Annotated in this window: 802 protein-coding genes, 4 tRNA genes, 1 other RNA gene, 1 pseudogene and 1 riboswitch (2 of these 809 cut by a window edge); of the genes and pseudogenes, 404 read left to right on the forward strand and 404 right to left on the reverse strand. The window is 35.6% G+C overall.

Annotation, left to right across the window (positions count from 1 at the left end):
- The 9 genes from CLV73_RS02075 to CLV73_RS02115 form a co-directional block, all read left to right on the forward strand.
- A protein-coding gene (locus tag CLV73_RS02075) for an aldehyde dehydrogenase family protein (RefSeq protein ID WP_100375235.1) crosses the window boundary here: on the forward strand, positions 1–453 show its end. Its footprint begins 921 nt before the window's first position; 453 of the gene's 1,374 nt are visible here — the last part of the coding sequence; its start codon lies beyond the left edge, outside the window; the stop codon is at positions 451–453.
- Between the two features lie 2 nt (positions 454–455).
- Complete coding sequence (locus CLV73_RS02080) at positions 456–983, forward strand: class I SAM-dependent methyltransferase (RefSeq protein WP_100375236.1); 528 nt, start codon at positions 456–458, stop codon at positions 981–983.
- A 9-nt stretch (positions 984–992) separates the two neighbouring features.
- Positions 993–1,349 carry a DoxX family protein gene (locus tag CLV73_RS02085; RefSeq protein ID WP_100375237.1) on the forward strand — a complete coding sequence of 119 codons (357 nt, stop codon included), beginning with the start codon at positions 993–995 and terminating at the stop codon, positions 1,347–1,349.
- Positions 1,350–1,473: 124 nt separating this feature from the next.
- Positions 1,474–1,830 (forward strand): nuclear transport factor 2-like protein, encoded by a 357-nt coding sequence (locus tag CLV73_RS02090; RefSeq protein ID WP_228424168.1) that lies wholly within the window; start codon positions 1,474–1,476, stop codon positions 1,828–1,830.
- A gap of 14 nt (positions 1,831–1,844) precedes the next feature.
- Entirely contained in the window at positions 1,845–2,510 is a 666-nt protein-coding gene (locus CLV73_RS02095; protein WP_100375238.1) for a potassium channel family protein, read from the forward strand.
- A 6-nt stretch (positions 2,511–2,516) separates the two neighbouring features.
- Positions 2,517–3,533, forward strand: a complete 1,017-nt coding sequence (locus CLV73_RS02100) for a bestrophin family protein (protein ID WP_100375239.1) — start codon at positions 2,517–2,519, stop codon at positions 3,531–3,533.
- A gap of 19 nt (positions 3,534–3,552) precedes the next feature.
- Positions 3,553–4,290, forward strand: coding sequence for a hypothetical protein (locus CLV73_RS02105; RefSeq protein ID WP_100375240.1), 738 nt, complete (start codon positions 3,553–3,555; stop codon positions 4,288–4,290).
- Between the two features lie 346 nt (positions 4,291–4,636).
- Positions 4,637–5,134, forward strand: coding sequence for a hypothetical protein (locus CLV73_RS02110; RefSeq protein WP_100375218.1), 498 nt, complete (start codon positions 4,637–4,639; stop codon positions 5,132–5,134).
- Positions 5,135–5,422: 288 nt separating this feature from the next.
- Positions 5,423–6,274 (forward strand): helix-turn-helix domain-containing protein, encoded by an 852-nt coding sequence (locus tag CLV73_RS02115; RefSeq protein WP_100375241.1) that lies wholly within the window; start codon positions 5,423–5,425, stop codon positions 6,272–6,274.
- A gap of 39 nt (positions 6,275–6,313) precedes the next feature.
- On the opposite strand, the gene CLV73_RS02120 is transcribed toward CLV73_RS02115, so the two are convergent.
- A complete protein-coding gene (locus tag CLV73_RS02120) occupies positions 6,314–6,640 on the reverse strand; it encodes a winged helix-turn-helix transcriptional regulator (RefSeq protein WP_100375242.1) in 327 nt (108 codons plus the stop codon).
- A gap of 117 nt (positions 6,641–6,757) precedes the next feature.
- Between CLV73_RS02120 and CLV73_RS02125 the strand changes: the two genes are divergently transcribed.
- The 5 genes from CLV73_RS02125 to CLV73_RS02145 all read left to right on the forward strand — a co-directional run bounded on the left by CLV73_RS02125 (position 6,758) and on the right by CLV73_RS02145 (position 10,099).
- A complete protein-coding gene (locus tag CLV73_RS02125) occupies positions 6,758–7,531 on the forward strand; it encodes an SDR family oxidoreductase (protein ID WP_100375243.1) in 774 nt (257 codons plus the stop codon).
- Positions 7,532–7,992: 461 nt separating this feature from the next.
- Positions 7,993–8,409 (forward strand): MarR family winged helix-turn-helix transcriptional regulator, encoded by a 417-nt coding sequence (locus tag CLV73_RS02130; RefSeq protein WP_100376952.1) that lies wholly within the window; start codon positions 7,993–7,995, stop codon positions 8,407–8,409.
- Positions 8,410–8,423: 14 nt separating this feature from the next.
- A complete protein-coding gene (locus tag CLV73_RS02135; RefSeq protein WP_100375244.1) occupies positions 8,424–8,768 on the forward strand; it encodes a GIY-YIG nuclease family protein in 345 nt (114 codons plus the stop codon).
- 1 nt (position 8,769) lies between these two features.
- A complete protein-coding gene (locus tag CLV73_RS02140) occupies positions 8,770–9,192 on the forward strand; it encodes a DUF1330 domain-containing protein (protein WP_100375245.1) in 423 nt (140 codons plus the stop codon).
- A gap of 10 nt (positions 9,193–9,202) precedes the next feature.
- Positions 9,203–10,099 carry an alpha/beta fold hydrolase gene (locus CLV73_RS02145; protein WP_100375246.1) on the forward strand — a complete coding sequence of 299 codons (897 nt, stop codon included), beginning with the start codon at positions 9,203–9,205 and terminating at the stop codon, positions 10,097–10,099.
- Between the two features lie 10 nt (positions 10,100–10,109).
- Here the strand turns inward: CLV73_RS02145 and CLV73_RS02150 are convergent, their stop codons facing one another.
- The 9 genes from CLV73_RS02150 to CLV73_RS02190 form a co-directional block, all read right to left on the reverse strand.
- Positions 10,110–11,009 (reverse strand): MBL fold metallo-hydrolase, encoded by a 900-nt coding sequence (locus CLV73_RS02150; RefSeq protein ID WP_100375247.1) that lies wholly within the window; start codon positions 11,007–11,009, stop codon positions 10,110–10,112.
- An 18-nt stretch (positions 11,010–11,027) separates the two neighbouring features.
- Entirely contained in the window at positions 11,028–11,876 is an 849-nt protein-coding gene (locus CLV73_RS02155; protein ID WP_100375248.1) for an alpha/beta fold hydrolase, read from the reverse strand.
- Positions 11,877–11,911: 35 nt separating this feature from the next.
- Positions 11,912–12,385: a PaaI family thioesterase gene (locus CLV73_RS02160; protein WP_100375249.1), complete on the reverse strand. Its 474-nt coding sequence runs from the start codon at positions 12,383–12,385 to the stop codon at positions 11,912–11,914.
- Positions 12,386–12,442: 57 nt separating this feature from the next.
- Positions 12,443–12,982 (reverse strand): DinB family protein, encoded by a 540-nt coding sequence (locus CLV73_RS02165; protein WP_100375250.1) that lies wholly within the window; start codon positions 12,980–12,982, stop codon positions 12,443–12,445.
- A 10-nt stretch (positions 12,983–12,992) separates the two neighbouring features.
- Positions 12,993–13,547: an alpha/beta hydrolase family protein gene (locus CLV73_RS02170; protein WP_157798700.1), complete on the reverse strand. Its 555-nt coding sequence runs from the start codon at positions 13,545–13,547 to the stop codon at positions 12,993–12,995.
- 137 nt (positions 13,548–13,684) lie between these two features.
- Positions 13,685–14,506, reverse strand: coding sequence for a class I SAM-dependent methyltransferase (locus CLV73_RS02175; RefSeq protein ID WP_100375252.1), 822 nt, complete (start codon positions 14,504–14,506; stop codon positions 13,685–13,687).
- Between the two features lie 10 nt (positions 14,507–14,516).
- On the reverse strand, positions 14,517–14,972 hold the full coding sequence (locus CLV73_RS02180; protein WP_100375253.1) for a VOC family protein: 456 nt from the start codon (positions 14,970–14,972) through the stop codon (positions 14,517–14,519).
- A gap of 53 nt (positions 14,973–15,025) precedes the next feature.
- Complete coding sequence (locus tag CLV73_RS02185; RefSeq protein WP_100375254.1) at positions 15,026–15,460, reverse strand: GNAT family N-acetyltransferase; 435 nt, start codon at positions 15,458–15,460, stop codon at positions 15,026–15,028.
- A gap of 96 nt (positions 15,461–15,556) precedes the next feature.
- Positions 15,557–16,153, reverse strand: coding sequence for a TetR/AcrR family transcriptional regulator (locus tag CLV73_RS02190; RefSeq protein WP_100375255.1), 597 nt, complete (start codon positions 16,151–16,153; stop codon positions 15,557–15,559).
- A 439-nt stretch (positions 16,154–16,592) separates the two neighbouring features.
- Between CLV73_RS02190 and CLV73_RS02195 the strand changes: the two genes are divergently transcribed.
- A complete protein-coding gene (locus tag CLV73_RS02195; protein ID WP_100375256.1) occupies positions 16,593–16,964 on the forward strand; it encodes a DoxX family protein in 372 nt (123 codons plus the stop codon).
- Between the two features lie 91 nt (positions 16,965–17,055).
- On the opposite strand, the gene CLV73_RS02200 is transcribed toward CLV73_RS02195, so the two are convergent.
- Together CLV73_RS02200 and CLV73_RS02205 are read right to left on the reverse strand one after the other, a co-directional pair.
- Positions 17,056–18,000 (reverse strand): polysaccharide deacetylase family protein, encoded by a 945-nt coding sequence (locus CLV73_RS02200; RefSeq protein WP_100375257.1) that lies wholly within the window; start codon positions 17,998–18,000, stop codon positions 17,056–17,058.
- An 11-nt stretch (positions 18,001–18,011) separates the two neighbouring features.
- Positions 18,012–18,404 (reverse strand): DoxX family protein, encoded by a 393-nt coding sequence (locus tag CLV73_RS02205; protein ID WP_100375258.1) that lies wholly within the window; start codon positions 18,402–18,404, stop codon positions 18,012–18,014.
- A gap of 109 nt (positions 18,405–18,513) precedes the next feature.
- On the opposite strand from CLV73_RS02205, the gene CLV73_RS02210 reads away from it, so the two are divergent.
- Positions 18,514–19,338 (forward strand): AraC family transcriptional regulator, encoded by an 825-nt coding sequence (locus CLV73_RS02210; protein ID WP_228424170.1) that lies wholly within the window; start codon positions 18,514–18,516, stop codon positions 19,336–19,338.
- A 159-nt stretch (positions 19,339–19,497) separates the two neighbouring features.
- Here the strand turns inward: CLV73_RS02210 and CLV73_RS02215 are convergent, their stop codons facing one another.
- Together CLV73_RS02215 and CLV73_RS02220 are read right to left on the reverse strand one after the other, a co-directional pair.
- Complete coding sequence (locus CLV73_RS02215) at positions 19,498–20,358, reverse strand: SDR family oxidoreductase (RefSeq protein ID WP_100375260.1); 861 nt, start codon at positions 20,356–20,358, stop codon at positions 19,498–19,500.
- 75 nt (positions 20,359–20,433) lie between these two features.
- On the reverse strand, positions 20,434–21,003 hold the full coding sequence (locus tag CLV73_RS02220) for a Crp/Fnr family transcriptional regulator (protein WP_100375261.1): 570 nt from the start codon (positions 21,001–21,003) through the stop codon (positions 20,434–20,436).
- 285 nt (positions 21,004–21,288) lie between these two features.
- On the opposite strand from CLV73_RS02220, the gene CLV73_RS02225 reads away from it, so the two are divergent.
- From CLV73_RS02225 to CLV73_RS02290, 14 genes are all read left to right on the forward strand, one after another.
- Positions 21,289–22,125 (forward strand): SDR family NAD(P)-dependent oxidoreductase, encoded by an 837-nt coding sequence (locus CLV73_RS02225; protein WP_100375262.1) that lies wholly within the window; start codon positions 21,289–21,291, stop codon positions 22,123–22,125.
- Positions 22,126–22,216: 91 nt separating this feature from the next.
- Positions 22,217–23,167, forward strand: coding sequence for a helix-turn-helix domain-containing protein (locus CLV73_RS02230; RefSeq protein WP_100375263.1), 951 nt, complete (start codon positions 22,217–22,219; stop codon positions 23,165–23,167).
- 372 nt (positions 23,168–23,539) lie between these two features.
- A complete protein-coding gene (locus CLV73_RS02235; RefSeq protein ID WP_100375264.1) occupies positions 23,540–24,361 on the forward strand; it encodes an alpha/beta fold hydrolase in 822 nt (273 codons plus the stop codon).
- A gap of 16 nt (positions 24,362–24,377) precedes the next feature.
- Positions 24,378–24,689: a phosphoribosylpyrophosphate synthetase gene (locus CLV73_RS02240; protein ID WP_100375265.1), complete on the forward strand. Its 312-nt coding sequence runs from the start codon at positions 24,378–24,380 to the stop codon at positions 24,687–24,689.
- A 32-nt stretch (positions 24,690–24,721) separates the two neighbouring features.
- Positions 24,722–25,354 carry a hydrolase gene (locus CLV73_RS02245; RefSeq protein WP_047430847.1) on the forward strand — a complete coding sequence of 211 codons (633 nt, stop codon included), beginning with the start codon at positions 24,722–24,724 and terminating at the stop codon, positions 25,352–25,354.
- Between the two features lie 19 nt (positions 25,355–25,373).
- On the forward strand, positions 25,374–26,762 hold the full coding sequence (locus CLV73_RS02250) for an alginate export family protein (protein ID WP_100375266.1): 1,389 nt from the start codon (positions 25,374–25,376) through the stop codon (positions 26,760–26,762).
- A gap of 20 nt (positions 26,763–26,782) precedes the next feature.
- Complete coding sequence (locus CLV73_RS02255; protein WP_100375267.1) at positions 26,783–27,526, forward strand: M17 family peptidase N-terminal domain-containing protein; 744 nt, start codon at positions 26,783–26,785, stop codon at positions 27,524–27,526.
- Positions 27,527–27,532: 6 nt separating this feature from the next.
- Positions 27,533–29,422, forward strand: a complete 1,890-nt coding sequence (locus tag CLV73_RS02260) for an amidohydrolase (protein WP_100375268.1) — start codon at positions 27,533–27,535, stop codon at positions 29,420–29,422.
- Positions 29,423–29,434: 12 nt separating this feature from the next.
- On the forward strand, positions 29,435–29,860 hold the full coding sequence (locus CLV73_RS02265; protein WP_100375269.1) for a DoxX family protein: 426 nt from the start codon (positions 29,435–29,437) through the stop codon (positions 29,858–29,860).
- Position 29,861: 1 nt separating this feature from the next.
- The gene (locus CLV73_RS02270; protein WP_100375270.1) at positions 29,862–30,335 is read left to right on the forward strand and encodes a Dps family protein; all 474 of its coding nucleotides are present in this window, start codon (positions 29,862–29,864) and stop codon (positions 30,333–30,335) included.
- 4 nt (positions 30,336–30,339) lie between these two features.
- The gene (locus tag CLV73_RS02275) at positions 30,340–31,005 is read left to right on the forward strand and encodes a YoaK family protein (protein WP_100375271.1); all 666 of its coding nucleotides are present in this window, start codon (positions 30,340–30,342) and stop codon (positions 31,003–31,005) included.
- Positions 31,006–31,050: 45 nt separating this feature from the next.
- On the forward strand, positions 31,051–33,318 hold the full coding sequence (locus tag CLV73_RS02280) for a tetratricopeptide repeat-containing sensor histidine kinase (RefSeq protein ID WP_100375272.1): 2,268 nt from the start codon (positions 31,051–31,053) through the stop codon (positions 33,316–33,318).
- A 12-nt stretch (positions 33,319–33,330) separates the two neighbouring features.
- Entirely contained in the window at positions 33,331–34,683 is a 1,353-nt protein-coding gene (locus CLV73_RS02285; RefSeq protein WP_100375273.1) for a sigma-54-dependent transcriptional regulator, read from the forward strand.
- 116 nt (positions 34,684–34,799) lie between these two features.
- Complete coding sequence (locus CLV73_RS02290) at positions 34,800–35,441, forward strand: TMEM175 family protein (RefSeq protein ID WP_100375274.1); 642 nt, start codon at positions 34,800–34,802, stop codon at positions 35,439–35,441.
- Here the strand turns inward: CLV73_RS02290 and CLV73_RS02295 are convergent.
- Positions 35,420–36,979, reverse strand: coding sequence for a sigma-54 interaction domain-containing protein (locus tag CLV73_RS02295; RefSeq protein ID WP_100375275.1), 1,560 nt, complete (start codon positions 36,977–36,979; stop codon positions 35,420–35,422). The two genes, CLV73_RS02290 and CLV73_RS02295, sit on opposite strands and share 22 nt — an antisense overlap.
- Positions 36,980–37,583: 604 nt before the next feature.
- On the opposite strand from CLV73_RS02295, the gene ilvE reads away from it, so the two are divergent.
- The 44 genes from ilvE to CLV73_RS02515 all read left to right on the forward strand — a co-directional run bounded on the left by ilvE (position 37,584) and on the right by CLV73_RS02515 (position 105,213).
- Positions 37,584–38,492 (forward strand): branched-chain-amino-acid transaminase, encoded by a 909-nt coding sequence (gene ilvE / locus CLV73_RS02300; protein WP_100375276.1) that lies wholly within the window; start codon positions 37,584–37,586, stop codon positions 38,490–38,492.
- Positions 38,493–38,583: 91 nt separating this feature from the next.
- Entirely contained in the window at positions 38,584–40,266 is a 1,683-nt protein-coding gene (ilvD, locus tag CLV73_RS02305) for a dihydroxy-acid dehydratase (protein ID WP_100375277.1), read from the forward strand.
- Between the two features lie 317 nt (positions 40,267–40,583).
- Positions 40,584–42,326, forward strand: coding sequence for a biosynthetic-type acetolactate synthase large subunit (ilvB, locus tag CLV73_RS02310; RefSeq protein WP_100375278.1), 1,743 nt, complete (start codon positions 40,584–40,586; stop codon positions 42,324–42,326).
- A 179-nt stretch (positions 42,327–42,505) separates the two neighbouring features.
- Complete coding sequence (gene ilvN, locus CLV73_RS02315) at positions 42,506–43,096, forward strand: acetolactate synthase small subunit (RefSeq protein WP_027384999.1); 591 nt, start codon at positions 42,506–42,508, stop codon at positions 43,094–43,096.
- Positions 43,097–43,341: 245 nt separating this feature from the next.
- Positions 43,342–44,823: a ketol-acid reductoisomerase gene (ilvC, locus tag CLV73_RS02320; RefSeq protein WP_100375279.1), complete on the forward strand. Its 1,482-nt coding sequence runs from the start codon at positions 43,342–43,344 to the stop codon at positions 44,821–44,823.
- Positions 44,824–45,138: 315 nt separating this feature from the next.
- A complete protein-coding gene (locus tag CLV73_RS02325; protein ID WP_185116751.1) occupies positions 45,139–46,590 on the forward strand; it encodes an ATP-binding cassette domain-containing protein in 1,452 nt (483 codons plus the stop codon).
- Between the two features lie 167 nt (positions 46,591–46,757).
- Positions 46,758–48,026, forward strand: coding sequence for a threonine ammonia-lyase IlvA (ilvA, locus tag CLV73_RS02330; RefSeq protein ID WP_228424171.1), 1,269 nt, complete (start codon positions 46,758–46,760; stop codon positions 48,024–48,026).
- A gap of 77 nt (positions 48,027–48,103) precedes the next feature.
- Positions 48,104–49,213 carry an SDR family oxidoreductase gene (locus CLV73_RS02335; RefSeq protein ID WP_228424173.1) on the forward strand — a complete coding sequence of 370 codons (1,110 nt, stop codon included), beginning with the start codon at positions 48,104–48,106 and terminating at the stop codon, positions 49,211–49,213.
- Positions 49,214–49,297: 84 nt separating this feature from the next.
- A complete protein-coding gene (locus tag CLV73_RS02340) occupies positions 49,298–50,095 on the forward strand; it encodes a helix-turn-helix domain-containing protein (protein WP_100375281.1) in 798 nt (265 codons plus the stop codon).
- Between the two features lie 147 nt (positions 50,096–50,242).
- Positions 50,243–50,827 carry a TetR/AcrR family transcriptional regulator gene (locus CLV73_RS02345; RefSeq protein WP_100375282.1) on the forward strand — a complete coding sequence of 195 codons (585 nt, stop codon included), beginning with the start codon at positions 50,243–50,245 and terminating at the stop codon, positions 50,825–50,827.
- Positions 50,828–50,914: 87 nt separating this feature from the next.
- Positions 50,915–51,652, forward strand: coding sequence for an SDR family oxidoreductase (locus CLV73_RS02350; RefSeq protein WP_100375283.1), 738 nt, complete (start codon positions 50,915–50,917; stop codon positions 51,650–51,652).
- A gap of 185 nt (positions 51,653–51,837) precedes the next feature.
- Positions 51,838–52,398 carry a DUF2652 domain-containing protein gene (locus tag CLV73_RS02355; RefSeq protein ID WP_157798701.1) on the forward strand — a complete coding sequence of 187 codons (561 nt, stop codon included), beginning with the start codon at positions 51,838–51,840 and terminating at the stop codon, positions 52,396–52,398.
- Between the two features lie 21 nt (positions 52,399–52,419).
- On the forward strand, positions 52,420–52,569 hold the full coding sequence (locus tag CLV73_RS18835) for a hypothetical protein (protein WP_157798702.1): 150 nt from the start codon (positions 52,420–52,422) through the stop codon (positions 52,567–52,569).
- Positions 52,570–52,740: 171 nt separating this feature from the next.
- The gene (locus tag CLV73_RS02360) at positions 52,741–53,550 is read left to right on the forward strand and encodes an AraC family transcriptional regulator (protein ID WP_100375285.1); all 810 of its coding nucleotides are present in this window, start codon (positions 52,741–52,743) and stop codon (positions 53,548–53,550) included.
- 164 nt (positions 53,551–53,714) lie between these two features.
- On the forward strand, positions 53,715–54,584 hold the full coding sequence (locus tag CLV73_RS02365) for an SDR family oxidoreductase (protein ID WP_100375286.1): 870 nt from the start codon (positions 53,715–53,717) through the stop codon (positions 54,582–54,584).
- A 32-nt stretch (positions 54,585–54,616) separates the two neighbouring features.
- The gene (locus CLV73_RS02370) at positions 54,617–55,144 is read left to right on the forward strand and encodes an SRPBCC family protein (RefSeq protein ID WP_228424175.1); all 528 of its coding nucleotides are present in this window, start codon (positions 54,617–54,619) and stop codon (positions 55,142–55,144) included.
- 538 nt (positions 55,145–55,682) lie between these two features.
- Entirely contained in the window at positions 55,683–56,399 is a 717-nt protein-coding gene (locus tag CLV73_RS02375) for an NUDIX hydrolase (RefSeq protein WP_100376955.1), read from the forward strand.
- Positions 56,400–56,415: 16 nt separating this feature from the next.
- Positions 56,416–57,900, forward strand: coding sequence for a xylulokinase (locus CLV73_RS02380; protein ID WP_100375288.1), 1,485 nt, complete (start codon positions 56,416–56,418; stop codon positions 57,898–57,900).
- A gap of 106 nt (positions 57,901–58,006) precedes the next feature.
- The gene (gene xylA / locus CLV73_RS02385) at positions 58,007–59,335 is read left to right on the forward strand and encodes a xylose isomerase (RefSeq protein WP_100375289.1); all 1,329 of its coding nucleotides are present in this window, start codon (positions 58,007–58,009) and stop codon (positions 59,333–59,335) included.
- A 96-nt stretch (positions 59,336–59,431) separates the two neighbouring features.
- Positions 59,432–62,311, forward strand: coding sequence for a SusC/RagA family TonB-linked outer membrane protein (locus tag CLV73_RS02390; RefSeq protein WP_100375290.1), 2,880 nt, complete (start codon positions 59,432–59,434; stop codon positions 62,309–62,311).
- A 13-nt stretch (positions 62,312–62,324) separates the two neighbouring features.
- On the forward strand, positions 62,325–64,286 hold the full coding sequence (locus CLV73_RS02395; RefSeq protein ID WP_185116752.1) for a RagB/SusD family nutrient uptake outer membrane protein: 1,962 nt from the start codon (positions 62,325–62,327) through the stop codon (positions 64,284–64,286).
- Between the two features lie 87 nt (positions 64,287–64,373).
- Positions 64,374–65,552: a mannonate dehydratase gene (gene uxuA / locus CLV73_RS02400; RefSeq protein WP_100375292.1), complete on the forward strand. Its 1,179-nt coding sequence runs from the start codon at positions 64,374–64,376 to the stop codon at positions 65,550–65,552.
- A gap of 128 nt (positions 65,553–65,680) precedes the next feature.
- Complete coding sequence (locus CLV73_RS02405; protein ID WP_100375293.1) at positions 65,681–66,496, forward strand: SDR family oxidoreductase; 816 nt, start codon at positions 65,681–65,683, stop codon at positions 66,494–66,496.
- Positions 66,497–66,598: 102 nt separating this feature from the next.
- Positions 66,599–68,317: a glycoside hydrolase family 43 protein gene (locus CLV73_RS02410; RefSeq protein ID WP_100375294.1), complete on the forward strand. Its 1,719-nt coding sequence runs from the start codon at positions 66,599–66,601 to the stop codon at positions 68,315–68,317.
- 251 nt (positions 68,318–68,568) lie between these two features.
- Positions 68,569–70,185 (forward strand): glycoside hydrolase family 43 protein, encoded by a 1,617-nt coding sequence (locus tag CLV73_RS02415; protein WP_100375295.1) that lies wholly within the window; start codon positions 68,569–68,571, stop codon positions 70,183–70,185.
- Positions 70,186–70,272: 87 nt separating this feature from the next.
- Complete coding sequence (locus tag CLV73_RS02420; protein ID WP_100375296.1) at positions 70,273–72,198, forward strand: alpha/beta hydrolase-fold protein; 1,926 nt, start codon at positions 70,273–70,275, stop codon at positions 72,196–72,198.
- 44 nt (positions 72,199–72,242) lie between these two features.
- Complete coding sequence (locus tag CLV73_RS02425) at positions 72,243–74,678, forward strand: glycoside hydrolase family 31 protein (RefSeq protein WP_100375297.1); 2,436 nt, start codon at positions 72,243–72,245, stop codon at positions 74,676–74,678.
- Between the two features lie 16 nt (positions 74,679–74,694).
- Positions 74,695–76,068: a glycoside hydrolase family 43 protein gene (locus CLV73_RS02430; protein ID WP_100376956.1), complete on the forward strand. Its 1,374-nt coding sequence runs from the start codon at positions 74,695–74,697 to the stop codon at positions 76,066–76,068.
- Positions 76,069–76,206: 138 nt separating this feature from the next.
- On the forward strand, positions 76,207–78,225 hold the full coding sequence (locus CLV73_RS02440; protein ID WP_100375299.1) for an NPCBM/NEW2 domain-containing protein: 2,019 nt from the start codon (positions 76,207–76,209) through the stop codon (positions 78,223–78,225).
- A gap of 7 nt (positions 78,226–78,232) precedes the next feature.
- Positions 78,233–79,639: a glycoside hydrolase family 43 protein gene (locus CLV73_RS02445; protein WP_100375300.1), complete on the forward strand. Its 1,407-nt coding sequence runs from the start codon at positions 78,233–78,235 to the stop codon at positions 79,637–79,639.
- Positions 79,640–79,809: 170 nt separating this feature from the next.
- Positions 79,810–81,186 (forward strand): glycoside hydrolase family 43 protein, encoded by a 1,377-nt coding sequence (locus tag CLV73_RS02450; protein WP_100375301.1) that lies wholly within the window; start codon positions 79,810–79,812, stop codon positions 81,184–81,186.
- A 2-nt stretch (positions 81,187–81,188) separates the two neighbouring features.
- On the forward strand, positions 81,189–83,129 hold the full coding sequence (locus CLV73_RS02455) for a glycoside hydrolase family 97 protein (RefSeq protein WP_100375302.1): 1,941 nt from the start codon (positions 81,189–81,191) through the stop codon (positions 83,127–83,129).
- A 31-nt stretch (positions 83,130–83,160) separates the two neighbouring features.
- Positions 83,161–84,381, forward strand: a complete 1,221-nt coding sequence (locus CLV73_RS02460; RefSeq protein ID WP_100375303.1) for an SGNH/GDSL hydrolase family protein — start codon at positions 83,161–83,163, stop codon at positions 84,379–84,381.
- A 17-nt stretch (positions 84,382–84,398) separates the two neighbouring features.
- Positions 84,399–86,921 carry a glycosyl hydrolase 115 family protein gene (locus CLV73_RS02465; RefSeq protein WP_100375304.1) on the forward strand — a complete coding sequence of 841 codons (2,523 nt, stop codon included), beginning with the start codon at positions 84,399–84,401 and terminating at the stop codon, positions 86,919–86,921.
- Positions 86,922–87,179: 258 nt separating this feature from the next.
- The gene (locus CLV73_RS02470; RefSeq protein WP_228424177.1) at positions 87,180–89,924 is read left to right on the forward strand and encodes a T9SS type A sorting domain-containing protein; all 2,745 of its coding nucleotides are present in this window, start codon (positions 87,180–87,182) and stop codon (positions 89,922–89,924) included.
- Positions 89,925–90,113: 189 nt separating this feature from the next.
- Positions 90,114–92,741: a beta-glucosidase gene (locus tag CLV73_RS02475; protein WP_100375305.1), complete on the forward strand. Its 2,628-nt coding sequence runs from the start codon at positions 90,114–90,116 to the stop codon at positions 92,739–92,741.
- Positions 92,742–92,959: 218 nt separating this feature from the next.
- Entirely contained in the window at positions 92,960–94,942 is a 1,983-nt protein-coding gene (locus CLV73_RS02480; protein WP_100375306.1) for an alpha-L-arabinofuranosidase C-terminal domain-containing protein, read from the forward strand.
- Positions 94,943–95,162: 220 nt separating this feature from the next.
- On the forward strand, positions 95,163–96,860 hold the full coding sequence (locus CLV73_RS02485) for a ribulokinase (protein WP_100375307.1): 1,698 nt from the start codon (positions 95,163–95,165) through the stop codon (positions 96,858–96,860).
- A 473-nt stretch (positions 96,861–97,333) separates the two neighbouring features.
- Positions 97,334–98,032 carry an L-ribulose-5-phosphate 4-epimerase gene (locus tag CLV73_RS02490; protein ID WP_100375308.1) on the forward strand — a complete coding sequence of 233 codons (699 nt, stop codon included), beginning with the start codon at positions 97,334–97,336 and terminating at the stop codon, positions 98,030–98,032.
- Positions 98,033–98,175: 143 nt separating this feature from the next.
- Entirely contained in the window at positions 98,176–99,672 is a 1,497-nt protein-coding gene (gene araA / locus CLV73_RS02495) for an L-arabinose isomerase (protein ID WP_100376958.1), read from the forward strand.
- Between the two features lie 20 nt (positions 99,673–99,692).
- A complete protein-coding gene (locus CLV73_RS02500; RefSeq protein ID WP_100375309.1) occupies positions 99,693–100,853 on the forward strand; it encodes an aldose epimerase family protein in 1,161 nt (386 codons plus the stop codon).
- 3 nt (positions 100,854–100,856) lie between these two features.
- A complete protein-coding gene (locus CLV73_RS02505; protein WP_100375310.1) occupies positions 100,857–102,584 on the forward strand; it encodes a sodium:solute symporter family transporter in 1,728 nt (575 codons plus the stop codon).
- Positions 102,585–102,655: 71 nt separating this feature from the next.
- The gene (locus CLV73_RS02510) at positions 102,656–103,300 is read left to right on the forward strand and encodes a 3'-5' exonuclease (RefSeq protein ID WP_100375311.1); all 645 of its coding nucleotides are present in this window, start codon (positions 102,656–102,658) and stop codon (positions 103,298–103,300) included.
- Between the two features lie 2 nt (positions 103,301–103,302).
- The gene (locus tag CLV73_RS02515) at positions 103,303–105,213 is read left to right on the forward strand and encodes a DUF294 nucleotidyltransferase-like domain-containing protein (protein ID WP_228424179.1); all 1,911 of its coding nucleotides are present in this window, start codon (positions 103,303–103,305) and stop codon (positions 105,211–105,213) included.
- Positions 105,214–105,215: 2 nt separating this feature from the next.
- On the opposite strand, the gene CLV73_RS02520 is transcribed toward CLV73_RS02515, so the two are convergent.
- A complete protein-coding gene (locus CLV73_RS02520) occupies positions 105,216–105,902 on the reverse strand; it encodes an NUDIX hydrolase (RefSeq protein WP_072960988.1) in 687 nt (228 codons plus the stop codon).
- A gap of 542 nt (positions 105,903–106,444) precedes the next feature.
- On the opposite strand from CLV73_RS02520, the gene CLV73_RS02525 reads away from it, so the two are divergent.
- The 13 genes from CLV73_RS02525 to CLV73_RS02585 all read left to right on the forward strand — a co-directional run bounded on the left by CLV73_RS02525 (position 106,445) and on the right by CLV73_RS02585 (position 124,101).
- Positions 106,445–108,814 (forward strand): glycoside hydrolase family 127 protein, encoded by a 2,370-nt coding sequence (locus CLV73_RS02525; protein ID WP_100375312.1) that lies wholly within the window; start codon positions 106,445–106,447, stop codon positions 108,812–108,814.
- A gap of 7 nt (positions 108,815–108,821) precedes the next feature.
- Entirely contained in the window at positions 108,822–110,732 is a 1,911-nt protein-coding gene (locus CLV73_RS02530) for a sialate O-acetylesterase (RefSeq protein ID WP_100375313.1), read from the forward strand.
- Between the two features lie 113 nt (positions 110,733–110,845).
- Positions 110,846–112,300, forward strand: a complete 1,455-nt coding sequence (locus CLV73_RS02535) for an MFS transporter (RefSeq protein ID WP_100375314.1) — start codon at positions 110,846–110,848, stop codon at positions 112,298–112,300.
- A 293-nt stretch (positions 112,301–112,593) separates the two neighbouring features.
- Positions 112,594–113,709, forward strand: coding sequence for an endo-1,4-beta-xylanase (locus CLV73_RS02540; protein ID WP_100375315.1), 1,116 nt, complete (start codon positions 112,594–112,596; stop codon positions 113,707–113,709).
- A 122-nt stretch (positions 113,710–113,831) separates the two neighbouring features.
- Positions 113,832–114,806, forward strand: a complete 975-nt coding sequence (locus CLV73_RS02545; RefSeq protein ID WP_100375316.1) for a glycoside hydrolase family 43 protein — start codon at positions 113,832–113,834, stop codon at positions 114,804–114,806.
- A gap of 79 nt (positions 114,807–114,885) precedes the next feature.
- A complete protein-coding gene (locus CLV73_RS02550; protein ID WP_100375317.1) occupies positions 114,886–116,916 on the forward strand; it encodes an alpha-glucuronidase in 2,031 nt (676 codons plus the stop codon).
- Between the two features lie 114 nt (positions 116,917–117,030).
- Complete coding sequence (gene fsa / locus CLV73_RS02555; protein ID WP_100375318.1) at positions 117,031–117,684, forward strand: fructose-6-phosphate aldolase; 654 nt, start codon at positions 117,031–117,033, stop codon at positions 117,682–117,684.
- A 4-nt stretch (positions 117,685–117,688) separates the two neighbouring features.
- Positions 117,689–118,534: a transketolase gene (locus CLV73_RS02560; protein ID WP_100375319.1), complete on the forward strand. Its 846-nt coding sequence runs from the start codon at positions 117,689–117,691 to the stop codon at positions 118,532–118,534.
- A 105-nt stretch (positions 118,535–118,639) separates the two neighbouring features.
- Positions 118,640–119,605 carry a transketolase family protein gene (locus CLV73_RS02565; RefSeq protein WP_100375320.1) on the forward strand — a complete coding sequence of 322 codons (966 nt, stop codon included), beginning with the start codon at positions 118,640–118,642 and terminating at the stop codon, positions 119,603–119,605.
- Positions 119,606–119,868: 263 nt separating this feature from the next.
- Positions 119,869–121,053, forward strand: a complete 1,185-nt coding sequence (gene galK, locus CLV73_RS02570) for a galactokinase (protein ID WP_100375321.1) — start codon at positions 119,869–119,871, stop codon at positions 121,051–121,053.
- The gene (locus CLV73_RS02575) at positions 121,022–122,086 is read left to right on the forward strand and encodes a UDP-glucose--hexose-1-phosphate uridylyltransferase (RefSeq protein WP_100375322.1); all 1,065 of its coding nucleotides are present in this window, start codon (positions 121,022–121,024) and stop codon (positions 122,084–122,086) included. The genes galK and CLV73_RS02575 overlap by 32 nt, the downstream gene beginning before the upstream one ends.
- A 192-nt stretch (positions 122,087–122,278) precedes the next feature.
- Positions 122,279–122,728, forward strand: coding sequence for an Hsp20/alpha crystallin family protein (locus CLV73_RS02580; RefSeq protein ID WP_100375323.1), 450 nt, complete (start codon positions 122,279–122,281; stop codon positions 122,726–122,728).
- Between the two features lie 191 nt (positions 122,729–122,919).
- A complete protein-coding gene (locus tag CLV73_RS02585) occupies positions 122,920–124,101 on the forward strand; it encodes a cation:proton antiporter (RefSeq protein ID WP_228424181.1) in 1,182 nt (393 codons plus the stop codon).
- 49 nt (positions 124,102–124,150) lie between these two features.
- On the opposite strand, the gene lpdA (CLV73_RS02590) is transcribed toward CLV73_RS02585, so the two are convergent.
- Both lpdA (CLV73_RS02590) and CLV73_RS02595 read right to left on the reverse strand, forming a co-directional pair.
- Complete coding sequence (gene lpdA / locus CLV73_RS02590) at positions 124,151–125,554, reverse strand: dihydrolipoyl dehydrogenase (protein ID WP_100375325.1); 1,404 nt, start codon at positions 125,552–125,554, stop codon at positions 124,151–124,153.
- A gap of 254 nt (positions 125,555–125,808) precedes the next feature.
- Positions 125,809–126,285 (reverse strand): MarR family winged helix-turn-helix transcriptional regulator, encoded by a 477-nt coding sequence (locus CLV73_RS02595; RefSeq protein WP_228424183.1) that lies wholly within the window; start codon positions 126,283–126,285, stop codon positions 125,809–125,811.
- Positions 126,286–126,396: 111 nt separating this feature from the next.
- Here CLV73_RS02595 and CLV73_RS02600 point away from each other — a divergent pair, with 111 nt between their 5' ends.
- The 7 genes from CLV73_RS02600 to CLV73_RS02630 all read left to right on the forward strand — a co-directional run bounded on the left by CLV73_RS02600 (position 126,397) and on the right by CLV73_RS02630 (position 134,801).
- Positions 126,397–126,906, forward strand: coding sequence for a transposase (locus CLV73_RS02600; protein ID WP_169925734.1), 510 nt, complete (start codon positions 126,397–126,399; stop codon positions 126,904–126,906).
- Positions 126,899–128,086, forward strand: coding sequence for an FAD-dependent oxidoreductase (locus tag CLV73_RS02605; RefSeq protein ID WP_157798703.1), 1,188 nt, complete (start codon positions 126,899–126,901; stop codon positions 128,084–128,086). The genes CLV73_RS02600 and CLV73_RS02605 overlap by 8 nt, the downstream gene beginning before the upstream one ends.
- Before the next feature lie 242 nt (positions 128,087–128,328).
- Positions 128,329–129,453: a chromate efflux transporter gene (gene chrA / locus CLV73_RS02610; RefSeq protein ID WP_100375328.1), complete on the forward strand. Its 1,125-nt coding sequence runs from the start codon at positions 128,329–128,331 to the stop codon at positions 129,451–129,453.
- A gap of 556 nt (positions 129,454–130,009) precedes the next feature.
- A complete protein-coding gene (locus CLV73_RS02615) occupies positions 130,010–131,455 on the forward strand; it encodes a TolC family protein (protein ID WP_100375329.1) in 1,446 nt (481 codons plus the stop codon).
- Positions 131,456–131,467: 12 nt separating this feature from the next.
- Positions 131,468–132,463, forward strand: a complete 996-nt coding sequence (locus tag CLV73_RS02620; RefSeq protein WP_100375330.1) for an HlyD family secretion protein — start codon at positions 131,468–131,470, stop codon at positions 132,461–132,463.
- Between the two features lie 38 nt (positions 132,464–132,501).
- Entirely contained in the window at positions 132,502–133,647 is a 1,146-nt protein-coding gene (locus CLV73_RS02625) for an ABC transporter permease (protein WP_100375331.1), read from the forward strand.
- Entirely contained in the window at positions 133,644–134,801 is a 1,158-nt protein-coding gene (locus tag CLV73_RS02630; protein ID WP_157798704.1) for an ABC transporter permease, read from the forward strand. The genes CLV73_RS02625 and CLV73_RS02630 overlap by 4 nt, the downstream gene beginning before the upstream one ends.
- Here the strand turns inward: CLV73_RS02630 and CLV73_RS02635 are convergent.
- A complete protein-coding gene (locus CLV73_RS02635) occupies positions 134,798–135,181 on the reverse strand; it encodes an SDR family oxidoreductase (protein ID WP_100375333.1) in 384 nt (127 codons plus the stop codon). The genes CLV73_RS02630 and CLV73_RS02635 overlap by 4 nt on opposite strands.
- A gap of 275 nt (positions 135,182–135,456) precedes the next feature.
- Here CLV73_RS02635 and CLV73_RS02640 point away from each other — a divergent pair, with 275 nt between their 5' ends.
- From CLV73_RS02640 to CLV73_RS02655, 4 genes are all read left to right on the forward strand, one after another.
- Complete coding sequence (locus tag CLV73_RS02640; RefSeq protein ID WP_228424185.1) at positions 135,457–135,723, forward strand: SemiSWEET transporter; 267 nt, start codon at positions 135,457–135,459, stop codon at positions 135,721–135,723.
- Positions 135,724–135,773: 50 nt separating this feature from the next.
- The gene (locus CLV73_RS02645) at positions 135,774–136,349 is read left to right on the forward strand and encodes a Crp/Fnr family transcriptional regulator (RefSeq protein WP_100375334.1); all 576 of its coding nucleotides are present in this window, start codon (positions 135,774–135,776) and stop codon (positions 136,347–136,349) included.
- A 63-nt stretch (positions 136,350–136,412) separates the two neighbouring features.
- Positions 136,413–137,423 (forward strand): NAD-dependent epimerase/dehydratase family protein, encoded by a 1,011-nt coding sequence (locus tag CLV73_RS02650; protein WP_100376962.1) that lies wholly within the window; start codon positions 136,413–136,415, stop codon positions 137,421–137,423.
- A gap of 332 nt (positions 137,424–137,755) precedes the next feature.
- Entirely contained in the window at positions 137,756–138,388 is a 633-nt protein-coding gene (locus CLV73_RS02655) for an HdeD family acid-resistance protein (RefSeq protein ID WP_100375335.1), read from the forward strand.
- 49 nt (positions 138,389–138,437) lie between these two features.
- On the opposite strand, the gene CLV73_RS02660 is transcribed toward CLV73_RS02655, so the two are convergent.
- The 11 genes from CLV73_RS02660 to CLV73_RS02710 all read right to left on the reverse strand — a co-directional run bounded on the left by CLV73_RS02660 (position 138,438) and on the right by CLV73_RS02710 (position 162,567).
- Positions 138,438–138,992, reverse strand: a complete 555-nt coding sequence (locus CLV73_RS02660; RefSeq protein ID WP_100375336.1) for a hypothetical protein — start codon at positions 138,990–138,992, stop codon at positions 138,438–138,440.
- Positions 138,989–140,215: a hypothetical protein gene (locus CLV73_RS02665; protein WP_157798705.1), complete on the reverse strand. Its 1,227-nt coding sequence runs from the start codon at positions 140,213–140,215 to the stop codon at positions 138,989–138,991. Before CLV73_RS02665 ends, CLV73_RS02660 begins: the two co-directional genes overlap by 4 nt.
- Before the next feature lie 10 nt (positions 140,216–140,225).
- On the reverse strand, positions 140,226–141,497 hold the full coding sequence (locus tag CLV73_RS02670) for a condensation domain-containing protein (RefSeq protein WP_100375338.1): 1,272 nt from the start codon (positions 141,495–141,497) through the stop codon (positions 140,226–140,228).
- Positions 141,498–141,589: 92 nt separating this feature from the next.
- Positions 141,590–143,986, reverse strand: coding sequence for a glycosyltransferase (locus CLV73_RS02675; RefSeq protein ID WP_100375339.1), 2,397 nt, complete (start codon positions 143,984–143,986; stop codon positions 141,590–141,592).
- Positions 143,979–144,770 (reverse strand): alpha/beta fold hydrolase, encoded by a 792-nt coding sequence (locus CLV73_RS02680; protein WP_100375340.1) that lies wholly within the window; start codon positions 144,768–144,770, stop codon positions 143,979–143,981. The genes CLV73_RS02675 and CLV73_RS02680 overlap by 8 nt, the downstream gene beginning before the upstream one ends.
- Positions 144,761–145,060: an acyl carrier protein gene (locus CLV73_RS02685; protein ID WP_100375341.1), complete on the reverse strand. Its 300-nt coding sequence runs from the start codon at positions 145,058–145,060 to the stop codon at positions 144,761–144,763. The genes CLV73_RS02680 and CLV73_RS02685 overlap by 10 nt, the downstream gene beginning before the upstream one ends.
- The gene (locus CLV73_RS02690; protein ID WP_100375342.1) at positions 145,048–149,283 is read right to left on the reverse strand and encodes a type I polyketide synthase; all 4,236 of its coding nucleotides are present in this window, start codon (positions 149,281–149,283) and stop codon (positions 145,048–145,050) included. The genes CLV73_RS02685 and CLV73_RS02690 overlap by 13 nt, the downstream gene beginning before the upstream one ends.
- A gap of 21 nt (positions 149,284–149,304) precedes the next feature.
- Positions 149,305–156,303, reverse strand: coding sequence for a type I polyketide synthase (locus tag CLV73_RS02695; RefSeq protein ID WP_100376963.1), 6,999 nt, complete (start codon positions 156,301–156,303; stop codon positions 149,305–149,307).
- Positions 156,304–157,320: 1,017 nt separating this feature from the next.
- Complete coding sequence (locus tag CLV73_RS02700; RefSeq protein WP_100375343.1) at positions 157,321–158,379, reverse strand: 3-oxoacyl-ACP synthase III family protein; 1,059 nt, start codon at positions 158,377–158,379, stop codon at positions 157,321–157,323.
- Between the two features lie 306 nt (positions 158,380–158,685).
- A complete protein-coding gene (locus CLV73_RS02705; protein WP_100375344.1) occupies positions 158,686–159,714 on the reverse strand; it encodes a phytase in 1,029 nt (342 codons plus the stop codon).
- A gap of 42 nt (positions 159,715–159,756) precedes the next feature.
- Entirely contained in the window at positions 159,757–162,567 is a 2,811-nt protein-coding gene (locus tag CLV73_RS02710) for a TonB-dependent receptor (protein ID WP_100375345.1), read from the reverse strand.
- 304 nt (positions 162,568–162,871) lie between these two features.
- Between CLV73_RS02710 and CLV73_RS02715 the strand changes: the two genes are divergently transcribed.
- The 5 genes from CLV73_RS02715 to CLV73_RS02735 all read left to right on the forward strand — a co-directional run bounded on the left by CLV73_RS02715 (position 162,872) and on the right by CLV73_RS02735 (position 168,433).
- Positions 162,872–164,674 carry a hypothetical protein gene (locus CLV73_RS02715; RefSeq protein ID WP_100375346.1) on the forward strand — a complete coding sequence of 601 codons (1,803 nt, stop codon included), beginning with the start codon at positions 162,872–162,874 and terminating at the stop codon, positions 164,672–164,674.
- Between the two features lie 201 nt (positions 164,675–164,875).
- Positions 164,876–164,963: transfer RNA gene (locus tag CLV73_RS02720), tRNA-Ser, on the forward strand.
- A 983-nt stretch (positions 164,964–165,946) separates the two neighbouring features.
- Complete coding sequence (locus tag CLV73_RS02725; protein ID WP_157798706.1) at positions 165,947–166,768, forward strand: hypothetical protein; 822 nt, start codon at positions 165,947–165,949, stop codon at positions 166,766–166,768.
- A 4-nt stretch (positions 166,769–166,772) separates the two neighbouring features.
- A complete protein-coding gene (locus tag CLV73_RS02730) occupies positions 166,773–167,648 on the forward strand; it encodes a hypothetical protein (protein WP_100375348.1) in 876 nt (291 codons plus the stop codon).
- 2 nt (positions 167,649–167,650) lie between these two features.
- The gene (locus tag CLV73_RS02735) at positions 167,651–168,433 is read left to right on the forward strand and encodes a hypothetical protein (RefSeq protein ID WP_100375349.1); all 783 of its coding nucleotides are present in this window, start codon (positions 167,651–167,653) and stop codon (positions 168,431–168,433) included.
- Positions 168,434–168,603: 170 nt separating this feature from the next.
- Here the strand turns inward: CLV73_RS02735 and CLV73_RS02740 are convergent, their stop codons facing one another.
- Entirely contained in the window at positions 168,604–170,364 is a 1,761-nt protein-coding gene (locus tag CLV73_RS02740; protein ID WP_100375350.1) for a RagB/SusD family nutrient uptake outer membrane protein, read from the reverse strand.
- A 10-nt stretch (positions 170,365–170,374) separates the two neighbouring features.
- Positions 170,375–173,419, reverse strand: coding sequence for a SusC/RagA family TonB-linked outer membrane protein (locus CLV73_RS02745; RefSeq protein ID WP_100375351.1), 3,045 nt, complete (start codon positions 173,417–173,419; stop codon positions 170,375–170,377).
- A 327-nt stretch (positions 173,420–173,746) separates the two neighbouring features.
- Here CLV73_RS02745 and CLV73_RS02750 point away from each other — a divergent pair, with 327 nt between their 5' ends.
- Positions 173,747–174,808 (forward strand): phosphatidylinositol-specific phospholipase C1-like protein, encoded by a 1,062-nt coding sequence (locus tag CLV73_RS02750; protein WP_100375352.1) that lies wholly within the window; start codon positions 173,747–173,749, stop codon positions 174,806–174,808.
- A gap of 105 nt (positions 174,809–174,913) precedes the next feature.
- Here the strand turns inward: CLV73_RS02750 and CLV73_RS02755 are convergent, their stop codons facing one another.
- Positions 174,914–176,704: a metallophosphoesterase family protein gene (locus CLV73_RS02755; protein ID WP_100375353.1), complete on the reverse strand. Its 1,791-nt coding sequence runs from the start codon at positions 176,702–176,704 to the stop codon at positions 174,914–174,916.
- A gap of 164 nt (positions 176,705–176,868) precedes the next feature.
- On the opposite strand from CLV73_RS02755, the gene CLV73_RS02760 reads away from it, so the two are divergent.
- Complete coding sequence (locus CLV73_RS02760) at positions 176,869–177,375, forward strand: hypothetical protein (protein WP_157798707.1); 507 nt, start codon at positions 176,869–176,871, stop codon at positions 177,373–177,375.
- Between the two features lie 86 nt (positions 177,376–177,461).
- On the opposite strand, the gene CLV73_RS19070 is transcribed toward CLV73_RS02760, so the two are convergent.
- Together CLV73_RS19070 and CLV73_RS19140 are read right to left on the reverse strand one after the other, a co-directional pair.
- Positions 177,462–178,244: a zinc-binding dehydrogenase gene (locus CLV73_RS19070; RefSeq protein WP_262496319.1), complete on the reverse strand. Its 783-nt coding sequence runs from the start codon at positions 178,242–178,244 to the stop codon at positions 177,462–177,464.
- Between the two features lie 31 nt (positions 178,245–178,275).
- On the reverse strand, positions 178,276–178,488 hold the full coding sequence (locus tag CLV73_RS19140; protein ID WP_262496320.1) for an alcohol dehydrogenase catalytic domain-containing protein: 213 nt from the start codon (positions 178,486–178,488) through the stop codon (positions 178,276–178,278).
- Positions 178,489–178,838: 350 nt separating this feature from the next.
- On the opposite strand from CLV73_RS19140, the gene CLV73_RS02770 reads away from it, so the two are divergent.
- The 7 genes from CLV73_RS02770 to CLV73_RS02800 all read left to right on the forward strand — a co-directional run bounded on the left by CLV73_RS02770 (position 178,839) and on the right by CLV73_RS02800 (position 187,866).
- On the forward strand, positions 178,839–180,419 hold the full coding sequence (locus tag CLV73_RS02770) for a helix-turn-helix domain-containing protein (protein WP_228424187.1): 1,581 nt from the start codon (positions 178,839–178,841) through the stop codon (positions 180,417–180,419).
- Between the two features lie 361 nt (positions 180,420–180,780).
- Positions 180,781–182,715, forward strand: coding sequence for an RCC1 domain-containing protein (locus CLV73_RS02775; RefSeq protein ID WP_157798708.1), 1,935 nt, complete (start codon positions 180,781–180,783; stop codon positions 182,713–182,715).
- Between the two features lie 84 nt (positions 182,716–182,799).
- Positions 182,800–183,363: a hypothetical protein gene (locus tag CLV73_RS02780; protein ID WP_100375357.1), complete on the forward strand. Its 564-nt coding sequence runs from the start codon at positions 182,800–182,802 to the stop codon at positions 183,361–183,363.
- 667 nt (positions 183,364–184,030) lie between these two features.
- Positions 184,031–184,639: an alpha-ketoglutarate-dependent dioxygenase AlkB family protein gene (locus CLV73_RS02785; protein ID WP_100375358.1), complete on the forward strand. Its 609-nt coding sequence runs from the start codon at positions 184,031–184,033 to the stop codon at positions 184,637–184,639.
- A gap of 142 nt (positions 184,640–184,781) precedes the next feature.
- Complete coding sequence (locus CLV73_RS02790) at positions 184,782–185,333, forward strand: helix-turn-helix domain-containing protein (RefSeq protein WP_100375359.1); 552 nt, start codon at positions 184,782–184,784, stop codon at positions 185,331–185,333.
- A 105-nt stretch (positions 185,334–185,438) separates the two neighbouring features.
- The gene (locus CLV73_RS02795; RefSeq protein ID WP_100375360.1) at positions 185,439–186,602 is read left to right on the forward strand and encodes a serine hydrolase domain-containing protein; all 1,164 of its coding nucleotides are present in this window, start codon (positions 185,439–185,441) and stop codon (positions 186,600–186,602) included.
- Positions 186,603–187,047: 445 nt separating this feature from the next.
- Positions 187,048–187,866 (forward strand): helix-turn-helix domain-containing protein, encoded by an 819-nt coding sequence (locus tag CLV73_RS02800; protein ID WP_100375361.1) that lies wholly within the window; start codon positions 187,048–187,050, stop codon positions 187,864–187,866.
- 896 nt (positions 187,867–188,762) lie between these two features.
- Here the strand turns inward: CLV73_RS02800 and CLV73_RS02805 are convergent.
- A complete protein-coding gene (locus CLV73_RS02805; RefSeq protein ID WP_100375362.1) occupies positions 188,763–190,868 on the reverse strand; it encodes a S8 family peptidase in 2,106 nt (701 codons plus the stop codon).
- A 323-nt stretch (positions 190,869–191,191) separates the two neighbouring features.
- Complete coding sequence (locus CLV73_RS02810; RefSeq protein WP_100375363.1) at positions 191,192–191,680, reverse strand: hypothetical protein; 489 nt, start codon at positions 191,678–191,680, stop codon at positions 191,192–191,194.
- A gap of 539 nt (positions 191,681–192,219) precedes the next feature.
- Between CLV73_RS02810 and CLV73_RS19080 the strand changes: the two genes are divergently transcribed.
- Complete coding sequence (locus tag CLV73_RS19080) at positions 192,220–193,746, forward strand: helix-turn-helix domain-containing protein (protein WP_228424189.1); 1,527 nt, start codon at positions 192,220–192,222, stop codon at positions 193,744–193,746.
- 54 nt (positions 193,747–193,800) lie between these two features.
- Positions 193,801–195,489: an AraC family transcriptional regulator gene (locus CLV73_RS02820; RefSeq protein ID WP_100375364.1), complete on the forward strand. Its 1,689-nt coding sequence runs from the start codon at positions 193,801–193,803 to the stop codon at positions 195,487–195,489.
- A 106-nt stretch (positions 195,490–195,595) separates the two neighbouring features.
- Here CLV73_RS02820 and CLV73_RS19085 read toward each other — a convergent pair whose 3' ends face one another.
- Positions 195,596–196,348, reverse strand: coding sequence for a helix-turn-helix domain-containing protein (locus tag CLV73_RS19085; protein WP_228424191.1), 753 nt, complete (start codon positions 196,346–196,348; stop codon positions 195,596–195,598).
- Positions 196,349–197,093: 745 nt separating this feature from the next.
- Here CLV73_RS19085 and CLV73_RS02830 point away from each other — a divergent pair.
- The 5 genes from CLV73_RS02830 (at position 197,094) to CLV73_RS02850 (ending at position 208,271) form a co-directional block, all read left to right on the forward strand.
- Positions 197,094–197,696 (forward strand): hypothetical protein, encoded by a 603-nt coding sequence (locus CLV73_RS02830; RefSeq protein ID WP_100375365.1) that lies wholly within the window; start codon positions 197,094–197,096, stop codon positions 197,694–197,696.
- A gap of 229 nt (positions 197,697–197,925) precedes the next feature.
- A complete protein-coding gene (locus CLV73_RS02835; RefSeq protein WP_100375366.1) occupies positions 197,926–198,660 on the forward strand; it encodes a DNA-binding domain-containing protein in 735 nt (244 codons plus the stop codon).
- Between the two features lie 383 nt (positions 198,661–199,043).
- On the forward strand, positions 199,044–199,352 hold the full coding sequence (locus tag CLV73_RS02840) for a GIY-YIG nuclease family protein (RefSeq protein ID WP_100375367.1): 309 nt from the start codon (positions 199,044–199,046) through the stop codon (positions 199,350–199,352).
- Positions 199,353–200,018: 666 nt separating this feature from the next.
- A complete protein-coding gene (locus CLV73_RS02845) occupies positions 200,019–207,539 on the forward strand; it encodes an RCC1 domain-containing protein (RefSeq protein ID WP_157798709.1) in 7,521 nt (2,506 codons plus the stop codon).
- A gap of 189 nt (positions 207,540–207,728) precedes the next feature.
- On the forward strand, positions 207,729–208,271 hold the full coding sequence (locus CLV73_RS02850) for a hypothetical protein (protein WP_100375369.1): 543 nt from the start codon (positions 207,729–207,731) through the stop codon (positions 208,269–208,271).
- Positions 208,272–208,396: 125 nt separating this feature from the next.
- Here CLV73_RS02850 and CLV73_RS02855 read toward each other — a convergent pair whose 3' ends face one another.
- On the reverse strand, positions 208,397–208,939 hold the full coding sequence (locus CLV73_RS02855; RefSeq protein WP_157798710.1) for a hypothetical protein: 543 nt from the start codon (positions 208,937–208,939) through the stop codon (positions 208,397–208,399).
- A 772-nt stretch (positions 208,940–209,711) separates the two neighbouring features.
- On the opposite strand from CLV73_RS02855, the gene CLV73_RS02860 reads away from it, so the two are divergent.
- The 8 genes from CLV73_RS02860 to CLV73_RS02895 all read left to right on the forward strand — a co-directional run bounded on the left by CLV73_RS02860 (position 209,712) and on the right by CLV73_RS02895 (position 216,555).
- A complete protein-coding gene (locus CLV73_RS02860; protein ID WP_228424192.1) occupies positions 209,712–210,014 on the forward strand; it encodes a hypothetical protein in 303 nt (100 codons plus the stop codon).
- A 144-nt stretch (positions 210,015–210,158) separates the two neighbouring features.
- Complete coding sequence (locus tag CLV73_RS02865) at positions 210,159–210,659, forward strand: heme-binding domain-containing protein (RefSeq protein WP_100375371.1); 501 nt, start codon at positions 210,159–210,161, stop codon at positions 210,657–210,659.
- Positions 210,660–210,682: 23 nt separating this feature from the next.
- Positions 210,683–213,190 carry a cation-translocating P-type ATPase gene (locus CLV73_RS02870; RefSeq protein ID WP_100375372.1) on the forward strand — a complete coding sequence of 836 codons (2,508 nt, stop codon included), beginning with the start codon at positions 210,683–210,685 and terminating at the stop codon, positions 213,188–213,190.
- Between the two features lie 41 nt (positions 213,191–213,231).
- Positions 213,232–213,621, forward strand: coding sequence for a hypothetical protein (locus CLV73_RS02875; RefSeq protein ID WP_100375373.1), 390 nt, complete (start codon positions 213,232–213,234; stop codon positions 213,619–213,621).
- A 70-nt stretch (positions 213,622–213,691) separates the two neighbouring features.
- Positions 213,692–214,138 (forward strand): thioredoxin family protein, encoded by a 447-nt coding sequence (locus CLV73_RS02880; RefSeq protein ID WP_100375374.1) that lies wholly within the window; start codon positions 213,692–213,694, stop codon positions 214,136–214,138.
- Positions 214,139–214,144: 6 nt separating this feature from the next.
- The gene (locus tag CLV73_RS02885; RefSeq protein WP_100375375.1) at positions 214,145–215,071 is read left to right on the forward strand and encodes an FAD:protein FMN transferase; all 927 of its coding nucleotides are present in this window, start codon (positions 214,145–214,147) and stop codon (positions 215,069–215,071) included.
- Positions 215,072–215,113: 42 nt separating this feature from the next.
- On the forward strand, positions 215,114–215,341 hold the full coding sequence (locus CLV73_RS02890; RefSeq protein ID WP_228424194.1) for a DUF4266 domain-containing protein: 228 nt from the start codon (positions 215,114–215,116) through the stop codon (positions 215,339–215,341).
- 23 nt (positions 215,342–215,364) lie between these two features.
- Positions 215,365–216,555, forward strand: a complete 1,191-nt coding sequence (locus CLV73_RS02895) for a DUF3570 domain-containing protein (RefSeq protein ID WP_100375376.1) — start codon at positions 215,365–215,367, stop codon at positions 216,553–216,555.
- 97 nt (positions 216,556–216,652) lie between these two features.
- Here CLV73_RS02895 and CLV73_RS02900 read toward each other — a convergent pair whose 3' ends face one another.
- Entirely contained in the window at positions 216,653–220,414 is a 3,762-nt protein-coding gene (locus CLV73_RS02900) for a GEVED domain-containing protein (protein WP_100375377.1), read from the reverse strand.
- A gap of 959 nt (positions 220,415–221,373) precedes the next feature.
- Here CLV73_RS02900 and CLV73_RS02910 point away from each other — a divergent pair.
- From CLV73_RS02910 to ligD, 8 genes are all read left to right on the forward strand, one after another.
- Positions 221,374–222,168 carry an SDR family oxidoreductase gene (locus CLV73_RS02910; RefSeq protein ID WP_228424196.1) on the forward strand — a complete coding sequence of 265 codons (795 nt, stop codon included), beginning with the start codon at positions 221,374–221,376 and terminating at the stop codon, positions 222,166–222,168.
- A 181-nt stretch (positions 222,169–222,349) separates the two neighbouring features.
- Positions 222,350–222,946 (forward strand): Crp/Fnr family transcriptional regulator, encoded by a 597-nt coding sequence (locus tag CLV73_RS02915; protein WP_228424198.1) that lies wholly within the window; start codon positions 222,350–222,352, stop codon positions 222,944–222,946.
- A 601-nt stretch (positions 222,947–223,547) separates the two neighbouring features.
- On the forward strand, positions 223,548–224,144 hold the full coding sequence (locus tag CLV73_RS02920; protein ID WP_100375379.1) for a Crp/Fnr family transcriptional regulator: 597 nt from the start codon (positions 223,548–223,550) through the stop codon (positions 224,142–224,144).
- Positions 224,145–224,190: 46 nt separating this feature from the next.
- Positions 224,191–224,787, forward strand: coding sequence for a Crp/Fnr family transcriptional regulator (locus tag CLV73_RS02925; RefSeq protein ID WP_100375380.1), 597 nt, complete (start codon positions 224,191–224,193; stop codon positions 224,785–224,787).
- A 200-nt stretch (positions 224,788–224,987) separates the two neighbouring features.
- Entirely contained in the window at positions 224,988–225,536 is a 549-nt protein-coding gene (locus tag CLV73_RS02930) for a CinA family protein (protein WP_100375381.1), read from the forward strand.
- A gap of 95 nt (positions 225,537–225,631) precedes the next feature.
- Positions 225,632–226,411 carry a non-homologous end joining protein Ku gene (gene ku, locus CLV73_RS02935; RefSeq protein ID WP_100375382.1) on the forward strand — a complete coding sequence of 260 codons (780 nt, stop codon included), beginning with the start codon at positions 225,632–225,634 and terminating at the stop codon, positions 226,409–226,411.
- A gap of 31 nt (positions 226,412–226,442) precedes the next feature.
- On the forward strand, positions 226,443–227,054 hold the full coding sequence (locus CLV73_RS02940; RefSeq protein WP_100375383.1) for a DNA polymerase ligase N-terminal domain-containing protein: 612 nt from the start codon (positions 226,443–226,445) through the stop codon (positions 227,052–227,054).
- Positions 227,055–227,119: 65 nt separating this feature from the next.
- Positions 227,120–228,991, forward strand: coding sequence for a DNA ligase D (gene ligD, locus CLV73_RS02945; protein WP_100375384.1), 1,872 nt, complete (start codon positions 227,120–227,122; stop codon positions 228,989–228,991).
- 14 nt (positions 228,992–229,005) lie between these two features.
- Here ligD and pdeM read toward each other — a convergent pair whose 3' ends face one another.
- The 8 genes from pdeM to CLV73_RS02985 form a co-directional block, all read right to left on the reverse strand.
- Positions 229,006–229,653: a ligase-associated DNA damage response endonuclease PdeM gene (gene pdeM / locus CLV73_RS02950; protein ID WP_100375385.1), complete on the reverse strand. Its 648-nt coding sequence runs from the start codon at positions 229,651–229,653 to the stop codon at positions 229,006–229,008.
- The gene (locus CLV73_RS02955; protein WP_100375386.1) at positions 229,650–232,112 is read right to left on the reverse strand and encodes a ligase-associated DNA damage response DEXH box helicase; all 2,463 of its coding nucleotides are present in this window, start codon (positions 232,110–232,112) and stop codon (positions 229,650–229,652) included. Before CLV73_RS02955 ends, pdeM begins: the two co-directional genes overlap by 4 nt.
- On the reverse strand, positions 232,109–233,689 hold the full coding sequence (locus CLV73_RS02960) for an ATP-dependent DNA ligase (RefSeq protein ID WP_100375387.1): 1,581 nt from the start codon (positions 233,687–233,689) through the stop codon (positions 232,109–232,111). The genes CLV73_RS02955 and CLV73_RS02960 overlap by 4 nt, the downstream gene beginning before the upstream one ends.
- The gene (locus tag CLV73_RS02965) at positions 233,686–234,690 is read right to left on the reverse strand and encodes a ligase-associated DNA damage response exonuclease (protein WP_100375388.1); all 1,005 of its coding nucleotides are present in this window, start codon (positions 234,688–234,690) and stop codon (positions 233,686–233,688) included. Before CLV73_RS02965 ends, CLV73_RS02960 begins: the two co-directional genes overlap by 4 nt.
- A gap of 31 nt (positions 234,691–234,721) precedes the next feature.
- Complete coding sequence (locus CLV73_RS02970) at positions 234,722–235,237, reverse strand: pyridoxamine 5'-phosphate oxidase family protein (RefSeq protein WP_100375389.1); 516 nt, start codon at positions 235,235–235,237, stop codon at positions 234,722–234,724.
- A gap of 167 nt (positions 235,238–235,404) precedes the next feature.
- Positions 235,405–236,217, reverse strand: a complete 813-nt coding sequence (locus CLV73_RS02975; RefSeq protein ID WP_100375390.1) for a ferritin-like domain-containing protein — start codon at positions 236,215–236,217, stop codon at positions 235,405–235,407.
- Between the two features lie 24 nt (positions 236,218–236,241).
- Entirely contained in the window at positions 236,242–236,952 is a 711-nt protein-coding gene (locus CLV73_RS02980) for a ferritin-like domain-containing protein (RefSeq protein WP_100375391.1), read from the reverse strand.
- A 101-nt stretch (positions 236,953–237,053) separates the two neighbouring features.
- Entirely contained in the window at positions 237,054–237,623 is a 570-nt protein-coding gene (locus CLV73_RS02985) for a fasciclin domain-containing protein (RefSeq protein ID WP_100376969.1), read from the reverse strand.
- A gap of 245 nt (positions 237,624–237,868) precedes the next feature.
- Here CLV73_RS02985 and CLV73_RS02990 point away from each other — a divergent pair, with 245 nt between their 5' ends.
- From CLV73_RS02990 to CLV73_RS03040, 12 genes are all read left to right on the forward strand, one after another.
- Positions 237,869–238,462, forward strand: a complete 594-nt coding sequence (locus CLV73_RS02990; RefSeq protein ID WP_228424200.1) for an RNA polymerase sigma factor — start codon at positions 237,869–237,871, stop codon at positions 238,460–238,462.
- Position 238,463: 1 nt separating this feature from the next.
- Complete coding sequence (locus CLV73_RS02995) at positions 238,464–239,273, forward strand: anti-sigma factor (protein WP_100375392.1); 810 nt, start codon at positions 238,464–238,466, stop codon at positions 239,271–239,273.
- 209 nt (positions 239,274–239,482) lie between these two features.
- Positions 239,483–240,151 (forward strand): MarR family winged helix-turn-helix transcriptional regulator, encoded by a 669-nt coding sequence (locus CLV73_RS03000; protein WP_100375393.1) that lies wholly within the window; start codon positions 239,483–239,485, stop codon positions 240,149–240,151.
- 2 nt (positions 240,152–240,153) lie between these two features.
- On the forward strand, positions 240,154–241,626 hold the full coding sequence (locus tag CLV73_RS03005; protein WP_100375394.1) for a phytoene desaturase family protein: 1,473 nt from the start codon (positions 240,154–240,156) through the stop codon (positions 241,624–241,626).
- A 2-nt stretch (positions 241,627–241,628) separates the two neighbouring features.
- On the forward strand, positions 241,629–242,465 hold the full coding sequence (locus CLV73_RS03010) for a phytoene/squalene synthase family protein (protein WP_100375395.1): 837 nt from the start codon (positions 241,629–241,631) through the stop codon (positions 242,463–242,465).
- A gap of 20 nt (positions 242,466–242,485) precedes the next feature.
- The gene (locus CLV73_RS03015) at positions 242,486–242,974 is read left to right on the forward strand and encodes an SRPBCC family protein (protein WP_100375396.1); all 489 of its coding nucleotides are present in this window, start codon (positions 242,486–242,488) and stop codon (positions 242,972–242,974) included.
- Positions 242,952–243,410: a sterol desaturase family protein gene (locus CLV73_RS03020; protein WP_100375397.1), complete on the forward strand. Its 459-nt coding sequence runs from the start codon at positions 242,952–242,954 to the stop codon at positions 243,408–243,410. The genes CLV73_RS03015 and CLV73_RS03020 overlap by 23 nt, the downstream gene beginning before the upstream one ends.
- Before the next feature lie 2 nt (positions 243,411–243,412).
- The gene (locus CLV73_RS03025; protein WP_100375398.1) at positions 243,413–244,105 is read left to right on the forward strand and encodes a lycopene cyclase domain-containing protein; all 693 of its coding nucleotides are present in this window, start codon (positions 243,413–243,415) and stop codon (positions 244,103–244,105) included.
- Positions 244,092–245,372: a cryptochrome/photolyase family protein gene (locus CLV73_RS03030; protein WP_228424202.1), complete on the forward strand. Its 1,281-nt coding sequence runs from the start codon at positions 244,092–244,094 to the stop codon at positions 245,370–245,372. The genes CLV73_RS03025 and CLV73_RS03030 overlap by 14 nt, the downstream gene beginning before the upstream one ends.
- Before the next feature lie 471 nt (positions 245,373–245,843).
- Positions 245,844–246,014: a lmo0937 family membrane protein gene (locus tag CLV73_RS18840; RefSeq protein WP_157798711.1), complete on the forward strand. Its 171-nt coding sequence runs from the start codon at positions 245,844–245,846 to the stop codon at positions 246,012–246,014.
- Between the two features lie 178 nt (positions 246,015–246,192).
- The gene (locus CLV73_RS03035; RefSeq protein WP_100375400.1) at positions 246,193–246,804 is read left to right on the forward strand and encodes a DUF4142 domain-containing protein; all 612 of its coding nucleotides are present in this window, start codon (positions 246,193–246,195) and stop codon (positions 246,802–246,804) included.
- Between the two features lie 236 nt (positions 246,805–247,040).
- Positions 247,041–249,473 (forward strand): bifunctional YncE family protein/alkaline phosphatase family protein, encoded by a 2,433-nt coding sequence (locus tag CLV73_RS03040; RefSeq protein ID WP_228424204.1) that lies wholly within the window; start codon positions 247,041–247,043, stop codon positions 249,471–249,473.
- A 55-nt stretch (positions 249,474–249,528) separates the two neighbouring features.
- Here CLV73_RS03040 and CLV73_RS03045 read toward each other — a convergent pair whose 3' ends face one another.
- The 3 genes from CLV73_RS03045 to CLV73_RS03055 form a co-directional block, all read right to left on the reverse strand.
- Complete coding sequence (locus CLV73_RS03045) at positions 249,529–251,037, reverse strand: T9SS type A sorting domain-containing protein (protein ID WP_100375402.1); 1,509 nt, start codon at positions 251,035–251,037, stop codon at positions 249,529–249,531.
- 122 nt (positions 251,038–251,159) lie between these two features.
- Positions 251,160–251,669, reverse strand: a complete 510-nt coding sequence (locus CLV73_RS03050; protein WP_100375403.1) for a hypothetical protein — start codon at positions 251,667–251,669, stop codon at positions 251,160–251,162.
- A gap of 60 nt (positions 251,670–251,729) precedes the next feature.
- Positions 251,730–252,101, reverse strand: coding sequence for a hypothetical protein (locus CLV73_RS03055; protein WP_100375404.1), 372 nt, complete (start codon positions 252,099–252,101; stop codon positions 251,730–251,732).
- Between the two features lie 238 nt (positions 252,102–252,339).
- Here CLV73_RS03055 and CLV73_RS03060 point away from each other — a divergent pair, with 238 nt between their 5' ends.
- From CLV73_RS03060 to CLV73_RS03075, 4 genes are all read left to right on the forward strand, one after another.
- Entirely contained in the window at positions 252,340–252,711 is a 372-nt protein-coding gene (locus tag CLV73_RS03060; protein WP_228424206.1) for a DUF6660 family protein, read from the forward strand.
- Positions 252,712–252,857: 146 nt separating this feature from the next.
- Positions 252,858–257,219, forward strand: a complete 4,362-nt coding sequence (locus tag CLV73_RS03065; protein WP_100375405.1) for a CusA/CzcA family heavy metal efflux RND transporter — start codon at positions 252,858–252,860, stop codon at positions 257,217–257,219.
- Between the two features lies 1 nt (position 257,220).
- Complete coding sequence (locus tag CLV73_RS03070; protein ID WP_100375406.1) at positions 257,221–258,465, forward strand: efflux RND transporter periplasmic adaptor subunit; 1,245 nt, start codon at positions 257,221–257,223, stop codon at positions 258,463–258,465.
- Positions 258,466–258,746: 281 nt separating this feature from the next.
- Positions 258,747–260,876 (forward strand): SNF2 helicase associated domain-containing protein, encoded by a 2,130-nt coding sequence (locus tag CLV73_RS03075; RefSeq protein ID WP_228424208.1) that lies wholly within the window; start codon positions 258,747–258,749, stop codon positions 260,874–260,876.
- A gap of 156 nt (positions 260,877–261,032) precedes the next feature.
- Here CLV73_RS03075 and CLV73_RS03080 read toward each other — a convergent pair whose 3' ends face one another.
- Together CLV73_RS03080 and CLV73_RS03085 are read right to left on the reverse strand one after the other, a co-directional pair.
- Positions 261,033–262,253, reverse strand: a complete 1,221-nt coding sequence (locus CLV73_RS03080; protein ID WP_100375407.1) for a retropepsin-like aspartic protease — start codon at positions 262,251–262,253, stop codon at positions 261,033–261,035.
- A 98-nt stretch (positions 262,254–262,351) separates the two neighbouring features.
- Positions 262,352–262,894: a helix-turn-helix domain-containing protein gene (locus CLV73_RS03085; RefSeq protein ID WP_100375408.1), complete on the reverse strand. Its 543-nt coding sequence runs from the start codon at positions 262,892–262,894 to the stop codon at positions 262,352–262,354.
- Positions 262,895–263,017: 123 nt separating this feature from the next.
- Here CLV73_RS03085 and CLV73_RS03090 point away from each other — a divergent pair, with 123 nt between their 5' ends.
- From CLV73_RS03090 to CLV73_RS03135, 11 genes are all read left to right on the forward strand, one after another.
- The gene (locus CLV73_RS03090) at positions 263,018–264,367 is read left to right on the forward strand and encodes a sigma-54-dependent transcriptional regulator (protein ID WP_100375409.1); all 1,350 of its coding nucleotides are present in this window, start codon (positions 263,018–263,020) and stop codon (positions 264,365–264,367) included.
- Positions 264,368–264,524: 157 nt separating this feature from the next.
- Positions 264,525–264,884 carry a DUF7674 family protein gene (locus tag CLV73_RS03095; RefSeq protein ID WP_100376972.1) on the forward strand — a complete coding sequence of 120 codons (360 nt, stop codon included), beginning with the start codon at positions 264,525–264,527 and terminating at the stop codon, positions 264,882–264,884.
- Positions 264,885–264,896: 12 nt separating this feature from the next.
- Entirely contained in the window at positions 264,897–265,025 is a 129-nt protein-coding gene (locus tag CLV73_RS19145) for a hypothetical protein (RefSeq protein ID WP_262496321.1), read from the forward strand.
- A 95-nt stretch (positions 265,026–265,120) separates the two neighbouring features.
- Positions 265,121–265,198 carry a potassium-transporting ATPase subunit F gene (locus CLV73_RS19240; RefSeq protein ID WP_100376973.1) on the forward strand — a complete coding sequence of 26 codons (78 nt, stop codon included), beginning with the start codon at positions 265,121–265,123 and terminating at the stop codon, positions 265,196–265,198.
- A gap of 57 nt (positions 265,199–265,255) precedes the next feature.
- Positions 265,256–266,956, forward strand: a complete 1,701-nt coding sequence (kdpA, locus tag CLV73_RS03105; protein ID WP_100375410.1) for a potassium-transporting ATPase subunit KdpA — start codon at positions 265,256–265,258, stop codon at positions 266,954–266,956.
- 10 nt (positions 266,957–266,966) lie between these two features.
- The gene (kdpB, locus tag CLV73_RS03110) at positions 266,967–268,991 is read left to right on the forward strand and encodes a potassium-transporting ATPase subunit KdpB (protein ID WP_100375411.1); all 2,025 of its coding nucleotides are present in this window, start codon (positions 266,967–266,969) and stop codon (positions 268,989–268,991) included.
- Between the two features lie 65 nt (positions 268,992–269,056).
- Entirely contained in the window at positions 269,057–269,617 is a 561-nt protein-coding gene (locus CLV73_RS03115) for a K(+)-transporting ATPase subunit C (RefSeq protein WP_100375412.1), read from the forward strand.
- 48 nt (positions 269,618–269,665) lie between these two features.
- Positions 269,666–270,751 (forward strand): porin, encoded by a 1,086-nt coding sequence (locus CLV73_RS03120; RefSeq protein WP_100375413.1) that lies wholly within the window; start codon positions 269,666–269,668, stop codon positions 270,749–270,751.
- 104 nt (positions 270,752–270,855) lie between these two features.
- Complete coding sequence (locus CLV73_RS03125; protein ID WP_100375414.1) at positions 270,856–271,533, forward strand: DUF389 domain-containing protein; 678 nt, start codon at positions 270,856–270,858, stop codon at positions 271,531–271,533.
- 201 nt (positions 271,534–271,734) lie between these two features.
- On the forward strand, positions 271,735–272,859 hold the full coding sequence (locus CLV73_RS03130; protein WP_100376974.1) for a histidine kinase: 1,125 nt from the start codon (positions 271,735–271,737) through the stop codon (positions 272,857–272,859).
- Complete coding sequence (locus CLV73_RS03135) at positions 272,856–274,580, forward strand: HAMP domain-containing sensor histidine kinase (protein WP_100375415.1); 1,725 nt, start codon at positions 272,856–272,858, stop codon at positions 274,578–274,580. Before CLV73_RS03130 ends, CLV73_RS03135 begins: the two co-directional genes overlap by 4 nt.
- A gap of 33 nt (positions 274,581–274,613) precedes the next feature.
- Here the strand turns inward: CLV73_RS03135 and CLV73_RS03140 are convergent, their stop codons facing one another.
- The 3 genes from CLV73_RS03140 to CLV73_RS03150 form a co-directional block, all read right to left on the reverse strand.
- Complete coding sequence (locus CLV73_RS03140; RefSeq protein ID WP_100376975.1) at positions 274,614–276,458, reverse strand: chloride channel protein; 1,845 nt, start codon at positions 276,456–276,458, stop codon at positions 274,614–274,616.
- Between the two features lie 141 nt (positions 276,459–276,599).
- Entirely contained in the window at positions 276,600–276,959 is a 360-nt protein-coding gene (locus CLV73_RS03145) for a prevent-host-death protein (RefSeq protein WP_100375416.1), read from the reverse strand.
- 149 nt (positions 276,960–277,108) lie between these two features.
- A complete protein-coding gene (locus CLV73_RS03150) occupies positions 277,109–277,465 on the reverse strand; it encodes a hypothetical protein (protein WP_100375417.1) in 357 nt (118 codons plus the stop codon).
- A 204-nt stretch (positions 277,466–277,669) separates the two neighbouring features.
- Here CLV73_RS03150 and CLV73_RS03155 point away from each other — a divergent pair, with 204 nt between their 5' ends.
- On the forward strand, positions 277,670–279,868 hold the full coding sequence (locus tag CLV73_RS03155) for an outer membrane beta-barrel family protein (protein WP_100375418.1): 2,199 nt from the start codon (positions 277,670–277,672) through the stop codon (positions 279,866–279,868).
- Between the two features lie 101 nt (positions 279,869–279,969).
- On the opposite strand, the gene CLV73_RS03160 is transcribed toward CLV73_RS03155, so the two are convergent.
- Positions 279,970–280,959 carry an SDR family oxidoreductase gene (locus CLV73_RS03160; RefSeq protein ID WP_100375419.1) on the reverse strand — a complete coding sequence of 330 codons (990 nt, stop codon included), beginning with the start codon at positions 280,957–280,959 and terminating at the stop codon, positions 279,970–279,972.
- Positions 280,960–281,245: 286 nt separating this feature from the next.
- The gene (locus CLV73_RS03165; RefSeq protein WP_100375420.1) at positions 281,246–281,743 is read right to left on the reverse strand and encodes a hypothetical protein; all 498 of its coding nucleotides are present in this window, start codon (positions 281,741–281,743) and stop codon (positions 281,246–281,248) included.
- A 190-nt stretch (positions 281,744–281,933) separates the two neighbouring features.
- Here CLV73_RS03165 and CLV73_RS03170 point away from each other — a divergent pair, with 190 nt between their 5' ends.
- Entirely contained in the window at positions 281,934–283,100 is a 1,167-nt protein-coding gene (locus tag CLV73_RS03170; protein WP_100375421.1) for a cytochrome-c peroxidase, read from the forward strand.
- 248 nt (positions 283,101–283,348) lie between these two features.
- Here the strand turns inward: CLV73_RS03170 and CLV73_RS03175 are convergent, their stop codons facing one another.
- Positions 283,349–284,539, reverse strand: coding sequence for an MFS transporter (locus tag CLV73_RS03175; protein ID WP_100375422.1), 1,191 nt, complete (start codon positions 284,537–284,539; stop codon positions 283,349–283,351).
- Positions 284,540–284,800: 261 nt separating this feature from the next.
- Between CLV73_RS03175 and CLV73_RS03180 the strand changes: the two genes are divergently transcribed.
- The 8 genes from CLV73_RS03180 (at position 284,801) to CLV73_RS19245 (ending at position 291,867) form a co-directional block, all read left to right on the forward strand.
- Positions 284,801–286,057: an aminotransferase class I/II-fold pyridoxal phosphate-dependent enzyme gene (locus CLV73_RS03180; RefSeq protein WP_100375423.1), complete on the forward strand. Its 1,257-nt coding sequence runs from the start codon at positions 284,801–284,803 to the stop codon at positions 286,055–286,057.
- Positions 286,058–286,062: 5 nt separating this feature from the next.
- Positions 286,063–286,701, forward strand: a complete 639-nt coding sequence (locus CLV73_RS03185; protein WP_100375424.1) for a TetR/AcrR family transcriptional regulator — start codon at positions 286,063–286,065, stop codon at positions 286,699–286,701.
- Between the two features lie 82 nt (positions 286,702–286,783).
- Positions 286,784–287,869, forward strand: coding sequence for a DNA polymerase III subunit gamma/tau (gene dnaX / locus CLV73_RS03190; RefSeq protein ID WP_100375425.1), 1,086 nt, complete (start codon positions 286,784–286,786; stop codon positions 287,867–287,869).
- 350 nt (positions 287,870–288,219) lie between these two features.
- On the forward strand, positions 288,220–288,480 hold the full coding sequence (locus tag CLV73_RS03195) for a hypothetical protein (RefSeq protein WP_157798712.1): 261 nt from the start codon (positions 288,220–288,222) through the stop codon (positions 288,478–288,480).
- A 384-nt stretch (positions 288,481–288,864) separates the two neighbouring features.
- Positions 288,865–289,944, forward strand: coding sequence for a chorismate mutase (locus CLV73_RS03200; protein WP_100375427.1), 1,080 nt, complete (start codon positions 288,865–288,867; stop codon positions 289,942–289,944).
- Positions 289,945–290,069: 125 nt separating this feature from the next.
- Positions 290,070–290,996 (forward strand): ribosome small subunit-dependent GTPase A, encoded by a 927-nt coding sequence (gene rsgA / locus CLV73_RS03205; protein WP_100375428.1) that lies wholly within the window; start codon positions 290,070–290,072, stop codon positions 290,994–290,996.
- 333 nt (positions 290,997–291,329) lie between these two features.
- Positions 291,330–291,746, forward strand: coding sequence for a nucleoside-diphosphate kinase (locus CLV73_RS03210; protein ID WP_039365479.1), 417 nt, complete (start codon positions 291,330–291,332; stop codon positions 291,744–291,746).
- Complete coding sequence (locus CLV73_RS19245) at positions 291,691–291,867, forward strand: PQ-loop domain-containing transporter (protein WP_394336972.1); 177 nt, start codon at positions 291,691–291,693, stop codon at positions 291,865–291,867. Before CLV73_RS03210 ends, CLV73_RS19245 begins: the two co-directional genes overlap by 56 nt.
- Here the strand turns inward: CLV73_RS19245 and CLV73_RS03215 are convergent.
- The 3 genes from CLV73_RS03215 to chrP all read right to left on the reverse strand — a co-directional run bounded on the left by CLV73_RS03215 (position 291,808) and on the right by chrP (position 295,683).
- Complete coding sequence (locus CLV73_RS03215; RefSeq protein WP_100375429.1) at positions 291,808–293,652, reverse strand: alpha-L-fucosidase; 1,845 nt, start codon at positions 293,650–293,652, stop codon at positions 291,808–291,810. The two genes, CLV73_RS19245 and CLV73_RS03215, sit on opposite strands and share 60 nt — an antisense overlap.
- Before the next feature lie 269 nt (positions 293,653–293,921).
- Entirely contained in the window at positions 293,922–294,572 is a 651-nt protein-coding gene (gene rpe / locus CLV73_RS03220) for a ribulose-phosphate 3-epimerase (RefSeq protein ID WP_100375430.1), read from the reverse strand.
- Positions 294,573–294,606: 34 nt separating this feature from the next.
- Positions 294,607–295,683 carry a chryseobasin maturation metalloprotease ChrP gene (gene chrP / locus CLV73_RS03225; RefSeq protein WP_100375431.1) on the reverse strand — a complete coding sequence of 359 codons (1,077 nt, stop codon included), beginning with the start codon at positions 295,681–295,683 and terminating at the stop codon, positions 294,607–294,609.
- A 52-nt stretch (positions 295,684–295,735) separates the two neighbouring features.
- Here chrP and CLV73_RS03230 point away from each other — a divergent pair, with 52 nt between their 5' ends.
- On the forward strand, positions 295,736–296,440 hold the full coding sequence (locus CLV73_RS03230) for a DUF4294 domain-containing protein (protein WP_100375432.1): 705 nt from the start codon (positions 295,736–295,738) through the stop codon (positions 296,438–296,440).
- A 27-nt stretch (positions 296,441–296,467) separates the two neighbouring features.
- Here the strand turns inward: CLV73_RS03230 and CLV73_RS03235 are convergent, their stop codons facing one another.
- On the reverse strand, positions 296,468–296,884 hold the full coding sequence (locus tag CLV73_RS03235) for an NUDIX hydrolase (protein ID WP_100375433.1): 417 nt from the start codon (positions 296,882–296,884) through the stop codon (positions 296,468–296,470).
- Positions 296,885–296,990: 106 nt separating this feature from the next.
- Positions 296,991–297,665 (reverse strand): tRNA (5-methylaminomethyl-2-thiouridine)(34)-methyltransferase MnmD, encoded by a 675-nt coding sequence (gene mnmD / locus CLV73_RS03240; protein ID WP_100375434.1) that lies wholly within the window; start codon positions 297,663–297,665, stop codon positions 296,991–296,993.
- 84 nt (positions 297,666–297,749) lie between these two features.
- Between mnmD and CLV73_RS03245 the strand changes: the two genes are divergently transcribed.
- From CLV73_RS03245 to CLV73_RS03260, 4 genes are all read left to right on the forward strand, one after another.
- On the forward strand, positions 297,750–298,820 hold the full coding sequence (locus tag CLV73_RS03245; protein WP_100375435.1) for a branched-chain amino acid aminotransferase: 1,071 nt from the start codon (positions 297,750–297,752) through the stop codon (positions 298,818–298,820).
- A gap of 228 nt (positions 298,821–299,048) precedes the next feature.
- Positions 299,049–299,561 (forward strand): FKBP-type peptidyl-prolyl cis-trans isomerase, encoded by a 513-nt coding sequence (locus CLV73_RS03250; protein ID WP_100376976.1) that lies wholly within the window; start codon positions 299,049–299,051, stop codon positions 299,559–299,561.
- A gap of 81 nt (positions 299,562–299,642) precedes the next feature.
- Complete coding sequence (locus CLV73_RS03255; protein WP_228424332.1) at positions 299,643–300,680, forward strand: peptidylprolyl isomerase; 1,038 nt, start codon at positions 299,643–299,645, stop codon at positions 300,678–300,680.
- 128 nt (positions 300,681–300,808) lie between these two features.
- The gene (locus tag CLV73_RS03260; protein WP_228424212.1) at positions 300,809–301,387 is read left to right on the forward strand and encodes a hypothetical protein; all 579 of its coding nucleotides are present in this window, start codon (positions 300,809–300,811) and stop codon (positions 301,385–301,387) included.
- Positions 301,388–301,440: 53 nt separating this feature from the next.
- Here the strand turns inward: CLV73_RS03260 and CLV73_RS03265 are convergent, their stop codons facing one another.
- Genes CLV73_RS03265 through CLV73_RS03285 form a run of 5 tightly spaced genes read right to left on the reverse strand, consistent with a single transcriptional unit; the run spans position 301,441 to position 304,515 of the window.
- The gene (locus tag CLV73_RS03265) at positions 301,441–302,016 is read right to left on the reverse strand and encodes a hypothetical protein (protein ID WP_100375437.1); all 576 of its coding nucleotides are present in this window, start codon (positions 302,014–302,016) and stop codon (positions 301,441–301,443) included.
- 31 nt (positions 302,017–302,047) lie between these two features.
- Positions 302,048–302,629 (reverse strand): GDP-mannose pyrophosphatase NudK, encoded by a 582-nt coding sequence (gene nudK / locus CLV73_RS03270; RefSeq protein WP_100375438.1) that lies wholly within the window; start codon positions 302,627–302,629, stop codon positions 302,048–302,050.
- 9 nt (positions 302,630–302,638) lie between these two features.
- Positions 302,639–303,550: a TIGR01777 family oxidoreductase gene (locus tag CLV73_RS03275; RefSeq protein ID WP_100375439.1), complete on the reverse strand. Its 912-nt coding sequence runs from the start codon at positions 303,548–303,550 to the stop codon at positions 302,639–302,641.
- A gap of 12 nt (positions 303,551–303,562) precedes the next feature.
- Entirely contained in the window at positions 303,563–303,907 is a 345-nt protein-coding gene (locus CLV73_RS03280) for a hypothetical protein (RefSeq protein ID WP_100375440.1), read from the reverse strand.
- Positions 303,908–303,912: 5 nt separating this feature from the next.
- Positions 303,913–304,515 carry an HPP family protein gene (locus CLV73_RS03285; RefSeq protein WP_100375441.1) on the reverse strand — a complete coding sequence of 201 codons (603 nt, stop codon included), beginning with the start codon at positions 304,513–304,515 and terminating at the stop codon, positions 303,913–303,915.
- A gap of 173 nt (positions 304,516–304,688) precedes the next feature.
- Between CLV73_RS03285 and CLV73_RS03290 the strand changes: the two genes are divergently transcribed.
- The 3 genes from CLV73_RS03290 (at position 304,689) to hisS (ending at position 307,010) form a co-directional block, all read left to right on the forward strand.
- Entirely contained in the window at positions 304,689–305,021 is a 333-nt protein-coding gene (locus CLV73_RS03290) for a single-stranded DNA-binding protein (protein WP_100375442.1), read from the forward strand.
- A 37-nt stretch (positions 305,022–305,058) separates the two neighbouring features.
- Positions 305,059–305,511, forward strand: a complete 453-nt coding sequence (locus CLV73_RS03295) for an HRDC domain-containing protein (protein WP_100375443.1) — start codon at positions 305,059–305,061, stop codon at positions 305,509–305,511.
- A 149-nt stretch (positions 305,512–305,660) separates the two neighbouring features.
- Positions 305,661–307,010 (forward strand): histidine--tRNA ligase, encoded by a 1,350-nt coding sequence (hisS, locus tag CLV73_RS03300; protein WP_100375444.1) that lies wholly within the window; start codon positions 305,661–305,663, stop codon positions 307,008–307,010.
- 82 nt (positions 307,011–307,092) lie between these two features.
- On the opposite strand, the gene CLV73_RS03305 is transcribed toward hisS, so the two are convergent.
- Positions 307,093–307,755: a TerD family protein gene (locus tag CLV73_RS03305; protein ID WP_157798714.1), complete on the reverse strand. Its 663-nt coding sequence runs from the start codon at positions 307,753–307,755 to the stop codon at positions 307,093–307,095.
- Positions 307,756–308,149: 394 nt separating this feature from the next.
- Complete coding sequence (locus CLV73_RS03310; protein WP_100375446.1) at positions 308,150–308,386, reverse strand: YtxH domain-containing protein; 237 nt, start codon at positions 308,384–308,386, stop codon at positions 308,150–308,152.
- A gap of 312 nt (positions 308,387–308,698) precedes the next feature.
- On the opposite strand from CLV73_RS03310, the gene glgB reads away from it, so the two are divergent.
- The 7 genes from glgB to apaG all read left to right on the forward strand — a co-directional run bounded on the left by glgB (position 308,699) and on the right by apaG (position 319,187).
- Positions 308,699–310,639: a 1,4-alpha-glucan branching protein GlgB gene (gene glgB, locus CLV73_RS03315; RefSeq protein WP_100375447.1), complete on the forward strand. Its 1,941-nt coding sequence runs from the start codon at positions 308,699–308,701 to the stop codon at positions 310,637–310,639.
- A 39-nt stretch (positions 310,640–310,678) separates the two neighbouring features.
- On the forward strand, positions 310,679–312,088 hold the full coding sequence (locus CLV73_RS03320) for a glycogen synthase (protein ID WP_100375448.1): 1,410 nt from the start codon (positions 310,679–310,681) through the stop codon (positions 312,086–312,088).
- A 15-nt stretch (positions 312,089–312,103) separates the two neighbouring features.
- Positions 312,104–313,372 carry a glucose-1-phosphate adenylyltransferase gene (locus CLV73_RS03325; protein WP_100375449.1) on the forward strand — a complete coding sequence of 423 codons (1,269 nt, stop codon included), beginning with the start codon at positions 312,104–312,106 and terminating at the stop codon, positions 313,370–313,372.
- 68 nt (positions 313,373–313,440) lie between these two features.
- On the forward strand, positions 313,441–314,481 hold the full coding sequence (locus CLV73_RS03330; RefSeq protein ID WP_100375450.1) for an SRPBCC domain-containing protein: 1,041 nt from the start codon (positions 313,441–313,443) through the stop codon (positions 314,479–314,481).
- 123 nt (positions 314,482–314,604) lie between these two features.
- The gene (locus CLV73_RS03335; RefSeq protein WP_100375451.1) at positions 314,605–317,418 is read left to right on the forward strand and encodes a 2-oxoglutarate dehydrogenase E1 component; all 2,814 of its coding nucleotides are present in this window, start codon (positions 314,605–314,607) and stop codon (positions 317,416–317,418) included.
- 38 nt (positions 317,419–317,456) lie between these two features.
- Positions 317,457–318,719 carry a 2-oxoglutarate dehydrogenase complex dihydrolipoyllysine-residue succinyltransferase gene (odhB, locus tag CLV73_RS03340; RefSeq protein ID WP_100375452.1) on the forward strand — a complete coding sequence of 421 codons (1,263 nt, stop codon included), beginning with the start codon at positions 317,457–317,459 and terminating at the stop codon, positions 318,717–318,719.
- An 81-nt stretch (positions 318,720–318,800) separates the two neighbouring features.
- Positions 318,801–319,187, forward strand: a complete 387-nt coding sequence (gene apaG, locus CLV73_RS03345) for a Co2+/Mg2+ efflux protein ApaG (RefSeq protein ID WP_100375453.1) — start codon at positions 318,801–318,803, stop codon at positions 319,185–319,187.
- A gap of 49 nt (positions 319,188–319,236) precedes the next feature.
- Here apaG and CLV73_RS03350 read toward each other — a convergent pair whose 3' ends face one another.
- The 4 genes from CLV73_RS03350 to CLV73_RS03365 are packed head-to-tail and all read right to left on the reverse strand — an operon-like array spanning position 319,237 to position 322,169.
- On the reverse strand, positions 319,237–319,791 hold the full coding sequence (locus CLV73_RS03350) for a 3'-5' exonuclease (RefSeq protein WP_100375454.1): 555 nt from the start codon (positions 319,789–319,791) through the stop codon (positions 319,237–319,239).
- 3 nt (positions 319,792–319,794) lie between these two features.
- Positions 319,795–320,307: an endonuclease V gene (locus CLV73_RS03355; protein ID WP_100375455.1), complete on the reverse strand. Its 513-nt coding sequence runs from the start codon at positions 320,305–320,307 to the stop codon at positions 319,795–319,797.
- Positions 320,308–320,310: 3 nt separating this feature from the next.
- Entirely contained in the window at positions 320,311–321,279 is a 969-nt protein-coding gene (locus CLV73_RS03360; RefSeq protein WP_100376978.1) for a glycosyltransferase family 2 protein, read from the reverse strand.
- A gap of 5 nt (positions 321,280–321,284) precedes the next feature.
- A complete protein-coding gene (locus tag CLV73_RS03365; protein WP_100375456.1) occupies positions 321,285–322,169 on the reverse strand; it encodes a lysophospholipid acyltransferase family protein in 885 nt (294 codons plus the stop codon).
- Positions 322,170–322,247: 78 nt separating this feature from the next.
- On the opposite strand from CLV73_RS03365, the gene CLV73_RS03370 reads away from it, so the two are divergent.
- Positions 322,248–322,832: a thioredoxin family protein gene (locus CLV73_RS03370; protein WP_100375457.1), complete on the forward strand. Its 585-nt coding sequence runs from the start codon at positions 322,248–322,250 to the stop codon at positions 322,830–322,832.
- A gap of 33 nt (positions 322,833–322,865) precedes the next feature.
- On the opposite strand, the gene CLV73_RS03375 is transcribed toward CLV73_RS03370, so the two are convergent.
- Positions 322,866–324,227 (reverse strand): aldehyde dehydrogenase, encoded by a 1,362-nt coding sequence (locus CLV73_RS03375; protein WP_100375458.1) that lies wholly within the window; start codon positions 324,225–324,227, stop codon positions 322,866–322,868.
- A 159-nt stretch (positions 324,228–324,386) separates the two neighbouring features.
- Here CLV73_RS03375 and CLV73_RS03380 point away from each other — a divergent pair, with 159 nt between their 5' ends.
- Positions 324,387–326,072, forward strand: a complete 1,686-nt coding sequence (locus tag CLV73_RS03380; RefSeq protein ID WP_100375459.1) for a hypothetical protein — start codon at positions 324,387–324,389, stop codon at positions 326,070–326,072.
- Between the two features lie 17 nt (positions 326,073–326,089).
- The gene (locus CLV73_RS03385) at positions 326,090–326,599 is read left to right on the forward strand and encodes a hypothetical protein (RefSeq protein ID WP_100375460.1); all 510 of its coding nucleotides are present in this window, start codon (positions 326,090–326,092) and stop codon (positions 326,597–326,599) included.
- Between the two features lie 8 nt (positions 326,600–326,607).
- Here the strand turns inward: CLV73_RS03385 and CLV73_RS03390 are convergent, their stop codons facing one another.
- The 3 genes from CLV73_RS03390 to CLV73_RS03400 all read right to left on the reverse strand — a co-directional run bounded on the left by CLV73_RS03390 (position 326,608) and on the right by CLV73_RS03400 (position 330,784).
- Positions 326,608–328,170 carry an MFS transporter gene (locus CLV73_RS03390; RefSeq protein WP_157798715.1) on the reverse strand — a complete coding sequence of 521 codons (1,563 nt, stop codon included), beginning with the start codon at positions 328,168–328,170 and terminating at the stop codon, positions 326,608–326,610.
- A gap of 224 nt (positions 328,171–328,394) precedes the next feature.
- The gene (locus CLV73_RS03395; RefSeq protein WP_100375462.1) at positions 328,395–329,441 is read right to left on the reverse strand and encodes an HlyD family secretion protein; all 1,047 of its coding nucleotides are present in this window, start codon (positions 329,439–329,441) and stop codon (positions 328,395–328,397) included.
- A 5-nt stretch (positions 329,442–329,446) separates the two neighbouring features.
- Entirely contained in the window at positions 329,447–330,784 is a 1,338-nt protein-coding gene (locus CLV73_RS03400; protein ID WP_228424214.1) for a TolC family protein, read from the reverse strand.
- A gap of 137 nt (positions 330,785–330,921) precedes the next feature.
- Between CLV73_RS03400 and CLV73_RS03405 the strand changes: the two genes are divergently transcribed.
- Positions 330,922–331,725, forward strand: a complete 804-nt coding sequence (locus CLV73_RS03405) for a helix-turn-helix domain-containing protein (RefSeq protein ID WP_100375464.1) — start codon at positions 330,922–330,924, stop codon at positions 331,723–331,725.
- 72 nt (positions 331,726–331,797) lie between these two features.
- On the opposite strand, the gene rplI is transcribed toward CLV73_RS03405, so the two are convergent.
- The 8 genes from rplI to CLV73_RS03440 form a co-directional block, all read right to left on the reverse strand.
- On the reverse strand, positions 331,798–332,307 hold the full coding sequence (gene rplI / locus CLV73_RS03410) for a 50S ribosomal protein L9 (protein ID WP_100375465.1): 510 nt from the start codon (positions 332,305–332,307) through the stop codon (positions 331,798–331,800).
- 107 nt (positions 332,308–332,414) lie between these two features.
- Positions 332,415–332,717 carry a 30S ribosomal protein S18 gene (rpsR, locus tag CLV73_RS03415; RefSeq protein ID WP_100375466.1) on the reverse strand — a complete coding sequence of 101 codons (303 nt, stop codon included), beginning with the start codon at positions 332,715–332,717 and terminating at the stop codon, positions 332,415–332,417.
- Positions 332,718–332,748: 31 nt separating this feature from the next.
- Positions 332,749–333,090: a 30S ribosomal protein S6 gene (gene rpsF, locus CLV73_RS03420; RefSeq protein WP_100375467.1), complete on the reverse strand. Its 342-nt coding sequence runs from the start codon at positions 333,088–333,090 to the stop codon at positions 332,749–332,751.
- A 544-nt stretch (positions 333,091–333,634) separates the two neighbouring features.
- Positions 333,635–334,981 (reverse strand): chloride channel protein, encoded by a 1,347-nt coding sequence (locus CLV73_RS03425; RefSeq protein WP_100375468.1) that lies wholly within the window; start codon positions 334,979–334,981, stop codon positions 333,635–333,637.
- 326 nt (positions 334,982–335,307) lie between these two features.
- On the reverse strand, positions 335,308–336,147 hold the full coding sequence (locus CLV73_RS19150) for a beta-lactamase family protein (RefSeq protein WP_262496322.1): 840 nt from the start codon (positions 336,145–336,147) through the stop codon (positions 335,308–335,310).
- Entirely contained in the window at positions 336,107–336,745 is a 639-nt protein-coding gene (locus CLV73_RS19155; RefSeq protein ID WP_262496323.1) for a serine hydrolase domain-containing protein, read from the reverse strand. The genes CLV73_RS19150 and CLV73_RS19155 overlap by 41 nt, the downstream gene beginning before the upstream one ends.
- A 207-nt stretch (positions 336,746–336,952) precedes the next feature.
- Complete coding sequence (locus CLV73_RS03435) at positions 336,953–338,263, reverse strand: dihydrolipoamide acetyltransferase family protein (protein WP_100375469.1); 1,311 nt, start codon at positions 338,261–338,263, stop codon at positions 336,953–336,955.
- Between the two features lie 63 nt (positions 338,264–338,326).
- A complete protein-coding gene (locus CLV73_RS03440) occupies positions 338,327–339,154 on the reverse strand; it encodes an SAM hydrolase/SAM-dependent halogenase family protein (protein WP_100375470.1) in 828 nt (275 codons plus the stop codon).
- Positions 339,155–339,285: 131 nt separating this feature from the next.
- Here CLV73_RS03440 and CLV73_RS03445 point away from each other — a divergent pair, with 131 nt between their 5' ends.
- The 6 genes from CLV73_RS03445 to CLV73_RS03470 all read left to right on the forward strand — a co-directional run bounded on the left by CLV73_RS03445 (position 339,286) and on the right by CLV73_RS03470 (position 344,033).
- Entirely contained in the window at positions 339,286–340,242 is a 957-nt protein-coding gene (locus CLV73_RS03445) for a PhoH family protein (RefSeq protein WP_100375471.1), read from the forward strand.
- Positions 340,243–340,327: 85 nt separating this feature from the next.
- A complete protein-coding gene (locus CLV73_RS03450; protein WP_100375472.1) occupies positions 340,328–340,990 on the forward strand; it encodes a porin family protein in 663 nt (220 codons plus the stop codon).
- A 113-nt stretch (positions 340,991–341,103) separates the two neighbouring features.
- A complete protein-coding gene (locus CLV73_RS03455) occupies positions 341,104–341,610 on the forward strand; it encodes a hypothetical protein (protein ID WP_100375473.1) in 507 nt (168 codons plus the stop codon).
- 365 nt (positions 341,611–341,975) lie between these two features.
- Positions 341,976–342,632 carry an outer membrane protein gene (locus CLV73_RS03460; protein WP_100375474.1) on the forward strand — a complete coding sequence of 219 codons (657 nt, stop codon included), beginning with the start codon at positions 341,976–341,978 and terminating at the stop codon, positions 342,630–342,632.
- Positions 342,633–342,706: 74 nt separating this feature from the next.
- Positions 342,707–343,375, forward strand: a complete 669-nt coding sequence (locus tag CLV73_RS03465) for an outer membrane protein (protein ID WP_100375475.1) — start codon at positions 342,707–342,709, stop codon at positions 343,373–343,375.
- 34 nt (positions 343,376–343,409) lie between these two features.
- Positions 343,410–344,033 (forward strand): outer membrane protein, encoded by a 624-nt coding sequence (locus tag CLV73_RS03470; RefSeq protein WP_100375476.1) that lies wholly within the window; start codon positions 343,410–343,412, stop codon positions 344,031–344,033.
- Between the two features lie 73 nt (positions 344,034–344,106).
- On the opposite strand, the gene CLV73_RS03475 is transcribed toward CLV73_RS03470, so the two are convergent.
- Both CLV73_RS03475 and ffh read right to left on the reverse strand, forming a co-directional pair.
- Positions 344,107–344,388, reverse strand: a complete 282-nt coding sequence (locus CLV73_RS03475; protein WP_100375477.1) for a TM2 domain-containing protein — start codon at positions 344,386–344,388, stop codon at positions 344,107–344,109.
- Positions 344,389–344,420: 32 nt separating this feature from the next.
- Entirely contained in the window at positions 344,421–345,782 is a 1,362-nt protein-coding gene (gene ffh, locus CLV73_RS03480) for a signal recognition particle protein (protein WP_100375478.1), read from the reverse strand.
- Between the two features lie 218 nt (positions 345,783–346,000).
- Here ffh and CLV73_RS03485 point away from each other — a divergent pair, with 218 nt between their 5' ends.
- The 9 genes from CLV73_RS03485 to CLV73_RS03525 all read left to right on the forward strand — a co-directional run bounded on the left by CLV73_RS03485 (position 346,001) and on the right by CLV73_RS03525 (position 353,508).
- Positions 346,001–346,378 carry a hypothetical protein gene (locus CLV73_RS03485; protein ID WP_100375479.1) on the forward strand — a complete coding sequence of 126 codons (378 nt, stop codon included), beginning with the start codon at positions 346,001–346,003 and terminating at the stop codon, positions 346,376–346,378.
- A 53-nt stretch (positions 346,379–346,431) separates the two neighbouring features.
- A complete protein-coding gene (gene atpB, locus CLV73_RS03490) occupies positions 346,432–347,532 on the forward strand; it encodes a F0F1 ATP synthase subunit A (RefSeq protein WP_100375480.1) in 1,101 nt (366 codons plus the stop codon).
- A gap of 51 nt (positions 347,533–347,583) precedes the next feature.
- The gene (gene atpE, locus CLV73_RS03495; protein WP_002979108.1) at positions 347,584–347,778 is read left to right on the forward strand and encodes an ATP synthase F0 subunit C; all 195 of its coding nucleotides are present in this window, start codon (positions 347,584–347,586) and stop codon (positions 347,776–347,778) included.
- An 86-nt stretch (positions 347,779–347,864) separates the two neighbouring features.
- Positions 347,865–348,362, forward strand: coding sequence for a F0F1 ATP synthase subunit B (locus CLV73_RS03500; RefSeq protein ID WP_100375481.1), 498 nt, complete (start codon positions 347,865–347,867; stop codon positions 348,360–348,362).
- Positions 348,363–348,364: 2 nt separating this feature from the next.
- Entirely contained in the window at positions 348,365–348,904 is a 540-nt protein-coding gene (gene atpH / locus CLV73_RS03505; RefSeq protein WP_100375482.1) for an ATP synthase F1 subunit delta, read from the forward strand.
- 18 nt (positions 348,905–348,922) lie between these two features.
- Complete coding sequence (atpA, locus tag CLV73_RS03510) at positions 348,923–350,500, forward strand: F0F1 ATP synthase subunit alpha (protein WP_100375483.1); 1,578 nt, start codon at positions 348,923–348,925, stop codon at positions 350,498–350,500.
- An 80-nt stretch (positions 350,501–350,580) separates the two neighbouring features.
- Positions 350,581–351,441: an ATP synthase F1 subunit gamma gene (gene atpG / locus CLV73_RS03515; RefSeq protein ID WP_100375484.1), complete on the forward strand. Its 861-nt coding sequence runs from the start codon at positions 350,581–350,583 to the stop codon at positions 351,439–351,441.
- 391 nt (positions 351,442–351,832) lie between these two features.
- Positions 351,833–353,191 (forward strand): hemolysin family protein, encoded by a 1,359-nt coding sequence (locus CLV73_RS03520; protein WP_100375485.1) that lies wholly within the window; start codon positions 351,833–351,835, stop codon positions 353,189–353,191.
- An 11-nt stretch (positions 353,192–353,202) separates the two neighbouring features.
- A complete protein-coding gene (locus CLV73_RS03525; protein ID WP_100375486.1) occupies positions 353,203–353,508 on the forward strand; it encodes an ATP-dependent Clp protease adaptor ClpS in 306 nt (101 codons plus the stop codon).
- 124 nt (positions 353,509–353,632) lie between these two features.
- On the opposite strand, the gene CLV73_RS03530 is transcribed toward CLV73_RS03525, so the two are convergent.
- The 7 genes from CLV73_RS03530 to CLV73_RS03560 all read right to left on the reverse strand — a co-directional run bounded on the left by CLV73_RS03530 (position 353,633) and on the right by CLV73_RS03560 (position 361,053).
- Complete coding sequence (locus CLV73_RS03530; RefSeq protein WP_100375487.1) at positions 353,633–354,304, reverse strand: DUF2625 domain-containing protein; 672 nt, start codon at positions 354,302–354,304, stop codon at positions 353,633–353,635.
- A gap of 77 nt (positions 354,305–354,381) precedes the next feature.
- Positions 354,382–355,737, reverse strand: coding sequence for a M28 family peptidase (locus CLV73_RS03535; RefSeq protein ID WP_100375488.1), 1,356 nt, complete (start codon positions 355,735–355,737; stop codon positions 354,382–354,384).
- Positions 355,738–355,739: 2 nt separating this feature from the next.
- Positions 355,740–357,137 carry a M28 family peptidase gene (locus CLV73_RS03540; protein ID WP_100375489.1) on the reverse strand — a complete coding sequence of 466 codons (1,398 nt, stop codon included), beginning with the start codon at positions 357,135–357,137 and terminating at the stop codon, positions 355,740–355,742.
- Positions 357,138–357,191: 54 nt separating this feature from the next.
- Complete coding sequence (locus tag CLV73_RS03545; protein WP_100375490.1) at positions 357,192–358,436, reverse strand: DUF1015 domain-containing protein; 1,245 nt, start codon at positions 358,434–358,436, stop codon at positions 357,192–357,194.
- Between the two features lie 6 nt (positions 358,437–358,442).
- Positions 358,443–359,402: a D-2-hydroxyacid dehydrogenase gene (locus tag CLV73_RS03550; protein ID WP_100375491.1), complete on the reverse strand. Its 960-nt coding sequence runs from the start codon at positions 359,400–359,402 to the stop codon at positions 358,443–358,445.
- 127 nt (positions 359,403–359,529) lie between these two features.
- Positions 359,530–360,594: a 3-phosphoserine/phosphohydroxythreonine transaminase gene (gene serC, locus CLV73_RS03555; protein WP_100375492.1), complete on the reverse strand. Its 1,065-nt coding sequence runs from the start codon at positions 360,592–360,594 to the stop codon at positions 359,530–359,532.
- Between the two features lie 108 nt (positions 360,595–360,702).
- A complete protein-coding gene (locus CLV73_RS03560) occupies positions 360,703–361,053 on the reverse strand; it encodes a 4Fe-4S binding protein (RefSeq protein WP_034682968.1) in 351 nt (116 codons plus the stop codon).
- 59 nt (positions 361,054–361,112) lie between these two features.
- Between CLV73_RS03560 and CLV73_RS03565 the strand changes: the two genes are divergently transcribed.
- The 3 genes from CLV73_RS03565 to CLV73_RS03575 are packed head-to-tail and all read left to right on the forward strand — an operon-like array spanning position 361,113 to position 363,360.
- Entirely contained in the window at positions 361,113–362,147 is a 1,035-nt protein-coding gene (locus tag CLV73_RS03565; protein ID WP_100375493.1) for an acyl-CoA reductase, read from the forward strand.
- A gap of 37 nt (positions 362,148–362,184) precedes the next feature.
- On the forward strand, positions 362,185–362,631 hold the full coding sequence (locus tag CLV73_RS03570; protein ID WP_100375494.1) for a peptidylprolyl isomerase: 447 nt from the start codon (positions 362,185–362,187) through the stop codon (positions 362,629–362,631).
- Positions 362,632–362,670: 39 nt separating this feature from the next.
- Positions 362,671–363,360, forward strand: coding sequence for a Bax inhibitor-1/YccA family protein (locus tag CLV73_RS03575; RefSeq protein WP_100375495.1), 690 nt, complete (start codon positions 362,671–362,673; stop codon positions 363,358–363,360).
- A gap of 167 nt (positions 363,361–363,527) precedes the next feature.
- Here the strand turns inward: CLV73_RS03575 and CLV73_RS03580 are convergent, their stop codons facing one another.
- The 5 genes from CLV73_RS03580 to CLV73_RS03600 all read right to left on the reverse strand — a co-directional run bounded on the left by CLV73_RS03580 (position 363,528) and on the right by CLV73_RS03600 (position 369,151).
- Complete coding sequence (locus tag CLV73_RS03580) at positions 363,528–363,776, reverse strand: DUF6952 family protein (RefSeq protein WP_100375496.1); 249 nt, start codon at positions 363,774–363,776, stop codon at positions 363,528–363,530.
- A gap of 2 nt (positions 363,777–363,778) precedes the next feature.
- Complete coding sequence (locus CLV73_RS03585) at positions 363,779–364,084, reverse strand: thioredoxin family protein (RefSeq protein WP_100375497.1); 306 nt, start codon at positions 364,082–364,084, stop codon at positions 363,779–363,781.
- A 125-nt stretch (positions 364,085–364,209) separates the two neighbouring features.
- The gene (locus CLV73_RS03590) at positions 364,210–364,842 is read right to left on the reverse strand and encodes a peroxiredoxin (RefSeq protein ID WP_100375498.1); all 633 of its coding nucleotides are present in this window, start codon (positions 364,840–364,842) and stop codon (positions 364,210–364,212) included.
- 148 nt (positions 364,843–364,990) lie between these two features.
- Entirely contained in the window at positions 364,991–367,930 is a 2,940-nt protein-coding gene (locus tag CLV73_RS03595; protein WP_100375499.1) for a M16 family metallopeptidase, read from the reverse strand.
- A 27-nt stretch (positions 367,931–367,957) separates the two neighbouring features.
- Complete coding sequence (locus tag CLV73_RS03600) at positions 367,958–369,151, reverse strand: pyridoxal phosphate-dependent aminotransferase (RefSeq protein WP_100375500.1); 1,194 nt, start codon at positions 369,149–369,151, stop codon at positions 367,958–367,960.
- Positions 369,152–369,272: 121 nt separating this feature from the next.
- On the opposite strand from CLV73_RS03600, the gene CLV73_RS03605 reads away from it, so the two are divergent.
- The 5 genes from CLV73_RS03605 (at position 369,273) to CLV73_RS03625 (ending at position 374,522) form a co-directional block, all read left to right on the forward strand.
- Positions 369,273–370,094: a GLPGLI family protein gene (locus tag CLV73_RS03605; protein ID WP_100375501.1), complete on the forward strand. Its 822-nt coding sequence runs from the start codon at positions 369,273–369,275 to the stop codon at positions 370,092–370,094.
- Between the two features lie 115 nt (positions 370,095–370,209).
- Positions 370,210–370,845, forward strand: coding sequence for a 16S rRNA (guanine(527)-N(7))-methyltransferase RsmG (rsmG, locus tag CLV73_RS03610; protein ID WP_100375502.1), 636 nt, complete (start codon positions 370,210–370,212; stop codon positions 370,843–370,845).
- Between the two features lie 35 nt (positions 370,846–370,880).
- The gene (locus CLV73_RS03615; protein ID WP_100375503.1) at positions 370,881–371,288 is read left to right on the forward strand and encodes a hypothetical protein; all 408 of its coding nucleotides are present in this window, start codon (positions 370,881–370,883) and stop codon (positions 371,286–371,288) included.
- Between the two features lie 4 nt (positions 371,289–371,292).
- Complete coding sequence (locus CLV73_RS03620) at positions 371,293–371,832, forward strand: DUF922 domain-containing protein (RefSeq protein ID WP_228424216.1); 540 nt, start codon at positions 371,293–371,295, stop codon at positions 371,830–371,832.
- On the forward strand, positions 371,829–374,522 hold the full coding sequence (locus tag CLV73_RS03625; RefSeq protein ID WP_100375504.1) for a PD-(D/E)XK nuclease family protein: 2,694 nt from the start codon (positions 371,829–371,831) through the stop codon (positions 374,520–374,522). Before CLV73_RS03620 ends, CLV73_RS03625 begins: the two co-directional genes overlap by 4 nt.
- 173 nt (positions 374,523–374,695) lie before the next feature.
- On the opposite strand, the gene CLV73_RS03630 is transcribed toward CLV73_RS03625, so the two are convergent.
- The 3 genes from CLV73_RS03630 to CLV73_RS03640 all read right to left on the reverse strand — a co-directional run bounded on the left by CLV73_RS03630 (position 374,696) and on the right by CLV73_RS03640 (position 377,989).
- Positions 374,696–375,874 (reverse strand): acyl-CoA dehydrogenase family protein, encoded by a 1,179-nt coding sequence (locus CLV73_RS03630; protein ID WP_100375505.1) that lies wholly within the window; start codon positions 375,872–375,874, stop codon positions 374,696–374,698.
- Between the two features lie 110 nt (positions 375,875–375,984).
- Positions 375,985–376,779: an NUDIX hydrolase gene (locus tag CLV73_RS03635; protein WP_100375506.1), complete on the reverse strand. Its 795-nt coding sequence runs from the start codon at positions 376,777–376,779 to the stop codon at positions 375,985–375,987.
- Between the two features lie 16 nt (positions 376,780–376,795).
- Entirely contained in the window at positions 376,796–377,989 is a 1,194-nt protein-coding gene (locus CLV73_RS03640) for an MFS transporter (RefSeq protein ID WP_228424218.1), read from the reverse strand.
- Positions 377,990–378,166: 177 nt separating this feature from the next.
- Here CLV73_RS03640 and CLV73_RS03645 point away from each other — a divergent pair, with 177 nt between their 5' ends.
- From CLV73_RS03645 to CLV73_RS03680, 8 genes are all read left to right on the forward strand, one after another.
- Positions 378,167–381,067, forward strand: a complete 2,901-nt coding sequence (locus CLV73_RS03645; RefSeq protein ID WP_100375508.1) for a SusC/RagA family TonB-linked outer membrane protein — start codon at positions 378,167–378,169, stop codon at positions 381,065–381,067.
- 10 nt (positions 381,068–381,077) lie between these two features.
- A complete protein-coding gene (locus CLV73_RS03650; RefSeq protein WP_100375509.1) occupies positions 381,078–382,637 on the forward strand; it encodes a RagB/SusD family nutrient uptake outer membrane protein in 1,560 nt (519 codons plus the stop codon).
- A 17-nt stretch (positions 382,638–382,654) separates the two neighbouring features.
- On the forward strand, positions 382,655–383,509 hold the full coding sequence (locus CLV73_RS03655) for a hypothetical protein (protein ID WP_157798716.1): 855 nt from the start codon (positions 382,655–382,657) through the stop codon (positions 383,507–383,509).
- 22 nt (positions 383,510–383,531) lie between these two features.
- Positions 383,532–384,989: a glycoside hydrolase family 30 protein gene (locus CLV73_RS03660; protein ID WP_100375511.1), complete on the forward strand. Its 1,458-nt coding sequence runs from the start codon at positions 383,532–383,534 to the stop codon at positions 384,987–384,989.
- 4 nt (positions 384,990–384,993) lie between these two features.
- On the forward strand, positions 384,994–387,216 hold the full coding sequence (bglX, locus tag CLV73_RS03665) for a beta-glucosidase BglX (protein WP_100375512.1): 2,223 nt from the start codon (positions 384,994–384,996) through the stop codon (positions 387,214–387,216).
- A 176-nt stretch (positions 387,217–387,392) separates the two neighbouring features.
- Entirely contained in the window at positions 387,393–388,202 is an 810-nt protein-coding gene (locus tag CLV73_RS03670; RefSeq protein WP_228424220.1) for a glycoside hydrolase family 16 protein, read from the forward strand.
- Positions 388,203–388,291: 89 nt separating this feature from the next.
- Positions 388,292–389,731: a glycoside hydrolase family 30 protein gene (locus tag CLV73_RS03675; protein WP_100375514.1), complete on the forward strand. Its 1,440-nt coding sequence runs from the start codon at positions 388,292–388,294 to the stop codon at positions 389,729–389,731.
- Positions 389,732–389,889: 158 nt separating this feature from the next.
- A complete protein-coding gene (locus CLV73_RS03680) occupies positions 389,890–390,906 on the forward strand; it encodes a terpene synthase family protein (protein ID WP_100375515.1) in 1,017 nt (338 codons plus the stop codon).
- 67 nt (positions 390,907–390,973) lie between these two features.
- On the opposite strand, the gene CLV73_RS03685 is transcribed toward CLV73_RS03680, so the two are convergent.
- On the reverse strand, positions 390,974–391,789 hold the full coding sequence (locus tag CLV73_RS03685; RefSeq protein WP_100375516.1) for an enoyl-ACP reductase FabI: 816 nt from the start codon (positions 391,787–391,789) through the stop codon (positions 390,974–390,976).
- Positions 391,790–391,909: 120 nt separating this feature from the next.
- Entirely contained in the window at positions 391,910–392,209 is a 300-nt protein-coding gene (locus CLV73_RS03690) for a hypothetical protein (RefSeq protein ID WP_100375517.1), read from the reverse strand.
- Between the two features lie 140 nt (positions 392,210–392,349).
- On the opposite strand from CLV73_RS03690, the gene CLV73_RS03695 reads away from it, so the two are divergent.
- Entirely contained in the window at positions 392,350–392,910 is a 561-nt protein-coding gene (locus CLV73_RS03695; RefSeq protein WP_100375518.1) for a DNA-3-methyladenine glycosylase I, read from the forward strand.
- Positions 392,911–393,103: 193 nt separating this feature from the next.
- Positions 393,104–393,934 (forward strand): hypothetical protein, encoded by an 831-nt coding sequence (locus CLV73_RS03700; RefSeq protein ID WP_157798717.1) that lies wholly within the window; start codon positions 393,104–393,106, stop codon positions 393,932–393,934.
- 33 nt (positions 393,935–393,967) lie between these two features.
- On the opposite strand, the gene CLV73_RS03705 is transcribed toward CLV73_RS03700, so the two are convergent.
- Positions 393,968–394,822 (reverse strand): nucleoside phosphorylase, encoded by an 855-nt coding sequence (locus CLV73_RS03705; RefSeq protein ID WP_100375520.1) that lies wholly within the window; start codon positions 394,820–394,822, stop codon positions 393,968–393,970.
- A gap of 272 nt (positions 394,823–395,094) precedes the next feature.
- Between CLV73_RS03705 and CLV73_RS03710 the strand changes: the two genes are divergently transcribed.
- From CLV73_RS03710 to CLV73_RS03720, 3 genes are all read left to right on the forward strand, one after another.
- Entirely contained in the window at positions 395,095–396,921 is a 1,827-nt protein-coding gene (locus tag CLV73_RS03710) for a cytochrome-c peroxidase (RefSeq protein WP_100375521.1), read from the forward strand.
- A gap of 228 nt (positions 396,922–397,149) precedes the next feature.
- Positions 397,150–399,294 (forward strand): alkaline phosphatase PhoX, encoded by a 2,145-nt coding sequence (locus tag CLV73_RS03715; RefSeq protein ID WP_100375522.1) that lies wholly within the window; start codon positions 397,150–397,152, stop codon positions 399,292–399,294.
- 53 nt (positions 399,295–399,347) lie between these two features.
- Positions 399,348–400,247, forward strand: a complete 900-nt coding sequence (locus CLV73_RS03720; protein ID WP_100375523.1) for a leucine-rich repeat domain-containing protein — start codon at positions 399,348–399,350, stop codon at positions 400,245–400,247.
- A gap of 3 nt (positions 400,248–400,250) precedes the next feature.
- Here CLV73_RS03720 and CLV73_RS03725 read toward each other — a convergent pair whose 3' ends face one another.
- Both CLV73_RS03725 and CLV73_RS03730 read right to left on the reverse strand, forming a co-directional pair.
- Positions 400,251–400,574, reverse strand: a complete 324-nt coding sequence (locus CLV73_RS03725; protein ID WP_100375524.1) for a translation initiation factor — start codon at positions 400,572–400,574, stop codon at positions 400,251–400,253.
- 98 nt (positions 400,575–400,672) lie between these two features.
- Positions 400,673–401,923, reverse strand: coding sequence for a serine/threonine protein kinase (locus CLV73_RS03730; protein ID WP_100375525.1), 1,251 nt, complete (start codon positions 401,921–401,923; stop codon positions 400,673–400,675).
- Between the two features lie 165 nt (positions 401,924–402,088).
- Here CLV73_RS03730 and gpmI point away from each other — a divergent pair, with 165 nt between their 5' ends.
- From gpmI to CLV73_RS03755, 5 genes are all read left to right on the forward strand, one after another.
- Positions 402,089–403,630, forward strand: a complete 1,542-nt coding sequence (gene gpmI / locus CLV73_RS03735; protein ID WP_100375526.1) for a 2,3-bisphosphoglycerate-independent phosphoglycerate mutase — start codon at positions 402,089–402,091, stop codon at positions 403,628–403,630.
- A 143-nt stretch (positions 403,631–403,773) separates the two neighbouring features.
- A complete protein-coding gene (locus CLV73_RS03740) occupies positions 403,774–404,754 on the forward strand; it encodes an acyl-ACP desaturase (RefSeq protein WP_100375527.1) in 981 nt (326 codons plus the stop codon).
- Between the two features lie 93 nt (positions 404,755–404,847).
- Complete coding sequence (locus tag CLV73_RS03745; protein WP_100375528.1) at positions 404,848–405,279, forward strand: BT0820 family HAD-type phosphatase; 432 nt, start codon at positions 404,848–404,850, stop codon at positions 405,277–405,279.
- Positions 405,280–405,430: 151 nt separating this feature from the next.
- Positions 405,431–406,240, forward strand: a complete 810-nt coding sequence (gene map / locus CLV73_RS03750; RefSeq protein WP_100375529.1) for a type I methionyl aminopeptidase — start codon at positions 405,431–405,433, stop codon at positions 406,238–406,240.
- Positions 406,240–407,007, forward strand: a complete 768-nt coding sequence (locus CLV73_RS03755; RefSeq protein ID WP_100375530.1) for a class I SAM-dependent methyltransferase — start codon at positions 406,240–406,242, stop codon at positions 407,005–407,007. Before map ends, CLV73_RS03755 begins: the two co-directional genes overlap by 1 nt.
- Positions 407,008–407,057: 50 nt before the next feature.
- On the opposite strand, the gene CLV73_RS03760 is transcribed toward CLV73_RS03755, so the two are convergent.
- The 4 genes from CLV73_RS03760 to CLV73_RS03775 form a co-directional block, all read right to left on the reverse strand.
- A complete protein-coding gene (locus tag CLV73_RS03760; protein ID WP_100375531.1) occupies positions 407,058–407,324 on the reverse strand; it encodes a T9SS type A sorting domain-containing protein in 267 nt (88 codons plus the stop codon).
- Positions 407,300–407,761 (reverse strand): hypothetical protein, encoded by a 462-nt coding sequence (locus tag CLV73_RS03765; protein ID WP_100375532.1) that lies wholly within the window; start codon positions 407,759–407,761, stop codon positions 407,300–407,302. The genes CLV73_RS03760 and CLV73_RS03765 overlap by 25 nt, the downstream gene beginning before the upstream one ends.
- Before the next feature lie 114 nt (positions 407,762–407,875).
- Complete coding sequence (locus CLV73_RS03770) at positions 407,876–408,202, reverse strand: DMT family transporter (RefSeq protein WP_100376980.1); 327 nt, start codon at positions 408,200–408,202, stop codon at positions 407,876–407,878.
- A gap of 100 nt (positions 408,203–408,302) precedes the next feature.
- Positions 408,303–408,869: a Crp/Fnr family transcriptional regulator gene (locus tag CLV73_RS03775; protein WP_100375533.1), complete on the reverse strand. Its 567-nt coding sequence runs from the start codon at positions 408,867–408,869 to the stop codon at positions 408,303–408,305.
- A 310-nt stretch (positions 408,870–409,179) separates the two neighbouring features.
- Here CLV73_RS03775 and CLV73_RS03780 point away from each other — a divergent pair, with 310 nt between their 5' ends.
- The 4 genes from CLV73_RS03780 (at position 409,180) to CLV73_RS03795 (ending at position 414,135) form a co-directional block, all read left to right on the forward strand.
- Positions 409,180–410,178: a LacI family DNA-binding transcriptional regulator gene (locus CLV73_RS03780; RefSeq protein WP_100375534.1), complete on the forward strand. Its 999-nt coding sequence runs from the start codon at positions 409,180–409,182 to the stop codon at positions 410,176–410,178.
- A 93-nt stretch (positions 410,179–410,271) separates the two neighbouring features.
- A complete protein-coding gene (gene era, locus CLV73_RS03785) occupies positions 410,272–411,147 on the forward strand; it encodes a GTPase Era (protein WP_100375535.1) in 876 nt (291 codons plus the stop codon).
- A gap of 67 nt (positions 411,148–411,214) precedes the next feature.
- A complete protein-coding gene (locus CLV73_RS03790; protein ID WP_100375536.1) occupies positions 411,215–411,643 on the forward strand; it encodes a DoxX family protein in 429 nt (142 codons plus the stop codon).
- Between the two features lie 89 nt (positions 411,644–411,732).
- Positions 411,733–414,135, forward strand: a complete 2,403-nt coding sequence (locus CLV73_RS03795; protein ID WP_100376981.1) for an alpha/beta hydrolase family protein — start codon at positions 411,733–411,735, stop codon at positions 414,133–414,135.
- A gap of 43 nt (positions 414,136–414,178) precedes the next feature.
- Here the strand turns inward: CLV73_RS03795 and CLV73_RS03800 are convergent, their stop codons facing one another.
- Positions 414,179–414,868 carry an HAD family hydrolase gene (locus CLV73_RS03800; RefSeq protein WP_100375537.1) on the reverse strand — a complete coding sequence of 230 codons (690 nt, stop codon included), beginning with the start codon at positions 414,866–414,868 and terminating at the stop codon, positions 414,179–414,181.
- Between the two features lie 87 nt (positions 414,869–414,955).
- Between CLV73_RS03800 and CLV73_RS03805 the strand changes: the two genes are divergently transcribed.
- Both CLV73_RS03805 and CLV73_RS03810 read left to right on the forward strand, forming a co-directional pair.
- On the forward strand, positions 414,956–415,534 hold the full coding sequence (locus CLV73_RS03805) for a Crp/Fnr family transcriptional regulator (RefSeq protein ID WP_100375538.1): 579 nt from the start codon (positions 414,956–414,958) through the stop codon (positions 415,532–415,534).
- Positions 415,535–415,588: 54 nt separating this feature from the next.
- Positions 415,589–416,095, forward strand: a complete 507-nt coding sequence (locus CLV73_RS03810) for a GNAT family N-acetyltransferase (RefSeq protein ID WP_100375539.1) — start codon at positions 415,589–415,591, stop codon at positions 416,093–416,095.
- 143 nt (positions 416,096–416,238) lie between these two features.
- Here CLV73_RS03810 and CLV73_RS03815 read toward each other — a convergent pair whose 3' ends face one another.
- From CLV73_RS03815 to CLV73_RS03855, 9 genes are all read right to left on the reverse strand, one after another.
- On the reverse strand, positions 416,239–417,537 hold the full coding sequence (locus CLV73_RS03815) for an Ig-like domain-containing protein (RefSeq protein WP_100375540.1): 1,299 nt from the start codon (positions 417,535–417,537) through the stop codon (positions 416,239–416,241).
- A gap of 238 nt (positions 417,538–417,775) precedes the next feature.
- Positions 417,776–419,137, reverse strand: coding sequence for an MATE family efflux transporter (locus CLV73_RS03820; RefSeq protein WP_100375541.1), 1,362 nt, complete (start codon positions 419,135–419,137; stop codon positions 417,776–417,778).
- Positions 419,138–419,236: 99 nt separating this feature from the next.
- Entirely contained in the window at positions 419,237–420,421 is a 1,185-nt protein-coding gene (locus CLV73_RS03825) for a sigma-54-dependent transcriptional regulator (RefSeq protein WP_100375542.1), read from the reverse strand.
- A 57-nt stretch (positions 420,422–420,478) separates the two neighbouring features.
- Complete coding sequence (locus CLV73_RS03830; protein WP_100375543.1) at positions 420,479–421,138, reverse strand: YggS family pyridoxal phosphate-dependent enzyme; 660 nt, start codon at positions 421,136–421,138, stop codon at positions 420,479–420,481.
- Positions 421,139–421,331: 193 nt separating this feature from the next.
- Positions 421,332–422,198, reverse strand: coding sequence for a polysaccharide deacetylase family protein (locus tag CLV73_RS03835; RefSeq protein WP_100375544.1), 867 nt, complete (start codon positions 422,196–422,198; stop codon positions 421,332–421,334).
- A 119-nt stretch (positions 422,199–422,317) separates the two neighbouring features.
- Positions 422,318–423,046 carry a DUF72 domain-containing protein gene (locus CLV73_RS03840; protein WP_100375545.1) on the reverse strand — a complete coding sequence of 243 codons (729 nt, stop codon included), beginning with the start codon at positions 423,044–423,046 and terminating at the stop codon, positions 422,318–422,320.
- Positions 423,047–423,048: 2 nt separating this feature from the next.
- Positions 423,049–425,895: a heavy metal translocating P-type ATPase gene (locus CLV73_RS03845; protein ID WP_100375546.1), complete on the reverse strand. Its 2,847-nt coding sequence runs from the start codon at positions 425,893–425,895 to the stop codon at positions 423,049–423,051.
- 139 nt (positions 425,896–426,034) lie between these two features.
- On the reverse strand, positions 426,035–426,595 hold the full coding sequence (locus tag CLV73_RS03850; protein WP_100375547.1) for a helix-turn-helix domain-containing protein: 561 nt from the start codon (positions 426,593–426,595) through the stop codon (positions 426,035–426,037).
- Positions 426,592–426,996: an acyl-CoA thioesterase gene (locus CLV73_RS03855; RefSeq protein WP_100375548.1), complete on the reverse strand. Its 405-nt coding sequence runs from the start codon at positions 426,994–426,996 to the stop codon at positions 426,592–426,594. Before CLV73_RS03855 ends, CLV73_RS03850 begins: the two co-directional genes overlap by 4 nt.
- 307 nt (positions 426,997–427,303) lie before the next feature.
- On the opposite strand from CLV73_RS03855, the gene CLV73_RS03865 reads away from it, so the two are divergent.
- Positions 427,304–427,663, forward strand: coding sequence for an RNA recognition motif domain-containing protein (locus CLV73_RS03865; protein WP_100375550.1), 360 nt, complete (start codon positions 427,304–427,306; stop codon positions 427,661–427,663).
- Positions 427,664–427,715: 52 nt separating this feature from the next.
- Here CLV73_RS03865 and CLV73_RS03870 read toward each other — a convergent pair whose 3' ends face one another.
- Positions 427,716–428,183: a BlaI/MecI/CopY family transcriptional regulator gene (locus CLV73_RS03870; RefSeq protein WP_100375551.1), complete on the reverse strand. Its 468-nt coding sequence runs from the start codon at positions 428,181–428,183 to the stop codon at positions 427,716–427,718.
- Positions 428,184–428,192: 9 nt separating this feature from the next.
- Positions 428,193–428,795, reverse strand: coding sequence for a phosphatase PAP2 family protein (locus CLV73_RS03875; RefSeq protein WP_100375552.1), 603 nt, complete (start codon positions 428,793–428,795; stop codon positions 428,193–428,195).
- A 127-nt stretch (positions 428,796–428,922) separates the two neighbouring features.
- On the opposite strand from CLV73_RS03875, the gene pdhA reads away from it, so the two are divergent.
- The 9 genes from pdhA (at position 428,923) to CLV73_RS03920 (ending at position 438,855) form a co-directional block, all read left to right on the forward strand.
- A complete protein-coding gene (gene pdhA / locus CLV73_RS03880) occupies positions 428,923–429,924 on the forward strand; it encodes a pyruvate dehydrogenase (acetyl-transferring) E1 component subunit alpha (RefSeq protein ID WP_100375553.1) in 1,002 nt (333 codons plus the stop codon).
- A gap of 81 nt (positions 429,925–430,005) precedes the next feature.
- Positions 430,006–431,613 (forward strand): pyruvate dehydrogenase complex dihydrolipoamide acetyltransferase, encoded by a 1,608-nt coding sequence (locus CLV73_RS03885; RefSeq protein WP_100375554.1) that lies wholly within the window; start codon positions 430,006–430,008, stop codon positions 431,611–431,613.
- A gap of 283 nt (positions 431,614–431,896) precedes the next feature.
- On the forward strand, positions 431,897–432,565 hold the full coding sequence (locus CLV73_RS03890; RefSeq protein ID WP_100375555.1) for an ABC transporter ATP-binding protein: 669 nt from the start codon (positions 431,897–431,899) through the stop codon (positions 432,563–432,565).
- Between the two features lie 12 nt (positions 432,566–432,577).
- A complete protein-coding gene (locus CLV73_RS03895) occupies positions 432,578–433,159 on the forward strand; it encodes a murein L,D-transpeptidase catalytic domain-containing protein (protein WP_100375556.1) in 582 nt (193 codons plus the stop codon).
- 31 nt (positions 433,160–433,190) lie between these two features.
- Positions 433,191–433,868, forward strand: coding sequence for a RadC family protein (gene radC / locus CLV73_RS03900; protein WP_100375557.1), 678 nt, complete (start codon positions 433,191–433,193; stop codon positions 433,866–433,868).
- A complete protein-coding gene (locus tag CLV73_RS03905) occupies positions 433,865–434,731 on the forward strand; it encodes a hypothetical protein (protein ID WP_100375558.1) in 867 nt (288 codons plus the stop codon). The genes radC and CLV73_RS03905 overlap by 4 nt, the downstream gene beginning before the upstream one ends.
- A gap of 87 nt (positions 434,732–434,818) precedes the next feature.
- Positions 434,819–435,331 (forward strand): DUF7935 family protein, encoded by a 513-nt coding sequence (locus CLV73_RS03910; RefSeq protein ID WP_100375559.1) that lies wholly within the window; start codon positions 434,819–434,821, stop codon positions 435,329–435,331.
- Positions 435,332–435,352: 21 nt separating this feature from the next.
- The gene (locus CLV73_RS03915) at positions 435,353–435,964 is read left to right on the forward strand and encodes an inorganic pyrophosphatase (RefSeq protein ID WP_100375560.1); all 612 of its coding nucleotides are present in this window, start codon (positions 435,353–435,355) and stop codon (positions 435,962–435,964) included.
- A 158-nt stretch (positions 435,965–436,122) separates the two neighbouring features.
- Positions 436,123–438,855 carry a sodium-translocating pyrophosphatase gene (locus tag CLV73_RS03920; RefSeq protein WP_100375561.1) on the forward strand — a complete coding sequence of 911 codons (2,733 nt, stop codon included), beginning with the start codon at positions 436,123–436,125 and terminating at the stop codon, positions 438,853–438,855.
- A gap of 65 nt (positions 438,856–438,920) precedes the next feature.
- On the opposite strand, the gene CLV73_RS03925 is transcribed toward CLV73_RS03920, so the two are convergent.
- A complete protein-coding gene (locus CLV73_RS03925; RefSeq protein ID WP_100375562.1) occupies positions 438,921–440,060 on the reverse strand; it encodes an aminotransferase class I/II-fold pyridoxal phosphate-dependent enzyme in 1,140 nt (379 codons plus the stop codon).
- A gap of 87 nt (positions 440,061–440,147) precedes the next feature.
- Here CLV73_RS03925 and CLV73_RS03930 point away from each other — a divergent pair, with 87 nt between their 5' ends.
- Together CLV73_RS03930 and CLV73_RS03935 are read left to right on the forward strand one after the other, a co-directional pair.
- Positions 440,148–441,194 carry a M28 family metallopeptidase gene (locus tag CLV73_RS03930; protein ID WP_100375563.1) on the forward strand — a complete coding sequence of 349 codons (1,047 nt, stop codon included), beginning with the start codon at positions 440,148–440,150 and terminating at the stop codon, positions 441,192–441,194.
- Positions 441,195–441,270: 76 nt separating this feature from the next.
- The gene (locus CLV73_RS03935) at positions 441,271–441,636 is read left to right on the forward strand and encodes a VOC family protein (RefSeq protein ID WP_100375564.1); all 366 of its coding nucleotides are present in this window, start codon (positions 441,271–441,273) and stop codon (positions 441,634–441,636) included.
- A gap of 184 nt (positions 441,637–441,820) precedes the next feature.
- On the opposite strand, the gene CLV73_RS03940 is transcribed toward CLV73_RS03935, so the two are convergent.
- Positions 441,821–442,180 (reverse strand): winged helix-turn-helix transcriptional regulator, encoded by a 360-nt coding sequence (locus tag CLV73_RS03940; RefSeq protein ID WP_100375565.1) that lies wholly within the window; start codon positions 442,178–442,180, stop codon positions 441,821–441,823.
- Positions 442,181–442,444: 264 nt separating this feature from the next.
- Here CLV73_RS03940 and CLV73_RS03945 point away from each other — a divergent pair, with 264 nt between their 5' ends.
- On the forward strand, positions 442,445–443,356 hold the full coding sequence (locus CLV73_RS03945) for a ClpXP adapter SpxH family protein (RefSeq protein WP_100376982.1): 912 nt from the start codon (positions 442,445–442,447) through the stop codon (positions 443,354–443,356).
- A 65-nt stretch (positions 443,357–443,421) separates the two neighbouring features.
- On the opposite strand, the gene CLV73_RS03950 is transcribed toward CLV73_RS03945, so the two are convergent.
- Entirely contained in the window at positions 443,422–443,820 is a 399-nt protein-coding gene (locus CLV73_RS03950; protein WP_100375566.1) for a VOC family protein, read from the reverse strand.
- A gap of 143 nt (positions 443,821–443,963) precedes the next feature.
- Between CLV73_RS03950 and CLV73_RS03955 the strand changes: the two genes are divergently transcribed.
- The 3 genes from CLV73_RS03955 to CLV73_RS03965 all read left to right on the forward strand — a co-directional run bounded on the left by CLV73_RS03955 (position 443,964) and on the right by CLV73_RS03965 (position 446,917).
- Positions 443,964–444,761 (forward strand): SDR family oxidoreductase, encoded by a 798-nt coding sequence (locus tag CLV73_RS03955; RefSeq protein ID WP_100375567.1) that lies wholly within the window; start codon positions 443,964–443,966, stop codon positions 444,759–444,761.
- Positions 444,762–444,834: 73 nt separating this feature from the next.
- Positions 444,835–445,749, forward strand: coding sequence for a helix-turn-helix domain-containing protein (locus CLV73_RS03960; RefSeq protein ID WP_100375568.1), 915 nt, complete (start codon positions 444,835–444,837; stop codon positions 445,747–445,749).
- A 532-nt stretch (positions 445,750–446,281) separates the two neighbouring features.
- Positions 446,282–446,917: an NAD(P)-dependent oxidoreductase gene (locus tag CLV73_RS03965; protein ID WP_100375569.1), complete on the forward strand. Its 636-nt coding sequence runs from the start codon at positions 446,282–446,284 to the stop codon at positions 446,915–446,917.
- Between the two features lie 155 nt (positions 446,918–447,072).
- Here the strand turns inward: CLV73_RS03965 and uvrA (CLV73_RS03970) are convergent, their stop codons facing one another.
- Positions 447,073–449,865 (reverse strand): excinuclease ABC subunit UvrA, encoded by a 2,793-nt coding sequence (uvrA, locus tag CLV73_RS03970; protein ID WP_100375570.1) that lies wholly within the window; start codon positions 449,863–449,865, stop codon positions 447,073–447,075.
- Between the two features lie 218 nt (positions 449,866–450,083).
- Here uvrA (CLV73_RS03970) and CLV73_RS03975 point away from each other — a divergent pair, with 218 nt between their 5' ends.
- Both CLV73_RS03975 and CLV73_RS03980 read left to right on the forward strand, forming a co-directional pair.
- Positions 450,084–451,895: a TonB-dependent receptor plug domain-containing protein gene (locus CLV73_RS03975; protein WP_100376983.1), complete on the forward strand. Its 1,812-nt coding sequence runs from the start codon at positions 450,084–450,086 to the stop codon at positions 451,893–451,895.
- A gap of 75 nt (positions 451,896–451,970) precedes the next feature.
- Entirely contained in the window at positions 451,971–452,687 is a 717-nt protein-coding gene (locus CLV73_RS03980) for a DUF2490 domain-containing protein (protein WP_100375571.1), read from the forward strand.
- 93 nt (positions 452,688–452,780) lie between these two features.
- On the opposite strand, the gene CLV73_RS03985 is transcribed toward CLV73_RS03980, so the two are convergent.
- A complete protein-coding gene (locus tag CLV73_RS03985; RefSeq protein ID WP_100375572.1) occupies positions 452,781–453,227 on the reverse strand; it encodes a phosphohydrolase in 447 nt (148 codons plus the stop codon).
- 292 nt (positions 453,228–453,519) lie between these two features.
- Between CLV73_RS03985 and CLV73_RS03990 the strand changes: the two genes are divergently transcribed.
- Complete coding sequence (locus CLV73_RS03990; RefSeq protein ID WP_100375573.1) at positions 453,520–454,290, forward strand: response regulator transcription factor; 771 nt, start codon at positions 453,520–453,522, stop codon at positions 454,288–454,290.
- 27 nt (positions 454,291–454,317) lie between these two features.
- On the opposite strand, the gene CLV73_RS03995 is transcribed toward CLV73_RS03990, so the two are convergent.
- From CLV73_RS03995 to CLV73_RS04035, 9 genes are all read right to left on the reverse strand, one after another.
- Positions 454,318–454,611 carry a hypothetical protein gene (locus CLV73_RS03995; protein WP_100375574.1) on the reverse strand — a complete coding sequence of 98 codons (294 nt, stop codon included), beginning with the start codon at positions 454,609–454,611 and terminating at the stop codon, positions 454,318–454,320.
- 164 nt (positions 454,612–454,775) lie between these two features.
- Positions 454,776–456,563: an acyl-CoA dehydrogenase family protein gene (locus CLV73_RS04000; RefSeq protein ID WP_100375575.1), complete on the reverse strand. Its 1,788-nt coding sequence runs from the start codon at positions 456,561–456,563 to the stop codon at positions 454,776–454,778.
- A gap of 52 nt (positions 456,564–456,615) precedes the next feature.
- Positions 456,616–456,975 (reverse strand): four helix bundle protein, encoded by a 360-nt coding sequence (locus CLV73_RS04005; protein ID WP_100375576.1) that lies wholly within the window; start codon positions 456,973–456,975, stop codon positions 456,616–456,618.
- Positions 456,976–457,006: 31 nt separating this feature from the next.
- Entirely contained in the window at positions 457,007–458,188 is a 1,182-nt protein-coding gene (locus tag CLV73_RS04010) for an acetyl-CoA C-acyltransferase (RefSeq protein ID WP_100375577.1), read from the reverse strand.
- 23 nt (positions 458,189–458,211) lie between these two features.
- Positions 458,212–460,605, reverse strand: coding sequence for a 3-hydroxyacyl-CoA dehydrogenase/enoyl-CoA hydratase family protein (locus CLV73_RS04015; protein ID WP_100376984.1), 2,394 nt, complete (start codon positions 460,603–460,605; stop codon positions 458,212–458,214).
- An 81-nt stretch (positions 460,606–460,686) separates the two neighbouring features.
- Entirely contained in the window at positions 460,687–461,133 is a 447-nt protein-coding gene (locus CLV73_RS04020) for a MarR family winged helix-turn-helix transcriptional regulator (RefSeq protein WP_100375578.1), read from the reverse strand.
- Positions 461,134–461,300: 167 nt separating this feature from the next.
- Positions 461,301–462,224 carry an ABC transporter ATP-binding protein gene (locus CLV73_RS04025; RefSeq protein ID WP_100375579.1) on the reverse strand — a complete coding sequence of 308 codons (924 nt, stop codon included), beginning with the start codon at positions 462,222–462,224 and terminating at the stop codon, positions 461,301–461,303.
- Positions 462,225–462,473: 249 nt separating this feature from the next.
- Positions 462,474–463,445, reverse strand: coding sequence for an iron ABC transporter permease (locus tag CLV73_RS04030; protein ID WP_100375580.1), 972 nt, complete (start codon positions 463,443–463,445; stop codon positions 462,474–462,476).
- 17 nt (positions 463,446–463,462) lie between these two features.
- Positions 463,463–464,017: a TlpA family protein disulfide reductase gene (locus CLV73_RS04035; RefSeq protein WP_100375581.1), complete on the reverse strand. Its 555-nt coding sequence runs from the start codon at positions 464,015–464,017 to the stop codon at positions 463,463–463,465.
- Positions 464,018–464,050: 33 nt separating this feature from the next.
- Here CLV73_RS04035 and CLV73_RS04040 point away from each other — a divergent pair, with 33 nt between their 5' ends.
- Positions 464,051–465,175: a ferredoxin--NADP reductase gene (locus tag CLV73_RS04040; protein ID WP_100375582.1), complete on the forward strand. Its 1,125-nt coding sequence runs from the start codon at positions 464,051–464,053 to the stop codon at positions 465,173–465,175.
- Positions 465,172–465,789, forward strand: coding sequence for a SanA/YdcF family protein (locus tag CLV73_RS04045; protein ID WP_100375583.1), 618 nt, complete (start codon positions 465,172–465,174; stop codon positions 465,787–465,789). The genes CLV73_RS04040 and CLV73_RS04045 overlap by 4 nt, the downstream gene beginning before the upstream one ends.
- On the opposite strand, the gene tamL is transcribed toward CLV73_RS04045, so the two are convergent.
- Entirely contained in the window at positions 465,786–468,377 is a 2,592-nt protein-coding gene (tamL, locus tag CLV73_RS04050; RefSeq protein ID WP_100375584.1) for a translocation and assembly module lipoprotein TamL, read from the reverse strand. The genes CLV73_RS04045 and tamL overlap by 4 nt on opposite strands.
- On the opposite strand from tamL, the gene CLV73_RS04055 reads away from it, so the two are divergent.
- On the forward strand, positions 468,363–469,091 hold the full coding sequence (locus tag CLV73_RS04055) for a TrmH family RNA methyltransferase (protein WP_100375585.1): 729 nt from the start codon (positions 468,363–468,365) through the stop codon (positions 469,089–469,091). The two genes, tamL and CLV73_RS04055, sit on opposite strands and share 15 nt — an antisense overlap.
- 36 nt (positions 469,092–469,127) lie before the next feature.
- Here the strand turns inward: CLV73_RS04055 and CLV73_RS04060 are convergent, their stop codons facing one another.
- From CLV73_RS04060 to porQ, 5 genes are all read right to left on the reverse strand, one after another.
- Positions 469,128–469,625: a phosphoribosyl-ATP pyrophosphatase gene (locus CLV73_RS04060; protein ID WP_100375586.1), complete on the reverse strand. Its 498-nt coding sequence runs from the start codon at positions 469,623–469,625 to the stop codon at positions 469,128–469,130.
- Between the two features lie 3 nt (positions 469,626–469,628).
- Positions 469,629–469,937, reverse strand: a complete 309-nt coding sequence (locus CLV73_RS04065) for a phage holin family protein (RefSeq protein ID WP_100375587.1) — start codon at positions 469,935–469,937, stop codon at positions 469,629–469,631.
- Positions 469,938–470,016: 79 nt separating this feature from the next.
- The gene (locus tag CLV73_RS04070) at positions 470,017–470,367 is read right to left on the reverse strand and encodes a YtxH domain-containing protein (protein ID WP_100375588.1); all 351 of its coding nucleotides are present in this window, start codon (positions 470,365–470,367) and stop codon (positions 470,017–470,019) included.
- A 93-nt stretch (positions 470,368–470,460) separates the two neighbouring features.
- Positions 470,461–471,135, reverse strand: a complete 675-nt coding sequence (gene cmk, locus CLV73_RS04075) for a (d)CMP kinase (RefSeq protein WP_100375589.1) — start codon at positions 471,133–471,135, stop codon at positions 470,461–470,463.
- A gap of 95 nt (positions 471,136–471,230) precedes the next feature.
- A complete protein-coding gene (gene porQ / locus CLV73_RS04080) occupies positions 471,231–472,223 on the reverse strand; it encodes a type IX secretion system protein PorQ (RefSeq protein ID WP_100375590.1) in 993 nt (330 codons plus the stop codon).
- A 166-nt stretch (positions 472,224–472,389) separates the two neighbouring features.
- Here porQ and pyrH point away from each other — a divergent pair, with 166 nt between their 5' ends.
- On the forward strand, positions 472,390–473,097 hold the full coding sequence (gene pyrH / locus CLV73_RS04085; protein ID WP_100375591.1) for a UMP kinase: 708 nt from the start codon (positions 472,390–472,392) through the stop codon (positions 473,095–473,097).
- Positions 473,098–473,233: 136 nt separating this feature from the next.
- Positions 473,234–473,788: a ribosome recycling factor gene (gene frr / locus CLV73_RS04090; protein ID WP_100375592.1), complete on the forward strand. Its 555-nt coding sequence runs from the start codon at positions 473,234–473,236 to the stop codon at positions 473,786–473,788.
- Positions 473,789–473,852: 64 nt separating this feature from the next.
- On the opposite strand, the gene CLV73_RS04095 is transcribed toward frr, so the two are convergent.
- Entirely contained in the window at positions 473,853–474,947 is a 1,095-nt protein-coding gene (locus tag CLV73_RS04095; protein ID WP_100375593.1) for a DUF695 domain-containing protein, read from the reverse strand.
- A 138-nt stretch (positions 474,948–475,085) separates the two neighbouring features.
- On the reverse strand, positions 475,086–475,835 hold the full coding sequence (locus CLV73_RS04100) for an NUDIX hydrolase (RefSeq protein WP_100375594.1): 750 nt from the start codon (positions 475,833–475,835) through the stop codon (positions 475,086–475,088).
- A 199-nt stretch (positions 475,836–476,034) separates the two neighbouring features.
- Between CLV73_RS04100 and CLV73_RS04105 the strand changes: the two genes are divergently transcribed.
- Positions 476,035–477,456, forward strand: coding sequence for a sugar MFS transporter (locus tag CLV73_RS04105; RefSeq protein WP_228424222.1), 1,422 nt, complete (start codon positions 476,035–476,037; stop codon positions 477,454–477,456).
- Between the two features lie 66 nt (positions 477,457–477,522).
- Here the strand turns inward: CLV73_RS04105 and CLV73_RS04110 are convergent, their stop codons facing one another.
- The 4 genes from CLV73_RS04110 to CLV73_RS04125 all read right to left on the reverse strand — a co-directional run bounded on the left by CLV73_RS04110 (position 477,523) and on the right by CLV73_RS04125 (position 482,912).
- Positions 477,523–478,071 carry a hypothetical protein gene (locus CLV73_RS04110; protein ID WP_100375596.1) on the reverse strand — a complete coding sequence of 183 codons (549 nt, stop codon included), beginning with the start codon at positions 478,069–478,071 and terminating at the stop codon, positions 477,523–477,525.
- An 82-nt stretch (positions 478,072–478,153) separates the two neighbouring features.
- On the reverse strand, positions 478,154–479,608 hold the full coding sequence (locus CLV73_RS04115; RefSeq protein ID WP_100375597.1) for an LptF/LptG family permease: 1,455 nt from the start codon (positions 479,606–479,608) through the stop codon (positions 478,154–478,156).
- Between the two features lie 68 nt (positions 479,609–479,676).
- Positions 479,677–480,324 (reverse strand): LolA family protein, encoded by a 648-nt coding sequence (locus CLV73_RS04120; protein WP_100375598.1) that lies wholly within the window; start codon positions 480,322–480,324, stop codon positions 479,677–479,679.
- Between the two features lie 62 nt (positions 480,325–480,386).
- Positions 480,387–482,912, reverse strand: a complete 2,526-nt coding sequence (locus tag CLV73_RS04125; RefSeq protein ID WP_100375599.1) for an FtsK/SpoIIIE family DNA translocase — start codon at positions 482,910–482,912, stop codon at positions 480,387–480,389.
- Between the two features lie 344 nt (positions 482,913–483,256).
- Here CLV73_RS04125 and ccsA point away from each other — a divergent pair, with 344 nt between their 5' ends.
- The 3 genes from ccsA (at position 483,257) to CLV73_RS04140 (ending at position 487,765) form a co-directional block, all read left to right on the forward strand.
- Positions 483,257–486,502 carry a cytochrome c biogenesis protein CcsA gene (ccsA, locus tag CLV73_RS04130; RefSeq protein WP_100375600.1) on the forward strand — a complete coding sequence of 1,082 codons (3,246 nt, stop codon included), beginning with the start codon at positions 483,257–483,259 and terminating at the stop codon, positions 486,500–486,502.
- A gap of 154 nt (positions 486,503–486,656) precedes the next feature.
- On the forward strand, positions 486,657–487,523 hold the full coding sequence (locus CLV73_RS04135; RefSeq protein WP_100375601.1) for an SPFH domain-containing protein: 867 nt from the start codon (positions 486,657–486,659) through the stop codon (positions 487,521–487,523).
- Between the two features lie 53 nt (positions 487,524–487,576).
- Positions 487,577–487,765, forward strand: coding sequence for an Arc family DNA binding domain-containing protein (locus CLV73_RS04140; RefSeq protein WP_100375602.1), 189 nt, complete (start codon positions 487,577–487,579; stop codon positions 487,763–487,765).
- A 147-nt stretch (positions 487,766–487,912) separates the two neighbouring features.
- Here the strand turns inward: CLV73_RS04140 and CLV73_RS04145 are convergent, their stop codons facing one another.
- Positions 487,913–488,110 (reverse strand): hypothetical protein, encoded by a 198-nt coding sequence (locus tag CLV73_RS04145; protein ID WP_100375603.1) that lies wholly within the window; start codon positions 488,108–488,110, stop codon positions 487,913–487,915.
- 137 nt (positions 488,111–488,247) lie between these two features.
- On the opposite strand from CLV73_RS04145, the gene amaB reads away from it, so the two are divergent.
- From amaB to hisIE, 24 genes are all read left to right on the forward strand, one after another.
- A complete protein-coding gene (amaB, locus tag CLV73_RS04150; protein WP_100375604.1) occupies positions 488,248–489,798 on the forward strand; it encodes an L-piperidine-6-carboxylate dehydrogenase in 1,551 nt (516 codons plus the stop codon).
- A gap of 97 nt (positions 489,799–489,895) precedes the next feature.
- On the forward strand, positions 489,896–491,224 hold the full coding sequence (gene lat / locus CLV73_RS04155) for an L-lysine 6-transaminase (RefSeq protein ID WP_100375605.1): 1,329 nt from the start codon (positions 489,896–489,898) through the stop codon (positions 491,222–491,224).
- Positions 491,225–491,285: 61 nt separating this feature from the next.
- Positions 491,286–491,516, forward strand: a complete 231-nt coding sequence (locus CLV73_RS04160; protein WP_100375606.1) for a DUF2007 domain-containing protein — start codon at positions 491,286–491,288, stop codon at positions 491,514–491,516.
- A gap of 193 nt (positions 491,517–491,709) precedes the next feature.
- Positions 491,710–492,222, forward strand: a complete 513-nt coding sequence (locus CLV73_RS04165) for a GNAT family N-acetyltransferase (protein ID WP_100375607.1) — start codon at positions 491,710–491,712, stop codon at positions 492,220–492,222.
- A gap of 115 nt (positions 492,223–492,337) precedes the next feature.
- Positions 492,338–492,793, forward strand: a complete 456-nt coding sequence (locus CLV73_RS04170) for a transcriptional regulator (RefSeq protein ID WP_100375608.1) — start codon at positions 492,338–492,340, stop codon at positions 492,791–492,793.
- A gap of 1 nt (position 492,794) precedes the next feature.
- On the forward strand, positions 492,795–493,979 hold the full coding sequence (locus CLV73_RS04175) for an efflux RND transporter periplasmic adaptor subunit (protein WP_100375609.1): 1,185 nt from the start codon (positions 492,795–492,797) through the stop codon (positions 493,977–493,979).
- 1 nt (position 493,980) lies between these two features.
- Positions 493,981–497,127: an efflux RND transporter permease subunit gene (locus tag CLV73_RS04180; RefSeq protein ID WP_100375610.1), complete on the forward strand. Its 3,147-nt coding sequence runs from the start codon at positions 493,981–493,983 to the stop codon at positions 497,125–497,127.
- 84 nt (positions 497,128–497,211) lie between these two features.
- Positions 497,212–498,627 carry an efflux transporter outer membrane subunit gene (locus CLV73_RS04185; protein ID WP_100375611.1) on the forward strand — a complete coding sequence of 472 codons (1,416 nt, stop codon included), beginning with the start codon at positions 497,212–497,214 and terminating at the stop codon, positions 498,625–498,627.
- A gap of 236 nt (positions 498,628–498,863) precedes the next feature.
- Positions 498,864–499,352, forward strand: coding sequence for a GNAT family N-acetyltransferase (locus tag CLV73_RS04190; protein ID WP_100375612.1), 489 nt, complete (start codon positions 498,864–498,866; stop codon positions 499,350–499,352).
- A gap of 3 nt (positions 499,353–499,355) precedes the next feature.
- Positions 499,356–499,835, forward strand: a complete 480-nt coding sequence (locus CLV73_RS04195) for a MarR family winged helix-turn-helix transcriptional regulator (protein ID WP_100375613.1) — start codon at positions 499,356–499,358, stop codon at positions 499,833–499,835.
- A gap of 178 nt (positions 499,836–500,013) precedes the next feature.
- A tRNA-Ala gene (locus CLV73_RS04200) sits at positions 500,014–500,087 on the forward strand.
- A 37-nt stretch (positions 500,088–500,124) separates the two neighbouring features.
- Positions 500,125–500,499 carry a hypothetical protein gene (locus CLV73_RS04205; RefSeq protein WP_100375614.1) on the forward strand — a complete coding sequence of 125 codons (375 nt, stop codon included), beginning with the start codon at positions 500,125–500,127 and terminating at the stop codon, positions 500,497–500,499.
- Between the two features lie 140 nt (positions 500,500–500,639).
- On the forward strand, positions 500,640–501,200 hold the full coding sequence (locus CLV73_RS04210; RefSeq protein ID WP_100375615.1) for a C40 family peptidase: 561 nt from the start codon (positions 500,640–500,642) through the stop codon (positions 501,198–501,200).
- A 150-nt stretch (positions 501,201–501,350) separates the two neighbouring features.
- Entirely contained in the window at positions 501,351–502,163 is an 813-nt protein-coding gene (locus tag CLV73_RS04215) for a 2,3,4,5-tetrahydropyridine-2,6-dicarboxylate N-succinyltransferase (RefSeq protein WP_100375616.1), read from the forward strand.
- A gap of 15 nt (positions 502,164–502,178) precedes the next feature.
- Entirely contained in the window at positions 502,179–502,853 is a 675-nt protein-coding gene (locus CLV73_RS04220; protein WP_100375617.1) for a glycosyltransferase family 32 protein, read from the forward strand.
- Entirely contained in the window at positions 502,837–503,937 is a 1,101-nt protein-coding gene (locus tag CLV73_RS04225) for a glycosyltransferase family 4 protein (RefSeq protein WP_100375618.1), read from the forward strand. The genes CLV73_RS04220 and CLV73_RS04225 overlap by 17 nt, the downstream gene beginning before the upstream one ends.
- Before the next feature lie 250 nt (positions 503,938–504,187).
- A complete protein-coding gene (hisG, locus tag CLV73_RS04230) occupies positions 504,188–505,045 on the forward strand; it encodes an ATP phosphoribosyltransferase (protein WP_100375619.1) in 858 nt (285 codons plus the stop codon).
- A 1-nt stretch (position 505,046) separates the two neighbouring features.
- Positions 505,047–506,339, forward strand: a complete 1,293-nt coding sequence (hisD, locus tag CLV73_RS04235) for a histidinol dehydrogenase (RefSeq protein WP_100375620.1) — start codon at positions 505,047–505,049, stop codon at positions 506,337–506,339.
- Complete coding sequence (hisC, locus tag CLV73_RS04240; RefSeq protein ID WP_100375621.1) at positions 506,326–507,360, forward strand: histidinol-phosphate transaminase; 1,035 nt, start codon at positions 506,326–506,328, stop codon at positions 507,358–507,360. The genes hisD and hisC overlap by 14 nt, the downstream gene beginning before the upstream one ends.
- A 61-nt stretch (positions 507,361–507,421) precedes the next feature.
- Positions 507,422–508,516 (forward strand): bifunctional histidinol-phosphatase/imidazoleglycerol-phosphate dehydratase HisB, encoded by a 1,095-nt coding sequence (gene hisB, locus CLV73_RS04245; protein ID WP_100375622.1) that lies wholly within the window; start codon positions 507,422–507,424, stop codon positions 508,514–508,516.
- Between the two features lies 1 nt (position 508,517).
- Positions 508,518–509,096 carry an imidazole glycerol phosphate synthase subunit HisH gene (gene hisH / locus CLV73_RS04250; protein WP_100375623.1) on the forward strand — a complete coding sequence of 193 codons (579 nt, stop codon included), beginning with the start codon at positions 508,518–508,520 and terminating at the stop codon, positions 509,094–509,096.
- 2 nt (positions 509,097–509,098) lie between these two features.
- Positions 509,099–509,821, forward strand: coding sequence for a 1-(5-phosphoribosyl)-5-[(5-phosphoribosylamino)methylideneamino]imidazole-4-carboxamide isomerase (gene hisA, locus CLV73_RS04255; RefSeq protein ID WP_100375624.1), 723 nt, complete (start codon positions 509,099–509,101; stop codon positions 509,819–509,821).
- Entirely contained in the window at positions 509,814–510,566 is a 753-nt protein-coding gene (gene hisF, locus CLV73_RS04260; RefSeq protein WP_100375625.1) for an imidazole glycerol phosphate synthase subunit HisF, read from the forward strand. Before hisA ends, hisF begins: the two co-directional genes overlap by 8 nt.
- A complete protein-coding gene (gene hisIE / locus CLV73_RS04265; RefSeq protein WP_100375626.1) occupies positions 510,563–511,150 on the forward strand; it encodes a bifunctional phosphoribosyl-AMP cyclohydrolase/phosphoribosyl-ATP diphosphatase HisIE in 588 nt (195 codons plus the stop codon). The genes hisF and hisIE overlap by 4 nt, the downstream gene beginning before the upstream one ends.
- A gap of 53 nt (positions 511,151–511,203) precedes the next feature.
- Here the strand turns inward: hisIE and CLV73_RS04270 are convergent, their stop codons facing one another.
- The 6 genes from CLV73_RS04270 to CLV73_RS04295 form a co-directional block, all read right to left on the reverse strand.
- On the reverse strand, positions 511,204–512,370 hold the full coding sequence (locus tag CLV73_RS04270) for a M28 family peptidase (protein WP_100375627.1): 1,167 nt from the start codon (positions 512,368–512,370) through the stop codon (positions 511,204–511,206).
- A gap of 104 nt (positions 512,371–512,474) precedes the next feature.
- Positions 512,475–512,819 carry a 50S ribosomal protein L20 gene (rplT, locus tag CLV73_RS04275; protein ID WP_100375628.1) on the reverse strand — a complete coding sequence of 115 codons (345 nt, stop codon included), beginning with the start codon at positions 512,817–512,819 and terminating at the stop codon, positions 512,475–512,477.
- A gap of 121 nt (positions 512,820–512,940) precedes the next feature.
- Positions 512,941–513,138 carry a 50S ribosomal protein L35 gene (gene rpmI / locus CLV73_RS04280; protein WP_034676300.1) on the reverse strand — a complete coding sequence of 66 codons (198 nt, stop codon included), beginning with the start codon at positions 513,136–513,138 and terminating at the stop codon, positions 512,941–512,943.
- Positions 513,139–513,361: 223 nt separating this feature from the next.
- Positions 513,362–513,862: a translation initiation factor IF-3 gene (gene infC, locus CLV73_RS04285; protein WP_185116753.1), complete on the reverse strand. Its 501-nt coding sequence runs from the start codon at positions 513,860–513,862 to the stop codon at positions 513,362–513,364.
- Positions 513,863–514,011: 149 nt separating this feature from the next.
- Positions 514,012–515,949 (reverse strand): threonine--tRNA ligase, encoded by a 1,938-nt coding sequence (gene thrS, locus CLV73_RS04290; RefSeq protein WP_100375630.1) that lies wholly within the window; start codon positions 515,947–515,949, stop codon positions 514,012–514,014.
- A gap of 310 nt (positions 515,950–516,259) precedes the next feature.
- Entirely contained in the window at positions 516,260–517,804 is a 1,545-nt protein-coding gene (locus CLV73_RS04295; protein ID WP_100375631.1) for a hypothetical protein, read from the reverse strand.
- Between the two features lie 147 nt (positions 517,805–517,951).
- Here CLV73_RS04295 and CLV73_RS04300 point away from each other — a divergent pair, with 147 nt between their 5' ends.
- The 4 genes from CLV73_RS04300 (at position 517,952) to leuB (ending at position 522,356) form a co-directional block, all read left to right on the forward strand.
- The gene (locus tag CLV73_RS04300; protein ID WP_100375632.1) at positions 517,952–519,115 is read left to right on the forward strand and encodes a 2-isopropylmalate synthase; all 1,164 of its coding nucleotides are present in this window, start codon (positions 517,952–517,954) and stop codon (positions 519,113–519,115) included.
- Positions 519,116–519,145: 30 nt separating this feature from the next.
- Positions 519,146–520,528, forward strand: coding sequence for a 3-isopropylmalate dehydratase large subunit (leuC, locus tag CLV73_RS04305; RefSeq protein ID WP_100375633.1), 1,383 nt, complete (start codon positions 519,146–519,148; stop codon positions 520,526–520,528).
- 117 nt (positions 520,529–520,645) lie between these two features.
- Positions 520,646–521,245, forward strand: coding sequence for a 3-isopropylmalate dehydratase small subunit (gene leuD / locus CLV73_RS04310; RefSeq protein WP_100375634.1), 600 nt, complete (start codon positions 520,646–520,648; stop codon positions 521,243–521,245).
- On the forward strand, positions 521,235–522,356 hold the full coding sequence (gene leuB / locus CLV73_RS04315; RefSeq protein WP_100375635.1) for a 3-isopropylmalate dehydrogenase: 1,122 nt from the start codon (positions 521,235–521,237) through the stop codon (positions 522,354–522,356). Before leuD ends, leuB begins: the two co-directional genes overlap by 11 nt.
- A gap of 169 nt (positions 522,357–522,525) precedes the next feature.
- Here leuB and CLV73_RS04320 read toward each other — a convergent pair whose 3' ends face one another.
- The 9 genes from CLV73_RS04320 to CLV73_RS04360 all read right to left on the reverse strand — a co-directional run bounded on the left by CLV73_RS04320 (position 522,526) and on the right by CLV73_RS04360 (position 531,027).
- Entirely contained in the window at positions 522,526–522,717 is a 192-nt protein-coding gene (locus CLV73_RS04320) for a hypothetical protein (protein WP_100375636.1), read from the reverse strand.
- 12 nt (positions 522,718–522,729) lie between these two features.
- Positions 522,730–523,335, reverse strand: coding sequence for a DUF4230 domain-containing protein (locus tag CLV73_RS04325; protein WP_100375637.1), 606 nt, complete (start codon positions 523,333–523,335; stop codon positions 522,730–522,732).
- A gap of 5 nt (positions 523,336–523,340) precedes the next feature.
- On the reverse strand, positions 523,341–523,904 hold the full coding sequence (locus CLV73_RS04330; RefSeq protein WP_100375638.1) for a thioredoxin family protein: 564 nt from the start codon (positions 523,902–523,904) through the stop codon (positions 523,341–523,343).
- A 1-nt stretch (position 523,905) separates the two neighbouring features.
- The gene (locus CLV73_RS04335; protein WP_087710124.1) at positions 523,906–524,373 is read right to left on the reverse strand and encodes a pyrophosphohydrolase domain-containing protein; all 468 of its coding nucleotides are present in this window, start codon (positions 524,371–524,373) and stop codon (positions 523,906–523,908) included.
- A gap of 245 nt (positions 524,374–524,618) precedes the next feature.
- The gene (locus CLV73_RS04340) at positions 524,619–525,038 is read right to left on the reverse strand and encodes a hypothetical protein (RefSeq protein WP_100375639.1); all 420 of its coding nucleotides are present in this window, start codon (positions 525,036–525,038) and stop codon (positions 524,619–524,621) included.
- A 12-nt stretch (positions 525,039–525,050) separates the two neighbouring features.
- Complete coding sequence (locus CLV73_RS04345) at positions 525,051–525,758, reverse strand: glycohydrolase toxin TNT-related protein (protein WP_100375640.1); 708 nt, start codon at positions 525,756–525,758, stop codon at positions 525,051–525,053.
- Positions 525,759–526,226: 468 nt separating this feature from the next.
- Positions 526,227–529,160, reverse strand: a complete 2,934-nt coding sequence (locus CLV73_RS04350; protein ID WP_100375641.1) for a reprolysin-like metallopeptidase — start codon at positions 529,158–529,160, stop codon at positions 526,227–526,229.
- 213 nt (positions 529,161–529,373) lie between these two features.
- Positions 529,374–529,871: a DinB family protein gene (locus tag CLV73_RS04355; protein ID WP_100375642.1), complete on the reverse strand. Its 498-nt coding sequence runs from the start codon at positions 529,869–529,871 to the stop codon at positions 529,374–529,376.
- A gap of 16 nt (positions 529,872–529,887) precedes the next feature.
- Positions 529,888–531,027: an acyl-CoA dehydrogenase family protein gene (locus CLV73_RS04360; protein ID WP_100375643.1), complete on the reverse strand. Its 1,140-nt coding sequence runs from the start codon at positions 531,025–531,027 to the stop codon at positions 529,888–529,890.
- A gap of 191 nt (positions 531,028–531,218) precedes the next feature.
- Between CLV73_RS04360 and CLV73_RS04365 the strand changes: the two genes are divergently transcribed.
- Positions 531,219–533,087 carry an endonuclease gene (locus tag CLV73_RS04365; RefSeq protein WP_100375644.1) on the forward strand — a complete coding sequence of 623 codons (1,869 nt, stop codon included), beginning with the start codon at positions 531,219–531,221 and terminating at the stop codon, positions 533,085–533,087.
- A 75-nt stretch (positions 533,088–533,162) separates the two neighbouring features.
- On the opposite strand, the gene CLV73_RS04370 is transcribed toward CLV73_RS04365, so the two are convergent.
- Genes CLV73_RS04370 through CLV73_RS04380 form a run of 3 tightly spaced genes read right to left on the reverse strand, consistent with a single transcriptional unit; the run spans position 533,163 to position 538,345 of the window.
- Complete coding sequence (locus CLV73_RS04370) at positions 533,163–535,610, reverse strand: TonB-dependent receptor (protein ID WP_100375645.1); 2,448 nt, start codon at positions 535,608–535,610, stop codon at positions 533,163–533,165.
- A 24-nt stretch (positions 535,611–535,634) separates the two neighbouring features.
- Entirely contained in the window at positions 535,635–537,113 is a 1,479-nt protein-coding gene (locus CLV73_RS04375; protein WP_100375646.1) for a trehalase family glycosidase, read from the reverse strand.
- A 2-nt stretch (positions 537,114–537,115) separates the two neighbouring features.
- Positions 537,116–538,345 carry an MFS transporter gene (locus CLV73_RS04380; RefSeq protein WP_100375647.1) on the reverse strand — a complete coding sequence of 410 codons (1,230 nt, stop codon included), beginning with the start codon at positions 538,343–538,345 and terminating at the stop codon, positions 537,116–537,118.
- A gap of 123 nt (positions 538,346–538,468) precedes the next feature.
- On the opposite strand from CLV73_RS04380, the gene CLV73_RS04385 reads away from it, so the two are divergent.
- The 5 genes from CLV73_RS04385 (at position 538,469) to purF (ending at position 543,146) form a co-directional block, all read left to right on the forward strand.
- Positions 538,469–539,374 (forward strand): AraC family transcriptional regulator, encoded by a 906-nt coding sequence (locus CLV73_RS04385; RefSeq protein WP_100375648.1) that lies wholly within the window; start codon positions 538,469–538,471, stop codon positions 539,372–539,374.
- Positions 539,375–539,500: 126 nt separating this feature from the next.
- Entirely contained in the window at positions 539,501–540,106 is a 606-nt protein-coding gene (locus tag CLV73_RS04390; protein WP_100375649.1) for a SatD family protein, read from the forward strand.
- Between the two features lies 1 nt (position 540,107).
- Positions 540,108–540,803 (forward strand): DUF3307 domain-containing protein, encoded by a 696-nt coding sequence (locus tag CLV73_RS04395; RefSeq protein ID WP_100375650.1) that lies wholly within the window; start codon positions 540,108–540,110, stop codon positions 540,801–540,803.
- 20 nt (positions 540,804–540,823) lie between these two features.
- Positions 540,824–541,543 (forward strand): phosphoribosylaminoimidazolesuccinocarboxamide synthase, encoded by a 720-nt coding sequence (gene purC, locus CLV73_RS04400; protein WP_100375651.1) that lies wholly within the window; start codon positions 540,824–540,826, stop codon positions 541,541–541,543.
- Positions 541,544–541,646: 103 nt separating this feature from the next.
- Positions 541,647–543,146 (forward strand): amidophosphoribosyltransferase, encoded by a 1,500-nt coding sequence (gene purF, locus CLV73_RS04405; RefSeq protein ID WP_100375652.1) that lies wholly within the window; start codon positions 541,647–541,649, stop codon positions 543,144–543,146.
- A 75-nt stretch (positions 543,147–543,221) separates the two neighbouring features.
- Here the strand turns inward: purF and CLV73_RS04410 are convergent, their stop codons facing one another.
- The 3 genes from CLV73_RS04410 to aroB form a co-directional block, all read right to left on the reverse strand.
- Positions 543,222–543,809, reverse strand: a complete 588-nt coding sequence (locus CLV73_RS04410) for a porin family protein (RefSeq protein ID WP_100375653.1) — start codon at positions 543,807–543,809, stop codon at positions 543,222–543,224.
- Positions 543,810–544,034: 225 nt separating this feature from the next.
- Positions 544,035–544,688 (reverse strand): porin family protein, encoded by a 654-nt coding sequence (locus CLV73_RS04415; RefSeq protein ID WP_100375654.1) that lies wholly within the window; start codon positions 544,686–544,688, stop codon positions 544,035–544,037.
- Positions 544,689–544,949: 261 nt separating this feature from the next.
- Positions 544,950–545,996, reverse strand: a complete 1,047-nt coding sequence (aroB, locus tag CLV73_RS04420; protein WP_100375655.1) for a 3-dehydroquinate synthase — start codon at positions 545,994–545,996, stop codon at positions 544,950–544,952.
- 295 nt (positions 545,997–546,291) lie between these two features.
- Between aroB and CLV73_RS04425 the strand changes: the two genes are divergently transcribed.
- Positions 546,292–547,254, forward strand: coding sequence for a pseudouridine synthase (locus CLV73_RS04425; RefSeq protein WP_100376985.1), 963 nt, complete (start codon positions 546,292–546,294; stop codon positions 547,252–547,254).
- A gap of 141 nt (positions 547,255–547,395) precedes the next feature.
- Here the strand turns inward: CLV73_RS04425 and pncA are convergent, their stop codons facing one another.
- Entirely contained in the window at positions 547,396–548,001 is a 606-nt protein-coding gene (pncA, locus tag CLV73_RS04430; protein ID WP_100375656.1) for a bifunctional nicotinamidase/pyrazinamidase, read from the reverse strand.
- 152 nt (positions 548,002–548,153) lie between these two features.
- Here pncA and CLV73_RS04435 point away from each other — a divergent pair, with 152 nt between their 5' ends.
- The 5 genes from CLV73_RS04435 to CLV73_RS04455 all read left to right on the forward strand — a co-directional run bounded on the left by CLV73_RS04435 (position 548,154) and on the right by CLV73_RS04455 (position 551,415).
- A complete protein-coding gene (locus CLV73_RS04435; protein WP_100375657.1) occupies positions 548,154–549,296 on the forward strand; it encodes a DEAD/DEAH box helicase in 1,143 nt (380 codons plus the stop codon).
- Between the two features lie 151 nt (positions 549,297–549,447).
- A complete protein-coding gene (locus tag CLV73_RS04440; RefSeq protein ID WP_100375658.1) occupies positions 549,448–549,984 on the forward strand; it encodes a YfiT family bacillithiol transferase in 537 nt (178 codons plus the stop codon).
- Positions 549,985–550,073: 89 nt separating this feature from the next.
- Positions 550,074–550,439, forward strand: coding sequence for a hypothetical protein (locus CLV73_RS04445; RefSeq protein ID WP_100376986.1), 366 nt, complete (start codon positions 550,074–550,076; stop codon positions 550,437–550,439).
- Positions 550,436–550,822 carry a bacillithiol system redox-active protein YtxJ gene (ytxJ, locus tag CLV73_RS04450; protein WP_100375659.1) on the forward strand — a complete coding sequence of 129 codons (387 nt, stop codon included), beginning with the start codon at positions 550,436–550,438 and terminating at the stop codon, positions 550,820–550,822. Before CLV73_RS04445 ends, ytxJ begins: the two co-directional genes overlap by 4 nt.
- On the forward strand, positions 550,822–551,415 hold the full coding sequence (locus CLV73_RS04455; RefSeq protein ID WP_100375660.1) for a Crp/Fnr family transcriptional regulator: 594 nt from the start codon (positions 550,822–550,824) through the stop codon (positions 551,413–551,415). Before ytxJ ends, CLV73_RS04455 begins: the two co-directional genes overlap by 1 nt.
- A gap of 54 nt (positions 551,416–551,469) precedes the next feature.
- Here the strand turns inward: CLV73_RS04455 and CLV73_RS04460 are convergent, their stop codons facing one another.
- Positions 551,470–552,621 carry a helix-turn-helix domain-containing protein gene (locus CLV73_RS04460; protein ID WP_100375661.1) on the reverse strand — a complete coding sequence of 384 codons (1,152 nt, stop codon included), beginning with the start codon at positions 552,619–552,621 and terminating at the stop codon, positions 551,470–551,472.
- 256 nt (positions 552,622–552,877) lie between these two features.
- Here CLV73_RS04460 and CLV73_RS04465 point away from each other — a divergent pair, with 256 nt between their 5' ends.
- Both CLV73_RS04465 and CLV73_RS04470 read left to right on the forward strand, forming a co-directional pair.
- Positions 552,878–555,793 carry a TonB-dependent receptor gene (locus CLV73_RS04465; protein WP_100375662.1) on the forward strand — a complete coding sequence of 972 codons (2,916 nt, stop codon included), beginning with the start codon at positions 552,878–552,880 and terminating at the stop codon, positions 555,791–555,793.
- Between the two features lie 6 nt (positions 555,794–555,799).
- A complete protein-coding gene (locus CLV73_RS04470; RefSeq protein ID WP_100375663.1) occupies positions 555,800–556,624 on the forward strand; it encodes a tyrosine-protein phosphatase in 825 nt (274 codons plus the stop codon).
- Between the two features lie 141 nt (positions 556,625–556,765).
- On the opposite strand, the gene CLV73_RS04475 is transcribed toward CLV73_RS04470, so the two are convergent.
- From CLV73_RS04475 to CLV73_RS04500, 6 genes are all read right to left on the reverse strand, one after another.
- Complete coding sequence (locus tag CLV73_RS04475) at positions 556,766–557,140, reverse strand: rhodanese-like domain-containing protein (protein ID WP_100375664.1); 375 nt, start codon at positions 557,138–557,140, stop codon at positions 556,766–556,768.
- Complete coding sequence (locus tag CLV73_RS04480; protein ID WP_100375665.1) at positions 557,137–557,439, reverse strand: DUF3817 domain-containing protein; 303 nt, start codon at positions 557,437–557,439, stop codon at positions 557,137–557,139. Before CLV73_RS04480 ends, CLV73_RS04475 begins: the two co-directional genes overlap by 4 nt.
- Positions 557,440–557,441: 2 nt before the next feature.
- Positions 557,442–557,903, reverse strand: coding sequence for a hypothetical protein (locus CLV73_RS04485; RefSeq protein WP_228424224.1), 462 nt, complete (start codon positions 557,901–557,903; stop codon positions 557,442–557,444).
- A gap of 66 nt (positions 557,904–557,969) precedes the next feature.
- Positions 557,970–558,560, reverse strand: a complete 591-nt coding sequence (locus tag CLV73_RS04490) for a TetR/AcrR family transcriptional regulator (protein WP_100375667.1) — start codon at positions 558,558–558,560, stop codon at positions 557,970–557,972.
- Between the two features lie 165 nt (positions 558,561–558,725).
- Positions 558,726–559,589 (reverse strand): NAD(P)-dependent oxidoreductase, encoded by an 864-nt coding sequence (locus CLV73_RS04495; protein WP_100375668.1) that lies wholly within the window; start codon positions 559,587–559,589, stop codon positions 558,726–558,728.
- Positions 559,590–559,648: 59 nt separating this feature from the next.
- The gene (locus CLV73_RS04500; protein ID WP_100375669.1) at positions 559,649–559,939 is read right to left on the reverse strand and encodes a DUF3861 domain-containing protein; all 291 of its coding nucleotides are present in this window, start codon (positions 559,937–559,939) and stop codon (positions 559,649–559,651) included.
- A gap of 49 nt (positions 559,940–559,988) precedes the next feature.
- On the opposite strand from CLV73_RS04500, the gene CLV73_RS04505 reads away from it, so the two are divergent.
- Positions 559,989–560,615: a chloramphenicol acetyltransferase gene (locus tag CLV73_RS04505; RefSeq protein ID WP_100375670.1), complete on the forward strand. Its 627-nt coding sequence runs from the start codon at positions 559,989–559,991 to the stop codon at positions 560,613–560,615.
- Between the two features lie 66 nt (positions 560,616–560,681).
- Here the strand turns inward: CLV73_RS04505 and CLV73_RS04510 are convergent, their stop codons facing one another.
- Positions 560,682–561,848: a hypothetical protein gene (locus CLV73_RS04510; protein ID WP_100375671.1), complete on the reverse strand. Its 1,167-nt coding sequence runs from the start codon at positions 561,846–561,848 to the stop codon at positions 560,682–560,684.
- A 161-nt stretch (positions 561,849–562,009) separates the two neighbouring features.
- Here CLV73_RS04510 and CLV73_RS04515 point away from each other — a divergent pair, with 161 nt between their 5' ends.
- Positions 562,010–563,992 carry an LTA synthase family protein gene (locus CLV73_RS04515; protein ID WP_100375672.1) on the forward strand — a complete coding sequence of 661 codons (1,983 nt, stop codon included), beginning with the start codon at positions 562,010–562,012 and terminating at the stop codon, positions 563,990–563,992.
- Between the two features lie 233 nt (positions 563,993–564,225).
- On the opposite strand, the gene CLV73_RS04520 is transcribed toward CLV73_RS04515, so the two are convergent.
- A complete protein-coding gene (locus CLV73_RS04520) occupies positions 564,226–564,957 on the reverse strand; it encodes an MBL fold metallo-hydrolase (RefSeq protein ID WP_100375673.1) in 732 nt (243 codons plus the stop codon).
- 149 nt (positions 564,958–565,106) lie between these two features.
- Between CLV73_RS04520 and CLV73_RS04525 the strand changes: the two genes are divergently transcribed.
- The 6 genes from CLV73_RS04525 (at position 565,107) to CLV73_RS04550 (ending at position 570,066) form a co-directional block, all read left to right on the forward strand.
- Entirely contained in the window at positions 565,107–566,285 is a 1,179-nt protein-coding gene (locus CLV73_RS04525; protein ID WP_228424226.1) for an MFS transporter, read from the forward strand.
- A 33-nt stretch (positions 566,286–566,318) separates the two neighbouring features.
- Positions 566,319–567,017: a DsbA family oxidoreductase gene (locus CLV73_RS04530; protein ID WP_100375675.1), complete on the forward strand. Its 699-nt coding sequence runs from the start codon at positions 566,319–566,321 to the stop codon at positions 567,015–567,017.
- 15 nt (positions 567,018–567,032) lie between these two features.
- The gene (locus CLV73_RS04535) at positions 567,033–567,614 is read left to right on the forward strand and encodes a 5'-methylthioadenosine/S-adenosylhomocysteine nucleosidase family protein (RefSeq protein WP_100375676.1); all 582 of its coding nucleotides are present in this window, start codon (positions 567,033–567,035) and stop codon (positions 567,612–567,614) included.
- Positions 567,615–567,680: 66 nt separating this feature from the next.
- Entirely contained in the window at positions 567,681–568,475 is a 795-nt protein-coding gene (locus tag CLV73_RS04540) for a helix-turn-helix domain-containing protein (protein WP_100375677.1), read from the forward strand.
- 62 nt (positions 568,476–568,537) lie between these two features.
- Positions 568,538–569,548: a S41 family peptidase gene (locus CLV73_RS04545; protein WP_100375678.1), complete on the forward strand. Its 1,011-nt coding sequence runs from the start codon at positions 568,538–568,540 to the stop codon at positions 569,546–569,548.
- Positions 569,548–570,066, forward strand: a complete 519-nt coding sequence (locus CLV73_RS04550; protein WP_185116754.1) for a GNAT family N-acetyltransferase — start codon at positions 569,548–569,550, stop codon at positions 570,064–570,066. The genes CLV73_RS04545 and CLV73_RS04550 overlap by 1 nt, the downstream gene beginning before the upstream one ends.
- A gap of 53 nt (positions 570,067–570,119) precedes the next feature.
- Here CLV73_RS04550 and CLV73_RS04555 read toward each other — a convergent pair whose 3' ends face one another.
- The gene (locus CLV73_RS04555) at positions 570,120–571,601 is read right to left on the reverse strand and encodes an aminotransferase-like domain-containing protein (RefSeq protein ID WP_100375680.1); all 1,482 of its coding nucleotides are present in this window, start codon (positions 571,599–571,601) and stop codon (positions 570,120–570,122) included.
- 65 nt (positions 571,602–571,666) lie between these two features.
- Between CLV73_RS04555 and CLV73_RS04560 the strand changes: the two genes are divergently transcribed.
- The 5 genes from CLV73_RS04560 (at position 571,667) to bioA (ending at position 576,460) form a co-directional block, all read left to right on the forward strand.
- Positions 571,667–572,290, forward strand: coding sequence for a hypothetical protein (locus CLV73_RS04560; protein WP_100375681.1), 624 nt, complete (start codon positions 571,667–571,669; stop codon positions 572,288–572,290).
- Entirely contained in the window at positions 572,283–573,392 is a 1,110-nt protein-coding gene (locus tag CLV73_RS04565; protein ID WP_100375682.1) for an aminotransferase class I/II-fold pyridoxal phosphate-dependent enzyme, read from the forward strand. The genes CLV73_RS04560 and CLV73_RS04565 overlap by 8 nt, the downstream gene beginning before the upstream one ends.
- 114 nt (positions 573,393–573,506) lie before the next feature.
- The gene (gene bioD / locus CLV73_RS04570) at positions 573,507–574,157 is read left to right on the forward strand and encodes a dethiobiotin synthase (RefSeq protein ID WP_100376987.1); all 651 of its coding nucleotides are present in this window, start codon (positions 573,507–573,509) and stop codon (positions 574,155–574,157) included.
- Complete coding sequence (gene bioB, locus CLV73_RS04575) at positions 574,154–575,167, forward strand: biotin synthase BioB (RefSeq protein ID WP_100375683.1); 1,014 nt, start codon at positions 574,154–574,156, stop codon at positions 575,165–575,167. Before bioD ends, bioB begins: the two co-directional genes overlap by 4 nt.
- 21 nt (positions 575,168–575,188) lie before the next feature.
- Positions 575,189–576,460, forward strand: a complete 1,272-nt coding sequence (gene bioA, locus CLV73_RS04580; protein ID WP_169925735.1) for an adenosylmethionine--8-amino-7-oxononanoate transaminase — start codon at positions 575,189–575,191, stop codon at positions 576,458–576,460.
- Between the two features lie 38 nt (positions 576,461–576,498).
- On the opposite strand, the gene CLV73_RS04585 is transcribed toward bioA, so the two are convergent.
- Entirely contained in the window at positions 576,499–576,969 is a 471-nt protein-coding gene (locus CLV73_RS04585) for an Lrp/AsnC family transcriptional regulator (protein WP_100375685.1), read from the reverse strand.
- Between the two features lie 145 nt (positions 576,970–577,114).
- Between CLV73_RS04585 and CLV73_RS04590 the strand changes: the two genes are divergently transcribed.
- The 3 genes from CLV73_RS04590 to CLV73_RS18850 all read left to right on the forward strand — a co-directional run bounded on the left by CLV73_RS04590 (position 577,115) and on the right by CLV73_RS18850 (position 580,088).
- Positions 577,115–578,500: an MFS transporter gene (locus CLV73_RS04590; RefSeq protein ID WP_100375686.1), complete on the forward strand. Its 1,386-nt coding sequence runs from the start codon at positions 577,115–577,117 to the stop codon at positions 578,498–578,500.
- A 58-nt stretch (positions 578,501–578,558) separates the two neighbouring features.
- Positions 578,559–579,479 carry a DUF3078 domain-containing protein gene (locus CLV73_RS04595; protein WP_100375687.1) on the forward strand — a complete coding sequence of 307 codons (921 nt, stop codon included), beginning with the start codon at positions 578,559–578,561 and terminating at the stop codon, positions 579,477–579,479.
- Positions 579,480–579,803: 324 nt separating this feature from the next.
- Positions 579,804–580,088, forward strand: a complete 285-nt coding sequence (locus CLV73_RS18850) for a bacteriocin-like protein (protein ID WP_157798719.1) — start codon at positions 579,804–579,806, stop codon at positions 580,086–580,088.
- Positions 580,089–580,259: 171 nt separating this feature from the next.
- Here the strand turns inward: CLV73_RS18850 and CLV73_RS04605 are convergent, their stop codons facing one another.
- The 11 genes from CLV73_RS04605 to CLV73_RS04660 all read right to left on the reverse strand — a co-directional run bounded on the left by CLV73_RS04605 (position 580,260) and on the right by CLV73_RS04660 (position 590,643).
- Positions 580,260–581,081, reverse strand: coding sequence for an alpha/beta fold hydrolase (locus CLV73_RS04605; RefSeq protein ID WP_100375689.1), 822 nt, complete (start codon positions 581,079–581,081; stop codon positions 580,260–580,262).
- A gap of 157 nt (positions 581,082–581,238) precedes the next feature.
- Positions 581,239–581,757 (reverse strand): DsbA family protein, encoded by a 519-nt coding sequence (locus CLV73_RS04610; protein WP_100375690.1) that lies wholly within the window; start codon positions 581,755–581,757, stop codon positions 581,239–581,241.
- 2 nt (positions 581,758–581,759) lie between these two features.
- On the reverse strand, positions 581,760–582,221 hold the full coding sequence (locus CLV73_RS04615; RefSeq protein WP_100375691.1) for a redoxin domain-containing protein: 462 nt from the start codon (positions 582,219–582,221) through the stop codon (positions 581,760–581,762).
- A gap of 5 nt (positions 582,222–582,226) precedes the next feature.
- On the reverse strand, positions 582,227–582,919 hold the full coding sequence (locus CLV73_RS04620) for a YoaK family protein (protein ID WP_157798720.1): 693 nt from the start codon (positions 582,917–582,919) through the stop codon (positions 582,227–582,229).
- A gap of 5 nt (positions 582,920–582,924) precedes the next feature.
- Entirely contained in the window at positions 582,925–583,971 is a 1,047-nt protein-coding gene (locus tag CLV73_RS04625) for a cupin domain-containing protein (protein ID WP_100375693.1), read from the reverse strand.
- A gap of 497 nt (positions 583,972–584,468) precedes the next feature.
- Positions 584,469–585,026 carry a hypothetical protein gene (locus tag CLV73_RS04630; protein WP_100375694.1) on the reverse strand — a complete coding sequence of 186 codons (558 nt, stop codon included), beginning with the start codon at positions 585,024–585,026 and terminating at the stop codon, positions 584,469–584,471.
- A gap of 295 nt (positions 585,027–585,321) precedes the next feature.
- Complete coding sequence (locus CLV73_RS04635; protein ID WP_100375695.1) at positions 585,322–585,870, reverse strand: antibiotic biosynthesis monooxygenase; 549 nt, start codon at positions 585,868–585,870, stop codon at positions 585,322–585,324.
- 21 nt (positions 585,871–585,891) lie between these two features.
- Positions 585,892–586,950 carry an NADH:flavin oxidoreductase/NADH oxidase gene (locus CLV73_RS04640; RefSeq protein ID WP_100375696.1) on the reverse strand — a complete coding sequence of 353 codons (1,059 nt, stop codon included), beginning with the start codon at positions 586,948–586,950 and terminating at the stop codon, positions 585,892–585,894.
- Positions 586,951–586,953: 3 nt separating this feature from the next.
- Positions 586,954–589,176 (reverse strand): ATP-binding protein, encoded by a 2,223-nt coding sequence (locus CLV73_RS04645; RefSeq protein WP_100375697.1) that lies wholly within the window; start codon positions 589,174–589,176, stop codon positions 586,954–586,956.
- A gap of 240 nt (positions 589,177–589,416) precedes the next feature.
- Entirely contained in the window at positions 589,417–590,112 is a 696-nt protein-coding gene (locus CLV73_RS04655) for a LytR/AlgR family response regulator transcription factor (RefSeq protein ID WP_100375699.1), read from the reverse strand.
- Positions 590,113–590,169: 57 nt separating this feature from the next.
- On the reverse strand, positions 590,170–590,643 hold the full coding sequence (locus tag CLV73_RS04660) for a Dps family protein (protein ID WP_100375700.1): 474 nt from the start codon (positions 590,641–590,643) through the stop codon (positions 590,170–590,172).
- Positions 590,644–591,183: 540 nt separating this feature from the next.
- On the opposite strand from CLV73_RS04660, the gene CLV73_RS04665 reads away from it, so the two are divergent.
- The 6 genes from CLV73_RS04665 (at position 591,184) to CLV73_RS04690 (ending at position 594,198) form a co-directional block, all read left to right on the forward strand.
- On the forward strand, positions 591,184–591,507 hold the full coding sequence (locus tag CLV73_RS04665) for an ArsR/SmtB family transcription factor (RefSeq protein WP_100375701.1): 324 nt from the start codon (positions 591,184–591,186) through the stop codon (positions 591,505–591,507).
- A 4-nt stretch (positions 591,508–591,511) separates the two neighbouring features.
- Complete coding sequence (locus CLV73_RS04670) at positions 591,512–591,970, forward strand: SRPBCC family protein (RefSeq protein ID WP_100375702.1); 459 nt, start codon at positions 591,512–591,514, stop codon at positions 591,968–591,970.
- An 83-nt stretch (positions 591,971–592,053) separates the two neighbouring features.
- On the forward strand, positions 592,054–592,632 hold the full coding sequence (locus tag CLV73_RS04675; protein WP_100375703.1) for a YdeI/OmpD-associated family protein: 579 nt from the start codon (positions 592,054–592,056) through the stop codon (positions 592,630–592,632).
- A gap of 18 nt (positions 592,633–592,650) precedes the next feature.
- Positions 592,651–593,049: a DoxX family protein gene (locus tag CLV73_RS04680; protein WP_100375704.1), complete on the forward strand. Its 399-nt coding sequence runs from the start codon at positions 592,651–592,653 to the stop codon at positions 593,047–593,049.
- Between the two features lie 17 nt (positions 593,050–593,066).
- Positions 593,067–593,621: a DUF4256 domain-containing protein gene (locus CLV73_RS04685; RefSeq protein WP_100375705.1), complete on the forward strand. Its 555-nt coding sequence runs from the start codon at positions 593,067–593,069 to the stop codon at positions 593,619–593,621.
- 73 nt (positions 593,622–593,694) lie between these two features.
- Positions 593,695–594,198, forward strand: coding sequence for a hypothetical protein (locus CLV73_RS04690; protein ID WP_100375706.1), 504 nt, complete (start codon positions 593,695–593,697; stop codon positions 594,196–594,198).
- 33 nt (positions 594,199–594,231) lie between these two features.
- Here CLV73_RS04690 and CLV73_RS04695 read toward each other — a convergent pair whose 3' ends face one another.
- Positions 594,232–595,263 (reverse strand): threonine aldolase family protein, encoded by a 1,032-nt coding sequence (locus tag CLV73_RS04695; protein WP_100375707.1) that lies wholly within the window; start codon positions 595,261–595,263, stop codon positions 594,232–594,234.
- An 85-nt stretch (positions 595,264–595,348) separates the two neighbouring features.
- On the opposite strand from CLV73_RS04695, the gene CLV73_RS04700 reads away from it, so the two are divergent.
- The gene (locus CLV73_RS04700; RefSeq protein WP_100375708.1) at positions 595,349–596,002 is read left to right on the forward strand and encodes a metal-dependent transcriptional regulator; all 654 of its coding nucleotides are present in this window, start codon (positions 595,349–595,351) and stop codon (positions 596,000–596,002) included.
- 83 nt (positions 596,003–596,085) lie between these two features.
- Here the strand turns inward: CLV73_RS04700 and CLV73_RS04705 are convergent, their stop codons facing one another.
- From CLV73_RS04705 to CLV73_RS04720, 4 genes are all read right to left on the reverse strand, one after another.
- Positions 596,086–597,264 (reverse strand): aminotransferase class V-fold PLP-dependent enzyme, encoded by a 1,179-nt coding sequence (locus CLV73_RS04705; RefSeq protein ID WP_100375709.1) that lies wholly within the window; start codon positions 597,262–597,264, stop codon positions 596,086–596,088.
- A gap of 86 nt (positions 597,265–597,350) precedes the next feature.
- Positions 597,351–598,490, reverse strand: coding sequence for a hypothetical protein (locus CLV73_RS04710; RefSeq protein WP_100375710.1), 1,140 nt, complete (start codon positions 598,488–598,490; stop codon positions 597,351–597,353).
- 27 nt (positions 598,491–598,517) lie between these two features.
- Positions 598,518–599,420 (reverse strand): TssN family type VI secretion system protein, encoded by a 903-nt coding sequence (locus CLV73_RS04715; protein ID WP_100376988.1) that lies wholly within the window; start codon positions 599,418–599,420, stop codon positions 598,518–598,520.
- A gap of 58 nt (positions 599,421–599,478) precedes the next feature.
- The gene (locus CLV73_RS04720) at positions 599,479–600,444 is read right to left on the reverse strand and encodes a type VI secretion system baseplate subunit TssG (RefSeq protein WP_228424228.1); all 966 of its coding nucleotides are present in this window, start codon (positions 600,442–600,444) and stop codon (positions 599,479–599,481) included.
- A 297-nt stretch (positions 600,445–600,741) separates the two neighbouring features.
- On the opposite strand from CLV73_RS04720, the gene CLV73_RS04725 reads away from it, so the two are divergent.
- The 4 genes from CLV73_RS04725 to CLV73_RS04740 all read left to right on the forward strand — a co-directional run bounded on the left by CLV73_RS04725 (position 600,742) and on the right by CLV73_RS04740 (position 603,932).
- Positions 600,742–601,533, forward strand: a complete 792-nt coding sequence (locus CLV73_RS04725) for a S1/P1 nuclease (protein WP_100375711.1) — start codon at positions 600,742–600,744, stop codon at positions 601,531–601,533.
- A gap of 101 nt (positions 601,534–601,634) precedes the next feature.
- Positions 601,635–602,156: a hypothetical protein gene (locus CLV73_RS04730; protein WP_100375712.1), complete on the forward strand. Its 522-nt coding sequence runs from the start codon at positions 601,635–601,637 to the stop codon at positions 602,154–602,156.
- A 130-nt stretch (positions 602,157–602,286) separates the two neighbouring features.
- Positions 602,287–603,153, forward strand: coding sequence for a sigma-70 family RNA polymerase sigma factor (locus tag CLV73_RS04735; protein WP_002979276.1), 867 nt, complete (start codon positions 602,287–602,289; stop codon positions 603,151–603,153).
- Between the two features lie 188 nt (positions 603,154–603,341).
- Positions 603,342–603,932 carry a hypothetical protein gene (locus CLV73_RS04740; protein ID WP_100375713.1) on the forward strand — a complete coding sequence of 197 codons (591 nt, stop codon included), beginning with the start codon at positions 603,342–603,344 and terminating at the stop codon, positions 603,930–603,932.
- Between the two features lie 107 nt (positions 603,933–604,039).
- Here CLV73_RS04740 and CLV73_RS04745 read toward each other — a convergent pair whose 3' ends face one another.
- The 8 genes from CLV73_RS04745 to CLV73_RS04785 all read right to left on the reverse strand — a co-directional run bounded on the left by CLV73_RS04745 (position 604,040) and on the right by CLV73_RS04785 (position 617,196).
- Complete coding sequence (locus CLV73_RS04745; protein WP_185116755.1) at positions 604,040–606,817, reverse strand: multicopper oxidase domain-containing protein; 2,778 nt, start codon at positions 606,815–606,817, stop codon at positions 604,040–604,042.
- 102 nt (positions 606,818–606,919) lie between these two features.
- Positions 606,920–607,393 carry a DUF3347 domain-containing protein gene (locus CLV73_RS04750; protein ID WP_100375714.1) on the reverse strand — a complete coding sequence of 158 codons (474 nt, stop codon included), beginning with the start codon at positions 607,391–607,393 and terminating at the stop codon, positions 606,920–606,922.
- 104 nt (positions 607,394–607,497) lie between these two features.
- A complete protein-coding gene (locus CLV73_RS04755; protein ID WP_100375715.1) occupies positions 607,498–607,875 on the reverse strand; it encodes an HYC_CC_PP family protein in 378 nt (125 codons plus the stop codon).
- A gap of 106 nt (positions 607,876–607,981) precedes the next feature.
- Positions 607,982–610,186, reverse strand: a complete 2,205-nt coding sequence (locus CLV73_RS04760; RefSeq protein WP_228424230.1) for a TonB-dependent receptor plug domain-containing protein — start codon at positions 610,184–610,186, stop codon at positions 607,982–607,984.
- 43 nt (positions 610,187–610,229) lie between these two features.
- The gene (gene kdsA, locus CLV73_RS04765; protein WP_100375716.1) at positions 610,230–611,039 is read right to left on the reverse strand and encodes a 3-deoxy-8-phosphooctulonate synthase; all 810 of its coding nucleotides are present in this window, start codon (positions 611,037–611,039) and stop codon (positions 610,230–610,232) included.
- Between the two features lie 516 nt (positions 611,040–611,555).
- Complete coding sequence (locus CLV73_RS04775; RefSeq protein WP_100375718.1) at positions 611,556–612,080, reverse strand: DUF1697 domain-containing protein; 525 nt, start codon at positions 612,078–612,080, stop codon at positions 611,556–611,558.
- 47 nt (positions 612,081–612,127) lie between these two features.
- Positions 612,128–613,621, reverse strand: coding sequence for an LTA synthase family protein (locus CLV73_RS04780; RefSeq protein WP_100375719.1), 1,494 nt, complete (start codon positions 613,619–613,621; stop codon positions 612,128–612,130).
- An 89-nt stretch (positions 613,622–613,710) separates the two neighbouring features.
- Positions 613,711–617,196 (reverse strand): glycosyltransferase family 117 protein, encoded by a 3,486-nt coding sequence (locus CLV73_RS04785; RefSeq protein ID WP_100375720.1) that lies wholly within the window; start codon positions 617,194–617,196, stop codon positions 613,711–613,713.
- A 223-nt stretch (positions 617,197–617,419) separates the two neighbouring features.
- On the opposite strand from CLV73_RS04785, the gene CLV73_RS04790 reads away from it, so the two are divergent.
- From CLV73_RS04790 to CLV73_RS04805, 4 genes are all read left to right on the forward strand, one after another.
- Positions 617,420–618,457, forward strand: a complete 1,038-nt coding sequence (locus CLV73_RS04790) for a PLP-dependent cysteine synthase family protein (protein WP_100375721.1) — start codon at positions 617,420–617,422, stop codon at positions 618,455–618,457.
- An 82-nt stretch (positions 618,458–618,539) separates the two neighbouring features.
- Complete coding sequence (locus CLV73_RS04795; protein ID WP_185116770.1) at positions 618,540–619,811, forward strand: aminotransferase class I/II-fold pyridoxal phosphate-dependent enzyme; 1,272 nt, start codon at positions 618,540–618,542, stop codon at positions 619,809–619,811.
- Between the two features lie 89 nt (positions 619,812–619,900).
- The gene (locus CLV73_RS04800) at positions 619,901–620,785 is read left to right on the forward strand and encodes a DMT family transporter (RefSeq protein ID WP_100375723.1); all 885 of its coding nucleotides are present in this window, start codon (positions 619,901–619,903) and stop codon (positions 620,783–620,785) included.
- Positions 620,786–620,855: 70 nt separating this feature from the next.
- A complete protein-coding gene (locus CLV73_RS04805) occupies positions 620,856–623,051 on the forward strand; it encodes a B12-binding domain-containing radical SAM protein (RefSeq protein WP_100375724.1) in 2,196 nt (731 codons plus the stop codon).
- 82 nt (positions 623,052–623,133) lie between these two features.
- On the opposite strand, the gene CLV73_RS04810 is transcribed toward CLV73_RS04805, so the two are convergent.
- The 3 genes from CLV73_RS04810 to atpD form a co-directional block, all read right to left on the reverse strand.
- Positions 623,134–623,955 (reverse strand): hypothetical protein, encoded by an 822-nt coding sequence (locus CLV73_RS04810; RefSeq protein ID WP_100375725.1) that lies wholly within the window; start codon positions 623,953–623,955, stop codon positions 623,134–623,136.
- Positions 623,956–624,035: 80 nt separating this feature from the next.
- Positions 624,036–624,317, reverse strand: a complete 282-nt coding sequence (locus tag CLV73_RS04815; protein WP_039372283.1) for a FoF1 ATP synthase subunit delta/epsilon — start codon at positions 624,315–624,317, stop codon at positions 624,036–624,038.
- An 84-nt stretch (positions 624,318–624,401) separates the two neighbouring features.
- The gene (gene atpD, locus CLV73_RS04820) at positions 624,402–625,910 is read right to left on the reverse strand and encodes a F0F1 ATP synthase subunit beta (protein WP_100375726.1); all 1,509 of its coding nucleotides are present in this window, start codon (positions 625,908–625,910) and stop codon (positions 624,402–624,404) included.
- Between the two features lie 274 nt (positions 625,911–626,184).
- Between atpD and CLV73_RS04825 the strand changes: the two genes are divergently transcribed.
- Positions 626,185–627,105, forward strand: coding sequence for a bifunctional riboflavin kinase/FAD synthetase (locus CLV73_RS04825; RefSeq protein WP_100375727.1), 921 nt, complete (start codon positions 626,185–626,187; stop codon positions 627,103–627,105).
- On the opposite strand, the gene CLV73_RS04830 is transcribed toward CLV73_RS04825, so the two are convergent.
- The gene (locus CLV73_RS04830; RefSeq protein ID WP_100375728.1) at positions 627,102–627,455 is read right to left on the reverse strand and encodes an MmcQ/YjbR family DNA-binding protein; all 354 of its coding nucleotides are present in this window, start codon (positions 627,453–627,455) and stop codon (positions 627,102–627,104) included. The genes CLV73_RS04825 and CLV73_RS04830 overlap by 4 nt on opposite strands.
- A gap of 92 nt (positions 627,456–627,547) precedes the next feature.
- Between CLV73_RS04830 and CLV73_RS04835 the strand changes: the two genes are divergently transcribed.
- Entirely contained in the window at positions 627,548–628,204 is a 657-nt protein-coding gene (locus tag CLV73_RS04835) for an NAD(P)H-binding protein (RefSeq protein ID WP_100375729.1), read from the forward strand.
- 14 nt (positions 628,205–628,218) lie between these two features.
- Here CLV73_RS04835 and CLV73_RS04840 read toward each other — a convergent pair whose 3' ends face one another.
- The 12 genes from CLV73_RS04840 to CLV73_RS04895 all read right to left on the reverse strand — a co-directional run bounded on the left by CLV73_RS04840 (position 628,219) and on the right by CLV73_RS04895 (position 638,556).
- Entirely contained in the window at positions 628,219–629,115 is an 897-nt protein-coding gene (locus tag CLV73_RS04840; RefSeq protein ID WP_100375730.1) for an ADP-ribosylglycohydrolase family protein, read from the reverse strand.
- 17 nt (positions 629,116–629,132) lie between these two features.
- Positions 629,133–629,711 (reverse strand): glutathione peroxidase, encoded by a 579-nt coding sequence (locus tag CLV73_RS04845; protein ID WP_100375731.1) that lies wholly within the window; start codon positions 629,709–629,711, stop codon positions 629,133–629,135.
- Positions 629,712–629,723: 12 nt separating this feature from the next.
- Positions 629,724–630,386: a histidine kinase gene (locus tag CLV73_RS04850; protein ID WP_100375732.1), complete on the reverse strand. Its 663-nt coding sequence runs from the start codon at positions 630,384–630,386 to the stop codon at positions 629,724–629,726.
- Between the two features lie 113 nt (positions 630,387–630,499).
- Positions 630,500–631,222: a 3-deoxy-manno-octulosonate cytidylyltransferase gene (gene kdsB, locus CLV73_RS04855; RefSeq protein WP_100375733.1), complete on the reverse strand. Its 723-nt coding sequence runs from the start codon at positions 631,220–631,222 to the stop codon at positions 630,500–630,502.
- Positions 631,223–631,270: 48 nt separating this feature from the next.
- Positions 631,271–631,822, reverse strand: coding sequence for a hypothetical protein (locus CLV73_RS04860; protein WP_157798721.1), 552 nt, complete (start codon positions 631,820–631,822; stop codon positions 631,271–631,273).
- Between the two features lie 122 nt (positions 631,823–631,944).
- On the reverse strand, positions 631,945–633,198 hold the full coding sequence (locus CLV73_RS04865) for a pyridoxal phosphate-dependent aminotransferase (RefSeq protein WP_100375735.1): 1,254 nt from the start codon (positions 633,196–633,198) through the stop codon (positions 631,945–631,947).
- A gap of 97 nt (positions 633,199–633,295) precedes the next feature.
- Positions 633,296–635,011, reverse strand: coding sequence for a phospho-sugar mutase (locus tag CLV73_RS04870; RefSeq protein ID WP_100375736.1), 1,716 nt, complete (start codon positions 635,009–635,011; stop codon positions 633,296–633,298).
- A gap of 125 nt (positions 635,012–635,136) precedes the next feature.
- Positions 635,137–635,838 carry a GIN domain-containing protein gene (locus CLV73_RS04875; RefSeq protein ID WP_100375737.1) on the reverse strand — a complete coding sequence of 234 codons (702 nt, stop codon included), beginning with the start codon at positions 635,836–635,838 and terminating at the stop codon, positions 635,137–635,139.
- 2 nt (positions 635,839–635,840) lie between these two features.
- The gene (locus CLV73_RS04880; RefSeq protein ID WP_100375738.1) at positions 635,841–636,572 is read right to left on the reverse strand and encodes a DUF3667 domain-containing protein; all 732 of its coding nucleotides are present in this window, start codon (positions 636,570–636,572) and stop codon (positions 635,841–635,843) included.
- Between the two features lie 22 nt (positions 636,573–636,594).
- The gene (locus tag CLV73_RS04885; protein WP_100375739.1) at positions 636,595–636,972 is read right to left on the reverse strand and encodes a hypothetical protein; all 378 of its coding nucleotides are present in this window, start codon (positions 636,970–636,972) and stop codon (positions 636,595–636,597) included.
- Between the two features lie 16 nt (positions 636,973–636,988).
- The gene (locus tag CLV73_RS04890; protein ID WP_100375740.1) at positions 636,989–637,939 is read right to left on the reverse strand and encodes a glycosyltransferase family 2 protein; all 951 of its coding nucleotides are present in this window, start codon (positions 637,937–637,939) and stop codon (positions 636,989–636,991) included.
- Between the two features lie 20 nt (positions 637,940–637,959).
- Positions 637,960–638,556, reverse strand: coding sequence for a DUF4199 domain-containing protein (locus CLV73_RS04895; RefSeq protein ID WP_100375741.1), 597 nt, complete (start codon positions 638,554–638,556; stop codon positions 637,960–637,962).
- A gap of 131 nt (positions 638,557–638,687) precedes the next feature.
- Between CLV73_RS04895 and ffs the strand changes: the two genes are divergently transcribed.
- Positions 638,688–638,785: signal recognition particle sRNA small type (gene ffs / locus CLV73_RS04900), an RNA gene on the forward strand.
- A 105-nt stretch (positions 638,786–638,890) separates the two neighbouring features.
- Here ffs and CLV73_RS04905 read toward each other — a convergent pair.
- The 8 genes from CLV73_RS04905 to gyrA form a co-directional block, all read right to left on the reverse strand.
- Complete coding sequence (locus CLV73_RS04905; protein WP_100375742.1) at positions 638,891–639,577, reverse strand: metal-dependent hydrolase; 687 nt, start codon at positions 639,575–639,577, stop codon at positions 638,891–638,893.
- A 333-nt stretch (positions 639,578–639,910) separates the two neighbouring features.
- On the reverse strand, positions 639,911–640,357 hold the full coding sequence (locus CLV73_RS04910) for an SRPBCC family protein (protein ID WP_100375743.1): 447 nt from the start codon (positions 640,355–640,357) through the stop codon (positions 639,911–639,913).
- Between the two features lie 11 nt (positions 640,358–640,368).
- Complete coding sequence (menA, locus tag CLV73_RS04915; protein ID WP_100375744.1) at positions 640,369–641,298, reverse strand: 1,4-dihydroxy-2-naphthoate octaprenyltransferase; 930 nt, start codon at positions 641,296–641,298, stop codon at positions 640,369–640,371.
- Between the two features lie 11 nt (positions 641,299–641,309).
- Positions 641,310–642,809, reverse strand: coding sequence for a PH domain-containing protein (locus CLV73_RS04920; protein ID WP_100375745.1), 1,500 nt, complete (start codon positions 642,807–642,809; stop codon positions 641,310–641,312).
- Complete coding sequence (locus CLV73_RS04925; protein WP_100375746.1) at positions 642,793–643,338, reverse strand: PH domain-containing protein; 546 nt, start codon at positions 643,336–643,338, stop codon at positions 642,793–642,795. Before CLV73_RS04925 ends, CLV73_RS04920 begins: the two co-directional genes overlap by 17 nt.
- A 117-nt stretch (positions 643,339–643,455) precedes the next feature.
- Complete coding sequence (locus CLV73_RS04930; RefSeq protein WP_100375747.1) at positions 643,456–644,292, reverse strand: 1,4-dihydroxy-2-naphthoyl-CoA synthase; 837 nt, start codon at positions 644,290–644,292, stop codon at positions 643,456–643,458.
- A 187-nt stretch (positions 644,293–644,479) separates the two neighbouring features.
- On the reverse strand, positions 644,480–645,523 hold the full coding sequence (locus tag CLV73_RS04940; protein WP_100375749.1) for a tetratricopeptide repeat protein: 1,044 nt from the start codon (positions 645,521–645,523) through the stop codon (positions 644,480–644,482).
- A gap of 28 nt (positions 645,524–645,551) precedes the next feature.
- Positions 645,552–648,140, reverse strand: a complete 2,589-nt coding sequence (gene gyrA / locus CLV73_RS04945) for a DNA gyrase subunit A (protein ID WP_100375750.1) — start codon at positions 648,138–648,140, stop codon at positions 645,552–645,554.
- Positions 648,141–648,289: 149 nt separating this feature from the next.
- Here gyrA and CLV73_RS04950 point away from each other — a divergent pair, with 149 nt between their 5' ends.
- The gene (locus CLV73_RS04950; protein WP_100376992.1) at positions 648,290–648,604 is read left to right on the forward strand and encodes a DUF4286 family protein; all 315 of its coding nucleotides are present in this window, start codon (positions 648,290–648,292) and stop codon (positions 648,602–648,604) included.
- A 51-nt stretch (positions 648,605–648,655) separates the two neighbouring features.
- On the opposite strand, the gene CLV73_RS04955 is transcribed toward CLV73_RS04950, so the two are convergent.
- The 10 genes from CLV73_RS04955 to CLV73_RS04995 all read right to left on the reverse strand — a co-directional run bounded on the left by CLV73_RS04955 (position 648,656) and on the right by CLV73_RS04995 (position 658,368).
- Positions 648,656–648,835, reverse strand: a complete 180-nt coding sequence (locus CLV73_RS04955; protein WP_100376993.1) for a hypothetical protein — start codon at positions 648,833–648,835, stop codon at positions 648,656–648,658.
- A gap of 136 nt (positions 648,836–648,971) precedes the next feature.
- Positions 648,972–649,262, reverse strand: a complete 291-nt coding sequence (locus CLV73_RS18855; RefSeq protein WP_157798722.1) for a hypothetical protein — start codon at positions 649,260–649,262, stop codon at positions 648,972–648,974.
- 105 nt (positions 649,263–649,367) lie between these two features.
- On the reverse strand, positions 649,368–649,862 hold the full coding sequence (locus tag CLV73_RS04960; RefSeq protein WP_100375751.1) for a GNAT family N-acetyltransferase: 495 nt from the start codon (positions 649,860–649,862) through the stop codon (positions 649,368–649,370).
- 6 nt (positions 649,863–649,868) lie between these two features.
- Positions 649,869–650,381 (reverse strand): DUF421 domain-containing protein, encoded by a 513-nt coding sequence (locus tag CLV73_RS04965; RefSeq protein ID WP_100375752.1) that lies wholly within the window; start codon positions 650,379–650,381, stop codon positions 649,869–649,871.
- A gap of 128 nt (positions 650,382–650,509) precedes the next feature.
- Complete coding sequence (locus CLV73_RS04970; RefSeq protein ID WP_100375753.1) at positions 650,510–650,644, reverse strand: bacteriocin-like protein; 135 nt, start codon at positions 650,642–650,644, stop codon at positions 650,510–650,512.
- Between the two features lie 144 nt (positions 650,645–650,788).
- Positions 650,789–651,193 (reverse strand): hypothetical protein, encoded by a 405-nt coding sequence (locus CLV73_RS04975; protein WP_100375754.1) that lies wholly within the window; start codon positions 651,191–651,193, stop codon positions 650,789–650,791.
- Positions 651,194–651,432: 239 nt separating this feature from the next.
- A complete protein-coding gene (gene uvrA, locus CLV73_RS04980) occupies positions 651,433–654,264 on the reverse strand; it encodes an excinuclease ABC subunit UvrA (protein ID WP_100375755.1) in 2,832 nt (943 codons plus the stop codon).
- A gap of 192 nt (positions 654,265–654,456) precedes the next feature.
- Positions 654,457–656,340, reverse strand: coding sequence for a type VI secretion system baseplate subunit TssF (locus tag CLV73_RS04985; protein WP_100375756.1), 1,884 nt, complete (start codon positions 656,338–656,340; stop codon positions 654,457–654,459).
- 24 nt (positions 656,341–656,364) lie between these two features.
- Complete coding sequence (locus tag CLV73_RS04990; RefSeq protein ID WP_100375757.1) at positions 656,365–656,805, reverse strand: GPW/gp25 family protein; 441 nt, start codon at positions 656,803–656,805, stop codon at positions 656,365–656,367.
- Positions 656,806–656,949: 144 nt separating this feature from the next.
- Complete coding sequence (locus CLV73_RS04995; protein WP_100375758.1) at positions 656,950–658,368, reverse strand: APC family permease; 1,419 nt, start codon at positions 658,366–658,368, stop codon at positions 656,950–656,952.
- A gap of 142 nt (positions 658,369–658,510) precedes the next feature.
- Here CLV73_RS04995 and CLV73_RS05000 point away from each other — a divergent pair, with 142 nt between their 5' ends.
- A complete protein-coding gene (locus tag CLV73_RS05000) occupies positions 658,511–659,017 on the forward strand; it encodes a DUF4920 domain-containing protein (RefSeq protein WP_100375759.1) in 507 nt (168 codons plus the stop codon).
- A gap of 100 nt (positions 659,018–659,117) precedes the next feature.
- Here CLV73_RS05000 and CLV73_RS05005 read toward each other — a convergent pair whose 3' ends face one another.
- Positions 659,118–660,227: a M14 family zinc carboxypeptidase gene (locus tag CLV73_RS05005; protein ID WP_100375760.1), complete on the reverse strand. Its 1,110-nt coding sequence runs from the start codon at positions 660,225–660,227 to the stop codon at positions 659,118–659,120.
- An 842-nt stretch (positions 660,228–661,069) separates the two neighbouring features.
- Between CLV73_RS05005 and CLV73_RS05010 the strand changes: the two genes are divergently transcribed.
- A complete protein-coding gene (locus CLV73_RS05010; RefSeq protein ID WP_100375761.1) occupies positions 661,070–661,606 on the forward strand; it encodes a helix-turn-helix transcriptional regulator in 537 nt (178 codons plus the stop codon).
- 52 nt (positions 661,607–661,658) lie between these two features.
- Here the strand turns inward: CLV73_RS05010 and CLV73_RS05015 are convergent, their stop codons facing one another.
- The 23 genes from CLV73_RS05015 to CLV73_RS05125 form a co-directional block, all read right to left on the reverse strand.
- Positions 661,659–662,828 carry a proline dehydrogenase family protein gene (locus CLV73_RS05015; RefSeq protein ID WP_100375762.1) on the reverse strand — a complete coding sequence of 390 codons (1,170 nt, stop codon included), beginning with the start codon at positions 662,826–662,828 and terminating at the stop codon, positions 661,659–661,661.
- 65 nt (positions 662,829–662,893) lie between these two features.
- Complete coding sequence (locus tag CLV73_RS05020; protein ID WP_100375763.1) at positions 662,894–663,823, reverse strand: UbiA family prenyltransferase; 930 nt, start codon at positions 663,821–663,823, stop codon at positions 662,894–662,896.
- Positions 663,824–663,833: 10 nt separating this feature from the next.
- A complete protein-coding gene (locus CLV73_RS05025) occupies positions 663,834–664,760 on the reverse strand; it encodes a mevalonate kinase family protein (RefSeq protein ID WP_100375764.1) in 927 nt (308 codons plus the stop codon).
- A gap of 69 nt (positions 664,761–664,829) precedes the next feature.
- Positions 664,830–666,308 (reverse strand): MFS transporter, encoded by a 1,479-nt coding sequence (locus CLV73_RS05030; protein WP_100375765.1) that lies wholly within the window; start codon positions 666,306–666,308, stop codon positions 664,830–664,832.
- 187 nt (positions 666,309–666,495) lie between these two features.
- A complete protein-coding gene (locus CLV73_RS05035; protein WP_100375766.1) occupies positions 666,496–667,674 on the reverse strand; it encodes an acetyl-CoA C-acyltransferase in 1,179 nt (392 codons plus the stop codon).
- Positions 667,675–667,732: 58 nt separating this feature from the next.
- Positions 667,733–668,125: a hypothetical protein gene (locus tag CLV73_RS05040; RefSeq protein WP_100375767.1), complete on the reverse strand. Its 393-nt coding sequence runs from the start codon at positions 668,123–668,125 to the stop codon at positions 667,733–667,735.
- 149 nt (positions 668,126–668,274) lie between these two features.
- Entirely contained in the window at positions 668,275–669,354 is a 1,080-nt protein-coding gene (locus CLV73_RS05045; protein ID WP_100375768.1) for a hypothetical protein, read from the reverse strand.
- Between the two features lie 87 nt (positions 669,355–669,441).
- On the reverse strand, positions 669,442–670,131 hold the full coding sequence (locus tag CLV73_RS05050; protein WP_100375769.1) for a hypothetical protein: 690 nt from the start codon (positions 670,129–670,131) through the stop codon (positions 669,442–669,444).
- Positions 670,109–670,651 carry an RNA polymerase sigma factor gene (locus tag CLV73_RS05055; protein ID WP_100375770.1) on the reverse strand — a complete coding sequence of 181 codons (543 nt, stop codon included), beginning with the start codon at positions 670,649–670,651 and terminating at the stop codon, positions 670,109–670,111. Before CLV73_RS05055 ends, CLV73_RS05050 begins: the two co-directional genes overlap by 23 nt.
- 112 nt (positions 670,652–670,763) lie before the next feature.
- On the reverse strand, positions 670,764–672,146 hold the full coding sequence (locus CLV73_RS05060) for a nucleoside permease (RefSeq protein ID WP_100375771.1): 1,383 nt from the start codon (positions 672,144–672,146) through the stop codon (positions 670,764–670,766).
- A 22-nt stretch (positions 672,147–672,168) separates the two neighbouring features.
- Positions 672,169–672,768, reverse strand: coding sequence for a bifunctional nuclease family protein (locus CLV73_RS05065; RefSeq protein WP_100375772.1), 600 nt, complete (start codon positions 672,766–672,768; stop codon positions 672,169–672,171).
- A 200-nt stretch (positions 672,769–672,968) separates the two neighbouring features.
- Complete coding sequence (locus tag CLV73_RS05070) at positions 672,969–673,916, reverse strand: electron transfer flavoprotein subunit alpha/FixB family protein (protein WP_100375773.1); 948 nt, start codon at positions 673,914–673,916, stop codon at positions 672,969–672,971.
- 42 nt (positions 673,917–673,958) lie between these two features.
- Positions 673,959–674,705: an electron transfer flavoprotein subunit beta/FixA family protein gene (locus CLV73_RS05075; RefSeq protein WP_100375774.1), complete on the reverse strand. Its 747-nt coding sequence runs from the start codon at positions 674,703–674,705 to the stop codon at positions 673,959–673,961.
- A gap of 150 nt (positions 674,706–674,855) precedes the next feature.
- Positions 674,856–675,563 (reverse strand): SDR family oxidoreductase, encoded by a 708-nt coding sequence (locus CLV73_RS05080; RefSeq protein WP_100375775.1) that lies wholly within the window; start codon positions 675,561–675,563, stop codon positions 674,856–674,858.
- A 73-nt stretch (positions 675,564–675,636) separates the two neighbouring features.
- On the reverse strand, positions 675,637–676,662 hold the full coding sequence (locus tag CLV73_RS05085; RefSeq protein ID WP_100375776.1) for a T9SS type A sorting domain-containing protein: 1,026 nt from the start codon (positions 676,660–676,662) through the stop codon (positions 675,637–675,639).
- A 132-nt stretch (positions 676,663–676,794) separates the two neighbouring features.
- Positions 676,795–678,177 carry a dipeptidase gene (locus CLV73_RS05090; protein WP_100375777.1) on the reverse strand — a complete coding sequence of 461 codons (1,383 nt, stop codon included), beginning with the start codon at positions 678,175–678,177 and terminating at the stop codon, positions 676,795–676,797.
- 169 nt (positions 678,178–678,346) lie between these two features.
- Complete coding sequence (locus CLV73_RS05095; protein ID WP_100375778.1) at positions 678,347–678,619, reverse strand: hypothetical protein; 273 nt, start codon at positions 678,617–678,619, stop codon at positions 678,347–678,349.
- A gap of 137 nt (positions 678,620–678,756) precedes the next feature.
- Complete coding sequence (locus CLV73_RS05100; RefSeq protein WP_228424232.1) at positions 678,757–679,905, reverse strand: class I SAM-dependent methyltransferase; 1,149 nt, start codon at positions 679,903–679,905, stop codon at positions 678,757–678,759.
- 32 nt (positions 679,906–679,937) lie between these two features.
- Positions 679,938–680,321, reverse strand: coding sequence for a GxxExxY protein (locus tag CLV73_RS05105; RefSeq protein WP_100375780.1), 384 nt, complete (start codon positions 680,319–680,321; stop codon positions 679,938–679,940).
- Positions 680,322–680,384: 63 nt separating this feature from the next.
- Positions 680,385–681,536 (reverse strand): methylmalonyl-CoA mutase family protein, encoded by a 1,152-nt coding sequence (locus CLV73_RS05110; RefSeq protein WP_100375781.1) that lies wholly within the window; start codon positions 681,534–681,536, stop codon positions 680,385–680,387.
- Between the two features lie 151 nt (positions 681,537–681,687).
- On the reverse strand, positions 681,688–682,044 hold the full coding sequence (locus CLV73_RS05115; protein ID WP_100375782.1) for an FtsB family cell division protein: 357 nt from the start codon (positions 682,042–682,044) through the stop codon (positions 681,688–681,690).
- Between the two features lie 2 nt (positions 682,045–682,046).
- Complete coding sequence (gene udk / locus CLV73_RS05120) at positions 682,047–682,661, reverse strand: uridine kinase (protein WP_100375783.1); 615 nt, start codon at positions 682,659–682,661, stop codon at positions 682,047–682,049.
- 149 nt (positions 682,662–682,810) lie between these two features.
- A complete protein-coding gene (locus CLV73_RS05125) occupies positions 682,811–683,272 on the reverse strand; it encodes an Lrp/AsnC family transcriptional regulator (protein ID WP_100376994.1) in 462 nt (153 codons plus the stop codon).
- 154 nt (positions 683,273–683,426) lie between these two features.
- Positions 683,427–683,610: riboswitch (cobalamin riboswitch) on the forward strand.
- Between the two features lie 391 nt (positions 683,611–684,001).
- Between CLV73_RS05125 and metE the strand changes: the two genes are divergently transcribed.
- Together metE and CLV73_RS05135 are read left to right on the forward strand one after the other, a co-directional pair.
- Positions 684,002–686,317, forward strand: a complete 2,316-nt coding sequence (gene metE, locus CLV73_RS05130) for a 5-methyltetrahydropteroyltriglutamate--homocysteine S-methyltransferase (protein WP_100375784.1) — start codon at positions 684,002–684,004, stop codon at positions 686,315–686,317.
- Positions 686,318–687,002: 685 nt separating this feature from the next.
- Positions 687,003–687,449 (forward strand): KTSC domain-containing protein, encoded by a 447-nt coding sequence (locus CLV73_RS05135; protein ID WP_100375785.1) that lies wholly within the window; start codon positions 687,003–687,005, stop codon positions 687,447–687,449.
- 77 nt (positions 687,450–687,526) lie between these two features.
- Here CLV73_RS05135 and CLV73_RS05140 read toward each other — a convergent pair whose 3' ends face one another.
- Entirely contained in the window at positions 687,527–688,327 is an 801-nt protein-coding gene (locus tag CLV73_RS05140; protein ID WP_100375786.1) for a Cof-type HAD-IIB family hydrolase, read from the reverse strand.
- Positions 688,328–688,452: 125 nt separating this feature from the next.
- Positions 688,453–689,346, reverse strand: coding sequence for an AraC family transcriptional regulator (locus CLV73_RS05145; RefSeq protein WP_228424234.1), 894 nt, complete (start codon positions 689,344–689,346; stop codon positions 688,453–688,455).
- A gap of 135 nt (positions 689,347–689,481) precedes the next feature.
- Here CLV73_RS05145 and CLV73_RS05150 point away from each other — a divergent pair, with 135 nt between their 5' ends.
- Positions 689,482–690,078 carry a hypothetical protein gene (locus CLV73_RS05150; protein ID WP_100375787.1) on the forward strand — a complete coding sequence of 199 codons (597 nt, stop codon included), beginning with the start codon at positions 689,482–689,484 and terminating at the stop codon, positions 690,076–690,078.
- A gap of 298 nt (positions 690,079–690,376) precedes the next feature.
- Here CLV73_RS05150 and CLV73_RS05155 read toward each other — a convergent pair whose 3' ends face one another.
- From CLV73_RS05155 to CLV73_RS05175, 5 genes are all read right to left on the reverse strand, one after another.
- A complete protein-coding gene (locus tag CLV73_RS05155; protein ID WP_100375788.1) occupies positions 690,377–693,568 on the reverse strand; it encodes an efflux RND transporter permease subunit in 3,192 nt (1,063 codons plus the stop codon).
- A 7-nt stretch (positions 693,569–693,575) separates the two neighbouring features.
- A complete protein-coding gene (locus CLV73_RS05160; RefSeq protein ID WP_100375789.1) occupies positions 693,576–694,637 on the reverse strand; it encodes an efflux RND transporter periplasmic adaptor subunit in 1,062 nt (353 codons plus the stop codon).
- 9 nt (positions 694,638–694,646) lie between these two features.
- Positions 694,647–695,999, reverse strand: coding sequence for a TolC family protein (locus CLV73_RS05165; protein ID WP_100375790.1), 1,353 nt, complete (start codon positions 695,997–695,999; stop codon positions 694,647–694,649).
- Between the two features lie 95 nt (positions 696,000–696,094).
- Complete coding sequence (locus tag CLV73_RS05170; protein ID WP_100375791.1) at positions 696,095–696,688, reverse strand: TetR/AcrR family transcriptional regulator; 594 nt, start codon at positions 696,686–696,688, stop codon at positions 696,095–696,097.
- Positions 696,689–696,884: 196 nt separating this feature from the next.
- Positions 696,885–697,709: a CvfB family protein gene (locus CLV73_RS05175; protein WP_100375792.1), complete on the reverse strand. Its 825-nt coding sequence runs from the start codon at positions 697,707–697,709 to the stop codon at positions 696,885–696,887.
- A gap of 161 nt (positions 697,710–697,870) precedes the next feature.
- On the opposite strand from CLV73_RS05175, the gene CLV73_RS05180 reads away from it, so the two are divergent.
- Complete coding sequence (locus tag CLV73_RS05180; RefSeq protein ID WP_100375793.1) at positions 697,871–698,362, forward strand: hypothetical protein; 492 nt, start codon at positions 697,871–697,873, stop codon at positions 698,360–698,362.
- Between the two features lie 76 nt (positions 698,363–698,438).
- Here the strand turns inward: CLV73_RS05180 and CLV73_RS05185 are convergent, their stop codons facing one another.
- From CLV73_RS05185 to recQ, 5 genes are all read right to left on the reverse strand, one after another.
- Positions 698,439–699,305: a DUF4476 domain-containing protein gene (locus CLV73_RS05185; RefSeq protein ID WP_100375794.1), complete on the reverse strand. Its 867-nt coding sequence runs from the start codon at positions 699,303–699,305 to the stop codon at positions 698,439–698,441.
- A gap of 95 nt (positions 699,306–699,400) precedes the next feature.
- Positions 699,401–700,804, reverse strand: coding sequence for a dihydrolipoyl dehydrogenase (gene lpdA / locus CLV73_RS05190; RefSeq protein ID WP_100375795.1), 1,404 nt, complete (start codon positions 700,802–700,804; stop codon positions 699,401–699,403).
- A 203-nt stretch (positions 700,805–701,007) separates the two neighbouring features.
- Positions 701,008–701,352 (reverse strand): hypothetical protein, encoded by a 345-nt coding sequence (locus CLV73_RS05195; protein WP_100375796.1) that lies wholly within the window; start codon positions 701,350–701,352, stop codon positions 701,008–701,010.
- Positions 701,353–701,426: 74 nt separating this feature from the next.
- On the reverse strand, positions 701,427–702,506 hold the full coding sequence (locus tag CLV73_RS05200) for a glycosyltransferase (protein ID WP_100376996.1): 1,080 nt from the start codon (positions 702,504–702,506) through the stop codon (positions 701,427–701,429).
- Positions 702,507–702,549: 43 nt separating this feature from the next.
- A complete protein-coding gene (gene recQ / locus CLV73_RS05205) occupies positions 702,550–704,754 on the reverse strand; it encodes a DNA helicase RecQ (RefSeq protein WP_100375797.1) in 2,205 nt (734 codons plus the stop codon).
- Between the two features lie 158 nt (positions 704,755–704,912).
- Between recQ and CLV73_RS05210 the strand changes: the two genes are divergently transcribed.
- The 4 genes from CLV73_RS05210 (at position 704,913) to CLV73_RS05225 (ending at position 710,550) form a co-directional block, all read left to right on the forward strand.
- Positions 704,913–705,872, forward strand: coding sequence for a KpsF/GutQ family sugar-phosphate isomerase (locus CLV73_RS05210; RefSeq protein WP_100375798.1), 960 nt, complete (start codon positions 704,913–704,915; stop codon positions 705,870–705,872).
- Between the two features lie 67 nt (positions 705,873–705,939).
- On the forward strand, positions 705,940–706,767 hold the full coding sequence (tatC, locus tag CLV73_RS05215; protein ID WP_185116756.1) for a twin-arginine translocase subunit TatC: 828 nt from the start codon (positions 705,940–705,942) through the stop codon (positions 706,765–706,767).
- Positions 706,768–706,934: 167 nt separating this feature from the next.
- Positions 706,935–708,563, forward strand: a complete 1,629-nt coding sequence (locus CLV73_RS05220) for a M1 family metallopeptidase (RefSeq protein ID WP_100375799.1) — start codon at positions 706,935–706,937, stop codon at positions 708,561–708,563.
- Positions 708,564–708,705: 142 nt separating this feature from the next.
- Complete coding sequence (locus tag CLV73_RS05225) at positions 708,706–710,550, forward strand: M61 family metallopeptidase (RefSeq protein ID WP_100375800.1); 1,845 nt, start codon at positions 708,706–708,708, stop codon at positions 710,548–710,550.
- A gap of 225 nt (positions 710,551–710,775) precedes the next feature.
- Here the strand turns inward: CLV73_RS05225 and CLV73_RS05230 are convergent, their stop codons facing one another.
- The 3 genes from CLV73_RS05230 to pepE form a co-directional block, all read right to left on the reverse strand.
- Positions 710,776–711,948: a sensor histidine kinase gene (locus CLV73_RS05230; RefSeq protein ID WP_228424236.1), complete on the reverse strand. Its 1,173-nt coding sequence runs from the start codon at positions 711,946–711,948 to the stop codon at positions 710,776–710,778.
- Positions 711,949–711,954: 6 nt separating this feature from the next.
- Complete coding sequence (dacB, locus tag CLV73_RS05235) at positions 711,955–713,328, reverse strand: D-alanyl-D-alanine carboxypeptidase/D-alanyl-D-alanine endopeptidase (protein ID WP_100375802.1); 1,374 nt, start codon at positions 713,326–713,328, stop codon at positions 711,955–711,957.
- 107 nt (positions 713,329–713,435) lie between these two features.
- Positions 713,436–714,128 carry a dipeptidase PepE gene (gene pepE / locus CLV73_RS05240; RefSeq protein ID WP_100375803.1) on the reverse strand — a complete coding sequence of 231 codons (693 nt, stop codon included), beginning with the start codon at positions 714,126–714,128 and terminating at the stop codon, positions 713,436–713,438.
- A gap of 197 nt (positions 714,129–714,325) precedes the next feature.
- On the opposite strand from pepE, the gene CLV73_RS05245 reads away from it, so the two are divergent.
- Positions 714,326–714,856 (forward strand): tetratricopeptide repeat protein, encoded by a 531-nt coding sequence (locus tag CLV73_RS05245; protein WP_228424238.1) that lies wholly within the window; start codon positions 714,326–714,328, stop codon positions 714,854–714,856.
- Between the two features lie 36 nt (positions 714,857–714,892).
- Here the strand turns inward: CLV73_RS05245 and CLV73_RS05250 are convergent, their stop codons facing one another.
- Positions 714,893–715,378: a YdeI/OmpD-associated family protein gene (locus CLV73_RS05250; RefSeq protein WP_100375805.1), complete on the reverse strand. Its 486-nt coding sequence runs from the start codon at positions 715,376–715,378 to the stop codon at positions 714,893–714,895.
- 221 nt (positions 715,379–715,599) lie between these two features.
- Between CLV73_RS05250 and fsa (CLV73_RS05255) the strand changes: the two genes are divergently transcribed.
- Positions 715,600–716,253, forward strand: a complete 654-nt coding sequence (gene fsa / locus CLV73_RS05255) for a fructose-6-phosphate aldolase (protein WP_100375806.1) — start codon at positions 715,600–715,602, stop codon at positions 716,251–716,253.
- 59 nt (positions 716,254–716,312) lie between these two features.
- Here the strand turns inward: fsa (CLV73_RS05255) and CLV73_RS05260 are convergent, their stop codons facing one another.
- From CLV73_RS05260 to CLV73_RS05280, 5 genes are all read right to left on the reverse strand, one after another.
- A complete protein-coding gene (locus CLV73_RS05260; RefSeq protein WP_100375807.1) occupies positions 716,313–717,158 on the reverse strand; it encodes a GLPGLI family protein in 846 nt (281 codons plus the stop codon).
- Positions 717,159–717,269: 111 nt separating this feature from the next.
- Positions 717,270–718,175 (reverse strand): GLPGLI family protein, encoded by a 906-nt coding sequence (locus CLV73_RS05265; RefSeq protein WP_100375808.1) that lies wholly within the window; start codon positions 718,173–718,175, stop codon positions 717,270–717,272.
- A gap of 10 nt (positions 718,176–718,185) precedes the next feature.
- Entirely contained in the window at positions 718,186–720,186 is a 2,001-nt protein-coding gene (locus CLV73_RS05270) for a M56 family metallopeptidase (RefSeq protein WP_100375809.1), read from the reverse strand.
- A gap of 10 nt (positions 720,187–720,196) precedes the next feature.
- The gene (locus CLV73_RS05275; RefSeq protein WP_100375810.1) at positions 720,197–722,074 is read right to left on the reverse strand and encodes a M56 family metallopeptidase; all 1,878 of its coding nucleotides are present in this window, start codon (positions 722,072–722,074) and stop codon (positions 720,197–720,199) included.
- Between the two features lie 227 nt (positions 722,075–722,301).
- Positions 722,302–722,667 carry a BlaI/MecI/CopY family transcriptional regulator gene (locus tag CLV73_RS05280; protein ID WP_039369404.1) on the reverse strand — a complete coding sequence of 122 codons (366 nt, stop codon included), beginning with the start codon at positions 722,665–722,667 and terminating at the stop codon, positions 722,302–722,304.
- Positions 722,668–722,997: 330 nt separating this feature from the next.
- Here CLV73_RS05280 and CLV73_RS05285 point away from each other — a divergent pair, with 330 nt between their 5' ends.
- Positions 722,998–723,576 (forward strand): hypothetical protein, encoded by a 579-nt coding sequence (locus CLV73_RS05285; protein ID WP_100375811.1) that lies wholly within the window; start codon positions 722,998–723,000, stop codon positions 723,574–723,576.
- 108 nt (positions 723,577–723,684) lie between these two features.
- Here the strand turns inward: CLV73_RS05285 and CLV73_RS05290 are convergent.
- Positions 723,685–723,757, reverse strand: a tRNA-Met gene (locus tag CLV73_RS05290).
- Positions 723,758–723,858: 101 nt separating this feature from the next.
- Here CLV73_RS05290 and CLV73_RS05295 point away from each other — a divergent pair.
- From CLV73_RS05295 to CLV73_RS05310, 4 genes are read left to right on the forward strand one after another with little or no spacing between them, the layout of a single operon-like run.
- Positions 723,859–724,470: an L-threonylcarbamoyladenylate synthase gene (locus CLV73_RS05295; RefSeq protein ID WP_100375812.1), complete on the forward strand. Its 612-nt coding sequence runs from the start codon at positions 723,859–723,861 to the stop codon at positions 724,468–724,470.
- A gap of 50 nt (positions 724,471–724,520) precedes the next feature.
- The gene (gene yaaA, locus CLV73_RS05300) at positions 724,521–725,279 is read left to right on the forward strand and encodes a peroxide stress protein YaaA (protein WP_100375813.1); all 759 of its coding nucleotides are present in this window, start codon (positions 724,521–724,523) and stop codon (positions 725,277–725,279) included.
- Positions 725,280–726,188, forward strand: coding sequence for a peptide chain release factor N(5)-glutamine methyltransferase (prmC, locus tag CLV73_RS05305; protein ID WP_100375814.1), 909 nt, complete (start codon positions 725,280–725,282; stop codon positions 726,186–726,188).
- Between the two features lie 3 nt (positions 726,189–726,191).
- Positions 726,192–726,551 carry a DUF4180 domain-containing protein gene (locus CLV73_RS05310; RefSeq protein WP_100375815.1) on the forward strand — a complete coding sequence of 120 codons (360 nt, stop codon included), beginning with the start codon at positions 726,192–726,194 and terminating at the stop codon, positions 726,549–726,551.
- Between the two features lie 8 nt (positions 726,552–726,559).
- Here CLV73_RS05310 and CLV73_RS05315 read toward each other — a convergent pair whose 3' ends face one another.
- From CLV73_RS05315 to CLV73_RS05355, 9 genes are all read right to left on the reverse strand, one after another.
- A complete protein-coding gene (locus CLV73_RS05315) occupies positions 726,560–727,519 on the reverse strand; it encodes an NAD-dependent epimerase/dehydratase family protein (RefSeq protein WP_100375816.1) in 960 nt (319 codons plus the stop codon).
- Positions 727,516–728,301 (reverse strand): SDR family NAD(P)-dependent oxidoreductase, encoded by a 786-nt coding sequence (locus tag CLV73_RS05320; RefSeq protein WP_100375817.1) that lies wholly within the window; start codon positions 728,299–728,301, stop codon positions 727,516–727,518. Before CLV73_RS05320 ends, CLV73_RS05315 begins: the two co-directional genes overlap by 4 nt.
- Positions 728,302–728,447: 146 nt before the next feature.
- Positions 728,448–729,560, reverse strand: a complete 1,113-nt coding sequence (locus CLV73_RS05325; RefSeq protein ID WP_100375818.1) for a helix-turn-helix domain-containing protein — start codon at positions 729,558–729,560, stop codon at positions 728,448–728,450.
- Between the two features lie 31 nt (positions 729,561–729,591).
- Positions 729,592–730,233 carry a rhomboid family intramembrane serine protease gene (locus CLV73_RS05330; RefSeq protein ID WP_100375819.1) on the reverse strand — a complete coding sequence of 214 codons (642 nt, stop codon included), beginning with the start codon at positions 730,231–730,233 and terminating at the stop codon, positions 729,592–729,594.
- Between the two features lie 14 nt (positions 730,234–730,247).
- Positions 730,248–732,833 carry a DNA gyrase/topoisomerase IV subunit A gene (locus CLV73_RS05335; protein WP_185116757.1) on the reverse strand — a complete coding sequence of 862 codons (2,586 nt, stop codon included), beginning with the start codon at positions 732,831–732,833 and terminating at the stop codon, positions 730,248–730,250.
- Complete coding sequence (locus CLV73_RS05340) at positions 732,830–733,312, reverse strand: hypothetical protein (RefSeq protein WP_100375821.1); 483 nt, start codon at positions 733,310–733,312, stop codon at positions 732,830–732,832. Before CLV73_RS05340 ends, CLV73_RS05335 begins: the two co-directional genes overlap by 4 nt.
- A 27-nt stretch (positions 733,313–733,339) precedes the next feature.
- Complete coding sequence (locus CLV73_RS05345; protein ID WP_100375822.1) at positions 733,340–735,211, reverse strand: DNA topoisomerase IV subunit B; 1,872 nt, start codon at positions 735,209–735,211, stop codon at positions 733,340–733,342.
- Between the two features lie 270 nt (positions 735,212–735,481).
- Positions 735,482–736,264: a TIGR00266 family protein gene (locus CLV73_RS05350; protein WP_100375823.1), complete on the reverse strand. Its 783-nt coding sequence runs from the start codon at positions 736,262–736,264 to the stop codon at positions 735,482–735,484.
- A gap of 144 nt (positions 736,265–736,408) precedes the next feature.
- The gene (locus CLV73_RS05355) at positions 736,409–736,912 is read right to left on the reverse strand and encodes a DUF2867 domain-containing protein (protein ID WP_157798723.1); all 504 of its coding nucleotides are present in this window, start codon (positions 736,910–736,912) and stop codon (positions 736,409–736,411) included.
- A gap of 251 nt (positions 736,913–737,163) precedes the next feature.
- On the opposite strand from CLV73_RS05355, the gene CLV73_RS05360 reads away from it, so the two are divergent.
- Positions 737,164–738,312: a methionine aminotransferase gene (locus CLV73_RS05360; RefSeq protein ID WP_100375825.1), complete on the forward strand. Its 1,149-nt coding sequence runs from the start codon at positions 737,164–737,166 to the stop codon at positions 738,310–738,312.
- 4 nt (positions 738,313–738,316) lie between these two features.
- On the opposite strand, the gene cls is transcribed toward CLV73_RS05360, so the two are convergent.
- The 15 genes from cls to CLV73_RS05435 form a co-directional block, all read right to left on the reverse strand.
- Positions 738,317–739,783 carry a cardiolipin synthase gene (gene cls / locus CLV73_RS05365; protein WP_100375826.1) on the reverse strand — a complete coding sequence of 489 codons (1,467 nt, stop codon included), beginning with the start codon at positions 739,781–739,783 and terminating at the stop codon, positions 738,317–738,319.
- Positions 739,784–739,862: 79 nt separating this feature from the next.
- On the reverse strand, positions 739,863–740,627 hold the full coding sequence (locus CLV73_RS05370) for an SDR family NAD(P)-dependent oxidoreductase (protein ID WP_100375827.1): 765 nt from the start codon (positions 740,625–740,627) through the stop codon (positions 739,863–739,865).
- Between the two features lie 87 nt (positions 740,628–740,714).
- Positions 740,715–741,662 (reverse strand): helix-turn-helix domain-containing protein, encoded by a 948-nt coding sequence (locus tag CLV73_RS05375; protein WP_100375828.1) that lies wholly within the window; start codon positions 741,660–741,662, stop codon positions 740,715–740,717.
- 66 nt (positions 741,663–741,728) lie between these two features.
- Positions 741,729–742,796 carry a hypothetical protein gene (locus CLV73_RS05380; protein WP_100375829.1) on the reverse strand — a complete coding sequence of 356 codons (1,068 nt, stop codon included), beginning with the start codon at positions 742,794–742,796 and terminating at the stop codon, positions 741,729–741,731.
- An 89-nt stretch (positions 742,797–742,885) separates the two neighbouring features.
- Positions 742,886–743,977 (reverse strand): redox-regulated ATPase YchF, encoded by a 1,092-nt coding sequence (gene ychF / locus CLV73_RS05385; protein ID WP_100375830.1) that lies wholly within the window; start codon positions 743,975–743,977, stop codon positions 742,886–742,888.
- A 174-nt stretch (positions 743,978–744,151) separates the two neighbouring features.
- Positions 744,152–744,703, reverse strand: coding sequence for a ferritin (locus CLV73_RS05390; RefSeq protein ID WP_100375831.1), 552 nt, complete (start codon positions 744,701–744,703; stop codon positions 744,152–744,154).
- Positions 744,704–744,910: 207 nt separating this feature from the next.
- Complete coding sequence (locus CLV73_RS05395; RefSeq protein ID WP_100375832.1) at positions 744,911–746,509, reverse strand: glycoside hydrolase family 10 protein; 1,599 nt, start codon at positions 746,507–746,509, stop codon at positions 744,911–744,913.
- 120 nt (positions 746,510–746,629) lie between these two features.
- Positions 746,630–748,435: a translational GTPase TypA gene (typA, locus tag CLV73_RS05400; protein ID WP_100375833.1), complete on the reverse strand. Its 1,806-nt coding sequence runs from the start codon at positions 748,433–748,435 to the stop codon at positions 746,630–746,632.
- Between the two features lie 174 nt (positions 748,436–748,609).
- Entirely contained in the window at positions 748,610–748,876 is a 267-nt protein-coding gene (locus tag CLV73_RS05405; protein WP_100375834.1) for a DUF1294 domain-containing protein, read from the reverse strand.
- Positions 748,877–748,929: 53 nt separating this feature from the next.
- On the reverse strand, positions 748,930–749,136 hold the full coding sequence (locus CLV73_RS05410; RefSeq protein WP_100375835.1) for a bacteriocin-like protein: 207 nt from the start codon (positions 749,134–749,136) through the stop codon (positions 748,930–748,932).
- A 183-nt stretch (positions 749,137–749,319) separates the two neighbouring features.
- The gene (locus tag CLV73_RS05415; RefSeq protein WP_100375836.1) at positions 749,320–750,696 is read right to left on the reverse strand and encodes a 5-methylcytosine restriction system specificity protein McrC; all 1,377 of its coding nucleotides are present in this window, start codon (positions 750,694–750,696) and stop codon (positions 749,320–749,322) included.
- Positions 750,677–752,677, reverse strand: coding sequence for an AAA family ATPase (locus CLV73_RS18990; protein ID WP_169925736.1), 2,001 nt, complete (start codon positions 752,675–752,677; stop codon positions 750,677–750,679). Before CLV73_RS18990 ends, CLV73_RS05415 begins: the two co-directional genes overlap by 20 nt.
- A gap of 9 nt (positions 752,678–752,686) precedes the next feature.
- The gene (locus tag CLV73_RS05425) at positions 752,687–752,992 is read right to left on the reverse strand and encodes a hypothetical protein (RefSeq protein WP_100375837.1); all 306 of its coding nucleotides are present in this window, start codon (positions 752,990–752,992) and stop codon (positions 752,687–752,689) included.
- Between the two features lie 89 nt (positions 752,993–753,081).
- Positions 753,082–755,940, reverse strand: coding sequence for a type I restriction endonuclease subunit R (locus CLV73_RS05430; protein ID WP_100375838.1), 2,859 nt, complete (start codon positions 755,938–755,940; stop codon positions 753,082–753,084).
- Positions 755,941–756,040: 100 nt separating this feature from the next.
- Complete coding sequence (locus CLV73_RS05435) at positions 756,041–756,967, reverse strand: tyrosine-type recombinase/integrase (protein ID WP_100375839.1); 927 nt, start codon at positions 756,965–756,967, stop codon at positions 756,041–756,043.
- Positions 756,968–757,168: 201 nt separating this feature from the next.
- Between CLV73_RS05435 and CLV73_RS19090 the strand changes: the two genes are divergently transcribed.
- A complete protein-coding gene (locus tag CLV73_RS19090) occupies positions 757,169–758,233 on the forward strand; it encodes a restriction endonuclease subunit S (RefSeq protein ID WP_100375840.1) in 1,065 nt (354 codons plus the stop codon).
- Positions 758,234–758,290: 57 nt separating this feature from the next.
- On the opposite strand, the gene CLV73_RS05445 is transcribed toward CLV73_RS19090, so the two are convergent.
- The 15 genes from CLV73_RS05445 to CLV73_RS05505 all read right to left on the reverse strand — a co-directional run bounded on the left by CLV73_RS05445 (position 758,291) and on the right by CLV73_RS05505 (position 783,121).
- Positions 758,291–759,541: a restriction endonuclease subunit S gene (locus CLV73_RS05445; protein WP_100375841.1), complete on the reverse strand. Its 1,251-nt coding sequence runs from the start codon at positions 759,539–759,541 to the stop codon at positions 758,291–758,293.
- A gap of 55 nt (positions 759,542–759,596) precedes the next feature.
- Positions 759,597–761,165, reverse strand: coding sequence for a type I restriction-modification system subunit M (locus tag CLV73_RS05450; RefSeq protein ID WP_100375842.1), 1,569 nt, complete (start codon positions 761,163–761,165; stop codon positions 759,597–759,599).
- 131 nt (positions 761,166–761,296) lie between these two features.
- Positions 761,297–761,938 carry a DUF6266 family protein gene (locus CLV73_RS05455; protein ID WP_100375843.1) on the reverse strand — a complete coding sequence of 214 codons (642 nt, stop codon included), beginning with the start codon at positions 761,936–761,938 and terminating at the stop codon, positions 761,297–761,299.
- A 683-nt stretch (positions 761,939–762,621) separates the two neighbouring features.
- Entirely contained in the window at positions 762,622–762,885 is a 264-nt protein-coding gene (locus tag CLV73_RS05460; protein WP_100375844.1) for a helix-turn-helix domain-containing protein, read from the reverse strand.
- Between the two features lie 305 nt (positions 762,886–763,190).
- On the reverse strand, positions 763,191–763,343 hold the full coding sequence (locus tag CLV73_RS18870; protein ID WP_157798724.1) for a hypothetical protein: 153 nt from the start codon (positions 763,341–763,343) through the stop codon (positions 763,191–763,193).
- A 279-nt stretch (positions 763,344–763,622) separates the two neighbouring features.
- Positions 763,623–764,039: a hypothetical protein gene (locus CLV73_RS05465; protein ID WP_100375845.1), complete on the reverse strand. Its 417-nt coding sequence runs from the start codon at positions 764,037–764,039 to the stop codon at positions 763,623–763,625.
- The gene (locus CLV73_RS05470) at positions 764,032–767,550 is read right to left on the reverse strand and encodes a DUF6443 domain-containing protein (protein ID WP_100375846.1); all 3,519 of its coding nucleotides are present in this window, start codon (positions 767,548–767,550) and stop codon (positions 764,032–764,034) included. Before CLV73_RS05470 ends, CLV73_RS05465 begins: the two co-directional genes overlap by 8 nt.
- Before the next feature lie 11 nt (positions 767,551–767,561).
- Complete coding sequence (locus CLV73_RS05475) at positions 767,562–771,059, reverse strand: hypothetical protein (protein WP_157798725.1); 3,498 nt, start codon at positions 771,057–771,059, stop codon at positions 767,562–767,564.
- Positions 771,060–771,063: 4 nt separating this feature from the next.
- A complete protein-coding gene (locus CLV73_RS19095; protein WP_228424240.1) occupies positions 771,064–771,336 on the reverse strand; it encodes a T9SS type A sorting domain-containing protein in 273 nt (90 codons plus the stop codon).
- A 74-nt stretch (positions 771,337–771,410) separates the two neighbouring features.
- Positions 771,411–772,697, reverse strand: coding sequence for a T9SS C-terminal target domain-containing protein (locus CLV73_RS05480; protein ID WP_228424242.1), 1,287 nt, complete (start codon positions 772,695–772,697; stop codon positions 771,411–771,413).
- 416 nt (positions 772,698–773,113) lie between these two features.
- Entirely contained in the window at positions 773,114–773,482 is a 369-nt protein-coding gene (locus CLV73_RS05485; RefSeq protein ID WP_157798726.1) for a hypothetical protein, read from the reverse strand.
- The gene (locus CLV73_RS05490) at positions 773,482–776,931 is read right to left on the reverse strand and encodes a DUF6443 domain-containing protein (protein WP_100375849.1); all 3,450 of its coding nucleotides are present in this window, start codon (positions 776,929–776,931) and stop codon (positions 773,482–773,484) included. Before CLV73_RS05490 ends, CLV73_RS05485 begins: the two co-directional genes overlap by 1 nt.
- Before the next feature lie 7 nt (positions 776,932–776,938).
- On the reverse strand, positions 776,939–780,358 hold the full coding sequence (locus CLV73_RS05495; RefSeq protein ID WP_157798727.1) for a hypothetical protein: 3,420 nt from the start codon (positions 780,356–780,358) through the stop codon (positions 776,939–776,941).
- A gap of 4 nt (positions 780,359–780,362) precedes the next feature.
- Entirely contained in the window at positions 780,363–782,006 is a 1,644-nt protein-coding gene (locus tag CLV73_RS05500) for a T9SS type A sorting domain-containing protein (RefSeq protein WP_100375851.1), read from the reverse strand.
- Positions 782,007–782,443: 437 nt separating this feature from the next.
- On the reverse strand, positions 782,444–783,121 hold the full coding sequence (locus tag CLV73_RS05505) for a YceI family protein (protein ID WP_100375852.1): 678 nt from the start codon (positions 783,119–783,121) through the stop codon (positions 782,444–782,446).
- Between the two features lie 301 nt (positions 783,122–783,422).
- Between CLV73_RS05505 and CLV73_RS05510 the strand changes: the two genes are divergently transcribed.
- A complete protein-coding gene (locus tag CLV73_RS05510; protein WP_228424245.1) occupies positions 783,423–785,825 on the forward strand; it encodes a hypothetical protein in 2,403 nt (800 codons plus the stop codon).
- Positions 785,826–785,999: 174 nt separating this feature from the next.
- Here CLV73_RS05510 and CLV73_RS05515 read toward each other — a convergent pair whose 3' ends face one another.
- The 5 genes from CLV73_RS05515 to CLV73_RS05535 form a co-directional block, all read right to left on the reverse strand.
- Entirely contained in the window at positions 786,000–786,698 is a 699-nt protein-coding gene (locus tag CLV73_RS05515; RefSeq protein WP_100375854.1) for an IS1 family transposase, read from the reverse strand.
- Positions 786,699–786,950: 252 nt separating this feature from the next.
- A complete protein-coding gene (locus CLV73_RS05520; RefSeq protein WP_100375855.1) occupies positions 786,951–787,634 on the reverse strand; it encodes a hypothetical protein in 684 nt (227 codons plus the stop codon).
- Positions 787,612–791,268 carry a DUF6443 domain-containing protein gene (locus CLV73_RS05525; protein WP_100375856.1) on the reverse strand — a complete coding sequence of 1,219 codons (3,657 nt, stop codon included), beginning with the start codon at positions 791,266–791,268 and terminating at the stop codon, positions 787,612–787,614. Before CLV73_RS05525 ends, CLV73_RS05520 begins: the two co-directional genes overlap by 23 nt.
- An 8-nt stretch (positions 791,269–791,276) precedes the next feature.
- Positions 791,277–794,165 (reverse strand): hypothetical protein, encoded by a 2,889-nt coding sequence (locus tag CLV73_RS05530; protein WP_157798728.1) that lies wholly within the window; start codon positions 794,163–794,165, stop codon positions 791,277–791,279.
- Between the two features lie 4 nt (positions 794,166–794,169).
- A complete protein-coding gene (locus tag CLV73_RS05535) occupies positions 794,170–795,813 on the reverse strand; it encodes a T9SS type A sorting domain-containing protein (protein ID WP_100375858.1) in 1,644 nt (547 codons plus the stop codon).
- A gap of 393 nt (positions 795,814–796,206) precedes the next feature.
- Between CLV73_RS05535 and CLV73_RS05540 the strand changes: the two genes are divergently transcribed.
- On the forward strand, positions 796,207–798,330 hold the full coding sequence (locus CLV73_RS05540) for a Tex family protein (RefSeq protein WP_100375859.1): 2,124 nt from the start codon (positions 796,207–796,209) through the stop codon (positions 798,328–798,330).
- 11 nt (positions 798,331–798,341) lie between these two features.
- Positions 798,342–798,920, forward strand: coding sequence for an RDD family protein (locus CLV73_RS05545; RefSeq protein ID WP_100375860.1), 579 nt, complete (start codon positions 798,342–798,344; stop codon positions 798,918–798,920).
- Between the two features lie 65 nt (positions 798,921–798,985).
- On the opposite strand, the gene CLV73_RS05550 is transcribed toward CLV73_RS05545, so the two are convergent.
- Positions 798,986–799,162 carry a histone H1 gene (locus tag CLV73_RS05550; protein ID WP_039369265.1) on the reverse strand — a complete coding sequence of 59 codons (177 nt, stop codon included), beginning with the start codon at positions 799,160–799,162 and terminating at the stop codon, positions 798,986–798,988.
- 181 nt (positions 799,163–799,343) lie between these two features.
- Here CLV73_RS05550 and CLV73_RS05555 point away from each other — a divergent pair, with 181 nt between their 5' ends.
- A complete protein-coding gene (locus tag CLV73_RS05555; RefSeq protein ID WP_100375861.1) occupies positions 799,344–799,589 on the forward strand; it encodes a hypothetical protein in 246 nt (81 codons plus the stop codon).
- 133 nt (positions 799,590–799,722) lie between these two features.
- On the opposite strand, the gene CLV73_RS19100 is transcribed toward CLV73_RS05555, so the two are convergent.
- Positions 799,723–799,836, reverse strand: a complete 114-nt coding sequence (locus CLV73_RS19100) for a DUF488 family protein, N3 subclade (protein WP_228424336.1) — start codon at positions 799,834–799,836, stop codon at positions 799,723–799,725.
- Between the two features lie 323 nt (positions 799,837–800,159).
- On the opposite strand from CLV73_RS19100, the gene CLV73_RS05565 reads away from it, so the two are divergent.
- From CLV73_RS05565 to CLV73_RS05585, 5 genes are all read left to right on the forward strand, one after another.
- Positions 800,160–801,563 (forward strand): glycoside hydrolase family 28 protein, encoded by a 1,404-nt coding sequence (locus CLV73_RS05565; protein WP_100375862.1) that lies wholly within the window; start codon positions 800,160–800,162, stop codon positions 801,561–801,563.
- Between the two features lies 1 nt (position 801,564).
- Positions 801,565–805,128 (forward strand): DUF4450 domain-containing protein, encoded by a 3,564-nt coding sequence (locus tag CLV73_RS05570; RefSeq protein ID WP_100375863.1) that lies wholly within the window; start codon positions 801,565–801,567, stop codon positions 805,126–805,128.
- A 139-nt stretch (positions 805,129–805,267) separates the two neighbouring features.
- On the forward strand, positions 805,268–807,403 hold the full coding sequence (locus CLV73_RS05575; RefSeq protein WP_100375864.1) for a hypothetical protein: 2,136 nt from the start codon (positions 805,268–805,270) through the stop codon (positions 807,401–807,403).
- A gap of 277 nt (positions 807,404–807,680) precedes the next feature.
- Complete coding sequence (locus tag CLV73_RS05580) at positions 807,681–808,724, forward strand: GntR family transcriptional regulator (RefSeq protein WP_100375865.1); 1,044 nt, start codon at positions 807,681–807,683, stop codon at positions 808,722–808,724.
- 80 nt (positions 808,725–808,804) lie between these two features.
- Complete coding sequence (locus CLV73_RS05585) at positions 808,805–809,248, forward strand: nuclear transport factor 2 family protein (RefSeq protein WP_100375866.1); 444 nt, start codon at positions 808,805–808,807, stop codon at positions 809,246–809,248.
- Positions 809,249–809,719: 471 nt separating this feature from the next.
- Here the strand turns inward: CLV73_RS05585 and CLV73_RS05590 are convergent, their stop codons facing one another.
- From CLV73_RS05590 to CLV73_RS05665, 15 genes are all read right to left on the reverse strand, one after another.
- Positions 809,720–810,871 carry an alpha-hydroxy acid oxidase gene (locus CLV73_RS05590; protein ID WP_100375867.1) on the reverse strand — a complete coding sequence of 384 codons (1,152 nt, stop codon included), beginning with the start codon at positions 810,869–810,871 and terminating at the stop codon, positions 809,720–809,722.
- Between the two features lie 79 nt (positions 810,872–810,950).
- On the reverse strand, positions 810,951–812,336 hold the full coding sequence (locus CLV73_RS05595) for an FGGY-family carbohydrate kinase (RefSeq protein ID WP_100375868.1): 1,386 nt from the start codon (positions 812,334–812,336) through the stop codon (positions 810,951–810,953).
- 259 nt (positions 812,337–812,595) lie between these two features.
- Positions 812,596–813,876, reverse strand: a complete 1,281-nt coding sequence (locus tag CLV73_RS05600; RefSeq protein ID WP_100375869.1) for a sugar isomerase — start codon at positions 813,874–813,876, stop codon at positions 812,596–812,598.
- A gap of 192 nt (positions 813,877–814,068) precedes the next feature.
- Positions 814,069–816,171 carry a bifunctional aldolase/short-chain dehydrogenase gene (locus CLV73_RS05605; RefSeq protein ID WP_100375870.1) on the reverse strand — a complete coding sequence of 701 codons (2,103 nt, stop codon included), beginning with the start codon at positions 816,169–816,171 and terminating at the stop codon, positions 814,069–814,071.
- Between the two features lie 249 nt (positions 816,172–816,420).
- A complete protein-coding gene (locus CLV73_RS05610) occupies positions 816,421–818,499 on the reverse strand; it encodes a RagB/SusD family nutrient uptake outer membrane protein (protein ID WP_185116758.1) in 2,079 nt (692 codons plus the stop codon).
- Between the two features lie 18 nt (positions 818,500–818,517).
- Positions 818,518–821,559, reverse strand: a complete 3,042-nt coding sequence (locus CLV73_RS05615) for a SusC/RagA family TonB-linked outer membrane protein (RefSeq protein ID WP_100375872.1) — start codon at positions 821,557–821,559, stop codon at positions 818,518–818,520.
- A gap of 317 nt (positions 821,560–821,876) precedes the next feature.
- The gene (gene rhaT / locus CLV73_RS05620; protein WP_100375873.1) at positions 821,877–822,965 is read right to left on the reverse strand and encodes an L-rhamnose/proton symporter RhaT; all 1,089 of its coding nucleotides are present in this window, start codon (positions 822,963–822,965) and stop codon (positions 821,877–821,879) included.
- Positions 822,966–823,347: 382 nt separating this feature from the next.
- The gene (locus tag CLV73_RS05625) at positions 823,348–824,496 is read right to left on the reverse strand and encodes a glycoside hydrolase family 88/105 protein (protein WP_185116759.1); all 1,149 of its coding nucleotides are present in this window, start codon (positions 824,494–824,496) and stop codon (positions 823,348–823,350) included.
- Between the two features lie 6 nt (positions 824,497–824,502).
- Entirely contained in the window at positions 824,503–825,279 is a 777-nt protein-coding gene (locus CLV73_RS05630) for a rhamnogalacturonan acetylesterase (RefSeq protein ID WP_100375875.1), read from the reverse strand.
- 9 nt (positions 825,280–825,288) lie between these two features.
- Positions 825,289–827,169 carry a rhamnogalacturonan lyase gene (locus CLV73_RS05635; protein WP_100375876.1) on the reverse strand — a complete coding sequence of 627 codons (1,881 nt, stop codon included), beginning with the start codon at positions 827,167–827,169 and terminating at the stop codon, positions 825,289–825,291.
- A gap of 362 nt (positions 827,170–827,531) precedes the next feature.
- Entirely contained in the window at positions 827,532–828,335 is an 804-nt protein-coding gene (locus CLV73_RS05645; RefSeq protein ID WP_100375878.1) for a DUF4350 domain-containing protein, read from the reverse strand.
- 140 nt (positions 828,336–828,475) lie between these two features.
- Positions 828,476–831,247 (reverse strand): glycosyl hydrolase, encoded by a 2,772-nt coding sequence (locus tag CLV73_RS05650; RefSeq protein WP_100375879.1) that lies wholly within the window; start codon positions 831,245–831,247, stop codon positions 828,476–828,478.
- Positions 831,248–831,527: 280 nt separating this feature from the next.
- Entirely contained in the window at positions 831,528–832,850 is a 1,323-nt protein-coding gene (locus CLV73_RS05655) for a rhamnogalacturonan acetylesterase (RefSeq protein ID WP_100375880.1), read from the reverse strand.
- A 2-nt stretch (positions 832,851–832,852) separates the two neighbouring features.
- Positions 832,853–835,708: a glycoside hydrolase family 2 TIM barrel-domain containing protein gene (locus CLV73_RS05660; RefSeq protein ID WP_100375881.1), complete on the reverse strand. Its 2,856-nt coding sequence runs from the start codon at positions 835,706–835,708 to the stop codon at positions 832,853–832,855.
- The gene (locus CLV73_RS05665) at positions 835,708–837,084 is read right to left on the reverse strand and encodes a rhamnogalacturonidase (protein WP_100375882.1); all 1,377 of its coding nucleotides are present in this window, start codon (positions 837,082–837,084) and stop codon (positions 835,708–835,710) included. The genes CLV73_RS05660 and CLV73_RS05665 overlap by 1 nt, the downstream gene beginning before the upstream one ends.
- Before the next feature lie 246 nt (positions 837,085–837,330).
- On the opposite strand from CLV73_RS05665, the gene CLV73_RS05670 reads away from it, so the two are divergent.
- From CLV73_RS05670 to CLV73_RS05680, 3 genes are all read left to right on the forward strand, one after another.
- Entirely contained in the window at positions 837,331–837,711 is a 381-nt protein-coding gene (locus CLV73_RS05670) for a hypothetical protein (RefSeq protein WP_100375883.1), read from the forward strand.
- A 14-nt stretch (positions 837,712–837,725) separates the two neighbouring features.
- Positions 837,726–838,241, forward strand: a complete 516-nt coding sequence (locus CLV73_RS05675; RefSeq protein ID WP_157798729.1) for a hypothetical protein — start codon at positions 837,726–837,728, stop codon at positions 838,239–838,241.
- Between the two features lie 237 nt (positions 838,242–838,478).
- Positions 838,479–838,838, forward strand: coding sequence for a hypothetical protein (locus tag CLV73_RS05680; protein ID WP_157798730.1), 360 nt, complete (start codon positions 838,479–838,481; stop codon positions 838,836–838,838).
- Positions 838,839–839,017: 179 nt separating this feature from the next.
- On the opposite strand, the gene CLV73_RS05685 is transcribed toward CLV73_RS05680, so the two are convergent.
- From CLV73_RS05685 to CLV73_RS05695, 3 genes are all read right to left on the reverse strand, one after another.
- Positions 839,018–839,091, reverse strand: a tRNA-Arg gene (locus CLV73_RS05685).
- Positions 839,092–839,179: 88 nt separating this feature from the next.
- Positions 839,180–840,943 carry a TonB-dependent receptor gene (locus CLV73_RS05690; RefSeq protein WP_100375886.1) on the reverse strand — a complete coding sequence of 588 codons (1,764 nt, stop codon included), beginning with the start codon at positions 840,941–840,943 and terminating at the stop codon, positions 839,180–839,182.
- An 86-nt stretch (positions 840,944–841,029) separates the two neighbouring features.
- Positions 841,030–843,993, reverse strand: coding sequence for a tetratricopeptide repeat protein (locus CLV73_RS05695; protein WP_100375887.1), 2,964 nt, complete (start codon positions 843,991–843,993; stop codon positions 841,030–841,032).
- 637 nt (positions 843,994–844,630) lie between these two features.
- On the opposite strand from CLV73_RS05695, the gene CLV73_RS05705 reads away from it, so the two are divergent.
- Entirely contained in the window at positions 844,631–846,301 is a 1,671-nt protein-coding gene (locus CLV73_RS05705; protein WP_100375888.1) for an APC family permease, read from the forward strand.
- Between the two features lie 115 nt (positions 846,302–846,416).
- Positions 846,417–846,758: a DUF962 domain-containing protein gene (locus CLV73_RS05710; RefSeq protein ID WP_100375889.1), complete on the forward strand. Its 342-nt coding sequence runs from the start codon at positions 846,417–846,419 to the stop codon at positions 846,756–846,758.
- Here CLV73_RS05710 and CLV73_RS05715 read toward each other — a convergent pair.
- A complete protein-coding gene (locus CLV73_RS05715; RefSeq protein ID WP_100375890.1) occupies positions 846,755–847,210 on the reverse strand; it encodes a lipocalin-like domain-containing protein in 456 nt (151 codons plus the stop codon). The genes CLV73_RS05710 and CLV73_RS05715 overlap by 4 nt on opposite strands.
- 202 nt (positions 847,211–847,412) lie before the next feature.
- Here CLV73_RS05715 and CLV73_RS05720 point away from each other — a divergent pair, with 202 nt between their 5' ends.
- The gene (locus CLV73_RS05720) at positions 847,413–847,751 is read left to right on the forward strand and encodes a DUF4377 domain-containing protein (RefSeq protein WP_228424249.1); all 339 of its coding nucleotides are present in this window, start codon (positions 847,413–847,415) and stop codon (positions 847,749–847,751) included.
- 33 nt (positions 847,752–847,784) lie between these two features.
- Here the strand turns inward: CLV73_RS05720 and CLV73_RS05725 are convergent, their stop codons facing one another.
- Positions 847,785–848,735: an SPFH domain-containing protein gene (locus CLV73_RS05725; RefSeq protein ID WP_100375892.1), complete on the reverse strand. Its 951-nt coding sequence runs from the start codon at positions 848,733–848,735 to the stop codon at positions 847,785–847,787.
- 206 nt (positions 848,736–848,941) lie between these two features.
- Between CLV73_RS05725 and CLV73_RS05730 the strand changes: the two genes are divergently transcribed.
- The 6 genes from CLV73_RS05730 (at position 848,942) to CLV73_RS05755 (ending at position 852,864) form a co-directional block, all read left to right on the forward strand.
- A complete protein-coding gene (locus CLV73_RS05730; RefSeq protein ID WP_100375893.1) occupies positions 848,942–849,514 on the forward strand; it encodes a Crp/Fnr family transcriptional regulator in 573 nt (190 codons plus the stop codon).
- A 295-nt stretch (positions 849,515–849,809) separates the two neighbouring features.
- Complete coding sequence (locus CLV73_RS05735) at positions 849,810–850,343, forward strand: YceI family protein (RefSeq protein WP_100375894.1); 534 nt, start codon at positions 849,810–849,812, stop codon at positions 850,341–850,343.
- Between the two features lie 23 nt (positions 850,344–850,366).
- Entirely contained in the window at positions 850,367–850,588 is a 222-nt protein-coding gene (locus tag CLV73_RS05740) for a tautomerase family protein (protein ID WP_100375895.1), read from the forward strand.
- A 6-nt stretch (positions 850,589–850,594) separates the two neighbouring features.
- Positions 850,595–851,326, forward strand: coding sequence for an SDR family NAD(P)-dependent oxidoreductase (locus tag CLV73_RS05745; RefSeq protein ID WP_100375896.1), 732 nt, complete (start codon positions 850,595–850,597; stop codon positions 851,324–851,326).
- 74 nt (positions 851,327–851,400) lie between these two features.
- Positions 851,401–851,781 carry a nuclear transport factor 2 family protein gene (locus tag CLV73_RS05750; RefSeq protein ID WP_228424251.1) on the forward strand — a complete coding sequence of 127 codons (381 nt, stop codon included), beginning with the start codon at positions 851,401–851,403 and terminating at the stop codon, positions 851,779–851,781.
- 9 nt (positions 851,782–851,790) lie between these two features.
- Positions 851,791–852,864: an NAD(P)H-dependent flavin oxidoreductase gene (locus CLV73_RS05755; protein WP_100375898.1), complete on the forward strand. Its 1,074-nt coding sequence runs from the start codon at positions 851,791–851,793 to the stop codon at positions 852,862–852,864.
- A 274-nt stretch (positions 852,865–853,138) separates the two neighbouring features.
- Here the strand turns inward: CLV73_RS05755 and CLV73_RS05760 are convergent, their stop codons facing one another.
- Positions 853,139–854,494: a deoxyguanosinetriphosphate triphosphohydrolase gene (locus tag CLV73_RS05760; protein WP_100376999.1), complete on the reverse strand. Its 1,356-nt coding sequence runs from the start codon at positions 854,492–854,494 to the stop codon at positions 853,139–853,141.
- 72 nt (positions 854,495–854,566) lie between these two features.
- On the opposite strand from CLV73_RS05760, the gene CLV73_RS05765 reads away from it, so the two are divergent.
- Positions 854,567–855,301, forward strand: a complete 735-nt coding sequence (locus CLV73_RS05765) for a DNA-formamidopyrimidine glycosylase family protein (RefSeq protein ID WP_100375899.1) — start codon at positions 854,567–854,569, stop codon at positions 855,299–855,301.
- Here CLV73_RS05765 and CLV73_RS05770 read toward each other — a convergent pair.
- Entirely contained in the window at positions 855,298–856,020 is a 723-nt protein-coding gene (locus CLV73_RS05770) for a LytR/AlgR family response regulator transcription factor (RefSeq protein ID WP_100375900.1), read from the reverse strand. The genes CLV73_RS05765 and CLV73_RS05770 overlap by 4 nt on opposite strands.
- Positions 856,017–857,087 carry a sensor histidine kinase gene (locus CLV73_RS05775; protein WP_100375901.1) on the reverse strand — a complete coding sequence of 357 codons (1,071 nt, stop codon included), beginning with the start codon at positions 857,085–857,087 and terminating at the stop codon, positions 856,017–856,019. Before CLV73_RS05775 ends, CLV73_RS05770 begins: the two co-directional genes overlap by 4 nt.
- 194 nt (positions 857,088–857,281) lie before the next feature.
- Here CLV73_RS05775 and CLV73_RS05780 point away from each other — a divergent pair, with 194 nt between their 5' ends.
- From CLV73_RS05780 to CLV73_RS05795, 4 genes are all read left to right on the forward strand, one after another.
- Positions 857,282–857,710: a hypothetical protein gene (locus tag CLV73_RS05780; protein WP_100375902.1), complete on the forward strand. Its 429-nt coding sequence runs from the start codon at positions 857,282–857,284 to the stop codon at positions 857,708–857,710.
- A gap of 2 nt (positions 857,711–857,712) precedes the next feature.
- Entirely contained in the window at positions 857,713–858,678 is a 966-nt protein-coding gene (locus CLV73_RS05785; RefSeq protein WP_100375903.1) for a hypothetical protein, read from the forward strand.
- Positions 858,679–859,435: 757 nt separating this feature from the next.
- The gene (locus CLV73_RS05790; protein ID WP_100377000.1) at positions 859,436–860,152 is read left to right on the forward strand and encodes an AAA family ATPase; all 717 of its coding nucleotides are present in this window, start codon (positions 859,436–859,438) and stop codon (positions 860,150–860,152) included.
- A gap of 72 nt (positions 860,153–860,224) precedes the next feature.
- Entirely contained in the window at positions 860,225–860,845 is a 621-nt protein-coding gene (locus CLV73_RS05795) for a hypothetical protein (RefSeq protein ID WP_100375904.1), read from the forward strand.
- A gap of 169 nt (positions 860,846–861,014) precedes the next feature.
- Here CLV73_RS05795 and CLV73_RS05800 read toward each other — a convergent pair whose 3' ends face one another.
- Positions 861,015–864,011 (reverse strand): LamG-like jellyroll fold domain-containing protein, encoded by a 2,997-nt coding sequence (locus CLV73_RS05800; RefSeq protein ID WP_100375905.1) that lies wholly within the window; start codon positions 864,009–864,011, stop codon positions 861,015–861,017.
- Positions 864,012–864,300: 289 nt separating this feature from the next.
- Here CLV73_RS05800 and CLV73_RS05805 point away from each other — a divergent pair, with 289 nt between their 5' ends.
- On the forward strand, positions 864,301–864,759 hold the full coding sequence (locus CLV73_RS05805; protein WP_157798731.1) for a hypothetical protein: 459 nt from the start codon (positions 864,301–864,303) through the stop codon (positions 864,757–864,759).
- Between the two features lie 35 nt (positions 864,760–864,794).
- Complete coding sequence (locus CLV73_RS05810) at positions 864,795–865,250, forward strand: lipocalin family protein (RefSeq protein WP_157798732.1); 456 nt, start codon at positions 864,795–864,797, stop codon at positions 865,248–865,250.
- A gap of 82 nt (positions 865,251–865,332) precedes the next feature.
- Here the strand turns inward: CLV73_RS05810 and gcvP are convergent, their stop codons facing one another.
- The 21 genes from gcvP to tpx (CLV73_RS05915) form a co-directional block, all read right to left on the reverse strand.
- Entirely contained in the window at positions 865,333–868,191 is a 2,859-nt protein-coding gene (gene gcvP, locus CLV73_RS05815) for an aminomethyl-transferring glycine dehydrogenase (RefSeq protein ID WP_100375908.1), read from the reverse strand.
- A gap of 553 nt (positions 868,192–868,744) precedes the next feature.
- A complete protein-coding gene (locus tag CLV73_RS05820) occupies positions 868,745–869,389 on the reverse strand; it encodes a J domain-containing protein (RefSeq protein WP_100375909.1) in 645 nt (214 codons plus the stop codon).
- 393 nt (positions 869,390–869,782) lie between these two features.
- On the reverse strand, positions 869,783–870,055 hold the full coding sequence (locus CLV73_RS05825) for a hypothetical protein (RefSeq protein WP_100375910.1): 273 nt from the start codon (positions 870,053–870,055) through the stop codon (positions 869,783–869,785).
- An 85-nt stretch (positions 870,056–870,140) separates the two neighbouring features.
- A complete protein-coding gene (locus CLV73_RS05830; RefSeq protein ID WP_100375911.1) occupies positions 870,141–870,482 on the reverse strand; it encodes a hypothetical protein in 342 nt (113 codons plus the stop codon).
- Positions 870,483–870,495: 13 nt separating this feature from the next.
- Entirely contained in the window at positions 870,496–871,050 is a 555-nt protein-coding gene (locus tag CLV73_RS05835; protein ID WP_228424253.1) for an RNA polymerase sigma factor, read from the reverse strand.
- Between the two features lie 374 nt (positions 871,051–871,424).
- On the reverse strand, positions 871,425–873,428 hold the full coding sequence (locus tag CLV73_RS05840) for a S9 family peptidase (RefSeq protein WP_100375913.1): 2,004 nt from the start codon (positions 873,426–873,428) through the stop codon (positions 871,425–871,427).
- 174 nt (positions 873,429–873,602) lie between these two features.
- Positions 873,603–874,061 (reverse strand): DoxX family protein, encoded by a 459-nt coding sequence (locus CLV73_RS05845; RefSeq protein ID WP_100375914.1) that lies wholly within the window; start codon positions 874,059–874,061, stop codon positions 873,603–873,605.
- A 6-nt stretch (positions 874,062–874,067) separates the two neighbouring features.
- Positions 874,068–874,508 (reverse strand): SRPBCC family protein, encoded by a 441-nt coding sequence (locus CLV73_RS05850; RefSeq protein WP_100375915.1) that lies wholly within the window; start codon positions 874,506–874,508, stop codon positions 874,068–874,070.
- A gap of 24 nt (positions 874,509–874,532) precedes the next feature.
- Entirely contained in the window at positions 874,533–874,961 is a 429-nt protein-coding gene (locus CLV73_RS05855; protein ID WP_100375916.1) for an SRPBCC family protein, read from the reverse strand.
- A gap of 95 nt (positions 874,962–875,056) precedes the next feature.
- Complete coding sequence (locus CLV73_RS05860; RefSeq protein WP_100375917.1) at positions 875,057–875,923, reverse strand: VOC family protein; 867 nt, start codon at positions 875,921–875,923, stop codon at positions 875,057–875,059.
- Positions 875,924–875,946: 23 nt separating this feature from the next.
- Complete coding sequence (locus tag CLV73_RS05865) at positions 875,947–876,186, reverse strand: helix-hairpin-helix domain-containing protein (protein WP_228424255.1); 240 nt, start codon at positions 876,184–876,186, stop codon at positions 875,947–875,949.
- A 37-nt stretch (positions 876,187–876,223) separates the two neighbouring features.
- Complete coding sequence (locus CLV73_RS05870) at positions 876,224–876,637, reverse strand: SRPBCC family protein (RefSeq protein WP_100375919.1); 414 nt, start codon at positions 876,635–876,637, stop codon at positions 876,224–876,226.
- Positions 876,638–876,718: 81 nt separating this feature from the next.
- A complete protein-coding gene (locus CLV73_RS05875; RefSeq protein WP_100375920.1) occupies positions 876,719–877,150 on the reverse strand; it encodes a VOC family protein in 432 nt (143 codons plus the stop codon).
- A gap of 290 nt (positions 877,151–877,440) precedes the next feature.
- On the reverse strand, positions 877,441–878,214 hold the full coding sequence (locus tag CLV73_RS05880; RefSeq protein WP_100375921.1) for an alpha/beta fold hydrolase: 774 nt from the start codon (positions 878,212–878,214) through the stop codon (positions 877,441–877,443).
- 4 nt (positions 878,215–878,218) lie between these two features.
- Positions 878,219–878,743 (reverse strand): DinB family protein, encoded by a 525-nt coding sequence (locus CLV73_RS05885; RefSeq protein ID WP_100375922.1) that lies wholly within the window; start codon positions 878,741–878,743, stop codon positions 878,219–878,221.
- Between the two features lie 27 nt (positions 878,744–878,770).
- The gene (locus tag CLV73_RS05890; RefSeq protein ID WP_100375923.1) at positions 878,771–879,223 is read right to left on the reverse strand and encodes a hypothetical protein; all 453 of its coding nucleotides are present in this window, start codon (positions 879,221–879,223) and stop codon (positions 878,771–878,773) included.
- 43 nt (positions 879,224–879,266) lie between these two features.
- Entirely contained in the window at positions 879,267–879,674 is a 408-nt protein-coding gene (locus CLV73_RS05895; protein WP_100375924.1) for a VOC family protein, read from the reverse strand.
- A 33-nt stretch (positions 879,675–879,707) separates the two neighbouring features.
- Positions 879,708–880,118: a VOC family protein gene (locus CLV73_RS05900; RefSeq protein WP_100375925.1), complete on the reverse strand. Its 411-nt coding sequence runs from the start codon at positions 880,116–880,118 to the stop codon at positions 879,708–879,710.
- A gap of 79 nt (positions 880,119–880,197) precedes the next feature.
- A complete protein-coding gene (locus CLV73_RS05905) occupies positions 880,198–880,788 on the reverse strand; it encodes a Crp/Fnr family transcriptional regulator (RefSeq protein ID WP_100375926.1) in 591 nt (196 codons plus the stop codon).
- 298 nt (positions 880,789–881,086) lie between these two features.
- Positions 881,087–882,298, reverse strand: coding sequence for a DUF763 domain-containing protein (locus CLV73_RS05910; protein WP_100375927.1), 1,212 nt, complete (start codon positions 882,296–882,298; stop codon positions 881,087–881,089).
- Between the two features lie 169 nt (positions 882,299–882,467).
- A complete protein-coding gene (gene tpx, locus CLV73_RS05915; protein WP_100375928.1) occupies positions 882,468–882,968 on the reverse strand; it encodes a thiol peroxidase in 501 nt (166 codons plus the stop codon).
- A gap of 170 nt (positions 882,969–883,138) precedes the next feature.
- Between tpx (CLV73_RS05915) and CLV73_RS05920 the strand changes: the two genes are divergently transcribed.
- On the forward strand, positions 883,139–885,358 hold the full coding sequence (locus tag CLV73_RS05920; RefSeq protein ID WP_100375929.1) for an NADP-dependent isocitrate dehydrogenase: 2,220 nt from the start codon (positions 883,139–883,141) through the stop codon (positions 885,356–885,358).
- 201 nt (positions 885,359–885,559) lie between these two features.
- Here the strand turns inward: CLV73_RS05920 and CLV73_RS05925 are convergent, their stop codons facing one another.
- Positions 885,560–885,895, reverse strand: coding sequence for a winged helix-turn-helix transcriptional regulator (locus CLV73_RS05925; RefSeq protein ID WP_100377001.1), 336 nt, complete (start codon positions 885,893–885,895; stop codon positions 885,560–885,562).
- Between the two features lie 103 nt (positions 885,896–885,998).
- Here CLV73_RS05925 and CLV73_RS05930 point away from each other — a divergent pair, with 103 nt between their 5' ends.
- From CLV73_RS05930 to CLV73_RS05965, 7 genes are all read left to right on the forward strand, one after another.
- Entirely contained in the window at positions 885,999–886,745 is a 747-nt protein-coding gene (locus tag CLV73_RS05930) for an SDR family oxidoreductase (protein ID WP_169925737.1), read from the forward strand.
- A gap of 186 nt (positions 886,746–886,931) precedes the next feature.
- Complete coding sequence (locus tag CLV73_RS05935; RefSeq protein WP_100375930.1) at positions 886,932–887,918, forward strand: heme-binding domain-containing protein; 987 nt, start codon at positions 886,932–886,934, stop codon at positions 887,916–887,918.
- Positions 887,918–888,358 carry a hypothetical protein gene (locus CLV73_RS05940; RefSeq protein ID WP_100375931.1) on the forward strand — a complete coding sequence of 147 codons (441 nt, stop codon included), beginning with the start codon at positions 887,918–887,920 and terminating at the stop codon, positions 888,356–888,358. Before CLV73_RS05935 ends, CLV73_RS05940 begins: the two co-directional genes overlap by 1 nt.
- 136 nt (positions 888,359–888,494) lie before the next feature.
- The gene (locus CLV73_RS05945) at positions 888,495–889,511 is read left to right on the forward strand and encodes a sensor histidine kinase (protein WP_100375932.1); all 1,017 of its coding nucleotides are present in this window, start codon (positions 888,495–888,497) and stop codon (positions 889,509–889,511) included.
- Complete coding sequence (locus CLV73_RS05950) at positions 889,492–890,256, forward strand: LytR/AlgR family response regulator transcription factor (RefSeq protein WP_100375933.1); 765 nt, start codon at positions 889,492–889,494, stop codon at positions 890,254–890,256. Before CLV73_RS05945 ends, CLV73_RS05950 begins: the two co-directional genes overlap by 20 nt.
- Positions 890,257–890,400: 144 nt before the next feature.
- A complete protein-coding gene (locus tag CLV73_RS05960; protein ID WP_100375935.1) occupies positions 890,401–891,174 on the forward strand; it encodes a DUF1223 domain-containing protein in 774 nt (257 codons plus the stop codon).
- 130 nt (positions 891,175–891,304) lie between these two features.
- Positions 891,305–891,697 (forward strand): DoxX family protein, encoded by a 393-nt coding sequence (locus CLV73_RS05965; protein WP_100375936.1) that lies wholly within the window; start codon positions 891,305–891,307, stop codon positions 891,695–891,697.
- Between the two features lie 159 nt (positions 891,698–891,856).
- On the opposite strand, the gene CLV73_RS05970 is transcribed toward CLV73_RS05965, so the two are convergent.
- From CLV73_RS05970 to CLV73_RS05985, 4 genes are all read right to left on the reverse strand, one after another.
- Positions 891,857–893,047, reverse strand: a complete 1,191-nt coding sequence (locus CLV73_RS05970) for an MFS transporter (protein WP_100375937.1) — start codon at positions 893,045–893,047, stop codon at positions 891,857–891,859.
- A gap of 56 nt (positions 893,048–893,103) precedes the next feature.
- Complete coding sequence (locus CLV73_RS05975; protein WP_100375938.1) at positions 893,104–894,105, reverse strand: aldo/keto reductase; 1,002 nt, start codon at positions 894,103–894,105, stop codon at positions 893,104–893,106.
- Between the two features lie 88 nt (positions 894,106–894,193).
- Positions 894,194–895,099, reverse strand: coding sequence for a helix-turn-helix domain-containing protein (locus tag CLV73_RS05980; protein ID WP_100375939.1), 906 nt, complete (start codon positions 895,097–895,099; stop codon positions 894,194–894,196).
- A 121-nt stretch (positions 895,100–895,220) separates the two neighbouring features.
- Positions 895,221–895,643 (reverse strand): hypothetical protein, encoded by a 423-nt coding sequence (locus tag CLV73_RS05985; RefSeq protein ID WP_100375940.1) that lies wholly within the window; start codon positions 895,641–895,643, stop codon positions 895,221–895,223.
- Positions 895,644–895,964: 321 nt separating this feature from the next.
- Here CLV73_RS05985 and CLV73_RS05990 point away from each other — a divergent pair, with 321 nt between their 5' ends.
- The gene (locus CLV73_RS05990) at positions 895,965–896,252 is read left to right on the forward strand and encodes a GNAT family N-acetyltransferase (protein WP_100375941.1); all 288 of its coding nucleotides are present in this window, start codon (positions 895,965–895,967) and stop codon (positions 896,250–896,252) included.
- Here CLV73_RS05990 and CLV73_RS05995 read toward each other — a convergent pair whose 3' ends face one another.
- On the reverse strand, positions 896,253–897,347 hold the full coding sequence (locus tag CLV73_RS05995; RefSeq protein ID WP_100375942.1) for an MBL fold metallo-hydrolase: 1,095 nt from the start codon (positions 897,345–897,347) through the stop codon (positions 896,253–896,255).
- 141 nt (positions 897,348–897,488) lie between these two features.
- On the opposite strand from CLV73_RS05995, the gene CLV73_RS06000 reads away from it, so the two are divergent.
- Both CLV73_RS06000 and CLV73_RS06005 read left to right on the forward strand, forming a co-directional pair.
- Entirely contained in the window at positions 897,489–899,024 is a 1,536-nt protein-coding gene (locus tag CLV73_RS06000) for a S41 family peptidase (RefSeq protein ID WP_228424257.1), read from the forward strand.
- An 8-nt stretch (positions 899,025–899,032) separates the two neighbouring features.
- On the forward strand, positions 899,033–899,596 hold the full coding sequence (locus CLV73_RS06005; RefSeq protein ID WP_100375943.1) for a YdcF family protein: 564 nt from the start codon (positions 899,033–899,035) through the stop codon (positions 899,594–899,596).
- 37 nt (positions 899,597–899,633) lie between these two features.
- On the opposite strand, the gene CLV73_RS06010 is transcribed toward CLV73_RS06005, so the two are convergent.
- The 6 genes from CLV73_RS06010 to CLV73_RS06035 form a co-directional block, all read right to left on the reverse strand.
- The gene (locus tag CLV73_RS06010) at positions 899,634–900,227 is read right to left on the reverse strand and encodes a hypothetical protein (protein ID WP_100375944.1); all 594 of its coding nucleotides are present in this window, start codon (positions 900,225–900,227) and stop codon (positions 899,634–899,636) included.
- A gap of 18 nt (positions 900,228–900,245) precedes the next feature.
- Entirely contained in the window at positions 900,246–900,746 is a 501-nt protein-coding gene (locus CLV73_RS06015) for an RNA polymerase sigma factor (RefSeq protein ID WP_100375945.1), read from the reverse strand.
- 127 nt (positions 900,747–900,873) lie between these two features.
- Entirely contained in the window at positions 900,874–902,934 is a 2,061-nt protein-coding gene (locus CLV73_RS06020; RefSeq protein ID WP_100375946.1) for a M4 family metallopeptidase, read from the reverse strand.
- Between the two features lie 91 nt (positions 902,935–903,025).
- On the reverse strand, positions 903,026–903,838 hold the full coding sequence (locus CLV73_RS06025; RefSeq protein WP_100375947.1) for a hypothetical protein: 813 nt from the start codon (positions 903,836–903,838) through the stop codon (positions 903,026–903,028).
- 18 nt (positions 903,839–903,856) lie between these two features.
- Positions 903,857–904,357: an RNA polymerase sigma factor gene (locus tag CLV73_RS06030; protein ID WP_100375948.1), complete on the reverse strand. Its 501-nt coding sequence runs from the start codon at positions 904,355–904,357 to the stop codon at positions 903,857–903,859.
- A 188-nt stretch (positions 904,358–904,545) separates the two neighbouring features.
- On the reverse strand, positions 904,546–906,174 hold the full coding sequence (locus CLV73_RS06035; RefSeq protein ID WP_100375949.1) for an NADP-dependent glyceraldehyde-3-phosphate dehydrogenase: 1,629 nt from the start codon (positions 906,172–906,174) through the stop codon (positions 904,546–904,548).
- A 163-nt stretch (positions 906,175–906,337) separates the two neighbouring features.
- Here CLV73_RS06035 and tpx (CLV73_RS06040) point away from each other — a divergent pair, with 163 nt between their 5' ends.
- Complete coding sequence (gene tpx / locus CLV73_RS06040) at positions 906,338–906,910, forward strand: thiol peroxidase (RefSeq protein WP_100375950.1); 573 nt, start codon at positions 906,338–906,340, stop codon at positions 906,908–906,910.
- Positions 906,911–907,036: 126 nt separating this feature from the next.
- On the opposite strand, the gene CLV73_RS06045 is transcribed toward tpx (CLV73_RS06040), so the two are convergent.
- From CLV73_RS06045 to CLV73_RS06065, 5 genes are all read right to left on the reverse strand, one after another.
- Positions 907,037–907,762, reverse strand: coding sequence for a TonB-dependent receptor plug domain-containing protein (locus tag CLV73_RS06045; protein WP_100375951.1), 726 nt, complete (start codon positions 907,760–907,762; stop codon positions 907,037–907,039).
- A 56-nt stretch (positions 907,763–907,818) separates the two neighbouring features.
- The gene (locus CLV73_RS06050; RefSeq protein ID WP_169925738.1) at positions 907,819–908,358 is read right to left on the reverse strand and encodes a TonB-dependent receptor plug domain-containing protein; all 540 of its coding nucleotides are present in this window, start codon (positions 908,356–908,358) and stop codon (positions 907,819–907,821) included.
- A 255-nt stretch (positions 908,359–908,613) separates the two neighbouring features.
- Positions 908,614–909,372: a Rossmann-fold NAD(P)-binding domain-containing protein gene (locus tag CLV73_RS06055; protein ID WP_100375953.1), complete on the reverse strand. Its 759-nt coding sequence runs from the start codon at positions 909,370–909,372 to the stop codon at positions 908,614–908,616.
- A 13-nt stretch (positions 909,373–909,385) separates the two neighbouring features.
- Positions 909,386–909,964, reverse strand: a complete 579-nt coding sequence (locus tag CLV73_RS06060; RefSeq protein ID WP_100375954.1) for a hypothetical protein — start codon at positions 909,962–909,964, stop codon at positions 909,386–909,388.
- 307 nt (positions 909,965–910,271) lie between these two features.
- Entirely contained in the window at positions 910,272–910,970 is a 699-nt protein-coding gene (locus tag CLV73_RS06065; RefSeq protein WP_100375955.1) for a DUF6261 family protein, read from the reverse strand.
- 348 nt (positions 910,971–911,318) lie between these two features.
- Between CLV73_RS06065 and CLV73_RS06070 the strand changes: the two are divergent.
- Together CLV73_RS06070 and CLV73_RS06075 are read left to right on the forward strand one after the other, a co-directional pair.
- A pseudogene (locus tag CLV73_RS06070) lies at positions 911,319–911,729 on the forward strand (DUF4365 domain-containing protein); the annotation flags it as partial.
- A 174-nt stretch (positions 911,730–911,903) separates the two neighbouring features.
- Positions 911,904–912,407 (forward strand): hypothetical protein, encoded by a 504-nt coding sequence (locus CLV73_RS06075; protein WP_100375957.1) that lies wholly within the window; start codon positions 911,904–911,906, stop codon positions 912,405–912,407.
- Between the two features lie 590 nt (positions 912,408–912,997).
- Here CLV73_RS06075 and CLV73_RS06085 read toward each other — a convergent pair.
- The 7 genes from CLV73_RS06085 to CLV73_RS06115 form a co-directional block, all read right to left on the reverse strand.
- Positions 912,998–914,983, reverse strand: a complete 1,986-nt coding sequence (locus CLV73_RS06085; RefSeq protein WP_100375959.1) for a urocanate hydratase — start codon at positions 914,981–914,983, stop codon at positions 912,998–913,000.
- 629 nt (positions 914,984–915,612) lie between these two features.
- The gene (locus tag CLV73_RS06090) at positions 915,613–919,812 is read right to left on the reverse strand and encodes a T9SS type B sorting domain-containing protein (RefSeq protein WP_100375960.1); all 4,200 of its coding nucleotides are present in this window, start codon (positions 919,810–919,812) and stop codon (positions 915,613–915,615) included.
- Positions 919,813–920,008: 196 nt separating this feature from the next.
- A complete protein-coding gene (locus tag CLV73_RS06095) occupies positions 920,009–920,299 on the reverse strand; it encodes a hypothetical protein (protein WP_100375961.1) in 291 nt (96 codons plus the stop codon).
- A gap of 52 nt (positions 920,300–920,351) precedes the next feature.
- A complete protein-coding gene (locus CLV73_RS06100) occupies positions 920,352–921,335 on the reverse strand; it encodes a 2-hydroxyacid dehydrogenase (RefSeq protein ID WP_100375962.1) in 984 nt (327 codons plus the stop codon).
- Between the two features lie 100 nt (positions 921,336–921,435).
- Positions 921,436–921,663: a prevent-host-death protein gene (locus tag CLV73_RS06105; RefSeq protein WP_100375963.1), complete on the reverse strand. Its 228-nt coding sequence runs from the start codon at positions 921,661–921,663 to the stop codon at positions 921,436–921,438.
- A 64-nt stretch (positions 921,664–921,727) separates the two neighbouring features.
- Complete coding sequence (locus CLV73_RS06110; RefSeq protein WP_100377003.1) at positions 921,728–922,123, reverse strand: DUF1801 domain-containing protein; 396 nt, start codon at positions 922,121–922,123, stop codon at positions 921,728–921,730.
- Between the two features lie 211 nt (positions 922,124–922,334).
- Positions 922,335–922,746: the 3' portion of a protein-L-isoaspartate(D-aspartate) O-methyltransferase gene (locus CLV73_RS06115; RefSeq protein ID WP_100375964.1), read on the reverse strand. 239 nt of this gene lie beyond the right edge of the window; 412 of the gene's 651 nt are visible here — the last part of the coding sequence; its start codon lies off the right edge, out of view; the stop codon is at positions 922,335–922,337.

The raw sequence follows: 922,746 nt of genomic DNA on the forward strand, positions 1-922,746 counted from the left end.
GGAAGATTTGACGTTAATTCAAGATATGTAGAGCCGACAATTTTATACCCGAGTACTTGGGATGACCCTGCAATGCAGCAGGAGATTTTCGGACCTGTATTCCCGATTCTTGTATATAATGACTTAAAAGAAATTGTAGAAATCATCAAACGCAAACCCAAGTCTCTGGCAGCTTATTTCTTTAGTAAAAATCAACAGAACATAGACTATTTCATACATTCAATTTCTTTCGGCGGTGGATGTATTAACCAGACCAACCTGCATTGCTGGATAGACAGCCTGCCTTTTGGAGGTGTTGGATATGCCGGAATGGGCAAATATTATGGTAAGGCAGGTTTCGATGCATTGAGTAATACAAAAGCCATGCTGATTGGAAATCCGGATTTGGAACTGGATGTTTTTCCGCCTTACGAAGGAAAAGATATTGCTAAAAACCTAAGCATTTTCGGATAAATATGAAGTTACAAGAAGCCATCAATTTGATTGAGAAAGCATTTCCGCATTCCAATATGCCTCAGGTTTGGGCAGATTTAGGTTGTGGAGGAGGTACTTTCACTAATGCTTTAGCTCACTTATTACCTGATGGGAGCCATATTTATGCCATAGATAACCGGTTACAAAGCTTCCCCAAATTATTGGGAAACAATGTCTCTATTGATTTTATAAAAAATGATTTTGCAACGTCTGATTTGAATTTTTCAAATATCAATGGGATTTTGATGACAAACTCGCTGCATTATATAAAAGATAAAGCCACACTGATCAATATGCTGGAGAAATATATGTCGGAAGATAAAAAATTTGTGATTGTGGAGTATGATACTATTATTGCCAATCACTGGGTCCCTTATCCAATTAATTTTTTGGGGCTTAAAGAACTATTTATTGAGCTGGGTTATTCAAAAATTATTAAATTAGATGAACAGAATTCAATATATGGACAAGGCAATTTGTATTCTGTAGCCATAGGTAAAACCTTTTAAAAACACAATATGATACTAAAAATTATTAATTCTGCATTAATACTTGTTGCCATATTTATGGGGCTTAAACAAGGATGGGCGATGCTTTCGGGCAAACCAGAGATGATAGCAATGTTTAGCAAATGGAACATCAGTAAAACAGGCTTGATGGTTATCGGAGCTACAACGATGCTAAGTGCACTACTCATTATTTTCCCGAAAACCTTTGTTTGGGGAAATTTCTTAATGGCCGCCGGTATTTTATTGATCATCAGTTTTCACTTGCTGGATAGAGATTTGAAAGGCATGGCAATAGAATTACCATTTCTATTGCTGAATCTGATTATTATCTATTTACAGCACCCATTAAAAGATGGGGCATTATAAACATCAAATTTCAATGATTAAGGTATTATTCATTACAGCCTTTGCGGTTTGTTGTTCGCTCACAGCGTGTGGACAATCAAAAACTCAGAAAACGGAAACAACAACAATTAAAAAAACACAAAAAATGAACACGAACAAACTTACAAATGAAACCGTGAAGGCCGCTTTCGATGCCTGGCAAAATGGTGACAGCAAAACTTTTCTGTCTTACTTTACCGCAGATGCTAGGCTTTATGATGACGGCAGTCCCCGAAATTTTCAAAGCTTTGTCAAAGAAGCCTGCGGACACGAAAGATTCACGAGCATAGAAAAGGTGGAAAATGAAGGAAAAGATATTACGGGAAATTTCCATACAGAAAGCTGGGACGATTTTAAAACCTATTTTAAGTTTAGCATTGATGCCGGTGGTAAGTTTACAGGCTCGATATTGGACAGGCTAAATAGCTTGTTGTTCATTCATTATGTATTGAAACAATTCTGACATTTTCTGCTCCGGTGAATAAAATAATAGCATTTCTTCAAAATAAAAAATACGAATTATTACTTTTCGCATTGCTTCAGCATTTATTTGTTGGCATAATCCTTACTGATCTTGAGTTCTATACGAGGGTCATTTGGCCTGCCAATATGCTTATATTAGGATTGGGAAGCATCTTCATGTTTACGGGAAAACATACCTGGAGACATTGGTTTAGGAATTTTCAGTTTATTCTTGTGTTACTTCTACCTATTGGTATTCCTTTTTTTAAAGATATACCATGGTATTTTACTTTCCTTAATATCAATTATGTCGTTTTTTTTGGATTCCTGTTTGTAGAACTGCTTCGGTTTCTACTAAAACCGGGATATATTAATAGCGATATTATTTCAGCATCAGCATGCGGTTATTTTTTATTAATAGAGATTTCGGTATTCTTATTACAAACATTTGAATATTATAATCCGTTGTCTTTTAAAGGAATAGATGTCTCTTCACCAGCAAGCATATATATTGACCTGGTATATTTTTGCTCTATAACCTTTACCAGTATTGGTTTTGGCGATATCACACCAGGTACACATACTACCAAATTAATTACAGCATTTATAGGTGTTGCAGGACAGTTTTATACGGTAGTTTTGGTTGGTATCCTTATCAGTAAATTTTCCTCAAAAAATTAAATCAATATGAATATAAGCTCTCATTACAAGCTTAAGCATTTTATTCCCTGGACAAGATCTAAAATATATAAAATGCTTTTATTAAGTATAATTCCGACGCTGCTGTTTTATTTTCTGGACTGGAAGTGGCTGGCAATTCCCTGGGTTCCGGTGGCTTTGCTGGGAACAGCCACGGCATTCATTTCGGGGTTCAAAAATACTCAGACCTATAACCGAACCTGGGAAGCGCGACAGGTGTATGGTGCTATCATTAACAGTAGCCGGGCTTTTGGAATTATGGTAAAAGATTTTATCCGTTCAGAGGACAAAATTCTTGAAAAACAACTGCATCAGGAAGTTATTTATCGACATTTTGCGTGGCTCACAGCATTACGCTTTCAGCTTAGAGAAATTAAAAGTTGGGAGAACGTGAAAACCAAAAGTTACAATCGGGAATATCTTCAATATTACAACGTTCCGGAGTGGGAAAGTAGTTTGAATGAAGAACTGGCGGAATTTCTTAGTGAAGAAGAACTTCAATACATTTTATCAACAAAAAACCGCGCAACGCAAATCATAAGTTCCCAATCTTCTCAACTAAAAAAACTGAATGAGGAAAACAAAATATCAGATTACAATTATGTTGCCCTCGAGAATCAGCTCAAAGAATTGTACGACCAGCAGGGGAAATGCGAACGTCTTAAAAACTTTCCTTACCCGAGACAGTTTTCGAGCATCAATTTATATTTTACCAATGCCCTGTGTCTTCTAATGCCATTGGGCTTCATAGGCGAATTTTCTAAGATGACGGAGAAATTCGGGGATAATATAATTTGGCTTGCTATTCCCTTCAGTGTATTGCTGGGATGGGTATTTTTAGTTTTGGAACAGATTGGCGAAAGTACGGAAAACCCATTTGAGGGGAATGCCAACGATATTCCTATTACCCAGATAAGCAGAAATATAGAGATTGATCTTCGTGAAATGTTGGGTGAAAAAGATCTGCCACCAGCAATTGTGGCACAGAATAATATTTTAATGTAAATATAAATACGAGTAAATTATGGAACATTTAGAATCTGTCAGAAAGTGGTATCCTAAAGCCTTAACTTCTATTGATACCGTTAACCGGCTATTAGACACTATTGAAAAGTATATAGGTTTAAAACCTAATCAATTGATGCACGCAGACAGCATGTGCTGCGATGATGTCAATGCCATACAATATCCGCCAAGAGCTTATGAAATGTTGGGTCCGTTTCATTTAGGGGGATTGGACGGTTTTCCTTTCGCTGGGATTACAGGGATGAATGCTTTTGCACATCATGTTCCGGAAGACGGTGCTGTTATCATATTTTATGCGCCACATATTGGCATTACAAAGGATGGTACTATCGGAGAAATAAGCAGAATTGGGCAGAGTGGTAATTCGGCATGCTGTGGTGCTGCGAAAGGAGCATTGGGAAAGCTTTCGGCAGGACAAATTATTGAGGGGAACATCACTTCACTGGACTTCCAGATGAATACCATTGAACAGATCTTTCTTCATCAGAAAGGCAGAATCCTTACTGCGGAAAATCAAATATTTGAGGCAACGGAAGTCATGTATGAAGCCATTGATGAAAGAATAGAAGTGTTGGTAAAAGAAGCCAATTATCCCTGTAAATATGTAATTTTGGTAGGTGCTATTTTTATCAACGGAGATAAAGACATGGGATCTTTCTGTCAATACAAGAAATTCGATTATATTAATTTGGAAACGCAACAGCGAAAAAGTTTAATGACAGAATATTATTCTTAAGTTAATATGTATCCAAGTAGCTAAAGGATATTGTCAAAAGCTGAATTCTAAAGAGCTCAAAAATTATTATTTATTTTAATCCTAACAATGTATTCATAAAAATAAAAAACGCTGGGGCAAATCCTATTTATTTCAAACCAACAGAATTAGTCTCAGTTCCCAAACGATATATCAAGTGTAAATAAGTTTGGGAATATGATAAAGAATAATGCCCTCCTATTAATAATGGCTGAAATTGGTGTGAGCCATATTACCAAATTATTGAACTAAATTACAAAAAGGTAAGCATTTTTAATTTGCAATTTTGAACCATCAATAGAAAGTTTATAATTAAAAAATTAAAATTATGGGTTTATCAAATTTGGGTATTTTTCATACCGTTATCGGAATTATAGCAATTATTTCAGCAATTATTTCCTTAATTAAAAGTGGTAAAATAAATCTAGACACACTGGCAGGGAAAATATATTTTTATTTCACGTTGATTTCCTCTTTGACAGCTTTAGGTTTATCAAGTGTGAAGGGGGTTAATCCAGGACATATTCTGGCTTTACTTATCGTGATGTTGATATCTGTAGCCTATATTCTGTATGTAAGAAAGAAGGGTAATAACGGTTATCGTTTAATAGAAAATTTTTTTCTGTCTTTCAGTTTTTTTCTATCCTTAATACCCACTGTTAACGAAACTTTTAGCCGGGTGCCAGTTGGAAATCCTATAGCATCAGGACCAAAAGACCCAATAATCGGAACAACTATACTTTTTATCTTCGTTTTGTTTATTATTGGTTCGATATTGCAGTTTAGAAAGCAAAAGAGGATAAACAAAAATTATATTACTCCTTAAAGGTAATATTTTGCTTCGGTCTGAACTTTTTTAATATCTCTATTATGAGTGCTTGCTTTATCTACACTTGGTTATAAAGCCTTTGGGGCGGATTGATGCTACATTCAACTTATAATCTGTTTATTCGGTGGTTTCTAGCATCTATTACGGTATCAAATAAGTTATATCTTAGCATATAGGAAAATTTGATATGGCTCTTGAGTTCTTTCAGTCGTCTTTGCCTTTTACTTTTGTAGACGAAGAAGGGGATGTAATGCGGTCCATCATTTTAAAATCTAAGTACTTCTTATGGTTACAGACTATAAAAAATTTGATCTATTCGGAAAAACACTGATTCAGAAAGTGGATTTTAAACCACCTTTTCAATTTGCTTTTCCGGTTGCAGAACAGGCTTGCTTCCTTTATATGTTGCGGGGTGAAATAGAATATCGGTCAGAAGATGATCAACTGAAAATAGAAGATAAACGCTCATTATTACTTAACTGTATGGCTTCCGGCCAGCAGATACAAAATAACAATTCGGAAAGCAATGGTGAAATCATCATTGTTACCTTTCATCCGGACATTCTTAAAAAAGTATATGATAAGGAGATCCCCACGATCTTTATGCCCAATAATCAGGTCACCAACCAAAATAAAAAGAGAATCAATAATGATTTTCTTATTCAAAAATACATAGAAGGTCTGCTTTTTTATTTTGAAAATCCTTCTTTGGTAAACGATGAAATTCTGATTTTGAAGCTTAAGGAAATAATCCTCTTACTGTCTCAAACCCAAGACGCTGAAAATATTCAGGTCATACTTTCACAGCTTTTCTCATCAACGACTTATTCCTTCAAACAGATTATTGAAGCCAATCTGTTTCTGCAGTTAGGAATCGAAGAACTGGCACAGAAAACAAATCTGAGCATTTCGTCTTTTAAAAGGGAATTTAAAAAGTTATATGATGATTCGCCTGCCAATTATATTAAATCCAAAAGACTTGAAAGGGCTGCAGAACTCCTCATAGCTACCAGTGAAAGGATTACGGATATTGCATTTGACTGTGGATTTAACGATCTTGCAAATTTTACTAAAAGTTTTCACGAAAGATATCAGCAATCTCCTACAAATTACCGGTTGAAGTTAAAAGGAGAATAACAGTATTCCTTATATAAAAAATCTGTATCAGAAATTAAACTAATTCACAAACTCTTCTCCCCACTTAAGCAGCTCTGCAAGACTGGGTTCCAACTTTCTTCCTTTTTCTGTGAGAGTATACTCCACGGTAGGAGGAACTGTGGCAAAGACTTGTCGTATAACTATTCCGTTTTCTTCCATATTCTTTAATTCTTTTACCAGCATACGCGTATTAATGTTGGTTACTAATTTTTGAAGCTCATTAAATCTTTTGGTACCATGTAGAAGAGCAAAAATGATTGACATTGACCATTTTCCACCAATAATATCTAAAATTTCCTGTATCACACATTTCCCTGGAATTTTTTCAGAATTTTTTTTGTTCATAACGTTTTGATTTTCTGTATGGCTTTACTTTTTGGTATTACTTTACATTTGTGTAACTACTTTCAAATGTAAAGTATTGGGTTTAGATTTGCAACATAATATTTCAATTTTAACATTATGGAAAATTTATTAAAAGGAAAAATTGCGCTTGTTACAGGTGGAACAAAAGGTATCGGAAAAGCAATTGCTGATAAGCTTGCACGTGATGGTGCACAGGTTGTCGTAACAGCCCGCACCAAGCCGGATGAAGAAATAGCACATTATTTTATAGCTGGTGATCTGACTAAGCCGCAAACTGCCCAGTTTATTGCTGAAGAAATCTTGGAAAAGTTTGGAAAGGTTGATATTGTGATAAATAATGCTGGTGCCAATACAAGTCCTGGAGGTGGATACAGTACTCTTAGTGACGAAGATTGGAGCAACGAAATTGAGTTGAACCTTATGTCCGCTGTGAGAGTGAATAAGGCGCTTATACCAAGTCTGATATCACAGAATGAAGGTGTGATTATTAATATATCCACTGGGGCAGCAGTGCAGCCGCTTTGGAAAATGACTATGTCGTATTCAGCCTCAAAGGCAGCTTTAAATGCCTATACAAAAGCTTTGGCAAGCGAATTGGGATCGCAGGGTGTACGTGTTAATGCGGTATCTCCAGGTATGGTCAAAACACCTCTGATGGAAAGTTTTATTGCTGACATTGCAGAAAAAGGAGGTATCTCTTTTGATGCAGCTTTCAAATCTATAAAAAATGAAATAGGAGACCTTCCATTGAGCAGAATGGGCGAGCCGGAAGAGGTGGCATCACTTGTGAGTTTTTTGGTTTCCCCGGAAGCAAAATACATCACCGGAGCAAACTATAGGATTGATGGAGGAGCAATGGCAATTTTATAGTAATTCCTAGTAATAATATTTTTTAAATTGTATCTACTTTAGTAACAGTACTTTGGATTCTCATTAGGGTATTATAATAGTTTTACTCATTTGCATTTTTTACTATGTTGCTACTTTTTTATGTAAAATTAAATGCAAATGGGTTGCTATATCTAGAGTTTTTTGCTCCTTCATAGGAAAAGAATCCGTTCCCATTCTTTCCACAGTAACCAATTCAATTTTCCATTGTCTACTTTTTTAATAATGGATCGCCACTAACTTACTTCTCCACAAAGACTTTTATCAGATATATTTCCACAAATTAATCTTTAGTATATCAGGTTAATCTCCAGAATTATTCACAAGCAAGCGTTTACAATATTTATGTAGCTCAAATTATTTAGCCTATAACTATTTTGAGAACAAAGAAAATTCATATATTTGCAAAATACTTGACTAATCAAATATATTACAAATATAAAATGAAAGAAATAAGTACAATTCTGAATATTTTAAAGGTTCAATCTGTCATTACAAAAAAGTTTGACGGTTTAAGTCTGCATGGTATTAGCCTTACTGACTATATGATCCTGTATATTTTAAGTAATGCACCTGGTAACCGTTTAAAAAGAATTGATCTTGCTGAGAATACAGGTTTAACCGCTTCTGGCATTACGCGGATTATTTTACCAATGGAAAAAATGGGACTTGTAGAAAAAGAAAATAGTGATAGGGATGCGAGGGTGAGTTATGTAAAACTCACTTCTGCCGGAGAAAGAATTTTTACAGAAGCTACAAGTACAGCGGGGTACATATCCAAAAAGCTATTAGAAGGAATTGTAACGGAAGATCTAAGTGTTTTCGCCGGGCAATTGAAAATCTTAGGGGGTGATATTTAAATTTAATGAATAGTATGGACAAAAAGTACAGAAAGAAATTAAACGCTGAGTTTTTAGAGATGAAACCGTTAATGGGTGTATTGACTATTCTGAATAATTCGGAAAATAAAATATTTATTAAAGAGAGTACTAATTTAAAAGCACTTTCTAATAGAATCCGGTTTGAGCTGAACAACGGACAATTTGATAACAGGAGTTTACAGGACGATTGGATCCGGCTGGGAGAGAAGAGTTTCGTTTTTGAAAATATGATCATTGTTCCATGGGAAGAGAACAAAATCATAGGCTATAAAAAGAAGTTGCAGAAAGCTAAAAACGATCTGAAAGAAGAGCAAAGTAAAACCAAAAATATATACTGATATGGAAAGCAAAACCTATTTATATCCAACCTACGAAGCCGGCCGGGATCTTATGTTAAAAAATATTCAAGGGTCAATCGTAAATTTAAATCTGATACATTTAAAGGAAATTGCTGATTATTCCGGGTTTCCTGAAATTGCACCTGCCAGCGAAATTTCGGGTTACGAAGCTTTTATGCTCTATATAGACCTTGCCAAACCTTTTCTAGAGCAGGGTGGTGGAGAGATTCTTTTTGTTGGAAAAGGAGACCGCTTTTTGATAGGTCCTCAGGACGAACAGTGGGATATCTGTATGTTGATTAGACAAAGAAGTGTATCGGATTTTTTTGCTTTCGAGCAGAATCCGGATTATATGAAGATTACGGGGCATCGTGTCGCTGCGATATTGGATTCAAGACTTTTACCCTTAGAGATCACATTGTAGTAAATTATTTATGGGATATATCGAGCTAAAAAATGCTACCATCTATTATGAAGTATTTGGAGCTGAAAACAACGAAACTATCATACTCATCAGTGGGTTAAACACACAAATGACCCGTTGGGAACTTCCATTTCGTAATAAGGTTGTAGAAGAAGGATTTCGCGTAATCTGCTTTGACAACAGAGACTGTGGAAAAAGTACTTTTACTACCTATAATAGCAACGACAGCTATAGCTTTTCTTTGAATGATTTTCTACAGCATCCAGAAAAATATCCTGCCCCTTATTCTTTATTGGATATGGCAGATGATATAAAAGATTTGCTGCATTCACTTGGCATCAGGAGCGCAAATATTGTAGGGCGTTCAATGGGTGGCATCATAGCACAGCTATTTGCATCACGATATCCGGAAATGACTCAGACACTGACTTTATTGATGTCTTCAAGCTTTAATCCTGCTCTTCCGAAGGCAGATGATGCATTGATAGGCAAAATGACAAACAGCACTACAAATTTTCACGATAATAAGCAAGCTTATATACATGAAAAAGTTGATTTTATGAAAGCTATTTATGGAAATAAATATAGTTTTAATGAAGAAAAAGAACGTTGGTTAATTATCGAAGACGAAAGCCGAAAGTCTCCATTCGTTAGGCCATTTCGTCAGATCATTGCCCTGCTGAGTTATCAATATGATTCAAATGTTCTTACTAGTCTCCATGTACCCACATTGACGATACATGGAGATGAAGATCCGTTATTTAATATTGAACATGCAGTTGATTTAAAAAATACTATTCCTTACTGTGAGCTGATCATAAAAAGAGGAATGGGACACGCTATCCCGGATTCACTATTTCCGTCACTGGTGAAAGACATTTCAAATTTTATTGCTAAAACTGAATGAAAAGTCATGATCAAAATGTAAGTAGCAATGGTGAAATATATGGTTTAGGAGTCCATTGCCACTGATCATCGGCACGTTCGATAAAGCCTATTCCTGGCCAGGGAAGGTGGGAGGCACAAACCACAGATTTTTGTTTATGACATTGTTCCAGTATATTTTTTCGGGTGTCGATCCCCAAAGAAAAATCAGCATCCCATTGTGTACCCCAAACCGGATTAGAGATCAATACAGGACTATGAACCAGATCAACCAGATGCGTAATGGATAGCTTACCCGAATAAACCGTAAATATGATGTGTCCGGGAGTATGTCCGGGAGCTGCCTGTGTTTTAATACAGGAAAATAATTCATCACCTGCATCAAATATTTCTAAACGATGGGTAATGGCTCCTAATATCTGCTTAACCAGTGAAACAGAACCATGTCCAAACTCAGGCCTCCGACTGTTGGGGAAATTCGGCTCCTGTGCAAACCAGAATTCCAGTTCAGTCCGTGAAATATAGAATCTTGCATTTGGAAATACCAGATTATCATTTTCGGTTAATATGCCCCCAATATGATCCCGATGAGCATGCGTTATCAATACATCTGAAATATCACTGGCTCCGAATCCGGCACTTTTCAGACTATGTAATAATTTCCCTGCATTTTTTTTATCATAAAAGCCTTCTCCTGTATCTACGAGTATTAATTGTTCATTCTTTCGGATAAGCATCACATTAATAGGAGCTTCGTAGATATCGGCAGGTAAGTGCAGTCGGTTGAGCTCCTTTTGAAGATCTGCAGGTACTGCATCCGTAGCAATAATGGGTTGATATGATCCTATATCAAAATATCCATCGGAAAGAATATAGATTTCCAGGGTATCAAATGGAATCTTGAGGTGACTGTAGTTGGTTTGCATATTCATAAGGGTACTGCGATTAAATTAGCATTTGGTTTTGTTTAAAAACGGAAATATTCGTGGTGCTAATCCAGTCAAAACATGTCCCATTTCCGGAATGGTTATTATGGTAAAGTCGTCGATAATATGTTGCAATCTAGCGGTAATTTCCTGAGTAGAGCGGATTACATCCTGTTCTCCGCCGATGAATAACACAGGCATTGTCAAACGGCTAAGCTCATCATCTGAAAAAATATATTCTTTTTCTATCCTCGCATTAAAATTAGTTTGTATTAAATCCATAAATGCTACAATTTTTTGATCCATACGCTGGCTTCCCAAGACCAATCTATTAATCTTGATACGTCCAGTTGTTCCCAAAAGGGAATAGAGGATGGCTTTAATGATAAATATTGTTTTGGTAGGAACTACTCCCGCCGGTGTCAACAAAACTAAGCGGTCGACTAATTCAGGAAAGCTTGTTGCAAAGCGTAATGCCAACCATCCTCCTTGCGATAATCCAATGATATTTGCCTTGCTGATATTGAGCCTGTCAAAAATCTCTTTTAGCCATTTCGCGAAGTCTTTTGTTTCATAAGAAGGTCTGGTTTCTGCGCTCTTTCCTGCCTCTCCGATAATATCTATTGCTATGACTTTATATTGTTTTGAATATTCGGCTATGTCTGATAACCATGACGTTGCATTAGAAGATGTGCCGTGCAGTAATACGATGATTTCTTGGTGTTGGCTTCCGGCCTCCAAAAAATGGGTGTCCCCAAAAGTTGTTTTCAGCACACTGGTTTTCAAATTCAATGGAGCATTTTTTATGGCATCATCGTAAGCCCGGATAATTTTGTCTTTTCCTTCAGGGCTTTTAAAGATTGATTGTTTCATGAATGGTTTGTATAAAGTTGTAATTGAGAATTAGATTAACGTACTTTCGCTTCATCACCTCTTAAAGTCATGACCGTACTTGTTATCATAGCGGCTTTTTTACCATCACTGCGGAAAATATCGCATTGATAATGACTTAAGTTTTTTCCACTATGTAAGGGTGATGCTGTGGCAGTGAGTATATCCTCGAAAACGGGTCGGTAAAAATTGACTTTCAATTCTACGGATGTAAAAGTTTCGCCTTCCTGAATAACAGTAGAATGTGCGGTTCCGATGGCTGCGTCTGCCAGTTCACAAAGCAGACCTCCGTGAATGGTTCCCTGTTGGTTACTGTGCTTTTCTTTTGTAGCATTGATCTGTACAGTAGCTGTACCTAAACCGGCTTCAACAATTTGTATCCCCAATGTTTTTGATATCGGTGTCGGATATTGCATGTGTGTATGCATGCCATCCGTGATTTCCCTTTTTATCAATTTATTTAGGTAATCTAATATCGATAGTTTTGTCATTTTGTTGTATTATATTTATATAAAATAAACCAATCGGTCTTTTTTTTGCTAAAAAAATTATATGTTTTCCATGTTTCCAATTATAGATTGTATGGTGTACAAATGGTGCAAATCATGTTCCGCAACAAAATACATCAGGTCAATGATATTCATTGGTTGATGTAATCTTGGATGCATACTTGTCTTCAACAAGTCTTCTTCACTCATTTTTTGAAGCATTGCAATTGTTTTGTGTCTTTCGCTGGCCAGGTTCTTAATAAGCTCTTCAAACAACATATTGTTGAAAGAAGACTCATCGGTTGCTGTATTGTTTAAATCGGCAGGGGACATATCTGGTTTTCCTTCCTTTATATCTCTAAAACGGATTCGCCATAGATCTTCTAAAAGGATTAAATGCCCTATATTCTCATTGACAGACCATTTATCTCCCATTTTTCGGGTTGAAGCTTCTATAGGACAACTTTTCAGCAGTTTATTTAGAACAGACGGAAAATGTTCAAGTCGTTGTAAAAATTCGTCAAAATATTCCGAACCTGTGTTTGAATCAAATTGTCGGTCGAACCATCTGACAAATGATTGTGGCTTTACTTTTTTCATTAGTATCAATTTATAGATTATTACTATTAATCCATGCTTTGGCAGGTATTATCCACTCCTCTATTGCCCTGAACAAAAAGCCGTGTTCCAGACCTGTGTTGAGGGTAATCTCTTTAAAAGATTTTAAATCAGAATTTTTAAATCTAAGTTGCCTTGATAATAACTCAGCGCCGACGTCGGTTTTTTCATTAATCGATAAAATCTTCCCGTACAGCCGGAACTTTCGATCTTCGTTCATTGAATCATTTTTAAAGCTTGAGCCAATAAAAACAAATTTCAAATCTGGATTTTTGGCATAATAGGAGATGTATTGAGCTATATAACCTCCCTGAGACGTTCCGACAATTGAAATATGGTCATAAGGAACTCCATAGTTATGTAAGCTGTCAATTGTAAGGATCACCTTTTTTGCATACATCTTAGGATCAGTGTCGGGCTTTCTTTTTTCAGATAGTATGACAGAATTTGCGGATTGAAGCTTTTCTAAAATAGCTGTATAAGCCGCTGGTCCGTATTTAGGATGGGATTCATTTAACGAATGTCCTTCCAAAAATTTATTATGCAAAAAAAAGACATACTTTTTTTGAGTACTATTTTGAGCATTAGTAGCAAACGGAAGAAATGACAGATAAAGAAATATTAACCTAAGAAACATATAATTTGAATAAACAGACCATTTTAATTTAGAGACAGCATCAGATTTTATTGTTCATTATCCACAAGATGTCTTTTTGAGGCTGTCAATGCATATACCATAGGGATTTTGTCTCCTAGATGAGCAATTCTGAACTTACCGGGTTCAAATTCAATTGAATTATTGAAATTATTGTATGGTGAATAATCAAATTCTTCAATGGAATTCATTTCTAAACCATTTTGCATCAGACTACTTATTACTTCGGCTAAGCCGTGGTTCCAGCCAATTGATTTGACTTCAAATTCCGCTTCTTTATCTGCATAAGTTCCTTTTTCGGTTTCTATAATGGCTCCGGAATTAAAATATCTGTATTCAATCTTTTTAAACCCCGAATCAAACATCCAGACAACCGGATGAAATTCTACAAAAACAAACGTACCACCGGGTTTCAGGAATTTCGAAATGATCTTTGCCCACCGATCCAGATCCGGAAGCCAGCCGATAGTACCGTAACTTGTAAAGACAATATCAAACTGACGATCCAAATGATTGGGCAGGTCATAAACATCGCTGCAGATAAAAGTTGTTGAAACATTACTCTGTTTTGCCAGTTCCCGTGCCCGATCTATTGCTACATCCGAAAGGTCAACGCCGACTACGTCCGCTCCCAGGCGACTTAAAGAGATACTATCTTGTCCGAAATGGCATTGTAAGTGCAATACGGATTTTGCTGTCAAATCTCCAAGTAAATTAAGCTCTATATCCTTTAATGAATTTTTTCCCTTCAAAAAGGCATCCAGGTTATAAAAATCAGAATTGATGTGAGCTTCTGTTCTGGTATTCCAAGATTCCCTGTTTATTTCCAAATAATTGTCTTCTGCATTCATATGTATTTATCTAATGAGGTGAATTGTTTTTTTGCCATTCTTCGTAGCTGAGCACGCCAAGTTCTGGCCGACTTTTACCGTTCAGAATATGGATAAACTCCAGTTGATTTCCGTCTGGATCGTCAAAATAAAGAGCAAGTGCAGGCATCCAGGCAAAAACCATTGGTTCATTGCTGCCATTTTTAAGGAAATTATACGCCTTTAATCCGTTTTTCTCTAAAAAAGTATTTGCATCTTTTAAAATAAAATCTTTGGAACAGCTGAATGCAAAATGTCTTTTATGGAGATTGCCTTCTTGTTCCCAAAGTCCGAGCATTGCCTTTTTATTTTCTCCGATCCAAAGAAACGCAATCGGCCTGGTTTCATCATAGTGTGCAAATTCAAGTCCCAATATTTGAGTATAGAACTGAACTGCGTTTTCCAAGTTGCTTACTTGAATGTGTGTCTCATATAATCCTTCAATCATTTTTTATATTTTTTTATTAATAATTATTGTGTGGTGATAATTATGATCATTTATCATCTTAGCATATGAATAATCGGATAATCTTTACCTGAGCCATCCTTTTCGGATCTTCCTGCTTTTCTGAACCCTAATTTTTCATAAAATCCGACGGCCTGATAATTTTGCTCATTGACGTCAACCTTTGTAATGCCTTTCGTTTCATCCATAAATTGAAATAGGCTCTTTCCATAACCTTTACCACGGTAGTCATTGTGAACAAACAGCATTTCTAAGCTTCCTTCTGATACCGATGCAAATGCTACCGGTTGGTTTTGCAGTATAAAAAGGTATACTTCGAGATTGGGCAGATAATCCTTGGGAATAGCATGTTTAAAGAAAGAAAGATCTTCCTCAAGCAGAAAGTCGTGAGTTGCTCTTACAGCGGATTCCCAAATTTCCATAATTCTTGGATAATCTCCAGTGGTTGCGAGCCTGATTTGTATTGACATAACTTTAAAAGTAATATTTAAATTTAATGATATTCTGTTCGTTTTATTATAATATTTATAAAAATAAACCGGACGGTCTTTTTTAATTTAAAAAAATTATATGCTCAAATTCTTAATTAATCTTTCAAGGAACGACATTGCAATTTTAAGCTCTGTCATATGGTTGTTGACCTTTGCCTGCATGAATGCTCCTTCGATCATTGAAATCATGATCACTGCAATTTCAGTAGGGTCTGTATCTTCCTTTATTTCTTTTCTTGCGATACCTCGTTTAATCTGGTTTTCAATTGATGTTTTCCAAAATACCAGTGCTTTTTGTGTTCGTTCTTTTAGCTTAGGATGCGTATCATCAACCTCTGTAGCAGTATTTAAAATTGGACATCCGGCCTGTAGAAATGAATATCTGAAATAATTTTTATAGGTTTGCGGGTAAACAAGCAGTCGTTCTATCGAGTTTTCAGTTGCTAAGATGCGCTCCTTCATATGCTGAGTTACCTTACCGAAGTTGTGATCAAAAACATTCAAGGCAATCTCGTCTTTGTTTTCGAAATTACCATAAATGCAACCTTTTGAAAGTCCTGTGGCATTCATTAAATCATTTATGGAGGTACCTGCATAGCCTTTCGTATTAAAAACGGATGCTGTTTTTTCGATAATTAGTCGTTTGGTATTTTCAGATTTAGTCGTTTTCATCAAGCAGAAATTTTAATACGGCGTAAAATTATTAAAAAAAATAAAACGATCGGTCTTTTTTTTGAAGAATATTTGTATGAATAAGATTTTTCTATTTAATCATTCGTTATCTGACTATTGTGCTATATATTAATGGATTTTTTAGAGAACTGAAATATAATGCAAACTGCTTTGGAGAAGTTAATCCGAAAGCTGTACAATCATTAGGAAAAACCGGACTCTCATGTCTGGTTTTCTTACAAAAAGAAGAAATTTTTGCTATATTTACCCAAAATATTACAAGGATATTAATCACATGGAAGATATTAATCTTTGGCTAAACCAACCTAAAAGAGGGTAATCTCTAGCTGTAGAATCTAATTCTACACACTTTTCTTTTTGAGAGCAACCTGTTGCTCTACTTTCACATTTCAATAACATTTCATAAAGAAAAACAAAGATGAATACACTTGTATTAATAATTCAAGGGGTACTTGCCCTATTTTTTATAATGCCTGGTTATGGTAAAATCAGTGGCAGTAAAGAGAGCCATGTAGCAGATGGACATCTAAAAGCGGACAGCTCAATCATACCCATCAGAATACTGGGAGTTTTGGAATTACTTGGCTGTATAGGGATTGTATTTCCCTGGATTTTAGGAATAGTTCCTATCTTAACACCTATAGCTGCTGTCTGTTTTTGCATAATCATGCTTGCTGGTATGATTATTCATACTTCAAAAAAAGAGTACAAAATGCTTCCAATGTTAGTGGTTGTATGTATGCTGTCTGCTTTAGTAGCATATTATAGATTCATGGGTATATTAGAATGATTTTATTGTTTTTACCATTTGAATAAACCCCAGTTGTTCGAAAGCTAATGCTAGATAGAGCAAAGCGCCACTTAAAAAGTGGCGCTTTTTATTATTCCCTTATCGCAGTTTCGTCTTTTAAGATCAGGTCTGCAATTTCGTCTTTCCGTTTAAAACTTACGCCTTTGTGCTGCTGCATATAGCGGATAATCTGCTCGGTAGCGTTCACCATTTGCGGTGTTCCGCCAATTCTGTCATGAAAACTGATCGATAGTTGCCTGCGCTTGATTGCTGCTTCCTGATAAAGTTGATCAAACTCCATTTTAACCTGCCGTACAAATTGATCGGTTGAGTAATGTTCGCCAGCAATTAACTGTATATCGTTGCAGCGAAGCGTATAAGGTATTACCGCAAAGTCTTTATTTTTTACTTTGATAATAAAAGGCTCATCTCTGCTAAGATCATCAATATGATATTTGAAACCCAGCTCCTGTAAAATATTGAGTGTATTCTCACCACGTCGCAACCAGTTGGCATTATAACCTACGGGGCGGAATCCGGTTGCCTGCAAAATAGCCTGGACACCATCCTGTATGAATTTCTTTTCCTCCTCATAAGGAAGATTATATTGTTTACTCCAGTTCATCCCATGTGCTGCTGCTTCGTGACCTCTTTCTACAATTTCTTTTGCCAGTTGCGGGTTGTTAAGTACAGCTGAACCTACCATGTGTGAAGTGACTTTAATTCCTAATTTATCCCAGTTATCAAGCATTCTTGGAATACCTTCCTTATAGCCGTACTGATACCAGGTTTCGGCAGGAAGATCTTTAAAACCCTTTTCCATGTTCTGTGGGAACGGACTTTCTGCATTGTCGGGCTGTCCGCCGGATTCAAACTGCATAGATATGGAGACAACCAAACGGGAACCGTCTGACCATTTGGAATTAGGGCTTACTTGAGCTCTTTCCTGGAAATTACCCAGGCTGCTTGTAAAAGGTAATATACTGAGCGTACCAAGGGCTCCGGTTTGTTTAATAAATGTGCGTCTTGTAGTCATGGATTAAAGTTTTATTGATTAAAAAGTTTATCTAAAGCCCATGAGTTACATTGAATAAACTGTAGCAGCAGGGCAAAAAAAGCAAGGTGCAGTAACTGGGAGGGAATAGCTTCCCAGTTCTCAATCATAGCTGTGCCAAAAAGAAGAACCAGCAATATGACTGCTCCCATTATTAATGCAGGTTTTGTAAATAAACCAATCAATAGAAGCAGGCCCACTGTGAATTCTGCTACGGGCAGCACATAACTAAACGGTATTACCATAACCTTTGGTAAAAGGGATTTTTCAAAACTGGTGGTCATCCATTCACTGAAAGCATTTAATTTTGGTAGCCGTACAAGGCCGTGTCCAAACATACTAGTGGCAATGCCCAGACGGAGGAGTAAGAAAACTGTTGTATCCATTGTCTTATTTAAATTTTTATTTGATAATTCAAAATTGCATCAATCTACTTTTAAAAATTAGTATATTTGAAGGTATTATCGGTAAAAAACAAGGATGAAGTTAAAAACATTGCACCGGCCATTTGAAATCGAGATGCTAACATTAGATGAGTACGCTGCGGTTCCTCATAAAAACACCTACTTCGAAATGGTTTTTATCTTGGAAGGAAAAGGGATTCAGGTTATCAATGATCATGAGCTTCCCTATAGTAGAGATAAACTTTTTCTAATTTTCCCACAGGATTCACATTCCTTTCGTATAGAGTTAACAACGAGTTTCTTCTTTATCCGGTTTAATGAAAACTATTTAAAAACCCAGCATAAAGAATGGGTGCAGAAACTTGAATACATCTTCTACAATCATGACCATTTGCCTGGCTGTATTCTTAAAACGGTTACCGACAAGCCAATGGTGAGAGCTTTAGCCGAGGCTCTGTTAAGGGAACAGCAAAATGGAGGTCCCCATCATCAAGAAGTTATCCAACAGTTGCTGAACACAGTTATTTCCATTGCTGCAAGAAATATTGCATCCATTCAAACGGCTTATCCCTATAAACCATCTCATCCATTATCAATGCTTGGATATGTACACCAAAATATCAAACGTCCTGCGGCACTGAAAATTGAAGAACTTGCTTCCTCATTCCATTTGTCACCAAACTATGTAGGGGAATATTTTAAAAAGGAAACAGGGGAAAGTCTGCAAAAGTATATCCGCAGCTACCGACTTCAAATGATTGAAGCTGCCCTGATACACACAAACAGGCGAATAAGTGAAATCGCACTTGACTTTGGATTTACAGATACCAGCCATCTTAACAAGATATTCCATAAAGAATATGGGGTAAGTCCAACAGCCTTTCGAAAAAGATTATTTGAAAACAAAAGTAATTAATACTCTTACTAACCTTTTGTTGTTTCCAATTGAGCTTGATAAGATCTTCTGTTGTGAATGGCACAAATTGGCTTTGTAGCAGATGATATAAATCTTATGTTTAAAACAAGGAACGACAGGAGCACATACTCCTGCCGTTTCCATTAAAATATGTTTCACTTATAATAGTTCGTCCATTCCGAATACCGTTATGCCTTTTGCAAATTGCTCAGCTACGGCCTGGTTGGCTGCTTCAATGTATTGACCGGTTATAGGGTCAACCACAGTACGCAACGGTCTAGTACCTTTTTCAGTACCGATAAGTTTTACAATGGCATCGGCAACGTCCTGTGGATTTGGTTTTTTAGACTGCATCTCTGCACCCAATGCGGCAACCATTTTATTGGGAATATCGGCAATGGCACCATATCCCTCGAATACCCTCTGATCAGATGCAGGATTGTTTTTTTGCTGCATTTCAGTTGGGAAAGCACCCGGTTCCACAATAGCTACATCAATACCTAAACGCTTTACTTCGTAATGTAAGCCCTCGCTTATTCCCTCAAGCGCAAATTTTGAGGCTGCATACATGGTAGCGAAAGGAAATGATACCCTTCCAAAGCCGCTGGTAACGTTAATAATAAGTCCATCAGATTGCTTACGCATGGCAGGCAATACCTGTTTCATCAGTCTCCAAGGGGTATAAACATTAATATCAAAGGTAGTATGCACATCGGCCACAGTAAAGCTCTCTGCAACACCGGTCATGCCGTAACCAGCATTGTTCACCAGCACATCAATAGTGCCTTCTTTATCCAAAATAGTGTTAACTGCCTGCTTTACGCTTTCATCATCTGTCAGGGTAACATCCAAAACGGTTATATTCTCTACAGCTGAAAGTGCCGCAGCTTTATCTGCATTGCGTCCTTGAGTATCACGCATTGTGGCATATACTTTATGCCCTAAGGCAGCTACACTATGGGCTGTAAGCCAACCAAAACCACTATTTGTTCCGGTTATTAATACGATTTTTTTGCTCATCTTTTTTTATTTTATGAATATGCAAATATTGAAAATGGCCATAAAAAAACATTTACCAAATGGTAAAAAGTGCCGTTAATGGATATTACGGCGTATGCGGCTCAACGATTGTTGAGTAACGCCTAGATAAGAAGCTACATATGAAAGCGGGATGCGATTGATGAGATTGGGAAATGCCTCAATGAACGACAGGTAACGTGTAGTGGCATCTTCTGAAACTAATGGACTACGACGTTCCATGGCCAGTGTAAGGCATTTTTTAACCATTTTTGCCTTCATCATTTCCCATCCTACAATGGTATTGGATATTTCATCCCAGTTCTTTTTACTAAAAACAAGTACTTTGCAGTCAGTAATGGCCTGTACATATTCCGTTGCTGCAATCTGCGATTCAAATCTATCGTTATCAACAACAAAATTACCTTCGTCCACAAAATAATTGGTAACCTCCTCACTCTTATTGTTATAATAGCAGAAGCGAAACACACCTTCTAACACGAACGCAACATATCGAGGTATTTTCCCTGCTTCCGATAGGTATTCGTGTTTTTTAAATTCGAGTATTTCCACCTTGCTCATTAAAAAGTCGATCTGCTGTTTATTAAGGTCCCCAAATTGTAGGATAAAATTTATCAAAGCTTCCATTGTATAAATATACTATAGATAACAGAGCCTTCAATTATCAAATGGTAAAAAATAAACCAAAAAGAACATTTAGTAAAAACAGATTATCACTGATACAGCCGTAACAAAAGCACTTTAAACTTACCTTTTGAATCTACAAAATAAATTTTGTAGCAAACAAATACAAGGTTTAACTCCTGATAATAGTATAACTTTCTTCATTTTGGTTAGGATAATCCTCATTTTAGCAACGCAAGTATATCTATTTAGAACCAACTTTGCAGATATACTTAATACAATTAAAAAATGGAAAATAAACAGAAAGAAAAAGTTTGGTTCATTACAGGATCTTCAAGAGGTTTTGGAAAAATATGGACAGAAGCCGCTTTGAAACGAGGAGACAAAGTCGTGGCTACAGCACGTAATATCAATAGTATTGCCACATTAAAAGAAAAGTATGGCGATCAGGTCTTGATTCTTGAAGTGGATGTAACCAATGCTTCACAAGTACAAAACGCTATTAGCAAGGCCAACGAATATTTTGGAAGATTGGATATTGTGTTTAATAATGCCGGATATTCTTTGGTAGGAACCATTGAAGAGAGCAGCACCGATGAGGTGAAAGCCATGTACGAAACCAATATTATGGGACCTATTCATGTGATTCAGGCAGCCTTACCTATACTGCGGGCCCAGGGTCATGGGCATATTTTGGGGACATCCAGCGCTGTTGGTATTTATAGTAATCCTCTTATTGGGTATTATTGTTCTTCAAAATTTGCTTTTGAAGCTATTTACGATAGTTTATCTAAAGAGGTTGCAGCATTTGGCATCAAAGTAACGCTGATTGAACCGGGGGCATATCGTACTGAATTTGGCAGTGCTGAATCGCTAAAAATAGCCGGCAAAAAATTAGCGGATTATGATGATTTGAAAAGCAGTTTAATGGAAAATTTACAAAAGCTGGAACGAGGAAATCCTATAGCCACTCCCGAAGCTATATTTGCTGTTGTAGATGCTGAAAACCCACCACTAAGATTACTATTGGGTAAAAATGATTTGCCACATATTCAACAAATCTATGCTGAACGCATTCAGGAATGGGAAACTTGGAAAACTATTTCAGAAGCGGCCCAAGGTTAATCATCTATGGTGTTCTGACATGCTTTTATTCGCTTTTCTTTTTGTAGGGAAAAGCGAATATTGCTTAACTTGTAATCTAGAATTTTATAACATGGTTTCAAAAAAATCGAATCATTCCGTAAAAAGATTTAATACACTGGCTGACGTAATGGAGGCATCTGGTTTTCCGCCCCCGAAGCACCCTTTAATCGTTTTGTTAAACGGTGTAGACAAGCCACTTAAAGGTCGTGCACCTAATAAATCGCACGTATTGAATTATTATAAAATAGCTTTTAAACCAGATGCCGGAGGAGAGTTAATGTATGGTCAGACCAAATTTGATTTTAAGGAGGGAGGTTTGTTTTTCGTAGCTCCTCAACAAATTCTCTCATCAATAGAAGAGAATGATAAAGAGGAAACTGCGGAACAAAAAATACTTAGCCCGCAGATCACACTGCTTATAGATCCTGATTTTTTGCTACAATACCCGTTGGCACAAAAGATCCATCAGTATCACTTTTTCTCTTATGCCACCAATGAGGCGTTGCACCTTTCTGCCAAAGAAAAAGAAACCATTCTGTCGCTATTCAGAGATATTGAAGAAGAGCTTGAAAACCGTATAGACGATATGAGCCATAATGTAATCATCTCGCAGATTGAACTATTACTAAACTATGCACAACGTTTTTATAATAGGCAGTTTATTACCAGAAAACAAAACTATCCTAGTCTTATCGACCGTATAGATCAATTGTTGGAGGATTATTTCAATAGTGATAAGGTTTTGAATGCCGGAGTTCCAACCGTTAATTATTTAGCTGATCAGCTACATATGTCAGCAAGTTATCTAAGTGATCTATTAAGAAATCTTACAGGGCAAAACACTCAACAAATTATTCATGATAAAATGATTTACCGTGCTAAAAATAAGTTATTTTCCACAGCTCTCAGTATTTCCGAAATTGCGTTTGAGCTAGGTTTTGAACAGCCTCAATCCTTTAGCAGATTATTTAAATTAAAAACAAATCAAAGTCCTCAACAATATAGAGCTCAGTTCCATTAATTTTTTATAGCTATTTAACTGATAAAACACTATATCTCTCCGTAGATTCATGTTAGTGGCATGAGCAGATTCAATCTCACAATTAAAGATTGACCTTCATCTTTAAAGGATGTGGCTAAAATATATGGGGATAACAATTGCCTCATCTTCATTAATATGTATTCTTTTTTCTGAGGATTGTCATCACTTTCCATGATTAAGTTTTATATGTTCTTATATAAATTAGTAATAGTTGAATCATAAAACTACGATATTTCGTAGTTTAATTTACTGGCTGTTTTTATTAATGTGTTGAAAGCCAATTTCTTTATTGTTTTGGGTTGTTTTTTGGCATTATGCTCATAAGTTTAATTCAAAAAAAATAGTACAACAATGAGCACATTAACATTAAAAGACGGAACAGAAATTTTTTACAAAGATCAGGGGCAGGGACCAGTATTAATGTTTCATCACGGATGGCCTTTATCATCTGATGACTGGGATGCACAGGTGATCTTTTTCCTTCAGAAAGGCTACAGAGTGGTTACCCACGACAGAAGAGGCCACGGACGTTCCAGCCAGAATATCTACAATCACACTATTGAACAATATGCATCTGATGCCGCAGAACTGGTTGAATTCTTAGACCTGAAAGATGTTGTACACATCGGGCACTCAACAGGTGGCGGTGAAGTGATCCGGTATGTTAACAAATATTCCAATGGAAGAGCTAAAAAGGCAGTTCTGATCAGTGCCATTCCACCGGTAATGGTGAAAAGTGAAAACAATCCTGACGGAGTTCCTATGGAAGTTTTCGACAATATCAGAGAACAGACGATGAACAACAGAAACCAGTTTTACTATGACCTTACTTTCCCTTTCTACGGTTATAACAGAGAAGGTGCTGATGTAAAAGACGGAGTACAGAGAAACTGGTGGAGACAGGGACTGATGGGTGGAATTGTTGCTCATTATGATGGGATCAAAGCCTTTTCAGAAACAGATTTAACTGAAGATTTAAAAGCTGTGGATATTCCGGTATTGGTTCTTCATGGTGAGGATGACCAGATTGTACCGATTGAAAATTCAGCGATAAAATCAGCCAAATTACTGAAGAACGGAAAGCTGATCACGTATCCGGGATTCCCTCACGGTATGCCGACTACAGAGCATCCAACCATCAACAAAGATATTTTAGCTTTTATCACAGAATAATCAGCATTCCTTATAAATGAATACGATACAGCCAGCTTTTGATACGTTGACTGAGGCCGTTCAGTGGCTTAATCAAAACGGATATACAGAAGATTTTAACCTTAAAAATGATTGCATCAGGCTCAATAATTTTCTTGATGTTTCTCCGGAAGACTTTAAAATACGATACACATTCCGCTTTGAAGGAAATACCGATCAGGGAGATGAAGAAGTAGTCTACGGCATTGCTTCCGACAAGTATTCTGTAAAAGGTATCCTGACGAGCGCTTACGGAATCTATGCGGATACTGTAAGTACAGAACTCATCAGAAAACTATCATCCAATTAACGTAACCCCAATTATTTAATAAAATAAACTTTATGAAACCATCATCAAAACTACTTTCTCCTGAAAATCATGCATTGGTATTGATCGACTTTGAAGGACAAATGGCATTTGCCACCAAAAGTATCTCCATGAATGAGCTGCGTAATAACGTTGCGGTACTTTGTGGTGCTTCTAAAATATTCAATGTTCCGACCGTCGTTACCACAGTTGCCGAACAAAGTTTTTCAGGTCCAGTTTTCCCTGAAATTGAAGAAGCATTTCCTATGGCAACCTCAGGATATATCGACAGAACAACGATGAATACATGGGAAGATGAAGCCGCATATAAAGCTATTACAGGAACCCAGAAGCAAAAACTGGTTTTCGCAGGATTATGGACAGGCGTTTGTATTGTGGGTCCTGCATTATCTGCACTTGAGGAGGGCTATGACGTGTATGTCATTACCGATGCCTGTGGCGATGTGAGTGATGAGGCGCATGAAAGGGCTGTGCAGAGAATGATCCATTCAGGAGTAAAGCCTATGACTTCCATTCAGTATATCCTGGAACTTCAGAGAGACTGGGCACGCCAGGAAACCTATGGTCCTGTAACTGACCTTATGAAAAAATATGGTGCTTCTTACGGATTAGGAATCCATTATGCTCATCATATGCTGAATCACTAAAATTCATATACCATTTTCAATGTTGAAATCTGCACCTTCAATACTGTTCTTAAAAGCTTTTATCATAACAGTTCTTTTATATTCTGAAATGGTCTCGTCCCAGAGTTTTAAACTTCTGAGGTATGACGAAAATTATGAATATCTGAAAGATTCCACAAAGAGCTTTTATGACAAAATTAAATATCTCCCTCTCAATGAAAAGAAAGATATCTATCTCTCATTGGGTGGTGAGGCAAGGTATGAATATGTGGATTTCAACAATGAAGATTGGGGAAGGCTTAACATAGGACACAACGACTTTTTCCTGCAGCGCTATGATCTTCATGCAGACTGGCATTTCGGGAAAAACTTCAGAATATTTTCACAGATCAGAAGTGCTTTGCAAAACGGAAGAAAAAACGGTTCAAGAGGCATTGATGAAGACCAGCTGAGTATTCAGAATCTCTTTCTGGATGCAGGTTTGGTGAATAAGGAAGATCAAAAGCTGATAGTGAGACTGGGAAGACAGGAGCTGGATTACGGTTCCGGAAGATTAATTTCTGTAAGGGAAGGACCGAATGCAAGGCTGTCTTTTACAGGAGCTAAAATCATGTATTCCTATAAAAATGTTTCCGTAGATGCTTTTGCAATGATGGCAGACTCTGTCAAGACCGGAGTTTTTGATAATACCCTTTCAAAGCAGCTTAATCTTTGGGGGCTTTATTCTAAAATCATTATTCCTGAAGCCGGAAATCTGGATCTGTATTATCTCGGAATCCGTAGAGACGAATCTGTTTTTGAAGCCGGAACAGCAAGAGAAAAGCGCCATACAGTTGGCGGAAGGCTGTGGAAATATGGCGGTGGATTTATCTATAACCTGGAAGCGGCCTATCAGTTCGGACGCTTTGGAAACGAAAAGATCAGTGCCTGGACGGGTTCTGTAGATATCGGTTATCTGTTTGAAAATCTTACATTCAGTCCGAGCATCAATCTGAGAAACGATTACATATCAGGAGATCATTCTAAAAACGATGGAAAGCTCAATACCTTTAATCCTTTATATCCGAAAGGAGGGTATTTCGGCTTCAGCCCGCAAGTGGGACCCGTCAATTTAATTGATATTCACCCATATATGACCCTTGATCTGACTTCCAGACTCAAAATGCAGATGGATGTTGTCTTCAACTGGCGATATTCCCTGAACGACGGAGTTTACCGGCCAAGTGGCGCATTGAACCGCCCCGGAAGCAGCTCAGATAAAAGATATATCGGAACGGCTTATTTAACCAGCTTTACCTATAATTTCAACAAACATTTTTCTTTGGTGAGCGGACTTCAGTATTTCCACAAAGGATCTTTTATTGAAGATATCATTCAGGACGCAAAAAGCGGTGTTTTCTGGAATATCAGGCTGGGATTCAAATTTTAATCATTACTAAATCATTTATTATGCAAAATTCAATTTCAAAATACATCAATTGGTCAAAAACGATCTTTACAGTATTGCTGTTGGCAACTGCGGGAACCCACTTCGTTTCAGCACAGGCTGCTGCAGAAAAAACAGCTATTGGGACCTCAAAAACATGGGGAACTGTTGACGGAATTTCCGTTGTAGGACTGGTGCAGGGGCCTTCTGCCGCCAAAGCAGATTTACAGATCGCCTGTGTTTTCGAGTACACGGAAGGAGATATTTTTAACCCGCCGGCGCTTCCCAAAGAACTGAACGGAATGGTTCATCTGGATGAAGCATTAAAAGGAATTATTACAGAAGTCCGTAAAAAAGGACAGTTCAAAGGACACGCTTTGGAAACCTTATTAATTAATCCTCCAAAAGGAAGCCTTGCCACCGGAAAACTGCTGTTGATAGGCTTGGGGAACAGAAACTCTTTCGATGCTGATTTGATGAAAGAAGTAGGAAGTGTTGCGATGCGGGAAGCTTTGAAACTGCAGGTACATACCGTATCCTTTGCCAGCGATATCAAAGATGCAGGAATCGATTCTCCGACAGCTCTGGTGGCAGAAAATGTGGTCTTAGGTGCCTTTGACGCCTATCGTGTCCAGTTATATTTAAATAGTCAGCATCTATCCGACAAAATGAAATTAAAAAAACTGATTCTATTGGCCGGGCCGTCTTTTTTCACGGTTGCCGGAGGAGGAATTCAGGAAGCTATTTCGAAATTGAACACCAAATAATTAAAGATGAAAGCAGATTTTATCGTATACAACGGAAAAATACACACTTTCAATAAAGAAACTCCGGAAGTTTCTGCAGTGGCCATTAAAGACGGGAAAATTATCGCGGTCGGAAATGACGGACTGGCAGACCAGTTCGCTGATGAATCTACTGAGCTTATTGATCTTAAAAAGAAAAGAGTAGTACCGGGAATCAATGATTCTCACATCCATCTGATTCGTGGCGGATTGAATTACAACCTGGAATTAAGATGGGATGGCGTTCCGTCACTGGCCGATGCGCTCAGAATGTTAAAAGATCAGGTAGACCGTACACCTTCACCCCAATGGGTACGTGTAGTGGGAGGATGGTCCGAATTCCAGTTTGCAGAAAGAAGGATGCCAATCCTGGAGGAAATTAATGCCATTGCTCCGGAAACACCTGTTTTTATCCTGCATTTGTACGACAGGGCTTTAATGAACAGGGCAGCATTGAAAGCGGTAGGATTTACTAAAGATACCCCGGCTCCGGCTGGCGGACATATTGAAAGAGATGCTAACGGTGAACCCACAGGGCTGATTATTGCCACACCTAATGCCATGATCTTATATTCAACATTGGCGAAAGGCCCGAAGCTTTCTTACGAACACCAGCTGAATTCGACAAGGCATTTTATGACAGAACTGAACCGCTTCGGAATTACCAGCGTTATTGATGCCGGCGGAGGATTCCAGAATTTTCCGGATGATTATCAGGTGGTGAACGAACTGAATGAGAAAAAACAACTTACCGTAAGAATTGCCTATAACCTTTTTACCCAGAAACCTAAACATGAATTTGAAGATTTCAGCGATTGGATCGACACGGTAAAATTATATCAGGGCGATGATATGTACCGCCATAACGGGGCAGGAGAGATGCTTGTATTTTCGGCGGCCGATTTTGAAGATTTTCTGCAGCCAAGACCGGATCTGCCTGAAAACATGGAAGCAGATCTTGAAAAAGTAGTCCGTTTACTGGTAGAAAATCGCTGGCCATTCAGACTTCACGCAACCTATAATGAAAGCATCACCCGGTTTTTAAATGTCTTTGAAAAAGTAAACTGCGACATTCCCTTCAATGGTCTTCCATGGATTTTTGATCATGCGGAAACCATTGATGAAAAAAATATCGAAAGGGTAAAAATGCTTGGTGGCGGAATTGCCATCCAGAGCAGAATGGCTTACCAGGGAGAATATTTTACAGACCGTTATGGTTCTGCCTCTGCAGAAAGTACGCCGCCCGTGAAAAAAATTCTGGAAATGGGAGTTCCTGTAGGCGGAGGTTCGGATGCCACAAGAGTAAGCAGTTACAATCCTTGGGTTTCCATGTATTGGTTAACAGCAGGAAAAACCGTTGGCGGACTTCAGCTGTATCATGATACAAAGCTGGACAGGGCAACCGCATTGGAACTGTATACAAGAGGCAGCGCATGGTTTTCTCAGGAACAGCAGAAAAAAGGCGATATCAGAGTGGGAATGTTTGCTGATCTGGCAGTTCTTGATCAGGATTATTTCACAGTTGATGATGAAGAGATCAAAAATATTGAAGCGGAAATGACCATTGTAGACGGGAAAATAGTCTATGCAAAAGGAACCTTTTCATCTTATGCACCGCCATCTATTCCTGTGCTTCCGGATTGGTCTCCAACGAATCTTTATAACGGATATTACCCTACCGGAGGACATTTTCAGAAAGAAATCGAAAAAAATGCGAAACAGAATTTAAAAGCTCCGTTAGCTTCGCAGATTCACAGCTGTGCAGGAAGCTGCGATATTCACCATCATAACCATAACCAGGCAAGAATGAGCAATGTGCCCGTTAATAATTACCATACATTCTGGGGAGCTTTAGGCTGTTCTTGTTTTGCTTTTTAACTATCAATATATATGGAAATTTTAAAACAGATCCTTTCATCGGATTTAGGCTCATCATTCAATGATGCTTCATTTCTGGTTTTCCGGGTACTCCTTGCCATTCAGCTGTTCAGAGTGCATGGTTTAAAGAAATTCAGGCTGGAAAACGGACAGAGGGAAGTGATTCCAAATCCTCTGGGATTGCCTGATCAACTCAATGCCATAGTTGCATCATTTGCCGATCTGGTGGTTCCGTTTCTGATCATTTTAGGACTGGGAACCAGGCTTGCGGTTTTACCGACAATCGGGGTGACGGCTATCGGATATTTTGTGGTTCACAGAAAAGATTCACCGGAAGTGCGGGACGTTCCTTTCATGTACACCCTTTCTCTGTTACTGGTTCTTGCATTGGGAGCAGGAAGATATTCACTTGATTATTACTTATTAAATACATTATAAAATGAAAACTTCAATCGGAATTAAAAACGAAAATTTAGCAAAAGTTGCTGAAGTATTGATTACAACTTTAGCAGATGAATTTGTATTGTATACCAAAACAAAAAAAGCACACTGGAATGTGGAAGGACCGGATTTTTACAATAAACACCTGTTTTTCGAGGCACAATACGGACAGCTGGACGACATCATCGATGATCTGGCAGAAAGAATCAGAACACTGGGACATTACGCACCGGCCACTCTAAGAGAATATCTTGCATTAACGCATTTGTCTGAGCATCATCTGGAATCGAACGACAGCCTGACTTACATCAGAGCACTTCTTTCCGACCATGAAAGTATCATCATTCATCTTCGTGAAAATATTGAAAACTTCGCTGTTGAATTCCGTGATTCAGGGACAAGCGACTACATCACAGGATTACTGGAAACCCATGAGAAAATGGCCTGGATGCTCCGTTCACATTTAAAATAAAAAAATGGAAGTAAAACATAATATCGGTTTTGTCACCTTATTGTTAACCATGATTGCCGGATATTGCGATACCGTGACTTTTGTATCGGCAGATGCCCTTTTTTCGGCCCATGTTACGGGAAACTTTATTGTATTTGCCTATCAGTTTGTGGAAGGATCGGATATTCATGCCTGGGTAAAGCTGCTTACTTTTCCGGTCTTTATTCTTGCGGTTATGGCAGGAGGAAGAATTGCCGGGAAAGTCATCAACCATTATACCCTGTTGTTCTGGGAAGGAGCATTGCTTTTGTCGGCCGGAATTATTGTTGCCGTTTTCAGTTACTATGGAACATTTTCAGAAACCGTGATGTATACTGTGGCTATGATTACCGTTTTTGCAATGGGACTTCAGAATGCTTTCGGAAAACTTTATGCAAAAGAAACCCATGGCCCGACTACCATGATGACAGGAAATGTAACCCAGGCTTCCCTGGATTTCGGAACACTTCTGTCAAGCGGCTTTCACCACCCTGAAGCATGGGCAAGCCTGAAGAAACAGCTGATTACCATCCTTGGATTTCTGGTAGGCTGTTTTTTAGGAGCTTATGCAGGGAAACAGTTCGGACTGGTAACATTGGTTTTACCCGGACTGGCAATGATTATCTGCTATTTTTACCACCGTAAAAACTAGTATTCGGCTATGGCAGATTACAGGATAATAGATTACCTTTAAAAAATGAATTTCGGCCTTTATTTTTTATCTAAAAATCTACTAAGGATAGTATTTTTTTCTTTGGTTTTGATGTTTTCATGCAGTGTAAAAGCACAGACCCAGGAAAATCCTGCACTGTTGAGAAAACAGATTTCCTCTTCCACCAATACTACTCAGAAAATCGCTTTATTGCTGCGCCTGAGTAACTATTATATTACTAAAAAAGGAGAGTTGAAAGCTGACCTCGACAGTGCCGCTATTCTGAACCGACAGGCAAAAGCACTCAATATGAAATCCGGAGATCCGTTGTCTGCCGGAAAAATCATATTTCTGGATGCCAAAATAGATAAAGAAAGAGGCCGTAAAACGATTGCTTTTTCCAACATGAAACAGGCGCTTTCTTATTTTGAAAAAAATCATTTTAAAGAGCAGGCCGGAGAAGCATACAATGAATTATCATATATGTATGACAATAAACCCGAATATTTTGATACTAAAATCAAACTGAAAGAAAAAGCATTGGAACTGTTTAAGAATTCAGGATCAAAACTGAATCAGGCAGGTGTTTTAAAAGATCTGGGTGAGCTTTACTACATCAAGGAAAATGCTGATAAGGCTCTGGGCTTGCTTAAACAATCCCTGTCTGTTTATCAGTCTGTGAAATTCAGAGAATTACAGAGTGTGTACAATCTTATCTCCCAGGTTGAAATTCAGAAGGCAGATTATGAGGAAGCACTCCGCTATGGTCTTCTGGCAGAAAAAACAGCCGAAAGTGTGAATGATTATTCTTTGCAGATGTGCTCCATTTACAGCAACATCGGAATGGTGTATTATTATCTCCGCCAGAATGACGATGCCATGAAGTATTGGGAAAAATCACTGGCCACGGCAAAGAAAAACAAAGATAACGGCTATATAAGAACGGTAGCCAATAATATTTCTACAATGCTGATCAGGCAGAAAAAGTTTAAGCAGGCCATTACCATGATTCAGGAGTACAGAGAAAAGTATCCCATTGTTGATCAGAATTTTGAAATGTCGGAAAACTACATCCTTTTCAGCACCTACACTATTCTAAAGCAGTTTAACGAAGCGGAAGCCTACTACAAAAAACTGGTGGCCTATTATGGTGAAAATGCAGAAAAAAATAACCAGCAGGCCTCATTGCTGCGGAGCTTTGTTTTCTATCATTACCAGACCCGGAATTTTGATAAAATGTACCGTGAAGCCAGACTTTTTGATTCAATAGCCAAAAATAACGGAAATGATATGCTTCGCTCGGAAAATCATTTGATGTGGTTCAAAGCAGATTCCATACAGGGAAAATATCTTGATGCCATACAGCATTATCAGCTGTACAAAAAGCTTTCCGATTCTGTTTTTAATGGTGAAAAAAGCAAGCAGATCAACAGCCTTAAAATTCAGTTTGAGACGGAGCAGAAGGATAAAAACATTCAGCTGCTGACCCAGAAAGCAAAACTGCAGGATATTAAAATTGCGAATGATACTTTTATCAAATATGTTTTTATCGGAAGCATTCTGGCGCTGATCCTTTTTGCTGCTTTGCTGTATAACCGCTCAAGATTAAAAAGTAACGCCAATAAAAACCTTGAACTGAAGCGTAAGCAGATTGATGAACAGAACGAACAGCTGAAAAAATTACTTTCCGAGAAAGAATGGCTTTTAAAGGAAATCCATCACAGGGTTAAAAATAACCTGCAGATTGTGATCAGCCTGCTGAATACGCAGTCGGCTTATCTGGATAATGAAGATGCCCTGATGGCCATCCAGAACAGCCAGCACAGAATGCATGCCATGTCTCTTATCCACCAGAAGCTTTATCAGTCTGACAATCTTTCAATGATTGACATGTCGTGGTATATTTATGAGCTGATTACCTATATCAAAGAATGTTATTCATCCGAAAGGAAAATCAACTTTACGGTGGATACTGATAAAGTGTTTCTTGATGTTGCACAAGCCGTTCCTATGGGTTTGATCGTCAATGAAGCGGTCAATAATACCGTAAAATATGCATTTCCGGATGACCGCAAAGGGGAAGTTTTCGTTTCATTTAAAAATACCGGCGAAGATCTTTGTGAACTGATGATTTCAGATAATGGAGTAGGACTTCCCGAAGATTTTAATATCGAGGAAACAGAATCTTTGGGAATGAATCTGATGCGTGGACTTACTGATCAGCTGGACGGAACCTTTCATCTCGAAAACAAAGGGGGCTTAAAAGTCACCATTACCTTCAGAAAAAATACAGAAATAACTCCTTCAAATTAAAGGCTGATTATTATGAAAGAAAAAATATTAATTGTAGAAGATGAATTTATTGTAGCCAATGATCTGAAACTGATGCTGATGAAGGCCGGCTATCAGGTCACTGGAATTGCATCTTCAGTGGTTCAGGCCAGGAAACTGATTGCAGACAACAAGCCGGATTGGGTACTTCTTGATATCATCTTAAAAGGTGATCTTACAGGAATTGATCTCGCCTGGGAACTGCGTGAAATACACCTGCCTTTTCTTTATATTTCAGCCAATACCAACCAGTCTACCTTGGAAGCAGTGAAAGAAACACAGCCTTACGGGTTTATGGTAAAACCCTTCCGGGAACGTGACATGATTGTTATGCTTGACATTGCCAGATACCGCTATGACATGGAAAGAGGCTGTGAATTGTGCACTGATACCGGAAATAACGAAGTCATTGAAGGAATTATCGGGAAAAGCAAGGTACTTCAGGATGTCGTTGAAAAAATAAGGGTAGTAGCTCCTACAGATACTTCTGTTCTTGTGGTAGGAGAGAGCGGAACCGGAAAGGAAAAAGTAGCTCATTCCGTTCATGAACTTTCAGAGCGCAGTGCTCATCCTATTGTTGTGGTCAACTGTGCTGCACTGCCACATGCGCTTATCGAATCTGAGCTTTTCGGACATGAAAAAGGGAGTTTTACGGGTGCTAATACATTGAGGATTGGAAAATTTGAACAGGCTCACAACAGCACAATTTTTCTGGATGAAATAGGGGAGCTGCCATTAGATTCACAGGTTAAACTGCTGAGAGTTCTCCAGGAAAAAGAGATTGAGAGACTGGGAGGAAATAACACAATTAAAGTAAACGTAAGAATTGTAGCAGCTACCAACCGTTCCCTGGAAAAAGAAGTGGCAGAAGGAAGATTCAGGCTGGATCTGTATTACCGTTTGAATGTTTTCCCAATTGAACTGCCTCCGCTGAGAGAAAGAAAGGAAGATATCGTCTTGCTGGCCCATTTTTTCCTGAATAAATATGCCGCTGCTTCAAGAAGAAATATCACTTCTATCAGTGAAAAAGCACTGGAACAGCTGTTGAATTATCATTGGCCGGGAAATATCCGTGAACTGGAGCATTTGATCGAAAGAAGTGTTCTTCTGGCCAAAACCACAGAAATAGAAAGCTTTGATCTGCCAAAAATCGTTGAAAAACCTATGGAAACACAGGGTCCGCTGAAATCATTGGAAGATATGGAAAGAGACCACATTATGAACGCGCTTCAGACTTCCAACGGGAAAGTTTCCGGGCCGGGTGGCGCTGCAGAGCTGCTGAAGATCCAAGCTCAGACTTTATATTCCAAAATGAAAAAACTGGGAATTGACAAAGGCTATAAATAATTCCGGGCAAAGCTAGCCGGAAACAAAATTTCCTCTCAATTTTTTAATCATAATTCTTCAAATAATTGGAGGATACAATCATCATGTCTTTACAATATTAAATCAATCAGGTAATTATGGAAAAAGAAACGCTCAGAATAGAAGGGTTCAGCGATGGTGTTTTTGCAATAGCCGTTACGCTTTTGGTGCTGGATCTTCACTTTCCTGAAGAACATTCAATACAGAACGGGAATGATCTGTTGGTCTTTCTGAAGAATCAGTGGCCGGCATTTCTGGCATTTATCCTTTCGTTTTTCAGTATTTTCATCATGTGGGTGAACCATCATAAGATTTTCAAACAGATCTACAGCAGAAATTCAGCGATTATGTTTGCCAACGGACTGATCCTTTTTCTGGTTTCAGCAGTTTCTTATCCTACCGCTTTGCTGGCAAGGTATTTTGATGGTGAAGCTTCCTCTGTTGTTGTAGCGCTTTATACCGGTATTTTTGTTCTGATCAATCTTGCTTACAATTTATTATGGTTTCTGGCTACCCGTAACAAAAAACTTTTGCGCCCGGGTATTACCGATGCTGCTATAAAAAAGATCCATAATAATTACCTGTACGGGCTTCCCATCTATGTTATTGCATTAATCCTGTCGTTCTGGATACCGGCGGTTTCTCTGATGATCATTTTAGGACTCTGGATTTTCTGGGCTTTATCTTCCGGGAAAATAGAAATTGGGCCTGACAAATATTATTCAGATTCCCTGAAATAATGTTTTTTTTCTATTCCAAGTTTCTGCATTTTGGATATCAGCGTGGTTGGAGGCAATCCCAGTAATTTTGCAGCGCCTGTTTCGCCAAAAATACGGCCGTTACATTTTCTGATTATTTTTAAAATATATTCCTTTTCAAATTCATGAAGTGTTTTAACCTGAACATCCTGATCTGTATTTTGAGCGTTAATAACTTTTGGAAAATCCATTTCTCTGATGATATCTCCTTTTGCCGTCAGTATGCTTCTTTCAATCATATTTTCAAGTTCACGGATATTACCCAGCCATGGATTAGCAATCATCATCTTGACCACGTTCTGAGAAAAACCATTCATCTTTTTGCCTGTTTTCGGATATAATTTCTCAAGGAAATAATCTGCCAGCAAAGGAATATCCTCTTTTCTTTCCCGTAAGGCAGGAAGATGGATAGGAAATACATTCAACCTGTAAAAAAGATCACTTCTGAACCGGCCTTCTGCCACTTCTTTTTCAAGATTCCTGTTGGTGGCCGTAATGATCCGCGCATTAACCTTTATTCTTTTGTTGCCCCCGATTCTTTCAATTTCTTTTTCCTGAAGAACCCTCAGAAGCCTCGCTTGTAATTCCAGAGGAAGTTCACCAATTTCATCGAGAAAAATTGTGCTGTTGTGAGCCTGCTCAAACTTTCCTTTTCTTTGTTCTGTTGCTCCGGTAAAACTTCCTTTTTCATGCCCGAACAATTCGGATTCTATTAAGTTGGCAGGAATAGCCGCACAGTTTATCCTGATCATTTTCTTTCCCGAAAATTCTGAAAGTTCATGAACCGCCTGTGCTATAAGTTCTTTTCCCGTACCAGTCTCTCCAAAGATAATCACATTGGATTGCGATGGAGCTACCTGTGAGATTTTTTCGAAAATGAGCTGCATGGCTTCGCTTTGCCCCACAATTCCATGAAAGCCGTGCCCGATTTTCTTTTCTTCTTCAACTTCTTTCGGAAAGTCCGGGATATTTCCCTGAAATGTTTTCAGTTGCTCCTGAACATCAATGTTATGAAGGGTAATGGAAAGCTGGGTAGAAATGCCGTTTAAAATCCTTTCCGGAATACTGTCTCTTGAAATAAAGCTTCTGTAGAAAAGGAAAAGTACATTTTTACTTTCACTGACAGTCGGCAGTCCCAATCCGGCAGCCATCCGCATTCCCGAATTTTTAGCTTCAGTAAAACAGGAAGGAAGAGGTGATAGTTCTTTAAGATCAAAAAGCAGCGGTTCTGCGGAATCAAGACAGTTTTTTAAATACCTGTCAAGCTGTTGATCTGTGGTATAGTTCTGATTTTCAATCCGGCCGCCGAGTATTTCAATAGTTCCTTTTACATCCTTGATAATCATACAATCATTGAATCCCAGTTCAGTTTTGAAAGATTTATGGATAACAAACTGAAGCTGTTTCTTATCTAAAATGATAGAAAAGTCTTTGGTTAAATGGGAAATCATAAGCTGTTCTTTCTGCATTTCCTGCAGGCGTTTCATCATTTCTGCATTGGGATCAGAAGGCTTACTCATAGAAATTCTTACTTGAAAATTTAAAGATAGGAAAATTGAGAAAAAGATACATGTGAGCGGTTAAAATACCTGAAAATAATAAACCTTTTACTTTTTGAAACATTAAGTTTATATTAGGGTGTTAAGAGTAACTTTATTTCACTTAATCAATGTTAACGGAGAAAAAAATTAACTTTAAAGGTTATTATTAAAAGAACCAATACCGGAATATCAACGGTTTTTAATCCTTGTCAGGACTCTATATGAAATTTTTGACATCGTAATTTTTACAACTTACATTAGTTGATAATCAGAGGTTTATATATAAATTTTGTTTTAATGGATTTCGTAGAAATTGTAATAATTGATGTGTTTTTCACATACTTGAGGTATAATTTTTACGAAATAATTAATGTTTATTGAATTTAGTTTATACATTTGTACTGTTTAAAACAAACAGATGAATAACACAATTATTATTCTTGTCATTTTTGTCATTATCGGATTCCGGTGGTGAGTGATGGCTTGTGATAATTTTTGAAATTGAAATACTACAGACCATTCTCATCTCGAGAATGGTTTTTTATTTAGGAGTAAACAATAAATATTATAAAACCGATATACAATGTATTACAATGACGACAGTGTCCTCTTTTTTGATGGGGAATATGTGAAAGCAAAAGAAGCCAGGACCGATTTATATGGCCAATCTTTACACTACGGATATGCTGTTTTTGAAGGGATTAAATCTTATAAAACAGTCAACGGAACCAAAATTTTTAAGGCAGAGGAACATTACGACAGATTGAGAAAATCTGCCGAAACGATGATGATGCCTTTCGATTATTCTACCGAAGAAATGGTAGAAGCAACTTACAAATTATTGGTAATTAATAATCTGAGTAATGCATATATCCGTCCGATTGTCATTTGCTCTCCAAATATGGCATTATCAAAGGGACAAAAAAGTTATCTCGTCATCGAGGTTTGGAATTGGGACAACGGTTATCTTGCCAACAAAATGAGAATTATGACGTCTTCTTTTGAACGCCCAAATCCAAAAGCTTTCAAAGTGGAGGCAAAAGTGAGTGGTCATTATGTGAACTCGATTTTAGCTTGTCAGGAAGCTAAGGATAAAGGTTTTGACGAAGCGTTGGTCTTGGATGCTGACGGAAATGTAGCTGAAAGTTCAGGAGCCAATATCTTCTTTGAGAAAGACGGAAAACTTTTCACACCGGCAAAAGGAAGTATTCTTCCGGGAATCACAAGAGCAACAGTTTTTGAAATCTGTGATAATCTGGGAATCCCTTATGAAGAAAAATTTTTCAAACCGGAAGAAATGCAGGGTACAGATGCGGGCTTTTTCTGTGGAACAGCAGCCGAAATTGTAGCATTAGATTCTTTGGATAACATTCCTTTCAAACTGAACTGGGAAGACAGTTTATCATCGAAAATTCAAACGGCTTATCGCCATTTGGTGTTAGAAGAAGATTATTCATATCTGAAATCCGAAAATTTAATCTTAGAAAAATAAATACAGAGTCCCGAAGGGACGACTTACTAAAGGATAGGATGAAATCTTATCAAAAAAATACGACAGAAATAACCTGTCAAAAAAATAAAATATGTCAGAAAATTTAAACAAATATTCCAAAACCCTCACCAAAGACCCTACCCAGCCTGCAACTCAGGCGATGTTTTACGGGATTGGTTTTCAAAAAGAAGATTTCGACAAAGCACAGATTGGAATTGCAAGTATGGGCTACGACGGAAATACTTGCAATATGCACCTCAATGGTCTTGCGGAGATTGTAAAAAAAGGGGTTAAAGAACAAAATCTTGTTGGATTAATGTTCCACACCATCGGAATCAGCGACGGAATGACCAACGGAACCGACGGAATGCGTTATTCACTCGTAAGTCGTGACATCATTGCAGATTCCATCGAAGCGGTTTGCGCAGGACAATATTATGATGGATTGATTACAGTTCCGGGTTGCGACAAAAATATGCCGGGTTCTCTGATGGCGATGGCTCGTCTCGACCGTCCTTCGATAATGGTTTATGGCGGAAGTATTGCACCGGGACATTACAAAGGCCAAGATTTGAATATCGTTTCAGCCTTCGAAGCGCTGGGAAATAAAATCGCAGGTAAAATTTCCGAAGAAGATTTTCAGGGTGTGATTCAAAATTCCTGTCCAAGTGCAGGAGCTTGTGGCGGAATGTACACAGCTAATACAATGGCTTCCGCAATCGAAGCACTCGGAATGAGTTTGCCTTATTCCTCGTCTTATCCGGCTCTCAGTCGTGAAAAAAAAGAAGAATGTCAGTTTGCCGGGCATTACATTAAAATTCTTTTAGAAAAAGACATTAAACCATCGGACATTATGACGCCAAAAGCGTTTGAAAATGCTTTGAGGCTGATTATGATTCTGGGTGGAAGTACCAATGCGGTTCTCCATTTTATAGCCATTGCAAAATCCATCGGATACGATTTGACTTTAGATGATTTCCAGAGAATAAGCGACGAAACGCCGTTTTTAGCCGACCTTAAACCAAGTGGTAAATATCTGATGGAAGACCTTCACAAAGTAGGCGGAGTTCCAGCCGTGATGAAATATCTATTGGATTTAGGCTTGCTTCACGGTGATTGTTTGACGGTTACGGGAAAAACCATTGCGGAAAATCTGGAACACGTCACTTCAATTATTGACAGACAGCAAAACATCATTCACGATATCAAAAATCCAATCAAAGAAACCGGACACATCAGAATTATGTACGGAAATCTTGCCGAGAAAGGTTCTGTTGCAAAAATCACAGGAAAAGAAGGCGCTTATTTCAAAGGAACGGCGATTGTTTTTGACGGAGAAAAAGAATTCATCAAAGGTATTGAAGATAAAAAAATTCAGGAAGGAAATGTCGTAGTGATTAAGAATGAAGGCCCAAAAGGCGCACCCGGAATGCCGGAAATGCTGAAACCGACTTCCGCTTTGATGGGTTCAGGTTTAGGTAAAAATGTCGCATTGATTACCGACGGAAGATTTTCAGGAGGAACGCACGGTTTCGTGGTCGGTCATATCACACCGGAAGCTTTTGCCGGAGGATTGATTGGCTTAATTAAAGATGGAGATGTGATTGAACTGGATGCTGAAAAAAATACCATCAACGCATTGTTGTCGGATGAAGAAATTGCCAAAAGAAAAGCCGAATTCCAACAACCTGAATACAAAGTGAAGAGCGGGGTATTATACAAATACGCCAAATCTGTAGCAGATGCCTCACAAGGCTGTGTCACCGATTTGTAAAATATAATGAATAAGATATTATCTGGGGCAGCTATTTCCGTCTTCCACTCCCGCTTTTTTGCGAACGAAATGAAGCAATAAGTTGAACTATTTGGTCATCGCAAAAAGAGCTCCGTTCAAGCCGGGCTGCAATCGTATTGCGTTTCAAAATAATGTTTTAAAAAAATCTGGAGGTTAAATTTGAAAACAGGATATAAATTCAAAACGAATCCGAAGGATTCAATATCAGTAGCCGTAGGTGAAACCTATGGAATGGATATAAACCCAAACAAATCAGAACCCGAAGGGTTCAATCTTAAACGGAAAAAATATTAAAAATGAACAATACCATTTCACAAATAGAAAATATAGAATTAGAACAGCCAAAATCGGTAGAAATATCCGGTTCAAAAGCTGTTTTGGAAGCGCTATTACAAGAAAACGTTGATACGATTTTCGGTTATCCCGGTGGCGCAATTATGCCGATTTATGATGCTTTGTACGACTATTCCGAAAAACTGAAACACATTTTGGTTCGTCACGAGCAAGGTGCCATTCACGCTGCACAGGGATTTGCAAGAACTTCCGGAAAAACGGGGGTTGTATTTGCAACCAGTGGTCCGGGAGCAACCAATCTGGTGACAGGTTTAGCGGATGCAATGATAGACAGCAATCCGATTGTCTGTATTACAGGTCAGGTTTTTGCCTCACTTTTGGGAACGGATGCTTTCCAGGAAACTGATGTCATCAATATCACAACGCCGGTTACAAAATGGAATTATCAGGTAACCGATGCAACCGAAATCCCGGAAGCAATTGCCAAAGCTTTTCATATCGCAAGTACTGGTCGACCAGGTCCGGTTTTGATTGATATTACCAAAAATGCTCAATTACAATTATTCGAATATTCGGGGTATAAAAAATGCAATCATATCAGAAGTTACCGCCCGGAGCCGGAAATCAGAAATGAATATATCGAACAGGCTGCAGAATTGATTAATCAGGCAAAAAAGCCATTTGTTTTGTTTGGACAAGGGGTGATTTTGGGAAAAGCCGAAGAAGAATTCAAAGCATTTATTGAAAAAATCAATCTTCCGGCTGCGGCAACTGTAATGGGATTGAGTGCGCTTCCAACAAACCATAAACTACACGTCGGAATGCTGGGAATGCACGGCAATTACGCACCCAATGTAATGACCAACGAATGTGATGTTCTGATTGCAGTCGGAATGCGTTTCGATGATAGGGTTACAGGTCGTTTGGATAAGTATGCAAAACAGGCAAAAATCATTCATCTTGATATTGACCCGGCCGAAATTGATAAAAATGTGAAGACCACCGTTCCGGTTTGGGGAAATTGTAAAAAGACACTTCCGATGCTGACGGCGCTTCTCAAAGAAAACGACCATTCAGCTTGGTTGGAAAAATTCCGTGAGTTGGAAAAGGAAGAAATCAAAGAAGTAATTACAGAAGAACTGAATCCCACAACCGATGTAATGACAATGGGAGAAGTCATCAAAGTTCTTAATGAGCTGACAAATGGCGATGCAATAATCACAACCGATGTTGGTCAGCATCAGATGGTTGCCTGTCGTTATGCAAATTTCAATAATTCTAAATCCAGCGTTACATCAGGCGGATTGGGAACAATGGGATTTGGTTTGCCGGCCGCAATCGGAGCTTGGTATGGTGCACCGGAAAAAACAGTGGTTGCAATCATTGGAGATGGCGGATTCCAGATGACATTGCAGGAATTAGGAACCATTATGCAGTTCGGAGCGAAGGTCAAAATCCTGATTCTAAATAATGAATTCCTCGGAATGGTAAGACAATGGCAACAGCTGTTCCACGACAGGCGTTACTCTTTTGTAAATATCACGAGCCCGGATTTCGTAGCCGTTGCAAAAGGTTATTACATCGACGGACAAAAAATATCAGAAAGGAAAGACCTCAAAACAGCTTTGGAAACAATGCTCAATCACGATCGTGCTTATCTTTTGGAAGTAATGGTTGGAAAAGAAAATAATGTTTTTCCAATGGTAGCACAAGGAACCTCGGTTTCAGAAATTCGATTAAAATAAATTTTCAACAAAGTCCTGAAAGGACGACTTAATAAAGGATAGGATGAAAATCCTATCAAAACCCGAAGGGTTTAATATCAATAGCCGTAGGTGAAACCTATGGTAAATCAATCAGAATCCCAATGAACCCGAAGGGTTCAATATTATTCCAATAATGGAAAATTTTGAAAAACAAAACAATGGAAAAACAAGAATTTACCATCACATTATACACCGAAAATTCTGTTGGATTAATTGGCAGAATTTCAGGGATTTTTTCACGAAGAAAAATCAATATCGAGAGTTTGAATACATCTCCTTCCGAGGTGGAAGGTATTCACAGATTCACAATTCTCATTAATGAAACCGAAGAAGTCGTAAGAAAACTTTGCCGTCAGCTGGAAAAGCAAATCGACATTCTGAAAGCTTATTTCAATACAGATGATGAGATTGTCTGGCAGGAACAGGCACTTTACAAAGTCCCCGCAAATGTGGTGACAGAAAAGGTCTATGTAGAACGATTGCTTCGTCAGTATGGCGCATCTACAGTTGTAATTCGTCAGGATTACATCGTTTTTGAAACGGCAGGACATCGGGAAGAAATCGACCGGTTAACTGAAGAGCTCAACAAATACGGACTCATCGAATTCGTGCGTGGAGCAAGAATCGCTATCATCAAAAACAGCGCAGGAATCCACGAAAAAGTCCTCGAGTTTGAAAAAAGAGAACCATCTCCCGAACTTATTGAAAACGAATATCTCGATAAAAGAGACGATGTTTTCACAATGTAAATAAACAATCAAACTTTGTTGAGCTTAAGCGCCTTTATCTCAAAGTTTTTATTGAATTCCAAGGAATCGATGAATCTTCGATTTGTGAACTTAAAAACATTCAATTGTTAAAAAACCTTTGTGCGCTTTGTGTTTAATTTTCAATAAATATTCAAAACAGAATTTAAAAATCAAAAAAATATTAATCCTAAAAAGTAGTTACGGTAATCTTTTTACTTGATACTTTTTACTTTTTACTTAAAAATATGGCAAATTATTTCAATACCTTATCACTCAGAGACCAGTTGCATCAGTTAGGACAGGCGGAATTTATGGACAGTTCAGAGTTTTCTGATGGCGTTTCTGCATTGAAAGGAAAGAAAATCGTAGTGGTTGGTTGCGGAGCTCAGGGACTGAATCAAGGTCTGAATCTCAGAGACAGCGGACTGGACGTTTCTTACGCATTGCGTCAGGAAGCTATCGACCAAAAGAGAGATTCGTGGAAAAACGCAACCGAAAATAATTTCAAAGTCGGAACTTACGAAGAACTGATTCCCACTGCGGATTTGGTCATCAATTTAACGCCTGACAAGCAACACACTTCGGTAATCAATGCGGTTCAGCCTTTGATGAAACAGGGTGCGACTTTGTCCTATTCACACGGGTTCAATATCGTGGAAGAAGGGATGCAGATTCGTAAAGATTTGACGGTGATTATGGTCGCTCCAAAATGCCCGGGTTCCGAAGTTCGTGCCGAATATCTGCGAGGTTTCGGTGTTCCGACGCTGATTGCTGTTCATCCTGAAAATGACCCTCAGGGAAAAGGCTGGGCAGAAGCAAAAGCATATTGTGTAGGAACAGGCGGTCACAAAGCCGGTGTTTTGAAATCCTCTTTCGTGGCAGAAGTGAAGTCCGATTTGATGGGAGAACAGACGATTTTGTGCGGACTTTTGCAGACAGGTTCTATTCTTTCGTTTGACAAAATGGTCGAAAAAGGAATTGATGCAGGTTACGCTTCCAAATTGGTTCAATACGGTGTTGAGGTCATTACAGAAGCCTTGAAACACGGCGGTGTAAGCGGAATGCTGGACAGACTTTCTAACCCTGCGAAACTAAAAGCCTTTGAATTGTCAGAAGAACTGAAAGATATTATGCGTCCACTTTTCCAAAAGCACCAGGACGATATCATCTCCGGCGAATTTTCCAAAACAATGATGGAAGACTGGGCAAATGGAGATGCAAACTTATTGAAATGGCGTGCAGAAACAGGAGAAACAGCTTTTGAAAAAACACCGGCAGGCGATGTGAAAATCGAAGAGCAGGAATATTTTGACAATTATCTTTTGATGTCGGCCTTCATCAGAGCGGGTGTTGAATTAGCGTTTGAAACGATGGTTGAAGCCGGAATCAAGCCGGAATCCGCTTATTACGAATCGCTTCACGAAACCCCTTTGATTGCCAATACCATCGCACGAAAAAAACTGTTCGAGATGAATCGTGTGATTTCCGACACTGCAGAATACGGCTGTTACCTGTTCGACCAGGCTTGCAAACCTTTGTTGGCAGATTTTATGAAGTCGGTAGATACAGATTTGGTAGGTAAAAACTACAACGAAGGCAAAAAAGCTTCGGTTGACAACGCTCAATTGGTTTATGTGAACGATGTTTTGAGAAATCATCCGGTAGAAATTGTCGGCAGAAAACTCCGTCAGGCAATGACGGCGATGAAGTCCATCAAAACAGTTTAAAATAAGGAGCTAATCCCGCTTGGAGTTTATGCTGAGCGAAGTCGAAGTGCTATATCTTTTGCTCTTCGTTCCTCATCATAAAAGGATGCCGCTGCAACCGGGGCTATGGGATTTGTTATAAAAATAAAAATCCAGCATTAACATCATATTTGTCATTCCGTAGGAATCTCAGCAATGAATTATTCCTACGGAAATGACAAACTAACTGTGATTTGGTTTGTGTTCTTTGTTGAGCGAAGCGCCTTTGCGAACCTTAAAATATTCTCAATAAGATTATAAAAAAACTTTGCGCCCTTTGCGTTTAAAAATAAAATAATGTCAACCCCAATCATCCACATTTCAAACCTAAATTTCCAGTATGATAAACCCATACTGAACCATTTCAACTGGGAAATATCTTCTGGAGAATGCTGGATGTTAGGCGGATTAAGTGGAAGCGGGAAAACAACCTTAGCCAAAATCATTTCAGGAGAAATCAAAAATTTTGAAGGGAAAGTTGAGGTCAATTTTAATGAAAATTTAAACTTGAAGAGGAAAGTTCTGTACGTTTCCAATTGGTTTCAGTTCACTAATCTGGAAGGCGACCGCAATTTTTATTATCAACAGCGATATAATCAATTTGCTAAAAATGATACACTCACTGTTTTTGCAGAGCTTAATCATTTTGGAAAAGAAGAAAATCTTGATTTTGGAATTTTGAAATCCTATTTAGAACCGTTTGGATTTGAAAATTTTAAAAATCAGCAATTGATAGAATTGTCAAGCGGCGAACACAAAAAATTACAATTACTGAAAGCACTTTGGCTAAAACCTCAGATTCTGATTATCGACCAGCCTTACACAGGATTGGATACCAAATCGAGACACTTTTTGAATCATGCTTTTGATAATTTGAATCAGGAAAATGTCACATTGATTTTGATAAATAACGATGACGAATATCCTGAAAGTGTTCAGTATTTTGTAGAAATAGAAAACGGAAAATTAATTCACAGAAACTCTCCAAAAGACTTTTCCAAAGGAGAAGAAAGAATTCCAAAATCGCTTCCTTTTTTCCTTCAAGACAATCGGGAAAACGAACAGGAAAGTCTCATCAAACTGGAAAATATCAATATTTCTTATGGTGAAAAACAAGTACTGAGAAATATCGATTGGGAAGTCAATTCCGGTGAGCAATGGCTGTTGCAGGGTCACAATGGCTCGGGAAAATCAACATTGCTCAGTTTGTTGAATGGTGACCATCCTCAGGCTTATGCCAATGAGATTTATCTTTTCGGACAAAAGCGGGGAAGCGGCGAAAGTATTTGGGACATTAAAGAAAAAATCGGAATGATTTCGCCCGAATTGCATTGGTATTTCGATATGAATGCGAATGTCGGACAAACCATTGCTTCCGGTTTTTTTGATTCGATGTTGTTGTATCAGAAACTGAGTTTTAGTCAGCAACAACAATTGGAGCAGATGCTGCATTTCTTCGATTTGAAAGATGATAAAAATAAGAAGTTAAATACTTTACCGCTTGGGAAACAACGTTTGGCTTTACTCGCAAGAACATTGATTAAAAAACCAAAGCTTTTGATTCTGGATGAGCCTTGTCAGGGAATGGACAACAAACAGACGCAATATTTTAATCAGGTAATTGATGATTTGGCAGACCAGGGACAATCGTTGATTTACGTTGGGCATTTTGAATCTCAATTACCAAAAAAACTCAGTCACAAACTCGTTCTTGAAAACGGAACGACAAGAATTAAAGAAATGATTTAACCACAAAGTCACAAAAGTTTTTTAAGCTTTAAAAAGATTTGTTTAAAGTTCACAAAAGAATGTCGAAAATGATGAACGTTTTGTGAGCTTCTTATTTTCAATTATTTAAACTTTAAGAAAAATGATATCTTTTGTGACTTTTGTGGTTTAAAAAATAAAAATTATAAATGAAGATGAATGAAACGATGATATTTCCAACCTTGGAAGCGGTAAAAGAAACCCGAAAAAGTATAGAAAATGTTGTGAATTACACACCATTGCAATACAACGCCCGCTTGTCAGATATATTTGGAGCAAATATTTTTCTCAAGAGGGAAGATTTACAACCCGTTAGGTCTTACAAATTACGTGGGGCCTACAATAAAATCAAAAGTCTTTACAATGAAGGCAAAACTTCGGACGGAATAGTCTGTGCAAGCGCCGGAAATCACGCCCAGGGAGTAGCTTTTTCCTGTAAACAGCTTCAGATTAAAGGAACGATTTTTATGCCCGTGACAACACCAAAACAAAAACTGGAACAGGTTGAAATGTTTGGTGGAAACCTTGTCGAAATCAAACTGGTAGGGGATACTTTTGATACCTCCAAAAATGCAGCCTTAGAGTTTGCAGAAAGTTCCGGCGCAGCATTTATTCATCCTTTTGATGATATTCAGATTATTGAAGGACAGGCGACTTTGGCACTGGAAATTTTGGAGCAACAGAAAGAAAATATTGATTTTGTTTTCATTCCGATTGGCGGTGGTGGTTTGGCTTCCGGAATTTCGACGGTTTTTAAAGAGCTGTCAAAAGAGACTCGATTGATTGGAGTTGAACCAAAAGGAGCACCCTCTATGAAAACCTCCATTGATAATAATCTCAATACAGAATTACAGAAAGTTGATGGTTTTGTAGATGGAGCAGCGGTAAAAAGAGTAGGGGATTTGACTTTTGAGATTTGCAAAAATGCGCTTGCAGATTGCATTCCTGTGGATGAAGGGATGATTTGTGATACGATTCTTCAACTTTATAACAAAGATGCAATTGTTTTGGAACCGGCCGGAGCGCTTTCTATTTCAGCTTTGGAACAATATCGAAATCAGATTAAGGGTAAAAATGTAGTTTGCATCGTCAGCGGAAGCAACAATGATATTACCAGAATGGAGGAAATCAAAGAACGCGCTTTGCTTTACAATGGGTTGAAGCATTATTTTATGGTCAAATTCCCACAACGTCCAGGTTCTCTGAAAGATTTTGTGCTGAATGTTCTCGGTTCAAATGACGATATCACCCATTTCGAATATACCAAAAAAAATTCAAGGGAAACTGCTTTGGCGATTGTAGGAATCGAACTTTCCAATATTTCTGATTTTAATGGCTTGAAACAGAGAATGAAAGAGCTGGGTTATTTCGAATCTTATTTGAATGATAATCCTGATGTGCTGAATATGCTTGTTTAATAAAGATAATATTGAGAAGCTAATGCAGCTGGTTGTTAATCGGTGTACGCAATTTTGGACTTTCCAGCACAATAAATTTGGACTTTCCAGCAAAACAGGCTACTGACTTTTCAGGCGATCTTTGTGTTATAAATTCAAAGAAGATGACAAATTCAAATAGAGGAGTAGCAGTCCTTGTCACGGGCGGCTCTGGTTTCATTGCTGTTCATTGTATAATAAAATTACTTGAGCAAGGTTATATGGTAAGAGCAACATTACGTTCTCTACATAGGCAGAATGAGGTTAAGGATATGCTAAGTAAAGGAGGGATCAGCTCATTTGAAAACCTCTCCTTTATTGAGGCTGATCTTTCGCAAGATAATAATTGGGATAAGGCTGTGCAGGGCTGTACCTATGTTCTGCATATAGCATCTCCAACACCTGTTGTTAACTATAAGCATGAGGATGAAATGATCAATCCAGCAAAAGATGGAGTGTTAAGGGTTCTGAAAGCAGCTAGGGCTGCCCGTGTAAAGAGGGTCGTACTAACATCGGCCTATGGAGCGGTAGGTATGGGAAATAGGAATCGTACGACGCCATATACTGAAAAAGACTGGTCGAACCTTGAGGCAAATCTTCACCCCTACCAAAAATCAAAAACAATTGCTGAGAAAACGGCATGGGAATTTATCAAAAACGAAGGTGGTGGACTTGAACTGTCCGTGGTTAATCCTGTGGCAGTAATGGGTCCGATACTTGGTACAGATTACTCCCATTCTAATCAGGTCGTTAAGAAAATGCTGGAAGGAGAGATAAAAGCATGTCCAAAAGTATATTGTTGCCATGTGGATGTGCGAGATGTTGTTGATCTGCATCTGCTCGCCATGACACATCCGAAGGCTAGCGGCGAAAGGTTCCTGGCTACCACGGGTAAAGCATTATCAATGCTGGATGTTGCGGACATATTGAAGAAAAATTTAGTGGAGGTGGCAGCAAAAGTTCCTACCAGAGAAATGCAGAATTGGATTGTAAGGGCAGCAGCCATATTCAACCCATCGTTACGGATGCTGGCGACATTACTTGGGAAATATGCAGAAACCAGTGGAGATAAAGCAAAACAATTATTGAATTGGTCGCCCCGCTCTAATGAAGAAGCGATTATAGCAACGGCGGAAAGTATGTTACAGCTAGGTCTGATTAAAAAATAAGAAATGAAAGGTAGTATAACACGGCATTGCGGAAATTATATGCGAAGGTGACAAAGGCAAAACAATAATTATTAAATTTATAATATGAAAGAATCAAATATTGCTTCCTGTTATATGAGCCCTTCTCCCAGTGCCGAGCAGTTTATACCCGATCATTGCTTTATGTATCTGGTTTCAGGTTCAATGCTTGTTTATGATGGCCATAAGGAATATAAAATCAGTTCCGGAGATTATGGGATAGGCAGAAGAAACCATCTGGCAAAATATACCAAGCTGCCCGACGATGGTGCCTTCAAAAAGATGTTCATTTTGTTCGAACAGGATTTTTTAAAGACATTTAAAGATACCTACGGATTCAATGCTGAAAAGAATACAAGTACTGATGCGATTATCCCGCTGGCTAAAAATAAGCTGGTCAAAAATTTTATGGAATCAACAACCCCTTATTTTAATGAGGATGGATTCATGGAAGAGCCGTTTTTTAATGTTAAGCGGACCGAACTCTTGCTGGTACTCCTGAAGGTAAATCCTGAACTAGCCAGTGTTTTGTTTGACTTTACCACTCCTAAAAAAATAAACCTTGAAGAGTTTATGAACCGTAATTACAGGTTCAATGTAAGTATAGAACGATTTGCTTACCTTACCGGCAGAAGCCTGTCCGCTTTCAAACGTGATTTTGAAAAGATATTCTATGCAACTCCAAAACATTGGCTTGTACAGAAACGCTTGGAAGAGGCGTATTATCTTATCGATAAAAAAGGGAAAAAACCTTCTGAAATTTATCTCGATCTTGGTTTTGAGAATTTCTCCCATTTCTCTTTTGCATTTAGAAAATTGTTTGGGCATCCACCAACGAAATTAATTGAATCAAGAAATGAATAGGTTGTAAATCTTTACTTGTCCGGTTTTCTTTGTTTATTATTTTTTTAGCGATCAAAATCGATTGACAAAAACTATAAAAGAGATATGAAAATTTATTTTGTACTAAATGGTACAGTTTAGTACCTTTGCTTCATCAAAATAGAAATAATGGCAGGAAGGCCAAAAATATTCGACGAACAGGAAGCCGTAAAAAAAGCAACTGAAGTTTTTAGAACGAAAAGTTATGATACGGCTTCTGCAGAAGAATTGTTGACTGCTATGGGAATAGGAAAAGGAAGCTTTTATCTTGCTTTTAAAGGAGGAAAAGAGGAATTGTATATCCGCTCAATCAAACAGTTTGCTGAAGATTTTAACCAAAAAATGGGTCGGGCTATTGAAAATTCAGAAGATCAGGTTGAATTTATCAGACAATTTTTTTTGAGACTTGCAGATGTTGCAGATTGTGATATGGAAAGAGGTTGTTACCTGGGAAATGCTCTGGTTCAGCTTTCTGAAAAGAATGATGAAATTAAAAAAATAACTGCCGCACTATTGAAGAGCTTGCAGAAAATTTTTGCTGAAGCTATTAAAAATGCTCTTAAAAGCGAGCAACTGAAAACCAAAGAAGATCCTGAAATTTTAGCTTGGCATCTTACCAATCTTTGGAACGGAATTCACGTTACACGGCGAATGGAAAAATCACCAAAAATCTTGCGTTCACTTATTGAGATGAACCTGAGTATTTTGGAATAAAATAAATCAAGTTTCTCAAATTAAAAATTTGTCCTTTTTTGTACTGATTAGTACAATTTAAATATAACTTAAACAAAACAAATTATTATGAACATTACCAACAACACTATCCTGATAACCGGAGGAGGCTCAGGAATTGGTTTAGAAATTGCAAAAGTATTAAGCCCAGCAAATAAAATCATCATTGTCGGAAGAACAAAAGAAAAATTGGATGAGGCAGCAAAAGATTTGGAAAATGTCTTCACTGTACAGGCGGATATTACAAATGAAGCAGATATAGACAGGTTATATGAAGAAGTAAAGACTACCTTCGGAGGGATCAATATTCTGATCAATAATGCCGGAAATGCTTATGTTTATAACCTTGCAGATGCCGGTGATATTTACAGCAAAGCATTGGCCGAGTTCACTACGAATTATTTTGCCCCGATCCGTCTGACGGATAAGTTTCTTCCCATCTTAAAGGAACAAAAAGAAGCTGCTATTGTAAATGTTTCATCTATTGTCGGATTGGTTCCTGGTTCTCATGTTCCCACGTATTCCGATTCTAAAGCAGCTCTTCATTCTCATACCAGATTGTTAAGATACGAATTGGCAAAGAACACCGGTGTGAAAGTTTTTGAATTGATGCCACCATTGGTAAACACAGATTTTTCAGCAGAAATAGGAGGCAAAGAAAACGGAATTCCTGCTTCTGAAGTTGCTAATGATCTTTTGAAGGCTCTTCAGGAAGATATTTATGAAATTCGTGTAGGGAATACAGAATTGGTTTATAATAATTATTTTGCTGCCACAGAAGATGCTTTTGCAACCTTTAATAGTTAAAATTCATTAGTCCTGGTTTTAGGATTGATTCCATATATTTTTATCTCTCACAGTCTTTTGTGGGAGATTTTTTTTAAAGCTAATAGTTAAAATAATTACCTAATACAACAATGATTTCGTTTTCTTACAATTTATGCTGTAGGGATGTATCTACATTTGTGTCAGAAAGAACTAAAAAATCTGTCATGGAGTATTTATACAAACAATATTTATCAGAAAGCAGAAATATTCGGGTTGAAGAAGGACTTATAATCATTCCTGATATCAGTGGCTATACAGAGTTTGTAAGTAGCATTTGTATCGAAGCGGGTCGTTACATTATCGGAGAACTGCTTTCTACAATTTTGCAAGCCAATAAATTGGGGATGAACGTGTCCGAAATTGAAGGAGATGCAATATTATTCTACAAATTTGGTAAAAAGCCTTCTATGCAGAGAATTTTAAAACTATATGAAACAATGTTAAGAAGCTTTACTATAAAACTTAGAGAAATTGAAACTATCATTGGACATGACTTAGGTTTGTCATTAAAATTAATAGCACATTACGGAACTTTCTCAGAATATACTATCGGAACTTTTAAAAAACTTTACGGAGAACCGATCGTTAAAGCACATTCACTTTTGAAAAATACTATAAAAAGTAAGACTTATATATTGATGACCAATGCTGTCGTTTCTAAGGAAACAGCCAAAAAAGAAAAAGAATATTTTTTTATCAATTACAGTTGCAGAACAATTTTATAACAACCATAAAAAACAAAAGAAATGGAACAAACAACAAAAACAACATTCGACAGATCAGCTTACAATCCGGTATTGTTTAAAAGTTACAAGGTCACTAAAAAACTAATTAAGTATAGCTTTTACATTGCTTTAATCTATTTTGCCTATGAAGGTTTTATGGCCTGGGATTAATTTCTCATAGTATAACTATCCGCCGTTGATGAGAATAGCTCATCAGCGGTTTTTTATTGTTCATCAGTATTGTAAAATTTTAAATACATTTGTTTAGGCTAAGAACCTATAGAAGAAAACAAATTGGTTTAAATTAAGATGCTAACGATTTTCATTCAAAAAGTTAGAAATATGAAAGGTTATAATAGTTACCGAATATCTGCTCCTACAGAATTTAAAGATATTTTTTCACATTTTTACTATGCAGAAAACAGATCCGGAGAAACTGTAGAAAAAACACTTTTACCTTCATATCAGACTATAATGATTTTCAGTTTTGGTACTCACGCATCGTTTATTTCTAAAAATAAAGAGGAGATTAAAGTTGAAAAATGTATTGTATTGGGGCCTATAAAACATGCCTTTAACTATATTTTGCCTGAAGACGCCGAAATTTTGGTTTGCAATTTTAAAGACGATGCTTTTTTCAGGTTTTTTGGAAATGCAGCGTTGACTGATGATTTAGCAATGCACCCGGATGAATTGTTAAATCAGAATTGTTTTACAACACTTTGGTCTGAATTAAAAAAGATTGATTCCAATGAAAACCGGGTTCAGGGTATGCTGGATTTTTGTCAGCCCTATTTACGGGATCGTGACAGTATTGCAGAACAAATTGCAGCCTTTGACCGCACTAGCTTCAGCCCAATAAAAGAAATCTCTAAAAGGAACAAAATATCCGAAAGATCATTACAGACGAATCACAAAAAACATTTTGGATATACCTCAAAGGAGATTTATCGGTATCAGCGCTTTTTAAAAGCAATTCAGATTATCCAGAACAATTCTTGCCAAAACATTAAAATAGATTGGTTTGATGTCATCAATCAATGCGGTTATTATGACCAAAGCCAACTTATCAAGGATTTTAAGCATTATATTCATCTAAGCCCTTCCAAATACCTGAAATTCCAGGAGTCCATATGTGATCCTAAGAATTAATTGAATATTCATAGTTTTTTATAAAGATCATACCAATCAATATTATAATTGGTTTGGTCTTATCTGTTTTTTAACCATACAAATATGTAAAATAGGAGATTTCGTTTTCTTACAATTTTAGCTCCTGTAATACACCGAATTTTGAGGTATTAAAAAACAGTTTTATGAAAAGTACAAATCTTTTAATTACAGGAGCAACGGGAAGTGTAGGAACACAACTCGTTAATACATTGGTTAATATGAATGTCTCTTTTAAAGCCCTTGTCAGAAACAATGATCAGGGAGATCTGATGGCTCATTTGCCACAAACCGAAATAGCAATTGGTGATCTCTCGGATAGCGATAGCCTTGTTCAGGCATTGCAGGGAATTGAGAAAGCATTTTTGCTTACAAACTCATCAGAGCAAGCCGAAGAACTTCAGCTTAGTTTCGTGGATGCGGCATATAAAGCAGGTGTAAAGCATATTGTGAAATTATCTCAGCTGGCTGCCAATGAGAATTCCCCCGTACGTTTTCTCAGATATCATGCTGTTGTTGAAAACAGGATCAAAGAGTTGGGAATGAATTACACATTTTTACGTCCTAATCTGTTTATGCAAGGTCTTATAGCGTTTGGGCATTCCATTAAATATGAAGGGAAGTTTTATGGTTCGTTGGGAAATGCTGCTGTTAGTGCTGTTGACATCCGTGATATTGCAGGAGTTGCGGCAAAGGTATTAACAGAGAACGGACATGAAAACAAAATCTACAATATAACGGGAGAGGAATCTCTTACCCATTTTCAAATGGCAGAAATACTTTCCCGCATATTGAAAACAGAAATTAGCTATGTAGATTTAAATTCAGAACAAATGCACGGAGCATTAACTGTTGCCGGGTTTCCTGAATGGCAAATAGGAGGTCTTATCGAAGATTATGCTCATTATGCAAGAGGAGAAGCCTTTGAAATTTCTAATACTGTTTCTAATATAACGGGAAAACCTGCAATCGGTTTCGAACAGTTTGTTCATGATCATTTAAAGTTTTTTAAATAATTCATTAATCTTAAAAATAATAAACAATGAAAATGTTAGTGTATAGTTTTCTTTTATTAATAGGATTACTTGTAATAACGATTATTGGTCTGGAAGTATTCACTTCATACACTGTGTCAGAATCTATCAATGAAAAAGCCCCTGTAAAAACCTATCAGGAAATTACAATAAATGCCCCTGCTCAAAAAGTTTACCATATTATGAGTGATATAGACCATTGGGAAGATTGGCATAGTGATATTAAAGATCCTAAACTAAGCGGGCCATTTAGAAAAGGAAGCTCTTTTGATTGGAAAAGCGGTGGATTAACCATTCATTCGACTTTGCATACCGTATTGCCAGAACATAGAATTGGCTGGTCAGGTAAAGCTTTCGGAGCATTTGCAATTCATAACTGGTCATTCATAGAACACGAAGGAAAAACAACGGCGAAAGTTGAAGAAAGTATGGAAGGGTGGTTAGTATCTCTATTAAGCAATACATTTCAAAAAGGCCTGGAAAGCTCATTACAAATCTGGTTAAAGAATCTTAAAGTAAAAGCGGAAAAAAGTAAATTTTAAAATACTTATTTTAAAATGATTTAATAGATTGAGAATCCTAATAGGATTCTCAATCTATTACAGTTTGGATAATAGTAGAAATGTATGAAGTTTTAAATAATTAATACATCAATTTTCTATTCTGGTGAAGAGACCTATTATCCATCGAAATTCTATTATTGGTAATTTTATAATCGCTTACATGCAAAAATGGTAAAAAAAAATATTAATTTTTGATGTTTTTTTTGTTTAAAAGTGTTTTTTTTACACTTGTTTTTATTTTTTTTTAACTTTTTTTTTCTTAATTCTTATCATAATATTTAGATACAATAATAAAACATTTTCTTATTGTAATTTTTGATATAAATACTTGTTAATTGAACTATTACAATATTTATAAGTATGAATTTAATGATAACCTTATCATATTTTATATGTGAATGTTTTCATAAAAAATCGATATGTAAATCGTTGATATTTAGGTGTTACTGTGGAAAATATTTTTTTTATTCAATTGAATTTTTATATTTGTCATGTTACATAAATGTTAACACGTCAGATGAACTCAAACTTTATTCATACATATGTATCGGTGGACTGTGTTGTTTTCGGATTTGATCACGAAAATCGACTGAATATTTTACTGGTTGAACGCCACCTTGACGAGAAAAGACAAATTAAGCTTCCCGGAAGTCTTATTTTTAGTGATGAAGATGTGGATGATGCAGCCCAAAGAGTTTTGCATGAACTGACCGGTATAAAGAAAATGATCCTTAAGCAATTCAAATGTTTTGCAGATCCTATGAGAGCAAATAATGAGAATGATATTAAATGGATGGGAATGGAGTATAAGCATCATATTGACAGAATTATTACAGTAGCATACTTATCTCTTTGTAAAATAGATCATAAAATTAACAGCACAAAATATAGTACGGTAGATTGGTTCCCGGTTGATGAAGTTCCTTCTCTGCCATTTGATCACAATAAAATTATCAATGAATCTTTAGTGGAAGTAAGAAAATGGATAGAACTGGATTTCTCTATTATTTTTGAGCTTCTTCCAAAGAAGTTTACCATCAGGCAGCTCTATCAGTTATACAGTGCTTTGAGTGAAAAGTATATTGATATTAAGAATTTCCATAAAAAAATATCTTCCTTCAGTTACATTGTTCCGTTGGATGAGATTGAAACCAATGTATCGCACCGTGCAGCAAGATACTATAAGTTTGATGCTAAGATTTACAAAAAAAACAATACTAAACTAATAAAATAATTCTCCTCTCTACATTATGTATTTACTAGGCTATGATATCGGCAGCTCGTCTGTGAAAGTTTGTCTCATTGAGGCATCCAGCGGAAAAGTGATTGCATCAGAATTTTCTCCTAAAAAAGAAATGAAAATCACTGCTGTTCATCCCGGTTGGGCAGAACAGAATCCTGTGGACTGGTGGACAAACCTGAAGCTTGCTCATGAAGCCGTAATGCATGAATCGGAAATACATCCCGAAGATATTAAAGGAATCGGGATTACCTGGCAAATGCACGGTTTGATTTTGGTGGATAAAGATCAGAATTTATTAAGACCTTCCATCATCTGGTGTGACAGTCGTGCCGTTCCTTATGGAGAAAAAGCCTTCAAAGAAATCGGAGAAGAAAAATGTCTGTCTCATTTACTGAATTCGCCGGGAAATTTTACCGCTTCGAAATTAGCCTGGGTAAAAGACAACGAGCCGGAAATTTTTGAAAAGATTGATAAAATAATGCTTCCGGGAGATTATATCGCGATGAGACTTTCCGGGGAAATCGGAATGACGATTGAAGGATTATCAGAAGGGATTTTCTGGGATTTTAAAAACAATTGTATTTCTGAAGATGTTATCAATTATTATGGAATTCCGAAAAGCTTTTTCCCTGAAATTGTCCCGACATTCGGTATTCAGGCAACAGTTTCTGCTGTGGCAGCTGAAGAATTAGGATTAAAAGAAGGAACTCCGATATCCTACAGAGCAGGAGATCAGCCGAATAATGCTTTGTCATTAAATGTTTTCAATCCCGGAGAAATTGCTTCCACCGCAGGAACTTCAGGGGTAGTGTACGGAGTGTTGGACCAACTGGATTATGACAAATTATCAAGAGTAAATACTTTTGCTCACGTAAATCATACTGAAGAGCTAACCAGACTGGGTGTTTTACTTTGTATTAATGGAACGGGAATCTTAAATTCCTGGCTAAAACATAATTTTGCAACTTCATTATCTTCTTATGGAGATATGAATGACCTGGCTTCTCTTTCCCCCGTTGGAGCAAAAGGGTTAAGTATCATTCCTTTTGGTAATGGTGCGGAAAGGGTGTTGGAAAATAAAGAAACCAATTGTTCCATTCACGGAATTAATTTCAATATACATACAAAAGGAGATATTTTACGTGCTGCGCAGGAAGGCATTGTTTTCTCCTATGAATACGGAATGAATATCATGAGAAATATCGGAATGAATATTCAGGTAATTCGTGCAGGAAATGCCAATATGTTTTTAAGTTCAATTTTCAGAAAATCACTGGCCGGAGTGAGTAATGCTGTTATTGAGCTTTATGATACAGACGGAGCGGTAGGTGCTGCGAGGGCAGCAGGAATGGGAATAGGTTTTTATGCAGATTCTAAAGAAGCTTTTGCTTCTCTCGAAAGAATTGCTGTCATAGAACCCCAATTAGAAAAGCGAGAACAATATCTGGAAGCCTATTCAAGATGGAAACAACATCTTAACGAAATAGTATAATCCCACAACAAAGGAATTTTCCATTGTACTTATTGACCTTTTGAGATCAGTGAGCTGGGTATTCTTACGTCAATTTTAACACTAAACTAAAATTAAAACAACATATATGAAAACTTTAACAGGTACAAAAGAGTTTTTTACAGGTATCGACAAAATCAAGTTTGAAGGAAAAGAAAGCAGAAATCCAATGGCTTTCAGATATTATGATGCGGAAAGAATTGTCATGGGAAAACCTATGAAAGACTGGACGCGTTTTGCAATGGCTTGGTGGCATACGTTATGTGCTAACGGAAGCGATCCGTTTGGTGGACCTACCATTCACCATCCTTGGGATATCGGAAATGATGCCGTGACAAGAGCCATGCATAAAATGGATGCAGGTTTTGAATTTATGTCTAAAATGGGCTTCAATTACTACTGTTTCCACGATATTGACTTGGTAGATCCGGCTGATAACTGGAAAGATTACGAAAAAAATCTTCAGGCTGTAGTAGAATATGCAAAACAGAAGCAGCAGGAAACTGGAATCAAACTTTTATGGGGAACAGCCAACGTTTTCACCCACGAAAGATACATGAACGGAGCTTCTACCAACCCAAATTTTGATGTGGTAGCTTGTGCAGGAACTCAGGTTAAAAATTCTATCGATGCTACAATTGCTCTAGGTGGTGAAAACTACGTATTCTGGGGAGGAAGAGAAGGCTACATGAGTCTTTTAAATACAGATATGAAGCGTGAAAAAGATCATTTGGCGCGTTTCCTTTCCATGTCGAGAGACTATGCGCGTCAGCAAGGCTTTAAAGGAACTTTCCTTATTGAGCCAAAACCGATGGAGCCTACAAAACATCAGTACGACTATGATTCTGAAACGGTGATCGGTTTCTTAAGACATTATGGATTAGATAAAGATTTTAAATTAAATATTGAAGTTAACCACGCGACTCTTGCTGGTCATACATTCGAGCATGAGCTTCAGGTAGCGGTAGACGCAGGACTTTTAGGAAGTATCGATGCGAACAGAGGGGATTACCAGAATGGATGGGATACAGACCAGTTCCCGGTAGATTATTATGACATGGTTCAGGCTTGGTTAGTACTTTTACCAGCTGGTGGTCTAGGAAATGGAGGAGTAAACTTCGATGCTAAGATCAGAAGAAACTCTATTGATCCTGAAGATTTGTTTATTTCTCATATTTCCGGAATGGATGTTTTTGCAAAAGGACTTTTAGCCGCAGCAGATATTCTTGAAAATTCAGATTATAAAAAATTGAGAACAGACCGTTATGCTTCGTTCGACAACGGAAACGGAAAGGCTTTTGAAGACGGAACGCTTACTTTGGAGGATCTTCAGAGAATAGCTCATGAAATTGGGGAACCACAGCCAAAAAGCGGAAAACAGGAATTGTTTGAAGCTATTGTGAACATGTATATCTAAATAAACGTAAAAAGGCTGTTAAACACTAAGGATTTCTCAGAGTTATAATTATTACCGGCCTTTTTATTCAACCCTAATATTTAAAACATAATAATTATGAACCGATTTTATTTAGCTAAAACCAATAAAGCTGCTCTCTTTTTTGCGATGGCTTTATTGCCTTCCGGCTTGGCATATTCTCAGACTAAAAAAGATACTGTTGCTAAAGAGAAAAAAATAGAAGAAGTAGTTGTAATCGGATATGGTACGCAGAGAAAAGAAGCCGTTACAGGTTCTGTTGCTACCGTAAAAGGCGAAGCTCTTAGAGAGGTTCCTACCGCCAATATAACACAAGCTCTACAAAGTAGAAGTGCTGGGGTAGAAATCAATCAAACGTCCAGTAAACCTGGAGCAACCATGAAAATCCGAATCAGAGGAACGAGATCATTATCAGACTCTGCAAATGATCCGCTTATCGTATTGGACGGAATTCCTTTTGTAGGATCTTTGGGAGATATAAGCTCTAGTGACATCAAGAGTGTGGATATTTTGAAAGATGCATCTGCAACCGCTATTTATGGCTCCAGAGGAGCGAACGGGGTTATACTAGTTACAACAAACAGAGGATCAAAAGGGCAAAAGCCTAGATTTACTTATAACTCTTTCACGGGGAGTCAAACTTTGTTTTCTAGGTATCCTATGATGAATGGCGCTCAATTGACTAAGCTGAGACATGATGCCAATGATCTCATCAAAAATGGAGACAGTGAAAAAGACGGAGTTGATACGGATTGGCAAAAGCTCTATTATAAGCCAGCAATGATAACAAACCATGATGTTGGAGTTTCCGGAGGTACAGACGGGGGTAATTATAATGTTGGTTTGTCATACTTGAAGCAAGATGCTATAGTTCCTTTGCAAAGTTATGAACGTTTTGGTTTTCGACTAGGTCTGGATCAGCAGGTCGGAAAAATTTTTAAATTTGGATTTACTACAAATTCCAATTATGTAAAATCTGAAGGTAATGGTGTTGCTTCAGCTCCTACATTAGGATATTCGCCTTTGGCCAGCCCCTATGATGAATTTGGTAATCCGAGAAGAACATTAACGATGTCATCAAATATGGATCAGGCGTGGGTTTACACAAGAAAAAGTCTTGATGCTCTGGGAGATAAATATGTAGATGAAACGAAAGCTTTCTCATCTTATAATAACATATATGGTGAAGTTAAATTACCAATAGATGGATTGAAATACCGGATAAATGTAGGGTTGGATTTCAGAACTTCAAATAGTGGAAATTATACAGGGGTAGGAGTATTTAATATAAATCCTGCTTCTATTTCTTCTGCAGGCAAGGGGAATAACCAGACCTATCACTGGACTATAGAGAACTTATTGACTTACGATAAGACTTTCGGAAAGCATAAGATAAATGCTGTTGCTTTATATTCTTCCGAACAAAATACTTATACAAGTAGTTATATGAGTGCTAAAAATGTACCTGCAGATTTTTTTCAATATTATAATCTAGGTCAATCTCCACAAGCTGATATTACTGTAAGGCCTGAAGATCAATCTTATGCCAGAACAGGATTGGTTTCCTATATGGGACGAGCGATGTATACCTATGACAATAAGTATATGATTACAGCTACTCTTAGAAGGGACGGTGCTTCTGTACTTGCAGAAGGACACAAATGGAATACTTATCCGGCAATTTCCGTGGGGTGGAATATTACTAATGAAAACTTTATGAAAGCTTTCCAATTCGTTAATCTTTTGAAATTAAGATATGGTTGGGGAGAAACATCAAATCAAGCGATTGCCCCTTATACGACTTTAGGAAGCTTAACTGTTAATCCATATAACTTTGGAGGAGCTTATTCTACAGGTGTTTCTATTAATACAGCTCCAAACCCTTACTTAGGATGGGAATATTCCAAAACACACAATGCAGGATTGGATTTTGGGTTTCTTAACAATAGAATCAACGGTACAGTAGAATATTACAGAACACATACTTCCGGAATACTTCAAAATAAGAGTTTACCTTCAACTTCAGGGATTCCAGGGGGAGTATTACAAAATGTAGGAGATATTGAAAACAAAGGTTGGGAAGCTTCTCTTAATGCAATTATTATTGATAAACCGGATGGTTTCAGTTGGGATGCCGGAGTTAACTGGTATGCCAATAAAAACAAAATTTTATCACTTGCATCTGGTGCACAACGAGATGAAAATAATTTATGGTTCGTTGGTCATAATGTAAATTCACTATATGATTATCAGTATGTAGGTTTATGGCAACAAGGAGATCCTTATTTGAGCATTCTTGAGCCTCAGGTTGGAGCTGCTCCAGGTATGATTAAAGTTCTGTATACAGGGGGGTATAATGCAGATGGAACACCTGTGAGAGCTATAGGTCCTGAAGATAGACAAATTATAGATACCAATCCAGATTGGCAGGGAGGTTTCAATATGCGTTTTGCTTACAAAGGTTTTGAGCTGAGTACAGTAGGTGCATTCCAAAAAGGTGGTGTTCTGATCAGCTCTATTTATGGTTCTGCAGGTTACTTGAATAGATTAACCGGTAGAGGAAATAACGTAGATGTAGATTACTACACAGATGACAATACAGATGCAAGATTTCCGAAACCAGGTGGATTGCTAAGTGGTGATAATCCAAAGTATCTGTCAACTCTAGGCCTTTTTGACGCATCATATGTGAAATTAAGAACAATTACATTAGGATATAACTTAAATAAAGATTTTCTTAAAGATCTTAACATTAATAGCTTAAGAATTTATTTTACGGTAACAAATCCATTGATAATTTATTCGCCATATCACAAAATGTCTGGAATGGACCCTGAACCGAACTCTACAGGTGATCAAAATCAGGCTGTAAGCGGATACAAAAATCGTCAGTTGATTATAGGAACTAATAATCCTGCGACAAGAAACTTTATATTGGGAATTAACTTATCTTTCTAAATCACACATCATCATGATAAAAATTAACAAAAAAATTGTATTGGGAGTTGTAGTGGCTTCACTAGTATTGTCTAGCTGTAATGAGATTCTAGACGAACAACCCAGATCAGGATATACGGTTGATTATTTCAATTCTGCAGATGGCGTAACATCTGGTGTAACCGCATTATATAGAAGCTTACGTCTTCTTTATGGGAATGGTTATTATATGAGTGCTACACAGAACGGAACGGATGAGGCAACTTGGGCTCAGAGTGCAGACGGTAACTTTAAAGATCTGGATATGACAGGTGGTGCTGGAGCGATTAACTCCAATACTTTCCCTACGAGCATGGTTTGGGGATCCGTTTTCCCTTATATTAATACAGCTAATGGTATTATAGAAAGAGGACCGAAATTCAATATTCCGGAATCTCTTATATCTGAAGCTCGTTTTTTCAGATCATTTTATTACTTTCAACTAGTACAGACGTATGGTGGGGTACCTTTAGATTTAGGCTCTGGAGAATTGGCTCTGAACATTTCACCTACCACTTTGTCTAAAAGAAATACAGTTCCTGAAGTATATTCAAGAGGTATTTTTCCTGATTTATTAAAAGCAATAGATAATCTTCCTGCAACTCCCAGAGTTACGGGTGGGGTTACAAAAAATGTAGCAAGGTTGTTTTTAGCTAAAGCGTACCTCACTTACGGTTGGTGGTTGCAAAATCCTAATAATATCCCGACATATCCCGATGCTGCACGAACGGATCTTGATGGTCATAATGCACAATGGTATTTTCAAAAAGCATATGATTTATCTCTACAAGGTATTAATAATCCGGGATCTTATGCACTTCAACCTACTTATTATGATGTAAATGAAGGCTCTAAAGATCGTAATTCAGAGCAGATGCTTTACGCAGATCATACAGCATCCAGTATTTTTTATAACGAGGGTGACCCCGTAGGATACGGTTCAGGATGGGCTCCGGATAACTTCGCTGCCTGGATGCAAACATGGAATTATACAAATATAAAAAGTAGTAAATCTGCTACTTCATGGGTTTCAGCAAGCCCTATCACAAGAGAAGCGACGCAATCGCTGGGAAGACCTTGGGTACGTATGGCACCACCTATAGGAGTTATCAAAAACACTTTCGCTGATAAAACTAATGATTCTCGTTATGATGGGACTTTTGTGACAACTTATAGGGGAAACTGGCATAAAACTGGAACGGGTCTGGAAACTGTTACAACACTATATAATGCTAATAATCTTCCTGTACCGGTAGGAGGGGCGATATTAAGCTTCTTGGATGATGATTCCCAATTGCCAAATATTGTTTACCCGACTGATGGCGGCCAAAATGGTGTAGGTGCTGGTGTTTTGCCCGGACGTGCGGATTGGGTAATTTCACCTAACGGAATTAGCAGAATTGTATATCCGGGACTTTGGAAAATTGGAACATATCAGACAAATGATGTTACTGGTTTAGGTTATCCAAATGCCGCTTTAACAAGGCCATTTCCTGTAGCCAAATTCTCCGAATTTTATTTCATTGCGGCGGAAGCAGCTGTAAAAGGAGCTTCAGGTGCTATGAGTGCACGAGATTTGATCAACGTAATTCGCGCAAGAGCAGGAAAATGGAGATTTAGTAATAAGAATAATGCTTCGTATATTGCTGATAATAGTGCAGCTATGATTGCAGCAACACCGGCTACTATTACTATAGATTATATTTTAGCGGAAAGATCAAGAGAATATTATGGAGAGTTTTACAGATGGTTTGATTTGGTAAGAACTCAAAAATGGGCAGAATACGCTGCAACTTATCAGATAGGAGGAACAGCTTATGGAAATCATACACCACAGAATTTTACAAGAAATATTCAGCCATATCATTACCTGAGACCAATTCCTCAAGGACAGTTGGATGCAATGACCGAAATGTCTGCAGCAGATAAAGCAAAATATCAGAATCCTGGTTACTAAAAATTAGTTAGTTTCACATTCATATATAGTTTACAGGGCAGATCCTAAAATATCTGCCTTGTTTTTAATTTAAAATTTAAAAATGGTATGGAAAAAACATGGCGTTGGTTTGGGAAGAATGATAAAATTAAGTTACAAACCCTTCGACAAATCGGTGTGGAAGGTATTGTTTCTGCGCTGCATGAGATTCCGAACGGGGAAGTCTGGAGTTTAGAGGCTGTTAATGATTATAAAAACTATATAGAAAGTCACGGTCTTCGCTGGTCTGTTGTAGAAAGCCTTCCGGTAAGCGAAGCGATCAAATACGGAGGTGAAGACCGTGATTTTTTGATAGAAAACTACATCAAAAGTCTCGAAAACTTAGGAAAAGCTGGCGTAACTACGGTTTGTTACAACTTTATGCCGGTTTTAGATTGGGCAAGAACAGATCTTTTCCACGAATGGGAAGACGGTTCGTCGTCATTGTATTTTGATAAAGCAAGATTTGCTTATTTTGAAATTCATATTCTGAAAAGAGAAGGAGCCGAAAAAGATTATAATCCGGAAATTCTGAAAAAAGTGGAAGAATTAAAAAATACACTTTCAGAAAAAGATAATAATGATCTGATTGATTCGGTGATTGTAAAAACACAGGGATTCGTGAATGGAAATATCAAGGAAGGCGAATTGAATCCTGTAGAAAAATTTAAAAATCTATTGGCTTTATATGACGGAATTGATAAAAACCAGCTTCGGGAAAATCTAAAATATTTCCTCGAAAAAATAATGCCAGTCTGCGAACAATGGAATATCCAGATGTGTGTACATCCCGATGATCCGCCTTTTGCTTTGCTCGGCTTACCTAGAATTGTTACCAATGAAGAAGACATCGACTGGTTCCTTAATGCCGTGAACAATCCTCACAACGGACTGACATTCTGTGCGGGTTCACTTAGCGCCAATCTTCAGAATGACGTTCCGAAACTGGCCCAAAAATTTGCTCACAGAACAAAATTTGTTCATTTGAGAAGCACCAATGTTTTTGAAAACGGAGATTTCATTGAGGCCCATCATTTAGGCGGAAGAGGAAAATTAATCGACGTGATTCGCGTATTCGAAAAAGAAAATCCGGATTTACCGATGAGAATCGACCACGGAAGATTGTTGTCGGAAGATATTGATAAAGACTACAATCCCGGCTATTCTTTTCTGGGAAGAATGCTGGCTTTAGGACAGATTGAAGGCGTCATGGCAACCGTACAAAACGAAATGGCCAGAAATCTTTAGGAAAAACAGAACCCGAAGGGTTCAATATAAATAGCCGTAGGTGAAACCTATGGAAAAAAGAAATACAATTTCCAACGAACCCGAAGGGTTCAATATCATTTATCAACCATCAATTATCATTCATAAAAATGAACGAAATATTCAGTATAAAAGATAAAGTTGCCGTCATTACAGGAGCTTCCGGCGTTTTGGGAGGAAGCCTGGCCAAAAGTTTTATCGAAGCCGGAGCGAAAGTGGTGGCACTTGGCAGAAATCAGGAAACATTGGATTCCTGTGTGAAAGAATTAACGGATTTCGGAGGTGACGCATTTGCCGTCGAAGCCAATGTCATGAATATAGAAAGCCTTGAAAATGCTTCAAAAAAGATCATTGAAAAATATGGCAAAATAGATATTCTGCTGAATATTGCAGGAGGAAATATTCCCGCCGCGACCTTGTCTCCGGACCAGTCATTTTTCGATATGAATATGGAGGGATGGGATGAGGTAACGAACCTTAATATCAACGGAACCGTTTATCCATGCTATGTTTTCGGAAAAGTAATGGCGGAACAAAAAAGCGGAAGTATCGTCAATATTTCTTCGATGGCAGCTTATTCTGCAATTACAAGGGTTGCCGGATATTCGGCGGCTAAGTCGGCAATTACCAATTTTACGCAATGGCTGGCTTCAGATTTAGCATTGAAATTCGGAGATAAAATCCGTGTGAATGCTGTTGCTCCGGGATTTTTCATTGGAGACCAAAACCGTGCAATTTTATTAAATCCGGATGGTTCTCTAACCGACAGGAGCAAAAAAGTCATGACTAAAACACCTATGCAAAGATTCGGAGAAGTGGAAGAACTGAATGGAGCCGTACAGTTTCTTTGTTCGGATGCCGCAAGTTTCATTACCGGGGCTTTACTTCCTGTTGATGGCGGTTTCAGCGCTTTCAGCGGAGTATAATTTGTAGTTATTTTCTTCATATAGTTAAGGCCTTAACTATTTTTTTGTTAAGGTCTTTTACAAAACTGCTTTTAAAAATTTCTAATAATCTAAAAATAAAATATGAAACAGAGATTTATGCAATCGATTATTTCTAAAAATAAAACAGGCCTTTTTGCTGCAATGGCTCTATTTTCCATCAGCAATATTGCCGCTCAGACTTTCTCCGATTTCAATTACCATGGAAACGATAAAATATATAATGATAACCCCTTAAAATCAGACGAATTTTATTCCCCGATTCTGCAGGGTTGTTATCCCGATCCGAGCATCACCAAAAAAGGAGACGATTATTACTTAGTAAACTCTTCTTTCTCGATGTTTCCGGGTGTTCCTATTTTCACCTCTAAAGATTTGGTGAATTGGAAACAGGTTGGGCACGTTCTCGACAGACCTTCTCAGCTAAAAGTGGAAAAAGGAGGGGTTTCGCAGGGAATTTATGCGCCGGATATTAAATACAACAAATACAACGATACTTTTTATATGATTACCACCCAGATCGCAGGTGGAGTCGGCAATATGGTCGTAAAAACCAAAGATCCTGCAAAAGGCTGGAGCGAAGTTCAGAAACTCAATTTTGATGGAATCGATCCGGCCATTTTCTTTGATGATGATGGAAAAGCCTACATCGTACACAATGATGCACCGCCAAAAGGAACCGAACAGTACAACGGTCACCGAGTGATTAAAATGTGGGATTACGATTTAGAAAAAGATCAGGTTGTGGCAGGTTCAGACAGAATTATCGTCAATGGCGGAGTAGATCTTTCTCAAAAGCCGATTTGGATTGAAGGGCCGCATTTGTACAAATACAAAGGGAAATACTACCTGATGTGTGCAGAAGGCGGAACCGGAGGCAACCACAGCGAGGTGATTTTTATGGCAGATTCGCCGAAAGGCCCGTTTGTTCCGGCTAAAAACAATCCTATTCTTACCCAAAGATATTTTCCGAGAGACAGAAAAGAAAAAGTCGATTGGGCAGGTCACGCTGATTTGGTGGAAGGCCCTAACGGACAATGGTATGGCGTATTTTTAGCCATTCGTCCGAATGTCAATAATCGTGTCAATAAAGGCCGTGAAACTTTCATCCTTCCTGTTGACTGGAGCGGAGCATATCCCGTTTTCCAGAATGGGCTGGTTCCGATGAAACCAAAATTAAAAATGCCACAAGACGTTCAAAACCAAACCGGACAAAATGGATTTTTCCCGAACGGGAATTTTACCTATAACGATAAATTAACCGATAAAAATCTGGATTTCCGTTGGATTGCAATGCGCGGACCGCGTGAAAATTTTATCACTGCTACAAAAAATGGCGTAAAAGTGAACCCGATGGAAACAAATATCAAAGCGTTGGCTCCGATTTCATCTTTGTTCCACAGATTACAGCACGAAGATTTTGAGACATCTGTAACCCTTGATTTTAAACCTAAATCTGAAAAAGAATTGGCCGGAATTACGCTCTACCAAAGCGAAACGTTCAATTATGTTTTCGGAGTTACGAAGAAAGACAAAGACTTCTACATCGTTTTAGAAAGAACTGAAAAAGGAAGTTCAAAACTGATTGCAAGTGAGAAAATTTCATTAGGTAAGACCATTAAATTCCAGGCTGTTGGCGAGAAAGATAACATTAGCTTCAATTATTCTTTGGACGGCAAAAATTTCAAAAATATCGGCGGTCCGGTTTCAGGAGATATCCTTTCAACCGATGTTGCAGGCGGTTTCACAGGAAGTTTAATTGGCTTGTACAGCACTTCGTCCAATGATACTGTGCCGAATTAATTTAACCATTTTAAACCTTCAAGGTTTTGTAAAGTAAAAGTAGTAATATCAATAGAAAATCAATAGGGACGGGCTTTAGCCCGTTTTCAAAGAAAAACAATCAGTCGGCTTTAGCCAAAACTTAAGATAATATAGGCTTTGATACGATAAACCAATTTGAAATAAACAGTTAGTATTAGCAATGTCACACTGAGCTTGTCGAAGTGTTTTTTGAGATTGCTTAAAATCAACCAAACCAAAATATCAAAACCGTGAAAATTAATAAATCATTTTATATAGTTTCTTTTTTGGGATTTATCGGGCTGAATAACCTTTCAGCCCAGGTAAATCACTCTGAAAAGGCGACAACCCGATTTACCAACCCAATCATTTGGGCAGATGCCCCGGATTTATCAATCACCAGAAACGGCGACGATTTTTACCTGATAAGCACTACAATGCATCTTATGCCAGGCGCTCCGGTAATGCATTCCAAAGATTTGGTCCATTGGGAAATGTCGAGCTATGTTTTTGATACACTAAATGATAATTCAAAATACGATTTGATTGACGGAAGCGTTTACGGGCGCGGACAATGGGCATCGTCCATCCGTTATCACAAAGGAAAATATTACGTTCTGTTCTCTCCGAATGACGAGCCTTTCAAATCCTATTTTTATGTTACCGACAATCCTGAAAAAGGCAATTGGAAGCTTATCACGAGAACCAGGCATTTTCACGACGCGTCTTTACTTTTTGATGATGATGACAGAGTTTACGTTTTTACTTCCAACAAAGTTTTTGAGCTGAGCCCGGATTTTAAAACCATTATCGGGAATCAGGACGGAACGGAAGTTTTTCAAAAAGATGCTTCGGAAACTGGACTTTTGGAAGGTAATCAAATCATTAAGAAAGACGGAAAATATTATATGATGATGATTTCCTGGCCGAGAGGCGGAAAACGTCGTCAGGAAGTTTACAGAGCTGATAAAGCTACCGGACCTTATGAGAAAAAAGTCATCCTTGAAGACAATTTTCTTGGATTTTCATACGCCGGACAAGGTGCTTTAATCGATGATAAAAATGGTAATTGGTATTCGCTGATTTTCCAGGATAGAAATGGTGTAGGCCGTGTCCCGATTTTGCTTCCGGTAAAATGGGAAAACGACTGGCCGGTTTTGGGCGACAACGGAAAAGTGCCTCTGACAGGTGAAGTCCCGCTTTCGCCATTTAAACCAAAAAATCATCTGGTGGAAAGCGACGAATTCTCCGACAAAAAAATGAAAATCCAGTGGCAATGGAATCATAATCCTGTCAACACAGCTTGGTCTTTATCCGACAGAAAAGGCTTTTTAAGGTTAAAAACCAATAGAGTCGTTGCTAATCTGTACCTCGCTCCGAATACGTTGACCCAAAGAATGGAAGGCCCGAAATCCAGCGGCGTAGTTGCTTTGGATGTAAAAGGGATGAAAGACGGTGATGTTGCTGGTTTCAGTGCGTTCAATGGTGATTCCGGGATTTTGTCTGTGGTAATGGAAAATGGTAAAAAGTTTATTGTCTTTTCAACCAATGAAGTCAGTTTAGATAATAAAACCAAGGCGGTTACAGGTGTTAAAAAAGAAGAAAAAAAGAGAATCCCATTAAACTCGGACAAAGTTTATTTTAAAATTGATGCCGATTTTAATCTCGGAAAAGATTTGGCAGACTTCTATTACAGCACCGACCAAAAGAACTGGACGGAAATGGCAAAAGATTACAAAATGATTTTCGATTACCGAAGATTTTTTATGGGCTCTAAGTTTGCGGTTTTCAATTATGCAACCAAAGATCTGGGAGGTTTTGTAGATGTTGATTTTTTCAGATATACAAATTCTTCAACCATAAAATAAGTTTTATAGAATAATCTATATAAAATAAGCTCTACAGGTAAATTTTTTTATCTAAATTAATAAGTGTAAAAAATACAAATAAAAACCATGAATAAATCAGTTGTATTTGCTTTAGGATTTGTTTTATCAGGAATATTTGTTTCTGCGCAAACTCTTGATAAACAGGCTCCACAGGGTTTTGATGTTGAAAATTCAACGATTTCCCACGGAAAAATTGATACGATTCAATATCCATCAAAAACAGTTGGAACAACAAGAAAAGCTTTGATCTATACACCGCCGGGATTCAAAAAAGGGGAAAAATATCCTGTTCTTTATCTGCTGCACGGTATTGGCGGAGACGAAAAAGAATGGTTTAACCAAGGAAAGCCTAATGTTATTCTGGATAATCTCTATGCACAGGGAAAACTGCAGCCGATGATTGTTGTTTTACCTAACGGCCGTGCGATGAGAGATGACAGAGCTACTGGAAATATAATGGCTCCGGATAAAGTGGAGGCATTCGCAACTTTTGAAAAAGACCTGCTGAATGACCTGATTCCGTTCGTAGAGAAAAAATATCCTGTAAAAAAAGACCGTGAAAACCGAGCTTTGGCAGGACTTTCAATGGGGGGTGGACAAACACAGAATTTTGCTTTCGGAAACATCGATAAATTTGCGTGGCTGGGCGCATTTTCTTCAGCACCCAACACGAAAGAACCAAGCAAACTTTTGCCCAATCCGCAGGATGCGCTGAAGATGAAGCTCATTTTTATTTCCTGCGGCGATGCAGACGGATTGATGTCTTTCAGCAAAAGAACCAGCGATTATCTGAGAAAAAATAAAATCCCGCATATTTTTTACATCGAACCGGGCGGCCACGATTTCAAAGTCTGGAAAAATGATTTGTACATCTTTTCACAGCTGTTATTCAAGCCTGTTGATAAAACTAAATTTGATGGATTTACCGTTTTAGGAACACCTGCAGCAACCAATATCAGGAATGCGCAGTATCCTCAAATCCTTCCCGACGGAAGAGTAATGTTCAAGGTGAAAGCTCTGGAAGCGCAAAAAGTTCAGATCGATTTAGGAAAAAAATATGCCCTGAAAAAAGACGCAGACGGCTTCTGGACAGGCACAACTGATCCTCAAAGCGGAAGCTTTCATTATTATTCCCTGCTGATTGATGGTGTTGCGGTGGCAGACCCGTCAAGTCAGACTTTTTACGGAATGGGAAGATACGCCAGCGGAATCGATATTCCTTTTGACGGCGATGATTTCTATGCCTTAAAAGACGTTCCGCATGGTGATATCCGTATTAAAAATTTCTATTCCAAAGTCACTAATTCATGGAGAAGAGTTTTCATCTATACACCGCCGGGTTACGATCAAAATTCTGCTGAATCTTACCCTGCGCTGTATATTTTACACGGCGGAGGCGAAGACGAAAGCGGTTGGGCGAATCAGGGCAAAACGAATCTGATTTTGGATAATCTGATTGCAGAAGGAAAAGCAAAAAAAATGGTTATCATCATGCCCGACGCTAACATTGGCCAGGGCGGAATCCGAAACTTTGGCGAACGCAATCTTCAGATGTTTGAAAAGGAGCTGAAAGAATCCATCATTCCTTTTGCAGAATCCAATTACAGGATAAAAAAGGGTAAAGAAAATCGTGCTTTGGCAGGGCTTTCCATGGGGGGAATTTATACATTGTATGCCGGAATTCAGAATTCGGATATGTTCTCAAGTCTGGGTGTTTTCAGTTCAGGATATATGCTGCCGATGCTTCAGGATGTTGCTGATAAACAGTACAAATTTTTAAATGAAAATAAAGCTGCCTTTTCTTCCAACATCAAAAATTTCTGGATTTCAATGGGCGGAAAAGATGATATCGCTTATGAAAACGGTCAGAAAATGCTGAAAGAATTAGATAAAATCGGAATTAAATATTCTTACACAGATTATCCCGGAGGTCACACCTGGCCGGTTTGGAGAAACAGTCTGTATCAGTTTGCGCAGGAGCTTTTTAAATAAATTTTTAAGACATTGGTAAAAAAATAATTCAAATCTAAAATGAAATGAGCTTTACAAAGATTAATATAAAAACTTCCATCATTACCGGCGTAATATTTTCCGGAATGCTGCATGTAAATGCACAGTCTTATCAGAAAACAGATTCGGGATTGAAATTTTCTGCTGATAATATAAATGTCGAAGTAAAATTTTATGGAGAAAATACGATTAGAATTATTAAATATCCTGCCGGAAAATCATTTGTTAAAAATAGTTTGTCGGTCATTAAGCAAGAGCAGAAAACCAGATTTTCAGTTTCAGAAAACAAAAATATAATTTCAGTAAAAACGAATGATTTAAATATTTTTATTGATGCTAAAAATGGAACAATTACATACAAATCGCCTTCAGGAAAAGAATTTTTAAAGGAAAAAGAAAGTGATTTTAAGCCTTTTAATGATGCAGGAGATCAGACGTATTCGGTTACACAAGCTTTTCAACTGGAAAAAGACGAACCCATCTACGGTTTAGGAATTTTACAGAACGGGAAAATGTCCCAGCGAAATACAGATGTAAAAATGATTCAGAATAACACCTGGGATTTTGTGCCGTTTTTTCAGTCTGTAAAAGGGTATGGCGTTTTTTGGGATAATTATTCTCCGACACAATTTACTGATAAACCGGACAAAACATCATTCTCTTCGGAAGTTGGGGAAGGTGTCGATTATTATTTTATCTACGGAAAAAATGCTGATGGCGTAGTCGCAGGAATGCGAAATTTGACGGGAAATGTCCCGATGATTCCTTTATGGACTTACGGTTACTGGCAGAGCAAAGAACGCTACAAAAGTCAGGATGAGCTTTTGGATGTCGTTAAAAAATACCGTGATCTGAAAGTTCCTTTAGACGGAATTATTCAGGATTGGCAATATTGGGGCAACAATTATCAATGGAATGCAATGGATTTCATCAGTCCCGATTTTCCCGATGCCAAAAAAATGATACAGAACATCCACGATATGAATGCGCATCTTTCCGTTTCTATCTGGTCGTCTTTCGGTCCGATGACGAACCCTTACCGTGAGATGGACAAAAAAGAGATGCTTTTCAATTTTAAAACCTGGCCGGAATCTGGCCTGGAAGTGTGGCCGCCTGATATGAATTACCCTTCAGGAGTCCGCGTTTACGATGCTTATAATCCCGAAGCTAGAAATATTTACTGGAAATATCTCAACAAAGGCGTTTTCAGTCTAGGCGTCGATACCTGGTGGATGGATTCTACGGAACCGGATCATCTTAGCCAAAAGCCGGAAGATTTAGATACCAAAACTTACCTTGGTTCTTTCCGAAAAGTGAGAAATGCGTATCCGTTGATGACAGTTGGCGGAGTTTATGACCATCAGCGTGAAACAACCAGTGACAAAAGGGTTTTTATTTTAACAAGGTCAGCTTTTGCGGGTCAACAGAGATATGCAGCCAATACTTGGTCGGGCGATGTCAACTCTTCGTGGGAATCTTTGCGCAATCAGGTTCCGGCAGGTTTAAATTTCAGTCTGACTGGAAATCCAAATTTCAATTCTGATATCGGCGGTTTCTTTGCCGGTGTTTATAAAAGAAATGGAGGAACCAAAAATCCAATGTTTCAGGAATTATACGTTCGCTGGCTGCAATATGGGACTTTTACACCAATGATGCGTTCGCACGGAACCGATGTTCCAAGGGAAATTTATCAGTTTGGTCAAAAAGGCGGTGTTGTTTACGATGTGATAGAGAAATTCATCAAGCTACGTTACAGTATGTTGCCGTATATTTATTCGACTTCGTGGGATGTTTCTAAAAATAATTCGAGTTTTCTGCGGGCACTTTCGATGGATTTTTCAACGGACAAAAGAACTTGGGACATTAACAACGAATATCTTTTCGGGAAATCATTCTTAGTGGCACCGATTCTTAATCCCCAATACACGCCTGAAAAAATCGTAAAAACCGATGAAAATGAAGGCTGGAATAAAACCGATAATTCACTTTCCAATATAGATTTCACCCAAAATAAAACCGTGAAGGTTTATCTTCCGGCAGATTCAGATTGGTTTGATTTCTGGACGAATGAAAAACACAAAGGCGGTCAAGAACTTCAGAAAGAGGTTAATCTTCAAAGCATTCCGCTGTATGTGAGAGCAGGAAGTATCATTCCGTTTGGTCCTGATGTACAGTATGCTACTGAGAAAAAATGGGACAATCTCACGGTAAAAATCTATCCGGGAACAGATGCAGATTTCGTCTTATATGAAGATGAATTTGATAATTATAATTACGAAAAAGGAAATTACTCTGAAATCCCTTTTCATTGGAACGAAAAATCAAAAACCTTGACAATAGATTCCAGAAAAGGAAATTTTAAAGGAATGATTGATCAACGAAACTTTACCCTAATTCTTCCGAACGGTCAACAGCAATCGGTGAATTATTCTGGGAAAAGAATAAATGTCAGTTTTAAATAATCTTAAAGTGCTGAAAATGAAATTTTTAAATTTAATAACTATTTTAGGATTTTTCCAGCTTTCATTTGCCCAAAATCCCATCATTCAGACCAAATTCACGGCAGATCCAGCGCCGATGGTATATAAAGACACAGTTTTCCTTTATACAAGCCACGATGAGGACGATGCTTTCGGATTTAAAATGAAAGACTGGCTGCTGTACACGTCTACAGATATGGTCAACTGGACCGATCACGGAATTGTAGCCTCCCTGAAAGATTTCAAATGGACCGATCCCGAAAACGGAGCGTGGGCGCCACAAGTCATCGAAAGGAACGGAAAATTTTACATGTATTGCCCAATGCCGGGACAAAGAGGAATCGGCGTTTTGGTGGCCGACAGTCCTTATGGCCCTTTCAAAGACCCTATCGGAAAGCCTTTGGTGAAAAATTCCAGCGATGATATTGACCCGACCGTTTTTATTGATGATGACGGACAAGCCTATCTCTACTGGGGAAATCCGAATCTTTGGTATGTCAAGCTGAATGAAGATATGATTTCTGTCAATGGTTCTATCATAAAAGACCCTTCGATTGCTAAAGTGAAAGGTTCGCCGGACCCGTTCCATTATCAGGAAGGACCTTGGGTTTGGAAAAGAAATAATCATTATTATCTGGCCTATGCATCAACCTGCTGTCCGGAAGGAATCGGCTACGCAATGGGAAAATCTGCAACCGGACCTTGGGAATATAAAGGAATGATTATGGACAGCGACAAACGTTCCAACGGAAATCATCCCGGAGTTATTGATTATAAAGGAAAAACCTATGTTTTCGGATTCAATTATAATATCGGAAAACAGACGATGAGCAAACATTACGAACGCCGTTCTGTCTGCGTTAGCGAAATGAAATACAATGCCGACGGAACCATCCAAAAGTTACCTTTTTGGAATCCCGAAGGCGTAAAAAGAATAGCAACACTCAATCCATACAACAGAGTGGAAGCGGAAACCATCGCTTTCAGTGAAGGACTTAAAACCGAAAAAATGACCGAGTGGGAAAGAAATAATCCTTACGACACAGGCAAAAAAATCACCGACCGAATGGTCGTTTCATCCATCAACAACGGCGATTATCTGAAGGTTCAGGGTGTAGATTTTTCAAAAGGAACTCAATCCATAGAAGTTTCTGTGGCTGCAATGTACGGCGGAACGATTGAAATCCGCACAGACACAATTGACGGACCAATTTTAGGAACTGTAAAAGTTACCGGAAAAGCGGAAGGCGATATTTTTAAAACTATCAAAGCTTCGGTAAAAAATATCAAAGGCGTTCACGATTTGTATTTTGTTTTTAAAGGTGACAGAGATCTTTTCTATTTCGATTGGTGGAAATTCAGTGCAGATTAAGTTGGATTGAAGCTGAATTCAGGAATATCAATAGGAATGGGCTTTAGCCCATTTAATAAAATAGAATACGGTTGGCTTAGCCAAAATTTAATTTTTTTGTTATGAGTTACATTAATATTATTAGTTAAAATTTTAAAAATGTTAAGATTTAAACTCTTTATTCTCAGTTTTTTCATTGCTGGATGCTATTTAAATGCACAGTCAACTGTTTGGTTAGACCAGTTGGATTTAAGCGTGGCAACACAGGGACACGGAAAACCGGGCATCAATACCTCAGTTGACGGAAAGCCTTTGACGATTGCCGGCGAAGTTTTCAAAAGAGGTTTCGGAACCCACGCAGAAAGTTCTTTATTGATTAAATTAAATGGAAAAGCTAAAAAATTCTCTGCTTCGGTAGGAATAGACGACGAAATCAAAGGGCAAAATCCCGCCGCAGAATTTGAAATTTACGGTGACAACAAAAAACTCTGGTCAAGCGGAATCATGCATTTGGGAGACAAAGCAAAGCCTGTTTCCGTTTCGCTGAAAGGAATTAAACAATTAGAATTAGTCGTAACAGACGGCGGAAACGGGCCTTATTATGACCACGCCGATTGGGCAGATGCTAAATTTGAAATTTCAGACGGTGCAAAACTGATAACATTTAACCCTATTTCATCAGTGCCTTATATTTTGACGCCAAAACCAAGTGACAAGCCTAAAATTAATTCAGCAGGCGTTTACGGTGTTCGTCCCGGCTCACCTTTTTTGTTCAGGGTTGCAGCAACGGGTGACAGGCCAATGACTTTTACGGCGAAAAATCTTCCCGAAGGCTTAAAGATAGATTCACAAACCGGAATTATCACCGGAAAAATAGATTCAAAAGGAACCTATGAAGTTCTTTTATCTGCTAAAAATGCAAAAGGTTCAGCCTCAAAAAAATTAAGAATAGAAAGCGGTGATAAAATAGCTTTGACACCCACAATGGGCTGGAACAGCTGGAACTGTTTCGGGCACGAAGTTTCGGCTGACAAAGTAAAACGTGCAGCCGATGCTTTGGTAAAAACCGGTCTCGTAAACCACGGCTGGAATTATATTAATATTGATGATTCCTGGCAATTTAACAGAGACGGAAAAGACCCTTCTTTCAAAGGGGAAATGCGCGATGAAAACGGTTATATTTTAACCAATTCAAAATTCCCTGATATGAAGGAATTAACTAATTATTTTCATTCAAAAGGTCTGAAAGCAGGAATTTATTCTTCTCCCGGACCCTGGACGTGTGGCGGTTGCGCAGGAAGCTACGGCTACGAAAAACAGGATGCCGAAAGCTACGCAAAATGGGGAATTGATTATCTGAAATATGACTGGTGCAGCTATGGTGGCGTGATTGACGGTTTGCCCGATAACGACCCAAACAAAGTTGCTTCACTCAATTTTCAAGGCGGAGGCGATTTGGATAAAGGCGTGAAACCATTCAAGTTAATGGGAGATTTATTAAAAAATCAGCCTCGTGATATTGTGTATAATCTTTGTCAGTACGGGATGGGCGATGTCTGGAAATGGGGAAATGATGCCGATGCACAATCCTGGCGAACCACCAATGACATTACCGATACCTGGGCAAGTGTTAAAAATATTGCTTTAGCTCAGGACAAAGCTGCTCCCTACGCAAAACCGGGCAATTGGAACGACCCCGATATGTTGGTGGTAGGTGTTGTGGGCTGGGGAAATCCGCATCAGAGCCGGTTGAAACCGGATGAACAATATTTACACATCAGTCTATGGAGTATTTTTTCAGCGCCGTTACTGATTGGCTGTGACCTTGAGAAACTGGATGATTTTACTTTAAATCTTTTAACGAACGATGAAGTGATTGCTGTCAATCAGGATGTTTTGGGAAAACAGGGTGTTTGCCTGCAGACTATTGGTGATATGAAAATTTATGTTAAAGAACTGGAAGATGGTGGAAAAGCGGTTGCTTTTGCCAATTTCGGACGGGAAAAAATAAAGATGCCTTACAAAGATTTCAAACACCTCGGAATTTCCGGTCGTCAAACAGTGAGGGATCTTTGGAGACAAAAGGATATTGCAAACCTCAATACATCGAATCAGGCACTATCATTGGATATTCCGGCGCATGGTGTGGCTTATTATAAATTCATTTCATCAAAATAATTTAAATATGATTCAATTTAAATCAAAATATATCGTATTATCATTTTTATTAGCAGAAATTTGTATTTCTGCTCAAAATCCGGTGATTCAGACGCATTTTACGCCAGATCCTGCGCCGATGATTTATAAAAATAAAATGTATGTCTACACCGGAGACGATATTCCCGGCTATGATTTTTATTATATGACGAAATGGAGGGTATACTCATCAGACGATATGGTCAACTGGACCGACCACGGTTCTCCGCTTTCACTGGAATCTTTCAATTGGGCTCGTGACAGAGCCTGGGCGGCGCAATGTGTGGAACGTAATGGTAAATTTTATTGGTATATCTGCGTTCAGACCGTTGACAACAATATGGCGATTGGCGTGGCGGTTTCAGACAGTCCGACAGGTCCGTTTAAAGATGCACTCGGAAAACCATTAGTGACAACAGGAACATGGGACAATATCGACCCGACGGTTTTTATTGGTGATGACGGACAAGCCTATCTGTATTGGGGAAACAGTAAATTATTTTATGTGAAACTCAACAAAGATATGGTTTCCTATGAAGGAAAAATCACCGAAATTCCACAATCAGTGGAAGCTTTTGGCGGATTGAGACGTCCCGGAAGAAGTGATGAGGTTTTGCAGAAACAGGAACAGTTTAAAGATGTTTTTGTGGAAGGACCATGGTTCTACAAACGCAACAAACAATATTATATGATGTATGCCGGAATGACCGACCGAACCGAATGTCTGTCATATTCCGTAAGCGATTCACCGACCGGACCGTGGAGATATCAGGGAAAAATAATGACCGGCCAGCCAACCAACAGTTTTACCAACCACGGCGGAATTATCGATTTTAAAGGGAAATCCTACCTGTTTTATCATACCGGATTATTACCAGGCGCAGGAAGCTACGGAAGGTCGACATCCATTGAAGAATTCAAATACAATCCGGATGGAAGCATTCCAAAAATTTCTATGACCAAAGAAGGCGTAAGTCCGGTCGGAACTTTAAATCCTTATCAAAGAAACGAAGCGGAAACTATAGCATGGTCAGAGAAATGCAGTACTTCCGAAAACAAAAAAACAGGAGTTTATGTTTCCGATACCAGAGTGGGAGGTTACATCAAAGTCCGTTCGGTGAATTTTGAAAAAGGAGCTTCTGAATTTTCAGCTTCAATTGCGGCAGGTATTGATGGAGGAATTTTAGAAGTAAGATTGGATAAATTAGACGGAAATAAAATTGCTGAAATTGGAGTACCGAGAACCGGCGGTTGGGAAGAATTTAAAACCTTAACATCAAAAATTTCAGAATCGGTTTCTGGTATTCGCGATGTGTATTTTGTATTTAAAGGAAAAAACATTACAGCCGGAAGAGTGCTTTTCAATTTCGACCACTGGAGTTTTAAAAAGAAATAAGATAAAAATTCCCTGCCTTTGGAGGGGTGGCGAAAATTCAAAGAATTTTTGACGGGGTGGTTTATTAGAATTACGTGATAAAAATAATACAGCTTCTACAAGCGTTAGCGGCTTTGTGAAACATAAAAAAAATAAAAGCTTTGTGTTCTTAGTGTTCAAAAAAAGTTAAAATGAAAAAAACAATAAAAACAATACTCAATCTCTGTTTAATAGGATATTCGGGAATATTATTTTCTCAGAATCCTATCATTCAGACCAATTATACCGCCGACCCGGCGCCGATGGTTTATAACGACAGGCTTTACGTTTACACCACCCATGATGAAGACGATTCCACATGGTTTACAATGAACGACTGGAAAGTTTATTCCACCAACGATATGGTGAACTGGACCGATCACGGAACCATTCTTTCCTACAACGATTTTGACTGGGCAAAACGTGATGCATGGGCGGCACAGTGTGTTGAAAGGAACGGAAAATTCTTTATGTATGTTCCGATGTGGTCCAAAACCAATAATAAGGGCGCTATTGGCGTTGCAGTGGGCGAAAGTCCGCTCGGTCCTTTCCACGATCCGCTTGGAAAACCTTTAGTCCAAAGTGAATGGGGCGATATTGACCCGACGGTTTTCGTGGATGATGACGGACAGGCGCATATGTATTGGGGAAATCCGAAGCTGAAATATGTTAAACTCAATGAAAATATGATTTCCTATTCCGGCGATATTGTTGAAGTGCCGATGACCGCAGAATCTTTCGGAAAGAGAGATGGAAAAGAAAATCCTGAAAGACCCACCAAATACGAGGAAGGGCCTTGGCTGTACAAAAGAAAAAATCTGTATTACCTTTTCTGGCCGGGCGGTCCGCTCCCTGAATTCATTGGATATTCCACAAGCAAAAGCGCACAGGGGCCGTGGAAATACGGTGGAATTGTAATGCCAACCGAAGGGAAATCTTTTACCAATCATCCCGGAGTTGTCGATTTCAGAGGGAAAACTTATTTCTTTTATCACAACGGCGCTTTGCCAGGCGGAAGCGGTTTCACAAGGTCGGTGAGTGTGGAAGAACTTAATTTTAACAAAGACGGTTCCATTTCGCCCATCAAAATGACCAATGGAATTACCAAAGCCATTGCAACCATTAATCCTTATTCCTTTAATCAGGCGGAAACGATTGCGTGGTCCGAAAATGTAAAATCGTATCAGAATAAAGAAGCGGGTGTTTTCATCAAAGCTAAAAAAAGTGGCGCTTATACGAGTGTGAAAAATGTAGATTTTGGTAAAAAAGGAGCTTCAATATTTTCAGCCAGAGTTGGAACAACGCATAACAGCGAAGTGACAATGGATGTTCATCTGGACAGTTTTAGCGGGCCTGTTATCGCTACGGTAAAAGTTCCGTTGACTGGCGGAGACGACCGTTGGGAAACCGTGAAAACCGAACTGAAGGAAAAAATTACCGGTGTTCACGATGTGTATTTTGTATATAATGGAAAAGCAGCTAAAGACATAATGTTTTTCGATTATTGGACTTTTCTTGAAACTTATTAATTATGATTAAAATATCCTACCTATCAATATTGTTGTTTTTCCTGACCGGAATTTCATGTTTTGCACAAGTCGCAGAAATCTCAAGTCCTGATGGAAAATTAAAGCTGAATATCTTTTCTGAAAACGGAAAAGCCCTTTACAACGTTAGTTTTCAGGGAAAAATGATGTTGGAAAAATCACCTTTAGGCTTAGTTACCAATGAATCTGATTTTTCTAAAAATCTGAAATTCAGTGACAATAAAAAAGATAAAGTTTCCAAAACGTATTCTAACGAAAAAATCAAAAAATCACAAGTCAGTTATACAGCTAATACTTTGACAGTCAATTTCACCAATGCAGATAATTTCAATATGGGAATTGAATTTCAGGTGAGTAATAATAATGTCGCTTTCAGATATGAAATTCAGCCGATGAAAGACCGTTTGAGCGCGGTTGTTCAGTCAGAAATTACAGGTTACAGATTTCCGTCTCAAACCACAACTTTCCTTTCCCCGATGATGAAGCCGATGACGGGCTTTGCCAGAACCGCTCCAAGCTACGAAAGCGGTTATAAAGTTGATACAGAATTAGGAACAAAAGCAGATTATGGTTATGTTTTTCCCGGATTATTCCATGTCGGAAACGACGGCTGGATTTTACTGTCTGAAACCGGCGTAAACAGTCTCTACTGTGCTTCCCATTTGGATACGACTTCAGAAAAAAGCCTTTATCAGGTTGCTTATCCGAATATGGCTGAAAACAATGGTTTTGGAAGCTCCGGAGCAGCAATTTCTCTTCCCGGAAAAACGCCTTGGAGAACCATTACAATTGGTGATTCATTGAAACCAATTGTTGAGACAACGATTCCTTTTGATGTGGTTGAGCCAATGTATGAGCCTTCGCAGAAATACAGTTTCGGAAAATCCACATGGAGCTGGATTTTGTGGCAGGATAACAGTATGAATTACGAAGACCAGAGTCTCTTTATTGATTTAGCATCAAAACTTGGTTATGAATACATTTTAATTGATGCGCTTTGGGACAAAAATATTGGAAAAGAACGAATGAAAGACCTCATTCAATACGCAAAATCCAAAAATGTCGGGGTGTTACTTTGGTACAATTCCAATGGCGCTGCGAATGATGCTCCGATGGGACCAAGAAACAAAATGAGTTCCTCCATCGAACGAAAAAAAGAAATGAAATGGTTGAAAGATATCGGTGTAAAAGGACTGAAAGTCGATTTCTTCGGTGGCGACAAGCAAGAAACGATGCGCCTTTACGAAGATATTCTTTCCGATGCCAATGATTTTGGATTAAAAATTATTTTCCACGGAGCCACTTTGCCGAGAGGTTGGGAAGTGATGTATCCGAATTATGCAGGAAGCGAAGCCGTTTTAGCCTCAGAAATGCTGTATTTTTCAGAAGATGTCCGCAAACAGGAAGCTTTTTTTGCGGCTTTGCATCCGTTCATCAGGAACACGGTCGGAAGTATGGAATTTGGAGGGACGTTCCTCAACAAATATTTGACAAAATCCAATAAGGATAAAAATAAACGGCATACAACAGATAGCTTCCAATTGGCGACGGCTGTACTCTTTCAAAATCCGGTTCAGATGTTTGCCGTAATGCCTAATAATCTGACTGATGCTCCGAATTTTCAATTGAATTTTATGAAAGAAATCCCGACACTTTGGGATGAAACGGTATTCATTGACGGATATCCCGGAAAATATTCTATCATTGCCAGAAGACATCAGAACCAATGGTATGTGGCAGGAATTAATGCGGAAAAAAACATTAAAAAACTGAAAATAAACCTCCCGATGTTTGCCGGAAAAACAGTGAAATTGATCAATGATGATGCACAAGGAAATTCATCAGAAAAAGAAGTGAAAGTGAATGCAAAAGGCGAGCTTAATGTAGAAATTCAGCCGAGTGGAGGGTTTGTTTTGAGAAATTAATGGTCTTTAAACTTTACAAAATATAATAGAAATGTGTTTCAAAAGCTTATATATCTTCATCATTTCGGGATTTTTGTTTTCCTGTTCCTCTTCACAGAGCCTGGAAAAGCAATCGTCCAAAGATCGGTGGCTCACTACATGGGCAACGGCTCCCCAATTGGTGGAACCGAATAATCTTCCGCCGGAACCGGGACTGTCTGGGAACACTCTTCGCCAGATTGTCCGTGTATCTGTGGGTGGGAAAAAATTGCGGTTACGTTTTTCCAACAAATATTCCATGGATAGCCTGGAGGTAAAAGCCGTTTCTATTGCCGTGCCATCCAATAGCTGTAATGTGAACGCAAACACCATCAGATCATTAACGTTTGAGAAGAAAAACAATTTTAAAATTGCTCCCGGAGCTGATATTTATTCTGATGAACTGAACTTTGATCTGAAATCTAATTCCCTTTTGGCTATTACGATTTCTTACGCAAAAGTAACTCAATCCATCACCGGGCATCCCGGTTCAAGAACAACATCTTTTATTGTTAACGGTAAGCAAAGCAATGTTGCTGCATTTAAAAATCCTGTAAAAACGGATCATTGGTATTCGCTTTTTAATATTGATGTTAAGACTGCGAAACCCTCGTATGCGGTTGCTATTATGGGAAATTCCATTACGGACGGAAGAGGATCGGGAACCAACAGACAGAACCGTTGGCCGGATATTCTTTCGCAGCGGTTATTGGCTAATCCTAACACTCACAATGTAAGTGTCCTTAATTTTGGGATCGGCGGGAATTGTGTAGTGCGCGGTGGTTTAGGCCCAACAGCACTCGATCGTTTCGATTATAACATCCTTAATCAACAGGGTGTAAAATGGCTTATCATTCTGGAGGGCGTGAATGACCTGGGAGGAACAAGAAATGCCGAAGATGCTTCCAAAAGAGCAGAGGAGCTGATTGCCGCTTACCAGGTGATGATCGACAAAGCACATGCTAATGGAATCAAAGTGTATGGAGCAACAATTCTACCTTTCGCAAAGTCGTTTTACGACAAACCTTTCCGTATTGAGGCCTGGAAAAAAGTAAACGACTGGATCAGGAACAGCGGGAAATATGATGCCGTCATCGATTTTGCAAAACATATGCAGAGTGAAAATCCTGAGGTCATCTTAAACGATATGCACGATCATGATTTTCTTCATCCCAATGAAGCCGGCTACAGGAGAATGGGAGAATTTGTCGATCTGAACTTATTTAAAAATTAAAATCAAAAAGATATACTATGAATTTTACAAAAAGCATTTCGTTGTTCCTTACGTTGTTGTTTATATTTTTTGTAAAAGCAGCCGACCCTTTTATTTCTTTTGCTAAGACGGCAAATTCGGTGGTATTGAAAGAGCGTAATTCAGGTTTGATGCTGTTTTCAGATAGCGATTCGGACAAAGGAATTCTGCGTGCGGTTGCGAATCTTCAATCTGATTTTCAAAAAGTAACAGGGGTTCAGCCTAGTCTTATTTCCCAAAGTTCCGGGGCGAACGGAATGCTAATCATTATTGGTGAAGTTGGGAAAAGCAAAACCATTGATGCTTTAATTAAAACTAAAAAAATTGATGGAAATTCAATCAAGGGAAAGAATGAAAAATTTATCATTCAAAATATCAGCAATCCGTTTCCCGGCGTTTCCGAAGCGATTGTGATTGCAGGAAGCGACAAACGCGGAACAATTTACGGAATCTACGAAATGTCGCAGCAAATCGGGGTTTCGCCTTGGTATTATTGGGCGGATGTTCCGGTTGAGAAAAAAGAAAATCTATACTTTAAAAAAGGAATTTACACCGACGGAGAACCTGCGGTAGAATATCGTGGCATTTTCCTGAATGATGAAGAACCTTCACTGGGAGGATGGGCAAGAGCAACGTTTGGAGGAATCAATTCTAAATTTTATGAAAAAGTTTTTGAGTTGATTCTTCGAATGAAAGGCAATTACATCTGGCCTGCAATGTGGGGAAAAGCGTTTTATGATGACGACGTTTTGAACGGACCTTTAGCCAACGAAATGGGAATTGTGATGGGAACTTCGCACCACGAACCGATGGCTCAGGCTCAAACCGATTGGCATCGATACATCAAAAAAAATAATTTGCCGAATGTCTGGGATTATTCTAAAAATGAGAAAGTTTTGCAGGAATTCTGGAAATTGGGGTTAGAAAGAAGCAAAAACTGGGAAAAACTCGTAACTGTCGGAATGCGCGGCGACGGCGATGAAGCGATGGGAGAGGGAACTAATATTTCCTTACTTGAAAAAATCGTGAAAGACCAGCGAAAAATTATTGCTGACGTAACAGGAAAAAAAGCGGAGAAAACGCCTCAGGTTTGGGCTTTGTACAAAGAAGTTCAGGATTATTACGACAAAGGAATGCGCGTTCCGGACGATGTTATTCTGTTGTTCTGTGATGACAACTGGGGAAATGTGAGAAAACTTCCGGACCTTTCAAAACCTTTACACAAAGGCGGTTACGGGATGTATTACCACTTCGATTATGTGGGCGGACCGAGAAATTCAAAATGGATTAATATCAGTCCGATTCAGAGAGTTTGGGAACAGATGAATCTTTCTTACGAACATAAAGTGGATAAGGTTTGGGTTGTCAATGTCGGGGATTTAAAACCGATGGAATTCCCAATCAGCTTTTTCCTGGATATGGCTTGGAATCCAAAGCAATTCAATTCGAAAAATCTTTTGAAATACACTGAAAAATGGGCGGCACAGCAATTTGGTGAAAAATATGCTAAGGAAATTGCAAGAATGATCAACCTTTATTCGAAATACAACCGTCGTGTAACGCCTGAAACACTGAATAGCAAAACATTCAGTCTGGAAAATTATCATGAATTCGAAACCGTTTTAAATGATTACAGATCTTTGGCTATTGATGCATTGCATTTGAAAGAACAAATTCCTGCTGAATATCAGGATGCTTATTATCAGCTGGTTTTATATCCGATTGATGCATGCAGCAATTTGTATGAAATGTATTATGCTGTTGCCAAAAACAGGGAATTGGCTGCCAAATATGATCTAAAAGCAAATTATTATGCCGATAGAGTAAAAGAATGTTTTGAAAGAAATGCTTATTTGGATTATAAATACAACCATGAGATTGCCGGTGGAAAGTGGCAGCATATGATGGATCAGATGAAAATAGGATATAAAACCTGGGCAGACGGAAAAGAAAATATAATGCCTGAAGTTACCTATGTATATGATGATAATGCTTCAAAAGAGAAAGTATTTCAAGAGAAAAACGGTTATGTTTCCATTGAGGCGGAAAATTTTGCACGAAATAATAATTCAGACCGAATCCATTGGGAAGTGATTCCTGATTTTGGAAAGACAAAATCCGGTGTAACGACTTTCCCTCAAAATGCTTATCCGAAAGCTGATGAAAATATTTATCTGGAATATGATATGAATTTTGAATCCAAAGGTGAATTTGAAGTCCAGCTGTTATTAGCACCAACTTTGAATTTTAATCATAACAAAGGACTGCGCTATGAGATTTCCTTTGATGGCGGAACTCCGCAGGTTGTCAATTTCAACGGTCATTACAAAGGGGAATTGGGAAGATGGCAGTCTGAACATATCATTAAATCCACAACCAAACATCAGATTTCTCAACCTGGAAAACATACGCTGCGATTCAGAGTGCTTGAGCCGGGAATCGTGCTTGAAAAAATATTGATCAATACAGGAGGTTTACAGCCTACTTATCTGGGTGCACCCGAAAGTGAAATTCTTCACTAAAAATCATCAGAATATTAATAATAATCTACGTTTTGCCTATGAAACATTAATCTATTTCACCTCTGAATTCTAAGTATCGTTTTTCAACAAAATAATGTACAGGAAAGAGCTAAGGATCTTGTAGTATAACCTTATTTACGATAGCTGCCTGAAACTTTTCAGGGTATTTTCTTGACGGTTTTTAATCATAAACTGTCTTGAAGGGGATTGTATTATCCAAACTTTACTGAAAATTATCAAAATTAAAACTAGAACATTATGAGAAAAATTTTAAACCGGATGCTTGCTCTGGCGGTAGGCATCACTTGTACTCAATTTGCAGATGCACAGACAGCGTTGCCTGCAAAAGTAAAAATCGACAAAAATATTGTGTATCAAAAGGTGACAGGCTATGGCGGTTTCGTGTGCAGTCCGCAGTTTGCGTACAATCACATGACTCCGGCTGAGATTCAGAAACTTTGGGGAACCGGCGCAACCGACGCAGGATACAATATTTTGAGGTTATATATTCCTGAAAATCAAGCGGACTGGCCGCAGGTTTTAGCAACTGCTCAACAGGCAAAGGCAATGGGACTGATCGTTTTCGCAAGTCCCTGGACAATGCCTGCAGCATGGAAAACCAATAATCATTCAAATGCCGTTTTTACGGATGCCAATGGTGTGCAACAGATCGGCTATCTGAAACCGGAACATTATCAGGATTACGCTTTACATTTGAACAGTTTTGTTACATACTTAGCAACAAATGGCGTGGCGCTGGATTATATTTCAATTCAAAATGAGCCGGATGAAATGGCGCAGTACGCAGGCTGCATCTGGACACCGACACAGATCGCAAATTTTGTAAGGGATTACGGCCAGCTCATCAACTGTAACATCATCGCTCCCGAAAGTGTTGGCTTTACAGATAATTTTGCCAATGCCTTTTTAAATACAGCAACCATGGCCAATTTTGAAGTCTATGGCGGGCATCAATATGGAAGTATGCAGTCAGTTTACAAACAGTTTCAGGCGAATAATAAACAGATCTGGCAGACAGAATATCTCATCAACTGGAACTCTAATACAAGCGTTCCTGCACGTGATTTCAGTTGGTCGATTGATGGTTTTTCTTTTGCGAGAGCGGTCAACAATGCGATGCTCGGAAATGTTAATGCATGGGTACATTATGCATCCAAAAGATATTATGGAATGATGGGTGACGGTACAAACGGAACCGTTGCAGGTGAAATGACCAAACGCGGTTACATTTTATCTCAATATGCTAAAACAACCACCAACAAAAACAGAATTGATACCAAATGGGAAGTGGCGACAGGCAGTCTGGAAGGTTCTTCCTATATTTCTCTGGATGGAAATCAGGTGACATTAATGGTAATAAATTCCTCCTCAAACACTTATAATCTTAAGGTGGATCTTCCTTTTTATACCAATTCTGCGAACAGTATTACTACTTCTCAAACACAGAATATGACGTCGGCGCCGCTTACCTTTACTACCGATACATTCAGACCGCAGGTGTCTGTGGCACCGTCTAGTGTAATGACTTTTGTGTTTACGAAAAGTGGCGACCGACCTGTTTCTAACATGACCGGAACTGAAATGCATTACAATAAAATTGAAACTTTAGCGACGACAAATCCGGCATTTGGTACAGCATACCAGATTTCGGGACAGACTGTGACGTTTTATAATTCAACACCGCTTTTCAGCCAGAATATGACGGCAGCAAACGGATATATTGCTTTGAATGACCGTTATAATAAATTGGTTTTAAATGTTTTAAGTTATACGACAACGCTTGGTCAGTCATCATCAAATACTACATTGTATTATGTTGATAATGATAATGTGGTAAGAAATTACAATTATGGAAGCGTGAATTTGCCAGCACCCGGATCCGGAAGCTTTAATCTGGTTTTTGATCTTTCTAGAGCAACGCTTCCGTTCGGATGTAAAGGAATTTTAGGTTTAAGAAGCGGAAATTACAGTTCTATTTTAACCTTAAACCTGGGTGATGTGTATTTTAATGTCGGAAACGAAAGAGCGGCAAAATTTACCGGAGCATATACTGAGACAGACAGCAGTCTTTTGGATGCGATGGAAAACAACCAGTATACTTCATTAGATTTCCGTACGGTTACCGGCATCACGCCAACTTCAAGCTGGATCGCTGGTTCTGAGAACAAGAACAGTATTTTTTATGTCAACAGCAGTGTGGTAAATACCAATACCAATGTTATTTCAGGAACAAACTGCACGACACTGACGCTTTCAGATCAGGGCAAAGATTTCCAGGTTCCGTTTGATTTTACGGCGGCTTCGGCAACCTACACCAGAAACTTCAACGGCTACGGAGTTGTTTTATTGCCATTTCAGGCAGCAGTTCCGGCGAATGTAACGGCTTACACGATGATTCCTGGCTCAGGCAGCGTGGCATGTTCACCGATAACAGGAATGATTCCGGCCAATACTCCGGTGTTGATCGCAGCGACAGGAACGGTCACTTTCACAGGAACAGGATCTGTATCAACACCAAAAGCGATTACGGTAAACCAGGTGAATGGCGTTTATCAACAAATTAAAGTTTATGCAGGGGCATATGTTTTAAAAACAGAAAACAATGTGACCGGATTTTACAAAGTGGTTGCAGGGAGCGAACCAATGATTGATCCTTTCCAGGGATATATTACAGAAGGAAATCCTTATACTGCAGCATTTTTACCGCTGAGTTTTGCTACTTTGGCCACCTCAGAATCTGCAGTTAATGCTGATGAGGTACAGGTATATCCAAATCCTATTAAGACCGAGTTTTTCATTGATGTTAAAAAAGGTAATGCCTTCTACACAATTTACGATGCGAAAGGAAGCGTGATTATTTCGAAAAGAGAACTTTCTTCAGGAAAAAACAGAATTGAAGCATCAAATCTGCCTTCAGGTCTGTATTTAGTAGAAGTAACGGTTGCTGGAAATACATCTGTGCATAAATTAATCAAAAAATAGAGATTTGACTTTTCATCATCGGATCAAGCCATCAGATTTTTCTGATGGCTTTTTAGGTATAAAAAATTAAATAAATTAAGTGTTAATTATACATTTATTAATTATATTATGATATATTTGCTTTTACCGAATTGAAATATCATTTTATAGTGATTCCACAATAAAATTGATCTAAAAAAATTTTATCCCATGAAAAAACTTTTTTTCTCTCTGTCAATACTAATTTGTGCCTTTTCATCCGCACAAACTTTTAAATACCCATTCCAAAACCCTAAACTTCCAGTCGAACAAAGAATCGAAAATCTTCTCGGATTACTAACCGTTGATGAAAAAATCGGAATGATGATGGATAATTCGAAAGCCGTTCCGAGATTGGATATTCCCGGTTACGGCTGGTGGAACGAGGCGCTTCACGGCGTTGCAAGAGCAGGAACAGCCACTGTTTTTCCGCAGGCAATCGGAATGGCAGCAACCTGGGACGTTCCGGAACATCTCAAAACTTTTGAAATGATTTCCGATGAAGCCAGAGCAAAATACAATAGATCTTTTGATGAATCTCAAAAAACCGGACGTTACGAAGGACTTACATTCTGGACGCCGAACATCAACATTTTCCGTGATCCTAGATGGGGAAGAGGTCAGGAAACCTATGGTGAGGATCCTTATTTGACTTCTGTTTTAGGTGTTGCAGCCGTAAAAGGTTTGCAGGGAAATGATCCGAAATATTTTAAAACGCACGCCTGCGCCAAACATTTCGCCGTTCACAGCGGTCCGGAATGGAATCGTCATTCCTACAACGCTGAAGTTTCCAAAAGAGATTTGTATGAAACCTACCTTCCGGCTTTTAAAGCATTGGTTTTAGAGGGAAATGTAAGGGAAGTGATGTGTGCTTACAATGCTTTTGACGGTCAACCGTGTTGCGCCAACAATACTTTATTGACAGAAATTCTTCGCGGAAAATGGAACTACGATGGAATGGTGGTTTCCGATTGCTGGGCTTTAGCAGACTTCTATCAGAAACAGTACCACGGAACACATCCTGATGAAAAAAGTACCGCCGCAGATGCTTTGAAGCATTCTACAGATCTGGAGTGTGGCGATACATATAATAATTTAAACAAATCTCTCGCAAGCGGTTTAATCACAGAAAAAGACCTCGATATTTCGATGCGAAGAATTCTGAAAGGCTGGTTTGAATTGGGAATGCTAGATCCAAAATCTTCCGTTCACTGGAACTCAATTCCATATTCAGTTGTGGATTCTGAAGAGCATAAAAAACAGGCGTTAAAAATGGCACAAAAATCAATTGTGCTGATGAAAAATGAGAATAATGTTTTGCCTTTAAATAAAAATATCAAAAAAATCGCTGTTGTCGGTCCAAACGCCGATGACGGATTGATGCAGTTGGGAAATTATAACGGAACACCTTCATCCATTGTAACGATTTTGGACGGAATCAAAACCAAATTTCCAAACGCAGAAATCATTTATGAAAAAGGAACTGAAGTCGCAGACCCATCTTCCAGAACTTCGCTTTATCAAAACTTTTTAAGCCAGAAAAAAGGCGAAAAAGGAATGAAAGTTACCTTTTTTAACAATAATGAATTCAAAGGAACTCCCGCTAATGTTTCTGTAAATAAAAGCGGAATCAATTACAACAGTTTTGGCGGAACTCAGCTCGCCCCGAATGTTGGAAGAGAAAATACATCGGCTATTATTTCCGGCGTTTTCAAAAGCCCTTACACGGGCGATGTGATTCTTTCGCCATCAACTTCCGATGTTTACACACTTTTTGTTGACGGTAAAGAAATCGCCACCAGAAAAGGCCCCGATGCAAGACATCCTTCGGAATTTCCTGTGAAAATGGAAAAAGGAAAAGAATATCTGATAGAGTTACGTCACACCCAAAAAGGAAAATATGTAAGCATCACATTTGACGTGTACAGAAAAGATCCTGTTAATTTTGCTGCAGTAAAGGAAAAAGTGAAAGATGCGGACGTTATTGTCTTCGCAGGCGGACTTTCTCCAAGTCTGGAAGGCGAAGAAATGATGGTGAACGCAGAAGGTTTCAAAGGCGGCGATAAAACGTCTATTGATCTACCAAAAGTTCAACGCGAATTGCTGGCTGAATTAAGGAAAACAGGAAAACCAGTCGTTTTTGTGCTGTGTACGGGAAGTTCGCTTGGTTTGGAACAGGATGAAAAAAATTATGATGCATTACTGAATGCCTGGTATGGCGGACAAGCCGGAGGAACTGCCGTTGCAGACGTTCTAGCGGGAGATTACAATCCATCAGGAAGATTACCGATTACCTTCTATAAAAATCTGGAACAGCTTGACAATAATTTATCTAAAACCAGCAAACACCAGGGTTTTGAAAACTACGATATGGTCGGAAGAACCTACCGTTATATGACTGAAAAACCGTTGTACGCTTTCGGACACGGGTTGAGTTATTCAAAATTTGTTTACGGAAATGCTAAACTGAACAAAAATATCATCAATTCTAATGAAAATCTGACAATTATAGTTCCTGTTACCAATAATTCGGAAAGAGACGGTGAAGAAGTGATTGAAGTTTATGTGAAAAGAAATAATGATCCTGCGGCACCAGTAAAGACTTTGAGAGCTTTTGAAAGGGTTTTAATTAAATCTAAGGAAACAAAAAATATTCAATTAACGATTTCTAAAGATTCATTTAAATTTTATGATGAAAAAGTAGATGATTTGGCTCCGAAAGCAGGAGATTACACGATTTTTTACGGCGGAACTTCCGATGAATCCGGATTGAAAAGTCTTCAATTGAAAGTAAACTAATCTTTACTGTTAAAACTAATTTTAAATTAACCTCAAATCGAAGATTCGGCAGAGCTAAAAGAGGCAAAAAATTAGACCTCAAAAGTCTGCAAAGTAAAAAATCAAAGATTTTTTAAGCTTATGAGTTCTTTTTTATACCCGATTGTTAAGCTTAAAAAATAAAGTACTAAAATCTTTTGTGCCTTTTGTGGTTAGAAAAACTGTCCAAAAATCAATCAATGAAAACAAAAACCAAAATATTCACAACCGCTATTTCGCTAAGTGTTACCTTCTTTTCGGGCCAAAATAAAACTATCAAAACCCATTTCCTCGATTTGGACGGAACTTCTACCAATATCAAAATCCAGCCCACGATGTACGGGATTTTCTTCGAAGACATCAACTTTGCGGCAGACGGCGGATTATATGCTGAATTGATTAAAAATCGCAGTTTTGAGTTTGATGAACCGTTGACAGGCTGGAAACAACCCAATACAAAAACGCTTTCTCCAAACTTGGATTCCGGTTTTTTGACGATCATCACTGATAAATCCAAAACCAATAAAAACTACGCAAGAATCACGGTCTGGAATGACAAAAATTATGTGCTGGAAAACGAAGGTTTCAGGGGAATCGGTCTGCATCAAGGTGAGAAATATGACCTAAGTTTCAATTTGGAAAATGTGTCAGGCAATATTTCTGCAGTTAATACAAGTCTGATTGATGAAAACGGAACAGTGATTTCCTCTGTTTCTACAATCATCAAAGGCGGAGGCTGGCAAAAATACAATGCTGTTTTCGCACCTTCCAAAACCATTGAAAAAGCAAAGCTTCAAATCACTTTTAGCGGAAAAGGCGTTGTGAATATGGATATGATTTCATTGTTTCCTCAAGACACCTGGAAAGGCAGAAAAGGGGGTTTGAGAAAAGATTTAGTGCAGAAATTATACGATTTACAGCCGGGATTTTTACGTTTTCCGGGCGGTTGTATTGTCGAAGGAAGAACCTTGGCGGAACGTTATCAATGGAAAAAAACGATTGGTAAAGTAGAAGACCGCGAAAATTTGATTAATAAATGGAACAATGGATTTGCGCACCGTCTTACGCCTGATTATTGGCAGTCTTTCGGACTTGGCTTTTTTGAATATTTCCAATTGGCGGAAGATTTAGGCGCAGAACCACTTCCGATTTTAAGCTGCGGAATGGCTTGCCAGTTCAATACAGCCGAACTTGTAAAAATGGAAGATTTAGACCCTTACGTTCAGGATGCTTTGGATTTGATTGAATTTGCAAACGGCGATTCCAACACGAAATGGGGAAAAATTCGTTCTGAAATGGGACATCCGAAACCTTTTAATATGAAATTGATAGGCGTTGGAAATGAACAGTGGGGCGCAGATTACATTGAACGATACAAAGTTTTTGAAAAAGCGATTCACACCAAATATTCCGATATCAAAATCATTTCCGGAAGCGGGCCGTCTCCCGATGGCGAATTTTTCGATTACGGCTGGAAAGAGCTTAAAAAACTTAACGCTCAGATTGTGGACGAACATTACTACAATTCCCCTGAATGGTTCTTAAAAAATGCAGATAGATACGATAAATGCGATAGAAGAGGACCAAAAGTTTTCGCCGGAGAATATGCCGCACAATCGGTTGGCGTTGTAAAACCTGACAATAAAAATAACTGGCTTACCGCACTTTCGGAAGCCGCTTTTATGACCGGACTGGAACGCAACGCAGATGTCGTGACAATGACTTCCTACGCACCGCTTTTCGCCCACGCAGAAGGCTGGCAATGGACGCCGGATTTGATTTGGTTCAATAATTTAAAATCTTATGCTACTCCCAATTATTACGTTCAGAAATTATTCTCCAACAACAAAGGAACGGATTTAATTAAAATCTCCGAAAACGGAAAACCGTTGAAAGGCGAGAATAATCTCTATGTATCGGCTGTTCGTGACCTTAAAAAGGAAGAAACCATCATTAAAATTGTTAATGCTGATCCTCAGGAAACTTCAGTTGAAATCAATCCGAAAAATAGTAAAATTGGTAGTCAAATGACCAAAATTGTACTGACTTCTGCAGGGCTTTCAGATGAAAATAATTTCCAATCAGAAACCATTACACCAAAAGAGGAAACGCAGGCCATTAAAAAAGGAAAGATTTCTGTTGAAATTCCGGCAAATTCTTTAGTTATTTTGAAAATAAAATAGCTTCAAAATACCATAAATAAAGGATAATTTAAAATTAAGTGTAAATATTACATTTATTTAAAATAGAATCTTATATTTGTTTTTAGCTCTTAAACAGAAAAACGGAGAATTCTTTGAGGTAAATAAAAACTTAATGAAAAATCTTTGTAGAATGTAATCCATTGCATCAATTATTTTAAAAAGAGCTAAAAACAATAATCAAAATAAATCACTTTCGTTAATGAAAAAATACGTTATCGGCTTAGACTACGGAACAGACTCTGTTCGGGCCGTTTTGATTGATACGGAAAACGGGGCAGAACTGGCAACTTCCGTAAGCTATTACCAAAGATGGAAAGAAGGAAAATTCTGCAAGCCGGAAGAAAACCAATTTCGTCAGCATCCGCTCGACCATATCGAAGGCTTGGAAAAAACCATTTCAACCGTTGTCAAAGAAAGTGGCGTTGCGCCTGAAAATATCGTCAGCATTTGTATAGATACGACAGGTTCGTCACCGCTTCCCGTGAATAAGGATGGAATTGCCTTGTCACTTTTGCCTGAATTTTCAGAAAATCCCAATGCAATGATGGTGCTGTGGAAAGACCATACATCCATCAACGAAGCCGAAGAAATCAATCATCTGGCAAGAAACTGGGGCGGCGAAGATTATACAAAATTTGAAGGTGGAATCTATTCTTCCGAATGGTTTTGGGCAAAAATTCTTCACATCAACAGAGAAGATGAAGCCGTTAAAAATGCCGCATACAGCTGGATGGAACATTGCGATTATCTGACATTTTTACTTTCCGACAACCAGAGTTTAGCAACATTTAAAAGAAGCCGTTGTGCAGCCGGTCACAAAGCAATGTGGCACGAATCGTGGGACGGACTTCCTTCCAAGGAATTCCTAGGCCAGCTGGATTCTTCACTGGCAGAACTTCGTGACAGACTGTACGATAAAACCTACACGTCTGATGAAGTTGCCGGAAATCTGAACGAAGAATGGGCAACAAAATTAGGCTTAACGACCAACACCGTAATTGCTGTCGGAACTTTCGACGCTCATTCCGGAGCGGTCGGCGCAAAAGTAGAGGAGAATACGCTAATCAGAATTATGGGAACGTCAACCTGCGATATTATGGTGGCTCCCAACGAAATCATCGGCGACAAAACAGTTAAAGGAATCTGCGGACAGGTCGACGGATCCGTTATTCCGGGATTGATGGGGCTGGAAGCGGGGCAATCTGCATTTGGTGATGTTTTGGCGTGGTACAAAGATATTCTGACTTGGCCTACACACCATATTCTGATGAATTCCAATCTCATTGATGAAAATCAAAAGCAGTTGCTAAAAGAAGAAATAGAGAACAATCTTATTCGCAATCTCACTTTGGAAGCGGAAAAAATTCCACTTTCGGAGGTGGTTCCGGTTGCTTTGGATTGGATTAACGGACGAAGAACACCAGACGCCAATCAGGAACTGAAAATGGCGATTAGCAACCTTTCATTGGGAACAAAAGCACCGCATATTTTCAAAGCTTTGGTGAATGCGATTTGCTTTGGAGCCAAAAAAATCGTCGACCGTTTCGAAGAAGAAGGCGTAAAAATCGAAAAAGTAATCGGAATCGGAGGCGTTGCCAGAAAATCACCGTTCATAATGCAGACGTTGGCCAGCGTTCTTAATATGCCGATTGTAGTGGCAGCTTCAGACCAGGCTCCGGCTTTGGGTGCCGCTATTTATGCGGCTGTTGCGGCTGGAATTTACCCGACTGTTCAGGAAGCCAGCCAGAAAATGGGCTCCGATTTCGAAGCAGAATATTTCCCACAAGCTGAAAAGGTAGAAAAATATGCAGAATTTATGAAACAGTATCAGATTCTCGCAGATTTCACAGAAAACAATATCAAATCAAAGAAAAAGTTGACAGCTGACAGTCTATAGTTGATAGAAGTTAAAGCAGAAAAGCTCCGTAGGAGCGCTCTGTTAATAGCAAATATGTAAATATTATCATCACAAAGAGAGCCTCGTAGAGGTGACCTGTTAAATAATTACAATCATTTAAAAACCATCAACCAACAACTATCAACCAATAACTAAAATTATTATGGCAGCTTTATCCGTCTTCCGCTCCCAATCTTTTTTTGCCAGGGCTTTTCCCAACGCAAAAAAGGATTTCCGCTCAAGCCGGGCTGCGTGCAATTCGACGTTCAAAACTTGAATAAGATTATTCAATAGAGGCGGGCTTTAGCCCGTCTACAAAAGAATGAAAACAAATTCGGCTTTAGCCGAAACGTAAATTTTGGCTAAAGCCAAATGAAATCAAAAATATGACATCGGGCTAAAGCCCGACGCAATTGAAAAATAAATATTTGATTCTTAAATCAATTAATATTTCAATCATTAATAAAATAAAAATGAGCATCTATAAAGAATTAAAACGAGAATGTTACGAAGCCAATATGCAGCTCGATGCATTGAAACTGGTCGTTTACACATTCGGAAATGTAAGCGCCGTCGACCGTGACAAAGGAATATTTGCCATCAAGCCGAGCGGTGTTCCTTACGAATTACTGAAACCTGAAGACATCGTGATTTTAGATTACGATGCCAATGTAGTTGAAGGAAATTTAAGACCATCTTCCGATACCAAAACCCACGCTTATCTTTATAAAAACTGGGAAAACATCGGCGGAATTTCTCATACACACGCCATCTATTCCGTAGCTTGGGCACAGGCACAGCTGGATATTCCGATTTTCGGAACGACCCACGCAGACCATCTGACAACAGATATTCCTTGCGCACCACCGATGCGAGACGATTTAATCGAAGGAAACTACGAATACAATACCGGAATCCAAATTCTGGATTGTTTCAAAGAAAAGAACTTGTCTTACGAAGAAGTGGAAATGGTACTCATCGGAAATCACGGACCGTTCACTTGGGGAAAAAATGCTGAAAAAGCCGTTTACAATAGCAAAGTTCTAGAAACTATCGCTGAGATGGCTTATCTCACAAGACAAATTAATCCGAACGCGCCCCGTTTGAAAGATTCATTAATCAAAAAACATTACGAACGGAAACACGGCAAAAATGCCTATTACGGACAATAATAGAATTAAATAAAGCCTGTCATTCTGAACGAAACGTAGTGTAGTGAATAATCTTTATTATCAACAGAGATTCCTCGTTCCTCGGAATGACAAACACAATATTAAACTATCAACTATCAACCAACAACAATCAACTAAAAAATATGTTAACACCTCTCAATACGAAAGAAATCTGGTTCATCACCGGAAGCCAGCATTTATACGGCCCTGAAACATTAGCGCAGGTTGCGGAACATTCAGCAAAAATAGTGGAAGCATTCAATGCTTCATCACAGATTTCTGTAAAAGTGGTTTTAAAGCCAACCGTAAAAACAACAGAAGAAATTTTTGAAACACTTACAGCTGCCAACTTTGCAAAAGATTGTATCGGAATCGTAACCTGGATGCACACTTTTTCACCCGCAAAAATGTGGATTCGTGGACTGACCGCTTTACAAAAGCCAATGTTGCATTTGCATACACAGTTCAATCAGGATATTCCGTGGGCGACGATGGATATGGACTTTATGAACCTGAATCAGGCTGCGCACGGTGACCGTGAATTCGGATTTATGGTGAGCCGTCTGCGCAAAAACAGAAAAGTGGTCGTAGGACATTGGGCGGAAGAAAGAGTTCAGAAACAAATTGGAGAATGGAGTAGAGTTGCGGCTGGTTGGGATGATTGGCAAGGTGCGAAGTTCGCCCGTTTTGGTGATAATATGAGATTTGTAGCCGTTACCGACGGAGATAAAGTAGAAGCGGAAACCAAATTTGGATTTTCGGTAAACACTTGGGGAATCGGGGATTTGGTAAGCATTGTCAACTCGATTGGCGATGGCGAAATCAAAACCTTAATTGAAGAATATGAAGCTTCATACAAAATGGCAGAATCCCTTCTTTCCGGAGGTTCAAACAGGAAATCTCTGGAAGTTGCCGCAAGAATTGAATTAGGTTTGGAAAAATTCCTGAAAGACGGAAATTTCAAAGGTTTTTCCGATACTTTTGAAGACCTTCACGGTTTAGAACAATTGCCTGGAATTGCCGTTCAAAGATTGATGGAAAAAGGGTATGGATTTGCCGGAGAAGGCGATTGGAAAACGGCTGCCTTAGTTCGCGCAATGAAGACGATGGGACAAGGTCTGGAAGGTGGAAATGCCTTTATGGAAGACTATACTTATCATTTAAATCCTTCAAATCCTTCAATTTTAGGTTCACATATGTTGGAAGTTGACCCTGTTTTAGCGATTGAGAAACCATCTTGTGAAATTCATCCATTAGGAATTGGCGGAAAAGCTGATCCGGTTCGTCTGGTGTTTAATTCGAGAGGAAATATCGATTCTTTAAATGCAGCCTTAATGGATTTCGGAAATCATTTCAGACTTTTAATCAACAAAACAAGAGCATTGGAAATCACCGAAGAATTGCCAAAACTTCCTGTTGCGAGAGTTCTTTGGAAACCGCTCCCTGACCTGTACACGGCGGCTGAAGCCTGGATTTTGGCAGGTGGTGCGCATCACACGTGTTATAGTGAGAACATCAGCGTAGAACAATTGGAAGATTTTGCAGAAATTGCAGGCATCGAATCGCTTGTTATTGATGAAGATACAAAAATCCGTGATTTTAAGAACACGCTTCGCTGGAATGAAATATATTATCGTTAAACTTGCAAAACTTCTAAAAAATGAGAAAAACAAGTATCAACCTGATAATTCTTTTTGCCGTTTTATGTATTTTCGGGTGCAATAAAAAAGAAAATCAATCAAAAACTCAACCGGAAACAATGGAAAACATACAGGTTTCAGATTACGGAGTCACGTCAAAAGGCGATTCCATCAAAAAATATATTTTGACCAACAAAAACGGGATGAAGCTGGAAGTCATTAACTTCGGTGGAATTATCACTTCACTCACAGCTCCCGATAAAAACGGGAAATATGCAGATGTCGTTTTAGGATTTACCAAACCTGAAGATTATTTCAACGGAAATCCTTACTATTTCGGAGCATTGATTGGCCGTTACGGAAACAGAATTGCCAATGCCAAATTCACTTTAGAAGGTAAAACCTATGACATCGATAAAAATGACGGTCCAAACAGTCTTCACGGCGGAAAAGAAGGATTCCACACCAAATTCTGGGATATCGAACCGGTGAAAGATGCCAAATTCCCGACTTTGAAACTGACTTACACCAGCGCTGACGGTGAAGAAGGCTATCCGGGAAAATTAACGACAACTGTTCTGTATACTTTGACAGATGATAATGCTTTGGAAATTTCTTACGAAGCGGAAACCGATAAACCGACTGTGGTGAATTTGACTCAGCATTCGTATTTCAATCTTTCAGGGAATTTTTCAAAAACAATTCTTGACCACGAATTGCAGATTAATGCGGATAAATTTACACCAGTTAATGAAACTTTGATTCCTACGGGTGAGCAAAAAGCGGTGAAAGGAAGCGTATTCGATTTCACAGCTTCAAAAGCAATTGGAAAAGATATCAATGCAGATGACGACCAGCTGAAAAAAGGAAAAGGCTACGACCACAACTGGATTCTGAATGGAAGCGGATTGAGAAGCATTGCCAAAGTTTACCACCCGGAATCAGGGAGAGTAATGGAAGTTTTGACCGATGAACCGGGCGTTCAGTTCTATTCCGGAAACTTTTTGGATGGAAAATTCGATACCAAAACCGGCGGGAAAAATGAATTCAGAACAGGCTTTTGTTTAGAAACACAACATTTTCCGGATTCTCCAAACCAGGCTTCTTTCCCTTCTACAGAGTTAAAGCCGGGACAGAAGTATCATTCAAAAACAATTTACAAATTCTCAGTTAAACAATAAAGTATGGGAAATTTAGCAACTATTGATATCATCATATTTCTGATTTATTTTGTGGTGGTAGCCGGTTACGGAATCTGGATTTATAACAAAAAAAAATCTGCAGCAACAGGCAGTAAAGATTATTTCCTGGCGGAAGGCTCACTCACTTGGTGGGCGATTGGAGCAAGTTTAATTGCATCCAACATCTCAGCGGAACAGTTCATCGGGATGTCCGGCGAAGGGTTTTTCGTGGGTGTTGCAGTGGCAGCTTATGAATGGATTGCAGCATTGGCACTCATCATTATTGCCATTTGGTTCATTCCGATTTATCTTAAAAACAAAATCTATACAATGCCACAATTTTTGGAAACCCGTTACAACAAGTCGGTTTCCCTGATTATGGCGGTGTTCTGGCTGTTTTTATATGTGATTGTCAACCTGACTTCCATTCTTTATTTAGGAGCTTTAGCAATTGATACGTTGTTGGGCGGCGGTCATCTTCATATCATTATGATTGGATTGCTTCTAATGGCATTATTAATCGGTCTTGGCGGTATGAAAGTAATCGGTTACACCGACGTAATTCAGGTGGCGGTTTTGATTATCGGAGGCTTTGCAACAGTTTATATGGCGCTTCAGATTGTCGACCAGAGAATCAACGGAGCGGCTGTAGGAAATGCTTTCGCAGGTTTTCAGACCTTGATGAACGAAGCTCCGCAACATTTCAAACTGATGCTTGAAAAACCGGTTAAGACAACAACGACTTTAGCAATGCCTGAAAATCTGGATGTTCAGAAATATGTGGTTTTACCGGGATTGGCAATGTATTTTGCAGGACAATGGATTGTTAATTTAAATTATTGGGGTTGTAACCAATACATCACGCAAAGAGCTTTAGGTGCTGATTTAAAGACAGCAAGAACGGGGATTTTATTCGCAGGATTCCTTAAATTATTTATGCCGATTATCGTTATGCTTCCGGGAATTGCAGCTTACGTTTTGTATACCAAAGGTCACTTACCTGGCTTTAACGGAGTGAAAGACGGAGCATATTCTGCAATATTAGGATTTTTGCCGGTTGGTCTGAAAGGTCTTGCAGTAGCGGCTTTGACGGCGGCAATTGTTGCTTCTTTGGCAGGGAAAGTAAACAGTATCTCAACGATTTTTACATTAGACATTTATAAAAAATATTTAAAGTCTGATGCAACGGAAATCCAAATGGTAAGAACCGGAAGATGGGCAATTATTATAGCAATGTTTGTCGCTTTGGCATTTACTTGGACAGATGCTTTGGGAATCGGCGGTGAAGGTGGATTTACATTTATTCAGAAATATACAGGATTTATCAGTCCGGGTGTTTTTGCGATGTTCCTTTTAGGAATGTTCTGGAAAAGAACAACCGGAACTGCAGCTTTGGTCGGCGTAATTTTAGGATTCGTTCTGGCAATTTTCTTCAACAGTTTTGCTGTGGAAATTTTCGGAAAAGAAACCTGGTTATACACAGCTTTCACTTATGAAAAACTGGAAAATGGCGTAGTTCATACGATTACCGAAATTCCGTTTTTGATTAATATGGGTTGGTCATTCTTTTTCACGATTGTTGTGATGATTCTTATCAGTCTTGCAGGACCGAAAGTGAACCCGAAAGCATTTGCAATCGATGCATCAATGTTCAAAGTGGACAACAGAACATTGGTTTTAATTGTTGTAACATTACTTTTATTAACTGCACTTTACGTGAGATTTTGGTAAATTTTAAAGTATTATAGAAAGGATGTCCCTTGAGGCATCCTTTTTTATTTTTTTATAATTTTGATTGTATTTTGAAAACCTATTTTCTTTTCATCGATACCGAAACTACAGGAATCCCGAAACGATGGAGTCTGCCTTATTCTGAGAAAGATAATTGGCCTTCCGCAGTTCAGGTGGCCTGGGTTATTTATGACGAAAATGCTCAGGAAGTTAAACGTGAAAATTTTTATATTTTTAATGAGGATTTGAAAATCAGTTCGAAGTCATTGAAAATTCACGGTATTACCAAAGAATTTCTAAGTAAAAACGGACAGGAAAGAACATTGGTTTTAGAAAAGCTTTCAAGGGATATAAAAGAATTTCAACCCTTGATTACGGGACATTTTACAGAGTTTGATATTCACACATTAAGCGCTGATTTTTACAGGGCAAACCTGGAAAATCCTTTTTTGCAGAGTCATTTCTACTGCACAATGCTTAAAAGTAAAGAGTATGTGGTTAATCCGGAAGCTGACTATTTTAAACTGCCTCAGCTTTACGAGTTTCTTTTTAATGAAAAAATGGAACATCTCCACAATGCGATGATCGATGCAGAAATAACTGCAAAATGTTTTTTTGAGATCCGGAAACGTGGAGAGATTTCAGAAGCTGACTTTCAGAATATTCATCAGAAAATCGAATCCGGTTTAAAGTTTTTAACCCATAAAATGAAATAACTATGATGCAGGAAAAAATTATTTCACTTTTAAAAATAACAGAACCTTTTCATCTTTTACCCCAAACCGTTCTTGCAGAAATCTCGGAAACATTCACAAGAACCGAGTTTTCCAAAGATACCTTGGTCTATCGCCAGGAAGTGACGGAAATGAGAGGAGTAGACATTATTGAATCCGGAGAATACGAAACATTTTTTTTCGATGCAGCGGAAAATAAGAGATGTATTTCGATACACCATTCGCCTTATTGTTTTGGGGGAATATCTGTGGTTCTGAACAGAGTACGTGCATTGAAATCGGCGATTGCCAAAAAAGGAACTGTTGTTTATACATTACCGAAAAAGGAATTCTACGAGTTGTGTAACGCCTACGAAGACTTTTTCCACTATTTTACATCAGATTTCGGCAAAAAAATGCTGGATGAGGAATTTTCTCATTTTGTGAAAACGCCTGCAACGTTTGAAGAAAGTTATTTTGCGGCTGACCAGCTTTACTCAAGAAAAATAAAAGGAATTACTTATAAAAGTATCGTTTCCTGCGAAGAAAATACACCTGTTTTTGAGGCGGCTCAAATGATGGCCACTCATAAAGTAAGCTGCATCTTTGTGAAAAAATCAGCAAGTGACGAAATTATCGGCTATGCGACAGATATTACCTTGCGAGATAATGTTATCGCCCGCTGCCTGGATTCCAGAATTGCAATTTCTGAGGTGATGGATAATCCCATCGTAAGTATTTCCAGCGACGCTTATCTTTATGAAGCGGTTCTGATGATGTTTAAAACCAAATCAAGATATCTTCTCGTAACAGATAATGGCGAATATGTAGGTTTTCTGAGTAGAAATCGCTTGTTGAGTGAGCAGGGACAGAGCCCGCTTGTTTTTATTCAATCGGTAAAACAGGCTGAAAGTGTAGAAGAACTTAAGAAAAAATGGAAACAGGTTCCGGATATTATTACTCAATTGTTGGGAAGGGGAGTGCACGGGGAAATTGCCAGTCAGGTCATTACAACAATTGCTGATACAATAACAGGAAAAGTAATAGAAAAAGTTATCAGGCAGATAGGAAAACCTCCTGCAAAATTTGCGTTTATCGTGACCGGGAGCGAAGGCCGGAAAGAACAGACTCTAAGCACAGACCAGGACAACGGAATTATCTATGAAGATAAAGCCAATGAACACCGCGAAATGGTAAGGGAATATTTTCTGGATTTTGCCAAAAAAGTTTCGGATGATCTCAATACGATTGGCTTTGAATACTGCAAAGGAAATTTTATGGCAAGCAATCCCAAATGGACCCATTCTCTTTCTCACTGGAAAAGAAATTACAACCAATGGATCGAAGAATCGGTGCCGGAAACCGCAATGAAGCTTTCCACTTTTTTCGATTTCCGTTTTATTTATGGTGAAGAAAGTATTGTGAAAGACCTGAAAAACTATATCAAGGAAAAATTAGCTTCACCCAATCAGCTTTTTTTTGCTCATATTGCCAAAAATGCTCTACAGTACGAACCGCCTTTGACTTTTCTGAAAAGAATTAAAACCCAAACCATCGGGAAATCAGAGGTTTTTGATATCAAAACTGCGATGTCGCCAATTGTAGATTTGCTTCGTGTGTATGCGTTGAAAAACCAGTTGGAAATAGAGAATACCGGCGAACGAATGAAAAAACTGACGGAAATAGGAGTTTTCACGCAACAGCAATACAACGAAATGCATCAGTCTTACTATTATCTGATGGCACTTCGGCTAAAAAATCAGGCGAACCAGATTAATATTGATAAAAAGCACCCTGATAATTATATTGAAATCAGTAAACTAACCAAAATAGAGCGTGTCACTTTAATCGAAATCTTTAAAACCATTGCTAATTTCCAGCTGGGAATCAAAGTGAAATTTACAGGAAGTTTTTAGGTTTAAATCTTAAACATAAAGCCTTCCGCAATTTTCTTATTGTATTTTTCTTCATCGAAAGTGTAAAGAAAAGATCCTTTTTTAGACGAACTCATATCTTTTCCTTCCGTTTTTACAAGAATATCCAGCGCATTGATTTTGCTGATGAAATTCCGCTTGTCATACTGTTCGTTGAAGATGGCTTCGTATAAAGTCTGCAAATCCTTCATCGTGAATTTTTCCGGCAGAAGCTCAAAACCGATAGGTCGTGTGGAAGCCCTTCTTCTAAGTCTCAGAACTGCATCTTTCACCATTTCATTATGGTCAAAAATCAGGCTCGGAAAATCCTGTAGGTCAAACCATTTTGCGCTATATTTTTCATTGATCTGAATATTTTTTTCAATATTGATCAGTGCATAATACGAAATCGACATAATTCTCGCCGTCGGTTCGCGGTCGATTTGAGTATAGGAATTGAGCTGTTCAAGATAAATATTTTCCAGTCCGGTAAGTGTGTTCAGGACACGCTGTGCCGCTTCATCAGAGGTTTCTTCATCCCCGATAAAACCACCCATTAATGACCATTCTCCCATTTTCGGTTCAAAATTCCTTTGTACCAGAAGGATCTTGAGATTTTCGCCATCGAACCCGAAAATAATGCAGTCAACAGCTACCAAATGTCGTGGAAAATGAGAATAGTCTTGTGTCATCGATTATAATTTTTATGCAAAGTTAATGCTTTTAGGCTTTGATTTTACAGTTGAAACCATATAAATGTATTTTATACACTTTATTTTACTTTTTATTTTTAAAAAATCCAGATTTCATCATTTACCTTAATATTTTGGGAGCAATTAATAGCTCTGAAGCTTATATTTTATTCATTAAAAACATTAAAAACAGATGAACTCAACGTTAAAAATATGTTAAAATTAAGTTTCCTTTCATTTTAAATTTACCCGAAAACTATAGTCAAGGCTTAGTCTTAAAAATACGATAAGTTATTTATATAAATTACTGACGCCTTCACTTGGTATTCCGTATTCATTTTTATACAAGCGATTTAGCCGTATGGTTCTGATTATCGCGATTTTTAATAATCTTAATTTTTATGATAAGTCCTTGCTGTTTTCAGCTTTTTTTTAAGACTTTAAAATATACTTTTTTTTGATTCCATCGGCTTATTCTGCAAAATTCTTTGTCATATTGATTCTTTCTTTTATTTTTAGAAATGTTGAATAGACATTTATTAATGAATAAAAAATTGCTGATAGTATTTTTAGGTTTGGGCATGCTTGCTTTTGGGCAGGTGAGCAAAACAATCAGTTATTTTCCGCTGAATAAAGTAGCTTTGTCGGAAAGTGTTTTCAGCAGGGCGATGCAGACGGATAAGAACTACATTATGTCGATGGATGCAGACCGTTTGTTGGCGCCATATCTGAAAGAAGCAGGACTCAACCCTAAAAAAGAAAATTATCCAAACTGGGAAAATACAGGATTGGATGGTCACATTGGCGGCCATTATATTTCAGCTTTGGCTCTGATGTACGCTTCAACAGGCGATGCAAAAGTTAAACAACGCCTCGATTATATGATCGATGAGCTGGAGCGTTGCCAGAATCTTTCAGGAAACGGCTATATTTCCGGCATTCCGAACGGAAAAAAAATCTGGAAAGAAATTTCGGATGGCAATATTCGCGCATCAGCTTTCGGGCTGAATGAGCGTTGGGTTCCATTATATAATATTCACAAAATTTATTCAGGTTTGCGTGATGCCTATTGGTATGCAGACAGTGAAAAGGCAAAAAAAATGCTTATCAAACTTACTGATTGGATGGCAGATGAAGTTTCCGGACTTTCCGATGAGCAGATTCAGGAAATGTTGAGAAGTGAACACGGCGGACTGAACGAGGTTTTTGCCGATGTGTATGATATTACAAAAAATGAAAAATATTTAAAGCTTGCGCATCGTTTTTCACACCTTGCCATTTTAAATCCTTTGCTGATTCACGAAGATAAACTGACAGGAATTCACGCCAATACACAGATTCCAAAAGTGATTGGTTTTAAAAGAATTGCTGATTTAGAACATAACAAAGAGTGGAGCAGTGCTGCAGATTTTTTCTGGACAAATGTTACCCAAAAACGTTCAGCAATTATTGGAGGAAACAGTGTGAGTGAGCATTTCAACCCAACAACTGATTTCAGCGGAATGATTAAAAGCATTGAAGGCCCCGAAACCTGCAATACTTACAATATGCTGAAACTGACCAAAGAACTTTTCGCTACAAACCCGAAATCTTCTTATCTCGATTATTATGAAAGAGCTTTGTATAATCATATTCTTTCGACGCAAAACCCTGAAAAAGGTGGTTTTGTGTATTTCACGCCTATGCGTCCCGGTCATTACAGGGTGTATTCGCAGCCGGAAACCAGTTTCTGGTGCTGCGTCGGTTCGGGAATGGAAAACCACGCGAAGTATGGCGAAATGATTTATGCACATTCTGATAACGATTTGTATGTCAATCTTTTTATTCCGTCTGTTTTAAAATGGTCTGAGAAGAAGTTGATTCTGAGACAGGAAAATAATTTTCCACAAACACCTTCAACAAAATTAATTTTTGACCTTGCTCCAAAATCGGAAATCAATTTAAAATTAAGAGCTCCGGAATGGACGAATGCTTCACAGATAAGTGTTTTCATTAATTCAAAAAATATCAATATTCCTGTCGATTCCGAAGGTTATATTAATATCAACAGAAAATGGAAAAAAGGCGATGTCATCGAGATGAAAATGCCGATGCATCTTTCTGCGGAACAGCTTCCGGATAATTCCGATTATTATGCGTTCAGATACGGACCCATCGTTTTGGCAGCAAAATATGGCAAAGAAAATCAACAGGGATTATTTGCCGATGACAGCCGCGGCGGACATATTGCGCACGGGCCACAGATTCCTTTGAATGAGATTCCCACAATTTTAGGAGCTTCGACAACTGTTTTGGATCATCTAAAGCCTGTTAATCAAAAAGATTTGACATTTAAAATTAGCGGTCTTTATCCTCAGAATAAATTTAGCAACGGGTTGGAACTTGTTCCGTTTTATCAGGTTCAGGAAGAGCGTTACATCATCTATTTTCCTCAGGCAACTCAGGATAAAATCGAAGTCATTCAGCAGAAGAAAGCCCAGGAAGAAGAAGCTGTCCGAAAATTGGATAATATCACAACAGACAAAATTCAGTTAGGCGAGCAACAGCCGGAGTCCGACCACTTTTTTGACAGCAAAGATGCTTACGATGGCTATATGGAAGACCGTCATTTCCGCGAGGCTAAAGGCTGGTTCAGCTATCAGATGAGAAATAAGGCTAAAAATGCAAAATATCTTTACCTATTGTATTTCGATGCCAATAACAATCGTACTTTGAATGCCGAAATTAATGGAATCAAAGCATTTTCAAAAGATTTTGAAGGGAAAATGGGAAATTCCCCACAAACATTATTAATCCCAATTCCGGATTCAGAAAAGAATAAAGAAACACTTACCATAAAATTTATTTCAGGCGAAAAATCTCTGACTCCAAAAATTATTGAAGTGAGATTACTGAACGAATTACCAAAATAAAACTAATATGTCAAATAATATTTTCACTAAAACTCTGGGCTTATTCCTCTTGATTTGCAGTCTTTGTGTTGAAGCTAAAATCAAGCTTCCCGCATTGGTTTCAGACGGAATGGTGTTACAGCGCAACCAGAAATTAAATATTTGGGGAAAAGCTGATGCCAATGAAAAAGTAGAAGTTAAATTCCTCAATAAAAGCTACAAAACCACTGCAGACCAAAACGGTAACTGGAAAATCGTGCTTCCGGAGCAGAAAGCAGGCGGTCCGTACACAATGACCGTCAACGAAATAACCTTGAAAGATATTTTGATTGGCGACGTTTGGCTGGCTTCAGGACAATCGAATATGGAATTGCCGATGCGCAGATTGACGCCATTGTATGCTAATGAAATCAAAAACGCAAATAATCAGAATATCAGGTTTTTCACGGTTCCTCAGAAATATAATTTCAAATCGCCTCAAACCGAATTAGACGGTGGGAAATGGGAAGCGACAAATCCTCAAACCATTCTGAATTTCTCTGGTGTTGCTTATTTTTTTGCTAAAGATTTAAGTGAAAAAAATAAAGTTCCTGTAGGAATCATTCACTCCAGTTTAGGAGGTTCTCCAATTCAGGCTTGGATGGATGAAAATTCGCTGAAAAAATATCCGGAATATTTAGACGAAGCCAAAAAATGGCAGAACGATGATTTGATAAAATCTACAGAATCTTCTGAACAGGCGCTTAGCAAGGCTTGGTATGCGGAATTAGACCAAAGCGATATTGGACTAAACCAGCATTGGGAAAAATTTGATTTAAATGATTCTGATTGGAAAACGATGCAGATTCCCGGTTCTTGGGAAGATAAAGAAGGTTCTTTCGATGGTTCCGTTTGGTTCAGAAAAGAAATTACTTTAACGAAAAATCAGGCAGGAAAAGCAGCATTTTTAAATCTTGGAAGAATCAAAGATGCGGATGTAACGTACATCAACGGAACAAAAGTCGGAAATGTGACTTATGAATATCCTCCGCGTTGGTACGACGTTCCGGCCGGAATTTTGAAAGAAGGTAAAAACATAATTGCCGTAAGAGTTTCAAACGGAAGCGGAAAAGGACAATTCATCGCCGACAAACCGTACTACCTTGAAATCAACGAACAAAAAATAGATTTAAAATCCGAATGGAAATATAAAATCGGGGCAAAAGTCGACAGAATGGCTCCCGGACAAACCTTTATACGTTGGAAACCGACTGGTTTGTACAATGCGATGATTAATCCTTTAATTAATTATAACATCAAAGGTGCACTTTGGTATCAGGGCGAAAGCAACACCGGAAAACCTAAAGAATACGGCAATTTATTAACCACGATGATTACAGATTGGAGAAAAAAATTCAATAACAAGGAAATGCCGTTTATCACCGTTCAGTTAGCCAATTTTATGGAGTCAAAACCACAGCCGATAGAAAGCAACTGGGCAGAACTCAGAGACCAGCAGCGTAAAGTGTCATTACAAGTTCCGAATGCCGGACTTGCCGTAATCATCGATGTCGGAGAATGGAATGACATTCATCCGCTCGATAAAAAAACAGTAGGAGACAGGCTGGCTTTACAGGCGATGAAATTGGCTTATGGAAAAAACATCGTTGCAGACGGACCTGTTTATCAGTCAATGAAAGTTGACGGAAATAAAATCGTTCTTACTTTCAAACCCGGAACGGATGATTTCGCTCCCGTTGCCGAACTGAAAGGTTTCGCTATCAAAAATTCAGAAGGAAAATGGGCTTGGGCAAAAGCAAAAATCGAAGGTAAAACAATTGTGGTTTGGAATGATTCGGTAACAAATCCTGTTGCAGTCCGTTACGACTGGGCAGACAATCCCGATGGAGACCTGAAAAATAAAACCGGACTTCCCGCATCGCCTTTTACAACGGAGTAATCTTTAAGCCTTTGCTGAGTTTACGCCTTTGCGAATCTTAAAAACGATTAGTAGTCAAAAAATCTTAGCGGACTTTGCGTTTAGAAATTAATTATAAAAATATCAACAATCATATGAATAACTCATCTCAGAAAATATCTGTCGTTGAAAAAATCGGCTACAGTTTGGGAGATTTAGCGGCCAATCTGGTGTTCCAGACTTTGGTAACTTATTTAGCTTATTTTTACACCGATATCTACGGATTAAAGCCGGAAGACGCTTCCATCATTACTTTGATTGTCGGGCTCATTGCCGGTTTTGGGTTCAATCCGCTGGTCGGCGCTTTGGCAGACAGAACACGAACCAAATGGGGGAAATTCCGTCCGTGGATTTTATTTTCTGCCGTTCCGTTGGGTGCAGCAGCACTTTTTGCATTCAGCACACCCAATTTTTCGTATCAGGGGAAAATGATTTACGCAGCAGCAACTTACACAATTTTATTACTCTTGTACGCAGCTAATAATTTACCTTACGCAGCACTGAGCGGCGTAATCACAGGTGATATGGGCGAACGAAATAGTATTTCATCTTACCGTTTTGTGGCGGTGATGTTTGCACAGTTTTTCGTTCAGGTATTTATGTTGCCAATAATTTTATCGGCAGGGAAAGGAGACAAAGCTGCCGGAATCGAAATTGTGATGACCTGGTTAGCAATTATCGGAACGATTATGTTGCTCATCACATTTTTTACCACAAAAGAAAGGGTCATTCCAAAACCGGAGCAGGAGTCCTCTTTGGGAGCCGATTTAAAAGATTTAAAGAAAAACAAACCTTGGATAATAATGTTGGTAGTTACAGCCTTGATTTTCATTACTTTGGCAATGAAAGGTGGTTCGTACGTTTATTATTTCAACAATTATGTCGATGAAACTTCTTTGAAAAATTTCATTTCGCCGATTACAGCTTTTTTCAGTTCCATCGGAATGAATTTCTTCGGTAAGGACCCTCGTTCAGCTGGTTTCGGACTCTTTAATGCCGGCGGAATCATTATGATGATTATCGGGATTACCTTCTCAAAAAGATTTGCCGATAAATACGGGAAAAGAGATGCATTCATCGCTTCCTTATTCATTTCAACTTTATTTATTGTCGCATTCATCTTTTATCCGCCGAAATCGGTGGGATTAATGTTCCTTTCCCAGATTCTGCACGGGTTTTTCTACGGAATCAGCACACCGTTGCTTTGGGCAATGATTGCCGATGTCGCCGACTATTCCGAGTGGAAAAACAACAGACGCGCCACAGCAATTATTTTTTCCGCAATGATGGTAGGATTAAAGGTAGGTTTAAGTATCGGAAGTTCATTGGTTTCTTCCATTATCGGGCATTACGGCTACATTTCATCTGAAGGAACCGAAAATGTTATCCAGCCGGAATCCGTTGCAAACGGCGCTCAGATGCTGGTCAGTATTTTTCCGGCTATTCCGTTCTTTGCGGCGTGTGGATTATTAATGTTCTACGAAATCAACAAAAAAATGGAAACCCAAATCGAACAGGAGCTTAAAAAAAGAAGGAAAAAAGAAGATTAATATTTGTTTAATTATTTGACTTCGTCGAACCACTTTGTTAGGTTTGGGCAGCTTAATCCGTATTCCACTCCCAATCTTTTTTGCCGAGGCTTTTTCCAATGCAAAAAAGGATTTCCGCTCAAGCCGGGCTGCGAGAGATTCGCTGTTAAAAACATTGTCAAGGTTAGAAAAACAATGTTTATCTGAACTTTTTGTATTCCTTAGCTGAGTGTAACGCATTTGCGAACCTTAAAAAAGTATAGTAGTCAAAAAAATCTTTGCGCTCTTTGCGTTTAAAATTTAAAAAATTAACAATGAAAAAAATAGCCGCATTATTAGGAATTTTAGCCTTGACCGTTTCCTGCAAAACAGCAAGTTCGGCATCCTCAAAAGATTCCCTGAAAGATGCCTACAAAAATAAATTCTACATCGGAACCGCAATGAGCCTTCCGCAAATTGACGGAACTGATGTAAAATCGGATGAGATTATCAAAAAACAATTCAGTTCCATTGTTGCGGAAAACTGTATGAAATCAATGTTTATCCAACCTCAGGAAGGAAAATTTTTCTTTGGCGATGCAGACAAATTTGTAGAATTCGGAGAAAAGAATAAAATGTTCATCATTGGTCACACGTTGATTTGGCATTCTCAATTACCAAGATGGTTTTTCGTAGACAAAGATGGAAAAGATGTTTCGCCTGAAGTTCTGAAACAGAGAATGAAAAGCCATATTTCAACGTTGGTCGGCAGATACAAAGGTCGTGTAAAAGGTTGGGATGTAGTAAACGAAGCCATTATGGAAGACGGAACGTACCGCAAAAGCAAATTTTACGAAATTCTGGGCGAAGAATTTATTCCGCTCGCTTTCCAATATGCGCAGGAAGCTGACCCGAATGCCGAACTTTATTACAACGATTATAACGAATGGTTTCCGGAAAAAGTAAAAACCGTTACCAAAATTGTTAAAAATCTAAAATCCAGAGGAATCAGAATCGATGGAGTCGGAATGCAGACCCACGTTGGATTGGACAATCCAAAACTTGAAGAATACGAAAAAGCAATCACCGATTACGCAGCGGCAGGAGTAAAAATCAACGTTACCGAAATGGAAATCAGCGCACTGCCTTCACCGTGGGGAACTTCAGCCAACGTTTCCGACAAAGTAGAGTATGAGGCGAAAATGAATCCTTACACCAAAGGATTACCTGAAAATGTGACAAAAGAATGGGAAAACCGTTATCTGGATTTCTTCAGACTGTTCCTGAAACATCAGGATAAAATCAGACGAGTGACTTTGTGGGGCGTAACCGACAACCAGTCCTGGAAAAACGATTTCCCTGTAAAAGGCAGAACCGATTATCCATTGCCATTCAACAGAAATTACCAGGCAAAACCTGTCGTTGAGAAAATCATTGAATTAACTAAATAAAAATAAATATTTTTCTCGCATATTTAGCTAATTAAGCAGATTTATTTAAATAATCTGCGAAATCTGAAAAATCTGCGAGAAAATTAACTAAAAAGTTATTATTTAAAAATCTAAACTATAAAATGAACAAAGCAAAATACCTTTTCCCAAGCGATTATATGGCAGATCCTTCCGTACACGTTTTTGAAGGAAAACTTTACATTTATCCATCCCACGACCGTGAAAGCGGCATCGAAGAAAATGACAACGGCGACCATTTCGATATGAATGATTATCACGTTTTCTCCCTTGATGATGTGGAAAATGGCGAAGTGACGGACCACGGTGTTGTTCTTTCGGTGAAGGATATTCCTTGGTCGGGAAGACAGCTGTGGGATTGCGATGTAGCCTTCAAAAATGGCAAATATTATATGTATTTCCCTTTGAAAGATAAGAACGATATTTTCAGAATCGGCGTTGCGGTGAGCGATAAACCTTACGGACCTTTCATTCCGGAAAAACATCCGATGATGGGAAGTTACAGCATCGATCCTTGTCTTTTTGAGGATAACGGAAAGCACTATATGTATTTTGGAGGAATCTGGGGCGGACAATTGCAACGTTACAGAAATAACAAAGCATTGGAATCTGCCATTCTTCCTGCCGATAATGAGCCTGCCATTTCATCAAAAGTAGTAGTGTTAAGCGATGATATGCTGGAATTTGGAGAAGAGCCGAAAGATGTTGTGATTTTGGACGAAAACGGAAATCCTCTACTTCACGGCGATAAGCATCGTTTTTTTGAAGCATCCTGGATGCATAAATACAACGGTAAATATTACTTTTCATATTCCACAGGAGACACCCATTTGATTTGTTACGCAACAGGTGATAATCCTTACGGTCCGTTCACTTTTCAGGGGGAAATTTTGACGCCTGTTGTGGGTTGGACCACACATCACAGCATTGTGGAATTTAAAGGGAAATGGTATCTGTTTTTCCACGATTCTGTTCCAAGCGGCGGAAGAACGTGGCTAAGAAGTATGAAGGTTATTGAAATTGAATACGATAACGACGGTAAAATTAAAACGATTGAAGGACTGGAAGACAATCAATAGGAACGGGCTTTAGCCCGTTTAAAAAAAGTGATAACCATTTGGCTTTAGCCAAAACTTAAATAATTTTAAAAATTTAAGAATGCAACATTTCCGACATTACATATTACTGTTTCTAATCCTTCCGTTAATAGCTTTTGCTGAAGACGGAAGTCAGTTATGGCTGAGATATCCGGTCAATCCAAAGCCAAGAAATATTGTGAATTCAAACAGTAAAAGTCCGACTATTGAAATTGCCAAAAAAGAACTGAACCAACATTGGGCAGGACAAGCTATTGATTTAAAGATTGACAGATTTCCGGAAAATTTTAAAGACGGATACAAAATCGTTTCTACTCCGAAAAAAATCAGCGTTTTAGCAAAAACAGACTTAGGATTACTGTACGGAAGCTATCATTTGTTGAATTTACAACAGCAGAAAACCAATTTTTCTAATCTAAAACTTGAAGAAAAACCTTCCTACGATGTACGCATTCTCAACCATTGGGACAATCTCGACGGAACCATTGAACGTGGTTATGCCGGTCATTCGCTTTGGAAGTGGGAAGACTTGCCTAATAAACTTTCGCCGAGATACGAAGAATATGCAAGAGCCAACGCATCCATAGGAATCAATGCGGCGGTTTTTAATAATGTGAATGCTTCACCGAATATGCTTCGTGAAGATTATCTTAAAAAAGTTAAAGCTTTAGCCGATATTTTCAGGCCTTACGGTATCAAAGTTTATCTTTCCGTTAATTTTTCTTCACCAAAAGTTTTAGGCGGATTGGAAAATTCAGATCCATTGAATAAAGATGTTCAGAAATGGTGGAAAGATAAGGCTGCAGAAATTTATAAATTAATTCCTGATTTTGGAGGATTTCTGGTGAAAGCCAATTCTGAAGGGCAGCCCGGGCCGCAGGATTACGGAAGAACCCATGCAGACGGAGCGAATATGATGGCCGATGTCCTGAAACCTTATGGCGGAATTGTGATGTGGAGGGCATTTGTGTACAGTCCGAGTAAAGATGACAGGGCAAAACAGGCTTATTTGGAGTTTGTTCCCTTAGACGGACAATTCAGGGATAATGTGATTATTCAGATTAAAAACGGACCGGTTGATTTCCAGCCGAGAGAAGCTTTCAACCCGCTTTTCGGAGCATTGAGGAAGACTTCGGAAATGGCCGAATTTCAGATTACTCAGGAATATTTAGGACAGGCCAATCATCTGGTTTATCTTGCGCCGTTATTCAAAGAAACGTTGGACAGTGATACTTTTTCGGACGGAAAAGGTTCTACGATTGCTAAAATCACGGACGGAACATTGAGATCTGCAAAACTGACGGCTATTTCCGCCGTTGCCAATATCGGAGAAGATACAAACTGGACGGGACATCACTTTGCACAGGCCAATTGGTACGCTTTCGGACGCTTGGCCTGGAATCACGATTTAACCTCAGAACAGATTGCAGATGAATGGATTAAAATGACTTTTACGGATAATAAAAACTTCGTAAATCCGGTCAAAGAAATAATGCTTACTTCACGCGAAACTTCCATAGATTATATGATGCCGCTTGGTCTTCATCACATTTTTGCTGGCGGTCACCATTACGGTCCGGAACCGTGGGGTGATTACAAAGGCGGAAGACCCGACTGGTCGCCGGTGTATTATCATCAGGCGAACGCAGAAGGAATCGGATTCGATAGAACAAAAACGGGAAGCAATGCCGTTTCGCAGTATTTTCCGCCGCTTAACGAAATCTATAATAACATTAAAACGACCCCTGAAAACCTGATTCTATGGTTCCATCACGTTCCTTGGGATTACAAGATGAAAGACGGAAAAACGCTTTGGGAGGAGTTGTGTTACAAATATGATTTGGGTGTTCACGAAGTGAGAGATTATCAGAAAGTCTGGGACAAAATGCAACCTTATACTGATCAGCAAAGATTCTCTGAGGTTCAGGATAAACTGAAAATTCAGGCAAAGGATGCCGTTTGGTGGAAAGATGCGTGTTTACTCTATTTTCAGACATTTTCCAAAAGACCAATTCCGTCTGATATTGAAAAACCTGTTCACCAGCTTGAAGATCTAAAGAAAATCAAGCTCAATATGGGACATCACAATTAATCAACCTAATTAAATTTAAACAAATAACTTTCTAAATCTTTTTGATACAGGAAGTTGTTTGTTTTGTTATTTAAGTGTAAATTTAACACTTAAATAAAATTAACAATATAATCTATGAAATTTTTTATTGACACTGCCAATCTTGATCAGATAAGAGAAGCTCAGGATCTGGGAATTCTTGATGGCGTTACCACCAATCCGTCCCTGATGGCAAAAGAAGGAATCAGCGGAAAAGAAGCTATTTTGCAGCATTACAAAGACATTTGTGAAATTGTAGACGGGGATATTTCGGCAGAAGTTCTCTCCACGACTTATGAAGAAATGATCAAAGAAGGCGAGGAATTGGCAGCCATCCATCCGAATATCGTGGTAAAAGTTCCCATCATCAAAGACGGAATCAAGGCAATCAAATATTTTTCCCAAAAAGGGATCCGTACCAATTGTACATTAATTTTCTCCGCAGGACAGGCACTTTTAGCGGCAAAAGCAGGAGCAACTTATGTTTCTCCATTTTTAGGAAGATTAGATGATGTTTCCACAGATGGTCTTCATTTAATCCAGGAAATCAGGACCATTTTCGATAATTATGGATATGAAACTGAGATTTTGGCAGCATCTGTTCGTCACTCGATGCACATCATCAACTGCGCAAAAGTTGGTGCCGATGTCGTAACTTGTCCTTTGCCTCCGATTTTGTCACTGCTGAAGCATCCTTTAACGGATTCTGGCTTGGAGCAGTTCATCAAAGATTCACAAAAAATGCAATAAAATTATGCACGATATTCAAAAATTAAAAAATATTGCTTCGCAGGTGCGCAGAGATATTGTAAGAATGGTTCACGCCTGCCAGTCGGGCCATCCGGGCGGTTCATTAGGATGTACAGATTTTCTCGTAGCTCTTTATTTTGATGCGATGAAGAGAAAAGAGGGATTTGATATGACAGGAAAAGGTGAAGATGTCTTTTATCTTTCCAACGGCCATATTTCTCCTGTCTTTTACAGTGTTTTGGCGCACGCAGGCTATTTCGACAAATCTGAGCTGGCAACTTTCAGAAAACTGAATTCCAGATTGCAGGGACATCCGACAACGCACGAGCATCTTCCCGGAGTTCGTATTGCTTCCGGTTCGCTTGGACAGGGATTGTCTGTGGCAGTCGGTCACGCAGTTGGAAAGAAATTAGATAAAGACCCGAATCTTGTTTTCAGTCTTCACGGTGATGGTGAATTGCAGGAAGGCCAAAACTGGGAAGCGATTATGTATGCCTCTCACAACAGAGTTGACAATCTCATCGCCACCGTAGATTATAACGGACAGCAAATTGACGGTCCAACTTCCAAAGTTCTTTCTCTCGGAAATCTTAAAACTAAGTTTGAAGCCTTTGACTGGAAAGTTCTTGAGGTAGAAAACGGAAATGATATGGAAGAAATTCTGAAAGTTCTGGACGAAGCCAAATCTTTGACCGGGAAAGGTCAGCCGATTTGTATTCTTCTGAAAACAGAAATGGGTTGCGGTGTCGATTATATGATGGGAACTCACGCGTGGCACGGAAAAGCACCGAATGACGAACAATTACAAAAAGCTTTAGATCAACTCGAAGAAACTTTAGGCGATTATTAATTCGTTGTTGGTTGATTGTTTTTAGTTGATAGAAAACAAATTAATGTCTACAATCTACTTCAACTTCTGACAACCATCAACTGACAACCATCAACAGATAAAACAATGAAAAAATATACCTACACAGAAAAAAAAGACACCCGAAGCGGTTTTGGAGCAGGAATGGCAGAATTGGCCGATAAAAATCCCAACGTTGTCGGACTTTGTGCGGATCTTATCGGTTCCTTAAAATTTGAAAAATTCATCGAAAAAGCACCGGAAAGATTTTTCCAAATCGGAATTGCAGAAGCCAATATGATTGGAATGGCAGCAGGTCTGGCAACGGAAGACAAAATTCCGTTTACCGGAACTTTCGCTAACTTTTCTACTGGAAGAGTGTACGATCAGATTCGTCAGTCGGTGGCTTACTCAGGGAAGAATGTGAAAATTTGTGCTTCTCACGCGGGTTTAACTTTAGGTGAAGATGGTGCAACACATCAAATTCTTGAAGATATTGGATTGATGAAAATGCTTCCCGGAATGACTGTCATCAACACCTGTGATTACAACCAGACGAAAGCGGCAACCATTGCCATTGCAGATTACGAAGGTCCGGTTTATCTACGTTTTGGACGTCCCGTGATTCCTGTTTTTACTGATGAAAATCAAACATTCGAAATCGGAAAAGCGTGGATGGTAAATGAAGGAAAAGATGTTACGATCGTTGCAACAGGGCATTTGGTTTGGGAAGCCATTAAAGCCGGAGAAATTCTGGAAGAACAGGGCATCGATGCGGAAATTATTAATATTCATACCATTAAACCTTTAGATGCTGAAGCAATTCTTAATTCCGTTAAAAAGACGGGCTGTGTAGTAACTGCGGAAGAACACAATAGACTAGGCGGATTGGGCGACAGCGTTGCACAGCTTCTGATTACAGAATATCTTGCACCTCAGGAATATGTTGCCGTAAACGACAGTTTCGGGGAAAGCGGAACTCCTGATCAACTGATGGAAAAATACGGATTAACTGCGAATGATATCGTGGCAGCGGTGAAAAAAGTGATGAGCAGAAAATCAGAAAACCTGTAATATTGCATTGTTAGAAAATGCGTGTATTACCACAAGGAACACAAAGTTTGCATAAAGGTCACAAGTTTTATGCTCCTTGTGAATCTCTTTGTGCTCTTAGTGGTTAAAAAGAAAGTAATCGGCACAGAAAAAGAGGAAGGGCTATCAGTATGAAGCCCGTCACTTCTCCGATTGAGCAGGACAGTCACCTGAACAGAAAACCGTAACTTTAATCAAAATTTTAAAATTTAAACTTTCCCATCAAAATATAATTTGCAGATTTTATGCAGGAGAAATTAATCAATTATACCAAAGAGGCTTTTCAAACAGCTTTTAGCTCAGACGCGGAACGGATTTTCCTCGCTCCGGGAAGAATCAATATCATCGGAGAACACGTCGATTACAGCGATGGTTTTGTGCTTCCGGCTGCCATTGATAAGCACATTTGCTTTGCCGTAAAAAAAACGGATGATTCTACAATTTCTTTTTTTGCCAAAGATTTCAATGATTCTTTCAGTTTTGATGTTAATGAAAAACAGTTTCCGGTCTCGCAGACGTGGGTCAATTATTTGTTGGGCGTTTTTAATGTCATTCAGGAATCGGGAAAAGAAGTCGGAGGTTTGCAGATTGCTTTCAGTAGTACGATTCCGATGGGTTCAGGTCTGTCATCATCGGCAGCTTTGGAATGTGGTTTTGCTTATATTCTCAACGAAATTTTCGATTTACATTTAAACAAAAAAGAAATAGCAGTCATTGGTCAGAAATCCGAACATACTTTTGTAGGCGTAAAATGCGGAATTATGGACCAATTTTCGTCAGTCTTCGGAAAAGAGCATAAAGTGATTATGCTCGATTGCAACTCTTTGGAACATCAGTATTTTGAAGCCAATATTGATGGTTACAGTTTGGTTCTTTTTGACAGTTGCGTTAAACATACCCATCTTACTTCCGGTTACAACGATCGAAGGAGAGATGTTGACAACGGTAAAAAAATATTATCGGAAAAGTTTCCCGAAGTACAGAAATTCAGGGATTTCAGTTTTGAAATGCTGGATGAAGTAAGAGGAGAAATGGGCGAGACGTCATACAAAAGATGTTTTTACCTTTTGAAAGAAATAAAAAGGGTAGAGCGGGCCGCAAAAGCTTTATCAGGAGGTGATGTAGAATATCTTGGTCAACTTTTGAACGAAACCCATTCCGGACTTTCGACAGAATTTGAAGTAAGCTGTGATGAGCTCGACTTTATGGTTGAGGAAACTTTAAAGGAGGAAGGCGTTTTAGGAGCAAGAATTATGGGTGGCGGTTTTGGCGGCTGCAGTATTAACCTTATTAAAGATGAAAATGTTGATGAAGTTATTGACCATATCAGTGCTCAATATAAACAGGCTTACAACATCGAAATGAAAGTCTACAGAGTAAAAATATCGGACGGAATTAATGAATACCTTAGAAATGAAATCGTCATTTAATCAAAAAAATCATCCTCACAGAAGATATAATCCGCTTTTGGATGAGTGGATTCTGGTTTCTCCGCAACGGGCGAATCGACCTTGGCAGGGACAGACCGAAAAAACTTTACAGGAACAGCTTCCAGCTCACGACCCGAATTGTTATTTGTGTTCAGGAAATGTTCGTGTTAATGGCGAAAGAAATCCAGATTACAAAGGTGTCTATGTTTTTGATAATGATTTCGGTTCTCTGATGAAAGATGATGTTGAATTTTCTGAGGAGACTTCAGATTTCTTTTTATTAAAGCCTGAACGAGGGATCAACCGTGTTATTTGCTTTTCAGAAAATCACAGTCTTACGTTGCCTGAAATGGAAGTTGGTGACATTAAAAAAGTTGTTGATGTATGGCAGAAACAATATGAAGAGTTAGGAAATCTGGATTATATCAATCACGTTCAGATTTTTGAGAATAAAGGTCAGGTGATGGGATGCAGTAATCCGCATCCGCACGGTCAGATCTGGGCGCAATCTTCAATTCCATCTATTGTGTCGAAAGCACAGGAAAATCTTAAAAAATATTTTGACAAAAACGGAACTTCACTCTTGGAAGATTACGTAAAAAAAGAGTTGGAAATTAATGAAAGAATTATTCTTGAAAATGAGGATTTTGTTGCATTAGTTCCTTTCTGGGCAGTCTGGCCTTACGAAACGATGGTCGTGAGCAAAAGAAAGATTGAAAATCTGATTGAGTTTTCTGAAGAAGAAAAGCATTCTTTGGCATCAATAATAAAAGATGTAACCACGAAATACGACAATCTTTTTGAAATTTCATTTCCGTATTCAGCCGGAATTCATCAGTCGCCAACCGATGGAAAACCTTATCCGGAGTGGCATTTTCATATGCATTTTTATCCGCCATTGCTGAGAAGTGCGGAAGTGAAAAAGTTTATGGTTGGCTATGAAATGCTTGCTGAAGCTCAACGTGATATTACGCCGGAGCAAAGTGCAGAGATTTTGAAACGTCTTCCTATAATTCATTATAAAAACAGATAATTCTTATCATTTATATTATTATATTAGATCGTTATACTTGATGGTCACTTTGACACAAAACTGAAATTTTGACAGTATGTATGAAAAAAAATCATGTTTTTTGAATTGGTATTTTTTTTGAATCTGATTTTTCAAACAGCTGGCCAGCTGAGATTTAAGTAATAAATTGTTTAACTTTAAAAAAGCATTATTATGAATCTTATTAAGAAAAATTGGAGCAACATGCCAGGAGTTCCAAATCTTTTTGATGATTTTTTTAATCGTGAACTTTTTAATTGGGGGAACAATAATTATTCATCTACAAGCACTACTGTTCCTTCAGTCAATATTGTAGAAAATGCCGATACTTACCAGGTACAGGTAGCGGCTCCGGGTATGGAGAAGAATGATTTTGAAATTAAACTTGATGGACAGCTTCTGACTATTTCTTCCTCTAAACAAGATAGTAACGAAAGCCAGGATGGAAATTATACCCGACGGGAATTCAGTTATCAGTCATTTCAGAGAAGTTTTGAATTGCCAAAAGATGTTGTCGATCAGGAAAATATTCAAGCCAAATATGAAAATGGTTTATTGATGTTGACCATTCCTAAAAAGGAAGAGGCCAAACAAAAACCTCCAAGGTTAATTGAAATAAATTAATTGTCTTAGATCCTATCGAAAAACAAGCCTCAATGCGGGGCTTGTTTTCATAAAATCATAGAGTATATATTTATTATACTTTTCATTCTGTATGATTTTGCTAACTGATATAGCCTCATTAAAGTAGCAATTTGCTGCTTACCTAGTAAGACTGAATAAATATTAAATACTAACGCTATAATACTGAAAATATGCTTTGGACAGTATGTGTTTTATGTATGACAACGTTGGGATTGATGTTTTTGCTGAAAAAGCTGAATCAGCCCTACCTTATTGCCTATATTATTGCGGGGATATTACTTGGTCCTCATGTATTGAAGCTTTTTACCCAGCCTGAAGAAATAGAAGTGGTTGGAGAAATAGGCATATTGCTGCTTATGTTCTTTATAGGGATGGAAATCAATATTCCTAATAAGAAAAGCTTAATTATTAAACCATTACTAGCACAAAGTATAAAAATAGTTTTAAGCTTACTTTTTGCCTATTTTATTGGAAAATTTCTTAGTCTTGATGATAAAAGTATTGTGCTCATTGCCATGCTTTTTACATTTAATAGTACTGCCGTTGTCGTTGAATTTTTAAAGAAGCACGGTACAATACATACGGCATTCGGAATTGTTATTTTGAATATTTTGCTGTTGCAGGATCTCCTTTTGGCGCCGGCTTTGACAGTTCTGAAATTTTGGAGTGGTGAAAAATATAATTTTTTTAGCTTTATATTACCCTTGGCTGTATGCTTAGCTATTTTCTTTATTTTCAGAAAGATCAGACATATCAGGGAAATTAATTTTTCATATTCTTTTTTAGAGAATGATCATGATTTACAGGTTTTTTCAGGGCTTTTTATTTGTCTCGGATTCGGGGTTTTAGCGGAAGCTATCGGTATGAGTGCCGCATTGGGAAGCTTTATTGCCGGTGTTTTGGTGGGAAAGATGAAAGCTTTTCACTGGCTTGAGCATTCTTTACTGCCTTTTAAGGTTTTCTTTGTTTCATTATTCTTTGTATCCATTGGTCTTCGTATGGATATTCCTTATCTTATATCCAATTATAAACTTATTGTTTTAGGTACGATAGTGGTACTGATCAGTAACAGTATTATGTCTGCTGTTTTTTTCAGGTTTTTAAACTTTAAATGGAAGGATAGTCTTTACGGGGGTGCATTACTTTCGCAAACGGGAGAGTTTGGGATTCTTGCCTTATCTATTGCTTATAAAACAAATATTGTTGAATACGAGCTTTATAAAGCCGGACTGGGAATTACCTGTTTATCTCTGCTTTTTTCCACTATATGGATCAGTATCGGAACAATTTTTAAAGGGCATAAGAACATTATTAATAAAGATAATGTTGGCGCACATTTTAAGCATTATTAGCTTACTTGTAAAAACTGTTCCTGTCATAAATACTGATCGTGTAAAAGTTTTAAATATTTACCGAAGGTTCACCTGAAGCAATTGTATAGGCCTCTTTTAGTACTTCCGAATAAGTAGGATGGGCATAGCAGATTGAGGCCATATCTTTTGCCGTAATTTCAAATTCCAAACCGGTAACTGCTTGGGCTATTAAATCGGCAGCTCTTGCACCTATTATATGCACTCCTAAAAGTTCTCCATATTTAGGATCAGAAAGTACTTTTACAAAACCATCCGTTTCCATTCCTGCTCTGGCTCTGGCATTCACTGCGAACGGAAATTTACCGACATTATATTCTAATCCACGCTTTTTTAATGCTTCTTCTGTCGCTCCTATTGAAGCGACTTCTGGCCAGGTGTAAACTACTGACGGAATACGGTCATAGTCAATATGTGATTTTTGTCCATGAATTCTTTCGACAACAAATACAGCTTCTTCTTCTGCTTTGTGGGCAAGCATAGCTCCGCCAATAACATCACCAATTGCAAAAATATTTGAGGCTGTTGTCTGGAGCAGGTCGTCCACCTTGATCGTACCATTAGCATTTAATTCTACATTGGTGTTTTCTAAGCCCAGACCGATCACATACGGCTTTCTGCCGACAGCAACTAAAATATAATCGGCGGTAAGCTCCTGTTCGAGGCCTTGTTTATTTTTAAAATAGACTTTAGCTTTGTCACCATAGTTCTCTGCTTTGTAAACGGCTTCCTGAAGTTTTATTTCAACACCTTCTTTAGTTAAAATTTTAGCCAGAGTACTCCCTAATTCCTGATCCATATTGGCAATCAGATTATCGGCATATTCCAAAATAGTTACCTTGGTACCGATCCTGTTGAAAATTGAAGCCATTTCTACACCTATTACACCTCCGCCAATGATTACAATACTCTCAGGTTTTTTGTTCATAGCCAGCGCTTCTGTAGAAGTAATGATTCTTTTTTTATCGATGGTAACTCCCGGAATGGTTGCTGGTTTTGATCCTGTAGCAATAATAAACTTCTTTGATTTTATAACGGTTTCTGTTTGATCAGCATGTGAGATTTTTAAAGATTCATTGTTAAGAAAGGAACCGGAGCCTTGTAAAACTTTAATCTTATTCTTTCTCATCAAAAAATCCAGGCCTTGTGTATTTTTAGTTACCACTTCAGATTTGCGCTTGAAGACCTGTTCAAAATTGAGCCGGATATCTGAAAATTCTATACCATGATTTTGAAAAGTTTTTACAGCATCTGCATAATGATGAGTACTGTCCAATAGTGCTTTGGTAGGGATACATCCTACGTTGGTACAGGTGCCGCCCAAGGTACTGTATTTTTCGACTATAGCCGTTTTATATCCCAGTTGAGCACTTTTTATTGCTGCCACGTATCCTCCCGGACCTGATCCGATAATGGTAATATCAAATTCTTCCATTTTTTATTCTTTTCTTTTTAATATTATTAATAAAATAAACCGATCGGTCTAATCTATAGCAAAATTAAATAAAAAAATAAAACGATCGGTCTTTTTTTTAATTAGATTTTATTTGAATTATAAATAGAAGAGAATATCCAATAATATTGAACTGGTATGTCGTAAAATGTTATAAAGTGTATCAGGCAATCTCTCCTAAAGACAAAGTTATGTCTTGCAAAGAAGAGAAAGCTAGCGTTATAGTATCAGTAGTATTAATTTTCATTCAGGTTCCGGATCTGTTTATTGGAGAATTCAATAGCAGCTTTTAAGTATTTCTCTACCGTTGCAAGTTCCGTTTCAGTAAAGTCATTATACAGCTGTTTAAGATCCTCCTGCATCGTCATAAAAGCTGGTCCGATACGTTTGAATGCTTCTTCTTGGTCCAGGACTACTAAAACTTTTCTTCTGTCATCAGTTTGACGCTCACGTTTCACCAATTTGCTTTTTTCAAGTCTGTCAATCATTGCGGTTACCGCTCCCGTAGTAATGCCACTTAATTCAGCAAGCTGTCCGGCAGTCATAGAACCGTGTTGAAGAAGTAAGTCTATATATTTATGATCTGTACCGACAAGGCCGGCCTTTTGTGCAATTGCCTGATGCATGAGTACTGTAACCGTAGAGAATTCTCTGGTCAGGTTGTTAATAGTTGTCAGATGCTCAATTTGTTCTGTTTTTTTTTTGCTGTTCATAAAAATAATTTATCTTTGTCATTAAGATATTTAATGATGTTAATAATTTGCTTTACGGTAAAGATACTTAAATACTCTATTATATAAAACCAAAAATATTAATAAATGGAAATGACCAATACAACTTCACGAGCAGATAATTGGCTATATATCGCTACTGCACTTTATTTTGTAATGAACGGAGCGCAATTGTGGGAAACTGCAATTATGGTTCCTGCATGGACGGCGGGACCACCTGCATCCTTATTTTTCTTTAAGACCGCTTATGGCTTAGATTTCAAGCTTTTTTGGATAATAGTTCATTCTATTCATGAGATCTTTCTGCTATTAGCTCTTTTTTTTAATTGGCGTTTCAAACAGAGACGAAACGCTATGTTATTTTTATTGCTTATCCATATAGGTTTAAGAGTCTGGACTTTACAGTATTTCGCACCTACTTTGATGTCATTTATGGCCATGAAAGTCAGACCGGTTGTAGATCCCGGCTTATTGAAAGAAGCAATAGCTTGGAAAAACTTTAATTATGTACGTGTTGGGTTATATATATTGGTAAATATAGGTTATGTATATATTTCAAAACTTAAAACGGATGATGGATCTAAAAAAATGTATCATGAATAATAAGAAAGTAATGATTGTTGGAGCCGGAATTGCCGGTCCGGCATTAGCAATTGAACTGCTTAAAAAAGGAGCTTGGGTAACAATTATTGAAGCCCGTTCCAGGGAAGAAATGACAGAGGGGCTGTTCTTAGGAATATCACCAAATGGATTGAATGTCCTTGCTAATCTTATTGATATTTCCAGGATCTATGATGAATATGTTCCCGGAACACTTCGTTTTTACAATTCGAAAGCAAAACAGATTGCCGAATTGGATGCTTCCTATCAAAACGATGCTTATGGAATAGCCAGTATCCAGGTGAAGAGATCGGCAATAAGTAATTTATTACATGAAATGCTAATTGAATTAGGATGTTTTGTAGAATATGAGTGTAAATTAGAGTCTATTGAGTATTTTGGAGAAAAGATAAATATAAAAACCAGTAAAGAAAACTATCAGGGTTATGATTATCTGATAGGTGCAGATGGTATTCATTCAAAATGCAGAAAACTGCTCTTTCCGGATTCACCGCAACCCAACTACACAAAAATGCTATCTACAGGAGCAGTTGTAAAAATTCCCAATCAGGCAACACCTTCAGAAGCTATAAAAATGATGTTTGGCAAACAGGCGTTTTTCGGGTTTTCAACGACCAATACGGGAGAAACATGGTGGTTTAACAATTATGATGCTGAACAGGAGCCACATCGCCCGGTTTCGGATGACGAGTCTCAACAACTCAAAATAAAAAAAGATCTTTTGGAGCTGCATGCTCAAGATCACAGAAAAATCAGTGAGATTATTACGGCAAGTAATGATTTATTTGCTTATCCTATCTTTGATATGCCTGTGCTGGAAAGATGGTACGCCGGAAGAGTTTGCTTAATAGGGGATGCTGCCCATGCTATTTCACCACATACCGGACAGGGAGCTTCATTGGCTCTGGAAGATGGTGCGGTGTTGGCAAAGTGCTTAATCAAATATGATGATCCTGAACTTGCTTTTTCCCGATTTCAGCAATTAAGATCCGGCAGAGTAGCAAAAATTATTGCGCAGGCAAGAAAAATCGGTAAGGCAAAATCAAAGCCTAATTGGGTAATCAATTTATTCAGAGACAGTATGTTAAAATATTTTATTAATATGGAAAAGAAGAAGATGCACTGGGTATACGGTTATGATGTAAACAAATTGGATATATAATATTTGTTTTGTAGAAATAGAATAGAAGGATTTCATCTATTTAAATCAAATTTCTTAGCCGTTAAAAGATTGTGAATGTTTGAAAATATAAGAATGTATGAAAAACTTTATCATCTCATAAATCTGTGTAATTTTATGAAAAAATTTCATTACATCTGAAATTTCTATATTATGAAAAATCAGGATTTTAAATTGCATAATGAAAAATAGCATCCATTTACTTGACGAATATATAGTAATTCATGAAAAAGGAAAATAAACTGAAAGAACTTGCACGTATTTTCCTAAAGTTAGGGATTACGGCTTTTGGAGGACCTGCTGCTCATATTGCCATGATGAGGCAGGAAGTCGTAATAAAGCGTCAATGGATGACCGAGGAACATTTTCTGGATATGATAGGAGCAACCAATTTAATACCCGGACCTAACAGTACAGAGATGGCAATCCATATCGGGCAAGACAGAGCTGGCTGGAAAGGACTTATTGTAGCGGGATTATGCTTTATAGGTCCCGCAGTTCTCATTACTTTATTTTTTGCATGGCTGTATAAAGAATATGGACAGCTTCCGGAAGTTCAGCCTTTTATTTATGGGATAAAACCTGCGATTATATCGGTTATTTTAGCAGCCATTTATCCTTTGGGCAAGAAATCACTGAAAACATTACGGCTCTGGTTTGTTGGTATAAGTGTGCTGATTTTATCTTTATTGGGGATCAATGAAATTTTTCTCTTATTTGGAGCAGGTCTGTTAGCTGTATTATTGTATCTTATCAATAAGCGGAGTGAAGTTCATTCCTTTATTCCGGCGGTATTATTACAAATTCCGGATTCCGGTTTTCTATCATCTAAAAATTTTCATCTTTTTCTGGTTTTCCTTAAAATTGGTGCTATTCTGTACGGAAGCGGCTACGTTTTGTTTGCTTTTTTAGATGCTGAATTGGTATCAACAGGTTTGCTAACACGCCAACAACTGATAGATGCTATTGCAGTAGGACAATTTACACCAGGTCCGGTCTTTTCTTCAGTTACTTTTATAGGCTTTCAAATTAACGGTTTTTCAGGCGCTGTATTTTCCACCATTGCTATTTTCCTGCCTTCATTTGTATTCGTGGCAATACTTCATCCGTTGATGAAACGAGTCCGCAATTCAAAAATTTTATCCACATTTTTAGATGCAGTAAATGTTGCTTCAGTAGCTATTATTGTAGCTGTGTGCTATGAAATGGCAAAAGACAGCGTTGCGGATTGGCGTACTATAGCCATTGCAGTTATCAGTCTGATTTTTGTCTTCAGGTTTACCAAAGTTAACAGTGCTTTTGTGGTGTTAGGAGGAGCTTTATTAGGTTTTCTGCTATTCAGAATTTGAAACCTGAAAGAATCTAAAAATTTTCTTACAGCTGTCTTTTTTATCAAAATAAGACTAGGTTAAAATATGGACCTAACAAATCATAAAATTCATTAAAATATCATAGAGAGTAATTTTTTGAAATTTTAGTGAAACTGAAATATATTAATATTTTTTAAAACTTGCTATGGTGAACTAATTAAAATAATTTGTATTTTTATAAGACCAACCAAATATTAATAAGCATTTATATGAAAATTTACTTTGTTTTAAATCCCGTTTTTCATTCTCATACTGGCTAAGAACAGTATATAAACAATCAACAGCAATTGGAAGATTCTGCCAGAGAAAAGTTAGCTCAAATTTGAACATAGAATACTAGTACTGGGATTATCCCTCTGTAGAGTGTTATGCAATTAAGAGTTTCAGATTAAAATTCTTTCGTTCAATTTTCAGAGTATAGCAAACATTATTTTAATGCTATAAATAGTGGTATAGGGAAAATGGTAATGTAGTGTATTTCTTCGTCCTTGTTGATGTTATAATTTATTTCTGGATTAAATTTGGATAAGATGTTATGTACATACAAATTATACGATTTAAAAAAATAATACCGATATGTTTTGTGCTGTTTTCTGCAAATATCTTTTGCCAGAGTGTTAGTCTTCAGCAATGTATCAATAATGCAATAAAAAATAATTCTGCAATAAAGCTGGCAGAGCAATCTTTGGAAACCCGGGAAAAGCTTGTACAGTCCAATAAAAATAATAATTTACCGAAGGTAGATTTACTTGGAGGTTATAACTATATCGGAGAACCTATTAAAATTAATCTTCAGCAGGTAAAAGGCGGAATCGTAGAGGGATCGGCACAACAGAGCGTATCTTCTGCCAATTCCGTTTATCAGGAGATTACGGGAAACGCTCTTCCCCAAAGTGTTCAGGATGTTATTTACCAGACTTCCAAAGATATTATTAATGCGGTATATCCCAATTACAACCCAGCGATTGCAAAACAAAGCTATTTTTTAGCCGGTGTTTTCGTAAGGCAGCCTATTTATCTTGGTGGTAAGCTGAATGCTTCACAAAAACTTTCGGAACAGCAGGTGGAAAGTGGAAAAGCCAATCTGAAATCTTCAAAAGATCTTATAACTTATAATATAACATTACAATATATTCAGATCATGTATCTCAATTCAATGATTGAGAAACAGCAGAAAAGTGTGGCATCTCTTCATCAGAACGAAAAATATGCTGAAAATCTTTTGAAATCAGAAATTATCCCGCCTTATCAGAAAAATTGGGCAGATATTGCTAAAAAACAAGGAGAAACCAATCTTAAAAACCTGAATCTTGAAAAAGAAAATGCGTTGCTTGCCCTTAAAGATTTAATGGGAGTTTCACTAGACGAACCCTTGGAAATTACTGAGAAGCTAACCGAAAACACGGAACTTCCGACATTTTCCAATTCAGAAAATAATGCAGATATCAAGCTCCTTCAAAGCAAAAAAACAGAAGCAGAAACAGGTCTTATGATTACCAAATCTCTTTCGAAGCCGAATATTTTTGCCATTGGGAACTATCAGTTTTTCAGAAAGGACCTTCCTTTGATTACACCTCCCTGGCTGGTCGGGATAGAAATGCAATGGACACTCTTTGATCCCGAAAGGAGATCCAGAAATCAGGCGTCGGAATCTGTTATAAAAGAAGCTGATATATTAATAGATCAGAAACAGAAAGCTGTAAATCTTGCGACCAGAATAACACAAAATAAGCTTATCAGTCTGAAAGAACAGAGTGAGACTTTTGATGAATCAAGGAAACAGTCTTATATAACTACTGAAATGGTAAGAAAACGATTGGAAAACAGTCTTGCTTCTGTGAAGGATGTTAATGATGTACTTCAATTGCATTATGAAACCGAAAAGCTGTATTACACTTCGCTAGTTGCTTATCAGACGGCATTAGCAACCTATTTTTTTATTAACGGAACCCCTGAAAACATGATCAATTATATTCCATAAAATCAGAACAAGATGAAGAACTTTATAAAAAATTACTGGGCGGTTTTTATTCCTTTGATTGTTTTGGCTGTTGCGGTTATATACCTTCTTAGAAATACATCTTCACAGGTCGATAAGGATGCCGTTATAGGGATGGTTGATGCGGAATTTGTGGATGTATCTGCATCTTTACCCGGAAGAGTGGTCGATTTGTTGGTAAAACAGGATGATGAGGTAAAAGAAGGACAGATTGTTGCCCAAATGAAAACTTCAGAGATAGAAACCATTCAGTCGCAGGTTTCCGAAGCAGTAACTATTGCCCAAAATCAGCTGAATAAAGTTGATCGAGGTGTGGAGCCTGAGGTTTTGGCTTCGGCAAAGAATCTTCAACAGATTGCACAGCAGCAAATGGATTTAATGAATAAAACCTATTCGCGTTTCCAGAATCTTTATTCTGAGGGCGTGGTTTCGGGACAGGAAAGAGATATTGTTTATTTTAAATTTAAAGCGGCCCAAAAAGAGCTTGAAACGGCAAAACTGAATGTACAATTGCTTGAACGCGGAAGTAATGATGAGCTTAAAAATTCTGCAAAATCAATTCTGAATCAGGCAAAAGATGCGGAGAAACTTACCGAACAGATTAAAGATAATGCTTCTATAAAAGCTCCTGCTTCAGGAAAGATTTCCACCGTTATTTCGAATAAAGGCGAAATGGTAAATGCTGGATATCCTATGATGACCATTCAGAAGGATAATTCCTATTTTGTAAAATTCAATCTCCGCCAAAGTCAGATGAATAAAATAGATAAAGGAACATCTGTCACAATGAAAATTCCTGGATGTACGCCGGAAGAAGTGAAGGGTGTCGTATCGGAACTGGCTCCTGCATTAGGATATGCAGATTGGGTGCCCGAAAAACAGAACGGAGAATTTGAACTGAGAACTTTCCAGATAAAAGTAAAACCTGAAAATCTGAGTTCAATTAAAGGACTTCGTCCCGGTATGACTGCACAACTGATTTTACCATAATATTATTTTAATTCAATTTGAAAACCATTAGCCAAATCATGCTGCGAGAATGGAAACGAATTTTTTCGATTCCTAACTTTTATGTGGTTTTACTGGTGATTCCGCCAATTATTTTTCTTTTTTACGGTTTTATTTATCAGAAGCAGTTTGCTAAGGAACTTCCAATGGCAGTTTGGGATGAAGATCGCTCTTCAGTTTCCAGAATGCTTACAGATATGATGGAGCAGAATGAGTATATACATTTTACCCATACAGCTTTCAGTAATGCAGAAATCGAAAGTCTGATGAAAAAAGGTGAAATTTTTGGGGCGGTCCATTTCCCGAAAAATATGGAAGCGGATGTAAAGAAAGATCATCAATCCAATATTACGCTGTATACGAATGGAGCCTATCTTGTCCCTGCGAAGATGATCTATAAAGGAGCTGCGGAAGTCATCATCAAAGGAGGACTTGCTGTAGTTCTTCAAAAAGCGGAAAAGCAGGGAATGCCTGCTGAAACAGCGAATACTTTGGTTCAGCCCATTAAGTTAAATACAACAACTTTATATAATCCTGATTTTAACTATCAAATGTATCTTACACCGGGTCTGATAACCGTAGGTTTGCAAATGGCATTGATCGTGGCGTCTGTTCTCATCCTGAATTTGGAGTTTAAAAGAAGTACCATTGATGAACTCTTGAAGATTTCAACCTCTTCTTCACAGATCTTTATAGGAAAAATGTTTGCACATCTTTGCATTGCATGGATTCTTTTTTTACTGGTTGCTTTTTTGGTGTTTCCTGTTTATCATTTAGGAAAACCCGGGACCTATTTTAATTTCTTCATCATGTATACTTTGATGTCTCTTGCATGCATCGGTATAGGGATGATGGTTTCTGCAATTTCAAACAATCTGCTTTTGGTAACGGATATTGCACTGTTTTTTACTTCCCCGGCTTTTGTATTCAGTGGGTTTACATTTCCAAGAACGGCAATGCCATGGTATGATCAGTTTTATGCAGAAATAATGCCTTACACACACTTTCTGGATGGATTTATTAAGATTTATTTTATGAAACTTCCGATATCGTATGCAATGCCGGAAATTTATAAGCTTTTGCTGTTTATTGGAGTTACTTTTTCAATTGCGATCCTTTTTTTCCAAAATAAAGTGGATACTTATCTTAAAAATCAAAAGGTGTGAAAGAAATATTCCAAATCATAAAACGAGAAGCTCAAAGCGTTTCAAAAGATTCAAGTCTGTTTATGATTTTACTTTTGGCGCCTATTGTTTATGCCTTTATGTATGGAAGCATTTATCTGAACAAAGGAGAGGAGAAAGTGAAGTTAGCCTTGATTGATGCAGATGGAACGGCAATATCAAGATTGTTGACAGATCAACTCAATTCTACTCCGATGATTGATATAACTCCTGTTTCCGATATTTCTGAGGCTAACGAAAAACTATATAATGGAGAGGTTGAAGGATATTTTTATATTCAGAAGGATATGGAAAAGTATATTCTTTCCCAAAAGCAGGTCAATGTAAATCTTGTTTTGAATGCTTCGCGATTTTTGCCTTCCAGCGATTTATTAAGCGCAGTTACCAAAGTTTGTCTTACGGTTGGAGCAGGTGTAAGAAAAACTTATTTCAACAAGCAAGGGATGAATGATGATCAGTCGATGAAAATGACCAATCCAATTAATATGGATTACCGTCCGTTGTACAATTCAGGGATGACGTATGGGGCTTTTTTATTACCTGGATTACTGGCCATAATTTTACAACAGACTTTGCTGATAGGTGTTGCAGCTAGTTTTGCCTCTGAAAGAGAAGATAAAAAGCTTAGTAATCTTTATCAACTTTCAGGACGCAATATTTCTAAATTACTTATTGGAAAGAGTAGTTTATATTTCATTGTTTTTATGATTTTCGGTTTGTTTTTTGCGACCATAAATTTTTCGGTCTTCGGAGTGAAAATAAGAGGGAATTATTTGGATTTGTCTTTATTAATGGCTCTTTTTATAGCTACAATACTGGTTTTTGGGATGTTAATCGGGAGTTTTTTAAAATCTAAGCTTTTCACATTTCAGGTTATGGTTTTTTCGTCTTATCCGATATTTTTGATAACGGGATATTCTATGCCATATCAGGCTTTACCTAAATTAGTACAATTTTTTTCAGATATGCTTCCAACAACACCTTTCCTAAAAGCGTATCTTTCAATAGTTCAGGCAGGAGGTAGTCTGGCAGACAATTTACCGTCAATACTTCACCTGACAGTTTTATTATTAATTTTTATGGTTTTATGTATGCTTAGATTTAAATTTATTATCAATTATAAATCAGGTAACTAATGTAGCGAGTGAGAGCTGTTTCTCCTGTGATATGCGGCTATAAACCTGTTCCACTTGCCGAGTGCTTCATAGCCACTTAAATGAACAATTCTCTTCACCTTAGTCTCAAGAATAACTCTTTTGTAACTTTCTCCAATGATCTTATAATACTTGATCTGATCCTGCTGTTCATAATTAGGAAGAATCATACAATATACAGCATCTGCTTCCGAAAAGGATACTGCTAAAAATCCAATAGCAGCAGTTGCTTTTAGACGTTCAATCTCCATCTTTCTTTCGGGATTGCTGCTGATTAATGTTACCGTATGTCCTTGTTTGATTAATTCTTGGCCTAATGGCTGCCCGATGTTCCCTAAAGAACCTGTAATTACTATTTTCATTCTTTTTATTTTTTATAGTTACAAAGTTCTTAAGGATCGAAGCGGCAATTGTATCCAGATCTGTTTTTGTTGTATCCAAAGCGGATATATAAAGTTTTCAAGGGGAGGGAATATTCATTGCTTTTTAATTAACCAATTCCCTTAAATTATAATAGTAGTAAATGAATAATAGATGAAAAAATATTTTTAAATTGTTTTCAAAAATAGATAATCATTAAAAGTAAAAATAGCTAACTTGAGTCTAAATAGATTTTATAGTTTAAATAAGAAGATAAATGATTGATGAAAATATTTTAGGAATTGCTGCCGGAACTTTAACTTCCGTTTCAATGCTACCTCAACTTATAAAGGTAATAAGAGAAAAAAATGTTGATGATTTGTCGTGGGTGATGATTCTGGTGCTTATCTTAGGACTCTCATTATGGGTGTGGTACGGGTTTCGGAAAGATGAATTACCCATAATTTTATCAAATGCCTTTGCTATATTGGTAAATGGAACTCTCTTCATCTGTTACTTACTATATAAAAATAATGCTGATTGAACGCTATTTTTATTTTTATACTTTGTTCAAAGTAATTTCTAAACAATATTATGCATAATCAACTCATCCAACTTATTTCAGAACGTGCACAACTTTCAGATATTGAAAGAGAATTATACATTCAGTATTTTGAACCCGTCCTGTATCCCAAAAACAGAGTGATTGAAGAAGAAGGAAAAGTTCCTCAATATTTATATTTTGTGGTTTCAGGTTTTGTACGGCTGTTTCATTACAATGATAAAGGCGATGAGGTAACTACGCACATCAATTGTCCTCCGGGTTTTATTACTTCTTATTCCAACTTTACAAATCAGACCCGATCAGATGAAAATCTGGAATGTATTACGGAATGCGAACTTTTACGTATTACAAAGACAGATCTTGATCTGCTTACTCAAAAAAGCCCTGCATTTAAAGATTTCAGTTTTTTAGTTTTTCAGAAATCGTTATCCTACAATGAGAAACGTGCGAAAGAACTGGCAACACTTACTGCAGAAAAGCGCTATTTAAAATTAATGACAGAACATCCTGAGTTGTTACACAATGTTCCTATGCAGTATATTGCTTCTTTTCTGGGCATGAATCCCAAAAGTTTGAGCCGTATCCGCAAACAGATTTTTAAGTAACATTTGTGAAGTGATTTTGAATAAGCAAGGATGAACTTTGCAGTAGTATTTAAAATCAATAAAATGACAAGTAAGAATTTAGTATTAGTGTCCGGAGCAAATGGGCATTTAGGCAACAATCTGGTAAGGTTACTCATTAAAAAAGGATTTCAGGTTCGCGCATCCGTTCGTAATATCAAAAATAAAGACTGTTTTAAAGATTTGGACTGTGAAGTGGTGCAGGCAGATATCACCGACAAAGCTTCATTTGTAAAAGCTCTCCAGGGAGTTCATACATTTTATGCTGTAGGTGCTTCATTTAAATTGTGGGCCAAAGATCCTAAAAAAGAAATCTACGATGTCAATATGGAAGGAACCCGTAATACGATCGAAGCCGCTGCTGAAGCGGGGGTAAAAAGAATTGTGTATGTGAGTTCCATCGCAGCTTTAGATTATACCAATCTCCCTACTAAAGAGAGTAATGGATACAACCCGGACAGAAGAGATATGTATTATAATTCTAAGAATGATGGCGAAAAGCTGGCTTTTCAGCTCGCTAAAGAATTAGGAATTGAATTGGTGTCCGTAATGCCCGGAGCAATGATTGGTAGTGAAGCATTTCTCCCGTTGAATATCTCTTATGGCGTACTGGGATTAATTTTAAACAAGCAAATACCGATGGATACCAAAATAACGCTGAATTGGGTAGATGTAAAAGATGTTGCGGAAGGTTGCTATCTTGCCGCAGAAAAAGGGCGATCCGGAGAGCGTTATATTTTAGCCAACGAAAAATGTATGACCATTACCGATACTACCAAACTGGCTCAAAAGCTTTATCCGGAACTGAAAATCAAAGTGCCTGGTTCTGTTCCTAAATTTGTCCTGTATGTAATTGCAGGTGTAATGGAACTTTCAGCTAAAATCAGTGGAAAACCTCCGGTACTAAGCGTTAAAGATATTGCAATGTTTTCAGGATTACAGCAGAACTTCGATATTTCAAAATCAAGAAACGAATTGGGTTTTAATCCTAAGAGTCCGGAACAAACGGTAAAAGAAGCTTTAGCCTATCTCATGGAACATAAAAATTTGCTATAAATATATAATTTGTAACATTTTTGAACATAAATTGATTAATTATAAAATGGCTATCAACAGATAGTCATTTTTGTTTCATAAATAGATATCAAGCATTGGGCAAATTTTTTCTTTTTTGAATAAATATCATAAGGTTAAATGTCTTGTATTCAGATATTTTACGTAAATTAGAACAGCTGAAGAAAATTTTTTATGAAGTAGTGAAGACTTTGCCGTCAACATAAATCATTTACATTTCTTTTACGCAGAATTTCCCGAAGCTACTGATAAAAATATAAACACGGACCCGCCGAACACCGTATTGCAAAGTAGGCACTAAAAATTTATTCATTATGCCCAATCTGTTAAAATCATTCAGAAACTCTGTGAAGCATTGGTATGTTCCTCTGATTTTGGGAATTATTTTTATCGTTTGTGGACTTTATGTATTCTCTTCACCTCTTGGAACTTATGTGGCCCTATCACTATTATTTAGTGTATCTTTTATCGTTTCAGGAATATTCGATATCTTTTTTTCCATTGAGAATCGAAAGTCGATGAACGGGTGGGGATGGTATTTGGTGAGTGGACTTTTATCCTTAATTATGGGTGTTTACTTAGTGAGTTACCCTAAAATATCAATGGCAATACTTCCCTTCATTGTAGGGCTTACAGTTATGTTCCGCTCTTTCCAGTTATTGGGGATTTCTTTCGATTTAAAAGATGCTCATGTTCTTCGTTGGGGTAATCTTGCTATTTTCAGTATTCTCGGGATTATTCTTTCTTTCCTCCTTTTGGCTAATCCTATATTTTCAGGAATGTCGCTGGTGGTGGTTACCGGATTATCCTTTGTTTTTGTTGGAGTAGCTTCTGTTATTCTAGCTTTTGATCTTAAAAAACTTAAAAATTTCCCTAATAAATTAAGTGACGAGATAAAGCAGAAAATAGAAAATCTTCAGGAAGAAATTAATGAAAGAATGAAATAAAAGTTTTTATATAGATAAACAAAGATAAACTGCATTCGGTCACATTATATTAACCATTATTCACTTCAACTGAATCTAATATGACACGTTTATTTAAGTAATTTTTCAGCGTTCTAATGGGAAGATAAGTAAACAATACCGAAAGTATTCCGGCTAAACTTCCGACCAAAATAGCCATTGCTGTCGGGTTTAGTTTATAATATTTTGATAAAATAAACTGGGCAAACAGCAAGCTGGATAAAACCAATACACCTGTAACCAGTCCGTTTAAAATACTCAGTTTAGTCAGTAATTTTTTTAAATTAAGCTGATCATCGACTTCAAACTCAATTGCTTTTTGATGTGCTGCATCGGTCACTCTTTTGATAATATCAATCGTAAGAACAACCGGTAAAAAAATAGCCATAGGTAAGGTAAGGCGAGCTAAACTCTGTGTACAGGCAAAAAAATGAGTATAGCCTAATTCATTAAAACTGGCATAAGCAATGATAAAATTAAAAAATACGTTCGGAATCAAATAGATAAGCATCCGCTTTTTCAGAAAGCGGTTGAGTGTTGTTTTTTTGAGTGGTTTTGGTTGAGCTTTTTTTATTTTAAATTTCATGACGTCAGGAGCTCAATAGCTTTATCTTTTATTTTTTTTGCATCTTCTTTCGGAAGAAAATCTTCATTAGACATAAAGGTGAAATCCATTTGCTGATTATAAGTCGTTACTACTAAAGTATTGGAATTCAGCCACGGAAATGCAACTGTCGGGCTGTAAATGGTTTCCAGCTTAAAATTTTTATACTCATTCGGAATATCTATTTTACCCATATTCGACAACGTAATATCATGTCCGCCTTTGCCGGATTTTAATAATGAAATCATACGATCAACAACCGGATGCATATTTTCACCCATCCACAGCAATTCCCTTGCTTCCGTCTTTCCTATTTTTTCAACTAAATCTTTCTTGATCTGTTGCGCATTTTCAAGTAAATTCTGCCCTTTTTTCAAAGACAATTCAACTGTCGGCGCAAATGCAAAGATATGATCTTGCTTGATTTCCGGAATAAAATTTCGAACATCTACCGGGCTTATCACTTTTCCTTTTGCCTTTTTACCCTGAAATTCTTTGAACGCTTCCATAAAGGCCGCACACAACAAAGAATGAACGGAAATCCCGTTGACTTTACATTTATCAACTATTTTTTTGGAAATAACAGTGTCAAGTTTTCTGTGAAGAGCGTAGTTTTTTCCGGAATTTCTTTTTTTACTTTTAGACTGAATGAAAAAGAATAATTTGGCCATAATTAAATATAATCTAGCTTTTCGCTGGTTTTTTTTCAGATTGAAATCAGCAGGCAGAAAATCATCAACGGAGCTGAATGTCTGATAAGAGCCCAATTCTGCAGAAGGATCATCCAGTAAAGAACAAAGTTCTCGTAGTAAGTTGATACCGGTTGTTCCATCGCAGATAGAATGGGGCATTACCCAAAGAATTTCAGAAACAGCTGATCCTTTTACCCAAACAATCTGGACCAGTGGTTTTTTCGGATCTTCAAAAATTCTGTACCATTCATTTTCAGATTCGGACAGCCAGTCCTGATCTGTTTTTCGTTCAACAATACGGAGCGGAATTGGTAAAATATCATTTTCTTCAACAAAGAAGGGATATTTTGCGTTTTTATGATCAATATAGGCTCTTAGTAATGGATGTTTCCGCTGGATTTTATCTAAAGCAATTTTAAAATGATCTTCAGAAATTACCCCATTAATTTTAACTGTAAATACACAATTTACAGGAGTTTTAGAATCAACGTACATGATTCTTTCTACCATCATTAGTTTTCGTTTAATCATAGGCCGCTACAGATTCCAGTTTTTGTTTTATGATGGTAATGACTTCGTCACGAATTGCCAAAGCTTCAGTTTGAGGTAAATACCCTTCGCTTCCCATGAAAGCAAAATCCATTTCTCCACGGAATGTGGAGGTTACCATTGTTGTTGTATTTCCCAAAGGTCCGATGACGGACGGACTGAATATGTTTTCCAGTGTAAATTCCTTGTATTCATGAGCAATTGGAATGCGACCCAAATTAGAAAACATACAATCATTGGTAGATTTTCCGTTTTTCAATAATTTAGTAAAATTCGTCAATGCATCATGAGCAGATTCCATGACCATCATCGTGATGTAGGGATTTAATTTTGATGTTTTTTTCTCAACAGCTTCCTGCATCAGTTTTAAGTTTTCTTCAAAACCTAATTTTTTGTTTAAAGAGACCACAATCATCAATCCAAAAGCGAAAATGTGATCGGCTTTGATCTGATCAGCAAAACGTCTGATATCAACAGGGCATGAAACCTTATTAAAAGCCTTCTCTTTTCTGGTTTTTTGAAATGCTTTTAAGATTGTTGCACAGAGAAAAGTATTGACAGTCACTTTTTGAAATTTGCAATAATCAATCAGTTCTTTACTTGTCTCTTTATCAAACTTCCAGTTGATCAAATAATCGCTTTGTCGGTCAGTCGTTTTTTTATTAACAGGGATATATTTGATAGCCGTTGCAGCCAATCGCCCAATCATTTTTGCTTTAAATTGTTGCTTACGGTTGTTCAAAATTTCGTTGGGAACTACGTCATGAATTCCCAAAATCGGATCTTCAACGCCAATGTCGTAATTCGGATCGTCCAGTACTTTTAAAAATTCATCCAGAACAGCCATGGCAGAACCTCCATCACATAAGCAATGATGGAACACAAACATCATATCTGAAATTTCTTCACCTTTGATCCAGACAAATCGCATGAGTGGCTGTTCTTTGTAATTAAACATTTTATACCACTCTTTTTTCGATTCTTCCAGCCAGTCATTTTCATCTTTTCGGGCTAAAATCCGGATGGAAATTTTTACTTTTTCTGAAACCTCAAACCACGGAACATTCTTTTCATCATGTTGAATAACAGCCTTTAACCAAGGATGTTTATTCTGAATCTTTTCTAAGGCATACTGAATATCTTTCAAGACAAATGCTCCTCTTAACCTGAAAGGGATCACCGTGTTGAAGGGCTCAGTACCGTCGCCAAGCAACATTCTTTCACCAAATAACAATCTTCTTTTCATATGTAATTGTTTATTGTTTTTTAATGGCCATATGGAATCGCTTATCTTTGTTATTCATTGTATCTAAATTGGTTAAGGGCGATTTCATAGGCTTACACAGGAACTAAAGTGGATTGTTTTACAAAATTTTCCAGCAATTCTACTGCGCGATCGTTTCCGCCGGCGTCAATTAAGCTTGATTGAACTTCTTTTGCAGCATTTCTGTATGCTGGATTTTCCAATAATTCAAAAACAGTCTGTCGAAGTACATCTACACGCAATCTTTTATATCTTATGCTGATTCCGCAACCTGCTTTTTCAATCAGTTTTGCAATGTGAAAATGATCGTAAGCAATAGGGGTAATCAACATGGGTAATCCGTTGGTGAAAGTATCATTTACGGTATTAAAACCACCATGACAAATCACGGCATCCATGTGAGGCATCAAAGCCGATTGGGGCACGAAACTACTTACAATAAAGTTGGAAGGCCATTCTTCAAAAATTTCCGGTGGAGTAGCGGCAATGATGGTTACGGGTTGATCCGCAAACGCCGCAATCACTTTTTCGAAAAATGCTTTTCTGATATCCACCAATAATGTTCCCAATGAAACGAATATTTTAGGTGTTGTCGATGCATTCAGTTTATCCCAGTCAAAAGGTGCCGGATTTGGACGCCCTTTTACAGGCCCTACAAATTTCATGTGAGAAGGAACCTCATCAAAATCAGCAAATTTTTGGGAGGTAAAGATCAGATTCAAATGATGAGAATGAATGAAAATTCCCTCATCTTCAATTCCGACTTCTTTTTGAAGCTGCTTAATCAAATTCTGCTGCCATTCGAAAATTTTCGGGGCACTATTTTCTGTATCGCCCATTACGTCTGGGGGAACCGGTGTTGTCGTTACACACGGAATACTATTTTTGTGGGCAAATAAGGCTCCTCCGAAAGTGATACAATCGTTCACGATAACATCGGGTTGCCATGCTTGGGTCAAAGTTTCCAAGCCGGGCATCATTATTTTGGCAAAAGGAGCGTAGGTTTCTTCCAAAGCCAGTTTCATGACTTCAGGACCTGAACAGGCAGGACCATCATCCTGTCTTTTTAAAATTCTGGCAATTTCATCCTGATAAGGAACTAAATCTTGTTCCGGATAAAAGTAACTTCCGCCTTCCGGAATATGTTTATTGTCTAATGGTGTAATTCCAAACCATTTTACTTCGTGACCACGGGCAATTAAACTTGCTCCAACACTCAAAGTAGGACTAATGTGTCCGAAAAACGGAGGAACAACAAATAAAAATTTAGACTTTGGTCTTTCCATTGTAGAATTGGAAATGGTATTTTCCAATAAATTGGCTGCTGTTGCGCTTCCTCCGGCTTCAATGAAAGATTGGCGGACCATTTCCGCAGCTTTTTTATATTCAGGATTGGTTAAAATATTTTGTACGGCTTCTTTTAAATGATGCGCTTTAAATCTGTTGAAATTCAGACGTTCTCCCGCTCCGGTACGTACAACACGTCCCGCAACATGCGATTGATCATACGCAATCGGAATCACCACCAATGGCAAACCGTTTGACAGCGTTTCGGAAACCGTATTGTGACCACCGTGAGAAACAACGCCGTCTAAATGAGGTAACAGATCTAATTGAGGAACCTGCTGATAAACCATAAAATTTTCCGGCCGTTCCTCAAAAAGCAGAGGGTCTGAAACCACAACAACCGTTAAGTTTTCATCTTTAAAAGCATCAATAACCTTTTGGAAAAATGCTCTTTTATGTTCGTGGTCGAAAGTTGTTCCGATGCTGACTAAAATTTTTTTTCTTTGGTTGCTGTTGAATTTTTCCCAGTCAAATTCCGAAGAAACGCGACGCTCGGTAAGAACCGGACCTGTAAATTTGAAATTAGATTTCAACTCCATTTCACCAAAGAAATATTGGGAGGTTAAAACCAGTGTCAGTAAATCCGAACAATCCAATGCACGGTTTTCTTCAACACCTAATTCCTGTTGCAAAGCGATGATTTGTTTTTCCTCCCACTCATGAACTTTTGGAAGCTCATTCATGATTTTAATCGCAGCCGGAGCGGTTACCGTTGTAGCATAAGGCAAACCTAATTTTCTAGCCGCAATAGAAGCCGCAAACAACTGATGATCGCCAATAACCAAATCAGGTTGATAGTTTTTTAATAAAGGAATAATTCCGTTATAGCAATGCCTGTTCAAAGGAATCAGCACATCTTCGTAAAGAAATTTGATGCTGTCGATTCCATAGACTACTTTTTTAGAAATAATATCGAGATAATTTTCACTTTCTCTTTTTTCTTCGTCCGTCTGGTCGTACTGAATCAATAATAATTCACCGCCTTCCGGAAGTTTATTTTTTAAATTCTGGTCGAGACTTATCCAGGCAACCTGGTGACCTCTTTCCAGAAGAGTAGCACCAATGCTTAATGTGGGATTGACATGACCAGTTAAAGGGGGAACTATAAATACAAATTTAGCCATGATTTTGTGATAAGGTTTTTAATGATTTTGATAAAAAGCGGGTGATGGTTTCAGCAATTAAAACAGGTTCTTGAATCGGGATGTTGTGGTCTCCGGGAATTAATTTTAATTCAGATTGATTGATTTGAGTATTCAGCCATTCACCTGTCGGCCTGCAGTTGGAATCTTCACCGTACATCAGCATTGTTGAAGGTTTTAATTCCGAAAAATCAACTTCGCTCAGGAAATGCTTTTCTTTAATCATATCTGCCTTTATGCTGGTTTGATTAAACAAAAACTCATACATTCTGTGGTTTTTTTCCATCTGTCTTTTGCCCATCTGTACTTTTGTGGTGTCGGTAAAATTGGCTACATAATGCTCCAGAAACTCTTTGCTGTATTCATCAATAATATTTCTGGCTTTTTCATCCTGCGGGTCGGGTGCTTCGATGACAACCAGCTGCTCGATGCGGTTAGGTGCCTTTAAAGCTGTTTTTAAAGAAATTAATCCTCCAAAACTATAGCCGACAAGATGTGCTTTTTCGATTTTCAAAACATCCATCAGCACCAGAACATCAGAAGACATATTTTCCAGATCGTAGCCGTCGAGAAAACGTTCGCTCATGCCGTGACTTTTTAAATCAAACATCACCACATGGAAGTGTTTGGACAGAATCGGAGCAATATTAAAATAATAAATAGAAAGGTTGCTGAACATCCCGTGAATCAGCAACACAGTTTGTTCAGCCCCTTTGTTGAGTTCCTGAATATGAACCTTTTTATCGTTAACAGAGATTATTGGCATTCGTAGATATAGTTGATAATCATACTTAAATCTAGGTTAATCAGCTCATCCAGATCCATTGAAGACAGCCATCCTGTAAAATCGATCTGCTCACCAAAATGTGCTTTGATTTTTTCCGAAAAAGAAACGATTTCGATACTGTCCATTTCCAGATCTTTCGTGAACGAACTTTCCGGCGTAATGTCCATTTCTTCAACAAATTCTTCACCGATAACTTCTGTGATGAAACCTTTTAAAAGATCAAATAATTCTTCGTGATTTAATTTTGCTGTAGTGTTTATAGTGTCCATCCTATGATATAATTTTTATGTTTAATAGTTTTGATTTCTGTTTGGTTGATCCATAAAGAATCTTCTGTAATTTTTTCGACTTCGAACCGTTTCGGGTTTCCTTTTAATCCTGTTCCGACGAATTTCCCGTAGGCTTCTTTAGCTACCCAGAATTTGGTCGTCCATTCTGCCTGATCTTTTCCTTTTAATAAGGCTAATTCGTTATTGGTAAAGACCAAATCGTAGAATCCTGAGCTTCGTTCTTCAATAATTTCCATATCGATTCCGACAGATTTTCCGCTTTTTGCAATTCCGACCGCATCTTTTCCTTTATGTGCCAAAGAAATGTGTATATCTTTCGTAGCATCTCCGATTAAGAACGGTTTTCCGACCTCATCTTTTCCAACTTCAAAAGTGATCGGGAAGCAAGGGTGATTTTTTTCTTTTTTAAGAAGATTTCTCACGGCATCTTTCACCGCAACTCGGCTTACCATATAGCTTTTTCTCTTGTTGGGAAGCAAGGTTTGGTGATATCTTTTTTCGGTTTGATTGAAATATCTTTTCAGAATAAAATCCCAAGAAGCAACCCTTGAATACGCCTGATGGAAGAAAAATACTTCGGGAGCAATTTCTTCGGAAAGACGGTTATGTAAAGGCGACATCGATACATTCCATAAAGCTGAATCGATTTCCAGGCGGCGGTTTTGCCATCCTGAAATTTTGCACCATACTTTTCCGTTTCTGGTTAAAAGAATATCACCGATGGCAAATTCATCATTCATTTCAGTAAGGCTGCACGTACATTCGAAAATCCCGTCCTGATCCTGTAAATCTCCGAAAAATTCAATGTCTTTTATTTTTACAGGGAACGCGATTCTGTCTTTTGTTAAGGTTAACTGCAACCAAAGTCCGAATAATTGTCCTGCGTTATCCAATAACGAGCCTTTTCCGCCATTTCCTTTGATCTTTCCGATAATTCCTTTCGTTCCGACCTTTGAAACTTCCGTAATTCCCTGATATTTTTCACCGTGAAACATATGCATCTCGTAGATTTCTTCGGGAGTTCTTTCGATGGGTAATATTTCTCCGATGTAAAGATTGAAGGTAGGATTCGGTCTTGCTGTTGAGGTTAATAAAACTTCAGCATTGGCAAAATTTTCAATATCTAAATAAGCATGGTTTTCCGATTTCCATTCACCTTTGACGGTTTTTTCGAAAGGTTTTGCCACATTCATCCATTGAAAAACACTTATGTTCATGATTTTATGAACCTGAGTTCCTTCAATTTCTGCTTGAGCAATTTCTGCCAACTGTTCGAAAATCATAGTCATTGGAATCACGGGTTCCATATCGGCAACTTCTGTCCAGCCTTTTGGCTGTCTTAGTAAGCTGTGGTCGATAAGGTAGGGATGAGTTTCCAACGTTACATACAATGTTTTCTCAAAGTTCTTGCTTATCTGAGCCTGAACTTTTGGTAATACAATATTCGGAATTGAAACTTTCGGACGATTCTGGAATAAAGTTAAAACTTCTTCCTGCATACGGATCATATCTGAAATATTATCCTGAAATGCCTGAACCAGTGGATGCCCTGATTTTGCAACCGTTGCGGTAATCTTTTGATTCGGTGTATCAATTGATTTTGCTAATTGTTGAATCTCCTTAAAATCACGGATAATTGGTGAACCTAATTCAAGTTTTATTCCTTTTCCAGATGATTTTTTGAATTGAGTCTGAATGTCTAAAAAGTCAAGGGCAACCGTTTTTCCTTCCACGAATAACGCTGCAACTACTCGTTGAAATTGAGCCAATGCAGAACGCGTCGCAACGCTTGAAGCAATCGTGCTGAATGCTTTTCCTTTCAATGTATCATCAATAAACCCAATCAAACCACCGGTTCCAACTTGAATGAAAAATCTTGCGCCTTCTTCGTATAATTTGTCCGTCAGTTCACGGAAACGAACGGGTTCAACAAGATGTTCCGCGCTCAGTTTTCGGATAGATTCCTGATCAGCCGGATAAGGTTCCAAAGTCGTTGCGGACCATAATGGAATTTTCGTCTGCTGAAACTGTGCTTTTTCCATTCCTGCCAAAATCACATCTAATTTATCAGCGATAAAAGGCGAGTGAAAACCTGACTGGAACGGCAATATCTGATGAAAAATCTGTTTTGATTTTAATATAGGAACCAATTCATCCAAAGCTGAATTACTTCCGCAAAGAATCACCTGATTCGGGCAATTGTCATTAGAAATATAAATGTTAGGAATTTCTTCAATAATAGGTTTAATGGTTTCAATTCCTGCTCCGATGGCGATGAATTTAGAATCTTTTAATTCAAAAGTTTCAGGGTTTAAAACATCAATTAAGGCCTTTACGGAATTTACTTCCGCCAATTCAGAAGAATAACCTGCAAGCCATTCTCCCAAACTGTGACCCGCATTCATATCAGGAATAATTCCCAATTTTTTTAATGAATTATCGAGAATACTGCAGTTGTTGAAGATATTTAAAGCATCATTTAACAAACCTTCACCTTCTGTTTCAATCGGTGCGTTGATGTTGAAATAACGGCTTACACTTTCTACTTCACCTTTTGCTAATCCGTCTAATCCTGGAAAAACAAAAGCCACTTTTTCGCCGTTTTGTAATAGAGGAGTGTTGGTGTACCAAATATCCTGCTTATTACGCCACGGATTGTTTTTAGCAACAATTTTAGTTGCTTTTTCAATTCTCGCAGGAGTCGGTTCGAATATCGCTATACGGAAATTTCCTTCTCCTACTGTTGTCTCGTTATTTTGTAAAGCGGTTAATAATTCTTCATGTGTTGGTCTTGCTAAGATTAAAACCTTATCTTTTTTAGGCATATCATACCCTTCCAATACCACGTGTGCATTGATTCCTCCAAATCCGAAAGCATTGACTGCAGCAACCTTTGGCAACCCTGTTTTCGACCAGCTTTTCGCTTCCTGAACAGGCTCGAATCTTGTATTTTGCATATCCGGAGTAGGATTTTCGCAATACAATGTTGGGGGTAATGTATCATGATGTAAAGCCAGACAAGTTTTAATTAAACCTGCAATTCCCGCAGCGGGCATGGCGTGACCAATATTTGATTTTACAGAACCGATACCTGCAATTTTAGCCGATTCTTCTTTTCCAAAAAATTGGGCCAAAGTCTGCAATTCTGTCTTGTCACCAAGCGGAGTTCCTGTTCCGTGAGCTTCCAAATAACCGATTTTATTTTCATTTAAACCTGCATTTTCCCAAGCTTGTTGTAATGCCCTTAGCTGGCCTTTTACTGAGGGGCTCATCACGCTGGTTCCGTTACCATCACTGCTGATTCCAACCCCTTTGATAACTGCATAAATTTTATCCTGATCACGAATGGCATCTTCCAGTCTTTTTAAAACGACGAATCCGCAGCCTTCGCCAATCAATAAACCATCGGCATCGCTGCTGAAAGGCTTGATCTGCTGTTGACGGGACAATGCTCCTAACTGAGCAAAAATACTCCAGAAAGCGGCGTTTTGTCCGGTGTGAACACCACCAGCAATCATAATGTCAGAACGACCTCTTTGTAGCTCCTGAACGGCGTGATCTACGGCTAGTAAAGCACTTGCACAAGCTGCATCAACAGTAAAAGCAGCGCCTCCAAGATTAAAACGATTCGCTACTAATGAAGCAACCAGATTGGGAATTAATCCCATCGCGGTATCGGCTGCAAAACGTCCTTTTCTTTCCTGAAAAGCATGTTTTACTTTTTCAATATCGACAGAGGATACTTCCGGTAACAATTCTTTTAATAAAGAAGAAATTTGCTCTCCTGTTCTTACAATTTCGATGGCACGAGTTGCACCGGGTCCTGTGTAATTTCCTTTCCCGATGATGATTCCTGTTTTTTCCAGTGAAATATTTTTCTGAAAAATACCGGCATCGTCTAAGGCTTTTTGAACCAAATCAAGCGTTAATAAGTGGTCGGGTTCAGTTCCTTCAACCGCCAATGGTAAAATTCCGAAAGCAGTTGGATCGAATTCATAATCAGGGATAAATCCACCGCGTTGGCAATAAAAACGGTCAACTGGATTTGTACTGTCACTGAAATGAACAGGATCGATTCGGTCAGCCGGAGCTAATTGGGTAGAATCTACTTTATTGACAATATTCTGCCAAAAAGTTTGGGCGTCTTGTGCCCCCGGAAAGACACAAGACAAACCAATTACTGCAACATCTGTTTTTTTCATAAATTAAATTTAAAACAGAGATTACCAGTTACTTCCAGACATGATTAATACCTGACTTTCAGTTCCATATTTTATTTCATTCAGGAAAATTTCCTTCCCTTGATCCAATGGGATTAGAGATATACCTCTTCTTTCGTATTCTGTTTCAAGGGTTGGAGAAACCATTCCAGCTCCTTTCCAAGGTCCCCAATTGATGGAGATTACTTTTCCTTTTAATTTTTTATTTAAAGCATTCGCATAATCATCCAAAACGGAGTTTGCAGCTGCGTAGTCGGTTTGACCTTTATTCCCGTACACGGAAGCGATGCTTGAAAACAACACTACAAACTGACAATCCGTGCGAAGTTGTTCTGCCAATACACGAAGCGGTTTCACTTTAGTATCGAAAACACGTCCGAAAGAGCTTGTTGTTTTTTGCTTGAATAATTTATCTTCCAGCAATCCTGCACCGTGAATAACTCCATCTAAACGGTTATATTTTTCGTAAATAGAATTAATTAATTCAGACAAACCATTTTCATCACAAAGGTCTAATGATTGGTAAACAATCGTATTTCCCAATTGTTCCATATCGCGGATTGTACGTAGAATCTGATTGTTTTTATAAACTTTTATCGTTTCTTTTTCAATCTCAGAAGGTGAAGTGAATGTTCCTGATTTGATAAGATAGGCTCTTATTTCTTCCTTGGTTTTAAATGCTTCCAGTTCGCTGTTTGTCGCCTGATTTCTCGGATCTGCAGATCTTCCGACCAAAACATACGTACAAGGATAAGCCTGTGACATGTGTTTTACCAATTCTGAAGTAATTCCCTGAGCGCCTCCAAGAACCAATACAACGGAATTTGTATCCAATTGAATTTGAGCTTCGCTTAAACCTGTCGATAAAGGCGACGGAATGATATCTACTTTGTGTCTTTTGTCGTTTTTATAAATAACTTCGGCAGGTTTATCTTTCGTTAAAATTTCCTTTAACGTAATTTCAGCGATATTCTCAATTTGTTGAGGAGAAGTAAGGCTGATTAATCTGCAATTCGTCTGTTCAAACTCACGGGCCAGGCTTTTGAAAAGCCCCGGATGTCCTTTGTAATGACGCAAAAGAGTAGTATCTGTCAATTCCTGAACATGAGCCGGAATATCGGAAATCAGATAAATCCATTTTGCTTTATCAAGATCCATTTTTTTGATTAAATCAACATGGTCGATGATGTTGTGATTGGCGGAAGATGAGAATAAATCAAGAATAATTAACCCGTCAAAATCGGTTAAATCTTTATCAGAATCAATTAATTCCGCAATGGCACCATGTTTTTCAAGCTCATTTTTAATCGCTAATGTCTGATTGCTGTCATTTTGAGTGATGGCAAAACGTTTTCCGTGAAGAATTTCTGTGTTTTCCGTTAAGGAAATATCAGTCGGAGTCAAATCAAAACGAAGACGGGATAATGCACTTTGTTCCGGTTCAGAAGGCGCATTTCCGCTCATTTCATGAATCCAAGAAGCTAATCCGTTCAATGTTTTAATCGCAGCTAATTTTTCCATTAAATCATCCGCTTGTTCCATATCTCCACCGAAGCCGATTTTAGTTTTCAAATCGCCGATAATTTCCATACGTTTGATAGAATCGATGCTTAAATCTGCCTCTAAATCAAGGTCTAAACCTAACATTTCTTTAGGATAACCCGTTTTATCGCTTACAATATTTAAAATCGTCGTCTGAAGTTCTTCAAGAGAAAATCCAGCTTGAGCTTGAGAAGTTGAAGCCTGAGTTTCTGTAACTCCAACTTTTTCTGTTGTATTTGATGCTAATGAATGTTCTGTTAACCAGGAAACTAACCCGTTTAATGTTTTAATTCCGGCTAATTGTTCCATAATTGTATCTTCATTCGCTGTGTTTGAAGAGAAAGAGCCTAATTCAGCTTTCAGGGTACCAATAATTTCAACTCTTTTAATGGAATCAATACTTAAATCTGCTTCCAAATCCATTTCCATACCCAGCATTTCGTGAGGATAACCTGTTTTATCACTTACGACTTGTAGCAATAATGTTTTAATATCTTTTGTCGGAGCCTGTTTTGCAGAAACAGTAATGGTTGCTTGACTAACGTTGTTTGTTGATGGAAAAACCTCTTGAGTGGGAATATGCTGAGTTGGAATATTTTGAATCGGAGCTTGATAAACAGGAGTCTGATGAACCTGCAGATTCTGTCCCAGGAATGAAAGCATCACATCACGTTGCGCCTGAATCATCATTTTCATGCTGTTTAAATATTCCTGCAACATACGTTCTGCATTCGTCTGATTTTCAGCGACAGGTGTTTGGGTATTTTGAGTGAAATTGTTCATTTGAAGTGGATTTATGATGGGTAATGCACCATTAACAGGGAGTGAACCTGTCGTTGGATGAGCTGCCTGTCCGTTCACGCGCCAGATGGCAGGACTTTTCTTGTACAGTTCTGGCTGATCGATTTGAATGGATTTTGCATTTCGGCCATCAAAAAGTTTAGCAATGTTAAAACTTCGACCTGTCCCCAAATATTGGGCAAGTGTTGAAAGAAAATGTGTTAATTTATTCGTGTTATTATCTTCAACAAACAACGTCAACTGGTCTTTTTCCAAGCAAGATTTTGTTAATCCTGTCAATACTTTTCCGGGACCAACTTCGATAAAAATTCTTGCACCGTCATTGTACATCGCCTGAAGTTCTTCCACGAATCTTACGGGCTGTACCAAATGATCTGTTAATCTTTCTTTGATTTCGGAAGTGTTTGTCGGATAGATTTCTGCTGTCGTATTTGACCAAACCGGAATCTGCATTTCTTTGAAAGGAACGTTTTCTAAAACAGTTTGATATAAACCTTTAGATTTCACCAGTAAAGGACTGTGGAACGCACAGGCAACTTCCAGTTTTTTTGCTGAAATTCTTTCCTGTTTCAAAACTTCCATTAATTTGTTGATGGCTTCCGTAGTTCCTGCCACCACGCATTGAGTCGGAGCGTTGTAATTTACAGGATAACAACCTTCAACCTGTGCTAAAATCGGCTGCAAGTTTTCTTTCGTTGCGCTTACTGCAATCATAGAACCCGGATCGCCGCCTTCAACAGAGTTTAAGATCGATTTTGCTCTTTGAATACTTAAGTCAACCAATTTTTCTTCCTCAAAAACGCCTGCGAAACATAATGCCGGTAATTCTCCGTAGCTGTGTCCCGCTAACATATCGGGAACAATTCCGATGGATTGTAAGAATTTAGCCAAAGCCAAATCAACAATTCCTAAAAGCGGTTGCGCTAAACGCGTATCTTTTATGGTTTCTTTTTGTTGTTTTAAGGTGGCATCATCGAATGTTTTTGAAGGGAAAATTACTTTTTCTAATTCTGGATAAGAATCGATTAATTTTCGCATTTCAGGGAAGGCAACGAATAAATCGCGTGCCATATTGATACGCTGACTGCCTTGTCCAGGGAATAGGAAAGCTACTTTACCTTCTTTTTTATTAACGGTAAATGTGTCTTTGCTTTCAATTCCGGATAAAGCCAGTTCAATGTTCATCATCAAATGTTCTGTTGTATCGGCAACGATGCTCAACTGAATCTGTTTTTCTGAACTTGTCGCCAAGCTGTAAGCAATATCTTTTAAGGCAATACTGTCATTAACTTCAAGTAAAGATTTAATTTGATTTAATTGAATTTTAGCCTCATCATACGTATTTCCACGGAATACAAATAATTCCGAAGGCCAGGATTGTAATACCGCAGAATCATCTTCTTTAGGATGATTGGCGATTACTGTATGGAAATTTGTTCCGCCAAAACCGAAGGCGCTGATTCCCGCATAACGGTTTTTGTCAGACCAAATTCCGGTTTCTGCATTGAAAGCAAAAGGACTTGTTGTTGCATTGTAGTAGGCATTCGGCTGCTGAAGGTGAATGGTCGGAGGTTTTACACCGTGATAAACTGCCAGTGAAGCTTTAATTAAGCCTGCCAAACCAGCTGCACATTTTGTATGTCCGATTTGAGTTTTTACCGAACCTAAATGCGTCTGTCCCGGCAAAGCTCCTGAACGGCTGAATAAGTTGGTCAATGCACTCAATTCGGTTTTATCACCGACCACAGTTCCTGTTCCGTGAGCTTCAACCAAGCCAACCGATGAAGGACTGATTCCGGCTTGTGTGTAAGCTCTTTCCAGCGCACGAACCTGTCCGATTTTTCTCGGAGCAGTCAATCCAAGTGCTTTTCCGTCACTCGAACCACCGACACCTTTGATCACAGAATAAATTCTGTCGCCGTCTTTTACGGCGTCTTCATATCTTTTTAACACTAAGATTGCAACGCCTTCTCCCAAAGCGATTCCGTCTGCTTCACTATCGAAAGTAGCACATCTTCCTTTTCTGGAAAGCGCGTGTGTACTGGAAAACATCAGGTAATCATTGATTCCGTTGTGTAAATCTGCGCCGCCGGCCAACACCATATCTGATTTACCTAAGACCAATTCCTGACAAGCCAGATCAATCGCTGCCAAAGAAGAAGCACAGGCTGCATCTACGGTATAATTTCTTCCGCCTAAATCTAAACGGTTGGTAATTCTTCCCGCGATAACATTCGCTAAAATTCCCGGGAAAGAATCTTCTGTGGTATGTGGAAAAGCTTCCTTAACTTCTTCATGAAGCTCACCGAAAACCTGCTTGTAGTATCCTCTAAAACTATAGCTGTTGGCTAAATCATTTCCGCCTTCCGCACCGATAATTACGGAAATATTTTCTTTGTTAATATGTTTTTCGCCATACCCCGCATCGTCCATCGCACGTTTTGCTACCAATAAAGTTAACAGTTGTGTTGGCTCGATCGCAGCAAGAGATTGTGGTGGAATACCAAATGCTAACGGATCAAAATCGATTTTGGGAATAAATCCGCCCCATTTTGAATGGGAAACATCGGCTTCGTTAGAATCGGGATGATAGTATAATTCTTTATTCCATCTTTCGTCCGGAACTTCAGTCACGCTGTCTTTTCCAAGAACGATATTTTTCCAGTATTCCTCTAAATTTTTGGCATTAGGGAAAATACATTCCATTCCGATAATGGCAATATCTAAAGGTTTTTCTACCGAAACAGGAGCTTCCGAAAGCCCGGCTTCCTGAATGTATTTTTGATTTTGAATGCTTACATTTTCGTGTAGTTCATCCAGAGAAATTACTTTATCATGCATTGTCGCTACCTGACCGATCATATACATTCCCAAATCCAGTTGATCTTCTTTAGGAATATTGACCAATTGATCACCTTGACGTTCAACACCCTTTGCTGCAATTCTTAAACGGCCGACATTTAATTTTTCAAGCTGTTCCCAAACTTCTTTTTTATCGGTTCCGGCTGCGATTAATTTAGATTTTTCCTCATTAAAATATTTAGCAAAATTCGTGTCTAAGCAACGTGTTTCATGTCCTGGAGCAGTTTCCAGTAAAACGGTTTCTTTCGCCTGCATCGCCTGCAACTGGAATTCTTCCTGAATCGCGCCATATTCTACGGCTTCTTTCGTGTACAAATAGGCAGTTCCCATTAAAACTCCGATTTTTACACCTCTTGCAGCTAACGGAGCTGCCATAATGGAAACAAACGCAGTCGAAAAATCATTATGAATTCCGCCTGCAAAAAATATGCTGATGTTTTCAGGATGATCTTCTTTTAAGATTCTTTCAATCTGTTTTTCCCAAAGAACGATGCTTGAAAGCGGACCAACATGACCGCCACATTCACGACCTTCGAAAATGAAATTCGTAGCGCCTTCTTTAAGGAAAATATCCAAAAGGGTGGGAGAGGGAACGTGTAAAAATGTTTTAATTCCTGCTTTTTCGAACACTTTAGCTTGGGCGGGCCTTCCTCCTGCGATCAAAACGACAGATGGTTTTGCTTCTAAAATATAAGAAGTTTGCTCATCTCTCAGTTCTTGTGGTGCAAATCCTAAAATTCCGACACCCCAGGTTTTTTCTCCGGCTAAATTTTTAGTATCAAATACCAAAGATTTTGCGGCATTACCTTTTAATAAAGATAGAGCAACAAATGGTAAAGCTCCTGATTCGGCAACTGCATTGGCGAATGCAGGGACATCACTCACACGGGTCATCGGACCTTGTGCGATGGGATATTTTAAGTTGAGATCTTTTGCTAAAATATTTTCCTGATTGATAATCTGAAGTGATTTTGCCTGTTTCAGATGACCATACATGGCTTCTTTATATGCAAAAACTAATCTTTTCAGATTTTTAAAATCTTCATACAGATCGATTGCTAAAGAAATATCCTGTCCCATAGGAATATAGCTCTTATTTATATCAAGATCTTTGAAATATTCTGTAAGTTCTTCGGATGTAATATTTTCCGGTAATACAGGGGAATTTGGTCTTATCAAGACGCGGTGACTGGCTATAATTTTTGTTTCCGTACCGTTTAGTTTTGAACACAGGTCTTTGATTTCCATAGGAACAGAAGTTTCCGGAAATAAGGCAAGCTGGCTATCCAGAACTATACCGGCGGCTCCAAGAGATTTTGCAGCAGCAGCTGCGTGAAGCCCGATTCCGCCCTGCACCCAGACAGGAATGGATTTTATTTCTCTAATCACGCGCTGGAAAAGTACAAACGTCGATTCGTATCCTATCAATCCGCCTGCTTCGTTACCTTTGATGATGATACCTTTTGCTCCTAATTCCTCAGCTTTTTTTGCATCCTCTAAACTGCTCACCTGATAGAGGATTGGCAGATTCCATAAAGGATTTGCGGGAATTTGGATAGGCTGAATCACAAACTGTACCTTTTCCGAAATGTTGAGGGATGTTAGGTTTTCATTTGAAATATGAATACCATAATATGGTATATTGTTTTTATCAAGTAGATCAAGTGATTCCTGAGAAATCACCAACTCATGTCCTAAGCTTAAGACAGGGAACGCATCTGCTTCATAGAGTTTAATAATAAGATTAACATCCGGTTTTTCAAAAGGAGTTAATCCAATAATGGTTAAGTTTTTCATTGTGTTGTTGGTATTGAAATGATGGAAGGGGGATTTCACAATAAACATCAAAACTTACCTATGGATAAATTGATAGTTTATTATGAAAGCATAAAAATAGTTAATTTTTATTATATTTTCAATAATAAACAATATTTAATAATAATTTTTTAACATTAATGAAATATGACATTTAAATATCTGATAATAAATTGTTTGTATTTATTTGTTCCTTTTTATTTATATATATATTTATTATACATAGAAATTTAATTTCTGATATAATTGCTTTTGTATGTCTTTAATTAGCGTCTTTATTAAAATTAAATCCTTTTTTTTCATTAAACAGTGATTAAAAGTAGCTGAGATGGAAGAATTTATTTCTGATATATTTATAATAATAAAGGTTATTTAATAATAATTTATTAACACAAGAATAACTATCTATATACTGAATGTGTATAGTTTATAGTCGATTGTCAGAATTAAGAATGTCGTTTAGTAGGTATGGTAAACAAATATATAAATAAAATAAAAATATTTCAATGTTTTGAGAGTTGTTTTTAATTTTAAAATATATGATACGTAAGCTTCATAAAGATTTTAATAGTTTTTTTACATCTATCAGATGTAATTTTTAGCTTTTTAGGGCTTTATTTTGATAGAGATTTATCAATTTTTTAAGCTTCTGTTTCATTTGACTATGAAAAATCATCTTCATAAAAGATCTCTTCATTCAATTACATTGTTCCATTGAAAGAGGTAAAACCAATGTATTGAATCGTGCAGTAAGGTATTATAAATTCGCTGCTAAAATCAATAGAAAAACAATACTAAACCAATAAAATAATCTACTTCTTTACATTATGTATCTCATTGAGGCATCAAGCGTAAAAAAGTATTAATAATTCTATAATAAATAGAAAAAAAGGGTTTGTTACTGATATATTGCAAATCAAATTTTGAAAATAAATTTCATGTAGGGACATGACAAGGCAGCTAACCTTAACTGAAATAAAATTTTAGATTTAACGGATTCTAAAATTGATAAACAAAAGCATTAATATTCATTCCTGCACCTACAGAAGCAAATAAAACTACATTTCCTTTTTCTAATTGATGTTCTTTCAATTCTCCCTTTAAGATCATGGCGAGTAGAGAAGGAATGGTTGCCACACTGCTATTTCCTAATTTATCAATTACCATCGGCATTATATTCGGTGGCAGTGGTGTATTGTACAGTTGATAAAATCTTTCTACGATCGCTTCATCCATTTTTTCATTGGCCTGATGAATAATGATTTTATCTAAATCATGAATTGAAAATCCACTTTTATCCAGGCATTGTTTCATTGCTTCCGGAACATTGGTAAGAGCAAATTCATAGATCTTTCTGCCATCCATTTTGATGTATTTTACATCCGGACAGTTTTCATTATTATATGATTTTCCAAAGTATAAATAATCTTTTTCTTTATAGGTAAAAGAAGCAGACAAATGAGATTGAATTCCGGATCCGTCTTCAACGGATTCTAAAACAACGGCACCTGCACCATCTGCATAGATCATGCTGTCTCTGTCGTGAATATCAGAAACTCTGGAAAGTGTTTCGGCTCCAATAACCAGACATCTTTTTGCTATTCCGGATTTGATAAAAGCATTGGCCTGAATTACCGCTTCAATCCATCCCGGACAACCGAATAATACATCATAAGCAACACAAAAATTGTTTTTGATTTGTAAGGAATGCTTCACTCTTGAAGCCAGGCTGGGAACCATATCTGACTGAATTGTACCAAACTTTACATCTCCAAAATTATGGGCAAAAATGATATAGTCTAAGGTTTCAGGATCTATACCTGCATTTTCGATAGCCTGTTGAGCGGCAATGAGACCCAAATCCGAAGTCACTTCATTGCTGTGAGCATAGCGTCTTTCTACAATACCTGTTATTTTTTGTAATTTTCTGGTGATAGAAGCGTTATCTTCTTTTAAAGCATCTCCTTGCTCATTTAGGAAAATATGTTTGTCGAAAAATAAATTGGTAATGGTTTCTGAAGGGATGTAATTACCTACGCCGATGATTTTGCTTGTCATTAAATGTAAACTTTAACTTTTCGTCTTTTAATAGGGTGGTTAAGCGAATAATTAAGTAAAGATACGAATTAAAATAGGTGTATTGTATTTTTAACTAAAAATTAAATAAAATTAATAGAGTTTTGCATAATATTATTATTTTTAATAAATGGTTTTTAACAGAATTTTATTTTTATTGAAATTTTTAAAATTTAAAGATGATTGTTGTTGACTTTTTAATAGAGAATATAATGGATAAAAAATAAAACCACTGCAATTAACTTAATTACAGTGGCTTCGTTGAATATAGTAAGTGAAATTATTTCTTTATTGTTTCATATTGGCTTTTATTCTTTCTTCCAACATTCTCCAGTCATAAATATGAAAGACTTTGCCGTTACTCATGGCTACAAAAATTCCTTTCGGGAATTTTGGGCCCAGATTTACATTTGTGACTTCTGAACCATCACTTTCCTTTGTAGATACCGGAATTTCGGCAATTCTTCCTTTCTCAGGATTTTCTCTTAAATAAACATTAAAAGTATCTTTCTGCTGGTTTGATACTAAAATATAGCCTGTTGTTGAAGAGGTAGGATATATTGAAATTCCCTCGACATCTGATTTGAAATCTCCTTTTCCGAAAACGGCAAGTTCTTCATTCCCTTTTGCCGGATCGGCATAATATTGATGAACACCAAACATTTCATCAGAATAATAAATATATCCTGCCTCATCATCAACAGCAATACTTTCGATTTCTTTTAAACCACTGTATTTGCCGAATTTTCTAACCACTTCTCCCGTGATTCCTCCATCTTTTTCAACTAATTTATACTGCCACAGATAACCATCTTTAGGCCCTGATTTTCTTCCGACTACTGCAAAGATTTCTCCGGTTTGAGGATTTTTGTACATGGAGATTCCCATTGGTCCACGTTCGGTTTCACCGTCAAATACTGAGATTTCTCCAATTTCTTTTAAATCGGGAAGCATATATAATTTTACCTTATTGGTTTCTCTTTCGGTGGTGGCTGCAAGATCAATCTTCTTTCCGTTCAGATCAAATCCGTATTCAATGTCAACATTATTAGGGCGTTTTAATCCTAAAATTTTATGAACAATTTTTCCATTCAGATCGAAAACATACAATCCGCCATTCGTATCCTTATCTGTTCCGATAATTAAGCTTTTTGAGGCATCCTGAGGATTGATCCAGATGGCAGGATCATCTGTATCGTACATTACGGTTTCGGTAACAATAGAAGGCTTCAGTTTTTTTCCTAATGAGCCCTGTCCTGCACAACTTAGTATAAAAGGCAGAATGGATAAGGCGATGATATAATTTACTTTTTTCATTTAAATGCTCTAACTGTAAAAAACGTATCGTTGTAAAGATGATTAAAAATCGAATTTCACTCCGACATTAAATTTAGGTCTGTAATATTCAACCTGTGCAGTTCTGTCCTGAATTCCCTGATAATATCTCAAAGGCTGGTTGGTTAAATTATTCGCTTCAGCAAAAACTCTCAGCTGGCTTGTAATTTTATAGGAAGCATTTGCATCCAGAAAGAACTGTTTGTCATAATAACGGTCTTCAAAAGAATTTCCACCCAATTCATCAATATAATGAGATGCGTAGTTCATAGAAATTCTTGCTGAAAAACGCTTGTTTTCCCAGGAAAGCGATCCGTTGAACATATGTGGGGCTGTTCCCGGAAGTCCTACATCTGTTCTTTCCAAACCGTCTTCATTGGTGATTCCTTTTGCTTTGGAATGGGTGTAAGTATAATTTACATATACTCCCAAACCTTTCCAAAATGCACCCGGAATGAAATCAAGCTGTCTTTGCAAAGCAACTTCAAAGCCATAAAGATCAACATTGTTACCATTTCTCTGCTGCGTAAAGAGCCAGTTGTTTTCTCCTGCAGGAATAGGGTTGGTTTGCCCTGCAAAATCATTAGCAAAATCTGTTGCGGAATAATTCTTCCTTGAATAGGTGTAAATGAAATCTTTTAAATTCTTATAAAATACACCTCCCGAAAGAATACCTACTGATTTGAAATGTTTTTCAGCCATGAAATCAAAATTATAAGCATAGGTTGCTTTCAGATTCGGATTTCCTGCAGAAATGGTTTCATCTCCTGAAATGACATTAAGATAGGGAACCAGTGCATAATAATTTGGACGGGCCAAAGCTGTGGTGAAGGCTGCACGAAGCACTAAGTTCTGAGCCGGAACGTATTTAAATGATACATTCGGAAGAACATTGGTGTATGTATTGGTGTTGGTGATTTTTCCTGCCAATTCCTCTTCGTCTAGTACATAATTCCCGGTATAATCAATTCTTGTTGTTTCTACACGCGCTCCGACAATCATTGAGAACTTATCGCTGAAATCCTGATCCCAGCGAACATATCCGGCATAAATATTCTCTTTTGCATTGTAATTGCTTGAAAGGAATTCTTCAGGTTTGGATTCTGAATTGAATAAATTAGGATTAAATAAATCCAGGCTTCCCAAATAAGAAGTGCTTACAAATGTTCCCGGAACATAATTTCCCGGCTGAAAATTGTGTCCGTTGAAATAAGTGGTGGGAACATTCAATAAACTTCCCATATCATTGATCGGCTCAAAAGCGAAATAATCGTTTTCTCTTTCTTTGGTTTTTAATCTTAAGCGGGCTCCTACACGAAGTCTCCCTTTCTGATCTTGAATAACGGAGAACGGGAAACGCAAATTAACCTTTGCTCCAAATTCTTTTTCCTGAGTAAAGCTGTTGGAATCCGAAAGGTCGCTCAATTGATAGTCTCCAAGATTATCAGGAGAAGTAGGAAGAATCATAGGCTTTCTCGGATCGATTAAATTTGATGAGAAGCTCAGATCTTCATTTTCAAATTCAATATATCTTTCGTGAGGTTTTTTTTCACTGGCTATAGCATAGTTCATTGCCCAGTCCAGATCTATTTTTGAACCTAAAAGATGTTCTCCTCGTAAAGCATAGTTCTGAACTTTCTGCCTTTCCAAACGAGTGTTGTCATTGTTGTAATCTCCCGCTTTATCTTGTCTGGTGATACTTCCTTCCCAATCGGTAATCTGGCTTTTGTCCGCACTATAAACGGGCTTTATTTTATATCCTAAAGCATAGCGGTTTTCTTTATCATTCCTGAAATTGTACATTGCAGAAGCATAGATTTTGTTTTTTGAATTAAATTCGTAGTCCATATTCAAATCAAAACTGTGCCTGATACGGTGTTCATTATAGTAGCGGATTCCCATTTTGCTTACATAAGCTGTTTGTGCAGCATCTTTGGCAAGGCTCCATGTCGGTTCTATATTGTCGGAACCAAAATTGTTGTTATTATAGGAAAAGCTGAATACGGCTCCCAATTTTTTATTCAGAAAGCGATCTCCATATACCAATCCTGCAGTATAATTTCCTTTTTCACGAATAGGACTGTAACCTCCAGCAACCGTTGCAGAAATTCTCTTTCCGTTTGAAGAAACCCTGGTAATAAGGTTCACGGAACCACCAATGGCATCGGCATCCATATCAGGAGTTAAAGTTTTATTCACTTCGATTGTGGAGATCATATCGGAAGGAATCAAGTCCATCTGAACATTCCTGTTATCTCCTTCTGCGGAAGGAATTCTGTCACCGTTTAAGGTAACGGAGTTCAAATTTGGAGCAAGGCCTCTTATGATCAGGTTTCTAGCTTCACCCTGATCGTTTTGGATCGTTATTCCGGGAACACGTTTTAATGCATCCCCTATATTGGCATCGGGAAAACGCCCGATCTGATCTGATGAAATGACATTGGTGATATTGGCGTTATTTTTTTGCTTATTTAAAGCTCTAGCTTGATTTTTTAACGTGGTTCCGGCGACAACAACTTCTTCAATGGTGGTCTCTTTTCTTGCGAAAATGATATTTTGCTGGGTATTTTTATCAGATTCTACAGTCACGTTGTATTCTCTGATTCCATATCCAAGATAGTCGACTTTCATGGTGTAGCTTCCTGCCGGAACATTTAAGAAAACGAAATTTCCGTGGTCGTCAGAAGTCGTATAGATATTTCCTGGAGTCAGGGAAATTTTTGCTCCGGGAAGGGCAATTTTAGAATCATCATTAATGTTTCCTGAAACAGTACCTGTTTGTGCATAAAAATAAATAGAGGCACACAAGAGAACGGAGGTAAAAATTTTCTTCACTTTCTTTAGATTTAATCTTGGCAAAATTAAATGCTTGTTTGGAGAATGCTTTGAAGGGAATTTTAAGATTGTTTTAATGATTTGTTACGGTAGATAGGCTGTTTTGAGGCTGAAATTAAACTATTGTTAATTTTTTATCAATGGTTTTTCCTATGGGTTTTTATTAGTAAAGATGATTTTAGACAGATTATGAAAAATGATTTGTTATTGTAGGCATAATTAATTTTAAACTGATATTTTTGCAGAAGTGAAATAAGTTGATGGGAATTTAAGGGTAAGACATTTATTTTAATCAATATAAAAAATGATCCAAAAACCTTTGCACAATTTCCATATTCCCGTAATGGGTTTGGCGTACACCATAGACAGTCCTATTCGTGTAGCGCAATACGGCATTTCTTCCGTAGTTTCTATAATTGATGATGAGATTATAGAAAAAATGAAAAACTTTTACAGCAAAAAGTTCAATCTGAAGTATCCAAGTATTTCAACAAAGATTGACGACTATCGTGCTAAGAGAATTACAGATTATCTGGACATGATGGATGATATCGTCAATGAAAAGTTTGAAGCTTTTAAAGAGGAAATTTCGAAGAACAAAACCGCTTTAAGAAACTTTATGGAAATGCTTCCCGGTGCTTCAGAGCTTAAAAACGGTCTGCAAAATCTTCTGACTAAAAAGGATGATTTTGCTTCTTCTGTTAAAATTTTTATTGAAAATCATCTTTCTCCCGGAAATATCGATGTCAATATCATGACAAAAGTCGATAAGGATAATTTTTATAAAAACGAACAATTACCGGTGATGTATAATGATGCGCATGCTTCATTACGGGGGTTTGCGAAAAGTAAATTGTCATCCTCTATGGTGCTTTCTGCAGGAATGAATCCCCGCTTATACAGCTATATCGAAGAATTTGATGATTTTTTTCCTGATGAAAACGGTTTTCTGAAAAAGAAAATCATTCTGAAAGTGAGCGATTTCCGTTCAGCCATGATTCAGGGGAACTTCTTGGCTAAAAAAGGACTTTGGGTTTCTGAATACAGGATAGAATCCGGATTGAATTGTGGCGGTCATGCTTTTGCAACAGAAGGACTATTGTTGGGACCGATTATGCAAGAATTCAAGGAAAGAAAAAATGAGCTGATAGATTCTGCTCATTCTTTGATGGTAAAAGCACTTGAGCAAAAAGGAAAATATACAGTTGTTCAACCTTTAGAAATGAAAATTACCGTTCAGGGTGGAGTAGGGACCGCTGAAGAACATGAGTTTCTTTTGAAAACTTATGAAGTGAACAGTGTCGGTTGGGGATCACCGTTTCTTTTGGTTCCGGAAGCTACAGCTATGGATAATGAAACCAGACAACTACTTGCAAAATCAAAAGAAAATGATTTCTATTTGAGTAATCTTTCTCCATTAGGAGTTCCTTTTAATACCGTGAAAGGAACTTCAAACGAAATTTTTAGACGAAACAAGGAATCTAAAGATTATTATGGAAGTTCATGTCCTAAGAAACTGCTGGCGCTAAGTAAGGAATATTCTCCAAAAGGAATTTGTACGGCCTCTAAAAAATATCAGGATATAAAGCTTGGAGAGTTGGCTCAGGAAAAGGAGCATCTGACAGAAACACAGTTTCAGAAAAAGAAAGAAGTCATTACTGAGAAAGCTTGTCTTTGTGTAGGTTTGGTAAATTCGGTTTATATGGAACATGATTTAGACATAAAAGGGGAGAAGCAGGGAGTAGTTATCTGTCCGGGACCGAATTTAGCTTTTTTTGATAAAGAAGTTTCTCTTAATGAAATGGTACAGCATATTTATGGCAATAACAATATTATTTCTTACGAGAATCGACCGAATATACTGATTAATGAATTAAAATTATATGTTGATTATCTGAAGAAAGATATCTGTGATTTTATAGGCAAAATCAGCAATTCCCAAATCAAAAAATGGAAAGTATTTAAAGAAAACCTTTTTAGTGGAATTACTTATTATGAAGAATTGTTATCGGTTTCGGATTTCTTTAAAACAGATGTGAATACAATTAAACAACAATTAAATGATTATAGGTTGTTATTAGGGAAAATTGAAATTCCTGAAAGTTAAAATAAAGAGTCCTTCAACTAGAGTTGAAGGACTTTGTTTATAGATGTTTATTTTACAATTCTTTTTGGATTGATAGTCTATAAAATAGACCTTTTCTGGAATAAATTCAAAAGTAATATTTTTTTCTAAAAATAATTTTGTCAATAGTAAAAATAGTTCTATATTTGCACCACTGAAAACGACGATATAATCGGAGTTTATGGAGAGTTGGCAGAGTGGTCGATTGCGGCAGTCTTGAAAACTGTTGACTGTAACAGGTCCGGGGGTTCGAATCCCTCACTCTCCGCCAGGTTAGAAACCAAAATAAGCTAAAACGCTGTAAACATCAATGTTTATAGCGTTTTTTTGTTTTAGCGCAGTATCAAAAAAAACAAAATAGGGTCACGATTTATATGTCCTATTTCGTGTCCCATTCAAGAAATTACAAAAATGGGCCACAAAAAATCAAGGAAGACCCGACCAATAAATAGGCTGTCTAATGATTGTACATCTTGCAAAAAGTGTTAACAAAAAGTAATTTGTTAACATATTATAGTTTTTATTCGGAATTATTTTTTTAATAAGCTATAAAACTTTATCGTTTTTAATTTTAAACATCGTAATCTGCTGTTTTCTATCAGATGTTTTGATTTGTAGAAAATTAATAAATCATGAATAGGTTCTTAGAATTACTACAATATCTATGTCTTTATAGGTTGTTCATAGAATTTAGAGTGTTAAACTTTCTATTTTAATTCTTTAAAAGCTGTTAAGTACAAATTATTTTGTATTGAAATTGAATTATTTGGATTTGTTCTTTTTATTCAAACTTGTAATATTCTATTGATATAAATATTTATTGATATATTATTTATATCAATATTTTATTTTTTTTGAATATTTGATAAATGTATTTTTTTCACATAAAAAGGATTTATGTTTATTTTTTTACGTTTGTTTTGGTTAAAATGCAAAATATACTTTAAAATGAATTATATTTGTGAAATTTTTTAATCAAAATCGCTTATTGGTATTGTTTTTGACAAATGTTGTTTGTTTAAAATTATTTTCTATTTTATGATTTTTATATATTTTAATATCATAATCTGTTTATGAAATAATCAACATATTATCAATATGCAAACGAATAAGATAATTATGAAAAAATATTATAATTATTGGAGTATGTGATTAAATAAATTAATTAAAACATGAAAATATTAAAAATACTATATAAATAGAGGTGTAAATATTTATACTCTTTCAAGTTTCTATTAATTTAAACACAATTTTATGAAGTACACAGGTACATTAATTCTTACTTTTCTAATGTTCATGAAAATGTTTTCTCAAGTGGGAATTAATACAGCGACACCTAAATCTACGTTAGATGTGAACGGAGATTTAGCATTAAGAAAAGCACTAAGTGTGGGAGGAACGGATGTTGTAAATGGTGATAAAGGCAGTGTGGATCAGGTTTTAGTTTCGAAGGGAGCCGGACAGCCTCCGGTTTGGAGATATGCAAATATTCCTTTTATGGAAAATTCTCAGTATAAGTTAATAAATACTTATCTGAAAACAGATCAAACAGGTATTACAACTTTGTCAAATAGCGTAGCTGCTTCTTCTCCTGTAACGAGTAATCTGAATGAAGATTTTGATCCGGCAAAATGGGCTAAAATAACTGGCTTGAGTATTCCGGTGGAAATTAAGGCATCTCAGAATAAGATAACGTATCAGGTGCAGTCAGGGGTTGAATTAGTAAATAAAGTAGCAGGTGCGGGTTCTTCTGTAGATTTTATTTGCGGTATTTTTAAGAATGATAAGCTTGTTGCATTAAGACCTGATGGTATTGCAGCAATTGATACTGCACCAACGCAGAGTATTTTCACATTAAATTATACAGAGGAAAATGTTCCCATAGGTAATTATACAGTGGATGTTGCTTGTAGAAAGATTTCTTCCTCGGATGTAACCAACAATTATTTTAGAATTGGTGTTAATATTCCTACTTATGGTCCCACGCCAATTTTGACTAATAATTCCTCAAATGCTTTTAGCTTGAGATCTTTACTTAAAATCGATATTGCAGAACTTGTTACCTATACCAATTAGAATCATGAAAAAGACATTAATATTTTCAATTACTCTGATCTCAACTTTATTATGTGCACAAGGCAATGTCGGGGTGGCTACAACGAATCCTAGAAACAATCTCGATGTAAATGGAGACATCAATATAGGGAAAAAATTATTTTTAGATAATGGTACGGGTACACTTGTTCCCGGGAGTGTAGGACAGGTTTTGGTTTCTAGAGGACCGAATACTTCACCAACATGGAAAACATTCAGAATTCCGGAATATTTAACGAATAAGTATTATCTTATCTTTAATGATTCTTTTAGGGATTTAAATACTTCAAATGCAACAAATCAGGGACCTTCTGGAAAAACCGGTCAGGGAATTACATTCACGAATGCAGAAACAGCAACGGCTGTAGTCCCCGCAACAGATTTTGCTCAGGATACGCCACTTACATCTTTAACGGTGGCTGGGAAAAATTTTAAGACAATACCAGGTTTGTCTCAAAATTTTACGGTTAATAGTACGCAAAATAGTACTTATCTGCTCTTCGAAACTGTAGTACAGCAAAATAATACAGCAGGGGACGGATCTAATATTAAATTTGCATGTGGTATTTTTGTAGATGGGTTACTAAAAAGTATAAGAATCAATAAGGTTACCGCGAGTCCTAATGCGAGTACATTTATAACTCATACTCAGATTGGAGGTGTTGAAAATCTTACAACGGGTACCCATTCAGTGAGTGTTGCTTGTTCAAGGCTAACGAATCCTGTATCAGGATTAACTTTGGGTATTGGAGTTCCGGCAACCACATCTATAAGCAATTTAAATAATTTCATGACACAATCTTCTCTGAAAGTTGATGTTTATGAAATCCCACAGAATTTTTCACCAATAGTAAATCCATAAAAATGAAAAATATTTATATAATAGGAGTTTTCTTTGCTGCCATCTGTAATGGTCAAGTAGGTATTAATACCAATACTCCTGCAAAAACCCTTGATGTAAATGGTACATTAAATGTTAGAAAAGAAATTCGAACAGGAGGAACTCCTACTACGACGGGTGCTGAAGGAACTACAGGGCAGATATTTTCTGTAGCGGGTCCAACATCGGATACCTGGAAAACTTTTCAAATAGCCAATGGTACGGGAAGTCTTTCATTATATTATTTGAATACGGTAAAGGATAATGTCGGAATAGAATTTACCGAGTCTGGAAGTACAGGAATTTATACTATGGATGCTCCATATTCTGCTACTGATTGGTCTTACATACCTGGTATAACAGATAGTTTTGTAGTTACCCGTACAGATAATAAATCTAAGGCAATATTATCTTTTCAGACTACTGTTCAGATCGCCAGACGTACAGGTTTGTCCTGGACAACAGGTTCGGCAAGTTATGCATGTGGTATTTTCGTAGAAAAGGATGGTGCTCCCGGGGTTTTAAAAGCTGTACGAAATGATGTTGTCCGTGGTGTTCCGGGGAGTTATCGGATTTATAATTTAAATGTCACTTTGGATGCTTTGGCTGCCGGTTCATATGTTGTAAAAGCTGCCTGTACGAATAGAAATTTAGGCTCAGGAAGTAATGAAGCTAATTTAGGAATAGGAAGGGCTGTTGATACATCCAATTTGAATAGTGCGATGTCACAGTCTACATTAACAACTTCTATGCTTCAGACTTACTAGTTTTCGTTTATAATATTGTAAAGAAAACATATAAAATTTAAACCTGAAAATTAATCATTTTCAGGTTTTTTATTAGTGTAAAATAGCTCCAAATGATCTCTCAACAAAAAAAGTGACTGTCTAAGAAGACAATCACTTTCTACGAAAAAAATTAATTTGATGAAAAGAAATTAATAGCCTGGATTTTGGGTGAATTCCTTGGAAACGTCAAGAGTTGCCTGCGGAATAGGGAATATTCTTCTGTAGGGCTGAGTCGCAGGTTTTGCTGTTCCTGCAAGGTCAAATTTCCCGAATCTGATCATCGCTTTCCTTCTGTACATTTCCCAATACAGCTCATAGCCTGATTCTTTAAATAATGTATTGGCATCCAATGAAGTAAGCGCAACACCTGGTGTGTTATTCTTTAAAGCATCATTGGTTCTGCTTGTTCTTAATTTGTTCACGTCTGCCAAAGCTGCAGTTACATTCCCGCTTCTGAAATAGGCTTCTGCTCTCATCATATAGATGGTTCCTAATCTGTACAAGGGTACATCCATTCCGCTGGTTCCGTTGTTTCCGTAACCAGGATCAAATTCAAACTTGAAGTTTCTTACCCCTCTGTTGATCTGAGCCTGTGTAAATACTGCTTCCGCAGGATTATCAAAATTAAGTTCAGGTGTGAAATCGGCAGCAAGGGTTGTATTTTTTTCTGTGAATAATTTATAAACTTTAATTCTTCCGTCAGCAGTCATATCAAAATTACCATTGGCAAGAATTTTCGGGCCATATTGTTGACCAACCTGTAATCCTCTGTTGAAATGAAACCACGGTTTTCCTGTTCCTTCCACTTTACTTGTTGATGGTACACTTACATCGGTTCCATCATTTCTAAACCAGGTTCCGTCTTCATACTGATAGGTTCTCTGAAAACGGGGGTCATCATGATTTCCGTTCCATGAATAATAGAATTCGGGAGTAATGCAGGAAGCGTTTGTTCCTCTGTTATCCGGTGATGGTTTCTGAATTCTTTCCATCGACATATAGGCAAGGTCATTGTCCGCATTTCTAAGTGAATTTTTCTTCTGAACAATCGTGAAAATCAATTCTTTGCTATTGTCATTATTAATATCAAAATTGTGGAAATAATTGGATTCTAAGCTGAAAAGCCCTCCGTTAATCAGTAGATTGGAATATTGAATAACTTTATCCATATCTGTTCCGCCTCCATTAATTGCCTGCTCCGTAAAATTAAACGTAGCCGCTGTCTTATTTTTTAGAACGGCTCTGTTCAGGTACATATCTGCCAGTAAAGCATATGCTGCCTGTTTGGTAAATCTTCCGGCATGGGTATTTTGGGTTTTAATATCCGCTAAATTGGGAATAAGCCCTTCAACTTCGGTAATTAAAGCATCAATCGTAGTTTCTGCTTTCTTAATTTCGATAGGTGCATTCAGATTATCTGGATCCCTGTAAGGAGCCTGTCCGAACAAATCGATCGTTGTGTAGGTATAGTAAGCTAACAAACCTTTTGCTTCGGCTAAGAATAAAGCTTTATTACTGATATTGCTTTGGTTGATGCTTCCGATAGCGGTTAAAGATTTGGTAATCCCTAATGTCAGTTGATTGAACGTTGTTTTTACCACATCGTTATTAGGATCCCAGGTAAATTCGTGCATTGCTCTCCATTTTCCTCCATCTCCCCAGTCGCTTCCTCTGGTAGGTAAGATAGCTTCATCTGTAGAGTATTCCTGTAAGGCGAATACACTTCCGTGATCTACAAAAGTTCCGTCACCAAGCTGTCCGTAAGCGGCAGCCAAAGAAGCTTCAGGATCTGCAGCTACGGAACTCGGAACTTCGTCAAGCAGCTTTTCATCCAAATTGGTACATCCTATTAATGATATTACCGCTACCGATAAAACTATTTTATTAATATTTAAAAATGTTGATTTCATGATTTCTTACTTAAAATTTAACAGTGGCTCCTAAAATGAAAGTTTTTGCAGAGGGGTATGTTGTGTAATCAATTCCCAATGACTGGTTTCCTTCTACCTGTTTACTGGTATCGACAAGCGGATCATAACCTGTATAGCTTGTAATTGTTAGTAAGTTCTGCGCACTTACATAAAGATTAATACTCTTTAAAAACTTCAGTTGGTTGATATCAAAAGTATAGCCTAGTCTTACGTTGTTCAGACGGATAAAGTCTGATTTTTCAAGATACAAAGAAGACAATTGCGGCTGATTGGTAAAACTTGCTCCAGAATCGTAGAAGTTTTTCAAAACGTTTCGGTCTGAAGCCAGATTGTTGATATTTAAGTCCAACGCTGTGTTATTGACCAGGTACCCTCCTGTTTGTCCGATAAAAGAGAAGGAAAAATCAAATTTCTTGTACTTCATATAAGAATTGATCCCGAAAGTAAATTTTGGAATGGGCCCCTCAAAGATCTTTTTGTCTTTTTGGCCAATCGTTCCGTCGCCGTCTACATCTTCATAAATATATTTACCGTTGGCATCAATTCCTAAATAATGATACATATAAAAAGATCCCGCCTGGTAACCGTTTTTATATACATTGGCGGTAACCCCGGAAAGTCCCGGTCCCGATACTGATCCTGAATAAATTTCTGAAACAGGAAGCCCTGTAATTTTATTATTTACTGTAGCTCCGTTTACATCAAGGTTCCAGGTGAAGTTTTCATTTTTAATAATTTCGTAACCTAAAGAGAATTCAATACCTTTATTTTTAATTGTTCCGTCAGAATTTCTCCAGATCATAGGAGTTGGGCTTAATACTGGAGATGGAATACGCAGAATCGCGTCTTTTGTTGATTTATTATAATATTCAAGAGACCCGTATAATTTATTTTTCAGCAAGCTGAAATCCAATCCTATGTTCGATTGTTCTACCGTTTCCCATTTCAGATCCGGATAGGCTGTTCTGTTAATCAAAACCCCATTGATAAGATTCAAATTATCATATAAATAATATCCTGCAGAGGCTGCCAATGAATAACTTGGTTTTGTGATCTTGTTCTGCACCTCCTGGTTCCCGGTTTGTCCCCAACTTGCTCTTAATTTTAATTCATTAATGACCGGATTTCCTTTCAGGAAGTTCTCATTGGAAATCGTCCAGCCTACAGCAACTGAAGGGAAATATCCGTATTTATTGTTGTCTCCAAAACGGGTAGAGCCATCTGCTCTTAAAGAAGCCGTTAAGAAATATTTCTTGTCAAAGTTGTAGTTTACCCTTCCGAAATAGGACTGTAATTCATTCTCCTGATCTGTCCCAGGCTGTGGAATAAAAACATCTCCGGAATATCCGGGATTAATTTCAGGTGGAATTCCAGCTCCCTGAGCCAAGAAGTTTCTTACTCCCCAATATGTAGCTGTTGCTTTAAATTTCTGATAGGAAAAACCTGCTAACCAATTGAAATTATGTCTGCCTAAGCTGAAATCGTAAGTCAGATAATGTTCTAAAAGAATATTGTAGGCATCCAGATTGGCCTGGGAATAGATTCCTTTTGGGCTTCTGTCAGTAATATTCGGGAACATGGTTGTATTTCTTTCCGATAAACTCCTGTCGATCCCTAAATTGAATTTATAATTTAATCCCGGTATAATTCTCAGTGTAGCTTCTGTATTTCCTAAAACTCGGAAGGTGTTGGTTTTATCCTGATATACACTCAATAAATACAAAGGATTGTAATGAGCGTTCATATTGAAATTGGTATAGTTTCCGTTTTCATCGTATACTGAACGGGTAGGATTAGCCATTAAAGCGTGGATAATCAACTGTCCATCAGATCCTGCAGTTCCTCCATTCGGAATTCCTGTTTCTCTGATATCACTCGCGGTAAGGTTTACTTTAACTTTTAATCGTTTATCATCAAGGAAAGATTCTTCTGCATTGATACGGGCTGTGGTTCTTTTGAAACTGCTGTTCAGCACAATACCGTCCTGGTCCATATGAGAAAGCGATGCAAAATAGCTTCCCGTATCTGTGGCTTTTGAAAACGAGACCGAATGATTGGAAGAAACGGCATTTCTGTAGATTTCATCCTGCCAGTCTGTATTTCCGCCGTGATCGTAAGACTTGTCTATTCCTGCTGCTCTGTATTCATCTGCTGTTAACAGATCTAATTTTTTGATCACGGAAGAAAAACCTAAATAGGTATCATATGTAAATAAAGGTTCTCCTTTTTTTCCTCTTTTAGTCGTCACCAAAACAACCCCATTCGAACCTCTTGCTCCATAGATTGCGGCAGCAGAAGCGTCTTTCAAAACAGTGATTGATTCAATGTCACTGGTATTTAAAAAATTCAGTGGATTCTTTGCGGCGGTATTTCCCAACCCGAAATCAGGGCTTGATGCGCTTACCGGATCATTATTCAATGGAACGCCGTCTACAACGAACAGAGGAGTACTCCCGCTTCGGATGGAACCGATACCTCTGATGGAAACATTCACCCCAGCTCCCGGTTCACCGCTTGTCTGTACAATACGTACACCCGCTACTTTTCCCTGCATCAAATTATCCACGGAAATATTCATTCCTTCTTTGAAATTCGCTGCTTTTAATTGGCTGATTGCTCCTGTCACATCAGATTTTTTCTGAGAACCATATCCTACCAAGGTAACCTCTTCAATGGAAGTTGCCCCTTTTTTAGATTTCAGACTCACAGAAACTGAGCTTCCTGAAATTTTCAGGATCTGTGTCGTATATCCTTCATAAGAAATAGATAAGGCCTGCCCGATATTGGCAGAAATCGTAAAGTTCCCTGATGCATCGGTAGTAGCAGTCTCTCCGGTTTCTACGACAGTAATTTTCGCGCCTTCTATGGCAGAACCTTCCTGGTCTTTTACGCTTCCGGTGATAGGTTCCTTAACCTGAAAAGAAATGGGAGAGTGTTTAGAAAATCCTTCTGCATGAGCCTGGTTGGCAACCAGGAAAATCAATGCAATCGGAATTAGCTTTTTAAATTTAAAAAAATTAATCTTGTGGTACATATCATTAAGTAAAGTAATTGTTACTATTGCTAGCTTAATAAAAAGCCGCTGTTGTTCCCGCAACAGCGGTATTTTTTTCTCATCTTTCGTGTTTATTTTTCAGATGCAAAGTAAAAACGTTTAACCCAAATCTATTTTAACATAACATTATCATAAAATCAATAAAATATAAATCTCTCTTTTTGAGAAAATGAAATACACTTCATTATCAGGTACTTATAAATACAGGATTTTTGATATTCATATAATCTTAAAAAACACTTAATATACTGTACAACAAAGCTGAATAAAGACTTCCTAATTTCGCGATTACAAAAAATTGAAGTCATGAAAAAGGCAATATTCTTAGGTTTGTATGTTTCTTCATTAAACCTTTTTTGGGCGCAGTATCAGAATCTGAACAACTTAAAGATTAATGAGATTCAGGTAATTGGTTCGCACAATTCTTATAAGAAGGCCATTCTTCCGGAGGTTTACGAATACCTGTCTAAAAAGGATTCACTGAATTTTCTTCCGAGGATTCAATACGAACATATCCCGGTTCCTCAACAGCTGGATCTGGGATTAAGAAATCTTGAAATAGATGTATATGCAGACAGTAAAGGAGGTAAATATGCTCATCCGAAGATTTTAGATCTGGTAAAGACCAGTCAGCCTTTTGATCCGGAAGGAAAAATGAAAAAGCCGGGATATAAAATGATCCATATTACCGACATTGATTATCAGACACATTATTATACGCTGGAAGACTGCCTGAAAGATTTGAAAAAATGGTCTGATGCGCATCCTGATCACGATCCGGTTTTTGTTACGTTGGAACCTAAAGACGGAAAAGCCAACCAGTTCGGAACAGAACCGGAACATTATACTTCAAAATTATTTAACGATCTTGACAATGAATTAAAAAACTACCTGGGTAAAAATAAAATCATCACACCGGATGATATCAGGGGAAATTATACAACATTGAATGAAGCGGTTTTACACAAAAACTGGCCGAAAGTAAAAGATGCTAAGGGAAAATTCCTTTTTGTACTGGATAACAACAGTGAGAATAGAGATTTGTACATGAAAAGTCATCCGTCTTTAAAAGGAAGAATGGTCTTTACCAATTCCACTCCGGGAACTCCTGAGTCCGCTGTTGTGTTCATGAATGATCCAGGTCCGGAGATTGCGGATTTAGTAAAACAAGGATATATTATCCGAACCAGAGCTGATGCGGATACGATGGAAGCGAGGAGAGAAGATTATTCAAGATTCGAAAAAGCAAAAAAGAGCGGAGCACAGATCATCACAACCGATTATTATCAGCCGAGCAAATTATTCAAGTCAAACTATAAAATTAGTTTTGATAATAATACCTATGAAAGGAAAAATCCTTTAAACTGATAAAGAACATTTTTTACTTTTAGATTTACAATAGAAAAGGCTGTTAATTTGTTGACAGTCTTTTCGTTTTTATAATCAATAGTCGAAAAAGTAAAGGGTGAAAAATTAAAGTTTGCGGATCTTCTGTTTTTTTAAATCTATTTCAAAATGATCTGCCGGATCTCCGTGGGAAAGTAACTTTATGATTTTAAAAACAGATTGTAATTGTAATAGGAAAGGGTCCTGTAATTGGTTTTGCTGATACAGCTTTTCCAAGATCTCATATTGCTGTAATCTTTCTTTTGGAATATCTTTTTTTGCCAGTTCATCAGCCGACTGAAATTTATAGAGGTCTAATATAAGATCTTCAAAAGTCCATGTTCTGTAGGTTGTTGAGCGGATGTTCCTTTCTTTTAATTGATTTTGATCAAGAATTAACAATAACAGGTCTTCTCCGGTCAGGTGTTGGGCTTTTTCAATAAAATCTTTCGGCCAGTCATCGGGAATCATCCTGAGTCGGACCAGTTCTCTCAGATGGAACAGCATAAAATCGTGATAGGATTTTGACTTCAGGATATCCCTGTTCCAGATGATTTTATTTTTGTCTTTTTCTAAGGTTTTGTATTCCTTTTCGTATAAAGGAAATAACATATCAAAATTTGGAACCTCATTTAAAACTTCTGTTCGCACTTCCATCAGATCAGGAGATTGTATAGTGAGCACTTTATAAGCAGGAAGATAAGCGGCCAGTGAAGGAACCTGGATATTCACCAGTATTTTGTTATCTTTTTTTCTGATCCCTGTATCGTTGATGTGCATATGTCCTGCAAAATGAATCTGCAAACCGTTTTCAGCAAAAACTTCCGCGACTTCTTCTTCGGGCACCCTTTCCAGCTGCCATTTTTTTTCGCCTAATAATTTTTTGATTTCGTTAGTTGCCCCGTCATTAAAATCGATCATCGGGTAATGGGTGAAAGCAATCACTGTTTTTCCATTAGCTTTTGCTTCCTGCATAACCTTTTTTATCCACTTGATTAGATGTTTTTTATGAGTCAAAACATTGTTGTAACCGATACTTGCTCCTTTATAATTAGAAGGAATATCGGGATTTTCTTTTACATTTTTCGGGATATAGGTATTTCCGTCAATTGCCACCATCCAGATTCCTTTTACAGGTTCAACAACATAACTCATATCGGGAACGGAAAATCCTTTTGAAACTTCGTACATCCTTTGTGAATAATCCGCACTCTGTAAAGCTTTTTCGTAAGAATAATTTTTAACCGATTGAAACCCGAAAGGCGTACTCCAGAAGAGATTTTCTTTTTTGGGATAAAAACCAAAATCTCTTAATTCATGCAAAATTTCTATATAACCGGATTCTGCGATGTCTTTGGTAATGATTGTATTCTTTACCTTCCCCATATTTTCCTTACTGTAAATTCCTAAAGGATTTCCGTCTTCTCCGAGAAAGTCATCCTTTCCGGCATCCTGGCGAAACGGACCTACAGGATCGTGGTTTCCTGTAGTGAGGTAAAAATCGATTCCGTATTGCTTATGATATTGTTCTAAAATCTTGTGTAATCCCCGAAGGTTATAGGCCTGTCCATCATCCGAAAAATCACCCGGCATGGCTACAATTTTAATTCCTTTTAAGGCAATATCATCCAACGCCTTTAAAAAAGCAAAATAATTTTCATTGAAAATTCTTGTTGAATGTAGCTGAGAGTCCATGGTTCTCAAAATAGTAGGTTTTCCAGTTTTCGGATTGAGAATTCCTTTGAAATCCTGATCTGAAAAGCTTCCATATAGATCCTGAAAATGGACATCTGAAAGAAAAGCGATCTGCACAGACTTTTGCTGTGCCGGTAATAGCGAAAATATAAAAAACAAAAACGGTAGAATTCCTTTGTTCATCTTAAAAAGAAAACAAAATTAAAAGAAGATTGCGTGTTCTTTTTTAATTAAATTTTAAATAATTGTAAAGGTTTTGACCTTACCGGTAATCAGAAAATATTTTTATTTTTGAAAAAATCACTTTAATGAATAAAATAAAAATAACGATTCCTATAATACTGCTGGTGTTCAGCACTTATGTTGTTCTTCATGCAGTAGGGGCTTCTGTTTTTCACCCAGACAGTACGGTGCGATCAATTGGTGATATTGATTTGATCCGTGCGGAATACAAAAAAATCAATGCGCTTAAGTTAAGAGCTCTGCAATTTAAATATGAGAACCTAGAGTGTGTGGATGAAGGGGAGACTACGTATTATTTACAAGATGATAAAGTGCGGAAAATTGTAGAAAAGTTCATTAAAGGAGATGGACATACCTTAACAGAATACTATTTTAAGGATCATAAATTTATTTTTGCTTTAGAGATCGTAATTGGAGGTCCTGCAATAGGCCCGGAAACTAAAACCGAATACCGCTATTATGTGAAGAATGATAAAGCGTTGCGACAGATGGAAGGGAGAAAAATTGTGGTACCTGACACCAAATTTACGGAGGTGCTTACGAATGCTTATAAGCTTCTAAAGGCCAGAAATGCGAAGAACTTTAATGAAGTAATATGTAATTTTGAATGACATACCGAAGTTGCTTACTTATTACTCAAGAGAAATTTATAGAATATTGTAAAAAGCAGGAAGATTTTCTTCCTGCTTTTTATTGATTACGGAACCAGAACAGCTCTTCCTTTTATTTTTCCGTTTCTCATACGGTCGTAAACCTCATTAGCCTGATCCAGTTTATACTTTTCAATTTCTATATGGATCTTCTTCTGACGGGCCAGTCCCACAACTTCCATCAGTTCCACTCTGGAACCCCAATAAGGATTGGTCATACTTACGCCAAATGGTAAACCCGACATGCTGTATTGATAATGTCCGCCGCCTAATCCTACAATGGTAAGATCTCCGTCCAGACTCACGATTTTGGTTCCAAGCTCAATAGTAGAAGTGGCTCCTACGAAATCGATGACTACTTTGGCTTTTTTGATGCCGGTAATCTTTTGGATCTGTTCAGCAGCATTTTCATCCTTGGAATTGATCGTGTAGGCAGCTCCTAGCTCTTTTGCAAAAGCAAGCTTTTCTTCTGTAACATCACATGCAATAATAGTACTTGCACTAATTTCTCTTAAGATCTGTATGGCAACATGTCCTAAACCACCAACACCGATTACAACAACAAACTCATCAGGAGTTAATTTCGAGATTGATCTTTTAATGGCTGAATAAGGAGTAAGAGCGGCATCGGTAAACGGAGCTGCAATTACCGGATCTAAATCAAAAATAGGAACCAACAAGCGGGAAGAGGGGACAAGCATATATTCTGCCATGCCTCCATCAAGTCCTAAACCTCCTCCATAGGCCATCTCAGACTGATGATCACAATAGTTTTCTTTAGACTGCTGACAAGGTTTACAATGTCCACATCCCCAAGGTCCATATACCAAAACGGCATCTCCCTTTTTGTAATCTTTTACATCAGATCCCCACTTCCTCTATCCAGCCTGCATTCTCATGTCCTAATGTAAATACGGAGTCTCCTACGGTACCTTCATCAATAATATGGAGATCGGAATGACAAACTCCTGCGCCTCCGATTTTTAATAAAACTTCATCTCCTTTAGGAACAGGTTTTTCCATGTCGTTTATAACACGGACATCCTTATGACCAAAAAAACGTACTGCTTTCATAAGCTTAATTTTAGAGTTTATATACTTTAAAATTAAGGAATATTCAACAGACAGAAATTATAAAATAATATAAAAAATGACAAAGCTTCATAAATATTAACGTAATAAATCGATACTTGTTTTTTTCGTGTCCCAAAATATAAAACGAACAGGATTCAATTCTAGAATATAATTTTAATGTATGGATTTTAAGATATTTGTATTTTTTTTAAAAAAAATATCCTTTTTCATGAAAATGAATGTTTAAAATTTTTACTTAAACTAATAAATTAGCTAATTTTGTGTTTTTTTAATTTTTAAAATAAAATACAATAACTATGAAATTTTTAATTACTGTAAATTTGTTTTTTTTGACAGTAATATGCATATCTGCACAAAATCTGGAAAATTATAATCTTATTTATTCAAAAACCTTCCTTGAAACTTCCCAAAAAGATTTTAATAAAGCATTAAGCATAGCGGATTCATTATTTTCAATTTCTGAAACACCAACTTTGAAAGCAAGAAGCTTAATGTTATCAGCTTCTTTATACAAACAATCTGGCGAGATAAAAAATGCAGTGGATTATGCATTAAAAGCCGAAAGTATTATAAATGGAAATGATGATGTTTGGTTAGCCAAAATCGATGGCTTTCTTGCTTCTCAATATCGTTCCTTAGGACTCCTTAATAAGTCTTTAACGTATGCCAATAAAACAATTGACGTCATTAAAAGAATTAATAATCCTGTTATTGAAAAACAGCTGATGGGCTTTGTATTACAGGAAAAGGCTTACTATGAATACGGGGTTGCCAATTATCAAAAATCTATTGCTGCAATTAGAAAGTCTCAAAGTTATTTCGATAAAAATACCCAACAGAATTATGATTTCCTAACAGCAAATAACGAACAGTTATTGGGGCTCAATTATACGGGGTTAAAAGACTATGACAAGGCACTTTTTTATTATAATAAAGCACTGCAGAAACTTAATGGAATGCCGGATAATTTCCTCAAAGCATTGGTTTATAATGGGTTTGCTCAAGTTTATATGGGTAAGAAAGATTTAGTAAAAGCAAAAGAAAATCTGGATCTTGCCGAAAAAATTTCAGAAACGTCACAATATCTTGACCTTAAAAATGAAATTTATAAAACCTCAAAAAAATACTATCTTTTGAAAGAGGACTTTAAAAAATTGTCGGAAGTGACCATGAAAAATGATTCTGTGTCAGAAAGGATTGAGAATAATTCTAAATCTTTTATCAATGATTCATACAATAATCTTGAAAAGAAAAATAGGGAAGTAGAAAAAACAGCCGAATCCAAAAATTCGCTGATTTTTATTATTGGAGGCTTACTGATTGTAATGGTTGTTTATTTTATAATGTATAGAAAATACCAAAAAAGAAAAATTGATAAAATTAACCAAGTAATAAAGGATTTAGAGATAAATGCAAAGTCTTTTGATCCGGATTATGTAACCAGTAAGAACGAAGATGAAGATCATATAGATGAAAATGATCATGTAGTTGTAACTGAAATAAAGGATGAGAATTCATTAATGACAGAAGCGACTGAGATGATGATTTTAAAAAAGCTTGAGAAATTTGAAAAATCAAAACAATTTATCCGCAATGGAATTTCTTTACCTTTCCTGGCGTCATACTGTAATACAAATACAAAATACTTATCTTACATTATTAACAGGGAAAAGAAAAAAGATTTTAATAATTACATTAATGAATTGAGAGTGCTTTTCATTATTGAAAAAGTAAAAAATGACCCTGTATATCGTAAGTTCAAAATTGCAACCTTAGCTGAAGAAGCAGGTTTTTCTTCCCAAAGTAAATTTTCAACAGCTTTTAAGAAAGTAACAGATGTTTCTCCTTCCGAGTTTTTCCGGCATTTTTTACAATCTATTACTGAAAATTCAGAAATAATGAATGAATGAAATACTGAATTAATGAATGAAAAGAGAGATATTTCGCTCAAATATTTATAAATAAAAATAATCCTTAAAATCTTTGTAATTGGTTGTTTTGTAGTGTTTTATTTTTGTTTTTTATTCACCCTTTTTCAGGAATTCGTAATTACTATTATTCGTTTTAAGGAGGTAATCCATTTTATTTTTGCACTGGAAAATTCTGAAAGTACTTGCTTTTATTTTCCGGTTTAATTCTTAAACATTTTAATGAGCCTCTTTTCATTTTTGGATAAGCTTTTTTTAAGTTGAAGTAGCTATTAGAAAATTGCTATGAAGGATCGGAGATATTATATTGGATTAATGACAACGAATATAAATACGATATTGAATGAATAATTACGGTTTTTTATCTAGATTATTAAAGCTATTTTTTCTAATACTCATATCTTCTACAGTACAGGCTCAATACTGTGTGTCGGGTTGTAATCCCAATACTTTTGTAAACAGTGCCGATCCAAATACGATAGAATATGACAACTTGATTTCTGTTTTTCATGCTTCTTTGGCGAAAGAAAAGGACGGATCTTTTAAGGTTTGGGGGCAAGTCAGTAATAGTAATGGAACTTCAGATTTATTAAGCCCGACATTAATAGCACCAAGCAATGGATTTAATTATATAGGAACCCCGCTAAGAGTGGCAGCTGGAAGTGTCAGTAACACAGGACACCAGTTTGCTTTATTAACCACAGACGGGCTGTATGTTTGGGGGACAACAAATACTTTGGTAAGCTCAACAATTAAGACTACATCGGCTTTCGGAAAAATCACTATAAATGGTAAGACTGACGGTTTACCAGCAGGAGTAAATCCTTCAGATGTAAAAATGATGTTTGGGTCTTATCGTACTTTGGCTATTGTTACCTGTAGCGGAGATGCATGGGTATTATCATTTAACGGATCAAAAAATGGTGATGGGACAGCAGAGGGTACAACAAACAATGTGATTTGGCATCGTGTAAAGACCTCGTTGGCAGGAAATCCTAACCTTGACAATGTTGTTGCAATGAGAGGGACACCGAATGCGCTTTTTGCTTTAACTTCGGACGGAAAACTCTATACCTGGGGTACCGGGACCTATATTAACAGCGGAGCCGCAGCAACCAGAAATTATGCTACAGAAGTTTCTGCACCTATAGGGGCTACCCCAAAAATGATAGGGATGACACAAGGTGGTGCATCACTCTTGCAGACATATTATCTTTTAGCTACCGATGGTAAACTCTACGCTATGGGGGATAACAGCAATAAACAGCTGGGGGATGGAAGTACAAATACAAGTACAGTCTGGAATGAAGTGACAGCGGTTTCAGGAAGCAATACGTTAGGTGGAAATATCGTTTGGATTTCTCCTAATGAACACTCCAACTATGCTAATTCTGCTACTATTAACGTGTTAACCAACAATAACAAGCAATGGGCTTGGGGGGCTAATAGTGGAAATATGATCGGACAGCCTACAGCATCTGCTTTTTATGATCCTATCTACATGCCGGGGAATAGCACTGCAGCTGATGGTCTCAGCCTTACCGATGAAGTAATTGCCGTAGAAACAGGAGGGCATACTACAATTAACGTTAAAAAATGTTCCCAGAACTTCGGATACGTAGGGCATAGAACTAATGGAAGTATGGGAGATGGAACTGCTACTAACAGTAATCCAACATCTTTTACGTATTCAACATCGGTATTGATTGTTTGTGGAACAGACTTAGGACCTAAATCAAAAGATTTAAAAATTTGCTCGGGAACTACAGCGAATTTAAATAACGCAAACTTGGAGATAAATTCTTCTGAAGTGGAATGGCATGCAACAAATGATGCCAATAGCCCGGTGATAACTAATGTTACTGCAATGGGACCCGGTACGTATTATGCTTTCTTTACTGTGGCTTCAGGTAAATGTAGATTAGTAGGTACTATAGTAACAATTTCGTACTATCTTCCAACCGATCCTGGGAATCCATGTGCGTGTTATAATCCTGGAACCATTTCAGGTACAGCACCTGATACTAAATTGGGAATCACCCTGCTAAAACGTGCCGGTACCAACTCTCCGGATAATTGGCCTATGGTAAGGAAATCTGGACATATTGCATTAGAGTCCAATACCAAGGGATTTGTAATCACAAGAATGTCTTCCACAGAAATTTCATCAATACCTGCTCCTCAGGAAGGAATGATGGTTTATGACAAAACTGCCAAATGCCTAAAAATATATTCAGACGGTGTATGGTCGTGTTTTTCTAACCCGGCTTGTCCATAATAATTATAATTAATAAATCAACCACTGTCATCTTATTTAAAAATATGATGATGGACATGATATTGACTTAAAAATATAAAAAAAATGAAGAAGATATTTTCCATTGTGGCTATTGCTTTATCTGCATGTGCATTTTCACAGGTTATTTTTGGGGATGCAATAGGTACCGCATCAAATAAGCAGTCTGTTCTTGTAGATTTTGCTGCTGGACAAAATAAAGGAATTATTATACCATATGTGAGAACTGTTCCTTCAGGAGCAGGTTTAGCAGAAGGTACTATTATATTGGATGCATCTGATCAGACAAAAGCTAAAGTTAAATTTTATAACGGAGTGATAAGTGCAGATTCTCCTGAAGGATGGGCGGACTTGAGTAACGGGCATGGCGCAGATATAAATGCAATAATGACTGCACAGCCGGTGTTGGCAGAAGATACCGGTGCAAAGGTAATCATCGGTAGTAATAGTTCCACAGCCGATGGCGTTTTGGTTTTGGAGTCGGATACGAAAGCAATGATTCTTCCTATGGTACAGGATACCAATGATATTTTAAATCCTGCCCCAGGTATGATGGTGTATATAAATAAAACAGGAGCTAAAAGGCTGGCTGTGTATAATGGAGAAGGGTGGACCTATTGGAAACCCTAGTATGATTCTAAAAAACAAATGAAATGGGTTATGGTTATGGGAAGATGGATAAGGTTATCTTTTCCCATGGCCATTCTTATTGTATGAATGTTTTAATGATAGTGTCATGAATCGGTTGAAATAGAATCTTGACAAAGTTGATATATTGTACTATTATACTAAAGTAAAAAGATTAAAATGATAAAGATTAAGCGAAAGTTTTGCTATTTGATAGGAAAAACAAAAGAGAATATCATTTCAAATTTTGGAAAGAATTATGTTGAATCGGATAATATACTCTATTATACAATCAATAGGACCTGGTTTACGAAAGGGGTAACATTATCAATAAAATTTGACCAGCACGATAAAGTCAAATCAGTGTCTACAATGAAAAACAACTATACATTAATATGGCATAGTGTTTTTGACAGATAAATTTATTTCACAATTCAAAAGTGTTTTTGGGTAATTAGTACGTTCAAAAGTAGTCTTTTGGTGCAGAATGCTTGATTAAGTATTTCATGTTTGGTTTGTGTAGCCTCTCTTTTGGAGAGGTTTTTGTTTTCTTATATTTAGTTCAATAAATACAAAACTTCCCCGAAGGGAAGTTAAAAAACACAAATGATGAAAAAAAATCCCATACTAATGAGATATTGCTAAGATAAATAATTTAATTTAATTTGTAATGGCCCAATTGAGTTTATTTGATGCTAAAGAATTTTATGAGTTTCCAAAGGATCTTTTGGATTACAGAGAGAATTTTCTCACCAGGGAAGAAGCCGATCTGCTTAAAAACAAATTATTAGATACTGTTCCCTGGGAACAATGCACTCAAAAGATGTATGATAAGATGGTGCTGACTCCACGGCTAACGGCTTGGTATGGTGACTCACAATATAATGAATCTGAAGAAAATAAACAGCCAGCAAATCCATGGACGCCTGAGCTGCTTTCTTTAAAAGAAAGGATTGAAAAAGAATTTGGCTATCGGTTTAATGGAGTTTTATTAAACCTATATAGAGACAATAATGATTCAGTAGCATGGCATAGAGACAAAGAAAGCCGCTACGGAAAACGGCCTGTCATCGCATCGATCAGCCTTGGCCAGACCAGAAATTTTGATTTCAGGAAAAAAGATCATCACCAGAGTAAATACAGCTTACCACTTCCACATGGTTCATTGCTTATTATGAAAGGCGATTTGCAAGAACATTGGGAACATAGAATTGCTAAGTCAACTATTTCGATGAAGGAGAGAATCAATTTGACATTCAGGTTAATTAATGAATTATAATATAGAGAGGTATAGTTCATTATAGTCTTACAGATTTCGGGAAAAGTTTCGTACCGATTTTAGAAGCAATATAAAATTTTTTGTGCATTTGTAGCTGGTTATTTCATTATTTAAAATTATTAATTTCCTATTTTTGTCTACTATGACTTCAAAATTAGCACATTACAGGCGTAATAAAGGATTAAGCCAGCAACAACTCGCAGATGTTTCCGGCGTGAGTGCAAGAACGATACAGCGAATCGAAAGCGGAAAGGTTGAAGCTCATCCCGCAACGTTAAAGATGCTTGCGGACTCACTCGAAATAGGAACTGAAGAACTAATGGTAAACGATCAGTTACCAAAATCTCTGGAGATCAAAAATGAAGATAAAATAAAACCGTTTTTTCATATATTAGCTCTGATCGGTCTTTTTCTTCCTGTTTTCAATATAATTCTTCCCGGACTTCTTTGGTTTTTTAAAAAAGATGAAGACCAGGCTTACGACCTTGAAGGGAAGTTGGTAATTAATTTTCAGATCACAATGTCGCTTCTCCTTGTACCGTCTGTTGTATTAATGGTCTTTGTATTTTCCGTTGGATTTCCGTTGGTGATGATCATCTATTTTTATGCTCTTGTCATTTGTGCTATCAATATTTTCAGGAGCATCAATAAAAAAGACAGCTTCTATCCTTTAACCTATCGATTTTTGAGATAAACCCCTTAAAAGCCTTTTCCAGAGCCAAATGGCGTAAACTTGTCGTGAAAGAGACCTGATACATTATAGCAATTTGCCGTTAAATTTGTCACAAATATTTCTCTCATGAAAAAACTCTTCGCCCTCTTATTCTTAATCTGGATATTGCCTTTAGTTGCTCAAAAAAATATCAAGATCAGACATCTTAACGGAAAAACAATCGATTCTCAAATTCTTCAGCAGCGGTTGTCACGTTTAGTCGATAGTGCTAAAATTGCCGGTTTGCAGATAGCCATTGTCAACCACAATAAAGTGATCTATTCATCTAGTTTCGGATATAAGGATATTGAAAACAAACAGAAGCTGAATGACAATACAGTAATGTACGCAGCCTCACTAACCAAGCCTGTGAGTGCATACATTTTTATGCGTCTGGTTGAGAAAGGAATATTCAGTCTCGACCAGCCTGTTTACAAATACTTGAAAAAACCGATAGGAGAGTATGCGAAATGGAAAGATCTGGCAGAAGATCCTGAATCTTTCAATCTAATCACACCCCGAATGCTCTTAAGTCATAGTTCAGGGCTTCCGGTTCTTCGGCAATTGTATGATAACAAAGTCAATCTCATCGCCAAGCCGGGCGAAAAGTTCTATTATTCCAATGAAGGGATTAACCTTTTGGGATTTATTATAGAGGAATATACGGGAAAAAAGCTTGAGGATATTGCACGGGAAGAAGTATTTGGACCTTTGAAGATGAGCCATACAGACATGATCTGGCAAAATAAATTTGAAAATAATTTCTCCAATGCCTATTTCAAAGATGGAAAAAAATACGGTTCGGAAAGAAGAGAAAGCAGCAGAGCAGCAGGTTCAATGTCCACCACAGCGAATGATTACGCAAATTTTATGATCAACCTGATGAAAAAGAAAGGTCTATCTGGTAAAGCTTATATTGAGATGCTAAAGCCGCAGATCATGGTGAAGAGTGAGAGAGGGTTTGGTCCTTTGAAAGACTGTATCACCAATGAGAATGATGCTATTAATCTTGCCTGGGGATTAGGAGTGGGATTGTTCAGCTCGCCTTTTGGTAAGGCTTTTTTCCATACAGGACACGGTGAAGCCAATCAGAATTACGCTGTGGCATTTCCGGAAACTGGAACAGCTGTTATCATCCTCAGCAACAGTGAGAATTTTGAAAAGAATAATGCACAGATCTTAAAGCTTTGTATAGGAGATACTTATTCACCATTGAAATGGTTGGGGCATCTGGATAAAGCTTCGGAATAGAAATAATAATTTTTTATTGTGTAACCGCCTGCCGTTGATGAGAATGATTCATCAGCGGTTTTATTATTCAGATAGAATATAATTTTATGGGATTCAGACCATACGTATTTTGTGATCCAAATATTTGTTTTTTTGAAATAATTTTACTTTTTTTGTTTAATTGCTGTATTGAAATTGGGGTTTATTGGTTTATTTATATGATAAATTAAATAAATGCCATTAAAAATAAAAGGGTGTTTCTGTAGAATGGTAAAAATGATGTGGTGGGATTGAGTGGATTTTTTTGTAATCATCCTATTAAAAAAACTATGCATGAAGAATTGATGATCAATGATCAGGTTCATATTTCATCAGATGCTTGGGCAATTTCGTAAGTAGGCTTCGTTTTCTTACAATTTTTATAAGACTCAGGAGATTAATATTGCTAATTAACTAATGATTAAACATGATGAAGATTGTATCTTTAGAACATCCAAGCAAACTTTTATTTGTTGAATCACTGGATTATAATAATCCGTATGATTTTACGAAAATACACAAGCATGATTATTTTGAGATCCTTTTTATTCAAAAAGGAGGTGGTTCTCAATTAATAGATGATCAAAGGTTTAAACTCGAAGATCTTTCTATATTTATGATACAGCCCGGGCAGGTTCACTTGCTTAACAGGGATCTTGCTGAAGGGAAGATTGTTCAGTTTGGGAAAGATATATTTGCCCATATGTTTCCTTTAGAATTTCATCATCTTTTATTTAAGCAGCCTAAAGTTGAGATTTCGGAGACGGATTTTTTTCATTTGTATTCTTTGATAGAGCATATGGATAAAATAATTAAGGAGGAAGGAGCATCCAGCATGGCTATTTTCAAATCTTACAGCTATCTCCAAATTATTCTGATACACTTGATCGAAAAGCATAATGTAACCCAAACAAAGAACACGAAGCTTGCTGCCCGTTTTCTGGAGCTGCTGAGTGTGCACATAAAAGATAAAAGAAATGTTGTGGATTATGCCAATATGCTGTATGTAAGCGTTGATACATTAAACTATCATTGTAAACTGAATTTTGGGAAGACTCCGTTGAACCTGATTAATGAAGAAGTCGTTAAAGAAACAAAAAGACTGATGTTGCTGGGTACGCATTCTATTGTAGAAATAGGATATGAATTAAACTTTAACAGTCCGTCTAATTTCAGTTCTTTTATTAAGAAAAATACCGGAAAAACACCTAAGCAGCTTAATATAGATATTAAAAGCATTATCTGAATAATATTTCAGGGAATTGATAAATCCGTTCGGGAAATTTGAAACTTTTATACAAAAATTCAGCGTAGTTTTGGTATATCAAACTAAAGAAATATATGACTGACCATTGATAAATTTATCCTTATTAAAAGGACTGAAATGGAGGGGAACCATTTACTGTAGCAGTCTTTTCATTTCTGTAACCCAATAAAAATCTTGATTATAGCAAGAGATTTTTATAGATTAGTTAAACACGAGACGGAATTATCCGTCTTTTTTATTGATTTAAGTTGTATATAAAAAGCTGTTTATTCGGAAAATCTATAAATCTGATCAGGAAATTTGAAATTATAGAAAGAAAATGACCGGTAATTTTGCTTAGTAAATAAAATAATAAAATAAAAATGAGTCCAACGCAAAGTATATAAAGGTCGGATTATTATATCGTAATTGATATTCATTCTGTCAGTTCTAAAATACTTTACGGGTATCAAGAAAATAAAGATTTCGCTTTATAATGGTACAGGTATGTTATATTCTGCTTTTAACGGATCTGATAAAAGGCAATATTTTTATTTAGGTACCGGGAATATACATTAAAGTTGCAAAGATGAAGTTTTTATCTTTTTATTAGTCGAGACGGGCTTGTCCCGTCTTTTGTTGTATGCTATTCATTTAAATATAATTATTAAGAAAGTAAAGTAGTGAACTGTATTGAAGATTCTAAACTTCTTATACTACTATGGGAAATAAAGAAAAGCCTTGCAGTGAAGTACATATACTTGCTGAACCGGATATTTCAGGGAAACCCTTGAGTCACCTGAACCAACCTTAAGAATTGATTTATCTTTATTATAGCAACAGAATACTAAGATTTCCTAGTATTCTGTCTTTTGTTATGATATTACTATGAGTGTTTACTCTTTGATAATCTTTTTGGAAACTGTGCCCTTATCTGTTTTTACTTCTACCATATAAATTCCTTTTGTATAAGATGAAACATCAACCGTTTCCTTATCATTACTGATGACTCCGCTTTGCAGCTTCTTGCCAGACAGATCATACACTGTAAAAGCTGATTTTCTCTGAGCTTTTAAGATATTAATGATGTCTTTAGTAAGTGTTGGAGCAATAGTGATTTCATGATCTGAGCTTGCGATATCTTTGGTCCCCAATACTTCGTTAAATCCGGTGACGATAATAGAGTAGTTTTGAGGTGCAGAAGTTCCTGAATTATTTACCAATGTCCCTTTATTGGTAACCTCTATTCTGTAACTCCTTCCTGCTACAGGAGCATCCAATACAACCTGTTCAACATTATCCACGGTGTTGTCTGCTTTAGTAGCCGGTGTCATCGGACTATTGGCATTAAGCCTCCATGGATAATAAACAGTATTGTCTGTTGTATCGATTATTCTTACATCAAGATCGTTAACAAGCCTGGATGTTCTATTGTTAAAAACATCAGATACAGACTGGAAATTGATATTATATTGAGGATCAATCCAGCTGATTGTTACCTTCAGAGGTTCTGAACCTGAAGCTTTAACCGTTGTAGAATTTTTTCCACCACTTGTTAACGTTTCATCTTTAAAGATCACTGTGTTATTAGATTTTCCAATAAGCAGTTCAGCGCCTTTTTTGGCATTGATAAAACCCCAGCCAAAATGAGGATCCGGCCCGAGATTGCCGGCTTCTGATGCAGAGTGAATAGTAAGTACTTTTGCTGAAGCAGCATTAAGTAATGCATTATTGAACAATTGCTTATGGATTTGGGTCCAGAGTCCGATAACACCTGTTACAATAGGTCCTGAAAAAGAGGTGCCGCTGCCTGCTGCCCAGGTCGAATTTCCGGCACTGTTAACGGTTGCGGCATAAAAAACGTTTGTTCCTACTGTAGAAATATCCGGCTTTATTCCTCCGTCATCTCTTGGTCCCGCACTGCTGTAGCTGGAATGAACGACATCAGCGGCGGTACTATAACGGTTGTTATTGCCTGTTATTATATTGGTGGCTCCAACTACGATGATGTTCTTTGCCAGGGAACCACTGCCAATGCAATCGTACCCTAAAGCACAATTGTTTTGGGGTAATGTATCTGTACTACTAAAAGAAACTGTTCCTGCTCCTGTTCTGTAATATTTGGGAGCTGTAGAGCCGGTTCCTCCGGGGCCTGATCCAAAAGAATTTCCTGCAGACTTTACAATGATATAAGCTGGATTATTATAAACAATCATATCATAGTTCCGATCATCGGTGTTGTACGTTCCCTGGTAATCATAGAATGTGTTGCCGGACTTAAAGCCGTTGTACAGAAAGTAATCCAGATTTCCGCTGGCATCATACTCTTCGATCCATCCGGTATCAATTCCATAAGAATGATTGGAAATATTGGGCTGGGCGATCAGTATTTTCTGAAATACCGTACTTGTTGTGCTATTCCCCGGTAAAGTGGTGGTGTCAAACATATAACTGTCTATTGTGGAATTGACGGCAACTCCTCTAGCGTTTCCTACCGGGACATTATTACTCGATAAAGTCACATCTCTTCCGCCGATAAAGCTACTCACTCCTGTGGCATGGTCGGAAAAACTTTCTGTAGATGCTTCTTTATTGGTAATTCTTCCGGATGCATTATTGAAAGATACGTGCGTGGAATACACCCGTCCTCCGTCAAATACGGTATATTTGATATTTTCACCATTGAAAGCTCCCGCTAATCCGGTAATGTTTCCTGCTGTATTCAACAGATCGGAATTGGCGTTAAGGAGCTGCCGGGTATCATGAGATTTCAGAAAGTAAGGGATTCCGAAATTGAATCCGGCTAGAGAGGCTCTTAGCTTTCCGATCTCTTTTTGCTCTTCAGGATTAATGCTTGTTCCATATACTCTTGAAATATAAGCGTCAAACTTTTCGTTATTTTCTTTGTTTTGCCTTGCAAATTCTTTTTTTAAAGCTTCATTATTCTGTGCACTGATTAAAGTAACAGCTAATGTGCTTATTAAAAGTAAATGTTTCTTCATAAACTTAGTTTTTTAGAGGGTTAGTATAATTATTAAATTCATTGTTTAATCAGTTCTCTGATAAATAGGGCTCCATTTTTAATTGTGACAATCATTTAATTTGAGGGGATGTTTTTTTAATGGAGCTTTTATTTGTTAAGGCTAAATTACAGGTCATTTTCTTTCTATAATTTCAAATTTCCTGATCAGATTTATTTATTTTCCGAATTAATCAATAATATTTTATTTCTGTAATTAATAATTAATTAAATATTGTATTTTGTTGTTTATGTGTATAGTAAAAGCCACCCAAATTGGATGGCTTTGATAAAATATACTTATGGCTAATCCCAGTAATCTTCCTCGTAGTCATAATAAAAATCTTCCGGATGGCGACTGATCGGGATATCTTTTATAATACGGATTTGGACTCTTCCAAGATCAATTCCGACTAAGAATGACGGAACTTCCGGTGAAAATCTCCATCTTCCGCGATCCTGGAATACATAGCCTCTGCGGTAAGGGTCATAAAAAGTATTGTAATCCCTGAAGTACACGTGATGGCGTGAATCATATCTGTGGACTTCTGCCCATCTTGGAAAACCGTGTTTATGGCCTTCTTTATAATATTCCTTTCTCTCTTTATAAGCCTCTTTGTAATACTTATCTCTTTCTTTATTACGTTCCTTATAATATTTATCCCTTTCCTTATCGGCCTCCTTACGGACTTTCCAATACCTTTTATCATCTTCATGTCGCTGGGCGTTGAAGGTGCCTGTTGTTGTCACAAATAATCCGATTGACATGGCCATTACTAAACTTACATTTCTCATCTTTAGATATATTATTTCATCTACAAAACAATTTTAAAACCAATTTATTTTGTGATGCCTGACATTTTAAAAGTAATAAACTTTAAAACAATTTAAAAAACACTTGAATACTGTAAGAAATTAAGCTTTTTATTGCTAGAAAACTTCTTGTAATATTTCAATATCTTATGGTTTGAGTCATAACATAATAAAGAAATGTATATATCCAAATATATATGATATTCAGATAATGTAAAATAATTATCTGAAAAACTTAAATACAATAGAGTAAATATCTGTAATTAGTAGTTGGTCGATAGACTATATATGTTTTTATCGTATTTTTGTGTGGTATTGATAAATCCTCTTTAAAGCACTTTCTTAATTTTTTATATCTAATGAGAAAATATTTCAGCTTATTTCTTTTTTTGATTTTTTTTTGTAATGCTTTTGCACAAAATATAAATTCAGCAGGATCATTATCCGAGGAAATGATTGATAAGAAGCTTCAATATCTTAAGAATGCTGATCCTTCAATAAGTTTAAAACGGCAAGAAGATATGTTACTTCAGTTAAAAGTGATATCTGAAAAATTATCTTATGAAAAAGGAATTTTCCTGAGTAGTGATTTCTTAATGACCGTGTACAATAAGCAGGATAGGAATAAAGAAATTATAGAGCTGGGAAATCAGTTGAAGAAAATAATTGATAATAAAAAAGAAGATCCTACTGGAGTTATATCGAGTATCTACCAAAAACAAGCACTTGCCTTAATGTATCTAGGACTTGATGATGAGAGCAAGAAAGATATTGAAATAGCCATTAGGTTTGCAAAAACAATAAAGAATCCAGACAGAAGGTATTTAAGAATGGCTCAGTCTTATATGGATATGCATTCTTATTATAATAATATGAACAATATAGATGAGAAAAAAATATATAAGGATTCAACTTTATATTATCTTAATCAATCTCTGGAAACAGCAGAAAAAATCAGAGATAACAATAAAGAAATTCCTAATAACCTTAAATATAAAGAGATTATTGACACCTATATTAGATTAGGTATATTTTATTTAGAATATTCTAATGAAAAAGGAAACTTGGCATTGGCAGAAAAAAACCTTTTGAAAGCCAAAAATCTTCAGGAGAGTAAAAAAGTTATATCTCCACGCGAAGAAACTACACTTCAAAATCAATTAAGCTGGCTTTATCTTGAAAAAAAAGAGTATCAAAAATCAATTGATTATGCAAATTATGCATTGCAATTAGAAAAAAAACAAAAGCGTCCTAGTTCTAGAGTAGAATCTTTTGAATTTTTGGCTACCTCCTATATGGAAATTGGTGAAAAAGAAAAATCAAAATTCTATATGCGAAAATACGCTAATCTTAAAGATAGTTTAAATATTGCTAATAGATCAAATGCCAATACCACCATGAAAAAAATGGTAAAAAAAGTAGAGGATGAAAATAAAGAAAGCGCAAAAAAGCAATGGATCATCACCGGAGTTTTAGCCTTGGTTGCAGGGCTTATTACTGCTATTCTGTGGAGAAAGAAAAATAATGCGCTTCGAAGAAAATATGAGCAGATTATGATAAACCTGAAAAATGAGAAGGACGTTTATATGAAAGAGGACAATGAAGGAATAGACTTGGACAATATAGAAGAATCCAACGACGACTTACAGGCTATTAGTAATAAAAATACTATTTCTGCTGATACAGAAGCTAGAATCCTGAAAAAATTAGCTGCCTTTGAAAAATCGGAGAAATATCTTAAAAAAGATCTTACCATCAGCTCATTGGCAGCCCAGTTAAACACCAATACAAAATATCTTTCTGAGGTTATTAAAAATAACACATCCCAGAACTTTAACCATTACATCAATAACTTAAGGATCAATTATATCGTTCATAAGCTGTATAATGAACCGAAATACAGGGAATACAAGATCAGCTATTTGGCGGAAGAATGCGGGTATGCCTCTTCACAGGTTTTTGTCATAGCTTTCAAAAAAATCAACGGATTAACACCTTCCTATTTTATACAGAATCTGAAAGAGGATAAGGTGAATATTCCGGTATAAGCCTGAACTGTAATTAATTAAACCGTTTTTTATAATCTTCTAGAATCAAATCTCATGAGAAAATATTTATGCTTCTTCCTTTTTCTCTTTTCCTCTTTTATGGTTTGGGCTCAAAATACCCCTGCCGAAGTTGCCATTAAAGATAAACTAGACAAATTTTCATTAACATCAAATATTGATCCTAAGCAAAAAGAAGCTCGATTACTTGAGCTAAAAGCAGAATCCGAAAAGCTGGGCTACGATCTTGGGATTCTGATTAGCGGCAATTACCTGATCAAACTATATGGAAGGCAATACCGATATAAGGAACAGCTTAGATTGGGAGATCAGCTGAAAAAAGTAGCCAAAAATAAAAAAGATACTTATGGATATATTTCTGGGATATACCAAAGTACTTCGCTTGCACTGGGATATTTAGGGCTGAATGATGCGAGCTTGAAAGATCTTAAAAAGGCAATCAGTTATGCAGAGACCATCGAAGATAGGGATACAAGGTTATATCAGCTATCTGTATGCTATGAGAATATGGCGTTAAATTATGAACTCAAGCGAGGTGGTGATATTAATTTGTTAAGGGATTCATTGCTATATACTTATAAGAAAAGTCTTGAAATGGCAAAACAGGTCAGTGATAACAGTGAGGCAATAAGAAAAAACGTGAAATATGATCATATTGCCTATACTTATATGCGTCTGGGAATGTTATATCTGGAACCTGAGGATACTAAAGAAAATTTAGAATCTGCGGAAAAATATCTTTTAGAAGGCTTAAAAATACATGAGAGTAAAAAATATGAGATTCCTGCAGACAATAGAATAATGATGCTGAACCAGGTAAGCTGGTTGTATCTGGAAAAAAAAGAATATCATAAATCTATTGATTACGCCGAACGTGCGCTGAAATTAGAAAATGTAAATAAAAATCCTGCTCACCGGGTAGAATCCTTTGAATTTCTTGCTGACTCCTATAGGGAAATAGGGGATAAGGAAAAATCAGGATTCTATATGGACAAATATACCTATCTTAAAGACAGTCTCTCTTTAGCGGAGAAAAAAGAAGCTGATATCACCATGAAAAAAATGGTAAAGGAGGTAAATGATGAAAACAAACAAAGCTCAAAGAAACAATGGATGATCACCGGAATTTTAGCGTTGATTGCCGGGCTTATTACTGCTATTCTGTGGAGAAAGAAAAATAAAGCACTTCGAAAAAAGTACGAAGAAATGTTGGTAAACCTGAAAAATGAGAAAAAGGATCAGGTTGAAGAAACAAGTGAAGAAACAGATCTGGACAATACAGGAGAAGAATCCAACGATGACTTGCAGTCTGTTATCGATAAGAATATACTTTCTCCTGATACGGAAGCAAAAATCCAGAAAAAATTAACAGCTTTTGAGAAATCGGAGAAATATCTTAAAAAAGATCTTACCATCAGCTCGTTGGCAGTTCAGTTAAACACCAATACCAAATATCTTTCGGAGGTTATTAAAAACAAAAAATTCCAGAATTTTAACCATTACATCAACAGTTTAAGAATTAATTATATTGTTCATAAGCTGTATAATGAACCCAAATACAGGGAATACAAGATCAGTTATCTCGCAGAGGAATGCGGGTTTGCCTCTCCACAGGTTTTTGTTATAGCTTTCAAAAAAATCAACGGGTTACCCCCTTCCTATTTTATACAGAATCTGAAAGAAGATAAGGTAAATATCCTGATATCTGAAGACAGTCTTTTATAAAAGCATAAAATAAATAATAAAAGCGAAGCCTAATTGGCTTCGTTTTTTATTTGATAGGATTATCTCACTACTTTGGTTTTGTAAGCACTGACACAGGCAAAAAAAATTATGGAATAGCGTCATGCACTTCATTCTTAAGCTGGTCTATAAAATGAGAGGGAGTCATGCCCATTTCTTTCTTAAAAGCGATCGCAAATACCTGTGGAGAGGCAAACCCGCATTCCTCAGCGAGATAACTGATTTTATAGCCCCTGTAAACTGGTATTTCAGTTAGTTTATTAATAATATACCGGATACGGAGCCCGTTGATATACCCGTTGAAGTTTTTACCCGTATGGTTTTTGATGACTTCCGAAAGGTATTTGGTATTCGTATTCAGGTGATTGGAGAGCCAGGTAAGATTGATGTCTTTCCTTAAGAACTTTTCAGATTTCTCGAATTTGTTGATTTTTTTTATAATAGCATTATAGGTTTCGGCAGAGATGGAATGAATCGTTCTCATGGGATTGCTGGAAAGGTCAGTAGTCTGGGAATCCTGTAAAGAAACATTCTTATCATCACTTTGTTTTTGAAACAGATGAGAAATGTATTTTATAATGATGGATGAACCTTTTTCCTTCACCCGATAGGCCAGAAGCAGTACAACAAATAATAACCCCATAGAGCACAGGCTAACCACTTTAGCCGTTATCTTAGGAGCATTATTAGAATCTCCGGTAATAAAAAAAGTTAAGGGAACTACTAGACTATTCTTTTCATGCGCTAAAAGATAGGGGGAAGAGCCAAGATTCTGGGCCTGTACCTGAAAAGAACACAGAAAAACTGTTAAACCTAACAGGAAGGCTATGCGGAGTAGCAAACGGCGATGTATTTTTCCTTTGATAAGAAAAAAATCCTTTAGATAAAACAGAAAATGACAGTACATAGTTCTTAGTGAATAGTGTTGGTGTAGAGCAAACGGAATAGATCAACTAATTTTGCAAGCCAAAAATAACACCCTCAATAGGTATTACGGAAAACCTACATGGAATTTATTCTGAGATAATTCCACGATTATTTTATGTAAAGAACTAAAAAACAGTATTCTTTATTTGTAAAATAGCCATTTACAATGAATTGTTGTCTACAGGATTTTCCACCATTGATTTCTGGGATTATTCCATACTTACTTTCGCTTTTCATACCTTAGAAATTATCTTTGATGGTTTTTAAAAGATGGGGATAGCAATGAAAAATCCCTTTATCAGGATATATACTCAAAAAGTGATGGGCTAATTTATAGGTAGACTAAACATGATTATAGAAAGATTTTATTTCTAATAAAAAATTGCAAAGCGATTTTTACTTCTCACATATGCAGACAATAGATTTCGGTATTATTTACTACATAACGGTTACGGGCCGCCATTCTTTCAGGTTAATGAGGTTAAGATTTTAATATTCAGATGGATATGATTTTTAAATAGAGGTTTTTTAATGAATGATTTCAGAAAAAATGGCATCATTTCTTTTTTTTCCGGCAAATATCCGTGTAATATTGCTTCACTTCATAAGGAGATATGTTCCCTTCTTACTTATGATGAAAAACTGTAAAACCACTTGTAATGAGAAAAAATGAGAACCCAAATTTCATCAATGTGAGGCCGGAAGGTATCCCGTGGAAATTGGGTTTCTTTTTTTTGTGGGGATTCCTTCTCTTTTCGAATCCATTGTTTGCATTTGTGGCAACAGATTCGGAGGCATTAGCCGATTCCATAAATGTCCAAAAAGAAGCTCAGCCAGAAGCTGTTCTGTATATTCAGAAAGGAGCTTTCGTATACGGAATGGAAAATATCACACAGACCATTACCGATTCTCCTGTTACGGAGAAAATCACTCCCAAAACATTCCCTAAAAAGAAAAAAACGGCAGTTAAAAAAAAGGAAGCCAGGCAAAAAGCAGAAACGAAACTTCCAAAGCCTGAAATCTCTGTAGTACTTTCCACTCATCCTTCGGAAGAATCTTTCAGCCTGGGCAAAAACACATCTGCAGTAGCAACAATTACGGTACATCAGACCTTAAAACTGGGCGTACAAACTCATGTTACAGACGTCTTGATTGTTCCGTTTTTAAATACAAATCCGCCCCATTCCTATATACCATCTTCCATAAAAGATATTTTTGAAGAGCGTATTCTTACCCGTCCTCCTCCTTATTTTAATTTTTAAGGTAAGAGAATTTACAAAATCATCAGCAGTACAGGAATCACATAAATAACAGTATGTAGTGGGTTAGTCTAAAACTTATCCTATCCATATTGTGTCACGCATAGAGAATTTACTGGCTGATATCCTTGTATAACTTATCTATTGTCATTTATCATAAAATTCTGAATATAAGTTCTGAACTATTATCTGTCTTATGTCTAGATGATTAACTATATAAAACACAACACAAATGCCTATTTTACACAAAATTAAAGCATATCTATACGATAACTTTCTTACTAAAGATAATCCCAACGATTTTATAGCCCGCACTGTGAGCGAGCGTTCACTCAATGTAAAACAAATCTGTGAAGCTGCAGTTAATCGTGGCGGGGCTGATGTAACTGCTGCAGCGATGGAGCATGCTACCGAGCTGTTCCTGAAAGAAATGGCGTACCAGCTTTGTGATGGGTATTCCATTAATACAGGGTATTTCACGGCAGGTACACTGATCCGTGGAGTATTTGACAGCCCTTCCGAGACCTTCAACAGTGATAAACATACCATTCTTTTTCAGTTTAATCAGGGGGAAAAGTTAAGAGCAGAAATTCCGAATATTGAAATCAATATTCTGGGAGTGGCAGACTCATCTTCTATCATTCTGCAGGTGACTGATGTTAAAAGCGGCACGGTGAACGATCTTCTGACACCGGGAAAAAACCTGAAAATCAGTGGAAACAAGATTAAAATAGCAGGAGAAAACCCGGCGAACGGGATATTCTTCGTGAATACCTCCACCAGCACTCGTACACAGGTAGAGATAAATGATATCGTTACCAATAATCCTTCCGAGCTTATTGTAGTAATCCCGGATCTTCAACCGGGTACTTATCAGTTGGAAGTCGTTACTCAGTATTCAGGGGGAAGTAATTTACTGAAAGAGCCTCGAACCACAGAGTTGAAAAAAGAGCTTACTGTAGAATAAATCTTCATCATCCAATATGCTGCATTCGCTCGATACAAGAACTTGCATCCGGGTTGTACTAGAGGGGCCACTCGGGCGATACTAAGGGCTAAAGCAGGACGGTTTTAATAAATATAATAATAAACCATGTCATTGGAACCATATCATCCCGAGGAACCGAGGGATCTGTTGAAAGATATTTCGACAAGCTCAATATGACAGAGGTATCCATCTCAGAAAGGAAATTTCTTAAAGAGAGACCCTGTCATCCCGAGGAACCGAGGGATCTCATGATGGAAAGATGCTTCCTTCGTCAGCATGACAAAGCGATAATAAGGTAACCCCCTGTCATCCTGAGCGTACAGCGTAGCGGAACAGCCGAAGGATCTATAAAAAAGAAAACCATGTATAAAACCAAAGGAACACATAACTACTATATCTACATCCTTACCAACAAAAACAAAACGGTTTTATACATAGGTGTTACCAACAGCTTGAAAGAAAGGTTATACTGGCACCAAAACCCAGATCCGGTTACCCGGCATTTCACGCACAAGTATAGCTGCTGTCATCTGATCTACTATGAAGATTTTAAAGATATAGATGAAGCTATCAAGAGAGAAAAGCAGCTGAAAGGATGGAGAAGAGAAAAGAAAGAAATACTAATCAATGAATTTAATCCTGAATGGAAATTTTTAAATAATGAAATATGAGAATTAACAAGGTAAAAAAAGGTCTTCAATGGTTCAATAAAATAAGAGAATCTCCGGCATAATGGGTTGCCATCCATAAGCTACTTTCATCTGAGGAAAAGAACTCTTTTAAAGAGCACTCTGTCATCCCGAGGAACTGAGGGATCTCATGAGAAAGATATTTCGACAAGCTCAATATGACAGTCGTGTCACCCTAGGTAAGGAACTCTTTCAAAGGACACTCTGTCATCCCGAGGAACCGAGGGATCTCATAACGAAAAGATGCTTCCTTCGTCAGCATGACAAGACGGTCAATAGCAAACCCTGTCATCTCTAAGCGTGCAGCGCAGCGACACAGCCGAAGAATCTGTTGATGAAGAAAAAGATATTTCGGCAAGCTCAATATGACAAGCGTGATCCCGGTAAAAGAATTCTCTTTAAGAGATATTCTGTCATCCCGAGGAATCGAGGGATCTCATGATGAAAAGATGCTTCCTTCGTCAGCATGACAAAGCGGTAATAAACAACCCCCTGTCATCCTGAGCGTGCAGCACAGCGGAACAGCCGAAGGATCTGTTGATGAAAGGAAAAGATATTTCGGCAAGCTCAATATGACAGTCGTGTCATCCCGAGGAATCGAGGGATCTGTCTATAGAAAAAACAACATTAAAATTAATAATCAAAAGTATGAAGAAACAAAACCTCTTTTTAATCGTATTGCTCTTTTTGGGGAATATGATTATTTACGCACAATGTAGCGTAAATGCAGGGGGAAATGCCACAATATGTGGTACTTCCTACACCTTACAGGGAACCTCGTCGGGCAGTACGAGCGGAACACCGGTCTGGACACTCGTCTCCAAGCCTTCGGGGGCACCCGATCCGGTGTTCAGTAATGTAAACTCCCTTACGCCCAATGTAACAGGAATGACATTCCCCGGAAATTATGTATTTCAGGTGGCGCAGAACTGTAGTCCTTCCGGTACGGTAACTTCACAGGTGACCATTACGGCGCCGGGAGATGTATCTACCTTTACCGCAGGGCCGGATATTACCGGAATACCCGCAACTACGGGGGTAGCTACACTTAATGCTACCATTCCGGCAGGATACACCGCTTCATGGACGTATTATAACATTTTCAGTTATGAATTCAACGGTAATGTTAATACAAACAATGCTATCATGAGCAACACAACAACAGCAACTCCAACATTAACGCTTACCAATAAGTCTGATCATACCATCGACCCTGCGTACCGTGCTGTTTTAAGAATCACTTCGATTAATAACTCTTCATGTTGGTATGAGGATGATGCGATCGTCAGATTCACTCCCAATCCGGATATGGTATTTCCGACTACTTATAATCAGTGTATAGCACCAGGTACTACGGGCGCTTCGTTTTATTATGATGCCAGCTCAACTTCACCCAAATTTTCAACATCAACTACTAACTCGTCGGGAAATACTTCTTTTGGAACAACAGTTACCATGGCTGTGGTAAGTCAGCCAGCTGGAGGAAATATTCAATATTCCCGTATGGAGAACGGTAGACTTTATTTCTCGGGAATTACAGCTACGGGATCTTATGTATTTGATCTTACCATTTCAAACTCCATAGGCAGTTTTACAAAAAGACTTACTTATAACTTTAACGGTTATCAGCCTAATGCCATAACTTTCGTAGACCCTGCATATCCTAACCAGACAGAACTCTACAGTGCCGGTAGTTCGGGAGGTGTGGTATTTTGTAACATGGCAGGATCTACGAGTCCTATTACTTTTTACTATAAACTCAACTCTGCAGATCCACCTACACTTACAGATGTTGTAGCGTCTTCCGGAACAATACCTGCAGGAGGTGCACCATCAATTGTACAAGGTGGAGCGGGTACTGCAAATAGAAGTGTAACCCTTACACCACCGTCGGGAGGATGGAGAGTAGGAACCTATAGATTTAGTATTACTCTTTCTGCGGCCGGAGGCTGTACAAGACAGCATCTTTTTTATGTTCATATTTCAGATAATGCCCGTCCTGCAGTAAATGTAGACAATATTACAGTATGCTATCCGGGTTCAGGTGTAGTATCAGCAACTGTACCATTACCAGCAGCTTATATAGCTCCAACGTCTAACCCAAGTTATCTTCAGGGGTATGGAGGGCGTTATGATTTCACTGTAGTGTCTACGCCAGCAGGGGCTGCTGCACCAACTTTTGAGGCTACCTCTTTCAGAACACTTACCAGCACATCTACTGTGATAAGTAACCTAAACAAAGAGGGAGAATATGTCTTCAAAATAAAGGCCATAGGTAATGGTTCCGGAAAAATTTTGACCGATGAATATGCATGTTCAGGAACTTCGTTAGAAGATACATTCTCCGTATTTGTATCAGCACAAGTGGGAGCCAATGCCGGATCTGCACAAACTTTGGTGGGAACAACCCAGACTACTTTTAATGGAAACAATCCGGGAGTTGCTACGGGGACATGGACACTGCTGACCAAACCTGCAGGTGCTACCGATCCGGTAATTGCAACGCCATCGGCCTACAATACCAATGTTACGGGCTTTAATACTCCGGGAACCTATACCTTCAGATGGACCGTGACTACAGGTACTTGTAACAGTACAAGTGATTTGACAGTGAATGTCATGACTGCCGCCGCAGGTGGTGTAGCTGGAGCAGATTTCTGGGTGAAATCAGATGATGCGGGAACTATTGCTACAGCATGGAAAGACCAGTCTGTGAATGCAGATGATATCCCCAATGTAGGAGGGATTACCCTTTCTCCTGCTGATAGAGCGCATAACTTCCATCCCTATACGACCGGATATTCTGCTTCAAAATACTTTTATAATACAAATAGTGACCTAAATTCAACTAATAACTATTTGGATCCGTCAATGAGAAGCTCGGTTTCTGTATTCTCGGCAGTTAGACCGACATCTGCGAATGGAACAGGTCGTATTACAGGAATTGATGACGATGCGAATGCCTCTGAACCAGGGATTTCTATTAATTCAGGAAACCCTCACATATACAAGTATTTTGGAAATGGTGGACCCCAGGCAAACAGTAATACGATGAGTGCTGCTAATGCGTTTACGGTAAATAAAACTTCAGTATTTTCTGCAATTCAGGATCAGGCACTTAACTCAGGAGCAGGAGAAAGACGACTTGGGTTAGACGGAATCTATGAAACCTTTAATTTGGGTACTACAACAAATACTTTTAATGTACTTGGAAAACACCTAAAAATAGGGTATGCTGGTTGGGATTCTCCAGGTGCTTTTCCTGGTGACATTATGGAAGTTTTATGGTTCAAAAGAGCACTTACAACTAATGAGCAATCGAGGGTTAATTCTTACCTTGCTGTAAAGAACGGTACTACCTTAAACGAAAATTATCTTTCTACAGCCAGCAACGTAGTTTGGGACATAACTAATAATACCGGTTATAATAATAATATCTTTGGTATTGCAAGAGATAATATTACAGCGTTGCATCAAAAGCAATCAGGAAGTGTGAATGATGCACAAAAACTTGTGATCTCTACAACTGGATTTGCTGATAGCAATGCTGCTAACAGTGCAGGATTGGCCAATGACCTGCAATACCTGATGGCAGGAGATAATGGTTTAAAGCAAAGCTTAACAATACCATTGGCTTACGCGGCAGGTTCTAATGGGACAACTAACTACCGTTTTGAATCGATCTGGAAAGCACAGAATACAGGAAATGTAGGAACCGTAACTGTGGCATGGCCTAAAGGCGTGAAAAATCTGTACCTGGTACAATCTCCGGATGCGGCTTTTGACGGAACAGATACCTTTACTCCAATGGTTACGGAAGTTACTGTAAACGGAGTGGTATACAATACAGCTAATGTAACATTATCAAACGGGCAGTATTTTACTTTTGCAGGGTATATGTATGCTCCGGGAGGAGTATTTTCAGCAGCTTGGTATAGAGCTGATGCAGCCAATACTTTGTTTTCGGATGCTGGTACTACCAATGCAACAGATGCTTCAACAGTACAACAGTGGAATGAGTTCAATGGTAAACCATTCCCATTATCTCAGGCTACAGTAACCCTAAGACCTGAGTTTTCAAATGCTACAACATTAGTAAACTTCAACCCTACTGTAAATTATACAACAGCTAATAAATGGTTGCAGTATGACGGAAATACACTGGGAAATATCATAGATAGAAGTACAGGAACATTATTTTCTGCAGGGAGTACAACAGGTACCACAGCCTTTTTTGGCTTTGGAGTGTCGGGAGCAACAAATACAATGGATGACCCGGGATTATATAATTTTACCGGGAACAAATTTTTATTCTATCCGATACTTGGAGAATATGACCCTGTTAGTACCTACACGATTAACGGCCCATATATTGGAGGAGGTACCTGGCAAAATGGCGCAGGTGTTGGCGGAAACAATGCGGTTGATATTACCTTAAACGGTTTCCATCAGACGTACAACACGAATATTTCAAATGTAAACATAGCAGCTAACCGAAATGCATTGATGGCAGGAGGAGCAGAAACATCAGTAGCCTTCCAGCAAAATGAAATGATCGTATTTCCAACCAAACTTACCGATGTAGAAGTAAATAAAGTAGAATCTTATCTTGCTGTGAAATATGGTCAAACTCTCAGCAAGGAACAGAACAGAAATTACTTGAACTCTACAGGCGCAGTGGTTTGGGATGGATCTGTCATCGATTACTATAATAATGTTTTCGGAATAGCAAGAGATGATATTTCAGCATTACACCAAAAACAATCCCGAAGTATAAATGATGGGCAAAAGCTTATTATAGGTGCGGGAAGCTCATTGACTAATACCAATGCGGCCAATACCAACAGCCTTGCAGAAGGACAATTCCTGATGACGGGGGATAACGGTCTTTTCCAAGGGCTAAAAACGCCGTTGGCTTACACTGCAGGTTCTAATGGAGCAACGAATTACCGTTTTGAATCGATCTGGAAAGTACAGAATACAGGAAGTGTAGGCTCCGTAACGGTGGCATGGCCTAAAGGCGTGAAGAATCTGTATCTGGTACAATCTCCGGATGCTGTTTTCGACGGAACAGATACTTTTACTCCTATGATTACAGAGGTTACTGTAAATGGAGTAGTATATAACACCGCAAACGTTACGCTGGGGAATGGACAATTCTTCACCTTTGCAGGTTTCGGAAATGCTCCTGGAGGAGTTGCCAACGGATTATCTTACTGGTACAGAGCTGATAAAAATGTGGCCAACACAGGTGCTGCAACAGACGTTACCGGATGGACAGATGTTTGGAACGGAACTACAGTAGCGCAGTTAGGAACAAATACCTTACCGAAATATGTATTGGGAGCATCCAATTATTTCAACTTTAACCCGGGAATTAATTTTACAGCAAATACACAGACATTAGGAAATAACACCGTACGTACATTGACGAGTTTAAATTATGACGTATTTACTTTCACTAAAGAAGGCTTAACTGGATCAGGGTTTCCAAGATTATTTAGTACCGGGATGGACAATACCACAACCAATGATCAAAACTGGGATGGGTTTGGTATTTGGCCGGCAAGCACTAACCTTGAAAGAAGACCTTATGGTGGGGGGACACAATACCCGGCGGTAGCTCCCGCTTTCAGTGCAACTATACCAAGCATTATGTATTTTAGAAATACAAATACAGCTACCAGCAAAGGCTTGAATGGTGCTGCTATGGCGACAGCGACTAATTTTAATGCTGTAGGAAATATGTTTGGCGGACATATTTTTGGAGACACACGTTTTTCATCAAATGGAAGTGATAATTCAGGATTTACGGGACATATAGGAGAAACTATCGTTTACGGAGCGGGTACCCTGTCTGATATAGAACGGAGAAGAGTTGATTCCTATCTTGCCATTAAGTATGGTATTACCTTAGGACAGGTAAATACAGACCATTACCTGGATACTGACGGAAATATTGTATGGAACGGAACAACCAATACAACATACAATAATAATATTTTCGGGGTAGGAAGAGATGATATTGAGATTCTGGAACAGAAAGTTTCAAAAAGTGTTAATGCAGGAACCATTCTTACGGTGGCAACAACCAATGATTTCATCAATCCAAATCAGGATGCGGCACGTACAGGATTTACCAATGATAAGACGTATTTGGTATTAGGAGATAATAACAATACGAATCTTGCAGTAAACAGCATTACGGTAAATGGCTATACAGGAGCATCACGTATCCAGAGACAATGGCTGGCACAGCCTACCAATGCTGTTGGTACAGTAAACTTCGGGGTAGACCTTAGTTCTTACGGGGCAGGTTTTGGAAGTGGTGATCACGTAAAAATGATAGTGGCAGATGATGCTGCATTTACAGCTAATGTAGTGTATGTGAGTGGAGCCTACGATGCCACCAGTGGAAAATGGGTACATCCTTATAGTTTCGCAGCGGGGCAAAATAAGTATATTACTTATGTAACAGTAGACGAGACATCTTGTACAACAGGCTGTAATGACAACGCCTACCTGACTGCTAGTGACCCGAATACCATAGAGTATGATAACATTGTTGCATCTGAAGTAGCTACTATAGCAAAACAAAAAGATGGTTCGTTTTACATTTGGGGATATGGAGTTTCACCTAATGTATCTGCTTCAAACTCTAATGTCGTTTTAAATCTTCTTACTCCAACGAAAATTGACCCTGCTACATCACTTTCAGGTTCAGGTTCAGGTTTCAACTATACCGGTACGCCGTTAAGAGTAACAACAAACGGTGGTAATACTAGTGGTGTTGATGCTTTGGTTATGTTGACTACTGATGGGCTTTATACTTGGGGACACGCTATTCTTCCTTTGAATTTAAGAAGCACGGGGGACTTAAGGTTTGGTAAGCAATCGGTTAACGGAAAGGCAGATGGTCTGCCACCGGGAGTTAGCCCGACTAATGTAAAAATGATGGTTGCTAATCAAGGTTCATTAACTATTACAACCTGTAGCGGTGCAGTATGGAACTACAATTCAGGTTATTACGGAGATAATGCTCCTGTCAGTACGGCTAATAGTACAAGATGGCACCGTGTGATGAAATCGGCTACCCAAACGCTGGACAATGTAGTTGCTGTGCGTGGTATCTGGAATACTAAATTTGCTTTGACTTCTGATGGAAAGCTATATACCTGGGGTGCCAGTACTTTTCATGGTGATGGTACTAATGTTATAGTATCTAATTATGCAACAGAAGTTATTGTTCCAACAGGAATAACCCCAAAAATGATAGGGATGACTGAGGGAGTGAATGAAGGAGAAAGTTCTTATTATCTTTTATCTACTACCGGTAAGCTCTTTGCTATGGGGTATAATGGCCAAAAACAGTTGGGTGACGGTACTTCTACCGATCGTACGAGCTGGGTGGAAATAACAGCTACCGATACGGATGCTAATAGTGTTACTCATTCTTTGGGTGGCAATATCGCCTGGATCTCTCCGGCCGAACACACTAATGATTATCCATCTATAAATGTATTGACTACTGATGGAAAACAATGGGGATGGGGATACAATCTTCGTCAGCAATTAGGCGGGGTTAGTAATACTAGTGGTATTGTCCCAAGATATATGCCTGGTAACGGGACCTCTGCAAACCAACTTTCCCTAAATGATAAGGTAATCGCTGTAGAAGACGGAGGTTATCATATCATCAACTTTAAAGAGGGTTCCACAGAATATGGTTTTATTGGATTGAAAACAAATGGATCTATGGGAGACGGTTCTTCTACTGGGGCTACTTTGAATACATATACTTATGTATCGCCTCTTGATCTATGTGGGATAGCAGTTTCAGGCCTTTGCTACAAACCGGGTATCTTAACAGGGACTGCGTTAGATACTAAAATGGGTATTACCGCTCTTAACAGAGCAGGAACCAACTCTGATAACTGGCCAATGGTAAGAAAAGGAGGCTGGCTGGCATTGGAATCTAAAACCAAAGCTTTTGTACCGAACAGGGTAGCGTTCTCAGCAGGTAATCCTGTAGGAATTGCACCGGCCAACTTTGTAGAAGGAATGATGGTATATGATACCACCAACAAATGTATGAAGATGTATACCTCTACGGATAACGGGGCTACATTTGGCTGGTATTGTATATCTACACAAACCTGCCCGGATTAAAGCAGAATGATAACGGTTAATAGCCGTAAACCAAACCTCATAGGTTTCAAAAACCTATGAGGTTTTAAAAAAACAAATTGTCTGTAGTCTGTCATCCCGAGGAATCGCGGAATCTCATAATGGAAGAGATGCTTCCTCCGTCAGCATGACAATTATTGTTTGGATTACTAATGAGTAAAACATTAAAAAATGAAAACAACAAATATTATAACATCTGTACTGGTATTGGCCGGAATAACGGCGAAATCCCAGGTGGCTGTTGGGAAACAGGCTGTGACCAATACATCAGTCTCTTTAGAGTTTGCCAATACGGAAAACAGAGGCTTAGTGCTTCCGTATATAACCGATAAAAGCGGTATAACAGCAGAAGGAAGTATGATTTATGATACCACAGATCATAAAGTAAAATACCTGAAAGATGCCGGAGTATGGGTGAACCTTAGTGAAGATGATGCTACATCAGCGACTATAGGCACTGCTGACCTTTCTATACAGGGAGCAAACAAAACAGAGCAATCCACTGCAAAAACGGTGATCGGGGTTAATGGGGCAACGGATACCACTAATGGTATTCTGGTGCTATCTGACACCAATAAAGCAATGATTCTGCCTAAAGTAGCCAGTCCTCACCTGAATGTAATCAATCCTTCACCAGGAATGATGGTCTATGATACGGTAAAAAAACAACTTGCGGTATATAACGGTACGGTATGGAGCTTTTGGAAACCATAATACTGTAAAGGTGCCAAATGCGCTTTGATGAAATGATAAAGCCGTATATCTGAACGATATACGGCTTTTTATATAAATAGTTATGAAAACGAGTCCGGAAGGTATAATATCTTTTAAGGTATAAATTATATTCCTGTAATTTCATCATCTACAGCATTGATGATTTCTCTGATGTTTGTCATTTGCTTTTCGGAGAGAAGCCCCAAACGGAAATAAAAATTCTTTACCCCATTTCCTCTTTCACTTCCACGGCTTATTTCCAAATAATACACAAAAAATTCCCTTGCTATTTTAAATGACTTCAATTTATGTAAAGGAATTTCTAAAGCAGGCAGTTCATATTGGCTTTTTTTGAGCGGATGAACGTATTTTATCAATAACGTATTCTTCGATATTTCCAAGAGAATAACTTTTAACAGGCTTATTCTCCAAATCACTATTGAAATGCTTAAAAACAATAAGATGTAAAAATGAAGATCTTGAATATATAATAGGTTTTTCAGAACAAGCAGGATTGAGATACTGATCAAAAGCAGCGTAATAAGAATACCTAATATATTAGTGAAATTTTTTCTCGAAGGAATTTCATAATATGCTTTTCTTTCAGCTTCGGAGGTGTACATATAACTTCTTAACAAAAATTCTTTTTTCCGTATTTGTCGATCCATTGGTAAGAAATTGTTTTAGAATTCTCAGTGTTTATTCAATGTTTCATCAAGGCATTTTATCTGCTTTACTTGATCAAATATTTCTTTTGCTATTCATCAGAAAAGAAGATTTCTTCATGCTCATAGCAGCTGGAAATTTATATATATAGATTCATCATAGTGTTCTAGTTTTAGAAGGGTAGCTTTTTTATTAAGCTACCCATGACTAAACCGTGTATTTAGTATCCCCTACTAAAAAACATATCATTTCGCTGCAAGATTACTTATAGTAAATGATTTAGACAACTATAGCATTGAAGGATTTCGGAAAAAATTTGAATAAAATTAACAGATTATAGAGCATGTAATTTTAGAGAAAAAATCTTTATTTCTTCTGCTTATTTTGTGTATAAAACATAGAATAATTACCGTAATCATTCTATTGATGACTTGAAAGTGAAAAACGTTTTTTATAAAATTGCAGACGATTTAGTAATATAATCATCAAATAAGAATATAGAAATATAAAAAATACAGTACATACACAAAGCGAGTATTTTGGTAATTAGTAACTTCTTAAAATACACACCCGATCTCGGGATTTTTCATGTTTTTGTGTGAACCTCTTTCTTTTGAAGAGGTTTTTTTTGTTTATTGTGGTAGTGTGTACAATGTTAATTTAAAATCATTCTTAATGGAAGATTTTATAATTTTGGTAGTGTGAGAAAGCTGATTTCCATTATTGTTATCATTCTATTTGGTTTCTACAACTGAACTGTACCAGTTTTTGAAAATGCCGCTTCTTATAGAGCATTACCTAAAGCATAAAAACTTAAATCCTGAAATGTCGTTTAATGCTTTTCTGAAGGCTCATTATGGTGACCCGGTGAAGGATAATGATTCTGATCAGGATAAAAGATTACCTTTTGTATCACATAACCATCTGCTTTCGGTAGTTTTTGTTATCAATTCAATTTTAGACTTTCATTGTACGGAGAAAATAAGCTGTTTTTTTGACGTCATAAAAACACTTTATAAAAGTATTTTCTATCACAAAGAAATCCTCGATTTTATCTGGGAGCCCCCGAAAATTTAGCCAATTTAATTTGTATTTCCAATCAATGATTGGGAAGTTGTATCGGCCTTTGAATACATCTGTAAATTGCAGATGTATCAAACCTTATATTCAAAGGTTTATTTTTATCCCAGTTAAAATTAATCAACAATAAAATAATAAATAATGAAAAAGTCGTCTTTAATAATAAAATCAATAGCAATTATCTTTTTGTTATTGCTTGTCATTCAGCTTTTTGATACTGATAAGAATATATCAGCCACTCCTTCTGAAAATGCAATTGAAAAACATTATCAGGTGTCATCCCACGTACAGGGCTTATTAAAAACAAGCTGTTACGATTGTCATTCTAATAATACGGCATATCCCTGGTATAGTAATATACAGCCGGTAAAATGGTGGTTGGCAGATCACGTCAATTCAGGGAAGAGGCATTTGAATTTTGATGAATTTAATACCTATACTAAAGAAAGAAAATTGAAGAAATTAGATGAAGTTGCCGAAACCGTTAAAGAGGGAGAAATGCCGCTTAGCTCGTATACAATAATCCATCATAATGCAAAATTATCTTCTACGGATAAATCGGAAATAGAAAAATGGGTGGTTCAGGTTAAAAAGGAGATCAGATCATCAATATTATTCTGTTATGACAAAAACATTCAGTAATTTTAATACTACATCCATTTCACATGAATTATAATATCCCTGAAAATCTCAAAGGTCTTACAGAAGCGGAAGTGGAAGCTTCCCGAAAAAAATACGGATATAACCGGCTGGAAGCAGTTAAAAAAGAAACATGGGCAGATATGCTTATTGATATTCTGAAAGAACCTATGCTTATTTTATTGATATGTGTTTCACTTATCTATGTAATCATAGGTGACTATGGTGAGGCATTATTTATGTTGGTCGCGATAATAGGAGTTACGGCTATTTCTTTCTATCAGGATAACCGAAGTAAAAAGGCCCTGGAAGAACTTGAAAAATTGAACGAGCCTTTAAGCACGGTCATAAGAAATTCAAAGATTATTAAAATACCCACTTTTGAAATTGCTGTGGGAGATCTCTGTATTACCGAAGAAGGTAATCTGATCAATGCAGACGGTACAATTGTACATAGCAATGATTTTTCCGTTAATCAGTCTTCACTTACAGGGGAGAGCTTCTCTGTTTTTAAAGACAGCAAATCAGAAGATAATAAAGTATACAGCGGAACAATTACTGTTTCCGGTCTTGCAGTTTTTGAGGTAGAACAAATAGGAAAAGAAACGAAAGTAGGAAAAATAGGGCAGTCTATACTGGGAATAAAAGAAGAAATATCTCCTTTACAGCTTCAGATCCGGAATTTTGTAAAAGGTATGGCGATTATTGGATTGATGATCTTTATGGCGGTATGTGTTTTCAGCTATATTAAAACAGAAGACTTTGTGACCAGCTTATTAAGTGGTTTGACTTTGGCAATGTCTGTACTTCCTGAGGAAATTCCTGTAGCTTTTACCACCTTTATGGCTTTGGGAGCCTGGAAGCTGATGCGGGAAGGAATTATTATCAAACGAAGCAGTATTGTCGAAACGTTGGGAAGTGTTACAGTGATATGTACAGATAAAACGGGAACAATTACCGAAAACTCAATGCAGCTAAAACATCTTTATGATTATAAGTCTGATACGATTTATGAACAGGAGAATTTCAAGACAAAAGAGCTGGATGAACTTATTGATTACGCGATGTGGAGCAGTGAGCCAGTTCCGTTTGATCCGATGGAAATAACCTTGCATAAGATTTATGAGCAAACTCAGGATTCTGACGACAGAAAAAATTATCAGTTATTTCATGAATATCCTTTGGAAGGAAAACCTCCTATGATGACCCATCTTTTTGAAAATGAACAAAAAGAGAGAATTATTGCGGCAAAAGGCGCTCCTGAAGCAATCCTTACTGTTTCTGAACTTTCAGAAGAGGAAAAAAATAAAATCAGAAATATTGTAAAAGAATTTGGTGAAAAGGGATATCGGGTTCTTGGAGTTGCCAAATCTCATTTTGAAGAAAATAATTTCCCTGAAAACCAGCAGGATTTTAGTTTTGAATTTTTAGGACTGACCGCATTTTATGACCCTCCTAAAAAAGAAATAAAAAAAGTGCTTCAGCATATTTATAATGCGGGGATTAAGGTAAAGGTAATTACGGGGGATAATGCGGATACCACAAAGGCTATTGCATTGCAGGCCGGGATTATCAATAATGCTCCGGCTGTTAATGGGAGTGAGGTCACCGCAAGTTCAGAAGATGATTTAATGAAGCTTTCTGAAAAAACGACTCTGTTTACAAGAATGTTTCCTGAAGCAAAGCTTGAAGTGGTGAATGCGCTGAAAGCACAGGGTAACGTAGTGGCCATGTTGGGAGATGGTGTGAACGACGGACCTGCATTAAAAGCTGCCCATATAGGAGTCGCAATGGGAAATAAAGGAACCGAAATTGCCAAATCAGCAGCAGCACTCGTCATTACGAATGATGATCTTGAAAAGCTGGTAGTAGGAATTGCTGCGGGAAGGAGAATTTATGCCAATATCAAAAAAGCTGTTCAGTATATTATTTCTATTCATATTCCCATTATCCTTACAGTTTCTTTGCCTTTATTCCTGGGATGGGTATTCCCTCACATATTTACCCCGGTTCACGTTATTTTTCTTGAATTGGTAATGGGACCTACCTGTTCTATTGTATATGAAAATGAGCCTATTGAAAAAGATGCAATGCAAAGGCCTCCAAGAGTGCTTACAGATACATTTCTGAACTGGGGAGAGCTTATGGTAAGTATTATTCAGGGATTGGTTATCACAGCAGGAATACTATGGATATATCAACATTCTGTCCACCTGGGGAATGATGAGCCTACAACAAGAGCTTGGGTGTTCAGTACTTTAATATTTGCGAATATTTTACTGAGTTTGGTAAATCGATCTTTCCATTACAGTATTTTTGAAAGTTTTAAAAATCGCAATTATTTATTAGCAGGGATTTCCGCGTTGGTTCTTGTATTATTGTTTGTTATTCTATATGTGAAGCCGGTATCAGGATTCTTTAGTGTAGCGCCTCTTACAGTAAAAGAATTAGGATTAACATTCCTTACTGCTGCAGTTTCTGTGCTGTGGTTTGAGATCTATAAGCTTCTAAAAAGGCTTTTGGAAAGGAAATAAAAAATAATCATTCTTAATAAAATATTTTATAATTTTGATTTGTGAAAAAATTGATTTCCATACTGTTATTGTCACTGTATTTAATTTCAACAACTGAAGTATATCAGCTGTTGAAAATTCCGACTTTGATAGAACATTATTGGGAACATAAAAAGTTGAATCCGGAAATGTCTCTTACAGCGTTTCTGAAAACCCATTATGAAAATCCTGTTAAAGATGGAGATTATGGTAAAGATCAGAAACTGCCGTTTGTAATTCATTCTGCACCATTAACTTTGATATTCACGATTCACCCAGGCTTTTATTTTGAAGCAAAAGCTGAAAGTTTCAGACCATTACAATCTCATAAAATTCCTTCAAAAGATGAAGATTTTTGTTACAAAGGATTTACAGGGTCCGTCTGGGAACCACCGAAATCTTTGTCCATATAATCTATTTAATTTGATTGATCTGCAATCAAACAACATCATTATTCTCTAAAATCATTATAAAAATTAAATAATGAAAACACTATTTTCAGCCATATTAATGGTTCTATTCGCTGTTGGCATTCAAGCGCAGAGTCGTTGGGAAAGTGCCAAAAAACTGGCGTCCCAAAATAAAGAACTTATTTTACTGAACTTTTCAGGTTCAGATTGGTGTATTCCATGCATCAAACTTCATAAAAATATTATTGAAACCGATGAATTTAAAAAGCTGGAAACAGAAAATATCGCTGTTTACATCAATGCAGATTTTCCAAGAAACAAAAAGAATCAGCTTTCTCCGGAATTGAAAAAAGAAAATGCATCGCTTGCTGATCAATATAATCCGAAAGGACTTTTTCCTTACACCCTTTTATTGAATTCGGAGGGAAAGGTTTTGAAAAGCTGGGAGGGACTTCCATCTGAAAATGCTTTAGCTTTCACTAAAGAAGTACGGGATATTAAAGAAAACCAAAATAAATAAGATCATATGTTGAGAGAGTTCAAAAGATCTCAGAAATTAATGGGGAACGCTTTTGAAATTACCGTTGTAAGTGACAATGAAAATTTGGCTAATCAGCATATTGATGCAGCTATTGACGAAATTCGGAGGATTGAAAGACTTTTAACTACTTTCAACGACGAAAGCCAAACCCATTTTATCAATAAAAACGCAGGGATAAAGCCTGTGAAAGTAGATGGGGAAATCTTTGGTCTAATTGAAAGAAGCTTGAGAATCAGTAAGATTACAGACGGATATTTTGATATTTCTTACGGTGGAATCGACAAAAGCTTCTGGAATTTTGACCGGCAGATGCAACAGCTTCCTGATCCTGAACTGATCAAAAAACATCTGAAATTGGTTAATTATCATAACATCATTCTTGACCATCACAATCAAACAGTTTTCCTGAAAGAAAAAGGAATGAGAATAGGTTTTGGGGGAATTGGGAAAGGCTATGCAGCGGAGATGGCAAAAAGACTTCTTCAGAATAGAGGTGTAGAATCAGGAATTGTAAATGCATCAGGGGATTTAACAGCCTGGGGAAATCAGGCAGACGGAAAACCTTGGACGGTTGGAATTGCTGATCCTGATAACGCCGGAAAGCCATTTTCTTACATGAATATTACTGATATGGCGGTAGCAACATCTGGGAATTACGAAAAATTCGTGGTCATCAATGGGAAAAAATATTCTCATACCATTAATCCAAAAACAGGAATGCCTGTTTCGGGGGTGAAAAGTGTTACCATCTTTTGTCCTAATGCAGAAATTGCTGATGCAATGGCAACTCCTGTAAGCATTATGGGAATTGATGCGTCACTTAATATGGTAAACCAGATCAATTATCTGGAATGCATCATTATCGATGATCAGGACAATATATATTCCTCTCAAAATATTAATTTAAAATGAAGTTTTAGATTTCATTTTATAACTAAAACAAATTCAATTCAAATGAAAAATTTTATAAAAATAATAATAACAGGCTTTTTTATTTTCCTGGTTGGTTCGATGTATTCTTGCACAACCGTAAAAGAATATGAAAAAAATAAACTTAATGATGCTGAAATGGTGTTGGGAAACAGAACCATTGAAAAAACAGAACTCAGCTTTCAATCTTACAGAGAAGGTTCTTCGGGAGCCAATGCAGGGAAAGTAGGAGGTGGATGCGGTTGTAATTAAAGTAAAATTTAAGTGTGATTAAAATGAAAAAAATTATAATAAGCATTTTCGCTCTTTTCGGAATTTTCAACGCAAAAGCACAGGAAACGACCAATAGTGAACAGCTTAAAAAACTTAGTTTTGATGAAGCTAATTTGGTATCCAGTTATTATAAGCAGGATGGAAATAACTCGGCGGTTACGGGCGGAATAGGAACAGAAAAATTAACTGACATTTCTAATACCATCGATGTAACAATGGTAAAATATGATAAAAAAGCCAGAAAAAATAAATTTAATTTCAGCGTGGGGATAGATCATTATACATCTGCTTCTTCTGATATGATAGATTTAAAGGCCAATTCATCCGCTTCCCATGCAGACAATAGAATTTATCCTGCTCTTAGCTGGAGTCGGGAAAATGATACGAAGGGAACCACTTTAATGGCTGGAGTTTCGTTTTCAACAGAATTTGATTATCAGTCTTATGGCGCCAATATCGGCTTTTCGCAAAAAACAAAAAATAGAATGGGGGAGTTTACAGCGAAATTTCAGGCTTATCTCGATCAGGTAAAACTGATTGCCCCGATTGAGCTTAGAACAAATGGAAGCACAGGAGGGGAACACGAAAATTACGGAACCAGCGGAAGAAATACTTTTGCACTGTCCCTATCTTATTCACAGATCATTAACCAGAATTTTCAGGTTGAATTTTTGGCGGATGGAGTTCAGCAGACAGGATATTTAAGTTTGCCTTTCCATCGTGTTTACTTTGCGGATAATTCAGTTCATCAGGAAGCTTTGCCTGATAAACGATTTAAAATTCCTTTGGGGGTAAGAGCGAATTATTTCCTGGGGGATAAAGTTATTCTGAGAGCGTATTATCGTTATTATACCGACGATTGGGGGTTGAAGTCCAATACATTCAGTCTGGAAACACCGGTGAAAATTTCGCCTTTTGTTTCGGTAAGTCCATTTTACAGATATTATTCTCAGACAGCAGCTAAATATTTTGCGCCTTATCAGCAGCATACTGCTTTTGATGACTTTTATACGAGTAATTATGATCTTTCGAAATTTAACAGTCACTTTTATGGAGCAGGAATCAGAATCAGTCCGAAAAATGGTTTATTTGGAGTGGAAAGGCTGAATATGCTGGAAATCAGATATGGGCATTATACAAAATCTGTTGGAATGAAATCAGATATTATTTCATTAAACCTGAGATTCAAATAGGTTAATTAATGATAAAAGATTTTATAAGTAAAAAAAAAATCAGCTCTCATTTCTGAGAGCTGATTCTACTTTAAAAAGTAATCGTTGTTATGATTTCTTATTCCTTGATGAATTTCTTCTGTGCCGAAATTGAGCCATCCTGAATATCGATCACATACATTCCGTTGATTAACGCATGGACATCTACTTTGTTATTTAAGATGATTCCACTTGAGATCAATTGACCTGCTGCACTATAAATCTTATAGTTAGCACGTTTGCTGATATTCTTAACATTCAATACTGTACTTACAGGGTTAGGATAAATCAAGATATCATTCTGATTCAGTAAGTTTGTAGCCGGTTTCTTAGAGATTCTCACTGTGTAATCTTCCACTTCTCCATTGTCGAAGTTGGTACAGTTTACTGGAATTCCTCCTTTCATTAAGGCTACTCTCATCACTACATACATGTAATCTACATTGCTTACAAAAGCATCAGACGGTACACTGAATGTTGTTGTTGCTGTCGCTGCAGTACTTGGATTAGATACCAAAATTCTTTCATTGATGTCAAATTCTCCGTTTCTGTTGAAATCGATCCATGCTACCACTCCTGCATCTGCGCTTACTACTTTATCAATTGTTAACTGGTTGTTCACTGAACCTTGGATCAATTCGATCTGAGCAAGAGGATCGGTCGTATAATCGGTATATGTTGAACCTGCAGAAGCTTTTATCATCTGCGGTTTTCCATTAGGAACCACTGTCACTTTGGAGATATATTCTCCTGATGAAGTATTAGCTCCCATGTGGCAATAGATCACTGTTGGAGTGGTAAAATAGTATGGTAAAGTAAAATTACCCGGTGTACCGCTACAAACGTTAGCTACTTCCATTTCATACTTAGTCATCTCTAATAGATCCGTAAGAATATAGATATTATTCGATACCTGAACAGTAGTCCATCCAGGAATTCCTACTTTTCTGTATCTTAAAATATATTTACCTGTTGCATCCGGTCCTACATAAGGATCCCACTGTACTTTAGCACTTGTTGGCTTCAGTTCAAGAATGGTTAATCCCGGCGGCGGAATCTGGCAGGTTCTCTCTGTAGTAAATCTTACCAAACTTGACCAAGGGTTAGGTGTTATTGAACCTACACATGTACTTCTTACCTGAACTTCATACTCTGTATAAGGATCCAAAGGAGAAAGTGAATAAGAATTAGCAGGTGGATTAGGTAAAGGAGTCATTGAAGTCGGCCATGGATCACCAACTTTTCTCCATCTCATTTCATAGGTAGCGCTTGCTGCCAATGGCGACCAGTTAATCATTGCTGAATTTGCGGTAATACTCGTAATGGTCACGTTTGGTGGAGTCGGGTCACATTTGGTGGTAAATTCATTATGTGAGTAAGATCCCATATTAGTTGTTCCACAAAGAGCCACGACTTCTACTTCATATAAAGTGGCTGGATCTAATCCTGTAAGAGGCTGAGAGTGTAATGCTCCCGGTAGTAATGCCGCTACAGCTATTGGCCCTGCAGCAGGTAACCAACTTCCAGAACCTACAGGTCTGTATCTGAGTTCATAAGTATTTGCACCTATTGCATCCTGAGACCAGTTAACACTTGCTGAATTATGAGTAATTGAAGCCACTGTTACCACAGGGGTAGGAGTAGTACAAGGTTGTACATTGACCAAATAATCATGGGTTTCACCATAAGAAGCATTAGCACAGGCATTAACATTGGTAGTACTATATACTACACGCACACGCATTCTGTGAACACCAGCCTGAGCAGTAATCGGAATAGCAATATTAGCCGTAGCAAATGAAGGGCTGGTTACCAACGAGAGATCCGTCAGTAATTTTTCAGCAGCATCAAACACTCCATTATCGTTGAAATCAATCCAGATACTTGCTTTTTCGTAAGATGGAGAAGTATAGGTGGTATTGATTTGTACCGGATAAGATTGTCCGGCTATAAGATTCACAGGAGTGAATGCGGCAGTTCTATCATAATAACCTGATCCGTTACAACCTGTATTCAGATCGCTGATCGTAGAAGTACCTGCTCCCGTAATTACAAAGCTGTTTAGATTATCTCCGGAGCTACAACCATAGGTGTAAGTAGGGGTACAATAACACTGGGTTACTGGATTTTGCCCTACTGAAACAGTATTGGATGTAGCACTTTGGCCGGAATTGGTACAAGTAACCACACAACGGTAATCAGTAGCAGAAGTTTGGCTGGCAACAGTATAGGAGATGCCTGTTGCTCCCGCTATATTGGTAAAGGTATTAGCTCCTGCAGGCGAACTCTGCCATTGGTAAGTAACTCCTAATCCGATTGTAGCACCAGTAAGAGTTAAACTAACTGGTACACCTACGCAAATACTTGCAGCAGATGCTGATGCCGTGCCCGCTGTTACCGAGCCGGAACAAGGGATACCCGGAGCAACAGTAATGTTATAATCTTCAGTTTCACCAGATCCGAAACTGGTACAAGCATCCGTAGAAAGATTTGGATTGCCGTTTCCTCTGGTTCTGATACGCATACGGGTGATTCCCGCAACAGCTGTTACCGGAATAGTAACAGGTACTGTTAATGTTGTTCCGGAAGGAATACCGGCAGAGCCACTTCCCGGTCCTACATAAAAATGTTCGGTGGAGCTTAATGTTCCATCCTGGTTCCAGTCAATCCATACTGAAGTTATCGCGCCGGTATAAGTTCCTGCAGGACCTATTGTTACACTTATATTCTGAGTAGTTCCCATTGCTACAGTGGTTGTAGCAGCAGGATAATAAGTATAATAAGGAGAAGCCGTAGGCTGAGAAGCCGAAGAATCATTATTAATAGTACCAAACTGCACTTTATTAATGAATGTGCCTGTTCCTCCTGCACTTACGGCTGCACAATAATTAAGACAAGCCATACCTGAGTTTTGTCCTACAGCAACAACACTGGAGTTTTGAGTACTACCACCATTGGTACAGGTTACAATACATCGGTAATCGGTAGCTGCCGTTTGATTAGCTACTGTATAGGAAATAGAAGTTGCTCCCGCTATATTGGTAAAAGTATTTGCTCCTGCAGGCGAACTTTGCCATTGGTAAGTAATTCCTGTTCCCATTGTAGCACCGGTAAGCGACAAATTGAAAGGTACATTCGCACAAGCATTAGTGACTGAAGACACTGCTGTTCCTCCCGTTACCGTACCTGTACACGGAGCAGCAGGAACGTGGGAAAATGAGATGAACGGTCTTCTGTAATTTGAGCTGCTTAAAGAAGTACCTAGTGTTCCTGTTGTATTATTGATATACTTGGTCGTATTATTATTTGTCGTAACCACGCAAGGTGATGAATATTCATACTCCCAGGTTGTATTAACCGTATTTCCCGTATTCGTATATTCCATCAAAACCATAAGATTCTGTGCCCCTGAATACGTGAAATTATTTGAAAAGATAAACTGCTTCCAACCTGCTGCTCCTGTAGATGCAGCTACAGGATTGGAGTCATATACCAAAGTAGCTCCTGTAATGGTTGTTGCCCAGTCAATGGCTGCTGCTCCGAAATCCAGACTTGAAGTCTCTTTTAGATAAACTTTGAAATTAGGAGTTCCGGTCATGTTACCGGTAGTCATCTTTTTAAAATATATTCCGGTCAAAGCCTGACCGGCTACGCCTGTAAGCTGTGTAGCGGGATAAATTACGGCGACTCTGCTTGTAGCACCAGATGTTGTTGTACTGTTCATAGGCCCATAAGTATTGGTTCCTAAGGTCATTGTACAGGTACCTGCCACCTGATATTGCTGGGCAAAGCTTTGTATTGATAATAAAACTGCTAAAAAAAATAAGTAAATTTTCGTCATAGTATACGTTATTAATTAAACAATAATTTGATTAGATTATTAATCAAACTTTTTAAGGTATAATCTATCGGATAAGACATATACAGTAATATGTATATCATTATCCAGATTAATAATAGTCTGTAACACTGCGATGTGTTGGTCATGTTAAAAATTTGTCATAGGCAATAATATTTAATGTTAATAGATTTAAAGATTAATGATTTGAAAAATTTGAGAAAAACGACTGTGTTTAAAAAACACCTTCCAAAATTTAAGGATAGGGTTTAAAGAAGGAAGGTGTAACTATAAGCATATCTTTCAAATCTGAACAAAATTTGTTCATTAATATTGTAATTAGGAATTGCTTAAGATATTAACCAATTAAATTCCTGAATAGACTTGAATATTATATTGGTTAATAATTAATTTCAGACAGAATGTTTTTCCTGATCATCAGCTTGTAGATTTCTGATGAACTCAACCCTAAAATCGTTATTCTTATTATGATTAATATGAAAAGATTTATTAAAAACAGTAAAAATATATTCCCTATTTAGTGTCGGTGCGGTTTCAGCAACAGGTATTCCAAAAGATTTGTGCCCTTGGACGTTTAAGGAATTAAAAGTTTTGGAAAGTGGAAAATAGCTTAAATAAAGAAAAAATAGGAAAAAAATAGATTTATACATCATATGTTCGTGGTTAGGTGTTAATTATTCAAATATAGATAAAAATTACTTTGAATATCATAAAAAATGAAAAATTTCACATTTTTTTGATTAATTAATAAGAATAGCAGTGAATGGTTTTCATATTGTAACCCATTAGTAAGTAGTAAGTTATTGATTTTTTTTTCAATTCTTTATTTTGAGAATAGCATGTTATTTGTAGTCGTTGTAGAAACAAACAACATGGAAAAGGAAACCAAAAAAAAGATTAGACCCCTGCAGAAACAAAATCGGCCGGGGTCAGAAACAAACATGATCCCCGTTCCAGAGACAATGCCGTTAGAATACCCGAAAGAAGGAAAATTAAAAGGCAAAGTGGCACTCATTACAGGAGGAGATAGTGGAATAGGGAAAGCTGTGGCTTTGTTATTTGCAAAAGAAGGGGCAGATATTATTATTGCCTATCTGAGTGAAACAGAAGATGCAAAGCAGACTCAAAAGGAAGTTGAAGCTTTTTCCGGGAAATGTACTCTGATAAAAGGTGATCTGGGAAAAGAAAACCACTGTAAAAAAGTAATTGAGACGGTTATAAAAATCCATAAGAAGATAGATATCATTGTGAATAATGCAGGACTTCACTGGGAAGCAGAATCTATTGAGAAAATTACAACAGAGCAACTGCTGACGACTTTTCAGAATAATTTTTTCTCCTATTTCTGGATTACAAAATATGCAATGCCGTATCTTAAGAAAGGCGCGAGTATTATCAACACTTCTTCAGTGACTGCTTACAGAGGAAGCCCTAAACTAATTGATTATTCTGCAACGAAAGGAGCGATAATATCTTTTACCCGGAGCTTATCCGCCAATCTTGTGGATAAAGGAATCAGAGTGAATGCTGTAGCACCGGGTCCGGTGTGGACTCCGTTAATTGCTTCCTCATTTGATCCCAAAAAAAATTCCGAATTCGGGAGCGATTCACCTATGAAACGTGCGGGAATGCCCAATGAAATTGCACCTTGTTTTCTATTCCTGGCTTGTGAGGATTCACGGTTTATCAGTGGTCAGGTTTTGCACCCCAATGGCGGGGAAATTGTAAATGGATAAATTGTTTATAACAGTTCGGGAAAAACTTATGATTGTAATCATAAATTTTGAAAATGTCTTTATCTATTTTTGAAACTCGATAAAACGTTATTGTTGAATTAATCAACGATTGCATGGCACATCAATGTAATTCTAATGTTTTTGTTTTATAATTAATAATAAAACTTTTTAGCCTTCAAAAATGATATTTAATGAAGAAATTTTGCTTTCATTAGGAGCAGAAATGCAAACTTATAAAGCAAATGAGGTAATATTCACGGAAGGTGGACAGCCTAATTATTTTTTTCAAATAAAACACGGTAGTGTAAAACTGAATAATTACCATGAAGATGGAAGAGAATTTATTCACAGTGTACCTTTTAAAGGGCATTGCTTTGGAGAGACATTTTTATTTTCGGAGCTTCCATATCCTATCAATGCTATTGCCATTGAAGATTCAGGAATATTAAGGGTTCCTAAACTTAAATTTCTTGAATTTTTAAAGAAGTGTCCAAAATCCTTATGGACTTTATATATGCATACGGCCGAGAGAATGTACTACAGACATATTATGCTGAATAATCTTTCGGTAAGTAATCCTTTATACAGAGTAAGACAGGTAATGGATTGTTTAAAGGCATATCATCAGTATGAAGAGCCTTTTTCCTTTCAGATTCCGTTTACCAGACAACAACTGGCTTCACTTACAGGACTAAGGATTGAGACGGTTATAAGAGTGGTGAAAAAAATGGAAAAACAAAAAATGGTAAAAATAGAACTCGGTAAGATATTTTATTAGCCTTTAAAGATAAGTTAAATATTATGTTTTGTATTTTTTAGTCGATTTTTATGATTAAGATCATAAGATAATTAAAGAAAATTGTATTAAATTTGAAAATCACACCGCAAAATTTAATATTATGAAATCATTATATTATTCTCAGGGATACGTTTAATTATTGCTGAATAATAAAAATACAATATAGAGCGCATCTGTTCGAATGCAGTTATTTATACAGATGTCAGACTACAAGACACTTGATAATTTGGAATAGATTTACTTCTGTATCTGAAGTTTACCAAAAAGATTCAATGATTCATAAAAGTGATAATAAGTCAGATAATTTTTCTGAATATTTTAACTTTTATGTAATTCTTAGCCTTTATTTTTATAGCCTCTGATAACTTTATTTAATGTTGAATTAGATTGAGTTATAAGTATTTGGTGATTTGGTTTTTTTGATAAGGGTTATTGATAATGAGTAATTGCAATTATGATTTATGATTTTGATAATTAGGGTTTTAACTTTAATTAACAGCATGAAGGTTTAATATTTGTACTCATTACTCAAAAGTTCCCTGCATTATTTTAAAACATTAAAATCATTAAAAAAATTGTTATGGTTATTGAAGAAAATCTGTTGTATTCAATGGGAGCAAGTACTAAAACATATGCGGTCGGAGAGACAATCTTTCTAGAAGGTGACTGGCCTGCGTTTTATTACCAGATTGTAAAAGGAGAAGTAAAACTTAATAATTACAATGAAGAAGGAAAAGAGACTATACAGATCATGATAGAAGATGGTCAGAGTATAGGAGAATCTTTATTGTTTATGGAAAAGTCTTACCCAATGAATGCGGTGGCGATCACTGAATGTGAAGTCATTAAGCTCCCTCGAAAAGCATTCATCAGTTTATTGAAAGAAGATGCGGAAATTTCTTACGAAATGAACAAATGTCTTTCTCAAAGATTGTATTTTAAGCTGATCATGACTCAAAATCTTTCTTCACAAAATCCTATACTAAAGCTTATTGCGCTTATGGATTATCTGAAAAGTTTTGCAAAGGATCAGAAGCAGTATTCATTTAAGGTTCCATTGACCAGGCAACAAATGGCAGGACTTACCGGACTCTGTGTTGAAACCACAATACGGACCATAAAAGGGATGGAAAAAAGCCAAATCCTTAAAATAGAAGATCGTAAAATCATGTATTAATCTAAATTAAAATTAATAACTGGAAGTAATGAAGATAAAAAGCTGTATGAATATCGAAGAATCACTTTTGTATTCATTTGGTGCAGAGACAAAATTTTTTAAAAAAGGTGAAGTGGTCTTTAGGGAAGGAGATCAGGTTCTGTATTATTTCCAGGTCGTGGAAGGAAAAATAAAGCTGAACAATTATAACGAAGAGGGTAAGGAATTTATTCATAATATTTTAGGAAAGAATCAAAGTTTTGGAGATTCTCTGATTTTTTTAGACAAACAATATCCGATGAATGCAACCTGCTTATCTCCAACCGAGCTTATAAGACTTCCTAAAAATAACTTTTTGGAAATGCTGGAGAAAAATCCGGATATTTCAATTGAAATGAATCATTGCTTATCGCAACGGTTATATTATAAAATGGTAATGATCCAGAATATGGCGTCCTCGAACCCTGCAGTAAGATTGAAAGGATTATTGAATTATCTTAGAAGTTTTCATCATGATGATTGTGACCATTGCTTTTCTGTGGAGCTTACCAGACAGCAGATTGCCAATTTAGTGGGACTTCGTGTAGAAACGGTCATAAGAGCATTAAAGAAAATGGAGCAAGAAGGAGTCATTAAAATTCACAACAGGAAAATTTTATATTGATAAATCCGATATGACTCAAGTCATAAATAAGTGAATTATTAAGCCGTATATTAGATTACTATTTTAAAGCATTAATATAATACACACCACTTAAATATAGTAAAGTCATATAGGTTGTATTCTATATGACTTTTTTTCTGACTATAGATGATAAACGAATAGAAATAGAATCCAAATCAATTACTTAAAAAAAGAACGCGATGGAATTTCATAAAAAACTTCTGGAATATATTGGTCAGTCACTAATGACTGCAGATGAAACAATTTCGGTTGCCGAAAGTGTAACCTCGGGATGTTTACAGCTGGCTCTTTCTCAGATACCTAATGCATCATTAATTTATAAAGGAGGAATGACAGCCTATACTTTACCCATGAAGGTAAACTTACTGAACGTGGATCAGGAAGAAGCGGAGAAATGCGACTGTGTTTCGGAAAATATTGCAGAAACAATGGCCCTGAATGTTGCAAAACTCTACGAAACCGATTGGTCGATTGCCACAACAGGCTATTGTACGCCTATCAGAAATTCATCCTACAAAATATTCGCTTTCTTTTCATTTTCTTACAAAGGAGAAATCATCCATACCGGAAAACTGGAACTGCACCCCAAAACCCAAGCCCTGAATGCCCAATTATATTACACTGAATTTATTTTGGGGTGCTTTAAAACAGAAGTCAGTAAAGCTAGGGATGTACAATCAAGATTACAATTGAAAATAAATGGAAATGAAAGAATTAAAGTTAGCTAACAAATCGGTTCTTATTCTTTTAAAATAAAGCATTTATACTAATTTAATCAATTTGGAAAGGGTTTTGTACTCTACCATACAAAAAAATAGAAAATATGAGAGCGATCTGGAATGGAGCAATAGGTTTTGGATTGGTAAATATACCGATCAAGCTGTACTCGGCCAGTGAATCGAGTACGTTGGATCTGGATATGCTGGATAAAAAAGATCTCAGTAATATCAAATACAAAAGAGTCAATGAAAACACCAACAAAGAAGTCGCCTGGGAAAATATTGTAAAAGGCTACAAAATAGAAGATAAATATATCGTGTTGGAAGAGGAGGACTTTGAAGCAGTAAGTCCTGAAAAATCAAAAATTCTCAGCATTTTACAATTTGTAAAAGAAGAAGAAGTGGATCCTGCTCTTTTTGAAACTCCCTATTTCCTGGAGCCCCAAAAAAACGGCGAAGCGGCTTACAAACTTTTACTTAAAGCTTTAACAAAAACCAGAATGGCAGGAATAGGCTCCTTTATTTTGAGAGAAAGAGAAATTCTGTGTATGATTCGCCCTTATCAGGATGAGATTCTTATGGTGAACAGGATGAGGTTTCCTGAAGAAATGAGAAATTATGAAGATTTGAAAATCCCATCAGGAAAAGCACCGAAAACAGAAGAACTGAAAATGGCTGAAGCACTGATCAAATCGCTCGCTGAGCCTTTCGATCCTACAAGATATAGAGATACTTACAATGAAGACCTTTTGAAAATTATACGACAGAAAGCAAAAGGCAAACGGGTAAAAACTAAAGAAATAAAAGAACCGGCAGGAAAAGCTACGGACCTTATGGCCATGCTAAAAGCCAGTCTTGAGTCAGGAAAGAGAAAAGCAGGATAAATTTTTTTGTTTAAACTTTAAATTTTTTAACATGCCATTAGAAGAATATCATAAAAAGAGAGATTTTAAGGCAACTTCCGAACCGGAAGGCAAAGAAAAGGAAAGTAAGGCCAAATTAAAATTTGTAATCCAGCGGCATGCGGCATCGCGTTTACATTATGATTTCAGATTGGAAATGGATGGAGTTCTTAAAAGCTGGGCCGTTCCGAAAGGTCCATCCCTTAATCCTGCTGATAAAAGATTAGCCATGATGGTGGAAGATCATCCGTATGAATACCGGACATTTGAAGGAAGCATTCCCAAAGGAAATTATGGAGCCGGAGAAGTTGAAATCTGGGACGAAGGAACCTATGAACCCATAGAAAAAATAAAAGGCAAGACTGATGATTTGGTTATGCGTGCAGAACTGCACAAGCAATCTCTGAAATTTATCTTACATGGTAAAAAACTGAAAGGTGAATTTGCCTTGGTAAAAATCAAAAACAGTACAGAAGAAAACGCATGGTTGCTCATCAAGCATAAAGACCGTTATGCTGTCGATGAAGACTATGACGCTGAAGAACATACTTCTAAGAATTCTAAAGTTACCGCTTATCTTCAGGAAAAGAGCAGTAAAAAAAAAATGATACCACCGAAAGCCTGAAGCACTATAAAAATTATACAAAAGCACTTTCTCTGGACAGGAAATTGTCTGATTTTATCAGACCAATGCTCTGCAAAACAATCGAAAAACCTTTTGACGACAAAGACTGGGCTTTCGAAATAAAATGGGACGGCTACAGAGCGATTGGAGATATCAGGAATGATGAAATCCGGCTGTATTCAAGGAATGGAATGGATTTTTCGAAATCATTTAAAAAAATTGCTGATGCTCTTACAATTCAGAAGCATGATATGATCGTAGACGGTGAAATTGTTGCTTATGATGACAAAGGAAAACCTAACTTTCAGTGGTTGCAAAGAATCGCTGAGAAAAATACGGATTTGGTTCTTATTTACCAGATTTTTGATTTGTTATGGCTGAATGGCCATTCTACAGAAAATCTTTCTTATCTGCAACGAAAAGAACTGCTGAAGGAAGCATTGGTAGAAAATGAAATTATCAGATATCATGACCATATTCTTGAAAAGGGAAAAGACTTTTTTCAGGCCGCTGAAAATATGGGACTGGAAGGAATTATTGCTAAAAAAGCAGACAGTGAGTATAAAGAAAATACCAGAAGCTCAGAATGGCTGAAAATAAAAATTCATAAGAGCGATGAAGCCGTAATCTGCGGTTTTACAGAACCTAAAGGATCAAGAAAACAGTTTGGATCACTTATTCTGGGGAAATATCTGAATAATGAACTTGTTTTTTGCGGACATACCGGAACAGGTTTTACAGATAAAAGCCTTAAAGAGATCTACCAGAAAATGGAACCCTTTATCACGAAAGAATCTGCATTTGAAGTCACTCCCAAAACCAATACAAAAGCAACATGGCTAAAGCCTGAATTGATTGCTGAAATAAAATTTACGGAGCTTACCAAAGATCATATTTACCGACATCCTGTCTTTTTAAGATTAAGAGAAGATATAGATCCTATTGATGTAAAATTTGATACTGACTTACCTGAAAAAAACCCGGAAATGAAACCCAAAACCTCCACAAAAAAACAACCTGCAGCGGACCGCGTAAAAAAAATAGGAAAACAACAGGTGACCCTTACCAATCAAAATAAGCTCTATTTTCCTGAAGATGATATTACTAAAGGAGATGTGATTGATTATTATCAGAAAATCGCCAAATTTATTCTACCTCATCTGAAAAACCGTCCGCAGTCGCTTAACCGTTTTCCGAATGGAATTGAAGGGCTTAGTTTTTACCAGAAAGATGCGGATGAGCATACTCCGGATTGGGTAACATTACAGAAAATATTCTCCGAGAGTAATGACAAATACATCAATTATATTATTTGTAATGACAAGGAAACTTTAGCCTATCTGAATAATTTAGGCTGTATCGAACTCAATATCTGGACAAGCCATATACCGAAAGTGGATTATCCGGACTATTTGGTCCTGGATCTTGATCCTTCCGAAAAAAATACATTTGAAGATGTCATTGAAACGGCATTAGCGGTAAAAGAAGTTTTGGATAAAGCAGGTATTGTTGGTTATCCGAAAACTTCCGGAAGTTCCGGCATACATATTTATATTCCTATGGGCGGAAAATATACTTATGATCAGGTAAAGGATTTTGGTCATGTACTGATGCAGCTTGTTCAGCAGGAGCTCCCTGAACTTACAACACTGGAAAGAAGTCTTCAAAAAAGAGATAAAAATAAGATTTACCTGGATTACCTGCAGAACAGAAGAGCGCAGACTTTAGCAAGCGTGTACAGCTTACGTCCTAAACCGGGAGCACCGGTCTCTGCGCCATTAGACTGGAAAGAAGTGAAAAAAGGACTTCTTCCTACAGACTTTACCATACACAATATGCCGGAACGATTGCAGGAAAAAGGGGATCTGTTCAAACCTGTGCTGGGAAAAGGGATTGATCTTTTAAAAACCATAAAGAAATTAGAAAACCTAGAATAAAAATGAAACCAAAATCATTGAATTAAATGAATAGAATCCTGGGTGAAAATATACTTTTGTGCTTCAGGAAAATAATTATTCGTATCTAGTCCGGTGAATGTGCTGAAAGCCGGTAAAATCAATTGATTTTCTGTCACAACATAACAGGGGAATTTTAACTTTCTGGTTGATGACTGTAAAACAACTCCGGGATGAAGATGTCCGGAAATGACAAACTGACTTTCATTTTTTAAATCTTCATGACTGAAGATCAATTCATTTTCCTGATAAACAGAATAGATGTCTGAAATTCCCAGTTCAAATAATTGTTTTTCTGAAATCCGGTCATGGTTTCCTTTTACTAAAATGATTTTTAAAGCCGGAAACTGAAGTTTCCAGTTTTTGTAGATTTCAAATTCCGAATTTTTTCCGGCGTGAAGAAAATCACCTACTATAATTATTTTTTCCGGATTGAAATGATCAATTAAATTTGATAGTCTTTTTAAATCTTCCAATATAATATCTGAAGGTAAAGGAATGCCATTTTTTCTGAAATGGGCTGTTTTTCCCAGATGCAGATCAGACAAAATCAACGCAGAAGCTTCTTTCCAAAACAAAGCCCGTTGATTGGTCAAAATAAGATTTTCTTCTTTAATAGAAATAAACTTTTCTATAATCTTCATTTTCTTCTGTTTTTCTTTTTCAAATTGGCTTCCTGCATCTTATGAATTCTTGAAGCTAAATCTTCACTGGATAAGGATTGTCGCAGGCTATCCACTTTTATAGGAAAGCTCAGAGGCGTAAAGCGGTCGGAATGAATATAAATGATTTTACTCTGATGAATCCTCTCAAAAGCAGCGGTCAGTCTTACTTCTTCCAATTGCTGATTAAAGACTTCAGTATAAGCCTGGCGAAGCAATAAATTTTCGGGATCATAGTCTTCTAAAACAGAAAAGATTATGCCTGAAGAAGATTGCAATGATTTGTTGTTTACCTGTCTTCCCGGCATTGTTTGAATGACCATTCCGGAAATTACGGCAATATCGCGAAATTTTCTTCTTGCCATCTCCGTTGAATTAACGCTGCTGATCACATCTTGCATCAGATTTTCCTTGGAGAGAATAAGATGAAGTTCATCTTTAGACAATTTAATTTCTTTATCCGAAAATAGCTCAAAACCATAATCATTCATCGCCATTGAAAAACTGATAGGATATAATTTTGAAATTCTATATGCTATCAGAGCAGCCATTACTTCATGTACCAAACGACCTTCAAAAGGGTAAAAGAATAAATGATTGCCTTGCCGGGTTTTGATCTGTTCCACCAAAAACTCGTCCTCCTTCGGAATATGTGAATTTTCATTTTGATTCACCAATAAAGGGTGTAGAAATTTCAACTCCTTTTCTTTAGAATGAGGAGTTAAAGATTCAGCTAACTTTTTTCTTAAAAAGAAACTAAGATTGGAAGAAAGCGGTAATCTTCCGCCTAACCAGCTTGGTGTAATGGCTTTACCACTGGATAGTCTTACATATACCGTCATTTCTTTCAGCATTACATACTCTAAAATCCGACCTGCCAGAACAAATTTATCGCCTTTATGAAGCTTTGAAATAAAATATTCTTCAATCATTCCAATATAACCACCCGACAAAAATTTTACCCTCAGCATCGAATCACTGACGATAACGCCAATATTCATGCGGTGAAGCATGGCAATTTTTCTTTTTTCAACAACCAGTTTTCCATCATCCTCCTCAACAACTTTATGAAATTCTTCATAGTTTTTTCCCGTTTTTCCACCTTGTGTAATGAAATAGATACACCATTGCCATTCTTCTTGTGTAAGTTCGGAAAAAGCATAGGTGTTTTTAATGACAGGAAATAGTTCATCAGCATAAAATCCACCTCCTAAAGCCAGTGTAACAAGAAACTGTACCAAGACATCATAAGCTAGAATGAAAGGTTCACGTTTTTCGATTATTTTATTTTTTACTGCTTCTTTCAATGCCGAAACTTCAATGAGTTCTAAGGAATGGGTAGGTACGAAATAAATGGTAGAGGTTTCAAACGGTGAATGTCCGCTTCGTCCTGCACGCTGCATAAAACGGGCAACTCCTTTGCTGGAACCAATTTGAATTACGGTATCTACAGGTTTAAAATCCACCCCCAGATCCAAAGATGAGGTAGAAACAACTGCTTTTAATGCACCTGAATTAAGGTTTTCTTCTACCCACTGTCGTAAAGGAGCCTCAATAGAACTATGATGAAGTGCAATCTGCCCCGCAAAATCCGGGTATGCTTCTAACAATAACTGATACCACATCTCTGCCTGACTCCGTGTATTGGTAAAAACAAGTGTGGATTTTGATTTAAGAATAACAGGAACTACTTCCTGTACCAGTTTGCCTCCCAAATGTCCTGCCCATGGTAAAATCTCAACTTCAGGAGGATATACGGATAAAATATCAATTTTCTTCTTTTCTTTAGCTAATACTTTTGTTCTCTTTTTAGAATCAGGAATCAGAACATCTAAAGCTTCTTCAAGATTTCCGATGGTTGCAGTAATGCCCCAAATTCTGATCCTGGGATTTCTATGTTTTAAAACAGCCAATGCCAGTTCTACCATCACGCCTCGTTTGGTGCTCAACAATTCATGCCATTCGTCAACCGCGATGCATTTTGCATTTTTAAAAAAGCGCTGATTGTCTTTTTGAGCCATCAGAAGATGCAGGCTTTCGGGAGTTACAAGCAAAATATCGGGCATTTCCTTGCTTTGTCTTTGCTTTTGTTTGGCATCAGTATCACCGTTTCTTACTTCCACGATCCAGTCTAAGCCAATTTCATTAATAGCCTCTTGCATTGCTCTTGCCAGATCTTTTGCCAAGGAACGAAGGGGAGTAATCCAAAGGAGCTTTAATCCTGTCTTATAGTGTTCAGGATGATTAAAAAAATCGATAAGGACGGCAATAAAAACTGAGTACGTTTTTCCAAAACCTGTCGGAGCAACCACCATTCCTGAATAGCCGTTGGAAAAGCGTTGCCATGTCTCTTTCTGAAAAGAAAAAGGCGACATTCCTTTATCATTCAGCCATTTTTGAATGAGCCGGAAACCTTCGGATTGCTCAAATTTTAATGTCACGGAATGAGTTTTTTGATGTCTTCAATATCATCTATTTCATCTGCCTTTTTATCTTTTCTCCATCGTAAAATCCTTGGAAATCGAAGGGCAACTCCGGATTTATGACGACTGCTGTAGCCTATACCTTCAAAAGCGAGTTCAAAAACTAATTCTGGTTTTACAGTTCGTACCGGACCAAATTTTTCCAGGACATTGTTAGAAATAAATTTGCTGACTTCCTGAATTTCTTTGTCCGTTAAGCCCGAGTAAGCTTTGGCAATGGTTACCAGCTTTCCTTCTTTTTTCACGGCAAAAGTATAATCTGTATAATAAGCGCTTCGTCTTCCGCTGCCTTTTTGAGCATAGATAAGAACCGCGTCAATGGTCAAAGGATCTATTTTCCATTTCCACCAGTCGCCTTTTTTTCTACCGGTATGATAGGGCGAACTATGGTTTTTCAGCATTAAGCCTTCGCTATTGATTTCACGGGACTTTTCCCTGATTTCAGGAAGCTGATTCCAGTCTTCATAAGAGATGATAGGGGAAAGAATAATTTTTTCGGAGGGATTGTTTTGTAAAAGTTCTTCTAATTTTTTTCTTCTCTCCGTAAGTGGTTTATGACGGTAATCTTCCCCGTCAAATTCCAAAAGATCATAAGCAAAAACAACTATGGGAATTTCTTCTAACATTTTTTTTGTTAAAGATTTTCTGTTTAATCTTTTTTGGAGTTCATTAAAATTGAGAACGATATTGCCTTTGTATGCCAGAATTTCACCATCTAACACAAAATTTCCTTTCCAGGTGGAAAGTTCCTCCTCGATTTCGGGAAATTGTTGAGTGACCAGTTCTTCACCACGAGACCAGATAAAAATTTCATCTTTTCTTTTGATCAGTTGTCCACGGATGCCATCCCATTTGTATTCGATCTGCCAATCCTTGACAGGTCCTAAGTCATCCAGACTTTTTTCCATAGAATAAGCAAGACAGAAAGGGTAGGGTTTAGACAAATTAGTATTCGTATATTCCCCTTTGATTAACGCATCAAAATCCATTTCCAAAGGATTCCAATCCCCCATAATGCTGTGTGCAACGGCAGTAGATTCTAAATGATAATGTTTCGCTATTGTATTAATTAAGGTTTTAGACGATACTCCAATCCGGAAACTCCCACCCAGTAATTTATTGAAAATAAAACGTTCTACTGCATCAAGACTTCTCCAAGAATCCAAAATAAATTGCTTTTTTTGCTCCTCAGAACAGTCTTTCAATGCTATGATTTTGCTCATCCATTCAGAAAGTGATCGTTCTTCAGTATATTGAGGTTCGGGAAGTAACAATGCAATGGTTTCGCCGAGATCTCCCACGGAAGAATAGCTTTCTACAAAAAGCCATTCAGGAATATTGGCAGCTTCCATCACCCATTGTTTCATAAAGGAAGAATTAACGTTCCGTTTGGGCTTTTTACCTGTAAATAAGGCCAAAAACCACATTTTATCTTGTGAAGGAGCGTCTTTCAGAAACGTCAAAATAGCTTCCTGTTTCAAAGAAGTTTTGTTGGTGCTGTCAAGGGCGTTAATTAAGTTGGCAAAATCTTTCATTCCGGCTCAAATTCTGTGGTTTCTTCGTCGTTTCCGTATTCCGTTTTCACTTCATCAGCGAAAATTCCTATTTCATTTAAATATTTTGAGAAAACAGCAGTTTGTCCATGGGTAATATGCACTTTTTCCGCTTCTGTAGCTTTAATAGCAGAAATTAAACCCTGCCAGTCTGCATGATCGCTTATGGCAAAACCTGCATCTGCGCTTCTCCAGCGTCTTGCTCCGCGAATCTGCATCCATCCCGAACAAATAGCATACGCTAAATTCGGAATTTTCTTCATAGCAGGATTATCAATAAGAGCAGGCGGAAGAATCACTATTTTACCATCTAAATGCTTTTTATCCTCACGCAGATCAATGGTATTGTAATCAGGCAATTGTACACCAACACTTTCGTAGGCTTCGTTGAGTTTGGCAATTGAGTAATGAACATTCAGCTCATCCAAGCCTTCCAACGCCTTCATAATTCTTTGTGATTTTCCTAATGAATAGCCTATAAATACGGAAGTTTTGCCGTTGGTTTTATTTTGTTGAACCCAATTTCTCATCTGCTGTTCCTGGGCTCCTACTGAAAGCCAATTATAAATGGGAAGTCCAAAAGTGCTTTCAGAGACAAATTCATTGCATCTTACGGACTCAAAAGGAGTGGAAATCCCATCATCCTGAATTTTATAATCTCCTGAAACTACACAAACATAGCCTTTATACTCCATACGAATTTGCGCGGAACCAATGATATGCCCTGCAGGGTGTAGGGAAACTTTTACTCCGTTAATATTCAATACTTCACCATATTCCACACTCTGACATTCAATTTCTTTTCCAATCCTGGAATGCAGAATCGGTTTGGTGAAATGATGACACAGGTATTTTTTCATTCCGTTTCGCGCATGGTCTGCATGTCCATGAGTGAGCACTGCCAAGTCTACAGGCCGCCACGGATCAATATAAAATTTCCCGGGAATGCAATAAATACCTTTTGACGTGAATTTTAGGAGCATTGAATGTTTTTTTATGATTTATAAACAGAAATCAGACCTCTAATTTTCCTTCTATACCACCATCTTCAATAGATTTTCCTGTAATAGCAGCAAAAATCATTTTAGACATTGCTATGAGCTTATTTTCCTTAGTTTGATAATAATACCCGTCGTTTGGAGCAACTTTTATAACACTAATGGACGGATCATCTTTCCCATCGAACCATGCATTGGCAAAATTGGTCCAGTATTTTTCAATCAGTGCTTTATCTTGTGATATGGTAGCTTTTCCTTTAATGAACATATATTCATATTTTGAATTATTCATAAAGTAAAGTTCTACTTCTGAGTCTGAGGTAATTTCATGGTTCTTGTCGCTGTTTATATCGCTCAGGAACCATAGATTTCCTTCAGCATCTACATCCTGTAAAGCCATGGGACGGCTTTTGGTGTCAGCATTTACGCGGGTTGAGAAAAAACAAGTTCCCGCACCTTCTGTAATATTCTTAATTTTTTCAATTGCAGCAGAGCCGCTCAAATTTTCGTGAGGTGAAATGGCGTTTGACATAATAATAAAATTTGTGATTAGTTCTTGTTGTCAATCAACTATTATGCCCTTTGATTTTTTAAAAGCCTTTCCAATTTTAAGTTTTTGATTAATATCTTCTAACCCTACTATATATAAAATCCTTTTCCGGTTTTCGGAAAAGGATCATTCACTAAAACTAAGAAAGTCTAAACAATAAACAAAGATGCTATCGCTTGTGCATCACTTCCTGTAAGGATTTCATCATAAGCTGCTGAACCCGCTGCAGCTCCAAACGCTGTAGAGGTATTGAAGCCTGCCTGATTGATATTGCCTTCTCCGGCATACACCGGATTGGTTGCGGAAGGCATATTTCCTCCATCTGCCAATTCTATCCAGCCCTTGTTGGCTCTCATTCTGCGAACCTGCGAAGCATGTCTTGCTTCTACTGAATGTATTTGTAAGGCAGCCTGCAGAACAGCTTTATTAGACATTACGTTTCCTGCCTGTCCTTTATAAGCTCTTACTCCTGTATCTTCAAAAGCCTGGGCAAGAATTAAAAATTGATTATAATCTGTAAAAGGAGTGAAATTCCCTCCTGCGGTAAAATCAAAAGTTGGCTTTGCTCCCGGAGTGACTCCCAACGACGTCAATGTATTTTTTAAAAAGGTAACATGAGCGGATTCATGTTTTGAAATCTGCATAAAAACAACCCTGTCTGCACTTGGAATTAATGTTCCGGCAGCTAGTCCCATGGCGTAATATTCATTTTCCAGATATTCTAAAACAAGGGCCAGTTGTAATGCATCTGTTAAAACAGATTTAAAAAATGTAGTATTGACGGTTGTCGTTGTTTCAGCTTTTGCCGGAGTCGATACCAAAGTTCCTAATCCTAGAGGAATAGAAGCAACGGCTGCTTTCTTCCCGAATTCTGAAATGTTGGTTAATGTTTCTAATCTTGTAGCTTCCGTAGTGAAGAATTTATCATTTGAAAGTTTATCGAGTAATTTAAGAATATTCATAATAGTAGATTTTGAAGATGAAAATTAATTGATTCCCTGTTCTTTCCAAGTGAAAGGCGTTTTGATAAATCCTCCCGCAGTCATTACAATATCTTTTGGCTCTTTGGCAAGATCCAATCCGTTACCGTCTATTACATCATCTCCGGAGAATGCTGCCGTTCCCGGATTGATCAAATTTCTTATCGCTGAAGCATGTCTTGCCTCTACAGAAACAATTTTTCCGGCAATTACCAGGTAATCAGTATTGCTAATGTATTTACCGGCTCCGTTATAAGCTGCCACTCCTGTATCTTCAAGTGCTTTTGCCGTTGCTAATACAGAATTTCTGTCATTGAAATTTACATTTGGATATTGGAATTCCAGTTTGGGAAGGACATTCATCGTTGCTCCGCTTATTGCGGCTTTGAAGAAATCCCTGTGGATCACTTCGTGATGGTAAAGATCAGTGAATAGTTCTTTTTCAATGCTTGAAATTCCGGTATAAAAGTTATTAACAACCTTTGTATAAAAATCAGCCTCAAGCTGTTCCAATGCATATGCATAGTTCAGAACCCCGACATCGCCAGTACCCAGGTCAAATACTTTATCATTGGCCATATAATCAAACTCATTATCATCACAGCCTATCAATGTAAGTCCTGCCATTGCCAAGCCGATGCCACTTAGCTTTAAAAAATTCCGTCTGCTTGTATCAAGAGTAGCTCCCTGATTAGAAACATGAATAGTGTTTTTCATAATAATTATTTTTTTGTGTTAGATTATTTAATGAATTGAATCTCTTTTACCAAAAAGGAAAAACAGCATATAATAAAATATGCTGTCTACACCACAAAACACTACGGCATCAATACCGTATCAATGACATGAATCACTCCGTTGGATTGGTTAACGTCAGCGATTGTTACTTTTGCATTATTTCCTTTTGAATCTCTTATGTACAAGTCTTTTCCTTTTGTCCAGAAAGTAAGATCCTCGCCTTCAACAGTTTTCATCATAGCTTTCCCGTTTCCTGCTTTTACTGCTGCCCAGATTTGCTTGGCATTGTATTTTCCTGCAAGAACGTGATAAGTTAAAATCTTGGTAAGCGTTGCTTTGTTTTCTGGTTTTACAAGATTCTCTACTGTACCTTTCGGTAATTTTGCGAACGCTTCATCTGTTGGAGCTAATACGGTGAAAGGTCCTGCTCCCTGCAAAGTTTCTACCAAACCGGCTGCTTTTACTGCTGCAACCAAAGTTTTATGGTCTTTGGAATTTACAGCGTTTTCAATAATGTTTTTAGAAGGATACATTGGTGCACCACCTACTATTACTGTTTTTTCTTTTGACATCTGTGCAGCTGCATTTCCACTGAAAGCAAATGATAATACCATCATTCCTAAAACTGCGATTTTTGATTGTGTGTTCATTGTTTTGATTTTAATTGTTATTGAATTTGATTGTCTTGTTAAAATCATCTACGACTTTGGTTTTTATTTAGATTTAAAAATTTTATTTTTTTTAGTAAATAGCTGTAATTCAATTAATTAATTTTTGTTATATTCGGATTTTTTAGAGGTTGAATTAATATATTGATGAGAAAATCTTATAAATATTGAAGAATGTGCATCAAACTGTTTGATTAATTAATTTTTAAATGTGATTTGAAATAGATTTGATATTTATTTTATTTTACTACATTTGGAAAAAATATCCCACTATTAAAACAACCTACTCGGAAGAACAACTTATCGTTTTACTGAAAGAAAGAAACGAAACTGGTTTTCATCATTTGTATGACAACTATTCCGGTGCATTGTATGGAGTGATTTTACGGATTGTTCAGTCTAAAGAATATACCGAAGAAGTTATTCAGGATGTTTTTGTTAAAATCTGGAATTCTATCCATCAGTATGATTCATCTAAAGGTAGGTTCTATACATGGATGATCAATATTGCAAGAAATACAGCGATAGATTATTTAAAATCAAAAAGTTTTCAAAACGAGTTAAAAAACCAACCGCTTCCGGATTTCGTATATAACTCCAAAGAACTTTCAATCACTAATGATTCATCGGATTACATTGGATTTAATAATGTGCTTGAAAGTCTGGAGGTAGACAAGCAGGAACTTATCGATCTCGCCTATTATCAGGGATATACTCAAAATGAGATATCCGATAAACTGAAAATACCGCTGGGAACGGTGAAAACCAAAATGCGGAATGCGCTGATAAAATTAAAAGACTTGTTAAAAGATTATCAATAAATTGAACACTAAAGAATACATATCATCCGGAATAATAGAATCTTATATTCTAGGTCTTGCTTCTCCTGAGGAAGCAGGTATTTTGGAGTGTGTGATGAAAAATAATGCAGAAGTAAAGGCGGCTGTTGAAGAAGCTCAAAAAACATTGGAAGATCTTGCTACTGCACAGTCTGTAACGCCTCCGGCAGATTTAAAAACAAAAATCTGGAATAGGATTCAGCAGGAACAGACTGTTGAGGAACTACATCCTGTGGTTTCAGCAGATATTCCTCCTGCAAAGTCTCAGGAAGAAATTAAAATTCAGGGAAATAGCAATTGGAAAGCTTTTGCAGTTGCTGCATCAGTATTGTTTTTAGTGAGTGTGGCCGGAAATCTTTTCTGGATGAATAGCCAGTCTGAAGCTAAAGAAAGGCTTGCAAAAATGGAAACTGAAAAGAAAAATCAGGATCTTGCGATGCAGAAAATGCATGAAAAAATAGAAATGGTCTCCAATCCTGATATGAAAATGGTTATGCTGAAAGGGGTAGAAAAACATGCCGACTCCAAAGCGATGGTTTTTTGGAACACTAAAACAAAAGAAGTGTATCTGAATGCCGATAGTTTACCTAAAGCTCCTGAAGGAATGCAGTATCAATTATGGGCCATCACAGACGGGAAACCTGTGAATGCAGGAATGTACACGGAAGATAAAGACAGTAAAATAGCGATCGCTAATATTCCCAATGCTCAGGCTTTTGCCATTACTTTAGAAAAGCAGGGAGGAAGTCCGACTCCTACTATGGAAAATATGTATGTAATGGGTGGAGTGTAGATCATAATTTCAATAAGTTAAGACAGAATTTTATTAAATACTTAAAACTAATTAGTTTTATAAAAAACGTTCAGTTGTATATTACAACTGAACGTTTTTTGTTACAAGCTTGTTCTAATGCCAATTTTAATTTATAGAAACTAATAAAAGGATATTTATAACCTTTATTTATTATTATTTAGTATATTTGTGTACTAATTTATAAGTTTATGCACTATTCAATTGTAAAAGATGTTCTCAACTTACTTGAAAAATTTGAGATCGAAAATGAAAGTCATGCTTATTCTTCGGATATAGAAGGTTTTAAAACATGGTTGTGTAAGAATGAGTCCTCAGAGAAGAAAGAGAATGAACCTTACTGGGAAGGCAAAGAAAATGGAAGAAGTCCGGAAAGTGTGATAAGCACTTCGCTGGTACATCTTAACAGATATGCAAAATCATATTCGAAATCTGCGATCTGGGATTCAGATTTTGCGACACAGGAAGATTTTATTTATCTGATTACGCTCAAAACATTTGGAGAAATGACCAAAATGGAACTCATTAAAAAAAATATTCACGAAAAACCGGCTGGAATGCTGATTATCAACAGGCTTATCAAGCAGGGGTGGATAGAACAAAAGGAGTCTGAGAAGGATAAAAGAACAAAAGTGATAAACATTACGGACTCAGGAAGAGTTTCACTGGAAAATCAGATGAGCAGAATAAGAACGGCTACCAATATTGTGGCCGGAAATCTTAACCATTCGGAAAAAATGGAGCTGATAAGAATTCTTGAAAAGCTGGAAAAATTTCATCATCCGATCTTCAGCCGTCATCTGGAATCCAGAAACCTTATCGATACCATTAGCTCAGAATATTCATTCCTAAAAAACTAATCATGAATAAAAAAATAGCCATTATCGGTTCAGGATTTTCCGGTTTGTCTTCAGCTGCTTATCTGGCAAAAGAAGGGAATGAAGTTCATGTGTTTGAAAAAAACAGCAATGTGGGTGGAAGAGCAAGACAATTCAGAACTGAAGAAGGCTATGCTTTTGACATGGGTCCGAGCTGGTACTGGATGCCGGATATTATTGAATCGTTTTTTGAGGATTTTGGAAAAAAATCATCTGATTTTTATGAACTGGTCAGGTTGGATCCTCAGTTTGAAATGGTCTTTTCTGATGGAATCATGAGTATTCCGGACAGTTATGAGGAAATGGTTGTTTTATTCGAAAAAATGGAAAAGGGAGCAAGAAAGAGGCTCGAGAGTTTTATGAAAGACGCTCAGGTTAAATATGAGGTCGGAATGAAAGATTTCGTTAATAAACCGTGTCATTCATGGCTAGAATTTGTTTCCCCAAAAATGGCAGCAAATGCATTAAAACTGGACTTGCTAAGTAGTTTTAGCAAGTTTGTGAGGAAATATTTCAAACATCCTAAGCTCATCGCGTTGATGGAGTTTCCTGTCATCTTTTTGGGAGCGGCACCATCAAAAATTCCTGCGCTGTATAGTCTTATGAACTACGGAGGATATAAACTGGGGACCTGGTATCCAATGGGAGGTTTTTCAAAAGTGACCGAAGCCATGATGCAGATAGGAAAAGATCAGGGAGTACATTTTCATTTTAATTCGACGGTTGAAAAAATTAATGTTGAAAATGATAAAGCTCATGCAATACAAGTGAATGGTGAAGAACAGTATTTTGATATTATTATAGCTTCATCAGATTATCATCATACGGAAAGTAAGCTTCTTCCTCCGAATAGCAGAAATTATGCTTCTTCCTATTGGGAAAAGAAAACATTTGCTCCTTCTTGTCTCATTTATTATTTAGGAATTAAAGGGAAAATTCCTAATCTGAAGCATCATACGCTTTTCTTCGAAAATGAGCTTGAATTACATACTCATGAAATTTATGAAGATAAAAAATGGCCCACAAAACCATTATTCTATTCTTGTTGCCCGTCCAAGACCGATCAAACGGTTGCTCCTGAAAACTGTGAAAATGTATTTCTTTTAATGCCTGTAGCTCCCGGAATAGAAGATTCTGAAGAAATAAGAGAAAAATATTTCCATGAAATGATCCGAAGGCTGGAAAACCATACCGGAAGTTCTGATATCCTGTCAAGAATAGAGTATAAAAGAAGTTATTGCATCAATGATTTTAAAGAAGATTACAATGCCTACAAAGGAAATGCTTATGGTCTAGCCAATACGTTATCTCAAACGGCAGTTTTAAAACCTTCAATCAGAAATAAAAAAATTAAAAACCTGTTGTATACCGGCCAACTTACAGTTCCCGGACCCGGAGTTCCACCATCTATAATTTCCGGTAAAATAGCAGCAAATGAAGCCCGCAAAATAAATTAACTATGAAAAAATTGTTTGACGACCTTTCTTACAAAGTGAGCAGAGAAACAACCAGGCTGTACAGCACAAGCTTTTCTCTGGGAATAATGGCACTTTCGCCTAAACTGAGAAATCCTATATATGCCATTTATGGATATGTACGCCTTGCCGACGAAATTGTAGACAGCTTTCATGCTTATGATAAGCAAAAGCTTTTGTCACGGTATAAACAGGAGACTTTTCAGGCTCTGGAAGATGGAATCTCACTCAATCCCATCTTACAGTCATTTCAGGAAACGGTGCATAAATATAAAATTGATCACAGTCTCATTCACCAGTTTCTGAAAAGCATGGAAATGGATCTCCAGAAGATTGATTATAATTCTGATTTGTATAAGGAATATATTGTAGGATCTGCTGAAGTTGTAGGACTTATGTGTCTTCATATTTTTACAGAAGGAAACCCCAAAGAGTTTGAGCGGTTGAAATCCTATGCAATGATCTTGGGATCAGCATTTCAGAAAGTCAATTTTCTTAGGGATATGAAAGATGATTATCAGATCTTAGGACGATGCTATTTTCCGAATGTGGATATTTCTTATTTTGATAATACTGTAAAAGCTCATATTGAAAAAGAAATAGAAGAAGAATTCCAAATAGCATTGCAGGGCATTAAAAAGCTTCCCAGCTCTTCAAGATTCGGTGTTTATCTGGCCTTTAGATATTATACTTCATTGTTCAGAAAAATAAAAAGAACTTCTGCCAATGAAATGATCAACCGAAGAATAAGAATATCCAACGGGAAGAAGCTGTCTGTAATGATGAGCAGCTATTTCCAGTACAAAACTTCTTTTTTATAATATAATACCTTAGTAAAGCCATGGTACATACAATTTATAAAAAACAGCAGCTGAATTGTGATATCGAAGAGGCCTGGAAATTTTTTTCTTCAGCAAACAATCTTGCGATCATCACACCACCTGAAATGAATTTTACGGTGCTTACCAAAATGGAAGATGATGAAATTTTTGAAGGGATGATCATTGATTATTATGTTTCGCCTATAATGGGAATAGAAATGAAATGGAAAACGGAAATTACCCATGTTGATTTTCAAAAAAGCTTTACCGATTTCCAGAAAAAAGGGCCGTATAAACTTTGGAACCACCATCATGAGTTTATAGTTAATGATTACGGAGTATTTATGAAGGATGTTGTAAAGTATGAGCTTCCTTTCGGCTTTTTAGGCGAAATTGCCCATAAATTATTTGTCAGAAAAAAGCTTGAGCATATTTTCAATTACCGATATAAGGTCTTAGAAGAACTATTTAATACCAAAAAAAATTATGAATTTACTGATCGTTCTTAGTACATTTCTCATCATGGAAGGAATGACGTGGTGTATTCATAAATATATTATGCATGGTTTTTTATGGAGCTTGCATAAAGATCATCACGATCATAGCAACCATGGTCCTATGGAAAAAAATGATTACTTTTTTCTGATCTTTGCGCTGCCTACCATAGCGCTGATGTATTACGGAACTTTACAGAACTTTAATTTTTGGTTCTATATAGCAGTAGGTATAGCATTGTACGGAATGGCTTATTTCTTTGTTCATGATATTTTTATCCATCAGAGGCTGAAGATTCTTCGAAATACCAAAAATCCTTATCTGCTTGCCATAAGAAGAGCCCATAAACAGCATCATAAACATACAAGAAAAGAAAAAGGGGAGTGCTTCGGCTTTCTGTGGGTTCCTATACAGTATTTTAAAATGTATTTTAATAAAAGTAAAGCCTGATAATGCAGCAATATACCTATCTTTTAATTGATTTTTGTACAGTAATTATCTGTTTTATTTTTTCATTTCATCCTAAAATAAAGTTCAACAGACACTTTACCGCCTTTTTGAAAGCTTCGTGTATAGTGGCTTCAGTATTCATTGTATGGGATATCTGGTTTACACAAAAAGGAGTTTGGTGGTTTAATGATACTTATCTTTTAGGAATCCGGATATATAATCTTCCGGTTGAAGAGATTCTGTTCTTTTTCTGTATTCCCTTTTCATGTATTTTCACCTACTTCTGTATAGATAAATTTTTTACGCTAGATTGGAATCCTTTGCCTGAAAAAGCTTTTGTTTGTCTATCGATTATTTCTTCACTGTTCATAGCTTTCTATTCTCATGATAAGATTTATACTTTAGTAACTTTTGCTTCCACGGCGGTTAGTATTTTTATCCTCTATTTTGTGTTAAAGTCGAGGTGGATTGGTAAAGCATCACTTATATATCTTTTTCTGATGCCTGGTTTTTTTGCAGTAAACGGAATACTTACGGGAACAGGTCTGGAATCTCCCGTTGTCAATTACAATCCACAGGATTTCCTGGGTATCAGAATGCTTACAATACCCATTGAAGATACAGTGTATGGATATGAAATGATTTTATGGAACATCTTTTTATTTCAAAAATTTAAAAATAATGAGCAAGATTAATGTTTTCTGGTTCAGGAGAGATCTTAGGCTCGAAGATAATGCGGGGCTGTATCATGCTTTACAATCAGGAAACAAAGTGTTGCCTGTATTTATATTTGATACGGAGATTTTAGATCTTCTTCAGGATAAATCCGATAAAAGAGTAGATTATATCCAGCAGGCTTTGAATAGTTTAGATAAAGAACTGAAAATCTATAACAGTGGTCTTAAAACATATTACGGAAAACCTATTGATATTTTTAAACAGCTTACAGAAGAGTTTGAAATTGACACCGTATTTTGTAACAGAGATTACGAACCACAAGCTATAAAAAGAGACAAGCAAATAGCGGATTTTCTTCAAAAAAATGGAGTTGGATTTTTAGATTTTAAAGATCAGGTGATATTTGAAAAAAATGAAATCCTCAAAAGCGACCAGTCTCCATATACCATTTTCACTCCCTATTCAAAAAAGTGGAAGGAGAACTTACAATCTGTTGATGAATACAGATCTGACTTCAGCAATTTTATTCAGTTGAAAAACTCTTTAGAGATTCTCAGCCTGGAGGAGATTGGTTTTAAGAAAACAGAAGTAAACTTTACAAAACCTTCAATTGACAGAAAGATCATTGATTCTTATCAGCAATACAGGGATTTTCCGGCTTTAGACCATACTACACATCTAGGGATTGCCCTTCGTTTTGGGACGGTTTCTATAAGGAAATGTGTGGAATTTGCTCTTGAGCATAGTGATACTTGGCTTAATGAGTTGATATGGAGGGAGTTTTTTATGCAGATTCTATTTCATTTTCCTGATGTGGTGGCTCATTGTTTCAAGAAAAAATACGAGAGCATCAATTGGCGAAATAATGAAGAAGAATTTAAAGCCTGGTGCGAAGGAAAAACCGGTTATCCTATTGTGGATGCAGGAATGCGTGAGCTTAATGAAACGGGTTTTATGCATAACAGGGTCAGGATGATTGTGGCAAGCTTTCTTACCAAACATCTGCTCATTGACTGGCGATGGGGAGAAGCTTATTTTGCACAAAAGCTGTTAGATTATGATCTTTCTGCCAATAATGGAAACTGGCAATGGGCGGCAGGATGCGGATGTGATGCTGTTCCCTATTTCAGAATTTTTAATCCCGAAGAGCAAACCAAAAAGTTTGATAAAAACCATGTCTATATTAAAAAATGGCTAACAAATTATGATCAGCCAGCTCCTTTAGTTGAGCATAAATTCGCCAGAGAACGTGCGTTGGAAACCTATAAGAAAGCCCTTACTTAAGCTTATTATAACAAAACCCCTCTATTGAGGGGCAAAAAATAATAATGCTGGAAATAAAGTGATGATATTGAGATTAAAGTTAAAACAAGATGTAAACTTCCTCCTATGATTCAAATCATAAGATGCAATAAAATGAATAAATATCTTTGCATAAGATAAATTTTTTGTTGGAGGAAACTCTGATTAGACAGGCACTCATTAGAGTGCTTTTTTCATATATCAGAATCAGCAGGTAAAATACCTCCTCAGAAGAGGAGGATAGATAGATAATGCTGGAATAGATATGAATGATATTTATAAAGGTAAATAGATCATAAAGGCAGAGTTTATGATTCAAGTCATAAACAAAAAGATTATTAAAGAAATATCTTTGAATAAAGAGTTACTGTTGATGGTGACTTAATAAGCTATTTTAAAATTATAGACAAGACCATGTCTTTATTCATTGTATAACTTTAAAAATTTTAGATTATGAGAAGTGTATTATGGTTAGTAGCAGTCATTTGTATTGCGGTATGGCTTTTAGGGATTTTAGGAATCATTCCGGGAATCAGTACGGGATATTTAGTACATGTATTATTAGTAATTGCAATTATTGTGATTTTATATAATATTATCACAGGTAGAAAACCACTTGATTAGATACTGAGATTATCCATAAAGAAGAAGATAATGGGGTACTCAAGTTAAAATTAATTCAAAATTAAGCAGTTAGGAATGCTTCTGTTTCAAAAGTATTAAGCCTGGTGAACCCGACCTTCTGTTGAAATGATGTATTCTATTAAGTTGCAACACACACTTTAACCACTAAAATTATAATATGAAAAAATCAATGTTAGTCCTTTTATCAGCCGTTGCTATGATGGCTTGTAAGAAAAAAGAAACCACGACTGTTAATCAGTCTGCAGACAGTTCTACAGTATCTGCTCCGGCAGAATCGGGAATGACTGTTTCTGATTCTGTTAAGATGTCTAATGAACATGATGTAAATAATCTGCTGAGTGATCAGGACAGGAAGTTTGCAGAAAACGCATCAAGAGGAGGAATGATGGAAGTAATGATGGGAAAACTGGCTGCTACCAATGCAGGCAATGCTGCAGTAAAAGCATTAGGAGAAATGATGGTTAATGATCACACCAAAGCCAATGAAGAGCTCAAAAAATGGGCTTCGGGAGTAGGATATACATTGCCTACAGATTTGGATGATAAAAAACAGAAGAAGTATGATGAGCTGAAAACTAAAAAAGGAATGGAATTCGATAAAATGTACACCGATTTAATGGTAGATGATCATGAGGAAGATATAAAAGACTTTAAAAAACAAGCTTCTGACGGTTCAGAATCTGCCTTGAAATCGTTCGCAAGCAATACACTTCCTACTTTAGAACATCATTTAATGGAAGCCAAAAAGGCAAAAGAAGCAGTAAAATAATATTTGTCTTAACCTATAAATAAAGTTATTCCGAAAAGAACCGACGGTGTAAAATCCTGAAACTTCTTTGGAATAACTTTTCTTTTTTATATGATTAAATTTTTCCTTGAATAATTTTTGCCACGATTGAACATTTGTTTTAAGGCAAAAATGTTTGTTATATTAAGTTTTCTTTAAAAATTGAATCAGTCATTCTTCATTCTAACGTATTTTCATAATTATGTACAATGAAAAAGATGAAGAATATATTCTTAATACTTTCTGCGATAATCTTATCTCAGGGAGTACTGGGACAGAATAAAATACTTGCGGAATTAGAAAATCATAAAGTAGGTTTACCTAATGGCTGGACATTAACCCCTGTGGGAAATCAGGTGGTTTTGGGTGATCTTCCTCTCAATCTGGTCATCAGTCATAACAAAAAATGGGCTGCCGTAACCAATAATGGACAAAGTACACAGACCATTGATCTGATGGATATTGAACATCAAAAAAAGACAGATAGCTCAGTTATTGCAAAATCCTGGTACGGATTGGCTTTTTCTTCAGATGATACTGTTTTATATGCTTCGGGAGGACATGATAATATGATTAAGACCTATTCTGTTAAAAAAGGAAAATTGGCATTGCTGGATTCTATTGTTCTGGGAAAGCCATGGCCTGAAAAAATTGGTATTGCAGGGCTGGATGTTGATGATAAAGTTCAGAAACAGCTGTATGTGGTAACCAGAGAAGATAAAAAATTGTATGTAATTGATCTTAACAACAAATCAATACAGTCTAAGGTTGATCTGGGAGCAGAAGGTTATACCTGTAAACTGTCACCAGATCTTAAACAATTATACATCAGTGTTTGGGGAGCTGAAAAACTGTTGGTTTGGGATGTTGTTTCTAAAAAAATAACAAAAGAGATTGCTGTGGGAAATCATCCCAATGAAATTACTTTCAGTAAAAATGGAAAATGGCTGTATGTTGCCAATGCCAATGATAACTCAGTTTCAGTAATCAATACCAAAGAGGGTAAAGTTGTAGAAACTCTGAATGCGGCGCTATACCCTAATGCACCAAGCGGTTCCACAAGTAATGGAGTTGCCCTTTCTGAAAATGGAAAAACCTTATATATTGCCAATGCAGATAACAATTGTCTTGCTGTTTTTGATGTAACGAATCCCGGGAAATCAGTTTCCAAAGGATTTATACCTGTAGGATGGTATCCTACGAATGTCAAGGTGGTAGGCAATGAGATTTTGGTAACCAATGGAAAAGGTCTTTCTTCCAAAGCCAATCCCCGAGGACCGAATCCTACAGATAAAAAAGAGAAGGTTGATCGCCATTCTGGAGATGCTAATAAACTTAAGGAAATACAATATATTGCCGGTCTGTTCAAAGGAACGTTAAGCTTTATTGAGAATCCGGAACCTGAAAGACTGGCTATTTATTCACATGCTGTCTATCAGAATACACCTTACTCGAAAGATAAGGAACTGAATGCGGAAGGCGAAGCCGGAAATCCCATTCCCATGAAGATAGGTGAAAAATCGCCCATTAAATATGTTTTTTATGTCATTAAAGAAAACCGGACCTATGACCAGATTTTAGGAGATCTTCCGCAGGGAAACGGTGATCCCAATTTATGTTTGTTTGGGGAGAAAATAACTCCGAATCAGCATAAAATTGCGAATGAATTTGTATTGTTAGATAATTTCTATGTGGATGCGGAAGTAAGTGCAGACGGACACAATTGGAGTATGGGGGCTTATGCAACAGATTATCTGGAAAAAACATGGCCTTCGAGCTATGGAGGAAGAGGAGGAAGCTACGGAGGTGAAGGAGAAAGGGAAATAGCCAATAATAAAGGCGGATTTATTTGGGATAATGCGAAAAGGCATAATGTAACTTACCGAACATACGGGGAATTTGCAGATAAAGGAAAACCAAATGTAAAATCATTGGAAGGACACGTAGCGACAGGCTATACAAGCTATGACTTAAGTGTATCGGATACCACTCGTGTCAGACAATGGAAAGAAGATTTCGATGCGCTTATTCGAAGCGGTAAAATGCCTCAGTTAACCACTATTCGTATCAGTAATGATCATACGGAGGGAATGAGAGCAGGTAAAAAAACACCTTATGCTCACGTTGCGGATAACGATCTGGCAGTAGGTCAGTTTGTTGATCATATAAGTAAAAGCCCTATCTGGAAAGAAACTGCTATTTTTATTCTTGAAGATGATGCTCAAAACGGTCCCGACCATGTGGATGCCCACAGAAGTCCGGCTTATCTGATAAGTCCTTATGTAAAAAGAAAATCTGTTGATCATACTATGTATTCCACAGCGGGAATGCTCCGTACGATTGAATTAATCCTCGGAATGAAACCTATGACCCAATATGATGCAGCAGCAGTTCCTATGTGGCGATCATTTACTAATCAGCCGGATTTTGCTTCATTCGATCATGTTCAGGCTAATATAAATCTTAATGAACGAAATCCTGAAAAAGGCAAATTAGCAGAGCTGAGCGCGAAGTTTGACTGGTCTAAGGAAGATGCCGTTCCTGATTTGGTATTCAATGAAATCCTTTGGCAGGGAATCAAAGGAGAAAGCGCGCCTGCTCCGATACGTGCCGCGTTTCTGAAAACTAATGAGGACGAAGATGATGATTAATAGGTTGTATTTCTTAATAAAATAGGGGAATTTGATTCCAATCCCTAATTAAACATTATTTTTTTATAATCAGTTTTTCAGATAGAATGGTTTTTTCCTGATCATCAACCTGAACGATATATGCCCCACTTGAGAACGCAGAAGTATTGATTGAAACCTTAGTTTCAGAATATTTTTTATTAAATATCTTTCTTCCCGACATATCGTGAATGCTAATTGTAGCTCCGGCCGGAAGATGGTCTATAGTAACAAAATCTTTTGCTGGGTTAGGGTAAATTGAAATATTACTTTTAATTGTATTTCCATGGGTACCAAGCTGATTTCCTGCAAGTTTTATCACTAAGAAATCAGAGGTGACATTAGCTGTTTGTGTAAACCCTCCTATAATATATCCTCCGTCAGAGGTTCTTTGAATGGAGGACGCTCCTTGATTATATGTTCCACCATAAGAATTCTGCCATTCTACATTGCCTAAAGCATTAAGTTTGATCACTCCAAAATCAGACTGAGGAAAACCAGTGATCGGATCGTAAGAGTAGAAGAAGCCTGCAACAATACATCCGCCATCAGGAGTGCTGTCAAGTCCTACAGGTCTATCATCCATACTTCCTCCGAAAAAGTTCTGCCATAGTGTAGTTCCTGTGGAATTAAGTTTTACGATCCAAAAATCATAATCCGGACTTCCACCATCGCCTTGTAATATAGAATACCCGGAAACGATATATCCGCCATCTGTCGTTTGTTTCACCGATTGTGCTACATCATTCGTACTGCTTCCCAACGATTGTTGCCATTGAAGAATACCTGTTGCGGTTATTTTGATAACCCAATAGTCATTGGCACCATGATTTCCGATTACATAGCCATACGGTGAAGATGAATATCCTGCGACGATATATCCGCCATCTGTTGTTTGTTCTATAGAGTGCGCTTCTTCCCAGCCGGACGGATCGCCATAGGTTTGTTCCCATTCTATATTTCCTAAAGCATCTAATTTTATAATCCAGAAGTCCTTATTGCCTCCTACCAAAGTTGGAGGGGCCATACTTTTGTATCCTGCGACAATATATCCGCCATCAGTTGTTTGTCTTATACTGTAAGCAGAATCATCATTAGGTCCTCCATATGTTTTTTGCCATTGTATATTTCCTGAAGCATCCAGTTTTATCACCCAAGAGTCTTTGTAACCATAGTTTACGGAAACATCTCCATCGTGAGAAGCAGTAATTCCTGCAAGAATATATCCACCGTCTGAAGTTTGTTGTATGGAAGTTCCAATATCCAGGTAAGAACCTCCAAAACATTTTTGCCACATAATATCTCCAGTAGCATTTGTTTTTACTACCCAAATATCTCCGGAGCCATGATTTCCGGTAACATCTCCATTATTAGACGAAGATGAGCCAATATGAATATATCCTCCGTCTGAAGTTTGATGAAGGTTATTATGCAAGTCAGACTGGAGACCTCCATAGGTCTTCTGCCACTCAATGGCGGGAGCCTGTGAGTATAGATTGTTGCTGAGATAAATACAGAAAAAAGAAAGAATAAATATATATTTCATATAATTGTGGTCAATTTGATGATTATTCAAATATAATTAAAATTAATTTGAATGCTTAAAAAGCCGATGCATGTAACATACCACTTATAAAACTATTTTTATTTTATAATTACATGGGAATATTACTTTATTCTCCAATTATTCAACACTAAAGTTATGATTACATCATTCCACATTTCAAAATTCATGAGTTTGGGCTTGATCGGAATGATGCTTGTTTTCATCCAATTATCATGGCCAACAATAAACATCATAGCATCATAATTCAGTTCTTTATCAAACGGATTTTTAACTTCTAATACCATTTGCTCATGTTTTCTTCCCTCTACAGTTTGAGAGAATTTGATTTCAATGGTCTTTGCAGGATTTAAGTTTTCCTTTACAACTTTCATTGATGTAATTTTGTTTCCACTTATTTCAGTTTCGACATATAAATTTTCGCCAGGAAATATTTGCAGAACCCCTTCTTTCACAAAGTATTTTGATTTCGGAACTTCCTGTTGATAAAATTGGATCGAATCGACGGGGATTTTTAAGGTAAATTCTTCTCGATATTCTTTTTCATTTTGTCCAAAACAGAAATTTGAAAATAGACTGATTATGAGCAGAGAAAGTATTTTAATTTTAAGCATTTTAGAGGTATAAGAGATTGTTTTCAAGATGATATCTGATATGTTTTTTTATAGGTAATATTAATGGAAGTTACTTTCTAAACATTTAAAATTCTGTTTAATTGTTGATACGTCTTCAATTAATTTTTCTTTACGCTGTTCAAAAGTTGTGAATTTTTTTCCATAAGCTATCAGTATTTGAATTTCATATTTACTTTTTTCAGAAATATTTTCAAGAATTTTGTCAAGATTTCTATAACGAGAATCAAGTGAAACAAATTCTGAGACATTTTTTTCTACAAAATTTAGTTTGTTGCACAAGCTTTCGTATTCAAGATATTTATTTAATTTATTTTCTTCATTAGTTTCATCTAAAGAAAAATTTATTGAGACTCTTTGTGCACTTATAGAAGAACAAAATAAAAAAAAGAAAATCAGGGATAAATTTTTCATAATATAAGTTTCATATGGCTATAATAAATAAAATAGGTGCTAAATTTCATCTTCATAGTTACTTTAAATAAAGAATAAAAGTATTTTGGATTAATGTAAGAATACTTTTTGCATAATGGTTTTTAATTAACATGACGCTCAAATATACAAAGTTTTATCAGTCCATTTTTTCTTACAAAAAACTATTTTACTGTAGTTTTTGAAATGTATACCAATTTCTTATTATTCAAGATTCCGAATGATAAAAACAGCTGTTAAGGATAATTTTTATACATTTGTTGTAATGTATTTATTCAGATTGCTTTTAACATTCTATTTCGTGGCGTTGTCTATCATGCCATGCAATGATGTTGCTGCTAAGCAATTGAATGCTACTCCGAATTTTGCATACGTAAATAATCCACAGGAACATTCCCATTCAAGCAATGATACCTGTTCTCCGTTATGCTTTTGCAATTGTTGCCAGATGACGGTGACTTCTTTTAAAATTGAACCTGTCATTATCTTTCCGGAGCAGGTTCGTAGCTATTTTTCAAAGAAAATCTTTTTTCAGAAAAATGATTTTGCCTATTTGGTGTATGACCAGATCTGGCAACCTCCTAAGATTTAATTTTTATTGATTTTTGGTGGAAGACTCTTGTCTTTCATCAATTCGTTATGAAATCTTTGCAATTCCGTTGCATGGAGTTTCTTTTCATTTTTGTCCTTCTGCTTAACCATTTTAAGCAGACCGACATTCAATAAAAATTAAATTCAATGTTAGATAAAATCATAAGATTTAGCATCAAGAATAAGATTGTCATTGGAATAATGACTGTGGTGCTTGTCATCTGGGGCGTTTGGAGTGCCTCAAAATTACCGATTGATGCCGTACCTGACATCACTAACAATCAGGTACAGATTATTACTGTATGTCCCACATTGGCAGGGCAGGAAGTGGAACAGTTAGTAACCTTTCCCATTGAGCAGAGTATTGCCAACATTCCGGATATAGAAGAAACGAGAAGTATTTCAAGATTCGGATTATCCGTAATTACAGTTGTGTTCAAAGAGAACGCAGACATTTATTTTGCCCGTCAGTTAATCAGCGAACAGCTGAAGCAAGCCGTTGAAGAGATTCCCAAAGGCATCGGAACTCCCGAATTAGCGCCTGTAAGTACAGGTTTGGGAGAAGTCTATCAATATATTCTTCATCCGAAAAAAGGAAGTGAAAAAAAATACACGAGTAAAGAGCTGCGAACTATGCAGGACTGGATCGTTCGCAGACAATTGAACGGAACTCCGGGAGTGGCCGAAATCAACAGCTTTGGTGGAGAGCTTAAGCAATATGAAGTAGCCATCAATCCGGATCGTTTGAAAGCAATGGGAATCAGTATCACCGATATTTTTACGGCTTTAGAAAAGAACAATCAGAATACGGGAGGAGCGTATATTGATAAAAAACCGAATGCTTATTTCATCAGAGGAATCGGTATGGTAACGTCAATAGAAGACATCAAGAATATTGCTGTAAAAAATGAAACGGGAAGTGTCCCTATTTTTATAAAAGATGTTGCGAATGTTGGTCTTGGTCATGCTATCCGCTATGGGGCTCTTACTTATAATGGCGAAGTTGATGCAGTAGGAGGTGTTGTGATGATGCTGAAAGGAGCCAACAGCAATGAAGTCGTGCAAAGAATTAAAGATAAGATTCCGACGATTCAGAAATCACTTCCTGATGATGTTATTATTGAACCGTTTCTTGACCGTACAGATTTGGTAGACAGAGCCATTAATACAGTAGAGAAAAATTTAATTGAAGGTGCCTTAATCGTCATATTCGTTCTGGTTCTTTTTCTAGGCAATTTCAGAGCAGGATTAATTGTGGCTTCGGCGATTCCGCTTTCTCTTTTATTTGCTTTAGGAATGATGAATGTTTACGGAGTCAGTGCCAATCTGATGAGTTTAGGAGCAATTGATTTCGGTTTGATTGTAGACGGAGCGGTCATTATTGTAGAAGCAACCCTTCATCACTTAGGACTCAGAAAAACAACAGGAATATTGACCCAATCCGAAATGGATGAGGAAGTATTCTTATCGGCTTCAAAAATCAGGAGTAGTGCAGCTTTTGGAGAAATTATCATTTTAATTGTTTACATCCCTATTTTAACGTTGGCAGGTGTAGAAGGAAAAATGTTTATCCCAATGGCGAAAACAGTAGGTTTTGCAATTTTGGGAGCGTTGATTCTGTCGCTAACCTATATTCCGATGATGAGTGCTTTATTTTTATCTAAAAAAATAGCCCATAAAGAGACTTTTTCAGATAAAATGATGAACAGGCTGCAAAGAATTTATCAACCGTTATTGGAAAAAGCTTTAAAGATAAAATATGCTTTAGTGGGAGGTACAATGGCTTTATTTGTGGTTTCTGTCTTCATATTTAACAGAATGGGAGGTGAGTTTATCCCCCAGTTGCAGGAAGGAGATTATGCTTTTCACTGTATTCTCCCGCAGGGAAGCTCATTGAGCCAGAGTATTGAAACATCCATGCAGGCTTCAAGAATTATCAAGCAATTTGACGAAGTAAAAATGGTGATCGGAAAAACAGGTTCAGCAGAAGTCCCTACAGATCCGATGCCGCCGGAAGCTTCAGATCTGATCATTGTTTTAAAACCGAAAGAGGAGTGGAAAAGAAAAAAGTCTTATGACGGACTGGCTGATGAAATTTCCGAAAAACTGGAAACTATTCCGGGAGTATTTTTTGAGAAAAACCAGCCGATCCAAATGCGTTTTAATGAATTAATGACAGGAATCAGGCAAGATGTGGCGGTAAAGATATTCGGCGAGAATCTGGACTCATTGGCAATGTATGCGGATAAAACGGCAAAAATAATCTCGTCGGTTGAAGGAGCGACTTCGCCACAGATTGAACGGGTAAGTGGCCTTCCACAAATCAATGTGGAATATGACAGAACCAGAATGGCAAACTACGGACTGAATATTGAAGAGGTAAACAATGCTTTAAGTACCGCTTTTGCAGGGCAGGCTGCGGGGCAGGTTTTTGAAAACGAAAGAAGATTTGATTTGGTAGTGCGTTTAGACAGCCTCCATAGAACGAATATTGACGATGTAAATAACCTGATGATTTCAACCAGTTCCGGGGCACAGATTCCGCTTTCTCAGGTAGCGAATGTCGGTTATAAACTAGGACCTGCACAAATCAGTCGTGAAGAGGGAAAACGTAGAATAGTGATAGGGTTTAATGTAAAAGGCCGCGATGTGGAAAGTGTTGTAAAAGACATTCAGGCAAAGCTGGACAAAGTAAAACTACCATCAGGCTATTATTTCACGTATGGAGGTCAGTTTGAAAATTTACAGGCTGCAAGTCAGCGATTGATGGTTGCAGTACCTGTTTCATTATTTTTAATTTTTATGTTGCTGTATTTCACATTCCATTCCTTTAAACAGGCAGCATTGATCTTTACAGCGATTCCAATGAGTGCAATAGGAGGTATTTTTGCTTTAGTACTCAGAGATATGCCTTTCAGTATCAGTGCCGGAATAGGATTTATCGCACTATTTGGTGTTGCTGTTCTCAACGGAATTGTGCTGATCGGAACTTTCAATCAACTGGAAAAAGATGGCGAAACGAATATTATAAAACGGGTAATTGAAGGGACAAAAACCAGATTGCGACCTATATTGATGACGGCAACGGTAGCGTCTTTAGGATTTTTACCGATGGCTATTTCCACGGGAGCAGGTGCCGAAGTTCAGAAACCTTTGGCAACAGTGGTGATAGGTGGTCTGATTACCGCAACTTTTCTTACGTTATTCGTATTGCCGATGCTGTATATTATTTTTAATACAAAAATTGATTTAAAAAAGATAAAACCTAAATCATTAAGCGCAGTTATTGGATTAGGGTTTTTGTTCTTTGGACAGACTGTCAAAGCACAGCAGGGAAGTCCTTTATCTCCGGAACAGGCTATTCAAATGGCGCTGAGCAATAATGATCTTATCAGATCAAAAGATTTGGATATTAAAGCCAGCGAAGCCTTAAAACCTACCGCTAAAGAGCTTCCGAAACTGAGTGTGGATGCACAGTTAGGCCAGTATAACAGTAAAAAGTTTGACCAGTCTTTTTCGATCTCGCAAAATATTCCGTTTCCGACTTTGTTTAAAGCCAGAAAAGAACTGGTTGCTGAAGAAATTAAAGGAAAACAGATTAATAAGGAAATTTCTGCCAATGAACTGGCAAAGCAGGTCAGAACCTATTATTACCAGATTGAATATTTACAGTATAATCAGCTGCAGCTTAAACATCTGGATAGTCTGTATCAGGATTTTATAAGAATTGCTACGGTAAGGTTTAAAGCAGGAGATATTAAAAAAATCGAGATCAACACGGCTGAAACCCAAAAAGGAGAAATTAATCTGCTGCTGAAGCAGAATGAAGTATATCTTACCAATGCGTATAAAAACTTAAAAACACTGCTCAATACATCTGAAGAAATTACAGTTCCTTCCAATAAAAACTATTATCCTTTAAATGCAGAGAATGTTCTTGATAGTCTTTCGATTGCAAAGCATCCTACCGTAAAAGCATTCTATCAGGAAATGGAGATTGCGGAAAAAAATAAAAATGTTGAAAAATCTCAGGGACTTCCGGAATTTACCATCGGATATACCAATCAGTCTTTAATCGGTTTTCAGACTATTAACGGAATGGAGCAGTATTTCAATGGTGGAAACCGCTTTCATTCGGGAACAATAGGAGTTTCCATTCCTTTGACTTTCGGGGCGACAAAAGCGAGAATGCAATCCTGGGAGTTTCAGAAGCAAATGGCGGAAACCAACGCAAAATTCCAGGAAAAACAACTGGAGAACCAGTTGGAAAATGCTTTCAATCAATACCTGCAAAATATAAAGCGATATGAGTATTATATAAACCAAGCCATTCCTAATGCGGAAAAGATTATAAAAGCCGGACAATTAGGGTATAAAACAGGTGAAATATCATATGTGGAATATCTTTTTGCTTTGCAGGCCGCTACGAATATTCAGCTTAAATACCTCGAATCTATCCAGCAGGTGAATGAATCTGTAATTACTATCAATTCAATATTAAATAAATAAAATGAACATCAAATATCATATCATCAGTCTTGTATTTATCTCGCTTTTTGTGATAAGCTGTGGGAAAAAAGAAGCTGCTGAAAAAGCTGTGGAACCCAAAACAGAACAGAAAGAGGAAAATCATGAAGAAATTTCCCAAACCATTGCAGAACTTACGGAAGAACAAATGAAATCCGTCGGAGTGACGTTGGCGACGATTGAAATGAAAGAGCTTACTTCAACCATTAAAGCAAACGGATTATTAAGGGTTCCTAACAACAGAAAGGCTACGGTAACTTCGTTATATGGCGGAGTCATTAAAACGATTAATGTGCAGATCGGTGATTTTGTAAGAAAAGGTCAGGTATTGGCTACGATAAGCAATCCGGAATATATTCAGTTACAGGAACAGTATTTGACCATAAGCAGCCGAATTACCTATGCACAGCAGGAATACAGCAGGCAAAAAGAACTTTTTGATAATGATGCAGGAGCGAAAAAGAATCTCCAAAGTGCAGATGCAGAATTAAAAAGCTTAAGAACTCAGAGATCATCATTACAGAGACAGCTTCAGATGATGGGAATCAATCCGGGAAAAGTAACCAATGGTAATATGCGTTCGGGATTGGTTATTACTTCTCCAATCAGCGGAACGGTAAGTAACATCAATGCACAGATCGGAAGCTATGTAGATGTTTCTTCTCCCGTGTTAGATATTATTGATAACAATTCCATTCATCTTGATCTTCAGGTGTTTGAAAAAGATTTACCCAAAATGAAGATCGGGCAGATCGTCCATTTTAAGCTGACCAATAACCCTGAAACTGAATACGATGCAAAAATATACAGCATCGGTTCTTCCTTTGAAAATGAAAGCAAAACAATCTCTGTTCATGCCAATGTTACTGGAAATAAAGAAGGTTTGATCGACGGGATGAATATCACCGGAATTGTAAGCTTGGATAAATCGGTTACTCCTGCTATTCCGAATGAAGCAATTGTAGAAGCAGACGGAAAATATTATGTCTTTGTACAGACCGATAAAAAGACAGAAGAGCATGAAGAAGAAAAAAATCACGGGAAAGAAACGAAAGAACATTCAAAAACCATGAATTTTGAAAAAATTGAAGTGGTAAAAGGTTCAACAGATATGGCCTACACCGCGATTACTCCGGTAAATAATATTGCTCCCGATACAAAGATTGTGGTAAAAGGAGCTTTCTTTGTTAATGCAAAATTGTCCAACTCAGAAGAACACGAACATTAAATTTCCCAAGTGAAATTCTTCGAAAAGAATTTCACTTTTTTACTATTTATTTAAACCATTAAGAGCTATTGAGTTGTTAAGTTAATTAAGATAAAATCAAGGATTTTAGCAGGGGTAAAGCGAAGCTCAACTTAATATTCTGAAAAACTTAAAATATCTTAATGGTGAAGTTCATCCGTAATGAAAAATAAGAAGTAAATTTTTGAAAAGTATAACAAGTTTTCTATTAATTTTCAGAAATTTGGCGCCTCGTCCTACATTTTTAAAATCAGTTATCAGTAATGGAATTATCAGGAGAACACACACTATTCAATACCCATATCAGCACGCTTTCGGTGTATGACCTCTTGAAGCATACCCAAAACGGAAGTTTTATGGAAAAGAGAGATTTCCAAAATATTCTTCCCATAGCTCTTGAACTAAATGTAGGAGTTTTTACCAAAAGAAATTCAACGGTTGATTCTCCCATCGTTTCAGTAAGCCAGATCGGAAATGATATTATTTCATCCTGTTCCTGTGATCAGGATGATCAAAAACTTTGTGAGCATCAGGCAGAAGTCATTCATTGTATCCTCGAACATGAAGATTTCCGTATTTTCTATGATAACAACTTACGCCGTAAGATACTGGTGCGGTCAGCTAAAGGTTACGGTTTGGAAAACGAACCTAATCTCGATGCCTATTTTCAATTGAACCATACGGATGGAAAGCTGAGGATTGAAACTAAAATGAAAGAACTGCTTAAAATGGATGAGCAGGTTTTTAAGAAAGATCTTATTCCGCAACAGCAATCCCTCATCAAAAAATTAGCGGCCCAGGAGACCGATAAAAAGCAGATTCTCGTTATTGGTAGACACCGTTACTACAATCAGTTGAGCTTTTTGCTTATGGAAGCGGATATAACGCAGACGGGGAAAATTAAAAATCCGGTAAGCAGTACAGATCCGATGAATCTTATATGGAAATCTGAAAGTCCTTTGGCAGTTAAATTTTATACTGCCCTTGTTGTTTTTCAGAATAAATATAACGAAGACAATACAGATACAGAACTGGATGCTTTACAGCAGATTATTAAGAATCCATTAGAATTAGATACCTTTTTTCATGACAGGGAAATTTCTGAAACCATTTCTGCAAAATCTCTGATTCCTGTTGATATAAAAGTTTTAAAAGCCGAGATACAGTTAACTGTTTTTAAAAAAGAACCGTTTTTTGAAATTACAGGAGAGCTTGTTTTCAATGATACCTCACTTCCTTTCAGCAATGTAGTGATTCGCCATGAACACTTTGTGTATCATCAGCAGACTTTCCATTATGTAGATCATCCCGATCTGCTTCGGGTGCTTAAGTTTTTCAAGACCAACAATGAAATCTTATTGATTCATTCTTCCAAATATGAAGAGTTTTTTCAGAATGTTTTGGCTCCTTTGGAAAATCTGGTTCATATTAATTACAGTTATATCCGTAAAGCTACTTCGGGGGAGCTTATTGAGAAAAATTTTGAGGTAGAACGTATTGTTTACCTGAATCAGGAAGGAAACTTCATATCCATTATTCCCGTAATGAAATATGGAGAGGTAGAAGTTCCTGTTTATTCCAGAAAGCAGATATTTGATACTGATCAGAACGGAAACGAATTTAAAATAGAACGCGATTACAATACAGAAATTGCTCTCACTTCGGTGATCATGAATCAGCATTTAGATTTTAGCGAACAATTAGAAGGACACGAATATTTCTATCTGCATAAAGATAAGTTTTTAGACGAAAACTGGTTTTTAAATGCCTTTGAAATATGGCGGAATGAAGGGATTACTATTCTAGGATTTAATGAAATTAAAAATAATAAACTCAATCCTCACAAAGCCAAAATAACCATAGAAGTCAATAGTGGAATTGACTGGTTTAATGCTAAATTAAAAGTTCACTTCGGAAAAAAGAAAGCCACTCTGAAACAAGTACACCGGGCTCTAAGAAACAAAAGTAAATTTGTCCAGCTGGATGATGGTTCTCACGGAATTTTACCGGATGAATGGATTGAAAAAATTACCCGATATTTTCAGGCAGGAGATATTGATGAGGATTTGCTTAAAATTCCAAAGATCAATTTTACAGAAATATCAGATTTGTTTGAAAAAGAAGTGTTGAGTGAAGAAGTACAGAATGAAATTACGACTTACCACCAGCAATTTTCAAAGATAAACAGGAGTGAAATCCCGGTTCCTGCAGAATTGAATGCTAAACTCAGAGATTATCAGCGCGAAGGGCTAAATTGGCTGAATTTTTTAGATAATTTCAATTTCGGAGGACCGAGGCAGATTATGTCTATCTTATTGATCCTTGGTGGAATCCTGCCATCGAAAATCAGGCGATCGACCGAAGCCACAGAATCGGACAGACTAAACATGTAGTGGCAGTTCGATTGATTTGTACGGATACCGTAGAAGAAAAAATCATGAACATGCAAAAGAAAAAACATAAGCTGGCTCAGGATTTAATTAAAACGGATGCTTCTTTCTTTAATAGTCTGTCTAAAAATGAGCTTCTGGAAATTCTATAATAGGTAATTATTTTTTCTGCATTTTACTAATTTCTTTCAGATAGTTCTGATAATCGGAATAAGGTTCATAAGTCCTGCTATTGGGCTTAATATAAAGAATACCTTTTCTATTGTCCAGTATCACATTGAAATGATTTAAAACCTGATTGCCAAATAAGCTGGTTTTTCCTTTAGGCTTATTGGGATCAGCAGCGTTGGTAACAATGTCTTTAAAATAAACTCCGGAGATCGTTGCATCAAGACGTACTATTTTTTTATCATTAATGGTTGTTAGTGGGACCAGTTGTTCCCAATAATCCTTTTTTGAGGTGAAATCTTCCCCAAGGAGCATAGTTCCGTCTCTTCCGGTATCAAAAAGGAACCAGAAGTCATAATTTTTATTGTTGTGACTAAATTTTACATTAAACTTTGGTCTGTCCTGCTCATAAAAAACAGGCTGTTTTTTGAACCCTTTAGTGGAAAGAAGTTGAGAATGAATGATAAATTGTTTTTTATCGTAATCTATTTCAATAATTTTATCCTTGAAAAAACTGTTTCCAATGATAATATCTTCATAATCCTGCATATTCCTGACCTCGGTTAAAGAAATTCCCGTCCAGTGTAAAACTGCTAATTTCAACTCATTATCAAGGCTTGTCCTTGCTTGGTTAATTCCGTTTGTATTGTTTATAAGAGTCTGAGAAGTAAAAGAGAGTCCTAAACGTTCTACAGATTTTGTATTTATAACACTGGTTCCTGCTCCCAAATCGAATTGGACCGTAACTGATTTTCCATTAATAAGTCCATCAAAATAAATCCTTGAACCTATCAGTTTAAACGGGATAATTTGAGGAAAAGAATTCTTAGAAATTAAATGAGCAGGATTGGGCGGTTGTGTAGATGAAATCCTCACATGGCAACTGTCTTTTTTGTTAAGAACAACTATAAAATCATAGTTTTTTCCAGGCTGCGTACGAAAGGTTAAGCTTCCTTTATCTGTTTTGAAATGAACAACACTTTTCTTTAGCGGAATGTTAATAAAATAAGTATCCGGTTTTAATGCTGGATCCAGTTTCCAGTTGACTTCGACATATTTTCCGTCTTTAATATGTGCTTGTTCGTTAGAAGCTTCAATTACCGGAAGCTGTGATTGAGATTTTACAATTGAAGAAAATCCTGAAACGATAAGAATAATAAGGGCTGTAATGGTATGTTTAAATAAAACTAAAAAAGAATACAATGACTTCATAATTGTTGGAGCTAAATTTATGCAGCAAAGGAAATAGTAATCACCCAAAATAGAGGAAAATATACTCCGCCAAAGTGCCGCCAATCAGCCGTCACATATTATAAAATGCTGATATTGGGATAAATCCGTGGATTTTTGTCTTTACTGAGAGCTACAGCATTTCTGAGAATTATAATGATGTTGACCAATATCCAGACGATAGGAATCAGAAGTTTAAACTGAGTTTGGATTCCCAACCAATCAGTTAAGATAAGGATGACAATGAATAATAAAACTGCAATTATTGTCCATAAAATCTGAATGGAAATAATTTTTCGGGTAAGTGCATTATTTTGTTTTTTGAAGAATAAAATAAAGACCGGGATTAAAATATTTAATGGAGGAATAAATGTAAAAAGCAGTGATGAGAGATTGATTATTTTTGTCCATTGATGTTGATTGTTATCATCTTCAGTAATTTTGTTCCCGAGTAATTCAGCTTCATTAATTTCTAAAGCATTACACAAGGCTTTAAGGGTATAACCTTTGGGAACAGTTCCGGCTTCTATTCTCTGGATAGTTCTTACAGAAACTCCTGTTTTCTCCGAAAGCTCTTGTTGTGTAAGATTCAATTGTTCTCTTATTGCCAGTAATTTGTTCATGCCGTTTTTTGTAAAATTATAGATTTTATTCTTACAAATGAATTTTTATGAGAAGGATAAATTGTAGAAAATATAATTTTTCTGTCCGTATAATTTTTACCTTTGTCTCTTAATTTTATTGTTTTGAGCAAGATATTAATCATCGATGATGAAGAAAAAATCAGGGCCCTTCTTTCAAGAATTATTGAACTGGAAGGTTTTGAAATATTTCAGGCTTCTGATCTGAAGAATGGAAAAAAAAGACTGGAAAATTCAGATATTGATGTCGTTATCAGTGATGTAAAACTTCCAGACGGTAGCGGAGTCGATTTTTCCAAAAATATCAAAGAAAGCTATCCCTGGATTGAGGTCATTCTTCTTACTGCATTCGGAAATATTCCTGATGGCGTTCAGGCCATAAAGAACGGAGCATTTGATTATATTACCAAAGGTGATGATAACAATAAGATCATTCCGCTTGTTTACAAGGCGATGGATAAAGTAGGCTTAAACAGGAGGCTCATGCAGCTTGAAAAACAGTTGGGAGACAAGCAGTCTTTTGATAATATCATCGGAAAATCAAAAAGTATAGAAGCAGCCGTTAATTCTGCAAAAAAAGTTGCTGTAACGGATGCAACTGTTCTTTTAACAGGAGAAACAGGGACCGGAAAAGAAGTCTTTGCACAGGCAATTCACAATGCAAGTCATAGAAATAAACAGAATTTTGTAGCGGTTAACTGCTCTGCCTTTAGTAAGGAATTGCTGGAAAACGAATTGTTCGGGCATAAAGCAGGAGCCTTTACCGGAGCTGTAAAAGATGCTAAAGGAATCTTTGAAGAAGCTAATAACGGGACTGTTTTTCTTGATGAAATAGGAGAGATGCCATTAGATTTGCAGGCAAAATTACTTCGCGTGTTGGAATCCGGAGAATTTCTGAAAGTAGGAGATAGCAAGCCTACCAAAGTGAATGTAAGGATCATTGCTGCCACCAACAGAGATTTACAGAAAGAAATCGATAACGGAAGTTTTAGAGAAGATTTGTATTACCGAATTAATATTTTCAATATCGTCCTTCCCTCTTTAAGAGAAAGAATTTCTGATATCGAAGACTTAGCCGGCTTTTTCTTAAAAAAATATACGCAGAAAGTTGGGAAAAAGATTAGTTCTATTTCCGATGATTATCTGAGTATACTGAAAAAGCATTTTTGGAAAGGAAACATTCGTGAACTCCGCAATATTATAGAAAGAAGTGTTATTCTGGAGGACAGTAATGAGTTATCCATTAGCAGCCTGCCCTTCGATATGCAGCAGGTTTCAACTGCTCAATCTGCCACCGATAAAACTCTTTCTGCTTTTTCAATGGCAAGTGCAGAGAAACTTCATATTCAGAAAATCCTCAATTATACCCAGGGAAACAAAGCCGAGGCAGCCCGTTTACTGGAGATCGGTATTGCCACTCTTTATCGGAAAATTGATGAATATAAAATTTCATAAACGATTATCATATTGATAACGAGCCTATCATTTTGATAGGCTTTTTTGTTTCTATTAATCATTGTTTTAAATATAACTGTTTGAAATATAGATTGTTGTTTTGTTCTGTTTCAAAAGGGAATATAAATTGGCATTGATGATTCAAATCATTCTAAACATGAATCATACAGAAGCAATGCAGGAAATCCTTAAAGTAGTTCCTGAATCAGAAGAAGAATTTAAAGACACGTTCAGAACCAGAAATTCTTTTATGGTCATTAATGTTTTCACAAAACAAATCAGAAAACTCATCCGTAAAAAAGATCAGAAAGTTTTGGTTACCTGTCTTAACAAAATGGACGAGATGTATAAAAAAGGTGACCAAGCGTTGAAAAGTGCCATAGAATCTGTGTTTATCTACTCTTTAGACAGTCTCACATTTACCTGTGATAAGGCCTACAAAAATTTAATCTTTGAAAAGATCCCTTTGCCTTTAAAAAACGCGTATCTGCATCAGGTTTATAAATCAGGAATTTAAACTCGTAAAAAGATGAAAGTAAGAAAACAGGGAAGCTGGAAAGAATGGAAATCTTCCAGCGACAGACACAATCTTGAAATTTTAGTCATCAATGTAGTGGTCATTTTGGGAGTATTTGTAGTGGCCGCCATTATTCAGTGAATATTAAAAATTATAAAAATGAGCACTATTTTAATAATAACAGGAGCAGTTCTTTTTGCTCTGTTTTTTCTAACGGTAAAATACTTTGAGAAAATATGATCACCCTATTCATTATAGCCATTAGCGTATTCATTTATATGTGCTATGTGCTGGTAAAACCGGAGAAATTTTAACCATAATGGAAATTGAAAAATAATTCATCATCAATTTTCAGATTTTAATTAAAAACAATGAACTCAGAAATTTTAGGAATATTATTGATGTTCTTTTTAGCAGTAGGTCTTGCCATACCTTTAGGAAGATACATCGGAAAAATATACAGTAATGAAAAAACTTGGCTGGATAAGATCTTTAATCCCATAGATAAAATATTTTATAAGACAGCCGGTGTGAATGCAGACATGGAAATGACCTGGAAGCAACATCTTTTTGCTTTATTAACAATCAATCTGGTCTGGTTTTTAGTCGCCATGTTTGTATTGACCAATATGGGGTGGCTTCCGTTGAATCCGGATCATAATCCATCCATGAGTGGAGACTTGGCATTCAATACGGCGGTAAGTTTTGTAACAAATACCAATCTTCAGCATTACTCAGGGGAAACAGGTATGTCTTATTTAGGGCAGCTTATCCTTATGTTATGGCAATTTATCAGTGCAGGGTGCGGAATGGCAGTTGCAGCAGTGGTTTTCATGGCAATGAAGGAAAGAACAACAGAAAAACTGGGCAATTTTTACTTCTTTTTCGTAAGAAGCTGTACAAGAATTTTATTACCGATTGCTGTTGTCGTTGCAACTTTGTTAGCGTTTAACGGAACTCCTATGACATTTGAAGGGAAAGATACTCTTACTAATCTGCAGGGAGATAAAATAGATGTGAGCCGAGGCCCGGTCGCAGCATTTACAGCAATAAAACATTTGGGAACAAACGGAGGCGGTTTTTTTGGACCTAACTCGGCGCATCCTTTCGAAAACCCGAATTATTTTACCAACATAGTAGAAATAGTAACTCAAATGCTGATTCCTTTGGCGATGGTTTTTGCTATGGGGTATGTTTTGAGAAGAAAAAAACTCGCTTGGACTGTTTTTGGAGTAATGACCATAGGATTTTTACTCCTTACGATTCCTACAGTCATTTCAGAAGTAAATGGAAACCCAGCGATTGCTCATATGGGAATTTCTCAGAACATGGGAAATATGGAAGGCAAGGAAGTACGTTTCGGATCTGCAGCATCTGCCTATTGGAGTATTGCCACAACGGTGATTTCTACAGGAAGTGTCAACTCTATGCATGATAGTTTTATGCCTTTAAGCGGAATGAATCAATTGTTGGGAATGATGGTAAACTGTTTCTACGGAGGTGTGGGAGTTGGTTTTTTAAACTTCTATATTTTCATCATCCTTGCCGTTTTTATCAGCGGATTGATGGTAGGAAGAACTCCTGAATTTTTAGGAAAGAAAATTGAAGCCAGAGAAATGAAAATAGCCATGATTATCGCGCTTCTTCATCCCTTTTTGATTCTTTCAGGTACAGCGATGGCGAGTTATCTGTATTCTCAGAATCCTGAAACATTCGCAAGCTGGCTGAATAATCCTGGTTATCACGGCTTCAGCGAAATGCTGTACGAATTTACCTCATCGAGTGCAAACAATGGAAGTGGCTTTGAAGGATTGGGAGACAACACTCCTTTCTGGAATATCGCCTGTGGAATTGTCATGTTGATGGCAAGATACTTACCCATTATCGGTCCGGTTGCCATTGCAGGAAGTCTTGCCGCTAAAAAATACATTCCTGAAAGTGCAGGAACACTAAAAACCGATACTTCAACATTCGGATTGATGGTATTTGCTGTAATTGCTATTGTAGCAGCATTGTCATTTTTCCCGGCATTGGCGCTGGGACCTATCGCAGAATATTTTTCTATGTATTAATTATTAAAAAATGAAAGGAAATAATAACAACTTGTTTCAGGCTGAATTAGTGAATGAAGCATTGAAACAATCATTTATAAAATTGCATCCGGCAAAAATGTTCCATAATCCGGTTATGTTTATGGTGTATATCGGAACACTGGTAATGGCCGGAGTTTGTGTATGGATTGCAGCAGGTGAAACTTCCCAGGGAAGCCTTATCTATAATATCATTGTGACAGCAATACTGTTAATCACCCTTCTTTTTGCCAATTTTGCCGAAGCTATCGCCGAAGCAAGGGGAAAAGCTCAGGCAGATTCTTTAAGAAAAACAAGAGAAGAAACTCCTGCAAAAATGCTTTCGTCAAACGAAGAAATTACAATAGTACCTTCCAACCAATTAAGAAAAGGGGATGTATTTATTTGTGAAACCGGAGATATCATTCCTTCTGACGGAGAAATTATTGAAGGGCTGGCTACGATCGATGAAAGCGCGATCACTGGAGAGAGTGCTCCCGTAATTCGTGAAGCAGGAGGGGATAAAAGTAGTGTAACCGGAGGTACAAAAGTACTTTCGGATAAAATTAAAGTAAAAGTTACTACAGAGCCCGGAGAAAGTTTCTTAGATAAAATGATTGCTTTGGTTGAAGGTGCATCAAGACAGAAAACCCCGAATGAAATTGCTTTAACGATTCTTTTGGCAGGATTTACATTAGTATTTATCATTGTTACCGTTACGTTGAAGCCATTTGGTGATTATGCGAATACACCTATTACTATTGCAGCATTTATCTCCTTATTTGTTTGTCTGATTCCTACTACGATTGGAGGTTTACTATCGGCAATCGGTATTGCGGGAATGGACAGAGCGCTAAGAGCAAATGTAATTACCAAAAGTGGAAAAGCAGTGGAAACAGCAGGAGATATTGATGTTTTATTACTGGATAAAACCGGAACCATTACCATTGGAAACAGAAAAGCAACCCATTTTTATCCTGCTAACGGAATTGAGGAAAAGGCTTTAATAAAAGCAGCCGTTCTAAGCTCTATGGCAGATGAAACTCCGGAAGGAAAATCAATTGTAGAATTAGCAGGAATAAACCCATCAATTTATGATATGAAAGACCCTCAGTTCATTGGTTTTACGGCAGAAACAAGAAGCTCAGGGATTGATTATGAAAACACACGAATCAGAAAAGGGGCAACTGACGCAATTAAAAATATTGTTACCAATTCAGGCAATATATTCCCAGCGGAAGTTGAAGAAAAAGTCAGAGCTATTTCTCAAAACGGAGGAACACCACTCGTGGTTTCAGAAAATGAAAAAGCTCTGGGAGTGATCGAATTGCAAGATATTATCAAACCGGGGATTAAAGAACGTTTTGACCGTTTAAGAAAAATGGGGATCAAAACCGTGATGGTAACCGGAGATAATCCTTTGACTGCTAAATTCATTGCTGAAAAAGCGGGAGTTGATGATTTCATTGCAGAAGCGAAACCTGAAGATAAAATGAATTACATCAAAAAAGAACAGTCCGAAGGAAGGCTGGTTGCCATGATGGGAGACGGAACCAACGATGCTCCTGCTCTTGCTCAGGCAGATGTTGGCGTTGCAATGAACAGTGGAACACAGGCTGCAAAAGAAGCCGGAAATATGGTGGATTTAGATAATGATCCGACGAAGCTTATCGAAGTGGTAGAGATTGGGAAGCAATTACTAATGACCCGTGGAACATTAACCACCTTTAGTATTGCGAATGATGTAGCAAAATATTTTGCAATTGTTCCGGCATTATTTATTGCATCCATCCCTGCATTACAAGGGTTGAATATCATGAATCTACATTCTCCGGAATCAGCGATTCTTTCAGCAGTCATTTTCAATGCAATTGTAATTCCGATGTTGATTCCCCTGGCTTTAAAAGGAGTTGCCTACAAACCAATCGGGGCAAGTGCACTCTTAAGAAGAAACCTTTTGATCTACGGTTTAGGTGGAGTTATCATTCCATTCATCGGGATTAAGATTATTGATTTATTGGTATCGATTTTTATTTAAGTAAAAAGTAAAAAGCAGATTGTTAAACTTCTGACTTTTTACTTCTAACGTTTAACATCTTCATTATGAAACAAAATATATTACCAGCCATCAGGTTAACACTTTTATGCGCTGTGTTTTTTTCAGGAATCTATACACTTTTCATTTTTGGAATCGCTCAGGCCGCACCTAATAACGGAAAAGGAGAAGTTATAGAATATAATGGCAAAAAGTATTATGCCAACATAGGTCAGAAATTTGATAGAGATGAATACTTCTGGTCACGCCCTTCAGCAGTAGATTATAACGCAGCAGGAGCGGGAGGAAGTAATAAGGGTCCGTCTAATCCTGATTATCTTAAAACGGTTCAGGAAAGAATTGATAATTTTATGAAGCATAATCCTGAGATTAAAAAATCAGAAATTCCCTCAGATCTTGTGACAGCAAGTGGAGGGGGATTAGATCCAAATATTTCTGTACAGGCCGCAAAAGTTCAGGTAAAAAGAATTTCTAAAATCAGAAAGATCAATGAAAATAAAATTCAGGAATTAATAGCATCCAATACAGAAAAACCGCTTCTCGGATTATTCGGGACTGAAAAAATCAATGTCTTAAAACTCAATATCGCATTAGACGGTTTGAAATAAATTAAAAATGAAATCGAACAAACTTCGATATTTCAAATAGAAAAAATTATGGGTAAAAAAGTATCAATATTAACATTTTTAATGTTAGGAGCAGCTTCTGCATTGCATGCTCAGGAAGAAACAAAAAATCCTTTAAAAATAAGCGGTTATGCTGAAGTATATTATCAATACGATTTTAATAATCCAAAAAACAATACAAGACCAGGCTTTGTCTATAGCCACAGCAGAAACAATGAAGTTAATTTGAATTTAGGTTTTGTAAAAGCAAACTATGAAACTGAAAAATTAAGAGCAAATGTTGCTTTAGGCGTAGGAACGTATATGAATTCCAATTATGCGGCAGAATCAGGTGTTTTAAAAAACATCTATGAAGCGAATGTTGGAGTGAAAATTTCAAAAAACAAAAATCTTTGGATTGATGCAGGAATCCTTCCTTCTCATATTGGCTTTGAAAGTGCAGTAAGCAAAGACTGTTTTACTTTAACAAGAAGTATGTTGGCGGATAATTCTCCGTATTTCGAAAGCGGTGCCAAGATTTCTTATACCAGCGACAACGGAAAATGGTTTGTAAGCGGATTGGTACTGAACGGCTGGCAAAGAATTCAGCGTGTGGACGGAAACTCAACGGTAGCTTTCGGTCATCAGTTAACCTATAAGCCGAATGAAAAAATTACGCTGAACAGCAGCTCTTTCATTGGAAATGACAAGCCGGACAGCATAAGACAGATGAGGTATTTTCATAATTTGTACGGAAGTTTTCAGTTGAGTAAAAAATTTGCTTTAATTACCGGGTTTGACATCGGAGCCGAACAGAAGTCCAAAAGCAGCGATCAGTACAACATATGGTATTCACCGGTCATTATCGCGAAGTATTCTCCAACCGAAAAGCTAAGTTTTGCGGCAAGAGGAGAATATTACAGTGATGAAAAAGGAGTAATTATCGCTACCGGAACAGAAAATGGTTTCAAAACCTTCGGATATTCCCTGAATGCTTATTATTGGATCCTCCCTAATCTGGTTTGGAGAACGGAAATCAAAAACTTAAGCAGCAAAGACGATATTTTTATGAACAGGGATAATAATCTTAAGAATAATGATCTTATGGCAGTAACATCACTGGCGGTGAGTTTTTAATTGTTCAAATCACTAAAAAATCCCTGCCGGGAAATCGGTCGGGATTTTGTGATACGATGTACAATATGTGTGTAAATTTTCTAACTTTCCTTAAAAATATTTGAATGAAAAGATTCGACATTTTCAAGAGATACTTAGGGCAGCAGATTTACACGGCAAAAGAAGAGCACGAATGGGAAACGTATGGAGAAATAAAAGAAGGAGTAATCTTTAAAGGATTCAATCTCTGGATTTTGGGGTTTGCAATGATCATAGCATGTATTGGTCTTACCACAAATTCAATAAGTGCGGTAATCGGAGCTATGTTGATTTCTCCTTTAATGGGGCCGGTGATCGGATTTGCTTTCGGACTGGCAATTAATGACAGGAATCTGAGAATTGAGGGAGCCAGAAACGGGATTAAAATAACAGCAGTAAGCTTAGCTTCGGCAACTTTATTCTTCCTGATTAATCCTTTTGATCATTCTACGGAACTGTTGGAAGCTTTTCAAAAAGCTTCAATTTTCGATATTTTCCTGGCGTTTTTTGGTGGGTTGGCAGGTTTTATCGGGATTGTAAAAAAAGAAGGTGTAAAAATCATTGCAGGGGTTGCTATTGCTACAGCTTGTATGCCTCCACTTTGTACAGCGGCATATGGAATTGCGCATCTTGATTTTGCCTATTTTATTGGTGGATTTTACTTTTATTTTATTAACTGTCTGTTTATAGGCTGGGCAACTTTTTTGCTGTCAAGGTATTTTAAATTTGAATCTATTACTAAGACAAAGAGAAACCGTCTCTGAAGAATGTGCTTTTATGGGATTTGCTTCTGATTGTCATGCTGGTTCCCGGAATATGGATTGGATATCAAAAATGGAAAATAGAAGAAGATTCACCACCACAGATGACGGATTCAGAAAAAATACAGGCATTGGAAAAACGGATAGAAAGTTTGGAAAGGAATGTCAAAAAAAATTAAGCTAAAAACAATAAAAAAATACAATATGTCGGAAGACGGAAATTCTGCGGAAGACTTCCTTACTCTTATAAAAAATTCTAGAAGAGGAAAGTTTAAAGTATATATAGGAATGAGTGCCGGTGTGGGTAAAACGTACCGCATGCTGCAGGAAGCCCATGCTCTTTTAGAAAACGGAATTGATGTGAAAATAGGCTATATTGAAACACATAATCGTAAAGAAACCCATGCTTTATTGGATGGATTACCGATTATTCCTCGAAGAAAGCTTTTCTACAAAGGAAAAGAACTGGAGGAGCTGGATGTTCAGGCTGTGCTGAATCTCCGCCCTGAAGTGGTGATTGTTGACGAATTGGCACATACCAATATAGAAGGCAGTAAAAATGAAAAACGTTGGCAGGACGTTATGGAAATTCTGGATTCCGGGATCAATGTGATTTCAGCGGTTAATATTCAGCATATCGAAAGTTTAAATGAAGAAGTAAAAGACATTACTGATATAGAAGTAAAAGAAAGAATCCCGGATTCTATTCTTTCTATGGCAGATGAGGTTGTAAATATCGATTTAACAGCCGAAGAACTGATCAATAGATTAAAAGCCGGAAAAATTTATGATCAGACGAAAATCAATGCAGCACTGAATAACTTTTTTAAAGCTGAAAGTATTTTACAGCTTCGCGAGTTGGCTTTAAAAGAAGTGGCATCACAAGTTACACGAAAAGTAGAATCGGAAGTTACCATTCATAAAGCCATAAAAAAAGAAAGGTTTTTGGCGTGCATCAGTTCCAATGAAAAAACGGCTAAAAATGTAATACGAAAAACGGCAAGATTAGCCAATTATTACAATAGTCAGTGGTATCTGCTGTATGTTCAGATTCCCCGAGAAAGTTCAGATAAAATTGCTCTGGATAAGCAGCGTCATCTGATTAATAATTTTAAATTAGCTACAGAATTAGGAGCTGAGATTATAAAAGTGGAAAATACCAATGTTGCCCATGCTATTATGGAACAATGTGAAGAACGGAAAATTACAACAGTCTGTATTGGAAAACCTCATTTGAACTTATGGAAAATCATTCTGGCAACAGATACCTTCAATTCATTGTTGAATAAGCTGTCGCAGGAGAATATAGATTTGGTTATATTATCATGAAAATCAAAACAAAACTTAATATAGGGGTAGGCCTTTTGTTTATGATGATTATCGTACTGTCGGTTTTAAGCGGATGGTATATCAATCAGTTAAAACGGGATACCAATAACATTTTGGTAGCCAATTACAATACCCTGGAATATTCCAGAAATATGTTGTTGGCATTAGAAGAAATCAATTCAGACCCATTGGCTTTCGGAGTATTTGAAAAGTATCTGGCCAAACAGAAGAAAAACGTTACGGAGCCTGGAGAAAGAGAAGCAACAGAAGAAGTGGTCACTCATTTTTCAGCTCTGAAAAAAGATACTCAAAATGCTTCATTAAAATCCTCTATAAGAAAAGATATTGCCGAGCTCATGCAGCTTAATATGGCTGCTATTCAGCACAAAAGCGGCATTGCCGATGAAACCGCTAAAAATGCGATTGCAGTTATTTCCATTGTAGGAATGCTGTGTTTTTTGATGGCATTTATTTTAATGGTAAACCTTCCTTCCAATATCGCTGACCCGATTAGAATTTTAACACAGAGTATTAAGCAGATTGCCAATCAGAACTATAAAGAAAGAGTGCACTTTAAAAGCAACAGTGAGTTTGGCGAATTGGCAAGATCTTTTAATACCATGGCTGAGAAACTTCATGAATACTCAGAAAGTAAGCTGGAGAAAATTTTAAAAGGAAAAAAACGGATCGAAACCCTTATTGATAACATGCAGGATCCGGTGATTGGAATTGACGAAAATAAAAGAGTACTCTTTGTAAATGATGAAGCTTTAAACATTACAGGTCTTAAAAAAGAAAATTTTGTCGGAAAGCTCATCCAGGATGTTGCGGTTACCAATGACCTGGTGAGAAGTATCATCAAAGATATCATCCATCCGGATGGAAAAACAGAAACTGAAGCTATGAAAATCTATGCAGATGGAAAAGAGAGTTACTTTGAAAAAAATATTATTGATATTAATATTGTACCTACAGGAGAAGAAGACAGCCAGTTTATAGGGCAGGTAATTATGCTGCATAATATTACGCCGTTTAAAGAACTGGATCTTGCTAAGACCAATTTCATCGGAACAGTTTCTCATGAATTTAAAACGCCGATCTCATCAATAAAAATGGGATTGCAACTCCTCGAAAATGATAAAATAGGTGCGCTGAATGAAGATCAGAAAAACCTGGTCAATGGAATTAAAGATGATGCGAACAGGCTATTGAAGATTACCGGGGAATTATTGGATATTACCCAATTGGAAAGTGGCTCGATCAAACTCAACATAAAACCTTCCGAAGTATCCAAAATCGTTGAATATGCAATAGATGCCAATAAAGCTGCTGCGGAGCAGAAACAGATCAAAATTCTTGTGAACATCTCTCCTGAAGTTACAACTGTTTTGGCAGATAGTGAAAAAACGGCCTGGGTTCTTAATAACTTACTTTCCAATGCTATACGTTATTCTTATGACAACTCTGATATTGCCATAGAGGTAAAAAAGATAGAAGATAAAATTATTTTTTCCGTTACGGATACGGGCCAGGGAATTGAACCTCAGTATATTTCAAAAGTATTTGACCGTTATTTCAGGATTCCGGGTGTAAAAAAGGAAGGAACAGGTCTGGGATTGAGTATAAGCAAAGAATTTATCGAATCTCAGGGTGGAGAAATTTTTGTAAAAAGTGAGTATGGAGCAGGAAGTACGTTTGCTTTTATTTTAAAAGACCATTAAAAAAGCTTACTATAAGTAAGCTTTATATATAATTTAATCTGAATATTCTTTCAATAATTGCCTGTAGCTCATTAAAATTTTAGACTTGGATATAAATCCGACGAATCTATTGGTATCATCTACTACGGGTAAATTCCAAACTCCCGTATCATCAAAGACCTGGAGAATTTCCAAAGGACGGTCTTCCTGATGAATGAGTGCAGGAGGAGCTTTCATTATTTCGGTTATTGTTACAGGGATTTTTTCAGCATTGAATAAATAAGGTCTGATATCGTCCAATGTAAGAATTCCACGTAGTGTTTTTTGCTCATCAACGATGGCAAAAATATTTTTATCACCGTTTTTCACCAATTCAAAGAGATCATCAATAGGAGCATTTTCCAGAACCGACTGAGAATATCGATCAATAAACTCTTCTGTTTTTAAAGAAAATAAAATATTTTTATCATGCTTGTTGGTGAAGATTTTTCCCTGATCAGCCATTGATTTTAATTCTGGAGAAATAGGGGAGAACCATTTAGCAATAAGATAAGACAAAATGGAAACAATCATCAGCGGAATGAACAGATCATACCCGAAGCTGGATTCTGCTATCAAAAAGATTGCCGTTAACGGTGCATACATGACTCCGCTCATGGCTCCTGCCATTCCTACTAAAACGAGATTGGTGATCGGAACCTCTGTAAAGCCTATTTGCTGACAGATGATCGCAAATAAATAACCGACAGTTCCGCCTGCAAAAAGGGAAGGTGCAAAATTTCCTCCGTTTCCTCCGCTGAAAATGGTAAAAGAGGTGGCAAATGCTTTTAATAAAAGAACCAATACCAGAAAGATGATGATGGTAAGATCCTTAATCTCAAAATACCGGAAAAGACTGTTTTCAATAATTTTATGAGTATCTCCATTGGTAAAAGCCTTTACTGTTTCATAACCTTCTCCAAACAAAGGCGGAAAAAGTACACATAACAAGGAAAGAACAGCACCCCCAAACATGGCTTTTCTGAGACGGGACATCTGTAATTCTTTTATAAAATGCTCAACCTTCTGCGAAATAATAACAAAATATCTTGCATATAACCCAGTGACTACGCCTAAAACAAGATAATAAGGTACGTTGCGATAGTTGAAAGCCTCTCTTGCATAAAACCTGAAAAGGACGTCTTCCTGAAGTAAAACTCTTGATAACAAACTCCCGCAAACGGCAGCAACCACCAATGGAATAAAATCGGTAAACACAACTCCTGTCAGTAATATTTCAAAGGCAAACATAATTCCAGCAATCGGAGCATTGAATGCAGAAGCAATCCCCGCAGTTGCTCCTGCTGCTAATAAAAGGGTACGTTCTTTATAAGTAAGCCGGTAGGTTTGTGCGTAATTGGAGCCTATTGCAGCTCCTGTTACAGCAATAGGACTTTCCAGACCGGCAGAGCCTCCAAGTCCTACCGTTATTGCACTCTGAACAATTTGAGAATACATCTTAACCGATGAAACAATACTGGAGTTCTGTGCAATTTCGTATAATATGGCTCCGATCCCTTTTCTGTCCTGTCCCTTAAATAAAGTAAGGACAATACTTGTTGTCAGAACAATTCCTAGAAACGGAAAAACAATGTAAAATAAAATCTGATATTCAAAATGAACTTTAGTGGTAATAAAATGATGAATACTGTGAACTAAAGTTTTTAGTAAGACCCCTGCTAAACCGGCTGTGCTTCCTACAAGAATTCCTGACAAAACAAGAAATTGATTTCTGCTGAGCCTGTTATTTAGCCAATGAAGAATGAGTTCGTAGCTGCGTGCTTTTTCAAGTCCAAACTTTTGAAAGTCTCTTTTAAACTTTAAAAAGCTCAGTAATTTTTTTTTATTATGAATTTTCACCTGCTTAAATTTGGGGATATGCAATCAATAGAAATGTAAATGTAAGAAATTATATTTTTAATGATTGAACACTAAGATTTCAAATCTAAAATCTCCAAAATCAATAGATTTCGGAGTATAAGATAAATTATTGCTGGAAAGTTAGTTAAGCGTATAGTTAGAAATAACCAACCTCAAAATAAAGTGAACATAATTTTCTTCCGCTTCTTTTCTGTTAATCAGCTTATTTTTATATTCATAGGATGAGAGAACCTGTATTGCCTTTTGATACATTTCAAAATCTTCTCCTTTTATTTTGATTCTGCCGTTACCTTCCTTAGTTTGAATGAGATTATTGTCTAAAGTTCTGACTTTGAATAAGACATGATTGAGTTTTGAACGGGAACGCATTGAACCTGTATGTCTTTCAACAATATTCACTTTGAACGAATCAAATACGATGTTGTTAAAAACGACGTTTGAACCGGGGTCCTGCGTATTGAGTTCAAGTGTATAATTCATAAATTTTACTTTTTGCAAATTTACGTAGAAGCAAAAGATTTTCAAAATAAAATGAGAAAATCTCTTTCGTAATTTTTTAATTTAAATTTTAATTCCAGTGAAATTTTTTAATAAATGGAATATTGATCCCCTGTGAATGAAAAGTTTTTTCAATGCAAAAACTCGGGACGGTCAATACGTACACAGTGCTCGCTTCCCAGATATAAAGGGTTTCCATGCTTTTCAGACCAGAATCCATCTAGGATATCCTTACTGATGCAGCGGTAAACAGCTACGCCTTTGTATATATTGTGATCTTCACCTTTATAATTAAAATTGATGACCAAAATCTGATCTTTATAAAACCCTGTACCGTTTTGTAGCTGATCTCCAATCATCCATTGGGCAATAATTCTGTTGTTTTCATCAAGAGATAAAGTTAATATACCATGATAAGAAATAAGGCCGGTTTCTTCCTGATTGCTGCCTTGAACAGAATAACTGCCTACAAGATCTTCTACTGTCATTATTTGAATTTAAGTCCCCAAAGTTAGAAAATCTTATCTTGAAGTTTGAAAAAGCCCCTCATTTATTAATGCTTATTGAAGCGCAAATTGATTTTTTGTGAGAAAATTGGGAATTCAGTTCATAATATTAACCTTATTTAACGTTTAATGCATGTAACAAATATTCCCTTGTTGGTGTCTTATAATTGGAAAACATAACTATTAATGAAAAATATTATAGCGCCAATCGCTTTATTAATGGGCACTTTAGTTTTTGCCCAAGCTGAAAAAGACACTGTAGAATCAAAAGTAAAAGAGAAAGAAATAGAAACAGTCACTTTTGTGGCAAAAAAACCTACCGTTGAGTCTAAGGTTGACCGTACTGTTTTTAATGTTGCTAATAGCTCTATTCTTGCAGGGAACACAACCTGGGATGTACTGCGCATGACTCCTTTGGTAAGTATTGATAATAATGACGCAATAAAGGCGGAAGGAGAAACTGTCACTGTTTATATCAATGACAGGAAAACAGTCTTTACCGGTAAAGAACTGAAAGAATATTTAAAAACAATTCCGGCCGATAATCTGATGAAAATTGAAGTGATCACCAGTCCGTCTTCACGCTATGAAGCGACAGGATCAGTAATTAATATCGTTTTAAAGAAAAGAGATGATGAGGGGCTGAAAGGAAGCGTTACTTTAAATAACAGGCAGAACACTAAAAATTCTCAGTATGCCAATCTCAATCTGAATTATCACAAGAAAAACTTTACCCAGACACTTATCGGAAGTTATGGTGATAATACGAATGTGCAGAGCAATTCAAGTCTATACACCTTGTATAAAGAAAATTCAACCACTCAGATCAACTCAAAAACTATTGGAAGATACAGAAGTCCGTCTGTTTCTTCAACTTCGGAATTTGAATTAAATAACAAAAATACAATAGGAGTTATTCTGGAATATTACCAAAGTAACTCAAGCTCTACTTCTGAAGCAGACGGCTTGAAAAATATCAACGGAATATTTGATAACTCTTATAGTCAAAATCAAAACTCAAATGGACTTAACCGCAATCTGGGAACAAATGTTTTCTATAAATGGTATGATAAAGAAAAGAATAAGATTTTAGATGTAAACCTGGGTACGAATTATTATGGACAGTCGGATGACAGCTATTATATAAAAGATATGCTTTCTCTTAAAAATGACAATTTAGTAAGGGATATAAAAGACATAGGCGTACTTACCGATACAGAAAACAGAAATTATTATATTAAAGTTGATTATACTCAGCCATTTGGAAAATCAGGAGGGAATTTCGAGATTGGTGGTAAAATGGACTTCAATAATAATGTCATTCCGAATAGCCTTTATGGAAATAATCTGGAAGGTCTCAGTAAAAGCGATACTTTCCATTACGAAGATAATATAGGCTCGGTCTATGCAAACTACAGTAAAACGTTCTTTAAAAAATTAGAAACCAGAATCGGACTTCGTTATGAATATATTGATTATCAGATTCGTCAGGATATTGCCGGAACTTCAAGAAAAGATTCTTATGGTAAATTGTTGCCGAATATTTTGCTGAAGTATTCCTTTTCGGATAAATATGACCTGAGTCTGACGTATAATAAAAATATATGGCGACCTTGGTATGCAGAATTCAATCCGTTCCTGATCCCTAATAATGATGGGTTTTACAGCCGCGGAAATATGGATCTGGAACCGAATCCAAGTGACAGAGTGTATATGAAACTTGGAATTTTAAAGAAATACTTCATCTCGGCAAGATATATGTTTACCGATCAGGATTATTGGACGGATTATGTAGAAGGAACACTTACAGATGCTCAAAACAACGCCAAGAAAATTACCATTACCCAACCGTCTAATTTTGCAGGAAAGGTGCATAAATATTATCTATACGCAAATACAAACCAGACTTTCTTTAAAAATAAGTTTACAGTGAATCTTGGTTTGGGTTGGTATTATATTGATAACAGCGATTTTAATCAGAAAAACAAATTGGAAGGAGCAAACAGCTATATCAGTTATTTGAGTGCTTCCACCAATCTTTCATATACCAATCTATTTAATAAAAATATTAACCTGAGCGCATGGGTTGAAGTTTCCAACCAAAATAACGGGAACTCCACCACCAACAAGGCAAACGTTTTTCATAATATTTCTGTGACGAAAATATTCCCGAAAACACAAATGGAAGTCAGCCTGCAGCTGATGAATATCTTTCAGAGACCTAATTATGATGCTACAACGTATACGCAGGGAGGGACGTTCAGAAATGCTTCGAGATGGGATTGGTATGGTGCCTCCATTTCATTCGTAAAACGATTTGGAAACCAAAAGGTAAAAGAAAATACCAAAACCGATGTTGAAAAAAACGGAGGCGGAGGGAAATAGTTTCGTGTTTTCTAAATGAAGCGGATCATGATATATTCATGATCCGTTTTTTTATTTAAACTAAAATTAAAGTATAAATAGAAGTACTTTTCTGGCATTTATTATTTTGAAGACCTGGATGTAAAGAGCATATAGGCTAAACCTAATCCCATTCCGGCAAAAATAGACATAGTTGTTTTTCTTGAAAGTACGGGAAACATTGTTTCGCCATAAATCCGGTGAGGTTCTGATGATGGAGAGAGAACATTTCCGGATTCATCGGGAGCTTTTTTCACTTTCATTAATACTCTCATCGCTGCAGAAGCAGTGTTAATGATAGGTTTAGGAAATAATCCATATATATTTTTGAGAACCATAGATGTTAAATCCGGGAAAAGATCTTTTTGGGGATGTTTGGCAAGTTGAACAATACTTGCGGCCGTATCTCTCGGGTCTGCTGCAAATGGAGGTATCTTAAAATCTAATCCTGAATACTTCGCAGAATGCATATTTCCCGTTGATCTCTGAATTTGCGGATATAGATTACAAATATGGATATGAGGAAAATCAGATAGTTCTCCGTGCAGACATTCCATCATTCCGCGGATTCCGAATTTGGCAGAAGAATAAGCCGCACTGTAAGGAGCGGGCATAAAGCCGCCGATAGAAATATTATTGATTAGTATCCCTTCCTGTTGTTTTTTGAAAATAGGTAAAACACTATAGGCGCCATGCATATACCCAAACAGATTGGTTTTTATCACCTGTTCATTAAGTTCTATAGGGATTTCTTCAAATTTTCCGCTTGCCATTACCCCTGCATTATTGACCCAGATATCTATTCTTCCGTTAAACTGCAAAGCTTTATTCGTGAGATTTCGGACATCTTCAGCGATGGAAACATCTGTCGGTACTGCCATTGCTGCCACATCAAGATCCCGGCATAGACTTACAGTTTCATCAAGACCTTCTTTTCCTCTTGCGGCAACTACGATATTGCAGCCTTCTAAGGCAAAAGCTTCCGCAATAGCTCTTCCTATTCCGCTGCTTCCTCCGGTAATGACGACGGTTTTTCCTTTTAAACTTTTTTGTAATAGATCTGCTGATTTCATTTTGTGATTGTTTTGGTTGGTGTAAGAAATTAACCTATTATTATGCCATTTCAGTGTTTATAAGGAGTGATCCAGAAATCTGCAGATAAAATTTTATTATTTTTTCTTAAATAATCTTAATTATTTCTAAAAAAACGGATGATTAAATTTTTTGGCACAAAATTTTAATAACGAAATGTAACTCATGTTTAATTTGAGTTTTCATGGTTATTAGTTTTTATCCTCAGAATTTCTGAGGATTTTTTATTTATAACGGAAAAATAGAAAAAAGCAAAATAGTACTGTCTTATTTCTTTTTTATCCCGATCATTCGTAAAGCTGTTCGGGTTAAATATATTTCATCAAATGAAGTAAGTGATTCCACATCTTTAAAGGCTGAAAAACTAAGATCATTTTTATTAAAAGACAATTCAATGGAATTATTATAGGCTGCAACTATTCTTACCCGGGAATAGCCGTTGTAATCTACTTTAAAATCTTTAAACAAGCATTGCTGTTCGGCAGCCTGGTAAATTCTGTATTCTTCAAATGCGGTAATGTCATTGGTCTCACCTTTACTGTTATGTTCAAGAGCTTTCCACGAAGTGTAGTTTTTAGGTTCTTTTAAAACATTTCCTTGTTGATCTACCGGAACAAACATCCCTAGATGCAAAGTTTTTTTTAAGAAATTAGCATAGTTCTTCATCAGTTTTAATGTTTGAAGATCTGCATATCCTTCATGGGAATAATATTCTAAGACGAACATAGTCATCGGAATCAGCTTATGAGACGCATCAGGCTGCATAATTGTAAAGACATTTAAAAAAACTAAAATTAATATTTTTATTCATTTTATCAAATCTGATTGGCAAATAATACCGACTTTGTTTTAACTTATTGATTGATAATTGTTTATTTTTATTTTTTAAACCGCTAATGATCTGCATTATTTCAAAATAAAATTAATCCCTATTTTTGCTGAAATTCATCGGAAAATGAAGAATATACTAAGCTGGGTTTTAGTTTTATTTCTTACCGTTTCACTTTTAAACAATTGTCTGAGCCATAAAGTTCAGAAAGAAATCAGCCAAAAAAAATCTTTCATTGCAAAGCTTAGGGAATTGTACGCTTCTGGTGATACTTCAAAGTGGCCTGTTCCTATGCTGGATGAAGAGGCTAAACCTTATTTTTCAGAAATAGGACATCTTCCTGAAATACAGTTCCCGGCAGATAATATATACTCTCCGGAAAAAACAGTATTGGGAAAGACTCTCTTCTATGATCCGCGGCTTTCGGGTTCTAATCAGATTGCCTGTGCTTCCTGCCATGATCCTGAATTGGGATGGTGTGACAACAGGATGGTTTCTTTTGGACACGACAGACAACTGGGAACACGAAATGCGATGAGCATCTTAAACTCGGCGTATGCAACATCTTTATTTTGGGATGGACGCGCAAATTCTTTGGAAGAGCAGTCCCAGATGCCTATTCAGGACCAAAAAGAGATGAGTGAGCATATTGATATGGCGGTTGGAAAAATTGCTAAAATTAAAGGATATGAAATCCTGTTCGAAAGAGCTTTTGGAGACAAAACCATAACAAAAGAGAGAGTTACCAAAGCGATTGCTACGTTCGAAAGAAGTGTAAAAAGCCCTCCAAGTAAATTTGACCGTTTTATTGATGGCGAAGCTAATCTTTTTACAGATGATGAAGTAATGGGGTTGCACCTGTTTCGTACCAAGGCACAATGTATCAATTGTCATAATTCCGGATATTTTTCCAATAATCGTTTCGAAAATATAGGAACGTCTTTGCTAAGCTCAGAACAAGAAGATTTAGGAAGATATTTGGTAACTAAAAAACCTGAAGATGTAGGTAAATTTCGGGTGCCAAGTTTACGGGAAATAGTGAGAACCGGACCATGGATGCATAACGGAACTTTTACATCGTTAACAGATATTATTCAAATCTATAATAAAGGAAACCCGGAACTTTATAAACATCGGACTACTATATATAATGGAGCGGAATTGATTTCTCATAAATCTGATATGCTAAGGCTGCTTGATTTAACAGATGAGGAAATTATGCAGTTAGAAGTATTTTTAAGAACGTTATCAACAAAAAACCAGAGAATTTCACCCCCGATTCTTCCTCAATAAAAAAATAAAACCCACAATAATAAAATTGTGGGTTTTTCGTAAATAAAATATATAATTAAGATTTGGGTGCTTACAATTTATAAATTCAAATTTTGTCTTTATGTTTTATAAACTTAACTGTACAACACGGTGCAAATATTATGCCTGAAATCCCACAAATTTGTGATTTTTCATAAAATTAATTGGCGATTGGTTCTAACATGTTCATTTTCTGCTGGAAAAATGTGATGCTTCAATAATTAATAAGGCTATTTAGAAAATACAGGAAGTTTCCCGACTAATAGAAATGCAATGAAAAGGATAGAGGCGAGTAGGCTTACAAAGAGGCTCCATGAGGTTGCATGCAGCAAATATCCGGTACCGCTTCCCAGAATGCTTGAACCGGAATAATAAAATAACCAATACATAGAAGTGGCAGAAGATTTTCCATATTTTGCACGAATAGCAACCAATTGACTTGCCATGGTATGTGCAGAGAAAAAAGAAAGAGTAAATAATGCTAAACCAAATATTACCAGATAAATATTTTTTGAATAGAAAAGCAATAAAGAAGCAAACATAATTAAAATAAAGTATTTCAGAATATTTCTTTTCTCATAATGTTTTGATAAATAACTGGTAAGCATGGTTCCGAAAACTCCGAAAATATACATCAGGAAAATTAAGGCTATGAAATAGTGGCTCAACGAAAATGGTGGAGCTTCTAGCCGGAAGCTTAAATAATTATACATACTTACAAAAGTTCCCATAATGAGCGCGGCAATACAGAATAAAGATAAGAGAAACGGATCTGAAAGAAACTTTCTCATTTGCTTTATCTTTAAAGAATAATCTGTTCTTTGAGGATGAAAAAAACGGGAATTTGGAAAAATTTTCCAGAAGGTTAAACCTAATATGAGACTTACTATTCCAATAATCATAACAGCCGTTTTCCAACCGTATTCTCCAGCAAGAATTGTGGTAAATATTCTTCCGCTCATTCCTCCAATTGTATTTCCGCTCAGATACATACTGATAGCAAGTGCTACCGAAGATATTTCCACCTCTTCGGTGAGATAGGCAAGAGCGACTGCCGAAACCCCTGAAACTAAAAAGCCTTTTAAAAAACCAATTACAATTAAAATTTCAAGATTGGGGATCCAGGTAGAAATAAAAGTTAGAAGAGCAGAAGAAAGTAGAGAAAACACCATAAGTCGTTTTCTGGAATAAGCATCAGCTTTAAAAGCAAAGAAAAAAAGTCCTGTTGCCATTCCGATGGTGGAAGAAGATACTAAAAGAGAGCTGTTTCCCGCTCCCGCATTAAAATATTCACTTACTAAAGGAAGAAGAGGCTGAAAAAGATAAAGCTGGGCAAATACGGAAAGTCCGGATAAGAATATCCCTATTTTAATATATTTGAATCTGTAGGTGTTCTTGTTCGCCTTTTCTGAGTTGCTCATGATATCTTCTGGGTTCGGAATAATAGATTTGAAAAGAGCAAATTTCTTACTATTTTTTTAATGCTGAAAGTAGTAGAGTTTAATGAAATCTATTCATAAAATTGATTGGATATTTAATTTTTAAAGCAAAAGATTATCTAAAAGAAAATGAGTTAATGTTTGTGGAAAAAAATATTTATATATTTTTGTGAATTAAATGTAAATATATAACTATAAATCATATATTTGTATTAAATAACTCCACAAACTAATAACTAAAAAATGAACATAGATTTTACAACGGCAACTTTCAAAGATTTTGAAAATATTCCAGGTCTGGATATGATGGATCGTGCGGATGCTTATTATGATTTCTTGGATTATATGAAATCTAATGGACATCGTTACAGATTACAGAATAATACGGGATGTAGTTCGGTAATGAGTGTTACTACGGGAAATACTACTAAAGAGTTTATTAGTTTTGTTACCAGTGATTACTTAGGTTTTACACAGCATCCAAAAGTAAAGCAGGCAGCTATTGAAGGAATTGAAAAGTTTGGTGCAGGTACGGCAGCCACTCCTCTTATCGGGGGATATTATTCCTATCACAAGGATTTGGAAGAAAAAATTGCCTCTTTTTTTGGAAGATCGCAGGATGAAGCTGTAATTTTTACTACCGGATATACTGCAAATAGTGCCACATTACAGATTCTGCTTCAAAAAGAAGATATTGCCATTGTAGATATGGCTGTACATGCAAGTGTGTATGAAGGATGTATTTTAACAAATAGAAAAACATTTCCACACAACAACTTGGAGGCTTTAGAGCAAATTTTAAAGACCTCGGAAAGTCAATACCGTACCAAATTGGTAGTTATTGACGGAGTGTATTCTCAGGATGGAGATACAGCGCCAATTGAAGAAATATATCAATTAGTAAAAAAATATAATGCCTATTTAATGGTGGACGATGTACATGGAGTAGGGATTTTAGGTAAGACAGGTAGAGGTACCATTGAAGATACAGGTTTACTGAATAAAATTGATATTATAACAGGAACCTTCAGTAAGACATTTGGAAATCTTGGAGGATATGTCATTGCTAATAAAAAGCTGACTAATTTTATCCGGTTTCAATCCCGTCAGCAAATATTTTCGGCTACGACTCCGCCTCCTACCGCTACGGGAATTATTAAAGCCATTGAATTAATAGATGAAGAACCGCACTGGCGTTTAAAGCTGTGGGATAATATCAATTATTTCAAAAAAGGATTAGACGATATGGGATTAGATACAGGGACTACCTGTTCTGCTGTTATCCCTGTGAAAATTGGAGATCCGCATGTTACAGGAGATGCGGGGAAACTTCTTTTAGATCACGGGATTTATACCAATCCGATAATATATCCCGCAGTAGCGAGAAAAGATGCTCGTATAAGAATGAGTATCACTGCAACACACGAAAGAGAGCATCTTGACAAAACGTTGAGTGCATTTGAGGATATAAAAAATAAATTGCATATTGCAAAAAAATAATAAACATGCCTAGAAAAGTTGTACAAGGTCCTATCAGAGATAAAGAAAAGACCAAACAAAAACTATTAGCCGCAGTTGGAAAAATTTTAAGAGTAAAAGGCTATTCAGGACTGAAAGTGAGTAAAATTGCTGCAGTAGCTGGATTTGATAAAAAACTGATCTATGAATATTTCGGAAGCACCGATAAACTGATCGATGAATACATCAAATCTCAGGACTATTGGAGTAGAGTGAATCAGGAAAATGTTGAAGTTGATATTTCAGACGGAGGTAAGGAACTGTCTAAAATTGCTATTCTGAGTCAATACGATAATCTGAAGAAAAATAAAGAGCTTCAGAAAATCATCCTTTGGGGGCTTTCTGAAAGTAAACCTATCCTTAAGAAAATTGCGGATGAAAGAGAAGAAATGGGGGAGATGCTTTTTACGAATATCGTAGATCCTTATTTTGGGCCGGAAGATTCAGTAAGGTATAGAGCAATTGCTGCTTTACTTGTTTCCGGAGCTTATTATCTAAATCTTTATACAGGGCATAATGCCAGCAAATTCTGTGGTATAGATTTGAAAACAGACGAAGGAAGACAGGAAATTGAAAAAGCTATCGTTGATATTATTGATTATGCTTACCAGAAAAAAGAGAAATAAAATTATTATTTTCTAAGAATTTTGTGGATAATTTGAAACCTTTACCCTTTCAGATTAAAACTTTATTTCTTATTTTTGGCCAATGGAAAATTTTATTGTATCTGCAAGAAAGTACCGCCCGCAAGAGTTTGATACCGTTGTTGGGCAATCTCACATTACAGATACTTTAGAGCATGCGATTGAAGAAAATCAATTAGCTCAGGCTCTGCTTTTTTGCGGGCCCAGAGGAGTTGGTAAAACAACGTGTGCCAGAATTCTGGCTAGGAAGATCAATGAAAAAGATGGTTCTGTTTCAGAAGATGGCTTTGCGTATAATATCTATGAATTAGATGCAGCGTCTAATAACTCTGTGGATGATATCAGGGAATTGATAGATCAGGTCCGCTTTGCTCCTCAGGTTGGTAAATATAAAGTATATATTATCGACGAGGTTCATATGCTGTCTTCTGCTGCTTTTAATGCTTTTCTTAAAACATTGGAAGAGCCGCCTGCTCATGCAATCTTTATTTTGGCAACTACAGAGAAACACAAAATCATTCCTACGATTTTATCCCGTTGCCAGATTTATGATTTTAAAAGAATTACCATTGAAGGTATTCAGGGACACCTTAGGAATATTGCTCAGAAAGAGAATGTACAGTATGAAGATGATGCTTTATACTTAATTGCTCAAAAAGCCGACGGAGCGTTAAGAGATGCACTTTCTATTTTTGACAGGCTTTCCACATTTTCCCAGAAAAATATTACACTGGCGAAAGCTGCTGAAGTATTGAATATCCTGGATTATGATCAATATCTTAATATTGTTGATTTAGCCAAAGAAAATAAAATTCCTGAAGTATTATTCTCTTTCAACGAAATTGTAAAAAAAGGATTTGATCCACATATTTTTATTGCAGGTTTAGGAAATCATTTCAGAGATCTAATGATGGCTCAAAATGCCTCTACAATAGAATTAATAGAAGTGGGAGAGCAAACCAAGGCAAAGTTTGTGGAACAGGCCCAAAAATGGAATGCTCAACAATTAATAGACGCCATTGAAATTTGTAACCATGCGGATATTAATTACAAAAATTCTAAAAATCCTAGGCTTACTGTAGAGATCGCTTTGATGCAGCTAGCTTCTTTAACGGCTAATGGAGACGTTGCAAAAAAAAAAAGTTCATAATATTAGCTCCGTTTCTTGAAGAAAAGCAAGAAGTTAAAATTCCCGTACCGGCACAACCTCAGGAAATAAAAGAAACAAAGATAGAAGCTGTAGTTTCTGTTCAGGAGGAAAATGTCATTATTAAAACCTCTAAACCTTTATCAAAGCGCCCGTCTACATCAGGATTCAGCATTAATTCTTTTCTGAATAAAGAAGAAAAAACAGAAGTAGACGAGAATGTAGCGGTAAAAACCGAAAATCTTCCACAAAACCATTTTACAGATACCGATCTTCAGATGGAATGGAACCTTATGCTAAAACAATTGCAGAAGAAAGATTCATTCATTTTTAATGCGGTGAAAACATTCAAAATGTTTAAGTCAGCTGAACATCAGATTACAGTTTCTTATCCTTCAGATTCTGCAAAGGTTGAGTTTGATAAAGTGAGTGGTGAGTTTTTCAACCATTTTAGAAGGAAAGTCCATAACTATTCCATCGAGATTGAATATAAGAGAGACTTCGAAAATCTCAAGGTGGAAGTAATGACCAAAAGAAAAATCTTCGAAAAATTTGTAGAAAAAAATCCTCTTTTGAAAGATCTTGATGATTTAATGAGGTTTGATTTGACATAATTTTATATATTTGTCAAATATTTGAGCGGAAAATCGTTTTCCGGCAAATGGAAATTATTAAAGAATAGCTGAAAATAGACGTTTTAACAATGAAAAAATTGTTTACACCTTGCCAGTCTACTTTTGCACCCGCTGATTATTTTAGCGGTTATTTTAGCTTTTCGTTTACCTATTTTAGAAATTTCAGAAATTATTACCGATTTTATTGGTATTGCTAATCTGAATTTCTTTCTCAAAAAATACAGGAAAACTGAAATTTCTTTCATTTAAATCCTGATTCCTTTAAAACTTTAACGGCATTTTTTGAAAAGAATTATAAAGTAATTTTATAATGCATTTGCTATGGATATTAACTCATAAACAAGAATAAAATAGAATAAAGATATGAACTTAAAAGATTTACAAAACGAGTGGATTAAAGACTTTGCTCAGCCGATGATGATTGCAGGACCGTGTAGTGCTGAAAGTGAAGCTCAGATGTTGGAGACAGCCAGAAGAATTAAGGAAACCAATGCGCAGGTTCCGGTTTTCCGTGCGGGAATATGGAAACCAAGAACGAAACCGAATGGATTTGAAGGAGTAGGAGTGATTGGTTTGAACTGGTTGAAAAAAGTGAAAGAAGAATATGGATTCAAAACAGCGACTGAAGTTGCCAATGCACATCACGTTTTTGCAGCGTTGGAAGCAGATGTAGATATTTTATGGATTGGTGCCCGTTCTACGGTAAATCCTTTTACAGTTCAGGAAATTGCTCAGGCTTTGAGAGGAACAAATAAAATTGTGCTAGTGAAAAACCCGGTAAATCCTGATCTTGCTTTATGGATCGGAGCTTTAGAAAGGCTTTTAGGACAAGGGATTACTAATTTGGGAGTAATCCACAGAGGATTTTCTACCTACCAGAAAACAAAATACAGAAACAATCCGAATTGGCAGATTGCACTAGATTTCAAAAGCCAGTTTCCCAATATTCCTATGCTGATTGATCCTTCTCATATTTGTGGCAACCGTACAGGTTTGGCAGATATTACTCAGGAAGCATTAAATGTTGGTTACCAAGGTGCAATTATTGAAACACACAGTAATCCTGACGAAGCCTGGAGTGATGCTTCCCAACAGATTACACCGGAAGTTTTGGCTGAACTGATTGGTAACTTAAAAGTCAGAAATACAAACTTAGCAGGATTTGAAGGCGAAATGGGGCGACACAGAACGCTGATATCTGATCTTGACTTTCAATTGATAGAACTGCTTTCTCAGAGAATGAAAATTTCGGAGAAAATCGGTAAGCTTAAAAAAGAAAATGATATTGCAATTTTCCAGCCGGAACGTTGGAAAGTGATTACAGAATACGCAGTTCAAAAAGCTTTGGAAACGGGAATGTCTCAGGAATTTATTGAGAAAGTCTTCAAAGCAATTCATGAAGAATCTATTGAAGTTCAGAATAATATTATGATCAACAGATAATAGTTTTTAGATTTTTATAAGTAAGGCTTAGTTTTTAACAAATAGTTTGATGACAATTCTGTTTGCTAAATTCTAAGCCTTATTTTTCTATTGCCTAAATCCTTATATTTGCAGCAATATTGTCTATGAAAGGAAAAGTCATTAAATCTACAGGAAGTTGGTATCAGGTTTTAGAATTGGAAACCGGAAAAATTTTTGAAGCCAGAATTCGTGGAAAATTTAAATTGATTAAAACCAGATTAACGAATCCGCTTGCTGTAGGAGATTTTGTAGAATTTCAGCTGGAGCAGGATGATATCGCCTGGATTACAAAAATAGAACCCCGCAGAAATTACCTGATCAGAAAGTCGGTGAACCTTTCAAAAGAAGCTCATATTATTGCTTCCAATATTGATTTGGCATGCTTTATCTTTACCTTGAAACATCCTGAAACATCTCTGGGATTTCTTGACAGATTTTTGGCATGCTGCGAAGCTTACAATATTACCCCACTGATTTTATTCAATAAAATCGATGTACTCAACGAAGAAGAAATTGAAATTGTAAAAGATATAGAATTCCTTTACAATGAAATCGGATATGATTCTCTCGAGATTTCTTCCTATTCAAAACTCAATTTAAATCAGCTTCAGGATCTGCTTAAAGATAAAACTTCTGTCTTTTTCGGACATTCCGGATGTGGGAAATCTACTTTGGTCAATGCTTTACAGCCGGGGCTAAATTTAAAAACCTCTGAAATTTCAGATACCCACTTAAAGGGAAAGCATACGACAACTTTTGCGCAGATGCATTTTTGGGACTTCGGCGGTAATGTGATCGACACACCCGGAGTACGTGAATTTGCTATGATTGATATTGAAAAGGAAGAAGTACAACATTACTTTCCTGAGATTTTCAAAAAAAGAGAAGAATGTAAATACCATAACTGTCTTCATATTAACGAGCCGAAATGTGCCGTTTTGGATAGTTTAGAGACGGGAGAGATCCAACATTCCAGATATTCTACGTATTTAAAGCTTATGGAAGAGGCAGAAGAGTCTTCTTTAAAATAAATTTTTCGTTAATTTTTTTCGTTTCCTATAGTGTTATTGCTTTATAATGAAGCAATAATTGAATTATTGTATTTTAATAAATTAAATTTATTGCTGATTTCGCAATAAAAATATCTTTTATTTAATAATATAAAAAAACCCAGCCGAAGCTGGGTAAAAACTAATAACCATGAAAACTCAAATTAAACATGAGAATCGGAATAGAATAAACAATTACTGTGCCAAAAAATCGATTGCGAATTATTCAAAAAGTTAATTTTATGTTAAAAAAAATTAAAAATCAAAATCGAATATTTTTTTGTAATTTTGGGCACTTAAAAAATTATAACATTTATGTCTAACATTACATTCACTATGATTAAGCCGGACGCAGTTGCAGACGGACATATCGGTGCGATATTAGGTAAAATCTCTGAAGGAGGCTTTAAAATTAAAGCTTTAAAATTGACTCAGCTTACAGTTGCTGATGCTAAAAAATTCTATGAAGTACACGCTGAAAGACCGTTCTATGGAGAATTAGTAGAATTTATGAGCTCAGGTCCGATTGTAGCTGCTGTTCTAGAAAAAGAAAACGCTGTTGAAGATTTCAGAACTTTAATTGGTTCCACCAACCCTGCAGAAGCTGCTGAAGGAACAATCAGAAAAATGTTTGCAAGAAGCATCGGAGAAAATGCTGTGCATGGTTCAGATTCTGATGAAAACGCTCTTATTGAAGCTCAGTTCCATTTTTCAGGAAGAGAAATTTTCTAAGAAAAACTTTCAAAATAAAAAGTCCGGAGATTTTTCTCCGGACTTTCTTTTTATACAGACCTTACAAATTGTTTTCGATGGCTTTTACTTTTTCGCGGTACAATTCGACAGGTTTATCTAGTAAAACGGCAATTACAGTCATATTTTTATCCAATCTTTCTTTAGGGATATCAATATAAATAATTCCGGGTCTGTCACTCCAGTACAGTTTGTTGTAAATAGAATGATTGAGTATAGATCCTTCACCTACAATACGGATTCTTGAAATTCCGTTTTTAATTCCTTTTAAGGCAATAGGTCCTGTTGGAACTCCTTCTACAAAAAGATAAACCGTCTGCCGGTCCTTCGAAAGAGCACTCATTCCGGCATAATGTCCGTTTGGTAAACCTTTTTCTGTTTCAAATAGAGCTTCGGCATGCTTGCTGATCCAGCTCAAAATTTCCTGATTGGTTTTTAAATTTGTTGGAATTTTCATATTCAGGCCATCATTTGTTAAGCCTGAATTATTAAAAATATTTTTCCCTTCATACAATTGTTCCGCAATTTTGTATGTAGTATTTTTAGTATTTTGATCTTCTAAGATTTTTTGCAAGGTAAGATCCTCTTTTTTTATAACACTGGAGAACTTAATTTTTTCATTAAAACTAAGCTCTACAACCGTTACGTCCTGATCGAATTTTACGTTTGAAAAATTTAAATTTATATTTCCATTACTGTCATTTTTAAAATTGACTTTACCTGTATCGTCGCCAATGATTTTTGCTGATATGGGTAATAAATGTAAACCGTAAATTTTTGCAAAATCTTTAGCTTCCTCAAGGTAAAGGAATAATTTTTTACCGTCTTTCGAGATAGAAGACTTTCCTTTATAATTTTCAAAGGGCAATCCTTTTCTTGTTCCGTAAACCGCTTCTTTATGTTTTGAAGTCCATCTCCCAAGATTTTTTAAAATTTCGATCTGTTCTTCAGGAATGCTTCCGTCTGATTTAGGTCCGATATCCAATAATAAATTTCCTCCCATGCTGATTACATCTGTTAATGTTCTTACAATCATATTGGGAGTTTTATAATGAGCGTCAAATGGCTGAAATCCCCAAGAATCATTCATGGTATAACAAAGTTCCCAGAATTCGTTCTCTGGGCTGATTACCGGAATTCCCTGCTCAGGTGTTTCATAATCACCGTGATTATTAAGTCTTGAATTAATAATAATGCTTGGATTAAATTTTTTCAGATTTTCAAGAGTTTTGGGAGCGTGCCATTCTGCTGAGCTATGTTCCCAGTCGCCGTCAAACCATAAAAGATCGGGTTGATATTGAGAAGATAGTTCATTCAGTTGTGTTTGATAATATTTGATGTAGTTTTGCCAGCGTTCAGTATCGCTTTTTATGTCATATCTTTTCTCGGTTCTGGTCATAATGTCATAATAAGGATGGCTCCAGTCTGGAAGAGAGTAGTAGAGTCCTGTTTTTAAGCCAGATTTTTTAAGTTCACTTACGAAAGGAGTCAATACATCTTTTTGGGCTAAAGAGTTCTTAGGGATTGTTGTTGCTTTTTCTGCTTTGGAATTCCAAAGAGCAACACCATCATGGTGCTTTGTGGTAATTACCGAGTATTTTGCTCCTGAATTTTTAATCAATTTTACCCAATCTTCAGGGTGGTATTGTGAAGCGGAAAATCCGTTAAGCTGCTTCATGTAATTTTCGTGATTGATATAATTATTGAAAAAAGACCAGGATTCGGAAATACCATTGACTGAATAAATTCCCCAGTGGATAAAAATCCCCAGTTTAGCATCCTGGAACCATTCCATTTTTTTACTGTCAGATGGAGTATGTTGGGCATTGATATGAGAAGTTGTGAAGATTATGCTTAATAAAAAGATCTTGGTCAATTTATTTTTCATTGTTTATTTTTTGCTAAAATAAGGAAAGTGGTGATGTTGTAAAATAGGAGTATTTTAAACGTTATTAAAAAATACCGTAAAAATACGGCGTTGATTTCCGTGTTTTTACAGTGCTTTATATTAATATTTATTAAGAAATTTACACACGAATTATGATGGAAGTAATCTATAATTAATACATAAAACTAATGACGATATAAACTCTATTTTTTTGGGAAATAATAAAGGCAACCGAAAGGTTGCCTCTTCATTTTATAAGTAAAGTCAATTTAGACTTTTAATAATTCAATGGTTTTTTCAGGGTTTTCTGCTGAGAATACTGCGTTACCGGCAACTAAAACGTCGGCTCCCGCTTCAAAAAGTTTAGAAGCATTATCAAGGTTCACTCCTCCGTCTATCTGAATAAGGGCGGTAGAATTATTGCTTAGAATCAAATCTTTGGTTTCTGCGATTTTTTTGTAAGTGTTTTCAATGAATTTCTGTCCTCCGAATCCCGGATTTACACTCATTAATAGTACTAAATCTACATCAGCAATAATATCTTCAAGCATTAAAACCGGAGTGGAAGGGTTTAAAACAACTCCTGCCTTTGCGCCTAAACTTTGAATGTGGTGAATCGTTCTGTGAAGGTGTGTACAAGCTTCATAATGAACAGAAACCAAATCTGCACCGTGATTAATGAATTCTTCAACATATTTTTCAGGCTCAACAATCATTAAATGTACATCAACAAATTTTTTAGCATACTGTTGAATTGTTTTCATCACCGGAAAGCCAAATGAGATGTTAGGAACAAATCTTCCGTCCATCACATCTACATGAAGCCAGTCAGCCTGAGAATTGTTCAGCATTTCAATATCTTTTTGCAGATTCCCAAAGTCTGCAGATAAAAGGGAAGGAGCAATAAGCTTCGTTTTCATTTTTACTTTTTATACTTTACTTTTATTTCTTCTGTTAATGATACTTCAGTTTCATTTCCGGCTGTATCTTAAGAAGAGTTTCGTAGATAAGTTTGATCACGTTTCCTACATCTTCTTTAGAGACCATTTCTACTGTGGTATGCATATAGCGCAAAGGTAGGGAAATTAATGCACTTGGTACACCACCGTTAGAATGGGCAAAAGCATCGGTATCTGTACCTGTAGCCCGGCTTGCTGCAGCTCGCTGGAAAGGGATTTTCTTTGTCTTTGCCGTATCGATAATTAATTCTCTGATCGTATGATGAATGCTTGGAGCAAAGAAAATAACAGGACCCGCTCCGCATTTTTGATCACCCTCTTTTTTCTTTTCGATCATAGGGGTTGTTGTATCATGGGTAACATCAGTAACAATAGCAATGTTGGGTTTGATGGTATCAGCAATCATATCCGCACCGTATAAGCCGACTTCTTCCTGAACGGAGTTGGTAATGTATAAACCAAATGGAATGCTTTTTTTGTTTTCTTTTAAAAGTCTTGCAACCTCAGCAATCATAAATCCTCCGATTCTGTTGTCTAAAGCACGGCAGACAAAATATCTGTCATTCATTTCAAAGAATTCATCAGGATAAGTAATCATACATCCTACATAGATTCCCAGATCTTCAACTTCTTTTTTGGAAACAGCACCGCAATCAATAAAGATATTTTCAATTTTTGGTGTAGGCTCGTTTTGATTAGTACTTCTTGTATGAATTGCCGGCCAGCCGAAAACGCCTTTTACAATGCCTTTTTCTCCATGGATATGAACTACTTTTGACGGGGCAATTGTTTGATCTGAACCTCCATTTCGGATCACGTAGATCAAGCCATCATCTGTAATGTAATTCACATACCATGAAATTTCATCTGCATGGGCTTCGATCACTACTTTGAACTCTGCTTCAGGATTGATAATTCCGTAACAGGTACCGTAATGATCAACTTCTATTTTATCAACATAAGGACTAATGTAATCCATCCAGATTTCCTGACCTTTATGCTCAAAACCAGTCGGTGAGGCCGTATTTAAGTATTTTTCTAAAAACTTTAAAGATTTCTTTTCAAATTTCATAAAAAAGGAATGATTTTTGTAAGTAATTTTTGTTCTAATAAGTGTAAAAATAATGAATTTTAATAAAATTATTTGCCTTTTTCTTTTCTTTTTAGGGGTGAGTGTTTTCGGGCAAAAAGATTCTTTAAGGTATATTCCTTTAAGCCAGTATCCTCCTGAGTTGTTGAAAGTAGATGAATTTGGTAATAAATATTATTATGATGAAAGGCAGAAAGCCAAGTTTTATGAAATAAACGGTGAAACGGTAGTTGTAATGGATGAACTGACGTTATTGAACAAACCAAAGTTTAATAACCAATTGGATAAAAACTACTATTATTTCCTTAATAAAAAATTATACAGGGTCTATCCGTTATTTGTAACGGCTTTGGGGCAGTATCGCGATATTCAGAAGGAAATGACCAATATGGATAGTAAAGCGAAGAGGAAATATGTGAGAGAGCGACAGAATATGCTGGCTGATCAATATGAAAAGCAGCTGAGGGATTTAACGACTACAGAAGGCCAGGTTTTTGCTAAACTCATGAACAGAGCAACGGGTAAAAGCGTTTATGAGATTATTAAAGAACTGAGAGGTGGTTTTTCTGCTTTTATCTGGAATATAAAAGGTAAAATAGCAGATATTGATCTAAAGGATCAGTATAATCCTCATGTTAACAGAACAGATGAATTTTTAGAATCTTTATTGCAGTCTAACTGGAACTCAGGGTTTCTTCAGCCTTATCCGGGTGCTTATCAGTTTAAAGTTGGTAAATAATCAAAATAAAAAATTCCTGTAATATTTTTACAGGAATTTTTCTTTTAATTTATCAAATACAATTTTGTCAATAGGTAAAGGAAATGGATTGTGAGCCTGGTGAATATCAATCCATTCTGTTTTTTCGATACAAGGATCAAGAATAAGGAAGTCTTCCTCGTTGATAATATTTACAATATAATATATAGTAAGTAATTGTTCGTTTTCTCTGAAACGCGAAACTAAAAAGTCTTCCTGGGTATAAAAGTGTTCTACAATTTCGACTTTTACATTAAGCTCTTCTTCAAATTCACGATGAAGACACTCTAAAACCCCTTCTCCGTATTCCAGGCCACCGCCAGGAAATTTCATTAAAGCTTCACCTGCGTATTCTTCAAATAAGGTTAGTACTTTTTTGTCTTTAACAACACAAGCGTAGACTCTAATGTTGATCTTATCTATCATATATAATAATTTGTATAGCTAAAGTAAGGAAATTTGGAGAGAAGTTAGATTCTAGGTTAGAAAATATATTGAACTTTGCTTACATCTCTTGTCATGTTCTTTTACATTATAATTTAACTGCATTAATCATTTCTCTTTTTCCTGGGGGACCTTGCTTCTTTTCCACTTTAAAGTTCAGTTCCTGCAGGATTCTTCTTACACTGCCTTTTGAGGAATAGGTTGTTAAAAGCCCGTTAACTTCCATTTTATCAGCTACCATTTCAAATAAAGGCTTTTCCCAAAGATCTGGCTGTACTCTTGCCCCGAAACAATCATAATATACCAGATTTATTTTAGGTAACACAATGTTTTTCAGCTCAAAAAAGTCACATTCTATCTTTTTGAGGTTAAATCCTTTAGTGATTTCTACTGATTTTTCCCACTCTGTTAGATGAATTTTCTGATAAATATTTTTAAATTCCGGGTTATCAAAATGTTTAAAATAGGCTAAATCGTTAATTTCGGATTCATTTATGGGGTATTTTTCCAGTGAAAAATAATTGATGACATGATTTTTGTCAGTTTTTAAATATTCATTAATTGTCACTAAAACATTCAAACCTGTTCCAAATCCTAGTTCTAAAATATTAATTTCGTAATCATTTATTAGATTTAGTCCATTTTTAATAAACACGTGTTCAGCTTCCTGAAGAGCACCATGGTGGGAATGGTAGTTTTCATTTAATTCATTGATAAGCAATGTTTTGCTTCCGTCGTTTGTTGTTTTTATTTCTCTTTTCAAGCTATTTTTTCACAAATTTACTCTAAAATTTTTATATTTAGAAAATTATGTTAAATTTGTAGAACATCATAAAAAATTTTAGAAATGATAATTCAAAAAACTGAAAACTCCAGAATTTCTACATTCGACCCAAACAATTTTTCATTTGGAAATACTTTTATTGATCATATGGTGATTTGTGAGTATGAAAATGGAAAGTGGGGTGATGTGAAATTAGTTCCTTATGGTCCAATACCATTTACACCAGCAATGATGGGGGTAAATTACGGACAGGCTTGTTTTGAAGGCATGAAAGCCTATAAAGACAAAGACGGGCAGGTTTTCCTTTTCAGGCCTGAAAAGAATTTTGAACGTATCAATAAATCAGCGAAACGTCTTGCTATGCCTGAAGTAACGGAAGAAATGTTTTTGGATGGTTTGAAGGCTTTGGTAGATATAGACAGAGACTGGATTCCTCAGGGAGAAGGAATGTCTTTATACATTAGACCATTGATTTTTGCTACTGAAGAAGCGCTGAAGGCAAGAGTAGCTGATAAATATATGTTTGCAATTGTAGCAACTCCTGCGAAAATGTACTATACAGAACCGGTTTCTGTAAAAATTTCAGATCATTATTCAAGAGCAGCAAATGGTGGAGTAGGTTCTGCTAAGGCTGCAGGAAATTATGCGGCGTCTTTCTACCCAACTCAGTTGGCTATTGAAGAAGGATATGAGCAAATTATCTGGACAGATGATGCTACTCACGAATATTTTGAAGAAAGTGGAACAATGAATGTATTTGTAAGAATTAACGATACAATTTATACGCCTCCGACTTCAGAGAAAATTCTTGACGGGGTTACAAGAGACAGTTTTATTCAATTGGCTAAAAGGAGAGGAATTGAAGTGAAAGTTGAGCCAATCAAGGTGAAAGATGTTGTAGAAGCTCAAAGAAACGGAACTTTAAAAGAAGTTTGGGGAGTGGGTACAGCAGTTGTAACAACAGTTTTCCAAGCTTTAGGGTATAATGGTGAGAAACTGGAATTGCCGAAACTTTCTGCTGAAGAAAGCTATGCTGAAATTTTGAAAAAAGATTTAGTGGATTTACAGACTAACCTGTCTGAAGATACATTCGGATGGAGAGTGCTGGTAGACCACGTCTTGGAAACAGTTTAATTCAATTCAATAAAATCTATATGAAGTCGGGAATATTTCCCGGCTTTTTTGTTGGGTTTTGGTTTTTGTTATTCCAAAGGAAAAAGTAGGTTGAAGAATTTCTATTTTATCTTAGATTCTTCTTTTGTTAAATGACAGTTAAGGAATCTATGTACTTAAAAAGACTAGATCAATTTATGATAGAACTTTTGTAATTAATTCCCGAAATGTGTATTTTCGCAAATGTTTATGAAAAAAATACTCTTCATATCTGTATTAGGCTTATTGAGCTGTAATAGAAATCCACAGCAGGCACATCCTCCCGTAGGTGGTGTTCTGAGCAAAAGTGATCTGGATATTTCAAGGGAAAGAATGAAAAACCTGAACACGTTGGAAAGAAGCCAGATTCAGGATTGGATTGGAGGACAAACCGAGAAATTTTATCCGACACAGCTTAATTACTGGGTGAATGCTCAGGGTTTTGATAAAAGAGAAAAAAGAGCGGATGAAAGTCTGATTTCTTATTCTTATGATCTTTACGATTTTGATCAGACCAAGATTTACGATCAGCCCATTGCAAGAAGAGATGCTAAATTCGGACATTTTGATGAATTAAAAGCGGTAGAAAATGCTTTACGTTTTATACATGATGGTGAGGAAGTTACACTTTTGGTTCCCTCTTCTCTGGCTTACGGAACTTTTGGAGATGAGAAGAAAATTGATAACGATATCCCTTTAATCATAAAATTAAAAGCTTTATAATAAATGAAATTGTTTAACAAGAATATAATTCTGGCAGCGGCAAGTATTTCGCTGATGAGTTGTACCCCAATTTATAAAAAAATGAACGTAGACAAAGAAACTTACGAAGGTCTTAATGACGGACTTTATGCAAATCTTCAGACAACGAAAGGAAATATGATCGTAAAGTTTGAAGATAAGAAAGCACCTGTAACTGTAGCGAACTTTATTGGTCTTGCAGAAGGTAAAATCGATAACAAAGCTAAAGGGAAAGGAGTTCCTTACTATGACGGAACTATTTTCCACAGAGTGATTAAAGATTTCATGATTCAGGGAGGAGATCCTCAGGGAACAGGAATGGGAGATCCAGGATATAAATTTGAAGACGAAAGAAACGATCTTAAGCATACAGGAAAAGGAATTCTTTCTATGGCGAATTCTGGCCCAAATACGAACGGATCTCAATTCTTCATTACTGAAGTTGCAACACCGTGGTTAGACGGAAGACATACGATCTTCGGGAAAGTAGTAAAAGGAGAGGATGTGATAGATGCGATTGCCAATGTAGAAAAAGGACCGCAAGATAAACCTAAAACAGATATCGTTTTAGAAAAAGTTTCTGTTTTCAGCAAGGGTGATGAGTACAAAAACTATGATCCGGCAAAAACTTTTAACGAAGGAAAAGCTAAAATTGCAGAGAAAAATAAAGAATTCGCTGCTAAAGAAGAAGCTGAAAAGAAGAAAAAAGAAGAAGAATTTAAAGCGAATCAACTGAAAATGGTTGAAGACTTAAAAGCGGGAATGCAGAAAACTGAATCAGGTCTTTACTATAAAATTACAAAAACGACTACAGGAAAAGCTCCAAAAGCAGGTGATAATGTATCGGTACATTATGCGGGTAAGCTGGTAGACGGAACTGAGTTCGATTCTTCATTCAAGAGAAATGAGCCTATTGAAATTCCAATCGGGATGGGTAGAGTAATCAAAGGATGGGATGAAGGTATCCTTTTGTTAAAAGAAGGTGAAACTGCTACTTTATTGATTCCGCCAGCAATGGGGTATGGAGAGAGAGGAGCAGGAGGAGTAATTCCGCCAAACGCTTGGTTGATCTTTGATGTTGAGCTTGTAAAAGTACAATAATCGAATCTTAAAAATATTTTTGAAAGCCGTCGTTGTGGACGGCTTTTTTATTTAATTAAAAATCATTTTGTAACAAATAATCTTGATACTTCGACATATTTTCTTAAAGATACATTCAAAAATTAGTAATGATGAAAACCCAATCACTTTTATTTCTCTTCGCTCTCTTATCATTTATTTCTTTTGCACAGACAAAAGTGAATACAGATGATATAGCCATAAAGAAAAACCTTACCTATTTTGTAAATACAATTAAAACTAAAAAAATAGATCAGTCGGTAAATTGTATTTATCCTAAATTTTTTACCATTGTTCCCAAAGAGCAAATGACACAGATTTTGAATTTAACCTACAACAATCCTTTTATGAAGATTGATGTACAGGATTTGCAATTCGGGGATATTGAGAAACCGGAATTAATTAGTGGTGAATATTTCTCTATTGCCAACTATTATCTTAAGATGAAATGTAATGTAAACTCATTGAATGATGAAATGAAAAAGCAGATGAATGCAGCTTTAGTAAGTAAATATGGTAAAAATAATGTGAAATATTTAGCTAACGAAGGCTCATATCTAATCAATGCCAATATGAAAGCGTGTGCCGTTTCAAAAGACAGAAAATATTGGAAATTTGTAATCCTCGAAAAAGAATTTAAAACTGAATTAATAAAAATATTGCCGAAGAAAGTTTTGGATAAGATTTAATAATAAAAATCCCTCTCTTATTTTTAGGAGAGGGATTTTATTTGGAGCTTTTTTTATTCAGTCTGATCTAAATAAGTCAAATTTGATTCTTTTATAAAATCTTCAAGGGGAGTATTCTCTTTTGCACTTTTGTTGGTAAGCTCAATCAAATAGATGATTGTACTGTTGATTCTGTTATCTTTAAAAGTTAGCTTGAATCTTTTTGCTTTAGGGTTGGAGTTAGTAAATGTAAGTTCTTTAATACTGCTTAGTTTTACATTATTTACGTCAAAACCAGCACGAGGATCCTTCTGAAGCTTCAGGAATCTCTTTTGGGTTTTATCTGTGGTTTCAGCCAGGAATTTCTCCATTTGATAATCGGTCAGTAGTTGCGGATATATGAGACCTTGTTTAAGGATAGAAGCTATGGTCTTATCTGATTTGTCATAGAAAATAACCTTATCATCAAACAGTACCTGAGTATCTTTTACATTTATTTTCCCTTCGAATTTTTCATAGTTCTTCTTTTTATATTCTGTTTTAAAATGCTCAACAATTGCCTGATCTTTGGAGCTTAATGTTTCTGTTTTTTGCCCGAAAGAGTAAACAGATAATGATAAACAAAGACTTAATGATAATAAAAGTTTCATAATTTGAAAATTTAATTTTTACGTAAGAATTTTATAAAATATTTTTTAGACGGAGATATTGAATCAACATGATGGTTTTTGCATCTTTAATACCTCCTTTATCAATGAGATGAAGTGCTTCTTCAAAAGAAAGCTCCAAAACCTCAATATTTTCACCTTCCTCTTCAAGGCCGCCTCCATCGGTCATTTTCATCTGACTTGAATACTCAGCGATAAAAAAATGAAGAATTTCAGTAACTGAACCGGGTGACATATAGGCTTCAAATACTTTTTGCACTTCAGAAATCTTATAGCCGGTTTCTTCCTCTGTTTCTCTTTTTATGCATTCTTCAGGATGGTCATTATCTAATAATCCTGCACAGGCTTCAATCAGCATTCCGTCATCATTGCCATTGATGTAGGTTGGTAAACGGAACTGTCTGGTAAGAATAATGGTTTTCTGAGAAGTATTATAAAGGAGAATTACGGCTCCATTTCCTCTGTCATAGGCTTCTCTGCTTTGGATTTCTTCACTGCCGTCTTTCTTTTTAATACTAAAGGTTACTTTTTTCAAAGTATACCAGTTGTCGGATAATATTTCTGTGTTTTTAATCTTTATTTTTGGATTTTGCATCTGTAAATTTTATACTTTTTTTGATAATAGATCTTCTAAACTGTTTTGTAAATTGGGAAATTCAAACCGGAAACCTGCATTCTGGATCTTCTGTGAAGAAGCTCTGGAACCTTCTAACAAAGCGTTGGCAAGCTCTCCGAAGATAAGTTTTAATACAAATCCAGGAATCTTTGGCATGAATAAAGGCTTTTGTATTGTTCTGGCTATTTGTTTTGTTAAATTTTCATTAGTTGTATGCTCTGGAGAGTTCGCGTTGTAAGCACCATTTATATGTGAGTTTTTTAAGGCGAATTCATAGATAGAGCAAATATCTTTAATATGAATCCATGGCATATACTGCTTTCCTGTCCCAAGTGCTGAACCTATACCATATTGTATTGGAGGAAGCATTTTCTTTAAAGCACCTTCTTTTTCGGATAGTACAACGGCAGTCCTTATTTTTACTACTCTTTCTGCCAGATTTTGTATTTCGAATTCATCCGCAGCTCTCTCCCAAAGAACAACGACTTCGCTTAAAAAATCATTCCCTTGAGTGTCATTTTCTGTAAATATTTTTTCGGAAGTTAGTGTTCCGTAATAATTAATTCCAGAAGCAGAAATGAAAGATTTCAGTTTTATATTTTTTTTTCTTACAGTATCTAAAAGTAGCTTTGCAGAATCTACACGACTGGAAATAAGTTCTTTTTTTCTTTCCGCAGTCCATCGCTTTTCTGAAATATTGGCTCCCGCAAGATGTATAATATGAGAAACGTTCTCTAATGCAGATTCATCAATACTGCCTCTCTTTACATCCCATTCAAAATCATTTTCATGCTTTTTGTTTCGGGTTAGAAATCTTACCTCAAAATCATTGTTTATTTTTTTTGACAGCTCTTGGGCAATCAATCCGCCGGCTCCTGTAATCAGTACTATTTCTTTCATATAGCAAGTCTTTTATGCTTGATTTTTTACGATCAGTATATAGTCATCTTCCAGTATTTTGTATCCGTAGTCGTAAATGAATTTATATTCTGCTCCGTTTTTATACACTTTAATATTGGTAAAATAATTGAAATCAAACCCCAAGCCATCCAGTTTTGCTTTTGCGATTTTAGTTTTCCCTTCGGTATTTATCTCTGTCAGAATACGGTAATTCTTGCGTAACTTATTATTGACATTACGCATCAGATTGTTTGAATCCTTGTTCTGCTTATTGTTGTAGGCATTTCTACAAGCGTCATTGCAGAATTTTTTGTCAGATCTTCCGATAATTTTTTCTCCACATTCTAGACAATTCATAATTTTTATTTTTTCATTTTGTGTGGATGCGCGTGCTTTTTCTTTAATAACCTTTTAAACCTTGTATGGTTGGGATAACTTCTGTTAGGTGTTAAATTATTAAAAAACAAAGCAACAAACAATAAGATAATACAACCTGATAAAACAGGAGATAAAACATACCAATATCCTAATTCAGGAATTTTTCCTGTGGAACTTACCGCAATAAGTGCAGTTGCTCCTCCTGGAGGATGTAGAGTTTTGGTATACTGCATTAATACAATAGAAAAAGCAACGGCAAGTGGTGCTGAAAGCCAGATAATGTCCGGTACAATCTTATAAACTGTAACACCAACCAAAGCCGAGAGAACATGTCCGCCAACTAAATTCCTCGGCTGTGCTAAAGGACTTTGAATAGCTCCATAAATTAAAACACTCGATGCCCCAAAAGAACCGATAAGGAAAATGTTTTCAGTTGCAGGCAATGTGTGAGATTGGATAAAAGCAATGATCCCAATTCCAAAAAAAGCGCCTAGAAATGACCAGAAATGTTCTTTATAATCTACCAGTGTTTCTTTGTAGATTACATATTTTGATACTCTTAATGTTCTCTTAAGGGTTTTTCGCACAATTTTCTTTTTATAAGCTAAAGATACAAAATATCCGTTTACAAACGACTACAAATGAATTTAAATAATTTTTAACCGATTCAATAAACAGATTTTCAGAATCTTTGCAACAGAGATTTGAGAAAACAGTGAGCCTCTCTTATCTGATTGTTTAACTTATAAATTATAAAATCATGTCACTAAGAAACAAAGTAACATTAATTGGTTACACAGGAAAAGAAGTAGAAATTACAAATTTCGAAAACGGAAACATCAAGGCAATCGTGTCTTTAGCTACGAATGACCATTATACTAATGCAAAAGGAGAAAAGGTGGAAGAAACACAATGGCATAATCTGGTTGCATTTGGCAAAACAGCAGAGATTTTCCAGAAATATGTTCCAAAAGGAAAAGAAATCGCTGTAGAAGGAAAACTAACATACAGATCGTATGATGATAAAGACGGAGTGAAAAAATATATTACAGAAATAAGAGTAGATGAAATTTTACTTTTAGGAAGTAAATAATTAGCACGATTACCAAATCTTAAAATAATAAGCACAAATGAAAATTAAAGTTTTAAAAGTAAGAATTGCAGATGAGTTTTTGCGCATCGATCAAAAAAATATTGATGAGTTTCTGAATGACCATCAAATACTAAATGTTGAAACGGCTTTTGTACATGATGAAAATTTTTGGTCAGTTATCTTCTATTATGATGAAATTAAACAAACGGTAAACAGCGTAAAAGATTCTAAACCTGTAAAATATTCTGCTGAAGAAGAGATTTTAAGTGAAGATGATATTAAAATATTAGATGCTTTAAAATTATGGAGATCAGAAAAAGCTAAAGAGCAAAATCTGCCATCATATTTTATAGCGACTAATAAAGAACTGACTTCTGTTGCGAAATATAAACCTGCTAAGAAAGAAGAATTATTAGACATTAAAGGTTTTGGTAAACATAAAATTGAAAACTATGGAGAAGAAATTTTAGAAATTTTGGAAAGTATTTGATTAAATATTGATTCAATAAATCAAAACAACACAAATGATGATTTATTTTGAAGCCAAAGAATGTATTTCTTTGGCTTTTTGATTACAGAAAAGTCTTTGCAAATGCTTACTTTTGCATACACAATTATCAACTATCAATCATTTATAAAATGAAACCAAGTTTAGCGAAAGGAACTAGAGATTTTACGGTTTTAGAAGTTTCCCGAAGAAGATATATTATCAATATTTTGCAGAAGAATTTTGAATTGTTTGGTTTTCAACCGCTAGAAACACCTAGTTTTGAAAACCTGTCCACATTGACCGGGAAATATGGTGAAGAAGGAGATCGCTTAATTTTTAAAATTTTAAATTCTGGGGAATATACTTCAAAAGTAAATCAGGAAGACTGGGAAAATAAAAACCATCAGAAACTGACTGCTCAAATCTCAGATAAGGCTCTTCGTTACGATCTTACCGTACCTTTTGCAAGATTTGTTGCCATGAACCATGGAAAACTAACATTCCCTTATAAGCGTTATCAGATTCAGCCGGTTTGGAGAGCAGATCGTCCTCAAAAAGGAAGATTCAGAGAGTTTTATCAGTGTGATGCAGACGTGGTGGGGAGCGAAAGTCTTTGGCAGGAAGTAGAACTGATTCAGTTGTATCTGAAGTCGTTTTCACAGCTAAATGTTTCAGTAACCATTCATATCAATAACAGAAAAATTCTTTCGGGTTTAGCAGAATATGCAGGAATTACAGATAAGCTGATTGATTTTACTGTAGCTCTGGATAAGCTGGATAAAATTGGAAAAGATGGAGTGGTAAAAGAACTATTAGAAAGAGGGATTGCTCAGGATTCGATTGATAAATTGGATTTCCTTTTTAATCAATCGAATGATGCTTTAGAAAATCTTCTTCAGCTGAAAGAAAAATTCGCGGGTAACAAGACAGGTTTGAAAGGAGTAGAAGAATTAGAATTTGTTCTTACACAATCTGTTAATCTTGGGGTTGATATTCAAAATCTTGTTTTTGATATTACATTGGCAAGAGGTTTAGATTATTATACAGGAGCCATTTTCGAAGTAAAAGCAGATGAAGCGCAGATGGGATCCATTGGAGGCGGCGGAAGATACGATAACCTTACCGAAGTGTTTGGCGTGAAAAATGTCCCTGGAATTGGAATTTCATTTGGTCTTGACAGGATTTATCTGGTGATGGAAGAATTAAACCTTTTCCCTGAAGAGGCAACAGCGAATATTGAATATCTGTTTGCCAACTTTGGAGGTGAAGAAATATTGGAGTCTTTAAAGCTAATAAATCAATTACGGGAAAAAGGAATTTCTGCGGAACTTTATCCTGAAAATGCTAAATTAAACAAGCAATTTACTTACGCAGAGAAGAAGGGGATTAAAAATCTTGTCTTTTTAGGTGAAGAAGAAATTAAAACGAACACAATCCGATTTAAAAACTTAGAAACAGGCGAGCAAACCATAATTTCTCGGCAAGAGTTTTTAGGATAAGATTATTTATAGATCAAAATTAAATTCCGGCCATTCTTCTGCGAAGAGGCCGGAATTTTTTATATATTTTATTTACGTTTTCTTATGAAAGGAACTCAAAATCCTTTTTTTCCATGGCATATTTTTTATCCGAAAGGCCTTTACCGATTGCCTCAAATTTCCATTCATTATTCGTTTTAAGAAGTCTTCCTACGAGTAAAGTTCCTTTTTTAATTGAATCATTATTCTGTGGAATCTCAAACTGGCAATATGTTTTGTTGATGTGATGAATATTGCCCTCAAATATATGAACTGTTACAGAAGGTATCAGAGAAAAATCTATCGTATTAATCCTTTTTGGATTAATATGGAGGTAAAAAAAGATCTGATCGATCTCAGTATTAATCTTTTCCAGATTTATTTTTATTAATTTCTTATCGGAATTATTTAAAGAAGAATTATCGCTTTCCTGATGTTTAAAAGCTTCATCTTTGGAAGAAAGTTTTCCTAGCGGAAAATTATTCTGAATAAGCCAGCTGTTGTATTTGGGAGAATGGATCCAGTCGAGCCTGTTTCCATTTTTATCAAGCATGATACAAGTTAATTCAAGATCAATTTCGGTTAAACTTTTTCTGTTAAAAAGACTTAGATAAAAAGGGAGAGGCAATTTAACCTTACTCCAGCTAACTCCCAAACAGAAGTCAGTAAGGTTTTGTCCTGTATTTTTTTTTAGAGAAAAAAAGTCTCCTTTTTTTAAATTTAACATGAGCATGGTTTATTTTGAATAATGGTAATTTTAGTTTTATAAATTTTGATTAATGGCGTTTTCACAAATGTATATATTTTTTTGCTTATAAATCTGTGAATTTGTGTAAAAAAAATGTAAATTTTTACAACAACAAGAATTTTTTTCATTTAATTGTGATATATTTATTAAAATAATGAAATTGTAATATAAATAACACAATAAAAAATTATCTGGATGTTAATAGAAAATCTTGACATGCAAAAGTAGGATATACTGTGGAAGAATTTGAGAAAGAAAAATGGAGAATTTCTCAGTTCGGAAACAAGATCCCTTTAGTATAAAAGCAACAGAAAAAGCCATCATTATGATGGCTTTTTCTGTTGTGTATATGAATGTTAAATTGTTAAGTTAGTTAAAAGTTAGAATCCTGAACTTTCGCTTTAGTTTCTTCAACTTTGTCCTGAACCTGAGAAGCTACCTCATTAGCTTTATTTTTAATATCATTTCCCCACTTGTTAAGATTATCTTTTGCTGAATTGATTTTATCTTTTACAGCTTGCTGCTGCTCGGGAGTAGATTTCTTATATTTCCAATATGCTAAAGCTCCTAAACCTAATAAAGCCAATAAGCCATTTGTTTTATTTCCCATGATTTCCGATTTTAAAGTTAATAATTAAGATTTGATATTAGTATATCAGTAAATTACGTGCCAAAATGAAATTAGCTGTAATAAAATAATGTTAAAATTTTCTTTTTCCTAATTGCTAAGGAGTTTTGTTGAAAGTTTAATTTGCAACTAAATTTGTCATTATAGATAGCAAAAAGCAATTACTTAAATTTAATGATAAAAACTTTCAAAATAAACGATAGAAAGTCATATATTTGAGTGACATCCAAATTTTAAATAAATAGATTTTGAAATACCTATTTTCTGATGCTATTATTTCGAAATCGTTTGAATATGAATTCTGTTAAAACATATACTCTTTTTACGGATCATGATATTTATCTTTTTAAAGAAGGTAAACATTATCGTCTTTACGAAAAGTTTGGTTCGCATTCCGTAGAGAAAGAAGGGACTTCCGGAGTGTATTTTTCAGTTTGGGCTCCCCATGCAACGAAGGTTTCTGTAATAGGAGATTTCAACAAATGGAACTCAACAGATCATATCCTGTACCCAAGATGGGATGAATCCGGAATCTGGGAAGGTTTTATTGAAGGATTAGAATGGGGAACTTTATACAAATATGCCATTGAAACAGCTCATGGTGAAATGTTGGAAAAAAGTGATCCTTATGCTTTGAGCTGGGAACAGAATATACAGGCCGCTTCTCTAGTTTCTACCAACTGGTACGAATGGAATGATAAGGAGTGGATGAATAGCAGATGGAAAAAAAACAGCATAGAAGCTCCGATTTCTGTGTATGAATTACATTTGGGCTCCTGGAGAAAAAGCGAATTCAATACTTTTTTAAATTATAGAGATATTGCCGGAGAACTGATTCCTTATGTTAAAGATATGGGATTTACCCATGTAGAATTCATGCCGGTGATGGAATATCCTTACGATCCGAGTTGGGGATATCAGATTACAGGTTTTTATGCAGCCACGTCACGTTTCGGTTCTCCTCAGGATTTAATGTTTTTAATTGATGAACTTCACAAACACAATATAGGAGTTATTTTGGACTGGGTTCCGTCTCATTTTCCGGGAGATGTGAATGGCCTTCACAGATTTGATGGAAGTTATTTATATGAGCCTGAAGATCCCAGAAAGGGCTTTCATCCGGATTGGAAATCTTATATTTTCAATTATGGAAGGAATGAAGTAAAATCATTTCTGATTTCAAATGCCATGTTTTGGCTAGATCGTTATCATGTGGATGGATTGCGTGTAGATGCGGTAACCTCAATGCTTCATCTTGATTATTCAAGAAGTGAAGGAGAATGGGAACCCAATATTTTTGGAGGTAATGTAAATCTTGAAGCAAAGGCTTTCTTACAAGAATTTAATACTGCCGTTTATAAAGAATTTGGTAATGCCATTATCACGATTGCGGAAGAAAGTTCAGATTTTCCAATGTTGACCAAGCCTGTCCATGACGGAGGAGTAGGTTTTGGAATGAAATGGATGATGGGCTGGATGCATGATACGCTTGATTATTTTGAAGAAGAGTTTATGAACAGAAAATATCATCACCATAAACTTACTTTTGCCTCAATGTACATGTATAATGAAAATTATATGATGCCATTGTCTCATGATGAAGTTGTTCACGGGAAATCGAGTCTTATTTATAAAATGGTTGGGGATGAATGGCAGAAATTTGCCAATCTCAGGACATTATACGTTTATATGTATACCCATCCCGGAGCAAAACTTCTGTTTATGGGTGATGAATTTGGTCAGACCAGTGAATGGAATTTTACCAAAAGCCTGGATTGGGATTTATTACAATATCATGTTCATAAAGGACTACAGACACTCGTTAAGGATCTTAATTTTATTTACAGAGATATACCTGCCTTTTATGAAAACCAGTTTCAGAAAGACGGTTTTGAATGGATTGAAGCGGATGACTTGGAAAATTCGATCTATGTATATCTAAGAAAAGGAAAAAGACGGGATGATGTTTTTATGATCATTCTGAACCTTTTGCCTAAAGTTATCGATTACAAAATAGGAGTCAAAGCAGGAACACATTGGGAAGTGATTTTTAATTCAGATGATGAAAGATATGCAGGAAGCGGTGTGGAACCGGAAATATGGAGTGAGCAATATGAAGAGTATATGCGGCATCCCAAATCCATAACTTTAAAATTACCACCTCTTGCCGGAGTTATTCTAAGACAGACAAAAGACAAAAAATATAAGCACCACAGAAGTAAATTTAGAAAATAAGGTTCTAAATTAGATTAACATAAACATTATAGAAATTATATGACCATATATCATCTAAGTACAGAATGTTATCCTGTAGCAAAAGTAGGAGGATTGGCAGATGTTGTAGGCGCTCTTCCCAAATACCAGAACAAAATAAAAGGAGTTGATTCAAAAGTGGTTATGCCATGGTATAACAAATCTTTTATATACAATCATGAGTTTGACATAGTTTTTGATGGGTTCATTCATCAGGGACCGAATATGCTTCAGGTACAGGTATTGAAGGAGAAAACCAATGTGCTGGGATTTGAATTGTTCATGGTGAAGATCCCTGGACTTTTGGATCGGGAAAACCCTTACGGTTACGCTGATGAGAACTTTCAGTTCATTGCTTTTCAGCATGGGGTTTTACATTGGTTGAGTGCGATGGAAATTCGTCTGGATGTACTGCACTGTCACGATTATCATACAGGATTAGTACCTTTTATGACCGAACATTGTGCTGAATTTGCTTTTTTAAAAGGAGTAAAAACCATAGGCACAATACACAACGGTGAATATCAGGGGAATATGAACTGGGAAATGGCTAAATATATCCCTTCATTTGATTATTATAAATGGGGGCTGCTAGACTGGAAAGGCCAGATTAATCCATTGGCAGCAATGATTAAGTGTTGCAATGCATTTACTACGGTTTCAGAAGGCTATCTGGAAGAACTTTTTATAAGTTTCAGAGGGTTGGAAAGTCTGGTGCGTCAGGAATTTGGAAAAGCATACGGAATTATTAACGGAATCGATACTGAAGTCTGGAATCCTGAAACCGATCCTATGCTGGATTTTAATTACAACATAACAAATGCTCTTGAGCAAAAGAAAAAAAATAAAGAAAAGATCTGTAAAGAGTATAATCTGAAGCCGGAACTTCCTTTATTTGCTTTTATTGGCCGTTTTGCAGGAGAAAAAGGAGCAGATTTGTTACCGGATATGGTCTGGAGAAGCATAAAGCAAAGTTACGGAGCGTTAAATATTATCATTTTAGGATCGGGGGATCCTTATATTGAAAATAAATTGAAGGAATATGATACTACATATACCAATTTTGCACTAGATTTGGGATATAAGGAACAACTTTCTCATAAGATCTACGCATCGGCAGATTTTTTATTAATGCCTTCAAGGGTAGAGCCTTGTGGTTTGAACCAGATGTATTCAATGAGGTATGGGACAATTCCGGTGGTAAGATATACAGGAGGTTTAAAAGACACTGTAGCTGATATCTCTACGGGAGGAGCGGGGCTCAACTTTGCTTTTCCGGGAGTAGATGATATGATTCATGCTATGAACAGGGCGTTAAGTCTTTATAATCAGAAAGAAATAATGAAAGATCTTATTCATGCTAATATGAGTTTTGATTTTGCATGGGAAAAATCTGCGGAAAAGTATTTAAAATTATATAGTAATAGTTAAAAAAATACAAAATATATGAATCGTAAAGTAATTTCTATTGTTCTTGGAGGAGGAAGAGGCACAAGGCTTTTTCCGTTGACCTATACAAGATCAAAGCCGGCTGTTCCTATTGCAGGAAAATACAGATTAGTAGATATTCCTATTTCAAATTGTTTAAACTCTGGACTGAATAAAATCCTGGTATTAACACAGTTTAACTCTGCATCTCTTAATTCACATATCAAGAACTCATACCATTTTGACATTTTTAGTAAAGGATTTGTTGATATTCTGGCTGCAGAACAAAATGTAGAGAATGATAACTGGTATCAGGGAACTGCAGATGCAGTCCGCCAGTCGATGAAGCATCTGGAAAAATATGATTATGATTATATTCTGATTCTTTCCGGAGATCAGCTGTACCAGATGGATTTTAGAGAGATGCTCGACTTCCATATTGAAAAAGGAGGTGATGTTACTATTGCAACTATTCCTGTAAATGCTAAAGACGCGACAGGCTTCGGAATTTTGAGTTCTGATGATGAAGGAAATATTACTTCTTTTGTAGAAAAACCGGCTCTTGATGCTTTAGATAATTTAAAATCTGAAGTTTCAGAAGAAAATAAGCATAAAGGAAAAGAATATCTGGCTTCGATGGGAATCTATATTTTCACAAAAAGCATTCTTAAAAAAATGTTTGATGAAGGAGCAGGTGACGATTTTGGAAAAGATATTATTCCAAGCTCAATTGCGAAATATAAAATCATGAGTTACCAGTATGAAGGATATTGGACGGATATTGGAACCATTGAATCCTTTTATGAGGCTAATCTAGACTTATGTCAGGATTTACCTCAATTTAATCTATTTTCCACTTCTCCTATCTATACAAGGGCAAGAATGTTGCCTCCTTCAAAAATAAATGGTTCTTATGTAAGCAAAGCGATTTTTGGAGACGGATGTATCATTATGGCCGATAAAATTGAAAATTCAATCATAGGTAACCGAACGAGAATTGATAAAGGCAGTACAATTGTGAATTCTTACATTATGGGTTCAGATTTTTATCAAAATACAGACGAAATTCTTAAAAATAATAAAAAAGGAAGCCCCAATATGGGAGTTGGAAAGTACTGTTATATTGAAAAAGCAATCTTAGATAAGAATTGTTATATCGGAGATAATGTGAGGATTATAGGAGGAAAACATTTGAAAGACGGAGACTATGGAACCTATTCTGTTCAGGACGGAATTGTAGTGGTGAAAAAAGGAGCTGTTCTACCTCCGGGAACTCATATCGGATAATAATTCTTTAACATAAACAAGTGATCGAGCATATTGGTCACTTTTTTTATTTGTATTACATTTGTGAAATGCGTTTTTTTAAAATCTTAGCGGTAATTGTTATTCTTTTGGTGGGAGCTTATGCTGCTTCCATGTATTTTTTTGTAGAGGAAAATAAAAATTTTCAGATTGAAAAGGAAGTTGATTATCCTTTAGATAAAGTCTTTTCCCAGTTCAATAATCTGCAGCATTTTACCCGCTGGAACAATTTTTTTACCAGCTCTCAAAGTATGGATATAGACTATTATACACCTTATGAAGGAAAAGGGAGTTCAATAAGCTATGTAGATACGAAAAACGACAGGGAAGGAGAAATGTTTATCCGTTACGAAAACCTGAACAAAACTTTAAAATACCAGCTTTTTGAAGATAAAAATGAAAATCCTACGTTGGTTGATGTGAAATTTAAAGCGATTTCTCCTGAAAGAACTAAAATTATATGGTATGTTCATACGCCTAAGCTTTCGGTATTGAGAAGAGTTGAAAACTTCTGGACAGAAGATAGGTTTGCTGAAAATATTGATAAAAGTATGGCAAATCTGAAGAATGTTTTAGGGAATAAGGTAGAAAAAGACAATCAGATGGCTGCTATAAAATATGACAGCCTTATGGTTGAAAAAGAGGAAGAAAAAATATTACTGGGAATTAACATCAGTACCTCCAATAAAAAAGATGCTTTGTATAAAAATGTGGTCATGAACTATAATAAAGTTTATAACTATGTTACCATGGATTTGGGTAAAAAAGAAGATGAGTTTGGATACTCTGTGCTGATAACAGATGCAGACAATTACAAAGATAAAGAGGTTTCTTATTTTATTGGAATTCCACTGTCTAAAAAAGTTGGGATTACGGATAATAACTTTAGTTTCAGAACGATAAATCCCACACAGGATTATGTGGTCTACTACAAAGGAAATTATGCCGGAAGGATAAAAGCTATTCAGCAGCTTATTCAGAAAGCTAAAAAAGATGAAATGCGTTTTGGAGATATTCGTCAGACTTTCATAGAACGACCTACGGAAGATCAGAATGTGAATATGAAGATATCTTTATCAGTTTATAAGTAAATTACTGAAATTTATCATTTTTATAGTTATTTTTAATAAGTTAGCACTGTTTCACATCGGTTTTTTTATTAAATTTGAAGATTAATTCTACAAATAAATTTTAATAATAGATAAACTGTAATAATGGACAGATTTTCATTCCTAAACGCAGCTCATTCTCAGTTAATTGAGGATTTATACCAACAATATTTAAAATTCCCGGACTCTTTAGAACCATCATGGAAAGCCTTCTTTCAAGGTTTCGATTTTGCCTTGGAGAACTATGGTGATGACGAAAGTATTCAATACATTCAGACTTCAGCTCCATCTGCCCCTGCAGTGCAGCAAATTTCTCAGGCAGCAGCTAACGGAGAAGTTCCTGAGCATATCAAAAAAGAATTTAAGGTAGTAAACCTTATTGAAGCATACAGAACAAGAGGACATTTGTTTACCAAAACAAACCCTGTAAGAGAAAGAAGACACTATACTCCGACTTTAGACATCGAGAACTTTGGTCTTGACAAGTCAGATTTAAATACAAAATTCAACTGTGCTGTTGAAACGGGAATGAAAGGGCCTGCAACTTTACAGGAACTGATTAGACACTTAGAAAACATTTATTGTGATTCTATCGGTGTGGAATATATGCACATCAACAACGTTGAGGAAAAAGATTTCATCAAGCAATGGCTTCAGGTGAATGAAAACCACCCAAATCTTTCAGCGAATGAAAAAACTGAGATTTTACTAAAATTAAATCAGGCAGTAGCGTTTGAAAATTATCTTCATACAAAATTTGTTGGTCAAAAAAGATTCTCATTAGAGGGAGGAGAGACGCTAATCCCTGCATTGGATCAGTTGATCTCAAGATCTTCTCAACTGGGAGTTGATGAAGTTGTTTTAGGAATGGCTCACAGAGGTAGATTGAATGTATTGACCAATATATTCGGAAAATCTTACAAGCAGATCTTCTCAGAATTTGAAGGAAAAGAATTTGAAGAAGATGTATTCTCAGGTGATGTTAAATATCACTTAGGATCATCTAAAAAAATCAAAACAGCTTCCGGAGAAGAAGTTGCCATTAATCTGACTCCAAACCCATCTCACCTTGAAACGGTTGCTGCTCTTGTAGAAGGAATTTGCCGTGCAAAAGTAGACGATAAATATAAAGATTATTCTAAAGTTTTGCCAATCATCATCCACGGTGACGGGGCAATTGCCGGACAAGGTATTGCTTACGAAGTGGCTCAGATGATGACTTTGGACGGATACAAAACAGGAGGAACAGTTCATATTGTTGTGAATAACCAGGTTTCGTTTACGACTAACTATATGGATGCAAGATCTTCAACATACTGTACAGACATTGCAAAAGTTACAGAATCTCCTGTAATGCACGTAAATGCTGATGATGCAGAAGCTGTAGTTCACGCGATCCATTTTGCTGCTGATTTCAGAGCAAAGTTTGGTAAAGATGTTTATATCGATTTATTAGGATACAGAAAATATGGTCATAACGAAGGAGATGAGCCAAGATTTACACAGCCTAATTTATATAAAACAATTTCTAAACACCCGAATCCAAGAGAGATCTATAAAGATCAGTTGTTGAAGGACAGTGTTGTTTCAAATGATCTTATTGCTAAAATGGAAGCTGATTTTAAAGAGCTTTTAGACAAAGACTTTGATGCTTCAAAAGAAATTGAGAAAAACGTAATGGACGTTTTCATGGCAGAAGACTGGACAAACTATCCAATCGGTAAGAGAGGAGCAGTTCAGGAAGCTGTAGATACAAAATACGACTTAGAAAAGCTGAAAGAATTGGCAATTAAAATGTCAACACTTCCGGCTGATAAAAAGTTCCTGAATAAAATTACAAGACTTTTCGAAAACAGACTGAAAGCTATTGAAGGAAATTCATTAGACTGGGCTCTAGGAGAGTGGCTGGCTTATGCTACACTTCTTGTGGAAGGTCACAATGTAAGAATTTCCGGAGAAGATGTGGAAAGAGGTACCTTCTCTCACAGACACGCGGTTGTAAAAACTGAAGATACTGAAGAAGAATATATCCCGTTAAGACATGTTTCTGAAAGCAGGTTTGATGTATTCAATTCTCACCTTTCTGAATACGGAGTTCTTGGTTTTGATTACGGTTATGCAATGGCTTCTCCCAATACTTTGACAATTTGGGAAGCTCAGTTTGGAGATTTCGTGAATGGGGCTCAGATTATTGTTGACCAATATTTGGCTGCTGCGGAAGAAAAATGGAAAATTCAGGACGGTTTAGTAATGCTATTGCCTCACGGTTCAGAAGGACAGGGAGCAGAACACTCTTCAGCAAGACTGGAAAGATTCTTAACACTTTGTGCTAACGAAAATATGGTTGTGGCGAATATCACTTCTCCTGCCAACTATTTCCACTTATTGAGAAGACAGTTGAAATGGTCATTCAGAAAGCCATTGATCGTTATGAGTCCAAAATCATTGTTGAGACATCCAAGAGTGGTTTCTCCGCTTGAAGATTTCTCAAACAAAGGATTCCAGCCTATTTTAGACGATCCTACCGCAGATCCTAAAAAAGTGGAAAAATTAGTGCTATGTTCAGGTAAATTATACTTCGAATTATTAGCTAAAAAAGAAGAACTGAATGCTGAAAATATCGCATTGGTAAGATTCGAGCAATTGTATCCGCTTCAGACAGATGCTATTGAAGCGATCTTCGAAAAATATTCAAACAGAAAAGAAATTGTTTGGGCTCAGGAAGAACCGGAAAATATGGGTGCTTGGTCTTATATTTTAAGAAACTTCAGAGATACAGGAATCCAGGTGGTTGCTCCAGTTCCAAGCGGTGCTCCGGCTCCAGGAAGCCACAAGATGTTTGAGAAAAACCAAAATGCAGTGATCAACAGAGTATTCGATAGAAATGATGCTCCTGTAAAAAGACCTGTAACCGCTTAATTATAAATAATAATCAATAAAAAAATAAAAAATACGATATGTCAGTTTTAGAAATGAAAGTTCCTTCACCGGGCGAATCAATTACAGAAGTTGAAATTGCAACTTGGCTTGTGAAAGATGGTGATTATGTAGAAAAAGATCAACCAATCGCTGAAGTAGATTCAGATAAAGCGACTCTTGAATTGCCTGCTGAACAAAGTGGTGTTATCACTTTGAAAGCTGAAGAAGGTGATGTGGTACAGGTAGGACAAGTGGTTTGTTTAATCGATATGGACGCTGCAAAACCTGCGGGTAGCGCTGCTCCTGCTGCAGAAGCTCCAAAACAAGAGGAGGCTCCTAAAGCAGCTGAACCTGCTAAACAAGAAGCTCCAAAACCTGCTGCTCAACCGGTAGCTGCTGCAACGCAAACGTATGCAACAGGTACTCCTTCTCCTGCAGCTAAGAAAATTCTTGACGAAAAAGGTATTGATGCTTCTCAGGTTTCAGGTTCCGGAAGAGACGGAAGAATCTCTAAATCTGATGCTGAGTTGGCTGCTGTTCCTGCATTCGGAGGAAACCCGGTTACGGCTACAGGATCAAGATCTACCACAACAACTAAACTTTCAGTTCTTAGAAGAAAAATCGCTCAGAGATTAGTTTCTGTAAAGAACGAAACAGCGATGTTAACTACTTTCAACGAAGTTGACATGTCTGAGATCTTTAGACTAAGAAAACAATATAAAGAAGAGTTTGCTCAAAGACACGGAGTAGGACTTGGTTTCATGTCTTTCTTCACAAAAGCGGTTACCAGAGCATTACAGATGTATCCTGATGTAAATGCATCTATCGACGGAGATTTCAAAGTAAACTACGATTTCTGCGATATTTCAATTGCAGTTTCAGGTCCTAAAGGATTAATGGTTCCTGTATTGAGAAACGCTGAAAACATGTCTTTTGCAAACGTTGAAGCAAACATCAAAGATTTGGCCATCAAAGTAAGAGACGGAAAAATCACTGTTGATGAAATGACTGGTGGTACTTTCACGATTACAAACGGAGGTACTTTCGGATCTATGATGTCTACGCCAATCATTAACCCTCCTCAATCTGCTATCTTAGGTATGCATAATATCATCCAGAGACCAGTTGCGGTTGACGGACAGGTTGTTATTCGTCCAATGATGTATGTTGCAATGTCTTATGACCACAGAATTATCGACGGTAAAGAGTCTGTAGGGTTCCTTGTTGCGGTAAAAGAAGGTATTGACAATCCTGTAGAAATTTTATTAGGCGGAGACGAAAGAAAAGGTCTTGGATTATAATTTACAGTATTATAAAAATATTTTACGATCTCGTCTTGAAAAAGGCGAGATTTTTGTATCTAATAAATAAAATGAAAAAAAATGTTTTCTAAAATCACATCTAATATCAGAGTTTCAGTAGTTCCTGAATATGATAGTAAGAACAGTTATCCCTCAGAAAACCGCTACGTTTTCAAATATAACATTGTGATTGAAAATAAGGGAGATTTTCCTATTAAGATTCTTAAAAGAAAATGGTTAATTTTCGATGTTGGCTTTGGCTATACAGAGATTGTAGGGGATGGAGTAATCGGCTTAACTCCGGTAATAGAACTTAACGAAAACTTCGCTTATTTTTCGAATGTAATGCTTCGTTCCGGAGTAGGTAATATGAGTGGAAAATACCTGGTAAGAAATGAACAGACCAAAGAGAATTTTGAAATTGATATTCCGAAATTCAACCTTTTGTCTGAAGTCTTGAGCAATTAGTATGAAATTATTGTTCAACTTCGATGCAAATTTGTGTAAGCACTAAAAATCAAAGTTTTTTGATCTTAGCTTTCATGTATTCCGAAATTTCTTCATTACTGGTGAGAAACAATTTTTCAAAAGCTAATAAAGATATTTTTGCACAAACCTCTGCATCGTCTCCTGCTCTGTGATGGTTGAATTTGATTTGATGGTATTCCGCCAAATGCTTTAAACCATATCTGGGAAGATAATTCCATGATTTTTTTGCCAACTGAATACTACACAGATAGTTTAATTTCGGAGTAAACATTCCGTAATAATCTAGGCAGCCCCGCAAAACATTTGCATCAAAACTTGCATTATGGGCAATCATTAATGTTCCGTACATCATTTCTTCCACTTCATACCAAATATCTTCAAAAGTGGGAGCGTCTTTCACGTCATCCGGTAGAATCCCGTGTACATCAATATTTCTTTGACTGAAATAGGGGAAGCTCGGAGGTTTGATCAACCATGTTTTCGTTTCTACGATTTTTGAATCCTGCACTACGCAAATTCCCAACTCACAAGCGGAGTGTCGGTCAAAAGTAGCGGTTTCAAAATCTATTGCGCAGAAATCCATCGTTTAAAATTGTCTTGTTAAAGTATCTACTTTTTTTAATAGAGTGGGGATTCTATGTTCTCCATGCATCTTTTTAATGAGATCATAAGCTGTATTCATATCAATTCCTACACTTGAAATATATAAAGGGGTATCGCTGTTTCCTCTTTTTAATGGTAGTTTATACCTTTCCACAGTGGCAAAGTTTGTTTTTGCTACACCGATTATAGGGATTTCACTATCTAAAGCATCATATAAGTGTTTTCCTAAACCGGGTTTCATATGATCATCAACATACACAAAACCGTCAATAACAATGCAGGAAATATCTTCGATCTGAGTTTTAACCTTCTCTAAAAGGCTTAAAATACAAGGGAGTTCTCTTCTGTAAAACTGTCCCGGAATATATTCTTCAACACCTTCTTTTATTTCGGAAAATTCGTAATCAGGAACTGCACTTTCCCAATTCTCAAAAGCCAAACAGATGGTATTGGCTTTATCATGATCAAAATAATAAGTATCGAAAACTAAATTCATTCCTTATAAAAAGTGTTTAAAGATCAACCATTTTGATTGATAAAAATTACTTTTTTGATGCTTTTGTCTGCGTTTCCAGGTTCCTGAAGCCTGAGCATAAAATCCAAAATGAGCTCTTACAACTGCCCAAAGATGAGGAAAGCCTTGTTTTAAACCAAAATAAATTCCGGCAACTCCATCCAAACACAATCTGAAAAAGATTAATCCGATTAGTTTAGGAAAAGGCAGATTTTTAAGCATCATAGAAAGGTTATTTCTAATGTTTAAATATGTTTTCTGAGCACTTTGTTTGTTTAAAGTTCCGCCTCCAACGTGATACACTTTAGATTTTCCGGTATAAAAAATCTTTCTTCCGGAGTTAATTAATCTCCAGCAAAGATCAATTTCTTCCTGATGGGCAAAAAATCTTTCATCAAAACCGTCCTGATCCCAAAAGTCCTGTGAACGAATAAAGAGAGCGCATCCTGAAGCCCAGAATATTTCCGTTTCATCGTTATATTGACCTTTATCTTCTTCCACCTCATCAAAAACTCTTCCTCTGCAGTAAGGATAGCCTAAATTATCAATTAGACCACCTGCAGCTCCGGCAAATTCAAACTTATTTTTGTCGTTATAAGAGAGAATTTTAGGCTGTATAGCGGCAATATCAGGGTTGTTTTCAAAGAGATTTAAAACAGGTTCGATCCAGTTTTCAGTTACTTCTACGTCAGAATTCAATAAACAATAATATTCTGCATCGATTTGTCTTAAACCTTCATTGTATCCACCTGCAAAACCGGAGTTTTTAGAATTTATTACAATTTTTACGGATGGAAAATTGAGCTGTAGAAATTTTACAGAATCATCTGTTGATGCATTATCAATAACATAAATATCAGCACCATCAGAAAACCGAACTACGCTGGGAAGAAATTTTTCCAGCCAGTTTTTTCCGTTCCAGTTTAAGATGACAACCGCAAGTTTAGACTTCATCATTTTTATATTTTTTCGGCATCAAAAGTTTTGATGGAATCCTGATATTTCCATTTTCTGTGGGACCAAAGATAATTATCTGGATGTTTGTGAATGGTATTTTCTAATAATTTATGAAATTTTTTGACCACCTCATTATTAACAAACTTTTCTCCATCCGGATAGATTCTGTGATAATTTACCTGATAAAAACCTCTTTTCACCTTTTTCATCTCACAGTAAATGAATACCAGATCCATTCTTGTTGCCAGTTTATCATATCCGATAAAGGCAGGAGTTCTTTGGTTAAGGAATTCAAGACCGTAATTGACATGAGCAATATGCGGAGTTTGATCGGCCACAAACATATAAGCAGAATCGCCATCGTTTTTATTCCTGAAAATATTCATGATGACTTCGTTGGCTTCTAAAGCTTCATTGCCAAATTTGTTTCTCACTTTCTTCATCTGGTCTTCCCAGAAATTGCTGTTTACTTTTCTGTAAACAGGATGACAGTGTTTTTGAGGAATTACTTTTGCTAGTGCATTGATCCATTCCCAGTTAAAGACATGACCGGCAAGTAAAATAATATTTTTACCTTCTGCTTTTGCTTCATGAAATAAATGTTGATTGATATGCTGCATTCTTACTCTGGATTCCGTTTCGCTGATGCTGAAAGATTTTACAGTTTCTACCAGATAATCAGAAAAGTTGAGATAGAATTTCTTTAAAATAACCTGAATTTCCTCATCCGTTTTGTCAGGGAAAGAATTTTTAATGTTTTGTAAGATGACTTTCTTTCTGTAGCCTACAATATAGTAGTTTAAAAAGAAAATGATATCCGAAAAAATATACAATATCTTAAGCGGGATCTTTGAAATTAAATAAAGTATTTTGATTAAAAAATTCATAAGGTATGCAAATTTAAGGATAATAAAAATATGGTTTCATTTTTGCAGGTAATAAGTATTATTTTTTATTTTTATAGTATGAAAAAAATGTCGTTAATAGCTTTTGTAGCCCTAAGTAGTGTCATTTGGGCTCAGAATGCAGAAACCAAAGAGGTTCCCGGAGTAAGATATTCGGGAGATAAGGCTTTGTTGGTGAAAAATGATGCTGCAGAATTGGAAGCAAAGAAGAAAGCTGCGGCAGAAGAAAAGGCAAAACTTCCTAAGCCTTATGATCCAAAAGCTGATGCACAGGCAGATATTAATAAGCTGATAGCAAAAGCAAAAAAAGAGGGAAAAAACATTATGATTCAGGCAGGAGGGAACTGGTGTATCTGGTGTTTAAGATTTAACCAATATGTACAGACTACTCCGGAATTAAAAAATATCGTGGACAAGAACTATATCTATTACCATTTGAATTATTCTCCGGAGAATAAGAATGAGAAGATATTTGCACAGTATGGCAATCCGGGTGATAAGTTTGGTTATCCTGTCTTTATTGTATTGGATAAAAATGGAAAAATGATTCACGTACAGCCAAGTGATGTGCTGGAAGAAGGAAAAGGATACAGCCTTGAAAAAGTAAAAGGGTTCTTTAATCAATGGGCTCCAAAGAAATTATAAAACTTAAACCGGGAAATTTTCCCGGTTTTTATTTTACAAAAATCTTTTGATCCAATTTAATTTCTTGTCTGAATAAGGAGGATATTTGATGTTGGGTTCTCCCCACGTTGCTTTTTCCAGTATTGCTTTTTGATGAGAGAAGGTTTCGAAGCCGAATTTCCCATGATAATTTCCAATTCCTGAGTTTCCAACTCCTCCAAAGGGAAGATTCTCATTTCCCAAATGCATGATCACATCATTGATGCAACCTCCGCCAAAAGAAATCTTTTTAATAAATGCTTCTTTTTCTTCATTATTACTGGTAAATAAATAGGCAGCAAGTGGTTTTTCGTGGTCTAAAATATCATTTAATATTAAATTAAAATCAGTAAAAGAAATTACAGGTAAAATAGGTCCGAAAATTTCTTCCTGCATAATCTGATCATTCCAGTCAATATTATGTAATATGGTAGGCTCTATATATAATTGCTCTTTATTATAACTTCCGCCGGTATAAATTCTATCGTTGTCGATTAAGTGAATCAGTCTTTCAAAATTCTTTTGGTTAATGATCTTTGTGTAATGACTGGAATTGGGGTGATATCTAAATTCCTGAATATATTTTTTCAATAAAGCTAAAAATTCTTCCTGAACAGTCTTTTCAACACATAAATAGTCCGGGGCAACACATGTTTGTCCTGCATTTAAAAATTTACCCCAGACTATTCTTTTGGCCGCAATTTCAAGATTAGCATCTTTAGAAATTATTGTAGGTGACTTTCCGCCTAGCTCTAAAGTGACCGGAGTTAGATTTTCTGCGGCGGCTTTGTAAACAATTTGCCCTACTTTTGTACTTCCTGTGAAAAAGATTTTATCGAATTTGAGCTTCAAAAGTTGTGTTGTTTCATCAATCCCACCTTTATAAACGTATAGATATTCGGAAGGGAAATTTTCATTGATGATTTTCGACATGATCTTCATGGTGTTTTCAGCAATCTCGCTGGGCTTCAAAATACAACAATTTCCTGCTGCCAAAGCTGCAATTACTGGAGATAGGGATAATTGGTATGGATAATTCCAGGCACCTATCACCAAAACGTTTCCCAGTGGTTCGGGATGAATTTTGCTTTTCCCAATTTGATTAACAAGATTGGTTTTGACTTTTCGGGGTTTGGAAAGTGATTTTAAATTTTTGAGGTAATAATTTATGTCATTTATTATAAAAGAAATTTCTGTGGTGAAAGTATCGAACTTAGATTTACCAAAATCTTTATCAATAGCTTCATATAAAAGATCTTCGTTTTCAAGGATTAAATTTTTTAATCTTTCCAGGTAATGTTTACGAAACTTAATACTTTTCGTTTGGTGTGTTCTGAAGAAATCTTTCTGTTTTTGAACAATTTTTTGAATTTCCATAAAGTAAATTACTAATTATCTTTAATTCTAATATCTTGTTAAAATAGTAATGATAAAGTTAAGGATATTTGAATGTATTGTTAATATAATAGAAATATTGCTATTTCATTGTTTTGTGATAAATAAAGCGTATATTTATATATCCCCAAATTACTAAAAATGAGAAAAATTGTACTTTTAGCTTTCATTTTTATCAGTTATGTCTTACAAGCTCAATGCACAGGCTGTACTGTCACAAATCCAACCGACCCCAACTTTCATTTCCCGGATAATGCAACGGTCTGCTTTTCTTCCAATATGACTTTTAATAATCCAACATTTGGTTCTAATGTAAAGGTTTGCATCGGTTCTGGTGTAACGGTAACATTTCAGAATAATATTGCAGGAGTCAATAATGCCATGACCTATTTTGATGTCTACGGAACTCTTCTTTTTAGTCAGGCTATTACCGCTGTTGCAGATCTTAATGTTCATGTTTTCAGTACAGGGAATGTATCCATGAGTTCAGGGAACGGAAATTTTACGATGAACGGGCTGCAGAATGTTATCGTTAATGAAGGAACTATAGAAATGGGAGTTTTACAATTTGGAGACAATACCACCAATACAGTAGATAATTACGGTACCTTTACGATTAATGGAAATATGAACATGAGCAATTCTGCTGTCACACATTTTAGAAATGAAAGAGGAGCTTTGATGTTTTTAAGTGGAAATTATACCAATAACGAGAACAGTATTTATATTAACTGTGGAAGCATTATTTCCGGCAATGGGTTTAATATTAATGGTGGAGCGATTTATAATACGGGTACTTTTGCTGCTAACGGAGATATTAATTTATCAGGAAATTCCAGTATGATTTATAATTTCGGGCTTTTTAGTTCAAGCGGAAGCATGAATAACGCGCCTTCAGATGCTGTTATTTACAATGAAGGAAAGATGGTAATTAATCAATATCAGGGAGGAAATGCTATTATTCAAGGGCCTTCATCATCTACTAAAAAAGGATATATAGAAGTTTTTAATCCTATCCAGGTAAATAATGCGGCAATGGGACCAAATCTTGATTTCAAAAGGTCTAGTGGAGTTTCCGACCCAAGTACTGTTTTTATGAATAGTAATCCGACTTTTCTCACCAATGTTACTTTTGATTGTGTATCTACCAATAGCTGTAGTGCTCCACTGGTTCTGAATCCCGACTTTTGTCCGGCAATTGATGGAGATCTTCCTCCGATGGCAGTGGATGATTCATATACAATTAATGCCGGAAGTACATCCACTGGAACTGTTCTGGATAATGATTTTGAAACGTATAACGGGCCACAGGCAACCATTACAAATGTTATTATATCTCAGATTTCAACATCAAATCCGAATGTTACATTAAACACAACTGACGGTCACATCACCGTTGCTTCGGGAACACCGGCAGGAACATATACTTTGGTTTATCAGATTTGTCAACAGGCGGATCCTACTAACTGTGACACTGCAGTTGATACTATAATCGTTCCCGGAGGGGGAGCTACACCTTGCTACAAGCCTGCTGTAAACACAGGAACAGCACTTCCTTCCAATCTGGGAATTACAGGTTTGGGAAGGGCTAATTCAGGAGATACAAACTGGCCAGGAGCCAGAAAAGGAGCGTGGATGGTGCTAGAATCTAAAACTAAAGGTTTTGTTTTAAACCGGCTTACAGATACTCAGGTTGCAGCCATTCCTGCAGCAGATCTGAAAGAAGGAATGATCGTTTACAATACTACCCAAAATTGTCTTCAGGTGAATATTGACGGAACTTCTACAGGGTGGAGATGTTTCAATAATCAAACATGTCCGGATTAATTAAAAATTAAGTGAAAATGAAAAAAACGGTTTTAATAATAGGATTAATATCTTCTGTTTCGCTTTATTCACAAGTTGCGATTGGAAAAGCAACAGCTGAATCAGCATCTTCTTCAATAGAATTTGGTAATGCTAATCGTGGAATAGTTTTGCCTTGGGTTACTGATGTAGCCAGTATGCAAAATGTTGCGAACGGAACTTTAGTTTTTGATCTTACGGACAAAAAAGTGAAATCTTATCAGAATAATACGTGGATTGATCTGTCTGTTGATGGGACGGGAGTTGTAGATTCAACCTTACAGGATACTTTGACTGAAAATCCGGCTGCAAAGGTGTCTATCGGAATACCAACAGCAACCTCAGGTATTTTGGTATTGGAAGACAATAACAAAGCGATGATTTTACCTAAAGTTGCCAGTCCGCATCTCAATATTATTTCTCCAGCAGCCGGAATGATGGTTTATGATACGGTGAAAAAACAACTTGTTGTTTTCAATGGTTCGGTGTGGACGTTCTGGGGAGAATAATTTTAAAGCTACATAATATTTCTCACAGCAATTTTCACCGGATGGTACAACAGCACAATAAAAGCTGTAGCCAATGCGAGCCAGAATAATCCCGTAAATATTTCCATATTGGAAAGTAAAATAGCCTGAGCATTGATTTTTGCTTTAAAAACTCCAGCAGTTACGGATAAAGATTGATTTACAGGAAGTTTAGATATATTGGCTCCGAACAGCTGATTCCATTGGGAATAGAAAATAGGATTGGTATCTGTTAATTGAGAACTTAAAGCATCAGAATGTTTTAATGTTAGAAATAGCATTAAATTTTGCATTAAGGCGTATCCTATGGCTGTTGTCCAGAAACGTGTTGCAGTTCCTACTGCTGTCGCATTGGAAACATATTGTTCAGGCATTCCTGCAATTAAAAAAAATACGAGCGGGGTAAAAAGTAAACCTTGACCAACTCCCTGAAGAAATAAAGGCGGACAAATCGTCTGAAGAGTAGTATCGGGATAAAATGTGTAAGTAAACCAAGCCGAATCAATGGCGAGAATCAGAAACCCGGTAAAGAAAACTAATCTTGAAGAAGCTCCTCTTGTAATACATAGCGCAGAAATAATGACGCCCAAAAGGCTTCCTGCAATATTCCAGTACTGAATTTTTACAATATAATCCCAAGGCCATTTCCAAACTGTTGCCATTACACTGTATACATTATTAATAGAAGCTCTCAGAATGTAAAAAATAAAAAAAAGGATAACTCCGACAATTACATTTTTAGAGCTGAAAACTTCAAAATGGAAAAAAGGGCGCGGCTGGTTTCTCTGTTTTAGCATAAACAATCCGCCGAATAATAAGAAAATTAAAAAACAAAGAATAATAAGATCCGATTCGAACCACATCAATCTTTTTCCATAGATTAATGCATATCCACCTGCCTGCAGACAAACCCAAAGCAAAAACCAGCTGGTAATATCCAATTGGTATAACGGCTTCTTTGGGAAGAATCTGTTTTTATTGAAAATGGCAAAGGCAATGATTAGTACAAAGACATGAAAATAAACCATCATTAAAATCATATGCTTGAAATCATAATCCTCAATACTTGATTTTAAAAGAGAAGTCGTCAGTGTTCCTCCCGTAAGAATAATGGTATACATGAAGAGATAGGCAATTTCTTTAGCATGTTTTGTCTTGAGTTCAGCTATAATTAAAGGTAAGAAAATAGCACCTTCCATGACTCCGAAAATTCCTTCCAGAAAGCGGATAACTAAAATAATATGATAATCATTGGTGACTGAAAGTCCGTAGAGAATAAGTATTGAAACGGAAGACATCAGCAATGTATAATATTTCACACTGAAATAAGCCATAAACCGCTGTATAACTAAAAGGGTAACCACAAATGTCCCATACATCAAAATCATTAAGTATTGGATATCGTCTGAATCGACATCCATAAAAGAAGATGTGAAGGCACTATTGGAATGCAAAAGTGACAACAACATCAGGTGGGGAAACAGCGCCAGAATAAGAAGCGGCAGTTTCAGCCATTGTGGTACCCATTTATGATAAATTGTATTATGTTGCATGATTTTCTTGGTGAAAAGCTAAGAAAGAGAGAATATATCTAAAAATGCGAAAAGACAAAGGAACAGCATGTAAAAGTAAAGGTAAGATGGCAATATTACACTCTGCCTTTTCGCTAAAATAATTTAATGGTTGTTTTAAATTTGAGAATGAGGAAATTGAAAAAATTAAAATCTAATATACATGCCCTTCTACATCAATTCTCAATTCCTCGGCTTCTCAAATCTTATATCTTTTTGGCACTTACCAGAACATTCATTCCGGAAAGTAATTTTTCATTGTGCTGATTATTATTAAGAATGATTTTTACGGGAAATCTTTGTTCTATTTTCACAAAGTTTCCTGTTGCATTGTCTGGTTTTACTAAAGAAAACTGCGAACCGGAAGCGGGGGAAACGGAAACAATTTTTCCTTTGAATTCTATATCAGGATAAGCATCTGCAGTAATGATCACTTCTTTATTCTGATCGATTTGCCCTAACTGTGTTTCTTTATAATTGGCAATAATCCATTTTTCTTTACTTACGATCTGAACCAAAGCCTGACCTTCTTTAATCAGCTGACCTTCCTGAATGGTTTTCTTTCCCACCCACCCGTCATAAGGAGCCGTAACAACTGTATAAGAAAGGAAGAGTTTAGCGTTATTCAGACTGGCAGAACTTTGCTGGATCTGACTTTTTACAGGAGCAACTTTCGTTTCCTGCTCATTCACGCTTGCTCTCACTGCATTTTTCTGTTGTTCCAAAGCTAAAAGATTAGCTTTTGCCTGCTCATAGGATGCCTTTACATTTTCAAACTGCTGCTCGGTTGCGGCATCTTCTGAAACTAAGTTTTTATATCTTTTGAAATCCTGTTCGGTTCTCCATATATCAATTCTTGCGGAAGCAATTTTCGCATCGATGATTTTAGTGTCACTTGCTTTGGTGTTTACGCCACTTTCAATCGTGTTGATATTCTCTGAATTGGCATTAAGACTGGCTTCGGCCATTTTTACCTGATTGATAAACTCTCGATTATCGATCACAATTAAAGTATCTCCTTTATGGACAAACTGATTTTCGTTAAACTTAATGGTTTTGATGAAACCTGAAACTTTACTGGAAACAGGAGTAATATATTGTTCGATTTGTGCATCGTTGGTGGTAACATTTTTTCTGGAAAAAAGATAGAAACTTATCATTCCTGTAATCCCACTTACAATTAGGATCCAAGCAAGTAAAGTAATTGTTTTGTTGATTCTTTTTTCCTTTTGTGTTAATTCTTTCTTTGCCATAGTTTTTATAGGTTTCCAATCGTATATTGGAGTTGGTAATATTTAAGTTGTCGGTTAATTTTTACGGAAATAAGATTTGATTGGGCTTCCAGATACGCGTTATCAGCGTCAATTAATTCTGTGATCAGGCTTAGCTTATTGGCATATTTGGTTCTTACTATTCTGTAGTTCTCTTTTGCCTGGGTAATTGCTTCTTCAGCAATCTTTACCTTTTGATCCGTTTCTTCGAATTTTTTATAAGCTTCATAAACATTATGTCTGATATTTTCTTCATTCTCTTCAATCTGCAGTTTTGCCAGATGGATGTTTTCTTTAGCTTCCTGCATTTTGTATTTGTTCTTATACAAGCTTTCAATAGGGTAGGTGAGATTCACTCCGATCATTCCTAAACGATACGCATAAGGTTCGGGAGGGAAAAACATCATGTTTGGATATTTCATAAAATATTCTCCGCCTGCTGTAATTTTTGGTAGATAATTCGCTTTTGTGATCTTTTGATCCAATTCTTTAAGCGAAAGGTTTTTGTTAGCCACTTCAACAGACTCATTTTTATATAAAGCTGTTTCTGTTAGTTCGTCTAAATAAGGAATTTCTGCATTTTCAGAGATCAGATCTTCCGTGTTTACATGCATTTCCTGGCTTTCAGGAAGGGAAAGAATTGTTTTCAGTTTGTGTTCTGCAATCTGAATATCATTATCAAGCTCTGTCCAGCTCATTTTATGATTAGAAAGCTGTAAAGAGGTTCTTAAGACTTCATTTACGGTTACAATTCCATTTGCTTTCAATGCTTTTACCTGCTTAATGTTTACGGAATCTTCTTTCATTTTATCATTAATCAAGTTTTGCTGCTCTTTTAAATGATGGATTTGAAGAAAAGCTGTGATGATTTCCATCGTCAGTTGTCTTTCATCCAGATGGGTCTTTAACGAAGAAATTTGGGTGTCTATAGCTGCTTTCTTTTCAATATATTTAATTTTCCCACCCATATAAACCGGAATTGAAGCCGAAAGGGTAAAATCATACATTCCATTGATGACATCATATTTTGTGGCTTTTCCAAATACACCATTTTCATGTTGAAAAAGATTGGTAACCTGGTTGTAGCTTGTATGGAATTCAATATCCGGAAGTTTTTCCATTGTAAGGTCTTTTTCCTTCGTTTCGGACATTTCATTTTTTAGATGACTGATTTGAATATTTTTGTTATTCTTTAGCCCAATCTCAACAGCCTGCTGCAAACTGAGATGCTGATAATCGATCATTTGTGAATATAAAAGATTGCTTATCAATAATAAGCACAACGCTATACAGTGATATCTGCGTGCGCCAAATATCATTTTCATAATTTAATTAAAGGTTTTTTGCTAAATTGATTTTGATACTGCAAAGTTACGCGGTCAAGCATAGGACGTAATTTGTGAAAACAGAAAAAGATTTGTTCATTTACGCCAAATTAAAATTTTCTTCATACCTTTATTTTATGAATGACAGTCATTTTGGAGCGGTTGAAGAAGTTGATGCTGAATTTTATGTTTACCATGTGCTTACCGGGAATGTAAAAACAGAGATTCATCATCACAGTTCTGCACAATTAGTCTATGCAGAAGGCGGTATTGTACATGTGTTTACAGATTTGAAACACTGGTATTTGCCGGCAAGATGTTTTATGTGGATTCCTGCTGGAACGCCCCATTATATTTTTTCGACCAGCCCTAAAGTAGATTTATATAATTTTTATTTTAAAAAAGAAGAAAATGAAAGTGGCTTTTTTGATGAAATTAACATTTATTCCGTAAGTCATCTTCTTAGAGAGATGATTTTATATACCAAAGACTGGGATGGGAAAATCACAAAAAATGATGGTCCTAAATATTATTTCCTTAAAGCTTTAAAAGGAATTTTACCTGAGAAAAGAGATAAAAAATTAGCATTCCCAGTTCAGCATCCTTTTCCTAATGACGAAACTTTATTGAAGGTGGCACAATATATTCATGCGAATCTTGAAAAGCCATTAACGATTGAATCTACGGCAAAAGAATTCGGAATGAGTACCAGAACCCTTTCAAGGAAATTTAAAGAAATTTTGGGAATGAATTACGTCCGTTTTTTACGTGCTTTGAGGATTACACGCTCGTTGGAACTTATGTTGGAAGGAAAATACAATATGTATGAAATTGCAATGATGGTAGGGTACAACAGTCTTTCTTCCTTTAGTAATATTTTTAAAAAAGTGATTGGAGTTGCTCCTACGGAATATCAGCATAAACTGAAAGGAGACGTTTGATTAACTATATATAAAAGAAAAAACCACTTCCAATGAGAAGTGGTTTTATATGTTGAGAAAATCTCGTCTTGATTAAGCTTCTTCAGAAGGAGCTTCTTCTTTTTTAGCAGGAGCTGCTTTTGGAGCTTCTACCGGAGCGTCAGATACGATATCGAATTCGAAGTTGTACTCAACGTTTCTGTGCAATCTGATGTTTGCAGTTACTTTACCAGTTCTCTTAATAGTGTTCCCTGGGATTTTGATGTATTTCTTCTCAACAGAAACTCCAGCTTTTTCTAGAGCTGCAGAAAGGTCTGCATTGTTGATAGATCCGAATAATTTATCACCAGTACCTACTTTTGCAGGAATAGTAACAGAAGTTTTCTTTAATTGCTCAACTACAGCATTTGCAGCAGCGATTAATTTAGCTTCTTCTTCTTTTCTAGCCTCCAAAGTAGCTTCTAAAGCTGCAATGTTTTTAGGAGTAGCTAAAAGTGCAAATCCTTGAGGGATTAAGAAGTTTCTTGCATAACCAGGCTTTACGCTTACTGTGTCGAATTCAAGACCTAAGTTTTCTACGTCTTTTTTTAGGATAATGTTCATTGTTGTTGTCCTTTTTAGATTTTAGATGTCTAAAATCAAGTTAGAATTAATTAAGTATTCAGCAACAAAAGAAGAGATTGCTCTCTTCTTTTATTTATTTTTTTGTCTTATTTTAATAAGTCAGCTACGTAAGGCATCAAAGCAAGGTGTCTTGCTCTTTTGATAGCAGCAGAAACTTTTCTTTGGTATTTCAAAGAAGTTCCAGTGTATCTTCTTGGTAAAATTTTACCTTGCTCGTTTACGAACTGTAATAAGAAATCAGCATCTTTGTAATCAACGTGCTTAATTCCGTATTTTTTAAATCTACAATATTTCTTTTCAGATTTTGTGTTGATATCAAGCGGAGTAAGGAATTTTACTTCTGATTCTCCTCCAGCTGAGGCTTGTTTAGCCATTTCATCTATTGCCATGTCTTGTCTTTTTAAAAAATTGGGTTAATAATTAAGCTTTAGCTGCTTTTACTTTTGCTCTTCTTGTTACAGCGTACTCTACAGCGTGTTTGTCTAGTTTTGTAGTAAGGTAACGAATTACTCTTTCGTCACGTTTGAATGCTAATTCTAGATCAGCAACTACAGTACCTTCTCCTTTAAATTCGATTAAAGTGTAGAATCCGTTCTTTTTCAATTGGATCGGATAAGCTAATTTTTTTAATCCCCAGTTTTCTTTAGCAACGATTTCGCAGTTCTTTTCTTTTAAAAGGTCTACAAATTTGTTCACTGCTTCCTCTACCTGTGACTCAGATAGAACGGGAGTTAAAATGAAAACAGTTTCGTAATTGTTCATAATGTTAAATGAATTTGTTAATTATTTCGAGGTGCAAAAGTAGAAAATATATTTGTAATATGCAATATTATATTGGTTTTTGTTGGTTGAGGATATTCGATTTCTCTAATTTCCTCAAGTGGAAAATTAGATTCTTAGTAATTATCTCCAAATTCTTTGAAAATTTCAAATATAATTTTTAACCCGAAGAAAGCCCAAAGAATTAAAATTGGACTTGTGACAACTATAGTTAAAGTAAAGTATGTTTATTTTGATATTTTTTATTTTCTGCGACTGTTTTCCAGAAAATAACAATTGCAATTATTAATAATATAAACATGCAAGGAAAAAAGAATCCAATGTTAAATGCAAACTCGTAGGGTGCATAGCCTTTTATTACACCAAAATATTCTCTATACTATGGAGTAATTAGAATCAAGATAAAGAAAACTAGATTTAATATGCCGTGTTTTAATCTTTTCTTTTCAAAGTTTTGGGGTTCATAGTTCATTAACTTAAGTTTTACACTTATTATATACTATAATTTAAATTGAACTGAATTTGTTTATCGTCTCAGTTCTTCTAAAAATCTCATTTTTAAAGCGTCATATAAAGAATGCCTGCTTACTAAAATCGAAGCAATGGAAGAAACCATTCCAGCCAACATCAAATGGAAAATTAATGAATGCCTGTCAGTCATTTCCAGAACGATAATCGCTGATGTAAACGGAGCTCTCGTAATTCCGGTCAGAAAAGCGACCATTCCGGCGAGAACAACTACATTGGTTTCGTTGGAACTCAGATGAATAAATCCGGAAATTACAGATCCGATACTTGCTCCGGCAGTTAGGGCAGGAGCGAAAATTCCACCGGCACCTCCGGAAGTAAAAGACAGGGCAGGACCCAACATTCTTAACACTGGAACATACCAGTCTTCATGTTTATCTTTTGTGAAAAGCACCCTCTCCATGATCTCTTTTCCTGAACCCAGAATTTCTCTATTGATAAAGAAGGCGATTGAAGCAATAATTAAAGCACTAATGACCAGGAAAACAACATTAGTTCTGTCAGTTTTTAGTTTTCTTTTCTTCCAGTCGTTCATCTTTAGCATAGTGACAGAAAGCTGACTGGCTAAAATCCCAGCAGTTCCTGCGACTAAAATAATTGGAAACATCACCATTAATGAAACATCATTCGTTTTTGGATAGCCTAAATATAAATAGGAACCGGCTAAAGTCTGGGCAGTTAGCCCGGCAATAATAACCGCAGTAAATAAAGCTGTTTTAAAATAATTGATATGAGTTTTAGAAAGTTCTTCCACAGCAAATACAATTCCTCCAAGTGGCGTATTAAATGCAGCTGCAAGTCCGGCTGCAGCTCCGGTCATAATCATATTTTTCTTGGAAATTTTTGGCCACCATTCCGGAAGGTATTCATTTACTTTTCTGAAAACGGAGCCCGCCACCTGGATGGTGGGACCTTCTCTACCAACTGCACCACCACCAATGACTAAAACCACTGATGAAATAATTTTAAAAACAATTATTTTTAAACTTAAAAGACTTCGGATTTTTTTATGTTCTTTCGGATTAGCCAATTCTACAGCAGCCATTACCTGTGGAATTCCGCTTCCTTTGGCATTGGGTGCAAATTCTTTGACCAGCCACCACGACAATACAAAACCAACCGGAGCAATGATGAAAATCATCCAGGAATGCCAGTCGAGAATGAAATGTAGAAGATTTTCTCCCCACGCAAATATTTTGGCGTACATCACAGCAAAAAAACCGGTAATCACTGAACCAATCCAGAACGGAATGGCCTGAAGCAGGTTGTGTTTCAGCTGTTCGTTTCGGATGTTGTCGAAAGATTTTTTCAGAGATTTTCGAATGGGTGATAAAAATTTCAACATTTGTTAAGTTTAAGGCTTAAAAATACATGATTTTTATGGATTTTGCGTTTTAACAAATGAGAAGAATTAAATTTTAGTTGAGTTTTATGTGTTGTTACCGGTTTTAATTTTGTGCTCCCATTAATCAATCTTCAAAAACAAATATTATATAGTAAATGGATATAGTTGTATTATTGATTTGTTAAATGATTTCAATTTAAATTAAATTATTCTTAAAATTTAAAACTTAAATTTGGTAGTTTGAGGTAAAGAATCATTCTTAGGTGTAAATGCAAAAATCCTGACTTTCGAAAGGATTTTTACTGAATGAATTTATATGTTTTTGATTAATTTCTTTGAACCTGAATACCATTGATCTTTTCAATCATATTTTTCGCATTGGTATTTTGAGGATCTAATTCTAAAGACTTTTTATAATTTTCAAGAGATAGGGTGTAGTTTTTTGCCAAAAAATAACCTTCTCCTAAACTGTCAAAAGCACTTCCGGATTGAGGATGCTCTACTGCATTTAATTTAAAAACTTTAATCGCTTCATCCATCCTTGAATTTCTCATTAAAATATAACCGAGATTATTTAGGGTGTTTTCAAAATCCAGTTTTGGGTTTTTAGATTTGATGGTAAAATAGTTTTTTTCAGCATTTTGAATGTTATTTTTTTTAGCAAATTCAGCTATAATGGATTCTTCAGCCAGGGAATAACTATCTGTCAGGTTTTTATCCATTATTGCAGCAATGTGGTTGACCATGTGATATTGTGCAGGGAAAAAATTATACCCGTTCGATAGCATGATTATCGCCATATTATTCTGTGGAAAAAACCTGTAAGCACTTACATTTCCACCGGAAAAGCCATAGGACAGAATGTTGTTGGCTTTATTAATTTCCCAGCCGTATGCAAAAACATCTTTTTCATTTCCATATTCAAACGGTTGCCACATGATATCTTTCGTTTTTTGATGTAGGAAATCTGTTGTGCTTAAATGGCTGCTCCATTTTAAAAAGGCAGGTAGAGTAACGGCTATTCCATTTCCCGGATATGCCTTTTTCCCTTCAACATCTGTAGACTTTACATATTTTTTTGTTTCCGAATTGTAATTATACTTTGTAATACGATTGGTAATTTTTTCAAGAGCATTTGATGAATAAACAACTTGATTTTTTTGCATCAGAAAATTGATTATTTAGAATAAAATCCTCAAAAGATTGTCCGGTAATTCTTTCAATAATCATTGAGAGAAGCATATAATTCGTTTGATTATATCTGAATTCATTCCCAGTTTTAAAGTCCATTTTCTCTTTGCTCAAACGTTCAATGGTTTTAGGACCAGAATATTCGGGCAAAATATCACTGAATGCAACAAAATCCGGCATTCCCGAAGAATGGGTCAAAAGGTTTTTTACTTTTACATGCTGCCAGTCTTTGGGAAGATTGTCAACATATTTCGAAACATTATCTTCCAAAGAAAGTTTTCCCTGTTCAATCAGTTGAAAAACGCCTACATCGGTCATTAATTTTGAAGTGGAATATATCCTGAACATTGAACTTGGACTGACTTTTTTAGCATCTTCTAAATTTTCTGTACCGTAATATTGTTCAAAAATGACTTCGCCATCTTTTATAACACCAATCGCTAAACCGGGAATTTGATTTGTTTTGATAGCTTCTTGTACGTAATTATCAATTAGTTTAAATTGATTCGTTTGCTGCGAAAAAGCAGTGGCAGAAATATTTATAGCTAAAGCGGTCAGGAGAATTTGTTTCATATATTTTAAAAATTGTGATTCATATTTTATTTAAGACAGGTGAAAAAGTATACTGTTACATGGTTTGTTAGTGATTGTTGTAAAATGTTACAGATTCTTTCAATAAAAAACCTCCGAAAAAATCGAAGGTTTTGTATTGTAAAGATATTCAGATAAGTTTAATATGACAATCAAAATCATTTATAACTCATCATTCATTGTTTATAATTAAATTTCCGTATTCAGATCCCAGTTTTCAAGGTAATCGTGAACGTGTTTCAACATCATTCCACCCAGAGATCCGTCTACCACTCTGTGATCGTAAGAATGAGACATGAACATCAGGTTTCTGATTGCAATTACATCACCATCAGCTGTTTCAAGAACTGCAGGTTTTTTAACGATAGCTCCGATTGCTAAGATCGCAACCTGTGGCTGAGGAATAATCGGTGTTCCCATAAGGTTTCCGAAGCTTCCAACGTTAGAAATCGTGTATGTTGCTCCCTGAGTATCTTCAGGTCTCAATTTTTTGTTTCTTGCTCTGTAAGCTAGATCATTAATAGCTTTTGCCAATCCCGAAAGTGACAACTGATCTGCATTTTTAATAACAGGAACAATAAGGTTTCCGTCTGGTAAAGCGGTTGCCATACCAATATTGATGTTTTTCTTTTTAATGATGTTTTCACCATTCACAGAGACGTTGATCATTGGGAAATCCTGGATTGCTTTTACAACAGCTCTCACGAAAATAGGCATGAACGTTAGTTTTTCACCTTCACGTTTTTCGAAAACCGCTTTGTTTTTGTTTCTCCATTTTACAACATTGGTAACATCTGTTTCAATGAAAGAAGTTACGTGTGGTGCAATTTGTTTAGCTTTCACCATGTTTTCAGCGATGATCTTTCTCATTCTGTCCATTGGAATGATTTCATCACCTGCTGCAACAGGGATTGTAGAAGCCGGAGTTGAAGAAGCTGTCGGTTGTGGAGTAGAAGCTACTTGTACCGGAGCTGCTTGTGGAACTGGCTGATTTCCTCTGTTTTTAACGTAAGCTAAAATATCTTCTTTTGTAATTCTTCCTTCTAAACCGCTTCCTTCAATAGTTTTTAGTTCAGGTTCAGAAATATTTTCTTGTTGTGCAATTGATTTTACAAGTGGGGACAGATAAAGATCTCCCGAAAATTCTGTTGAAGCAGCTACCTGAAGAGGCTGTTCAATTGTTTTTAAAGTTTCAGCATCCGGAGTTGCTGCCGGAGTTTCAGTTTGTACCTCTTCTACAGCTGTATTTCCGCCTTCTCCTTCAATCTCTAAAATAGCAATAGCTTCACCTACCTTTGCAACTTCATCCTTCTGTTTCAAAATCTTTACGATTTTCCCCGAAACCGGTGTCGGAACGTCTGAATCTACTTTATCTGTTGCAATTTCTACTACGGAATCATCTTCCTTTACATTATCACCTTCACTGAATAACCAAGTGATAATAGTAGCTTCCATAACACCTTCTCCCATGGAAGGAAGCAATAATTTGTACTCTGCCATTTTTAATTTTTAGATTTTGACAAATATATAAAAAAAATCGGTTTTTTTATGAAATGTATAATTTTAGGAAAATTCGATATAAATGTTCTCTCCTACGTTCATTCCAAACAGGCTTTTTGCTCCGTTTTTCTTGCTTCCTTTATAGATGGTAAGCTCCAAAAGCTGACTGTCATTGAAGATTGCTGCCGACTGACCGTGATATTCCGTTTCTCTTTCCCAATCCGAAACGACTTCCGTATGACTGGAAAAAACTTTTGAAAGGGCTAAGTTCCTGAATTTGATCGTGAAGTTTTCATATCCGTTTCCTACACTTTCAAAAAAATCTTTACTGATATTTGAAATGATATTTCCGAAATTATCAATATATGTTACTTCTCCAATGATCATCTTTTCAGATTCGTTATATACAGGTTTCGGGAATAAAAGCTGCTTTGCGGTATCAATTTTTCGCCCGATCACTCCGGGAAGTCCTCCGTTCGCCAAATGTACTGCTGCAGGAACGAAAACATCTGTTGAAGTGAAATTAACGATATCATCAAACCTGTTATTTAAAGTAATTTCAAAAATTGCTTCGGGTTTGATATCAAAAAATATTAAGCTTAAAAGACCGTTATCCGCTGCAATAAAGTAATGACCATCTGCTTTGTATAAAATATTTTTTCTCGATTTGTGCTGAAAACTATCGACAGAAATGATATGAATACTGCCTTTCGGAAAATGTTTATAAGCGTTTCTTACAATATATGAAGTCTGAATAAGGTTGAAAGCCTGAATATCGTGGGTGATATCAACAATATTAACCTTCTGATTCAGAGAAAGAATACTGCCTTTCACAGCGGCAACTCTGTAATCCAAATTTCCGAAATCTGAAGTAAGGGTAATAATTGACATTGATTGTTTGTAGAATAATAGAACTGCAAATTTATCTAAAATAAAAAGAAAGCCCGAAATATTCTAGCAAAGAATTTGATAAAAATTTCAAAAAAAGCTTTACATTTAAAATCTAAAAATAAAAATACTGCATGTTTGAATTGACATATGATTTGGAAGATATCGACATGAAAATCTTCTATGGAGTTAATAACCAATTTTTCAATTTAATAAAATCAAGCTTTCCTACTCTTAAAATCACAGGAAGAGACCATTTTATCTTTGCGATGGGGAATCAGGAAGCGTTGGATATATTTAAACAGAAGCTTGATGATATTGTTAAGTTTATTTCGAAAAACAACTTTATCGAGCTTAAAGACGTAGAAAATATTCTTAATTTAAAAGACGAGAATGAAAAACAGCTTGTTTTTGATCAGGATATTATTGTAAAAGGGGTAAATGGTAAAGTGATTAAAGCGAAAACCACCAATCTTAAAAAATTAGTGAAAGAAACTGAGAAAAAAGATATGGTTTTTGCAATCGGACCTGCTGGAACAGGGAAGACTTATACCAGTGTAGCTTTAGCAGCACGAGCTTTAAGAGATAAGGCGGTAAAAAGAATTGTATTGACCAGACCGGCTGTAGAAGCGGGGGAGAGTCTAGGGTTTTTACCAGGTGACCTTAAAGAAAAACTGGATCCGTATTTACAACCTTTATATGATGCGCTTAGAGATATGATTCCTCATGAAAAACTGGAAGGTTTTATGGAGAAAAAAGTAATCGAGGTGGCGCCACTGGCTTTTATGAGAGGACGAACTTTGGATGATGCTTTTGTAATTCTGGATGAAGCACAGAATACAACACATTCTCAGATGAAAATGTTTTTAACGAGAATGGGAATGAATGCGAAGTTTATCATTACAGGAGATCCGAGCCAGGTAGACTTGCCACCCAAACAACAATCAGGATTGAAAGAGGCTATGAGAATTCTGAAAGATGTTAAAGAAATAGGATTTGTTCATCTAACGGAAGAAGATGTAGTAAGACACCCTGTTGTTAAGAAAATTATCCTGGCTTATAATGAAGAAGAAAAGAGGCAAAGAGAATAATTTTTCATAAAATTTTATAATTCCTTTGTAAATCAGCAAAAAGTGATATATTTGTCCGCTAATTTTTTATAAAAACAAGTATATCATGAAAAAACTTTTACTTATTGCAGCAGTAGCTGTCATGGGAAGCAGTGCTTACGCACAGGAATTCAGATTCGGACCAAAAGCTGGTTTTGCAATGTCTACCTTAAAAATTGATGAAAAGCAGGATGATGCGGGAAAAAGAACTATGGATCCCAAATACACTTTTTACATTGGAGGTATGGCAGAATACAAAATCAACGATAATTTCGGATTTCAGGCTGAAGTTTTATACTCTCCGCTTGGAGCAAAAGAAAAAATCGATGGAATAAATGCAGGAATCATTTTCGTAGGTGAGCAGACTAAGGTTAACTTAGGAACATTACTGATACCGGTTTCTGCAAAATATTTTATATCAGAAAATTTCTCTGTTGCTGCAGGAGCTAATTTTGGAGTTATTCTTTCCGCTAAGCAAAAAACGGTAATAGGTTCTGATTTTGCCGACATGGAAATTGAAGGAGATTCTGGAGAGGTAGATATTAAAGATGATATCAAGACATTAAACATCGCTCCATTTGTAGGTGTAGAATATATGTTTGAGAACGGATTCTTCATCGATGGAAGATACAGTTTGGGAGTATCCAACCTTTCTAATGACGGAAGCGGAGGAAAAGTAACGAATAGCTTTGCTCAAATCGGAGTAGGTTTTAAATTTGGAGGTAACTAAGACTCATTTTAAATTAATTATAAAAAAAGCAGGAATTTTATCCTGTTTTTTTTATGAACGGCATTTAGTTTGCTATACCTAAATTTTTATAACAACATTTTAAATTTTAAACAATGAAAAGATTATTATTACTAGGTGCTTTTGCACTGTTTGGTGGTATGGCTCATGCACAGGAAGGCTTTAGACTTGGAGGTCACATTGGTGCTCCGCTAGGTGATGCTGCAGATGCTGCAAGTGTTACGATAGGTATAGACGCTGCTTATATGTGGAATATTACTAAAGGATTGGATATTGGTGCTACTACAGGGTATTCTCATTTTTTTGGAAAAGATCAGCTGGATGACTTTGGATTTATTCCTATTGCAGCATCAGGGAAGTATAAATTTGATAAAATTCCACTTTTTGTAGGGTTGGATTTGGGAGCAGCAATTTCTACCAGAGATTATATTAATAGCGGATTGTACGTTGCGCCAAGAGTTGGTTACCAGATGAAAAATGCTGAATTATATTTAGGATTCCAGAATATCAGCAGCAAATATAAAGATTATGGACCTTACTGGCATAATGACAGATTTAATTTTGGAGCTATTAATTTTGGTGTCAATTTCTTTTTAAAATAAAAAAATAAAATATTGATCGAAACTTCGTCCATAGACGAAGTTTTTTATTTTTCGGATATATATATTTAAGCATATACTTTGTTTTATCAAAAGAATATCGGCTTATTATAAATTATTTGTTAAAATCATAAATACAGCTTGGTTTCCGAAGCCGAAACATGATTGGAAACAATCTTTTTTCTTTTTGGTTGATAAATTATAACTTTCTTATTCAAAATATTGTGAAAAAATCAAAAACCTATATATAATGGGATTTTTTTTGGGAAACTGCGAAATTTTAACAGTGATATTAATCATGTTAACAAATTTTAATATTAAAATAGACCATTATACATTTGCAGTCAGAAAGTATTAAAATTATTAAAATGAAAAAATTATTATTAGCAAGTGCTATTGCACTTTTCGGTCTATCTAATGCACAGATTGCTAAAGGAACAACTTACCTATCAGGATCTGTAGGATATTCTCAAGTAGAAACTAACAACGGAAACAATAAAACAGAAAACTTCAACGTATTGCCAACAGTTGGATATTTTGTAGGAACAAACTTAGCAGTAGGTTTAGGAGTTGGATACCAGACTCAAAAAGAGACTAATATTTCAACTACTACATTATCAGGTGCTACAATCGTAAACACTAACGAAGTAAAAGAGCCTGCTTTCGTTGTAGCTCCTTTCGTAAGAAAATACTGGACATTATCTGATAAATTATATATTTTCGGTCAATTGGCAGTACCAATGCAGTTTGGAAAAACTGAGGTTGAGAACACTACTGTAGCTACTTCAGGTTCTACTACTACAACAAATTCAACTTCTACTGAAGCTAAATACACTCAGGTTGGTGTAACTGTAAAACCAGGTTTAGATTATTTCCTAAACAAAAACTGGTCTATTGAAGCTACTATCGGTGAGTTTGGGTACAACAACTACAAACCAAAAGATGGTGATGCTACAAACAACTACAACTTCGGTTTGAACTTATCTTCTGTAACTTTCGGAGTTAAATATGTTTTCGCTAAATAATTTAAGCTAAAAAGCATTAAAAATAAAAGTCCTAAGTTTTCTTAGGGCTTTTTCTCATTATTAAAAACTAATTCATGAAAAAAATCATATTAACATGTGCTATTGTACTTTTCGGGCTTTCTAATGCCCAGATTAAAACAGGAACGGTATATGTTTCAGGACAGGTAAGTTATTCTAAAGAAGAGAATAAAAATATTAATACTACAATCAATGACTTCAAAATAATACCTACAGTAGGAGTATTTGTAGCTAAAAACTTAGCTGTGGGAACAGGTGTAGGATTCACTAACAAAAAAGAAGAAGATAGCGAAGTTTACAGTGGCGGCTCTTTTACTACTTTTGTTGACTATGCAGGAGAAAAAAAGGCTGTTGTGGTAGCTCCTTTTGTAAGAAAATACTGGACTTTATCAGATAATTTATATATTTTTGGCCAGCTTGAAATTCCAATGGAATTTGGAAAAATAAATCAGGATGCTTTGGTTACCTATGTAGATGAAATGTATGGATATATAGACCATCAAACGCTATCTGTTGAAACAAAATATACTTCAATCGGAGTAACTGTAAAACCAGGTCTAGATTATTTCTTAAATAAAAACTGGTCTATTGAAGCAACAATAGGAGAGTTCGGGTACAAGAACTTCAAGTATAAAGAGGAAGATGCCAAAGCTCTTAACAATTATAATTTTGGTTTAAACTTATCTTCCATCTCTTTTGGAGTAAAATATGTTTTTGCAAAATAATAACAAATAATAAACTTTTTTAAAATTAAATACTATGAAAAAATTATTACTAGCGGGTGCAGTTGCACTTTTCGGTTTGTCAAATGCTCAAATGACTAAAGGAGACTGGGTAATCAGTGGAAATACTGGTATGGGTTTCAACAGTGTTGATACAAAAACTAAAGTGGAAGGACAAAGCTATGATGGAGCAAAGGTAAGTACTTTCTCTGTTACTCCTTCTGTAGGATATTTCGTAATTGATAAATTAGCAGTTGGAATCGATTTAGGATTTACAAGTATTACCACAAAAGAAGACGGAGATAAGTCTACAATTTCCAGTTTTTCTGTAATGCCAACAGCAACGTATTATTTTGCGAACAGCAGTAAGCTGGTTCCTTTTTTAGGAGCGGGTATTGGATATGCATCTAACAAAACGAAAGAAACTTATTCAGGAACTACAGATGAATACACTGCAGATGGTCTTGCTTGGAAAGTGAAAGGAGGAGTGACTTATATGGCTACTCAGTCTTTAGGGGTTAATTTAGGAGTTTCTTTTGATCAGTTTTCCAATAAAGACACTTTTATGGGAACAGAATTTAAAAATACAGTAAACACTTTTGGTGTAAATGTAGGTTTCTCTTATTTCATCAAAGCTAAGGCTCAGAAAGGAGATAAATAATCTATATTTTAAGATAAAAAAGAAACCTACTCAAATTTGAGTAGGTTCTTTTATTAAGGTCTTATTTTTAATTTTAAAACCATTCTTTTTGATTTTGAACGTATGTTCTGTCGAATTCCTCATCCGATTTTGTAAGGTAAATGATTCCTTCTATAAATCCTACAATTCCAACAATTCCGCATGTTACAATCCCCAAAACTAACTGAATGATTCCTGTTTTTGTATATCCTAAGTAAAATTTATGAATAGCAAATGTACCCAATAAAATACCTAATAGACCTGCAACAAGCTTTTTCTCAGATTTGTAAGGCTGTTGATTGTAATTGTAATTTTCTTGTTTTTCGTTAATTTCCATAATAATATTTTTTAAATCGGTTTTTGTGTTTTTTATTTCCCAAACATTCCGCCCATTCCAGGCATATTTGGCATTTTGCTCATCATCTGCATCATTTGTTTTCCCTGAGGTCCCTGCATCATTTTCATCATTTTACCCATTTGGTCGAACTGTTTCATCAATTGATTTACATCTTCAATCTTTCTTCCCGCACCTTTCGCAATTCTGTTTTTTCTCTGAGTATTGATAATGGAAGGTTTCCTTCTTTCTTCAGGAGTCATAGAGTAGATGATTGCTTCAATGTGTTTAAAAGCGTCATCGCTGATCTCTACATCTTTAATTGCTTTTCCAACTCCCGGAATCATTCCCATCAAATCCTTCATGTTACCCATCTTTTTGATTTGATTGATCTGCTTTAAGAAGTCATCAAAACCAAACTCATTCTTAGCGATTTTCTTATGAAGCTTCTTAGCTTCTTCTTCATCAAACTGTTCCTGGGCTCTTTCTACCAAGGAAACAACGTCTCCCATTCCCAGGATTCTGTCTGCCATCCTTTCCGGGTAGAAAAGATCCAAAGCTTCCATTTTCTCACCTGTAGAAATGAATTTGATTGGCTTTTCAACTACCGAACGAATTGTTAAAGCAGCTCCACCACGGGTATCACCATCCAATTTAGTTAAAACAACTCCGTCAAAATTCAAAGCATCGTTGAATGCCTTTGCTGTATTTACAGCATCCTGACCTGTCATTGAGTCAACAACAAAAAGGGTTTCGTTGGGTTTAATGAAATAATGAACCGATTTAATCTCGTTCATCATCTGCTCATCAATTGCCAGACGACCTGCAGTATCGACGATCACAACATCATGACCATTTGATTTGGCAAAATTGATGGCGTTTTCTGCAATGGTAGAAGGATTTGTAGAACCTTCTTCCGTGAAAACAGGAACCCCGATCTGTCCACCCAAAACTTTCAGCTGGTCGATTGCCGCGGGACGATACACATCACAAGCAACCAAAAGAGGTTTTTTATTTCTTTTTGTCTTTAAATAATTAGCTAATTTTCCAGAGAAAGTAGTTTTACCGGAACCCTGAAGACCTGCAATCAAAATTACAGAAGGTTTTCCGGAAAGGTTGATTCCCTCCTGAGAACCTCCCATTAAATCTACCAATTCGTCATGAACAATCTTCGTCATCAATTGTCCCGGAGTTAGGGAAGTAAGAACATCCTGCCCTAAAGCTTTATCCTGAACTCTTTTAGTAAGATCTTTTGCAACTTTATAATTAACATCGGCATCTACCAATGCTCTACGAATTTCCTTTACGGTCTCCGCAACATTGATTTCCGTGATCTTTCCACGTCCTGAAATATTATGAAGCGCTTTGTCTAATTTATCCTGTAAACTATTAAACATATTGATTTGTAAATTATAAGTGTGCAAAAATAAGGATTTTTTTAGTATATCAACCTGTATAGCACGTAATATTATATAGGATGTAGAATATTTTAAGCATTAAAGATGCCGCGATAAGATGATAAAAATCAAATCATGAAAAAATACGATAGAAAAAGTCTATTTTTGCGATTAGTTAAAATTAACCTAACTAGTGTTAGACGAAAATAAATTTTAAAATGAAAGCTAATCCAAATATTCTGGTTACAGTATTGTTTTTTTTAACGTTTCTCATTCATTTCTCTTTATGGAAATTTGTTTTCCATCTGGATGTAATTGTTATTGTGAAATTTTATTTATTCCTGAGTGTAATGTTCATGATGATGATTACTCTTATTGTTTTAATTAACAGAGTAGTGCCAGAATTTTTGGGGTTGTCCGTTATCGGTTTGATCCTGCTGAAATTTGGTTTGATGTTCTTAATCAGAAAGAAATTAAACTTTGAAGCCATCCCAGACTATAAATTTCATTTTATTATCCCATATTTTGTCCTGACAGCACTGCTTACATACTATGCAATAAAGCTAATTAATCATGATAAAAAACAGGAAAATTAATTATTGAAAATAGAAAAAATATCATATTTTTGCACAACGAAAAAAACCTATCAATGTTTAAGAAATTCGCAGTTTTATTCTACAGTATTTTTGTACTAAACTTAGTATCTGCACAGCATGGTGAACCCACTGCTGAAGGAGTGTCAGCTACTACAGAACTTTCAGAGAAAGACAAAGTAAGTAAAGAAAACAAAGAGTTCATCGATCATCACTTATTGGATGCGCATGATTTCACATTGATGGTAGATAAAGAAGGTCATCACATTGGTTTTCCTCTTCCAGTTATTTTTTATGATAATGGTATTCGTGCTTTCATGAGTAATAAAGAAGGATTCATGCATGGAGAAACTACAGAGGTTGACGGATCTTACTATAAACTACATCACGAAAAAATTTACAAAACTGACGCGGCTGGAACTTTAGCTTTTGATAAAGAAGGTCACGTTACTTCAGAAAAAGTTTTAGACTTATCAATTACGAAGAGTGTCCTTATTATTTTATTGACTTCAATCTTTATGTTAGTATTGTTTACAGGAATGGCTAAGTCTTATAAAAAGTCAGCAGTTCCTACAGGTGCTACAAGATTTTTAGAGCCTTTAGTAATTTTTGTAAGAGACGAAATTGCTATCCCAAACATTGGGCATAAATATAAAAGATTCATTGGTTACCTTTTAACAGTATTCTTTTTTATTTTATTCTTAAACGTATTAGGATTAATGCCTTTCGGAATTAATGTTACAGGTAATATTACAATGACATTCTTCTTGGCGATCCTTACTTATTTAATTACTACATTTTCGGCTAATAAAGATTATTGGAAGCACATCTTCTGGATGCCTGGAGTTCCGGTTCCAATGAAATTGATCATGTTGCCAATCGAATTGCTAGGAACAATCACTAAGCCCTTCGCATTGATGATCCGACTTTTTGCAAACATGACTGCAGGACACATCGTAGTAATGAGTTTGATCGGATTGATCTATGTATTTAAGAACTTTGTAGCAGGTGTTGCATTCCCGTTCCTTACATTGGTAATCTATTTATTGGAAGTATTGGTTGCATTCCTACAGGCTTATATCTTTACCATGCTATCAGCCTTGTTCATCGGAATGGCAGTGCAGGAGCACGAGCACGAACACCACGCTGCTCACTAATTGAAAGTTTAAAAATATTATTTAGAAACAAATTTTTTAAAATTATATATTATGGAAATCCCTAAAATTGTAGGTGCTGGTATCGTAGTACTAGGTGTAGGTATCGGTCTTGGTAAAATCGGAGCTGCTGCTCTTGAAGCTATTGCTAGACAACCTGAACAATCTGGAAAAATCCAAACAGCTATGCTTATCGCAGCTGCACTTGTTGAAGGTGTTGCGTTTGCTGCTCTATTCGCAGTAAACTAATCAAACAAAAACCACTATCCTTAACGGTTGGTTACAGATAGTGGTTATTTAAGAAAAAAAGTAATAATTATTTATACATTTATATAATGGAATTAATTCATCAGTTTTCGTCAGGATTATTTATTATCCAGTCTGTTATTTTTCTAGCATTATTATTTTTGTTAGGTAAATTCGCTTGGAAACCTATCTTAAAATCTATCAATGATAGAGAAACGTCTATTGTTGACGCTCTTAATCAAGCTAAATTGGCTAGAAAAGAGATGGAAACTTTAAAAGAGGATAACGAAAGAATCATTCGTGAAGCTAAAATCGAAAGAGATGCGATCCTTAAAGAAGCCAGAGATATTAAAGATAGAATTGTAGCAGAAGCTAAAGATGCTGCTAAAGCTGAAGGAGATAAAATGATTGAATCTGCTAAACAAACTATCAATGCTGAGAAAAATGCTGCAATGGCAGATATCAAAACTCAAATTGGTACAATTTCTATCAATATTGCAGAATCTATTCTTAAGCAAAAATTAGACAACAACGAAGCTCAAAATGAGTTGGTTCAGAATTATTTAAACAAATCAAATCTTAACTAAGAATGCTTACATCTAAAGTAGCTAAAAGATACGCACAGGGTTTGCTTGACTTTACAAACGAGACAAACCAGACAGCTGCTGTATTTTCAGAAATGAAAGATGTAGTAAAGGTAATGGCAGAGTCTAAAGATTTGAATAAATTCTTCCTTACTCCTTACATCGATTCTAAAAAGAAAATTGAAGTAGCAATAGAAATTTTTAAGGGATTATCACAGTCTTCTCAAAACCTGATTAAACTGGTTATTAAGCAAGGTCGCGAATCCCAACTAAAAAATATCGCTCAGGAGTTCATCAACAAAGTTGAAGATATCAATGGAGTACAGAGGCTTACTCTTACTACTGCAACTGAAATATCTGATGCTAATATTGAAGAAATCTTAAAATCAAGTAACCTTGTTAATACAAGTGCTAACTTCGATTTAAAAAGAATTATCAATCCTGAAGTTTTAGGAGGATACATTTTAAGAGTAGGAGATCAGCGGATCGACGCCTCTGTTAAAACTAAGCTTAACCAAGTTAAAAAGGGTTTTCAATTAAATTAAGAAAAAAACAACCATACAATGGCAGAAATAAATCCGGCAGAAGTATCTGCGATCTTAAAACAGCAATTGGCCAACTTCGATACTCAATCAAATGTTGAGGAAGTAGGTACAGTTTTAACCATCGGTGATGGTATCGCTCGTGTATACGGGTTAGAAAACGTACAATACGGAGAGTTGGTGAAATTTTCTAGTGATGTAGAAGGTATTGTACTAAACCTTGAAGAAGACAACGTAGGTGTTGCTTTGCTAGGTGAAAGTAAATTAGTAAAAGAAGGAGATACAGTAACAAGAACAAACAGAATTTCTTCTATCAAAGTAGGGGAAGGGATGTTAGGAAGAGTAGTGGATACTCTTGGTAACCCTATCGATGGTAAAGGTCCTATTACTGGGGAATTATACGAAATGCCATTGGAAAGAAAAGCTCCTGGAGTTATCTACAGACAACCTGTAACTGAACCATTACAGTCAGGTATCGTTGCGATCGACTCTATGATCCCTGTAGGAAGAGGACAGAGAGAGCTTATCATTGGTGACAGACAAACAGGTAAAACTACTGTTGCGATCGATACGATCATCAATCAAAAAGAATTCTTTGATGCAGGTCAGCCTGTATATTGTATATATGTAGCTATCGGGCAAAAAGCTTCTACAGTAGCACAAATCGTTAAAACGCTTTCTGATAAAGGAGCTTTAGCATATACGGTAATCGTTGCCGCTAACGCATCAGATCCGGTTCCAATGCAGGTATATTCTGCAATGGCAGGTGCTGCAATCGGTGAGTTCTTCAGAGACACCGGAAGACCAGCGCTTATCGTTTATGATGATTTATCTAAACAAGCAGTTGCTTACCGTGAGCTTTCTCTACTATTGAGAAGACCACCGGGACGTGAGGCTTATCCTGGAGACGTTTTCTATCTTCACTCAAGACTATTGGAAAGAGCTGCGAAAGTTATTGCTGATGATGAAATCGCTAAGCAAATGAATGACTTGCCAGAGTCTCTTAAGCCAATCGTAAAAGGTGGTGGATCATTAACCGCACTTCCAATTATCGAAACTCAGGCGGGTGACGTTTCTGCATATATCCCGACTAACGTAATCTCTATTACAGACGGACAGATCTTCTTGGAGTCTGATCTATTCAACTCAGGGGTTCGTCCTGCGATTAACGTAGGGATCTCTGTATCAAGGGTAGGAGGTAACGCTCAGATCAAATCAATGAAAAAAGTTTCTGGTACACTTAAGTTAGACCAGGCTCAATATAAAGAATTAGAGGCATTTGCTAAGTTCGGATCTGACCTTGATGCGTCTACTTTAGCAGTAATCTCTAAGGGGGAAAGAAACGTAGAGCTTCTTAAGCAGCCGGTAAACTCTCCACTTCCGGTAGACAGCCAGGTTGCTATGATCTATGCAGGTACCGAGAACCTATTGAGAAATGTTCCATTGAACAAAATTAAAGATTTCCAACACGAGTATATCGAATTCCTAAGATCTAAGCATCCTGACACTATGGCTGCTATCAAAGCTGGAAAAATCGATAACGATATTACGGGAGTTCTTAAGCAGGCAGCTAATGATTTAGCTTCTAAATATAACTAATCAAACATTCAATGTTTAAGGTTTAGAATTTCAGAGTTTTAAACCTTAAACTTCAGACCTTAAACTTTGAACCTAAATTAATGGCAAACTTAAAAGAAATACGAGGTAGAATCAGTTCAATTTCATCTACGATGCAAATTACACGTGCTATGAAAATGGTTTCGGCAGCGAAGCTAAAGAAAGCACAGGATGCTATCGTAATGTTGAGACCATATTCTGAAAAGCTTCAGGAGATCATCCAGAATGTAAATTCAAGTTCAGATCCTGATCAGGTTTCTGTTTATGCTCAGAAAAGAGAGGTGAAGAGAGTGCTTTTTATTGCAGTAACTTCAAACAGAGGTTTGGCAGGTGCTTTCAACTCATCTATTGTAAAAGAGCTTAACAACCAGTTCCAGAATAATTCTCAGTACGAAATTGAAGTTCTTACCATTGGTAAAAAAGTTTTTGATGCTGTAAGAAAGAGCAGAACGGTATTTTCTAACGAAAGTGCAGTATATGATAATCTTACATTTGACAGAGTTGCTAACGTTACTGAAGGAGTAATGAAGAGCTTCAGAGACGGTAAGTTTGATGAAGTTTATTTGATTTATAATAAATTTGTAAACGCTGCAACGCAAGAAGTAACTGCAGAACAGCTTCTTCCTATCTCAATGCCTGAAACAGAGAAATCAGCAGTGGAAACTGATTATATCTTTGAACCTAACAAAAATGAGATTTTGGATAATTTGATTCCTAAATCAATTAAAACTCAGGTGTTCAAAGCTGTTTTAGACTCTGTAGCTTCTGAGCACGGAGCGAGAATGACCGCAATGCATAAAGCAACAGATAATGCACAGGCATTGAAAAATGATCTTGTAATTTTCTACAATAAAGCGAGACAGGCTGCTATTACAAACGAAATCCTTGAGATCGTTTCCGGAGCTGAAGCTTTAAAGAGCTAATACAAGAAATAGCATTTATCTATCAAATCTATAATACAAAGCATCGAAAATATTCGGTGCTTTTTTATTTTTTGGAATTCCGTATACAGCATCTTGTATTTTACATTAAGGCCAGTGCTACCAGTAGGTAGTGCAATAATAAGAACAGTAGTAATCCTTAAAAAATATATTAAATAATTTTATTCATTTAATTGTTAAACAGATAATTAAATTGATTTACTTATAAAATTGTTTAAGAGGTAAAGTAATAAAGGTAACAGGATTACATATTTGCATCTTTGTAAATAAAAGAACGATTCTCCTGGCCGGTTGTATGATTTCTGGAAAATAGGACGGATTTAATTATATTATTTTGTATATCTTTGTATAATAAATTTATATTAATTTCTAAATGGATTCGGACATAGTCAGGCTTTTGTTGGCCTTATTACTTGTTTTACTTAATGGCTTTTTCGTAGCCGCAGAATTTTCAATTGTTAAAGTTCGTTATTCACAAATACAGCTAAAAGCCGCGGAAGGTAATTCTATGGCAAAGCAGGCAGAGCATATTATCAAGCATCTTGATGAGTATTTATCTGCAACACAATTAGGAATCACCTTGGCTTCCCTGGCTTTAGGTTGGGTAGGAGAAAGTGCATTGCACCACATTGTGGAAAATATTTTTGACTCTTTTAATATCAATCTTAGTCAGTCATCCATTACTTCGGTTTCATTGATTATTAGCTTTGTATTGATTACCATTATGCATATTGTTTTTGGTGAGCTTATTCCTAAGTCAATTGCCATCAGAAAATCAGAAGCTACTACAATGGCAACGGCAGTTCCTTTGAGAGTTTTTTATACGATTTTCAAACCGTTTATCTGGTTGATGAACTCTATGTCCAATGGTTTCTTAAGACTGATTAAAATTCACCCGGCATCTGAACAGGAAATCCACTCTACAGAAGAGTTGCAGCTTTTGGTAAAACAAAGTGCAGACAGCGGGGAGATAGAGGAGGAAAACTATGAGATCATTAAAAATGCGTTCGATTTTACAGATCATTCCGCAAAACAGATCATGGTTCCGAGACAGAATATTACTTCTATCGACTTTGAAGAAGATATCAATGAGATTATCAATAAAATTATGGATAGCGGATATTCCCGTATTCCGGTTTATGAAGATTCAATAGATAATGTTATTGGTATTTTCTATACTAAAGAAATCATCAGGGAGTTTGTAAAAAGAAAAGGTGAGCTCAATCACGAAGACCTGAAAGAACTGATGCGTGATGCTTTCTTTGTAGTAGGAAGTAAAAAGATTTCGGATCTACTGAAAATTTTCCAGCAGAAAAAGCAGCATTTGGCCATTGTAATTGATGAATTCGGAGGAACTGAAGGAATTATCACCCTTGAAGATATTTTGGAAGAGCTTGTAGGGGAAATTCAGGATGAAGAGGATGATGAAGATAAGATTGTCGATAAAATGGGAGAAGATATTTACTGGGTTCAGGCCACGCAGCCTTTGGATGAAATTAACGAGTTTTTACCTAAGAAACTGCCTCTTTCTGAAGAAAGTGAATACAATACATTAGCAGGGTTCATTCTTCATGCTTTAGAAGATATTCCGGAAGAGAACCAGGAATTTGACCTGGATAATTATCATTTTAAAATTCTGAAAATGAATAATAAGAGTGTGGAGCTTGTAGAATTGGTATATGAACAGCCCAATAATATCAATGAATTGGCAGATAAAATAGGTGAAGTTTAAAATTAATAAATATGTTTTTTCATAACCATATAAAAGATTACGAAAATCCTAAGCGTCAGTATGAAGAAGAAGTGCTCGTACTAGATGATTTGGATGAAGTGTACAAACTCGTTTTGCATAACGATGATGTACATACTTTTGATTATGTTATAGATTCATTGATAGAAATATGTAAACATACGTTGGAGCAGGCCGAACAATGTACAATATTAGTCCATTTCAAGGGCAAATGTACGGTAAAAACCGGCTCAATGGATTTATTAAAGCCGATGCATGAAAAATTACTTTCAAGGGAATTAACAAGCGAAATTGTGTAAAGAATTTAAATCTTTACTATTATAAAATAAAAAGAGTTCAGAAAATCCTGAACTCTTTTTATTTTTATATTTTAAAATTGGAAATCTGTCATTTCGACGAAAGGAGAAATCTAATTTTGTTCTTTTATTTATCAATAGGATTCATTTTAGAAACTTTTAATTTATAGACTTCTTCAATACTTACCTTGCTTTTTTGAACAGAATCGATATCTCTTCCTTCTTTAGTCCATAGATAAGGATAAAATATAAAAGCTTCGTTTGTACTTAAATCTTTAAAATCTTTTTCCCAGTTTTTCCATCGTAAATCTTTGTAAAACCCGTCTACATTTCCATTAAAACAGAAATTAATAAAATCAGAATATGTTAAATCCAGAGGTTCTGTTTCCAAGCTGTCAGGCGCAAAATAATAAACTTTTCCTAAATCGCTTCCCAAGTCGCCGCCATTTAAGAGAAAAAAGCTTCCTATAGCATCATCAGCAATGATTAAGTGGCCTGGCTTCTCACCAAAATTTTCAAAGGTTTTTCCTTTGTTCCAATCAGGTAAATTTCGGTCCAATTTATTATTGCCAGATCCATAAATTCTAATCCAGCCATCATTAATTAGAATTCCTCCAGTATGGAAAACTATTGCTCCCATAGGAGAACGAGTTGATATTTGAATATTAAATAATGCTTCTTTTGATTTCAGAGAATCTTTTTCTAAAATCTGAACTTTATTTCGGGCACTTTTTTTCCATGTTTGGATTAAGGTTATTGCATCTTCATTTTTATTTATTAGATCTTTTAAATCTTTCATTTTTGTTTGGGCGAAAGACAGGCTTAGGAATAAAGTTGATGCTAAAATTAGAAATTTATGTTTCACGTGTAAATCGTTTACCAGTTTTTATCAATCATATAAATAAGCTGTGTCATTACTGTTGCACCAAGAAGTAATTCTCTTCTGTTGACTTTCTCAAAAGTATCTTCTTCTGTATGGTGAATGTCAAAATATCTTTGCGAATCCGGAACAAGTTCTGCAGCAGGAACTCCCATATCCCGAAGTGGATAAATGTCTGTTCCTGAATATTTATTTTCAAAATCATAGGCTCCGTAAGGAAGGAACAAAGGTTTCCAGCTTTGGATCTGTTTTCTTTTCGTTTCATCCATTTCCAGAGCAATTCCTCTCGGAGTAAAGCCACCCGCATCCGATTCTATAGCAAAAAGGTGTCTCTCATTGTTTTCTTTAGCTGTTTTTCCATATTGTATACCTCCTTTTACACCATTTTCTTCATTAGCGAAACAAACCACACGTATTGTATGATTGTTTGGAATTCCCAGTTTTTTGAATGTTCTTACAACTTCAATACTCTGAACAATTCCGGCCCCGTCATCATGAGCGCCTTCACCGACATCCCAGGAATCCAAATGGCCACCGACAACGATAACACTTTTGTCTTTTCTGCCTGCAATTTCTCCAATAACAGAATGGGAGAGCTTTTCCCCTTTCATTCCGCAGTTGGAATTTAATTTTGCCATCACCTTCTGGGATTTTAAAAGATTTTCAAGCTCATCAGCAACGGAGCTCCCAATGGCTACCGCAGGAATTTTTTTATCATCCTGATAACGCATTGCCCCGGTATGAGGAACATCATCAAAAGCAGAAGAAAGTGATCTGATAATGGCAAATTTACCGCCTTTTTTTGCCGTTAATGAAGCGGCTGTTGTTCTGTATTTTGCCGCATCACTGTATCCTTTGAACGTTTCGATATAAGACTGACTGAATGGATAGTTAAAGAAAACTATTTTATCTTTTACCTTTTCTGGGGGTAATTTTTCATACTCATCCATAGATTTTACCATGATGATTTCCCCGGAAACATCTTTACCGCCTGTTCCTTCGGAATTTCCTAAAGAAAGCATTTTTAAGCTTTTCCATTTTCCGGTATCAGTCTTGATCTGCAAAGACTCTTTTCCTCTTTCCCAAACAGGAATCATCACTTCCTGTAGCCAAACCTTATCTGCTCCTGCATCACGAAGTTGTTGAGCGGCCCATTGAACAGATCTTTCATAAGCGGCAGAACCGCTCAAACGATGACCTATATTTTTAGTTAAATCTCGGAGTTCATTATAGGCTTTGCCATTATTTAAAATTTCCGTTGAAATTTTGTTGAATTGTATGGAGTCTTCTTTGCTTTGTGCTAGTAAGCATAAATTCAAAAGTAGAGTAGTTGTTGTCAGAATTTTTTTCATTTTTACCAGTTTTGATCAATCATAAGTACCATTTGGGTCATCACTATCGAACCTAAAAGAAGTTCACGTTTATTTACTTTATCATAAGTATCCTGAACAGAGTGGTGATAGTCGAAATATCTTTGTGTATCTACAACAAGTTCGGCAAGAGGGACATCCAGTTTTTTCAGGGGTGAAATATCCTGAATAGCATCCGTCTGGTCAAAGTCATACACTCCATAGGGAAGGAAATAGTTTTTCCATTCAAAGATTTGCCTTCTTCTTTGCGGAGACATATCCAATGAGAATCCTCTCGGAGAATATCCTCCTGCATCGGTTCCTAAAGCAAAAATATGTTTCTCCTCTTTCTTTTTTACGTAGGAAGCATACATTTCCCTTCCTTGTCCGCCATTTTCACTATTGGCAAACAAAACAACTCTTATGGTATGGTTGTTTTCATAGCCAAGTGCTTTTAATGTTCTTAATACTTCAATACATTGTACAACTCCGGTACCGTCGTCAATCGCACCTTCTCCGAAATCCCAGGAATCCAGCTGGGCACCTAAAAGAATTACTTTAGAATCTTTTTTACCGGGAATTTCAGCGATAACATTCGGATTAAGGGCTTCCCCTTTTGATTCCGCAGACATATTGATCTTTGCCGTTACCTTTTCCTTCTTCAGCAGTTTTTCAAGCTCATCAGCAGATTTTGCACCGATGGACATCGCCGGAATTCTTGCCTTATCATCCGGTTCATAATAGACCATTTTAGCATGGGGAATATCATTATAAGCTGTAGTTAATGATCTTATGATTAATGCTTTTGCTCCTGTTTTTGCAATTACGGAAGCTGAAATGAGCTTTGATTTAGCCGTAATTAAATAAGAATCACTGGTATTTACAATGGTGGGATCTAAAGGAAGGTTAACGAAAACAATTTTATCTTTTAGTTGTCCGATTGATAAAGCATTCAGCTCTCCGGTCGTATTGATTAAGACAATTTCGCCGGTTAGATCTTTTCCGTTTGTCCCTTCAGAATTCCCAAAAGAAAGCATTTTAATATTTTTCCAGTCACCATTTCCTGCTTTTATCTGCAAAGTTTCCCTTCCTCTTATCCAAATGGGAGCTTTTGCATCCTGCTTCCAGATGGTTTCAATTCCGATTTCCTTAAATTGTTTTTCAGCCCAGTCTACTGCTTTTGTATATCCGGGAGTGGCACTGAAGCGGGGACCGATTCCTTTGGTAAGTTCACCAAGATTGTCATAGGCCGTTCCGTTAATCATAATTTCGTCTGAGATTTTTTTGAACTCAGTATGGTAATTATATTTAGGAGTAGGAACCGTTTTTTTGACCTGCTTCTTTTGAGAAAATAAAAATCCACCCAAAAAGAGTGGAAATATGATAAGTAATGATTTCTTCATTTTTATACTGACCTATTTCTTTTCAAAGCATAAAAATAAATAAAAAATTATGAATTAAGGCTTCATGTCATACATTAATAAAGCTGTTACCAGTTTAGGTTCTATAAAGGTGCATTTTGGCGGCATACTCAATTTAAGATCCGAAATCTTGATCATATCATTAAAGCTTACAGGATAGATTCCGAAACCTACCTTACCTTCACCTTTATCAACACTTTCTTTCAGTAGTTTAATCCCTTCAATATTTGAAGTTCCTTTGATGTATAAGATTTTATCTGAGCTGTCAGAATCTTCAATGTTAAGGATATCCTTGATAATATATTTATCCAAAAGATGATGATCCAGATTATCCAAAGACATTTCCTGGGAACGAAGATCATGCTTTACGTGAAGAGAATAAAACTTTCCGTCAAGATACATAGAGATATGGAACTTCTGAGAAGGGTAGTATGGAGTCTCTTCTTTTTCGTGAATTAGGAAATACTTTTCAAGTTTTGACAGGAATTCTTCAGAGCTCAAACCATTCAGATCACTGATAATCCTGTTGTAATCGTGAATTTTTATAGATTGGTTGGAAACAATGAAACTATATACAAAATTATAAGGTTCAGTCCCGTTATGTTTCTTGTTTTTATCTTTCAGGCGTTTTGCATTCAGGGCGGTAGATCCGATCCTGTGATGTCCGTCTGCAATATAAAAAGAGTCGATCTGATCAATAACTTCCTTGAATTGCTGTAATTTCAGACGATTGTCGATTCTCCAGATTTTATGACGGATTCCGATACTGTCTACATGATTGAAAATAGGTACATTTTTCTCTTCATGATTCATCAATAATTCTATTTTTGAATTAGAAGGATAGGTTAACAATACCGGTTCTGCCTGTAAATTTACTTTCTCAAGGTAATGAGCCAGTTTTTCTTTCTTTTGTGGAATGGTACTTTCGTGTCTTTTGATTTTTCCGTTCCAGAAATCCTCAATACTGCTTAAACCTAAAAGGCCTCTAAATACCTGTTTATTAGGGTATATTTGCTCATAAAGATAATAAGCCGAGTTATCCTGTACCAGGACTTTCTCATTCAGAAGCTCTTCGAAAGTAGTTCTTATTTTCCTTAAATTCCTGTCTACATCTTTAGATTTACTTACCACATATGGTTTGATCATATTGATGTAAGTGTTTTCAACCTGTGCTTTTTCAGCAATTTCAGATTGGGTAAAATTATCTAATGGATGAGTAGGAAAAGTGGCTTCATAATCTTTATGAGGTCTTATTCCACGAAATGGTTTAAAAACAGGCATATTTCTTTATAGTTCGTTTTTTATCTTAATAATTTGTTCTGCAAGTTCCAGTCCTATTTTTTCCTGTGCATCTACCGTATTTCCACCTACATGAGGTGAAAGTGATAATGCAGGATTCATCAAAAGTGGTAATTCAGGATTAGGTTCGTTTTCAAAAACATCCAAAGCTGCACCGGCCACTTTTTTAGATTCAATGAAATCAATTAAAGCCACTTCATTCAGGACACCGCCTCTTGCAGTATTTACAATATAAACGCCGTCTTTCATTTTTTCAAACTCTGGCGTATCTATAATATATTCGTTCGTTTTAGGCGTATTGATACTGATGAAATCCGCTTCTTTTAAGAAAACATCCATATCGTTGGTAGAAGTGACTTCAAATTTCACCGACTGTCCGTCGAAAAAATTCAATGTAAGGATCTCCGTTTTAGGTTTTCGGGTTAAAACTTTAATTTTCATCCCTAAAGAGATTCCTATTTTAACCACTTCCTGGCCAATACTCCCAAAACCAATAACTCCTAAAGTTTTTCCTGAAAGTTCATGTGCATTGCTGAAAGACTTTTTCATCGCGTTGAAATGCGTTTCCCCTTCCAACGGCATTAATCTGTTGGATTCGTGAAGAAATCTTGCTAAAGCAAAGAAATGTCCGAAAACCAATTCCGCAACCGATTTTGAAGAAGCAGTCGGCGTATTGATAATGTATTTTCCCTGTTCAATAGCATATTCAACATCAATATTGTCCATTCCAATGCCTCCTCTTCCGATAATTTTCAGATTCGGACATGCATCGATAAGATCCTGCCTCACTTTCGTAGCACTTCTTACCAAAAGAACGTCTACGTTATTCTCGTTGATGAAATTGATTACGTGATCTTGAGCAACCCTGTTGTCCAAAACTTCAATTCCCGCATTTTTTAATGCCTGTTCTCCTGCTTTCGAAATACCGTCGTTAGCTAAAACTTTCATGGTTTCTTATTTGATTTAAAGATTAAAAAATTTAAATATTTAAAAATTCTAAATCGGGGTCGCAAATTAAGAAAATTTAAAATAATGGTAATAATCTTTTAATCGCTGATATTTTTTAATCTTTAAATTATTTAATAGATTTCATTACATCTACTAAAACCTGCACACTTTCAATAGGTAACGCATTATATAAACTTGCTCTGTAACCTCCCAAACTTCTGTGCCCATTCAATCCGCTGATTCCTGCAGCTTTCCAGACATTGTCAAATTCTTCTTTTTTGCTTTCGTCTGTAATTTTGAAAGAAACATTCATTAATGAACGATCTTCTTTTACACAGAACGTTTCAAATAAGGGATTACTGTCAATTTCATCATACAAAAGTTTTGCTTTTGCTTCATTTCTTGCTTCAGCAGCAGCAATTCCTCCGTTATTCTCCAAATGCTGTAAAGTAAGCAGAGAGGCATATACAGGGAAAACCGGTGGAGTATTATACATTGATTCTTTAGCAATATGTTGAGAGTAATCAAGGATTGAGAACATGTTTTCTCTTCCTGTTTTACCTAAAATTTCTTTTTTTACCACTACCAAAGTTACTCCTGCAGGTCCCATATTTTTCTGAGCTCCGGCATAGATCAGATCAAATTTAGAGAAATCCAGTTGTCTTGAGAAAATATCTGAGCTCATGTCGCAAACCATTAAAGTGTCAACTTCCGGGAAAGTCTTCATCTGGGTTCCGTAGATGGTGTTGTTTGAAGTACAGTGGAAATAATCGTATTCTGAACCTACCGTATAATCTTTCGGAATAAAAGAGTAGTTTTCTTCTTTTGAAGAACCTACGATGTCTACTGTTCCAACTTTTTTAGCTTCTTTAATAGCTCCTGCAGCCCAAGTTCCCGTATCCAGATAAGCCGCTTTTCCGCCAACTTTCATCAAATTGTAAGGTACCATGGCAAATTGAAGACTTGCTCCTCCTCCTAAATATAAAACTTCGTAATCATCTCCTAAATTCATCAGTCTTTTTACGATGGCACGTGCTTCGTCCATTACCGCAACAAAATCTTTGCTTCTGTGCGAAATTTCAAGAAGCGATAATCCGATTCCGTTGAAATCTAAAATTGCCTGTGCGGATTTTTCGAAAACCTCTTGAGGTAAGATACATGGTCCTGCGCTAAAGTTGTGCTTTTTGCTCATATTTTTATTTTTTGATTTTGTAAACGTTTCTGCTTACAGTTGTACTTTTAGTTTTACTTGGGATATTTGGTAAAAAAAACCGTCTCATACATCATGAGACGGTGTATGTTATTCACCGTGTAAGAATGCTTTTTTATTAAGCAATGCTTCTTCAGATTCTACATGATCCTCATCCGGAACACAGCAATCTACAGGGCAAACTGCTGCACACTGTGGCTCTTCGTGGAAGCCTTTACATTCTGTACACTTATCGGTTACAATGAAATAAACATCATCACTTACAGGTTCCTGTGGTGCATCCGCATCTACTGTAAGACCTGATGGTAAAGTTACAGTACCTTTCAGTTCAGTACCTTCGGAAGCTTTCCAGTCAACTGCTCCTTCATAAATTGCATTATTTGGACATTCTGGTTCGCAGGCTCCGCAATTAATGCATTCATCAGTTATTTTAATAGCCATCGCTAATTTTTTTTAAATTTGCACAAAATTACAAAATATTCCCCAATTTAAAAGTAATTATGAATATTGAAAATCAAGTTTTAGGACTTATTAGACTTAGCGGATATCTTAAGGAGTTTTTGTTAAAGAAAACGGAAGATTATAATGATAATGATGTGGATTTTGAATTATTATTAAAAAAGTCCGAAATTGAAAACCCATGGTTCACGATTGAAAATCATAAATTTGCTCTGCAGCAATGGGCCGATTTATTGACAGAAGATCATATAAAGAATTGGCTGAAGGAATACACTCCTTCTAAAATCCAAAAAAGAGTGGGGTTGATTTTGGCAGGAAACATTCCTTTGGTTGGACTTCATGATGTGATTTCTGTTGTGCTGAGCAATCATATTCCTGTCATTAAGCTGTCCTCAAAAGACAGATACATGATTCCGTTTCTCCTTAAAAAATGGAATGAGTTTTCGGAAGGGAATGTTCAGTTTGAGTTTGTTGAAAAACTGGAAAATTTTGATGCGGTAATCGCGACAGGAAGCAATAATACGGCAAGATATCTTGAATATTATTTTAAAGACCGGTTGAATATCATCCGAAAAAACAGAACTTCAATCGCGGTATTGAAAGGTGATGAAACAGATGAGGAATTACAATTGCTGGCAAAGGATATTTTTCAGTATTTCGGACTGGGATGCAGAAATGTGACCCGATTATTTATTCCGCAGGATTTTGTAATCGATCGTCTGTTTGAAAACTTTTTAGGGTTTCAGGATATCATTAATCATAATAAATATGCAAACAATTATGATTATAACAGGGCTATTTATCTTTTAAATCAGGAAAAATTCTGGGATAACAATTTTGTGATGCTGAAAGAAGACGATAAGTTATTCAGTCCGCTTTCTGTAATTAATTTCAGCAGGTATTCCTCTTTAGAAGATGTAAAAAAGTTTATTGTAGAAAATGAAGAAAACATTCAGTGTATAGTGGCAAAAGATGAATTAGGACTGGATTCTATCCAATTAGGAGAGGCTCAAAATCCGGGATTAAATACTTATGCTGACAATGTAGATACAATGAAATTCTTAGAAGTTATTTAATTCTTTGTATCTTCATCACTTTAATCAACAAAATTATATGAAAAAAATAGTTCTTGTATTTGCTGTTTTCTGTATTCAGCTTGGGTTTGCACAAAAAGTGACCAGCCTGAAGATTGAAAATACCGAGCAAAAAGAAAAGCTTATAGAATTAAGTAAGAATCAGCTCACGTCTTATAATAATAATTTTTTAAAATTCTTGGCCGGCTTAAAATCATCGGATCGTAAAGTAACGGATGGTCTTTTGTCTGCTAAAGCTAAAGAAATTGTAACAGATAAGGTCTATAAAAAGCTTTCTGAAGACATTCATTTTAATAAAACACTGGAAATATTTAAATCAGGGTATAAACCTATGATTGACGGGAGTTCTTATCCTATGATTCAGTACAAATATTCAGATGATAAATCACAAGTTCCAACAGAATTGGTGACTGTAGTATTTGAAGAAAGTGGAAAGATTCTTGGAGTAAAACCTTTTAAGAAATAGATCAGAATTTTTAAAATTTAAATTAAATAAAAACATACTATGATGACAGATGCATTAGTCGCTCATTCTTCAGAGATAGAGCAAGCGGATTTTTACAAAAAAACTTACCTGCACGTTGCTTTATCCATTCTTGCATTTATTGGGGTGGAAACTGTATTGCTAAAGGTAGTTCCTGTGGAGCTTATCGCCATGATGTTCGGACAAAAGTACACTTGGTTATTGATTATCGGTGTTTTTTGGCTGGCTTCTGTTTTGGCTAATAAATGGTCTTTATCCCAAAGCAGATCAACCCAATATTTAGGGCTAGGATTTTATATTTTGCTTGAGGCTGTGATCTTTCTTCCCATTTTATATATTGCTACAGGGTATTCGGGAGGAGGAACATTAATATTTCAGGCAGCAATGCTTACTATCGCGATGTTTGCAGGATTATCTCTGGTAGCTTTTACTTCAAAAAAGGATTTTTCTTTTTTAAGAAATATCATTATTATCGGTGGTTTCATTTCATTGGGATTAATTGTTGCCGGAGCAATTTTCGGATTCAACCTAGGACTTTGGTTTTCTGTAGGAATGGTAGTTTTAGCTTCTGCAAGTATTTTGTATGAAACAAGTAAGCTGAAAAATGTATATACAACCGGTCAGTATGTAGGAGCTTCTTTACAGCTTTTTGCTTCCATTATGTTGCTGTTCTGGTATATTCTTAGAATTCTGATGAGTAGAAGAAGCTAGTTATGATGAATTAAGTTATTAAACTTAAAAATTCATTTTTATAAACCCAAAAAATCCTGATGTCTTTTCATCGGGATTTTTTATTGAAAATATAGGGAAACTTCGCGCGAAGTCTGTGTTTTTTTTAATAATTGAAATTTTTGAATTCTTCAATCTTTCAATCTGATTTACTTGTCAATAGATCCTAAAACCTTTTGTGCAAATGAGTTTAAAGCGTCCTTTTCACTCATTCCGTTTTGTACGTTGGCATGAACTTCCAAAGCTCCGCAGATATTGGTAATTAATTCTCCTGCAACGTTTAAATCTTCTTCACTTGTTCCTCTGAACTCGCAGAAACTTTCCAAAACTTCTAATGTCTTTTCAAGGTTTTCAGGAGTCTGGTTTTGATAAAATTGTCTGATTATAGGTAACTTCATAATTACAATTCGTTAAATAAGTTAATTAAACTTTCCGCCTGGTTAGACTGAACCTGATTCACCAATTCACCGTTTCTGAAAATGGCAAAAGTAGGTAAGTTGTCAACTTTAGCTAATTTTCGGCTTTCCGGTAATTTTTCAGCGTCTACATACAGGAAAGGGATGTTGTCGTTTTCAGAGGCCAGTTTCTTGAATTTCGGCTTCATGATTCTACAGTTTCCGCACCAAGTAGCACCGTACTGCACAACAACTTTTTCATTATCATTTACAATATTCTGTAACGTATCTTCTGTTAATTCTGTATACATAATTTTATTTGAAAATTTGAGAATTTATTAATTTGAAAATGTCAATAAATAGAGAATGAGATAATTTTTAACTAATCAATGCGATTAATTGTCAAATTATCTCATTTTCAAATTAACACATTGTATTAGTTCTTAGACAAATACTCAGCTGTAGAAGTTCTGTCAGCCTTCATCGCTTCTTTTCCTTCTTCCCAGTTTGCAGGACAAACTTCACCGTGCTTCTGAACATGAGTATAAGCATCGATTAATCTTAAATATTCTTTTACGTTTCTTCCCAGAGGCATATCGTTTACAGACTCGTGGAAAATTTTTCCAGTTTCGTCGATAAGGTAAGTTGCTCTGTAAGTTACGTTAGAACCAGTGAAAACTTCTTCACCTTCTTCATTGTATTCGAAATCCTGGTCTACAATTCCTAAAATGTTTGCCAATTGTCTGTGAGTATCAGCTAAAAGCGGGTAAGTAACCCCTTCAATACCTCCATTGTCTTTTGAAACGTTCAGCCAAGCGAAGTGTACTTCGTTGGTGTCACAAGAAGCACCGATTACCTTTGTGTTTCTTTTTTCGAACTCTCCTAAAGCTTCCTGGAAAGCGTGAAGCTCAGTCGGGCAAACGAAAGTGAAATCTTTCGGATACCAGAACAAAAGAACTTTTTGTTGGTTTTCTGTAGCTTCCTGGAATACATTGATTCTAAGATCATCACCCATTTCAGACATTGCGTCTACTGTTACATTCGGGAATTTTTTTCCTACTAAAGACATAATTTTCTCGTTTTTATATTTAAATTTTCTGATGCAAATATATAAATGTTTCATCTATCATTCAAATTGATTTTGATAAATAAAATCTATAATTGTTTTTGATTGATTATAAAGAAAAAAGCTCTGATTTCAGAGCTTTTCTTCATATTTAGTAACCAAATATTTCAGTTAAACTTAGCTTTTTCAGTTCACCTAACTTCTTCATATCCGCTTCGTTTACTTTGTCCTGAGAGGCCACGATACAATAGGTGTAATTTTTGCCTTTCATTTCCTTGTCATGGAAGCTGTTAATGTCCGTAAAAGAAAGTTTTGGAGCTTGTTCATATACATTTTTTCTGACGTCTGTACTGTTTCCAAGCTTTTGAGCTCTCAGGTAAGAGAAAATAATCCCATCCTGAGTAATTCTTTCGGAAGCAATAGATTTTTTCAATCCGCTTTTTGCTGTTTCAAATAACTGCTCAGATTTTGGAAGCGTTGTTAAAAGTTCATTCATTGCTGTGGTAGATTCGTTGAATTTATCAGCCTGAGTTCCTACATACGCTAAAACCATATTTTTATCTTCTTTCTTACTTGGTGAAGCAAAATAAGAATAGGTAGAATAAGCAAGAGCTTTAGATTCTCTAATGGTTTGGAAAACAATGGATCCCATTCCGCCACCAAAGTAATTATTGAATAAATTAACGGTTGGAGTTTCAGCAGCACTGTACTGATCTGCATTTCTTACCCAGAAAATTTCAGATTGTACCATATCATAATGTGCAAACAAAACTTTGTTCTTATCTGTAGGAACCTGTACAAATGTTTTTGTTTTTGTCAGTTCCTTAAGATCTTTAGGAAGGGTATGGATAGGCTTTAAAGAGGCTACAAGATCATCCCCTGATTTCGGACCGTAGTACAATACCTTATGCTTATAATTAAATAAATCATGAAGAACCTTAATAAGGTCTTCAGCTTTCAAAGCATCCAATTCTGCATCACTTAATACATTATTGAAAGGGTTCTGGGCTCCATATTGTGCATAGCTTCTTAAGCCTGCCATAATGGTTCCTTTATTTTGCTTTGCATTGGCTCTTGCCTTTTTCAGCCTGATCTTGTACGCGTCTAAAGCAGCCTGATCAGCCTGGCAGTTTTTAATAAGATCTTCAAAAAGACTAGCTGTTTTATCGAAATTTTCATTAAGTCCTTCCAGGGTAACATAAGTCTCCTCATTACCGGCGCTTACATTGAAGCTTGACGCCAATTTATAAAACTCTTTGCTTATGGTTTCTGAAGATTTATTTTTTGTTCCTAAATACTGAAGATATTCTGCAGCTAACGGAAGTATTTTATTGTTCCACTTTCCTGAATCAAAATGATAATATAATCTGAATAAAGCGTTATCTGTGTTTTTTACAGATAGTACATCAATATTTCCTAATTTGTTTTTGGTGATATCTTTATCATAATTCAGCCATACCGGAGCAATTGCATTTTCCGGCATTTCATCAATCTTCTTTAAGAAAGGCGACTGGTCTTCTCTGTTTACAGAAACCGGTGTAATAGTGGGTTTGTCAACTTTTACGATACTTTTGTCTTCCCCTTTTCTTTTATAAATAGCAACATAATTGTTTGCCTGCAGGTATTTTGCGGCAAAATCCATAATGTCTTTTTTTGTAAGCTTAGAGATCTCGTCTACATATTCCAAAGATACTTTATGATCAATATCGGAAGTAAACTCATCCATTAAAATACTAGCTCTGGAAGAATACTTTTCATCCTTCTGAATAATATTTTTCTTCTCATTATTGACAATGGACTCAATAAGATCGTCTGAAAATTCTCCTTTTCTTAATTTATCGATCTCCTGAAGCAAAAGATTTCTCACTTCATCTAAAGATTGCCCTTCTGTAGGTCTTCCCTGTAGTAAAAGTACAGAGTAGTCTTTCAATACATACGGGAAAGCATACGCAGCCAATAGTTTTTGCTTTTTTACCAGATCTAAATCAATTAAACCGGCTTGCCCGTTAGTAAGCATATTACCAACTAAATTAAGCAGTCTTGCGTCTTTAGTTGTTGCTCCCGGAAATCTGAAACCAAGCATTACGTTTTCAGGATTAGGACCCACTACTTCTTTTACAATAGGAGAGGTGATCGGTTTTTCCTGTCCGATTTTATATTCAGGAATCGATTTGGGCTTCATATAAGAAAAAGCTTTATCAATTTTAGCAATCACTTCATCCGGATTGAAATCTCCGGACATGATGATTCCCATATTGTTGGGAACATAATAGGTGTTGAAATATTCTCGGATAGCTTTAAGAGAAGGATTTTTAAGATGTTCTATAGTTCCGATGGTGGTCTGCTTTCCATAGTTGTTATTCGGGAAAAGGCTTGCAAACATCATATCATATACCTTGTCTCCGTCATCATCCAGAGATCTGTTTTTTTCTTCATATACAGCTTCTAATTCAGTATGAAAAAGCCTTAAGATAGGCTGTCTGAATCTTTCTGACTGTACCGTAAGAAACTTGTCTACAACATTTGAGGGAATATCTTCTGTATAAACGGTTTGTTCAAAAGAAGTAAAAGCATTCGTTCCGTCAGCTCCCATTCCGGCCATCATTTTGTCATACTCATTGGCAATGGCAAACTTTGCGGCCTCTCCGGAAACCTTGTCTATTTCTTTATAGATTTCTTTTCTCTTATTTTCGTCTTTTGTAGAATTGTACTTTTCGTAAAGCGCATCAATCTGGTCCAGAATTGGCTTTTCTTTTGCCCAGTCTTTCGAACCGAACTTATCGGTCCCTTTGAAAAGCATATGCTCTAAATAATGGGCAAGACCTGTATGATCAGCAGGGTCTGTTTTACTTCCTGCCTTTGTAGCGATATAGGTTTGTATTCTGGGATCTTTGTTGGTGGGGCTCAGAATAACGGTAAGTCCGTTTTTCAATTTATAATATCTGGCTGCAGTAGGATCATTCGTTACATATTTGTAGGTGTATCCGTTTGATGTAGCTTCTTTCCACTGGAAATCCTGTCCGTAAGCATAACCAACGAAACTTGCTGCAGCAATGCTGGTTACAATACTGATTTTTTTGAAAAAGTTCATTTTGTATTTTTTTGATTTTGTTTTTGTTTAACTGAATTGGTCTAATAAGTTTTTAATACGTTTCATGGCTTCTCTCAGTTCTTCTTCTGAAGCTGCATAGGAAAATCGGATACATTCCGGGCTTCCGAAAGAAACTCCGCCTACACATCCTACGTGAGCATTTTCTAAAATGAACATGGCGAAATCGTCAGAATCCTTGATTTCAGTACCGTTTAATGTTTTTCCGATATAATGAGAAATATCCGGGAAGAAATAGAAGGCTGCTTTAGGTAACAAAACTTTAAACCCTGGGATTTCTTTCATTAAATCATACACAAGATCTCTTCTTGTTTTGAAAGCATCAATCATGTATTTATATTCAGAAGGATCTGTTTTTAAAGCAGTAATGGAAGCTCTTTGAGCCACTGTGTTGGCACCGCTCGTCATTTGTCCCTGTACTTTTTCACAGGCTTTAGCCAGCCATTCCGGACATGCAGAATAACCGATTCTCCAGCCTGTCATTGCAAAAGCTTTAGACATTCCGTTGATAACAGCAGTTTGTTCGTATACTTCAGGAAACTGTGCGATAGAAGTAGTGGTGGTTTCGTAGTTGATGTATTCGTAGATTTCATCAGAAATAACCGTAACGTGAGGATATTTGGCAATCACTTTTGCCAAGGATTTCAGTTCATCGTATGTGTAATATCCACCGGAAGGATTACAAGGTGAACTGAATAAAATTGCTTTTGTTTTATCTGTAATGGCTTCTTCAAGCTGTTCAGCTGTAATTTTAAAGTCGGTAACATAAGATGTCGGAAGCATTACGGAATTTCCTCCCATCATTTTTACCATTTCATCATAGCTTACCCAATACGGATTAGGCAGTATAACTTCGTCTCCGTCATTAATAAGTGCTGCCAACACATTGATAATTGACTGTTTTGCACCATTGGAAACACAGATCTGTGTAGGTTTATATTCTAAATTATTGTCTCTTTTAAGTTTGTGGGCAATTGCTTCACGAAGTTCTAAGAATCCTGGAACAGGAGAGTAATGGCTATAGTTTTCGTTGATAGCATCAAATGCAGCTTGCTTTATATTGTCGGGAACATCAAAATCCGGTTCTCCTAATGTTAAACTGATAACGTTGATACCGTTGGCTTTCATTTCTCTGGCCTTGTTAGACATTACGAAAGTCTGTGAGTAACCTAGTCTATTTACTCTATCTGAAAGTTTGTTCATGAATTTTTTTGAATTTTAACAAATATATATAATAAAATTCTCTCGGGAAACAGAAATAAGTCAATATTAAGTTTTTTGAATATTAATCACTAGATTTGGAGATATTATAAAGATATTTGAAATGTATAAAATTTTATTCTTGCTCGTGACTTCTTTGTGTTCGGCCCAGAATTATCGTTTTGTGTATGAATATAAGATGAAACCTGATCGTAAAATAGATTCTCTTGTGACGGATTATATGAATCTGGATTCTGATGGGAAAAGATCTTATTTCTATAATGCTGCGAAATATGAAAGAGATTCCCTATACAATGTCACAAAAAACAGTGCAGATCTCTACAATGGTAAAAAATATGATCAGAACCTGGGATATATTATTGAGAAAAATTATGGTCAAAAAAACATAAAGTTTTATGATAAATATAAAACGGCCAACCTTTTAGTACTAGAGAATGAACCCCAGAAATGGAATATTGAAAAAGAATTTTTAAAAATTAACAATATCAATTGCCAAAAGGCAACAACAAACTACAAAGGAAGAGTTTGGGAAGCTTGGTTCAGCAAAGAATATCCCATCAACGACGGACCGTATAAATTTACAGGACTTCCTGGGCTGATTGTAAGTCTTAAAGACAGTAAAGGTGATCATAGTTTTCATTTAATACAGATTAAAAAAAATAAGACAGTTTTTGCCTTTCTTCCGAAGAATAGTAAAGAAATGAGTTGGAAAGACTACAGAAAAGCCTTAATGATCTATACATCTAATCTTGCCGATGATATAGAGGCTATGAGTGTTGACAAAATTATAGGAGCAATGAATATTCAGTTTAAAGATGGCTATATAGCGAAATTTGATCTTAAAGAATTGAAAAAAAGTAGTAACCAGGACGATGAAATTGCCAAAAGGCTTCGCAGAACTAATAACCCGATTGAAAAAGAGTAAAATAAATAAAAAGGCCGTTTGTTGATGGCCTTTTTCTATGAAATAGGATCGGGTGAAATTTAAATATTTGACCAAAGCTAATAAAAACTTATTTTTGCAGATTATAATAATTGATATGTCTACATCGTTAGTATTAAAATATTTTCCTGATCTTACTGAAACACAGATTGAGCAATTTTCCAAATTGGAAGCGCTCTATAATGAGTGGAACGAAAAAATCAATGTAATTTCAAGAAAAGATATGGAATCATTATATGAAAAACATATTTTACACTCTTTAGGAATTGCCAAGGTGATGGAATTTGCTCCGGGTACAAAAGTATTGGATATAGGAACGGGAGGTGGTTTCCCGGGAATTCCCCTGGCAATATTATTTCCGGAATCAGAATTTACGCTGATTGATTCGATCGGAAAAAAAATAAGTGTTGTCAATGCAGTTGCGGAAGGGGCCGGATTGAAAAACGTGACCGCTATACATGGAAGAGCTGAAAAACTGAAAGAGAAATTCCATTTTGTAGTAAGCAGAGCGGTTACCCAAATGCCTGAGTTTTTAAGATGGCTAAAAGGAAAGTTTGAGAAAGAGCAGTTCAATGCAAAACATAATGGTGTTCTTTATTTAAAAGGTGGCGATCTTGCTGAAGAACTTGCCGGGTTGAGATGTGAGATATTTAATCTTAAAAATTATTTTGAAGAAGAGTTTTTTGACACAAAAAAAGTAGTCTATCTTTCAAAAGGTAATTTTAATTCATAAATTTATAGTTCTAAATCAAAATTAATAAAATTGCTATGAAAAATTTTATAAATATTGGGGTTTCTGTGGTAATGTTAGGATTAATTTTGACGTCATGTAATGATGATAACGACTATCAAACTGTAGAAGCAGTAGAAAAAGTAAAAATTGATAGTGTAAAGATTATCAATGATACAATGGACGTTTTTACAGTTCAGAGCATTAAAACGTATTCGGTTTATCAGTCAAACTGTGAAGGTTTTTATGGGTATGATTATATTCATGATGACAATGTAACAAGATCTGTTACTGCATATAAATATAGAACAGACGGAGCTTGCCAACCTTCTACAAAGACGTTTGCCAGCCAAATTAATTTCAGCCCGCAACAGATAGGAACGTATACTTTTAAATTCTGGAACGGAGGAAATACATGGATCACGAAAACCATTGTAGTGGAGTAGATCAATGTTGAAATTTGTTATTTTAATTTGTTTTTCGCTTTCACTTCAGATATTTGGGCAGAAAATAATCTGGAAGGAAGATCTGAAGCTGAAATGGGAGAATTTTAAAAGTCCGGTTAACCGGAAAAGCAATCCCGATGTAGTCGCTTACACCCATTGCGGATGGGAATATTCTGTGGTAAAATCCAGCAATCCGAAAGCAACGATTGATTTTACTATAGAAACCATATTTAACGAAGATAAATCATGGAAAGATACCAAAAGAATCAATGATTATGTACTTTTACATGAGCAGAAACATTTCGATATTGCAGAAATATTTGCCAGAAAGCTAAGAAAAGAAGTTCAGGAAAAGATTAAGACCTCTTCAGATTGGGACAAATATTTTAAAGGAATTTATAGTGCGGTTTCAAATGATTATAAGAACTTTCAGATTACTTACGATAAAGTTACCGAACACGGTATTAATAAAGAAAAACAGGCGGAATACAACGAATTAATATCTTCAGAATTAGAAAATTTAAAAAACTTTAGAACCTCTTGAAGTTCCTCAATAAAATCATTCACGAATTATTAGCTCAAAGTTCTGACCTTTCGGAGTTTAATATTGTGTTACCCGGAAAACGTCCCATCGTTTTTATCCGAAGGATTTTAGAGGAAAATAATTATTCTGGCTTTTTGCCCAACTTTTTTACGGTAGAGGAGCTTATCAACCAGATTGCAGACAAACAGCCGATTCAGGGGATTTCTTTATGGCTTTTTGCTTTTGATATCTATAAAAGCCTTAATCTCATTCCAAGAGACAATTTTTCGGATTTTTTGAAATGGTTTCCGACCTTACAGAAGGACTGGGATGATATTTTGAAGTTTTCAGAGAGTGATCAGGCTGTTTTGCAGTACATGTTTGATGAAGAGAGAATTAAAGACTGGGCGCAGAATTTAGGAGAAGATGACGATGTTCCGAGAAAAAAATTCCTGAACTTCTGGAAGAATATGAACGTTTTTCTTCCGGTTTTGAAACAAAAATTACAGGAGAGAAACTGGGCTACTTCAGGAATGATTCATGAAACGGCAAAAGCTGAAATTGATTCTTTTGCCAAAAATACCAAAGAAAAATTTGTGTTCTGCGGATTCAATGCTTTTACTCCGGTTGAAGAAAAATTGGTAAGAAGCCTTTTACAATGGGATAAAGGGCAATGTTTCTTTCAGGCAGATCATTATTATTTTGATGATGAAAGGCAGGAAGCGGGTAAGTTTTTACGAAATCATAAAACATGGAAAGAATTCAACGAAAATAGGGCTTTCAACTGGATCGAAGATGATTTTAACCAGCCCAAAAATATAAAAGTATACGAAGTTTCAGGAAATATAACCCAAACCAAGATCTTACCTGAAATTTTTAAGGAAATTGAAAATAAAACCTATTCCAATACGGCTGTTGTACTTTTAGACGAGAATTTGCTTCCTGCAAGCTTAGATGTTATGTATGGAGTTCCGAACCTGAATATTACGATGGGATTTCCGTTGAAAAACCTGTCGTTTTCCAATGCAGTTAAGCAGCTTTTTTACCTTCAGAAACAATTAGAAAAAAATAAATCCTCTTACTACTACCGCGATGTTTTTCCTATTCTTGAAGAACTTCCGAAATCAGTTGAAGACGAATTGATTATCAATCAGTTCAAAGCAAAAGTAGAAGAGAGGAATATTGTTTATATCTCAAGAAAACTTTTACAGGAGCTTTTAGGAAAACTTTCTTATTATAATTTGCTTCAAAAGGCAGATTCCACCAATGTTTATCTGGATTCCTTAATTGATTTTTGCAAAAAAGTAAAATGGCTGGAAATAGATGATATTCAATATGAAAACGTCTCTCATTTCGAAAACTCCTTTAGAATAATAAAAAACCAGCTGAGTCCCTATGATTTTGAAATCACGATGGAAACGCTGGAGATTCTGATCAATCAGCATATCAATTCCGAGAGTATCGATTTTCAGGGAGAACCGCTAAGAGGCCTTCAGATTATGGGGCTTCTGGAAACCCGTTTATTGAATTTTGAGAATGTGATTCTCCTTTCTGTTAATGAAGGAAAACTGCCGCTCGGAAATTCTCAGAATACCTATATTCCATTTGATATCAGAAAGTTTTTTGATCTTCATACTTTCCTGGAGAATGACAGTATTTATGCGTATCATTTCTATCGTCTGATTCAGGATGCTCAGAATGTACATTTACTGTTTAATGCATTAAGCTCGGGAGTGAATTCAGGAGAAAAGAGCAGGTTTATTACGCAGATAGAAATGGAAAGTTCTCATAACATTGAACATTTAATTATTGAGAATTCATCGGAGCCTATTATTACAGAATCAATCGAATTTACTAAAACGCCTATTGTTTTGGAAAGGCTCGAAAAATGGAAAGAAAAAGTTTCCGCTTCTCACCTTACCAGCTATTTGTACAATCCTGTGGATTTTTATCTTTCTAAGATTTTGAATACTTCCGAAAACGATGAAATAGAAGAAGAATTATCTGTTAAAAATTACGGAAATTTAGTGCATTATACACTTCAAGAAGTATATGAAGTTATTAAAAGTAAAGTATTAAAAGAAAATGATTTAAAAGATTCAATTAAACAAATAGATAAATATGTTGATATTGCTATTGATAAGCTTAAACATCAGCCGGAATTCTACGAGAAAGGAATGAATTTTATTCATAAGGCTATTGCCAAGAAAGTGATAGAAAGCATTCTCAACTACGATCTTGATTTAGTAAAAAACGGAAATAAACTTGAAATTTTAGATATTGAAAAACGGTTTGAAAATGTAGATTTCTATCTTGACGCATCACAAAAAATCTCATTTTTCGGATTTATTGATCGTATAGACCGATTAAACGGAACGCTGAGAATTATCGATTATAAAACAGCAAAAATAAAAAATCTGATCGTTAAAATTGATCAGGATAATGTTGATGAATATTTCCATAACAGTGACAGAAAACAAGCGTTGCAGTTGTGTATTTATCAATATGTAGTTCAGAATCTTCCTGAGTTTTGGGGACTTCCGATTGAAACAGGAATATGGAGTTTTGCCGAAGCCAAAAAAGGAGTAGTTTCTCTGCAGTTTGAAAAAGGAGATATTGATGATGCCATGAAATCTATTAAAAGTTTAATCGAGGAAATCCTGAATCCGGATATTAATTTTATTGAAGAGATTAAGACTTATTCTATTTAATTTTTTCCTTTTATTTTCTACTATATAACTATAACAAGGTGTGCGCTTGTCATTTTGAAAGCAAGGAGTGTAGTGGAGATTCCTCCTTTGTCGGAATGACAGTTATACATAAAGTAAATAAAAAGCCTGATAAAGTTAATTTATCAGGCTTTTATGTTGTTTCTTCTAAATTCTTAGAATGCGTTAATTCCGGTAATATCTAAACCAGTAATAAGCAAGTGAACGTCGTGTGTTCCTTCATAAGTAATTACAGACTCCAGGTTTGCAGCGTGTCTCATCATCGGGAATTCTCCCATGATTCCCATTCCGCCAAGAATCTGACGGGATTCTCTTGCAATATCAATAGCCATTTTCACGTTGTTTCTTTTGGCCATTGAAATCTGAGCTGGAGTTGCTTTATGAGCATTTTTAAGATTTCCCAATTGCAGGCAAAGCAATTGAGCTTTTGTAATTTCAGTTAAAAATTCTGCTAATTTTTTCTGTTGCAACTGATAAGAACCGATTGGTTTTCCAAACTGTTTTCTTTCTTTTGAATACTGAACAGCCGTACAGTAGCAGTCAATAGCAGCACCGATTACACCCCACGAAATTCCGTACCTGGCTGAATTTAAACAAGATAAAGGTCCTTTTAGTCCTGTAACTCCCGGAAGTAGATTCTCTTTTGGCACTTTCACATCATTGAAAACCAGCTCACCCGTTTTTGAAGCTCTTAAACTCCATTTATTATGAGTTTCTGGAGTGGTGAAGCCTTCCATTCCTCTTTCAACGATCAATCCCTGAACTTTTCCTTCTTCATTTTTAGCCCAGACTACGGCGATATCGCAAAGCGGAGAGTTAGTGATCCACATTTTAGCTCCATTTAAAAGATAATGGTCTCCCATATCTTTAAAATAAGTTTCCATAGAACCAGGATCTGAACCGTGGTTTGGCTCAGTCAGCCCAAAAGAACCGATCATCTCTCCTGAAGCTAATTTTGGTAAATATTTTCTTTTTTGTTCTTCAGAGCCGAATTCATTGATCGGGAACATAACTAAAGAACTCTGTACAGAAGCTGCAGAACGCACAGCAGAATCCCCTCTTTCCAGCTCCTGCATGATCAAACCGTAAGAAATCTGATCAAGACCTGAACCTCCATACTCAACCGGAATGTAAGGACCCAATGCTCCTGCTTTTCCCAATTCTCTCATTAAGCCAGGAATATCTGTATGATTTTGTGCAGCCTGATCGATCTGTGGCATTACAAAACTTTCCACCCATTCTCTTATCGATTGGCGTATAAGTTTGTGTTCTTCGGTAAGTAAAGCATCTATTCCGTAATAATCGGGAATGGATGTAAGAGGATAATATGACATTGTAATTTAATTTTTCTAAAAATAATACTTTTCACTATTCCAGAAAAATTTTTTTTAATGCCTTATCATAATTGGTTTCTTTGACCTAATTCGGATTAGAATGGATAGAACTATTCTTCCTCTCCTTTATCATTTGAGATAGGATACTGATTGGCTGAATTGTGAACTTTGCTTTTGAATTTGTACAAATAAGGCGCTTTGTTGGCAGAACCATCATATAGTTTTTCCAGCCTGTCAAGAATGTTAAGGCTCAGTATTTTACGCTGAAAATTGTTTCTTCTGAACTTTTCTCCTAAAATGGTCTCATAGAGAGACTGTAAGTCTTTCATCGTAAACTTTTCAGGAAGTAAATTACTTGCTGCAACTTCGGTATTGATGTTCATTCTCAGATATTCAAGACCGGTTTCTATAATTCTGTCATGGTCAAATGCCATCTGAGGAAGCTTGTTCACTTCAAACCATTCACAGGTTTCATTAAAAGCATCCGGAAAAGTATTGGCAAGAGAAAAATCTATTAAACTGCAATATCCTACAGTAATAAACCTTTGAAAAATCCAGTGATCTTTAGGAACCTCAATTCCTTTGTTCCGAAGTAAGATTTGGTGTACATTGTTTTCCGTTCGATCTATTCTTCCAAATGTATGAAATTGTTTAAGGAACAGGTCTTTCAAATGCGTCCTTTCATATAAAACGCGCGCAGCAGCTTCTCTGAGATCTTCATCATTAAATACAAATCCGCCGGGAAGCGACCACAGATTAAGATCGTGATACTTCAAAAGCAATACTTTCAGGATATTATTATGAAAACCAAATATGGTGCAATCTACAGATACATGAGCTACAAAGTCTTTAGTATCAATAAGTTCCTGAAGGTTTTGTTTGTTTTTTGTGTCTTTGATTTTCATGGCAGTAAAAATAAAATTATTTTTCTAATGTTTTTCTACTCATACTAAAATACATTAAACTTATTGAAAATAAGACCAGTACAGCGAATAAAATATAGACCGAATAATAGTTGAGTAATTGGTTGTTAAATAATATCGACATTATAATAGAGCTAACAGAGCTTCCTAAGGATGAAAAAATAACGACTAAGGAAGTAAAAATATTCACTTTTTCCTTATCAATGCGGGTAATCATTTTTGAATTGATAACAGGGTAGAGCGGTGACAGGAAAAGACCTATTACAGGAAATAAGAACAATAATAGCCTTGAGTTTTCTGCGCCGAGAAATTGGATACCAATGATAACCAGCAATACAGAAACAATCAGTATAAGACATACAATATAATATCTGGATAAAGCAAATCTATGGATAATGTTGGAGGTAATCATTCTTCCGACATAAGAGAAAAGGGCCAGGAAGGATGAAGCCTGCAATGCAAAAAATGAATTGACTTTCAGGTGGTTTTTATAAAATGAAGGTAACCAGGAATTAAAACTCTGTTCAACAAAAACGATTGAAAACAGAACGAGCAAAAATACGAGAATAAAAGGACTAACAAACGTTGAAAGTTCTTTAACAAGATTTTCCTTATCTTTTTTTAAGGGTTCTGCAATTTCAAGTCTGGAGAATAAACAAATAGTGATTGCAGATAAAACGGAGATCATTATAAACCCAAACTTCCAAAATTGCGAGAACTGGCTTGAGATGAGCCATCCAAATCCAGTGTTTACCACAAAAATACCAATCATAAACGAAGCTTCTACGCTATTCATGGTTTTTGCCAGGGACTTTTCATCGGAAATATTATTACGGATCACCCCAAATACACATATTTTACCAATTGCAAAACAAGTTCCGATAATGGCAAACCAAAGCTTATAAAACCAGAATACTTCTACAAAAGGTAAAATAAGTGAGCAGATTCCCACAATGCTCAATGCTAAAATCAATGACTTTTTTGTCCCGAATTTGCTGATAAAGTTAACCGCAAAAAGTGAAATAAGTGCAACGGGAATATCTTTAAAGGACTCTAAAAATCCCAATTTATCATACGTGATTTTTGCCTCAGAAAGCTGCAAAATTACAATACCCATACAGTTTAAAACCATTGAAAAAATCAGGAAAGTTAGTTTCAGAGGAAGGGATATTTTCGAGAGCTTGGTAGTCATTTCAGGGATTTATTTTGTTCTGTTTTATAAAAAATCAAGGTTTATTTTAAGAAAAATTATGCCTTTGAAGTCCCAAAAATAAACGAAATATTAAAATAGTTATTAATAAAATGTTAATTATTTAAAAAAAAATATATTTTTATTGTCTCAATTTGAGAATTAAAAAACTAACTGTATATGAATGTAAAAATATCAAGAAGTTTAGGGCTGGTTGCAGTACTCTATTTTACTGCCAACTTCAGTGCCCAGAACACAAAGAAAGACACTCTCCCTAAAGAGCAAAAAATTGAGGAAGTGGTAATGATCGGTTATGGTACTCAGAAGAAGAGTAATGTAACGGGAGCGATTGCAAGTATTAGAGCCAGTGATATTGAAGCTATACCTGCAGGAAAGCCAGAACAAGTTCTTCAAGGGAGAGCTGCCGGAGTAAATGTAGTTTCAAATTCTGGACAACCTGGAGCATCAGCAACTATCCGTGTGAGAGGGGTTACAAGTTATTCTTCAAATAACGATCCGCTTTGGGTTGTTGATGGTATTGTTGTTGACGGTATAGGCTGGCTAAGTCAAAGTGATATCGAAAGTATTGAAGTTTTGAAAGATGGTGCTTCTTCTGCTATTTACGGAGTTTCTGCAGCAAGAGGGGTTATTTTGGTAACCACCAAAAAGGGTAAAAAAGGAAAACTTAGTTTATCCTACAACGGTTTCTTCGGGGTGAGTAATGCCGCAAGAAAACTGGATCTTTTGGATGCTACACAATATGCGACTGTCATCAATGAAGGTTTTGCAAATGACGGACAAGCTGTAAGATTCCAAAATCCGGCATCGTTTGGAAAAGGAACTGATTGGCAGGATGAAATTTTCGGAACGGGAGCAAGACAGAACCACGAGATCAGTATACAAGGCGGAAACGAAAAATCTACTTACTTTGCGTCATTTGGATATTACGATCAGACTGGTATCGTAATGAGTGATATTTCTTATTATAAAAGATTAACAGGACGTTTAAACTCAACTCATAAAGTAACCGATTGGCTGACTGTGGGCCAAACTTTTGCGTATACCAACCAAAAAAACCAAGGGATTAATGCTAATGGTGAGTTTGGCGGCCCTTTAAGTTCTGCGGTGAATTTGGATCCCATCACTCCTGTTGTCGTAACAGATTGGTCACAGGTAAATTCTGCTTTATATACCAATGAACATATTTTGAGAGATGAAAATGGGAATCCGTACGGAATTTCGCCTTATGTAAACCAGGAAATGTCTAATCCAAGAGCGTTTAAATATACACAATTAGGAAACACTAACTGGTCAGACGATTTTATTGCTAATGTTTTTGCAGAAGTGAAGTTTTTAAATCATTTTACGTTTAAATCTTCATTAAACGGTAAAAAAGCATATTGGGGAAGCCAGAATTTCACTCCACTTTTCTATTTAAGTGCTACGTACAGCAATTTACTTCTAAACAGTTTAAGTCGCACTACTCAAAACAAATTTGAATGGAGTTTTGAAAACACCTTGAATTATCAAAATAAATTTGGAGATCATAATCTGAATGTGCTTTTGGGAACAGGATACTATGATTACAATATTGGAAGTGGCCAAACTGTTACTCATAAGGGGCTTCCGATCAGCAGCTATGAAGATGCTTCCTTCAACTTTGAAGTTCCGTTGGCTAACCAAACTTCTTCAGCATGGGATAATCAGGAATGGAACAAAGCTTCTTATTTTGGACGTGTGATTTATGACTTTAAAAATAAATACTTATTTACAGGTACATTAAGATATGATGGTTCTTCATTGTTTGGAGCAAATCACCATTGGGGAGTATTCCCTTCATTCTCTTTAGGATGGAATGTTGATAAAGAAAGCTTCTGGCCGGAAAACGATGTGATAAATAGCTTAAAATTTCGAGGAGGTTACGGAACTTTAGGAAACGATGGTATTGAGGCTTATAAATTTTCAAAATTCTATATTTCTGGAGCCAACTATACTAGTGGATCAGGAGGTGTATTAATTGGGTATTTGCAAAATGGTCTAGAGAATAAAGATTTGAAATGGGAAACAACTACACAAACCAACATTGCAGCAGATTTAAGACTTTTTAAAAATTTTACTCTAACAGTTGATGTTTATGACAAAAAAACATCGGATATTCTAAGACCTGTTCAAATTCCAGGGTATGTAGGAGTTACAGGATCTTATGTGGCCAATATTGGAGATATGAGTAATAAAGGGATAGAGGTAGAATTAGGTTACAAAAAAACATGGAATGACTTTACAGTTTCCGTAAATACCAACTTTGCTTACAATAAAAATGAAGTTTTATCACTTGAGCAGGGAACGAAATATTTGGATGGAGCGGGCTTTCAGTCTATGGGACCAATACAGAGAATTGTAGTAGGAGATGCTTATAATTCTTTCTATGGTTTCAAAACTTTAGGTGTTTTCCAAAATCAGGCACAGATTAATGCTTATGTCAATTCTAAGGGGCAAATGCTTCAGACAGACGCGAAACCTGGAGATTTTATCTGGGCAGATTCTAATGGTGATGGTGTAATTGATGATTTAGATAAAGTGAATTTGGGAAGCTCAATTCCTAAATATAATTTCGGAGCTACTTTAAATCTAAGCTATAAAAATTGGGATTTTATGGTATTTGGACAAGGTGCCGGAGGAAACAAAATCTTTCAGGGGCTAAGAAGATTGGATATGTTAGATGCCAATTATCAAACCAAGATCTTAGACAGGTGGACGGGAGAAGGTTCTACGAATGAAAATCCAAGACTAACAAGAGCAGACGCAAATAAAAACTACTCAAGGCTATCTGACTGGTATCTGCAAAAAGGGGATTACTTCAGAATTAAATTAATCCAATTAGGTTATACACTTCCGCAAGATATCACCCAAAACTTTGGTGTAAACAAACTACGCTTCTATGTAACTGCCGAAAACCTAATTACTTTCACAAAATATACAGGGTATGATCCAGAAATTGCAGCAGGAGATTCTTTTGGTATAGATAGAGCGTTTTATCCTCAGGCAAGAACTTTTATGTTGGGAGCTAATGTAACTTTCTAATTTTAGTACAATGAAAAATAAATTTTTAAAAATATCAATAGCAGCTTCATTTTTAATAAGTATATCAACACTTAATGTAGCTTGTAATAACGAAACTTTAGAAGAAAAAGAATACAAAGGAGCATTTGCCGGAGATAACTTTTTCAGAAATGAACAAGAATGTTTTTTTGGTCTTATAGGTACATATGACGTAATGAGAAAATATGCAGGTGGCTTTGAAAATATGGTTACTTTTTTCAATGCAGCCTCAGATGATTTCTATGCGGGTGGTGGTAGTGCTACTGACGGAGCAGGCATTCAAGGAGCGTCAAGTTTTCAAATCAATCCAAATACAATGCCTGCAAGTTACTGGAAAGATTATTATCAAGGTATTGCAAGAGCAAACGCGCTTATCCTAAATGCACCTAATGCGGTGATGGATGAAACTTTGAAAAAACGTTTTATTGCAGAAGCAAAAACTCTTCGAGCTTTATATTATTTTGATTTGTTAAGAGTTTTCGGAAATATTCCACTTATTTTAAAACCTTTTGAAGCGACAGATGATTTTTATAACGTTCCCCAAGTTTCAAAAGCAGAAGTTTACGCTCAAATAGAAAAGGACTTGAACGAAGCTTTGCCTTATCTTCCGATGATGGTAAGTGGAGAGCAAAATGGTAGATTAACGCAAGGTGCGGCAAAAGCTCTTTTAGGTAAAGTATATTTATATGAAAATAAAAAAGCAGAAGCTGCTGCACAATTTGCAGATGTAAATGGAACTCCGGGTGGAACCAGTCAATATGGATATAAACTATTAGCAAATTATAATGATCTTTGGAAAGCAGGATTAGCAGCAAGTGGGACTGCAGATCCTTATGAATTTACTTCAGAATCTATTATTGAAGCATCCCATAGTGACCAAGGGAAATCTGATTGGAGCTTTTGGGGGCAAGGCAAAGATGAAGGAAATTCTATTTGCGTGATGACGGCGCCAAGATCTTATACCAGAGTTATTCAACAAAATCCTGCTGATAATGCGCCAGATATTGTTTCAGGTTGGGCTTTTAATACAGTTACTACAGATCTTTTTAATTTTATGCAAAATGATCCTCGTGTAAATGCTACTATTTTGAATATGAATACATTAAAAGCGCAAAATAAAGCAGATTATGCACCTGCTTATAAGGATACGGGTTATTTTCTTAACAAATACATGCCTACTGCTGATAAAAAATCAACCTTGGGTGTTACTGAGCTTAATTATCGTCAAAACTATATTGTTATAAGACTAGCTGATACATATTTGATGGAGGCAGAAGCGCTTAATGGGACAGGGGCTAGAGCCCAAGCTTTGTTAGATGCAGTAAGATCAAGAGTGGGTTTAGCGCCTGTTCCTGTGTCTATGCAAGCTATTAAAGACGAGAGAAGAAGAGAATTAGCAGGTGAAGGTCATAGATTTTTTGATTTAGTAAGATGGGGAGAAGCTGCCACAAAATTATCCTCTAAAGGATTTATAGCAGGTAAAAATGAAATTATGCCAATACCTCTCACAGAGCTTACAGGAACAATTTTGAAGCAAAACCCTGGTTACTAACTAAAACATTTAACAACATGATAACTAAATATATTAATAAATCCTTTTTACTAGGATCAGCAATATTCTTCTTGGCAAATTGCTCTCCGGATACTATTGATGGAGATGGCAATGGGCTTTCCCAGGGAGCTGTAGATGGTTCTTTTAAAGTTACAAAAACATCCGAAAACAGATATCGGCTGACAACAAACGCCACTAATTACATTACTACAAAATGGAATATAGATGATGAAGGTTTTAATATTGGAAAGAATATACAGGATATTTTTCTTCCTGATGCAGGAAACTATGTCATAGAACACCAAGCATATGGAATTGGTGGTATTCTTGCTGGTACGGGAACTCAGACTATCACAGTTCCTACATCAGATCCAATAGCAGGAAATATGATTCTTGGCGGTAGATTTGATACTCCCGATGAAGTTTCAAAATGGACAATTCACAAAATAAGTGCTTCTGGTGCACAATGGGTTTTTGCAAATGGTAAAGCTACTATTGTTGCATCGGGTGGTTCACAACAAGGTATTTATCAGGCTATAAATGTTGTTGCCGGACAAAAATATTCAATAGATATGGTTGCCTCATCTGATACGGCTTTAGTAGATACATGGTTTGAGGTTTATGTTTTAAATAGCATACCGGTTACAGGCCAGGATATATCGGGATCAGTTTACAGAAATATCAATACTTGGTCAGGATGTGGAAAGTCTGCATTCAAAGGGAAAGTGTCATCGGTAGGATGTGATGGTTCTAAAAATGGAGGTATTTATACAGCAACAACTACCGGAACTGTTTATTTAGAAATTAAATGTGGAGGATCCACTGTCAACAGCTTAAGTGTTGATAAAGTAGAATTTCGTAGAATGCAATAATTTTTTGCAATATTAATTTGATATGATTTCACAATATTCATATAGTTTCGTACTTAGAAGTGCTGCACTCTGCGGTGTAGCACTTCTTTCTTTTTTAAACTGCAGTAGTGCTGATGTGACCGGAAATGGTGATAATTCAGGAGGAAACGGAGATACCTCTGGAGATCCCGTACAAATGTGGTTAACAAAAGGAGATCAGTCGGTAAAACTGCAACAACAAAGTACAGCGTATTTTTCAGGTACTTCAAATACAGGAACTACCATTGAGGTAGATGCTTCACAGGTATTCCAGAATATCGATGGGTTCGGATATACGCTTACAGGAGGAAGTGTTCAGGTAATCAATCAGCTGAATGCCACCAAAAAGCAAGAGCTATTAAATGATCTATTCGGTAATTCAGGAATTGGAGTGAGTTATTTAAGAATCAGCATTGGAGCTTCAGATTTGAACAGTGAAGTGTTTTCTTATGATGATATGCCTGCAGGACAGACCGATCCTACACTTTCTCAGTTTAGTTTAGTGAAAGATCAAGCTGTGATTCAGATGTTGAAGGATATTTTGGCCATTAACCCTACAATTAAGATTTTAGCAACCCCATGGTCTCCCCCGGTTTGGATGAAAGATAATGGTAGCAGTATAGGGGGAAGTCTAAAACCTGAATTTTATGGAACATATGCTCAATATTTTGTAAAATATATTCAGGCAATGCAGGCCCAGGGAATAAAAATTGATGCCATTACTCCTCAAAATGAACCTTTACATCCAGGTAATAATCCAAGCATGTATATGTCTGCCGGAGATCAGGCAACTTTTATTAAAACTCATTTAGGACCAGCTTTCCAGGCGGCTAATATTAATACTAAAATCATTGCCTACGATCATAATTGCGACAATCCGGCTTATCCGTTGGCTGTTTTAAATGATGCTGTGGCCAATCCTTATGTTGATGGATCTGCTTTCCATTTATATGCAGGAGATATTTCTGCATTGAGTACAGTTCACAATTTATTTCCCAATAAAAACGTTTATTTTACGGAACAATGGACAAGTTCTACAGGAACTTTCTCTGGGGATTTGGATTGGCACATAAAAAATGTTATTATTGGCTCAATGAGAAACTGGAGTAAGACGGCACTGGAATGGAATGTAGCAAACGATGCATCGTTCGGACCACACACACCGGGAGGCTGTACACAATGTAAAGGAGCAATTACAATTAATAATGCCACAGGGTATGACAAAAATGTAGCCTATTATATTATAGCGCATGTTTCAAAATTTGTTCCCGCAAACTCACAAAGAATTGGATCAACACAAGGAGATAACCTTTCAACAGTGGCATTTAAAACGCCTGCAGGAAAAACGGTTTTGATTGTTCAGAATAGCAATTCGACGGATAAAACATTCAATATAAAATACAATCAGAAAACAGCTCCAGTAAAGATTACCGGAAACTCTGTTGCAACTTATATTTTTTAAAATCATGAAAAGAATTTATTTCTTATTAGCATTTACAGCGTTAGGATTAAATCTGTTTGGGCAAAAGACCATTGATCAGAAAGTCTCTGAACTGTTGTCAAAAATGACATTGGAAGAAAAGGTTGGACAGTTAGTTCAATACAGCGGATTTGAGTATGCAACAGGTCCTCAGAATTCGAATTCTGCAAATGTTTTAAACGAAATAAAACAAGGGAAAGTAGGTTCTATGCTTAATGTAGCCGGAGCGGAAGAAACCAGAAAATTTCAGGAATTAGCTTTAAAATCCAGATTAAGAATTCCTTTATTATTTGGTCAGGATGTTATTCACGGATACAGAACAACATTTCCGGTAAATATTGGTCAGGCTGCGAGCTGGGATTTAGGATTAATAGAAAAATCAGAAAGAATTGCCGCGACCGAAGCTTCGGCTTATGGAATTCACTGGACTTTTGCACCAATGGTCGACATTGCGAGAGATCCGAGATGGGGAAGAGTAATGGAAGGTTCGGGTGAAGATACGTATTTAGGGACGCAGATTGGTTTAGCAAGAGTAAGAGGCTTTCAGGGAAAAGGTTTAGGAAATCTTGATGCAATTATGGCTTGTGCAAAACATTTCGCTGCGTACGGAGCGGCAGTGGGCGGAAGAGATTATAATTCCGTCGATATGAGTTTAAGACAATTGAACGAAACCTATCTTCCTCCTTTTAAAGCGGCTGCAGAAGCAGGAGTTGCTACTTTTATGAATTCCTTTAACGATATTAACGGAATTCCGGCAACGGCAAACAAATATATTCTCAGAGACTTATTAAAAGGAAAATGGAATTATAAAGGCTTTGTGGTTTCAGACTGGGGAAGTATCGGAGAAATGGTTCCTCATGGGTATGCAAAAGACAATAAAGAAGCTGCGGAAAAAGCAATTCTTGCAGGAAGTGATATGGATATGGAAAGCCGGGCTTATATGGCCGAACTTCCAAAACTGGTACAGGAGGGAAAAGTGGACCCTAAGTTTATTGATGATGCAGTGAGAAGAATTTTAATTAAAAAATTTGAAATGGGATTATTTGATGATCCTTACAGATTCAGCAACGAGAAGAGACAAAAAGAGCAGTTAAATAATCAGGAAAACAGAAAATTCGGAAGAGAGTTTGGTTCAAAAAGTATCGTATTGCTTAAAAATCAAAACAATATTCTGCCTCTTTCAAGATCAACAAAAACGATTGCCTTGATTGGTCCTTTCGGTAAGGAAACCTCGGCTAATCACGGTTTCTGGTCGATTGCCTTTAAAGATGATAATCAAAGAATTATTACTCAATTTGATGGAATTAAAAATCAATTAGATAAAAACTCAACATTATTGTATGCAAAAGGCGCTAATGTTGATGATCAGGACAAATCGATGTTTGCAGAAGCCGTGGAAACAGCAAAAAAAGCAGATGTTGTCATCATGACTTTAGGGGAAGGTCATGACATGAGCGGTGAGGCAAAAAGTAGAAGCAATATCCATTTTTCAGGTGTTCAGGAAGATCTGTTAAAAGAAATCGCAAAAACTGGAAAGCCAATTGTACTGATGATCAACGCGGGAAGACCGTTGGTGTTTAACTGGGCGGCAGATAATATTCCGGCGATCTTATACACTTGGTGGCTGGGAACGGAAGCTGGAAATTCAATTGCAGATGTTCTTTTCGGGACGGTAAATCCGGGAGGAAAACTACCGATGACATTCCCGAGAACGGAAGGGCAGGTTCCTGTTTATTATAATCATTATAACACGGGAAGACCTGCAAAAAACAATACGGACAGGAATTATGTTTCAGCATACATCGATTTGGACAATGATCCGAAATTTCCGTTTGGATTTGGTTTAAGCTATACCCAATTTAAATATTCTGATATGAATCTGAGCTCGACTAATCTTAAGGGCAATCAGACTTTAAATATAAGTGTTAACGTTGCCAATACAGGAAAATATGATGGAGAAGAAGTAGTTCAGCTGTATATCAGAGATTTGTTTGGAAAGGTTGTAAGACCCGTGAAGGAGTTGAAGGGCTTCCAGAAAGTTTTTATTAAAAAAGGAGAAAACAAAACTCTTAATTTTACTTTAACTCCGGAAAATTTAAAGTTTTATGATGATGAGCTGAATTATGATTGGGAAGGCGGAGAATTCGATATTATGATCGGAACCGATTCTCAAAATGTTCAGACTAAAAGAATTAATTGGTCAAAATAATAGAATTTTAATGACTAAGAGCGGGATGAAACCCGCTTTTGGCGGTATAAGGCTTAACGTTTTAGTTTTGTCATTCTGAAAGAAGCGAAACGGATTGAAGAATCTCAACCATTGTTAGAGATTCTTCCTTCGTCAGAATGACAAACGTTGAAAATAATCATTATAAATTCAAAACATTGAAAATAAAACTTCAACATATATTCCATTTATTCATTGGCGGAACTTTAGCTTTTTCGTCATTGAATTGTGCTTCCAACAAACCTGATTCAAAAAAGAAATTAATTTGGAGCGATGAATTTAATTATAAGGGATTACCTGATTCTTCCAAATGGAATTACGACGTCGGTGGTCATGGCTTTGGAAATGAGGAATCTCAGTTCTATACAAAAGACCGGCTGGAAAATGCAAGAGTGGAAAAAGGAAACTTAGTAATAGAAGCACGGAAAGAAAACTGGGAAGGAAGTAAATATACTTCGGCAAGACTTCTTACCAGAGGAAAATTTGCATTTAAATACGGAACTATCGAAGTAAGGGCAAAACTTCCCAAAGGTCGCGGAACATGGCCTGCAATCTGGATGTTAAGCGAAGATCTGAAAAAATGGCCTAACGACGGAGAAATAGATATTATGGAACATGTAGGTTATCATCAGGGTTTTATCCATGCCTCAATTCATACAAAAAATTATAATCACTTAATGGCAACACAAAAGACAGATACCTTAAAAGTAGAGGATGCCAGTGAAAAATTTCATGTCTATAAAGCAGATTGGACTCCCGAAAAGATTGATTTTTATATTGATGAAAAAAAGTTTTTCTCTTATGAGAATGAAGCCAAAACCTATGAAACCTGGCCATTTGATAAGCCCTATTTTATCATTTTAAATCTGGCGATCGGCGGAATGTGGGGCGGAAAAGAGGGAATTGATGACACCATTTTTCCCCAGAAATATTACATAGACTATGTAAGAGTTTATAAAAATAATTAAGATTAAAATTACCCTCCTATGGAGGAGGGCGAAAATTCGGAAGAATTTTTGCCGGGGTGATTTTAATATATAAAATAAGAAAAGATATAATGAAGAGATTAATTGTAAGTTGCCTTTTAATTGGAATAGCTTTCAATGCAAACGCACAACAGTACTGGAAAAAGAATGCAGGCAAAACAGCAAAAGTTTACCTTACCAATTCTAAAACCAATGAGAAAATGGTTGATAAAGGAACGGTGAGATTTGAGAAATTTGGTCAACCCAAAGAAACAGATGCCTGTATCTTTGTAGATCCGGATTTTAAATATCAAAAGCTGATAGGAATAGGAGGGGCAATTACAGATGCAGCCGCCGAAACCTTTTATAAAATGCCAAAGGAAAAGCAGAAAGAAATTCTTGAGGCTTACTATGGCAAAAACGGACTGGGATATACGGTTGTCCGTACCAATATGAATTCTTGCGATTTTTCAAGCGATTCCTATACCTATGTTCAGGATAATGATACTTCTTTAAAAACATTCAATGTAGCGCATGATGAGAAGTATAAAATTCCAATGATTAAGGAAGCTCAGAAAGCAATCGGGAAAGATTTTACCTTTTATTTTTCACCCTGGAGTCCACCGGCCTGGATGAAATCTAATAAGAGCCTATATAAAGGAGGAAGGTTAGAAAACCAATATTACCAGACTTGGGCAGATTATTATGTCAGATTCATCAAAGAATACGAAAAACGGGGAATCAATATTTGGGGACTGACTGTTCAGAATGAGCCCATGGCAACACAAAGTTGGGAATCTTGCATTTATACTGCTGAAGAAGAAGGGGAGTTTCTAAAGAATAATTTAGGACCGACCCTCTGGAAAAATGGATATAAAGGTAAGAAAGTGATGATCTGGGATCATAACCGCGATTTAATCTATCAGAGAGCGACCACAACCTTAAGCGATCCTGAAACTTCAAAATATGCATCAGGAATTGGGTATCACTGGTATGAAACATGGAACAATAAAACCCAGCTTTTTGATAATTTGGCAGAAACGCAAAGAGCTTTTCCGGATAAGTTTTTAGCCTTTACTGAAGGTTGTAAAGAACAGTTTGATCTTTCTAAAATCTATGATGTAAAACTGGGAGAATTATACGGAAGAAATATGATTAATGATTTCAATAAAGGAACAGCTTTATGGACAGACTGGAACGTACTTTTGGATGAAACCGGAGGTCCTAATCATGTCGGGAATTTCTGTTTTGCACCCGTTATTGCCAATACTAAAACAGGAGAAGTTCATTATACCTATGAATATTATTATGTAGGACATATTTCAAAATTCATTAAACCTAATGCACAACGAATCGGGAGTTCATCCAATAGAGTAGCTCTTACTTCAACCACTTTTATGAATGAAAACGGACAGTTGGTTACCGTTATCATGAATGATACAGATAATGATATTGATGCTAACCTGTGGATTGAAGGAATGTCTGCAAAGCTGAGCGCACCTGCACATTCTATACAGACCGTAATTTTATAAATACTTCATATTAACATTTTTAATAAGTTTCGGCGGAGCCTTTGGCTCCGCCGAAACAATTTATAGAAAAACTTAAATAACAATTATTTTGAAAAAAAATCTTGTGGTATCTGATTTAATATTAATTTTAGTCAGCCTTAAATTAATACAAAATAATTATGAAAACATCAAGCACAAACGACGAGTTTATTGCTGGTTTACAGCATCTTCCCAAACCCCATTACCCCTTTCCAGATTTTATTCATCCCGATATGCAGAAATTGCGGGAAGAATATTATGACTGGATTGATAAAGAATATGCATTCCACAGTGCAGAAGCTAAAGAAAAGCATAAAAAGCATCATCTTACGGATATTGCTGCAAGAGGATGTCCATTTTTAAAAGATATTGCTGAATTGCGGCCTTTGGCAAATTATACGGCAAACGGAGCGATGATGGACGATTATTTTGATCGTTGTTCATATGATGAAATGTATCAGATAACAAACAGGATTATTGCATTATTATCCGGTGAGGATACTCAGGAACCTAAAGAAAACGGAATTTTCCATTTGTTTTGGGTTTTAAGACAGGATGCTATCAAGTGTGAAATCCCGGAAAAAATATATGCAAGATTTGTAAAGTCAATCAGGTATGTTTTTATGGGGTATTCTGAAGAGAAAGTATATTACAGGGAAAATCTGGTCCCTCCATTGGCGGTGTATCTCCTTAGTAGGGAAGCGACCAGCGGAGTACAGCCATACTGTGATTACGTAGTATTACAGAAAGAATACCGTAATCTTCCCGACGAAGTTTTTGACCATCCACATATAAAACGTATTTATAGTCTTTGCTCATTACTGATTGGGATACACAATGATATTATTTCTCTGCCCAAAGAGCTTAGAAGAGAAGGTGATACAATGAATATTGTAAAAGTAGTTCAGAAGGAAAATAATTTATCTTTAATTGATGCTTATCATAAAGCTATGGAAATTCATGATGAATATCTTAAAGAATTCTTAATCCTGCAGGAACATCTTCCTCCATTCGGTGAGTATCAAAACGAAGTCTATAATTACATACAGGATCTTGGTATTATGATTGCCGGAGTATATGCTTGGCATACAAACGATACTTCCAGATATGTAAACGGAGGATATGTGGAAGGTGAATTCTCCGGCTGGAATCAATAAGAAAATCTAAAAATAAAAAAACCATGCTGAAAGCATGGTTTTTTTATTTTAATACTATTCTAGTATATTAAAAATTTTCAGAATCATATTTACTGATTACTTTTTGAGTAACTCCTGAGCTGCTGAATCCACCATCATGGAAAAGGTTCTGCATCGTTACTTTTTTAGTAAGATCTGAGAAAAGTGTAACACAGTAATCTGCACATTCAAGAGCGGTTGCGTTTCCTAGTGGAGACATATCTTCTGCATATCCTAAAAATCCTCCGAAACCTTTTACTCCGCTTCCTGCAGTAGTCATTGTCGGAGACTGAGAAACTGTATTTACACGTACTTTTCTTTCTCCCCAATAGTTTCCGAAAGTTCTGGCAATACTTTCAAGATAAGCTTTATTATCAGACATATCGTTATAATCCGGGAATGTTCTCTGAGCTGCAATATAAGTAAGCGCTAAAATACTTCCCCATTCATTCATACAGTCTTTTTCCCAAGCCACTCTCATCACTTTATGGAAAGAAACAGCGGAAATATCCCAGCCTTTTTCCAACCAGTCATAGTTCATTTCTGTATAATGTTTTCCTTTTCTCACGTTAATAGACATTCCGATAGAGTGAAGGATAAAATCGATTTTACCAAATTTTGCTATTGCAGCGTCAAAAAGTTTTTCAAGATCTTCAACAGAAGTGGCATCTGCACCAATTACTTCAGAACCGGTTTTTTCTGCTAAACCGTTAAGCTCGCCCATTCTCAAAGCGATAGGAGCATTAGACAAGATAAACTCAGCACCTTCTTCATGACATCTTTCTGCAACTTTCCATGCGATTGATTGTTCATTAAGGGCTCCAAAAATAATTCCCTTTTTGCCTTTAAGTAAACCGTATGACATAATTTTTTAATGTTTATTTACCTACAAATGTAGCAATAATTTGTGTTTAGAGCATAATAAAAACGAAGCCTTCTGTAAAAAAGACTCCGTTTTCTTGAAAATATTTATATAACTGAAATTTTAGTTTGTTTTCTTATTCCATTCTGCTTTTACATCCTCTGCCGCATCTTTGGTTTTTTCCCACGCATCATTGGCTTTGTCTTTAATATCATCCCATGCATCGGAAACATTATTCTTCACTCTGTCAAGCCAGTCTTCTTGTTGCGCTTCCTCATCATTGGCTCTTTTTTCATTAATATAATCTTTTGCCCTGTCTGCCAATTCTTCAACTTTCCATTTTACATTATCTGCCGCATTCTTTAAAGAATTTTCAGTGTTATTTACTGCATTTTCAGCTTTGTTATACTCTGAATTGTTCATAATATTAATATTTATAGTGTTTGTTATTATGAAATAAACAATAACCATTCCTAAAACTATAGCATGATGTTAAATTTTTCATAAACTTTTGTTATCTTTTTACCAACAAACCTATCTTTAAGTTAATAAAATAAACAGTTATGGAAAAAATACGTTGCGGATGGTGCGAAAAAGATGATTTATATAGAAAATATCATGATGAAGAATGGGGAAAGCCAATATTTGATGACGAAACTATTTTTGAATTTTTAGTTCTGGAAAGCTTTCAGGCAGGATTGAGCTGGTATACCATTCTTACAAAAAGAGAAAACTTCAGAAAAGCTTTTGATAATTTCGATTATAAAAAAATTGCTGGTTATTCTGATGAAAAAGTAGAAGAATTGATGCAGAATCCTGGTATTATAAGAAACAGACTAAAAGTGTTGGCTACTATTACCAATGCACAGAAGTTTCAGGAAATTCAACAAGAGTTTGGAAGTTTTTCAAATTATATCTGGGGTTTTGTAGACGGCAAGCCAATTGATAATAATCCTAAAACATTGAAAGACGTTCCCGCTACAACAGAGGTTTCAGATGTCTTATCCAAAGATCTTAAAAAAAGAGGATTAAAATTTATGGGTTCTACTGTGGTTTATGCACATATGCAGGCGACAGGAATGGTGAATGATCATGTGGAAGATTGTTATTTGAGAAAAAGATAAATGAATATTTTCTTATTTTAAATTGTTATGTTTTTAAATTACTTATCAAATGAAAAATGAATAACATAATAAACTGTTTCATTAGAATAATGTGTTAAAAGTTGCAAATTCATAAATTTTCTTTATGTTTGAAAATGTAATCAAAAAAGATAAAACCTTTAGCATTAAAAAATTTTTAAATCAACAAATAACTATGAAACTTAGAATTCTTCTTCTCTTCATGTGCATAACCAGCACAAAATTCTTTTGTCAGCAATACTATGGAAAAAATGAGGCAAAAAATCTTCCTAAAGTTGAGTTTCTCTTGGCAGATGGCTCAAAAGTGAATGGCTTTTTCGTGGGATATACCTATCCTAACGGAACTTACCCTGGCTTTTTTGACAAAGATGATATCTATAATTTTGTTTATAAAAAAACTAAAGGTTCAGAAGATGAAAAGTTTGGTGCAAATGAGGTTAAATCAGTAAAAATATTTGATGATTATGATGATGTTACCAATGCAATAGAAAGACTTGATATGAAATATGTAGATAAAAACGGGGAGGTTACCGATAAAAAAAAGAGATCATTCCAGCCGCTGCTTTATGATGGGAAAATACAGATTTTCGGTTCAAATTTGAAGGTTTGTAGTGGTGCTGCCTGTAATTATGCACTTTCCAAATTTTATATTAAGAATGCAAAAGATGATTTCGCTGTAATGCCCGTAGACTATGACAAATTGAGTCTTTTTAACATAGGTTCCTTATATGATAAAATGATAGAAGCTTTTAAATATGCCGGCAGAAACTGCCCCGAATTTCAAAAATATATGGATAGCTTCAAAGAAAAACTTGAAGATAAAGAATTCAAAAAAGAAATTACCGCAAAGTTTAAAGGAATCAGAAAAAAAGCCTATGAAGATGGTAAAAAATCTAATTTGGGATATAACGGAACTCAGGATTTGTTAGGAGAATATATGCTTCAGGCATACTTAGAGTTTTATGGTGGTATTATAAGGGAATATGAAAAAAATTGTCCATATTAAATAAAAAAAGGATTGCAAAATGCAATCCTTTTTTTATTTAATAATTCTCTCCAGTACCCATTCAATCAGGTTCTTTTCAGAAGCATGATGGTCTGCTGAGAATTCTCCACGTCTTCTGTTGGCTATTACATTGTTTACGGTAATCGCTTTATGTCCTAAAAGTTTAGACAAGGCATAGATAGCGGAAGTTTCCATTTCGAAATTGGTCACTCCAAGATCATTTAAGGTTTCCAAAAATTTATCATCAACGGCTTTTAGACGAAGCTGTCTTCCTTGTGGTGCATAAAATCCAGGGAAAGTAGCAGTATTTCCATGATATTTTGCATCCTTATACAGTTCTCCCAATTCTTCTGCCCAGTCTGCAAAATAAAGCATAGGCTTGATTTTGGGGTATGGAAACTGCTCCAGGAAATTCCTAGAAAATTCATTTTCAAACTCATAATCCTGGTAAAAATGCATTAACCCGTCCAAGCCAACAACATTTTGAGTAACCAGCATATTATCGACCTGTACATCAGGATTTACACTTCCACAGGTTCCCATTCTGAATAACTGAAGCGCGGAATGTTCTGTTTTAAACTCTTTGTTTTTAAGATCAATATTCACCAAAGCATCAAGCTCGTTCATTACGATATCAATGTTTTCAGTTCCAATTCCGGTTGACATTACCGTGATTCTTTCACCTCTTAAAGTTCCTGTATGAGTATAAAATTCTCTTTTATTTTTCTTAATTTCTACCTTGTCAAAATATTTTGAAACCTTTGCTACACGATCCGGATCTCCAACAAGGATGATCTTTTCAGCAATATCTTCAGGTAAAAGATTTAAGTGATAAACACTTCCATCGTCGTTCAGAACCAGCTCTGAAGCCGCAAGTTTATTTAGCATACAACTGTTTTTTTATAGTTTAAACTGTAATTTGATTCAATCAATTTTAAAATCCGTCCCCAAATATCCTTCATCATTATTTTAAAACCGGTGTCGATAGAGAAATCGACCGCTCAAGTATAATGAATTTGATTTCGGGGTTTAAAATTAATAAAAATTCTTTTACAGAAAGACTATTTAAAATCTAAATACTTATCTAAAATATAAATATTAGTTAACCCAAAATTAAAATTGTTGTAATCTGCAGTCAATAGCTTTGCAGCTAAAAATTCATGAGATCCTATCCGCTGCTTATTGTGATTCTTTTAATCGGTTTTGCCATCATGTCATTCAATCCCGAATACAAAGGAATTGAAACTGAAAATACAATCATCAATAAGGGGTTAGCTGATTTTAGAACCAAACTTGAACAGCTGAAGTCAGACGCAGATCAGTTTTCTGAGGATAAAATTTCATTGGAAGCCCTTCAAAAATCATTAAAAGCGACAAGAAACTCTTTCAAAGAAATTGAATTTTATGTTGCTTATCATTATCCTGAATTTACAAAGTCCAAACTTAACGCAGCTCCTTTATTTCACATTGAAGCAGCAGGAACAAAATCATATACACTTCCTCCTGAAGGATTGCAGGTTTTGGATGAACTCATATTCTCTGATGAAGCGGGAGAACAAAAAGAAGAGATAAAGACGATTACCAATTTTTTATACAACAGCTTTGCAGGTTTTTACTTAAACTCAGTTAAAAATGGACTAAGTAAAGGTAATAACAGAACATTACCCTTAAGAATTGAGCTCATCAGGATTTATAGTTTGGGTGTTACCGGATTTGATACTCCTGGTTCACTTAATGTCTCTGAAGAAGCCAGTCATGCTTTTTTAGGAATGAAAAAATACATCAATGATGATGCTTATTTTAAAAACTATACGATTCAAAAGGCAAATTCAATTCTTGCAGAAGGTATAGAATATCTTTCTAAGAATAATAACTTTGAAACCTTTGACAGGATAGAATTTTACAAAAAATACATCCAGCCTTTATATGAAGAATTTGGAAAATGGGACGGAAGAAGTGACGATCTTAAAGAGTTTTCAGGATGGAATGTCAGTAATAAAAACTTTTTTAGCGGTGATTTTTTAGATCCTTATTTTTATACGCTGCTAAAAAAAGAAGAAGATAATGCTGACCTGAGAAAGCTGGGAAAAGAAATTTTCTATGATCAAAACTTAAGCAGCAATGGAAAAATGAGTTGTGCAACCTGCCATTTATCTGAAAATGCATTCACGGATTTAAAAGCGAAATCTCAGAGCAATGTAGAAGGAAAGACTGTTTTGAGAAATTCACCTTCTTTATATAATGCGGTTTTTGCAAAAAGATTTTTTTATGATTTAAGAGCTTTTTACCTTGAACAGCAGGCAGAGCATGTGATTTATAATGAAGATGAATTCAATACAAGCTATGAAAGCATCATTCAAAAATTAAAAACAAAAAAGGAATACAAAAAAGCTTTTAAAGCAGCTTTTAAAAATGGAGAGGTGAGTAAAGAAAACTTTTCCAAAGCGTTGAGTTCTTACGTAGCATCATTATATTCTTATGAGAGCGATTTTGATAAATTCATGAGAAATGAAAGGGAAATTTCTTCAGATGCCCAAAAAGGATTCAATCTGTTTATGGGGAAAGCCAATTGCGGTACTTGTCATTTTGCCCCGAATTTCTCGGGGTTAGTTCCGCCGTTTTTTAATGAAAATGAGTCTGAAGTTTTAGGAATCACCAAAAAACCGATCAGTCAAAAACCTTTGGAACTGGACACAGATAAAGGAAGAATAAATAGCCCTGTAAAAAAAGAAAACTCATGGATTTATGAGAACTCATTTAAAACAGTTACTGTAAGAAATATAGCCTTAACAAGGCCTTATTTCCATAACGGAGCTTTTAACACACTGGAAGAAGTTCTGGATTTTTATAACGAAGGTGGAGGAGAAGGTCTTGAACTAAAAGTAAAAAATCAGACTTTGGCTCCCGATAAATTGAATTTAACACCTACAGAAATAAAACAGATCATTGCTTTTCTGAATTCTTTAACGGATGTAAGCAAAAAATAAAGTCAATTATCAGTTTCTATTATAGTAAACAGCCTGTATTTTAATTCTAAATGCAGGTTGTTTTATTTTAAAATTCACAACGTTTAGATTTAATTAACACTCCGTTAATTTGATTAACATTAGGTTTTCGATTAATTAATATTAGGTGATGCTGATTTAAAGTCCTATTAATAAGGGCTTCGAAGCAATAAAATAGCTTTGCAGTGTCTAAAAAATCGAAATTTAAAAATGAAAAGAAAATTACTAACAGTTGCAGTTCTTGCATTGATGACGGGTACTGTGTTTCATGCACAGACTTTTGTCTTTAACAAAAATTCCGCTTGGAAGTACAATGATACTAATACGGCATTGGCAGATCAGTGGAAAGATACCAATTTTGATATTTCATCCTGGTCACAGGGGAATGGACCTCTTGGATATGGGGATCCGGTAACTACAACAATTAATAACAGTCTTATCACAGCTTACTTTGCCAAAGATTTTACAGTAAATCTGAGTGATCTTTCCGATACAATGGAACTGGGAGTGATGAGAGATGACGGAATCGTCGTTTATCTGAATGGTCAGGAAGTCGTAAGAGATAATATGCCGACCGGAACCATTGCATTCAGTACTTTATCCAGTACAACCATTGACGGAGCAGCAGAAAGTGTATACAATGTATTTTCTATCCCAAAATCTAAATTTGTAAACGGAAACAACAGAATCTCTATTGAATTGCATAACAGAGGCGCAACGAGTTCTGATTTAAGAATAGATGCTTACCTGAAAACTGTTGTATCAACAACTCCGGTACCATGTAATGCGAATCATATCAGCTGCTTTACTTCTATTGTTCCTACAGCTCAGACCAACAAATTGATTATTCCGGTAGAACATAACTATCAGCTGATTTTAAAAGAAGGCGATAACTATACAGAAGGCGGAGGGTTAGTAGGAGGACAAAATGACTTTACGGCTTATGTTCCGAAAAACGGAAGTTCTGCAGACGGATATCTTTCTGTAAATCACGAAACCAATCCGGGAGGAGTAACCATGGCTGAAATTAGTTATAATGCTTCTACCAAACTTTGGCAGCTAACAAGATCCAGAGCGGTAAGTTTCTCTGCTACAAGTCTGGTTCAGACGATCAGAAACTGTTCAGGAGGTATTACACCTTGGGGAACTGTAGTTACGGCTGAAGAGCAAACCACTTCAAGTGATGTAAACGGAGATGGAATGAAAGATTATGGATGGTTGGTAGAAATTGATCCTGCAACCGCTCAGGTAGTGTCTCAAAATGCTGACGGTTCTAAAGGTAAACTTTGGCAGATGGGAATCATGAATCACGAAAACGTAGTGATCAATAGTGCAGGAACAACAGCTTATTACGGGGAAGACGGAGGTACTCACATGGTATATAAATATGTAATGGATACGCCAAACAATCTTTCATCAGGAAATTTATATGTTTTAAAACTGGATCAAGGATTAAGTAACGGAGATCCTGTTGTAACTACAGCAACATGGATTCAGGTTCCAAATAAAACAAAAGCAGACCAAAATAATACAACGGCTTTAGCACAATCTCTGGGAGGAACTTCTTTTAATGGGATTGAAGACGTGGATATAAGTCCGATTGACGGCAAAATCTACTTTACGGCCAAAGGGTTAAATAAAGTGTACAGATTGCAGGATAACGGAACTACAGCTTCTCAGGTTGAAACTTTTGTAGGAGGCCTTACTACAAATTATTCATTTACAACGGCTCAGGGAACAAAAACGGAAGCATGGGGAGACGGAAACGATAACCTTACATTTGATGAGCTTGGAAACCTTTGGGTATTACAGGATGGTGGGAAAAATTACATCTGGGTAATTGCTCCGGATCATACTCAGGCTAATCCAAAAGTGAGATTATTCGCGTCTATGCCTGCAGGTTCAGAACCAACCGGTCTTACCTTTACACCGGATCATAAATTCGGATTCTTCTCTATTCAGCACCCGGATTCTACGATCTCTACAGATATTGATGCTACAGGAAATACAATCAATTACATTGGAAAATCTGCAACCATCGTAGTAGCACTTAAAAATAATTTAGGAACTGCCGGATCTTTAGGAACCGGTGAAATACATGCAGAAGCTGAAGTAACAGTTGCTCCAAACCCAACCTCAGGAATTGTGAAGATCAATTCTCCAAAAGGATTGAAGAACATGGCGGTAACAGCTTACAGTATGGATGGTAAAATTGTGTTCACTCAGAAATTCTCGGGAACAAACAATGCTTTAGATTTAGACTTTACAAAACAGCTTGAATCTTCAAGAGTTTTGATTTTAAATATCGAAGCAGACGGAGGATTCCAGAAAACACTAAAACTATTGAAAAAATAATCTTAATAATTCTGAGCTGCCGGTACATTAATTACCGGTGGCTTTTTTTATCTATGAAAAAAATCCTTTTTTCTGTTTTTATACTTATTCTTTCACAGGCAAAAGCACAGATTGATCCTGTAAAATATCCAACTTATACCAACTTGGAAGATGCTGTAAAAAGTGGACAAACCATTTATAGTATGAGCTTCAGGGGGAAAGCAATGTTCAATCTTCCGCCCGAAATTCAGAAATTAAACTCAATTTTCTTTCTGAATTTAATGGAAAATAAGTTCGAGAAAATGGATGAATCTATTTTTGCACTAAAAGAACTGACAATTCTAAACCTGAATGGAAACAGCATTAAATTCATTCCTGATGAAATCGCAGAACTTCAGAAATTGGAAAGCTTTTCGATCAATTTAAATGAACTGACAAGTATTAATCCAAATCTGGCGAAACTTCAGAAATTAAAAGTGATTCATTTGGATGCCAATAACCTGAACGTATTTCCTGAAGCGTTACTAAAAATTCCGAGTCTTGAAGAAATTAATTTGCAGGGAAATCAGATCAGTTTTATTGCTAAAGACTTAGATGAGATTAAAAATTTAAAATCATTAAACTTAGCCACAAACCAGATTAAAGACTTAGGAAACTTAGAACTTCCAAAGCAATTAAAATATTTGGAACTTCAGCAAAATGCCATATCAAAACTTCCCGAGGACCTGTTTCAATCAAAAAATCTGGAATTTTTAAATGTAAGTCAGAATAAGATCAAAGAAATTCCACCTCAAGTAAAAGGTTTGAAAAATGTAGTCAGTATGAATCTGGCCAATAATGATTTAAAAGATCTTCCAGCCGAATTTTCAAAGCTGAAAAACCTTAAAACACTCATATTAACGGGCAATCCAATGGAGAAATCAACCATTGAAAAACTAAAAGCCATGATGCCGGAAACCAAAATTTATTTCTAAAATTTATCCGCCGACTCTTTTAGTTTTATATCCCATTTCCTTAAGGATATTCATTATTTTATCACGATTATCCCCTTGAATAATAATCGTTCCGTCCTTTTCAGAACCACCTATTCCAAGAGTGGTTTTTATCTTTTTTGAGATTTTCTTAAGCTCTTCCTCACTTCCTTCCCAACCTTCAACAATCGTTACAGGTTTACCGTTTCTGCCTTTTTTCTCAAACTTGCACACCAAAGGCTCTTTCTGCTTGAATTGCTCTTCAGGCATCTCAAAGTCCTGCTCTTCGTGATCAGGAAAAAGGTTCTTTAATTGATCTCTTAAATCCATAATGCAAAATTAATAAAATTCTAAATATACACTTTTATTGAATTTTGTTTTAGTTATAATTGAAGAAAAATATTAAAAATTTAAATTAAAGATAAATATTATCTTAATCCTGATTGAATTTTAGGTAATAACTCATTCATTGTATTTTCCGCGAGTAATTTTCCAATTTCTGGGTATAGTGTTTCCATTTTTGTAGTTTCTTTAATTGTATGACTAACCTGATCATTAAAAGTTTCTGTACCATAGGTTAAATATACAATGTCAAAATTATCATTAAATTTTGAAACAAGATAAAACCGAACATTCGGTTCACTTGTTCCACGCTGAACTACAAACATACTTGTTTCGACAGATCTAGTCTCTTCACTAAAATTAGCATTATTTCCACCATAATTTAAAGAGGCATTAAGTGACTGTTGATAATTACTTAAAAATAAATTATGACATTCCTTGATGATTTCAATATTTGCTCTTTTCTTTTTATAAAATTCATCATTAAATAGTTCATCAAGTTTTTTTGAAGCATCAAAATCCAAATTTTCAGTTGTCATTGGTAATAATATTTTATTTAAATCTTCTTTAAGTTCACTAGCGGTTGAATACCGCAAAGAAACTTCATATGTGAATCCTTTGTCAAAAATTTTTTTTAATATATTATTTGAAAGAACTTCTAAATCTCTAACTTCAGACCTCTTATGTGGCTGTAAACCTTCTTCATTTAATAATATGTTTGGTTGATGTTTAGTGACTAAATAAAATAAAATACCAACTAAAAATGTTATATCTGATGCAGAAACAGTGACATCAGTTCCTTTTGCAAGTTCTGGGAGTCTTAGAAATCTATTACCGAGTTCAATTCCCTTTTTTGTTTTGAAAGAAGAATTGTCATCTAACCAACATATTCCAAAATCAATTATAAAAGGACGATTAGTAGTATTTTCTATAATTATATTGTCTGGTTTAAGGTCTCTGTGATATAGTCCGATCTTATGAGCTTCTTCTATTATTTCACATAATGATGTAACTATTAAAACACTGGTTTTTAGATCAAGAGTGTTTTTTTCAACAAATTCGTTTAATGTTAGCCCTGAAATAAAATCCATTACTATGTATACCTCTTCTTCACTGGAGTAATCATGAAGTTTTGGAACACCAAATCCGTTCATCAATTCTAGTGCTTTAATTTCTCTTTCTAATCTAAATCGTCTTTCTTTTGAAAGTGATACAGATTTTGGTATTTTAATAATATACTTTATACTATCTTTTTCAACTAAAAAAGTTACTGATTGACCACCTTCTGCATACTCTTTAATTAGGTTATATTTTTTTTGTAAATTTTCTGTTAGCATAATTTAAAAATTAAATTAATAATTAAGACTTTTGCTAAAATATAAAAAGAAAGTTTATTTCTCGAGTTTTCATAGTATGAATAAGAGTGAAAAAGATAAATAGATCTTTTTAAATTCTTCCATTCATTTCAAAATAAATAAATTTGTACTACAAAAGTTTACATAATGTCGAAAAAAGCAATATTGGCAATCCTTGACGGATGGGGATTGGGAATGAATCCGGACGTTTCAGCAATTGATAAAGCAAACACACCATTTATAGATAACTGTCTTAAAAATTACCCTCATACAACGCTTGAAGCGAGTGGTTTGGCGGTAGGTCTACCGGCGGGACAAATGGGGAACTCTGAAGTGGGTCACATGAATCTGGGAGCAGGAAGAGTCGTTTATCAAAACCTGGTAAAACTGAACATGGCGGTTGAAAACGGAACTCTGGGACAGGAAAAAATCATTCAGGATGCCTTTGAATACGCTAAAAAAGAGAATAAAAAAGTACACTTTATCGGATTAGTTTCCAATGGAGGAGTACATTCACATATCAATCACCTTAAAGGTCTTTTAACAGCAGCTCATGAATCTGGATTGAATGAAAATGTTTTCGTTCATGCTTTTACAGACGGACGTGACTGCGATCCGCATTCCGGAAAAGGTTTTATTGAAGAACTTCAGCATCATATGGAGTCTACTACAGGAAAACTTGCAACCGTTGTCGGAAGATATTACGCCATGGACAGAGATAAAAGATGGGAACGTGTAAAACTGGCTTATGATGCATTGGTAGAAGGAGTTGGAGAACAATCTACAGATGCTTTGGCTTCGATTCAGAAATCGTATGATAATAATGTAACGGATGAGTTTATTAAACCTATTATTCTGGTCAATACAACGGAAACAGGAAATGTAGTTCCGGTTGCTAAAATTATTGATAATGATGTGGTAATCTGTTTCAATTTCCGTACAGACAGAGGTCGTGAAATTACAGAAGTGCTTTCTCAAAAGGATTTCCCGGAATATTTCATGAGAAAACTTAATCTTTATTATATTACATTAACGAATTATGATAAGACTTTCCAGAATGTACACGTTGTTTTCGATGAAGAGGTTTTACATGACACTATGGGAGAAGTTTTGGAAAGAAATCATAAAACACAGATCAGAATCGCTGAAACTGAAAAATATCCTCACGTTACCTTCTTTTTCTCAGGAGGGCGTGAAGAAGAGTTTGTAGGAGAAAGAAGATTACTTTGTCCGAGTCCGAAAGATGTTCCTACTTATGATCTAAAACCGGAAATGTCTGCTTATGATATTACCAATGCTATCGTTCCTGAACTGGAAAACGGAACTGCCGATTTTGTATGCTTAAATTTTGCAAACACAGATATGGTAGGTCATACCGGAGTTTTTTCGGCAGCAGTAAAAGCAGCGGAAGTTGTAGATTCTTGTATCGAAAAAGTAGCTACAGCGGCTTATGAAAATGGTTATGCCGTTTTTATTTTGGCTGACCACGGGAACTCTGATGTAATGATTAACCCGGATGGAACTCCAAATACACAGCATTCTACTAACCTTGTTCCGTTTATCGTAATGGATAAAGACCATACCTGGAATCTGAAACCCGGAAAATTAGGAGATGTGGCCCCGACTATTTTAAAAGTAATGGGAATAGATGCTCCGGAAACTATGACGGGAGATATTTTAGTAAGCTAAGAATAATAATATTATCAAAAAAATGCCGTTATTGCTTTAATAATGGCATTTTTTATGATTAATATCAGAAAGAGTTAACATAATATTATGTCTTAAATAATAAATAATATCATATCTTTGTAAATTAAATTTAAATTCATATAATGTATCAAACGCTTGTAAGGAAAGAAGTCATGGGAATTTTGGGAAAAGAAGTAAGTTCTTTTCTGGATAAATTTTTAACGCCGATTGAAAAAATCTGGCAACCATCAGACTACCTTCCGGATCCTTCAAGTGAAGATTTTAAACATGACCTAGAAGAAATCCAGACTTTTGCACGTGAAATGCCTTACGATCTGTTCGTAACATTAATTGGAGACTGTATCACAGAAGAAGCTTTACCATCATACGAATCTTGGTTAATGGGAGTAGACGGAATTGATCAGGAAGAAAAAGAAATCGGATGGGCAAACTGGGTAAGAGCATGGACTGCTGAAGAAAACAGACACGGAGATCTTTTAGGTAAATACCTTTATCTATGTGGAAGAGTGAATATGAGAGAAGTAGAAATTACTACTCAATATCTTATTAATGACGGCTTCGATTTAGGAACAAGCATGGATCCGTATAGAAATTTTGTATATACCAGTTTTCAGGAAACAGCAACCAATATTTCTCACAGAAGGGTAGGTACATTGGCAAAACAGTCCGGGAACGGAAAATTAGCTAAAATGTGTGGAGTAATTGCAGCCGATGAAGCAAGACACGCAAAAGCTTATAAGCATTTCGTTGCAAAAATTTTGGAAATTGATCCTTCTGAAATGATTTTGGCATTTGAAGACATGATGCGTAAAAAAATCGTTATGCCTGCTCACATGATGAGACAGTCTGGTCAGAAAGCAGGAGAGCTTTGGGGACATTTCTCAGATGCTGCCCAAAGATGCATGGTGTACACAGGACAGGATTATATCAATATATTAAAAGATTTGTTGGATGAATGGAAGATTGAACATGTAAAAGGTCTTAATGAAAAAGCTGAAAAAGCCCAGGAATACTTAATGAAACTTCCTGCAAGACTTCAGAAAATTACAGACAGAATTTCAACACCTGACTTACAATTCCAGTTCAATTGGGTGAAAAGTTAGTTCCATATTCATTTAATTATAAAGTTAGGAGTGCTAAGTATTTTTTAGCACTCTTTTTATTTCTTATCTTTGCAAATCTAAATCATAATCGAAATGATGAATAATAAAAAAATTGCGGTTGATTTTGACGGAACGATTGTAGATGATGCGTATCCGGCGATTGGAAAACCGAAAATTTTTGCTTTTGAAACGTTAAAAAAACTTCAGGCTGAAGGGTACAGACTTATTTTGTGGACATACAGACACGGAAAGACTTTGGACGAGGCTGTAGAATTTTGCAGAAAAAACGGAATCGAATTTTATGCCGTTAATTCCAGTTTTGAAGGAGAGGTTTTTGATCAGGAAACACAATCCAGAAAACTAGATGCAGATTGGTTTATTGATGACAGAAATATAGGTGGTTTTCCGGGATGGGGAGAGATCTATAACATCATTCAGGAAAGAATAGAGTTCCGTGTAGAAGGCAAAGAGGTCTTGGCGTATTCAAAACTAAAAAAGGAAAAGAAAAAAGGATTATTCTGGTAGAATTATAGAAGTTAGAAGCTATATATTAGAAATCAGTTTTTAATGTTTAGCCTAATATGATTTATAATTTATGATCCGAATACAATTTTAGAATTGGAAGCTTAGAATAAAACTAACTTCTGACTTCTAATCTCTAACAGCTAAAATAAAAATGATTCAATTAAAAACAATAGACGAACTACGTCTTATGAAGCAGAGTGCCCAGTTGGTTTCAAGAACATTAGGAATGTTGGCCAAAGAAATCAAACCGGGAATTACCACTTTGTATTTAGATAAGTTAGCGCACGATTTTATTAAAGATCACGGTGCAGAACCTGCATTCTTAGGATATGGGGGGTTCCCTTATTCACTATGTATTTCACCAAACGAACAGGTGGTTCATGGTTTTCCCAGCAAAGAAGAAATTAAGGAAGGAGATGTGCTTTCTGTTGACTGTGGAGCTGTTTTAAATGGTTTCGTAGGAGATCACGCTTATACTTTCGAGATCGGTGAAGTAAAACCTGAAACGAAAAAATTACTTAAAGTAGCTAAAGAATCCCTTTATAAAGGAATTGAGCAATGCATCAGAGGAAAAAGAATCGGGGATATTTCTCACGCGATTCAGGCTCATTGTGAAAAAGAAGGATACGGCGTGGTAAGAGAGCTTGTTGGTCATGGTGTAGGAAGACAAATGCATGAAGATCCACAGGTTCCGAACTATGGAAGACAGGGAAGCGGAAAAGTAATCAAAGACGGTTTAACCATTGCTATCGAACCGATGATCAACCTTGGAACAGAAAAAGTAAAATTCCATAATGATGGCTGGACAGTAACAACGTTGGATAATCAGCCTTCTGCCCATTTTGAGCATGACGTGGCGGTCATTAACGGAAAACCTGTATTGCTTTCCACGTTCCAGTATATTTATGATGCTTTAGGTATTGTAAGTGATGAAGAAAAGCCATTCCAATTGGATTTTTAATGAAAAAAGTAACGAAGCTTTTATTAAATAAAATTCCGCGTCCCTTACTTATAAAAATGAGTATTTGGGCACGTCCGCTTATTTATCAGTTTTTTAAAGGAAACAAGTTTTATGATCCTATTGATGGCAAATCCTACCGTAAGTTTCTTCCTTACGGATATGGAAAACAGCGTGAAAATGCATTGTCTCCGGGAACTTTAAGTTTAGAAAGACACCGCCAGATGTGGCTGTATCTTCAGAACGAAACAGATTTCTTTACTAAGAACTACAAAGTTTTGCATATTGCTCCTGAACAGGAATTTTTAAGAAAGTTCAAGAGAATGACCAATCTGGATTATATTTCTGCAGATTTATTTTCTCCGATTGTAGATGTAAAGGCAGACATTTTAGACCTTCCTTTTGCTGATGAAAGCTTTGATGTTATTTTCTGTAACCATGTTCTGGAACATATTGAAGATGATGCAAAAGCGATGAGTGAATTATACCGGGTTTTAAGGCCGGGAGGATGGGGGATTTTACAGGTTCCGATGAAGAATTCTTTAGAAAAAACCTATGAAGATTTCTCCATAAAAGATCCTAAAGAACGTCAGAAACATTTCGGACAATATGATCATGTTCGTTGGTACGGGATGGATTATTTTGACCGCTTGCGAAAAGCTGGTTTTGTAGTAGAAGCTAATTTTTACTCTCAAAAATTCTCAGAAGAAGAAATTAAAAAATACGGATTAAGACACAATGAAATCTTACCTGTAGTTTCTAAAAAATAAAAAACGGCTTCAAATTTTGAAGCCACTTTTTATTGACTGAAGCTGAAAATCTATTTCTTGATAAACAATTCAGGTTTGAAATTCTCCACACTTAAAATATAATGTCCCTTTTGAAAATCGGTCGTATTTACTTTTAAGGCTTTATCAGGAGATAATGTTTCAAACAGGAGCTTTCCAGACATATCATAAATTTTAACCTTTAAATTTTTTTCTAAATTTTCAATGATTAAAAAATCGTTCACAGGATTGGGGTAGATGGTAAATGTTTTCTTAAGAGTAGTTTCTTTTATTCCTAAAAATAAAGAGTTGTTATAAATACCTGAGTTCCGGAAGGGTTTGTGACAATAAGAGTTTTTGAGGTTCCGTTAGTTAAAATCTGATAAGTATAAATTGTTCCTGGTAGAGCATAACTTATATAAAAATCGCAGTTTTTTTGGTCATATTCCTGAACGGCTGTCATATTTACTCCCCAATAATCGGCTAATGTACAGCCTCCGCCGATTTTAGTGAAGCTATTTACTGTAGCGGAAAATGTAATATTTATTTGTGCGGTATTAAAATATCTAGATGCAAAGTAATAATTAGGGTTATTTTGAATAAATGCTGATGGAGAAAGGGCATTTGCCATGGAAGGAGTCGTTACCGTCTGTCCATTGGTTACAATCTGTGAAATGTACCAATCATTGGTAAAAAGCTCCGAGTTTTGAGCAGATAAAAATATACTGCAAAATAAAAGGAATAAAGTTTTTTTCATGGTTAATAATTTTATCAAATTTAGAATAAAAAATGCATCTGATCAATAAAAAACCGCTTTCATAGACTGAAAACGGTCGTATTTTACTTTAATTATGGAAAATCATCTTTAAATTTAATGAGAAACTGCTTTCAGTCCGACCACAGAGCCGATTAAGGTAACAATAAAGAAAACCCTCCAGAAGCTTACCGGGTCTTTAAAAAAGAAAATCCCCATTAATGCGGTTCCTACAGCTCCAATTCCGGTCCATACAGCGTATGCGGTTCCAATAGGCAGAGTTTGTGAAGCTTTGATCAATAATACCATACTGATGGTCATCGTGATCAAAAATCCTGTAAACCAAAGATACATGGGAGTTCCTGTTGTTTCTTTTACCTTACCTAAACATGAGGCAAATGCAACTTCAAATAATCCTGCGATAATTAAAATAATCCAATTCATTTTCATTGTTTTCTGCTGCAAAGTTCAGGATTTCATCAGAGTTTACATTTTACATTTGTTAAAAAACAAAATAAATTTAAGCTACATTTTATTAAAAATCCTATTTGATTTCAGCCCGGATACGGCTCAGACTGACCTGGGTGATTCCGAGATAAGAAGCAATATAACCAAGTTGAACACGTTTTAAAAGATGGGGCTTGTCCCTCATAAGATCTTTATAGCGTTCTAATGCCGTTTTAAATTGTCTGGAAATAATTAACTCCTCAGTTTTTACTAGTTCTTTTTCTGCAAATCTTCTTCCCCAGTTGGCAATATGAATATCCTGGTTAAACAGCTCTTTTAAACGAATGGTTTCCAGCTTATATAAATCGCAATTCTCCAATGATTCTATATTTTCATATCCCGGCTTATCTTCCACATAGCTTTTCATCGAAATAACAGTTTCTCCTTCACTTCCGAACCAAAAAGTAATATCATTATTATCTTCAGTAGATGCATAGGCACGTACAATTCCCTTTTTAACAAAATAAATATAGGGAACGATTTTTTGCGCTTCCATTAAGCAGGTTCCTTTTGAATGGGAGACTTCTGTAATATTTTTTTTTAAGTTTTCCCGGGAAGAATCTGGAAGAGGATAGATGTTGTTTAGGATTTCATCAATATTCATAATAAGGACTTCAATATCATCAAAAATATTAGTTTTTAAAAAGAATTAAAAAAAATATTTACAATAATTGAAGATAAACGTTTAAGGTAAATTAGACATTTTAAAAATACGGATGTCGCCTTCTGGCTTATTATCAAAATAATGATTTTTTATTATATTTGTAAATAGGTGTTTATTAAGTATTTAATTGTGGGGAAGGAGAGGTTTTTAAAATTTGCGAAAGTACAATTATTTATTAAATACTCAAAGAAAATTCCTGTTGTTTATTAATAATTTAATCGAATATTTTTGTTTTTCCTTAAACTATATAATGAAAAGAGCTTCCATAAAAGATATCGCTAGAATCGCAGGTGTTTCTGTTGCAACAGTTTCTTATGTCCTTAATAAAAAAGAAGGCAGTAGAATAAGCCAACAAACTAAAGAAAAAATCTTAGAAATTGCAGATTCTATCAATTATGTTCCTAATAAAATTGCTAAAAGCTTAAAAATGAGCCGAAGCAAACTGATAGGACTAATTTTAGCCGATATTTCAAATGGATTTTATTCTACAATGGCTCGATGCATTGAAGATGAAGCCATAAAACTGGGATATACTCTTCTTATCGGAAGTTCCGATGAAAACCCTGAAAAATTCAAACAATTAACGGAACTTTTTGCTGAGCACCAGGTTGACGGAATGATTGTAGCTCCAATTATAGATTCTAATGATACTCTGAAAAAACTAATTAAAGATGAATATCCTGTGGTTACCATTGACCGTTATCTTAAGGATATTCATTTACCGGGTGTTCTGGTGAATAATTTTGAAGTCTCCGAGCAGGTTTTTGATTTTCTGAAAGCTAAAAATTTTGAGGAAATCCTTTATGTAGGATACAATACTGAGGTTCCCCATCTTCTGGACAGACAATACGGCTTTGAAAAACATTTTCCGGAAAGCGGAATCAGCTACAAAAAGGTTTTGGTAGGAATGGAGAACAGAAAAGAAGAAATACATAATGCTCTTGAAAAGCAGCTCGATCTTTCTAAGCGAACAGCCGTTTACTTTACAAGTAATAAGCTTGGAATTGCTGGAATGAGCTATTTTATTAAACATCACATTAAAGTGCCTGAAGATCTTTCGATGATTACCTTTGATGAAGCAGAAGCTTATGAGCTTTTCCCGATCGAGCTTACTTACGTTAAGCAACCATTAAAAGATATGGCAAAAACAATCATAAAATTGATTGATGATGAAATCACCTGTTATAAAAAAAATAGTGAAAGAGTTACCTTTAAAGCCAAGCTCATTCATAAAGATTCGGTGAAATAGAATAATTATTTAACAGTTTTTACAGAGAAGTTTTCTATTAATCGGGAAAGACGGTTTTGTTTTAGTAACTTTGCAGTCCGTAATATAATTTTTATGCACAAAGCAGGATTTGTAAATATAGTTGGAAAGCCCAATGCCGGAAAATCTACACTGCTCAACCAGTTAATGGGAGAGAAGCTGGCAATTGTTACCCAAAAGGCTCAGACAACACGTCACAGAATTTTTGGAATTTATAACGAAGAAGACCTTCAGATCGTATTTTCAGATACTCCCGGAGTTCTGGATCCTAAATATGGCTTACAGGAAAAAATGATGGATTTTGTGAAAGATTCTTTACAGGATGCCGATGTTTTCCTTTTTATTGTTGATGTAACGGATAAAGCAGAACCTTCAGAATTCTTAATTGATAAGCTGAATAAAATTCCAGTGCCTGTTCTATTATTATTAAATAAAGTAGACCAGACCAATCAGGAAGGATTGGAAAAACTGGTTTCAGAATGGCATGAAAGAATTCCTAAAGCCGAAATCTTACCTATTTCTGCATTGAATGCCTTTAATACAGATGTTATTCTTCCGAAATTAAAATCAATGCTGCCGGAAAACCCTGCGTATTATGATAAAGATATGTACACAGACAAACCGGAGCGTTTCTTTGTAAACGAAGCCATCAGAGAGAAAATTCTTTTGAATTATGAAAAAGAGATTCCATACTCAGTAGAAGTGGTCACAGAAATGTTCAAGGAAAAAGAAGGCATTATTTTCATTGATTCGATTATATATGTAGAAAGGGATACTCAGAAAGGGATTATCATCGGCCATAAAGGGGAAGCTATAAAAAAAGTGGGAACGGAAGCCAGGCTGGATCTTGAAAAGTTCTTTGCCAAAAAAATCCACCTGAATCTTTTTGTAAAAGTGAAAAAAGATTGGCGAAAAAACGACAGGGATCTTAAAAACTTCGGATACAGATAGACTAAAAATTCAATATTCATCGTTATATTAGAAGATTTTTATTATCTTTAAATTAAATTAATATTGAATGAGCTACTCAAACTCGAAAACTACTCCTATCTATGTAGACTTAGTTTTATTAGTTGTAAGAATATTTATCGGTTTTGCAATGCTATCTCATGGTTTTCCCAAACTTCAGCAATTGTTGGAAGGTGGCGAAATAAAGTTTTTTGACTTCATAGGACTTGGACCTAAAATTTCGTTAATTTTAACCGTATTTGCAGAGTTTGTTTGTTCCATTCTTATAATTTTAGGACTTTTTACAAGATTTGCTACCGGTTTTTTAATTTTTACAATGGCCATTGCAGCTTTTATTGTACACGGAGCAGATTTATTTGAGAAAAGAGAATTAAGCTTATTATATCTTTCTGTCTATTTATTGATTATTTCTTTTGGAGCCGGTAAAATCTCCGTAGATTATATGATCGAAAAAAGAAAAAGGTCTTCAGATTGGTAATCTTTAGTATAAAAATAGCAGAAGCAGGAAATCTTTCCTGCTTTTTTTATCTCATTAAATTCATTAAATTCGTGAAAAATGAAATTATAATGAAGATAAAGCTAACAATCTGTCTTCTTGCGTTTCTTAATTTCTATAATGCGCAGGAAAATATTACCTATCAAAAACCTTCACCGGAAATTTTAAAACTGGCTGATTATGAAAGACCACCAAGTGTTTTAATGAACAGCAAAAAAGACTGGATTGTTTTCACCTACCGTCCGACTTATAAAACTCTTGAAGATTTAAGCCAGCAGGAAATGAAATTGGGAGGACTGAGAATTAATCCAGTTACCAATATTTCAAGCAGTATTACGTATCTGAATAACCTTAAAGTAAGAAAAACGGCTGAGAAAAATGAAATTCAGGTAAAGAACCTGCCTTCGAATGCTAAAATTGCTTATACTTCTTTCTCTCCGGATGAAAAGAAATTTGCTTTTACCAATACAACCGGCAAAGGAGTAGAGCTTTGGATTGTTGATCTGGAAACAGCTACTGCAAAAAAAATCACAACAGATAATCTGAATGCTAATTTAGGTTCGCCATATGTTTGGTATAAAGATTCTCAGTATCTACTGATCAAAACGTTGCCACAGAATAGGGGAACTTTAATTGATTCCAGCAAAGATCTGCCAACCGGTCCCATTGTTTCTACTTCAGATGGAAAAGTTTCTCAGAACAGAACCTATCAGGATCTTCTGAAAAACCCTCAGGATGAAAAGAATTTTGAAATCCTTACATCCTCGGATATTTATAAAGTTGACCTTAATGGAAACCTGAATAAAATAAAAGAAAAAGATATGTACGCCGGATTGAGCTTTTCACCGGACGGGAACTACTTAATGACAACAACGATTAAAAAACCGTTCTCTTATATCGTTCCTTTAAGCAGGTTTCCAATGACTACAACGGTTTATGATAGCAATGGAAATGTGGTTAAAATAGTTAATGAAACTCCATTGAACGAAATTATGCCGAAAGGATTTTCTTCAGTAAGAACAGGAAAAAGAGATATGGGGTGGAGAAGCGATATGCCTGCAACTTTGGTATATGCAGAAGCTTTGGATGGAGGAGATCAGTCAAAAACTGCAGAATACAGAGACGAAATTTTCACTTGGGAAGCGCCATTCAGTGCCGCTCCGAAGTCTTTCTTCAAAACAAAACAACGATATGAAGATGTAAGCTGGACGAATGATCATTATGCAATTGTTCATGAATCTTGGTACGATACCAGAAATACCAAATCTTTCTTGGTAGATCTTAATACCAATGAATCTAAAGTGATTGATGACCGAAATTATCAGGATGTTTACAGTGATCCGGGGAATTTTAACACCACTAAAAATCAATTTGGAAGGACAGTTCTGGACTTAAAAGGCGGTAAAGCCTATTTAATTGGAGCCGGCTTTACAAAAGACGGACAGCATCCCTTCATTGATGAAATGGATATTAAAACTTTGCAGAAAAAACGATTATATACTTCCAATCTAAAGAATGAAAAAGAAGAAATAGTTGATATCTTGAACCCGTCCAAAGGTGAAATCCTTACGGTACAACAATCCGCGAGTCAATATCCGAACTATTTTAGACGTAATATCAAATCTAATAAAACAGAATCGGTAACCAACTTTGCCAATCCTTTTGAAAGCATAAAAGATGTCTATAAGGAAGTGATTACCTATAAGAGAAATGACGGTGTGACCCTTTCAGGAACGCTTTATTTGCCCGCAAATTATGACAGAAAAGCTAAGAAAGAAAAACTTCCTTTATTGATTTGGGCGTATCCTACAGAATATAAAGACAAAAACACAGCAGGACAGAGCACGCAAAACCCGAATGACTTTACTTTCCCATATTACGGCTCGTTTGTGTATTGGACCACAAAAGGATATGCTGTGTTGGACGATGCCGCTTTCCCGATTATCGGAGAAGGCAAAACAGAACCGAATGACACCTTCATTCCTCAATTGGTAGCGAATGGAAGGGCAGCAATAGACGCAGTAGATAAGTTAGGATATATTGACAGAAATAAAGTGGCAGTAGGAGGTCATTCTTATGGTGCATTTATGACAGCCAATCTTTTGACCCATTCTAAAGATTATGCCTGCGGAATCGCAAGAAGTGGAGCCTATAACAGAACACTCACTCCATTTGGGTTCCAAAGCGAGCAAAGAAATTACTGGGATATTCCTGAAATATACAATGCTATGTCTCCATTTATGAATGCCGATAAAATGAAAACGCCATTATTGTTGGTTCATGGGGATGCAGATAACAATCCCGGAACTTTTACTTTGCAAACGGAAAGATATTTCCAGGCACTGAAAAATTTGGGAGCTCCTGTAAAGATGGTTCTTCTTCCAAAAGAAGCTCACGGATATGCTGCCAAAGAAAATATTTTACATTTGCTTTGGGAACAGGATCAGTTCTTGGAAAAATGTCTGAAGAAATAATATAAATCATAATAAAAAACTCGTTCTTTTTGAGCGAGTTTTTTTATAAATAATCCAAAATATCATTAAGCTTTTCCAGTTCCATAAAATTGGAATGTTCTATATTAAGATCATGCTGTTCATGCACCCAGGTTACGTGATACGGAATATGAGCGGCAGATCCTCCAATTTCTAAAACGGGCAAAATATCAGATTTAATAGAATTCCCGAGCATTAAAAAGTTTTCAGGTTTACAATCGAGATGTTTCAAAAGCTTTTGATAATCACTTTCTTTTTTATCGCTCATAATTTCAATATGATGAAAATACTCTTGTAACCCTGATTTCTTTAACTTACGTTCCTGATCCAGTAAATCTCCTTTTGTGGCAACAACCAATCTGTAATTACCTTTTAAATGTTCTAAAGTTTCAGTAACTCCATCTAAAAGCTCAATGGGTTTTTGAAGAAGTTTGTGACCGATCTCAATCGTTTTATTAATCAGTGATAAAGGAGCTGTACCATTAGAAACTTTGCTTACCGTTTCAATCATGCACAGCATAAATCCTTTTACCCCATATCCGTATAAATGAAGATTATTCATTTCTGTTTTCAATAATTCCTGGGAAACGGAATGTTGTGGAAGATAGTCTTCCAATAAGATGCAAAATTCCTTTTCAGCCTCCTGAAAATAGGGCTCGTTGATCCAAAGAGTATCATCTGCATCAAAAGCAATAACAGTTATATTATTATTCATATTTAGTTTACTTTAGTTTTTGTAATTTTCGCTCACAAAAATCAGTATAAAAAACAAAACAGAAAAGGACATTTGTCCCGGCAAAATATGTTACGTACCAACCAACCCTTTTTAGATTATTTAGAAAAGCTTTATGAGAATCAGGATCATAAAGATAAGATTGTGTTAAAGTCTTTTGAAAAAGGAGAAAAGATCTTAACGCAAAATGAAGTTTCCACTAAAATAATGCTTATCAAAAGTGGAATTACGAAATGTTTTTTTGTTGAAGAAAACGATAAGGAATACATTGTAGAATTTTTGGGAAAAGGAGAAATTATTGGGGAAATAGAGGTTATTAAAAACGTTCCCTGTCTTTGCAGTATTGAAGCCATTACAGAAGTTACCGTCTATTCGATGACGATTCCATATTTCCAGTCTTTAATTAAAAATGATCTGACGCTGAATAATTTATTACTTGATGTTTTTGCAGACCGCATCTTCAATACATCAAGCAGAGCTTCTTACCAGCAGTTGCATACTACAGAACATACTCTGTCCCAACTTCTCGAAGTAAAGTCCAAAGAAATGAAAATTTCAAAAGAGGATATGGCGGCTTATCTGGGAATTACTGTAAGAAGTTTAAACAGGGCTTTTAAAGAATTAAAGGAGAAAGAACGCGATGAATAATTGGCTGCAATAGAACTCAAATCTTCGCGTATCTTTGCAAAAAAGGATCGTAGAATGGAAGAATTAACGTTCAGAAATGCAGCCATTGAAGATTTACCAAGAATCGTAGACATCTATAATTCAACGATTGCATCCAGAATGGTGACAGCAGATACGGAAGAGATTTCTGTAGAAAGCCGTTATAAGTGGTTTTATGAACATTCTCCTGAAAAAAGGCCTCTATGGATGATTGAAGATGATAAAAATAATGTGGTGGGCTGGGTAAGCTTTTCTTCATTTTATGGAAGACCTGCTTACAACGGAACTGTGGAAATAAGCATTTATATGGATGAAAGCAGCAGAGGAAAAGGCTTTGGTAAGAAAGTTCTTCAACATTGTATTGATAATGCCGGAAAATTGGGAGTTAAAACTTTGTTAGGCTTTATTTTCCTGCATAATGAGCCGAGTTTAAAATTATTCCGACATTTTGGCTTTGAAGATTGGGGAACACTTCCTAATGTAGCTGTATTGGATGGAGTAGAACGAACGTTGAAAATATTAGGAAAAAGGATTAGTGATTAGAATAATGGAAAAATTAATTCAAAAATAAAAGCTGATGCAAACACCAGCTTTGAAGATTTGTAAGATGCGCTCTTAACTTATTTAGGTCACGGTGGAATTCAGCTTTAAAATTGCTAAAATCTTTTTAAAAAAATATATAAATCTTAAGGTCGCGTTGTAAATTCTATTTTATATTCAGCAGTTCCAAATTGATATCCGTCTTCAGACTCAGTATTTCGATTGGTGATATAAAAATCATATGTTGTATTCGGTTTAAGAGCAACGGTTTCCAGAATAAGTGTGGTTTTATCATTTTCAAAACCAAGTTCTTTCTGAAGCGGAAAATGTTCTTTACCATTCTTTGAAAAGTTTAAAGAAACATTTTTCATTTTCTTCGAAAAAGTAATCTTAATTTGCTTAATTTCAGGATCTACATTTTTGCTCTGATTATCAAAAGGCTCAATTTTTACAACCTTTGGCATATTCGCCTCGTATTTTTTGATAATTTCGCCTTTATTGATTGTATTGCCAAAGAATTTAGACTTTTCCACAAATTCATCAATGGCTTTTTCACTGCCAAAATCTAATTCAATAATATCTTTTACTGCCTGTTTTTTATCGGGATGATTTTGATAATATGATTTTGAAATTTCATACCCTATAAAATACCCCAAATCAGGATTTTCCGATATTTTACCATTATAAAGCCATTTATCACTACGGTTAGAATACATTTCAGCTTTAAAATCTTCTTTTACCTTAGATAAATTCGATTTTCCGTATTCAATATAAGATGTTTTAATAGGCTTTCCCAAAACAAGTTCAGCAATAAAATCACACGACCCCTCTCTTATTGAATGTCCTAAAAGATTCACATAGCCGTCTTTCTGATTTGTATGAACGTATTCATGTACAGTAAGAAAAACAACATCTAAATATTTCCTATGCTTAAAAGTATTTTTAAGCCAAGCAGAACTTAATTCAGAAGTATCCGTATTAGGATTACCAACTAAAATTTCAGAACCGATTAATACCATATCAGAATTGGTTGTTCCGCCTGATGTTAATCCTCCAATGATAAAATAAATGTTGGCAGGCTTGAGTTCAGGATAAATTTTCTTGAGCTTTCTGATGTGCTTTTCAATCTTTTTTTGCTCGCCATTTATCTGTAGGGTTGAATTTCGTATTGAACTCCAGAATTTAGGCAATTTTTCAATATTTTTAACAAAGAGACTGTCGGTAAGGTCTCTCTTTTTCATGAAAGATTTTAAACCGTCAGAAGCTTTATCTATGTATAAAGTATTGATTAATTGATGTTTTTTATTGTTGTCATCAGTTTTTTTGATTTGGTCGTATGCTTCCCAATAATGGTCAATATCACTTGTAAAAATGTAATTGTTTTTCTGAGAATAAACTTTTGAAATACTTAAAATAAGTAGTGCAGAAATAATTTTAGATTTCATTTAAATACTTGTAAATAATTTCTGTAAAATTAATCTAAACCTCGGTGAAAATCATACAATATTTCCAATTAATTCAATAAATATTGATTTTTAAAATTTAAACTTTCCTTTATTGATCGCCATTAACAAAATAATTTTGATTCATCAACAACTACTAATCTTTCGTAGTATTTTTTAATCCTCTGAATAATAATGGGTTTTAATTAAAAACGATCCTTAAAAGGACCGTTTATTATTTTTATGGATTTAATTTTATTTTTTTTGCAGACATATTTAGGAATCGTTTTACGAGAAACAATGCTGAAATAGTAAGTCCTAATCCTAAAGCGATCCACATTCCGAATGCTCCCATTTTTAAGGTCACACAAAGAAAATACCCCAAAGGAATTGTAATCAGCCAATACGCAATAAATGTGTATATAGAAGGTATTTTTACATCCTGTAACCCTCTCAGTGTTCCTAATGCAGTTACCTGAATTCCATCTGACAATTGAAATAATGCTGCAATAATCATAAGTTTCGAAGCCAGACTAATCACTTCAATCTCTTCCTTTTTAGTAAAAAAAGTAGGAAGAATATTTCTGCCTAAGATAAAGACGATCCCACAAATACACATGAAAATAAAAGCTATTTTCAGGTTATTGATCCCGACTTTCCTTAGCTCTACATAGTTCTGTTCACCCAGCTTTCTCCCGATCATTACCGTGGAGGCAACACTAAACCCTACACATAAGTTAAAAGTAAATGAAGCCATGCTCAAAGCAATCTGATGAGAAGCAATATCATGTGCCGAAATCAATCCGCATATAAAGGCTGCTCCTGCAAAAGCAGTAACTTCAAAAAACATCTGAAGTGCAGTAGGAAGTCCCAATCTCACCATTTTATCAAACATTTTCTTTGAAAAAACTTCAACTTTTAAAGAAAAGGCTTTAATATACTGCTTTGTTTTAGGTTCTTTCAACAAGACAATATAAAGAAATACCACCATAAAAATACGGGCAATTAAACTTGCCAGTGCAGATCCTTTTACTCCCATCTCCGGAAATATCCAAAGCCCTTTGATAAAAACGTAATTAAGAACAATATTAATGACATTGGCAATAATAGTAGCCTTTGTTACTCCGATGGTATAGGATAAACCTTCAGAAACCTCTCTTAAGGTCTGAAACGCCATAAACGGAACAATACTGATCGCCATAATCGTTAAGAAATCTACTGTATCAGGAATAATTTTAGCAGGTTGCCCAGAATGATAGAGTAGTGGCATTCCCAAAAACAAAATTCCCATTAAAATAATCCCCACAGACATATTAATAACAAAGCCATGGCTGAAAACCGAATTGATAGTCTTATGATCATGCTGTGAATGGGCTTCGGAAACCAATGGAGGAATTGCAAATGAAAACCCCAATGCCAGAACAAACATGGAGAAAAAAACCGCATTTCCTAAAGATACGGAAGCTAATGCATCTGCTCCCAATAGTTTTCCTACAATGATGTTGTCAAATAAATTGACCGAGACCTGTCCTACCTGGGTCAACATTACGGGTAAGGCAAGTGCTAAAGTTTCTTTCGTATATTTTTTATTTAAAAAGCTCATAATTTAAAATTCATATAGTTTGTAGTTTGAGTTCAAAAAAAAATTGCAGTAACAAATGATACTGCAATTTTTATAATTTATATTAAGTAATAATCTACATTATTTCCTTACAAAACTTGCAACGTCTTCGGCAGACACAGTGCTTCCACCTAAAATAATTAACCTTTCTACAACATTTCTTAATTCTCTGATGTTTCCTGTCCATGAAAGCGCTTTTAGGGCTTCAATCGCTTTATCATCGAATTTTTTTGTTGCGGTACCGTGCTCATCGGCGATCATTCCTGAGAAATGTTCAACCAGTAATTTGATGTCTTCTTTTCTTTCATCTAATGGCGGTACATAAATTTCGATCACAGAAAGTCTGTGGTAAAGGTCTTCTCTGAATCTTCCTGCTTCTATTTCCTTCTGCATATTTTTATTGGTTGCTGCCAATACTCTTACATCAACTTTTATTTCTTTGTCACTTCCTACAGGAGAAACTTTGCTTTCCTGTAATGCTCTCAATACTTTTGCCTGAGCAATAAGGCTCATATCACCAATTTCATCCAGGAAAATAGTACCTCCATTAGCCTGTTCAAATTTTCCTTGTTTATCCTTGATAGCCCCTGTAAAAGATCCCTTTACGTGGCCAAAAAGCTCAGACTCTATAAGTTCAGAAGGAATGGCAGCACAGTTTACTTCAATCATCGGGCCTTTTGCTCTCTCACTTTGATTGTGAATAGCATGCGCTACAAGCTCTTTTCCGGCCCCGTTGGGACCTGTGATTAAAACTCTGGCATCAGAAACAGCAACTTTATCAATCATGTCCTGAATCTTCTGTAATTCTGCAGACTGGCCGATCATTTGATATTTTTTGCTTACTTTTTTCTTAAGCGTTTTATTTTCGGTTTGAAGGTTTTTATTTTCTTTCTTCAGAGACTCTTTCGTTAAAGCATTTTTAACGCTTGTAATCAGTCTGTTGATGTCTATAGGCTTGGAAATAAAATCATAAGCACCCTCCTTTAAACAGGAAACTGCAGAATCAATATCTGCGTGCCCTGAAATCATAATGAAAGTAGTTTCAGGCTTTAGTGCTAAACTTTGCTTTAAAAGCTCAGTTCCCGAAAGTTTGGGCATTTTGATGTCAGAAATTACCAATGCAAAGTCTTCTTTCTCTACCTGTTTATAGCCTTCAAGGCCATCTTCAGCGATTACAAATTCATAATCAGTAAGTTCATCTGAGAGGATACTGTGAAGAACTCCCGATATTGCTTTTTCGTCTTCTACGATAAGGATTTTTTGCATAGTTGCAAATTTAGAAATTTTTGATTGAATTATTAGCAAAAACCATACCTAAATGATCTATTTTGTATAATCTCTTCTTCCGAAAATGGCAGAACCGACTCTTACCGAATTAGCGCCACATTCTATCGCAATAGGGAAGTCATCACTCATTCCCATTGATAATGTTTGTAAAGATTTTTGCTTATCCAGCTCATCAAAAAGACTTTTTAATATTGAAAATTCTTTTCTGATCTGCTGTTCATCATCGGTGAATGTTGCCATTCCCATTAATCCTGTAATTTTTATATTTGAAAATGCTCCGTCGGTATATTTTTGGAATAAAGCTCTGGCTTCATTAGTTTCTAATCCAAATTTGCTTTCTTCTTCAGCAATTTTTACCTGAAGTAAAACTTTAATTTTTCTATCGTACTTTGCTGCCTCTTTGTTGATTTCTAACATTAATTTTTCAGAATCAACACTTTGGATTGTATCTATAAACTCGGCAATATATTTTACCTTATTGGTTTGCAGATGCCCGATCAGATGCCATTGAATATCTTTAGGAAGAAGCGGATATTTTTCCATTACTTCCTGAACTTTATTCTCACCAAAGACTCTTTGACCTAAATCGTAGACTTCCTGAATTGCTGAAACCGGATGTGTTTTGGATACAGCAACCAACTGTACATGTGCCGGAAGCTGGCTTTTTATTGTATTATAATATTCCTGAATGCTCATGATTGCAAATTTCTGAATTTTAAAAGCAAAAAACGAATTAATTTATAAATTTTAGAATCAGTTTAACGAATAAAAAAGTCAAAAAAATGATTGTCTGTCATTCTGAACGAAACTAATAGCAATGAAGAATCTATTTTGAATAAAGCTGAGATCCTTCCTTCGTCAGAATGGCAGACAACCAAGAATATTTATATTAATTCAACACTTCATTAATCTTAGGATATTCCGAAATTTTTCTGAAAACAAATCGATTGCTTTTCTGGAGCTTTTCAATAAACAAATCAAGTTCATTGATAGAATCAGCATCTGTTAGATACTGATCATGAGTAAGAAAAACAAGATGTCTTGAAGTCTTTTCCAGGTCATTGAAAAAAATACTGTCCACTTTTTTCAGCATAGCTTCATGATTGCCTTTCAGCGCCATTTTCTGACCGGGTTTCCATTCCAGATCCCAACCAATTACTTTATAGCCGGCTTCTTTAAGTTTATTGGCAGCTTCCGTAGAACTTTTAAGATCGGTTACATTCGTATGATTAAGTCTCCAAATATTCCTTCCTGGTGTTCTGGCTATTTTATCGTATAATTTTAAGCTGTCTTTAGCTGTATCAAAATCATGAACAACACCTGCCGGATTTTTATAAAAATCGGTATATTTATTATTGGCATGTGTAAAGCTGTGATTTGCAAGCTCTATCAGCGGGTCTTTTTTCAGGAGCTCAAAATCATTTTTCTGTGTTTTGCTCCCATATACATGTTTTCCAACTATAAAAGCGGTTGCGCAAACATTTCTTTTGTTCAGGATTTTCAGAAGATTTTTTGTTCCTTGATTCGGACCATCATCAAAGGTAAGATAGATTACTCTTTTGTCGGAGGCTACGTCTTCATCATCAATTTTAGGAACTGTTTTTGCGACGGGATGTTCCTGTGAAATCAGTTTTTCTGATTCTTTCTTGTCGTTTTTACGGTTGCAACCATGGAATAAAATTGAAGTTGCACTCACCAATGCAAACATCCCAAGAAAAGTCTTGTTTCTAGACTTTTCCGCAAAAGTTTTTTTCATAAAATCAAAAAGGAATTTAAATTGTTAAAAAGAGTTAATTTTTCAAAATTATTCTTAACAAATTATGTGCCGAATTTTGATTAAATTCTGTTTTTTAAGGATATTTTAATAACTTAATTTTACTCAAGTAATTCTTTTAAATATAAAGCGTTATTAATGGCCGCTGTTCCCCATGTATTATTGAAAAAGATAAATGTTTTCTTTTTCATATTTACAATATTTTCAGCAAGATCTTTAAGGAATTCTAAACTATATTCGGATTTGTAAAGGACAGGTTTCCCATGAAGTCTGTAATATAGAATTTCAGGATGATTAATGATAATCTCTTCAGGTAGATTTCCCGGGAAACTTACTCCGGAAAAAATGATATTATGATCTTTTAGAATTTTAAAAATCTCATTGTTCCACCAAGACTCATGACGGAATTCAATAACATTCAAACAGACAAGATTGATATTGTTAAGGATGAGATCAATATTTTCCTGTGTATTTTTGAAAGAAGGAGGGAACTGGTAGAGAAAGCCGGAAAGCTTTTCTTTTAAGTGATCCTGAATATGAGTACAAAATGCTGTAATATCCTCTTTACAGTCTTTCAGGCGTTTTTCGTGAGAAATTATTTTCGGAATTTTAATAAAAAACTTAAAATCTTCAGGAGTTTCATTTCTCCATTTCAGAAGGGTTTTAGCTGTTGGATTCCTGTAAAATGTTGAATTGATTTCTACACAGTTGAATTTTTGGCAATATAAAGAAAGAAAGTCTTTACTTTTTGCATCTTCAGGGTATAATGATCCTTTCCAATCATTATTGTAAAAGCCTGAGCAACCAATATAAAGACTTTCTTTCTTCATGTTTATTTAATATCTAAGTCGACCGAATTCAACCGGAGTGAATTCAAAATCACCGATAGTGAACTGAAGCTCATCGCTGCGGCTGCAATCATTGGTGATAAAAGAATTCCAAAAAAAGGATACAATAATCCTGCCGCAATTGGAACACCTAACACGTTATAAATAAAAGCAAAAAACAAATTCTCCTTAATGTTTCTCAATAGTTTTTCACTGAGTAATTTTGCTTTGGCAACCCCTAAGATATCACCTTTTAACAAAGTTATTTCTGCGCTTTCGATAGCGACATCGGTTCCTGTCCCCATCGCAATTCCGATATTAGCTTGAGCCAGAGCAGGAGAGTCATTGATACCGTCACCGGTCATGGCAACGATTTTACCTTGCTGCTGAAGTTTTTTGACTTCATTCAATTTATCTTCAGGATGACAGTTGGCTTTAAAATGTTTAATGCCCAGCTCTGCAGCAACCGCTTTTGCAGTATGTTCATTATCTCCGGTCATCATCATTACATCTACACCCTCGCTTAATAACTGCTGAACTGCTTTTTTAGAACTTTCTTTAATCTTATCTGTAAAACTAATAAACCCTAAAGCCTGATTTTCCTGAGCAATATAAGAGATGGTATGAGCTTTTGACTGTATTTCAATAGCTTTTTGTTTTAAGTTTTCTGGAACTGATATTTGACTGGAAGTTAATAAGCTTTCATTCCCCAAATAAACAGTTTTCCCATTAATAATTCCTTTCACCCCTTTTCCTGAAACATTTTCAAATTTTTCTACTTTTTCAGGAGAGATATTTTCATCTTTTGCTTTTTTAATTACCGCATTTGATAGAGGATGTTCAGAATTCTGGTTTAATGAATACGCCAGTTTCAGGATTGAATTTTTATCTGCATTAAGAGTTTCAATATATTTTACAGATGGTTTTCCTTCTGTTAAAGTGCCTGTTTTATCAGTAATTAGAACATTTACCTTATTCATTTCTTCAAGTGCTTCTGCATTTTTTATAAGAATTCCGTTTTTAGCACCTTTCCCGATTCCCACCATTAAAGACATAGGAGTAGCCAAACCTAACGCACAAGGACAGGCAACAATTAAAACAGCTACAGCATTCACAAAAGCAAACAGACTTCTTTTACCTTCCGGTCCGAAAAACTGCCATAGAATGAATGTTAAAACCGCAATTAAAATAACAGCAGGAACAAAAACTTTTGAAACTTTATCTGTCAGTTTTTGAATCGGAGCTTTACTTCGGCTGGCTTCATTCACCATTTTAATGATCTGTGAAAGTAGAGTTTCATCGCCCACTTTTTCAGCTTTCATAATGAAAACCTGGTTGCCGTTGATGGTTCCTGAAGATACTTTATCATTAATGCTTTTTTCAACAGGAATAGGCTCTCCCGTGATCATACTCTCATCTATATAAGAACTCCCTTCCGTTATTTTTCCGTCGACAGGAATTTTTTCTCCAGGCTTTACTTTTAATAAATCTCCGATTTTCACCTGTGAAAGCAGCACTTTCTTTTCTTCTCCGTTTACGATAAGATTAGCTTCATCCGGTGAAAGATTCATCAGTTCACGAATGGCGTTCCCTGTTTTTTTATGAGCGGCAGCTTCCATAAGTTGTCCTAAGATCACCAATGTTAAAATAACACATACCGCTTCAAAATATAAGGGTACTCCATGATTGTGACCCCGAATTTCATGAGGAATCATATTCGGAAAGGCCAAAGCGACAATACTGAAAATAAATGCTGCGGCAACCCCCAAAGCAATTAAGCTGAACATATTCAAATTCCAGGTTTTAAAAGAAACCCAGCCTCTTTTCATCAAAAACCAACCTGAATACAACAGGACAGGAAGGGTTAAAATAAGCTCAATAACACCCTGAACTTGATGTGAAAAGGGGAAATCAATAAACATTCCACCCATCGAAAGTATAAAAACAGGAATAGTAAAGGCTAAAGAAATAATGAATTTTCTTTTCAGAATGGTATATGTTTCATCTTCCTCATCGTCATTTGTATCAGGCATTCTTACTAAGTCCATTCCACAAATAGGACAGCTCCCGGGTTCATCTCTTATGATTTCGGGATGCATCGGGCAGGTATATTTTGCCGCTTTTTTTTCGGGATATTTCACCAAATCCATACCACAGACCGGACAGCCTACATTAGTATCGTATACTTTATCTCCCTCACAGTACATCGGGCAGTAATATTTACCTGCCATTTCATCTGTAACCTTCGGAGCTTGATGATGATGATGATGATGATCATGGGTATGGTGATGCGAATGAGTTTCTGCATTTTTTACCAAATCATCCGTAATTTCTTCCAAATGCATATGACAAACAGGACAATCGTCTTTCTCATTATACATCTTATCTCCTTCGCAGAACATAGGACAATAATATTTTCCGATATTATCTTTAAAATTTTCAGGTAAATGAGTAGAAGAGTAGGTAGGCTTATGATTAGGATCTTTTGCTAACTTTTCTTCGATAGGAACCAGATACATATTACAAACCGGACATCTTTTCCCCTGCTGGAAATAAACTTTATCCCCTTCACATTCCATGGGACAATAATAAACTGATGAGGGAGAAACTCTGTCTTGTGGTTTGACAAAAGCTTTTTCGGGATTATCCGGATCGTCTAATTTGTAGTTTCCTATTTCTTCCAATGCCCTATTTAAGGTATTTAATTCAATATCTTTTCCGGAAGTGATGGTAACCGTATTCGTTTCTAGGTTAACATCAGCTTTTACATCTTCAATACTGTTCAGTTTTTCAGAAATCTTTTTCTGGCAACCGGAGCAGGTCATTCCGAGTATTTTATATTGTTTTTCCATGATCCTTTATTTATAGTACAAATTTCCAACATGCAGCAGAAAGGTTGTTATAAATTTAAGGATAATGTTTATAGAATTTGGAAGAGAAATTAGAGTTTTGAAATTCATTTATAATCAAAACTCTAATGTTTTTTTATTTTCAGATAAGATCCAGCGGTTTTCGGTTGTGAACTTTCAGCTTTTTGAATTCTGTAGGAGTGAATCCTGAACTGTTTCTGAATTGTGATGACAGGTGCTGCACACTTTTATAACCGAGCTTTCCAGCTATTTCCGTCAATGTAAATTCATTGTATAAAAGTAATTCTTTCACTTTTTCAATTTTTTGAAGAATAAAGAACTGCTCTAATGTAACATTCTCATTTTGAGAAAAAGTTTTTGAAAGAGAACTGTAATCTTTATGGATTTTTGATGTTAAAAACTCGGAAAGGAGAAAATTTTCATCAATATCAAGCTCACTGATTTTTGTAATGATCAGGTTTTTAATCTTTTCAATAAGCTGATGAGCTGAGTCTTTTATTCTTTCAAAACCTGTTTCTGAAAGATGTTTTTCTATATTCTCAAGATCCTGTTCCGAAACATCAGATTCTGTCTCCACTTCACCAAGATTAATGGACTTAATTTTCACCTGAGCTTCATTGAAAATACTGGTAACCGCAGAAATACACCTGCCACAAACCATATTTTTTATGAAAATCTTCATTGCTGATCCTGATTGTTTAGCAATCTGTCTTTTACGAATTCAACTTTTGTTTTTCCGTGTGGAGCGGGATTTCCGTCCTCGTCTAAATTCACCATTACAATTCGGTCAACAGTAATAATGGTTTGATGCGTCATTTTATTTCGTACTTCACATCTTAAGGTAAGAGAGGTAGAGCCGAAAGCTGAAACTTCAATACCAATTTCTATAATATCACCTTGTTTTGCTGAGCTCACAAAGTTGATTTCTGATATGAATTTTGTAACTACTTTTTTATTTTCCAGCTGAATCACGGCATACAATGCGGCTTCTTCATCAATCCACTGTAATAGCCTTCCTCCGAAAAGTGACTGGTTTGGATTTAAATCTTCGGGTTTTACCCATTTTCTCGTATGGTAGTTCATATTTTTAATAATTTACAGCACAAATTTAGGGCTAAAAACTTGTATTTACAGCGAATTAACATATAGTTATCAAAAAACAATAATTTGTTTTCTCAATTACTAATAAAAGCCTGATAAATATTATTTTATAAGAATTAGATTTAACAAATTCAATATTAAGTGATAATTAATTATAAAAAAGCTTTGATTTGTGATTTTTAATTGTAACTTGCAATCGTTTATATTTGGAATCAATATTTGTTCATTAAATTTATGTTGTTTTTCTTTTATATGCCAAATTTTTATTAATTTTTTAATTTTATTTAAAATGAACATTTTTGTTTCAAACATCAATTACGCAACTAAAGAATATGAGTTGCATGACTTATTCGCTGAATTTGGCGATGTAACATCTGCTAAGATTGTAACAGACAGAGAAACTGGCCGTTCTAGAGGTTTCGGTTTCATCGAAATGGGTGACGAAGAAGGAGCTCAAGCTATTGAAGCTCTTAACCAAAAAGAACTTAACGGGAAAGTCCTTAATGTATCTGAAGCTAAGCCTAGAGAAGAAAAACCAAGAAGAAGTTTCGATAACAACAGAAGTGGAGGTTATGGAAACAACCGTGGAGGTAACGGTGGTGGTTACGGAAACAACAGAGGAGGTAACGGCGGTGGAAACCGTTGGTAAAAAAATATAAGCGGCTTTTCGGAGCCGCTTTTTTTATGTCTTACTTTCGGAATTAATCTTTTTTCTTCTTCTTTTTCTTTTCTTTGCCCTTCTTATCTTTTTTAGGATTCAGAATTTCTTCTGCATATTCTAATTTGGGTCCTTTTACTTTTGCAGGCTTCAGTTCTATTTTCAGATCAAAATACCCTTTCAGATCATTTTGAGAGATCAGATTCTCATTAAATAAAAAGTCTAAAACTTCTTTTCCTGAATTATTAAAGAAATTACGGGAAAGTTCTCTCAACAAAAATTTCCTGTATTCTTCCAATGGAACAAGAACAGTATATTTAAAAATTCTTCCTTCCTTTTCTGTAGATAAGTAACCTTTTTCAACCAATATTTTCAGGTAAGTAGAAACCGTATTCTGATGAGGTTTGGGTTCCGGATGCTGTTCCATAACATCTTTTAAATAAAAAGATTCCAGCTTCCAGAATAGCTTCATTAAGTTTTCTTCTGCAGCAGTAAAATGATTTATTTTCATAGTAGAGTCTTAATGTTGAAATTGTATATTGCAATATAGGTAAATAAAAGACACGATAAAAGCGATAAGAGCTCCCATGAATACTTCTTTAGGACTATGTCTTTTTAAAACAACCCTTGTAATCCCGACTAGAGCTGCAATTCCGAGCCATATAAGTCCTGCAACTGGATTGATCGCAAAAAACAAAGCTGCAACAAATATATTGAAGGCAGTATGCATAGAACTTTTAATAAAAAAATTACTGATCTGCAGGGCAAAAAGAAGAATCAGAATAAACAGCATAACAAAATCAAGATAGCCGTTTTTCACATAATTAAAAACAATATAAGTAATAATACAAGTCGCAATAAATATATAGAGAGTCTTCCTCTGCACCCTATTCGAAACATCCATATTGGTATATCTGCCGGTTTTTACATTCCAGACCAGCCAAACAATGACAGGGATCATTATGATCAACAGTATTGGCAAAAAGTAATATAAAGAATCTTTCAGTGAATAATTCTTTATGCTCATATATAGAAAGAATATAAATAAAGAAAGTAAGGGATTAAAGAAATCTGAGATTATTTTTGATGCTTTAAGGATAATTGAAGGCTGTTTTTCTTCCATATTTCAGTTTGATAATGTAAATATAATATTATAAGTAAAAAAACAATTGGTATGTATACAATAAAAACAAAGTTTTTTTTATAATTTTGCTCAACTATTTCATAATAAATAAGCAAGAGCTCAACACATGAAAGAATTTTCTAAAGAGGTATACCTGAAGTGGTATGAAGATATGACTATGTGGAGAAGGTTTGAAGACAAATGCCGTTCTCTTTATCTAAAACAAAAAATCAGAGGTTTTTTACATTTGTATAACGGTCAGGAAGCTATCCCTGCAGGTTTTACGCATGCAATGGATTTAACTAAAGATAGTATGATCACTGCTTACAGATGTCACATCCATCCGATGGCGATGGGAGTAGATCCTAAAAGAATCATGGCAGAACTTTGTGGTAAAGCTACAGGTACGTCAGGAGGTATGGGTGGATCTATGCACATTTTCAGTAAAGAGCACAGATTTTACGGAGGTCACGGTATTGTAGGAGGACAAATTCCTTTGGGAGCTGGTATTGCTTTCGCAGATAAATACTTCGACAGAAAAGCGGTAAACATTTGTTTCTTCGGAGACGGTGCTGCCAGACAAGGCTCATTACATGAAACGTTTAACATGGCTATGAACTGGAAGCTACCTGTAATTTTTGTTGTTGAAAACAATCAATATGCAATGGGTACTTCTGTTAAAAGAACAGCCAACCACGAAGATATCTACAAACTAGGATTAGGGTACGAAATGCCTTGTCTTGCTGTAGATGCTATGGATCCTGAAAAAGTAGCTGAGGCTGCTTATGAAGCTATTGAAAGAGCTAGAAGAGGAGACGGGCCAACTTTCATCGAAGCAAGAACATACCGTTTCAGAGGGCATTCAATGTCTGATGCAGAACCATACAGATCTAAAGAGGAAGTAGCGATTCACAAAAATGATGATCCTATTGAATTGGTAAAACAAAGAATTTTATCAAACGGATGGGCTACAGAAGAAGAATTGGATGCTATGGATAACAAATCCAGAGACTTCGTTGAAGAGTGTGTGGAATTCATGGAAAACTCTCCATATCCGGATGCAGAAAAAATCTACGAGTATGTTTACGCTCAGGAAGATTATCCATTCTTAGATAAATTAGAAAACTAAAATTAATAATTAATTTGACATTTGAATTTGAGTTTCCCTAATCTCAAATCTCGAATCTCGAATATCAAATCAATATATATTATGGCAGAAGTGATTACAATGCCACGTCTTTCTGATACAATGACGGAAGGAAAAGTGGCTAAATGGCATAAAAAAGTAGGAGATAAAGTAAAGGAAGGTGATATTTTAGCCGAAATTGAAACAGACAAAGCAGTTCAGGATTTCGAATCTGAAGTAGAAGGTACTCTTCTATATGTAGGTGTAGAGGAAGGCAATGCAGCAACTGTAGATTCTGTTTTGGCAATTATCGGTAATGAAGGAGAAGATATTTCAGGATTAACAGGTGGAGGTGGAGCTGCTGCTCCTGCTGCAACTTCTGAAGAGAAAAAAGAAGAGCCCAAAGCAGAAACACCTGCAGCTCCGGAACAGGCATCCGCTGAAGTTCCTGCAGGAGTGGAGGTGATTACAATGCCTAGACTTTCTGATACAATGACGGAAGGTAAAGTGGCTAAATGGCACAAAAACGTAGGAGATACAGTAAAAGAAGGAGATCTTCTTGCTGAGATCGAAACAGATAAAGCGGTTCAGGATTTTGAATCCGAATTCAACGGAGTATTACTGAAACAAGGCGTAGAAGAAGGAGGTGCTGCTCCGGTTGATAGTGTTTTAGCGATTATTGGCCCTGCTGGAACAGATATTACAGGAGTGGGTGCTGCAAAATCCGCGACTCCATCATCAGAAAAGTCTGCTGAACAAAAAACTGAGGCTAAAGCAGAAGAAAAAGCTGCTCCGGTTGTAAGTTCTTCATCTACAGACAGAGTTGCAATTTCTCCATTAGCAAAGAAAATGGCTCAGGATAAAGGTGTTGACATCAACAGCATCCAGGGTTCAGGCGAAAATGGAAGAATCGTTAAAAAAGATATTGAAAATTATCAGCCGTCTGCAAAACCAGCAGCTTCGGCTCCGTCCGCAAGTCCTGCCGCACAGGTTGCATTAAGTTTTGTACAAGGTGAAGATACAGAAACTCCAAATTCACAAGTAAGAAACGTTATCGCAAAACGTCTTTCTGAAAGTAAGTTCTCTGCACCTCACTACTATCTGATGGTAGAAATCAATATGGATAAAGCGATTGAGGCCAGAAAAGAAATCAATTCTTTACCGGATACTAAAATTTCTTTCAATGATATGATTATTAAGGCAACAGCCGTTGCTTTAAGAAAACACCCTCAGGTAAATTCAAGCTGGGCAGGTGATAAGATCATCCACAGAGGAAACATCAATATTGGTGTAGCCGTTGCAATTCCTGACGGATTGGTAGTTCCTGTACTTAAAAATACAGATCAAATGAACTACACTCAAATTTCTGCTGCGGTGAAAGATATGGCTTCCAGAGCAAAATCTAAAGGTCTTAAAGCGAACGAAATGGAAGGTTCCACATTCTCAATTTCAAACTTGGGTATGTTCGGAATTGAAACTTTCACAAGTATCATCAACCAGCCAAACTCCGCTATCCTTTCAGTAGGTGCAATCATCGAGAAGCCTGTTGTGAAAAACGGTCAGATTGTAGTTGGAAACATCATGAAGCTTTCATTAGCTTGTGATCACAGAGTGGTAGACGGTGCTACTGGTGCTCAGTTCTTACAAACCTTAAAAACGTATTTAGAGAATCCATTAACTTTGTTACTGTAATTTTCTAAAGGTATAAATAAGAAACGCTTCTCAATTTGAGAAGCGTTTTTTTATAATATCACAGTTTAGATAAGAATGCTTTCGACGAGGCTCAACATGACACTGCAAATATTCAGAGTAATCATTTTACTATTGTTAGAGAATTACTGTCATGCTGAGCGAAGGAGAAGTATTTCAAAGACACGAAATTTAACGGTATGAATAATCTTGAAATGGAATTTATCATATTATAATTCACTTTAAAATTATCTTATATCTCAAATCAATTTACTATTTTTGAATCATGATTAAAGCAAGAAATATCCATAAATCATATGGAAATTTAGAAGTATTAAAGGGAGTTGATATCCATATAAAAGTTGGAGAAGTTGTTTCTATTGTTGGAGAATCGGGAGCCGGAAAATCTACACTTTTGCAGATTTTAGGAACCTTGGATCTTCCTACCAATTCGAAAGGTTTTGATACGGAAATAACGATTGCTGGGGAGTCTTTTATTAATATGAATGATAAACAGCTTTCTAAATTCAGAAACCAAAATATTGGTTTTGTTTTTCAGTTTCACCAATTGCTTCCTGAATTTACGGCTTTGGAAAATGTGTTGCTTCCTACAAAAATTGCAGGCGCCAGTGAAAAAGAAGCGATAGAGAAAGCCTATGCTTTATTTGAAGATTTGAAAATAGAGCAGAGGTTACATCATAAACCCAATCAATTATCTGGAGGTGAAGCACAGAGGGTAGCTGTAGCAAGGGCTTTAATCAATTCCCCGAAAATTATTTTTGCAGATGAGCCTACAGGGAATTTAGATTCAAAAAATGCGGATGATCTTCACCGTCTTTTTTTTGATTTAAGAGATAAATATAACCAGACTTTCGTGATTGTAACCCATAATCCCGGTCTTGCTGAGATTACCGACAGAAAATTAGTGATGAAAGACGGAATGATTATCGAATAAACTTTCCAGCAAATGATGAAACCTTTTATTTTTTTATTTTTTCTTATTATTTCCTGTTCAAAATTTGAGTCTCAGGCTAGTCATGCTATTGATTATTTGCCAAAATCAAGAATTCTGGAAATCAAGAACTATATTAAAGGTAAGGATTACAATCAGGATTTAGCCGTTTTTATCAATTTCAAAATTCACTCAGGAAAGTACAGGTATTTCGTTTATGATCTGAAGAACGATAAGGTACTGCAAAAAGCAATTGTTGCTCATGGTGACGGTTCGGTTATTAAAAACTCACAAAGCCTTCAATTTAGCAATACAGATGGTTCTCATCAGTCATCTTTAGGAAAATACGAAATAAAGGAAAGTTATACTGGAAAATTTGGTAAAGCTTACCGACTGGACGGTTTGGATGAAAGCAATAGTAATGCAAGATCAAGAGCCATTGTTCTTCATTCTTACTACTGCATTCCGGATCATGAATCTAACAACCCTGCCTGTTTAAGTTTTGGCTGTCCGATGCTTTCAAAAAATGCGTTTAATAAAACTGCCACATACATCGATCAGTCAGAACAACCGGTTATTTTGTATGCTTTTTACTAATTTTATAATTCATATATAATTTAATTCTCAAATGTCTATTAAATTTCTTGCTGAGGACGACAGACCACGTGAAAAGTTTTTATCAAAAGGTAAGAACTCGCTTTCTGATTCAGAATTATTAGCCATTATTATGGGAAGTGGAAATAAAGATGAAACAGCAGTTGAATTAGCCAGAAAAATATTAGCATCCGTTAATAATAACTGGCATCAGCTAAGTTTACTTTCTTTAAAAGATTTAATGAAATTTAAAGGAATTGGAGAAGTTAAAGCCATTTCTATAGTAACCGCTTTGGAAATCGGAAGACGACGAGCCGAACAGCAGCTTCCTGAAAAACGTATAATTTCAGGAAGTAACGATGCATATCTTATTTTAAAAAATCACTTATCAGATCTGAGAACTGAAGAATTTTGGGCCATATTTCTGAATCAAAGCAATAAAGTTATTCATCTTACACAGTTGACACAAGGAGGAATAAACCAGTCTATCGTAGATATAAGAATTTTATTCAGAACGGCTCTTGATCATTATTCCACTGGAATAATCATTGCTCATAATCATCCTTCAGGAAACTTAAAACCCAGTACAGATGATCTTGATATCACACAAAAAATAAAAGAAGCTGGAAATATGTTAAGTATTCAGTTACTGGATCATTTAATTATTACACAAAATTCATATCTAAGTTTTTCAGACGAAGGATTACTATGATTAGAAAATTAAAGTATGAAAGTATCGATTTTGATAAATATACTCAATGTTTAGAGAATTCTGAGCAGAAAAACTGGCATGCTAAAAAAGAAATCCTGGACGAACTTTCAGGAAACTGGGAAATTTTGGTATATAAGGATTATGAAGCTGTTCTCCCTGTTCCATTAGTAAAAAAAATGGGAATCAGGCTTGTCATTATGCCGCTTTTTTGCCAGCAGCTGGGAGTTTTTTCATCAAGTGATAATCCGGAGATCAATGATCAGTTTTTAAAAGCTTTAAAGAAAAATTATAAAATATTATATTATTCTTTCAATCAGTATAACTTATTCTCTTCTGACACTGAAAAAAGAAAAAATTATATCATCCCAATTTCCGATTATGAGATTTTAAGAAGGAAAAAATATTTCAAAGGGAGGAAGTCTACAGTTAAATGTGCACAACATCTTACTTACCATGAAATAGAACTAAATGCTGCTCATATTTCATTTATTGAAAATAATTTTAAAGGGCTTTCGAAGATAAGTGATATCAAAAAATTTAAAGATTATCTCAACTTTCTTGACACTAACAATTCACTGAAGCTCTGTGCAGCGTATCTGGATCAACAATTAATAAATATTGCCGTTTTAGTTTCAGAAAAAGATGAATTTTCATTATTAGCTTTGATTAATGATGAAGCTTATAAAAAAGAAGACGGGGCCTCTTTTTTAATAGACAAAATTCTTAGTCATTATATTCATGAGAAAAGTTTTAATTTTATGGGAAGCAATATCCGGGGAATTGAAATTTTCTTTAAAAGTTTTGGCGCAGAGCTTTATGATTACAGCTTTATTCAGAGTAAAATACTGAAGAAATTTTTATAAAAATAAAATGTCTTTGTTCTTACTGCACAATCCTGTGTTTTTCAGAGATAAATTCAGAAAATATTAGTAATTTTGCTACCTCAAATTATGACAAATTTTTCAGGATATCTTCCGTATGCATTTGCATTAATTATTGCAATACCTTTCTTGGTTTTACTAAGACAGTTTGTATTTACTTATATCAGACTTAAAGAACAGGAAATCAAACTACTTTCTGTAAAATCAAATTCTGAAAATAAAACGCAGGCTTATGAAAGGATGACCTTATTTTTGGAGAGAATAAAGCCTTCAAACCTTGTTCAGAGGTTTAATAAAGACTTGGCCAGTCATGAGTTTATTTTCCTTACAGAAAAAACAATCAACGAAGAATTCGAATATAATTCTTCTCAACAATTATATATTACAAAAAATTCATGGCAAAACATTGTTGAGTCTAAAAATGCTGTAATAGATTTGCTTCATAAAACATATGCCGGATTGAATGGAAATACTAATCTTGAAGAATTTAAGACCATTTTTATCATGAATTATATGGAAAATGAAGACTATATTTCAATAACCATTGAAGATTTAAGAAGAGAAATTCTAATAATAGCTTAACTAAAATAAAAATTTTAATAAATGATTCCAAATTTTAAAGCACATCCATGGCATGGGATTTCTGCGGGAGAAGATGCGCCAAATGTTGTAAATGTTTTCGTGGAGATCGTTCCTTCAGATACTATTAAATATGAAGTAGATAAAGAAACCGGATTTTTAAAGGTTGACAGGCCTCAAAAATTCTCAAATATTATTCCTGCATTATATGGTTTTGTTCCTAGGACTTACTGTGACCAGGCTGTAATGAATTTAGCGGTTGAAAGAGGAGCAGACGATGTTACCATGGGAGATCATGACCCGCTTGATATCTGTGTTTTGAGCTCTCACAATATTCATTCAGGAGGTTTATTGATGGAAGCTATTCCAATTGGTGGATTCAAAATGATTGACGGAGGAGAAGCGGATGACAAGATTGTTGCTGTAATGATTGGAGATCACGCTTTCGGACACTACAGAGATATTTCTGAATTGCCTGAAGCGGAAGTAAAAAGATTAATGCACTATTTCTTAACGTATAAAAACTTACCGGATGAACCTGCAAAATGCAGAATTCAGGAAGTTTACGGAGCAGATCATGCGAAAAAAGTGATTAAAGCTTCTCAGGAGGATTATGCCAATAAATACGGAGGATAAAATTTCTCTTGTTTAATTATAAATTAAGGATAAATGAATTTCATTTATCCTTTTTTATTGAGGTTCCATTAATATTTTCATCCGGCAACATTATTTTCTTAAAATCCTTAGGAATTATTTATTATATTTAATTCTCTATTACCAAAAAATATTAAACTATGGACTTATTTGTGTTAGTACCAATTTTTGGTGTCATTGCTTTGCTCTATACCTTTATTCAAAGCAATTGGGTGAGTAAGCAGGATGCCGGAAATGACAAAATGAAAGTTATCAGCGGACATATCGCTGACGGTGCAATGGCTTTTCTAAAGGCTGAGTACAAGATTTTAACTTATTTCGTAGTAATTGTAGCTATTCTTTTAGCGGTGATGGGAATGAGCAATGCCAACTCCCACTGGAGTATCGGGATTGCTTTTGTTGTTGGAGCTATATTTTCAGCATCTGCAGGCTTTATCGGGATGAAAATCGCAACGAAAGCCAATGTAAGAACAGCAGAAGCTGCGAGAACTTCGCTTTCAAAAGCTCTTAAAGTTTCTTTTACAGGAGGTTCTGTAATGGGAATGGGCGTTGCCGGATTGGCCGTTTTAGGATTAGGTGCTTTATTTTTAATTATTAAACAGATTTTTGCAGCAAATGCGCCTGTAGATTCCCACGAAATGGAAAGAACCATCGAGATCTTAACGGGGTTTTCTTTGGGAGCAGAATCCATTGCTCTTTTTGCAAGAGTAGGAGGCGGAATTTATACTAAGGCTGCTGATGTGGGAGCTGATTTGGTGGGAAAGGTAGAAGCAGGAATTCCGGAAGATGATCCCCGAAATCCGGCGACAATTGCAGATAACGTAGGAGACAATGTAGGGGATGTTGCAGGAATGGGAGCCGATTTATTCGGATCTTACGTTGCTACGGTTTTAGCAACCATGGTTTTAGGAAGAGAAACCATATCTGAAGATTCTTTTGGAGGTTTTGCACCCATTCTTTTACCCATGCTGATTGCAGGGACCGGGATTATATTTTCTATTATAGGAACTTTATTTGTCAGAATTAATGATAACGAAGGTTCGTCTACTTCAAGCGTACAAAATGCACTCAATCTGGGAAACTGGGGAAGTATCGTTATTACGGCTATAGCTTCTTATTTTTTGGTGACTTATATCTTGCCTGATAAAATGGTTCTTAGAGGTCAGGAATTCTCTAAAATGGGCGTTTTCGGAGCAATTATGGTAGGATTGGTTGTCGGTACATTAATGAGTATCATCACGGAATATTATACCGCAATGGGGAAAAGACCGGTTTCCAGTATTGTAAGACAATCTTCGACAGGTCATGCCACCAATATTATCGGCGGACTTTCAGTGGGTATGGAATCAACATTATTACCTATTATTGTTTTAGCAGGCGGAATTTATGGCTCTTATCTATGTGCAGGATTATATGGCGTTGCTATTGCTGCGGCAGGTATGATGGCAACAACAGCGATGCAATTGGCCATTGACGCTTTCGGTCCTATTGCGGACAATGCAGGAGGAATCGCTGAAATGAGTGAATTGCCAAAAGAAGTCCGTGAAAAAACAGATATTTTAGATGCTGTCGGAAACACTACGGCAGCAACGGGAAAAGGATTTGCTATTGCTTCTGCAGCATTGACTGCTTTAGCTTTATTTGCTGCTTTCGTAGGGATTGCAGGTATCGATGGGATTGATATTTACAGAGCCGATGTTTTGGCCGGATTATTTGTAGGAGGTATGATTCCGTTTATATTTTCTTCCTTAGCTATTACAGCGGTAGGACAGGCTGCAATGGCAATGGTGGAAGAAGTCCGCAGACAGTTTCGTGAGATTCCGGGGATTTTGGAAGGAAAAGCACAGCCAGAATATGAAAAATGTGTTGCTATTTCTACGGATGCTTCCATTAGGAAAATGATGCTTCCGGGAGCAATCGCTATTATTTCACCTTTATTAATCGGATTTATTTTCGGACCTGAAGTATTAGGCGGTTTTTTAGCCGGAGCAACCGTAAGTGGGGTATTAATGGGAATGTTCCAGAATAATGCAGGCGGAGCATGGGATAATGCTAAAAAATCATTTGAAAAAGGAGTAGACATCAACGGACAGACGTATTATAAAGGATCAGAACCTCATAAAGCTTCGGTTACCGGAGATACAGTAGGAGATCCGTTCAAAGATACTTCGGGACCGTCCATGAATATTCTTATTAAATTGATGTCCATCGTTTCACTGGTTATTGCACCGACTTTGGCAACTTTACACAAAGATAAAATCGAAGCGAACCGAAAAGCAAAAATTGAAGCTTTAACGGGGATTTCAGGTCCGGGTTCTTCAATCGATACTCATAATAGTGCACTTATATTAGCTCCAAAAGAAATTAAAGGCTATGTAAATGAAAATGGTGATTTTGTATATGATACAGGAAATATCAAAGAAATTGAATTGAAAGGAGGAAAGAAAATTTCAATAGGAGAAGGAAGCCAATTATATCAGCTGTATAATTCTGTGAAACAAAAAGATCAGAAAGTTTTAGATCCCAATAATTGGTACACCATTGAAAACCTTTATTTTGAAACAGGCTCAAGTGATTTAAAAGCAGGTTCAGAAGCTCAATTATTAAATTTGGTTGAAATTATGACCGCTTATCCGGATTTGAAAATAAAACTGGGAGGATATACAGATAATTCAGGGAATGATGAAAGTAATCAAAAGCTATCCAATTTAAGAGCTCAAACTGCAAAACTAAAATTATTAGAATTAGGAATCGCTGCTGATAGAGTGGAAGCGGAAGGATATGGTTCTCAGCATCCGGTTTGTGCAGCTAACGATACTGATGAGTGTAAGGCGAAAAACAGACGAATTGATGTAAGGGTTCTCTCTTTATAATTAAACAATAAAAAAATAAAAAGCACTGCGATTGCAGTGCTTTTTATATATAATCCTGAGAATATTTAAAGGTTTTTTCTCAAATGCTCTAAGGCATCAATGATCAAATCATCTTTTTTGGCAAAACTGAATCTTATATAATCAGAATTTGTTTTGGAATTGTAAAACGCTGAAACCGGCAGACAGGATACTTTTTTCTCTACAGTCAGCCATTTTGAGAATTCTACATCTGTCATCGATTTGGAAATATTTCTGAAATTAACGATCTGAAAGAAGCTTCCCTGCGCTTTTTGCTCAACCTGCAATGGTGTATACTGAATAAGATCATTAAAAATATCCCTTTTATTTTCCATTGCTTTTCGGTTTTCTTCAGGATCAAATACCTCGAGATATTTGGCAACTGCATACTGAGCAGGAGCATTAGTACTAAAAGAAATGTACTGTTGATAGCTTCTGAAGTTTTTCAGCAAATCTTCTGCTGCAAGCAGGTAACTTACTTTCCAGCCGGTTGCATGAAACATTTTTCCGAAAGAAAATATACAAAAGGTCCTTTTTTTCAAATCCGGATGAAGAAATGAACTGTAATGTTCAATATCATCGTAACAGTAAATATCATAGATCTCTTCTGAAATCAAATAAATTTCCCGGTCTTTGATTAAATCATACAATTGATCCCAATCATTTTGAGTCCAAATTTTCCCGGTAGGATTTTGAGGGGAATTTACGATAATCGCTTTTGTTTTTTCTGAAATACAGCTCTTAAGATTTTCCCAGTTAATGGTAAAATTACATTCCAGATCATAATAAACCGGCACACCTCCGTTAAGAACAATTGACGGCGCATAGGTATAATAAGAGGGCTGTATTACAATAACTTCATCCCCCTGATTAAGAATAGATTTCAAAGAAGTATATAAAGCAAAAGTTGAACAGGGAACAATATTTACTTCTTCTCTTTTTACCATAATGCTATTCTTTCTTTTGGCATTGAATTTAATAATATTATCAATCAGTAAGGCATTTCCTTCAAGCGATTCGTAGCTGTGACTGATGCGGTCTGCAGATTCTTTAAGATAGTATCGTAACCTGCCGTCTATTTCAAAATCAGGTAACCCTAAAGACAGGTCGAAGCTTCCGTGCTTTCTGGAAAGCTCAGACATTTCTGTAAAAAAAGAATAATGATTAAATCCGTAAATTTCTACCATTCAGTTTCCATTTAAATCAAATATAATAAATTTTACATTTCAGCAAAGAATAAATATATTTTGCTATTTTTAAGAAAATTATTTTACATGAAAAAGTTAATCATTCCGGTGCTAGCTGCAGTTTTCCTTACAAGTTGCGGAGCTTCTAAAGTTTCTACGGAAACGTCCGGCTCATCTGTTGTTTCCCCTAAAACATATAATAAAGCCTTTCAGACTGCTTATAAGGAGATTAAGGCAGAAGATCTAAAGAAAAACTTATATGTAATCGCTTCCGATGAAATGGAGGGAAGAGATACAGGAAGTCCCGGACAGAAAAAAGCGGGTGAATACATGATAAATTATTATAAAAACTTAGGGATTTCTTATCCAAAAGCTTTAGGTTCATATTATCAGAAGGTTCCGGCTGATTTTATGAAGCAGAGAGGAGGAGGAAACCTTCCTGATTCTGAAAATATCCTGGCTTTTATTGAAGGAAGTGAAAAACCGGAGGAGATTGTTGTGATCTCCGGACATTATGATCATGTAGGAACAAGAAATGGAATCGTATATAATGGTGCGGATGATGACGGAAGCGGAACTGTAGCCGTAATGGAAATCGCAAAGGCTTTTCAGAGTGCTAAAAAAGCAGGAAAAGGGCCTAAAAGATCGATTTTATTTCTTCATGTGACCGGAGAAGAACATGGCTTGTTTGGTTCAGAATATTATACGGATAATCCGGTGTTTCCTTTGGCCAATACAGTAGTAGATTTAAATATCGATATGATCGGGCGTGATGATCCTGAAAACAGAGGGAAACAATACGTTTATGTAATCGGTTCAGATATGTTAAGCTCACAGTTAAAGGTCATTAATGAAGCCGCCAATAAGACAACAAATAATCTGGAGCTCAACTATAAATACGATGATCCGAATGATCCTCAAAGATTGTATTACAGGTCCGATCATTATAATTTTGCTAAAAATAATATTCCGGTAGCGTTTTTCTTTGACGGAATTCATGAAGATTACCATAAACCAACGGATGATGTTGAAAAAATTGATTACAACTTACTGGCAAAAAGAACGCAGCTTGTCTTTGCAACAGCCTGGGAACTGGCCAACAGAAAAGAAAGAATTGTAGTAGATAAAAAATAATCTACGGTCAGAAAAAGAGGACAAATTTGTTGAATAATACAGTTTGTCCTTTTATTTTAATGTAATACTATTAATTATGAAACAGGAAATCAAATCAATACGTCCTTTCATAGGTTCCGAAAACTTTGAGATCAGCCGTAGTTTTTACCGGGATCTGGGATTTGAAGAAATTATTTTAGAACCTAAATTATCCCTCTTCACATGGGATGACATAGGATTTTATTTACAGGACGCCTATGTAAAAGACTGGATTGATAATACCATGCTTTTTATAGAAGTAGGGAATGTTGAGAAATTTTGGGAAAATCTTCAGCAATTAAATCTTGAAAAGTATGAAGGAGTGAGATTAACACCGATCCGGACCATGACATGGGGAAAAGAATGTTTTGTTCATGATCCCTGCGGTGTATTATGGCATTTCGGGGAATTCTTCACTCAATAACATTATTTTAATTATGATTTAGATTCAAACTTTAGTAATCCTGACAAATGTCAGGATGTTTTTATTTTTATTAATTCTAAATAAACATAATTTTGTATCAACAAAAAAATATTAAAACACATATCTAATCATATCCATATCAATTTTTGTTTTTTGAACCGACATCCTATTTGTCGGTTTTTATTTATTTCTGATAAAGGGATCTTCGATATTCGAGGCCCCACTTAGCAATTTCATCAATAATAGGTTCAATAGTTCTGCCGTATTCGGTAACTTCATATTCCACCGTTACAGGTTTTGTATCCAGTACGGTACGTTTAATAAGATGATTGATTTCCATGTCCTGAAGCTCTTTGGAAAGCATTTTGGCGGCAATACCGTCAATTTCCCTCAAGAGGTCCATAAAACGCATATTTCCTCCCTGCAGTAAGGTTCCTAAAATATGAAATTTCCATTTGCCAGATAGAATTTCCATCGCATCTTTAATGGCATTCATCCTGTTTTTGCAAACTAATGTGGTATTTAGATTGGCTACTTTTTTCATTCCTTAAGTTTATTAAAAATCCTATTAAAAGATTAGAAGTTGTAAATGTATAAAAATAATCAGGTAGTTTCCTAGAGGAAACTAGTTTCCAAAATGAAATTTATTGTGAAAATGTAATGATTAAATGTTAGCTTTGCACTCAATAGTAAATCTGTATAAAATATTATCATGATTAAAAAAATGATAAACTACAAAATACTAACATTCTTGTTCCTTACTATGACTTTAGGCAGTTGCAAAGGACAGAACGATAAAAGTAAAAAAATGGAAAACAAAACTACTAACCCATTATTATGTGATCCTGCAACAGGGATCTGTGAAACACCAGGAGAAAAAAAGAACAATGGGCATGCTAAAACCAATGAAAAGCCAGTGAAAGTTATTTATTTTACCGATCCTATCTGCTCTTCTTGCTGGGGGATCGAACCTCAATTGAGAAAATTAAAGTTAGAATACGGAAACAGCGTAGAAATAGAATACAGAATGGGAGGTCTTCTTCCGGACTGGAGTTACAACAGCGGAGGAATCAGCAAGCCTTCGGATGTTGCCCAACATTGGGATGAGGTAAGCGGATATTACGATATGCCCATTGACGGAGATGTGTGGCTAAAAGATCCGTTGGATTCTTCTTACCCACCTTCCATTGCCTTTAAAGCAGCACAGCTTCAGGATAAATCGAAAGCATTGGATTTTATGAGAGAGCTTCGTGAAATGGTATTTTTAAAGAAAAAAAATATCGCAAAATGGGAACATATTGCTGTGGCAGCTGAAAAAGTTGGATTAGATACCAATAAACTAAAAGCAGATTTTGAAGGGAAAGCAAAAGACCTTTTCCAGGAAGATCTGAAATTAGCCCGAGAATTGGGCGTTCGTGGTTTCCCTACGATGTTCTTTACCAACGGAAACGGAAACAGAGAAACAGTATACGGTTCAAAACCATATGCATTCTATGAAACTGCCATCTTAAAAATAAATTCGGATACAAAAAAATCTGAATATTCTAAAAACTGGGAGAGCTTATTTGCAAAATATCCTTCTCTTACCGCAAAAGAATTTTCAGAATTATCAGGAACACCAAGAGTTGAGAGCGAGAGACTCTTAAATGACCTTGCCGCTAAAGGAACTCTTGAAAAATTTACGACAAAGAATGGTTCAATCTGGACCTTGAAATCGTAATTCACAATAATCATATTTAGCAAATTTTTACCGAAGGTTCTTATGGATCTTCGGTATTTTTATGATTACATTCCTGGCCAATACAGCACATTGAATGCATGTCCGTCGGGATCGGAAAATCCAAATGTATATCCTTCTTCTATTGTATAAGGTTCCGTAGAAATAGTACCACCAGCTTTCTCAACCATCTTTACCCATTCATCAACATCTTCTTTACTTGCCGCAGAAAGACTGAAAATGATTTCATTTCCGGATTTTACATCAGAAAACTTCATTTTAGTATTATTTTCAAGAATATCTTTCAGGAAAAAATTAATGATAAAGCTATTTTCTCCAAAAGAAAAACTTATCAGTTCATCAGATTTTACAGAACCGTTTAATGTAAAACCTAATTGCTCATAAAATTTTGCAGTTCTTTCAAGGTTAGAAACGGGTAAGTTTGCCCAAATTTGTTTTGTTTTCATATGATTTAAATTAGGATAAGGATGTAATGATAGAATGAAATTTTCAGACCAATTTCATTTTGGCTACATCAATATCCGTTTTGGCAACTTTAATCTTTTTATAAGTCCGGAATTTTGTCATGTAATTTTAAAACAATAAAAAAATGAAAACAATTTTCATAACTGGTGCCTCAACAGGACTAGGAAAAACAACGGCAAAATTATTTCAGAGCAGAGGATGGAACGTGATTGCAACCATGAGAAATCCGGAAGCGGAAACAGAATTGAATCAATTGGAAAACCTTACGCTTCTTCCACTGGATGTTACCAATTTAGAACAAATTCAGACCACAGTAAAAAAAGCATTAGAATTGAGTGATATTGATCTGGTATTCAATAATGCAGGGTATGGACTAATCGGACCTTTAGAAGCTTTAAATGATGATCAGATCTTAAAACAATTAGATACTAATTTATTAGGGGTTATTCGTGTTACCAAAGAATTCATTCCTTATTTCAGAGAAAGAAAAAGCGGAATGTTCATTACAACCACATCCATCGGAGGATTAATTGCTTTCCCATTAGGCTCAACGTATCATGCTACAAAATGGGCACTGGAAGGATGGAGCGAAAGTTTGGCGTATGAACTGAACACATTCGGAATCGATATAAAAACAGTCTCTCCCGGAGGAATCAAAACCGATTTCATCAGCCGTTCTTTGGATATGGGAACTCAACCTGAATATCAAACGATGATAGATACCATGTTTTCAAATACAGAAGCCATGATGGAAGGAGCCTCCGAACCTGAACTCATTGCTGAAGTCGTGTACGAAGCTGCTACAGATGGTAAAAGCCAGTTGAGATATGTAGCGGGAGAAGATGCCAAGGCATTATATGCGCAGCGTCTGGAAATGGGAGCTGAAGCATTCAGAGAACAATTCGGTAAGCAGTTTATTTAATTTTTACAGTTTGAGTATATCATTTGAAAACCTGATATACTCAAACTTAATTTTCTTTTTAATACCTTTAACTATGGAAAAGAAAGATAATTCTCCTTTAAAAATCTCATCAATTTCAGAACTTCATCAGATACTAAATGTTCCGAAACCGCTTCATCCGCTAATAAGTTTAGTAGATAATACAAAAATGAGTGTCAATAAGTATTATCTTGACCGAAGTTTCACACTAAGCTTTTATAAGATTTCTTACAAATTTTCAGAAAACGGAAAGATGGGATATGGACAGGGATATTATGACTTTAATGAAGGAGGCATGATGTTTACAGCACCAAACCAGGTTCTGGCAACGGATGAAAATGCCGAATATTTTGGATATACCTTATTCATTCATCCTGATTTTTTAAGAAATTATCCTTTGGCAAAAAGCATCAAAAAATATGGTTTCTTTTCTTATGATACGAATGAAGCTCTGCATTTATCCGAAAAAGAAAAGACTCTGATTGTTGGGATACTGGATAATATCAATGAGGAACTGAATACGGCTATTGACGAAATCAGTCAGGACGTTATTATTTCTTACCTGGAAGTTCTATTGAACTATAGCAACCGATTTTATAAAAGACAGTTCATTACCCGAAAAGTCGTGAACCATGATCTGCTCTCTAAAATGGAAGATGTTCTGGAAAGTTATTTTAATAAGCAGGAAACGCTAACAAAAGGGCTTCCTACAGTAGAATTCCTAGCCTCAGAGTTAAATTTATCTACCCATTATTTAAGCGACATGCTTCGAAATCTGACAGGGCAAAACACTCAGCAACATATCCATGAAAAACTGATCGAAAAAGCAAAGGAATATCTTACTACAACTAATTTTTCAGTTTCTGAAGTAGCATACCAATTGGGATTTGAGCATTCTCAGTCTTTTAATAAGCTGTTTAAGAAAAAAATGAATGTAACACCTTTGAGTTATAAACAGTCATTCAACTAGTTATAAAAGAATCCGCTCTTTAGGAACGGATTCAGTAGATAAATACATCTCATTTTTTTAATTAGACAACAATAAAAAAGCACAGCCGACAATGCTGTGCTTAAATTTTTATAAATTTAATTGCAATTTCAAAACTGAAAAAAGCAAAATATGTTTCCACTTTGGTAGTATTACATAGTAAATGTAGTAATAATTTTAATACGAAACATTAATTTAATGTTAAAATTAACAAATAACTAACAATTTATTGTGGATAATTTTCTCTTCTTTTTCCCAGGTACTTTTCAGGGTAAATTACTACAATGAAATTATAGGCACTAAAAAAATAATTTTAAGTTGAAATTTTTATATCTTTATTTCATTAAAATCTCTTTATAAATAGTATCCCAAATTTCAGAACAATTTGTATGGTCTGAAAACGTAAGGTTCAAATTCTTTGGACCCTATAATCTTTTATTTTACTGCAAAGCAACAAGATTAACCATATTGGTTTTTCTTATGTTTTGTAAACCAATAACTTTAAAGAAGTACTATGAAAAAAGATATGATCGCTGTAATCGGCGGAACAGGAAAATCAGGAAAATATCTTGTTCAACAACTTTTAGAAAATAATTATCACCTTAAGCTATTATTAAGAAATCCTGAGAATTTTACGCTTCAAAACCATTTGATAGAAGCCGTAAAAGGGGATGCGAGAGATTACTATTCCATTCTGAATTTAATTAAAGACTGTAATGCAGTGATCAGCACTTTAGGACAGCCTGCCGGAGAAGAATCAATCTTCAGTGATGCCACGAAAAACATCATTAAGGCAATGCAATTTCACGGAATTAAAAGATATATCGTCACAACAGGACTGAACGTCAATACACCTTTTGACCGCAAAAATGAAAAGGTGAAAATGGCCACCGAATGGATGTATCAACATTATCCGGAAACAACTGCAGACAAACAAAAAGAATATGAACTTCTCGCAGAAAGTGATCTGGACTGGACTTTAGTGAGACTTCCTTTAATTAATTTGACAGATGAGAGTTTCATGACAGAAACATCTTTGGAAGATTGTAAAGGAGAAAATATCTCAGCAACAGATTTAGGAAAATTTTTAGTTTCTCAGATTGATGATGAGACTTTTATTAAGCAAAGTCCATTTTTATATAATGTTTAACTTAATCATTAATTTTTAATGGTTATTTTAGAAGATTAAGTCAACTTTATATTTCGCTTAAAATTAGAATGCTCTTCTCTTAATTGAGCTTAATATCTTAAATTTCTTAATGGTTTAAATAAAAACAGAGAGTAAAAATTACTCTCTGTTCTATTTTAGTTTTCCAGCTTTTCCTTAATGTATTTCGCTGTATGTGATTTCTTATTTTTTGCCAAATCTTCCGGGGTTCCCGCAAAAACGACTTCACCACCGTATTTTCCTGCTTCCGGGCCAATATCAATGATGTAATCTGCACATTTAATGATATCCGGCTGATGCTCAATAACGATTACTGAATGTCCTAAATCAATTAATGCCTGTAAGGATTTTAATAATTTCTGAATATCATGGAAATGAAGCCCTGTAGAAGGTTCATCGAAAATAAATAATGTTTTGTCTGTAGTAACTCCTTTTACAAGGAATGAAGCCAACTTTACACGCTGTGCCTCACCACCGGAAAGGGTAGAAGAGCTTTGTCCCAACTGTAAATACCCTAAACCAACGTCCTGTAAAGGTCTTAATTTAGTAACGATTTTATCTTCATGATTATCTTTGAAAAATTCCAAAGCTTCATCAACGGTCATGTGAAGAATATCTGAAATGTTCTTCTCGTCGTATTTCACTTCAAGAATTTCATTCTTAAAACGAGTTCCTTTACAAACCTCACATTCCAGCTCAATATCTGCCATGAACTGCATGGAAACATTAATGACACCTTCTCCTTTACATTCATCACATCTTCCGCCGTCTACGTTAAACGAAAAATGTTTAGGTTTATACCCCATCATTTTTGCTACTTTTTGCTTAGCAAACAAATCTCTGATATCATCATACGCTTTCAGGTAGGTTACAGGGTTGGATCTTGAAGATTTCCCGATAGGGTTCTGATCGATCAGTTCAATATGCTTGATAAGCTTTTTAGGAAATTCCACTGAATCATAATCTCCTTTTTTGCCGCCCATTCCTAACTGGACCTGGATATCGTTGGTAAGAATTTCTTTCATTAAGGTAGATTTACCGCTTCCCGAAACTCCCGAAATCACAACAAGACTTTCTAACGGAACATCTACATCAATATTTTTAAGGTTATTCTGACGCGCCCCTTTAATATGGATCCATTCTTTGGCTTTTCTACGTTTCGCAGGAACCTCAATTTCCAGTCTGCCCGTCAGATATTTTGAGGTTAAAGTATCTGCATCTTTCAGCTCTTTATAGTCACCGGCGAAAACAAGTTCACCTCCTAAATATCCTGCTTCCGGACCAATATCAATAATATAATCGGCTGCTCTCATCACATCTTCATCGTGTTCTACTACAATTACCGTATTTCCCAAATCACGAAGATTTTGCAATACTTCAATCAGATTCTCCGTATCTCTTGAGTGCAGTCCAATTGATGGTTCATCCAGAATATAAATTGATCCTACCAAAGAGCTTCCCAAGCTTGTAGCCAGGTTGATTCTCTGACTTTCTCCTCCCGAAAGAGTATTGGAGGTTCTGTTCAACGTTAAATATCCTAATCCCACTTTTAATAAGAATTCAAGTCGGGTAGTGATTTCATATAATAGTCTTTTCGCTACCTCCTGATCGTGATCGGATAGCTTTAAGCCTTTTATTAACGGAAAAAGCTCATCTAAAGGAAGTTCAATCATCGACTGGATATTGTGTCCATCAATTTTCACCCAGCTTGTTTCTTCACGTAATCTTAACCCTTCACAAGTCGGGCAAAGTGTTTTACCACGGTACCTGGAAAGCATTACACGATACTGGATTTTATATAAGTTTTCCTCCAGCATCTGGAAGAAGTTGTTTACTGATGGAAATGTTTTGCTTCCGTCACCTTTCCAAAGATAAGCTCTCTGCTCTTTAGTAAGCTGATGGTAAGGTTTATGAATAGGAAAGTCTTTCGCTTTTTTTATAAAATCTTTTTTCCATTCGCTCATACTTTCTCCTTTCCAGGAAGCAACGGCATCTTCAAAAATGGATAATGTCTTATTCGGAATGACTAAATCTTCATCTATCCCGATTACTTTTCCATAACCTTCACAGGTAGGACAGGCTCCGTATGGATTATTAAAACTAAAGAAATGGACATTCGGTTCTAAAAATTCGATTCCATCAAGCTCAAACTTATTTGAAAATTCTTTAATTTTTCCGGTCTCAATATTCTTTAGAGCACAATAGCCTCGACCTTCATAGAATGCCATCTGGATGGAATCTGCTAATCGCTGAAGAAAACTTTCATCTTCTTCGTAAGAAAAACGGTCGATTACGAGATTGATCTCCATTCCTTTTTCAGGGGTAAAGCCAAAACTTTCCAAATCTTCAATTCCGGCAACATTCCCGTTGATTTCCAGTCTTGTGAATCCAGCCAGTTTTAAAACATTTAAGTTTTCTCCAAAATTTGCAATGTCATATTCATAGGGAGCCGTTAGTAAAAAAGAAGTATCTTTCTTAGAAGCTTTAATAAAATCCACTACATCAGAAACCGAATCTTTTTTCACTTCTTCACCGGAAACAGGAGAAAATGTTTTACCGATTCTTGCAAAGAGAAGCTTCATATAATCGTAAATCTCCGTTGAAGTTCCGACCGTTGAACGGGGGTTTGAAGAAATTACCTTCTGCTGAATGGCAATGGAAGGAGCCAATCCTTTAATGTCATCAACTTTCGGTTTTTCAAGTTTTCCCAAAAACTGACGTGCATAAGAGCTTAAACTCTCAACATAGCGTCTCTGTCCTTCTGCATAAATGGTATCAAAAGCCAGTGAGGATTTTCCGCTTCCGGAAACTCCTGTGATGACAATTAATTTATTTTTAGGAATGATTACATCTATGTGTTTCAGATTATTAAGGTGTGCATTCTTAACAAAAATCTGTTTTTTAATATCTATATCTGTAGTTGAAGCCATAGTAAAATTAAGACTAACAAAATTACGAATTTTTACGGGAATATCGTAACCACAAAGCGGATCTATTTTTTGTTTCAATTTTAAGATTTCTATAGCTTAAATAGTTTAATTTTAAATGGTTTTAAAGCCGTATGACAACAATCATTTTGTGGTGTAAGTAAACTCCGCTACTTTTGGGAACTTTTAAAAATGACCAAAAACTAAAAGTAAATACCGTTATGATTAAGAAAATAGGCAGTCTTTTCCTTATTGGATCTGTGTTTTTTGTAAAAGCTCAGGAAAAAACTTCTGATATTGAAACGATTGAAATTCAGGGGAAATTCATTTCTACACCTTATAAATCAGCCAATCAGAATATTACTGTCATTACGAAAGAAGAAATTACAAATTCACCCGCAAAAAGCATTGATGAAGTCCTGCAGCAGGTTGCCGGAATGGATATCAGAAGGAGAGGAGCGAATGGAGTGCAGAGTGATGTTTCTTTTAGAGGAAGCTCTTTTGAACAGGTGCTTCTTCTTATCAACGGGATCCGGATGAATGATTCTCAAACCGGTCACAATTCCCTGAATATTCCGGTGGATTTGGCAGATGTAGAAAGAATTGAAGTGATCAAGGGACCTGCAGCGAGAAGATTCGGACAGAATGCCTATGCAGGAGCTATTAATATTATTACAAAAATCAATCCCGGCAAAAAAGTAAAGATTAATGCCGAGGCAGGAGATTTTGAAACGTATGGATTAGGACTTAGTGCCCATTCAGGAGGGGAAAAGTTCTCAAATTCATTAAATATGAGTTCAAATTCTTCTCAGGGATATATGCATAATACAGATTATGATATCAGGAATATTTTTTATCAGAGTCAATTAAAAATAAAGGACGGAGATATAAGATTACAGGCAGGTTTTTCAGAGAAAAAATTTGGAGCTAATGGGTTTTACTCCTCCGCAGCTGCGACAGAACAGTATGAAGAACTTCAGGCTTCTATTATCAGCTTAGCCCACAGACAGAGCTTTGGGAAGTTTAAACTGAATTCTAATGTATATTGGAGAAGAGGGCAGGATATGTATCTATTTAACCGTCAGAAACCTGAAATCTATAGAAATATGCACATTGGTAATAATGTAGGTGGGGAAGTAAATTCCAGCTACGATTGGGGATTGGGAACAACCGGTATAGGAGTGGAATTAAGAAAAGAATTTTTGGCAAGCAATAATCTGGGAAACAGAGAACGATTTGTATCTCAGGTTTTCTTTGAGCATTATTTCTCATTCTTCGATAAAAAACTGAATATTTCCCCCGGAATTTCATGGGCCAATTATTCTAATGCCGGCAACTTTTTTTATCCAGGTTTAGACGTAGGATATAACTTCAACAGCAATAACAAAATCTACGGAAACATTTCAAAAGTTCATAGAGTTCCGACCTTTACCGATCTGTATTATGTGAGTAAAACAGAGCATGGAAATCCTGATCTGAAACCCGAAAATGCCTTGTATGCAGAAATAGGATATCAGTATCAGACAAGAGATATTTTAGCCAAAGTAAGTGGATTTCTAAGGAATTCCAGCAATTCAATTGACTGGACAAAAATCTCTTTAAATGACCTTATTTGGAATGCTCAGAATGTGGGAGATATGGAAATAAAAGGAATAGAAGTTGAAGTAAATCATCAGTTGTTAAAATGGTTGAAATATTCAGCAGGATATACCTATCTTGATAATGATTTTAAACAGCCTAAAGATCTTGTTTCAAGATATACTTTAGACAACCTGAAACATCAATTTATCGGAAAACTGGAAACCAAATTCCTGAAAAATTTTACCAATGAGCTTGTTTACAGATACAATGAGAGATTAAACAATAGAAGCTACAATCTACTGGACGAAAAAATAAGTTTTGCTAAAAAAGACTTTTCCGTGTACGTTTTAATCAATAACATCACCAATACAGAATATACTGAAACTTTTGGAGTGAAAATGCCAAAAAGATGGTTTCATCTAGGATTTACCTACAACATCAATATTAAGTAAATGTTAATTCATGATGAATTAAAGTTAATATTACGAAATTGTTAATTCAGTTACATTTGCAAAAATTTTTTCAAGATGAAACTTTTTCTAAGTCTTAGTTTATTTTTAAGTCTTACTTTTATTAAAGCCCAGGAACACATTTCCGGATTTGGTGCACTGACATTAACCTACAAGTTTCATCCGAAATTTTTTCTTTATGCAGAAGGTCAGGTGAGAAGTATTAATGAATTCACTTACCCTGATTATTACGAAATAAAAGGAGGAGTAGGATATAATCTTACTAAAAATCACAAGCCTTTCATTGGTTTAGGAAGATATGCAACATACACTGATCATGCGATCAACAAAGAAGAATTCAGAGTTTGGCTACAGGACGTTATTGACATTAAAAAAGGAATTGTAAAATTTGAAAACCGATTTCGTGCAGAGAAAAGCTGGTTTTATGAACCCCAGACTGATAAAAGCTCACAAAGAATGCGTTACCGTTACCGTTTGAATGTGAGTGTCCCTTTAAATGCTAAAGAGGTGAAAAAAGGAACTGTATTTGCCAATGCATATGATGAAGTATTCTTTGTAACACCTATGAAACCTACATTTGCAAGAAACAGGGTTTACGGAGGATTTGGTTACCAGATCGACAATAATTTGGGAGTCGCAGCAGGATACCTTTGGCAACGTGAATTTGAAGCAAAAGGAAATAAGAACTTACATTTTCTTTACCTTGCTTTAAATATCAATATAGACGGCACCAATCACCCTGTAAAAACGTTTGATTATCCCGGAGCAGACTAATTGTCTAAAATCTTACAATAAAATTATGAAGGCATTAAGAAAATTACTTCTTAATGCCTTTATAATTTAAAACTCTACCTTATCCAAAAAAGTTTAATACTTGTCAGTAAGATAGCGGTAAGCTTTCAGATATTTATTAAATCTCTTAATATCTTTGGGAGTAAGCTCTCTGTTCACTCTCCTCAGATCCATATTGTCCCGGAGATCATTCATTTTTACAGCTACAGCCAAAGGAGATCTTTCGGTTCTTTTAATAAATTCATCGTAATCTTCTTCCGGATCATATTTTGTCAGGCAGCTTATTGCGAAAATTATGTATTCGGGAAAGCCTTCATTCCTTAAATAATCCAGACTGAATTCTGATGGATGATCTTCGACAACATCATGCAAAACACCTACTATTTTTTCGTCGGTTGTTTTACCGTATTCCATTACACGCATTACGTGAGCTATGTAGGGAGCGTGATATTTATCGGTTTGTCCTTTATGTGCTTTAGTTGCTATTTTAATTGCTTTATGAAGCAGTTCTTCTTTTGTCATTTCGATGAAATAGAGTACAAAAATAAAAAATGCTTTAACATGTCGAAACATTTATGTTTAATTTTTTTCTCGGTTTTTCTACAATTTTTATAATGAATTTTTCAGTTTATATTTAATGTGAAAATTTCAAAATTGCTTATGTAGATTAAAGCAGAAAATATATTCATCTTCCCATAAAATACCAATCGTAATAATTAACAAATTCGTAATCTTAAAAACAATTTATTAAATGAAATATGTTAATTTTAGTTTTATATCCAAATTTTAATTATTTTTATATAAAACTTAGCCTATGGAGCCTGTAAAACATATCCTGAACGATATTTGGGATAAGTATCCGGAAGTTTTATCTAATCAGCATGTGGTAGAAACTATTCCTGAAATAGAGCGAATTATTGCCGAACTATTTACTTTAGGGCCGTTTTACTACTATACCTTGCATGTAGAAAATAGTACCCTGAGCAATTTCAGCGAGAGTATTTTACCTATGCACAGCCTGAATAAATATCCTCAACATTTAAAAGATATTATAGATCTGATCCATCCTGATGATCTTGCTTTTGTAATGGAAGCCGAAGCCTGGACCCTGGAAATGTATAAGGAAATCGGTTTTGAGCATCAAATGAGTTTAAAATCCGGGTATTGCTTCCGGATGAAAACAAAAGAAAACACCTACGAACTATTTCATCACCAAGCGATTCATACCTTAAAAGACAAAAATGGAAAACTATTGCAGACCATAAACATTCATACGAACATTCAGCATCTTTCCCATGAAAATAATTATGTTGTAACCGTTTCCGGCATTGGAACAAGACACGATTTTTATCAGAAAACCTTACGTCCTGAATGGTTTGCTTTAAATATAACCGACCGGCTTACCAAAAGAGAACTGGAAGTGTTTGTTTTATTAATAAAAGGGTACAGCGATAAAGAAATAGCGGAAACCATAGTAATTTCTTATCATACGGTTCGTACCCATCACAAAAATATTCTCAAAAAGACCAAAAGCAAAAACAGCAAAGAACTTATTAAAAAAGGCCTAATTCAAGGCTTTCTGTAATCTTTCAGTTTCATTTATAATTGAAAATTATTTCTTTTTTGAAAGAAGTTTTATTTTTTCAGGCGGTGTAGAATTTAAAATTTTATATTCTGTCGTATCCTTTCTCTTATCCTTCAGACAAGCATATATCTCAGGATTTTTCGGCTTTAGAACAAGCATTTTATACAAATCTTTTTGTTTGTTTTTTTTCGATGTGTTAAGATCAGCAATCTTTATATCTAAAGTATCTTTCTTCAGTTTAAGAGAAGGAACTTTTTTCTCAGTATTTTGGGCTGATAACGAAACAGAAATAAATATAATGGGAATCAAAAATAATTTCATGAGTTATGTTTTAAATAAGTTTTTGAATTATATTTTTTATAATTCAGCAGTTTTTATATAAGACAACTCGCACAATCTATTTATTACATTCAAAACTAATTTTTAACAATAGAAAACGTCCCATTTCTGGGACGTTTAAGAAATCAAATTTATATATTAAAAGACTAGTAAGCTCCTTTGTCAATATAATGAGCAGCAACTTTTTCTGTTAATGCCACTACATTCGGATGATTTGTATATTTCGTGAATCTTCTCAATCCTGAAAGCATCATTCTCTGCTCGTCGCCTTCAGCAAAAGAAATAATTCCTTCTTTTGCCGCTACGATGATTTTTTCAACTGCTTTGTAAAGGTTCAATTGAGCCATTGCAGCTTCCACAGAATCAGGAGAGAAGTGTTTTTCAGCTCTCAATACGGCAGACTCTGCCATGTAGATCTGGTTAAGGATTTCAGAAGCATTCAACAATAAATGTTGCTGTTTTTCAATATCCATCATATATTTTTGAAGAGCAGCTCCTGAAACCATTAAGAACACCTTCTTAAGATTGGCAATGATTGCTTTTTCTTCACTCATGAATGCAGAATAATCAGGAACTTCAAATGACGGAATTCCCATAAGTTCTTTGCTGATGGCCATTGCCGGAGATAATAAGTCTAATTCTCCTTTCATCGCTCTCTTGATCAACATTCCAACTGCTAAAAGTCTGTTGATTTCGTTAGTTCCTTCATAAATTCTTGAAATTCTTGAGTCTCTCCAAGCCGCTTCCATTGGCGTATCTTCTGAGAATCCCATTCCTCCGTATACCTGAATTCCTTCATCAGCTGTATGTTGAGCCAAATCTGAAACGAAAACTTTAAGAATTGAACATTCTACTGCAAATTCTTCAACACCTTTTAATTCTGCTGCCTGATGATCAAGTCCTCCTGCAACCAGTTCTTCGATTTTGTCTTCAATATTTTTTGCTGCTCTGTAAGAACCAGCCTCACTTACGAAAACTCCGGTCGCCATTTCAGCAATTTTCTTTCTGATCGCTCCGAAAGTCGAGATAGAAACCCCAAACTGTTTTCTCTCGTTTGAATATTGAATAGAGTGGTTTAAAATTCTTCTCTGAGCATCCAGACAAGCCGCTGCCAATTTGATACGACCAACGTTCAATGCATTTAAAGCGATTTTAAATCCGTTATTTCTTTCTCCTAAAAGGTTTTCAACAGGGATTTTCATATCGTTGAAGAAAACCTGGCGGGTTGAAGAGGCACGAATACCTAGTTTGTGTTCTTCCTCACCAAAAGTCAAGCTTCCAGGATTTTCCAGTTCCGAACGGTTGATTACAAAACCAGTAATGTTTTTATCATCATCAATTTTTGCAAATAAAGTGAATGTATCTGCAAATCCTGCATTGGAAATCCACATTTTCTGCCCGTTAATGATATAATGTTTCCCGTCTTCAGACAATTTTGCTCTGGTTTTTCCTGAGTTAGCATCAGAACCTGCATCCGGTTCAGTCAAGCAATACGCTCCGAATTTTGTTCCTGTTGCCAGATCCGGAAGATATTTTTGTTTTTGAGCTTCCGTTCCATAAAGAACGATCGGCAAAGTACCGATTCCTGTATGCGCCCCGTAAGCCGTTGCCAATGACCCTGTAACACCGGAAATATAGTCGCAAGCTAACATCGTTGTCACAAATCCCATTCCAAGACCTCCATAATTTTCAGGAACAGCAATTCCTAAAAGCCCCATTTCTCCAAGTTTGCGCATTGTTTCTTCCGTAAATGCATAATCTTTTTTCTCGAAACGTTCTTTCTGAGGTACCACCTCTCTATCTATAAATTCTTTCGCCGAATCACGAAGCATTTTTTGCTCTTCAGAAAGTTCTTCCAAAGAGAAGATATCATTAGCCTGAATTTCTTTTATTAAAAACTCACCTCCTTTCAGTGTTTTATTAAGTGTAGTCATTATTTTATGATTTTAAATTTTAGATTATAAATTTTAAATTATTGATTCCCTGTTATAAATTTTTAGATGAAGTTTTAATGATTTTAGTCAGAATATTGATGATGCTTTCAATCTCTATTAAATAAGAATCAATTTCGATTTGAACCAAATTTGAAGATTGGTAAAGTCTTAACCAATATCTAGTCTCTCTTGCTTCTTTGTTTGCAATTGAAAGCTTTGAAATAAAATCCTTTTTTGATTGGGCTGCTATTGCTTCTTCAATATTTGCTCCAATTGAAGTTCCACATCGAAGAATTTGTTTAGATAAAATAAATTCATTCTGGGCTTTACATTGAGTATAAAACTGAATAATTCTTAATGCAAAATCGAATGTTTTTAATTGAATCAAATTATCTTCTTTGTAGCTATTCATCTAAAATTTATAATTTAAAATCTATAATTAATTAAAGTAATTCAAAAATTGAAGCAGCACCTTGTCCTGTTCCAACGCACATGGAAACCATTCCGTATTTATTTCCGCGTTTTCTCATTTCGTCAAGAAGCTGAACGGTTAATTTTGTTCCGGTACATCCAAGCGGGTGCCCCAAAGCGATTGCACCTCCATTTACATTTAGAATATCCGGGTTTAAACCTAATTCTTTTTTAATAGCAACCGATTGAGAGGCAAAGGCTTCGTTCAATTCTATCAGCTCAATATCTTTTAATTCTAAGCCAGCCTGTTTCAATGCTTTTGGAATCGCATAAATCGGTCCCATCCCCATGATTCTTGGCTCTAATCCAGCTGCAGCATAAGCGACTAATCTTGCTTCCGGTTGTAATCCTAGTTCTTTTACCATTTCTTCGCTCATCACCATTACGAAAGCAGCACCATCACTCATTTGCGATGAATTTCCGGCAGTTACACTTCCTCCATTCGCGAAAACTGGTCTTAATTTAGCCAGACCTTCCAAAGAAGTATCTGCTCTAGGACCTTCATCAACTGAGAAATCAAACTTTTTCGTCTGCATTTTCTGGTTTTCATCCAGGAAATTATATTCAACAGGAATCGGAACGATCTGGCTGGCAAATCTGCCTTCCTGATTTGCTTTTAAAGCTTTCATATGAGATTCAAAAGCAAACTGATCCTGTTCTTCCCTTGTAATTTTGTATTGTTTTGCAACTTCTTCTGCAGTATAACCCATTCCCCAATAGTAATCAGGGTTTGTTTTGGCAATATCCGTTTCAGGAACTGGTTTGTACCCACCCATCGGAATGTAAGACATTGATTCTGTACCTCCTGCAATGATACAATCTGCCATTCCTGCCTGAATTTTTGCAGATGCAATCGCAATTGCTTCGCTTCCCGATGCGCAATATCTGTTCACCGTTACTCCGGGAACTTTATCAGTATTTAAACCCATTAAGGAAATAAGACGTGCCACATTTAAGCCCTGTTCAGCTTCCGGCATTGCATTTCCTACGATAAGGTCATCGATTCTGTTTTTATCTAATTGCGGAAGCTCAGCCATTAATTTTTCAATTACGGTTGCCGCCATTACATCGGGACGAGTAAAACGAAGGGAACCTTTAGGCGCTTTTCCTACCGCTGTTCTAAATCCTTTTACTATATATGCTTGTTTTGACATTTTAATTCTTAATTATTAGATTATTAATTTCTAAGCGGTTTACCATTCTGTAACATATACTGAATTCTCTCCAACGTTTTTCTTTCCCCGCAAAGCTGTAAGAAAGTTTCTCTTTCTAAATTCAATAAATATTGCTCAGTAACAACTGTAGGCTCAGAAAGATTTCCTCCCACCATTACATTAGCTAATTTATCTGCAATTTTCTTGTCGTGTTCAGAGATATAGTTTCCGGTTAGCATCTGGTCGGTTCCAACGTAGAACATACCTAATGCATCTTTACCTAAAACTTTTACTTTCTGCTCGATAGGTTGCGTATAACCCTGTTCAGCTAATAGTTTTGCTACTTTTTTAGCCTCTGCAATCTGTCTGTTTTTACTTACAGAAACGATGTCCTTACCTTTTTCAAGAATTCCCATGTCGTAGGCTTCATAAGCGGAAGTTGCCACTTTACCCATCGCAATGTTCATGAAAGCATCACGAAGTCTGTTGTTTTTCACATCGTCGTTATGGAATTCTCTTGAAGTTCTCAATGTCAACTCTTTCGTTCCGCCACCACCAGGAATTACTCCGACTCCGGTTTCAACTAATCCAATATAGGTTTCTGCTGCAGCAACCACTCGGTCGGCGTGCATTGTCATTTCGCAACCGCCACCAAGCGTCATTCCGTGAGGTGCAACAACAACTGGAATAGAAGAGTAGCGGACTCTCATCATCGATTTCTGGAAGTAAGCAATGGCCATATTCAAATCATCCCAATCCTGTTCGATCGCCATCATTAAGATCATTGCTAAATTGGCTCCCACAGAGAAATTTGCACCCTGATTTCCGATTACTAAACCGTCATATTCTTTTTCAGCTAAATCGATCGCTCTGTTTAATCCATCCAACACTTCACCTCCCAAAGAATTCATTTTAGAACGGATCTCAAAGTTGATAATTCCGTCACCTAAATCTTCGATTGCAGCCCCTGAATTGCTCCAAAGCGTTTTATTTTTTCTGATATTATCTAAAATAATGAAAGCATCCTGGCCCGGGATTTTGTTGTATTCACCTGAATTTTTATCAACATAAATGCTTTGTCCTTCCTCATTCACTTTATAGAAAGTCTCCACATTTTTTACCCAGTCTGAAACCTGATAACCTGCTTCTGTTGCCAATTCAATACCTTTTTGAACTCCAACAGCATCCCAAATTTCAAATGGTCCGTTTTCCCAACCGAAACCGGCTCTCATGGCATCGTCGATTTTGTAAACTTCATCAGAAATCTCCGGAACTTTATGCGAAACATAAGCGAATAATGCTCCCAAAGATTTTCTGTACAATTCTCCGGCCTTATCTTTTCCGCCAATCAACACTTTAAATCTATCAATCGGCTTGTCAATATTTTTAGTTAATTCTAAAGTTGGGAAAGAAGATTTTCCTTGAAGCTCATATTCTAAAGTATCAAGATTTAACCCATGAATTTCAGATTTTCCTTCCGCATTTTTCACTTTTTTGTAGAAACCTTGCTCTGTTTTTGAACCTAACCATTTATTATCAACCATCTTTTGGATATAGTCAGGAAGCGCAAAAACATCATTGAAATCATTTGCTTCGGCACCACTTTGGCGAACGCCGTTTGCCACCATCACCAAAGTATCCAGACCAACAACATCAGCAGTTCTGAATGTTGCAGATTTTGGACGACCGATAACAGGACCTGTCAATTTATCAACCTCAGAAACCGTCAAACCTAATTTCTGAACGTTATGAAGCAAATCCATCATGGAGAAAACTCCGATTCTGTTGGCGATAAATGCAGGAGTATCTTTTGCCAAAACGGTTGTTTTCCCTAAGAATTTTGCTCCGTAATTCATATAGAAGTCTATAACTTCCGGAAGCGTATCGTTGGTTGGGATAATCTCTAAAAGAGGAAGGTATCTTACAGGATTAAAGAAGTGTGTTCCTGCAAAATAGTGTTTAAAATCATCACTTCTTCCTTCCGTCAAAAGATGAATAGGAATTCCTGATGTATTGGAAGAAATCAATGTTCCCGGTTTTCTGAACTGTTCGATTTTTTCGTAAACGGACTTTTTGATGTCAAGTCTTTCAACCACAACTTCAATAATCCAGTCTGTATTTTTTATTTTTGGTAAATCGTCATCAAAGTTTCCAACCTTTATTCTATCCGCAAATTTGGGTGAATAGAGTAGAGCCGGACTGGCTTTTTTCAGTTTTTCAAAGTTTTCAGAAGCGATTCTGTTCCTTACCGCTTTATCCTCTTTGGTCAAACCTTTTTTCTGTTCTGCTTCAGTGAGTTCAAAAGGAACGATATCCAGGAGCGAAACTTCTACGCCAATATTGGCAAAGTGAGCCGCAATACCGCTTCCCATAATTCCTGAACCAAGAACTGTAACGTGTTTGATTCTTCTTTTCATTTGATTTATTATTTGTAATTGTTTTAATTCTTTTGGCATTCTGAAAAATTCTTCCTTCGTCTGAATGACATGACGTAAAATTTATTTCCTGTTGTTTAAGTCCGTGGCTATTTTCATGATTTCACACATTACTTCTTTAAATGTTTCCATTTTTTCCGGCGAAATCTTTTCCATCACTCTTTTATTAAAGTTTACAACAACCTCTTTAGATATATTTCTGGAATTAAGACCTTTATCTGTAAGTTTAATAATAACTTCACGCTTATCAGTAGTTGTTTTTTCCTTATAGATATATCCGTTGTCTTCCAAAAGTTTGATAATTCTTGTAAGAGAAGTTGGTTCAATAGCCATTTTAGGACCCAGATTCGTACTTCTTGTTCCTTCTTTAGGATCTATTTTAAGAAGAGTAAGGGCTTGTACAGCCGTAGAATCATGCTCTTGGGCCAATTCTGTGTACATTTTAGAAACAGCTAACCAGGTCTGTTTTAAAATTAAGTCTACATTTTCTATTTTATCCTTATTATCCATCAATATTTTTTTGTAATGGTTTTACCCAAATTTAGCAAATATTATGCATGCATAATATTTATTAACGTTAAAATTTGTTAATGCACTGAAAATAAAAGGGTTAAATTGTATGACAAGCATAATACTATGCATGCATAACATATGGATTTTATAAAGAAAAAGGGAGATTAGTAAATGGTTTTCACGAAATTAACGATTTCCTGGAAAGATTCGCATTGACATTGTAATGAGCTACCGGAAATCAACCAAAAGTTGTTTTGAAATTCAAAATTTAGAGCCGAAAGATCTTTTTGAAAGTTTTTTTGAAGTAAAGAATACAACATTTCTTTATAAAAATCAGGGGCAATGATTTTCGGAGCCACAAACTGATCGTTAATTTGAAATAGAGAAGCGTTCGTCAATTCTTCATGCTGCAGCAAAATATCCTCAACAACTCCTGAGTATAAATGTCCGTCTTTAATATACCAGATTTTGTCTGCAAACTCCTTCGCCAAACGCCAGTCGTGAGAAGAGAAGAGGATTAATTTATTCTGTTCCTGAGCTAATTTCCGAAGCGTTTTGAGAATAATAATCTTATTTTTTTCGTCTAAATGTGTTGTAGGTTCATCCAGAATAATAACCGAAGAATTCTGCGTTAAAGCTCTTCCAATAAAAGCTTTCTGAAGATTACCGTCTGAAAGGTTCTTAAGTAATGTGTTTTTGTACTGTACCAGATCAAGCTTTTCGATAATATGAAAAACTTCTTCCCGGTCTTTTTTACTGAGCTCAAAATAAAACGGATAATAGATATATTTTCCTAAAGAGATCAAATCTTCAACCGTGTAATTCTGCGGAACAATAGATTTCGAAAAAACAACTGCTATATTTTCAGCAATTTCTTTAACAGAAAGACTTTTTACATTTTTATTATTGATAGAAATCTCTCCGTTTAAAAGTGGAATCTGATGTAAAATAGATTTGATTAAAGTAGTTTTTCCCACACCATTATTGCCAATTAACAAGCATACCTCTCCCAAATTCAAATGAGCGTCTGCGTTTGAAATTAAGGTTTTGTTGTAGCCTATTTTTGCTTGGTTGATTTTTAGATGCATTTTCTTTTTTATTTCTCGCAAATTTTGGAGATTACGCAGATTTTTATTCTGTTGCTAAATTATATGTTTAAATTTTGCATTTAGTTTGTCAATGCTGGAAGCATCTCTACAAAATTAGTTTAGATTCCTGTGGAATGACAAACTGAGCGTTTTAAATTTAATAATAAAAATTATTCTCAATCATTTGCACAATCTGCCAAATCAGCGAGAGATTTTAAAATTAACAATTTACTCATTCAAAATTAACTTTCATACTTTATTCTGTCTTAAAAGCATCATCAAAATTACAGGAATTCCGAAAACGGAGCTTATTACATTTAAAGGAATCTGTGTTTTTTCTGCAATAATGGAAAAGAACAACATAATCAGCATTCCTAAAAACATATTTAAAATCCATTGTTGCCAAAGTTTAGCAGGATTATAAATTAATCTACAAAAATGGGGAACAATAATTCCTATAAATAAAATAGGACCTAAAAAAGCTGTGACTGATGCCGAAAGCAATGAAGAAGCAACAATGATGAATATTTTCAACTGATTCAAATTGACTCCTAAACTTTGTGCATATGAACTGCCTAATGAATTCCCAATTAAGGGTTTTATGCTTTTAAAACATACAAATAAGCCAAACAATACTAAAACAGATAACACATAGATCTGATTTCTTGTAACCATATTATTAGCTCCGAAAGACCATAAAATATAGTTTTTTAAACTTTGATTTTCAGCATAAAACTGAAGCAGAGAAACTATAGCTCCTGCAAAAGCCGAAATCAGAAACCCAAATATAATGAGATATGATTTATCCTGAAATTTATTAGACATTGATAATAAGATCAGCATCAATAATAAACTTCCTCCAATTGCGGCTAAACTTAAAAAACTGTTTTGAAGAAATTCAGGAATAAGAATGTCATGTGAAAAAAAGATATAAAAAGCGACGGATAAACTTGCTACTGAAGTGATTCCCAAAATATCCGGCCCTGCTAAAGGATTCTGAAAATATTCTTGCATCAGAAATCCTGAAGTAGGAATGGAAATTCCAGCCAAAAGCATTACCAATACCCGATTGACTCGGATTTCTGCAATTTGGCTATTGGCCGAATCCTGAAAAAAATCATGGAGATGTAAACTTAAAAATCCTGTGTTAAGATTGATGATCGCGGTTAATACAATTGCGACTATTAAAATTAAACACAGGATCTTAAACTTATTGGACATTATAAAAGTCTAAAGTTTTATTTTAATAAAGAATTGATCTTCTCGTTTAATTGTTCTTCACTGATCATTCCTAATGTTTCATCAGTCTTTTCACCTTTTCTCATAAATGTAAAAGGAATAGCATTGCCAGTCCACTGCTTAAAATTATTTTTGAAGAAATTTCCGTCCATAAGCTGTCCATCCACAAGAACTGTATGATCCTGAATTCCATGTTCAGCTACAAAACGGGGAACTTCTGTATTCCATGCTTCTTTCTGGTCTAAGCTTATAAAGGTAATTTTTATTGGTTTTCCTTTTAATTCGTCGATCTTATTTTTAAAATGTGGTATTTCTTTCACACAAGGTCCGCACCAAGTGGCAAAAAAATTGGTTACGTATAATGTATCATTTTTTTTGTTTAAATATTCTGAAACTTTATCCAGTGTAAGCATTTTCAATGGAGCAACCGCAGAAGCTGGTTCTGGAGCTGAAATAGAATCTGTTACCATAGCAGTTTCATCATTTTTCTGACTTTCCTTTTTGCAGCTTGCCAAAGCAAATAGAACAAGCGTGGATAAAATTATCTTCTTCATAAATTATTTTTTATCTATTTTTGATATTGAAGTATGGAACAACAAATCTATAAGGGGAAACTGACACAGTTTCATTGGTTAAAAATAGCGAAAAAGGTAGAACTTACCAAAAATACTTTCTCTCTGGAGTTTGAAATTCCCGAGAATTTAAAAGCAAATTTTAAGTTTGAAGCAGGACAGTTTGTGAGCTTAAAATTTCAGTCTCATGGCGAGGATGTTATTAATGATTATTCAATGACTTCTGCACCTTATGAGGAAAAAATATCTTTAGGAATAAAAGTAAATTCTCCCAATGGGGCAACTTCTCAATTATTCCAAAACTATAATGTAGGTGATGAATTGCTGGTAAGCGAACCAAGTGGAAGATTTACATTGGTTTCTAAACCCAGTGAGTTCAGAACAATTGTCGGTTTTGCTGCCGGAATAGGGATTACCCCAATTTTAAGTCATTTCAAGAATATTCTTCATAATGAGCCCAGAACAAGGTTATTTTTATTTTTTGGAAATAAAAGTTCGGAAGATTTAATTTACAGGGAACAATTGGACAGTCTGGCCAGAACTTGTGGTGACAGGCTACAGATTTTCTATTTTTTCTCACAGGAAAAAACTTCTAACAGCTTTTTTTATGGAAGACTGGATGAAAAGAAATTAGCCTTAATTATTAATCAAATTCTGCATTTGGATGATACAGATGAAGAATCAACGATTTGGGATGCCGTAGATGATGTTTTGATCTGTGGAAAGGGAGAGATGATTAAAACCTTAGCCAATGCCTGTTATCATCACGGGATTCCGAAAAAAAATATTCATTTTGAACTTTTCGAAGAGTTTAATGACGATATTTATCCTGTAGAAAAAGAGTTTCCGCTTATCGAAAATGTAGAAATGGAATTCAAAATATTAGGACAAAAATATGAAACTGAACTCCCTACCAATAAAGAAAAGATTCTGCAGCAGTTGCTTATTCAGAAATTCCCTGTACCTTATTCCTGTAAATCGGGAATCTGCGGAAGCTGCGAATGTATTTTGGAAGAAGGAGAAGTTGAACTGCTTGAGAACGAATATTTAACGGAAAAGGAAGAAGAAAAAGGGCATATTTTAGCCTGTATGTCTATTGCTAAAAGTAAAAAAATAAAGCTTAACTTTGATTTTAGTTGAGAATTTTAAAAAACATATATAAACTTTTTGTTGCGTCAATAGAACTTGGTGTTTTATTGATTATTTTAGCGAATGCCTGGGTTTTTGCTCTTACCAACGGAAGAACGTACACCAAAATTTCCAAAATACCACCAAGGGAAATCGCTCTAGTATTGGGAACTTCACCTAAGATGAGATCAGGAGTTTCCAATCCGTATTTTACGAAAAGAATGGATGCGGCGGCTTTACTTTATCATCATGGTAAAATAAAGAAAATAATCGTAAGTGGAGAAAAAAGTAAAGGATATAATGAACCTGGTGCTATGAAAAATTATCTGGTATACGAAGAGGGGGTTCCTGAAGAAATTATTATCGAAGACCCTAAAGGATTCAACACTTACAAAAGTATTTTACGCTGTAAAAATGTTTATAAAGGCAAACATGTAATCATTGTGTCACAGGGCTTTCATAACCTTCGTGCTTTATTTTTTGCAAGAAATAATAATATGAATGCACTGGGATTTGATGCTCAGGATGTAAATAAGCCGGAAAGCTACTACAGAAACCAGTTTAGAGAGGTTTTCGCTCGAACGGCTGCTGTAGTATATTATATTTTAGGAATCTCTCCGGATTAGAAAGGATACCCGAAACCAATATTAAATGTAGGCTTCAAAGGGTTAAATTCCTTAAATCTCCATTTTTCTCCCTGAGGTTTATTCGGATCATAAATTTTGTAGGCAAAGTCAAATCTAAGTTTGATATAAGCGATATTTAGCCTTATCCCGACACCGCTACCTACACCAACCTGTCCCAAAAATTTATTGAACTTAAACTGATCATTAAATCCGTTATCTCTTAGACTCCAGATGTTACCGATATCGGTAAAAACAGCTCCTTCATACATATCATTAAAAGGAACCCGGTATTCTATATTGGTAGTCAGTTTCAGGTTATCCATAACGTAAGTACGTACTTTTTCATCCACCTGAGAATCTGCAGGTCCTAAACCTCCGAAAACAGTCCAGGCTCTGATATCATTCGGACCTCCGTTAATATATGAACGAATCACCGGCATTGAAGAAGAGTTTCCATAAGGAATTCCTATTCCTACAAATTGTCTTAGTACCAATGTTTGCTCTCCAAACTTGAAATATTTTCTTATATCAAAATCAAATTTTACAAATTGAGAGTAAGGTACTCCAAATATGGTGCGTTGAGGGTTGGATGCCACAACACTTTCTTCTCTTTTCTGGTTAAAAATACTAGGAATGTTACCTGCCAATTCTACCTTCCCATTAAAATAGAATGGATTCTCATAGTCTTTTTTTGCAATTTCATTATAAATAAAATTATAAATCATTGAAGAAATGATCACATCCTGTGTCTGTCTGTCTTTATTGATCAAAGACTGATGGAAGCTGTTCAGATTATTTGCCTGCTCTGTACCAAGACTGTTTTTATAGTCGTTATTATTAATGATCATTCCCGAAACTTCATCCCCTGAAAGTAAGCCATTATCATACTTTTGTTTAGTATCGGGGTCAAATAAAAAGTAATCCTTAAATACTTCGTCTCTGATTATGGCATCATTTACGAAGTAATCGTAATAAGCACTTTTATTCTTGGTTAAACTCAATTGCAGATTAAATAATGTCAGTTTATGGGTAACCCTGTCATTCACATTGGCTGCATAATTAAGCCCTGTATTAAAGTTGATTCTACCCAATCCAATATTATTCTGAATAGATGATCCTAAAAGAATAGAAGTAGTAGGAGTGTAACGTTTAGGAATCAGCTTGTAATAATTGAAAGGAAGTAACAATCTGGGGAAATTAAGAGCAACCTGGGCCGTCAATTCATAAGCTAAAATTCTTTTATCCAGGTTTTTAGGATTTTTAACCGAACCGAAAGTTCCTGCCACACTGGTCGATAAGTTTTCTGCTCCTCCAAAAACATTCCGGGTGGTTAAATCTACAGATGGGGCAACCCCAAAATTCAAAATCGGTGAATAATTAACGTCTGTAGCTACTTTTATATCATATTTGTCAAGTGGTTTTAAAACATACAGAACATCAACTATACTATCATTCGGAGCAGTTCCGCCACCACGCCTTAAGGAATCCTTCGCTTTCAGAATACTGAAGTTGTTCATTGACAGGATATTCCTTTTTGTTACATCAAGCTGTTTCTGATCATAAATAGACTTCGGGGCTACAATAATTGATCTCCATAATGCAGGAGTTTTATACTGCTCATTTATTTTATGAAATCTTATTCTTCGTAAACTGTCTTTTTTTGTATTCTTGGGAAAATCGCTCATTCTGTCTACGATGGCTACATCTACATTTCCTATAGTTGCAATTTTATAAGGTGTATTTACAGAATCTTTATGAATTTCCAAGGTTAAAGGTACATTTTTAGTGCTCTTCAAAGAGTCTGCTACAAAGCTGACTTCTTCTCCCGAAACATTAAATTTATAATATCCCTGACTTCTCATTAGATCATTAATCCTATTGACTTCCTTTTCCAATATGGTCTGGTCAAGAATTTGTCCTGATCTGATAAGGCTTTTATTTATATTCAGCTGATAATTTGCTTTTATTCCCGGATCAGGAATGTTATAGTAATATTCTTTAATGAATGTAGGATCATTATGTTTAATATAATAGATTGTCTGAGCCTTTTTGGAAGTGGAGTCAGTTACATTTTTAAAGTTCACTTTTGCATCCCAATATCCTCTGTATCCCATTCTGTTTTCAATGGATTCCGCTCCTTTTTCCGTTTTTGTAGGATCTAAAATTACGGGCGCAGATCCCCATTTATGATATAATCTATCCCAAAATAAGCTTTTCCCGACACTGCTTTTCATATCATATTTCAAGAAAAGAGAATCTCTGAGTTTTTGATTTCTCATTTCATTGGGATAACTCATATATTCATTAAAAAACTCGTCATATTTCGGATCAGCAGCATTATACAGCCATAAACTCAACGGCATAAAAAGAAACTGCTTTTTATTAGGCTTTTGCTGTACATATCCCTTTAATTCACTATCAAAAGGCTGTTTTTCATCTTCAAACTCAAATGAATTTTTAGTAAGCAAATATTCTCCATCCGGAACTTTTTTGGTGGTACTACAAGCATAAAGCAACCCTACAAATGTTGCAAATGATATAATTTTATAATATTTTTGAGGAGAATTCATAAAATGCTTACAGCTCATACAATAAAAATTTTACAGTCTTTAGATAAAAAGAAGTTCAGACAAAAATACAATTTGTTTTTGGTTGAAGGTAATAAAACCATTCGAGAACTCTTCAATTCTAACTTTAAAATTAAAGAAATATTCTCTACCGATCCGCAAAAATTAGACCACGTCAATGTCCCTGTTACTCATATCTCTGAAAATGAATTGAAAAAAATAAGTTTTCTGATGAATCCTAAAGATTCTGTAGCTGTTTGTTATCTGAATGAAGAGCAAAATGAAATAAAAGATCAAAAAATTCAGCTGGTTTTAGATGGTATTCAGGATCCAGGCAATTTAGGAACCATTATCCGTTTAGCAGATTGGTTTGGGATAGAACAGATCATTTGCAGTGAGGATACGGTAGATTTTTATAATCCTAAGGTAATCCAGGCTACAATGGGCTCATTTACGAGAGTGAATGTTGTTTATACCGCTCTTACACCATACCTTTCCAATACCAAAAACATCAACGTAGGAACAGATATGATAGGAGAGAACCTTTATACTTTTGAAAAACCTGAACATTTAAATTTAATTTTAGGAAATGAAGGAAACGGGATGCGCCCGGAAACCGAAAAATTACTTCAAAAAAACATCACTATTCCAAGATTCGGAAAATCTCAGTCTACGGAAAGTCTGAATGTCTCTATGGCTGCAGGAATTATTTTAGGTCAATTATTCTCAAAATAAAAAAGAGGTCAGAAAATAGCATTTCTGACCTCTTTTTTAAATCAACTGTTCCAGACTTGAAACACTTTTATTTTTCTGGTATTCTTCCAGTTTTTTTCTTACCATTTTTAATGCAATAGGAGCAATATAGATTAGAGCCGCACCTATTAATTTTTTCTTCCAATTGGAACTTCCCATATTCTTTTTTGCGTAATTTCCTACAAGAGCGGTTACTCCCAGTTTTACCACACTATCCAAAGCGTTTCCTTTAAATGCAGAAGTAGCAATTCCTAAAGCTGTATTCTTATTCATAAATACATCTTTCACTTCAGTAGCAAGTTGCTTGGCAATTACATCTTTTCTTAAAACGATTTTCTCATCTCCATCTTCATCTACTTTCTCCTGCAGATACTGATCCGTAAGTCCGTTCGTAAATGCACTTAAACTTTCTTTTGTATTTTTAAAAGTTAATAGTCCTTCTAAATCATTAATTTCGTTTTTTAATAATTTTTTCTTGATTCTTAACTCCTGTATGCTCTCATATTTTGCACTCATGGTCTAATGATTTAAAAATTTTATTACCTTATCTGCTACAGAATATACTATTTTTTGTTTGAAAACTGCAATGAAGATCATAATAACAAAATAAAATGCAGCAACAATTAAAAAACCGTAAGAAGTATTATCCAGTGCTTTTCCTATAAGAAATGCTATTCCAAAATTAAAAAGAATAATGAAAAATGCAAAAGCAACCAGCATGATGACAAGATAAGTAATAATACCCGCGGAAAGCGAAGATTTCTCCGTAGCTTCCAGTTTCAGCAGATCTATCCTTTTCGATGCATATTCTTTAATAGTTTCTATCATTGTTTTTGTTTAAAGTTACAAAAAAAGGAACTTTAGTTCACAAAGTTCCTTCTTATAATTTACTCAAAAAATAAATTATTTATGATTTCAGATCATTCAATTCTGCTTCTACATCTTTTACAACATCTGTAGTTTTAGCAACTATCTGATCTTTATATTTATCATAGCCATCCTTTACAGTATGAGCTACACTATTTGCTGTTTCTTTAAAAGTAGACGAGATACTGCTATACTGATCTTTTACCTTTTCAGAAACTTCTCCGTACTTATTTTTAGCCTGATCTTTCAGATCATTTGCTTTATTTTTAATTTTCTTTCTTGTTTCTTTACCTTCTTCCGGAGCATAAAGCATTCCTAAAATAACTCCTGCAGCAGCTCCTGCAAGAAGTCCTGCTAAAATTCCAGCTGTATTGTTTCCTTTTCTAGACATTTCTTGTTTTTTTAATAGTTAATAAATTAGTTTTTACGATAAAAATAATTACAATTAACATACCAAAGGAAGGAAAAAGGCTATTAAAAATTGTTAAATCTTCTGAATATAAGCCAGTATACTTTCTATGGTCTGTTCTTTAGTAAGAAGACTGTTGTCTATGACAATGGCATCATCGGCCTGCCTTAATGGCGCAATTTCTCTTTCACTGTCTATTCTGTCACGTTCAATCAGATTGTCTTTTACCTGCTGCTCTTCAGCCTGTATTCCTAATCCTATAAGTTCCTGATATCTTCTTTTAGTTCTTTCTTCTATACTTGCTGTAAGAAAAAATTTGTAATCTGCATTGGGAAGAACCACCGTTCCTATATCTCTTCCATCCATAATAACTCCCCCTTTTTCAGCTAAGGAACGCTGAGATTGTAACAGAAAATCTCTGACTTCTTTCTGTTTTGCCACCAAGCTTACATTATCTGAGACTTCATTGGTTCTAATCGGTTTGGAAATATCAATATGATTAAGAAAAAGAACAAGTTCAGTTCCTACATTTTTAAATTCCAATTCAATCTGATCAAACGAAGAAAAGAGCTCGTTCAAATTGATTGTTCCATCTTCATTAAGGCAATTCTGAAGAGCAAACCAGGTTACTCCTCTGTAAAGGGCTCCCGTATCTAAGTGAATCAGTCCAAGTCGTTCAGCAATAACTTTGGATATTGAACTTTTTCCGGTAGATGAGTACCCATCAATTGCGATTACAGGTTTTTTCATACCGCAAATTTCAAGAAATTTTCTTAAAAAGCAAGAAACCCTAAGAGATTTTCTTAGGGTTTCTTCATATTTATATTTAAAATTTCGAATGCTGATTAATATCCGGCATGGCTTGTAAGGTCTACAGAAATTCCTATCTGATTGACATTAGAAGAGTTGTGGTATCTCACATGAGCGTAATCAATCCTGAATCTTGAAAGCTTAATTCCGAAACCACCTGAAAGACCGGAAAAGTTTCTCTGATCGGCAACGGCCAATTCGTTCCCTCTTTTTACATTATATCCTAATCTTATATTGAAGCTTTTTTCCGGGAAAAGTTCAGCTCCGATAGAAAAGTGATCGGCAATCTTTCTTCCGATATTTACTTCCTGGCCGTCTACATTATATTGAGAAGAGATATCAAACTGCTGGATGTCATGAGCCGTAATCGTAACTGCTAAAGGAATCGTCTTTAAAATCCTTGTATATCCTAAATCTATTCTGAAAGGGAGATTTTCTCTTGTTCCATTAAATGATTTGAACTGATATCCGAAATTTCTCGCCACCGCAGATACGGTTTCTTTGCTTTTTTTATTGTGATACGTAATTCCTGCCGTTCCTGAAATGGCAGAAGAGGTGTAATTATCAATTTTTGAAGTGATAAAATTTAGCCCACCTCCAATCGTCCAGTCTTCTTCAAACTGATAAGCATATCCTGCTCCAATTGCTATATCTGAAGCTGAAAACTCACCATTTTCAAAACCGCTTTCATCTGTTCTGGGAATATTGCCATAACTCATATAACGGGCATTGATAGTAGCCATATGACCATTCTCAAAATCTTTGGCGTAGGCAATGGTTCCATATTTTGAATCAGCAAGATAAGCTGCTCCGTTCACGGAAAGTTGTTGATCTGAATCTTTATTGAGTAATGCCGGATTTGCTATTGCAAAGGAAACATCATAATCTCTTATCGTAATTGCATCTCCTCCCAAAGCTGCTTGTCTGGCAGATACAGGAATATTTAAGAATGGATAAACATTTGTTCCTGTTTGTGCATAAGAAACAATTCCTGACAGAAATAATGAAAAAATGATAACTTTCTTCAATTCAATTTATAATTAATGCAAAAATAATTCTTTTTCGTATGTATCAAAATATTTAGAACATTATTTACACCTAAATATTTTTCTTTTTGCAATATTTTTAATGATTATATTTGCACCATCAAATTTAAAAGAATTTGGTTCTAAAATAAACTCTTAAAAATAAAAGATGAAATATAAAAGAATCCTTCTAAAACTTAGCGGTGAAGCCTTAATGGGAAACAGACAATATGGTATTGATAATGAAAGGCTGCAGGAGTATGCTTCGGAGATCAAAAAAGTGGTTGATAAAGGGTGTGAAATCGCTATCGTAATTGGAGGAGGAAATATTTTCCGTGGAGTAGCCGGAGCTGCGAAAGGAATGGATAGAGTACAGGGCGACTATATGGGAATGTTGGCAACTGTAATCAACGGAATGGCTCTACAAGGTGCATTGGAGGATGCAGGAATTAAAACAAGACTTCAGTCTGCTATAGAAATGGATAAAGTAGCTGAACCTTTCATCAAAAGAAGAGCGGTAAGACATCTTGAAAAAGGCAGAGTAGTTATTTTTGGGGCCGGAACAGGCAACCCATATTTTACTACTGACACGGCAGCTACATTAAGAGCTATCGAAATTGGTGCTGATGTAATTTTAAAAGGAACAAGAGTGGACGGAATCTACGACAGCGATCCTGAAAAAAATGAAAACGCCGTAAAATATAATTCATTATCTTTCGACGAAGTTTATGCTAAGAATCTTAAAGTAATGGACATGACTGCTTTTACTTTAAGCCACGAAAATAAATTGCCAATTATCGTATTCGATATGAATAAAGATGGTAATTTGGAAAGAATTGTTGATGGAGAGAATGTGGGGACTTTAGTGGATTTGTAAATAAAGAGCCAGGTAAAAAGTAGAAAAGGCCAAGTAGAATAGAGGTTATAAGGTTTGTAAGTAACTAAACTTTTTACTTATTTCTTTTAACTTGAACCTCATTATAATGTGTAATTTATCAAATTTTTATTATATAATGGAAGAATTAGATCTTATATTAGAATCTGTAAAACAGGACATGGATGCAGCAGTAAAGCATTTGGATCATGCATTTCAAAGAATTAGAGCAGGGCGTGCTTCTACAACTATGGTTCAGGATGTGATGGTAGAATATTACGGAGCAATGACTCCTATCAACCAGGTTGCAAACGTTTCTATTCCGGATGCGATGACAATTTCTATTCAACCTTGGGATGCAAAGGCAATTAATGATATTGAAAAAGCTATCATCAATTCAAATTTAGGTTTTGCACCTTCCAATAACGGAATCAATATTATCCTTAATGTACCGCCTTTAACGGAGGAAAGAAGAAGAGATTTGGCAAAACAGGCTAAAAGTGAAGCTGAACAGACTAAAATTGTGATAAGAAATGCAAGACAAGACGGTTTAAAGGAACTTAAAAAGCTTGATGGTGTTTCTGAAGATGTTGTAAAAGGAGTGGAAGCAGAAATTCAGGTGCTTACCGACAAATATGTTAAACTTTGTGATGAACATTTGAAAGTAAAAGAAGCAGACATCATGAAAGTATAACTTTCGCGATAGAATATAATCAAAAAAGAGGTTTTCAATTGAAAACCTCTTTTTTCTTTTTGTTTTAGCTATATTTAAACCTGTCGAAAGTCTGCCAGTATTTATCTTTATAAATGTGATATTCAATGTTTAATTGATCTGAATATTTGGTTATCATTTCGTGGGTAATCCTGGATGAATCTCTAAATTCTCTGCACGCAAAGAAAATTTCTCTGAGATTATCTGCAGTTTCTCTGCCTATATTTAAATAGCCTTCAGTATCGATAAGAACATCATTCAGCTCTTCTTCAAAAGCATTCATTGCATGCATATCTTCTGGATTTGGCAACCCGTTATTGTCTTTTCCTTCATAACGGATTTCGATCTTTAAAACCCAGGGGTGTGAGGCTTTATGATTCCATTCCAGAACAGTGGTATTGGCAATCGCAAAATAAGGTTTTCCATTACTGAGAGCCGCTTCGAAACTTCCCCAACTGTCTTTTTGGGCAGAATACCTTTTATGTTGGTATTTTTGTTCGAATTCGCTTTCTCTCCATACAAGATAGTCTTTCAGCTTGGCAATAGGAATAAGTTCTTCATTTTCCTGATCATTTCCTTTTATCTGTAAATGATCAATCATGGTTGCGGAAGATAATTCGCCCAAAAGATTATTCAGGTAGATATATACTCCGTTTATAATTATATTTTTTTCTGCTTCGCTGAATTTATCGTATACTATTGTAAGATCTATTTCGTCGGGATAATTATCATCCTGAGTCGCATAAAAAAACAGATTCTCTGTAGTAAAGGTGTGATTTTCTATTTTTATCTGGAATTTGGAAACATCAACTTCAGGTTTTAGTGCTGTAAATCTCCAATTATTAATATCAGGAGCTGATTTTATAAGATCTTCTACAAAGACAATATTCTTAATATTTGTATCAGCAGTTAAAATCAGTTCTGCAGTCTGGCTATCATACATTCCTGTATGAAAATAAACTCCGTCTTTGATCTGATTCAGCTTCGACATCATTGTATCAAAAAAGACTTCTTCTATCTTTTCTCCGTTATGTATTGTTTTCCAGAGTTTTTTCTGGTGGGCCATAAACCAATCCCAAAAATCTTTGTGGGTAACAATATTTTCGTACTTAGAAGGGAACATTCTACGTAAAAACTTCATCTATTTGTGTATCTATTTGTATTAAGACAAAATTAAGAAAGAAGTTTCTAAAAATATTCTTAATTATATTAAATTTTTAAATGTTTTTAATATTTTTTCATTGAAATTTTTAACACCCCCATTAAATATGAATTCTATTTACCAGCTATTAAGTCCGTTTTCTAAGGCTTTTTTATAATTTTCTTCATCAAAACTATACAAATCCGGAGATTTATAAGCTCCTCCACGACGCTGCTCATCCAGTTTTCTCAGGATGCCGAGATTTTTAATTTTTCGGTAGAAATTTCCCCTGTTCAGTTCTTTTCCTAAGATAGCTTCATATAATTTTTGCAGTTCAGGCAAAGTAAATTTTTCGGGTAGAAGATTATATCCGATAGGCTTAATAGAGATTTTTTCCCTTAAAGTAAGTAAAGCCTTTTCAATAATTTCACGGTGGTCCATTGCCAATTCTATCCCAGGAAGCTCACTTAAGTAGATCCATTCACAGGTTTCACTCATTTCATCAGCTACAGGATGAAGCTCAGTAGCATTATAAAGCGCATAAAAACCAATGGTAATGAATCTCTGTTTTTGAAACAATGTTTCATCAAAATCTTCAAAATAAAATTCGCTTCGGTTTTTTTTTCCAAAAACTCCAAATTCTTCAAGATAAGATACCGTTACCCCGGCTCTTTCTTTCAAAAGTCTTACAATTCCTTCATCCAAATCTTCATCTTTACGAATATAACCTCCGGGAAGCATCCACTGCTTTCTGTAGTTCATTTTAAGAAGCAGAACTTTCAGTTCATTATTATCGAACCCGAAGATCACGGGATCTGTCGATAAATGGGGCAGGAATATTTCTTTTGCTTCTGAAGACTTATCTAAAAATTGTTGTTTAGAGTCCATACTAAAATACTGGTATAATCTGAAGCACAAAGTTAAGATTTAATTTCCGAGATCATTCTAATTCTACTTCATAGTTTAGTGAAATTTATTTTTTTCTCACGAATCACATGAATATTTAATAAAAAGTTTGGGATTTAAAAGCATAAAATCAAATAAAAAGGCACTACCTTTAGCCTCTTTTTATTTTAAATGAATGATTATGACGAATGAAGTAAAAACCAAAAGCAGGAATTACACTGTTCCTCTTATTACCATTACACTTTTATTTTTTATGTGGGGTTTCATTACTTGTATGAATGACATCCTGATTCCTTATCTGAAACAGCTTTTCAAACTGACTTTTTTTGAATCCATGCTGGTGCAGTTTTGTTTCTTCGGAGCTTATTTTATAGGCTCATTAATTTATTTCCTGATCTCCACCTCGAGCGGGGATCCCATTAATAAAGTAGGATATAAAAAAGGAATTCTTTTTGGTATTTTCCTGGCGGCTTTAGGATGTATTTTATTTTATCCGGCAGCTACTTTTTCTTCTTACGGATTGTTTTTAGGAGCATTGTTCGTATTAGGATTAGGATTCACCGTTTTGCAGATTACGGCAAATGCCTACGTTTCTCTTTTAGGTTCAGAAGAATCTGCATCCAGCAGACTGAATATGACACAGGCTTTCAATGCATTCGGTACCACTATTGCTCCTGTTTTGGGAGGACATTTGATTTTTGAATTTTTCTCAGCCGCAGACGGATCTTTCAGTGCGGTTGCAACGAGAATTCCCTATTTAATTTTTGCAGCAATTTTACTTTTGGTGGCTTTATTGATTTCAAGAGTGAAGCTTCCGTCTTTTCAGACTTCAGAGGAAGAAATTGAAAAAGGTTTTGGAGCTTTCCAGTTCACTCACCTGAAATTCGGAGTTTTTGCCATGTTTTGTTATGTTGGTGGAGAAGTGGCAGTAGGAAGTTTTATCATCAGCTTTTTGGAACAACCTCAGGTCATGAACCTTAATGAAGTGGTAAGTAAAAACTATCTTTCCCTTTACTGGGGTGGAGCAATGATCGGTCGATTCTTAGGAGCAATCTCTTTGAATCAATCCATTAGTCAGGCAAAGAAAGCAATTTACATGTTGGCAGCAGCCACATTGGTTTTCCTTGTTATTTTCAGTATTGTAAATTTAACGTTTGCACAAATAAGTTTCTTTTTAGTATTCATCGTTCTTAATTTTATTGCTTTCTTTATTGGAAAAGCAGCACCGGCAAGAACGCTATCGATCTTTGCAGCCATCAATGTGATCCTGCTTATTTCTGCAATGGTAAATCACGGAGAAATGGCTATGTACAGCATTTTAGGAATTGGTATTTTCAACTCTATTATGTTTTCGAATATCTATACATTGGCAATTTCAGGATTAGGAAAATATACCAGCCAGGGTTCTTCGCTAGTCGTAATGGCAATTTTAGGTGGAGCGATTGTTCCTATTTTCCAGGGATATCTTGCTGATCATTTTGGAGTACAGCACTCTTTTATCATTCCTGTATTCTGCTATCTGGTGATTTTAATCTTTGGTGCGTACTGCACTAAATATTTAAGTCATGTTCAACATGATGCAGATGCAAAATCCGGACATTAAAATTTACTTTATAATAAAAAACCTGCTTAAAAGCAGGTTTTTTATTTATATCTGATTTACCTATAATCAAATTCGTTTGGTAGCTTTTAATTTAGAATAGAAGAATCCTGTCAACTTTCGAATTGCATAAAAAATAATAACTCCTAATAGGAAACCTGCAATACTACCACTAAGAGTTCCCACAAAAATTGATGTCTGCAAAGGCCAATAATGGGCAATTTTATTATAAATAATAAAACTTCCAATTCCTAAAATAGTACAGCCAATAGTAGATCCACCAATAATGAGAATTCTAAACCCTTTCAGAAATGATTTATTATAAAGTCCAACTAATATGGAACTGGAGACTAATCCTATTGCTATGATCCCAAACAATAACAAAAACAGCAATACAGCGATTACAATTCCGATTCCAACACAAATCAGAATGAACATAAGCATGAGAACCATAAAGATAAATAACCCCGGAGCTCCGTCATAATCTTCATCATATGTTTGATCAACACAATACAGGTTTTTAAAATCAAAAATTAGGGAATGTTCTTGTTGAGCAAAAACACATATAGAAGTAAAAAATAAAACGATAAAAAGTAAAACTTTACCTGTGTAATTCATCTGCTGGTTATTAGTTTTTTACAAATCTAAACTATATTCAATTGTTCACAAATAAAAAATCCGGGTTTTTCCGGATTTTTTATTATTGATATCTTTTGTGTTCTTTACTTTTTGAGAATCTTTTCGTAATAGGTTTCAGAAGAGATTTATATTTTTCAGCATCAAAAAGCTGGGAATCGGTAAGCGCTTTATAAGTCATCCAGACTCCAAAAGGAAACAGAACCATATTGGGAAGCCAGGAAGCCAGATAAGGGTTCATTTTTCCTGCCCAGGCTAAGTTTTCCATTCCAACATTAATAATATAGAAAATGATAAAAATAACGATGGCTATAATTACCGGTAATCCCATTCCACCTTTTCTGATAATAGATCCTAAACTTGCCCCAATCAAAAAGAATATGACACACGTAAAAGAGTAGGTTACAATTCTCTGCTGATACATAACTACTTTACTAAAGTACTTGATACTCGGATTTATTTCACTGTTTTTAGTTTCCAAAGTAGCTTTTAAGTTATCCATTCTGTTATAAGCATTAGAAATCATTTCCAGCTTTTTCTCACTTTTTACAGTATCCAGTTTTATCTGCTGTTTTGCGGCTATCTTAGACTTGCTTTTATCCATATAGGTGACCATAGAATTCACCTGATTCAGAACATCTCCATTTACAGTATTAAAATAAGACGAATTATCTTTTTTACTTTTCTGAATTGTTTTATTAAGCTCACTGTACGTCTGAAAACGGTAGTCGTCCGTGATCTGTTCTTCCTCAATTGCTTTATTAATAAGCTCGCTGACATCAAAGTGGGAAACCAAAGTATCAAACTTAATAACCTGATCCGGCTGTTTAAGTCTTACATTTTCTCCTTTACCGGCAAAATTATCTTCAGTTACATAACCATCATACAACTCAAGCTTCAGAAAGTTTTTATTGGCAGGAGTAACAAATTTTCCTTTTTTAGCAACAATTGTCTGTTGGTTTTCGAAAGTGCTTGCCTTTCTGTGAACAAAAACGCCCTCTATATCTTTTCCGTCTTCTCCGTAAATTTTATCGAACTTCACCATGTATCCCGGAAGCTGATCAATAAACTGACCGGGAGTGAAATTCAGTGCCGGCTTAGTCTGGGCAATATTGAAAAGCATATTTTTTGCCTTTCTCTGGAAATCGGGGATAATATCATTGGAAAAGAAATAGAGCATGATTGCGAGTACCGTAGCAACCCCTAAAAGCGGTGTCATTACTCTGGTTAACGAAATTCCTGCTGCTTTCATCGCTGCAAGCTCATAACGTTCTCCAAATTCTCCAAAAGACATGATACTCGCCAAAAGTATGGTAAGCGGTAATACCATACTGATAACACTTACTCCGAGATAAAACAGAAGCTTAACAATTTGAAAAGTGGTAAGCCCTTTTCCCATAAACTGCCCCAATTGTACCCAGATGATATTGACAATGAATATAAAAAACAATACACTGAAAATAAAGAAAAAGGGACCAAAAAAGGTTTTTATGATATAGCGGTCTAATATTTTAAACATTTGCCAAAATTAAAAAAAAAGCCACAAAGTTGTTCTTTGCGACTTTATATATTTTATAGATATTATAATTACAATTCTGTGATGATATAATTTTTGAACTTATTTTTATCAAAAACAAACATGTTAGGATCCAGAGTTTGATTTTCTTTATATTCTTTGATCGAAATAATGGCAATATCTTTATTGTTTCCGTGCTGTTCTAATTTTAACATCTGTTTCTTAGCAGAATTTACGAAAATGTAAACTGCTTCCAGTCCATTATTCTTTACAGGAGTCAGTTTTATAAAATCAGCACTTACTCCGTCTACAGTTTTTTTACCATTATAGGTTACATTATAATCCTTTCTGTACGTTGTCAGATAATTAATAGGGGAGAACATAGCACTGCTACCATTAGGCTTGGCAATGGTAACCTCCATATCTTCTGTATTGATATTATAGATTTTATTTCCGTCGAAAATCTGTTCCGTTTCCATGATTTTCAGTTTATACTTATCTCCGGCCACATAATAGATTCCAGGCTCTGTTTTAGAAATCTGTCCATTCACACCGCTACCAAAAGAGAATTTGAAATAAGAATTTTTCTTAGAATTATAATTCGCAGTAACATCATCGAGTATTTTTTTAGCCTTTGCATCAATTTTTTGTGCACTTGCCAATCCTACTGTTCCCACAACTAAACCACTCAGTATAATTTTTGAAATAATATTTTTCATTTTTTTAATTTAATACTATATAGATATTTTAGATTGATAAAGGTTAAACAATCGTTTTTCCTTTATTTACGCAGATCCTCCAAAAACTGTTCCAAAGAATGAAGATCCCCGATGATTACTTCTCTTGCTTTGGCCCCATTAAATCCTCCAACAATACCGCTTGCCTCAAGTTGGTCCATAATTCTCCCAGCTCTGTTGTATCCTAATTTCAATTGTCTTTGGAGCATAGACGTAGAACCTTGTTGTGTAGAAACGATAATTCTTGCCGCTTCTTCAAATAAAGCATCTTTTTCATTCGGATCAAAAGCTCCAACTGTGCTTGTTGAATCTTCAGAAACATATTCAGGAAGCATAAGCGCAGAAGCATAGCCTTTTTGTTCTCCGATAAATTCTGCCAGTCTTTCCACTTCAGGAGTATCTACAAAAGCACACTGAAGTCTTAAAATTTCATTTCCGTTAAAATAAAGCATATCTCCTTTACCAATCAGCTGGTCTGCACCCGGAGAATCCAGAATCGTTCTGGAGTCTACACTCGAAATTACCCTGAATGCTGCTCTTGCAGGGAAGTTAGCTTTAATCATCCCTGTAATAACGTTTACAGAAGGTCTTTGTGTAGCAACAATTAAATGGATACCAACCGCTCTTGCAAGCTGTGCCAATCTCGCAATCGGCAATTCCACTTCTTTTCCGGCAGTCATAATCAAATCAGCAAACTCATCTACTACCAAAACAATATACGGTAAATATCGGTGTCCGTTTTCGGGATTAAGCTTTCTTTCAGAGAATTTTTTATTGTATTCTTTTAAATTTTTACAAAACGCATTTTTAAGCAGATCATATCTGGTATCCATCTCTATACAAAGAGAGTTCAGCGTATTAATTACTTTATTGGTATCCGTAATGATAGCTTCTTCTGCATCCGGAAGTTTGGCTAAATAATGTCTTTCAATTTTTGAATATAAAGAAAGTTCTACTTTTTTAGGATCTACCATAACGAATTTCAATTCGCTAGGATGTTTTTTATAGAGTAGGGAAGTTAAGATCGCATTAATACCTACTGATTTTCCCTGACCTGTTGCACCCGCCATTAGCAAGTGAGGCATTTTTGATAAATCAGCCATGAAGATCTCATTAGAAATCGTTTTCCCGAAAACCACAGGAAGATCCATATCAGTATTCTGGAATTTCTGGGAAGCAATCACCGAACGCATGGAAACCATGGTAGGATTTTTTCTCGGCACCTCAATTCCAATCGTTCCTTTCCCCGGCATCGGAGCTATAATTCTGATTCCTAAAGCAGATAAGTTCAATGCAATATCATCCTGAAGCTTTTTAATTGCCGCAACTCTGATCCCTGCTTCAGGTACAATTTCGTATAAAGTAACTGTAGGGCCAATCGTAGCTTTAATTTCAGCAATTCCTACATTAAAGTTTTTAAGAAGGCCTACAATTTTATTTTTGTTTTCTTCTAATTCTTCCTTATTGATAGAAATTTCTTCATTTCCGTAATCCTTTAAAAGATCTACAGGTGGCATCTGGAAATTAGCCAGATCCAGTTTATGATCATATAGCCCATGTTTTTCTACAAGTTCCTGCGATTTCTTATCCGACTCGTCCAACACATCAATAACCGGAGCAACTTCTACATTAAATTTAATATTCTCATCACTTTGAGCTAAAGGTTTTGAAGGAGTAATATCAAAAGCTTCCGAAGGACTTGCAACAGGAGTTGAAGGTTTGGTATTAAGATTTAAATTGATAGACTGAGTGATTTCTTTATCATTTTCAAATGAAGTCTTATTGGGAGTAGAAATCGTTTCAATAACAGGAGAAGAAGGGATTTCTGTAAAATCTTTTGCCAGATCTACAGGTTCTTCAGGAAGTTTCGGACTTACCATTTCGGTAACGGTAATCGTGTTATTTTCTTCAATTTCATCCTCCAGTTCTTCATCCGCTTCAAAATTATCATCAGAACTAGGCATCATAGATTTTACTCTTCCGATAGTATTTTCGTTAATTTCATCCAATTTTGCTTTTACAGCACTCGGACGCAGATTGAATTCCAAAATAAAATATAAAGCAATACTTGCCGCTAATACCAACCACATTCCAACATCTCCAATAAGGGCATTCAAAGAATCCATGATCTGATAACCATAAACTCCGCTTAATACTCCTCCCTGATGTTTTGTAAATGCAGCGCCAAAGAAAATAGGAAGCCAGCAAATGAAAAACAAAGAATGTCCAATTGTTTTCCACGGCTTGAAATAATTCTTTTTCAAAATAAGAGTTCCAAAAACAAATACCAGAAATGCGATGATAAAAGAAGCAATCCCGATACTTTCAAAAATAAAAATATTGCCTAGCCAATCTCCAACTTTTCCAAAAAGATTAGATGATTTTATGGTTTTATCAAGCATGGTTCCTGCCTGACTCTGGTCTGATTTCCAATTCATCAGATAGGAGATGAACGAAAACGTAAGGATAATGGAGAAAAGTATAAATACAAGCCCGAAGAATATACGCGGCTTCGATAATATTTTGCCTTTATCAGGCGATTCCTGTGTTTTTGTTTGCGTCTTATTCATAATATCAATGTGGGCAAATTTAATGTTTTTTAGACATTAAAAGATAATTTTGATTTCTAAATTTTAGATTCTAATTTAATAGTATTTTATTAAAAAGACGTGCTTTTTTAATTGAAATTTGAATAGCTTTTATTCTTAAACATATAGACAGTTATAATAAGTCTCATAGCTTTTATTAATCATCATCAATAGGTTATTAATAATTAAATTTTTCTCAAGATATTTTTCACTATTAAGAACGAATCAAAATAAGGTTTTAAGGGCTTTGAACTGACAAATGACAGTTTTTTTTATCAACCTTTTCATTAATCATCCTTATTTTTGCATGTCAAGTATATAACATCATGAAGAAGATCCAGGATATTCTTATTTCAACCAGGACAATGGCTGTATTGCTGCTGGTTTATGCATTTGCGATGGCTTATGCAACGTTCTTAGAAAACGACTACGGAACACCTACAGCAAAAGCACTCATCTACGAAGCTAAATGGTTTGAATTCATCATGCTTCTGCTTATTTTAAACTTCATCGGAAATATCGGAAGATACAGACTTTGGAAAAAAGAGAAATGGCCGGTACTGGTTTTTCACTTAGCCTTTATCTTTATTTTTATCGGGGGTGCTATCACGAGATACATCAGTTTTGAAGGAACAATGCACATCAGAGAAGGAGAAACTTCCAACGAAATTGTGACCGACAAAAACTTCCTTAAAATTCAGATTGAAGAAAAAGGTGACGTTCTTAATTATCAGGATATTCCTTATTTAATGTCTCCTCTGCACAAAAATCTTGAAGCTACTTATGATTTTCACGGAAAAGAAGTGAAAGTGATCGCAAAAAAGTATGTTCAAAGAAAGAAAGACAGCTTATTGGCTGATGCAAATGGAGCAGAGTATCTACATTTGGTTTCGACAGGAAATACAGGAAGACAAAATATCTACATCAAACCGGGAGAAACAAAATCAATCAACGGAACATTGGTAACTTTCAACAGACCTATTGAAGGAGCGGTTGAATTTAAAAATGAAAACGGACAGTTATTCATTAAAACTCCGGTGGATGCAGCCTATATGACGATGGCGACTAAAGCTACAGGAAATACGGTAAAAGATCAGTTCCAGCCTCTTGCTTTAAGAAGCTTATACACCATCAATGAATTAAAATTAGTTGTTCCTGAAGGATTGAAGAAAGGAACACTAATGGCTATTGAAGGAGACAGAAAAAAGGACCAGAATGTTCCGGATATGCTTACCGTTGAACTTCAGGGCCCTAAAACAAAACAATTAGTAGATTTATCTGTTGAAAAAGGAAACCCAAATGCTTATAAGCAAGTGACTATGGATGGATTGAACATCATGGTTGGATTCGGACCAAAGATCTACAATACACCTTTTGCACTGAAATTAGATGATTTCGTAATGGAAACTTACCCTGGAAGTTCATCTCCAAGTGCATATGAAAGTCATGTAAAAATCATTGATGAAGGAAAAGAAACTCCTTATAAAATATATATGAACCACGTTCTTAATCATAAAGGTTACCGTTTTTTCCAGTCAAGTTTCGATCCGGACAGAATGGGAACTGTACTTTCTGTAAATCACGATTATTGGGGAACTCTGATTTCTTATATCGGTTATGCTTTATTGTTTGGAGGAATGTTCTTTATATTCTTCTGGAAAGGAACCCATTTCTGGAAGCTTAATAAAATGCTGAAAGATGTTAACAAGAAAAGAACTGCAGCGGTATTGTTGTTATTTTTAAGCTTAGGTTTCAATGCTCAGAAAATTGAAACTCACGGAACAACAGACGGAAGCAGAGAACACATGCACGTAGAAGGAGAAAATCATAATCACACTCCTACATCTGAAGCGGTTCAGCCACAAGGCGCACAGCCATTCAAAAAAATGAAAATGGTTTCTGCAGACGAGATCATTGCAAGAAATAAGATCAGTAAAGAGCACGCAGATAAATTCGGTTATCTTTTGGTTCAGAATATTGAGGGAAGAATTGTTCCTATCAATACTGAAGCCTTAGATGTTTTAAGAAAATTATACAAAAAAGACGAATTCAAAGGAACTGACGGAAAGTATCTGACGGCTAACCAATGGTTTTTATCTGTCAATACAGATACACCAAGCTGGACCATGGTTCCGATGATTAAAATCGGGCCAAAAGGAGGTGATGAATTAATGAAAAAAACAAAAGCCAATGAAGACGGCTATACTTCATTAATGAATCTTTTCCCGGCAGATGCCAATGGAAATTTAACATATATCCTTGAACACGATTACAACACAGCCTTCCGTAAAAAACCGGCAGAACAGACCAATTATGATAAAGAAGTAATTGCTGTAAACGAAAGAGTTCAGATTTTTAATGAATTCTTTAGCGGTCAGTTTATGAGAATTGTTCCTGTGAAAAATGATGCAAACCACACTTGGCATTCTTGGCTTGATCAGAAATTTGAACCGGATATGGAATCTCAGCAAGTAATGGGACCCTATTTTGCAGAAGTATTGCAAGCTCAGCAATCAGGAAACTGGAGTAAAGCAGATAAAGAGTTAGCAAAGCTTTCAGACTATCAGCAGAAATGGGGGAAAGCTGTAGTTCCTGCAAAATCTAAAGTAGATCTTGAAGTTTTCATGAATGAAGTGAATCTTAACTTCAAATTGTTGATCTTCTATACAATTATTGGAGGGTTACTGTTAATCTTAGGTTTTGTAGAATTATTCAAACCTAAAAAAGTTTTAAATAAAATCATCAAAGCAATTATTGCCCTTGGAATTATCGGCTACGTTTTCCATTTCTTAGGATTGGTGGCAAGATGGTATATTTCGGGACACGCACCTTGGAGTAACGGTTACGAAGCTATTATCTTCATTTCTTGGGTAGGTATTACTGCAGGTTTATTGTTATACAGAAACTCAAACGCATTGATTCCCGCAGCAGGATTTATGGTTGCAGTAATCATGATGGGATTTGCTCACGGAGGTTCAGCGCTTGATCCGCAGATCACTCCGCTTGTCCCTGTATTGAAATCATATTGGCTAATTGTTCACGTAGCAATCATTACATCAAGTTACGGTTTCTTTGCCTTATCAATGATTATAGCCGTACTCAGTTTAGTATTCTATATTATATCTAATAAAGAAACATACAAAATTCACCACGACACCACATTGAAAGAATTGGCAATTGTGTCTGAAATGTCTTTAACAATAGGTTTGTTTGCTTTAACGGTAGGTAACTTCTTAGGAGGAATCTGGGCAAACGAATCCTGGGGAAGATACTGGAGCTGGGATCCAAAAGAAACATGGGCATTTATTTCAATCATGGTATATGCTTTTGTATTACACATGAGATTAGTTCCGGGACTAAGAAGCAGATGGGCTATTCACGTGGCAACAATGTTTGCCTTCTGTTCAATGGTAATGACGTATTTTGGAGTTAATTATTACTTAAGCGGACTTCACTCTTATGCAGCAGGAGATCCTGTTCCGGTTCCGGCTTGGGTATATATAGGATTAGCAACAATGTTAGCCTTATCTATTGCTTCTTACTTTAAATTTAAAGCATTGACTAAAAAATAATTCTTAAAATCATCAATAAAAAATCCCGGGAAGTTGTCCCGGGATTTTTTTTGCCGGTGAGCTATGCAAATAAAAATTCAAGGAATATAAAAATTATTCAAAAATTAATAATACCTTTATGATATCAAAATAATATCAAATTAAAATTTACACCATGGAAAAAGTTTTAAAACCAATGTCCGGCTATTTAGCTTTAGTAATATGCTTAATACTTTTCGTAGCCGCTATTTATCTTTTCATAACAGGAGTTGACAGGAACATTACTTTCGTTGTCCTTTCTGTCCTTTGTTTTCTTGCATTTTGTTTCTTCATGAAAGGATTGATGATTATCCAGCCTAACCACTCAAGAGTATTGAACTTTTTTGGAAAATATGTAGGAACCGTAAAAGAGAACGGGTTGTTTTTCATCAACCCATTATATTCCTCTCAAAGAATCAGCTTACGTTCGGAGAACCTTCAGGGGCAAACTTTAAAGGTAAATGACAAAATGGGAAACCCGATTGAAATTGCCGTTGTTATCGTATGGAAAGTTGGAGATACTTACAAAGCTGCTTTTGATGTAGAACGGTATTCGGACTTTGTGAAAATGCAGAGTGAAGCTGCTGTACGTCATTTAGCGATGAGCTTTCCTTATGACAATCTGGAAGACGATCATGCTCCAATTACCTTAAGAGAAGGAGGAGACAAGATCAATTCAATCCTGGAGCAGGAACTTACAGACCGACTTTCAAAAGCAGGAATCGTCATTCAGGAAGCCAGAATTTCGCATCTTGCTTATGCATCAGAAATTGCAGGAGCAATGCTTCAGAGACAACAGGCAACAGCCATTGTAGCAGCGAGAACTAAAATTGTTGAAGGAGCAGTTGGAATGGTCGATTTAGCTTTAAAAAAACTATCCGAAGAAAATATTGTAGAGCTGGATGACGAAAGAAAAGCTGCTATGGTAAGCAATTTAATGGTTGTTTTATGTGGTGAGAAAGCGGCTACACCTATCTTAAATGCAGGAACTTTGTATAATTGATCTGTCGTTTCAACAAAAATCTGCATTAAGCCAATAATTAGAAAATTAAAAAAATGAAATCAGATAAAACTCAAGCTTCTTCCGAAAACAAAAGCAAAAAATCTTTTGTGATCAGGATAGATGAGTCTACTTACAAACTTCTGGAAAAATGGGCCAATGATGAATTCAGAAGTGTAAATGGACAGATTGAGTACTTGCTTCATCAAAACTTAATCAACTCCGGAAGAAAGAAAAAAGAATAAATTTTATTTAGACACTGACATTTCGACGAAGGAGAAATCCATTAAATCTTGAAAATTCTTCACTCAGGATGGCCAGAAATTAAAAATGTTTAATAAAGAAAAAGCAGAGAAAATTCTCTGCTTTTTACATTCCATATATCAATTAAATTAATCAAAAATTGTCGTAAAATAATTACTGATTACCGTCCAGAAATTTTTACCCAGAAAATAAATAAGGGTAGAAGTAATGATTCCCTTCACCGTAAAGAATATAATACCTCCGATTCCAAACTTCTTCACAAGACTTTTCCATTTGGAATTTTTCTTTACTTCTTCAGATTCTTTTACATCTTTATTATTTTCCATTTCTGAAACTCAAATATTTACCTTACAAAGATAATCACGTTTATAATTAGTCCAAATAAAAAATAAGTTAAAAAAAATTAAATTTTGAGTTCCGTATAATATTTTTATCTTTAGAGAAAACGAAAAGTAAAATTTTTATGTCTAAAAAAATAAAGGATTTCGGAATCGAAAAAACACTGAAAAACTTAGGAATTAAAGAGGAAAACAAAGGAACTTCGGTAGGCGGAAAATATTTCGCATCAGGAAAAACAATAGAAAGTTTTTCACCTGTAGATGGTAATTTGATTGCCAAAATCAAAACTTCCGGAGAATCAGATTATGATAAGGTAATTGAAACGGCAGAAAAAGCATTTAAAGAATTCAGGTTGATTCCGGCTCCTAAAAGAGGAGAAATTGTAAGACAACTGGGACAAAAGTTAAGACAATATAAAGACGACCTTGGGAAGCTGGTTTCTTATGAAATGGGTAAGTCTTTGCAGGAAGGCTTAGGAGAAGTTCAGGAAATGATCGATATCTGTGACTTTGCAGTGGGAGTTTCCAGACAGCTTCACGGTTATACGATGCATTCGGAAAGACCGGGACACAGAATGTACGAACAATATCATCCGCTTGGAATTGTAGGAATTATCACAGCATTCAACTTTCCGGTAGCAGTTTGGTCATGGAATACGGCTTTAGCATGGATTTGTGGCAATGTTACCATTTGGAAACCTTCAGAAAAAACGCCACTTTGTGCTATTGCCTGCCAAAATATAATGAATGAGGTTTTAAAGGAAAATAATCTTCCGGAAGGAATTTCAAGTGTATTGGTTGCTGATCATGAAATCGGGCAGAAATTAGTGGATGATAAAAGAATATCTTTAGTTTCTTTCACGGGTTCTACAAGAGTTGGAAGAATGGTTTCTACCAATGTTGCCCAGAGATTCGGAAAATCAATCCTTGAATTGGGAGGAAATAACGCTATTATTATTTCTAAAGATGCAGATATTGACATGTCGATCATCGGAGCTGTTTTCGGAGCAGTTGGAACCGCGGGACAAAGATGTACTTCCACGAGAAGACTAATCATTCACGAAAGTGTTTATGATGAAGTAAAAAACAGACTGGTAAAAGCTTACGGACAATTAAAGATCGGGAATCCATTAGATGAAACCAATCATGTGGGACCGCTTATCGATACAGATGCGGTAAACATGTATCAGGAAGCCATTAAAAAAGGTAAAAAAGAAGGCGCAAAATTCATTGTTGAAGGTGAAGTTTTAAAAGGAAAAGGATATGAGTCCGGTTGTTATGTAAAGCCTTGCATCGCTGAAGTGAAGAATTCTTACGAGATCGTTCAGCACGAGACTTTCGCACCGATTTTATATTTAATTAAATACAAAACACTGGAAGAAGCGATTGCCATTCAGAATGATGTTCCTCAAGGATTATCATCTGCAATCATGACGCAGAACTTAAGAGAAGCAGAATTATTCCTTTCTCATGCAGGTTCAGACTGTGGAATTGCCAACGTAAACATCGGAACATCCGGAGCAGAAATCGGAGGAGCTTTCGGTGGTGAAAAAGAAACAGGAGGTGGTAGAGAATCGGGTTCAGACGTTTGGAAATACTATATGAGAAGACAAACCAACACTATTAATTATACAACACAACTTCCTTTAGCACAAGGAATTAAATTTGATTTATAAAAAATTAATTTAACCGTTTAAGTTATTTAAAGATTTTAAAATTTATAGCTGAGTCTTTTTAATTTTTAAATCTTTAGATCTTTAAATCACATACAATATGGAACACACAACAATTGATATACAAGCAAATAAAGTAAAAGAAACCGTAGGAAAACATGTTTTGGCAGATGGCTTTGATTTCGTAATGGATATTGAAAAATCTCACGGTTCTTGGCTGTACGATAAGCTTACCAACAGAGAATATTTAGACATGTTCTCGATGTTCGCCTCGGCTTCCGTTGGCTATAACCATCCATATATCATTGAGAAATCAGCATGGTTAGGGAAAATGGCCGTTAATAAACCAACTTTGGCAGATGTTTATTCCGAAGAATATGCACATTTTTTAGAAGTTTTTGAAAGAGTCGTAATTCCTGAAGAATTGCAGTACGCTTTTTTTATTGAAGGAGGAACTTTAGGAGTTGAAAACGCAATGAAAGCTTGCTTCGACTGGAAAACCAGAAAGAATTTTGAAAAAGGCCTTAACCAGGAAGCCGGAATCTGCATTCATTTCAGACAGGCATTCCACGGAAGAAGTGGTTATACATTAAGCTTAACAAATACTTCAGATCCTAGAAAATATCAATATTTCCCGATGTTTGACTGGCCAAGAATTCTTAATCCTAAATTAACTTTCCCAATCACAGAGGAAAACCTGGAGGAAACGATCAAGAATGAAAGACTGGCTTTAATTCAGATTGAAGAGGCTATTCTGATGAATTCGGATAAAGTAGCCTGTATCATTATTGAGCCTATTCAGGCAGAAGGTGGTGATAATCATTTCAGAGACGAGTTCTTATTAGGATTGAGAAAAATCTGTGATGATAATGAGATTTTATTGATCTTCGACGAAGTTCAGACCGGGATCGGAATTACAGGAAAAATGTGGGCTTTCCAGCACTTCACAGCCAAACCGGACATTATTTCTTTCGGAAAAAAAGCACAGGTTTGCGGGGTTTTAGCGAATAAAGAGAAATTTGATGAAATACCCAATAACGTTTTCAGAGAAAGTTCAAGAATCAATTCTACCTTCGGAGGAAACTTTATCGATATGCTGCGTTTTCAGTTGGTAATGGAGGTGATTGAAAAAGAAAATTTAGTAGAAAACGCAAGAATTGTAGGAGATTATTTATTGGAAGAATTAAAAAAATTAGCAGAAAAATATCCTGATAAATTATCAAACGCAAGAGGAAGAGGATTGATGTGTGCTATTGATCTTCCAACTTCTGAACAAAGAAATATATTAAGAGATGAACTCTGGAATGACGGAATGATTATTCTTTCCTGTGGAGATCAGTCACTTAGATTCAGACCTCATTTAAATGTAACCAAGGAAGAAATCAAGCTTGCTATAGATAAAATCGAAAATAATATTAACAAAATTTAAAATCCGGATTTGGGATTTTAAAAAATTTGTCATATATTTAGATACTCAAACGGAAAAGAATATGGAAAGAAGCACAAGAGTATCAGTTTTTGAAAGTGACAAACCCTCAGAAATTCAGTTAATCAAATCTAAATTGGACGACGCGCAGATTACAAATGCGGTAGAAAACAATTATCTGACTTTTACGACAACGCCTACGGCAACTTCGCTAAAAGTAATGGTAGATTTGCAGGATGAGAAGAAAGCATTTGACATCATAGATGCTTATCTTCAACAAAGTGAAAATCAATAAAAAACAATTTCATAATTTTAAATTTTACTACTTCGAACCGAAAATTAATTTCAATTAGTTTTCGGTTTTTTAATTATTCAAATTTTAAAGTGGGTTAAATCATTAAAGATGCTTGCCGAAGTATCCCAAACACATAAACCAATAATTTTTTATTTAATTAAAAATTAATCTTTTAATTGAAATTTTCACAGCAATGAATTCAGAAATTAAATTAAGAAAGGCAGAAATTGAAGACAGAGATATAATCTGGAGTATTTTGCAGCAGGCCATTGAAAGACGAAGACAAGACGGAAGTACACAATGGCAGCAAGGTTATCCCAACCTGGATACGGTAGAAAGCGATATTGAAAAAGGATTCGGATATGTACTGACCGTAGATGGTGAAATTGCAGTGTACAGTGCGTTGATCCTTAATGATGAGCCTGCTTACAGCACCATAGAAGGAGCCTGGCTGAGCAATGGAGAATTTGTTGTGGTACATCGGGTAGCTGTAGATGAAAAGTTTGCAGGAGAGGGAATGGTGAAAAAGCTGTTTGACCACATTGAAGAATTCACTAAATCCAATGGTATTCAGAGTGTTAAAGTTGATACCAACTTCGACAATATTGCCATGTTGAAAATTCTTGAAGGAAAGGGATATTCTTATTGTGGAGAGGTTTGTTTGGCCGGCGGAATGAGAAAAGCTTTTGAGAAGATTATAATTTAATCAAAAAGTTAAATCAACTTTCATTGAATTTTTAAAAGGCCCAATATTGAGAAACTCTATTGGGTTTGTTCGTTTAGTTCTGAACTAATTTTTACATTTGCTCAAATTATATACCATGCATAAGAGTATAGAAATTGACGAAAAAATTTTTCAGGATGCTGTAAAGTTCTATGGCACCATTTTCAACGTACCTCCACTAGCTTCAAAAATTTATGCCTACCTGCTTTTCGATTATGAAAAGGTGGGGATTACTTTTGATGAATTTGTGGAAGTTCTTTCTGCAAGCAAAAGCTCGGTTTCTACAAGTATTTCTTTACTACTGAAAGCCCAGCTCATTGTAGATCATAATAAAATGGACGAACGAAAGCGGTATTTTTTCATCAATGACGAATATAAGAAGATAAGATTTGAAAAAATAGTTCAAAAGATGCAAGACGAATTAAAACTACTAGATGACTTAGATCAATTTAAAAAAAATCATGACGATGTGTACAATGAAAAAATAGAGGCTTACAAAGCGCTCTTAAATAAAAACATACTTAATATTCAGGAATCTCTTAATAAACTATAAAATGAACAGTAAACTAGTTATACTTTCTATTGCAGCGCTTTCACTCACTGCCTGCAAAAAAGAAGCTCCGAAGCAGGATGGTGCAAAACCATATCCTGTAGTGAATGTGGAGGCAAAAAATATAGTCGGATATCAGACTTTTCCCGCTACCATTCAGGGAAAAATAAATAATGATGTTCGCGCTAAAATACAGGGGTATATTACACAGGTTTTAGTAGACGAGGGACAGTACGTTACAAAAGGTCAGCCTTTGTTCCGTCTTGAAACCAATATTTTAAACGAAAATGCAGCCGCTTCTAAAGCAGGAATCGGTGCCGCAGAATCTAATATTGCAGCAGCTCAGGCTTCTGTGAATGCAGCTCAGGTGGAAGTGAACAAACTAAAACCACTTGTTCAGAAAAATATCATCAGTAATGTTCAGCTACAAACTGCCCAAGCAAATTTAGCTCAGGCTCAGGCTCAGTTACAGCAGGCTAATGCCGCTAAAAGACAAGCTGTTGCTAACTATAAAGGAGTAGAAGCCAATATCGAATATTCTATCATCCGTGCGCCTATTTCCGGAGTTATCGGGAAGCTTCCCTTAAAAGTAGGAAGTTTAGTAGGGCCTACCGATCAGACTCCTTTAACCACAATTTCAGATACTTCACAATTATACGCTTACTTTTCAATGAATGAAAAGGAGTATTTTGATTTCCTTGAAAAATCTCCGGGTGCTTCTTTATCTGAAAAGATTAAAAATCTGCCTATGGTAGAATTGCAATTAGCCAACGGAAGTATTTACGGAGAAAAGGGGAGAATTGAAACCATGACAGGACAGATTGATGCTACAACGGGTACCATTCAGTTCAGAGTCGGGTTCTCCAATCCTCAAAAACTGTTGAGTAATGGTAATAGCGGTACCATCAGACTTCCAAAAACCTATGAAAATGTTTTAGTAGTTCCTGAAAGTGCTACCTACGAACAACAAGGTATTGTTTACGTTTACAAAGTGGAAAAAGATACTGCTAAGAATGTTGTGGTAAATGTGATCGACAGAATCGACAATTTGGCCCTGATCAAATCAGGCGTCAACAAAGGTGAAACGATCATTGCTGCAGGTATCGGAGGTTTGAAACCAGGAACAGCAGTTATTAAAAAGCCTATAAAAATGGATAGTCTTGTTCAATCTATAAAACCGAAATTCTAAAATGATTAAAAATTTTATAAACAGACCGGTTTTATCCACGGTAATCTCAATCCTGATTGTGATTCTCGGGGTTTTGGGATTGATCTCGCTGCCGGTTACACAGTATCCTGATATTGCACCTCCTACAGTAAGTGTTTCTGCAAACTACACAGGAGCCAATGCGGAAACTGTGATGAAGAGTGTTGTGGTACCATTGGAAGAGCAGATCAACGGGGTAGAAGGTATGGATTACATCACTTCTTCAGCCGGAAATGACGGGTCAGCTCAGATTCAGGTATTCTTTAAACAGGGAATCGACCCGGATATTGCTGCGGTAAACGTACAAAACCGTGTAACCAGAGCAACTCCTTTATTACCAAGTGAAGTTACACGTTCCGGAGTAGTAACCCAAAAGCAACAGACAAGTGCCTTGATGTATATGTCTTTCTATTCTGAAAACAAAGATTTAGATGATGTATATCTTCAAAACTTCCTGAATATTAATATTATTCCAAACTTAAAAAGGATTAACGGGGTAGGTGACGCCAATGTTTTCGGAGGTAAAAATTACTCGATGAGAGTTTGGCTGGATCCTGCTAAAATGGCAGCTTACGGAGTAACTCCAACCGATGTTACCAATGCAATCAATGAGCAGAGTAGAGAAGCGGCTGCAGGTTCTATCGGACAGAACAGTGGAAGCTCTTTCGAATACATCATTAAATATGTTGGTAAATTCAACGATAAGGCACAATATGATAATATCATCATAAAAGCTCTTCCTGACGGACAAAACCTTATGCTTAAAGATGTTGCCAAAGTGGAACTGGCGGGTCAGTCTTACACAGGGATCGGTGAAAACGGGAACAACCCATCTATCAGTATGGGGATCTTCCAGACACCGGGTTCAAACGCTCAGGAGATCATTAAAAATATTAAAGCCTATCTAAAATCTGCAGAAGGAAGCTTTCCTCAGGGAATTAAATATACGTTCAACTTTGATACGAATGAATTCCTGGATGCATCCATCGAAAAAGTGGTTCATACCCTAATCGAAGCATTTATATTAGTATTTATTGTAGTATTTATTTTCCTTCAGGATTTCAGATCTACGCTGATTCCGGCAATTGCGGTTCCGGTTTCCATTGTGGGAGCATTTTTCTTCCTGAATTTATTTGGATATTCCTTAAACCTGTTAACGTTATTTGCCTTGGTATTGGCAATCGGTATCGTTGTGGATGACGCGATTGTCGTCGTCGAAGCCGTTCACGCCAAGATGGAACACGGTATTTCCGATGCTAAAAAAGCAACCGTAGAAGCAATGGATGAGATTACAGGGGCAATTATTTCAATTACCTTAGTAATGGCGGCGGTATTTGTTCCGGTAACGTTTATTACAGGACCAACCGGAGTATTCTATCAACAGTTCGGGATCACACTCATTATTGCGATTATCATTTCTGCGATTAATGCCTTGACTTTGAGTCCGGTTTTATGTTCCCTATTCCTAAAACCTCACGAAGCACATCATGCAGAATATAAGAATCTGAACTTCCTTCAAAAATTCTTCTATAAGTTTAATATTGCTTTTAAAACAGCTACCGAACGTTATGGAAAAGGATTTGTATTCTTATTGAGACATAAATGGGTGACACTAATCATTTTTGCGATAACTGCAGGAATCTTATATTGGGCAAGTTCTACCATGAAAAAAGGTTTCGTACCTACAGAAGACAGAGGGATCATTTTTACTGATGTTCAGCTTCCTCCGGGAGCCTCTATGGAAAGAACATACAACGCGTTGAAAACTCTTCAGGCAAAAGCCTTAAAAGTTCCGGGAGTACAAAACGTTACAATTTCTACAGGTAGAGGTTTCTTATCAGGAAACGGTAGTAACAACGGTCTTGCCTTCATCAAACTGAAGCCGTTTGAAGAGCGGAAAAAAGACGGGCAGACTTCTGAAGATATCACGAAAAAATTATTCGGAATTTCAGGAGCCGTTCCTGATGCAAAAGTAGTATTCTTCCAGCCACCAAGTGTACCCGGTTTCGGTAACAGTGCCGGTTTTGAGATGGTATTATTGGATAAATCAGGGGGAGAATATGCAGACTTAGACAATAAAATGAATGAATTCATCGGGAAACTGATGCAAAGACCTGAAATTGAATTTGCACAGTCTTCATTCAATACAAAATATCCTCAGTACGAAATGCAGGTAAATGTACCATTGGCTAAACAGATGGGAGTTTCCGTTAGTGATATCCTGGCTACTATGCAGGGCTATATCGGAGGTATTTATACTGCCGACTTTACCAAATATGGAAAACAGTTCAGGGTAATGGTTCAGGCTCTTCCTGATAACAGAAAAAGTATTGAAAACCTTAATGAACTGTATGTAAAAACAGGATCAGGAGTAATGTCACCGATTTCTCAGTTCGTTTCGATGAAAAAAGCGTACGGACCACAATCCGTAAGCCGTTACAACCTGTTTACTTCAGTAAAAATTACGGGAGCAAATTCTGCAGGATACAGTTCCGGGGATGCTATTACAGCCGTTCAGCAGGTTGCTGATGAAACTTTGAACCAAAATTATGCTGTAGAATTCACAGGATTAACGAGAGAAGAATTAAATTCAGGATCTCAGACCTTATTGATCTTCGGATTAAGTTTGATTTTTGTTTATTTCATCCTTTCTGCACAATATGAAAGTTATATTCTTCCGCTTATCGTAGTAATTTCTCTTCCTCTTGGGGTAATGGGAGCTTACTTCGGACAGAAAATCATGGGCCTGGAAAATAACATTTATTTCCAGATTGCCCTGATCATGTTGGTTGGATTATTGGCTAAAAATGCTATTCTGATTGTAGAATTTGCTGTCCAGAGAAGACACCATGGTGAAACGATTGTGATGTCTGCCATTAATGCTGCAAAAGCGAGATTAAGACCAATCCTGATGACCTCATTTGCATTTATCTTCGGTTTATTGCCACTGGTTTTGGCAAGTGGGATCGGTGCGGTTGGTAACCGTTCAATTGCAACCGGTGCAGCAATAGGATTGTTGATAGGAACTATTTTAGGATTATTCGTAATTCCTGTATTATACGTGATTTTCGAATACTTACAGGAAAAAATTAAACCTATCAAAAAAGAAGAAATCAATTTAGCAGAATAAAATTAAGTTCGTTTAAGGTTTTGTGTTCAAAGTTTAACGACCAGAATGCGAAACCTTAAACATAAAACTTTAAACTTTTAAAGAATGAAGAGTTTATTAAACATCATAAAAGGAATAACATTTTCAGTCGCAATTCTTGCTGCCGTATCATCTTGTATGGCAAGAAAAGAATACCACAGACCCGATAATGTTGTTGACGAAAAACTGTACCGCACAGATATGCTTCCTGCTGACAGTACAAACATTTCGAATGTTTCCTGGAGAGAGATCTTCACAGATCCTATTCTTCAGGGACATATTTCAAAGGCTTTGGAAAACAACCTCGATATAAGAATTGCTTTACAGAGCATCAATTCTGCAGAGGCTTATCTAAAACAAAGTAAAGCAGCTTATGAGCCAACAGTAACGGTTGGTCCCGGCTACACTTTCCAGACCCAGTCTTTGAATACACAGACCGGACAGCTATTCGGGCAGAGAAGATATATCAACCAGCTTGACCTTACAGCAAGTATCGGTTTTGAAGCTGATCTTTGGGGAAAATTAAAAGCCCAGGAAAAAGCTCAGTTGGCGAATTATTTAGGGACAGTTGCTGCCCACAAAGCCGTAAAAAGTGATTTGATTGCTTCTATTGCTTCTGCTTATTATCAGTTATTGACTTTTGATGAACAGAAAAAAATCATCACAGAAACCATTAAAGTTCGTGAGCAAAATTTAGAAACCACCAAAGCTTTAAAAGTCTCAGGAACTGTTACAGAAGTTGCTGTGCAACAGAGTGAAGCTTTAGTGTATAATGCAAAATCCTTATTAATTGACATCGATACCCAGATTCAATTATTGGAAAATACAATGAGTTTATTAATGGGAGAACCTTCTCATTCGGTTGAACGATCTTCTTTGGCTGCTCAGAATGTTCCGATTGATTTAAAATTAGGATACCCTGCTCAGCTCTTATCAAACAGACCGGACGTAATGAGAGCGGAATACAACTTAATGAACGCTTTTGAACTGACCAACTCTGCCAAAGCTCAGTTTTATCCGACTTTAAAAATCACAGGAAACGGAGGTTTGCAATCCATGGATATTGATCACCTTTTCAGTGTCAATTCTTTATTTGCTAGTGTTGTAGCAGGTTTAGCACAACCTATTTTAAACAAAAGAACCATCAAAACCAACTATGAAGTAAGCCTTGCCAATCAGGAAACGGCCTATCTGAATTTCAGAAAAACAGTTCTTACTGCCGGAAAAGAAGTTTCTGATGCAATTCGTGTATTCTCGGTTCAGGATTCTTATATAGAGCTAAAACAAAAAGAACTGGATTCCTATAAAAAATCTGTAGATTACTCCCAGGAATTGGTAAACTACGGGATGGCCAATTATCTTGAAGTACTCAATGCAAGTGTCAATTCATTAAATGCAGAGTTGAATATTGCCAATGCAAAATACAGCAAAATGAAAGCAGGAGTAGAGCTTTATCAGGCTCTAGGAGGCGGTTGGAAATAATTTCTGATATCTAAAGTAATTAAAACGTGTATTGATTAACTTCAATGCACGTTTTTTATTAATGAGAACTAAAATCAAATCGTCTGTCATTCTGAATGAAATGAAGTATAGTGAAGAATCTCACTTTATTTGTTATGATTAATTAAATAACTTATTATCAACATCTTAAATATAATTTTACATTTTCACTTGCATATATGTAGCTAACTACGTAGTTTTGTACGCAAATTAATACAATGTTAGAAATTAAAACAATAAACAATACCTATTCAGAATCAATCATTGATTTAATTTTGAATATCCAACAAAAAGAATTTAATGTTCCGATCACAATAGAAGATCAGCCCGATCTTATGCAAATCGAAGAATTCTATGTCACCAGTGGCGGAAATTTTTGGGGAGCTTTCATAGATGGAGAACTTGTAGGAACCATTGCTTTGGTGAAGTTTGATAAAAATGCTGCTGCCATCCGAAAGATGTTTGTAAAAAAAGAATGCAGAGGAAAAGAACATAATATTGCCCAGCAATTATTAGAAGTCCTCATTGCTTACTGTCATGAAAACGGAATAGAAGAAGTATATTTGGGAACCGTATCGATACTCAAAGCTGCTTTACGTTTTTACGAACGTAATCATTTTAAAATAATTAACAAGGAAGAGCTTCCTGCAAAATTCCCTTTGATGAGTGCCGATAATGTATTTTGTTTTCTTGATCTAAAATCATAACCTATGAATATTATAAATGAATCCGGAACCCTTGCGTTATCTACTCGTTTGCAACGCCTCAGTGAGCAGTTACGCAAAGACGGAGCCTTAGTTTATAAAGAATTCGGAATCGATTTTGAGCCCAAATGGTTTCCGGTTGTTTTTACCTTGCATCATAAACAGACACTAAGTGTTGTAGAAATTGCCAATGAAATAGGGTATACCCATCCTTCTACCATCAGTCTTTTAAAAGAGCTTGAAAAACAGCAAATAATTCAGTCTAAAAAAGATAAAACCGATGAACGAAAACGTCTGATAGAATTGGCTCCGAAAGGAATAGAACTGATAGAGAAAATGAAACCGGTCTGGGAAATCATTTCAAAAGTATTGGGCGAAATATCAGATAATGAAAATCATTTACTCAAAGCCATTAATGAAGCGGAAGAAAAAATTGCAAATCAATCGTTTTTACAGAGGGTTTTGCAATTTAAAAATTCCCAATAATAAAGCTGACAAATTGATAGTTAAATGATTTTCTTTTTGCTGTTTCATTCAAATAACTTTTCAAAAAATGATGATTATATAGTTAATAAAGCAACTTGTTAAAGAAAATTAAATAAAAAATTTGTATATGTAGTTTAAATACTTACTTTTGTACCGTTTCAGAATGTTGATGACAAATGGGGGATTGGCGCAGTTGGCTAGCGCGTTTGACTGGCAGTCAAAAGGTCACGGGTTCGAATCCCGTATTCTCCACAATTTTGAATTTATTTCATAAAACTTTTATTATACTATGAAGAAACTTTTTTTTCTCTTATTAACAGCTTTTTTATTTATCGGATGTAACTCGGATGACGACAGCATTTATGATTTTATCGGAACTTGGCATGGAACCTATGAAGGAAGTGATAAAGGGGTGTGGAATATTGTTGTTGCAGATGATGGAAAAGTTACCGGAACAATGCATTCTGATGTGAATCAGGAAAATTACAATATTTCCGGGAATGTTAGTTCTTCCGGAGACATAAATGCGGTGGTAGGTCTTCCGTCAGACGGAGAATTCAGAGGCAATCTTACCACTGATAAAAAGGGAAGCGGAACTTGGGTAAATTCAGTTCCTACCCCTGGAAGATCAGGAACATGGCAGGGTGAAAAAGATAAAAATTAAAATTTAAGAATATATATAAAAACCGGAAAATGATTTCCGGTTTTTTTTATTTTCCAAACTGTTTAATTTAACAGTTTCCGAATAAGATATAATACACTAAATTTATATATTTGCAATACATCATTAACAATCGGAAGCGCATGAAATTGGGATTACTTGAAAATCATCTGAGAATAAAGCAACTATCTGTTTTACTGATTATGTCCTCAATTATCATTTCCTGCGGAAGCTCAAAAAGCGCTGCTGAAAAAAATAAATCTGTAACAAGAACAGAAAATCTTAGAAGGCTTGATTCAAAATTTGATGGCAAAGTATCTAAATCCATCAATTCCCTCTTAAAAGATGCTGAAAAATATATTGGAACACCTTATAAGTTCGGAGGAAACACATCTTCCGGTTTCGATTGTTCAGGATTTACCGTAAAAGTATTTGAAGAAAACGATTTCAAACTTCCCAGAAGATCTTCAGATCAGGCTTTAGCCGGAGAAAAGATTGACATCACAGAAGTAAAACCGGGGGATCTTTTATTCTTTGCAACAGCAGGAGGAAGCAGGGTTTCCCATGTAGGAATCGTTCATGACATCGGAAATGACGGTGAAGTTAAATTTATTCATGCTTCTACCTCAAAAGGAGTGATTATTTCTTCACTCAACGAAAAATACTGGAATAAGGCTTATCTTCACGCTCAAAGGGTCTTATAACTCTACATTTATAAGATTGATTTTTTAGATAATTACATTTTTAATAAAACAGTAAAAAACGACAGAATATTCAAATTTTTATAACTTTCACGGTTCAAAATAAGATCAACTTTTTTGTATCTTTGGCGAAATTAATTTTAAACAAGAAACATGTCGTTACAACAAACTATTGAAAACATCTGGGACAACAGAGATTTATTGCAGAATGAAGACAGCCAAAAGGCTATAAGAGAGGTTATTTCTTTGGTTGATAAAGGAGAGCTTCGTACAGCTGAGCCTACGGAAAACGGATGGCAGGTGAATGAATGGGTGAAAAAAGCTGTCGTAATGTATTTCCCGATCCAGAAAATGGAAACTATCGAAGTAGGTCCGTTTGAATTTCATGATAAAATGCCTTTGAAGAGAAACTATGCTGAAAAAGGAGTAAGAGTTGTACCACATGCTATTGCAAGAGAAGGAGCTTATATTGCTCCGGGAGTTATTATGATGCCTTCTTACGTAAACATCGGAGCTTACGTAGATTCGGGAACAATGGTTGATACTTGGGCTACAGTGGGAAGCTGTGCACAAATTGGTAAAAACGTTCACTTAAGTGGTGGTGTTGGTATCGGTGGTGTGCTAGAACCGCTTCAGGCTGCTCCGGTAATCATTGAAGACGACTGTTTCATCGGATCAAGATGTATTGTAGTTGAAGGAGTTCACGTAGAAAAAGAAGCCGTTTTAGGAGCTAATGTTGTATTAACAGCTTCAACTAAAATTATTGACGTTACAGGTCCGGAACCTATTGAAATCAAAGGAAGAGTTCCTGCACGTTCAGTAGTAATTCCAGGAAGTTACACAAAACAATATCCGGCAGGAGAATATCAGGTTCCTTGTGCTTTGATCATTGGACAGAGAAAAGAATCTACAGATAAAAAAACATCTCTTAACGATGCATTGAGAGATAACAATGTAGCAGTTTAAATTCACAGTAAAACTATGGCCATTCCTAAACAGATCTTTCAGACTTTTAAAACCGATAAGCTGCCTTGGCTTACGAGGTTTCATATTAAAAGAATGCTTAAGAAAAATCCTGAATATCAATATCATTTCTATGATGATAAAAGGATAACCGAATTCTTTAAAGATGAATTTCCGCCTGAATATCTGAAAGCCTACAACAGGCTGACTATAGGAGCGGCTAAGGCAGATTTTTTCAGATATGCCATCCTGTACAAAAAAGGAGGAGTATATTTGGATATCGACAGCGGAATCAATATTCCATTACGAAAACTGATTCGCGAAGATGATACTGCATTAGTGACGGATGAAGATCCTCCAACATATTATGTACAATGGGGTCTGGTGTATGAAGCCGGACACCCATTTCTACAAAGAACATTGGAGAACATCATGGAAAACATTAAAAATAATCCATATCCTCACAATGTTCATAAAACCACAGGTCCAACTGTTTATACAGACTCAATTAAAGAATGTCTTAAAGAAAATCCAAATATTCCTCACCGGTTTTTGGGGCCTCACTATGACAATAAAATGCAGTTCAAGTATAAACTTGGTAAATTCTTCCTTTATAAAGACAAATCCGAACACTGGAAAAAGAAACAACTGACTCAAAACATCATAAGACCGGAGAATGAAGATAGCTTATGATGCAAAGCGTTTTTTCCATAACACATCAGGATTAGGAAACTATTCCCGCGATCTGGTCCGTATTTTATCAAAATATTTTCCGGAAAACGAATATATTTTATTGCATAAAAACAAATCAGATAGAGGCAAAGAAATTTTAGAAAATCCCAATGTTCATTTTGTTGAAACCTCCAAAGGAAATATGTCCCGACAGTTTAAAATGGGGAAGGATGCACAAAAACAAAATGCAGACATTTTCCATGGATTATCGGGTGAGTTATCCTTAAAATGGGATAAAAAACCGATCAAAAAAGTTGTGACGATTCATGACCTGATATTCGTTCGATATCCTCAATATTATTCATTTTTTGACCGGAAAATTCATTTTTGGAAGTTTAAAAAAGCCGCGAAATCTGCCGATAAAATCATTGCGATCTCAGAACAGACCAAAAGAGATATTATACAGTTTTTAAAAATTCCTGAATCTAAGATCGAAGTGATTTATCAGGGTTGCCATAAAGCTTTTAAAGAACAGCAACCCGAAGAATTTATCCGGCAAACAAAGGAAAAATTTAGCCTTCCCGAAAGATTTATTTTAAATGTCGGAACCATCGAAGACCGGAAGAATCTTTTAAACATTGTCAAAGGAATCAACGGAACCCATATTCCTTTGGTTGTAGTCGGAAAAAAAACAAAATACTTTCAGAAAATAGCTGGTTTTATTCAAAAGAATAAGATGGAAAAGCAGATTCATTTTTTAGAAGGTGTTTCTATGGACGAATTGGCTGTTATTTATAAATTAGCCGATATTTTTGTTTATCCAAGTTTTTTTGAAGGTTTCGGAATCCCTGTGATAGAAGCACTTTTCTCAAAAACGGTTACCATTACAAGCAATACAAGCTGCCTTCCGGAAGCAGGAGGGCCCGATTCTGTGTATATTGATCCTAAAAATCATTTGGATATTCAGTCAAAAATAAAATTTTTATGGGAGAACGAATCCGAAAGAAAACGCCGTGCTGAAAAGAGTTTTGAGTTCGTTCAGAAGTTCAATGACGAGCCTATTGCCAACGAAGTAATGACGCTTTACAGAAAAATTATTTCGTAAAATTCTTGCGGGATTAAAAATTAGTCCTACATTTGTACCACAAAATTTCAACAATGAAACCCAATTTTTTAACAGTACATCATTATTACCATCATATCTGCTAGACGGAATTGATTGAGATATACTATGTTAAAAATCAAAATAATTAAAAACCGTCTGAGTAAATAGACGGTTTTTTTGTTTCTAAATTTATCCCGGGAAATTTTTTCAATTCAACCATTTTTATTTGCTCAGACCCAACAAAAGTGAAATGAGTAAATTAAAAATAGCCATACAAAAAAGCGGACGGCTTTACGAAGAATCTCTTCAGCTTCTCAAAGACTGTGGGATTTTCATCAACAACGGAAAAGATCAGCTCAAAGTTTCTGTAGACAATTTCCCGATGGAAATCATGTATCTGCGTAATTCCGACATACCTCAATATCTGGAAGACGGAGTAGTGGACATTGCCATTGTCGGGGAAAATCTTTTAGTCGAAAAACAAAAAAATATTGAAATCATTCAGCCTCTTGGGTTTTCAAAATGCAGGATTTCTCTGGCCATTCCAAAGGAAATTGAAACAGATGATATCAATTATTTTCAGGGAAAAAAGATTGCTACCTCTTATCCAAATACCCTTAAAAACTTTCTTCAGAAAAATAATGTTTCAGCCGATATCCACATCATTTCTGGCTCAGTAGAAATAGCTCCCAATATCGGTCTTGCCGATGGAATCTGTGATATTGTAAGCTCAGGAAGCACCTTATTTAAAAATGGCTTGAGAGAAACCATAACACTTTTAAAATCAGAAGCTGTACTGGCAAAAACATCACAGTTAAGCCCGCAAAAAGTATCCATTTTAGAAAAATTTTCATTCAGAATCAAAGCGGTCCTAAAGGCGAAAAACTCAAAATATATCCTGATGAATGTTCCGAATGAGAAGATTGAACTCATTTCCAAAACACTCCCTGTTCTTAAAAGTCCTACTGTAATTCCATTGGCAGAAAAAGGGTGGAGCAGCATTCATTCGGTGATTGATGAAGAACGTTTTTGGGAAGTCATAGACGAACTTAAAGAAAAAGGAGCTCAAGATATTTTAATAATCCCAATCGATAAAATGGTCATTTAATATGCAAATTAATAAATATCCTGAAAGAAAATCATGGTCGGAACTGATAAAGAGACCGGTTATTAAGCGTGAAGAAATCACAGAAATTATATCTCAAATCTTCCAAAAAGTTAAAGAAAATGGAGATCAGGCATTAATTGATTTCAATAAAAAATTTGATGGGGCAGAAATTAAAAACATAAAAGTTTCTGAAAAAGAAATCGAAAATGCAGAAAGCCTAATCAGCAACGAATTAAAAGAAGCTATTCAGCAGGCAAAAGAAAATATAACAAAATTCCACGCTTCACAAATTACTGCAGTAGAAAAGATTGAAACTACGAAAGGAGTGGTTTGCTGGAGAGAAAACAGAGCTATTGAAAAAGTTGGAATTTACATTCCCGGAGGAACAGCCCCCTTGTTTTCAACGGTCTTAATGCTTGCTATTCCTGCTCAATTAGCAGGTTGCAAAGAAATCATTCTATGTACGCCTCCGGATAAAAACGGAAATATCAATCCTGCTATTTTATATACCGCCAAGCTTTGCGGAGTGACTCAAATTTTTAAAACAGGCGGAGCACAGGCAATTGCAGCCATGGCATTAGGAACTGAAAGCATTTCCAATGTGTATAAAATTTTCGGACCTGGAAATCAATACGTTGTAGCTGCGAAAGAATTTGCTCAAAACTATAATGTAGCGATTGATATGCCTGCAGGACCAAGCGAAGTGTTGGTCATTGCAGATGAAAAGGCAATTCCGGCATTCTGTGCCGCAGATCTGCTTTCGCAGGCTGAACACGGAAGCGACAGTCAGGTGATTTTTCTTTCCACAGATGAAGAAATTTTTAACCAAACCATTGAAGAAACAGAAAAACAGCTTAAAGAGTTGCCCAGAAATCAATTGGCAAAAGAAGCCTTAAAAAACAGTCATTTCATATTATTAGATACCGTTAATGAAGCTTTGGAACTCAGCAATTTATATGCTCCAGAACACTTGATTTTAGCATTGGAAGACTTTGAAAAGTATATCCCCAACATTCAAAATGCGGGTTCGGTTTTCCTGGGAAATTATTCCTGTGAAAGTGCGGGTGATTATGCAAGCGGAACCAACCACACCCTTCCAACCAACGGATTCGCAAAGAATTATAGCGGAGTTTCTTTAGACAGTTTTGTAAAGAAGATTACATTCCAGAATTTATCACAAAAAGGACTTCAAAATTTAGGAAAAACAATAGAAATCATGGCAGAAGCAGAAGGATTATTTGCACACAAAAATGCCGTAAGTATCAGATTAAAACAAGAAAATGAAAGAGTTTAATATCAATAATTTAGTAAGAAAAAACATCTTAGAATTACAGCCTTATATTAGCTTCAGGGATAACAATGAATTTGTCAATCCTGTTTTACTGGATGCTAATGAAAGTCCTTTTGGTGAGCTGAATCGTTATCCTGATTCTACTCAGAAAATATTAAAGCAGAAGCTTTCTGAGATCAAAAATATTCCTGTTGATCAGATTGCAGTAGGAAATGGAAGTGATGAATTAATTGATTTAATCATAAAGGTTTTTTGTGAGCCTAAAAAAGACTCAATTTTAATGATGAATCCATCGTTTGCAATGTATGGTTTTTATGCTTCTATTAATGAAAATAAAGTCATCAAACTAGATTTAAATGAAAATTTTGAGATCGTAAAAGATGATTTTATTGCCATTTCAAATGATATTAAATGCAAAATATTTTTCCTATGCTCACCAAATAACCCAACCGGAAATTCTATAGAAGACATTGAATTCTACATTCAAAACTTCAATGGTATTGTAGTGGTTGATGAAGCCTATATAGAATTCTCAGGAAAAAAATCATGTACTGAACTATTAGAGAAGTATCCTAATCTGATTGTTCTTCAGACTTTTTCAAAGGCTTGGGGAATGGCTGGAGCGAGGGTCGGGATTGCTTATTCCTCCCAGGAAATTATAAAGTTAATCAACACTGTAAAAGCACCTTACAATGTCAATTTTTTAAGTTTAAATAAAACAATTGAAATCATTAATAAACAAGAAGTTGTAAAATCAAATATAGAAAACACTTTAAATGAAATCGCCTGGCTTAAAAATGAATTTCAGTCTGTAAAATGTATTAAAAAAGTATATCCAACGGATGCCAATTTCTTTCTCATTGAGTTTGAAAACGTAGAAAAAGTCCATGGAAAACTATTGGAAAATGAAATTCTGACCAGCAAAAGAAGTCCACAAATTTCTAACTGTATCAGAATTAATGTCGGAAATCGGGAAGAAAACACTCAATTAATTCAAATTTTAAAACAGTTCGAAACCTTATAGGTTTTAAAAACCTATAAGGTTTGATAAAGTAAAAAAATAACAGATTGACAATTATTTAGAAATGAAAAAAGTATTGTTTATAGACCGCGACGGAACATTAATCATAGAACCGCCAACAGATTTCCAGGTAGATTCTTTAGAGAAACTGGAATTTTACCCGGGTGTTTTTCAAAATCTTTCAAAAATTGCCAAAGAATTAGACTTTGAATTGGTTATGGTAACCAATCAGGATGGATTGGGAACGGAGAGTTTTCCTTATGAAGATTTTATAAAACCTCATGAAAAGATGCTCCAAACGTTAAAAAATGAAGGAATTGTTTTTAGCGATATTTTGATTGATAAAAGTTTTGAAAGTGAAAACTTACCCACCAGAAAACCGGGAATCGGGATGTTGGGAAAGTATATCTACGGAGATTATGATCTTGAAAATTCCTTCGTAATCGGGGATCGGTTGACAGATATTCAGCTGGCCAAAAATTTAGGTTCAAAAGCGATTTTCGTTAATAAGGTTCTGAATGAAAATGCAGAATTAACAACTGAAAGCTGGACTGAAATCTATCAATATTTAAAGCAAATTCCGCGAAAATCTAAAGTCTCAAGAAAAACCAATGAAACCGATATTGAAATTGAAGTCAATCTTGACGGAAGTGGAAATTCCGAAATCTCAACGGGATTATATTTTTTTGATCATATGTTGGAGCAGATTTCGAAACACGGCAATTTAGATCTAAAGATTAAAGTAAATGGGGATTTACAGGTTGATGAGCACCACACAATCGAAGACACGGGAATTGTGTTAGGAGAGGCTATTTTAAAAGCGTTAGGAAAGAAAAAAGGAATTGAAAGATATGGTTTCCTGCTTCCGATGGATGATTGTCTGGCTCAGGTTGCCCTTGATTTTGGAGGACGTTCTTGGTTAGTCTGGAACGCTGACTTTAAACGTGAAAAAATAGGCGATGTTCCGACCGAAATGTTTGAGCATTTCTTTAAATCTTTTACCGATTCTGCTAAATGTAATCTCAACATCAAAGTGGAAGGAGAAAATGAACACCACAAGATTGAATCTATTTTTAAAGCCTTCGCAAAAGCAATCAAAATGGCAGTCAACCAATCTGATCATAATTTTAATTTACCCTCAACAAAAGGAAGTTTATAGCATGATAGCAATTATAAAATACAACGGCGGAAACGTAAATTCTGTACAGAATGCCTTGAACAGACTGGAAGCAGAATCCATCATTACCGATGATTTTGAGCTGATCAGGAAAGCAGATAAAGTAATTTTTCCGGGAGTTGGCGAAGCATCTTCCACCATGAAAAGCTTAAAGGAAAGAGGCTTGAATAAGCTAATTCCGGCATTGAAACAGCCCGTTTTGGGAATTTGCCTGGGAATGCAGCTGATGTGTAAAAATAATGAGGAAGGAAATACAGTAGGAATGGGAATTTTCGATATTAATGTAAAAAGATTTCCTGCAAAAGATGTCGTTCCGCATATGGGATGGAATACCATTTCGGGCATAAACTCAGGGTTATTCTCAGGGGTTGAAGAGAAAAGTGATGTTTATTTTGTTCATAGCTATTATTGTGAACTCTCAGAGAATACAACTTCGGTTTGTGATTATATTTTACCGTTCAGCGCGTCTTTGCAAAAAGATAATTTTTATGCAATGCAGTTTCACCCTGAAAAGTCCGGGAAAATTGGATGTCAACTTTTGAATAACTTTTTAAAACTTTAACCATGAAAATTATCCCTGCAATTGATATTATTGACGGAAAATGTGTACGCCTCTCAAAAGGAGATTACAAAACGAAAAAAATATACAATGAAAATCCGGTAGAAGTAGCCAAAGAATTTGAAAGTTTCGGGATTAAGTTTCTGCACTTGGTTGATTTGGATGGCGCAAAATCCAAGCATATTGTCAATCAGAAAGTATTGGAAAATATTGCTGGAGAAACTTCATTAGAGATTGATTTCGGAGGTGGTTTAAAAACCTTAGAGGATATTGAGATTGCTTTTAATTCAGGAGCAAAACAAATTACGATTGGAAGTATCGCCGTTCAAAACCCTGAATTTTGTTTTGATCTCATTAAAAAGTATGGTTCAGAAAAAATTATTTTAGGGGCAGATTGTGACAACAGAAAAATAAAAACTTCCGGCTGGCTGGAAGAAAGTAATCAGGATGTCATTGATTTTATTCTTAAGTATCAGAAAGAAGGTGTAAAAAATGTAATCTGTACAGATATTTCAAAAGACGGAATGTTGGAAGGAGCTTCAACCGATTTATACAAAGAAATTTTAAGTCAAACTTCCATTCAATTGGTTGCAAGTGGCGGAATTTCGAAGATTGAAGATGTTTATGAAATGAAAGAAATCAGGTGTTCTGGAACAATTATCGGGAAAGCGATTTATGAAGGAAGAATTAAATTAAAAGAACTGCAAAAATTTATTGAAAATGCTTAAGAAGAGAATTATTCCATGTCTGGATATCAAAGATGGAACGACGGTGAAAGGAATCAATTTTGAAGGGTTACGAAACGCCGGAGATCCCATAGAATTAGCAAAAAAATACGAAGAAGAAGGCGCCGACGAATTGGTTTTTCTGGATATTACCGCAACAATCGAAAAACGAAAAACTTTCGCTGAATTGGTGAAGGAGATTGCCCAGGAATTGAGTATTCCTTTTACCGTAGGTGGTGGAATTTCGACCATTGAAGATGTCAGAAAATTACTGGAAGCCGGAGCAGATAAAATAAGCATCAATTCTTCTGTAGTTAAAAATCCGCAGTTAATTTCTGACCTGGCGAAAGAATTCGGAAGTCAATGTATTGTTGTTGCCATTGATACGAAATTTGTCGATAATTCTGATTGGGTTCATGTGAAAGGAGGTCGGGAAATGACCAATTTAAAAACGTTGGATTGGGCAAAAAAAGCAGAAGAATTGGGAGCGGGAGAGATTCTTTTAACTTCTATGGATGGAGACGGAACAAAAAATGGTTTTGACTTGAGAATTACAAAATTGATTTCCGAAAACGTAAATATCCCCGTAATTGCTTCCGGTGGAGCCGGAAAAATTGAGGACTTTGAGGAGGTCTTTAAACACACAAAAGCAACCGGAACTTTAGCAGCAAGTATTTTCCATTTTGGAGAAGTAAAAATCGGAGATTTGAAAGATGGATTGAAAACTAAAAAAATTGCAGTACGATGAACATAAATTTTAATAAAGGTGGAGGTTTAGTTCCTGTTATTATTCAGGATGACAGAACATTGCAGGTGCTCATGTTAGGATATATGAATGAGGAAGCTTTTGAAAAGACAAAAAACGAAGGAATTGTCACATTTTTCAGCCGTTCAAAAAACAAACTTTGGACGAAAGGGGAAGAATCGGGAAATTTTTTAACGGTAAAAAGTATTGATATTGATTGTGATCAGGATACAATTTTAATTAAAACCGTTCCTAAAAATATAGTCTGTCATTCCGGAAGTTTCAGTTGCTTCGGCAACAAAAGCTATAAAGGCTTTCTATATGAATTGGAGGAAAAAATCAACCAGAGAATTGATGAAGAAATTGAAGATTCTTACACGTACTCATTATTTCAAAAGGGAATCAATAAAATGGCCCAAAAAGTAGGAGAGGAAGCTGTGGAATTGGTGATAGAAGCTAAAGACAATAATGATTACTTGTTTAAGAATGAAGCAGCAGATTTACTTTATCATTATTTGATTTTATTAAAAGCCAAGAATATGAGTTTAGAAAATATTGAGGAAATATTACTGGAACGTAACAAATAATATAAAGTATTTGCTGATTTTTTTCGGCGGGCAAAGCCCGCCGAAAAAAATCACTATTTAATTAAGAATTTTCTCACCGCAGTTTTATCTTCTGATTTGATAATGCCTAAATAAGCTCCCTTTTTCAACATTGAAACATTGATCTTTGTTTCATTTTCTGTTTTAAGCAAAGATCTTCCGGATAAATCCGTAATCTCAAAATTAAAATTCCTGATATCCTTAGGAAGCTCAATATTAAGAATATCTTTCGCAGGAATAGGATAAATTCTAACTGCATCAAGTTTATTGATCGTAATATCAGTTGTTCCCAATGTTGTACTAGCAATTGCAAAATGCTGAAGAGCACCCACCGAAGCTTTTCCTACATTATAAACATAAGTAGGATCCACATTCGCAAAAGTATCATTTACCGTATGTTCATTATGACTTCTTACCGTTTCATAAAAGCCGGTGATAATATCTCCTTGGTTTTCAAAAGGCATATAATCTGAAGAATAAGCATTGGACATATTCGTCAGGAGCGGAGAATATAACGTAGTACAAGTTGCCAATTGCTGCGTAAAAGAGAGAGACGCAGCATCATTTCCTGATTGGCCGCTCTGATCACTTTCACAATTAATCGTATTGTTTGTATTTCCAATTTTTCCACCTACCTGATCAATATTAAATACTACACGTAAGTTCAGCTGACGAACATTATTCTGGAATACCACATTATTTACATAGTGAGTACTTCCTACCAATCCCTGTTCTTCCCCTGAAAAGTGAATAAATTTAATAGAGTATTCCGTAGGAACATCTTTCAGGATTCTTGCCGCTTCAAGTATGATGGAAGTTCCGCTTCCGTTATCGCTTACACCAGGTCCTACGATCGTATCATAATGACCACAGATGATAACATAAATATTAGGATATAAAGTTCCTGTTTTCGTAATGATCAGATTTTTCGATGTAGAGCTTCCATAAGTAAAAGAATCTTCCGTAATCTGGCTTGCATTATAGCCAAACGATTGGTATTTTGCTTTTAACCAATTCAAGGCATCAGTATTCGCCGTAGAACCGGTAGTTTTTACTCCTAAATTACCAAACTCTTGCAAAAGTGTCGTAACATTCGTTTGGGAAACCTGATTGGCTCTCGTTTGATAAGCCTGTATAAAACTTTGTGCCTTACTGCAAAACCCGATAATTGATAAAAATAGGAGAGTACTGATCTTTTTCACTGGAAATTCTCGATTTTAAACTTTATTAATAAATGACAAATGTAGATAATAAAAAAATCCCGAGCAAAAAACCCGGGATTTATATTGATAACAAAAATTTTACATTATTTTACTTGATCTACAACTGCTTTGAAAGCTTCAGGGTGATTCATTGCTAAATCTGCTAAAACTTTTCTGTTAAGCTCAATGTTGTTCTTTTTAAGAGCTCCCATAAATTGAGAGTAAGACATTCCGTGCTCTCTAGCTCCCGCGTTGATACGAGTAATCCAAAGTGCTCTGAAGTTTCTTTTCTTCTCTTTTCTACCACGGTAAGCATATTGCATTGCTTTTTCTACCGCGTTTTTAGCTACAGTCCAAACGTTCTTTCTTCTACCGAAAAAACCTTTAGCTTGCTTAAAAATTTTCTTTCTGCGTGCTCTTGAAGCTACGGCATTTACTGATCTTGGCATAATTTAAATTGTTTTTTTGAAATGTGCGGTAAACTGTTTCATTACTCTTAGCTGCTCCATTTCAGGGTTAAATTGTTGAATTTGTTTGAATTCTTATAAACCGAATATAGATTTATAAAAACTACTTAATGGCTAATTGACGTTGAACGCTTTTCTCATCCACTTTAGCTACGTAAGAAGTAGTAGTAAGATTTCTCTTCTGCTTAGTTTCTTTCTTAGTTAAGATGTGGCTTTTGTAAGCATTTTTTCTTTTGATCTTACCTGTTCCAGTAAGAGCAAAACGCTTTTTAGCACCTGATTTCGTTTTTAATTTTGGCATTGTTTTGCTTTTTATTGTTTTGTTATCAATATCTGTCTTGGCTATTCCTAAACATTTCAGGAATAATAGTCTGCAAAATTAAGAAAAAAAAATGAGACTGAAAAAGAAATTTTCCACAACCAAGAATCCAAGATATGTAGAATATACAAAAAAGAGACTTCATTCAGAAATCTCTTTTGTATGATCTTTTCAGCAGTATGTTACTTCTGAAAATTGTTTTGAATTATTTAGCCGGCTTTTTAGGACTCATCATCATAATCATTCTTTTCCCTTCAAGCTTAGGAAGCTGGTCTACTTTTCCTACATGCTCCAATTCCTGAGCAAGTTTCAGAAGTAAGATCTCACCCTGATCTTTAAAGATAATCGAACGGCCTTTAAAAAATACGTAGGTCTTTAGTTTTGAACCTTCTTCAAGGAATTTTTCAGCGTGCTTTTTCTTGAATTCGTAGTCATGCTCATCAGTCTGAGGTCCGAAACGGATTTCTTTTACAACTACTTTTACCTGCTTAGCTTTAAGCTCCTTTTGCTTTTTCTTTTGCTCGTATAAGAACTTTTTATAGTCCAATACTCTTGCAATAAATGGTTCAGCCTTATCGGAAATTACTACAAGATCCAATTCTTGTTCCTGAGCAATCTGTCTTGCTTTGTCAATTGGATAAACTCCCGGCTCTACGTTATCGCCCACTAAACGAAGCTCTCTCACACGAATTTTATCGTTGATCAAGTGAGCGTCCTCTTGTACCGGACGTCTCTGTGGGCCCCTGTTGTTAAATCTTTGTGCTATTGTATTATAATTTTATTGGTTAACTTCTATTTTATTAATCATTCTGAATAAAATTAATTTTAAAAGTATTCGGAATGATATTTTTAGATTTAAGCATTAAACTCAAATCCTGTTTTTGATGCTTCTTTGAAATAAGTAACGAAATCTTCAATCTTCATTACTCCTAAATCACCTTCACCACGTCTTCTTACAGAAATTGTGCCATCATTTTCTTCATTTTCTCCCACTACAATCATGAACGGAATCTTCTTCAATTCTGCATCACGGATTTTTTTACCCGTTTTCTCATTTCTGTCATCAATTAGTCCGCTAATATCGTGATTTTCCAGTAATTGAGAAACTTTTTTAGCATAATCTACATATTTCTCACTGATTGGCAAGATGATAAATTGATCCGGAGCCAGCCATAATGGGAAATCTCCAGCTGTATTTTCAATCAAAATCGCAATAAACCTTTCCATAGAACCAAATGGTGCTCTGTGGATCATTACCGGTCTGTGCTTTTCACCATCGTTTCCTGTATACCAAAGATCGAATCTTTCCGGTAAGTTATAATCCACCTGAATGGTTCCAAGCTGCCATTTTCTGCCTAAAGCATCTTTCACCATGAAATCCAGTTTAGGGCCATAGAATGCAGCTTCTCCGTATTCGGTTACAGTATTTAAGCCTTTTTCAGTAGCAGCCGTTACAATTGCATTTTCAGCTTTCTCCCAATTTTCATCGGTTCCGATATATTTTTCTTTATTATCCGGATCTCTTAATGAAATTTGTGCCGTAAAATCAGCAAAGCCTAATGACCCGAAAACATAAAGAACCAAATCGATCGTTTTCTTAAATTCATCCATCAACTGATCCGGAGTACAGAATAAATGTGCATCATCCTGAGTAAATCCACGAACCCTTGTTAATCCATGAAGTTCTCCACTTTGCTCATATCTGTATACCGTACCAAATTCTGCATATCTTTTTGGTAAATCTCTATAGCTCCATTGCGAAGTTTTGTAGATTTCACAGTGGTGAGGACAGTTCATTGGCTTCAGCAAGAATTCTTCTCCTTCGTTTGGGGTTTTAATCGGCTGGAAGCTGTCTGCTCCGTACTTATCCCAGTGTCCTGAAGTTACATATAATTCTTTTGCTCCAATGTGTGGAGAAATTACAAATTCGTAACCTGCTTTTTTCTGAGCTTCTGAAAGGAAATTCTCTAATTTCTTTCTTAAAGCTGCTCCTTTTGGCAACCATAAAGGTAATCCCTGACCAACTTTTTCAGAAAAAGCAAAAATTCCCAGTTCTTTACCTAATTTTCTGTGATCTCTTTTTTTAGCTTCTTCTAAAAGCTCCAGATATTCTGTTAAATCTTTCTGCTTTGGGAAAGAAATACCGTAAACTCTTGTTAGCTGAGGATTTTTTTCGTTTCCTCTCCAGTATGCTCCTGCTGCATTTAAAACTTTGAACGCTTTTACAATGCTTGTATTCGGAATATGTCCTCCACGACAAAGATCAGTGAAATTGTCGTGAGTTACGAAAGTGATTTCTCCATCATTCAGATTAGAGATCAGTTCCACTTTATAAGGATTATCCGCATATACTTTTAAAGCTTCTTCTTTAGAAACAGGGTATAATGAGAATGTTGAGCCTTTCTTAGCGTTTTCCAACACTTTTTTCTCAATTTTCTCAAAATCTTTATCAGATAAACTCTCGTCACCGAAATCTACATCATAATAGAATCCTTTTTCTATGGCAGGACCAATTGTCAACTTAGCATTAGGATAAAATTCAAGGATAGCCTGCGCCAAAAGGTGGGCAGAAGAATGCCAGAAAGCTTTCTTTCCAAGATCATCATTCCAGGTCAACAATTGTACCGTAGCATCCGTGGTTATAGGTGTGGTCGTCTCTACTTGTTTGTCGTTTACAACTGCGGAGATGGTATTTCTAGCCAATCCCTCGCTTATAGATTTTGCCACATCTAGCGGAGTAACTCCCGCCTCGAATTCTCTGACACTATTGTCTGGAAGTGTAATTTTTATCATTGTTTACTAAGAAATTTTAAGATGCAAAAATACGCATTTTTTAGTTAAAATACTATATCCGCACCTACTTAAACCCAGAATTAATATTAAATAATGAAAAAAATATTTTTAGTATTCTCAATTACAATTTCCATATTCAGTTTTTCCCAGAAAAAATCATCAAAATTTTCAGTGACTTATAACAAAAATATTGAAACCTATTTTCTTGCAGAACCATTAAGTTTAAAGAATATTAAGCCACTTTGATTCAAAATCTATCTTAATAATGAAATCTTAACATTTTCAAAATTAAAGAATTACGTTTAAGAAATCAACGTCTTCTTTTATATCTTACTTTTTCCTTTATAATTTCAATCACATCCACATTTCTTACTTTGGATTTTACCCAACCGTGAATATCTATATAAAACAAAGATCTACGATAATATTCATTCTCAGCAAAAACCTCTAGCTTCTTATCAAATTCTTTAAAGGAATTCAATTGTTTGTCCGGGGTTAAATTATTCAGGTTTTTAAAGAATTTAATGCTTTCAAAATGAAACTCATCCGGCTTTTTCATTTTTTTTGTGAATTTTGAAGCCGCTTTTATAAACTCATCATAATCTTCATCATTACCCGACTCATGTTTTGCCATTAAAATCAGAATTCTTGTATGGAACAGCAGGTCTTCCTGCACATTTCCTTTAGATTCAATGACTTTTAATGAATATTTTATCGACTCTTTAAACTTCTTACTACCAAAAAACATGGCTGCCATTTTCAGGTAAAGAATCATGAAATGATGCTCATCTATTTTATCACGGAATCTTTCCATTTTAAGTTCAATTTCCGGAATCAGCTTAGAGCCGGAAAAGAATTCACCTTTCACAAAGTGAATGTTCATTAAGGTATTATAATAGGTCAGAAAGACAAGTGATTGAATATTTTCATTTTGAGCAAAACTTGAAGAATGAACAATTTCATTAAATTCATTGAAGCTGTCTTCCAGAATATCAATATTTCCATATAAAAACAGGATTTTCAGGAGGTAGGTATTTCCTTTAATGTACCATACAGGATGACTTACAATCATGTCCGGATTTTTGTGAAATAAATCCACCCACTGATAAGCATACTTTAATGTGTATTTATATTCCTGAAGCAATTGGTTCTTCCAGACATGCGCTTTAAAATACCATAATTTCTCAGTAAAATTCAGTTTTTCAAAATTAATCTTCTGAATCTGAGCATTAAATATTTCCATAATTTCAGCTCTGTCTTCATCATTTTTCACATAACCATGCGTCAGCATTTCACTGTACAATTTCAGTGACAGATTGGACAGTTCCGTAGCATAATGGTTTTGTTTACTGATTTCGGTAGACTGTTGGATCAATTCCTCTGCACGACCTTCAATACTTCGCGTAATAAACTGTGATTCAATTACTTTCTCCAGATTTATAATTTCCGAAGCAATACTTTTTTCGTCTAAACCTAAAGCCGATTGTTTCGTTTTATCTAAAATCTTCAGTGCTTGTTTATAAAGTCCTTTCTGATATAAAATATTCGCAAAATCAAGCTGCTCACGGAGTTGTATTCTATAGTTCTGATGACTGGGATTCATTCTTAAACTCACCAAAATCTGTTTATAAAGATGAGCTTTTAGATTTGACAGTTGCTGTTTGGTTGAAATTTTCTTCTCAATAATGATATTTTCATCATATTCCTTCATCTTATCAATCTCTGAAAATAAGAGAAGAAATTTAGCATCCACATTAATCCCGAGACGGTTTACATAGAGCTTGAATTGCCTTTTTTCAGAGGTTGTTAATGACTTAATCAATACAAATAAAAAATCTTTCTGCAATTCTGCCATTGTAAATTTATAGAATTTAAAGCACTGTTATTCAAATAATTAGATTTAAAAATCAATATTTTGAGTATTGTAATTTTTATAGAAACCGAAAATTAAAAACCTTTTCAACTTTCTAGTTTTGAATCAAAATTAAGTAAAAACTTCATTATGAATTCCGAAAAAGTCGAAATTTTTGATACCACATTGCGTGATGGAGAGCAGGTTCCGGGGTGTAAATTAAATACCGAACAAAAATTAATTATCGCTGAAAAACTGGACGAGCTGGGTGTAGATGTTATCGAAGCCGGTTTTCCAATTTCCAGCCCAGGAGATTTTCATTCGGTTTCTGAGATTTCAAAACTGGTAAAAAACGCGAAGGTTTGCGGATTGACAAGAGCCAATCAAAAAGACATCGATACGGCTGCAGAAGCTTTAAGATATGCTAAAAGACCAAGAATACATACAGGAATCGGAACTTCGGATTCTCATATTAAATTCAAATTCAATTCGAACAGGGAAGATATTATCGAAAGGGCTGTTCAGGCTGTAAAATATGCTAAAACCTTCGTAGAAGATGTAGAGTTCTATGCCGAAGATGCAGGAAGAACAGATAACGAATATTTGGCAAAAGTTTGTGAAGCTGTAATCAAAGCCGGAGCTACAGTGCTGAATATTCCAGACACAACCGGATATTGTTTACCCGAAGAATATGGGAAAAAAATAAAATTTTTGAGAGAGAATGTAAATGGCATTGACAAGGCAATTCTGTCTTGTCACTGTCATAACGATTTGGGAATGGCAACCGCAAATTCTATTGCAGGAATCGTAAACGGAGCCAGACAGATCGAATGTACCATCAACGGACTTGGAGAAAGAGCCGGAAATACAGCTTTGGAAGAAGTGGTAATGATTCTCAGACAACATACACACTTAAAATTATATACTGACGTTCAGTCCAAAATGCTCAACCCTATGAGCATTTTGGTTTCTGAATTGATGGGAATGCCGGTTCAGCCTAACAAAGCAATTGTCGGCTCAAATGCTTTTGCCCACAGTTCAGGAATTCATCAGGATGGTGTCATCAAAAACAGAGAAACGTACGAAATCATAGATCCGGAAGAAGTAGGGGTAAATGCATCTACAATTGTCTTAACAGCAAGAAGCGGACGTTCAGCTTTAGCCTACAGATTCAAGCATATCGGTTTTGATGTTACTAAAAACGAGCTTGATTTTTTATATCAGGAATTTCTGAAAGTCGCCGATATGAAAAAAGAAGTCAACAATGATGATTTAAGCTCTATCATCGAAAGAGTGACAAAAAAAATAGGGTAGGATAATTGATTTAAATGTGTTAAAATTAAAATGAACAACGATAAAAAAACTCTTTTTGACAAAGTTTGGGATGCCCACGTTGTAGAAACGATTCCGGACGGACCTCAAATTATATACATCGACAAACATCTGATTCACGAAGTAACAAGTCCACAGGCTTTTGCAGAACTGGAATCCAGAAACTTAAAAATATTCAGACCCAAACAGATTGTTGCTACAGCCGATCACAATGTTCCGACACTGGATCAGGACAAACCGATCCGTGATGATTCTTCTAGAAATCAGGTTGAACAATTAACGGAAAATTGCAGAAAAAATAATATCGAGCTCTACGGATTAGGACATCAATATCAAGGGATTGTCCACATCATTGCTCCGGAATTAGGCGTTACACAGCCTGGAATGAGTATTGTCTGTGGTGATAGTCATACTTCAACGCATGGTGCTTTTGGTTCTATTGCTTTTGGCATCGGGACCAGTCAGGTGGCACAGGTTTTTGCGAGCCAATGTCTACTGCTGAACAAACCAAAATCAATGAGAATTACTGTAAATGGTAAACTCAATAAGAATGTTCAGCCTAAAGATGTGATTTTATATATCATATCAAAAGTAGGAACTGATGGCGGAACAGGATATTTTTGTGAATATGCCGGAAATGTTTTCGAAGAAATGTCGATGGAAGGCAGAATGACTGTTTGTAATATGAGCATTGAAATGGGAGCCAGAGGCGGAATGATTGCTCCTGATGAAACCACTTTCAACTATGTCAAAGGCAGGACTTTCGCTCCAAAAGAAGAAGAATGGGAAGAGAAACTAGAATATTGGAAAACTCTAAAAACAGATGATGAAGCGGTTTTTGATGCAGAATTTTCTTTCGATGCTTCTGAAATTTATCCGATGGTAACTTACGGAACCAATCCTGGGATGGGAATTTCTATCAACCAGAGCATTCCGAATCCGCAAAATGAATCTGAGGAAAAAGCTTTGAAATATATGGGTTTAAAAGCCGGACAAGTTCTTTCCGATATTAAAGTTAATTATGTTTTCATCGGAAGCTGCACGAATGCAAGAATTGAAGATTTCCGTTCAGCAGCCAATTATATTAAAGGAAAAAGCAAGTCAGAACACGTTCAGGCTTTAATTGTTCCGGGTTCTCAACAGGTGGTAAAACAGATTTTTGAAGAAGGATTAGACAAAATTTTCAATGAAGCCGGTTTCCAGATCAGGCAACCAGGATGTTCCGCATGTTTAGCTATGAATGATGATAAAATTCCGGAAGGAGAGTACTGTGTCTCCACTTCCAACAGGAATTTTGAGGGAAGGCAAGGACAAGGAGCCCGAACCATTTTAGCAAGCCCTTTAACAGCTGCAAAGGTTGCCATTGAAGGGAAAATATCAGTTTTTGAAAACTAATGATAAAGTGAATTTATTTCTTCATAAGTGAAAGGTAAGAGGTGAATATAAAAACAATTAAAATTCACCATTGACTTGCAAAGCAAAATTCACATTTCACATTAATAATTTAACACAATGCAAAAATTAGTCATTATAAAATCCCGGGCAATTCCTTTGCCGGTTGAAAATATAGATACAGACCAGATTATTCCTGCCAGGTTTTTAAAAAGTATTGATAAAAACGGTTTCGGAGATAATCTTTTCAGAGACTGGCGTTATAATGTTCATACGAATGAGCCTAATCCCGATTTCGTTTTGAATAATCCGACATACAGCGGTGAAATCCTTGTAGCAGGAAATAATTTCGGTTGTGGAAGCAGTCGTGAACACGCTGCCTGGTCTTTAACAGATTATGGTTTTAAGGTCGTTATTTCAAGTTTTTTTGCTGATATTTTTAAGGGAAATGCTTTAAATAACGGATTATTGCCGGTAAAAGTTTCAGAAGAATTTTTAAAAGAAATCCTGAACGATATTACCGAAAATCCCGAAAAGGAAATTCTGGTAGATGTTGAGCAACAAACCATTACTTTCAACGATAAAAGCGAAAGTTTTGAAATTGATTCGTATAAAAAAATATGCCTGATGAACGGTTATGATGATATTGATTTTTTAATAAGCAGAAAACAGGCAATCCAGGAATTTGAATTAAAGACACAAAAAGTATATGAAAACTGATTTTAAAATTGCCGTTCTTCCGGGAGACGGAATAGGACCGGAAGTGGTGAACGAAAGCATTAAAATTTTAGATGCAATTGCTGAGGCTTTTCACTATAAATTCGAATTTAAATATGGATTGGTGGGAGCAGAAGCCATTTTTAAAACTGGAAATCCGTTACCGGATGAAACTTTAGAAATCTGTAAAGAATCTGATGCGGTGCTTTTCGGGGCTATCGGAGATCCTGCATTTGATAATAATCCGGATGCGAAAGTTCGTCCTGAACAGGGATTATTGAAACTTCGCAAAGAGCTTGGTCTTTTTGCCAACATAAGACCCTTGAAAACATATAATTCTTTGATTGAAAAAAGCCCTTTGAAAAAAGAGATTATTGAAGGAACAGATATTCAGATTTTCAGGGAACTGGTGAGCGGAATTTATTTTGGAGAAAAGTTTACGGATGAAGAAGTAGGGTACGCTTATGATATCTGTAAGTATAACCGTGATGAAATTGCTCCAATTGTTCATATGGCTTTTCAGGAAGCTCAAAAAAGAAGAAAAAAATTAACCTTAATCGATAAGGCCAATGTTTTGGATACTTCCAGATTATGGAGAAAAATCTGTAAGGAAATTGCAACAGAATATCCTGATGTGGAACTTGGTTTCATGTTTGTAGATAACGCAGCCATGCAGTTGATTTTAAATCCGAAACAGTTTGATGTGATTGTTACAGAAAATATGTTTGGGGATATTATTTCTGATGAAGCGAGTGTAATCGGAGGTTCTATCGGCTTACTTCCGTCCGCTTCTATTGGAAATGAAAATGCTATGTTTGAACCTATTCACGGTTCTTATCCACAAGCAAAAGGGAAGGGAATTGCCAATCCGATCGCTTCAATTTTGAGTACAGCAATGATGCTTGACTATTTAAAACTGGATCATGCTGCTGAAAAACTAAAAGAATCTGTAGAACATGCTATAGAAAATAAATATGTCACCATCGATCTCAATGCAGAACAGCCTTATTCAACCGATGAAGTAGGAAGTTTCATTGCAGATTATATCAAATATTCTGAAAAAACATATTATAATTTCGAGAATGTAAAACTTGGAAAATCTACAATCGTGTAATAAAGTGATCTGTCAATTTTGCTTCGTGAGTCAATAGTCAAATAGTTAGGGGTAATTCACGAGCGAAGCGAATTGACCACTGTCAGTTCATTACTATGTTTGACTTTTATTTTTATATTTTTTTTTGAAAAAAGGTTTGGTCTCCATGAGACCGAACCTTTTGTATAATTTAAGATTTCTCTTTTGTATTATCTGTTTTTCCGGATTTGTTTTTTGAAGATTCCTGAACATCTTCTTTATCAATATCAGGTGGGTTCGTTTTTTTTGACGAAGCAGGAATATTGGGAAAATCCTGATTTTGTTTCTTTGTTTCTGCATTGTTCGCAGATTCTTTTCCTTTTTTATTTTCTTTTGAGTCCATAATTTTTGAATTTTATAGTCCTAAAATACCCAGCTTACCGGTCTGGTCTTCTATACTATAATTCAAAGCCTTTGCCAAAACGAAAATATTATTCAGATTTTCCATTAATTGTTTATGCCCTTCGGATCTTAATTTATTCTGATCTACAGATTTAACGGCAGTTTCTTTTGCTTTCTGGGTAACGTTTCTGATATCTTTTTCAGAAATCCTGTTAAAAAAAGAGTCATCCAACGATTGAATCTCCACACTCGGTGTAATTCTTATATCAGCTTCCGGAAGATCTGTAATGACCAGTTTTTTATTAATGGAATCAACCTTAATCTTCATTTTATTAAGATCGTAAGAAACCTGCGCATTGGTCTTGGTATACGTAATAATGCTGTTGCTGGAAACTTCTTTTCCAAAAAATTCGTACCCCATTTTGGTTTTCTGCATGGAAGAAAAGTTCTGCTCGATCACCACCATTTTATTCATTTTGGAAATCTGATTGGTCAGAATGTAATAATCTGACTGCTCAGTTTTTCCGCCAAGATTCAAACAGGATTTCAATCCAAAAAATAATAAAACCATCAACAGGGCTCCTGCTATGAACGGTATTATGAATCTGGTATTTTTCAAACCTGTTATTTTAAAATTTCGTTGATTACAGACTGGTCATCTTTCTTCAGAATATTCACCAAATCTCTTTCAATATATCCTGTGGTTGGCATTTCTATGATTCTTCCGATTTCTTTCCCATATTTTTCAACAATAATCGTAGGAACTTTCTGAATATTGTAACGGCCTTCGTCTCCTGTTGGAGATTCTTTCTTACGATTCACCGCAATAATCGTCAGTTTATTTTCCGGATATTTTACTTCTTCCAGAATTTTCATTAGCCTCGGGAAATCTCTATGACTGTCCTCACACCATGTCCCCATGAAAACCGTAATATTATAAGAATTGATTTTATCCTTTTTAAGATCATTAATTGCTTTCTGATCCATTGCATATTCATCATGCTCTTTCACATACCAGTCTGCATACGGAGCTTTCAGGAACTGATCTTTTAGCTGGTTTCCTAAAAGCATTTTGCCGTCATTTGTTGTTTCAACCTCTCGGTTTACGACTACTTTTTGAGCACTGACCTGCTGAGCTGTAAAAGCCAAACAGGAAATAACGGCAACATTTGTAATGAGTTTTTTCATATTATTTTTCGATAATTGTCTTCAAATCAGCCGGAGAATAATATTTATTTTTCAGGACTTTATGATCTGCCTGTCTGTAAACATTAAATTTCTCACCCGATTTTTCATAAAATGATTCTACGTCTTTTGCTTTGTAAAACTCAACCGTTTCCTGTGCCTGTTCTTCATTATCGCAAGCTTTTGACATATTGGAACGCTGAACTTCGTTGAATAGTTCTACAAATTTGCTGCCAAGTCCGAATTCCAATACAGCACCACTCAAAACATATTGTAGATCGCATAATGCATCCGCAATTTCTACAATGTTGTTATCTGCAATCGCCTGTTTCAATTCGTTTAGCTCTTCCTGTAAAAGCTCAACTCTAAGATTGCATCTTTCCGGTGAAGGAATTTGTGGGGTATCTAAAATAGGGGCTTTAAAAGTGGTGTGGAATTCTGCTACCTGGTTCAGACTATCAATTTTATCCATGAATATTTTTTATTTAAAGCAAATATAAAAAACGATTTCGGAAAATATACAACATCTCTTGGAATAAAATCCCATCCTGCTGAATTACTGTATCTTCTAATTAAAAAAATCCACAGTTGTAAGCCGTGGATTTAATTAAATTATCTGATAATAATATGTATTGTCATTCTCAATGAAATGCAGAATCTTTTTGATAATAATTTAGATTTCTCCTTTTGTCGAAATGACAGAAAATTAATTCTATTTTAAATTATTTCCTGATATTCCCAAATGCCTGAAAGATTTAAAACCGTTAATCCCGGCTGTTTTTCTCCATAACTGAAAACCCCTATATAATTGGATTGACAAGATTCACACTTTGTTCCAAAATATAACGTAGGCAGCTCATTCACCGTTAATTCCCCAAAATGAATTCTTCCGGGTGATGTTTTCGTTACCATATTGTTCTTTAAAAGATCTATTTTAGGTAGTACTTTATCTTCATTATAGAGCTGAAAAATTGGGAATCCCGATTCATAAGGGGTAATGTCAACTGTATTTACATGACCACACTTATTGCACGTGAATTTCACTACTGCCGACGGACTCATCTCATCGTTGATAAAATAGTTTTTTGCAATAAAGGCTTTCTTGCCTAGAATTACTTTATTTGATATTGAATGCATTGGGCTTGTTTATTATTGTATCACCGTACCAACCAGGCTATTGTACTTTCCACTCGGACTTTTTTTTATGGTGATTTTTACATATCCTTCTTCCGCTAATTTATTCCATGTTTTTTGATAACCCGTTGTAATATCAATCGGAATTTTCCACATCGTCTGTTTTCCTCCTCCAACTTGACCAAACCAAGGGATAACATCAGCAGTTTGAGATTTGAAAGGTAATAAATTATTTAACACATCGATCTCGTAATAGAAATCATATGCGGTTTCAGGCTGGTTTAAAGCTCTTTGTGAGAAAGTATAGACATATCCGTTGATAATAGGGCTTGTAAAACTTCCTCCTAAAGTAGGAACTCCAGTTCCGTTATAAGTACCGACAGCACCGCTGTATCTGTCAAACTTTTGTCCTGCCTGAAAAGAAACATCATCAACAATATTATATCCTCCGTTGGCAGGTGGCCATCCTCCATTCAAATTATTAACTTTAAAAAGAGCCTCCAATTCTCCCCATTTCCCCTGTCTGTAAAGTTCAAATATATAGTCTCTTGTCTGCTGATCTACTTTTCCGCCTGTATCGTAAGTTGCAGCAAATTCGTTGGCACTTTTGTAGAATACGGTTTTAACAGGCGGGATATCCGTTTCTGCATCGTTATCCGAACTACAAGCTATAGAAAGAAAAGCCGTTGATAAAAAAAATAAATACTTAAATAAATGTTTCATATAAATGTTTTAAATTATGTAAATAGAAGAAGTGAGCCCTCAGCTCACCTCAAAGCTTGTCAAGAAAAGATTTCGTATACGGTTTCTTCTCCATTTTTTATAGGAGACGCTTTATATGCAACAGATTTTTCAAATCATTTGAAATGAAAGTGTATGGTAAAAATCTAAGAAAACAATATTACCTATTTGCTAAAAATATATTTTAGAACTTCCCTAAAAGACAAGTCAGGTAGGCGGTACAATAAGAATAATTCCGGCGATAAAATTAAATAAAAATTCATTCATCCGTGACTTTTGTTTGATGAAATTATAATTTTTATAGGCATAATGATTTATAAAAGGAAAATTCACATTTTCATTAACCTGATTATAAATCTATTAATTACAAGAAAAAGAAAAAAAAGATCTTTTATAAAATAAAAAAACTGCCTGTTTTCACAGGCAGTCACACATAATGTAATAATGGTATTAGTTTTTGATGAATCTTTTAGACACTTCACCAATCTGAATAATATAAGCACCTTTGATAAGACTGCTCACATTAACAGAACCTCTTTCAAGTTTTCCTGATTTAATTAGTTTTCCACCCATATCGAAGATTTTATAGTCTTCAGAAGCCGAATTTGAAATATTTAATACATCTCTTGCCGGATTCGGATACAGTTTAATATCAGTTATTATATCTTTAGTATCAAGTAAATCTCCTCTTCCTGACGAAACAATGTTCAAAGTATAGTCTTCAACTTGTCCATACGTATATGATCCACAAGACGATGTTGGAACAGAACTGTATTTCATCATCACTCTCATTCTTGTAGTTCCTAAAGTTGCCGTAGCAGGAATAGTAATTGATCCTGTAGCCGGACTCGTTGTAGAACCCGCTTTAGACCAAGCTAATTCTCCACTGTCTGCGAAATCGCCATCCTTATTGTAGTCAATATAAACTGCGTAAGCTTCACTATATTTTGTAGAAGTCCAGGTTGGAGTTACAGAAATAGTATATGCACTACCTCTTGCTACATTTGTAGAAACTGAAGTAAAGTCTTCATATCCTGCTGTTCCCGTAGAAGTATTATTAATGGTTCCGAAGCTTACATTTCCAATTCTTTCATCAGCTGTATTGGTTGCTGATGCTGTACAATAGCTTACTGAAGTACCTGCAAGAGTGGTAACAGAAACGGTGTTGCTTGCTGCTGAAACATTTCCTGCCGCATCTTTTGCCTTTACAGTAAAGCTGTAGGTTGTAGAAGGAGTCAAGCTTGTTACAGTATAAGAAGTAGATGTTGTGGAACCGATCAATGAAGAACCTTGATAAACATCGTAACCTGTAACCGCTACGTTATCTGTTGCTCCTGACCAAGAAAGATTTGTGCTTGTAGAAGTAGTGCCTGAAGCTGCTAATGTAGGGGCTGTAGGAGCCACAGTATCCGAAGATCCTGAACCTGCATTTACAGTAATATTTGCGTTATTTACATCGAAGAAAATATGATTGGAACCTTTCACCATGATTCTTCCTGTAGTTGTAGAAACATTCGGAATCATTACAGCTTCGCTTCCATCATTTGGAGTTCCTGCCAATAGAGTAGTCCACGTATTTCCGCTGTCTGTGGACCAAAGAATATCTACATTTGCTGCGTTTACATTGTTAGTCGTAGTTCCCGCTACATTCCAGGTTATGGTTTGAGAAGTACCTCCCGAATAGGTTGTTGCCGTATTTTGTGAACTCACACTGAAAGGTCCGGCTGTACTATTTACAGTAATTACTGCATCATCTGAATTATTTCCGGAACCTCCGGCTCTGTTGTCTCGAACCGTAAATCTGAAGTTATAAGTTCTTGCTACATTAGATAAAGCTTCCACTGTAATTTCAGAACCGGCAGTTGTAGTTGCTCCTGCCAATACAGAAGCCATTCTTGGAAAATATCTAGTTGGAGTTGTTTGTGGAGTCCAGGATCTGAAAGTCGGTCCGGAAGCTTTTGTTGCACTAGCAGCCGAACTTGCTCCTGTTTGTGAGGAAGAAGCATTATCCATTTGTTCCCAAATATAAGTCAATGAATCTCCGTTCGCATCAGTTCCTGCTCCGGTTAACATAAATGGCGTTCCTTTCGGAATGGTATAATCTGAACCTGCATTTGCTGTTGGAATTGAATTTCCTGTGGCAGTATTTACAGAGCAGGTTTTAGCTTTGATATTATTCGTAATCTGCTGGATACTGATGGCATGGAAGAAAGCATCCGAATGCGGCTGAATATCCTGGCTTGTAATTCCTGCATATCCCATAATCGTTGATCCCGATCCCGGTTCCATGTTTGCTCCCGTCCCTTCATTATTCATTGAGAAGGTATGGTTTCCACCAAACTGATGCCCCATTTCATGAGCCACATAATCTATATCAAAATTATCACCTGAAGGAATTGCATCTGCAGGAGAGGTATAACCGCTTCCTTTTGAACCATTGGTACAGATACAACCTATACAACCTGCATTTCCGCCTCCTCCGGAAGCACCAAACAAGTGTCCGATATCATAATTTGCCTCACCAATAACTGAAGTTAAAGTAGATTGAAGCTGAGAATTCCAGTTGCTCATTCCTGAGGCCGGAGAATATGGATCAGAAGAAGCGCTTGTATAAATTACAGCGTCATTATTAGCAATTAACACCATTCTTGCAGCAAAATCTTTTTCAAATACACCGTTGACACGGGTCATTGTATTATTCATTGCGGCTAAAGCAAGCGCTTTAGTTCCCCCAAAATAAGTAGTGTATTCTCCGGTACACGATAGTGCCAGTCTGAATGTTCTCAACACTGCATCATCTGCGTTCGGCCTTGCAGCAAGATTTGTTGTACCTGCAGCTCCTTTTTGAGCGACATCAATTACGGTGCATTCAAATTTACTCAGATCATCTTTTTTATCAGATTTTTTGTACACTACATAAGTAGAAAGATCTTTTGTATAAGGCTCGATGAAAACTGCAGATTTATCTCCGTAGATTTCCATTGAAGACAAGCCCAAAGGAGAAATACTAAAGTAAACTGTAGAATTAGGATCTTCTAAGCCCGTTCCTATATACGACTTGATTTCGGGGTATTTTGCGGCCAATGCAGGATCAAAATTCGAATTTTCTCTTACTTTAAAGCTTTCCATTTTTCCTTCAGAATTCGGGAAAGAAATAATGATTTCTGATTTTTCTCCTGCCGCCAGTCTCTTAGGGGCTTTTACAAGAGCGTTCTTCAGTCCGTTTATATCCAAACTGAAAATCTTGGGAGTCGTAATAGAAGACTTGTTTTCAAAAATTTCCGAAGTTGTTTTTCTAGAACTTTCAGACCAAAGACGGTCGGTCTGCGCAAAAGAAATTCCTGAGATCAGAAGTACTCCGATCATCGATAGTTGTTTTCTCATATAATCTTTATTTTGTTTGTGGAATATCAAAGCTAATAAATTTTATATTACGAAAAACAAATTTTTTTAAGAAATTTTTAGATTATTCATTTAAAATATTATGCAATGCATTAAAAATAGTTTAAATATTATATTCTCATAAAAAGAAAATAGCATACGTATTTTGCGTATGCTATTCAATTATAATAAGATAATTCTAAATTTCTAAGATTTCTAAGACTTGTCGTCTGCTGTTGGTCCGTATAATCCGGGAACTTTATTTCCTGTAGATCTTAAATAAACGACCAATTCTCCTCTGTGATGATACAAATGATTGTAAAGGAACGAGCGAATTACCTGAATTTTCGGCATAGGAGGGAAGAGTACGTTTCCGTTCATTTCCATTGTCCATTCGTTGAAATAAGTCCCTTCGTCTGAGTTTTTCAAAGCTTTCTGAGCTTTAGCTACATTTTCTTCAAACTTAGCCACAATATTTTCAGCTTTGGAAATATCTCCTTTGTCATATTGATACGTTCCCATATCAAAAACATCCTGATTAAAGGTATATTCAAACCAGTTATAGACCTCTGAAATATGAGAAGCCAACTGAGCTGCGGTCCAATTAATTTCAGACGGCCTCCAGTCTAAAGCGCTATCAGGAATTGCTTTCAAAAGTTTTCGGGTATTTTCTGCTTCATGCAAAAACTCACCCAACAAAGCCTGCTTAATCATTTGTCTATGTTTTAAATTATTTTGTGATATCTCTACCGATCACTAATCTTTGAATCTCAGAAGTACCTTCTCCGATGGTGCAAAGTTTAGAATCTCTGTAGAATTTCTCAGCCGGGAAATCTTTTGTATATCCGTATCCCCCGAAAATCTGAACTGCGTTATTAGCAATTCTTACACAAGCTTCAGAAGCATATAATTTTGCCATAGCTCCTTCTTTTGTCATTTTTTGCTTAGCATTCTTCAATGTTGCCGCTCTTTGAATCAAAAGTTCAGCAGCATCGATTTCAGTTGCCATATCTGCCAACATAAAATTGATAGCCTGGAACTCAGAAATTGATTTTCCGAACTGATGTCTTTCTTTAGCATATTTTAAAGCTGATTTATAAGCTCCTCTAGCTGTTCCTAAACTTAATGCAGCAATAGAAATCCTACCTCCGTCAAGAATTTTCATAGCCTGCTTGAAACCTTCACCCACTTCTCCTAAACGGTGAGAATCCGGTACACGAACGTTATCGAAGATTAACTCCGCAGTTTCCGAAGCTCTCATTCCCAATTTATTTTCTTTTTTACCGGAAGTAAAACCATGCATACCTTTTTCTAAAACAAAAGCCGTCGAGTTATTTTTAGCTCCTTTTTCACCTGTTCTTGTCATTACCACAGCAATATCGCCAGAGATCGCGTGAGTAATAAAGTTTTTAGCTCCATTAATGATCCAGTCATCTCCGTCTCTTACCGCTGTTGTAGACATGCCTCCTGAATCTGAACCTGTATTATGTTCTGTTAACCCCCAAGCTCCAATTACTTTACCTGAAGCCAACTGAGGAAGCCATTTATTTCTTTGCTCTTCATTTCCAAATTCGTAGATATGATTGGTACAAAGAGAGTTGTGAGCCGCCACAGAAAGACCGATAGAAGGATCTACCTGAGAAATCTCATCAAGAATTGCAACATATTCATGATAACCAAGACCAGAACCTCCGTACTGCTCAGGAACAACAATCCCCATAAAACCCATCTCACCTAACTGATGAAACAAATCTTTAGGAAAAGTCTGGCTTTCATCCCACTCCATAATATTAGGTCTGATATTCTTCTCAGCAAACTCTCTTGCTGTTTCCGCTATCATTTTAATGTTGTCAATAGTCTCTGTATTCATAATAGATAATAGTTAGTTCCCAAAGATAAATAAATTGACGGAACGCCCAAAAAAATTATTTCCTCCATAGTAATTTATAAACAAAGCTTTAGTTTTCAATTTTTTACATTCTAATATTTAATGATTTTTTAATAAATTTTTCTTAAAAATAAGTTTAATAATTTACTAATTTTGCTTCCCAATACTAAAACATGAAAAAACTTCTACTTTCTGTAATTTTGATTTCATCATATCTTGCAGCGCAAGCTCCTGCAGGGTATTATGATGGTACAACCGGATTAACCGGCTACGCACTGAAATCAAAGCTTCATGATATTATTTCTGCCAAGAATATCAACTGGCATTACAGTGATCTCACCAATTATTACAACCAGACTGATTTAGATAAATATTATGATTACGGCCCAAGCAATACGACTATTTTATTAGATATCTACTCTGAAATCCCTACAGGACCGGATGCTTATGAATATACAACCGCAAATATTATCGGAAGTGCAAGTGCAGAAGGACAGGGTTGGAACCGGGAACACATGATGCCCCAAAGTACATTTTACAGTAATTACCCAATGTATTCCGATTTATTCTATGTGGTTCCTACAGATGCGAGAATAAACCAATTAAGAAGCAATTACCCTTATGGAATCGTGGGTTCCACTATATATTATACATTTACCAACACTTCAAAAATCGGGAACTGTGCCATTCCCGGAATAACTTATACAGGACGAGTTTATGAGCCTATTAATGAATTTAAAGGTGATGTAGCCAGAAGTTTACTGTATTTTGCCGTAAGGTACGAAGGTAAATTAGGAACTTTTAATTTCAACAACAATACAAATCCCGCTTCTGACACTAATCCTCTGGATGGGACGGAAGAAAGAGGTTATGATCCGGCTTATATTGCCATGCTTCTTCAGTGGCATCAACAAGATCCGGTTTCTCAAAGGGAAATCGACAGAAACAATGCAGTATATGTTATACAGAAAAACAGAAATCCTTTTATTGATAATCCAGCTTGGGTAAATGCAATCTGGGGGCAAACTCCCGATACTGTGGCTCCGCAGGCTCCCACCAACTTAAGTGTAACACAAAACAGTGCTTATTTTACAACATTAAGCTGGGCTCCGAGTTCAAGTACGGATGTAATCGGTTATAAGATCTACCAGAACGGAACTTTGGTTGGAGCAACGAAAAACGCAACCTTTAGTGTAGATCATCTGACACCTTCAACAGCTTATACTTTTACCGTTAAAGCTTATGACAACGGATACCTGCTTTCTTCCGACAGTAATATTGCCTCTACCACAACCTTAGCTTCAGATATCTATGCTAAAGATCTGATGGTTACAAAATACCTGGAAGGAACTTCAAATAATAAAGGATTAGAAATTACCAATAAAACAGGACATCCTGTAAACCTGAGCGATTATAGATTATCTATTCAGTTTTCAAGCGGAAGCAACTATTATTTTCCCGACCCATACGAATTGGAAGGAATTGTTCAGAATAACGAAACATTCGTAGTGCTGCATCCTGAAGCTAATTTTTCCTGCTACAGCATCAATCAGGCAAAATTTGTAACAGCAGCTCCGCAAATGACCTATTCAGGAAGCCAGTACTTGGAATTAAGATATAAATCGGCAACCGTAGACGCTATTGGAATTTCAGGCACCAGCAATTCTTCAACTTTAGGAAACGTTTCTTTATACAGAAAGGCAAGTGTAACCCAACCTACAACAAGCTTTACTCTTTCTGAATGGGATTCCTATGCAAGCAATTATTGCCAAAATCTAGGATCATTATCAACTTCGGAACTCACTACTTCTCAAAAAGAAAATGAGTTTAAAATTTACCCAAATCCTGCCAATGAAAACATTTTTGTAAGCGGAAAAACTGAAGATATACAGTCAGCACAGATTTTAGATTTTTCAGGGAAAGTAATTTCTACGGAAAAAGCTCCATTTAGAAACAAAAAGAATATTTCTGTTCAGCATTTATCTACAGGCTCTTATTTATTAAAGCTTGACGAAAAAATATATCCGTTTATTAAAAAGTAGATTTATATTTTAATATATAACAATAAAAAAACGTCGGAGATCTTCCGACGTTTTTCAATTTAAAAATATCTAATTTTAGAAATCTAAGGTAATTGAAGCTCTTACAGCAGCACCCATAATAGGTCTCGCCATTCTGATATCTCCTGTTCCTGTAAGCGGAGATCTTGGGTCACCTTCTGTAATCCCGATCGTGTTGAAGATATTGGTTCCGTCAACTGCAAATCTTATTTTTCCTAACTGATAAGAAGTTCCCGCTCCGAATTCAGAAAATGAAGGCAGAATATTTTTATCCGTATTGGCTTCATCCTGGAAACGTTTACCATAATAATTCATACTTACATAAGCTCTCCATTCTTTTGTGATATTTACTGCCGGAGAAATATTGAAATAGAATTTCGGCATTCTTCTTACCGTATTTCCGTCGTAATCAAAGAAATTACCTGCAGCATCCATTCCTGTGAAGTTTTTATATTTCGGATTCTGAATTGTTCCATTGAAAGTCACTTCTAGTAAATTGTTGAATAATCTTGCATATCCTTCCAATTCTACCCCGAAGTTGGTGGTATTGGCGAATTTATTTTCAGAAGTTCCGTCAGAAAATACGTCTGTGAATGAAAGGTTTTTCAAAGTAGAGTAGAATGGAATCACCGCTAGATCAAATGTTCTTGAATAATATTTATACCCAACTTCCAGCTGATTGGTCGTAACTGGTTTTATTGCGGACAAATTATTCATATTATTATAGTACGCTTCTTCATTCGGAGATCTGAAACCATTAGAAAAACGGGCATAGACCGCATTTTCTCTATTGATCTTATAATTCAGAGCCGTTGTGAAAGATACTCTGTCTACATCGTAGTACCAATAGGTATATTTATTTCCTAACACCGCCATATTATCATCTGCTGTAGTTGTTAAGAAGGAATGTGTTCCATCTGTTGTTAATCCTGAATTGTTCAGGTTCGAAGTTGTCGTATTTACGCCATATCCCTTATAAGAATCTTTACTGTACCGAATTCCTCCATTGAAGCTTAAATTATCAGTGATATTATAATCTAAATTTAAATAAAGATCATTTAAGCTACCCTGAATTTGAGAATCCCTAACCAGGAAAGACATATCTGTAACTCCATTGTACGTCTTTGAATATCCTGTACTTGCCGGAGTTAATGAAGTGTCAACTAGGTTTAGAAGTTCAGGTCTGTCCGTTGCCGTTGTCAAAATATTACTCCAGTTCCAGTATTGATGAGATTTCCAGTTGGATTTATAAAAACCCGCCGTTACATTTCCTTTGTCAAACTTATAATTGAACTGTAAATCGTTGACAAAATTATTCATCTGTTTATCGATCGCCCAGAACCCTAATTTCTGAACATACGCAGGATTCACAATAGCTCCGTTGCTTACTAATGAATATTGATAATTATTTCCTGTAATTCCTTCTGACTTTGCAAAATCTGCCATTGCCTGAGGACCACCCGCCGGGAAAATCCCAGTGTAATTCATGTTAATATTCGTATATCGTGTTTTATTAATGACCGAGAAATTTCCTCCCAAGTCATATTTGAACTCGGCTCCTAACACATCAACTCTCGGATGAATTCCGTCTTCCAGATTTCTATTGAAAAATCCTCCTCCGGCTTGCGGAATATTCAATTGACTGATCGCTCTGTAGCTATATGTTCCATAGTTAGCATCAAAACCCGAGAACTCTTTCAGATCATTGCCATATTGCGACAAAGGAATAGGAAGGAAAAATGTATTTCGGTCATCAAGCTTTTTATAATACACTTTAGCATAACCTTTATCAAAAACATATTTAAGATTCATTCTGATTTGCCCGCCATTGTTTGCCTTAAAACCTGTTTTTCTGATTCCGTTGTCTGTTCTGTAAAAACCACCAACATTAAAGAATAGTTTATCCTGTACCAAAGCACCTCCCAGGTTGACATCAGTACGCATCAAACCATACGTACTGGTCTCCAGTTTTGCAGTTCCTTTAAAATCATTACCTCCTTCTTTTGTAATAAAGTTAATAAGACCTCCCGGAGAATTATTTGCATAAATAGATCCTGAACCGCCTCTCAATGCTTCCAGTCTGCTTACCGAATTATCTACACGGAAAAAGTTATCTGCATTGGCAAACTGCAAAGCCCCGTCTTCAAAAACAGGAAGTCCGTCTTCCTGAACCTGTACAAATTCATACGCTCCTGCAGAAGGAATCCCTCTCGCAAAAAGGTTGTTTCCGACTTCACCACCCGAAGTTTCCACAGCAAAACCTGGAACTCTCTGCAATAAAGCAGCCGCACTGATCGGATTTTGTTTCTGAATTTCCTTCGCTGTAAAAGTGGAAATTGCTGTACTGGATTCTATTTTCTTTTTGGGATTGGAGTTTCCTGTGATTACTACCTGATCAATAGATGCCGTTCTTGTAGAATCCTGTGGAGTCGTTTCCTGGGCATACGTATTATTAAAATAAAGTGTTGCAATGCCGGCAAGTAAGAAAATCGATCTTTTTTTCATAGCCTTTAATTTTTTATAGTTAGTTTAATTTTGATTCAATTTAAGATAAACACCATTCGTCCATCCGAAACCATCCTGATTAGGATATTCTCCACCTCCTGCAACAGTTTCTATATCTAATGCATTGTATTTCTCCATCAGCTTTCCTGTGTTTTTATAAACTCTTTCCACATTGGCGCACCAGTTATTTTTAATCTTTTCCGCCAAGTCATCAAAACCATAGTTTTTCATAGACTTAAAGCCAAGCCATTGATACGGTGCCCATGCATTCGGAAGATCCCATTGCTGTCCGGTTTTCTTCGTTGTGGTAACCAAACCGCCTTGATACAGAAATTTTTCTTCGATATTTTTTGCGACAGATTCTGCCTGCTTTTCATTGGCTAACCCAAGAAACAAAGGATAAAGAGTAGCAATATGTTCAGATGAGGTTGTTGCATGCTTTTTTGTATGATAATCTCTGTAAATACCAGAATTTGAATCCCAGAAATATTTGTCGATCATCTGTTTCTTGTTTTCTGCTTTTTCTTTAAAAACATTTTCCTTTTCTGATAAATTTTGAAGTGATGAAGATTTTGCCAATGTTGCTTCCAGATGCCACAACAGGCAATTCAGATCAACTTCAGCCAAGTTCAAAGTCTCAATCGTCTGTATATTTTCTCCATCTCCAAACCATCTGCTTGAAAAATCCCAACCCGATTCACAGGCGCTTCTTATATTTCTGTAAAATTCTTCGCCTGCATTTTCGGCATCCTCAATATCTATTAAATAACTTTCAGGACGGGGCTCATTCTCCGCGTCATAATACCTGTTTAAAATATCTCCGTTAATCGTTTTCAATACCCTTTTTGAACTTGACCCGTTTTCCAGTCTTTCAGCACCATTCATCCAGAAAGCATATTCTTTTTCTAAAGTATCATGATATTTGATATAAATATTTTTATCTTTTGTCGTTTCAAAAAGCAAATCCAGCATTAACGAAAAGTAGGGTGGCTGAGAACGGCTTAAAAAATGAGTCCGGCTCGCATTAGGTACAAATCCGACAGTCTGAATTAAATAAGAACAGTTTTCAATAATATTTTCCATCATTTCAATCCTTCCGGAAACCTGCAAGCCTAACATGATAAAATAACTGTCCCAATAGAAAAATTCATTAAAACGACCTCCCGGAACGACATAAGGTTTGGGAAGTTTCAGCAATGTTCCTTTTTCTTCGTAAGCTGTTCTGGTCAATTCATCCCAGAGTTTTTCTATATGCTCTTCAATCGGCAAATGGTCTTCTCTCTGAATGGATATTTTTGCTCCTAAAAAATCAAAGTTATATAGGACAAATTTTTTCAGATCAAAATTCTCAAGCTGCTTCTCTTCCTGATATTTTGCATTAATTTCAGCAATTGGAAATAACGGAACCGCATCGGTCATCATCTTCTGATCTTCGAAGATCTTTGATCGCTGAACATCATCAAAAAGAGCCTGGATTTCGTTGATATATAATTGTTTGTTCATATTTATTTTTTAGGATTTATTTTTAATTTATTCATAAAAACTGCCGAAATAATCAACAATGAAAGAGGAATTAATGATAGATAAAACGCCTTTTGTCCACTGAATTCCTGAAACACAAAGCCGGTAATAATTGACCCGATTGTTCCTCCGATTGCGGAGAAAACTACAATTAAACCTGACATTGCACTATGCAAATATTTTGGAATAGATGCTAAAATCACCGAATTGATACTTGGATAAATTGGTGCTAACAAACCGCCCATTAACGGAAATAAATACACAACCAACGGTGCATTTAACCAAGTTGTTTCCGCATTGATATTAATATTATGAGTCAATGGAAGTACCAATAAAATACTGATCGCAAACCCCACGACACAAAAAGAAACTACGTAGATCCAGCTAAACTTTTTCGAAAAAAAGCCCGATAAAAACCTTCCCAATGCAAAAGCTCCTGCCAAAACAGCTCCCGCCTGAATGCTCATAGAGGTCGGAACTTTTAGAATTTCTTTGTAAAATGTCGGTGTCCAAGTCTGGAAACTTTGTTCCACCAAAACGAAAAGAAAAGCACACAATAAAAAGAACAATACTTTTCTGTATCCAAACAAGCTCGCACTGTTTCTTAGATCTCCCAGCAAATCCGTCTTTTCGCTTTTCGCTTCCTTTTCATTCAGTTTCGTAAAGAACAAAAACAAAAAAGACAGTGTTGAAACTCCACCTAATACCCAATAAACATTCAGCCAATGGGTAGATCTTGGATTATGGTCATCTATGAACAAACTGAATAAAACATTTCCCATTAATACGCCGATCATAAAAAAGCCTTCCAGATAACCCATAAAGCTTGAATGTTCCTTATCTGTATTTGTCACCAGTCCAATAGAAGTGAAGACTGAAATTTTAATTAAAGCGAACGAAACTCCGACAATAGTAAATAATAGTTTAAAAAACCAGAAATCACTGGCGAAAGGCATTACAAAACACATACAACTCACTAAAAGCAAAGCAATCAGCATAGAGTTTTTAATTCCTATTTTAGGCAGAAACGATGCTAATATGAATGAACAGATCGCAATAGGCAGATCTTTAAAACCTTCCAAAACACTGGCATGGGATTTTGAAATTCCGAAGTTTTGCTGAACCTGCAGAATCACTGTTCCTACAGAATTCAGGAGAATTGCAAAAACAAAATAGTTTAAAAATAAAACCGCCTTAATATTGAAATTTTTCATTCATATAATTTCTTGTGGGCTAAGATAGAAGCATTTGACTTCACATTAATTTAACATTATAAATCAATATTTGAACTATATTAATATAATTATTATTTTAGGGGATAAAATTTGATTAACTAAATGAAAGTTACCTTTGAAAGGGTGATTCCCGATGAAAAGAGCTCTTTTCGCACGATTCACAACAATTCTCCCATTTCGGAATTTAAATGGGAATATCATTATCATCCTGAAATTGAGCTTGTATGTGTAATTTCCGGGAGCGGAACCCGACATGTCGGATATCACAAAAGCAATTATACAAATGGCGATTTGGTATTAATCGGCTCAAATATTCCGCATTCAGGTTTTGGTTTAAACTCCATTGATCCGCATGAAGAAATTGTCCTTCAGTTCAAAGAAGAAATTTTACAGTTCCCACAACAGGAAGTAGAGGCGAGGTCTATTAAAAACCTTCTAGAGCTGTCTAAATATGGAATTCATTTTCATGATGAAGTGCATAAAACAATGCTTCCCAAACTGAAATTAATACTGAGTTCGAAAGGTTATAAAAGATACTTACTGTTATTGGAAATCTTGTTTGAACTTTCAAAATGTGAAAACTATGAGCTTTTAAACAGGGAAATCATGCCTTATACCATTATTTCAAAAAACAAAACGCGTCTTGAAAATATTTTCACTTACGTTGAGCACAATTATGATAAAGAAATTAATATTGAAGATGTAGCAAAGCTGGCCAATCTCACATTACCTGCATTCTGTAATTTTTTCAAAAAAGCAACCCAGATCACCTTTACAGAATTTGTAAACCGGTATCGCATCAACAAAGCCTGCCTATTGATGGCACAGGATAAAAGCATTTCAGAATGCAGTTACAGCTGCGGCTTTAATAATGTGACCTATTTTAACAGAATGTTTAAAAAGTATACGGAGAAAACCCCTTCTGAGTTTATGAAGAACTTTGCTCCTAATAAAGTAAATGTAGATGTAAAGGTAGAGGATGAAGTGAAAAGTAAAGTGCTGTTTTAAGTATTTTAGGCATTTATAAATCAAAAAATCAGATTATTGATATAAGCAGATTCACTAATAATCAATATCTATAAGTGTTTCCGCTTATATTTTTTATTTATAAGTAATTATGCTTATATTTGCAAAATGATAGCGGTCATTACCGGAGATATTATAAATTCACAGCACGCGGAAACAGAGGTTTGGATCACCAAGCTTAAAAATCTTCTCGAAAATTGGGGAAGTGCTCCTCACACATGGGAAATCTACAGAGGAGATGAGTTTCAGTTCAAATGTAATATTGATGACGTTTTCTGGCGTTTCTTAGCCATAAAATCACTTATAAAAAGTCAGGAAAATTTAGATGTAAGAATAGCCATCGGAATCGGTGAAGAAAATTTTTCGTCTGAAAAAATTACCGAATCCAATGGAACTGCCTACGTACATTCCGGGAGATTGCTCAATGATCTGAAAAATGATGGTCATACCGTTGCCATTAAAACCTCTAATGATTCTGTAAATAAAGATTTAAATATACTTCTCAAATGGTCGTCTAAGGATTTTGACAACTGGACCATGGCAACCTCAGAAATCATTCACGAAATGATTATGAACCAAGATATTACACAAGAAGACCTGGCAAAAAGGTTTAATATATCACAGTCCTCGGTTAGCCAGCGACTGAAGCGTGCCAACTACGAGCTTATTGTGGAAACTAATCAATATTTTAGAAAGAAAATTTCAGAACTGTAAGATGATTTTTATTCAACTCATATTGGCACATTTACTTGGAGATTTTATTCTTCAGCCAAATTCTTGGGTTGCAGAGAAGGAAAATAAAAAACTAAACAGTAAATATTTGTACCTTCATGTTCTGATTCACACTGCTTTAAGTTTTATTTTTCTTTGGAATGTAGAACTTTGGTGGGTAGCTGTTTTGGTAGGAATTTCACATTTTATTATTGATGCTGCGAAACTCAGTTTTCAGACCATTAAAAATAAAAAAAGCTGGTTTTTCATCGATCAGGCTCTACATATTGCAGTGATTGCAGGAGTTTCTTTTTATTATAATGAATTCAATTTTGAATTTTTAAAAGATCAGGACTTCTTAAAAATACTGATGGCAGCCTTGTTTTTAACAACACCTGCTTCAATTTTTATTAAAATATTACTGTCTTCCTGGACACCCGTTCCGGAGACAGCAGGCAATATACAAACCGAATCTTTATCCAGCGCAGGAAAGTATATCGGGATTTTAGAACGTTTACTCGTTTTCACTTTTATCATGGTGAATCACTGGGAAGGCGTAGGTTTTATGGTGGCTGCAAAATCTGTTTTCAGATTCAGCGACCTGGCACAGGCTAAACAAAGAAAACTGACAGAATATGTATTGATTGGTACATTACTGAGCTTTGGAATGGCTGTTTTAACAGGAATTTTAATTAAATAATAAAATAAATCTAGTAAGAAATGGAAAAGAAAGAAATGTTGTACGAAGGGAAAGCAAAACAAGTATTTGCTACCGATAATCCTGATCAAGTAATCGTACGTTTCAAAGACGATGCTACAGCATTCAATGCTCAAAAAAGAGGTTCTGTTGATTTGAAAGGCGAAATGAACAACGCCATCACAACTTTGATTTTTGAATATTTAAATGAGAAAGGGATTAAGACTCATTTCATTAAACAATTGAACGAAAGAGAACAATTGGTAAGAAAAGTATCTATCATTCCTTTGGAAATGGTGGTAAGAAATTATTCTGCAGGAAGCATGGCTCAAAGATTAGGAGTGGAAGAAGGAATTAAATCTCCGGTTACCATCTTCGATATCTGCTACAAGAAAGATGAGTTGGGAGATCCGTTAATCAACGATCACCATGCAGTGTTCTTAGGAGCTGCAACGTATGAAGAGCTTGATGAAATGTATGAATTGACTTCAGACATCAACGAGATCCTGATCGATCTTTTCGATAAAATGAATATCATCTTAGTTGATTTCAAAATTGAATTGGGTAAAACTTCTGACGGTGAGATTATCTTGGCAGACGAAATTTCTCCTGATACTTGCAGACTTTGGGATAAAGATACGATGAAGAAGTTAGATAAAGACAGATTCAGAAGAGATCTTGGTGAAGTTACAGAAGCTTATGTTGAGATCTATAACAGATTGAAAACTGTTCTTAACAAATAAGATTTTAGATTTACATAAGATGCAATTCAATTTAACATAATATTAAAATTTGCATCCAAGTTAAAGATCTATCAAAATAAAATCTAGATTAGAAAAAATAGAAATGAAAAGTTTAGACGTTCATAAAAGTGAATATTTAAAACAGTTTGAAACTCAAACGTACGGAAGAAATCTTTTCAGAACGCAGGAAGAAGAAAGACTGGACGCTCCGAATGAGGAGTGTGGTATCTTCGGAATGTATTCTGACAATGATCTGGATACGTTTTCTCTTTCACAGTTCGGGCTTTTTGCATTACAGCACAGAGGCCAGGAAGCTTGTGGTATCTCAGTTTTAAAAGACGGGAAAATCACCAATATGAAAGATGAAGGTTTGGTTTTGGACGTTTATAAAGAGATCCCTGATCCTGAAACTTTTATGGGAAATTCTGCAATCGGACACACTCGTTATACGACTGCAGGAGATAAGAAGAAGTATAATTTCCAGCCATTTTTCGCGAAAAACGAATATGACCAGATTATTCTTTCGATTGCACATAATGGTAACCTTACCAACGCAAAAGAGCTGAAAGCTCAGTTGGAAGCTGAAGGTGTTGTTTTCAGAGCAACTTCGGATTCTGAGGTTATTTTAAGATTAATCCAAAAAAATCTTGACCTAGGACTTCGTGGAGCCATCAAAGCAACCATGGAGAAAATTGAAGGTGCCTATTCTGTGGTGGGAATGACAAGAAATAAATTCTTCGCATTCAGAGATTTCAACGGAATCAGACCTTTGGTTTTAGGAGCCATCAATGAAAATTCTTATGTTGTTGCCTCAGAATCTGTGGCCTTAGATGCTGTCGGAGCTCAGTATGTTCGTGATATTTTACCGGGAGAAATCATTTATACTAATGAAAATGAGCCTGGAAAACTTCATTCAATTATGGTAGATGAGGAGAAAGCTAAGCAAAGAATCTGTTCTTTCGAGTACATTTATTTTGCAAGACCTGACTCGGCTCTAGAAAATATTAATGTTTACGAAATCAGAGAAAAATCCGGAGAAAAGATCTGGGAACAGGCTCCTGTGGAAGCTGATTTGGTAATTGGAGTTCCTGATTCAGGAGTTCCTGCTGCCATTGGTTTTGCTAAAGCTTCCGGAATTCCTTTCCGCCCGGTGCTGATTAAGAACAGATATATCGGAAGAAGCTTCATCGTACCGACTCAGGAAATGAGAGAAAGAGTAGTGAACCTTAAATTAAATCCGATCATTTCAGAAATCAAAGATAAGAGAGTAGTTATTATTGATGATTCTATCGTTCGTGGAACGACTTCTAAAAGATTGGTTAAAATCCTTAAAGATGCTGGTGTAAAAGAAATTCACTTCAGAAGTGTTTCTCCGCCAATCATTGCACCTTGTTATTTAGGAATTGACACCCCGTCAAAAGATGATTTGATTTCTGCTAATATGACTACCGAAGAGCTTAGAAATTATTTAGGAGTAGATTCTTTAGAGTTCTTAAGCATAGATAATTTAAAGAGCATTTTAGGTTCTTCCAATCACTGCTTCGGATGTTTTACAGAAGAATACCCTGTAGGAAAAGGAGAAGAGACAGAATTATTTAACTAAAATAATTCAAAATAAAAATGAAAGGTCAGGTTTCCATTACAAAACCTGACCTTTCTCTATTGAAATCAAAACTGTTTAGTTGAATTTATATGCTAAACCTATTTGGAATACATTGTTTTTTCCTTCAGGTTGAACTCCTCCAGTCTTTTTAGCAACATCTGTTACACCAGCAACATATCTTGCTGTTACCCCAAAATTATCAGTAATATAGTATCCTGCACCAATACCGATTCCGAAATCAAAACCTTTGACATAATCGTTACCTTTTACTGATACAGACTGATATTTGAATTTAGAGTCTATTAAAAAACTGAATTGCGGTCCTGCCTCTAAATACAAGTTCGGAAGAGCATTATACTGAAACATTACAGGAACGGAAATGTAGCTTAAATTTACTTTTAAATCTTCCATTCCATCTGCTTTTGCACCTACTCCGTTGTATAAAACTTCTGGCTGAACACTAAAACTTGATGCAACAGGAATATTCGCAAATGCACCTCCATAAAACCCTGCTTTAGCTTTAGAGTCTCCCCCAGAAATAGTTGAAATATTAAGACCTGCTTTTACACCAAATGATACCGGTGAAGCTGAAGATTTTGCTTTTTCTTGAGCAAACGTTAAAGAGCTGATTGCGATGGCAATTCCCAAAATTGTTTTTTTCATAATTATTATTTTTTTAATTAATGATTTATATCATTTTCCAACTTCATTATACAAATATCCTGCCAAATTTTATTAATTTAATTTATTATTAATAATAAATGTGACATTTCCTATTCTAAAATAAAATCAATATTGTTTTCAGGTAGATCATCATATGAAAAATGTCAGACTTAAATTAAGCCTGACATTTTTTATTGAATTAAAATTTGTTTTAGATTACTTGAATTAGAATTTAAATGCTAATCCCACTTGGAACACATTGTTTCTTACAGCATCTCCATTGTTATTCTTATAGATATCTGTCGCTCCGGCAACATATCTCGCAGTAAGACCAATATTGTCCGTAAAATAATATCCTGCTCCGATACCTATTCCAAAATTGAATGTGTTGAAATCATCCTTATTCAATTCTGCTGTTTGAGAACCGTTAGAGTTTCCGTTGGTAGAACTTTTGAATTTATCCTTCGCGCTTACTAAGAAACCAAACTCAGGACCTGCTTCTAAATAGAAGTTAGGAACAAACTTATACTGGAACATTAAAGGTACTGTAATGTATCCTAAGTTTCTTGAAGATTCAGTGGTATAAGTATTTCCTAAAATAACATCTTTTGTAGTTACTTTAGCCCCTAAATCACTATACAAAACCTCTGGCTGAATGCTGAATGAACTAGCAACCGGAATATTAGCAAAAACACCTGCGTTAAAACCAATTTTAGATTTCTGATCATCCAATCCCTGATCTTTAGATAATGAAGCAACGTTCATTCCCGCTTTAATACCAAATTGAACCGGGCTAGATGAACCAGATGAAGATGAGGTCTGCTGTGCAAACGCCAATGAACTTGCCGTTACTGCTAATCCTAAAATTAACTTTTTCATAATTTTAATTTTTTAATACTACTATTCTAATTTTAAATTTTACTACCGTCTGAGTTTTTCATCAGACGCAGAGTATCTTTCAAATTGCTTGCCAAAAATGAAAACTGAAAAAATCCAATAAGAAAACCATCAAATTGCTTGACGGTTAAAATGTATATCAAACTGATATTCAGAAAAATAAATTCAATACCACAACAATCTTTAGAACATTTCTAAATTATATTTTTCATTAAAAATGCCTTAAAAATCTAAAGAAAATATCTAAGCATTGTTCAAATTTCTATAAAAATTCAAGGATTCTATTATATTTTTCTGGCTGGATTGATGATCAAAAATACAGGTTCCAATTCCGGAAAGTAAAGAGAAATTAATTTTACTGTCTACATTTTTCTTATCATTTAATAAGAGGGCAAAAATATCTTCATCTTTAAAATCACTGATATCTAAGTACGGATAATATTTCTGAATGCTTTCAATAATGACTTTAGCATCTTCTCCTGATAACAACCCTTCGAGATAGGAGAGATGTGCTTCACAGATCATTCCGGCTGCAACGGCTTCCCCATGAAGAATAGGATTTCCTTGGCTAAGACATAAACTTTCAATCGCGTGTCCGATCGTATGTCCAAAATTTAAGGTCTTTCGAATATTTTTTTCATGAAAATCCTGATCAACAACATTCTGCTTAATATTCATTGAAGTCTCAATATAAGGAGTCACACTTTCTGTATCCAGCTTATTGATATGAACAAGGTTTTCCCAATGCGCTTGGTCTGCAATCAATCCGTGTTTCAGCATTTCGGCAAATCCGCTTCTTAATTCTTTGAAAGGAAGGGTTTCTAGAAATTTAGGATAGATAAAAATCTGTTCAGGGAAAGTGAAGGTTCCTACCATATTTTTAAAATGCATTAGATCTATACCGGTTTTTCCTCCTATAGATGCATCACACATTGACAAAAGTGTTGTAGGAATATTGATAAACTGAATTCCTCTTTTATAGGTAGAAGCTACAAAACCTCCCATATCCGTAATTACACCACCTCCTAAATTGATAACCAATGCTTTTCTGTCGGCCTGCATTTCTGTCAGAATTTCCCACAGCTGATTGGCCGTCTGGATATTTTTCATTTCTTCACCTGCTTCTATCTCAAGAATTTCAAACCCTAAGTCTGTCTCCATATTTCCTAAAAGAACAGGAAGACAATATTCATGGGTATTTTCATCGACCAGAATAAAAATTTTACTAAACGATTTTTCGTGTAAGAATTCGTTTAATTGAGAAAAATTATCATTTAATATTGTTATCATTTTCAGATTTTCTGTAGGGTTAATTATAAATCTATATTGCAAAGTTATGATTCTTAATTTTTAACTCGTAACTAAATTAACTATCTTTGCACAAATATTTAGAATGAGCAGAGATAATAATAATTCAGAAAGACCAAAAAGACCAAGAATTTCAACAAGAAAAAATTCTGATGATTCTCGTGCTTCTAGATCTGGAAACTCTTCAGGATCAAGACCTTCTAAGAAACCTTTTCCAAAAGCAGGAGAAAGAAATTCTGATTCCAAAAGGAGTGGTGGCACAAGTTACCAAGATAGAATGGATAAGAAATTTGGAAAAACTGAACAAAAAGATTTTATTACCAATTCGAGTGAAGGGAAAAAATCGTTCGGAAAATCAGCTCCAAAAAGAGGCGGAAGCAGACCTAATACCTTTGATACGAGAGATAAGTATGAAAGAGGCAGCCTAAAATATGGCAGAAGACCGGGAAGTGGTGATGACAGAAACCAGGATGGTGCAAAATCTTTCGTACAAAAAAGAAGACTGAACAAAATTGAAAAAGATATCCACAAAGACACTATTCGTCTGAACAAATACATTGCAAATTCAGGAATCTGCAGCAGAAGAGAAGCTGATGAACTGATTACTCAAGGTTTAGTAGAAGTAAACGGAAAAGTGGTTACTGAAATGGGCTATCAGGTTCAGAAAACAGATAAAGTAGTTTTTGACGGACAAAATATTACTCCGGAAAAACCGGTTTATGTTCTTTTAAACAAACCGAAAGGATACATTTCTACTACAAAAGATGACAAAGCCAGAAAAACAGTAATGGATTTAGTAGCCAATGCTTCTCCATATCGTGTTTTTCCTGTGGGAAGATTGGACAGATCAACTACAGGTGTTATTTTGTTGACAAATGACGGACACATGACGAAGAAATTAACTCACCCTTCATTTGATGCTAAAAAAATCTATCATGTAACGTTAGACAAGAAACTCACCCATGAAGATATGAAGTTAATTGCAGAAGGAATTCGTCTGGATGAAGGAGTAGCGGTTGTAGATCAGATCTCTTTCATTGAAGGGAAGCCTAAAAATGAAGTGGGTATTGAAATCCACATAGGTTGGAATCGTGTGATCAGAAGAATTTTCCAACGATTAGGATATGAAGTGGAAGCTCTTGACAGAGTAATGTTTGCCGGATTAACGAAGAAAAATATCAAAAGAGGACACTGGAGAATCCTTACAGAACAGGAAGTAAATAATCTTAAAATGCTTTAAAATTTTAAGTTTAAAAATACAAAAAGACGTTGAAAAAATATTCAACGTCTTTTTTTTGTCATTCTGACGAAGGAAGAATCTATAATTAAGATCTTCACTACATTATTGCTCCGTTCTGAATGACATTGGGTATTATTATAATTATCCCAAAACAGTCACACCTTTTTGGATCATTTCATAAATAGCATCTCTTCCGTTTTCAGGTTTTACATTAACGGCCTTAGTTCCGTTAAAATGTAAGCAGGTAACATATCCGTTAGCTACAGCATCCAAACAGGTAAACTTCACACAATAATCCATCGCTAATCCTACAATTTCCAATAATTGAATTTCATGGTATTTCAGAAAGTCATCCAAACCAGTTTTCATGAAGTGATTATTATCCTGAAAACCGCTGTAGCTGTCAATTTCAGTATTTTTACCTTTCTGAACGATATGAGTTACTTTATCTCTGTTTAAATCTTTATGGAATTCCGCTCCAAAAGTGCCCTGTACACAATGATCCGGCCACATAAACTGAGGAATACCATTGAGAATAATACTTTCACCCACTTTTCTGCCATTATTGCTGGCAAAACTTTTGTGATTGGCAGGATGCCAGTCCTGTGTCAGTACAATCTGATCGTACTCATTTTCTTCCATCAGAAGATTGATATAAGGAATTATTTCATTTGCTCCCGGAACAGCCAACGCACCACCTTCACAAAAATCATTCTGTACATCGACTATTATTAATGCTTTTTTCATATTTAGAATTCTCGAATTTTTGATAAATTTACAAAAACTAATCTTCAAAAATTTGTCCAAATCTGAATTTTCGGCCAAATCGGCATTTAGCTACGAAGACAATCAATTAAGATCCCACTTCAATAGCGTATCTTTGTACGAAATCAATTTTTATGTCATTTGAATCTCTGGGATTATCATCCAATATTATCCGTTCTGTTAAAAAATTAGGATATTTAAAGCCGTTCCCTATTCAGGAGCAAGCCGTTCCGGTTATTTTGCAAGGTAAAGATCTGATGGGAATTGCACAGACAGGTTCCGGAAAAACGGCTTGTTTTGTGATGCCGATCTTAGAAAAACTACAAAATACCGAAGTTAAAAAAGACAGAAATGTTCAGGTTTTAATTTTGGTTCCTACAAGAGAATTAGCGATTCAGATTGATGAAGTTTTCAGAGCTTTTACAGAAAACTTAAAACGTGAAGTCCGTACCATGGCTGTTTATGGAGGTGTTTCCATCAATCCGCAAATGAAGGGTACATTTGGAGTAGAAGTTCTTATTGCCACACCAGGTCGTTTACTGGATCTTATTGAGCACAATGCATTGAGTATTTCCAGAATCCAGCATTTAGTGATTGACGAAGCTGATAAGATGTTTCAATTAGGTTTTGGTGAAGAAATGAATAAGCTTTTTGCCATGATGCCTGTAGCAAAGCAAGTAACGTTGTTTTCCGCAACATTAAATGATAAGATTTCTGAAATGAAGGAGCGATTGTCCATCAACCCTACGATTATTGAAATCAAAAAGCAGGAAGTTGAATTGGATAATATCGAGCAGTTGGCTTATCATGTTGCTCCGGAAAATAAAGGTCCTTTTTTACGGTATTTAATTAAAGAAAGAAACGTTGAAAAAGCTTTAATTTTTGTTTCCTCTACAAGGTCTGCAGATAACCTGGTAGAAAAGCTGAAAAAGAATAAAATAAAAGCGGTGGCCATTCACAGTCAGAAATCTCAGGGTGCCCGTAGAAATAATCTAGAAGAATTTAAAGGAAAAGGAGCTCAGATTCTGGTTGCTACAGATTTAATCGGCCGTGGAATCCATATTGATTCTTTACCTTATGTTATCAATTATGAACTGCCACGTTCACCTTTAGACTACGTTCACCGTATCGGTAGAACAGGACGTGCCAATGAAAAAGGAACAGCAATTAGCATTCTTACTGATGAAGAATTACAGCATTTTCGTGTGATCCAGAAAAAAATGGGGAAAAAAGTGACCTTGCAAAGAACAGAGGACATTAATCTACATGGTTATTAGTCTTTCAGATTAAATAAAAAAAGCTTCAGTTTTTATAGAATTGAAGCTTTTTTCATAGGTGAAGTTCTTGGATTTTTGATAAATTTACAGAAACTAAATTGTCCTAAATTATCGTATTTAAGAGACATTTTTTTTAATCAACAGAGTATTTATGAATGATTTAAATTTAAAAAAATTTCCAATAGGAGAGTTTCTTCAGCCTGAAAACATTAGCCGAGAAGAATTATCCGATGCTATAGATGTTATCAGCGATTTCCCTAAAAGATTAAAAAAACTGGTAGAAAACTGGTCAGATGAGCAATTAGATACTCCTTACAGAGAAGGAGGATGGACAGTCCGACAGCTTATTAATCATATTGCAGACAGCCATATCAACAGCTTTACAAGATTTAAATTGGCATTAACAGAAGATAATCCTACCATAAAACCTTATGAAGAAGCAAAATGGGCTGAATTGGCAGACAGTGTAACGATGACTATAAAACCGGCTCTAAGAATGATTAAAGGAACTCACCAAAGATGGTCTGTTTTATTAAAAAGTTTGTCCGAAGAACAATTTAACAGAACATTTCATCATCCGGAACAAAATATCAATTATACTCTAAAAAACTGTACTGCTTTATACGCATGGCATTGTAATCACCATTTTGCTCATATCGAAAATCTGAAGATCGAAAAAGGTTGGTAAAAAAAACGCTTCATAACAAAGTTTTTTTTGATGAAATTAAGTCAAGAATCAGCAATCTGTCAGCTGATTCCGAAAAAAAATGGGGTAAGATGAATGCTGCTCAAATGCTGTATCACTGCGATTTGGTATTGCAAATTCCTCTTCAGAAAATTGAACTTCAAAAGATTAATTATATTTTCAGAGCGATAGGAATTATCACAAAAAAAGAAATGCACATTTTTAATAACGGAATTCCTCACAATATGCCTACTTTTCAAAAACTAATCGTTAATTTTGAATGTAGTTTTGAGGAAGCCCGAAACAATCTTTTAAAAACATTGGATTTTTACTGGGATTCCTTTGAAAAACAGAGTTTACCCAAAGAACATATTCTTTTTGGAGCCATGAAGGAAAAGGATTGGGGTTTTTTGGAATATAAACACCTCGACCATCATCTTAAACAATTTAATGTATGAGTTTTTTTGATAAAATATTCGGAGGAAAAGAGGAAGCGAAAGAGCAAAAATCATTTTGGAAACCAATAGAATCCGAGGATGATCTGAAAATTGCCATTGACAATTCTTATGCCTATAAAGTTGCCATATTTAAACATTCAACAAGTTGTTTTATCAGCAAAACAGTGTTGAGGAATTTTGAAAAAGAGATAGAAAGTCTTGAAAATACAGATGATATAGCAGAACTTTATTTTTTAGATTTACTGGCCTACAGACCTCTTTCCAATAAGATTGCAGAAGATCTTGGAGTAAGACATGAAAGTCCACAATTACTTGTCGTAGAGAACGGAAAAGTAATTAACAACGCTTCGCATCAAAATATATCTATAAATCAGTTATCATAATGAAAAATATTAATACTTATTTAGCAAACATTCTCGAAGTTCCCGTAGAAAATGTAAGCGCATGCAGCCTTCATTATGAAGTAAAAAAAGTAGCTAAAAACGATTTCCTTTTGCGATACGGAGAAGTCTGCAGATATAACTTCTTTGTAGAAAAAGGCCTGCTTAAGATGTATTCTATCGATAAAAATGGAAAAGAGCACATCATACAGTTTGCACCGGAAAGTTGGCTGATTTCGGACAGAAGCAGTCTTTATTTCAATGAAAAATCAGTCTATTATATTGAAGCGGTGGAAGATTCCGAAGTGCTTTTATTACAGCCTGATTTCTTCAAAAAACTGGTAGAACAATTCCCTAATATTGCTCCGAAGAATGATATTTTGCTTCAAAAACATGTAAGAAGCCTTCAAAACAGAATCAATTCTTTACTGGGGGAGACCGCAGAAGAAAGATATCTGAGCTTTATTAAAATGTACCCGGATTTACTGTTAAGAGTTCCGCAGTGGATGATTGCTTCTTATCTAGGCATTACTCCTGAAAGTTTGAGCCGTGTAAGAAAAGAACTGGCAAAAAAGAATTTTGTAACGAACAAATAAAGCATGATGCTTTATTCGAAATATAAAATCATTTTCTTTTAGAGAATGATTTTTTTATGCACTGATTTCAAAACCAGAATGTTGCTTGTTTTCACTCACAAGGCTTTTGTAATATTCTGACGGTGTTTTTCCAATTATTTCTTTAAAATATCGGTTAAAGGACGATTTAGATTTAAAGCCGGCTTCATAAGCAAAGGATAAAAAATTAATATTTTCACCTTTCTCAATAGCCTTATCAACAATATTTTTGAAATATTCAATACGATACTCGTTGATATAGCGGTAGAATGGTTTATGCTTATAAGCGTTCAGCATTTCGCTGATCTGGTATTTGTTAATTTCGGTTTTCAGTGCCAATTGATCGAGATTCAGATCACAATCCCTGTACAATTGTTTTTGCCTTACCGACTGATCCATCTTTTGCCAAAGCTCACTGAATTTTATTTCATAATCAACCGTATTTAATATTATATCATTATTACTAAAGCTATGATTGACAAATAGTTGTTCTGCCTCATTTGAATCAGTTTGCTGAATAGCAACATGCTCGGTCTTTAAACTCTTTCTTACAATTAAAAGACAGATCACCAATAACAAAAAATATGCGGTAGCCCGTATTGACAGATTGATTATCTGAGCTTCTTCAGGATAGATATAAAGCATTGTTTTGGAAAGTATGACTCCGAATTCCATAAAAAGAATACAATAGGAAATTCTGGTAATTACATCATATTCAGCCTTTTCAATCTTAGTTTTTCTGACCATTAAAATACTTTTTAAAGGATAATACAGATTAATTGCAAATATTAAATACAGACTGAAATTATTGTATACATCAAGAAGCCTTTGATCTACATGGTTGAGAATAACAAATACACAGGAAATGGTAAAATAAGCGATCATGAGTACAAAGAGCGGAATGAAAATAAACCACTTACAGGCAACGGAAAACTCCCTTTTTGTTTTACTCAGAGTATATAGATAAATCAAAGGACCGTAACAAACCCCAATGAACGTATTCATCTGCTGTCTGATACTTTCATCAAGAATAAAATTAAAGATGACAAACTTAATCGTCAAATGAACAGCAATCGCTGAAAGCAGAAAAATAAACAGATAATTCGATACTGATTTTCTCTCTTTGAACTGTAAAAGCCAAAGCGCCACAACTGCCTGAAAAGCCCCAATAATAACTATATATTGCATTCTTCCTTAGGTTTTCACAAAATAAATACAAAATCTTTATTTCATCATTCGTAAGTCTGTTATTTATCTATTAAAAATCCTATTTACAATTTAATATTGAGTTCATAAATAAATAACAAACAGTTAAACAAATTTAAAATACTGTAAATCAAATATATAAAAGTACAATTCCAACGAGTGACACTTTACAGGAACTGATTTTTTCCCTCGGACGAAAACAAGTGATTGACATCCCAAATTTGCAACAAAAAAATCTATGAACAATTCAATTGGTTTTTCAAAACAAAAGTCAAGAATCATTCAGATATCTGCATTTTTCCTGATGGCTTCTTTGGGAACCATTCATGCACAGTCAATCAAAGGAACCATAGTAGGAAAAACAAACGGAGCACTTCCGGGGGCCAATATTTCAATTGTAGATGCAGATGCAAAAGCAATTTCATCATTAGACGGAGATTTTAACCTTCTTTCTCCAAGATTAGGAGAAATAAATCTGAAAGTTGAATATATCGGATATGAAACAAAAATTTTTCCTATTATCATAAAAGAAGGAACAAACGATATTGGCTACATTACGATTGCTCCTGAAGAGAAAAAGAATAAAGAAAAGGTAAGCGATATTCAGCAGGTGGTTATTTCAAGACCGAATGCTTTAACTCAGGCGAAAGCATACGAGATCAAGAAAAACAATAACGCGATCATGGAAGTCATTGCAGCCGATGCCATCGGAAAGCTTCCGGACAGAAATGCAGCTGAAGCCGTACAAAGAGTTCAGGGAGTTGCGGTTGCAAGATATCACGGTGAAGCAGATCAGGCTACAGTAAGAGGAACTCCTTTTGCATGGACTTCAGCACTATTCAACGGAAACAGGCTTCCCAGCGCGAATGTTTTAGGAAACAGATCTTTTGTTTTGGATGTTATTCCTTCTGAACTGATTCAGTTTGTACAGGTTTCAAAAGCAGTGACTCCTGACATGGATGGCGATGCTATTGGCGGAAGCATTAACTTTATTACAAGAACAGCACCGACAAAGAAAACTCTTAGCGTAAGTGGTGCAGGAGGCTACAATACTTTTTCACAGAATGCCACTTATAACGGATCTATTGTTTATGGTGACCGTTTTTTCAAAAATAAACTGGGAGTTATCCTTTCAGGGGCTATCTGGGACAGACAATGGGGAGCCGATTCATTTGATGTGACTTATAATACAGCCTCTTCCAACATTGTTCAAAAAAATTCTATCAGTACCATTATGATGAAACGATATATGGGAACAAGAAGAACAATCGGCTTAAATGGAGGTTTAGAGTATAAATTGAATGCGAATAATAAAATCTATTTCCGCGGAATGTTTAATAAATTTGACGATATCCGTCCGGTTTATGAATCTTATGTAGACTATAACAACAGCCGTTATCAGTATAATTTCAGATATTCTCATTATCAAACCGAATTATACGGAATGGAATTAGGAGGCGAGCACTCAGTTTCTAAAAAACTAAACTTAGATTGGATGTTAAGTGATTATCAGGCTAAATATTTCCTTGATACGCCTCCGACAAACGATATAAAAGGGCTTCCAATTGCTACTTTCAGACAAAAAATTACCGGAGGTTTTGCTAATCTTTCGAATGACGGAAAACGCTATTGGAGCTTTGATTCACCGAATGGAGTTGGTGGAGAATATTTGGATTATAGTTCAGATACTGCCAATCCGAATGAAGTGATGAATGCAGATAAATTATTGCTTTCCCAGCTGGTTATTGCGAAACTTGATAACAATGAGAGAGACAAAATAGCAAGACTGAACTTAAAATATGATATGAATTCAAATATCACATTAAAAATTGGAGCAAAATACCGTGAAAAGGATAGAAACAGTACCTATGGTTACAATGCTGTTTATATACCCAATGCGGCATTGGGAGTCCCAAATTCTCCGGCGCTATTGGCATTATCTCAGTTATCAACAGATGAACCGCCAAAAGGAACCGCCTTTCTGAACGGAATGAACGGAAATTACAGCTCATACATTATGAATGCACCAACTAAGGATCAGCTTTTCCAGATGTATTCTCCTGCATTCTTACAACAATATGGTTTCAGGGACCTTTCAAGCGCAGATGCCAATGCTACAAGTGTTTACAACGGAGAAGAAAACGTTTTTACTGCTTACGCCATGGCAGAAATTAAAGCCAGCGATAAATTTAAGATTGTCGGAGGCTTTAGAAATGAAACAACAAGGCTTACTTTATACGGCTCAAAAGCGACTAAAGAAAATGCGACTTCCACAGTAATCAGTCCGTCAACTGTAGAGAGTAATTATAATGCTTTTCTTCCGATGCTTCATTTACGGTATACTATTTCGCCCAAATCAAACATCAGGTTTGCCTATACAAGATCATTCATCAGACCGAATTTCGGAGATATGTCTCCGGGGTCGAGTATTGACAATACAACAAGCCCAAATAAAATCACCAGAGGAAACCCGGATCTGAAGCCTACTTTCAGTCACAATTTTGATTTGATGGGGGAGTATTATTTTGACAATATTGGTATTCTTTCAGGAGGTGTCTTTTATAAAAAGATCTCAGACATCGTTTTTCAGGACACCTCCATTATAAATATTAGCGGAACAGATTATATGGTAACCCAGGCTAAAAATCTTAAAGATTCCAATCTCCTTGGTTTTGAAATGGGAATCAATAAACGTTTTGATTTTTTACCCGGCTTTTGGAATGGTTTCGGGCTAGAGTTTAACTATACCTATATCGATTCTAAAGTAGATGTTTCAAGGAATGACACCAACGGAGCATTGATTACGACAGACCGCACATCGCTTCCGAATCAGTCAAAAAATTTATTTAATACAATTCTTTATTATGAGGGCAATAAAGTCATGATCCGTCTTGCCGGAAACTTCAGAGGAAAGTCTTTAGAAACAATAAATAAAGATCTTGGCCCTCAATATTATATCTGGTCGGATAAAAACTTCACCGTAGATTTTTCAGCAAGCTATGACATCAGCAAAAAAGTTAAATTATTTATTGAGTTAAATAATCTAAGTAATGAAAGCTTAAGGCTTTATATGGGGGATAATAAAAAGAGAATCACTTCCAATGAATGGTACGGAAGCAGAGGACAATTGGGAATTCGTTGGCAAATATTTTAAAATCATATGAGAAAATTAATCGTGACAATGGCTATTACAGCTTTAGGAACAGCATCAAATGCACAAATTAAAGACAGTCTTCGCAGAGTCGTAAAGATGGAAGGAGCATACAATTTCAGAGATACAGGAGGATATAAAACCTCGGACGGAAAAGAAGTAACATTGGGAAGAGTATTCAGAAGTGATGCTATCGATAAATTATCGGATAAAGATCTGAAAACTTTTAAAGATAAAAAGATCGTAACCGTAATAGATTTCAGAGGAATAGAAGAGGCTAAAAAAGCTCCGGACAGGCTTCCTCAGAATACCAATTATCTTATTTGCCCCGCGGGAAGCAATAATCTTCCTACAGCACAGGATATGGCAAAGTTTTTAAAAGACAAGAATTTCCTGTTTGATATGTATGGAGAAGGAGGACTCCCTTATTTTGGAGAAAGATACAGAGCTTTATTTGTGCAGCTATTGACTTTAAAACCGGATGAAGCCCTGCTTTTCCATTGTACGGGAGGTCGTGACAGAACCGGAATGGCATCAGCTTTATTCTTATATATTTTAGGAGTTCCTCAAGACATTATTGAAAGTGATTATGTAGCTTCAAATTATTATCTGGCAAAAAATCCAACGATGAGAGGAATGTATTCGGGGCTTTCAAAAATGTCGGGACTGACGGAAGCAGAAATCAAGCAGCAGATGGAGTTAAGACCGGAACTAATCAGAAACTTTTTTACAGCCATCAATAAGAAATACGGAAGCGTAGAAAATTTCTTCCAGGTTGAAATGGGGATGGGACCGAGAGAAATTGCCGTTTTAAAACAGAAATATCTTAAGTAATCGATTGTGAATTATCAATTCGCTTCGCTTGTTAATTTAAACTTGCTTTAAATCTATTCTTGACTTGCATTAGCAATTTACTATAAAAAATACTTAGTTAGATTTTTTATTAAAATAAGCCGTGCAGAATGTTCTCACGGCTTATTTATTTTCTGAAACTTTTAAATTAAAACTTTTCTGAAGATCACTCCATGCTCCGCCGTTATACACGTGTTTAAAGCCTTTTTCCTTTAAAATAGTTTCCACTTTTACACTTCTCAAACCATGTGAACAAACTGTGATATACGTTTTATTGGGATCAAGTTCAGTATATCTTTCTCTGATCGTTCCTAAAGAAATATTTTTTGATCCTTCAATATGACCGGTTTCATATTCTTTTTCAGTTCTTACATCCAGAATAATGGCTCCTTTTTTAATTAATCGATCCAAACCATCATCCAGCGTCTGGTATTTGTATACGCGATACACAATATAGATCAGTAAAGCGATTCCACAGAAAATCAACGTATTTTTCATAATCTGCTTAATATTTTTCTGTCAATATAAAATGTTCCGAACGGAATTATGCACGCTAAAAGCACTTTCCAGGTCGTTTCTTTAAACTTCCAGTTTTGTTCAACTCCAACACTTAAAGTATTGAATAAAAACAATAGAAACAGAGAACCGTGAATAGGTCCCATCATTTTCACAAAGGCAGGATTATCAAATCCATACTTCATGGGAACCGCTATAAATACTAAGGTTAATAATGAAATTCCTTCAAGAATCGCAATAATTCTTAAACGTCCGATTTTGGTTTTCAATAAATCAATCATAATTATCTGAAATAAGGTCTGTTAGCAAAAGGAGAGAACGGCCACGGAATGGCTATAAAAATGATGAATAAGGCAATAAGAAAGTAAATCAGCATCGTTTTAAACTTCTCTTTATCAGCTTCTTTTCTTTTCGAAATTGCAGATCCTACGGTAATTAAAATAATGGAAAGAAGCATCAGGAAAATATGAATCAATCCAAAAAATAAAAGATCAAAAGATTCTTTTGCTTCGTCAAAATTTTTCCAAAAGTATTTAATGATCGGACTTTGAGAATATAATATGATTCCCAGGACCAGTTGAATATGAGCAATAGTTGCGGTCCAATGTCTTACTCCATTATCGGTCTTTGAAAACACTTGTTGAGAAAAATATCCTTTGTAAGCCCTGAAAACCGCATACAATAAGCTCAGTAGAAGCAGCCATCTGAAAGTGGAATGTAGAAAGGTGAGTGTCTGATACATCATCAATTTTTATGAACAGAACAAAGGTATAACAAAAACATACTAATTGGTATGTTTTTAATGAAAAAATTATTTCAAAGTTTCAAAATAAGACTTAAGTCCTTTTAAATAAACAAGATAAACTCCTTTTGAATTTTCCAGTTTTCCCAGATTTCTTACTCCCCAATATCCTGATAAGACAAAAACGGCCACTTCTTTTGCATTCACATTAGCTTTTACAATACCGTTTTCTTTTCCCTTTTCAATAGATTCAATCATAGTGCTTTCCCATTGCTGAGAAAGAAGATTTAGTGCTTTTGTAAATTCGATATTCCAAGGAGCCATTTCCTGTGTAAAATTGGAAGCAGGACAGCCATATTCAACCTTTAAATTTTCATTCTCAATTAATAAACTGTACATTAAATTATAAATCGCATCCAATGGATTTACAACATTTTGAAAGGGTTCAATAAAAGTATTTTTGAAGCTGGGAATCATAAGCTCGTTGATGATAGCCAGTCCCATTTCATCCTTTGTTTTGAAGTGATAATAGAAAGCTCCTTTCGTTACCTGCGTTGTAGCAATAATATCATCCACACTGGTTGTTTGGTAACCATTGACATAGATCAGTTCAAATGCTTTCCGGAGAATATTAAGGCGTGTAGCTTCCGATTTTTTCATAAAATACCAGTTAGTCTTTTTTACAAAGGAACAAATATTTTAAGTAAGAAAAAAAAGAGTTGCATAAAAACAACCCTTTGATTTAGTTAGTAAACTCTTAGTCATCATCTCAACCATAGTATTTTTATTTTTCACTTCTAAACTGACTTGGTGATTAAAATACTTTTAACTTTTTACTTGGCTCTTTTTACTTAAAAACTGGATAATCCCTATCACATCATCTTTTCCCAAACCAGCGTCGTGTGCAGCCTGATAGGTTTCAATCAATGTTTTAGAGAGAGGAAAATCCGCACCTGCATTTTTTGCCAGTAAAATATCTTTCAGCATTAAATCCAACGCAAAAGCAGCAGGATAATTATCCTCAATCAGCAAAGGAGTCTTTACCTTTGTAGCACCGCTTCCACTTGCACTTTCATTGATGATTTCGAGCATATCTTTTCTTTCAATCCCCATTTTATCTGAAAACAGGACTGTTTCTGCCAATCCCTGATAAATGGTAGAAATAAAATAGTTAACGGAAAGTTTTGCAGCAATTCCTTTTCCGTTCTCTCCCAAATGCTTGATTGTTTTTCCTAATTTCTCAAGATAAGGTTTGGCACGTTGAAGATCTTTTTCTTCACCACCCACCATAATTATTAATGTTCCTTCAGCGGCAGGTTTTGTACTTCCGGCAACAGGAGCATCAATAAATCCTGCTTCTTTTATTTTTACAGCGCTGGATATTCCGCTTGTTGCTTCCGGAGAAATGGTACTCATATCCACAAAAAGTTTTCCTGTAACATTCTGGGTTAAAATTTCTTCATAAACAGCTTTTACTGCCTCATCATTGGTAAGCATCGTGAAAATAATATCACTGTTCTTCACAACATCGGAAACAGTATTGTAAACGATAGATTTTTCATTAAAATCTTCCGTTTTTTCTATGGTCCGGTTAAAAACATAAAGCGGAAAACCTGCCTTTTCCAGATTTTTTGCCATCGGATGTCCCATATTTCCCAATCCTATAAAGCCTATTTTCTCAGTATCCATATTCCGTTCTTATTTAAGATTTAAGATTTAAGATTTAAGATTTAAGCTATAAAATTACATTAAATACTCTTCAGTTTCTTCATAAATTCCACCATGGCAGGTCTGAATTCTTCAAATAAAGGATGCTTTTTGCTTTTGAGCATCACCTCTGTAAAAAGCTTTAAACCTAAAGCAAATTCATTGGATGTATTTTCGTCTTCAAATAATTTCTTCGACTTTATGACTTCAAAAATGTGAAACAGATCGTCATGATTTTCGAAATTGAATTCTAATGTTTTGTTTCCTTCCGATCCATCTTTTAATGATAATTCTTTAAGCTCAAGATAGTATGCATTATTTCTTTTTTCCATAATTTTTAAAATTCGTAAAACTTACGGAGATTTGCAAGAAAATAAATCAATGAAGGTAATAGATTTTGAAAGTTGGAACAGAAAAGAACATTTTGAATTTTTCTCAGGGATGAAAAGTCCGTTTTTCGGATTTACAACAGAGGTTGACTGTACAAAAGCCTATGATGAAGCCAAAGAAAAAGGACATTCTTTTTATGCTGTTTATCTTTATAAATCGATGGTGGCGATTAATACCGTAGATGAATTAAAATTGAGAATTGTTGATGGAAAAGTCATTTTATTTGATGAAGTCCATGTAGGCGGAACAATTGGAAGATCGGACGGAACATTCGGGTTTTCATTTTTCCATTATTCTCCGGATTTTGAAACTTTTAATGCCAATTTGCAGGAACAGATACAATCCGTTCACAATTCAACAGGTTTAGGGATCAGCAATGATGTTTTGCCGATTAATCATATCAGACATACAACAATTCCCTGGAATTCTTTCAGTGCATTATTACATCCGACAAACTTTGACCCGAAAGAATGTATCCCAAAGATTTCATTTGGAAAATTCAGTGTCAGAAACGGAAGAAAATTCATGCCTGTTTCCATAGAAGCACATCACGGATTGGCAGACGGACTTCATTTAGCGAAATATATCGAAGAGTTTCAAAGACAGCTTGATCTTTGATCAATAAAAAACGGGCAAATTTCTTTGTCCGTTTTCTATTTTTAATGCATTCAGTCATTATACGTTTTAAGATTTTTCATTCTTAGGAATATTATATGCTTCATTGAATAAGTGATTTGGCTTCAGATACACCACATTTTCCTGGAAGTCAATGATCGTATTGAAACGCTTCAGAACTTCACCACCTAAAAAATGAGTGCTAAAACCGGCTGGCTGACTGTAAGAATTGATTTGGGCAGGTACATTTTTCAAAACATACTTTCCAAAAATCAGTTTTTCATTAAGCACCGTTTCCACAGGGATTTCGTCTTTATTGGAATTGTACATCACAGTTTTTGCAATTACAGGTAATTCAGCTTTAGGATAACCGCTTTTCTTTATCAAAGCATTATCCAGCATCAGTGTTTTTTGAAAACCGGAATCAAATAAGAATCTGCTCTTGAATTTTTTATTATTGACTTCCATTTCGGCATTGATACAGAAATGTTCCTTCATAAGCTCCATTTCAAACTTTTCATAATCTTTGCTTATTTCAGGACGTTGAGAATGAACAATGATCATGTTCTTATCATAATCAATCTCTACAACCTTACCGTCAAAAGTATCCCAGCCAAACATTCCTTCGCATCCATGTCCGGTTGTTTCAATAGGATAGACCTGCTCATGTTGCCATTCCAGATTTCCTATTTTAAAGTCATTATCACTGATATCTTTCATTGTTAATTGCAGTCCGTTAGGGTTCAGATATCTTTTTATTGCATCCTTTATGAGATAAAAACCGGAAGCTCCTGTATCAAACATCAGGTCAACATCATATTTTTTATTAAGCTTACCCTTAATTTTTATATTATTCTGTTCTGTAAGAATAAAAGGAATCGTATCTTTTCTGGCAGGTTTCATTTTAGAAAAATTTCTGATCTCGGGACTTTCAAATCTGGTAAGGCAAGAGTCTTTACCTTTATACAGTACTATAAAATCAAATTTTTCGGTAGGTTTAAGTTTAACTTCAATAGAGTCTATGTCGGTTTTTAATTTTACAGTTTTAAATTTTACATTTTTTCCTGTAGTATAAGTATCCGGTTTTACTTTAGAATTCAGGAACCAGCTTGTTTTTATTTCATTGCTTTCAATAATTGTTACCTTTTCTGTATCAGACTTTATCACAGGTAAATTTTTCTGTGAGAAGAATAAGGTGGAGCTTAATATTAAAAGAGCGGATAATGACAGTTTCATATATTTTTGTTTACAAATATAGAACACAACTCACCTGATAAAGAAATAAATAATGTAAAATATATTAAAACTAAATAATAATTACAGATTTTTACAATAAAATTTCAACAAATTCAAATTTTATTCAAAATTTAATAGTTAATTTACGTTTTTTTAAAACTATGTCCTCAAAAAGTATTTCAACTCTAAACCAAAAGATTTTCAAAGGCAGATTTTCTGCTTTGTTCAGTATTTTAGCCTTATACATTTCATTATCGTTTTTAATAAGAACAGGCTTTCTTATTGTTTCAATACATGATGTAGATTTCAGCATATTCTCTGTTTTAAGAGCTTTCCTAACTGGATTTCTGTTCGATTTTACAATAGGATCCCTGTTTCTGCTTTTATATGCGACCTACCTTTTTATTCTTCCCAAAAGATTTATCGGTTCCGTTTTTGATAAAATTTTCAGCTATTTCTATTTTACGCTTATTTTTATCATCATTTACTTCAGCCTTTTGGCAGAGATTCCGTTTTGGGACGAATTTGGAGCAAGATTTAATTTTATTGCGGTAGATTACCTTATCTATACGTATGAGGTGGTAGAGAATATCAACCAGTCGTATCCTTTACCGCTTATTGCCGGAGTTTTGATCCTTTTAATCGTTCTTACCTTCGTTATATTTAAAAAACTAAAAGTTTTCAGAAATACTTTTGCAGATAAAAAACCATTTACCTCAAGATTAAAATATTACCTGCCACTTACAGTAGTAACCATTCTTTTAGCAGTTGTTTTGAAAAACAAACAGGCAGAATTCAGCAACAACCTTATTGTTAATGAACTGGGAAAAAATGGTGCATTTTCTTTTGTAACGGCTTTCAAATCAAACGAACTGGATTATCTGACTTTTTACCCTAAAGTCTCTGATCAGGAAGCTTATAAAACATTAAAACAAAACCTTTTACAAAATAATCAAACGTATACTTCTGCTCAATATGATGATATTTCAAGACTTACGAAAGGGGAAAATGAACAGAATCCCAATATCATCCTGATTGCTATTGAAAGCTTCAGTGCAGATTTTTTAACTGCTTTCGGAAATAAAAATAATCTTACGCCGAATTACGATAAAATGGCCAATGAAAGTATATTCTTCACCAATTTATATTCAACCGGAACCAGAACGGTAAGAGGGATGGAAGCATTGACGCTTTGTGTTCCCCCTACTCCGGGAAACAGTATTGTAAGAAGACCTAACAATCAGAATTTATTTTCAATCTCTACGGTGCTGCAATCAAAAAAATATCATCCTTATTTCATTTACGGAGGAGACGGCTATTTTGACAACATGAACAACTTTTTCGGAGGACAGGGTTTTGATATTGTAGACAGAGACAGAGGAAATCCTCTTTCTGATGAAATTAAAACCAAAAGATATGCTATCGAAGATAAAGAAGTTAATTTTGAAAATGCGTGGGGAATCTGTGATGAGGATCTTTATAAGCAGTCTATCAAATATGCTGATAAAAGCACTAATGAAAACAAGCCTTTCTTCCAGTTTGTGATGACAACGTCTAATCATAAACCTTATACTTTCCCTAATGGTAAAATCGATCTTCCACAAGGTGAAAGAGATGCTGCAGTGAAATATACTGATTATGCTTTAGGACAGTTTATTGCTACTGCCAAAACAAAGCCATGGTTTAAGAATACGGTATTTTTAATTGTTGCTGACCATTGCGCAAGCAGTGCCGGAAAATGGGAGATCAATATTGCCAAACACCATATTCCAGCGATTATTTACAACCTTAATCATATGCCGGAAAAAATAGATCGCCTGACTTCTCAAATCGATCTTATGCCTACATTATTCGGATATTTAAACTGGAACTACAAGACAAGCCTGTACGGAAAAGATATCAACCAGACAAAACCGGGAGAAGAAAGAGCTTTCTTAGGAAATTACAGAACGTTGGGATTATTAAAAAACAATGTTTTCACCCAGATCGATGACAAAAGAAAGGTAAAACAGTTCAATGTTACCGGAGCAGACCAGTCTTTATCAGAGGTAAAATCTAAGAACAACAATTTGGTTACGGAAACAATTTCTTATTACCAGACTGCAAGCGAAAGATTTAAAAATGGAAAAATGAAGCAAAAATAAGCTGATTTTTAATTATAAAAAAACTCTTCTCTGTATTTAGAGAAGAGTTTTTATTTGGACCTATCTTGTTTCTTTTTATAATAACCATCAAGGCATTAAGAAATTTAAGAGATACCTATAATGTTATAAAAATAGATAGTGCTTTTATCTTAATGATCCTTAATATCTTAATGGTTGAAATCTAAAAAATACCGTTCTTAATTTTAAACTTAAAGAAAACCAATTATATTAGGTTAAAATTCTATAAAGGCTTTATTCAGATCATGATACAATAATATTTTCCAGTGATTTTCTATCGCTTCCTGCTGCCATTTTAATCGTAGTTCCATTGCCTTTCTGCCATCAAAATCACTTTTATAGGCAAGATGATATTTTAAATAAGATTCCTGTGGAAGGTCATCAGCTCCGTAAAAAACAGTTTCGTTATTTTCCTTGATCCAGAAAACCTGCATAAATGGAGTATGACCTCCTACCACTTCAAAAGAGATTTCCTCTGTAATATTCCCTTTATTTTCATCCATCCAGACAATATTGTCTAATTCAACAAGTTTTTCCAGGGTATCAAAATCAAAAGAATGATTTCCTTTATTTTTCATTGCAAAATCAAGCTCACGTTTCTGAATATAGATTTCAGCGTTAGGAAAAGTAGCTTTAAATCCGTTTTCATTTCTGGTAATCACTGTTTCGATATGGTCTTTATGAAGATGTGATAATAAGACTTTAGTTACCTGATCCGGATCAATGTTTTCTTTTTTGAGAATTTCAGAAATTACCGTTTCTCCATTTTCATTTCTCCATCCAATTCCTGCATCCAGCAGAATAACATCATTTTCTGTAATAATTAAAAAAGCAGTGACCGACATTTTAATTCCTTTAACAGTGTCTTTGTTTTCATCTGTTAAAAGCGTAAAATCTTTGGTTTTATTGGTAGAAAAATTTCCTTCTTTTAATGGTATAATTTTCATACTGCAAAGTTCCTTATTATTTTTAAAACAGAAAAGCTTTTTCTCAATATGGATCATTGGTAAAACCGATGAACTCCTAATGAAATGCTTAATCTTAAAATGAGTATTTTTGTGTTGCAAAATTCAAAACTTACACAAAATTTATGCAGATGAATTCTACCAGCGGTATATCTCGTACTGTTATTTGGTTGATGTCCGTAATTTCCGGACTTGTAGTGGCAAATAATTATTATAACCAGCCTTTGCTGGCTCTTATTTCTGAAGATTTACAGATTCCGGAAGCTGCTGCGAGTAAAATTTCGGTTCTTACACAATTGGGATATGCAGCAGGATTATTGCTCATTGTTCCTTTGGGAGACAAACTTTTCCGTAAAAAATTAATTTTAATCGATCTGGTTTTGGTTTTTGCTTCATTGCTATGGATGACTTTTGCTCAGGAATTATGGATGCTGTATGTAGCCAGTTTACTGATCGGAGCTACTTCGGTGATTCCTCAATTATTCGTTCCTATTGCCGCAGAATTATCTTCTGATAAAGAAAAGTCCTCCAATATCGGTATAGTCATGTCAGGATTATTACTGGGGATCCTTTTATCCAGATTTGTAGGTGGAATTGTAGGAGAGATGTGGGGTTGGAGAGCCATGTTCGGAATTGCAGCCGGAATTATGGTTTTGGTATGGGTTGCAGTGTATAAAATGCTGCCTGATCTACAGCCTAATTTTAAAGGAACATACAGCGAATTGATGAAATCCGTATTCCATCTGGCAAAAACGCAGCCTGTTCTAAGACTGGCTTCTTTCCGTGGCGCCATGGCTTTCGGATCGATGTGTGCATTGTTTACAACCCTGGTTTTCCACATGGAAAAACCTCCTTTCAATGCAGGATCATCAGTGGTCGGAAGTTTCGGTTTGGCCGGGGCAGTCGGAGCTTTAGCCGCAGCAAAAGTGGGAAAACTTCAAAATTTTTTAGATCTAAACAGAATAATCTTTTATTCATTATTAGTGGTTTTAGGAAGTTGGGCATTTACTTACTTTGCAGGAGAAACTTACTGGGGATTAATTGTCGGGGTAATTTTAGTTGATTTAGGCGTTCAATCCAGCCATATTATGAATCAGACCAATTATTTTTTAATCAAATCCAATGCAGTTAACAGATTGAATACAGTTTATATGGTTTCTTATTTTATTGGTGGCTCTTTAGGAACATGGACAGCTTCGGTAGCATGGCAATATGCGCAATGGGATGGAGTTTGTCTGGTAGGTGCAGCCATGGGAGCATTAGCGTTAATAGTTCATATCATCTTTAGCAGAAAATTACGTTTAAACTAATTATTAATATAAATTCAAATAAAAATAAATACAATGAAAATAGAAATCTGGTCGGATGTAATGTGTCCGTTTTGTTATATAGGAAAAAACAATTTTGAAAAGGCTTTGGAAAAACTGCCGTTCAAAGACGAAGTGGAAGTAGAGTGGAAGAGTTTTCAGCTTGATCCTACTTTAGACTCGAAAGAAACCAAAAATACTATGGAATATTTCAAAGAGAAAAAAGGTTTTCCTGAAGCTCAGGCACAGCAAATGATTGGCCAGGTTATGCAAATGGGAAAAGGAGCAGGAATTGATTTTAATTTTGAAAAAGCTTTAATTACGAATACCTTTTCGGCTCACAAGCTATTGCATTTGGCAAAAAAATATAATAAAGCCAACGAAATGGAAGAAGCGCTCTTCATTGCTCATTTCATTGACGGGAAAAACGTGGGAGATCTTGAAACCTTAATTTCTTTAGCCGAATCTTTAGGTATTGACAAAGAAGAAGCACAACAGGCTTTAACCTCTGAAGACTTTGATTATGAGATCAACCAGGATATTCTGGAAGCAAGAAATAATGGCGTTTCTGGAGTTCCTTTCTTCGTCTTGAACGGTAAATATGCGGTTTCCGGAGCACAGCCTGTAGAACTTTTTGAAAATGCTCTTCAACAAACTTATAATGAAACAGTAAGTCCTCTAAAAAACCTTTCTGATAAAGGAGCTTCTTGTGATACAGACGGATGTGAAATTTAATTTTAGGAGGAAAACATGATAACAATAAATAAAGAACATCAATTTGCTCTTGAAGATATTCTTTTCGTTTTTGCCTTAGATTCTGAAGCGGGAAAGGTTTTTAACGATAAAAATAAATTAATTACAGGCATTGGTAAAGTAAATGCTGCTATGGAGCTTACAAAAGAAATCCACAGGAGAAAACCGAAACTAATCGTAAACTTAGGTTCTGCAGGAAGCAAAAATTTTCACAAGGGAGAGGTTATTTGCTGCACAAAATTCATTCAGCGTGATATGGATGTAAGAGGTCTTGGATTTAAATTGTATGAAACTCCACTTTCCGGAATACCTCCCGTTTTGGAATATGGACTCAGAAAACATGACCTTCCCGAAGGGATTTGCGGAAGTGGCGACAGCTTTGAAATGAACCATTCTGAAACCGATTATAATATTGTAGATATGGAAGCTTATCCGTTAGCATTAATTGCCATGAAAGAGAATATTCCGTTTCTGTGCTTAAAGTATATTTCTGACGACGCAGGAAGCGATGCAGCTGATGACTGGACGGTACAGGTTCATTTAGCTTCTGAAGCGTTTAACAAAATTCTATTTTCGTAAATTTAAAATCTGAAGACTTTTCTTCAGATTTTATTTTTAAATGATTTCTACAGTCCGGATTTTAAAATGAAAGTTAATTTCTACAAACCTAATCACCCGGTTCTTGAAAAATATATTGAAGGGTATTACTTTATTGCAAAAGATGATTCCAATGCAACATTGAATTATATCACATTTCCTGATAATTATTTTATTATTTCAGCTTGTGAAAATGTTTTGTTTTTTCGCGATCAAAACAAGGTGGAAATTTCTGCATCCAATGAGGAAAATATTTTTATTGACTTTGTTTCGCGTTGCAATTCTCCTGTGGAAATTCGTTACAAACAGCCCATCAATGAGATTACCGTTTATTTTAAGCCTTTAGGAATCTATCATTTTTTTAGTTCGGTTGAAAGCCGTTTTTTAAAACAGGAAATCATTTCATCAGATTGTAAAGAAGTTATGAAAACTATCTTGACTAAACAAGACAGAAAAAATCAGACTGATATGCTGGAAAAATACTGGCTTTCAAAATATCAAGAAAAGAACTTATCTACAATTCAATCCATTGTCAATGATTTGTATTCGGATTTAAAAATTGAGGAGATTGCGGAAAAACATACTATTTCAAGGCAATATGTAAATAAACTATGTACAAAATTTTTAGGTAAGTCAGCCTCTGAATTTAGAAAAATTCAACGGTTTAGAAATTCTGTTAGTTTAAATAAAAGTGTGAAAAATTTAACCGAGCTTTCTTATGAAAACCTCTTCTATGATCAATCACATTTCATTAAAAATTTTAAAAATTTAACGAAAATTCAGCCTCATAAATTTTTTGAAAATGTAAATACGGAAGATAAAAATCTTTGGTTTTTTATCTGAGTTTACATTTTTACAATTCTGACTTTACCCGTTCAGATATTTTTGTATCAAATTAATCATCAATGAAAAGAATAGGCTTATTAAGTTCGATCTTATTGTGTTCATTACTATTTGCACAAAATGATAAAACAAAAATACTCACTGAAATTTTGGACAAAATCAAAGAGAATTATATTGACGAAAAGGTTTTTAAAAGTCTAGATTCATTATTTCAAAGCGAAATTAAATCCGGACAATTATCTTCTTCATTAAATGAAAAAGATTTTGCTGAAAACCTGACTCAAAAATTAAGAGCGGCAACAAAAGACAAACACTTCTTCGTTAAATATTTGGCCAATTACTCTCCTCAAAAGAATATCAATGAAAAAGAACAGGAAAAGCAGAATAATTTCAGTAACAGCCTTGAGAATTTTGGATTTGAAAAAGTAGAAAGACTGAAAGGTAACATAGGATACATTAATTATAAAGGATTTGCCGAACTGAAATCCAGTAAAAAAGCTTTGGAAGCGGCCATGAATTTTGTTGAAAATACCAATTCTTTAATTATAGACCTAAGGGAAAACGGAGGCGCGGATAATGCGATGCTTGTTGAGTTTTGCAGTTATTTTTTTGATAAAAACATAAATTTGTATACCACTTATTTCCGGAATTCAGGAAAAACAGTAAAAAACAGAATACAATCAAACGTTGCAGGTAAAAAATATCTCAACAAAAACATTTATATTCTTACAAGCCCAAAAACATTTTCTGCCGGAGAGGCTTTGGCTTATTTTTTACAGGAAAGAAAATTAGCAAAAGTAATTGGTGAAAAAACCGGAGGAGCCGCTAATCCTGTCGATCCTTATTATATTCAGAACAAGTATCTTTTATTGGTTCCGGACGGAAAAATAACATCTACTTATTCGGGGAAAAACTGGGAACATATCGGAATCATTCCGGACAAAATTGTAAGTCAGGAAAATGCCTTGAAAACAGCTTATTTATTAGCTTTGCAGGAAATTATAAATCATAAAGCAAAAACTGAACTTTCAGAAAACGATATCAGAAATCTTATTATTAAATTAAACCAATAATGTCAATACAAATCAAAAAAGCAATAATAAAAGATTTAGAAACCTTACAAAACCTGGGTAAGGAAACCTTTTATGAAACTTTTTCTGCTTATAACTCTGAAGAAGAAATGCAAAACTATCTGGATAAAAGCTTTGCGACGGAAAAACTAACCGCAGAAATCAATAATCCCGATTCCCAATTCTTTATTGCCTGGGAAGAAAGCCTTCCGGTTGGGTATTTAAAAGTAAATTCAGGAAAGGCGCAGACAGAATTACAGGATGAAACTTCTCTGGAAATTGAAAGAATATATGTGAAAAGCAGTCATCACGGTAAAAAAGTAGGACAGATCCTGTACGAAAAAGCATTGGAAATCGCTCAGGAAGAAAATAAAAAATACCTTTGGCTAGGAGTCTGGGAAGAAAACCTGAGAGCGGTTAATTTTTATAAAAAAAATGGCTTTGTGGAATTTGATAAACATATTTTCAGATTAGGAAATGATGAACAGACCGATCTGATGATGAAAAAAACACTTTATTAAAAATATAAATTTAAAACCGTAAAAGTGCTTTTACGGTTTTTAAATGAAGCTGATTATAGTAACTTCCTGAGATTTTCAGAAAGAATTCCCACGCTTTTTTCCATTTCATGGGTATTCAGATTACCAAATCCAAGCCTCATTGCCGTTAATTCCTGATTTTGATATAAAAGAGTTTTAGGAATAAAAAGATTGTTCTGAATACAATTTCGGCTGAGCTGCATCAGATTAATTTTAATATTGAGTTCCATCCATATTGCAAGACCTCCCGCCGGTTTCTGAAAACGTACAAATTCCCCGAAGCTTTCCTGAATCAGGTGCGCAAAATGATCCCGCCTTTCCTGGTAAATTTTCAATGACTTCTTCAAATACCGGTTGATTTCTCCTTCTGCAATCATTTCTCCCAACACATGTTCCATCAGAATATCTCCCTGTCTATCGATAATTCCCAGATATTTCCTCATTTCAGTCATAAGATTTTCGGGAGCTACAATAAACCCGGTACGAAAACCCGGAGCCAGAGATTTCCCGAAAGAGCCTATATAAACAACCATTCCATTCGTATCTGCACTGGCAAGAGGAAGAATGGGGCTTTTGTCATAATGAAAGTCATAATCATAATCATCTTCCAGAATAATGAATCCAAATTCATGGGCAAGATTCAGCAATTCCAATCTTCGCTGAGCGCTTAACGTAACTGTTGTAGGATAATGATGGTGCGGAGTAAGATACAGCATTCTTATTGTTTGCCGTTTGCATATTTCTCTTACTTTTTCCACATCAATTCCTTCATTATCAATCGGAATTGTAACAATTTTAACACCCGTTTTCTGGAAAATCATATTCACTGAGAAATAACTTAAAGCTCCCACCAAAACGGTATCTCCTTCTGACAACAAGATCTCGGAAGCAATATAAATACTCATTTCTGTGCTTCTGGTAATAAGCAGGTTATTGTTGGAAATCGGTAATCCTCTTGATAAATTGAGATATTGGGAAAGGTGTTTTTTGAAAAACTCACTTCCGTCCTGATTATAACGTCCCATTTTATGGGCTTTTCTCTTTAAAGTCGAGCTGTAAATTCTGGACTGCTGATCGATTTGGGTTAAACGGATGTCAGGAGAGCCATCATTTAAAATAAATTCACAATCTGAATGCTCAAAAGGATTGTCTAAAATATTGGATGTTTTAAAACTAAATCCAGTGGATTTTGGATAGTTTTTGAGGTTTATTTTATCGAAATCATTAAAATCAATCGGTTTTTCATCATTTTTACCGATAATGAAAGTTCCTTTATTGGGCAGGCTTTCTACCCAGCCTTGAGCAAAAAGCTCATCATATACTGCAACAATGGTATTCCTATGAACTTCTAAAATCTGGCTTAACGTTCTGGTTCCCGGAAGTTTAGTTCCAAAAGGTAAAAAACCTCTCTGAATTGCATTGATTAACTGATTAGTGATCTGCATATAAATGGCAGATTCGGAATCTCTGTCAATTTTAATAAAACTTTTATAAGGAATTTCAACCGGACTATTCATAATATAAAAACTGGCACCAACTAACCATCCGGCAATATACTACTTTTGAACCAAAACAAAAAAGAATGGAACTTTATAATCTTTTGGAAAAAATAGTTCAGCATGATGAGATTCATTCAAAATGGCTGAACACACTTTCGTTCATTGAAAATGCCGGAGCAAGGAAAATTTCTGCTTGTGAACATCCGACAGAAGTTAGCTTAATTCAGCTAAAGCACGCCGCTGAAGAACATCGCCATGCTTATTATCTGAAAAAGCAAATCCTGAAAATCAATCCTGAATATTGTAAAACATATAACAGCAATGAGCTTTTAGCTTCCATAGCAACCAGACAATACCTTCATTCTCTTGACATCAAAGCCTGTAAATATCTTCAGCAGGCATTCCAATTAACAAAAGAAGAACTAAAATATGCGGCTTATCTTTTTGTAACCTATGCCATTGAAGTTCGTGCTGATGAATTATATCCTGTTTACCAGGAAATTCTGTCCAAAACCTCTTCAAAAATCATGGTAAAATCCATTATCCTTGAAGAAGAGGGACATTTGGAGGAAATGATCAATCAATTGGATGAATTCTCAGAAGACTGGAAAACTCATGCTAATACTGTTTTAACTATTGAAAAAGAACTTCATGAACAATGGATTAACGCTATTTCAAAAGAGATTTTACAGTTGAATTATGCTTAATCAATTTCTTCATTTTCAGGAAGCTTTAGAAAAAAGAAAAGAACACGGGACTTTAAGAGTTTTAAAACCTCAGCAAAAGGGAACCGATTTCTATTCTAACGACTATTTGGGATTAGCGAGAAATACAGATTTCCAAAATATCTTATTAAAAAATGTTCTAGAAAATCCTAATCTACTGAAAGGAAGTACCGGATCAAGGTTGATAAGCGGAAACAGTACGATTATACATGAAACTGAAGAATATATTGCAAAAGAGCAAGGATACGAATCCGCTTTGCTTTTCCCTTCAGGATACAACGCCAATCTTGCTTTGTTCTCAACACTTCCGACACGCCATGATACCATTATTGTCGATGAAATGATTCATCGTTCGGTACATGATGCCTGTAAAATTTCAAATGCAAAAAAACTGAAATTCAAACACAATAATATTGAAGATTTAGAGCAGGTTTTAAGAAAACAAACCGGACTTTGTTATGTTGCGATTGAAAGTTTGTATTCAATGGACGGCGATATTGCTCCCATTAATGAAATTGTTGAAATCACAGAAAAATACAATGCTCACCTGATCGTGGATGAAGCGCATGCTTTTGGAGTTTTCGGATATGGCTTGGTTAGTGAATTTCAACTTCAAAACAAAGTTTTGGCAACGGTTACTACCTACGGAAAAGCTCTTGGAAGTCACGGCGCGGCTGTTTTAGCCAATGATATGATAAAATCTTACCTCATCAATTTTTCATCTCCTTTTATTTATACAACTTCTGCCCATGACTTTCTCTGGAACAGCATTCGGGAAGGATATCAATTTTTAAATGAGAATAACGGATTACCCAATAAACTTCAGGAAAATATTAAAACTTTCCGGGATCAGAATTTAAGCAGTCCATCTTCAGAAAAAAGTCCAATTCAGGCGATCATCATTCCTGATAATCATCAATTGAGAAGTTTAAAGGAAACCTTATCTGAAAATAAATTTTTAACATACGCTGTTTTTAGTCCGACGGTAAAAGAAGGAACAGAGCGATTGAGAATTTGCCTGCATAGCTTTAATACAGAACAGGAAATTATCGGATTGACAAAGATCATTAAAGACTTCATTTAAAAAAACTTATCATTCCGAACGAAACATAGTGAAATGAAGAATCTATTCTTAAACAGATTTCTCCTTCGTGGAAATGACAAAATGGAAAATTAAAAGCAGATGAATATTAAAATCATGAATTTAGAAATTGAGACTAAAAACAATGGTCCAAAACGGCTTTTTGTTACCGGAATTGGAACCGAGATAGGAAAAACCGTTTGTTCAGCAGTTTTAACGAAATACTTCAATGCAGATTACTGGAAACCGGTACAGTCGGGAGATCTATACTTTTCTGACAGCCAAAAAATTAAAGAATGGGTAGGAGAGCATACCGTTTGCCATTCTGAAGCCTACCGTTTTCAGCTTGCCGCTTCACCTCATCAATCCGCAAAAGAAGAAGGAATCACCATTGATTTAAATGAATTTAAACTTCCTCATACCCCAAACAACTTCATCGTAGAAGGAGCGGGAGGATTGATGGTTCCTTTAAACGATAATGAATTTATCATTGATTTAATTGAAAAATTAAACATTCCTGCTGCATTAGTGGTAAGAAACTACTTAGGCTGCATCAATCATACTTTATTATCAATTTTAACTTTAGCCCAAAGGAAAATAAAGCTAGATTATTTAATCCTTAACGGAGATTTCCCGCAAGATACAAACAGAATTATCTGTAAAAACCTCCCAAAAGAAACAAAAATTATACGGATTCCCAACATAGAAAAAATAACAAAAGAAAGTATAAAAAACACGGTACAACAATTAGAAAAAATAGACTCATGAATAAAAAACAACTAAGAAACGACTGGACAAAGGAAGAAATAGAGGAAATTTACAATCTTCCGCTTCTTGAACTGATATATAAAGCAGCAACAATTCATCGCGAATGGCACAATCCTGAGGAAGTACAAATGTCCACTTTATTATCCATAAAAACAGGTGGATGTCCTGAAGACTGCTCGTACTGCGGACAGGCCGCCCGTTATCATACAAATATTAAAGTTCAGGCATTACTTCCGACAGAACAGGTAATTGAGCACGCAAAAAAAGCGAAAGAAGGAGGATCATCCCGTTTCTGCATGGCTGCAGCCTGGAGAGAAGTTCGCAACAACCGTGATTTTGACCGCGTGATCGATATGGTTAAAGGCGTAAATGATCTTGGAATGGAAGTTTGCTGTACTCTTGGAATGCTGACAGAAGAACAGGCAATTCGACTTCAGGAAGCCGGATTATACGCTTATAACCACAATTTGGATACCTCTGAACAATATTATGAAGAAATCATCTCTACAAGAACTTTTGATAACAGAATCAACACCATCAATAATGTAAGAAAAGCAGGAATTACAGTCTGTTCAGGAGGAATTATCGGATTGGGAGAAACTCATAAGGACAGAATTTCTATGCTCCTGACTTTATCAACAATGCCTAAGCATCCTGAGTCAGTTCCCATCAATGCATTAGCCAGAGTAGCAGGAACCCCGCTTCAGGATAACGAAAAAACAAATACCTGGGAAATGGTAAGAATGATTGCCACAGCAAGAATCATCATGCCATCATCTATGGTCCGTTTAAGTGCGGGAAGAATAGAAATGACAGAATTTGAGCAGGGATGGTGTTTTATGGCCGGAGCCAATTCCATTTTTACAGGAGAAAGAGAAACCCTATTGGTAACGCCAAACCCCGGAGTTTCGGAAGATATGCAACTGTTGCAGACATTAGGATTAAAGCCAATGAAAAGAGCAGCAGAAAAAGCAATGGATCAGTTTGAAACATGGAAATCAACTTGCTAATTTTATTTTTAAGTTTTGATTATGAATCTGCAACAACGTGATAAGCTTGTCAACTGGCATCCTTATACACAAATGAAGACAGCTGAAGATGCCATTCCCATTGTAAAGGGGAAAGGAGCTTATCTTTTTGACGATAAAGGAAAACAGTATATTGATGCGGTATCTTCGTGGTGGGTCACCTTACATGGTCATGCTCATCCTTACATTGCTCAAAAAGTTTCTGAACAACTACAAACATTAGAACAGGTTATTTTTGCAGGTTTTACCCATCAGCCGGCCATTCAGCTTTCGGAAAATTTATTGAAACTCTTACCAGATAATCAGGAAAAAGTGTTTTACTCCGACAACGGTTCAACCGCAGTGGAAGTCGCTTTGAAAATGTGTATTCAATTTGCTCACAACCAAGGAAAGAAAAAAACAAAAATTCTTGCTTTTAAAGATGCATATCATGGAGATACCTTCGGAGCCATGTCTGTAAGCGGAAGAAGTGTATGGACAAAGCCTTTTGGGGATATGTTGTTTGATGTTGCCTTCATTGATACGCCAACTTCCGAGAACTTACGGGGTCTACAATCTCAAATCTCACATATCGCTGACGAAATTGCCTGTTTCATTTATGAACCATTAGTTCAGGGAGCGGCAGGAATGCTGACGCATAATCCGGAAGACTTATCCGAATTAATGAAATTCTGTAAAAAACAAAATATTTTACTGATCCAGGACGAGGTTTTCACAGGCTTTGGAAGAACAGGAAAACTATTCGCAGCCGATTATCTTACGGAAAAACCTGATATTATGTGCTTCTCAAAGGGATTAACCGGCGGAACCATGCCCATGGGAATTACCACATCCTCCAATGAAATTTTCAATGCTTTTTTGTCGGAAGATAAGTACAAAACCTTATTTCACGGACATTCTTTCACAGCAAATCCATTAGCATGTACAGCAGCTTTGGCAAGCATGGAGCTTTTACTGAATAAAGAAACACAGGACAATATCCGTTTAATTACTGATAAGCATAAAGAATTTTCTCAAATTCTAAACCAACACCCGAAAGTTGAAAATGTCCGTCAGACAGGAACTATTTTAGCATGGGATATTAAGACAGAACAAGGAACTTCATATTTCAATACGATCGGAAAATTCTTTTATAAGGAATTTTTAAACAAGGGAATTATTTTACGCCCATTAGGAAATATAATGTATCTCGTACCTCCTTATTGCATTACCACTGAAGATCTGGAATATATTTACCAGACTATCTTACAGGTCTTGCAGATGAAACCGAATTAAAAATCAATACATGTCTCCAACTATACCGGAGACATTTTTTATATGATCTGATAGCTTTCTTTAATACTGTTCATCACAAAAATACTTTTCGTTTGGCCGATCCCTTCAATCTCGGAAAGTTTATTAATGAAAAACTCATGGAAATCATCCATATCTGCCGCCAGAATTTTAAGCATGAAATCAAACTCTCCGCTTATATTGTAAAATTCCACTACTTCCTTAAGCTTGCCAACCTGTTCAATAAAAGCACCTGCCGTTTTTTTGTTATGAACATTTAAAGCCACCATACAAATAACCATCATGCCTTTATTGATCTTCTTCCGATCCACAACTGTTGTATATCCTTTAATGATTCCCATTTTCTCCAGTCGCTTTATACGTTCATGAGTTGGTGTAGGGCTTAAATTGATTCTTACCGCAATATCACGAATACTCAGTTTTGCATCTTTCTGCAGGATTCGCAAAATGGACAGGTCTTTTTCATCCGGAGTGTATATTTCAGTTGCCATACGTTCTGTATTATATTATAATCACACATTAAAAAGGACAATTATTCTTTTAAAAATATAAATATAATAATACTGTTCTAAATTAATATTAAAATTTTATAAAAAGTTCTATTAAATTTAATTTTGCAACACAAAAATAGTTATAATGCAGCCTAGAAAAAACCTGATTTTAATATTAGCATCTATCGGAACATTTGTTGAAGCTTTAGATATTGCGATTATTAATTTAACCATACCTTCTATTCAGTCACAGTTCAACATCACCGCAAATACCGTACAATGGCTGCAGACCTTATACGTTCTTTTTTTTGGTGGTTTTTTAATTATTGGCGGAAAACTTTCAGACCAGATTGGACGTAAAAAGATTTTCATCATAGGAGGAGCAATCTTTATGCTCACATCTTTAGGAGCGGGAATGTCGGTTAATTTTCAGACTTTAACAGTATTCAGAGCACTGCAGGGATTAGGTGCCGCATTTATTATGCCTTCAGCATTATCCATTGTTACTCATACTTTCCAGAAAGATCAGGAGAGAAACCGTGCATTAGGTATTTTCAGTGCTTTTGCAGCCATCGGATCAGGAAGCGGTCTGTCGATTGGAGGGATTATTAGTACGTATCTAAGTTGGCACTGGGTGTTTTTAATTAATGTACCTATACTTTTTATTACCATTATATTGTCTTATAAGTTTCTTCCCTTGGATATACAAAACAAGAATCAGAAATCTACAGATATGATTTCAGGTATTCTTTTAGTTTCGGGATTATTACTAATGACTTATGGCACTCATGAATTCATTCACATTCAGGAAAAGCCCGTTTTAATTTTAGGTTCTGTTATTCTGTCTCTTGTCTTATTGAGTGCATTTATCTATCGTTTAAAAAATATTTCCAATCCGTTAATTGATCTTAAGCTGTTCTCTCACAGATCCCTGGTAATTTCTAATCTTGCTTTCTTTTCCCTGGGCGCTTTTTTCATCTCCTTTTTATTCCTCATTTCCCTGATGCTGCAAAAAGATATGGGCTACAGCGCTGCCGATTCAGGACTTATGCTTGTTCCTTTTAGTATTTTATCCGCTCTGATCGCCAAGTTTATTCTGCCAGCTCTCTCAAAAAAGCTAAATTCCGTACAAATTGGAATTTTAGGCTGGTCATTTATGCTTACAGGAGCATTATGTTTAATTTTTGCCATTTACCTTAATCACCCAACGGTTCTGGTCTTAACCGGAGCAGCCTGCATTTCCGGAGTCGGAATGACATTATGCTTTACGAGCTTATCCGTATTGGGAATTCGCGATGCTGAACCCCAACAGTACGGAGTCGCATCCAGCTTAACCAGTACCAGTTATTTCCTAGGAGCGGGAATCGGTTTATCACTGATGACATTAATGACGCAGTTTTTTCCTTCCGAATGGGCAGTAAGTACTTTATCTTTATTTATTCTTTTTCTATATGGTTTTATCGCTGTGGTTTTCCTACTGTTCTTTATTATAAAAGAGTATAAATCCGTACGAACATCTCTCCATTATTAACATAATTAATAACCAATAAGTGAAATAATATTTTTAATTTTATAGAAATTAATAGACTATGAAAAAGATTTTATTACCACTTAGTATTTCTTTGGGAGCACTTCTATCAGCTCAGGAAAAGTCTGAAGCCCCAATTATTGACACTACAAAAGCGTGGAGTATACAAGGTCAGAATACATTAATGCTTAATCAGGCTGCTTTCTCAAATTGGGTTGGTGGCGGAGCTAACAATGTGGGCTGGCTTGCCGGAGTCAACTACAATCTCACTTATGAAAAAGGAAAAGATCTTTGGGAAAATATTATCATTTTAGGCTATGGACAAAACAATACCAAAGGAGTAGGGACGAGAAAAACACAGGATGTTATCAATCTGTCCACCAATTATGGTAGAGAATTCGCAGAACACTGGTATATTTCCGCAGGAGCCAGTTTACAGACTCAGTTTGCAGCAGGTTATGAAGACGGCAATAATCCTGAAGCTCCAAAGATCTCCAACTTTATGGCTCCGGGTTACTTGAATTTGGGAGCAGGAGTTACCTATCGCCCGAATGACAATTTCACAATGACCCTAAGACCTGCAAATGCCAGATGGACTTTCGTACTGGATGAAGACTTACAATATGCAGGAACTTATGGGCTTAAAAATGATGGAGATTCTTCATTATTTCAATTTGGTTTTCTAGGCACTGCTATATATAAGGTAAAAATCATGGAGAACATCAATCTGATCAATACAGGATCGGTTTTTTCTAATTACCTCGACCATCCTGAAAGATTAGTTCTTTCCTATAGTGGTGTTCTTAATATGAAGATCAATAAATTTATCTCTACGAATGTTACTTTAGATTTACTGTATGATCATAACCAGATCGAGAAGACACAGCTGAAACAAACATTGGGAGTTGGGTTTGCTTACAATTTTGATAACGGAAAAAAGAGATCTGAGAACAAAGACAATCAATCCTGGCTCAAAAAGTAAAATAAACAGGCAACTAAAAGCTGTTAGATCTTCCCTGAAACAACACTTTTGTATCTATAAAAAGACGCTGTATTCCATTTATGAAATAGAAATTCAATTAGTAAAAAAAAATTAAACTTAAAAACAGCTCAAACTATACTTTCACATTTTTTAACATTTAGAAAATCAACGAAATAGCAAAAAAAGTGAAATTCACATAAAATATCAATTATATTAACGAAATATTAAATCATAAAAAAAAATAATTATTTTTTATAAAAAGATATAAACATATCATTATTATTCATATCTTAGTGATGTATTAATCATATAAATTACAATCACATGAAAAATTTGAAAAAATTAAACAGAAATGAGTTGAAAACTATTTCAGGAAACGGGCTACTAGACAACATTACTGGTGTTGTTACAGGTACTGTTGGTGCCGTAGGTGGTGCTATTGGTGGTCTAGGAGGAGTAGTTGGTGGTGTTGTAGGTGGCGTAGTAGGAACAGTTGGCGGTGCTGTTACAGGTACTGTTGGTGTTGTAGGAACTACATTATGCAATGTTCAGTGCGTTGTTAACGGTATTGTTACGATCAAAGTACTTGCTTGCGGATCTACTTGTTAAGAAAAAATTAAGTTTAGTATGGTATAACCGCTCTTTAAAAGAGCGGTTTTTTTATTATTAAAATTGGAGATGTCTGTTTTAGGAATAACCAGAATAAATTTTAAAAAAAATAAAAAACCTTCTTTAATGATTTTAAAGAAGGTTTTTGCTTTCATGGAGATTGCCTTATTGTTAGCTTTCTATAAACTCCAACAAATCTTTATTAATAGTTTCGTGCTCTGTAGTCGGCATTCCGTGAGGGAAACCTGGGTAGGTAATCAGTTTTCCGTTCTTTAATAATTTAATTGATTTTAATGCCGCATTCGCAATAGGAACGATTTGGTCATCTTCACCATGCATAACTAAAACAGGAATATCCACGGCTTTAAGATCTTCCGTTAGATCTGTTTCAGAGAAAGCTTTGATTCCGTCGTAATGAGCTACAATTCCTCCCATTAATCCTTGTCTCCACCAGTTTCTCTGAATTCCGTCTTTTATATTTGCTCCTTCTCTGTTATAACCGTAAAACGGGAAAGTCAAATCATAATAGAATTGATTCCTATTATTCATCGTCTGGTCTCGGATGTTATCAAAAACTTCAATCGGAACACCGTCAGGATTCGTTTCACTTTTTACCATTACTGGAGGAATCGCACTGATTAGCACAGCTTTTTTCGCTCTTCCGTTAGCATATTTGTTCACATAACGGATCACTTCACCCCCCCCTGTAGAGTGACCGATATGAATTACATCTTTCAGACCTAAAAATTCAACCAGTTCTGCAGCGTCAGAAGCATATTGTTCAATCGTGTGGTTATAAATATTCTGACTGGATCTTCCGTGACCTCTTCTGTCGTGGGTAACGACTCTGTAACCTCTCTGAAGGAAGAAAATAACCTGTGCGTCCCAATCGTCTGAAGATAATGGCCATCCGTGATGAAACATCAATACTGGTCCTTGGCCTTGGTCTTTGTAAAAAATCTCTGTTCCGTCTTTTAATTTTAGTGTGCTCATAATTTACTTTTTTTATTGTTGTGATTAATATTTTGTTGTCTTAATTCTTTAGCAAATGTAGGTCGGCTAAATTCAATGTATCTTAACCTAAGTTAAAATCGTTCATTTGATATAAAATTATTTGGGCAGTACAAACTGCTTAAAAGTCCTTTTGTGGTTAATCAACCGCATTCTCACGTATCAGCTGAAACAAATCCATCGCACTGCCGTTGAATTTATTACCGTTAACGAAGAATGAAGGTGTTCCGTTCACACCGCTCATAATTCCGCTTTCAAAATCCGAATCTACTTTTTCTTCCAGCTCAGCTTTTCGAATATCTGTTTTGAACTGAGAAACATTTAATCCTATTTTTTCTGCAAGCTCAAATAAGAATAGTTCATTCAGAGATCCCTGATTTTCGTAGATCGCATCGTGCATTTCCCAGAATTTTCCCTGAAGATTGGCGGCTTCAGCTGCGATTGCGGCAGGTCTTGCATATTGATGCATTTCCGACAAAGGAAAATTCCTGAAAACAAATTTTACCTGACTTCCGAATTCTTTCATTAATTCTTTCAAAATAGGATAAGCGGCTCCGCAATACGGACACTGATAATCGCCGTATTCTACAATCACAAGGTCGGCATTGTCGTTACCTTGGGCGTGGTCAGTTGTGCTGACTGATGGTTTTAGTGACATAATTATTTTGTGTTAAGATTTTCTAAAGCTTCTAATATTCCGTCTGCGCCGGGATTGATGGCGGTAGGAGATAGGTAGCTCCATTCGATAATGCCATCTTTGTTAATGACGAATAATGCGCGTTTGCATTCTCCTTCCTCATCATCGTAAACGCCGTATTTTTTTGCTGTTTCTCCTTTCGCTTCAAAGTCAGCCAACAATGGAAAATGTAAGTTTCTGGATTGTGAAAAAGCAAGATGACACCATTTGCTGTCCACAGAGATTCCAAAGAGTTCTGCGTCATATTTATGGAAGAACTTCAAAGTTTCGTTGTATAAAGCCATCTGGTCGCTGCAAACCGGACTCCAGTCTGCGGGATAAAAAGCGAGGATGACATTTCTTCCTTTAAATTCAGATAAAGTGACTTTCTGGTCTGGTGTTGCAAACAATGTAAAATCGGGAGCAACAGTGCCTTTTTGTAACATAATATTTAGTTTTTGGGTGTTATTGAATTGAAAATTAATCCTCTACAAGTTAGCAATAAAACTGCAGGTAAAAGCAAAATCCAGTTTTTCAATATACTTAGTAAGAAGGGAGCCGTCACAGCGCCTGACAAAAAGCCCATCCACAAAAGCAAGAGATAGATTGCATTTTCCTTAGCCTCGTTCTTCTCATTTTCATCATTACTCATCGTGAATATTGCCATATTTTTAGCAAGGCTGTTCAATGTTCCGGTTACAAAATCTGTATTCACTTTCAGGGTTCCGACAGATGTTACAATCGTATTCATCATTCCCATTGCAAAACCGATGATGGCAATCGAAGGAATCACAGGAATTTGACAGTAATAATTAATAAAAGTATAAAGAATCAAAATTCCCGAAACAATATAAAAAACGATGCTTTTAACCTTGCATTTTTTCCATAATGATAAACAGGCTCCGGCATAAATTCCAATTAAAAAACTTCCAATTACCGTGACTGATGTAATGATGACTCCGAATTTCTCACTGGAAAAAGCCGCTCCCAATTGCGTGGTATTTCCACTCATAAAGGAAACATAGGTCTTCCATTTGATCAATCCCGTTGCGTCGGTATATCCTGCGATGAATGCTAAAAAGATGGCCAATTTCTCCTGTACTTTGATTTCTTCGGAAGACAGAAGAGATTTTTCCGCAATCAAAATCGTTATTTTCTAGGTTGAATAAATATTTTTTCCGAAGGGAATTTCTCAATTTCGCCTTCCTTCAAACCAAAGTTCGTTACGACAACATCTTTCGGATTTCCGGCCAGCCATTCGCTTAGATCAATGGATTCATATGTTCCGCTGTTGAATCCAATCAATACTTTGCAGACCGTATCGCCTGTATTTTTGATGTAATGTCCGGCTCCCATCGGAACATAACCGACATCACCAGCGTTAAACTGCTCCGTAACAATCGTACCTTCCGCTAAGAAAACCGACATCTCGGCCTGTCCGGAAATAAAGTACTGCCATTCATCAGCATTCGGATGCCAGTGCATTTCTCTTAAAGCACCGGGTTGAAGCTCCAGAACAGAACCAGCCATTGTTTTGCTGATGGGAAACTCTTTACTCGTTACCAATCTCTGTAAACCTCCTCCGGGAATAATTCTTGGCTGCTGAGAATGCAGTGGATAACGGTGAAGATTGGTGAGTTGTATATCAGATTCTTCAGGTCTTGCTGTGGCCACAAATGACATTTCGTCCGGAACAATTCCTGCTGCGAAATAAACTTCTTTTTGTGGTAACGCTGCCACTTCTTCAAGGGTTAATCCTAAATTCTGAGCGGCAATTTCCGGCGGTACGCTTGAAACAAAATCTGTAACGCTGAACGTATGGTCTTCGGAAAAATTACCGTTATCAAAGATCAGAATGAAATGACATTCTTCCGTTCCTGTCGCCTGGATCGAGTGACCGTAACCTTTTGGGAAATACCATACATCTCCCGGTTCAAAATTATCGATATAACTTTTTCCGTCAGGATGAATGATGGTGGTACGCACTGTCCCCGAAATCACATACGCCCATTCTGCTGCGTTGGCGTGCCAGTGCAATTCTCTCATACTTCCGGGTTGCAGTCTCATAGAAACTCCGGCAATACCGATAGAAGCGGGGAAATCTTTTACAGAAGCACCTCTTGTAGTTCCACCGTCATTAGTACGGGGATTTTGTTTTTCCAACTCATATTTGAAGCTTAAAGTTGAAGTATTCATAATATTATTACTTTTTAGTGATTATCTCTTGTTCTTAATTTCTATAGTAAAGCTACTTCCAAATCTGGCTTTTTTCAGTTTCTATTCGGTGAACAGGCAAAATCAGTCGTTGAGTTTTATGATGAGACAGATGGTGAATCGTTGCATAAGAAATTGAAAGTTGTCGGGTTACAAACAGGATTGTTTTAAACTAATGTAAAATGCATTTGGTTTAAAACAGATTGCAGGAGATAAAACACAAAGTTATTTGGTTACAAAAAGGGTTGTTTTAAACTAATGTAAAATGCATTTTGTTCCAAACAAGTTTGCGGGAAACAAAATGCAAAGTTGTCTGGTTACAAACAGGATTGTTTTAAACTAATGTAAAATGCATTTTATTCCAAACAAGTTTGCGGGAAACAAAATGCAAAGTTGTCTGGTTGCAAAACAGTTGTTTTTAAACTAAAAAAAATCACTGGATGAACCCCAATGATTTTAATTAATATATCATGTTGATTTTAAAAAGGCTGATTGTATTTGCCTGTCAATGCTTTGTTTTCGATACTTTTTGCAAAGTTAGGTGTTTCTTCGTGGTTATGAGCGTCGGAAGCAGCTTGTCTTGATGCGGCTGCATCAGCAAGATTTACATTGTGTTCTTTTAGATATTCAAACATTTCCGGCGTTGCCGTTGCGTGAATTTCGTTGGTGTACAAAGTCGTGCTGTCATCAATTTTTGTCGCTTTCAGTTCCCATAAAACCTGAACTTTCGTTCTTCCGTTTTTGGTAATGGAATCGGAGATTGATAACATTCTGCAGTAATCCGGGCGATAAGCTGTGGCTACATAATGCTGAACCATCAAAGCATCTCCGATTGTTTCAACATTTAGCGAAACCGGTTCGCCGTCGAAAGTGGTAGAAATAGCTGCTCCTATGTGCTGGGTTGAGCATCTTTGATATTCGGCATCGGGTAAATTTAATAACCAATCTGCGATGTTAACTTTTTCGAATGGTGTATTGATAATAGCGGTTACGCTTGAGTGAGACAATGCGTTTTCCGGTGTTTGTAGAATTTCCATAATGTTTTGGTTTTAATTGTTTGTATTAATTGATGATGTAAAGCTACAGGCAACTCAATGGAAAATCAACTGGAGTTCGATGAACAGGCGAAAACTGTCGTTGGATGCGTACTTATATTTATTAACGAATAGAAAGAAATAGTAACTTTAATATATATCACTTTTGTCATTCCGTAGGAATCTAAATTATTATTTAAATACTTTGTTGAGATTCCTACGGAATGACAAAAGCGAGAAGCCTTTATTATAAACAAAAAAATCACTGCATTTTACAGTGATTTTTATATGATTAATACTATTTAAAAAGCCATTTTCTGATCAGCTTTGTATAATTAGGCATTACAACAAAAACCATCAGGAAGACAATACATCCTGAAATCAGAAGTCCGTCTGAATAATGATTAGCAGGAATTTTTAACAACCTTAAAAAGGGGAGAAGTACCAATGGAATCAGCAATGACAAAGGATAAATGGCTGACCAGGTTACTAGAAACTGCTTCCAACGTACAGGAACCTTTGTTTCATTTTCGGTTTCAAAAAGAAAATCTAGCCCGGATTTTATTTTATAATAGTCATTTTTTCTGAACAGTGGTGCAGCTTTGTCAATGAGTCTTTTACGGGCATCAGAATCCATCCAGCTTCGGAGATTTTCAATCGTATCAAATCTGATAATAACAGTATAGACAAAGGTAAGACCTTTAATTGGACGTACAATCTGATGGTCTATGAAACCTTTTGAATCTCGGGTTAAAGGAACAATTTCATCCAGCCATTGTTCGTATTCCTGCTGTTTTCCATCCAGGATATGATGTGAAATTACTACGGATGCACCTTGATTTTCCATATCATCAGTTTTTTTACAAATTTAAAAGGCTCTTTTGTATTGCCAAGGGATTTCTGTATCAAGCTCCAGTTCGATTGCAGAGTGAATTGCAAAATAAGGATCTCTCAAATGCTCTCTTGCAATGATAACCAGGTCTGCTTTGTTGTCGCTGATAATTTCGTTAGCTTGTTTTGCAGACGTGATCATTCCGACAGCGCCTGTTAAAAGCCCTGTTTTTTCTTTAATAGCAGTAGCAAAAGGAATCTGATAACCCGGAAAAACTCTGTCTTTGCTTACATTGGTAAAGCCACCGCCTGATGCGGTAATAAAATCTACACCTTCCTTTTTAAGGATTTCTGCAAGCCGGATGCTGTTATCAAGTGTCCAGCTTTCCTCGGTTTCTACATAATCTACAGCAGAGATTCTTACAAGTAAAGGCATTGTTTCAGGAATCACTTTTCTCACTTCCTGAACAGTTTCCACTAAAAAGCGGATTCGGTTTTCAAAACTTCCACCGTATTCATCTGTTCTTTTATTGATTAATGCTGAATAAAACTGATGAAAAAGATAACCGTGTCCTGCGTGAAGCTCAATCGTATCAAAACCAGCTTCCACCGCTCTTACAGCAGCTTGGGCAAACTTATTTTTAAGCTCCTGAATTTCTGCAACGGATAACTCTTGAGGAATCACTCCGTTAATTTCTGTGGGTGAGGAACACTTTACAATCCATCCGCCTTCTTCTACAGTAAGAGGTTTCATTCTTTCGTTGGGATGCTTTAGGCTTCCTTTTCCTCCGGAATGCCAAAGCTGAATCCCTATTTTAGCATTCTGCTCGTGGACAAAACCCACAATGTTTTTCCAGGCATTTTGCTGCTCGTCGTTCCAGATTCCCACATCGCTTAAAGTGGCTAAACCCTCGGGAGAAACGGCGGTGCATTCGGTAAGGATAAGACCGGCGCCACCGACAGCACGGCTTCCTAAATGGACAAGATGCCAGTTACCGGGAATTCCGTTTTTTGCGCTGTACTGCTGCATGGGAGATAATACAATCCTGTTTTTAAGTTCAAGACTGCGTAGTTGTATAGGACTAAATAAATTCATTGTTTAAGATTTAATATTTTGTAATTGATGTAAAAATTTTTCAGCTTCTGAAAGTGATGATGTGATAATACTCTGTACCATTTTCAAAGCTTCTGCTGATTGCTGGTTTTGTGCGGAAGTCATTTCCAAAAACTCCAGTTTTTCTTCTAATAAAGGTAATAATCCCATGATGGCAACACTGGATTTCAGATCATGCGCTCTCAGTTTTACAATCGTAAAATCTGCGTTTTCATAAGCCGATTCCATTTCCTGAATATGATACGGAATTTTGTCTAAAAACTGCTGTGTGACAGTTCTTTCAAAATCTTTGTCACCATTGCTGATAGACTTCATGTAAGTAAGATCAATATATTGATAAACAGTAACTTCTTCTTTAATTTCTGCTTCCTTATTTTTATCTTTTTTTAATCCGAAACCTGAAATTAATTTAAATAATTCATCTTCATTGACCGGTTTGGAAATATATTCGTTCATGCCTCGGCTCAGGCATTTTTCTCTTTCTCCAGCCAATGCGTGTGCGGTCATTGCAATAATTGGAAGGTTCAGGTTCAATTCTTCACGGATTTTTTGTGTTGCAGTATAGCCGTCCATTTGTGGCATCTGAATGTCCATTAAAACCAGATCGCAATCATTATTTTTAAGATATTCTACTGCTTCCAGACCGTTGTTTGCAGTGTCAAAATCGATGTTCCATTGCGATAGTAGATGTTTCATCAGACTTTGATTGATCGCATTATCATCCACGACCAAAACTTTCAAAGGTGTATTGGATCTATCTTTAAAATATTGTGTATCCACTGCAGGAATTACGTTAATCTGTTCTCCCGCAATGGCATAAGGAATGTAAAAATGAAAAGTCGTGCCCTTTCCCTGTTCGCTCATTACCTCAATGTCCCCATTTTGCAATTGAATTAAACTTTTCACAATGGATAAGCCAAGTCCGGTTCCGCCATAATTTCTTGTTGTAGAATCTTCGCCCTGGTTGAATCTTTCAAAGACTTCGCTAAGTTTTTCTTTATCGATTCCAATTCCTGTATCTGAGACTTTAAAACCTACAACAACTTCATTTTCAGTTTGATGCTTATTGTAGATCTCAATAGTAATGCGCCCCTGATGTGTAAATTTAATAGCATTTCCAATGAGGTTAACCAAAATCTGAGTGAGTCTCGTTGCATCACCATTTAAAGTGTCGGGAATAGATGGATCTATTTTGCTGGAGATCGTTAATCCTTTTTCTTTGGCACGCTCCACAAAAAATGTTTCTACCGAATTCACCAACCCATTGATACTGAATATTCCTTTGGTGATACGCATCATTCCGGCTTCGATTTTTGATAAATCCAGGATATCATTGATAATGGCCATCAGATTTTCTCCTGAGCGTTGAATGGATGATACAAATTCTTTTGAAGTTTCATCCAATGGTCTTTTCTGCAAAAGGTTCGTAAAGCCCAAGATTCCGCTCAGAGGTGTTCTGATTTCGTGGCTCATATTGGCTAAAAAATTTTCTTTGGTCTGTGCGGCAACCGAAGCTTTTTTCTCCGCAACATCCAATTCCTGGATCAGCAATCTTTGACGTTTAAACTGGCGAAGAATATGATAGCCAACGATAGATCCGCTTAAGATCAAAAGAATCAGCAAGGAAATATCATACAATCTGGCTTTCTGTCCCATTTCCTCGTTTTTTTTGCTGAGATCTACCATATGAATTTTTCGACTTTCATAGATCTTTGCGGTAATAGAAGTGATTTCGTTCGATATTTTTCTGGCTCTTGGATTAGCAATGGAAGTCTGATCGTCCATATTTCCGAGGGTATGATAACGAAGCAATAATTTGTCCTTCGTTGTTTTCTTGTCCATCGCGAGAATACTCAATCGGTGAATTAATCTTTCTTCTTCCGCATCGGCATTGTCTTTGGAAAGGGAATCTAAAAAGTTTTCTATCTGATTGATCTTTTGGTCGATTCCTTCAAGGTGAGTGGTGTCATTGGTTGCAATGGAGGCTCTGATTCTGCTTTCAACGCCTAAAATATCACGGTCAATTTCACGCAAATGGTTGCTTGAACGTAATTCTTCGAGAAGTTTGTTATTGTTACGGATAAGTTCCTTCGTATTTTGGGCTGAATTGATCTGAACTGCAATCAATAGGAGAGACCCCGCAATAAATGTGAGGATGATAAAATAGCTGAAGCGCTTGTTGTTCATTACTGAGGATATCTTTTTCATAAGTCTGTTATATTGACTTTAAAATTATTGTTGACCACCCCGTCAAAAATTCTTCGAATTTTCGCCACCCCTCCAAAAGAGGGGAATTTTTGCATTGCAATTGGAACGGCGAATTGTTTCAGCCCGGCTTGAGCGGAGCTCTTTTTGTCATTGCGATTGCTGAATAGTTCAACAGATTGCTTCACTTCGTTCGCAATGACAAAAAAGCGGGAGCGGAAGGCGGATTAAGCTGCCCAAATCCTAAAAAACATTCATTCTCGTATTGAGTGCTTTTCTGTATGCATCTGCAACAGGAATGAATTTTCCGTTAATCATAATTCCGCCGTCCTGAAGCGTATCAATTTTACCGACAGAAACGATGTAAGATCGATGAACTCTGATGAAATAATCTTTCGGTAGACGTTCTTCCGCCGTTTTCATCTTGCCGTGGATAGCAAACATTTTTTCTCTTGTATAGAACTTAACGTAGTCGCCCATTGCTTCTGCATACAAAATATCATCCAGTTTCAGGCGTCTTGTAATATTGGAATCCCGTACGAAAAGAAACTCGTCTTTTGTGATTTCTACATTTTCCTTTCGGCTTTCAAGAATAGCCTGTGCTTTGCTAACTGCCTGTAAAAATCTTGCCGGCATCACAGGTTTTAACAGGTAATCTGCGATATTAAGTTCAAAAGCTTCGAGTGCATATTCTTTATTAGATGTAGTGAAAATGATGATCGTTTCTTTTCCTGAGAGATTTTTGGTGAGTTCTATCCCTGACATTTCAGGCATTTCGATGTCTAAGAAAATTAGATCAACAGGATGGGTCTGCAGATAATTGTAAGCTTCAATCGCGTTGGAAAATTCATTGACAATTGTAAGACTCGGAATTTGTTTTGCCAAATGTGATAATGTTGTTCTTGCAATGTCGTTGTCATCGACGATTAAAGCTTTCATAGGGATAGTTATTTATGATTTTACACAAATATAATTATTCCTTTTTTCTTTTCCCAATTATCTGAAATATGAACGGATCATCCAGGCCATTTCTTCGTGGGTTTCCATCAATCCCGTAATGAAATCGCTGGTTCCGTAATCTTTGAATTCTTCGGCAAAAGGGGTGATGTTTCCTCGTAGGAATTCAATGATGCTTTCGTGGTCGCTCAACAGGTCTTTCATATAGCCTAAACCGTCGTTGGTTCTGTCGCTGTATTCTGTAAGATGGGTTAATTCAAGATAGATTTTCATTGTTGCAGGGGCATAATGTCCTATTTTACGCATACGTTCTGCAACGCTGTCAATCAGTTCATCCAATTGTTTGTATTGCTCTTCGAAAAAAATGTGATTGGCGTGGAAATTATCTCCGGTGACATTCCAGTGTGCGTTTCTTGTTTTGATATAAAGTACAGTTTCATCAGCTAAAAGTTTTGCCAATTGATCTGCAACAGCTTGTGTGTTTTTTTCTGTAATTCCGATTTTTGTTTTCATAATAGTGAGATTTAAGTTGTTCTTTTTTGATGATATAAAGTTCGGATGGAATGTTGCTGAATTGAGAGATTTTTCGGTGAACGGGCAAAATGAGTCGTTGAATGGGATATAAAGATGTTGAATTTATTATGTAGGCAATTTTAAATAGCAGTGCTATTATAGATTATGGGTCATAAATACAATTTAACATAATATAAATTATAGGATTTTTATAATCTGAATATGGGAGAGTTTACTTTGCTATTTTCCGCACTTTTCTATTTTCGAGAAGCCCTCTTTTCTATTTGGTACAAACTTTATTTCCTCCAATCATTTTCTTCAATATTTTAAAAACTGCTGAGATTCCGCTGTACGATTTAAGCTCGGGAAAAACTCGGTATATTAAAAACTGGATTACTTATAGTTTAGTTTTGAATAATATTATAGCATTGTGTAAACTCACAGCAATCTGTCAAAATTTAAAATTTAATAAAAAAAATCATCAATAAAATTTGCGTAGCCAAATAACTTCATTTAAATTTATAGTCAAATAACTACACAATGAATTTAAGACGAGATGTATTTCAGGCCATTGCAGATCCTACCAGAAGATCCATATTGATGTTGGTTGCCACTCAATCTATGACAGCTGGTGCAATTGCTTCGAATTTTGATACTGCAAGACCTACTGTTTCAAAACATCTTCAAATCCTTACAGAATGTGAATTATTAAGATCTGAACAAAACGGCCGTGAGATTATCTACCATTTAAGCCCTGCAAAAATGAAAGAAATTGCAGACTTTATCGAGCCCTTCCGCAAAATGTGGGACGACAGATTTAACAAGCTTGAAGACCTGATGAAAAGTTACCAATCAAAAAAATAGAAATATGGAACTGAGAACCAAAATACACGCCGAAGATGGAAAACAGGAAATCTTCATCACCAGAGAATTTGACCTGCCCGTTGAATTATTGTTCAAAGCTTATACAGAAGCTGAACTTTTTGAACAATGGATGGGAACAAAGGTGACAAAATTTGAAAATAAACAACACGGAAGCTACCGTTTTGAGACCTCAAATCCTCAAGGCGACGTAGTTTTCAGCGCCAATGGAACCATTCATGAAATTATTCAGAATGAGAAAATTATAAGAACTTTTCAAATGGAAAATACGCCTTTTCCAGTTCAGCTTGAATTTTTAGAATTTGAAAAAATTACGGATGATATCAGCAAAATAACCATTCAGACGATTTATAAATCAGTGGATTTCAGAGATCAGATGTTGAAATTACCTTTCGCACAAGGCATCAATATGGCCCATAACCGTCTGCAAGAATTATTTAAATAACAAGATGCGGGATACGAGATTCGAGGTTGGAACCATTAAATAATATAGCAACTTGTATCCCGGAACACCATAAACCAAAATATATGAACCCAAAAGTTGATTTCTTCTTTGATAAGGCCACACAATGGCAAAAAGAATTCGAAAAATTAAGAGCAATTGCATTAGAAACCGAGCTTGTAGAAGATTTGAAATGGGGATGTCCATGTTATACTTATGAGGGAAAAAATATATTCTTAATTCACGGTTTTAAAGAATATTGTGCACTACTCTTTTTCAAAGGTGCTTTAATGAAAGATCCTGAAAACATCTTAATCCAACAAACTGAAAACGTGCAGGCTGCAAGACAAATCCGCTTTACTAATTTACAGCAAATTATTGATTTAAAAGAAGTTATTAAATCATATCTATTTGAAGCTGTTGAAATTGAAGAATCAGGTGCAAAAGTCGAGATGAAGAAGACCAAGGAGTTTGAAATGCCTGAAGAATTTCAACAGAAACTGAATGAAAACTCAGCATTAAAAGAAGCTTTTGAAGCTTTAACACCAGGAAGGCAACGTGCTTACCTACTCTATTTTTCTTCCGCCAAACAATCCAAAACCAGAGCAGCCAGAATTGAAAAATACATTCCGGAAATTCTTAATGGAAATGGGTTGAATGATTAAATTTAAAAACAGATAAAAATGGAAACACAAAATAAATTTCAGAAAAGAAATAAAATCATCTATTGGGTTTTTACGCTTTGGATGGCTCTGGGAATGGTTTCAACAGCCATTGTGCAGCTCATGAAAAATAAGGACGAACTAGCCAATTTTACAAATCTGGGCTATCCTTCTTATCTAATGACTATCATTGGAGTATGGAAAATCTTAGGCGTTATTGCAATTTTAATTCCGAAATTTCCTTTATTAAAAGAATGGGCTTACTCAGGGTTTTTCTTTGTAATGTCGGGAGCTGTCATTTCGCATATTATTGTCAATGATCCGGTCAGCAAGACATTTCCTGCAGTTTTATTGCTTATATTAGTTGTTATTTCCTGGTATTTTAGACCTGTCGATAGGAAAATTTCCGTAAATCATTAAACACTTAAACTAAAGATATGAAAAAGAAACTGACCTCGGAACAAGCCGAAGAACTTTTGAAGATTTTGAAAACCCGTTTTGAGAAAAATATGCATCGTCATAAAAATTTGGATTGGGAAAAAATTCAATCAAAACTGCAGAAAAATCCGGACAAACTTTGGTCTTTAAACGAAATGGAAGAAACCGAAGGTGAACCTGATGTTGTCGGTTATGATAAAAAAGCAGATGAATATTTCTTCTTTGATTGTTCACCAGAAAGCCCTAAACGCAGAAGCCTGTGTTATGATTATCCTGCATGGGAAAGCAGAAAAGCCAACAAACCGGAAAGTAATGCAGTCGATAAAGCTTCTGAAATGGGCATCGAATTGTTAACAGAAGAACAGTACCGTCAGCTTCAGGAATTAGGAAAATTTGATCTGAAAACTTCGAGCTGGGTAAAAACTCCTGTATTAATAAGAGAATTGGGAGGAGCTATTTTCTGTGACCGACGTTACAACACTGTTTTCACCTATCACAACGGAGCTGATTCTTATTATGCAGCCAGGGGTTTCCGGGGATGTTTGAAGGTATAACTTTTAATACCAATTCAATAATAAAATGATTATTTTAGCAACTTCGAAATTTAGCTAATACAACAAAAGGAATATGAAAAAGTTAATCTTACTAAGTACACTATCTGTTTTTTTAATGAATTGTAATAAAAAAACAGAAACAGCAGCTCCAAAAGCAGAAACAGATTCTACTGCAACTACTGAAAAAGTAGTTGATACTTTAGGACCAAAATCGTTCTGCTACATGGGAGTTACCGGAAAAGATTCTGTATTTGCAAGTATTGATGATAATCTGGGAACCATTACTGGAAAAATGTCTTACAAAAACTTCGAAAAAGACAGCAATAAAGGAGATATTTCCGGCTATAAATCGGGAGATACCTTAAAACTGACGTATGAATTCGAATCTGAAGGCAAAAAAAGCGCAAGAGATATTTTCTTTATTCAAAAAGATGATAATACTTTGGTAGAAGGTATCGGAGCTCACAAAGAAGAAAACGGACAGATAAAATATGCCAGTGAAAAAAACATCAGCTATAAAGATGGCCAAAAACTGGAAACTGCTGATTGCAATCTTGTTAATAAAGCTTTGAAATAAATTAAAAATGCAACTTTATCAAGTTGCATTTTTTTATAGTTCCGTTTTAATAATTTCAATAAATTCATTAACGGGCTCATCATCAGTATTCCAGGAAGTAATAAGACGGATAGCCGAAAAATTCTCATCTATTTTCTTCCAGACATAAAATTCAAATTTCTCTGAGAGCTTTTGAATTACATCATTACTTAGAATCGGGAAAATCTGATTGGTATAGGTGTCGGATAAAAACTGTACTCCCCTTTCCTGCATTGCATTTTTGATTTTCATGGCTTGCTGATTGGCATGCTTTGCCAACTCAAAATAAAGATCATTTTTCATCAGTTCTAAAAACTGAATTCCTAATAGTCTTCCTTTTGCCAATAAAGCTCCTTTTTGTTTAATATTAAAAGCAAAATCCTGTTGGAGCTCTTTATTATTAATTACAATTGCCTCTCCAATTAATGCACCGTTTTTAGTTCCGCCTAAATAGAAAACATCAGTCAGTTCCGCAACTTTTTCCAATGTCAGATCGCTGATTTCGGAAGTTAGACCATGTCCCAATCTTGCGCCGTCCATAAAAAGATATAAATTATTCTCCCTGCAAAATTTCGAAAGATTTTCTAATTCTTTTAAGGTATATATAGTTCCCAGCTCCGTAGAATTCGAGATATAAACCAGCTTCGGCATTACCTGATGCGGAATATTTCTATGGTTTTCAAGAACCGGAATAATATCTTCAGGAGCCAGTTTTCCATCCTCCTTTTCTATGCTTAAAATTTTATGTCCCGTTGCTTCAATAGCTCCGGTTTCATTATTGAGAATATGTCCTGTAGATGCTGAAATAGCACATTGATAAGGTCTTAAAACGGAAGAAATTACCAATAAATTGGCCTGAGTTCCGCCGGAAACAAAATAGATCTCTGAATCTGATTTTTTTATTCTTTGTTTAATGAGCTCTTTAGCCTGTAAAGAATATTGATCTTCTCCATACCCGGCCTGCTGATCGGTATTATGCTCTAAAAGAGTCTTTAGAATATTAGAGTGGCAACCTTCCGAATAATCGTTTTTGAATGAAAATTTCATAAAGTAAAATTAAAAAAACTTAAAATAACAACAATTAGTAATTCATAATATTTTGTTAGATTTGTAATGAAAATCATCTAACATTTTGAAAACAACATTAACCGAAGAAAACTATCTGAAAGCATTATTTCATTTGGTTGATACAGAAAGCAAAGTAACGATTAATGAGCTCAGCAAATTCTTAACGGTGAAAATGCCGAGTGTTAACAATATGATGAAGAAGTTTGCTGAAAAGGGCTGGGTAATCTATGAAACCTATAAACCGCTTATCGTTACTGAAAAAGGGCATCGCGAAGCGGCTTTGGTAGTAAGAAAGCACAGGCTCACAGAAATGTTTCTGGTAAAAAAAATGAATTTCGGTTGGGAAAATGTCCATGAGATTGCAGAGCAGTTAGAACACGTACATTCTACTATTTTCTTTGATAAAATGGATGAAATTCTCAATTATCCGAAATTTGACCCTCATGGAGAGCCTATTCCCGATAAAGACGGCAATATCATTGCTCAGGATTTACAAAAATTAAGCAATTGCGAACCTGGAGAAGTGGTCGTTTTTACTTCTGTTACCCTTTCTGACGATGCTTTTCTTAATTATTTAACAGAGAGAAATCTGCTTTTGAATAAAAAGATCAAGGTCATCAAAATTGAAAGTTTCGATAAATCAATTACTATTGAAATTGACGGGAAGAATGAGATTCTAAGCAGAAAAGCTACTGATAAAATATTAGTAAAAAAATAGATTGAAACACAGTTCAATCTATTTTTTATACCTGTAATTCCATAGGCCTTTACTGAAATATTTTCGATAAGTCAATGGAATACCTATTTCAAGCTATTATTTAAAATTTCCGACACTTTTTCGATTTCTTCAACCGTGTTGAAATAATGTGGTGACAATCTTACAATTCCGTTAATATTTTTATTGGTAAAATCTATTAAAGCTGAATTTTTATAAGTCACTGAAAAGAATATATTATTTTCTTTCAAAACTTTTTGAATATTTTCTAAGTCTCCATCCGGACCGCAAAAAGTAATAATGCTGCTAAGGTGATTTCCCTGATCCCAAACCTGGAAACCACGATCTCTCAAATTTTCCCGCAGTTTCTCAGACAAGCCTTTGTTATAATGTTCAATAGCATGTATTCCGATCGTATTGGCATATTTTAAAGCTTCAGTAAAACCCAGTAAAGATGCATAGGAAACTTCCCAATGCTCGAATCGTTTTGCCGTTTTAAATAATTCATAATTATCATACTCCGTCCAGTTGGCACCTCTCATATCTAAGAGTAAGGGAGCATAATTCTGTTCCAGAATTCTATCCGAAACATATAAAAATCCTGTTCCTCGTGGTCCTCTCATAAATTTCCTTCCGGTTGCCGTCAGAAAATCACAGCCAATCTTTTCAACATCTACAAAGAGCTGTCCAACAGACTGACAGGCATCAACAAGATACAAAATACCATATTTTTTACAGATTTTTCCGACACCTTCAACATCCTGAATCAGTCCTGAATTTGTTGGAATATGAGTAACAGCAACTAATTTAGGGGTATACTTTTTAATTAATTCTTCCAGATCTTCCAAATCAAGTTCATGGTCTGAAAGATTTTTTGTTCTGATAATTTTTAATTTTAATTTTTTCTGCAGCGAAATAAATGTAATCTGATTGGAAATATAATCGTCAATCGTTGTAATGATCACATCTCCTTCTTTAAAAATGATACTGGATAATGCCTTTGTATAAGCGTCTGTAGCACTTGTGGCAAAAGCAATATTTGAAGATTTGCAATTAATCAGTTTAGCCGTTTCATCATAAAAACTTTCCAATAATTCAGCATTTTTATTGGCTACTTCATATCCTCCGAATTGTTCCTCCTGCTTTAAATAATCCATCATCGCATCTACAACCTGTCTTGGCATTAATGAAGAACCTGCATTGTTCAGAAACATTTTCCCGTCTGATAATCCTCTGATGTCCTGTCTTATTATATCTATGTTCATATTTTTTTGAATATTCTTAAAACAATTTTACATAAAAAATCCCGAATTTATAAGTCCGGGATTTACTTTTATTAATAGTATGATAATTAATCCAAAACACTCCAACCTCTTTTCGGATTGGTATTGGAAGAAACTTCCTGTTCGTTGACAATAATGTTCTCTTTTCGCTGACCTATATAATCCAGTTCGCTTAATTTGGAGAAGATTATTTCCAGACTTCTCAACATCTGCTGAATATACAATAACGGTTCACCGCAATTGTGGTGATCATAGTTTGTTTCTGCAACAATTGATAATTGATTTAACAAAGTATGAGGTGCAATTTCACTCCATTCTAAGCTATAATTCAGCATTTCTTCCAATTCTGCAGGAACCAGAACTTGTGTAGCGTTATATAAATTCAGTGCTAGTTTTGCAAAAGATTCAATCAGAAATACCGGCGGTTGCCAAGGCGTGATATTTCTAAACTGAAAATACATATCCGCGAAAGTCGTTATCATCGTATTACATAAAAATTTAACATTTTGTGCTAATGCTGTATTCTGGTTTTTATGAGAGGCTTTCTGAATAATTTTAAAGGCATATTGCTGTAAATTACCGATAGATTTTGCAAAACCATTATAATAGTTCAACAACGCAGGATGGCTCTGAACCGAAGTACAAGGCGGAATAAAATTCGAATCTACCTGGGCAATATTTCCTTTTAAGTCAACCTTCCCTACAATCAGATAGTTTCCTCCTGAATAACTGCTGTTTAGAGAAGTTACCGGAAGTAATTCTATATGGTAATTGGATTGAGCATTCGGATGTCTCGGCGGAATTTCTTCAGGATCAATATCTCCGAAAGGAACTTTATCAAAAGGATTTACTGAAATTAAAATATAATATTCTCCGTCTGCCTGCTCCTCGTTCATTGATTTTGCCAATGACTTTACGCTTACTCTCCTGTCATTAAGCTCTACCCTGTATCCGGCTAATGTAACCGCACTACAATGCTTTATAACAAGCTGAACATCATTTGTTGCTGTATTATGAACATCAAAAATCGTTTTGTCGGTAAATTCATTAGGAATAGGTAAAAGTCCGTAATTATAATTGGTAATCCCTAATGAATTGGAATCTCTGATGGTATCAATTAAGAAATTATCCTGATCATTTAAATGTCTCTGGGAAACTTTCATTCCGTCGACCCAATTGATCGCAAAATGTTTAATCGGCTGTATCATATTAAATACTTTTAAAATTTGTGTGTGTTATGATTTTTTAGCAATTCCTTCTTCTTCATGCTGAATTACTCTTTTGCAAATGACCACTTCATTTTCTGAAATGCTATTTGCTGAAATATCCTGATCGAAATTGATATATTTTCTAAAACTAAAAAATGATTTTTTGGTGTAAAAAATCCAGTAGTAAGGCTGTTGTTCACTATCCGAAAGATGAATGATGGATCCCGGATTTTTGTGGTTATAATCATCCACCACTCTATAGAACCAATCACCGAAAGTAACACCTGTCGGTAAGGTTTTAGCTTTAATTCTGAAACGATTGGACTCTTCTAAATTTTTACTTAATTCTACATTCAGGACCATCAATCTGTCAAAGTCTGCTCCTTCAAAATCCGGAAGTTTCTGATCCGGCGAATATCTCCAGGTTTTATAAATATCAACAGGAATGCTGATAAACTGAACATAGCAATAATGAAATACCAATGGAACGAGGAAGATAAATACACTTGTCGCAGCCATTACAGGATAGCCTGTTCCCTTGCTCATCCAGCTGAATATTAAGGTAAAAAGATAACCTCCGAATACAATACATGTTAAAGAAAGCACCGATTCAAACAATATACTCATAGATAAAGAATCAATATGCTTTTTAAAATATCTGTCCAAAAGATTAACATGGATAATCCCTAAAATAAGATAAATAATCTGAGCAATCAGATACCAGTAAGGATTAAAAGTATTTCCGGCAAAACCAAAAAAACCGGGCACTGCTATGCACAAGCTGCACAGAAGAACATAGATAATGATGGTCTTTATTTTGATGGCAGGCTTATTTCTTCTGATTATTCCCAAAATAATCATCATGATTACTGCAATCAAAGGCATCAAAATATATCTTAAAAATATACCTTTTACTGAAGAGATTTCCATTTGTCTTTTTTCAATTAATAATATATGAAGTTGGTATCTGTAAATATAATAAAATATTTTAGAGGAAAGTGGAGTAACCAAGGCGGTTTGCATTTCTTTCATCATCTTCCAGAGCAAAAGAATATTCCTGCTTTTCTGTGATGAAATTCTCTTTTACATCTACACTTACCGGTAAAAAGTAATCGTATAATGTATGAAGAACTTTTCTAAATGGACTGCCATCTATGAACTTTTTCATATCGGAGTAAGGAATAGGTCCGATATTCACCACCCAGTTTCTTTGTCCGTCCATATGACTTCCGCTCGGGATATAAGTAACTCCCAATCTTGAATTTCCAAGCAGCATCGAATCGTCATTCTCCTCTATGTTGTCTATCACATTCGGAGCAAAAGTGACTTCTACCGGAATCTGAAGAAAAGCCGTCATACATCTCTCAAACCATCTTTTATCCCCTCTGATCTGATGAAAAAACGGTAAAATATAGATGAAGATATAGGCATTTTGTTTGTCAAGCATCTTAATTAAAGGCCAAAGCTCACTTATAGTATCCAGCAAAGAATCAGTATCACTTGAAATATCAAAATCGAATTCCTTTAGCAGTGCACTGATTTCGGTAAAGAAAATCTCCAGTTCAAATGGTTTGAAAAACTTTCTTGCATCTTCTTCTACCCTTTTCTGCTTCCGGATTTCTTTAACAACGGTTTCTATATTTTTTCTGGAAGCTCCCAATGAAGGCGGATGAAACAATCCTTCAGGAAGATAATCGTAAATGCCTTCCCGATACGTCTCTATGGTAAAAACTTCTTCATCAAAACCTAAAAAATGACTTGAAATACCTTTTATGTCCTTAAGGTAAGCTCTGTCATTAATTCCCAGTCGGTCAATAAAGATGTTACTTACAGCTCTATGGTATTTTAATAGATTAACGGCCACAGCTTCAGCTTTGAAATCTGTCTGCAGCTTATTGTAATTCATTTCTACAATATGATTCTCATACATAGTATTTCCTGTGATTTTGGGCATGTAAAGGTACTATATCTCGTAGTATTGAAAAAATATTTTCAAATAATTTCATATTAAAAATACTAATTTAATCCCATTAAAAGTATTATCCATATAAATATCCGTGAAAATACGGTAAAAAAACAACGAAATTTAAGTTTAAATTTCTTCTGCTATTCCAAAACAAATAAGAAATAAATTAACAAAACACTTATTTAGATTAAATTTTATTAACACCCTTACAACAAGAATTATCTCATATGTAATTCTACTTCGAAAAGTGAGCCGTATCTTTGCACCCTGAAAATGTTATTTACAATGAAAAGTATTTATTCTAAAATTCTGATTTTAGCTTTCATGGCATCTTCGCTTTATTCATATGCGTGGGGATTGACGGGACACAGAATTATTGCAGAAATCGCAGAAAATCACCTTTCCGGAAAGGCAAGAAGGGAAATTAAAAAAATTATGGGCAGAGAGCGCCTTGCCTATTGGGCAAACTGGCCGGACTTTATTAAATCTGACACGACGGGTGCATGGAAGCAGGCTTCAGCTTGGCATTATGTAAACATCGATCCACAGACAGATCTTAAAGCTTTTGAAAAAAATTTGGAAGCTCAGGCCGGACCAAGTTTATATACTCAGGTAAAAGTGTTATCAAGCCAGATTAAAGATGAAAAAACTTCTGAAAAAGACAGAAAAATTGCTTTAATTTTCCTTATCCATATCATGGGAGATCTGGCACAGCCTTTACACGTAGGAAGAGCTGAAGATTTAGGAGGAAATAAAATAAACGTCACTTATTTTGGAGAAAAAACAAATTTACATTCGGTTTGGGACGGAAAATTGGTAGATTCTCAAAAATACAGCTATACGGAATATTCAAAATTACTGGATATCAAATCTAAGGATGAAGTAGCAAAAATTCAAGCGGGAACTGTGGAAGACTGGTTGTACGATTCTCACCAGATTGCCAATAAAATCTATGCCCAGACTCCTAATGATTCAAAATTGGCATACGATTATCAGTATAAATTCAATGATACAATGGAAAGACAGCTTCTATACGGAGGTTTAAGATTAGCAAAATTCTTGAATGATCTTTTTTAAAATAATTTGGAAACATATATCATTATAAAGCGGAACTCAGGTTCCGCTTTTTTTATTCAAGTAAATGTTTTTATTATATTTAGGTACAAATATTTAAAATTATGAAATTACCTAAACAAGAAAGACATATTATTAACAATTATGAATTGAAGAAAAATATATTCAGGCTAATTAATTTATTTACTGGATTTTCGGGTATTCTAAACGATAGTCAAGGCTATATTGAAGACTTTAAGACCTCCAAGCTTTTTAATGATTATTCATATTTTTTTGAGGAAGAATTTTCAAAATTAATTTTAGAAATAGCTATAAATGCAAGAGTACTTGATGATTCAATAAAAGCACATAATGGTAAAAAGGATTTAAATGTTTTTAACGGGATTGAAATGATGGGAATAATAGATGAAGACATATTTTATTCACCACGAGAAGCTATTAATAAAATAATTCATGCTGATTATGTATCCCATGATATAAGACATGATGATACTAATCCTTACTATATGCCAAGTCTTCAAGTAATTGGTAATAAAGGTAAAAATCAATGGTTGGGCGAAATTTTCTTATTACCACTCTGTAAAGTTTTGTATGATTTTGCTTGTGAAAATGATTTACCTAAATAAAATTTGGTAATAATTTACAAATGAATTTCAAACAATTATTTAAATAAATAAAAAATAATTAAAATAAGTGTAACCTTTTTACCTCTTGATACGTATAATATATAGTAACTCTTTTTTGAGGAAAAAATAGATGAGACAATTAAAAATCACTAAGCAGGTTACCAACAGGGAAACTGCTTCATTAGACAAGTATTTGCAGGAAATTGGTAAAGTTGAACTAATCACTGCGGACGAAGAAGTAGAATTGGCACAAAGAATCCGTGCAGGCGATAGAGCAGCACTTGAAAAATTAATCAAAGCCAACCTTCGTTTCGTGGTTTCGGTTTCTAAACAGTACCAAAATCAGGGTCTTTCTTTACCCGATTTGATTAATGAAGGGAATTTAGGACTTATGAAAGCGGCAAAAAGGTATGATGAAACAAGAGGTTTCAAATTTATCTCTTACGCGGTTTGGTGGATTCGTCAATCAATTTTACAGGCTTTGGCTGAACAGTCAAGAATTGTAAGATTACCATTGAACAAAATCGGATCGATCAACAAGATTAACAAAGCATACGCTCACCTTGAGCAGGAAAATGAAAGACCACCTTCTCCGGAAGAATTGGCTGAAGTTCTTGACATGAGCGAGGAAGATATCAAGGAATCTATGAAAAACTCCGGTAGACACTTGTCTATGGATGCACCTTTAGTAGAAGGTGAAGATTCTAATCTTTATGACGTATTACGTTCTGGAGAATCTCCAAGTCCGGATAAAGATCTAATGCTTGAATCTCTACAAATCGAGATCGAAAGAGCATTGAATACTTTGACTCCAAGAGAGGCTGATTTGGTAAGATTATACTTTGGATTGAACGGAAAACACCCGATGACTTTAGAAGAAATCGGTGAGACTTTCGATCTTACAAGAGAGAGAGTTCGTCAGATCAAGGAAAAAGCGATCAAGAGATTGAAACACAATACCAGAAGTAAGATTCTAAAATCTTATTTAGGTAAATAATTTTACGCAGGAATTTATTAGCGGAGTTTGATTTTCAGACTCCGTTTTTTTTTGCAATAATTTTGAAATCAAATTAAAAGTATATTTGTCATTATGAACAGAGCAATGCGAAGTGAAGAATCTCAATCCGTGTTTAAAAATTTAACAGATTCCTCCTTCGTCGGAATGACACTTTAAAAATAATAGCCATGAAAAAAGCACTTCTTACCTCTACCTTTTTATTAATCATTTCTTGTGGTGAAAGTAGATTTGAAAATAAACCAACTGTAGAAAATACTGTCGACAATACTGACTCTTCTATAAAAGGATCATTTTCAAGTCGATATGATGATAATATGATTGATAAAATTTATTCTGAACTTATTAAAAATGATAAAAAACTATCTACTCTTGATGATAGAATGCTAAAATCGTATGATCATCAAAGAAAAATTCTTGAATATTATAATGTTGTTCTTGACAAATCTGAAGATTATTATCGAGATGCACATTATCAGACAAATAGTATTACCGACTCACTTTTAAAACATCAGCTTGAAAATCAAATTAACATGAATGCTGAAAAGTATGATGTAAAGATAAAAAATGTCAAAACCTTAATTTCCCAACTTACTACAAATTCTGAAAGAATAAACAATCTATATACAGCTTTCAAAATCAGAAAAACACTGCCCGAAATCGAAAAATATCAGAATGCTCATCCTTTAAAAACCGATAGTTTAGAAACTTTCATCAAGAAGCAAAATCAGTTATTAAACGAACTGAAAAATTTAAAATAATGAATTCAAATTTCAATGGTTGTAACCGGAAACAATATCACATATAGCTTTTAAAATATTCTGTATAAATAAAAAAGACTGCTTAAGTATTGAAGCAGTCTTTGTAATTAATAGGTTAAAGTAATTCCGGCTCCCCATCCCATTTCATTGTCATAGTTTCCGGAAACAGACAACCATTTCTGCAAGATATACCGTAATCCTGTAGTGAATTCTCCATCAGAGTTTAAACTAAAATTCCCTCTTAATCTTCTGGAAAGCGGAATGTCTTCCCTACTCAATTCCAGTAAAACTTTTCCGTTTTGATCAACACTTGCATCAGCAGTCACCAACATAGGCAAAAGATATTGCATCCCGACTATAAAATTTGCTTTATTTTTAGAAGCTTTCTGTTGACCAAACCAGCTTTTCTTTCCATGAAAATCCATTCCCATTTTTTCCGCCATTTGTCTTTCCATGATTTCATGATTCTTCTGAATTCTAAAACCGGCATAAGGTAATGCCCATTGGAATTTCCCTAAGAATCTTCCAACTTTCACATTTCCTTCGAAATGATCAAAATCCCAGTTAGAATGAAATTCATTAAGGTTAGCCCATCTCGGTCCGAACATCGTCATTGTTTCTGCATGCATTTTATTCGACTGGAGATCCAACATAGCCATTGAACTGATCATTCTGTTATCTTTCAAAAAGCTTTTCCATGCTAATTTTGTATTCGGAAGCTGCGGATTAGGCTTGGAATTTTCGTAACTGAAAATTCTTCCCATTCCAGCCATCATATGATATAAAATATGGCAGTGAAAAAACCAGTCACCATCCTGATTGGCCACAAACTCAATGGTATTGGTTTCCATCGGCATAATATCCACTACATTTTTAAGCGGTGAATATTCTCCTTTTGAATTAATTAACCTGAAATCGTGGCCATGAAGGTGCATCGGGTGGCGCATCATAGAATTATTATACATCGTAATTCTAAGAATTTCTCCTTTTTTAACCAGTATTTTATCTGTTTCGGTAACCGTTTTATTGTCTAATGTCCACAGATAATGGTTCATATTCCCTTCCAGGGTAAACTTCAGTTCACGAACATTTTCTGTCGGAAGAATTGTTTTTTCAGGGGATTTCAAGATATTATAAGACAATCTCTTTATCGGTTTTTCTTCCTGCATATTCATTCCTGAATGGCCAGAGTGGTCTTCCCCTTCTTTTTCTTTGGTTTTAATTCCCATCATTTCATTCATATGCTTCATGGTCATCTTTCTCTGAGTTTCGGAAAGCTCCGGATACATTACTTCATTCATATCCATCATCTGATTGCTCATCGTCATATTCATCGGCTTCATATTCCCGCTCATTTCCATCATTCCGTTCATCATTTTCATTCCTTCAAAAAGCTTTAGTCTAGGTAAATTCGGAGCTTCAATTCTTTCTCCGGAACCTAACCAAAGCGAGGCATGTCCAACCCTGTCTTCAGAAGTCGCACGAAATTCAAAGCTTTTATTCTCAGGAATCATCACTTCAATGTCATAGGTTTCGGAAACTCCGACAATCAGGCGGTCTACTTCAACAGGAACTACATCATTCCCATCATTTCCAACCACTTTTATTTTCCCGCCTCCATAATTCAGCCAGAAATAAGTGGAAGAACCTCCATTAGCAACTCTCAACCGAACTTTATCTCCAGCTTTTAGGTGAGAATAACCAGAACTGGGCTGTCCGTTGATGAGAAATTTATCATAATACACATCACTTACATCCATCGCCTCCATCCTTTTCCATTCATTCAGAGCCTTGGTTCCTAAGTTCCCGGATTTTATGGCTTCCCAATAACTTTGAACTGCATTTTTCTTGATGGCATACCAATCTGTATTGGCCATATGAAGCCGTCTCGCGATCTGCATGGGATTATCATCACTCCAATCCCCTAATAAGACCGGAATTTCTTTTGTATATTCTGTTTTAGGCTCTCCTTCTCTTTTTTGAAAAACCAGAATTCCATTCATTCCGATCTGTTCTTGCAGACTTTCATGAGAGTGATACCAATAGGTTCCGTTTTGAGAAATTTTAAACTTATACAAATGTGTTTCTCCCGGCTCTACAGGCTTGGTGGTCAAATAAGGAACTCCGTCATGTTCGTTGGGTAAAATCACTCCATGCCAATGAAATCCTGTATTTTCTTTCAGCATATTGTGAAGATAAATTTCTGCTGTATCCCCTTCTGTAAAATACAGTGTCGGTGCCTGCAGTTTTCCGTTCACGGCAATAGCTCTTCGATTTTTTCCTGTAAAATTGACAACCGTATCTTTTACATAGAGGTCATAACGCACAGTTCTTCCTCCAAAACTTACTTTTCCATTTTCTGAATTTCTTTTTAAAACAGCGTTTTTAATCTCAGATTCTGCTTGAGAATGATTTTCAAGTTCAACCAGATCCATTCCGCATTTCGGGCATTTTCCTGACTTTTCGGAAATCACTTCCGGATGCATTGGACAGGTATATTTTTGAGACTGAGATTCAGATTTAGGTTGAGCTTGAATCTTTGGCTGTGGTAAAGCTTTATTCTGAATAGGCTTTGCGATATTTACTTTATCAGCTTTTTTTACCTTTTTAACATCAGCTTTATTCTCAACTTTTGCTTTCGCTTTATTTTTAATTTCCGTTGGCTTTCTTTCTGTTTTAGGCAAAGACTTAACCTGTGGTTTTGTAACAACTTTCGGCTTTACCACAACTGTTTTTTTTACCAGTGTCATTCCGCATTTCGGGCAGTCTCCCGGTTTTGAAGACACCACTTCAGGATGCATCGGACACGTATAATAAGTCTTTGTAGTTTGTGAAAAAGAGAAAACAGAGAACAAAAGCATCAGAAATAATATCAGCTTTTTCATAATATTTCGAACTTTTACAAAAGCTGTATAGTTATTTTAGAAATTAAAGTCAATTCTAAATAAAACTATACAACTTATTATTTTTTAAGTAAAATAGATCAATTATTTAATCTCTGACTTTACACTTCCACAAGACAGCATAGAGCTTCCGTAGTAAGGATTCATGATTTTCTTTTCATCGCTCAGCCAGCTTCCGTCTGCCATAGGGCAATATTGAACATAGATAGGATTCTCAGATAACTTAAACTCTTTGGTAAGAGCAATCATATTATCAGAAAGATTGAAGAAAGTTTCTCTTTGAGTGTTTATATTTCTTGCTTCAGAAATAGCAGTAGCATCTTTTCTAAGGATATTCAGATTTCCTTCAGAAACCTGTTTGTAATCAATTGCTGAAGCTGTTTTAATGAATTCTGAAGCCGCTTTTGAGGTCTTGTCTGCATCATCCGAAGCCAACGCTGATTTTATAGCAATATAATTCTGGTAAAGCTTGGAAACCTGAGCGTCTTTTTTAGATTGTGCCGAAAGGGAAACGATTGAGAATAAAGATAATGCTGCTGTAATGATATATTTTTTCATTGTATTAAATTTTAGAATTAATTTTTTAAGGATAGAATTGTAATCGCATTATGCGACAGATCATGTCGTTCATCATGATAAGAGTATCAAACGACTGACGAATTCTAAATTCTAAAATTACAATGACTGATATAGATAGGAACCGACCGGTTTTCCGGTGGTGCATTGATTTGAATCTGAGTAAATTTTGTTACCGAAAAAGATCGATCCGGAAAGAAAAATTCATGATGTTGAACTTCCGGCATCTGCTTTAAGAAATCAATTTTAAGAAAATCTGATTTTTGGGAATCGTCAACTTTTACTACTTTGATTTCGGTTTTGCAACAGTCTTTTTTGGTTTTAACTCCACATTTACTGCAGATATCATCAACCTTTTGACTTATAGAAGCCAACTCCTTCATACAATAATGTACACTGAAAACTGCCCCGGAAGAAAAGCCGAAGTAGAAAACAGAAAACAATATTGCCAGAAATTTTTTCATTGAGACAAAGTTAAAAATATCTTCAACATAAAGGTTATAGAATTTTGTATAGTTGTTATAAAATTCAGAAAAGAAAAAAGCTTCTGAATTATCAGAAGCTTTTAATTTATAATTTAAATTCTAATTTAACATTAAAGAACCTTCCTGTAAGACGCACCGGAACCGGATACATCAGGTTGGAATTATAATCCGTAATCCATTGATTGGCAACCGTATTGTTAATATTAAAGGCATTGAAAACCTGAACACCCAATGTCAACTCTTCGAAATTACTCCAGAAACCGTATGTTTTTTTATTGTCTTTTCTATCGATAAATACTTTAGAAAGTCCAAGATCTACCCTTTTATAGGAAGGAAGTGTATTCTGATATTGATAAGGATCCGTAAATACCGGAGCTCCGTTTGGCAATCCCATTGCATAGACCAAAGTAAGATTTACACGCATGGAAGGAAATTTCGGCATATAATCCTGGTAGAACATCGCAAATCTCAGCCTTTGATCTGTAGGTCTCGGAATATTTCCTCTGCCGTCAATGTTTTCATAAGCTCTTGCATAACTTGCAGACAGCCAAGAGTCTATACCGGGAACAAATTCACCATATAATCTGGTATCAATTCCGTATGCATAGCCCGAAGCATTGTTCTGACCTGAATAACGGATTCTGACATTATCCATATAATAAGGGATAAGGTTATCCATTTTCTTATAATAAAGTTCTGTAGTCAGCTTAAATGGCCGGTCATACATCTCAAATTCGTAATCATTTGCCAATACAAGTTGTATGGAACGCTGAGATTTTATATCAGCATTAAAATTACCGTCTAAGTCTTTAATTTCTTTATAAAAAGGAGACTGGTAATAAATCCCTCCATTGACTTTGAACAACATATCGGAATCCCAGTCAGGTTTTATGGCAAACTGGAATCTTGGAGAAAAAATAGTTTCTTTATTAAAGCTCCAATTGGCCACTCTTGCTCCTACATTTACAAATACCTTACTGCTTCCCCAATAGAATTTCTGAGAATACTGTGCATAAGCAGACAATCTTGTCGGCTCAATATGATTTCTTCCTGCTATACTGTAAAACAGCTCAAGATCACCTTCATTCATTCTTGGGTTAAGAATATTAGCAGGTCTTGGAATACTGTATCCTGCGGAATCCACCAGCTTCCATTCACTGGTAAGGTCTTTCAGATTTTCTTTTTCATATTTAAACCCAATTTCAAAATCAGAATTTACATTCGGTGAAAATTTTGCCCGGAATTGGGTTCCATAGGTTCTTACAAAAAGATCATTTCTTGCGTTTTCAATCTGACCTCCTACATCATAGGAAACAACAGGAGCTCCCGTTGATGGGTCAAAAGTCTGAAGTTCGTATTGAGAGTGTATCGTATAATATTCTTTTTCCCTGTTCTGATAAGAAAAGGTATCTAAGGTAAACCTCCATTTATCCGATGGTTTGTAGTTCATAGAGAACGTTCCCATCATATTTTTATACATGTCCTCTTCTCTTCCAGCATATCCAATGTTTACGGTAATAGGCTGCTGAAGACTCCCGAAGGTTACACTTTTTGCCTTAGGAATCATTTCGTAATCATTTTTAGAATAGTATCCTATGAATGAAAGTGAAAATTTATCGCTGATATGATAGTTGATATAAGACTGAAAGTCCCAGTAACTAGGATTAAAATCTGTATCTTCATTTAAAGTATTCAATACCAGATTGGTATTTCTGTACCTTCCTGAAAATAAAGCGGTCAGTTTTTTATTCTTTGAAGCTAAACCTGCTGTCAATCTTCCTCCGATAAGACTGGCTTCTCCTGAAAGCTCAAGCTTTTTGGGTTCTCTGTAATAGATGTTCAAGGCAGAAGACATTTTATCTCCATATCTCGCCTCAAAACCTCCTGCTGAGAAATTAACCGTGGAAACCATATCCGGATTAATAATACTCATCCCTTCCTGCTGAGAATTTCTGATCAGAAAAGGACGGTAAATTTCAATATCATTAATGTAGATAAGGTTTTCATCATAGTTTCCACCACGCACCATATATTGGGAAGAAAGCTCTGTATTGGAGTTTACGGAAGGTAGGGTTTTAAGAATCCCTTCAATCCCTCCTGAAATACTCGCCACATTCTGAGCGTCTTTTGCTGATATTTTTACAGCGGAAAGGTCGGTTGTTTTTCCTGTCTGCCTCTGGAAAACGACTTCTTCAATATTGGTAACTCTAGTTGTTGTGTCTTTTTTCTTGGCCTGAGAAAATACAAATAGAGGAGCCACTAAGCTCAATGGTAAAACTAGTTTTTTCAAAAGAAATGTTTTAGAATTTCTAAAATTAATATTTTTTTGACAATTACAAAATGGATTCTCTAATTCTTGTCAGTTTTTGTAATAAATCTTCTAATAAATCAAGTCTTAACATATTGGCTCCATCAGATAAAGCGGTTTCCGGTGTTGGATGGGTTTCTATGAAAATTCCGTCTGCACCTACTGCAATTCCTGCTTTTGCAATGGTTTCGATAAGATCCGGTCTTCCTCCGGTAACCCCTGAACTTTGATTAGGCTGTTGTAAAGAATGCGTAACATCCAGAATAACCGGAGCATATTCTCTCATGGTAGGAATTCCTCTGTAATCTACGATCAGATCTGTATATCCGAAAGAATTTCCTCTTTCAATGATCGCAACTCTAGGATTATCAGAGTCTGTCACTTTCTGAACCGCAAATTTCATAGATTCCGGAGAAAGGAATTGCCCTTTTTTCAGGCTCACACATTTTCCTGTTTTTGCTGCAGCCACCAAAAGATCAGTCTGACGAACCAAAAAAGCCGGGATCTGCAGAACATCTACATATTGAGCTGCCAAAGCAGCATGCTCGTTCTCGTGAATATCTGTTGTCGTTGGAATATTGAACGTTTCTCCAACTTTTTTAAGAATTTCCAAAGATTTTTCTTCGCCAATCGTTGTAAAAGAATCTACTCTACTTCTGTTGGCTTTTTTGAAACTTCCTTTAAAAATGTAGGGAATATTATATTTATTAGTCAATTCTACCACTTTTTCAGCAATTTTAAGTGCCATATCTTCGCCTTCAATAATACAAGGACCGGCAATAAGGAAAAAGTTTTTTGAATCTTTGTGATGAATATTATCTAAATACTGAATCATTTTATTTTTTATTAAAAAGTTCAGTAAAAATACTGAGAAAGTTTCAGAATCGGAAATTATTTGAAAGCTTTAACGGACTATGATGACAATAGTTTTAGTCTTTTGGATCCTAGCTTAGTTAGCACAATATATTATAGAACATTTTTTATTCTCATCAATTACAAAATTTATTTCAAAAATACTGAATAAATGATTGTATAACCGTATCATAAAAAATTGTTACAAAAAAAGCCATTGCCGAAAAAGAAATCACATAAATAGAATATTTGTTTAATTTAATAACTTCAATTATAAATAAATGCACCAGATAAAGTAATAAATAATAGCCTGAAAATTTGATTAAATTTATTTTCAGCATATCAAAATCTGTGGCAAGAGAAACGATAAATGCAATTCCTAAAGCTCCCACGAAACAAGCTGCGAAACGCTCTAATATATTTGACGCTTTTGAAAAAACAAAGTAAAATAAGTTTGCGAAGGCAAACATCATCAAAAAGAAAATAAGACCTGCTAGCATTAAAATTTCTTTAAAATCTTTTCAAAAGTATTAATATTTCTGCTGGTAAACTGATCTTTCAAACTTTTCTTTCCTAAAATCTTTCCAAAAGTAGAATCTAAAGTATTACCTTTCGGAACCTGCCAGTAAAAGATATTATTTACAATTTTAGCATCTTCATCGTCTGCTTTTGCGGCATTTTCAAATTCCTGCATCAGAACTTTTTCAACACCATCGTTTCCGACAAAAGTATAGGAATGAAGATTTTCATCTTTTCCAAAAGGGTTTCCGTTCCAGAAGCTTTCTATTTCTTCCTGGGTTTTGATGAATAAATAAGCTTCATAAGAAAAATGATCAGACATTGCTTTTTCCAGAATTTTCTTTAATTCATCGGCTTTTTTATCTGATGAAAAAACAATATTCCCGGAAGCCAAAATAGAAGCCACATCGTTCATTCCGGCATCTTTAAACACTTGGCAAACTTCTGCCATTTTCATATTGGTTCCTTTTACATTGACTCCGCGGAGAAAAGCACAGTATTTCATGATTATTTAATTCGTTAAACTGTTAATTTGTTAAGTCGGAGATTATATTATTTAATTTTTTCATATAAATTATAATCTGTTCCGGACGGTTTTAAATGATAAATTTTTTCAAGAATTTTATTCTGGCTGTTTAAATGATCTTTAATCCTGAATTCCTTTAAAAGCCTATAATGTGTTTTATAATAATCAGCATCTTTTTCGGTAAACAGATCTTTATAAGAAAGCAAGTATTTAGGTTTTCTTTTCTTTACGGTATTGATCCAGTAATTCGTTTTATCTTTCTTAATTTCTTCCTGAATCTGCTTATCAACCAACCCTACTTCATCAATTGTTTTTAGTCCGGAGAAGTAAGGGATATAACCGGCAGGCTCAAGCAAAATCCATTGTTTTTTATCTTTTTCATATAAATCCAGATAAAGTCCAATCGATCTTCTGTAGTTCCATTCTCCGTTTCCTGTTGCAATAGAATGTACAGTCTGAAAAGCTAACATTGGAAGGATATAAAAAACAATAAGGGCACTCAGCCAAAGGTTTCTTTTTTGTTTCTGCTCCAATACAAATATGAAAACCGGAACAAAAAGCAGAATCTGGGGAACCCAATAGTACCAATCGAACAGACTTTTCTGAGAAAGAAAAATAATTTGTTTCATCCAGGCAAAAATGAAAATCATCCACAAGAATTTATTTCTTTGTGTCTGTTCTTTCTGTCTTATGATAAAGATGAAACATACAATTTCAAAAGCAGCTACAACAATGGTAAAAGGATTGAAATCTCCGGGTAATTTAAGCATTCCCCAAAAGTTACCATAGTTTAGCCTGAAGTAATCCCAGGTTTGTTGAAAAGTAAAATTATTGTCATAGCGCAACTTCTTAGCTACAATAGTATTGTTGATCAGCTCTCCGAAATAAAACCAGTTAAAAGCCAATGCGATACTGATTCCTAAAATTCCTCCTAAAACATAGCTCCATTTTATCTTACGGTTCCAAAAAGTATCGACCAGAAAAACAATTCCTAAGAAAATAGCAGAATCTATTCTTGTGAATAAAATTAGGGCCGGTAAAATGAATAAAGCCCATTTTTTCTCTTTTTTAAAGCCATAATACAGCAAAGCCATTTCTAAAAAGAACAGAATTCCATATTCCATTCCTAAAATAGAAATCTTTATAGAAGACGGAAGAATCCCAAAAAGAAAAATAAAGATGGCTTTATGCCAAGGATTTTTAAAAAGCAGATGAGAAAGAAACAAGCTTCCTACTGTAAACAATACGGTATTAAAAATAAGTAATGGCTCTATAAAGTTTTCTTTCCCGAAAATAAGATTGAAAAAATAGGATACAAAAACATATAGATGAGTCGTAGAGGCCGAGATCTTAGTTGCACCATTAAACCCTATAACTCCATAATCCATAAGGTTTTGCGCCACTCTCCAGGTAATAAAAGCGTCTTCCTGAATATGATGGGTAAGCAAAAAATATAATTTTACAATAATTGCAAGAAAAAGAGCATAAACGGGAAGGTTTTTATTTTGAGATTCAGCCATTATGTATTTTTAATTGAGACAAAGATAATTTTAAAATTTCTGAATATCAACAAATAAAAAAACGGAACCAAAGTTCCGTTTTAATAATATTATTGGGTTGCTTTTATAATCGCATTGGTAATCTGTTCTTCTTTTTCTTTAGAATAAGTGGAATCATAGGGTTCCATTACATCGAATAAATACTGATAGAACGGTGTTATCTTTTGTACTTTTTCAGATTCTCTCATTGCTTTTTCTTTACCCATTTCTTTAAGGTTTTCTACAAATCTGTTGAATCTGCTGTCAATAGGTTCTATTGATTTTACCAGATAATTATAAGCTTTATCTTTTTGTCCTGTTTTTCTATATCCGTCAGTAACCGCTGAAACTACCAGTGCATACTCCATAGGCTTGCTTCGCATTTCCCTGCCTATCAGTTTCTGGTCATGAGGACTTAGCTTCAGGTAATATTCGTATTCTTCAAAGATTCCTTTTTTAAGCACATCTGCCAGCTTCAATGCTTTTTGCTCCTGCCCTGCAACAACATATCCGTATACTATAGAGCTTAATGAACGAGGGTCATTGTATTTTTCTGCAGGAATTTCTTTTGCAGCGAGATCCAGCAGTTCCAGAGCTTTTGCTTTTTGACCGCTTAAAGCCAATGCTGCAGCTGCTCTACCTGCAGAGCTTCTGTAACCAATAATATTTGAAGTAGCCGTTTCATCAAAATGAGTATTCAGATCTTTGAAATTACCCCATCTGTAATTTTTAACTACGTTATAAAGTGAATTTCCGTCTACTCTTCCTAAGTCTCCATCTGCAGTTGGAGGTGTATGAATCGGAATTAATCTATAGCTAAATCCGTCAAACTGTAAATATTCATCAAGATAAAAAATATTCTCACTGTCATAGATTCCTCCTGAAGAGAAGCTTATCGGTCTTTTCCAGTCAAAGTTCGCAAGAACGTCAAGCATTATCAGGTTACTCTTATACAATGTATTTGCTTTATAATCAATCATAATCTGATTCGCTACATTTGGAAGATCTGATGCGTTGATGATTCCTGCTTTTACCGCATTTTCCTTATTGACAGGCAAAATAAATTTGGTTACCGGAAGGATATTATATTTCTCATATTTCTCTTCTCCAAAGTACATTTTCAACAATTCATCTTTTTCAGGTGATTTCATTTTAATGAAGTTAAGAGCTTCTTTCAATGTTATAGAATCCTGTATAAGGTACTTTCTGAATGACTGGAATTCTGTTTCCGGAGCTCCCTGCTGTTTTAACATTGAGAAAACACCTTCCCAATCTTCTTTCTTCATCAGATAGATCTGATCATTCACACCGTCTCTGTAATCATCATGAGTAAGGATACCCGGAATTCCTGCTGCATTGTACGTTCTTCTTTTTACCTGATCCAAATTCCAAGGAGTGGATGCTAAAGTAAAGTTAACCACTTTCACATCATCACGGAATCTTTCCGTCTCCTGAATCGCCCAAACCGGATAGGTATCATTGTCTCCGTACACGAATAAAATATCATTTTTAGGTAAAGACTTTAAAATTGAATATCCATAATCGTAAGAAGTATACCTGTTGTGTCTGTTGTGTACATTATAATTCTGGAAGCCCATCATAAAAGGAACTCCTAATAATACTACACCTGCAACAATATTTGCCGCGTTAGATTTTACTTTAGACTGTAACAGCCAAAGAATAGCTCCGGCTCCCAGACCAATCCATATGGCAAAAACATAGAATGAGCCTACCATCGCATAATCTCTTTCCCTTGGCTCAAAAGGTTTCACTCCCGTGTAGAAAATAATCCCTACACTCATTAAGATAAAGATAGAAAGCATCGCATAGAATCTTCCGAAATCCCTGTTTAATTGGAAAAAGAACCCAATCAACCCTAGAATTAAAGGTAAGAAGAAGAACTTAACGGTACTTTCATTTTTATATTTTGCAGGCATTGCTTCCTGATTTCCCCACATTGCATCATCAATAAAAGAGATTCCGGAGATCCAGTTTCCTCTTGTATTTTCAGTGCTTCCTTCTAAGTCATTCTGTCTTCCTACAAAATTCCAGAATAAATATCTTACAAAATAATATCCGTTTTGGAAAGTAATAAAGTAATCCATATTCTGAGCCAATGAAGGCTTCTGAACATTAATCAAATCATAAGGCTTTACTTTAAGATAATCTGATGCGGTGATCGTTCCGTCTTCATATTTTGCTCTTAATTCTTCAAAAATCTGTTTTGCCTGAGGATCATCAGCAATATCTGCGTTGTCATAGTTGAACGTAAAATCAGGCGCTCCATACATAGAAATATAGTTAGCCATTACCTGCTTGTCTTCACTAAACATTCTCGGCATTAAGCTTACATGTGACTTGTTAAAGACATAATTGAATCTGTCTCCTGTTTTTCTGTATGTTCCGGTTTTTTCATCTTTTTCGTAGATATCACCTGTTTTTACAGTTTTAAAGCTTCCGTCCTCATTTTTTTCAATTCCTTTCGCATCTAAAAATGCAGTATAGTTCTGTCCATAAATTGTTGGCCAGTCACCATATTGTTCCCTGTTATAATAATCCAACATACCGATTGCTGTATCTGGATCATTAAGGTTCATTGGCGGATTTGCATTGGCTCTGATCGGGATTACCATCCAGCAGGAAAATCCTATAATCATATATACTACAGACAATGCGATGGTTTGAAATACATTTCTTTTTGATTTTCTCGCATATTTGATCAGGAAATAACAAATGGCAACCATTAAGATAAATGCAACGATAGTTCCTGAGTGGAAAGGAAGTCCTAATCCGTTTACAAAGAAGATCTCAAGTCTTCCGAACATCGTCATGATCAATGGGAAAATAATTTTGAAAACGATAATTAAAATTCCCAAAGTAATTAAGTTAGCCCAGATAAAATTCTTCCAGGTAAACTTATAGTTTCTTGCATAATACACTAAACAAACTGCCGGAATTGCCAGCATACACATCATATGCACTCCTACAGAAAGACCAAGGATGAAGAAAATAAGAATAATCCATCTTTCACTGGCAGCATCTTTATATTCATTCTCCCATTTAGTAATCAACCAAACCAGTAAAGCAATAAACATAGAAGCCATAGAATATACTTCACCTTCTACAGCAGAAAACCAGAATGTATCTGAAAAAGTAAAGCATAAAGCACCTACAGCTCCTGCAAAAAGTATAGAAATTTCCTGGTGTTTAGTTACTTCCTCAAAATCTTTGTTCAGAAGTCTTCTTACCAAATGAGTGATCGTCCAGAACAAAAACAAAATTGTAAATGCACTGAATAATGCAGACATTCCATTAATAACAATTGAATAATTTTCACCATTTCCAAAAGCAAAAATAGCTGCCACAGCACCCACGATCTGGAACAATGCTGCTCCCGGTGCGTGTGTTACTTCCAGCTTTACTGCCGAAGAAATATACTCCCCACAATCCCAAAAACTAAAATTGGGCTCTATGGTCGAAAGGTAAGTGAAAAATGCAATGACAAAAATCACCCATCCGAGAAGGGTGTTCCATTGCCTAAAAGTCCAGTTTTTCATAGTATAAAATCAATTATGCGAAAATAGCGTTTTTTAGATCATTCTATGGGGATTTTAACAAAATTTAAAAATTTTGGCGTAGTATTTGCCAAGTCTCTATAGTAAAAATTACAAAATAAAAATATTTTTTTATTTAATCAATAGTTTGAAACCCAACAAAAGTTTAAAAATTATTTATTTTTTTGTATTTTTGCCGTCAGATTTTTATTGAAAATAACAAATAATGAGTAATGTTTACGATAATATCCTTGGCCTAATAGGAAACACTCCTATGGTGAAGCTTAATACTGTTACAAAAGATATTCCTGCAACCGTTTATGCCAAGTTAGAATCATATAATCCTGGACATTCCACTAAAGATAGAATTGCACTTCACATTATAGAAAACGCTGAGAAAAAAGGCTTATTAAAAGAAGATTCTGTAGTTGTAGAAACTACTTCCGGAAATACAGGTTTTTCTATTGCAATGGTCTGCATCATTAAAGGATATAAATGTATACTTGCTGTAAGTGATAAGACAAAGCCGGAAAAAATAGCTTATCTGAAAGCACTTGGAGCTACAGTTTATATATGTCCTGCCAATGTTCCAGCAGATGATCCAAGATCTTATTATGAAGTTGCTAAAAGAATCGCTTCAGAAACACCAAATTCAGTTTACATCAATCAATATTTTAATGAGCTAAATATTGATGCCCATTACCAAACTACCGGACCTGAAATTTGGGAGCAGACAGGAGGTAAGATCACTCACCTTTTTGCCTGCACTGGAACTGGTGGAACTTTATCGGGATCAGCAAAATTCTTGAAAGAGAAAAATCCTGATATCAAGGTGATCGGTGTTGATGCCGACGGTTCTATTCTCAAAAGCTATCATGAGACAGGTGAGATTCATAAAGAAGATGTTCACCCTTATCAGATCGAAGGAATGGGAAAAAATTTAATTCCTTCTGCCCTGCTTTTTGATAAAATAGATGAATTTGTAAGAGTAAACGATGAAATGTCTGCTTACAGAACCCGTGAAATAGCTTTAAAAGAAGCGATTATGGGAGGTTATACTACAGGAGCAGTTACTCAGGCATTAATGCAATACGCACAATCTCATGAGTTTTCTGAAAACGATATCATTGTTTTAATATATCCTGATCATGGGTCTAGATACATTACCAAAGTGTATAGTGACAAATGGATGGCAGAACAGGGATTTGTAAACAACTGTGTTCATAATTACGATGAAGTTTTCAAAACGGAATTCATCAAATAAAAAGAAATAAATTTATTATACAAATAAAGCCTTTTTTGTAGATCACAAAAGGCTTTTTTACTTAAAAATTACTAATAAAATGTTGGATATTTTTGAAAGAATAAAAGAAAATCCAGGACCTCTTGGACAATTTGCAGACTACGGAGAAGGTTATTTCATTTTCCCTAGATTAGAAGGTCCTATCGGTCCTAGAATGCAGTTCCAAGGAAGAGAAGTAATTTTCTGGAGTGCAAATGATTACTTAGGAATGTGTAATCATCCGGAAGTTTTAGAAGCTGATGCAAAAGCGGCCGCAGAATTCGGAATGTTCTATCCTATGGGAGCAAGAGCAATGTCCGGAGAAACTGAACAACACTTACAATTAGAAAGAGAGCTGGCTGATTTTGTTCAGAAAGAATCTGCTTATCTATTAAACTTCGGTTATCAGGGAATGGTTTCTACCATTGATGCTTTGGTAGGAAGAAATGATGTAATTGTTTATGATGTCGATTCTCACGCTTGTATCGTAGATGGAGTAAGACTTCACGCTGGTAAAAGATTTACTTATAAGCACAACAATATTGAAAGTTTAGAGAAAAACCTTCAGAGAGCAACAAAAGTAGCTCAGGAAACTGGAGGAGGAATTCTTGTTATCACGGAAGGGGTTTTCGGGATGCGAGGACAACAAGGTAAACTTAAAGAAATCTGTGAACTAAAATCAAAATATCAATTCAGACTTTTAGTAGATGATGCGCATGGTTTCGGAACTCTGGGTAAAACAGGAGCCGGAGCTGGAGAAGAGCAAGGTTGTCAGGATCAGATTGATGTTTACTTCTCAACTTTTGCTAAGTCTATGGCTGGTTTCGGAGCTTTCCTTGCAGGAGATAAAGAAATCATCAGATATCTGAAATTCAATTTAAGATCTCAGATTTTTGCAAAATCTTTAACAATGCCCATGGTAATCGGAGGTTTAAAAAGATTAGAACTTTTGAGAACAAGACCTGAGATCAAAGCTAAGCTTTGGGAAAATGTAAACAAATTACAAAACGGGCTTAGAGAAAGAGGGTTCAACATTGGAGATACCAATACTTGTGTGACTCCTGTAATGATGCAGGGAACTCCGGTAGAGGCTACTCTATTGGTAAAAGACTTGAGAGAAAAATACGGAATCTTCACATCTGTAGTGGTTTATCCTGTAATACCTAAAGGAATGATTCTATTAAGATTAATCCCAACGGCATCTCATACCGATGCAGAAATCAATGAAACTCTTGCAGCTTTTGAAGCGATTCACGATAAGTTAATAAGTGGCTACTATAAAGAGCAGGAACAAAAATTATTAGAAGAAAAAGGTTTAAGTTTCAAACCGATTTAATAGTAAAAATTAAAAAAACCACTGAAATTTCCTCAGTGGTTTTTTATAAATAATATTCTATAAAACTGAATTTATACAATAAATAATTAATGAAGCTGAGAGGTTATGTTTTGGGAATTATATCTGCAATTTCTTACGGATTGCTTCCTATTTTTATTCTCCCCATCAAGCATGCTCATTTTTCCTTAGACGTTACTTTATTTTATAGATTTCTGTTTTCAGTATTGATGATCGGAGGTTATTTATTGTATTCCAAAGAAAGCTTTCTGATCAGTAAAAAAGAATTATTGGTATTTGCTGTTCTAGGAATTTGTTATGCGCTTTCCTCAGAATTTTTATTTTTAGGATACGATTATCTTACTCCCGGAATTGCATCAACCGTTCTGTTTATCTATCCGGTTATTGTTGCACTCATCATGTTTTTCTCTTATAAAGAGAAATTAACGAAACTTTCCATACTCTCATTATTCCTGGCTTTTGCCGGGGTGATTATACTCTGTTTAAAAGGAAACAGTATGGAAATCAATTATCTCGGACTGGGAATTGTAATGCTGAGTTCAGTATTCTATGCTTTGTATATTGTCATCGTAAATAAGTCGAAGGTACAGGCTTCAGGGTTTAAGCTTTCATTTTATTCTATGCTGTTTACTTCCGGATTTTTTATGGCAAAAGCAATTCTTGGCAATGAATCTTTTATCATTCCGTCAGCCAATACTTTTTTCAATTTTTTAATTTTTGCTTTCCTTACTACGGTCATTTCAAGTTTGTGTCTTGTCTATGCAATTAAAGATATCGGATCTACTCCGGCTGCAATTTTAGGAGCTTTGGAGCCTGTGGTTGCAGTACTAATTAGCGTTTTACTATTTCATGAAAATTTTACTTTTAATCTTTTTCTAGGAATCGTTTTAATCCTGATTGGAGTTATTTTGAACGTAATTACAGAAAATAAAAAATCAATTAAAACCGAAAAATAAAAGAATATTATTCAAAATAAGTTATCCTTAAAAATTCAATTATTTAAAATAAATTTGTAAAAATTTTCTCTTGAAAGATCTGCTTCTCATCACTCCGCCTTTTACCCAGCTTAATACTCCTTATCCTGCGACCGCTTATATTAAAGGTTTTTTAAACACCAAAAATATTTCAAGCTATCAGATTGATTTGGGGATTGAAGTTATTTTGAAGTTATTTTCAAAAGACGGAATTCAGAAAATTTTTGACAAAGAAATTGATATTGAAACTGTTTCAGAAAATTCGCAAAGAATTTTTGCCCTAAGAAATGAATACTTAAAAACTATCGACCAGGTTATTTCTTTTTTACAAGGTAAGACTCCAACATTAGCAAGACAGATTTGTTCCATGAACTTTCTTCCCGAAGCTTCAAGATTCAATCAGCTTGATGATATGGAATTTGCTTTTGGAAATATGGGTCTTCAGGATAAAGCTAAACATTTGGCTACCTTATATTTAGAAGATATTTCCGATTATATTGTTGAAAATATTGATGCGGACTTTGGTTTCAGCAGGTACGCCGAAAGATTAGGAAAAAGTGCCAATTCTTTTGATGAGTTATATTCAAAACTGTCAGACAGTCAAACATTTATTGATGACTTTACGTTAAAAATCCTTCAGGAAAAATTAGAATTAACTAAACCAAAATTGGTTTGTTTTTCAGTACCGTTTCCTGGAAATCTCTATGCCGGTTTTCGTTGTGCCAAATTCATTAAAGAAAATTACCCACATATAAAAATTGCAATGGGTGGAGGTTTTCCCAACACCGAACTGCGGGAAGTAAAAGACAAACGGGTTTTTGAATTTTTTGATTATATCACTTTAGATGACGGTGAAGTCCCTCTTGAACTCCTTTACAAAAACATTTGTCATCCCGGTCAAAGTGAAGAGCCTCAATATAAAAGAACTTTTTTAGTTGAAAACCAAGAAGTTACTTATAAAAACAATTCAAAAAGACACGATTACAAACAATCAGAAATAGGAACTCCCGATTATAATGATTTACAGCTGGATAAATATATTTCTGTTATAGAAATTGCCAATCCGATGCACAGTTTATGGAGCGACGGAAGATGGAACAAATTAACAATGGCGCACGGTTGCTATTGGGGAAAATGTACTTTCTGTGATATTTCTTTGGATTATATAAAAATTTACGAACCTATTTCTGCAAAAATTTTAGTTGACAGAATGGAAGAGTTAATCCAAACGACTGGTGAAACCGGATTCCATTTTGTGGATGAAGCTGCTCCACCTGCTTTGATGCGTGAAGTTGCTTTAGAAATTTTAAGAAGAAATCTGGTAGTGACTTGGTGGACCAATATCCGTTTTGAAAAAAGCTTTACCCGCGATTTATGTTTTTTACTAAAACTTTCCGGCTGTGTTGCTGTTTCGGGAGGACTTGAAGTTGCGAGTGACAGATTATTAAAATTAATTGATAAAGGAATATCTGTAGAACAGGTTGCCCAGGTTACTAGAAATTTCACTGAATCAGGAATTATGATTCACGCTTATCTGATGTATGGCTACCCGACTCAGACCATTCAGGAAACAGTTGACTCTTTAGAGATGGTCCGTCAGTTATTTGAAATGGGAATTTTGCAAAGTGGATTTTGGCATCAATTCGCTATGACTGCTCACTCACCTGTCGGATTGAACCCGGAAGAATTTGGAGTAACTCCAATCAAACAGAAAATTTTGTTTGCCAACAACGATATTGATTTCACAGACAAAACCGGAATCGATCATGGGAAATTCAGTTTCGGTCTGAAAAAATCTTTGTTCAATTATATGCATGGAATTAATTTTGAGCTTCCTCTCCAGGAATGGTTTGATTTTAAAATTCCGAGAACAACTGTTCACCCCGATTATATTCATGACTGCTTGCTTGAAAATAATGATTTTAAATTTAAAAGAAACTTAAAAGTTGTTTTTCTGACTAAAAACGTAATCGCTGAGAATCGCGTAAAAACAAAAAAGAAATATATTTACCCGTACACGCAACTTACATTCCACTTAAAAACGAATATCTTAACCGTTGATCTGGATCAGGAACAGGCAGAATGGCTGATAAGAATTCTTGAAGAAAACTTTATAGGACAATCCAAAACCACTACACTTCAACAACTTAAGACAAATTTTGAAGAAAATTTTGAAGATTTTGAATTGTTCTGGTTTTCAAAGCCGATACAGCAACTGAAAGAAAATGGTATAATTCTGAGCTTATAATTTTCTAAATTTTAATATAGAATTACTAAAATAAAATCCTGAAAAATGATTTCAGGATTTTTTATTCTTAAACAATAGTAATTTATTTTTCAACACCATCTTTTTTAACTTCACCAACTATTATTTTGTCTTGATTTTTAATAAAGTTCGGATCTAAAATGGCCATCCGCTCAGCAATTGCCTTATAAGTCGGAAATTTTAAAATGGATGCTCTGCCAGACATTTGCCTGTAAAGTGTAAAAATTTTTCCGCCGGCAGTTTTAATTTGTTTCGTAGTTGTAATATATTTTCCGATATATTTGCTATTGGCATCATAGATTTCAATATCAACAAAAGTTTTTTCAGAAACTGTATCTTCTGATCCGAAGCTTACAGGCAAATTTGTAAAGTAACCAACTGGCTTTCCATTACTTAAAATTTCACCAACACTATTTACCGTAATATTCAGTTTATCAATTTTACTTCTTGTGGTATAAGCATCTTTAGTCTTTGTATCCAGCTTTCGTTTAGGAGCATTGCTGAAAAGCTCATCAAGATTTTTAATATTAATTCCCTTATTATCAATAAGTTTCAGTCCTTTAATTGAGGTATAGACTGCTGATTTTTCTTCACCCGAAAATGCTGACGGTGAAATATAATCAAGTTCCAGCGTTTTATCACGGTTATAAACCCTGTTTAATTTTATATAACTATCTCTTACAGAATCAACAACACTTTTATCTACAAATTCTATCGTATAAATGGGAGTTTCTTTCAGATCCAGAAAAGTATATTCATTAGATTTGCTTGAAACTTTAGCTACATGAATTCCATCAATACTGATAATTCCTCTCTTAGTTTTAATTTCCTGAGCTTTTAAAAAAAATCCCAGTATTGTAAATAAAATGATTAAACTTTTCCTCATAAAATCAGTTTTTTACATGACATAAAAAAAGTGTAACCAAAGTTACACTTTCTTGAAAATATATTTAGCTTTTCATTTAATTATTCACAAAGGATAATTCCTTTATCATGATTAAATTCTACAACACCGCTTTTGATTGGGTAAGAAAAAACAGAATCTTTATCGTTTTCTTTAGTAAAGTTTTTGGCATATGCTTCATCAATTGAGTTTGCATATAATTTCACTTTACCACCAATTAAAGAAGAAACAATTCCTGCGTGGTTTTTCATGATGTGAAACTCACCATTTTTTCCAGGCAACAATACTGAGTTTACTTCTCCTTCAAAAACTACGTATTCTGGTGTTAAAATTTTTATATTCATTTTTATGAAATTATAGATTATAGATTTTAAATTATAAATTATTGAAATTCAATCTAAAATCTAAAATTTAACATTTAAAATTTATTAAGCGTTTTCAGCCAACATTTTTTGTCCAGCTTCGATAGCTTCCTCGATCGTTCCTTTCAAGTTGAAAGCAGCTTCCGGTAAGTGATCTAATTCACCATCCATAATCATGTTGAATCCTTTGATCGTATCTTTGATATCTACCAACGATCCTGGAATACCTGTAAATTGTTCAGCTACGTGGAAAGGTTGAGATAAGAATCTCTGAACTTTTCTTGCACGGTAAACCACTGCTTTATCTTCTTCGGAAAGTTCTTCCATACCAAGGATCGCGATGATATCCTGAAGCGCTTTGTATCTTTGAAGAATTTCTTTTACTCTCTGAGCACAGTTATAGTGATCGTGACCGATAACTTCAGGAGCCAAGATTCTTGAAGTAGAAGCCAATGGATCTACCGCAGGATAAATACCTAATGAAGCAATCTTTCTGTCAAGTACCGTAGTTGCATCCAAGTGGGCAAACGTAGTTGCAGGAGCCGGGTCAGTTAAGTCATCCGCAGGTACGTAAACCGCCTGTACTGAAGTAATTGAACCGTTTTTAGTTGAAGTAATTCTTTCCTGCATCGCACCCATTTCAGAAGCAAGTGTCGGTTGGTAACCTACCGCAGATGGCATACGGCCAAGAAGTGCAGATACCTCAGAACCAGCCTGTGTAAAACGGAAGATATTATCTACGAAGAAAAGTACATCTCTACCTTGTCCGCTTTCTCCACCGTCTCTGTAGTATTCAGCTAATGTAAGACCAGAAAGTGCTACTCTTGCTCTTGCACCAGGTGGCTCATTCATCTGTCCGAAAACGAATGCAGCTTTTGAATCTTTCATCGCTTCTAAATCTACTTTAGAAAGATCCCAACCTCCGTTTTCCATAGAGTGCATGAAGTCTTCACCATATTTGATGATTCCAGATTCTAGCATCTCTCTCAAAAGGTCATTTCCTTCTCTCGTTCTTTCACCTACTCCGGCGAATACTGAAAGACCTCCGTGTCCTTTTGCAATATTGTTAATCAACTCCTGGATCAATACTGTTTTACCTACACCGGCACCACCGAACAAACCAATTTTACCTCCTTTTGCGTAAGGCTCAACTAGGTCGATTACTTTAATACCAGTAAATAAAACTTCTGCAGAAGTTGAAAGTTGATCAAATTTTGGAGCTGGTCTGTGAATAGGAAGACCACCATCCTTAGAAATCTCTTGAAGCCCGTCGATAGCATCACCAACAACGTTGAATAGTCTTCCGTTTACAGCCTCTCCGATTGGCATTGTAATAGGATTTCCGTATCCGATTACATCCTGCCCTCTTTTAAGACCGTCAGTAGCGTCCATTGCGATACATCTTACCGTATCTTCGCCAATATGTTGTTCTACCTCTAAAACTACTTTTTCACCGTTTTCTTTTGTAATTTCTAACGCGTCATAGATCGCTGGAACTGCTTCCACATCACTGAAGACAACGTCGATTACCGGACCAATAATTTGAGAAATTTTACCTTTAATTTGGTTTGCCATTGCTAAATTTTTTCTTGGTGCAAATATAATGATTCTTCATAAACCTACAATTGGTAAAAAAGAGATTTTTATCATGCTTTTCGGAGAATCTAAAATTAGGATTCTTCTATTTAATTTTTTGTAAATTCTTACAAATAGTATAAATTACTAAGATATCATAAATATAAAACTTATATAATAGATATCATAAAAGTTATATCTTTAAAATAACTCTTACGATATAATACCAGATAATTTTAAAGGCTTTATATTTGCAGTCAAAATTTTTCCTGTTTTGAAAGTTTTCAAGAATTTCACAGATTATACTTCCCAAAAACCTTTGGCACTGTCTTTAGGTATGTTTGACGGTGTACATCTTGGACACAAAAGTATTATTGATGAGTTAATAAAAATAGGTTCTGAGAACAATCTTGAAACCGCAATCCTTACTTTTTGGCCACATCCGAGATTTGTTTTTAATCCTAATGAAGATTTAAAGCTTCTGAATACTCTGGAAGAAAAGAAATCACTCATGAATAAATACGGGATTGATAATCTTTTCTTAAAAGAATTCGATGAAGAATTCAGAAACTTAACGGGTGAAGAATTTGTTCGACAGGTCTTGATCGATAAACTAAATGTAAAATATCTAATAATCGGCTACGATCATTCTTTTGGGAAAAACAAAAGCGGAAACTTTGAATTGCTCCAAAAACTTTCAAAAGAACTTGATTTTGAAGTAGAACAAATGGAAGCAATTAATATTCACGAAAATAATATCAGTTCTACCAAGGTACGAAATGCACTTTTAGCAGGAAACATTAAAGAGGCTAATGAAATGTTGGGGTACTCCTACTCTGTTTCCGGAAGTATTGTTCATGGGAAAAAAATCGGAAGAACCATAGGTTATCCCACTGCCAATATCGAAACGGAATCCATTAAACTTCTACCGAAAAAAGGTGCTTATATTGTTGAAGTTTTTGTAAAAGGTCAGCAATATAAAGGGATGCTAAGTGTGGGAACCAATCCTACCGTTAATGGGGAAAAACTGACCGTTGAAGTTTACATTCTTGATTTTGAAGGGGATATTTATGATGAAAAAATTACTGTAAAATTCAGAGATTTTCTTCACGATGAAATAAAATTCGAAGGTCTGGAAAAATTGATTGAAAGACTGGATGAGGATAAAAGATTGACGGAAGAGTTTCAGTTTTAGCCATTTAAAATCTCTTCTTTGGCTTTTTTTGTTAAAGATTTAAATACCAGATCATACGACTGATCAATCATTTTAAAAATCAAATCTCTTTTCAGCCCATCTACCATCACGGAGTTCCAATGGGTTTTATTCATATGGAATGCTCCGGTAATTTGTGGATATTGCTCACGAAGTTCGGCGCTCCACTCCGGATCCGTTTTTACATTGATACTTAAAGGCTGCTTTTCTAAAGCCATCAATAAAAACATTTTTGTTCCTACCTTCATCACAAGAGTTTCATTATCAAAAGGAAAACTTTCTGTAACTCCTTTTTTGGCAAGACAATAGTCTAAAATTTCGTTGGCATCCATATTTTGTGGGCAATGGTAATTTTTTGTAAAACTTTATTTCAAATTTAGTAAATTTAAGAAAGAAACATCATGACTACAAACAACATTATTTTATGAAAGCTTTGGTAATCGGCGCTACAGGTGCTACAGGAAAAGATCTGGTTAATCAGCTACTCAATGATCAGGATTTTGAAGAAGTGGATGTTTTTGTAAGAAAACCCATTGATATTCAAAATAATAAGCTCAACGTCCATCTCGTGAATTTTGAAAAGCCTGAAGAATGGAAAGATCTGGTAAAAGGAGATGTTGCATTTTCCTGTCTCGGAACAACTTTAAAAGCTGCCGGAAGCAAAGAGGCACAGCGAAAAGTAGATTACGATTACCAATATGAATTTGCGAAAGCTGCCAAAGAAAATAATGTGGAAGATTATATTTTGGTTTCGGCTTATGGCGCCAATCCGAAATCAAAGATCTTTTATTCTAAAATGAAAGGTGAGCTAGAAGAAGCCGTAAAACAACTTCATTTTAATAAAATCACTATTTTCAAACCCGGAATGCTGGAAAGAAAGAATTCGGATAGAACCGGAGAGGTTTTAGGAAGCAGAATTATAAAATTTGCCAATAAACTAGGTTTACTGGAAAGTCAGAAACCTTTGTCTACAGATATTTTAGCTAAGGCCATGGTAAAATCTTCAAAGATAAAAAGTAATGGTTACTCTAGTATTAAACTGGGAAATATTTCTTGTTTTGCTGAGAAAAGCAATGACTAAGAGATGTTTGCTTATCATGAATTTGTTTCATCAATAATCTTTTCAATCCAGCTATACTCTTTCAAATTCTTAAGTTTTGTAATCAATTCTTGAGGTATGTTTTTGTATCCTATTAAAGCTCCAGCAATTTGTCCAGCTATTGAAGCATTTGTATCTGTGTCCCCACCTGAATTAATAATTTGTTGAAACATTTCCTCTAGCCCCAAATCAAGAACTTTAGTTGAACAGAAAATTGCAAAAGGAATAGAATTTACAACATACCCGTTATTTCCTAGTTTTGCTATTTCGGAAATTTGAACATTTGGTCCGAGTTCATTAATTTTAATTAACCGATCTCTCACATTGGTGTCAGGAAGTTCAGGAATAATTAAATCGAAAAGGCTATTATTTCCAATCCAGTTAAAATTCAAAATAGCTTTTAAAGATAAATAGACAGCCAGAGCACCCGCAAAAGCTTCATCATTTTTATGAGTAATTTTACATGCGTTAAAAATGTCTTCTCTGGTAATATTTTCAAAAAAGGCAAAAGGAGCAATTCTCATTGCTCCTCCGTTTCCTGCGGCAAATTCACCTGTACGCCCACATTGGCTCCAGTGATAGCCAGATTCTTTATCTAAAATAGCTTTAAGTGTAGACGCTCCGACACCAGTTAATTTATTATTTTTATAATAATCAACAAATGTGTTAAGTAAAGCTTCAGGATGAAATTTACCTTTGGCTAAAGTTTCACACGTTGCAAGTGTAAGTTGAGTATCATCTGTTATTTGCCATTTTCTCAGCTTTGAAGGCTTTTTACCCCAATAATAAATTTCAGAATCGTTAACTAAAATTTCATTTTCATAACTGCTTCCCCAAGCATCGCCAATTGCTCCACCAATAATGCAGGCTTTAAATTGATCCTGAAAATTCATTAAAATTGAATTTCTATTTATTTAAAATACTTTGTAATCGCTTCATCCGTAGGTTTTGTAGTACTTACAAAGGAATCGATAAGTTTACCGTTTTCATCAATTAAGAATTTAGTGAAATTCCAAAGAATGGTTGAGTTTTTCACTCCGTTTAATTCTTTTTCTGTTAGATATTTAAAGATAGGAGCTGTATCATCCCCTTTTACGGAAACTTTTGCAGCCATAGGGAAAGTTACTCCATAATTTTTTTGGCAGAAAGCTCCGATTTCATGGTTGGTTCCCGGTTCCTGTCCTCCAAAATTATTGGCAGGAAAACCAACCACCACTACTTTATCTTTATATTCTTCGTATACCTTTTCCAGATCAGCATATTGTGGGGTAAATCCACATTCTGAAGCGGTGTTTACAATAAGGATTTTTTTACCTTTAAAATCTGCAAAGTTGATTTGTTTTCCTTCTTCCAAGGCATCAACTTTAAAATCGTAAATTGATTTTCCCATAAGTTCTTTGGTTTTTGCTTTAGACGATTCGCTTTTTTTCTGAGCACAGCTATTGAAAAAAGCTACAAAAGAAAGCAGTAATAAAAAGATTTTTTTCATTTTAATATTGATTTAAAATTTGAAAATATTGGCAGGAAATACTTTATTGATCTCTATTTTATTCAATAACATCACATAATCTCCGTCTTTTTTCGGACTTGAAGATTCGATTCTGAAAGGCATCGCAAGATTTCCAATTTTTTTATAGTCAGAATAATCCAATGTTTCATCTTTTTTTATTTCTCTCAATAACATATAAGTTTTACTGTCGAAATAATAAATATTCTTATTCACATTTTTAATTAATTCGACCTTATAGCAATATATATTTCCTATTTTTTCCTTTCCTACATATTTTGCTTCAAAACCTTTATTTTCCCAGTCTATAAAGTCATTATCAAAACTTTCCGGTTTATAGTCTGCATATTCCTGAAGCTTATTGGTTGCATAATTCATCGCATAGCCTTTTACTCCGTCATAGCCTTCAATCGCGGTATCTTTATTGTTTATAGTCAGAACCGTTTTAGTAAGATTAGGACGTTGCTGATAAATTTTGATGGGATATTCATCTTTGATCCCTAAAATTACTTTTCCTTGAAGTAATACTGAATTTAACAGCTTCCAATTCGTTAATCCTCCGGACAATTCGATATTTTTATCTATAATTTCTTTTGCTGTCTGTGCCAAAGAGAAATGTGAAAATGCCAGGATGAAAACTAAAAGTAACTTCTTCATTAATTTTATTTATAAATTCAAATATAAGGCTTTTTTAATTTGAAAATTTGAAATAAAGCAATTTGAAAATCTAATTCTACAGCACATTTTCAAATTATCTAATTAAAAAATTTTTAAATTAATTTTCTCGCTTTTTCCAGATCTTCAGGAGTGTCAATCCCAACTCCAATAAAATTGGTTTCTATGAGCTTGATTTTCATACCATATTCAAGATAACGGATACATTCTATTTTTTCAGAAATTTCCAAAGGTTTCATTTCAAGTTTTGAAAACTGAATTAAAGCATGTTTTCTGAAGGCATACACACCAATATGTTTAAAATAATCTACCTTATATGAAATTTCCCGGTGAAAAGGAATTACGGAACGGCTAAAATATAGAGCAAAACCATTGTTATCGGTAATAACCTTCACATTATTCGGATTTTCAATCTCGTCTTTCTCAATAAGTTTTATTTTTAATGACGCTAGAGATATTTCCTGATTATCATCATTATGGAAAACTTCAATCAATTGTTGCAAAGGCTCTAATTTAAGGAAAGGTTCATCACCCTGAACATTGATCACAATGTCACAGTCAATATTTTGTACAGCTTCTGCAATACGGTCGCTTCCTGTTTCATGCTGGCCGGTCATCACAGCTTTTCCGCCATGTTTCGTAATTTCATTAAAAATAATTTCTGAATCAGTCGCTACAAAAACTTCATCAAATAAACCTGTTTCCACCACATTCTGATACGTTGTGGTGATCACCGTCTTTTCGCCTAACATCTGCATGAGCTTTGCCGGAAAACGACTTGCTTCGTAACGTGCGGGAATAACTGCGATTATTTTCATTTTTAATTAATTATGAATTATTATAAAGTTATAATTACGAGTTTATTTTCAGCCTAAATAATTAACCAAAAAAATAATCCCATAAATCCATGAAATGTATAGTAATGAATAAAAAAATCCAATACCTATACTTTTCAGTAAATTTCCTTTACAATGTCTTGAATTTTTGAATATCAAACGTAAAGCTCGGAAAAAAATCCAATATAACATTGCTGTAAACAATAAAATTACAGTCCAAAAGAAAACACCCAGAAAGTATAATAGAAAGATAAGAACTATAGAAAACAATATCCACAGAAGAATTGACAAAATAATTCCTCCTATTCCATCTCCTACAGCAGGACCATCAAAATCAAAACTACCTATTTCAGGAGTATTATCTGATATCTTCTTGATTCTTTCTTTTGTAAAAATATTTCCAATATTATCTTTTAGTTTAAATCCATAATATAATCCCAAACTGATAAAAAGAAAAAATGAAATGGCTAAAATAGAAGTTGATAGAATAGAGTTTTGAAACAAGGACCTGTGCGATCCTCTTCCTGAAAGCCATATACTTACAATAACCAAAACAATAATTCCAATTGTTGAATAGCTCAACAGCTTCGTTTCGAGAAAATATTTCCTGGGAATTTTCATATATTAAGAATAATTGTGGTCAATAATTTAAAAATGCTTCGTAAATAAACATTCACGAAGCATTTTATTATTTATTTAAGGAATTATTTTAAAGCATTCAAAGCATTCTCCAATTTAGGCATCATTGTAGAAATTTCTTCAGTTGCCAAACCTCCTACAGAAGCTCTGAACCAAGGCTCAGATTTCTCTTCTCCGAAAGCAGAGAAAGGAACTAAAGCAACACCTGCTTCATTGATCAAATAGAATACTAAATCAGAAGAATTTTCGATAACTGTTCCATCTGGTTTAGTTTTTCCGATATAATCCAATTTGATTGTCAGGTAAAGCGCTCCCATTGGCTCGATACTGTCAACCGCAAGACCTTTTCCTTTTAAATCCTGAATTCCGCTATGCAGAACTTTTAAACTCGCTTCTAATTTATTTTTGAAATCTTCTACGAAAGCATTTACTTCTTCAGGATTTTCGTAATATTTTGCAGTAGCTTCCTGTTCAGGTTTTGGTGCCCAAGCTCCAACGTGCGTAAGAAGAGCCTTCATTTTATCCAGAATATGCGAAGGTCCGAATCCCCATCCTACACGAACTCCTGTTGCCGCAAGACATTTTGAGATCCCATCGATATAAATTGTATAGTCTCTCATTTCAGGGAAAAGAGAAACAGGATCTACGTGTTCTGCACCAAAAGTAAGGTTAGAATAGATTTGGTCATACATCAAGTATAACGGTTTTTCATCTTCTCCTCTTTTTTTGTTTTCTTCTAATATAAGTTCACAGATTTCAGAAAGCTGTTCTTTTGTGAACATTGTTCCCGTAGGATTCAATGGTGAACAAAGCGCTACCAAAACTGCTCCGGACAAATGTGGTCTCAGATCATTTGCTGTCGGAAGGAAATTATTTTCAGGAGTAGTTTTCACTTCTACAGCATTAGCCGAAGTAAGATAAGCATAGTGATTGTTGTTCCAAGATGGTATAGGATAAACCACTTTATCACCTTCATCCACGATTGTTTTGTAAACCGCATAAATCAATGGTCTTGACCCGGCAGTAATTAAAATATCATTAGGTGAATAATCAAGGTTCCATCTTGTTTTTAAGTCTTTGGAAACTTCTTTTCTTAAAGATAAAAGTCCATTTGCAGGCGGATAATTTGTCAGATTATTCTGATAAGCTTTCTGAATTTCCTCCTTCAATTTTGCTGGGATCGGGTAAATATTAGAATTTAAATCACCAATCGTAAGATTCGCAATCTCCGCTCCTTTCGCTTTTAAATCATTTACTTCATTACCAATTTTTACAATTTCAGAACCAATCAGGTTCGCCGCTAATTTTGAAACTTTCACTTTATTTTTTATTTAATTATTTTAATGTAATAACTAGCAATGTAACTGTGTAACAATAATTGGTATAATGCTTAACCGGTACATTGCTATATTTAATTTAACTTAGTTGTAAATCTTTTTTTACCTGATTAATTTTCTCTTCCAAAGATTTCAATTTATCTTTAAAATCAGCTTCAGAAGTAACAGAATCTTTTACAGAAACATAAAACTTGATTTTCGGCTCTGTTCCTGAAGGTCTTACGCAAACTTTCGTTCCGTCCTGAGTGTAATAAATCAATACATTTGATTTTGGAATGTCGTTCATTACTTTTTTCTCATTGGATGAAACAATGAAATTTGTTTGTTCCTTGAAGTCTTTCACTTCTTCAACCAATGAACCAGCAATTTCTTTAGGAGGATTTTCACGGAAATTCTTCATCATATTCTGAATTTCTTCTGCCCCGTCTCTTCCTTTTCTTACAAGGTTGATCAATCCTTCGTAATACATTCCCAATTCCTGATAAATCTCGATCATATATTGGTACATTGTTTTTCCGTTGGCTTTACACCAGGCAGCAATTTCACACGCTAAAATGATACTTCCGCAAGAATCTTTATCTCGAACAAAATCTCCGGTCATAAATCCGAAACTTTCTTCACCACCGCAAATGAATTTTTCCTTTCCTTCGAAATCACGGATCATTTTCCCGATCCATTTGAACCCGGTTAATCCAACTTTACAGTCAACTCCGAATTTTTGAGCAATATCAAAGAAAATATCTGAAGTTACAATCGTAGAACCGATAAATTCTTTTCCTGTGATTTTTCCTTGCTTTTTCCATTCATTCAGAATGTAATAGGTAAGAATTGTATTGGTCTGGTTTCCGTTCAATAACTCAATTTCTCCCTCCAAATTTCTAACCGCGATACCTAATCGGTCACCATCCGGATCTGTTCCGATCACTATATCTGCGTTGGTAATTTTTGCCAAATCCATTGCCATTTCCAATGCTGCAGGTTCTTCAGGGTTTGGAGAATCTACTGTCGGGAAATTTCCACTAGGAATCATTTGTTCTCTAACTAAGTCAACTTTTTTGAAACCTGCTTTTTCCAATGCTTTCGGAACCGTTGTATAGGTCGTTCCGTGGATGGATGTGAAAACAATATTTAAATTTTCTTTTCCAACGTTCTGATACGTAGAATTTTCAATACAGGCATCGATATAAACATCATCCTGCTCTTCTCCGATCCATTCGATCAGATCATCATTTCCATTGAATTTGATTTCCTCAAATTTCACAGAATATACTTCATTGATGATCGCTTCATCGTGTGGTGGAACGATTTGTGCACCATCATTCCAGTATACTTTATAACCATTATATTCAGGCGGGTTGTGAGAAGCTGTCAACACAATTCCTCCGTTACATTTTTTATCTCGTACTGTAAAAGACAATTCCGGAGTCGGTCTGTGATTTTTGAAAAGCAATACCTTAATTCCATTTGCCGTCAAAACATCTGCTACCAGTTTTCCGAATTCTTTTGAATTATTTCTTACATCATAAGCAATCGCAACTTTGATTTCTTCTCCTTCAAACTGCTTTAACATATAATTCGCAAGTCCCTGTGTTGCTTGACCTAACGTGTATTTATTTAAACGATTGGTTCCAACCCCCATAATCCCTCTCATTCCTCCTGTTCCGAACTCAAGCTCTCTGTAAAATGAATCTTCGAGATCCGGTGAATTACCATCAATTAACAATTGAACAGCATCTCTTGTTTCCTTATCGAACGTGTCACTTAACCAAAGTTTTGCTTTTTCTAATGTTGTCATATTTGTATTTTGTTCTTTATATAGTTTGTAAAATTCCTTTATTTTATTGTTTCAGCCTCTGATATTTACGGAAGGAGAAATCTTTTTAAGAAATTCTTCATTACATTCAGAATGGCAGAAAGCTTTTATTCTAATTTCTTATTCTCTACCCGTGTATCTTTATCAATTTTAAAGGCACGGATCGGATCATTATAATACAAAAATTTTGCAGTATTCTGAATGTGCCCTTTTAATGAATCTTTTACATTTACTTCTGCATAATTTCCATTTTTAGAATCAATATTCAAATTCTCTATTTTCCAATAGGGAGCAATCAAACTTGCTGTATCAGAGATCTTTATCATTGCATTTCTGGTTTGTCCCAAGAAATTAGCCCTGCTTCGGTTCTGCATATCAACTTCTGCTCTCCTTGTATTGACAGAACCCATAAATGTAGCGTAATTTTTTAAATTTAATCTAAAATTATCAGTCTTAATTTCACTCGAAATATTCATTTCTACTGAATCTGAGATCGCCACTTTTTCCAGGTTATATTTTGAATAAATGGTCACATTATAAAAATCTACACCTTTGGTTCCCCGTTTTTCTTTAATAGAAAGTGTTTTATCTTTTACATCAACATCCAGATTATCGGCAACATTGGGATAGGTTTCTATTTCAACAAAGTTTTTAGTTCCTCTTGCATAAAAGACACGAAACTTTCCTTCCAAATCCAGATTTACAAATTCTGAAACATCCACATCCTTCCTTTCAATTTTTCCTTTGGGAGAAACTTTTCCACAGGAAACTACAGCAACCAAAGCCAATGTGTACAATATATTTTTCATATTTAAAATATTTCGTATAAAATCAAACTTATCACAGTTCCTTCCAGTACCATCAAAACATAAAGAACCGATACTCTCCACAGTAATCCTGGTTTTGAGTATGAATTTTTAAAAGCAGTCCAATAAGTAATTGCCGGGAAAAGAATAGAAAGACCGAATAAGATTTTATCAATGATATTGAAGATTTTTTCAACAGGTTTCCATAAACCTATCAAACTTACTATATCACTTAGCAAAAATAAGATTAAAATTCCTAAAAGACTCACTGTTCCTATAATAAAATGCTCTGCAACATTCAATTTTATTCTTTTGAATAAAAAATAAGCATTAAAGGCAAGCATCGGAATAATCACAAATAAGATGGTCTTAGAATATTTTGAAATAAAATTCATCATATCCAGAACATCATCCGTAAGCTCTTCAGGAGGAGCAAATTTTCTATAAAAATGATAAGTTAAAACATTAAAACCAAAAAGAATCAGTAACAACGATATAAAATTGTTGTATCTGATTCTTTTTCCTGAAATATAATCCATTGCCGTTGTTCCCGGCCTGAATAAAATATTTTTTAAAGTGTGGAGAAATTTAGTTTCAACATGCCAAATTGATCCGAGAATATCATTTTTGATGAGTGAATATATCGTTATTCTTGCTGTGTCGGCTTTCTGTCCGCAATGAGCACAGAACTCACCGGAGATTGAATGACCACAGTTCAAACAACTTTTTTTACTCATTCTTAAAATTAATACATCACTTTTAATTTTTTATTTTCCTATAAAACCATGAAGTAGGTCTTTCTGATATTGATGATATTAATAAATAATTTTTATCTAAATAAGAAATTTTCATTAAGACTGTATCTTTATCAATGGTATACTTTAACTTTAGTAAGTTTTTCGTTTTTTGATAATTCCCTTTAAGATCCATCGATGTAAAAGTCTGATTATCATTAAAAACCAAAATCCCCATTCCCTTTTCAGAGTTATTTTCTTTTGTCTTTAAAGCATCAATATTATTGATTACAATTCCTTCATAAACTTCAATAAATTCCCATGATCCAAGAATGTTTCTCGACTTACATGAAGATAAAAATAAAACAGCAATTACAATTAATGATAATTTAAAAAATTTCATTTTAAACATCAATCAATTAAATCACTTCATCAATATTATAATTCTTATGTTCTCTGTTGGTTCTGATAATCATTTCTCCTAAAAATCCAGCTACGAAAAGCAATGTTCCCATAAGCATCATCGTTAAAGCAATATAGAACCAAGGATTATTAGTGATTAAATGTCCGTAAATTCCTCTGGCAACGTCAATTAATTTTGAAATTCCCAACCAAAGTGCTGAAAGGAAACCAACGATAAACATTAACGTTCCTACCGCTCCGAAGAAATGCATGGGTCTTCCACCGAAGCGGCTTACAAACCAAAGTGTTACCAGATCCAGGAAACCTCTGATAAATCTTTCCGTTCCAAATTTTGAAGTTCCGTAAGGTCTTGCCTGATGCTGAACCTCTTTTTCCGTAATTCTTCTGAAACCTGCATTAGCTGCCAAAACCGGAATATATCGGTGCATATCTCCATATACATCGATTGTTTTTACGACCTGTTTTTTGTAAGCTTTTAACCCACAGTTGAAATCATGAAGATAAACTCCTGAAACTTTTCTAGCCGCCGCATTGAATAATTTTGACGGCACATTTTTCGTCATCACATTATCAAAACGCTTCTTTTTCCAGCCGGAAACTATGTCGTAGTTTTCATTAACAACCATTGAATACAATTCTGGAATCTCCTCCGGAAAATCCTGTAAATCAGCATCCATTGTGATAATTACATCACCATTGGTTCTTTCAAAAGCAGCATGTAACGCCTGAGATTTTCCGTAATTTTTAGAGAATTTTATAGCATGAACCTGTGGGTTTTGAACCTTCAGATTTTCAATGATACTCCAGGATAAATCTGTACTTCCGTCATCTACAAACCAAATTTCATAGGACAAACTGTTTGATCGGCAAACGTTATCAATCCTTGAAAACAGCTCTTCCAAAGAAGCTTCTTCATTCAGTAACGGAATAACTATAGATAAATTCATTTAATTTTTAAATAAAATAATTATTGATTTTGAATTTCGGTATGAATCGTTTTTGTTCTGAAAAACGCCCCGAAAAACACTGACAAAACTACGTAAAATATCAGAATTGCTGCAAAATATCCTGAAAAATGACTTGCGGTAAGCATATCTTTTCCTTTCACAGCCTCCGGATTAAATCTCTGAAGGCCTTCTTTATATTTCTGCTCCAGTTCATCAATATCTTTTTGATGTTTTAAAATCTTTTTTGCAGAGGTATATTCTGCATCAAGTTCTGCTTTTTGTCTGGTTACATATTGATAATTAAGGAGCTTTTTAGCATCTGTATCTACAAAATTTAAAAATGCGTAAATACTAAAAACAGAAAGAATTCCTCCAATGAACATCGGAACAAACGCTCTTTTGAATGCATCTTTAAAACTTACCTCTCTATGGATGTTCCAATAAGATTTTACAGACCAGAAGGCAGTAGCAGCATATAAAATAGGTAAAACGAAAGCATTGGCTTTCAATGAAATATCAAAGTAATTGATTCCTGAGAAAAATTGATACACTACAAAAAAGACAACCATTGTAGCGATAAAAAGTATAATTCCTAATGTTGATGGACTTTTCGTCATATCTAATTTTTTTGAAAAAAGTTGAAAAATTATTGTTCTAAATTTCAATTATTTAGCTTTGCCAACGGGCTTTTCAACTATTTTTTCTTTAATAATGTTTTGAAGTTTATAAAATATTCCTACCTTTGCAACGGCAAGTCCTAAACAACCAGCTCCTGAGAATCCTCCAGGGTGGGAACGCAGCAAAGGTAATCGGTCGTAGCGGTGTGATTTAGGTAGCTTGCCATTTTTTATTGGTTTAAGTTGAAGAGAGGTAATTTGAAAATTATCTTTTTTTGTTTCTGAACACTTCAACATTTCTATTCTGATTTTCAAATTACCTTTCAAAATTTATTTAAAATTCGAACGTCTCTCCTAATTTTGGTAAAACAAGTTCTACATTTTTGTCAGCAAAATGCTTTAATGCGCTTTCATGATTAATTTCAATCGCAGGGAAAGTATCAAAGTGACATCCGATTACTTTTGGAGTTTTTAATAATTCTGCTGCTGCAAAAGCTGCTTTTCTAGGACACATGGTATAGTGGCTACCAATTGGAAGGATAGAAAGATCTAAGTTCCCGTATAGTCTTGGAAATAACTCCATATCTGCCATTACCCCTGTATCTCCAGCCAGATAAAGATTTTTTCCTTCAGGAAGTCTGAAAATATATCCTACAGGAACGCCTCCGTAGCTTCCATCAGGGAAAGAACTTGTATGATGAGCCGGAACCATGGAAATTTTAAGATCATCGATTTTTGCCGATCCCCCTAAGTTCACGTCATCTGTATTTTTTGCATTTTTGAAATACCCGCAGATTTCAGGTACAGCTATAAGAGTTGCTTCCGGATGAAACTGTAATACTTCTGCTACATCTGCAATATGATCTCCATGAGCATGGGTCAATAAAATATAATCGATTTTCTGAGCGGAAATATCAAACCCTGATTCTGCTTTTTTGTAGTTGTAGAATGGGTCGCTCAAGATTGTTTTGTCCTTGTAAGTGAACAGAAAACAGTTTTGTCCTAAGTATTGTATTTTCATTTTTAATTTATTTAAAATTTATGGCGTTATGAATTGATCTACTTTTACCGACATATTACTATTATAATAGTAGATCAAGTACAAACAATATATAATGATCACAGTTTGAAATATTTGAATAAAAATATTCGGTTTTATCTTTTGTTTTAATACCCATAAAGAGATAAAAAAATCAATGATCAGAATTATCCCCAAAATGATAGGTAATATTGCAATTTCTGATATAGATAATTCTCCAAATATTAATTCTTTAAGTAATAATAAAAAGAAACCAACAGATATAATTATTGATAACCAAGAAGTAATTTTATAACTATTTCCCATTTACAATTATTATTTTGATGGAAATTTATCTTCAATTAATTTCAAATTAATTCCGTGCTCAAGATAAGCTTTACATCCATCAAGAACCGTTGTGAAACCTCCTGTATTGTCGTTGATAATTTTTAACAAATCTTCTCCTTCCTGATAAAATCCGTAACTTTTAATAACCACAAGAGTTCCTTTTTCCATTTCTTTGAATTCATAATCTACATTCGTTGAAGGTTCTCCCCAGACTGTTTTTATCAATTGATGTTTAACAATTTGATGTACGGTAACATTTGTTTTTACTCCGTACATCTCCCATTCCCAGGTCACCGCTTTTCCTTCTTCTAGTTTTCCTGTTGATTTTGTAAACCAAAAATTGGTTGTTACTTCCGGATTGATAAATGCTTCGAAAACGTCTTCAATCGGTTTTCTGATCAGCATTTGAGCTTCAACATAGATATTAGAACTCATTGTTTTATATTTTAATGAAATAGATTAAGACCTAAAGCTGTAAGGATTGCTATCATAAAAGTCATGATCCCAATATGTTTCAGGAACTGATCAAGCTCTTTCGGATTCTTTACAGCCATGATCTGTCTTCTCAGTTTCATCAACGGAAGCATAAGAATCATCACAATAAAAACATAATAGTTCTGCGACTGGAAAAATCCGTTTACTGCTAAAAACATTAAAATCAGGATCAAGGGTAATTGTAACAGGATCATTTCGTAGATCATTGCATTTTTGAATCCTATTCTTAATGCAAAGCTGTTTTTACCTGATAATTTATCACTTTCGATATCCCTCATGTTATTCAGATTCAAAACAGCCATACTCATCATTCCGATTGCCGTTCCCGGTAATAGCATATCCCAACTGAACGATTTTGTAAACAGAAAATAACTTCCACAAACAGAAACCAATCCAAAGAAAATGAATACAAAAATATCTCCCAATCCCATATATCCGTAAGGTCTTTTACCAATCGTATACCCTATTGCTGCTAAAATACAGGCCACTCCTAACCCAATGAAAATGTAAAATTCATTCATATAATTCGGAATGAAAGCAACATACAAAAGCGCAACAGTAGCAAGAAACGATAAAATTGAGAAAAGAATTACCGCATTTTTCATTTGTTTTGCCGTAATTTTTCCTGAAGCCACTGCTCTTGCTTCTGCTTCAGAAGCTCTTTGGGTATCCGTTCCTTTTACACCGTCTCCATAATCATTTGCATAGTTTGAAAGAACCTGATATAATAAAGTCACAATCAATGCTAATGCAAAAATTTTCCAGTCCCAAGTTCCGCCTTCACCATAAAGTCTCCATTTTGCGATGAAAGCTCCCATTATAATACCACTTAAGGAAAGTGGTAATGTACGTAGCCTTGCGGCTTTTATCCAATCCAACATTAATATTTTATTTAAATATTTTTAGAACTTTCAATTTTATATATACAATAATTTAGTAGCTTTTTAAGTTTTTGATAGTTCAAAGCAACTATTTTAAAGCGTCCTGCAGAGGTACAAAATGTGATACTTCCTAAATTTGTTTTTCTTTGCCAAAAATACTGAGAAATTTTTACAGTCTGAAGTTTTTCCACCTCAAAAGTTTTGCAATCTACATCCCAAATTCCCGATTTTATTCTGATAAATCTTTCATTATAAAATAGTCGTAGATTCCGATAAAAGATTAAAATAAAAATCTCAGCAATTACGATAAAACTAAGCGTTAAAAACAAATAGTTTAATAACAATTCCTCTTTAATAGTAAAAATCAATAGTAATGGAATGATGACAAATTTAAAAGTATTGACAAAAATTAATCTGAAATTAGGTTTTAAATCATTTTCAAAAATCGGATTTTCCTTCCAAATGGCAGAGATGAGCTTTTGCTTTTCATTGTTATTAACTCCAGGAACAGCAGCAACATTTTTTTCTTCTCCTTCATTTTTTCCAATTTGTAGAAATTTCACATAAAAAATACTCAATTGTTTTTGAATCCAATTTTGGGTTTCGATAATGACCTGAACTTTAGATTTATTGACAATCGAATTTTGTGTGCTAAATAATCCGTATTCAAAAGAAAAGCTTCGGTTGTTTTCGATGATTTTAAAATTAAAAAATTTAATGATTGTTCGCCCCGTATTAATGAGGATTCCGATAATAATTGTCATCACAACAATTCCAATAATTACTGGAATTGAAAAAGCCATAAACTGTTCTTCCACCGTATCGTAATTAAGTTGGGTTTCAAATTCTACCTTTCTTAAAATATTACTTAACTCAGAAAATCCATAAATTACCAAACTCACTAAGGCAAGAAAGCTTTGAATATAATTTGCCGTAATTCCATACTTTAAAATACTTAGCGTCGAAATTTTGATAAAATGATCTTTGAGTTCATTATTTACTAAAACATTTTCTATCTGTTCTTTGTGACCTTCAACTTTAATTTCGGTTAAAAGATATTTTTTTAAATCCAAAGCATTTTGTTTCGTTAATGCAGAAATTTTCACTTCCTTTTCCAAACTTCCTGGTGTATCTACTTCTAATTTATAAATATTAAAAAAACGATGAATAAAAGGCTGTGAAATATTTACCTCCTGAATATTTTTGAGCTTAATTTTAGTCACTGAAGTATTTATAATTCCCTCATGAATAATAAACTCCTGATTTTCTTCATCAATATAATATTTAAAATTAAAATACTGTAAAATCGCAGAGAAAATGAGAATCAAAACTGCTATAACTATTGCAGCAGCAATTATTCCGGATTCTACCTTTTCCTTTTTAATGAAAAAAAGAACGATTAAAATCCATAAGCTCTTAATAATTATTCCTACATTATAAAGAAACAGCAGAACAATACCGATTTTAGACTGTCTTTGAGGCTGAAAAAAAGAATTATGCTTCACCTCCATCTTCCGAATTCTCTTCCGCAATTATACCATGAATATGGTGGTTAATCTTTTCTGCAATATCCTCCGGCAAACCATTAATGGAAATATCTCCACCACTAACTCCTGCTGTAAAAACAGAAATTGATTTCAAATTTAATAATCTAGAAAACCATCCCTGTTCCAGCTTTATATGTTGAACTCTGCTAAAAGGAACAATAATAATGGTTCTTTTCAACCAACCCTGTTGATAAAATAAGTCTTTCTCTCGTACTGCATATTTTCTGAATTTAAATCCCACAATTGAATTCAGAAAAAGAAAAATAATCAACAAAAAAACCAAACCGATTATTATAACAATCTGCATCTGATTAAGATTAAAATAGAAGAAATAAAAACTTATAGAAACCGCCAAAATTAGGAAAAGTGAAAGTAAGCCCATGTTAAATAGTATAATCCGTAGATATTTTGGGGATACCGCAGTAAGCTGTAAATCGTCAAAATCAGGAATTTTAAAATCGAAAATCTGAGGGTTTTGAAAGTTTTGTTCCATATTATAAATCTCTCGCAGATTACAATAAAGCAAATTATTGTTATTTGCAAATTCATTAAAATCTGCGAGAGTATGTTTAAGAAGTTTGAGAATCCTATTTATACTGCTAAAGCTTATTTAAGAGATCCATTTATCTTTTCCGAAATCCGGCTTTCTTTTCTCCAAGAACGCGTTTCTTCCTTCTTTTGCTTCTTCGGTCATATATGCCAAACGAGTTGCTTCACCTGCAAAAACCTGCTGACCAACCATTCCGTCATCAGTAAGATTCATTGCAAACTTCAGCATTCTGATTGATGTTGGAGATTTTGCTAAAATTTCCTGGGCCCATTCGTAAGCTGTATCCTCTAATTCGTCATGAGGAATTACAGCATTTACCATACCCATTTCGAAGGCTTCCTGAGCAGAATAGTTTCTCCCTAAGAAGAAAATTTCACGAGCTTTTTTCTGTCCTACCATTTTTGCTAGATACGCAGAACCATAACCTCCATCAAAACTTGTAACATCTGCATCGGTTTGTTTGAAAATAGCATGTTCTTTACTGGCCAATGTCAGATCGCAAACAACATGAAGAGAATGACCTCCACCAACAGCCCATCCTGGAACAACAGCAATAACCGCTTTTGGCATAAAGCGAATCAATCGCTGAACTTCTAAAATATTCAATCGGTGTCTTCCGTCTTCTCCTACATATCCTTGATGTCCTCTTGCTTTTTGATCTCCGCCACTGCAGAAAGCCCAGCCTCCATCTTTCGGACTCGGTCCTTCTCCTGAAAGCAACACAACACCTATGGACGGATCTTCTGAAGCGTCATAAAAAGCGTCATATAATTCTGAAGTTGTTTTAGGTCTGAATGCATTGCGAACTTCCGGTCTGTTAAAAGCAATTCGGGCTACGCCATTACATTTTTTATACGTAATATCATCGTATTCTTTGACGGTTTTCCACTCGATCATTTTTGTAAAAATTTTTATCAAAGATACGGAATTACAGAGAATTTTAACATTGATTTTTGATGAGAATAATTGGAAAATGTTAGTTGAAAATTTTTTGAAACTTTACTGTAGCCTAATGTTTATTGCTAAAAATAAAACCGAAACTGTAACAGTTTCGGTTTTGTATTCAATTTAAGTATCTGATTAATTATTTAGCAGGTTGTTTTGCTTGAATTTCAGCTTCTTTGGCTTTCATTTCATTATACTTAGCCTGATTCTTAGTGATACTGTAAATATCTTTTAGTGTAGAGATAGCATCTAAATTTTCAGGTTGAGCTTTATACCAGCTTTCAGCATGAGGTAACGCCTGATCAAATCTAGCTCTTCTGGCTTCAATCAACTTAGTTGCATCATCCGGCTTAGTTTTTCTCAATGCGTTAATTTCTTTTACTGCTGCATCATCATCTCCAATCGTTGTATATACTAAATTCTGATATGCATTACCTAGTAATTTAGGATCGTTAGAGGCAAGTCCAATTGCTTTTTTAAATGATTCAAAAGCATCATTTTTAGTAGCTGGATTTTTAGATTGCAAAACTCCTAAATTATACCAGTTTGTGCCATCATTAGGATTTTTAGCCAACTGCTCTTTTAGGTTTTGCATAAATTTATCTGTATTTCCTGATGCATATAATGCTGTTCCCTGATATTCCTTTAATTTAGCATTATTAGGATATTTTGCCAGTCCTTTTTCAATGATTGCCAAAGCTTCATCATTTTTCTTAGCATTTAGTAATAATGTTGATAAAGTTTCATATAGATCCGGTTCTACGCTTTTAGTCTGCTCTGTTTTAAAATCAGAATAATCAGGATTTTTTTTCATTAATTCCCAGGTATTTTTATCCAAAGGAACAACCTCTCCTGTTTTTTTATCTTTTGCCGAATAAGTCGTCTGAACACCAGTATATCCTGAGTTAATTAAGTCGGTATAAATTTTTATTGCAGGATCTAAACTGTTTGCTAATGCATAACTAAGACCAGCATAATACATATAAGTCTTATCATCCTGTCCGTTACTTTTCAAAAGCTCATACACTTCCATAAATTTTGGTGCTGCAACAGTATAATTTTTAGAATTATATGCATCCATTGCCGTTTTATTAGCAGCCTGCAGCTTTGCATTTACATCCTCTTTCTGTCCAAATGCAAAAGAAGACGCAACGATAGCCATACCTAAAATTAGTTTCTTCATAATAACTATTTTATATAATTGTACAATTTTATTCCTCCGAATCAGAATTCTCAGTTTCCTCCGTAGTATTTTCGTTTTCTACCTGAGGAACTTCTGTATTGTTTTCCTGGTTATCAGCTACAGTTTCTATTCCTTCTTCATTTTCTTCAGAATCTTCTTCTACATCTTTATCCATTTCTACTTTTGCAATGGCTGCAATTTCGTCATTTTTCTTAAGGTTGATCAATCTTACTCCTTGTGTATTTCTACCCATTACCCTCATTTCATCCATTCCCATTCTGATAGCAACACCGGATTTGTTGATAATCATCAATCCGTCTTCGTCTGTTACGTTTTGAATAGCAATCAGATTTCCTGTTTTTTCAGTAATGTTCAGAGTAATAACTCCTTTTCCTCCTCTGTTGGTAATTCTGTAATCTTCAACGGCTGTTCTCTTTCCGTATCCTTTTTCAGATACTACAAGAACCGTTTCTTTCTCCACATCATTCACAACAATCATACCAATTGCTTCATCATCATCTTCCATGGCAATCCCACGAACACCGATAGATCCTCTACCAACTTCTCTTACTTTTTCTTCAGGGAAACGGATACATTTACCATTTTTAGTAGCGATCATAATCTGAGAGCTTCCATTTGTTAAATAAGCACCTAACAATTGGTCATTATCTCTAATTTCGATAGCATTTACCCCATTTACTCTTGGTCTAGAATAAGCTTCAAGCGACGTTTTCTTAATGGTTCCGTTTTTAGTAACCATCACAACACTCATTTGATTAACATATTCAGAGTCTTTTAAGTTGTTGGTTCTGATATAAGCTTTGATCTTGTCATCCGGCTCGATATTGATTAAGTTTTGTACCGCCCTTCCTTTAGCCGTTTTAGAACCTTCAGGAATTTCAAATACTCTTAACCAATAACATCTTCCTTTTTCAGTAAAGAACAACATGTACTGGTGGTTTGTCGCAGAAACAATGTATTCTAAGAAGTCAGAATCTCTTGTTGTTGCAGCTTTGTTTCCTACGCCACCTCTACTTTGAATTTTATATTCAGAAAGAGAAGTTCTCTTAATATAACCAGCGTGAGAAATGGTAAGAACTACAGATTCATTCGGAATAATATCCTCGATAGACATTTCACCTCCTGAATAGTCGATTTCAGTTCTTCTTTCGTCGCCGTATTTTTCTTTGATTTCAATTAATTCATCCTTAATGATCTGGAATCTTCTCGGCTCATTTGCTAAAATATCCTCCAAATCAGCAATTTCTTTCATAATTGCATCATATTCATCACGGATCTTATCAAGCTCCATTCCTGTTAAACGGGCAAGACGTAAATCCAGAATCGCCTGAGCCTGAATTTCAGAAAGCTCAAATGCTTCTATCAATCCTTCTTTTGCAGCTTGTGGATTTGCAGAGTGACGGATAATTGAAATTGCTCTGTCCAGAGAATCCTGAGTTCCGATCACTTTCATGAAACCTTCCAAGATATGAGCTCTTTCTTTTGCTTTTTTAAGCTCGAACTGAGTTCTTCTTACGATAACTTCATGTCTGTGCTCCACAAAGTGGTGAATGATATCTTTTAGGTTTAATTGCTCCGGTCTACCATGAACCAACGCAATATTATTAACACTGAAAGAAGTCTGAAGCGCAGTATATTTATATAATAAGTTTAAAACAACATTTGGAATCGCATCATTTTTCAGCTCATAAACAATACGAAGACCTCTTCTGTCTGACTCATCTCTGATTTCATAAATTCCTGGAATTTTTTCTTCTTTAACGAGTTCTGCTGTTCTTGCAATCATTTCCGCCTTGTTCACCTGATAAGGAACCTCGTTGACGATAATTGCATTTCTGTTTCCGATTTCCTCGAAGGCAACTTTAGCTCTAAGAACTACTCTACCTCTACCTGTATGGAAAGCATCCCTTACACCATCATAACCATAGATAATCCCACCTGTAGGAAAATCCGGAGCGATGATATGCTGCATTAGTTCATCGATGGTAATTTCTTTATTATCGATATAGGCACAGATTGCATTCACAGACTCCGTCAAGTTATGAGGAGCCATATTTGTTGCCATCCCTACCGCAATACCGGAAGTTCCGTTAACTAAAAGGTTAGGAATTTTTGAAGGTAAAACTGTCGGTTCCTGTAAACTGTCGTCGAAGTTATTCTGAAAATCTACCGTTTCTTTGTCTAAGTCTGAAAGAACCTCATCTGAGATTTTCTTCAATCTTGCTTCGGTGTAACGCATTGCTGCCGGTGGGTCACCATCCATAGAACCAAAGTTACCTTGCCCATCTACCTGAGGATAACGCAAGCTCCAGTCCTGAGCCATTCTCACCATAGCATCATATACAGAAGAGTCTCCATGCGGGTGATATTTACCCAAAACATCCCCAACAATTCTCGCAGATTTTAAATATTTTCGATTAGAAAAAACCCCTAATCCATACATACCGTAAAGTACTCTTCTATGAACGGGCTTCAAGCCGTCTCTTACGTCTGGTAACGCTCTTGAAACGATAACCGACATCGAATAATCGATATAAGACGACTTCATTTCATCAACAATGTTGATAGGAATCAGTCTTTCTCCTTCTTTTTGCATAAACAAATTTTATTATAATGATAGTCAGACCCTTAGCTGTATGTCTGAAAATTATTCTTTTTGAATTTTTATTAACGGGCTAATTTACGAAAAATTTGCCGATTTTTGCAGTAAATTTTATCCACAGAATCTTAAAAATTCATAAAAATATGAGCATACTGAGTATAACTTTCCACTGCCCTAAAACTCATCTTGAGGAATGGGAAAATTATATTGATGAAACCTTGGTTTTAATGACGGAAAATTTAATGGATGTCAATAAATATATCCTTTCTGATGTACACAGTGATTACATTGAGGAGGGAAAAAATTATAATCTTCTTTTACTATTTGACAATGATGAATTAAGAGATGATTTCGTGAAAAGTGAATTGGAAAACATTGCCGAAAGAATAGAAGCCAGATTCGGACAGGAAGTAATGATCTTCAATACTTTTCTCAACCCTAAAAAATCGAGACTTTAATCCTATTACAATAAAAGCACTGAAAAGTTTCAGTGCTTTTTATTTTTTCATCTAATGATGCCTATGGCCATTTCCTCTATGCTTATAATGTCCATTCCCTCTTTTTTCATAGATATAAACTTTTTTTGCATGTCCAGGAGGAATTCTTCTCCCATGAGGCTCATGAATTACACAAGAAGTGAGCATGACCATTACTGTTGTAACACCGACAATTTTAATTAATCCTTTCATTTTTCCACTTTTCAAATTTCTAGATCGGAAATAATCAATCATGATGCCAAAGTTTTAAAAGCCGCATCATTCCTTAAGAGATTACTCGCAATCTTTTAAATAAAAATGACTGTTTAAAACAGTCACTTTTATTGTTCTATAATTTCACTATAATCACAGGTCTGCTATGATAAACACGATGTGGCCTATGAGAATAATATCTTGGTCTTACAGGTTCGTAATAATATCTTTTATAACGATGTCTCGGAGGTCGGTGATAAACGACAGGTCTATAGTAAGGTCTAGGGGGACCATAATAATAATGTTTCGAATGCTTTGGACCGTGGCCGTGTCCATGCCCATGTCCTCTCTGCATTGGCGAAGCCTGATAAAAAGCAAAAGAAAAAACGATTAAGAAAAATCCTAATACTTTAGTTAAAAAATTCATAGCAAGTTATTTTCAAATTACAATACGAAACTTACAAGACTAATGCCAATAATGCATTATTATTGAATTCTATGAAAATTTTAAGAAAGTTTATTATTTTTTTTGTTAAAAAATATTTTCGCTTCTTCTTTCAAGCATGATTACATCTTTCCACTCTCCATTTAGTCTACCAATTTTTTTTCTTATCCCTACTGTACGAAAACCGTTTTTTTGATGAAATCTTAAAGATGCCTCATTTTCAGAGAAGATATTAGCCTGTAAAGTCCAGAATCCATGGTTTTCACTATCCAAAATCATTTTCTTTAGCAAAACTGAGCCTAAGCCTTTACCTTGATAATCATTATCGAAATAAATACTGACTTCCGCGACTCCCTTGTAAACTTCTCTTTTACTGACTGGTTTTAAGGCGCACCAGCCTACAACTTCACTGGTTTCATTTTCCAGCACCCAACGGCAATCATTGAAATAATCCATATTCCAAGCTTCTGCGGTAGGAACTGTAGTTTCAAAAGTAGCCATTCCGCCATTTACTCCCTGCTGAAATATTTCCAACACTCTTGCTTCGTCACCGGGAAGCATCTCTCTTAATTCATAGTTCATTGTATTTTAATGATATTTACGTTTATTTTTTCTTTTGATTCTGGAATAATGAGTTTGCTTGTCTTTTTCGTCTTCGGAAATTACACTGATATTCCCATCTACTTCCAATATGGATAGTTTTACATTTTTTATCCCGTTAACCCCATGTTCCCTGATTGCTTCTTCCAATTCATCTTCTGTGATCTTAACCTCATCTAAAGCTTTCTGAATTACCACTCCATCTTTTATCAAAATCACGGGGTCTTCTTCCATAAAGGTTTTAAATGAAGGATGCCTGAACATTAATCTCTTTAAAATAAAATTAGCCGCAAAAAGCACAAGAGCTGCAACCAATCCGCCCTGTAAAGAAGTATCCGGTCCTACCATTGCATTTTGTACCGCATTGGAAATTAACAGAAGTAAGACGACATCTCCTGCATTAAGTTGTGAAAGCTGGTTTTTACCAAACAAACGGATAGCGACTACCATGAAAAGGTAAACGCAAAGCGAACGGATAACGACATCTAAAATGGGATTCACGATAGTTTTTTATACTATCAAATGTATTGATTTTTTGTTTTGATTGAAAAAAATAAAATTTCAAATAACAGATCTTGTATTTAATATACAAATAAAAAAACCGCTTTATAAAAAAGCGGTTTAGATGATTAAGGACATTGCCCGATTGGAACTGTGCTGCAAACTGTTTTATTCAGTCTCTCGCAATAAACACAGTATTGTTTCGGTTCTCCTCCGTACACAGATTTTAGTTCTGTTTTTGTTAGTTTCTTTAAATTTTTCATATCGTTTTAATTTTGTGAACCCAAGTATAAAACGAAAATCATATCCAGTTATTATAAATTTCTTTTTAATTTTTTCACAATTTACACCTTAAAACAAAAACCACACAAAATTTGTGTGGTTTCATTATGATAGATTTATAAGCATTATCTGTTATTGATATCTACTCTTACAGGCATTACATAAGTAGAAGCAATCATATTTTCATTTAATTTTTTGCTGTCTACTCTATACAAAAGTTTGCTTAACACGTTTTCAATTTCCTTGCTAACATTTTTGCAATCTCCTTTAGAATGAACGTTTACGATCTTACCGTTTTCTGCAATATCAAATTTTACTTCCGAGTTCACAATTCCCTGCTTATAATCAGAATTGGTGAAGTCAAAATTTGCCATCAACAAGTTTCTGATCTCACTGAAAGCATCATTCTTATTCAGTTGAACTTCCTGGATGGTATTATTATTTGTTGCTTGTGCTTTTGCAGTATTCAATGCAGTAATAAACCCACAAACTAGAAAAGAAGCGATCAATATTTGAATTTTATTTTTCATAACTCTTTGATTTTAAATGTTATTTTAAACTTATTTACTATTTCTTTACCAAAGATATATAAAATAATTCATATTAATTTTACATTCAGTTAACATTCAGTTAATATTAAAAATTAAAATACTGATTTACAATACGTTAAAAATTAAAAATAATTAAAAATTTAACATTGGAATGTAATATTGACATAAAAAAAGGCTAAATCTCATTTGATTTAGCCTTAATATATTTCTGAAAATAGTTATTCTAATTCCCTTTTCAAAAACTTCCCTGTTAAACTCTTCTTCGATTTTACGATTTCTTCCGGAGTTCCCTGCGCAACAATCTGTCCACCGTGTTTTCCTCCTTCCGGACCTACGTCAATAATATGATCGGCCAGTTTAATAACATCCATATTATGTTCAATAATAATGAAAGAGTTTCCTAATTCCACCAACTGATTAATGGCATCCATCAGAATTTTTACATCTTCAAAATGAAGTCCCGTTGTCGGCTCATCAAGAATATATAAGGTATTTCCCGTTTGTCTTTTTGCCAATTCTGTTGCCAACTTGATACGTTGAGCTTCCCCTCCCGAAAGTGTTGTTGATTGCTGTCCTAAGGTAATATAGCCTAAACCTACATCCTGCAATGTTTTCACTTTCGTAAAGATCTTAGGAATCGGCTGGAAAAATTCTACCGCTTCATCGATTGTCATATCTAGCACATCGGAAATTGATTTTCCTTTGTAACGGACTTCCAGTGTTTCCCTGTTAAAACGCTTTCCGTTGCAAGTCTCACAATGAACGTAAACATCGGGTAAGAAATTCATTTCAATCACCTTCAAACCGCCTCCCTGACAAGTTTCGCATCTTCCGCCTTTCACATTGAAAGAGAATCTTCCAGGTTTGTAACCACGGATTTTAGATTCAGGCAATTCTGCAAAAAGATTTCTGATATCTGTAAACATTCCTGTGTACGTTGCAGGATTCGAACGCGGTGTTCTTCCGATCGGAGTCTGGTCTACATCTACGATTTTATCAATGTGCTCAAGGCCTTCGATTTTTTTGTATGGCAAAGGTTCCTGAACTGCTCTGTAAAAATGTTTGTTTAGAATCGGGTACAAAGTTCCGTTGATCAAAGAAGATTTTCCACTTCCTGAAATCCCTGAAACAACAACCAGTTTTCCCAAAGGAATATCCAGCGTAACATTTTTAAGGTTGTTTCCTGTTGCTCCTTTTAATACAATATTTTTACCGTTTCCTTTACGCCTTTCCGAAGGAATTTCAATTTTTCTTTTTCCGTTAATGTATTGAGCAGTAATGGTATCGGCTTTCAGCAAATCTTTTGGTTTCCCCTGCCAAAGAATCTCTCCTCCGAATTTTCCGGCTCTCGGACCAATATCCAATACCTCATCAGCTTCCAGAATCATGTCTTTATCATGTTCTACCACCAATACAGAGTTTCCGATATCACGAAGATTCTTTAATGAATTAATCAGTCTTTCGTTATCTCTCTGATGCAATCCGATACTTGGTTCATCCAAAATATATAAAACATTCACCAATTGAGAGCCAATCTGTGTTGCCAGACGGATTCTTTGAGATTCCCCTCCTGAAAGGGTTTTCGAACTCCTGCTCAGACTTAAATAATCAAGACCAACATCCAATAAAAACTGGAGTCTGGTTTCAATTTCTTTTAAAATTTCATGAGCAATAATGGCATTTTTCTCAGAGAATTTATCTTTAACATCGGCTAACCATTCTTTTAAGTCTGATAAACTTAAGGCATTGACTTCTGCAATATTTTTTCCGTCAATTTTAAAGCTTAAACTTGAAGGCTGAAGGCGGGTTCCTTTGCATTCGGGGCAGGTTTCTTCCGTCGTAAAATGTCTTTCCAGCAAAATGGCTTCGTAAGATTCTCTTTCTTCAATAATCTCTTCCATAAAAGGAATCAATCCATCAAAACTGATCTTGATCTTCTTAGTAATTCCTGCGTATTTGAGGTCTTTATTAAACTCTTTATGACAGCCGTTATAGATATAATCCAATGCTTCCTCGGGAATGTCCTGAAATGGCGTAGTAAGACCCAAACCGAAAATTTCAAGAATATTTTTGATCTGGGAAACAACCCATTTGTTAGACTTAATATCTTCCAAAGGCAATAAACCTCCTTGATTAATCGATAATTTCGGATTTTCAACAAAATAATCGGTATTGATCTTTTTGATGGTTCCCAATCCTTTACAGCTTGGGCAGCTTCCTTTCGGAGAGTTAAAAGAAAAGGTATTCGGTTCCGGAAGAGCTAGTGAATGTCCTGTTTCTGCATCCATTAGGTTTTTAGAGAAATATTCAATTTCCGTACTTCCAAGTTTTTGAATTCCGATCAGCCCTTCTCCCATTTCCATTGCTGTACGCAACGATTTTTCCATTCTGTTTTCAGAAGCTGATTCTCCAATAATCCAGCGGTCTATTACAATGTCAATGTCGTGAGTTTTATATCGGTCAAGCTTTAAATCATATTCAATATCCGTCAGTTCTCCATCAATTCTTGCCTGTCCATACCCTTTCTTGGCCATTTGTACGAAAAGTTCGTGATAATGTCCTTTTCTGGCTCTTACAACAGGAGCCATCAACATGATCTTTTCGCCTTTATAGTTTTCCTTGATCGTATCAAGAATCTGATCTTCCGTGTAGCTTACCAGCTTCTTTCCCGTGGTCTGTGAATAGGCATCTGAAACTCTGGCAAACAAAAGACGCAGGAAGTCGTATAATTCTGTAACGGTTCCTACCGTTGAGCGTGGATTTTTATTGGTTGTTTTCTGTTCAATAGCAATAACTGGGGATAATCCTTCGATCTTATCAACATCCGGACGTTCCAGACCTCCTAGAAATTGTCTTGCATAGGCAGAAAATGTTTCGATATAACGACGCTGACCTTCTGCAAAGATCGTATCAAAAGCCAATGAAGATTTTCCGCTTCCCGAAAGCCCGGTAATTACTACCAGTTCGTTACGCGGAATTTTTACATTAATGTTTTTAAGATTATGCTCTCGTGCGCCGTAAACTTCTATATATTCTGTTGATTTACTCATAATTTGGTGTGACTTTACCTGAAAATCACGATGTGCAAAATTACGGATTTTTTAGGAATTTTTTGTGTTAAAAATATTAGTTAGTCAATACAAAAAGGCATTTTTTTCATTTCAAATTTAAAGTTCTCTTTAATTTAATTGGTAAAGAAAAACCGGTGAAAAATTCACCGGTTTATTAGGTATGTTTTAGATTTAATAATCTCCAAAATCAGAATCTTCATTGCTTACTTTCACCAAATATTCTATTCCGTCTATTGCTTTTGAAATAATACGGTTTCTAAGCATATTGGCCATATTTTCCCAATACATTCTTCCGTAAAATGAATAGTTCTGAGGAATGATCTCTACTTCCACCGTACGTACAAAGCCTTCTTTAGGTTTACTGCTGATCATTGTTCCCCGTGTCACCCGTACTTCTTTCAACTCATCTTTCAGTACCATTCTGCAATAGTTTTTTACATCTTCCAGAGAAATGATTTTATCCCTGGTTGTCAGAGCATATTTATAGGCCTGAATACTATCTGTTCCTTTTTGCTCTTCTGCTCCTCCTATGGTTTCGGTAAGGAGAACCAGCATCTGAGATTTTAACTGATTGGAAAGTTCCGTTCCGGGACGCATATGATTGGCCAAAGTAGAATGTGTTACCCAAAACGAAGCATAGGTATGATCTGTTTTATCAACAGGCTCCATGATAACGTAGTTAAGCTCTTGTTTAATATTTCTTTTAGCATTATTTACTTTTTGGATCATAGACTTCATTCTGTCCGACATTTCACTCAGAATACCTTTTACATTATCTCTGTTCAATAATGAAAAAGCTGCAATTTCGTCTCTGGTAAGCTCCAGTACACTTGCAATCATATCGACTGCATTTCTGTTGGAAAAACGCTCCATTCCTCCTTTTCTAACAGTGTAAAGGCCTTTCTTCAGATCATCGCTTGGCGTAAACGGAATTTCTGTATATCTTCTTCCGTCACCATCCTGAACTTCATCTACATACAGGAAATGTTCTCCATCATCCGTCACTAAAGGAATATTATTCCCCATAATATCGAGGCTGTATTCCGTTTTCTTCCAACCTCTGTTATAGATTGGAAATGCATTGAGTACGAACGAAAAGTTATCTAAGATCTCAGCGGAGAACTGTGGCGGAAATTCAAAAGTAAGCCATAAGAACTTTTTTCCTTCGATATATTTGTTGATTTCTTCTTTATAGTCCAGGAAGTCCAAATTTTCAGGAAGTTTTCCAGCTTCAGTAAATAAGCTTTCCGAAAGCCCTTTTACTTCTATAAATTTATGATGATAAATACTTTTAACATCTTCTACAATTTTATTTCGGATAGACTGTTCTTTGAACATTTGTTCATAGCCATCCGCTTCGTTATTTTTCAGATAAGTCAATCCTTCCCGAACAAACAACGGATTGTTGTTACTTGTTACGGTAATATATGGCAGGAGCTTATATACGAAATCGATATGTTCAAAAGCGGGATTTGAGCAATAAATACTTAGATTCTTTGGAAATTTCTCACTGCTGTATTTTGATACATTAATCCCTATGGTGATCTTCCTGTAATCTTCCGGCCTTCCCTGAAATCTTGCAATCGGAACCTTATTAAGCCTGTCATCAATTCCATAACAGGTATTTCCTACAAACATGACAGCAGTTTGTGCTTTATTAATCCTTACATTTCCTACCGGAGTAAAAGGAATATTAATCTGCTTATCAGACTCCGATTTTACCGTAGAAATCATCTGTTTTCTAAAGAAGAATTCTGTATGTTCCAACAATACTTCAGTAGATTCCGTAGGATTTGTAAAGGCAACTGCATGAGCAGGAACCGGATGGGTATAAATAGACGGAGTAAGAAGTTTTGCCAGCTTTTCTAAAATTCGGGCATTTACCGTCTGTATTTCGTTGTTGGCTTTAAAAATTTCAGTGCTGAATGCATCAATTAATAATTTTACAAAAGGATCTAAAGACTGCGGGCTTTTCAATCCCCAGACTTTCGTGGCATTCTGCAGCATTCTTGCTTTTACTGATTCTTTGGAATATATATTCTGATCTAAATTCATAATTCGTGATTACCTTTAAAAAAATTAATCAATAGACATTGGGCTCAAAAATAATTCTGTGGAAAAACTGAACCGTTCTCCTGTCATTTCCATTTTCGCATTAATGGCTATTTTTACTTTTTTCTTGATTTCTGTGTGCTCTTTTGTATCGTAATTATGCTCCACAAACTGAATATGAGCTTCAATTTGCGGCTGTACGATTCTGGGTTCGTAGTCCTGTATCTGCCTTTTCAGGCTCTTAATGAAAACATTTTCCCAAACAGCACTGGTAACTCCATTATCGAATTCCAGGTTCCAAACATCGTTTCCGTAATTTTCATCATATCTGTTTTCGCCTTTTTTGGTAGTGATCAGCAACATAATGTTATGGGCAATACTTTCGCCCATATCGCAGGTATCAATACTTCCTCCTTCCGTCATTAATGTTGATGGAACAAAAGGCATTCTGTAATTTGGTGTGTCCATGATTCAACTTCTGTGTTTTACTTCATAATTCTGGTTTACTTGAAAAGAAATACCAAATTAAACATTTTTCACGAAATAGAGGATTACTAAGTTTAAAATGATCATTATAAAAAAAGCTGACCTCTTAAATTGGTCAGCTTTCATTTATTCTTTTTCTGTTTTCTTATTGAGATTAATAAAATAATATACGGGAAGTCCTATTAAGACCATTAAGAACCCAGGCCAAGTGTATTGCCGCTTATAAATTAAAAGTAAAATACAAAACCCTGTTCCAATTAATAAATAAATGATTGGCGTAATTGGATATAGCCATGTTTTGTAAGGTCTTTCCAGATTGGGCTGTTTGTATCTTAAATAAATCACTCCAAAAACCGTAATCATGTAAAATAATACAATTACAAAAGAAATCATATCCAAAAGATTTCCATACTGACCACTTAAACAAAGTAAAGAAGCCCAAATTCCCTGCATCCATAGAGCATTGGCCGGAACTTCATTTTTATTGTTTTTTTCAGCCTGTTTAAAGAACATTCCGTCTTTAGCCATAGTTTGGAAAACCCTTGCTCCCGCTAAGATAAGCCCGTTATTACAGCCAAAAGTCGAAACCATTACCAGCACAGCAATAATTACCGTTCCCGCACTTCCGAAAATAAAATGAGAAGCCGCAACCGCTACCCTGTCATTTTCTGCAAACGCAATTGAATCTCTGTCTAAGGCATTTAAATAAACATAATTAACAGCAATATATAAAACGATAACAGCGGTTGTTCCGTAGATCATTGATTTCACCACATTTTTCTTTGGATTTTCAATCTCTCCCGAAACAAAAGTTACACTTTCCCAAGCTACAGAACTGAATACAGATCCAACCATTGCCGCAGCAATTCCCCCCAGTAAAGTCATTCCTCCAATAGGCTCCCATCCTTCTTTCAGGAAGTTTCCAAGTGTGTCTTTTTTAAGATTATTAAAAGAATTCATTCCAAAACTGAAGTTTTCAGCCATGTGCGAAATATCTACCAGAATAAAACCTGCAGCGATTAATCCTACCAAAGCAATGATTTTTGATCCTGTAAATATATTTTGCAAAAGTTTTCCACTTTCCACCCCTCTTGTATTGATATATGTAAGCAAAAGAATGATCGCAATTGCCAAAATCTGAATCCAGGTAATTTTAAACTCGCCGCTCTGGAAAATAGGTGCCACATCATTTAAAGCGGGAACCAAATAAGCTGTAAATTTACCAAAAGCCATTGCCACTGCTGCAATAGTCCCTGTCTGAATTACTGTAAACAATCCCCATCCGTACAAGAAGCCCATCTTTTTCCCAAAAATTTCTTTAAGATAGGTATATTGTCCGCCAGCTTTGGGATAGAGTGCAGAAAGCTCTCCGTAGCTGATTGCTGCGGCAACGGTCATAATTCCTGTAATTACCCAAACGATAATCAGCCAGAACCCGGAACCCAAATTCCGCATCATATCAGCGCTTACAATAAAAATTCCGCTTCCGATCATAGATCCCATTACCAACATAATGGCATCCCAAAGTTTTAGTTTTTTCTGCATAGTGAAATATAGGCTCCAAATATAAATAAATATGCAATGAATTTGGAGTTTTGTTTCAAATTTTAGAATAAGGCTGTTTTTTATCAACTTTTTTGGCAAGTATGATTCAATTTTTATTAGTACTTTTGGAAAAAATATAAAAATGAAATTCAAAGCGATATTATTTGCAGTAGCAGTAAGTGCATCTTCTTTAGCTTTTGCACAGGAATCAAAAAAATCAGGTCCACCAGCAGGAAATGCTCTTGTTGGGGATACTTATGGAGATGGTATAGCTTCCAACGTAGAATCTAAAGCAATCTCTGTAGATAAATTAAGCAAAAAGCTTAAAAAAGAGAAAAAAGTAGAAAACGTTGCCATAAAAGGAAAAGTAACGGATGTTTGTGATAAAAAAGGATGCTGGTTAACAATTCAAACCGAAGATAATTCTAAGTTTTTCGTAAAAATGAAAGATTATGCATTCTTTGTTCCTACTGCTTTAAAGGGTAAAACAGTGGTTATGGACGGAACGGCTGAAAAAAAAGTAACTTCTGTTGATGAGCAGAAACACTATGCGGAAGACGCTAAAAGACCTCAATCTGAGATCGACGCTATCACAACTCCAAAAGAAGAAATCAGATTTGTAGCCAACGGAATTAAGGTTATAAACTAATAAAAAGTTTGTCATTCTGAATGAAGTGAAGAATCTTAGATTTCTTCTATTGTCGAAATGACAGTAATATAAAAAAGCGGAACAGTTTGTTCCGCTTTTTTTAGTCTTCTATTGTAAAATTTACTTCCTCATCCAGTTTAGGATATTTAGTAGCCGAAATAAATTTCTTTCCTGTACAGTCTATTTCCAGCCAGCCTTTTCGCTGTTTTACATCTCCTACTTCCATTACAAAAGGGATAAAAGATATTTCATCCTTACCTTCTTCTTTTATTTCTCTGTATTGCACCGCCACATCCAAAATACATTCGTGTTCAGTATTCAGCTTTACATTTCTGTAAATAATATCATAATGCGTTTCTCTATTTTCCGGAATATTAAGATACTCTTCCCATCCATCAGTTCCAGAATTAAGCTCACTTATTGCCTTTAAAGCATAATACAATGCAATTGTGTAATATTTTCTCGTACCCTGTCTGGTGTAATCATCTATAAAGTGTCCCCCTTCAAACAAAATAGTAGGCATTCCTGCTTTAATGAAATTATCTCCCGTAGAAGTAGGGTAAAACTCATCTGAATATCTGCCAATCTGGTTAGGAATCATTTCTTTCAGATGATTATAAACATCGGCAATTACTGCCATACATTTTTTCCGGTTCTCCGTCACAGTTCTTTCCACATCCTCAGAAGGAGCCAAAAAGGATAATGTAGCAGGATGAATTCCGTCTGTAGTAAAAATAGTTCTCTGCTCATGAAGATTCAGTGCATAGTCGTACTTTTTAGAAGCTACCGCATTTTTCAGAAATTTAATCTCTGTGCTTGCTTCATTATGAAAATCCCTGTTTAAGTCAATATCTGCTGCGTTGAGTCTTGTCCATCTTTCAGAACCGTCCGGATTGAGCATAAAAATAAAATCCAGCTGGATTTTACTAAACAGTTCTTCTTTCAATTCAGGATGATTATCCAAAGTTATGAGTAAATCGAGCATTGCGTGAGTAGCGTTCGATTCATTTCCGTGCATTTGCGACCAAGCCAGAACAGCAATATTACCGTTACCAATAGTTAACTTATAAATGGGCTTTTCTAAATAGGACTTTCCAATTTCTTGAATATAATCGCTGAGATTCTCCTGTAAGTAAAAAAATAATTTTTCAGGGGAAATATAGCGATTAGGAAAATCAGGATTTTTCTGATAAATCTGTTCAAAGTTCATTATGTAATAATTTACAAGAGTCAAATTTAGCCATTTTTAAGAGAAAAAAGAAATTAACATTTGTAATCACGTTAAACGATGTAAATTGCCAAAATGTCTGTGGATAATTTTGTGGATTAATGATAATTCAAAGCAATATATTTATATTACTTAAAATCAATAATTTATATAATTCATCTAAACCTATATTTAAAATTTACTTTAAATTGATTTCGTCCTGTTTATCAACATTTGGGCGTAATTCTATTAAACATGGAAAAGTGTGGAAAATAGTGTTAATAACTAAATTATACAAATGTAAATTGTTAATAATTTTACTATGAAATTTAAAATCCTCCTCATTTTTAAACTTTATTCCTGAAGTGTAAGTTGTTTAAAATATTCAATCCGGGAAATAGATATTTAGTTTAAATTTAAAAGTTAAATCAGCTAATAATGGCTGTTTAAGGACAAAATGCGGATCAATTCTAGAGCTTTATATTTGAATTTAGTAATGTAATCAGGTATTTACAGTACTCACCTACCCTAAAAGACGGATAATCGTCTAAGAAAGCCTTTAACAATACCTTATTAAGAAGTTTACCAGATCCATTATCACCAAATAATTATTATTGCATTTATCTCAACCTTTACTTGAAGTAAAATGTAAAAAAGTGAATTTTGGGGAAAATTTGTTCATTAAAAATCAGAATTTAATTTTATAAACAATGTAAATTACTGTTTAATAGGTATTTATTTATGTTTACAAATGTATTGTCAACAAGTTTAAAATTGTTTACTTTTGTATTTTGCATTTGTAAACTTTATTTTTACATTTGTAACTCTATTTAAAACCTCTTTTTATGAGTTTAAACGAAAGAATTTCCAAGGTTATAGAATATTCTAATTTTACTCCTTCTGAATTTGCAGACGAGATAGATGTTCAGCGTTCTTCTATTTCACACATCACTTCAGGAAGAAACAAACCCTCATTGGAATTTATCATAAAAATAAAATCACGCTTTCCTGAGATTCTTTGGGACTGGCTCGTTACAGGTGAAGGACAAATGCTGAAATCCGATTTACCCGAAGCCAAAGAAATTATTGAAGAAAAAGCTGAAGAAGTTTTAAAGCCAACCTCCCTTCCCGATCTTTTCACGATGATTAATGACAATGAAGATTTCGGTTCGGAAGAAACTGAAATCAGGCCTTCAAAACAAAGTCCTGGAGAATCGTTTATACCGCACCAAAGTACAGCACAGGAAAAAATATCCGATTCTCAGCGATTAGAAAATTCTCATCAGCAAATAATTAATCAAGTCCCTATAAATCAGCAAAGTAAGATAAAACGAATTGTTCTCTTCTACGAAAATGGAAAATTTGAAAGTTTTGAGCCATAAAAAAGTCTGATCAAAAATGATCAGACTTTTTATTTTTTATATTCAAGGAAAGCTATCTTCCTTTTCTTCTTTCCAGTTCTTTTTTGATAAGACCTAATTCTCTTCCGGTTTGTCCGGCAACAGAAGTATTTTCCTGGGCTCTTCTTGTAAGATATGGAACTACATCTTTCACAGGTCCGTAAGGAAGGTATTTAGCTACATTATAGCCTTTATCAGACAAATAAAAGGTAATATTATCACTCATCCCGTAAAGCTGTCCAAAATACACATGAGGATTACCATTTTCAAGATTTTTAGCCTTCATTTTGTCCATGATCAGCTCAGAAGAAATCTCGTTATGGGTTCCAAAGAAAGCAGATACCTTATCTAAATGATTCATCACAAAATCAATTCCTGCATTATAATTCTTATCTGAAGATTCTTTATTAGGCTGGATCGGATCCGGATATCCTTTTTCGGCAGCTCTGGCTCTCTCTTTTTCCATGTAAGCTCCACGAACAATTTTATATCCGATAAAATACCCTTTTTCTCTTGCTCGTTGAAGATTTTCTTCCATATACTCCAGTCTTCCGGTTCTGTACATCTGGATTGTATTCCAAACAATAGGTTTCTCCTGATTGTACTTTTCCATCATTTCTTCACAAAGATGATCTGCAGCGTCCTGCATCCAGGTTTCTTCTGCATCTACCATTACTTTTTTATCATGTTCGTGGCAAAGTTTACATACTTCATCAAACCTTCTTACGACTCTTTCCCATTCTTCTTTCTGGCTGGATGTAAGCTCTGCATTTTTACCGACAGCTTCATACAAATCGATTCTTCCGAAGGCAGTAGGCTTAAAAACAATAAAAGGAATCGCCGGATTTCCTACGGAAAATCTTACGATATCTTTAATCTCATTACACACTGCATCAAAAGTTGCTTCATCTTCTTTACCTTCAATAGAGTAATCAAAGATACTTCCAACTCCTCTTTTAAACAGCTGTTTCACCACTTTCATGCTCTCTTCACGGGTCTCCCCGCCACAAAATTGTTCAAATAATGTATTCTTTACAATTCCGGTAACAAAAGGAAAATTATTATGAACGGTGAAATTAAGAACAGAAGTTCCTACTTTAGTCAGTGAAGGCTGTTCAATCATTTTGAACATCCAATACGCTTTCTTTAACTGTGCATCAGATTTATCTGCGAATGCAACTTTAGTATCGTTAAAAATGGGCATTACAATTATATAGTTTAGGGTTTTGCAAAGGTAAGCAAACCTTAGTTTTTTTAAAGAATTTTTTCCTATAATTTATTCTCTATGCCATTGAGCAGCATCGCAATAATTCCGACAAAAACCCAAAATCTTAAAACATTAAGTGTCAAGAATTTGCTTTTTCTAGAGTAGTTTAAAATAAGATAAACACATAGAATCATAATGAATATTCCACCTGTAAAATAATAAGCCATGAAACCGGAAATCCCGGTACGGGTAATCAATTTCATTGAAACTGCCATCGTGATGATCAGTAATGAAATGATAATAATTTTAGTGTTCCTGGTCGTAAAATAATTGGGAATGGTAACATAATCGAAGACTTTATCTACTCTTTTTGTTAATGTATCTTTTACAATATCAATGCATAAGAGAATAAGAAACAGAAAAACTGCCATTAATAAAACTTTCTTTGAAAAGGTTCCGTAATATACCATCATTCCAAAGAAAGGATATAAAGTAAGGCTTACAAAAGTGAGATTATTTAAAATTAAAACGCGACTTAATTTATGACTATAAAACCACATAAAGAACTGGTAGATAACAAAAAACAAAAATACGCGATGCGAAATCAGCCAAGCCACTCCCAAAGAAAGAATGCTTAAAAACAGATAAGCATACAAAAAGTATTTCTGCTTGATGAAACTTTGGATTCTTGTTCTGAACGGTTTTACCATATGATCTTTTTCAAAATCATAGAACTGATTAATGATTCCTCCCGCAAGAATGGTGAGAACCGTACAAAAAATAATGCCATGAACCTTAAAATCAAAGACAAATTTTCTGAAGTTTTCATCCTGATTAAAAAGAAAAAACGTGGAAACGTATAAGGCAAATGTAAGTAAGGCAGCAATAAAAAAGCGGGCTCCTAAAAGAAAGCCTACGAATTGCGAAAATCTGTAAAATAGAGATTTCTGAATATATTTTTTCTGTTGGAAAGTTTCTTTTTCAGAATTCATTCCAGGCTGTTTAAAATCTGTAAATCACCTCTTTTTGGAAACCATCAAGCATTTTTTCAGCTTTTTCATAATCCTGGGTAAAGCCCAAAATATATCCTCCACCGCCACTTCCGCAAAGTTTCAGGTAGTAGGCATTAGAATCTAGGCCTTTTTTCCAGATATTAAAAATACTCTCGGGAATCATTGGACGAAAATGTTCGTATGCCCAATGAGAGAGCTTTTTAAGGTTTCTAAAGAACGGATTCATATCTTTTTTAAGGAAAGATTCTATGCATGCATTATTATAGCGGATAAACTCTTCTTTCAACGTTTTACGGAAACCTTCGGCCTTCATTTTTTCAAAGAAAATCTGAATCATTGGTCCTGTTTCGCCAGTAATTCCTGAATCTATAAGGAATATAGCTCCTTTTCCAACCTGACCGTCCGGAATAGCGACTTTATCTAAGTTTTCTTTATTTTCGATAAGAATCGGAAGATTCATATAACAGATCAACGGATCCATCCCTGAACTTTTACCGTGAAAATAGCTTTCCATTTCTCCGAAAACTGCTTTCAGATTTTTTAAAATTTCTTTGGAAATTGTCTCCGGATTAAGCTTTTTAACAGAATATTTTTCAAAAATAGCAGCGACTAAAGCTCCTGAACTTCCTACCCCATATCCCTGCGGAATATTGGAATCAAAGAAAAGCCCGTTAGAAATATCTGTTTTAAAACGATCAATATCAAGCTTAAAATCTTCTGAAAGACTTAAATCAGCTAAATAATCTGAATATTTTTGTAGATGATGGTTCGATTTTCTTTCAAACTCTGCCGAAAGGTCAGAATATTTTAAAGTTCCTTTATAAAAACTGTAAGGTACTACCAAACCTTGGGAATCTTCAATCATTCCGTATTCACCGAACAAAATTATTTTTGCGTAGAATAAAGGGTTTGTCATTTCTTTAAAGTTATTTTAAAAACTTTCTGCAAAGTTACTGAATATTAACAAAATTCAAGCCATTTTATATTAAATCTTAGCTTTTAAAAATCTAATAAAAATAATCCCTACCGCAAAAAATGCAGACATTGTGATAAAAGCATATTGCATATTATGAAACTTCTGAATGAAAACACTGAAAATAAGCATTCCGCAGATAATTGCTATCTTTTCAAGCACATCATAAAAACTGAAATAGGTAGTGTTTTCCATAGAATTTTCCGGCAAAAGTTTAGAATAGGTAGATCTCGACATTGCCTGAAGACCACCCATTACCAGACCGATTAAACCAGCTAATCCATAAAACTGAAGCTGTAGATTCGGATTTTCCTTGTTTAATGAGTAAGCTGATAAACAACAGATAATCCAAATAATGACTGCAATCGTAATTACATTTTTATTCCCTATCTTTTTAGATAATTTTGAGAAAAGAAAGGCACCGAAGATTGCAATAATCTGAATGACCAAAATGGTAATAATCAACTTGTATTTATCTGCTTCTTTTGGGAAAATTACTGTACTTCCGAAAGGCACTGCCATTAGGAAAATAGTCTGCATTCCTACACTGTAAAAGAAAAAGCTGGACAGGAAGAACTTTAGCCCTCTATCTGAAAACAGTTTGTTTCCAACACTAAATAATTCTTTAAAACTTTCTTTGGCAATATCTTTATAAAAGCTGAGATTATCTTTTAATACTTCAAAAAAGCCACCTTGCTCTTCGTGTTTTTTAAATATGTTCTTATAATTTAAAAGCACTAAATCTTTAGGAAGTTTTTCTTTTACATCCCCAAATTGAGGTAAATGTTTAAAGGTATATTGTGAGAAACCAAACCACCAAGCTCCTGTTAATAAAAAGCTGACTCTTATGTAGATTTTAGCCTGCTCCGGACCTTTAGCAACCATCTGGATCAATACCAAACAGATAATCAACAAAACAACAGAGCCTATATATCCATAAATATATCCTTTGGCAGAAAGTGCATCTTGTTTTTCCGGAGTTGCTATATCAGGTAAAAATGAATTGTAAAATACCAAACTTCCCCAAAAACCGACACTTGCAGTAATGCTAAAAAGTAATCCCAAAAATACGTTTTCCATACCTGTAAACATTGCTAACCCCATACAGGAAGTTGCTCCGAGATAACAGAAAAACTGAAGGAAGGATTTTTTATTTCCGATTGTATCTGCCAAAGAGGAAAGGAACGGAGACAAAAGCACAACCAAAATAAATGAAATCGCGTAAGAAAAGCTCAAAACCGCTTCCGGTTCGTAGGCTTCTCCAAATATCTTGATCATATTTCTCACCGGAATTTCCTGAATTTCCTTTGCTTCAGGAACATATTCTTTTTTATTATAAGCAGTGGTAAGAATGGTATAATAAATAGGAAATATTGCAGATGTAATTACTAAGGAATATACTGAATTTGCCCAGTCATAAACAGCCCAGGCTTTCATTATTTTAGGATTATTCTTTATAATTTGAGGTTGTGGATTCTCAATTTCAGACATTTCAAAAAAGTATTAGTAGCACAAAAATAACAAAACCTCCGAATATTCGGGAGTTTTTATTTTTTTTCGGTGAAATTTTATTATTAGGTTAAAATTCGGACACTTTTGAGGTGGTATTTTATTAATAAAAAAACAAAAAATCCGAAAGAAATAACTTCCGGATTTTTATCTACGATTAAAATAAATATTACATATTCTCAATAACAATCGCCGAAGCACCACCACCACCATTACAGATCGCTGCAGCACCATATTTAGCGTTATTTTGTTTTAAAACATTGATCAGAGTAACAATTATTCTAGAACCTGAACTTCCAAGTGGGTGACCAAGAGCTACTGCTCCTCCGTTTACATTTACTTTAGAAGCGTCTAATCCTAAAATTTTATTATTTGCCAAGCCTACTACAGAAAATGCTTCATTAAATTCGAAGAAATCTATATCCGTAAGCTCTAATCCAGCTTTTTTAAGAGCAATTGGTAATGCTTTTGAAGGTGCAGTCGTGAAATCTTCAGGCGCCTGAGCCGCATCAGCATAAGAAACGATTCTTGCCAAAGGCTTCAGACCTAATTCTCCCATTTTTTCTTTAGAAACAAGGATCAAAGCAGAAGCTCCGTCATTAAGAGTGGACGCATTAGCTGCCGTTACCGTACCTTCTTCTTTTTTGAAAACAGTCGGAAGAGTCGGAATTCTGTCAAAACTTACAGCCTTATATTCTTCATCTTCAGCAAAAATAACAGGTTCTCCTTTTCTTTGAGGAATGGAAACCGGAACTACTTCTTCTGCGAATTTTCCTTCGCTCCAAGCTTTTGCTGATCTTTTGTAAGACTCAATAGCAAAATTATCCTGCTCTTCTCTTGAAATATTATAGTCAGTAGCACATTTCTCTGCACAAACTCCCATATGAACTTTGTTGTAAACGTCTGTAAGTCCGTCAATAACCATTCCGTCCAACATTTTTACATCTCCTAGTTTTGTAGCATTTCTTGCATTATAGTAGTGAGGAACTGAAGACATATTTTCCATACCTCCGGCAACGATTATGTCTGCATCTCCTGCTTTAATTGCCTGCGCAGCCATAGAAACAGCTTTCATTCCTGAAGCACAAACTTTATTTACTGTAGTAGAAGGTGTTTCAATAGAAAGCCCAGCTCCTAAAGCTACCTGACGAGCCGGAGCCTGTCCTTCTCCTGCCTGTAACACATTTCCCATATAGATTTCCTGAACCAATTTCGGGTCAAGACCAATTTTATCTAATGCTCCTTTTACAGCCACAGATCCTAATTTTGTAGCCGGAACTGTTGATAAGCTTCCCATAAAGCTTCCCATAGGAGTTCTTACTGCGGAAACAATGAATACCTCTTTCATGTCTATACTTTTATTTTTATATTTTTTATTTTATTTTGAACCTTTCGGTATTTTATATTTAATTCAAATTCTTAGCATTGCTTTTAACTAAAATCATCAGGAAAGCTCCTAAAAATTCTACTATCCAGCCCCACCTTAATTTAACGATACCTGCAAAAGTTTCTACCCAGGATTTAAAGGGTAAAAAACTAAAGTATTCTTTAGACTGAAACTTAATTGCAAATAAGGTAAAACAAAATAGCAGCAATAACAGAATTCCAAAAATTCTTCCTATTTTGATATTATTATTTACAATACCCAAAATAGCACAGGCTGATAAAATCCAGCACATAATGGCCAAATAATGATTAAGATCCCAATAATTCCAATTTCCAACCACAGGAACATGAACTAGGGGCAAAAAACTACCAATAATCACTAAAATTAACCCTACTAATTGAATATTTTTCATATTTCTTAAAGTGCCAAAATACAAAAAAAAACACACTTAAAATCAGTGTGTTTTAAAAACGTGTTATTTATAGACAATCAATTATTAATAATAAAAATTTTAAAACAAATTTAAATAATTCGTAATAAAACACATTAAATTTTGTTAACTTAAAAATTAACATAAAGCAATTCTAATCCAATCTGAATGCCATATTTATTATTTATCTTGGCATTCTCATTAAAAATCGGAGTAAAATCTTTCTTTATAAACACATTCAAAGCCCCATATCCTAAAGATACCTTCCCGCCAAATAAAAAGTTATTCACAGAACCATTGATATTTTCTCTGTAGTTCACTTTATGGTCTTCAAAATTTTTATATAAAATCTGACTTTGCGACAAATATCTTATTCCTCCATAAATTCCAGCTGAGATTCTAAAGTTTCCTTTGGAATTATCCAGCATCTTTTCATTATTTTCAGTTGTATATTTCGGATTTAGAACAAAAACAAAGTCAACCGGAACTGTAATATAATTATTAGCAATTCTCGAATTTCTTAAATATCCGGCAGTAAAATCCTCTAAAAATATCTGACGATCCTGCTGAACAACTACTTTAGAGTCTGCAAGTTTGTAAGTATCATTTCTTAAACCTAGCCCGATACGGTAAAAAACAGGTGAAGTAAGCTTCCCAAGCTGTCTTGTAGCACGATATTCAAAAACAAGGGAGGTAGATCTTCCAAACATAGTTTCCGAGCTGTTTCCCAATGCTAAAGAACCCGCTGATTTTGTAAGATTTGTAAAACCAAAAGAAATATTAAAGTCATCTCCTTTCAACAATTCTTTTTTCGTTTTTTTATAGTCTCTAAAGCTTAAAATAGCATTATTTTGTGTAAATCCTACTCTATCAAAAACTTTGCCTTTTCCCATCACTGAACTTTTCACAAGCTCTTTGGTTGCTTCTTCCAGAGCAACTTTTTGCCCATCTACCTTCTCATTAATGATCTGTTCATATTTTTTTGCCACTTCAGTTCGCTGCTTCTGCTTTTCTTCTGCGGAAAGCTTATTCTCTTTAAAAGTTTTGTCCAATACATCCAGCTCGTCATTCATCTTTGCTTTTTCAGAGACGATAATACTGTCAATTTTTTTGGAATAATTACGCATTTGAACATCTGTATAAGGCGTTTCCTGAGATTTGGCGTAAGAAAATGCCAGCACAGCTGAGAGTAAAGCAACTTTTGTTTTCATGTTATTTTTAATTTTTAGACAATATTTTACTTCCGTCCGGGGTATTCCGGAACTATTTTACTTAACAATATTATTTTTCTGATTATTCTATTTACTTTTCAGGGAATCGGAAATCACTGTAAATCCAAGGATTTTAAGAGAATTTGGGCCTTTGATTTTTATTTTGCTCATATCAATCACACCAAATTTTCTCTGATCATTATAATTCTCTTCTCTTGTCTTGTCCAGTTCTCTACCGATAAGCAGATCTTCTGCGCTGATGTAGGAAACTTTTTTCCGATCGGCTATAAGAGGTTTTTCAGAATTATTTTCCGGTTTTTCAGTTAAAACTGAAGGAACTTCAACTACTATGTTTTCTTCTTCCTTTACCGCTAAACTTTGAAATTTCTCTTTTTCGGATATGTTTTCAGAAGGAAAATAGGATTGGCTATGAATTCTTTTTATTTCCGAAGAAATTGGTTTTTGTATTTGATTTTCATTTAAAACTAACTCCTCATTATGCTTTTCCTGAGGCTCCAGAATAGCTTCTGACGTATTCTGAGTAATTTTTACTTCATCGATTTGAGAAGGGCCTTCTAAGTTAAAATAGAACAAACTTCCCAAAGAAATCAAGACAACAATAACAGCCGCATATTTCCACCACTGGAAGGATGATTTTAATGCGATTTGAGGCTTTTCCTCCAACTTTCCTTCCAATCTCTCCCAAAGATCGGAAGAAGGCTTAATTTCAAGCTCCTCGTAGTCGGATTTTAATTTATTTAGCATATTGTTGTTCATCTTTCTTTTGTTTTAAAAAATCTGCAATCCATTTTTTAGATTTACTCAACTGGCTTTTGCTTGTGCCTTCAGAAATATTGAGAATTTCCGCAATTTCATGATGTTTTTTCTCTTCAAACACATATAAATTGAAGATCAGTCTGTATCCATCCGGCATTTTAGAAAAAATCTCCTCCATATTAATTTCTTCTATTTCTTCCCAATCTTCATAAACATTCCCAATTGCATTTATTTCAACATCTGTGTAAAGGATATTTTTATTTTTCCTGATGAAGTTTATCGAATTATTGACTACGATTTTCCTCAGCCAGAATTGAAAGCTTTTCCACTCTCTACACTCATCAATTTTTGAAAAGCAGATGAAAAAAGAATTCATTAGGATATCTTCTGCATCATGAAGATTATTGACGTAAGAATTTGAAATAGCCAACATTTTCGCCGAGAACATTTCGTAAAGCGCTTTCTGCCCTCTCCGATCCTGTTTTTTTGCCAGTTTAAAATTCTCTTCTAAATTCTTCATGTATCTGTTTCTGTCTATAAGACAATGTATTTTTTAAATGGTTGCCTATAAAAACAAAAAAATTGCACTTTTTTGAAAGTGCAATTTAATATATTAATTATCAATGCTATAATTAATGCTTTACATCAGCTAATTCTTCAGGGTTGTGTTTATGTTTAAATAAAACCGCAAATAAAACGGCAAGTATCAAAGCATAAGCAGCAAAAGAAAGCCATATATTGTGCCAGTCTTTTACCATTACAATAGAAGATAATGTTCCGTCAGGATTAACAACAGCATTAAAGCTCTTTTTCAGTATTCCCAGAAAGGTAGGGTTATCCGGTGTTGTTTCCAAATAGGATGATAAAGATGATGCTGTCGTAAATTTATGGGTAAAAAATTTATCAATTGCCCAACCTGCAGCATAACTTCCGAAAACAGCTCCAAAGCCATTGGTCATCATCATGAAAAGTCCCTGAGCAGAAGAACGTATCTTCTTATCAGTAGTCGTTTCTACGAAAAGGGATCCTGAAATATTAAAGAAATCGAAAGCCATTCCGTAAACAATACAGGAAAGAATAATCAATCCTAAACCAAATCCTTCCGGAATTCCGTAAGCGAAAAATCCGAATCTTAATACCCAGGCCAACATAGACATCAGCATTACCATTTTAATTCCGAATTTCTTTAAAAAGAAAGGAATAGCCAGGATAAATAAGGTTTCCGAAACCTGAGAAATGGACATAATGATCGTTGATCTTTGTACAACGAAAGAATCTGCATATTTCGGGAAATGCTCAAATTCACTCAGAAAAACATCACCATAAGCATTGGTTAGCTGTAAAGCTGCTCCCAATAACATAGAGAACAAGAAAAATAATGCTGTCTTATAATCTTTAAATAATTTAAAAGCATTTAAACCCAATTGTTCTGATAAAGGTGCATTTTTATCAATTAACTTTTGAGGAGGACATTTTGGTAAGGTTAAAGCATAAATTCCTAAGAAAATAGCAACACCACCCGCAATGTAAAACTGTCCTTCTGTAGCTTTATTTCCTGTAAGGTTGGTAATCCACATTGCTACAATAAATCCAATGGTTCCCCAAACACGGATTGGCGGGAAATCTTTTACAACATCCAAAGAGCTGTTCTTTAAAATAGTATAAGAAATAGAGTTTGCCAAAGCAATGGTAGGCATGTAAAAACACATCGCTATAAGCATTACCGAGAAAAAAGAATTGGGGTCTGCAGAGTGTGGCAAAAAGAAAAGCACAATTCCGTAAAGAATATGTAAAGCCGAAAAAATTCTCTCTGCATTTACCCAGCGATCGGCAATAATCCCGGTGATGGTTGGCATAAAAATGGAAGCAATTCCCATGGTCCCGAAAACAGCCCCAAACTGTGCTCCGTCCCAATGTTTTGTGCCAAACCAGAAGTTAGCCATCGTAATCAGCCACGCTCCCCAAACGAAGAACTGTAAAAAGCTGAGGATGGTCAGACGTAATTTTAAATTCATAAGTCAGTATAAAATATCTCTTTTAATCAATTTTCTTTTTTCTCCTCTTGATTTCTTCCTGAATCTCCAAAGCGGTATCATAATCTTCTTCTTTTACCGCTTCATCCAACAATTTTTGAAGTTCTTCCATAGAAACCGATCTCAGATTATCTTCAGTAGAAACTGTTTCGGAAAATGATTGTTCTTCCTTAGCCACTTCTTCTAATTCAAGAAGAATCCCGGCTTCATTCAAGACCTGTTGGGTCGTAAAAATAGGGGCATCAAAACGTACCGCCATTGCTACCGCATCAGAGGTTCTTGCATCAAGGATCAATTCTTCTTCTGTCGCTTTATTTTTAAAGTTGATATTCGAAAAGAAGACTCCGTCTACAATTTGGTAAATGATCACAGAGACCAGTTCATAATTAGCCGAAACGATAAATTTTGTGAATAAATCATGCGTAAGAGGACGGGGCGGATGAATGTCTTTCTCCAGACCAAGAGAAATGGATTGTGCCTCGAAGTTTCCTATAACAACAGGTAATTTTATATGTGTTTCTTCATGTTCCAATAATAATGCGTACGCACCTGATTGGGTCTGGCTGTACGATATTCCGCGAATAATTAGCTGTTTATAATCCATAACTACAAATATAGACTAATTTTTCATAGTTGTTTTCACTTTTTAGACAAAAATAAAAGCCCGGAAGCCGAGCTTTTATCTATGTTATAAGCATTAGAAAGTCGTGAATTTTATTCCATAAGTCAATTTTGTTTCGCAAGTGAATCAATTTACTAAAAAACTAACAAACGCAGCGAATTGACCATTGACAATTCACTTTTTTATCCTTTCAATGCTTTAATTTTCTCTGTTAATGCAGGAATAATCTGGAAAGCATCTCCTACTACACCGTAGTCAGCTGACTTGAAGAACGGCGCTTCTGCATCACTATTGATTACTACAATTGTTTTAGAAGAGTTAACTCCAGCCAAATGCTGAATTGCTCCAGAGATACCTACTGCAATATAAAGATTTGGAGAAATCGCTTTACCTGTTTGTCCTACGTGTTCCGTGTGAGGTCTCCATCCTATATCCGAAACCGGCTTAGAACAAGCTGTTGCAGCACCTAAAACGTTGGCCAAATCTTCGATCATTCCCCAGTTTTCAGGACCTTTCAATCCTCTACCTGCAGAAACTACGATTTCAGCTTCTTTTAAGTCTAATTTACCTGAACTTTGCTCGTGAGAAATTACTTTAGTATCTTCATTAGCTACTGAAAGATTTTTTATTTCTTCTGAACCAGAAACAGCATTTTCTTTCACTCCGAAAGCATTTTGAGAAACCGTAACGATTACTCCTGTTCCTTCAGCTTTTGCATGCATAAAACCTTTTCCTGAAAAAGATTTTCTTTTTACCTGGAAAGGAGAAAGACTTTCCGGAACTGCAATCGCATTGGTAATTAAAGAATGTCCGTTCATGATCGCCAACATGGGAGCGATAGATGAAGCATCTGTAGTATGAGGGAAAACGATGATATTTCCGTTTGCTACTTCACTTACAGCCTGTGCATAAGCTTTAGCTGAGAAGCTTTTTAGCCCTTCATCTTTGATATTGATTACATTTGAAGCTCCATATTTATATAATAAATCTGAAGAATCTGTTGGATTTACAGAGATCGCCGTAACTGTTTCACCAGCCTGATCTGCGATCGCTTTAGCATAAGCAACTGCCTCAAAAGCCGCTTTCTTGTAAACTCCGTTTATATTTTCTGCGTATACGAATACTGCCATTTTTTTAAAATTAAAAGATTAAAAAATTAATGATTAAAAAGATTAAATTACTTTCGCTTCTTCGTGAAGTAATCTTACCAATTCATCCAAATTATCCGGAGAAACTAATTTCACGGCAGCTCTCGGAGGAACACTGTCATAAGAAACTCCCTGAACTTTCACTTCAGAAGAAGTAGGTTCAACGACCTGCAAAGGTTTTGTTCTTGCAGACATAATCCCTCTCATGTTTGGAATGATCAGATCTTTTTCATCTACTAACCCTTTCTGACCAGCGATTACAGCAGGTAATTTTACAGAAATAGTTTCTTTACCTCCTTCAATTTCTCTTACCGCAGTAGCTTCACTTCCGTTTACATCAAGACCTACAGATGCATTTACAAAAGGCTGGTTTAATAGCTGAGCTACCATTCCCGGAACGGAACCCCCATTATAATCGATGGATTCTTTACCGCAAAGAATTAGATCATATCCTCCGTTTTGAGCCACAGCAGCAATTTCTTTTGCTGTAGAATAGCTGTCTTTAGGGTCTAAATTTACTCTTACTGCATCATTTGCTCCAATTGCCAAAGCTTTTCTTACTACCGGCTCTGTAGCTGCATCACCTACGTTAATTACCGTTACTGTAGCTCCTTGAGACTCCTGAAGTTTAATCGCTTTTGTTAACGCAAATTCATCTAATGGATTGATCACCCACTGAATTCCGTTTTTGTCGAAAGCAGATTTATCTGCTGTGAAGTTAATTTTGGAAGTAGTATCCGGAACACTACTTATACAAACTAATATTTTCATGTGTACTTATATTTATTGTTTCTCTGATTGTATAAAATTCAGAACATTTTATACTGAGATTTTACTAAATTAATTTTCGCTAATATAAATAAAATATATATTATGCATGCATAATACTTAGTAATTTATTATTCAACGCATTAGATGTTTTTAATTGGCTGGTTTTGTTGCCCTAAACTCTATCTTACTTGGTAAAACTCTGGGATTCATTTTTAAAATATCCAACACAAGATTTCCCATATCTTCCGGCTGAATCTTCCAGGCATCTTTTTCTGAGGGTACATTTCCATTGAAGTTGGTTGCAACCGATCCCGGCATAATTACCGTTGATTTGATATTATACTTTCTTAAATCGATCATGGCTGCCTGTGTAAAGCCTACAACACCAAATTTTGAAGCATTATAACCTGCTCCATTTTCAAAGAAGTTCGCTCCTGCCAAACTTGAAATGGTAATATAATAACCTTTTGATCTTTTTAATTCTTCCACAGAAGCTTTTAAGGTATAGAAAACGCCTGTTAAATTCGTTTCAATCATATCATTCCATTCTTCAGCGGAAAGCTGATCTACGGGTTTAAAAATTCCTAAACCTGCATTTGCAATTACAAAATCTAATCTCCCAAATTTCTCTTTGATATATTTCACTACCTCCTCTTCACTTTCAAGACTTCTTACGTCCGAAACGATTCCTAAAACATTTTGAGAAACCTTTTTTAAATCTTGTTCAGCTTTTTCCACATCATCTCTTTTCCTTCCGGAAAAAGCTACCGAAACACCATTTTCAAGTAAAATCTTTGCAATCCCGAAACCAATTCCTTTGGTTCCACCTGTTATATAAGCTACTTTATTTTCTACCATTTTTATTAGTTTAAGTTCTTAAAAATAACAAAAACGCCCCACATGGAGCGTTTTAATAGGTAAGATTTATCATCTATTTTTTAATGAATTTCTCAGTAGAAACTCCATCTTTTGTTTCAATATTTATTAAATATGTTCCAGCTGGTAATTTTTTTACATCAACTTTATCACCGTCTAATTTTACATCTAGTTTTCTTCCTGTAAGATCTACAACAGAAACCGCATTGATTTTAGAATCCGATTTTATATTTAAAATGTCAGAAGTTGGATTTGGATAGACAGCCAAGGATACAATAGCATTTTTAACTGGAGTATCATTTACAGATAGAGTTGCCGCATTAGTAAATTCAGCTTGTATATTATCAATTCCAGCTGTATTAGCTACTGTATTGCTAGCAAGCGTTGTATTTACAGCGTCAAATTCTACCGCAACGTCACCTGTAAAAATCGAATATGTTGTATTTCCTGAGAAATTGTAACTTGCATTTGTAGTACCATTGGTATACTGGTAGGTATGTTGTCCTGTTGTTTTGTTATAAATATACGTTACAGTGACCCAAGAATTTGCAGGAAAAGTTTCAGTTCCTAATGTTAAAGTAAGAGTACCTGTTTGGGTAGGATCTGCTACCACCGAAACTCTAGCTTGTCCATATACTTTTTTTGTTTCATAGTCATAAACAATTCCTCCAATTGCTGCTGTACTAGAATATAATTGTATCCCGACTCTTCCTTTTCCTGTTGCTGCCCCTGTATAGATATCCATTTTAGCCCTCACTAAATTATTTGAAGCATTTGCTGTAGTTGATATCGTTTTATAGGCATATCTATTACTTGTATTTGCTCCTGACGCAGGAGGTGCACCAGCTCCTGTAGTAAGATTAAGACTTTTTCCGTGAGAAGCATCAATTGTTGTAACTTGATAATCTGCAGCTGCACCTTGATATATATACCAACTATTTTGTCCAGCTGTAGTACCTGTAACATCAGTGGCCAGATTCCCGTTTGTCAAGGCATCAAAATTTTCTGTAAAAATAGTTTGTGTTTGGCCATAAAGAAAAACTGATCCTGTAATTGTTAAAGTCAATAAAAATTTTCTCATAGTATATTTTTTTTATAAAAATAAAAATAAATATTTAAAAATCAAATATTTAATAAAAAAAACATTCAAAGATATTCACATAATAAAAGAGCACCTCTTTTGGAGATGCTCTTTTATTGATCAGGAAATCCTTTATCTTTTCGTATAATTCTCAAAAAACAAAGGAATACTTTCAATTCCTTTATAGAAATTGAAAAGTCCGTAATGCTCATTTGGAGAATGGATCGCATCAGAATCTAAACCAAATCCCATCAAGACCGATTTAGCACCTAAAACCTGCTCAAACATAGCCGTAATAGGAATACTTCCTCCTCCTCTGTATGGAAGAACTTCTTTTCCGAATGAAGATTCCATGGCTTGTTTTGCTGCTAGGAATTCTTTGGTATCTGTTGGCAATACGTAAGGCATACCTCCGTGATGTGGGGTAACTTTAACCTTTACATTATCCGGAGCGATTTTTTCAAAATATTTTGTGAATTTTTCAGTAATCTCTTCCGGAGTCTGATACGGCACCAAACGCATAGATATTTTTGCAGAAGCTTTAGATGGAATTACCGTTTTAGCTCCTTCTCCTGTATAGCCACCCCAAATACCATTACAGTCTAAAGTTGGACGGATAGACGTTCTTTCAAGCGTCGTATAACCTTTTTCACCTTCCACTCCATTTAGTCCGATAGATTGTTTGAATTCTTCAGGATTATCCTTCAGTTTATTCATATCTGCTCTGTCAGCATCGGAAACCGTTTCTACATTATCATAGAATCCGTCGATAGTAATATGACCATCTTCATCAATCAGCTTAGCAATCATTCTTGAAAGCACATGAATAGGATTTGGAACCGCTCCTCCATAAAGTCCTGAGTGTAAATCTCTGTTGGGACCCTCAATTTCAACTTCTACATAGCTTAGTCCTCTTAATCCCGTTGTTACAGTAGGTTGTTCGTTACTGTAAATATGAGTATCCGAAATTAAAATACAGTCACAAGATAATTTCTCTTTATTTTCATTAACAAAATCTCCTAAACTTACAGAACCCACTTCTTCTTCTCCTTCCAAAATAAATTTAACATTACAAGGCAGAGCATTCGTTTTCATCATTGCTTCAAAAGCTTTCAAATGCATGAAGAACTGCCCCTTATCGTCCGCAGATCCTCTGGCAAAGATAGCTCCTTCAGGGTGAAGTGGAGTTTTTTCAATATACGGTTCAAAAGGTGGTCTTGTCCATAATTCTAACGGATCTGCCGGCTGAACATCATAATGCCCATACACCAAAACTGTTGGTAAATCTTCATTTAAAAATTTTTCACCGAAAACAATAGGATATCCCTTTGTCTGGCAAACTTCTACATTGTCCGCTCCTGCATTTTTAAGATGTGTTGCCACTACCTCTGCACATTTTAAAACGTCATCTTTATACGCGGGATCTGCAGAAATAGAAGGGATTCTCAATAATTCAAATAATTCATCTACGAAACGTTGTTTGTTTTCGTTGATGTAATTTAATGTCTCTTGCATTGTAAAATAATATTTTGTTAAAAGTAAAAAATTTGCCCCGCAGGAACAAACAAAAACATATAATTTTCCTCATGTTTGTTGCAATCAGAAAATTAAATCTTTACCAATTTTAATCCAAAAAAAAATGTCTTACATTCCTGCAAGACATTTTTTTATATTGTTCTACTAATTAGTGTTCAGCTTTTGGAGCCTGAGTTTCTGCTGGTTTTGCAGGAGTAGCTGCACTGTCGGTTTTCGGAGCTTCTGCTTCATGCTTTTCCGCAGCTGCTTCTTCTGTATGAGCCGCAGCAGCTTGATGACCGTGACCTTCTCCTTGTGGATCATCAGAATATCTTTCAACTCCTTCTTCAAGTTTCAGTGTATTCTTATTTCCACCAGCTGCTACTTTTTTACAGCTTACAGCAACAGTTGCAATAGCTAAACATATAACTAATTTTTTCATATGCAAAATTTATTTTTTTAAAGGTATATGGAATCGTATTATTTTCAGCTGGCAATAATTGTTTTAACAGCAGCGATTACCTACTTAAATTTTTAATTGCCCAAAATTAAGAAATCCTACATTTTTCGGCAACATTTTTATACTGATTTTAGTATTATTTTTCCTTTTTTGGATTGTGTAAAAATAAGATAGTGATCTCCCCCATCTTTTAATCCATATTTTTTCTTGATTTCTTCCGGTTTTAAAGGATAATTCTTTGATATAATATTAAACTGACTTTTCTTTTTAATCTGTTTACTATCAATTATTTCAGCCTCTAAAATTCTTCCGGGGAAATCTTCCACCTTTTCATTTGAAGTATAAAGATGTGTATTCGGATGAAGCTTTTTTACTTTAAAGTTTTCTGAAATCAAATTAAATACTCCCGCCTTTAAAATTGAGTTATTGGGAATATAGATAAACTTTTCAGGCTCAGCATATTCTGAATGAGCATTTTCTTCTTCTCCGAATTTATAGTTGAAAGTAGATTCTTCACTTTCTAAATTCACGCAATTACAGATAATCTCTTCTGATTCTTTGCTTGATAAAAAGACAACGATCTCTTTTACATCATTTTTCCATGCAATAATATCAATCCTTGAAATATTCTGCAGAACAGAGACAAGGTATTTCAAATCGATAAGCGGAGATAATTTTATAACTACTTCATCAGAAATCGAAAGTAATTTCTTCTGAATTTGAAGAATGTCCGGTGACAAATCTTCTAATAAGAATACTTTGTTCTTATTATTATCTCTTCGGGCCGGATCCATATATATTACATCAAAATTTTCTTCATTTTCATTAAGAAAATCTTCCAGTTTTTGATTGATAAATCTTGCTTTTCTACCTAAAACAGTCCAGTTATTTTCAACAATTGCTAAAAGTTCGGCATTTTGTTCAACGAGCGTAACCTCATCAAAATTTTTAGATAAATAATAGGCATCAATCCCAAAACCACTTGTAAGGTCAATAAACTTTTTACCTTTTAAAATTTCAGATTTGTAGACTGCTGTTTTTTCTGAAGAAGCCTGTTCCAGATTAAGTTGTGGCGGAAAAATAATTCCTTCTTTTAATAAAAACGGAAACTTTTTCTCCGCCACCTGCTTTCCTTTGATCTGCTGAACGATTTCTTGCATCGAAACCTCTGAAAACGGAGATTTTTTCAATAATAAGGAATGTAAATCTGTAGTTAGATTTGCATTGATGTATTTTTGGACATCAGAGTATAATAATTTATTTCCCACAGATTTCGCAAATATCACAGATTTTAAACATTTTAATCAATAATTCCGTTTATTTTTCTAATTATATTTTTGTCAATATAATCTGTATTAAAATTGACTAGTATTCCTAATTTAAAATCCGTCAACTTTAAATAGGTTAATAATTGTTTATGATGAACATTACTAATTTCTGGAATTGATTTTATTTCGATAATTACTTTATTTTCTACAATAATATCAGCAATAAAACTTGTATCTATCACAATCCCTTTATATTCAATTGGAATATGAACCTGGGTTTTCACACTTAAACCATTACTTTCTAACTCATGAACCAATACCTTTTCATAAACTTTTTCTAATAAACCAGGCCCAAGTTCGTTGTAAACAGAAAATATAGATTTTCTGATATAAAAACTAATTTCATTTTCATTCATTTGTAGAAAATTTATTTAGCTAAGCTAAAATCTGTGCTATTTGTGAAATCTGTGGGAACAAAATTACTCAAACATTTCAGCCCAACGAACAGCTTTAATACTTGTTTCGTTATATAATTCCTCAACTGTCTTTTTAACCTCTAATTTCGGGTATAAATTGACTCCAATCAGTTTTATTTTACCTTCTTCTACCCATCTTTGTTCTTCCACAGCATGATTATAGATCTTCTTTTGAATGATACCTTGTTTTAAAAGCTCCAAATAACCTCCTGCCTCTTCAATTTCTACAAATAAAGCCCATGACTTTTCAGCGATTTGCTGTGTAATATCTTCCACGTAATAACTTCCGTTTGCGGCATCTTCAAAGACATTGATGATACTTTCGTAAGCTAAAACAATTTGTTGTTTGAAAGAAATTTCTTCTGAATTTTCCGTACTTCGGTCAACCAGATAATTATTGCTGAAAACTGCATCTGCTCCACCGATCATTGCAGAAGCCAATTCCAGCGTAGAACGGATCAGGTTATTTTCATTATCCGAAACTGCTTTATTTCTCAAAGAAGTTTCTGCGAAAATGTAAGGAATTTCGTCCAAGCCATATTCTTTTGACAACTGATTGAAAACCATTTTAAAAGCTCTCAGTTTTGCCATTTCAAAGAAATAATTTCCTCCTGTAGCGATTCTGAAAATCAGTTTATTTAGGATTTCAGGTCCATATACTTCAACCAGTTCCTTTGTCTTTGCCAAAGCAATCCCCAATTGCTGATAAATTGCTGCTCCGGCATTTTGATGAAGAGAAATATCTACACAAATATTTCTTTTAAATTCTTTTGCCAACAATTCTTTTACCAGCTGATCATTAATCACAGCTTCTTTTTCATCAAATACATCAATTAAAGAAAAATACTGATCTTCTTCTTTTGGACTGATATGTCCCGCCAAATCAACATTATTAACAAAAATTGTTTTCTGTTCCAGATTTTCTACATTTTGATCCAAAATAAAGGCAAAAACATCTTCCTCTAGACTTTCGTGGTACCTTGCCACCAAATGAGTACTTTCTTCTATTTTTGGCAGGTTTACCAACGGTTTTTGTACCGAATCATAGTAAGGTTTCACTTGGATCCCTTCCAAATTGTCCTTGGTAAGAACGGAATAAATATCTTCTGTTTTAAGCTGTTTTTTTACTAGATTTTCCCAGGTTGTATTTGACATTGGTTATGGATTATTTTGTGAATTGTCAATCATCAATTTTGTTTTACGAGTGAATTATGAATTGACACATTCTGACATTCTTTTTATTAGATTTTTAGATTGAAAAATTGACAAGCAAAGCGAATTGTTCATTCACCATTCACTTCTTAAATTATTTTTTCGCAATATTCGTACTATCTACGACCAAAATAAAGATCTCTTCATTCGGTTTTTTCATAAAATAATTTTCTCTTGCGTATTTTTCTTTTTCAGATTTATTATTCATCAGTTTTTTATAAAACGCGTCATTTTTTTCGTATTCGGTTTTATAATATTGAAGCTGGTCTTCGTATTTGTTAATTTCCCCATTCAGTTCATTAATTACCAAAAACGAAGTTTTATCAAAGAAAATCATCCACACCAGAAACAAACAAATGGTAAGCGTATATTTATTCAAAACATATTTTTGAATAAGCTTAAAAGTTTCAGACTTAGGCTGGATGTCTTTAATAAGTTTGTTTTCTTTCATTTCTAATGTTTTCTCAACGAATTTTTAATAACAGTAGTTAAAAAATCAATCGCCACGGAATTTTGCTTCATATTCGGGATAATAAGATCTGCTTCATTTTTTGAAGGCTCAATAAATTCCTGGTGCATCGGTTTCAATGTTGTCTGATAACGGTGCAGTACTTCATTCAGGTCTCTTCCTCTTTCCTGAGTATCTCTCCTGATCCTTCTGATCAGTCTTTCATCAGAATCTGCATGAACAAATACTTTTAAATCAAATTCTTTTAGTAATTCTTTGTTCGTAAGTACCAAAATTCCTTCTACAACCAATACATTTTTAGGCTCTACAGTCACATGATCTCCGGTTCTTCCGTGTGTTACAAAACTATAGATTGGCTGTTCGATCGGCTCATTGTTTTTTAAAGCTTTCACATGTTTTATCAACAAATCAAAATCGATGGATTTAGGATGATCATAATTTAAAGCTTCTCTTTCCGTTAATGTAAGATTATGATTATCATGATAGTAATTATCCTGTGAAAGGATATTCATTCCTTCGATATCAAGCTGCTGAATGATCTTATCAACAACCGTAGTTTTGCCGGATCCTGTACCTCCTGCAATTCCTATTACAAGCATTCTTTTTTTGTTTCTTTATAGTTTTTACAAATATACTATTTTAGATGAATGCAAATAAAATAAATGAGAATCTAAAATTTCAAACAGATGAAAACTAATGCATAATTTTAAAGTTATCAGATATTAATAAGAATTAGCAATATTCAAAATTAAATATTCACCCCATGAATATTTTTCACCTCTGCCATCACAAACGTACTGTGTGTACTTCCGATAGAATCTACAGAGCCTAATTTATTAAAAACAAAATCCTGATAGTGCTTCATATCTCTTACCTGAACTTTCAGTAAAAAATCAAAATCTCCGGAAATATTATAGCATTCTGCGACTTCATCAATCTGTAAAATATCTTCAACAAATCGATTTCCGACAGAACGATCATGGATTTTCAGTTTTACCTGACAAAAAACGGTAAAACCACGATTCAATTTTTCCGCTTCCAGAATGGCAGCATAATGTTTAATATATCCTTCCTGCTCCAGTCTTTTCATCCGTTCAAAAACAGGGGAAGCAGATAGGTTTACTTCTTTCGCGAGCTCTTTTACGGTTAGTTTTGCATTTTTTTGAAGGATTCTCAGCAGTTGAAGATCCTTTTCATCCAGTCTTTCCACAGAATAATATTCTTTTTGGGGGTTCAATTCTCAAATTTACAGAATAATAATCTTTCAAATATACATAAATCGAAATAAAAATCTTATTTTAATCAATATATCCAATCAATATACTTTAATCAATATCTTTGAATCCTATTTTGTTCTTTAATATACTTCATCAAACGGAAAAGGTTTTACTTAAGGTAAATTAATAGGGAATCGTGTGAAAATCACGAGCTGTCGCGCAACTGTAAGTAACACATCAAAGTTTTTGTCCACGCATATCCACTGTGTAAACGGGAAGGATGACAATAACCGTTATAAGTCAGGAGACCTGCCTGTTCCGAATTGACAATGCTCTCGCGGTTGGAGTTTTTGGTTAGACAGATGATATTTTGGAAACGTATTGGGTTTAAAATTTTGATTTTTTAAACGCAAAGATTTTTTATGATGACTTCTTATTTTTTAAGGAGCAAAGAATTGCGACTTCTTCGCTGATGAAGCGTATGGATAAAACGTCCGCTCTTACAATCAATGAAATTGATTCTACTCTGCTCACTTAAGACGTCAAGAAAATTTAATTAAAACTTTGCATCAAAAAATAAAAATCTTATAATTCTTTTCATTAAAAAGAAAAATACGTCTTCACTATATCTTACCAATTCCCCAAAACTTTTCCCTGCAATAGCATTATGAAGCATCCGAAGAACTTTTAAAATCATTGTCTAATTTAAAAGTTGTAAGAAAATGCAAACACATCTTCTTGGCTATCCGCGTATTGGTAGCAACAGAGAACTCAAAAAAGCCTGTGAACAATATTGGGCAGGTAAAATCAATTTAGACGACCTTCTAGAGGTTGGAAAAACCATTACTCAAAGTAATTGGAAACTTCAGCAGGAAGCGGGAATTGACCTTATCCCATGTAATGATTTTTCGTATTACGATCAGGTTTTGGATATGACCTTAACGGTTGGAGCCATTCCTGAACGTTATCAGGAAATTGCTTTAAAAAAGCCCGAACTGGACGTTTATTTTGCAATGGCAAGAGGTTTCCAGAAAGACGGCTTAGATATTACCGCAATGGAAATGACGAAATGGTTTGATACGAATTATCATTATATCGTCCCTGAATTTCAGAAAAACCAGGAATTTAAATTATTCTCCAATAAAATCATCGAAGAATTCATTCGTGCGAAACAGACCGGATTCAATGCAAAACCTGTTATTATTGGTTTATTAACGTATTTACTGCTTGGAAAAGAGAAAGAAGAAGGTTTTGATAAGTTGGATTTAGCTCAAAACTTACTTCCTGTTTATATTCAGATCTTAAAGGAGCTGGAGGGTCACGGTGCGGAATACATTCAGTTTGATGAGCCATTTTTAGCATTAGATTTAACTGAAAAAGCAAAAGAAGTCTATCAGTTTGTGTATGCTGAAATCAAAAAACAGTTCCCTAAGCTTACATTTATTGTCGCAACTTATTTTGACGGCTTAAAAGACAATCTTTCACTCGCCACTTCCCTACCTGTCGATGTTTTACACATTGACCTGGTTCGTTGTCCAGAACAATTGGATGAAGTTTTGAATAATATTCCCAATACTTTAAGCCTTTCTTTGGGTGTTGTAGACGGCAGAAACATCTGGAAAAATGATTTTCAGCATTCTTTACAGTTCATTAAAAAAGCTGTTCAAAAAATTGGTTCGGAAAGGGTTTTCATCGCCCCGTCCTGTTCTTTGTTACACTCTCCTTTCGATCTGGATTCAGAGAAAAATGAAGAAACTTTATCTCCCGAAATCAAACAATGGATGGCTTTTGCGAAACAGAAAGTGTATGAAGTTGTCAATTTAAAGAAATTGGCTTCAGAAAACCCGGATTACAATACGTTGCAGATTTTAGCAGAAAATAAAAAAGCGATTGAAAACCGTAAAACATCTCCATTAATTCACAATCAAAAAGTAAAAGACCGTATTGATGTTACTACTGAAAGTGATGCCCGAAGAAACAATCCATTTAATGTTAGAAAAGAAGTACAACAGGAAGTACTGCAGCTTCCTTTATTTCCAACAACTACCATCGGTTCATTTCCACAGACAAAAGAGGTGAGAAACTGGCGTGCCAAATTCAAGAAAGGGGAACTGAATGCCGAACAATATGATATTTTGCTAAAACAGGAAACCGAAAGAACGATTCGTTGGCAGGAAGAAATCGGAATCGATGTGCTTGTTCACGGGGAATTCGAAAGAAACGATATGGTGGAATATTTCGGGGAACAATTGGCTGGGTTTGCGTTTACACAAAACGGTTGGGTTCAAAGTTATGGAAGCCGTTGTGTGAAACCTCCGGTGATTTTCGGAGATGTATACAGACCGAATCCAATGACTGTTTATTGGTCGGAATATGCTCAATCTTTAACTAAAAAATGGGTAAAAGGAATGCTAACTGGACCTGTAACGATTCTTCAATGGTCTTTTGTACGTGATGACCAACCTCGTTCACTGACCTGCAAACAGATCGCTTTAGCAATTCGAGATGAAGTCAATGATCTGGAAAAAGCAGGAATCAGGATTATCCAGATTGATGAACCTGCGATTCGTGAAGGACTTCCATTAAGAACATCCGACTGGCAGAATTATCTGAAATGGGCAGTTGAAGCGTTCAGAATTTCAGCAAGCGGCGTGGAAGATGCAACACAAATTCATACCCATATGTGTTATTCTGAATTTAATGATATTATCCAAAATATTGCTGATATGGATGCCGATGTGATTACGATAGAATGTTCCAGAAGCCAGATGGAATTATTAAATGCTTTTGCAGATTTCAAATATCCTAATGAAATCGGACCGGGAGTTTATGATATTCACTCACCAAGAGTTCCGTCTAAAGAGGAAATGGTTGAACTGTTGAAAAAAGCACAAACTGTTATTCCTGTGCAACAACTTTGGGTTAATCCTGATTGCGGCTTGAAAACCCGTCATTGGGATGAAACAGAAAAGGCTTTGATTGCGATGGTGGAGGCTTCTAGGGAAGCTAGTAAGGAGTTTGCTTTGGAGACGTTTTGATTTTTTTATTGATATTTATTTTTCAGGAGCCTTTTGGGCTCCTGTTCTAGTAATTTTTACTATATTCGAAAAACTTCAAACTTTCTTAATTACAATAGAATGAGACTTTTATTCTTGTTTCTTTTAATATCAACATCATTATCTGCACAATTAAATAATGATTTAAAAAATCAAATAAAGTTTAAAAGCTATAGGTATTTGGATAGTATTGATGTTTATTCTAAAAAATACCCAATAAACTTATTGAAGGTTCTGGATCAATTAGAAATAAAAACAATAAAACTATTGGTTCAATAGGATTCTCCATTGAAATCACCTCAAATAAAAACAATAAAATAGTTCGCGTTTTAAAATCTGAATCAACTCATTACGAAAAGTATGATGGAAAGCCTCAAAAAAGCATTATTACTGAAATTACAATATATTTTGATAATTTTCAAATTCCTTATTTAGCGAAATATATATCCAAAATATATATTTCTGGATCACTGGTAACAAGTAAAAATAAACTCTTTAATCTAAAAGAAGATAATTCAGAAAGTTCAGAGTTTAAAAGCATTGAAGCATTATTAGAAGATACAAAAAAACATATTAAATAAAATTGTTTTACATTAATAATGAATAACTTATAGAATTTCCAATTAATTTCCTTAATTTTGCACCCCGAAAATAAGGGATAGAAGATATGAAAAAAATTGGCGAGCACAGAAAACTTTTGGGAGTTGATCAGAATGTAACTTTAAAAGAGCTGAAAACCATCTACAGAAATGCGATGAAAGATACGCATCCTGATAAATTCATCAACGATGAAGCCGGACAACTGGAAGCTGAGGAAAAAAGTAAATCTGTGATTGAAGCTTACCATTTTTTAGTAAGTATCAATCCGGAAACGCAGGAAAAATACAAAGAAGAATATACAGAAACGATTACCAAATCCAATATCCAGGATTTTTATCTGGAAAAATCGATTCTTACCGTTCTTCACCTGAATGGAGTGTCATACGAATACATGGGTGTTCCGAAAAACACCTATATTAAGATGATCAATTCAGATTCACCAAGCCGTTTTGCAAGAAGACATATCTATGGAAATTTTGTTTTCAGAAAAGCGGGTGAAGTTATGCAGGACTAATTCTGAACAATCAACAGTATAGAATGAAAAACCGTACCTCAATGAGATACGGTTTTTCTTTATCTTTTTTAGAACGTTTACATTCCGTTCAGATACGTTTTTATGGTTTCTAATACTCCAAACCGGTCGTTGGAACAGGCTTCAAACCTGGCTACTTCTTTTACCGAAGGATGGGCATTTTCCATAGCGTAGGAATAATGAGCATTCTTAAGCATTTCAATATCGTTCAGATAGTCACCGAAAGCCATTGTCTGCTCCGGAAGGATATTTAAAGATTTCTGCAGCTTTTCAATGGCATTACCTTTGTTGGTGTGCTTATTCATAATATCCAGCCAGTTTTTCCCCGAAACTACGACTACTAAATCTTCATCTTCAAAATTTTTCAAAGCCGGGTATAGAAATTCTTCAGCACTTACCGGATGATAGACTGCAATTTTAAAAACCGAATCATCAACTTCCAATGTAAGGTCTTCTTTTTTCTGATTCTGAATGTAATATTTAGAAAAATACTCTACGAATACCTCATCGGAACTTTCATAATACGAGTTTTCTTTGGCACTTAAAACCGCTCTTGCTTCGGGAATTGCTCTTATTGTACGAATAATATCGGCAATGGATTCCTGGCTGAACTTATCAGCAAAAATCTCTTCATTTTTATACACTACATAACCGCCGTTTTCAGCAATAAAACCTATTTCACTTTGGATCTCTCCAAAATATTTGGTAATTCCCGACATCTGTCTCCCGCTTGCAGGAACGAAAAGAATATCGCGTTTCTTCAGTTCTTCATATACCGCTGGAAAATCCGGACTTACTTCGTATTTTGAATTCAGAAATGTCCCGTCCATATCGGTTACAATCAGCTTTATATCCTTCATAAAATTCTTTTTCTTCTTCTTTATTTCTCAAACCTTATACAAATATAGACTTTAAAATCTTAAAGATAGGTTCAGTCTTTATTATCATTAGGTTATTAATTTTAATTTTTTTTAATATGAAATTCCTAATCAATCAGATAATTAAATTCTTTTCTGTATTGTGAAGGACTTTTCCCGGTGTATTCTTTAAATGTTTTATTAAAGTAACTGAAATTATTAAAGCCGGATTCAAAACAGACGTCAGTAATGCTTAAAGGCTGTTCTGCAAGTAGTTTTAATGAATGGGTAATCCTGTATTCATTCACAAACTGGGTAAATGTTTTGTTGGTGATCTTTTTAAAATACCGGCAAAAAGAAGGTACTTTCATATTCGCAAGATCAGAAATCTGCTCCAGACTAATCTGTTCTTTAAAATGGTCTTTCACGAAATTGAAAATATGGTTAATTCTCTCATTGTCTTCCACCTGGGTCTGAAGGTAATATTTTCCGGCATTTAAAATTCTGTATTCATTGGTAGAAGCCAGTTCTTCCAGGATTTTCAGGAACCTCATCAGTTTATCCAGCGAAGAGGACTCGTGCATTTCTACAATCTTCTGCCCTATTTCTTTTTTAATATTTTCAGAAAATACAATCCCTGCTTTTGCCTTTTCCAGCAGAACTGCAATTTTCTGCATTTCGGGTAAAGTCCAGATTTCTTCTCCTAAAAAATCGGGTTTAAACTGGATTACCATTTCATAATCATTATTGGTATTTTCATTGGTCATTCCGCAGTGCGGAAGATTGCTCCCCATTAAAACCAGATCACCGTCTGAAAAATAAGAAATATTACTCCCGATTTGCCTCTTTCCCGAACCACCACACACGAAAATAAGCTCAATTTCAGGATGATAATGCCAAATATGAGACTTAATATTTTCGTTTTTCAGAAATTTTAAACTCGTAAAACTGCTTCCTATATTAGGTTTTACGGCTTCAAAGGCGGGATGGGAATGCTTCATAACACTCGGGATAAAATTCATACACAAAATTAACAAATAATATTCAAATAATTAATTTAAAGGTTAAAATAGTACATAAATATGAAAATTGTATGGTAGAATGGCATTGCTAGCTCATCTAAATTTGCAGTATTAACAAATGAAAAAATAAATAGTATGAAAAAAGTATTTAGATCAGCTTTATTAATAGGTTTTTTATCTATTTCAGCAAGTATGATGAGTAAAGACAGGGACTTTTCACTTTCATTTGGAAAAACAGAAGCAGAAACTGTAAGATTTGAAGTATCCAATGCAAAAAATGTATCTGTAGTTATTTACAACGACACTTATGGTGAATTGTTTTCTGAAGATTTAGATTCGGATAAGAACGTTATCAAGTCTTACAATTTTAAAGACCTTGATGCAGGAATTTATTATTTACTGTTAGAATCTGACCGAAAAATAGAAAAATATAAAATTAAGGTAAGCGCAGACAAAAAGGTTATCATTGATAAAAAACCTGTTGCGGAAATTATCAAGCCGGAATTTCAGGTAGACGGAAATAAAGTAAAACTGGTTCTATCTGAGTTAAAAAATACAGCAAAAATTTCTGTATCTGACTTGTCCGGTAATGTATATTATAACTCTACAAAACCGGCAATTGACGGTAAACTGGAAATTACTTTCGATTTAAACCCGAAAACTGCGGATAACTACATCATCAGTGTGGAAGAAAACGGAAAAGTGTTTAATAAAACAATCAGTCTGAAGTAAAAAAACTTCTGATAAATATTTTTATATAGTTTAATTTCAAAGTCAGATTTTCCCTGAAAATATCATCGAAAATCTGGCTTTTTTTCTTTTTGAGAATGCCGTTTTCTATTATTTGTTATCCTTTTGATTTAATTTAGTCCCAAAGCATGCAAAATAAAATGTAAGCATTTTTCTGCGGATAATATCATATCTCTATTCAATCTTTACGGACATTTAAATCCATTTTTACTAAATTATATTGACAAAAAACCGTATCATTTCTGATACGGTTTTTAAGTTAATTAAGGTTGTTATATTTTTAGTCTACGTGCTTCGGAGTAAACCCGTCTTCACTTAGTTCTCTGTGTACATAGTCAGCTTTCATTTCAGCTTCATAGTCTACTTTTTCATGTTTACCCATTCTTCTTAGAATAGAGTCAAATAAAGAGTAAACTACCGGTACAATGATCAGTGTAAGGAATAATGACGATGTCAAACCACCGATGATTACCCAAGCCAATCCGTTGTTCATCTCCGCTCCTGCTCCTTTTGCAATCGCAATCGGGATCATACCGAAGATCATCGCAATCGTAGTCATCAGGATCGGACGAAGACGTGCGTGGTTTGCCTGGATCAAAGCATCATGAGTATTGAATCCTGCTGCTTTTCTCATATTGGCAAAGTCGACAATCATAATCGCGTTCTTCGCTACCAAACCAATCAACATGATCATCCCCAACATCGTAAAGATATTCAGCGAGTTTCCGGTGATGGCCAAAATTACCATTACCCCGATCAATGCCAATGGAATTGAGAACAATACCACAAACGGATATACGAAAGAATCATATAATGAAACCATTACCAAATAAACCAATACGATAGCTGCTAATAATGCAATTCCCAACGTACCGAAACCTTCAGTCTGGTTTTCCATATCTCCACTCCAAATGTAAGTCACACCGGCAGGTTTTGTTTTCTCATTATCCATAAACATTGCAGCCCATTCGTTTGCAACATCACCTACAGGACGACCTACTACTTTAGATTTTACTTTTACAGAAGGAGCTTTATCTCTACGTTCCAACAAACTTGGTCCGGAACCCATTTTTACTTCTGCAAACTGGCTTAATCTAATCTGCTCTCCCTGAGGATTCGTAAACATTAAGTTTCTTACATCTTCAATCGACTTTCTGTTCGCATCCCCAAAACGGATATTGATATCGTATTCATATTCTCCCGCTCTGAATTTTCCGTCTGTATTTCCACTGAATGCAGTCTGCATCGTTTGTCCTACACTGGAAAGATTTAAGCCTAAAGAAGCCATTTTATCTCTGTCAATATTCACCTGAACCTCCGGATTTCCAGAATCCGTTGATAATTCTGCATCTACTGATCCCGGAACTTTTTTAAGCAATTCAAGAATTCTGTTCGCTTCCTTGTTTGCAGTTTCGTTATCCTGAGCGGTTACTACAAGTTCAATCGGTGCATTATCTGCTCCCATTAATCCGATTGGCGCTGTTTTAAATTCAACTCCCGTAAATTTCTCTTCTAATGCTCTTTTGATTCTTGCAGATTTGATATCCGTACTCTCATTACGAAGAGACTTGTCTACCAAGATTACCTGAATTTCCGATTGATACAAAGTAGCCTGAGCTCCACCAAAACCTGATGACTGCTGACCAACTGTTGTAATCATATCTACAACGTCCTTATCATTTCTAAGGTATTTTTCAACCGCTAATGTTACCTGGTTCGTTTTCTCTACCGAAGCATCTTTTGGTAATTCCATCTGAACAAGGAACTGTCCTCTGTCCATTTTAGGGAAGAATTCACCTCCGATAAATCCTCCTCCAAGTAAACCCATCGTGGTAACAATAAGCAATACGAAAGTAAAGAATACGGTTAACACTCTTCTCCAAGTATTTTTAAGGCACCATTCTAAGATATTACTGATCCAGTGTGTAAATTTCTCCAGTTGCTTTTCAAACCAAAGGATGAATTTCTCAAAAGGATTTTTTCCAGTCAAATGAACCAACTTACCAAATCTTGAAGATAACCATGGAATAATGGTAAATGAAGCCAATAATGATAATAATGTTGCAATAACTACCGTAACACAGAACTGTGCCAAGATATCAGCAACCAATCCCGAACTCATCGCAATTGGTAAGAATACCACTACAATTACCATCGTGATTGCCGTTACGGTAAATCCAATTTCCGAAGCTCCATCGTATGCTGCACGGATTCTGCTTTTTCCCATCTCCATGTGTCGGTAAACGTTTTCCAATACCACAATCGCGTCATCCACAAGGATACCTACAACAAGTGACAGCCCCAATAAACTCATCAGGTTCAAGGTATATCCCATCAGATACATTCCGATTACGGTAGCAATCAAAGACATCGGGATTGAAACCATTACGATGAATGCGTTTCTGATGTTGTGAAGGAATAATAACATTACTACAGCCACCAAAATAATCGCCAGGAATAAGTCGAAAATTACGTGATCTGCCGCTTCAAGCGTAAAGTCAGTAGTATCATCTACAATATTTACCTTAATATCCTGAACTTTATAATTATCCTGAACCTGACCAATGGTTTTCTTAACTAACTCTGAAACTGACACCGCATTGGCATCCGATTGCTTTTTTACCTGAAGTAAAATCGTTGAATGCTGGTTGTATCTTGCTACTTTTTCTACATCTTTCTGGGTATCAAAAACCGTTGCAATATCAGACAAACGAACCTGAGCTCCATTTTTATTGGAAACAACAAGATTATTCATTTCCTGAACATTTTTATACTTTCCTGAAAGTCTGATCGTAGATCTTGAAGTTCTCGTTTTTAAAGCTCCTGTCGGGAAGTCTAAGTTTGAAGAAAGAATCGCTTGCTGTACATCTGCAATAGCAACACCATATCCCTGCATTTTCTTTTCATCCAGATTTACCTGAATCTCTCTTTCCTGACCCCCTACAAGGGTAACCTGAGCAACTCCGTTTACACGGGAGAATATAGGCTCAATTTTTTTATCTAAAAGATCGTAAAGATCCTTGTTATTAAGCTTACTACTAGAAATACTCAATGTCATGATCGGTAAATCATCCAATGAGAATTTCTGTAATGAAGGCGGATCCGCATCATCCGGAAGATCTGCTAAAATAGCATTTACTTTTCTCTGTGCATCATTCAACGCATAGTTTACATCGGCACCTGTATTCAGCTGAACCATGATTACCGATAAACTTTCGTAAGACGAAGATTCTACCTTTTTCACATTTTCCAAAGAACCAACAGCATCTTCAATTTTTCTGGTCACCGACGTTTCCACCTCGCTCGGTGAAGCTCCCGGATATACCGTAGAAATGGTTACCATATTGGTTTCAAACTTCGGAATCAACTCGTACCCCATCATGGAGTAACTTAATAAACCACCCAGCGTAAGTATCGTAAACAATACGATAACCAGCGATGGCCTTTTAATGGATATTTCTGCTAACTTCATCTTCTGCTTACTTTACGATATTGATTTTTGAACCGTTATCAAGGTTGATCTGTCCGCTGGTTACTACCTGCTCACCACCATTCAATCCGCTTAAGATCTGAACTTTGTCACCGTATACTTTTCCGGTCTGAACTTTAATTAATTTAGCAATTCCGTTATTCACAACAAACAATTGTCCTGAACTTACTCCGTTTACGAAAGCTTCCGCCGGAACCGTTAACATATTCTGAGTTTCAGCACCGTGATTTGTTTTGAATGTAGCTGTTGCATACATCCCCGCTTTAAGATTACCTCTGTTCTGAACTTCAATTTCAACAGGGAAATTTAAAGAGGCATCACTTTTAGGAGCAATGAACGTAATTCTTCCGCTGAAAGATTCTCCAGGTAAAACATTAACATTAATAGCCACTTCCTGACCTAATGCAATTTTTCCTACCTGACTTTCATCTACCAACACAGAAAGTTTAAGGGAGTTAATGTTTACAATTTCAAACATTGAAGTTCCAGGAGAAACCACAGTTCCCGGTTCTACCATTTTTTTGTTGATTGTACCACTGATTCCCGCTCTTACATTAGTATCATTTACTTTAACACTTTGAGCTCTTACTGCAGCCTGAGCATTTTTTAGCTGTAATCTTGAATTATCAAGCTGTTGCTTTGTAACACCACCTGTTTTATATGCATTTTCATAACGCTGATTATCGATAATTGCATTTTGTAAATTGTTCTGAGCCTGCGTAACATCTACTTCAATAGCATCTCTTTTAATGGTTGCTAAAGTTTGCCCTGCCGAAACTCTTGATCCTTCTTTTACCAAAACACTTACAATACGTCCTGAAATTTCTGAGGACTGGTTCATTTCCTGTTTAGGAAGGAAAGTTCCGTTAGCAGAATAGTCAGTATTAATATTTTCTCTGCCTACTGTTATTACATTGACATTGATCTTATCAACCTGCTTAGCCACCTCTTTTACTTCCTGCGTCTGCTTCTCTTTATTGCTGGCAATTTTATAAGCTGCCAAACCTACTAATACCGCCGCGACGATAATATATATTAAAGTTTTTTTCATTTTCGTTTATTATAAGTTTTGTAGTGTGTTTAATTCTCCTTTTGCCTTAATAAGCTTTATTTCGGCCTGTTTATAGTCTAACAAGGCATTTGCATAGTTTTGTTTAGCCTGAGTTAATGCGTTTTCTGCATCCAGCAATTCTGTAAGCGTTGCCAAACCGTTTTGATAGTTAGACTGAGTATTTTTCTGAACTCTTTCTGCCAATGCCACATTATCTTTCATACTGTCGATATTGATCAACGCATTTTCCATATTGGTAATGGCATTTTTATAATCTAAACTTAAGCTTAGCTGCGTATTCTGAATATCCTGATCTAAATCCTGAATATCGATTTCCGCCTGGTTTATTTTAGCCTTTGTAGCCCCTCCCGTAAAAATAGGGATGCTTACATTCAAACCGATCGCAGAATAGTCACTCCAAAGAACTCCGTTTTTAAAACCGTTTGTCAGTGGAAATTTACCTCCGTTTGCTCCCCATCCGTAGTTTGCCGTTAAACTCACTGTAGGATAAAGATATGCCTCGGTAGCTTTTTTATTGAAAACCAAAAGCTCTCTGTTCTTATTTAAAACTTTAAGCTCCATACGCTCATCAAGGTTTACAGTACTTGCAATAAGCTCAGGTTTTGGCTCAATTGTTTTCTCTTCCAGCTCGATATCCGTACTAACCGGAATTCCCATATAAAATTTCAAAGCATTTTTTGAAAGTTCTACTGAGTTGATCAATTGCTGCTTGTTTGAACCAATATTAGTTAGCTGTACATTTGTACGATCCAAATCTATTGGTTTTGCCAATCCGTTCTTTACCAAGCTCTGGATTACATTTCTTACTCTCTCCGTATTGGCATAACTCGCTTCAATGGTTTTAAGATTTTCTTCCTGTACAAATACCTGATAATAAGCTGTTGCCACATTTTCAATCAATTGCTCATTGGTAAGCTGCGCATTCAGAATATAGAATTCTCTTGTAGATTTTGCAGCTTTTAAACCTGTAAATACTCTTTGGTCAAAAATCGCTTGTTGAAGCTGTACAGAAGCCGTAGAATTCCATGGCTGTCCAAGCTGAGCTCTGATCTTCTCTCCTCCAAATTCCAGCAATGACTCCTGAATAAGAGGATTGTAGGTCAACCCCGCCGTAGCACTTATCTGCGGTAAAGCACCGGCTTTCGCCTCATCAATCTTATATTCGGCTTTTTTAATCTGTAAAGCAGCCTTTTTCGCCTCCGCTTTGTTCTGAAGTGCCTGTTTTATGGCCTCCTGAAGAGAGATCTGCTGCTGTGCAGATACTGATGAAAAACCGAAAATCATACATGCAGCCGCTATTCCTATTTTTAGCTTCCTTGCAGTGATACAATTTCTTTTCATAATTTTATACTCGTTTATTTTTTAATGTAATTGCTTTATCTTGAATGTTTTTATTTCTAAAGGACGAATCATTTCTTAAAATACTTTAACATTTTTTAATTTTTAAACAACATATTCAAAATAATCTCCTTTCGCTCAGAAATAATCTTATCAAATTCTTCATCGCTAATCATTAAATTTTCCATCAATAAGGGCCTTACAGCACTTGGAAAAACCAACAGGGAAATCATATTAAGGACAAACTGGATAGGTTCCATTTTTTCGATATTTCCCAATTCCATTTCGGTTTCGATATCTTTGTAAAGCTTGCGAAGCTCATCTTCTTCAATATCTTTTTTGTGACAGTTTCCTTTATTGATCTGCGACACAATATAGGTTTCCAGATATGGATACTGAAGGCTTGTTGATAGGCTCCCTTCTATAAACTGACCGATCTTTTCTTTGAAAGGCAGATCAGAATTCATGATAATTTCAGATTTTTCGTGTTCTACTTTCTGCGCTTCATCAAAAATAATCTGAATCAGATTATCTCTGGAACGGAAATAATAATTAATAAGCGTTCTATTGACACCCGCTGCATCAGCAATTTCCTGAGTAGTGGCGTCAAACTTCCCTTTCACAAAGAATAAATTCTTCGTTGTTTCTTTGATCAATTCTTGTGTTTGGTCTTTTTTAGCTTGATTTGACATTTTTGTTAAACAAATTTGTGCAAATATAAATCAATCACTTGTTTTGACAAAATTGTTAAACAAAAAAATTAAACAAATTTGTATGATTTGCATCATATTTTTATTTGCATCATATTTTTAAAAGGAACACCTGAAGAATAGAAAAATAAAAGCGGGCAGAAATTCTGCCCGCTTTTATTTTTTACGCTATATTTAATTAAAGTAATTTAATTTTATCCTCTTCAATATCGATAATCTTATCTTTATACAATCCTCCAATTGCCTTTTTGAAATTCTTTTTACTCATCTGAACCTCCTCTTTAATCTCTTCGGGAGTAGACTTATCCGAAAGATAAAGCAATCCATAGTTTTCTTCTAATTTGTCTAAAATTTTCTTTTTAAACTCATCTATATTTTCAAAACCCTGAGGCTGTAAAGAAACATCAATTTTTCCGTCTTCCCTGATTTCTTTAATATATCCTGATTCTTCAGATAAAGGATATAATTTTTTGAAAACATCCGAACTGTAGATTAATCCGATATACTTTTTATTGATAACCACATTCCAGCCCAGTTCACTTTCATTCATCATGATCAGATCAACCTTATCTCCTTTTTTAAAAGGCAAATCCTGATACTGAGGGTTTCTCTTGAATTTTGTTGTTCCTGTAATTAAATCCAGATCTTCATCTACATAAATGTAAACTAAATATCTTTTGCCTTCAACAATTTTAGTTTTTTGCTGTTTGTAAGGAATGAACAGATCTTTGATGATTCCCCAATCCATAAAAGCGCCACTTGGCAGACTTTGTACACAACTCATTACTGCAAACTCTCCAACTTCAGCCAGAGGAATTTCTGTAGTTGCTTTCAGTTTATGGTCGTCCTGATAAACGAAAACCTCCATTTCATCACCAATTTCTTTTTCATCCTGAACAAAAATTTTAGGTAAAAAAGCTTTTTCACCAGATTCATCCGTTAGGATCCATCCTGAATTGTTTTTGTCTGAAATTTTTAAAGTCTGAGTTTTTCCGGGTTGCATGTATGATAAAATTAGCTCACAAAGGTACGGAAATTTGAGTATTTTAATCTATTTATAATTCATAGGCGTTACAGATATCTTCAATAAGCTGTTTTAAAAGTTAATTTCAAAAAAATAACACTTGTAAGGAAAAATAATCCTAGTTTTATAAAAATATCAATATGACAATACCAAAATCAATTATTTCCACTCTTTTCATTACACTCGTAGTCATTTCCTGCTCAAAAACACCAAAAATCAACGATGAGTTCCGAAATACTGTAATTTCAAAAATAAATCTTCATCAAGATACTTTGCTTGTTTTCAATCAATTTTTGGATCAGCTGGATTCAAAAAACAAAACTTTTGGAGAGTATTACATTAAAACCCATCGTGATATTCAGGACTCCTGCGATAAAGTATTAGCCGCAAAGTATGAACCTGAACATTTCGTTTATAATAATCATACCCCGGAAGATTTTGATTTTCTGCATAAGATTACTGTAGAGTCACTTAATAATTATCATAAAAAATTAGATATTGACACCAGTAAAATCTATATGATAGAATGGGTTACCAATTCCAGTCCTGATATCAAAAGATACTTAAATCAAAAATATGGTCTAGGAATTTTTATTTCGGAAGATCAACCTCAGGATGCGGCAAAAGAGTAATCTTAAGTTTTACTTATACCATTTATTAACAAAAAAAGAGAGGCTTTAAGCTTCTCTTTTTTGTTGGTATTAATATTTAAGATTTTGCTACAAAATCCATCAACTCCCGTTTGCTACTTTCAAAATCAAATGCATCACAAACTATAAAATATTTATGCTTGTCAACACAATTATTAAATATAGATTTTGCCAAAGACAATTTATTTTTATCAAAACTCATTTCCTTGACCAAAGCCTGAATCTGTTGGGATGTAAACATTGTTGTACGCATCTGCTGTCTTATTACGGAAAGTCTGTCATCGTCAAATCTTGTATTTCTCTGAAGCATAGAAAGAAAATCACCGAAAGAACTGTTATCCATAACATTAGCATAACTCCCTCCATTATTCCAGTTATTCCCCTGATTTCCATAAGGATTATTCCAGACATCGTTCCAGTTATTAAAACCGTAAGACTGATTTTGAACAGGATAAGAATCTAAAAGATACAAACCTTTATTGGTAAAAAAATCAAGGACTAATCTGCTGTTATTACGGACATTTAAAGTGGTTCTGTATAATAAATAACCGTTTTCGTAAATAGAAATCGGAATTCTTCCGGATGGCAGATCAAAAAATCTGAATTTTCCGGAATTGTTTGCCATAAACTGATCACCTAATTCTACACTAAATATTCCCTGTTCCGGAATTCTAAGAAAAACTTCAGAATAGCCATAATCTACATTCCATTGATATCGTGAATTTTTAAAACCAGATTCATTATTTTGGCTCTGATTTCTAAAACCTGAATTATTTTTAATTCTGGCCTCACTTCTTTTAGTATTTGGAGATTCTATCTCTGTTTTTGAGGCTTCGTTTTTTAAAAGCTCCCCTACTTTTCCTGCTTCTTGTGCAAATGAATGAATTCCTATAAGAAACATAAAACCGATAAAAATATTTTTCATAAGTATCTTTTTAATTTACAATCTCCATTTTTATGCCAAAAAAAAGAGAAACCATAATTATGGTTTCTCTTTTTGTATATAAGATTATTTTTCAATTACATATGAATAGGTCTCTTCGCCGTAGCATCCAATGCAGCTTCTTTAATTGCTTCTGCATAAGTCGGGTGAGCGTGAGAACTTCTTGCAATATCTTCAGCACTTGCACGGAATTCCATTGCAATAACTCCTTCTGCAATAAGGTCTGCAGCTCTTGCTCCTACAATGTGCATTCCTAAAACCTCATCCGTTTTTTCGTCTGCAATGATTTTAACCAAACCATCCACATCGCCACTTGCACGGCTTCTTCCTAAAGCTCTCATAGGGAAAGATCCTACTTTATAAGCTACTCCTTCTTCTTTCAACTGCTCTTCAGTTTTACCTACTCCTGCAACTTCAGGCCAAGTGTAAACAACTCCCGGAATTAAATTATAATTGATGTGAGGTTTTTGTCCTGCCAAAGTTTCAGCAACGAAAACTCCTTCTTCTTCAGCTTTGTGAGCCAACATTGCTCCTTTGATAACGTCTCCGATCGCATAGATATTAGCAACGTTAGTCTGAAGATGATCGTTTACCTTTACTCTTCCTCTTTCGTCAAGCTCAACACCCGCTTTCTCCAGTCCAAGACCTTCAGTATAAGGTTTTCTACCTACAGAAACCAAACAATAATCTCCTTCAACAGTTACCTCTTCTCCTTTTTTATCTTTGGCAGTAATTTTTACAGTATCTCCGTTTCTTTCCACTGCAGAAACTGCTGTAGAAAGCATGAATTTCATTCCTTGCTTTTTAAGAACTTTAGTTAATTCTTTACTTAAAGCTCCATCCATTCCAGGGATGATTTTATCCATAAACTCAACCACAGTTACCTGAGCTCCTAATCTTAAATACACTGAACCTAATTCAAGACCGATAACTCCGCCACCGATCACTACCAAATGCTTAGGAATTTCCTTAAGATTTAAAGCTTCTGTAGAAGTGATTACTCTTTCTTTATCTAAAGTGATGAAAGGTAAAGTAGATGGTTTAGAACCTGTTGCAATGATGGTATATTTAGATTCGATCGTTTCAGTAGAACCGTCGTTTTTCGTTACTTTGATCTGAGTTGCAGATTCGAAGCTTCCAACTCCTTCAAAAACAGTGATTTTGTTTTTGTTCATCAGGTAATTGATTCCGTCTGTATTTTGTTTTACCACCTCATTTTTACGCTCGATCATTCTTGCGATATCTGCCTGAGGCTCATTGATAATGATTCCGTGACCTGCGAAATTGTGCTTTGCATTTTCAAAATGTTCAGAGCTATCCAAAAGCGCTTTTGACGGAATACACCCAACATTAAGGCAAGTTCCTCCTAAAGTAGGATATTTTTCAATAATTGCTGTTGTGAAACCTAATTGTGCAGCACGGATTGCAGCAACATAACCTCCAGGACCAGAACCGATTACGGTAACATCGAATTGACTCATGTTATTTTATGAATTTGTTTATTATTAACTTTCTTACTTCTTACAAATTTAACGATTAATTACCACGTGAGAAAGTGAGATTTGTCAATTTTAAAGTTATTGTTAAGTAAACTAAAATGCTTCAACTTCGCTCAGCATGACAACGTTACTATTTAAAAGCAGTTAGTACTAGAATGTCATGAAGTCGAAACATTTATAAAATGTTACACATTCAGTTTTCCTTGCCCAAACTCTCCCATACTCTCAAAAAAGGAACCGCCATACACATACCATTCAAGACTTTCAAGATATTCTACGGCATTTTCCGGAGTTATGTTTGGTCGATCCTTTTTAGAAACAATTCCTTTGTACCATCTTCCTGATTTAGAATAATGCTCATATTCCACAAAATAATGAATCCAGATTCTTTGACAAAGCTTACATTGCTGAATCGTTACCTCTCCATATCTTCCGTTAGTATGATCTATACCTAATTCAGAACTTCTGTATTCCGTATAGTTCGAGTTAGGCTTTTCACAAGAGCAACCCAATTTCTGAATTTTATTCATTAGAAATATTGATTAGATAAGATTAATGGCATCAAATGTAAGAAAATAAGACTCCATGAGACAAGTCTAGCTTTCTATTTCATTAGATCCAGCAAAACCTTCTCATATTTATCCATAATAATTTCTTTTGAAAATCTGGATTTAATAGAATTCTTAATGGAACTGCTGTCATAACTTTCATGTAAAATCTGAACGATTTTCTGTGAGAAATCATCATGATTTTCAATATCAGAAACTTCACCATTGATTCGATTCTGAATAATTTCATTGATTCCTCCGGGACAATTATTAGCCAAAGAATACGTTCCACACGCACCAGCTTCTAATAAAACATTCGGAAAGCCTTCATATCTTGAAGAGAGGATAAAAAGATCCGCAAACTTCAGAAACTGGTAGGGATTCTCCTGTCTTCCATGAAAAATAACTTTTTTTAAGTCCAAAAACTCTTTCATCTGATGCAGGATTTCCCGGTCTTTCCCATCTCCCAAAATATGTAATAAAATATTTTCGTTTTTAAGTCTTGAAAATACTTTCAGCAGGTTATCAAAGCCTTTTCTTTCCGATAAATTGCCGATCGCTACAACGTTTTTGTAATTATATTTAAAGCACTCCGGTCTACTTGAAAGAGCAAGCTTTCCTTCAATAAAATCAAAATCGACAGGATTATTAATTTTAATGATTTTCTTTTCTTTAACGTTGAAATTATCGATCAGATCTTTTTTCATATCATCACTCTGCGCAATGATTTGTTGATAATTGTTATAAAAGCTATAGAAGAATTTGATTTCTTTTCTGGTAATATGATGGGAAACCACATTCGTTTCTCTTGCAATAAATTTTGTTCTCGGAAAAAGCTTGATAAACAGTGATAAATAAGCATTTACTTCTCCAAAACCAGAAAATACTATATCCGGCTTTCTACGGTAAATTTCTCTTAGAATCGGCTTTAATGAATGTCGGATTCTTTCTGTATCCACATCAATAATTTCAACATCTTTCTTAAGGAAATTAAGATAGCCACCTTGTTTGCGTAAAAGCAATATTTTAGGTTCGAACTTATCCCTGGAAAGATGGTTCGCAATGGTGGTAATGATTCTTTCTGCACCTCCGGTTTCCAAATCCGGCAGAATAAATATGACAGAAATCTTTTTCATCATATCAAAAACCTTACCTATAAATCAGGCAAGGTTTATATTTTTAGTTAGCTACGTCACTAATGAATTTGATTCTCAACATTCTCACTTCTTCATCAGAAAGCTCATCTCCGAATTCATCTAGTAGAACCTTCATACTATCACTTTCGGATTCGTTCATAAATTCCATGAAGCCGTCTACAATATCTTCATCAAAATTATCTTCAATATAATAATCAATATTCAATTTAGTCCCCTGATAAACAATACGTTCCATTTCTTTCAACAATTCATCCATTGAAAGATTTTTGGCTCTTGCAATATCTTCAAGATCAATTTTTTTATCGGTACTCTGAATAATGAAAACCTTATGACTGGATTTATTAGCCACCTGCTTCAATACCATATCCTGAGTACGTTCAATATTGTTGTCTTCTACATATTTACTGATAAAATCAGCGAATTCTTTACCATACTTTTTAGCTTTCCCTTCACCGACTCCATAAATTTTCGTAATTTCTTCAACCGTAATCGGGTATTGAACCGTCATATCTTCCAAGCTCGGATCCATGAATACTGTGTAAGGAGGAATTCCGTGTTTTTTGGCTACTTTTTTTCTTAAATCTTTTAATAACGTAAATAAATTCTGATCTAACCCGCCTCCGGATTGCTGCTGAATCTGATCACTCTCCGCTTTAGCCTGAGTTAAATCGAATTCCCGGTCTTCAGCAATTAAGAATGAATGTTCTAATTTACCTTCCAAAACCAGTTTCCCTTTTTCGGCAATTTTTAAAACGCCATAGGTTTCAATATCCTTTTGCAGAAAATTCTGAACCGTTGCCTGTCGTAGAATAGTTTTCCAGTGATTATCCTTTTCTTGTTTTCCAAAACCGAAATAAGAACTCTGCTCCAATTTATATGATTTTGTCACTGCTGTTTCTTTTCCGGCAATTACAGAAATCAGATCCTTTGATTTGAATTTCTCTCCGGTATCTTTAATAAGCTCCAGTACTTTTTTCAAGTCATCTGTAGCATCTTTCAGCTTTGGTGGGTTTGATGAATTATCACACATTTTGGCGCCTTCCCCATTAACCGGATCAAAGTTTTCACCAAAATAATACAGAATATATTGTCTTCTGCTCATTGAAGTTTCGGCATAGCCTACCACTTCATTCAGAAGCTGCAATCCGATTTCTCGTTCAGAAACAGGCTTTTGAGCTAAAAACTTTTCTAACTTTTCAATATCTTTAGGATCATAGAACGCCAGACAATGTCCTTCTCCTCCATCTCTTCCTGCACGTCCTGTTTCCTGATAATAGCTTTCCAAAGATTTCGGAAAATCATAGTGAATCACAAAACGAACATCCGGTTTATCGATTCCCATTCCAAAAGCAATTGTCGCTACAATCACATCCACTTCTTCCATCAGGAATTTATCCTGATTGGCGACTCTTATTTTCTGATCAAGACCGGCATGATAAGGCAAAGCATTGATTCCGTTTACCTGCAAAAGCTGCGCAAATTCTTCCACTTTTCTTCGGCTTAAACAGTACACAATTCCTGATTTTCCTTTGTGCTGATTAATGAATTTAACAATCTCCTTATCTACATTTACTTTAGGCTGTACTTCATAGTAAAGATTCGGTCTATTGAAACTTTCTTTAAAGACTAAAGCGCTACTCATTCCCAAAGTCTTCTGGATATCATCCTGAACTTTAGGCGTTGCAGTTGCAGTTAAGGCAATTACAGGAACATCTGCAATTTTATCGATAATAGATTTCAAATTTCGGTATTCCGGTCTGAAATCATGTCCCCATTCTGAGATACAGTGGGCTTCGTCTATAGCAAAGAAAGAAATTTTCACTTCTTTCAAAAAGTCTAAATAATCATCTTTAATTAAAGATTCGGGAGCGACATAAAGAAGTTTGGTTTTACCGCTTTTAATATCATCAAAGACCTGTTTGGTCTGTGTCTTATTTAAAGATGAATTAAGAACATGGGCTACTCCATCATCAGATGAAAGTCCGTTTACTGCATCTACCTGGTTTTTCATTAACGCTATTAACGGCGAAACTACTATTGCCGTACCTTCCGAAATAAGTGCCGGAAGCTGATAACATAAGGATTTCCCTCCTCCTGTAGGCATCAACACAAATATATCCTTCCCATTCAACAGGTTTTCTATAATTTGCTCTTGTTGTCCTTTAAAAGTAGAAAACCCGAAATATTTTTTCAATTCGCCTGATAAATTGGCTTTTTTTGCGCTCATCTAATTTTCTATTGCTAAATTTGCATCTAACCCAAAGTTATGAATTTTTCACTTAAAATAAAAGTGAACGAATTTATTAAAAATAAAATTTATATTAAATATTGTTTTTAAAATATAACATTTTTTAAGAGATTTTTTGTATGCCCTATAAAAGTAAAATGGAAAAAGCCAATATCATTTCGATAGCAAAAAGTACTTTAGAAATAGAGATTTCAGAACTTGAAAAACTAAAAAACAGACTTGACGAAGATTTTGTAAAAGCTGTAGAAATTATACATTCTGCACAGGGAAAATTAATTGTAGTAGGAATAGGAAAATCGGCGCACGTTGGAAATAAAATTGTAGCCACTTTAAATTCTACAGGCACTCCTTCTCAGTTTCTTCATGCTTCGGAAGCCATTCACGGAGATTTAGGAGTAATCCAAAAGCAGGATGTTGTGTTATGTATTTCCCAATCCGGAAACTCGCCTGAAATTGTAAATCTTGTTCCTTACTTAAAAGATTATTCCTCTGCACTGATCGGGATGACGGGAAATAAAAACAGTAAACTGGCAGAATCCTCCGATATTATCTTAAATACTCATGTAGATATGGAAGCTTGTCCTAACAAGCTGGCTCCTACAAGTTCCACCACATTACAAATGGCTCTTGGTGATGCTTTAGCCATTTCTTTAATGGAAATAAATGATTTCCGAGCGAATGATTTTGCAAAATTCCATCCGGGAGGAAGCCTAGGTAAAAACCTGATTTCAAAAGTAAATGATTTCCTTTCTTCCCAAAAACCACAGGTTACGGAAAATGACAGCATTAAGGATGTCATTATTTCAATCAGCAGCTCAAGGCACGGGATTACGGTTGTAACTAATGAAAATGAAATCATTGGAGTGATCACAGACGGAGATTTGAGAAGAATGTTAATGAAAGGGGATGATATTTCTAAAGTACAGGCAAAAGATATCATGTCTGCTCAACCCAAAACAATTGAAAGAACGGCTTTGGCAAAAGATGCCATGAAAATTTTAAAAGAGAATAATATCGGACAGCTTGTAGTAACAGAAAACGGAAAATATTTCGGAATTATTGATCTGCATAAGTTGTTGGATGAAGGAATAAACTAACTTATAATTTCTAACCTCTAACTTCTTTAAATATTTCATAAATTTGAAGCCTTAAAAATATTATTCTGTGAGTGATGCTAAAGACATGTCCTTCCTTGGACATATTGGAGAATTAAGAGGTCATCTTATCCGCTCGATTATTGCGATTATCATTGCGGCTTTGGTTGTCGGCTTTAACATCAATTGGATTATGGATCATATCTTTTTTGGTCCTACCAGAAACGATTTTCCAACGTTCGAGATTGTCAATCACTTTTCCAAGATGCTTTTGGGTGAAGACAGTATTCATCTTCCAAAAGATTTCCCTGTTCGCGCGAGTAAACTTTATCAACAGTTTAATGTCATGATGGCAGTTTCTATTTTTGGAGGAATGGTTGCAGCATTTCCTTATATTGTCTGGGAACTTTGGAGATTTATCAGTCCTGCCTTGCATCCGAAAGAAAGAAAAAATTCGATCTTTATCATCAATTCTGTCTGGATTCTATTTATGACAGGAGTTTTATGCGGATATTTTTTAATTCTTCCTTTTGCGGTTAACTTTGGAGTTATTTTTAAGATTTCAGATATTATCGTTCCTCTATATGATCTGAGCGATTATACGACACTATTTTTACAGGTTGTTTTAGGAATGGGAGTAATTTTCTTATTTCCGATCCTTATTTATTTCCTTACTTCCATCGGGATTTTAACTCCTATGTTTATGAAAACCTACCGTAGACATGCTATCGTTTTAATTATGGTGGTAGCGGCAATTATTACTCCGGCCGATGTTTTAAGTATGATGATGGCTGCACTACCACTATTACTATTATATGAATTCAGTATTGTGATGTGCTCTTATACTTACAAAAAAGTTCAGAAGCGTGAAGGTAATCTTCCCGCAGTTCAAAACTAATTAAAGATCAATTAAATATATTCCCGCGGAACAATCTGCGGGATTTTTATATGTTAAAAAGTAACAAAACTTCATTTCTCCCGTCTAATCAAGAAATCGATTAATTTAAACTTCCTAAATTTAAAATCGATTAATTATTTATTTTTGATCCATTAATTTAATTTCAAATGAAAAAACTGACATACACCCTTTTATTTGCTTCGGGACTTGTATTTGGACAATTCTTTGAGAAAGATAAAACTTTCACAAAACAGGATACTTTAAAAGGCTCCAATACCATATTCCGAAACTTTTGGGATGTAAAGAAATATGACTTATCTGTTGAACCTGATTTTGCTCAAAAAAGCATTAAAGGGAATAACACGATCAGTTTTGAAATTATTAAAGACATTACCAATCCAACCTTTCAGATTGATCTACAACAGCCGATGAAGGCTGATAAGGTAACTGCAAGCTTCCCGATCTCAGAATACAAACAGGAAGGTGATTTCATCTGGATTAAAGCAAAAAAAAGCTTCAAGAAAGGAGAAAAATATACAATTGATGTCACTTATTCCGGAAATCCAACTATTGCTAAACACGCACCGTGGGACGGAGGCTGGGTTTTCACAAACGACCAGAACGGAAATCCCTGGATGAGTGTTGCTGATGAAGGAATCGGTGCTTCAATCTGGCTGCCTACAAAAGATATCTGGAGCGATGAACCTGACAACGGCGTTGTGATGAAAATTATCACTCCAAAAGATTTGGTGGGTGTCGGAAATGGAAGATTAATTAATACAAAAACTATTGGTGATAAAACAACTTACACCTGGGAAGTAAAAAATCCGATCAATGCCTACTCTATTATTCCGAATATTGGAAAGTATGTAAACTTTAAAGATACTTTTAACGGAGAAAAAGGAAAACTTGATCTTGATTACTGGGTTTTGGACTATAATTTAGAGAAAGCTAAAAAACAATTCCAACAGGTGAAACCTATGCTTTCCGCTTTTGAATATTGGTTTGGGGCCTATCCTTTTTATGAGGATTCCTACAAACTGGTAGATTCTCCGTATTTGGGAATGGAACATCAGAGTAATGTAGCTTATGGAAATCAGTACCTCAACGGATATTTGGGAAATGATCTTTCGGGAACGGGAGTCGGACTCAACTGGGATTACATTATCATTCACGAAAGCGGCCACGAATGGTTTGCCAATAATATTACAGCAAAAGATCAGGCAGATATGTGGGTTCACGAAGGATTCACGATGTATTCCGAAGTTCTTTTTACCGAAAAATACATGGATAAAAAATCGGCAGACCTCTATGCTGTAGGTATTCGAAACAGTATAGAAAACGATATTCCGATCATCGGGAAATACGGGGTAAGAAATGAGGGAAGCGGAGATATGTATTATAAGGGAGCAAGTATGATCCATACCATTCGCCAGGTGATTGATAATGACGAAAAATTCAGACAGATCTTAAGAGGTTTAAATAAAGACTTTTATCATAAAACAGTTACTACTGAAGAAATTGAAAATTACATTTCAAAAAAAGCCAGGATCGATTTTTCAAGCATATTTAACCAGTATTTAAGAACAGCAAAAATCCCGACACTGGAATATTCTCAAAACGGCAATGTCTTGAAATTCCGTTATACGAATGTGGTTAAAAACTTCAAACTTCCTGTAAAAATTGACGGAGAGCAGGTTATCAACCCGACAGAAGAATGGCAGACCATAAAACTGAAGAAAGGTACTCCCGTTGAATTCAATAATGCTTACTACATTAATTATGTGAAAGCTTAATAGATAATGAATACAAGAGAGCAAAACTGAAAGTTTGCTCTTCTTTTTTGATATTCCTAATTTTAGTTTTAAGAAAACTTTAATACATCCATTCGTAACAAAATCAATAAAAAAACAACTATTTAACTATAATTTAAACTCAATGAAAAAAATTGCACTTAGTTTAGGGATTTTAGCCACTTTCTGGCTTAATGCCCAATCTATTAAGACAACCATTGATCTTGTCAATGTAAAAAACGATAAAGTTGCCGTAACGATGGAATTCCCGAAAATGAAATCGGGAGATATAAAATTCCATTTTCCTAAAACCGTACCAGGAACCTATTCTGTAGACGATTACGGAAGATTTGTGGAAGGGATCAAGTTTTTTGACAATAAAGGAAAAGAAATCGCTTTTACAAAAGTTAATGACAATACTTACTCTCTTAAAAATGCTCAGAACTTAAGCAAAATCACTTACCTGGTAAACGACAGCTTTGATGATGAAATGGATACTTCAAAGCACAAAGCGGTATTTTCGCCTTCAGGAACAGATATTGAAGAAGGAAAAATTTACCTGATCAACACTCACGGTTTTATCGGATATATTGATAATATGCAGGATGTACCTTATCAGCTGATCATTCAGAAACCAACTGATTTTTACGGAACCACGGCTTTGGTAGATCAGGATAAGTCTGAATCTACGGATACATTTACCTTAGCCAATTATGCGAAAGTAACCGATTCTCCACTAATGTATACCAAACCCGACTACATTACATTCAACGCAGGAGGAATGGATCTTGTGCTAGGAGTTTATTCTCCGACGGGAAAATACAAAGCGGCAGATTTTAAAGATAATTTAGAAAAAATGGTCATTGCCCAGAAGAAATTTTTGGGTGATATGAATACCAATAAAAAATATGCGATCATGCTTTACCTTTCAGGAGGAGAAGGACCGCAAATTAAAGGTTTCGGAGCATTGGAGCACCATGAATCCACCAGTGTTGTATTGCCGGAAATGATGCCAAAAGAAGCGATCGATAAAACTATTACCGATGTGGTTTCCCATGAGTTTTTCCATACGGTAAATCCTTTAAAGACCCATTCTGAGGAAATTCACTACTTTGATTATGCAGATCCGAAAATGTCTCAGCATTTATGGATGTATGAAGGAGGAACCGAGTATTTTGCTAATCTATTCCAGATCCAAGAAGGACTGATTACCAAAAATGAATTCCTTCAGAGAATGAGCGAGAAAATTGCTAATTCTAAGAACTACAACGACACAATGCCTTTTACGGTAATGAGTAAAAATGTTCTTAAGGATGAATATAAAGACCAATACAGAAATGTTTATGAAAAAGGAGCCCTTCTTGCGATGTGTCTTGATATTGAATTAAGAAAATTATCCAACGGAGAAATGGGTTACCGTGATATGATCCGCAAACTTTCCCAAAGATTCGGAGAAAATAAACCGTTCAAAGATGATCAGCTTGTTGACGAACTGGTAGCGGTTACAGGTTATCCACAGGTAAAAGATTTTTACAACAAATATATCTCAGGAAGCGAACCTACCCCGTATGAAAAGTACCTGAGCATGGTGGGTGTAGAGATCAAAAAACAGGAAACTCCGCCTATTTTCTGGTTTATCAAAGATCCTAATCAAACGGGGTATAATGATAAGAATAATACCTTTGTTTTTGATGAAAGCTCGGCCTTATCCCCATTTGCAAAAAGCATCGGTTTCAAAGCTACGGATGAAGTTGTTGCGTTAGATGGCAAAACAATCAATATCCAAAATGTACAGGCGTTTATTGATTATTCTAAAACCATCAAGGAAGGCCAAAACGTTACAGTTACCATTTTAAGAAATAATACTAAAATGGAGCTGAAAGGAAAAGCTATTCTTGACAAAATGACGATGGAAAGTCTTCAGTTTAAATCCAGTCCGACTGCAGAAGAACAAAAGCTGCAAAACCAATGGTTAACCGGTAAAAAATAAACGAAAAGCGAGGAAATTTCCTCGCTTTTTTATTTATAAAGTAGTTTAACTTAACCATTAAGGTGCCTTAAGATTTTAAGAATACTAAGGTGAAATTCATTAAAAAGAATATAAAATATCCTTCCAAAATCTGTCATTCCGAGGAATCGAGGAATCTTTTAGATTCATCAATCTGCTTCGCACCTTTCTGAATGACAAATTTCCTTATGGTGTTATAATAAATACTTAAACTTTTTCCCCTTCAGTTTTTCTGATCGTAATTCTGAACGTAGTTCCCTTTCCCACTTCTGTCTGAACAATTTTAATATCTCCGTTGTGATATTCCTGAATCACTCTTTTAGCTAATGACAATCCTAATCCCCAACCTCGTTTTTTAGTCGAATATCCTGGCTTAAAGGCATTTCTCGCCTGTTGCTTCGTCATTCCGCTTCCGTCGTCTTTTACTTCAACGATAATATTCTTATTTCTTTCAAAAACAGTCATGAGCAAATTTCCTTGTCCTTTCATTGCATCTACCGCGTTTTTCACCAGATTCTCAATCACCCAGCTCATCAGTATTTTATTGTGCGGAACCAAAATAGTATAAGTAGGCTGATGTAACGTAAAATTGATTTTCTTTGAAATCCTCGTTTTCAGATAATCATAGTTCTCCTGAATGGTTTCATTCAAGTTTTTATCATTAAGCTCCGGAACAGAACCTATTTTAGAAAATCTTTCCGAAATGGTACGTAAGCGTTCAATATCTTTTTCAATCTCGTGTACACCTTCAGACTCAGGATTTTCGAGCTTCATAATTTCCATCCATCCAATCATTGAAGAAAGAGGCGTCCCAATCTGATGTGCCGTTTCTTTTGCCAATCCAGCCCAAAGATACCCTTCATCAGTTTTCTTAATGGTTCTCAGAAACCAAAAAGAAAATAAGAAGTAAGACAGCACAAACAGTCCTAATAGAAAAGGAAAATACTGAAGATTATTAAGAATTCTTGAATTATCATAATACACAAACTGATTATTTCCGTGCAAAATTTTTATTTCAATGGCCGGATATTTTTTCTCCATTCTTTTAGCTAAAGCAATAATTTCGTTAGGCTTATCATTGATCTCTTTAGGTAAATTCTTGTATTCTATAAGCTGGTCATTATTATCCAAAATAATGAGCGGAATTGTCGTATTGGAGCTGTAGATCGTCAAAAGCAATTCCTGAACCTCCAGACTGGGAGTGGTTACTTCCTGTTGAAATTTGATAGCATTCACCAAAATATCAACCCTTTTTACTTCTTCTTTCTTTAAATAATTAACGACCAACGTTGATGCTATAACGATAGACACAACGACCAGCGTCATAAGAGAAAAAATAAACCAGTTGTTGAATCTGGAAAATATGGATTTCTTTTTCAAAGCAAGCTATTTTAAAACATTCAGGATTTTTTGAAGCTCTGTACTTCCGCTTCCCTGATAATTGTTGATGATAATCGAAAATACATATTTTTTTCCATCTTTAGCCATATGAAAACCCGCAAAAGATTTGGTATCTTTCATCGTTCCGCTTTTCATTTTAAGGCCATTATCCTGAACCGGAAAACCATCATAATAAGCATCAAACCAAGGTTGCTTTTTAGTATACAATAATGCCTGAACTTCGGCTTTTGCAGAAACATAATTTTGAGGAGAAAGTCCGCTTCCATCGGCAAAATTGATCATATTTCCGTTAATCCCCTTTGATTTCCAGAATTCCTTTAGATAGGCAACTCCGCTTTTAAAGCTGGAATCACCCTTTTTCTCTTTTCCTAATGTTTTAACTAAAGTTTCACCATACATATTCACACTTTTTCTCAGAAACCAATACACTATTTTATCTAATGTAGGTGATTGATAAGTAAGAATAATATTATTTTTAGGTGAAGATAGTATTGCTTTTCCTTCAATTTCAAGCTGAGAATTGGTAATTACTTTTCCTGAAAAATCAATTCCCGACTCTTTTAGCCATTGCTTTACTTCTGTTCCTAACTGCAAAGGCGGATTCGGTACTGAGCCCGAAACGGTTGTAACTTTTCCTGCAGGTAAAGTCCCATTGATTAAAGCGACATCGGAATAAGGCGCTGTAAACACCAGACTCTGGTCAGAATCCCCTCCGGTTTTCAGATCATTCAGCCACTTTATTCCGGCCAAAGGATAAGAGAAGTTCTTAAAATCTGTTCCATTGATATTCACATCGAACTGATTTTCTCTCCAGTTCACACTCCATACTCCGGCTCCGTAATAATTCCCAAGATCATCCCAAGGCCAGCCTCCGGGAATCGTCTGATGGTCAAAATAAGAATCATCAATAACCAAATCTCCTGAAATTTTTGTAATTCCGGCATTTTTTATAGCTTCAATCAGTTTCTTTTTAAAGTTTTCGGGTTTAAAAGATTCATATCTCCAGCTTCCTAAGGTAGGATCTCCATTAGAACTGATAAAGAGATTTCCATTCAGATTACCGCCTGAAATATTTCCTGAATAGCTCGAAGTCGTTTTATAGGTGTAATCTTTGCCTAATGTTTCCAAAGCTGCAGCTGCTGTAAATATTTTCTGGGTAGAAGCCGTAGAAAGGCCTTTATTTCCCTGATATTCATAAATGAGTTTCCCTTCTTCATCCGATACATAAAATGACAGATTGGAAGCAATTGCTCCGGAAGAATTCATCAGATTCTTTGCAGCTGCATCCAATTTCTCTGATATATTTTGAGCAAAAATAATTTGTGTTGATAAAGTAAGAACTGCAAATGTTTTTTTCATTGCGTTTTATTTTCTTTTTATGAGATGCTGAACGAAGTGAAGTATTCTTTTACCTTAAAATGTGATCCAGAAACCACATTATTTAATTCAAATATAATTAAATAAAATTACAGTTCAGCACCCGCCTCAATCTCGTAAGGATCTTTACCTTTTTCAAAAATCCGGGTCAATTCGTTGCCTTCAACAGTAATCCTGTCTCCAATTCTTCTGATCCAGTTTCCTTCACGAAGCCCCACAACTTTTAGGTCATTCTGCGTTAAAAATTCTTTGATTCTTGTTTCTCTTGTTTCTCCATTATGCTTCAAATCAGGATTCGGATCTAAATAATGTGGATTCAAATTAAAAGGAACCAATCCCATGCAATCAAAACTTGGCGGATAAACAATTGGCATATCATTCGTTGTTTTCATATTTTGTCCGCCGATATTGCTTCCCGCACTGCATCCCAAATAGGGTTTTCCGTTTTCAATATTCTGCTTTAGAACAGACATTATTCCTTCTTCATGCAAAGTTTTTACCAGCAAAAAAGTGTTTCCGCCTCCTGTAAAATATCCTTGTGCATTATTTAAAGCTTCTATTTTATTTTCGAACTCATGAAGACCTTTCACTTTTATGTTGATGGTTTCAAAAAAAGAGCGTGCTTTTGCCGTATAATCATTATGAGAAATTCCGCTTGGTCTCGCAAAAGGAATGAATACTATTTCATCTATTCCGCTATATAACTGAATTAATTCTTCTCTTAAATATTCCAGATATTCTCCTCCGAAAAGTGTGGAAGTGGAAGCCAATATGATATTCATATAAATATATTTGATTAAAAGTTCAGATACAAAGATAACTGAAACCGCACCGAATCAAAAATTTCGATAAAAAAAGATACAATCCTCTTAATATTTTCTAAAAAAACTTAAGGGTTCTAAAATTTGGGTTTTTATGGAATTATTATTGAACTTTCTATATCACAATTCGAAAATATAATGTTATGAAAATGATTAAAATGAACACAAAAAGTCTGATTTTAGGTTTATTATTCGCAGGAGGTTTAGGCTTGGCAAACGGCCAGACAACACAACAGGCAGATCCTCAGAAAACAGTTCAAAATACAGGTAACGCTACTATTGATGGTCTTAAAAAACAAGTTGAAGCCAATCCAAAAGATGCCAATGCCTTGGCAAAATTAGCCACTGCTTATCAGGAAGCTTCAGATTGGACCAATGCAATAGATACCTGGAAAAAAATATCTGTTTTACTTCCGGATTGGGCACCATCATATTATAGCCAGGCTTATGCTTATCAATCTGCAAAAGATGATGTAAATGCAAAACTTGCCTATGAAAAGTATATAGCAACAGTAAAACCAGAAGAGGTTGAACAGAATAAGAAAAACCTAGCGTATGCTTATTTTTATCTTGCCTTTTCTGAGCAGAAAAATAATCCAGATAAAGCAAAAGAGCATATTGCCAAATCCTTACAGTATGACCCTACTAACGAGGATGCTGTAAAATTGAATAAAGCTTTAAATTCATAGATAATTAAAAAGGTTCAGATTAATTTCTGAACCTTTTTAATTTATTTTCTTTCCGAAAAAATCAGTTTCACCATGCAAATGCTTTATAATCTTTTCTATATTTCTCTGAATACTTATTTCAGTTTTAAGATTATTGATATAGCGGATAAGTTCTGCTTTCCTTGAAGGAATTAAACTTTCAAAATTTTTTAAAGCCACTGGATTTTCTCGTATCGCTTTCTCCAATTGGGGATGAATGGAAATTGTCCTCTCCAAATTATCGTATTCAACAGAGATTTCTATAATTTCCCCTATTCTTTTCGGAGAATCTTTGAGCATCATCATATTGATATACAATCGCCATTCTCCAAGATATTTCATGAGATTCTGCGCGTATTCTTTACCGTTTACAGTTCCTTTTACCGGAATCGGGCTTTTATTTCTTCCGGAAGCTTCAAAAATTTCATGCAAAATTTCCTCGGGAAGAAAAACAAAAGGGTTGATTCCTATGATTTCCAGCTTTGCTGTGAATTGATTTTTCATTATTATAAATTTAATTATTTTTAAACCACCCCGTCAAAAATTCTTTGAATTTTCGCTACCCTCCAAGCTGAAGGGAATTTTAAGTAATTAATGTTATCTTTAAATTAATTGCACTAAGTTTTTAATACAAAAACCAGAAGCAGGAATCCCAATCTCGTTCTAAATTAATTTTCCACTCACAAAGGAATGATTATCTTTGTACCAATAAATCTAGAAAACAAATGAAATTTTTTATTGACACAGCCAATTTAGATCAGATTAAGGAAGCTAAAGACCTTGGAATTTTAGACGGGGTTACTACCAATCCTTCATTAATGGCAAAAGAAGGCATTCAGGGAGCTGAAGCGATCAAAAATCACTACAAAGCAATCTGCGAAATCGTAGACGGAGATATTTCAGCAGAAGTTCTTTCGACTACGTATGAAGAAATGATCAAAGAAGGGGAAGAATTGGCGGCAATCCACTCAAATATCGTGGTAAAAATTCCAATGATTAAGGATGGTATCAAAGCGTTAAAATATTTTTCTGATAAAGGGATCAAAACTAACTGTACACTGATTTTCTCTCCGGGACAGGCTCTTTTAGCAGCTAAAGCAGGGGCTACTTATGTTTCTCCTTTCTTGGGAAGATTAGATGATATTACTACTGACGGATTAAATTTAATTCAGGAAATCAGACTGATTTTTGATAATTATATGTACGAAACTGAAATTTTAGCAGCTTCTATCCGTCACTCCATGCATATTATCGACTGTGCGAAGATTGGTGCAGATGTAATCACTTCTCCACTGCCTCCGATCTTGAGCTTGTTGAAACACCCGTTAACAGACAGCGGATTGGCTCAGTTTATTGCAGATTCTCAGAAATTAGCTTAAGGAATCTTTCTTTAAGTTCAAGATAAAAAACGCGCGAAACTTTCAGTTTCGCGCGTTTTTTATCTGAGTAAATATAATTCAAGAACATTATTGTTTTTTGCATTTTCTTCTTTCGCTTTCTTTTCCCGTTCTCTAAACATTTTTTCGGGATCCAGAGGCTTTCCGCTTTCGTCTACAATAGTTACTTTCGTATTTCCGGACATCATCTGTCGCATCCCTTTGGTAGGATTATTTCTGTAATCAACAAACTGCTTTTTATATTTATCCGGATCTACTTCAAACAGGTTTCCGAATATTTTCTTTTCTGCATCACTTTTCCATTCCTGATTATCGGGAATTTTTGCAATGCCTTTCAGAACAAAAGAGTGAGATTGGGTTTTATCCTCTACTTTAATAATCATTCCCGGCAGTCCGTGAAATTTATAGGGTCCATCCTGAATAGGAAGATCGGGTACAAACCAGGCAGTCCACTGTCTCCCTGCAAAGCTTACATTTGCTTTCTGGGCATTAAACTCACCAATTTTTTCTTTTTCAGGAAGTATTTTCCAATCCATTTTTCTTTGGTCATTTACCTTATAATGATCCACCTCTAATTGATTAAAAAACAAAACTTTATAGTCAGGATATGATTTCTCAACGGCGAAAGATATTTTCCCATAATCTATTCCGCTAAAATCATGCATATTTTTTGCGATTCTGTCTTCTCTTATTGAATCTGCGGTAAAGCTTTTTCTGCTATAAAATTTTGATCCTTTTTTAGCGATATCCAGATACATGATCTCCTGATCAGATTTGCTTCTGTCTGTAGAGTCTGCTACAAATTTGTATTCATAAATAAAACGCTGATTCTGAGCCAGCATGAAAACACTAAAAAAAGAAAAAACTCCCAAAATAATTCTCTTCATATTGATTTTTTTTCAAAGATAATTTTTTTTATTAAACTGGATTGGTTTGTTGTATAAAGAAAAAGCAGGAAAATTTTATCACTCCTGCTTCAATTAGAAAATATATGTATTTTAATTTACTAGGTCCGGTTCGATAGGATTATTATTTTTTGCTAAACCTTCTTTGGTTCTTTTTTCCATTTCCCTGAACACCTGGTTTGGATCTGAAATCTCTTTCCCATCAGCTGTTTTCGTTTTAAAAACCATTTTCGTATTGCCATCGTTTTTCATCATCATTTCCCTCATATTTTTTGTAGGATCATTTACGTATGCTTTCCATGCTTTTTTAAACTGATCTTTCGTCACTTCAATTTCTTTGCCTCCCATTCCGAATAATTTGATATTTTCTGGTAAGCTCAGCTCCTTATCCTCAGCTTTACTACTTTGAAGGACTTTATTCCCTACCAGAGTCATTACATGAGAACCTGTTGTATCTTCTATTTTAACAATCAGTCCCGGTAATCCGTAAAAAGTGTACGGTCCGTCCTGGAAAGGAAGATCACCGGCAAACCAGGCAATCCATTCTCTACCGCCAAAACTTGTAGTGGCTTTCTGAGCTGTGTATTCTCCAATTTTTTGTTTTTCAGACTGTATTTTCCATTCAGGCTTTTTATCTTCTTTTATTTTATAAGAATCGCTGGAAATATTTCTGAAAAGATAAGTCTTGAAATCAGGATAAGACTTGGTTACTCTATAAGAAACCTGCCCCGGTTTTTCTCTTTTATTGATGCTTATATTTCCTGAAAATGTCTTGATCTGTTTTTCCAGATCCGCCCTTTGCGTGGAATCAGCAATATATTTGTCACGGCTGTAATAAGAAGATCCGTTTTTATCTATATCCAGATACATCATTTCCGTTTTTATATCCGTTTTATCATTGGAGTTAGGTATAAACTTATATTCATAAAAGAATCTGTTGGTCTGAGCATTGGTAATCATTCCAATCAAAATACAACTAAAGACTAAAAGTTTTTTCATTTTTTACAAATTAATAGGTGATAATCTCCATTCTTTTAGCATAAGATCTATTGTTGCTCCCTGCTACACGATCTACTTTAAAAACTTTGATGTTCGCAGGCAAGTTAATATCTTTTGGATCACTTTGATACGCCATAAATTCTTCTCTGCTTACTTTTTTTCCATTGACATACAATTCAGGCACATCAACATTAATCATAAATAAAGCAGTTTTTCCTACAGGAGATTTTTTATTGTTTTCATCTTTAACTTCAGCGCCATGTACATCAACAATCTTATTTAAGCTATTATCTATTCTAAAGATCGCAAAATTGTTTTTGTTAGGTGTATTTTGATGCAAATCCTGTATTTTTTTTGCTTCTTTTTTCAGTAGTTCTTTTTCAGTTTCAGTCAAAGGCTTTTTTTCATAATCCCTGCTTTTAGGAAACTTTTCATCAAAGGCATATTCTCTTCGACTCAGTTCTATCGTTTTTGTAAGTTTCTGTTTATCTTCAGCAGATTTTTTTACGGCATCCTGTCTTTTCTTCTCAGCATCTTTATAGAATGTTTCCAAATCATGTTGTGCTGCTTCTCCTATTTTTTTCGCCTCCTTCTCTGCTTTTCTTGCAGCCTTTTCTATCCTTTTTATTTTTCTCTTAAATTCAGGAGAATTTACCATAGCCTCTGCTTTTTTCGCCTCTTTTTCAGCTTCTTCTATCTTTCTTTTAAATTCAGGCGAGTTGACCATAGCTTCTGCTTCTTTAGCTTTCTTCTCTGCTTCAGCAATTTTCATTTTGAATTCAGGCGAATCATAGTATTTTTCAACATTGCTGTAATGATCTTCAAGAGCTTTCAGATTCTTTTTATACTTTTCTGAATTTACAATTTCATCAATTTGATCAGATAAAGCTTCAATTTCATTTTGCTTGGCTTCAAATTCAGGTGTTTCTGTTTTTTTAGCTTTTACAAGCTTTTGAATTTCCGCACTCTTTTCACTGATTTTCTCACTGATCTTACTAATTCTCTCGTGGTCTTCTCTTAGCGCTTCATTATAAAGTTCTCCTTTTTTCAGCTGTTCCTGAAAAAGATCTTCATTCGCATTAGGTCGTATCGTGTCTTTTTTAATCTGGGAAACTGCTTTCTCTATTTCAAGATTCGTTTTGGCTATTTCTTTGTTCTTGGCATTCACCATATAAGCAAAAGCAACTGTGAATACTACCGGTAAGGCTAAAATTCTTCGCGCATAACCGAATTTTGTCTGTGATTTCTGTAACATTGTTAATCGTTTTTTTAGATTCGAACTTAGAAACGGACTCGTGGCAGGTAACTCTGTTCCGGAAAAGTGACTTGCTAATAGCATCTGCGCAAATGCCTTGGTGTCCGATTGCTTCACGGCTTTTTTATCAGCCAGATATTCGTGGATTAAATTAATTTCTCTTTTTATCAAATGGTAGAATGGGTTGAACCAGAATACCGAAGTAATGATTTCTAAAATGATCTTATCAAAGGTGTGCTTCTGTTCGATATGAACCATTTCATGCTTTAAAATCTGCTTTCCTATTTCTGAATTCAGTGTAATGGAATTCTTCCAGAAAAGGTTCTTAAAGTAAGAAAAAGGAGCATCCGTAAGATCGGTGCGGTAGAAGTTGATTCCTTCTATGTTTTCTCTTTCAAATTGGGTTTTCAGTTCATGTATTTTAAAGGTTCCATAGATGAATTTCCCTAAAAAATACACGGAAATGATTCCTAAAACTGAAAAAGCGACTGTATAATATAAGTTTTCATGGGTATTTGTGTTTTCAGAAGGATTAAAGTTCTGCACTGTATCGATCAGCATATAGATATTCTGATTGACCTCAATGGTAAAATCTTCAAGCCTTATCAATGGAAGCAATAAAGAAATCAGTATCGAAAACAACAGGTAAAACCTATTGTAATGGTGAAAAGTTTTGTCCTTCAGCGAAAGGTAATAATATCCCAGTAAAACACCTGAACAGATAATCACTTTTAGAATGTAAAATAATGCTTCCATGATTGAGATACTATAAATCTTCTTTTACTTTCTGTTTTTTCATGTTGATAGAAATTTCGCCTATCATTTTCCCGTTTTCCGTATTCTTTTTTATACTGATAGATTCTATTTGGTCTCCTTTCATTAATTTCAGATCTTCTTTTGAGGCTTCTTTTCCGTCAATAATAACTTTCATATTTTCATCCCAAGCATCTTTCCCATTAACGTAAATTCTGGAAACACCTACACCATCTCCATCAATTTTAGAAACTCCTGAAGCTGAAAAACTACTTCCATCAAGGCTGTATCTCATTGAGTTTGCAGTAACTTTTATAGCAGTGGGTTGAGTATATTTAAAATCATAGGCAATAGCTTTTCTATTTTCACCTTCTATTCTCTCCTTATTTCCTTCCCATCTTGCTTTCTGATTTTCAAGTCTCGCTTTTTCACTCTGAATTCTTGCTTTTTCACCGGCTTCTCTAGCTTTTTCAGCCAGTTTTCTGGCTTTTTTCATCTCTCTTTCAGCCTTTTTGCTGTAAACCGGGTATTTAAGATCATTGAACTTAAAAATTTTAATTTGAGGAACACGTGGTGCATTCGGTGGACTTGGAGGTGTAGGAACAACGAATAAAGCTCCTTTTTCAAACTTTTGTAAATCAGGCATTTCAAATTTCAGATTTTTTAAATCCTTCATTTGGTTTTTCCATTGATCCGAATTGAAGAATTCATCAACATTCATTTCCTTGCCATTCACCTTTATTTTGGTTAATGATTTTTGAAAATCCTCTGAATTGGTAATTTTTGCAATTTCTCCGGAAAGCTGTGCTATTTCCTCTACATTTTTATCGAATTCTTTAGTTTCAGGCTTTAATTGTTTAAGCGCTTTGCTTTTTTCTTCGATCTTTTTACCCAATTCCGCAATTTTTTTCTCATCATTTGTTTTTTTATAAATTCTAACCGATTCATTTTTATTAGAATCAGGTCGTATTGTGTCTTTTTTGATTTGAGAAACTGCTTTCTCTATTTCAAGATTCGTTTTGGCTATTTCTTTGTTCTTGGCATTTACCATATAGGCAAAAGCTACTGTGAATACTACCGGTAAGGCTAAAATTCTTCGCGCATAACCGAATTTTGTCTGTGATTTCTGTAACATTGTTAAGCGTTTTTTTAGATTCGAACTTAGAAACGGACTTGTGGCAGGTAACTCTGTTCCGGAAAAGTGACTTGCTAATAGCATCTGCGCAAATGCTCTGGTGTCCGATTGCTTCACGGCTTTTTTATCAGCCAGATATTCGTGGATTAAATTAATTTCTCTTTTGATCAAATGGTAAAATGGATTGAACCAGAATACCGAGGTAATGATTTCTAAAATGATCTTATCAAAGGTGTGCTTCTGTTCAATATGAACCATTTCATGCTTTAAAATCTGCTTTCCTATTTCTGAATTCAGTGTAATGGAATTCTTCCAGAAAAGGTTTTTAAAGTAAGAAAAAGGAGCATCAGTAAGATCGGTACGGTAGAAGTTGATCCCTTCTATGTTTTCTCTTTCAAATTGAGTTTTCAGTTCATGTATTTTAAAGGTTCCATAAATGAATTTCCCTAAAAAATACACGGAAATGATTCCTAAAACTGAAAAAGCGACTGTATAATATAAGTTTTCATGGGTATTTGTGTTTTCTGAAGGATTAAAGTTCTGCACTGTATCGATCAGCATATAGATATTCTGATTGACCTCAATGGTAAAATCTTCAAGCCTTATCAATGGAAGCAGTAAAGAAATCAGTATCGAAAACAACAGGTAAAACCTATTGTAATGGTGAAAAGTTTTGTCCTTGAGCGAGAGATAATAATATCCCAGTAAAACCCCTGAACAGATCATCACTTTTAAGATGTAAAATAATGCTTCCATGATTTGGTAATTATTTAATCAAATAATATTATGGCTTTTCAGCTTCTCACAGATTAGTTCTCTAAAATATAGAGATTAACCAATTCCACAGCTGAAAAAATAGTTCTATAATAAATGCTGTCATTGTTTATGTTTTTATGGAGATTAATACTCTGCTCTTTTCGCTAATGCTTTGTCTTTTTAAGACAACTGAACCTTTGAAAATGTTACAGAGATCTCTCTTTTAATTAGCTTTTCTTTTTAAGCTCATTCAATAACATTTCCAGGTCTTCCACGCTCATTTCATTTTTTTCTACCAGAAAAGAAACTGCACTTTTATAAGAGCCTTTAAAATAATTTTTCACAAGACTTTTCATCGTCTTTCCTGAATATTGCTCTTTAGTCACCAAAGGAAAATACTCATGCTGTCTCCCGATTACATTATAATCAACAAATTCTTTATCCTTCAATACTTTTAATATGGTAGAAACTGTATTGGTATGAGGTTTGGGCTCCGGAAACAGATCAAGAATGTCTTTTAAAAATCCTTTTTCTATTTTCCATACATATTGCATTACCTGTTCTTCAGCTTTCGTAAGAGTTTGAATTTTCATATCCCGATGTTTAATACTTTTATAATATAGAGACAATTCTATATCACTAACAAATTAGTTATACAAATATAGAATTAAATTCCTTTTGAACAACTATTTTTTTAGTGATAGAATAGCTTGAAAATGTATTTAATTGATAATCAGTACAATAATTTCAAATTATTTTTAATATTTTTTCAAAAAACACATATTCCGTTATATTTATTCTTCACGAAAAATGCTTTATTACACTAAAAATCCTTAAAACATGTTAAATTTTATTAAATAAAATTAAAATGAAGTTGTTAAAACTGAGAAAATATATTTATTTTAGTGGCTTAAAAATTTCTCATGAAAAGATATAATTTATTGATTGTACTATTACTGCTTGCTTTTAATGTAGCGACTGCACAAAAGAATTCTCCTGCAGCAGACTTCAGCGCGATAGGGGAAGCTAAAACAAAAATAGAAAACACGGTTCCTTTGGTTCTTGAGCATCTTAAAAATATTGCGGATAAGGAAGGAGACAGCAGCATTTACACCAACGGAAAAACTGCACTGGGAAAAGAATATGCAATTTTACAATCAGAATTCTGGCTATATAACGGAAATATGTCTAACTGTATCATGAATAACTCTTCAAAGAAGGCAAAGAAATGTATGCAGTATCACACTCAGTATTTAAGAAATACATTTATTAACTATAACAATTATATCACTTATGTTACGAAGAAAAACGGATATATCGGTGTAGACAGTGATGTAAAGAAAGATTTCACTCCGTCAGAAATTACAAAAAAACTGGGTGATGCTTATTATGCGGCAAGCGATGCAGCACAGAGAATGAAAGGAACTCAGAAAAAAGAATTCTTAGATCAGCCAAAATCTGATGATTATAAACTCAGACCATACGCTGAATTAGCAAAATAACAAAAATCCCACTTTAAGAGTGGGATTTTTCTTTATAATGTATTAATTAAGGAATAACTATAGAATAATAAAAAAGAGAACTACAAACGTAATTCTCTTTTATTTTAGTAGCGGGAACCGGACTCGAACCGATGACCTTCGGGTTATGAGCCCGACGAGCTACCTACTGCTCCATCCCGCGATATTGTGATGCAAATATACGACAATATTTTTAAAATCCTAATTTTTCTTTTAAATAAAGGATTTTTATGAAAACTATTTTATAATTTGTATCTTTGTTATATGGCAAAAATATTAAGAATCTATCCGGAAAATCCACAGGAAAACCTTATTAATGAGGTCATTAAAACCCTGAATAATGGCGGACTTATTATCTATCCTTCTGATACAATTTATGCATTGGGGTGTAATATTTTTGACATCAAAGCCATGGAAAAACTGGCCCAACTGAAAAAAGTTAAGCTGGAAAAAGCTCAATTCTCTATAATCTGTAATGATCTAAGCCATCTTTCGGACTTTACAAGACCAATTGACACTTCAGTATTCAGATTTTTAAAGAGTCATCTTCCGGGACCATTCACCTTTATTCTGGAAGCCAATAAAAGCTTACCTTTAGCTTATAAAGGACATAAAACCATCGGGATCCGTGTTCCCGACCATTCTATTCCGCAACTCATCGTTGAAAAACTGGGGCATCCTATTGCCTCTACCTCCATCAGAGATGATGATGAAATTATTGAATATTCTACCGATCCCGAACTTATTGCTGAAAAATATGATCATCTGGTAGATATTGTCATTGATTCCGGATATGGGGATAATGTAGCTTCTACCATTGTGGATCTTACTTCCGGTGAGCCGGAAATTATCCGTCAGGGAAAAGGAATATTATAATTCCAGATTCAAAAGTTCATCCCGAACTTGAAATTAAATTTTGACTTTTTATGAAAATTATAACATCTCCTGCTAAATTAATGAATGTAGAAAATTCAACCGATCTGTTGAGAACAACCACTCCAAAATTCATTGAAGAAGCAGCTTATATACAATCTTATTTAAAACAAAAATCGCCGAAATATCTGTCTGAACTCATGGAAATTTCTTCCAAGCTGGCAGATGAAAACTGGGAAAGAAACCAGAAATGGAAAGCCAAACCCGGTTCTAAAGAATCTGCTCCGGCAATGTATGCGTTTACAGGTGAAGTTTACAGAGGATTAGACGCCAAAACACTGGACAAAGATGCGGTAGATTATTTACAGAAAAACTACAGAATACTTTCCGGGCTTTACGGACTTTTAAAACCGTCGGACAAAGTAATGCTTTACAGACTTGAAATGGGCCGTCCTTTTGAATTCGACCAGTATAAAAATCTTTATGAATTCTGGAGAGAAAAAGTGACAGAACAACTGAATGCTGAAATGAAAAAGAATGAAATTCTGCTTCACTTATGCAGCAACGAATACGGAAAAGTAATTGACCGAAAAAAACTCAATCATAAAATAATTGATTTTGATTTCTATGAATTAAAAGACGGAAAGCCAAAGACCATCGTTGTTTATACCAAACATGCAAGAGGTTTGGTCGTAAGGTTCTGTGCAGAAACCAATGCTAAAACACTGAATGATGTAAAAGCATTCAACTATGAAGGTTACAGAATTGATGAAGAAAAATCTACAGATACAAAACTGGTTTTTACGAGATAAATGACAATTTTAGAGTTTAAAAGACATTTTAAAGCAGAGCTTTCTGAGGTTTATACAGAATCTGAAAGCGCTTTTTTATGCTCTGTCTTTGTTCAGAAGATCGTAGGCTTTGATAGTTTTCATCAAAGAAGATTTTCCGATCAGGAATTACTGATCCAGGACGAACAAAGCCTTTTAAGGGTTATTTCAGAATTAAAAACCGGTAAACCTTATCAGCATATTGTAGGAGAAACCGAATTCTATGGAATGCAATTTTTCGTGAACGAACATGTTCTGATTCCGAGACCTGAAACGGAAGAGCTGTTGGAATTTGCCATTCAAAAAATACAGGAAATCAATGTCATGCTGAATGCAACGGAGCGAAATGAAAAATCTGGAGATTCCTCGTTCCTCGGAATGACAAAAAGAACGCTAAAGATTCTGGATATCGGGACAGGAACCGGAATTATTCCTTTGGTATTAAAAAGGTATTTTCCGGAAGCGGACGTCACTTCTATTGACTTTTCTGAAAAAGCTTTAGAAACGGCCAAAAAGAATGCCGATTTTCATCAGCTTGAAATCAATTTCATCCATGGTGATTATCTGAATTTTGATCTGGAACAAGAGTTTGATGTCATCATTTCAAACCCGCCTTATATAGGCATTGAAGAAGAATCGGAAATCGCTGATTCCGTTAAAGAATTCGAACCCAAAATGGCGCTTTTCTCCCCCACTTCTGATGCTTTGATCTTTTACCGGAAAATTGCAGAGGATGCAGAAAAGCATCTTAATAACAACGGATTATTGTTTTTAGAAATCAATCAGAAATTAGGCCCTGAAACATTGGAGCTTTACAGCAATGGTTTTTCAGAAGCTTTGCTTATAAAGGATTTATCAGAGAATGACAGATTTATTTTTGGAAAGAAATAAGATATGGAGATTAAAACACATCAAATCAATACTACTAAAGTAGCGGAAATAATTTCTGATACTATTATCATTAATTCTGTTCAGGACGGGCTGGATCTTCTGGGAAATATCTATTATCAGGGCTTTGACCAGGTAATTATTTATGATAAAAATATCACTTCTGATTTTTTTAATTTAAAAACAAAAATTGCGGGTGAGATCCTTCAGAAATTTTCGAACTATCGTATTAATTTAACTATAATTGGAGATTTTAGCAAGCATGAAAGCAAAAGCCTAAAAGATTTTATTTTTGAAAGTAATAAAACCAAGCATATCAATTTTATTGCAACCCTTCAGGATGCATTAGAAAAAATTTCACAATAACAGAAAAACTACTTAGTTGTATTCTTAAAATATTCAACAGCATCTGTAATTCCTTTTTCAATAGGCTGATAATGAACTCCAAGTTCGTTTATTGATTTCTGATTAGAATAAAAATTATCAATTCGGAGAGCTTTCATATTCGCCGAGCTTAAATTCGTTTTAATTTTTATAAACCTTAAAAAATCTCCTGTAAAACCCAAAAAAATTAAAATAAAGTCCGGAATCAGAAACAATACCGATTGCTGGCCAGTAACATTATTGACGATTTTAAAAAAATCCTTATACTTCAAATTTTCATTGGCTAATAGGTATTTTTCACCTGGCTTTCCTTTTTCCAATGCTTTACAAATTCCTTTAGCAGCATCTTCTGCATTCACAAAATTTTTTCCACCTTTTGGGTAAAAAACAAGCTTTTTTTTCCAAACCCAAAAGATAATTTTTCCCGAACTTGGTTTATTATCATAGGCACCAATCATAAACGTTGGATTTACAATAATTACTTTCGTTTTATTATTCTCTAAAAGAAAATTTTCTGCTTCAAGTTTACTTTTAGCATAAAAAGATTCATTAAAAGGATATTTCCATTGATCATTTTCAGTTCCTAAATCATCTAAACTTCCAAATCCTAAAGTATTTGCCGTGCTTACAAACAAAAACTTTTCAGCATTTACACTTTGCGAGAGTAAATGAACAACGCCTTCATAATTAACTTTTCTATAACCTTCATAACTCAGCAAATTTTGTTTTGTCTCCGCGGCAATATGGATAATAAAATTTACATCTTTTAAATATTCTGAGAAATCTGAAAACAAATCTCCTTCAATAAGTTTTAGACTCTTATTTTTTTCACCCAAATAGTTGCTTTTCTTGCGCACCAAAGCAATAACAAAATAACCATCTTCTAATAATTTAATAACAACATTGGCTCCTAAAAGCCCAGTAATTCCTGTAACAAATATTTTTTTCATGCTTTTATTTCCCGTTTTATTGCGTTGGTCATTAATGGTAATTTAATCCAGATCGGCAATATTTTCATTACAAGCCAGCTCACAGGATTTACCATAATTACAGAATCTTTTTTAAAAAGCTGGCTGATGCAATATTCTGCAACCTTATCAGGATCTAATAGGGTCAACTTCCCGATAAAGCCTTGTTTTTCAATCCTTTCAACAACATCCGGGTTTGTTTTCATCGCGCCCGGATTCACAACACTTACAAACACATTGGTATTTTTGAGCTCTTCATTCAAACCTCTTGAAAATGAATGGATAAAAGTTTTTGAAGCCGGATAAACTGTTTTAAAACCAATAGGCGAGAAAGCTGCCATACTTGAAACATTTAAAATATAAGATTGAGGTTGTTTCAGAAGATTAGGCAAAAGCTGATGGGTAATCAATGAAGTGGCAGTAACATTCACCTGAAGAATATTATTAATATAGTCTGAAGTTACATCTAAAAATTTTCTGGTTCCGCCCAATCCTGCATTATTAATTAAAATATGAATATTAAAGGACTTATTTATCCATTCTGTTAACTTTAAAACATTTTCATTCACAGAAAGATCAACCTCATAATAATGGGTTTTAATGTGATAAAGTTCGGCTATTTTTTGACTTATTTCTTTTAAATTTTGATTGGGAAGACTCACAAGAATAACATTGATCTTCCTTCTGGCCAGACTTTCTGTAAACGCTCTTCCTAAACCTTGACTTGCTCCGGTAACTACGGCAAATGATTCTTTTGTTTTCATAATATAAACTTTCTGAGACAAAAGTAGGCCGGAAAGGTGCTGCTAATGTTCCGAATTATATGAATGAACCATTTCATACCACGAAAATAAAAAACTGATTTTAAACAAGTTAAAAACAAAAAAAGTTAAAACTTATAAACCCGAACTTATTTTTTAAACTCAGAAGGAGTCTGATTAGTCAACTTTTTAAAAGTAGTATTAAAAGACGTTTTTGAATTGAATCCGGATTCGTAAGCAATGCCTAAAATAGAAAGTTTATTTTTCGAACTATCTTTCAAAAGTTTCTTCGCATATTCAATCCGGTATTCATTCACATACTGGAAAAAATTCTTTTGAAATCCTGTATTAATTACATAAGACAAATGATGGGTAGATATAGAAAGTAATTCGGAAAGACGAATCAGGTTAAGTTCGCTGTCAAGATATGGCTTTTCAATATCCATCAATGTTTCAAGTTGGTTTTTCAGCTTTAACAGTTCATCATCTGAAATCAGCTTTTTCCTTACTCCTTCCGTTTCAGCATTTTCATCAATGGAAATTAATTCTTCACGTTGCTTTTCTTCAACAGGATAAATTTCTTTCTGTTTTAAAGAATAAAATGCCACGAAATAAATTACCAATAAAAAAGCAGCATTAATAAAAAAATTCAGTGAAGTTGAATCATAAGAAAGATTGTAAATAATATAAACTATATTAATAACAAAGATGATCAGAATAATATATTCCAGCCAATTGAGATTAATTCCTTCCGTATTGGCAGAAAACTGCTGAATCTTTTTCTGATGTTTCCTTATCGTAAAATAAGAAAGTCCGGTATAAAAAAGAGCCTGGATCAAAATTAAGCTGATATAAATAATCTCAAGAAATTCAAAAAAAGCAGAATCACTTTCTATAGTTTCTTTCCTTTGAAGGAAAAGAATAATTAGAAAAATAAAGGGCAGAATAAAATATTTAACATCCGAAAGCTTAAATTTAAATGAAGGATTTGTGTAAAACAATACACTAAAATAGAATATAACCGGCGTTAAAAATTGTACAAACTGTACCATAAAAATGGAATGAATCTGTATTTCCGACCTTAATACCAAAGACAGCGTTTCATCCAACCAGAAGCTTGACCATAGAAAAAGAAATATTCCGAACCAAAAATTCGCTTTTCTATTAACTTTAAGTGGGTTACTAAGCTTTAATAAAGAAAGTAAGACCAATGAACCATAAATAAGTATTACGACGAAACGATTTAACTCTGATGTGTCCATTGGTCTTAATATTTTAAGTAAAGATAAAATTTTACCTTATTTTTTTCTTAATAAAAATCTGATAGGCTAAATATATTAAAGGAAGTGACATAATTCCCAAGAACAACAAATTGCTCATCGCTAATTGAGGATGCAATGCAACAGAATATACCAATCCGAAAAAAGCACCTCCCAAATGTGCAGAGTGTCCTAGATTATCCCATTGTTTAGGATTTAGCATCATATATACTGAATAACCGAAATACAATGTCCCGAAAAGCCATCCTGGTAAAAAATTCACGCTGATTTCGTTCGGAGCCATAGCAATAGAGGCAAAAATAATTCCGGAAACTGCTCCAGAAGCTCCAATTGCAGAATACCACGGTTGATTTTGATAAATCAATAAGCTAAACAGATTTCCTAGAAGCAAAGATCCAAAATAGATGATTAAAAATCCTATATCTCCAAAAAACAAGGTAACCGCTTCCTGAAATAAATATAAGGAAAGCATATTGAAAAACAAATGCATAAAATCAGCATGTAAAAAGCCTGAGGTTACTAATCTTATATATTCTTTTCTGTTTTTAATTGCACCAACATTGAACTTGTATTTCTCAAAGTACTGCGGATTATTTAGTCCAACATAGCTATATATACAAGTTGCAGCAATAGTAACTAAAACAATAGGACTCATCATATTTTCAACATTTAATTTTCTGTATTATCATCACTTTGGAACAAATCTCCGATAGTTCCTCCCTCATCGTCCCCTTCAAAACGTTCCGGCTCTTCATACACTTCCGGTTCCTCTTCTTCCGGCTCCGGAATCGTAATATTGATTGATTTTACTTTAAATTTCGTAAACTGATTTCCGATCGCTTTTATTCCTTTTACAGCAATGAATTCATCAATATTTATCGTTTCAGGATCGCGTTCTTTTCCTTTATCTTTTGCAAAAACAATTTCAGCAGTAGCATTATTGGCAACGATAATACTTTCTATGAAAGACTTCGGATGTTCCGAAGGCATGAAAGTCTGTGGGTTCGTATTGTTTTCCAGCAAGAATCTTTTAATAAAATAAATTTCTTTCTCCCCGTCATAATAAATACACGTTACGGGTTGCTGAGGTTTCCATTTCTCAAGAACCAGATACTCGTCATCAAAACGGTTTCCGAGATCAAAGCTTACCAGTTTGGCTTCCCCGTTGGTATTGATGGTTAAGATTTTATCGTCACCTTTAAAGCTTCCCAATAAAGTACCTCTTGCATCCGCATTCAGCCTTCTTACGGTTTCATCAAACCAGATTTTTCTTGGAGCCAGTGTAGAAACTCCTTCTTCTTTAAGGTCTACTTTCTTTACCGAATATTTGGTCACCAGATTTCCTTTTGAATCTCTTCCTTTAATGGCTAATTCAGAGAAATCGATATCCATTTTATTTTTTCTGATTCTCGGATTCGGCTTTAAAAGCACGGTTACAGTCTCTGCTTCACCATTTGGATTGGCAGAAAAATAAAGGGTTTCCGAACCTTTTTTATCTGAAGCTAAAGGATAGTCCGTATTTCGTGTTACTCCGGTTACCGAAAAACGTTTCATATAATAAGGTCCTTCTCTTCCTTCACGATAGATCATATTGTAAACGGTCCTCTTATCGTTCTTCTTCCATACCGCTACATGAAGAATATCTTTTCCGATAAAAGTTTTTGCTTCTACTTTTACCACCTTCATACTTCCGTCTTTTCTGAAGGTAATAATATCATCAATATCTGAACAGTCGAATAAATACTGGTCTTTTTTCAGGGAAGTTCCGATGAATCCTTCTTCGAAATTAGCATAGAATTTTTCGTTAGCCACTGCTACTTTAGTCGCATCTATGGTATCGAAGATTCTTAATTCCGTTTTTCGTTGTCTGTCTTTTCCGTATTTCTTCTGAATATTCAGGAAATATTCAATAGCATACGGGATAAGATGCTCCAAATGATGTTTTACCTGCTCTATTTTCCCTTCAAGAGCGGCGATATTTTCTTTAAATTTATCTAGATCGAATCTTGAAATCCTCTTGATCCTGATTTCCGTTAATCTTAAAATATCCTCTTCCGTTACAGCTCTCAGGAGATGCTTGGTATGAGGTTTTAATCCTTCATCAATTGTCTTTAATACTTCTTCCCAGCTTTTAACTTCTTCAATATCGTGATAAATCCTGTTTTCAATAAAGATTCTTTCCAGAGACGAAAAATGCCAGCTTTCCTGTAATTCATGAAGCTCGATCTCCAGTTCTTTTTTAAGCAAAGAAACGGTATGATCCGTATTCATCCTCAGAATCTCAGAAACGCTTAAGAACATTGGCTTATCTCCTACAATAACGCAGGCATTCGGAGAAATGGTCACCTGACAGTCCGTAAATGCATACAGTGCATCTATCGTTTTATCTGGAGACATATCATTGTGAAGGTGAATCAGGATTTCTACTTTATCAGAAGTATTATCTTCAATTTTTTTAATCTTGATTTTCCCTTTTTCGTTCGCTTTTAAGATAGAATCGATCAGATCTCCCGTATTTTTAGAGAAAGGAAGCTCAGTGATCATCAGAGTATGCTTATCAACCTGATTGATTCTGGCTCTTGCTCTTACTTTTCCTCCTCTTTGTCCGTCATTGTATTCAGAAACATCTAAAAAACCAGCGGTAAGAAAATCCGGAAAAAGTTCAAACTTTTTACCTTTTAAATATGCAACAGAAGCATTAATCAGCTCATTAAAGTTATGGGGAAGAATTTTTGTAGAAAGTCCGACCCCGATCCCTTCCACTCCCTGTGCAAGAAGCAACGGGAACTTTACGGGTAAGTCTATGGGCTCGTTATTTCTTCCGTCATAAGACTTCGTCCAGTCTGTGGTTTTAGGATTAAAAACGACCTCTAAGGCAAAAGGAGTTAATCTTGCTTCAATATATCTTGCAGCAGCGGCAGAATCACCGGTGTAAATATTCCCCCAGTTTCCCTGAGTGTCTATCAGTAATTCTTTTTGCCCGATTCCTACCATGGCATCAGTAATAGAAGCATCACCGTGAGGGTGATATTTCATGGTATTTCCTACAATATTGGCAACCTTGTTGTAACGCCCGTCTTCCAGCTCTCTCATGGAATGCATTATCCTTCTCTGAACAGGCTTAAAGCCATCATATACCGATGGAATAGCCCGGTCTAAGATTACATAAGAAGCATAATCCAGAAACCAATCTTTATAAAGTCCGGAGACTTTTTTCAGGCTCTCACCTTCATGCGAGTTCTCTTCTGTCATCATTTAATTAACTCTTTTTTCTCGTTATTAGTTGTTACTACTTTATTTAAAGAGAATTTCAAATCTTTTATTTCTTTTTTAGAAAGGTATGATATTTCGTATTTGAGCATAGTAGAACCTGTATTCTTACTGGATACTTTCACATACAGCCTTTTGATCAAGAACATATCTACAATTTCGTAGCTGATCAGCTTATATTTTGGAAACTCATCACTAAGTGGCTTGTCGATAAAAGGAACAATATTCCTGTTTCTAAAATTCAAAGCTTCCCCGTCACTGTCGTATTCAAAAATCTGCCTTCCGATAAGATAAAAAGCAACCAGCATTATGGCAGGAATTACTATAAACAGATAACTAAAATCTCCCAAAAGATTGAATCTGTCCTCTAGCAAGAAAGCAAATATACCACCTGCTAAAATCAACACCAGCATCATATTGATGGAGTTGTATATTGAAATTTTACTGCGGTTACTTATTCTCATATAGCTGTTCTATTTTTACTATCTAATTTAATCTAAAACTTCTTTAATTTGAATATTCTGATCTTCCACGACCAGATTTTCTAAAATAAAAGTCTGCCTGTCGGGAGTATTTTTCCCCATATAAAATTCTAAAAGCTGGTCAATGGTCTGGTCTTTCCCTATCACAACAGGTTCCAGTCTGATATCTTTCCCTATGAAGTGTTTAAATTCATCCGGAGAGATTTCTCCCAATCCTTTAAATCGGGTAATTTCAGGATTCTTGCCTAATTCATTCAGCGCTTTTACTCTTTCCTGTTCGGTATAGCAATATCTGGTCTCTTTTTTATTTCTAACCCTAAACAAAGGAGTCTGTAGGATGTAAAGATGTCCGTTTTTTATAATGTCCGGGAAAAATTGTAAAAAGAATGTAATCATCAGCAATCTGATGTGCATCCCATCGACATCGGCATCGGTGGCAATAATAACCTGATTGTATCTTAAATCTTCCAGGCTTTCTTCAATATTTAAAGCAGCCTGAAGCAAATTAAACTCCTCATTTTCGTAAACCACTTTTTTCGTAAGACCATAGCAGTTCAAAGGTTTTCCTTTTAAGGAAAATACAGCCTGTGTTTCCACATCCCTGGATTTTGTAATAGATCCGGATGCAGAATCTCCCTCGGTAATAAATATCTGGGTTTCGGCTTTTCGTTCTGCTTTCTGATCGTTATAATGCTGTCTGCAGTCTCGAAGTTTCTTATTATGAAGCGATACTTTTTTTGCTCTTTCTCTTGCCAGCTTCTGAATTCCTGAAAGCTCTTTTCTTTCTCTCTCAGAAATTAAGATTTTCCTTTGGATGGCTTCTGCAACTTCCGGATTTTTATGCAAGAAATTATCTAATTTACTTTTTAGGAAATCAATAATAAAAGTTCTTACCGTCGGTCCGTTAGGTCCTATATCATTGGATCCCAACTTTGTTTTGGTCTGAGATTCGAAAACCGGTTCTTCCACGTTGATGGAAACCGCAGCAACAATCGATTTTCTGACGTCTGATGCATCGAAGCTTTTATTAAAAAACTCACGAATCGTTTTTACATACGCTTCACGGAAGGCATTCAAATGTGTTCCTCCCTGCGTGGTATTCTGTCCGTTTACAAAGGAAAAATAGGTTTCCGTCTGCGATTTATCGGTGTGCGTAATGGCAACTTCTATATCATGGTCTTTTAAATGGACAATCGGATACAGTGTTTCGTTTTCCAGTTCCTCTTCCAATAGATCTTTAAGTCCATTTTCAGAATAAAATTTTTCTCCGTTGAAAAGAATGGTAAGTCCCGGATTCAGGTATGCATAATTACGGAGCATTCTTTCAATATACTCTTTTCGGAATTTAAAATGAAGAAAGATTTCACCATCGGGAATAAAAGAAATCTCCGTACCGTTTCGGTCTGAAGTATCTTTTTCATCAAAATTTTCAGTAATCAATCCTCTCGAAAATTCTGCAGCTTTCATTTTCCCGTCACGGAAAGATCTTACTCGGAAATAATCTGACAAAGCATTGACAGCTTTTGTACCGACCCCGTTCAGTCCGACCGATTTTTTGAAGGCTTTGCTGTCATACTTACCTCCCGTATTCATCTTGGAAACTGCATCCACCACTTTTCCCAGCGGAATACCACGGCCAAAGTCACGAATGGTAACTTTACCGTCGTCAAGTTTTATTTCGATTCTTTTACCGGATTTCATTCTGAACTCATCAATCGAGTTATCCAGAATTTCTTTAAGTAAAATATAAATACCGTCATCAGCAGAAGATCCGTCTCCCAGTTTCCCGATATACATTCCGGGACGTAAACGTATGTGTTCCTGCCAATCGAGGGTTCTGATATTATCTTCGGAATAGATTGGGTTTATTTCTTGTGACATATGTAATTTCAGCAAACATACAAAAATACACAATTGGATAAAATTATGCGAAAAAATAAGGCTCTTTTTCGGAAATACTTATCCTCATTTTATCTATAAAAATATAAATTCATTATAAATTTAAAAATTTTCTCTTTAAAAACTGAAGCAAATTTTAATTTTATTTTAAAGTCCTGAAAAGACTAATAATCCTCTTTGATTTGTCGGAAATTTGCAAAATAAAAAGGACTATTAAAATAGCCCTTTCATTATATCATTTTCAGTTCCGTATTAAAACCCATCCCCGTCCAGCAGGTTTCCTATTCCTCCTAAAATACTTCCCTGTTCTTTATTTTTAGTGGTTCCATACTGTAAAATTCTGCTGGCTAACCTTGAAATAGGTAAAGTCTGTATCCATACCTTTCCGGGACCTCTTAACTGTGCAAAAAACAGTCCTTCCCCGCCGAAAATCGTATTTTTAATTCCGCCTACAAACTGAATATCATAATCTACAGTATGGGTAAAGGCAACGATACATCCCGTATCAATTTTAAGAATCTCTCCCGGCTGAAGTTCTTTCTCGATTACGTGTCCTCCACTGTGTACAAAGGTCATCCCGTCACCTTCCAGCTTTTGCATGATAAATCCTTCCCCTCCGAAAAGTCCCGTTCCCAACTTTTTCTGAAATTCAATTCCTACGGTAACCCCTTTGGCAGCACAAAGAAAACTATCTTTCTGACAGATCACCTTACCTCCGAGTTTGCTCAGGTCAAAAGGAATGATTTTTCCCGTATAAGGAGCGGCAAAAGTTACGTGTCTTTTATCTGAAGAAGTGTTGGTAAATACGGTCATGAAAAGGTTTTCTCCGGTAAGCATTCTTTTTCCTGCAGAAAATAATTTTCCCATCAGTCCTTTTTCCGTTCCGTCTCCGAATAAGGTTTCCATTTGTATTCCGTCTTTCATCATCATAAAACTCCCCGGTTCTGCAATTACGCTTTCTTTCGGGTCCAGCTCAATCTCCACGCATTGCATTTCTTCCCCGTAAATTTTATAATCTATTTCATGATTAATCATAGTGTTCAAAGTAATTTAAAGTTATTCGCTACAATATTAGCATTTTTTACATTCGGTTTTAAAATAAATTAAATTGAGCTGATTAATCAACATTTCTCCTTTGAAATTATTGCTTTGTATTTTCCAGCTTACCTATTATATTTTTCAGCATAGCCGGACAATCAGTTTATGAAAAGGACGTACCGGTAAAAAGTACAATACTCCAAGCCAGTTATGGAATTTTACCGCAGTAGAAATCGTGAGAGAGTTTTCATCCTTCTCACTCCGATTTTTATCAAATAAAAGGGAAACTCTGAAATCCAGATGTTTATCGTCTTCACCAATAACAATCTCATTGCTTGTTTTACTAAAAATTTTAAAAAGACCAACGCGCTCTCCTACTTCACAGGTAAAGTTATCGGTTTCTTTCACTGCATCAGTTTCTCCCCCTGTTTTTAACCCAAATAATTTCACCACCTTGTTTCTGAAAGCAAACATCTTCTTTCCCCACTTTGGTCCGCTTGTAAAAAAAGCTTTCCCTATTTGTGCAATATCGAAATCCTGTCCGTTTCCTTCCAGTTCTCCTTCAAAACTATCCGCATAATCAAACTTTTCTTTTCCCTGAGATAAAATGGATGCTGCCGGAAACTCAATCTTCTTAATTTTCATGATCATTGGTTTTAAATTATTTTTAGCATAACAAATGTAAGTATCACAGAACACATTTAAAAGCAAAAAGTCATATTTTTTAAACAAATGTTTAATATTGTTTTTTGTACTAAAATATCTAAGGAAAAAATAGATTGAGAAACGACATGATTTTTTTGATATAACTACAAACACATCCACAAAATCTAATTAAATAGGTTTAGATTTTAAATAATTTATTAAATTCGGTATCAACAAAATCTGTTTTTTAAATGATACAACTTCCTTTGTCTAAACTTTCCAATATAGGAACTACCATATTCAGCCAGATGACGCAGCTTGCCAATGAAAATGAAGCCATCAATCTTTCTCAGGGATTCCCTGATTTTATGCCCGATACTGAACTTCTGAACTATGTAGATCATTTTATCAAAAAAGGATTTAATCAATATGCTCCTATGGGAGGAATGATCGGTTTAAAGGAAGAAATTGCCAGAAAAATTGAAAATTCTCATCAGGCGACTTATAATCCTGATACTGAAATAACCATCACCTCTGGCGGAACACAGGCTATTTTTACTGCCATTGCCACTTTTGTAAAAAAAGAGGATGAGGTCATTATTTTTGAACCGGCTTACGACTGCTATGAACCTACCGTTGAGCTTTTCGGAGGAATTATAAAACGTTTCGAAATGAAAGCGCCCGATTATGAGATTGACTGGACTGCGGTTAAGAATTTGGTATCAGATAAAACCAAGATGATCATCCTGAACAATCCTAATAACCCTTCAGGAAAGATCTTAAAAGAAAAAGACATCCGGGAATTAATAAATATCGTAAAAGGAACTTCTATTTTGATCCTGAGCGATGAGGTGTATGAAAATATCGTTTTTGACGGAAAGCAGCATCTGAGCATCTGTAAATATCCCGAACTTAAAGAAAGAAGTCTTTTGGTAGCCTCATTCGGAAAATTGTTTCACGTTACGGGCTGGAAAGTCGGTTATTGTGCAGCTCCTAAAAACCTGACCGATGAATTCAGAAAGATCCATCAGTTCAATGTTTTTTCCGTCAATACGCCTATTCAAATGGCTTTGGCCGAGTATATGAAAAATGACGAACATTACAACCAACTCAATCAGTTTTTTCAGGAAAAGAGAGATTTTTTAAGACAGGGATTGGCAACGACTTCCTTTGAGCTTTTAGATTGTGAAGGAACGTATTTCCAAGCTTTGAAATATGATAAAATCTCCGATAAAAATGATTTCGATTTTGCCAGTGAGCTTACCATTACCCATAAAGTGGCAAGTGTTCCGTTCTCGTCTTTTTATAAAAACAAAAGAAATGATCACGTGATCAGGTTATGTTTTGCCAAGAAGCAGGAGACACTGGAGAAAGCCCTTGAAAATCTTGCCAAACTTTAACAAATTACATAAGTGGAGAAAGAAGCCTTGCCAGATGCTCAAAAAACACTTTATGCTTTGGCCTTTTTCTCCACTCATCTAATGAAATTTCCCTACAATCTTTCATGTCTTCAAGAAATACAGTTTCCAGTTTTTGATTCGTTTCCTGGTCAAAAATCAGGGTATTGACCTCAAAGTTCAGCTCCTGGCTCCTTACATCCATATTGGCTGTTCCCACGCTGGAAAAATCATCATCTACAATCATGGTTTTGGAATGAATAAAGCCTTTTTGATAAAAGAATATCCGGACTTTATTCTCCAGCAGCCCTTCATAATAAGAATAAGCTGCAGAATTCACGATAACGGAATCCCCTTTTTCAGGAACCATGAGTCTTACATCCAGTCCTGCCTGTGACACCTGCTTTATTGCATTTAAAATGGTTTCCATAGGAATAAAGTAAGGAGTAACGATATACACTCTTTTTTTCGCAGACAAAATGGCAGAATTTGTACTCAGCATAATCACCGGACTTGTATCAGGACCGCTTGCAGCCACCTGAACCAGCTTACTCCCTTCAAATTCATCATGATAATCAAAATAGTCTTTGGAAAGTTGAGGAATTTTCTCTGTAGCAAAAACCCAGTTGGTAAGGAATAGAAACTGAAAATAAAATGCCGAATTGCCTTTTAAATAAAGATGAATATCCCGCCAGTATTGTTGGGTATTAGGGTTAATATATTTATCTGAAACATTGATTCCTCCTGTAAATATTTCTTTGCCGTCAATGATAATAATCTTACGGTGATCTCTATAATTGACCCTGTTGGCCAGAAGCCTGAATGTGATTTTATTTACCGGGGAAACCTCAATACCTGCATCTTTAAGTTTAGCAATCAGCTTTTTGCCGATCTTGCCGCTTCCCAATGCATCATATAAAAACCGGATGACAACGCCTTCTTTTGCTTTAAGAATCAGCAATTCCGCAAGCTGATTACCTATCCCATCATTTTCGTAAATATAATATTCCAGATGAATGTGGTGCTTTGCTTTTCGGATGCAATCAAAGACCTTTGCAAATTTTTCTTCTCCATTTATAAGTATTTCCACTTCATTCTTTGAAGATAAGGGAGAATGCGCCCCATTGTAAAGAAAATTGATAGTGGTACTATATTCCTTCAGCTCGTTTTCGCTTCTTTTTAATGATTCAAAATGGGTCTTTTCAATATACTTCCGAATATCACGGTAGATCTTCTCGTTGATCTCAAATTTAAAATTATAAAACTTGTTTTTCCGATAGTTGACTCCAAAAACAAAGTAGATAACAATCCCAACCACCGGAATAAAAATGATCAGCAATAAATAGGCTAAGGTTTTACTGGTCGTTTTGGTATCCATGATAATTTTCCCAGCAAGAAAAACGACTGTGGCAAAATAGATTACTTCCAGGGTAAGTAAAATATAGGGAAACTGATCTAAAAACTCTTTCACCATAAGAAATATGATAGTCCTGTTTTTAAACTAACCTAATAAAGATATAAAAAAAGCGGTAGAAAACTACCGCCTTATTTTTTTAAAAGAACATTCCTCCCGAAACTTCTATTCTTTGGGCGTTGATCCACCCCGCCTCTTCTGTACATAAAAAAGCAACTACGCCACCTATATCATCCGGTAAGCCGGCTCTTCCTAAAGCTGTATTGTTTGCGACCATTGCATTTGCCTGCTCATTATCCCTTACTGTTCCGCCACCGAAGTCCGTTTCAATTGCACCCGGAGCAACAGCATTGGCTTTGATTTTTCTTGATCCCAATTCTTTCGCCATATATTTGGTAAGCATTTCAACTCCTGCCTTAATTGATCCGTAAACTGAAGATCCCGGCAAAGCAAATCTTGCCAGTCCGGAAGAAACAGTAATAATTCCTCCGCCATTATTCATGAAAGGTAAAAACTTCTGAGTCAGGAAAAAAACACCTTTGAAATGAATATCTACCACATCATCAAGCTGCTCCTCTGTAACATCAGAAATTGGCGCATATAATGCTGTTCCTGCATTGTTAACCAGAAAATCTATATTTCTGCTACCTGTATTTTCTTCCAGATGATCTCCTACCTGTTTTACAAAAGCATCAAAACTTTTGATATCTTTTGTATCCAGCTGATAAGCGATCGCTTTTCTTCCTAACCCCTGGATTTCGGAGACTACTTTATCCGCTTCCTCCTTATTGCTTTTATAAGTAATGATGACATCCAGTCCTTTCTGAGCAATTTTCAGTGCTGAGTTTTTCCCTAATCCACGGCTTCCACCGGTTACCAATGCGATTTTTGTTCTTGTTTCCATTTTTTGTTTGTTTTTGATGGGACAAAGTTCTGACAATTCTCCGTTGAAGTGTTTGCTCGAATCAAACAGAAATTTGCAAAATTCAAATCATGAACGAAATTCTAATGGTGCCAGTGAAGTTTTCTTTTTAAAGAAGTTTGAAAAATGCGCTATTTCTTCAAAGCCTAATGCATAAGCAATTTCTGAAACATTCCATTGGGTCTGCTTTAAGAGTATTTTGGCTTCCTGAACAATTCTTTCAGCTATAATCTCCGTTGTCGTCTTTCCTGTACTTTCCTTCAGTTTTTTATTCAGGTAATTCACGTGCACCGACAATCGGTCTGCGTAATCTTTTGCACTTTTCAGCTGCAGCCTCTGATCTGAACTTTCAATAGGAAACTGTCTCTCCAGCAATTCGATAAATAATGACACCACCCGAAGTGAAGCATCATTTGATGTCGAAAGTTTAGAAGCGGGCTGCAGCTTCTGACCATAATGAATCAGCTCCAGCACATAGTTTCTGATCAGGTCATATTTAAAGATATAATCTGATTCTATCTCTTTTTTAATCCTGCCATACAGCTGCTCTATCTCGTCTGCCAGCTCATCATCAATTTCAAACAGCGGAATATTTCCCGGCTGAAAAATCGGTAAATCTTCAAGGGTATTATGAGATTTATCCTTGATAAAAAAATCTTCCGTAAATACGCAAAAGCTCCCCGACTGATGCGGATCTTCAGGCACCCAGTGATAAGGAACCTTGGGAGTAGCAAAAAGCAAAGCATTCTTCTCAATCTGAATTACTTTATCAGCATATTCCGCGCGGTTACGTCCTCTGATGAGACTTATCTTATAGTATTTCCTCCTGTTATAAGGCATTTCGGAGGTTGTCTTTATTCTTTCAATGGTTTGGGCAATATCAAATACGTTAAAATGCCCGATATCTTTATGAAGTCCTTTAGGAAAGATCGTTTCGATATCCGTTTCCAGTTTATCGGTCATTTCTCTATAGAAATCATCAAGAGAAGTATATAAGGTATGAGCTGTTTTTTCCATACTATCGATTTGTAAAAATCAAATGTACAAAATAAATACAATTAGAATTTAAATCTTCATTAAACTCTATATAATATATCCTCCAACGATTTCCAACGTCCACTTTCCATCTTTATATTCTGCCACATAATCATTCTTATGGCTACTTCCTGACTCTGAAATATAAACCCTGTTCGAATCATAATTGGCTCTTTTCATTTTGGAAATATGATTTTCTGTCACGTCCGTTATTCTTGTATAATATGTTTTTTTCTGATCTTTTTCAGGAATAAAAAGCACCCTTATTTCAGGATTGATCTGATGAAAATAATCGCAATCACTCTCATATACTTCAAATGTATAATGAAGTTTTTTTAAATCATCATCTTCGGAATAAGAAGGAAGTAATGAAGCATAGAGTTCTGAAAACTTATTCTTTTCAGATTTAAATAACGGATTCATATCCTCAAAATCATTAATCCCATCACCATCCGTATCTTTATTATTGGGATTTAAGGCAAAAGTCTCTTCAAAAATATCATTATAGCCATCCTGATCAGAGTCTTTCATCAGATCATCCAATTTTATTCTGAATAGCTTTCCGTCTTCCATAGCGGAATAATCATCATAACCGGGCAAACCGGGAACTTTAATGATTTTCACAAGGCTTCCTTCAAACTGCAGAAATCCATCTTTAATAATTGGGGTTTCCTGAATCTTATTGATATAATAATGGCTAAAACTTAATCCTAAAAAATAAGCGGAAGGTTTGTCATTTTCTATTTTCATCAGCCAAAATCCCAATGCATTACTTCCCAGTGCATATAAAACATTTCCAACCTGTTGTTTTGCAGAATAAGAAAAATGGTCCGGAAACTTTTCACTGAAAACATTATACTCTTCCTTTTTCGCTTTCCATCTTTCTTCGGAAAACCCGCCTTTGGATTCTGTACTGTCCTTTTTAAAGCTTCTGTAATCTTTCAGATCGACAATCTGAAGATAATCGGGCTTTTTATTAAGAATTTCCTTCACCGTATATGGTTTCTGCTCAACATATACAGACTTTTCTTCTTTTTCTATAAAACAATTCCCGTCAGTATTATTTACAGAACACGAAATACAGAATACAAGAACAAAAAAATATAAAATTTTCATCTCATTAAAAGTTTTACTACAGAAATGCAAAAAGCGCTCCCAAAATACAATGGCAGCGCTTTTCATTTATAACTAACTTTAATATTTTCTTATACGTTGAATCTAAAGTGCATGATGTCACCATCTTTTACGATGTATTCTTTACCTTCTACAGAAAGTTTTCCGGCTTCTTTTACTTTGGCTTCAGAACCGTATTGCATATAGTCATCATACTTGATCACTTCCGCACGGATGAATCCTTTTTCAAAATCCGTGTGGATCACTCCAGCCGCCTGAGGAGCTGTCCAGCCCTGTCCGATCGTCCAGGCTCTTACTTCTTTAACCCCAGCTGTAAAATAGGTCTGAAGTTTTAATAAATCGTATGCTTTTCTGATCAAACGGTTTACTCCAGGTTCTGTAAGGCCTAATTCTTCAAGGAATATCTCTCTTTCCTCATAGGTTTCCAGTTCATTGATATCCGCTTCGATCTGAGCTGCCAGAACAACGATTTCAGCACCTTCTGCTTTCGCCATTTCTTCAATTTTACCGATCCATTCATTTCCGTTTTTAATAGAGTTTTCATCTACATTACAAACGTAAAGAACCGGCTTATTCGTCAACAACTGAACTTCACCGATAATAGATTTCGTTAAGTCATCCGTTGCAAATTCTCTGGCATTTTTACCATCTTCAAGATGCTTCTGAAGATTCTGCAACGTTTCGTACGTCAGGATATCTTCTTTCTTTCCTGATTTAATGAACTTCTTAGCTTTTTCCACTGCTTTTCCTACCGTTTCCAGATCTTTAAGCTGAAGTTCAATATCGATAATTTCTTTATCTCTCAGCGGATCTACCGAACCTTCAACGTGAACGATATTCCCATTGTCAAAACATCTTAAAACATGGATGATCGCTTCACATTCACGGATATTGGCAAGAAACTGGTTTCCTAGCCCTTCCCCTTTACTTGCGCCTTTTACCAACCCTGCGATATCTACAATTTCCACAACAGCAGGCAACACTCTTTCAGGTTTTACTATTTTTTCCAGCTCAAACAATCGCTGATCCGGTACGGAAACCGTTCCTAAGTTCGGTTCGATAGTACAGAAAGGATAGTTTGCCGACTGTGCTTTTGCATTGCTCAGGCAGTTAAAAAGAGTTGATTTACCTACATTCGGTAAGCCTACGATTCCACATTTCATAACGTTAGATTCAAAGTTTAAGGGTTAAAGTTCAAGGTTTACTACAATGAATGTATTATTCATTACCTTCAACTTTCAGCGTGCAAAGATAATGAAATTATGGAGAGTTTCATAATAAAAAAAATCCACCGGTATTCCGGCAGATTTTAAAACTGTAAAATGTTTATTTTTTATCTAAGGATTATTTCCCGTTGCTTCCTGAGCTAAAGGGACATCATTAGGCGCTGAAGCCAGGGCACTGTCGAGCGTAAATAAAGATTCATCGGTCGCTCTGTCACCTCCGGCAATTTTTAATTTATCAATAAGGTTCTGAGCCAGTGTTTCTTCTTCAATCTGTTCCTGAACGAACCACTGCATGAAATTCCAAGTGGCCCAGTCTTTTTCTTCCAGCGCCATGTCAACGATTTTGTAGATGGCCGTTGTATTATCTACTTCATGCTTAAATACCCCGTCGAAACATGCCGATAATGATTCCGGATCAGCCGGAGGAGCCGGAATAGCCTCTACTTTAGGTTTCCCGCCCCTGTTCAGAATGTATTCCATGAATTTTATAGAATGATTTCTCTCTTCCTGAGCGTGCCGGTAAAGGAAATTGGCAATTCCCTGATAACCTTTGTCATCGGCCCAGATTCCGTAGGATAAGAAAATGTGTGATGCATGAATTTCTTTGTTCATCTGCGCACTCAACGCCTGTTCCAGCGTGGGTGAAAGTCTGTTGGTATTCATAACTCATATTTTTTGTGATTGTAAAGAATGATGCAAAAATGATTCCGATCCTTTCTTCACCCTACATAATACATAACCGAATAAAATCACAATACACTGATAAGCAATATTTTAAAATAATAATTTATAGTTATTCTAAAATAAAAACCGGTTCATGAATGAACCGGTCTTGCTTAATCTTCTATTTTAGTAATGCTGATCAGATCATCACTTTATTTTTTTAGCCAAATAATCACTTTCATTGCCTAAACGGTCTATCGCTTTAATGGCAACGGCATTCAGTGTTTTTCCTTCTTTATACTTAGGAATTTCTCTGGAAAGCTGATCCATCGTCAGAATTTCGGTTTCCCAGATTCCGTTATACTGGGTAAAAAGTACCCACTGGAAAACATCTTTGATGTTCTTCACACTCCAGTTAGCCTGTACAGAAGTTCCGTTATCGGTCGTAAACAAGGTGGGAGTCTGCAGCGGAACCGCATTCAGCCATGGACTTCTCGGAATCAAAGCTTTTTCCTTATAAGGTCCGTTTTTCAGGGTTGGAAGCATATTGGCATTTTTTGTAAGCCCGGCAATACTCCAATGGATTTCTCCTGCATCATTTTTTAAGATCTGTCGTGAAATGTCAATCTGGTTTTTAATTTCTGTCGGCCTGTCAGAAGATCTCACCTCAACAGTATTCAGTCCCGGCCAGAGATGGCGCTTCATAGTGTTTTCAGACTGCCACCAGTTTAATAAAGCTTCAAAGCCCTGACCTTTAGCATCGATCGTCCAGTACAGTTGGGGTGAAAAATAATCGACCCAGCCTTTATTCAGCCATAGTTTGGCATCGGCATACAGCTCGTCGTACTGTGAAGATCCTGTAATGCCTTCCGGATAACCCGGTTTCCAGATCCCGAACGGACTGATCCCGAATCTTACGTAGCTTTTTTCTGCATGGATTTCCTTATAGATCCTTTCAACAAATTTATTGACATTATCCCTTCTCCAGTCGGCTCTTGATAATGTCCCACCACTGCTTATATAGGCATTCCAGGTTTTATGGTCGGGAAAATCAGCGCCCCTGTTGTAGGTAGCATACGGATAGAAATAGTCGTCAAAGTGGACGGCATCAATATCATACCGCTGTACAATGTCTTTTACCACATTGGAAACATGGCCCTGGGTTTTAGGATCAGCTGGATCAAACCAATACATCCCGTTCTTTAGCCGGATCACAATATCCGAAAGCTTATTCACCATGGATAAACCGTTGGGTGAGCCTCCATTCGCGTGATGGGCACGGTAAGGATTCAACCAGACATGAAGCTCCAATCCTCTCTTGTGGGCTTCTTCAATCCAGAACTGTAAAGGATCGTAGTTCGGATAAGGAGCTTTTCCTGTTTCCCCTGTCAGAAAATACGACCATGGCTCGATATTACTGGTATATAAGGCATCTGCCGAAGGTCTTACCTGGAAGATAACGGCATTAAAATTATTGTCCTTCAGCATATCCAGCATACTGATGGCTTCGGCTTTCTGCTGATCTACGGTCAGATTAGTTCTGGAAGGCCAGTTGATATTGGCTACACTGGCAATCCATGCTCCGCGGAACTCTCTTTTGATTTCCGGAAGGTTGGTTTTAAAGACTTCTTCCGCCGGTGTTTTTACTGTTTTAGCGGCAATAGCAGAGTCTTTTAGAATTGGAGATGATTGTTGTGCTGTATTTTTATTTTTTACGGGTTTTGTGGTATCTGCCAACGTTTTAGAACTGCTGCAAGAAGCGAAAAAGCCCAGTAATAAGATTAATTTTAATTGATTCCCTCTCATTGTTTAAAAAACTGCATTAAATATATCGGTTAATGAAAATGAAAAATAAACATTTTCTTCTATTCTATAACAAAAAAGCCCCGAAAAGTTCGAGGCTTTAATTTATCTGTAAAAAATTGATTATGCTTTAGCAGCTCTTTCAACTCTTTTTCTGTCTTCTTCAGAAAGCAATTTCTTTCTCATACGGATGAAGTTCGGAGTTACCTCGATCGCCTCATCACCCTGGATGTATTCCATACATTCTTCAAGAGAGAATAAGATTTTCGGTGCTACGCCCGTATCTTTATCTTTACCTGCAGCTCTCATGTTGTTCAGCTGCTTTGCTTCCACGATGTTTACCACAAGGTCTCCCGGCTTGTTCTGCTCCCCGATAATCATTCCTGCATAGATTTCCTCTCCCGGATCTACGAAGAACTTACCTCTGTCCTGTAGTTTGTTGATTGAATATTCTGTAGCCGGACCTTGAGTTTTGCTGATCAATACTCCATTGTTTCTTCCCGGAATAGCCCCTTTGAAAGGCTTATATTCTGTGAAACGGTGTGCCATGATCGCTTCCCCTGCAGTAGCCGTCAACATCTGGGAACGCAATCCGATCAATCCTCTTGAAGGAATTTCGAATTCCATGTGCTGCATCTCCCCTTTTGTTTCCATGATGTGAAGATCTCCTTTTCTCTGAGTTGCCAAATCGATTACTCTGGAAGCATATTCTTCAGGAACGTCAACAACCAAAGATTCGTAAGGCTCACAGCTTACTCCGTCGATTTCTCTTAAGATTACCTGCGGCTGCCCGATCGTCATTTCATATCCTTCTCTTCTCATCGTTTCGATCAGAACTGACAAGTGAAGAATCCCTCTACCGAATACTAAGAATGTGTTCGCATCATCAGTCTGCTGAACTCTTAATGCTAGGTTTTTCTCTAATTCCTTAGTCAATCTTTCTTTCAGGTGATTAGACGTTACATATTTTCCGTCTTTCCCGAAGAAAGGTGAATTGTTGATCGAGAACGTCATGTTCAGTGTAGGCTCATCAATCGCTGTTCTTGGCAATGGTTCAGGGTTTTCAAGATCTACGAAAGAATCTCCGATCTGGAAAGCATCAAAACCTACTACCGCACAGATATCCCCTGCCTGAACTTCAGTTACTTTTTTCTTTCCTAATCCTTCGAAAACGTATAGTTCCTTTACTTTTCCTTTTACCACTTTTCCGTCTGCCTGCGCAAGACCGATCCACTGGGATTCCTTAAGCTCTCCTCTTGTCACTTTCCCGATCGCGATTCTTCCTAAGAAAGAAGAATAGTCAAGAGAAGTGATCTGCATCTGAAGGTTACCTTCCGTTACTTTCGGTGCAGGAACGTATTCTAAAATACCATCCAATAGCGGTAAAATATCTTCAGTCTGTTCCAATGAAGTGTTGAACCAACCTTGTTTTGAAGAACCGTAGAATGTCGGGAAATCCAACTGCTCTTCTGTTGCATCCAGGTTGAAGAACAAATCAAATACCTGATCGTGAACTTCGTCCGGACGACAGTTTGGCTTGTCTACTTTATTGATGACCACTAATGGTCTTAATCCTAATTCCAAAGCTTTCTGAAGTACGAATCTTGTCTGTGGCATCGGTCCTTCGAACGCATCCACCAACAAGATAACCCCATCAGCCATTTTCAATACCCTTTCTACTTCTCCACCAAAATCGGCGTGACCAGGAGTATCGATTACGTTAATTTTCGTGTCTTTATAAGTAACAGAAATATTCTTGGATAAGATCGTGATCCCTCTTTCTCTTTCAAGATCATTGTTATCCATAATTAATTCCCCGCTCTCCTGATTTTCTCTGAAAATATTGGTAGCGTGGATGATTTTGTCAACCAAGGTCGTCTTACCGTGGTCAACGTGTGCGATAATCGCAATATTTCTAATGTTTTGCATAAAAGATTTTTACGGGTGCAAAAATAGTGATTTTTAATGAAAAACTCACTAATAAGTTTTGTTAATTAACAAATTCATAATGAGTAGGTTAAAAGAAAACCCATTTCTAAGCCCTAACCCTGAATTCATTATCCACCTATTTGTATTAAAAATTAACAATACCGGATTAAGTTTTTATGACCAATCCCAATATTTTTTTTCAAAAAAGTAAATCAAAGCCACCTGAATCAAAACAATACCTCCGAATTTCAGTAAAAAGGAAGTCTTGGAAATCTTATGCCTGAAGATCAGCATGGCTAAAATTGATCCTACGGTTCCGCCAATACAGGAAATTCCCAGCAAAGCACTTTCTGAGATTCTTCTTCGATGTAAGATAGCTTTTCTTTTGTCTAATCCAAAAATAACGAAGCTGAAAAAATTAATAAGCAGTACATAAACCATTACGGCAAATCTAAATAAAAAAAGAGTGTTACAAAAACACTCTTCTTTTTTCTTTATGCACATATCATAACTTCGCATGGATCCTGTGGTGGAGCATCTCCGCAGACAATATCAAATGAGCCGCAGCTGCTTGGATCACCTGTCCCCCATCCCCATTGAAGTACACATGTTTGCGGATTTTTACATCTTACCATTCCTTTAGCAATTCCTCCCTGAATGGATCTCATTTCACTGCGTGAAACTTTTTTAAGTTTTTTCATGATCTATTTTTGATTAGTTTGAGTGATAAATGTATAAAAATATTTTCAGGAAAAAAGGGTTTTGATAAAAATATTTCATTTCGTGATGAATTATTAAGCTAAAATACAGAAATAAATCACTATGAGTAAAGGAAATAAATGACATATTAAATCTATATTGATATATAAATTAGTGGATTTACATTATTTAAGCGATCTAATTGGTAAATACAACCCCATTTTATAAATATTCTGATAAGCCTTTATTTCCGAAATTTTCAATTCAGCTTCCTTATTTATTGTTGGATAAATGATAAGACAATCAATTATATCTGAATTATTAATTTGATCAGAAAAATAATTATATACCTCCTTTAAACGTGCATAACCCGCAACTTGTCTCATATCTTGATGTTCTTTGCTATGCTCATAATGTAACTTGTATTTAGCATCAATTATGATTGGTGAAAATTCCTCCTTTTTAATTTTTTTATAGAATCCAATAAAATCCACTTCATTCCCAAATGTCTTCCAATGATATTTGATTTTATTAAAATCTGACAAATCTATTAATCGTTTATAAGCATATAACTCAAACAAACGGCTCATATCAATCCAATAAGGTGGCGTTTTTCTTTTGAGCTGTGTAGAATTTGTAATAGAAAAAGAAAAGTTTTTCAATACAAGTTCACCAATTTGTATAGCATCCTGATATTCTTTATAAAATTCATTGTGTTTAATTTTTTTGATCTCCGCACTATTGTCAAGAGAAGGAATGAGTTGAAATGCAGAAGAAATAAAATTCAGATCATGTTTAATCTCAGGAACCGAAAATGATAAAAGTTCCATGTTATGATTAATATAATTTTTTGCAAATTCTAAAACTTTCTTTAGAAAACGATTTTCAATACTGTTATATCCGAACTCCTGATATCTGCAGTAAGTACTAGTGAGTTTGTTTTTAAAAAGGTTTTGCCTAATCGTTTGTGGAACTAAAATTTTACCCTTAATTCTGCTATTTAAATTTTCTTCAACAGTATAATATGATTTCTTTAAGCCTTTTTTAACAATGACTTTCATTAAATGAAGGAATTGAATAACCAAGAAAGGAGATAAATAATCATTTTCTAAATGCTCTATTTCTATTTCGGGAACAGTCCAGTCAATATCTAAAAGATTTGAAATTTCTTTTGTGGCATCAGGAAGTTTTACAATTTCTGAAAGCATTTGTAAAACATCAACTTCAGGCAGGCTTTTAACTTCTTCTTCAGATTTTATTTTGGCATTAGGAGCATAATCAACACTCTCGTCGTCCAAATGATTTTGAATACATTCTAAAAGTTTATTATTAACTTTTGGTGATATAAAAATATAATGATTGGGAGAGATAGCTCCTATACCTATATAATAATTAGCTTTTAAAAAACATTTTTTAATATTATTTTCCAACCTGTTCTCATAATAAAAAATAGAAGAAGTACTATCTTTCTTGAAATATAAGCTTTCTTCTATTTCAAGAAATTCTTCACTATGGTTCCAATGTTCATAAAGCTGAATGATTTTAGGCAAAATACTGTTCAATTTCTTTAATTTTCGTAGTTGCTTTTTCGTTGAAAACTCCGTCTTTCATATATTCTTTAAGAATTGGAAGAACTTCATAATTCATTCGCATTTTGAAAAAATTCTCTTTTTCATCTTCTGAAACATTTTTCCTATCAGCAATGAAATAACTATGACCTAATGCCACATCCTTTGCTGAAAAATCATTTGAAAGAAATTCAGAATCTTTTGCGTTTTTAAAATCTGTGTTATTATCACTTCCGACTTCAATAAATAATTTTGCAACTTCTATAAACCCTTTATTATTAAAGAAAATTTCATTATTATCTGCTAATTTTTGTGGTAATACATCCACAAAAGCAAACCTCCTTCTAATAGCATAATCAATATGTCCTACACTTCTATCTGCAGTATTCATTGTTCCAATGATATATAAGTTTTCAGGTAATCGTAAAGTATAATCTTCTTTTTGTTTTAAATCATCCATAATTCCATACATACTTTCTACTGTTGATTTTTTATGTCCTCTATCTGAATCATTGAATTTATATCTATACTCAAGTGCATAAATCAATTCTCCAAGGACCGAAGACAGATTTGCACGATTAATTTCATCAATAATTAAAACATACTTTTCATTCTTATTATTAATTGCTTTATTCGCTAAATCAGCAAGAATTTTATCTTTAGCTTTGTAGATTATTCCTTCCCCCACAGGCTCAGCAATAATTCCTCTTACAAAGTCCTCGTATGTATAGCTTGGATGAAACTGAACCATCTTATATTCTCCATCTTTAGAAATCTTCTCTGAAATAACGATCTCATTAGAATCTTCATTTTTTAAGTTAAACTTTTCATACAAATGTCTCATTAAGACTATAGAAGAAATAGAACTATTTAAAGTATTTTTCAATTCATTAAATTTCTCATTGATAGCCATATTTATTTGAATATCATTGAGACCTGTTGCATTTACTTTAAAAATTTTAGTAAAAACTTTAAGATGTTCTTGGGAAAGGACAGGAAAATAATCATTTGGAAAATAAGAATGTAAAATTTTTAATATAAAACTATACCTAAATTTCATTTCTCGGGCAGTAGAATAATCCTTTTGAGATACTAAATCTACTAGCATTTTTCTTAATTTAACCATATAAGCTTCAGGGGCTTCATTAAGATCAACCCTTACTTCGCCATTATCTTTATCAAAAGAAATACCATATACCGTAGTTCCGGCAGGACCTGGACTAAAACGGCAAGTAGAAAATAATCTTTTTTCAATCAAATAACAGAATGATTCTTTTGATCCGTTACCCAATGCATATTCATCAATCTCAATATTTTCCAATCTAGAAATTGGGAAAGACTCCTGAAACTCTCTTAATAATCTTTCGGCATTTTTTTCAATTTCTTTTGATTTTTCGGTTGGTTCAAACTTTTTTATATATTCGGTTGTGTAATCTGAGATAGAAACAGTAGATTTAGAATCAATAAAACTATTTACTAATTCTTCAGCAAGCCTGGTTTTACCTGTTCCAGGAGGCCCTTGTAAAATAATTTGTTTTTTATATTTTAAAATATTTAATATCTCTTTCATTTCATTCTTTTTAATAATATGATAATACCATCTTTTGATTTGAGTCAATGTTGGTGAATCATTTTTTAGCAACGAAAATGTTCCGTTATGTCCGACAGTAAAATCATTTTCGAAAACTTTTTTATTGGTTTTTATTTCATCATACCAACTTACTATTTCAACCTTATAATCGTGGCCAAAAGAAGTACCTACAATTTCTGAATCATCTTCAATTTTATTTATTATTTTAACTAGACATACAGGATATGTACCTTTATGGACTAATACAATATCATCCCTCTTTACATGAGACAAAAAGCCTTGCGCATAGTCTTCATGAGTAGTTATCCTTTTATCCTTTAATGATTCATCAACAAAATTTTCTCCCGTATCTCCGTTACGAATTTGTAATTTCCAAAAATTCATAATCCTGATTTATAAATTGATAATCACAACCTTATCTCCAAAATGTGATTTAAGCATTCTTTCTAATAATTGAAAAGCTCTTGAATCAGCAAAATCGCTTGTTCCACTAGAATGAAATACAAATTCTAAAATTCCTTTGGGATCATCGATATGATATTGAAAATAAAAGTGATTTGCATATTGCTCACCTTTGTGAGAAATAGCCTTACCTAAATCATCTAGTTCCCAGGATCGAATCTCATTGTTTATAATTTTATCATTAATTTCATTGATTAGGCCTTTCGGATTTTTTGTAGATACTTTTAATATATTCATAGTTTAGTTTTTAATAATAAAATAGTCTTAGCAATTATACATATAACTGATTACATAAACTTACTGAAAACCGTAAATAAAATTAAAGATTATGAAGCCACTCCATCAATAAACACATCCACAAAATCCTGCACTTTTTGAATAATTCTTCGTCCGATATTATTACGTTCAGTAAGCTTTGGTTTTATTTCAAGCAGCTTTAGCGTATCACTTATTTTAGGAGTTTTGGAAGTGAAAAGAAAATCATCAATAGCATCTCTGAATCTGTCTTTATTCAAAGACTCTTCGGTAGCAATTTTTTCAAAAGCAGAGTTTTTTTCTTTATTCCAGTACTTTTCAAACTCCTCATTGACATTGTCTCCGTCAGAAATATGAGGAAGATTTTCTTCTATGAATTTCTCTATTAGTTCTTTTTTGCTTCGAAGCTTGGCATCGCCGGAAAGAATATCTCTGATTTCTTTTTTCTTTTTTTCTAATTTATCTCCTTTTAGATTTGAATCAGTAAGATTAGCTAAAAGAGATAGAATATAGCTCACATTAATTTCATCACGATGAATCAGCTCAAGTTCAAAGTCAACGTCATCCAAAATACTTGCTTTGCCTTCTACTCCTTTTGGTTTTGTTTCATTCCAAATATCCAAGTATTTGCTCTTATATCCATCAAACTCAAATTCGGTCATTTCCAGCTTATCAAAATCAAAATCTGCAAATGATTTTAATACATTCAGAACACGCATTACTTCACGGAAAGCAGTGATGAATTCAAACTTTTCCTGTTCGGTTTGATAACTGTTGACACTGTCAATTTCCGGAGCGACAATCTTTAATGTATCCAAAGCAGCGTTGAAAAGCTCAATATAATCTTCAATCGGATGAATAATAATTTCCTGAATAGCTTCTTTATTGGAAAATAAGGTTACAGCATCGTCAGTTGCAGATTTTAGATTTCTAAAACAAACAATATTTCCTTGCGATTTCTTTTCGCCTAAAAGCCTATTAGTACGGGAAAATGCCTGAATCAATCCGTGATATTTCAGATTTTTATCAACAAATAAAGTGTTCAATTGCGGACTGTCAAATCCTGTCAGAAACATATTGACTACAATGATTAGATCAACTTCTTTATTGCGTACTCTTTTTGCGACATCATTATAATATCGATAAAAATCTTGGCTGTCTTTTGTTGAATAATTTGCTCCAAACATTTCATTGTAATGACCAATATATCTTTCTAATACATTTCTACTATGAGAATCGCCGTATTGTGCCTGCGGTTCTGCAACCATTCCAAATTCGGGTTCATCATAGATTCCATTGGCATCCTTAGACTCCTCATTAGTTCCATAGCTGAAAATAGTCGCAATTTTTAAGTTGTGTTGACCTTCTTCTTTTTTCTTCTGGAAAAGGTCATAATATTTCTGCAAAACATCAATACTGCTTACGCAAAACATTGCATTAAAAGTACCGCCGTGCGTTTTTCTCCCGTATTCTGCGATGAGATAATCTGCAATTTTTTCAAGGCGTTTTGGACTTTCAAGAAGTTCCTGTGTGTCAATTGCTTCAACATCAGTATCAATATAAGTATTGCTTCCTTCTTTTTCTTTGTATCGCCCCACATACTCGACAGAAAACTTCAAAACATTATCATCCCGAATTGCATCTGTAATGACATACTTATGTAAACAATCTTCAAAAAGTCTATTAGTGGTTGCTGGAGCTCCGTCTATTTTCCCAATTGAATTAACTTCAGAAATCGGAGTTCCAGTGAAACCAATCATTTGGGCATTTTTAAAATATTTTTTAATGTTTTGATGCGTATCTCCGAACTGACTTCTGTGACATTCATCAAAAATGAAAACCACTTTCTTATCTTTCAGTTTGTCAATTTTATTACCGTGCTTTTCTTTGGTAATTGCCGTATTTAACTTCTGTAAAGTCGTAACAATGAGTTTTGTATTATCAGAAAGTTGCTTAACCAAATGTGCCGTATTTTCAGTGGCATCAACACTTCCTTTTTCAAAGGCATCAAATTCTTTTTGAGTCTGATAATCCAAATCTTTTCGGTCTACAACAAAAACAACTTTCTCTACTTTAGGAATTTCTTTCAGGATTTGACTCGCTTTAAATGAAGTCAATGTTTTTCCCGAACCTGTTGTATGCCAGATAAATCCATTCTTATCGGTATTTCTTACTCTGTCAACAATTTTTTCAACGGCATAATATTGATAAGGTCTTAAAACCATTAGTATTTTGTTCGTTTCATTCAAAACGATATACTTTGTAATCATTTTAGCAATGTGACAAGGTTCTAAAAATGCAGGAGCAAAATGGTCGAGTTGAGTGATGTTATTGTTATGCTCATCAGACCAAAAGAAGGTTTGCTTAAAAGTCTGCTTTGCGTTGTTGGAATAATATTTTGTATTAACTCCGTTACTGATGATAAACAACTGAACATAATTAAACAATCCACTTCCCGAATTGAAAGACTGATGATGATAACGGTTGATTTGATTAAAGGCTTCTTTCATTTCAAGACCGCGACGTTTCAGCTCAATCTGTACCAAAGGTAATCCGTTGATGAGAATGGTTACATCATATCTGTTTTTAAAATTTCCCTCCTGAGCAATTTGATTGGTTACCTGAAACTGATTCTGGCACCAGTGGTCCTGGCTGATGAATTCAATCCATTCGGAAGTACCATTATCTTTAAAAAAATGAAATCGGTCACGTAATGTTTTAGCTTTTTCAAAAACATTTCCTTTGGAAAGATGATTGAGGATTTTTTCAAACTCAGTATCTGAGAATGTTTTTTTATTGTGAATTTCGAGCTGAGTCTTTAGATTTTTAATAAGATCTGCCTCATTACATATCGTAACTTTTTTGTGACCTAATTGTTGTAATTGTTCTACTAATTTCTGCTCTAAAATATATTCCGGCTGACTTGACATTCGGTTTTGAGTTTTGGTTAAAAACTTTGTCAGAAGTATGAGTTCTGACAAAGTTGTTTCAGTTTTCCCAAATGTAAGAAATAATCAATGATAACTAAAACTATTTTAGCGCTTTAAACATCTGGTCAATTGCTTTTTTCTTCTGTTCCAGATTGGGATGAACATATAAGTTCAAAGTTGTACTGATATTGGAATGACCGAGCAAAACACTCACTGTTTTATAGTCACACTTACTTTCGATACATCTTGTGGCAAAACTGTGTCTCAGACCGTGAAATTTGATGTCGGGAATTTCTAAAAACTTCATCAGGTTTTTATAGTAACTTCGGTAAGTTCTTGGTTCTGTAGGTTTAGAATCGTTGGTTAAAACATAGAACGCAGGATTTACAATTTTCTTAAAAGGCTTAAGCATTCTCAACAAGTCTCTGCTCATCGGGATTTCACGGATTGAATTTTTAGTTTTAGGCGTATCAATCAACAATTCTGTTTTTCTTTCTCCATCTTCAATGACGTAGATTCTCTGAATAGTTTTGCGGATATTAATAATTCCGTTATCGGTATCAATATCTTCCCAAGTCAACGCGCAAATCTCACCAATCCGCATTCCAGAACAAAGACATATGTAAACACCCAGATTTCTAAAGGTAAAATGCTCCTGAATGTAGCTCATCACCTTTTTCTGATGCGTTCTGCTCAATACCTCAATCGTATGAGTTTCCCTCACTGTGGGATATTGAACATCAAAATTGATAAACTCAATCCATTTATTCTTTGCACCAAACTTCAGCACCATTTTTAAAACAATGAGAATATCTTTGATGCTTTTCTGACTTAATCCCTGCTCCAATTTTTGAAATACAAACTTCTGCACCTCATCATCCTCAATCTCAGAATAGTCTTTGAATACAGGCAATAAATGATTTTCCAGCAACAGCACATAAGCCGAAAAGGTTGATTTTTTCACATACAACTTTTTGTCATCCTTCCATAGTTCAGCGATTTCTGCTAATGTCTTCTTTCTTGTCATAATTTTTTTGATTTTTAAATGATTTTCTAACTAATCTCAAAAGTTATGAATTAAAGATTAAGGATTATCAATCCTTAGACTGTAACACAGTTTCCTAATTTACGATTCAGCGATAAAAATGGTAATGATTTTCCAGACTGGAAATTTAAATATGGTAATCAAATATTTTCAAATATTTCAAACAAAAAACATAACTCTGATTTGCCGATTCTTGCAATAACCCAAGATTATGGTGCAATCCCTAGAGATTTGATTGATTTTAAAATAACTGTTACTGATAAAAGTGTTGAAAGTTATAAAGTTGTAGAAGTTGGAGATTTTATAATTAGTCTTAGAAGTTTTCAAGGAGGTATTGAATATTCTGAATACAGAGGTATATGCAGCCCAGCATATATTATACTAAGACCTAATATATCAATAGATAGAATTTTCTTCAAATATTATCTTAAAACTCCAAAATATATAATACATCTTAATAGAAAATTAGAGGGAATAAGAGATGGTAAAATGATTAGTTACTCATATTTCTCTGATATTATTCTTCCACTTCCTTCTATTGATGAACAAAATAAAGTATCAGCATTTTTATCACTTATTGAAAGCCGAATTGCAACCCAAAAGAAAATAATTGAGGATTTACAAATAACAAAAAAAGAAATATCTTTTAAGCTTTTTAAGGGAGGATTTAACTCCTCAGAATTAAGAAAAGAAAATTTCCAAAAATTAGGAGATCTAACCTATATTGTCAATAAAAAAAATAAAGAAAACCTTAAACTACCCGTCTATTCAATCAACAATAAAAAAGGTTTTATAAGTCAGTCTGAGCAATTTGAAGGAATTGATAGTGATGAGAGAGGTTATGATATTTCGTTATATAAAATAATAGAGAAAGAAACCTTTGCTTATAATCCAGCAAGAATCAATGTTGGTTCAATAGGCTATAGTGGAAATTTGGAAAATATTATAATTAGTTCCTTGTATGTCTGTTTTAAAACAGTAGATGTAGTCGATGATAAATTTTTATTTCATTATCTAAGAACTGATATTTTTAGAAAAGAAGTTTTAAGAAATGTGGAAGGAGGTGTTAGAGATTATTTATTCTATGAAAGCTTTTCCAGAATAAAAATTAATCTCCCAGATTTGAAAGAACAAATTAAAATAGCCCATTTTTTGTCAAAGTTTGATGAAAAGATTAACCTGGAAAGCGACTTATTAGCCCTATACGAAAATCAGAAAAAGTATTTATTACATAATCTGTTTGTTTGAGAGATTATGATTTTGAGAGAACTTTTTCAATGTTCAAAACATTGAAAAAGTTTTTAGTCAAACAAACAAATTAGCCAAAAGAAACTTTTTCTGAAGATCTAACTTTTCTAAAATATGTCTTTCCGTATCAATTTTTTCTTGAATTGAAGATAAACAGTTGGCGATTTTGGTTTGTTCATTTATTGAAGGCAACAGAATTTTAATTACTTCAATTTCTGATTTACTTATCTCTGGAAATGTTGAGCCATTCGCACGTTTTATTAATTCAAGTTTGTTTTCCTTTATCCAATGGAATAAAAAAACATTATTACAATTTTCTTTTACTATTAAAGATTGAAACCCTTGATTAGTCGTACACTCTTCTTGCGCAATTGCAACTTCGCCAATAGTCGCCCTAGTTGTTAATAAAATCGAACCTTTTGGAAGAATTTTAGCCGATGAATTTTTCAAACCCAATTCGGAGATGGTTCTCTCGCTTTTAAAAACAAAATTTGATTTTATTTCTGTTGGAGTAAACCACTGAATATTACCATTCCAAAATTCAGATTTTTGGGTGTCTGGCGTTCCACCTCCGATTATAGAACAAACATTTTTCAGTTCAGTTAAACTCCAATCAGAAAAATAATTTCCTCCATCATCTTTAAATCTTAATTTCTGAGAAAATAACTTTTCACGATTAGCTCTCATTAAGGTTTCTAATTGTTCAATTATTTTCTTTTGGGTTTGAATTCGAGAGTCTAGCAAGGAGAGAAAAGATGCTATTTTTTCTTGTTCTAAAATATTTAAAGGAAAGCTTGTTTTAAAATCTTTAATTTGCTGTAAGCTTATGTGTGGAATTCCTGAACTAGTATTTACCAAATCCACATATTTTATGAACTCACTTGAAAATATTTTTTGAAAAATGAAATGGATATTTGCGGAATTTAGTGCTCTAATTCTTGCAACTCTTTGGATTAATATTGAACCGATATTTTTTTCATCTATTAATGCAACATTTTTACCAACTTTGGAACCATCCATTCCAATCACTAAATCATTTATTTTCAGTATAAATTTTTCTGTTTTCTCGTTTATTTTTTTTGGATAAAATCTATCGATTTCTTTACTATGTCTAATAAATCCCTCCGTTATATTTATACCTCTTAGAATCGGAGTTCCTTTCTCAAATTCTATAATTTCATCAGATTTTAATGCAATACCCGAAATTACATCAATGAATTCTTCTAAACATCGGATTTCCCATTCTCCTTCAAACTCAGGAAATCGTAAATTAGGAAAATTCTTTACACTTTTATTTTCTTCTGTCATCTTGATTATTTATTTGTTAAAATTCTAAGCCTTGAGGATTTTGCTAAGCCAAAAATTAGCTTACTAATCCCAATTCTTTCAAATAAACTTCAATTTCAGAATCCAACTGAGAACGCTTCGCTTCAAGCTCCTTAATTTCTGCCATTACCGCCTGAATATCAATTTCCTCTTCTTCCTCAAAAGTATCCACATAGCGAGGAATATTTAGATTGTAATCATTATCTGCAACCTCCTGCAATGTCGCTTTATGACTGAATTTTTCAGTTACTGTACGGTTTTGATAAGTGTCAACAATTTTATTGATATGAGCATTGAGCAATACATTTTGATTTTTTTGCTTCTCAAACTCTTTGCTTGCATCGACAAACAAAATATCTTCATCGGCTTCGCGACATTTCTTAAAGACTAAAATACAGGTCGGAATACTTGTTCCAAAGAAAATGTTAGAAGGCAAACCAATTACTGCATCTAAATAATTCTTCTCTTTAATCAGATATTTTCGAATAACCAATTCAGCGGCACCACGGAACAGAACACCGTGTGGCATTACGACAGCCATAATTCCATTTTCATCCAAATGATGAATCATATGTTGGATAAACGCAAAGTCTGCTTTTGAAGAAGGCGCTAATTTTCCGTATTGTGAAAATCTTTCATCCAACAAAAGCAATTCATTAGCACTCCATTTTGCTGAAAAAGGAGGATTGGCTACAATCGCATCAAAAGTTTTGTCAAGATGTTGTGGTTTTTCAAGCGTATCTTCCTGACGGATATCAAAGTTGCTGTAATTGACACCGTGAAGAATCATATTCATCCTTGCTAAGTTGTAAGTAGTACGGTTCATTTCCTGACCGTAGAAATCACTTACTTTGGCTTCACGGGCAACTCTCAAAAGTAAAGAACCACTTCCACAAGTCGGGTCATATACAGATTTTAATTGTGATTTTCGACTCGTAACAATTCTTGCTAAAATAGTAGAAACCTGTTGCGGAGTATAAAATTCTCCTGCTTTTTTACCAGCCCCACTTGCAAACTGTGCAATCAGATATTCATAAGCATCGCCTAAAACATCAGCATTGGTATCTGATAAATTGAAATCAATATCATCTAAATGATACAGAACTTTGGAGATTAATGTATTTTTTTCGTCTTCAGTTCGTCCAAGTTTTGCCGAAGTAAGATCCAAATCATCAAACAATCCTTCAAAATCATCTTCACTATTTGTTCCTAATGTGGATTGCTCAATATTATTGAGGATTTTAGAAAGTTCAGCTAAGATAAAATTAGATTTCCCTTCCTGTTTCTGATGTCCTTTTTTGGCAATATTACTGAAAAGTTCCGAAGGTTTCAGGAAATATCCCAAATCTTCAACGACTTCTTCATAAATGGCTTCTACAATTCCTTTCCCTTCTTCAGTATTTTCATCAACATCATTGTAATCAACATCTTCTCCTGAATCTAATAAAATTTTGTTAGCCGTAAAATGTATTTTCTCTGAAAGATATTTATAAAAAATAAATCCTAAAATATAATCACGGAATTCATCCGCATCCATTTTACCTCTTAAAGTATTCGCTATATTCCAAAGTTGCTGTTGCAACTGACGTTTCTGTTCTTCTGACATGGCTATCCTTAATATAAAAAGTTTAAAGATATTATTTTCTATGTTTTATTAAAATTTTTTAATGAAATAATTTAGTTTTATATTTTAAAATTATTAATAAAAATCTCCACCCTTTCGAGTAGAGATTACACTTAAATCAAAGTCAGGCTTCCGAGATAGGCACTGTTGCAGGCAACCGTCTCTTTCGCATTATTAAAAAAGACCCAGAGATGAATTTCTTTTCCTGCATAAAAGGCCGGAAGCGTGAGATCAGCAGTCAATACACTTCTTTCTGCTACCGATTCGAAAATCTCGAAACTTCCTACTTCTTCGCAGTAGCACACCGCATTGGCCAGGTCTGTGGCATCCGCATTGCCCTGTGCCGAATTATCTTCCCAGTTCAGGCTGATTCCGTTTCCGGCTTGCGGCGTGGCAGTTACGTTTTGAAATCCTGCCAGGTCTCCTTTTGTGATCAGTACCTTGTTATAAAGGAGTTCGGCAACATCTCCTACCATCTGTACGGCTTCATTGATGGTGTATGAAACCGCCAGGTTTATTCTTGATTTTGAACCGCTTCCTGATCCGAAATACTTAGTCTGGATATTCTTAACGGGCTGCAGAAAACTGATCACCAGCTTAAACTTCGTCTGCTGTACAAGCTGTTTGTCGCTGGGAGGTCTGCTGCTTGGTTTTGGGGTACTTCTGATGATGTCTTTTCCGCGCCAGTTGGCGCCTACTACTGTTCCTACTTTTCCTGAAAATCCACCAAGGATTCCTTTTGTTATTCTTGCCATTTTTTTGTGTTTTATGGGTTAACTGAGACGAAGGTATACCAGAAATTCTCATTTTCAATCGCTTATGAAAATAATGACCGGCTTTGGATAGTTTTGACCGATTTTGACCGGTATGGCCCCACCCTTCTTCGGGTCTTCTTCGGATCACCTTCGGGTCGGCTTCGGAAAAACGGTACTTTTTCCGAAGCACTTCCGAAGAAGACCCGAAGGATTACTATACAAAATTGAGGGGATTTTAATTTTATGGATGATTTTGAACCTCTTAACTTCATACTTTTAGTAATTCTAATAAAAAATTGGTCATTATATACACTTTTACATTAGTTCTGCTCTCTTCATGATGATGACGCTGTTATTCCGAATATAAACTGAAGGTTTACGAACGAAGTTCAGAAGTGAAATGAAGAATCTGAGCGATCATAAGATTCTTTGAACTACATTCGCATCCCTTCAGGCTGTGTCAGAATGACATGGTGCAAAATTGTATAGAGTCGCCAAAAAATTTCATAGTAACTTTTTGAACCATTAAGAAATTAAGAAAGAGTAAGAAATGGCAAATACATAAAGCCGGAAGATTTCTTAATTATCTTCACTGCTTTATGTCTATTAATAGTTGATACACAGTTCTAAAGTCTGAGCCTTTTGGGGTTCAAATAAAAAAAATTTCAGTTCAAAAAACATTCTTATTTTTTGAGTGTATTGATGAAAAACGATTTGGGATAAAAGATTTTCCGTCCGATTTTAACATAAGGAATGTCTTGGGATTTCCTGATCCGGAATAAAGTGCTGTCGCTGATGTTCAAAAGCCTTTTCACATTGGCGCTGTCATAGAACAATGAATCATTGTTCTGATTCTCCTTTAAAATGTTTACGATTTCTTCAAAGACTGCCAAAATAGTGTTCAACATTTCATCATCATACATAGATGTACCTGATTTCTTTTTCATATTGTGTTTTTTTAGATTAAAAGAATCAAGTTTTTGTGTTATATTTCAAACGTAAGGGAATTAAATTTATTGTTTGCTATTAAAAAAATTATATTTGATGAAAAAAATGGCAACCTAAGGTAAAAAGCATCTGAGATTCACAATCATTATACTTTCTATTTAACTTTTTTAAATTTTGAAAGAAATAAGTGATCATTATGAAAATAGCCGTTACTATTGGTGATCAGCCATTCATTATTTTGTTTTGTAACGATACATTCACCAACTATAGCAATGTGCTCAGCCCATTGTATTGATAAGAATATTTAAGATTCCATCTTTCTATATTTCCAGTCTATTTCTGCCATGTTTCTGTAGTATTTTGCGGAAGCAAGCGAGGTATATTGAGGATTAGTATATCTTATTTCATATCCAAACAGGTCTTTTTTTAAGTTGGCTGGATCGTTGATCTGGGTCATCCAGTCTCAAATTATAAATTTTAATAATCTATTTAAAATAACATAAACAAAATATTTTTGTATCACTAACTCTGATACACCAGGAATGACCTCCAGTCAATTACCTATGATTTTTTCTTCAGAAATAAACAAGAGCAGGTATTACCCTACCCTTGTTTTAAAATCATCCTTTCAAATAAGTACTGAAAATCAACGATTTAATTTTTGAAAAATGTCCATCACTAACTGTGAAAAATTACCAAAATCCGCGTCATCGGGTTTATAAAGCCGCGAGAGCGGTTATTTCTCTATATTCAATTTTCCTTTAACTTTAACTAGCATAGACTTTTCTTTATCTTTCTTATCATAAAGCCAAATCGTATCTTTATTGTATTTTACAACTTTAATTTGCGAGTTATAATTCATCAATGTAAATATAGAGTCATCATCAACACCCCATTCTAATCTTTCATCAATACCATCATCATAAAATAACCATCTTTTATTTTGAACTTTAGAATAAGAGTATTTCAAAAGTTTACCATTTTTAGAAAGTTTTAAAGTAAAACCATAAAATTCTGCCCTATCTCTAGGCCATTCATAATTCCAATAGCCTATGGAGTCATTATATAAAATGACATTTTTTATTTTATCACTCGGACTCGAACAACTTGTAAATATAATTGCAAGAAATATATATATTATAATCTTATTCATTTGGGTTTTTCATTAATTCGACTGATTGCGGTTTAGACTGCTGTGTTCCATTTTGTATAACTATTTGCATTGGCTCTCCTTCATATCCTCCAATGGTAGATATATTAACTCCCCCTTTATTATTTTTATTAAAATCATTTATATAAGGATCCATACCTTGCCATGAAATTTCATCTTTTTTATAAGCATTCCATAATCTTTGTGCAAAACCAAAAGCAACAGAATTCTGATTTCCTTCAGTAGAATTTCCGTAATCTGATGTTTTAGCTTGTCCTAAATAAACTTTTGCATGATCAAGAAATGTATATTTTCCATTTAAATTTTCGCTTTTATGCCCATTTGCTCCAGCTTCGTGATCTAAAGTATTTCTTAAATTATACAAATCGTTATAACTTCCTTTTTGTAATTGTTTGATATTAAAATATACAGTTCCTGTTGCTCTAGATGTAATAGCCCCAGTATCTTCACCTTTAATTTTGTTACTTACTCCATAATATCCTGAGAATCCTTTTTGTCCAGCATAGTGAGCAATTATATTACTTACAGCTCTGAGCGTTCCTTTTTTATTATAATCCAATTGGGATAGTTTAGCATTTCCCTGATCAGTATGCACTATAATATTATTCGTTTTTTTATTATCTCTGTACATAAATCTTCCATTTTTATTAAAATGATCATCTACTGGAGCCATTCCATCCGGATCAATAAATCTCAAAGGATTGTTAAACGCATAATTGTACGGACTATGACGGGTCATTTTCTCCGCCAAAGGATCAATTACACCCCATCTTCCTAAGTCCGGCATGTAAAACCTTGCTCCGTAATCATACATTCCGGTCTCCTGAAGCTCCTTCCCGTTGTACTTGTACTGATAAGCCTGATCAAAACTGTGGTTTTCACTATTATGCATCAACCCAAACGGATAGTAGTTGGTTACCCCTTCTGCTTCTCCTGTGATGATGTAGTTGTTACAAATCTGTCCATCCGGAGTATCATAGCAATTGTTGACCAGAATATCCCCGGTGACAATCCCGTTTCCATCAGCATCACTGTAACTTAATCTTACATTTCCTAAATGGTCAGTGTAATTATAAAAATATATGTTGCGTAAGGCATCAAAATAACCTTCTGAGGTCGGGATGATTCTCAGCTTCATCTCATCGTTCATTGTAGTTCCCGTTTCATCTTCCCAGGCATACGTGTATTTATACTGGAAACCTCCCAGATAATCGGTCTGCAATCCTCCAAAGAGCTTCTTCACTTTCACCCCGTCTGCACGGTAGGTATAGTCTGTTACCTGTGCATTTTGGGTAATCTTTGCAGGTAAATTTAAGTAATTATATTGAATGGAAGAAATGCCTTTATCCCGTAAGGAGGTCATATTTCCGTTGGCATCGTATACTATACTGGCAGGATTGGCTTTGTACGGGTAGCCCTGTGCAATGGTAACGGCATCGCGTACGGTCTGCAAACGGTTGGATGCATTTCCATTTTCATATTCATAGGTAAGGTTGTCGATCATCAGAGAAGTAGCTCCTATTCTCTGGGCGGTTCTCACCATTGTTTTTATATTCCCGTTCAGGTCATAGGTAGCCTTTTCATAATATTCTCTCAGGGAAGGATTGGTCGCGTTCTGGTAAAAGCCTGCCGAAAGGCGGTTGAGGCTATCATATACATAGCCGTATCTTTTCAGAGATTCGTTGGGGGTAGCTCCTGTTTTCCAGTCTACTTCGGCAATATTCCCGTTGTATTTTGGGGTTACCTGCAAAGAGGTATCGGAAGCATCGGGAGTCTGAATACCTTCCACCTGATTGTATTTGATCTTATAGCCAAAGAGATCATTACCCAGATTATTGGGATCATTGATCTGCGTCATCCAGCCCCGGATATTGTATTGGTAATCTACCGTCTGCAGCCCGCTTCCTACTACCTTGCCTCCTACTTTCCTGGTCTTCAGCTGCGAAAGCTCATTGTATTCGTTCTGGGTGAGGATTTCTTCGGCACCGTTGTCTATTTTATGCTTGTGTACCAACATCCTGTTCTGGTTATCGTAGGTAAAGGTTTCGGTGATCATTTTTTCAGGATCGCTGCTCAGTCTTTTATGTTTTGTGATCACCTGCTTTGGGGTTCCCGAAAAATCCAGCTCGGATTCTGTTTGGGTATAGCCTCCCAAGTGATTGATGGAATGGGTGGCGATCACTCTTGCCCGGGTATCATAATAGCTGTAACTTTTCGTCCAGCTGTCGTCTTCTATGTTTTTCACATAGGATGCCAATGGCAGGCCTTTGGTATTGAGCACAGCACTCATGGTATCGGTAAGTACGGCAGCCTGCCCCGGAATAGCAGGAGTAAAGGCCGGGGTTCCTGCAGGATAGGTATCGTAATAATTGACCGATAAAACGGTTTCTATGTCGGTGAAATAGACATTGGTATAATAGATCTGCATCCCGTTTTTGGTAAATCCACCGCCGCTTCTGCTTTCCGCAATCACCAGATTTGCGGCCTGGCTCTGCATGGTTTCCCTGGATCCGCCTGCGATTATTCCTGTATACACGGGTCTTCCGAGCTGGTCATATTTCGTGATCAGCCATTTTCCCTGGGCATTCAGATTGACATCGCGGGTCAGGATCAGTCGGTCTGCTTGGTCATATACCATATATTCCCATCCTTTACCGGGAAGTTTCTTTTCTGCCAGGCGATTTTTCTGGTCATATTTATACTGATAGCAGAGATTGTCCAGCGTTGTGCTGTCAATAGCATTTGCTGCTACGGCCAATGGAGGGATAACGTAGGCCAGCTGGTCGTAATCGTTGTACACATAATAGGTATCTGCGCTTACGGTGGCGTTCAGCATCTTTCTTACGAGCACCGTCTGCCCCTGTCCGTTTTTAAATTCTATGGTTTTGTTGCCGTCTTCATCTGTAATGGTATTTTTGTACAGCTGACCGGCTCCGTAAGGAGTGGCAGAAAGCGTGATGGAAGCGGTAAATGAGGCGGCATCAAAAGTCGCAATGTATTTTTTTACTTCGCCGTCCGTATTCGCACTATAGCCCAGCTTTACCGGTTTATCTGCCCATGCGGCTCCTACCTGTTTCTGTTCCAGTACCCGGTCCAGCGGAGAGGCTTCGAATTCTTTTTTGGCAAAGATGATCTCATTACCGAGCGGGGTATTCACTGCGTTGGCTAAAGGATTGTCTATGATTGCTCCGTTGGCTGTGGCAGACTGGGGAACCGGAAGATAGTCTACGGCCTGTCTTCCGTACTGGTCATAGACTATATGGGATACGATGTCTCTTTGCAGCGGAGAGGCTTTTATATTAATTACCTGCTTGGGTCTTCCCAGCCCGTCGAGGTACTGCACGTTTTCCGAAGCTTTCGGGGCCGCTTCCGTTGGGTCAGTTAAATAGGTTTTTGAATAGACATAGTTTTCTGTAGTGCTCAGATTGAGGGTCTGCGCACGTACAACACCTGCTACAAACAATGCACTGATAGGAATGATTAGCTTTTTCATAATTTGTTTTTTTAATGTTTGTAGTTGTATTTGAATTCTTTAATCACTTTTCCGGAAGTACTTCCCTGTCTTATTTCTTTTAACCTGTTCGCCGAATCGTAAATATATATTTCGCGCACTCCTGAAGGCGGAGTTACACTGGTTACACCAATCAGAGGGTCGTAGGTGTAGGTAGTAACCTGCAGATTGGCTAATGCCGGAAGGCTTCTAAAGCTATCCAGAGCATTTATTAATGCAGCTTCACTGGCAGGGTTTGAGGCATCTGCATCTGATGCTTCAATACTGTTGGCAGCCAGCCCGCTTACAGCGGAATAAGGCAGCCCTGTAATTTTCGCAATGGGCTGCGTACCGCCATATCCCCAGATGATGCTGGTAGGCACTCCTTCTTTGGTCGTATACTGAAGAATATTCCCTTTAGCATCATAGAGGTCATAGGTAACCTGGGTTTCCAGTGCCGCACTTCCAAAAGACGACTGTATTTGGTTTGAGAGATAGGAAACGTTATTGGGCCAGCTATTGCTGTAGTTTATTTTTTGGGTTCCCTGGAGCTTCCCGTCTTTATAGCTTTCAATTTTCTCAATTTCAGATATCCTGTTTTGTGAATAGACAGAGTTCCCGGAATGGTAGAAATATTTTGATTTCAGCTGGATTCCGTTTTCGGTAACGGTATTTTGTTCAGCAATTTGTTTGTTTACCGGGTTATAAGTGAAGGATTCATTTTTTTCGGTTGTTATCTGGGTTCCGTTGTCATAAAAGTAATTTTTAGTTTTTGTTGACGCCAGCTTTGTCCATCCAAAGGTTTCAAAAACGGGAACGGGTATAAAACTAGGAGCCCCCACCTCTAAAGGCAGTCCTCCCCAGAAGCTTTTTGGACTGGAATAATTGCTGTTACACTGCATACATGAATTCCCGTTGGTCAAACTGCTTTGGTAGACACTGAATGTTTTAGGATAATTTTCACTGGTTCCGTTATAGATACTGTTAGGTTTTACAAATCGAACCCCTGTGTATTCCTCAAAGTTTTCGTAGCTGTATTCATTCTCCACTTCAGACAGTTTTCTGAGGCTGCTGTCATACACTGTCTGCCGTATTAAGTTTCCTCTTTTGTAATCAAAATTTTTAGGCTGTACAAATGGAGGTCCCTGAGGATATTCGATGTTGGGAAAGTCTAACGGTGAAGTATATTCGTAGGTGATTTTTCCTTTATCCGTTCCTTCCTGCACCGTCACATATTTGTAGCCTACCGCGCTTCCCTGCGTTTTAAAGAGCGGAATATTGTTCTCGGTAGTCACAACATCATAAGAGTTGGAGTACAATTCTCCGTCTGAACATCCGACCGTTCCTCCATAAGGTGCAAATATTAACCTGGCATTGAAACTTTCCGTATATCTGAACAACGGTTTAGGATCTACCAGAGCGCCACTGCTTAAAGTGGTATTGTCATAGTTATAACTATATTTCTTTTCTTTGGAAGGACCGGATAAGCCATGATAAAATGCTTTGTAATAATCTGCTGGCGTATCATTATCAAAATACCCTATTCTTCTGATCCTGTTTCCTCCACCGTAAAGAAAGTTATTTACCACCGCATCTTCTGAAAAATAGTGGATTCCCAAAATATCTGTCCCTGTATAGTTCAGATCAAGGTTCGTCCACACTACCCGATAGCTTTTATTCTTTTCCAGTGTGAAAGAGATACAGCAGTTAGCACTTGATGAAGGGCAGGCGATATTATTATTAGCGACTTCCCAACCCGAGCCATTATATACTTCAAGCGAAAACTTCCTCGTATTCAGATCTTCGAGAACAATACTTGGAAAAAACAAAACCTTTCTGTTGGAGGTAGATACCGGTAACAGCGTTGTACTACTGCTATTTTTATTAAAGTATAAATTCTCAGGAGGTAAAGCTGTAAAAGATTTGTTTTCGCTAAAATCGGTGATCAGACTGTTTCCGATATAAGAGTACTGATTGGGCTCAAAATCAAAAATGGCACTTCCACCGGTAGGGTATTTAATCTTTTGTAAAATATCGGTGGTTGAATAGACCGGAGATGTATTCCTTCTGTAATCGGGTGAGGAATTAACGTCACACTGATCGAAAGCATTAAAATATCCCCATGCATCTTTTCCTACCGCTTTGCCCAGAAAGTCATTGTTTTCATAAGAAAACTGATGGCTTCCCACCACATTGTTTTCTCTGTCAATTTCTTCAATTTTGCTGAGAAACATCCTTTTCTCCAGGACCGTTCTGTATTCCTGAGTGAAATTGTATTTTTTAATAAAGCCATTGTTCCAGTTTAGCAATGTCACCGATTTAAGGGAAGATGCTGTTTCCGGCAACACCAGATTGGTATCTTCCCTGTTTTGAAGATAGTCGAATTTTATTTTCGCGATCCCTACAATATTGATCTGTGAAATCTTTTTCACCTTTATTAAAGTGGAAGATCTGTTGAAGCTTTGTACAGGAGGAAAGTTTCCGCAAGCATTATAAAGTTCGTAAACGGTAGAAAGATTGGTTCCCAGATTACCAAATTCAGAAACCCTGTAAGTAACTTTGGTGAATCCTTCTTTTATTTCGTTTTCATTATACACGTATTCTATTAACGTATTATTGTTGGGATCAATAACTTTAGACAGATGGAAAGAGCTGTTAAATTGCTTATCTTCATAGATGTTATCGAACGGGGCTAACAACCGATTGCTGTCATAATAATAGTTTCGTACGCCTCCTGAATTGCTTGAAACTTCAATCACGTTAAAAACATACTGATATCCTCGATCATCAAATACTATAAACCCGGTAGGTTTATATGTACTGCTGTCATATTGATTAATGATCTTTATTGTATAACTGTCCAAAGGAACTACCTCAAGAGTCCCTGAATCATTTTTTTTGATATAAAATCTTCCGGTTCTTCCAAAGAAGTTAAACTGCCAAAGATCGTGCTCGGTATCATATTTATCAGTACGGTTCGCGGTCCAGATAAATTCGTTTCCAACCGATTGGTCACCTGAGGACAAATTTGATCTGTAACCTGCTTTATAATCATTCAGTATATTCTTAGAAAAATAATAATAATTATTAATATGATTGGCTACACTCGTCTGGTAAACCCCTACTTTCCCTGGCTTATCTGATGATGCTAAGATGAGTTCTTCATCAGGATGCCCTTTTACGGTGCGTGATATGGTTCCCCCGGCAAATAAATTCCATCCCAATCCTACATCGCCAGAGATTTCATCTGCTGCAATACTCGAGGTATGGTACTTAAGACTTATATCCACCGAAACATCCTTTGATTGTGAAGGGATATTAAAAAGAGGGATGGAAATATCCGGAACTCCTGTATAATTACTCACAGGAACTTCTTCAAACTTCATTAATGACGATACTGTGGGGGAAGGGGGAATCATCTGAGGCAGATCTGTTCTTATTTGAGGTCCTGTAGATTGTGCAAAAGATATTTGTAGGGCTATTAAGCTTATAGCAGTAACTATTTTCTTCATCTGTTTATTTCTTAATCAGTTTAGCATTAGCGGTTTTATTATCGTCTGTTTTTATCGTAACCAGGTAAGCACCCTGTATCAAAGGCTGGGTATTGATCTTCGTTACCTTATTCTTGGTTTTCAAACTCTGAAGCTGTCTACCTGCCATATCATACATCGTAATATCCGCTTCCTTAAAATCAAAGCCAATTTCTATATAGGCATAATCGGATACCGGATTCGGATAGATCCTGATATCCTGCTTTTCGATCAATTGATCCACCTGCTGATCTCCCAACTTTACAATCTTCCAGTTCTCCTTTCCTAGTTCTTCTGCACTGGTTCCTGCCAGAATAATAGAGCCGTCTCTGTTTAGTTTAATATCCGAAAGCCGTTCTTCTCTTTTTCTGGATTCTCCTTTGACGTGTTTTCGCCACTGTTCGTTTCCGTTTTCATCATCCAGAAGGTTTCATCATCGGCTTCTATTCTGCCTTCTGCCTGGGTATAGCCTCCGAGTAAGATTCCTTTGGTTAGGTCTTTATTTTTTTCTCTTTCATTGTGTCCTAAGATGACATGCATTCCCATTAAAACATCCCTGTTTTTAAAGTTGTAAGATTTCTGCCAGATCTCTTCACCTTTTTCATTTAAGGAGATGAGCCAAAGGTCGGTACCTTCTTCTACGCTTACGGTTTTATTGCCTGATCTCTCGGAACGGCTTTCGCCTCCTATGATAAAGCCTGAAGTAGTCATAGCCACGGTTCTTAAGTGATCGTCTCCTGTTCCTCCATAGTTCTTTTCCCATTCTACTTTGCCGTCTTTGCTGAGTTTAATGATCCAGTAATCGCCTTCTCCCTGATTATTTGTGGATTTGGGGTAACGGGATACGGGATTCGGGGTGGGAGTTCCGGAACTCAAACCACGAATCTCGGAACTCGAACCTATCCCCGAATCCCGAAACTCGGAACTTCTGGAATAGACTCCTAATAAAACACCGCCATCTCTCGTTGGAATCATTTTTTCTACTTCGTCTAAGCCTTTTCCGCCTAAAATAAGCTGGGAGAGTTCTTTTCCGGTTTTGTCTAATTTGACAACAAGAACGTCTTTGGAACCATAACCTTGTGGAGAGTTTTGAACATTTCCTGCGACAAAGAATCCTAAGTCAGTGGTTTGGATTACGGCTCTGGCTTCTTCATCGGAAGTGCTGCCTAGGGTTTTCTGCCATACTTCATCTCCGAATTCATTAATTCTGATGAGCCAGATATCGGAACCTCCTTTGGAGTCGTCTTTTTTGTCAAGGCCTTTGCCTGAATAGGAAGTTCCTGCTAAGAGAAAGCCTCCGTCCTGAGTGGAAAGGGATGCGGAAAGGTAATCGTGGTTCTTGCCTGCAAAGTATTTTTCCCAGACTTCTTCTCCCTGTTGGTTGAGTTTTACTAAATGGAAATCGTAGCCGTTGTTCTGCTGTTGGCTGTTGGCTTCTTGCGACAGGCTTTTAGACTGAATGGAGCTTCCGGTAATTAAGTACTGAAGGTCTACGGTTGGAGTCACCTGACTTAAGAAATCCTGAGTGGTGGATTTGATGTCTTTCTGCCATAGGACTTCCTGAGCGGAAACGCTCAGAACTGTGCATAGGAAATATGCACCGATATAGAGTTTTTTCATCCCGTATTATGTTTAAGTTTACTGTTATTAATTTTTTAAAAACGTTGCAAAAATATGGTTTTTACTTCATATGGGTAGGGTTTGTATTGAAATATTTCGGAAATTCATCAGCTTATTTTAGTGTCAATTTATCCCTGATAACGCCAAAACAAAGGTATTATGGTGCAGCGACAAATCGTGTCGCGTTTTATAAATTATTTTATTTATAAATACTAAAAACCCTCGCAAAATGCGAGGGATATTTTTCTCTACCGAGACAAATGTCATATTAGAGAGTGAATAAAGCTATAAAAGCTTGAGTATATCTAATATATATTCTATTCCAAAAGATAAAATGATACCTAGTATTCAATCCTAAAAATTGAGCAATAATACTTTCTAATTACATTCCTTGCATCAATTAACAGAATTTTATCTTATTTGTATTTTAAAACTATTCTTTCGTTGCTTAAAGTTTTACCTTTTTTTGAGATTTTAAATATATTAATTCTATTTTCCATATAAGTAAAATTAAGACTCGCTAAAGGCTTTTCTGAATAACATTTTAAAACTACAGAATCTCGAGTATTATTAAGTTTCCATTTTCCTTTGCATTCAGTAACCAAACTTCCACCAAATCCAATAGTATATATAAATGTGGAATCTTTATTTATATATAAATTATAATTTAAAGACTTTTTACTTTTATGCAATGTATATTTTTCTCTTAGAATAAAATTATTAGTTTGCGCATTACAAGAAGATAAACACAATACGATTAATAAATAAAATATTAATAGCCTCATTATTTATTTTTATATTTTACACCCTGGAATTCTCTCAACTTAATACTTTGATCTAAACTTTTCATAGATTCTTTTGCTGCAGGATATGCTCGGATTAATTGTCCAACAGTTGAGTTTATTGAGACTCCGAATAAACCAGATTTGGCACTTCCACCAACCCCATAAACTTGCTGACCAGAAGAGTCACGTAAAGTCGTTAGCCAATTATTATTTATATTATTTATAGACATGCCTCCAACCGAAGAAGGATCGAATGCGGCTTGTGCTTTATATGCCGCTGATTCATCATCTAAATCTTGGGCCAAGGATTTCCCACTCTCAATATCAAATGCAATTTCTCCAGATTCAAATTGAGCTCCATGAGTCATTTCGTGAACAAAATTCCCTTCATTTACATAACCAATATTTATCTTATCAGTATTTTTATCATAAGAGGTAATTCCTTCAGATCCTGTCATTTTATTCAATCCATACATTTGATCACTGGATTCTAAAGTAGACATATTATTTAAAGACTGATTAAGACTATTTAACCTATCTTGCTTATCCCCCATTTTTGATGCTAAGGTTTTAGCATCCCAACCTTTATCTTGAGCTTTTTGATTTATTTTATTAACTTCTTTTTGTAATTCATCTCTTTTAGAAGTTACGGAACTTTTTAATCCGTCCCATTCTTTTTGATTTACTGGGTCTATTTGCATCCCATCCGGATCAGTAAACATGATTGGATTATTCACTGCATAAGAATATGGAGAATGACGACGATATATTTCAGCCAACGGATCTATTACCCCCCATCTACCCAGATCCGGCATATACATTCTTGCACCATAATCATACATCCCTGTTTCCTGTAGCTCCTTCCCGTTATACTGGTAATTATAATACTTTCCATTCGCTAGCCCCAAATAAGTGGTTTCATGTTTTAATCCAAAAGGATAATAATTATTCTCTTCCTGAATTTCTAATGCAGATACCCCTTTCATATAACTCAATCTTATATTTCCTAAATGATCTGTATAATTGTAAATATACTTATTTTTCACAAAATCATAATATCCCTCAGAGGTTGGAATAAAACGGAGTAAAAGCGGAGATACTGAGCCAAAATTAACATTCTGAGAGTACTGAAAACCATCCAGATAATACGTCTTAAGCTCAACAGGTTCCAGATTCCCTACAACATCCATCTGTGAAGTAATATATGTTTTCTCAACTTTTTGTCCATCTGATCTGTATTTATAATACAATTGATAGGTATTGAAGAATACCTGAGGACTTGTTAAAATCTTATTGGGAAGGTTCAGGTAATTATAGTCTATGGAACTGATTCCGTTATCCATATGAACTTTCATATTTCCATTATCATCATATCCAAAATCATTTTGTGCTGCATTATATCCTGAATAATTATTTGCAACGCCTGCAGGTAATTGTATTTTATTCAGTCGATTACCGGTGTACTTATATTCTAAATCATCTATAAGCTCTGCTGTTGTTCCCGAAGAAGGTTTAGAAAATCTTTTTAAGGTAAGAATATTACCATTAAGATCATACGTCAGCTGTTCATTATAATTATTGTTCGCTATAATTGAAGATCCAGGTTCTGAATAAATTCCAGCCAGAAGTCTATTGAGTCCGTCATATTGATAAGAGTATCTTTTTTTGTTGTTATTAAAGCTGGATGCCGTTCTCCAATCAATCTCGGATATGTTCCCGTTATATTTTGGTGATGATTGGTTGGTATTTTCCGGGTTGGTATATTTTATTTCATACCCAAAAAGGTCGTTTCCTAGATTCTCAGGATCGTTAATCTTTGTCATCCAGCCCCGGATATTGTAAGCATAATTCACATCCTGAAGGCCGGCTCCCAAAGACGATCCTCCCACTTTCTTTGTGATAAGCTGTGAGATTTCATTATACTCATTCTGTGCTAAGATTTCTTCCTGGGGATTATTATCTACTTTATGCTTGTGGACTTTCAGTCTATTTTGATTGTCGTACTCAAAATTTTCAGTGATGATTCTTTCGGCATCACTTGAAATCCTTTTATGGCGGGTAATGGTCTGCTGAACCAAGCCTGCAAAATCAAGCCTGGATTCTGTCTGGGTATAGCCTCCCAAATGGTTGATGGAATGGGTAGCAATTATTCTTCCTCTTGTATCATAATAACTGTAGTTCTTCGTCCAGTTGTCGTCTTCTATATTTTTTACATAGGATGCCAAAGGCAAGCTTTTTGTGTTAAGCTCTGAATTTATATTATCTGTTAATACTGCACTTTGATTGGAAATAGTGGGGATAAAAGCAGGAGTTCCTTCCGGATATCTATCATAATAATTAACACTTAAAATGGTTTCAAATTCATAGAACAGATTATTGGTGTAGTAAACCTGCATCCCGTTTTTGGTAAATCCTGTCGCATCTCTCGATTCTGCAATAACAATTGGACCTGCCTGTGATTGCATACTTTCTCTACTGCCCCCCGCAATAAGTCCTGTATAGATTACTCTTCCAAATTGGTCATATTTCGTGAATAACCATTTTCCTTTATCATTTAAGTTAGCATCCTGAGTCATGATCAAGCGATCTGCTTTATCATAGACCATATACTCCCAGTCTTTTCCAGGAAGTCTTTTCTCAACCAAGCGGTTTCTGCTGTCGTACTTGTACTGATAACATAAATTATTCAATACAGTCTGATCTAATGATGTAACAACAGATGCCAAAGGAGGTATGACATACGCTAATTGATCATAATCGTTATACACGTAATAGGTATCGGCACTGTCTGTGGTATTCAACATTTTCCTTACCAATACCACTTGTCCTTTACCATTTTTAAATTCTATGGTTTTGTTTCCATCTTCATCAGTTATGGTATTTTTATACAGCTGATTAGCTCCGTAAGTTGTGGAAACAGGTATAGAAGATTCAAATGTGGAATAATTGAAAGAAGTAGTATATTTCTTTACTTCCCCATCGATATTGGCATCATATCCAAACTGTACAGGTTTGTTGTCCCATGCATTACCAACCTGCTTTTGGCTTAGAATTCTATCTAATGGAGAGTTTTCCAATTGTTTTTCGGCATAGATCTTTTCTGATCCGTAAGGAGTACTCGTTACATTAGCTAATGGATCGGTATAGATTCCGCCGTTTTGTGTTCCGATTTGGGGAACGGGAAGGTAATCTAAGGTCTGTCTTCCGAACTGGTCATAGACTATTTTAGTAACAACATCTTTGTTGGAAGGAGTCGCTTTGATATTGATCACCTGCTTAGGCCTTCCCAACCCATCGAAATACTGAACGGTTTCTGAGGTCTTGGTAGGAGTGATTCCGTTATAATCTAAGTAGTTTTTAGTATATACATAGTTTTCTGTTGTACTGAGCTGTGCTTGGCTCCAACCGGTAATGAATAAGGCGCTTATGGGAATGATGAGTTTTTTCATCGTAATATTAGTTTTTATAGTGATATTGGTATTCTTTTAAGAGTTTACCTGTCTGGTTCTGTTCTCTTACTTCTTTCAGGCGGTTGGCAGAGTCATAAATATATACTTCTCGTATCCCTGAGGGAGGAGTGATGCTTCTTACACCCACTAACGGATCGTAAGTATAGGTAGTAACCTGATGTCTTGAATAGGCATTTCTGAAAGCAGCTAATGTATTGAGAAGTGATGTTTCGTCATTGTTTATTCCTGCTCCGGCATCAGTATTCGATGCATTTACAATATCTACATCACTAAAAGAAGCCGAAATAGAAGTATAATCTATTCCAATAATTTTAGCGATAGGAAGAGTCTTATTATACCCCCAAATGATTGATGTTACAACTCCATCTCTGGTGGTATATTGCAGTAAGTTACCTTTATCATCGTATTTATCATAAGTGACTTCTGTCGTTCCAGTAGTTGGATTTTGCAGATCATAAGACATCAATGAACTCGGAAAGTAATGGTTCATATCATTATAAAAAGTTTCTATTTTACTGATCGTTTTATTATTCTTCTTTTCTTCGGTTACTAAAGGAATACCAATCATATTGGCAGTAATCAATCTTATATCGTTTTTTTCGTGAGCATATTGATAACTGATATTATTTGATTCTCCGTCAGAAAAACTTTTTGTTACCGAAATAAGATAGTCCCTTGGGTTATAGCTATTATTTGTGGTTGTAGATATCATATTCGAAATTCCATTTTTATAGAAATAAGATTTCTCTACTTTTTGAGTAGGTAAAGTCACTCCAAATTTTTCAAAGTTTTTATATGGCGTGGTTAATGGCTGCATAAACCCATGGTTAACCATATCCTGATAACTATTGAATGAGAATAACTCAGCTATCATATTATTGGAAAAGTTATCTTTAATTTTAACACCATCATTTTTCTGATATTCCGAACTTGTATAATCTGTAATTGTTTCTGTAACTAAATTATTATTAGAATCGTATTTTTTTTCAGAAATCACTTGTCCTCTTAAATAATCCTGGTTAGGAATTGGAATCGGAGGTAATGTTACCACAACAGTTCCTTCATTCGGATAATCAATTGGGGATCTGAATTTATATTCTGTTCTTCCTTTTTTATTATTATTCTTATCAATCTGTTCTACTGTAACGTATTTATAACCAACATCTCCCCCTTGGGTTTTCTGCACCGGAAGAATATTATAGTCTGTCGTCACATTAAAATCAGCACTATACATTATGGTAGGATTACTGATTGTATTTTGGTACGAATAGCTTTCCAAAAGCTTAAAAATCGGTTTTGGAAAAACCAAAGCTCCACTGCTTCTTTGAGCATCATCAAGATTTTTATAACTATATATATACTTTTTAGCAAAATCGTTAGCTGAAGCGTCATCATAATAAGAAATATTCTTAATTCTTATTCCGCCACCTTTATATATTTTAACATCTATATACGTTGGCTCAGCTGTATGTGCTACGAAAGTCTCATTAGTAGGTGCTGCATTAGAAGGACCAAAATCTCCACTTAAAGTAGCATAATAAGTTCCTGGTTCAAGATATACACTTGGGTGGAATTCCGATTTAATTTCACCATTGGGATCAGGATTCAGAACAAAACAATTAGAGGGCTGAGGTTTATTACATGTTTGGGCGGGATATGCAAACTCATAAACAACCGGAGAAAATGTATTGTCAGTATTTTTCTTAAATAGCTGAAGCTTCCAGTTAAAATAAATCAAATTTCCCAACCAAAGATCCAAATTAACAGATTGTGCTGATTGTATTGTAAAAAATTGTTGTTTATAAAGATTATTAAATTGCAAGAAATTTATACTGAATTCAAAATCATTCATTTGATTATACCCTGTAACCGGTGTCATTACCTCTTGCTCGGTAGGGTTATAACTAAATTCATTCTCTTCAAAATTAAAGATGGCTTTCCCTTTCGTAGGGTATGTTATTGATTTTAATACATCGGTAACAATGTCATTATTTAAACTTAAACCCGCAGAAGATTTATAATATCCCCAATCATCTTTTTTAAGTACAGACGAGTTGGTGTTGTAGTCTAACCAGTATTCTGAGCTCTGCCCGTTTAATATACTTTTAGTAACTTTTTTCAGAAGCATTTTACGAAGAGGTTCAGATCCAGTAAGTGTTTGAAATTCAACATTTGAATAATCATAATCAAAAATATACTTCTCTGTGTATTGTGTAGAAGGCTGTCCTGAATAATTTGATTGAATAGACTTCAGTTTATAAAGATTAACAGGCTCCGAATAATTTGAATCTTGTCGGCCTTGTTCATAATTCAGATATATCTGCCCTTTTCCCTTAATATCAATACTTGTAAGTAATTTCGTTTGAGAATTATTATACACTGTTTGATTTTCCAGAGATCCCGGCATACTACCATCCGGACTTTGTAATTGCCCCGTTTGTTGTAGAGAATAATTAGTATAATAAACATTACTAGCCGATCTATAAGTAATGGTAGGTGTTTCCTTGAATTTTACTTCCGAGGAAAGATCATAATTAAATTCAACTAAATTTGTATTATTTTGATCATTAATTTTTACTAAGTGAAATGACGTAAAATAATCAGCAATATCCATAGTAGGAATCAGCTGTCCTTCACTAGTTGTCATCCCTATCTTTACCGTAACAATATTTTTTTGTGACCTCTCTTTAGCATCAAAAATATATTTTACCCCTTTATCGTCTGTGATAATAAAGGATTTTATCACACCATACATATCAATTTCGCCACATACAATCTGAAGATTATTCTTATCTAATTTCTCTAAAACATATGCCCCAGCTGAAGTTTTTGTAATATAAAATCTTCCGGAATAATTCATAAAATTATATTGATAAAGATCATATTCTGTATCAAATCTTCCCACGCCACAATAAAAAGTATAATCATTAAAATTGAAAGAAAAATCATCATTTATGATTTTATATGTGGGATTCTGGAAATGATCATAGATTCCAAATTTCACTTTTGGAGGAGAAGAATGAGATATAGTTCTATTTTTTTCATCAGGGCTTCCTCCTCTTACTGTTCTAGTAATAGTTCCTCCTGCTATTAAGCTCCAACCCAGTCCAGTTTCACCAGACCTATCATCTGGTTTTGCATTTAAAGGGTGATATTTTAATTGAATATTCACCGCAACATCTTTATTGCTTGTAGGAATATTAAATAAAGGAATATTTATATCCGGAACCCCTGTATAATAGCTTACAGGAACTTCTTCAAATTTCATTAGATTATTCGAAGTTGGTGCAGGGGGGAACATTTCATTGATATTTCCCACGTAACTTTTGCCCTCCTGCGTCGGAGTTTGAGCATTTATAGCATATGCCAAACATGTCAATATTATAATTAATATATTTTTCTTCATCTGTTTATTTCTTAATCAGTTTAGCATTCGCAGTTTTGTTATCGTCTGTTTTTATCGTAATCAGGTAAGCTCCCTGTATCAAAGGCTGAGTATTGATCTTGGTTACCCTGTTCTTGGTTTTGATTTGTTGGAGCTGTCTTCCTGACATATCATACATCGTAATATCCGCTTCCTTGAAATCAAAGCCAATTTCTACATAGGTATAATCGGATACCGGATTCGGATAGATCCTGATATCCTGCTTTTCTATGAGCTGGTCTACCTGCTGATCTCCGAGTTTTACAATCTTCCAGTTCTCTTTGCCTAATTCTTCAGCACTGGTTCCTGCCAGAATAATAGAGCCGTCTCTATTCAGTTTAATATCCGAAAGTCTTTCTTCTCTCTTTCTGGATTCGCCTTTTACATGTTTTCTCCACTGTTCGTTACCGTTTTCATCTACATACAGCATCCAGAAGGTTTCATCATCGGTTTCTATTCTGCCTTCTGCCTGGGTATAGCCTCCAAGTAGTATTCCTTTGGTGAGGTCTTTATTCTTTTCTCTTTCGTTATGACCTAAGATGACATGCATTCCCATTAAAACATCCCTGTTTTTAAAGTTGTAGGATTTCTGCCAGATTTCTTCGCCTCTTTCGTTTAAGGAGATGAGCCAAAGGTCGGTACCTTCTTCTATGCCTACGGTTTTATTGCCTGATCTCTCGGAACGGCTTTCGCCTCCTATGATAAAGCCTGAAGTAGTCATAGCTAATGTTCTTAAGTGATCGTCTCCTGTTCCGCCATAGTTCTTTTCCCATTCCACTTTGCCTTCTTTGCTGAGCTTAATGATCCAGTAATCGCCTTCTCCTTGATTATTCGTGGATTTAGGGTAACGGGATTCGGGATTCGTGGTAGTACTGCCAGTACCTGAATTTGTCTCCGAATTCTGTAATCCGGAACCCGAACCTCGAAACTCGGAACTTCTGGAATAGACTCCTAATAAAACTCCTCCGTCTCTCGTTGGAATCATTTTTTCTACTTCGTCTAAGCCTTTCCCGCCTAAAATAAGTTGGGAGATTTCTTTTCCGTTTTTGTCTAGTTTAATGACAAGAACATCTTTGGAACCATAGCCATTTGCAGAGTTTTGAATATTTCCTGCGACAACGAAGCCTAAGTCGGTGGTTTGAATGACAGCTCTGGCTTCTTCATCGGAAGTGCTTCCAATGGTTTTCTGCCATAATTCATCACCAAATTCATTGATTCTAATCAACCAGATATCGGAGCCTCCTTTGGAATCGTCTTTTTTGTCTAGCCCTTTGCCTGAATAGGAAGTTCCTGCTAAGAGAAAGCCTCCGTCCTGAGTGGATAGGGATGCGGAAAGGTAATCGTGGTTCTTACCTGCAAAGTATTTTTCCCAGACTTCTTCTCCCTGTTGGTTGAGTTTTACGAGATGGAAATCGTAACCGTTGTTCTGCTTTTGGCTGCTGGCTGCTTGCGACAGGCTTTTAGACTGAATGGAGCTTCCGGTAATTAAGTATTGAAGGTCTACGGTTGGAGTTACCTGGCTTAGAAAATCCTGAGTGGTGGATTTGATGTCTTTCTGCCATAAAACTTCCTGAGCCGAAACGCTCAGAACTGTGCATAGAAAGTATGCACCGATATAGAGTTTTTTCATCTCAAGTTTATTTGTTAATAGTTGTTAGAGTTTTTACAAAAATATTATTTTTACTTCACACTGGTTAGATTTATAATGAAATAATTGTAAATTTTATCACCTAATAGTGTTTTTTAGCTACTCCTGCTATTGATAAAGCAAAGGTATTATTGTGTAGCGACAAGACTTGTCGTGTTTAATAATTTATCAAAAATAAACTTTAGGAAACATTTTTAGATGTTTTTAACCTCAAATCCTCTAAATAATGCCCCTTAAAAATTTTTTATTTTTATAGACATTTTTGAAAAATGATTTGGGATAAAATATCTTTTTCGATTTAGGAATGTGACAGAATTTCCGGATTCGGAATAAAAACGGCAGTCTCAGGATGATTCGGAGCATAAAAAAAAAGCTGCCTTATAAAAAGACAGCTTCAAAGATTTTATAGTCTAACAATATTATTTCTTAGCTTTCACGTCTACTGCGATTTCGATGTCTTTGCTGATCATCCATTCTGCAGGATCTGCTTCAGAAGTTCCGAATTTGATTCCCCAGTCTGCTCTGTTTACTGTAAATTTAGCCTGAATTGCTGCAGTACCTTCTGCAACGTCTACTTTAGCCGGGAAGGTAACATTCATTGTTTTTCCGGATAGAGTAAGGTTTCCGCTTACTGTTTTGTTAGCTCCTGCTACAGCATCTTTCGGTGCTTCTTTAAGATCTGTTACGCTGGTGATTTTAAAGTCAGAGGTTGGATTTTTTGCCGTATCGAAGAAGTCAGGGTTTTTCAAGTGAGCTTCAAGGTCAGCCGGTTTTTTATCTTTTTCAGTAACTGAAGCCGGATCTACTTTAAGAGAGTTCATATCGATGACAAAGTTCCCAGCTGCTACATTCCCGTTTTCGATGCTAAGATCTCCGGATTTTACCGTCAAAGTTCCCCAACGAGGAGCCATTCCTCCTTTGTGAAAAGCTTTCCAGTTCACTACAGAAGCTACTGTATCCACTGCCAATACTTCTCCTTTGCTTTCTGCTACTGCCTGCTCTGTTCCCGTAGCTGCTGCTTCAGCTGATTTGTTTTTGTTACAAGATGCCAAAAGCAATCCTACTCCTACTAATGCAATTACACTGATTTTTTTCATATTATTCTATTGTTTAAAAGTTTATGTTCTAAATATAAGCAAAATGAAATATCCTGAAAATATTCCATTTCCTGAATTGTTTAAGGTCCCAAAGATAAGTCCATCTTCCATTGCTTTTATTAACATACATCAATAAATGATACCAATGCTGTTTATTTTTCTCATTCAAATACTTAACCGCCTATAAACCGACCTCATTTTTAATAATATTTTAATATCCTTTAGACTGATTGCCATTGTAGTAAAGCATCAAATCGCGTACTTTTATCCTTAAATATTTCAAACAGATATTTTTGTTGGTATGTCAAAAAAACTCATCTCCTTTCTGTTTATGATAATGGCAGCAGCCTGTTTCCGGGCACAGGATAAGGCGGAAAAAGCACTGGAACTGTTTTCAGAAAAGTATCCTCAGGAAAAAGTGCATCTGGTATTTAATAAAAACAGTTTTATTGCCGGGGAAAATCTTTGGTTCAAATCTTTCGTTTTCGACGGTTATGATATTTCTGGTATTTCCACGTCTTTATTTGTAGAACTGTACGACAGCAACAAAGTACAGATCGGCAAAAAAATTGTCCCTTTAATCAATGGGCAGGGCAGCGGCAATTTTACCTTACCCGAAAGCCTGAAAGAAGGGATTTATTATGTTCGTGCCTACACCACCTGGATGGCCAATTTCAATGAAGATTTTCAGGCTATAAAACCTGTCGTTATCTATAATCCTTCTTCGCCCCAAAAACTTGTGCCCAATACCGATTCGAAATGGACTGCCGCTGCATTTCCGGAAAGCGGAACTTTTATAGATGGAATTAATACCAAATTTGCTGTCCGATTGCAGTCTAAAGGCCTCACTCCGTCTGACTGGAGCGGCTATGTGGTAGATGCTGAGAAACCGGATGTAAAAATAACTTCTTTTAAAGGATTTGACCAGAATGTCGGAGCATTTTCAATCACTCCCCAAACCGGAAAAAAATACCAGCTTATCGTTACTGACTCAAAGGGAAATAAACAGGCGATAGATTTACCTCCTGTTGCTGATTCCGGAATTCATCTTAAGGTAACGAGCGGTAATGACGCTATAAAATTTTCTTTAGCATCTAAAAACATTGCTCCGGGAACGTTGTATAAAGTCATTGCCATGATCAACAACCAGCTGGTTTTTAAGGTGAATTCAGAAAAAATATTGGAAAAGAGCTATTCCATTCCTACCAGTCAACTCATCAATGGTATATTGCAGCTTACCGTATTTGATGCTAAGGAAAATGTAGTCGCGCAAAGACTTTGTTTTGTACAGCCTGATCAGTTAAAAATCAAAAAGCCTGCACTTGAGTCTTTATCCCTTAATGAATCCCCAAGAGCTTCCAATTCTTTCACGATCGCTCAAAATCCTGATCAGGAAGGCTATGCCGTACTGGTTCTCGATGGAAATTCTGAAAACCCGGAAGATGAAAACAGCATGCTGAGTACGTTATGGCTTACCGAAGATATTCCTTCAAAAATATATTCTCCGGCTCAATATTTCGCCCCCAATCACAATTCTGAAGCACTGGATGCCCTTTTAATTACCGAAAAATGGAAAAGGTTTGACTGGAACGCGATCATGGCCGGAACCTACCCTATTATCAGCTACCAGCCTCAACCTTACATTTCTTATAAAGGAAAAGTAACCATCCAGGGTAAACCCGCTCCTGATACAGATATGAATTTATTGTTCAGCATGCCGGATAAAGGGATGAAAATCTATCAGGTAAAGACCGATTCGAAAGGCTTCTTTTCTTTAAGAGGACTGATTTTTGAGGATGCCATTAAGTTTTCTTACCAGCTCAATGATCCCAAGATTCCTAAAGAGCAGGTGCAGGTTATTTTTCAGCCTGATTTTTCTTTTGTTCCTCTAAAGGGAAACCTTCCTTCTAATAATTATATCCTGGTACAGCGTACCGGCGAAGAAAAGCCTGCCCCTGAAATCAAAAGGTATATGGTAACCAAGAGCACCCAAAATACCATCAACGAGAAAGCAACCCTAATTGAGGAAGTAAAGCTGATCCAGTCTAAAAAAGATAAAACCCGAGAGCTTAATGAAAAGTTAAGCGGTCCGTTATTCCAGGGAGCGAATGAAACCATTTTCGATTTTGTGAATGATAACAATAACTCTGCACAGGGATCTATGAACATCCTGCAGTGGCTGCAGGGAAGGGTTGCCGGACTGACTCTGGAGATGGATATGGGAAATTACGTTCCGAAAATGAGAGGAAGTACGGTAAACATCTACCTGGATGAAATGAGGATTGATCCTTCACAGATAAATACCATCTCCACATCAGATATCGCCATGGTAAAAGTGATTAAAGATTTCTTTGCTGGTGGATTGGGCGGAAGCGGCGCCATCGCTATCTATACCCGAAGAGGCGGCATTACGGGCTCTGTAAGCAATTCCAGTATCCCTTCAAAACTGAAACAAATAACACTGAACGGCTTCGATAAAGAAACCCCATTTGTGAGCCCTATATATGGGAATGACAATTTTAACAGCATTTTGCAGGATCTCCGAAGTACGCTTTACTGGAATCCTTATCTGCAGGTACAACCCAAAGAACCGACGACCGTACAGTTCTTCAATAACGATGACGCGAAAAGCTATAAGGTTATTATTATGGGATTTGATGAGAAAAACTTCGCTCCTGTATACTACAGCGAAACAATTAAATAAAGTCTAGTGTTAAGAGAAAAGAGGCTGTCTCAAAAGTCAAATAATTGGCTTTTTGTCATTCTGACGAAGGAAGAATCTTATTGATAGCCAAATACATGAGATTCTTCACTACATTTTATTTCGTTCAGAATGACACTTTTGAGACAGTCTCTTTTTTATTTTGAAACTTTATGATTATAACCAAAAATATATTTTTAAGATACAGCCAAGTATCAAACTACTTTTACTGAAACAAATTGTTCTTCTGTTCAGTCTTTTAAGGTGGGTTCTGATACTTAAATTTTTCCTTTCTATGGAGTTGGTTCCAAATCTTTTAGTATCATGGATTTCTTTTGGAATCAGGTATTGATAATTTCTAAGTTTATCGGTATAAATCTTTTGCGGCTTTGAATGCATTACAGTTTTTATAACAGCATTTAGGGTCTTGTTTGTTCTTTTTCCAATATAGAATGCTGCGATGGTTTTGGTATTTTTATTAATGGCATACACCAACCATTGAGGATTTGCTTTTTTCTTGATAAAGATTCTCATTTCATCAAGTTCATACTGCTGATGGATGTAATTTTCAGGTTGGCAAATCTTACCGGCAATACAGGTAATTCTTTTAAGCAGGGTTGTTGTTGAAATTTTTAATATCCGGGCCGTACTTCTTATCCCTAAGCCTTCCTTTGTCAGTTGAATGATATTTGAATTGGTAGTTTTACGATAAGCATTATAAGTATAATATTCTATAAATCTTTTATGACAGTTTTTGCAGAAATACTGTTGTTTTCCTGTTTTTGTAGTCCCATTTTTAATAATATGCTTTGAATAACAGAAACAGCAGATTTTTGTATCACTAACTCTGATACACGAGGAATGATCTTCAATCATTTGCGTATGTTTTTTCTTCAAAAATAAACAAGAGTAGGTATTCTCCTACTCTTGTTTTATAATTATCTTTTTTAATTAACATTGAAAATCAATGATTTAATTTTCAAAAAAAGCTCATCACTAACTCTGAAACACTACCTTTTAAGATTATATTCTTTAATAAATATTGAAAATCAATGATTTAATTTTCAAAAAAGGTTCATCACTAACTCTGAAACACTACCAATACTACCAACACCACCCCATGACCTGTTATTTTTTATAATAAACACGTCCATATTTATCTATTTTTTTCGGAAAAATATATTTCAAACTCTCATTCGAAATAGAATTACAGTTTTTTCCTGTTTCACCGTTATTTATTTTTGAAATGTTACTAAGGATATCATCTATATTTTCATAAACAATATTATCTTTTAAATCGATTTTCGCTATGTTACAATAATTTTTAATATCCTGTATGGCAATACACGATTTGTAAATATCATTTTTATATGGTGATATAGGCATATAATAATATTCCATTAAGTACTCATAATTAAAATCTTTATCTACTATAATCATTGATGGTAAAAACATATATTTCCCTGTTGATCCTGTATATAAGGTTATATTATAAACAGATTTTTTATCGTGCATTATACCTTGTTTAAAAGTAGTAAGAATTCCTTTATTATATTTTTTGGAAAAAAAGATCAGATTTGCCATATCAACAGTTCCTACACCTTTATCAAAATCAAGCCCTCTTCTATCTAAAATATAAAATACACTATATGAATTATTATCTAATATTTTTATAATATCTTTCTTTTCAGTAGTTAAATTAATAGAAAATTTTTTATCATCTATATCTACCATTTTCATTTGAGAAAATCCATTTAAGCTAAAAACTATAGCTATTAAAAATACTATTTTATTTAATTGTTTTGACTCCATATTTTGTCATTATAATATTAAAATTTGTTTGAGTAGCTTTACCATCTCTATACCAAACCCATCCATTTTCGTAATTTTTCTTGGAAGTTTGATTAAATCCAGTAAAGTCTTGAAATCTTATAGTCCCTTGACTATTTGGCCATAAACTTGAATAATCCCTATTTGCAAAAATATCTCTGGATTTTATGTTGGAAGAAAGCCCTGTACCAAAAAGCACATCATTTGCTGAGAAACAAGATCCCATGATTAGATTTTTTCCATCTTTAACATAATTACCAATCCCAATAAGACTATCTATGCTGCCTTTTTTGGCGACAGATAATTTACTAGAATCAGAACTGTACTGTTGGAGATCGGTTCCATATATTTTTTCAGTTTCAAGGTTGGTATAAAAACCAGTATCATCTGTCAATATATATTCACCGGTTTCTGGATTACGAATAGCAGTTCCATCTTTATCAAAAGTATAACGTTTGCCTACCAGACCATGTGCATTAATATAAATATTATCTGCTTGGCTTTTTCCCAAATATTCAGTTAATTTAGTTAAGGCATCTGTTAAGGTTGTAGCATCAATGACATGCCATCCATTTTTTTCGAAATCACTATCTACAAAACTTCCAAGATTTTCTTTATCTGCTCTTAGAAAATTAAGAATAATATTTAACGCGGGGTTTCCTCCACCACTTCCACCAACAGCTCCTGTAGCATCAATATAACTGTTATGCTGATAGATTGGGTTAGTATACATATTCCCATCATTATCCGTAGAAAACATAGGACGGTTTTCATTAGAATAATTATGGTAGTTATAAAAACTGTCCATTGCACTTCTTCCGTCAGGATCAATAAATCTCATAGGATTATTAAGTGCATACGCGTAAGGAGAATATCTCCTGCTGCTTTCTGCCAAAGGATCTACCACGCCCCATCTTCCGATATCGGACATATACATTCTTGCCCCGTAATCGTTCCATCCGGTTTCTTCCTGTAATTCTTTGCCATTATATTGGTATTTATAGGCAGGATTTCCTACTCCTATTGCCGGCGTTTGCTGTTTTAACCCAAATGGATAATAGCTGTTTTCTTCAAGAGCTTCTGCGCTGCCATTGGTACCTTTAGCGTAGCTGAGACGCACATTTCCCAAATGGTCGGTATAGGTGTAAATATACTTATTATTTTCAAAATTGTAATAGCCTTCTGAAGTCGGCACGAACTTCAATACAGAATCTAATAAAAACGCTCCTTCAAATTCATATTGAAAACCATCGAGGTATTCCGTGGTTTTAAATACTTCCAAACTGTTTTTTGCGATTCCATACGTATAGAGCTTTTTCAGCTTTACCCCGTCTGCACGGTACGTATATTGGGTGGTAATATTATTCGTATCGTATAACCCTGTGATTACATTTCTTACTTCATATGTCTGATTGAAGGTGATCTTTTTAGGAAGGTTCAGAAGGTTATAATCGATCTGCAATATTCCTTTGTCTAGCTGGTTCTTCATGTTTCCGTTGTCATCGTACCCGATGGTGTTTCCTGAGACATCGGGATAGCCGGCATAGTTCTGCGAGCTGTCAGTTACCGTCAGTAGCCTGTTGCCTGCATAGGCATAGGTAAGGTTATCAATCTGCGCCGCAGAACCACCCGTGTTTTTCTGGTTCCTCTGCAGACCGGTAATGTTTCCGTTGGCATCGTAGTTCATGGTTTCATTGTAGAAGCCATTCTGGGGAATGGTGGTTTCCGGCTCCTGGTACACTCCCGCCAACAGCCTGTTGTACTGATCGTAGCGGTAGCTGTATTTTTTCAGGGTATTATCAGCGGTACTTTTCCAGATCATTTCGGTGATGTTCCCGTTATAATTGGCAGGTGCCACCGAAGCATCGGAAGTGGAGGCGAATTTCAGCTCATATCCGAAAAGCTTCCCGTTGAGGTTGGAAGGATCGTTGACTTTGGTCACCATTCCTTTGATATTGTAGGTATAGTTGATATCCTGGATCCCGTTTCCTAAGGTTTTTCCGGAAACCTGCCCCAGCTCATTGTATGCATATTGTGCCAGGAGCTCTTCGGTATTTCCGTTCACCTGGTGATAGTGCTGCTTTAGCCTGTACTGATCGTCATAGGTAAATCTTTCTTTAATTACGGTTTCGGTATTGGCATTTGCTTTTTTATGGAAGGTATTGGCACGCAATACGGCTCCTGAAAAATCAAGCTCTTTTTCAGTATTGGTATAACCTCCTAAGTGGTTGACGTTCTTACTTCCTACAGGTCTCAGCAAGGCATCATACCAGATATGGGAAGCAGACCAGCTGTCGTCATCCAGGTTTTTGACATAGGAGGAGGTAGGCATGGATTTCAAACTTCTTACGCTGTTGACCCCATTGCTGGAGAACGACTGAATGGTGTTGGTCATATAAAACGTCAATACCTCCGTATTGAGCGGATAGAAAGTAAAATCACGATTACCGACAGGATAGGTATCGTAATAATTAATGCTATAGGGAACGAATGTAGCGGAAGGATACGCAGTGTTGGTATAAAAGATCTCCTGCCCGTTCAGGGTAAAGGCGGTGGTGCTTCTGCTTTCATTATTCAGCCCTTTGGCATTGGCGTTATTCTGCTCCTGCAGTCTGGTTCCTCCGGTAAACTGGCCTGTATACACTGCTCTTCCCAATTTGTCGTAACGGGTAAAAAGCCATTTGTTAGGGCTTTCCGGGTTGTTTCTCATATTGGCATCCTGGGAAGCTACGAGACGGTTCTGAAGGTCATAGACCATATATTCCCAGCCTTTGCCCGGAAGTTTTTTCTCTACGAGCCTGAATTTATTGTCATAGACGTATTGGTAGCAGAGATCATCCAGGATCTGCGTGGTTATGGTATTGTTGCCGGACGTAATCTGCTGGTCTGCTTTGGGAGAGATCACAAAGGCCAGCTGCCCGTAAGTGTTGTACAGGTAATAGGTGTCCAGTTTATCGGCACCTTCTCCTTTTCTCAGCAATACGGTTTTGCCTTCGGAATTTTTGAAGTCTATGGTGACATTTCCGTTTTCATCGGTTATTTTGTTTTTAGAGAGCTGGTTGGCATCATAGAATGATACACTGCTGATGCCGGTGGTAAGGGTAGCATTGCTCCAGGAAACCGAGGTAGTGTATTTTTTTACCTGATCGGCAGTGGTATTGGTAAGATACTGCATCTTGGTGGTATGTCCGGTTGACATCGCCCATTCTGTTCCGGGGCCGGCTGCTTCGAGTACTCTGGCTAAGGGAGAGTTTTCAAGCTTTTGTTCGGAAAATGCATTGCCCACTCCGTAATAGCTGTTTACGGTGCTTTCATCGGTACCATGGATGCCGGAATTGGCAGTGGCTACGGGAACGGGCAGCAGGGTTTTGGTCTGCCTCCCAAGCTGGTCATAGGTTACAGGGACTACTAAGTCTTTTCCCAAAGGGGTTGCTTTTACCTGAACGACTTCTTTGGCTCTTCCCAATCCGTCAAAATATTGTACGGTTTCTGTTTTTTTACTTCCGTCCGCAGAAAGGTATGTTTTTGTATAAATATAATTTTCGGTGGCGGTTGGTGTCTGTGCCGAAATGATTTGTGCTACAAACAACAAAATAAATAGAATTGATTTTTTCATGATGATGGTTATTGTTTGTAGTTATACTGATATTCTTTTATGGTGTTTCCGTTCACGTCTACTGTTTTGAGCAGCCTGTTGAAGGAGTCGTATTTGTAAAGCTCCATGATTCCATTTGGTGGTATGGTGGTGGTAATTCCAATTAATGGATTATAAGTATAACAGGTCACCATAAAATTCTGAAGTGAAGCATCGTTTTTAAAGGTGTTTAATGCATCAATCAACGCCAGTTCTTTGGCGTCTTCCTGCGCAGCAGTGGCATTGGCATCTTCGTTGGAAGCATTTACAATTGCCGTAATAAGGGAAGCCGGTATATCCGACAGTTTGGCACCTTCTATTTTAGCAATAGGCAACGTTTTGTTGTATCCGTAAATAATGGTTGTGGATATTCCGGTAGAGCCTGCTTCAGGGAATACAGTGTACTGCACGGGATTGCCTTTATCATCATACATATCATAAAAAACATTTTTAATGGATTGCGAAAGGTTATCCGGAAGATAGCTTATCTGGGAGGTCGGATAAAAGTGCGAAGTATTTTCATATTGGGTCTCCGATTTTGATACCGTTGTTCCGTTTCTCTTGGTTTCAACGATAAGCGGAATGTTTGTTATCCCGGCATTCCACAGTCTTGGGTCATTCAGACGTTTATCCCATGGATAGGTTATGGTGGACTCCGTTATAAGGCCATCTGTTCCTGTGTTTTTTTGAGACACAATATTGTAGTCACTGATATTCCTTGTAATTTCTGAGGTACTGGTATAAGTTCCTGACGGCGTATAGGTTTCTGAAATGGTTTTTTGGTTTTTAATAATCCCGTTTCTGACAACATCAATGGGTGTTCCATAATAATCTCCCACCGCAACGTAGGAGCCACCCAGTGAACGCATATCTGAAAGGATCATATCTTTTTGCAGCAAAAGGTTATTGTTATCATAGATTTCTTTTTTTTCAAGCAATCCGTTGGATAGAATATTAGCATACCGTATTTCGTTTCCAACCATAACGAGAGAGTCCTGAGTACTCTGCATGGGATCGGTTTTATCAAAAAGGGTCTTATAGTAATATTTTGTATAGCCTTTGTTAACTCCAACGGTCTCTTTCACATTTTTATAGACTACGGTCTGTATATCTTCAATATCGTTAAGGTAGCCGCTGGTTTTATTGCTGCCGTCAAAATTCTTGTACTCGTACCTTCTTGTTAAGGCATCCGCTACCACATTATTATCAAGATATTCGATCTTTTTTATACGGACTCCTTTACCCGTTATATAATTTTCTGCGGGAAGCGATCTGTAACGGACCCTTTTAATGGTAACAATACCCTTTCCTCCTGTTCCAGTAATTGAAAATGAGTTTTTCCCGGGAGGATATTTTTTATAGCCGCTATCTCCGTCAACGCCTCCCATTAATGCACCATTAATGAAATAATGACCGTCCGCAGGCTGAATGGGCTCATTGGTATATAATTCGGTAACAGCTACATGAAACAGCAGGTAGCTGTGTCCGTCTGCCGCATCGGGATTAGATGGCAATGTAAACAATGCTGTGCTTGTGCCCGAATGCACATCGAAAGGATATGTTCCTATATCTTCATAATACTGAGCTTCCCGGTCCACTACGTTATAAGGAGGCATTGACGCTGCATAATCTGGAGAGCTTTTATCCACAAAATACTGATTCGGTTCAAAAGTATATTTTACTTCAGTTCCATTCGGATATTTTATACTTTGCAATAAGCCGATTCCTAAATATTTAGGGTTTTTATATTCTTCAGGAAAGCATTTGTAAAGCGGATCAATATTGGGATAGTCTGTCCAGTAACCTAAAAAATCAAAATTATTTCCCGAATTGAATACCGGATATTTGATTTCTGTAGTTTCATAGGAAGAACCTGTTCCGTATTTCAATACTTTGCTCAGTATTCTTTTCGTCTGTTCTTCATAGGTAGAGCATCCGTAGTTAGGTCCCTGACCAATAAATCCCCAAGGATAAGTCGTTAGCCTGCTTGTTGTCTGCAACACATATTTCTCAATCTGCTTTCCTGCCGTATTTCTCAATTCTACTGAATTGAGCAGGAAGGGATCCTGATATGATTTTCTGTCAACAGCATTAAAGGTGTAATTAAAATGTATACTTCCAAAATCTTTAGCAATAATTTTACTGGGTTTTAATGATTTAACGGAAATCATCATCTGGTCAGTTCCGGTAAGATATCTTGGAACGGTATAATTATCTTCCTGATATTCAAATGTGACCAGCTCATTTCCATTGACATCATCAATTCTGGACAGATAATAACAACCTGTAAACGCCATGTTTGTTCCTCCGTTGCCCGTTAACAAATAATAAGATTGGTCTAAGGTTTCAAAATAATAGGAAATACCATTTTCATCAATAACCTTAAATTTATATAGGTCCGGCCCTGTTTCTGTCACAGAAATCTGGTATTTATTTTCTGTAATTTTTGACAACTGTAAATTTCCACTTGGGGATTGTTTGAAAAACTGAAAACTCCCTGTTCTTCCTAAAAAATTAAAGTAGTATTTATTGGTAGGCGTTCCGTTCGCAGGATTTACTTCCCGGTAGATCAGGTTAGCCGCTCCAGAAATATTCCATCCTAATCCCGCATCACTAGCCTTACTCTCCATGAATGTGTTGTTGGGGTGGTAACTCAATCCTACATTGACCGATACATTTTTATTATGGGTTGCTATTGAAAAGAATGGAATTTCTATTTCGGGGATTCCCGTAGAGAGTGCAGAGGGTGATTTTATTTTGCTGGCAATCCCGGATGCAGTGGGAGCCGTAATATTTAAACCCGGAATAGCTGACTCGTAAGCCTGTGCTTTAATCGTACTAATGGCGATTAGTATTAGTAATTGTAAGATCTTCTTCATCTGTTTATTTCTTAATCAGTTTAGCATTCGCAGTTTTGTTATCGTCTGTTTTTATCGTAATCAGGTAAGCTCCCTGGATCAAAGGCTGAGTATTGATCTTCGTGACCTTGTTCTTGGTTTTTATTTGTTGAAGCTGTCTTCCTGCCATATCATACATCACAATATCCGCTTCCTTGAAATCAAATCCAATCTCTACATACGCATAGTCTGATACCGGATTCGGATAGATCCTGATATCCTGCTTTTCGATCAATTGATCTACCTGCTGATCTCCGAGTTTTACAATTTTCCAGTTCTCCTTTCCCAGTTCTTCTGCACTGGTTCCTGCCAGGATAATGGATCCGTCTCTGTTCAGCTTAATATCTGCCAGTCTTTCTTCTCTTTTTCTGGATTCGCCTTTTACATGTTTTCTCCACTGTTCATTACCGTTTTCATCTACATACAGCATCCAGAAGGTTTCATCATCGGTTTCTATTCTGCCTTCTGCCTGGGTATAGCCTCCTAGTAATATTCCTTTGGTTAGGTCTTTATTTTTTTCTCTTTCATTGTGGCCTAAGATGACATGCATTCCCATTAAAACATCTCTGTTTTTAAAGTTGTAGGATTTCTGCCAGATTTCTTCACCTCTTTCGTTTAAGGAGATGAGCCAAAGGTCGGTACCTTCTTCTACGCCTACGGTTTTATTGCCTGATCTCTCGGAACGGCTTTCGCCTCCAATGATAAAGCCTGAAGTAGTCATCGCTAAGGTTCTTAAGTGATCGTCTCCTGTTCCTCCATAGTTCTTTTCCCATTCTACTCTGCCTTCTTTGCTGAGTTTAATGATCCAATAATCTCCTTCTCCTTGATTATTCGTGGATTTAGGGTAACGGGATACGGGATTCGGGGTGGCAGTTCCGGAATCTAGACCACGAATCTCGGAACCCGAACTTGTTCCCGAATCTCGAACCTCGGAACTTCTGGAATAAACTCCGAGTAAAACACCTCCATCTTTTGTCGGAATCATTTTTTCTACTTCGTCTAAGCCTTTTCCGCCTAAAATGAGTTGGGAGAGCTCTTTTCCGTTTTTGTCTAGTTTAATGACAAGAACATCTTTGGAACCGTAACCTTGTGCTGAGTTTTGAACATTTCCTGCGACAAAGAATCCTAAGTCAGTGGTTTGGATTACAGCTCTGGCTTCTTCATCGGATGTTGTTCCAATGGTTTTCTGCCATACTTCATCTCCGAATTCATTGATTCTGATAAGCCAGATATCGGAACCTCCTTTGGAATCTTCTTTTTTATCGAGGCCTTTGCCTGAATAAGAAGTTCCTGCAAGAACAAAGCCTCCGTCCTGTGTAGAAAGGGATGCGGAAAGGTAATCGTGGTTCTTACCTGCAAAGTATTTTTCCCAAACTTCTTCTCCCTGCTGATTGAGTTTTACGAGATGGAAATCGTAACCGTTGTTCTGCTTTTGGCTGCTGGCTGCTTGCGACAGGCTTTTAGACTGAATGGAGCTTCCGGTAATTAAGTACTGAAGATCTACGGTTGGAGTCACCTGGCTTAGAAAATCCTGAGTGGTGGATTTGATGTCTTTCTGCCATAGGACTTCCTGAGCGGATAGGCTCAGAACTGTGCATAGGAAATATGCACCGATATAGAGTTTTTTCATCCGAGTTTATTTTGAGTATATTGTTATTAATTTTTTAAAAACGCTGCAAAAATATCACTTTTACTTCATTTGGACAGGATTTGTATTGAAATATTTCGGAAATTCAACATCTTATTTTAGTGTTAATTTATCCCTGATAACGCTAAAACAAAGGTATTCTGGCACAGCGACAAAGTGTGTCGTGTTTAATATTTTAAAATATAAATTTTAGGAAACGAAATCAGAAAAATTTACACTTAATAAAGTGTTTATCAAGGACGACATTGTTACAGAAAAGCATAGTTAAATGAAACCTGTGCTAAGCAGAACACAGTACCATTTGTACTGCTTTTTGTTTATAAGCCCATTATTCTTTTATAAAAAGTCAGTATTTTAGCCATTCAAAAAAATAAAATGAACACGACACGCTATATACAGCAAACACTCAATATATCCGAAAAAAACATCAATGCCACTTTAGAATTATTAGCAGAAGACTGCACCATTCCGTTTATTTCGCGTTACCGGAAAGATAAGACCGGAAACTTGGATGAAACGCAGATCGAACAGGTTTCAAAGCTTAGCAAACAGTTTGAAGAAATTCTTAAAAGAAAGGAAAGCATTTTAAAATCTATTGAAGAACAAAATGCCCTGTCTCCCGAACTGAAGCAGAGAATAGAAGAAAGTTTCGATATTCAGGAGCTTGAAGACCTGTATCTGCCTTTTAAGAAAAGAAAGAAAACCAAAGCTGATGCCGCAAAGGAAAAAGGACTGGAACCTTTAGCCAAAATCATCATGAGTCAAAAAAACAATGATGCATTGTTTTTGGCTTCAAAATACATCAATGATCAGGTTCCTTCTGAAGAGGAAGCTTTGCAGGGGGCAAAAGACATCATGGCAGAATGGATCAACGAAAATATGTATGTCAGAAAAAAGCTTCGCCGGATGTTCCAGAGAAAAGCTGTGGTAACTTCAAAAGTCGTAAAAGCAAAAAAGGATGAAGAAGATGCTCAGAAATTCGCCCAGTACTTCGAATGGGAAGAAAACCTCAGCAGAATCCCTTCTCACCGATTGTTGGCTATGCTTAGAGCAGAAACAGAAGGCTTTGTCAAAATAAATGTAGGAATTGATAAAGAAGAAGCGATCGATTTTATTGAAAATGCCCTAATTAAATCCAGTAACGAAACGACTGAACAGATTTCATTAGCGATCAAAGACAGTTATAAAAGATTATTGGAACCTGCAATTTCCAATGAAACACTGCAGGAAGCCAAGGAAAAGGCAGATAAAAAAGCCATCGAGATCTTTTCGGAGAACTTGACACAATTGCTACTGGCACCACCATTAGGAGAAAAAAGGATTCTCGCCATTGATCCTGGATATAAAAGCGGCTGTAAAGTAGTCTGTCTGGATGAAAAAGGAGATCTTCTTCATAATGAAACTATTTATCCTCACGCTCCCCAGAATGAAAGCGGAATGGCGATGAAAAAGATCCGTTCCATGGTAAACGCCTATCATATTGAAGCGATCTCGATCGGAAACGGAACTGCAAGCCGCGAAACCGAATTTTTTATTAAAAAAATTGCGTTTGATAAACCGTTACAGGTTTTTGTGGTTTCGGAAGCCGGAGCCTCGGTATATTCTGCAAGTAAAATCGCAAGGGACGAATTTCCCACTTATGATGTGACCGTTCGTGGTTCTGTTTCCATCGGGAGGAGACTGGCTGATCCGTTGGCAGAGCTTGTAAAGATTGATCCGAAATCTATCGGAGTCGGACAGTATCAGCACGACGTAGACCAGACTCAACTGAAAAACGAATTGGATTCTACGGTTATGAAATGCGTAAACTCTGTGGGGATTAACCTGAATACTGCAAGTAAGTCATTATTAAGTTATGTCTCAGGAATCGGAGAAAAGATGGCTGAAAACATCGTTAACTATCGTACGGAAAACGGTGCCTTTGAAGACAGGAAACAGCTTAAAAAAGTTCCTAGATTAGGAGAAAAGGCATTTCAGCAGGCGGCAGCATTTGTGAGAATTCATAATGCTAAAAATCCGCTGGATAATTCTGCCGTGCATCCTGAAGCCTACGGAATTGTTGAAAAAATGGCTAAAGATCTGGGAATTAAAACACATGAACTTATTGCAAATAAGGAAAAGATTGCTTTAGTATATCCTGAAAAATATATTACGGAAGATATCGGAATCCTGAGTATTAAAGACATTCTTAAAGAGCTTGAAAAACCGGGATTAGACCCGAGAAAAGCAGCCAAAGTCTTTGAATTTGATCCGAATGTTAAAAGTATTAAAGATCTGAGAACCGGAATGATCTTACCGGGAATCGTAAATAATATTACGGCTTTCGGCTGTTTCGTAGATTTAGGAATTAAAGAAAGCGGGCTGGTTCATATCTCCCAGCTGAAAGACGGGTTTGTTTCGGATGTTAACGAGGTGGTAAAACTGCATCAGCATGTCCAGGTAAAAGTAACAGATGTGGATGAAGCAAGAAAAAGAGTGCAGCTGAGTATGATACTATAAACTATTGCAGCGTGAAAATATCAGAAATTAAAGAAAGAAAAATCATCCACAGACCTACTTTGGATTTTGACGAAGACGGGAAGAGAATCTATCACGCCTATGAATATTACTTGCCCTATAATCCTAGTTTTAAAAATAGTGAAACTCAAAGACTCTTCGCCAAATGGATTGATATGGCTATCTTTTCTTTAATTTTTTATTTGTTATTCAACAAAATACTTATTGCCAGTATTCTGCTTTCAATACCTTGCGTTATTATTTTCGGTGCTATAACTGAGTTTTATTTCGGTACTACTTTAGGAAAGAAAATATTCAGGATGAAAGTCATTGATGATGAAGGGAATTACCCAAGCTTTTTAAAATCAATATCAAGAAATATTTTGTGTCTGGCCAATTTCTATCCTGTTTTTTCAGAACGCACTACTAAAACAGTTGCAATGGGAACCAGAACCGGAACTGTAATGAACTTCAGTATGCATATGAATAACAAAATCTGTAAAACATATATAGTAAAAGAAAGTAAAATAGAAGAAATCAGGAGTCTCTTGGATGTAGAACTTCCTAAAAACAATGAGCGACTTATTGATTAAGCCGCTCATTATTTTTTAATGCATTGAATAAAAAAACCGGCTTAAATAAGCCGGTAAAGAAATTTTTATTTTTTAGATTCTTCAACAGAAACTTTTCTGAAATCTTTGAACAGTTTGCTCAATTCCAAAGCTGCTTTACGAGCTCTAGTCCCAGCTGCCTTGTTTCCTTTCTCAGCTTGTTGGTTAGCTTCAGTTGTAAAAGTTTCGAATTCTGCGTTGATTTTTTCAATTAGTTCTTTCATGTATTTAAAATTTTAGGCTGCAAATATAGGCTTTCAGGCGGATGTAGCCTAGTCTGATTAAAAAAAATTAATATTTAATCCATAAAATTGTTCAAAAAAAGTAAAAACTCAAATAAATACACCCAAAACCTGAACTAACATTGAATTTTTTACTTACTTTTGATACTTCACAAAAAGACCAATGAATAAAAAAGTACTAAGTTTCGCATTCCTTATTTTCTGCATCACTCTTTTATCCGCTCAAATAACCAATACTCCCGAGAATACTGATTCAGTAACTACTACGATCACTCAAGGCGGAATCGGATTGGGATCTGTTATAGCAGTAGTTGCTTCCTGGGACAGAAACCGGTCTATTTTATGGGCCATCATTCACGGAATATTAAGCTGGGTCTATGTCATCTATTTTGCTTTAACAAGAAAGTAAGACTATTTTAAAGATTCCGGATAACGTTTCAATATAATAGGATGACAATATTTTTCATCCTTTGCTGCATATACCTGCGTGATCTTTTCCTGCTTTTTTATGCTGTTGCAGAAATTTTTCGCTCTCATAATTGCTACGCAGTTCCTGCAGATATTTTTCTAAAAAACTCCGGCCACAGATCCGGATCATGATGAAGCCAATGTCTTAATTCCGTGGAGGGAGCAAGATCCTTGTTCCATTCATCAATCTCCGCTTTATCTTTAGAGAGCCCTCTCGGTCATAACGGTCTGCCAAAACACGGTAGCCATCTTTCGGGAAGTCTTTTCGCATACTCGTTTTAAAGCAATATTTAACATCATATACTGTTTTAAGATCTATTAAATAGACTAAGACTTATCTTAATGGTAAGAATATCTATAATTAATTTATCTTTGAAACAATGCAATCGATTACAAATTTAACTCATCCATTATACCTGCCGACAGTGCAGGATAATTTTTAAACGCAATTGATTTAGATTGCAATACATAAAAGGAAATAGCTAAAGTAGCCTTCTTAAAACCTGACATTATGAAAAAATATGCCTTATTCTTTTTAATCCTAGTATTATCCGTACCGTTTTCGGCTCAATATAAACCGTGGACTTCCGCACAACAGCCTTTAAAAGAAATCAAAGCTTTAAAAAAGCAAATCAAAAAACCGGAATTCAGAAAAGTAGATTATTTGATTACCGATTTCGGAGCCGTTGGTGACGGAAAAACAAAAAATACGGAAGCTTTCAAAAAGGCGATTGAAAAATGTAATGCAGAAGGTGGAGGAAGAGTGGTTGTTCCGAACGGAGTTTTCTTAACCGGTGCAATTTATCTAAAATCGAATGTCAACCTTCATTTAAGCGACGGTTCCACAATTTTATTCAGTCAGGACAGCAACGACTACCCTATCGTTTTCACCCGTTGGGAAGGGATGGAATGTATGAATTATTCATCTTTAATTTATGCTTACGAAGAAGAAAATATCGCCATTACCGGAAAAGGAACATTGGACGGAAATGCTGATTTGGACAATTGGTGGTTCTGGTGTGGTGCCACAAAATATGGTTACAACGAAACTCGTCCGGGAAGACAAAATCCGGCCCGTGCGAAGCTTCACGAATATATGGCGCAGAGAAAACCTGCAAGAGAAAGGATTTTCGGGGATGGATGGTATTTAAGACCGAATTTTGTTCAGCCTTACAAGTCTAAAAACTTTTATATGGCGGATGTTTTGGTTAAAAATTCTCCAATGTGGAACCTGAATCCTGTTTTGTGTGAAAATGTTTTAATCGAAAGAGTAAAAGTCATCAGCCACGGACCCAACAACGACGGTTTCGATCCTGAAGCCTGTAAAAATGTGTGGATTAAAGATTCTTATTTCGACACAGGAGACGACTGTATCGCCATAAAATCCGGAAGAGACGAGGATGGAAGAGACATCGGAAGACCTGCCGAAAACCACATCATCGAAAACTGCGAAATGAAAGACGGTCACGGCGGTGTCGTTATCGGAAGTGAAATTGCAGGAGGTGCGAAAAACATTTATGCTATCGGAAATGTAATGGACAGCAAAAATCTTGATCGCGCGTTAAGAATTAAAACCAGCTCTAGCCGTGGCGGAATCATCGAAAACGTATTTTTCTACAACACCAAAGTTGGGGCTTACAAAGAAGCTGCGGTTCGCTTCAATATGCATTACGAAAAGCCAGGAAATCACATTCCAACGATGAGAAATATATGGGTGGAGAATTTAACGGTTGATAAAGGCGGAAAATATGCTGTTTTCTCCGATGCTTACGAAACTTCACCCGTAACCGATTTCACCATGATCAATTCTACCATGAACGGTATTGAGATTCCGTATAAAGTGGATTATATGAAAAATGTTACTTTGAAAAATGTAACGGTAAACGGGAAACCTTTAACTGATCTAAAACCATAAGATGCGAAGGAAAACCATTTTCGCCGGACTCATCGTTTTATCGGCACTCTCCCATTCTTTTGCCCAGTCGAAACACTGGCAGAACAAAGAACGTGAGCTGCATTATAAAGAAGACAAAGGTGATTTTTTATTGGTCAACGGAAAATACCGTTTCAATCGAGCTTTGTATGGCGACAACCGTGCATCGAGAGTTGAAGCGGGAGATTTGCCGGAATTTGCATTGTATCTTCCTGGAATGGGCGGAAATCTTCAGTTTATCATTCAGAAAGGAAATTCAATTAAAAAATTAATTAATGCTGATAAGATTGAAACCCGTTATCGGCCAGGTTCGATGCTGTATGAAATCAAAGACCCAATTCTTGGAAAAGGAAGTTTGAAACTGACCGTCTTGACACAAGCTAAAGAAGAAGGTTTGGTGGTGAAAATGGAAACTGTCAATATAGATTCGTCAACAAAAATCTATGCAGTTTACGGCGGTGCAAGCGGAACAACTTTCAGCAGAAATGGCGACATTGGTGCAGACCCGGAATCCGGATTTTATCTATTGCCGGAATATTGTAGGATTAATGAATATAAGATTAGGAAAAATCAATTTCAACTAAATTATCCAAACAAGAAAAAAGAAATTCAAACCATTAACGGGGGTTTTTCAAATGTAAATTCTCTTCAACTGACAGATGCAAAAACTTTAGAAAATCTTGAGAAGTTCACGCAAAATAAAAATGAAGAATCTCCAATTGTCTATGCCTCTTATTCTTCACAAAGCCAACCTATTTATATCCAGATTGCCAAAGGAATATTATCCAAAAACTTTTCATATGAAGATTTAAAAAACATCTTTAATGAAGCTGAAAAATCACGTTTAACATTAACCAATCGAATTCAGTTAAAAACTCCGGATGCAGATTTGAATAATTTCGGAGCCAATTTAGCGGTTGCCGCAGACGGAATTTGGGAAAGTCCGACTTTCCTTCACGGCGCAGTTGCCTGGAGAATGCGGTTGAATGCTTGGCGAGGAGCTTACACAGCAGATGCATTGAGTTGGCACGACAGAGCAAAAGAACATTTTGAAAGTTATGCCAATTCTCAGGTTTTAAAACCCGATTTTGCGCCTGTAGAAATGGATACGATGCGTCATCTTGCCCGTCACGAAGAGAAAATGGGTACTTCGGTTTTTTCGAGCGGATATATTTCCAGAAATCCGAACGACAACACAAAACCGCATCATTATGATATGAATCTGGTGTTTTTTGACCAGCTATTTTCGCATTTCAATTACACGGGAGACAAAGAATTTTTGAAAAAAAAGTGGCCAACGCTGGTTCGTCATATGGATTGGGAAAAACGAAATTTCAAACGTGGCGATTTGTACGATGCGTATGCTGCTATTTGGGCGAGCGATGCGCTTCAGTATTCGGGTGGAAAAGTGACGCACACTTCGGCGTATAATTACAGAGCCAACCGTGAAATGGCGAAACTGGCGAAAATCATTGGCGAAAACCCTCAACCTTACGAGCAGGAAGCCGATGCGATTTTAAAGGCAATGAAAAATGAACTTTGGATTAAAAACAAAGGTTATTTTTCTGAATATAAAGATGCTTTAGGCAATCAAATCGTTCACGACAAACCGGGAGTCTGGTCGATTTATCACGTTTCAGACGCGTTTATTCTGAATGAATTTGAGAATTATCAGAACTTACAATACATTAATAATCACACACCGAAAATTCCGATTACAGTAAAAGGTGCGGCTCATAAAGACTATTATACTTTAGCGACCACCAACTGGCAACCTTACGATTGGTCGATCAACAATGTGGCGTTGGCGGAAAACTTACAAACCGCTTTGGCGTACTGGCAAGCCGGAAGAAATGAAGATGCGTACCAACTTTGGAAAGGAAATCTGGTTGAATCAATGTACTACGGCATTAGTCCGGGGAATTTTGAACAGCTTTCTCATTACGATGCATTTCGTGGAGAATTGTACAGAGATTTCGCCGACCCAATTGGTGTGGCTTCAAGAACTTTAACAGAAGGACTTTTCGGTGTTTATCCAAATTTGTTGGAAAATAAAATCAGCATCAAACCAGGTTTTCCGAAAGACTGGAATTCTGCCGAACTGAAACTTCCGGATTGGGAGTATCAGTTTAAAAGAACTTCGAAGAAAACTGAATATAATTTTAGTTCAAAGTATCAGAATCCTGTAGCTTTAGAAATGCAGATTCCTGTGAATTATTCCAATATCAAATCGGTTAAAGTAAATGGTAAAAATGTAGATTGGAAAGTTAAACCAAATTCTATTTTACAACCCATTATTCAGTTTGAAACGCCAAAAGGAAAAGATTTTAAAATTGAAATCAATTCTTTAGGTGAAGAAATTAAAAATGAGCAAACCGATTTCAAAAATTATATTTCTGAAAATCTTCAATTGAATTTTGATTCAAAAAAGAAAATTAAAGATATTCTTGACCCGCAGGAATTAGTTAAAAATCGAAACGGAAATCAGTTCAATTTAATTCAGGAAGAAAGAAAAGGAACTTTTTTTGTGCAAGTTGAGCAAAACGGAACCACTTGGTGGCAACCTGTGAATGTAGATATCCGTTTTCCTTTGGAAACAAAATGGGTTAATAAAAAGCTGCAAATTCAATCTAAATCATCGAATCCAATTAATGGAAAATTGAATATTAGTGGTTTAAATAAAACTTTCAGTATTCAAAAAAATCAAAGTGTATCAATTGAAATTCCATCAAATTATTTAAGTAAAGGAACCAATTCTATTGAGCTTGAATACAACGGAATCAAACAAAATATTGAAATCACGGATTGGGAAATTGAAAATCAAGGTCAGTTCAACACTATTTCATTAGCTTCAAAATACAATGAAAAAGTGACTGAGATTTTCAATCAGAAATATCTTTCGCCAAGACTAAAAGTCCCTACGCTGCAACTTCCGTGGCAGGGAATCGGAAACTGGTGCTATCCGCTGATTACCGCACAAATTGATGACAGCGGATTGATGAATAAAAGAAAAAATAACAAAGTTGACTTTCTCGGAATTCCTTTTTTAATTGATAAAACGGATAAAAATATTGCCTTTGCAAGTCAGTGGGACAATTATCCTGATTTAATTGAAATCCCTTTGAATGGAAAAGGAAAGAAAATTTATTTTTTAATGGCTGGCTCTACCAATCCGATGCAGTCGCAAATTGTAAATGGAACAATTACGGTTCAATATGTTGACGGTTCAACTTCTAAATTGGAATTGAAAAATCCAGTGAATTGGTGGCCGATTGAGCAGGACTTGTTTGATGATAATTTTGCTTTTGAAATTCCGGATGATAAAATTCCGTACCGTGTAAAATTGAAAACCGGAGAATTATATAAAGGAGGTACCTTGAGCAAATATTCGAGCATCAAAGGATTTACTGACCGTCAGGTTGATGGTGGAGCTGCAACGATTTTAGATTTGCCAATAAATCCGAATAAAGAATTAAAATCTGTGAAATTAACAGCAGTGAGCAATGATGTGGTGATTGGAATAATGAGCGCGACGGTTTTGAGATAGTAATAATGGTTGGTAAATAAAATATAATTGACGGTTTGTCATTCCGAGGAACGAGGAATCTATTAGAAAATTGAGATTCTTCACTGCACTTCGTTTCGTTCAGAATGACAAACGTGAAAACATAAAATAAAAATTTAAAATGAAGAAAATTGCAATATATCTGAGTCTTTTCTGCATCGGATTTTCGTCCTTGAACGCGCAGAAAATCGACCGTAAAAAAGTTGTTCAGCGACATAATGTGGTCAACACCAAAGCGGATACTTTATCAACTTTGACGGTTGGAAATGGGAAATTTGCGTACACGGTTGACATTACCGGAATGCAGTCCTTCCCTGAATATTACAAGAATGGAGTTTCTTTGGGAACACAATCTGAATGGGGCTGGAACAGTTTTCCGAATACCGAAAATTTCAAATTCGAGGAGACTTTAAAGCCATACGATTTCAATAATGACGGCCGAAAAGCCTTATACAGTGTTCAGATTAAAGAACCGGAACGCAACAAAAAAGCCGTTGAATATTTCAGGGTTAACCAACATCGCTTGCAGTTGGGGAATGTTGGGATTGAACTGATTAAAAAGGATGGACAAAAAGCACAGGTTGCAGATTTACAGAATATCAATCAGAAAATTGATTTGTGGACGGGAATTATCACAAGTGAATTTTCTTTAGAAGGAACTCCTGTAAAAGTCTGGACGGCTTCTTTCCAAAATTCAGATAAAATCGGTGTTAAAATCGAATCGGATTTGGTAAAACAAAAAAGACTTAAAGTTTTTGTAAAATACCCTTATCCGAGTGGACAGTTTTTGGATGAAGCAGCTTTTTACGGAAACGAAGATAAACATTCAACAAAATTGATTTCATCCAACTCAACTCAAGGATTGATTGAACATAAATTACAAACTGCTGATTATTTTACGCAGTTGTACTTCACAGACGGAAAATTAAATGAAGCAGGCAAGCATTATTTCGTTTATGAGCCATCTTCTAAAAATAAAACGGTTGAATTGACTGTTGAGTTTTCAGCTAAAAATCAAAAGACTTCAAAAAGCTTATTTGTTGATGCTGAAAAAGAAAGTACTTCAGGCTGGAAAAACTTCTGGGAAAGCGGTGCAGCCGTTGATTTTGAAGGAAGTACGGACAAAAGAGCCAACGAACTGGAACGCAGAGTTATTTTGTCAGAATATTTAACCAAAGTTCAGTGCGGAGGAAGCAATCCGCCTCAGGAAACAGGCTTGACATTCAACAGCTGGTACGGAAAACCGCATACCGAAATGCATTGGTGGCACGGTGTTCACTATGCTTTGTGGGGAAGACCGGAAATTTTGGAAAAACAATTGGATTATTATTTCAGGTCATTTGATAAAGCTAAAAAATTAGCGGAAAGACAAGGCTACAAAGGAGTTCGCTGGATTAAAATGTCGGATAATGATGGTAATGAAAGCCCGTCTTCCGTAGCCGCATTTCTGATCTGGGAACAACCACATTTGATTTACATGACCGAACTTTTGTACCGTCATAACAAAGACAAAAAAGTGTTGGAAAAATATAAGGATCTGGTTTTTGCAACATCAGAATTTATGGCTGATTTTGCCACGTATGACAAAGAAAAAAATCGTTATAACTTAGGAAAAGGAGTAATCCCAGCACAGGAGGTTTTTCCTGCGAAAGATACTTATAACCCGACTTACGAGGTGGCGTATTGGGATTGGGCTTTGAAAGTCGCTCAGCAATGGAAAGAAAGATTAGGAGAAAAAAGAGATAAAAAATGGGATGATGTCATTTCAAAACTGGCTCCGCTTCCGGTTCAGGATAATGTTTATTTATCCACAGAATCAGCAAAAGATTCTTTCACATTTCCAAAATGGATGACCGACCATCCTTCTGTTTTGGGAGCATTAGGAATGGTTCCTGAATCTCCGAAACTGGATAAAAAGATTATGAAAAATACGTTGGATATCGTCTGGGAAAGATGGAACTGGGAACATACATGGGGTTGGGATTTCCCAATGACGGCAATGACGGCAGCAAGATTAGGTCTTCCTAACAAAGCTCTGGACGCGCTTTTTATGAATATTCAAACCAATACTTATCTGAAGAATGGTCACAATTACCAGGATGGAAGATTGAGAATTTATCTTCCAGGAAACGGGGGTATTTTAACTACCGTTGCCATGATGCTTGAAGGTTGGGACAATTCTACCGGTGAATTTCCGGGCTTTCCAAAGGATGGTTCCTGGAAAATAAAAGCAGAAGGCTTTGAGAAAATGCCTTAATTTTTTCACATTCATATAGTTCAAAGTCTGTTCTGAAAAGAGCAGGCTTTTTCATTCATATCAATTCAAAGGTTTAAAACTGATAATTAAAATCCATTGATTTCCTTCTTAAATAAACATATTTCTTACATTAATTTTAGTTGAATAATTGTATCGTTATTAATTCAACATACCTAAAGAATAATTTATAAAAAATTCGTAACTTGTCTCCCATGATTGTAAGTCAAATTTTAGAGTTATTTCTTAATTTGATGCTAAATTCCTTTTATTTAAAGCCATGGCAGAAACATTCGAAATTTACATTAATGAACATTCAAGAGTGCCGAAATACAAGCAGATTGTAGATTCTATTCTGAATGGAATTGATGGCGGAGAGATCCAGATCGGAGAAAAAATCCCTTCCATCAATGAGCTTAGTGAATCCTGTTTTCTTTCACGAGATACAGTAGAAAAAGCCTACAAAGAGCTGAGGAAAAGACAAATCATCGAATCTGTAAAAGGCAAAGGATATTACATTTCCCGTGTGAATAAAAATGATATCATTAATATCTTCTTTCTGATTAACAAACCGAGCACTTATAAAATGATGATCTATAATTATTTCGTCAATGCAATCGGTTCCAAAGGCAATGTGGAGATGTACATCTACCATTGTGATGAGACACTTTTCATCAATTCACTAAAGAAAAATATTGGCGGATTCGATTATTATGTGATTATGCCCCACTTCCGCGACGAGCAGTCAAAACATACGAGCTCCACACAGGAAGTGATCGATATGATCGAAAAAATCCCGAAGAATAAACTATTGATACTGGATAATACAAAGCCTAATATTTCAGGAGAATACGGCTCCATTTTTCAGGACTTTGAACATGATATTTATGACGCTTTGAAGGAAGGTCTGGATAAAATCAGGAAATACGAAAAAATTATCTTGGTATATCCTGATAAATCGATTCATCCCTATCCTTTCCGTATTGTCCGTGGTTTTGAGAATTTTTGCAGGGATTTTAAACTGGACTATGAAATTCTGGATGAAATCTATCCTGATATGGAATTACAGAAAGATATTTTTATTACCATTCGCGAACGCGATCTGGTGAATCTAGTAAAACAGGTAAGACAAAATAATTTAAAATTAGGCGAGGATATCGGAATTATTTCCTACAACGAAACCCCATTGAAAGAACTACTGGGAATTACGGTAATTACTACAGATTTTAAAGCAATGGGTGAATCTGCAGCCTATATGATTTTAAAAAATAAAAAGGAATCCGTGAATAATGTATTCAAATTTATTCAAAGGGATTCTTTATAGATTTTTATTTATTGCTGAGCTCTAGATGTCTAAATGCAATCGATTACGCAAATTAAACTATACAAAAATATAATTCAGTTATGATTAAAAAATTAATTTTCGCCACGATTTTTATGTTGGCATTCACTGTTTCCGCACAAAAAATAGATGATAAAGAAGCAGTAGCTGCCGTTGCCGAAAAATTAAGATTAGCGATGATAAGCGGAGAAAAGTCTGATTTGGAATCTTTGATTTTACCGGAATTAACATACGGACATTCGGGAGGTCATATTGATGATGCCAAAGAATTTGTAGAAAAACTGGTAAGCAAAAAGTCTGACTTTTTAACGATTGATATTACGAACCAAACAGTGAATATTGTCGGAAATACAGCAATTGTTCGCCATCATTTTTATGCAACGACTGCTGATGCAGGAAAAGCTCCCGGTGATGTAACACTGGATATTTTATTAGTTTGGGTTAAAGTGAAAAACGACTGGAAATTGTTGGCGAGACAGGCCGTGAAAGCAGAAAAAAAGAAATAGTTGTAGCTATTATATGATAAATTAAAATTCGCAAGGTTTTCTTTGCGAATTTTTGTTGTGAAAAATATTTAATTTTGAATCATTAAGATTTTATTAAGAGGTTTAGAATATTAAGATAAACTTCTTTAATCAGAATGCTTATAAAAATCTATTTGATTTTTTCTTAATTACACTTAACAACTTAAATGTTCTTAATGGTTTAAAATACATTGTTGAAATCATTATTTTTTCTTGACGCAAAGATTTTACATTTCATTTGGAATATTTTGAGTAAGCAAAGAATGAAATCAATAAATTGATTTTTGAAGCTAGCTTCATGAGCGACAAAGTCGCCTTACTTTGCTTACTCAAAACTTTGTAATTTTAAAATTAAATCTTTGCGTTTAAAACTTGTTTTTAAGTTTTGGCTAAAGCCAAAATGTTTTAATAAAAAAAACGGGCTAAAGCCCGTTTCTATTTGAATATTTATTCTTATTTCACCCTAAACTTCTGCAAATCTTCCGTTCTTTCACAGCAAAGCTGCTCCATAACCTGCCTGAATTGCATTTTAAGCATTTCAATGATGTGATCTCCACCTTTGTCTCCCAATGCTCCGACTGCATACATAAACGTTCTTCCCATAAAGGTAAATTCTGCACCGCAGCTCAAAGCACGGGCAACATCCGGACCGGTTCTTACTCCACTGTCCATCATGATTTTGATCTGATCTTTATATTTTTCACTGATTTCTTTTACCACAGCAATTGTAGATTCACCGGCATCAAGCTGTCTTCCTCCATGATTGGAGATAATCATCCCGTCAAATCCCAACCGTACGGCTTCTTCGGCATCTTCATCAGAAGCAACGCCTTTAATCACCAATTTCCCTTTCCATTTATCCCGGATTGCCTTGATCCTATCCGAATTCAATCTTCCTGAAAATGTAGAATTCATGAACTGGCCCAACTGTTTCACGTTCATGTTTTTATCCATGTATTTTTCCATGGTCTTAAAACTCGGAATACCGTGTTTCAGCATTTCTAAACACCATTGAGGTTTTACCAACGCCTGAGAAACATTTCTGAAATTCAACTGAGGCGGCATTGCTAAACCATTTCGGATCTCTTTGGCTCTATAGCCGAAAGTCGGAACATCTGATAACACACACAGTACATCATACCCTGAAGCTTCGCAACGATCAAGAATATCATTACGCAGCCACTCTTCTCTAGGATGATACAACTGATACCAGGCTTTTCCTTCTGTTAACTCCGCAATTCTTTCGATGCTGCTCGTTGTCACTGTACTTAAAATAAAAGGAATGTTATGTTTAAAAGCAGCTTTTGCCAGAATTTCCGGAGCGTTTGGCCACATCAATCCCTGCAAGCCAACGGGAGAAATTCCGAAAGGAGCAGAATATTTTACGCCGAATAATTCGGTTTCCATATTGGCCTCCGCAAAATTATTATTCAAATAACGCGGACGGAGCAAAACTTCTCTCAATTCATTTGTATTGCGGTCTCTGTTGATGTTTTCATTACAACCTCCATCTAAATATTCAAAGGCGAAACGGGGCATCCTTTTCTGAGCTCTTTCAATCAGTAATTCAAGAGAAGCGTAACGGGTATCAAATGGAAATGACATAATTGGTTGTTGGTTGTTGGTTAATAGTTGTTAGTTTTTGAGATTTTGCTATCACCTGATAACCAACAACTAAAATATTTTATACATTAAGAATTAAAGGTTGAAGTACTTTCATCTGATAATGCTGCTGCAAAAAAGTATCGTCGATTTTCTTATTCGAAATCACCATGGAAGCTCCCAGTGCAGAACCCAAAGGAGAATGTGTAGACATCACATGATAATCCTGGAAATGGTGAGACATCAGCTTCATGAATACATCATTATCGGTGAATCCGCCATCGATATAAATGGTTTTGATATCTGAGTTTCCAATCGCATTTTTAATGGTATGAATCTGTAAATCCATTAATTCGATCATTAATTGATGATAAGCTTCTTCAAAGGTAGCAAAAGAGTTTAAATCTGTTGCACTTATCATTTTACGCTTCAGTATAATGCCTTCAAAACGGAAATATACTGCTTTGTGCTTCATTAAACGAAGGTATAAATCCTGATCAAACTGAACTTCCCTGTGGAAACCATATTCTTTACCGTAATGAGCACACAGTTTCTCCACCTGAATTTTGTATTCGTTACCCATGAAAAAACGGGAGGCTTTTACTCGCTTTCCATCGATTCGCATATAATTCAGGCAATTGTTTTCAATATCTTCATCAGTTAAGCTTTCATCACTAAACGGATTTAAAGAGATACTCCAGGTTCCTGTAGAGAGCAATAAAAACGGTTCTTTTTTACTTAAAATATAGGGTAAAAGCGCTGAAGAACTATCGTGAATTCCAACACCTATTTTAATTTTCTTATTTCTGTAAGAAGTATTGATGCTCGCAGAAGTCGGTACAATCGGTGGCAATAAGGCATCGATTTCTTCTTCGTATACCCAGTCATGATAATCGGCTTTGTCATAATCCCACAAATTGGTGTGGCAGCCTATGGAAGTAAATTCCGACACGCAAATTCCGGTAAACAAATAGGATAAATACTGAGGTAGATGAAGGCTGTAACGGATCTTTTTAAATACTTCAGGATGTTTATATTTTAACCAGAATAATTGCAATCCTGAGTTCAGCATTCCGGCCTGAGGAGAAGCCGTTTCACGGGCAATTTTCAGCTTGCTTCCGTGTTTTTCGTAAAACAGATCAAGAATTTCCCGATCCATCGGTTTGGTGTAATTGTACAACGGTGTCAGAACATTTCCTTTCTGGTCCAGATGTACAAAACTCGCTCCGTAGGTTGAAAAATTGATGGCTTTTACTTCAAAATTTTCATCATCCAAAATGGCATTAAAATTATCTTTAATCCAGTTTTGTAAGGCTGCAAGATCTTCTGTCGGATAGCCATCTTCATCGGTTGTGAGCGGCAGTTCTGTGTACTCACGAACGACCTCTTTATAATTTTTATCAAATAAAAAGAATTTTTTATTGGTCTTTCCAATATCAAATACGATGGTTACCTTTTTTTTAGACATTCCTGCGATGAATTAAATTGTATATGATGAACGAAATAATTTTTTTCAGATTGGTTTGTAATGTACATTTCATTTTACACCATTAAGGAGTGTTCAGATATTAAAATTTATTAAGAAAAATCCACTATTTTCTGAGGCGTTATACCTAAAATCCCAATAATCTAAACACTTTCAACCTTAATGATTAAAAAAATAAGGATACATATAATTGAAAACTTTCGATTGCACCTGAAAGTTCAAATTATCAATTTTAAACAGATTATAATCCCGTCGCTTTTACATTCAGGCCTCTTTCAGAGATTAAATTTTCTCTTACTTTAAGGTTTCTGTAAGCTGCGATCGGATCCAGTGCTGCACCCGTCTGTAATCTTGCAGCTCTTAGTAACGGACGAACGTCTGTTCTGTACGCGTTTTGTAAAATCTCCTGCGCACGAACAACGTCATTATTCAATTGAGCATCTTTCAATGCTTTCTGATCTACTAAAAGTGCCTGCGCATAAGCAATTAAAATCGCTTCTAAAGACTGGATCAGGTCTTCCAACGGATCTTTGATGTTATGACTTGCGTCGATCATCCAAGCCGGATAAGGATTTTGAGGGTTATTCTCGATTCCGTATACCAATTCGTTAAAGATTAAGAATAACGCATAAGGCTTGATAGAACCTACGGTTAAATCATCATCTCCATATTTGCTGTCGTTAAAATGAAAACCACCTAGTTTTCCTTTATACATTAAGGTTGCAACAATTTGTTCGATGTTTGAATTGGGTAAATGGTGTCCCAAATCTACCAATGTGTACGCTCTTTCCCCACAGGCATTTGCCAACATGAAAGACGTTCCCCAATCCTGGATCGTTGTTGAATAGAAATTAGGCTCGTAAGGCTTATATTCGATGAATAATTTCCAGTCTTCCGGCATTCCTGCATAGATTTCTTTTAAGCTCTGTTCAGTTTTTGACAAAGCGGTCTGGAAATTCAATTGCCCAGGGAAACTAGCTCCATCAGCCAACCAAACGGTTAAGCTTTTTGAATCCAATTCTTTCCCGATTCTGATCACTTCTTTATTATGTCCCACAGCATACGCTCTTGAATCTTCATTTACGGAATTTAACGATCCAAATTTATATGAATGTTTTGCATCCGGCTGATCCTGGAATGTATTGGAATTCATCGCATCAAAAACAAGTCCGTGAGAAGCGGCTTTTTCTTTGATTGCTTTCACATCATCCGGAATATCCCATGGAATATGTAATGAAACTGCTCCCGCAGAATGTGTCAAAGCATGAATTAATCCAACATCATCAAGCTTTTGTTCTAAAGTAGCAGGTTCTCCTCCGTAAGAAAATCTTCCGAAACGGGTTCCTCCTGCTCCTAATGCCCAACTCGGAATAGCTACCTGAAAATCGGCAATTTTATTGACGATTTCAGCAACATTTACTCCTGTTTTTGTTAGTTTATCTGATAAATAAGCGAAGTCTGAATTGAAGTTTTCAACCTCGCTTTTATTATTTTGTTCAATGATATCTTTTTCTATAATCATATTTTGATTTTTGATTTTACCACAAAAGTCACAAAAAACCTTTTTAATTTTTAAAGTTTAAAATTATTGAAAATAAAAGCTCAAAAAAGCTTTGTTTATATTGAAAATAATTTACATAATCCTTTTTTGATCTTATCAAAATTAAATGATGTCTCTAAGAAACTTTTGTGTTTTTTGTGGTTAAATTTATTATTATCTTGGGAACGCATTTGCCATTCCGCCGTCTACATTGATGATGTTTCCTGTACTCTTGTCTAAAATGGCAACACAGGCAAAAACTCCATTGGCAATATCTTCAGGAAGAATAATTTCGTTCAGTAAATTTCTTTTCGCATAAAATGCCGGTAATTCTTCAACTGAAATTCCGTTGGCTTTTGCCCTGCCTTCTGCCCAAGAACCTTCCCAGATTTTGCTTCCAACGATAACTCCGTCCGGATTTACAACGTTTACTCTGATCTTATCAGTCGCCAATTCTGCCGCCAATAATCTTGTCATGTGTTGTTGCGCCGCTTTTGCCGTTCCGTATGCTACGTTATTGGGTCCTGCAACTAAACCATTTTTACTTGCAATATTGACAATATCTCCTCCTAAACCTTGTTTTTTGATGATTTCAACACCATTTTTAATCATTAAAAACTGGCCTTTAACCAAAACATCTTCTAATAAATCCCAGTCCTTTGTTGTAGTATCTTCTAATGATTTAGAAATTGCCAAACCTGCGGAATGAATAATGATATCTACTCCACCGAAAGCTAAAACCGTTTCTTTGAAGGCGTTTGCGATTGCCTGTTCGTTCGTTACATCACACGGAACCCCTACAGCCTGATCTTTATTGTATTTCGCCGTTACAGAGTCTAAAACTTCCTGATTTAAATCTGTGAATACTACCACTGCACCTTCCTGAACCATTTTATCAGCAATTGCCTGCCCGATTCCGCCTCCGGCTCCGGTTACGACAGCGACTTTTCTTGACAATGGTTTTTCTTTTGGCATTCTCTGAAGTTTTGCTTCTTCCAGCAGCCAATATTCGATATCGAAAGCTTCCTGTCTTGGCAAAGATGTGTATTCTGAAATTGCTTCAGCACCACGCATTACATTAATTGCATTTACATAAAATTCGCTTGCAACCCGCGTTGTCTGCTTATCTTTTGAGAAACTGAACATTCCCACTCCAGGATAAATGATGATCACCGGATTCGGATCACGCATTGCAGGACTATTCGGATGCTTGCAAGTTTCGTAATATTCTTTGTATTCTTCTCTATATTGTTCGAAAAGCGGCGTCAGTTTATTTAAAACTGCAGCTGAATCTGTCAAATCTTCATTTGGGGAAAGGCTTAAGATCAACGGCTGGATTTTCGTTCTTAAAAAATGATCAGGACATGAGGTTCCCAATGGAGCCAAACGATCCAAATCGTTGCTGTTAATAAATTCTAAAACGGTATCGCTGTCTGTAAAATGACCTACCATTCTATTTTCCGAAGAAGCTAAACCACGCAACAACGGCATGATCTGAGCCGCTTTGATCTTACGGTCAACCGGAGAAAGAGATTCTACTTTCTCACCACCGAAAACTTGGCCGTTTTCTTCGATTTTCTTAGCAATATACTCAGAAGCCATTTCAATAACTTCCAAGCTGTTGATATAGCATTCGTAAGAAGTATCTCCCCAGGTAAACAAACCGTGACTTCCTAAAACGATTCCTCTGATCCCCGGATTATCATTTAAACATTTTTCAAGTTGTAATCCTAAATCGAAACCGGGACGTTGCCATGGAACCCATCCCATGGTATCTCCCCAGATTTCTTTTGTGATTTTTTCACTGTCTTTTGCTGCAGCTACTGCAATTAAAGCATCCGGATGAAGATGATCAATATGTTTGAATGGAAGAAGCCCGTGAAGAGGTGTATCAATAGAAGGCGCTTTGCTGTCCAGATCGAAAATACAATGGTTGAATAGGCCTACCATTCTGTCTTCGTCTGCTAAGCCCCGATAAACATTTTTTAAGTTTCGTAGCCTTTCGGTATACAAACCTGCAATTCCTTTTCTCGTCAGAGTTCCTATGTCACCACCTGAACCCTTCACCCACATTACCTCAACATTTTCATTAGTTAGCGGATCTTTTTCTATGGTCTTGCAACTTGTATTTCCTCCTCCATAATTCGTGATTCTTAAATCAGCTCCCAGAATGTTTGAACGATATAAAAATAAAGCAACCTGATCATCTCCTAAAGCCGCCGCCTTATTTTCATCCCATAGATAGTCTACGTATTTGAATGTTTTTACTTTTTCCATTGTTTGTCTCTTATATTTCTAAATTATAATCCAAAAGTAGATGGTAATATTTGTTACAGCATCCCGTACTATACTGGTAAATACTGATTTTAAAGATAAATTAACGTTTGATTTTTTTTAGCTTAATTTACTTTGTATCAATATTATTGGATTATTATGATTCGTATTTTATGATTTGTTGATTTTTAAAACTTAAACATTAAGAAAAATGAGTTTTCTTAATGTTTAAATTTTCTATGTGGGTATTGATTAATATCCAGGAAGCTGGGTCAGATTGGGATTATCAACCAAAGGATGACCTGCAGAGGCTGCTGCGAAAGGAAGCAATTCTGTTTTGTTTTGTACAAATCCATAGAAAAGACCGTCTCCTCCACCTTCGATCCAGTTTGGATAGGTTCCTCCGTTTTCGGCTGAGCCTGTTGGTTTGGTATAAATGATATTTCCTATCTGGAGCTGTCCTGCAGAACCACCTATAAAGCCGGCTGTTTTTTTAGCGTTGGTATTAAATGTACTGTTATAAGCTTGAAACATATTGGTAGGATACCATTTGTCATTTATTGTTGTAGTTTGTCCATGTGCTGTTACAATAGCTCTTAATGCAGCCTGATAAGCATCAAAACCTGTAGAACTTGTCGGAACATTTGTAATTGTTGCAATTTCTGAAGGACTTGTAATATCAATATATTTTAAAGCTAAAAATGGATCCCCATACACTTGCGCGTTCTTTTCAAGTTTATACAAACGGTAAACGGGAGTACTGGCATATGGTCCTGTTTTATTTGATAAGTTTTTCATTGCCTGTTTTGTGGCTTCAATTTCACTTGCCAAACGATTCATTCTTATTAAATCTGTACGAAGATTAAATTCTCCTGCAAATTCCCATTTACGCTCCTGAACAATTGCATTTTCAAATGCCTGCTGACCGCTTGGTATAGGCAGTGAACCTATTCCCGCACGAGTTCTCACTTGTTGTAAAGCAGCAGTTCCTGCCGCAGTAGGTCCTCCATTTAAGTAATTCTGTGTTTCTGCATACATCAATAAAACATCTGCATATCTTAGAATAGGAATATTCAGATTACGTGCATCTGCCGCCTGAGGTGCCACACACCATCCCATTCTGAATTTACCTGCCATGATGCAGGAGAATGTAGTTCCTGCATTTACCCAGGTATCACTTGCTGTACCGTTGTTTAGGAAGTATATACTGTATGAGGTACAAGACACATCCCTTCTCGTATCTCCCTGATTAAAAGACAAATAATAACTAGGAAGTACAAATTGCAATGCTTTTCTGGAACCGTAGGTTCCTCCACGAGAGCCCTCATTAGCATATACTCCAAAAGCTGAATTGGTGTTAGCTCCGTACTCAGCGATTTGCCACATGATCTCTGGATTAGTTACTGAAAATTTTCTCTGGCAGAAATTGAACCATAATGCCTCGAAGCCACTTTTACCACTTTGGGCCTGAACTAAAGAATTTGTTCCGCCGTTAATAATAGCTGCACAGGCATTATCTGCAATCTGATACAGCTGCTGAACTCTATTATTATCGCTACGACGAGACATCATTGCACCACTTCCTGTATTAAGATCCCAACGAAGAGAATATCCTGCTGCATATAAGGCAATTCTTGCCAATAAAGCATTAACAGATTGTTTAGTTAAACGTTCTGTAGTAGAATACCCGCTTTGTGCAAAACTTGGCATTACCGCCACAGCTTCCTGGAGATCACCAATAATGCGATCGTAAATTTCATCGCGTGAAGAGCGTTTAGGGTATAGTGTACTTGGATCATTCGGATCCATCTCATCCAAAGGTTTAAAAACCGAAGGAACATCTCCGTAAACACGGATTAAGTTATAATAACAAAATGCACGAATCGCTTTAACTTCTGCTAATAAAGCATCACGTTTTGTACTTGCTTCCATTTTGCTCAATCCGCTCACGGCAATATTGGTTCTTTCAATAACGGCGTACATTGCAGAATAAACTCCTGTTACTGTATTGGGAGTGTAGGCATCAAATTGGTAATTGCAAATATTATATTTTGAATTGTTTGTAGAACCGTCTTCAGAAGAGTGAATAACTGTGTCTCCGGCTCCCAGCTGATAATACATTTCTGTTGGAACCAAACCTCTGTAGCAGCCTAATACAAACATTTCTGCCGTATCTATATTATTAAATACCGATTCCGTATCTAAAGAATTATAAGCAGGCTGATCCAGAAAATCATTGCTGCATGAATTCATCAATAAAACCCCAACAAAAACCGAGGGAAATATGATTATTTTTTTTAAAAATCCGGGAGAATTATATATTTTTTTCATGATTTAAATATTAACATATTAGAAAGTTAAATTAAGCCCAAGAACATAGCTTCTTGAACGTGGATAAGTAGAACTGTCATATCCAGGGGTAACTGTCACACCACTCGCTGCAGAAACTTCAGGATCATAGCCTGAATATCCTGTAATGGTTGCTACGTTATTAACTGTAAAATAAATACGGGCGTTGGTTAACATTACTTTGCTCAAAAAATCTTTAGGGAAAGAATATCCTAATGTGATCTGAGCAATTCTCAAATATGAGCCCTCTTCTACATAATATGATGAAGGATAAGCGATATTCGCTGTATTGGTATTGCTTAAACTCCAGAGTCTGGAACCTTCATCGGGATTAAGTTCTTTTAATCTCACCAAGTTTGTTGTTGCCAATCCTGTATTCGGATCAATTAAATGATAGTAATTGTTTCCGAATTCTGAAGGAACATTCTGGAACATGGCATAAGGGCTTAAACTTTGTTTTGTAGCATTATAAATATCATTCCCAACGCTGAATTTCATAAATATCCCCAGGTCAAAACCTTTGTAGGAGAAGTTATTGCTTATTCCTCCGATAAAATCAGGGGTACCATTTCCGATTTTCTGCATTTTTCTTGTAAACTGATCTCCAGCCGCATTATCTGCTGCAAACTTCATATCACCTGGCTTTGGAGTTCCGGAAGAAGGCTTTACAACCCCCGGCTTTAAGGTTAATGATCCATCAGCATTCTGTATAAAATCATCAGTAGTATAAATTCCCTGGTAAACGTAGCCGTACATATCTCCTAGCTCCTGCCCAACAGTTGCATAATAAGTTACCATCCCTGTTCTGCTGCCTCCAACACTGAATGTTTTATTCAATTGCCCGTCTTCAAGAGAAAGCACACGTGATTTATTGAAAGAAATATTTAGATCTGTTGTCCATCTGAAACTTTCTGATTTTAAGTTCACCGTATTTAACGTAAATTCCATCCCTCTGTTTCTCATGGAGCCGATATTTTGATATTGCCTTGAGTATCCTGTAGAAACCGGAAGTAAACTTTCTAGCAACATTTTGTTGACGTTATTATTGTACCATTCGGATGTTAATTTAATTCTATTGTTGAAAAACGCAAGATCTACTCCAATATTCGTTGTTCTCAGCTCTTCCCATTGCAGAGTAGGATTTCCCCAGTTTGTACTTGTAACATAAGCCGGATATCCCTGAGTATTATTTATCGGATAATCTGTCAGTAAAACATTGGTTCTCCATAAATTATTGGAAACCCCATTATTTCCCGTTACCCCGTATTCGATTCTTAATTTAAAATCATTGATAATATTATTGATTTTATGATCCTGCCAGAAGCTTTCCTGAGAAACGCGCCATGCTCCCGCTACGGAAGGAAAATATCCCCAACGAACATCTCTAGCAAATTTTGAAGAACCATCGGCACGTATTGTTCCTGTAATTAAGTAACGGTTGTCATAGCTATAATTTACACGTCCGAAATATGAAAGTAAGCTATTGCTTGATCTGTCTGTATTTTTATCCGAGACCGTTGCATTTGAAATATCATCCAATCCAAAGTTAGGATAAGGGAATTTAATCAGTCTCATGCTGCTTCCTTCAGATTCTTCATACCATATTTCATTTCCAATTAAAGCATTTACTTTATGTTTTTCGCCAAAAGTTTTATTATAATTTAAAGTATTGGTGATCTGATAACGGAATGACTCTGCATTGGAAATGCTTCCGTTAATTCCTGTATTTACAGGATCCGTAAGGTAGGCACGGGAATTTCGGTCTGAAAACGAAGTTGATTTACTGTTTGTCCAGCTATATTGCCCTGCAGTTCTCCATGTGAAGTTTTTCAAGAAGTCAAATTCAATACCTGCATTAGCGACGAAAGTTCTGGTACGTTTGTTAGAAGTTGATGCCTGGGTTTCAATATATGGATTTTCTGTATCAAATCCAGAATCTAAAGATGAAAAATCAGGAAAAGTCTGAATGTTGAATAGCTGGTCCGTTGTAAACAATGTTCCTCCGTTAATAGGCTGAAGAAGAATTTTTTTCATTCCTGAATAGGCCCCTCCTCCATTCAAAGAATTATTCGTAAACATAGTATTGAAATCTACTCTTACTCCTTTATACAGTTCGGAATTGATGTTGGCCCGAAGTGAGTTTCTTGTTTCACTGAAATTTTGAAGCAAACCATCCTGCTTATTATAATTATAACTGATGAATGCTTGTGTTTTATCATTTCCTGCAGAAACATTTACATTGTGGCTTTGAGTTACTCCTGTTCCTCCCAACATCTTATCCTGCCAGTCTACTGCTGCTGCAGATCCGTAACGATTGGCAATTCTCTGGAATGCTCCGGAATAGAATCCCGGTGTATCTGTTCCTAAACCATTATCAAAAACATTACTCCATTGTGATGCTTTTGACTGAAGCTGCGCCAATTCGTACTGATATTTCACATATTGCTCCGGATTGGAAACCATATCAAGCTTTTTCGAAAGCATATCAAAGGACATAAACGTATTGTAGTTAATCACCGTTCTTCCTTTTTTACCGTTCTTGGTTTTAATCACAATAATCCCGTTAGAACCACGCGCTCCGTAAATTGCAATTGCAGAAGCTCCTTTCAAAATGTCAATACTTTCAATATCATTTGGATTAATAACATTTAATGCATTATCTAACTGAAAACCGTCAACAATATAAAGCGGATCCGAACTTTGCGTAATTGAAGAACCTCCTCTTACTGTAACGTTGGCACCTGCTCCCGGAGCTCCACCCGCTGTCACAATATTCAAACCGGCAGCTCTTCCCTGTAATGCCTGTAAAGCATTCATAGCCGGCGTAGCTGCTAAATCTTTTGCTGAAACTGAAGATACTGATCCTGTTAAGTCTGATTTCTTCACTTTACCATAACCGATCACCACAACTTCTTCAATATCTTTAGTCTTGTTTTTTACAGTGTCATTTACTGTCTTTTGTCCGAATACAAAGCCAGATGCCAGCAAAAATAGCGGTGCAATAAGCGGCTTAAAATTCTTCTGTTTGATTTTAATAGACATATATCAATTTTTATCTTACCAAAATACATCGTTACAGAAATTCCGGCATCCTGCCATATCCTGCATCAAAATATTCATATTTCAACTCAAATAAATAAGAAAATCGCAAACATTAATCACAAATATTAAAAATTTAATCACATTAAATTGAATTAAATTCAAAATTCGCAAGAAATAGTATTACCAAAAACTGTAGTACTCCCCCGAAAAGTTATTCCTTACATAAAAAGGTACTGAAAAATCAGTACCTTAAAAGAGTTATCAACTAACCCAGAAACTATATGAATAATAAAAAGTATATTAAATTTACCAGCCATCTATCGCAAAGAATTCCCGTATCCTACAATTAAGATAGAAATAAACATTACAATCATCCCCATAACAATGGTAGAAATCGTTTTTTTGGAAACGCCTTTCCATTCTTTAATGATGATGCCCCATAGATTAGCGATCAAGATGATAAATGCCATATGTAAAATCCATGAACTCGGACCATTCCCCATTTTACTTTCTCCCATACCATAAAAGAAAAACTGTAGAAACCACATCGTTCCTGCCAATGCACAAAAGATAATATTTGCTAAAACAGGTACATTTTTTTTCTTATAATCAGTATACGATTTATTTTTAAATGAAAGATAAAGACAGCCAATCAGGTTAGTTGCCATTCCTCCCCAAAGCACTACAACATAGGTTACATTATTCTGAAAAAGGAATTCTCCCTGTCCCGGATTTGCAGCTTTCCACAGATCGTTAGCAATAATTGCCATTGGTTTTCCGGCTTCCAGACCAAAATTAAAACAGGCACTTAAAATTCCTGAAATAATGGAAACTAATAAACCTAGTCCGAATTTATATTCTGTTTTTACTTCTGTTCCGTGAGGATCTAAAGAATCGGTTTGCAATTCCTTTTCCTTCATCATTCCGGCTTTTCCACTGATAATAATACCTACTACGCAGACCAGAAGCCCCAGTAAAACAAATTGTCCCCATCTATTGGAAAACATTAAGCCTATATTATCTTTTCCCGATTGTGGAGAAAATTCATAATAAATAGAAGGAACCAATGACCCGAAAATCATACATAGCCCCAAAATAATGCTGCTTCCTAATGCAACGCCTAAATATCGGACACCTAAACCATAAGTAAAACCTCCGATCCCCCACAAAGCACCGAACAGAAACGTTAATCCCAATATTGATGAGCTTTCATTCTGGATGATCTCCCAAAAATTCGGTATCGTCATAAAAGCAGCCAGTGGTGGTACAATAATCCAGGAGAATATTCCTCCTATCAGCCAGTACGTTTCCCAAGACCAACCTTTTACTTTTTTATAGGGCAGATAAAAACTCCCTGACGAAAACCCTCCTAAAAAATGGAAAAAAACTCCTAATAATGCGTTCATACTTTTATCTTATGATTGAATTTGAAAATTAATACTATGGAATCGATTGCGCATCTTGTAGTGTCATGCACCTGATTTTATTATTTTTCTTTTCGGTAATAAAACTAAGATTTTTTATCAATTCTGTTATATTAATTGAAAAAGGCCGTTTTAGAGTTCCTAAACCTTATTTAATATAAAGGTTTTCAATACGATAGCTCATTAACTAAATGAATAAGGAGTGAATAGTTTCACTCTTTTAAGCAAAAATTTCCCAAGATACTTTTACCATTTTCATATCTGAAATGATAAAATTGGAGTTGAGAATATTACTTATAAAAAAATAAGGGCTTAACTAAATTTCTTCTATTTTAATTAACCCCTTATTAATCACATAATTCTATTATTTCAATTTATAAACTTCACTAGCTGCAAGCAATACACAACCCAATCCGTAGTCTTCAAAATCCGGAACTTTGTCTATAGCTAAAGGCTGTCCGTCTTTGGGTTCTTTTCCGGTTCCCTGAACCCAACCTAGAAATCCGTTCGGCTGAACAGAATCTTTTACAATCGCGTTCCATGCCTTAATCAGAACAGGTAAATATGTTTTTTTATCAATTAAACCTTTGTTAATTCCATACGCCATTCCGTAAACAAATAAAGCCGTTCCTGTTGTTTCTTTCCCACCAAAATTGGTTGGATCATGAAGACTTACATTCCAGAAACCATCTTCTCTCTGAAGAGGAACTAATGCTGATAAAAGATCTTTATAATCCTGTAAATATTCCTTATAATGAGGATCAGATTTTGGTGTATCTTCTAAAGTCCGGGCTAATGCAGCTACTACCCAGCCATTACCGCGGCTCCAGTAGCAGTCTTCCCCGTTAGGCTCTTTATAGGGTGGAACGAAACTTTTATCCCTCCACCAAAGCTTATCTTTTGCGTTGTACAAACCATTTCCGCCATGCTTGTATTTTGTAAAGGCATACATTTCATAATTTCTGTCAAAATATTTTTTGTCACCCGTAATTCTTCCCAACTTTGTAAAAATAGGCATCGACATTTGCAAAGCATCAATCCACCACCAGTCATCAACCTGCTTGGTTGCAATCATACTGTCGATAGAAGCTTTTACGGCTTTAATTCTTTCAGAGTTTTTCTTCCCATCAATTTCATAAAGATCAATATAAGTCTGTCCACAAGCCTGATGGTCTGCATTTCGTGTATATGTTCCGCGCATCAAATCCCAGTTGTGCTTTTGCGACCAATCCATAGCATAGTTATAATATTCTTTTTTAGGATCTACTTTGTATAAAGCTATTAATCCTTCATAATAAACAGCACGCGTCCAGAGATTACTCGGCCATACTTTTTTTCCCACAATCTCTTTTCCCGGATCGGGCCATTTGTTCATAAAATATCGATTGGCACGTTCTGCAACTTCCAAAACTTCTTTTTTATCGGGAAGAGACGTTTTTTGTTTTTGAGCGGAACACGAAGAGAAGCCTCCGATCATCATCACAAAAAGACTTGCCGTTAATAGTTTTCTCATAATATTTTATTTTATATATTTTTTTAATTCACATTTTTTCAGTTGCCTAATTCCTTTTGTTACCAACTCTGCATTTAAGATGGCTCCTTCCTTATTAGTATGCGTATGATCTTTTGGAAAGAATATTTTCACTTTCTCCGGTCCCATTTTCTGATATCTTTCTATAACCATTTCATTCAGGTCAATAAAATAGGCTCCGGTTTGCCCTGCAACTTCTTTTGCCCAAACACCGTATTTATCTTTTTCTATTTTCCCGTCTTTGTCAAAAACATTTCTTGGAATCGGTGAAACAATAATTGGAATGGCTCCTTTTTCTTTAGCTTCATTTGCATATTTTCTCATGTAATACCCATAAGTATACACCGTTTCGTTTACTTTCCGGATCGGATTGTATATATCTTTAGACTCTTCTCCGATACCTTTAATAGTTCCCCTTGCTCTTAAAGTATCTGCCAATTCGCCTCCGTCATTGTGGCCGAACTGCATCAACACATAATCGCCTTTTTTAATAGTCTTCATAATGGAATCCCATCTTCCTTCCGTTAAAAAAGTTCTGCTGCTTCGTCCGCCTTTTGCGTGATTCTGAATTTCAATTCTATTGGTATATAAAAACAAATCCATAAAACTTCCCCATCCCCAAAGTGAATCCGCACCTTTTCCTGAACCGTTCTGTACTGTAGAGTCGCCGATAATATACAAAACGGGTTTGTCCTGAATCTTTTGAAATGAAACTCCTAAAAGCACAATCAATATAACAAACGGAATAATAAATTTGATTTTCATAAAATGATTTTATTTTTTGGGATTTACTATATAAATATTTGGCTTCGGAATTTCTTTCACCGATTCATCCAGATAATAATCCGTATGTGGCGGTTGATTATATCCTACATTTTGCCATACAATACTCAAACGGTATTGTGGATTATGCATCAGAGTATACAATCGATGTTTCGTCGGAATAGTCGTACAGAAAATTCTCAATTCCTGATTATCTGAGGTTCTGTACATCACTTCTTCTCGCCAGTCTCCAAATAAGTCGGCAACCAAAGACGGGTTTTTCTTCGTTCCGTTATTCGATTCACATTGAAACTTTTTAGCATCAAAGATGACATTTGACTTCGAGTTTTTCCAGTCCCATTTTGAAACAACAGTTCCGTCTAAAATTTCGTTTAAAAAATCACCGTCCCAATAAATTCCCATGTTACAGGCCGGACTTTTTTCATCGATTTTATTTCCTTTAACATCGTAAAGCCCTTTCACTCCGGCTCCTGCAGCCCAACACTCCGAGCCTTCATAACGGGGATCAATATTTAAAGACAATCCCCTTCCTGGTCCCTGAAACTTACTTTTCGAACTATATTCCAATGAAGGTAATTTCCATAGTACTTTTCCTGTTTTCCCATCCCTGAAATGGGCTCCTGCATCATCAAATCGCTCCTGAATATCAAAAATTTCCAATCCTGGATTGGATGGATCTAAATCTCCAACGTGCAACGCATCGCCGTGACCATAACCTGTACTGTTCAACACTTTTCCGTCATCATCAACCGTCATTGCACCGAAAATAATCTCATCTTTTCCGTCATTGTCAACATCGGCAATCGTTAAATTATGATTTCCTTGTCCCCGATATTTTCTATTTTCTTCCGAGCTTTCTGTATCAAAAAGCCAGCGAAGACTGAGTTTTTTATCTTTATAATCCCAGGCTGCAATGGCTGTTCTGGTGTAATATCCCCTCGACATAATTACACTCGGAGTTTTTCCGTCCAAGTAAGCAACAGCACCCAAAAACCGGTCGATACGGTTTCCTTTGGCGTCGCCCCAGGTTTCGGTCATTTGTTCGTTAGTAGGATTTAAACTTCCTGCGAATCTTGGAACCTCATAATTTACCGTGTTAATTTCCGCTCCTGTTTGTCCGTCAAAAACCGTCAGATATTCCGGTCCGGAAAGTATCATCCCGTTTTCATTGACATAATTTTTGGTTGGGTCTCCGATAAACTTTCCTTTTCCGTCCTTACTTCCATCTGCAGTTTTCATTACGATTTCGGCTTTTCCGTCCTGGTCTAAATCATATACCAAAAACTGCGTATAATGCGCTCCTTCCCTGATATTTTTACCTAAATTAATTTCCCACAAAAACTGCCCATTCAGTTTATAAGCCTGAATAATCGGCGGGTCAGTCTCTCCTTTCTGACTGTTGTCGTGTGATCTTCCTGTTTGATGAAGAATAATTTCATACTCTCCGTCGCCATCCAAATCGGCAACTGAAGCATCATTCGGAGTGTATCCAACAGGTGTTTTTAAAGGAATTGATAAATAAGGTTTTTGATTCGCCGTGTACTTGGCAAAATCTTGGTCAACGTCCTGATGTTGCGTATTTGATTTTACGAAATAAGTATAGTTTTTTCCTTTGTCAGCGGTTTTATCTAAAAAGTTTGTTTCATTGAACAATGGTTTTTCATTCAGCTTTTTGGTTTGATTATTTTCTCTGCGGTACACATCGAAATGGGTATCCTGAGCTTCTGTTCCCAGCAATCGCCAACTTATAAACACACCCGATTCTGCTGGAATAGCAACGATTCCACGCTTTAAATATTCCATTTGTCTCTGCGCTGAAAATATCTGCGAAAGAAAAATAGCGGATGTAATGAAGATATATTTGATTTTCATATATAAAATTTATTTATAAAGGTCATATGGAATCACTGAACAGCGATTTCATAAATCTTTTGCTTTTATAAGTTTTGGCTAAAGCCTAATTTGAAACCTCATTTTTTAACCGGGCTAAAGCCCGTTCCTATTGATTTTAATTTCTTGTCAAGGTTTTGAATCTTGACAAGGATTTTTGCATTGAATCTATCTCTTTCTATTTCATTTGGAATTGATAATCTTGTTCTCAATTCTCGCAGCCCGACTTGAGCGGAAATCCTTTTTGTGGAGCAAAGCGGAACAAAAAGATTGGGAGTGGAAGGCGGATTAAGCTGCCCCAAATAATTCTAACCATACAACTTCAATCGATTGCACAAATTTGATTATTTTAGGGAAGCCTGCTTCAGCAACCATTTTACCCATTCTTCAGTTCCCTGATAATTGGTGAAATCTGCAGGAAGTTTTTTGCCGTCGATGTATTCGTTATAGCACCAAGGATCACCCAATGCGAAAACGGTTCCTTTACCGACTTTTGCAATCGCTCCGATATTTTTACCTTCTGCCGTTAAAATGGCTTTAGCAGGCGATTTTACATCCATCGAACTCACTTCTTTCATATATAATTTTTGCTCGGAGAAAATCTCGTTTCCGGCCGGAACCATTACTTTCCCCTGCTCAAATTCTCTTTTCTGAACACGGTTATAGCTGTCATCATTGAAATGAATCCCGAATTCTCCGGCAAGTTTGTTGAAATGTTCAAACTCAGAATTGCCGTTGTCGTTGCTCATCAAAACCAAAACACCACCTTTTTTCACCCAATCAACAAGATTTTTGATGGTATTGGCATCAATGAGATTTGCTTTTCCTCCGTAAGCTTCTTTGTCGATATCAGGATCAACGATGATGTAAATATTAGCATTTTTCAAATCATTTTTTGAAGGAGCCGTTGTCAGAGTACTGATTTCTGCACCTTGTTTTTGAAAGATTTCGCCCAGCAAAGAAAATCCTCCGTTGGAAGTGTCGTTCCACGTGTAATGCCAAGATTCCAGAACTTTGGTTTCTTTATTTTCATTTTTTTCGCTGTTGAAAAAGTTATCTAAAACGACTTTCGGTTTGTTTTGGGCATTGGAAAATCCGAATGTGAGAAGTGTTCCTAATACTAATGTTTTTACGATATTCTGCTTCATATCTATTTATTTTAAATTATTTGTTGGTTTTTCGCAAAGACGCAAGTTAATGAGAAAAATACTTTTTTAAGGCGCAAAGATTTTATCTTCGATAAAATTATTTTGTCACTTTTTCAACAAATAATGTTTCATTTTTTAATTTATTTTGAATAATGAATTGGAATTAATTGAATTTCGCCATCTAAACCTGAAGGTTGTACTTTCCAGTTGGAAGCGTCAAACGGCTTATAATCAATGTTGACAAAATTAATTTCGTGGTAATTTCGCCATTGGATTTTATTCTGGTCCATATAACGGATTCGGTTGGCCATCAGGTTGGAAACCTCAATCTGAATGGTATTTTTTCCTTTTTTCAAATATTTTCCGACGTTGATTTCAAACGGTAGACTCCAGACAATTCCTGCATCTTGTCCGTTGATGATGACTTTTGCACTTTCATACAATTTATCAAATTTCAGTACAAAATCGTCTGCCTTTTTATTTAATTTAAACGAAGTGGTGTAAACTCCGGTTCCTGAAAAACTCTGCGTTGAAGAATCTTCAGTAAAGTTAGTCCAAGGTCGAAGTTGGTCTAATTTTTTTGATTTCGGAAGTTCGGGACCGCCATCTTTGAAAGTAAGTTGCCAAGGCTGATTTAAAACAATCGGAGTATCTGTTTTTTCAATATATTTCCATTTTGAAATTGAATTATCCGGAGTTTCTGAAACTTTTAAAATTAATGATTCTCCTGATTTCAGTTGAACTTTAACTGAATTATTCTGAATTTCAGCAACACCAAAATCTCCGTTTTCAGGAATCATTAAAGCAATCTGTTTTCCGATAAAATTCAATGGAATATTTTGATTGATTTCTTTTGACGTGTGATTGACTATGTAATAATATTTTCCACCGTCGAACTTTCTTCTGACGAATTTCAATCCTGTATCCGTCAGTTTTTCTCTTTCAACTTTTAAATATTCCAACGCTTTTTCAACATCAGAACTCAACACAATTTTTCCTTTTCCGAATGTGGCTGATTTTAAATTTCTGTCTTGCTGAAAAGGAATTTTTGCCCATAAAGATTGTAATTCGTTTCTTCTTTTTTCAAATTCAAAAAATCCCGGAACGTCTTTTGGCTCGCTTTGAAAAATTACAGAAGCTCCATTTTGAGCCAAGTTTAAAATGTTTTTTAACGTTGATTCTGAAAAATAATTCAGTTGAGGAATAATCAAAACTTTGTAAGAACCACCATTTTTAGAAACCTGAATATTCTGATTTTCAAACTTCGCTTCACCAATCATTTTATCCGAAATCATATCCAGAGAATACCCGGATTTTCCTAATTTCTCAATGTTTTCATAAAATACAGTCGGATGCAGCCATTTTTCAATATTATGAATTTTGAAAGCCATATCCTTTCCTTTCGGATTTGCCCATTGGTCGTAAACCGGCCAATACATCAGGATTTCATTATCCGATTTTCCACTTTGTAAAACAGATTGTGTTCTTTCGATGTAAGAATTTAAGCCTTTAATATTCGGCCACAAAGAATTTTCAGGAACAAAATTCGTCGAAGCATAAAACAGCCAACCCGGAAACTGAACATCAGCCGGCGTATACGTCGTTCCGTGATAAAAAATATGGTTGATTCCTGAGAGAAAAATCTGTTCAGCTTCAGGTTTTACCTGCGACCAGGACGTTTTAAAATGTTCCGTCAACCAAGTAAAAGATTCGTTGGAAATCAAAGGTTTTCCGGTAATATTGGCTGCCGAAGAAGCAAATTTCAACATATTGATATCGGGAACTTCCTTTGTATTGATATCTTCCAGATTTCTTCTTAAACCCTGAATATCGAATTTTGTACTTCCGAAAGTTTCAGATTCAGGAATATCGACTGCAGCGTATAAATCAAGCAAATTCCCCGGCGAACCGTGTGCCTGATTGGTATTTTTTGAATTTTTGGAATGCGCCCAATTGGTGAAATTTTCAGTAAAATTATGTAGAATCAGTTCGTTCATTGTTTCACGATAATCGGATTTTATTCTTCCTGCCATCTCACTTTCATTATCCTCTACCAAATATTTGATGTAAGGAACTAAATCGTAACCTCTTCTTTTCTTAAATTGTTCTTTAAAATCGGCAGTCCAGTCGGCGCCGTAAACCTCATAACTGTCATTGAAAAACGAACGGATTCCATAATTTGAATTTCCAAAAGCTTTGTCGAAAGTTTTCAGATAATCTTTCGTCGCGTCGGGAGAAAAATGGTCTAACGTATAGCCATCGCCACCCGGAGCGGCACGTTTTACTTTCTGTAACGTTTTGCCAACAAAAACTGCATAAATTGTCCATTTTCCAGAGGTTGGTTTCCAGTTTAAAGTTCCGTCTTGAGTCACTTTATCTGTTAAAACTACCGCTTCATTTTTTTCATTATAAGCGGTAACGATATCAAGTTTTGTGTTTTTTAAATTCTTCTGCTTTTCGTCTTTTAAAACAATCTTTTCAGAGAACTTTTCGTTCTGTTGAATTTCGTAAGTCTGAACAATCATTTTCGTTGCAGCATCATTTTCATCAACCTGCGGTCCGCCAATTGGCCAGCCTGTTCCAACTGCCATATCAACACCCATTTTCAGACTTTTCGCTTTATTTGTCGTGAACTGCAACATTTTCATCCATTCCGGAGAAAGATAATTGATGTATTTATTTTCAAACCCTTTTGCGCCATAAATCGGGACAATTTCTACTCCACCGAAACCTGCCTTGGAAAGGGTTGTCAATTGCTTGTCTAAACCTTTTTCGTCAACGGCACTTCCCATCCACCACCAACGCGTCCACGGTTGAGCGGTATTGGTCGCTTTTGGCCACGGATTTTGTGCGGAAAGATTTCCGAAGACAAAACAGATGACACTGAGTTTTATGATATTTTTAAATTTCATTTTTTACTTTTTATTTTAACCACGCTTTAAATTAACCACAAAAGTCACAAAAGATTTTGGCACACTAGTTATTCTAAGTTTGTGATTCTACTTTTCAAAAGAACACTTAAGTTTTGAAAACATTGGTTTTCTTTTTTAAACCTTTGCTTTAGGCGTTTGTCATTTCGAGGAACGAGAAATCTGTTTATAGATAGATTATTCACTCCACTTCAGAACTTCGTTCGTTGACCTTCAGTCAATGTTCTGAATGACAAGCTGCATATTATTGCTCACAAAAATTTTAATTTCCATCAGGTTTTAAAGATTCCATAAAAACAGATTCAGGCCAATGGAATTTTTCAACATCATCGGGTTTATTGGGGTTAAAATTTTTATAATTCTTTGAAATGTATTTTTTTAAAGGCAAATTTTGGTCAATGATGGATTTTACGACACATTTTGCCAACTCATAAGCTCCGTAAGGATTGAAATGCGTATCGTCTGCCAAAGCATTCGGTTGATTGGGATAAGCGTTTGCGGGATAATAGACAAATGCTTTCTTCGCTACCTCCGGTCCCATTGCCTCAAACAATGTTTTGCTTAATGCATTTAAATCAATCAAATTCACTTTTTCTTCTTTTGCAATTTCTCTCATTGCGTCAGGAAAATCATCTAAAGTGTTGACAATTTTATTATTGTCATCAAAAACTCTGCGGTTCATCGAAGTGACCAAAACCGGAATTGCGCCTAATTGTCTGGTTTTTTGAATCCATTCTTTTAATCTTTTTCTGTAACCCGATTTTGTGCTGTTTCCCGCTTTTTGGTCGTTGTGACCGAATTGAATGAAGAGATAATCTCCTGATTTTATTTTATTCCAGATTTTATCGATTCTATGGCGGTCTTCAAAGGCTTTTAAGGTTTCTCCGCTTTCGGCATAGTTCGCAATTACTATTTCATTTGGAATAAAAAAATACGGCAACATCTGTCCCCAAGAAGCCCACGGCTCGTATTGCGCATCAACAACCGTCGAATCTCCCGTTAAATAAATGGTTTTCGCCGTTTTGTTCGGTTGAATAATTATTGAGCATACCTTCGGAGCTTTATCGTTAAACTCAATCGTCAGCAAATTGTCCCAATGCAAATATTTTGTCTCTCTAGGTTTTAATTTTACAATTCCGATTTTTTCGCCGTTTTGATTTCTGATAATGCTGTCTTTTACGTGAACAGAAATTTGTTTTTCAACAATTTCGCCCTGTTTTGTTTTGATATCATTCAACATCAATCGGCGGTTTTCTACACGAACTGTTGTTTCCGAAGTTCCTTTTGTATCACCTAAATTCAGTCGAATATCATAATTTCCTTCCGGAATTGCGACCGAAAAATAGAAAGGTTTGTCGCTGGTGATAAAATCTCCTGTCAAAGCATTCCCGCCGTTGTCAACAGATTTTAAACCGGAAATGTCCATAAATCCGTAACCTACCTTTCTATCAAATTTTGAAGTCGAAGTAATGGGAATAAAACCCTTTTCCACTCTATTTCCACCAAAATCAAATTTGAAACTGGTTTGCTGTCCAAAATAAAAAGAACAGATGCATAACACTAAAAATGAAACTATTTTCCTCATTATTAATCTGTTAAAATATTTTCTTTTGGCATTGTAAACTGTTTATTTTCATCGCCTAAATCCGGCAATCCGAAATAGAAATACAAAGTTCTTTTAAACGTTCCATTCAAATGATTCGGTTCGCTTTCCGGTCCTAACGATTCGGTTTTATCGTTAATGTTAAACGCCAAAACAGTTCCCAACGGTGGAATCGCATCGAGGAAAGAAATATTCCCGCTTGGCAATTTCGGATAATCTTCCGCTCCATAAATTCCGTAAAAATCGAAAAGTCTGACGAACATTTTTTCTTCTTTGGTTCCGATCGTTATTTTTCCTTCTGCGGTATCCAGTTGCAACCACGAAACATCATCAAAATAGCCTTTAAATTCAGGGTAAATCCACGGCGATTGTCCGGTTCTTGTTGAGTTTTTCAAATTCTGCCAAACATTGTAAGTCTGTCCCTGAGTCCTGTTTTTCCAAACGTGATAAGGTCCTTTTCCAAGCCACTTTGCGTTGATGACATAATTTTCTGGATAATCAAAACTTACGCCTGAAAATTGGTAATCTCCCGACAAAGAATATTCATAATTTAATTCTAAAACTCCGTTTGGATTCAGTTTCCAAATGATTTTATTTCCGTTTTTGTAATTAACTTTAATCAGTTGGTTTTGTCCTTCTGTAAAAGATTTTATGGACGATAATTCCATTGCTCCATTCACGAAAACAGGACCGTTTTTGAAGGTCATTTTTTTGCCTTTTTTATCGATAATCACAGATTTTAATAAGCCGTCCTTTTTTCCGATGGCAAATTCTTTTTCGTCTGATTTTAAAATAAATTCAGCATCATTTTCAGTCACAGAAACCGGAAATTCTTTAATTAAAGATTTTGAAAACTGTTTTGAAATTTCATCATTAGCTTTTAATTTCCAAGTCCAGGTGTAGATTTCTTTTCCGGCAGCATCAGTTGCCGTTAATAACAAACCTTCATTTTCTTTCCAGTTTGCAGGAAGATTTAAATTGATAGTTCCTTTTTCTGTCGGTTGAATATTGGGTGATTGTACTTTTCCTGATTTTATCACATCAAAACTTGATTCTGAAGAAAACGGTGTCTTAAATTTCACCAATTTCCATTCAAACTGACAATCTTTTAAATTCGTAAAGTGATAACGGTTCTCAACAGTAATATTTCCGTTAAAATCATTGGGCAAAGCTTTCAAATCAATTTTTACCGGACTGTAAATTTCACGGATGGCGTAAAAACTACCTTCTTTTTCACGATGCGGTCCCAAAACTCCATCGGGAGCGTTGATGGCGTTGACATCAATCTGATTATTAAAATCCGTTCGTACCAAACCTTCATCCACAAAAGCCCAGAGAAAACCACCCGCTCCTTTTTTGGAATTCCAGTGCAGTTCCCAATAATCGGCTAGAGAAGTTCCGCCACCACCGTCGTCTTGTGCGTGTAAAAACTCGGTCGGCATATAAATATTTTCGCCTTCGAGAATGTTTTTTGTACTGTAATAATCTTCGTAATGATTGCAGTCGATTCCGTTGAAAGCGTTGCCTGGTTTGTGATGTGCGTGAATTACTGGACGATTTGATAAGTCATATTTTGCAAATTCCTTGTCCAAGTCAAAATTATGTCCGCCTTCATTTCCATTACTCCAAAAAATGATTGATGGATGATTTGCATCTCTTGTAACCATTTCTTTCACGAGCTTTTTCCCAACTTCTGTGCTGTATTTTTTTTGCCAACCCGCCAATTCATCCAAAACGTATAAACCGAGCGAATCGCAAATTTTCAGAAATGATTTATTCGGCGGATAATGAGAACAACGAACGGCATTCATATTCATTTCTTTGATGAGTTGGACGTCCATTAAATCTATGTTTTCCGTAACAGCACGACCCGTTTCCGGCCACCAAACGTGACGGTTGATGCCTTTCATTTTCACCTTGGTTCCATTGATGAAAATTCCGTCGCCTTTACGGATTTCAATGGTCCTGAAACCGAATTTTTCTTCGGTTTGGCTGATTGTTTTTTTGTTTTTATTTAAAGTGAATTTAGCTTTGTATAAATTCGGTGTTTCTGCCGTCCAAAGTTTTGGATTTTTAACGGAAAACTGAATCTGTTTTAAAGTATCACCTTTTTGAATCTGAACCTGAGATTCCCTAACCAAATTATTTTTAACATCAAAAATTTCAACTTTCAAATTATTTGTGGAATTAATTCCTTTCAAGCTAATATTCGAACGGAAAGTTCCGTCTGCTTTAGCATCAATTACCGTTGATGAAATATGTTCTTTCGAAGTTGCTTCCAAATAAACAGGTCGAAAAATTCCGCCTAAAATCCAGTAATCTGCTAATCTTTCTGCATTGTTGACCGATTTATCAGCCGACATTTTGGAAACTTTTACTTCGAGAATATTTTCTTTTCCGAAGTGAATTTTATCGGTAATATCATATTTAAATTCATAAAAAGCACCCTGATGAATGGTTCCCGTCGATTTTCCGTTGATTTTCACTTCGGTATCGGTCATTGAACCTTCAAAAACGATGTTGACGGTTTTTCCTTTCCACGAATTGGGAACGGTGAATTTGTGTTTGTACAAACCTGTTTCGTCGTGAAACTTGAAGTTTTTGCCATACGTTACATAATCCCGACCGTAATTGTAGGAACCGAAACCTTGTTGTTCCCAATGTGAAGGCACATTGATTTTGCTCCAACTTCCCGATTTTCTACCGGAGTTTATCCAAAAATCCCATTCTTTGGTGTGTTCAGCATCTTTCCCAGTTAAGAATTGAATTTCTTTTGACTGAGAAAACAAAAACTGTGAACAGACACATAACAGAGCTAATATTTTGAAAGAAAAACTCATTATTTTGTAGCGATGTCGGAGTCGTCTTTTTTATCGTAAGATTGTGTAAGAGAAGCTACTTTCGTAACATTAACCTTAGTTTGCTTTAAATTTTGAATGTTGCTTAAATTTTCCATTTCGGGTTTTAATGCCTTGATTTTTAAATTTTCAAAAGTAAAATCTTTTAAATCAAACAAATCAGATTTTTCAATAGAGAACGCTGTCTCGCAACTTAAATCTATATTTTTGATGGTAATATTATTGGCCAATCCTTTTCTCGGTCTCGCTTCGCCTTTCAAATCAAAAAACTGATTCCAGCCTTTTGCGTAAATGAAAGTTTTTACGTTTCCTTTAATGTTATCTAAAGTGATGTATTCGTAATGTTGAGGCGTATCGGGACGCATTTTGAGGTGCAACAATCTTGAAGCATCTTTCACCGTAGAATTTCTGAAAATGATGTTGTAATTGTGAATCGATTCGCTTCCGCAAGTGAGCGCAGAATGGCAGAATCCGAAGGTATTGTCCTCGATGATGATGTTTCTGTTTTCTCCGTTATTCGGGTCTAAATCGGCTTTTGGACCTTTTCCTCCTTTTAAAGCAATCGCATCGTCATTCACCGACATATAACAGTTTTTCACCAGGAAATTTGAACAGGCATCGATGTCAATGGCGTCTGTACTGGGTGCTTTTACAGGTTCTTTCGGAGCTAAAATGGTTAAGTTTAATAATTTTACGAATTGAGATTTATAATAATGTGTACTCCAGAAGGGTGAATTTTTCACAGTAATTCCTTCAATCTGGATGTTTTTTGAATTAGAAACGTAGATAATTCTCGGTCTCATTTCATCCATATTGGTGCATTTAGGATTCCATTCGCGTCTTTTCCAGAATGATTTCCAATATCTTAATCCATTTCCGTCGAGCGTTCCTTTGCCTGAAATGGTGAAACCAACCAATCCATCCGCATTAATTAAAGCCGGGAAATATTTTACGGTCTGACCTTCCATTCTTGTAGTAACCACCGGAAAATCATTGATATCATCGCTTCCTTTTAATTTTGCTCCGTTTTCTAAATATAAATGTGTTCCCTGTTTAAAGAAAAGAGAACTGATGAGGAAGGTTCCTTTTGGTACGACAATGACACCTCCGTTTTTTGAAGCTTCATCAATGATATTTTGAACCTGTTTTGTCTGAAGAATTGTACTGTCGTTCTTCACCCCAAAATCTGTAATGATATATTTCTTGCCTAATTTATTGATGTCGGTCGGTTTGTTTTCTTTGAACCATTTCGGAATGGCTGTTCCGTCCGGAAATTTGTCCTGGCTTTTTACTTTTATCAAAAAGAAAAAAAGTAAGCATGAAGTAAAGAAAAACTTTGATATATTTTGAAATTTCATAATCTCTCAGTAAAACCTGAATTTATTTTAATTAAACTAATTAACAAAATAAAAGTATATATTTTACCTGCTCCTGGCATCCTGCTCTTTCATGATATCCTGATAAAAATAAGACAAATCATCATTACGATCGATCTATTATGCACGTACATAAAAATATTTTGCTTTTTTTTCAAAATTAAACACAATAAAGTGAAATATTTATTATATTCGCAACACTAAATACATTTTTAAATATTAATAATTATGAAAAAAACTTTTCTATCGGCAATTATTGCCAGCATTTTCTGTGCAGTTATTTCATGTTCAACAGAAAGAACATCTTTAGCTTCAATCGAGGATATGAAATCAACAGAAATGTCTTCTTTTGACAAAGCACTGAAAGACATCATGAAACCAGAGAATCTTTCAACTCCGGAGGAGAAAGCTCGATTGGGCGCTCAATTGAATGACAGAGCACTCAATATTCTTTTCAATGCTTCATTAAAACTTACAGGTAAAAATGGCAATAACAACCTAAGCGAAAACAGCAGCAGAGTAGAAAAAGAACAAGTAATTGTAAAGGCTACCGAGCTGTATTTTTCTAAGCTGAACGCCATAAAAGCTAAGCAAAAGGCAGAGAATTAAAATTTTTTTAAGTCATGAAAAAAATATTTCTCTCACTTTTTGCCATGAGCACATTACAAATATATGCTCAGAAAACGATCAATATATTTAATTACACACCTTATAATTTAACAAATTACTTAGTTGGTGCAGATCAGACTAATAATTGTTACCCATCAATCAGTGGAACTAATTACCCAATTCCGGTACCTCCTTTAGGTACTGTAAGCTATACAGGTTATTACAACAGCCAGCTTCAAAATCCTGGCATTAATAGCTGGGATGTAATACTTGCGCCTAATAATGGCAGCACGCAGCCCAGCACATCTCCATTGCTTATCGCATTGGGAGCCAGTACAGACTGGATGATGAATAAATTTTATGTGTCTGACCCAAGTGGTGCTCCACTATACTACAGCGGCGCTTCTATAGGTACGCTAAGCTGTGGCGCTCCTTTGATCAGCACTTTAACGCCAACTTCTACAACACCATATCCTTTTGAGGCATTTTGGTTTGTTGCTGGTGGACAAACCTATTTTGTACTGCAATAATAATTAAATCTTTACACCACTCCTTCAGACATTTTGATTTGTATGAGTGATCAAACATTATTTTGTAACCCAACTTTAAAAGCTATGAAAAAAACTTTAATTATATCATCGATACTTCTTTCTTCAATGGCATTTGCACAAGGAAGCTTAAACATTTTTAACAATTCAAGTTATGATCTTGCTATGCGTGTTGAAGCAGGTAACACCGCCAATTGTCTGCCCTCTGTAATAACCAGTATGAATTTTCCGGCCTTAACAAGTGATGTTATCAATAATTTCAATGACTCACTGCCGTATGCTACAGGTTGGTCTGTGAGGTTATCTCCAACAGGCAGTCCAACGAATGTAACAGTTCCTTCAGGCCTGCTAACGACCGTTTCGTCACTTACTCGGTGGCAATTTTGCTGGTATCAAACCATGGATCCCGTTACAGGTAATACAGTCTATGATACAGTAGACTTCAATATGGGCGATCCTTCTGCATTTCCGAATTGCGGATGGAGCAGCTCGCCTACTGTTATAGGAACTGTTACCCAAGCATTCTGGTTTTATATTCCTTCAGCAAACGCTACTTATTTAGTGATTGATCCTGCTTAAATTCTGATAAGAGTTTCTTATTTAAAAAAAAATTAGTAAACTCATTCAATAATTAAGTTTATAAATTAATTGAATGTAAATCCCTGAACTTTTGGTTTGGGGATTTGTATTATAAACTTCAAGGATAAAACAAAAAAGAGAACTTGTAAATATTTACAAGTTCTCTCTTGATTAAAAAGTGACCCCGGAGGGATTCGAACCCCCAACCGACGGAGCCGAAATCCGTTATTCTATCCAGTTGAACTACGGAGCCATTTTATAATTGATAAATGATAATATGACGATCATTCACCATTAATCAATAATCAAATCAATTATCAATTATCATTTATTAAAAATGTTTAGAATGTAATCTTCACTCCACCCAAAATCTGTGCTCCAAGAACTTTGTATCCTTTGTAGGTCTGGTATTTTGAGCTTAGAAGGTTATTTCCGAGTGCGAAAATACTGAAATTTTTGTGAATTTTATACTCTGCCGAAAGATTTAAATCTGCATAACCACCTACTTTATCATTGGTGTTTTCAGTAGACTGGTACATCATCGGACTTCCAACTCCCTCAAGCATAAATGAATTCGTGGTTCTGTCGCTTGCAAAAATACCTTTCAAACCTAGTAATAATTTTTGATCTAGCATCGTATATTTTGCCCCAATCGTTGCCGTTAATAAAGGAACATTATAGATATCCGAGTAGTTTTTCAAGTCAAACTTTGTGAATTTAGCTTCAGCATCCAATACTAAATTAGCCAATGGAAAGTACTGTAAGCTACCTTTGATATCACTTACATTTCCGTCATCATACACTGCCGAGAATGTATTCGCGAAATTATAAGCAGAACGGTTTAAAGTATAGTCATTATCGAATAAACTATTTGCTTTGAAGAACATAATGTCTCTCATTTTTCCGTATCCTGCCGAAACATCGTATTTAAAAGTTTCATCGATGTCTCCTCTCAACCCTACATAGAAGTGATATTTTGTTTCTGTTGGTTTCAAATACTGATCTGAAACGATGAATGGATTCTGTTGTAATAAATCTGCGTACGTGTTCAATTTCAGACCTCCGTCAACTCCACCATAAAATTTAAACCCGTTGATGGCTGCATATTGGAATTCCGCCTGAGGAAACCAGTATGTCTTATTATTTTTCAGCTGTTCTGCCATCAGATCATTTGAATTTTTCGCATTCAAAAACTCAAATGAAGAACCCAACATTAAATAAGAATCTCCTTTTCTGAACGTTACTTTCGGAGCCAAATTGGTATTGAAAAAATTAGCCGAGTTTTTATCTCTTATGGCAAATTCACTCTTCACAGCTTCTAAACCTACTCCTAAATCAGCATTCAGATTAATCCCGGATTTTCCGATCTCCACAGCATGCTTGGAAAGATTAGCCAAAACGGAAACCTGATTTTCCTGTGCATCAAAATGGTCTTTTAAGAAAGACGATTTTACCCTGATATCGTTTAATATTTCATTGGAATAGAAGTCGTAATATCCATTTACTTTAAACTGGTTTACCCGCTGATCCAAATCTACATCTCCAGGTTCTAATGCATAGATTCCGTAGTAATTATAACTGTTCAGATTATATTCTGCATTTAAATTGAACTTTCCTTTGTCTCCGTAAGAATTAAGAAAAGCTCCCAACGTTGTAGCGCTTTGTTTGGAATCCCAAGCATATTCTTTTTTCAGTCCCTGAGTAGAAAGGAAATGTGCATCTGCTCCTACTTCGATTTTATTTTCTAATGTCTTAGAAATGTTGGCATCACCTAAAATTTTCCCGAAGTTGCCCATTCCGAACTGGATATAGTTATTCTGGGCTGTTCCGTCAAATTTTGGGGTTACATCTGCTCCCTGAATGGTTGAAGTTTTGAAATCGGAGACCGCAGGAACATCCGTAATGGTATATTTTACAGGATTCTGAGATTTCTCTTCCGGTGGATAGTTTTTAATCGTTTCCACAGAAGTTTTCTTTTTTTCGATCTTCTTTACTTCTGGTTCTCTTTTTTTATTAAGAATCAGTTTTTCTTCTTTGATCTGGGAAAACGCCACTGACGAAAACCCTAAAAATATGATGGATAATAATTGAATTTTTCTGTTCATTATTTTTGTATTTAAGTATTTGTGTAAAAAGTATTCATGATTTTCAGTTATATAAATACGTTTTACGTTAATACATTAGTACACTTTTACTTTTTAATCTGTTTTTTAACTTCTTTAGCTTCGGCAACAATCTCAGGGAAATCTTTATAGTTTTCAATAATCTGATCACATGTATAACTTGCCTGATAATTGTCTTTTAATCCCAGATAATTTTTCGCCATCAATACCAATGCTTTTGCTCCCCAATACTCTTCTGAAGCATAGTTATTAGCAAGCTTAAAGATGGTTTCATTAGAAGATTTGAAAGCCTTTCCTTTATTCTGATAGAAAGCTTTTGCATAAAGTGATTCTGCCGCAACCGAAGTGTTCGAAGATTTTTCAAGAGAAGCATAAGCTGCCTGTGCATCCTTGTCTTTTCCTGAATTCATCAGACTTCTTGCTTTGATCACTTTTGCGGTTTCAATAACTGCTGCTGAGTTTTTAGTATTTGCAATTACAGCATCCGCCAATTTTTCAGCCTGAGAGAAATTCTTTTCATCTGCGTAAATCTTCATCAGTTCTACATTCGCATAGTTTTTAATGCTTACGTTTGATGAATTCTTAATATTTTCCAGATATTTCTTAGCCTCATTATTGTCACCCTGTGTCACATAAATCTGTGCTAAACGGGTTTGTGCATCATCCTGATAATCATTCTGAACATTGGCTACTTCTTGTAGAACAAGCAAAGCTTTTGTCGTATTATTGGTTTGATAATAACTTTCCCCTAATTCATATTTCGCCTGGTAAAGTCCCTCTCCTGTCGGGTTTTGTGTTAAATATTTTTCGTAATAAGAAATGGCATTCTTATAATCTTTCTTCGTGAAATATTGTTTTGCTGTAGACAGGTTGATTTCATCAATTTCCGCTGCATCTACATTGATACCGATATTTTTTGCAAAATTTTCATATCCTGCAACATCACCGTTTTTCGTAAAAATCGGTTTTGCAGCCTGAACGATTTTTTCTGCATAAGGCGTATTTTTATATTGTTCGCCCAAAGATTTCAATTCTGATAGAGCCTTATCATTCTGGTTGAGATCAATATAATTCTGTGCTCTGTAAATGGAAGCATTAGCTACCAGATCTTTGTCAGACGAAGTTTTAATTACTTTGTTAAAGAAGTCATTCGAATTATTAAAATCATCCTGGGCCGCGTAAGCCGTTCCGATTTCATATTGAGCATCATCATAATATTCAGAACCCGGATATTTTGATAAAAGGCTGTTTAAATTGGTAATTTTCGCCTGAGTATCTCCTTTAAACCCTAAAGCCATTGCTTTTTGGTATAAAGTATAATCTGTAGCGTCTTCGTTTTTATCATAAATAGCAATCGCTTCGTTCAGATCGTTATTTGCATAATGAATATCCGCTAAACGAAGTTCTGCATCATTTTTAAACTCGGGTTTCGGATTGGTTAAATATTGTTTAAAATATGTTGCCGCCTGATCAAACTTTTTAGATTTAAAATAAGCATAACCTAAATCGTAAGGTAGTTGCTGTTTTTCCGGGAAGCTTTCGTTCAATAATTTTTCATAACGAACAATGGCAGACGGATAATTTCCTTTCTGATAATAAACCTGGCCTAACCAATATAAAGCTCTGCTGTGAAATTCTTTATTGATGTCGAATTCCAGACTTCTCAATAAATATTTTTCAGCTTCATCATAATTTCCTTTGTTAAATTCTTCAGTTCCCAATAAGTAAGAAACTTCCTGATCTACTTTATCTATATCAGGAGATGAAGTCTGCAGTTTGTCTATTGCATTCAGGGTTTCTTTAAAATTCCCGGAATAAAGGTAAGATTTCACCAAAAGTGATCTCATTTCCGATACATTTCCTGAATTTTGATTTTCGTTGATGTAATTCTGAATCACTGCAGAAGGACTTTCAAACGGGTTACCGATATCGTAACTCAATTTTGCATATTGCTCATGCGCCAGTTTTTTCACCTTCGGATCATAGTTCATCTGATAAGACGAACGGAACGCCGAAAGGGCTTCCTGCTTTTTATCAACCGCTAGATAGGCATTTCCAAGCTGATAATATGCATTTTGAGCCAATGCGGAATTGCTGTTCAGTAATTGATTGTAATACGAAACGGCTTCATCGTATTTTTTAAGCTGAGCCGCAACAAACCCCATTTCATATAAATCATTTTCAGATGGATTCTGCTGAACACTCAGATACTCTTTTAAATGTGGATAAGCGGCGTTATAATCATTCTTCATGAAATAACTTTCGCCAATGATCTTATGAACCTCTGCTTTATAAGAATCAGAAATATCTTCATTCAGCAAAGCATTACCTTCGGTAATTGCTTTATCATAATCTTTATCATTATAATACATCTGTACATAATACGGACGTACCAGTTTAGAATATTTCGGCTGGTCTTTTACGGAATCAAAATATTGGAATGCCTTATCATTCTGTCTGTTTGAATAGTACAGATGTCCCAACATATAAGCAATATCGCCTTTTTGAGATTCATCCGCTGTTTTATAAGCTTCTTCCAGGGCATCTGTTGCACCTTTAGAGTCTCCCAACATGAATTTAGCATATCCTAACTTTAGAATATACTGTGTATTTTCTTCTTTCGAAAGTTGATACTGATTTACTTTCTTCAAGGTTTCCAGAGCTTTTTCAAAATCTTTTTTAGCCAGATAATAATCTGCCAAAGGAAGATTGGCCTGTGCAAAGTATGCAGAATTAGGATACTCCTTCATAAAAGCAGTCAATCCTTCTTCAGCGTGATTTTTCTGAAGGATTACTCCTATTATATTATCGAAAAACTGCGCCGCTTCTTTTCTGGATCTTGATAAGTTCTGATTATAAAAATATTGTCTCGCATATTCAAATTGCGAGGCATTATATATTTTGGTCTGGTAAAGATTTTCGGCTAGATTGAACCTGTAATTTTCTTTCTGGGTAAAATATTGGGACTGCTGAGCATCGGAGATTCCGAAATACAATACTGCAGCCGCTAAAAGTATTTTTTTTGATTTCATTCTTCTTGATATAAGAAAATTAGTCTAAATAAGTTAACGAAAATATTAAAAACTTATTGTTTAAGCAAGTTTTAACAGATTAAAGATTGTAAATATCAATTTTATAACAATGACAATTTTTCTCACCATAACAATGACAATTTTTCTCACCGTCTCATGATAAATTTTACTACTTTCGCCTGATAAAATGTAAACAATTTTAATAAACAGTTATCAAAAACCCTTTTAATTTGATACTTTTTCAACAGCAGCTAAAAACATACCATAAATACACCAATACATGAAATTTAAGATACTTTTAGCATTCATCTCTATAAACCTGATTCAGGTGCAATTCGTACTTCATAAGTAAAAAGATTGAAAAAGAAAACAAGCTACTTGTACTGGTCGGTGTTAATAAGAATCCTAACTGGCAAATCAATTATGGATCGGGGAAAGATGTAAGTGATGAAACAATAAAGGATTCCGGGGAGCCACTGGAAGTAAAATGGTACAACGACAGCTATATAGAAATCCCTTTTTATAAAGAGTAAAGCCTTTTGTTTAAGCATTTTTGTCCAAATCTTCTTAACAACTGTTAACATCAAAATAAAAAATCATTACATTTGCTTTTTTTCAAATCAAATATAGTTATTGAATGAGTCAACTTTTTAGAAGGAAAATCTATTCAGAATCAGATACATCGACGAACCTTTTAAGGGTTTTGGGTGTTTGGGACATTGTATTTTTCGGTATTGCGGCCATTATCGGCGCAGGAAGCTTCAGCAGTTTGGGAGAAGCTGTTTTCAGAGGAGGTCCCGGTGTTATTTTACTATATTTGATTTGCGGCTTTGCCTGTGGTTTCACTGCACTTTGCTATGCAGAATTTGCAAGCAGAATTCCCACTGCAGGCTCTGCTTATACCTATGCTTATGCGAGTTTCGGAGAATTAATAGCCTGGATTATCGGTTGGGCTTTGATTATGGAATATTCTTTCGGTAATATATATGTAGCTTTTTCCTGGTCAGATTATTTTACAAGCTTTTTAGAGCGTTTGGGAATGCATATTCCGGATTACCTGACTTGCAGTTATACCGAAGCTAAAAAAGCCATCATGAATGGTTCTGAGAACAAAGAACTCCTTAATGCCTGGAAGACCGCCCCTTTATTAGGAAGCTTAAAATTCATCGTTGATGTTCCCGCTTTGGTTATTAACGGATTGATTACCTGGCTATGCTATGTTGGAGTAAAAGAAAGCAAGAACTTCAACAACTCTTTGGTAATCTTAAAATTAGCAGTAATTGTGCTGGTCATTTTAGTGGGTTATTCTTACATCAATACCGAGAACTGGACTCCAATAAGCCCTGCAACAGGAGCCCCTTCTTTCATGCCAAACGGGTTTGTAGGAGTGATGAGCGCGGTTTCCGGAGTATTCTTTGCCTATATTGGTTTTGACGCATTAAGTGTGCTTTCCGAAGAGACTAAGGATCCTCAGAAAACACTTCCAAAAGGAATGATCATTTCTTTGGTTTTGTGTACATTCATCTATATTGCTTTAACATTAGTATTGACAGGAATGGTGGATTATAAGAAGTTTGATGGTGTGGGAGATCCTCTTTCATTTATCTTTGAAAAAGGAAATGCCAATGTTGCATGGATGGAACTTACCGTTTCATTTATTGCTATTGTTGCAATTACCACCGTACTTTTGGTTTTCCAGATGGGACAGCCGAGAATCTGGTATGCCATGAGTCGTGACGGATTAATGCCTCAGAAATTTCAGGAGGTACATCCCAAATACAAAACCCCTGCTTTTGCAACGATTGTAACGGGTATTGTAGTGGGTATCCCTATCTTATTCACAGATAAAACATTCATTTTAGACTTTACAAGTATCGGAACTATTTTCGCGTTTGTATTGGTATGTGCGGGAGTGTTAATGCTTCCGGCAAAAGAAAAGATAAAAGGAAGATTTCATTTACCTTATATTAATGGAAAAATCATTTTCCCTGTTATTTTCATCGGAGGATTAATTGCTTTTTATCAATGGCAGCCGGAATTTTTTCAAAACTTAATGGATTGGAAAGATCCTAAAGAAGGTGAATTCAGGGCTTCGATTTTCTTTTTTATTTTGATTAATCTAGCTCTTTGCATCTGGACTTTCGTTAAAAATCTATCTTTAATTCCATTAATCGGATTGAGTTCCTGTCTCTATCTTTTAACAGGGATGAGTCACGAAAACTGGTTCTGGTTTGGATTATGGTTTGCCATCGGATTAGTTATTTATTTCTTCTACGGATACAAAAACAGTAAATTAGGTAAGGCCTAATTTCTCAAAAACATAAAAACAAAAAAAAGCAAAGTTGTACCTACAGCTTTGCTTTTATTTTATCCTTATTAAAAATGGCGAACTTATTGCTACTTTTTCCACAAAGATCAACGCCATGTCAGAAAGAATTAAAACCTTCAAAGAATTTTATCAGTTCTATCTTACCGAACACAGTAAAACCGGAACCCGGATTTTTCATTTTATAGGAACTCTTCTCGTATTTGTAGTGATCGGCTATGTTATCAGTTCCGGAAAAGAAAGATTCCTTTGGTATGTTCCTATTTTCGGATATGGGTTTGCCTGGTTCAGCCATGCCGTAATTGAAAGAAATAAACCGGCTACCTTTAAATATCCGTTGTGGTCGCTGATTTCAGATTTCAGATTATTTTTTGAGCTTTTGATAGGTAAGCAAAAGTTTAAAGAAATGAAGCCTAAAGAAAATAATTACCAAATTTAATAGGCAACTTCCAGAATATCATAATGATTGGTATTCAGTATCTTTTCCAACATCGCATCTTTATCTTTAACCGGCTCGGGAATATAACTTGAAAAAGTTATTGTTTTATCTTTATTTAAAGTTACCACCACTTCTTCAAGAATATTCTTATCATGCGCATAAAACTGAATTCTGTTATCAACTATTCTCCAAAAAGAAAGTCTGGGTTCTGATATAATACAGTTTCCGGTCTCTCCTTCTACATAATTATAAATCGCAAAACCATCCTCTCGTATGGAATAGTTCCTCATTAAACGACATTGATTAAAAGCTTTCACAACTTTCTTCTTTCCTTCATAGAAACCAGATTCTTTCAGCTTCCAAAACCCTATAACATCTTCTTTTTTCAGTTTCTGCGCATTTAACAAACCACCACAGACTAAAATAAAGACTGAAGAAAGTAATATTCTCATCCTGTTTTATTTTTTATTTACGTATGAACATTCATTTTTTACAGATCTGTTCCAGAATGCATACCAATTACTTATTATATTTATTGCCCAAAATAAACGATTAAAAAAATGTAAAGCAATAGAAAAACTGCGACAATTGATGAAAAGTACTTCGGCATGGTAATTGTGAGCTATGATGTCAAAATCAAGTATTATGAAAAGTATGGCGACAATTTTAAAAGGAACAGTAACTGCATTGGCATTATTTACAATGACGCAATGTACAACTACTTCCGGAGCATCCGCAGCTGATGAAAAAACCTTCATCGTAGGACCACAAACTGCAGATTGTACAGGAGTAGCCCCTATGAAATGCTTACAGGTAAAAGAAAAGCCAACCGATAACTGGAGTAATTTTTACACGAATATTGAAGGGTTTACTTATGAGCCAGGATATGAATATGTAATAAAGGTAAAAACTGAAAAGGTAGAAAATGTTCCTGCAGATGCATCTTCCATTAAATATACTTTGATTAAACAGATTTCAAAAACGAAAAAATAAATAAAAACCTCCGAAAGTTTCGGAGGTTTTTTATTACTTATTAGGTCTGTTATGATCGTGATCTTTCTGAGGTGGCGGATAGTTCCCTTTGCTGACCTCTCCTATTGTATTCGCAGTAGTCATGGCAGCAACAAGATCATTAAGCATTCCGCTTGCAGCGGTTGGTGAATTCGGTAATAATACCAGATTACTTCTGTTATTTGCCCCCACTGAATGTAAAGTATCATAATGCTGGGTAACGACAATTAAAGCAGATGCTTCGTGTGAATTGATATCTACATTATTCAGCATTCTTACCGATTCCTCAAGACCTTTGGCAATCTCTCTTCTCTGATCTGCAATCCCTTGTCCCTGTAACTTTTTAGATTCAGCTTCAGCTTTTGCAACGGCTACAATCCTGATTCTCTGTGCTTCAGATTCGTATTCTGCCGCCGTTTTTTCCCTTTCAGCCGCATTGATTCTGTTCATCGCATGTTTTACCTGTTCATCCGGATCGATATCTGTTACCAAGGCTTTGATAATATCATATCCGTAGCTGTTCATCGCTTCCTGAAGCTCTCCTTTTACAGCAATAGCCACATCGTCTTTTCTCACGAACACATCATCCAGCTTTAACTTAGGAACTTCAGCTCTTACCACATCAAAAACAAAAGAGGTAATCTGGTTTTCAGGATTTTCTAAACGGTAATACGCATCACTTACCTGAGTTCGAATCACTTGATATTGTACCGAAACTTTCATTTTAATGAAAACATTATCCAGCGTTTTTGTATCAATAATTACATCGAGCTGTTGAATACGCAAATTCAGCCTTTTGGCAATCTGATCGATAATCGGAAGCTTAAGATGTAACCCTGAATGCTTTACGGCTCGGAATTTCCCAAAACGCTCAATAATCGCTGCGGTTTCCTGCTTTACGACAAAAAACGAAGCGAACAAAATAATTAATCCGAAAAAAATAACGGGTGCTAAAAAAAGACTCATAGTGTTTTAATTTTATTAATATGTCGCAATAGAATGTGTTGTGTTTCATTAAATATAATAAAAATTATCGAGGTAAGGAAGTAAGGGCTAAAAGCTTGATAAGATTAAAGCTAAACAAATAAATTTCGTCATTAAAGGAACTTCCGTCATTCACCTTCTTACTTCCAGCCAATTATTATTAATTTTGATTTATAAAATTCTCCGTTATGGTTGATGCTAAAGAAATACTAAAAGGGCATATTTCAAAATTCACCTCTCTTTCTGATGAGCAGTTTAATTATGTTTTCGGACATTTTAATCTGATTCATCTCAAGAAAGGGCAAAGTCTGATCTCCGAAGGCGATTTTGTAGATCATGAATATTTCGTTTTAGACGGCTGTCTGAAAGCATTTTACCTGAACGATACTATGAAGATGTTTATCCTTCAATTTGCTATGCCGACTTGGTGGGTAACTGATTTTGATGCTCTATACAGTAAAAATAGAGCAACAATCAATGTTGATTGCATCACAAACTCCAGTATTTTATCAATTTCTAATGAAGACCGTGAAAAGATCTGCAATGAAATTCATGAAGTTGAACATTTTTTCAGATGGCGAACCAATAAAGGTTATGTTGCCACTCAAAAGCGTCTTCTTTCTTTGATGAATAACGATGCTAAATTCAGGTATGAAGAGCTTTTAGCACTCTATCCACAATTATATAATCTGGTACCGAAACATTTGATTGCAGCTTATTTAGGAGTAACACGAGAAACTTTGAGTAGATTACATCAATAATTTACTACCACATTGTAGATTAGAGACACTTTAACGCTATGTCCGCTTAGGAATTCTTCAGCAAGTGATATCAAAACAACTATCCTTAACTGAGTGAAACGCCTTTGCGAAAGTATTTATAGCATTTTCTTAATAATCATTGCGTCTTTGCGTTAAAAATATGTACGCTTTAATTTCAAATCAGGCTAATATCCCTAAAATTCAGACTCAACTTTCCCATATTTCGTGATGTACCTCACATAACTTTTTCTTCGAATCGACTGACCTTTGTCCTATAATTTAAAACCAATTAAAAATGGACACAAAAATTTTCAAAGTAAACAGCGAAAAAAGTTTAGTTGAATGGATCGGAAGAAAAGTAACCGGAGCCCACAACGGAACCATTGAAGTGAAAGAAGGAAATTTAACTTTTGAAAACGAAAATCTTCTAACAGGAAAATTTGTAATTAATACAAAATCAATTACAATTATTGATGTGGAGGACGCAGAAACCAACGCACAATTTGCAAGTCATTTGGCTTCTGATGACTTCTTTAATTCAGATCAATATCCTGAAGCAACTTTTGAAATCACTCACACAGAACCAGGCGACAACAATCTTTATTACGTAAAAGGAGATCTTACGATTAAAGGAATTACACATTCTATTGATACAGCTTTACAGATTGTAAGAACGGATAACGTCGCTGTTTTAGATGCTAAAATTGTCATTGACAGAACAAAGTTCAACATCAAATTCAGATCAGCCAATTTCTTCGCCAATCTTGGTGACACGTTGATCTACAATAATTTCGATTTGAATATCCACCTGGTTGCAGAAACAATTTAACCAACAATTTAAAATTTAACATCATGCCATTCATCACAATAGATGTTTTACGCGAAGATATTAACCGCGAAACAAAAAAAGAATTAATCAGAAAAATAAGTGAAGTTGTCACTACAGTTTTAAATAAAGATCCTCACTTAACACACATTATCATCAATGAAATCGAGGACGATAATTGGGGATACGACGGAGAACAGGTTTCCGTATTGAAAGAACAAGGATTTTCAACAGCACCCAAAAATTAATTTAAAATGAAAAAACAAACAGTAATCGTAACAGGAGCATCATCAGGAATTGGTTTGGAAGTTGCCCGGTATTTCTTAGAAAGGGGCGATAATGTGGTGATTAATTCACAAACAGCATCCAAATTAAAAGATATTTACAACGAATTGGGAGCGGGAGAAAATCTGGCAATGGTTGCAGGAGATGTTTCAAAAAAATCAACGGGAGAAGCTTTGGCAAAAATTGCTCTTGAAAAATTCGGCTCAATTGATGTTCTCATAAATAACGCAGGAATCTACGATAATAAGCCGTTTTTAGACGTAACGGAAGAATATTTGGATCAATTTTTAACAACTAATTTAAAAGGAACATTCTTCACAACACAGGCGATTCTTCCGCAAATGATCAAGCAAAAAGATGGAGTGGTTATCAATGTCGGAACACCGCTTGTTGATCACGCGATTGCACAATCTCCGTCCACTGCACCGATTTCGAGCAAAGGAGCAATCCACGCTTTGACGTTGCAATTGGCTGCAGAATTTGGGAAAGATAATATCAGAGTAAATACCGTTGCACCGGGTTTAATCCGAACTCCGATGCACGATGAAAGTATCGATAACAATGCGGGAATTCACTTAATCAACCGCATTGGAGAACCGGAAGAAGTGGCACAAATGATCCACTCGATTGCTAAGAATTCGTTTATTTCAGGCGCTATCATTAATGTAGACGGAGGAATGGGTGCAGGTCATAGTTTATAAAGATGAAAGTTTTAATGGTAATGGCATGGCTGTTTATGGTACCGATAAACAGCTATGCTCAAAAAATAAATGTCATGAAAACATACAAAACAGAAGAAGCGACCATAAAAAATGCGATTGAACAATTGTATTTGAAAGGAATTTATGAAGGAAATACTGAACTTTTAAAGGAAATTTTCCATAAAGATGCTTTGCTTTTCGGAGATATCAAAGGGGTACCCTATTACAAAACCGCTATACAATATATTGAAGGAGTTGGAAGTAGGGTAAGTCCGGAAAAATCGGGAAAAGATTTTAAGCCAACCATCATCTCGATTGATGTGATAAATACAATTGCTACAGCCAAATTAAATGTAAAAATGTATGATTTCAATTACTATAATTTTATAACTTTTCATAAAATTGATGGTAAATGGCTCATTGTCAATAAAACATTAACCGATGTAGAACCTTAATCAAAAATCATGTGGAATAAAAACAGAATAACAAATTTACTCGGTATAGATTATCCAATTTTTCAGGGACCTTTCGGAGGTGGGCTATCATCCGTTGAATTAACAACAACCGTTAGTAAACTCGGCGGACTGGGAGGTTACGGAGCTTATACATTGTCTCCTCAGGAAATTTATGACGCGGATCAGCAGATAAAATCCATCACGGATAAACCTTATAATCTGAATCTCTGGGTAAATGATCACGATATTATCAATCAGGAGCACACTGAAAATCAATATCAAAAAGCGGTTGAAATTTTTAAGCCTTATTATGACAGGCTGAACATTGAAGTTCCACCACTTCCACCTTCTTTTGAATCAAGATTTCAAAACCAGTTGCAGGTCGTTTTTGATATTAAACCTAAAGTTTTCAGCTTTATGTTCGGACTTTTGGATCAGGATATTATTGAAAGATTAAAAAGCCAGGGAACAATCGTGGTCGGAAATGCAACGACAGTCGATGAAGCGATTGCTTTAGAAAATATTGGCGTAGATGTCATTGTAGCTTCAGGTTTCGAAAGTGGCGGTCACAGACCTTCATTTTTGGAAAAAGCCGAACTTTCAACAATGGGAACTTTTACTTTAATTCAATTGATTAAAGATAAGATTAAAACTCCGCTTGTAGCCGCAGGAGGAATTGCCAACGGTCGTGGAATCGCAGCAGCAATGACTTTGGGAGCAGAAGCCGTGCAAATCGGAACTGCATTTTTAGCAACAGAAGAATCCGGAGCATTACCGTTTCATAAAGAATTTTTGTTCTCGGAAGCATCAAAATACACTACCCTTTCCAGAGCTTACACCGGAAGATTGGGACGCGGAATTACTACAGAAATTACAAGAGAATTGCTAACAGCAACCGATCAAATATTGCCTTTTCCTTTGCAGACAACTTTTATTGCACCGATGAGAAAAGCAGCATTGGAACAGAAAAAACACGAATTGGTTTTCTTCTGGTCTGGGCAGATTGCACCGATTTTAAAACATAAAAGAGCCTCAACATTAATGAAATCTTTAATAGAAGAAGCGAACGAACTGATGGGGTGATTAGGTAGTATTAGAAAATACGACGGAAAGATTCATGTTGAGATTCCTGCGGAATGACAAATGCTCTCAATATTTTCTAATACTTAAATGATTGCCTTCCACAATAGCCCCGATTGAGCGGAGTGTTTAAGCTCTTTTCAAGTTTCGGCGGCGGCTTTGCCGCCGCCGAAACTTGAAAAAGCGAGTAGCGAAAGCGGGAAAAAGCTTCAAATAAAAAGTTCAAGTCTTCAAACATTAAAAATTTCCCACATCCATCTTCCAACTTCAAACCATATTAAACTGTCATTCCAATATCAATTCCTTTAATTTTTCTGTATAAATCGGTAGCATAATTGTCGGTCATTCCGGAAACGAAGTCAATCACCCCAAGAACTTTCTGGTAATCGGTGCCGTCTTGATAAACAAACTGCTTAGGAAGAAGTTTTAACGCTTTTTTATCGTAAGATTTTCTTTCATCCTCATGTTTTAGAATAGAAGGAATAAAATGATCCAGCAATTCATACATTACATTGTAACCTGCATTTTCTATTTCTACCACAGCTTTATGATTATAAATTTTTTCAATCGAAAAGCTTTCAATATCCTGCAAAGCTTTATTTTCAGACTTATAAATGTCAAGAAGCCCGTGATCTAAATTCCCCTCCAGAATAGTCTCAAAATTGCTTTTATAAAGTTGAATCGATTTATTAATTAAAGCATTAATAACTTTTGCTCTTAAATAAGAAATCTGCTCGTTTTCATTCCCTATAGAGTTCAGTTTTTGCTCTACCCTGTTCACATCATCAGTTTCAGATTTCACCAATTCAAAGAAAAGGTTTTTGCAGTCTGCTGTTGAAACAATACCCAATCGGTGGGCATCTTCCATATCAATAATATTATAGCAAATATCATCGGCAGCTTCCACCAGCCATACAAAGGGATGTCTTTTAAAAATATAAGGATCTTCGCTTTCTGAGATTAAATGGGTACCTTTTGCAATCTCCAAAAAAATATCTTTTTCATTTTGAAAGAATCCGAATTTCTTTCTATGGATAATTCCTTTCTTTTTAGCAATGGCTTCACACGGATATTTTGCAATACTTGCCAGCGTTGAAAAAGTCAGCTGAATTCCTCCTTCATCTTTTCCTTGCTGCTGATGCGCCAAAACCCTGATCGCATTGGCGTTTCCTTCAAAATTCACCAGATCTGCCCATTCTTTTTCATTGAATTTAGACTTCAGATCATTTTCATTTCGTTCAAAATAACTTGCAATAGCATCTTCTCCGGAATGTCCGAAAGCCGGATTACCCACATCATGACAAAGACAGGCTGCAGCAATTACATTTCCTAAATTATGCAGGTAAAAACTTTTAGCATCTTCCGTTAAATCGTTTTTGAAATCATTATAAATAAATTCTCCAATGATACTCCCCAAACTTCTTCCCACCGATGAAACTTCAAGAGAATGCGTTAAACGGTTATGCACAAAGACACTACCCGGAAGCGGAAAAACCTGGGTTTTATTTTGCAGTCTTCTGAAAGCCGAAGAGAATATAATTCGGTCAAAATCTCTCTGAAAATCTGTTCTTGAAGCCTTTGTATGAGGATTGTTTCCTGTACGTTGATTGGTGAAAATCTGGTTTAAATTCATCATTTTTCAAAATTACTCCAAATTTTATTTTTATGGAATAGTATTTGAATTTTTATTGAAAACCGAGTTCTTATGCCTGAAGGTCCTTCCATCCTATTAATGAAAGAAAGCCTGCAAAAATTTGTAGGTGAAAAAGTTGTGGAATCTCAGGGAAATGCAAAATTTGACAAAGAAATTCTTGAAAATAATGTTTTGAAAGAAATACGGACTTTCGGGAAACAGACTTATCTTATTTTCAGTAAAGTCGCAGTCAGAATTCACTTGCTCATGTTTGGCTCCTACAGTGTGGATGAACAGACGAAACCCGATAAAAACCTCCGGTTATCATTAGTTTTTAAAAAAGGAGCAATCTATTTTTACAGCTGCAGTGTAAAGCTTGTAGATTCAGAGTTCTTATCTAAAATTGATTGGGAAGCTGATGTGATGAGCGACCAATGGAATCCGGAAAAAGCAAAGCAAAAGCTGCTCGCCAATCCGAAAATGATGGCTTGTGATGCACTCATGAACCAGGATATTTTCTCCGGCGTCGGAAATATAATTAAAAACGAAGTTTTATTCAGAATAGGAGTACAACCTGAAAGTTTGTTGGGAAATCTACCTTCTGAAAAACTGGAAGATTTAATTACAGAAGCCCGAAACTACAGCTTTGATTTTCTAAAATGGAAACGGGATTTTGTTCTGAAAAAACACTGGCTTGTCCACACAAAATCAGTCTGTCCTAAATGCGGCGAAAAATTGGTCAAAAAACAAACCGGCTTGGGAAAACGCAGAAGTTTTTATTGCATTAATGACCAGAAATTATATTAATCAATATTCAAAGAACCTCCTGAATATTTTGTAAAAAATTCCGATCTGTACACCTCTCCCAAAGGAACATCTGCATCACCGATGTAGATGTTATGGTTATCAAATGATTCAATATAGTCAATATTAACCACAAAAGATTTGCTTACCCGAAGGAAAATATTCTGCGGAACTTTTTGGTGGATTGTTTTCAGATTCATTGCTGTGATCAGCTTTTGAGTCCGGGTATGAATGACCACATAATCTTTCAATCCTTCTATAAATCTGATGTCTGAAAAATATATTTTATAATATTTCCTATCTGCTTTAATGAATAAAAAATCGGCTGTGTTAGATTCTATCGTGTTTTTTACGGTTTTGGATGAAAGCAGTTCCTTGTAAAGTACAGCTTTTTCAACTGCTTTTTTAAGCCTTTGTTTTTCAATGGGTTTCAACAGATAATCTACTGCATCCAGTTCATAACTTTTCAATGCATATTGCGAATAGGCTGTTGTAAAAATCACTAATGTATTTTCCGGAAGCGTTTCTGCGAATTCCAATCCTGAAATCAGTGGCATTTCAATATCAAGAAAAATCAAATCTGTCTCTGAAGTTTTTAAAAATTCGATTGCAACAGGTGCATTTGAAAAACTTCCCAGAACTTCCAGCTGAGAAACTTCATTGATTAAGGATTTCATTTCCACTCTTGCCAAAGGTTCGTCATCAACAATTATACAATTCATAAAGGGATAATTAAGGTTACAATATATTCTTTATGGGTTGAAGTAATGTTTAATTCATGGGTATTCTGGTAAAGTAATTCTAATCTTCGCTTAATATTGACTAAACCTAAACCACCGTATTTATTCTCAAAAGCAGAAAAATCTGAGTTTTTTGAATTGATACAGGTAAAATGAAGCTTGTTTTCTTCCATTTTGATTTCAATGTTAATATAATTTTCTTCCCTGTTGAGACTCACACTATGTTTTACAGCGTTTTCCACAAATGTTGTAAACAAGTTAGGTGGAATAAAAATGCTGTTCAATATTCGTTTATCCATGTCAATATGAATATCTACAGACAGATCTTCTCTTCTTATTTTTTCAAGATTTATAAAATTGGAAAGAAAATCAATTTCTGAAGTAAGCAATGTTTTTTCCTCATCATTTTCATACAGCTGATACCTCAGAAATTCTGAAAGCTTCATGATCACAGCCGTTGCTTTTCCAGGATCTGTTCTGATCAACGCTTTAACGTTGTTCAACATATTAAATAGGAAATGAGGATTGATCTGATTCCGCAACTCATTCAATTCCATTCTTAATGTAAGATCATTAAGCTCTGTGATTCGTTGACTGTCTTTAATCCACTTCTGTAAAAGTTTAACCGTTGTTGTAGTCAAAATAATAGGAATACACATTAAAACTCCTTCATAAATTCCTCCTTTCTCACGAGGTAAATTAATCACACGATATTCTGAAAAAAACCGGTCGAAACAATATCCAATGCCATTTAAAGCTAAAACACCAAGTGCAACCAATAAAATAAAATAGGTTACATAACGGGTTTTAAAAAAAAATAAAGGAACCAGTACATATATATTAATATAGACCATCCCAATCAGTATACTATATACAAAAAACAAAATATAATACTTAGAATCTTCCGAGTACCAATTCCAAAACCTTGCATTGTAGATCAGCAGAAAAAAGAAAATCAGAAACAAAAGATGTCTCAAAAACCTAAATCGGTTTTCAAGCAGAAAATCCATGACAAGGGTTTCTTTAAAGTTCTGAGAAGAATATTTCATGTCTTACTTATAGCTTAATAACTTAACAAAAATAGGTAATAACGTAAGTTTCACTTAAAATATTATACCAACTCCCTATTTTATTATACCAATTTTAAAGTTCAGGATTTCGTATAAAATAACGGGCAATTTGTATAAAAAATAACTTTTCAAAACCCATTCTCCATTCCTTTGCTCCGTAAAATTTTCAAATTATGGAACTGACCACTTTTCAGGAACTGACAGAAGAAATCGCCACAAAATGTTTTTATATGACCGATTGTGAACAGGAGGAAAAAGTAATACAGCTTATTGACCTCCATCACTTTATTGAGTGTTATCATTCTAACTTTAAAATCCTTGAATACATCAATCATCCTGTCAATATTATAGAAGAGCATGGAATAAAAAAAGGAATTTTATTTTACGATATAAAACATCCAACTCCGTTAGATTTTAATCTTTTTGAAGCATTTAAAAGACAAAATCACCTCAAAGAAATGTGGTTTGTATTTGTAGAAGAAGATGCTATTGTTCACTCTGAAAAATATTTCAGGTTCATTATTGAAAACTGTATTGAAATTTTTTATGACAAAATTTTCCTTTTCAATTTCTTCCAATCTACCATTAAAGAACTAAAATAATTATGAAAATACTCAGAAAAGCAATTCTGCCATTTACTATCCTTCCTTTAAAACATGTATATGCTCAAAAGAGAGACAGTATTCCTTTAAAAGTGAGAGCATTTGTAGCCGACAAATTTCCGCAAACAAGAGATTTTAACCTTGAGTTTACTCAGACTACACCTTATAAATTTTCTTCTGCGCTACAAGGAAACGATTTACCGGAAAATAAAATGAAAGAATTTTATCAGGTAAAAGCAAATGCCAATATCTATTTTATTAAAAGTAAAAGCTGGTTATTAAGTACTTCCTTAAACTATCGCTATACTTCGATGGATATGGAAAATTCAATTTTAAATTATCCTCAAAAAAAAGATTTTCATTACCATTCGGAAGGAATTAATGCAAGTTATTATTCTAAACTCTTTAATAAAATCGCCGTATACTCCGCTTCAGTTTCAGTCGACGGAAGTGATCAGCATTTTGAAAGAATTCGTGGGGTTGTAACAGGAACTCTAATTTTAAAAGTCAATCAGAAAACAAAAATGACAGTAGGAATTGCTGCTTTCATCGATCCTAGCTCACAAGTTCCGGCTCTTCCTATTTTTACTTATGAGCATAAATTTGAGAACGGCTGGATTGCAGATATTCTTTTACCTAAAAAAGTCCTGATCAGAAAAAATATGTTTTCCAATGGAAGAATTTCTTTTGGAACTGAAATGGATAATACTTCTTTTTACCACTACTTATCAGGAAAAACCTATGAATACAGACAGGTGGAAGTTAATTCAGGAGCTATATATGAACATAATTTAGGCGGAAATTTTATCGGCACTTTAAAAACTGGAATCAGAGCGACACCTAATGCAAGAGTTTTCGAAAAGCAGGAATCTTTTAAAGATTATATTTTTGAAGCCAAATACAAAACTTCATTCTATTTCAATATCGGTGTATCTTATAATCCTTTTGGAAAGCCCAGAACTAAATAAACAGTTTCCTATTCAATAGTATAACTTGTTGATATTTAATCTTTAGTCTACCCATTTCGGTAGACTTTTTTATTTTATTAAAACTTTATCATCCTATCATTTTTTGAAACGTAAGTAGCAAAATAAATTCATCATCGAGTGATAAAAATTATTATCCTCTACATAATATTACCAACTGTTAACATTGCGAATCTCCAAACAACCAATATCAAAATATTAATAATTTCACATTTTTTTGAGAATAATATAATTAAAAACAATATTAAAAACATAAAAAACGTGCTATAAAACGAATCTAAAAATCATCAAAAGACACTGAAAATTAACATAAAATACTGATAAACATCATTATAATTTAATTTATATTCCCATATAATTGCCGTAATATTGCAAATGTAAAATTGATAATAAAAAGTCAAATAATTAAAAATAAAACAAATGGTAACTTACATCGGAATTGCAACATGTTTAATAGTATTCTCATCTTACTTCATGACTGTTAGAAAAGAAGGGAATTAATTAAATCTTATATAAGAATAGATATCTTATAAAGCAGATTTACTAATTGTATTGTTATATGTTTTCAATCTGACAAAGATTGTTCGCTCTTTTACTCAACAGAGTAAAAGGGCAAAAAAAACATAATGTAAGAAAAATTCAACACAACAAATTTTAATTTTTATAATAGCCGATAGGGTCGAACTTCATGTTCGGCTTTTTTGTTTTATATGCTTTATCTTTGCACAAATCTTATGCAATGAACCTGTACAACCTTATTATTCAAGATAAAGAAGAAGTAACCCTGGATGATGTTTTTCTTGATTCTCAAAACAGGGAGCAGATTGTACAGCTTATCAAAGAAAATACTTATTCTAAAGAATTACAGGAATACGGACTCCCTGTGAACAATAAAGTTCTTTTGGAAGGAAATTCCGGCTGCGGAAAGACCATGACGGCAAAAGCAGTTGCTAATGCTTTGGGGAAAAGTATTCTTATTCTTAATTTAAGCAATATTGTTTCTTCCAGAATCGGAGAAACTTCACAGAATATTAAAATGATCTTTGATAAAGCTGCCCGCGAAAGATCAGTTCTTTTTCTTGATGAGCTTGATCAGATAGGAAAAGCAAGAGGAAGCGATGACAAAGATGTCGGAGAAATGAGACGGCTGGTGAACACACTGATCCAGCTGATCGATTATTATCCCGAAAACGCGCTTTTACTATGTGCTACCAACCATCCTGAGATTATTGACACTGCTTTGATCAGACGTTTTCAGCTGAAAATCAACTACACAATGCCTTCAAATGATTTTCTGGATCAGTTTTATGATGTTTTATTATCAAAATTTCCGGAAGATGTAAGAACACTTGAACGTAAATACGGGATTTCTTTTGCAGAAGCGAAGGACTATACTTTTACGGTAGTTAAAGGGAACTTGATAAAAAAACTAGAGAATGTACATATTAAAATATAACGACTATTACAAATAAAAATACTGAAACTTAACTAAAAATTAAGTAAATCAATAAAAATAGAATTTTAAGAAATGAGAAAAATATTATTAATCTTTATTATATTTATTAGCTTCCCTAATTTAATTTATGGACAGAAAAAATTTGAAAATAAAGAGTTTGGATTTGTAATTCAAGAACCTAAAAACTGGTTTGAATCAAATAATGAATTTTTATTGAAAAATCTTGAAAAATTTAAAATTACAGATGAGAATTTATCTAAATTACTTTCGAATAAAAAGGGTTCAATCTTGTTAGCCTCATTTCACAAATATAATCCAAAAACTCATAATGGACTAATTCCAACAATTCAAGTAAATGTAAGACTAAAAGGACAGGGCAATTTTGACCAATTTAAAAATTCATTAACAGAAAGTGTAAAAGGTTTTAAAAAATATTTTCAAGATTTTGAACTTATAAATGAAGTATCCGAGGTCAAAATATCAGGAATAAAATCAATTTTTTTTGTTGGCAAATTTACAATGAAAACTCAAAATGGGCAAGAAATGAAAGTACGCAGTCGTACTTACGCAATCCCATATAAAAACTATTTCTTTCAAATAAATTTTACAGATAATCAAACTAGTGATGATTGTAGTAAAGAGTTTGATGAATTGGTAAATACAATTAACATTGGAGAAAAGCCCCATAATTAAAAAGTTATCAATATCCCCAATAAATTAAAGTAAATTAAGTATTAACTAATTCAGGTAAATGTAAAATTTTCCTGCTTTGTAAAATTTGACTCTAAATAAAAATCCCTCTCATCACTGAAAGGGATTCATCGCAAAATTTGTATAATATGAATAATTAACTTTATTTATTTCATTTCACAACAACTTTAAAATTGCTGTTCAGATTTTCTCCTGAAACATTCAATATATAATTTCCGAACGCTTTTATATAAGAAATATTGAGATTAAAAACTCCGTCTTTACCGGATTTTATTTTTTCTTTAATCACCACTTTTCCTGTCATATCAATTAAGGTAGCTGTAAGATCTGATCTTTTATATTCAGGAAGATTAATGAAAATCTGATCTTTTACAGGGTTCGGATAGACAGTTCCTACATTTTTACTGATGCTGAATTCGTCATTTTGCAACACATTTTGATTATACAAAGCGGTTATTTCAGACGGGGATAATGCATAATTGTACATTTTAAGCTCATCAAATGCACCTTTGTAAGGAGCCGGAGCATTGGCGGTCGACAAAAATTCCAGTTCTCCGATGTTTCCGATGATAAAATCACTTGTTTCACCAATACCTGTGACTGCTGTTTCATCTCCTTCAGCTGATAAAACACCATTGGTATAAATTCTCATTTTATGGGCTGCAATATCTCTCATGATCACAACATGCACCCAATTTCCTGTAAAATAATTGGCAATGGGTGATGTAATTTCTTTTTTCGTGATATCATCATCGATTGCATATCGCAGCTGACCTCCTTTTATCTCTACGTTAAAACGTTTTCCTGTAGCACCAGTTGTTGTATTTTTAGTAAATGATCCTTTACATAATACATAAAGACTTGTTGAAGAGGACGATGGGATCATGGTTGTCGGAGCCTTCATCCAGAAAGAAACGGTAAAAGAATTATTATTAAAGAAAATCTGATCCTGATGAGGAATGCTCGCTATATAGGTATTAGGAGCAGTCGCCAGATCAAGAGCAAAGTTTTCTTTTCCCGGAACCCTTACATTAGAATTATCATAAGCCACATTTAATGTTCCGTGATTCGCGTAATTTGAAATATCTGTAATCTGTTCTCCGGATAAAGGCGCTTCTGAAAACGGCCAGTTTCCTACAAGACTTGGTGTTAACGCTCGGAAACTCCACACATCTCCAGTTACGGACCCAAGAGCATTGGAAGCATCTATTCTCCAGTAATAATCTGTTCCCGTATTTAAGTTCGTTAATTGATATGATGGAGTCGCACTATAAGCTACAGTACCGATGTTACTTAAGCTTTGGGGATTTGTTCCAAAATAAACAGAATACGTAGTAGTATTAGAACTTCCATTCCATTTTAAAAGAAGATTGCCACTACTAAGTTCTACATAATTATTGCCATTTGTCGGGTTTGGACTGGTTGGTTTTGTCGGTGCTGAAGGAACTGGCGGGGTCGTTACAGATGCACTTGAAGTATACACAGAAGATTCCGTAGCATTGATCGCTTTCACTCTGTAATAATATTGTGTATTGGGTGTTAAACCTGATTCGTTATAACTTACCGTATTGGCAGGAAGCGTTGCAATCACTGTAAAATTAGTTCCGTCATTTGAACGCTCCAAAACATAATTGGTTTCATTAGTCGCATTGTCACTCCAGTTTACCGTTAAAGAACTTGAAGCCGGAGTGCCTGCTGTAACGGCATTGGTAAAATTCAGATTTGTCGGCGGAATAATAAAGTCAGGTGCAGGTGTATTATGTAAGCCGTTAATATATACCTCAATATTCAGGTAAGGAGCATGGGTTGTACTTACTGCCAAAGCATCAAAAACATTCGGGTTCAACCCGTTCACAATTTCCCATGCATCCGGCATTCCGTCATTATCCGTATCTAAAGGAGCCGGAGCACCATACACATGTCCTGCTCCACCATTAGTGAAACCAAATTGAGTGGTTAAATCCGTTTGCACATACACATAAGTCGCCGTTGTCCCTTTTGACATCAGATCCGAAATCATCAGCTGATCTACCTGGTCACGTCTGGGATAAGATGCTCCAGCGCCTGCGATAATATTATCATATGCAGTTTGGGCCGTTACCGTTGTATTTTTCATTGGATAATCGTACGGAGCGGTCTGTATTGCCGCCACATCTCCTACAGGATAGCCGGTTAAATTCTGAGGAACTAAAGTTCCGTCTAACACTCCGTTTCTGTTATTATCAAAATAATTTCCGGAGCCATATAAGTTGAAGTTGGCATTTCCAACGCTGAACGGCGTCGTAACCGTAGTGCTTGTATTAGGGCCTCCGATGAAATAATTGTTGATAATATTAGCATACGAAGGTCCTGCAGAGTCTCCTCCCATGATATAAGCTTCTCCGGATTGTGTATGCCCATAGATATTTCCGTAGTTACCCCAGTTGTAAACCACATTATTTACAAACTCGTTGATTCCTTTTATCTTATTGTTCCGGGTCTTATTACAGATATATAAATTTCCGATCAAACTTATTTTGCCACCAGGAGGAGGCTGCATCAATCCACCTGCTGAATGATTATGACGGTGCATTCCCTGTCCGATAATAGAATTCTGAATGGTTATGTTATCAGGACTTGTACCGTTTCCATCCCAGTTAACAGAAAAAACCTCATCCGTTCCCCATGTAAAGGTCATATGATCCAAAATGATATTGGCTCCATTAGCAATCCCTGATGCGTCCTGATTTTGAGCAGTTCCTCCATAGCGAAGCCGAAGATACCTTGCAATTGTATTATTGGCTCCGGTAAATGATACTCTTGGTCCCAGGAATACAATTCCTTCTCCGGGAGCTGTTTGTCCCGCAATCGTTGTATTAGCAGCCACAGCAACCACCGATTGTAAATTCACAATACCCCCGACTCTAAAGATTACAAACCGGCCGGGCTGACTTACCGCATCACGGAATGAACCGGGCCCACTGTCATTTAAATTAGTAACCAGATAAATTTGAGGATTTGCAGCACCTCTTGCTCCAGTAGTAAATCTACCAAAACCTGTGGCTTCCGGAAAAGCCAATGTCTGCGCATTCAGATCTAAAGTAGAAAATGTTAACCCGCAAAACAGTAAAGCTGTAAGAGTTTGCTTAGTGAGTAATGGTTTTTTCATAGGATTAATTTTGTGTTAACTAATCTAAACACAAACGTAAACACCGGCATCCTGTTGCATCCTGCTACAAACTATGTATCAATCAATTACAATTCAAATCATAATTTTAACACTGAGTAAAAAATACTTCAATACATTGAAATCATTTGATATAGAGATGAATTTCCTAATATTTAAGATATAAACTTTAAAATTTACACTTAATCGATCTATTGTCTAAGTCAAAATTTATTTAATTTTAGAAAGTATAAATATTCTGCTGAATAAATAGAAGCCCCTAAACCATGCTATGAAAAAAATAACATCTATGAAAAATATTTACTTATTATTTTTTTTATCATTTTTCTTTATGAATTGTGCACAGGAAAAAGATTCAAATATTAATAATAAAAATAACGACAATGAAATATTTGAAATCTCAAAATTTGACGAATATGATATTTCAATGTTAAGATTAATTGTCACACCAGAAAAATATCACAATAAAACAGTTCAGATTATAGGATATTTAAATCTTGAGTTTGAAGGTAATGCAATATATTTTCATAAAGAAGATTATGAAAATGGTTCTTCAAGAAATGGAATGTGGGTTTCTTTTAATGATGAATTTGCGAAGAAGAAAGACTTACAAAAGTTCACTAAAAAATATGTTATAATTGTTGGAAAATTTGACATGAACACAAAAGGTCATATGGGAATGTTTGGGGGATCAATAAAAAATATTACTAGACTTGACGAGTGGAAATAAAATTCTATAATATACTTTAGTATTAATTAAATATTATGAAGAAAGCACATCTACCAGTATACATACTAATAAAATACAAAGTATTTATTTGTTTTACCGTGATTATTTTAAACAGCTGCCATTCAATACAACAACAAATTGTTGGAACATGGAGGTTATCTGCAATAATCAAAAGTAATGATCCGTATGCAACTCGCTCATCCTTAGTTCCACAAAAAATCAAAAGTAATACCATCATAAATTTTAAAAAAAATGGCACATTCACTTCTAATGGAGAATATTGTTTTGACGGGATTAAAAGAGAAGAACCTTCTTCCGGAAAATTTTATATAAAAAATTATAATCGAACAGACAAAATATTTACACTCGAATCCAGCAAATGTCCCGGAATTGGAAGCAACCTTCATTTTACTTTAAGGGATAAAAAAATAGAATTAAATCTTCCATCCGTTACTGGTTATCAAATTCAAATTTTTGAAAAACAACAGTAAAGAACGAATTATTACAGTAGTATTACAAACAAGAATCCCTCTCAGTGATGAGAGGGATTTTTGTATATTTAAAAAACTTTAATTACATATAAGCTTCAATCGGCTCACAAGTACAAACTAAGTTTCTGTCTCCGTAAGCTTCATCAACTCTTGAAACAGAGGCAAAGAATTTGTGATCTCTCACCCATTCTAATGGATAAGCTGCTTTTTCTCTGCTGTATGGTTTATCCCAAGAATCAGAGATTACCACCTGCTCTGTGTGAGGAGCATTTTTCAATACGTTATTTACAGCATCAGCTTCACCGTTAGCAATTTCTTCAATCTCTTGTTTAATAGCAATTAGAGCTTCTGCAAAACGGTCGATTTCTGCTTTGCTTTCAGATTCAGTCGGCTCAATCATTAATGTTCCTGCAACCGGGAAAGATACTGTTGGAGCGTGGAAGCCGTAATCCATCAATCTCTTCGCCACATCAGCCACTTCAATTCCTAAAGACTTGAACTGTCTGAAATCTACGATACATTCGTGAGCTACTTTTCCGTTTTCGTTTGAATATAAAATCGGGAAATGTTCTGCTAAAATTTCTTTCAGATAATTAGCATTTAAGATCGCATGCTCTGTTGCTTTTTTCAATCCTGAAGTTCCAAGCATTTTAATATAAGCATAAGAAATATTCAAGATTAATCCTGAACCGTAAGGTGCTGCAGAAATACCGTCGATAGCATCTTTAGACCCGATTCTGATATTGGCGTTGGAAGGTAAGAAAGGAACCAAATGTTTAGCCACGCAGATCGGACCAACTCCAGGACCTCCACCTCCGTGAGGAATTGCGAAAGTTTTATGTAAGTTTAAGTGACAAACATCTGCTCCGATATTTCCAGGACTTGTATATCCTACCTGAGCGTTCATATTGGCACCATCCATATATACCTGTCCGCCGTGCTGGTGGATCAACGCTGTGATTTCTTTAATGTTGGCATCGAAGAATCCATAAGTTGACGGATACGTGATCATTACACAAGAAAGATTTTCAGAATGCTGTTCTGCTTTAGCTTTTAAATCTTCAAAATCAATTTCTCCGTTTTCAAGGTTTTTAACCACAACAATCTTCATTCCTGCCATTGCTGCAGAAGCCGGGTTTGTTCCGTGTGCAGACTGAGGAATCAATACTACATTTCTGTGACCTTCACCTCTTGAGATGTGATATTCTCTGATTACCATCAATCCTGCATATTCTCCCTGAGCTCCTGAATTTGGCTGAAGAGAAGTACCTGCAAAACCAGTGATTTCAGCTAAGTCTTTCTCCAGTTCACGGATCATTTCCTGGTAACCCGCTGCCTGATTTACCGGTACAAAAGGGTGAATTGCTCCCCAGTTTTCCCAAGAAAGCGGTAACATTTGGGTTGCCGCGTTAAGTTTCATTGTACAAGAGCCTAAAGAAATCATTGAATGTGTCAACGATAGATCTTTTCTTTCCAGACGCTTGATGTAACGCATCAATTCTGTTTCCGTATGGTATTTGTTAAATACTTCTTCCGTAAGAATTTCGTCTTTTCTTAAATTCTCTTCAGGAATACTGTATCCTTCTTTAATTTCTAATTTGAAAGTCTGCTTATCTTTAAACTGAGCAAAAGAAGCCATTAGAATATTTAATTTATCTAATGTTGTACTTTCGTTGATTGCAATACTTACCACTCCTTCCGTAAAGTAGTTAAGATTCAATCTGTGATCAAGCATCATTCTCATCAATCTTCCTTTCTCATCTTCATTCATCTTTATTTTTACCGTATCAAATATCGGCTCTTCAACGATTTCATATCCTAAAGCTTTCAAACCTCCTTTCAAAGCATTTGCTTTAAAATGAATCTGATCAGCGATATAATTTAATCCTTTCGGACCGTGATAAACAGCATACATTCCGGCCATTACAGCTAGTAAAACCTGTGCTGTACAGATGTTTGAGGTTGCTTTTTCTCTCTTGATATGCTGCTCTCTGGTTTGCAAAGCCATTCTTAGTGCACGTCTTCCGTACATGTCCTGAGAAACCCCGATGATTCTTCCAGGAATATCTCTTTTATACTCTTCTCTGCAAGAGAAAAATGCTGCGTGAGGACCGCCGTATCCTAATGGAATACCAAATCTTTGCGTTGTTCCAACTGCACAGTCAGCACCCATTGAAGCCGGAGATTTTAATTTTACCAGAGCCATCGGATCACAAGCTACAACCACCTGAAGATCTAATTTCTTATAGTCAACAATGTTCTCTGTATAATCTAGAACAATACCGTTTTTACCAGGATATTGTAATAAAACTCCATAATAAGAGCTGTCAAATTCATGGGTTTTGTGGTCACCTTCTACGATTTCAATCTCTAAACCTTCAGCTTTTGTTTTTAAAACTGAAATGGTTTGAGGTAAAACAAGATCAGAAACAAAGAATTTATTTGCTCCTGCTTTTTTTTGATCTTTAGTTCTGTTATTGAAAAACATATGCATTGCTTCTGCAGCAGCCGTAGATTCATCCAATAATGAAGCATTTGCCAAAGCAAAACCTGTAAGATCACACACAACAGTCTGGAAATTAAGAAGAGCTTCCAGCCTTCCCTGAGCAATTTCTGCCTGATAAGGAGTATACGCTGTATACCAACTTGGATTCTCAAAAATATTTCTCTGAATTGCTGATGGCAGCAATGTATTGTGATACCCAAAACCGATATAGCTTGTATAATCAGTATTTTTTGATGCCAACTCTTTAGAATGGTTAAGCATTTCGTATTCTGAAAGCGGTTCTGAGATTTCAAGATCTTTTTCTAAACGGATAGAAGAAGGAATGGTTTGAGAAATTAACTCTTCGATACTTGAAACGCCAACTTTTTCCAACATCGCCTGTTTATCGGCTTCATTTAAGGAAATGTGACGGCTCACAAACTGTTCTGTATTCATTTTTATTTATTAGATTTTGTTTGTAAAAAAGATGGGTAAAATTACGAATTTTTGGAAAATTGCACAAGTAAGTTGAAAACCTAACCGAATTGCAAAATAAATCTATCTTATTCAATATTAACAACATTTCATTATATTTTACATCATAAAAACAGTTAAAGTACCTGTTAATATTAAATTAACATTATTTTTAGAAACTTCAGATTCTTGTTAAAAGAAAAGATTTTAGTTGAAAATTTCATTTTTTATTGGTCACAAATGATTTTAGGCCAACATCTTTTAATCTTATACTTAAAAGCATTCCCTAAAAGCATTTAAACAACTAACAATCAATACAATAATATTTTAACAAATTTTATTATCTATATTTATTCTAAATTAATATATTTGCAGCATGAATATGATTGTCCCATTCAAAGTTGCACCTTTGGCTCCAGCTTTTTCTATCAATACTGAAGAAATGTATTGTGGCGATAAGAAATCTTGCTGCAAAAAATTTAAAAAAGGAAAAAGGTGTAAAAAGTGCCCGGGAAGAAAGAAAATGGCTTAAGGGCTACATGCTTTTTATTAAAAAATAAATCGCCAAAATCAGCAGTAAAATCCCTGCGATTATTCTTATAATTTTTGGCTGACCATGCGGGTTTGCAATTGTCCGCGGTTGCGACCTGAATAATTCTTCTGCTTTCTCTTTGAATTTTTCCGTATCGTTTTCAAAAACTTCAGTAATGGTAATGCCCTGAACTGCCGTCTTATGCAACAACGAATTGGTTGCATGAAGCAAGATCTGAAACTTTCCGTCTTTGAATTCCGTAATTTTAAAAACCCTTTCTCCATACGGCTTTTCCAAGCCAAAAGGTAAAACCTTTACCACATCAGCATTTTGAGTCTGCCAATTGATAATAATCTCCTCTCCTTTTTTTGCATGAATTTTATTTGCCGTAAAAGTTTTGATAGAAGGCGGAACATTGTATCTGAAGCTTTTCTGATGACTTTCCAAATTCTGGTCATAGGAATGTCTTCTGCTTTTGTCGCTTAATGTTTCATAAGCTTCCTGAATTTCACGAAAACGGTCTGCAAAGAAATCGTCGTTCTCATTTTTATCAGGATGATATTTTAAAGATAATTTTCTATAAGCCTTTTTGATGTCCTCTTCTGAAGCATCATGGGAAATACCGAGAAAATAGTAGTAATCTTTCATTGAACTCCACAAAAATAAGGATTTTGTTATTGCGAGCAAAGCAAAGCCATCTCTTTTACCTTAATTTTAATTATTGAAATTTTTGCTTTTAACGCGAAGTCGGCAAAGATTTTTTTTGAAATGTTTGAGAATATTTTTCGTTCGCAAAGGCGTTTCACTCAGCGAAGGATAGAGATAATTATGTATTTCATTTGTCATGCTGGAAGCATCTCAAGATTGCTTATTAAAAAAATATAAAAAGTGAGAAATTGACTGTTAAGAATGCAAGATAATAGACGATATTTTGAGATTGCTTCTTCGCTTCGCTCATCGCAATGACATATAAAAAAGTTCTGGCGCGGAAAGCTTCGCTTCCCGCGCCAGAACTAACAATTTCAATTTAGTTACTTTCTATTATGCTTCCACAATATTTTCTTTTTTCTCGAAACCTCTGTGATGGCATCTTGAAGCAAATTCTTTCTTGAATTTTCCTTTCAACTCTTGATATTCTTCTTCATTCATTTCTCTTATTTTATCTGCCAATCCGAAAGGAGATTTTTCTTTGATTCCGTATTCTTCAAAAATACCTTTTACAAATCTTTTTCTTTGTATCGCTTTTTTAGCAATCATGGCAACTCCGGCAACCGCTAATGCTCCCAAAGCTCCTTTTAATACTGAATTTTTCATTTTTTCAAAATTTTAAATTTTACTACTTTGTTTTTTATATAGACGAATGAATTATTAATTTTACTTTACTACTTCTAAAATTTAATTATTCGTTTGTTCTGTTGTGTCTGTTAAAGAAACCGCCTTCACATTTGTTTCTCCATACTTCTTTGAATTTTTCTCTTTCTTCGGGAGATAAGTGCATCATTTTTTCTCTCATTTTTCTTTCCTTAAAATCTTTCACTCCTTTTCCGAAATGGAAACCTCCAAAAAGTATTTTACTTAAAATCAATATTCCCATTGCCTGCCAATATGTTATTGATTTTGCTCCCAAAATCTCCGGAAGGAGACCGTTCCACAGAGCCATGACAATCCATGTAACTCCTAAAAAAATCAACGGGGGACACAGAATTAAAAAAATCCACCCTTTTTTATGTTTATGATTCATATCTTTCTTTTTACTAACTATTTAAATCTTCGTATAATTTTCTCAATCTGTTTCTCAAATGCTTTACGGCATAGTTTTTCCGACTGATAATTGTTTTTATGTTTTCGCCCTGTTCATCAGCAATTTCCTGGAGTGTTTTATCGTTGAGCTCGTTTTCTACGTAAACCAGTCTTTGCTTTTCAGGCAATTCTTCCAACGCTTCAAAAAGCTTTTTCCAGATTTCATCCTGAAACATTTTCACTTCAGGTCCGGCGCTTTCATCCATCAATAAAATATCTTTGATGGAAAAGTCTCCGTCTTCATCTTCATAGACGAAATCTTCTAAATTTTCGGTTTTCTTTTTTCGGTATTTGTCCGTGATTTTATTGGCAGTCACTCTGTACAGCCAACCACCCACGTTCACAATCTCAGACAAATTGGTAAGACTACTGAACTGATACCACACTTCCTGCAGAATATCTTCCGCATCTTCCGTATTTTTCACTTTCGGACGAATGTACGACATCAGCTTTCCTCCGTACTTTGAAACGGTTTGTGAGATGATATTTTCCTTCTCCTTCTGTGGCATTGTTATTTTTTCGACAACCTCCATATTGCTATGACGATTGAAATTTTTATTTTACTTTAATAAATTTAGAATATTTTTTGGAATTTTTGATTTTTCTTTTATTCATAAGACTTTGTAAGCTTCTAATTTAACCACAAAAGTCACAAAAGATTTAGGTAAAATCTTTAACGTTTATCTTTAGACTAAAAAAAGGACGCAAGCTTTTAAAAACCTCTGATTTTATTCTTTTAAGAACTTTTATTATCTCATCAATATTTTATAATAGCTTTTGTATCTTTTGTGGTTAAATTTAAAATTGATTTAAACTGTTTGAAAAACAAAAAACGGAAAGTAATAATTTACCTTCCGTTCATTAATTATAAAAATATTTGTGTTTATTTATTGAAATTCTCGGCAAAGAAACCCAGCATGGATTTATACAGCTCCAGCCTGTTTGGTTCTTTTCCAAATCCGTGTCCTTCATCATATTTTACCATATAGGGTACTTCAAAACCTTTACTTCTTAAAGCTTTTACAATTTGATCGGATTCATTGATATTGACTCTCGGGTCATTGGCTCCCTGAACAACAAATAACGGTTTCTTAATTTTATCAATTTGGAAAACAGGGGAAACTTCTTTGGCGATTTTTGCCTCTTCAGGATTATCAAGATCATACCAGATCTGTTTTACCATTTCTTTATAAGGTTTCCAATACTCAGGGAATGAATCGAAGAAAGTAAAGATGTTGGAAACTCCTACATAGTCAACCCCACAAGCATATAAATCAGGAGTTTTAATCAGTCCCATTAAAGTTGCATAACCACCATGACTTCCACCATAAATAGCCACTTTATCTTTATCTACCCAACCCTGCTGAATAACATATTTTACGCCGTCTTCCACATCATCCATTGCTTTTCTTCCGATCTGTTTGTATCCTGAAGTCTGGAATTCTTTTCCATATCCACCCGAGATTCTGAAATTCACCTGTAAAGTGGCATATCCTCTGCTTGCAAACAATTGAGTTTCCGGATTAAATCCCCAATTATCCCTGATTCCTTGCGGTCCCCCGTGAGGATTTACAATTAACGGAACCTTTTGGCCTTGTAAAGCTGCTTTGGGTAATGTGATATATCCGTGAATCGTCAAACCATCGCGGCTTTTAAATTCAATCGGCCTCATTTCCGCCATATCTTCTTCTTTCAGCTGGGGCATAAGATCGAAAAGAAGCTTCAGATTTTTTGATTTGGTATCATACTCGTAGTATTTTCCGTAAAGCTTATCGCTGCTTACGACTACCAGGAGTTTATTTTCGTTATCATCTGAAGAAACAACGTAGTATTGTTTATCTCCAAATTCAGATTTCAGCTTTTGATACACTTCCTTGTAAAAGTTACTTACAGGAATCACCTCATCTTTAATACCGTTATAACTAATGTAGTCCAGTTCATAATTCCTGTTTTTTTCAGCTGTACTTATTGAACTTACATCGAATGTCGGATTTGAATATACTTCTTTAATAATTGCATTTTTCTTCAGATCATATAAAACAATTCTTGCTTTATCACTGTCCAAATTGGTCACCACATAAGCCTCATCCTTGTTTTTGGAATTATAGTTAAAACTAATCACACTGAAAGTATCCTTCCAGTCGGTTGATTTTAAAAGATTAAATTTCTCCGTTTGTAAATCTTTATAGTACGTTTTTGTCGTTAAACCATTTTCAAGAACGATGTAGCCTCTCAAATTGCCGTCTTTATCAAAAAGGTAGTCATCTATAGGACTTTTAGTATCCTTATTTTCATACAGCTGGGTTATCTCCCCCGTCTTGAAATTGATTTTATAGGGTTCAAAGATCTGTTTGTTGTTTTTATTCATCGTTACAACAACAAAATCAGTATCCTTAATTAATCTGACAGTACCTAAAGTAATTCCTTCGAAGGGTGTTAAATCTTTAAGATTTTTACCATCTATATCTGCCGCATACAAATGAATATTTTCATTTCCTCCTTTATCCTGAGTATAGAAGAGACGGCTTTTATTGAGCCAGCCATAGCTCCTGATAAGATCCTCTTTTTCAACAAGCGCTTTTGTAATTTTTCCTGTTTTTAAATCTTTTACATAGACATGATTTTTCATGTCTTTATCCTTTTCTTTGTAAGAAAGATATTGCCCGTCAGGAGAAATTTTAAATTGTGAAGCTTTAGGTCTTGCAAAGTAATCTTCAACCTTGTATTTAAAGTTTCCTTTATCATAAGAAATAAGCTTTTCTAAAGTGGCCTTGGAAGATACTAATGTAGGATCACCGGGTAATTTTGCGGTCGAGCTTTGTGCATTGATCATAATCGTAGATATTACAATGTGAGCAGTGGTTAGAATTTTGTGATTAAGGTTCATAACTTATATTTTGATTAGGTTTATGATATTCATTGGGTGCACAAATAAATATCTAAACAATAAGACAGTTAAACTGATCAAAAAGTTACATATTTTTCAAATATTTGTGAAAATAATATTTATATAAAACCCCGGAAGCTAACTTCCGGGGTAAATATTGTAATTGTTTTTAAACTAAGCCAAATAGATTCCAAAATACCAGGTCCAGCTTATTAAAATAAGCTGCATTAGGATTCTTTCTCGATATAGATAATTCATTCCCGGCCTTGTGTAATCGGCTTTAAAGATATTGATCTTTTTCTTTGAAGCATTGATATTAGCTACGAAAACCAATACATAGAAAACAATCAGTAAAACTGCCGTAATTTCACGTATCGAGGGAATCATCAGTCCAACTCCGGCTGCAATTTCAATAATTCCGGTAAAGTATACCCAAAACATTTTAGCAGGAATAAATTCAGGAATCATCATCGCCATTCCTTTCTGAAATTTAAAATGGGAAAGCCCTGTAAAGATGATAAAAACCGCCATTCCTAGATTTCCGGAAAATAAAAAGTTCCAGCTTCCCTGAAAAATCTTGGTTCCCAGCAAAACCAGAAGAAATGTGGCAAAAAGAATTGTTAATAGCTTCATACTTCTTTATTTTTCAGCAAGGTCTTTCACCACTTCCAGTCCTTTTATAAATCCTGTATTCAGATGATCCCGCCATTCTTTTTCTACCTGAACCTCAACATGAAGTTTGGTTTTATCCCCAAAATCGATTAAAATATATTTCTCGAAACAACCGCTCCACTCCATTACTTCCTTGCTGTGAAGATCTTCGTTTCCTTCTTTATCAACCATTCCCAAATGCTTAAAGATAATCTGGTCAGGTTTTTCAAGGCTGTCGATTGTAGAAACCATCCCTTCTCCTTCTGAATTCAGGAAATAGGTTTTTCCTCCTACTTTCCAATCGGTTTTCATGATACTGCCCGGACTGAAAAACCGGGTCCACTCGCTGTATGTTTCTGTGCCCCAAAGAATATCCCAAACTTTCTCTTTCGAGGCATCGATTATTTTTTCGTAAGATAAAGTTTCCATATTTTAAATTTAAATGATTAAACTTTAAAGTTGATTTTCAGAAAGATTCTTCACAATCCCTAAAGCTTTCGGAAATTTGTCCTCAAAGAAGCCTTTAAATTCTGCCGGTGTCTGAATTTCACTTTTCAGTTTGGTACCTTCATCATTTTCTTCCAGAATGTAGGCTTCCGTCGCTTCTCCCCAATCCTGAGGAGCTTCTACTCCACTATAAATTTCTCCAAGATGCAGGAATTTAATTTCTTTTGCGGGAATGTTTTTTTCTACACGGCTAAACATTCCGTTGTTATTGGGATCTAAGAATTTGATAATGTTTCCCTCTTCTAAAGTCCCCTGGTAAAAGGAACCTTCTGCAAAAGCTGTCGTCCACTGTCTATACGAAATATCGTCCCAAAGTACACTCCATACTTTTTCAGGAGATGCATTTATTTGTATTTCAAAAACCAGTTTTTCCATTGTTCAAATATTTTTAGATTAATTTACCTCCTTTTTCGTAACAAATCCGTTTTATACTACATCAAACAACAAGCCGAAAACTGAAAGTCATTTCTCTAAGAATTATAGGCATTTTCTAAATCTGCAATCATGATTTTCTGCATTTTCATCATCGCCTGCACTACTTTCTGAGCTTTTTCCTGATCCGGATCGCTCATTAACCGGATTAGCCTTTTAGGAACAATCTGCCAGCTGAAACCAAATCGGTCTTTCAGCCATCCACACATACTTTCTCTTCCTCCGTTAGCAATCAGAGAATTCCAGTATTGATCTGTCTGCTCCTGATTATCGGTCATTACAACCATCGAAATACCTTCATTGAAATCGAATTGGTGATCATATGAATTATCCATGCAGAAGAAGCTGTAGCCGTCAATTTCAAAGTGAGCATGCTGAATATTTTCAGCAGGTTCCGGAGTCGGATGTCCTTCATTTCCTTCTCCGTATCTCAAGATATTTCCGATCTTAGAATTAGGGAAAATACCTGTATATAATTCCATAGCTTCCATGGCCTTTCCATTATTTTCATGGATGAACATTAAGGTAGGAACCACTTTTTGCTCGCTGGCTTTCTCTCCTAAGAAAATCTGCCATGTCACTCCATATTTATCCCGTACCCACCCATACTTTTTACTCCACGAATAAGAGTCTAAAGGCATCAAAGCCATTCCGTCTTCCAGAAGCTGATCCCAGTATTTTTGAACTTCAGCTTCGGTATCACAAATGACCATAAAAGAAACGGAAGCATTTTTTGTAAAATGAGGCCCGCCGTTCAGAAGCATTAATTTTTGTCCGAAAATCTCTATATTCATAACAACAGGAGTATCTGCAGTAATTTTCCCGTCAAAAACTTTACAATAAAAGTCTGCGGATTCTTTTGCATCTCCGTCGTACCAAAGACACGGAAAAATATCGTTATTCATAATTTTAAATTTTAAGTTGGTTTTTAATTCTCATTAAAAGAAAGATTATTTTCTTTCATATAATTCTTAAGCTTTTCCATTGAATTTTTCCCAAAACCATGCAGCTGCATGATCTCTGTCTCGGAATAGCCGGAAAGTTTTTCCAGAGAATCTATTTTTTCTTTTCCTAAAGCTCTTCTTGCAGGCGCAGGAATAATTCCTTTTAAAAAATCACTTTCCACAACATGATTAACAGCGCAAATGGAGCTTAAACATTTTGCCATTATTACTAAATTTATCATGATTCTGAAAAGTTTTTTGTTAATGATTTTCTACATACTTGTGGAACTTATCCAGAATTGCATACCAACCATCTCTCTGCATTTCCACTGAATTCTGCTTTTCAGGATCAAAACTAATGTTAACTTTCGTTGTGTTTTCATCAATTTTATTGAAAGCTATATCAACATTTCTCCCATCTTCCATGTGGTATTTTATTTTCTGATCAGGTATAACTTCATCATAAACTCCTTCAAAATCAAATCCGAAGCTTCCGTCTTTCGCTTCCATTCTGTTTTTGAATTTTCCACCCACTCTCAGATCATTTTCAGAGCTTGGACATTGCCAGGATTCGTGCGCAAAATTCCATTTGGTGATATGTTTAGGATCGTTATAGTAATTCCAAACCTTCTGTACAGGGGCAAGAATAGTAATATCAATTTTAATAGGTTCCATATAAATTTATTTTTTTGTGGTCAGGAAAAGGGCAACCCAAAACAGTTACCCTCTTATATATAATTTAGTTTAAAGATAAGGTTATTTTGCGTATCCTTCGCTATAATTCACCATCCAATGAACACCATATTTATCCTGAAAGCTACCGAAATAGTCTCCCCAAAACTGGTCTTCAATAGGCATTTCAATATTTCCGCCTTCTGAAAGTCCTTTGAAAAGTCTGTCCGCTTCTTCTCTGGATTCCGGGAAAATGGAAACGTAATTATTGTTTCCTACATTCAGCTTCTGTCCGAAACTCGGGACAATATCTGATGCCATTAACAGATCTCCTCCAATCGGAAGGGCAATGTGCATTACTCTATTTTTTTCTTCGTCTGACAGGTTTTCAGTTCCCGGAGCATTTCCCATTTTGTGAACCTCTCCTAGAAATTCGCCCCCGAAAACAGATTTGTAAAAATTGAAAGCTTCTTCCGCTTTCCCGTCAAAATTTAGATAAGGATTTAATTTAGCCATGATTTCTATTTTTTTTAGTTTTTTAGTCGTTGTGAGTAAAGTATTGGCTTATTCTTAACGCAAAAGAGCGCAAAGGTTTTCTTTAAATTTTTGATTTTTTTTGTTCGCTAAGGCGTTTCACTCAGCGAAGTGTTGATTCTTATACAATTCATTTGTCATTCTGACACAGCCTGAAAGGATGCGAACGTAGTTCAAAGAGTCTTAAGTATTCAAGAAGAGATTCTTCACTACACTCCGTTTCGTTCAGAATGACAGGACGACAATTATCTCTTATTAAATAATTATGATTTTTAATTTAAAAATTTTTCAACTTCACTTACTGTAAAATCAATCAATTTTCCATCAACATTTCCGCTAAAGTCAGCCATCATATAGGAACCGTGAGTAGCGGGGAGAATCATCAACTGAGAGCCTTCCACCAAACGCCACATTTCGACCACATGTTCAGGTTTTATCACGTCTTTATCTCCCGATATAAACAAAGTCGGAGATGTTATTCCTTTCAGAATATTTTCGTTCCAGTCTTGAAAAGATTTCATTCTTCCGCTGTCCTTATTAAACATATTTTCAAGTGCTGAAAAGTCAGGATTCAAGTTCAGGAAATTAATTTTTAAAGGTTCCGGCATCGAACCTAATGTTACCTCCTCCATACTCTCGAAAAAACCATCCATCATGCCACTTCTTTTGAAAAGTGCAGATGCTACGATAAGTTTTTCAACTATTTCCGGATAAAGATGAGCAATTTGCATTACTGTGCTTCCGCCATTACTGAACCCCCAAAATGAAGCTTTTTCGATGTTGATCTCTTTCAGAAGAGCTGCAACGTCATGTGCATCCTGTTCAAAAGTTTCAGGAATATCACGATGCTCACTCATTCCGTGATTTTGAAGATCAATTCCGATTAATTGAAACTGGTTTTCCAGCCTTAAAATAATTTCCTTATAATCGAACAAGATTGAAGAACCTCCGCCATGAATCAATACTAAGGGTTTTCCGGAACCATATATTTCGTAATACATTCTGATTCCGTTCACTTTTTTATATCCTTTATCTACAGGCTTCATTGATTTAATATTTCAAGTCTTTGTCAAAATCATATTTCATTCCTTCATATCCAAGAATTCTTCGCATTAATCCGATTTGTCCGCATAAATAGTCTTCGCGGCCAATGCACATTCCTACGAAATTCAACACCGTTTCCGGGAAAAAATCGATATTCATTCCCATAGGAAAAGCCTTATCTAATTCTTCATCTGTTGCTTCCAACAGTTTTTGATACACTAAAGGTGAAATTTTATGAAATTCTTCTTTCAATTCCCGTAAAGTCGGGTAATTAAAGCTTTCATCCAGTGCTTTCCCCTGAAAGAAAAAATCTTTATATTCAAATTCTTCGGTAAGGCCGAGAACAAATCCAAGTCCATAACGCATATCCAGAAAATTCCCAACCATCCAGATAATATGATTGGTTCTTCCTTCAATTCTTTTTAAAGCGTCTTCTTCAGAAATCCCGTCAAGAACCAGCAAGAAAGTCTGGCTGTGCCCCCGATAGGCAGGAATTATAATATCTAATTTTTTAGATTTCGGAGTATCCATTTTGTTTGATTTTTATTAGTTGCTGTATTATTTGATTGCCCCTGGCTTTCCCAGAATTCTTCTTAAATATCCTAATTGCCCACCGTGATAAATCTCGTGAAAGCAAAGAGTAGAAATATCTTTAATGTGTTCAGAATTAAAGCTATCTATAATATTAAGCTTGGATTCCAATCTGCCCTGGGATACTTTTAAATAAGATTTAAGTTCATCGAAAGAAACAAACTCATCTTTTCTTTCTAAAGGAATTTCACCCCTGTTGTAGCAGGAAAATTTTTCACTGTTCCAAACTGGTTCTTCCCCTAAAATATTCAGCAATGGATTTCTGATGTAGATTAAATGTCCTAAAACCCAGTTCAGACAATTGGCTTCACCATTGGGAAAGATCATAGCTTCCTCATTGGTAATCCCTTCAATATTCATCGAAATTACTTTATAGTTGCTCGATATTTGGATCTTAATAATTTCAATATCATTTTTCATAGTATTAGATTTGGTATTTTTGAGTTTACTCAGGTTTTTAAATTTATTCTGCCGGCATTTGAGATGGATCAGCATATATGACGTTCCAGCCATGCCCGTTGATATCCCAGAAAGAATTCTGATACATCCAGCCATGATCCTGCGGTTCTTCGTGCTGGTAAGCTCCGTTGGCTACTGCAGCATTCACCACCTGATCCACTTCTTCGTGACTGTCTAAACCGATAGCTACCAATACCTGTGTTGTATCTCCTTTCGGAACCGGTCTTTCTGAAAAAGTTTCGAAAAACTCTTCCGTTAAAAACATCACCTGGATATTGTCATTCAACATCACACAAACTGCTTTTTCATCAGTAATCTGTTCGTTGATTGAGAATCCGATATTTGTCCAGAATTCTTTTGTCTTCTCAATATCTTTTACCGGAAGGTTCACATAAATCTGATTGACTTTCATTTTGTAATTTTTTAGGGTTACTTGAATTGAAATTTATTCTGTCGGAAGCTTAGACATATCCGCAAACATAACCTCCCACTGATGACCATTCAAATCAGAGAAAGCATTCTGGTACATCCAACCGTGATCTTGTGGTTCGCTGTATTTTGAACCTCCGTTTTCAATAGCTGTTTTCACCATTCCATCTACTTCTTCACGGCTGTTTACGCCAATGGCAAGGAGTGTCTGAGTGGTATCTCCTTTGGCAACAGGTCTATTGGTAAAGGTCTGAAAAAACTCTTCTTTTAAAAACATTGCATAAATATGATCTTCTTTCATAATTACACAAATTGCCTTTTCATCTGAGAATTGTTCATTGATTGAAAACCCAAGTTGAGTCCAGAATTCTCTCGTCTTCTGAACATCTTTTATCGGAAGGTTTACATAAATTTGATTGATTTTCATTTTGTAATTTTTTTAAGTGTTAAACTTTAAATCAAAATTACCAAGTCGCAATGAGAATCAACTTGCCATAAGGCAAGATTTAAATTTTCTTAGGATGGGAAACCAATTCCTTACGGATACGGCTTAAAGAAGTGTCTGTAACGCCTAAATAGGAAGCAATTTGCTTCAATGGAGCGAATTGTATAACGTGAGGTTTTTGTTCTAATAAATTAAGGTACCGTTTTGTAGCGGAAAGAGTAAACATCTCTACCGAACGCTGCTTGTATACAAAAAGCTGTTGAGACATCCATGCTCTTCCCCACTCTCTGAGGTTCGGGATTTTGTGAAATAATTCCTGAAAAGTTTCGAAATCAAATTTCCAGCATTCACAATCCATAATACATACAATATTTTCCTGTGTCGGAATTCTTTGAAACAATGAAGAAACTTCAATAATTATTTCATTTTCCACAAAAAAGTGGGTTGTCACTTCATTTCCGTTAAAATCATTGACAAATGAACGAGCAAGACCTTTCTCTAAAATATAATATTCATTGGCTGTTTTTCCTTCTTCCAGGATGAAATCTCCTTTCTGAAAAAATATTTTTTCATGAGACTGAAATATCTCTTCAAGCTCTTCTTGTAGAAAAAACGGGAAATCATAGCAGATTTCCAAGGCTTTATTGCTCATCAAATCGAATGTTTTATAAGGTTTTAAATTTAGAATTTTTATCTGAGATGATGAAGAGAATATTAAACAAAACAGTAAATACGACAACAAAAACAAATGTAACCCATTACATTTTAATACTATAATCTATTTATAATGGTTATAAATTAATTAAACAAATTGAATTACCTTGTCATTCTGACGAAGGAAGAATCCCAATAACAATTTAAGGTGTTTTCTTTAAATTTTAAATAAGTAAAGATTCTTCCTTCGTCAGAATGACAATAGAACGTTTAGAGTTTACTAAAAACTTTAAAAATCAAAACAAAGAAAGCTGTATCGGTTTTGGAGGAGAAGGTTTCTGCGCGTCTCCAAAAACAGTTTTCCCGCCGAAACGCCATGAATTCTGTCTTTCCTCCTCAATAACCTGTTGAATATCAAAATCCGGGGTAAAATCTTTTTCTGTCGATTCAATAATCTGATGAAGCTTATTCAGTGTTTTTAATTTATCGGAATTTCCGAGCTTCGATTTTTCAATTCCTGACTTAATAATCTGAAGACTTTCGTCATAGACTTTTGTCGGAACAGGAAAAGGATGGCCATCTTTACCACCATGTGCAAAGGAAAATCTCGCCGGATCCTTGAACCTTGAAGGCGCTCCGTGAATCACTTCACTTACCAAAGCCAAAGACTGCATCGTCCGCGGACCAACTCCTTCCAACATCAATAAGTCTTCAAAATTTTGCGGCTGCTGTTCTCTTGTCACATACAAAAGGGCTCCAAGGCGTTTCAAATCAACATCAGAAGCCTGAACATCATGATGATTAGGAAGAATTAGCCTTGAAAAATCCTGCATAACTTCGGCAGAATCGGTATGGGAAATTTCTAGAATTCCTTTCCTGTTTTCTGAAGCTTCAGAAGCGGTTAAATTCAAGATCTGACCTCTTGAAATTCCATTGATTCCCGTATGAGGTTCTTCAATAAAAGATTTTATGTTTTCTGAATGCCAATGGTAACGTCTTGCGGTTCCGTCAGATTCGTGCATTCCCTGCTGAACAACACTCCAGCTTCCGGTATCGGATAAAATAAAATTATGCAGATACAGTTGATAGCCATCCTGAATAGCCGTATTATCAACTTTTGCAGAAAGTTTACTTGCTCTTACCAGGTCATTCCCGTTTAAGCCTGTCTTATCTGCAATTTGAATCAATTCCGAAGGAGTATCTTTTGAGAATTTGCCTTTTCCTCCACAAATATAAAGTCCAAGAGACTGAGAATTCGGGTTAACCGATCTTTTCAAAGCTCCCATTACAGAGGTTGTAATTCCGGAAGAATGCCAATCCATCCCCATTACAGCACCAAAACTCTGAAACCAGAACGGATCTGAAAGGCGACGGATAACCTCATCTTTGCCATAATCCATCAGGATAACCTCAACGATCGAAAGCCCGAGAATAGACATACGTTCATACAGCCAAGGCGGTACCTTGCCGTAATGTAGAGGTAAATCTGCTGTTCCGGAACGTTTCATGTTGTAAAGGTAGGCGTATTGTTTTTAATTTTTATTGATTTGAGTCAGCAATTGTGATGTTAATACAGATTTCTCCTTTCGTCGAAATGACAGTTCATCATTTATGCTCAAAGAAAAGTCCTGCGAAAATTTTTCACAGGACCATCGTAGAAATTTTATTTCTGTTATCTTATTTTAAAGCTGCTAAAGCTGCTTCATAATTTGGCTCATGTGCAATTTCTGAAACCTGCTCCGTATAAACCACTTTATTATTTTCATCGGTAACAATTACAGCACGGCTCAAAAGCCCCTGCATTGGAGAATCAGTGATGGTCACTTCATAATCATCTCCAAAGCTCCCTCTGAAATCTGAAAGCGTTTCTACATTATTCAAACCTTCAGCTGCACAGAATCTGCCTAAAGCAAAAGGCAGGTCCTTAGAAACATTTATTACAACAGTATTTTCTAAATTCGAAGCTTCTTCATTAAATTTTCTTGCAGAAGCCGCGCAAATTCCTGTATCAATAGACGGAAAAATATTGAATACTTTTTTCTTTCCGTCAAAATTCTCCAGAGTTTTCACGTTCAGTCCGGAATCTACCAGAGCAAAATCCCTGATGGTTGTTCCTACCGATGGAAGACTTCCTATTGTATGTATTTCATTTCCTTTTAAAGTAATCGTCGTTGACATAAATTTATTTTTTAAGTTTTTCAAATTTAATCAAAATGATGGGCTTTTTAACCTTACAGAAGGTTAAATTAATCTTAAAATGGAAAATCTTATTTAGGATTAGTCTTAAAAATTTAATTTTTAACTAAATTTGTGAGTCTTAAAAAAATCAAATAATAAATAACAGTATAATGTCAGACAAATCAAAAATCTATTACACCCTTACGGATGAGGCTCCAATGTTGGCGACACACTCGTTTTTACCGATTGTAAAAGCTTTTACAAAATCAGCAAATATCGAGATCGCAGTTCCGGATATTTCTTTGGCTGGAAGAATTTTAGCCAACTTCCCTGAATTTTTGAAAGATGATCAGAAAATCGGTGATGCTTTGGCTGAATTGGGTCAATTGGCTACTCAACCTGATGCAAACATTATCAAATTACCAAATATTTCGGCATCCGTTCCTCAGTTGGACGCAGCAATCGCTGAATTACAGGCTAAAGGTTTTGCAGTTCCCAACTATCCTTCAGAGCCTAAAAACGACGAAGAAAAAGCAATTAAGGCTAAATATGCCAAAGTGTTAGGAAGTGCCGTAAATCCTGTGTTAAGAGAAGGAAATTCTGACAGACGTGCCCCAAAAGCTGTTAAAAACTATGCAAAAGCAAACCCTCACAGAATGGGTGACTGGGCTTCTGACAGTAAAACAGATGTTGCCCATATGAATGAAGGTGATTTCTACGGAACTGAAACTTCAACAACATTAGAAAATGCTACAAAATATAGAATCGTTTTCAAAGGAAACGACGGTGCTGAAACTCAATTAAAAGATTTCGCCGCGCTTCAGGTTGGAGAAGTTATTGATTCTTCTGTGATGAACTTAAACGCTTTGAAAGCTTTTGTACAGGAAGCTATCGAAGAAGCTAAAAACAGAAACGTACTTCTTTCTGCTCACCTGAAAGCTACGATGATGAAGATCTCTGACCCTATTATTTTCGGGGCTGTCGTAGAAACCTTCTTCAAAGACGTTTTCACTAAATATGCTGAAACGTTCAAATCTTTAGATATTAATCCAAACAATGGTCTTGCTGATCTTTTCGAAAAAATCAAAGGAAGTGCTCAGGAAGCTGAAATCAAAGCTGATATTGAAGCGGCTTTAGCAAACGGACCAAGAGTGGCAATGGTAAATTCTGATAAAGGAATTACGAATTTCCACGTTCCTTCTGATATCATCGTTGATGCTTCTATGGCTGCTTTGGTAAGAGGCGGAGGTAAAATGTGGAACAAAGAAGGAAAAGAAGAAGATACAGTAGCAATCATTCCGGATCGTTCTTATGCAGGTTTCTATCAGGCTGTAATTGATGATATGAAAGCGCACGGAAAATTAGATCCAACAACAATGGGCTCTGTTCCAAACGTTGGTCTAATGGCTCAAAAAGCTGAAGAATATGGTTCTCACGATAAAACTTTCCAGGCTTCTGCTGACGGAACTATTGAGGTTCAGGACGAAAACGGAAACGCTCTTCTTTCTCAAAAAGTAGAAAAAGGAGATATTTTCAGAATGTGTCAGACTAAAGATGCTCCGATTCAGGATTGGGTAAAATTAGCAGTAAACAGAGCTAGGCTTTCTGATACTCCTGCTATTTTCTGGTTAGACAAAGGAAGAGCACACGATAGAGAAATCATTAAAAAAGTTGAAAAATATTTAGCAGATCACGATACAAACGGCCTAGATATCAGAATTCTTGATGTAAAAAATGCAATGACAGAAACATTAAGAAGAGCACGAGAAGGAAAAGATACGATTTCTGTTTCTGGAAACGTATTGAGAGATTATTTAACTGACCTTTTCCCAATTCTGGAACTTGGAACTTCTGCTAAAATGCTTTCTATCGTTCCATTGATGAACGGTGGTGGTTTATTTGAAACAGGAGCAGGAGGTTCTGCTCCGAAGCACGTTGAGCAGTTCCTTGAAGAAGGTTATTTAAGATGGGATTCTTTAGGAGAATTCTTAGCACTTCAGGCTTCTTTAGAGCATTTAGCACAAACTCAGGGAAATACAAAATCTCAGGTTTTAGCTGATGCATTGGATGAAGCAAACGCTAAATTCTTAGCTACCGATAAATCTCCTGCTAGAAAAGTTGGACAAATCGATAATAGAGGTTCTCACTTCTACTTGGCAATGTATTGGGCAGAAGCACTGGCAAACCAAACTGCTGATGCTGAATTAGCTGCTCAGTTCGCTCCTGTTGCTGAAGCAATGAAAGAAAACGAAGAAGTGATCAACGCTGAATTAATCGGTGCTCAGGGTAAACCACAAAATATTGATGGTTACTACAAAACGGATACTTACAAAACGTATGCAGCCATGAGACCAAGTACAGTTTTAAATGAAATCATCGACGGAATCTAATTTTCGGTTTTGATATAAAAAAGAAAAGCTCCTTTTTAAAGGGGCTTTTTTATTTGGAATGGAGATTCATACTTTTTTAAACTTATATGAACCACCCCGTCAAAAATTCTTACGAATTTTCTTCATCCCTCCAAGGGAGGGGAATTATAGAGGATGTTTATCATAAAACTACCTGAATTTTAAATCGGCATCTATTACCTATTACCTATCTCCCACAATCACTCTTCGGTGCTCTCTTCCCCAATTGATCATTTCCTGAATGATGTTTCCAAACGTTCTGCAATATTCTGTAGGTTCATACTCAATTAAAACAGGAGTTTCCGGGTAAACGGTTCGTTTTACCAATTTATTCAGTTCCATATCTTTCAATTCTTTTGAAAGCATTCTTGTTGTAATTCCGGGGATACTTCTTTCAATTTCACGAAAACGCCTGTTCCCGTTACAGATTGAATTAATTACCGGAATTCTCCACTTTCCTCCAATAAAGTAAAGGGTATCCTGCAATGCTCTAAGTTCTTCGGTCTGATCTCTTTCCATGTCTGCAAAGTTAAATGATATCATTAATGATACTGATATACTCTGTGATACTGATTACAAAAGTATATCAATTTGAAATAACTTTGTCAAAAATTTTAAAGAAATGAATAAATTTAATAACAAACTAGCCATTGTAACAGGCGGTAACAGCGGAATCGGGTATGCAACCGCAAAAGAATTATTGGCAGAAGGTGCACAAGTAATCATCACAGGAAGACGAAAAGAAGCCGTTGAAAGAGCAGCAGAAGAATTGGGAGCAATCTCATTTGTGGCAGACCAAGCTAAGCTAGAGGACATTGATGCCTTAAAAAAAGAAGTTGAGGCGCAATACGGAAAAGTGGATATTTTATTTATCAATGCCGGAATTACAGGTGGCTTAGTTCCTATTGAAAATATGTCTGTTGAAAATTTTGATAATGTAATGAATATTAATTTCAGAGGAGCCTATTTCACTTTAAGCAAATTCATTCCTTTGTTGAACGATGGGGCTTCTGTTGTAGTTTTATCATCCATTGTAGCTTCAACTTATAAACCCAACAGTTCGGTGTATCAGGCGAGTAAAGCAGCTTTAAATTCTATAGCAAAAACAGCAGCAGCAGAATTAGCACCACGAAAAATCCGTGTCAATATGGTAAGTCCCGGACCAACAAAAACCGAAATCATGAATAAAGCAGGCTTAGACGAAAACACTTTAAGTGGTTTAACGGATTATCTCATCAATGAAATTCCGTTAAAAAAAATGGGAACTGCAGAAGATGTCGCCAAACTCGTAACTTATTTATCAGATGATGCTCATTCAAGTTTTATCACCGGAACAGAAATCATTGTAGACGGAGGAATGATTTTATAATCTAAATTTCTTATCCCTTGGAATGCGGCGGCTGGAAGTTTTTCAAACTTCCAGCCGCCGCATTTTCCTCTTCAACATTCAACTTCAAAAATTCCACATTCACCTTTCGATTTGTCCGGTTCACCTAATTCAGGATTTTAAAACCTTCTTCAAGTCCCTATTTTTGGTCCATAAAAAATCAATATTATGGACTCAGTAAAGAAAAAAAGAAACGTAAATCTCATTGCTACAGTATTTTTAGCAATCCTGGGAATATTCGGAATTTTACAGCTTTTCAATAAGCCAATAGAAGGAAAATCTGTTTCAAAAAAAATTGAAGCGCCCCGTGAGGTTCTCGCTATTCTGGAAAACTCATGCTTTGCCTGTCATTCCAATGAACAAAAATTGAGTTGGTATGATAAAATTGCACCAATCTCTTGGAGTGTGGATAAAGATGTAAAGAGAGCGAGAGAAGTTCTTAATTTTTCAAAATGGGATTATTATTCTGCCGGTGAGCACAAAGGAAGAATGTATGCAATTCTTAATATGATGCAAAGCGGAAAGATGCCGCTTCATGAATATACGCTGCTTCACCCATCTGCAAAGATCACTCCTGAAAATATTGAAACGATAAGAAAATATACACTTTCACTTTCCGGTGTTGCTCCCACAAAAAATGAAGTGAAAGACATTCATCAGAATACTGAAACATCAGAAAAAATGACCCCATCAAAATTTCCGGTTTCTCCCAATGGTATAAAATATACGGATGAATACAAAAAATGGAAAGTCATCAGCTTGAGCACTCTTTTTGACAATTCAATCCGTGCTATTTACGGAAATGACATTGCGGTAAAAGCCATCGAAACAGAAAATTTTCATCCCTGGCCAGACGGAAGTGTTGTCGTAAAATCTGTGTGGAAACAAGAAAATTCAGCCAATGGAGAAATCAGAGCCGGAGACTTTGTGAATGCTCAGTTCATGGTTAAAGATTCTAAAAAATACACCGATACTGAAGGTTGGGGATTTGCAAAATTTTCAGGAAATGATCTTCATCCGACAGGAAAAACAGCCTCATTCGCAAAAGAATCGTGCATTGCCTGTCACAGACAATTAGCCGAAAAAACAGGCTACCTGTTTGATGTTCCTATGAAAATAAATACCGAAAGATTAATTAAAAACCTACAGAAATAATGAAAAAAATATTCCTAATCATCGTATCAATTTGTGCCATATTCACTGCCTGCAAAATAGATGAACCTGATAAAGACTTAAAACGAATAGTTTTTGATCCCGGAAATTTACAATTCATCTCGACCTCATTAAATCCAACCAAAGAAACTTCATCCGCATTATATGGAAATCAGGAAGCTTTGAATTCTTTAATGAATGGAAATCATCAGCCAGATCCCAATTCTGAATTTAAACTGGTTACCTGGAAATACCATGAAAATCCGCAGTACATCGGAGGAACCATCACAGGAGAACTGCTAAGTATAGAAACTCTCAGCGTTGATAAAAACGGAAATATTTCCTACAAGATTCAAAATTCTTCAGAAAAAGAAAAAATCCAGCCGAATAAAAAGGAAAGAATACAATATATTTTGAGTTACAAGCCTGTCGTAAGACCTTAAATAAAAGTAAAAATGAAATCTGAAAGTCTGGAGTTGAAAAATCAGCTCCGGATTTTTGGGTGAAATGTAAATTATCAATTCACTATTACATTCAAAGCATTTTACCTACCTTAACACCTTAAAATCCGCAGTTGTCATGCAACAACAAAAAATAAAAATCTCACAGGCCGTCATTTGGATAAGTTCCCTGTTTTTGGGAATATTATCTTCAGTTCCGCAATTGGCTTCCCATGCATTCAACTGGGAAGAAGCGGTAGTGAATTCAGCTATAACGGCTACATTTTCAGTGATGATGTGGTACCTCAATATTTATATGCTGAACCGGAATTCAGGAAAAAGACGTCAAAATATTTCCTACTCAAGGCTCATGGTTGTTCTCGTTTTTGGAATGGTAGTGATGCTTGGTTTGGCATGGATTCAGCAGCTTATCTTATCGCATATTAATTTTGGTCCGACCATGTTAATGATCGAAGTTCGAGGAATTCTAATTAACCTTGTATGTTATATGTTCCTCACTTTATTGCAAAATAATTATGCCGGACAACAGGTTCAGCTTGAGCTGGAAAAAGTGAAAAGCGACAATCTCGGTGCCCAGTTTGAGTTATTAAAACAACAGATCAATCCGCATTTTCTTTTTAACAGTTTAAATACATTAAAATCTATGGCAGAAACAAATGATTCTGAAACCGTAGATTTCATCATGAAGCTTTCTGATTTTTACAGATTTACCCTGGAAAGCAGAAAATTGGATCTAATTACGGTTCAGGAAGAAATGAAAATTATCGATTCGTATATTTTTCTACAAAAAGCCCGTTTTGGCGAAGGAATTACACTTACCCAAGAATTAAATGAAGATGTCATAAAAACATTAATTCCGCCTTTCACATTACAATTATTAGTAGAAAACTGTATTAAGCACAATATTGTTTCACAAAGCAAACCTTTGCACATCAAAATCTATAATTCTGAAAATAAAATCGTTATCGAAAATCCAATTCAGAAAAAAATGACCATTGAAGATTCATTAGGAATCGGACTTGATAATGTAAAATTACGTTATCAGCATCTGCTAGAACAGGAAATTGAAATTAATTCCGATGAAAAAACCTTCCAAATAAAACTTCCTCTTATCCATGAATATAATCATTATTGAAGACGAATTCAGAGCCGCAAAATCCCTTCAGAACTTAATCGCAGAATTAAAACCTGAAGCAAGAATCATTGGAGTTTACGACAGTATTGAAATGAGCATTGAAGCTCTGAAAGACAGCAAACCCGATCTTATTTTCATGGATATCCATTTGTCAGACGGACTATCCTTTGAAATCTTCAAGCAGGTCGAAATCACCTGTCCTGTGGTTTTTTGTACTGCTTTCGATCAATATATGCTCGATGCTTTTAAAAGTAAAGGTGTCGATTATGTTTTGAAACCATTTTCACGTGAAGATATTGCCGAAGCTTTCCGAAAGGTTGACGAATTAAAGAAATTCTTCCAGAAAACAGAACTTCCTGAACTGGAAGCTCTTTTACAGAAAATTACACAACCCCAAACTCCTGCAAAATCAAGTTTTTTGGTTTTTAAAAATCAAAAATATACTACCATTCCAACGGAAAATATTGCGTATTTCTTTATTCATAATGAAATTACGCATCTTATGACCTTTGACAAGCAACAGTTTCAGCTTACCCAAACTCTGGGACAAATTGCCGAACAGGTTTCTCAAAAACAGTTTTTCAGAGTCAACAGGCAATACATCATCAATTTCAGTGCAATCAAAGAAATGGAGCATTATTTTCAGAGAAAAATCCTTGTGAAATTAACCGTTGAAACTCCTGAACAGCTCCTAATCAATAAAGAGAAATCCCACAGTTTTTTCACCTGGCTGGAAGACCGTTAAGACCTCAAACTTTCATCTTTCAACTTCTTGCTAAAAATCTTAAGTTTATAAAATACAGGTTCACCATTCATTTTGTCCGGTTGAACCTTTTTTGTATTCTTTCGCCCCGGAAAGGTATCTACTTTTGAATCAAAATTAAAAGAAATGATACTAAAAAATCTAATAGGAACGGTAGTTTTCATAGCATTGATGTTCACCGTATCCGCGTTCGTTTACCAAGAAAATAAAAAAACGGCACCACAAAGTACCTCAACAAACAATAACGGATTTGCCGTATTGGAATTATTCACTTCCGAAGGCTGTTCAAGCTGTCCTCCTGCAGATAAGTTAATGGGGGAAATCGAAGAAAAATACAAAGATCAGCCAGTTTATATCCTCTCTTATCACGTGGATTACTGGAATCATCTGGGCTGGAAGGATAAGTTCAGCAGTGCAGAAAATTCCAAACGCCAACAACAATATGCCCAGATTTTACATTCACAGGTTTACACGCCACAATTGATCGTAAATGGTAAAAAGGAACTTATAGGTTCTGATCAGGATGCGGTAGAAAGTTCAATCCAAACCGCTTTATTGAATTCCAATAACGCTAAAATCGATCTGTCTGCAAAGGTTACTGAGAAAGAAATTAATGTAAACTTTAAAACTTCAGAAAGTAATTCTCAAAATAAATTGTTCATCACTTTGGTTGAAAAAAAAACCTCTACCAACGTACAAAGAGGTGAAAATGAAGGCCGTCATCTGATTCACTGGCAAATTGTTCATCAACAGAATCAAATTGCTTTAAAAAACTCTACGGCAGGAACAACAAACTTCAAACTTCCGGAAAATTTCAACATGAATAACTGGGAAATTATCGGAATGATCCAGAATATGAAATCAGGAGAAATTCTTGGTTCCGCAAAAGTTTCTTTCTAAGACTCTTCTGCCATTCTGAATGGAGCGAAATGAAGAATCTATTATTAAAGTTATGATTCTTCCTTCGTTAAAATGGCAGGAATTTGTAAAAATCATTATAAAAAATATTAACAACTTAAAACAATAAAAAATGGAAACAAAAACAGCAAAAATCATCTTTTGGTCAGGCGCAATCTTTATATCACTTTGGTTTGGAGCAAGCGGCTTCTTTGAACTGACAAAAAATCCGGTAGTTTGGAATATCACTCAACAATTAGGTTATCCACCGCATTTCATTTATATTTTAGGTGTATTTAAATTATCCGGAATTATCGTTTTACTGATTCCTAACAGATTCTTAAGATTAAAGGAATGGGTATTTGCAGGAATGTTCTTTGATATTATATTCGCCTTTTTCTCCAAAATTGCAGTGCTTGGTTTTCCGGCAACCATTGATGCCATTGTGGCCTTCACAGTACTTTCTATAACCTATTTTATGTTTAGAAGAATCTATGATCAGAAATTAGTGTTAGAAAGAATTTAAAGTAAAAATAAAACTCATCCGTCTTTTATAAAACAAATATCAACTTTTCAAATTACTTATGTAAAAATAAAACCTCTCAACATCTGAGAGGTTTTATTGTAGAAAATTATAAATAGAAAAATATAAATATTGATGTCAACCATTAAAATTTATGCGAAATTAAGCGTGTGCTTTTCTTATTTTAATCATGCTTAAAATGATCAGTCCTAAAACACCTAAAATAAAATAACCTTCCGCCACCTGCAACTGAATCTGTGGCTTTATTACCGCTGCAATTCCGTAGCTTATTGCTGATGTGATGATAAAGGCAATTCCGCCGGTCAAACCTCCTGCAATCCCTGCAGAATTCGGGAATCGTCCTATACAATAAGAAAAATAGTTATTAAATATAAATCCTGCTGTCACATGAATTAAAAATGCAAATGCAACCAAACTGTAAATATTGCTTGAGAGATAAGAAGCCACAAACATCAAAATGATTAAAATCAATTGCATGAAATTAGCATACCGGATTTTAGGTAAAAACGCTTTATTAATCAATGCCTTCCCTAAGAATCCACCTGTCATCCATGCAAAACCAAGGATAAGGGAAACGTAGCCTGCCACCACTTCTGAGTAGCCCATTTTATGCTCAATGATGAAAGATCCACACAAATTGAAGAACATAATCATTGAGTAGCTTAGTCCGCACATCAGCATTCCGTAAAAGAAATCTTTTGCTTTAAACATCGATTCATATTCTTTTAATAAGAATTCAATATGAAAAGGATTTCTTTTTTTCAATGTTTCTCCCGAGAATATCAATTCTAAGATTAAAAGCAACAAACTGTACCCCGCCAAGACATAGAAATTGGACTGCCATCCGAAATTTTTCTGCAAATATCCTCCGATAAACGGTGCAATGATTGGCCCGACAGACCATACAATGGTCATGATGCTCAAATAATGTTTCCGTTCATCTCCTTCATAGACATCCACAAAAAATGCCCTTTTGGAAACCACGGCAAAGCCAGACAAAATTCCCTGCAATACACGCATCGTATAGATTATAAAAATATTCTGAGTAGTTGCTGTTATTAAAAATGACACTACAAATAAAGCCAGTGAAGCCATTGAAACTTTATATCTTCCAAAAGAATCAACAATACTCCCTGCAAAAAACTGGGTGAGTCCGTAACTGATTAAAAATATGGATAAAGTGAGCTGAATATTACTTTCCGTCTGATGCAGTTCGGTTGCCATACTCGGCATGGAAGGCAGATAAATATCGGTTGCCAGACCCGACATCGGAATGACTGCAAATGCTAAGATTGTAGCAATAAATTTATTTTTTTCTTTAAGTGTTACCATTCTTCATTAAGAATTCAGATTCCCAAATGCTCGGGAACTGAATTTTCTGTAATTTTTTAGTTATTTACCAGTTTCATAGATCCTTCATTGTATCTTTCTCCAGTATTTGGATATTTTTTCAGGATAGCATCAATAGTTTCCAAATCAGATTTGGAAAGTTCGAGATTGATGGCCTCTACATTCTCTTCTAAATATTTGATACGTTTAGTTCCAGGAATCGGAATAATATCTTCACCTTGGTTTAGTACCCACGCAAGAGCCAACTGAGTTCCCTTCACGCCTTTTGAAGCTGCAAAATCATTGATTTCTTTAGCCAAATTCTTGTTATTTTCCAAATATTCTGTCTGATAGCGTGGTAATGATCTTCTGAAATCTTCATCTCCAAAGTTCTGAACATCGTTGATATTAGAGAAAAGCCCTCTCGCCAAAGGAGAATAAGGAACTAAAGCAATTCCCAGCTCTCTGATTGTTGGCAGAATTTCTTTTTCAACATCTTTTGTTAAAATAGAATATTCTGACTGTAAAGCGGTAATCGGATGAATTTTATTTGCTTTTCGGATAGATTCCGCGGAAGCTTCTGACAATCCCAAATATCTGACTTTTCCTGCCTTTACCAGATCTGCCATTGCCCCTACCGTTTCTTCAACAGGAATATTAGGATCTACTCTGTGAGCATAATACAAGTCGATCTCATCAATCTTTAATCTCTGAAGACTTAGGTCAACCGCCTGCTTGATCCATTCCGGAGAACCATCAAAATAAGTTCCTGGAGCTCCGCTGTGACTTGCTTTTCCGTCTTTAAATCTGAACCCGAACTTTGTAGCAATAAAAATTTTATCACGGTTCGGAACCAATACTTTGGAGATCAGCTTTTCATTTTCCCCATTCGCATACATATCTGCCGTATCCCAGAAATTCACTCCTAGATCCAAAGCTCTATGTAATGTATTAATACTTTCCTGTTCATCTGTCGGTCCGTACGCAAAGCTCATCCCCATGCATCCCAAACCAATAGCCGATAATTGTTCTTCTGTGTTTCCTAATTTTCTAAATTTCATGATATGCTGTGATTTTAAATTTACAGGACAAAATTATAACCGAAATGCAAAGATTCTGATATAGAATTCAAACGAAGAATTATAAAATTCAAACAACAGAAGTCCGAACAGCATTGGGAGTCATTCCCGTCTGTTTTTTAAAGTAATTGGTAAAATAAGCAGGTTCTTCAAATCCCAGTCCGTAAGCAATTTCAGAAACGTTCCAGTCTGTATGCTTCAATAGTGCATTCGCTTCCTGGATAATTCTTGAGGTGATTTGCTGACTTGTTGTTCTTCCCGTAATTTCCTTTACGGAACGGTTGAGCGAATTGACATGAATGGACAAGTTTTCTGCATAATCCACCGGACTTTTCAATTTTAAAAATCTTTCCGGGCTATCGATCGGGAATTGTCTTTCCAATAATTCCATGAATAGAGAAGCTACCCGTTGAGAAGCATTCTGATAAGGTTCAAAATTTTCCGCAGGATGCATCTTCATGGTTTCATGGATCAAAAGATGAAGATAAGCGCGCAGCATATCGTATTTATGTAAATAATCTGACTGGATTTCCGTCATCATTTTAATAAAGATATCCGAAACGGTTTTCTGCTGTTCCTCATCAATAAAGAAAATAGGAGTTCCTCCAATTCTGAAAAGCGGTGATTCCTGAAGTGTTCCCAACCGGTTTCCATCATGTAAAAACTGATCGGTAAAAAGGCAGAAAAACCCTTTCTGATCGTCGTCATCCGCGTCCCATGAATAGGGAATCACAGGATTTGAAAATAATAATGCAGGCCTGTCCACGTGAATCCACTTATCTGCATAATGAAGCTTTCCTTTTCCAATAATTAGTGAAATTTTGTAATAGTCTCTTCTGCTATACGGCGTAATGGATGAACAGTTTTCACGTGAAAAAACATTGAAGTGTCCTACTCCCGGAGTTTTGATACATTGTAAACCTTGGTTCTGAGCATTTCGCTCGTAAAAACCTTTTATTGTTTCTCTGGATTCCATGGTTCAAAATTATAAAATTCAAACATAAGTTGTGTAAAAAAATAATAACCATTGATAAAATAAAAAATGGCTAACCTTTCGATTAGCCATTTTAAAATTGAATGTATAGTTGATAATTGGTTTAATGATGATGCCCGTTGCCTTTTTCTTTATAGATATAGACCTTTTTATTCCCTTGCTTGTATTTTTTATTATTATTCTTATTACGGTTATAAACGGCCACCGGATTTTGTCCTTTATAATATTTATTTTTGAATTTTAAATACTTATCAGGTCCTAAAATTCTTTCCAGCTCAAAATATCTGTCTTCTCTCCATCTATCGGGATTATTGACATATACTCTATTCCATGAATTGTAATCATGGTATCTATCATTCAGAACATAAATCTGGTTAGCCTGTGTCTGCGACAGCACCAAATCGGTAATTACGGATGCCCAGTTGATATCTGTTATACTTCTTCTGTAATCGTTATAATAATCTGACTGTGCATATGTTAATCCAAATGTCCCGACAAGCATTGCTGTTAATAATAACTTTTTCATTTCATGCGTTTTAAAATTAAACTACCTATTAATTTTCAATTAGAATGCCAAATCAGTTTTAAATTCCGTTCAAAAATATAAGAATTTGATAATCTGAATGATATATTTCAATCAAAGGAATATATTTTTTGAATTTCCAGGTAAATTAACCTCTCTGTTCTTTCAATAAAAATAGATTGTCAAGATTTTCAGTTCCTTAATTTCTTAATAATTAGTTTTAAAAATAGCTAAAAAACAATTATTTTTCATTTTAAATTTGTAATTTTAAGAAGAGAAAAACAATAAAACCTCATTTTTTTAACCGCCAAAAATCTCGATATTATGGAAAATATAAAATTTGAAATATCTCCATATCAGGACGAATTGCAGATATTGATTGATGAAAAAAAAGCCGGTTATATGTCCATAGAAATTGACGGAAGACTTCTTATTGTATATTATACCAAGCTTAATGAAGAGGTGGAGGGAAAAGGATACGCCAAAATGCTTTTAGACGAACTGGTACGCTATGCCGAAGAAAAAGATCTGCTCGTAGATCCAGAATGTGATTTTGTGAGACAGCAATTCGAAAATCATCCGGCAAGATATAAAGGAATCTGGCACGCCTGATCAATCTTCCCACCAGATTCTGAACTGCTGATCTTCTTTATTGAGGTCAACAGGTTCACCAATCATAGGTGTTAAAATATTCAGTTTTTTTTCTTTTCCAAGTCGCAGTACTTTTTCCAAAGGCTCATTCCATGGATGCAGTGCCAATGCAAATTTTGAAGAATGTACCGGAATGATCTTCTTTGCCTTCACGTCTATACTTGCCTGAATTACATCTTCCGGTAAGGCATGAATGTATTTCCAGGCTTCATTATACTGCCCATTCTCCATAATGGCATAGTCGAACGGACCAAATTGCTCTCCGATCATTTTAAAATGAGTATCATATCCACTATCTCCTCCTAAAAATATTTTTTTGGTAGGTGTTTCCAACACATAAGAGGTCCAAAGCGTAACGTTTCTTTGTGTTTTTCTTCCTGAAAAATGTCTTGCAGGGGTAAATATTATTTTAATATCATTCTTTAGAATAATTTCAGCTCCCCACTCTTCTTCAATCAATTGTTCCGGTTTATACCCCCATTTTTCCAAATGAGCACCCACGCCAAGAGGTAAAATAACTTTTCCTACTTTATCTTTAATTGCTTTTACGGTTGGATAATCCAAATGATCATAGTGATCATGAGTAATGACCAAATAATCGGTGTTGGGAATATCTTCCGGTTTGAAAATATCGGCTCCTGCAAATGCTTTATTGAAAAATTTAAACGGAGAACCATACAAACTGAGCACAGGATCAATTAAAAAAGAAACGCCATCGGTTTGAATAAAATATGATGAATGCCCCATCCAGATGAAAACATTTTTATCTTTTGAAAGGTTTTTCAAATCTGTATGAATGGACGGAAGATTTTTTACAGGTTTTAAAAGCGGATCTTTCTTTTTGAAAAAAAAATCAGACATTACTTTCGGCATAGAATACCCTTCTGTAAGCGAAGGAGTATAGCTTAAATTCTGAAACTTTTTATCTTTAAAATGTTTTGACTGCTGCATTCTTTTCAGTCTTTCTCCTTTGGCTTCCGCCCCGAAAACATCCTGACTGGTCACTATAAAATACAGGATGATTAAAACCGTTATTGTAACAAGTATAAATATCATTTTCTAAATAGTCAAATGTATGACATTATCTTCTATGACGGATCAACAAAAAGAATACCTTTATTTTTTACTTAATTTTATGTAAAAAGCAAAACAATATTCTAAACTTTTATAAATTAGCCCATTGAAATTTCAAAAACATTGAGAAAGTTTTCCCCTATTATATTATTCATTCTCATTCTTTCATCCTGCTCATCTGTAAGAAAGCATAATGAGCAGAGAAGTTCATGTATTCCTCCTGAAGAACTGAAGGAAGATGTAGACTATGCTTACGCCAAAATCAAGGAAATGCATCCCAGACTTTACTGGTATATTCCCAAAAAACAGTTAGATCATAAGTTTGACAGTCTTAAGCAAACCATAGATCAGCCTCTTACCCCACTTGAATTTTATTTTAAGCTGCAGCCTGTAATTGCCAGTATAAAAGAAGGGCATCTTTCTTTAAGAATTCCGATAAAAAAATTTACAAAGAAAGAACTCAAATCTCTGGAAAATAAGAAGGGAATGTTCAGCCGGTTTGAATATTATGTAAGCGGAGAACATTTATATATCATCGAAAACAAAGATTCGATCGAAAATATAAAACCGGGAACTGAAATTTTAAAAATAAACGATGTTCCTGTACCTGTCTATTTAAAAAAATATAAAAATCTCATCAGCAGTGACGGGTACAATACTACTTTTCAGCCTTATTTTTTAAAAGATATATTCTTTAATTTTTACAGCGCAGAGTTTGGCTTTAATGATACCGCAAAAATTGAAACCCTTTATGATAAAAAAATAAAAACCTACATTTTAAAAAGAGCTGAAAAATCTAAAACCGATTTCGAAAAAGATAAGGAACAAAAAAAGAAAACACTGGAAAGAAAGGTAAATGACTATGTTGCCTTTAATGATTCTTATAACCGTACTTTCAAATTCCTGGCTCCTGACAGCAGTATAGCCTATATTAAAGTCAAAAGTTTTTCGAGAACCTATTCAGAAAAATTCTATAAAGAGGCTTTTGCCAAAATTAAAAATGCGAAAGCAAAATACCTCATCATAGACATCCGTAATAATTATGGCGGATCTTTGGATGAAATTAACAACCTGTATTCTTATTTGGCTTCTGAACCATTCACCTTAATTAAACGCTCTCAAGTTACTTCAAAAAGCAGTCCTTTAAAAACCAATTATTTCAGAAAAAGCAATGCGCTAAACTACACTTTTAAAAGCTTGCTGTATCCCGCTTTTCTTGTAAGTCAGACGATGAGCACCTATAAAAAAGACAGTATTGTTTATTATAAAATGAAAGCGGACCGCGAAACCCAACCCCAAAAAGATGCTTTTCACGGAAAGGTTTTTGTACTCATTAATGGAGGTAGTTTTTCAGCGTCATCCATTATAGCTGCAAAACTTAAAAATGATAAACTTGCTACTTTAGTAGGAGAAGAAACAGGAGGTGCTAATGACGGCACTATTGCGGGATTTTATTCTTATCAGAAGTTACCTCATTCCAAAATAAGCTTACCGATCGGCTTGGCTTTGGTACAGCCCAATATCTCTTTTACCAACACGGAAAGAGGAGTGATTCCAGATGTTACCATTACAGAAAACATTCAGGATATTTTGGATAAAAAAGACCGCCAGATGGAATGGGTGATGAAGAAAATCGTAAATGATAAAAATGGAAAATAATCATTTTGATGAATAAAAATATTTTTAAATTCTTTAAAATTCTTGCTTCTGTAATCATCTTATGGTTTCTTGTTCATTCCCTATACATTACCATTGATGGCTTTTCTGATTCTGGACAGAATGCTGATCTTGCTGTTATTTTAGGAAATAAGGTAAATGAAGACGGGACTTTATCAAAGAGATTAGAAAAACGTCTGGAAAGCGGGATCGATCTATATGAAAATCATCGCATAAAAAAGATTTTAGTGAGTGGCGGATTGGGAAAAGAAGGATTTTATGAAGGAGACAAAATGAAGGAATTTCTTGTTGAAAAAGGTATTCCCGATTCTTTGATCATTGTTGATAATCATGGAGACAATACAAGAGCCACCGTTATCAATGCTCTAAAGCTAAAGCCACAGTTAAAATTCAACAGCCTCATTATTGTCTCTCAGTATTTTCATGTGACACGAACCAAAAAACTATTTAAAGATCAGGGGTTTGAAAATGTAAGCAGTGTAAGTCCAAATTATTTTGAATTCAGAGATTTTTATTCGATTGTAAGAGAATTTCCGGCTTATTACACCCAATAAGAAAGCTTCGGCGGGCTAAAAGCCCGCCGAAGCTTTCTTATTTTTTAAATTCTGTCACAAGACTTTCAATCTGTTCAATATATTTTCCGTAAAAACGATGAAACCAGTATTTTCCCATCAGAAAGAGTGCAGATAAACCAATCACAACCGAACCTATTAATAATACAGCTGTTTTAAGTTCACTCAAAGGTTTTGAATGTGGTATAAATTCAATGACAATAATCATTTCGCAAACCAGGAAAGGTACAAAGCTTAAATAGAAGGAAATATAATATTGTTTATTGAGATAAAATTGCTGCAATAAATCTTTCAAGGAATCATAGGTACTCATTTCAGTATTGCTAATTTCTTTATAAAGCTTAAAAAACTTACTAAAAAAGAACCCAATTACAAATGCCATCGAAACAATCAAAACAGATAGATAAAATTGTAGTTTAAAAGTTTTACAGGACAAAACAGCAAAAAAAGCGATGATGAAAGTTATCAAAGTGTACCAAAACTCTTTACGCATATTCTTTCGCACTTTCTCTAGCGGCAAATTAATTTTATTTTTTTGCTCAATACTTATCTGCGGAGCTTCTTCAAAAGAATCGTCTGCATTCCAGGTATTTTTCAGTTCATCTATATTCATGATAATTGATTTAAAAAATTAGTATTTATTGGTGTTCAGAATATCCTTTAACTTATTCTTGGCACGGTTCATTTTTACTCTTACATTACCTTCAGAAATTCCCATTTGTTCAGCAATCTGCTTTCCGGAAAAATCTTCTAAATAATAAAAAATAAATGCTTTATCGATCGGGTTAAGCTGATGAATAGCCCGATACATTTCCTTCAGCTTCTCTTCTTTGTCATGATCATACTCATCCTGTACAATTTTATAATTAGAAACATTATCGTTTTCTATAAAGCTTCTTTTCTTTTCGGATTTCAGAAATATGATCGCGGTATTAAGAGCAATTCTGTACAGCCAGGTTGCAAATTCGCTTTCCCCTTTAAAACCACGATATGCCTTCCATACCTGGTACGTAATTTCCTGAAAAAGATCGTCGCGGTCATCCTTTTCATCCACATACATTTTGGAAATCTTAAAAATGATTCCTTTATGCCTTTCGATCTTTTCTAGAAATTCCTGTTCTAATGAGGTCATGATTTTCGTTACTCTAAAGAGTTAGTTGCAATTAAAAAAAATTGTTACAGCTTTTGTGAAAATAAATAAAAAAACCCGGCAGAAATATTTCTGCCGAGCTTCCATTGTGTTTTTTGATCGTGAAAATTTATTCTACCACTATCTTTTTAGAAATAGCAGTACCATTGAAACTAATTTTAATTATATAAACTCCTTTCTGAAATCCGTTGATTGTAATTTTATTGTTCTCTTTATTTAATTTTTCTAAACCCCTTACTAACTTTCCTGAAACATCATAAATTTCAAATGTTGCTTCATATTTACTGTTATTATTTATTGTGAATAAACCATTCTTTACAGGATTCGGATAGACAGTGATATTCTGTGCATCAGATTTTGTGATTTCATGCACTGCTAATAAACTTGCACAATTACCTAATCCTACTGCACACCAAGCATTTTCTACCTGCTGTAATTCGTTACTGCCTGTTCCGTAAAGAGCTATAGCTGCTTGCTTTGAAGCATTATAAAGGTTTAAATAGGTCGCATTTGCAGTAAGATATCCTCCCGTTAAAGTTTTAAATGCTATTTTTTCGGCTTTTTGTATGGTAAGACCGGTAACATTATATGCTGTTCCATTATCATTTGTTCCGGCTCCCCCTACCGAAAGCAGATAAAACCATTTATTTCCTACTCCGCTATTGGTATGCACTCCTCCATTGTCCGCAGCTCCGGCAGCTGTACTTTGCCAATATGTTCCATTGTATGTATCAGGCTGCTGTGAGCTAAGTACTGCAGGTCCCGTTTTTGGTGCAGCCATACTTCTCAAATAACCTGGCGCAAAATTACACAGTCCTTCCCCGATTGTCCAGTTAGCTTGTGAAGGTGCTGCATAAAACTCGATACTGGTTCCTAAAATATCAGCAAAAGATTCGTTAATTGCTCCGGACTCACCTTGGTAATTCAGTCCTCCTGTTCCGTTAGTAGCTACAACTAAATGTGAATATTCGTGACCTCCTACGTCAATTCCGGCAAAGGGATTGAAGGCTCCAGGACTGGATGGAAGATTTCCATTCCCATACGCCATAAAATGCACCTGTCCTCCGGTACTTGTACCGAAAGTAATAGCAGTTGCATTTGCACCATATCCTGCAGGTGTAGGGTTTGCCTGACCCGGCTGATTAAAAATAGAAAAGTCTACATTATAATAATTGGCAATTGCAGTACCGTTTCCGTCAAAACTATTTCTGTTTAGTACAGTACTGTAAAAATCGTTGGCTTTTTGTATCGCCCAGTGGATCTCTACAGGAGCTTTAGTAGATGTAGCTGTAAAGTTAGCCGTAGAGCTAGTATATTCTACAGGACCAGATGCAGGAAGAACATATCCCTGCGCATCCAAACCGTATCCACCTGCACTTCCCAAATTTGTTCCATCCAAAGTCCATACTTTTCTTGTATTATCTTTTAACCTATAGCTTCCATTGTAAGAATCTACGGTCATATTTTGATTTCCTTTATAGTAGGTGGTACTTAAAGATGGAGTATCTGCATTATGAATAAGAGACATTTCATTTACAACCTGTTTCGTAGTATTGTCAATATAATAAGTTTTCGAAAAAACAGTTGCAATCATTGAAGATGCAGATACCATTGTACTGCTGTTTATTTTTAATCCTGTTTGAGTATTTGTTTTAGATATAACACTTTCCGCAGGTGATAATGTAATTTTCTCAGAAGAGGTTTTGGAAACCGCTGCAATGGTATTTTTTAGCTCATCCTGAGAAAGAGGGGCTACAACGACAGGAATATCTATATTTCTAACAAATTCTCCATTTACATACACAACCTTTCCATCTTTTTCGTGAATAACAATGATATCATCCTGAACTTTTATGCTTTTATAAAAATGTTGATACATTGTTTTTTTAACCCCTAAATCATCCTCCCACGTCTTTACAATTTTAAAGGTGTCATTACTCTGGCAACCTAACCATTTTCTCAAATCTGTTTCAAGACCTCGGGAAGAAGTATTGTAATCGGTAAAATCAGAATAGAAAGTTCCTAATTCTGAGGTGTTCACTATTTTAGGTAAATTCTCAGCAGAACTTTCCGATATTCTTGTATTTTGAGAATAAACCAAAGAAAACGGCGCAACGCCGATCGAAAATGTAAAAATCAAAGCTTTAGCAATAGTAACTGTCTTTTTCATATTTTATTTTTGATTAAATCTGACAGTTAGTAGGAAATTTTTAAAAATGTTACAAATTATTTATTTTTTTAAGAATTTTTAATTCATATGATTAATTTCCTTTATTTAAAGCTTTTAAAAGAATATTTAAATTGATTAAATCCAGCTTTGCACCTACAATAATAATGATGCTAAGAATTATGACAAGTACTAAAATCATAAGTAAATACACTGAAACAAACCACAAGATTGTATTCAAAATGTTTCCTTTAACACCTAACTTATCAATAAAATACCTCTGAGACTTTTCAAACCATGTCTTATTTTTGATTTTTCGGGGTAGTAATTCAATTCCGTTAAGCTCATCTACCAGACGTACAACATCTTCAATGTATTTCCCATACATATAGTAGATCCAATATTTTACAATAACGCAGAGTAATAAAATTGCAATCAGAAAACTTGTTGCGAAAATAGCAATATGATAATCTTCGTTAAACTGAAAGTTGATCTGTTCTAAAGAAGAAACAAAAGCCAAAGGGATATAAGAAATATAATAAGAAATATAAATCTCTTTACACACCAAAAGCTGGGTTTTAATATTGAAAAGATCGTAATTGGTATTGGTACTGGTCTTTGTAAGCATTTTATAAATCCTCAAAAACCTGGAATAAAAATAAACAACTAATCCGACAGTTAGGAATGTTACAAATATTGAAATTGTCCTTACATTAGAATCATTGGTAGTAAACGGAAAGCCGATGAACACCATAGGCAACGTAACAACCATAAGCCAAAACTCGGTTTTCATATTAATCTTGATCATTTCCAGCGGAGAATGAATTTCATTCTGTTTTTCCAAAGAAATTTCCGGAAGATCATGATGTTCTTTGTTCCAGAGTTCTTTAAAATTATCTAATTCCATACTTTAGATGTTTAAAATTTAAACCGTTCTTTTTTCAATTATCTCTTTCAGCTTAGCTTTTGCCCGATTAAGCTTTACCCTTGCATTTACTTCCGTAATTCCTAACTGTTTAGCGATTTCTCTGCCCGGAAAATCTTCCAAAAAGAAAAAAATAAGTGCTTTGTCGATTGGACTTAACTGATGGATAGCTTCATACATCATCTTCATATTCCTGTCGTCCGTATCATTATAAGATTCCTGATGAATATTGAGATTTTCTATACTTTGATGCTGGATAAAACTACGTTTTTTTTCACTTCGTAAAAATACAATAGCTGTATTGAGTGCCGTTCTATAAAGCCATGTTGAAAATTCGCTCTTTTTCTGAAATTCGCTGTAGGATTTCCACGCCTGATAAATGATCTCCTGATAGAGATCATTCTGATCGTCGGGATTGTCCATATACATCTTGGAAATTTTGAAAATCACACCTTTATGCTTGTCAATTTTTTCCAGGAATTCTTTTTCCAGTAAAGACATTAAATTAGGCTATGTTTCAGTTAGTAGGAATTTTAAATATTTGTTACATTTCGACCTACATAAAAAGTAATTTACAATAAGATTTTAATATTACATATCTTTTCCAATGCCATTTTTGATTTCATTAATCAAAAAAACCGCAATAAAATTAATTATTGCGGGCTTTATTTTAATGATCAATTATTTAATTAAAAAATATAATCCGTACTCAGGAAATTAGAGTCGTGGTCTCTTACAATTGTATTCAGAAGTTCTTTATTGGATTCTGTCACTTTTGCTGCTACCAAAGAACGAATCGAGAATGAACGCAAGGCATCAAAAACGGAAAGTGTACCTTCCGCACTGTCTTTTCTTCCTGTAAAAGGAAAGACATCGGGTCCTCTCTGTGCCTGACAATTGATGTTTACCCGACTTACCAAATTGACAAAAGGATCGATCAGCTTAGCCACTTCAACAGGATCTTCACTAAAGATACTTACCTGCATTCCGTGGTCGGCGTTCACCTGATAATCGATAGGCTCTTCAATATCATCAAACGGAACCACAGGAATTACCGGTCCGAATTGTTCTTCATGATACAGTTTCATATCACTATTTACCGGATAAACCACTGCCGGAAAAACAAAAGATTCTTCTGTAAATCCTCCGTTTTCATTAAGCACTTTTGCACCTTTTGATACTGCATCTTCAATACATTCTTTCAGATAAGGAGGCTTGTTTACTTCCGGAAGGGGTGTGATCTTCACATCTTTTTCCCAAGGAAGCCCGGGCTTCATTGCCGAAACAGCTGCGGTCAGCTTTTGTGTGAACGCTTCCGCAACATCTTTCTGAACGAAAATTAGCTTTAAAGCCGTACATCTTTGTCCGTTAAAAGAAAGTGAACCCAAAATACATTCACTTACAGCCACATCAAGGTCTGCATTTTTTGTAACGATGGCAGCATTTTTAGCATCTAAACTCAGGATTGCTCTTAAACGATTAACTTTCGGATGCAGTTTTTTCAGTCCATTTGCCACTTTACTGGAACCGATAAATGCTAAAACATTCACCTTCCCGCTTTCCATAATCGGAGTAATGATCTCCGAACCTTTTCCATACAATGTATTTACCGTTCCTTTAGGAAAAGCTTCTTTAAATGCATTTAATAAAGGATAATGTGCTAAAACACCATGCTTTGGAAGTTTAAATAAAATTGTATTTCCCATGATCAAAGCAGGAATCAAGGTGGTAAAAATTTCATTTAAAGGATAATTGAATGGTCCCATACTCAAAACAACACCAAGCGGAGCTCTTCTGATCTGTGCAATTGTTCCTTCTGCCTGTTGAAAACGTGAAGATTCTCTGTCTAAATCTTTTAAGGCATCGATCGTCTGATTGATATAATCTACTGTTCTGTCAAATTCCTTGGTAGAATCGGCCAGTGTTTTCCCGATTTCCCACATCAATAATTTAATCACCAGATCTCTTTGCTGAATCATTAAATACACAAACTTCTGCATACATTTAATTCTTCCTTCCACAGACATAGTCGGCCACTCTCCCAACCCATTATCATAGGCTTTTACACAGGCATCAAGAACTTTCATGGCATCATCAGGACCGATGTTCGGGACGCTTCCCAATAATTTTCTTTCCAATCCGTTTTCTGTAGGAATGCAGACAGGAGAATAAATATGTTGAACCTCCCCGTTCCATTCTACCAGTTCACCGTTTAACAGGTAAACTTTCTGGTGAATTTCCGGAACTTTATATTCTTCCGGGATTTCATTTTCGGTTTTAAATATCTCATAAAATGATGCTGTATTTGCTGAATTCATAAATCTTTTATTTTTTTAATAGTATTAGTATAAACTTTTGATAGAATAAAGGTAGAGTGAAAAATCGACTTTAAAAAGAGGCGTTTAATAGATTTACTCTATTTGAAAGAAAATTAATATTGGAACATTGAAAAAAGAATAATTTTGTTTAAAAATAAAATTCATGTATTCAAAATTCGTTTTCGGTGCGTTGCTATTTTTCTCATCGTTTGCTTTGGCACAAAACTCTAAAACTCCCAATACGGTTTTAGCCGGAGGAAAGCCCGTTCATACTTACGCCAAATTACCGGCTGTCAATAAACCTGCACCCAAATTCACCCTTACAGATGTCACGATGAAAGACCAGACGCTGGAATCTTATAAAGGGAAATATCTTATTCTTAATATCTTTCCGAGTGTAGATACGGGTGTTTGTTCCGCTTCTGTCCATCATTTCAATGAAGATGCTGCCAGTATTCCGAATACGGTGGTTCTTTGTATTTCTAAAGATCTGCCATTTGCCCAGAAAAGATTTTGTGGAGCAGAAGGAATTAAAAACGTGGTCATGCTTTCTGATTTCCGTTCAGATTTCGGAAAAACATATGGCGTAGAAATTACAGATTCTGCAATGAAAGGATTATTGAGCAGAGCCGTTGTCGTGATCGATCCTTCCGGAAAGATTGTGTATGAAGAACAGGTTGCCGATATTTCCCACGAACCGAATTATGAAGCAGCTATTAAAGCTGTGAAAAACTAAACTTTTTCTTTTAAAATAAGTGAAAAACTCCGGCTTTTGCCGGAGTTTTTTATGTAAAGATATCATGCTGAGCAAAGCCGAAGCATCTTAATTTGGTTATCTCGTGTTGCTTTGAAAACCATTCAATTACTTTTTAGCCTTCCATTTCTTTTTCGTCGTCACGACGATGACACCATTTAGGGCTTTTGAACCATATAATGCGGTCGCAGAAGCGCCGTCCAAAGTATTTACAGTTTCTATCAGCTCCGTATCTATTTGTTGTAAACTTTTTAAATCGCTCACTTTTCCATTCAGTACAACCAGAGGTTGATGATCTTGCCTCAGACTTGACTTGGCTCCTCCAATCCTTATCGCATCAATTGTTTTTCTTTGAGGTATCTGATTCATCTGCAATCCGGTTGATTTTGAAGCATCTGTCCTGGAATTATTTGAATGAACCATCAAATCAGCTTTCGATACAACAGTCGTGGTTCCAGTAAGCATGTTTGAGGCATGATGTCTACTAGGAATGAGTACAATCCCACCTAATTCTTTTACCTTTAAGGTATCTTCTGCCGCATTTTGTTGTGCCTGTAAAGAAACCAGACCTCCTGTTGTAAGAATAAATCCTACGGCAAACTTTAGTAAAACAGAATTGATGTAGGAATACTGCAGATTTCTGTTCAGCTGAGATTCGTAGAAATTACCACAGATTTCCTCTGTAGAGCTAGAGAATACATCTATAATCTCCTCATCCGATGCAACAGTAAAATCTCTTACCGTTTTTGAACAGACAGAGCAAAATCTTCCTTTTTCTTCGCGGGTCATGGTTTTCCAGTTTTCATGACATGGTGTTGGTATTGTAATTTTCATAATAGCTTCTTTACATATAAAGATGCTTTATTGCAAAAGAAGGTTGGAAATAAGGTTTATTTATTTTTAGGTTTCTTCTTTGAAGTAATGATAATTGCTCCATATTCAGCTTTTTTACCATAGATTGCTGTTGCCGCTTTTTCGTCAAGTATATCTATTGATTCTATATTTTCCCGATTAAGCTTCTTCATTTTATCTTCTGAAATTCTGAACCCATCTAAAAAAATCTTTGGCTGAGTAGACTCTATATCTTCTTTCGAAGGTGTTCCCAGCCAATAAGAACGACCAATTGTATCATTGACTTTACGAAAGCCATCAAATCCATTTTTTAAATCTATTTTGTTGATTTGTTCTTCTGTCTTTAATTTTTGACCGTTCACTGTAACTGATGCTCCTACACTCACTATTAGTCCTAAAGCCATTTTTCCCAAAACAGATAAAGCTATATTTCTCTCAAGCTGATTTTCTCTAAAGTTCCCACAAATATCAGAACCTAATCTCATTTCTTGATAAAGCTCCTCATCAGAACTAAGACTAAAGTCTTTTACAGTTTTAGTACATACTTCACAAAATCTTCCTTTTTCGTTGGAAGTCATAGAGTCCCAGTTTTCGTGACAAGGTTTTGGAATCGTTAATTTCATAATGTATCTTTCTTATGGTTATTCGTTTTTCTAATAGAAAGATATGAAATATGTTGATTATATTAGGAATTTATTCGGAAACATTTGACACAGCCTACAGGAATGCGAACGTTGTTCAAAGAATCTCTGCCATTCAACAGATTCTTCACTCCACTTCGTGCCGTTCAGAATGACATACTATACTCGTTTTTATTAAGAATGACGGGCTATTTAAAGATGAAAATACCTCGGATCAGGATACCGAAATTCAAAATCCAGCTCTGAGATGAGTTTTTCAGACGAAATAAGCCTTCCTTTTTCCGTACGTTCTCCCGAGTATGGTAGGCTTTTCTGTGCATTAATGATTTCTTCTTTATTCGGATGGACCGGAGCTACAATATTATAGACTTTAGATTGCGAATGATTATTCAGCATTTTTTCAATAACCAAACAGATATCTGCATAATGAATATGATTCACCAACTGGTCCAGATGGGAAATAGTATAGTTCTTCAACAGTCTTTCACCTCCCATCAAACCTCCCAGTCTCAGAATATTGGTCTGGGGAAATTTCTCCAGAATAAAGCTTTCACTTTCCACTTCAGATGCAGGTTTATCGTCCTCCGTAAATTCCTTTTCAATATCCGGATATACCCCCGTTGAACTGGTATAAAAAATCTGCCCCTGAAAATCTCCAAGAAAACGGATCAGGTTCTCCCGTTTTCCGGTCATAGGAATTTGTGAACCCCTGAGTCCTGAAAAGGGAACAGCAATAATCACCGCATCCAGTATTGATACAACACTCCATTGTTTCATTTCAGCATCCGCTTCATCAGGAAAACTGACTAAGGTCGGGAAATATCCTTTAGATTTAAATTCTTGTATTTTGGATACTGAAGTGGTAGTTGGGAAGATTTCATATTGGTCTGATAAATGTTCCGCAATATGATTCCCTAGCCATCCACAACCAATAATTCCTATTTTTTTCATACCAATTTTATAGTTATCTCTCGAGTTCAATCCCAAATAATTGATGCAACTGAATAAATTTCATCAAAGGAGAGCCTTCAGCACTGCATTTTGCATTATTTTTCGGCAAATAAACCATGGTCGTATTTTGCTTTCCGTTTTGGGTGATCATGACAAAATTTTCCGGTGCATCGTCAATACTGTCTGTAGCGCAAATCTGATGATTTTTTTCCGAATACCGGAAATCTGCCTGAGTATATTTTGTGAAATCTCTGAAAAATTCTGACTGAACAATGCTCTTTAAATCAGTTTTTTCTGATTCACTCATCTTGATCTTATTTCGTTCATGCTTTTTACCCCTTTTAAAATATATCTTGTCCTTGTAATGCAAAATATCGCCATTTTCCTTATAGATAAAATTATCGATAGTAAACTGATACCCCAATCCGCCATTGGTATAAAAAGAAACCGCAATTTCATTCCCTTTAAGCTTCAATAGCTTTTGAACATCATTACTCACATCGGTATTATCATTTAAACGCAAATCAGGAAGGCTGTTTTGCGTAAAAATTAAAATCGGAAACAGTAAAAGGATAAACTTTAAGATTTTCATTTTTATGGTTAGTTTTTAATCGTCAGTTCAGGCAATTTTCGAGGAAAATTTCTCAATAGGATTCATTTTCACTCCTTACTCAAAGCGACAATTTGGATTGAACTTAATTAGTTCATCTCCCAAAAATATCATTTTTAGTTATATGATTTCAAAAACAATCCGTCAGTTCGGTGGAATTCTGAAAGAATTTTGTATCGGAACCTGGGTATGATATACATAAAAATTCTCGATACATTTTTCCTTCGGAAAAACACTCGAGCTGACGGAAATAAAACACTCAGCACAATGCTGCATTGTCTTTTATCATCTAAGATGGATTTTCATCTTTTCTTTTAGTTTCCGAGTTTTTTGCCGCCTTTACCAGCTCGTTCGTATCGCTGTAAAGAAGCTCCCATCCCGGGACGTCTTTCATTGCGGTTAATAAATTAAGGTAGGATTTCAGGTTTTTCTCCAGTACTTTTCGAATAGCCGTTGCACTCGTTAACTGGCGAAGATCTGCATTGGCTTCTGCCTGATCTGCAAAAATGATTTCAAAAGCTTCATGCCTGGCTTTCATGTCTGCAAAAGCTACATCCAGAGAAAGAAGGGAAATTTTCTGAAGATTTTCGGAAGTTTCCAGTTCTTCGATCAGCTTTTTCATCTGAGCCGTCTGTGAGGAATAACTTAGCCGATCCAGATCCAGTCCGAATTTTTTAAAGATCCCGTACAGATCTTCAGCAGACTGATAATGAGCCGCCGTAGAAAGTTTTCTATACCCATTCAGGAAAGCCTTGAGATTGGTATAGGCAAGATCCCTTTCCTGATCTGCCGTAGCAACATCTTTCCCTTTCCCGCTATAGACCTGTTTTGCGTACACTTTATCATACTCCGTAAATGAAGCCGCCAAAGTTGCAGTAAGAGGATGATTGGTAATCACAGGATATTTCCCTGACTGAATGTTTGAAATAATTCTTTGGGCTAAGGTGGCAAGGTCTCTGGTACCTAGCCTTGCTAATGTAATTTTCATACGTAATTTATGTTTTTATTATTAAATAAGGAACTATTTCCTTAAAACAAATATAAAAAATTAGTATTTATTCATAAATAATATTATTGGAAATAAAATATAATTGTATTTGATCGCAAACAATACTGTTTTAAAGAAATGTAAAGTGTATTTTTTATAAATTAGGCTGTTAATGGTAAATATAATGTGTATTTGGTTTAAATTAAGTTTGTTTATAAGAAATTTTAATTTCAGACATACTTGCTTGACTGAAATTATTTTTATTTAATATAGAATTTGTTACAGATTATTATATTTGAAAATCTTAATAGGTATTAATACCTTATACAAATGGTAGTAAATAAAGTTATGAATAGATATAATCCAACTGAAAGACTAGGAGTTAATGAAACTGAAAAAATTGTAATTCAAAATCTTGGATGGATATTCCGTGAACAACCAATTGTTGATGTAGGGCTAGATGCTATAATTGAACAAGTTGAAAATGATGAACCAACCGGGAAGTTTATAGCCGTTCAAATTAAAAGTGGTTCAGGAAATTTCTATAAAACTCAAAAAGGATTATCTCATTATGTTACTAGTATACATTATAATTATTGGTTAAATCTTAGTATACCAATCATTCTTATAGCACATATTCCAGAAGAATGAAAAACATATTGGCAAGAAATAACAGAGACTAATCTAAAAAGAAATAAAAAAAGTTGGAAAATTGAAATTCCTTTTAAACAAGAGTTTAACGAAAAATCAGAAAAGAGACTTGCTAAAATTGCATCTGTAAAAAATGATAAAAGATTTGATATATATCGTGGTAGAGTAGATTCTAATGATATAAAAGACATAATTGAAGATTTAAGATCACTTAATAATGCAACAGATTGCCTATTTAATATAGCAGCAATAATTGAAAAGCAAACCAAAGAAACAATTAATATGGGTGATAAATTAAAAGAACTCAGCTTGAAAAATACACCAAACGCTATAACTGAATTTTCAATTTTATACAAAGGCATATCAAGAACAATGAATATAACTACAAAAAGAATCGAAACTGAAGTTGAATTATTTTCACAATTATATTCAGTAGGAATTACTTCTTTTGAAAAATTTCTAATTACTCAATATACTTTTATCTTAAAATTAGAAGAATTTGCTGACGGTAATATGACACAACTCCCTATCCAAATTAATTCCATATTATCTGAATATGTCGCCTCGAAGGAAACTCTCAAAGTAAATTTTAAGCAACTCCCAAATCAAATTGATTCTGCAGTGTCGGAATATATAAACTTGAGAAAAACTCTCAAAAACACACCCACACATAACTTTTCTTTTTTTAAAGAAGCTAAAAATCAACTTGTTGAAGTTTTGAGCTTTTTGATACATGAATTTCAAGATGCCAAAGAATTGACAACAAGAATCTTAGAAAAATTATGACAAAAAAAATATATTGCGGAGTTGAATATTTAAGAAAACAAAAATAAAGCACAGATTACGATCCACATTGTCATAAAAGATGAAACCTGCCTCACAGCAGGTTTTATTATTTTAAAATGATTAACTTCTAATTCACTTTCCTCAAAAAGCTATTTAAAGTAACAAATGATTTATTGATTTAATAAATTTTATTCCTTTTTTTTGTTTTTATTATCCAAATCAAATTTACTAAGAGATAAAATAAAATAAAGTTTTGGACAAAATTGATAAAATGAAATCTTACAATCCCAAAGCTTAAAAAATTATCTTTTCCAATTGATGATTTTTTCAAATAAAAATACTTAGGAAATCCGTATGTCTCAATTTTCCAATCTTTCGATACAGAAATTTCTGTATATAATAACCCTAAAAATGTAATGATCAGCGTGAATAAAATGATTTTCCAATCCAACAGCAACTTCCAGCTCAGTTTTCTTTGTCTTATCACTACAAAATTAGCAATCGTTAAAACACAAAGTACAATTAAAAAGTATGCTGTTGTAAACTGATTGTGAAAGTTCATTATAAGCTGATTTATTTAAATTATCAAATTAAAAAAGATTTTCATCCACAAAATTCGGAAGCGTTACTTTCAAGTTCGGTTCTGCTTCCATGGCTCTTTTAATCGCGAAAATAGCGCCTTCATTTCTAGCCCAGCTTCGTCTTGAGATTCCGTTGTTGACATCCCAGAACAGCATCGATTTTAATCTTCTGTCGGCATCATCGCTTCCATCCAGCAACATTCCAAAACCACCGTTGATCACTTCTCCCCAACCGACACCGCCTCCATTGTGAATAGAAACCCAGGTTGCCCCACGGAAACTGTCACCAATTACGTTATGGATGGCCATGTCTGCCGTAAATCTTGATCCGTCATAGATGTTGGAAGTCTCTCTGTACGGAGAATCCGTTCCCGAAACATCGTGATGGTCTCTACCCAATACTACCGGTCCGATCTCCCCGTTTTTAATCGCTTTATTGAAAGCTTCTGCAATCTTCATTCTTCCTTCCGCATCCGCGTATAAAATTCTCGCCTGTGAACCTACCACAAGCTTGTTTTCCTGCGCTCCTTTGATCCACTGGATATTGTCTTTCATCTGCTGTTGGATCTCTTCCGGAGAGTTCTGCTGAATTTCTTCCAACACGGCACAGGCAATATCATCAGTTTTCTGTAAATCTTCCGGCTTTCCGCTCGTACACACCCAACGGAACGGCCCGAAACCGTAATCGAAACACATAGGTCCCATAATATCCTGAACATAGGACGGGAATTTAAATTCTCTTCCCAACGTAGGGTTTTCTGCCATTACATCGGCCCCGGCTCTAGAAGCTTCCAACAGGAAAGCATTTCCGTAATCGAAGAAATAAGTTCCTTTTTCCGTATGTTTATTAATCGCTGCAGCGTGTCTTCTCAATGTCTCCTGAACTTTTTCCCTGAATAATTCAGGATTCTCCGCCATCATTATATTGGACTCCTCAAAACTTTGCCCGACAGGATAATATCCTCCTGCCCACGGATTGTGAAGCGAAGTCTGATCTGAACCGATATCGATTCTTAAATTTTCCTGATCGAATTTTTCCCAAACCTCAACCACATTTCCAAGGTACGCCAGAGAAACGGTTTCTTTGTTTTCCTGGGCTGTTCTTACTCTTGCTACCAGCTCATCAAGGTTTTCATGGATTTCATTCACCCATTTCTGATCGTGACGGATTTTGGTAATTTTTGGATTCACCTCAGCGCAAACCGTAACACAGCCTGCAATATTTCCTGCTTTCGGTTGAGCTCCGCTCATTCCTCCCAATCCTGAAGTTACGAAAAGTCCGCCTTTAGGCTCTTTATTGATTTTTCTGAAAGCATTTAAAACGGTAATCGTAGTCCCGTGAACAATTCCCTGCGGACCGATGTACATATAACTTCCTGCTGTCATTTGCCCGTATTGTGTCACACCAAGAGCATTGAATTTCTCCCAGTCATCCGGTTTGGAATAGTTCGGGATCATCATTCCGTTGGTTACGACCACTCTCGGCGCATCTTTGTGAGAGGGGAACAATCCCATCGGATGCCCTGAATACATGACCAACGTTTGTTCGTCTGTCATTTCAGACAGATATTTCATGGTCAAAAGATACTGTGCCCAGTTAGAGAACACCGCACCATTCCCTCCATAGGTAATCAGCTCATGAGGGTGCTGCGCTACTGCATAATCCAGATTGTTCTGAATCATCAGCATAATCGCTTTTGCCTGTTCAGATTTCCCCGGATATTCAGAAATCGGTCTCGCCTTCATTTCATATTCCGGGCGAAAACGATACATATAAATTCTTCCGTATTTCTCTAATTCCTCTTTAAATTCAGGCAGCAATTCTGCATGAAACTGAGGTTCGAAATAACGTAAAGCGTTCTTCAGGGCTAATTTTTTCTCTTCATCCCCTAAAATTTCTTTACGCTTCGGAGCATGATTGATATTGGTTTCGTAAGGTCTGGATGGTGGTAACTGGCTTGGAATGCCTTGTTGTATCTGTTCCTGGAAAGTCATTTATTGTCGATTATATTTATAGTTGATAGATTTTTTGTGGTTTTAAAGATATTCAAAATAAAAAATATGAAACAAATTACTGACAAAGGAATTAAAAAACCGTTTTCCGCATTGAGGCAGAGTACAGTAAAATTAATCGTAAAAAATAAAAAATGAAGTAAAGACCACTGATAATGAGTCCGTCTTCGAATAATGAATATCACTAAATAGGTGAAAAATGATAAGAAATATGTTATAAAAAATGCAGTCGAGTTATATATTGGGTTAAACAAAACACTTCCTATTCCGGAAAAACTTATAGTTCTGTTAATCCCATAACTCTCACCTGATTCAAAAAATAATACTATTGCTAAGAAAATTACAACAACCGGTAATAGAAATAAAACGAATACATATTTTGTAAAAAGTACTTTCATAAAATGATAAAAATATAAATGTAGTTATTTTCTAAAAAGTTCTCGATACATTTTTCTCCATTTCACTTCGAAAAACACTCTGACGAAACTGTTTTCGTACTCAAAGTTCCCCCTCCTCTGGTGGCGAAAATTCGTGAGAATTTTTGACGGGGTGGTTAATAAAAAGCCTCATCGAAAATTCGATGAGGCTTTTGTTTGTAAATATCTTTACAATTAATTATTATTTTTCACTAAGATCCATCCTGTAAAGGTTCTACCATCCGGAAGGGTAATCACATACCAATAACTTGATGTCGGAACAGGTCTGCCTTTAATTGTTCCGTCCCAGAAGAATTGTTTGTTTGAACTCTGTTCGAAAACCAATACCTGATAACGATCAAAGATTTTTACGGTCGACATTTTATCTCCGAAAACCTGAAGATTTTTAACAATCCAGTGATCATTTAATCCATCTCCGTTTGGTGTGATGGCATTTTTAATATCTAAAATTACACTTTGCTGTTTCACAATACAGTCGCTGCCTGCATATTTTATATAGAAAGTAATGATTCCGGTCTGCAGATTATAGAAAATATTACTTGCCTGCCACGTCATTCCATCAATAGAATATAAGATTGGTTTCGAGCCTGTTGCATGAACTGTTGCGGTCGTTCCTTTAATTTCAATTTGTCCGATTACAGGAACTTCAAAATATTTTATTTCAAAAGTTTCGGTGTAAGAACAGCCGTTGCTTGCCGTTACAGTAAGGGTGTAAGTTCCAACTGTTGTAATTCCTGTAATGGTATCCGTAGTGGAAATTACTTGGCCTGAAGGGTTTGTCCAAACATAACTTACAATGGTATACCCTTCAATATGAACCGTATAATCCAAGGAGCCTTCCGGACAGAAATATTGTGTCGGGATATCAAAAACCGGAGTTTTCTTTAAAGTTAAGTGAATTTCTACAATACTTGGGCAAAAACCGGGAACACTCACTTTTACATAAACAATATTTGAGCCTGAAGCTTGATTATAACTAAAATTTCCAGGCGTTGAGATTGCATTTGTTCCAGCATTAAGATCAGCTAAAGTCGGATAATAAGTGAACGTAACGTTCGTTCCTGTATAAATTTGTGACTGAAATTGCGTTAAATTAACAATCTCGATTCCATCATTTCCTGTATCACAGGTTTCTAACTGAAAAGGCCCGTTATTTTGTAAAGTCACTTTATTTCCAAAAACAAAACTAATCGTCGCAATATCATCACAACCCGGAATATTCTGAACTTTCACCCAAATTTGTGCAGGGAAAGGATTTGCAGAATAATTAGACGGATTTGCAATCGGATTTGTTCCGTTTTGTGCATTTTGTTGAGTCAGATAGAAGGTAAATGAATTCGCAGGATTCGGAATATCAACCATTAAATTTGTAAAATTCAATAAATTCACTTCATAGCTTCCATCTAAATTTTCATCACAAACCGTAATGGTAGAATTGATGGCTTTTGGAGGAAAATAAGTATTCAGCTGAATGGGCGCAACCGAATAGCAACCTGTCGTCTGTGACTGGAATCTTGCCCAAACCTGAATTGAAGAAATACTCGTCGTAATTGAAGTCCCGATCTGATTTGCCGGATTTCCGGCATTGGCATCAGCTTGTGTATTATAATATGAAATCGTCATATCAGACAACGGCTGTGTATTTTGTGACGGAATAAACAATTGCGGGATCGCATCATTCAGCTGAAAGATTTCGCTTAAATTAAAATCTTCATCGCATGTATTTAAATTCGCACTGTTTAAAACTACTGGTGGTAAAAACGTCATGTGAATGTTGATCTGGGCAACTGAAAAACATTCGCCATTATTTAATTTAACCTTCACAAAAACCGTTGCATTTCCTGCTGTAACTACAAATTGTGTCGGATTTGTGATTTCATTAGAAAAAGTATGGGTTGCCGGATCATAATTTACATAATACGTAAAACTTACATTTGCAGCAGAAGTAATCTGGGGCTGAGCCTGCGTTAAATCGTAAATTTCACTTCCGTCATTATTATTGTCACAAATATTATTTAAAGTAATATTCACAGGAGAATTCACAATTGGAGTAGATGTTAAGCTTAGATTCACCGGATAAATCTGCTGACAGTTATACGAATTAATTTTAACGAAAATCTGCTGTGTTCCTGTAACCGTAAGATTGGTAATCGGGTTTGTTCCATTGGTTGCATCTGCCAAAGTAGGATAAAAAATTGCCGATGCATTCTGGTTTCCGACAATTGCTGATGAATATTGAGATAATTGTACATTTTCCGAATTATCATTATTAAAATCACAGATTGCAAAACTGGACTGAACAATTACCGGATGAACCAAATTCACCGTAATTGGTCTTACTGTAAAACACTGATCTGAAATTTCAAACCGGACAAAATAGGTCTGTGTCACAAAATTTCCGTCTGTCGTAATGGTTTGGTTCGGACTGATTGATCCTGTTCCCAAATTGGCAGCAGCAGAACTGTTGTAAAATTCAGTCACAGGAACAGTTGCAGGAGAAATCAGCATTCCGTTTGAAAGTGTATTTAAATTAATGCTGATATCATCTGTTCCATTAAAACAGATATATTCATTCTTTTCATTAGCAAGAATTTTTGTGAAAGTAACATTCATATTCACTGTTGCAACTGCAAAGCAACCATTCGGAACCTGAACTCTTATATAGAGTATATAAATTCCTTCTTTTATAGTATTTACAACACTTCCGTTTCCGTTATAAGCTTCATCATAGGTATTGTAAACTGTAAAAACGGCTCCGGTTTGTATTGAAATTAACGGGCCGATATTTAATGTAAAATCAAAAGGTTCCTGATTATCTGCATTAATATCACAAATCGTATATGGAAAATTGATAGGAGAATTCAGATTTACACCTGGTTTAAACTGAAAATGAACTGGCCCTAAAATATAAGTACAAGCTCCTTCCTGAAGCCTTACCCAAAGATTCGTGCTTATTGTAATATTTGCTGTAGTGATCGCATTTATATTATTCTGAGCATCAGATTGAGTATTGAAATAAGTAATTCCCGTTGTTCCGGCAACGAAAAGTTCAGGATTTAACAGGCTTAAATTATAGTTCTGCTCTACTCCGTCATTGTTGGTGTCGCACAGTTCTACAGTATCTTTAATTAAGCTTTTACTTAATAAATTTAAAGTTAAAACTGCTACACGATAACAGGTTGGCATTGTTGGATTTTGAATTCTTACATATAAAATGGTGTTATTTGCTAATGTAAAATTGTTTGGCAAAGCACCGACATTATTTTGCGCATCCTGCAAACTCGAGTGATAACTAAAGGTAAAATTCGCCGGATTTTGTGAAGTTACATTAGCATTGAAACTATTTAAAGTAAGATTAACGGACGTATTTCCACAGAAATTTTGGGTATAGTTTTTCGCAGCCGGATAGGTCGGATCAAAAGTTAACGGAAAATCATCGGTTATTGTCAGATCACTGTTTCCACAAATATTAAACTTAACATTCGCTGTATAAACATCATTCTCAGTCGGGCAAACCGTAGTCTGAATTCCTGTTCCTACCGTCTGTCCCGCAGAATTTGTCCAGGTAATGTTGGGCTGAATTACATTTCCAAGCGGATTAAATTTCCATCCTTCCTGCATAGCCTGCCAAACTCCTGTATTTCTGCCCGCCGGAGAAACTCCTTGAGTTCCGTCATTATTACTTATTCCAATGAGTGCATTTTCAAACTTCCTCGTCGGACAAGGGAGCAGCTTTTTTTCAACAAAGACTTCAATTACATTAGTCGTTTCATGCAAAACGATTTGTGATGAAGACCGGTCTGTACAGCCCGAAACTCTCCCATCAAAAAAGTTGATGACAAACTTTCTGAAAGGCGCCGTTCCAATTGTTGAATAATAAATTTCCGAAGTATCACCTGATGAAAAAACCATGTCATGATATACCCCGAAAATCGAATTTTTCGGAAGGCTCGTACTTGGATTCTGCCACTGAACATTCGGATAATTGATATTTCCCAACTGGTTCAAATCGAAAGTTACCATTCCGTTTGAACCTACAATAAGCGCTTCGAAATATTGATTATAAAAACAAAATTTGAAAGGTAAATCCAGTTTTGCAGCGAAAAGATCATCATAATTGGCATTTAGTGACGTTCCCTGATTCATCGGAATCGGAGGATTGTAGGTCTCCTGAGTAGCTTCATAACTTGTAGTCTGCTTGAGCATAGGATATTCCACATGAAGTGCTATGCAGCCGTTTGCATCGAGATCATTAGTACAGGTAACATTGAAGCTTTCATTTCCTGCTGCATCTTTCACTTTCACATTTACCGGAGCCTGAGAGAAGCTTAAAGCACTAATGAATAAGAATAAAATTCGTAAAATATTCATCATAAGCTAAAATAATTAATCACTAACATATGATAAATTTACCACTTTTATTTATAGAATATTCAATAATAAACATTTATTTATATTAAATACCATGCAAAAAATCTATATAATTATTACATAATCATTTGTATTTTGAATAATAACAAAAAAAGCCTTACTTATTAAGTAAAGCTTGTTTTTATAATCAGTAAATTATTTAAGTCAAAACATCATCGTTTTCCTCTTCGTGGTCATCTTCATTATCACTTAGGCTCCAATAGTTATTTTCTTCGTCTTCACTTCCGATCTCCTCCATTTCATCATCGTCATCTACTCCCGGAATATCCAGCCCTCTGTCTAAACTGTCATAGAATTCATCTTCTTCTATGGGTTTTCCATCTCCATCGAGCGGAATATGTCTTTCACGGTTAAAAATGTCTTCATTTGACTTGTATTCCCGCTGTTCTAATCTTCTTTCTTGTTCTTGTTCGCTATTTTCAGGTATCATAATTCTTGTATTTAGTGGTTGTATAAAGGTAAACAAAAATAATTCCAAGTTGCTAAGAATTCTGAGAATAAACTTCAGGGTTTGCACAGGCCGGCATTTTCTCTCCTTTTGAAAAAGCAATCAGGTTTTCTGCAGCTAATTTGGCCATTCCGCTTCTTGCTTCTATCGTTGCGGAACCGATGTGCGGAAGGACACAAACATTGGAAAGCTCCAGAATAGGATCCTCTTTAAAAATCGGTTCAGGATTCGTAACATCTAGTCCTGCTCCCCAGATTTTCTTTTCTGCAAGTGCATTATACAGATCCTTCTGATTATGAAAACCTCCTCTGGCTGTATTAATGAAGATCGCGTTTTCTTTCATTTTTTCAAATACTGAAGTGTTGAAAAGTTCCTTTTGCTCAGGTCTGAAATTAGCGTGAACGCTTAAAACATCAGACTGTGCAATCAATTCTTCGAAGGAAACATAAGTTGCACCCAATTCATTTTCGGCCTCTTCGTTTTTATTCCGATTATGATAAATAATATTCATGTCAAAAGCTTTCCTTGACTTTTTTGCCATTTCAAAACCGATTCTTCCTAAGCCAAAAATTCCTAATGTTTTACCATATAACTCCTGTCCCAGAGCGTGTAAAGGGTCAAAATCTCCCCAATTTCCGGATTTTACTTTTTCGAAATTGTAGCTTGCTCTCCTTGCAACCGATTGCATTAATAAAAATGCCACATCTGAGGTCGCTTTACTTAAAACATCCGGCGTGTTTCCGACCGGAATATTTCTATGGTTTGCTTCCTGAATATCCACATGATCAAAACCGACAGAGTATAATGCAATTGCCTTTATATTCGGACATTCTGTAAAGAAATCTTTATCATATTTAAATTCAGCTCCAACACTTAAAATAGCATCGTGGCTTTTACAATAACTTAGCCATTCATCGTGAGATAAATTTTCATGTTCAGGGATAAAAACCTCCCATCCTGCATCTTTCAGCATGTGAATTCCGATTTCCGGAATCCTCTTGTTTACGAATACCTTCATTCTATTTTGTAATTAATTTCGGTTGTCTTTCAAATAAAAAACCTTACTCCTGTTAAAAGCAAGGTTTTTCTAACTTTAATATTAAAAATTATTTTTATCATCATTTATGTTTATTCCCAGATCTGGAATTCATTTCCTGAATTTCTGCCCAAACTTCTTTCACTGTTTTTGGAGCATGAGTCACGAAACCATTTTTTGATGATTCCTGATTTTGGTTTTTCATATCGGCTTGCTGAGAATGACTTGTCGCTTGATATCTTCTGTTATGAGAAAGATTTTTCTGGATATTGCTGAAGTCGTGTGATGCTTTAAATCTGTTTGTGTCCATGATAATAAGATTTAAAAGATTAGTTCTGTTTTGAATCCAATTATCATTCCGAACCTATCAAAAATTATTTTTTTATTTGAATTAATTGCCCTTTTCTTTTCACTATATTTTTATAATCCCACTGAATTTTCTCAGATTTTTCGAGATATCTTTTTAGATCTTCTACATTGATTTCAGAAACGTCATTATAAAAGACAGAAGCATCCTGAAATTTTCCTCCATAAACGTTTAAGAGTTCTTCATTAAAAGATTTTCCGCTCCAAAACATTAGCCGGACTCCTTTCTTTTGCTTGCTATAACCTACAATCGGATTTCCATCTAAAAACCAGACAGGATGTGCATGCCATATTTTTGATTCGGCTTCTATTAGATTTTCATTAATGATCTCGGAGAGTTTTAAACATATCTTTTGGTCAGATTCTGTTTGTGATTCAATGTATTGTTGAATATCAGAATTCATATTTTTATTTATTAATGATCTCATAAAATTAAACAATTACATCAATAATAAATTCCTTTACAGAACTGATATTTTAGACCGGTAACTCAAAAATTCTTTTTTGTCATTCTGACGTAGGAAGAATCTATAATATTAAAAGATTCTTCATTCCACTTTGTTTCATTCAGAATGACAGAGAATGTTTAAAAAGTAGTTATGTTTACCGCGAAAATTACTGATTGGTGCTTCCCAACATCGGTACAAATTTATACGCTCCGAATTCTTCTTTTTCAAATTCGGTAGGCGATACTTTTGTGAATCTGAATAAAACCTGTTCGTCGGTTGGTCCTAGTGGGATGACCATTTTTCCGCCCACTTTCAGCTGTTTCAGTAACTCTGTGGGTAAGATTGATGCGCCACAGGTTACAATAATCTTATCAAAAGGTGCAAAAGTAGGAAGTCCGGCAAAACCATCTCCAAAACTTTGAAACTTTGGAAATAGATGCATTTCGCGAAGTTTTTTCTTTGAAAAATCGAAGAGATCTTTTTGTCTTTCCACCGTATATACGTGAGCTTTCATCGCCAGTAAAACAGCCGTCTGATAACCACAGCCAGTTCCTATTTCCAGGACTTTTTCGCCCGGC

The organism is Chryseobacterium geocarposphaerae (genome assembly GCF_002797535.1).
GTDB classification, from domain to species: Bacteria; Bacteroidota; Bacteroidia; order Flavobacteriales; family Weeksellaceae; genus Chryseobacterium; species Chryseobacterium geocarposphaerae.

Coding starts and splice junctions, on each gene's coding strand:
- CLV73_RS02080 (WP_100375236.1), top strand. CDS start 456: ATGAAGTTACAAGAAGCCATCAATTTGATTGAGAAAGCATTTCCGCAT.
- CLV73_RS02085 (WP_100375237.1), top strand. CDS start 993: ATGATACTAAAAATTATTAATTCTGCATTAATACTTGTTGCCATATTT.
- CLV73_RS02090 (WP_228424168.1), top strand. CDS start 1,474: ATGAACACGAACAAACTTACAAATGAAACCGTGAAGGCCGCTTTCGAT.
- CLV73_RS02100 (WP_100375239.1), top strand. CDS start 2,517: ATGAATATAAGCTCTCATTACAAGCTTAAGCATTTTATTCCCTGGACA.
- CLV73_RS02105 (WP_100375240.1), top strand. CDS start 3,553: ATGGAACATTTAGAATCTGTCAGAAAGTGGTATCCTAAAGCCTTAACT.
- CLV73_RS02110 (WP_100375218.1), top strand. CDS start 4,637: ATGGGTTTATCAAATTTGGGTATTTTTCATACCGTTATCGGAATTATA.
- CLV73_RS02115 (WP_100375241.1), top strand. CDS start 5,423: ATGGTTACAGACTATAAAAAATTTGATCTATTCGGAAAAACACTGATT.
- CLV73_RS02120 (WP_100375242.1), bottom strand. CDS start 6,640: ATGAACAAAAAAAATTCTGAAAAAATTCCAGGGAAATGTGTGATACAG.
- CLV73_RS02125 (WP_100375243.1), top strand. CDS start 6,758: ATGGAAAATTTATTAAAAGGAAAAATTGCGCTTGTTACAGGTGGAACA.
- CLV73_RS02130 (WP_100376952.1), top strand. CDS start 7,993: ATGAAAGAAATAAGTACAATTCTGAATATTTTAAAGGTTCAATCTGTC.
- CLV73_RS02135 (WP_100375244.1), top strand. CDS start 8,424: ATGGACAAAAAGTACAGAAAGAAATTAAACGCTGAGTTTTTAGAGATG.
- CLV73_RS02140 (WP_100375245.1), top strand. CDS start 8,770: ATGGAAAGCAAAACCTATTTATATCCAACCTACGAAGCCGGCCGGGAT.
- CLV73_RS02145 (WP_100375246.1), top strand. CDS start 9,203: ATGGGATATATCGAGCTAAAAAATGCTACCATCTATTATGAAGTATTT.
- CLV73_RS02150 (WP_100375247.1), bottom strand. CDS start 11,009: ATGAATATGCAAACCAACTACAGTCACCTCAAGATTCCATTTGATACC.
- CLV73_RS02155 (WP_100375248.1), bottom strand. CDS start 11,876: ATGAAACAATCAATCTTTAAAAGCCCTGAAGGAAAAGACAAAATTATC.
- CLV73_RS02160 (WP_100375249.1), bottom strand. CDS start 12,385: ATGACAAAACTATCGATATTAGATTACCTAAATAAATTGATAAAAAGG.
- CLV73_RS02165 (WP_100375250.1), bottom strand. CDS start 12,982: ATGAAAAAAGTAAAGCCACAATCATTTGTCAGATGGTTCGACCGACAA.
- CLV73_RS02175 (WP_100375252.1), bottom strand. CDS start 14,506: ATGAATGCAGAAGACAATTATTTGGAAATAAACAGGGAATCTTGGAAT.
- CLV73_RS02180 (WP_100375253.1), bottom strand. CDS start 14,972: ATGATTGAAGGATTATATGAGACACACATTCAAGTAAGCAACTTGGAA.
- CLV73_RS02185 (WP_100375254.1), bottom strand. CDS start 15,460: ATGTCAATACAAATCAGGCTCGCAACCACTGGAGATTATCCAAGAATT.
- CLV73_RS02190 (WP_100375255.1), bottom strand. CDS start 16,153: ATGAAAACGACTAAATCTGAAAATACCAAACGACTAATTATCGAAAAA.
- CLV73_RS02195 (WP_100375256.1), top strand. CDS start 16,593: ATGAATACACTTGTATTAATAATTCAAGGGGTACTTGCCCTATTTTTT.
- CLV73_RS02200 (WP_100375257.1), bottom strand. CDS start 18,000: ATGACTACAAGACGCACATTTATTAAACAAACCGGAGCCCTTGGTACG.
- CLV73_RS02205 (WP_100375258.1), bottom strand. CDS start 18,404: ATGGATACAACAGTTTTCTTACTCCTCCGTCTGGGCATTGCCACTAGT.
- CLV73_RS02215 (WP_100375260.1), bottom strand. CDS start 20,358: ATGAGCAAAAAAATCGTATTAATAACCGGAACAAATAGTGGTTTTGGT.
- CLV73_RS02220 (WP_100375261.1), bottom strand. CDS start 21,003: ATGGAAGCTTTGATAAATTTTATCCTACAATTTGGGGACCTTAATAAA.
- CLV73_RS02225 (WP_100375262.1), top strand. CDS start 21,289: ATGGAAAATAAACAGAAAGAAAAAGTTTGGTTCATTACAGGATCTTCA.
- CLV73_RS02230 (WP_100375263.1), top strand. CDS start 22,217: ATGGTTTCAAAAAAATCGAATCATTCCGTAAAAAGATTTAATACACTG.
- CLV73_RS02235 (WP_100375264.1), top strand. CDS start 23,540: ATGAGCACATTAACATTAAAAGACGGAACAGAAATTTTTTACAAAGAT.
- CLV73_RS02240 (WP_100375265.1), top strand. CDS start 24,378: ATGAATACGATACAGCCAGCTTTTGATACGTTGACTGAGGCCGTTCAG.
- CLV73_RS02245 (WP_047430847.1), top strand. CDS start 24,722: ATGAAACCATCATCAAAACTACTTTCTCCTGAAAATCATGCATTGGTA.
- CLV73_RS02250 (WP_100375266.1), top strand. CDS start 25,374: ATGTTGAAATCTGCACCTTCAATACTGTTCTTAAAAGCTTTTATCATA.
- CLV73_RS02255 (WP_100375267.1), top strand. CDS start 26,783: ATGCAAAATTCAATTTCAAAATACATCAATTGGTCAAAAACGATCTTT.
- CLV73_RS02260 (WP_100375268.1), top strand. CDS start 27,533: ATGAAAGCAGATTTTATCGTATACAACGGAAAAATACACACTTTCAAT.
- CLV73_RS02265 (WP_100375269.1), top strand. CDS start 29,435: ATGGAAATTTTAAAACAGATCCTTTCATCGGATTTAGGCTCATCATTC.
- CLV73_RS02270 (WP_100375270.1), top strand. CDS start 29,862: ATGAAAACTTCAATCGGAATTAAAAACGAAAATTTAGCAAAAGTTGCT.
- CLV73_RS02275 (WP_100375271.1), top strand. CDS start 30,340: ATGGAAGTAAAACATAATATCGGTTTTGTCACCTTATTGTTAACCATG.
- CLV73_RS02280 (WP_100375272.1), top strand. CDS start 31,051: ATGAATTTCGGCCTTTATTTTTTATCTAAAAATCTACTAAGGATAGTA.
- CLV73_RS02285 (WP_100375273.1), top strand. CDS start 33,331: ATGAAAGAAAAAATATTAATTGTAGAAGATGAATTTATTGTAGCCAAT.
- CLV73_RS02290 (WP_100375274.1), top strand. CDS start 34,800: ATGGAAAAAGAAACGCTCAGAATAGAAGGGTTCAGCGATGGTGTTTTT.
- CLV73_RS02295 (WP_100375275.1), bottom strand. CDS start 36,979: ATGAGTAAGCCTTCTGATCCCAATGCAGAAATGATGAAACGCCTGCAG.
- ilvE (WP_100375276.1), top strand. CDS start 37,584: ATGTATTACAATGACGACAGTGTCCTCTTTTTTGATGGGGAATATGTG.
- ilvD (WP_100375277.1), top strand. CDS start 38,584: ATGTCAGAAAATTTAAACAAATATTCCAAAACCCTCACCAAAGACCCT.
- ilvB (WP_100375278.1), top strand. CDS start 40,584: ATGAACAATACCATTTCACAAATAGAAAATATAGAATTAGAACAGCCA.
- ilvN (WP_027384999.1), top strand. CDS start 42,506: ATGGAAAAACAAGAATTTACCATCACATTATACACCGAAAATTCTGTT.
- ilvC (WP_100375279.1), top strand. CDS start 43,342: ATGGCAAATTATTTCAATACCTTATCACTCAGAGACCAGTTGCATCAG.
- CLV73_RS02325 (WP_185116751.1), top strand. CDS start 45,139: ATGTCAACCCCAATCATCCACATTTCAAACCTAAATTTCCAGTATGAT.
- ilvA (WP_228424171.1), top strand. CDS start 46,758: ATGAAGATGAATGAAACGATGATATTTCCAACCTTGGAAGCGGTAAAA.
- CLV73_RS02340 (WP_100375281.1), top strand. CDS start 49,298: ATGAAAGAATCAAATATTGCTTCCTGTTATATGAGCCCTTCTCCCAGT.
- CLV73_RS02345 (WP_100375282.1), top strand. CDS start 50,243: ATGGCAGGAAGGCCAAAAATATTCGACGAACAGGAAGCCGTAAAAAAA.
- CLV73_RS02350 (WP_100375283.1), top strand. CDS start 50,915: ATGAACATTACCAACAACACTATCCTGATAACCGGAGGAGGCTCAGGA.
- CLV73_RS02355 (WP_157798701.1), top strand. CDS start 51,838: ATGGAGTATTTATACAAACAATATTTATCAGAAAGCAGAAATATTCGG.
- CLV73_RS18835 (WP_157798702.1), top strand. CDS start 52,420: ATGGAACAAACAACAAAAACAACATTCGACAGATCAGCTTACAATCCG.
- CLV73_RS02360 (WP_100375285.1), top strand. CDS start 52,741: ATGAAAGGTTATAATAGTTACCGAATATCTGCTCCTACAGAATTTAAA.
- CLV73_RS02365 (WP_100375286.1), top strand. CDS start 53,715: ATGAAAAGTACAAATCTTTTAATTACAGGAGCAACGGGAAGTGTAGGA.
- CLV73_RS02370 (WP_228424175.1), top strand. CDS start 54,617: ATGTTAGTGTATAGTTTTCTTTTATTAATAGGATTACTTGTAATAACG.
- CLV73_RS02375 (WP_100376955.1), top strand. CDS start 55,683: ATGAACTCAAACTTTATTCATACATATGTATCGGTGGACTGTGTTGTT.
- CLV73_RS02380 (WP_100375288.1), top strand. CDS start 56,416: ATGTATTTACTAGGCTATGATATCGGCAGCTCGTCTGTGAAAGTTTGT.
- xylA (WP_100375289.1), top strand. CDS start 58,007: ATGAAAACTTTAACAGGTACAAAAGAGTTTTTTACAGGTATCGACAAA.
- CLV73_RS02390 (WP_100375290.1), top strand. CDS start 59,432: ATGAACCGATTTTATTTAGCTAAAACCAATAAAGCTGCTCTCTTTTTT.
- CLV73_RS02395 (WP_185116752.1), top strand. CDS start 62,325: ATGATAAAAATTAACAAAAAAATTGTATTGGGAGTTGTAGTGGCTTCA.
- uxuA (WP_100375292.1), top strand. CDS start 64,374: ATGGAAAAAACATGGCGTTGGTTTGGGAAGAATGATAAAATTAAGTTA.
- CLV73_RS02405 (WP_100375293.1), top strand. CDS start 65,681: ATGAACGAAATATTCAGTATAAAAGATAAAGTTGCCGTCATTACAGGA.
- CLV73_RS02410 (WP_100375294.1), top strand. CDS start 66,599: ATGAAACAGAGATTTATGCAATCGATTATTTCTAAAAATAAAACAGGC.
- CLV73_RS02420 (WP_100375296.1), top strand. CDS start 70,273: ATGAATAAATCAGTTGTATTTGCTTTAGGATTTGTTTTATCAGGAATA.
- CLV73_RS02425 (WP_100375297.1), top strand. CDS start 72,243: ATGAGCTTTACAAAGATTAATATAAAAACTTCCATCATTACCGGCGTA.
- CLV73_RS02430 (WP_100376956.1), top strand. CDS start 74,695: ATGAAATTTTTAAATTTAATAACTATTTTAGGATTTTTCCAGCTTTCA.
- CLV73_RS02440 (WP_100375299.1), top strand. CDS start 76,207: ATGTTAAGATTTAAACTCTTTATTCTCAGTTTTTTCATTGCTGGATGC.
- CLV73_RS02445 (WP_100375300.1), top strand. CDS start 78,233: ATGATTCAATTTAAATCAAAATATATCGTATTATCATTTTTATTAGCA.
- CLV73_RS02450 (WP_100375301.1), top strand. CDS start 79,810: ATGAAAAAAACAATAAAAACAATACTCAATCTCTGTTTAATAGGATAT.
- CLV73_RS02455 (WP_100375302.1), top strand. CDS start 81,189: ATGATTAAAATATCCTACCTATCAATATTGTTGTTTTTCCTGACCGGA.
- CLV73_RS02460 (WP_100375303.1), top strand. CDS start 83,161: ATGTGTTTCAAAAGCTTATATATCTTCATCATTTCGGGATTTTTGTTT.
- CLV73_RS02465 (WP_100375304.1), top strand. CDS start 84,399: ATGAATTTTACAAAAAGCATTTCGTTGTTCCTTACGTTGTTGTTTATA.
- CLV73_RS02470 (WP_228424177.1), top strand. CDS start 87,180: ATGAGAAAAATTTTAAACCGGATGCTTGCTCTGGCGGTAGGCATCACT.
- CLV73_RS02475 (WP_100375305.1), top strand. CDS start 90,114: ATGAAAAAACTTTTTTTCTCTCTGTCAATACTAATTTGTGCCTTTTCA.
- CLV73_RS02480 (WP_100375306.1), top strand. CDS start 92,960: ATGAAAACAAAAACCAAAATATTCACAACCGCTATTTCGCTAAGTGTT.
- CLV73_RS02485 (WP_100375307.1), top strand. CDS start 95,163: ATGAAAAAATACGTTATCGGCTTAGACTACGGAACAGACTCTGTTCGG.
- CLV73_RS02490 (WP_100375308.1), top strand. CDS start 97,334: ATGAGCATCTATAAAGAATTAAAACGAGAATGTTACGAAGCCAATATG.
- araA (WP_100376958.1), top strand. CDS start 98,176: ATGTTAACACCTCTCAATACGAAAGAAATCTGGTTCATCACCGGAAGC.
- CLV73_RS02500 (WP_100375309.1), top strand. CDS start 99,693: ATGAGAAAAACAAGTATCAACCTGATAATTCTTTTTGCCGTTTTATGT.
- CLV73_RS02505 (WP_100375310.1), top strand. CDS start 100,857: ATGGGAAATTTAGCAACTATTGATATCATCATATTTCTGATTTATTTT.
- CLV73_RS02515 (WP_228424179.1), top strand. CDS start 103,303: ATGATGCAGGAAAAAATTATTTCACTTTTAAAAATAACAGAACCTTTT.
- CLV73_RS02520 (WP_072960988.1), bottom strand. CDS start 105,902: ATGACACAAGACTATTCTCATTTTCCACGACATTTGGTAGCTGTTGAC.
- CLV73_RS02525 (WP_100375312.1), top strand. CDS start 106,445: ATGAATAAAAAATTGCTGATAGTATTTTTAGGTTTGGGCATGCTTGCT.
- CLV73_RS02530 (WP_100375313.1), top strand. CDS start 108,822: ATGTCAAATAATATTTTCACTAAAACTCTGGGCTTATTCCTCTTGATT.
- CLV73_RS02535 (WP_100375314.1), top strand. CDS start 110,846: ATGAATAACTCATCTCAGAAAATATCTGTCGTTGAAAAAATCGGCTAC.
- CLV73_RS02540 (WP_100375315.1), top strand. CDS start 112,594: ATGAAAAAAATAGCCGCATTATTAGGAATTTTAGCCTTGACCGTTTCC.
- CLV73_RS02545 (WP_100375316.1), top strand. CDS start 113,832: ATGAACAAAGCAAAATACCTTTTCCCAAGCGATTATATGGCAGATCCT.
- CLV73_RS02550 (WP_100375317.1), top strand. CDS start 114,886: ATGCAACATTTCCGACATTACATATTACTGTTTCTAATCCTTCCGTTA.
- fsa (WP_100375318.1), top strand. CDS start 117,031: ATGAAATTTTTTATTGACACTGCCAATCTTGATCAGATAAGAGAAGCT.
- CLV73_RS02560 (WP_100375319.1), top strand. CDS start 117,689: ATGCACGATATTCAAAAATTAAAAAATATTGCTTCGCAGGTGCGCAGA.
- CLV73_RS02565 (WP_100375320.1), top strand. CDS start 118,640: ATGAAAAAATATACCTACACAGAAAAAAAAGACACCCGAAGCGGTTTT.
- galK (WP_100375321.1), top strand. CDS start 119,869: ATGCAGGAGAAATTAATCAATTATACCAAAGAGGCTTTTCAAACAGCT.
- CLV73_RS02575 (WP_100375322.1), top strand. CDS start 121,022: ATGAATACCTTAGAAATGAAATCGTCATTTAATCAAAAAAATCATCCT.
- CLV73_RS02580 (WP_100375323.1), top strand. CDS start 122,279: ATGAATCTTATTAAGAAAAATTGGAGCAACATGCCAGGAGTTCCAAAT.
- CLV73_RS02585 (WP_228424181.1), top strand. CDS start 122,920: ATGCTTTGGACAGTATGTGTTTTATGTATGACAACGTTGGGATTGATG.
- lpdA (WP_100375325.1), bottom strand. CDS start 125,554: ATGGAAGAATTTGATATTACCATTATCGGATCAGGTCCGGGAGGATAC.
- CLV73_RS02595 (WP_228424183.1), bottom strand. CDS start 126,285: ATGAACAGCAAAAAAAAAACAGAACAAATTGAGCATCTGACAACTATT.
- CLV73_RS02600 (WP_169925734.1), top strand. CDS start 126,397: ATGACCAATACAACTTCACGAGCAGATAATTGGCTATATATCGCTACT.
- CLV73_RS02605 (WP_157798703.1), top strand. CDS start 126,899: ATGAATAATAAGAAAGTAATGATTGTTGGAGCCGGAATTGCCGGTCCG.
- chrA (WP_100375328.1), top strand. CDS start 128,329: ATGAAAAAGGAAAATAAACTGAAAGAACTTGCACGTATTTTCCTAAAG.
- CLV73_RS02615 (WP_100375329.1), top strand. CDS start 130,010: ATGTACATACAAATTATACGATTTAAAAAAATAATACCGATATGTTTT.
- CLV73_RS02620 (WP_100375330.1), top strand. CDS start 131,468: ATGAAGAACTTTATAAAAAATTACTGGGCGGTTTTTATTCCTTTGATT.
- CLV73_RS02625 (WP_100375331.1), top strand. CDS start 132,502: ATGCTGCGAGAATGGAAACGAATTTTTTCGATTCCTAACTTTTATGTG.
- CLV73_RS02635 (WP_100375333.1), bottom strand. CDS start 135,181: ATGAAAATAGTAATTACAGGTTCTTTAGGGAACATCGGGCAGCCATTA.
- CLV73_RS02640 (WP_228424185.1), top strand. CDS start 135,457: ATGATTGATGAAAATATTTTAGGAATTGCTGCCGGAACTTTAACTTCC.
- CLV73_RS02645 (WP_100375334.1), top strand. CDS start 135,774: ATGCATAATCAACTCATCCAACTTATTTCAGAACGTGCACAACTTTCA.
- CLV73_RS02650 (WP_100376962.1), top strand. CDS start 136,413: ATGACAAGTAAGAATTTAGTATTAGTGTCCGGAGCAAATGGGCATTTA.
- CLV73_RS02655 (WP_100375335.1), top strand. CDS start 137,756: ATGCCCAATCTGTTAAAATCATTCAGAAACTCTGTGAAGCATTGGTAT.
- CLV73_RS02660 (WP_100375336.1), bottom strand. CDS start 138,992: ATGAAATTTAAAATAAAAAAAGCTCAACCAAAACCACTCAAAAAAACA.
- CLV73_RS02665 (WP_157798705.1), bottom strand. CDS start 140,215: ATGATGGTAGAAAGAATCATGTACGTTGATTCTAAAACTCCTGTAAAT.
- CLV73_RS02670 (WP_100375338.1), bottom strand. CDS start 141,497: ATGAAAAGAAGATTGTTATTTGGTGAAAGAATGTTGCTTGGCGACGGT.
- CLV73_RS02675 (WP_100375339.1), bottom strand. CDS start 143,986: ATGGCTAAATTTGTATTTATAGTTCCCCCTTTAACTGGTCATGTCAAT.
- CLV73_RS02680 (WP_100375340.1), bottom strand. CDS start 144,770: ATGCCAATAATCTCTGTTAACGATAAAAAGGTTCATATTCAGGAACTC.
- CLV73_RS02685 (WP_100375341.1), bottom strand. CDS start 145,060: ATGGACACTATAAACACTACAGCAAAATTAAATCACGAAGAATTATTT.
- CLV73_RS02690 (WP_100375342.1), bottom strand. CDS start 149,283: ATGAAAAAAACAGATGTTGCAGTAATTGGTTTGTCTTGTGTCTTTCCG.
- CLV73_RS02695 (WP_100376963.1), bottom strand. CDS start 156,303: ATGAAAAACTTAACCATTATTGGATTAACTCCTTTTGAAAAACCGGAT.
- CLV73_RS02700 (WP_100375343.1), bottom strand. CDS start 158,379: ATGACAAGCAAAATCATCGGCGTAGGTAATTACATCCCTTCAGAAACC.
- CLV73_RS02705 (WP_100375344.1), bottom strand. CDS start 159,714: ATGAAAAAAGTAAATTATATCATCGCCTTATCCATTCTGCCTTTTATA.
- CLV73_RS02715 (WP_100375346.1), top strand. CDS start 162,872: ATGATCCAAAAACCTTTGCACAATTTCCATATTCCCGTAATGGGTTTG.
- CLV73_RS02725 (WP_157798706.1), top strand. CDS start 165,947: ATGAAGTACACAGGTACATTAATTCTTACTTTTCTAATGTTCATGAAA.
- CLV73_RS02730 (WP_100375348.1), top strand. CDS start 166,773: ATGAAAAAGACATTAATATTTTCAATTACTCTGATCTCAACTTTATTA.
- CLV73_RS02735 (WP_100375349.1), top strand. CDS start 167,651: ATGAAAAATATTTATATAATAGGAGTTTTCTTTGCTGCCATCTGTAAT.
- CLV73_RS02740 (WP_100375350.1), bottom strand. CDS start 170,364: ATGAAATCAACATTTTTAAATATTAATAAAATAGTTTTATCGGTAGCG.
- CLV73_RS02745 (WP_100375351.1), bottom strand. CDS start 173,419: ATGTACCACAAGATTAATTTTTTTAAATTTAAAAAGCTAATTCCGATT.
- CLV73_RS02750 (WP_100375352.1), top strand. CDS start 173,747: ATGAAAAAGGCAATATTCTTAGGTTTGTATGTTTCTTCATTAAACCTT.
- CLV73_RS02755 (WP_100375353.1), bottom strand. CDS start 176,704: ATGAACAAAGGAATTCTACCGTTTTTGTTTTTTATATTTTCGCTATTA.
- CLV73_RS19140 (WP_262496320.1), bottom strand. CDS start 178,488: ATGAAAGCAGTACGTTTTTTTGGTCATAAGGATGTCCGTGTTATAAAC.
- CLV73_RS02775 (WP_157798708.1), top strand. CDS start 180,781: ATGAATAATTACGGTTTTTTATCTAGATTATTAAAGCTATTTTTTCTA.
- CLV73_RS02780 (WP_100375357.1), top strand. CDS start 182,800: ATGAAGAAGATATTTTCCATTGTGGCTATTGCTTTATCTGCATGTGCA.
- CLV73_RS02785 (WP_100375358.1), top strand. CDS start 184,031: ATGGCCCAATTGAGTTTATTTGATGCTAAAGAATTTTATGAGTTTCCA.
- CLV73_RS02790 (WP_100375359.1), top strand. CDS start 184,782: ATGACTTCAAAATTAGCACATTACAGGCGTAATAAAGGATTAAGCCAG.
- CLV73_RS02795 (WP_100375360.1), top strand. CDS start 185,439: ATGAAAAAACTCTTCGCCCTCTTATTCTTAATCTGGATATTGCCTTTA.
- CLV73_RS02800 (WP_100375361.1), top strand. CDS start 187,048: ATGATGAAGATTGTATCTTTAGAACATCCAAGCAAACTTTTATTTGTT.
- CLV73_RS02805 (WP_100375362.1), bottom strand. CDS start 190,868: ATGAAGAAACATTTACTTTTAATAAGCACATTAGCTGTTACTTTAATC.
- CLV73_RS02810 (WP_100375363.1), bottom strand. CDS start 191,680: ATGAGAAATGTAAGTTTAGTAATGGCCATGTCAATCGGATTATTTGTG.
- CLV73_RS19080 (WP_228424189.1), top strand. CDS start 192,220: ATGTTACTTCAGTTAAAAGTGATATCTGAAAAATTATCTTATGAAAAA.
- CLV73_RS02820 (WP_100375364.1), top strand. CDS start 193,801: ATGAGAAAATATTTATGCTTCTTCCTTTTTCTCTTTTCCTCTTTTATG.
- CLV73_RS02830 (WP_100375365.1), top strand. CDS start 197,094: ATGAGAAAAAATGAGAACCCAAATTTCATCAATGTGAGGCCGGAAGGT.
- CLV73_RS02835 (WP_100375366.1), top strand. CDS start 197,926: ATGCCTATTTTACACAAAATTAAAGCATATCTATACGATAACTTTCTT.
- CLV73_RS02840 (WP_100375367.1), top strand. CDS start 199,044: ATGTATAAAACCAAAGGAACACATAACTACTATATCTACATCCTTACC.
- CLV73_RS02845 (WP_157798709.1), top strand. CDS start 200,019: ATGAAGAAACAAAACCTCTTTTTAATCGTATTGCTCTTTTTGGGGAAT.
- CLV73_RS02850 (WP_100375369.1), top strand. CDS start 207,729: ATGAAAACAACAAATATTATAACATCTGTACTGGTATTGGCCGGAATA.
- CLV73_RS02855 (WP_157798710.1), bottom strand. CDS start 208,939: ATGGATCGACAAATACGGAAAAAAGAATTTTTGTTAAGAAGTTATATG.
- CLV73_RS02860 (WP_228424192.1), top strand. CDS start 209,712: ATGCCGCTTCTTATAGAGCATTACCTAAAGCATAAAAACTTAAATCCT.
- CLV73_RS02865 (WP_100375371.1), top strand. CDS start 210,159: ATGAAAAAGTCGTCTTTAATAATAAAATCAATAGCAATTATCTTTTTG.
- CLV73_RS02870 (WP_100375372.1), top strand. CDS start 210,683: ATGAATTATAATATCCCTGAAAATCTCAAAGGTCTTACAGAAGCGGAA.
- CLV73_RS02880 (WP_100375374.1), top strand. CDS start 213,692: ATGAAAACACTATTTTCAGCCATATTAATGGTTCTATTCGCTGTTGGC.
- CLV73_RS02885 (WP_100375375.1), top strand. CDS start 214,145: ATGTTGAGAGAGTTCAAAAGATCTCAGAAATTAATGGGGAACGCTTTT.
- CLV73_RS02890 (WP_228424194.1), top strand. CDS start 215,114: ATGAAAAATTTTATAAAAATAATAATAACAGGCTTTTTTATTTTCCTG.
- CLV73_RS02895 (WP_100375376.1), top strand. CDS start 215,365: ATGAAAAAAATTATAATAAGCATTTTCGCTCTTTTCGGAATTTTCAAC.
- CLV73_RS02900 (WP_100375377.1), bottom strand. CDS start 220,414: ATGACGAAAATTTACTTATTTTTTTTAGCAGTTTTATTATCAATACAA.
- CLV73_RS02910 (WP_228424196.1), top strand. CDS start 221,374: ATGATCCCCGTTCCAGAGACAATGCCGTTAGAATACCCGAAAGAAGGA.
- CLV73_RS02915 (WP_228424198.1), top strand. CDS start 222,350: ATGATATTTAATGAAGAAATTTTGCTTTCATTAGGAGCAGAAATGCAA.
- CLV73_RS02920 (WP_100375379.1), top strand. CDS start 223,548: ATGGTTATTGAAGAAAATCTGTTGTATTCAATGGGAGCAAGTACTAAA.
- CLV73_RS02925 (WP_100375380.1), top strand. CDS start 224,191: ATGAATATCGAAGAATCACTTTTGTATTCATTTGGTGCAGAGACAAAA.
- CLV73_RS02930 (WP_100375381.1), top strand. CDS start 224,988: ATGGAATTTCATAAAAAACTTCTGGAATATATTGGTCAGTCACTAATG.
- ku (WP_100375382.1), top strand. CDS start 225,632: ATGAGAGCGATCTGGAATGGAGCAATAGGTTTTGGATTGGTAAATATA.
- CLV73_RS02940 (WP_100375383.1), top strand. CDS start 226,443: ATGCCATTAGAAGAATATCATAAAAAGAGAGATTTTAAGGCAACTTCC.
- ligD (WP_100375384.1), top strand. CDS start 227,120: ATGCTCTGCAAAACAATCGAAAAACCTTTTGACGACAAAGACTGGGCT.
- pdeM (WP_100375385.1), bottom strand. CDS start 229,653: ATGAAGATTATAGAAAAGTTTATTTCTATTAAAGAAGAAAATCTTATT.
- CLV73_RS02960 (WP_100375387.1), bottom strand. CDS start 233,689: ATGAAAGATTTTGCCAACTTAATTAACGCCCTTGACAGCACCAACAAA.
- CLV73_RS02965 (WP_100375388.1), bottom strand. CDS start 234,690: ATGCTCCTAAAATTCACGTCAAAAGGTATTTATTGCATTCCCGGGAAA.
- CLV73_RS02970 (WP_100375389.1), bottom strand. CDS start 235,237: ATGTCAAACGCCATTTCACCTCACGAAAATTTGAGCGGCTCTGCTGCA.
- CLV73_RS02975 (WP_100375390.1), bottom strand. CDS start 236,217: ATGAATATTCTTAAATTACTCGATAAACTTTCAAATGATAAATTCTTC.
- CLV73_RS02980 (WP_100375391.1), bottom strand. CDS start 236,952: ATGAAAAACACTATTCATGTTTCTAATCAGGGAGCTACTCTTGATACA.
- CLV73_RS02985 (WP_100376969.1), bottom strand. CDS start 237,623: ATGAACACACAATCAAAAATCGCAGTTTTAGGAATGATGGTATTATCA.
- CLV73_RS03000 (WP_100375393.1), top strand. CDS start 239,483: ATGCACTATTCAATTGTAAAAGATGTTCTCAACTTACTTGAAAAATTT.
- CLV73_RS03005 (WP_100375394.1), top strand. CDS start 240,154: ATGAATAAAAAAATAGCCATTATCGGTTCAGGATTTTCCGGTTTGTCT.
- CLV73_RS03010 (WP_100375395.1), top strand. CDS start 241,629: ATGAAAAAATTGTTTGACGACCTTTCTTACAAAGTGAGCAGAGAAACA.
- CLV73_RS03015 (WP_100375396.1), top strand. CDS start 242,486: ATGGTACATACAATTTATAAAAAACAGCAGCTGAATTGTGATATCGAA.
- CLV73_RS03020 (WP_100375397.1), top strand. CDS start 242,952: ATGAATTTACTGATCGTTCTTAGTACATTTCTCATCATGGAAGGAATG.
- CLV73_RS03025 (WP_100375398.1), top strand. CDS start 243,413: ATGCAGCAATATACCTATCTTTTAATTGATTTTTGTACAGTAATTATC.
- CLV73_RS03030 (WP_228424202.1), top strand. CDS start 244,092: ATGAGCAAGATTAATGTTTTCTGGTTCAGGAGAGATCTTAGGCTCGAA.
- CLV73_RS18840 (WP_157798711.1), top strand. CDS start 245,844: ATGAGAAGTGTATTATGGTTAGTAGCAGTCATTTGTATTGCGGTATGG.
- CLV73_RS03035 (WP_100375400.1), top strand. CDS start 246,193: ATGAAAAAATCAATGTTAGTCCTTTTATCAGCCGTTGCTATGATGGCT.
- CLV73_RS03040 (WP_228424204.1), top strand. CDS start 247,041: ATGAAGAATATATTCTTAATACTTTCTGCGATAATCTTATCTCAGGGA.
- CLV73_RS03045 (WP_100375402.1), bottom strand. CDS start 251,037: ATGAAATATATATTTATTCTTTCTTTTTTCTGTATTTATCTCAGCAAC.
- CLV73_RS03050 (WP_100375403.1), bottom strand. CDS start 251,669: ATGCTTAAAATTAAAATACTTTCTCTGCTCATAATCAGTCTATTTTCA.
- CLV73_RS03055 (WP_100375404.1), bottom strand. CDS start 252,101: ATGAAAAATTTATCCCTGATTTTCTTTTTTTTATTTTGTTCTTCTATA.
- CLV73_RS03060 (WP_228424206.1), top strand. CDS start 252,340: ATGATAAAAACAGCTGTTAAGGATAATTTTTATACATTTGTTGTAATG.
- CLV73_RS03065 (WP_100375405.1), top strand. CDS start 252,858: ATGTTAGATAAAATCATAAGATTTAGCATCAAGAATAAGATTGTCATT.
- CLV73_RS03070 (WP_100375406.1), top strand. CDS start 257,221: ATGAACATCAAATATCATATCATCAGTCTTGTATTTATCTCGCTTTTT.
- CLV73_RS03075 (WP_228424208.1), top strand. CDS start 258,747: ATGGAATTATCAGGAGAACACACACTATTCAATACCCATATCAGCACG.
- CLV73_RS03080 (WP_100375407.1), bottom strand. CDS start 262,253: ATGAAGTCATTGTATTCTTTTTTAGTTTTATTTAAACATACCATTACA.
- CLV73_RS03085 (WP_100375408.1), bottom strand. CDS start 262,894: ATGAACAAATTACTGGCAATAAGAGAACAATTGAATCTTACACAACAA.
- CLV73_RS03095 (WP_100376972.1), top strand. CDS start 264,525: ATGAATCATACAGAAGCAATGCAGGAAATCCTTAAAGTAGTTCCTGAA.
- CLV73_RS19145 (WP_262496321.1), top strand. CDS start 264,897: ATGAAAGTAAGAAAACAGGGAAGCTGGAAAGAATGGAAATCTTCCAGC.
- CLV73_RS19240 (WP_100376973.1), top strand. CDS start 265,121: ATGATCACCCTATTCATTATAGCCATTAGCGTATTCATTTATATGTGC.
- kdpA (WP_100375410.1), top strand. CDS start 265,256: ATGAACTCAGAAATTTTAGGAATATTATTGATGTTCTTTTTAGCAGTA.
- kdpB (WP_100375411.1), top strand. CDS start 266,967: ATGAAAGGAAATAATAACAACTTGTTTCAGGCTGAATTAGTGAATGAA.
- CLV73_RS03115 (WP_100375412.1), top strand. CDS start 269,057: ATGAAACAAAATATATTACCAGCCATCAGGTTAACACTTTTATGCGCT.
- CLV73_RS03120 (WP_100375413.1), top strand. CDS start 269,666: ATGGGTAAAAAAGTATCAATATTAACATTTTTAATGTTAGGAGCAGCT.
- CLV73_RS03125 (WP_100375414.1), top strand. CDS start 270,856: ATGAAAAGATTCGACATTTTCAAGAGATACTTAGGGCAGCAGATTTAC.
- CLV73_RS03130 (WP_100376974.1), top strand. CDS start 271,735: ATGTCGGAAGACGGAAATTCTGCGGAAGACTTCCTTACTCTTATAAAA.
- CLV73_RS03135 (WP_100375415.1), top strand. CDS start 272,856: ATGAAAATCAAAACAAAACTTAATATAGGGGTAGGCCTTTTGTTTATG.
- CLV73_RS03145 (WP_100375416.1), bottom strand. CDS start 276,959: ATGAATTATACACTTGAACTCAATACGCAGGACCCCGGTTCAAACGTC.
- CLV73_RS03150 (WP_100375417.1), bottom strand. CDS start 277,465: ATGACAGTAGAAGATCTTGTAGGCAGTTATTCTGTTCAAGGCAGCAAT.
- CLV73_RS03155 (WP_100375418.1), top strand. CDS start 277,670: ATGAAAAATATTATAGCGCCAATCGCTTTATTAATGGGCACTTTAGTT.
- CLV73_RS03160 (WP_100375419.1), bottom strand. CDS start 280,959: ATGAAATCAGCAGATCTATTACAAAAAAGTTTAAAAGGAAAAACCGTC.
- CLV73_RS03165 (WP_100375420.1), bottom strand. CDS start 281,743: ATGCAGCCTGATGCGTCTCATAAGCTGATTCCGATGACTATGTTCGTC.
- CLV73_RS03170 (WP_100375421.1), top strand. CDS start 281,934: ATGAAGAATATACTAAGCTGGGTTTTAGTTTTATTTCTTACCGTTTCA.
- CLV73_RS03175 (WP_100375422.1), bottom strand. CDS start 284,539: ATGAGCAACTCAGAAAAGGCGAACAAGAACACCTACAGATTCAAATAT.
- CLV73_RS03180 (WP_100375423.1), top strand. CDS start 284,801: ATGAACATAGATTTTACAACGGCAACTTTCAAAGATTTTGAAAATATT.
- CLV73_RS03185 (WP_100375424.1), top strand. CDS start 286,063: ATGCCTAGAAAAGTTGTACAAGGTCCTATCAGAGATAAAGAAAAGACC.
- dnaX (WP_100375425.1), top strand. CDS start 286,784: ATGGAAAATTTTATTGTATCTGCAAGAAAGTACCGCCCGCAAGAGTTT.
- CLV73_RS03195 (WP_157798712.1), top strand. CDS start 288,220: ATGTTTAAGTCAGCTGAACATCAGATTACAGTTTCTTATCCTTCAGAT.
- CLV73_RS03200 (WP_100375427.1), top strand. CDS start 288,865: ATGAACTTAAAAGATTTACAAAACGAGTGGATTAAAGACTTTGCTCAG.
- rsgA (WP_100375428.1), top strand. CDS start 290,070: ATGAAAGGAAAAGTCATTAAATCTACAGGAAGTTGGTATCAGGTTTTA.
- CLV73_RS03210 (WP_039365479.1), top strand. CDS start 291,330: ATGTCTAACATTACATTCACTATGATTAAGCCGGACGCAGTTGCAGAC.
- CLV73_RS19245 (WP_394336972.1), top strand. CDS start 291,691: ATGAAAACGCTCTTATTGAAGCTCAGTTCCATTTTTCAGGAAGAGAAA.
- CLV73_RS03215 (WP_100375429.1), bottom strand. CDS start 293,652: ATGAAAAATAAATTGACCAAGATCTTTTTATTAAGCATAATCTTCACA.
- rpe (WP_100375430.1), bottom strand. CDS start 294,572: ATGAAAACGAAGCTTATTGCTCCTTCCCTTTTATCTGCAGACTTTGGG.
- chrP (WP_100375431.1), bottom strand. CDS start 295,683: ATGAAATTTGAAAAGAAATCTTTAAAGTTTTTAGAAAAATACTTAAAT.
- CLV73_RS03230 (WP_100375432.1), top strand. CDS start 295,736: ATGAATTTTAATAAAATTATTTGCCTTTTTCTTTTCTTTTTAGGGGTG.
- CLV73_RS03235 (WP_100375433.1), bottom strand. CDS start 296,884: ATGATAGATAAGATCAACATTAGAGTCTACGCTTGTGTTGTTAAAGAC.
- CLV73_RS03245 (WP_100375435.1), top strand. CDS start 297,750: ATGATAATTCAAAAAACTGAAAACTCCAGAATTTCTACATTCGACCCA.
- CLV73_RS03250 (WP_100376976.1), top strand. CDS start 299,049: ATGAAAAAAATACTCTTCATATCTGTATTAGGCTTATTGAGCTGTAAT.
- CLV73_RS03255 (WP_228424332.1), top strand. CDS start 299,643: ATGAACGTAGACAAAGAAACTTACGAAGGTCTTAATGACGGACTTTAT.
- CLV73_RS03260 (WP_228424212.1), top strand. CDS start 300,809: ATGATGAAAACCCAATCACTTTTATTTCTCTTCGCTCTCTTATCATTT.
- CLV73_RS03265 (WP_100375437.1), bottom strand. CDS start 302,016: ATGAAACTTTTATTATCATTAAGTCTTTGTTTATCATTATCTGTTTAC.
- nudK (WP_100375438.1), bottom strand. CDS start 302,629: ATGCAAAATCCAAAAATAAAGATTAAAAACACAGAAATATTATCCGAC.
- CLV73_RS03275 (WP_100375439.1), bottom strand. CDS start 303,550: ATGAAAGAAATAGTACTGATTACAGGAGCCGGCGGATTGATTGCCCAA.
- CLV73_RS03280 (WP_100375440.1), bottom strand. CDS start 303,907: ATGAATTGTCTAGAATGTGGAGAAAAAATTATCGGAAGATCTGACAAA.
- CLV73_RS03290 (WP_100375442.1), top strand. CDS start 304,689: ATGTCACTAAGAAACAAAGTAACATTAATTGGTTACACAGGAAAAGAA.
- CLV73_RS03295 (WP_100375443.1), top strand. CDS start 305,059: ATGAAAATTAAAGTTTTAAAAGTAAGAATTGCAGATGAGTTTTTGCGC.
- hisS (WP_100375444.1), top strand. CDS start 305,661: ATGAAACCAAGTTTAGCGAAAGGAACTAGAGATTTTACGGTTTTAGAA.
- CLV73_RS03305 (WP_157798714.1), bottom strand. CDS start 307,755: ATGTTAAATTTAAAAAAAGGAGACTTTTTTTCTCTAAAAAAAAATACA.
- CLV73_RS03310 (WP_100375446.1), bottom strand. CDS start 308,386: ATGGGAAATAAAACAAATGGCTTATTGGCTTTATTAGGTTTAGGAGCT.
- glgB (WP_100375447.1), top strand. CDS start 308,699: ATGAATTCTGTTAAAACATATACTCTTTTTACGGATCATGATATTTAT.
- CLV73_RS03320 (WP_100375448.1), top strand. CDS start 310,679: ATGACCATATATCATCTAAGTACAGAATGTTATCCTGTAGCAAAAGTA.
- CLV73_RS03325 (WP_100375449.1), top strand. CDS start 312,104: ATGAATCGTAAAGTAATTTCTATTGTTCTTGGAGGAGGAAGAGGCACA.
- CLV73_RS03330 (WP_100375450.1), top strand. CDS start 313,441: ATGCGTTTTTTTAAAATCTTAGCGGTAATTGTTATTCTTTTGGTGGGA.
- CLV73_RS03335 (WP_100375451.1), top strand. CDS start 314,605: ATGGACAGATTTTCATTCCTAAACGCAGCTCATTCTCAGTTAATTGAG.
- odhB (WP_100375452.1), top strand. CDS start 317,457: ATGTCAGTTTTAGAAATGAAAGTTCCTTCACCGGGCGAATCAATTACA.
- apaG (WP_100375453.1), top strand. CDS start 318,801: ATGTTTTCTAAAATCACATCTAATATCAGAGTTTCAGTAGTTCCTGAA.
- CLV73_RS03350 (WP_100375454.1), bottom strand. CDS start 319,791: ATGGATTTCTGCGCAATAGATTTTGAAACCGCTACTTTTGACCGACAC.
- CLV73_RS03355 (WP_100375455.1), bottom strand. CDS start 320,307: ATGAATTTAGTTTTCGATACTTATTATTTTGATCATGATAAAGCCAAT.
- CLV73_RS03360 (WP_100376978.1), bottom strand. CDS start 321,279: ATGAAGTCTAAACTTGCGGTTGTCATCTTAAACTGGAACGGAAAAAAC.
- CLV73_RS03365 (WP_100375456.1), bottom strand. CDS start 322,169: ATGAATTTTTTAATCAAAATACTTTATTTAATTTCAAAGATCCCGCTT.
- CLV73_RS03370 (WP_100375457.1), top strand. CDS start 322,248: ATGAAAAAAATGTCGTTAATAGCTTTTGTAGCCCTAAGTAGTGTCATT.
- CLV73_RS03375 (WP_100375458.1), bottom strand. CDS start 324,227: ATGGAAATTCAAAAAATTGTTCAAAAACAGAAAGATTTCTTCAGAACA.
- CLV73_RS03380 (WP_100375459.1), top strand. CDS start 324,387: ATGAGAAAAATTGTACTTTTAGCTTTCATTTTTATCAGTTATGTCTTA.
- CLV73_RS03385 (WP_100375460.1), top strand. CDS start 326,090: ATGAAAAAAACGGTTTTAATAATAGGATTAATATCTTCTGTTTCGCTT.
- CLV73_RS03390 (WP_157798715.1), bottom strand. CDS start 328,170: ATGCAACATAATACAATTTATCATAAATGGGTACCACAATGGCTGAAA.
- CLV73_RS03395 (WP_100375462.1), bottom strand. CDS start 329,441: ATGGCAAAGAAAGAATTAACACAAAAGGAAAAAAGAATCAACAAAACA.
- CLV73_RS03400 (WP_228424214.1), bottom strand. CDS start 330,784: ATGAAAATGATATTTGGCGCACGCAGATATCACTGTATAGCGTTGTGC.
- CLV73_RS03405 (WP_100375464.1), top strand. CDS start 330,922: ATGAATGACAGTCATTTTGGAGCGGTTGAAGAAGTTGATGCTGAATTT.
- rplI (WP_100375465.1), bottom strand. CDS start 332,307: ATGAACATTATCCTAAAAAAAGACGTAGAAAACTTAGGTCTTGAATTC.
- rpsR (WP_100375466.1), bottom strand. CDS start 332,717: ATGGCAATAGATGAAATGGCTAAACAAGCCTCAGCTGGAGGAGAATCA.
- rpsF (WP_100375467.1), bottom strand. CDS start 333,090: ATGAACAATTACGAAACTGTTTTCATTTTAACTCCCGTTCTATCTGAG.
- CLV73_RS03425 (WP_100375468.1), bottom strand. CDS start 334,981: ATGTTGAAATTTTTATCACCCATTCGAAAATCTCTGAAAAAATCTTTC.
- CLV73_RS19150 (WP_262496322.1), bottom strand. CDS start 336,147: ATGCAAAAAAATCAAGTTGTTTATTCATCAAATGCTCTTGAAAAAATT.
- CLV73_RS19155 (WP_262496323.1), bottom strand. CDS start 336,745: ATGAAACAAATTCTCCTGACCGCTTTAGCTATAAATATTTCTGCCACT.
- CLV73_RS03435 (WP_100375469.1), bottom strand. CDS start 338,263: ATGGCAGAGTACAAATTATTGCTTCCTTCCATGGGAGAAGGTGTTATG.
- CLV73_RS03440 (WP_100375470.1), bottom strand. CDS start 339,154: ATGTCAATTATTACCCTTACTTCAGATTTCGGAAATTTGGATTACAGA.
- CLV73_RS03445 (WP_100375471.1), top strand. CDS start 339,286: ATGTTTGAATTGACATATGATTTGGAAGATATCGACATGAAAATCTTC.
- CLV73_RS03450 (WP_100375472.1), top strand. CDS start 340,328: ATGAAAAAACTTTTACTTATTGCAGCAGTAGCTGTCATGGGAAGCAGT.
- CLV73_RS03455 (WP_100375473.1), top strand. CDS start 341,104: ATGAAAAGATTATTATTACTAGGTGCTTTTGCACTGTTTGGTGGTATG.
- CLV73_RS03460 (WP_100375474.1), top strand. CDS start 341,976: ATGAAAAAATTATTATTAGCAAGTGCTATTGCACTTTTCGGTCTATCT.
- CLV73_RS03465 (WP_100375475.1), top strand. CDS start 342,707: ATGAAAAAAATCATATTAACATGTGCTATTGTACTTTTCGGGCTTTCT.
- CLV73_RS03470 (WP_100375476.1), top strand. CDS start 343,410: ATGAAAAAATTATTACTAGCGGGTGCAGTTGCACTTTTCGGTTTGTCA.
- CLV73_RS03475 (WP_100375477.1), bottom strand. CDS start 344,388: ATGGAAATTAACGAAAAACAAGAAAATTACAATTACAATCAACAGCCT.
- ffh (WP_100375478.1), bottom strand. CDS start 345,782: ATGTTTAATAGTTTACAGGATAAATTAGACAAAGCGCTTCATAATATT.
- CLV73_RS03485 (WP_100375479.1), top strand. CDS start 346,001: ATGAAAGCTAATCCAAATATTCTGGTTACAGTATTGTTTTTTTTAACG.
- atpB (WP_100375480.1), top strand. CDS start 346,432: ATGTTTAAGAAATTCGCAGTTTTATTCTACAGTATTTTTGTACTAAAC.
- atpE (WP_002979108.1), top strand. CDS start 347,584: ATGGAAATCCCTAAAATTGTAGGTGCTGGTATCGTAGTACTAGGTGTA.
- CLV73_RS03500 (WP_100375481.1), top strand. CDS start 347,865: ATGGAATTAATTCATCAGTTTTCGTCAGGATTATTTATTATCCAGTCT.
- atpH (WP_100375482.1), top strand. CDS start 348,365: ATGCTTACATCTAAAGTAGCTAAAAGATACGCACAGGGTTTGCTTGAC.
- atpA (WP_100375483.1), top strand. CDS start 348,923: ATGGCAGAAATAAATCCGGCAGAAGTATCTGCGATCTTAAAACAGCAA.
- atpG (WP_100375484.1), top strand. CDS start 350,581: ATGGCAAACTTAAAAGAAATACGAGGTAGAATCAGTTCAATTTCATCT.
- CLV73_RS03520 (WP_100375485.1), top strand. CDS start 351,833: ATGGATTCGGACATAGTCAGGCTTTTGTTGGCCTTATTACTTGTTTTA.
- CLV73_RS03525 (WP_100375486.1), top strand. CDS start 353,203: ATGTTTTTTCATAACCATATAAAAGATTACGAAAATCCTAAGCGTCAG.
- CLV73_RS03530 (WP_100375487.1), bottom strand. CDS start 354,304: ATGAAAGATTTAAAAGATCTAATAAATAAAAATGAAGATGCAATAACC.
- CLV73_RS03535 (WP_100375488.1), bottom strand. CDS start 355,737: ATGAAAAAAATTCTGACAACAACTACTCTACTTTTGAATTTATGCTTA.
- CLV73_RS03540 (WP_100375489.1), bottom strand. CDS start 357,137: ATGAAGAAATCATTACTTATCATATTTCCACTCTTTTTGGGTGGATTT.
- CLV73_RS03545 (WP_100375490.1), bottom strand. CDS start 358,436: ATGCCTGTTTTTAAACCATTTCGTGGAATAAGACCTCATAAAGATTAT.
- CLV73_RS03550 (WP_100375491.1), bottom strand. CDS start 359,402: ATGAAAGTTTTAGCTAACGACGGTATTTCGAAAGCAGGAGAACAGGCA.
- serC (WP_100375492.1), bottom strand. CDS start 360,594: ATGAGCAAAAAGCACAACTTTAGCGCAGGACCATGTATCTTACCTCAA.
- CLV73_RS03560 (WP_034682968.1), bottom strand. CDS start 361,053: ATGGCTATTAAAATAACTGATGAATGCATTAATTGCGGAGCCTGCGAA.
- CLV73_RS03565 (WP_100375493.1), top strand. CDS start 361,113: ATGAATATTGAAAATCAAGTTTTAGGACTTATTAGACTTAGCGGATAT.
- CLV73_RS03570 (WP_100375494.1), top strand. CDS start 362,185: ATGAAAAAAATAGTTCTTGTATTTGCTGTTTTCTGTATTCAGCTTGGG.
- CLV73_RS03575 (WP_100375495.1), top strand. CDS start 362,671: ATGATGACAGATGCATTAGTCGCTCATTCTTCAGAGATAGAGCAAGCG.
- CLV73_RS03580 (WP_100375496.1), bottom strand. CDS start 363,776: ATGAAGTTACCTATAATCAGACAATTTTATCAAAACCAGACTCCTGAA.
- CLV73_RS03585 (WP_100375497.1), bottom strand. CDS start 364,084: ATGTATACAGAATTAACAGAAGATACGTTACAGAATATTGTAAATGAT.
- CLV73_RS03590 (WP_100375498.1), bottom strand. CDS start 364,842: ATGTCTTTAGTAGGAAAAAAATTCCCGAATGTAACAGTAGACGCAATG.
- CLV73_RS03595 (WP_100375499.1), bottom strand. CDS start 367,930: ATGAACTTTTTCAAAAAAATCAGTATTGTAACCAGCATTGCTGCAGCA.
- CLV73_RS03600 (WP_100375500.1), bottom strand. CDS start 369,151: ATGAACAAACTTTCAGATAGAGTAAATAGACTAGGTTACTCACAGACT.
- CLV73_RS03605 (WP_100375501.1), top strand. CDS start 369,273: ATGTATAAAATTTTATTCTTGCTCGTGACTTCTTTGTGTTCGGCCCAG.
- rsmG (WP_100375502.1), top strand. CDS start 370,210: ATGTCTACATCGTTAGTATTAAAATATTTTCCTGATCTTACTGAAACA.
- CLV73_RS03615 (WP_100375503.1), top strand. CDS start 370,881: ATGAAAAATTTTATAAATATTGGGGTTTCTGTGGTAATGTTAGGATTA.
- CLV73_RS03620 (WP_228424216.1), top strand. CDS start 371,293: ATGTTGAAATTTGTTATTTTAATTTGTTTTTCGCTTTCACTTCAGATA.
- CLV73_RS03630 (WP_100375505.1), bottom strand. CDS start 375,874: ATGTCATATTATCCTCTTACATCCATTCCCGATTATTACGGAATAGAT.
- CLV73_RS03635 (WP_100375506.1), bottom strand. CDS start 376,779: ATGAAAATCAAAGACACAAAAAACAAACAAAACCTTCAGGAACTTATT.
- CLV73_RS03640 (WP_228424218.1), bottom strand. CDS start 377,989: ATGACTACCAAGCTCTCGAAAATATCCCTTCCTCTGAAACTAACTTTC.
- CLV73_RS03645 (WP_100375508.1), top strand. CDS start 378,167: ATGAATGTAAAAATATCAAGAAGTTTAGGGCTGGTTGCAGTACTCTAT.
- CLV73_RS03650 (WP_100375509.1), top strand. CDS start 381,078: ATGAAAAATAAATTTTTAAAAATATCAATAGCAGCTTCATTTTTAATA.
- CLV73_RS03655 (WP_157798716.1), top strand. CDS start 382,655: ATGATAACTAAATATATTAATAAATCCTTTTTACTAGGATCAGCAATA.
- CLV73_RS03660 (WP_100375511.1), top strand. CDS start 383,532: ATGATTTCACAATATTCATATAGTTTCGTACTTAGAAGTGCTGCACTC.
- bglX (WP_100375512.1), top strand. CDS start 384,994: ATGAAAAGAATTTATTTCTTATTAGCATTTACAGCGTTAGGATTAAAT.
- CLV73_RS03675 (WP_100375514.1), top strand. CDS start 388,292: ATGAAGAGATTAATTGTAAGTTGCCTTTTAATTGGAATAGCTTTCAAT.
- CLV73_RS03680 (WP_100375515.1), top strand. CDS start 389,890: ATGAAAACATCAAGCACAAACGACGAGTTTATTGCTGGTTTACAGCAT.
- CLV73_RS03685 (WP_100375516.1), bottom strand. CDS start 391,789: ATGTCATACGGTTTACTTAAAGGCAAAAAGGGAATTATTTTTGGAGCC.
- CLV73_RS03690 (WP_100375517.1), bottom strand. CDS start 392,209: ATGAACAATTCAGAGTATAACAAAGCTGAAAATGCAGTAAATAACACT.
- CLV73_RS03695 (WP_100375518.1), top strand. CDS start 392,350: ATGGAAAAAATACGTTGCGGATGGTGCGAAAAAGATGATTTATATAGA.
- CLV73_RS03700 (WP_157798717.1), top strand. CDS start 393,104: ATGAAACTTAGAATTCTTCTTCTCTTCATGTGCATAACCAGCACAAAA.
- CLV73_RS03705 (WP_100375520.1), bottom strand. CDS start 394,822: ATGCTAAATAAACTTGCGGCTTCAGAGCTGGTTCTGAACGACGATGGA.
- CLV73_RS03710 (WP_100375521.1), top strand. CDS start 395,095: ATGAGATCCTATCCGCTGCTTATTGTGATTCTTTTAATCGGTTTTGCC.
- CLV73_RS03715 (WP_100375522.1), top strand. CDS start 397,150: ATGAAAAGAAAATTACTAACAGTTGCAGTTCTTGCATTGATGACGGGT.
- CLV73_RS03720 (WP_100375523.1), top strand. CDS start 399,348: ATGAAAAAAATCCTTTTTTCTGTTTTTATACTTATTCTTTCACAGGCA.
- CLV73_RS03725 (WP_100375524.1), bottom strand. CDS start 400,574: ATGGATTTAAGAGATCAATTAAAGAACCTTTTTCCTGATCACGAAGAG.
- CLV73_RS03730 (WP_100375525.1), bottom strand. CDS start 401,923: ATGCTAACAGAAAATTTACAAAAAAAATATAACCTAATTAAAGAGTAT.
- gpmI (WP_100375526.1), top strand. CDS start 402,089: ATGTCGAAAAAAGCAATATTGGCAATCCTTGACGGATGGGGATTGGGA.
- CLV73_RS03740 (WP_100375527.1), top strand. CDS start 403,774: ATGTATCAAACGCTTGTAAGGAAAGAAGTCATGGGAATTTTGGGAAAA.
- CLV73_RS03745 (WP_100375528.1), top strand. CDS start 404,848: ATGATGAATAATAAAAAAATTGCGGTTGATTTTGACGGAACGATTGTA.
- map (WP_100375529.1), top strand. CDS start 405,431: ATGATTCAATTAAAAACAATAGACGAACTACGTCTTATGAAGCAGAGT.
- CLV73_RS03755 (WP_100375530.1), top strand. CDS start 406,240: ATGAAAAAAGTAACGAAGCTTTTATTAAATAAAATTCCGCGTCCCTTA.
- CLV73_RS03765 (WP_100375532.1), bottom strand. CDS start 407,761: ATGAAAAAAACTTTATTCCTTTTATTTTGCAGTATATTTTTATCTGCT.
- CLV73_RS03770 (WP_100376980.1), bottom strand. CDS start 408,202: ATGAATTGGATTATTTTAATTATCGCAGGATTATTTGAAGTTGCATTT.
- CLV73_RS03775 (WP_100375533.1), bottom strand. CDS start 408,869: ATGAATATTGATGAAATCCTAAACAACATCTATCCTCTTCCAGATTCT.
- CLV73_RS03780 (WP_100375534.1), top strand. CDS start 409,180: ATGAAAAGAGCTTCCATAAAAGATATCGCTAGAATCGCAGGTGTTTCT.
- era (WP_100375535.1), top strand. CDS start 410,272: ATGCACAAAGCAGGATTTGTAAATATAGTTGGAAAGCCCAATGCCGGA.
- CLV73_RS03790 (WP_100375536.1), top strand. CDS start 411,215: ATGAGCTACTCAAACTCGAAAACTACTCCTATCTATGTAGACTTAGTT.
- CLV73_RS03795 (WP_100376981.1), top strand. CDS start 411,733: ATGAAGATAAAGCTAACAATCTGTCTTCTTGCGTTTCTTAATTTCTAT.
- CLV73_RS03800 (WP_100375537.1), bottom strand. CDS start 414,868: ATGAATAATAATATAACTGTTATTGCTTTTGATGCAGATGATACTCTT.
- CLV73_RS03805 (WP_100375538.1), top strand. CDS start 414,956: ATGTTACGTACCAACCAACCCTTTTTAGATTATTTAGAAAAGCTTTAT.
- CLV73_RS03810 (WP_100375539.1), top strand. CDS start 415,589: ATGGAAGAATTAACGTTCAGAAATGCAGCCATTGAAGATTTACCAAGA.
- CLV73_RS03815 (WP_100375540.1), bottom strand. CDS start 417,537: ATGAAATCTAAAATTATTTCTGCACTACTTATTTTAAGTATTTCAAAA.
- CLV73_RS03820 (WP_100375541.1), bottom strand. CDS start 419,137: ATGAGCTTTTTAAATAAAAAATATACGAAAGAAACTTTAGCACTTGCC.
- CLV73_RS03825 (WP_100375542.1), bottom strand. CDS start 420,421: ATGCAAAAAATCCTTATCGTAGAAGACGAAAAAGCAATATCGGGAGTT.
- CLV73_RS03830 (WP_100375543.1), bottom strand. CDS start 421,138: ATGAGCATTCAGGAATATTATAATACAATAAAAAGCCAGCTTCCGGCA.
- CLV73_RS03835 (WP_100375544.1), bottom strand. CDS start 422,198: ATGAAAAAAACTTTTGCGGAAAAGTCTAGAAACAAGACTTTTCTTGGG.
- CLV73_RS03840 (WP_100375545.1), bottom strand. CDS start 423,046: ATGAAGAAAGAAAGTCTTTATATTGGTTGCTCAGGCTTTTACAATAAT.
- CLV73_RS03845 (WP_100375546.1), bottom strand. CDS start 425,895: ATGGAAAAACAATATAAAATACTCGGAATGACCTGCTCCGGTTGCCAG.
- CLV73_RS03850 (WP_100375547.1), bottom strand. CDS start 426,595: ATGAAGATTTTCATAAAAAATATGGTTTGTGGCAGGTGTATTTCTGCG.
- CLV73_RS03855 (WP_100375548.1), bottom strand. CDS start 426,996: ATGAACTACCATACGAGAAAATGGGTAAAACCCGAAGATTTAAATCCA.
- CLV73_RS03865 (WP_100375550.1), top strand. CDS start 427,304: ATGAACATTTTTGTTTCAAACATCAATTACGCAACTAAAGAATATGAG.
- CLV73_RS03870 (WP_100375551.1), bottom strand. CDS start 428,183: ATGAAAATAAATCATTTTACTGCTGCAGAAGAAAACTTAATGAAGCTA.
- CLV73_RS03875 (WP_100375552.1), bottom strand. CDS start 428,795: ATGGAAGAAAAACAGCCTTCAATTATCCTTAAAGCATCAAAAATAATC.
- pdhA (WP_100375553.1), top strand. CDS start 428,923: ATGAAAGAATTTTCTAAAGAGGTATACCTGAAGTGGTATGAAGATATG.
- CLV73_RS03885 (WP_100375554.1), top strand. CDS start 430,006: ATGGCAGAAGTGATTACAATGCCACGTCTTTCTGATACAATGACGGAA.
- CLV73_RS03890 (WP_100375555.1), top strand. CDS start 431,897: ATGATTAAAGCAAGAAATATCCATAAATCATATGGAAATTTAGAAGTA.
- CLV73_RS03895 (WP_100375556.1), top strand. CDS start 432,578: ATGATGAAACCTTTTATTTTTTTATTTTTTCTTATTATTTCCTGTTCA.
- radC (WP_100375557.1), top strand. CDS start 433,191: ATGTCTATTAAATTTCTTGCTGAGGACGACAGACCACGTGAAAAGTTT.
- CLV73_RS03905 (WP_100375558.1), top strand. CDS start 433,865: ATGATTAGAAAATTAAAGTATGAAAGTATCGATTTTGATAAATATACT.
- CLV73_RS03910 (WP_100375559.1), top strand. CDS start 434,819: ATGACAAATTTTTCAGGATATCTTCCGTATGCATTTGCATTAATTATT.
- CLV73_RS03915 (WP_100375560.1), top strand. CDS start 435,353: ATGATTCCAAATTTTAAAGCACATCCATGGCATGGGATTTCTGCGGGA.
- CLV73_RS03920 (WP_100375561.1), top strand. CDS start 436,123: ATGGACTTATTTGTGTTAGTACCAATTTTTGGTGTCATTGCTTTGCTC.
- CLV73_RS03925 (WP_100375562.1), bottom strand. CDS start 440,060: ATGGTAGAAATTTACGGATTTAATCATTATTCTTTTTTTACAGAAATG.
- CLV73_RS03930 (WP_100375563.1), top strand. CDS start 440,148: ATGAAAAAGTTAATCATTCCGGTGCTAGCTGCAGTTTTCCTTACAAGT.
- CLV73_RS03935 (WP_100375564.1), top strand. CDS start 441,271: ATGAAACAGGAAATCAAATCAATACGTCCTTTCATAGGTTCCGAAAAC.
- CLV73_RS03940 (WP_100375565.1), bottom strand. CDS start 442,180: ATGAAAAAAGTAGCCAATCTAAATACCACATTAGTTTGCAAAAACAGG.
- CLV73_RS03945 (WP_100376982.1), top strand. CDS start 442,445: ATGGAAAACAAAACTACTAACCCATTATTATGTGATCCTGCAACAGGG.
- CLV73_RS03950 (WP_100375566.1), bottom strand. CDS start 443,820: ATGAAAACAAAACAAATTTGGGCAAACTTACCCGTTTCTAACCTTGAA.
- CLV73_RS03955 (WP_100375567.1), top strand. CDS start 443,964: ATGAAAACAATTTTCATAACTGGTGCCTCAACAGGACTAGGAAAAACA.
- CLV73_RS03960 (WP_100375568.1), top strand. CDS start 444,835: ATGGAAAAGAAAGATAATTCTCCTTTAAAAATCTCATCAATTTCAGAA.
- CLV73_RS03965 (WP_100375569.1), top strand. CDS start 446,282: ATGAAAAAAGATATGATCGCTGTAATCGGCGGAACAGGAAAATCAGGA.
- uvrA (WP_100375570.1), bottom strand. CDS start 449,865: ATGGCTTCAACTACAGATATAGATATTAAAAAACAGATTTTTGTTAAG.
- CLV73_RS03975 (WP_100376983.1), top strand. CDS start 450,084: ATGATTAAGAAAATAGGCAGTCTTTTCCTTATTGGATCTGTGTTTTTT.
- CLV73_RS03980 (WP_100375571.1), top strand. CDS start 451,971: ATGAAACTTTTTCTAAGTCTTAGTTTATTTTTAAGTCTTACTTTTATT.
- CLV73_RS03985 (WP_100375572.1), bottom strand. CDS start 453,227: ATGACAAAAGAAGAACTGCTTCATAAAGCAATTAAAATAGCAACTAAA.
- CLV73_RS03990 (WP_100375573.1), top strand. CDS start 453,520: ATGGAGCCTGTAAAACATATCCTGAACGATATTTGGGATAAGTATCCG.
- CLV73_RS03995 (WP_100375574.1), bottom strand. CDS start 454,611: ATGAAATTATTTTTGATTCCCATTATATTTATTTCTGTTTCGTTATCA.
- CLV73_RS04000 (WP_100375575.1), bottom strand. CDS start 456,563: ATGACTACACTTAATAAAACACTGAAAGGAGGTGAGTTTTTAATAAAA.
- CLV73_RS04005 (WP_100375576.1), bottom strand. CDS start 456,975: ATGAATAGCTACAAAGAAGATAATTTGATTCAATTAAAAACATTCGAT.
- CLV73_RS04010 (WP_100375577.1), bottom strand. CDS start 458,188: ATGTCAAAACAAGCATATATAGTAAAAGGATTTAGAACAGCGGTAGGA.
- CLV73_RS04015 (WP_100376984.1), bottom strand. CDS start 460,605: ATGAAAAGAAGAATCAAACACGTTACAGTTCTTGGTTCAGGAATTATG.
- CLV73_RS04020 (WP_100375578.1), bottom strand. CDS start 461,133: ATGGATAATAAGGATAAAATAGAAAATGTAGACTTAATTTTAAAACAG.
- CLV73_RS04025 (WP_100375579.1), bottom strand. CDS start 462,224: ATGCATCTAAAAATCAACCAAGCAAAAATAGGCTACAACAAAACCTTA.
- CLV73_RS04030 (WP_100375580.1), bottom strand. CDS start 463,445: ATGTCCAATAAGTTTAAGATCCTGTGTTTAATTTTAATAGTCGCAATT.
- CLV73_RS04035 (WP_100375581.1), bottom strand. CDS start 464,017: ATGAAGAAGATAATTTTATCCACGCTTGTTCTATTTGCTTTGGCAAGC.
- CLV73_RS04040 (WP_100375582.1), top strand. CDS start 464,051: ATGGAACAACAAATCTATAAGGGGAAACTGACACAGTTTCATTGGTTA.
- CLV73_RS04055 (WP_100375585.1), top strand. CDS start 468,363: ATGCTTACAGCTCATACAATAAAAATTTTACAGTCTTTAGATAAAAAG.
- tamL (WP_100375584.1), bottom strand. CDS start 468,377: ATGAGCTGTAAGCATTTTATGAATTCTCCTCAAAAATATTATAAAATT.
- CLV73_RS04060 (WP_100375586.1), bottom strand. CDS start 469,625: ATGAGTGCAAAATATGAGAGCATACAGGAGTTAAGAATCAAGAAAAAA.
- CLV73_RS04065 (WP_100375587.1), bottom strand. CDS start 469,937: ATGATAGAAACTATTAAAGAATATGCATCGAAAAGGATAGATCTGCTG.
- CLV73_RS04070 (WP_100375588.1), bottom strand. CDS start 470,367: ATGTCTAGAAAAGGAAACAATACAGCTGGAATTTTAGCAGGACTTCTT.
- cmk (WP_100375589.1), bottom strand. CDS start 471,135: ATGAAAAAACCTGTAATCGCAATTGATGGGTACTCATCTACCGGAAAA.
- pyrH (WP_100375591.1), top strand. CDS start 472,390: ATGAAATATAAAAGAATCCTTCTAAAACTTAGCGGTGAAGCCTTAATG.
- frr (WP_100375592.1), top strand. CDS start 473,234: ATGGAAGAATTAGATCTTATATTAGAATCTGTAAAACAGGACATGGAT.
- CLV73_RS04095 (WP_100375593.1), bottom strand. CDS start 474,947: ATGAAGTTTTTACGTAGAATGTTCCCTTCTAAGTACGAAAATATTGTT.
- CLV73_RS04100 (WP_100375594.1), bottom strand. CDS start 475,835: ATGGACTCTAAACAACAATTTTTAGATAAGTCTTCAGAAGCAAAAGAA.
- CLV73_RS04105 (WP_228424222.1), top strand. CDS start 476,035: ATGACGAATGAAGTAAAAACCAAAAGCAGGAATTACACTGTTCCTCTT.
- CLV73_RS04110 (WP_100375596.1), bottom strand. CDS start 478,071: ATGAATTACACAGGTAAAGTTTTACTTTTTATCGTTTTATTTTTTACT.
- CLV73_RS04115 (WP_100375597.1), bottom strand. CDS start 479,608: ATGTTTAAAATATTAGACCGCTATATCATAAAAACCTTTTTTGGTCCC.
- CLV73_RS04120 (WP_100375598.1), bottom strand. CDS start 480,324: ATGAAAAATATTATTTCAAAAATTATACTGAGTGGTTTAGTTGTGGGA.
- CLV73_RS04125 (WP_100375599.1), bottom strand. CDS start 482,912: ATGAATAAGACGCAAACAAAAACACAGGAATCGCCTGATAAAGGCAAA.
- ccsA (WP_100375600.1), top strand. CDS start 483,257: ATGAAGAAGATCCAGGATATTCTTATTTCAACCAGGACAATGGCTGTA.
- CLV73_RS04135 (WP_100375601.1), top strand. CDS start 486,657: ATGGAAAAAGTTTTAAAACCAATGTCCGGCTATTTAGCTTTAGTAATA.
- CLV73_RS04140 (WP_100375602.1), top strand. CDS start 487,577: ATGAAATCAGATAAAACTCAAGCTTCTTCCGAAAACAAAAGCAAAAAA.
- CLV73_RS04145 (WP_100375603.1), bottom strand. CDS start 488,110: ATGGAAAATAATAAAGATGTAAAAGAATCTGAAGAAGTAAAGAAAAAT.
- amaB (WP_100375604.1), top strand. CDS start 488,248: ATGTCTAAAAAAATAAAGGATTTCGGAATCGAAAAAACACTGAAAAAC.
- lat (WP_100375605.1), top strand. CDS start 489,896: ATGGAACACACAACAATTGATATACAAGCAAATAAAGTAAAAGAAACC.
- CLV73_RS04160 (WP_100375606.1), top strand. CDS start 491,286: ATGGAAAGAAGCACAAGAGTATCAGTTTTTGAAAGTGACAAACCCTCA.
- CLV73_RS04165 (WP_100375607.1), top strand. CDS start 491,710: ATGAATTCAGAAATTAAATTAAGAAAGGCAGAAATTGAAGACAGAGAT.
- CLV73_RS04170 (WP_100375608.1), top strand. CDS start 492,338: ATGCATAAGAGTATAGAAATTGACGAAAAAATTTTTCAGGATGCTGTA.
- CLV73_RS04175 (WP_100375609.1), top strand. CDS start 492,795: ATGAACAGTAAACTAGTTATACTTTCTATTGCAGCGCTTTCACTCACT.
- CLV73_RS04180 (WP_100375610.1), top strand. CDS start 493,981: ATGATTAAAAATTTTATAAACAGACCGGTTTTATCCACGGTAATCTCA.
- CLV73_RS04185 (WP_100375611.1), top strand. CDS start 497,212: ATGAAGAGTTTATTAAACATCATAAAAGGAATAACATTTTCAGTCGCA.
- CLV73_RS04190 (WP_100375612.1), top strand. CDS start 498,864: ATGTTAGAAATTAAAACAATAAACAATACCTATTCAGAATCAATCATT.
- CLV73_RS04195 (WP_100375613.1), top strand. CDS start 499,356: ATGAATATTATAAATGAATCCGGAACCCTTGCGTTATCTACTCGTTTG.
- CLV73_RS04205 (WP_100375614.1), top strand. CDS start 500,125: ATGAAGAAACTTTTTTTTCTCTTATTAACAGCTTTTTTATTTATCGGA.
- CLV73_RS04210 (WP_100375615.1), top strand. CDS start 500,640: ATGAAATTGGGATTACTTGAAAATCATCTGAGAATAAAGCAACTATCT.
- CLV73_RS04215 (WP_100375616.1), top strand. CDS start 501,351: ATGTCGTTACAACAAACTATTGAAAACATCTGGGACAACAGAGATTTA.
- CLV73_RS04220 (WP_100375617.1), top strand. CDS start 502,179: ATGGCCATTCCTAAACAGATCTTTCAGACTTTTAAAACCGATAAGCTG.
- CLV73_RS04225 (WP_100375618.1), top strand. CDS start 502,837: ATGAAGATAGCTTATGATGCAAAGCGTTTTTTCCATAACACATCAGGA.
- hisG (WP_100375619.1), top strand. CDS start 504,188: ATGAGTAAATTAAAAATAGCCATACAAAAAAGCGGACGGCTTTACGAA.
- hisD (WP_100375620.1), top strand. CDS start 505,047: ATGCAAATTAATAAATATCCTGAAAGAAAATCATGGTCGGAACTGATA.
- hisC (WP_100375621.1), top strand. CDS start 506,326: ATGAAAGAGTTTAATATCAATAATTTAGTAAGAAAAAACATCTTAGAA.
- hisB (WP_100375622.1), top strand. CDS start 507,422: ATGAAAAAAGTATTGTTTATAGACCGCGACGGAACATTAATCATAGAA.
- hisH (WP_100375623.1), top strand. CDS start 508,518: ATGATAGCAATTATAAAATACAACGGCGGAAACGTAAATTCTGTACAG.
- hisA (WP_100375624.1), top strand. CDS start 509,099: ATGAAAATTATCCCTGCAATTGATATTATTGACGGAAAATGTGTACGC.
- hisF (WP_100375625.1), top strand. CDS start 509,814: ATGCTTAAGAAGAGAATTATTCCATGTCTGGATATCAAAGATGGAACG.
- hisIE (WP_100375626.1), top strand. CDS start 510,563: ATGAACATAAATTTTAATAAAGGTGGAGGTTTAGTTCCTGTTATTATT.
- rplT (WP_100375628.1), bottom strand. CDS start 512,819: ATGCCAAGATCAGTAAATGCCGTAGCTTCAAGAGCACGCAGAAAGAAA.
- rpmI (WP_034676300.1), bottom strand. CDS start 513,138: ATGCCAAAATTAAAAACGAAATCAGGTGCTAAAAAGCGTTTTGCTCTT.
- thrS (WP_100375630.1), bottom strand. CDS start 515,949: ATGATAAAAATTACACTTCCAGACAATAGTGTCAGAGAATTCGAGGCG.
- CLV73_RS04295 (WP_100375631.1), bottom strand. CDS start 517,804: ATGGCAGAATTGCAGAAAGATTTTTTATTTGTATTGATTAAGTCATTA.
- CLV73_RS04300 (WP_100375632.1), top strand. CDS start 517,952: ATGAATTCCGAAAAAGTCGAAATTTTTGATACCACATTGCGTGATGGA.
- leuC (WP_100375633.1), top strand. CDS start 519,146: ATGAACAACGATAAAAAAACTCTTTTTGACAAAGTTTGGGATGCCCAC.
- leuD (WP_100375634.1), top strand. CDS start 520,646: ATGCAAAAATTAGTCATTATAAAATCCCGGGCAATTCCTTTGCCGGTT.
- leuB (WP_100375635.1), top strand. CDS start 521,235: ATGAAAACTGATTTTAAAATTGCCGTTCTTCCGGGAGACGGAATAGGA.
- CLV73_RS04320 (WP_100375636.1), bottom strand. CDS start 522,717: ATGGACTCAAAAGAAAATAAAAAAGGAAAAGAATCTGCGAACAATGCA.
- CLV73_RS04330 (WP_100375638.1), bottom strand. CDS start 523,904: ATGAAAAAACTCATTACAAATGTTGCCGTTATTTCCTGTTTGGCTTTT.
- CLV73_RS04335 (WP_087710124.1), bottom strand. CDS start 524,373: ATGGATAAAATTGATAGTCTGAACCAGGTAGCAGAATTCCACACCACT.
- CLV73_RS04340 (WP_100375639.1), bottom strand. CDS start 525,038: ATGCATTCAATATCAAATAAAGTAATTCTAGGCAAGAAAGCCTTTATT.
- CLV73_RS04345 (WP_100375640.1), bottom strand. CDS start 525,758: ATGAAACATTTATTTAAGTATTTATTTTTTTTATCAACGGCTTTTCTT.
- CLV73_RS04350 (WP_100375641.1), bottom strand. CDS start 529,160: ATGAGAAAACAACTATCGATGATCGGAGTACTTCTGATCTCAGGAATT.
- CLV73_RS04355 (WP_100375642.1), bottom strand. CDS start 529,871: ATGATTAAGCAGGCTTTGTTGGGTGAGTTTTTGCATGAAGCAGAAAAT.
- CLV73_RS04360 (WP_100375643.1), bottom strand. CDS start 531,027: ATGAATACAGAGACTATTGACAACATTAAAATGATAGCGGAAACAGCA.
- CLV73_RS04365 (WP_100375644.1), top strand. CDS start 531,219: ATGAAAAAACTTCTACTTTCTGTAATTTTGATTTCATCATATCTTGCA.
- CLV73_RS04370 (WP_100375645.1), bottom strand. CDS start 535,610: ATGAAAAAAAGATCGATTTTCTTACTTGCCGGCATTGCAACACTTTAT.
- CLV73_RS04375 (WP_100375646.1), bottom strand. CDS start 537,113: ATGAACAAACAATTATATATCAACGAAATCCAGGCTCTTTTTGATGAT.
- CLV73_RS04380 (WP_100375647.1), bottom strand. CDS start 538,345: ATGAAAAATTTCAATATTAAGGCGGTTTTATTTTTAAACTATTTTGTT.
- CLV73_RS04385 (WP_100375648.1), top strand. CDS start 538,469: ATGAAAGTTACCTTTGAAAGGGTGATTCCCGATGAAAAGAGCTCTTTT.
- CLV73_RS04390 (WP_100375649.1), top strand. CDS start 539,501: ATGATAGCGGTCATTACCGGAGATATTATAAATTCACAGCACGCGGAA.
- CLV73_RS04395 (WP_100375650.1), top strand. CDS start 540,108: ATGATTTTTATTCAACTCATATTGGCACATTTACTTGGAGATTTTATT.
- purC (WP_100375651.1), top strand. CDS start 540,824: ATGGAAAAGAAAGAAATGTTGTACGAAGGGAAAGCAAAACAAGTATTT.
- purF (WP_100375652.1), top strand. CDS start 541,647: ATGAAAAGTTTAGACGTTCATAAAAGTGAATATTTAAAACAGTTTGAA.
- CLV73_RS04410 (WP_100375653.1), bottom strand. CDS start 543,809: ATGAAAAAAACAATTTTGGGAATTGCCATCGCAATCAGCTCTTTAACG.
- CLV73_RS04415 (WP_100375654.1), bottom strand. CDS start 544,688: ATGAAAAAGTTAATTTTAGGATTAGCAGTAACGGCAAGTTCATTGGCG.
- aroB (WP_100375655.1), bottom strand. CDS start 545,996: ATGATAACAATATTAAATGATAATTTTTCTCAATTAAACGAATTCTTA.
- CLV73_RS04425 (WP_100376985.1), top strand. CDS start 546,292: ATGGATAAGAAATTTGGAAAAACTGAACAAAAAGATTTTATTACCAAT.
- pncA (WP_100375656.1), bottom strand. CDS start 548,001: ATGAAAAAAGCATTAATAATAGTCGATGTACAGAATGATTTTTGTGAA.
- CLV73_RS04435 (WP_100375657.1), top strand. CDS start 548,154: ATGTCATTTGAATCTCTGGGATTATCATCCAATATTATCCGTTCTGTT.
- CLV73_RS04440 (WP_100375658.1), top strand. CDS start 549,448: ATGAATGATTTAAATTTAAAAAAATTTCCAATAGGAGAGTTTCTTCAG.
- CLV73_RS04445 (WP_100376986.1), top strand. CDS start 550,074: ATGAATGCTGCTCAAATGCTGTATCACTGCGATTTGGTATTGCAAATT.
- ytxJ (WP_100375659.1), top strand. CDS start 550,436: ATGAGTTTTTTTGATAAAATATTCGGAGGAAAAGAGGAAGCGAAAGAG.
- CLV73_RS04455 (WP_100375660.1), top strand. CDS start 550,822: ATGAAAAATATTAATACTTATTTAGCAAACATTCTCGAAGTTCCCGTA.
- CLV73_RS04460 (WP_100375661.1), bottom strand. CDS start 552,621: ATGCAATATATAGTTATTATTGGGGCTTTTCAGGCAGTTGTGGCGCTT.
- CLV73_RS04465 (WP_100375662.1), top strand. CDS start 552,878: ATGAACAATTCAATTGGTTTTTCAAAACAAAAGTCAAGAATCATTCAG.
- CLV73_RS04470 (WP_100375663.1), top strand. CDS start 555,800: ATGAGAAAATTAATCGTGACAATGGCTATTACAGCTTTAGGAACAGCA.
- CLV73_RS04475 (WP_100375664.1), bottom strand. CDS start 557,140: ATGAAAAATACGTTGATTTTCTGTGGAATCGCTTTACTGATCTATATT.
- CLV73_RS04480 (WP_100375665.1), bottom strand. CDS start 557,439: ATGATTGATTTATTGAAAACCAAAATCGGACGTTTAAGAATTATTGCG.
- CLV73_RS04485 (WP_228424224.1), bottom strand. CDS start 557,903: ATGATGTATCAGACACTCACCTTTCTACATTCCACTTTCAGATGGCTG.
- CLV73_RS04490 (WP_100375667.1), bottom strand. CDS start 558,560: ATGAAAAAATCGGAAGCTACACGCCTTAATATTCTCCGGAAAGCATTT.
- CLV73_RS04495 (WP_100375668.1), bottom strand. CDS start 559,589: ATGGATACTGAGAAAATAGGCTTTATAGGATTGGGAAATATGGGACAT.
- CLV73_RS04500 (WP_100375669.1), bottom strand. CDS start 559,939: ATGGAAAAAAGAAATAATGCATACTATCTTGAGCTTAAAGAATTATCA.
- CLV73_RS04505 (WP_100375670.1), top strand. CDS start 559,989: ATGAAGGTAATAGATTTTGAAAGTTGGAACAGAAAAGAACATTTTGAA.
- CLV73_RS04510 (WP_100375671.1), bottom strand. CDS start 561,848: ATGAAACTGTCATTATCCGCTCTTTTAATATTAAGCTCCACCTTATTC.
- CLV73_RS04515 (WP_100375672.1), top strand. CDS start 562,010: ATGTCCTCAAAAAGTATTTCAACTCTAAACCAAAAGATTTTCAAAGGC.
- CLV73_RS04520 (WP_100375673.1), bottom strand. CDS start 564,957: ATGAAAATTATACCATTAAAAGAAGGAAATTTTTCTACCAATAAAACC.
- CLV73_RS04525 (WP_228424226.1), top strand. CDS start 565,107: ATGAATTCTACCAGCGGTATATCTCGTACTGTTATTTGGTTGATGTCC.
- CLV73_RS04530 (WP_100375675.1), top strand. CDS start 566,319: ATGAAAATAGAAATCTGGTCGGATGTAATGTGTCCGTTTTGTTATATA.
- CLV73_RS04535 (WP_100375676.1), top strand. CDS start 567,033: ATGATAACAATAAATAAAGAACATCAATTTGCTCTTGAAGATATTCTT.
- CLV73_RS04540 (WP_100375677.1), top strand. CDS start 567,681: ATGAAAGTTAATTTCTACAAACCTAATCACCCGGTTCTTGAAAAATAT.
- CLV73_RS04545 (WP_100375678.1), top strand. CDS start 568,538: ATGAAAAGAATAGGCTTATTAAGTTCGATCTTATTGTGTTCATTACTA.
- CLV73_RS04550 (WP_185116754.1), top strand. CDS start 569,548: ATGTCAATACAAATCAAAAAAGCAATAATAAAAGATTTAGAAACCTTA.
- CLV73_RS04555 (WP_100375680.1), bottom strand. CDS start 571,601: ATGAATAGTCCGGTTGAAATTCCTTATAAAAGTTTTATTAAAATTGAC.
- CLV73_RS04560 (WP_100375681.1), top strand. CDS start 571,667: ATGGAACTTTATAATCTTTTGGAAAAAATAGTTCAGCATGATGAGATT.
- CLV73_RS04565 (WP_100375682.1), top strand. CDS start 572,283: ATGCTTAATCAATTTCTTCATTTTCAGGAAGCTTTAGAAAAAAGAAAA.
- bioD (WP_100376987.1), top strand. CDS start 573,507: ATGAATTTAGAAATTGAGACTAAAAACAATGGTCCAAAACGGCTTTTT.
- bioB (WP_100375683.1), top strand. CDS start 574,154: ATGAATAAAAAACAACTAAGAAACGACTGGACAAAGGAAGAAATAGAG.
- bioA (WP_169925735.1), top strand. CDS start 575,189: ATGAATCTGCAACAACGTGATAAGCTTGTCAACTGGCATCCTTATACA.
- CLV73_RS04585 (WP_100375685.1), bottom strand. CDS start 576,969: ATGGCAACTGAAATATACACTCCGGATGAAAAAGACCTGTCCATTTTG.
- CLV73_RS04590 (WP_100375686.1), top strand. CDS start 577,115: ATGCAGCCTAGAAAAAACCTGATTTTAATATTAGCATCTATCGGAACA.
- CLV73_RS04595 (WP_100375687.1), top strand. CDS start 578,559: ATGAAAAAGATTTTATTACCACTTAGTATTTCTTTGGGAGCACTTCTA.
- CLV73_RS18850 (WP_157798719.1), top strand. CDS start 579,804: ATGAAAAATTTGAAAAAATTAAACAGAAATGAGTTGAAAACTATTTCA.
- CLV73_RS04605 (WP_100375689.1), bottom strand. CDS start 581,081: ATGAGCACACTAAAATTAAAAGACGGAACAGAGATTTTTTACAAAGAC.
- CLV73_RS04610 (WP_100375690.1), bottom strand. CDS start 581,757: ATGTCACTAAAACCATCAGTCAGCACAACTGACCACGCCCAAGGTAAC.
- CLV73_RS04615 (WP_100375691.1), bottom strand. CDS start 582,221: ATGTTACAAAAAGGCACTGTTGCTCCCGATTTTACATTGTTTGCAACA.
- CLV73_RS04625 (WP_100375693.1), bottom strand. CDS start 583,971: ATGAATACTTCAACTTTAAGCTTCAAATATGAGTTGGAAAAACAAAAT.
- CLV73_RS04630 (WP_100375694.1), bottom strand. CDS start 585,026: ATGGAAATTCTACAAACACCGGAAAACGCATTGTCTCACTCAAGCGTA.
- CLV73_RS04635 (WP_100375695.1), bottom strand. CDS start 585,870: ATGGAAAATCAAGGTGCATCCGTAGTAATTTCACATCATATCCTGGAT.
- CLV73_RS04640 (WP_100375696.1), bottom strand. CDS start 586,950: ATGAATTTATTTAGTCCTATACAACTACGCAGTCTTGAACTTAAAAAC.
- CLV73_RS04645 (WP_100375697.1), bottom strand. CDS start 589,176: ATGAAAAAGATATCCTCAGTAATGAACAACAAGCGCTTCAGCTATTTT.
- CLV73_RS04655 (WP_100375699.1), bottom strand. CDS start 590,112: ATGAAAGCTTTAATCGTCGATGACAACGACATTGCAAGAACAACATTA.
- CLV73_RS04660 (WP_100375700.1), bottom strand. CDS start 590,643: ATGAAAACAAAAATCGGAATTACAGAAAAAAACACACAAGCTGTTGCA.
- CLV73_RS04665 (WP_100375701.1), top strand. CDS start 591,184: ATGAATTTAAGACGAGATGTATTTCAGGCCATTGCAGATCCTACCAGA.
- CLV73_RS04670 (WP_100375702.1), top strand. CDS start 591,512: ATGGAACTGAGAACCAAAATACACGCCGAAGATGGAAAACAGGAAATC.
- CLV73_RS04675 (WP_100375703.1), top strand. CDS start 592,054: ATGAACCCAAAAGTTGATTTCTTCTTTGATAAGGCCACACAATGGCAA.
- CLV73_RS04680 (WP_100375704.1), top strand. CDS start 592,651: ATGGAAACACAAAATAAATTTCAGAAAAGAAATAAAATCATCTATTGG.
- CLV73_RS04685 (WP_100375705.1), top strand. CDS start 593,067: ATGAAAAAGAAACTGACCTCGGAACAAGCCGAAGAACTTTTGAAGATT.
- CLV73_RS04690 (WP_100375706.1), top strand. CDS start 593,695: ATGAAAAAGTTAATCTTACTAAGTACACTATCTGTTTTTTTAATGAAT.
- CLV73_RS04695 (WP_100375707.1), bottom strand. CDS start 595,263: ATGAAATTTTCATTCAAAAACGATTATTCGGAAGGTTGCCACTCTAAT.
- CLV73_RS04705 (WP_100375709.1), bottom strand. CDS start 597,264: ATGAACATAGATATAATAAGACAGGACATCAGAGGATTATCAGACGGG.
- CLV73_RS04710 (WP_100375710.1), bottom strand. CDS start 598,490: ATGATACAGCCGATTAAACATTTTGCGATCAATTGGGTCGACGGAATG.
- CLV73_RS04715 (WP_100376988.1), bottom strand. CDS start 599,420: ATGGAAATCTCTTCAGTAAAAGGTATATTTTTAAGATATATTTTGATG.
- CLV73_RS04720 (WP_228424228.1), bottom strand. CDS start 600,444: ATGCCCAAAATCACAGGAAATACTATGTATGAGAATCATATTGTAGAA.
- CLV73_RS04725 (WP_100375711.1), top strand. CDS start 600,742: ATGAAAAGTATTTATTCTAAAATTCTGATTTTAGCTTTCATGGCATCT.
- CLV73_RS04730 (WP_100375712.1), top strand. CDS start 601,635: ATGAAATTACCTAAACAAGAAAGACATATTATTAACAATTATGAATTG.
- CLV73_RS04735 (WP_002979276.1), top strand. CDS start 602,287: ATGAGACAATTAAAAATCACTAAGCAGGTTACCAACAGGGAAACTGCT.
- CLV73_RS04740 (WP_100375713.1), top strand. CDS start 603,342: ATGAAAAAAGCACTTCTTACCTCTACCTTTTTATTAATCATTTCTTGT.
- CLV73_RS04745 (WP_185116755.1), bottom strand. CDS start 606,817: ATGAAAAAGCTGATATTATTTCTGATGCTTTTGTTCTCTGTTTTCTCT.
- CLV73_RS04750 (WP_100375714.1), bottom strand. CDS start 607,393: ATGAAAAAATATATCATTACAGCAGCATTATCTTTATTCTCAATCGTT.
- CLV73_RS04755 (WP_100375715.1), bottom strand. CDS start 607,875: ATGAAAAAATTTCTGGCAATATTGTTTTCTGTTTTCTACTTCGGCTTT.
- kdsA (WP_100375716.1), bottom strand. CDS start 611,039: ATGATTCAGTATTTAGATAATATTCATCACAAAGATTCAAAAAACTTT.
- CLV73_RS04775 (WP_100375718.1), bottom strand. CDS start 612,080: ATGAAATACTGTGCTTTTCTCCGCGGAGTCAATGTAAAAGGAACCAAT.
- CLV73_RS04780 (WP_100375719.1), bottom strand. CDS start 613,621: ATGGCTGAATCTCAAAATAAAAACCTTCCCGTTTATGCTCTTTTTCTT.
- CLV73_RS04785 (WP_100375720.1), bottom strand. CDS start 617,196: ATGAAAAACTGGACTTTTAGGCAATGGAACACCCTTCTCGGATGGGTG.
- CLV73_RS04790 (WP_100375721.1), top strand. CDS start 617,420: ATGAGTAATGTTTACGATAATATCCTTGGCCTAATAGGAAACACTCCT.
- CLV73_RS04800 (WP_100375723.1), top strand. CDS start 619,901: ATGAAGCTGAGAGGTTATGTTTTGGGAATTATATCTGCAATTTCTTAC.
- CLV73_RS04810 (WP_100375725.1), bottom strand. CDS start 623,955: ATGAGGAAAAGTTTAATCATTTTATTTACAATACTGGGATTTTTTTTA.
- CLV73_RS04815 (WP_039372283.1), bottom strand. CDS start 624,317: ATGAATATAAAAATTTTAACACCAGAATACGTAGTTTTTGAAGGAGAA.
- atpD (WP_100375726.1), bottom strand. CDS start 625,910: ATGGCAAACCAAATTAAAGGTAAAATTTCTCAAATTATTGGTCCGGTA.
- CLV73_RS04830 (WP_100375728.1), bottom strand. CDS start 627,455: ATGGATGCCAACGAAATTTTAGACTATTGTCTTGCCAAAAAAGGAGTT.
- CLV73_RS04835 (WP_100375729.1), top strand. CDS start 627,548: ATGAAAGCTTTGGTAATCGGCGCTACAGGTGCTACAGGAAAAGATCTG.
- CLV73_RS04840 (WP_100375730.1), bottom strand. CDS start 629,115: ATGAATTTTCAGGATCAATTTAAAGCCTGCATTATTGGTGGAGCAATT.
- CLV73_RS04845 (WP_100375731.1), bottom strand. CDS start 629,711: ATGAAAAAAATCTTTTTATTACTGCTTTCTTTTGTAGCTTTTTTCAAT.
- CLV73_RS04850 (WP_100375732.1), bottom strand. CDS start 630,386: ATGAAGAAGTTACTTTTAGTTTTCATCCTGGCATTTTCACATTTCTCT.
- kdsB (WP_100375733.1), bottom strand. CDS start 631,222: ATGAAAATAATCGCAGTTATTCCCGCACGTTACGAAGCAAGTCGTTTT.
- CLV73_RS04870 (WP_100375736.1), bottom strand. CDS start 635,011: ATGACAACATTAGAAAAAGCAAAACTTTGGTTAAGTGACACGTTCGAT.
- CLV73_RS04875 (WP_100375737.1), bottom strand. CDS start 635,838: ATGAAAAATATATTGTACACATTGGCTTTGGTTGCTGTAGTTTCCTGT.
- CLV73_RS04880 (WP_100375738.1), bottom strand. CDS start 636,572: ATGAGTAAAAAAAGTTGTTTGAACTGTGGTCATTCAATCTCCGGTGAG.
- CLV73_RS04885 (WP_100375739.1), bottom strand. CDS start 636,972: ATGAAATTTTTTAAATTATCATTAATTGTAATTGCTGTTTTATTTTTA.
- CLV73_RS04890 (WP_100375740.1), bottom strand. CDS start 637,939: ATGAATTTATCTATAGTTATTCCGTTACTGAATGAAGAAGCTTCTTTG.
- CLV73_RS04895 (WP_100375741.1), bottom strand. CDS start 638,556: ATGACGAAAAGTCCATCAACATTAGGAATTATACTTTTTATCGCTACA.
- CLV73_RS04905 (WP_100375742.1), bottom strand. CDS start 639,577: ATGAAAATACAATACTTAGGACAAAACTGTTTTCTGTTCACTTACAAG.
- CLV73_RS04910 (WP_100375743.1), bottom strand. CDS start 640,357: ATGAGTTCTAATATCTATGTTGAAGCTCAAATGCTGATCAGAAAACCG.
- menA (WP_100375744.1), bottom strand. CDS start 641,298: ATGTTGGATTGGATAAAAGCCGCAAGGCTACGTACATTACCACTTTCC.
- CLV73_RS04920 (WP_100375745.1), bottom strand. CDS start 642,809: ATGGAGGTGAAGCATAATTCTTTTTTTCAGCCTCAAAGACAGTCTAAA.
- CLV73_RS04925 (WP_100375746.1), bottom strand. CDS start 643,338: ATGGAACAAAACTTTCAAAACCCTCAGATTTTCGATTTTAAAATTCCT.
- CLV73_RS04930 (WP_100375747.1), bottom strand. CDS start 644,292: ATGATCGAGTGGAAAACCGTCAAAGAATACGATGATATTACGTATAAA.
- CLV73_RS04940 (WP_100375749.1), bottom strand. CDS start 645,523: ATGAAGAAACTAATTTTAGGTATGGCTATCGTTGCGTCTTCTTTTGCA.
- gyrA (WP_100375750.1), bottom strand. CDS start 648,140: ATGCAAAAAGAAGGAGAAAGACTGATTCCTATCAACATTGTTGATGAA.
- CLV73_RS04950 (WP_100376992.1), top strand. CDS start 648,290: ATGAGCATACTGAGTATAACTTTCCACTGCCCTAAAACTCATCTTGAG.
- CLV73_RS04955 (WP_100376993.1), bottom strand. CDS start 648,835: ATGAAAGGATTAATTAAAATTGTCGGTGTTACAACAGTAATGGTCATG.
- CLV73_RS18855 (WP_157798722.1), bottom strand. CDS start 649,262: ATGAATTTTTTAACTAAAGTATTAGGATTTTTCTTAATCGTTTTTTCT.
- CLV73_RS04960 (WP_100375751.1), bottom strand. CDS start 649,862: ATGAACTATGAATTAAGAGAGATGCTTCCCGGTGACGAAGCAAGAGTG.
- CLV73_RS04970 (WP_100375753.1), bottom strand. CDS start 650,644: ATGAAAAATTTAAAGAAACTAACAAAAACAGAACTAAAATCTGTGTAC.
- CLV73_RS04975 (WP_100375754.1), bottom strand. CDS start 651,193: ATGAAAAATAAAATTCAAATATTGATCGCTTCTTTTCTAGTTTGTGGG.
- uvrA (WP_100375755.1), bottom strand. CDS start 654,264: ATGAGTAAATCAACAGAATATATAGAAGTTTACGGCGCACGAGAGCAT.
- CLV73_RS04985 (WP_100375756.1), bottom strand. CDS start 656,340: ATGAATTTAGATCAGAATATATATTCCAAAGAATCAGTAAAAGCAAGA.
- CLV73_RS04990 (WP_100375757.1), bottom strand. CDS start 656,805: ATGGACACACCAAATTACAGAATGCCTTTTGTTCCATCAACATTAATG.
- CLV73_RS04995 (WP_100375758.1), bottom strand. CDS start 658,368: ATGCAGAAAAAACTAAAACTTTGGGATGCCATTATGTTGGTAATGGGA.
- CLV73_RS05000 (WP_100375759.1), top strand. CDS start 658,511: ATGAAATTCAAAGCGATATTATTTGCAGTAGCAGTAAGTGCATCTTCT.
- CLV73_RS05005 (WP_100375760.1), bottom strand. CDS start 660,227: ATGAACTTTGAACAGATTTATCAGAAAAATCCTGATTTTCCTAATCGC.
- CLV73_RS05010 (WP_100375761.1), top strand. CDS start 661,070: ATGAGTTTAAACGAAAGAATTTCCAAGGTTATAGAATATTCTAATTTT.
- CLV73_RS05015 (WP_100375762.1), bottom strand. CDS start 662,828: ATGCCCATTTTTAACGATACTAAAGTTGCATTCGCAGATAAATCTGAT.
- CLV73_RS05020 (WP_100375763.1), bottom strand. CDS start 663,823: ATGAATTCTGAAAAAGAAACTTTCCAACAGAAAAAATATATTCAGAAA.
- CLV73_RS05025 (WP_100375764.1), bottom strand. CDS start 664,760: ATGACAAACCCTTTATTCTACGCAAAAATAATTTTGTTCGGTGAATAC.
- CLV73_RS05030 (WP_100375765.1), bottom strand. CDS start 666,308: ATGTCTGAAATTGAGAATCCACAACCTCAAATTATAAAGAATAATCCT.
- CLV73_RS05035 (WP_100375766.1), bottom strand. CDS start 667,674: ATGAAAGAGGTATTCATTGTTTCCGCAGTAAGAACTCCTATGGGAAGC.
- CLV73_RS05040 (WP_100375767.1), bottom strand. CDS start 668,125: ATGAAAAATATTCAATTAGTAGGGTTAATTTTAGTGATTATTGGTAGT.
- CLV73_RS05045 (WP_100375768.1), bottom strand. CDS start 669,354: ATGAAAACAAAAGTTGCTTTACTCTCAGCTGTGCTGGCATTTTCTTAC.
- CLV73_RS05050 (WP_100375769.1), bottom strand. CDS start 670,131: ATGAACAACAATATGCTAAATAAATTAAAATCCGACTACGAGGAGCTT.
- CLV73_RS05055 (WP_100375770.1), bottom strand. CDS start 670,651: ATGAAGAATTTAGAAGAGAATTTTAAACTGGCAAAAAAACAGGATCGG.
- CLV73_RS05060 (WP_100375771.1), bottom strand. CDS start 672,146: ATGAATTTAAAATTACGTCTGACCATCCTCAGCTTTTTACAGTTCTTC.
- CLV73_RS05065 (WP_100375772.1), bottom strand. CDS start 672,768: ATGGATTATAAACAGCTAATTATTCGCGGAATATCGTACAGCCAGACC.
- CLV73_RS05070 (WP_100375773.1), bottom strand. CDS start 673,916: ATGGCAGTATTCGTATACGCAGAAAATATAAACGGAGTTTACAAGAAA.
- CLV73_RS05075 (WP_100375774.1), bottom strand. CDS start 674,705: ATGAAAATATTAGTTTGTATAAGTAGTGTTCCGGATACTACTTCCAAA.
- CLV73_RS05080 (WP_100375775.1), bottom strand. CDS start 675,563: ATGGTAGAAAATAAAGTAGCTTATATAACAGGTGGAACCAAAGGAATT.
- CLV73_RS05085 (WP_100375776.1), bottom strand. CDS start 676,662: ATGAGAAAATTTTTATTGACTTTAACAATTACAGGATCAGTTTTTCTT.
- CLV73_RS05090 (WP_100375777.1), bottom strand. CDS start 678,177: ATGCAAGAGACATTAAATTACATCAACGAAAACAAACAACGTTTCGTA.
- CLV73_RS05095 (WP_100375778.1), bottom strand. CDS start 678,619: ATGAAAAAATTAGTTATATGTTTAGCTATTGCAACTGTTGCTGTAAGC.
- CLV73_RS05105 (WP_100375780.1), bottom strand. CDS start 680,321: ATGAATGAAAATGAAATTAGTTTTTATATCAGAAAATCTATATTTTCT.
- CLV73_RS05110 (WP_100375781.1), bottom strand. CDS start 681,536: ATGTCAAATACAACCTGGGAAAATCTAGTAAAAAAACAGCTTAAAACA.
- CLV73_RS05115 (WP_100375782.1), bottom strand. CDS start 682,044: ATGAAAGAAAACAAACTTATTAAAGACATCCAGCCTAAGTCTGAAACT.
- udk (WP_100375783.1), bottom strand. CDS start 682,661: ATGCTTGTAATAGGAATTGCAGGAGGTACAGGATCCGGCAAAACTACG.
- metE (WP_100375784.1), top strand. CDS start 684,002: ATGCAAACACATCTTCTTGGCTATCCGCGTATTGGTAGCAACAGAGAA.
- CLV73_RS05135 (WP_100375785.1), top strand. CDS start 687,003: ATGAAAAAAATTGGCGAGCACAGAAAACTTTTGGGAGTTGATCAGAAT.
- CLV73_RS05140 (WP_100375786.1), bottom strand. CDS start 688,327: ATGAAGGATATAAAGCTGATTGTAACCGATATGGACGGGACATTTCTG.
- CLV73_RS05145 (WP_228424234.1), bottom strand. CDS start 689,346: ATGAATTTTATCCCGAGTGTTATGAAGCATTCCCATCCCGCCTTTGAA.
- CLV73_RS05150 (WP_100375787.1), top strand. CDS start 689,482: ATGAAAAAAGTATTTAGATCAGCTTTATTAATAGGTTTTTTATCTATT.
- CLV73_RS05155 (WP_100375788.1), bottom strand. CDS start 693,568: ATGAAGTTAGCAGAAATATCCATTAAAAGGCCATCGCTGGTTATCGTA.
- CLV73_RS05160 (WP_100375789.1), bottom strand. CDS start 694,637: ATGAAAAAAACTTTAATATATATTATCGTCGCGGCGGTATTAGTAGGT.
- CLV73_RS05165 (WP_100375790.1), bottom strand. CDS start 695,999: ATGAAAAGAAATTGTATCACTGCAAGGAAGCTAAAAATAGGAATAGCG.
- CLV73_RS05170 (WP_100375791.1), bottom strand. CDS start 696,688: ATGTCAAATCAAGCTAAAAAAGACCAAACACAAGAATTGATCAAAGAA.
- CLV73_RS05175 (WP_100375792.1), bottom strand. CDS start 697,709: ATGCAACCCGGAAAAACTCAGACTTTAAAAATTTCAGACAAAAACAAT.
- CLV73_RS05180 (WP_100375793.1), top strand. CDS start 697,871: ATGACAATACCAAAATCAATTATTTCCACTCTTTTCATTACACTCGTA.
- CLV73_RS05185 (WP_100375794.1), bottom strand. CDS start 699,305: ATGAAAAATATTTTTATCGGTTTTATGTTTCTTATAGGAATTCATTCA.
- lpdA (WP_100375795.1), bottom strand. CDS start 700,804: ATGAGTCAATTCGATGTTACCGTAATCGGTTCTGGTCCTGGAGGTTAT.
- CLV73_RS05195 (WP_100375796.1), bottom strand. CDS start 701,352: ATGAATAAAATTCAGAAATTGGGTTGCTCTTGTGAAAAGCCTAACTCG.
- CLV73_RS05200 (WP_100376996.1), bottom strand. CDS start 702,506: ATGAAAAAGATTTCTGTCATATTTATTCTGCCGGATTTGGAAACCGGA.
- recQ (WP_100375797.1), bottom strand. CDS start 704,754: ATGAGCGCAAAAAAAGCCAATTTATCAGGCGAATTGAAAAAATATTTC.
- CLV73_RS05210 (WP_100375798.1), top strand. CDS start 704,913: ATGGAAAAAGCCAATATCATTTCGATAGCAAAAAGTACTTTAGAAATA.
- CLV73_RS05220 (WP_100375799.1), top strand. CDS start 706,935: ATGAAAAAACTGACATACACCCTTTTATTTGCTTCGGGACTTGTATTT.
- CLV73_RS05225 (WP_100375800.1), top strand. CDS start 708,706: ATGAAAAAAATTGCACTTAGTTTAGGGATTTTAGCCACTTTCTGGCTT.
- dacB (WP_100375802.1), bottom strand. CDS start 713,328: ATGAAAAAAACATTTGCAGTTCTTACTTTATCAACACAAATTATTTTT.
- pepE (WP_100375803.1), bottom strand. CDS start 714,128: ATGAATATCATATTGGCTTCCACTTCCACACTTTTCGGAGGAGAATAT.
- CLV73_RS05245 (WP_228424238.1), top strand. CDS start 714,326: ATGAACACAAAAAGTCTGATTTTAGGTTTATTATTCGCAGGAGGTTTA.
- CLV73_RS05250 (WP_100375805.1), bottom strand. CDS start 715,378: ATGAAAAATCAATTCACAGCAAAGCTGGAAATCATAGGAATCAACCCT.
- fsa (WP_100375806.1), top strand. CDS start 715,600: ATGAAATTTTTTATTGACACAGCCAATTTAGATCAGATTAAGGAAGCT.
- CLV73_RS05260 (WP_100375807.1), bottom strand. CDS start 717,158: ATGAAGAGAATTATTTTGGGAGTTTTTTCTTTTTTTAGTGTTTTCATG.
- CLV73_RS05265 (WP_100375808.1), bottom strand. CDS start 718,175: ATGAAAAAACTTTTAGTCTTTAGTTGTATTTTGATTGGAATGATTACC.
- CLV73_RS05270 (WP_100375809.1), bottom strand. CDS start 720,186: ATGGAAGCATTATTTTACATTCTAAAAGTGATTATCTGTTCAGGTGTT.
- CLV73_RS05275 (WP_100375810.1), bottom strand. CDS start 722,074: ATGGAAGCATTATTTTACATCTTAAAAGTGATGATCTGTTCAGGGGTT.
- CLV73_RS05280 (WP_039369404.1), bottom strand. CDS start 722,667: ATGAAAATTCAAACTCTTACGAAAGCTGAAGAACAGGTAATGCAATAT.
- CLV73_RS05285 (WP_100375811.1), top strand. CDS start 722,998: ATGAAAAGATATAATTTATTGATTGTACTATTACTGCTTGCTTTTAAT.
- CLV73_RS05295 (WP_100375812.1), top strand. CDS start 723,859: ATGGCAAAAATATTAAGAATCTATCCGGAAAATCCACAGGAAAACCTT.
- yaaA (WP_100375813.1), top strand. CDS start 724,521: ATGAAAATTATAACATCTCCTGCTAAATTAATGAATGTAGAAAATTCA.
- prmC (WP_100375814.1), top strand. CDS start 725,280: ATGACAATTTTAGAGTTTAAAAGACATTTTAAAGCAGAGCTTTCTGAG.
- CLV73_RS05310 (WP_100375815.1), top strand. CDS start 726,192: ATGGAGATTAAAACACATCAAATCAATACTACTAAAGTAGCGGAAATA.
- CLV73_RS05315 (WP_100375816.1), bottom strand. CDS start 727,519: ATGAAAAAAATATTTGTTACAGGAATTACTGGGCTTTTAGGAGCCAAT.
- CLV73_RS05320 (WP_100375817.1), bottom strand. CDS start 728,301: ATGAAAACAAAAGAATCATTTGCCGTAGTTACCGGAGCAAGTCAAGGT.
- CLV73_RS05325 (WP_100375818.1), bottom strand. CDS start 729,560: ATGGACACATCAGAGTTAAATCGTTTCGTCGTAATACTTATTTATGGT.
- CLV73_RS05330 (WP_100375819.1), bottom strand. CDS start 730,233: ATGAGTCCTATTGTTTTAGTTACTATTGCTGCAACTTGTATATATAGC.
- CLV73_RS05335 (WP_185116757.1), bottom strand. CDS start 732,833: ATGATGACAGAAGAGAACTCGCATGAAGGTGAGAGCCTGAAAAAAGTC.
- CLV73_RS05340 (WP_100375821.1), bottom strand. CDS start 733,312: ATGAGAATAAGTAACCGCAGTAAAATTTCAATATACAACTCCATCAAT.
- CLV73_RS05345 (WP_100375822.1), bottom strand. CDS start 735,211: ATGTCACAAGAAATAAACCCAATCTATTCCGAAGATAATATCAGAACC.
- CLV73_RS05350 (WP_100375823.1), bottom strand. CDS start 736,264: ATGATTAATCATGAAATAGATTATAAAATTTACGGGGAAGAAATGCAA.
- CLV73_RS05355 (WP_157798723.1), bottom strand. CDS start 736,912: ATGAAAATTAAGAAGATTGAGTTTCCGGCAGCATCCATTTTATCTCAG.
- CLV73_RS05360 (WP_100375825.1), top strand. CDS start 737,164: ATGATACAACTTCCTTTGTCTAAACTTTCCAATATAGGAACTACCATA.
- cls (WP_100375826.1), bottom strand. CDS start 739,783: ATGGTGAAAGAGTTTTTAGATCAGTTTCCCTATATTTTACTTACCCTG.
- CLV73_RS05370 (WP_100375827.1), bottom strand. CDS start 740,627: ATGGAAACAAGAACAAAAATCGCATTGGTAACCGGTGGAAGCCGTGGA.
- CLV73_RS05375 (WP_100375828.1), bottom strand. CDS start 741,662: ATGGAAAAAACAGCTCATACCTTATATACTTCTCTTGATGATTTCTAT.
- CLV73_RS05380 (WP_100375829.1), bottom strand. CDS start 742,796: ATGAAAATTTTATATTTTTTTGTTCTTGTATTCTGTATTTCGTGTTCT.
- ychF (WP_100375830.1), bottom strand. CDS start 743,977: ATGAAATGTGGAATCGTAGGCTTACCGAATGTAGGTAAATCAACTCTT.
- CLV73_RS05390 (WP_100375831.1), bottom strand. CDS start 744,703: ATGAATACCAACAGACTTTCACCCACGCTGGAACAGGCGTTGAGTGCG.
- CLV73_RS05395 (WP_100375832.1), bottom strand. CDS start 746,509: ATGAGAGGGAATCAATTAAAATTAATCTTATTACTGGGCTTTTTCGCT.
- typA (WP_100375833.1), bottom strand. CDS start 748,435: ATGCAAAACATTAGAAATATTGCGATTATCGCACACGTTGACCACGGT.
- CLV73_RS05405 (WP_100375834.1), bottom strand. CDS start 748,876: ATGGTTTATGTACTGCTTATTAATTTTTTCAGCTTCGTTATTTTTGGA.
- CLV73_RS05410 (WP_100375835.1), bottom strand. CDS start 749,136: ATGAAAAAACTTAAAAAAGTTTCACGCAGTGAAATGAGATCCATTCAG.
- CLV73_RS18990 (WP_169925736.1), bottom strand. CDS start 752,677: ATGAATTTTTGGAAATTACAAATTCGTAACGGAGATACGGGAGAAAAT.
- CLV73_RS05425 (WP_100375837.1), bottom strand. CDS start 752,992: ATGAATATATTAAAAGTATCTACAAAAAATCCGAAAGGCCTAATCAAT.
- CLV73_RS05430 (WP_100375838.1), bottom strand. CDS start 755,940: ATGTCAAGTCAGCCGGAATATATTTTAGAGCAGAAATTAGTAGAACAA.
- CLV73_RS05435 (WP_100375839.1), bottom strand. CDS start 756,967: ATGACAAGAAAGAAGACATTAGCAGAAATCGCTGAACTATGGAAGGAT.
- CLV73_RS05445 (WP_100375841.1), bottom strand. CDS start 759,541: ATGACAGAAGAAAATAAAAGTGTAAAGAATTTTCCTAATTTACGATTT.
- CLV73_RS05450 (WP_100375842.1), bottom strand. CDS start 761,165: ATGTCAGAAGAACAGAAACGTCAGTTGCAACAGCAACTTTGGAATATA.
- CLV73_RS05455 (WP_100375843.1), bottom strand. CDS start 761,938: ATGGCAAGAATAACAAAAGGAATCCTTGGTGGATTTTCAGGAAAAGTA.
- CLV73_RS05460 (WP_100375844.1), bottom strand. CDS start 762,885: ATGAAAAAGAAATCAGGTACATCTATGTATGATGATGAAATGTTGAAC.
- CLV73_RS18870 (WP_157798724.1), bottom strand. CDS start 763,343: ATGACCCAGATCAACGATCCAGCCAACTTAAAAAAAGACCTGTTTGGA.
- CLV73_RS05465 (WP_100375845.1), bottom strand. CDS start 764,039: ATGAATAAGATTATAATATATATATTTCTTGCAATTATATTTACAAGT.
- CLV73_RS05470 (WP_100375846.1), bottom strand. CDS start 767,550: ATGAAAAAGCTAATCATTCCTATCAGTGCATTGTTTGTAGCAGGTGTT.
- CLV73_RS05475 (WP_157798725.1), bottom strand. CDS start 771,059: ATGAAGAAAATAGTTACTGCTATAAGCTTAATAGCCCTACAAATATCT.
- CLV73_RS05480 (WP_228424242.1), bottom strand. CDS start 772,697: ATGAAAAAACTCTATATCGGTGCATATTTCCTATGCACAGTTCTGAGC.
- CLV73_RS05485 (WP_157798726.1), bottom strand. CDS start 773,482: ATGAGGCTATTAATATTTTATTTATTAATCGTATTGTGTTTATCTTCT.
- CLV73_RS05490 (WP_100375849.1), bottom strand. CDS start 776,931: ATGAAAAAACTCATCATTCCCATAAGCGCCTTATTCATTACCGGTTGG.
- CLV73_RS05495 (WP_157798727.1), bottom strand. CDS start 780,358: ATGAAGAAAAATATATTAATTATAATATTGACATGTTTGGCATATGCT.
- CLV73_RS05500 (WP_100375851.1), bottom strand. CDS start 782,006: ATGAAAAAACTCTATATCGGTGCATACTTTCTATGCACAGTTCTGAGC.
- CLV73_RS05505 (WP_100375852.1), bottom strand. CDS start 783,121: ATGAAAAAAATCAGTGTAATTGCATTAGTAGGAGTAGGATTGCTTTTG.
- CLV73_RS05510 (WP_228424245.1), top strand. CDS start 783,423: ATGTCAAAAAAACTCATCTCCTTTCTGTTTATGATAATGGCAGCAGCC.
- CLV73_RS05515 (WP_100375854.1), bottom strand. CDS start 786,698: ATGATTGAAGATCATTCCTCGTGTATCAGAGTTAGTGATACAAAAATC.
- CLV73_RS05520 (WP_100375855.1), bottom strand. CDS start 787,634: ATGGAGTCAAAACAATTAAATAAAATAGTATTTTTAATAGCTATAGTT.
- CLV73_RS05525 (WP_100375856.1), bottom strand. CDS start 791,268: ATGAAAAAATCAATTCTATTTATTTTGTTGTTTGTAGCACAAATCATT.
- CLV73_RS05530 (WP_157798728.1), bottom strand. CDS start 794,165: ATGAAGAAGATCTTACAATTACTAATACTAATCGCCATTAGTACGATT.
- CLV73_RS05535 (WP_100375858.1), bottom strand. CDS start 795,813: ATGAAAAAACTCTATATCGGTGCATATTTCCTATGCACAGTTCTGAGC.
- CLV73_RS05540 (WP_100375859.1), top strand. CDS start 796,207: ATGAACACGACACGCTATATACAGCAAACACTCAATATATCCGAAAAA.
- CLV73_RS05550 (WP_039369265.1), bottom strand. CDS start 799,162: ATGAAAGAACTAATTGAAAAAATCAACGCAGAATTCGAAACTTTTACA.
- CLV73_RS05555 (WP_100375861.1), top strand. CDS start 799,344: ATGAATAAAAAAGTACTAAGTTTCGCATTCCTTATTTTCTGCATCACT.
- CLV73_RS05565 (WP_100375862.1), top strand. CDS start 800,160: ATGAAAAAATATGCCTTATTCTTTTTAATCCTAGTATTATCCGTACCG.
- CLV73_RS05570 (WP_100375863.1), top strand. CDS start 801,565: ATGCGAAGGAAAACCATTTTCGCCGGACTCATCGTTTTATCGGCACTC.
- CLV73_RS05575 (WP_100375864.1), top strand. CDS start 805,268: ATGAAGAAAATTGCAATATATCTGAGTCTTTTCTGCATCGGATTTTCG.
- CLV73_RS05580 (WP_100375865.1), top strand. CDS start 807,681: ATGGCAGAAACATTCGAAATTTACATTAATGAACATTCAAGAGTGCCG.
- CLV73_RS05585 (WP_100375866.1), top strand. CDS start 808,805: ATGATTAAAAAATTAATTTTCGCCACGATTTTTATGTTGGCATTCACT.
- CLV73_RS05590 (WP_100375867.1), bottom strand. CDS start 810,871: ATGTCATTTCCATTTGATACCCGTTACGCTTCTCTTGAATTACTGATT.
- CLV73_RS05595 (WP_100375868.1), bottom strand. CDS start 812,336: ATGTCTAAAAAAAAGGTAACCATCGTATTTGATATTGGAAAGACCAAT.
- CLV73_RS05600 (WP_100375869.1), bottom strand. CDS start 813,876: ATGATTATAGAAAAAGATATCATTGAACAAAATAATAAAAGCGAGGTT.
- CLV73_RS05605 (WP_100375870.1), bottom strand. CDS start 816,171: ATGGAAAAAGTAAAAACATTCAAATACGTAGACTATCTATGGGATGAA.
- CLV73_RS05610 (WP_185116758.1), bottom strand. CDS start 818,499: ATGAAAAAAATATATAATTCTCCCGGATTTTTAAAAAAAATAATCATA.
- CLV73_RS05615 (WP_100375872.1), bottom strand. CDS start 821,559: ATGTCTATTAAAATCAAACAGAAGAATTTTAAGCCGCTTATTGCACCG.
- rhaT (WP_100375873.1), bottom strand. CDS start 822,965: ATGAACGCATTATTAGGAGTTTTTTTCCATTTTTTAGGAGGGTTTTCG.
- CLV73_RS05625 (WP_185116759.1), bottom strand. CDS start 824,496: ATGAGAAAACTATTAACGGCAAGTCTTTTTGTGATGATGATCGGAGGC.
- CLV73_RS05630 (WP_100375875.1), bottom strand. CDS start 825,279: ATGAAAATCAAATTTATTATTCCGTTTGTTATATTGATTGTGCTTTTA.
- CLV73_RS05635 (WP_100375876.1), bottom strand. CDS start 827,169: ATGAAAATCAAATATATCTTCATTACATCCGCTATTTTTCTTTCGCAG.
- CLV73_RS05645 (WP_100375878.1), bottom strand. CDS start 828,335: ATGAAGCAGAATATCGTAAAAACATTAGTATTAGGAACACTTCTCACA.
- CLV73_RS05650 (WP_100375879.1), bottom strand. CDS start 831,247: ATGAAATTTAAAAATATCATAAAACTCAGTGTCATCTGTTTTGTCTTC.
- CLV73_RS05655 (WP_100375880.1), bottom strand. CDS start 832,850: ATGAGGAAAATAGTTTCATTTTTAGTGTTATGCATCTGTTCTTTTTAT.
- CLV73_RS05660 (WP_100375881.1), bottom strand. CDS start 835,708: ATGAGTTTTTCTTTCAAAATATTAGCTCTGTTATGTGTCTGTTCACAG.
- CLV73_RS05665 (WP_100375882.1), bottom strand. CDS start 837,084: ATGAAATTTCAAAATATATCAAAGTTTTTCTTTACTTCATGCTTACTT.
- CLV73_RS05670 (WP_100375883.1), top strand. CDS start 837,331: ATGAAAAAAACTTTTCTATCGGCAATTATTGCCAGCATTTTCTGTGCA.
- CLV73_RS05675 (WP_157798729.1), top strand. CDS start 837,726: ATGAAAAAAATATTTCTCTCACTTTTTGCCATGAGCACATTACAAATA.
- CLV73_RS05680 (WP_157798730.1), top strand. CDS start 838,479: ATGAATTTTCCGGCCTTAACAAGTGATGTTATCAATAATTTCAATGAC.
- CLV73_RS05690 (WP_100375886.1), bottom strand. CDS start 840,943: ATGAACAGAAAAATTCAATTATTATCCATCATATTTTTAGGGTTTTCG.
- CLV73_RS05695 (WP_100375887.1), bottom strand. CDS start 843,993: ATGAAATCAAAAAAAATACTTTTAGCGGCTGCAGTATTGTATTTCGGA.
- CLV73_RS05705 (WP_100375888.1), top strand. CDS start 844,631: ATGAGTCAACTTTTTAGAAGGAAAATCTATTCAGAATCAGATACATCG.
- CLV73_RS05710 (WP_100375889.1), top strand. CDS start 846,417: ATGTCAGAAAGAATTAAAACCTTCAAAGAATTTTATCAGTTCTATCTT.
- CLV73_RS05715 (WP_100375890.1), bottom strand. CDS start 847,210: ATGAGAATATTACTTTCTTCAGTCTTTATTTTAGTCTGTGGTGGTTTG.
- CLV73_RS05720 (WP_228424249.1), top strand. CDS start 847,413: ATGGCGACAATTTTAAAAGGAACAGTAACTGCATTGGCATTATTTACA.
- CLV73_RS05725 (WP_100375892.1), bottom strand. CDS start 848,735: ATGAGTCTTTTTTTAGCACCCGTTATTTTTTTCGGATTAATTATTTTG.
- CLV73_RS05730 (WP_100375893.1), top strand. CDS start 848,942: ATGGTTGATGCTAAAGAAATACTAAAAGGGCATATTTCAAAATTCACC.
- CLV73_RS05735 (WP_100375894.1), top strand. CDS start 849,810: ATGGACACAAAAATTTTCAAAGTAAACAGCGAAAAAAGTTTAGTTGAA.
- CLV73_RS05740 (WP_100375895.1), top strand. CDS start 850,367: ATGCCATTCATCACAATAGATGTTTTACGCGAAGATATTAACCGCGAA.
- CLV73_RS05745 (WP_100375896.1), top strand. CDS start 850,595: ATGAAAAAACAAACAGTAATCGTAACAGGAGCATCATCAGGAATTGGT.
- CLV73_RS05750 (WP_228424251.1), top strand. CDS start 851,401: ATGAAAACATACAAAACAGAAGAAGCGACCATAAAAAATGCGATTGAA.
- CLV73_RS05755 (WP_100375898.1), top strand. CDS start 851,791: ATGTGGAATAAAAACAGAATAACAAATTTACTCGGTATAGATTATCCA.
- CLV73_RS05760 (WP_100376999.1), bottom strand. CDS start 854,494: ATGAATTTAAACCAGATTTTCACCAATCAACGTACAGGAAACAATCCT.
- CLV73_RS05765 (WP_100375899.1), top strand. CDS start 854,567: ATGCCTGAAGGTCCTTCCATCCTATTAATGAAAGAAAGCCTGCAAAAA.
- CLV73_RS05770 (WP_100375900.1), bottom strand. CDS start 856,020: ATGAATTGTATAATTGTTGATGACGAACCTTTGGCAAGAGTGGAAATG.
- CLV73_RS05775 (WP_100375901.1), bottom strand. CDS start 857,087: ATGAAATATTCTTCTCAGAACTTTAAAGAAACCCTTGTCATGGATTTT.
- CLV73_RS05780 (WP_100375902.1), top strand. CDS start 857,282: ATGGAACTGACCACTTTTCAGGAACTGACAGAAGAAATCGCCACAAAA.
- CLV73_RS05785 (WP_100375903.1), top strand. CDS start 857,713: ATGAAAATACTCAGAAAAGCAATTCTGCCATTTACTATCCTTCCTTTA.
- CLV73_RS05790 (WP_100377000.1), top strand. CDS start 859,436: ATGAACCTGTACAACCTTATTATTCAAGATAAAGAAGAAGTAACCCTG.
- CLV73_RS05795 (WP_100375904.1), top strand. CDS start 860,225: ATGAGAAAAATATTATTAATCTTTATTATATTTATTAGCTTCCCTAAT.
- CLV73_RS05800 (WP_100375905.1), bottom strand. CDS start 864,011: ATGAAAAAACCATTACTCACTAAGCAAACTCTTACAGCTTTACTGTTT.
- CLV73_RS05805 (WP_157798731.1), top strand. CDS start 864,301: ATGAAAAAAATAACATCTATGAAAAATATTTACTTATTATTTTTTTTA.
- CLV73_RS05810 (WP_157798732.1), top strand. CDS start 864,795: ATGAAGAAAGCACATCTACCAGTATACATACTAATAAAATACAAAGTA.
- gcvP (WP_100375908.1), bottom strand. CDS start 868,191: ATGAATACAGAACAGTTTGTGAGCCGTCACATTTCCTTAAATGAAGCC.
- CLV73_RS05820 (WP_100375909.1), bottom strand. CDS start 869,389: ATGAAAGATTACTACTATTTTCTCGGTATTTCCCATGATGCTTCAGAA.
- CLV73_RS05825 (WP_100375910.1), bottom strand. CDS start 870,055: ATGAAAAATTCAGTATTAAAAGGAGCTTTGGGAGCATTAGCGGTTGCC.
- CLV73_RS05830 (WP_100375911.1), bottom strand. CDS start 870,482: ATGAATCATAAACATAAAAAAGGGTGGATTTTTTTAATTCTGTGTCCC.
- CLV73_RS05835 (WP_228424253.1), bottom strand. CDS start 871,050: ATGCCACAGAAGGAGAAGGAAAATATCATCTCACAAACCGTTTCAAAG.
- CLV73_RS05840 (WP_100375913.1), bottom strand. CDS start 873,428: ATGAACCTTAATCACAAAATTCTAACCACTGCTCACATTGTAATATCT.
- CLV73_RS05845 (WP_100375914.1), bottom strand. CDS start 874,061: ATGAAGCTATTAACAATTCTTTTTGCCACATTTCTTCTGGTTTTGCTG.
- CLV73_RS05850 (WP_100375915.1), bottom strand. CDS start 874,508: ATGGAAACTTTATCTTACGAAAAAATAATCGATGCCTCGAAAGAGAAA.
- CLV73_RS05855 (WP_100375916.1), bottom strand. CDS start 874,961: ATGGAAAAACTGGTTTTTGAAATACAAATAAATGCATCTCCTGAAAAA.
- CLV73_RS05860 (WP_100375917.1), bottom strand. CDS start 875,923: ATGAATAACGATATTTTTCCGTGTCTTTGGTACGACGGAGATGCAAAA.
- CLV73_RS05865 (WP_228424255.1), bottom strand. CDS start 876,186: ATGGCAAAATGTTTAAGCTCCATTTGCGCTGTTAATCATGTTGTGGAA.
- CLV73_RS05870 (WP_100375919.1), bottom strand. CDS start 876,637: ATGGAACCTATTAAAATTGATATTACTATTCTTGCCCCTGTACAGAAG.
- CLV73_RS05875 (WP_100375920.1), bottom strand. CDS start 877,150: ATGGCTAAATTAAATCCTTATCTAAATTTTGACGGGAAAGCGGAAGAA.
- CLV73_RS05880 (WP_100375921.1), bottom strand. CDS start 878,214: ATGAAGCCTGTAGATAAAGGATATAAAAAAGTGAACGGAATCAGAATG.
- CLV73_RS05885 (WP_100375922.1), bottom strand. CDS start 878,743: ATGGATACTCCGAAATCTAAAAAATTAGATATTATAATTCCTGCCTAT.
- CLV73_RS05890 (WP_100375923.1), bottom strand. CDS start 879,223: ATGAAAAATGATATTGAAATTATTAAGATCCAAATATCGAGCAACTAT.
- CLV73_RS05895 (WP_100375924.1), bottom strand. CDS start 879,674: ATGAAAGTCAATCAGATTTATGTGAACCTTCCGGTAAAAGATATTGAG.
- CLV73_RS05900 (WP_100375925.1), bottom strand. CDS start 880,118: ATGAAAATCAATCAAATTTATGTAAACCTTCCGATAAAAGATGTTCAG.
- CLV73_RS05905 (WP_100375926.1), bottom strand. CDS start 880,788: ATGAGCAATAAAGCCTTGGAAATCTGCTATGATTTCCCGTTTTTTCTA.
- CLV73_RS05910 (WP_100375927.1), bottom strand. CDS start 882,298: ATGAAACGTTCCGGAACAGCAGATTTACCTCTACATTACGGCAAGGTA.
- tpx (WP_100375928.1), bottom strand. CDS start 882,968: ATGTCAACGACGATTACTTTAAAAGGAAATGAAATACATACAATAGGA.
- CLV73_RS05920 (WP_100375929.1), top strand. CDS start 883,139: ATGTCAGACAAATCAAAAATCTATTACACCCTTACGGATGAGGCTCCA.
- CLV73_RS05925 (WP_100377001.1), bottom strand. CDS start 885,895: ATGGAAAGAGATCAGACCGAAGAACTTAGAGCATTGCAGGATACCCTT.
- CLV73_RS05930 (WP_169925737.1), top strand. CDS start 885,999: ATGAATAAATTTAATAACAAACTAGCCATTGTAACAGGCGGTAACAGC.
- CLV73_RS05935 (WP_100375930.1), top strand. CDS start 886,932: ATGGACTCAGTAAAGAAAAAAAGAAACGTAAATCTCATTGCTACAGTA.
- CLV73_RS05940 (WP_100375931.1), top strand. CDS start 887,918: ATGAAAAAAATATTCCTAATCATCGTATCAATTTGTGCCATATTCACT.
- CLV73_RS05945 (WP_100375932.1), top strand. CDS start 888,495: ATGCAACAACAAAAAATAAAAATCTCACAGGCCGTCATTTGGATAAGT.
- CLV73_RS05950 (WP_100375933.1), top strand. CDS start 889,492: ATGAATATAATCATTATTGAAGACGAATTCAGAGCCGCAAAATCCCTT.
- CLV73_RS05960 (WP_100375935.1), top strand. CDS start 890,401: ATGATACTAAAAAATCTAATAGGAACGGTAGTTTTCATAGCATTGATG.
- CLV73_RS05965 (WP_100375936.1), top strand. CDS start 891,305: ATGGAAACAAAAACAGCAAAAATCATCTTTTGGTCAGGCGCAATCTTT.
- CLV73_RS05970 (WP_100375937.1), bottom strand. CDS start 893,047: ATGGTAACACTTAAAGAAAAAAATAAATTTATTGCTACAATCTTAGCA.
- CLV73_RS05975 (WP_100375938.1), bottom strand. CDS start 894,105: ATGAAATTTAGAAAATTAGGAAACACAGAAGAACAATTATCGGCTATT.
- CLV73_RS05980 (WP_100375939.1), bottom strand. CDS start 895,099: ATGGAATCCAGAGAAACAATAAAAGGTTTTTACGAGCGAAATGCTCAG.
- CLV73_RS05985 (WP_100375940.1), bottom strand. CDS start 895,643: ATGAAAAAGTTATTATTAACAGCAATGCTTGTCGGGACATTTGGATTA.
- CLV73_RS05990 (WP_100375941.1), top strand. CDS start 895,965: ATGGAAAATATAAAATTTGAAATATCTCCATATCAGGACGAATTGCAG.
- CLV73_RS05995 (WP_100375942.1), bottom strand. CDS start 897,347: ATGATATTTATACTTGTTACAATAACGGTTTTAATCATCCTGTATTTT.
- CLV73_RS06005 (WP_100375943.1), top strand. CDS start 899,033: ATGAATAAAAATATTTTTAAATTCTTTAAAATTCTTGCTTCTGTAATC.
- CLV73_RS06010 (WP_100375944.1), bottom strand. CDS start 900,227: ATGAATATAGATGAACTGAAAAATACCTGGAATGCAGACGATTCTTTT.
- CLV73_RS06015 (WP_100375945.1), bottom strand. CDS start 900,746: ATGACCTCATTAGAACAGGAATTTCTAGAAAAGATCGAAAGGCATAAA.
- CLV73_RS06020 (WP_100375946.1), bottom strand. CDS start 902,934: ATGAAAAAGACAGTTACTATTGCTAAAGCTTTGATTTTTACATTTTCG.
- CLV73_RS06025 (WP_100375947.1), bottom strand. CDS start 903,838: ATGGAATTAGATAATTTTAAAGAACTCTGGAACAAAGAACATCATGAT.
- CLV73_RS06030 (WP_100375948.1), bottom strand. CDS start 904,357: ATGTCTTTACTGGAAAAAGAATTCCTGGAAAAAATTGACAAGCATAAA.
- CLV73_RS06035 (WP_100375949.1), bottom strand. CDS start 906,174: ATGAATTCAGCAAATACAGCATCATTTTATGAGATATTTAAAACCGAA.
- tpx (WP_100375950.1), top strand. CDS start 906,338: ATGTATTCAAAATTCGTTTTCGGTGCGTTGCTATTTTTCTCATCGTTT.
- CLV73_RS06045 (WP_100375951.1), bottom strand. CDS start 907,762: ATGAAAATTACAATACCAACACCATGTCATGAAAACTGGAAAACCATG.
- CLV73_RS06050 (WP_169925738.1), bottom strand. CDS start 908,358: ATGACTTCCAACGAAAAAGGAAGATTTTGTGAAGTATGTACTAAAACT.
- CLV73_RS06055 (WP_100375953.1), bottom strand. CDS start 909,372: ATGAAAAAAATAGGAATTATTGGTTGTGGATGGCTAGGGAATCATATT.
- CLV73_RS06060 (WP_100375954.1), bottom strand. CDS start 909,964: ATGAAAATCTTAAAGTTTATCCTTTTACTGTTTCCGATTTTAATTTTT.
- CLV73_RS06065 (WP_100375955.1), bottom strand. CDS start 910,970: ATGAAAATTACATTAGCAAGGCTAGGTACCAGAGACCTTGCCACCTTA.
- CLV73_RS06075 (WP_100375957.1), top strand. CDS start 911,904: ATGGGTGATAAATTAAAAGAACTCAGCTTGAAAAATACACCAAACGCT.
- CLV73_RS06085 (WP_100375959.1), bottom strand. CDS start 914,983: ATGACTTTCCAGGAACAGATACAACAAGGCATTCCAAGCCAGTTACCA.
- CLV73_RS06090 (WP_100375960.1), bottom strand. CDS start 919,812: ATGATGAATATTTTACGAATTTTATTCTTATTCATTAGTGCTTTAAGC.
- CLV73_RS06095 (WP_100375961.1), bottom strand. CDS start 920,299: ATGATACCTGAAAATAGCGAACAAGAACAAGAAAGAAGATTAGAACAG.
- CLV73_RS06100 (WP_100375962.1), bottom strand. CDS start 921,335: ATGAAGGTATTCGTAAACAAGAGGATTCCGGAAATCGGAATTCACATG.
- CLV73_RS06105 (WP_100375963.1), bottom strand. CDS start 921,663: ATGGACACAAACAGATTTAAAGCATCACACGACTTCAGCAATATCCAG.
- CLV73_RS06110 (WP_100377003.1), bottom strand. CDS start 922,123: ATGAATTCTGATATTCAACAATACATTGAATCACAAACAGAATCTGAC.